At 70.2% G+C, this 897,941-nt stretch carries 871 protein-coding genes, 10 tRNA genes, 4 pseudogenes and 2 riboswitches (2 of these 887 running past the window's edge); of the genes and pseudogenes, 370 read left to right on the forward strand and 515 right to left on the reverse strand.

Going from position 1 to position 897,941, the window contains the following annotated elements; all coding sequences use genetic code 11:
* The 8 genes from AB0P25_RS00895 to AB0P25_RS00930 form a co-directional block, all read right to left on the reverse strand.
* On the reverse strand, positions 1-397 hold the 5' end (the start) of the coding sequence (locus AB0P25_RS00895) for an aldo/keto reductase (protein WP_363804854.1). The gene continues 656 nt to the left of window position 1, outside the view; 397 of the gene's 1,053 nt are visible here — the first part of the coding sequence; the start codon lies at positions 395-397; its stop codon lies beyond the left edge, outside the window.
* A gap of 157 nt (positions 398-554) precedes the next feature.
* On the reverse strand, positions 555-1,373 hold the full coding sequence (locus AB0P25_RS00900) for a CoA ester lyase (RefSeq protein WP_363804855.1): 819 nt from the start codon (positions 1,371-1,373) through the stop codon (positions 555-557).
* Positions 1,370-1,921, reverse strand: coding sequence for a MaoC family dehydratase (locus AB0P25_RS00905; protein ID WP_363804856.1), 552 nt, complete (start codon positions 1,919-1,921; stop codon positions 1,370-1,372). Before AB0P25_RS00905 ends, AB0P25_RS00900 begins: the two co-directional genes overlap by 4 nt.
* The gene (locus AB0P25_RS00910) at positions 1,921-2,571 is read right to left on the reverse strand and encodes a CoA transferase subunit B (protein WP_363804857.1); all 651 of its coding nucleotides are present in this window, start codon (positions 2,569-2,571) and stop codon (positions 1,921-1,923) included. Before AB0P25_RS00910 ends, AB0P25_RS00905 begins: the two co-directional genes overlap by 1 nt.
* Complete coding sequence (locus AB0P25_RS00915) at positions 2,568-3,329, reverse strand: CoA transferase subunit A (protein ID WP_363804858.1); 762 nt, start codon at positions 3,327-3,329, stop codon at positions 2,568-2,570. The genes AB0P25_RS00910 and AB0P25_RS00915 overlap by 4 nt, the downstream gene beginning before the upstream one ends.
* A 38-nt stretch (positions 3,330-3,367) precedes the next feature.
* Positions 3,368-4,573, reverse strand: coding sequence for an acyl-CoA dehydrogenase family protein (locus tag AB0P25_RS00920; RefSeq protein WP_363804859.1), 1,206 nt, complete (start codon positions 4,571-4,573; stop codon positions 3,368-3,370).
* A 36-nt stretch (positions 4,574-4,609) separates the two neighbouring features.
* Complete coding sequence (locus AB0P25_RS00925; RefSeq protein ID WP_363804860.1) at positions 4,610-6,733, reverse strand: biotin carboxylase N-terminal domain-containing protein; 2,124 nt, start codon at positions 6,731-6,733, stop codon at positions 4,610-4,612.
* Positions 6,734-6,738: 5 nt separating this feature from the next.
* Positions 6,739-8,346, reverse strand: coding sequence for a carboxyl transferase domain-containing protein (locus tag AB0P25_RS00930; RefSeq protein ID WP_363804861.1), 1,608 nt, complete (start codon positions 8,344-8,346; stop codon positions 6,739-6,741).
* A 97-nt stretch (positions 8,347-8,443) separates the two neighbouring features.
* Here AB0P25_RS00930 and AB0P25_RS00935 point away from each other — a divergent pair, with 97 nt between their 5' ends.
* The gene (locus AB0P25_RS00935) at positions 8,444-9,067 is read left to right on the forward strand and encodes a helix-turn-helix domain-containing protein (RefSeq protein WP_363804862.1); all 624 of its coding nucleotides are present in this window, start codon (positions 8,444-8,446) and stop codon (positions 9,065-9,067) included.
* A gap of 217 nt (positions 9,068-9,284) precedes the next feature.
* Positions 9,285-11,894, forward strand: coding sequence for a penicillin acylase family protein (locus AB0P25_RS00940; RefSeq protein ID WP_363804863.1), 2,610 nt, complete (start codon positions 9,285-9,287; stop codon positions 11,892-11,894).
* Positions 11,895-11,929: 35 nt separating this feature from the next.
* Here the strand turns inward: AB0P25_RS00940 and AB0P25_RS00945 are convergent, their stop codons facing one another.
* From AB0P25_RS00945 to AB0P25_RS00960, 4 genes are all read right to left on the reverse strand, one after another.
* Positions 11,930-13,186 (reverse strand): citrate synthase, encoded by a 1,257-nt coding sequence (locus AB0P25_RS00945; RefSeq protein ID WP_363806212.1) that lies wholly within the window; start codon positions 13,184-13,186, stop codon positions 11,930-11,932.
* Positions 13,187-13,388: 202 nt separating this feature from the next.
* On the reverse strand, positions 13,389-14,507 hold the full coding sequence (gene dapC, locus AB0P25_RS00950; protein WP_363804864.1) for a succinyldiaminopimelate transaminase: 1,119 nt from the start codon (positions 14,505-14,507) through the stop codon (positions 13,389-13,391).
* 18 nt (positions 14,508-14,525) lie between these two features.
* Entirely contained in the window at positions 14,526-14,846 is a 321-nt protein-coding gene (fdxA, locus tag AB0P25_RS00955; RefSeq protein ID WP_363804865.1) for a ferredoxin, read from the reverse strand.
* A gap of 38 nt (positions 14,847-14,884) precedes the next feature.
* Complete coding sequence (locus AB0P25_RS00960; RefSeq protein WP_363804866.1) at positions 14,885-15,262, reverse strand: DUF6113 family protein; 378 nt, start codon at positions 15,260-15,262, stop codon at positions 14,885-14,887.
* 98 nt (positions 15,263-15,360) lie between these two features.
* On the opposite strand from AB0P25_RS00960, the gene efeU reads away from it, so the two are divergent.
* The 3 genes from efeU to efeB are packed head-to-tail and all read left to right on the forward strand — an operon-like array spanning position 15,361 to position 18,786.
* Positions 15,361-16,227, forward strand: a complete 867-nt coding sequence (efeU, locus tag AB0P25_RS00965) for an iron uptake transporter permease EfeU (RefSeq protein ID WP_363804867.1) — start codon at positions 15,361-15,363, stop codon at positions 16,225-16,227.
* 36 nt (positions 16,228-16,263) lie between these two features.
* A complete protein-coding gene (gene efeO, locus AB0P25_RS00970) occupies positions 16,264-17,445 on the forward strand; it encodes an iron uptake system protein EfeO (protein WP_363804868.1) in 1,182 nt (393 codons plus the stop codon).
* A gap of 3 nt (positions 17,446-17,448) precedes the next feature.
* A complete protein-coding gene (efeB, locus tag AB0P25_RS00975) occupies positions 17,449-18,786 on the forward strand; it encodes an iron uptake transporter deferrochelatase/peroxidase subunit (protein ID WP_363804869.1) in 1,338 nt (445 codons plus the stop codon).
* Positions 18,787-18,793: 7 nt separating this feature from the next.
* Here efeB and AB0P25_RS00980 read toward each other — a convergent pair whose 3' ends face one another.
* Complete coding sequence (locus tag AB0P25_RS00980) at positions 18,794-19,264, reverse strand: hypothetical protein (protein WP_363804870.1); 471 nt, start codon at positions 19,262-19,264, stop codon at positions 18,794-18,796.
* Between the two features lie 134 nt (positions 19,265-19,398).
* Between AB0P25_RS00980 and AB0P25_RS00985 the strand changes: the two genes are divergently transcribed.
* Positions 19,399-20,115 carry an alpha/beta hydrolase gene (locus AB0P25_RS00985; RefSeq protein WP_363804871.1) on the forward strand — a complete coding sequence of 239 codons (717 nt, stop codon included), beginning with the start codon at positions 19,399-19,401 and terminating at the stop codon, positions 20,113-20,115.
* A 51-nt stretch (positions 20,116-20,166) separates the two neighbouring features.
* Here the strand turns inward: AB0P25_RS00985 and typA are convergent, their stop codons facing one another.
* On the reverse strand, positions 20,167-22,092 hold the full coding sequence (gene typA / locus AB0P25_RS00990; RefSeq protein WP_363804872.1) for a translational GTPase TypA: 1,926 nt from the start codon (positions 22,090-22,092) through the stop codon (positions 20,167-20,169).
* Positions 22,093-22,199: 107 nt separating this feature from the next.
* On the reverse strand, positions 22,200-24,065 hold the full coding sequence (locus tag AB0P25_RS00995; protein WP_363804873.1) for an ABC transporter ATP-binding protein: 1,866 nt from the start codon (positions 24,063-24,065) through the stop codon (positions 22,200-22,202).
* A 47-nt stretch (positions 24,066-24,112) separates the two neighbouring features.
* On the opposite strand from AB0P25_RS00995, the gene AB0P25_RS01000 reads away from it, so the two are divergent.
* Positions 24,113-24,739: a PH domain-containing protein gene (locus AB0P25_RS01000; RefSeq protein ID WP_363804874.1), complete on the forward strand. Its 627-nt coding sequence runs from the start codon at positions 24,113-24,115 to the stop codon at positions 24,737-24,739.
* A 29-nt stretch (positions 24,740-24,768) separates the two neighbouring features.
* Here AB0P25_RS01000 and AB0P25_RS01005 read toward each other — a convergent pair whose 3' ends face one another.
* The 3 genes from AB0P25_RS01005 to AB0P25_RS01015 all read right to left on the reverse strand — a co-directional run bounded on the left by AB0P25_RS01005 (position 24,769) and on the right by AB0P25_RS01015 (position 29,293).
* Positions 24,769-25,779: an ABC transporter permease gene (locus AB0P25_RS01005; protein WP_363804875.1), complete on the reverse strand. Its 1,011-nt coding sequence runs from the start codon at positions 25,777-25,779 to the stop codon at positions 24,769-24,771.
* A complete protein-coding gene (locus AB0P25_RS01010) occupies positions 25,779-27,311 on the reverse strand; it encodes an ABC transporter permease (RefSeq protein ID WP_363804876.1) in 1,533 nt (510 codons plus the stop codon). Before AB0P25_RS01010 ends, AB0P25_RS01005 begins: the two co-directional genes overlap by 1 nt.
* 188 nt (positions 27,312-27,499) lie before the next feature.
* Positions 27,500-29,293, reverse strand: a complete 1,794-nt coding sequence (locus tag AB0P25_RS01015) for an ABC transporter family substrate-binding protein (RefSeq protein WP_363804877.1) — start codon at positions 29,291-29,293, stop codon at positions 27,500-27,502.
* 211 nt (positions 29,294-29,504) lie between these two features.
* Between AB0P25_RS01015 and AB0P25_RS01020 the strand changes: the two genes are divergently transcribed.
* Positions 29,505-30,305 carry a type II CAAX endopeptidase family protein gene (locus AB0P25_RS01020; protein WP_363804878.1) on the forward strand — a complete coding sequence of 267 codons (801 nt, stop codon included), beginning with the start codon at positions 29,505-29,507 and terminating at the stop codon, positions 30,303-30,305.
* A 16-nt stretch (positions 30,306-30,321) separates the two neighbouring features.
* On the opposite strand, the gene gcvP is transcribed toward AB0P25_RS01020, so the two are convergent.
* The 5 genes from gcvP to AB0P25_RS01045 form a co-directional block, all read right to left on the reverse strand.
* The gene (gene gcvP, locus AB0P25_RS01025) at positions 30,322-33,237 is read right to left on the reverse strand and encodes an aminomethyl-transferring glycine dehydrogenase (protein ID WP_363804879.1); all 2,916 of its coding nucleotides are present in this window, start codon (positions 33,235-33,237) and stop codon (positions 30,322-30,324) included.
* Between the two features lie 15 nt (positions 33,238-33,252).
* Positions 33,253-33,627 (reverse strand): glycine cleavage system protein GcvH, encoded by a 375-nt coding sequence (gene gcvH, locus AB0P25_RS01030; RefSeq protein ID WP_064109423.1) that lies wholly within the window; start codon positions 33,625-33,627, stop codon positions 33,253-33,255.
* Positions 33,628-33,629: 2 nt separating this feature from the next.
* Entirely contained in the window at positions 33,630-34,814 is a 1,185-nt protein-coding gene (gene gcvT / locus AB0P25_RS01035) for a glycine cleavage system aminomethyltransferase GcvT (protein ID WP_363804880.1), read from the reverse strand.
* A gap of 163 nt (positions 34,815-34,977) precedes the next feature.
* A riboswitch (glycine riboswitch) is annotated at positions 34,978-35,070 on the reverse strand.
* A gap of 65 nt (positions 35,071-35,135) precedes the next feature.
* Entirely contained in the window at positions 35,136-35,486 is a 351-nt protein-coding gene (locus AB0P25_RS01040; RefSeq protein WP_363804881.1) for a hypothetical protein, read from the reverse strand.
* A complete protein-coding gene (locus tag AB0P25_RS01045) occupies positions 35,479-35,760 on the reverse strand; it encodes a hypothetical protein (RefSeq protein ID WP_363804882.1) in 282 nt (93 codons plus the stop codon). The genes AB0P25_RS01040 and AB0P25_RS01045 overlap by 8 nt, the downstream gene beginning before the upstream one ends.
* A gap of 154 nt (positions 35,761-35,914) precedes the next feature.
* On the opposite strand from AB0P25_RS01045, the gene AB0P25_RS01050 reads away from it, so the two are divergent.
* The 10 genes from AB0P25_RS01050 to AB0P25_RS01095 all read left to right on the forward strand — a co-directional run bounded on the left by AB0P25_RS01050 (position 35,915) and on the right by AB0P25_RS01095 (position 46,152).
* Positions 35,915-36,646: an NUDIX domain-containing protein gene (locus tag AB0P25_RS01050; protein WP_363804883.1), complete on the forward strand. Its 732-nt coding sequence runs from the start codon at positions 35,915-35,917 to the stop codon at positions 36,644-36,646.
* Positions 36,643-37,938 (forward strand): quinolinate synthase NadA, encoded by a 1,296-nt coding sequence (gene nadA / locus AB0P25_RS01055; protein WP_363804884.1) that lies wholly within the window; start codon positions 36,643-36,645, stop codon positions 37,936-37,938. Before AB0P25_RS01050 ends, nadA begins: the two co-directional genes overlap by 4 nt.
* Before the next feature lies 1 nt (position 37,939).
* Positions 37,940-39,493, forward strand: coding sequence for an L-aspartate oxidase (gene nadB, locus AB0P25_RS01060; RefSeq protein ID WP_363804885.1), 1,554 nt, complete (start codon positions 37,940-37,942; stop codon positions 39,491-39,493).
* A complete protein-coding gene (gene nadC / locus AB0P25_RS01065) occupies positions 39,487-40,341 on the forward strand; it encodes a carboxylating nicotinate-nucleotide diphosphorylase (RefSeq protein WP_363804886.1) in 855 nt (284 codons plus the stop codon). Before nadB ends, nadC begins: the two co-directional genes overlap by 7 nt.
* Positions 40,338-41,480: a cysteine desulfurase family protein gene (locus AB0P25_RS01070; RefSeq protein ID WP_363804887.1), complete on the forward strand. Its 1,143-nt coding sequence runs from the start codon at positions 40,338-40,340 to the stop codon at positions 41,478-41,480. Before nadC ends, AB0P25_RS01070 begins: the two co-directional genes overlap by 4 nt.
* A gap of 129 nt (positions 41,481-41,609) precedes the next feature.
* Positions 41,610-43,094, forward strand: a complete 1,485-nt coding sequence (locus AB0P25_RS01075) for an MDR family MFS transporter (protein ID WP_363806214.1) — start codon at positions 41,610-41,612, stop codon at positions 43,092-43,094.
* 87 nt (positions 43,095-43,181) lie between these two features.
* Positions 43,182-43,754, forward strand: coding sequence for a peroxidase-related enzyme (locus AB0P25_RS01080; protein WP_363804888.1), 573 nt, complete (start codon positions 43,182-43,184; stop codon positions 43,752-43,754).
* The gene (locus AB0P25_RS01085; RefSeq protein ID WP_363804889.1) at positions 43,751-44,848 is read left to right on the forward strand and encodes an ADP-ribosylglycohydrolase family protein; all 1,098 of its coding nucleotides are present in this window, start codon (positions 43,751-43,753) and stop codon (positions 44,846-44,848) included. Before AB0P25_RS01080 ends, AB0P25_RS01085 begins: the two co-directional genes overlap by 4 nt.
* Complete coding sequence (locus tag AB0P25_RS01090; RefSeq protein ID WP_363804890.1) at positions 44,841-45,785, forward strand: PfkB family carbohydrate kinase; 945 nt, start codon at positions 44,841-44,843, stop codon at positions 45,783-45,785. The genes AB0P25_RS01085 and AB0P25_RS01090 overlap by 8 nt, the downstream gene beginning before the upstream one ends.
* Positions 45,786-45,795: 10 nt before the next feature.
* Complete coding sequence (locus tag AB0P25_RS01095; RefSeq protein WP_363804891.1) at positions 45,796-46,152, forward strand: DUF488 family protein; 357 nt, start codon at positions 45,796-45,798, stop codon at positions 46,150-46,152.
* Between the two features lie 12 nt (positions 46,153-46,164).
* Here the strand turns inward: AB0P25_RS01095 and aceB are convergent, their stop codons facing one another.
* Positions 46,165-47,799, reverse strand: a complete 1,635-nt coding sequence (gene aceB, locus AB0P25_RS01100; protein WP_363804893.1) for a malate synthase A — start codon at positions 47,797-47,799, stop codon at positions 46,165-46,167.
* A gap of 22 nt (positions 47,800-47,821) precedes the next feature.
* Positions 47,822-49,141 (reverse strand): isocitrate lyase, encoded by a 1,320-nt coding sequence (gene aceA, locus AB0P25_RS01105; protein ID WP_363804894.1) that lies wholly within the window; start codon positions 49,139-49,141, stop codon positions 47,822-47,824.
* Positions 49,142-49,252: 111 nt separating this feature from the next.
* Here aceA and AB0P25_RS01110 point away from each other — a divergent pair, with 111 nt between their 5' ends.
* A complete protein-coding gene (locus AB0P25_RS01110; RefSeq protein WP_363804895.1) occupies positions 49,253-50,728 on the forward strand; it encodes a helix-turn-helix domain-containing protein in 1,476 nt (491 codons plus the stop codon).
* Positions 50,729-50,828: 100 nt separating this feature from the next.
* Here AB0P25_RS01110 and AB0P25_RS01115 read toward each other — a convergent pair whose 3' ends face one another.
* The 5 genes from AB0P25_RS01115 to AB0P25_RS01135 form a co-directional block, all read right to left on the reverse strand.
* Complete coding sequence (locus AB0P25_RS01115) at positions 50,829-52,769, reverse strand: cellulase family glycosylhydrolase (RefSeq protein ID WP_363804897.1); 1,941 nt, start codon at positions 52,767-52,769, stop codon at positions 50,829-50,831.
* Positions 52,766-53,605 (reverse strand): carbohydrate ABC transporter permease, encoded by an 840-nt coding sequence (locus AB0P25_RS01120; RefSeq protein WP_064109437.1) that lies wholly within the window; start codon positions 53,603-53,605, stop codon positions 52,766-52,768. The genes AB0P25_RS01115 and AB0P25_RS01120 overlap by 4 nt, the downstream gene beginning before the upstream one ends.
* The gene (locus tag AB0P25_RS01125) at positions 53,598-54,581 is read right to left on the reverse strand and encodes a sugar ABC transporter permease (protein ID WP_363804898.1); all 984 of its coding nucleotides are present in this window, start codon (positions 54,579-54,581) and stop codon (positions 53,598-53,600) included. Before AB0P25_RS01125 ends, AB0P25_RS01120 begins: the two co-directional genes overlap by 8 nt.
* A gap of 78 nt (positions 54,582-54,659) precedes the next feature.
* The gene (locus tag AB0P25_RS01130; protein ID WP_363804899.1) at positions 54,660-55,964 is read right to left on the reverse strand and encodes a sugar ABC transporter substrate-binding protein; all 1,305 of its coding nucleotides are present in this window, start codon (positions 55,962-55,964) and stop codon (positions 54,660-54,662) included.
* A gap of 189 nt (positions 55,965-56,153) precedes the next feature.
* Positions 56,154-57,185 (reverse strand): LacI family DNA-binding transcriptional regulator, encoded by a 1,032-nt coding sequence (locus AB0P25_RS01135; RefSeq protein ID WP_363804900.1) that lies wholly within the window; start codon positions 57,183-57,185, stop codon positions 56,154-56,156.
* 159 nt (positions 57,186-57,344) lie between these two features.
* Between AB0P25_RS01135 and AB0P25_RS01140 the strand changes: the two genes are divergently transcribed.
* Positions 57,345-58,760 carry an FAD-dependent oxidoreductase gene (locus AB0P25_RS01140; protein ID WP_363804901.1) on the forward strand — a complete coding sequence of 472 codons (1,416 nt, stop codon included), beginning with the start codon at positions 57,345-57,347 and terminating at the stop codon, positions 58,758-58,760.
* Positions 58,761-59,079: 319 nt separating this feature from the next.
* Here the strand turns inward: AB0P25_RS01140 and AB0P25_RS01145 are convergent, their stop codons facing one another.
* Positions 59,080-60,870, reverse strand: coding sequence for a PucR family transcriptional regulator (locus tag AB0P25_RS01145; RefSeq protein WP_363804903.1), 1,791 nt, complete (start codon positions 60,868-60,870; stop codon positions 59,080-59,082).
* Positions 60,871-60,963: 93 nt separating this feature from the next.
* On the opposite strand from AB0P25_RS01145, the gene AB0P25_RS01150 reads away from it, so the two are divergent.
* The 4 genes from AB0P25_RS01150 to AB0P25_RS01165 all read left to right on the forward strand — a co-directional run bounded on the left by AB0P25_RS01150 (position 60,964) and on the right by AB0P25_RS01165 (position 66,160).
* Positions 60,964-62,460 (forward strand): CoA-acylating methylmalonate-semialdehyde dehydrogenase, encoded by a 1,497-nt coding sequence (locus AB0P25_RS01150; RefSeq protein ID WP_363804904.1) that lies wholly within the window; start codon positions 60,964-60,966, stop codon positions 62,458-62,460.
* Between the two features lie 19 nt (positions 62,461-62,479).
* The gene (locus tag AB0P25_RS01155; RefSeq protein ID WP_363804905.1) at positions 62,480-63,898 is read left to right on the forward strand and encodes an aspartate aminotransferase family protein; all 1,419 of its coding nucleotides are present in this window, start codon (positions 62,480-62,482) and stop codon (positions 63,896-63,898) included.
* Between the two features lie 124 nt (positions 63,899-64,022).
* Positions 64,023-65,189: an NYN domain-containing protein gene (locus tag AB0P25_RS01160; RefSeq protein WP_363804906.1), complete on the forward strand. Its 1,167-nt coding sequence runs from the start codon at positions 64,023-64,025 to the stop codon at positions 65,187-65,189.
* Between the two features lie 35 nt (positions 65,190-65,224).
* Complete coding sequence (locus AB0P25_RS01165) at positions 65,225-66,160, forward strand: NADP-dependent oxidoreductase (RefSeq protein ID WP_363804908.1); 936 nt, start codon at positions 65,225-65,227, stop codon at positions 66,158-66,160.
* 3 nt (positions 66,161-66,163) lie between these two features.
* Here the strand turns inward: AB0P25_RS01165 and AB0P25_RS01170 are convergent, their stop codons facing one another.
* Both AB0P25_RS01170 and AB0P25_RS01175 read right to left on the reverse strand, forming a co-directional pair.
* The gene (locus AB0P25_RS01170; RefSeq protein ID WP_363804909.1) at positions 66,164-66,493 is read right to left on the reverse strand and encodes a hypothetical protein; all 330 of its coding nucleotides are present in this window, start codon (positions 66,491-66,493) and stop codon (positions 66,164-66,166) included.
* A 1-nt stretch (position 66,494) separates the two neighbouring features.
* Positions 66,495-66,872 carry a hypothetical protein gene (locus AB0P25_RS01175; RefSeq protein WP_363804910.1) on the reverse strand — a complete coding sequence of 126 codons (378 nt, stop codon included), beginning with the start codon at positions 66,870-66,872 and terminating at the stop codon, positions 66,495-66,497.
* A gap of 84 nt (positions 66,873-66,956) precedes the next feature.
* Here AB0P25_RS01175 and AB0P25_RS01180 point away from each other — a divergent pair, with 84 nt between their 5' ends.
* From AB0P25_RS01180 to AB0P25_RS01195, 4 genes are all read left to right on the forward strand, one after another.
* Entirely contained in the window at positions 66,957-67,202 is a 246-nt protein-coding gene (locus tag AB0P25_RS01180; RefSeq protein ID WP_064109446.1) for a hypothetical protein, read from the forward strand.
* 10 nt (positions 67,203-67,212) lie between these two features.
* Positions 67,213-68,613, forward strand: a complete 1,401-nt coding sequence (locus AB0P25_RS01185; protein WP_363804911.1) for an MFS transporter — start codon at positions 67,213-67,215, stop codon at positions 68,611-68,613.
* A 48-nt stretch (positions 68,614-68,661) separates the two neighbouring features.
* Positions 68,662-69,354, forward strand: coding sequence for an MgtC/SapB family protein (locus tag AB0P25_RS01190; RefSeq protein ID WP_363804913.1), 693 nt, complete (start codon positions 68,662-68,664; stop codon positions 69,352-69,354).
* Between the two features lie 322 nt (positions 69,355-69,676).
* A complete protein-coding gene (locus AB0P25_RS01195) occupies positions 69,677-70,333 on the forward strand; it encodes an alpha/beta family hydrolase (protein ID WP_363804914.1) in 657 nt (218 codons plus the stop codon).
* Here the strand turns inward: AB0P25_RS01195 and AB0P25_RS01200 are convergent.
* Positions 70,317-70,778: a phage tail protein gene (locus AB0P25_RS01200; protein ID WP_363804915.1), complete on the reverse strand. Its 462-nt coding sequence runs from the start codon at positions 70,776-70,778 to the stop codon at positions 70,317-70,319. The two genes, AB0P25_RS01195 and AB0P25_RS01200, sit on opposite strands and share 17 nt — an antisense overlap.
* A 44-nt stretch (positions 70,779-70,822) precedes the next feature.
* On the opposite strand from AB0P25_RS01200, the gene AB0P25_RS01205 reads away from it, so the two are divergent.
* Positions 70,823-71,362: a DapH/DapD/GlmU-related protein gene (locus AB0P25_RS01205; RefSeq protein WP_363804916.1), complete on the forward strand. Its 540-nt coding sequence runs from the start codon at positions 70,823-70,825 to the stop codon at positions 71,360-71,362.
* Between the two features lie 56 nt (positions 71,363-71,418).
* Here the strand turns inward: AB0P25_RS01205 and AB0P25_RS01210 are convergent, their stop codons facing one another.
* The 3 genes from AB0P25_RS01210 to AB0P25_RS01220 all read right to left on the reverse strand — a co-directional run bounded on the left by AB0P25_RS01210 (position 71,419) and on the right by AB0P25_RS01220 (position 74,519).
* Complete coding sequence (locus tag AB0P25_RS01210; RefSeq protein WP_363804917.1) at positions 71,419-72,189, reverse strand: hypothetical protein; 771 nt, start codon at positions 72,187-72,189, stop codon at positions 71,419-71,421.
* Positions 72,190-73,531: 1,342 nt separating this feature from the next.
* Entirely contained in the window at positions 73,532-74,374 is an 843-nt protein-coding gene (locus AB0P25_RS01215; protein WP_363804918.1) for a CHAP domain-containing protein, read from the reverse strand.
* Positions 74,367-74,519, reverse strand: a complete 153-nt coding sequence (locus AB0P25_RS01220; protein ID WP_363804919.1) for a hypothetical protein — start codon at positions 74,517-74,519, stop codon at positions 74,367-74,369. Before AB0P25_RS01220 ends, AB0P25_RS01215 begins: the two co-directional genes overlap by 8 nt.
* Positions 74,520-74,637: 118 nt before the next feature.
* Between AB0P25_RS01220 and AB0P25_RS01225 the strand changes: the two genes are divergently transcribed.
* The 4 genes from AB0P25_RS01225 (at position 74,638) to AB0P25_RS01240 (ending at position 77,084) form a co-directional block, all read left to right on the forward strand.
* Entirely contained in the window at positions 74,638-74,997 is a 360-nt protein-coding gene (locus AB0P25_RS01225) for a hypothetical protein (protein ID WP_363804920.1), read from the forward strand.
* A 59-nt stretch (positions 74,998-75,056) separates the two neighbouring features.
* Positions 75,057-75,899, forward strand: a complete 843-nt coding sequence (locus AB0P25_RS01230) for a hypothetical protein (protein WP_363804921.1) — start codon at positions 75,057-75,059, stop codon at positions 75,897-75,899.
* 129 nt (positions 75,900-76,028) lie between these two features.
* Positions 76,029-76,451 (forward strand): hypothetical protein, encoded by a 423-nt coding sequence (locus AB0P25_RS01235; protein WP_363804923.1) that lies wholly within the window; start codon positions 76,029-76,031, stop codon positions 76,449-76,451.
* 261 nt (positions 76,452-76,712) lie between these two features.
* A complete protein-coding gene (locus AB0P25_RS01240; protein WP_363804924.1) occupies positions 76,713-77,084 on the forward strand; it encodes a hypothetical protein in 372 nt (123 codons plus the stop codon).
* Positions 77,085-77,160: 76 nt separating this feature from the next.
* Here the strand turns inward: AB0P25_RS01240 and ychF are convergent, their stop codons facing one another.
* Complete coding sequence (gene ychF / locus AB0P25_RS01245; RefSeq protein WP_363804926.1) at positions 77,161-78,234, reverse strand: redox-regulated ATPase YchF; 1,074 nt, start codon at positions 78,232-78,234, stop codon at positions 77,161-77,163.
* Between the two features lie 43 nt (positions 78,235-78,277).
* Positions 78,278-79,024, reverse strand: coding sequence for a class I SAM-dependent methyltransferase (locus AB0P25_RS01250; RefSeq protein ID WP_363804927.1), 747 nt, complete (start codon positions 79,022-79,024; stop codon positions 78,278-78,280).
* A gap of 195 nt (positions 79,025-79,219) precedes the next feature.
* Here AB0P25_RS01250 and AB0P25_RS01255 point away from each other — a divergent pair, with 195 nt between their 5' ends.
* Together AB0P25_RS01255 and AB0P25_RS01260 are read left to right on the forward strand one after the other, a co-directional pair.
* Positions 79,220-79,801 carry an exonuclease domain-containing protein gene (locus AB0P25_RS01255; protein WP_363804929.1) on the forward strand — a complete coding sequence of 194 codons (582 nt, stop codon included), beginning with the start codon at positions 79,220-79,222 and terminating at the stop codon, positions 79,799-79,801.
* A gap of 123 nt (positions 79,802-79,924) precedes the next feature.
* A complete protein-coding gene (locus tag AB0P25_RS01260) occupies positions 79,925-81,358 on the forward strand; it encodes a DNA recombination protein RmuC (protein WP_363804931.1) in 1,434 nt (477 codons plus the stop codon).
* Between the two features lie 75 nt (positions 81,359-81,433).
* Here the strand turns inward: AB0P25_RS01260 and glpX are convergent, their stop codons facing one another.
* From glpX to AB0P25_RS01285, 5 genes are all read right to left on the reverse strand, one after another.
* Positions 81,434-82,435, reverse strand: a complete 1,002-nt coding sequence (glpX, locus tag AB0P25_RS01265) for a class II fructose-bisphosphatase (RefSeq protein ID WP_363804932.1) — start codon at positions 82,433-82,435, stop codon at positions 81,434-81,436.
* A 190-nt stretch (positions 82,436-82,625) separates the two neighbouring features.
* On the reverse strand, positions 82,626-83,897 hold the full coding sequence (locus AB0P25_RS01270; RefSeq protein ID WP_363804933.1) for a four-carbon acid sugar kinase family protein: 1,272 nt from the start codon (positions 83,895-83,897) through the stop codon (positions 82,626-82,628).
* Positions 83,894-85,219, reverse strand: a complete 1,326-nt coding sequence (locus AB0P25_RS01275; protein ID WP_363804934.1) for an MFS transporter — start codon at positions 85,217-85,219, stop codon at positions 83,894-83,896. The genes AB0P25_RS01270 and AB0P25_RS01275 overlap by 4 nt, the downstream gene beginning before the upstream one ends.
* Positions 85,220-85,272: 53 nt before the next feature.
* On the reverse strand, positions 85,273-86,013 hold the full coding sequence (locus AB0P25_RS01280) for a FadR/GntR family transcriptional regulator (protein ID WP_064109464.1): 741 nt from the start codon (positions 86,011-86,013) through the stop codon (positions 85,273-85,275).
* 116 nt (positions 86,014-86,129) lie between these two features.
* Positions 86,130-87,488, reverse strand: a complete 1,359-nt coding sequence (locus AB0P25_RS01285; protein WP_363804936.1) for a Gfo/Idh/MocA family oxidoreductase — start codon at positions 87,486-87,488, stop codon at positions 86,130-86,132.
* A gap of 138 nt (positions 87,489-87,626) precedes the next feature.
* Between AB0P25_RS01285 and fbaA the strand changes: the two genes are divergently transcribed.
* Positions 87,627-88,655 carry a class II fructose-bisphosphate aldolase gene (gene fbaA / locus AB0P25_RS01290; RefSeq protein ID WP_363804937.1) on the forward strand — a complete coding sequence of 343 codons (1,029 nt, stop codon included), beginning with the start codon at positions 87,627-87,629 and terminating at the stop codon, positions 88,653-88,655.
* A gap of 67 nt (positions 88,656-88,722) precedes the next feature.
* Complete coding sequence (locus tag AB0P25_RS01295) at positions 88,723-89,361, forward strand: DUF6264 family protein (protein ID WP_363804938.1); 639 nt, start codon at positions 88,723-88,725, stop codon at positions 89,359-89,361.
* A gap of 30 nt (positions 89,362-89,391) precedes the next feature.
* Here the strand turns inward: AB0P25_RS01295 and AB0P25_RS01300 are convergent, their stop codons facing one another.
* Positions 89,392-90,426, reverse strand: a complete 1,035-nt coding sequence (locus tag AB0P25_RS01300; RefSeq protein WP_363806215.1) for a 4-hydroxy-3-methylbut-2-enyl diphosphate reductase — start codon at positions 90,424-90,426, stop codon at positions 89,392-89,394.
* 73 nt (positions 90,427-90,499) lie between these two features.
* On the opposite strand from AB0P25_RS01300, the gene xseA reads away from it, so the two are divergent.
* From xseA to AB0P25_RS01325, 5 genes are read left to right on the forward strand one after another with little or no spacing between them, the layout of a single operon-like run.
* Positions 90,500-91,765: an exodeoxyribonuclease VII large subunit gene (gene xseA / locus AB0P25_RS01305; RefSeq protein WP_363804940.1), complete on the forward strand. Its 1,266-nt coding sequence runs from the start codon at positions 90,500-90,502 to the stop codon at positions 91,763-91,765.
* Between the two features lies 1 nt (position 91,766).
* On the forward strand, positions 91,767-92,033 hold the full coding sequence (locus AB0P25_RS01310) for an exodeoxyribonuclease VII small subunit (protein ID WP_082888915.1): 267 nt from the start codon (positions 91,767-91,769) through the stop codon (positions 92,031-92,033).
* Positions 92,030-92,692 (forward strand): DUF4245 domain-containing protein, encoded by a 663-nt coding sequence (locus AB0P25_RS01315; protein ID WP_363804942.1) that lies wholly within the window; start codon positions 92,030-92,032, stop codon positions 92,690-92,692. The genes AB0P25_RS01310 and AB0P25_RS01315 overlap by 4 nt, the downstream gene beginning before the upstream one ends.
* 35 nt (positions 92,693-92,727) lie before the next feature.
* Complete coding sequence (locus tag AB0P25_RS01320) at positions 92,728-93,324, forward strand: carbonic anhydrase (protein WP_363806217.1); 597 nt, start codon at positions 92,728-92,730, stop codon at positions 93,322-93,324.
* A gap of 34 nt (positions 93,325-93,358) precedes the next feature.
* Complete coding sequence (locus tag AB0P25_RS01325) at positions 93,359-94,765, forward strand: class II fumarate hydratase (protein ID WP_363804943.1); 1,407 nt, start codon at positions 93,359-93,361, stop codon at positions 94,763-94,765.
* Positions 94,766-94,826: 61 nt separating this feature from the next.
* Here AB0P25_RS01325 and AB0P25_RS01330 read toward each other — a convergent pair whose 3' ends face one another.
* From AB0P25_RS01330 to AB0P25_RS01345, 4 genes are all read right to left on the reverse strand, one after another.
* On the reverse strand, positions 94,827-95,099 hold the full coding sequence (locus tag AB0P25_RS01330; protein WP_363804944.1) for a hypothetical protein: 273 nt from the start codon (positions 95,097-95,099) through the stop codon (positions 94,827-94,829).
* Between the two features lie 346 nt (positions 95,100-95,445).
* Positions 95,446-96,795, reverse strand: coding sequence for a PhoH family protein (locus AB0P25_RS01335; RefSeq protein ID WP_363804946.1), 1,350 nt, complete (start codon positions 96,793-96,795; stop codon positions 95,446-95,448).
* 208 nt (positions 96,796-97,003) lie between these two features.
* The gene (locus AB0P25_RS01340; protein WP_363804948.1) at positions 97,004-98,122 is read right to left on the reverse strand and encodes an aminotransferase class V-fold PLP-dependent enzyme; all 1,119 of its coding nucleotides are present in this window, start codon (positions 98,120-98,122) and stop codon (positions 97,004-97,006) included.
* Positions 98,123-98,147: 25 nt separating this feature from the next.
* Positions 98,148-98,912 carry an isoprenyl transferase gene (locus tag AB0P25_RS01345; RefSeq protein ID WP_363806219.1) on the reverse strand — a complete coding sequence of 255 codons (765 nt, stop codon included), beginning with the start codon at positions 98,910-98,912 and terminating at the stop codon, positions 98,148-98,150.
* 90 nt (positions 98,913-99,002) lie between these two features.
* Between AB0P25_RS01345 and AB0P25_RS01350 the strand changes: the two genes are divergently transcribed.
* Complete coding sequence (locus AB0P25_RS01350) at positions 99,003-99,848, forward strand: hemolysin III family protein (protein WP_363804949.1); 846 nt, start codon at positions 99,003-99,005, stop codon at positions 99,846-99,848.
* A 3-nt stretch (positions 99,849-99,851) separates the two neighbouring features.
* Here the strand turns inward: AB0P25_RS01350 and AB0P25_RS01355 are convergent, their stop codons facing one another.
* On the reverse strand, positions 99,852-100,304 hold the full coding sequence (locus AB0P25_RS01355; RefSeq protein ID WP_363804951.1) for an Lrp/AsnC family transcriptional regulator: 453 nt from the start codon (positions 100,302-100,304) through the stop codon (positions 99,852-99,854).
* A gap of 101 nt (positions 100,305-100,405) precedes the next feature.
* On the opposite strand from AB0P25_RS01355, the gene AB0P25_RS01360 reads away from it, so the two are divergent.
* The 4 genes from AB0P25_RS01360 to AB0P25_RS01375 all read left to right on the forward strand — a co-directional run bounded on the left by AB0P25_RS01360 (position 100,406) and on the right by AB0P25_RS01375 (position 104,270).
* Positions 100,406-101,035, forward strand: coding sequence for a LysE family translocator (locus AB0P25_RS01360; RefSeq protein WP_363804952.1), 630 nt, complete (start codon positions 100,406-100,408; stop codon positions 101,033-101,035).
* Between the two features lie 97 nt (positions 101,036-101,132).
* Entirely contained in the window at positions 101,133-101,423 is a 291-nt protein-coding gene (locus tag AB0P25_RS01365) for a type VII secretion target (RefSeq protein WP_363804953.1), read from the forward strand.
* A 61-nt stretch (positions 101,424-101,484) separates the two neighbouring features.
* Entirely contained in the window at positions 101,485-103,416 is a 1,932-nt protein-coding gene (locus tag AB0P25_RS01370) for an alpha/beta hydrolase (RefSeq protein WP_363804955.1), read from the forward strand.
* An 89-nt stretch (positions 103,417-103,505) separates the two neighbouring features.
* A complete protein-coding gene (locus AB0P25_RS01375; protein WP_363804956.1) occupies positions 103,506-104,270 on the forward strand; it encodes a hypothetical protein in 765 nt (254 codons plus the stop codon).
* Between the two features lie 89 nt (positions 104,271-104,359).
* On the opposite strand, the gene greA is transcribed toward AB0P25_RS01375, so the two are convergent.
* Positions 104,360-104,851, reverse strand: a complete 492-nt coding sequence (gene greA / locus AB0P25_RS01380) for a transcription elongation factor GreA (protein WP_363804958.1) — start codon at positions 104,849-104,851, stop codon at positions 104,360-104,362.
* 112 nt (positions 104,852-104,963) lie between these two features.
* Positions 104,964-105,380 (reverse strand): DUF4307 domain-containing protein, encoded by a 417-nt coding sequence (locus AB0P25_RS01385; RefSeq protein WP_363804959.1) that lies wholly within the window; start codon positions 105,378-105,380, stop codon positions 104,964-104,966.
* Positions 105,381-105,530: 150 nt separating this feature from the next.
* Here AB0P25_RS01385 and AB0P25_RS01390 point away from each other — a divergent pair, with 150 nt between their 5' ends.
* Entirely contained in the window at positions 105,531-105,800 is a 270-nt protein-coding gene (locus AB0P25_RS01390) for a hypothetical protein (RefSeq protein WP_363804961.1), read from the forward strand.
* Between the two features lie 24 nt (positions 105,801-105,824).
* On the opposite strand, the gene ilvA is transcribed toward AB0P25_RS01390, so the two are convergent.
* The 7 genes from ilvA to AB0P25_RS01425 all read right to left on the reverse strand — a co-directional run bounded on the left by ilvA (position 105,825) and on the right by AB0P25_RS01425 (position 113,132).
* Entirely contained in the window at positions 105,825-107,084 is a 1,260-nt protein-coding gene (gene ilvA, locus AB0P25_RS01395) for a threonine ammonia-lyase (protein WP_363804963.1), read from the reverse strand.
* A 50-nt stretch (positions 107,085-107,134) separates the two neighbouring features.
* On the reverse strand, positions 107,135-108,400 hold the full coding sequence (locus tag AB0P25_RS01400; protein ID WP_363804965.1) for an AI-2E family transporter: 1,266 nt from the start codon (positions 108,398-108,400) through the stop codon (positions 107,135-107,137).
* Positions 108,401-108,463: 63 nt separating this feature from the next.
* Complete coding sequence (locus AB0P25_RS01405) at positions 108,464-109,063, reverse strand: hypothetical protein (RefSeq protein WP_363804966.1); 600 nt, start codon at positions 109,061-109,063, stop codon at positions 108,464-108,466.
* A 23-nt stretch (positions 109,064-109,086) separates the two neighbouring features.
* On the reverse strand, positions 109,087-110,175 hold the full coding sequence (locus tag AB0P25_RS01410) for an ABC transporter ATP-binding protein (protein WP_363804967.1): 1,089 nt from the start codon (positions 110,173-110,175) through the stop codon (positions 109,087-109,089).
* A gap of 1 nt (position 110,176) precedes the next feature.
* Positions 110,177-111,031: an ABC transporter permease subunit gene (locus AB0P25_RS01415; RefSeq protein WP_363804968.1), complete on the reverse strand. Its 855-nt coding sequence runs from the start codon at positions 111,029-111,031 to the stop codon at positions 110,177-110,179.
* On the reverse strand, positions 111,019-112,017 hold the full coding sequence (locus AB0P25_RS01420) for an ABC transporter permease (protein ID WP_363806220.1): 999 nt from the start codon (positions 112,015-112,017) through the stop codon (positions 111,019-111,021). Before AB0P25_RS01420 ends, AB0P25_RS01415 begins: the two co-directional genes overlap by 13 nt.
* The gene (locus tag AB0P25_RS01425) at positions 111,996-113,132 is read right to left on the reverse strand and encodes an ABC transporter substrate-binding protein (protein ID WP_363804969.1); all 1,137 of its coding nucleotides are present in this window, start codon (positions 113,130-113,132) and stop codon (positions 111,996-111,998) included. Before AB0P25_RS01425 ends, AB0P25_RS01420 begins: the two co-directional genes overlap by 22 nt.
* 139 nt (positions 113,133-113,271) lie before the next feature.
* Between AB0P25_RS01425 and AB0P25_RS01430 the strand changes: the two genes are divergently transcribed.
* Complete coding sequence (locus AB0P25_RS01430; protein ID WP_363804970.1) at positions 113,272-114,501, forward strand: crosslink repair DNA glycosylase YcaQ family protein; 1,230 nt, start codon at positions 113,272-113,274, stop codon at positions 114,499-114,501.
* Positions 114,498-114,962, forward strand: a complete 465-nt coding sequence (locus tag AB0P25_RS01435; protein WP_363804972.1) for a hypothetical protein — start codon at positions 114,498-114,500, stop codon at positions 114,960-114,962. The genes AB0P25_RS01430 and AB0P25_RS01435 overlap by 4 nt, the downstream gene beginning before the upstream one ends.
* Positions 114,963-114,968: 6 nt before the next feature.
* On the opposite strand, the gene AB0P25_RS01440 is transcribed toward AB0P25_RS01435, so the two are convergent.
* From AB0P25_RS01440 to AB0P25_RS01450, 3 genes are read right to left on the reverse strand one after another with little or no spacing between them, the layout of a single operon-like run.
* Positions 114,969-115,703, reverse strand: a complete 735-nt coding sequence (locus AB0P25_RS01440; RefSeq protein ID WP_363804973.1) for an ABC transporter permease — start codon at positions 115,701-115,703, stop codon at positions 114,969-114,971.
* Positions 115,700-116,488 (reverse strand): ABC transporter ATP-binding protein, encoded by a 789-nt coding sequence (locus AB0P25_RS01445; protein WP_363804975.1) that lies wholly within the window; start codon positions 116,486-116,488, stop codon positions 115,700-115,702. Before AB0P25_RS01445 ends, AB0P25_RS01440 begins: the two co-directional genes overlap by 4 nt.
* 32 nt (positions 116,489-116,520) lie before the next feature.
* On the reverse strand, positions 116,521-117,147 hold the full coding sequence (locus AB0P25_RS01450) for a TetR family transcriptional regulator (protein WP_363804976.1): 627 nt from the start codon (positions 117,145-117,147) through the stop codon (positions 116,521-116,523).
* A 153-nt stretch (positions 117,148-117,300) separates the two neighbouring features.
* On the opposite strand from AB0P25_RS01450, the gene AB0P25_RS01455 reads away from it, so the two are divergent.
* Together AB0P25_RS01455 and AB0P25_RS01460 are read left to right on the forward strand one after the other, a co-directional pair.
* Complete coding sequence (locus tag AB0P25_RS01455; protein WP_363804977.1) at positions 117,301-117,867, forward strand: LemA family protein; 567 nt, start codon at positions 117,301-117,303, stop codon at positions 117,865-117,867.
* 7 nt (positions 117,868-117,874) lie between these two features.
* Positions 117,875-118,759: a M48 family metalloprotease gene (locus AB0P25_RS01460; protein WP_363804979.1), complete on the forward strand. Its 885-nt coding sequence runs from the start codon at positions 117,875-117,877 to the stop codon at positions 118,757-118,759.
* A 7-nt stretch (positions 118,760-118,766) separates the two neighbouring features.
* Here AB0P25_RS01460 and AB0P25_RS01465 read toward each other — a convergent pair whose 3' ends face one another.
* From AB0P25_RS01465 to AB0P25_RS01480, 4 genes are read right to left on the reverse strand one after another with little or no spacing between them, the layout of a single operon-like run.
* Positions 118,767-120,080, reverse strand: a complete 1,314-nt coding sequence (locus AB0P25_RS01465) for a D-arabinono-1,4-lactone oxidase (RefSeq protein ID WP_363804980.1) — start codon at positions 120,078-120,080, stop codon at positions 118,767-118,769.
* Positions 120,077-121,372 (reverse strand): amino acid deaminase/aldolase, encoded by a 1,296-nt coding sequence (locus tag AB0P25_RS01470; RefSeq protein ID WP_363804981.1) that lies wholly within the window; start codon positions 121,370-121,372, stop codon positions 120,077-120,079. Before AB0P25_RS01470 ends, AB0P25_RS01465 begins: the two co-directional genes overlap by 4 nt.
* Positions 121,372-122,628 (reverse strand): MFS transporter, encoded by a 1,257-nt coding sequence (locus tag AB0P25_RS01475; RefSeq protein WP_363804982.1) that lies wholly within the window; start codon positions 122,626-122,628, stop codon positions 121,372-121,374. Before AB0P25_RS01475 ends, AB0P25_RS01470 begins: the two co-directional genes overlap by 1 nt.
* Entirely contained in the window at positions 122,625-123,287 is a 663-nt protein-coding gene (locus AB0P25_RS01480) for a TetR family transcriptional regulator C-terminal domain-containing protein (protein ID WP_363804984.1), read from the reverse strand. The genes AB0P25_RS01475 and AB0P25_RS01480 overlap by 4 nt, the downstream gene beginning before the upstream one ends.
* Before the next feature lie 195 nt (positions 123,288-123,482).
* Here AB0P25_RS01480 and AB0P25_RS01485 point away from each other — a divergent pair, with 195 nt between their 5' ends.
* Entirely contained in the window at positions 123,483-125,732 is a 2,250-nt protein-coding gene (locus AB0P25_RS01485) for a hypothetical protein (protein ID WP_363804986.1), read from the forward strand.
* Here the strand turns inward: AB0P25_RS01485 and AB0P25_RS01490 are convergent.
* Positions 125,729-126,106 (reverse strand): YchJ family metal-binding protein, encoded by a 378-nt coding sequence (locus tag AB0P25_RS01490; protein WP_363804987.1) that lies wholly within the window; start codon positions 126,104-126,106, stop codon positions 125,729-125,731. The two genes, AB0P25_RS01485 and AB0P25_RS01490, sit on opposite strands and share 4 nt — an antisense overlap.
* A gap of 173 nt (positions 126,107-126,279) precedes the next feature.
* Positions 126,280-126,660: a VOC family protein gene (locus AB0P25_RS01495; protein WP_363804989.1), complete on the reverse strand. Its 381-nt coding sequence runs from the start codon at positions 126,658-126,660 to the stop codon at positions 126,280-126,282.
* Between the two features lie 210 nt (positions 126,661-126,870).
* Here AB0P25_RS01495 and AB0P25_RS01500 point away from each other — a divergent pair.
* Positions 126,871-126,944: transfer RNA gene (locus AB0P25_RS01500), tRNA-Leu, on the forward strand.
* An 80-nt stretch (positions 126,945-127,024) separates the two neighbouring features.
* On the forward strand, positions 127,025-128,209 hold the full coding sequence (locus AB0P25_RS01505) for a Fic family protein (RefSeq protein WP_363804990.1): 1,185 nt from the start codon (positions 127,025-127,027) through the stop codon (positions 128,207-128,209).
* 56 nt (positions 128,210-128,265) lie between these two features.
* On the opposite strand, the gene AB0P25_RS01510 is transcribed toward AB0P25_RS01505, so the two are convergent.
* The 7 genes from AB0P25_RS01510 to hisS form a co-directional block, all read right to left on the reverse strand.
* Positions 128,266-129,678 (reverse strand): FAD-dependent oxidoreductase, encoded by a 1,413-nt coding sequence (locus tag AB0P25_RS01510; protein ID WP_363804991.1) that lies wholly within the window; start codon positions 129,676-129,678, stop codon positions 128,266-128,268.
* A 38-nt stretch (positions 129,679-129,716) separates the two neighbouring features.
* Positions 129,717-131,012, reverse strand: a complete 1,296-nt coding sequence (locus AB0P25_RS01515) for a S8 family serine peptidase (RefSeq protein WP_363804992.1) — start codon at positions 131,010-131,012, stop codon at positions 129,717-129,719.
* Positions 131,013-131,020: 8 nt separating this feature from the next.
* On the reverse strand, positions 131,021-131,536 hold the full coding sequence (locus tag AB0P25_RS01520) for a DUF501 domain-containing protein (protein WP_363804993.1): 516 nt from the start codon (positions 131,534-131,536) through the stop codon (positions 131,021-131,023).
* Positions 131,537-131,543: 7 nt separating this feature from the next.
* The gene (locus tag AB0P25_RS01525) at positions 131,544-132,083 is read right to left on the reverse strand and encodes a septum formation initiator family protein (protein ID WP_363804995.1); all 540 of its coding nucleotides are present in this window, start codon (positions 132,081-132,083) and stop codon (positions 131,544-131,546) included.
* 98 nt (positions 132,084-132,181) lie between these two features.
* A complete protein-coding gene (locus AB0P25_RS01530; protein WP_363804996.1) occupies positions 132,182-132,430 on the reverse strand; it encodes a hypothetical protein in 249 nt (82 codons plus the stop codon).
* A 161-nt stretch (positions 132,431-132,591) separates the two neighbouring features.
* Positions 132,592-133,872 (reverse strand): phosphopyruvate hydratase, encoded by a 1,281-nt coding sequence (gene eno / locus AB0P25_RS01535; RefSeq protein ID WP_064109495.1) that lies wholly within the window; start codon positions 133,870-133,872, stop codon positions 132,592-132,594.
* Positions 133,873-133,943: 71 nt separating this feature from the next.
* A complete protein-coding gene (gene hisS, locus AB0P25_RS01540) occupies positions 133,944-135,236 on the reverse strand; it encodes a histidine--tRNA ligase (RefSeq protein ID WP_363804997.1) in 1,293 nt (430 codons plus the stop codon).
* Between the two features lie 378 nt (positions 135,237-135,614).
* Between hisS and AB0P25_RS01545 the strand changes: the two genes are divergently transcribed.
* From AB0P25_RS01545 to AB0P25_RS01560, 4 genes are read left to right on the forward strand one after another with little or no spacing between them, the layout of a single operon-like run.
* Positions 135,615-136,667, forward strand: a complete 1,053-nt coding sequence (locus AB0P25_RS01545; RefSeq protein WP_363804998.1) for an iron-siderophore ABC transporter substrate-binding protein — start codon at positions 135,615-135,617, stop codon at positions 136,665-136,667.
* A gap of 4 nt (positions 136,668-136,671) precedes the next feature.
* Complete coding sequence (locus tag AB0P25_RS01550; protein ID WP_363804999.1) at positions 136,672-137,757, forward strand: iron chelate uptake ABC transporter family permease subunit; 1,086 nt, start codon at positions 136,672-136,674, stop codon at positions 137,755-137,757.
* Entirely contained in the window at positions 137,754-138,815 is a 1,062-nt protein-coding gene (locus tag AB0P25_RS01555) for an iron chelate uptake ABC transporter family permease subunit (protein ID WP_363805000.1), read from the forward strand. The genes AB0P25_RS01550 and AB0P25_RS01555 overlap by 4 nt, the downstream gene beginning before the upstream one ends.
* A gap of 1 nt (position 138,816) precedes the next feature.
* Entirely contained in the window at positions 138,817-139,626 is an 810-nt protein-coding gene (locus AB0P25_RS01560; RefSeq protein WP_363805001.1) for an ABC transporter ATP-binding protein, read from the forward strand.
* Here AB0P25_RS01560 and AB0P25_RS01565 read toward each other — a convergent pair.
* On the reverse strand, positions 139,623-140,330 hold the full coding sequence (locus AB0P25_RS01565; protein ID WP_363805002.1) for a MazG family protein: 708 nt from the start codon (positions 140,328-140,330) through the stop codon (positions 139,623-139,625). The genes AB0P25_RS01560 and AB0P25_RS01565 overlap by 4 nt on opposite strands.
* A 115-nt stretch (positions 140,331-140,445) precedes the next feature.
* Between AB0P25_RS01565 and AB0P25_RS01570 the strand changes: the two genes are divergently transcribed.
* Complete coding sequence (locus tag AB0P25_RS01570) at positions 140,446-141,591, forward strand: Na+/H+ antiporter NhaA (protein ID WP_363805003.1); 1,146 nt, start codon at positions 140,446-140,448, stop codon at positions 141,589-141,591.
* A gap of 162 nt (positions 141,592-141,753) precedes the next feature.
* Here the strand turns inward: AB0P25_RS01570 and mfd are convergent, their stop codons facing one another.
* The 4 genes from mfd to AB0P25_RS01590 all read right to left on the reverse strand — a co-directional run bounded on the left by mfd (position 141,754) and on the right by AB0P25_RS01590 (position 147,463).
* The gene (mfd, locus tag AB0P25_RS01575) at positions 141,754-145,374 is read right to left on the reverse strand and encodes a transcription-repair coupling factor (RefSeq protein ID WP_363805004.1); all 3,621 of its coding nucleotides are present in this window, start codon (positions 145,372-145,374) and stop codon (positions 141,754-141,756) included.
* 75 nt (positions 145,375-145,449) lie between these two features.
* Positions 145,450-146,154: an alpha/beta fold hydrolase gene (locus tag AB0P25_RS01580; RefSeq protein ID WP_363805005.1), complete on the reverse strand. Its 705-nt coding sequence runs from the start codon at positions 146,152-146,154 to the stop codon at positions 145,450-145,452.
* Positions 146,155-146,246: 92 nt separating this feature from the next.
* Positions 146,247-146,825: an aminoacyl-tRNA hydrolase gene (gene pth, locus AB0P25_RS01585; protein WP_363805006.1), complete on the reverse strand. Its 579-nt coding sequence runs from the start codon at positions 146,823-146,825 to the stop codon at positions 146,247-146,249.
* An 8-nt stretch (positions 146,826-146,833) separates the two neighbouring features.
* Entirely contained in the window at positions 146,834-147,463 is a 630-nt protein-coding gene (locus tag AB0P25_RS01590) for a 50S ribosomal protein L25/general stress protein Ctc (protein WP_363805007.1), read from the reverse strand.
* Positions 147,464-147,692: 229 nt separating this feature from the next.
* On the opposite strand from AB0P25_RS01590, the gene AB0P25_RS01595 reads away from it, so the two are divergent.
* The gene (locus AB0P25_RS01595) at positions 147,693-148,127 is read left to right on the forward strand and encodes an SRPBCC family protein (RefSeq protein WP_363805009.1); all 435 of its coding nucleotides are present in this window, start codon (positions 147,693-147,695) and stop codon (positions 148,125-148,127) included.
* Positions 148,120-148,572 (forward strand): MarR family transcriptional regulator, encoded by a 453-nt coding sequence (locus tag AB0P25_RS01600; protein WP_363805010.1) that lies wholly within the window; start codon positions 148,120-148,122, stop codon positions 148,570-148,572. The genes AB0P25_RS01595 and AB0P25_RS01600 overlap by 8 nt, the downstream gene beginning before the upstream one ends.
* Here AB0P25_RS01600 and AB0P25_RS01605 read toward each other — a convergent pair.
* From AB0P25_RS01605 to AB0P25_RS01645, 9 genes are read right to left on the reverse strand one after another with little or no spacing between them, the layout of a single operon-like run.
* Positions 148,569-149,075 (reverse strand): gluconokinase, encoded by a 507-nt coding sequence (locus tag AB0P25_RS01605; protein ID WP_363805011.1) that lies wholly within the window; start codon positions 149,073-149,075, stop codon positions 148,569-148,571. The two genes, AB0P25_RS01600 and AB0P25_RS01605, sit on opposite strands and share 4 nt — an antisense overlap.
* A 44-nt stretch (positions 149,076-149,119) precedes the next feature.
* Entirely contained in the window at positions 149,120-150,367 is a 1,248-nt protein-coding gene (manD, locus tag AB0P25_RS01610; protein ID WP_363805013.1) for a D-mannonate dehydratase ManD, read from the reverse strand.
* Positions 150,364-151,653: a mannitol dehydrogenase family protein gene (locus AB0P25_RS01615; protein WP_363805014.1), complete on the reverse strand. Its 1,290-nt coding sequence runs from the start codon at positions 151,651-151,653 to the stop codon at positions 150,364-150,366. Before AB0P25_RS01615 ends, manD begins: the two co-directional genes overlap by 4 nt.
* Positions 151,650-152,513 carry a sugar phosphate isomerase/epimerase family protein gene (locus AB0P25_RS01620; protein WP_363805016.1) on the reverse strand — a complete coding sequence of 288 codons (864 nt, stop codon included), beginning with the start codon at positions 152,511-152,513 and terminating at the stop codon, positions 151,650-151,652. Before AB0P25_RS01620 ends, AB0P25_RS01615 begins: the two co-directional genes overlap by 4 nt.
* A complete protein-coding gene (locus AB0P25_RS01625; RefSeq protein WP_363805017.1) occupies positions 152,510-153,688 on the reverse strand; it encodes a Gfo/Idh/MocA family oxidoreductase in 1,179 nt (392 codons plus the stop codon). Before AB0P25_RS01625 ends, AB0P25_RS01620 begins: the two co-directional genes overlap by 4 nt.
* A complete protein-coding gene (locus tag AB0P25_RS01630) occupies positions 153,685-154,527 on the reverse strand; it encodes a sugar phosphate isomerase/epimerase family protein (protein ID WP_363805018.1) in 843 nt (280 codons plus the stop codon). Before AB0P25_RS01630 ends, AB0P25_RS01625 begins: the two co-directional genes overlap by 4 nt.
* A complete protein-coding gene (locus AB0P25_RS01635) occupies positions 154,524-155,390 on the reverse strand; it encodes a carbohydrate ABC transporter permease (RefSeq protein ID WP_363805019.1) in 867 nt (288 codons plus the stop codon). Before AB0P25_RS01635 ends, AB0P25_RS01630 begins: the two co-directional genes overlap by 4 nt.
* Positions 155,387-156,367 (reverse strand): sugar ABC transporter permease, encoded by a 981-nt coding sequence (locus AB0P25_RS01640; RefSeq protein ID WP_363805021.1) that lies wholly within the window; start codon positions 156,365-156,367, stop codon positions 155,387-155,389. The genes AB0P25_RS01635 and AB0P25_RS01640 overlap by 4 nt, the downstream gene beginning before the upstream one ends.
* A 10-nt stretch (positions 156,368-156,377) precedes the next feature.
* Positions 156,378-157,742, reverse strand: a complete 1,365-nt coding sequence (locus tag AB0P25_RS01645) for an extracellular solute-binding protein (RefSeq protein ID WP_363805022.1) — start codon at positions 157,740-157,742, stop codon at positions 156,378-156,380.
* A 155-nt stretch (positions 157,743-157,897) separates the two neighbouring features.
* Between AB0P25_RS01645 and AB0P25_RS01650 the strand changes: the two genes are divergently transcribed.
* From AB0P25_RS01650 to AB0P25_RS01665, 4 genes are all read left to right on the forward strand, one after another.
* Entirely contained in the window at positions 157,898-158,950 is a 1,053-nt protein-coding gene (locus AB0P25_RS01650) for a LacI family DNA-binding transcriptional regulator (protein ID WP_363805024.1), read from the forward strand.
* On the forward strand, positions 158,947-160,377 hold the full coding sequence (uxaC, locus tag AB0P25_RS01655) for a glucuronate isomerase (RefSeq protein ID WP_363805025.1): 1,431 nt from the start codon (positions 158,947-158,949) through the stop codon (positions 160,375-160,377). The genes AB0P25_RS01650 and uxaC overlap by 4 nt, the downstream gene beginning before the upstream one ends.
* A gap of 124 nt (positions 160,378-160,501) precedes the next feature.
* Positions 160,502-161,959: an NADP-dependent phosphogluconate dehydrogenase gene (gene gndA, locus AB0P25_RS01660; RefSeq protein ID WP_363805026.1), complete on the forward strand. Its 1,458-nt coding sequence runs from the start codon at positions 160,502-160,504 to the stop codon at positions 161,957-161,959.
* A gap of 96 nt (positions 161,960-162,055) precedes the next feature.
* Entirely contained in the window at positions 162,056-162,406 is a 351-nt protein-coding gene (locus tag AB0P25_RS01665; RefSeq protein WP_363805028.1) for a hypothetical protein, read from the forward strand.
* Here the strand turns inward: AB0P25_RS01665 and AB0P25_RS01670 are convergent.
* Entirely contained in the window at positions 162,375-163,040 is a 666-nt protein-coding gene (locus AB0P25_RS01670; protein WP_363805030.1) for a TetR family transcriptional regulator, read from the reverse strand. The two genes, AB0P25_RS01665 and AB0P25_RS01670, sit on opposite strands and share 32 nt — an antisense overlap.
* Positions 163,041-163,106: 66 nt before the next feature.
* On the opposite strand from AB0P25_RS01670, the gene AB0P25_RS01675 reads away from it, so the two are divergent.
* On the forward strand, positions 163,107-164,429 hold the full coding sequence (locus tag AB0P25_RS01675; RefSeq protein ID WP_363805031.1) for a nucleotide disphospho-sugar-binding domain-containing protein: 1,323 nt from the start codon (positions 163,107-163,109) through the stop codon (positions 164,427-164,429).
* A gap of 360 nt (positions 164,430-164,789) precedes the next feature.
* Here the strand turns inward: AB0P25_RS01675 and AB0P25_RS01680 are convergent, their stop codons facing one another.
* From AB0P25_RS01680 to AB0P25_RS01690, 3 genes are all read right to left on the reverse strand, one after another.
* Positions 164,790-165,767, reverse strand: coding sequence for a ribose-phosphate diphosphokinase (locus tag AB0P25_RS01680; RefSeq protein ID WP_363805032.1), 978 nt, complete (start codon positions 165,765-165,767; stop codon positions 164,790-164,792).
* A complete protein-coding gene (gene glmU, locus AB0P25_RS01685) occupies positions 165,768-167,207 on the reverse strand; it encodes a bifunctional UDP-N-acetylglucosamine diphosphorylase/glucosamine-1-phosphate N-acetyltransferase GlmU (protein ID WP_363805033.1) in 1,440 nt (479 codons plus the stop codon). It lies immediately after the preceding gene.
* A 27-nt stretch (positions 167,208-167,234) separates the two neighbouring features.
* A tRNA-Gln gene (locus tag AB0P25_RS01690) sits at positions 167,235-167,306 on the reverse strand.
* A gap of 78 nt (positions 167,307-167,384) precedes the next feature.
* Between AB0P25_RS01690 and AB0P25_RS01695 the strand changes: the two genes are divergently transcribed.
* Positions 167,385-167,888, forward strand: coding sequence for a MarR family transcriptional regulator (locus AB0P25_RS01695; RefSeq protein WP_363805035.1), 504 nt, complete (start codon positions 167,385-167,387; stop codon positions 167,886-167,888).
* A 67-nt stretch (positions 167,889-167,955) separates the two neighbouring features.
* Positions 167,956-170,475 (forward strand): glycosyltransferase, encoded by a 2,520-nt coding sequence (locus tag AB0P25_RS01700; protein WP_363805036.1) that lies wholly within the window; start codon positions 167,956-167,958, stop codon positions 170,473-170,475.
* Between the two features lie 90 nt (positions 170,476-170,565).
* Here the strand turns inward: AB0P25_RS01700 and AB0P25_RS01705 are convergent, their stop codons facing one another.
* Positions 170,566-172,197 carry an acyl-CoA dehydrogenase family protein gene (locus AB0P25_RS01705; RefSeq protein ID WP_363805037.1) on the reverse strand — a complete coding sequence of 544 codons (1,632 nt, stop codon included), beginning with the start codon at positions 172,195-172,197 and terminating at the stop codon, positions 170,566-170,568.
* A 43-nt stretch (positions 172,198-172,240) separates the two neighbouring features.
* Here AB0P25_RS01705 and AB0P25_RS01710 point away from each other — a divergent pair, with 43 nt between their 5' ends.
* The 3 genes from AB0P25_RS01710 (at position 172,241) to AB0P25_RS01720 (ending at position 177,479) form a co-directional block, all read left to right on the forward strand.
* A complete protein-coding gene (locus tag AB0P25_RS01710; RefSeq protein ID WP_363805038.1) occupies positions 172,241-174,034 on the forward strand; it encodes an ABC-F family ATP-binding cassette domain-containing protein in 1,794 nt (597 codons plus the stop codon).
* 164 nt (positions 174,035-174,198) lie between these two features.
* A complete protein-coding gene (locus AB0P25_RS01715) occupies positions 174,199-177,015 on the forward strand; it encodes an AAA family ATPase (protein ID WP_363805039.1) in 2,817 nt (938 codons plus the stop codon).
* Between the two features lie 317 nt (positions 177,016-177,332).
* Positions 177,333-177,479 (forward strand): hypothetical protein, encoded by a 147-nt coding sequence (locus AB0P25_RS01720; RefSeq protein ID WP_363805040.1) that lies wholly within the window; start codon positions 177,333-177,335, stop codon positions 177,477-177,479.
* A 150-nt stretch (positions 177,480-177,629) separates the two neighbouring features.
* On the opposite strand, the gene AB0P25_RS01725 is transcribed toward AB0P25_RS01720, so the two are convergent.
* Complete coding sequence (locus AB0P25_RS01725; RefSeq protein ID WP_363805041.1) at positions 177,630-185,729, reverse strand: DUF5979 domain-containing protein; 8,100 nt, start codon at positions 185,727-185,729, stop codon at positions 177,630-177,632.
* A 315-nt stretch (positions 185,730-186,044) separates the two neighbouring features.
* On the opposite strand from AB0P25_RS01725, the gene AB0P25_RS01730 reads away from it, so the two are divergent.
* Positions 186,045-186,263: a hypothetical protein gene (locus tag AB0P25_RS01730; protein WP_363805042.1), complete on the forward strand. Its 219-nt coding sequence runs from the start codon at positions 186,045-186,047 to the stop codon at positions 186,261-186,263.
* A 3-nt stretch (positions 186,264-186,266) separates the two neighbouring features.
* On the opposite strand, the gene AB0P25_RS01735 is transcribed toward AB0P25_RS01730, so the two are convergent.
* The 5 genes from AB0P25_RS01735 to rsmI are packed head-to-tail and all read right to left on the reverse strand — an operon-like array spanning position 186,267 to position 191,490.
* The gene (locus AB0P25_RS01735) at positions 186,267-187,202 is read right to left on the reverse strand and encodes a 4-(cytidine 5'-diphospho)-2-C-methyl-D-erythritol kinase (RefSeq protein WP_363805043.1); all 936 of its coding nucleotides are present in this window, start codon (positions 187,200-187,202) and stop codon (positions 186,267-186,269) included.
* 52 nt (positions 187,203-187,254) lie between these two features.
* Complete coding sequence (rsmA, locus tag AB0P25_RS01740; protein ID WP_363805044.1) at positions 187,255-188,106, reverse strand: 16S rRNA (adenine(1518)-N(6)/adenine(1519)-N(6))-dimethyltransferase RsmA; 852 nt, start codon at positions 188,104-188,106, stop codon at positions 187,255-187,257.
* A complete protein-coding gene (locus tag AB0P25_RS01745) occupies positions 188,103-189,032 on the reverse strand; it encodes a TatD family hydrolase (protein ID WP_363805046.1) in 930 nt (309 codons plus the stop codon). Before AB0P25_RS01745 ends, rsmA begins: the two co-directional genes overlap by 4 nt.
* Entirely contained in the window at positions 189,029-190,618 is a 1,590-nt protein-coding gene (metG, locus tag AB0P25_RS01750; RefSeq protein WP_363805047.1) for a methionine--tRNA ligase, read from the reverse strand. Before metG ends, AB0P25_RS01745 begins: the two co-directional genes overlap by 4 nt.
* Positions 190,619-190,659: 41 nt before the next feature.
* Positions 190,660-191,490 (reverse strand): 16S rRNA (cytidine(1402)-2'-O)-methyltransferase, encoded by an 831-nt coding sequence (rsmI, locus tag AB0P25_RS01755; RefSeq protein WP_363805049.1) that lies wholly within the window; start codon positions 191,488-191,490, stop codon positions 190,660-190,662.
* Between the two features lie 71 nt (positions 191,491-191,561).
* On the opposite strand from rsmI, the gene AB0P25_RS01760 reads away from it, so the two are divergent.
* The 3 genes from AB0P25_RS01760 to AB0P25_RS01770 are packed head-to-tail and all read left to right on the forward strand — an operon-like array spanning position 191,562 to position 195,876.
* The gene (locus AB0P25_RS01760; protein ID WP_363805050.1) at positions 191,562-193,175 is read left to right on the forward strand and encodes a phospholipid carrier-dependent glycosyltransferase; all 1,614 of its coding nucleotides are present in this window, start codon (positions 191,562-191,564) and stop codon (positions 193,173-193,175) included.
* Positions 193,176-193,220: 45 nt separating this feature from the next.
* Positions 193,221-194,813, forward strand: coding sequence for a S53 family peptidase (locus AB0P25_RS01765; RefSeq protein ID WP_363805052.1), 1,593 nt, complete (start codon positions 193,221-193,223; stop codon positions 194,811-194,813).
* A gap of 40 nt (positions 194,814-194,853) precedes the next feature.
* Complete coding sequence (locus tag AB0P25_RS01770; protein ID WP_363805053.1) at positions 194,854-195,876, forward strand: putative sulfate exporter family transporter; 1,023 nt, start codon at positions 194,854-194,856, stop codon at positions 195,874-195,876.
* 7 nt (positions 195,877-195,883) lie between these two features.
* Here AB0P25_RS01770 and AB0P25_RS01775 read toward each other — a convergent pair whose 3' ends face one another.
* Positions 195,884-196,198 carry a multidrug efflux SMR transporter gene (locus AB0P25_RS01775; protein WP_363805054.1) on the reverse strand — a complete coding sequence of 105 codons (315 nt, stop codon included), beginning with the start codon at positions 196,196-196,198 and terminating at the stop codon, positions 195,884-195,886.
* A 10-nt stretch (positions 196,199-196,208) separates the two neighbouring features.
* Positions 196,209-196,272, reverse strand: a riboswitch (guanidine-III (ykkC-III) riboswitch).
* A 77-nt stretch (positions 196,273-196,349) separates the two neighbouring features.
* Between AB0P25_RS01775 and AB0P25_RS01780 the strand changes: the two genes are divergently transcribed.
* A complete protein-coding gene (locus AB0P25_RS01780) occupies positions 196,350-197,645 on the forward strand; it encodes an O-acetylhomoserine aminocarboxypropyltransferase/cysteine synthase family protein (protein ID WP_363805055.1) in 1,296 nt (431 codons plus the stop codon).
* Positions 197,642-198,214, forward strand: a complete 573-nt coding sequence (locus AB0P25_RS01785) for a CoA-binding protein (RefSeq protein WP_363805057.1) — start codon at positions 197,642-197,644, stop codon at positions 198,212-198,214. Before AB0P25_RS01780 ends, AB0P25_RS01785 begins: the two co-directional genes overlap by 4 nt.
* Positions 198,215-198,219: 5 nt before the next feature.
* On the opposite strand, the gene AB0P25_RS01790 is transcribed toward AB0P25_RS01785, so the two are convergent.
* Complete coding sequence (locus tag AB0P25_RS01790) at positions 198,220-198,801, reverse strand: class I SAM-dependent methyltransferase (RefSeq protein ID WP_363805058.1); 582 nt, start codon at positions 198,799-198,801, stop codon at positions 198,220-198,222.
* A 25-nt stretch (positions 198,802-198,826) separates the two neighbouring features.
* Here AB0P25_RS01790 and AB0P25_RS01795 point away from each other — a divergent pair, with 25 nt between their 5' ends.
* The 8 genes from AB0P25_RS01795 to AB0P25_RS01830 all read left to right on the forward strand — a co-directional run bounded on the left by AB0P25_RS01795 (position 198,827) and on the right by AB0P25_RS01830 (position 207,988).
* On the forward strand, positions 198,827-202,153 hold the full coding sequence (locus tag AB0P25_RS01795; RefSeq protein ID WP_363805059.1) for a BTAD domain-containing putative transcriptional regulator: 3,327 nt from the start codon (positions 198,827-198,829) through the stop codon (positions 202,151-202,153).
* A gap of 44 nt (positions 202,154-202,197) precedes the next feature.
* Positions 202,198-202,440 (forward strand): helix-turn-helix domain-containing protein, encoded by a 243-nt coding sequence (locus AB0P25_RS01800; RefSeq protein ID WP_064109530.1) that lies wholly within the window; start codon positions 202,198-202,200, stop codon positions 202,438-202,440.
* Entirely contained in the window at positions 202,433-202,942 is a 510-nt protein-coding gene (locus AB0P25_RS01805) for a Clp protease N-terminal domain-containing protein (RefSeq protein ID WP_363805060.1), read from the forward strand. Before AB0P25_RS01800 ends, AB0P25_RS01805 begins: the two co-directional genes overlap by 8 nt.
* Positions 202,943-203,060: 118 nt before the next feature.
* Complete coding sequence (locus AB0P25_RS01810; protein WP_363805061.1) at positions 203,061-204,059, forward strand: ATP-binding cassette domain-containing protein; 999 nt, start codon at positions 203,061-203,063, stop codon at positions 204,057-204,059.
* Positions 204,056-204,874, forward strand: coding sequence for an ABC transporter permease (locus AB0P25_RS01815; RefSeq protein WP_363805062.1), 819 nt, complete (start codon positions 204,056-204,058; stop codon positions 204,872-204,874). The genes AB0P25_RS01810 and AB0P25_RS01815 overlap by 4 nt, the downstream gene beginning before the upstream one ends.
* Positions 204,875-205,031: 157 nt before the next feature.
* Positions 205,032-206,417, forward strand: a complete 1,386-nt coding sequence (locus AB0P25_RS01820) for an L-serine ammonia-lyase (protein ID WP_363805063.1) — start codon at positions 205,032-205,034, stop codon at positions 206,415-206,417.
* 76 nt (positions 206,418-206,493) lie between these two features.
* Positions 206,494-207,447 carry a rhodanese-like domain-containing protein gene (locus tag AB0P25_RS01825; RefSeq protein WP_363805064.1) on the forward strand — a complete coding sequence of 318 codons (954 nt, stop codon included), beginning with the start codon at positions 206,494-206,496 and terminating at the stop codon, positions 207,445-207,447.
* A 52-nt stretch (positions 207,448-207,499) separates the two neighbouring features.
* The gene (locus tag AB0P25_RS01830) at positions 207,500-207,988 is read left to right on the forward strand and encodes a glutathione peroxidase (RefSeq protein WP_363805065.1); all 489 of its coding nucleotides are present in this window, start codon (positions 207,500-207,502) and stop codon (positions 207,986-207,988) included.
* Positions 207,989-208,001: 13 nt separating this feature from the next.
* Here AB0P25_RS01830 and AB0P25_RS01835 read toward each other — a convergent pair whose 3' ends face one another.
* Entirely contained in the window at positions 208,002-208,292 is a 291-nt protein-coding gene (locus tag AB0P25_RS01835; protein WP_363805066.1) for a hypothetical protein, read from the reverse strand.
* Between the two features lie 99 nt (positions 208,293-208,391).
* On the opposite strand from AB0P25_RS01835, the gene AB0P25_RS01840 reads away from it, so the two are divergent.
* On the forward strand, positions 208,392-208,805 hold the full coding sequence (locus AB0P25_RS01840; RefSeq protein WP_363805067.1) for a TraR/DksA C4-type zinc finger protein: 414 nt from the start codon (positions 208,392-208,394) through the stop codon (positions 208,803-208,805).
* Positions 208,806-208,823: 18 nt separating this feature from the next.
* Here the strand turns inward: AB0P25_RS01840 and AB0P25_RS01845 are convergent, their stop codons facing one another.
* On the reverse strand, positions 208,824-211,724 hold the full coding sequence (locus AB0P25_RS01845) for an AAA family ATPase (RefSeq protein WP_363805068.1): 2,901 nt from the start codon (positions 211,722-211,724) through the stop codon (positions 208,824-208,826).
* A 106-nt stretch (positions 211,725-211,830) separates the two neighbouring features.
* A complete protein-coding gene (locus AB0P25_RS01850; RefSeq protein WP_363805069.1) occupies positions 211,831-212,085 on the reverse strand; it encodes a hypothetical protein in 255 nt (84 codons plus the stop codon).
* A 172-nt stretch (positions 212,086-212,257) separates the two neighbouring features.
* Here AB0P25_RS01850 and AB0P25_RS01855 point away from each other — a divergent pair, with 172 nt between their 5' ends.
* Positions 212,258-212,851, forward strand: coding sequence for an NADPH-dependent FMN reductase (locus AB0P25_RS01855; RefSeq protein WP_363805070.1), 594 nt, complete (start codon positions 212,258-212,260; stop codon positions 212,849-212,851).
* Entirely contained in the window at positions 212,848-213,267 is a 420-nt protein-coding gene (locus tag AB0P25_RS01860; RefSeq protein ID WP_363805071.1) for a hypothetical protein, read from the forward strand. The genes AB0P25_RS01855 and AB0P25_RS01860 overlap by 4 nt, the downstream gene beginning before the upstream one ends.
* Before the next feature lie 105 nt (positions 213,268-213,372).
* Here the strand turns inward: AB0P25_RS01860 and AB0P25_RS01865 are convergent, their stop codons facing one another.
* Positions 213,373-214,404 (reverse strand): aldo/keto reductase, encoded by a 1,032-nt coding sequence (locus tag AB0P25_RS01865; protein ID WP_363805072.1) that lies wholly within the window; start codon positions 214,402-214,404, stop codon positions 213,373-213,375.
* A gap of 47 nt (positions 214,405-214,451) precedes the next feature.
* Between AB0P25_RS01865 and AB0P25_RS01870 the strand changes: the two genes are divergently transcribed.
* Positions 214,452-214,952 (forward strand): metallophosphoesterase, encoded by a 501-nt coding sequence (locus tag AB0P25_RS01870; RefSeq protein WP_363805073.1) that lies wholly within the window; start codon positions 214,452-214,454, stop codon positions 214,950-214,952.
* Positions 214,953-215,034: 82 nt separating this feature from the next.
* Here the strand turns inward: AB0P25_RS01870 and AB0P25_RS01875 are convergent, their stop codons facing one another.
* Positions 215,035-216,552 (reverse strand): methyltransferase, encoded by a 1,518-nt coding sequence (locus AB0P25_RS01875; RefSeq protein WP_363805074.1) that lies wholly within the window; start codon positions 216,550-216,552, stop codon positions 215,035-215,037.
* A gap of 31 nt (positions 216,553-216,583) precedes the next feature.
* Between AB0P25_RS01875 and AB0P25_RS01880 the strand changes: the two genes are divergently transcribed.
* From AB0P25_RS01880 to AB0P25_RS01895, 4 genes are all read left to right on the forward strand, one after another.
* A complete protein-coding gene (locus AB0P25_RS01880) occupies positions 216,584-216,859 on the forward strand; it encodes an acylphosphatase (protein ID WP_363805075.1) in 276 nt (91 codons plus the stop codon).
* Positions 216,860-216,974: 115 nt separating this feature from the next.
* Positions 216,975-217,868, forward strand: coding sequence for an aminodeoxychorismate lyase (locus AB0P25_RS01885; protein WP_363805076.1), 894 nt, complete (start codon positions 216,975-216,977; stop codon positions 217,866-217,868).
* A gap of 122 nt (positions 217,869-217,990) precedes the next feature.
* Positions 217,991-218,326 carry a hypothetical protein gene (locus AB0P25_RS01890; protein WP_363805077.1) on the forward strand — a complete coding sequence of 112 codons (336 nt, stop codon included), beginning with the start codon at positions 217,991-217,993 and terminating at the stop codon, positions 218,324-218,326.
* Between the two features lie 13 nt (positions 218,327-218,339).
* Positions 218,340-218,954 carry a dihydrofolate reductase family protein gene (locus AB0P25_RS01895; protein WP_363805078.1) on the forward strand — a complete coding sequence of 205 codons (615 nt, stop codon included), beginning with the start codon at positions 218,340-218,342 and terminating at the stop codon, positions 218,952-218,954.
* Here AB0P25_RS01895 and AB0P25_RS01900 read toward each other — a convergent pair.
* The 4 genes from AB0P25_RS01900 to AB0P25_RS01915 are packed head-to-tail and all read right to left on the reverse strand — an operon-like array spanning position 218,932 to position 223,764.
* Positions 218,932-220,794, reverse strand: coding sequence for a thioredoxin domain-containing protein (locus AB0P25_RS01900; RefSeq protein ID WP_363805079.1), 1,863 nt, complete (start codon positions 220,792-220,794; stop codon positions 218,932-218,934). The genes AB0P25_RS01895 and AB0P25_RS01900 overlap by 23 nt on opposite strands.
* 38 nt (positions 220,795-220,832) lie before the next feature.
* A complete protein-coding gene (locus AB0P25_RS01905) occupies positions 220,833-221,243 on the reverse strand; it encodes a hypothetical protein (protein ID WP_363805080.1) in 411 nt (136 codons plus the stop codon).
* Between the two features lie 57 nt (positions 221,244-221,300).
* Entirely contained in the window at positions 221,301-222,134 is an 834-nt protein-coding gene (locus tag AB0P25_RS01910) for an aldo/keto reductase (protein WP_363805081.1), read from the reverse strand.
* Between the two features lie 19 nt (positions 222,135-222,153).
* Positions 222,154-223,764 (reverse strand): long-chain fatty acid--CoA ligase, encoded by a 1,611-nt coding sequence (locus AB0P25_RS01915; protein WP_363805082.1) that lies wholly within the window; start codon positions 223,762-223,764, stop codon positions 222,154-222,156.
* A gap of 119 nt (positions 223,765-223,883) precedes the next feature.
* On the opposite strand from AB0P25_RS01915, the gene hrpA reads away from it, so the two are divergent.
* Entirely contained in the window at positions 223,884-227,762 is a 3,879-nt protein-coding gene (hrpA, locus tag AB0P25_RS01920) for an ATP-dependent RNA helicase HrpA (RefSeq protein WP_363805083.1), read from the forward strand.
* A gap of 12 nt (positions 227,763-227,774) precedes the next feature.
* On the opposite strand, the gene AB0P25_RS01925 is transcribed toward hrpA, so the two are convergent.
* The 7 genes from AB0P25_RS01925 to AB0P25_RS01955 all read right to left on the reverse strand — a co-directional run bounded on the left by AB0P25_RS01925 (position 227,775) and on the right by AB0P25_RS01955 (position 235,909).
* Positions 227,775-228,527 carry an SDR family oxidoreductase gene (locus tag AB0P25_RS01925; protein WP_363805084.1) on the reverse strand — a complete coding sequence of 251 codons (753 nt, stop codon included), beginning with the start codon at positions 228,525-228,527 and terminating at the stop codon, positions 227,775-227,777.
* Between the two features lie 16 nt (positions 228,528-228,543).
* The gene (locus AB0P25_RS01930) at positions 228,544-229,314 is read right to left on the reverse strand and encodes an amino acid ABC transporter ATP-binding protein (RefSeq protein ID WP_363805085.1); all 771 of its coding nucleotides are present in this window, start codon (positions 229,312-229,314) and stop codon (positions 228,544-228,546) included.
* A complete protein-coding gene (locus AB0P25_RS01935; protein ID WP_064109552.1) occupies positions 229,311-230,294 on the reverse strand; it encodes an amino acid ABC transporter permease in 984 nt (327 codons plus the stop codon). Before AB0P25_RS01935 ends, AB0P25_RS01930 begins: the two co-directional genes overlap by 4 nt.
* 6 nt (positions 230,295-230,300) lie before the next feature.
* On the reverse strand, positions 230,301-231,200 hold the full coding sequence (locus AB0P25_RS01940; RefSeq protein WP_363805086.1) for an ABC transporter substrate-binding protein: 900 nt from the start codon (positions 231,198-231,200) through the stop codon (positions 230,301-230,303).
* Between the two features lie 236 nt (positions 231,201-231,436).
* Positions 231,437-232,315, reverse strand: coding sequence for a sulfurtransferase (locus AB0P25_RS01945; protein ID WP_363805087.1), 879 nt, complete (start codon positions 232,313-232,315; stop codon positions 231,437-231,439).
* Positions 232,316-232,334: 19 nt separating this feature from the next.
* Entirely contained in the window at positions 232,335-233,324 is a 990-nt protein-coding gene (locus tag AB0P25_RS01950; RefSeq protein ID WP_064109554.1) for a ribonucleotide-diphosphate reductase subunit beta, read from the reverse strand.
* A gap of 101 nt (positions 233,325-233,425) precedes the next feature.
* Positions 233,426-235,909: a ribonucleoside-diphosphate reductase subunit alpha gene (locus tag AB0P25_RS01955; RefSeq protein ID WP_363805088.1), complete on the reverse strand. Its 2,484-nt coding sequence runs from the start codon at positions 235,907-235,909 to the stop codon at positions 233,426-233,428.
* Positions 235,910-236,116: 207 nt separating this feature from the next.
* Between AB0P25_RS01955 and AB0P25_RS01960 the strand changes: the two genes are divergently transcribed.
* Together AB0P25_RS01960 and AB0P25_RS01965 are read left to right on the forward strand one after the other, a co-directional pair.
* Positions 236,117-237,328: an MFS transporter gene (locus AB0P25_RS01960; protein WP_363805089.1), complete on the forward strand. Its 1,212-nt coding sequence runs from the start codon at positions 236,117-236,119 to the stop codon at positions 237,326-237,328.
* Positions 237,329-237,461: 133 nt separating this feature from the next.
* Positions 237,462-238,334, forward strand: a complete 873-nt coding sequence (locus AB0P25_RS01965; protein ID WP_363805090.1) for a hypothetical protein — start codon at positions 237,462-237,464, stop codon at positions 238,332-238,334.
* Positions 238,335-238,413: 79 nt separating this feature from the next.
* Here AB0P25_RS01965 and AB0P25_RS01970 read toward each other — a convergent pair whose 3' ends face one another.
* On the reverse strand, positions 238,414-239,394 hold the full coding sequence (locus AB0P25_RS01970) for an aldo/keto reductase (protein WP_363805091.1): 981 nt from the start codon (positions 239,392-239,394) through the stop codon (positions 238,414-238,416).
* 79 nt (positions 239,395-239,473) lie between these two features.
* Positions 239,474-240,568: an ABC transporter permease gene (locus AB0P25_RS01975; RefSeq protein ID WP_363805092.1), complete on the reverse strand. Its 1,095-nt coding sequence runs from the start codon at positions 240,566-240,568 to the stop codon at positions 239,474-239,476.
* A 94-nt stretch (positions 240,569-240,662) separates the two neighbouring features.
* On the opposite strand from AB0P25_RS01975, the gene AB0P25_RS01980 reads away from it, so the two are divergent.
* On the forward strand, positions 240,663-241,289 hold the full coding sequence (locus AB0P25_RS01980; RefSeq protein WP_363805093.1) for a TetR/AcrR family transcriptional regulator: 627 nt from the start codon (positions 240,663-240,665) through the stop codon (positions 241,287-241,289).
* A gap of 4 nt (positions 241,290-241,293) precedes the next feature.
* On the opposite strand, the gene AB0P25_RS01985 is transcribed toward AB0P25_RS01980, so the two are convergent.
* The gene (locus AB0P25_RS01985; protein WP_363805094.1) at positions 241,294-241,866 is read right to left on the reverse strand and encodes a TetR/AcrR family transcriptional regulator; all 573 of its coding nucleotides are present in this window, start codon (positions 241,864-241,866) and stop codon (positions 241,294-241,296) included.
* 58 nt (positions 241,867-241,924) lie between these two features.
* Here AB0P25_RS01985 and AB0P25_RS01990 point away from each other — a divergent pair, with 58 nt between their 5' ends.
* From AB0P25_RS01990 to AB0P25_RS02000, 3 genes are all read left to right on the forward strand, one after another.
* On the forward strand, positions 241,925-242,680 hold the full coding sequence (locus tag AB0P25_RS01990; RefSeq protein ID WP_363805095.1) for an SDR family NAD(P)-dependent oxidoreductase: 756 nt from the start codon (positions 241,925-241,927) through the stop codon (positions 242,678-242,680).
* Between the two features lie 84 nt (positions 242,681-242,764).
* On the forward strand, positions 242,765-243,931 hold the full coding sequence (locus AB0P25_RS01995; protein WP_363805096.1) for an acyl-CoA dehydrogenase family protein: 1,167 nt from the start codon (positions 242,765-242,767) through the stop codon (positions 243,929-243,931).
* Positions 243,932-243,944: 13 nt separating this feature from the next.
* The gene (locus tag AB0P25_RS02000) at positions 243,945-245,057 is read left to right on the forward strand and encodes an aminopeptidase P family protein (protein ID WP_363805097.1); all 1,113 of its coding nucleotides are present in this window, start codon (positions 243,945-243,947) and stop codon (positions 245,055-245,057) included.
* 18 nt (positions 245,058-245,075) lie between these two features.
* On the opposite strand, the gene AB0P25_RS02005 is transcribed toward AB0P25_RS02000, so the two are convergent.
* The gene (locus AB0P25_RS02005) at positions 245,076-245,492 is read right to left on the reverse strand and encodes a DUF3054 domain-containing protein (protein WP_363805098.1); all 417 of its coding nucleotides are present in this window, start codon (positions 245,490-245,492) and stop codon (positions 245,076-245,078) included.
* A gap of 199 nt (positions 245,493-245,691) precedes the next feature.
* Here AB0P25_RS02005 and AB0P25_RS02010 point away from each other — a divergent pair, with 199 nt between their 5' ends.
* Positions 245,692-248,562 carry an aminotransferase gene (locus tag AB0P25_RS02010; RefSeq protein WP_363805099.1) on the forward strand — a complete coding sequence of 957 codons (2,871 nt, stop codon included), beginning with the start codon at positions 245,692-245,694 and terminating at the stop codon, positions 248,560-248,562.
* On the opposite strand, the gene AB0P25_RS02015 is transcribed toward AB0P25_RS02010, so the two are convergent.
* A complete protein-coding gene (locus AB0P25_RS02015) occupies positions 248,501-249,430 on the reverse strand; it encodes a LysR family transcriptional regulator ArgP (RefSeq protein WP_363806222.1) in 930 nt (309 codons plus the stop codon). The two genes, AB0P25_RS02010 and AB0P25_RS02015, sit on opposite strands and share 62 nt — an antisense overlap.
* Positions 249,431-249,502: 72 nt before the next feature.
* Here AB0P25_RS02015 and AB0P25_RS02020 point away from each other — a divergent pair, with 72 nt between their 5' ends.
* Entirely contained in the window at positions 249,503-250,102 is a 600-nt protein-coding gene (locus tag AB0P25_RS02020) for a LysE/ArgO family amino acid transporter (RefSeq protein WP_363805100.1), read from the forward strand.
* Between the two features lie 67 nt (positions 250,103-250,169).
* Here the strand turns inward: AB0P25_RS02020 and AB0P25_RS02025 are convergent.
* The 4 genes from AB0P25_RS02025 to galU all read right to left on the reverse strand — a co-directional run bounded on the left by AB0P25_RS02025 (position 250,170) and on the right by galU (position 253,158).
* A tRNA-Ala gene (locus AB0P25_RS02025) sits at positions 250,170-250,245 on the reverse strand.
* A gap of 58 nt (positions 250,246-250,303) precedes the next feature.
* The gene (locus AB0P25_RS02030; RefSeq protein ID WP_363805101.1) at positions 250,304-251,389 is read right to left on the reverse strand and encodes a hypothetical protein; all 1,086 of its coding nucleotides are present in this window, start codon (positions 251,387-251,389) and stop codon (positions 250,304-250,306) included.
* A gap of 109 nt (positions 251,390-251,498) precedes the next feature.
* Entirely contained in the window at positions 251,499-252,161 is a 663-nt protein-coding gene (locus AB0P25_RS02035; RefSeq protein WP_363805102.1) for a GNAT family protein, read from the reverse strand.
* A 19-nt stretch (positions 252,162-252,180) separates the two neighbouring features.
* Entirely contained in the window at positions 252,181-253,158 is a 978-nt protein-coding gene (gene galU, locus AB0P25_RS02040; protein WP_363805103.1) for a UTP--glucose-1-phosphate uridylyltransferase GalU, read from the reverse strand.
* Between the two features lie 59 nt (positions 253,159-253,217).
* Between galU and AB0P25_RS02045 the strand changes: the two genes are divergently transcribed.
* From AB0P25_RS02045 to mscL, 3 genes are read left to right on the forward strand one after another with little or no spacing between them, the layout of a single operon-like run.
* Positions 253,218-253,802 carry a 5-formyltetrahydrofolate cyclo-ligase gene (locus tag AB0P25_RS02045; RefSeq protein WP_363805104.1) on the forward strand — a complete coding sequence of 195 codons (585 nt, stop codon included), beginning with the start codon at positions 253,218-253,220 and terminating at the stop codon, positions 253,800-253,802.
* Positions 253,803-253,822: 20 nt separating this feature from the next.
* Positions 253,823-254,098 (forward strand): FmdB family zinc ribbon protein, encoded by a 276-nt coding sequence (locus AB0P25_RS02050; RefSeq protein WP_363805106.1) that lies wholly within the window; start codon positions 253,823-253,825, stop codon positions 254,096-254,098.
* Between the two features lie 12 nt (positions 254,099-254,110).
* Positions 254,111-254,548, forward strand: coding sequence for a large-conductance mechanosensitive channel protein MscL (gene mscL / locus AB0P25_RS02055; RefSeq protein WP_363805107.1), 438 nt, complete (start codon positions 254,111-254,113; stop codon positions 254,546-254,548).
* Between the two features lie 79 nt (positions 254,549-254,627).
* Here the strand turns inward: mscL and AB0P25_RS02060 are convergent, their stop codons facing one another.
* From AB0P25_RS02060 to AB0P25_RS02085, 6 genes are all read right to left on the reverse strand, one after another.
* Positions 254,628-254,807, reverse strand: coding sequence for a hypothetical protein (locus tag AB0P25_RS02060; protein ID WP_363805109.1), 180 nt, complete (start codon positions 254,805-254,807; stop codon positions 254,628-254,630).
* A 41-nt stretch (positions 254,808-254,848) separates the two neighbouring features.
* Positions 254,849-255,019, reverse strand: a complete 171-nt coding sequence (locus AB0P25_RS02065) for a hypothetical protein (protein ID WP_363805110.1) — start codon at positions 255,017-255,019, stop codon at positions 254,849-254,851.
* A 32-nt stretch (positions 255,020-255,051) separates the two neighbouring features.
* Positions 255,052-258,807, reverse strand: coding sequence for an AAA family ATPase (locus AB0P25_RS02070; protein ID WP_363805111.1), 3,756 nt, complete (start codon positions 258,805-258,807; stop codon positions 255,052-255,054).
* A gap of 109 nt (positions 258,808-258,916) precedes the next feature.
* Positions 258,917-259,444: a hypothetical protein gene (locus AB0P25_RS02075; protein ID WP_363805112.1), complete on the reverse strand. Its 528-nt coding sequence runs from the start codon at positions 259,442-259,444 to the stop codon at positions 258,917-258,919.
* 50 nt (positions 259,445-259,494) lie between these two features.
* Complete coding sequence (locus AB0P25_RS02080) at positions 259,495-260,751, reverse strand: MFS transporter (RefSeq protein ID WP_363805113.1); 1,257 nt, start codon at positions 260,749-260,751, stop codon at positions 259,495-259,497.
* Positions 260,748-261,416 carry a helix-turn-helix domain-containing protein gene (locus AB0P25_RS02085; protein ID WP_363805114.1) on the reverse strand — a complete coding sequence of 223 codons (669 nt, stop codon included), beginning with the start codon at positions 261,414-261,416 and terminating at the stop codon, positions 260,748-260,750. The genes AB0P25_RS02080 and AB0P25_RS02085 overlap by 4 nt, the downstream gene beginning before the upstream one ends.
* Positions 261,417-261,488: 72 nt before the next feature.
* On the opposite strand from AB0P25_RS02085, the gene AB0P25_RS02090 reads away from it, so the two are divergent.
* Positions 261,489-262,934 carry an MDR family MFS transporter gene (locus AB0P25_RS02090; RefSeq protein ID WP_363805115.1) on the forward strand — a complete coding sequence of 482 codons (1,446 nt, stop codon included), beginning with the start codon at positions 261,489-261,491 and terminating at the stop codon, positions 262,932-262,934.
* Between the two features lie 133 nt (positions 262,935-263,067).
* Here the strand turns inward: AB0P25_RS02090 and AB0P25_RS02095 are convergent, their stop codons facing one another.
* Entirely contained in the window at positions 263,068-263,682 is a 615-nt protein-coding gene (locus AB0P25_RS02095) for a G5 domain-containing protein (RefSeq protein ID WP_363805116.1), read from the reverse strand.
* Between the two features lie 70 nt (positions 263,683-263,752).
* A complete protein-coding gene (locus tag AB0P25_RS02100; RefSeq protein ID WP_363805117.1) occupies positions 263,753-264,391 on the reverse strand; it encodes a methyltransferase domain-containing protein in 639 nt (212 codons plus the stop codon).
* Between the two features lie 120 nt (positions 264,392-264,511).
* Between AB0P25_RS02100 and AB0P25_RS02105 the strand changes: the two genes are divergently transcribed.
* Entirely contained in the window at positions 264,512-265,420 is a 909-nt protein-coding gene (locus AB0P25_RS02105) for a thioredoxin domain-containing protein (protein WP_363805118.1), read from the forward strand.
* A gap of 146 nt (positions 265,421-265,566) precedes the next feature.
* On the forward strand, positions 265,567-265,890 hold the full coding sequence (locus AB0P25_RS02110; RefSeq protein ID WP_363805119.1) for a hypothetical protein: 324 nt from the start codon (positions 265,567-265,569) through the stop codon (positions 265,888-265,890).
* Here the strand turns inward: AB0P25_RS02110 and AB0P25_RS02115 are convergent.
* Positions 265,887-266,474: a TetR/AcrR family transcriptional regulator gene (locus AB0P25_RS02115; protein WP_363805120.1), complete on the reverse strand. Its 588-nt coding sequence runs from the start codon at positions 266,472-266,474 to the stop codon at positions 265,887-265,889. The genes AB0P25_RS02110 and AB0P25_RS02115 overlap by 4 nt on opposite strands.
* Before the next feature lie 153 nt (positions 266,475-266,627).
* Here AB0P25_RS02115 and AB0P25_RS02120 point away from each other — a divergent pair, with 153 nt between their 5' ends.
* Genes AB0P25_RS02120 through AB0P25_RS02130 form a run of 3 tightly spaced genes read left to right on the forward strand, consistent with a single transcriptional unit; the run spans position 266,628 to position 268,479 of the window.
* The gene (locus AB0P25_RS02120; RefSeq protein ID WP_363805122.1) at positions 266,628-267,224 is read left to right on the forward strand and encodes a DUF6230 family protein; all 597 of its coding nucleotides are present in this window, start codon (positions 266,628-266,630) and stop codon (positions 267,222-267,224) included.
* Entirely contained in the window at positions 267,215-267,760 is a 546-nt protein-coding gene (locus tag AB0P25_RS02125; RefSeq protein WP_363805123.1) for a DUF6114 domain-containing protein, read from the forward strand. Before AB0P25_RS02120 ends, AB0P25_RS02125 begins: the two co-directional genes overlap by 10 nt.
* Positions 267,757-268,479 carry a hypothetical protein gene (locus AB0P25_RS02130; RefSeq protein WP_363805124.1) on the forward strand — a complete coding sequence of 241 codons (723 nt, stop codon included), beginning with the start codon at positions 267,757-267,759 and terminating at the stop codon, positions 268,477-268,479. The genes AB0P25_RS02125 and AB0P25_RS02130 overlap by 4 nt, the downstream gene beginning before the upstream one ends.
* Positions 268,480-268,621: 142 nt before the next feature.
* Here AB0P25_RS02130 and AB0P25_RS02135 read toward each other — a convergent pair whose 3' ends face one another.
* Complete coding sequence (locus AB0P25_RS02135) at positions 268,622-269,242, reverse strand: DUF1992 domain-containing protein (protein WP_363805125.1); 621 nt, start codon at positions 269,240-269,242, stop codon at positions 268,622-268,624.
* 88 nt (positions 269,243-269,330) lie between these two features.
* Between AB0P25_RS02135 and AB0P25_RS02140 the strand changes: the two genes are divergently transcribed.
* Positions 269,331-270,437 carry an epoxide hydrolase family protein gene (locus tag AB0P25_RS02140; protein ID WP_363805127.1) on the forward strand — a complete coding sequence of 369 codons (1,107 nt, stop codon included), beginning with the start codon at positions 269,331-269,333 and terminating at the stop codon, positions 270,435-270,437.
* Positions 270,438-270,568: 131 nt separating this feature from the next.
* Here AB0P25_RS02140 and AB0P25_RS02145 read toward each other — a convergent pair whose 3' ends face one another.
* On the reverse strand, positions 270,569-271,144 hold the full coding sequence (locus tag AB0P25_RS02145; protein WP_363805128.1) for a TetR/AcrR family transcriptional regulator: 576 nt from the start codon (positions 271,142-271,144) through the stop codon (positions 270,569-270,571).
* A 99-nt stretch (positions 271,145-271,243) separates the two neighbouring features.
* Between AB0P25_RS02145 and AB0P25_RS02150 the strand changes: the two genes are divergently transcribed.
* Together AB0P25_RS02150 and AB0P25_RS02155 are read left to right on the forward strand one after the other, a co-directional pair.
* Positions 271,244-271,681: a hypothetical protein gene (locus AB0P25_RS02150; RefSeq protein WP_363805130.1), complete on the forward strand. Its 438-nt coding sequence runs from the start codon at positions 271,244-271,246 to the stop codon at positions 271,679-271,681.
* A 152-nt stretch (positions 271,682-271,833) separates the two neighbouring features.
* Positions 271,834-272,481: a methyltransferase domain-containing protein gene (locus tag AB0P25_RS02155; RefSeq protein WP_363805131.1), complete on the forward strand. Its 648-nt coding sequence runs from the start codon at positions 271,834-271,836 to the stop codon at positions 272,479-272,481.
* On the opposite strand, the gene AB0P25_RS02160 is transcribed toward AB0P25_RS02155, so the two are convergent.
* Entirely contained in the window at positions 272,463-272,804 is a 342-nt protein-coding gene (locus AB0P25_RS02160) for a transcription initiation protein (RefSeq protein WP_363805133.1), read from the reverse strand. The genes AB0P25_RS02155 and AB0P25_RS02160 overlap by 19 nt on opposite strands.
* A gap of 215 nt (positions 272,805-273,019) precedes the next feature.
* Here AB0P25_RS02160 and AB0P25_RS02165 point away from each other — a divergent pair, with 215 nt between their 5' ends.
* On the forward strand, positions 273,020-273,667 hold the full coding sequence (locus tag AB0P25_RS02165) for a DUF2510 domain-containing protein (RefSeq protein ID WP_363805134.1): 648 nt from the start codon (positions 273,020-273,022) through the stop codon (positions 273,665-273,667).
* Positions 273,668-273,671: 4 nt separating this feature from the next.
* Here the strand turns inward: AB0P25_RS02165 and AB0P25_RS02170 are convergent, their stop codons facing one another.
* From AB0P25_RS02170 to AB0P25_RS02180, 3 genes are all read right to left on the reverse strand, one after another.
* The gene (locus AB0P25_RS02170; RefSeq protein WP_363805135.1) at positions 273,672-273,971 is read right to left on the reverse strand and encodes a hypothetical protein; all 300 of its coding nucleotides are present in this window, start codon (positions 273,969-273,971) and stop codon (positions 273,672-273,674) included.
* A gap of 95 nt (positions 273,972-274,066) precedes the next feature.
* A complete protein-coding gene (locus AB0P25_RS02175; protein ID WP_363805136.1) occupies positions 274,067-275,239 on the reverse strand; it encodes a ScyD/ScyE family protein in 1,173 nt (390 codons plus the stop codon).
* 158 nt (positions 275,240-275,397) lie between these two features.
* Positions 275,398-275,562, reverse strand: a complete 165-nt coding sequence (locus AB0P25_RS02180) for a hypothetical protein (RefSeq protein WP_363805137.1) — start codon at positions 275,560-275,562, stop codon at positions 275,398-275,400.
* 91 nt (positions 275,563-275,653) lie between these two features.
* On the opposite strand from AB0P25_RS02180, the gene AB0P25_RS02185 reads away from it, so the two are divergent.
* The 3 genes from AB0P25_RS02185 (at position 275,654) to AB0P25_RS02195 (ending at position 277,557) form a co-directional block, all read left to right on the forward strand.
* Positions 275,654-276,334, forward strand: a complete 681-nt coding sequence (locus tag AB0P25_RS02185; protein ID WP_363805138.1) for a response regulator transcription factor — start codon at positions 275,654-275,656, stop codon at positions 276,332-276,334.
* Between the two features lie 67 nt (positions 276,335-276,401).
* On the forward strand, positions 276,402-277,205 hold the full coding sequence (locus AB0P25_RS02190; protein ID WP_363805139.1) for a class I SAM-dependent methyltransferase: 804 nt from the start codon (positions 276,402-276,404) through the stop codon (positions 277,203-277,205).
* Between the two features lie 7 nt (positions 277,206-277,212).
* Positions 277,213-277,557: a hypothetical protein gene (locus AB0P25_RS02195; RefSeq protein ID WP_363805141.1), complete on the forward strand. Its 345-nt coding sequence runs from the start codon at positions 277,213-277,215 to the stop codon at positions 277,555-277,557.
* Between the two features lie 6 nt (positions 277,558-277,563).
* On the opposite strand, the gene AB0P25_RS02200 is transcribed toward AB0P25_RS02195, so the two are convergent.
* The gene (locus AB0P25_RS02200) at positions 277,564-278,238 is read right to left on the reverse strand and encodes a winged helix-turn-helix transcriptional regulator (RefSeq protein WP_363805142.1); all 675 of its coding nucleotides are present in this window, start codon (positions 278,236-278,238) and stop codon (positions 277,564-277,566) included.
* A gap of 128 nt (positions 278,239-278,366) precedes the next feature.
* On the opposite strand from AB0P25_RS02200, the pseudogene AB0P25_RS02205 reads away from it, so the two are divergent.
* From AB0P25_RS02205 to AB0P25_RS02255, 11 genes and pseudogenes are all read left to right on the forward strand, one after another.
* Positions 278,367-278,756: pseudogene (locus AB0P25_RS02205) on the forward strand (excinuclease ABC subunit A); the annotation flags it as partial.
* A gap of 11 nt (positions 278,757-278,767) precedes the next feature.
* Complete coding sequence (locus tag AB0P25_RS02210) at positions 278,768-279,151, forward strand: DUF4186 domain-containing protein (protein ID WP_363805144.1); 384 nt, start codon at positions 278,768-278,770, stop codon at positions 279,149-279,151.
* A 548-nt stretch (positions 279,152-279,699) separates the two neighbouring features.
* Positions 279,700-280,218, forward strand: a complete 519-nt coding sequence (locus tag AB0P25_RS02215) for a hypothetical protein (RefSeq protein ID WP_363805146.1) — start codon at positions 279,700-279,702, stop codon at positions 280,216-280,218.
* A gap of 536 nt (positions 280,219-280,754) precedes the next feature.
* Complete coding sequence (locus AB0P25_RS02220) at positions 280,755-281,522, forward strand: NgoMIV family type II restriction endonuclease (protein ID WP_363805147.1); 768 nt, start codon at positions 280,755-280,757, stop codon at positions 281,520-281,522.
* Positions 281,523-281,683: 161 nt separating this feature from the next.
* Positions 281,684-282,862, forward strand: a complete 1,179-nt coding sequence (locus AB0P25_RS02225; RefSeq protein WP_363805148.1) for a DNA cytosine methyltransferase — start codon at positions 281,684-281,686, stop codon at positions 282,860-282,862.
* Between the two features lie 214 nt (positions 282,863-283,076).
* Complete coding sequence (locus AB0P25_RS02230) at positions 283,077-283,547, forward strand: very short patch repair endonuclease (protein ID WP_363805150.1); 471 nt, start codon at positions 283,077-283,079, stop codon at positions 283,545-283,547.
* Positions 283,548-283,832: 285 nt separating this feature from the next.
* Positions 283,833-285,059: a DNA sulfur modification protein DndB gene (locus AB0P25_RS02235; RefSeq protein ID WP_363805152.1), complete on the forward strand. Its 1,227-nt coding sequence runs from the start codon at positions 283,833-283,835 to the stop codon at positions 285,057-285,059.
* Between the two features lie 410 nt (positions 285,060-285,469).
* The gene (locus tag AB0P25_RS02240) at positions 285,470-286,498 is read left to right on the forward strand and encodes a hypothetical protein (protein WP_363805154.1); all 1,029 of its coding nucleotides are present in this window, start codon (positions 285,470-285,472) and stop codon (positions 286,496-286,498) included.
* A gap of 721 nt (positions 286,499-287,219) precedes the next feature.
* A complete protein-coding gene (locus AB0P25_RS02245) occupies positions 287,220-287,492 on the forward strand; it encodes a hypothetical protein (RefSeq protein WP_363805155.1) in 273 nt (90 codons plus the stop codon).
* Between the two features lie 343 nt (positions 287,493-287,835).
* Positions 287,836-290,550, forward strand: a complete 2,715-nt coding sequence (locus tag AB0P25_RS02250; RefSeq protein WP_363805156.1) for an AAA family ATPase — start codon at positions 287,836-287,838, stop codon at positions 290,548-290,550.
* Between the two features lie 506 nt (positions 290,551-291,056).
* The gene (locus AB0P25_RS02255; protein WP_363805157.1) at positions 291,057-292,220 is read left to right on the forward strand and encodes a tyrosine-type recombinase/integrase; all 1,164 of its coding nucleotides are present in this window, start codon (positions 291,057-291,059) and stop codon (positions 292,218-292,220) included.
* A 214-nt stretch (positions 292,221-292,434) separates the two neighbouring features.
* On the opposite strand, the gene AB0P25_RS02260 is transcribed toward AB0P25_RS02255, so the two are convergent.
* The 5 genes from AB0P25_RS02260 to AB0P25_RS02280 form a co-directional block, all read right to left on the reverse strand.
* Entirely contained in the window at positions 292,435-293,040 is a 606-nt protein-coding gene (locus AB0P25_RS02260; protein WP_363805158.1) for a hypothetical protein, read from the reverse strand.
* Entirely contained in the window at positions 293,037-293,924 is an 888-nt protein-coding gene (locus AB0P25_RS02265) for a hypothetical protein (RefSeq protein WP_363805159.1), read from the reverse strand. Before AB0P25_RS02265 ends, AB0P25_RS02260 begins: the two co-directional genes overlap by 4 nt.
* 1 nt (position 293,925) lies before the next feature.
* Entirely contained in the window at positions 293,926-294,603 is a 678-nt protein-coding gene (locus tag AB0P25_RS02270) for a hypothetical protein (protein ID WP_363805160.1), read from the reverse strand.
* A 189-nt stretch (positions 294,604-294,792) separates the two neighbouring features.
* Positions 294,793-295,125, reverse strand: coding sequence for a hypothetical protein (locus tag AB0P25_RS02275; protein ID WP_363805161.1), 333 nt, complete (start codon positions 295,123-295,125; stop codon positions 294,793-294,795).
* Between the two features lie 332 nt (positions 295,126-295,457).
* The gene (locus AB0P25_RS02280) at positions 295,458-296,099 is read right to left on the reverse strand and encodes a uracil-DNA glycosylase (protein WP_363805163.1); all 642 of its coding nucleotides are present in this window, start codon (positions 296,097-296,099) and stop codon (positions 295,458-295,460) included.
* Between the two features lie 17 nt (positions 296,100-296,116).
* Here AB0P25_RS02280 and AB0P25_RS02285 point away from each other — a divergent pair, with 17 nt between their 5' ends.
* The 3 genes from AB0P25_RS02285 to AB0P25_RS02295 all read left to right on the forward strand — a co-directional run bounded on the left by AB0P25_RS02285 (position 296,117) and on the right by AB0P25_RS02295 (position 297,606).
* Positions 296,117-296,581, forward strand: a complete 465-nt coding sequence (locus tag AB0P25_RS02285) for a tyrosine-type recombinase/integrase (RefSeq protein WP_363805164.1) — start codon at positions 296,117-296,119, stop codon at positions 296,579-296,581.
* Positions 296,582-296,585: 4 nt separating this feature from the next.
* A complete protein-coding gene (locus AB0P25_RS02290; protein WP_363806224.1) occupies positions 296,586-297,068 on the forward strand; it encodes a mismatch-specific DNA-glycosylase in 483 nt (160 codons plus the stop codon).
* Positions 297,069-297,345: 277 nt separating this feature from the next.
* Positions 297,346-297,606, forward strand: a complete 261-nt coding sequence (locus AB0P25_RS02295; RefSeq protein ID WP_363805165.1) for a hypothetical protein — start codon at positions 297,346-297,348, stop codon at positions 297,604-297,606.
* A 227-nt stretch (positions 297,607-297,833) separates the two neighbouring features.
* Here the strand turns inward: AB0P25_RS02295 and AB0P25_RS02300 are convergent.
* The 4 genes from AB0P25_RS02300 to AB0P25_RS02315 all read right to left on the reverse strand — a co-directional run bounded on the left by AB0P25_RS02300 (position 297,834) and on the right by AB0P25_RS02315 (position 300,608).
* Positions 297,834-297,905 (reverse strand) — tRNA-Arg (locus AB0P25_RS02300).
* A 24-nt stretch (positions 297,906-297,929) separates the two neighbouring features.
* Positions 297,930-298,445 (reverse strand): HNH endonuclease, encoded by a 516-nt coding sequence (locus tag AB0P25_RS02305; RefSeq protein WP_363805167.1) that lies wholly within the window; start codon positions 298,443-298,445, stop codon positions 297,930-297,932.
* Between the two features lie 343 nt (positions 298,446-298,788).
* Positions 298,789-299,691, reverse strand: coding sequence for a C40 family peptidase (locus AB0P25_RS02310; RefSeq protein WP_363805168.1), 903 nt, complete (start codon positions 299,689-299,691; stop codon positions 298,789-298,791).
* Between the two features lie 224 nt (positions 299,692-299,915).
* On the reverse strand, positions 299,916-300,608 hold the full coding sequence (locus AB0P25_RS02315) for a metal-dependent transcriptional regulator (protein WP_363805169.1): 693 nt from the start codon (positions 300,606-300,608) through the stop codon (positions 299,916-299,918).
* 131 nt (positions 300,609-300,739) lie between these two features.
* Between AB0P25_RS02315 and serC the strand changes: the two genes are divergently transcribed.
* Positions 300,740-301,855, forward strand: a complete 1,116-nt coding sequence (serC, locus tag AB0P25_RS02320) for a phosphoserine transaminase (protein ID WP_363805170.1) — start codon at positions 300,740-300,742, stop codon at positions 301,853-301,855.
* Between the two features lie 8 nt (positions 301,856-301,863).
* Positions 301,864-302,019 (forward strand): annotated as a pseudogene (locus tag AB0P25_RS02325) (DUF2530 domain-containing protein); the annotation flags it as partial.
* Here the strand turns inward: AB0P25_RS02325 and AB0P25_RS02330 are convergent.
* Positions 301,948-302,904, reverse strand: coding sequence for a DUF3027 domain-containing protein (locus AB0P25_RS02330; protein WP_363805171.1), 957 nt, complete (start codon positions 302,902-302,904; stop codon positions 301,948-301,950). The pseudogene AB0P25_RS02325 and the gene AB0P25_RS02330 sit on opposite strands and share 72 nt — an antisense overlap.
* Positions 302,897-303,277, reverse strand: a complete 381-nt coding sequence (locus tag AB0P25_RS02335) for a cold shock domain-containing protein (protein WP_363805173.1) — start codon at positions 303,275-303,277, stop codon at positions 302,897-302,899. Before AB0P25_RS02335 ends, AB0P25_RS02330 begins: the two co-directional genes overlap by 8 nt.
* A 54-nt stretch (positions 303,278-303,331) precedes the next feature.
* On the opposite strand from AB0P25_RS02335, the gene AB0P25_RS02340 reads away from it, so the two are divergent.
* The 3 genes from AB0P25_RS02340 (at position 303,332) to AB0P25_RS02350 (ending at position 307,450) form a co-directional block, all read left to right on the forward strand.
* A complete protein-coding gene (locus tag AB0P25_RS02340) occupies positions 303,332-303,625 on the forward strand; it encodes a hypothetical protein (protein ID WP_363805175.1) in 294 nt (97 codons plus the stop codon).
* Between the two features lie 24 nt (positions 303,626-303,649).
* Positions 303,650-305,521, forward strand: a complete 1,872-nt coding sequence (locus AB0P25_RS02345; RefSeq protein ID WP_363805176.1) for a helicase-associated domain-containing protein — start codon at positions 303,650-303,652, stop codon at positions 305,519-305,521.
* A 285-nt stretch (positions 305,522-305,806) separates the two neighbouring features.
* Positions 305,807-307,450 carry a DNA repair helicase XPB gene (locus AB0P25_RS02350; protein WP_363805177.1) on the forward strand — a complete coding sequence of 548 codons (1,644 nt, stop codon included), beginning with the start codon at positions 305,807-305,809 and terminating at the stop codon, positions 307,448-307,450.
* 82 nt (positions 307,451-307,532) lie between these two features.
* Here AB0P25_RS02350 and AB0P25_RS02355 read toward each other — a convergent pair whose 3' ends face one another.
* The 4 genes from AB0P25_RS02355 to AB0P25_RS02370 all read right to left on the reverse strand — a co-directional run bounded on the left by AB0P25_RS02355 (position 307,533) and on the right by AB0P25_RS02370 (position 311,403).
* Positions 307,533-308,402, reverse strand: a complete 870-nt coding sequence (locus AB0P25_RS02355) for an aminoglycoside phosphotransferase family protein (protein WP_363805178.1) — start codon at positions 308,400-308,402, stop codon at positions 307,533-307,535.
* 119 nt (positions 308,403-308,521) lie between these two features.
* Entirely contained in the window at positions 308,522-309,292 is a 771-nt protein-coding gene (locus AB0P25_RS02360; RefSeq protein ID WP_363805180.1) for a pyrimidine reductase family protein, read from the reverse strand.
* Entirely contained in the window at positions 309,285-310,229 is a 945-nt protein-coding gene (gene folP / locus AB0P25_RS02365) for a dihydropteroate synthase (RefSeq protein WP_363805181.1), read from the reverse strand. The genes AB0P25_RS02360 and folP (AB0P25_RS02365) overlap by 8 nt, the downstream gene beginning before the upstream one ends.
* On the reverse strand, positions 310,183-311,403 hold the full coding sequence (locus AB0P25_RS02370) for an FAD-dependent oxidoreductase (RefSeq protein ID WP_363805182.1): 1,221 nt from the start codon (positions 311,401-311,403) through the stop codon (positions 310,183-310,185). The genes folP (AB0P25_RS02365) and AB0P25_RS02370 overlap by 47 nt, the downstream gene beginning before the upstream one ends.
* A gap of 104 nt (positions 311,404-311,507) precedes the next feature.
* Here AB0P25_RS02370 and AB0P25_RS02375 point away from each other — a divergent pair, with 104 nt between their 5' ends.
* From AB0P25_RS02375 to AB0P25_RS02400, 6 genes are all read left to right on the forward strand, one after another.
* Positions 311,508-312,200 carry a response regulator transcription factor gene (locus tag AB0P25_RS02375; protein ID WP_018191755.1) on the forward strand — a complete coding sequence of 231 codons (693 nt, stop codon included), beginning with the start codon at positions 311,508-311,510 and terminating at the stop codon, positions 312,198-312,200.
* A 78-nt stretch (positions 312,201-312,278) separates the two neighbouring features.
* Positions 312,279-313,976, forward strand: coding sequence for a HAMP domain-containing sensor histidine kinase (locus AB0P25_RS02380; protein ID WP_363805183.1), 1,698 nt, complete (start codon positions 312,279-312,281; stop codon positions 313,974-313,976).
* A 116-nt stretch (positions 313,977-314,092) separates the two neighbouring features.
* Positions 314,093-314,842 carry a polyprenol monophosphomannose synthase gene (locus tag AB0P25_RS02385; RefSeq protein ID WP_363805184.1) on the forward strand — a complete coding sequence of 250 codons (750 nt, stop codon included), beginning with the start codon at positions 314,093-314,095 and terminating at the stop codon, positions 314,840-314,842.
* Positions 314,839-316,323 (forward strand): glycosyltransferase family 39 protein, encoded by a 1,485-nt coding sequence (locus tag AB0P25_RS02390; protein WP_363805185.1) that lies wholly within the window; start codon positions 314,839-314,841, stop codon positions 316,321-316,323. Before AB0P25_RS02385 ends, AB0P25_RS02390 begins: the two co-directional genes overlap by 4 nt.
* A 41-nt stretch (positions 316,324-316,364) precedes the next feature.
* Positions 316,365-316,631 carry a type II toxin-antitoxin system prevent-host-death family antitoxin gene (locus AB0P25_RS02395; RefSeq protein ID WP_363805186.1) on the forward strand — a complete coding sequence of 89 codons (267 nt, stop codon included), beginning with the start codon at positions 316,365-316,367 and terminating at the stop codon, positions 316,629-316,631.
* The gene (locus AB0P25_RS02400) at positions 316,625-317,014 is read left to right on the forward strand and encodes a type II toxin-antitoxin system VapC family toxin (RefSeq protein ID WP_363805187.1); all 390 of its coding nucleotides are present in this window, start codon (positions 316,625-316,627) and stop codon (positions 317,012-317,014) included. Before AB0P25_RS02395 ends, AB0P25_RS02400 begins: the two co-directional genes overlap by 7 nt.
* Before the next feature lie 69 nt (positions 317,015-317,083).
* Here the strand turns inward: AB0P25_RS02400 and groL are convergent, their stop codons facing one another.
* The 4 genes from groL to msrB all read right to left on the reverse strand — a co-directional run bounded on the left by groL (position 317,084) and on the right by msrB (position 320,208).
* Positions 317,084-318,703 (reverse strand): chaperonin GroEL, encoded by a 1,620-nt coding sequence (gene groL / locus AB0P25_RS02405; protein ID WP_363805188.1) that lies wholly within the window; start codon positions 318,701-318,703, stop codon positions 317,084-317,086.
* 162 nt (positions 318,704-318,865) lie between these two features.
* Complete coding sequence (locus tag AB0P25_RS02410) at positions 318,866-319,069, reverse strand: cold-shock protein (RefSeq protein ID WP_064109624.1); 204 nt, start codon at positions 319,067-319,069, stop codon at positions 318,866-318,868.
* 158 nt (positions 319,070-319,227) lie between these two features.
* Positions 319,228-319,779 carry a nitroreductase family protein gene (locus AB0P25_RS02415; protein ID WP_363805189.1) on the reverse strand — a complete coding sequence of 184 codons (552 nt, stop codon included), beginning with the start codon at positions 319,777-319,779 and terminating at the stop codon, positions 319,228-319,230.
* Positions 319,780-320,208 (reverse strand): peptide-methionine (R)-S-oxide reductase MsrB, encoded by a 429-nt coding sequence (gene msrB / locus AB0P25_RS02420; protein ID WP_363805191.1) that lies wholly within the window; start codon positions 320,206-320,208, stop codon positions 319,780-319,782. It lies immediately after the preceding gene.
* A 188-nt stretch (positions 320,209-320,396) separates the two neighbouring features.
* On the opposite strand from msrB, the gene AB0P25_RS02425 reads away from it, so the two are divergent.
* A complete protein-coding gene (locus AB0P25_RS02425; RefSeq protein WP_363805192.1) occupies positions 320,397-320,702 on the forward strand; it encodes a DUF3263 domain-containing protein in 306 nt (101 codons plus the stop codon).
* A gap of 21 nt (positions 320,703-320,723) precedes the next feature.
* A complete protein-coding gene (locus AB0P25_RS02430; RefSeq protein WP_363805193.1) occupies positions 320,724-321,281 on the forward strand; it encodes a LytR C-terminal domain-containing protein in 558 nt (185 codons plus the stop codon).
* 16 nt (positions 321,282-321,297) lie between these two features.
* On the opposite strand, the gene AB0P25_RS02435 is transcribed toward AB0P25_RS02430, so the two are convergent.
* From AB0P25_RS02435 to pdhA, 5 genes are read right to left on the reverse strand one after another with little or no spacing between them, the layout of a single operon-like run.
* Positions 321,298-322,248, reverse strand: coding sequence for a DMT family transporter (locus tag AB0P25_RS02435; protein ID WP_363805194.1), 951 nt, complete (start codon positions 322,246-322,248; stop codon positions 321,298-321,300).
* Between the two features lie 42 nt (positions 322,249-322,290).
* Entirely contained in the window at positions 322,291-322,413 is a 123-nt protein-coding gene (locus AB0P25_RS02440; protein ID WP_283810106.1) for a hypothetical protein, read from the reverse strand.
* Between the two features lie 9 nt (positions 322,414-322,422).
* The gene (locus AB0P25_RS02445; RefSeq protein WP_363805195.1) at positions 322,423-323,766 is read right to left on the reverse strand and encodes a dihydrolipoamide acetyltransferase family protein; all 1,344 of its coding nucleotides are present in this window, start codon (positions 323,764-323,766) and stop codon (positions 322,423-322,425) included.
* Positions 323,763-324,791 carry an alpha-ketoacid dehydrogenase subunit beta gene (locus tag AB0P25_RS02450; RefSeq protein WP_363805196.1) on the reverse strand — a complete coding sequence of 343 codons (1,029 nt, stop codon included), beginning with the start codon at positions 324,789-324,791 and terminating at the stop codon, positions 323,763-323,765. Before AB0P25_RS02450 ends, AB0P25_RS02445 begins: the two co-directional genes overlap by 4 nt.
* Positions 324,788-325,906 carry a pyruvate dehydrogenase (acetyl-transferring) E1 component subunit alpha gene (gene pdhA / locus AB0P25_RS02455; protein WP_363805197.1) on the reverse strand — a complete coding sequence of 373 codons (1,119 nt, stop codon included), beginning with the start codon at positions 325,904-325,906 and terminating at the stop codon, positions 324,788-324,790. Before pdhA ends, AB0P25_RS02450 begins: the two co-directional genes overlap by 4 nt.
* Before the next feature lie 127 nt (positions 325,907-326,033).
* Here pdhA and AB0P25_RS02460 point away from each other — a divergent pair, with 127 nt between their 5' ends.
* The 5 genes from AB0P25_RS02460 to AB0P25_RS02480 all read left to right on the forward strand — a co-directional run bounded on the left by AB0P25_RS02460 (position 326,034) and on the right by AB0P25_RS02480 (position 330,859).
* Positions 326,034-326,462: an Lrp/AsnC family transcriptional regulator gene (locus AB0P25_RS02460; protein WP_363805198.1), complete on the forward strand. Its 429-nt coding sequence runs from the start codon at positions 326,034-326,036 to the stop codon at positions 326,460-326,462.
* Positions 326,459-327,625 carry a low temperature requirement protein A gene (locus AB0P25_RS02465; protein WP_363805199.1) on the forward strand — a complete coding sequence of 389 codons (1,167 nt, stop codon included), beginning with the start codon at positions 326,459-326,461 and terminating at the stop codon, positions 327,623-327,625. Before AB0P25_RS02460 ends, AB0P25_RS02465 begins: the two co-directional genes overlap by 4 nt.
* Before the next feature lie 446 nt (positions 327,626-328,071).
* Positions 328,072-329,256: an acetyl-CoA C-acyltransferase gene (locus AB0P25_RS02470; protein ID WP_363805200.1), complete on the forward strand. Its 1,185-nt coding sequence runs from the start codon at positions 328,072-328,074 to the stop codon at positions 329,254-329,256.
* Complete coding sequence (locus tag AB0P25_RS02475; RefSeq protein ID WP_363805201.1) at positions 329,253-329,993, forward strand: enoyl-CoA hydratase/isomerase family protein; 741 nt, start codon at positions 329,253-329,255, stop codon at positions 329,991-329,993. The genes AB0P25_RS02470 and AB0P25_RS02475 overlap by 4 nt, the downstream gene beginning before the upstream one ends.
* A complete protein-coding gene (locus AB0P25_RS02480; RefSeq protein WP_363805203.1) occupies positions 329,990-330,859 on the forward strand; it encodes a 3-hydroxyacyl-CoA dehydrogenase family protein in 870 nt (289 codons plus the stop codon). Before AB0P25_RS02475 ends, AB0P25_RS02480 begins: the two co-directional genes overlap by 4 nt.
* Here AB0P25_RS02480 and AB0P25_RS02485 read toward each other — a convergent pair.
* Entirely contained in the window at positions 330,837-331,238 is a 402-nt protein-coding gene (locus AB0P25_RS02485; RefSeq protein WP_363805204.1) for a hotdog fold thioesterase, read from the reverse strand. The genes AB0P25_RS02480 and AB0P25_RS02485 overlap by 23 nt on opposite strands.
* A 48-nt stretch (positions 331,239-331,286) precedes the next feature.
* Here AB0P25_RS02485 and paaZ point away from each other — a divergent pair, with 48 nt between their 5' ends.
* Entirely contained in the window at positions 331,287-333,350 is a 2,064-nt protein-coding gene (gene paaZ / locus AB0P25_RS02490) for a phenylacetic acid degradation bifunctional protein PaaZ (protein WP_363805205.1), read from the forward strand.
* Positions 333,351-333,373: 23 nt separating this feature from the next.
* Here the strand turns inward: paaZ and AB0P25_RS02495 are convergent, their stop codons facing one another.
* Positions 333,374-333,967: a TetR/AcrR family transcriptional regulator gene (locus AB0P25_RS02495; protein ID WP_363805206.1), complete on the reverse strand. Its 594-nt coding sequence runs from the start codon at positions 333,965-333,967 to the stop codon at positions 333,374-333,376.
* Between the two features lie 82 nt (positions 333,968-334,049).
* Here AB0P25_RS02495 and paaA point away from each other — a divergent pair, with 82 nt between their 5' ends.
* From paaA to AB0P25_RS02525, 6 genes are read left to right on the forward strand one after another with little or no spacing between them, the layout of a single operon-like run.
* Positions 334,050-335,018: a 1,2-phenylacetyl-CoA epoxidase subunit PaaA gene (gene paaA, locus AB0P25_RS02500; protein ID WP_363805207.1), complete on the forward strand. Its 969-nt coding sequence runs from the start codon at positions 334,050-334,052 to the stop codon at positions 335,016-335,018.
* A complete protein-coding gene (gene paaB, locus AB0P25_RS02505) occupies positions 335,015-335,302 on the forward strand; it encodes a 1,2-phenylacetyl-CoA epoxidase subunit PaaB (protein WP_064109639.1) in 288 nt (95 codons plus the stop codon). Before paaA ends, paaB begins: the two co-directional genes overlap by 4 nt.
* 26 nt (positions 335,303-335,328) lie before the next feature.
* Positions 335,329-336,117: a 1,2-phenylacetyl-CoA epoxidase subunit PaaC gene (gene paaC, locus AB0P25_RS02510; RefSeq protein WP_363806226.1), complete on the forward strand. Its 789-nt coding sequence runs from the start codon at positions 335,329-335,331 to the stop codon at positions 336,115-336,117.
* Entirely contained in the window at positions 336,114-336,602 is a 489-nt protein-coding gene (gene paaD / locus AB0P25_RS02515) for a 1,2-phenylacetyl-CoA epoxidase subunit PaaD (RefSeq protein ID WP_363805208.1), read from the forward strand. Before paaC ends, paaD begins: the two co-directional genes overlap by 4 nt.
* Before the next feature lie 2 nt (positions 336,603-336,604).
* Entirely contained in the window at positions 336,605-337,711 is a 1,107-nt protein-coding gene (gene paaE / locus AB0P25_RS02520) for a 1,2-phenylacetyl-CoA epoxidase subunit PaaE (RefSeq protein ID WP_363805210.1), read from the forward strand.
* 8 nt (positions 337,712-337,719) lie between these two features.
* Positions 337,720-338,490: an enoyl-CoA hydratase-related protein gene (locus AB0P25_RS02525; protein WP_363805211.1), complete on the forward strand. Its 771-nt coding sequence runs from the start codon at positions 337,720-337,722 to the stop codon at positions 338,488-338,490.
* A gap of 142 nt (positions 338,491-338,632) precedes the next feature.
* On the opposite strand, the gene AB0P25_RS02530 is transcribed toward AB0P25_RS02525, so the two are convergent.
* Positions 338,633-339,970: a hypothetical protein gene (locus AB0P25_RS02530; RefSeq protein ID WP_363805213.1), complete on the reverse strand. Its 1,338-nt coding sequence runs from the start codon at positions 339,968-339,970 to the stop codon at positions 338,633-338,635.
* A gap of 54 nt (positions 339,971-340,024) precedes the next feature.
* Positions 340,025-341,389: a M23 family metallopeptidase gene (locus tag AB0P25_RS02535; RefSeq protein WP_363805214.1), complete on the reverse strand. Its 1,365-nt coding sequence runs from the start codon at positions 341,387-341,389 to the stop codon at positions 340,025-340,027.
* 204 nt (positions 341,390-341,593) lie between these two features.
* Between AB0P25_RS02535 and lepB the strand changes: the two genes are divergently transcribed.
* On the forward strand, positions 341,594-342,328 hold the full coding sequence (gene lepB, locus AB0P25_RS02540; protein WP_363805215.1) for a signal peptidase I: 735 nt from the start codon (positions 341,594-341,596) through the stop codon (positions 342,326-342,328).
* Between the two features lie 3 nt (positions 342,329-342,331).
* Here the strand turns inward: lepB and AB0P25_RS02545 are convergent, their stop codons facing one another.
* Entirely contained in the window at positions 342,332-343,282 is a 951-nt protein-coding gene (locus AB0P25_RS02545) for a siderophore-interacting protein (protein ID WP_363805216.1), read from the reverse strand.
* 145 nt (positions 343,283-343,427) lie between these two features.
* Between AB0P25_RS02545 and AB0P25_RS02550 the strand changes: the two genes are divergently transcribed.
* The 4 genes from AB0P25_RS02550 to AB0P25_RS02565 are packed head-to-tail and all read left to right on the forward strand — an operon-like array spanning position 343,428 to position 346,543.
* The gene (locus tag AB0P25_RS02550; protein ID WP_363805218.1) at positions 343,428-343,772 is read left to right on the forward strand and encodes a YciI family protein; all 345 of its coding nucleotides are present in this window, start codon (positions 343,428-343,430) and stop codon (positions 343,770-343,772) included.
* Positions 343,769-345,319: a carboxylesterase/lipase family protein gene (locus AB0P25_RS02555; RefSeq protein ID WP_363805219.1), complete on the forward strand. Its 1,551-nt coding sequence runs from the start codon at positions 343,769-343,771 to the stop codon at positions 345,317-345,319. The genes AB0P25_RS02550 and AB0P25_RS02555 overlap by 4 nt, the downstream gene beginning before the upstream one ends.
* Positions 345,320-345,340: 21 nt before the next feature.
* Positions 345,341-345,736 (forward strand): PLDc N-terminal domain-containing protein, encoded by a 396-nt coding sequence (locus tag AB0P25_RS02560; protein ID WP_363805220.1) that lies wholly within the window; start codon positions 345,341-345,343, stop codon positions 345,734-345,736.
* An 18-nt stretch (positions 345,737-345,754) separates the two neighbouring features.
* Positions 345,755-346,543: a DUF4239 domain-containing protein gene (locus tag AB0P25_RS02565; protein ID WP_363805221.1), complete on the forward strand. Its 789-nt coding sequence runs from the start codon at positions 345,755-345,757 to the stop codon at positions 346,541-346,543.
* Between the two features lie 516 nt (positions 346,544-347,059).
* On the opposite strand, the gene AB0P25_RS02570 is transcribed toward AB0P25_RS02565, so the two are convergent.
* Together AB0P25_RS02570 and AB0P25_RS02575 are read right to left on the reverse strand one after the other, a co-directional pair.
* Positions 347,060-347,132: transfer RNA gene (locus AB0P25_RS02570), tRNA-Thr, on the reverse strand.
* A 46-nt stretch (positions 347,133-347,178) separates the two neighbouring features.
* Positions 347,179-348,096, reverse strand: coding sequence for a thioredoxin domain-containing protein (locus tag AB0P25_RS02575; protein ID WP_363805222.1), 918 nt, complete (start codon positions 348,094-348,096; stop codon positions 347,179-347,181).
* Positions 348,097-348,363: 267 nt separating this feature from the next.
* Between AB0P25_RS02575 and ugpC the strand changes: the two genes are divergently transcribed.
* From ugpC to AB0P25_RS02590, 3 genes are all read left to right on the forward strand, one after another.
* Positions 348,364-349,458, forward strand: coding sequence for a sn-glycerol-3-phosphate ABC transporter ATP-binding protein UgpC (gene ugpC / locus AB0P25_RS02580; protein WP_363805223.1), 1,095 nt, complete (start codon positions 348,364-348,366; stop codon positions 349,456-349,458).
* Between the two features lie 80 nt (positions 349,459-349,538).
* Entirely contained in the window at positions 349,539-350,834 is a 1,296-nt protein-coding gene (locus tag AB0P25_RS02585; RefSeq protein WP_363805224.1) for a DUF4032 domain-containing protein, read from the forward strand.
* A 73-nt stretch (positions 350,835-350,907) separates the two neighbouring features.
* Positions 350,908-351,270, forward strand: a complete 363-nt coding sequence (locus AB0P25_RS02590) for a DUF4190 domain-containing protein (RefSeq protein WP_363805225.1) — start codon at positions 350,908-350,910, stop codon at positions 351,268-351,270.
* Between the two features lie 4 nt (positions 351,271-351,274).
* On the opposite strand, the gene rlmB is transcribed toward AB0P25_RS02590, so the two are convergent.
* The 5 genes from rlmB to AB0P25_RS02615 form a co-directional block, all read right to left on the reverse strand.
* On the reverse strand, positions 351,275-352,297 hold the full coding sequence (rlmB, locus tag AB0P25_RS02595) for a 23S rRNA (guanosine(2251)-2'-O)-methyltransferase RlmB (RefSeq protein ID WP_363805226.1): 1,023 nt from the start codon (positions 352,295-352,297) through the stop codon (positions 351,275-351,277).
* A complete protein-coding gene (gene cysS, locus AB0P25_RS02600; RefSeq protein ID WP_363805227.1) occupies positions 352,294-353,727 on the reverse strand; it encodes a cysteine--tRNA ligase in 1,434 nt (477 codons plus the stop codon). The genes rlmB and cysS overlap by 4 nt, the downstream gene beginning before the upstream one ends.
* Positions 353,728-353,752: 25 nt before the next feature.
* Positions 353,753-354,133 (reverse strand): nuclear transport factor 2 family protein, encoded by a 381-nt coding sequence (locus AB0P25_RS02605; RefSeq protein ID WP_363805229.1) that lies wholly within the window; start codon positions 354,131-354,133, stop codon positions 353,753-353,755.
* Between the two features lie 65 nt (positions 354,134-354,198).
* Entirely contained in the window at positions 354,199-355,356 is a 1,158-nt protein-coding gene (gene ispD, locus AB0P25_RS02610; RefSeq protein ID WP_363805230.1) for a 2-C-methyl-D-erythritol 4-phosphate cytidylyltransferase, read from the reverse strand.
* Positions 355,357-355,525: 169 nt separating this feature from the next.
* Complete coding sequence (locus tag AB0P25_RS02615) at positions 355,526-356,008, reverse strand: CarD family transcriptional regulator (protein ID WP_021763858.1); 483 nt, start codon at positions 356,006-356,008, stop codon at positions 355,526-355,528.
* Between the two features lie 140 nt (positions 356,009-356,148).
* Between AB0P25_RS02615 and AB0P25_RS02620 the strand changes: the two genes are divergently transcribed.
* Positions 356,149-356,652: a hypothetical protein gene (locus AB0P25_RS02620; RefSeq protein WP_363805232.1), complete on the forward strand. Its 504-nt coding sequence runs from the start codon at positions 356,149-356,151 to the stop codon at positions 356,650-356,652.
* A gap of 70 nt (positions 356,653-356,722) precedes the next feature.
* Here the strand turns inward: AB0P25_RS02620 and AB0P25_RS02625 are convergent, their stop codons facing one another.
* Together AB0P25_RS02625 and AB0P25_RS02630 are read right to left on the reverse strand one after the other, a co-directional pair.
* Positions 356,723-357,406 (reverse strand): response regulator transcription factor, encoded by a 684-nt coding sequence (locus AB0P25_RS02625; RefSeq protein ID WP_363805233.1) that lies wholly within the window; start codon positions 357,404-357,406, stop codon positions 356,723-356,725.
* The gene (locus AB0P25_RS02630; RefSeq protein WP_363805234.1) at positions 357,403-358,554 is read right to left on the reverse strand and encodes an ATP-binding protein; all 1,152 of its coding nucleotides are present in this window, start codon (positions 358,552-358,554) and stop codon (positions 357,403-357,405) included. The genes AB0P25_RS02625 and AB0P25_RS02630 overlap by 4 nt, the downstream gene beginning before the upstream one ends.
* 192 nt (positions 358,555-358,746) lie before the next feature.
* Here AB0P25_RS02630 and phoU point away from each other — a divergent pair, with 192 nt between their 5' ends.
* Positions 358,747-359,403 (forward strand): phosphate signaling complex protein PhoU, encoded by a 657-nt coding sequence (gene phoU / locus AB0P25_RS02635; RefSeq protein WP_363805235.1) that lies wholly within the window; start codon positions 358,747-358,749, stop codon positions 359,401-359,403.
* Positions 359,404-359,481: 78 nt separating this feature from the next.
* On the opposite strand, the gene AB0P25_RS02640 is transcribed toward phoU, so the two are convergent.
* Both AB0P25_RS02640 and AB0P25_RS02645 read right to left on the reverse strand, forming a co-directional pair.
* A complete protein-coding gene (locus tag AB0P25_RS02640; RefSeq protein WP_363805236.1) occupies positions 359,482-359,910 on the reverse strand; it encodes a 2'-5' RNA ligase family protein in 429 nt (142 codons plus the stop codon).
* Between the two features lie 59 nt (positions 359,911-359,969).
* A complete protein-coding gene (locus AB0P25_RS02645) occupies positions 359,970-360,719 on the reverse strand; it encodes a phosphoglyceromutase (RefSeq protein WP_363805237.1) in 750 nt (249 codons plus the stop codon).
* Between the two features lie 54 nt (positions 360,720-360,773).
* Between AB0P25_RS02645 and AB0P25_RS02650 the strand changes: the two genes are divergently transcribed.
* Positions 360,774-361,592, forward strand: coding sequence for a class I SAM-dependent methyltransferase (locus AB0P25_RS02650; RefSeq protein WP_363805238.1), 819 nt, complete (start codon positions 360,774-360,776; stop codon positions 361,590-361,592).
* Between the two features lie 10 nt (positions 361,593-361,602).
* Here AB0P25_RS02650 and AB0P25_RS02655 read toward each other — a convergent pair whose 3' ends face one another.
* The 3 genes from AB0P25_RS02655 to AB0P25_RS02665 form a co-directional block, all read right to left on the reverse strand.
* Positions 361,603-362,718, reverse strand: a complete 1,116-nt coding sequence (locus AB0P25_RS02655; protein ID WP_363805239.1) for a glycine cleavage T C-terminal barrel domain-containing protein — start codon at positions 362,716-362,718, stop codon at positions 361,603-361,605.
* Positions 362,719-362,727: 9 nt separating this feature from the next.
* A complete protein-coding gene (locus AB0P25_RS02660; RefSeq protein ID WP_363805240.1) occupies positions 362,728-363,324 on the reverse strand; it encodes an FABP family protein in 597 nt (198 codons plus the stop codon).
* A 137-nt stretch (positions 363,325-363,461) separates the two neighbouring features.
* A complete protein-coding gene (locus tag AB0P25_RS02665) occupies positions 363,462-363,803 on the reverse strand; it encodes a hypothetical protein (protein WP_363805241.1) in 342 nt (113 codons plus the stop codon).
* 148 nt (positions 363,804-363,951) lie between these two features.
* Here AB0P25_RS02665 and AB0P25_RS02670 point away from each other — a divergent pair, with 148 nt between their 5' ends.
* The 7 genes from AB0P25_RS02670 (at position 363,952) to pstB (ending at position 372,095) form a co-directional block, all read left to right on the forward strand.
* A complete protein-coding gene (locus AB0P25_RS02670; protein WP_363806227.1) occupies positions 363,952-364,644 on the forward strand; it encodes a response regulator transcription factor in 693 nt (230 codons plus the stop codon).
* An 88-nt stretch (positions 364,645-364,732) separates the two neighbouring features.
* Positions 364,733-366,943, forward strand: a complete 2,211-nt coding sequence (locus tag AB0P25_RS02675) for an RNA degradosome polyphosphate kinase (RefSeq protein ID WP_363805242.1) — start codon at positions 364,733-364,735, stop codon at positions 366,941-366,943.
* Positions 366,940-367,884: an NUDIX domain-containing protein gene (locus AB0P25_RS02680; protein ID WP_363805243.1), complete on the forward strand. Its 945-nt coding sequence runs from the start codon at positions 366,940-366,942 to the stop codon at positions 367,882-367,884. Before AB0P25_RS02675 ends, AB0P25_RS02680 begins: the two co-directional genes overlap by 4 nt.
* 166 nt (positions 367,885-368,050) lie before the next feature.
* Positions 368,051-369,145 (forward strand): phosphate ABC transporter substrate-binding protein PstS, encoded by a 1,095-nt coding sequence (gene pstS, locus AB0P25_RS02685; protein ID WP_363805244.1) that lies wholly within the window; start codon positions 368,051-368,053, stop codon positions 369,143-369,145.
* Between the two features lie 102 nt (positions 369,146-369,247).
* Positions 369,248-370,195: a phosphate ABC transporter permease subunit PstC gene (gene pstC / locus AB0P25_RS02690; RefSeq protein WP_363805245.1), complete on the forward strand. Its 948-nt coding sequence runs from the start codon at positions 369,248-369,250 to the stop codon at positions 370,193-370,195.
* Positions 370,195-371,286, forward strand: a complete 1,092-nt coding sequence (gene pstA / locus AB0P25_RS02695; protein ID WP_363805246.1) for a phosphate ABC transporter permease PstA — start codon at positions 370,195-370,197, stop codon at positions 371,284-371,286. Before pstC ends, pstA begins: the two co-directional genes overlap by 1 nt.
* A 29-nt stretch (positions 371,287-371,315) precedes the next feature.
* The gene (gene pstB, locus AB0P25_RS02700; protein WP_363805247.1) at positions 371,316-372,095 is read left to right on the forward strand and encodes a phosphate ABC transporter ATP-binding protein PstB; all 780 of its coding nucleotides are present in this window, start codon (positions 371,316-371,318) and stop codon (positions 372,093-372,095) included.
* A gap of 78 nt (positions 372,096-372,173) precedes the next feature.
* On the opposite strand, the gene AB0P25_RS02705 is transcribed toward pstB, so the two are convergent.
* From AB0P25_RS02705 to AB0P25_RS02715, 3 genes are all read right to left on the reverse strand, one after another.
* Positions 372,174-372,950, reverse strand: a complete 777-nt coding sequence (locus AB0P25_RS02705; RefSeq protein ID WP_363805248.1) for an anti-sigma factor — start codon at positions 372,948-372,950, stop codon at positions 372,174-372,176.
* Complete coding sequence (gene sigK / locus AB0P25_RS02710; protein ID WP_363805249.1) at positions 372,947-373,507, reverse strand: ECF RNA polymerase sigma factor SigK; 561 nt, start codon at positions 373,505-373,507, stop codon at positions 372,947-372,949. Before sigK ends, AB0P25_RS02705 begins: the two co-directional genes overlap by 4 nt.
* A gap of 205 nt (positions 373,508-373,712) precedes the next feature.
* Positions 373,713-374,342, reverse strand: a complete 630-nt coding sequence (locus AB0P25_RS02715) for a DNA-directed RNA polymerase subunit beta (protein ID WP_363805250.1) — start codon at positions 374,340-374,342, stop codon at positions 373,713-373,715.
* Positions 374,343-374,397: 55 nt separating this feature from the next.
* Here AB0P25_RS02715 and AB0P25_RS02720 point away from each other — a divergent pair.
* The 3 genes from AB0P25_RS02720 to AB0P25_RS02730 all read left to right on the forward strand — a co-directional run bounded on the left by AB0P25_RS02720 (position 374,398) and on the right by AB0P25_RS02730 (position 375,037).
* Positions 374,398-374,470: transfer RNA gene (locus AB0P25_RS02720), tRNA-Lys, on the forward strand.
* A gap of 59 nt (positions 374,471-374,529) precedes the next feature.
* A complete protein-coding gene (locus tag AB0P25_RS02725; RefSeq protein ID WP_363805251.1) occupies positions 374,530-374,778 on the forward strand; it encodes a type II toxin-antitoxin system prevent-host-death family antitoxin in 249 nt (82 codons plus the stop codon).
* On the forward strand, positions 374,771-375,037 hold the full coding sequence (locus AB0P25_RS02730; protein ID WP_363805252.1) for a Txe/YoeB family addiction module toxin: 267 nt from the start codon (positions 374,771-374,773) through the stop codon (positions 375,035-375,037). Before AB0P25_RS02725 ends, AB0P25_RS02730 begins: the two co-directional genes overlap by 8 nt.
* A gap of 13 nt (positions 375,038-375,050) precedes the next feature.
* Here AB0P25_RS02730 and AB0P25_RS02735 read toward each other — a convergent pair whose 3' ends face one another.
* Complete coding sequence (locus tag AB0P25_RS02735; protein WP_363805253.1) at positions 375,051-376,328, reverse strand: chloride channel protein; 1,278 nt, start codon at positions 376,326-376,328, stop codon at positions 375,051-375,053.
* An 86-nt stretch (positions 376,329-376,414) separates the two neighbouring features.
* Between AB0P25_RS02735 and AB0P25_RS02740 the strand changes: the two genes are divergently transcribed.
* On the forward strand, positions 376,415-377,002 hold the full coding sequence (locus AB0P25_RS02740) for a transporter (protein ID WP_363805254.1): 588 nt from the start codon (positions 376,415-376,417) through the stop codon (positions 377,000-377,002).
* Between the two features lie 9 nt (positions 377,003-377,011).
* On the opposite strand, the gene AB0P25_RS02745 is transcribed toward AB0P25_RS02740, so the two are convergent.
* On the reverse strand, positions 377,012-377,623 hold the full coding sequence (locus AB0P25_RS02745; RefSeq protein ID WP_363805255.1) for a DUF4232 domain-containing protein: 612 nt from the start codon (positions 377,621-377,623) through the stop codon (positions 377,012-377,014).
* Positions 377,624-377,732: 109 nt separating this feature from the next.
* Here AB0P25_RS02745 and AB0P25_RS02750 point away from each other — a divergent pair, with 109 nt between their 5' ends.
* Positions 377,733-378,827: an ionic transporter y4hA gene (locus AB0P25_RS02750; RefSeq protein ID WP_363805256.1), complete on the forward strand. Its 1,095-nt coding sequence runs from the start codon at positions 377,733-377,735 to the stop codon at positions 378,825-378,827.
* Positions 378,828-378,839: 12 nt separating this feature from the next.
* On the opposite strand, the gene AB0P25_RS02755 is transcribed toward AB0P25_RS02750, so the two are convergent.
* A complete protein-coding gene (locus AB0P25_RS02755) occupies positions 378,840-379,409 on the reverse strand; it encodes a TetR/AcrR family transcriptional regulator (RefSeq protein WP_363805257.1) in 570 nt (189 codons plus the stop codon).
* 102 nt (positions 379,410-379,511) lie between these two features.
* On the opposite strand from AB0P25_RS02755, the gene AB0P25_RS02760 reads away from it, so the two are divergent.
* Entirely contained in the window at positions 379,512-380,216 is a 705-nt protein-coding gene (locus AB0P25_RS02760) for an SDR family oxidoreductase (RefSeq protein ID WP_363805258.1), read from the forward strand.
* On the opposite strand, the gene AB0P25_RS02765 is transcribed toward AB0P25_RS02760, so the two are convergent.
* Positions 380,195-381,130, reverse strand: a complete 936-nt coding sequence (locus AB0P25_RS02765) for an aldose 1-epimerase family protein (RefSeq protein ID WP_363805259.1) — start codon at positions 381,128-381,130, stop codon at positions 380,195-380,197. The genes AB0P25_RS02760 and AB0P25_RS02765 overlap by 22 nt on opposite strands.
* A gap of 16 nt (positions 381,131-381,146) precedes the next feature.
* A complete protein-coding gene (locus tag AB0P25_RS02770; protein WP_363805260.1) occupies positions 381,147-381,932 on the reverse strand; it encodes a DeoR/GlpR family DNA-binding transcription regulator in 786 nt (261 codons plus the stop codon).
* A gap of 81 nt (positions 381,933-382,013) precedes the next feature.
* On the opposite strand from AB0P25_RS02770, the gene galT reads away from it, so the two are divergent.
* Genes galT through AB0P25_RS02785 form a run of 3 tightly spaced genes read left to right on the forward strand, consistent with a single transcriptional unit; the run spans position 382,014 to position 385,234 of the window.
* On the forward strand, positions 382,014-383,213 hold the full coding sequence (galT, locus tag AB0P25_RS02775; RefSeq protein WP_363805261.1) for a galactose-1-phosphate uridylyltransferase: 1,200 nt from the start codon (positions 382,014-382,016) through the stop codon (positions 383,211-383,213).
* On the forward strand, positions 383,210-384,370 hold the full coding sequence (gene galK / locus AB0P25_RS02780; RefSeq protein ID WP_363805262.1) for a galactokinase: 1,161 nt from the start codon (positions 383,210-383,212) through the stop codon (positions 384,368-384,370). Before galT ends, galK begins: the two co-directional genes overlap by 4 nt.
* 57 nt (positions 384,371-384,427) lie before the next feature.
* Positions 384,428-385,234, forward strand: coding sequence for an MBL fold metallo-hydrolase (locus AB0P25_RS02785; protein WP_363805263.1), 807 nt, complete (start codon positions 384,428-384,430; stop codon positions 385,232-385,234).
* Positions 385,235-385,339: 105 nt separating this feature from the next.
* Here the strand turns inward: AB0P25_RS02785 and AB0P25_RS02790 are convergent, their stop codons facing one another.
* From AB0P25_RS02790 to glyA, 3 genes are all read right to left on the reverse strand, one after another.
* Positions 385,340-385,828, reverse strand: a complete 489-nt coding sequence (locus AB0P25_RS02790; RefSeq protein WP_363805264.1) for a YbaK/EbsC family protein — start codon at positions 385,826-385,828, stop codon at positions 385,340-385,342.
* Positions 385,825-386,706, reverse strand: a complete 882-nt coding sequence (locus AB0P25_RS02795) for a bifunctional methylenetetrahydrofolate dehydrogenase/methenyltetrahydrofolate cyclohydrolase (RefSeq protein ID WP_363805265.1) — start codon at positions 386,704-386,706, stop codon at positions 385,825-385,827. Before AB0P25_RS02795 ends, AB0P25_RS02790 begins: the two co-directional genes overlap by 4 nt.
* A 97-nt stretch (positions 386,707-386,803) precedes the next feature.
* Positions 386,804-388,129 carry a serine hydroxymethyltransferase gene (glyA, locus tag AB0P25_RS02800; RefSeq protein WP_363805266.1) on the reverse strand — a complete coding sequence of 442 codons (1,326 nt, stop codon included), beginning with the start codon at positions 388,127-388,129 and terminating at the stop codon, positions 386,804-386,806.
* A gap of 264 nt (positions 388,130-388,393) precedes the next feature.
* Between glyA and AB0P25_RS02805 the strand changes: the two genes are divergently transcribed.
* Positions 388,394-389,911, forward strand: a complete 1,518-nt coding sequence (locus AB0P25_RS02805; protein ID WP_363805267.1) for a family 20 glycosylhydrolase — start codon at positions 388,394-388,396, stop codon at positions 389,909-389,911.
* A 15-nt stretch (positions 389,912-389,926) separates the two neighbouring features.
* On the opposite strand, the gene AB0P25_RS02810 is transcribed toward AB0P25_RS02805, so the two are convergent.
* From AB0P25_RS02810 to AB0P25_RS02825, 4 genes are all read right to left on the reverse strand, one after another.
* The gene (locus AB0P25_RS02810; RefSeq protein WP_363805268.1) at positions 389,927-391,171 is read right to left on the reverse strand and encodes a hypothetical protein; all 1,245 of its coding nucleotides are present in this window, start codon (positions 391,169-391,171) and stop codon (positions 389,927-389,929) included.
* An 87-nt stretch (positions 391,172-391,258) separates the two neighbouring features.
* Positions 391,259-392,161, reverse strand: coding sequence for a carbohydrate ABC transporter permease (locus tag AB0P25_RS02815; protein ID WP_363805269.1), 903 nt, complete (start codon positions 392,159-392,161; stop codon positions 391,259-391,261).
* Positions 392,158-393,114 carry a sugar ABC transporter permease gene (locus AB0P25_RS02820; RefSeq protein ID WP_064109697.1) on the reverse strand — a complete coding sequence of 319 codons (957 nt, stop codon included), beginning with the start codon at positions 393,112-393,114 and terminating at the stop codon, positions 392,158-392,160. The genes AB0P25_RS02815 and AB0P25_RS02820 overlap by 4 nt, the downstream gene beginning before the upstream one ends.
* A 21-nt stretch (positions 393,115-393,135) precedes the next feature.
* Positions 393,136-394,377: an extracellular solute-binding protein gene (locus AB0P25_RS02825; RefSeq protein ID WP_064109698.1), complete on the reverse strand. Its 1,242-nt coding sequence runs from the start codon at positions 394,375-394,377 to the stop codon at positions 393,136-393,138.
* Positions 394,378-394,684: 307 nt separating this feature from the next.
* Here AB0P25_RS02825 and AB0P25_RS02830 point away from each other — a divergent pair, with 307 nt between their 5' ends.
* The 6 genes from AB0P25_RS02830 to nagA (AB0P25_RS02855) are packed head-to-tail and all read left to right on the forward strand — an operon-like array spanning position 394,685 to position 400,328.
* On the forward strand, positions 394,685-395,596 hold the full coding sequence (locus AB0P25_RS02830) for an SIS domain-containing protein (RefSeq protein WP_363805270.1): 912 nt from the start codon (positions 394,685-394,687) through the stop codon (positions 395,594-395,596).
* Positions 395,593-396,582, forward strand: coding sequence for an ROK family protein (locus tag AB0P25_RS02835; RefSeq protein WP_363805271.1), 990 nt, complete (start codon positions 395,593-395,595; stop codon positions 396,580-396,582). Before AB0P25_RS02830 ends, AB0P25_RS02835 begins: the two co-directional genes overlap by 4 nt.
* Positions 396,579-397,490 carry a 1-phosphofructokinase family hexose kinase gene (locus AB0P25_RS02840; RefSeq protein ID WP_363805272.1) on the forward strand — a complete coding sequence of 304 codons (912 nt, stop codon included), beginning with the start codon at positions 396,579-396,581 and terminating at the stop codon, positions 397,488-397,490. The genes AB0P25_RS02835 and AB0P25_RS02840 overlap by 4 nt, the downstream gene beginning before the upstream one ends.
* Positions 397,491-397,525: 35 nt before the next feature.
* Positions 397,526-398,401, forward strand: a complete 876-nt coding sequence (locus tag AB0P25_RS02845; protein ID WP_363805273.1) for a class II fructose-bisphosphate aldolase — start codon at positions 397,526-397,528, stop codon at positions 398,399-398,401.
* A complete protein-coding gene (locus AB0P25_RS02850; RefSeq protein WP_363805274.1) occupies positions 398,398-399,183 on the forward strand; it encodes a DeoR/GlpR family DNA-binding transcription regulator in 786 nt (261 codons plus the stop codon). Before AB0P25_RS02845 ends, AB0P25_RS02850 begins: the two co-directional genes overlap by 4 nt.
* Positions 399,180-400,328 carry an N-acetylglucosamine-6-phosphate deacetylase gene (gene nagA, locus AB0P25_RS02855; protein WP_363805275.1) on the forward strand — a complete coding sequence of 383 codons (1,149 nt, stop codon included), beginning with the start codon at positions 399,180-399,182 and terminating at the stop codon, positions 400,326-400,328. The genes AB0P25_RS02850 and nagA (AB0P25_RS02855) overlap by 4 nt, the downstream gene beginning before the upstream one ends.
* A 90-nt stretch (positions 400,329-400,418) precedes the next feature.
* Here the strand turns inward: nagA (AB0P25_RS02855) and AB0P25_RS02860 are convergent, their stop codons facing one another.
* From AB0P25_RS02860 to AB0P25_RS02880, 5 genes are all read right to left on the reverse strand, one after another.
* Positions 400,419-401,645, reverse strand: coding sequence for an MFS transporter (locus tag AB0P25_RS02860; RefSeq protein WP_363805276.1), 1,227 nt, complete (start codon positions 401,643-401,645; stop codon positions 400,419-400,421).
* Between the two features lie 123 nt (positions 401,646-401,768).
* Complete coding sequence (locus AB0P25_RS02865; protein WP_363805277.1) at positions 401,769-402,317, reverse strand: isochorismatase family cysteine hydrolase; 549 nt, start codon at positions 402,315-402,317, stop codon at positions 401,769-401,771.
* Positions 402,314-403,780 carry a cytosine permease gene (locus tag AB0P25_RS02870; protein ID WP_363805279.1) on the reverse strand — a complete coding sequence of 489 codons (1,467 nt, stop codon included), beginning with the start codon at positions 403,778-403,780 and terminating at the stop codon, positions 402,314-402,316. Before AB0P25_RS02870 ends, AB0P25_RS02865 begins: the two co-directional genes overlap by 4 nt.
* 48 nt (positions 403,781-403,828) lie before the next feature.
* Positions 403,829-404,245 (reverse strand): PIN domain-containing protein, encoded by a 417-nt coding sequence (locus tag AB0P25_RS02875; protein WP_363805281.1) that lies wholly within the window; start codon positions 404,243-404,245, stop codon positions 403,829-403,831.
* Positions 404,242-404,457, reverse strand: coding sequence for a hypothetical protein (locus AB0P25_RS02880; protein WP_363805282.1), 216 nt, complete (start codon positions 404,455-404,457; stop codon positions 404,242-404,244). Before AB0P25_RS02880 ends, AB0P25_RS02875 begins: the two co-directional genes overlap by 4 nt.
* A gap of 71 nt (positions 404,458-404,528) precedes the next feature.
* Here AB0P25_RS02880 and purU point away from each other — a divergent pair, with 71 nt between their 5' ends.
* The 3 genes from purU to nagA (AB0P25_RS02895) are packed head-to-tail and all read left to right on the forward strand — an operon-like array spanning position 404,529 to position 406,923.
* Entirely contained in the window at positions 404,529-405,392 is an 864-nt protein-coding gene (purU, locus tag AB0P25_RS02885) for a formyltetrahydrofolate deformylase (RefSeq protein WP_363805283.1), read from the forward strand.
* Positions 405,393-405,415: 23 nt separating this feature from the next.
* Entirely contained in the window at positions 405,416-405,778 is a 363-nt protein-coding gene (locus tag AB0P25_RS02890; RefSeq protein ID WP_363805285.1) for a YrdB family protein, read from the forward strand.
* Positions 405,775-406,923, forward strand: a complete 1,149-nt coding sequence (nagA, locus tag AB0P25_RS02895; protein ID WP_363805287.1) for an N-acetylglucosamine-6-phosphate deacetylase — start codon at positions 405,775-405,777, stop codon at positions 406,921-406,923. The genes AB0P25_RS02890 and nagA (AB0P25_RS02895) overlap by 4 nt, the downstream gene beginning before the upstream one ends.
* A 6-nt stretch (positions 406,924-406,929) precedes the next feature.
* On the opposite strand, the gene nagB is transcribed toward nagA (AB0P25_RS02895), so the two are convergent.
* The 8 genes from nagB to AB0P25_RS02935 form a co-directional block, all read right to left on the reverse strand.
* The gene (gene nagB, locus AB0P25_RS02900) at positions 406,930-407,715 is read right to left on the reverse strand and encodes a glucosamine-6-phosphate deaminase (RefSeq protein ID WP_363805288.1); all 786 of its coding nucleotides are present in this window, start codon (positions 407,713-407,715) and stop codon (positions 406,930-406,932) included.
* Positions 407,715-408,611 (reverse strand): ROK family protein, encoded by an 897-nt coding sequence (locus AB0P25_RS02905; RefSeq protein ID WP_363805290.1) that lies wholly within the window; start codon positions 408,609-408,611, stop codon positions 407,715-407,717. Before AB0P25_RS02905 ends, nagB begins: the two co-directional genes overlap by 1 nt.
* Positions 408,608-410,173, reverse strand: a complete 1,566-nt coding sequence (gene nagZ, locus AB0P25_RS02910) for a beta-N-acetylhexosaminidase (RefSeq protein WP_363805291.1) — start codon at positions 410,171-410,173, stop codon at positions 408,608-408,610. The genes AB0P25_RS02905 and nagZ overlap by 4 nt, the downstream gene beginning before the upstream one ends.
* Complete coding sequence (locus tag AB0P25_RS02915) at positions 410,170-411,012, reverse strand: carbohydrate ABC transporter permease (RefSeq protein WP_363805293.1); 843 nt, start codon at positions 411,010-411,012, stop codon at positions 410,170-410,172. The genes nagZ and AB0P25_RS02915 overlap by 4 nt, the downstream gene beginning before the upstream one ends.
* Positions 411,009-411,965, reverse strand: a complete 957-nt coding sequence (locus AB0P25_RS02920; RefSeq protein WP_363805294.1) for a sugar ABC transporter permease — start codon at positions 411,963-411,965, stop codon at positions 411,009-411,011. Before AB0P25_RS02920 ends, AB0P25_RS02915 begins: the two co-directional genes overlap by 4 nt.
* A gap of 87 nt (positions 411,966-412,052) precedes the next feature.
* Positions 412,053-413,402: an extracellular solute-binding protein gene (locus tag AB0P25_RS02925; RefSeq protein ID WP_363805296.1), complete on the reverse strand. Its 1,350-nt coding sequence runs from the start codon at positions 413,400-413,402 to the stop codon at positions 412,053-412,055.
* A gap of 83 nt (positions 413,403-413,485) precedes the next feature.
* Entirely contained in the window at positions 413,486-414,652 is a 1,167-nt protein-coding gene (locus tag AB0P25_RS02930; RefSeq protein WP_363805298.1) for an ROK family transcriptional regulator, read from the reverse strand.
* A gap of 67 nt (positions 414,653-414,719) precedes the next feature.
* Positions 414,720-415,595, reverse strand: a complete 876-nt coding sequence (locus AB0P25_RS02935) for a serine hydrolase domain-containing protein (protein WP_363805300.1) — start codon at positions 415,593-415,595, stop codon at positions 414,720-414,722.
* Between the two features lie 60 nt (positions 415,596-415,655).
* On the opposite strand from AB0P25_RS02935, the gene AB0P25_RS02940 reads away from it, so the two are divergent.
* Positions 415,656-416,444 carry an SDR family NAD(P)-dependent oxidoreductase gene (locus AB0P25_RS02940; RefSeq protein ID WP_363805301.1) on the forward strand — a complete coding sequence of 263 codons (789 nt, stop codon included), beginning with the start codon at positions 415,656-415,658 and terminating at the stop codon, positions 416,442-416,444.
* 74 nt (positions 416,445-416,518) lie between these two features.
* Here the strand turns inward: AB0P25_RS02940 and AB0P25_RS02945 are convergent, their stop codons facing one another.
* Entirely contained in the window at positions 416,519-417,733 is a 1,215-nt protein-coding gene (locus AB0P25_RS02945; RefSeq protein ID WP_363805303.1) for an NADP-dependent isocitrate dehydrogenase, read from the reverse strand.
* A 144-nt stretch (positions 417,734-417,877) separates the two neighbouring features.
* Here AB0P25_RS02945 and AB0P25_RS02950 point away from each other — a divergent pair, with 144 nt between their 5' ends.
* The 3 genes from AB0P25_RS02950 (at position 417,878) to AB0P25_RS02960 (ending at position 419,165) form a co-directional block, all read left to right on the forward strand.
* Positions 417,878-418,330, forward strand: coding sequence for a GNAT family N-acetyltransferase (locus AB0P25_RS02950; protein ID WP_363805304.1), 453 nt, complete (start codon positions 417,878-417,880; stop codon positions 418,328-418,330).
* Complete coding sequence (locus tag AB0P25_RS02955) at positions 418,314-418,679, forward strand: MGMT family protein (RefSeq protein ID WP_363805305.1); 366 nt, start codon at positions 418,314-418,316, stop codon at positions 418,677-418,679. Before AB0P25_RS02950 ends, AB0P25_RS02955 begins: the two co-directional genes overlap by 17 nt.
* A 69-nt stretch (positions 418,680-418,748) precedes the next feature.
* Positions 418,749-419,165: a hypothetical protein gene (locus AB0P25_RS02960; RefSeq protein ID WP_363805306.1), complete on the forward strand. Its 417-nt coding sequence runs from the start codon at positions 418,749-418,751 to the stop codon at positions 419,163-419,165.
* A gap of 16 nt (positions 419,166-419,181) precedes the next feature.
* Here AB0P25_RS02960 and AB0P25_RS02965 read toward each other — a convergent pair whose 3' ends face one another.
* From AB0P25_RS02965 to AB0P25_RS02975, 3 genes are read right to left on the reverse strand one after another with little or no spacing between them, the layout of a single operon-like run.
* Positions 419,182-421,002 (reverse strand): histidine kinase, encoded by a 1,821-nt coding sequence (locus tag AB0P25_RS02965; RefSeq protein ID WP_363805308.1) that lies wholly within the window; start codon positions 421,000-421,002, stop codon positions 419,182-419,184.
* 4 nt (positions 421,003-421,006) lie between these two features.
* Positions 421,007-421,687 carry a response regulator transcription factor gene (locus AB0P25_RS02970; RefSeq protein WP_363805309.1) on the reverse strand — a complete coding sequence of 227 codons (681 nt, stop codon included), beginning with the start codon at positions 421,685-421,687 and terminating at the stop codon, positions 421,007-421,009.
* A 5-nt stretch (positions 421,688-421,692) separates the two neighbouring features.
* Positions 421,693-422,040: a response regulator gene (locus AB0P25_RS02975; RefSeq protein WP_363805311.1), complete on the reverse strand. Its 348-nt coding sequence runs from the start codon at positions 422,038-422,040 to the stop codon at positions 421,693-421,695.
* Positions 422,041-422,384: 344 nt separating this feature from the next.
* Here AB0P25_RS02975 and AB0P25_RS02980 point away from each other — a divergent pair.
* Positions 422,385-422,639: pseudogene (locus AB0P25_RS02980) on the forward strand (hypothetical protein); the annotation flags it as partial.
* Positions 422,581-423,075 carry a hypothetical protein gene (locus tag AB0P25_RS02985; protein ID WP_363806249.1) on the forward strand — a complete coding sequence of 165 codons (495 nt, stop codon included), beginning with the start codon at positions 422,581-422,583 and terminating at the stop codon, positions 423,073-423,075. The pseudogene AB0P25_RS02980 and the gene AB0P25_RS02985, both read left to right, overlap by 59 nt.
* A gap of 94 nt (positions 423,076-423,169) precedes the next feature.
* On the opposite strand, the gene AB0P25_RS02990 is transcribed toward AB0P25_RS02985, so the two are convergent.
* The 10 genes from AB0P25_RS02990 to sucC all read right to left on the reverse strand — a co-directional run bounded on the left by AB0P25_RS02990 (position 423,170) and on the right by sucC (position 436,745).
* A complete protein-coding gene (locus tag AB0P25_RS02990; RefSeq protein ID WP_363805313.1) occupies positions 423,170-424,984 on the reverse strand; it encodes an ABC transporter ATP-binding protein in 1,815 nt (604 codons plus the stop codon).
* A complete protein-coding gene (locus AB0P25_RS02995) occupies positions 424,981-426,813 on the reverse strand; it encodes an ABC transporter ATP-binding protein (protein WP_363805314.1) in 1,833 nt (610 codons plus the stop codon). The genes AB0P25_RS02990 and AB0P25_RS02995 overlap by 4 nt, the downstream gene beginning before the upstream one ends.
* A gap of 384 nt (positions 426,814-427,197) precedes the next feature.
* Positions 427,198-428,397: a dimethylargininase gene (ddaH, locus tag AB0P25_RS03000; RefSeq protein ID WP_363805315.1), complete on the reverse strand. Its 1,200-nt coding sequence runs from the start codon at positions 428,395-428,397 to the stop codon at positions 427,198-427,200.
* Positions 428,398-428,421: 24 nt separating this feature from the next.
* Positions 428,422-429,477, reverse strand: a complete 1,056-nt coding sequence (locus tag AB0P25_RS03005) for a Glu/Leu/Phe/Val dehydrogenase dimerization domain-containing protein (RefSeq protein WP_363805317.1) — start codon at positions 429,475-429,477, stop codon at positions 428,422-428,424.
* Positions 429,478-429,579: 102 nt separating this feature from the next.
* Positions 429,580-431,160, reverse strand: a complete 1,581-nt coding sequence (gene purH / locus AB0P25_RS03010) for a bifunctional phosphoribosylaminoimidazolecarboxamide formyltransferase/IMP cyclohydrolase (protein WP_363805318.1) — start codon at positions 431,158-431,160, stop codon at positions 429,580-429,582.
* Positions 431,157-431,750: a phosphoribosylglycinamide formyltransferase gene (gene purN / locus AB0P25_RS03015; RefSeq protein WP_363805319.1), complete on the reverse strand. Its 594-nt coding sequence runs from the start codon at positions 431,748-431,750 to the stop codon at positions 431,157-431,159. The genes purH and purN overlap by 4 nt, the downstream gene beginning before the upstream one ends.
* A gap of 65 nt (positions 431,751-431,815) precedes the next feature.
* Positions 431,816-433,096: a DUF6350 family protein gene (locus AB0P25_RS03020; RefSeq protein WP_363805320.1), complete on the reverse strand. Its 1,281-nt coding sequence runs from the start codon at positions 433,094-433,096 to the stop codon at positions 431,816-431,818.
* Between the two features lie 72 nt (positions 433,097-433,168).
* The gene (locus tag AB0P25_RS03025) at positions 433,169-434,548 is read right to left on the reverse strand and encodes a hypothetical protein (protein ID WP_363805321.1); all 1,380 of its coding nucleotides are present in this window, start codon (positions 434,546-434,548) and stop codon (positions 433,169-433,171) included.
* Positions 434,549-434,676: 128 nt separating this feature from the next.
* A complete protein-coding gene (sucD, locus tag AB0P25_RS03030) occupies positions 434,677-435,564 on the reverse strand; it encodes a succinate--CoA ligase subunit alpha (RefSeq protein ID WP_064109731.1) in 888 nt (295 codons plus the stop codon).
* Positions 435,565-435,581: 17 nt separating this feature from the next.
* Entirely contained in the window at positions 435,582-436,745 is a 1,164-nt protein-coding gene (gene sucC / locus AB0P25_RS03035; protein WP_363805322.1) for an ADP-forming succinate--CoA ligase subunit beta, read from the reverse strand.
* Between the two features lie 233 nt (positions 436,746-436,978).
* Between sucC and AB0P25_RS03040 the strand changes: the two genes are divergently transcribed.
* Positions 436,979-438,466, forward strand: coding sequence for a hypothetical protein (locus AB0P25_RS03040; RefSeq protein WP_363805324.1), 1,488 nt, complete (start codon positions 436,979-436,981; stop codon positions 438,464-438,466).
* Positions 438,467-438,523: 57 nt separating this feature from the next.
* A complete protein-coding gene (locus AB0P25_RS03045) occupies positions 438,524-439,363 on the forward strand; it encodes an oxygenase MpaB family protein (RefSeq protein WP_363805325.1) in 840 nt (279 codons plus the stop codon).
* Here the strand turns inward: AB0P25_RS03045 and AB0P25_RS03050 are convergent.
* The 3 genes from AB0P25_RS03050 to AB0P25_RS03060 all read right to left on the reverse strand — a co-directional run bounded on the left by AB0P25_RS03050 (position 439,360) and on the right by AB0P25_RS03060 (position 444,068).
* Positions 439,360-440,406 carry an FUSC family protein gene (locus tag AB0P25_RS03050; RefSeq protein ID WP_363805327.1) on the reverse strand — a complete coding sequence of 349 codons (1,047 nt, stop codon included), beginning with the start codon at positions 440,404-440,406 and terminating at the stop codon, positions 439,360-439,362. The genes AB0P25_RS03045 and AB0P25_RS03050 overlap by 4 nt on opposite strands.
* A complete protein-coding gene (locus AB0P25_RS03055; protein ID WP_363805329.1) occupies positions 440,403-442,943 on the reverse strand; it encodes a UvrD-helicase domain-containing protein in 2,541 nt (846 codons plus the stop codon). The genes AB0P25_RS03050 and AB0P25_RS03055 overlap by 4 nt, the downstream gene beginning before the upstream one ends.
* A gap of 63 nt (positions 442,944-443,006) precedes the next feature.
* Entirely contained in the window at positions 443,007-444,068 is a 1,062-nt protein-coding gene (locus AB0P25_RS03060) for a glycerophosphodiester phosphodiesterase family protein (protein WP_363805330.1), read from the reverse strand.
* Between the two features lie 77 nt (positions 444,069-444,145).
* Here AB0P25_RS03060 and AB0P25_RS03065 point away from each other — a divergent pair, with 77 nt between their 5' ends.
* Both AB0P25_RS03065 and AB0P25_RS03070 read left to right on the forward strand, forming a co-directional pair.
* Positions 444,146-444,688, forward strand: coding sequence for a hypothetical protein (locus AB0P25_RS03065; RefSeq protein ID WP_363805331.1), 543 nt, complete (start codon positions 444,146-444,148; stop codon positions 444,686-444,688).
* Between the two features lie 38 nt (positions 444,689-444,726).
* The gene (locus AB0P25_RS03070; protein WP_363805332.1) at positions 444,727-445,518 is read left to right on the forward strand and encodes a Bax inhibitor-1/YccA family protein; all 792 of its coding nucleotides are present in this window, start codon (positions 444,727-444,729) and stop codon (positions 445,516-445,518) included.
* A gap of 66 nt (positions 445,519-445,584) precedes the next feature.
* Here the strand turns inward: AB0P25_RS03070 and AB0P25_RS03075 are convergent, their stop codons facing one another.
* The gene (locus AB0P25_RS03075; protein WP_363805334.1) at positions 445,585-447,642 is read right to left on the reverse strand and encodes a glycosyl hydrolase; all 2,058 of its coding nucleotides are present in this window, start codon (positions 447,640-447,642) and stop codon (positions 445,585-445,587) included.
* A gap of 206 nt (positions 447,643-447,848) precedes the next feature.
* Positions 447,849-448,304, reverse strand: a complete 456-nt coding sequence (locus tag AB0P25_RS03080; protein ID WP_363805335.1) for a VanZ family protein — start codon at positions 448,302-448,304, stop codon at positions 447,849-447,851.
* Positions 448,305-448,489: 185 nt separating this feature from the next.
* Between AB0P25_RS03080 and AB0P25_RS03085 the strand changes: the two genes are divergently transcribed.
* The 4 genes from AB0P25_RS03085 to AB0P25_RS03100 are packed head-to-tail and all read left to right on the forward strand — an operon-like array spanning position 448,490 to position 453,107.
* A complete protein-coding gene (locus AB0P25_RS03085; RefSeq protein WP_363805337.1) occupies positions 448,490-449,941 on the forward strand; it encodes a sugar transferase in 1,452 nt (483 codons plus the stop codon).
* 28 nt (positions 449,942-449,969) lie between these two features.
* Complete coding sequence (locus AB0P25_RS03090; protein ID WP_363805339.1) at positions 449,970-451,124, forward strand: glycosyltransferase; 1,155 nt, start codon at positions 449,970-449,972, stop codon at positions 451,122-451,124.
* 35 nt (positions 451,125-451,159) lie between these two features.
* Positions 451,160-452,143, forward strand: a complete 984-nt coding sequence (locus tag AB0P25_RS03095; RefSeq protein ID WP_363805340.1) for a GDP-mannose 4,6-dehydratase — start codon at positions 451,160-451,162, stop codon at positions 452,141-452,143.
* 7 nt (positions 452,144-452,150) lie between these two features.
* Complete coding sequence (locus AB0P25_RS03100) at positions 452,151-453,107, forward strand: GDP-mannose 4,6-dehydratase (RefSeq protein WP_363805341.1); 957 nt, start codon at positions 452,151-452,153, stop codon at positions 453,105-453,107.
* Positions 453,108-453,111: 4 nt separating this feature from the next.
* On the opposite strand, the gene AB0P25_RS03105 is transcribed toward AB0P25_RS03100, so the two are convergent.
* The 15 genes from AB0P25_RS03105 to AB0P25_RS03175 form a co-directional block, all read right to left on the reverse strand.
* Positions 453,112-454,224: an acyltransferase gene (locus AB0P25_RS03105; protein ID WP_363805342.1), complete on the reverse strand. Its 1,113-nt coding sequence runs from the start codon at positions 454,222-454,224 to the stop codon at positions 453,112-453,114.
* A 49-nt stretch (positions 454,225-454,273) separates the two neighbouring features.
* Positions 454,274-455,230, reverse strand: coding sequence for an NAD-dependent epimerase/dehydratase family protein (locus tag AB0P25_RS03110; RefSeq protein WP_363805343.1), 957 nt, complete (start codon positions 455,228-455,230; stop codon positions 454,274-454,276).
* A 9-nt stretch (positions 455,231-455,239) separates the two neighbouring features.
* A complete protein-coding gene (locus AB0P25_RS03115; protein WP_363805344.1) occupies positions 455,240-456,370 on the reverse strand; it encodes a glycosyltransferase in 1,131 nt (376 codons plus the stop codon).
* A 28-nt stretch (positions 456,371-456,398) separates the two neighbouring features.
* Positions 456,399-457,706 (reverse strand): oligosaccharide flippase family protein, encoded by a 1,308-nt coding sequence (locus AB0P25_RS03120; protein WP_363805345.1) that lies wholly within the window; start codon positions 457,704-457,706, stop codon positions 456,399-456,401.
* A complete protein-coding gene (locus AB0P25_RS03125) occupies positions 457,703-459,007 on the reverse strand; it encodes a hypothetical protein (RefSeq protein WP_363805346.1) in 1,305 nt (434 codons plus the stop codon). The genes AB0P25_RS03120 and AB0P25_RS03125 overlap by 4 nt, the downstream gene beginning before the upstream one ends.
* A complete protein-coding gene (locus AB0P25_RS03130; protein WP_363805347.1) occupies positions 459,004-460,242 on the reverse strand; it encodes a glycosyltransferase in 1,239 nt (412 codons plus the stop codon). Before AB0P25_RS03130 ends, AB0P25_RS03125 begins: the two co-directional genes overlap by 4 nt.
* Positions 460,239-461,324, reverse strand: a complete 1,086-nt coding sequence (locus AB0P25_RS03135; RefSeq protein WP_363805349.1) for a glycosyltransferase family 1 protein — start codon at positions 461,322-461,324, stop codon at positions 460,239-460,241. The genes AB0P25_RS03130 and AB0P25_RS03135 overlap by 4 nt, the downstream gene beginning before the upstream one ends.
* 175 nt (positions 461,325-461,499) lie before the next feature.
* Positions 461,500-463,341, reverse strand: a complete 1,842-nt coding sequence (locus AB0P25_RS03140; RefSeq protein WP_363805350.1) for a DUF4012 domain-containing protein — start codon at positions 463,339-463,341, stop codon at positions 461,500-461,502.
* A gap of 48 nt (positions 463,342-463,389) precedes the next feature.
* Positions 463,390-464,985 carry a glutamine-hydrolyzing GMP synthase gene (gene guaA, locus AB0P25_RS03145; RefSeq protein WP_363806229.1) on the reverse strand — a complete coding sequence of 532 codons (1,596 nt, stop codon included), beginning with the start codon at positions 464,983-464,985 and terminating at the stop codon, positions 463,390-463,392.
* Positions 464,981-465,430 carry a DUF3817 domain-containing protein gene (locus AB0P25_RS03150; protein ID WP_363805351.1) on the reverse strand — a complete coding sequence of 150 codons (450 nt, stop codon included), beginning with the start codon at positions 465,428-465,430 and terminating at the stop codon, positions 464,981-464,983. Before AB0P25_RS03150 ends, guaA begins: the two co-directional genes overlap by 5 nt.
* A gap of 4 nt (positions 465,431-465,434) precedes the next feature.
* A complete protein-coding gene (locus tag AB0P25_RS03155; protein ID WP_363805352.1) occupies positions 465,435-466,238 on the reverse strand; it encodes an SURF1 family cytochrome oxidase biogenesis protein in 804 nt (267 codons plus the stop codon).
* A gap of 53 nt (positions 466,239-466,291) precedes the next feature.
* Positions 466,292-467,683, reverse strand: coding sequence for a cation:proton antiporter (locus tag AB0P25_RS03160; RefSeq protein WP_363805353.1), 1,392 nt, complete (start codon positions 467,681-467,683; stop codon positions 466,292-466,294).
* A gap of 3 nt (positions 467,684-467,686) precedes the next feature.
* Positions 467,687-468,217 carry a TrkA C-terminal domain-containing protein gene (locus tag AB0P25_RS03165; protein WP_064109743.1) on the reverse strand — a complete coding sequence of 177 codons (531 nt, stop codon included), beginning with the start codon at positions 468,215-468,217 and terminating at the stop codon, positions 467,687-467,689.
* Positions 468,218-468,334: 117 nt separating this feature from the next.
* Positions 468,335-470,176, reverse strand: coding sequence for a glycerol-3-phosphate dehydrogenase/oxidase (locus tag AB0P25_RS03170; protein WP_363806230.1), 1,842 nt, complete (start codon positions 470,174-470,176; stop codon positions 468,335-468,337).
* A gap of 104 nt (positions 470,177-470,280) precedes the next feature.
* Positions 470,281-471,399 carry a GuaB3 family IMP dehydrogenase-related protein gene (locus AB0P25_RS03175; RefSeq protein WP_363806231.1) on the reverse strand — a complete coding sequence of 373 codons (1,119 nt, stop codon included), beginning with the start codon at positions 471,397-471,399 and terminating at the stop codon, positions 470,281-470,283.
* A 69-nt stretch (positions 471,400-471,468) separates the two neighbouring features.
* On the opposite strand from AB0P25_RS03175, the gene AB0P25_RS03180 reads away from it, so the two are divergent.
* Both AB0P25_RS03180 and AB0P25_RS03185 read left to right on the forward strand, forming a co-directional pair.
* Entirely contained in the window at positions 471,469-472,626 is a 1,158-nt protein-coding gene (locus AB0P25_RS03180; RefSeq protein WP_363805354.1) for an aminotransferase class I/II-fold pyridoxal phosphate-dependent enzyme, read from the forward strand.
* Between the two features lie 47 nt (positions 472,627-472,673).
* Complete coding sequence (locus AB0P25_RS03185; protein ID WP_363805355.1) at positions 472,674-473,789, forward strand: epoxide hydrolase family protein; 1,116 nt, start codon at positions 472,674-472,676, stop codon at positions 473,787-473,789.
* A gap of 27 nt (positions 473,790-473,816) precedes the next feature.
* On the opposite strand, the gene AB0P25_RS03190 is transcribed toward AB0P25_RS03185, so the two are convergent.
* The 4 genes from AB0P25_RS03190 to groES form a co-directional block, all read right to left on the reverse strand.
* Entirely contained in the window at positions 473,817-475,115 is a 1,299-nt protein-coding gene (locus tag AB0P25_RS03190; protein ID WP_363805356.1) for an Ig-like domain-containing protein, read from the reverse strand.
* Positions 475,116-475,151: 36 nt separating this feature from the next.
* Positions 475,152-476,654, reverse strand: coding sequence for an IMP dehydrogenase (gene guaB / locus AB0P25_RS03195; protein WP_064109747.1), 1,503 nt, complete (start codon positions 476,652-476,654; stop codon positions 475,152-475,154).
* 83 nt (positions 476,655-476,737) lie between these two features.
* On the reverse strand, positions 476,738-477,682 hold the full coding sequence (rarD, locus tag AB0P25_RS03200; protein WP_363805357.1) for an EamA family transporter RarD: 945 nt from the start codon (positions 477,680-477,682) through the stop codon (positions 476,738-476,740).
* A gap of 152 nt (positions 477,683-477,834) precedes the next feature.
* A complete protein-coding gene (gene groES, locus AB0P25_RS03205; RefSeq protein ID WP_055894868.1) occupies positions 477,835-478,131 on the reverse strand; it encodes a co-chaperone GroES in 297 nt (98 codons plus the stop codon).
* A 143-nt stretch (positions 478,132-478,274) separates the two neighbouring features.
* On the opposite strand from groES, the gene AB0P25_RS03210 reads away from it, so the two are divergent.
* The gene (locus AB0P25_RS03210; protein WP_363805358.1) at positions 478,275-479,462 is read left to right on the forward strand and encodes an SAM-dependent methyltransferase; all 1,188 of its coding nucleotides are present in this window, start codon (positions 478,275-478,277) and stop codon (positions 479,460-479,462) included.
* A 19-nt stretch (positions 479,463-479,481) separates the two neighbouring features.
* Here AB0P25_RS03210 and AB0P25_RS03215 read toward each other — a convergent pair whose 3' ends face one another.
* The 8 genes from AB0P25_RS03215 to glmS all read right to left on the reverse strand — a co-directional run bounded on the left by AB0P25_RS03215 (position 479,482) and on the right by glmS (position 486,195).
* Positions 479,482-480,048: a DUF4190 domain-containing protein gene (locus AB0P25_RS03215; RefSeq protein ID WP_064109750.1), complete on the reverse strand. Its 567-nt coding sequence runs from the start codon at positions 480,046-480,048 to the stop codon at positions 479,482-479,484.
* Between the two features lie 123 nt (positions 480,049-480,171).
* A complete protein-coding gene (tsaD, locus tag AB0P25_RS03220; protein ID WP_363805359.1) occupies positions 480,172-481,254 on the reverse strand; it encodes a tRNA (adenosine(37)-N6)-threonylcarbamoyltransferase complex transferase subunit TsaD in 1,083 nt (360 codons plus the stop codon).
* Positions 481,251-481,736: a ribosomal protein S18-alanine N-acetyltransferase gene (gene rimI, locus AB0P25_RS03225; protein ID WP_363805360.1), complete on the reverse strand. Its 486-nt coding sequence runs from the start codon at positions 481,734-481,736 to the stop codon at positions 481,251-481,253. Before rimI ends, tsaD begins: the two co-directional genes overlap by 4 nt.
* On the reverse strand, positions 481,733-482,353 hold the full coding sequence (gene tsaB, locus AB0P25_RS03230; RefSeq protein ID WP_363805362.1) for a tRNA (adenosine(37)-N6)-threonylcarbamoyltransferase complex dimerization subunit type 1 TsaB: 621 nt from the start codon (positions 482,351-482,353) through the stop codon (positions 481,733-481,735). The genes rimI and tsaB overlap by 4 nt, the downstream gene beginning before the upstream one ends.
* Positions 482,354-482,362: 9 nt before the next feature.
* On the reverse strand, positions 482,363-482,818 hold the full coding sequence (tsaE, locus tag AB0P25_RS03235) for a tRNA (adenosine(37)-N6)-threonylcarbamoyltransferase complex ATPase subunit type 1 TsaE (protein ID WP_363806233.1): 456 nt from the start codon (positions 482,816-482,818) through the stop codon (positions 482,363-482,365).
* Between the two features lie 47 nt (positions 482,819-482,865).
* On the reverse strand, positions 482,866-483,996 hold the full coding sequence (alr, locus tag AB0P25_RS03240) for an alanine racemase (protein WP_363805363.1): 1,131 nt from the start codon (positions 483,994-483,996) through the stop codon (positions 482,866-482,868).
* Complete coding sequence (locus AB0P25_RS03245; RefSeq protein ID WP_363805364.1) at positions 483,984-484,340, reverse strand: holo-ACP synthase; 357 nt, start codon at positions 484,338-484,340, stop codon at positions 483,984-483,986. Before AB0P25_RS03245 ends, alr begins: the two co-directional genes overlap by 13 nt.
* Before the next feature lie 4 nt (positions 484,341-484,344).
* Positions 484,345-486,195, reverse strand: a complete 1,851-nt coding sequence (gene glmS / locus AB0P25_RS03250) for a glutamine--fructose-6-phosphate transaminase (isomerizing) (protein WP_363805366.1) — start codon at positions 486,193-486,195, stop codon at positions 484,345-484,347.
* 66 nt (positions 486,196-486,261) lie between these two features.
* On the opposite strand from glmS, the gene coaA reads away from it, so the two are divergent.
* Positions 486,262-487,200 (forward strand): type I pantothenate kinase, encoded by a 939-nt coding sequence (coaA, locus tag AB0P25_RS03255; protein WP_363805367.1) that lies wholly within the window; start codon positions 486,262-486,264, stop codon positions 487,198-487,200.
* 78 nt (positions 487,201-487,278) lie between these two features.
* The gene (locus tag AB0P25_RS03260; RefSeq protein ID WP_363805368.1) at positions 487,279-487,587 is read left to right on the forward strand and encodes a helix-turn-helix transcriptional regulator; all 309 of its coding nucleotides are present in this window, start codon (positions 487,279-487,281) and stop codon (positions 487,585-487,587) included.
* A gap of 4 nt (positions 487,588-487,591) precedes the next feature.
* Here AB0P25_RS03260 and glmM read toward each other — a convergent pair whose 3' ends face one another.
* The 5 genes from glmM to AB0P25_RS03285 all read right to left on the reverse strand — a co-directional run bounded on the left by glmM (position 487,592) and on the right by AB0P25_RS03285 (position 492,049).
* On the reverse strand, positions 487,592-488,953 hold the full coding sequence (glmM, locus tag AB0P25_RS03265) for a phosphoglucosamine mutase (protein WP_363805370.1): 1,362 nt from the start codon (positions 488,951-488,953) through the stop codon (positions 487,592-487,594).
* Between the two features lie 27 nt (positions 488,954-488,980).
* Positions 488,981-489,478, reverse strand: coding sequence for a 30S ribosomal protein S9 (gene rpsI, locus AB0P25_RS03270; RefSeq protein ID WP_175337730.1), 498 nt, complete (start codon positions 489,476-489,478; stop codon positions 488,981-488,983).
* A gap of 47 nt (positions 489,479-489,525) precedes the next feature.
* Complete coding sequence (gene rplM, locus AB0P25_RS03275; protein WP_363805371.1) at positions 489,526-489,972, reverse strand: 50S ribosomal protein L13; 447 nt, start codon at positions 489,970-489,972, stop codon at positions 489,526-489,528.
* A gap of 215 nt (positions 489,973-490,187) precedes the next feature.
* Positions 490,188-490,991, reverse strand: a complete 804-nt coding sequence (locus AB0P25_RS03280; RefSeq protein WP_363805372.1) for a hypothetical protein — start codon at positions 490,989-490,991, stop codon at positions 490,188-490,190.
* A gap of 110 nt (positions 490,992-491,101) precedes the next feature.
* Positions 491,102-492,049 carry an SDR family oxidoreductase gene (locus AB0P25_RS03285; RefSeq protein ID WP_363805373.1) on the reverse strand — a complete coding sequence of 316 codons (948 nt, stop codon included), beginning with the start codon at positions 492,047-492,049 and terminating at the stop codon, positions 491,102-491,104.
* Positions 492,050-492,152: 103 nt separating this feature from the next.
* On the opposite strand from AB0P25_RS03285, the gene AB0P25_RS03290 reads away from it, so the two are divergent.
* Positions 492,153-492,992, forward strand: a complete 840-nt coding sequence (locus AB0P25_RS03290; RefSeq protein WP_363805374.1) for a helix-turn-helix transcriptional regulator — start codon at positions 492,153-492,155, stop codon at positions 492,990-492,992.
* 5 nt (positions 492,993-492,997) lie between these two features.
* On the opposite strand, the gene truA is transcribed toward AB0P25_RS03290, so the two are convergent.
* The 31 genes from truA to rpsJ all read right to left on the reverse strand — a co-directional run bounded on the left by truA (position 492,998) and on the right by rpsJ (position 510,731).
* Positions 492,998-493,873 carry a tRNA pseudouridine(38-40) synthase TruA gene (gene truA / locus AB0P25_RS03295; RefSeq protein ID WP_363805375.1) on the reverse strand — a complete coding sequence of 292 codons (876 nt, stop codon included), beginning with the start codon at positions 493,871-493,873 and terminating at the stop codon, positions 492,998-493,000.
* On the reverse strand, positions 493,863-494,888 hold the full coding sequence (locus AB0P25_RS03300; RefSeq protein ID WP_363805376.1) for a GNAT family N-acetyltransferase: 1,026 nt from the start codon (positions 494,886-494,888) through the stop codon (positions 493,863-493,865). The genes truA and AB0P25_RS03300 overlap by 11 nt, the downstream gene beginning before the upstream one ends.
* A gap of 80 nt (positions 494,889-494,968) precedes the next feature.
* Positions 494,969-495,547 (reverse strand): 50S ribosomal protein L17, encoded by a 579-nt coding sequence (gene rplQ / locus AB0P25_RS03305; protein ID WP_363805378.1) that lies wholly within the window; start codon positions 495,545-495,547, stop codon positions 494,969-494,971.
* A gap of 55 nt (positions 495,548-495,602) precedes the next feature.
* Complete coding sequence (locus tag AB0P25_RS03310; RefSeq protein WP_041767718.1) at positions 495,603-496,601, reverse strand: DNA-directed RNA polymerase subunit alpha; 999 nt, start codon at positions 496,599-496,601, stop codon at positions 495,603-495,605.
* A 121-nt stretch (positions 496,602-496,722) separates the two neighbouring features.
* The gene (rpsK, locus tag AB0P25_RS03315) at positions 496,723-497,121 is read right to left on the reverse strand and encodes a 30S ribosomal protein S11 (RefSeq protein ID WP_018191944.1); all 399 of its coding nucleotides are present in this window, start codon (positions 497,119-497,121) and stop codon (positions 496,723-496,725) included.
* Between the two features lie 30 nt (positions 497,122-497,151).
* Complete coding sequence (gene rpsM, locus AB0P25_RS03320) at positions 497,152-497,526, reverse strand: 30S ribosomal protein S13 (protein ID WP_018191945.1); 375 nt, start codon at positions 497,524-497,526, stop codon at positions 497,152-497,154.
* A 139-nt stretch (positions 497,527-497,665) separates the two neighbouring features.
* A complete protein-coding gene (rpmJ, locus tag AB0P25_RS03325) occupies positions 497,666-497,779 on the reverse strand; it encodes a 50S ribosomal protein L36 (RefSeq protein WP_018191946.1) in 114 nt (37 codons plus the stop codon).
* Between the two features lie 78 nt (positions 497,780-497,857).
* Positions 497,858-498,079 (reverse strand): translation initiation factor IF-1, encoded by a 222-nt coding sequence (gene infA, locus AB0P25_RS03330; RefSeq protein ID WP_011186713.1) that lies wholly within the window; start codon positions 498,077-498,079, stop codon positions 497,858-497,860.
* Positions 498,080-498,222: 143 nt separating this feature from the next.
* A complete protein-coding gene (map, locus tag AB0P25_RS03335) occupies positions 498,223-499,053 on the reverse strand; it encodes a type I methionyl aminopeptidase (protein WP_363805380.1) in 831 nt (276 codons plus the stop codon).
* A 14-nt stretch (positions 499,054-499,067) separates the two neighbouring features.
* The gene (locus AB0P25_RS03340) at positions 499,068-499,682 is read right to left on the reverse strand and encodes an adenylate kinase (RefSeq protein ID WP_363805381.1); all 615 of its coding nucleotides are present in this window, start codon (positions 499,680-499,682) and stop codon (positions 499,068-499,070) included.
* Positions 499,679-501,001 carry a preprotein translocase subunit SecY gene (gene secY, locus AB0P25_RS03345; protein WP_064109768.1) on the reverse strand — a complete coding sequence of 441 codons (1,323 nt, stop codon included), beginning with the start codon at positions 500,999-501,001 and terminating at the stop codon, positions 499,679-499,681. Before secY ends, AB0P25_RS03340 begins: the two co-directional genes overlap by 4 nt.
* 76 nt (positions 501,002-501,077) lie before the next feature.
* A complete protein-coding gene (rplO, locus tag AB0P25_RS03350; RefSeq protein WP_064109769.1) occupies positions 501,078-501,755 on the reverse strand; it encodes a 50S ribosomal protein L15 in 678 nt (225 codons plus the stop codon).
* Positions 501,755-501,940: a 50S ribosomal protein L30 gene (rpmD, locus tag AB0P25_RS03355; protein ID WP_064109770.1), complete on the reverse strand. Its 186-nt coding sequence runs from the start codon at positions 501,938-501,940 to the stop codon at positions 501,755-501,757. The genes rplO and rpmD overlap by 1 nt, the downstream gene beginning before the upstream one ends.
* A complete protein-coding gene (gene rpsE / locus AB0P25_RS03360) occupies positions 501,940-502,632 on the reverse strand; it encodes a 30S ribosomal protein S5 (protein WP_363805382.1) in 693 nt (230 codons plus the stop codon). Before rpsE ends, rpmD begins: the two co-directional genes overlap by 1 nt.
* A 26-nt stretch (positions 502,633-502,658) precedes the next feature.
* Complete coding sequence (gene rplR, locus AB0P25_RS03365; protein WP_121262451.1) at positions 502,659-503,030, reverse strand: 50S ribosomal protein L18; 372 nt, start codon at positions 503,028-503,030, stop codon at positions 502,659-502,661.
* 2 nt (positions 503,031-503,032) lie between these two features.
* Positions 503,033-503,569 (reverse strand): 50S ribosomal protein L6, encoded by a 537-nt coding sequence (gene rplF, locus AB0P25_RS03370; RefSeq protein WP_064109773.1) that lies wholly within the window; start codon positions 503,567-503,569, stop codon positions 503,033-503,035.
* Between the two features lie 6 nt (positions 503,570-503,575).
* Entirely contained in the window at positions 503,576-503,974 is a 399-nt protein-coding gene (gene rpsH / locus AB0P25_RS03375; protein ID WP_064109774.1) for a 30S ribosomal protein S8, read from the reverse strand.
* A 103-nt stretch (positions 503,975-504,077) separates the two neighbouring features.
* Positions 504,078-504,665 (reverse strand): 50S ribosomal protein L5, encoded by a 588-nt coding sequence (gene rplE, locus AB0P25_RS03380; protein ID WP_363805383.1) that lies wholly within the window; start codon positions 504,663-504,665, stop codon positions 504,078-504,080.
* Positions 504,665-505,024, reverse strand: coding sequence for a 50S ribosomal protein L24 (rplX, locus tag AB0P25_RS03385; RefSeq protein WP_064109776.1), 360 nt, complete (start codon positions 505,022-505,024; stop codon positions 504,665-504,667). Before rplX ends, rplE begins: the two co-directional genes overlap by 1 nt.
* 3 nt (positions 505,025-505,027) lie before the next feature.
* Complete coding sequence (rplN, locus tag AB0P25_RS03390; RefSeq protein WP_018191958.1) at positions 505,028-505,396, reverse strand: 50S ribosomal protein L14; 369 nt, start codon at positions 505,394-505,396, stop codon at positions 505,028-505,030.
* On the reverse strand, positions 505,393-505,698 hold the full coding sequence (gene rpsQ, locus AB0P25_RS03395) for a 30S ribosomal protein S17 (RefSeq protein WP_064109777.1): 306 nt from the start codon (positions 505,696-505,698) through the stop codon (positions 505,393-505,395). The genes rplN and rpsQ overlap by 4 nt, the downstream gene beginning before the upstream one ends.
* Positions 505,698-506,024, reverse strand: a complete 327-nt coding sequence (gene rpmC, locus AB0P25_RS03400) for a 50S ribosomal protein L29 (protein WP_064109778.1) — start codon at positions 506,022-506,024, stop codon at positions 505,698-505,700. Before rpmC ends, rpsQ begins: the two co-directional genes overlap by 1 nt.
* Positions 506,024-506,443, reverse strand: coding sequence for a 50S ribosomal protein L16 (gene rplP / locus AB0P25_RS03405; RefSeq protein WP_018191961.1), 420 nt, complete (start codon positions 506,441-506,443; stop codon positions 506,024-506,026). The genes rpmC and rplP overlap by 1 nt, the downstream gene beginning before the upstream one ends.
* 2 nt (positions 506,444-506,445) lie before the next feature.
* On the reverse strand, positions 506,446-507,219 hold the full coding sequence (gene rpsC, locus AB0P25_RS03410; RefSeq protein WP_363805385.1) for a 30S ribosomal protein S3: 774 nt from the start codon (positions 507,217-507,219) through the stop codon (positions 506,446-506,448).
* Complete coding sequence (gene rplV, locus AB0P25_RS03415; protein WP_064109780.1) at positions 507,219-507,611, reverse strand: 50S ribosomal protein L22; 393 nt, start codon at positions 507,609-507,611, stop codon at positions 507,219-507,221. Before rplV ends, rpsC begins: the two co-directional genes overlap by 1 nt.
* 24 nt (positions 507,612-507,635) lie before the next feature.
* Positions 507,636-507,917 (reverse strand): 30S ribosomal protein S19, encoded by a 282-nt coding sequence (gene rpsS, locus AB0P25_RS03420; protein WP_018191964.1) that lies wholly within the window; start codon positions 507,915-507,917, stop codon positions 507,636-507,638.
* Positions 507,918-507,929: 12 nt separating this feature from the next.
* Positions 507,930-508,769, reverse strand: a complete 840-nt coding sequence (rplB, locus tag AB0P25_RS03425; protein WP_363805387.1) for a 50S ribosomal protein L2 — start codon at positions 508,767-508,769, stop codon at positions 507,930-507,932.
* Between the two features lie 24 nt (positions 508,770-508,793).
* Complete coding sequence (gene rplW / locus AB0P25_RS03430; protein ID WP_064109782.1) at positions 508,794-509,093, reverse strand: 50S ribosomal protein L23; 300 nt, start codon at positions 509,091-509,093, stop codon at positions 508,794-508,796.
* Complete coding sequence (gene rplD, locus AB0P25_RS03435; RefSeq protein WP_064109783.1) at positions 509,093-509,743, reverse strand: 50S ribosomal protein L4; 651 nt, start codon at positions 509,741-509,743, stop codon at positions 509,093-509,095. Before rplD ends, rplW begins: the two co-directional genes overlap by 1 nt.
* Positions 509,744-509,748: 5 nt before the next feature.
* Entirely contained in the window at positions 509,749-510,408 is a 660-nt protein-coding gene (gene rplC / locus AB0P25_RS03440) for a 50S ribosomal protein L3 (RefSeq protein ID WP_363805389.1), read from the reverse strand.
* A gap of 14 nt (positions 510,409-510,422) precedes the next feature.
* Complete coding sequence (rpsJ, locus tag AB0P25_RS03445; protein ID WP_018191969.1) at positions 510,423-510,731, reverse strand: 30S ribosomal protein S10; 309 nt, start codon at positions 510,729-510,731, stop codon at positions 510,423-510,425.
* A 441-nt stretch (positions 510,732-511,172) separates the two neighbouring features.
* Here rpsJ and AB0P25_RS03450 point away from each other — a divergent pair, with 441 nt between their 5' ends.
* Positions 511,173-512,075, forward strand: coding sequence for a hypothetical protein (locus tag AB0P25_RS03450; protein WP_363805391.1), 903 nt, complete (start codon positions 511,173-511,175; stop codon positions 512,073-512,075).
* 246 nt (positions 512,076-512,321) lie between these two features.
* On the opposite strand, the gene tuf is transcribed toward AB0P25_RS03450, so the two are convergent.
* The 5 genes from tuf to AB0P25_RS03475 form a co-directional block, all read right to left on the reverse strand.
* The gene (gene tuf / locus AB0P25_RS03455) at positions 512,322-513,515 is read right to left on the reverse strand and encodes an elongation factor Tu (protein WP_064109785.1); all 1,194 of its coding nucleotides are present in this window, start codon (positions 513,513-513,515) and stop codon (positions 512,322-512,324) included.
* Between the two features lie 114 nt (positions 513,516-513,629).
* The gene (gene fusA / locus AB0P25_RS03460; protein WP_064109786.1) at positions 513,630-515,744 is read right to left on the reverse strand and encodes an elongation factor G; all 2,115 of its coding nucleotides are present in this window, start codon (positions 515,742-515,744) and stop codon (positions 513,630-513,632) included.
* Positions 515,745-515,828: 84 nt separating this feature from the next.
* Positions 515,829-516,299 carry a 30S ribosomal protein S7 gene (rpsG, locus tag AB0P25_RS03465; protein WP_363805392.1) on the reverse strand — a complete coding sequence of 157 codons (471 nt, stop codon included), beginning with the start codon at positions 516,297-516,299 and terminating at the stop codon, positions 515,829-515,831.
* A complete protein-coding gene (gene rpsL, locus AB0P25_RS03470; RefSeq protein ID WP_011186743.1) occupies positions 516,299-516,673 on the reverse strand; it encodes a 30S ribosomal protein S12 in 375 nt (124 codons plus the stop codon). The genes rpsG and rpsL overlap by 1 nt, the downstream gene beginning before the upstream one ends.
* A 354-nt stretch (positions 516,674-517,027) precedes the next feature.
* The gene (locus AB0P25_RS03475) at positions 517,028-517,324 is read right to left on the reverse strand and encodes a WXG100 family type VII secretion target (protein ID WP_018191976.1); all 297 of its coding nucleotides are present in this window, start codon (positions 517,322-517,324) and stop codon (positions 517,028-517,030) included.
* Between the two features lie 155 nt (positions 517,325-517,479).
* Here AB0P25_RS03475 and AB0P25_RS03480 point away from each other — a divergent pair, with 155 nt between their 5' ends.
* Entirely contained in the window at positions 517,480-518,250 is a 771-nt protein-coding gene (locus AB0P25_RS03480) for a hypothetical protein (protein ID WP_363805393.1), read from the forward strand.
* Here AB0P25_RS03480 and AB0P25_RS03485 read toward each other — a convergent pair.
* The 4 genes from AB0P25_RS03485 to AB0P25_RS03500 are packed head-to-tail and all read right to left on the reverse strand — an operon-like array spanning position 518,207 to position 521,101.
* Positions 518,207-518,818 (reverse strand): hypothetical protein, encoded by a 612-nt coding sequence (locus tag AB0P25_RS03485; protein WP_363805394.1) that lies wholly within the window; start codon positions 518,816-518,818, stop codon positions 518,207-518,209. The two genes, AB0P25_RS03480 and AB0P25_RS03485, sit on opposite strands and share 44 nt — an antisense overlap.
* A complete protein-coding gene (locus AB0P25_RS03490) occupies positions 518,815-519,435 on the reverse strand; it encodes a hypothetical protein (protein WP_363805395.1) in 621 nt (206 codons plus the stop codon). The genes AB0P25_RS03485 and AB0P25_RS03490 overlap by 4 nt, the downstream gene beginning before the upstream one ends.
* Before the next feature lie 14 nt (positions 519,436-519,449).
* Positions 519,450-520,802: a putative T7SS-secreted protein gene (locus AB0P25_RS03495; protein WP_363805397.1), complete on the reverse strand. Its 1,353-nt coding sequence runs from the start codon at positions 520,800-520,802 to the stop codon at positions 519,450-519,452.
* Complete coding sequence (locus AB0P25_RS03500; RefSeq protein ID WP_064109792.1) at positions 520,799-521,101, reverse strand: hypothetical protein; 303 nt, start codon at positions 521,099-521,101, stop codon at positions 520,799-520,801. Before AB0P25_RS03500 ends, AB0P25_RS03495 begins: the two co-directional genes overlap by 4 nt.
* A 116-nt stretch (positions 521,102-521,217) precedes the next feature.
* Between AB0P25_RS03500 and AB0P25_RS03505 the strand changes: the two genes are divergently transcribed.
* A complete protein-coding gene (locus tag AB0P25_RS03505; protein ID WP_363805399.1) occupies positions 521,218-525,732 on the forward strand; it encodes an FtsK/SpoIIIE domain-containing protein in 4,515 nt (1,504 codons plus the stop codon).
* Positions 525,733-525,738: 6 nt separating this feature from the next.
* Here the strand turns inward: AB0P25_RS03505 and AB0P25_RS03510 are convergent, their stop codons facing one another.
* The 22 genes from AB0P25_RS03510 to AB0P25_RS03615 form a co-directional block, all read right to left on the reverse strand.
* Complete coding sequence (locus tag AB0P25_RS03510) at positions 525,739-526,233, reverse strand: DUF6121 family protein (RefSeq protein ID WP_363805401.1); 495 nt, start codon at positions 526,231-526,233, stop codon at positions 525,739-525,741.
* A 14-nt stretch (positions 526,234-526,247) separates the two neighbouring features.
* Positions 526,248-527,396 carry a hypothetical protein gene (locus AB0P25_RS03515; protein ID WP_363805402.1) on the reverse strand — a complete coding sequence of 383 codons (1,149 nt, stop codon included), beginning with the start codon at positions 527,394-527,396 and terminating at the stop codon, positions 526,248-526,250.
* A gap of 88 nt (positions 527,397-527,484) precedes the next feature.
* The gene (locus AB0P25_RS03520) at positions 527,485-528,240 is read right to left on the reverse strand and encodes a hypothetical protein (protein WP_363805403.1); all 756 of its coding nucleotides are present in this window, start codon (positions 528,238-528,240) and stop codon (positions 527,485-527,487) included.
* On the reverse strand, positions 528,240-529,004 hold the full coding sequence (locus tag AB0P25_RS03525; protein WP_363805404.1) for a hypothetical protein: 765 nt from the start codon (positions 529,002-529,004) through the stop codon (positions 528,240-528,242). Before AB0P25_RS03525 ends, AB0P25_RS03520 begins: the two co-directional genes overlap by 1 nt.
* The gene (gene pilM, locus AB0P25_RS03530) at positions 529,001-530,050 is read right to left on the reverse strand and encodes a type IV pilus assembly protein PilM (RefSeq protein WP_363805405.1); all 1,050 of its coding nucleotides are present in this window, start codon (positions 530,048-530,050) and stop codon (positions 529,001-529,003) included. The genes AB0P25_RS03525 and pilM overlap by 4 nt, the downstream gene beginning before the upstream one ends.
* A 24-nt stretch (positions 530,051-530,074) precedes the next feature.
* The gene (locus AB0P25_RS03535; RefSeq protein ID WP_363805406.1) at positions 530,075-530,902 is read right to left on the reverse strand and encodes a prepilin peptidase; all 828 of its coding nucleotides are present in this window, start codon (positions 530,900-530,902) and stop codon (positions 530,075-530,077) included.
* Positions 530,903-530,906: 4 nt separating this feature from the next.
* Positions 530,907-532,574 (reverse strand): hypothetical protein, encoded by a 1,668-nt coding sequence (locus AB0P25_RS03540; protein ID WP_363805407.1) that lies wholly within the window; start codon positions 532,572-532,574, stop codon positions 530,907-530,909.
* Positions 532,565-533,140, reverse strand: coding sequence for a hypothetical protein (locus tag AB0P25_RS03545; RefSeq protein ID WP_363805408.1), 576 nt, complete (start codon positions 533,138-533,140; stop codon positions 532,565-532,567). Before AB0P25_RS03545 ends, AB0P25_RS03540 begins: the two co-directional genes overlap by 10 nt.
* Positions 533,137-533,550, reverse strand: a complete 414-nt coding sequence (locus AB0P25_RS03550; protein ID WP_363805409.1) for a prepilin-type N-terminal cleavage/methylation domain-containing protein — start codon at positions 533,548-533,550, stop codon at positions 533,137-533,139. Before AB0P25_RS03550 ends, AB0P25_RS03545 begins: the two co-directional genes overlap by 4 nt.
* 126 nt (positions 533,551-533,676) lie before the next feature.
* The gene (locus tag AB0P25_RS03555; protein WP_363805410.1) at positions 533,677-534,138 is read right to left on the reverse strand and encodes a prepilin-type N-terminal cleavage/methylation domain-containing protein; all 462 of its coding nucleotides are present in this window, start codon (positions 534,136-534,138) and stop codon (positions 533,677-533,679) included.
* Positions 534,139-534,295: 157 nt separating this feature from the next.
* Entirely contained in the window at positions 534,296-535,525 is a 1,230-nt protein-coding gene (locus tag AB0P25_RS03560; protein WP_363805411.1) for a type II secretion system F family protein, read from the reverse strand.
* A complete protein-coding gene (locus AB0P25_RS03565; RefSeq protein ID WP_363805412.1) occupies positions 535,525-537,102 on the reverse strand; it encodes a PilT/PilU family type 4a pilus ATPase in 1,578 nt (525 codons plus the stop codon). Before AB0P25_RS03565 ends, AB0P25_RS03560 begins: the two co-directional genes overlap by 1 nt.
* Before the next feature lie 46 nt (positions 537,103-537,148).
* The gene (locus tag AB0P25_RS03570; RefSeq protein ID WP_363805413.1) at positions 537,149-538,819 is read right to left on the reverse strand and encodes an ATPase, T2SS/T4P/T4SS family; all 1,671 of its coding nucleotides are present in this window, start codon (positions 538,817-538,819) and stop codon (positions 537,149-537,151) included.
* A 161-nt stretch (positions 538,820-538,980) separates the two neighbouring features.
* Entirely contained in the window at positions 538,981-539,205 is a 225-nt protein-coding gene (locus AB0P25_RS03575; RefSeq protein WP_363805414.1) for a hypothetical protein, read from the reverse strand.
* 87 nt (positions 539,206-539,292) lie between these two features.
* Complete coding sequence (gene rpoC / locus AB0P25_RS03580; RefSeq protein ID WP_363806235.1) at positions 539,293-543,168, reverse strand: DNA-directed RNA polymerase subunit beta'; 3,876 nt, start codon at positions 543,166-543,168, stop codon at positions 539,293-539,295.
* 49 nt (positions 543,169-543,217) lie between these two features.
* Entirely contained in the window at positions 543,218-546,715 is a 3,498-nt protein-coding gene (gene rpoB, locus AB0P25_RS03585) for a DNA-directed RNA polymerase subunit beta (protein WP_363805415.1), read from the reverse strand.
* A gap of 276 nt (positions 546,716-546,991) precedes the next feature.
* Positions 546,992-548,047, reverse strand: a complete 1,056-nt coding sequence (locus tag AB0P25_RS03590; protein WP_363805416.1) for an aldehyde reductase — start codon at positions 548,045-548,047, stop codon at positions 546,992-546,994.
* A 55-nt stretch (positions 548,048-548,102) separates the two neighbouring features.
* A complete protein-coding gene (locus AB0P25_RS03595) occupies positions 548,103-548,426 on the reverse strand; it encodes a type II toxin-antitoxin system PemK/MazF family toxin (RefSeq protein ID WP_363805417.1) in 324 nt (107 codons plus the stop codon).
* A complete protein-coding gene (locus AB0P25_RS03600; RefSeq protein WP_363805418.1) occupies positions 548,423-548,737 on the reverse strand; it encodes a hypothetical protein in 315 nt (104 codons plus the stop codon). The genes AB0P25_RS03595 and AB0P25_RS03600 overlap by 4 nt, the downstream gene beginning before the upstream one ends.
* A gap of 63 nt (positions 548,738-548,800) precedes the next feature.
* The gene (locus AB0P25_RS03605) at positions 548,801-549,460 is read right to left on the reverse strand and encodes a response regulator transcription factor (protein ID WP_363805419.1); all 660 of its coding nucleotides are present in this window, start codon (positions 549,458-549,460) and stop codon (positions 548,801-548,803) included.
* Complete coding sequence (locus tag AB0P25_RS03610) at positions 549,457-550,599, reverse strand: histidine kinase (RefSeq protein WP_363805420.1); 1,143 nt, start codon at positions 550,597-550,599, stop codon at positions 549,457-549,459. The genes AB0P25_RS03605 and AB0P25_RS03610 overlap by 4 nt, the downstream gene beginning before the upstream one ends.
* Positions 550,596-551,126, reverse strand: a complete 531-nt coding sequence (locus AB0P25_RS03615; protein ID WP_363805421.1) for a hypothetical protein — start codon at positions 551,124-551,126, stop codon at positions 550,596-550,598. Before AB0P25_RS03615 ends, AB0P25_RS03610 begins: the two co-directional genes overlap by 4 nt.
* A 102-nt stretch (positions 551,127-551,228) precedes the next feature.
* Here AB0P25_RS03615 and AB0P25_RS03620 point away from each other — a divergent pair, with 102 nt between their 5' ends.
* A complete protein-coding gene (locus AB0P25_RS03620) occupies positions 551,229-552,101 on the forward strand; it encodes a fused MFS/spermidine synthase (protein ID WP_363805422.1) in 873 nt (290 codons plus the stop codon).
* 5 nt (positions 552,102-552,106) lie between these two features.
* On the opposite strand, the gene AB0P25_RS03625 is transcribed toward AB0P25_RS03620, so the two are convergent.
* From AB0P25_RS03625 to AB0P25_RS03640, 4 genes are read right to left on the reverse strand one after another with little or no spacing between them, the layout of a single operon-like run.
* Complete coding sequence (locus tag AB0P25_RS03625; RefSeq protein WP_363805423.1) at positions 552,107-553,006, reverse strand: biotin-dependent carboxyltransferase family protein; 900 nt, start codon at positions 553,004-553,006, stop codon at positions 552,107-552,109.
* The gene (locus tag AB0P25_RS03630) at positions 553,003-553,620 is read right to left on the reverse strand and encodes an allophanate hydrolase subunit 1 (protein ID WP_363805424.1); all 618 of its coding nucleotides are present in this window, start codon (positions 553,618-553,620) and stop codon (positions 553,003-553,005) included. Before AB0P25_RS03630 ends, AB0P25_RS03625 begins: the two co-directional genes overlap by 4 nt.
* Complete coding sequence (locus AB0P25_RS03635) at positions 553,617-554,378, reverse strand: 5-oxoprolinase subunit PxpA (RefSeq protein ID WP_363805425.1); 762 nt, start codon at positions 554,376-554,378, stop codon at positions 553,617-553,619. The genes AB0P25_RS03630 and AB0P25_RS03635 overlap by 4 nt, the downstream gene beginning before the upstream one ends.
* 4 nt (positions 554,379-554,382) lie before the next feature.
* Positions 554,383-554,982 carry a CGNR zinc finger domain-containing protein gene (locus tag AB0P25_RS03640; protein WP_363805426.1) on the reverse strand — a complete coding sequence of 200 codons (600 nt, stop codon included), beginning with the start codon at positions 554,980-554,982 and terminating at the stop codon, positions 554,383-554,385.
* Positions 554,983-555,039: 57 nt separating this feature from the next.
* On the opposite strand from AB0P25_RS03640, the gene AB0P25_RS03645 reads away from it, so the two are divergent.
* Positions 555,040-555,648: a GNAT family protein gene (locus AB0P25_RS03645; RefSeq protein WP_363805427.1), complete on the forward strand. Its 609-nt coding sequence runs from the start codon at positions 555,040-555,042 to the stop codon at positions 555,646-555,648.
* 6 nt (positions 555,649-555,654) lie between these two features.
* Here the strand turns inward: AB0P25_RS03645 and AB0P25_RS03650 are convergent, their stop codons facing one another.
* The 6 genes from AB0P25_RS03650 to AB0P25_RS03675 form a co-directional block, all read right to left on the reverse strand.
* Entirely contained in the window at positions 555,655-556,152 is a 498-nt protein-coding gene (locus AB0P25_RS03650) for a SprT-like domain-containing protein (protein WP_363805428.1), read from the reverse strand.
* Between the two features lie 48 nt (positions 556,153-556,200).
* The gene (locus AB0P25_RS03655; RefSeq protein WP_363805429.1) at positions 556,201-556,614 is read right to left on the reverse strand and encodes a hypothetical protein; all 414 of its coding nucleotides are present in this window, start codon (positions 556,612-556,614) and stop codon (positions 556,201-556,203) included.
* A gap of 215 nt (positions 556,615-556,829) precedes the next feature.
* Positions 556,830-558,002: a PQQ-dependent sugar dehydrogenase gene (locus tag AB0P25_RS03660; RefSeq protein WP_363805430.1), complete on the reverse strand. Its 1,173-nt coding sequence runs from the start codon at positions 558,000-558,002 to the stop codon at positions 556,830-556,832.
* Between the two features lie 15 nt (positions 558,003-558,017).
* Positions 558,018-558,320: a DUF427 domain-containing protein gene (locus AB0P25_RS03665; protein WP_363805431.1), complete on the reverse strand. Its 303-nt coding sequence runs from the start codon at positions 558,318-558,320 to the stop codon at positions 558,018-558,020.
* A gap of 40 nt (positions 558,321-558,360) precedes the next feature.
* Entirely contained in the window at positions 558,361-558,948 is a 588-nt protein-coding gene (locus tag AB0P25_RS03670; RefSeq protein WP_363805432.1) for a 2-phosphosulfolactate phosphatase, read from the reverse strand.
* Positions 558,945-559,439, reverse strand: a complete 495-nt coding sequence (locus tag AB0P25_RS03675; protein WP_363805434.1) for an EVE domain-containing protein — start codon at positions 559,437-559,439, stop codon at positions 558,945-558,947. The genes AB0P25_RS03670 and AB0P25_RS03675 overlap by 4 nt, the downstream gene beginning before the upstream one ends.
* Positions 559,440-559,540: 101 nt before the next feature.
* On the opposite strand from AB0P25_RS03675, the gene AB0P25_RS03680 reads away from it, so the two are divergent.
* The 4 genes from AB0P25_RS03680 to AB0P25_RS03695 are packed head-to-tail and all read left to right on the forward strand — an operon-like array spanning position 559,541 to position 562,438.
* Positions 559,541-559,858 (forward strand): YciI family protein, encoded by a 318-nt coding sequence (locus AB0P25_RS03680; RefSeq protein ID WP_363805435.1) that lies wholly within the window; start codon positions 559,541-559,543, stop codon positions 559,856-559,858.
* Positions 559,855-561,159, forward strand: a complete 1,305-nt coding sequence (locus AB0P25_RS03685; protein ID WP_363805437.1) for an RNA polymerase sigma factor — start codon at positions 559,855-559,857, stop codon at positions 561,157-561,159. Before AB0P25_RS03680 ends, AB0P25_RS03685 begins: the two co-directional genes overlap by 4 nt.
* 50 nt (positions 561,160-561,209) lie before the next feature.
* On the forward strand, positions 561,210-561,764 hold the full coding sequence (locus AB0P25_RS03690; protein WP_363805438.1) for a hypothetical protein: 555 nt from the start codon (positions 561,210-561,212) through the stop codon (positions 561,762-561,764).
* On the forward strand, positions 561,761-562,438 hold the full coding sequence (locus AB0P25_RS03695; protein WP_363805439.1) for a DUF1684 domain-containing protein: 678 nt from the start codon (positions 561,761-561,763) through the stop codon (positions 562,436-562,438). Before AB0P25_RS03690 ends, AB0P25_RS03695 begins: the two co-directional genes overlap by 4 nt.
* A 98-nt stretch (positions 562,439-562,536) precedes the next feature.
* Here AB0P25_RS03695 and AB0P25_RS03700 read toward each other — a convergent pair whose 3' ends face one another.
* Positions 562,537-564,762 (reverse strand): UvrD-helicase domain-containing protein, encoded by a 2,226-nt coding sequence (locus AB0P25_RS03700; RefSeq protein WP_363805441.1) that lies wholly within the window; start codon positions 564,760-564,762, stop codon positions 562,537-562,539.
* A 262-nt stretch (positions 564,763-565,024) separates the two neighbouring features.
* Here AB0P25_RS03700 and AB0P25_RS03705 point away from each other — a divergent pair, with 262 nt between their 5' ends.
* Positions 565,025-566,626, forward strand: a complete 1,602-nt coding sequence (locus tag AB0P25_RS03705) for a DEAD/DEAH box helicase (protein WP_363805442.1) — start codon at positions 565,025-565,027, stop codon at positions 566,624-566,626.
* 171 nt (positions 566,627-566,797) lie between these two features.
* Here the strand turns inward: AB0P25_RS03705 and AB0P25_RS03710 are convergent, their stop codons facing one another.
* From AB0P25_RS03710 to AB0P25_RS03720, 3 genes are all read right to left on the reverse strand, one after another.
* Positions 566,798-567,397, reverse strand: coding sequence for a TetR-like C-terminal domain-containing protein (locus AB0P25_RS03710; RefSeq protein WP_363805443.1), 600 nt, complete (start codon positions 567,395-567,397; stop codon positions 566,798-566,800).
* Complete coding sequence (locus AB0P25_RS03715; protein WP_363805445.1) at positions 567,390-568,256, reverse strand: alpha/beta hydrolase; 867 nt, start codon at positions 568,254-568,256, stop codon at positions 567,390-567,392. The genes AB0P25_RS03710 and AB0P25_RS03715 overlap by 8 nt, the downstream gene beginning before the upstream one ends.
* Positions 568,257-568,320: 64 nt before the next feature.
* Positions 568,321-568,902 (reverse strand): NUDIX hydrolase family protein, encoded by a 582-nt coding sequence (locus AB0P25_RS03720; protein WP_363805446.1) that lies wholly within the window; start codon positions 568,900-568,902, stop codon positions 568,321-568,323.
* Positions 568,903-569,016: 114 nt separating this feature from the next.
* On the opposite strand from AB0P25_RS03720, the gene AB0P25_RS03725 reads away from it, so the two are divergent.
* From AB0P25_RS03725 to AB0P25_RS03735, 3 genes are all read left to right on the forward strand, one after another.
* The gene (locus AB0P25_RS03725) at positions 569,017-569,667 is read left to right on the forward strand and encodes a dienelactone hydrolase family protein (RefSeq protein WP_363805448.1); all 651 of its coding nucleotides are present in this window, start codon (positions 569,017-569,019) and stop codon (positions 569,665-569,667) included.
* Between the two features lie 63 nt (positions 569,668-569,730).
* Positions 569,731-574,425, forward strand: a complete 4,695-nt coding sequence (locus AB0P25_RS03730; protein WP_363805449.1) for a DEAD/DEAH box helicase — start codon at positions 569,731-569,733, stop codon at positions 574,423-574,425.
* Between the two features lie 42 nt (positions 574,426-574,467).
* Positions 574,468-575,244, forward strand: coding sequence for a DNA-formamidopyrimidine glycosylase family protein (locus AB0P25_RS03735; protein ID WP_363805451.1), 777 nt, complete (start codon positions 574,468-574,470; stop codon positions 575,242-575,244).
* Positions 575,245-575,280: 36 nt separating this feature from the next.
* Here AB0P25_RS03735 and AB0P25_RS03740 read toward each other — a convergent pair whose 3' ends face one another.
* Positions 575,281-575,868 (reverse strand): NAD(P)H-dependent oxidoreductase, encoded by a 588-nt coding sequence (locus AB0P25_RS03740; RefSeq protein WP_363805452.1) that lies wholly within the window; start codon positions 575,866-575,868, stop codon positions 575,281-575,283.
* A 77-nt stretch (positions 575,869-575,945) separates the two neighbouring features.
* Here AB0P25_RS03740 and AB0P25_RS03745 point away from each other — a divergent pair, with 77 nt between their 5' ends.
* The 3 genes from AB0P25_RS03745 (at position 575,946) to AB0P25_RS03755 (ending at position 578,837) form a co-directional block, all read left to right on the forward strand.
* Entirely contained in the window at positions 575,946-576,488 is a 543-nt protein-coding gene (locus AB0P25_RS03745; protein ID WP_363805454.1) for a hypothetical protein, read from the forward strand.
* 26 nt (positions 576,489-576,514) lie between these two features.
* Positions 576,515-577,021 carry a MarR family transcriptional regulator gene (locus AB0P25_RS03750; protein WP_363805455.1) on the forward strand — a complete coding sequence of 169 codons (507 nt, stop codon included), beginning with the start codon at positions 576,515-576,517 and terminating at the stop codon, positions 577,019-577,021.
* Positions 577,022-577,151: 130 nt separating this feature from the next.
* Positions 577,152-578,837 carry an LCP family protein gene (locus AB0P25_RS03755; RefSeq protein WP_363805457.1) on the forward strand — a complete coding sequence of 562 codons (1,686 nt, stop codon included), beginning with the start codon at positions 577,152-577,154 and terminating at the stop codon, positions 578,835-578,837.
* Here AB0P25_RS03755 and poxB read toward each other — a convergent pair.
* Positions 578,834-580,570: a ubiquinone-dependent pyruvate dehydrogenase gene (gene poxB / locus AB0P25_RS03760; protein ID WP_363805458.1), complete on the reverse strand. Its 1,737-nt coding sequence runs from the start codon at positions 580,568-580,570 to the stop codon at positions 578,834-578,836. The two genes, AB0P25_RS03755 and poxB, sit on opposite strands and share 4 nt — an antisense overlap.
* Positions 580,571-580,703: 133 nt before the next feature.
* Here poxB and AB0P25_RS03765 point away from each other — a divergent pair, with 133 nt between their 5' ends.
* The gene (locus tag AB0P25_RS03765) at positions 580,704-581,333 is read left to right on the forward strand and encodes a ScbR family autoregulator-binding transcription factor (RefSeq protein ID WP_363805460.1); all 630 of its coding nucleotides are present in this window, start codon (positions 580,704-580,706) and stop codon (positions 581,331-581,333) included.
* Between the two features lie 209 nt (positions 581,334-581,542).
* Positions 581,543-581,923 (forward strand): DUF3566 domain-containing protein, encoded by a 381-nt coding sequence (locus AB0P25_RS03770; RefSeq protein WP_363805461.1) that lies wholly within the window; start codon positions 581,543-581,545, stop codon positions 581,921-581,923.
* On the opposite strand, the gene AB0P25_RS03775 is transcribed toward AB0P25_RS03770, so the two are convergent.
* Positions 581,904-582,509 carry a TetR/AcrR family transcriptional regulator C-terminal domain-containing protein gene (locus AB0P25_RS03775; protein ID WP_363805462.1) on the reverse strand — a complete coding sequence of 202 codons (606 nt, stop codon included), beginning with the start codon at positions 582,507-582,509 and terminating at the stop codon, positions 581,904-581,906. The genes AB0P25_RS03770 and AB0P25_RS03775 overlap by 20 nt on opposite strands.
* A gap of 56 nt (positions 582,510-582,565) precedes the next feature.
* On the opposite strand from AB0P25_RS03775, the gene AB0P25_RS03780 reads away from it, so the two are divergent.
* From AB0P25_RS03780 to AB0P25_RS03795, 4 genes are read left to right on the forward strand one after another with little or no spacing between them, the layout of a single operon-like run.
* A complete protein-coding gene (locus tag AB0P25_RS03780; protein WP_363805464.1) occupies positions 582,566-583,219 on the forward strand; it encodes a biotin transporter BioY in 654 nt (217 codons plus the stop codon).
* Complete coding sequence (locus tag AB0P25_RS03785) at positions 583,216-583,908, forward strand: ABC transporter ATP-binding protein (RefSeq protein ID WP_363805465.1); 693 nt, start codon at positions 583,216-583,218, stop codon at positions 583,906-583,908. Before AB0P25_RS03780 ends, AB0P25_RS03785 begins: the two co-directional genes overlap by 4 nt.
* Positions 583,902-584,513 (forward strand): energy-coupling factor transporter transmembrane component T, encoded by a 612-nt coding sequence (locus AB0P25_RS03790; protein ID WP_363805466.1) that lies wholly within the window; start codon positions 583,902-583,904, stop codon positions 584,511-584,513. The genes AB0P25_RS03785 and AB0P25_RS03790 overlap by 7 nt, the downstream gene beginning before the upstream one ends.
* Positions 584,510-584,830, forward strand: coding sequence for a CHY zinc finger protein (locus AB0P25_RS03795; RefSeq protein WP_363805468.1), 321 nt, complete (start codon positions 584,510-584,512; stop codon positions 584,828-584,830). Before AB0P25_RS03790 ends, AB0P25_RS03795 begins: the two co-directional genes overlap by 4 nt.
* A 300-nt stretch (positions 584,831-585,130) precedes the next feature.
* Here AB0P25_RS03795 and AB0P25_RS03800 read toward each other — a convergent pair whose 3' ends face one another.
* Complete coding sequence (locus AB0P25_RS03800; RefSeq protein ID WP_363805469.1) at positions 585,131-589,897, reverse strand: ExeM/NucH family extracellular endonuclease; 4,767 nt, start codon at positions 589,895-589,897, stop codon at positions 585,131-585,133.
* A 166-nt stretch (positions 589,898-590,063) separates the two neighbouring features.
* On the opposite strand from AB0P25_RS03800, the gene AB0P25_RS03805 reads away from it, so the two are divergent.
* The gene (locus AB0P25_RS03805) at positions 590,064-590,939 is read left to right on the forward strand and encodes a LysR family transcriptional regulator (protein WP_363805470.1); all 876 of its coding nucleotides are present in this window, start codon (positions 590,064-590,066) and stop codon (positions 590,937-590,939) included.
* Between the two features lie 96 nt (positions 590,940-591,035).
* Positions 591,036-591,521: a DUF805 domain-containing protein gene (locus AB0P25_RS03810; protein WP_363805472.1), complete on the forward strand. Its 486-nt coding sequence runs from the start codon at positions 591,036-591,038 to the stop codon at positions 591,519-591,521.
* Positions 591,522-591,546: 25 nt separating this feature from the next.
* On the opposite strand, the gene AB0P25_RS03815 is transcribed toward AB0P25_RS03810, so the two are convergent.
* Positions 591,547-592,023: a hypothetical protein gene (locus tag AB0P25_RS03815; RefSeq protein WP_363805473.1), complete on the reverse strand. Its 477-nt coding sequence runs from the start codon at positions 592,021-592,023 to the stop codon at positions 591,547-591,549.
* Positions 592,024-592,164: 141 nt separating this feature from the next.
* Here AB0P25_RS03815 and AB0P25_RS03820 point away from each other — a divergent pair, with 141 nt between their 5' ends.
* The 3 genes from AB0P25_RS03820 to AB0P25_RS03830 all read left to right on the forward strand — a co-directional run bounded on the left by AB0P25_RS03820 (position 592,165) and on the right by AB0P25_RS03830 (position 594,226).
* Positions 592,165-593,352, forward strand: a complete 1,188-nt coding sequence (locus AB0P25_RS03820) for a toxic anion resistance protein (RefSeq protein WP_363805474.1) — start codon at positions 592,165-592,167, stop codon at positions 593,350-593,352.
* Between the two features lie 35 nt (positions 593,353-593,387).
* Positions 593,388-593,771, forward strand: a complete 384-nt coding sequence (locus AB0P25_RS03825) for a DUF2200 domain-containing protein (RefSeq protein ID WP_363805475.1) — start codon at positions 593,388-593,390, stop codon at positions 593,769-593,771.
* A gap of 281 nt (positions 593,772-594,052) precedes the next feature.
* Positions 594,053-594,226: a hypothetical protein gene (locus AB0P25_RS03830; protein ID WP_363805477.1), complete on the forward strand. Its 174-nt coding sequence runs from the start codon at positions 594,053-594,055 to the stop codon at positions 594,224-594,226.
* 3 nt (positions 594,227-594,229) lie between these two features.
* On the opposite strand, the gene AB0P25_RS03835 is transcribed toward AB0P25_RS03830, so the two are convergent.
* Genes AB0P25_RS03835 through AB0P25_RS03850 form a run of 4 tightly spaced genes read right to left on the reverse strand, consistent with a single transcriptional unit; the run spans position 594,230 to position 597,403 of the window.
* Positions 594,230-594,889 (reverse strand): methyltransferase domain-containing protein, encoded by a 660-nt coding sequence (locus AB0P25_RS03835; RefSeq protein ID WP_363805478.1) that lies wholly within the window; start codon positions 594,887-594,889, stop codon positions 594,230-594,232.
* A gap of 59 nt (positions 594,890-594,948) precedes the next feature.
* Positions 594,949-595,959 (reverse strand): alpha/beta fold hydrolase, encoded by a 1,011-nt coding sequence (locus AB0P25_RS03840; RefSeq protein ID WP_363805480.1) that lies wholly within the window; start codon positions 595,957-595,959, stop codon positions 594,949-594,951.
* 23 nt (positions 595,960-595,982) lie between these two features.
* On the reverse strand, positions 595,983-597,044 hold the full coding sequence (locus tag AB0P25_RS03845) for a nitronate monooxygenase (protein ID WP_363805482.1): 1,062 nt from the start codon (positions 597,042-597,044) through the stop codon (positions 595,983-595,985).
* An 8-nt stretch (positions 597,045-597,052) separates the two neighbouring features.
* On the reverse strand, positions 597,053-597,403 hold the full coding sequence (locus tag AB0P25_RS03850) for a metalloregulator ArsR/SmtB family transcription factor (RefSeq protein WP_363805484.1): 351 nt from the start codon (positions 597,401-597,403) through the stop codon (positions 597,053-597,055).
* A 212-nt stretch (positions 597,404-597,615) separates the two neighbouring features.
* On the opposite strand from AB0P25_RS03850, the gene AB0P25_RS03855 reads away from it, so the two are divergent.
* From AB0P25_RS03855 to AB0P25_RS03870, 4 genes are read left to right on the forward strand one after another with little or no spacing between them, the layout of a single operon-like run.
* Positions 597,616-598,029: an arsenate reductase ArsC gene (locus AB0P25_RS03855; RefSeq protein ID WP_363805486.1), complete on the forward strand. Its 414-nt coding sequence runs from the start codon at positions 597,616-597,618 to the stop codon at positions 598,027-598,029.
* Between the two features lie 35 nt (positions 598,030-598,064).
* Positions 598,065-598,274 carry a hypothetical protein gene (locus AB0P25_RS03860; RefSeq protein WP_363805487.1) on the forward strand — a complete coding sequence of 70 codons (210 nt, stop codon included), beginning with the start codon at positions 598,065-598,067 and terminating at the stop codon, positions 598,272-598,274.
* A complete protein-coding gene (locus AB0P25_RS03865) occupies positions 598,271-598,708 on the forward strand; it encodes a MarR family transcriptional regulator (RefSeq protein ID WP_363805488.1) in 438 nt (145 codons plus the stop codon). The genes AB0P25_RS03860 and AB0P25_RS03865 overlap by 4 nt, the downstream gene beginning before the upstream one ends.
* Positions 598,709-598,754: 46 nt before the next feature.
* On the forward strand, positions 598,755-599,399 hold the full coding sequence (locus tag AB0P25_RS03870) for a hypothetical protein (protein ID WP_363805489.1): 645 nt from the start codon (positions 598,755-598,757) through the stop codon (positions 599,397-599,399).
* Here the strand turns inward: AB0P25_RS03870 and AB0P25_RS03875 are convergent.
* The 6 genes from AB0P25_RS03875 to AB0P25_RS03900 all read right to left on the reverse strand — a co-directional run bounded on the left by AB0P25_RS03875 (position 599,380) and on the right by AB0P25_RS03900 (position 603,317).
* Positions 599,380-599,508, reverse strand: coding sequence for a hypothetical protein (locus AB0P25_RS03875; protein ID WP_363805490.1), 129 nt, complete (start codon positions 599,506-599,508; stop codon positions 599,380-599,382). The two genes, AB0P25_RS03870 and AB0P25_RS03875, sit on opposite strands and share 20 nt — an antisense overlap.
* Positions 599,509-599,595: 87 nt before the next feature.
* A complete protein-coding gene (locus tag AB0P25_RS03880) occupies positions 599,596-599,823 on the reverse strand; it encodes a hypothetical protein (protein ID WP_363805492.1) in 228 nt (75 codons plus the stop codon).
* 22 nt (positions 599,824-599,845) lie between these two features.
* The gene (locus AB0P25_RS03885; RefSeq protein WP_363805493.1) at positions 599,846-600,460 is read right to left on the reverse strand and encodes a response regulator transcription factor; all 615 of its coding nucleotides are present in this window, start codon (positions 600,458-600,460) and stop codon (positions 599,846-599,848) included.
* On the reverse strand, positions 600,457-601,626 hold the full coding sequence (locus AB0P25_RS03890) for a histidine kinase (RefSeq protein ID WP_363805494.1): 1,170 nt from the start codon (positions 601,624-601,626) through the stop codon (positions 600,457-600,459). The genes AB0P25_RS03885 and AB0P25_RS03890 overlap by 4 nt, the downstream gene beginning before the upstream one ends.
* 27 nt (positions 601,627-601,653) lie before the next feature.
* The gene (locus tag AB0P25_RS03895) at positions 601,654-602,397 is read right to left on the reverse strand and encodes an ABC transporter permease (RefSeq protein WP_363805495.1); all 744 of its coding nucleotides are present in this window, start codon (positions 602,395-602,397) and stop codon (positions 601,654-601,656) included.
* A complete protein-coding gene (locus AB0P25_RS03900) occupies positions 602,394-603,317 on the reverse strand; it encodes an ABC transporter ATP-binding protein (protein ID WP_363805497.1) in 924 nt (307 codons plus the stop codon). The genes AB0P25_RS03895 and AB0P25_RS03900 overlap by 4 nt, the downstream gene beginning before the upstream one ends.
* Before the next feature lie 188 nt (positions 603,318-603,505).
* On the opposite strand from AB0P25_RS03900, the gene AB0P25_RS03905 reads away from it, so the two are divergent.
* Together AB0P25_RS03905 and AB0P25_RS03910 are read left to right on the forward strand one after the other, a co-directional pair.
* A complete protein-coding gene (locus AB0P25_RS03905; protein WP_363805498.1) occupies positions 603,506-604,330 on the forward strand; it encodes an alpha/beta hydrolase in 825 nt (274 codons plus the stop codon).
* Between the two features lie 60 nt (positions 604,331-604,390).
* On the forward strand, positions 604,391-604,834 hold the full coding sequence (locus AB0P25_RS03910; protein ID WP_363805499.1) for a VOC family protein: 444 nt from the start codon (positions 604,391-604,393) through the stop codon (positions 604,832-604,834).
* On the opposite strand, the gene AB0P25_RS03915 is transcribed toward AB0P25_RS03910, so the two are convergent.
* Positions 604,791-605,390: a dihydrofolate reductase family protein gene (locus AB0P25_RS03915; protein WP_363805500.1), complete on the reverse strand. Its 600-nt coding sequence runs from the start codon at positions 605,388-605,390 to the stop codon at positions 604,791-604,793. The genes AB0P25_RS03910 and AB0P25_RS03915 overlap by 44 nt on opposite strands.
* A 113-nt stretch (positions 605,391-605,503) precedes the next feature.
* On the opposite strand from AB0P25_RS03915, the gene AB0P25_RS03920 reads away from it, so the two are divergent.
* The gene (locus tag AB0P25_RS03920; RefSeq protein ID WP_363805502.1) at positions 605,504-606,493 is read left to right on the forward strand and encodes an NADP-dependent oxidoreductase; all 990 of its coding nucleotides are present in this window, start codon (positions 605,504-605,506) and stop codon (positions 606,491-606,493) included.
* A gap of 7 nt (positions 606,494-606,500) precedes the next feature.
* On the opposite strand, the gene AB0P25_RS03925 is transcribed toward AB0P25_RS03920, so the two are convergent.
* The 3 genes from AB0P25_RS03925 to AB0P25_RS03935 form a co-directional block, all read right to left on the reverse strand.
* Positions 606,501-607,100, reverse strand: a complete 600-nt coding sequence (locus tag AB0P25_RS03925; protein ID WP_363805504.1) for a TMEM175 family protein — start codon at positions 607,098-607,100, stop codon at positions 606,501-606,503.
* Positions 607,101-607,110: 10 nt separating this feature from the next.
* Positions 607,111-607,536, reverse strand: a complete 426-nt coding sequence (locus AB0P25_RS03930; protein WP_363805505.1) for a VOC family protein — start codon at positions 607,534-607,536, stop codon at positions 607,111-607,113.
* 65 nt (positions 607,537-607,601) lie between these two features.
* Positions 607,602-608,489: a helix-turn-helix transcriptional regulator gene (locus AB0P25_RS03935; protein WP_363805507.1), complete on the reverse strand. Its 888-nt coding sequence runs from the start codon at positions 608,487-608,489 to the stop codon at positions 607,602-607,604.
* A 139-nt stretch (positions 608,490-608,628) separates the two neighbouring features.
* Here AB0P25_RS03935 and AB0P25_RS03940 point away from each other — a divergent pair, with 139 nt between their 5' ends.
* From AB0P25_RS03940 to AB0P25_RS03950, 3 genes are read left to right on the forward strand one after another with little or no spacing between them, the layout of a single operon-like run.
* Entirely contained in the window at positions 608,629-609,660 is a 1,032-nt protein-coding gene (locus AB0P25_RS03940) for a zinc-dependent alcohol dehydrogenase family protein (protein ID WP_363805508.1), read from the forward strand.
* On the forward strand, positions 609,657-610,118 hold the full coding sequence (locus tag AB0P25_RS03945) for a cupin domain-containing protein (protein WP_363805510.1): 462 nt from the start codon (positions 609,657-609,659) through the stop codon (positions 610,116-610,118). Before AB0P25_RS03940 ends, AB0P25_RS03945 begins: the two co-directional genes overlap by 4 nt.
* Positions 610,115-610,828: an SDR family NAD(P)-dependent oxidoreductase gene (locus AB0P25_RS03950; protein ID WP_363805511.1), complete on the forward strand. Its 714-nt coding sequence runs from the start codon at positions 610,115-610,117 to the stop codon at positions 610,826-610,828. Before AB0P25_RS03945 ends, AB0P25_RS03950 begins: the two co-directional genes overlap by 4 nt.
* Before the next feature lie 7 nt (positions 610,829-610,835).
* Here AB0P25_RS03950 and AB0P25_RS03955 read toward each other — a convergent pair whose 3' ends face one another.
* On the reverse strand, positions 610,836-611,348 hold the full coding sequence (locus AB0P25_RS03955) for a hypothetical protein (protein ID WP_363805513.1): 513 nt from the start codon (positions 611,346-611,348) through the stop codon (positions 610,836-610,838).
* Positions 611,349-611,461: 113 nt separating this feature from the next.
* Here AB0P25_RS03955 and AB0P25_RS03960 point away from each other — a divergent pair, with 113 nt between their 5' ends.
* Together AB0P25_RS03960 and AB0P25_RS03965 are read left to right on the forward strand one after the other, a co-directional pair.
* On the forward strand, positions 611,462-612,121 hold the full coding sequence (locus tag AB0P25_RS03960; protein ID WP_363805514.1) for a septum formation family protein: 660 nt from the start codon (positions 611,462-611,464) through the stop codon (positions 612,119-612,121).
* Positions 612,122-612,177: 56 nt separating this feature from the next.
* A complete protein-coding gene (locus tag AB0P25_RS03965) occupies positions 612,178-612,765 on the forward strand; it encodes a hypothetical protein (protein ID WP_363805515.1) in 588 nt (195 codons plus the stop codon).
* 201 nt (positions 612,766-612,966) lie between these two features.
* Here the strand turns inward: AB0P25_RS03965 and AB0P25_RS03970 are convergent, their stop codons facing one another.
* Both AB0P25_RS03970 and AB0P25_RS03975 read right to left on the reverse strand, forming a co-directional pair.
* Positions 612,967-614,010, reverse strand: coding sequence for an NAD-dependent epimerase/dehydratase family protein (locus AB0P25_RS03970; RefSeq protein ID WP_363805517.1), 1,044 nt, complete (start codon positions 614,008-614,010; stop codon positions 612,967-612,969).
* Positions 614,010-614,237, reverse strand: coding sequence for an RNA-binding S4 domain-containing protein (locus AB0P25_RS03975; protein ID WP_363805518.1), 228 nt, complete (start codon positions 614,235-614,237; stop codon positions 614,010-614,012). Before AB0P25_RS03975 ends, AB0P25_RS03970 begins: the two co-directional genes overlap by 1 nt.
* Positions 614,238-614,305: 68 nt before the next feature.
* Here AB0P25_RS03975 and AB0P25_RS03980 point away from each other — a divergent pair, with 68 nt between their 5' ends.
* Positions 614,306-616,090 carry a DEAD/DEAH box helicase gene (locus AB0P25_RS03980; protein ID WP_363806237.1) on the forward strand — a complete coding sequence of 595 codons (1,785 nt, stop codon included), beginning with the start codon at positions 614,306-614,308 and terminating at the stop codon, positions 616,088-616,090.
* A gap of 10 nt (positions 616,091-616,100) precedes the next feature.
* On the opposite strand, the gene AB0P25_RS03985 is transcribed toward AB0P25_RS03980, so the two are convergent.
* Together AB0P25_RS03985 and AB0P25_RS03990 are read right to left on the reverse strand one after the other, a co-directional pair.
* Positions 616,101-616,676: an alpha/beta hydrolase gene (locus AB0P25_RS03985; protein WP_363805519.1), complete on the reverse strand. Its 576-nt coding sequence runs from the start codon at positions 616,674-616,676 to the stop codon at positions 616,101-616,103.
* Between the two features lie 147 nt (positions 616,677-616,823).
* The gene (locus AB0P25_RS03990) at positions 616,824-618,605 is read right to left on the reverse strand and encodes a hypothetical protein (RefSeq protein WP_363805520.1); all 1,782 of its coding nucleotides are present in this window, start codon (positions 618,603-618,605) and stop codon (positions 616,824-616,826) included.
* A gap of 111 nt (positions 618,606-618,716) precedes the next feature.
* On the opposite strand from AB0P25_RS03990, the gene AB0P25_RS03995 reads away from it, so the two are divergent.
* Entirely contained in the window at positions 618,717-618,932 is a 216-nt protein-coding gene (locus tag AB0P25_RS03995; RefSeq protein ID WP_363805521.1) for a CsbD family protein, read from the forward strand.
* Here AB0P25_RS03995 and AB0P25_RS04000 read toward each other — a convergent pair.
* Both AB0P25_RS04000 and AB0P25_RS04005 read right to left on the reverse strand, forming a co-directional pair.
* Complete coding sequence (locus tag AB0P25_RS04000) at positions 618,929-619,249, reverse strand: antibiotic biosynthesis monooxygenase (protein ID WP_363805523.1); 321 nt, start codon at positions 619,247-619,249, stop codon at positions 618,929-618,931. The genes AB0P25_RS03995 and AB0P25_RS04000 overlap by 4 nt on opposite strands.
* Before the next feature lie 91 nt (positions 619,250-619,340).
* Positions 619,341-620,816, reverse strand: coding sequence for an MFS transporter (locus AB0P25_RS04005; RefSeq protein WP_363805524.1), 1,476 nt, complete (start codon positions 620,814-620,816; stop codon positions 619,341-619,343).
* 78 nt (positions 620,817-620,894) lie between these two features.
* Here AB0P25_RS04005 and AB0P25_RS04010 point away from each other — a divergent pair, with 78 nt between their 5' ends.
* Positions 620,895-621,584, forward strand: a complete 690-nt coding sequence (locus AB0P25_RS04010) for a TetR/AcrR family transcriptional regulator C-terminal domain-containing protein (protein WP_363805525.1) — start codon at positions 620,895-620,897, stop codon at positions 621,582-621,584.
* Between the two features lie 21 nt (positions 621,585-621,605).
* Here the strand turns inward: AB0P25_RS04010 and AB0P25_RS04015 are convergent, their stop codons facing one another.
* Complete coding sequence (locus AB0P25_RS04015; RefSeq protein ID WP_363805526.1) at positions 621,606-622,022, reverse strand: GNAT family N-acetyltransferase; 417 nt, start codon at positions 622,020-622,022, stop codon at positions 621,606-621,608.
* A 94-nt stretch (positions 622,023-622,116) separates the two neighbouring features.
* Between AB0P25_RS04015 and AB0P25_RS04020 the strand changes: the two genes are divergently transcribed.
* Positions 622,117-623,136: a glycoside hydrolase family 6 protein gene (locus AB0P25_RS04020; protein ID WP_363805528.1), complete on the forward strand. Its 1,020-nt coding sequence runs from the start codon at positions 622,117-622,119 to the stop codon at positions 623,134-623,136.
* Here AB0P25_RS04020 and AB0P25_RS04025 read toward each other — a convergent pair.
* Positions 623,111-624,052, reverse strand: coding sequence for a LysR family transcriptional regulator (locus AB0P25_RS04025; protein ID WP_363805529.1), 942 nt, complete (start codon positions 624,050-624,052; stop codon positions 623,111-623,113). The two genes, AB0P25_RS04020 and AB0P25_RS04025, sit on opposite strands and share 26 nt — an antisense overlap.
* 157 nt (positions 624,053-624,209) lie before the next feature.
* On the opposite strand from AB0P25_RS04025, the gene AB0P25_RS04030 reads away from it, so the two are divergent.
* From AB0P25_RS04030 to AB0P25_RS04045, 4 genes are read left to right on the forward strand one after another with little or no spacing between them, the layout of a single operon-like run.
* Positions 624,210-625,706, forward strand: coding sequence for an amino acid permease (locus AB0P25_RS04030; RefSeq protein WP_363805531.1), 1,497 nt, complete (start codon positions 624,210-624,212; stop codon positions 625,704-625,706).
* Positions 625,703-626,593, forward strand: a complete 891-nt coding sequence (locus AB0P25_RS04035) for a universal stress protein (RefSeq protein WP_363805532.1) — start codon at positions 625,703-625,705, stop codon at positions 626,591-626,593. The genes AB0P25_RS04030 and AB0P25_RS04035 overlap by 4 nt, the downstream gene beginning before the upstream one ends.
* Position 626,594: 1 nt before the next feature.
* Positions 626,595-627,854, forward strand: a complete 1,260-nt coding sequence (lysA, locus tag AB0P25_RS04040; protein WP_363805534.1) for a diaminopimelate decarboxylase — start codon at positions 626,595-626,597, stop codon at positions 627,852-627,854.
* A 42-nt stretch (positions 627,855-627,896) separates the two neighbouring features.
* Positions 627,897-629,168, forward strand: coding sequence for a glycosyltransferase (locus AB0P25_RS04045; RefSeq protein ID WP_363805535.1), 1,272 nt, complete (start codon positions 627,897-627,899; stop codon positions 629,166-629,168).
* Positions 629,169-629,254: 86 nt separating this feature from the next.
* Here AB0P25_RS04045 and AB0P25_RS04050 read toward each other — a convergent pair whose 3' ends face one another.
* Entirely contained in the window at positions 629,255-629,578 is a 324-nt protein-coding gene (locus AB0P25_RS04050; RefSeq protein ID WP_363805537.1) for a hypothetical protein, read from the reverse strand.
* A 701-nt stretch (positions 629,579-630,279) separates the two neighbouring features.
* Between AB0P25_RS04050 and AB0P25_RS04055 the strand changes: the two genes are divergently transcribed.
* Entirely contained in the window at positions 630,280-631,053 is a 774-nt protein-coding gene (locus tag AB0P25_RS04055) for an SGNH/GDSL hydrolase family protein (RefSeq protein ID WP_363805538.1), read from the forward strand.
* Here the strand turns inward: AB0P25_RS04055 and AB0P25_RS04060 are convergent.
* From AB0P25_RS04060 to AB0P25_RS04080, 5 genes are all read right to left on the reverse strand, one after another.
* Positions 631,050-632,240 (reverse strand): family 1 glycosylhydrolase, encoded by a 1,191-nt coding sequence (locus AB0P25_RS04060; RefSeq protein WP_363805539.1) that lies wholly within the window; start codon positions 632,238-632,240, stop codon positions 631,050-631,052. The two genes, AB0P25_RS04055 and AB0P25_RS04060, sit on opposite strands and share 4 nt — an antisense overlap.
* Entirely contained in the window at positions 632,237-633,412 is a 1,176-nt protein-coding gene (locus AB0P25_RS04065; RefSeq protein WP_363805540.1) for a HAMP domain-containing sensor histidine kinase, read from the reverse strand. Before AB0P25_RS04065 ends, AB0P25_RS04060 begins: the two co-directional genes overlap by 4 nt.
* A 29-nt stretch (positions 633,413-633,441) precedes the next feature.
* The gene (locus tag AB0P25_RS04070; RefSeq protein ID WP_363805542.1) at positions 633,442-634,116 is read right to left on the reverse strand and encodes a response regulator transcription factor; all 675 of its coding nucleotides are present in this window, start codon (positions 634,114-634,116) and stop codon (positions 633,442-633,444) included.
* A 65-nt stretch (positions 634,117-634,181) separates the two neighbouring features.
* Positions 634,182-634,436, reverse strand: coding sequence for a hypothetical protein (locus AB0P25_RS04075; protein WP_363805543.1), 255 nt, complete (start codon positions 634,434-634,436; stop codon positions 634,182-634,184).
* Positions 634,437-634,520: 84 nt separating this feature from the next.
* Entirely contained in the window at positions 634,521-634,961 is a 441-nt protein-coding gene (locus AB0P25_RS04080; protein ID WP_363805544.1) for a hypothetical protein, read from the reverse strand.
* Between the two features lie 101 nt (positions 634,962-635,062).
* Here AB0P25_RS04080 and AB0P25_RS04085 point away from each other — a divergent pair, with 101 nt between their 5' ends.
* Entirely contained in the window at positions 635,063-635,632 is a 570-nt protein-coding gene (locus AB0P25_RS04085; RefSeq protein ID WP_363805545.1) for a TetR/AcrR family transcriptional regulator, read from the forward strand.
* Here the strand turns inward: AB0P25_RS04085 and AB0P25_RS04090 are convergent.
* Positions 635,629-636,072: a helix-turn-helix domain-containing protein gene (locus AB0P25_RS04090; protein WP_363805546.1), complete on the reverse strand. Its 444-nt coding sequence runs from the start codon at positions 636,070-636,072 to the stop codon at positions 635,629-635,631. The genes AB0P25_RS04085 and AB0P25_RS04090 overlap by 4 nt on opposite strands.
* 53 nt (positions 636,073-636,125) lie before the next feature.
* Here AB0P25_RS04090 and AB0P25_RS04095 point away from each other — a divergent pair, with 53 nt between their 5' ends.
* Positions 636,126-637,358: an MFS transporter gene (locus AB0P25_RS04095; RefSeq protein WP_363805547.1), complete on the forward strand. Its 1,233-nt coding sequence runs from the start codon at positions 636,126-636,128 to the stop codon at positions 637,356-637,358.
* 85 nt (positions 637,359-637,443) lie between these two features.
* Here the strand turns inward: AB0P25_RS04095 and AB0P25_RS04100 are convergent, their stop codons facing one another.
* From AB0P25_RS04100 to AB0P25_RS04125, 6 genes are all read right to left on the reverse strand, one after another.
* On the reverse strand, positions 637,444-638,457 hold the full coding sequence (locus AB0P25_RS04100; RefSeq protein ID WP_363805548.1) for an alpha/beta hydrolase: 1,014 nt from the start codon (positions 638,455-638,457) through the stop codon (positions 637,444-637,446).
* An 81-nt stretch (positions 638,458-638,538) separates the two neighbouring features.
* Positions 638,539-639,360: an alpha/beta hydrolase gene (locus AB0P25_RS04105; protein ID WP_363805550.1), complete on the reverse strand. Its 822-nt coding sequence runs from the start codon at positions 639,358-639,360 to the stop codon at positions 638,539-638,541.
* Between the two features lie 58 nt (positions 639,361-639,418).
* Positions 639,419-639,931, reverse strand: a complete 513-nt coding sequence (locus AB0P25_RS04110; RefSeq protein WP_363805551.1) for a hypothetical protein — start codon at positions 639,929-639,931, stop codon at positions 639,419-639,421.
* Positions 639,932-639,943: 12 nt separating this feature from the next.
* Positions 639,944-640,792, reverse strand: coding sequence for an alpha/beta hydrolase (locus AB0P25_RS04115; protein WP_363805553.1), 849 nt, complete (start codon positions 640,790-640,792; stop codon positions 639,944-639,946).
* Between the two features lie 46 nt (positions 640,793-640,838).
* On the reverse strand, positions 640,839-641,480 hold the full coding sequence (locus AB0P25_RS04120; protein WP_363805554.1) for an HD domain-containing protein: 642 nt from the start codon (positions 641,478-641,480) through the stop codon (positions 640,839-640,841).
* A 79-nt stretch (positions 641,481-641,559) separates the two neighbouring features.
* Entirely contained in the window at positions 641,560-642,537 is a 978-nt protein-coding gene (locus tag AB0P25_RS04125; protein ID WP_363805555.1) for a DJ-1/PfpI family protein, read from the reverse strand.
* A gap of 67 nt (positions 642,538-642,604) precedes the next feature.
* Between AB0P25_RS04125 and AB0P25_RS04130 the strand changes: the two genes are divergently transcribed.
* Both AB0P25_RS04130 and AB0P25_RS04135 read left to right on the forward strand, forming a co-directional pair.
* A complete protein-coding gene (locus AB0P25_RS04130) occupies positions 642,605-643,366 on the forward strand; it encodes a GNAT family N-acetyltransferase (RefSeq protein ID WP_363805556.1) in 762 nt (253 codons plus the stop codon).
* A 15-nt stretch (positions 643,367-643,381) separates the two neighbouring features.
* Positions 643,382-644,080: an SDR family oxidoreductase gene (locus AB0P25_RS04135; RefSeq protein ID WP_363805557.1), complete on the forward strand. Its 699-nt coding sequence runs from the start codon at positions 643,382-643,384 to the stop codon at positions 644,078-644,080.
* Between the two features lie 10 nt (positions 644,081-644,090).
* Here the strand turns inward: AB0P25_RS04135 and AB0P25_RS04140 are convergent, their stop codons facing one another.
* The 4 genes from AB0P25_RS04140 to AB0P25_RS04155 are packed head-to-tail and all read right to left on the reverse strand — an operon-like array spanning position 644,091 to position 646,651.
* Positions 644,091-644,390 carry an antibiotic biosynthesis monooxygenase gene (locus AB0P25_RS04140; protein ID WP_363805558.1) on the reverse strand — a complete coding sequence of 100 codons (300 nt, stop codon included), beginning with the start codon at positions 644,388-644,390 and terminating at the stop codon, positions 644,091-644,093.
* Position 644,391: 1 nt separating this feature from the next.
* Positions 644,392-645,444, reverse strand: coding sequence for a hypothetical protein (locus AB0P25_RS04145; protein ID WP_363805559.1), 1,053 nt, complete (start codon positions 645,442-645,444; stop codon positions 644,392-644,394).
* Complete coding sequence (locus AB0P25_RS04150; protein ID WP_363805560.1) at positions 645,441-645,731, reverse strand: YciI family protein; 291 nt, start codon at positions 645,729-645,731, stop codon at positions 645,441-645,443. Before AB0P25_RS04150 ends, AB0P25_RS04145 begins: the two co-directional genes overlap by 4 nt.
* 11 nt (positions 645,732-645,742) lie before the next feature.
* Positions 645,743-646,651: an alpha/beta hydrolase gene (locus tag AB0P25_RS04155; protein WP_363805561.1), complete on the reverse strand. Its 909-nt coding sequence runs from the start codon at positions 646,649-646,651 to the stop codon at positions 645,743-645,745.
* Positions 646,652-646,860: 209 nt separating this feature from the next.
* On the opposite strand from AB0P25_RS04155, the gene AB0P25_RS04160 reads away from it, so the two are divergent.
* Positions 646,861-647,625, forward strand: coding sequence for an alpha/beta hydrolase (locus AB0P25_RS04160; protein ID WP_363805562.1), 765 nt, complete (start codon positions 646,861-646,863; stop codon positions 647,623-647,625).
* 164 nt (positions 647,626-647,789) lie between these two features.
* Here the strand turns inward: AB0P25_RS04160 and AB0P25_RS04165 are convergent, their stop codons facing one another.
* The 3 genes from AB0P25_RS04165 to AB0P25_RS04175 are packed head-to-tail and all read right to left on the reverse strand — an operon-like array spanning position 647,790 to position 651,144.
* Positions 647,790-648,692, reverse strand: a complete 903-nt coding sequence (locus AB0P25_RS04165; protein WP_363805563.1) for a mycofactocin-coupled SDR family oxidoreductase — start codon at positions 648,690-648,692, stop codon at positions 647,790-647,792.
* Positions 648,671-649,462, reverse strand: a complete 792-nt coding sequence (locus tag AB0P25_RS04170; RefSeq protein ID WP_363805564.1) for a glucose 1-dehydrogenase — start codon at positions 649,460-649,462, stop codon at positions 648,671-648,673. Before AB0P25_RS04170 ends, AB0P25_RS04165 begins: the two co-directional genes overlap by 22 nt.
* Positions 649,463-649,479: 17 nt before the next feature.
* Positions 649,480-651,144: an NAD(P)/FAD-dependent oxidoreductase gene (locus tag AB0P25_RS04175; RefSeq protein ID WP_363805565.1), complete on the reverse strand. Its 1,665-nt coding sequence runs from the start codon at positions 651,142-651,144 to the stop codon at positions 649,480-649,482.
* Positions 651,145-651,273: 129 nt separating this feature from the next.
* Between AB0P25_RS04175 and AB0P25_RS04180 the strand changes: the two genes are divergently transcribed.
* Both AB0P25_RS04180 and AB0P25_RS04185 read left to right on the forward strand, forming a co-directional pair.
* A complete protein-coding gene (locus AB0P25_RS04180; RefSeq protein WP_363805566.1) occupies positions 651,274-652,443 on the forward strand; it encodes a helix-turn-helix domain-containing protein in 1,170 nt (389 codons plus the stop codon).
* Positions 652,388-653,869, forward strand: coding sequence for an NADP-dependent succinic semialdehyde dehydrogenase (locus AB0P25_RS04185; protein ID WP_363805567.1), 1,482 nt, complete (start codon positions 652,388-652,390; stop codon positions 653,867-653,869). The genes AB0P25_RS04180 and AB0P25_RS04185 overlap by 56 nt, the downstream gene beginning before the upstream one ends.
* Positions 653,870-653,876: 7 nt before the next feature.
* Here AB0P25_RS04185 and AB0P25_RS04190 read toward each other — a convergent pair whose 3' ends face one another.
* Positions 653,877-654,290, reverse strand: coding sequence for a helix-turn-helix domain-containing protein (locus AB0P25_RS04190; RefSeq protein ID WP_363805568.1), 414 nt, complete (start codon positions 654,288-654,290; stop codon positions 653,877-653,879).
* Between the two features lie 1,107 nt (positions 654,291-655,397).
* Here AB0P25_RS04190 and AB0P25_RS04195 point away from each other — a divergent pair.
* Positions 655,398-655,562, forward strand: coding sequence for a hypothetical protein (locus tag AB0P25_RS04195; protein WP_363805569.1), 165 nt, complete (start codon positions 655,398-655,400; stop codon positions 655,560-655,562).
* A gap of 494 nt (positions 655,563-656,056) precedes the next feature.
* The gene (locus AB0P25_RS04200; RefSeq protein ID WP_363805570.1) at positions 656,057-658,630 is read left to right on the forward strand and encodes an AAA family ATPase; all 2,574 of its coding nucleotides are present in this window, start codon (positions 656,057-656,059) and stop codon (positions 658,628-658,630) included.
* 8 nt (positions 658,631-658,638) lie between these two features.
* On the opposite strand, the gene AB0P25_RS04205 is transcribed toward AB0P25_RS04200, so the two are convergent.
* Positions 658,639-659,043 carry a hypothetical protein gene (locus AB0P25_RS04205; protein WP_363805571.1) on the reverse strand — a complete coding sequence of 135 codons (405 nt, stop codon included), beginning with the start codon at positions 659,041-659,043 and terminating at the stop codon, positions 658,639-658,641.
* Between the two features lie 138 nt (positions 659,044-659,181).
* On the opposite strand from AB0P25_RS04205, the gene AB0P25_RS04210 reads away from it, so the two are divergent.
* Positions 659,182-660,315: a tyrosine-type recombinase/integrase gene (locus AB0P25_RS04210; RefSeq protein WP_363805572.1), complete on the forward strand. Its 1,134-nt coding sequence runs from the start codon at positions 659,182-659,184 to the stop codon at positions 660,313-660,315.
* Here AB0P25_RS04210 and AB0P25_RS04215 read toward each other — a convergent pair.
* The 3 genes from AB0P25_RS04215 to AB0P25_RS04225 all read right to left on the reverse strand — a co-directional run bounded on the left by AB0P25_RS04215 (position 660,309) and on the right by AB0P25_RS04225 (position 663,037).
* On the reverse strand, positions 660,309-661,088 hold the full coding sequence (locus AB0P25_RS04215) for a hypothetical protein (protein ID WP_363805573.1): 780 nt from the start codon (positions 661,086-661,088) through the stop codon (positions 660,309-660,311). The genes AB0P25_RS04210 and AB0P25_RS04215 overlap by 7 nt on opposite strands.
* 74 nt (positions 661,089-661,162) lie before the next feature.
* Entirely contained in the window at positions 661,163-662,791 is a 1,629-nt protein-coding gene (locus tag AB0P25_RS04220) for a DUF262 domain-containing protein (protein WP_363805574.1), read from the reverse strand.
* A gap of 156 nt (positions 662,792-662,947) precedes the next feature.
* Positions 662,948-663,037: transfer RNA gene (locus tag AB0P25_RS04225), tRNA-Ser, on the reverse strand.
* An 88-nt stretch (positions 663,038-663,125) separates the two neighbouring features.
* On the opposite strand from AB0P25_RS04225, the gene AB0P25_RS04230 reads away from it, so the two are divergent.
* Positions 663,126-663,920, forward strand: a complete 795-nt coding sequence (locus tag AB0P25_RS04230) for an SGNH/GDSL hydrolase family protein (protein ID WP_363805575.1) — start codon at positions 663,126-663,128, stop codon at positions 663,918-663,920.
* On the opposite strand, the gene AB0P25_RS04235 is transcribed toward AB0P25_RS04230, so the two are convergent.
* Positions 663,910-664,836, reverse strand: coding sequence for an alpha/beta fold hydrolase (locus tag AB0P25_RS04235; RefSeq protein ID WP_363805576.1), 927 nt, complete (start codon positions 664,834-664,836; stop codon positions 663,910-663,912). The two genes, AB0P25_RS04230 and AB0P25_RS04235, sit on opposite strands and share 11 nt — an antisense overlap.
* A gap of 139 nt (positions 664,837-664,975) precedes the next feature.
* Between AB0P25_RS04235 and radA the strand changes: the two genes are divergently transcribed.
* Together radA and AB0P25_RS04245 are read left to right on the forward strand one after the other, a co-directional pair.
* Positions 664,976-666,337, forward strand: a complete 1,362-nt coding sequence (gene radA / locus AB0P25_RS04240; RefSeq protein WP_363805577.1) for a DNA repair protein RadA — start codon at positions 664,976-664,978, stop codon at positions 666,335-666,337.
* Positions 666,338-666,407: 70 nt separating this feature from the next.
* Positions 666,408-666,785: a YciI family protein gene (locus tag AB0P25_RS04245; protein WP_363805578.1), complete on the forward strand. Its 378-nt coding sequence runs from the start codon at positions 666,408-666,410 to the stop codon at positions 666,783-666,785.
* Here the strand turns inward: AB0P25_RS04245 and AB0P25_RS04250 are convergent.
* From AB0P25_RS04250 to AB0P25_RS04270, 5 genes are all read right to left on the reverse strand, one after another.
* Positions 666,772-667,407 (reverse strand): hypothetical protein, encoded by a 636-nt coding sequence (locus AB0P25_RS04250; protein ID WP_363805579.1) that lies wholly within the window; start codon positions 667,405-667,407, stop codon positions 666,772-666,774. The two genes, AB0P25_RS04245 and AB0P25_RS04250, sit on opposite strands and share 14 nt — an antisense overlap.
* Positions 667,408-667,470: 63 nt before the next feature.
* Entirely contained in the window at positions 667,471-667,986 is a 516-nt protein-coding gene (locus AB0P25_RS04255; protein WP_363805581.1) for an amino-acid N-acetyltransferase, read from the reverse strand.
* Positions 667,987-668,040: 54 nt separating this feature from the next.
* On the reverse strand, positions 668,041-669,963 hold the full coding sequence (locus tag AB0P25_RS04260; protein ID WP_363805583.1) for an alkyl sulfatase dimerization domain-containing protein: 1,923 nt from the start codon (positions 669,961-669,963) through the stop codon (positions 668,041-668,043).
* 145 nt (positions 669,964-670,108) lie between these two features.
* Positions 670,109-672,631, reverse strand: a complete 2,523-nt coding sequence (locus tag AB0P25_RS04265) for an ATP-dependent Clp protease ATP-binding subunit (RefSeq protein WP_363805584.1) — start codon at positions 672,629-672,631, stop codon at positions 670,109-670,111.
* A 130-nt stretch (positions 672,632-672,761) separates the two neighbouring features.
* Entirely contained in the window at positions 672,762-673,184 is a 423-nt protein-coding gene (locus AB0P25_RS04270; protein ID WP_363805586.1) for a hypothetical protein, read from the reverse strand.
* A gap of 56 nt (positions 673,185-673,240) precedes the next feature.
* Between AB0P25_RS04270 and AB0P25_RS04275 the strand changes: the two genes are divergently transcribed.
* The 3 genes from AB0P25_RS04275 (at position 673,241) to AB0P25_RS04285 (ending at position 675,049) form a co-directional block, all read left to right on the forward strand.
* A complete protein-coding gene (locus AB0P25_RS04275; RefSeq protein WP_363805587.1) occupies positions 673,241-674,215 on the forward strand; it encodes a pirin family protein in 975 nt (324 codons plus the stop codon).
* Between the two features lie 142 nt (positions 674,216-674,357).
* Complete coding sequence (locus AB0P25_RS04280; protein ID WP_363805588.1) at positions 674,358-674,642, forward strand: hypothetical protein; 285 nt, start codon at positions 674,358-674,360, stop codon at positions 674,640-674,642.
* A complete protein-coding gene (locus tag AB0P25_RS04285; protein ID WP_363805589.1) occupies positions 674,639-675,049 on the forward strand; it encodes a type II toxin-antitoxin system VapC family toxin in 411 nt (136 codons plus the stop codon). The genes AB0P25_RS04280 and AB0P25_RS04285 overlap by 4 nt, the downstream gene beginning before the upstream one ends.
* 19 nt (positions 675,050-675,068) lie before the next feature.
* Here AB0P25_RS04285 and cls read toward each other — a convergent pair whose 3' ends face one another.
* The 14 genes from cls to AB0P25_RS04355 form a co-directional block, all read right to left on the reverse strand.
* Positions 675,069-676,532, reverse strand: coding sequence for a cardiolipin synthase (gene cls / locus AB0P25_RS04290; RefSeq protein ID WP_363805590.1), 1,464 nt, complete (start codon positions 676,530-676,532; stop codon positions 675,069-675,071).
* Positions 676,533-676,616: 84 nt separating this feature from the next.
* Positions 676,617-676,790, reverse strand: a complete 174-nt coding sequence (locus AB0P25_RS04295; RefSeq protein ID WP_167552369.1) for a hypothetical protein — start codon at positions 676,788-676,790, stop codon at positions 676,617-676,619.
* A 33-nt stretch (positions 676,791-676,823) separates the two neighbouring features.
* Positions 676,824-678,350 carry a lysine--tRNA ligase gene (gene lysS / locus AB0P25_RS04300; RefSeq protein WP_363805591.1) on the reverse strand — a complete coding sequence of 509 codons (1,527 nt, stop codon included), beginning with the start codon at positions 678,348-678,350 and terminating at the stop codon, positions 676,824-676,826.
* 42 nt (positions 678,351-678,392) lie between these two features.
* Positions 678,393-679,265: a pantoate--beta-alanine ligase gene (panC, locus tag AB0P25_RS04305; protein WP_363805592.1), complete on the reverse strand. Its 873-nt coding sequence runs from the start codon at positions 679,263-679,265 to the stop codon at positions 678,393-678,395.
* 39 nt (positions 679,266-679,304) lie between these two features.
* On the reverse strand, positions 679,305-680,222 hold the full coding sequence (locus AB0P25_RS04310) for a DUF2520 domain-containing protein (protein WP_363805593.1): 918 nt from the start codon (positions 680,220-680,222) through the stop codon (positions 679,305-679,307).
* A complete protein-coding gene (locus AB0P25_RS04315) occupies positions 680,222-681,979 on the reverse strand; it encodes a PH domain-containing protein (RefSeq protein WP_363805594.1) in 1,758 nt (585 codons plus the stop codon). Before AB0P25_RS04315 ends, AB0P25_RS04310 begins: the two co-directional genes overlap by 1 nt.
* A complete protein-coding gene (locus AB0P25_RS04320) occupies positions 681,976-682,461 on the reverse strand; it encodes a PH domain-containing protein (RefSeq protein WP_363805596.1) in 486 nt (161 codons plus the stop codon). Before AB0P25_RS04320 ends, AB0P25_RS04315 begins: the two co-directional genes overlap by 4 nt.
* Entirely contained in the window at positions 682,445-682,924 is a 480-nt protein-coding gene (locus tag AB0P25_RS04325) for a DUF3180 domain-containing protein (RefSeq protein ID WP_363805597.1), read from the reverse strand. Before AB0P25_RS04325 ends, AB0P25_RS04320 begins: the two co-directional genes overlap by 17 nt.
* Complete coding sequence (gene folK, locus AB0P25_RS04330) at positions 682,921-683,475, reverse strand: 2-amino-4-hydroxy-6-hydroxymethyldihydropteridine diphosphokinase (protein WP_363805598.1); 555 nt, start codon at positions 683,473-683,475, stop codon at positions 682,921-682,923. Before folK ends, AB0P25_RS04325 begins: the two co-directional genes overlap by 4 nt.
* Positions 683,472-683,855: a dihydroneopterin aldolase gene (gene folB / locus AB0P25_RS04335; RefSeq protein ID WP_363805599.1), complete on the reverse strand. Its 384-nt coding sequence runs from the start codon at positions 683,853-683,855 to the stop codon at positions 683,472-683,474. The genes folK and folB overlap by 4 nt, the downstream gene beginning before the upstream one ends.
* On the reverse strand, positions 683,848-684,651 hold the full coding sequence (folP, locus tag AB0P25_RS04340) for a dihydropteroate synthase (protein ID WP_363805600.1): 804 nt from the start codon (positions 684,649-684,651) through the stop codon (positions 683,848-683,850). The genes folB and folP (AB0P25_RS04340) overlap by 8 nt, the downstream gene beginning before the upstream one ends.
* Positions 684,648-685,226 carry a GTP cyclohydrolase I gene (folE, locus tag AB0P25_RS04345; RefSeq protein WP_363805601.1) on the reverse strand — a complete coding sequence of 193 codons (579 nt, stop codon included), beginning with the start codon at positions 685,224-685,226 and terminating at the stop codon, positions 684,648-684,650. Before folE ends, folP (AB0P25_RS04340) begins: the two co-directional genes overlap by 4 nt.
* 13 nt (positions 685,227-685,239) lie before the next feature.
* Positions 685,240-687,243 (reverse strand): ATP-dependent zinc metalloprotease FtsH, encoded by a 2,004-nt coding sequence (ftsH, locus tag AB0P25_RS04350; RefSeq protein ID WP_363805603.1) that lies wholly within the window; start codon positions 687,241-687,243, stop codon positions 685,240-685,242.
* A gap of 99 nt (positions 687,244-687,342) precedes the next feature.
* Complete coding sequence (locus AB0P25_RS04355; RefSeq protein ID WP_363805604.1) at positions 687,343-688,248, reverse strand: alpha/beta hydrolase; 906 nt, start codon at positions 688,246-688,248, stop codon at positions 687,343-687,345.
* Positions 688,249-688,323: 75 nt separating this feature from the next.
* Between AB0P25_RS04355 and AB0P25_RS04360 the strand changes: the two genes are divergently transcribed.
* A complete protein-coding gene (locus tag AB0P25_RS04360; protein WP_363805605.1) occupies positions 688,324-688,878 on the forward strand; it encodes a TetR family transcriptional regulator in 555 nt (184 codons plus the stop codon).
* Here the strand turns inward: AB0P25_RS04360 and hpt are convergent.
* Both hpt and tilS read right to left on the reverse strand, forming a co-directional pair.
* Positions 688,869-689,420, reverse strand: coding sequence for a hypoxanthine phosphoribosyltransferase (gene hpt / locus AB0P25_RS04365; RefSeq protein WP_363805606.1), 552 nt, complete (start codon positions 689,418-689,420; stop codon positions 688,869-688,871). The genes AB0P25_RS04360 and hpt overlap by 10 nt on opposite strands.
* Positions 689,421-689,437: 17 nt before the next feature.
* The gene (tilS, locus tag AB0P25_RS04370; protein ID WP_363805607.1) at positions 689,438-690,526 is read right to left on the reverse strand and encodes a tRNA lysidine(34) synthetase TilS; all 1,089 of its coding nucleotides are present in this window, start codon (positions 690,524-690,526) and stop codon (positions 689,438-689,440) included.
* A 43-nt stretch (positions 690,527-690,569) separates the two neighbouring features.
* Between tilS and AB0P25_RS04375 the strand changes: the two genes are divergently transcribed.
* Positions 690,570-691,061 (forward strand): inorganic diphosphatase, encoded by a 492-nt coding sequence (locus AB0P25_RS04375; protein ID WP_064109921.1) that lies wholly within the window; start codon positions 690,570-690,572, stop codon positions 691,059-691,061.
* A gap of 79 nt (positions 691,062-691,140) precedes the next feature.
* Here the strand turns inward: AB0P25_RS04375 and AB0P25_RS04380 are convergent, their stop codons facing one another.
* On the reverse strand, positions 691,141-692,448 hold the full coding sequence (locus AB0P25_RS04380) for an NlpC/P60 family protein (protein WP_363805609.1): 1,308 nt from the start codon (positions 692,446-692,448) through the stop codon (positions 691,141-691,143).
* Positions 692,441-693,703 (reverse strand): peptidoglycan DD-metalloendopeptidase family protein, encoded by a 1,263-nt coding sequence (locus AB0P25_RS04385; protein WP_363805610.1) that lies wholly within the window; start codon positions 693,701-693,703, stop codon positions 692,441-692,443. The genes AB0P25_RS04380 and AB0P25_RS04385 overlap by 8 nt, the downstream gene beginning before the upstream one ends.
* 371 nt (positions 693,704-694,074) lie before the next feature.
* Between AB0P25_RS04385 and AB0P25_RS04390 the strand changes: the two genes are divergently transcribed.
* From AB0P25_RS04390 to AB0P25_RS04400, 3 genes are all read left to right on the forward strand, one after another.
* Positions 694,075-694,147 (forward strand) — tRNA-Glu (locus tag AB0P25_RS04390).
* Between the two features lie 45 nt (positions 694,148-694,192).
* Positions 694,193-694,269: transfer RNA gene (locus AB0P25_RS04395), tRNA-Asp, on the forward strand.
* 60 nt (positions 694,270-694,329) lie between these two features.
* Positions 694,330-694,405 (forward strand) — tRNA-Phe (locus tag AB0P25_RS04400).
* 52 nt (positions 694,406-694,457) lie between these two features.
* On the opposite strand, the gene AB0P25_RS04405 is transcribed toward AB0P25_RS04400, so the two are convergent.
* The 10 genes from AB0P25_RS04405 to AB0P25_RS04450 all read right to left on the reverse strand — a co-directional run bounded on the left by AB0P25_RS04405 (position 694,458) and on the right by AB0P25_RS04450 (position 710,155).
* Positions 694,458-696,800, reverse strand: coding sequence for an arylsulfatase (locus tag AB0P25_RS04405; RefSeq protein WP_363805612.1), 2,343 nt, complete (start codon positions 696,798-696,800; stop codon positions 694,458-694,460).
* A 79-nt stretch (positions 696,801-696,879) separates the two neighbouring features.
* On the reverse strand, positions 696,880-697,824 hold the full coding sequence (locus AB0P25_RS04410; protein ID WP_363805613.1) for an HAD family hydrolase: 945 nt from the start codon (positions 697,822-697,824) through the stop codon (positions 696,880-696,882).
* Positions 697,825-697,839: 15 nt separating this feature from the next.
* Entirely contained in the window at positions 697,840-700,143 is a 2,304-nt protein-coding gene (locus AB0P25_RS04415) for an arylsulfatase (protein WP_363805614.1), read from the reverse strand.
* Positions 700,144-700,215: 72 nt separating this feature from the next.
* The gene (locus tag AB0P25_RS04420) at positions 700,216-702,480 is read right to left on the reverse strand and encodes a glycoside hydrolase family 3 N-terminal domain-containing protein (RefSeq protein WP_363805615.1); all 2,265 of its coding nucleotides are present in this window, start codon (positions 702,478-702,480) and stop codon (positions 700,216-700,218) included.
* A 113-nt stretch (positions 702,481-702,593) separates the two neighbouring features.
* Positions 702,594-703,367, reverse strand: coding sequence for an SDR family oxidoreductase (locus AB0P25_RS04425; protein ID WP_363805616.1), 774 nt, complete (start codon positions 703,365-703,367; stop codon positions 702,594-702,596).
* Between the two features lie 91 nt (positions 703,368-703,458).
* Positions 703,459-705,780: a hypothetical protein gene (locus AB0P25_RS04430; RefSeq protein ID WP_363805617.1), complete on the reverse strand. Its 2,322-nt coding sequence runs from the start codon at positions 705,778-705,780 to the stop codon at positions 703,459-703,461.
* A 6-nt stretch (positions 705,781-705,786) separates the two neighbouring features.
* Complete coding sequence (locus AB0P25_RS04435) at positions 705,787-706,446, reverse strand: peptidoglycan-binding protein (RefSeq protein ID WP_363805618.1); 660 nt, start codon at positions 706,444-706,446, stop codon at positions 705,787-705,789.
* Positions 706,447-706,652: 206 nt separating this feature from the next.
* Positions 706,653-707,462, reverse strand: coding sequence for a TRIC cation channel family protein (locus tag AB0P25_RS04440; RefSeq protein ID WP_363805620.1), 810 nt, complete (start codon positions 707,460-707,462; stop codon positions 706,653-706,655).
* A gap of 5 nt (positions 707,463-707,467) precedes the next feature.
* Complete coding sequence (locus AB0P25_RS04445; protein ID WP_363805621.1) at positions 707,468-709,036, reverse strand: sulfatase-like hydrolase/transferase; 1,569 nt, start codon at positions 709,034-709,036, stop codon at positions 707,468-707,470.
* A 45-nt stretch (positions 709,037-709,081) separates the two neighbouring features.
* Positions 709,082-710,155 (reverse strand): hypothetical protein, encoded by a 1,074-nt coding sequence (locus AB0P25_RS04450; protein ID WP_363805623.1) that lies wholly within the window; start codon positions 710,153-710,155, stop codon positions 709,082-709,084.
* 140 nt (positions 710,156-710,295) lie between these two features.
* Between AB0P25_RS04450 and AB0P25_RS04455 the strand changes: the two genes are divergently transcribed.
* The gene (locus AB0P25_RS04455) at positions 710,296-710,655 is read left to right on the forward strand and encodes a hypothetical protein (protein ID WP_363805624.1); all 360 of its coding nucleotides are present in this window, start codon (positions 710,296-710,298) and stop codon (positions 710,653-710,655) included.
* 1 nt (position 710,656) lies between these two features.
* On the opposite strand, the gene AB0P25_RS04460 is transcribed toward AB0P25_RS04455, so the two are convergent.
* The 3 genes from AB0P25_RS04460 to AB0P25_RS04470 all read right to left on the reverse strand — a co-directional run bounded on the left by AB0P25_RS04460 (position 710,657) and on the right by AB0P25_RS04470 (position 712,399).
* Positions 710,657-711,226 (reverse strand): mismatch-specific DNA-glycosylase, encoded by a 570-nt coding sequence (locus AB0P25_RS04460; RefSeq protein WP_363805625.1) that lies wholly within the window; start codon positions 711,224-711,226, stop codon positions 710,657-710,659.
* A gap of 18 nt (positions 711,227-711,244) precedes the next feature.
* The gene (locus tag AB0P25_RS04465) at positions 711,245-712,066 is read right to left on the reverse strand and encodes a PhzF family phenazine biosynthesis protein (protein WP_363805627.1); all 822 of its coding nucleotides are present in this window, start codon (positions 712,064-712,066) and stop codon (positions 711,245-711,247) included.
* An 84-nt stretch (positions 712,067-712,150) separates the two neighbouring features.
* A complete protein-coding gene (locus AB0P25_RS04470) occupies positions 712,151-712,399 on the reverse strand; it encodes an SCO4226 family nickel-binding protein (RefSeq protein ID WP_363805629.1) in 249 nt (82 codons plus the stop codon).
* Between the two features lie 111 nt (positions 712,400-712,510).
* Between AB0P25_RS04470 and AB0P25_RS04475 the strand changes: the two genes are divergently transcribed.
* Positions 712,511-715,342, forward strand: a complete 2,832-nt coding sequence (locus AB0P25_RS04475; protein WP_363805630.1) for a LuxR C-terminal-related transcriptional regulator — start codon at positions 712,511-712,513, stop codon at positions 715,340-715,342.
* Positions 715,335-716,945 (forward strand): MFS transporter, encoded by a 1,611-nt coding sequence (locus AB0P25_RS04480; RefSeq protein ID WP_363805632.1) that lies wholly within the window; start codon positions 715,335-715,337, stop codon positions 716,943-716,945. The genes AB0P25_RS04475 and AB0P25_RS04480 overlap by 8 nt, the downstream gene beginning before the upstream one ends.
* On the opposite strand, the gene AB0P25_RS04485 is transcribed toward AB0P25_RS04480, so the two are convergent.
* Positions 716,921-717,355 carry a MarR family winged helix-turn-helix transcriptional regulator gene (locus tag AB0P25_RS04485; RefSeq protein WP_363805633.1) on the reverse strand — a complete coding sequence of 145 codons (435 nt, stop codon included), beginning with the start codon at positions 717,353-717,355 and terminating at the stop codon, positions 716,921-716,923. The two genes, AB0P25_RS04480 and AB0P25_RS04485, sit on opposite strands and share 25 nt — an antisense overlap.
* Before the next feature lie 80 nt (positions 717,356-717,435).
* On the opposite strand from AB0P25_RS04485, the gene AB0P25_RS04490 reads away from it, so the two are divergent.
* Complete coding sequence (locus AB0P25_RS04490; protein ID WP_363805634.1) at positions 717,436-718,512, forward strand: hypothetical protein; 1,077 nt, start codon at positions 717,436-717,438, stop codon at positions 718,510-718,512.
* 33 nt (positions 718,513-718,545) lie between these two features.
* Here the strand turns inward: AB0P25_RS04490 and AB0P25_RS04495 are convergent, their stop codons facing one another.
* Both AB0P25_RS04495 and AB0P25_RS04500 read right to left on the reverse strand, forming a co-directional pair.
* The gene (locus tag AB0P25_RS04495) at positions 718,546-719,070 is read right to left on the reverse strand and encodes a DUF1269 domain-containing protein (protein WP_363805635.1); all 525 of its coding nucleotides are present in this window, start codon (positions 719,068-719,070) and stop codon (positions 718,546-718,548) included.
* Between the two features lie 88 nt (positions 719,071-719,158).
* Positions 719,159-721,195 carry a cell wall-binding repeat-containing protein gene (locus AB0P25_RS04500; protein WP_363805637.1) on the reverse strand — a complete coding sequence of 679 codons (2,037 nt, stop codon included), beginning with the start codon at positions 721,193-721,195 and terminating at the stop codon, positions 719,159-719,161.
* A gap of 196 nt (positions 721,196-721,391) precedes the next feature.
* Between AB0P25_RS04500 and AB0P25_RS04505 the strand changes: the two genes are divergently transcribed.
* Together AB0P25_RS04505 and AB0P25_RS04510 are read left to right on the forward strand one after the other, a co-directional pair.
* Positions 721,392-721,796, forward strand: a complete 405-nt coding sequence (locus AB0P25_RS04505) for an SRPBCC domain-containing protein (RefSeq protein ID WP_363805638.1) — start codon at positions 721,392-721,394, stop codon at positions 721,794-721,796.
* Positions 721,793-722,509: a DUF1345 domain-containing protein gene (locus AB0P25_RS04510; RefSeq protein ID WP_363805639.1), complete on the forward strand. Its 717-nt coding sequence runs from the start codon at positions 721,793-721,795 to the stop codon at positions 722,507-722,509. Before AB0P25_RS04505 ends, AB0P25_RS04510 begins: the two co-directional genes overlap by 4 nt.
* A 464-nt stretch (positions 722,510-722,973) precedes the next feature.
* Here the strand turns inward: AB0P25_RS04510 and AB0P25_RS04515 are convergent, their stop codons facing one another.
* From AB0P25_RS04515 to AB0P25_RS04550, 8 genes are all read right to left on the reverse strand, one after another.
* Positions 722,974-723,954, reverse strand: coding sequence for a hypothetical protein (locus AB0P25_RS04515; RefSeq protein WP_363805640.1), 981 nt, complete (start codon positions 723,952-723,954; stop codon positions 722,974-722,976).
* A gap of 335 nt (positions 723,955-724,289) precedes the next feature.
* Positions 724,290-725,651, reverse strand: coding sequence for an NtaA/DmoA family FMN-dependent monooxygenase (locus AB0P25_RS04520; RefSeq protein ID WP_363805641.1), 1,362 nt, complete (start codon positions 725,649-725,651; stop codon positions 724,290-724,292).
* Positions 725,648-726,718 (reverse strand): LLM class flavin-dependent oxidoreductase, encoded by a 1,071-nt coding sequence (locus tag AB0P25_RS04525; protein ID WP_363805642.1) that lies wholly within the window; start codon positions 726,716-726,718, stop codon positions 725,648-725,650. The genes AB0P25_RS04520 and AB0P25_RS04525 overlap by 4 nt, the downstream gene beginning before the upstream one ends.
* Positions 726,715-727,536: a DUF1684 domain-containing protein gene (locus AB0P25_RS04530; protein WP_363805644.1), complete on the reverse strand. Its 822-nt coding sequence runs from the start codon at positions 727,534-727,536 to the stop codon at positions 726,715-726,717. Before AB0P25_RS04530 ends, AB0P25_RS04525 begins: the two co-directional genes overlap by 4 nt.
* Positions 727,537-727,560: 24 nt before the next feature.
* On the reverse strand, positions 727,561-728,580 hold the full coding sequence (locus AB0P25_RS04535) for a transporter substrate-binding domain-containing protein (protein WP_363805646.1): 1,020 nt from the start codon (positions 728,578-728,580) through the stop codon (positions 727,561-727,563).
* 53 nt (positions 728,581-728,633) lie between these two features.
* A complete protein-coding gene (locus AB0P25_RS04540; protein ID WP_363805647.1) occupies positions 728,634-729,392 on the reverse strand; it encodes an amino acid ABC transporter ATP-binding protein in 759 nt (252 codons plus the stop codon).
* A complete protein-coding gene (locus AB0P25_RS04545) occupies positions 729,389-730,369 on the reverse strand; it encodes an amino acid ABC transporter permease (RefSeq protein ID WP_363805649.1) in 981 nt (326 codons plus the stop codon). The genes AB0P25_RS04540 and AB0P25_RS04545 overlap by 4 nt, the downstream gene beginning before the upstream one ends.
* Positions 730,366-730,875, reverse strand: a complete 510-nt coding sequence (locus tag AB0P25_RS04550) for a GNAT family N-acetyltransferase (protein ID WP_363805650.1) — start codon at positions 730,873-730,875, stop codon at positions 730,366-730,368. The genes AB0P25_RS04545 and AB0P25_RS04550 overlap by 4 nt, the downstream gene beginning before the upstream one ends.
* Before the next feature lie 156 nt (positions 730,876-731,031).
* Between AB0P25_RS04550 and AB0P25_RS04555 the strand changes: the two genes are divergently transcribed.
* Positions 731,032-732,954, forward strand: coding sequence for an FAD/NAD(P)-binding protein (locus AB0P25_RS04555; protein ID WP_363805652.1), 1,923 nt, complete (start codon positions 731,032-731,034; stop codon positions 732,952-732,954).
* Between the two features lie 4 nt (positions 732,955-732,958).
* Positions 732,959-734,260 carry an aminotransferase class I/II-fold pyridoxal phosphate-dependent enzyme gene (locus AB0P25_RS04560; RefSeq protein ID WP_363805654.1) on the forward strand — a complete coding sequence of 434 codons (1,302 nt, stop codon included), beginning with the start codon at positions 732,959-732,961 and terminating at the stop codon, positions 734,258-734,260.
* Positions 734,261-734,345: 85 nt separating this feature from the next.
* Here the strand turns inward: AB0P25_RS04560 and AB0P25_RS04565 are convergent, their stop codons facing one another.
* Both AB0P25_RS04565 and AB0P25_RS04570 read right to left on the reverse strand, forming a co-directional pair.
* Positions 734,346-735,527 (reverse strand): aminotransferase class I/II-fold pyridoxal phosphate-dependent enzyme, encoded by a 1,182-nt coding sequence (locus AB0P25_RS04565; protein WP_363805656.1) that lies wholly within the window; start codon positions 735,525-735,527, stop codon positions 734,346-734,348.
* 70 nt (positions 735,528-735,597) lie between these two features.
* Positions 735,598-736,014 carry a hypothetical protein gene (locus AB0P25_RS04570; protein WP_363805658.1) on the reverse strand — a complete coding sequence of 139 codons (417 nt, stop codon included), beginning with the start codon at positions 736,012-736,014 and terminating at the stop codon, positions 735,598-735,600.
* A 211-nt stretch (positions 736,015-736,225) separates the two neighbouring features.
* Here AB0P25_RS04570 and AB0P25_RS04575 point away from each other — a divergent pair, with 211 nt between their 5' ends.
* From AB0P25_RS04575 to AB0P25_RS04600, 6 genes are all read left to right on the forward strand, one after another.
* On the forward strand, positions 736,226-737,425 hold the full coding sequence (locus tag AB0P25_RS04575) for an ROK family transcriptional regulator (protein WP_363805659.1): 1,200 nt from the start codon (positions 736,226-736,228) through the stop codon (positions 737,423-737,425).
* 105 nt (positions 737,426-737,530) lie between these two features.
* Positions 737,531-738,466, forward strand: coding sequence for a BadF/BadG/BcrA/BcrD ATPase family protein (locus tag AB0P25_RS04580; RefSeq protein ID WP_363805660.1), 936 nt, complete (start codon positions 737,531-737,533; stop codon positions 738,464-738,466).
* Positions 738,463-739,764: an extracellular solute-binding protein gene (locus tag AB0P25_RS04585; protein WP_363805661.1), complete on the forward strand. Its 1,302-nt coding sequence runs from the start codon at positions 738,463-738,465 to the stop codon at positions 739,762-739,764. Before AB0P25_RS04580 ends, AB0P25_RS04585 begins: the two co-directional genes overlap by 4 nt.
* The gene (locus tag AB0P25_RS04590) at positions 739,761-740,732 is read left to right on the forward strand and encodes a sugar ABC transporter permease (RefSeq protein WP_363805662.1); all 972 of its coding nucleotides are present in this window, start codon (positions 739,761-739,763) and stop codon (positions 740,730-740,732) included. The genes AB0P25_RS04585 and AB0P25_RS04590 overlap by 4 nt, the downstream gene beginning before the upstream one ends.
* Positions 740,729-741,577: a carbohydrate ABC transporter permease gene (locus tag AB0P25_RS04595; RefSeq protein WP_064109951.1), complete on the forward strand. Its 849-nt coding sequence runs from the start codon at positions 740,729-740,731 to the stop codon at positions 741,575-741,577. The genes AB0P25_RS04590 and AB0P25_RS04595 overlap by 4 nt, the downstream gene beginning before the upstream one ends.
* A 40-nt stretch (positions 741,578-741,617) precedes the next feature.
* Entirely contained in the window at positions 741,618-742,649 is a 1,032-nt protein-coding gene (locus AB0P25_RS04600) for an SIS domain-containing protein (protein ID WP_363805664.1), read from the forward strand.
* Between the two features lie 73 nt (positions 742,650-742,722).
* Here AB0P25_RS04600 and AB0P25_RS04605 read toward each other — a convergent pair whose 3' ends face one another.
* Together AB0P25_RS04605 and AB0P25_RS04610 are read right to left on the reverse strand one after the other, a co-directional pair.
* Positions 742,723-743,553, reverse strand: a complete 831-nt coding sequence (locus tag AB0P25_RS04605; protein WP_363805665.1) for a hypothetical protein — start codon at positions 743,551-743,553, stop codon at positions 742,723-742,725.
* Positions 743,550-744,458 (reverse strand): ATP-binding cassette domain-containing protein, encoded by a 909-nt coding sequence (locus tag AB0P25_RS04610; protein WP_363805666.1) that lies wholly within the window; start codon positions 744,456-744,458, stop codon positions 743,550-743,552. The genes AB0P25_RS04605 and AB0P25_RS04610 overlap by 4 nt, the downstream gene beginning before the upstream one ends.
* A gap of 165 nt (positions 744,459-744,623) precedes the next feature.
* Between AB0P25_RS04610 and AB0P25_RS04615 the strand changes: the two genes are divergently transcribed.
* On the forward strand, positions 744,624-744,782 hold the full coding sequence (locus tag AB0P25_RS04615) for a hypothetical protein (protein ID WP_285115406.1): 159 nt from the start codon (positions 744,624-744,626) through the stop codon (positions 744,780-744,782).
* Positions 744,783-744,852: 70 nt separating this feature from the next.
* Here the strand turns inward: AB0P25_RS04615 and AB0P25_RS04620 are convergent, their stop codons facing one another.
* Positions 744,853-745,074, reverse strand: coding sequence for a hypothetical protein (locus AB0P25_RS04620; RefSeq protein WP_363805668.1), 222 nt, complete (start codon positions 745,072-745,074; stop codon positions 744,853-744,855).
* 82 nt (positions 745,075-745,156) lie between these two features.
* On the opposite strand from AB0P25_RS04620, the gene mgrA reads away from it, so the two are divergent.
* Together mgrA and AB0P25_RS04630 are read left to right on the forward strand one after the other, a co-directional pair.
* Positions 745,157-746,194 carry an L-glyceraldehyde 3-phosphate reductase gene (mgrA, locus tag AB0P25_RS04625; protein WP_363805670.1) on the forward strand — a complete coding sequence of 346 codons (1,038 nt, stop codon included), beginning with the start codon at positions 745,157-745,159 and terminating at the stop codon, positions 746,192-746,194.
* 309 nt (positions 746,195-746,503) lie between these two features.
* Positions 746,504-748,072, forward strand: a complete 1,569-nt coding sequence (locus AB0P25_RS04630) for a glycosyltransferase family 39 protein (RefSeq protein ID WP_363805671.1) — start codon at positions 746,504-746,506, stop codon at positions 748,070-748,072.
* Here AB0P25_RS04630 and AB0P25_RS04635 read toward each other — a convergent pair.
* Positions 748,069-748,788 (reverse strand): SOS response-associated peptidase, encoded by a 720-nt coding sequence (locus AB0P25_RS04635; protein ID WP_363805673.1) that lies wholly within the window; start codon positions 748,786-748,788, stop codon positions 748,069-748,071. The two genes, AB0P25_RS04630 and AB0P25_RS04635, sit on opposite strands and share 4 nt — an antisense overlap.
* Before the next feature lie 408 nt (positions 748,789-749,196).
* Between AB0P25_RS04635 and AB0P25_RS04640 the strand changes: the two genes are divergently transcribed.
* The 3 genes from AB0P25_RS04640 (at position 749,197) to AB0P25_RS04650 (ending at position 754,711) form a co-directional block, all read left to right on the forward strand.
* Positions 749,197-750,717, forward strand: a complete 1,521-nt coding sequence (locus tag AB0P25_RS04640) for a sugar transferase (protein WP_363805674.1) — start codon at positions 749,197-749,199, stop codon at positions 750,715-750,717.
* The gene (locus AB0P25_RS04645; RefSeq protein ID WP_363805676.1) at positions 750,717-751,922 is read left to right on the forward strand and encodes a DUF1972 domain-containing protein; all 1,206 of its coding nucleotides are present in this window, start codon (positions 750,717-750,719) and stop codon (positions 751,920-751,922) included. The genes AB0P25_RS04640 and AB0P25_RS04645 overlap by 1 nt, the downstream gene beginning before the upstream one ends.
* A 233-nt stretch (positions 751,923-752,155) precedes the next feature.
* Entirely contained in the window at positions 752,156-754,711 is a 2,556-nt protein-coding gene (locus tag AB0P25_RS04650; RefSeq protein WP_363805677.1) for a right-handed parallel beta-helix repeat-containing protein, read from the forward strand.
* A gap of 79 nt (positions 754,712-754,790) precedes the next feature.
* Here AB0P25_RS04650 and AB0P25_RS04655 read toward each other — a convergent pair whose 3' ends face one another.
* The gene (locus AB0P25_RS04655; RefSeq protein ID WP_363805678.1) at positions 754,791-755,396 is read right to left on the reverse strand and encodes a hypothetical protein; all 606 of its coding nucleotides are present in this window, start codon (positions 755,394-755,396) and stop codon (positions 754,791-754,793) included.
* Between the two features lie 84 nt (positions 755,397-755,480).
* On the opposite strand from AB0P25_RS04655, the gene AB0P25_RS04660 reads away from it, so the two are divergent.
* The 6 genes from AB0P25_RS04660 to AB0P25_RS04685 all read left to right on the forward strand — a co-directional run bounded on the left by AB0P25_RS04660 (position 755,481) and on the right by AB0P25_RS04685 (position 763,104).
* Complete coding sequence (locus tag AB0P25_RS04660; RefSeq protein WP_363805679.1) at positions 755,481-756,617, forward strand: glycosyltransferase; 1,137 nt, start codon at positions 755,481-755,483, stop codon at positions 756,615-756,617.
* Positions 756,618-756,714: 97 nt separating this feature from the next.
* A complete protein-coding gene (locus AB0P25_RS04665; protein ID WP_363805681.1) occupies positions 756,715-758,259 on the forward strand; it encodes a polysaccharide biosynthesis tyrosine autokinase in 1,545 nt (514 codons plus the stop codon).
* Positions 758,260-758,306: 47 nt separating this feature from the next.
* Positions 758,307-759,368: a glycosyltransferase family 4 protein gene (locus AB0P25_RS04670; RefSeq protein ID WP_363805682.1), complete on the forward strand. Its 1,062-nt coding sequence runs from the start codon at positions 758,307-758,309 to the stop codon at positions 759,366-759,368.
* Positions 759,365-760,726: an oligosaccharide flippase family protein gene (locus AB0P25_RS04675; RefSeq protein ID WP_363805683.1), complete on the forward strand. Its 1,362-nt coding sequence runs from the start codon at positions 759,365-759,367 to the stop codon at positions 760,724-760,726. The genes AB0P25_RS04670 and AB0P25_RS04675 overlap by 4 nt, the downstream gene beginning before the upstream one ends.
* Before the next feature lie 54 nt (positions 760,727-760,780).
* Positions 760,781-762,091, forward strand: a complete 1,311-nt coding sequence (locus AB0P25_RS04680) for a hypothetical protein (protein ID WP_363805684.1) — start codon at positions 760,781-760,783, stop codon at positions 762,089-762,091.
* Positions 762,088-763,104, forward strand: coding sequence for a glycosyl transferase (locus AB0P25_RS04685; RefSeq protein ID WP_363805686.1), 1,017 nt, complete (start codon positions 762,088-762,090; stop codon positions 763,102-763,104). The genes AB0P25_RS04680 and AB0P25_RS04685 overlap by 4 nt, the downstream gene beginning before the upstream one ends.
* Before the next feature lie 15 nt (positions 763,105-763,119).
* Here the strand turns inward: AB0P25_RS04685 and AB0P25_RS04690 are convergent, their stop codons facing one another.
* Positions 763,120-764,070 carry a glycosyltransferase gene (locus AB0P25_RS04690; protein WP_363805687.1) on the reverse strand — a complete coding sequence of 317 codons (951 nt, stop codon included), beginning with the start codon at positions 764,068-764,070 and terminating at the stop codon, positions 763,120-763,122.
* Position 764,071: 1 nt separating this feature from the next.
* On the opposite strand from AB0P25_RS04690, the gene AB0P25_RS04695 reads away from it, so the two are divergent.
* The gene (locus AB0P25_RS04695) at positions 764,072-765,022 is read left to right on the forward strand and encodes a glycosyltransferase family 2 protein (RefSeq protein WP_363805688.1); all 951 of its coding nucleotides are present in this window, start codon (positions 764,072-764,074) and stop codon (positions 765,020-765,022) included.
* Here the strand turns inward: AB0P25_RS04695 and AB0P25_RS04700 are convergent.
* From AB0P25_RS04700 to AB0P25_RS04710, 3 genes are all read right to left on the reverse strand, one after another.
* The gene (locus AB0P25_RS04700) at positions 765,016-769,770 is read right to left on the reverse strand and encodes a PKD domain-containing protein (RefSeq protein ID WP_363805689.1); all 4,755 of its coding nucleotides are present in this window, start codon (positions 769,768-769,770) and stop codon (positions 765,016-765,018) included. The two genes, AB0P25_RS04695 and AB0P25_RS04700, sit on opposite strands and share 7 nt — an antisense overlap.
* Before the next feature lie 147 nt (positions 769,771-769,917).
* Positions 769,918-770,607 (reverse strand): hypothetical protein, encoded by a 690-nt coding sequence (locus tag AB0P25_RS04705; RefSeq protein ID WP_363805690.1) that lies wholly within the window; start codon positions 770,605-770,607, stop codon positions 769,918-769,920.
* A complete protein-coding gene (locus tag AB0P25_RS04710) occupies positions 770,597-771,355 on the reverse strand; it encodes a CDP-alcohol phosphatidyltransferase family protein (protein WP_363805691.1) in 759 nt (252 codons plus the stop codon). The genes AB0P25_RS04705 and AB0P25_RS04710 overlap by 11 nt, the downstream gene beginning before the upstream one ends.
* A gap of 213 nt (positions 771,356-771,568) precedes the next feature.
* Here AB0P25_RS04710 and AB0P25_RS04715 point away from each other — a divergent pair, with 213 nt between their 5' ends.
* On the forward strand, positions 771,569-771,991 hold the full coding sequence (locus AB0P25_RS04715) for an adenylyltransferase/cytidyltransferase family protein (RefSeq protein WP_363805692.1): 423 nt from the start codon (positions 771,569-771,571) through the stop codon (positions 771,989-771,991).
* Here the strand turns inward: AB0P25_RS04715 and pip are convergent.
* Genes pip through AB0P25_RS04730 form a run of 3 tightly spaced genes read right to left on the reverse strand, consistent with a single transcriptional unit; the run spans position 771,980 to position 774,594 of the window.
* A complete protein-coding gene (gene pip, locus AB0P25_RS04720) occupies positions 771,980-772,960 on the reverse strand; it encodes a prolyl aminopeptidase (RefSeq protein ID WP_363805693.1) in 981 nt (326 codons plus the stop codon). The two genes, AB0P25_RS04715 and pip, sit on opposite strands and share 12 nt — an antisense overlap.
* Before the next feature lie 26 nt (positions 772,961-772,986).
* Complete coding sequence (locus AB0P25_RS04725) at positions 772,987-773,658, reverse strand: GPP34 family phosphoprotein (protein ID WP_363805694.1); 672 nt, start codon at positions 773,656-773,658, stop codon at positions 772,987-772,989.
* A gap of 48 nt (positions 773,659-773,706) precedes the next feature.
* Positions 773,707-774,594, reverse strand: coding sequence for a neutral zinc metallopeptidase (locus tag AB0P25_RS04730; protein WP_363805695.1), 888 nt, complete (start codon positions 774,592-774,594; stop codon positions 773,707-773,709).
* Positions 774,595-774,706: 112 nt separating this feature from the next.
* Here AB0P25_RS04730 and AB0P25_RS04735 point away from each other — a divergent pair.
* A pseudogene (locus AB0P25_RS04735) lies at positions 774,707-775,676 on the forward strand (malate dehydrogenase).
* An 81-nt stretch (positions 775,677-775,757) separates the two neighbouring features.
* Here the strand turns inward: AB0P25_RS04735 and AB0P25_RS04740 are convergent.
* The 3 genes from AB0P25_RS04740 to recQ all read right to left on the reverse strand — a co-directional run bounded on the left by AB0P25_RS04740 (position 775,758) and on the right by recQ (position 780,781).
* Positions 775,758-777,854, reverse strand: coding sequence for an acyl-CoA dehydrogenase (locus AB0P25_RS04740; protein ID WP_363805696.1), 2,097 nt, complete (start codon positions 777,852-777,854; stop codon positions 775,758-775,760).
* A 255-nt stretch (positions 777,855-778,109) separates the two neighbouring features.
* Positions 778,110-778,592, reverse strand: a complete 483-nt coding sequence (locus AB0P25_RS04745) for a DapH/DapD/GlmU-related protein (RefSeq protein WP_363805697.1) — start codon at positions 778,590-778,592, stop codon at positions 778,110-778,112.
* Positions 778,593-778,753: 161 nt separating this feature from the next.
* Positions 778,754-780,781 (reverse strand): DNA helicase RecQ, encoded by a 2,028-nt coding sequence (gene recQ, locus AB0P25_RS04750; RefSeq protein WP_363805698.1) that lies wholly within the window; start codon positions 780,779-780,781, stop codon positions 778,754-778,756.
* Between the two features lie 101 nt (positions 780,782-780,882).
* Here recQ and AB0P25_RS04755 point away from each other — a divergent pair, with 101 nt between their 5' ends.
* The 3 genes from AB0P25_RS04755 (at position 780,883) to AB0P25_RS04765 (ending at position 783,940) form a co-directional block, all read left to right on the forward strand.
* On the forward strand, positions 780,883-781,446 hold the full coding sequence (locus AB0P25_RS04755) for a dihydrofolate reductase family protein (RefSeq protein WP_363805699.1): 564 nt from the start codon (positions 780,883-780,885) through the stop codon (positions 781,444-781,446).
* On the forward strand, positions 781,446-782,315 hold the full coding sequence (locus AB0P25_RS04760; protein ID WP_363805700.1) for an EamA family transporter: 870 nt from the start codon (positions 781,446-781,448) through the stop codon (positions 782,313-782,315). Before AB0P25_RS04755 ends, AB0P25_RS04760 begins: the two co-directional genes overlap by 1 nt.
* A 68-nt stretch (positions 782,316-782,383) precedes the next feature.
* Entirely contained in the window at positions 782,384-783,940 is a 1,557-nt protein-coding gene (locus AB0P25_RS04765) for an amino acid permease (protein ID WP_363805701.1), read from the forward strand.
* A 7-nt stretch (positions 783,941-783,947) separates the two neighbouring features.
* Here AB0P25_RS04765 and AB0P25_RS04770 read toward each other — a convergent pair whose 3' ends face one another.
* On the reverse strand, positions 783,948-784,412 hold the full coding sequence (locus AB0P25_RS04770; RefSeq protein ID WP_363805702.1) for a MarR family transcriptional regulator: 465 nt from the start codon (positions 784,410-784,412) through the stop codon (positions 783,948-783,950).
* Entirely contained in the window at positions 784,396-786,138 is a 1,743-nt protein-coding gene (locus AB0P25_RS04775) for an MFS transporter (RefSeq protein WP_363805703.1), read from the reverse strand. The genes AB0P25_RS04770 and AB0P25_RS04775 overlap by 17 nt, the downstream gene beginning before the upstream one ends.
* A 102-nt stretch (positions 786,139-786,240) precedes the next feature.
* Between AB0P25_RS04775 and AB0P25_RS04780 the strand changes: the two genes are divergently transcribed.
* Complete coding sequence (locus tag AB0P25_RS04780) at positions 786,241-787,242, forward strand: alpha/beta hydrolase (RefSeq protein ID WP_363805704.1); 1,002 nt, start codon at positions 786,241-786,243, stop codon at positions 787,240-787,242.
* A gap of 9 nt (positions 787,243-787,251) precedes the next feature.
* Here the strand turns inward: AB0P25_RS04780 and AB0P25_RS04785 are convergent, their stop codons facing one another.
* The 3 genes from AB0P25_RS04785 to AB0P25_RS04795 are packed head-to-tail and all read right to left on the reverse strand — an operon-like array spanning position 787,252 to position 790,068.
* The gene (locus AB0P25_RS04785) at positions 787,252-788,160 is read right to left on the reverse strand and encodes a bifunctional methylenetetrahydrofolate dehydrogenase/methenyltetrahydrofolate cyclohydrolase (RefSeq protein ID WP_363805705.1); all 909 of its coding nucleotides are present in this window, start codon (positions 788,158-788,160) and stop codon (positions 787,252-787,254) included.
* 37 nt (positions 788,161-788,197) lie between these two features.
* Complete coding sequence (locus AB0P25_RS04790) at positions 788,198-789,631, reverse strand: MFS transporter (RefSeq protein WP_363805706.1); 1,434 nt, start codon at positions 789,629-789,631, stop codon at positions 788,198-788,200.
* Positions 789,631-790,068 carry a MarR family transcriptional regulator gene (locus tag AB0P25_RS04795; RefSeq protein WP_363805707.1) on the reverse strand — a complete coding sequence of 146 codons (438 nt, stop codon included), beginning with the start codon at positions 790,066-790,068 and terminating at the stop codon, positions 789,631-789,633. The genes AB0P25_RS04790 and AB0P25_RS04795 overlap by 1 nt, the downstream gene beginning before the upstream one ends.
* Before the next feature lie 54 nt (positions 790,069-790,122).
* Here AB0P25_RS04795 and AB0P25_RS04800 point away from each other — a divergent pair, with 54 nt between their 5' ends.
* The 5 genes from AB0P25_RS04800 (at position 790,123) to AB0P25_RS04820 (ending at position 793,744) form a co-directional block, all read left to right on the forward strand.
* Entirely contained in the window at positions 790,123-790,671 is a 549-nt protein-coding gene (locus AB0P25_RS04800; protein WP_363805708.1) for an isochorismatase family cysteine hydrolase, read from the forward strand.
* A 111-nt stretch (positions 790,672-790,782) separates the two neighbouring features.
* Complete coding sequence (locus AB0P25_RS04805; protein ID WP_363805709.1) at positions 790,783-791,904, forward strand: endo-1,4-beta-xylanase; 1,122 nt, start codon at positions 790,783-790,785, stop codon at positions 791,902-791,904.
* A 153-nt stretch (positions 791,905-792,057) separates the two neighbouring features.
* The gene (locus tag AB0P25_RS04810; RefSeq protein WP_363805710.1) at positions 792,058-792,588 is read left to right on the forward strand and encodes a hypothetical protein; all 531 of its coding nucleotides are present in this window, start codon (positions 792,058-792,060) and stop codon (positions 792,586-792,588) included.
* The gene (locus AB0P25_RS04815; RefSeq protein WP_363805711.1) at positions 792,585-792,980 is read left to right on the forward strand and encodes a VOC family protein; all 396 of its coding nucleotides are present in this window, start codon (positions 792,585-792,587) and stop codon (positions 792,978-792,980) included. The genes AB0P25_RS04810 and AB0P25_RS04815 overlap by 4 nt, the downstream gene beginning before the upstream one ends.
* Before the next feature lie 131 nt (positions 792,981-793,111).
* A complete protein-coding gene (locus AB0P25_RS04820) occupies positions 793,112-793,744 on the forward strand; it encodes an alpha/beta hydrolase (protein WP_363806238.1) in 633 nt (210 codons plus the stop codon).
* Positions 793,745-793,813: 69 nt separating this feature from the next.
* Here the strand turns inward: AB0P25_RS04820 and AB0P25_RS04825 are convergent, their stop codons facing one another.
* Positions 793,814-794,470: a fasciclin domain-containing protein gene (locus tag AB0P25_RS04825; RefSeq protein WP_363805712.1), complete on the reverse strand. Its 657-nt coding sequence runs from the start codon at positions 794,468-794,470 to the stop codon at positions 793,814-793,816.
* Between the two features lie 130 nt (positions 794,471-794,600).
* On the opposite strand from AB0P25_RS04825, the gene AB0P25_RS04830 reads away from it, so the two are divergent.
* Entirely contained in the window at positions 794,601-796,145 is a 1,545-nt protein-coding gene (locus tag AB0P25_RS04830) for a molybdopterin-dependent oxidoreductase (protein WP_363805713.1), read from the forward strand.
* A gap of 49 nt (positions 796,146-796,194) precedes the next feature.
* On the forward strand, positions 796,195-796,875 hold the full coding sequence (locus AB0P25_RS04835) for a DedA family protein (RefSeq protein ID WP_363805714.1): 681 nt from the start codon (positions 796,195-796,197) through the stop codon (positions 796,873-796,875).
* 13 nt (positions 796,876-796,888) lie between these two features.
* Here the strand turns inward: AB0P25_RS04835 and AB0P25_RS04840 are convergent, their stop codons facing one another.
* Positions 796,889-797,260 (reverse strand): cupin domain-containing protein, encoded by a 372-nt coding sequence (locus tag AB0P25_RS04840; protein WP_363805715.1) that lies wholly within the window; start codon positions 797,258-797,260, stop codon positions 796,889-796,891.
* Between the two features lie 46 nt (positions 797,261-797,306).
* On the opposite strand from AB0P25_RS04840, the gene AB0P25_RS04845 reads away from it, so the two are divergent.
* A complete protein-coding gene (locus AB0P25_RS04845) occupies positions 797,307-798,830 on the forward strand; it encodes an ATP-dependent DNA ligase (protein WP_363805716.1) in 1,524 nt (507 codons plus the stop codon).
* Between the two features lie 4 nt (positions 798,831-798,834).
* Here AB0P25_RS04845 and AB0P25_RS04850 read toward each other — a convergent pair whose 3' ends face one another.
* The 7 genes from AB0P25_RS04850 to AB0P25_RS04880 are packed head-to-tail and all read right to left on the reverse strand — an operon-like array spanning position 798,835 to position 806,700.
* Positions 798,835-799,875, reverse strand: coding sequence for an Lrp/AsnC family transcriptional regulator (locus AB0P25_RS04850; protein WP_363805717.1), 1,041 nt, complete (start codon positions 799,873-799,875; stop codon positions 798,835-798,837).
* Positions 799,872-800,780 carry an alpha/beta hydrolase gene (locus tag AB0P25_RS04855; protein WP_363805718.1) on the reverse strand — a complete coding sequence of 303 codons (909 nt, stop codon included), beginning with the start codon at positions 800,778-800,780 and terminating at the stop codon, positions 799,872-799,874. Before AB0P25_RS04855 ends, AB0P25_RS04850 begins: the two co-directional genes overlap by 4 nt.
* A 23-nt stretch (positions 800,781-800,803) precedes the next feature.
* Positions 800,804-801,985 carry a Xaa-Pro peptidase family protein gene (locus AB0P25_RS04860; protein ID WP_363805719.1) on the reverse strand — a complete coding sequence of 394 codons (1,182 nt, stop codon included), beginning with the start codon at positions 801,983-801,985 and terminating at the stop codon, positions 800,804-800,806.
* 14 nt (positions 801,986-801,999) lie between these two features.
* Positions 802,000-802,896, reverse strand: a complete 897-nt coding sequence (locus tag AB0P25_RS04865) for an ABC transporter permease (protein ID WP_363805720.1) — start codon at positions 802,894-802,896, stop codon at positions 802,000-802,002.
* On the reverse strand, positions 802,893-803,855 hold the full coding sequence (locus tag AB0P25_RS04870) for an ABC transporter permease (RefSeq protein WP_363805722.1): 963 nt from the start codon (positions 803,853-803,855) through the stop codon (positions 802,893-802,895). The genes AB0P25_RS04865 and AB0P25_RS04870 overlap by 4 nt, the downstream gene beginning before the upstream one ends.
* A 20-nt stretch (positions 803,856-803,875) precedes the next feature.
* The gene (locus tag AB0P25_RS04875; RefSeq protein WP_363805723.1) at positions 803,876-805,492 is read right to left on the reverse strand and encodes an ABC transporter substrate-binding protein; all 1,617 of its coding nucleotides are present in this window, start codon (positions 805,490-805,492) and stop codon (positions 803,876-803,878) included.
* On the reverse strand, positions 805,492-806,700 hold the full coding sequence (locus AB0P25_RS04880) for a membrane dipeptidase (protein ID WP_363805724.1): 1,209 nt from the start codon (positions 806,698-806,700) through the stop codon (positions 805,492-805,494). Before AB0P25_RS04880 ends, AB0P25_RS04875 begins: the two co-directional genes overlap by 1 nt.
* Positions 806,701-806,864: 164 nt before the next feature.
* Between AB0P25_RS04880 and AB0P25_RS04885 the strand changes: the two genes are divergently transcribed.
* The 6 genes from AB0P25_RS04885 to AB0P25_RS04910 all read left to right on the forward strand — a co-directional run bounded on the left by AB0P25_RS04885 (position 806,865) and on the right by AB0P25_RS04910 (position 812,835).
* The gene (locus AB0P25_RS04885; RefSeq protein WP_363805726.1) at positions 806,865-807,878 is read left to right on the forward strand and encodes an ABC transporter ATP-binding protein; all 1,014 of its coding nucleotides are present in this window, start codon (positions 806,865-806,867) and stop codon (positions 807,876-807,878) included.
* A complete protein-coding gene (locus AB0P25_RS04890; RefSeq protein WP_363805727.1) occupies positions 807,862-808,920 on the forward strand; it encodes an oligopeptide/dipeptide ABC transporter ATP-binding protein in 1,059 nt (352 codons plus the stop codon). Before AB0P25_RS04885 ends, AB0P25_RS04890 begins: the two co-directional genes overlap by 17 nt.
* Positions 808,921-809,077: 157 nt before the next feature.
* On the forward strand, positions 809,078-810,055 hold the full coding sequence (locus AB0P25_RS04895) for a Gfo/Idh/MocA family oxidoreductase (protein ID WP_363805728.1): 978 nt from the start codon (positions 809,078-809,080) through the stop codon (positions 810,053-810,055).
* Between the two features lie 79 nt (positions 810,056-810,134).
* On the forward strand, positions 810,135-810,881 hold the full coding sequence (locus tag AB0P25_RS04900; protein WP_363805729.1) for a 3-hydroxybutyrate dehydrogenase: 747 nt from the start codon (positions 810,135-810,137) through the stop codon (positions 810,879-810,881).
* Complete coding sequence (locus AB0P25_RS04905) at positions 810,878-811,786, forward strand: alpha/beta fold hydrolase (RefSeq protein ID WP_363805730.1); 909 nt, start codon at positions 810,878-810,880, stop codon at positions 811,784-811,786. Before AB0P25_RS04900 ends, AB0P25_RS04905 begins: the two co-directional genes overlap by 4 nt.
* Complete coding sequence (locus AB0P25_RS04910; RefSeq protein ID WP_363805732.1) at positions 811,783-812,835, forward strand: alpha/beta hydrolase; 1,053 nt, start codon at positions 811,783-811,785, stop codon at positions 812,833-812,835. The genes AB0P25_RS04905 and AB0P25_RS04910 overlap by 4 nt, the downstream gene beginning before the upstream one ends.
* On the opposite strand, the gene AB0P25_RS04915 is transcribed toward AB0P25_RS04910, so the two are convergent.
* From AB0P25_RS04915 to AB0P25_RS04925, 3 genes are read right to left on the reverse strand one after another with little or no spacing between them, the layout of a single operon-like run.
* Positions 812,828-813,340, reverse strand: a complete 513-nt coding sequence (locus AB0P25_RS04915) for a GNAT family N-acetyltransferase (RefSeq protein ID WP_363805733.1) — start codon at positions 813,338-813,340, stop codon at positions 812,828-812,830. The genes AB0P25_RS04910 and AB0P25_RS04915 overlap by 8 nt on opposite strands.
* On the reverse strand, positions 813,333-813,602 hold the full coding sequence (locus AB0P25_RS04920) for a DUF1778 domain-containing protein (RefSeq protein WP_363805734.1): 270 nt from the start codon (positions 813,600-813,602) through the stop codon (positions 813,333-813,335). Before AB0P25_RS04920 ends, AB0P25_RS04915 begins: the two co-directional genes overlap by 8 nt.
* 1 nt (position 813,603) lies before the next feature.
* A complete protein-coding gene (locus AB0P25_RS04925; RefSeq protein WP_363805735.1) occupies positions 813,604-814,236 on the reverse strand; it encodes a TetR family transcriptional regulator C-terminal domain-containing protein in 633 nt (210 codons plus the stop codon).
* A 78-nt stretch (positions 814,237-814,314) separates the two neighbouring features.
* Here AB0P25_RS04925 and AB0P25_RS04930 point away from each other — a divergent pair, with 78 nt between their 5' ends.
* The 3 genes from AB0P25_RS04930 (at position 814,315) to AB0P25_RS04940 (ending at position 817,801) form a co-directional block, all read left to right on the forward strand.
* Entirely contained in the window at positions 814,315-815,349 is a 1,035-nt protein-coding gene (locus AB0P25_RS04930) for an agmatine deiminase family protein (RefSeq protein ID WP_363805736.1), read from the forward strand.
* Positions 815,346-817,046: an amidase gene (locus AB0P25_RS04935; RefSeq protein ID WP_363805737.1), complete on the forward strand. Its 1,701-nt coding sequence runs from the start codon at positions 815,346-815,348 to the stop codon at positions 817,044-817,046. Before AB0P25_RS04930 ends, AB0P25_RS04935 begins: the two co-directional genes overlap by 4 nt.
* A gap of 167 nt (positions 817,047-817,213) precedes the next feature.
* A complete protein-coding gene (locus AB0P25_RS04940) occupies positions 817,214-817,801 on the forward strand; it encodes a M15 family metallopeptidase (RefSeq protein ID WP_363805738.1) in 588 nt (195 codons plus the stop codon).
* 18 nt (positions 817,802-817,819) lie between these two features.
* Here the strand turns inward: AB0P25_RS04940 and AB0P25_RS04945 are convergent, their stop codons facing one another.
* Entirely contained in the window at positions 817,820-818,449 is a 630-nt protein-coding gene (locus AB0P25_RS04945; protein WP_363805740.1) for an NAD(P)H-binding protein, read from the reverse strand.
* A gap of 59 nt (positions 818,450-818,508) precedes the next feature.
* Here AB0P25_RS04945 and AB0P25_RS04950 point away from each other — a divergent pair, with 59 nt between their 5' ends.
* The 5 genes from AB0P25_RS04950 (at position 818,509) to gap (ending at position 823,010) form a co-directional block, all read left to right on the forward strand.
* Positions 818,509-818,997 carry a MarR family transcriptional regulator gene (locus tag AB0P25_RS04950; RefSeq protein ID WP_363805741.1) on the forward strand — a complete coding sequence of 163 codons (489 nt, stop codon included), beginning with the start codon at positions 818,509-818,511 and terminating at the stop codon, positions 818,995-818,997.
* Positions 818,998-819,007: 10 nt separating this feature from the next.
* The gene (gene argG, locus AB0P25_RS04955; RefSeq protein ID WP_363805742.1) at positions 819,008-820,441 is read left to right on the forward strand and encodes an argininosuccinate synthase; all 1,434 of its coding nucleotides are present in this window, start codon (positions 819,008-819,010) and stop codon (positions 820,439-820,441) included.
* A gap of 52 nt (positions 820,442-820,493) precedes the next feature.
* Positions 820,494-820,925, forward strand: a complete 432-nt coding sequence (locus AB0P25_RS04960; protein ID WP_363805743.1) for a MarR family transcriptional regulator — start codon at positions 820,494-820,496, stop codon at positions 820,923-820,925.
* A complete protein-coding gene (locus AB0P25_RS04965) occupies positions 820,922-821,872 on the forward strand; it encodes a helix-turn-helix domain-containing protein (RefSeq protein ID WP_363805744.1) in 951 nt (316 codons plus the stop codon). The genes AB0P25_RS04960 and AB0P25_RS04965 overlap by 4 nt, the downstream gene beginning before the upstream one ends.
* Before the next feature lie 136 nt (positions 821,873-822,008).
* A complete protein-coding gene (gene gap / locus AB0P25_RS04970) occupies positions 822,009-823,010 on the forward strand; it encodes a type I glyceraldehyde-3-phosphate dehydrogenase (RefSeq protein WP_363805746.1) in 1,002 nt (333 codons plus the stop codon).
* Between the two features lie 4 nt (positions 823,011-823,014).
* Here gap and AB0P25_RS04975 read toward each other — a convergent pair whose 3' ends face one another.
* Positions 823,015-823,989 carry a diacylglycerol kinase family protein gene (locus AB0P25_RS04975; protein WP_363805747.1) on the reverse strand — a complete coding sequence of 325 codons (975 nt, stop codon included), beginning with the start codon at positions 823,987-823,989 and terminating at the stop codon, positions 823,015-823,017.
* 61 nt (positions 823,990-824,050) lie between these two features.
* Positions 824,051-825,376 (reverse strand): serine/threonine-protein kinase, encoded by a 1,326-nt coding sequence (locus AB0P25_RS04980; RefSeq protein WP_363805748.1) that lies wholly within the window; start codon positions 825,374-825,376, stop codon positions 824,051-824,053.
* Positions 825,377-825,473: 97 nt separating this feature from the next.
* Here AB0P25_RS04980 and AB0P25_RS04985 point away from each other — a divergent pair, with 97 nt between their 5' ends.
* From AB0P25_RS04985 to AB0P25_RS04995, 3 genes are all read left to right on the forward strand, one after another.
* Positions 825,474-825,965, forward strand: coding sequence for a MarR family transcriptional regulator (locus tag AB0P25_RS04985; protein ID WP_363805749.1), 492 nt, complete (start codon positions 825,474-825,476; stop codon positions 825,963-825,965).
* A gap of 69 nt (positions 825,966-826,034) precedes the next feature.
* The gene (locus AB0P25_RS04990) at positions 826,035-826,199 is read left to right on the forward strand and encodes a hypothetical protein (protein WP_167552371.1); all 165 of its coding nucleotides are present in this window, start codon (positions 826,035-826,037) and stop codon (positions 826,197-826,199) included.
* A gap of 13 nt (positions 826,200-826,212) precedes the next feature.
* Complete coding sequence (locus tag AB0P25_RS04995; protein WP_363805751.1) at positions 826,213-826,467, forward strand: DUF6458 family protein; 255 nt, start codon at positions 826,213-826,215, stop codon at positions 826,465-826,467.
* An 82-nt stretch (positions 826,468-826,549) separates the two neighbouring features.
* Here the strand turns inward: AB0P25_RS04995 and AB0P25_RS05000 are convergent, their stop codons facing one another.
* The gene (locus AB0P25_RS05000) at positions 826,550-827,938 is read right to left on the reverse strand and encodes an aminotransferase class V-fold PLP-dependent enzyme (RefSeq protein WP_363805752.1); all 1,389 of its coding nucleotides are present in this window, start codon (positions 827,936-827,938) and stop codon (positions 826,550-826,552) included.
* Positions 827,939-828,077: 139 nt separating this feature from the next.
* Here AB0P25_RS05000 and AB0P25_RS05005 point away from each other — a divergent pair, with 139 nt between their 5' ends.
* A complete protein-coding gene (locus AB0P25_RS05005; RefSeq protein WP_363805754.1) occupies positions 828,078-828,953 on the forward strand; it encodes an aminoglycoside phosphotransferase family protein in 876 nt (291 codons plus the stop codon).
* Between the two features lie 7 nt (positions 828,954-828,960).
* On the opposite strand, the gene AB0P25_RS05010 is transcribed toward AB0P25_RS05005, so the two are convergent.
* Both AB0P25_RS05010 and AB0P25_RS05015 read right to left on the reverse strand, forming a co-directional pair.
* Positions 828,961-829,293: an ATP-dependent DNA ligase gene (locus AB0P25_RS05010; protein ID WP_363805755.1), complete on the reverse strand. Its 333-nt coding sequence runs from the start codon at positions 829,291-829,293 to the stop codon at positions 828,961-828,963.
* A 133-nt stretch (positions 829,294-829,426) separates the two neighbouring features.
* Positions 829,427-830,800 carry an NAD-dependent succinate-semialdehyde dehydrogenase gene (locus AB0P25_RS05015; protein ID WP_363805756.1) on the reverse strand — a complete coding sequence of 458 codons (1,374 nt, stop codon included), beginning with the start codon at positions 830,798-830,800 and terminating at the stop codon, positions 829,427-829,429.
* A gap of 212 nt (positions 830,801-831,012) precedes the next feature.
* Between AB0P25_RS05015 and AB0P25_RS05020 the strand changes: the two genes are divergently transcribed.
* The 5 genes from AB0P25_RS05020 to AB0P25_RS05040 are packed head-to-tail and all read left to right on the forward strand — an operon-like array spanning position 831,013 to position 836,109.
* Complete coding sequence (locus AB0P25_RS05020; protein WP_363805757.1) at positions 831,013-831,468, forward strand: hypothetical protein; 456 nt, start codon at positions 831,013-831,015, stop codon at positions 831,466-831,468.
* Entirely contained in the window at positions 831,465-832,112 is a 648-nt protein-coding gene (locus AB0P25_RS05025; protein ID WP_363805758.1) for a gluconate 2-dehydrogenase subunit 3 family protein, read from the forward strand. Before AB0P25_RS05020 ends, AB0P25_RS05025 begins: the two co-directional genes overlap by 4 nt.
* On the forward strand, positions 832,109-833,743 hold the full coding sequence (locus AB0P25_RS05030; protein ID WP_363805759.1) for a GMC family oxidoreductase: 1,635 nt from the start codon (positions 832,109-832,111) through the stop codon (positions 833,741-833,743). The genes AB0P25_RS05025 and AB0P25_RS05030 overlap by 4 nt, the downstream gene beginning before the upstream one ends.
* Positions 833,744-833,747: 4 nt before the next feature.
* The gene (locus AB0P25_RS05035) at positions 833,748-835,568 is read left to right on the forward strand and encodes a thiamine pyrophosphate-requiring protein (RefSeq protein WP_363805761.1); all 1,821 of its coding nucleotides are present in this window, start codon (positions 833,748-833,750) and stop codon (positions 835,566-835,568) included.
* 58 nt (positions 835,569-835,626) lie between these two features.
* Positions 835,627-836,109, forward strand: coding sequence for a MarR family transcriptional regulator (locus AB0P25_RS05040; RefSeq protein ID WP_363805762.1), 483 nt, complete (start codon positions 835,627-835,629; stop codon positions 836,107-836,109).
* Positions 836,110-836,224: 115 nt separating this feature from the next.
* Here AB0P25_RS05040 and AB0P25_RS05045 read toward each other — a convergent pair whose 3' ends face one another.
* The 9 genes from AB0P25_RS05045 to AB0P25_RS05085 all read right to left on the reverse strand — a co-directional run bounded on the left by AB0P25_RS05045 (position 836,225) and on the right by AB0P25_RS05085 (position 845,863).
* Positions 836,225-836,767 carry a hypothetical protein gene (locus AB0P25_RS05045; RefSeq protein WP_363805764.1) on the reverse strand — a complete coding sequence of 181 codons (543 nt, stop codon included), beginning with the start codon at positions 836,765-836,767 and terminating at the stop codon, positions 836,225-836,227.
* Positions 836,764-838,581 carry an alpha/beta hydrolase gene (locus AB0P25_RS05050; protein ID WP_363805766.1) on the reverse strand — a complete coding sequence of 606 codons (1,818 nt, stop codon included), beginning with the start codon at positions 838,579-838,581 and terminating at the stop codon, positions 836,764-836,766. The genes AB0P25_RS05045 and AB0P25_RS05050 overlap by 4 nt, the downstream gene beginning before the upstream one ends.
* A 38-nt stretch (positions 838,582-838,619) precedes the next feature.
* Positions 838,620-838,898, reverse strand: coding sequence for a hypothetical protein (locus AB0P25_RS05055; RefSeq protein WP_363805767.1), 279 nt, complete (start codon positions 838,896-838,898; stop codon positions 838,620-838,622).
* A gap of 59 nt (positions 838,899-838,957) precedes the next feature.
* Positions 838,958-839,143, reverse strand: coding sequence for a hypothetical protein (locus AB0P25_RS05060; RefSeq protein WP_363805768.1), 186 nt, complete (start codon positions 839,141-839,143; stop codon positions 838,958-838,960).
* Between the two features lie 83 nt (positions 839,144-839,226).
* Entirely contained in the window at positions 839,227-839,688 is a 462-nt protein-coding gene (locus tag AB0P25_RS05065) for a DUF4176 domain-containing protein (protein ID WP_363805770.1), read from the reverse strand.
* Positions 839,685-844,139 (reverse strand): type VII secretion protein EssC, encoded by a 4,455-nt coding sequence (essC, locus tag AB0P25_RS05070; RefSeq protein ID WP_363805772.1) that lies wholly within the window; start codon positions 844,137-844,139, stop codon positions 839,685-839,687. Before essC ends, AB0P25_RS05065 begins: the two co-directional genes overlap by 4 nt.
* Positions 844,136-845,269 (reverse strand): type VII secretion protein EssB, encoded by a 1,134-nt coding sequence (essB, locus tag AB0P25_RS05075; protein ID WP_363805773.1) that lies wholly within the window; start codon positions 845,267-845,269, stop codon positions 844,136-844,138. The genes essC and essB overlap by 4 nt, the downstream gene beginning before the upstream one ends.
* Before the next feature lie 27 nt (positions 845,270-845,296).
* On the reverse strand, positions 845,297-845,536 hold the full coding sequence (locus AB0P25_RS05080) for an EsaB/YukD family protein (protein ID WP_363805775.1): 240 nt from the start codon (positions 845,534-845,536) through the stop codon (positions 845,297-845,299).
* A gap of 36 nt (positions 845,537-845,572) precedes the next feature.
* Entirely contained in the window at positions 845,573-845,863 is a 291-nt protein-coding gene (locus tag AB0P25_RS05085; RefSeq protein WP_363805777.1) for a WXG100 family type VII secretion target, read from the reverse strand.
* Between the two features lie 160 nt (positions 845,864-846,023).
* Between AB0P25_RS05085 and esaA the strand changes: the two genes are divergently transcribed.
* Positions 846,024-848,888, forward strand: a complete 2,865-nt coding sequence (gene esaA, locus AB0P25_RS05090) for a type VII secretion protein EsaA (RefSeq protein ID WP_363805778.1) — start codon at positions 846,024-846,026, stop codon at positions 848,886-848,888.
* On the opposite strand, the gene AB0P25_RS05095 is transcribed toward esaA, so the two are convergent.
* A complete protein-coding gene (locus AB0P25_RS05095; protein WP_363805779.1) occupies positions 848,824-849,360 on the reverse strand; it encodes a hypothetical protein in 537 nt (178 codons plus the stop codon). The two genes, esaA and AB0P25_RS05095, sit on opposite strands and share 65 nt — an antisense overlap.
* A gap of 218 nt (positions 849,361-849,578) precedes the next feature.
* Positions 849,579-851,639, reverse strand: coding sequence for a DEAD/DEAH box helicase (locus AB0P25_RS05100; RefSeq protein WP_363805780.1), 2,061 nt, complete (start codon positions 851,637-851,639; stop codon positions 849,579-849,581).
* Between the two features lie 266 nt (positions 851,640-851,905).
* Between AB0P25_RS05100 and AB0P25_RS05105 the strand changes: the two genes are divergently transcribed.
* Positions 851,906-853,450, forward strand: coding sequence for an NAD(P)/FAD-dependent oxidoreductase (locus tag AB0P25_RS05105; protein ID WP_363805782.1), 1,545 nt, complete (start codon positions 851,906-851,908; stop codon positions 853,448-853,450).
* A gap of 2 nt (positions 853,451-853,452) precedes the next feature.
* Entirely contained in the window at positions 853,453-853,893 is a 441-nt protein-coding gene (locus tag AB0P25_RS05110; RefSeq protein ID WP_363805783.1) for an SRPBCC family protein, read from the forward strand.
* 23 nt (positions 853,894-853,916) lie between these two features.
* Here the strand turns inward: AB0P25_RS05110 and AB0P25_RS05115 are convergent, their stop codons facing one another.
* Entirely contained in the window at positions 853,917-854,384 is a 468-nt protein-coding gene (locus tag AB0P25_RS05115) for an Hsp20/alpha crystallin family protein (protein ID WP_363805784.1), read from the reverse strand.
* Positions 854,385-854,563: 179 nt separating this feature from the next.
* On the opposite strand from AB0P25_RS05115, the gene AB0P25_RS05120 reads away from it, so the two are divergent.
* Positions 854,564-855,139 carry a DNA starvation/stationary phase protection protein gene (locus tag AB0P25_RS05120; RefSeq protein ID WP_363805786.1) on the forward strand — a complete coding sequence of 192 codons (576 nt, stop codon included), beginning with the start codon at positions 854,564-854,566 and terminating at the stop codon, positions 855,137-855,139.
* Positions 855,140-855,163: 24 nt separating this feature from the next.
* On the opposite strand, the gene AB0P25_RS05125 is transcribed toward AB0P25_RS05120, so the two are convergent.
* Entirely contained in the window at positions 855,164-855,922 is a 759-nt protein-coding gene (locus AB0P25_RS05125; RefSeq protein WP_363805787.1) for an IclR family transcriptional regulator, read from the reverse strand.
* A gap of 92 nt (positions 855,923-856,014) precedes the next feature.
* Between AB0P25_RS05125 and hutH the strand changes: the two genes are divergently transcribed.
* The 3 genes from hutH to hutI are packed head-to-tail and all read left to right on the forward strand — an operon-like array spanning position 856,015 to position 860,411.
* Entirely contained in the window at positions 856,015-857,559 is a 1,545-nt protein-coding gene (hutH, locus tag AB0P25_RS05130) for a histidine ammonia-lyase (protein WP_363805788.1), read from the forward strand.
* 27 nt (positions 857,560-857,586) lie between these two features.
* Entirely contained in the window at positions 857,587-859,257 is a 1,671-nt protein-coding gene (gene hutU / locus AB0P25_RS05135; protein ID WP_363805790.1) for a urocanate hydratase, read from the forward strand.
* A complete protein-coding gene (gene hutI / locus AB0P25_RS05140) occupies positions 859,254-860,411 on the forward strand; it encodes an imidazolonepropionase (RefSeq protein ID WP_363805792.1) in 1,158 nt (385 codons plus the stop codon). Before hutU ends, hutI begins: the two co-directional genes overlap by 4 nt.
* 96 nt (positions 860,412-860,507) lie before the next feature.
* On the opposite strand, the gene AB0P25_RS05145 is transcribed toward hutI, so the two are convergent.
* From AB0P25_RS05145 to AB0P25_RS05155, 3 genes are all read right to left on the reverse strand, one after another.
* The gene (locus AB0P25_RS05145) at positions 860,508-861,404 is read right to left on the reverse strand and encodes an arginase family protein (RefSeq protein WP_363805793.1); all 897 of its coding nucleotides are present in this window, start codon (positions 861,402-861,404) and stop codon (positions 860,508-860,510) included.
* A 143-nt stretch (positions 861,405-861,547) separates the two neighbouring features.
* Positions 861,548-864,922, reverse strand: coding sequence for an efflux RND transporter permease subunit (locus tag AB0P25_RS05150; protein ID WP_363805795.1), 3,375 nt, complete (start codon positions 864,920-864,922; stop codon positions 861,548-861,550).
* Between the two features lie 141 nt (positions 864,923-865,063).
* On the reverse strand, positions 865,064-866,542 hold the full coding sequence (locus AB0P25_RS05155) for a PLP-dependent aminotransferase family protein (RefSeq protein WP_363805797.1): 1,479 nt from the start codon (positions 866,540-866,542) through the stop codon (positions 865,064-865,066).
* 64 nt (positions 866,543-866,606) lie between these two features.
* Between AB0P25_RS05155 and AB0P25_RS05160 the strand changes: the two genes are divergently transcribed.
* On the forward strand, positions 866,607-867,497 hold the full coding sequence (locus AB0P25_RS05160; protein ID WP_363805799.1) for a membrane protein: 891 nt from the start codon (positions 866,607-866,609) through the stop codon (positions 867,495-867,497).
* Here AB0P25_RS05160 and AB0P25_RS05165 read toward each other — a convergent pair.
* Positions 867,494-868,255, reverse strand: coding sequence for a MerR family transcriptional regulator (locus AB0P25_RS05165; protein ID WP_363805800.1), 762 nt, complete (start codon positions 868,253-868,255; stop codon positions 867,494-867,496). The genes AB0P25_RS05160 and AB0P25_RS05165 overlap by 4 nt on opposite strands.
* A 93-nt stretch (positions 868,256-868,348) precedes the next feature.
* Here AB0P25_RS05165 and AB0P25_RS05170 point away from each other — a divergent pair, with 93 nt between their 5' ends.
* On the forward strand, positions 868,349-869,071 hold the full coding sequence (locus AB0P25_RS05170; protein ID WP_363805802.1) for an MBL fold metallo-hydrolase: 723 nt from the start codon (positions 868,349-868,351) through the stop codon (positions 869,069-869,071).
* On the opposite strand, the gene AB0P25_RS05175 is transcribed toward AB0P25_RS05170, so the two are convergent.
* The 5 genes from AB0P25_RS05175 to AB0P25_RS05195 all read right to left on the reverse strand — a co-directional run bounded on the left by AB0P25_RS05175 (position 869,068) and on the right by AB0P25_RS05195 (position 874,734).
* Positions 869,068-871,200: an APC family permease gene (locus AB0P25_RS05175; protein ID WP_363806240.1), complete on the reverse strand. Its 2,133-nt coding sequence runs from the start codon at positions 871,198-871,200 to the stop codon at positions 869,068-869,070. The genes AB0P25_RS05170 and AB0P25_RS05175 overlap by 4 nt on opposite strands.
* Positions 871,201-871,433: 233 nt before the next feature.
* Positions 871,434-872,063 carry a PadR family transcriptional regulator gene (locus tag AB0P25_RS05180; protein ID WP_363805804.1) on the reverse strand — a complete coding sequence of 210 codons (630 nt, stop codon included), beginning with the start codon at positions 872,061-872,063 and terminating at the stop codon, positions 871,434-871,436.
* Entirely contained in the window at positions 872,060-872,902 is an 843-nt protein-coding gene (locus AB0P25_RS05185) for a DUF4097 family beta strand repeat-containing protein (RefSeq protein ID WP_363805805.1), read from the reverse strand. Before AB0P25_RS05185 ends, AB0P25_RS05180 begins: the two co-directional genes overlap by 4 nt.
* Before the next feature lie 161 nt (positions 872,903-873,063).
* Positions 873,064-873,645 carry an antibiotic biosynthesis monooxygenase gene (locus AB0P25_RS05190; protein ID WP_363805806.1) on the reverse strand — a complete coding sequence of 194 codons (582 nt, stop codon included), beginning with the start codon at positions 873,643-873,645 and terminating at the stop codon, positions 873,064-873,066.
* A gap of 42 nt (positions 873,646-873,687) precedes the next feature.
* Positions 873,688-874,734 carry a LacI family DNA-binding transcriptional regulator gene (locus AB0P25_RS05195; protein ID WP_363805808.1) on the reverse strand — a complete coding sequence of 349 codons (1,047 nt, stop codon included), beginning with the start codon at positions 874,732-874,734 and terminating at the stop codon, positions 873,688-873,690.
* A gap of 224 nt (positions 874,735-874,958) precedes the next feature.
* On the opposite strand from AB0P25_RS05195, the gene AB0P25_RS05200 reads away from it, so the two are divergent.
* From AB0P25_RS05200 to AB0P25_RS05220, 5 genes are read left to right on the forward strand one after another with little or no spacing between them, the layout of a single operon-like run.
* On the forward strand, positions 874,959-876,212 hold the full coding sequence (locus tag AB0P25_RS05200; RefSeq protein ID WP_363805809.1) for an extracellular solute-binding protein: 1,254 nt from the start codon (positions 874,959-874,961) through the stop codon (positions 876,210-876,212).
* A gap of 28 nt (positions 876,213-876,240) precedes the next feature.
* Positions 876,241-877,398 carry a sugar ABC transporter permease gene (locus AB0P25_RS05205; protein WP_363805810.1) on the forward strand — a complete coding sequence of 386 codons (1,158 nt, stop codon included), beginning with the start codon at positions 876,241-876,243 and terminating at the stop codon, positions 877,396-877,398.
* A complete protein-coding gene (locus AB0P25_RS05210) occupies positions 877,395-878,306 on the forward strand; it encodes a carbohydrate ABC transporter permease (RefSeq protein WP_363805812.1) in 912 nt (303 codons plus the stop codon). Before AB0P25_RS05205 ends, AB0P25_RS05210 begins: the two co-directional genes overlap by 4 nt.
* Positions 878,303-879,046, forward strand: coding sequence for a peptidase E (locus tag AB0P25_RS05215; RefSeq protein WP_363805814.1), 744 nt, complete (start codon positions 878,303-878,305; stop codon positions 879,044-879,046). Before AB0P25_RS05210 ends, AB0P25_RS05215 begins: the two co-directional genes overlap by 4 nt.
* Positions 879,043-881,121 carry a glycogen debranching N-terminal domain-containing protein gene (locus AB0P25_RS05220; protein WP_363805815.1) on the forward strand — a complete coding sequence of 693 codons (2,079 nt, stop codon included), beginning with the start codon at positions 879,043-879,045 and terminating at the stop codon, positions 881,119-881,121. Before AB0P25_RS05215 ends, AB0P25_RS05220 begins: the two co-directional genes overlap by 4 nt.
* Before the next feature lie 116 nt (positions 881,122-881,237).
* Here the strand turns inward: AB0P25_RS05220 and AB0P25_RS05225 are convergent, their stop codons facing one another.
* Positions 881,238-882,311, reverse strand: a complete 1,074-nt coding sequence (locus AB0P25_RS05225) for an NAD(P)-binding domain-containing protein (RefSeq protein WP_363805816.1) — start codon at positions 882,309-882,311, stop codon at positions 881,238-881,240.
* Positions 882,312-882,453: 142 nt separating this feature from the next.
* Here AB0P25_RS05225 and AB0P25_RS05230 point away from each other — a divergent pair, with 142 nt between their 5' ends.
* Positions 882,454-882,669 (forward strand): DUF3073 domain-containing protein, encoded by a 216-nt coding sequence (locus tag AB0P25_RS05230; RefSeq protein ID WP_363805818.1) that lies wholly within the window; start codon positions 882,454-882,456, stop codon positions 882,667-882,669.
* Between the two features lie 59 nt (positions 882,670-882,728).
* On the opposite strand, the gene AB0P25_RS05235 is transcribed toward AB0P25_RS05230, so the two are convergent.
* The 5 genes from AB0P25_RS05235 to AB0P25_RS05255 form a co-directional block, all read right to left on the reverse strand.
* On the reverse strand, positions 882,729-884,030 hold the full coding sequence (locus tag AB0P25_RS05235) for a Calx-beta domain-containing protein (protein WP_363805819.1): 1,302 nt from the start codon (positions 884,028-884,030) through the stop codon (positions 882,729-882,731).
* A 72-nt stretch (positions 884,031-884,102) separates the two neighbouring features.
* The gene (gene purM / locus AB0P25_RS05240) at positions 884,103-885,224 is read right to left on the reverse strand and encodes a phosphoribosylformylglycinamidine cyclo-ligase (protein ID WP_363805821.1); all 1,122 of its coding nucleotides are present in this window, start codon (positions 885,222-885,224) and stop codon (positions 884,103-884,105) included.
* A gap of 84 nt (positions 885,225-885,308) precedes the next feature.
* On the reverse strand, positions 885,309-886,880 hold the full coding sequence (purF, locus tag AB0P25_RS05245) for an amidophosphoribosyltransferase (protein ID WP_363805823.1): 1,572 nt from the start codon (positions 886,878-886,880) through the stop codon (positions 885,309-885,311).
* A 29-nt stretch (positions 886,881-886,909) separates the two neighbouring features.
* Entirely contained in the window at positions 886,910-887,266 is a 357-nt protein-coding gene (locus tag AB0P25_RS05250; protein WP_363805824.1) for a hypothetical protein, read from the reverse strand.
* Positions 887,267-887,445: 179 nt separating this feature from the next.
* The gene (locus tag AB0P25_RS05255; RefSeq protein ID WP_363805826.1) at positions 887,446-887,802 is read right to left on the reverse strand and encodes a sterol carrier family protein; all 357 of its coding nucleotides are present in this window, start codon (positions 887,800-887,802) and stop codon (positions 887,446-887,448) included.
* A 56-nt stretch (positions 887,803-887,858) separates the two neighbouring features.
* On the opposite strand from AB0P25_RS05255, the gene purD reads away from it, so the two are divergent.
* The gene (purD, locus tag AB0P25_RS05260; protein ID WP_363805827.1) at positions 887,859-889,115 is read left to right on the forward strand and encodes a phosphoribosylamine--glycine ligase; all 1,257 of its coding nucleotides are present in this window, start codon (positions 887,859-887,861) and stop codon (positions 889,113-889,115) included.
* 90 nt (positions 889,116-889,205) lie between these two features.
* Here purD and AB0P25_RS05265 read toward each other — a convergent pair whose 3' ends face one another.
* A complete protein-coding gene (locus tag AB0P25_RS05265; protein ID WP_363805828.1) occupies positions 889,206-890,453 on the reverse strand; it encodes an FAD-binding protein in 1,248 nt (415 codons plus the stop codon).
* A gap of 159 nt (positions 890,454-890,612) precedes the next feature.
* On the opposite strand from AB0P25_RS05265, the gene AB0P25_RS05270 reads away from it, so the two are divergent.
* The 5 genes from AB0P25_RS05270 (at position 890,613) to AB0P25_RS05290 (ending at position 894,028) form a co-directional block, all read left to right on the forward strand.
* A complete protein-coding gene (locus AB0P25_RS05270; protein WP_363805829.1) occupies positions 890,613-891,059 on the forward strand; it encodes a DUF6325 family protein in 447 nt (148 codons plus the stop codon).
* Between the two features lie 10 nt (positions 891,060-891,069).
* On the forward strand, positions 891,070-891,429 hold the full coding sequence (locus tag AB0P25_RS05275) for an SHOCT domain-containing protein (RefSeq protein ID WP_363805830.1): 360 nt from the start codon (positions 891,070-891,072) through the stop codon (positions 891,427-891,429).
* A gap of 30 nt (positions 891,430-891,459) precedes the next feature.
* Entirely contained in the window at positions 891,460-892,362 is a 903-nt protein-coding gene (locus tag AB0P25_RS05280; RefSeq protein WP_363805831.1) for a phosphoribosylaminoimidazolesuccinocarboxamide synthase, read from the forward strand.
* Positions 892,363-892,420: 58 nt separating this feature from the next.
* Entirely contained in the window at positions 892,421-893,101 is a 681-nt protein-coding gene (locus tag AB0P25_RS05285; RefSeq protein WP_363805832.1) for an RraA family protein, read from the forward strand.
* 63 nt (positions 893,102-893,164) lie between these two features.
* Complete coding sequence (locus tag AB0P25_RS05290; RefSeq protein ID WP_363805833.1) at positions 893,165-894,028, forward strand: VOC family protein; 864 nt, start codon at positions 893,165-893,167, stop codon at positions 894,026-894,028.
* Between the two features lie 77 nt (positions 894,029-894,105).
* Here the strand turns inward: AB0P25_RS05290 and AB0P25_RS05295 are convergent, their stop codons facing one another.
* Both AB0P25_RS05295 and AB0P25_RS05300 read right to left on the reverse strand, forming a co-directional pair.
* The gene (locus AB0P25_RS05295; RefSeq protein ID WP_363805834.1) at positions 894,106-895,806 is read right to left on the reverse strand and encodes a DHA2 family efflux MFS transporter permease subunit; all 1,701 of its coding nucleotides are present in this window, start codon (positions 895,804-895,806) and stop codon (positions 894,106-894,108) included.
* A 31-nt stretch (positions 895,807-895,837) separates the two neighbouring features.
* The gene (locus AB0P25_RS05300) at positions 895,838-896,419 is read right to left on the reverse strand and encodes a PadR family transcriptional regulator (RefSeq protein ID WP_363805835.1); all 582 of its coding nucleotides are present in this window, start codon (positions 896,417-896,419) and stop codon (positions 895,838-895,840) included.
* Between the two features lie 88 nt (positions 896,420-896,507).
* Between AB0P25_RS05300 and AB0P25_RS05305 the strand changes: the two genes are divergently transcribed.
* A complete protein-coding gene (locus tag AB0P25_RS05305) occupies positions 896,508-897,029 on the forward strand; it encodes a gamma carbonic anhydrase family protein (RefSeq protein WP_363805836.1) in 522 nt (173 codons plus the stop codon).
* 4 nt (positions 897,030-897,033) lie between these two features.
* Here the strand turns inward: AB0P25_RS05305 and AB0P25_RS05310 are convergent, their stop codons facing one another.
* Both AB0P25_RS05310 and AB0P25_RS05315 read right to left on the reverse strand, forming a co-directional pair.
* On the reverse strand, positions 897,034-897,699 hold the full coding sequence (locus AB0P25_RS05310) for a TIGR00645 family protein (protein WP_363805837.1): 666 nt from the start codon (positions 897,697-897,699) through the stop codon (positions 897,034-897,036).
* Positions 897,700-897,759: 60 nt separating this feature from the next.
* On the reverse strand, positions 897,760-897,941 hold the 3' portion of the coding sequence (locus AB0P25_RS05315) for a uracil-DNA glycosylase (RefSeq protein WP_363805838.1). It continues 421 nt past the right edge of the window; the window shows 182 of its 603 coding nt (coding positions 422-603); its start codon lies beyond the right edge, outside the window; it ends in the stop codon at positions 897,760-897,762.

The raw sequence follows: 897,941 nt of genomic DNA on the forward strand, positions 1-897,941 counted from the left end.
GGTTCTCGTGGTGGCGGCCGACCTTGGTCGCGATGACCATGCGGTCGCGGTTGCCGCGCTCGCGCATCCAGTTGCCGATGAGCACTTCGCTGCGGCCGCCGACGTAGCTGTCGGCGGTGTCGATGAAGTCGCCGCCCAGCTCCGCGAAGCGGTCCAGGATGGCGAGGGATGTGTCGCCGTCGGCCGTCCAGCCGAAGACGCTCGCGCCGAGCGACAGCGGGTACACCGCGAGGTCGCTCTCGCCGATGCGGCGAGGCGCGATGACGGCGAGCGGACCGGTGCTCTCGATGGCCGGGTCGATATCGACCACGCCGGTGGGCGGTTCGGCGGTGCCCGCACGCGCTTGTTCGCGGGCGGAGGCGGGCTGCCGGAGGCGCAGGGGAAGCAGCTGTGGCATCTCTCCCCCTCCCCTCGGCATGGCCGATAACGCTTGAGTCACTCGAATCGATTCGAGATCGTTCGATTCCCTAGTGAACACTTGCAGGTTACGGCATGCCTCGGACAGTCAGATGCCGAAACGGTGAACCACCCGGGAATGCTTGGTCACATTTTCATCACGAACGGCGCAGCACGGCTCGGGCGTGCGCGAGGACCGGTCCGTCGACCATCCTCCCGTCATGCCGGAACACCCCTCCGCCCGCCGCGGCGGCTGCTTCGAGGAGCTCACGTGCGGCCTCCACCTCCTCCTCGGAAGGCCGGTACGCGTCTCGGATCGTGGACACCTGCCCGGGGTGGATGCACGCCGTCGCCGCGAACCCGACGGCCACCGCGTCCTCGGCCTCCGCCGCCAGCCCGTCGAGGTCGGCGATGTCGAGATGGACCGTGTCGATCGCGTACGCACCCCCCGCTCCCGCGGCGAGCAGGACCGCCGAGCGGGCCGCCCGGGCGACGTCGCGGTAGCGGCCGTCGGCGTGCCGGCTGGAGGTCCCTCCGAGCGATGCCACCAGGTCCTCGGCGCCCCACATGAGCGCGAGCACGCCGGGCGCCTGCGCCAGTGCGGGCGCTGTGAGGACGCCGGCGGCCGTCTCGCACAGCGCGATCACGTCGTACCCGCCGAGCCGCGCGAGGTCGCCGGCGCTCTCGGCCTTGGGCAGCATCACCGCCCGGTACGGCGTCGCGGCGAGCGCCGACACGTCGGCGTCGTGGTCGTCCGTCCCGGCCTGGTTCACCCGCACGATCACGCGCGCCGGGTCGAGGTCGGAGGCGACCAGCGCCTCCCGCGCCTCGACGCGCCGGGCCGGATCGACGGCGTCCTCCAGGTCGAGGATGACCGCGTCCGCCCGCTCCAGCGCCTTCGCGTACCGCTCGGGCCGGTCGGCCGGGCAGAACAGCAGCGCCGGACCCCACGGGAACGGCCGCCCGGCTGCCGTCACAGGATGCCGTCCGGCGAGGTCGCGCCCGGGTCGAGGGCATCGGCGTCGGCCACTCCCCCGGCGTCGACGGCGCCGACCGGCGAGGCATCCCGGCACCACACCATCACCTGGCGCGTCGCCGTCGCGACGATCACGCCGTCCTGATTGCGGCCGGTGTGCTCCAGCGTGACGATGCCCTGTCCGGGGCGCGAGGCCGACAGCCGTTTGCCGACCACGACCGTCTCCGAGTAGAGCGTGTCGCCGTGGTGCAGCGGATGCGGGAACGACACCTCGCTGAATCCGAGGTTCGCGACGATGGTGCCCTGCGTCAGCTGGGTCACCGACGCGCCCACGATCGTGGCGAGCGTGAACATGGAGTTGACCAGCCGCTCCCCGAACGGCTGCCGCGCCGACCACGCCGCATCGAGATGCAGCGCCTGCGTGTTCATCGTCAGCGTGGTGAAGAGGACGTTGTCGGCCTCCGTCACCGTGCGTCCCGGCCGGTGCAGGTAGCGCGTGTCCGGCTCGAACTCCTCGTAGTACAGCCCGCGCTGCTCGATCTCGCGCATCAGGCCGCCTCCTCCGTCAACTCGACCGCGAGCGGTGCGCCCGTCGCGGCGACGACCTCGTCCACGGTGACGCCCGGCGCGGTCTCGCGCAGCACCAGTCCGTCGGGCGTGACGTCGATCACGGCGAGGTCGGTGATGATGCGGTCGACGCATCCGGTGCCGGTGAGCGGCAGGGTGCACTCCTGGAGGATCTTCGGGCGCCCCTCCTTGTCCACGTGCTCCATCATGACGATGAGCCGTTTCGCGCCGAAGACCAGGTCCATCGCGCCGCCCATCCCCTTCACCATCTTGCCGGGGATCATCCAGTTGGCGAGGTCGCCGGCGGCGCTGACCTCCATCGCGCCGAGGACGGCGAGGTCGACGTGTCCGCCGCGCACCATCCCGAACGACAGCGACGAGTCGAAGAAGGCGGCGCCGCGGTTCACGGTCACCGTCTCCTTCCCGGCGTTGATGAGGTCGGGGTCGACGGCGTCGTCGGTGGGATACGGCCCCACCCCGAGTACGCCGTTCTCCGAGTGCAGGATCACCTCGACGCCCTCCGGGATGTAGTTCGGGATGAGCGTGGGCATCCCGATCCCGAGGTTGACGTATTGGCCGTTCTCGAGTTCGCGCGCCACGCGGGCGGCGAGCTCGGTGCGGGTGAGGCTCATCGTGCGCTCCCTTCGGCGACCGTGCGCCGCTCGATCCGCTTCTCGACACCCGGCGCGTAGACGACGCGCTGGACGAAGATGCCCGGGCAGTGCACCTGGCCCGGATCGAGCTCGCCCGGCTCGACCAGCTCCTCGACCTCCGCGATGGTGACCCGGCCCGCCATCGCGGCGAGCGGGTTGAAGTTCATCGCTGCGGCATGGAAGACGAGGTTGCCGTGCCGGTCGCCCTTCGCCGCGTGGACGAGGGCGAAGTCGGGACGGAGGGACCGCTCCAGCACGTACTCGGCGTCGTCGAAGGTCCGCACCTCCTTCGGCTCGCTGGCGACGGCGACCGAGCCGTCCGGGGCGTAGCGGCGGGGCAGGCCGCCGGTGGCGATCTGCGTGCCGACGCCCGCGGGTGTGAAGAAGGCGGGGATGCCGGCGCCGCCCGCGCGCAGCTTCTCGGCCAGCGTCCCCTGCGGGGTGAGCTCGACCTCCAGCTCGCCGGAGAGGAACTGGCGGGCGAACTCCTTGTTCTCGCCGACATACGAGCTGATCATCTTGGCGATGCGGTGCTCGGCGAGCAGCAGGCCGAGGCCCCAGTCGTCGACGCCGCAGTTGTTGCTCACCACCTCCAGGTCGGTCGTCCCGTCGTCGAGCAGCGCCTGGATGAGCGCGCTCGGGATGCCGCAGAGCCCGAACCCGCCGACGGCGAGCGTGGCGCCGTCGGGGATGTCGGCGACCGCCTCCGCGGCCGTCGCCACCGTCTTGTCGATCATCCGTCCTCCTCCTCGTCGAGTGTCTGGCCGGCTCCAGGCTAGGCGTCGAAGCCCAGCGCGCGGGAGATGATCATGAGCTGCACCTCGCTGGTGCCCTCGCCGATCTCCAGGATCTTCGAGTCGCGGTAGTGGCGGGCGACCGGGTTCTCGTTGAGGAAGCCGTAGCCGCCGAAGATCTGGGTCGCGTCGCGCGCGTTGTCCATCGCGGCCTCGCTGCCGACGAGCTTGGCGATGGAGGCCTCGAGCTTGAACGGCTTGCCCGCCATCAACTTGAAGCAGGCGTCGTAGTACGCGAGCCGCGCCGCGTGCACCCGGGCCTGCATCCGCGCGATCTTGAAGGCGATGTACTGGTTGGAGCCGATCGGCCGTCCGAAGACGTTGCGGGACTTCGCATACCGCAGCGCCTCCTCCAGGCAGCCCTGCGCGGCCCCGGTGCACAGCGCGGCGAACGCGACGCGGCCCTCGTCCAGTGTCAGCAGGAAGTCCGCGTACCCGCGACCACGCTCGCCCAGGAGGTTCGCCTCGGGCACGTGGACGTCGGTGAGCGTCAGCGGGTGGGTGTCGGAGGTGTGCCATCCCACCTTGTCGTAGACCGGCTCCGCCACGAAGCCGGGGGTGCCGGTCGGGACGATGATCGCCGACAGCTCCTTCTTGACCGACCCGTCGGCGCGACGCTCCTCGCCGGTCACGGCGGTGATCGTGACGAGCTTGGTGATGTCGGAGCCGGAATTGGTGATGAACTGCTTGGTGCCGTTGATCACCCACTCGCCGTCGCGGAGCACCGCGGTGGTCTTGGTGCCGCCCGCGTCGGATCCCGCGTCCGCCTCGGTCAGGCCGAAACCGGCGAGCGCCTCGCCGCGCGCGAGCATCGGCAGCCACTCCTGCTTCTGCTCCTCGGTGCCGTTGCGGTAGATGGGCATGGCGCCGAGGCCGATGCCCGCCTCCAGGGTGACGCCGATGGACTGGTCCACGCGTCCCAGCTGCTCGACGGCGAGGCAGAGCGACAGGTAGTCCTTGCCCTGGCCGCCGTACTCGACCGGGAAGGGGAGGCCGAACAGTCCCATCCGGCCCATCTCGGCGATGATGCCGTACGGGAGGCTGCGCTTGGTGTCGTACTCGTAGGCGGCCGGGGCGACGACGTTGTCGGCGAAGTCGCGCACCTCGTCGCGGAGGCGGCGCTGCTCGTCGGTGAGCTCGAAGCCGGCGACCTCGGTGTCGGCGGGCCGGTCCATCTGCATGGTCATGGGGTTCCTGTCTGTCTCGGAAGGCTCTCGTGGGGCCTATCGCTGGGCGGCGGCCGGGGGTGCCGGCGCCGCGTCCACCTCGAGGGGCGGCACATCGGTGGGGAGGTCGGGCTCGTCGGCGTCGGGCTCGCCGGCGTCGGGCTCGTCGGCGTCGACGCGGGCGACGAGCTGGTCCAGCCGGACGAGATCGCCCGGCTGCACGTGCACGGTGACGGCGCCCGCGACCGGGGCGAGGAGGCGGTGCTCCATCTTCATCGCCTCGACCACGACGACCGTGTCGCCGGCGTCGACCCGGGCGCCGGACTCGACCGGGACCGCGACCACGGTGCCCGGCATCGGCGAACGGAGCTCGGGATGCGCGGCCGCGTCGCCGCGGTCGAGCGCGGCGAGCCGGTCGGCGAGCCGCGCGGCGCGATCGCGCAGGCGCAGCGGGCGGGCCCGCCCCTCGCGGGCGATCCAGACGGTGTCGCCGTCGCGGGCGACGTCGAAGCGCAGCGTGCAGCCGTCGAGGTCGACCAGGGCGACGGCGGGCTCGCCGGGGCGCTCGGGGTCGCGCAGACGCAGGGACGCCGCGCGGGCGTCCCCTTCTGCGACGGCCACCTGGGCCACCGACGGCTCGCCGGTCACGGTCACCGTCACGCCGTCCACGTCGTACCGCGCGGGCCGTGCGCGCCCCAGCCGCCATCCGGTCGGGGCCGCCCACAGCATCCCGACCGCCGTCGGGGGCTCCTGCCAGCGGTCGAGGTGGGCGACCAGCGCCGCCGCGACGAGCTCGTCCTCCCCGGCCGGGGTCGGCGTCAGCTCCGAGTAGCGCCGGTCGATCAGCGTGGTGTCCATCCACCCGGCGACGACATCCTCGTCGGCGGCCAGCTCGGCGAGCCACGCGACGTTCGACACCGCCCCGAGGATGCTCGTGCGGCCGAGCGCCCCGCGCAGCCGCGCAAGCGCCTCCGACCGGTCCGACCCCCAGGCGATCACCTTCGACAGCATCGGGTCGTAGTCGGTCACGATCGGGATGCCCGCCGCGAGACCGCTGTCGACCCGGACGCCCTCCCCCGTCGGCTCGCGCAGCGCCAGCACGCGGCCGGCGGCGGGCAGGAAACCGCGCTCGGGGTCTTCGGCGTACACGCGGGCCTCCACGGCGTGCCCGGTCAGTGTCACGTCGTCCTGCACGAAGCCCAGCGGCTCGCCCGCCGCGATCCGCAGCTGCTGCTCCACCAGGTCCAGCCCGGTCACGAGCTCGGTCACGGGATGCTCGACCTGCAGCCGCGTGTTCATCTCCATGAAGAAGAACTCGTCCGGCGCCTCCGCCGACACCAGGAACTCGACCGTCCCCGCCCCCACATAGCCGACCGACGCGGCGACCCGGCAGGCGGCCTCCCCGATCCGGGCGCGGGTGGACGCGTCCAGCAGCGGCGACGGAGCCTCCTCGATCACCTTCTGGTGGCGGCGCTGGAGCGAGCACTCGCGCTCGCCGAGGTGCACGATCCCGCCGTGGCGGTCGGCGAGCACCTGCACCTCGATGTGGCGCGGGGACGACACCAGCCGCTCCAGGAACAGCGTGTCGTCGCCGAACGCGGCCGCGGCCACGCGGCGGGCGGCGCGCAGCGCCTCCGGGAGCTCGGCGGCCGACCGCACGGCCTGCATCCCCTTGCCGCCGCCGCCCGCCGACGGCTTCACCAGCACCGGGAAGCCGATGCGCTCGGCGGCGGCGATCAGGTCGTCGTCGGAGAGCCCGGGCTCGGCGATGCCGGGGATGGTCGGCACGTCGTGCTCGGCGACGGCCTGCTTGGCGGTGATCTTGTCGCCCATCACCTCGAGCGCGTGCACGCCCGGGCCGACGAAGACGATGCCGGCGCTCTCGCACGCCTCGGCGAGTGCCGGGTTCTCGGACAGGAAGCCGTACCCGGGATGGACGGCCTCGGCGCCCGTGCGGCGCGCAGCCTCGACGATCGCGTCGACGTTCAGGTAGCTGTCGCGCGCGGGCGCCGGTCCGAGCCGGACGGCGACGTCGGCGAGCGCGACGTGCGGAGCGTCGCGGTCGGCGTCGCTGTACACCGCGACCGAGCGGATGCCGAGCTTCTGCAGTGTCCGGATGACGCGGCAGGCGATCTCGCCGCGGTTGGCGACGAGCACCGTGCCGAAGGGGGTGGAGGTCATCGTCATCACATCCGGAAGAGGCCGAAGGCCGTGTCGGGAAGCGGGGTTCGCGCGATCACGTCGAGCGCGAGGCCCAGCACGGTGCGGGTCTCGGCGGGGTCGATCACGCCGTCGTCCCACAGCCGGGCGGTCGAGTAGTACGGGTTGCCCTGCTCCTCGTACTGCGCGGCGATCGGCGCGCGGAAGGCGGCCTCGTCGTCGGCCGACCACTCCTCGCCGCGCGCCTCCAGCTGGTCGCGCTTCACGGTCGCCAGCACGCTCGACGCCTGCTGACCGCCCATCACCGAGATGCGTGCCGCGGGCCACATCCACAGGAAGCGCGGCGAGTACGCCCGGCCGCACATGGAGTAGTTGCCCGCGCCGAACGATCCACCGATGACGACGGTCAGCTTCGGCACGCGGGTCGTGGCGACCGCGGTGACCATCTTGGCGCCGTTCTTCGCGATGCCGCCGGCCTCGTAGTCCCGGCCGACCATGAAGCCGGAGATGTTCTGCAGGAACAGCAGCGGGATCCCGCGCTGATCGCACAGCTCGATGAAGTGGGCGCCCTTGAGCGCGGACTCGCTGAACAGCACGCCGTTGTTCGCCACGATGCCGACGGGGTGGCCGTGGATGCGGGCGAAGCCGGTGACGAGCGTGGTGCCGTACTCGGGCTTGAACTCCTCGAAACCGCTGCCGTCGACGATCCGCGCGATGACCTCGTGCACGTCGTAGGGCGCCTGCACGTCGACCGGGACGACGCCGTACAACTCGGCGGGATCGGCGGCCGGATCGACGGCGTCGAGGACCGGCCAGGCCGGGTCGAGCGGCGGCGGGAGGGTCGCGACGATGTCGCGCACGATCGCCAGCGCGTGCTCGTCGTCCTCGGCCAGGTGGTCGACGACGCCCGAGGTGCGCGCGTGCAGGTCGCCGCCGCCCAGCTCCTCCGCGGTGACGACCTCGCCGATCGCCGCCTTCACCAGTGGCGGCCCGCCGAGGAAGATCGTGCCCTGGTTGCGGACGATGACCGTCTCGTCGCTCATCGCCGGCACGTAGGCGCCGCCCGCGGTGCACGAGCCGAGCACGGCCGCGATCTGCGGAATCTTCGCCGCGGACAGCCGGGCCTGGTTGTAGAAGATCCGGCCGAAGTGGTCGCGGTCGGGGAAGACCTCGTCCTGCATCGGCAGGAACGCGCCACCCGAGTCCACCAGGTAGATGCAGGGCAGGCGGTTCTCGAGCGCGACCTCCTGGGCCCGGAGGTGCTTCTTGACCGTCATCGGGTAGTACGTGCCGCCCTTCACGGTGGCGTCGTTGCACACGATCATCACGTGGCGGCCGGCGACCAGGCCGATCCCGGCGATGACGCCGGCCGCGGGGCTCTCGTCGTCGTACATCCCGGTCGCCGCGAGGGGTGCCAGCTCGAGGAAGGGGCTGCCCTCGTCGAGCAGCGCGTCGATGCGGTCGCGCGGGAGCAGCTTGCCGCGGGCCACGTGGCGCTCGCGGGCGCGCTCCGGTCCCCCGGCCGCGGCTGTGGCCAGCCGCCGTCGCAGGTCGGCCACCAGCTCGCGCTGGGCGGCGTCGTTCTGCTCGAACCGCGCATCCGTGGCGGACGCCTCGCTGATCAGGGTCGGCATGCTGCTCCGTTGTCGTCGTCGACAGTCGGTTAGTGGTCACTAACTCGGTTTTAGGTTAGTGTTCACTAACCGAAATGTCCAGCACCGGCGGAGAACGATGACCCAGCTCGATCCCACCACTCCCGTGGAGCGCCCCACGCAGCGCAGCCAGGCCAAGGCCGACCGCCGCGCCGCACTGCTCGACGCCGCCGCCGGCCTGTTCGCCGAGCGGGGGTTCAACGGCGTCTCGATCGAAGACCTCGGGGCGGCCGCCGGCGTGAGCGGCCCCGCGGTCTACCGGCACTTCGCGTCGAAGCAGGCCGTGCTCGAGGCGCTGCTGGTCGGCGTCAGCGAGCGCCTGCTCGCCGGCGGCCAGGAGGTGTCGGAGAATGCGCCGGGCGCGGAGTCCGCCCTCCTCGCCCTGATCGGCTTCCACATCGACTTCGCGCTCGGCGAGCCCGACACCATCCGCGTGCAGGACCGCGACCTCGACGCCCTCCCCGACGCCCCGCGCCGCCAGGTCCGCCGGCTGCAGCGCCGCTACGTGGAGGTGTGGATGCGCGTGCTCGGCGCGCTGCACCCCGGCCTCGCCGACGACGAGCTGCGTGTCCGGGTGCAGGGCACGTTCGGCCTGCTCAACTCGACCCCGCACACCGCACGCATCGGCGGCGCCCCCGTGGCCGCGGCGCAGGTGCGGCCGGTCCTCGAGCGGATGGCCTGGGCCGCGCTCACCTCCGACTGAGCGGGGCCTGCCGCGCGAAACGGAGGAGATCCCGCCGTCTCCGGCCTGCGCCTCCTCCCTTCCGCGTCCGCCATCGGCGTGTCGGGACGGATGTCCTCCGTTCTCGACGACGGGTGGCTGGAGTGAGGACTCGGGGAGCGCATCTCTCTGGAGGTGCCGTCACCCGGATGAGCTACAGTCCGAAGGGAGGGCGGCACCGGCCGGACGAAGGAGCGACGTGGGCGACGACACCCCGCGGCTGAGGCTGCACCACCGCGTGCTGCGGGTCGTCGGCGCTGTGCTCGCGGTGCTCCTCGTGCTCGTCGTGATCGCCGGCGGCGTCGCCGTGTGGACGGTCACGCGGTCCTTCCCTCAGACGGCCGGGACCGTGGATGTGCCCGGGCTGTCGAAGCCGGTCACGGTGTACCGCGACGACGCCGGCGTCCCGCAGCTGTACGCCTCCACCCCCGACGACCTCTTCCGGGCGCAGGGCTACGTGCACGCGCAGGACCGGTTCTGGGAGATGGACTTCCGCCGGCACGTGACCGCCGGTCGCCTGTCCGAGCTGTTCGGCGCGAGCCAGGTGCCGACCGACACCTTCATCCGCACCCTCGGATGGCGCCAGGTCGCCGAGCAGGAGGTGAAGCTCCTCGATCCCACCTCGCTGAAGTACTACCAGGACTACGCCGACGGGGTGAACGCGTACCTGAAGCGGCACTCGGGCGCCGAGCTGTCGCTGGAGTACGCGGTGCTCGGCCTCCAGAACCCGTCGTACAAGCCCGAACCGTGGACCCCGGCGGACTCGGTGGCGTGGCTGAAGGCGATGGCGTGGGACCTCCGCTCCAACCTCGAGGACGAGATCGACCGGGCCCTGCTCGCCACCAAGCTGAAGCCGGAGCAGGTGGCGGAGCTGCATCCCGGCTACCCGTACACCGCGCATCCCACGATCACCGACCAGGGCGGCGGTGACCCGCGCACCGTCACGCCGGATGTGGACCCGCGGGCCGTCGCCTCCTCCGCGTCCGCCGAGGCGTCCGCCGACGGGGCTTCCGTCGATCCTGCCGCGTACGCCGCGCAGCTGAAGCAGGTCGCGGCAAGCGTGGAGGCGCTGCCGCAGCTGATGGGACCGGCGGGGGACGACATCGGGTCGAACTCGTGGGTCGTCGCCGGCTCGCACACCGCCAGCGGCAAGCCGCTCCTCGCCAACGACCCGCATCTCGGGGCGGCCCTGCCGTCGGTCTGGTACCAGATGGGGCTGCACTGCCGGACGGTGGACCAGGCGTGCCCGTTCGACGTGGCCGGCTTCAGCTTCTCCGGTTTCCCGGGCGTCATCATCGGGCACAACAACAAGATCTCGTGGGGGTTCACCAACCTCGGCCCGGATGTCGCGGACCTGTTCGTCGAGAAGGTCACGGGCGACACGTACGAGTACGACGGGCGGCAGGTGCCCCTCGTGAAGCGCACCGAGCGGATCAAGGTCGCGGGCGGAAAGGACGTCGTCATCACGGTCCGCTCGACCGGGCACGGGCCGATCGTCACGGACATCGGCGACGCGTACGCGGTGATCGCCAAGGACCAGGCGGGCAAGCTCGGGGTGCCGGCGCAGAAGTTCCAGCTGTCGCTCGGCTGGACCGCGCTCACGCCGGGCACGACCGCCAACGCCATCTTCGCCTTCGACACCGCGTGGGACTGGACGAGCTTCCGCGCCGCCGCTCGGCAGTTCCAGGTGCCGTCGCAGAACCTCGTCTACGCCGACACCGACGGGAACATCGGCTATCAGGCCCCCGGCCTCATCCCGGTTCGCGGGACGGGCGACGGGACGCTGCCGGTTCCCGGATGGGACAGCCGGTACAGCTGGACGGGCACCCTTCCGTTCGACCAGCTGCCCTCGGTGCTCAATCCGCCGTCCGGCTACATCGTGACCGCGAACAATGCCGCGGTCGGCCCCGGCTACCCCGTGCTCATCACGGCCGACTGGGATCAGGGCTACCGGGCGAACCAGATCGAGCTGCGGCTCGCGAAGCTCTTCGCGGACGGGAAGAAGGTGACCGCGGAGGACATGTCGGCCATCCAGTCCGACACCTACGACGCCAACGCGGCGAACCTCGTCCCGGTGCTGCGCACAGTCGCGGCGAAGCCCGGCGCGTCGACCGAGGTACAGCAGGCCGCGCGCCTGCTCGACGGCTGGGACTACCGCGACGACGCCGGCAGCGCGGAGGCCGCGTACTTCGCGGTGTTCTGGAAGGAGCTGCTGCACGACACGTTCGCTCGCAAGCTGCCGTCAGGCACCGCTCCGACCGGCGGCGACCGCTGGTTCTCGGTCGTGAAGTCGCTCCTCGACCAGCCCGACTCCTCGTGGTGGGCGGACTCGGATCTCGGAACCTCCGATCGCGATTCGATGATCGACTACGCCGCAGGCCAGGCCTGGGCGGAAGCGCGGCGCCTGCTGGGCGGCGACCCGTCGTCGTGGCGCTGGGACCGCCTCCACACCCTCACACTGAAGAACGCGAGCTTCGGCGTTTCCGGTGTCGCGCCGATCGAGTGGCTGTTCAACCGCGGCCCCTGGCACGTCGGCGGCGGCGGCGGCATCGTCGACGCGACGGGATGGGACACCACCGTCGGCTATCAGGTCGACCGCGTGCCGTCGATGCGGATGGTCGTCGACCTGTCCGACTTCGACAAGAGCAGGTGGATCAACCTGACCGGCGCCTCCGGGCACGCCTTCGACGCGCACTACACCGACCAGACGGACCTCTGGGCGGCGGGCAGGACGAGGCCGTGGCCGTTCTCTGCGGCCGCGGTGAAGAAAGCGGCGGACCAGACTCTGACCCTGCGTCCCGCCGGCTGAGTCAGCGGCACACTCCCCGTTGACGGAGGACCGGGTCAGCGACCGAGGTCGCGCTCCGGCGAGCCGACGTACAGCTGCTGCGGGCGGCCGATCTTCGTCTGCGGGTCGAGGTTCATCTCACGCCAGTGGGCGATCCAGCCCGGCAGCCGGCCGATCGCGAAGAGCACGGTGAACATCCGCGTCGGGAAGCCCATGGCCTTGTAGATGACGCCCGTGTAGAAGTCGACGTTCGGGTACAGCTTGCGGTCGATGAAGTACTGGTCGGCGAGCGCGACTTCCTCCAGCTCCTTCGCGATATCGAGCAGCGGGTCGTGCACGCCGAGGGCTTCCAGCACCTCGTCGGCGGACTGCTTGACGAGCTTCGCGCGGGGGTCGAAGTTCTTGTAGACGCGGTGCCCGAAGCCCATGAGCTTGACGCCGGACTCCTTGTTCTTGACCCGCTCCACGAACTTCTGGACGCTCTCCCCCGAGTCGCGGATGCCCGCGAGCATCTGCAGCACCGCCTCGTTCGCCCCGCCGTGGAGCGGACCGTAGAGGGCGTTGATGCCGGCGGAGACCGACGCGAACAGGTTCGCCTGCGTCGAGCCGACCAGGCGGACGGTCGAGGTGGACGCGTTCTGCTCGTGGTCCTCGTGCAGGATCAGCAGCCGCTCCAGCGCGCGTGAGAGCACCGGGTTGACCTCGTACGGCTCGGCGAGCGTGCCGAAGTTGAGGCGCAGGAAGTTGTCGACGAAGCTCAGCGAGTTGTCCGGGTACAGGAACGCCTGGCCCAGGCTCTTCTTGTGCGCGTACGCCGCGATCACGGGCAGCTTCGCCAGCAGGCGGATGGTGGACAGCTCGACCTGCTCCGGGTCGCTGACGCTCAGCGAGTCCTGGTAGAAGGTCGACAGCGCGGAGACGGCGCTGGAGAGCACCGACATCGGGTGCGCGTCGTGCGGCAGCGCGTCGAAGAAGCGGCGCAGGTCCTCGTGCAGGAGGGTGTGGCGGCGGATGCGGTCGTCGAACTCCGCCAGCTCGCTCTCGCTCGGCAGCTCGCCGTGGATGAGGAGCCAGGCGACCTCGAGGAACGTCGAGTGCTCGGCCAGCTGCTCGATCGGGTACCCGCGGTAGCGCAGGATGCCCTGCTCGCCGTCGATGTAGGTGATCGACGACCGCGTGGCGGCCGTGTTCACGAAGCCGTAGTCGAGGCTGGTGAGCCCGGTCTGCTTGGTGAGGGACGAGAAGTCGATGCTCGAGGCGCCGTCGACGCTCGGGCGGATCGGGAACTCGGCCACACCGCCGGGATAGCTCAGCGACGCCGTCGCCAGTTCGGCGTCGGCCGCGCCCTTCTCGGTGCCCGTGCTCTCGGTGCCGAGTCCGCTCACAACGCCTCCTGGTGGGATAGTCGGGGTTTCGTACGCCGATCGTGGCGGCGCTGCAGAATGAATCCGTGCCGATACAGCCTAGCGAACGTGGGCGACAACTGCCGCATCGGGCAAAGGACGGCTCGACTCGTTAGAGGGAGTCTCCAAAGGCCCGCAGTCGCCCGGCCGCCGCCGCCACCCGCTCGTCCGTCGCCGTCAGGGACAGCCGCACGTGCTGCGGGTAGTGGATGCCGTAGAAGTGCCCGGGCCCGGCCAGGATGCCGAGGTCGGCCAGCCGGCCGATGCTGTCCCAGGCGTCGCGGCCCTCGGTCGCCCAGAGGTACAGGCCGCCCTCGCTCCGATCGATGCGGAAGCCGGCCGCCTCGAGCGCCGGCCGCAGCAGGTCGCGCCGCGCGCGATACCGCTGCTTCTGCGCCTCCACGTGCTCCTCGTCGCCGAGCGCGGTCACCATCGCGGCCTGCAGCGGCGCCGGCAGCATGAGCCCGGCGTGCTTGCGCACGTTGACCAGCCGCGCGATCACCGTGCGGCACCCGGCGACGAACGCCGCGCGGTAGCCGGCGAGGTTCGACTGCTTGCTCAGCGAGTAGACCGCGAGGATGTTGCGGCGGTCGTCGCCGATCACCCGCGGGTCGAGCACGCTCGGCACGCGCTCCGCATCCCACGGCGCGTCCCAGCCGAGTTCGGCGTAGCACTCGTCGCTCGCCAGGTAGGCGCCGAGCTCGCGGGCGCGGGCGACCGCGGCGCGCAGGTCCTCGACCGAGAGGATGCGGCCGTCCGGGTTGCCGGGCGAGTTCAGCCAGATCAGGCGCGTGTTCTCGGGCCACTCGGCCGGGTCGTCGCTCGCCATGGCGGTGGCGCCGGCGATCGCGGCGCCGATGGCATAGGTCGGGTAGGCGGCGCGCGGGTGCACCACCACATCCCCCTCCCCCAGGCCGAGCATGAAGGGCAGCAGCGCCACGAGCTCTTTGGAGCCGATGGTCGGCAGGACGTTGTCGACCGTCAGGCCGGTGACGCCGCGGCGGCGGGCGAACCAGTCGGCGATGGCCTCACGCAGGGCGGGCGTGCCGACCGTCTGCGGGTACGCGTGCGCATCCGTCGCCTCGGCCAGCGCGCGCCGGATGAGGTCCGGCGTCGGGTCCACCGGCGACCCGATCGACAGGTCGACGATGCCGCCCTCGTGCGCGCGGGCGCGCTCGGCGTACGGGGCCATGAGGTCCCACGGGTAGTCCGGGAGCTCCTGCAGCGCCATGTCAGCGCCCCCCCCGGCTCAGTGGCCCTGCGGAGGCAGCGCTGCGATGACCGGGTGGTCCTTCTGGATCACGCCGACCTTCGAGGCGCCCCCGGGCGAGCCGATGTCGTCGAAGAACTCCACGTTCGCGCGGTAGTAGTCCTTCCACTCGTCGGGCAGGTCGTCCTCGTAGTAGATCGCCTCGACCGGGCACACCGGCTCGCAGGCACCGCAGTCGACGCACTCGTCCGGGTGGATGTACAGCGACCGTTCGCCCTCGTAGATGCAGTCGACCGGGCATTCGTCGATGCAGGCCCGGTCTTTGACGTCGACGCAGGGGAGGGCGATGACATAGGTCACAGTGTTTCGGATCCCTTCACGAGAGCTACCCTGCTAGCTTATGCCGTCGAGCGGGCCGGGCGACGCCCTCGCACGTCGGGCCAGGCGAGCACGATCGCGGCGATGACGATCGGCCCCACCAGCCACACCTGCCCGGCGAGGTTGTTCGGGATGAGGACCGACCCTCCCGCGCTCTGCTGCGTGAAGAGCAGGATGACCGCGATGGCGCCGAGCGCGGCGAGCAGCGCCGGGAGGCGGCTGTGGCCGAGCAGGCGCAGGCCGATGAGCAGCGCGGCGAACGCGGCGAGCGCCCCGATCAGCCCGAGCGGGATCGGCACGCCCCACGTCACCGAGCTCTGATGCGCGATCGTGCCGATGACTCCGAAAAGAGCTCCGGTCAGCACGAGCAGGACGGCGCTGATAATCCGGCTGAGCATTCTCGAATCCTAGCTGGACACTTCCGCAGGCTTGTCTTACGGTGGATGGGTAAGGTTAGCCTTACCAACCTCATCCCCCACCCTCGACAAGGTCCCCTGTGCTCGCGAACTACCTGATCGGCCTCCGCGAAGGCCTCGAGATGGCGCTCATCGTCACCATCCTGATCGCCTACGTCGTCAAGGTCGGCCGGACCGACGTCCTCTCCAAGCTCTGGATCGGCGTCGGCATCGCCCTCGTCGTCCCGCTCGCCATCGGCGCCGCGCTCACCTGGGGGCCCTACGGCATGAGCTTCGAGGCGCAGGAGATCCTGGGCGGCTCGCTCTCGCTGGTCGCGGTCGGGTTCGTCACCTGGATGGTGTTCTGGATGGGCCGGACCGCCCGCACCATGAAGTCCACCCTCCACAACCGTCTCGACTCCGCGCTGGTCGGCGCCGGCTGGGGCGTCATCCTGCTCGCCATGCTGAGCGTGGGGCGCGAGGGCATCGAGACGTCGCTGTTCGTCTGGGCCACGGTGGCCTCGACCGGGGGCACCTGGGAGCCTGCGGTCGGCGCGCTGCTCGGCCTGCTCACCGCGGCCGTCCTTGGCTTCCTGCTGTATCGCGGCATGGTCAAGATCAACCTCGGCGCGTTCTTCACCTGGACGGGCGCCTTCCTCATCCTCGTCGCCGCCGGAGTCTTCGCGTACGGCCTGGGCGACCTGCAGGAGTCGGGGCTCATCCCCGGATCCGGTGTGCACGCGTACGACATCAGCGGCGCCATCCCGGCCTCGAGCTGGTACGGCACGCTCGCCGCGGGCATCCTCAACTTCAACCCGTCGCCGACCTGGCTGCAGGTCGTCGGCTGGGTCGCCTACCTCGGCGTCGTCGGCTTCTTCTACGTGCGCCAGCACCGCTCCTCCGGTCGCCCCGCGACGACGAAGCCGGCCGCGCGCGCCACCGCGCCGCACGCGCCCATCGCCTCCTGACCTTCCCCGTTCCGCCAGAGAAAGCACAGCACACCCATGCCACGACTCCGTCCGCTCGCTGCCGTCACCGGGTCCCTCGCCGGCGCAGCCGCCCTCGCCGTCGCACTCACCGGCTGCGTCCCGAACAAGGCCGACGCCACCGCCGAGGCCATCGCGGTCTCGCTCTCCGACACGAAATGCACCGTCTCGACGGACACCGCGAAGGCCGGCCCGATCACGTTCCAGGTGACGAACACCGGCAGCGACGTCAACGAGTTCGAGCTGCTGGCCTCGGACAAGCTGCGCATCGTCGGCGAGAAGGAGAACATCGGGCCGGGCACGACCGTCAACTACGTCGTCCAGCTGGCCGAGGGCTCCTACTTCTCGGCGTGCCGCAAGGGCATGGTCGGGCAGCCGACCAATGTGGCGAAGTTCACGGTCACCCCGGGCACCGGCAAGACGGTCTCGCAGAGTGAGAGCAAGCAGGTGGCGCAGGCCGTGGCCAACTACACCGGCTACGTGAAGGACCAGGCGGGCGCGCTCCTCACCGCCACGAAGTCCTTCGCCGCGGCCTACGCGGGCGGCGACGACGCGGCCGCCCGCGCGCAGTACGCCTCCACGCGCTCCTACTACGAGCGGATCGAGCCGACCGCCGAGCAGTTCGGCGACCTCGACCCCGCGCTCGACCTGCGCGAGGCCGACCTCGCCGAGGGCCAGGAGTGGACCGGCTGGCACCGCATCGAGAAGGACCTGTGGGCGCCCGCCGGGTACACGCCCGTCGACGCCACGACCCGCACACAGCTCGCCGACACGCTCGTCGCCGACACCCAGAAGCTGTACGACCTGGTGCACGCGAAGGATTTCCGCCTCACCATCGACCAGATCTCCAACGGCGCCATCGGCCTGATGGAGGAGGTCTCCCGCTCCAAGATCACCGGCGAGGAGGAGGCCTTCTCGCACACCGACCTGGCCGACTTCCAGGCCAACCTCGAGGGCGCCCAGGTCGCCTACGGCGTCGTCCGCGACATCGCCACGGCCAAGGGCAGCAGCGGCAAGGACGTCGTGTCGAAGCTCGACGCGGAGTTCGCCACCGTTGAGAAGACGCTCGCCCAGTACAAGAGCGGCGACGGCTTCGTCAGCTACACCGAGCTCAGCACCGCTCAGGTGAAGGAGCTGTCCGACCAGGTCAACGCGCTCAGCGAGCCGCTGAGCCGGCTCACCTCGATCATCGTCAAGTAAGCCGTGACGCAGAGCCACCCCGACGCCGAGCGCCCGGAGACCGACGAGGTCGCCGGGCGCTCCGGCGACCCCGAACCGCGACGGGGCCTCTCGCGGCGCGGGATGCTCGGGATCGCAGGCGCGACCGTGGGCGCGGGGCTGGTCGGCATCGGTGCGGGCGTCGCCGCCGACCGCGCCGTGCTCGGCGCCTCCGCCGGCGACTCCGCGACCTACCCCTTCTACGGCGCCCACCAGGCCGGAATCACCACGCCCGCGCAGGACCGGCTCCACTTCGCCGCCTTCGACGCGGCGCCCGGCCTCGACCGCGCCGGCCTGATGGAGCTGCTGCAGGACTGGACGGTCGCGGCCGCGCGCATGACCCAGGGCCGCCCGGCCGGCAAGTACGGTCCCGCCTCCGGCCCCCTGGACGCTCCCCCGGACGACACCGGCGAGGCCCTAGACCTGCCGCCCGGCGGTCTCACGCTGACCTTCGGCTTCGGCCCGAGCCTGTTCCGCACGGCGAGCGGCGAGGACCGGTTCGGCATCGCATCCCGCCGACCGGACGCGCTGGTCGACCTCCCCCGCTTCCCCGGCGACGCGCTCGTGGACGCGATCAGCGGCGGCGACCTCTGCGTGCAGGCCTGCAGCGACGATCCGCAGGTCGCGGTGCACGCCATCCGCAACCTCTCCCGCATCGCGTTCGGGCGCGCGTCCATCCGCTGGTCCCAGCTCGGCTTCGGGCGCACGTCCTCCACCTCGAAGGCGCAGGCGACTCCGCGCAACCTGTTCGGGTTCAAGGACGGCACGGCCAACATCAAGTCGGAGGACCAGTCGGTCGTCGACGACCAGGTGTGGGCCGCGCACGGCGACGGCGCGGCGTGGATGGCCGGCGGCTCCTACCTCGTCGCCCGTAAGATCCGCATGGTCATCGAGACCTGGGACCGCCAGCAGCTCGGCGAGCAGGAGCGCATCGTCGGACGCGACAAGGGCGAAGGCGCGCCGCTCTCCGGCGGCACCGAGTTCAGCGAGCCCAACTTCCTCGCACTGGCGAAGGACGGCGGCACCAAGATCGACCCGGACTCGCACGTGCGCCTGGCGCATCCGTCGATGAACCACGGCGCGCAGCTGCTCCGCCGCGGCTACAACTTCGTCGACGGCAACGACGAGCTCGGGCGTCTCAACGCGGGGCTGTTCTTCATCGCGTTCCAGCGGGACCCGCGGAAGCAGTTCATCCCGATCCAGAAGCGGCTCGCGGCGAACGACCTGATGAACGAGTACCTGCGCCACGTCGGGTCGGGCGTGTTCGCCGTGCCGCCCGGGGCGACCGAAGGGTCGTTTGTGGGCGCCGGACTGTTCTCCTGAGCGCCGGTCAGCTGCCGGCGGTGGGCGTCGGGCTCGGCGCCTTGCCCTTCGAGACGGAGTAGTTCGCGACCCAGCCCTTGTCGCCCGCGTCGGTCACCACGACCAGGACGCCGTAGGTGCCGTTGCTGAACGTCCCGGTGCCGCCTCCGTTCGGGCCGCGCGCGCCGAATTCGCCCGAGAACCCGGCGTCGGTGAGCTGCTTCTCGATGGAGGTGTACGCCTCGCCGTCCGGGACCTTCACCGTGATGTTCCACACCTTGTCGCCGCCGGAGCCGAGTCCGGCCGCGAACACGACGTCGCCGCTCGCGAGCGGGACCTCCTTCGGGAAGTCCGAGGGGACGGCCGTGCCGCCGACGTCGATGTTGCCGCCGGAGACGTCCTTCACGACGCTCTGGAAGCTGCAGCCCGCCAGGGCGGGTGCTGCGCCGAGCAGCAGCGCGGCGGCCAGCGGGAGGGCGACGAGGCGACGGCGGTTCATGCGTCCATTCTCCTGGACGGTCTCCCGGCGGTGGATGCGCGGATGCGGGAGATGTTCATCTGAGGGGGTCTTGTCGCACGCCTCCGACGGTTCGTAGTCTTCGCGCAACGCACCCGATTTCGAGAGGAACTCTTATGCCGTCTCCCACCATCGTGCTCATCCACGGCGCCTTCGCCGACGCGGGCAGCTTCACCCCCGTCACCCGCCGACTGCTCGACGCGGGCCACACCGTGCGCGTGCCCGGTCTCCCCAACCGCAGCCTGCTCGGCGACGCCGCCTACATCCGCTCGGTCGTCGAGAACATCGACGGGCCCGTCCTGCTCGTGGGGCACTCCTACGGCGGCGCGGTCACTACGATCGCCGGTGCCGCCGACAACGTCGTGGGCCTGGTCTACCTCGCCGGCTACGCGCTCGACGAGGGCGAGAACCTCAACCAGCTGCAGGGGCGGTTCCCCGACTCCCCGCTCGCGAAGGCGCTCGTCTTCACGCCCTTCCCCATCGACGGCGCGGAGCCGGGCACGGACGTCTCGGTGAACGTCGACGAGTTCCCGGACATCTTCGCCAGAGGTCTGGACCCGGCCGTCACCCAGGTGTTCGCCGTCTCCCAGCGCCCGCTCGCGGCGATCGCCTTCGAGCAGCCCGCGCCGGTCGCGGCCTGGAAGACGAAGCCGGCGTGGGGCATCGTCCCGGCGGCCGACCGCACGATCAACCCGGACGTGGAGCGCTTCGGCTACGAGCGGGCGAAGTTCCGCGGCGTCACCGAGATCGACGGGGCCCCGCACCTCGTCATGTACTCGAACCCGGATGACGTCGTGAAGGTGATCACCACGGCTCTCGAGGAGGTCGGATAGCGAAAACGCCGCCTCGCATGAGCGAGGCGGCGTTTCAGCGGAGGTCGCGCGTCAGACGGCGGCGGCGTCCTGACGCTTGAGGCGAGCGGCGGCGCGACCGCGGGCGGTCGCGTCCAGCTCGACCTTGCGGATGCGGACGGCCTCCGGGGTCACCTCGACGCATTCGTCGTCGCGGGCGAACTCCAGCGACTCCTCGAGCGTCAGCTGGCGGCTCGGCGTCATCGACTCGAACGTGTCGGCCGTGGAGGAGCGCATGTTGGTGAGCTTCTTCTCCTTGGTGATGTTCACGTCCATGTCGTCGGCGCGCGAGTTCTCGCCGATGACCATGCCCTCGTAAACCTCCTCTGTGGGGTTCACGAAGAAGGTCATGCGCTCCTGCAGAGCGATGATGGCGAACGGCGTGACGACACCGGCGCGGTCGGCGACGATGGAGCCGTTGCTGCGGGTCACGATCTGACCGGCCCACTCGTCGTAGCCGTGGAAGATCGCGTTCGCGATGCCCGTGCCGCGCGTGGTGGTCAGGAACTCGGTGCGGAAGCCGATGAGGCCGCGCGACGGCACGATGAACTCCATGCGGACCCAGCCGGTGCCGTGGTTCGACATGTTCTCCATGCGGCCCTTGCGGGCGGCCAGCAGCTGCGTGATCGCGCCCAGGTACTCCTCCGGGGCGTCGATGGTCAGGTGCTCGTACGGCTCGTGCGTCTTGCCGTCGACCTTCTTGGTGACCACCTGCGGCTTGCCGACGGTCAGCTCGTAGCCCTCGCGGCGCATCTGCTCGACCAGGATGGCCAGAGCCAGCTCGCCGCGGCCCTGCACCTCCCAGGCGTCCGGACGTCCGATGTCGAGCACGCGGAGCGACACGTTTCCGATCAGCTCGCGGTCGAGGCGGTCCTTGACCATGCGCGCGGTGAGCTTGTGGCCCTTCACCTTGCCGACGAGCGGCGAGGTGTTGGTGCCGATGGTCATCGAGATGGCGGGCTCGTCGACGTGGATGGCCGGGAGCGGACGCACGTCGTCCGGGTCGGCGAGCGTGTCGCCGATCATGATGTCGGCGAAGCCGGCGACGGCGACGATGTCGCCAGGGCCCGCGGACTCGGCCGGGTAGCGGTCGAGCGCCTTCGTCATCAGCAGCTCGGTGACGCGGACGTTGTGCACGTCGCCGTCGTGACGCACCCAGGCGACCGTCTGGCCCTTCTTGAGCGTGCCGTTGAAGATGCGGAGCAGCGCGAGGCGGCCGAGGAACGGCGACGCGTCGAGGTTGGTGACGTGCGCCTGCAGCGGAGCCTCGGGGTCGTAGGTCGGAGCCGGGATGTGCTCGAGGATCGCCTCGAACAGCGGCTCGAGGTCGTCGTTGTCGGGCAGCTCGCCGTTGGCGGGCTGGTTGCGGCTCGCGGCCCCGGCGCGGCCGGAGGCGTAGACGACCGGCACGTCGAGGACGGCGTCGAGGTCGAGGTCCGGCACGTCGTCGGAGAGGTCGCTCGCGAGGCCGAGCAGGAGGTCCTGGCTCTCGCTGACGACCTCCTCGATGCGGGCGTCGCCGCGGTCGGTCTTGTTGACCGCGAGGATGACCGGCAGCTTGGCCTGCAGCGCCTTGCGGAGCACGAAGCGGGTCTGCGGCAGCGGGCCCTCGGACGCGTCCACCAGCAGCACGACGCCGTCGACCATGGAGAGGCCTCGCTCGACCTCGCCGCCGAAGTCGGCGTGGCCCGGGGTGTCGATCACGTTGATGGTGATCGGGCCGTTCGGGGCGTGGATGCCGTTGTACGAGATCGCCGTGTTCTTGGCGAGGATCGTGATGCCCTTCTCGCGCTCCAGCTCGTTGGAGTCCATGGCGCGCTCCTCGACATGGGCGTGCGCGTCGAAGGAGTTCGTCTGCTTGAGCATGGCGTCGACCAGCGTGGTCTTGCCGTGGTCGACGTGGGCAACGATCGCGACGTTGCGCAGATCATCGCGGCGGGCGACGGCGTTCTCGGACATGCGTGCAGACTCGACTCTCGTCAGAAGGAAGAAGGGGAACGGTCCATCCTACCGTGGATCCGCTCCCCTTCTCCTGTGTCCGCTGTCAGCGAGACGCAGCCAGTCTGTTAAAGCCCCTGGGCGACCGGGGGCTCCGGCGTCTGCGGCTCCTGCGGCGCGACGGGAGCAGGGGCGGCCTCGTCGGAGCCGGCCGCCAGCAGCTCGAGGCGCAGGGCGCGGCGGGCGCGCTGCTGCTCCGGGTCCGGGAGCGGCACGGCCGCGAGGAGGCGCTGGGTGTAGGCCTCCTTCGGGTAGCGCAGGATCTCGTCGCGGGTGCCCACCTCGACCAGGTGGCCGTGGTGCATCACCGCAATACGGTCGGCGAGCACGTCGATGACCGCGAGGTCGTGGGTGATGAAGAGGCAGGCGAAGTTCATCTCGCGCTGCAGCTGCTGCATCAGCTCGAGCACGCGAGCCTGCACCGAGACGTCGAGCGCGCTGGTCGGCTCGTCCGCGATGAGCACCTTCGGCTGCAGCGAGAGCGCGCGGGCGATGCCGACGCGCTGCTTCTGGCCGCCGGAGAGCTCGTGCGGGAACCGGCTGCGGTACGCGCGCGGCAGCTCGACGCTGTCGAGCAGGCGGTCGACCTCCTTCGAGAGGTCGGCCCCCTTCAATCCCTTGGCCAGGCGCAGCGGCTCGCCGATCGAGTCGGCGATCTGGAGGCGCGGGTTCAGCGAGGACGACGGGTCCTGGAACACGATGCCGACGTTGCGGTGCAGCTTTCGGATCTCGTCCCGGCCGGCGTTGCTGATGTCCTGACCGGCGACGACCAGCTTGCCCGAGTGGATCGGCAGCAGGCCGATCGCGGCACGGCCGAGCGTGGTCTTGCCCGAACCGGACTCGCCCACCAGGCCGACGACCTCGCCCTGCCGGATCTGCAGGTCGATGTCGCTCGCGGCGCGGAACGCGGGAACGCGGCCGTGCTTCGGGTACTCGATCGCGACGTTCTGGAAGTCGACGACGACCTCGCGCTTGTCGAGCTCCGCCTTCTCGTGCTCCGCCTGGGCGGCGCGCTCGTTGGCGCGGATGCGCTCGGCGAACTCGGCGTCGGGGTTCTCGGTGCCGGCGGCGAGGGCCGCGGTGGTGTCGATCTCCTCGTCCTCGCGCTGGCCGAGGTGCGGCACCGCGTCGAGGAGGGCGATCGTGTAGGGGTGCTGCGGGGCGGCGAAGACGTCCTTCACCGTTCCCGCCTCGACGATGTCGCCCTTGCGCATCACGACGATGTTGTCGGCCAGGTCGGCGACGACGCCCATGTCGTGGGTGATGAGCAGGATGGCGCTGTCCAGGCGGTCGCGGAGGCTGCGCAGCAGCTCCAGGATCTCGGCCTGCACCGTGACGTCGAGCGCCGTTGTCGGCTCGTCGGCGATGAGGAGCTTCGGGTCGCACGAGATCGACTGGGCGATCATGGCGCGCTGACGCTGGCCGCCCGAGAGCTGGTGCGGGTACGAATTGAACGCCTTCTTCGGGTCGGGAAGCTCGACCATGGCGAGCAGTTCGAGCGCGCGCTCCTTGGCCTCGTGCGGCGACATCCCGAAGTGGATGCGCAGCGTCTCGACGATCTGGAAGCCGACGGTGTAGACGGGGTTGAGCGCCGTCATCGGCTCCTGGAAGATCACCGCGACCTGCCGTCCGCGCACGCGCCGCATCTGCGGCTGGCTGAGGCCCGTCAGCTCGCGACCGTCGAGCTTGATCGAGCCCTGGACGCGGGAGTTCTTCGGCAGGAGGTCGAGGATCGCCATCGAGCTCGCACTCTTGCCCGAGCCGGACTCGCCCACGATGGCGAGCACCTCGCCGGGGCGGATCTGGTAGTTCAGGTTCTTGGCGGCGGGCACCCACACGCCGTCCACGCCGAAGTCGACGGAGAGTCCGTTCACCTCGAGCACGGGGCCGCCGGTCACGGTGGACGTGCCGACCGTGTTGGTCTCAGCAGTCATCAGTGGTTCCTTTCGGGGGCGTTCGACGGGGATGAGAGCATGGAGCCATGCCCTACGTCTCCCCCGCCGGACGCGAGGTTTTCGTGTCCCGGTTCAACCGGGTCCTTGCCGTGCTGGTCTGGGCGGCCGCTGCCGCGCTGACCGTCGGCCTGCTGGTGAGCGTCCACGACGCCCGTCTGCTCTACATCGTGCCGCTGGCCCTGTTCGCCTTCATCGCCTGGGCGATGCTGTGGCGTCCGAACCTCGTCGTCGACGACGACGGGCTTCACCTGGTCAACGTGACGCAGTCCGTCCGCATCCCGTGGGAGGCGCTCATCGCGGTCGACACCAAGTACGCGCTGACGCTGTACACGCCCGGCCGCAAGTTCCCGGTCTGGGCCGCTCCCGCTCCGGGCACGACCCGCACGCTCCGGGCGACCCGCAATGAGACGCGCGGACGCGTCGGACGGCCGAACGTCGAGGACAGCCTGCGCCGCCCCGGCGACCTGCTGGCGACCGAGTCGGGCGCCGCCGCCGAGGTGGTGCGCCGCCGCTGGGCGGCTCTGCAGGAGACCGGCGCGATCGAGGCCGGCCGTGCCGACGAGACGCCGGTCGACGTGCGCTGGCACATCGCGTCGCTCGCCGTGCTGGTACTGCTCGCGGCGGGCACCGTCGCCGCGCTGCTCCTGGCCTGAGGCCGGGAGCAGCGCAGCGGGGCGGGTCGTCACAGCACGTCCTCCGCGAGGGCCGCTCCGGTCTTCGGCGTGCGGTCGTCGCCCTCGCCCTCCTCCGGCTCCTGCTCGCGCATCTTGCGGAGGTTGAACCGGCGGTGGCGCGGGTCGAACGCGTCGCGCAGACCGTCGCCGACGAAGTTGACCAGCAGCGCGAGCGTCACGATGAACACACCGGGCCACCAAAACAGCCACGGTCGGGTCTGGAACGCCGACTGGTTCGAGCTGATCAGGAGGCCGAGCGAGACGTCCGGCGGACGGATGCCGTAGCCGAGGTAGGACAACGCGGTCTCGAGCAGGATGGCCGAGGCCATGATCAGCGTCGAGGCGACGATGACGACGCCGATCGCGTTCGGCAGGATGTGCTTGAAGATGATGCGGGTGTCGGAGGCGCCGGCGACGCGTGCCGCCTCCACGAACTCCCGCTCGCGCAGCGACAGGAACTCGCCGCGCACCAGACGGGCGATGCCCATCCACGAGAAGAACCCGAGCATCAGGGCCAGGAAGAACGCGCCGAGACCGCCGAACGCGTGTCCGACGACCGAGCCGATGACCAGCGCCGGGATGACGATGAACACGTCGGTGATGCGCATCAGGATCGCGTCGGTCACGCCGCGGAAGTAGCCCGCGACGGCGCCGACCACGACGCCCACCACGCTCGCGATGAGGCCGAGGACCACCATCACGAGGATGGAGTTCTGGATGCCGCGCATCGTCAGTGCGAAGTAGTCCTTGCCGATGCGGTCCTGACCGAACGGGTGCTCCCAGGTCGGGGCGCCCTGCTGCACCTGGTCGTTCAGCTCGGTGTAGTTGTACTTCCACCAGCCGGGGATCGGCCCGAGGCCGATCGCGGAGATCGAGAAGATCAGGATCAGGATGAACAGGATCGCGCTGGCGACGGCGACCTTGTTGGAGAGGAACCGCTTCCAGACGAGCTTCCCCTGGCTGACGGGCGGGGCGCTCGGCGCCTCGAGCTCGTCGGCGATACGGGTGGTTTCGGCCATTATCGGACCCTCACTCTCGGGTCGAGTGCGGCGTACGCGAGGTCTGCCAGGAAGTTGAACAGGATCGCCATCGCCGCGATCACCAGGAAGTACGCCATGACGGGGTTGAGGTCACCGCGGCTGAGGCCGAGGTTGAACAGCGAGCCCATGCCGGGGATGGCGAACACGCGCTCGGTGATGACCGCACCACCGAGCAGCGCGCCCACGTCGAACGCGACGAGGGTGGTGATCGGGATGAGCATGTTACGGAACGCGTGGCGCACCACGACGGTCCGCTCGGGCAGGCCCTTCGCCCGCGCGGTGCGGATGAAGTCCTGGTTGAGCACCTCGAGCATCCCGGCCCGCGAGTAGCGGGTGTAGGAGGCGAACGAGATGAGGAGCAGCGCGATGGTCGGCAGCACCAGGTGGGTGAACGTGTCGAGTCCGGTGACCCACATGTCGCCCTCGAGGCCCGGCGTCGACGAGCCGACGGTCGCGATCGGGCGGCCGTTCGTGTCCTGGAAGTACTGCGGCCAGGCCTGCATGAAGCGGTCGACGATGATTAGGAAGCCCGACACGATCGTCACGATGACCGCGATGCGCATGTTCTGGCCGCGGTCGTAGCCGCCGACGAAGTACCCGATGGCGAGGCTGACGACGATGGCGATGACCGCGAGGATCACGATGGTGGCGACCGTCGAGACGTTGAACAGCGGCTGCAGCACGAAGTAGCAGACCAGGCTGATCGCGCCGGCGATGGCCGCCGAGATCAGGGCCCGCCGGTTCTGCAGCCCGGAGATCAGCGCCGTTGTGCCGATCACCGTCGCCGCGATGAGGATGATCATCACCACCGGGCCGAGGCCCGGCATGAGGAACCAGTTCATCGCCGACATCAGCAGCAGAACGCCCGCGGTGGCGACACCGGAGATCAGGAAGGTGAGGAGCCTGCGGCGCCGGTCACCGCCGATCAGCGATTGCCAGATCAGACCGGCGACGACGCCGATGATCACCGCCACCCACCACGGTATGACCGGGTGCGCGAGGAAGTTGTTGAAGCCGATCGCGACGAACTCCTTGAGGAGCACCGCGACGAGGAAGGCCGGCAGGGAGTACAGGAAGAAGCTGAGGAACGTGACGACGTTGTCGAGTCCGCTGTACTGCCGGAGGGCCGTGACGATGCCGATCGTGACACCCAGCAGGATGGCCAGGATCAGAGCGGCGGTGACCAGCTGCACCGTGGACCCGAGGGCCTGGGGCAGGATGTCGACCACCTTCGCGTTCGAGACGGTGGACCCCAGGTCGCAGGCGTTGGCGAACGGGATGAGGCACTTGGCCGCACCGCCCAGCCAGAGCAGCCAGCGCAGCGGCGGCACGACGTCCAGCTGCAGGAGCTGGATGCGCGCGTTGATCAGCTGCGTCTTGTTGGGGGAATTGCTGCTTCGCAGATCCTGGAGCGGGTCGGCACTGTAGGCCACCAGCATGTACATCAGGAACGAAGCGGCGATGATGATGAGCACTGAGACCAGAAGGCGTCTCAGGATGAAACTCGCCATAGGTTCAAAACCTTCACTGACAGGACGCGCCGATCGGGGGGTGCGGCGGGGGTGCCGCCAGGCGCGTATCTCAAGGGTGGACGGATCGCGTCCACCGACTACATGATACGGGGCGCCGGCTGAGAACCGACGCCCCGCCGCAGGGAGAGTGCCCGGGGTTCGCCCGGGCACTCTCTCTTACGGAGCTGTTACTTCGAGGAGGTCGACGACTTGACCGACCACTCCCAGAAGTTCCAGAACGGGCCGGACTGCCCGCCGTTGTACTTGACGCCATCCACTCGGTTGGTGGCCGCGAAGACACCGGGGAGCTGGAAGAGCGGCAGACCGTAGCCGTCGCTGAAGGCCTGCTTGTCGATCTGGTACTCGATCTTCGTCAGCTCATCCTTGTCCAGGGTGGTCTGCGACTTGAGGGCCAGGTCGTTGGTGCCGGTGTAGCCGTTGTAGTTACCGCCACCCTGCGAGGAGAACACCTGCGGCAGCTGCGAGGTGCCTGCACCCGGGCTGATCCAGCCGAAGAGCGAGGCGTCGTAGTCGCCACCCGGGAGCAGCTTGCTCCAGTCGGGCGAGCCGGCGTCCACGACCTTGATGCCGGCCTTGGCGGCCGAGGCCTGGATCGACTGGAACTCGTCGACACGGTTCGGGTTGTTGGTGTTGTAGAGGATCCGGATCGACGGGGTCGCGCCGGCGAGGAGCGCCTTGGCGCCGTCGATGTCGACCTTGTCGTACTTGTCGGAGCCGTTCTGCTTGACGCTGCCCGCGTACTCCTCCTGGTTCGGCAGGAAGATCTGCGAGTTCAGGACCTTCGCCTTCGAGTCGACCGGGGTGACGATCGAGTCGAGGATCTGCTGACGCGGGATGGTCTTGAGGAACGCCTCACGGACCTTGGCGTCGGCGAACACCGGCGACTTGAAGTTCAGGTCGAGGTGGTCGTACGAGGCCTGCGCACCGGTGAGGATCTTCGCGCTGGTCTGCTTGAGCGCGGTGATCGTGTCGGCGGACGCCTGCGGGTTGATGATGTCGACCTCACCGTTCTGGAGAGCGGTGACCTGGGCGTTCGCGTCCGGGATGATGCGGAACACGATCTTGTCGACGTTCGGCTTGAGGCCGCCCGCGTAGTACTTGTTCGGCGTCATGGTCAGCGACTGACCCGGGGTCCACGACGAGACGACGAACGGGCCGGAGGAGACCAGCAGGTCCTTGTCGGTCGGGAACGCGGTGACGTCGTAGCCGGTGTTGACGAAGTCGGCGGCCTTCTTCAGCGTCGGGTCGGCCGGCGCCGGGTTGGCCGGGTCGCCCTTCGGCAGGCCCTTCAGCAGCTTCGTCAGGTCGGCGGCCGAGGAGAGGCCGGCCTTCTTGGCGACGATGTGCGCGGGCTGCGCGATCGGGTTGACGAGCTCCCAGTCCACGTACGGCGTGGCGTACTTGAGGGTGATCGTGCGGTTGTCGTTGCTGACCTCGGGGAAGTCCGTCGAGTCGATACCGGCGGTCGAGCCCGCGATCTGGAAGTACTGCGTGCCGCTGGTGACGTTGCCGCTGTCGTCGAACTTCGCCGAGTCGTAGTGACCGGAGGCGATCGCCCAGGCGAGGACCATGTCGTCAGCGGTGACGGGCTCGCCGTCGGACCACTTGTCGTCCTTGTTCAGGGTGTACTTGACCGTCAGCGGGTCGTCCGAGGTCTTCTCGAACGTGCCGAACTTGTCGTCGTGGACGATCTTGTAGTTGTTGTCGATGTACTGGAACCCGGTTCCGTACGACCCGTTCAGGTAGCCGACCTGGCCGTTGGTGTCCAGGTTGCCCTGCGGGGTCTGCGAGTTGAACGAGGTGAAGTCGTTGACGACCGCAACCGTCACGGTGCCGCCCTTGGCAGCGGACGAGGTGCTGGTGCTGCCGGACGTGGTGCAGGCCGACAGAGCCAGTGCTGCGACGCCTGCGACGGCGACCGCGCTGACCGCGTACCTCACCCTTCTTCCGTTGATGTGCAATGTTCCTCCTGTGCGAAGTGTGCGACGGTGCAGGCGTGCGAGAGTGCCTGTCCCGCGCGGGATAAGAATGACCCTAGGTATCGCCGCGAGCGATTGCAAAACAGGCGGGGAAAACGTTACATAGTGGTAACTCAGTCGACGGAATCCTGCACGAAGCGCACAAAAACGGTGGATTAGTTCGCTCCATGCAACGATCTGGCAGGATGCCCCTATGAGTCAGACGCCGACCTTCGCGGCAGAGGTGCCCGTGGCGAAGCCGGGACGAAGCCGTTTGTGGTGGGAGATCGCCATCGTCCTCGGGCTCTCGCTCGGGCAGTCGGCGATCTACTCGATCGTGACGATCATCGACCGGTCGACGCAGAGCACGCCGCTCTCGCAGCAGACCGCTCAGGTCAACCCGAGCCAGTCGAACCGCGAGGTCTTCGACTTCCTCTACCAGGTGCTGGGCAACCTGTTCCCGCTGTTCGCGGTCGCCCTGGTGATCTACCTGCTCTGGCAGCCGCAGCGCAGCGGCTTCCGGCGGATCGGATTCGACCTCACCCGGCCGGGCCGGGACCTCGGCGGCGGGGTGCTGCTGTTCCTGGTGATCGGCATCCCGGGCATCCTGTTCTACGCGCTGACCCGCCTGCTCGGCATCACGGTCGCCGTGCAGGCGTCGACGCTGGACGCGCACTGGTGGACCGTGCCCGTCCTCATCCTGGCCGCGTTGCGCGCCGCGCTGCAGGAGGAGGTGATCGTCGTCGGCTACCTCTTCACGCGGCTGCGGCAGCTGGGCTGGGGCACGTGGACGATCATCGTCGTGTCGGCGCTGCTCCGCGGCAGCTACCACCTGTACCAGGGCTTCGGCCCGTTCGTCGGCAACGCCGTGATGGGCGTCGTCTTCGGCTGGGCCTACACGCGCTGGGGCCGCGTGATGCCGCTGGTGGTCGCGCACACGATCATCGACATCGTGTCGTTCGTCGGCTACCCCCTCGCCGTCGCCTGGTGGCCGTCGGTCTTCGCCGCGCACTAGCCACCAGGCGAACGGGTCAGGCGAAGGCCTCCGGGGGCGGGCAGGCGCAGAAGAGATTGCGGTCGCCGTACGCCTGGTCGATGCGGCGCACGGGGGGCCAGTACTTGTTCCGGACGAGCGCGGGGACCGGGTACACGGCCTGCTCGCGGGAGTACGGGTGGCCCCAGTCGGACGAGACCGCCGACTCCGCGGTGTGCGGGGCGTTGCGCAGCGGGTTGTCGTCGGAGGGCCAGTCCCCCGCCGCCACGGCGTCGGCCTCCTCGCGGATGGCGATCATCGCTGCCACGAAGCGGTCGAGCTCCGCCAGGTCCTCGCTCTCGGTCGGCTCCACCATGAGGGTGCCGGCCACCGGGAACGACATGGTCGGCGCGTGGAAGCCGTAGTCGATGAGGCGCTTGGCCACGTCGTCGACGGTCACGCCGGTGCGCTCCGTGAGCGGACGCAGGTCGAGGATGCATTCGTGCGCCACCAGGCCGTCCTCCCCCGCGTAGAGCACCGGGAAGTGCTCGCGCAGGCGCGCGGCGACGTAGTTGGCCGCGAGCACCGCCGCGCCGGTCGCGTCCTTCAGCCCTTCGGCGCCCATCATCCGGACGTACGCCCAGCTGATCGGCAGGATGCTCGGGCTGCCGTACGGCGCGGCCGAGACCGGTCCGCCGCCGTGCTCGACGCGTCCGCCGCCCGCGACCGGGTGCGTCGCATCCTGGGCCAGCGGGTGGCCCGGCAGGAACGGCGCGAGGTGGGCCTTCGCCGCGACCGGTCCCACGCCAGGGCCGCCACCGCCGTGCGGGATGCAGAACGTCTTGTGCAGGTTGAGGTGGCTGACGTCGCCGCCGAAGTCGCCGAACCGCGCGTAGCCCAGCAGGGCGTTGAGGTTGGCGCCGTCGACGTACACCTGGCCGCCGGCGTCGTGCACGGCCTGCGTGATCGCGACCACCTCGTGCTCGTAGACGCCGTGCGTCGACGGGTACGTGATCATCAGGGCGGCGAGCGTGTCGGCGTGCTCCGCGATCTTGGCGCGCAGGTCGTCGAGGTCGACGTTGCCGAGCTCGTCGGTCGCGACGACCACGACGCTCATGCCGGCGAGCACCGCCGAGGCCGCGTTGGTGCCGTGCGCCGACTGCGGGATGAGGCACACCGTCCGCTGGTCGTCGCCGCGCGAGCGGTGGTAGCCGCGGATCGCGAGGAGGCCGGCGAGCTCGCCCTGGCTGCCCGCGTTCGGCTGCAGCGACACGGTGTCGTAGCCGGTGACGTCGGCGAGCCACTGCTCCAGCTGATCGATCAGCTCGAGCGAGCCGGCGACGTCGGAGGCCGGCGCGAAGGGGTGCAGGGCCGCGAACTCCGGCCAGGTCACCGCCTCCATCTCGGTCGCGGCGTTGAGCTTCATCGTGCACGAACCGAGCGGGATCATGCCGCGGTCGAGCGCGTAGTCGCGGTCCTGCAGCTGACGCAGGTAGCGCATCATCGCCGTCTCGGAGTGGTGCGTGTTGAACACCGGATGCGTGAGGTACGCCGACTCGCGGGTCAGTGCCGGGTCGAAGGACGCGTCGGCCGGCAGCGAGAAGGCGAGGCCGCCGTCCACGGTGCCGCCCAGCACCTCGACGAGGTCGCCGAGCGGGAAAGCGCCGTCGCGCAGGTCGGCCGCCGACTCCTCGTCCACGCTCAGCGACACCAGACCGGCGTCCGTGGCGTGCAGCAGGAGGCCGCGGTCGTGGGCGCGGGCGACGACGGTGGCCGCGTCGTCCACCTCGACCTGGAGCGTGTCGAAGTACGAACGGGAGACGACCTCGACGCCGGACGCGCGCAGCGCCTCCGCGAGGGCCGCGGTCGACAGGTGCACCTGGCTCCCGATCGCGCGCAGGCCCGCGGGGCCGTGGTAGACCGCGTACATCGCGGCCATGACGGCGAGGAGCACCTGCGCGGTGCAGATGTTCGACGTCGCCTTCTCACGGCGGATGTGCTGCTCGCGGGTCTGCAGCGTGAGCCGGTAGGCGGGCTTGCCCACCGCGTCCTGCGAGACGCCGACCAGGCGCCCCGGGAGCTGGCGCTCGAGTCCCTTGCGGACGGCCATGTACCCGGCGTGCGGTCCGCCGAAGCCCATCGGCACGCCGAAGCGCTGGCTGGTGCCGACGGCGACGTCCGCGCCGAGCTCGCCCGGCCCCTTCAGCTGCGTTAGCGCGAGCAGGTCGGCCGCGGCGACGACGACCGCACCCGCGGCCTTCGCCGTCGCGATGGCGGCGGAGGGGTCCCACACCCGGCCCGAGGCGCCGGGGTACTGGATGAACAGCCCGAACGCGTCCGACAGCTCGGGAGCGTCGGCGGGGAGGGAGGCGAGGTCGGTCACGACGAGCTCGATGCCGACCGCCTCCGCCCGGTTGCGCAGCAGCGCCAGCGTCTGCGGGAAGGTGTCCGCATCCACGACGAACTTCGTGGACTTCGCCTTGGATGCGCGGCGCGCCAGGAGCATTCCCTCGACCACCGCGGTGCCCTCGTCGAGCATCGACGCGTTCGCCGTGTCCAGGCCGGTCAGGTCGGAGACCATGGTCTGGAAGTTGATCAGCGCCTCCAGCCGGCCCTGCGAGATCTCCGGCTGGTACGGCGTGTAGGCGGTGTACCAGCCCGGGTTCTCGAGCACGTTCCGCTTGATCACCGCGGGCGTGATGGTGCCGTAGTAGCCGAGGCCGATCAGGCTGCGGTTCACGGTGTTGCGCGCGGCCAGTGCGCGCAGCTCGCGGAGGGCGGCCCGCTCGCCGAGGGGTTCGGGCAGCGCGGAGGTGCGGTCGTCGTCGACTCGGATCGAGTCCGGGACGGCCGAATGGACGAGGTCTTCGACGGAGGCCCAGTCGCGGGAGGCCGCCGCCGAGATCGCGGACAGCATGGTGCTCTGCGCATCCCCATCGGTGCCGATGTGACGCGTTGGGAAGAGGTCGGTCATGAAGGAGCGGGAACCTTACTCGCCGGTGAGGGCGGCGTACTCGTCGTAGCTGAGGAGGTTGTCGGGCAGCTCGGTGAAGCGGACCTTCACCAGCCAGCCCTCGCCGAACGGGTCGGAGTTGACGAGCTCGGGGGCGTCGACGACGGCCGAGTTCGCCTCGGCGACGATGCCGTCGACGGGGGCGAACAGCTCGCCCACCGACTTGGTCGACTCGATCTCGCCCACGACACGGCCGGCGGTGACGTCGCTGCCCTCGTCGGGCAGCTCGACGAAGACCACGTCGCCCAGCTTCTCGGCGGCGTAGGAGGTGATGCCGACGGTCGCGACGTCACCCTCGACCAGGAGCCATTCGTGCTCGGGCGTGTACTTCAGGTCTCGTTCTGCGGCCATGGCTAGCGCTTCTTTCTGCTGTAGAAGGGGAGGGCGGTGACGGTGAACGGGAGGCGCGTGCCGCGCACATCCACGTGGAGCACGGTGTTCTCGCGTGCGAGCTCGGGGGCGACGTACGCCATCGCGATCGGCACGCCCAGCGTCGGCGACAGCGCGCCCGACGTGACCACGCCGACCTCCGCGTCCTCGCCGTTCGCGGTGTCCTTCGCGAAGACCGGGTAGCCGGCGCGCGCGGCGCGCTTGCCCTCGCCGACGAGGCCGACGAGCACGCGGGCCTCGGGATGCGGCCCCTCCTCGCTGGCGGCGCGGCCGATGAAGTCGGTGTCCTTCGCGAGGTTGACGACCCGGCCGAGACCCGCCTGCGCGGGCTTCGTGTCGAGGCCGAGCTCGTGACCGTACAGCGGCATCCCGGCCTCCAGGCGCAGGGTGTCGCGCGACGCGAGGCCGGCGGGGACGAGGCCGAGGCCCTGCTCGGTGCCGGCCTCGGTCAGGGCGTCCCACAGCGCGCGGGCGTTGTCCGGAGCGACGTACAGCTCGAAGCCGTCCTCACCGGTGTAGCCGGTGCGGGCGATGAGGACGGGGTGCGTCTGGAACAGCGCGGGAAGCGACCAGTAGTACTTGAGAGAGGACAGGCGCTCGCCGAAGTCCTCGCCGTCGAGTGCTCCGTCGTCGGCGGCCAGGCCGTCGGTGGCGAGCAGGACGGACAGCGCGGCCGGCCCCTGGACCGCGATCAGCGCGATGTCGTCGGACTCGTCGAAGACCTCGACGTCGAACGGGGAGGTGCGGTCGCGCAGCTCCTGCGCCACAGCATCCCGGTTCGAGGCGTTGGCGACGACCATGTAGCGGTCGTCGCCGGTGCGGTAGACGACGAGGTCGTCGACGATGCCGCCGGCGCGCGACAGCAGGAGGCTGTACTTCGCCTGGTCGATGGCGAGGGCGGACAGCTTGCCGGCGAGCGCGTAGTCGAGCGCTTCGCCGGCCTCCGGGCCGATCAGCACGATCTCGCCCATGTGCGAGAGATCGAAGAGGCCGGCGGCGGTGCGGACGGCGTGATGCTCGGCCAGGTCGGACGAGTAGCGCACGGGCATCTGCCAGCCGGCGAAGTCGGTGAACGAGGCTCCGGCCGCCGCGTGGGCGTCATGGAGCGGGGAGGTTCGGCCGCCGTCGGCGTCCTGGTGCGAGGTCATGAGTTCTCCGATTCGCCGGCCGTCGGCCGGGGGCTGCGGGGGCGTCGCCGCTCCCGGGAAGAACTCCCCCTCTGTCATCCGGCCTGAGAGTTTCACCGCGACCGTGGGCGCGGCTTTCACCGTGGGCGAGGGCGGCGGATGCCGTCCTGCTTTTCAGAGTGGCCAGTCCGATGCGGTACGCGTACCTGAGAGATTGTCGGGGAGGATTGCTCCTTCGGTGCCGCGCGCACGCGCGCGACTCTCCCGCATCGACCTCGTGGCCCGTGTTCAGTTGTGTGCGGCCAGCATATCCGCTCGCGCGGTGCGGCGCTCACCCACGTCTCAGCTCGCGGTCTTGTATCGCTCCAGGAGAAGGTGGACGCCCTCGCGGACGAGGTCGGCCTCGGTGCGGCCGGTGCGTTCGCGCAGCTTCGCGAGCTCGGCGAAATCATGCCGCGAGACGCGGGCCCGCACTGTCGGCGACGGTCCTTCGCCCGGCTCCCCGAGCGATGGGCGGCCTGACTTCAGCGCCTCCTGCAACGCCTCCTCGCTGCCGTACTGCTCGAGGAGGAACTCTCTGCCGGCTCGGGCGGCGTCCTCACCGAAGAGGGCCTTGCCGGTCGGCACGAGCGGGATGTTCGGATCAGTCAACCGCGCGATAAGCGCCTCGTAGTCGGTCTTGTCGTCAGTCACTTTGAGAATCCTCCCGGTATCGGCGGTACTTCGGCCCCAATGGCATCGCATGGAACACGGAGGCCTCTGCTCCCGTTCGCGCAGGGCGACGGACAAGGATTTCGAGCTCCCGATCCGTCTGCGGATGCTCAGGTCCGATGTAGAGCATGATCACGTCACCGTTGTCCTCGGTCTCGATCGGATCGACGAAGGTCGCGTTGAGCATCGCGTAGACCTGATCCTCTCGTGGCACTCGGTGCTTGTAGCTCGATGTTTCCCAGTGTGGCGGCGGCATCCCTTCACGCTATGCGACTTCTGCTTATTTTGTAGCACAAAAATACTTTCATAGCATCCGATGATCGACACCGTTTGTGCTTTTGGTCACCCCGACACTAAGATGGGTCACACGTTAGAGTCATCCTGACTCTTACCCGATCCCGGGAGCAGCCATGACGGCACGGCACGAACGCGCGAGCGCGATCCTCGCCGTGTCCACCGTGATCTTCGCGCTGCGCAGCGACGACGAGACCGGCGGCGTCCCGCAGGTGTGGCTGCCGCTGGTGCGGCGCATCCGGGAGCCGTTCGAAGGCCGGTGGGCGCTTCCCGGCGGTCCGCTGCGGGTCGGCGAAGACCTCGCGTACGCCGCCGCCCGCACCCTCAGCGACACCACGGGCCTCACGCCGCGCTACCTCGAGCAGCTGTACGCGTTCGGCGACGCCGACCGCTCCCCCGGCGCCGAGCGCGTCGTCTCGGTCGTGTACTGGGCGCTCGTGCGCAGCGAGGAGGCCGAGCGGGCGAGCGTAGGCGAGAACGTCCGCTGGTTCCCCGCCGACGACCTGCCCGAGCTGGCCTTCGACCACAACGTCATCGTCGAGTACGCGCTCTGGCGGCTCCGCACGAAGATGGAGTACTCGCGCATCGCCCACGCGTTCCTCGGCGAGCGCTTCACGCTGGCCCAGCTGCGCGGCGTCCACGAGGCCGTGCTCGGCAAGGCGCTCGACCCGGCGAACTTCCGCCGCACCATCGAGGCCTCGGGCGCCGTCGTCGCGACCGACGAGTACCTGACCGGCACGCCGCACCGCCCACCGCGGCTGTACCGCTACAACGACCGGATCGACCTCGCCGACGCGGGGCCGCTCCCCCGGCAGCAGCATCCGTTCGAAGGAAGAAGCGCACAATGACCATCGCATCGGTCGACACCACCATCCGGCTCATCGCGTCGGGCCAGCTCGACGGCGAGACCTGCACGCCCGATCTCGTCGAGGCGCCGTGGGAGTTCGACGCCCTCGCGCCGAGCTACGGTCCGGGCGCCTCGCTGGGCGACCCCATCCCGGCGAACGCACCGCGCCAGGGCGAGCTGCCCGAGGAGTACCGCACCGCGTCCGCGCAGGAGCTGGGCGACCGCATCCGCGCGGCGAAGCAGACCCTGGGCGACCGGGTCGCGGTGATGGGCCACTTCTACCAGCGCGACGAGGTCGTGCAGTACGCGGACTTCGTCGGCGACTCGTTCCAGCTCGCCAACGCCGCCAAGGCGCGTCCGGAGGCCGAGGCGATCGTGTTCTGCGGCGTCCACTTCATGGCGGAGACCGCGGACATCGTGTCGCGGCCGGAGCAGCGCGTCATCCTCCCGAACCTCGCCGCCGGCTGCTCGATGGCCGACATGGCCGATCTCGACTCGGTCGAGGAGTGCTGGGAGCAGCTCGAGGAGCTGTACGGCACCGAGCCGGACGCCGACGGCCGCGTGCCGGTCATCCCGGTCACCTACATGAACTCATCGGCGGCGCTGAAGGCGTTCTGCGGCGAGCACGGCGGGATCGTGTGCACCTCCTCCAACGCCGCCACGGTGCTGGAGTGGGCGTTCGAGCGGGGCCAGCGCGTCCTCTTCTTCCCCGACCAGCACCTGGGCCGCAACACCGCGAAGGCGATGGGCATCCCGGTCGAGCGGATGCCCCTGTGGAACCCGCGCAAGCCCTGGGGCGGCACCGACGCGTCCACCCTGCAGGAGGCCCAGGTCATCCTGTGGCACGGCTTCTGCTCGGTCCACAAGCGGTTCACCGTCGGCCAGATCGAGCACGCGCGCGCCGAGTTCCCGGGCGTCCGCGTGATCGTGCACCCCGAGTGCCCGATGGATGTGGTGGACGCGGCCGACGAGTACGGCTCGACCGACTACATCGTGAAGGCGATCCAGGCGGCCCCGGCCGGTTCGACGTTCGCGATCGGGACCGAGATCAACCTGGTCCAGCGGCTCGCGGCGCAGTTCCCGCAGCACACGATCTTCTGCCTCGATTCGGTCGTCTGCCCGTGCTCGACGATGTACCGCATCCACCCCGGCTACCTCGCCTGGGTGCTGGAGGGCCTGGTCCGCGGCGAGGTGCTGAACCAGGTGACCGTGCCCGACGCGGTCGCCGCGCCGGCCCGGGTCGCGCTCGAGCGGATGCTCGCCGCGCGTCCCGACACGACGATGGCGGCCTGACATGAGCCGCGTGGTCGTCGTCGGGAGCGGGATCGCCGGGCTGACCGCGGCCCTGCGGGCGCAGGCGCTCGGCCACGACGTCACGGTGGCGACCAAGGCGGCGCTGTCGGACGGCAGCACCCGGTACGCGCAGGGCGGCATCGCGGCGGCGCTGTTCCCGGACGACTCCGTGGCGGCCCACGTAGCCGACACGCTGCGGGCGGGAGCCGGGCTCAATGTCCGGAACGCCGTCGAAGCGCTGTGCACGGACGGGCCTGTGCGCGTGCGCGAGCTGATCGCGCTCGGGGCGGCCTTCGACCGCGACGGGGACGCGCTGGCGCGCGGACTCGAGGCGGCGCACTCCTCCGCCCGCGTGCTGCATGCCGGCGGAGACGCCACGGGGGCCGAGCTCTCGCGCGCGCTGATCGCGGCGTTGCGCGCGGCGCGCATCCCGGTCGTCGAGGGCGCGTTCCTGCAGGAGGTGCTGGTGCGCGATGGCGTGGCGGCGGGCGTGTCGCTGCTCGTCGCCGGGACGCCCGTCGTGCTCGACGCCGACGCGGTGATCCTGGCAACCGGCGGCTGGGGCCGGCTCTACGCGCACACGACGAATCCGGCGGTCGCGACGGGCGACGGCGTGGCCGCGGCCTGGCGCGCGGGCGCGGTGCTGGCGGACCTGGAGTTCACGCAGTTCCATCCCACCGCCCTGCACGCCCCGGGGGCGTCGGGCGCCGGCGCGTTCCTCGTGTCCGAGGCCGTGCGCGGCGAGGGCGCGGTCCTGCGGAACGCGGCCGGCGAGCGCTTCATGACCGACGTGCACCCGGATGCGGAGCTCGCCCCGCGCGACGTGGTCGCCCGGGGGATCGCGGTCGAGATGGCGGCGCAGGGCGGCCGACCGGTGCTGCTGGACGCGACCGCGCTCGGCGGCGAGTTCCTGGCGCGGCGCTTCCCGACGATCGACGCGGCGACCCGCGCGGCGGGATACGACTGGGCGCGGAGCCCCATCCCGGTGACGCCCGCGGCGCACTACGCGATGGGCGGCGTCGCCACCGATACGGAGGGCCGCACGAGCGTCCCCGGGCTCTTCGCCGTCGGCGAGGTCGCCTGCACCGGTGCGCACGGCGGCAACCGGCTGGCGTCGAACTCGCTGCTCGAAGGGCTGGTGTTCGCGCACCGGGCCGCTGGGGCGATCGACGGGATGTGGACCGACGGCCCGGAGTGGGTGCGGGAGGGCGCGGTCGCGGCCGTGCCCGCTGACGCGCCCCACCGTCCCTCGCGTCCCTTCTCCCGGGATCGCCTGGGGACACTGCTCTGGGACGCGGCCGGGGTCCACCGCGACGGCGCGCGGCTGACGGCCGCTGCGGCCGAGCTGGCGGCGACCGCCGACCCCACGGATGGTCCGTCGGAGGACGGCAACCTCCTCACCCTCGCCCGCCTCGTCGTCGCCGCGGCCCTCGCCCGCGAGGAGTCGCGCGGCGCGCATTTCCGCTCGGACTTCCCGCTGACCGGCGAGACCGAGCCGGCCCACACCGTCCTCCTTCCCCAGCTCTCCCGTCTCGAGGTGCCCACCGCATGCTGACCCGCCAGATCATCCAGACCGCCGTCCAGGGCGCCCTCGTGGAGGACGCGCCGTGGGGCGACCTGACGAGCCAGCTGCTCATCCCCGAGGCGGCGGTCGCGACGGCGCGGCTCGTGGCGCGGGAGCCCGGCACCTTCGCCGGCGGCGAGGTGTTCGCCGCCGCGTTCACGCTGACCGACCCGTCCGTCGAGGTCGCCCTGCACGTCGCGGACGGCGCGACGTTCGCCGCCGGGGACGCGCTGGCGACCGTGACCGGCCCGGCCCGCTCGGTGCTCCAGGGCGAGCGCGTCGCCCTCAACTTCGTCCAGCGGATGAGCGGCATCGCCACGCTGACGGCTGCGTTCGTCGCCGAGGTCGCCGGCACCTCGGCCCGGATCGTCGACACGCGCAAGACGACGCCCGGGCTCCGCGCCTTCGAGCGGCACGCCGTGCGCGCCGGCCGCGGCCATAACCACCGCTATTCGCTGTCGGATGCGGTCATGGCCAAGGACAATCACCTCGCCGTGCTCACCGCGCAGTCCGGACTCTCGGTCACGGACGCTCTGCTCCGGGTGCGCGAGCAGCTGTCGCACACGACCCACCTGGAGGTCGAGGTGGACAGGATGGACCAGATCGAGCCGGTGCTCGCCGCCGGAGTCGACACGATCATGCTCGACAACTTCACGGTGGACGAGCTGCGCGAGGGCGTCGCCCTGGTCGCCGGCCGCGCCATCGTCGAGGCGAGCGGCAACGTCAGCCTCGCGACCGTCCGGAGCATCGCCGAGACCGGCGTCGACGTGATCTCGTCGGGCGCGCTCACCCACAGCGTCCGCTCGCTCGACCTGGGACTGGACGTGGTGGTCGAGTGATCTACCTCGACGCCGCCGCCACCTCTCCGGTCCGCCGGGAGGTGCTGGAGGCGATGTGGCCGCACCTCACCGGGGAGTTCGGCAACCCGTCGAGCCACCACGCGGTCGGCGAGTCCGCCGCGCGGGCGCTGGCCGAGGCGCGGGCGTCGGTCGCCGCGTGGCTGGGCTGCCGGGCGTCGGAGGTGACGTTCACCTCGGGAGGGACGGAGGCCGACAACCTCGCCATCAAGGGCATCGCGCTCGGCGATCCGCGCGGGCGGCACATCGTCACGACGCCGATCGAGCATGAGGCCGTGCTGGAGTCGGTGGACTACCTGGTGCGGCTGCACGGCTTCACGGTGACCTTCGTGCCGGTCGGGCGCGACGGGCTCGTGGCGCCGGCGGACTTCGGGGCCGCGCTGCGACCGGACACGACCCTCGCGTCGGTGATGCTGGCGAACAACGAGGTGGGGACGGTGCAGCCCATCGCAGAGCTGGCGGCGTTGGCGCATGCGGTCGGCGTCCCCTTCCATACGGACGCCGTGCAGGCCGCCGGGTGGCTGCCGCTCGACGTCGGCGCGCTCGGGGTGGATGCGCTCACCGTCTCTGGGCACAAGATCGGCGCGCCGAAGGGCGTGGGGGCGTTGTACGTGCGCGGGCGGATCCCGGTCGAGCCGCTGGTCCACGGCGGTGGGCAGGAGCGCGGGCGGCGGTCGGGGACGGAGAACGTCGCCGGGGCGGTGGCGCTCGGTGTCGCGGCGCGGTTGGCGCTGGCCGACCGGGCGGCGCGGGCATCTGCGGCCGCGGCGGCGCGGGACGCGTTCATCGCGGGGGTGCTCGCCGAGGTCCCGGATGCGGAGCTCACCGGGCACCCGAGCTCGCGGCTGCCGGGGACGGCGTCGTTCGTGTTCCCCGCGACGAACGGCGAGGCGGTGCTGCTGGAGCTGGAACGGCGCGGCATCGTGTCGTCGAGCGGGTCGGCCTGCGCGGCCGGGAGCGAGGACGCGTCGCACGTGCTGCTGGCACTCGGCTACCCGGAGGATGTGGCGCGCACCGCGGTGCGGTTCTCGTGGGGCCCGGAGGTGGTGGCAGCAGACCTTGCCGCTGTCGCGCCGGCGGTCGGAGAGGCCGTGCGCGCGGTGCGCGGGCTCGCCGACTGAGGGCACGAATCGACCCGCCTTTATTCCCCTGTTCTGCGGACAGCGAACTTCTCCACAGTTCACATGATCGACACCCACGGTGTCGGTGGCTCTCGCTAGGTTGGACCAGTGACTGAGAAGACCTCACCCCTGACATCCGTCGACGCAGGCGACCTCGCCGCGCCCTCGGAAGCGGCCGCGCCCGTCCGCATCGCACCGCGCGACCAGCGGGTGATCTGGCTGCTGCTCGCGGCCACGTTCGTCGTGATCCTCAACGAGACGATCATGACGGTCGCCATCCCGAAGCTGATGGACGACCTGCACGTCGACGCGCTCGCGGCGCAGTGGCTGTCGACGGCGTTCATGCTGACGATGGCGGTGGTCATCCCGATCACGGGCATCCTGCTGCAGCGGTTCTCGACGCGGCAGATGTTCATCGCCGCGATGTCCCTGTTCTCGCTCGGCACGCTCTCCGCAGCGCTCGCGCCGGGCTTCATCGTGCTCGTCGCCGCCCGCGTGATCCAGGCGTCCGGTACGGCGATCATGATCCCGCTGCTGATGACCACGCTCATGACGCTGGTGCCGCCGGCGCTGCGCGGGCGCACCATGGGCAACGTCTCGATCGTGATCTCCGTCGCGCCGGCCATCGGCCCGACGATCTCGGGCCTGATCCTCAACTTCCTTCCCTGGCGCTGGATCTTCCTCATCGTGCTGCCGATCGCGCTCGTCATGCTGCTCGTCGGCATGCGCTTCGTCGAGAACGTGAGCGAGCCGAAGAAGGTCCGCATCGACGTCCTGTCGGTGATCCTGTCGGCGTTCGGGTTCGGTGGCCTGGTATACGGCCTCACGCTGTCCGGGGAGTCGGGCAGTTCGGCGTCCAACCCGCTGATGCTCTGGGGCTCGCTGATCGTGGGCGTCGTCGGCCTGGCGGCCTTCATCACGCGCCAGCTGCTGCTGCAGCGCAAGGACCGCGCGCTGCTCGACCTGCGCACCTTCCGCTACCCGATCTTCACGGTGTCGATCGTGCTGATGGCGATCACGACCGCGTCCATGTTCGGCGTGATCATCGTGCTGCCGCTGTACCTCCAGCACGTGCTGCACCTGGACACCCTGGCGACCGGGCTCATCCTGCTGCCGGGCGGTCTCATCATGGGCCTCGCGGCGCCGTTCGTCGGCCGGCTCTACGACCGGTTCGACCCGCGCGTGCTGGTGGTGCCGGGGTCGATCCTGGTCAGCCTGGTGCTGTGGGGGCTGACGATGGTCACCGAGACCACGCCGGTCGGGCTCGTGATCGCCGCGCACGTCACCATGAGCCTCGGGCTCGCGATGATGTTCACGCCGCTGTTCACCGCAGGCCTGGGCGCAGTGCCGCCGCACCTGTACTCGCACGGCAGCGCCATCCTGGGCACCATCCAGCAGGTGGGCGGCGCGGCGGGCACGGCGCTGCTGATCGCGGTGCTGACGCTGCAGTCGACGGTGCTGGCGACCGGCGGGGCGTCCGTGGATGCCGCGCAGGCCGGTGGCATCCGGGCGGCGTTCGTCGCGGGCGCGATCATCTCGCTGTTCGCGGTGGCGGGGTCGTTCTTCATCCGGAAGCCGGCCGACGTGCCGTCAGAGGTGGCGTTCGCGCACTGAGGCGACCGCGGCCCATTGCGGTCAGCGCCTCTGGCAGGCGCAGCGCGGCGGCGGCAGAATGGGGCAACCGCACCTCGAGGAGGCACCGTGTCCGTGATCCGCACACCCGAACCGTCGGAGGCGACCGGCGAGGTCGCCGCGCTCTACGCCGAGGACATCGAAGACCTCGGCTACGTCCCCGACTACACGCGGGTGATGGCCGTCAACCCCGAGGCCGTCCGGGCGTTCGAGAATCTGGTGCGGGCGATCGTCTCCCAGCTCGGCAAGCGACGGTACGAGCTCGTCACCCTGGCCGCCGCGCAGGCCCTGCACTCCCAGCACTGCCGCCTCGCCCACGGCCGCAAGTCGCTGACGATCATGGACGAGGACGAACTCGTGCGGATCGCGCGCGACTACCACGACGCCGACCTCAGCGAGGCCGAGGTCGCCATGATGCACTACGCCGCCCGCGTCGCCACCGACTCCGTCTCCCTGACCGACGCGGACACCCTGCGGCTTCGCGAGCTCGGGTACACCGACCGCGAGATCGTCGACATCACCCTCGCCGCCGCAGCGCGCAGCTACTACAGCCGGTCCATCCAGGCGCTCGGGGCCGGGGTCGAGGTGCCGCCGGGACTGAGCGAACGGCTGCGCGACGCCCTGCTGGTGGCGCCGCTGTGAGAGACAGCACCCGATCCCGGGCCCTGGCGGCGCTGCAGGGCCTGGCACTCGGCGACGCGCTCGGGATGCCCACCCAGTCCCTCGCCCGCGAGCGGATCGCCGCCGATCATGGCCGCATCCGGGGGCTCGTCGCGGCCGGGCCCCACCAGCAGATCGCAGCAGGGATGCCCGCCGGCTCGATCACCGACGACACCGAGCAGGCCGTCCTGCTGGCGCGGCTGCTCATCGACGGCGACGGCACGGTGCCGCCGGGCGTCTTCGCCGCCGAGCTCCTGGCCTGGGAGCGGGCGATGGAGGCGCGGGGGTCGCTCGACCTGCTCGGGCCGAGCACCCGGGCCGCGCTGCAGCGGCTGCAGGACGGCATGCCGCCCGAGGAGGCCGGCCGCTTCGGCGCGACCAACGGGGCAGCCATGCGCATCACCCCGGTCGGGATCGCCGTGCCGGTCGAACCGCTCGGCGGATTCGTCGACGCCGTCGTCCGGGTCAGCTCGCTCACCCACAACACGGGGCTCGGGATCGCCAGCGCGGCCGCGGTCGGCGCGGCGGTGAGCGCGGGTCTCGACGGGGCGGACGCACCGGAAGCGCTGGATGTGGCGGTCGCCGCCGCGCGGGAGGGCGCCGGTCGCGGGCACTGGGTCGCCGGCGGCGACATCGCCGCGCGGCTGGAGTGGGCCATCCCGTACCTGCTCGACCTCGCCCCGCGGGAGCAGGACGACGCCCTCGTCCGGGTCGTGGGAACGTCGGTTGCCGCACAGGAGTCGGTGGTCGCGGCGCTCTCCCTGGTCGCCCTCGCGGTGGCCGGGACGGGGTCGTCGCACCGCGACCGCCCGGGCGAGGACGAACTCGGCGCACGCCGGAACGGGATCGGCGCGACGACGTCGCCCGACGGCGACGCCGCCTGGGACGCGCTGTGCCGGGCCGCGTCCCTCGGCGGGGACACGGATACGATCGCCGCGATGGCCGGCGCCGTCCTCGGCGCGACCTGGGCCACGGACTGGCCGCGCACCGCGGTGGAGACGGTCCGCCGTGTCAACGCGCTGGAACTGGAGCCGCTGGTGGACGGCCTGCTGCGGGTGAGGAGACGACATGGCTGACGGACGCGTCATCTTCACCGGGACGGTCGTGGTCGACCTCCTCCTCCGGGTCGGCGCACTCCCCGAACGCGGTGGCGACGTGCTGGCGGAGTCATCGGGCATGTCCGCCGGCGGAGGCTTCAACGTGATGTCCGCCGCCGCGCGGGACGGCGCCGAGGTCCTGTTCGCCGGGCGCTCGGGGACGGGCCCGCTCGGCGAGGTGGTCGGCGAGGCCCTGTGGGCCGAGGGCATCGCGGTCGCCACCCCGCCCATCGAGACGGTCGACAACGGGTACTGCGTCGTCCTCGTCGACGACGACGCCGAGCGGACCTTCGTCACCGTCCCCGGCGCCGAAGGGATGCTGACGCGCGCCGACCTGGACCGCATCCGTCCCCGGGCCGGCGACGTCGTCTACGTCTCGGGCTACAGCCTGGCGCATCCCACGTCGGGTCCCGCCGTCGCCGGCTGGCTGACCGAGCTAGCGCCCGCGGCCGCGATCGTCGTGTTCGACCCGTCCCCGCTGGTCGGGTCGCTCGACCGCGAACTCCTCGAGGCTGTCCTCCGCCGCACCGACGTGCTGAGCGCGAACGCCCGCGAGGCCCGCATCTTGCGCGCGCACGCGCATCCCGCACCCGCCGCGGGAGCCCTGCGTGGGATGCTGCGCGAGGGCGGCGTCGCGGTGGTGCGCGACGGCGCGTCCGGCTGCTGGGTCGCCACCGGCGACCCGGCGCCCGCGCACCTCCCGGCGTTCCCGGTGGCGGCGGTCGACACGACCGGCGCGGGCGACGCGTTCGGCGGTGTGCTCGCCGCGGCACTCGCCCGAGGGCTGAGCCCGATGGATGCGGCCCTCCGCGCCGACGCGGCCGCCGCGCTGGCCGTCACCCGGCGCGGCCCCGCCACCGCGCCGACGGCGGCCGAGACCGACGCGCTGCTAGCCTCCCACCGCCCCGGCGCGTGACACTGGAGCCGTGTTCACCGTCAAGCGCATCTACGAGCCGGCCGCGGCCGACGACGGCTACCGCGTCCTCGTCGACCGGTTGTGGCCGCGCGGCGTCAGCAAGGACCGCGCCGGGATCGACCTCTGGCTGAAAGAGGTCGCGCCGTCCACCGAGCTGCGCCGCTGGTTCCACCAGGCCTCGACCGAAGGCGAGGTCTTCGACGAGTTCCGCGCCCGCTACGAGCACGAGCTGGACGGCAACCCGGCGGTCGCCGAGCTGCGGGACCTGGGCGGGACCCATCCACGCGTCACGCTGCTCGTCGGCGCGCGCGACCCGGAGCTGAACCACGGAAAGGTGCTCGAGGAATACCTCGAGCACCATCCGTGATCCGGTCCGCGACTACCCGGCGAGGGCCAGGCGCTCCTCCTCGGCATCGCCCGCATCCACCAGGTACCGCGCGTAGGCCGGAATCGTGAGGAAGGTCGGGAAGTCCTCGGCCAGCACCACCTCGCGCAGCACGTCCGCGGCGTCCGCGAAGCGCGAGCCGTCGGTGTCCCGTTCGCTCAGCTCCTCGTCGATCAACCGCGCGACCGCGTCCGCGTCCACGGTCGTCCCCTCGACGGTCACGACCCGGTTCTCGATCCACTGCCGCAGCAGCGACCGCGAGATCTCCGCCGTCGCGGCGTCCTCCATGAGCCCGTCGATGGCGACGGCGCCCGTGCCGCGCAGCCACGCCTCGATGTAGCGCAGCGCCACGGAGACGTTCGACCGCACCCCCGCGTCCGTCACGGTCGCGTCCGCGGAGCCGACATCGAGCAGGTCGGCGGCCGTGACCGTGACGTCGTCCCGCTGCCGCGACAGCTGGTTCGGCCGGTCCCCCAGCACCGCGTCGAACTCGGCGAGCGCCGTCGGGATGAGGTCGGGGTGGGCGACCCAGGTCCCGTCGAAGCCGTCGCCGGCCTCACGGCGCTTGTCGTCCGCGACCTTCGCGAGAGCCCGCGCGGTCGCCTCCGGGTCGCGCCGGTTCGGGATGAATGCGCTCATCCCTCCGATCGCGTGCGCTCCGCGCCGGTGGCAGGTCGCGACCAGCAGTTCCGTGTAGGCGCGCATGAACGGGACCGTCATCGTGATGCGGTCGCGGTCGCCGAAGGCGAACCGCCGGCCGCGCCCCTGGAAGGTCTTGATCATCGAGAAGATGTAGTCCCAGCGGCCCGCGTTGAGCCCGGCGCAGTGATCGCGCAGCTCGAACAGGATCTCCTCCATCTCGAACGCGGCCGGGATGGTCTCGATGAGCACGGTGGCGCGCACCGTCCCGACCGGCATCCCGATCCGCTGCTGCGCGAAGACGAAGATGTCGTTCCACAGCCGCGCCTCGAGGTGGGACTCCAGCTTCGGCAGGTAGAAGTACGGACCGCGTCCCGCATCGACCAGCGCCTGCGCGTTGTGCCAGAAGTAGAGGCCGAAGTCGGTGAGGGACGCGCTGGCGGGCGCGGTGCGTCCGCCCCGGTCGGTGAAGGAGAGGTGCTTCTCGACCAGGTGCCAGCCGCGCGGCCGCATGACGATCGTCGGCGTGTGCTCGAACGGCGTCGTGACCCGGTAGTCCTTGCCCTCGGGGCTGGTGAAAGCGAGGTCGCCGCGGGCGGCGTCGAACAGGGTCGCCTGGCCGCCGACGATGTTGGCCCAGGTCGGGCTGGTCGCGTCCTCGAGGTCGGCGAGCCAGACGCGGGCACCCGAGTTGAGTGCGTTGATCGCCATCTTGGGATCGGTCGGGCCGGTGATCTCGACGCGGCGGTCCTCGAGCCCGGGGCCCGCGCCGGCGACGCGCCAGTCGGCGTCCTCGCGGACGGCGGCCGTGGTGCTCAGGAAGCGCGGGTCGCGTCCGTTGCCGGCCTCCGCGCGGCGCCGCTGCCGTTCGGCCAGCAGTTCCTGCCGGCGTCCGGCGAAGGTCTGGTGGAGGTGGTCGATGAAGGCGATGGCCTCCGGGGTGAGGATGCGGTCGGCGCCGTCGGTGCGGGGGCCGGTGATCTCGATCATGATGATGTCTCCTTCGGTCGGTTCAGAACTGGTGCTCTTCGGTGGAGCCGACCAGGGCGAGCGTCGCGCTGTCGGGGTTGAGCGCGGTCGCGATCCGGTCGAAGTAGCCGGTGCCGACCTCCCGCTGGTGACGGGTGGCGGTGTAGCCGTCGGCCTCGGAGGCGAATTCCGCCTCCTGCAGGTCGACGTAGGCGCTCATGTGCCGGGTGGAGTAGTCCCGGGCGAGCGTGAACATGGAGTGGTTGAGGGCGTGGAAGCCGGCCAGGGTGATGAACTGGAAGGCGTATCCCATCGCCGCGAGCTCGCGCTGGAACCGGGCGATGGTGTCGTCGTCGAGGTGGGATCGCCAGTTGAACGACGGCGAGCAGTTGTAGGCGAGCTTCTTGCCGGGGAACTCGGCGTGCACCGCTTCGGCGAACCGGCGAGCGAGCTCCAGGTCGGGCTCGGCGGACTCCACCCACAGCAGGTCGGCGTACGGCGCGTAGGCGAGGCCGCGGGCGATGACCGGCTCGATGCCGTTCTGCACCTCGTAGAAGCCTTCTGCGGTGCGCGTCCCCGTGACGAACGGGCGGTCGCGTTCGTCGTGATCGCTGGTCAGCAGGGTGGCGGCGAGCGCGTCCGTGCGGGCGATGACGATGGTCGGCACGCCCGCGACGTCCGCGGCGAGGCGAGCCGCGTTGAGGGTGCGGATGTGCTGGCCGGTCGGGATGAGGACCTTTCCGCCCATGTGCCCGCACTTCTTCTCGCTGGCGAGCTGGTCCTCCCAGTGGACGCCCGCGGCGCCGGCCTGGATCATCGAGTGCATCAGCTCGTAGGCGTTGAGAGGGCCGCCGAAGCCGGCCTCGGCGTCGGCGACGATGGGTGCCATCCAGTCTCCGACCGGGCCGTCAGCGCCCTCCACCTGACCGGCGCGCAGCAGCGCGTTGTTGACGCGGCGGACCACGGCGGGGACGGAGTTCGCCGGGTACAGGCTCTGGTCGGGATAGGTCTGGCCGGCCAGGTTGGCGTCGGCGGCGACCTGCCAGCCGGACAGGTAGATCGCCTCCAGCCCGGCGCGGACCTGCTGGACGGCCTGGTTGCCGGTCAGCGCGCCGAGGGCGGCGACCCAGCGCGGGTCGTCCGGGGTGCTGTCGCGCTGAATCAGCTCCCACAGCCGCTCCGCGCCGCGGCGGGCGAGCGTCTGCTCCTCGCGGACCGGGCCGCGCAGGGCGACGACGTCGGCGGCGGTATAGTCGCGGCGGATGCCGGACCAGCGCGGGTCCGCATCCCACTCGAGCTGGAGCTCGGCGGCCGTCTGGATCGTGTCGCCGGGGCGGGGTTCGGTGCTCATCGTGACCTCCATCGGTCGTGTCTGTTGAGTCGATCCTTCGCCCGGTCGGACCGGCGCCGAGCGGAGCCGCCCACAGAAATCCGGCCGTTCTTCTGTTTGCCAGAACTTCGCCCGGGTGTCAGCATGGCCAGCATGACCGTCATCGACGACGTGCAGGACGACCGCCCCGAAGCCGACGCACTCACCCTCGGGCGGCGCGTCCGTGCGTTCCGGCAGCGGCGCGGGATGACCCTGGAGGCGCTTGCGGCCGCCGTGGACCGGGCGCCGTCGCAGGTGTCCACGATCGAGAACGGCAACCGCGAGCCGCGGCTCGCCCTGTTGCGCGCGATCGCCTCCGCGCTGGACGTGAGCGTCGACGACCTGCTCGCGCCCGAGGCACCGGATGAGCGCGCGGCTCTCGAGATCGCCGTCGAGAGGGCGCAGCGCGGGCCCGTGTTCGCCGCGCTCGGGATCGAGCCGACCCGGGTCGGCCGGACGGTCCCGGACGCGACCTTGCGCGCCATCCTGGGCCTGCACCAGGAGGTGGAGCGGCTGCACCGCGAGCGCGCGGCGACGCCCGAGGAGGCGCGCCGTGCGAACGCCGAGCTGCGTGCCACGATGCGCGCACGCGACAACCACTTCCCCGAGCTCGAGGCGATCGCCGGCGAGCTGCTGGCGGCCGTCGGGCACACGGGCGGCCCGGTGTCGCACCAGACGGTGACCGACATGGCCGACCATCTCGGCTACTCGCTGCACTACGTCGGCGACCTGCCGCACTCCACCCGGTCGGTGACCGACCGGCGCAACGGCCGTATCTACCTGCCGACCGAGCAGTCGGCGTCGCGGGACTCGCGCTCCCCCATCCTGCAGGCGTTCGCCTCGCACCTGCTCGGGCACGATGAGCCGCGAAACTACGCCGATTTTCTGCGGCAGCGGGTCGAGACCAACTACCTCACCGCGGCGCTGCTGCTGCCCGAGAAGGATGCGGTCGCGTTCCTCAGCGAGGCGAAGAACTTCCGCCGCATCTCGATGGAGGACCTGCGCGACGCGTTCGCGGTCTCGTACGAGACGGCGGCCCACCGGTTCACCAACCTCGCGACCGCGCGCCTCGGCATCCCGGTGCACTTCATGAAGGTGCACGAGTCGGGCACGATCATCAAGGCGTACGAGAACGACGCGGTGGTGTTCCCGTCGGATGCGCTCGGCGCGGTCGAGGGGACGCCGGTCTGCCGCAGCTGGACGGCGCGCACGGTGTTCGACGTCGCCGACCGGTTCAGCCCGTACTACCAGTACACGGACACGCCGAGCGGGACGTTCTGGTGCACGTCCCGGGTCGAGAAGGCGAAGGAGGGCGACTACTCGGTCAGCGTCGGCGTGCCCTTCGCGCACGTGAAGTGGTTCCGCGGGCGCGAGACGGCCAACCGGGCGGTCTCACGCTGCCCCGACGAGGCGTGCTGCCGCCGCCCGCCGGGCACCCTCGCCGAGCGCTGGGAGGGCCAGGCGTGGCCCGCCGCGCGGACACCCACGTCCCTGCTCGCCGCGCTGCCCACCGGCACCTTCCCCGGCGTCGACTCCACCGAGGTCTACGCCTTCCTCGACCGCCACGCCCCCCTCGCCTAGCCCGGAGCTCCCCTCCATCGAGTCCGCACAGAGTGCACGCTCCATCGGCGTGTCGCGTGCACTCTGTGCGGACTCGATGGGGGGCGGATGCGCGCGAGAGTCAGTCGAGGGTGAGGAGGCGGAGGGCGACGCCGTAGGGGGCGAGCGGGACGGTCGGGGACGGCTCGCCATCGAGGGTGCGGAGCTCGGCGTCGGCGGGGAGGGAGGGCGCGACGGCGACCTCGGTCTCGTGCTGGGAGACGAAGACCACGAAGCGGCGGCCGTCGTCGTGTACGAGGGTGTCCGTGAACACGCGCGGGTCGTCCATGCGCACGTCGCGCTCCACATCCGCGACCGCGGCGAGCGCGTCGTACAGCCGCCAGGTCTGCTCGGGATTCACCCGGCCCTGCTCCGCGGCGAAGTATTCGAGCGGATACGCGCACAGCACCGCGCGTCCCGCGCCGTGGTCCTGCACCACGATCACCGGGCGCCCGTGCGCATCCACCGCGATCACCTGCCCCGAGGTCGCGCGGATGGGCAGGTAGGTGCGACCGTTCCGGTTGCCCGCCGCCGCGAACGACAGCGTCTCCCCCGCCTCGATCGACCCGAACGGCTCCGTGAACCGCAGCACCACCGTGTCGTCGGTGACCGGCTCCGCGAGCCCGTACGCCGAGTCCATGCGCACCCCGAACAGCTCCTCGGTGTGCGCCCACCACGGCCCGCGCTGGACGCCGCTCGACCCGTGCGAATACGACGCGTAGACCGTCGCGCCCTCGCGGGCGAGCCCGATCAGCTGCTCCCACGAGGTCGCGCACAGCTGCTTGACCGACGGCAGGAGGTACAGCCCGTACCCCGCGGGGAGCCCGCCGTCCGCCTTCTCGCGGACCACCGCGACCGGGATGTGCGCCTCATGCGCCGCGACGTACGCCTGCTCCCCGGTCGCCACGATGTGCGCCCGCTCGTCCTCGTTGGTGAACGGGTAGTCCTCCGCGAGGTGCGATGGCACGACGAGCGCCGCGTCCACCGCCGCCCGTCGTACCTGCGGCAGGTCGATCGCCGCCAGATCGGCCGCGAAGGCCGCCAGCTCGCGCAGCGGCGGCTTGGGGTCGCCGTGCCGGTCGGTGATGCCGAAGTGCATCTCGAACGGATGGTGCGAGTACGGACGCTGGTCGGCCAGATCGTCGTAGTCCGTGTTGTTCCACGCGATCCATCCGGTCGCCCCGGCGAGCAGCGTCGAGTACAGCAGCTGCCGATAGTAGGAGGCGGCGCCCGCCTCCGACACGAAGTCGCTGGTGAGCCCGAACTCCTCCATGATCACCGGCAGCCCGTGGGTCGCCGCCAGCTCGGCGATGAACGCGGCCTTCAGGTGCTGCCGGATCTGGTCGGTCTCCATCCGGTAGACGTGCGGTCCGATGAAGTCGGTGAACTCCGCCAGGTCGCGAACCGAGAATCCGTTGTCGTGCCCGGTCGTCTCGATGCCCCACGCGCCGTCGCCGACCGCGACCGGCTGCGTTCCGCCGCCCGCGCGCACCGCATCCACCAGCAGCGACGCCCACGCGTCAACGATGGGACGCGGCGCCTCGCCGCCGTAGATCGGCACCTCGTTGGTCAGCAGCCAGCCGGCGACGGCGGGATGCGACGCGAACCGCGCCGTCAGCTCCCGCACGTACCAGGCCTGGCGGCCGACGAACCAGATGTCGCGGTACAGGTCGCGGCCCTCCCGCCACACCGGATCCCAGTTCTCGCCCGACATGTGACCGACGAGGAACGTCGGCACCGTCGTCATCCCGACCTCGCTGTGGGCATCGAGGAAGTCGGCGAAGTTGGCCACGCACTGCTCGTCGAGCGAGTCCGGGGTCGGGTGGAAGTCGGGCCAATAGAAGAACGAGCGCGTCATGTTCAGGCCGTGCTCGGCGAGTACGCGCAGCTCCTGGCGGACCACCTCCGGGTCGTACCGCGTCCACATCAGCGGACCGCCGGTGCGCGACCAGAAGTTCGCCCCCAGCCACACCGCGGGCGCGTCGCCGACCCGGAGGACCGGCGACGGACGATCCGAGCTCACTTGACCGCGCCGGCCGTCAGCCCTGCCACGAAGTTGCGCTGCAGCAGCAGGAACGCGACCACGATCGGGATGGACACCACCAGCGACGCCGCCATGATCTGGTTCCAGTACACGTTCGTCTGCGTCGAGTAGAGCTGCAGGCCGACCGCGAGCGTCCTGTTCTCGTCCGTCGTCATCACGGAGGCGAACAGGACCTCGCCCCAACTGGTCATGAACGAGTAGATCGCGACGGCGATGAGACCGGGACGCGCGGCCGGGATGACCACGTGCCAGAGCGCGCCCATCGGGCCCGACCCGTCCACCTTCGCCGCCTCGTCGAGCTCGTGCGGGATGTTGTCGAAGTAGCCGGCGAGCATCCAGATGGAGAACGGCAGCACGAACGTGAAGTACGTGATGATGAGGCCCCAGCGGGTGCCGACCAGCTGGATGCCGGTGGCCTGGTTGATGTTCACGAAGATGAGGAACAGCGGGAGCAGGAACAGCACGCCCGGGAACATCTGGGTCGAGAGCACGGTCGTCGTGAAGACGTTGCGGCCCTTGAACCGGTAGCGCGACACCGCGTAGGCGGCGAATACGGCGATCACCAGCGAGATGAGGGTCGCGGCGCTCGAGACGATGAGGCTGTTGACGAAGTACGATGCCAGCGGCACCGTCGACCACATGTCGATGAACGGCTGGAACGTGATCGTCTGCGGCCACCACGTGAAGGCGGCCTGGACCTCCGACAGCGGCTTCACCGACGACGTGATCATCACGTACAGCGGCACCACTGTGAACACCGTCAGGACGGCGATGGTCACCCAGCGGAAGACGTGGGAAGAGCGGGTCTCACGCATTGCGGTTCCTCCGGTTGACGACGAGCAGGTAGGCGCCGGTCACGATCAGCAGGAACAGCAGCAGGAGGACGCTCATCGCCGCTCCCGAGCCGAAGTTCCAGGTCAGGAACGACGCGTTGTAGATGTGGAAGGAGATCAGATCGCCCGCCGCGGGTTGGGCTGTGCTCCCGAACAGGACGTACGGCGTGTTGAAGTCGTTGAACGTCCACAGGAACATGACCAACAGCAGCACCGCGTTCACGGGCCGGAGCATCGGCAGCGTGATCGAACGCCACTGGCGGAACGGCTTGGCGCCGTCCACCGCGGAGGCCTCGTAGACCTCCGAGGGCACCGACTGCAGCCCCGCCATCAGCATCAGGAACGCGAACGGCCAGAGCCGCCAGATCGCGACGATGACGATCGACCAGAAGGCGTTGCCGCCGATCAGCCAGAACGGCTTGTCGCCGGGGAGTCCGAGGTTGTCGAACAGGAAGTGGTTGATCGCGCCGGTGTCCTTCTGGAACATGAACTTCCAGGTGATGATGCCGGCGTAGAGCGGCAGGGCGTAGGGCACGAGGAACAGGGTGCGGAAGAACGCCCGCCCCCGGAACCGCTCCTGCAGGGCGACGGCCGCGGCCATCCCGAGCACCCAGGAGAGGCCGACGACGAGGATGGTGAAGCCCACGGTCACGAAGAACGACTTGAGCAGGCCCTGGCCGACCGACCCGGAGAAGTCGAGCGCGACCGCGTAGTTCTTGAGGCCGACGAAGGGCGCCTCGCCCCAGTTGGCGATGTAGAACTTGGTGAGCTGGAGGAAGCTGATCCAGATGCCGGTGAGCATCGGGACCACGTGGATCAGCAGTTCGAAGATGATCGCCGGGGCGAGCAGGATGAACGGCAGCCACCATCCCTTGGGGCGGCGGCGCTTCGGCTTGGGCGGTGCGGCCGCAGCGGGAACCGTGACGGCGGGGCCGCGGACGTCTGTCGTCGTCGACATGGGTCTCCTTACAGGTGTGGCTGACCGCCGGGCGGGAACGCGGGGAGCGCCCCGCCCGGCGAGCGATGTATCGGCGGATCAGCCGCCCAGGGACTGCTTGACCTGGTCCTGCGCGTTCTGCATGGCCGACTTGATGTCGGACTCGGAGACCGTGCTGCCGGTTGCGATCTTGGCGAACATGTCGTTCATCGCCTTGCCGACGGTGTTCTCGAACTGGTCCTCGGCCGGCACCAGCGGCAGCGGCTTGGACATGTCGTTGTAGATCTTCTGGAAGGTCGCGGCCTCATCGGCGTTGTCCGTGAAGGTCGGCTTGACGCCGTCGAGCACCGGGAGGGTCGCGTACGGCTTCGCGAGCTTGCTCTGGGTGTCCTCGCTCGTCATGTACTTGACGAACTTGAGCGCCGCATCCTTGTTCTTCGTGTTCTTGAAGATCGACAGGTTGATGCCGGCCGGGAAGGTCGCGATCTGCTTGGCGCCCTCAGGAGCCGGGAACGGCACGACGCCGTACTGGTCGCTCTTCATCCCGTTGGACACGATGGAGGCGTCGGCGTTGTTTTGGCTGAGGATCATCCCGACCTTGCCGGTGGCGAAGTCGTTGACCGCCTGCACACCGTTGTCGTACTGGGCGTTCGAGGTGTTGACGACCTTGTCGGTCTGCATCAGGTCGAGGTAGCGCTTGATGCCCTGGACGTTCGCCGTGCTGGTGAACGTCGGGTTGCCCTTGCTGTCGAACCACTCGCCGCCGTTCTGCGACGCGTTGATGAAGGCGAAGTGGACGTTCTCGGTGTAGCTGCCGGCGGCGAGCGAGAAGCCGTAGGTGGTGCCGTTCGTCAGCTTCTTGGCGTCGCTGACCAGCTCCTCCCAATTGGTCGGCGGCTGGATGCCGGCGTCGCTGAACATCTTCTTGTTGTAGTAGAGGCCATAGGCGAGGCCGTACAGCGGGACGCTGGTGACGGGCTTGCCCTCGGCGCCACCGGTCTTGAGGGCGGTCGGGACGAACTTGTCACTGCCGCCGATCGCCTTCATGTTGGCGTCGTCGTACGGGAGGAAGGCACCGGTCGCCTGCAGCGAGGCGGCCCACGTGTTGCCGATGTTGAGCACGTCCGGGCCCTGACCCGAGGTGACGGCGGTCTGGATGCGCGTCTGCAGGTCGTTCCAGCCGATGACCTCGAGCTTCACCTTGACGCCGGTCTGCTTGGTGAACTCGTCGAGCACAGGCGTCAGCACCTGCTTGTCGTTGTCGAGGCTGGTCCCCTGGTTGCTGGCCCAGTAGGTGATGGTCGACCCGCTGGCCGAACCGCCGGATCCCGAGCTGCTGCAGCCCGCGACCACGAGCGAGACCGCAGCGGCGACGGCGGCCGCGACGATGGCGCGTTTCCTCATTGTGACTCCTTCGTCTCTTGATGGGGGCGCTGCGGCCGATGCGAGAAGCGTGCCGCAGGGCGCCAGGGGAAGCCTAACTTAACCGGTTCATCTGTCAAGCAGGACTTCACCTCGTCCGAGGGTATACCGATCCGTCCGCCGTTCCACCGCGTGTCGGTAACGCTTCGGACTCGGTCGTGATCGGCGGGGTCAGCGCGTGGCGGGCTCGGCGGCGCGGAGGCTGGTGGCGCGCGGGACCAGCCTGCTGGGATGCGCGCGGCGGTCGAACGTCGGCGTGCCGCTGAGCTGGTCGAGCAGGAGGCGCGTGGAGCGGCGTCCCTGCTCCTCCGGGTACCGGTTGAGCGCGGTGATGGGCCGCGTCCCGAGCCGGCAGAGCAGGGAGTCGTCCCAGCTGACGATCGCGACGTCGTCGCGCCCGGCGCGGAGGAGCGCAGCCTGGGCCCCGAGGGCGAGCAGGTCGTTCGAGGTCAGCACCGCCGTGATCGACGGGTCGTCGCTCAGCGCCTCGGCGGCGAGCCGGTCCCCCGCCTCCATCGTGTAGTCCGACGCGGCGAACGAGAACGCCACCCCGCGCTCCCCGCCACGTCGTCCGACCGCGTCGCGGCGATCCGACTCGTGCTCGAACTCGGCGGGACCGGCGATGTGCAGCGCCCGCCGGTGGCCGAGCGACGCCAGGTGGTCGACCAGGAGGGTCGCATCCGACCGCGCGTCGTACAGCAGCACCTTTCCCGGCGCGATCGCCTCGCGGTTGCCGTGCAGCACGAACGCCAGCCCGAGGTCGTCGAGCAGCGCCGGGCGCGGGTCGTCGAAGGTCAGGTCGAAGAGCATGACCCCGTCCACCCGCGCCTCGGCGCTCCAGCGGCGGTAGGCGGCGACCTCCTGCCCGGCGTCGGCGCCGACCATGCGCAGCAGCAGCGACTGCCCGGTCTCCGCCAGCTCCGACTCCACACCGGCGAGCAGGCTCATGTAGTACGGCTCGGCGCCGAGCAGGGCCGGGTCGCGGCGCAGCACGATCCCGATCGTGTCCGACCGGGCCCGGGACAGGGCGCGCGCGGACGACGACGGATGCCATCCCAGCTGCTCGGCCAGGGCCAGCACCCGTTCGCGTGTCTCGTCGCTGACACCGGGGAGGCCGTTGAGGGCGTACGACACGGAGGCCTTCGACAGGCCCAGCCGCTCGGCCAGTCCCGCGATGGTCACGCGTCCCGCTCCGTTGCTCACGCGCGCCTCCCTTCATCGTGCGCGGCCAAGACTACTTCCTCGTCCGCCCTCCGCATCGCGCGGATTCGCTGCGAGGCCGCTCCTCCGTCCGGACGGTTTGGCCGGGAGGGCGGCGATCTTGCGACGAACGGCGCCGCGCAGTTCCGGCAGAATGACGGCGTGAGCCCCTCCCGGACCAGCACCGTGTTCGAGCGCCACCCAGCCGGGGAGGCGGTGGTGCGGCACGCGCTCGCGCCGAGCCGCCAGGCGGTGTTCTGGACCGAGGAAGCCCCCGGCGACCACTACCCGCGCCTCCGCGGCGACCTGGGCTGCGACCTCGCGGTCGTCGGCGGCGGCTACACCGGGCTGTGGACGGCGCTGCTCGCGAAGCGCGAGGACCCGGACGCCCGCGTCGTCGTGCTCGAGGGGCGGCGCATCGGCTGGGCCGCGTCCGGCCGCAACGGCGGCTTCTGCGAGGCGAGCCTGACGCACGGCGACGAGAACGGCCGCACCCGCTGGCCCGGCGAGTTCGACGAGCTGCAGCGGCTCGGGATGAGGAACCTCGACGAGATCGAGGCCACGGTGGCCGAGCTCGGGCTGGACGCCGAGTTCGAGCGCAACGGCGCCCTCGATGTGGCGACCGAGGAGTACCAGGTCGAAGATCTGGGCTCGGCGGCGGGGCCGGAGGCGGACTTCCTCGATCGGGACGCCGTGCAGGCCCTCGTGCACTCGCCGACGTACGAGGCGGGGCTGCTGCGCCATCGCGACTCGGCGCTGGTCCACCCCGCCAAGCTCGCCCGGGCGCTGGCGCGCGCCTGTGTGGACGCGGGCGTCGAGATCTTCGAGCACAGCCCCGTCGCGAGCATCGGCGACGGCACTGTGCTCGAGACGCCCGCCGGCACCCTGCGGTCGAAGCGCACGGCGCTCGCGACCAATGTCTTCCCCAGCCTGCTGCGGCGGAACCGGCTCGCGACCGTCCCCGTGTACGACTACGTGCTGATGACCGAGCCGCTGAGCGCGTCCCAGCTGGCGTCGATCGGCTGGGAGGGACGCTACGGGATCGGCGACTCGGCCAACCAGTTCCACTACTACCGGCTGACCGCCGACAACCGCATCCTGTTCGGCGGCTACGACGCGGTGTACCACTACGGCGGACGGGTGCGGTCGGAGTACGAGGACCGCCCGGCGACGTTCCAGCGGCTGGCGAGCCACTTCTTCACGACGTTCCCGCAACTCGAGGGGCTGACCTTCACCCACCGCTGGGCCGGCGCGATCGACACGTGCAGCCGCTTCTGCGCGTTCTTCGGCTCGGCCCGACAGGGCACGGTCGCGTACGCGGCCGGGTACACCGGCCTCGGTGTCGCGGCCACGCACTTCGGCGCGCAGGTGATGCTGGACCTGCTGGCCGGGCGAACGACCGAGCGCACCGCGCTCGAGATGGTGCGGACGCGTCCCCTCCCCTTCCCGCCGGAGCCCGCCGCCTCCCTCGGCATCAACCTGACCCGCTGGTCCCTCGAGGCGGCCGACCACCGCGCCGGCCACCGCAACGCCTTCCTCCGCACCCTCGACGCCGTCGGACTCGGCTTCGACTCCTGACCCGCCCGCCGCCGCCGCCGCACCTACTGGTCCCAACACGCCGTTATGGGACCGGCCGTAACGGCGTGTTGGGCCCACCGGGCGCATCCAGGGGACGCAACACGCCGTCACGCGGGCGCGATAGCGGCGTGTTGCGACCCACGGATGCGACGGCCGCCCATCCACTTACTGGTCCCAACACGCCGTTATGGGACCCGCCATAACGGCGTGTTGGGACCAGTAGGCGCGGCGGGGGTGTCGCAGCGCCTGGGTGGCTGGTTGACGCGATACGCCGCGATGCGTGCCTGCGGCACGGCGTGTCGCGTCGACCAGAGCGCGGCTAGGCGGGTGGGGTGGGGCGGCGGGCGAGGACGGCGGCGTGGAGGGCCGCGACGGTCTCGCCGTCGTCGAGGTCCATACCGAGCAGTTCCTCGATGAGGGCGATGCGCTGGTAGAACACCGACCGGGACAGGTGGCTCGCCGCCGCGGCGCGCGTCCGGTTGCCGGGGTGGCTGAGGTAGGCCCGCAGCACCTCCACGAGGTCGCCGCCGGTCGCGAGGTCGTACTCGATGAGCGGGCGCAGCAGGTGCTCGGTGTGCTCCAGCATCCGCGGGTCGTTGCCGAGCGCGTTGACCAGCCGGAGCAGCGGCCGGTGCTGGACGCGCTGGATGACGACGCCGCGCCCCAGCCGCGCGTCCGGCCTCGCGGCGGCGCCGGCGGCCAGCTCGACCGCCTCCTCCAGCGACGACAGCAGCCCGGTGATCCCGCGCGCCTCCGACCCGACCGCGACGACGGCCGCCGGGTCGTCGAGCCGCGCCGACCCCGCGGCATCCGCCAGCGAGGCGAACAGGGCGTCCGTCAGCGCGCGCCCGGGTCGTGCCGACACCGCGACCACCAGCACGCCCGCCTGCTCCGGATGCCGTCCCGCGACCGCATCCGCGCCCGCCGCACGCGCCGCCTCCACGACCCGCGGCGCCGCCGACACCGGCAGCGTCCCCGACCGAAGCCGCAGCGCGACACCGGCGACGGTCCGCCCGGACAACGGGAAACCCGCCGCCTCGAACCGCGCCGTCACGCCGCCCTCGCCCGCGAACCGCCGCCCGAGGAGGGCCGTGAGGAGCGCGTCGTGGCCCCGCCGCGTCCACTCGTCGTCGTCGCGGTCGGACAGCCGGCTCAGCGCGAGCGCGACCGCCGCCTGCTCCAGCACGTTCGACCGCCCGGCGGGATGCGGCTCGCCCGGCAGCGCGACCAGGTGTCCCCACCGCATGCCGCGCGCCTCGACCGGCACGATCGTCCATCCGCCCCCGGCGCCACCGCCGGCGAGGGGACGGGCAGCCTCCGACGGCGATGTCCGGCTGCCGCCCGCCGGCGCGTCCCGGTTCACGCCCCGCGACCGCTGCTCCCCGCCCGCGACCGCGTCCCGGTGCGCGGCGCGCGACCGCTGCTCCCAGTCGGCGAGCTCCGCCTCCTCCCCCGCCCGGTCGCCCGCGTCGAGCCCGGCGGCCGCGACCACGCGGTGGCCGGTGTCCTCCAGCACGACCGGCGACCCGAGCACTCGGGCCGCCTGCTCCACGATGAAGTCGGCGGGACTGCCGCGCAGGCTGAGGTCGGTGAACAGCGCATGGATGTCGTCCCGCGCCCGCAACGCACCCATCTGCTCGGCGATGATCCGCGAGTGCACGGCCTCCGTGATGGCGACGAACCGCGCCTCCCGGTGCAGCACGGCGAACGGCAGCCCGGCGGTTCGGAACTCGTCCACCAGTGCCGCGGGCGCGACCGGCATCGGCGGTCCGAGCTCCAGCACGACTCCCGCCACATCCGCCTCGATCAGCACGCGGCCGAGCCGCCGCAGCGCCGCTTCGTCCGACGGCCAGCCGACTCCCGTCGCGAGCAGCAGCTCGCCGCCCGACCCCAGCCGCGCGGCCTCGGCCGTCTCGGCGACGTGCACCCAGCGGACCGGCGCGTCCAGCCGCTCGCGCCCGGTCAGCACCTCCGGCAGCGCGCGTGCCACCGGCTCCATCCGCAGCACCTCGCGCACCGTCGGCAGCACGGCCGAGTGCGCAGGCGTCACCGCCACGGCCGCTTCCGGACGAACTGTGCGGCCCGCCTGCGGGTCCCGACGATCTGGCATCGCTGTCCACGCCTCCGCTCTGTGATCATTGGGATGAAAGCCTACTGTCATCCCCGGGCAGAACGTCCGGGACGATCCACCTGGAGGACCCCCGTGGCCCTGATCCGACACTTCATCGCAGGCGCCGACGCCCCCGCCGACGGCAGCCGCCCCGACCGCACCGGTCCCGTGTACAACCCGGCCACCGGCGAGCGCCAGCACGACGTCGCGCTGGCCGACACCGCCCAGACCGAGGCCGCGATCGCCGCGGCGAAGGCCGCGTTCCCGGCCTGGCGCGCCACCAGCCTGACCAAGCGCGCGGACGTGATGTTCCGTCTCCGCCACCTCCTCACCGAGCGCCGCGACGAGCTCGCCGCGATCGTGACCAGCGAGCACGGAAAGGTGCTCTCCGACGCCGCCGGCGAGATCGGCCGCGGGCTGGAGAACGTGGAGTTCGCCTCCGGCCTCATCGACAAGCTCAAGGGCGAGTACAGCGAGCAGGTCTCGACCGGCATCGACGTGCACAGCGTCAAGCAGCCCGTCGGTGTCGTCGGCTGCATCACGCCGTTCAACTTCCCGGTCATGGTGCCGCTGTGGATGGTCGCGAGCGCGATCGCGTGCGGCAACACCGTGGTCCTCAAGCCCAGCGAGAAGGACCCCAGCGCCTCGGTCTACCTGGCCAAGCTGTTCCGCGAGGCGGGGCTCCCCGACGGAGTGCTCAACGTCGTGCACGGCGACAAGGAGGCGGTGGATGCGATCCTCGACTCCCCCGACGTCGCCGCGGTGAGCTTCGTCGGCTCCACACCGATCGCCCGCTCGATCTACCAGCGCGCAAGCGCCAACGGCAAGCGCGTGCAGGCCCTCGGCGGTGCCAAGAACCACATGGTCGTGCTGGAGGACGCGGACATCGACGCCGCGGCCGACGCCGCGGTCTCGGCCGCGTACGGCTCCGCGGGCGAGCGCTGCATGGCGGTCAGCGTGGTCGTCGCGGTCGGCGAGGTGGGCGACCGGCTGGTGCCGGCCATCCACTCCCGTCTGGACGCGCTGAAGATCGGCGCTGGGACCGACGCCGCCAGCGAGATGGGGCCGCTGATCACGGGCGAGCACCGCGACAAGGTCGCCTCCTACGTCACCGGCGCCGCGGCCGAGGGCGCGACGGTCGTCGCCGACGGCACGCAGCGCGACTTCGACGGCGACGGCTTCTTCGTCGGCGTCAGCCTGCTCGACCACGTGAAGCCCGGGATGAAGGCGTACGACGACGAGATCTTCGGCCCGGTGCTGAGCGTGGTCCGCGTCGACACCTACGAGGAGGCTGTGGAGCTGATCAACGCCAACCCGTACGGCAACGGCGTCGCCCTGTTCACCCGCGACGGCGGCGCGGCGCGCCGCTTCGAGTTCGAGGTGGAGGTGGGCATGGTCGGCATCAACGTGCCCATCCCCGTCCCGGTCGGCGCATACTCGTTCGGAGGCTGGAAGAACTCGCTGTTCGGCGACTCGCACATCTACGGGCCGGAGTCGTTCCACTTCTACACGCGCAGCAAGGTCGTCACCACGCGCTGGCCCGACCCGGTGCACTCGCGCATCGAGCTCGCGTTCCCCGGCAACTCCTGATCGAAGGCGACGAAGGCACATGACCGACACCATCTCCACCACCGCCGCCACCCGCACCGGCTACACCGACCGGCACGGGATCGAGCATCCCTTCGGCGACGCCGCGGCCGAGCAGCAGGTGCGCAAAGACGACCGCGGGCACGTGTTCCACTCGTGGAGCGCGCAGGCGAAGATCGACCCGCTGCCGATCGCCGCGGGTGAGGGATCGACCTTCTGGGACTACGAGGGCAACGCGTACCTCGACTTCAGCTCCCAGCTGGTCAACCTGAACCTCGGGCACCAGCATCCGGACCTCGTCGCGGCCATCCAGCAGCAGGCGGGTCGCCTCGCGACCGTGCAGCCGTCGATGGCGAACGACGTGCGCGGCGAGCTCGCCCGCCGGATCGCCGAGGTCGCGCCCGGAACGCTGAACAAGGTGTTCTTCACCAACGGCGGCGCCGACGCCAACGAGTACGCGGTCCGTCTCGCCCGCCGGACGACGGGTCGCCGCAAGGTGCTCTCGATGTACCGCTCCTATCACGGCGGCACCGCGACCGCGATCTCGCTCACGGGCGACCCGCGCCGCTGGGCGAACGAGCCGAGCGACGGATCCGTCGCCCACTTCTTCGGCCCGTATCCCTACCGGTCGGCGTTCCACTCGACGACGCCGGAGGAGGAGACGCAGCGCGCGCTGGAGCACCTGGAGAACGTCATCGTGCTGGAGGGCGCGACGACCGTCGCGGCGATCATCATCGAGACGATCGTCGGCACGAACGGCGTGCTGGTCCCGCCGCCCGGCTACCTCGCCGGTGTGCGCGAGCTGTGCGACAAGTACGGGATCGTCTACATCGCCGACGAGGTCATGGTCGGCTTCGGCCGGGTCGGCGAGTGGTTCGCGGTGGACGCGTTCGACGTCGTTCCTGACCTCATCACCTTCGCGAAGGGCGTCAACTCGGGGTACGTGCCGCTCGGCGGCGTCGTCATCTCGGACGCGATCGCGTCGTTCTTCGACGACGTGGCGTTCCAGGGCGGCCTGACCTACTCCGGTCACCCGCTCGCGTGCGCCGCCGGGGTCGCGACCTTCGAGGTGTTCGAGCGCGACGGCATCCTGGAGCGCGTGCGCGACCTCGGCTCGCGGGTCGTGGAGCCGGAGATCACCTCCTGGCTGGAGAAGCACCCGTCGCTCGGCGAGGTGCGCGGCCGCGGCCTGTTCTGGGCCCTGGAGCTGGTGCGCGACCGCGAGACGCACGAGCCGCTGGTGCCGTTCAACGCGGCCGGTGCGGACGCTGCGCCGATGGCCGAGGTCGCCGCCGCGTGCAAGGCGGCCGGGGTGTGGCCGTTCACGCACTTCAACCGCGTGCACATCGCCCCGCCGCTGGTGATCTCCGAGGACGACCTGCGTCGTGGCCTCGCCGCCATCGACCAGGCGCTCACCGTCGCCGACGGCTACGCGCGCTGACCCGCCTCGCCCCGCACCGCCCGTCGTCGAGTCCGCAAAGAGTGCACGCGACACGCCGTACAAGCATGCACTCTTTGCGTACTCGACGGTGGGGCGGAGATGTCGAGGCGGCTAAGTTGGAGGGGTGACTGAACCTGGGGATGGCCGCGTCGCGGTCTACATCGACTTCGACAACATCATCATCTCGCGGTACGACCAGGTGCACGGCCGGGGCAGCTACATGCGCGACCGGCCCAAGTCGAGCACGACCCAGCCGAAGGCGTCGTTCGCGGAGAAGCTGGCGGAGGCGCGCGTCGACCTCGGCGCCGTCATCGACTTCGCATCGTCCTTCGGGACGCTCGTGCTCACCCGTGCGTACGCCGACTGGTCGTCGGCGGTCAACGCCGAGTACCGGGGCCAGCTGGTCGGCCGGGCGGTCGACCTCGTGCAGCTCTTCCCCGCCGCCGCCTACGCGAAGAACGGCGCCGACATCCGGCTCGCGGTCGACGCGGTCGAGGATCTGTTCCGACTTCCCGAACTGACCCACGTCGTCATCGTGGCGGGCGACTCGGACTACGTCCCTCTCGCGCAGCGGGTGAAGCGCCTGAACCGCTACGTGATCGGGATCGGCGTCGCCGGCTCCACCGCGAAGTCGCTCGCCGCCGCCTGCGACGAGTTCGTGAGCTACGACGATCTGCCGGGCATCGCGCGCGACGAGGCCGCGGATGCGACCGCGACCGACGAGCCGGAGGCGGACGAGCCAGAGGCGGAGCAGGCGGCCGCACCCGCGCCCGCCGCATCCTCGCGCCGCAAGGGATCCCGAAGCGCGGCCTCCGATCCCGCGGCGGACGCTGTCCCTGCGGAGACCGCAACAGGCGACGGCGGCGGTGAGTCGGCCGAGCCCGCCGAGACCGTCGCCGAGCCCGAGGCCGAGCCCGACCGCGGCCGCAAGCGCGGCGGCCGCCGTCGCGCCGCTGCCACCGAGGAGGAGGACGCCGCCGCCGACGAGCCGCAGGAGGACCCGCAGGTCGTCGCCACGCGCCTCCTCGCCCGCGCCCTCCAGCTCGGCCACGAGAAGGACGACTCCCCGTGGCTGCACAGCTCGGCGGTGAAGGGCCAGATGAAGCGGATGGACCCGTCTTTCAGCGAGAAGGCGCTCGGCTTTCGCTCCTTCAGCGACTTCATCAAGTCGCGCAGCGACCTCGTCGAGCTCGACGACAGCTCGACCGCCCAGATGCTCCGGCTCGCACCCTCGCGCCCCCGCCGCGCCCGACACAGCGGCCGGGCGACGGACGCGGTCTCGGCGTCGTAAGCCCGCACTCAGCCAACAGGACTTGACTGCCGACCATGGCGAAGCAATGGAGAGCGACACAGTTCGGCGCACCGGAGACGTGGGAGTTCGCGGAGGTCGATACCCCCGCACCGAAGCAGGGCGAGGTCACCATCCGGGTGACCGCTGCCGGCGTCAACCCGGCCGACTACAAGCACGTGTCGGCGCCGCGTCCGGGCCTCACGCTGCCCGTACCGATTGGCTATGAGGCCGCCGGCACGATCGCGGCGATCGGACCGGACACCGAGATCGCGTCCGGAGGCGGCACGGTCGGGGACGCTGTGGTCGCCTTCCGCATCCAGGGCGGGTACGCCACCGAGGTCACAGTGCCGGCGAAGGACGTCTTCGCCAAGCCGCCGCGCCTCGCGGACGAGGAGGCCGCCAACCTGCTGCTGGTCGGCACGACTGCGGCCCAGATGCTCCACGTCACCGACGTCCGGGCGAGCGAGACCATCCTCGTGCACGGCGCCTCCGGGGCGGTCGGGGTGAGCATCCTGCAGCAGGCCGCCGAGCTCGGCGCGCGGGTCATCGGCACGGCGAGCGAGTCGAGCTTCGCCCGCGTCCGGCGCTTCGGCGGGCTGCCGGTCGCCTACGGCCCCGGCCTGGCCGAGCGCGTCACCGAGGCGGCGCAAGGTCCGGTCGCTGCGGCGCTCGACACCGTCGGGACCTCCGAGGCGATCGACGTCTCGCTCCAGCTGGTCCCCGACCGCACCCGCATCGTCACCATCGTGGATGCGCAGCGCGCCGAACGGGAGGGCATCCACGCAGTCTTCGGCGCTCAGCCGGAGAGCCAGGCGTTCCGTGACGCCGCACGTCCGCGGCTGCTGGAGCTGGCCGGCAGCGGACGCCTGCAGGTCCCGGTCGCGCGCACCTACCCGCTGGCGGAGGCGCCGGAGGCCCTGGCGTTCCTGAAGGAGGGCCACCCGGGCGGCAAGCTCGCGCTGATCCCCTAGGCCCTAGGTCGTCGGCCGCGCCTGCCGCGCCTCGGCTTCGGCCTCCGACACGATCACCATGCCGCCGGTGCGCTGACTCGACTGCATCAGCGCCTCCATCCACCGCTCGTTGAGCTTGGGGGGCACGGTTTCCGAGAACACGAACGCGAGCGGGATCTCGTGGCTGATCCAGATGCTGATCCGGCCTCCGCCGAGGTCGTGCGGGATCTGCCAGTTCAGCAGGAAGCTCTCGTGTCGTCTCAGCTTGGTGACCAGCGCGATCTTGACGTGGGACAGCGTGCGGTCGTCGAATTCGTACTCCTGAGCGGCGTAGCCATAGATCAGGCGGCCCATCTCATGCCCCCTCGTGCGGCTTCCCCGACTTCGACTTGCTGGCGCGGTAAGTGCCCTCGGGCACCTCCTCGCGGATCTCCGCCCGCAGCTCGTCCTCGAGCCACAGGCCGGAGTTGGAGTTGGCGCGTTCGCTGAGGAGGGAGATCCATTCGCGGTTCAGCTCCGGCAGATCGGGCCGGATGAAGACGAACTGGATCGAGATGGACGGGTCGATCCAGATGGAGCGCAGCACACCGACGGGGTCCGCCGTCCGGTCGGTCCAGATCAGCAGGAAGCCTTCGCGGCGGCGCAGCTTCGCCTGCACGACCGCCTGCAGGTGGGCGAGCACGCGATCGTCGAACGTGAACCCGTCCGCACCGTCGTAGATCAGGGTTCCCACTGCTCTCCTTCCGCTGACAACACTTTCCCGAAACAGCCGCGCGCCGTCAATAGACGTACGCCCGAGCAGCCGTAAAGTCCGGTCATGGACGCTCTCACGCGAACCATCAAAGCGGCCCTCCTCTACGAGGACGGCCGGACCCTCGACAGCGTCGTGGTCGTGCCCCTCATCGGCGGTTGCCCGCCCGGGGAGATCCGCGTCGCGACCACGTTCGCCGGCGCCCTCGTCTACGACGTCTACGAACTGGCGGACGAGGAGGAGTACTCCTCCATGCCGGCCTACCCCTACCGCTCCACCATCCCGGTCACCACAGAAGATCTCGACGAGTAGCGTGGAGGGGGTGACCCCCTCCACCGATCCCGCGCGCCCACGGACCGGTGCGGCGGTCACAGCACTGAGCCTCGGGACGCTGCTCAACCCGCTCAACTCGTCGATGATCGCGGTCGCCCTGGTGTCGCTTCAGCGCGACTTCCATGTGGATGTGACCACCGTCACGTGGGTCATCACGTCCTTCTACCTGGCCTCGGCGGCCGGACAGCCGCTGATGGGCCGGCTCGCCGACCGGTTCGGACCGCGTCGGCTGTTCCTGTTCGGGATGGTCGTGGTCGCGCTCGCCTGCGCCCTCACCCCGTTCTCGGGGTCGTTCCTCGCGGTCTGTCTCGGCCGGGTCGCGCTGGCGATCGGCACCGCGACAGCGTTCCCGTCGGCGATCGCCATGCTGCGGCCGCTGTCCGCGAGCTCCGGAGTGGCGACCCCCCGCCTGCTGGGCCGCATCCAGATCGCCAACACCTCGGGGGCTGCGATCGGGCCGGTGCTCGGCGGCGCGCTGGTGACCTTCCTCGGCTGGCAGGCGATCTTCTGGATCAACGTCCCGCTCGCCGTGCTCACCTTCGTCGGCGTGTGGCTCTTCGCACCGAGGGATGCGGAGCGCGAGCGCGTGCCGCTCAGCCGCACCCTCGCCGAGTCGGACATCCCGGGGATCCTGCTGTTCATCGCGACGCTGACGTCGCTGCTCGTCTTCCTGCTCGACCTCCACCCGGTGCCGTTGTGGTGGCTGCTGCCCGTGACCGTGATCGCGGGCGGCCTGTTCGCGTGGCGGGAGCTGCGCACAGCGCACCCCTTCCTCGATCTGCGCCTGCTCGCCGCGAATCGGCGGCTGCTGATGATCTACCTGTCGTTCGCCATCTTCAACGTCGTCTACTACTCGGCGTTCTTCGGGCTGCCGCAGTACCTGCAGACCCACGGCGGCTACACCGCGGGCGTCGCCGGCCTGCTGATGTTCCCGCTGGCGGCCGTCACCATCGTCGTCACCCCGCTGGCCGCCCGGTCGATCGGCTCTGTGGGGCTGCGCCCGACCCTGTTGGCCGGCGCGTGTGCACTGGTCGTCGGCGCCGCGCTGCTCGCCGTCGCCGCCGCCACCACCGCGCCGTGGGTGGTGCTGCTGCTGACCGCCGCCCTCGGCATCCCCTACTGCGTGGTCAGCCTGTCGATGAACCAGGCGCTGTATTCGGCGGCGCGGCCCGAGGACAGCGGCGTCGCGGCGGGTATCTTCCAGACCTCCCGCTACGTGGGAGCGATCGTGGCGACGACCGTGCTCGGCCTGCTGTTCAGCGGAGGGACGACCGGGTCCAGCTGGCTGACGGCGGTGGCGGTCGCGACTGGGCTGGCGATCGTGCACCTCGCACTGTTGGCGTTCGTGCGGCCGCGGCGCGGTCCGGCGGCGGCGGAGGCCACGGCCTGACCGAACCCCGCATTCCCACGCCCCAGCGCACCCTCCTAGACTCCGGCCATGACGCTCGGGCTGGGCGGGGCCGAACTGCTGACGCAGCTGCTGCTGCTGGTGCTCGCCTTCGTGCTCAGCGCCGTCATCGGCGTCGAGCGGGAGATCCGGCTGAAGAGCGCGGGACTGCGCACGCACATCCTGGTGGGGGTGGGATCGGCGCTGTTCACCCTCGTGTCGGCGTACGGCTTCACCGCGCTCGGGCTGCCGCCGACGGACCCGTCGCGGATCGCGGCGCAGGTGGTGACCGGCATCGGCTTCGTCGGCGCGGGCGTCATCTTCGTCAACCGCGGCAATGTGGTCGGGCTGACGACCGCCGCGTCCATCTGGGTCACCGCGGCGGTCGGGATGGCGTGCGCCGCCGGGTTGCCGGTGCTCGCGATCGCCGGGACGCTGCTCCTCCTCGTCGCGGTCAGCACGCTTCCGGCGGCGGAACGTCTCCTGCGCCGGGCCGCGGGCAGCGTCCTCACGGTGCAGGCGGCGGATGCCGGCGACGTCCTCACCCGCGTGCTCGATGCGTGCGCAGCGTCGAAGGCGCATACCGTCGTCGACGACGTGCAGCGGACGCCGGGACCGGAGACGGGCGTGCTCGAAGTGCACGTGCGCGTGCGCGCCGGCGCCGCGGAGACGCAGCGGCTCGTGGCCCGGCTCGCCGGACTGGACGGCATCACGACCGTCCGCGTCGACCGCATCGGCGAGTGAGCCCGGGCGGGCTCAGGCGACCAGCGTCGCGCTGCCCGGCGGAACGGGACGCCGTGCCGACGCGTTCCGGCACAGCGGGTTCGTGCACCCGACCGGCACCGTCACCGTCACCCATGACCCCCGCGACGTCGGCACCAGCCGACGCTCTGCGGAGATCGGAGCCCCGCACTCCTTGCACACGCGTACGTCCGCGACCATACGATCAACCCCATCCAACCCCGTGGCGCCCGCTTCGCCACCTCCATGGTCCGCCCGCGGAGCCCCCGAAGCAAGAGCGGCCGGACGGGTCGCTGCATGATGCACGACCCGCTAGCGTCGGAGCATGCAGCTGGACGTCCCCACCGCCCTCGGACCCGGCAGGCTGACCGTGGCCGCCGCGACGGATCCGGCCGCAGTGCTGTGGCTCGGCCACGGAGCCGGCGGCGGTATCGACGCGGTCGACCTGGCGGTGCTGGCCGCGCGCCTGCCCGACCGCGGGATCACCGTGGTGAGGTACGAGCAGCCGTGGCGTGTGGCGGGCAAACGCGTGGCCGCCCGGCCCGCGGCGCTGGACGCGGCGTGGCTGGAGACCGCTCCGCGGGTCCGCGAGATCGCGGGCGACCTGCCGCTCGTCGTCGGCGGCCGCAGCGCCGGGGCTCGCGTCGCCTGCCGCACCGCCGCGGCCGTGGACGCGGCCGCCGTCGTGTGCCTCGCGTTCCCCCTGCATCCACCGGGGAGCCCCGAGAAGTCGCGGCTCACGGAACTGCTGGAGCCGACCGTCCCGGTTCTCGTCCTGCAGGGCGGCCGCGACACGTTCGGGACGGCGGCGGACGTGGTCGCCGCGATCGGCCCGCGCGACGGCATCCGGGTGGTCGAGGTGCCCGGAGCCGATCACGGCATGAAGGTGCTCGCGGCCTCCGAGCTTGGCGCGGCCGGTGTCCGCGACCTCATCGCGGACACGGTGACCGGGTTCGTCCTCGGACTCAGTACTCGCCCTTGACGACGAAGTAGGAGCCGCGGATGGTCCCCGCGAGCTTCGACCGCTGCCGCGCGAACTTGAACGCGGCCAGCTCCTCGGGGACTTCCATCCCGTCGGACAGCTTGAACCCGACCGCGCGCTTGCCGCCGTCCTCGATGGTCCAGAGCAGGTTGACGGACAGCCCGGACTCGTAGAACACGTACGTCCAGTCCACGCCGTCGACCTCGAACCGCGTCGCCTCCAGCGCCGGGGACGCGATGACGATGTCCCGCTCGTCCTTCAGCACACGCGCGACCCGGGCGACGGCGTCGGCCTCCTCCTCAGCGGTGCCGACCGTGAACTCGTGGTCGTACTTGTTGCGGAAGTACCGCGCCTCGTTCGCCCGCAGTCCCGCGAGCGCTTCGGCCACCGGAGAGCTCTCCAGGCCGGTGGTGGACACGGTCACGAAGTCGACGACGTACGGCATGGCACTCAACCTAGCGTGACGGGGGCCCGTGCGAGGATCGTGGGATGTCGGACCTGCTCATGCGCATCCACTCCCCCGAGTTCCAGGCCATGTCGGAGCGCGTGCTGGAGGTGACGGCCCTGACCTCTCGCCTGAACGTGCTGCCGTTCGACGATGAGGCCGGCAAGGCGGACCTGTTCGCGCGGATCCTCGGGCGCCCCCTGCCTCCGCGCGTGACGATCTACCCGCCGTTCTTCACCGACCACGGGCTGCGGCTGGAGCTCGCCGAGCGGGTCTTCATCAACCAGAACTGCACGTTCCTCGACTACGCGGGCATCACCCTGGCCGAGCGGGTCATGGTGGCGCCGCGGGTCACGTTCATCACCGTCGGCCACCCGGTCGACACGGACGATCGCCGGGTGTGGCTCACCGGCGGTCCGATCACGGTCGAGGAGAACGTGTGGATCGGCGCAGGCGCGACCATCCTGCCCGGCGTCACGATCGGGCGGGATGCGGTCGTCGCGGCGGGAGCGGTCGTGGCGGACGACGTGCCGCCGCGCACGCTGGTGGCGGGGCCGAAGGCGGACGTGCTGCGGTCCTGGTGACCTCCGCGCACCAGCGTGGGGCGCGATCTCGCCGAGCACCGCTTCTGCGGCGTGTTCTAGGTTTCCGTTTGAGAGTTTGTCATATGTGGACCGATGTAGCCCACGTAGACCTTCCCGGAGCGCGATGTGTCGTCGAAGTAGTACAGACGGGGATCTTGGCGGCTGATACGAGCCAACTTGAAGTGCTCAAGCATACTTACGGCACCGCGCGGATCCACGGCCTCGGGGGCCGGAAGAATCCGCTCATCGCCGTAGCGTTCCTTGGTGAATTTTGTCTCCGTCGCGGCGTGCCTGTTTACAGGAAAGCTTCGATAGCCGACCGGCTGATCTTCCAAGAACTTGTGGACATTCCCGTCCGCGTCGCCGTTGCGCTTGGCTTTGACATAGTCGCACAGCGTCGTCAACGCTTCCCACGCGCGTTGTAGCGCCTTGCCCTCGGTGTCGATGGATTGCAGACCTGCAGTTATTCCTGGTTCGCCCGTGAAAACAACTCCGTGGATCTCCAGCTCCGGCATCCTTTCCAACAACTCGGCAAAGTCAATCGGCTCGGGTCCAAACGTTGGCGTCTCCTCGGCTTCCGCGACGGTGCCACCGAAGGCGATGTCCGGACGTCCAAGTTCGACTAACGATTTGGTGAGATAACTGATTCGCCTGGTTTGATCGTCGATGGTTTTCTCCGCGGCCTCGAGATCTTCGATCGCATCGAGGCGATCCAGCTTGGCAAGTTCGGCCTCATCGATGAGCGCATCGTTGCGTTGTTGCAATCGGCTCAACTGCTCAGAGACTTCACGGAAGGCAACAGGGTCGATTCTTTCGGCGGTAGCCATGTCCACAAGCTCTGTGAGGCTTGACTCCGTCAGGTCTGGGAGACCCAACGTCTCCTGAATCCGTATCAGATCCGCCAGGAGGCGTCTCGTCTCCAGGCGCGCAGTCTGCAGGTCCGACGGTTCCGGCTTTTGTGACGTCCGGACGCTTACCTGAGGCCTTTCGGGCCTTACCGGGACCGCCGACGACGTAACGGCGGCGGTACCGATCCGCTCGAATCGGCGCGACCAATTCACGAGCTCCGGAGGCGTGGGACGCGCCGAGACTACCTCGCGTGCGACGAGCCCCAGCAAGTGTGTGATCTGCCTGTCAGTATTACGTCCGAGCCTTTCAGTGCCCAAAATCCGATTGGCACGGGCACCGGCCGAGGTAGCAAAATTCAGGCCGGGCAAGTAAGTCCGGAGTGTCCAGGGCGGCGTGGACCACCGACTGCCCACAAGATCGCTGAGCAAATCGGTCGCTCCCGGATCGAGAACAACTACCTGCCCTAGCCCAACCGTTTCCCGAGCCCAGCCCGCAAGTCGGCGGACGAAGGCGTCGAATGGCAATCGATCATCTGTGCCTGCGACAAAGACCGGTCCCCGCCGTTCCGGCGACTCGAGTAATTCCAATAGTTCCGGAACACCCAGAACGCCCACGTGCTTGGGCGATGGACTCAGAAGGTCACCGTCCGCCAATGGCAACGCCTCAAGCAAATAGCCAGCCAACTTTGGGCGATTAACCCACCCGCCGCCGCTCCTGAATATATCTAGGGACAGCCAGCTGCGACCTCGTTCGTCCTCCACTGCGGTGAGTGTGGTTGAGAACTGGCCGCCCGAGTTCTCCTCGTCCATCACGAATCGCATCGCGGTCTGGTGATTAGCCTGATGATGCCTAATCTCCAGGCGGTTACCCTTCGGGCCTCGCACAACCCCGTCGGAAGCGAGATCAACACTCAGGTCGAACTTGGGTTGCAACCATCGAGCAGCTTCTTCGACGACGATGGCCTGCCACCCGCTGCCGGCGTCAACGGTCCAAAACGCGCGATATCCTTGCGCACGAATCGAATCGTTCGCCGCGCGGTGTTCTTGCCCAGTGTCCAAAATGCCCCCTCGCACTCGAAGCAACAATACCCATCACGTGCGACATCCTCGCCAGTCGCACGCTCACGGCCGACGACGTGCTAATGCGCTGGGCAGCTTGCGACTCCCGCCATCCCTTGCGACCACGAATACCTCGGACTTGGTCATCGACGCGAAGAATTTCGATAAAGACGGGAGCTACGCAGATGCTCTGAGGACCTTGAGCATGGGGAATCGTTCATTCGACGGAGGCTGCCATCATGGTGACCGCCGCCGCCCGCGGTCACGACGGGGTCGCCAGCTGGTTCGTGAACGACGAGTCCCGCCCCAGGGCGAAGTCGATCAGCTTCGCGAACCGCTCCGGGTCGATCGCATTGGCCTTCGCCTGCTCCACGGTGTCCGCCGTCTGGAAGTACAGCTCGTTCCAGTGCCGGGCCTGCGTCTCGCCGCCGTCCGCATCCACGTTGGCGTAGAGGACGTTGTTGGCGGTGCGATCCCAGAAGATGCAGATGAAGTGGGGCAGTCCTGCCGGCGGGTCGGGGCAGTAGTAGAGCCGGCCGCGTCCCTCCCGCCGGATCGCGCTGGTGCGCGCGGAGGTCGCGCTCGCCGTCGCGGCGATCGCCCGCGAGACGGCGTCGTTGACGATGCGGTTGAGGTCGTCGAGTGAGGCCATGTCGAACTCATCTCCTTGCAGGTAGGGCGGCCGGATGTAGCTGAGGATGTACCCGGCCGAGCGGGTGCGGTCGCGCAGGTCGTCGCCGGGGTTGGAGTTGGTGCCGCGGGAGGTCACGACGGACCCGCCCGGCGAGACGGCCACGACGATCTCGGTGTGGTCGGGGTCGCCGTCGCCGTCCCAGTCGAAGGCCAGCACGTCCCCGGGTCGCACGCCCGCCGAGCCGTCGTGCCAGACCCCGCGGTCGCGTCCCCAGTTCTGGATCTGCGACACGTACGTGTAGAAGGGGTTGCCGAACGAGTTCAGCCCGAACAGGTAGTAGCTGACGCAGGCGGCGCAGTCGTCGTAGGCGCTGTTGCCGCTCGGCCACCACGGGTTGGGCCAGGTGACCCCGAACGAGGCGCCCATCGCATTCAGGACCTCGTCCGGCGACCGGTTCAGGAGCTCAGGCATCGCGGGGCACCTCCTCGCCGTAGCTGGAGCTGATCGCCGGTGGCGCGGCCGGCTTGTCCGCGTTCAGCGGCGGCGGCAGGCCGAGGTCGTCGGGTGGGAGGCCGTCGCCGGTCTCGCCGCTGTCGTCCCGATCCTCGTCCGTCATGCCGTCCCCCGTCCCCCGTCCCCGGTCCCCGGTCCCCGGTGCATCGTGGGCGCACGCGAATGGTACGACTGCGGACACCGTGCGCACGAGAGACCATCGGGTCGCTAGGCTGCCGCCTATGAGCACCACCGTCTACACATCCGCCTTCATCTTCGACGCGAAGGACCGCGACGACGAGTTCCACCGCCTCAACGATGAGATCGCGGTTCGAGCCCGCGCCATCCCCGGTTTCCTCGGGGAGGAGGCCTGGGAGAACCCGGAGACGGGCCTCCATTCGGAGGTCTACTACTGGAGCAGCCTCGACGCGCTGCACCAGTTGATCGGCATGGACACGCACCGCGAGGCGAAGCGCCTCTACGAGCGGTGGATCGGGCCGTATCGGGTCGTGATCGGGCAGGTCCTCAGCGAATACGGGCAGGCGGGGCTGGGGCTCGAACACGTTCCGGCCGGCGACCTCGCTTCCCCCAGCACCCCCTGAGGATCGGTCATCCGCCCCGTGTGCCGCGGGGTGAGGCGTGCTTGGATGAGCGGGTGAGCATGCCGTTCGACAGGCTGAGCGGGGCGTGGCCGGACTCCGACCCCGAGTCGTTGCTGCGCGAGCTCATCGACAGCGTCGCGCGTGCGCTCCCGGCCGATGTCGCATCCACGGCGCTCACGGTCGAGTTCACACGGTCGCTCGCCGACCGGCTGGCGCAGCGGCCCGGCACGATCACCCGGATACGGCTCGCGGGTCCCACCGAAGCGCTGGCGCTCAGCTGGAAGGCGGGTCCCCGGTGGACGCCGACCGTCGAGCAGCTGTACGGGTCGGTCGTGCTGTCCGACCTCACCATCACCCTCAGCCGGTGGCTGACCGCTTTCGCCCGGCTGGTGGCCGCGCTGGCGGTGCAGGCCGCCGAGGACTCCGCGGATTCGGAGCGCGCCCTCCAGACGCTGGGGATCCTGCCGCCGGGTTCGGAGATCCACGTCGACGACGCCACCCTCGCGCAGGACCTGCGCACCCTCGCCGCGCGCATCCGCCGCCGGGTGCCGGACGAAGCCGTGGCGTCCGTCGAGCGGATCGGCGAACTGCTCGCCGACACCCTGCCGCGCGTGGCCGGGTCGGGTGAGCCGGAGGTGATGCTGCGCGTGGCGGCGACGCTGTACCTCCCCGACACCCTCCGGGCGTACCTCGCGCTGCCGCCCGAATGGGCGACCGAGCACGTGCTGGCCAGCGGTCTCACCCCGGCCCAGACGCTGACCATGCAGCTGGACGCGCTCGAGTCGGCGGCACGGACCATGCGGGATGCGGCGATCGAGCGGGATGCCGCGGCGCTGCTGGTCAGCGGGCGCTTCCTCGCGGACCGGTTCGCGGGGCCGCGGCGGGAGCTGGATCTGGGGTGATGTCGGCCGTGGCGTCGCACCCTCGCTACCCTCGCGTTGGGGGAATCGCCGGACCGCGCCTCCGGCTAGCGTGATCTCATGCCGGGGGGATCAGCACGCGCGCGGAATGCGGCCGCGGTGGGAGCCGCCATGGCCCTTCTGGCCGCTTCGCTCACGGGATGCACCGGGATACCCAGCCCCTATGAATACGACCTGGTCGATGCTGCGGCCGAACAACTCGGCGTGACCCATGCCGGCGTGACGCTCATCGAGCAGCATCGCGGACAGATGAAACGGTTGAGCGGCGAAGGCCCCACGGTCGAGTTCAGGATCGCGACCGAGGACTCGACGGCGGCAGCTCGCACCATCGTGGATCGAGCGAAACGAATCGGGTGGGACGGTCAGCTGGATCAGAATCAGTTCCTCAGAGGTTTCGCCACCATCTCGACGGACGGATACTTCTTGCAGCTGTACGTCACTTCGTGGACGGCGAATGGGCCGGTCCCGGGTGCGGAGGACAAGACCCGGACGTCGAACCGGTCCGGGATCGACGTCCTGATCACCCAGTCCTGACCGCCGCCGTTCACCGCCGGATCGGCCTCCGTAGCGCCGTGCCGCGGGAGTGGGCCTCGGAGCTATGCTTCCCGCGTCCATCAAGATGACCTCCGCCTTGACGAAGCCCTTCTCGAAGTCGGTGATGCGGCGATCGAGCGGGATGCCGCGGCGCTGCCGGTCAGCGGGCGGTTCCTGGCGGACCGGCTCGCGGGGCCGCGGCGGGAGCTGGATCTGGGGTGGGCGGGCGTGCGGGCCCGCCGAGCCGATACGCTCACAGGCGTGATCATCGCAGCTGTCATCGTCATCATCCTCGGACTGCTCGCCGCCTTCCAGATCGCCCTCGCGCTCGGCGCCCCCTGGGGCCGTCTGGCGTGGGGCGGCGCCGACCGCGTGCTCCCCGCGGGCCGACGGGTCGCGAGCCTGGTGGCTGTCCTGCTCTACGCCGCCTTCGCCGTGATCGTCCTCGCCGCAGCGGGGCTGATCGACCTTCCTCCGCTGCTCGTCGAGATCGGCATCTGGGTGGTGTTCGCGGTCTTCGTCCTCGGCATCCTCGCCAACGCCGCATCGAAGAGCCGACGCGAACGCGCGCTGATGACGCCGCTGAACGCGGTGCTCGCCGCGCTGACGCTTCTGGTCGCGCTGGGGGCGTGACGCAGAGGCCCGAACAGACGCAGGTCAAAGACCACGGCGCGTCAGCGACCAGAACTCCTCAGCGCTGAACGCCCACCTACACGTTGAACCGGAACTCGACCACGTCCCCGTCCTGCATGACGTAGTCCTTGCCCTCCATGCGCGCCTTGCCGCGGGAGCGGGCCTCGGCGATGCTTCCCGCGTCCATCAGGTCCTCGAAGGAGATGACCTCCGCCTTGATGAACCCCTTCTCGAAGTCGGTGTGGATGACGCCCGCCGCCTGGGGGGCCTTCGCGCCCTTGGGGATGGTCCAGGCGCGCGACTCCTTCGGGCCGGCGGTGAGGTAGGTCTGCAGCCCGAGGGTGTCGAACCCGATGCGGGCGAGCTGGTCGAGTCCGGACTCGTCCTGGCCCGTGGAGGCGAGGAGTTCGGCGGCGTCGGCGGCATCCAGGTCGATGAGCTCGGACTCCAGCTTGGCGTCGAGGAAGACCGCCTGCGCGGGGGCGACCAGCGCGGCCAGCTCGGCGCGGCGGGACTCGTCCGTCAGGACGTCCTCGTCCACATTGAACACGTAGATGAAGGGCTTCGCGGTGAGCAGACCCAGCTCGCGCACCGGCTCGAGGTCGATCGAGGAGGTCGAGAGCGGCTTGCCGGAGTTCAGGTACTCGCTCGCTGCGCGGGCGGTCTCGAGGACGATCGGCTCGAGCTTGCGGCCCTTGACCTCCTTCTCGTACCGCTGCTCCGCCTTCTCGAGGGTCTGCAGGTCGGCGAGGATGAGCTCGGTGTTGATGGTCTCCATGTCGCCGGCGGGGTCGGTCTTACCCGCCACGTGCACGACATCCGCGTCGCTGAAACCCCGCACGACCTGGGCGATCGCGTCGGCCTCGCGGATGTTCGCGAGGAACTTGTTGCCCAGACCCTCGCCCTCGCTCGCGCCCTTCACGATCCCGGCGATGTCGACGAACGACACCGGCGCGGGGACGGTGCGCTCGCTGTGGAACAGCTCCGCCAGGCGGTCGAGCCGCGGGTCGGGCAGGTTCACCACGCCGACGTTCGGCTCGATGGTCGCGAACGGGTAGTTCGCCGCCAGAGCGTCGTTCTTGGTCAGCGCGTTGAACAGGGTGGACTTGCCCACATTGGGCAGCCCGACGATTCCGATAGTGAGAGCCACGGTCGTCCATTCTACGGGGCCGGTCCGACCCGGCCGCCCGCGGTCAGCCGAGCCGGGTGGCGCGGTACGAGCGGGTCACGTACGGCAGCTCGAACGTGTCGCGCCCGGCGAGGTCGGGATGCTCGCGCATGAGCCGCCGCAGCGACTCGATGACGGCGGCCTGGGCGTCCGGGTCCTTGGTGATGAAGTAGCTGCGGGAGCGGGCGAGGTCGAGCAGGCCCTCGCGGTCGAGCGCCTGCACCCAGCGGGTCTCGTGCTTCTCCAGCGGGCCGAACGGTGGGGCGAGGACCGGGTCGGCCTCGTCGTCGAAGGCGGCGGAGCCCGCATCCATCAGCTCCCCCAGCTCGCGCACCCAGCCGATGCTCTCGTCGCGCTCGTTCCAGACGAGGCCGAGGCGTCCGCCGGGACGGAGCACGCGGGCGACCTCCGGGATGGCGCGCTCCGCATCCACCCAGTGCCAGGCCTGCGCAACGAGTACGACCCCGGCGGAGGCAGCGGGGAGCGGGAGGCGTTCGCCGGTGCCCTCGTGCGCCGGGACGTCGGGGAGGCGTTCGCGCAGGACGCGCAGCATCTCCGGCGACGGACCGACGGCGACGACGTCGCGGCCGCGTTCGACGAGTGCTGCCGTGAGCTTGCCGGTGCCCGCGCCGAGGTCGACGACGGGATCGTCCGTACCGTCCAGCAACCAGCTCACCGCGTCCGCCGGGTAGGACGGGCGTGCCGCGTCGTACACGTCGGCCGCCCGGTCGAAGGAGGCCGCGTGGAGGTCGCGCTGCTGACGGGATCGCATGCCTCCACGCTACGCGGGCCCGTCTCTCCGCGCCCGACTTATCTCGTGAGGTGCACGTAGCTGCGGCTCGGCACGGCGTGTCGAACGCAACGAGCTGCACTTCGACGGACGCGGCGCCCGGGGAGGGCGAGTGGATGCGCGCGGCGCGCGGGGCGCCTGACGGGCGGCGTCGGTGGGGCATGTCAGCATTCGAGCGTGACCCTGAACTTCACCGCCATCGACTTCGAGACCGCCAACTCCTCCCCCGCGTCGGCCTGCTCGGTCGGCCTGGTGAAGGTGCGGGACGGCAAGGTGGTCGACCGGGCGGGATGGTTCATCCGGCCGCCGCTGGGCCACGACCACTTCCAGGAGTGGAACATCCGCATCCATGGCATCCACCCCGAGCAGGTGGCCGACGCGGCGGGCTGGGTCGACCAGCTGGCAGACCTCGTGGAGTTCGCGGAGGACGACCACCTGGTCGCCCACAACGCCGGCTTCGACATGGGCGTGATCCGCGCGGCCTGCGCCGCGACCTTCGTCGCGTGCCCCGAGTACGCGTACCTCTGCAGCCTCCAGGTGGCCCGTCGGACGTACTCGCTGGAGTCCTACCGCCTGCCGGTCGCGGCCATGGCGGCCGGGTTCGAGGGCTTCAACCACCACGACGCGCTCGCGGACGCGGAGGCGTGCGCCGCCATCGTCATCCATGCGGCGAAGCGGCACGAGGCCGCGACGATCGCCGACCTCTCCGAGCTCACCGGCGCGCGCCTCGGCCGCATCGGCGTCCCCGTCGCCGCCTGACCGATCCGCCCCGCGCGATCGAGTGGTGACATGATGTCGCGACGCGCCTCGAATTCGCGCATCTGCTCACGACTCGCGGCCCCCGCGCGACCGAGTGTCGGAGGCCGCTGACAGACTGCAGGCATGGACATCCTCGCCCTGCTCCTCGGCCTCCTGGTCGGCCTCGTCGTCGGCGCTGTCGGCGCGGGCTTCGCCGTCGTGAAGCTCATGCGCGATCGTGCTGCCGCCGGTCAGCCCGGGGCCGCCGTCGACCCGGCCGTGGTCGCCGCCCAGCATCAGGCCGAGATCGCCGAGATCCGGGCGGCGGAGGCTGCGGTGCAGTCGGAGATCCGTGCCGCCGAAGCCGCGGTGCAGGCGGAGATCCGCGCGGACCTCGCCGCCGCTCACAGCCGGGTGGATGCGATGCAGGAGCAGTTGCGGGTCGCGCAGGAGCAGTACCGCGAGACCATCGAGCGGCACCGCGCCGAGGCCGAGGCGCGGGCCGAGCGCGAGCGCGCCGAGAGCAAGGTGCTGCAGGCGCTCGCGCCCGTGAAGGAGAGCCTGAGCGACATGCAGCGGAAGGTCATGGAGCTGGAGGCGCAGCGCAGCCAGCAGCACGGCCAGCTCACCCAGCAGCTGCGGTCGGCGGCCGAGTCCGAGGAGCGGTTGCGGAGCACCGCCGAGGCGCTGGCGTCCGCGCTGCGGTCCAACAGCACCCGCGGCGTGTGGGGCGAGACGCAGCTGCGGAGCGTGGTCGAGGCCGCGGGCCTGCTGGAGCGGGTCGACTTCGACGTGCAGTCCAGCATCCACTCGGAGTCGGGCGCGGGCCGGCCGGACATGATCGTGCGGCTGCCCGGAGGCAAGAGCATCGCACTCGACGCCAAAGTGCCGTTCAACGCGTACCTCGAGGCGAGCCAGATCCCGGCAACGGCGACCGGCACAGAGGCGGCTCAGCGCGAGGCGCTGCTCAAGCAGCACGTGAAGGCGGTCCGCGACCACATCACGGCGCTCGGCAGCAAGGCGTACTGGACCGGCCTGGAGTCGTCGCCCGAGCTCGTGATCGCGTTCATCCCGAGCGAGTCGCTGGTGTCGTCGGCGCTCGAGGCCGACCCGTCGATCATGGAGTTCGCGTTCGGCAAGCGGGTCGCGCTCGCGTCGCCCGTGACACTGTGGTCGGTGCTGAAGACCGTCGCGTTCAGCTGGCAGCAGGATGTGCTGACCCAGGAGGCGAAGCAGCTGTTCGACCTGAGCCGCACCCTCTACAGCCGTCTCGCGACGACGGCCGGCCACATCGAGAAGCTGGGCCGGTCTCTGGAGCGGACCGTCAAGGACTACAACGGCTTCGTCGGCTCGTTCGAGCGCCAGGTGTTCCCCGCCGCACGCAAGCTCAACGCGCTCGACGAGACGAAGGTCATCGGCGCCCTCGAAGGCATCGAGGAGGCGCCCCGCGAGCTCACCGCCTTCGAGCTGGTCAGCGAACTCGAGCCGCGCGACATGCACGGAATCGACAAGCTCGCCATCGAGGAGAAGGAGCGGGCGCGCGCCGACGACGACGCGCGCGAACCCGGGGTCGCCTAGCCGTCGCGCCGATTCGTGCCGAACGTGCGGAATGGCGCCGCCATAACGAACATTCGGCACGAATCTCGGCCGCTACTAGAGCTGGTCTGGCTCCAGCCACTTCTCGGCGAGGTGGTCCGCGATCACGCGGCGGACGGTGCCCGACTTCGAGCGGAGCACGATCGACTCGGTCCGGATGATCGGGCCCTTCCGCCGGACGCCCTCGACCAGGCCGCCGTCGGTCACGCCGGTCGCGACGAAGAACGTGTTGTCGCCCTGGACCAGGTCGTCGACGCTGAGGATGGTGTCCATCTTCAGCCCCGCGGCGATCCCCCGGGCCCGCTCCTCGTCGTCGCCGGGCGCGAGCATCCCCTGCATGAAGCCGCCGAGCGCCTTGACCGCCGCCGCCGTGATGACGCCCTCCGGGCTGCCGCCGACACCGACGCACATGTCGATGCGCGACTCGTAGCGGGCCGCGTTGATGCCGCCTGCGACGTCCCCGTCGAGCAGCAGCCGCGTCCCCGCGCCCGCCGCGCGGATCTCCTCGATCAGCCCCTCGTGCCGCGGCCGGTCGAGCACCGCCACCCGGATCTCGTTCACCGGCTTGCCCAGCGCCTTCGCCAGCGCGCGGATGTTGTCCCCGATCGACTGCGACAGGTCCACGACGCCGTGACCGGCCGGACCGGTCACGATCTTGTTCATCCGGAACACGCTCGACGCGTCCAGCATCGACCCGCGGTCCGAGACCGCGATCACCGACAGCGCGTTCTGGCGCCCGGCGGCCGTCAGCGAGGTGCCGTCGATCGGGTCCACGGCGATGTCCACCGCCGGTCCGCGGCCGTTCCCGACGTGCTCGCCGTTGAAGAGCATGGGGGCGTTGTCCTTCTCGCCCTCGCCGATCACGATGACGCCGTCGAAATTGACGGTCCCCAGGAACTTGCGCATCGCATCCACAGCCGCACCGTCCGCCGCGTTCTTGTCACCGCGCCCGATCCACGGCGTCGCCCGGATCGCCGCCGCCTCGGTCGCCCGCACCAACTCCATGGCCAGGTTCCGGTCGGGGTGCGTGAAGTGCGGGGCGCTGTCGGTGCTGGTCATGATGGGTCCTCCCGGACGGATTCGTAGAAGAGACGACGCCGGTACAGGAACGCCGTCGTCGTCGTCCGGCGCCCGCGGGGCGGTCCGGACGGTGCCAGTGTATCCGCCGCTCCGCGCCTCGTCAGGGGCCGGAGCGCGGTCTGCACGGACGTTCACGGAACGTTCGCGCAGACCGCGCGCGGGGCGCGGCTCAGACCGCGCCGACGGTCTCCGGCACGAGCCCCACGGCGGACAGCACCTCGGTGAGGGTGTCCGGTCCGCCGACGTTGCCCGGCACGACCACGTAGGTGATCTCGCGCCCGTCGTGGGCGAGCATCCGCCACACCGACACGCCCGGCAGCACCTGTCCGGCGACGTACGCCCAGGTGGCGCCGACCCCGGTCCGCGCCACCTCGGCGGAGGTGATACCGCCCTTGGCGACCACGACCTCCACCCGCGGCAGCAGGTCCCGGACGGCCGTCGTCAGCGCGGTCATCACCTTCTCGCCGTGCGCGAGCGTGTTGTCGGACGCGGCGCGGACCCGTTCGCTGGTGACCACGGCGAGCATCCCGTCGTCCAGCCGCGCGCGGGCGGCAGCAGCGGCCGCATGCCCGGCGGAGGCGGGGTCGGCGAAGGCGGCGACCGTGTCGATGACGGACGGTTCGCCCCATCCCTCGCGGACGCCCTCGAGCTGCGCGGTCGCGCCGCCGGTGTGCGATCCGACGGCGAGCAGCGTCGGACACGCCGACGCCACGAGCGGACGCGGAAGCAGCCCGGTGCTCTGCACCCCGGCGAGCGCCGCCGCGAGCGGGGCGGCCGAACGCACGACGAGCTGCGTGCCCGACTCCCGCGTGATCCCGACGGCCTCCGCGACGCGCCGGATGTCGTCATCCGTCAGTGCGTCGGGCAGCAGCACGCTTCCCACGGGAGCAGCGCCGAAGGCCGCCGCCAGCTCCTCCACCGGGCCGCGCACCACGGACAGCGGCACCGGCACCGGCTCGCGCGACGACTTCTCGCGCACGTACTCGGCGAGCACCCCGCTCGAGAACGGGAACACCGGGTCCGCCGCGTACTCCGTGTCGTGCGCCGCGACGACGGAGTCGCCGATCCGCACCAGGTGCACGCCGTCGACCGTGGTCCGGCCGCCGTCCGGGAACGCGGGCACGAACAGCATGACCGCCTCCGAGGAGAGGAACACCTCGGTCTCGGCGAACACGTGTCCCCGCAGCGTCGAGTCGCCGCGCAGCACGAACTGCACCTCCTCGCCCAGCCTGCGCGCCGCCTCCTCGGCGTCGCGCTTGACCCGCGACACGAGCCGCACGGCCGCGTCCTCGTCGATCGCGCGGCTGTTCGTCTGCACGTAGACGCTGTCATCCTGCCGCAGCGCCTCGGTGAGGAGGTCCGCGTCGCTCACGAGGAGGACGCGGACCCCGGTCGCCGACTGCGTGCCGGTGGGGTCGTCGTCGAGAACGACCGTCTTCATGCGCGGTCCTCGGCGATGACGCGCTCCACCTCGGCGCGCTCCTTCGGTCCCCAGGTCTCGCGGGTGACGAGGACGCCGATCAGGCCGATCACGCCGACGGCGACGTAGATCCAGGCGACACCGCCCCAGCCCATCCCGATGGCCGCGGCCGTCGCGATGAAGGGGATGAAGCCCGACAACGCGGCCGAGAACTGGTAGCCGAGCGAGGCGCCCGAGGTGCGGGTGTTCGTGCTGAACAGCTCGCTGAAGTAGGCGCCCTGCGTGCCCGCGAGCATGTCGTGGATGATCGCGAGGCCGATCACGTAGACGAGCACGATGAAGGCGGGGATGCCTGTGTTGACGAGCAGGAACATCGGGAAGCCGAACGCGATGGTCGCGAGCGAGCCGATCAGGTACACGGTCTTCCGGCCGAACCGATCGCTCAGCGCGCCGAAAATCACCGTGGTGAAGCATCCCAGCGCCGTCGCGATGATGAGGCCGGTCAGCGCGGTCTCGCGCGTCGCGATCTCGTTCGACGTGATGTAGGAGATGAGGTAGGTGACGATGACGTAGAAGCCGCCGGTCTCGGCGAGGCGCAGCGCGATGACGCGGAGGACGGTCCGCCAGTCGTTGCGGAGGACGGTCAGGATCGGGTTCTTCACCAGCGTGCCGGCGGTCTTGGCCTCCTCGAACTCGGGGCTCTCCGACACCTTGAGGCGGATGATGAGGCCGGCGACGATCAGCACGGCGCTGAGCATGAACGGCAGACGCCAGGCCAGCTCGTTGCCGAGGCCCGCCGAGAGCAGGAACGCCACGTTGGCGAGGAAGACTCCGAGCGGCACGCCGACCTGCGGGATGGCGGCGAATTTGCCGCGCTTTCGCCACGGCGCGTGCTCGAAGGTCATCAGGATCGCGCCGCCCCATTCGGCGCCGAACGCGAGGCCCTGCACGATACGGATCGCGGTGAGCAGGAGCGGGGCGAGCAGCCCGACCTGCGCGTAGGTCGGCAGCAGGCCGATGAGGACGGTCGAGATGCCCATCACGAACAGCGCACCGACGAGCACCGGCTTGCGGCCGTACTTGTCGCCGAGGAAGCCGCCGATGATGCCGCCGAGCGGACGCATCGCGAAGCCGATGCCGAACGTGAGGAAGCCGAGCAGGACACCGACGACCGGGTCCTCGCTCGGGAAGAAGTCCGTCCCGAAGTAGAGGGCGGCGGCGGTGCCGTAGGCGAGGAAGTCGTAGTTCTCGACGGTGGTGCCGACGGCGGAGCCGATGGCGACCTTCAGCTTGTCGGGCGAACCGTTGGCCGCCTGCTGTGAACGGGATGCTGTCATGGTCATTGCGGAGTGTCTCCCTTGATACTCGTTTCGAGCCGGGAGACCGTCTCCCGGCTCTAGCCGGTCGGGGCGGTGACCCCGCCGACGTTGCCGATGGCGTAGAAGCTTTCGATGTGTTCGCGAACCAGGCGGACGGCCTGATCCGGGTCGTGCTGTTCGATCGCGGCGAGGATGCCGCGGTGCTCCGCCCGGACGGTCTTGGCCGTCTCCCGCCAGTCGTCGAGGCGTTCGTAGGCCTCGATCATCTGGCGGTTGATGGCGATCCGGAGGGACTGCATCAGGTGGGCGGTGAGGGCGTTCCCGGTGGACTCCGCGATCGTCACGTGGAAGGCGGTGTCCAGCCGGTTGAACTCGCGTGCGTCGATGGAGGGGTCCTCCATGGCGTCGAGGATGCCGGCGAGCGCGGCGTGGTCGTCATCCGTCGCTCGATGGGCCGCCTCCGAACACGACCACGACTCGAGCGCGATGCGCGTGTCGAGCACGTCGGTCTGGCTGAAGTGCCCGAGCGCCAGCTGGAGCTTGAGCAGGTTCACGAACCCGGGTCCAGGCGTCCCGACGAGGACCGCTCCCCCCTCGCCGCCGCGGCGGATGTCCACCACCCCGAGCGCCTCCAGCACCCGCAGGCTCTCCCGCAGCGACGGACGGCTGACGCCGAGCGAGATCGCGAGATCCCGTTCGCTCGGCAGGTGGTCTCCCGCCTTCAACCGGCCGTCGAGGATGCGCTCCTCGATCTGCGCCATGACCTGCTCGTACGTGCGGACCCGCTGAACGGGCTCCCACGCCGTGCCCTCCGACATCGCTTCTCCCCTCGTTCGGGTTCCGGACCCCCATGGGGGCCCGGATCGCCCCGGCGCTCGAAGCGCCGCTCCCGGTGAGAAGCAGTCTAGTTTTCATGAGCGCCGAGGTCAGACCATCAGGCCGCGGCGAGGGATTCGCGACGGAACTCGTCCTCCAGTTCGCGGCGCACCTGGACGGCGAGCAGCGACTCGTCCGCATCCACGTCGTCCCACGAGACCATGCGGTCCTTGGGGACGTCGCGGATGAGCTTGGCGCCGTGCGCCAGGCCCAGCGGGAGGGCGTTGTGGTCGAGCGACACCGCGGCCGGAGCCAGCTTGCCGAAGACCGTGTAGCCGCCTTCGCCGTCGAGCGTGTCGCCCGCGCGGAGGTCCTTCTTCGCCGTTGTGACGACGTCGCCCCGGAAGCCGGTCGGCGAGCCGGTGGCCTCGTTGCGGAGGACCGCCGCCGCGATGGACACCCCGAGCTCGAGCCCGATCATGTGGTACGGACGGTACAGCTCGCCGAAGCGGCCCGACGGGTCGGTCTGCACGCCGTACTCGGCGAAGCACTGGACCGCGTAGTCGGTGCGCGCCTCGAAGGTGACGTAGACGCCCCAGCGCAGGTCGCGGTACACGTCGCTGCCGTCGCGGTTGAGGCTGGAGACGATCTCGACGGTCCCCGAGCGGCTGAGCGTGCCGCCGTTGGCCTTCGGGATGATGAGCGTCGACAGCTCGTCGACGCCCGCCGGCGTGAAGTTGAGACCCTCGTCCTGCGGGATGAGGCCCGTGCCGTTGGCGACGGCCGCCATCTCGATGGCCGACTTGGTGCCGTCCAGGAACGAGTTGAACATCTTCGGGTTGTAGTCGCCCGAGGCCAGCTGCTCCTCGGTGAAGCCGTAGTAGTTCCAGACCGTGTCCGGCGTGGAGTAGTTGTACTCCGGAAGGTACTTGGTGCCCTTGCCCGCGGCGACGACGTCGAAGCCGACGGTGCGCGCCCAGTCGACCATCTCGCAGATCAGCGCCGGCTGGTCGCCGTAGGCCATCGAGTAGACGACGCCGGCGGCCTGCGCGCGGCGCTGGAGGATCGGGCCGACCATGCAGTCCGCCTCGACGTTGACCATGATGACGTGCTTGCCGTTGTCGATGGCGGTGAGCGCGTGATAGGTGCCGATGATCGGGTTGCCGGTGATCTCCAGGACGACCTCGATCTCCGGGCGGCGCAGCAGGTCGTCCGCGCTCTCGGTGACGAAGGTCTTGCCCGTGCGCAGGGCGTCGTCGAAGCCGGTGGCCGCGTAACGCTCGGCCGGCCATCCGGTGCGGTCCAGGGCCGCCTTCGCCTTGGGGACGTTGATGTCGGCGACGGCGACCACGTGGAAGCCGGGGCTGTTCACGGCCTGCGTGAGGAACATCGACGAGAACTTGCCCGCACCGATGACGCCGACGCGGATCGGTCCCGCCTCCTCGGTGCGCTTCTGCAGCAGCGAGTGCAGATTCATGTGCCTACTCCTTTGTGGGTGGTTCTGGGATGATGGTCTGACCATCAATCCTTTGACCATAATGAGGGGGCTCGGTCCGGATGTCAAGCGCCTCGGTATGATGAGGGCGTTCGACACCCCGATCCTCAAGGAGCTGCAATGCCCATCGCCACGCCGGACCAGTACGCAGAGATGCTCGACAAAGCGAAGGCCGGCGGCTTCGCCTACCCCGCGTTCAACGTGTCGTCGTCGCAGACGATCAACGCCGTGCTGCAGGGTCTGACCGAGGCGGGCAGCGACGGGATCATCCAGGTCACCACCGGCGGCGCGGACTACTTCGCCGGGCAGACCGTCAAGGCCCGCGCGACCGGGGCGCTCGCGTTCGCGAAGTTCGCCACCGAGGTCGCCAAGAACTACCCCATCACGGTCGCGCTCCACACCGACCACTGCCCGAAGAACGCGCTCGACGACTTCGTCCTGCCGCTCATCGCCGCCTCCGAGGAGGAGGTCCGGGCCGGCCGCAACCCGATCTTCCAGTCGCACATGTGGGACGGCTCGGCCATCCCGCTGGACGAGAACCTCCAGATCGCGCAGGACATGCTCAAGCGCACCAAGGCGATCAACGCGATCCTCGAGGTCGAGATCGGCGTCGTCGGCGGCGAGGAGGACGGCGTCCGCCACGAGGGATCGAACGAAGCGCTGTACACCACGCTGGCCGACGCCGAGAAGGCGGTCGACGCGCTCGGCCTCGGCGAGAACGGCCGCTACATGGCCGCACTCACCTTCGGCAACGTGCACGGGGTGTACAAGCCGGGCAACGTCAAGCTCCGCCCCGAGCTCCTGAAGGAGATCCAGGACGGCCTCGCCGCGAAGTACGGCCACGGCCCGAAGCCGCTCGACCTCGTCTTCCACGGCGGCTCCGGCTCCACCGACGAGGAGATCGCGGAGGCGGTTCGCAACGGCGTCGTGAAGATGAACATCGACACCGACACCCAGTACGCCTTCACCCGCTCGATCGCGGACTACATGTTCAAGAACTACGACGGCGTGCTCAAGGTCGACGGCGAAGTGGGCAACAAGAAGCTGTACGACCCGCGCGCCTGGGGCAAGGTCGCCGAGTCGGCGATGGCGCAGCGCGTCATCGAGGCGACGCAGCAGCTCGGCTCGGCCGGACACTCCGGCAAGTAGTCGCGCCGGGCGGCGGGACGCGGAAGCGCCCGCCGCCCGCACCAGCAGGATCGAGGAGGCAGCGGGCATGACCGACCAGGAGCCGCGGCCGGACGACCGGCCACGTCCGCAGTTCGGGGAGCTGGCGCCCCCCGGCTGGGTGTGGCATCCCCCGGCCGATGCCGACCGCCTCGACACCTCCCGGCCGCTCGAGCGCGAGGACGACGCCGTCACTCCGCCGGCCCCGGCGGGCGCGCCGTATCCGGGCGCGCGGCCTCCGTATCCCGGGGCGCCCTACCCGTCGGCGGGCGAGCGGGCCCGCGCGGGGCAGCCGGCCCCGACCTGGAACCTGACGCTCACCATCCTGCTCGCCGTCTTCGGCTTCTTCGGGATGCTGTACTCGATCGCGACACTCCAGGCCATCCCGGCCTCGATGCAGCTGCTGCACAGCACGAACGGCCTCGGCGACTACACGCCCGCACCGGTCGTGGGCACGCTGGTGCTGATCGGGTCCATCCTGATGGGCGTGATCTGGGCGGCGTCCGCGGGTCTCGCGGCGCTGCTGCTGGTCCGGCGGCGGCTGGCGTTCTGGGTCCCCCTCGTCGCGGGGATCGTCGCCATGGTCGTGCTGCTGATCTTCGCCGGTGCGGTGCTCGCGACCGACCCGGTGCTGCTCGGGTTCTACTCGGGGACCTCCGGCGGCACGACGCCGACCCAGACGCCCTAGCGCCGCGCCGGGACGGAGCGGAGGAGCGGCCTAGCGGGTGCCGCGGCCGCCGAGCGCCCGCGCGTCCTGCTTGCCCGAGATGTCCTTGCGGAGCTCCTTCGGCAGCGAGAACATGAGGTCCTCCTCGGCCGTCTTGACCTCCTCGACATCGGCGTAACCGGCGCCCGCGAGGTCGTCCAGCACCTCCTGCACCAGCACCTCGGGCACGGATGCGCCGCTCGTCACGCCGATCGAGGAGACGCCGTCGAGCCATTCCTGCTTGATCTCGCTCGCATAGTCGACGCGGTAGGCGGCCTTCGCGCCGTACTCCAGCGCGACCTCGACCAGGCGGACCGAGTTGGAGGAGTTGGCCGAGCCGACCACGATCACGAGCTCCGCCTGCTCGGCGACCTTCTTGATGGCGACCTGGCGGTTCTGGGTGGCGTAGCAGATGTCGTCGCTGGGCGGGTCCTGCAGGTTCGGGAAGCGCTCGCGCAGGCGGCGCACGGTCTCCATCGTCTCGTCGACCGACAGCGTGGTCTGCGAGAGCCAGACGACGCGATCCGGGTCCTTCACGACGATGGAGTCGACGTCGTCCGGCCCGTTGACCAGGGTCACGTGGTCGGGCGCCTCGCCCGCCGTTCCCTCGACCTCCTCGTGGCCCGCGTGGCCGATGAGCAGGATCTCGCGGTCGTCGCGCGCGAAGCGCACGGCCTCGCGGTGCACCTTGGTGACCAGCGGGCAGGTGGCGTCGATCGCGCGCAGGCCGCGGGCGGCGGCGGCGTTGACGACGGCCGGCGAGACGCCGTGCGCCGAGAAGACGACGTGCGCGCCCTCCGGAACCTCGTCGACCTCGTCCACGAAGATCGCACCCTGCTGCTCCAGCTCGGACACGACGTGCACGTTGTGGACGATCTGCTTGCGCACGTAGACGGGCGAACCGTAGAGGTCCAGCGCCTTCTCGACGGCGACCACGGCGCGGTCGACACCGGCGCAGTAGCCGCGGGGTGCGGCCAGCAGGACCTTCTTGTGTCCGACGACCGGGTTATCCTGAAGCCGTCGCCTCGCGCCGGGAATCCGCGGCATCGGGAGGCTGATGGTTGCGTCGCTCACCCTTCGATCCTACGTGAGCACGCTGGACACGGAATGGGAGGGGTCGGTGAGCCAGTCAGCGCCCGTCGCGATGCAGCCCGCTCCCCCGACCGTGGACTCCCCGTGGCCGGTCGCGCTGCTCAACTCCAAGATCAAGGGATGGATCGACCGGCTCGGCACCGCATGGGTCGAGGGCGAGATCACGCAGTGGGGCATCTCCGGCGGGAACGTCTACGGCAAGCTGAAAGACCTGAACGAGGACGCCACGATCAGCTTCACGATCTGGTCCTCGGTGAAGGCGCGCATCCCGGCCGATCTCAAACAGGGCGACCGCGTCGTCGCCGCGATCAAGCCGAACTTCTGGGTCAAGGGCGGCACCCTGACCATGCAGGTCTACGACATGAAGCACGTGGGCCTGGGCGACCTTCTGGAGCGGCTGGAGCGGCTGCGGCAGCAGCTCGCCGCCGAGGGCCTGTTCGCCGTGGAGCGCAAGAAGCGCCTGCCGTTCCTCCCGCACACGATCGGTCTGGTGACGGGCAAGGACAGCGACGCCGAGAAGGATGTGCTCCGCAACGCGCAGCTGCGCTGGCCGCAGGTGCGGTTCCGCGTCGTGCACGCGGCCGTCCAGGGCGAGCGCACGGTGACCGAGGTGGTCTCCGCTATCCGGACGCTGGACGCCGATCCCGAGGTCGAGGTCATCATCGTGGCGCGCGGCGGCGGCGACTTCCAGAATCTGCTCGGCTTCAGCGACGAGCGCCTGGTGCGCGCGGCGGCTGCCGCGCTGACGCCGATCGTCAGCGCGATCGGGCACGAGGCCGACCGTCCGCTGCTCGACGAGGTGGCCGACCTCCGCGCGTCCACCCCGACGGATGCGGCGAAGCGCGTGGTCCCGGATGTCGCAGAAGAGCTGGCCCGGGTGCAGCAGGCGCGCGCCCGCATCGGCACGCGCGTCACGCACCTGATCGCGCACGAGATCGACCGGATCGGGCACCTGCGCACCCGCCCGGTGCTCGCCTCCCCGTCGTGGATCGTGGACGCCCGCGCCGAAGAGCTCACCCGCTACGTGGCCCGCGGCACGGAGCTCGTCGGCCGCTGCGTCGAGCGCGAGACCACCCGGGTGGCCGAGCTGCGCGGGCAGCTGCGGGCGCTGTCCCCCCAGGGCACGCTCGACCGGGGCTACGCCATCGTCCAGACCGCCGCCGGGCACGTCGTGACCGATCCCGAGGAGGCGCCGTCCGGCTCCGAGCTGCGGCTGACGGTCTCGGGCGGGTCGCTCGTCGCGACGGCCGGCGACCCGCTGCCGTCCCCCGCGAGCCACGGCGACCGCGAATAGAATGGATGCCATGCCCACCACAGAGACCTCCCCGGCCGGGGATCCGCTCAGCACGCTCAGCTACGAAGAGGCGCGCGACGAGCTGATCCGCGTCGTGACGGAGCTCGAGCAGGGCACGACCACGCTCGAGGAGTCCATCGCGCTGTGGGAGCGCGGCGAGGCCCTGGCGCGCCACTGCGAGGAGTGGCTGATCGGCGCGAAGGCGCGGCTCGACGCGGCCCGCGCCGGCGCGGGCGCAGCGACCTCGGGAGCGTTCGACGGCGAATGAGCCCCCGCAACAACAAGCCTCCGGCGGTCGTCGCGGAGCTCGGGCGCCCCGAGACTCCGGAGGAGACCGCGGCCCGCAAGGCCGAGAACTCGGCGAACCACCGCAACCGGCAGACGATCAACAACCTCGTCTACTCGCTGCTCGCCACCCTCGCGCTCGTCGCCGTGATCGTGCTCATCGTGCCGCGCGGCAACCCGTCCGCGACCAAGCCGGCGGTCGACTACCCCTCCATCGCGCAGCAGGCGCAGGGCAGTGAGCCGGACGCACTGCTGGTGCCGAAGCTCCCGGCGGACTGGAAGTCCAACAATGCCGAACTGCGCACGAAGACGTCCGACGGCGTCGACTCCTGGTACATCGGGTTCGTGACGCCGAAGCAGCAGTTCATCGGCGTCACGCAGGGTTTCAAGGCCAATGACAGCTGGGTGTCCGACCAGGTGAACAAGTCCCGCATCAAAGACACCCGCGACATCGACGGCGTGACCTGGGACGTCTACGACAACCGCACCTCCAGCTCGGACGACGGCAACGTCGAGTACGCGCTGACGACCACCTCTGGCGACAGCACGATCATCGTGTTCGGCACGGCGGACGACGCCGAGTTCCGCACGATGGCGTCGTCGCTCGCCGACCAGATCCACTCACTCGGAGGAGACAAGTAGTGCCCACCACACGCCCCGGTAAGGTCTGGAACTCGATGCTCGACGGCAACGCCCGCTTCGTCGCGGGCGAGCCGCAGCATCCCCACCAGGATGTGGAGCGACGCGAGTCCGTCGCCGATGGCCAGGAGCCGGTCGCCGCCATCTTCGGCTGCGCCGACTCCCGCCTCGCGGCCGAGATCATCTTCGACATGGGCCTCGGCGACGCCTTCGTGGTGCGCAACGCCGGCCAGGTCGTCTCCGACTCCGTCATCGGGTCGCTGGAGTACGCGGTCGCGGTGCTGCATGTGCCGCTCATCCTCGTGCTCGGCCACGACAGCTGCGGCGCGGTCGCGGCCGCCATCGGCTCACAGGCCGAGGACGCCGACCCGCTGCCGCCGCACATCGCCCAGCTGATCGCGCCGATCGTCCCCGCGGTCCACCGCGTCGGCGGCGACGGCGCGGTCGACCCCGCCGCCATCGACGCCGGAGAGGTCGGGCGCGAGCACCTGCGCGACACCGTCTCCGAGCTGCTGGCGCAGTCCGAGATCATCGCCTCCGCGGTCGCCGAGAACACCCTTGCGATCGTCGGCGCCAACTACCGGCTCGCGGAGGGCCGGGTCGTCCCCGACGTCGTCGTCGGCATGCGCGACTGACATCGACCTCCGTATACAGAAAGGAAGACACACCGTGGTGGACACCCAGGCGGACGCCGAGTACCGCATCGAGCACGACACGATGGGAGAGGTGCGCGTCCCCAAGAACGCGCTCTACAGCGCGCAGACGCAGCGCGCCGTCGAGAACTTCCCTATCTCCGGGTCGGTGCTGGAGCCGGCGCAGATCGCCGCGCTCGCCCGCATCAAGAAGTCGGCCGCGCTCGCCAACGCGCGCCTCGGCGTGCTCGACCAGGACGTCGCGGACGCCATCGCCTCCGCCGCCGACGAGGTCGCCGCGGGCGCCCACGACGCCGAGTTCCCGATCGACGTGTACCAGACCGGTTCCGGCACGTCGTCCAACATGAACATGAACGAGGTGCTGGCGACCCTCGCGTCGGAACGCCTCGGCCGTCCGGTGCACCCGAACGACCACGTCAACGCGTCGCAGTCGTCGAACGACGTCTTCCCGACCTCGGTGCACATCGCCGTCACCGGCGCGCTCACCGACGACCTCATCCCGGCGCTCGACCACCTCGCGGTCGCCCTCGAGGGGAAGGCGGAGCAGTGGGCGGACGCGGTCAAGAGCGGCCGCACGCACCTGATGGACGCCACCCCGGTCACCCTCGGTCAGGAGTTCGGCGGCTACGCAGCGCAGATCCGCTACGGCATCGAGCGCATCCGCGCCGCCCTCCCCCGCGTCGCCGAGGTCCCGCTCGGCGGCACGGCGGTCGGCACCGGCATCAACACCCCGCTCGGCTTCCCGCAGCTCGTCATCGAGCTGCTGACGCAGGAGACCGAGCTGCCGATCACCGAGGCGCGCAACCACTTCGAGGCCCAGGCGAACCGCGACGCGCTCGTCGAGGCGTCCGGCGCCCTCCGCACGATCGCCGTCTCGCTGACGAAGATCTCGAACGACCTGCGCTGGATGGGCTCCGGCCCGAACACCGGCCTCGGCGAGCTCCACATCCCGGACCTGCAGCCCGGTTCGTCGATCATGCCCGGCAAGGTCAACCCGGTCATCCCGGAGGCGGTCCTCATGGTCGCCTCGCGGGTGATCGGCAACGACGCGACGATCGCCTGGAGCGGCGCCTCCGGCCTGTTCGAGCTGAACGTCGCCATCCCGGTCATGGGCACCGCGCTGCTGGAGTCGATCCGCCTGCTCACGCAAGCCAGCCGCGTGCTCGCCGACAAGACCATCCGGGGCCTCGAGGCCAACCTGGACCGCGCCCGCGCCTTCGCCGAGTCGAGCCCGTCGATCGTGACGCCGCTCAACCGCGTGATCGGCTACGAGGCCGCCGCCAAGGTCGCCAAGCACGCCGTCGCCAAGGGCATCACGGTGCGCGAGGCCGTCATCGACCTCGGCTTCGTCGACCGCGGCGAGGTCACCCTCGAGCAGCTGGACAAGGCCCTCGACGTCCTCTCCATGACCCACCCCGGCTGAGCCGCCGCCGCATGTGAACTATGTGGCGCCCCGTTGGCAACGAACGGGGCGCCACACATTCTCAGACGTGCTGGCTGATCCACTCCCAGATCCGGCGCGGAAGCCAGCCAGTGTTCGAGCGCCCACTTACATCGAACACCAGGACCCTGTCGGTCTCATCAAGGGCGGGGCGGATGTGGTTATACACTGACTCGGCGGTCTGTCCCCACGCCGACACTAGCCATGTGGAATCCGTCGGCTTCGCCCATGCTCCGAGCGACTTGATGCGCTCGTGCAGGCTGGCGTAGGACTGACCGGGCCTGTTCAGGTCATAGGTAATAAGAATCGTCGACATAATGCCGACCTTTCCAGGAACGTCCTCGCCTCGGCGTTGCACTGGCTGCGCTCTACCGATCGGGCTATCCTCAGATCGAATCCCTACCAAGGTTCACCGAGGAAGCTCGAGAGCGGCGAAACCCGTATCTCGGGCTTTCTTGTTCCTACGGAGATCATCCACCCCTCCACGGACACGTTTGTCACGACACGCCGAATGCAATACCAAGCTCTTCACTCGCGAGTGCTATCGGTAGACCGGGTCTGGTCAACCGATAGCAATGCGCGGTGCTGCGGACGAGTACACGAAGAGTGCACGCCGAGACGGGTCCCAGCGTGCACTCTTCGTGTACTCGACGGGGGGGCGGCTAGGCCAGCTCGTTGGCCTCCAGCATCTCGGTCACGAGGGCCGCGATGGCGGAGCGCTCGGAGCGGGTGAGGGTGACGTGCGCGAACAGCGGGTGGCCCTTCAGCGTCTCGATCACGCTCGCGACGCCGTCGTGGCGGCCGACACGGAGGTTGTCGCGCTGGGCGACGTCGTGGGTGAGCACCACGCGCGAGTTCTGGCCGATGCGGCTGAGGACCGTCAGCAGCACGTTCCGCTCCAGCGACTGGGCCTCGTCCACGATCACGAACGCGTCGTGCAACGATCGGCCGCGGATGTGCGTGAGCGGCAGCACCTCGAGGATGCCGCGGTCCTGCACCTCATCCAGCACGTTCTGCGAGACCAGCGCGCCGAGCGTGTCGAACACCGCCTGTCCCCAGGGGTTCATCTTCTCGCCCTGGTCGCCGGGAAGATAGCCGAGCTCCTGGCCGCCGACCGCGTACAGCGGGCGGAACACCATGATCTTCTTGTGCTGACGCCGCTCCAGCACCGCCTCGAGTCCGGCGCAGAGTGCGAGGGCCGACTTGCCGGTGCCGGCGCGACCGCCGAGCGACAGGATGCCGATCTCCGGGTCGAGGAGCAGGTCGATCGCGAGGCGCTGCTCCGCCGAGCGGCCGTGCAGGCCGAACACGTCGCGGTCGCCGCGCACCAGCTTCACCTCGGCGTCGGCGACCACCCGGCCGAGGGCCGAGCCGCGGTCCGAGTGGATGACGAGGCCCGTGTTGACCGGGAGACCGGCGGCGAGCTCGGTCCGCATCCACTCCTCCTCGTAGAGGGACGCCATCTCATCGCTGCCGAGGTCGATCGAGGCCATACCGGTCCAGCCGGAGTCGACCGCCTGCTCGTGGCGGTACTCCTCGGCGGCCAGGCCGATCGAGGCGGCCTTCACGCGCAGCGGGAGGTCCTTGGAGACGACCGTCACATCCAGGCCGTCGTTCGACAGGTTGAGGGCGACCGCGAGGATGCGCGAGTCGTTGTCGCCGAGCTGCATGCCGCTCGGCAGGACGCTCATGTTCGAGTGATTGAGCTCCACGCGCAGCGAGCCGCCGTCGCCGACGGGGATCGGGAAGTCGAGCCGTTCGTGCTGCACCCGCAGATCGTCCAGGTTGCGCAGCGCCTGTCGCGCGAAGTACCCGATCTCGGGGTCATTGCGCTTGCCCTCGAGCTCGCTCACGACGACGACGGGGATGACGACAGCGTGCTCCGCGAAGTTGAAGATCGCCTTCGGATCGGAGAGCAGCACCGACGTGTCGAGCACATACGTGCGCTCGTCCGTCTTCGCCGCCCCGCCGGTCTGCCGAGTTGCTGCCTGTCGGGTTGCTGATTCCGCCACGACCACTCCCACCCCGCCGGTCCCTCGGGAGCCGGCGGATCTCACTGGCGAGACGGCCGCTGGTTTCGAGACGAACTTTTGTGGCCGTCTCGATCGGGCGCGGTGCCCGATGGCTTGAAACTACGCCCGGGCACCGACATCGGTCGCCGGCGGGGCCGCGTGTCGTGTTTCGTTCAGGTGAACATTCGCCCCCAGTTGTGGGAGCTTGTCAGGCGACCGAGGCGTAGGAGGTGAACGCCGCGCGCAGCATGTCCAGCGTCTCCTCGGTCGTGCCGGCGTGGACGCTGACGCGCACGCTGGTCGAGCGCACCGTCGCCGTCACGCCGTGGTTGAACAGCGAGGCGCCGAGCGCCGTCAACTGCTCGGGCAGCGGCTCGAGCACGACCATTCCCGCCCGCTCGTTGGGGCTACGCGAGGAGGAGACCGGGACGGCGAACTCGTCGGCGAGTTCGAGGACGCGCTCGACGTTGTCGGAGACGGCGGCGGCCACCGCGTCCACCCCGACCTGCGCGACCTCCTCGAGAGCGGCGGCGAAGCGCGCCTCGGCGACGAGGTCGGGGTTGGAGACGGAGAAGGCCCCGGCGCCGCGCACCGGCTCGCGCACCTCGTCCCAGGGCTGCTCCGGCCCGGAGCCGGTCCACCCGCTGAACACCGGCGTGAGGTGGTCGACGGCCCGCTCGCTGAGCGCCAGGAAACCGGTGCCCCAGCCGGCGCGCATCCACTTCTGGCCGCCCGAGACGACGACGTCGGCGACCTCCCATGGAGCGTCCACCACGCCGAAACCCTGGATGGCGTCCACGACGAGGAGGCGGTCGCCGATGACCTGCCGGATGCCGTCGATGTCGGCCAGGTAGCCGGTCCGCGAGTCGACGAGGCTGACCATGACGGCCGCCGTCGAGTCGGTCAGCTGCTCGCGGATGCGGGCCGGCGTCACGCGGTCGTGGTCGGTCTCGAGCCAGACCGGCGTGATGACGCGGAGGGCCTGCGCCGCCCGTTCGGCGGCATACGTCAGGGAGGGGAACTCGCCGAGCGAGAGGAGCACGTCCCCACCGGTGAGCCCGAAGGCGGCGTGCAGGAGGCCGCTGGAGGCGTTCGGCTGGAACACGATCTGCTCGGCGGGGAACCGGGTCAGTGCGCTCACCGCGTCCCGCACGCGCTCGTCCTCCGCGCGCATCCGCTCGATCGTGCCGAAGCGGGCGCGCGACAGGATCTCGTACTGCCCGAGGGCTTCGGCACGGGCGGTGGCGGACAGCGGGCCGACCCGTCCGTAGTCCAGGTAGCCGGGCTCCTCGCCGAATCCGCGGGCGAACTCCTCGATCGTCGTCACGTGACGATTCTGCCGGAAAGGGGACTCAGCCGCCGAAGCGGCGCTGGCGTCGGGAGTAGTCGCGCACGGCGCGCAGAAAGTCGACCTCGCGCAGGTCCGGTCCCAGCGCCTCGACGAAGTAGAACTCGCTGTGCGCGCTCTGCCACAGCATGAAGTCGCTGAGGCGCTGCTCCCCCGACGTGCGGATGACGAGGTCGGGATCGGGCTGGCCGCCGGTGTACAGATGCTCGCCGATGAGGTCCGGCGTGAGCAGGTCGGCGAGCGTTTCGAGGCTGCCGCCCTCGGCGTGGTGCGCGGCGACGATGCTGCGCATGGCGTCGGTGATCTCCTTGCGGCCGCCGTAGCCGACCGCGAGGTTGATGTGCATGCCCGTGTTCTCGGCCGTGCGGCGCTCCGCGTCGGCGAGCGCTTCGACGAGCCGGGCGGGGAGGCCGGCGGTCGAGCCGACGTGCTTGACCCGCCAGTCCCGGTACTGCGAGACGTCCTCGGCAAGCTGCGCGATGATCTCGATCAGGTCGCCGAGCTCCGAGCTCTCGCGGTTGGTGAGGTTGTCCGACGACAGGAGGTACAGCGTCACGACCTCGATCCCGAGCTCGTCGCACCACTCCAGGAACTCGCGCATCTTCGCCGCGCCCGCCCGGTGGCCGTGCGCGACCGTGTCGAGCCCCGCCTGGCGGGCCCACCGCCGGTTGCCGTCGATGATCATCGCCACGTGCTGCGGCAGGGCGTCGCGGTTGATGTCGCGGCGGAGCCGCTTCTGGTAGAGCCGGTAGAGCAGCCCGCTGGCCATCAGCCGATCACCCGGCGTCGCGCTTCTGCTCACCCTGCTACGTTACTGCGCTCACAGCATCCCGCCACCCGCCTCCCCTACGCTGGGTGCATGTCGCCCCGCAGAAGCCCGAACCCCGACCGCACCGCCGGTGCGCGCCCCGGGGAGGATGTCGCCGAGCTGCTCTCCGAGCCGACTCCCCTGCTCGACCCGTCCGATGCCGCCGTGCAGGCGGACGAGCGCGAAACGCGCGACGCCGGCCCGGACCTGCCGAACATCCCGCTGCTCGACGCCTCCCTCGCCAACCCGGCGGACGTCAAGCCGACCTGGCGCGGATGGATCCATGCGGGCACGTTCCCGGTCACCATCGCGGCCGGCATCGTCCTGATCTGCCTGGCGCACGGAGCCCCGGCGAAGTGGGCGTCGGCGGTGTTCATGCTGACCTCGATGCTGCTGTTCGGCAACTCGGCGCTGTACCACCGCTTCAACTGGCGACCGCGCACCAAGGTCATCCTGAAGCGCATCGACCACGCGAACATCTTCCTGCTCATCGCCGGCACGTACACCCCGCTGGCGGTCCTCGCTCTGCCGCCGGACAAGGGCATCCTGCTGCTCTCGCTCGTCTGGGCCGGGGCGCTGCTCGGGATCGGGTTCCGGGTGTTCTGGATCACGGCGCCGCGCTGGCTGTACGTCCCGATCTACGTGGCGCTCGGCTGGGCGGCCCTCATGTACATCGTCGACCTGGTGAACGCGAACGTCGCGATGATGGTCCTCGTGCTCGTGGGCGGCATCCTGTACACGATCGGCGCTGTCATCTACGGGATGAAGCGGCCGAACCCGTTCCCCGGGAAGTTCGGGTTCCACGAGATCTTCCACACGCTCACGGTGCTCGCGTTCCTCTGCCACTGGACGGCGACGCTGCTGATCGCGATGCATCCCGCCTACAACGCGGGCTGACGCTCAGGTCGGCAGCGCGCGGCGTCCCGTCACCTGCTTCATCACCAGCGTGGAGCTGAGCTTGCGTACGCCCGGCAGGGCGCCGAGCGGGCCGTCGAAGAGCTCCTGATAGGCCGTCAGGTCGGCGGTGAGCACGCGGAGCATGTAGTCCGGGTCGCCGAACAGCCGCTCGGCCTGCACGATGTTCCGGATGGCGAGCACGCCCTCCTCGAACGCGCCGACGGTCTCCGGGTCGGTGCGGTCGATGGTCACGAATACGATCGCCTCGAAGTTGAGCCCGACCGCCGCGGGCGACACGACCGCGCGGTACTGCTCGATGACGCCGTCGCGCTCGAGTTCGCGCACCCGCCGGTGGCACGGGGACAGCGTCAGTCCGACGCGCGCGGCGAGGTCGGTGAGGCTGAGCCGGCCGTCTTCCTGCAATGCCGCAAGGATCTCCCTGTCGATGGCGTCCATGGGGTGAATTCTTCCACATCCAGCGCGTCTGCGCCCGAAAGTAGCAAGCACCTGTCGCCTCTCCTGGCATAGCTTTCCCCTGACATCGAAAGGGGATGCTGATGGATCCGGCACTGGCACTGGGGTTCTGGGGCGTGACCGTGCTGCTCGTCTGCACGCCGGGCGCCGACTGGGCGTACGCGGTCTCGGTCGGGGTCGGCGGCCGGAGCCTCGCGCCGTCGATCGGCGGCATCCTGTTCGGCTACCTGGTGGTCGTGTGCGCCGTCGCTGTCGGTTTGGGCGCACTGGTGGCGGCGAATCCGGTGCTGATGGACGTGCTCACCATCGGCGGCGCGCTGTACCTGCTCTGGCTCGGGATCGGCGGCCTCGTCCGGTCGGCGGGCCCACTCACCGCGCACGCGGACACCGGCGCGGCCGGCTCGCCCCTGGCGTCCTTCTTGCGGGGTGCGGGCGTGAGCGGCTTCAACCCGAAGGGCCTGCTGGTGCTCGTCGCCCTGGTGCCGCAGTTCACCTCGACGCACACCGACTGGGCGCCGGCCGCGCAGATGCTGCTGCTCGGCGGGATGTTCGTCGCGACCTGCGCGGTCGTCTACCCGGCTGTCGCGATGCTGGCCCGGCGACTGCTCGCGGCGCGGCCGCGCGGGACGGTCATCATGTCGCGCGTGTCGGCCATCGCCATGACGCTGATCGGGGTGTCGCTGCTGGCGGAGCGGGTGGCGCAGTTCTGGTGAGGGCCCGTCCTACGCGCAATTGAGGCCACCGTCCCTTTTAAGTCGCCCGATATTGATACCTTAACGCTTCATTCATGATGAGCTGTAAGGAGCAGATATGGCGAGAGCGGTCGGTGTCGATGTCGGGAGGTTGCGAGCGGGCGCGCACTCGCTGAAAGGCGCGGTGTGCGGGAAGCGTCCATCGGCGGACGAGTCGCACGGTTTCGGTTCGTGGACGGCGCGGGACGCGGTAGAGCGCTTCGAGGCGTACTGGGTGTCCGGGCAGTCGTCAGTCGATGACTCGATGGCGGGACTCGCGGGGGCGCTGTCCAAGGCCGCCGACGCCTACGAGCAGCGGGACGCGAAGGATGCGGTCGCTCTGCGCCAGGGGGTATTCGTTGGCTTCTAGGGCGCACGACTGGTCGCCGCTCGGTCTGGACTCGGATCCGACGCCGGGTGATCACGCGATCGTGGACGCCTTCGCGACCCACCTGCGGCGCTGGTCCGATCGACTGCAGCACCAGTCCAGGACAGCGAAGGACGTGCTGGATTCACAGCTGGACGCGTCGGCATGGTCGGGCCTCGCCGCGGATATCTTCCGGCAGCGGCTGCGGTCGGCGGCCTCGGCCGCGTCGGAGGCGGCCGGCCGGCACGCCCAGGGCGCTGAGGCGGCGTCGCGGTGGTCGGCCTCGCTTCACCTGGCACAGGATGATGCGGATCGGGCGCTGCGGGAAGCAGAGGACGCGCTAGCAGAATTGCACGCGCAGGAGGCCGCCATGGCAGCGCTCGGCCCGGAGTATGCCGCCTTGGTCATGGCGCTGAAAGTCGTGGAGAAGGCCTACGCCTCCACCGAGAAGCCGCCGCCGGGAAAGACCGCACCGTCCCATTCGGAGGTCACGGCCGCGCGGAAGAAGGAGCAGGCGGCGGCCGACGGGCTGGCGCAGGCGCGGCTTCGTGCCCAGGATGCGCAGGAACGCCTCGACGCCGCCAGACGGCGCGCCCGGGAGGCGGAAGAACAGTACGACGCCGATGAACGGGCCTTCGCCCGCGCCCTCGACGACGCTCTGCACGGCGCTGCGACCCGAGCGCCGAAGCGGGAGATGGCGACCTTCGGCTCCACGGTCGGCAAGCTCTCCCGCATCCCTGTTTCGGCGAGCGTCAACGCGTCGCTGATGGACACGTTGAAGACGCTGACGCCGGACGAGCTGAAGGCGCTGATGGCCCAGAGGCCCGAGCTCGCGCAACAGTTCTGGGAACACCCGCCGTCGGCGGACAAGGTTGCGGGATGGTGGGCGGGGTTGGCCGAGGACGTCCGGGCTTCGTGGCAGAAGGCTGCGCCCGGCATCCTGGGCAACCTCGCCGGCCTGCCGTACTCCGTCCGCAAGACGTGCAACCTGGCGGTCTACAAGGAGGCGCAGAAGCACCTCTCCGCTCTCAGTCCCGAGCAGCGCAAGGTACTTGCGGCTCTGAAGAATGTTCTCGCGGACCCCTCAGCCTCGTTGGTGTGCTTCAACCTCAATGCCAAGGTTCCGATGGTCGCCGTCGGCTACGGCGACCTCGACACTGCCGACACTGTTACGTGGGCCGCACCCGGGATGTTCTCCGACGCCGCCGACGGCACCGCGAGCTGGTCCCTGGCGGCGAGGAACCTCTTCGACGAGCAGAACGATCGTGACGGGAGCAGGACGCATGCGACGGTCGCTTGGTTGGGCTATGACACGCCGGATCTGGGCAGCGTGAACACCCCGGCGTTGGCGCAGGACGGAGCCTGGCGATTCGCAAACGAGCTGGACGGTACCCACGCCACCCGAGCCGCGCAGTCGCGGGCGCCGCTCCCGTACGTGTCCGTGATCGCACACTCCTACGGCACCACGATGGCCGCCGACGCGTTGGTCCATACGAAGTACCCGATCGATTCCTTCACCATGCTGGGTTCCGCCGGCATCGACACCACGGTCGTGAGATCCCTATCCGACCTGCACGTTAAGACAGACGGCGGTATACCGGCGATCTACACCACCATAGCCAGGCAGGATTTCACCGCCCCCTTCGGATCCGTCCTCGGCGGACGCGCGCAACCGAACCCCGAGGCCGTCTGGTCGCCCGGGGCGAGCATAGCCGGCGCGGTCTTACCCGCAGCCGGACTCTCGCACACCCTCCGCGGCATGGGCGGCGCGCAATCGTTCTCTGCCGAAGGAGCTACGCTCCTCGGGGAAGTACTCAAGCCCACCCAGGGACACAGCGCCATTGGCGCCAACATCGACGGACGGAATCCCCTCAACGGAACCGCCCCCGCGGGCTACGGATACCTCGACCCGTACACAGAGTCGTTGCGCAACACGGCCTACACCACGACCGGTCTGCCCGGAAAAGTCGTCGGCGGATTGAAGACGAACCGATGACTTCTTACTCACGGGCCAGCGGCCCGATCATCAACACCGGCAGGCTGACCCTCGTCGCAGCGCTGACTGCCACCCTGCTAGGAGGATGTATGTCCGTTCCCCCGCTCAGCGGCCCCGCCGCCCCCCAAAGCCCCGGAACACGGCAAAAAACGATCGCCGAACTGCTCACTCAGTGGGAAGAACTCACCAGGGACGCCATGGCCGCCACCGGCGACACCGAAAACTGGTACCGAAGTCCGATCATCGAAAAGATCCTCTGGGACCCCAAAGACGAATGGGTCAGCCTCGCGCCCTGTTCCACCAGGGGTTCGAAAGACTCCCATCACATAAACGCAAGCGTCCAGCACGAGCCCTTCGGACTCGATCCACACCTGATCATGGACAAACTCATCGCCCACCTGAAGGAGAAGGGCTTCACACTCACCAGGGGTATGGACTGGACCCCTCCCGACGGGGAAACCACCGTCGATGCCCTGCTTGATCGGGCCGACGGCGTCCGATACGGACTCTTCGCCTCCACCGACCTCGTTTCCATCCACGTCTACACCGAATGTTCCACCCACCCCTCCATCGACGACTGGGCGGAGGCGCGTCTTCAGAAGCGGTTCGAGTCCCTGTTCCCGACGCCTCGTGCTACACCTTCCGCCTCTCCGGGTGAGGGCAAGGCCGGCACCGGACACAACACAATGGCTGCCGCCATCGACCCTGCGAACCCGTTCCGTCAGTTCCTGAGGGAGGAATCCGCACCCGCGCCTGAGGATGCCCTCGACCACTCGGATCTGTTCAGTCAATTCCGCGAGGACATGTCCCCGTCTGCGGAAACCAGAGCGGAAGACGACGGGTGGGTGTGGTGACCGTCGGCCGTGACCAGCGCCTGCACGCTTGAACGACGAACGCCCCGGGTCGCAAGACCCGGGGCGTCGCACGTCAAGCGATCAACACCTCACTGCCCGGTGTACGTCTCCACCTTGGTGACCTCGACCGCGATCTGCCGCCCGTTGGGCGCGGTGTACTCCGTCTTGTCGCCGACCTTGAGGCCGAGGATGGCCGAGCCGAGCGGGCTCTGCTCGCTGTAGACCGGGAGGTCGGTGCCGGCCGCGATCTCGCGGTTGCCGATGAGGAAGACGCTCTCGTCGCCCGCGATGGTCGCGGTGATGACGGTGCCGGGCTCGACAACGCCGTGGCTCTCCGGGGCGGCGCCGACGGTGGCGTTGCGGAGCAGGTTGGTGAGCTGGACGATGCGGGCCTCGATCTTGCCCTGCTCCTCCTTCGCGGCGTGGTAGCCGCCGTTCTCCTTGAGGTCGCCCTCCTCGCGGGCCGCCTCGATGCGCTTCGCGATCTCATTGCGGCCGTTGACGCTGAGCTCCTCGAGTTCGGCCGAGAGACGGTCGTACGCGTCCTGGGTCAGAAAGGTGACCTGAGAATCCTGGGACATGATGAACTCCTTCGCGCCTCGCGCGGCGATCGCCGCCGGAAGCAGATGGGCCGGTCCTCCGACCGGTGCTAAAGTCGACGCCCCGGCGATGCCGGGGCGTATCCGCACAATACTAGGTCAGCCAGCAGCTGTCGATCAAACCCGTGTTGGGTGTCATGATCGTCCGGATCGACTCCTTGTACGCGGTGAGGCGGGTGTCCGATCCGGGGTACTGAACGATGCGCCATCCGACGACCGCGAAGTCCTCGTTGAGGGCCTGGATGGCGCAGGTCACCGGCGTCCCGGGAGGGGCGTTGATGGTGAACGAGATGTCCACGTGGTGGTCGTCGGGGATCGTGTAGGCGGTGTCCGTCGCCTCGAGGTCGGCCTGGTCGTTGTCCCACCCGGCCCAGAACACCCACGCCGTCACGACGGCGACGAGGCCGATCAGGCCGCCGATGAGCAGCCAGCGCTCGCGGCGCTTGCGCTGGGGCGTGCGGCCGTAACGGCTGTCGAGCCGTGCGCTGGGGGTCGGAGTCGTCGCCGTCATGCGTGCCGTCCTGTCCGACCTTCCCGCTCGGTGGCCTGCCGCCGGGCGACGGTAGGCTGGAACAAGACTAGGAGACGAAGCTGTGAACACTGCCCCCCGCGTGGCGACCGCGATCCCCCAGACCGACCTCTTCTCCGGGGCGGTCGCCGAGTGATCGCCGACGCCCTGCTGCGCGCCTCCGCGCTCCTCGCCGCGACGCCCACGCCGACCCCGTCCGGCGCCCCGGCCGACGACTCCGTCACGCCGGGCGTGCTCGGGTTCGTGGTCACGTTCCTGATCGCGGTGGTCGTCGTGCTGCTGGTGATCGACATGGTGCGACGCATCCGCCGGGTGCGCTACCGCGCCGAGATCGGCGAGAAGCTGGACGCGGAGCAGGCGGGCGAGGACGGCGCCGGGCGCCCGGAGGACCGCGAGAGCTGACCGCTCGTCACGCCGGGACGGCGGCTACTCGTCGTCCACGACGGGGTCGTACCCAGCGGCGCGGAGCGCGTCGATGACGTGCCGCCGGTGCTCCGTGCCGCGCGTCTCGACGCTCACGTCGAGCTCCACCTGGCTGAGCTGCATCCCGCGGCCGTGCCGGGTGTGCAGCACCTCGACCACATTGGCGTTCACACCCGCCAGGATCTCGGCGATGCGCGCCAGCTGTCCCGGGCGGTCCGGCAGCATGATGGTCAGCTTGAGGTAGCGGTCGGACGCGGCGAGGCCCTGGCTGATCACGCGCTGCATGAGCAGCGGGTCGATGTTGCCTCCGGAGAGGATGGCGACCGTGGTGCCGTCGGATGGGACCGCCCCGGCGAGGATGGCCGCGACGCCCGCGGCGCCCGCCGGCTCCACGACGAGCTTCGCCCGCTCCAGCAGCACGACCATGGCACGGGCGATGTCGTCCTCGGACACGGTGACGACCTGGTCGACCGCCTCGCGGATGATCTCGAAGTTGAGCGCGCCCGGCCGGCTGACCGCGATGCCGTCGGCGATCGTCGCGACCAGCGCGATGTCGGTCGGCTCCCCCGCCGCCAGCGAGGGCGGGTAGGCCGCGGCGTTGGCCGCCTGCACGCCGATGACGCGGACCTCGCGCCCGTCGCGGGCGGCGCGCTGCTTGACCGCGCTGGCGACGCCCGAGATGAGGCCGCCGCCGCCGATCGGAACGACGATCGTGCGCACGTCCGGGACATCGTCCAGGATCTCGAGCCCGAGCGTGCCCTGACCGGCCACGACATCCGGGTGGTCGAACGGCGGGATGAGGACCGCGCCGGTCTCCGCCGCGAAGTCGGCGGCCGCGCGCAGCGTCTCGTCGACGATGCTGCCGCTCAGCACGACGTCCGCGCCGTATGCGCGCGTCGCCTGGAACTTGGGGATGGCCACGCCGACCGGCATGAAGATCGTCGCGTGGATGCCGAGCTCTCGTGCCGCGAACGCGACGCCCTGCGCGTGGTTGCCGGCGGAGGCCGCCACGACTCCACGGGCGCGCTCCTCGGCGCTCAGCTTCGACATCCGGTTGTAGGCGCCGCGGATCTTGTAGGAGCCGGTGCGCTGAAGGTTCTCGCACTTCAGCAGGACCGGCACGCCGAGCAGGTCGGCCAGGTACCGCGAGCTCTCGATCGGAGTGGGCTGGGCCACGCGGGCGACGATGCCGCGCGCGGACTCGAACTCGTCCAGGCTGGGGCCTGCGAACGGGGTGCGCGTGTGATCGGTCGCGGTTGCCACGGGGTCAGCCTAGCCGCGGTCGTATTCCGATGGATGTATGCGGTCGACGCTCACTGCACCGGCGGACGCCGCACGGCCCTCGGCACGGTCTGCCAGATCGGCCGTTCGGGTCCCGTCCACTCCGGATCCGGAGGCGTGCTGCGCCACGCTCCGCTGGAGATGTAGTGCACCATCACGTTGAGCACCGCCACGAACGGCACCGCGAACAGCGCGCCCGGGATGCCCGCGAGCAAGGATCCGGCCGCGACCGCCAGCACCACGGCGAGCGGGTGGACCTTGACGGCGCTGCCCATGATCAGCGGCTGCAGGATGTGCCCCTCGATCTGCTGCACGAGCAGCACGATCCCGAGCATGATCAGCGCGAACACCCAGCCCTTGAAGACGAGCGCGATGAAGACGGCGAGAGCACCGGTGACGACCGCGCCGACGACCGGGATGAACGAACCGAGGAACACGAGCACGGCGATCGGCAGCACCAGCGGAAGGCCGAGGAAGAAGGCGCCGAGGCCGATGCCGAGCGCGTCGATCGAGGCGACGAGCACCTGCACCTTGGCGAAGTTCCGCAGGGTCTGCCAGCCGGCCTTGCCCGCACCGTCGACCGCGGCCCGCGCGCGCTTCGGGAAGACGCGCACGATCCACGACCAGATGCCGGCGCCGTCGATGAGGATGAAGATCGTGCTGAACAGCACGAGCAGCGCTCCCGCGAACACGTGCCCGAGCGTCGAGCCGACGGACAGGGCGCCGGAGAGGAACACCTGGCTGTCCTGCTGGATCGACTTCCCGATCGAGGCCAGGGCACTGCTGATCTGGTCCTCACTCAGTCCGAGCGGCCCGCTGGTGAGCCAGGAGCGCAACCCGTTGTACGCGTCCACCGACTGCTTCTGCAGCTCCCCGCTCTGGCGGGTGATCTGCCAGACGGCGACGTAGAGGAGACCGGCGACGACGACCAGCGTGATGAGGAGCACGACGAGGATGGCGAGCCATTTCGGCCATCCGTGCCGCACCAGCAGGTCTTTGAACGGCACCAGCAGTGCGGACAGCAGCACGGCGATGAGCACCGGGATGACGATGAGCTTCAGCTGGATGATCAGGAAGATGACGACCGCGATGACCGCGCCGACCACCAGCAGCCGCCACGACCACGCGCCGGCGATGCGCATCCCGCGCGGCACGGCCTCGTCGATGGAGGTGGCCGGGTCCACGACCTCGCGTGCGCGACGCGGGAACCAGGACCGGGCGGGCGCGCGATTGCCGGCGGCGGCCTCCTCGCCGGGCGTTGCGACGGGCGGCGGGACGGGGCGGTCGGTGTCGGACATGCCCGCAAGTGTAGGCCGCGGCCACCCGGGATCAATGGAGCCCGGGCGCCGCGGTCACCCCCTTCACAGCTGGATGATCAGGGGTGGATACTCAATGGCCGTGCGGTACCACTGCCACGTGGATCCGCCGCTCTGCTGGATGGAGGCGTAGGTCACCTGGGTCGGCGGCACGTTCTTCAGCCCGACGACGACCGCGACGTTGCCGTTGACGGTGCGCGCGCCGGTCCCGGTCGTGCTGCCCGCGCCGGCGTAGGCGCCGACGTTCAGGTTGACGGCGCCGTTGGCCGTGATCACGAAGGTCACCACGTAGTCGCCGACGGCCGTCGCCCCGTAGTCGCCGGGGGTGAAGTGCACCGACACCCCGGGGCCGCCCGATAGCGTGGGCCGGTAGGTGAACGACGCGTAGGGAGTGCCCGTCGTGTCCGTCTGCATGATGTCGGACGCGATGAGCGTGAGGTTGGTCCGTCCCTTCCCCACGGTGTGGGTGGGGCTGATGGTGTCGATGGGACGGAACCACGGGAAGGTGATGATCTCGTGCACCGAGACACGGTGCGCGAGGTCCGTGAGGGACAGGGTTCTCTCGAACGTTGCGGGATCGATGAGCTCAGCGACTTCTGCGTCCTCCCCCGCACGCTCTCCCAGGTCAGGAGTCTCGCTGGACATGCGCGGACTCTACTCCGCGGTCTCTACCCGGCAACAGACCGTTCTGCGGCGGTCACCGGCGACCCGCTGAGGGCCAGCGCCACCCGCTCCCCCGGCTCCGGCCGCTCGCGCGCGCCGTGCTGCACGGAGAGCTCGCCGCCGTCCTCCAGCCGCACCCGGGTGCGCCGCAGCGCGCCGAGGAAGCTCGTGGTGAGCACGACGCCGGGGATGCCGTCCGGGGCCAGCAGCAGGTCCTCCGGGCGGAGGTAGGCGGTGACCGGGCCGTCGGCGACCGGGGACGCCAGCGGCACCTCCTGGCCGAGCACCTGGAGGCGGCCGCCGGTGACCGTGCCGTCCACGCGGTTCGTCAGCCCGACGAACTCGGCGACGAACGCGGTCGCGGGGCGGTGGTAGAGCTCTTCCGGGGTGCCGATCTGCTCGATCCGGCCGGCCCGCATGACGGCGACCCGGTCGGCGACGGCGAGCGCTTCCTCCTGGTCGTGCGTGACGAAGAACGTGGTGATGCCGAGCTCGGTCTGGATGCGGCGGATCTCGTCCCGCAGCTGGACGCGCACCTTCGCGTCCAGCGCCGACAGCGGCTCGTCGAGCAGCAGGACGCGCGGCTCGGTGACCAGCGCGCGGGCGAGCGCGACGCGCTGCTGCTGGCCGCCGGAGAGCTGGTGCGCGTACCGGCCGGCGTGGTGGTCGAGGCCGACCAGTTCGAGGGCGGCGGCCGCGCGGCGGCGGCGCTCGGCCGGGGCGACCTTGCGCATCCGCAGGCCGAACTCGACATTCTGGCCCGACGTCAGGTGCGGGAACAGCGAGTACGACTGGAACACCATCCCGAGGTCGCGCCGGTTGGTCGGTTCGTCGGTGACGTCGCGACCGTCGATGAGGATGCTGCCGCTGTCGACGCGCTCCAGCCCCGCGAGGGAGCGGAGGGCGGTGGTCTTGCCGCAGCCGCTCGGGCCGAGCAGCGCGATGAGCTCGCCGGGGGCGGCCGCGAGGTCGAAACCGGCCAGGCCGGCGCCGCCGCCGAAGTCGCGGACGAGGTCGCGCAGCTCGACGGTGGAGCCGGTACGGGAAGGGAGCAGAGGGGTGCCCGAGAATTCGGGGGCGTCTGTGGCGGTCATGTCAGCCTTTCGCGGGACGCCGGCGCCGCACGCTCACGAGGCGGTCGACGACGACGAGGAGGAGGAACGCGAACACCAGCGCGAGGAGCGCGAAGATGACCGCGACGAACGGGTCGGACTGCGACACCAGCAGGAGGGAGGTCTGCAGGTTGACGCGGGAGAGCAGCGAGGCGATGGTGAACTCGCCCAGCACGACGGCGACGGACAGCGCGGAGGCGGCGAGGATGCCGCGGCGCAGGTTCGGGACGAGGACGCGCCAGAACACCGTCCACGAGCCGGCGCCGAGGGAGCGGGCGGCCTCGCTGAGGGTGATCATGTCGACCGCTGCGACGTTGCTCTGGATGGCGCGGTACGCGTACGGCAGCACGGTGATGCCGTACGCGAACGCGAGCGTCCAGGCTCCGGAGCCGAAGATCCCGGTGACGACCGCGTACGTCGGCGCGAGACCGACGACCATGACGATGGCCGGGATCATGATCGGGAGCAGGCAGACGGCCTCCAGCAGGCGGCGCAGCTTCGGGAAGCGCAGCTCGACGAGCACGATCGTCGGAAGCAGCACCAGCAGCACGATCGCGACGGTGACGACGGCGAGCACGAGCGAGTTGCCGAGTCCCTGGTAGACGCGGTCGTAGCGGGTGGTCTCGCCGCTGAACACGGCGATCCACCGATCGACGTTGTAGACGCCGGGCTTCGCGGTCCGGAGGGTGAACTCCACCATCGAGAACAGCGGGATGAGGAAGAACAGCCCGAGGACCGTCCAGATGACGGCGCGGACCACGGGACCCGGCCCGAGGCGGAGCTGCGGTGCACGACGGCGGCGCGGGCGCGCGTCCACGGCCCGGCTCATCGCTGCCACCTCGCGGTGCGGCGGACGAGTGCGGAGTACGCGAGCATCACGACGACCATCACCACGAGCATCCCGAGCGCCATCGCGCCGGCGAGGTTCGCGCGGCCGAGCACGGTCTCGCTGATGAGCGCCTGGCGGATCTGCAGGGACACGATGTTGTTCGCCTGGCCGACGAGGGCCGCGGCGGTCGCGTACGACGAGAACGCGTTGGCGAAGAGCAGCAGCAGGCTGCCGAGGAACGACGGCAGCAGGATGGGCCCGCCCACGCGCGTCCAGTACGTCCAGCGGCTGCCGCCGAGGGTCGCGGTCGCCTCCAGCCACTGCAGGCGGAGGCCTTCCAGTGCCGGCATGAAGGTGATGACCATGAGCGGGATCTGGAAGTAGAGGTACGGCAGGATGAGGCCCGGCACCGTGTAGAGCCAGACGCCATTCTCGTAGATGTTGATGTGGGCGACGTTCCGCAGCAGCACGGTGACGAGGCCCTGCGCGCCGATCGTCGCGATGAACGCGAAGGCGAGCATGACGCCGCCGAACTGCGCGAGGACGCTGCTGGCCGAATCCACCAGCGAGCGTGCGGTGCCGCCGGGGCGCGAACGGAGCAGGGCGAAGCAGAGGGCGGCGCCGGCGATCGCGCCGACGATCGCGGTCACGGCCGAGAGCCAGAACGCGCCGAAGAAGGAGCCGGCGATCGCGGGCTCTGCCAGGCCGGTGAGGTTCGCCCAGGTGAACCGCCCCTCCCCGTCGAGGAACCCGCTGCCCACCGCGACGAGCGTGGGGATGGCGAGGAAGATCACGACGTAGAAGGCGAAGGGTGTGAGCCCCAGCACCGCGGCGGCCCCCGACCGGCGCCGCCGCCCGGCCCTCGCGGTGGCGGGCCGGGCCGACGACCGCTGCCGCCGGGTCCCCGTGGCGGGGACTCCGGCGGCAGCGGGGTCGACCGCAGGCGCCGCGGCGCCTGTGACGGTCTCGGTCATCAGCCGACCGCGTTCGCCCAGGTGGAGTTGAGCAACGTGCCCGCGTCGGTCGCCTGCTTGTCCGTCATCACGGCGACCTTGTCGAGCTTGCCCGGGAACTCGGCCGTGTCGAGCGTCCCCGCCTTCTCCATGGCGTCGACGCGCGCCGGGTAGGCGCCGCCCTTCAGCCATGCGTTCTGGGCGGCGTCGCTGTACAGGTACTCCTCCCAGAGGCGCGCGGCCGCGGGGTGCGGAGCGTCCTTGTTGATGGCCTGGTTGTAGTAGCCGACGTACGCGGTGCCCGGGAGGACGACGTACTTCCAGTTCACGCCGCCGCCCTTGATGGTGTCGGAGGTGGCGTAGCCCTTCTGGTTGAACGACCAGTCGAGCAGCACCGGGGTCTCACCGGAGGCGATGGTGTTCGGCTTGCCGTCGGCGGCGTTCCAGTTGCCCGCCTTCTTCAGCTTGGAGAACCACTCGACGCCCTTGCTCAGGTCATCCAGCGTGCCACCGTTCTGCAGGGTGGCGTACGCGACGGCGCCCGCGGCGGCGGCCGCCTGCGTCGGGTTGCCGTTGAGTGCGACGGCGCCCTTGAACTCCGGCTTCAGGAGGTCGTCGAACGACTTCGGCGCGGACTTGATCTTGTTGGCGTCGTAGCCGACCGCCATGACGCCGTAGTACCCGACCTTCCAGAGGCCGTCCTTCTCCTTCTGGCCTTCGGGGATGTCGTCCCAGCCGGTCGGCTTGTACGCGGCGAAGTACTGGGTGTTGGCCAGCGCGACCGACGAGCCGATGTCGAAGGTGTCCGGAGCGGTGTCCTGGCCCTTGAGCTTCTTGGCCGCGTCGATCTCCTCCTGGCTGGAGGCGCTGTCCTGGCTCGGGTTGATGGTGATGCCGTACTTCTTAGTGAAGCCGTCGAAGATCTCCTGGTAGTTCGCCCAGTCGCCCGGTGTCGCGATGATGTTGAGGCTGCCCTCCTTCTTCGCGGCGGCGACCAGCGCGTCCATTCCGCCGGCCGACGCGGCGTCGGTGGCGGTGCTGATCTTCGCGGTGTCGGCGGTGCTGGCGTTCGCTCCGCCCGAGCAGGCGGCGAGCGAGAGTGCGACGACGGTCGCCGCGGCGGCGAGGCCGGCGGCGCGTGCGCGCTTGTTGATCACGGGTTCCTCCAGTGCAGGGTGTCGACCGGGCGGTGCGCCCGGACGTCGTCACGCTAGGGAGGGCAGGAGACCGGCCGGGTGCGCGGCGGTGACGGGTCGGTGAACGTCGGGTGTCCGGGGTTGTCGGTAGGGTCGAGCCGTGGTCGAACAGGTCTCCCCCGCGCTGGCCCGGCGCATCGCGCTCGCCGCTCAGGGCTTCGGGCGGCCGCGCTCGGGCTCCGTCGGGACGCGCCAGCTGAACGGCGTCATCGACCGGCTCGGGCTGCTGCAGATCGACTCGGTCAACGTCTTCGAGCGCAGCCACTACCTCCCCGCCTTCGCGCGGCTCGGGCCCTATGACCGCACGCTGCTCGACCGGCTGACCTTCGACGCACGCGGCCCGCACACCGAGTACTGGCCGCACGAGGCCGCCTTCCTGCGCAAGGAGGACTGGCCGCTATTCCGCTGGCGGATGCGGGAGTACCGCGAGCGCTACGGAGGCCCGGGCAGCTGGTTCGAGGTCAACGACAGCACCGTGGAGTGGCTGCGCGGCGAGCTCGCCGAGCGCGGGCCGCTCGTCGCGGGCGAGATCGAGCACGACGCGAACCACCGCACCGGCCCCTGGTGGGGCTGGTCGGAGGTGAAGCGGGCGCTGGAGCGGATGTTCCTGTTCGGCGAGGTCGCCGTGGCCGGGCGCACCCGGTTCCAGCGACGCTACGCGCTCGCGGAGGACGTGCTCCCCGAGTCGGTGCTGTCGCGCACGATCGACGACGCTGACGCGATCCGTGAACTGCTTCGGCGCGCGGCGGTCGCGTACGGCATCGGCACCGCCCGCGACTTCGCCGACTACTACCGCATCAAGGGTCCGCGGGTCGGTCTCGCGCTGCAGGAGCTCGAGGACTCCGGCGAGCTCATCCCAGTGCGGGTGCCCGGGTGGGAGAGCGCCGGCCGTCCCCTCAAGGCGTGGCTGCACCGGGACGCCCGCAGGCCGCGGTCGATGGAGGCGATGGCTCTGCTGTCGCCCTTCGACCCGGTGGTGTGGTTCCGCGACCGCGCTCTCCGGATGTTCGGCTTCCACTACCGGATCGAGATCTACACGCCGGCCCCGCAGCGGGTCTACGGCTACTACTCGCTGCCGATCCTCGTCGACGACGCGCTCGTCGGACGCATCGACCTCAAGAGCGACCGGCAGGCGCGCGTGCTGCGCATCCAGTCGGCCTGGACCGAGCCCGACGAGCCGCCGGTGCCGCTCGAACGCCTGCTCCCGCTGCTCGCCGAGACCGCCGCCTGGCAGGGTCTCGAGCGGGTGGAGGTCGCGGACGGCGCCCGCGGCGACCTCGCGCCCCTCCTCGCGGACGCGCTGCGCCCGGGGGTAGGGTTCGGGGCATGACGTCACCGCTGGACTATCTGGATCAGGACGGGGCCGACGAGGCCGACTACGAGCAGCCGATGCGCGAGCTGTACGCCTACCACGACGGCGACACCTGGCTCGACGGCATCGTGACCGGCGTCCGGCCGCACGGCGCGACGGACGGCGGCACGCTCGTGCAGTTCGACGAACGCCTCTGGGTGCCCGCCCGCGAGGTGCGTCAGTCGGACCACTACGTCGCGGTGCTGCTGAACCCCGACTCCGAGGTCTACGCCGAGGTCATCCAGTCGCTGGTCGACGGGCAGCCCAAGGAGATCATCCGCGACGTCTCCGTGGTCGGCGACGGCGACAACGTGGGCACCGAGTGGCGGGTCCTCGACGAGCCGCCCACCGGCACGCGGGTGCGCTACCGGTACACGGGAACGGCCGAGCTCCCCGAGCCGGACGACGCCGAGGGCGACGAGGACGAGGCGACGGCGTAGGCCCCGCTACGCCGTCCGCCGCTGCAGCGTCAGCGCGCCGAGGATCACGGCGGCGAGCGCGAACGCGCCGATGATGAGCAGCTGGCCGCCGACGTAGGCGGCGTCGTGGGAGTCCGTCGCGACCGCGTTGAGCGCGTCCACGGCGTGGGACAGCGGCAGCCAGTCGCTGATCTCCTTGAGGCCCGCGGGGAGCTGGTCGCGCGGGAGGAAGATCCCGCCGAGGAGGATCTGCGGGAAGACCAGCAGCGGCATGAACTGCACCACCTGGAACTCGGTGCGGGCGAACGCGCTCGCGAAGAGGCCCAGCGTGCTGCCGAGCACCGCATCCACCACCGCGACCGCGACGAGCAGCCACGGGTCGCCCTTCACGTCCAGCCCGCACACCCACAGCGCGTACGCGGAAGCCAGCAGCGCCTGCACGATCGCCAGCAAGCCGAACGCGAGGGTGTAGCCGAGGATGAAGTCGCCGCGTCCGAGCGGCATCGACAGCAGGCGCTCCAGCGTGCCGGTGCGCCGCTCCCGCAGCGTCGTGATCGACGTGACAAGGAACATCACGATGAACGGGAACAGCGCGAGGATGGCCGGCCCGATCGTCTGGAAGACCGGGGTGTCGGTGAAGATCCACGCGACCAGTCCGATGAGCAGGCTCGGCACGACGAGGAGCAGCACGACCGTCCGCGGGTCGTGGCGGATCTGGGTGAGGACGCGGCCGGTGGTGGCGAGCGTGCGGGTCGGGTTCATCGCGCCTCCTCGACGTCCGCCTCGGCGCCACCCTCTCCCGGGAGCGCGTGGCGGGCATGCCGGCGGCGCAGCAGCGCGAGGAACGCGCCCTCCGCGTCGGCTGCCCCGGTCTCGGCGAGCAGTTCGTCCGGTGTCGCGTCGGCGAGCACGGCCCCCTCACGCATCAGGATGAGGCGGTCGCAGCGGCTGGCCTCATCCATGACGTGGCTGGAGATGAGGAGGCTGGTGCCGGAGTCGGCGAGCCGGTGGAAGAGGTCCCAGAGTTCGACGCGCAGCAGCGGGTCGAGGCCGACGGTCGGCTCGTCGAGCACCAGGAGGTCGGGCGATCCGAGCAGGGCGGCGGCGAGGGAGACCCGGCTGCGCTGGCCGCCGGAGAGGGACGAGACGAGACGTCCCGAGTGGTCGGAGAGGTCGGTCGCCTCGATCGCGCGCTCGACGTCGGCGCGGCCCGCGCCGAGGACGCGGCGGAAGTAGTCCAGGTTCTGCCGGATGGTGAGGTCGTCGTACACGCTCGCCGCCTGCGTGACGTACCCGACGCGGTGCCGCAGCGTCGCGGACCCGGACGGCTGGCCGAGCACGGAGACCGTGCCCGATTTCACCTTCTGCACGCCGACGATGGCGCGCATCAGCGTCGTCTTGCCGCATCCGCTCGGGCCGAGCAGGCCGACCACCTGGCCGCGCGGGATGTGGAGGTCGATGCCGTGCAGCACGTCCGTCCGGCCGCGGCGCACCCGCAGGGACTCGATCGCGACGGCGGGCTCCGCCGCATCCGGCGAATTCATCATGTGCTGAATTATTCGCCTGCGCGGAGGCCGCGTCAAGAGCCGGAGGCCGCCGTCTCTCCGAGCAGATGCGACTGCACGACAGGTCCCACCCGGCGCACCAGCTCCTCCGCCGGAGTGCTCGCGATCGGCTCGATCCGCAGTCCGTAGCGGACCATCATCAGCCCCACCAGCTGGGAGGCGGCGAGCTCGGCGCGCAGCTCCGCGTCGGGCGCGTCGTTCAGCGCGGCGAGCTTGGACAGCACCTCGCGGGTCAGGAACTCGCGCACCATCCGGGTGCCCGGTCCGCCGCCGAGAACCGTTCGCAGGATGACGACCATACGGCGCGCGGCCTTCTCGTCGTCCAGCCGCTCCAGCAGGTAGCGCACCAGCGCCTCCCCCACCCGGTCGCGCGGGCCGGACAGCACGACCTCCAGCACCCGGTCCGGCCGCAACGGCGCCTCGAGGGTCGCGGCGAACAGGTCGGGCTTGCCGTCGAAGTAGTGGTGAACGAGGGCGGAGTCCACGCCCGCGCGCCGGGCGACCGCGCGCAGCGACGCCGCCTCGTACCCCCGCTCGGCGAACTCGTCGCCCGCCGCCTTGAGGATCGCCGACCGCGTCGACGCCTCTCCGCGCTCCTTGCGCGGGCGGCCGGGACGGCGTCGTTCGGCGAGTTCGCTCACCCCGCCATTGTGCACCCGTGCGCCCGCTGTCCGTCTCTGAGGCGGATGCTTCGAGTGTGATGGGAACGCGGTGGGCGCGGGCTCCCCCGAAGCTAGGATGTGAACCGCGCATCCACTCGACCCGGCGCCTGGCACACAAGGAGTTGTACGCACATGGAATGGCTCATTCCGGTCATCATCGTCGTCGTGATCGTGGCGATCATCGGGATCTACCTGTGGGCCACCTACAACTCGCTGGTGACGCTGAAGGTGCGCGTCGACGAGGCGTGGAGCGACATCACCGTGCAGCTGAAGCGGCGCGCCGACCTCATCCCGAACCTCATCGAGACGGTGAAGGGCTACGCCGCGCACGAACGCGGGGTGTTCGAGTCCGTCACCAAGGCGCGCGCCGAGACGCTGTCAGCGCAGACGCCGGGTGAGGCGTCCGTGGCCGAGAACCACATGCAGACCGCGCTGAAGAGCATCTTCGCGGTTGCTGAGGCCTACCCGCAGCTGCAGGCGAGCCAGAACTTCCTGCGCCTGCAGGCCGACCTGGTCGACACCGAGGACAAGATCCAGGCGTCGCGCCGGTTCTACAACGGCGGCGTCCGCGAGTTCAACACGAAGATCAAGGTGTTCCCGAACAATCTCTTCGCCCGCCGGCTGGGCTTCACCGAGCGCGAGTTCTTCGAGGTCGACAACCTCGCCGCGATCGCCGAGCCCCCGCGCGTCCAGTTCTAGGGCCTAGATGTATCGGGCTATCGCCAGGAACAAGCGCAACACCGTCTTCATCATCCTGCTGTTCCTGATCCTCATCGGCGCGCTCGGATGGCTGGCGGCGTACATCTACCAGAGCTACACGATCCTCGTCGTCGTGCTCGTCGGCGCGATCCTCTACGCGCTGTTCCAGTACTTCCTAGCGAGCAGCCAGGCGCTGAGCATGTCGGGGGCCATCCCCATCCAGAAGGCCGACAACCCGCGGCTGTGGAACATCGTCGAGAACCTGTCGATCACCACGGGCACGCCGATGCCGGCGGTCTACATCGTCAACGACCCGGCGCCGAACGCGTTCGCGACCGGCCGTGACCCGCAGCACGCGTCCGTCGCAGCGACCACCGGACTGCTCGACATCATGACGGATGCGGAGCTCGAGGGCGTGATGGCGCACGAGCTCGGGCACGTGCGCAACTACGACATCCGGCTCGGGATGATCGTCTTCGGCCTGACCGTCGCGATCGGCTTCATCGCCGACATCTTCCTGCGGATGGCGTTCTTCGGCGGCAACCGGAACAACAACAACGGCGGCGGCAACCCGGTCGTCCTGGTGTTCGGTCTGGTCGCCGCGATCGTCGCGCCCCTGGTGGCGACTCTCGTCCAGCTCGCCGTCTCGCGGCAGCGCGAGTACCTGGCGGACGCGACGGGCGCCATGACGACGCGGCACCCGGACGCTCTGGCCAGCGCCCTGCTGAAGCTGGAGGCCTACGGGCGGCCGATGCGGAAGCAGAACACGTCGATGGCGCACCTGTGGATCAACGACCCGCTCAAGCCGGGCCTCATGGCGCGGCTGTTCTCCACGCACCCCCCGATCCCCCAGCGCGTCGAGCGCCTGGAGGAGATGGGCGGCAGCTTCTAGCCGACGGCTAGGCGCCGAGGACGCGGCGGAGGTACGCGTTCTCGAAGCGGCGCTCCGGGTCGAGGCGGTCGCGCACGGCGACGAAGTCGTCGAAGCGCGGATACAGCGACCGGAAGTCGTCCGCATCCCGGGTATGGAGCTTGCCCCAGTGCGGGCGACCCTCATGCGCGACCAGGATCTCCTCGACGGCGTGGAAGTACTCCCGGTGGTTCTCGCGGAAGTACCGGTGCACGGCGATGTAACCGCTCTCGCGGCGGTACGCCGTCGACAGCCAGTTGTCGTCGGCGGCCGCGCTGCGCACCTCGATGGGGAAGGAGATGCGCCAGCCGCGCCGCTCGATGAGCGCCTTGACCTCGGCGAGCGCTCCCGGCACCGCTTCTCGCGGCAGCGCGTACTCCATCTCGCGGAACCGCACGCCGCGGTTGGTGACGTACACGCTCGGCGCGTGGTCGGTGAAGTCGCGGTTGCCGGTCATCCGCTGGGCGAGGCGGCTGAACGGCGGGATGATCGCGGGCGCCACCGTCCCCACTGCGCAGACACCGCGGTAGACGCCGTTGGCCAGCAGCTCGTCGTCCACCCAGCGCCCCATCCGGGACAGGGGCGCGCGCTCGGCGGTCAGCGGCAGCCGGGTGTTGGTCTTGGTGAGCGCCGTCTCGGTGTGCGGGAACCAGTAGAACTCGAAGTGGTCCTCCTCCGCCGACCGTGACAGGTACGAGTCCAGGGTCTCCTGCAGCGGCTCCGGGCGCTCGACCGCCTGCAGCAGGTAGGCGGGCACGCACTGGAGCGTCACGTCGACGATCACGCCGAGCGCGCCGAGGCCGAGCCGGGCGGCGGGGAGCAGGTCGGCGTTCTGCGTCTCGTCGATGCGCAGCAGCTCGCCCTCGCCGGTCACGAGGGTCACGCCGACGACCTGCGTGGCGAGGCCGCCGAAGGAGCCGCCGGTGCCGTGCGTGCCGGTGGACGTGGCGCCGGCGATGGTCTGCCGGTCGATGTCGCCCATGTTCTCGAGCGCCAGGCCGTGCGGGCCGAGCAGCCGCGGCAGCTGGTGGAGGTGCGTGCCGGCCGCGAGGGTGACGCGCCCGCGTTCGAGGTCCACATCCACGATGCCGGTGAGGTCTTCGAGGTCGAGCTGCACACCGGGCGCGACGGCGATGCCGGTGAAGCTGTGCCCGGCGCCGACCGGCTTGATGCGCATCCCCTTACGGGCGGCGGCCTGCACCGCGCGCTGCACGGCCTCGGGTGTCGCCGGGCGCTCGACGCGCTGCGGCCGCACCGCCTCGGTCCGCGCCCAGTTGCGCCACAGCCCGCCCGCCGCGGTCACAGGAACACCTGCCCGTCACCACGGTAGGTCGGCGCCTCGCCGACGACCCGGGCGCGTCCGTCCACGACGTCCACCAGGTGGAAGCCGTCGACGTGCTCGCTGAGCTCACCGGACTTGGTATGCCGCAGCCAGACCCGGTCGCCGATCCGCAGCACGCCGGCGGCGGCCCCGGTGAGCGGGCTCTGCACCTCCCCCGCCATCTCGCGGGCGACCATGGAGAGACCGGTCGGCCACTCCACCTTCGGGAGGCGGTCGGGGCCGGGCGGCCCCGACGCGATCCACCCGCCGCCGAGCAGCACGGCCGTCTCAGCGTTGGGGCGGCGCACCACGGAGAGCGCGAAGGAGGCGGCCGGTGCGGGCCGGAACGACCGGTACGTGTCGAACAGGTGGCCGCCGAACAGGCCGCTGCCGGCCGCGACCTCGGTGACCGACGGGTCGGAGGCCGTGAACTCCAGCGAGCCCGTCCCGCCGCCGTTGACGAACTCCAGGTCGGCGACGCCCCGGACGGCCGCGACGGCCTCTCCGCGCCGGGACAGCAGCTCCTCGCGGGAGTTCTTCTGCATCCAGCGCAGCGTGGCGCCCCAGGCGGGCTTGCCGGGCGGGTTGTCGCCCTGGCCGGCGATCTGCGCCTCGTATCCCATCATGCCGACCAGGGCGAAGCCCGGCCGCCGGGCGATCGTCTCGGCGAGCTCCCGCGCCGCGGACACGGAGTGCACGGGCGACCGGAACACGCCGACGTGGCCGAGAACCGGGGCGAGCCACGAGGAGTCGAGCTCCAGGCAGAGCCGCAGCGTCTCGCGCTCGGCGGGCGGGACCACCGCGTCGATGAAGTCCAGGTGTGCGACGGAGTCGACCATCAGCGTCACCCGCGCAGCGAGCTCCGGCGAGGCGGCGAGGCGGCGGATCGCCGCGCGGTCCGCCGTCGGATACCCGACCACGACGTCCTCGATCGGCGGATGCTCCGCGTCGCCCTCGGCCAGCCACAGCGCCTCGGGCAGCGTGTAGGCGAGCACGCCCGCGTACCCGGGCAGTGCGAGCACCGCATCCAGCACCGACCGCACCCGCACCGACTTCGACGCGACCCGGATCGGCTTGGCCGGCTGACCGGTGGCTCCCCGCGCCGCCCGCCGCAGCATGTCATGCGCGTTGTGCCGCAGCGCCGGCAGGTGCAGCACGCCGAGCGGCGGGTCGAGCCGGGCCGTCGCCGCCGAGAGCGACGGCCAGAACGCCTCCGGGGTGGTCCATGTCCGCTCCGCGGCGACGGGAGGCGTGGAGAGATCGAGGTCGGGCACTAGCGCACCGCTTTCACTCGGGCGACCGCGAGCGCACCCGCGAACGCGAACAGGGCGGAGAGGACGAACAGCCCGGCGAAGCCGCCGAGCGCCGCGACGATCATGGCGCCGAACAGCGGGGCGACCGCCTGCGGCACGGCGAGGGCGATGTTCATGATCCCCAGGTCCTTCCCTCGGGTCTCCGGGTCGGGAAGGACTTGCGTGGCCAGGGCCTGGTCCACGCTGAGGAAGCAGCCGTAGCCGAGTCCGAGCAGCGCCGCCGCGACGAAGGCGACCGAGAGGTCCGGCACGAAGGCGAGCAGCAGCGCGGCGACGCCCTGCACCGCCGACGACGCCCAGACGAACGCCTTGCGGCGACCGAGGCGGTCGGACAGCCGGCCGAGCACGAGCGACGCGACGATCACGAAGACCATGTAGATGAGGATGAGGACGAGCAGGTCGTCGTCCGCGTGCGGATCGCGCAGGCCGAACTCGAGGAAGTACAGCAGCAGCGACGTCCCGAACGCGTTGCCGAAGTTGACCAGCACGCGGCTGAGCAGCGTCCAGCCGAAGTCGGGATGCGCGCGCGGGCTGATCCACAGACCCTCGATCACCCCGCGCACGGTCATCGGCTCGCGAAGCTCGCGCGGAAGCACCGCGTCCGGCAGGAAGAGGAACGGAAGCACGAGCAGCATCAGGAGCACGGCCATCGCCGCGTACCCGACGACCGCGCCGACGAACACGTACGTGACGAGCGCGACGCCGAGGATGATGCCGATCGCCTGCGGAGCGCTGATCCAGCCGCTGACGTAGCCGCGCTGGTCGACCGGCACCTGGTCGCTGATCGTCGCTGTGAGCGCGGCGGTCAGGATGCAGAAGCCGGTGAGCGCGAGCGACCAGAACACGCCCATCCCGACGATCGAGGTCTGCAGGCCCAGGAGCACGAGGGACGCCGCGAAGACCAGCGCACCCGCCGCGATCCACGGGCGGCGGCGGCCGAAGCGGCTCGTGGTGCGGTCGGACAGCGCGCCTGTCAGCGGGTAGGCGATGATCGCACAGACCCCCGAGATGCCCGAGATCACGCCGAAGGCGAGGACGTTCTCCACCCAGTCGGTCGTGTGCAGTTGCGCCTGGACCTGATCGGGCAGCAGCTTCTGAATGGGCGCGAGCTGGGCCATCCAGACCCCGAGCCAGGCGACGGCGAAGGCGGCGATCCAGCGGCCGGGGACCTTGCGGACCGGTTCGGCGAAGACGGCCGGGGTCGTGGTGTGCGTCATCGGGATCCTGCCTTCCGGGCGAGGGCGGTGGCGGTGGCGGTGGTTGTGGATGCGGGTACGGCGAGGGCGGCGAGCGCGTCGGCGGAGACGTCCATGGTCGCGGCCGCTGCCGAGTCGTCGCGGGTGACCAGCCAGCCGACGGTGAGGCCGTCGGTGAACGCGATCAGGATGCGGGCGACCTCGTCGAGCGGCCGTGTCCACGTGCTGCCGGTCAGGCGAGCGGCCTCGGCGACGGCGTGCGCGGCGAGCTCGTGGTAGCGGGCGTACTGGCGGCGGGCGAGCGGTTCGAAGCCGGGCTCGCGGAGCGCCCACTGCGTCAGCTCGAGCATGGCCTTCTCGCGGTCGGGGTCGGCGCGGACGCCGTCGAAGTAGTGCTGCAGGCCGGAGCGGAGCACGTCGCGCATGGCCGCGCCCTCCGCATCCGCAACCGCCGCGAGCACCGGGTCGAGGTCGCGCTGCTCGCCGGCGACCGCGGTCTCGATGAGCTCGGCCATCAGCTCGTCGCGCGAGGCGAAGACGTAGTGGAAGCTGGCCAGCGGCATCCCGGCCTCCGCCACGATCCGCCGGGTCGTCGCCGCCGCGACCCCGTCACGCGCGACCACACGGAGCGCGGCCTGCACCAGCGCCGTGCGCCGGTCTGCCACCGGGATGCGCGTCATCCGGTCTCCTCGGGGGTCCGCCGCGCTCCGTCGCGCGGGGAGGAAAAGTGGGACAGTTGACCCAGATCACAGTATGCCGTAAATGGCGGCGATTCGTTTGACAGCGACGGCCGCTACCCCCTGGAATGGGGTGGAATGCGGGGATTTCTGAGCGACGTGTCACCACCAGTCCGGCCACGGGGGTCGATCGGACTGGTGTCCATCGCGTGCGTCGCCGCCCTCGTCGCCCTGCTGTTCAGCGCCATCGGCCTGATCGGCGACGCCCCGCCCGCGTCCGCCGCGACCGCCTCAGCCGCAGCATCCCGCACCGCAGCACCGAGCACCGCACCATCCAGCACCGCAGCATCCCGCAGCGCCACCACAGCCTCCAGCTCACCGCAGCCGTCGTTCGCACCGTCGCCGTCCGCCCCGGCCGACACACCACCGCCGTCGAGCACCCCGTCTCCTCCGCCGACTCCCGAGCCGGTCACCCTCGACCCGCTGCCGAGCGGCGTTGTCACCGTCTTCCCGCTCACCGTCTCGGGCACCGCCACGCCCGGTGACGCCGTCGCGGTCTCTGCCGGGTCGACGCCCGGCAGCGCCGAGAGCTGCCGGGCGAGCGTCCGCGACGACGGGCGCTGGTCGTGCGGTCTCGCCTCGCTTCCGGACGGCCCGAGCGTGGCCGTCCGTGCCGAAGCCCAGACCGGGAGCGCCGCGAGCGACCGAGTCATGGTGCTGCATCCCCCGGTCATCGCCGGCGGCGGTACGGTGCCCACCACGGGCGCGGTCCGCGGCACGGCCTACCCGGGCGCGCAAGTGACCGTCCGCGCCGACACCGGCGCGACCTGCTCCTTTCCGGCCGACTCCAGCGGAGCCTGGGGATGCGTCCTCGGCGGCGACCTCGGCGACGGTCACCACACGGTGACGGCCACGCAGGTCGCCGACTTCTCTTCGCAGCGCTCGGCGTCCAGCCCGCGCGTGGTGCTGAACGTCGACCGGACGGCGCCGCCCCCGCCTGCCATCACCGCCCCGGCGGGTCCCATCGCTCCGGGCGCCCCGATCGCGTTCACCGGCAGCGGCGAGTCCGGCGCGCACGTCACCCTGTACGCCTCCACCGGCCAGGGCACCGTCGTGCTCTGCACCGCGGATGTCACCGCAAGCACCTGGGCCTGCCAGGGCGCACTGCCCGCCGGCTCCTTCGCGGTCTCGGCCCTGCAGCGGGACGCGGCCGGCAACGTCAGCGGGGGCAGCAACACGGTCGAGCTGACCGTCGCGGGACCCGCCCCGGCCCCGTCGCCGTCGCGCACCCCGTCCCCGACGCCCACGCCGACTCCGGCGGCGCCCGCTCCGGTGGCCCCGGGCGCGGCACCCCCGACCTCGTCGGGACCCTCCGACCTGGGGCAGTACGACGCGCCGTTCACGACAGCGTCGGCGCCGGTCGTCTCGGCCGCCGCATTGCCGGGATGGATGCGTTCCGCCGGCCTCGCCATCGCGGCACTGCTCCTCCTGGTGCTCCCGGCCCGGCTGCTCGCGGCCGCGCTGGCACGGGGCCGTCGCGATCGCGGCCGGCGCGGGACGCGGGGCTCGGTCTTCGGCCGCAACCGTCCGCGCGCGGACGTGTCGGATGCGTCGGCCCTGTTCGGCGGCGGAAGCGCCCGGAGGGCCGGGCGCGACGCATCCGCCGCCGTGGCGACCGGCGCCGCCGCTTCCGCCACGACCTCCCCCGGCATCTCGGGATGGGCGACCGCGGCGGTCGGCGCGGCCACCGTGCTGCTGATGTCGCTGTCGGCGCCGGTGTCGGCGGCGGGCGCCTACCCCGGCGTGCTGCTGGCCATCGTGCTCGCGGTCGCGGCCATCAATGCCGTGTGGGTGCTCGCCGGGCGCGGTCTGGCGACGCACCTGAACCTCCCGGCACCGCGCCTGGTCCTGCGGCCCGGCATGGTCGTCGTCGTGGCGGTCGCCGCGCTCGGCTCGCGCCTGCTCGGCCTCTCCCCCGCGCTGCTGTTCGCGCTCGTCCTCGGCCTCGCGTTCGGACCGCACGCGGGACGGGTGCGTCGCGGCCGGGTCTCCGCCGTGCAGGTGTCGGCGGTCGCCGCTTTGGGCGTCCTTGCCTGGCTCGCGGTCGGCATCCTGCCTCCGGCGGACACCCCCTTCACCGCGTTCCTCGCCGAATTCGTCAACGTGCTGGCTCTCGCCGCGATCGGCTCCGCAGCCGTGGCGCTGCTGCCGGTCGGTGGTCTCGCCGGTCGGGCGATCGCGCAGTGGTCGCGCTGGCTGTGGGGCGGCCTGAGCCTGGTGGTCTACACGGTGCTGTTCGCGCTGCTGCTGCCGGTCGCGTCCCTCGTCGAGCACGGCGTCGGCGTCATCGTGATCGTCGGCGTGGCGGTGGGTTTCGCCGCGGCGAGCGTCGCGTTCTGGCTGTGGGAGCGGTACGTCGTGCCCGCGCTGGACCGCACCACGCCCTAACCCCCGGTAACGCCGTCCACGTAGAACCAGTCGCCGCCGTCGCGCACGAAGCGGGACACCTCGTGCAGGCTGCCGCGCTCGGAGCCCTTGTAGTAGGCGGTGAACGCGACCACGCCATCCATGTCGAAGGGTCCGCCGCGCTCGGTGCCCTCGATGTCCAGCCGGTACCAGCGGAGGCCCGGGTCGAGTTCGAGGGTCGCCGGGCGCGTGGAGGGATGCCAGCTGCGCAGCAAATAGTCGGCGTCCCCCAGCGCGAAGGCGCTGAAACGCGACCGCATCAGCCGTTCGGCGGTCGGCGCCGACGCGCCGGCGTGGATCGGGCCGCAGCAGACGTCGTAGGTCTCGCCGCTGAGGCAGGGGCACCGGGTGGTCACCCTCTGAGCCTAACCGCCGGCACGAAGAGGCCCGGCCGGCGGCCGCGTCGGGGGGATCTCGGTCGCCGGCCGGGCCGGGGACACCTCACCAGAAAGGGTGTCGCGACCAGTGTGCGGCACCAGTTCGGGAAACATCTCGGGATGGGCTGAGGGCTTTCGCAGAACCCGCTTGTCTACTGTTGCGCGGCTTGCTCCCCGGCCTTCTCGCCGGCCTCGACGACGCAGAACCGGTTGCCGTCGGGGTCGGCGAGCACGACATAGTCGGCGCCCTCCTCGTACTCCCACTCGACCTCGGACGCGCCGAGCCCCCGCAACCGCTCGACCTCCGCGGCCTGGTCGGAGGCGTACAGGTCGAGGTGGTGCCGCGGGCTCGGGTTCGCCTCGCTCCCCACCAGTTTCAGCGCCAGCTGCACGCCCCTCCCCTCAGCGGGTTCGAGCAGCGCCCAGTCCACGTCCGGCTCGTACCGCGGCCGGTAGCCGAGGGCCGCGGTCCAGAAGGCGACGGCGCGGGGAAGGTCGCGGACACCCCACACGATGGATCCGATCCTGATCATGCCCCCACCCTCGGCCTGTCCGCTCTCCGTGGCAACCGTCGCGACGGTGTAGCGTTGAGCCCATGGAAGGTCTGCTCATCGGATTCATCTGGCTCGTCGTCATCGTCGGCGGCGGCATCGCCCTCGCGGCCGTCATCCAGATGATCAAGGCGCCCTACCGCAACCGCTAGACGCCCGTCCCCCGCCGCCTGCCGGCGCGCCGCGGGCCCGGCCCCCATAGCCCAATCGGTAGAGGCAGGCGACTTAAACTCGCCCGAGTGTGGGTTCGAGTCCCACTGGGGGTACTGCGGTTCCGCCACGTCATAAGCCCTGCGACGAGAATTATGAGCTAACCTTTTATCTCATAAGACTGAAGGGGCGCCTTATGACGTCGTCGTGGCCCGCTCTGCAATGGGAGCGACGCCGCTGGGTTCCCAGCGCCGGGTGGGGCACCCGCGCGGACCGCCGGCTGGCCGATGAATGGTACGAGTCGGCACTGCCTCCGTTCATCGCCTCCCTCACTCCTGACGTCGGCGCGCTGTCGACCGCTGCAGAGCTGGCGACTCTCGAACTGAGTCGCTTCGATTCCGAGCTTGGCGCACGTGTTCTCTCTTTCGCGCCCGTCCTTCTGCGCTCAGAAGCAACGTCCTCATCACAGATTGAAAACCTCACTGCGTCCGCGCGTGCCATCTTCTCGGCCGAACTGGGAGCTCGGACAGGGCGAAACGCCGAGCAGATCGCCGCAAACACCCGTGCACTGCAAGCGGCCATCGGTCTATCGGAGAGGCTGACAGCGGATGCCATCACCGAGATGCACGCAGTCCTGATGGCCGAGCAGCCACGTCATACGCCGGGTAAATGGAGGGAGGAGGCGGTCTGGATCGGCACGCGGTCGGACTCGCCCGTAGGGGCAGAGTTCGTCGCGCCCGGCTACGAGCGCGTTCCTGAGCTGATCGAGGATCTTGTGGCCTTCGCCGACCGCCCTGATCTGCCGCCGCTCATCGCTACTGCAATCGCCCATGCGCAGTTCGAAACGATCCACCCCTTTACCGACGGCAACGGCCGCACCGGACGGGCTCTCGCTCAGGCCATGCTGCGCAATCGCGGCGTGACCCGAAGCATTGCGGTCCCCGTTTCCGCCGGGCTCCTGGCGGATGTCGAGGGATATCACGCCGCTCTTACGGCCTACCGAGCCGGAGACATCGCGCCGATCATCCGTGCCTTCGCGGACGCATCGTTCCGCGCAGTGGACAACGCGCGGCGGCTGGTAGACGAGATCGATGTCATCCGCACGGAATGGAATGAACGCCTCACCGCACGACGAGACAGCAACGCTTGGAAGCTGCTGGACATCCTGATCCGCCGACCGGTACTGGACTCCGCGACCGCCGCAGCAGAGCTGGGTGTCAAACAGCCGAACATCTATCCACCGCTACGTGCACTGGTGGACGCAGGCATCCTCAAGTCGAAGGCGGAGCACCAGCTCGGGCCCTTCTGGCGCACTGATGAAGTGCTTTCAGCCGTGGACCGTTTCGCCAAGCGCGCGGGGCGACGCGAGGCCGCCTCCTGATAGCGCACGAAGGCCCGGCCCCTCACGGGACCGGGCCCTCACGTGTCAGCGGTCGGCTACTTGGCCGAGACCTCTGCGGGCTGCTTCTCGGCGGCCTTCTTGCGGGCCGGGGCCTTCTTCGCGGGCTCCTCCGGGGCGGCCTCGACGGCCGGCTTCGGGCGGGCGGCGAACTCCTCGAACCCGGCGCGCGGGTTCTGGACGGCCTGCAGCGACACGATGTCGCGGCCGAGCCACAGGTTGTTCCACCAGCCCCACAGCACGCGCCACTTGCGCTCCCACGTCGGCATGGCCAGACCGTGGTAGCCGCGGTGGGCGGCCCAGCCGAAGAAGCCCTTGACGGCGATCTTGCCGGACTGCAGCACGCCGATGCCGACGCCGAGGCCGGCGACCGCGCCGAGGCTCTTGTGGTAGTACTGGCGCGGCAGCTCGCCGCGGAGCGTCGCGATGATGTTCTTCGCCATCAGCTTGCCCTGGCGCACCGCGTGCTGAGCGTTCGGCACGCAGTAGCCGCCGACGCCCGCACCGGTGAGGTCCGGGACGGCGGACACGTCGCCGGCGCCCCACGCGTCCTGGATGATCTCGTCCTCGGTGCCCACGCGGAGGTCGGCGCGGACGCGCAGGCGGCCGCGCTCCTCAATCGGGAGGTCCGTGTGGCGCACGACGGTCGGGTTCGCCATGACGCCGGCGGTCCAGACGATCAGGTCGGACTCGAAGGTCTCGCCGGTCGACAGCTGGATGACGCCGTCCACCGCGCTCTGCAGCTGGGTCTCGAGGTGGATCTCCGCGCCGCGCTCGGCGAGGTTCTTGATGACCCAGTGACTGGTCGGCAGCGAGACCTCGGGCATGATCCGGCCCATGGCCTCGATCAGGTGGAAGTGCGTGTCCTCGAAGGCGATCTCCGGGTAGCGCTTCAGCAGCGCGCTGGCGAAGGAGCGCAGCTCGGCGAAGATCTCGATGCCGGCGAAGCCGCCGCCGACGACCACGACGGTGAGGAGGCGGTCGCGCTCGGGCCCCGGCGGGAGACCGGCGGCCTTGTCGAAGTTCGTGAGGAGCGTGTCGCGGATGTACACGGCCTCCTCGATGTTCTTCAGGCCGACGGCCTGGTCGGCGACGCCCGGGATCGGGAACGTGCGCGACACGGCGCCCGCGGTGACCACGACGATGTCGTACTCGAACTCGTACGCCTCGCCCACGGGCGGCTGGATGGTCGCGACCTTGCGCGCGTGGTCGACGTAGGTGACCTTCGCGGTGATGATGTTGGTCGTCTTGAGGTGACGACGGTGCGCGACCACCGCGTGACGCGGCTCGATGGAGCCCGCCGCGACCTCGGGGAGGAACGGCTGGTACGTCATGTAGGGCAGCGGGTCGACCATGGTGACCTCGGCCTCGCCCGGGCGGAGCTGCTTCTCGAGCTTCCACGCGGTGTAGAAGCCGGCGTATCCGCCGCCGACGATCAGGATTTTGGGCACAGTGATGCGTCTCCTCAACACGAAAGTTTGGGCCTACATTACTCCTTGCTGCGCATCCGCCTGAAATGCGACGACACACCCACGCCGCCGAGGGCGACGAGGACGAGGAAGCCGGCGATCAGAGCGAATGGGAGCCAGAAAGCGGTGAGGACGCTCCATTGCGGCCAGAACATCTGCGTCCATGGTAGCGCGGGTTCGGGGGTCAGCTTCGCCGGGGCCGGGGCGGCCTGTGCGTTTCCGTCCGCCGCGGGGGGCGCGGTGGCGCTGGGCGACTGTGCGCGGCGGTGGACGCGGACCCAGTCGGCTAGGTCGCCCATCGGGTTGGCGGTCACGTGCGGGACGTTCGCACTCACCGCGGCCGCGGCGTCCAGCAGCCCGAATCCGTAGATCGGGCTCGGGACAGCGCCGCCCGCGGGCTTGGCGGTGCGGATGACCCGCTCGATCACATCCGGCGCCTTCAGTTCCGGGTGCGCGGCGCGGACCAGCGCGACCGCGCCCGACACCAGCGGTGCGGCGCCGCTCGTGCCCGCCCACTGCACGTACCCACCGCCCGGGTTCGCGCCCACCAGCTGCTCGCTCGGGGCGGAGACGCCGATCGTGATGCCCTGCGCAGACGCGTCGAAGCTGGCCTTCCCGGCCCGGTCCACACCGGCGACGGTGAGCACGCCGGGGACGGTCGCCGGCGCCCCGACCTCGGTGGTGCCGCTCCCCCGGTTGCCCGCGGCCGCCACGATGACGACGTCGTGGTCGAAGGCGTACTGGAAGGCGTCGTCCCAGCTGGTCGGCCAATCGAGGGTGTTGCGGGTGAGGGACATGTTGATGACCGAGGCGCCGTTGTCGACCGCCCAGCGCACCGCGTCGGCGATCTGCGTGTCGCTGCCCACCGGTCCCATCGCCTTGCCGAGGGCGACAGAGACCGGGAGGATGCTCGCCTCCGGGGCTGCGCCGAGCACGCCGTCGCCCGGTCCGGTCCCCCGCCCCGCCAGCAGCGAGGCGACCCAGGTGCCGTGGTTGGCGCTCTCGGCTTCGCCGAGCGGCTTCTGGCCGTTCGCGGCGCCGACGCCCGAGACGTCCGTGCCGCCGGCGATCGCCCCCGCGAGGTCCGGGACCGAGCCGTCGACCCCCGTGTCGATGACGGCGACCTTCACCCCGGCGCCGCGGGTGGTGTTCCAGGCCTGCTCGAAACCGTAGTCCTTCAGCCAGTACTCCAGGTCGCGCACCTGGTCGGCGCGCGCGGCGGTCGCCGGGACGATCGCCGCCGCGAGAGCGAGCGCGGCGACGGCCGCGGTCGCGACGAGGCGCCGCGCCCTGCCGGAAACCGATCCCCCCGTCACCGCTCCCCCTAGCCGGCGACGTCGATGCGGCACTCGCACACCGCGGGCGACCAGTCGCCGCGGGCCAGCGCCAGATCGCCGATCGGGTTGACGCCCGGGCCGGCTGCCAGCGCATGCGCGGCGAGCGCGTGCAGGCACTTCACGCGGGACGGCATCCCGCCCGCCGAGATGCCCGCGATCTCCTCGACGACGGCGATGGACTCGCGGTCGGCGAGGTACTGCTCGTGCGCGGCGGCGTACTGCGCGCGCACCTCCTCATCGTCGGCGAGGAGGTCGTTGTACTCGGTCATCACCTGGGTCGCTTCGAGGGCGGACATCGCCGCCGTGGCCGCGGGATGCGTCAGGTAGTAGAAGGTCGGGAACGGCGTCCCGTCGTCGAGGCGCGGCGCGGTGGAGACGACGGTCGGGCGGCCGCACACGCAGCGCGCGGCGATGCCGACGACGTTGCGTGCCGGGCGGCCGAGCTGCTGGGAGACGACGGCGATGTCCTCGTCGGTGACGGGATCGAAGGGGGGTCTGGTCATGCGGGTTCTACTTCTTCGGTGCGGGATTCGGGGTCGGCGTGGGCGCGGGCGTGGAGCCGGCACCTCCGTCGCCGCTGAGCTGCTGCGGGGTGGCGTCGGTGAGGCCGGCGCCCATGAACGAGCCGAACAGCGAGCCGACCCAGTCGGTCTGCGTCTTCTGGAGCTTGGAGCTGACCGGCGTGGTGTCCTGTTTCGCGGCAGGCGGGCGATCGTCGATCACCAGGTAGCTCGTCTCGCCCGGCATCACGTAGTACAGGCGGTCGCGGGCCTGGGCGCGGAGGTAGCTGGGGTCGTTCCAGCGGGCGCGCTGGTCCTTGAGCGTGTCGACCTGGGCGGCGAGCTGGTCGACGGCGCGCTGCTGGTCGGCGATCTGCTGCCGCTGGGAGAGGAACGCCTGCACCGTCGGTGCGAGGACGATGACGGCCAGCACGAGCACGCCCATCATCACGAGCGAGAACGCCGAGAAGTGGAGCTGGCGGAGCCAGCTGCCGGTGCCGCTCGGGCGCGACATGCGCACCGGGACGCGGCGCGTGCGCGGCTTCGGCATGTGCCCTCCCGGTTCGGCTCGCGGAGCCGGTCGGCCCCTTCTCATCGTAGGCGATGCGGGTGGGGCGGCCGGTGGCGCGCCGGGGTGTCGGGATGCGCTCAGCCGCCGCCCAGGACGGCGACCAGCCGCACGATGCCGACCACCGCGAGGATGCCGCCGCCGAGCGCGAACACGGCGCCGAGCGCCCGCGCATCGCCCGGACGGAACGGCCGGCGCGCATCCTCGTCGGCGAAGAACGCGGCCGCGCGCCCAGGCCGGACCAGAAGGACGACCCCGAGCACCGTGAACAGCACGGCCAGCGCGAGGAACAGCGCCAACGGCGCCGCCTCGGTCTCCACCCGCACCATCCCTCCATTCTGCCGCGCGTCCATCGCCCGCCGAAGTGCAGCTAACTGCGGGCGACACGCCGTGTGCGTGCGCAGGTAGCTGCACTTCGGGGATGGATGAGGGCTCCGAGACGGCGAACGGCCCCGGAGCGGAGCTCCGGGGCCGTGGCGCGCAGGGCGGGTTACGCGGTGAAGCGCGGGAAGGCGCTGCGGCCGGCGTAGACGGCGGCATCGCCCAGCTCCTCCTCGATGCGGAGCAGCTGGTTGTACTTGGCGACGCGCTCGGAGCGGGCCGGGGCGCCGGTCTTGATCTGGCCGGCGTTGGTGGCGACGGCGAGGTCGGCGATCGTCGTGTCCTCGGTCTCACCCGAGCGGTGCGAGAGCACGGCGGTCATGCCGCTGCGCTGCGCGAGCGACACGGCGTCGAGCGTCTCGGTCAGGGTGCCGATCTGGTTGACCTTGACCAGGATGCTGTTGCCGGCGTGCTTGGCGATGCCCTCGGCGAGGCGCTTCGGGTTGGTGACGAACAGGTCGTCGCCGACGAGCTGCAGCTTCGTGCCCAGCTCGGCGGTGAGGTGCGCCCACCCGTCCCAGTCGTCCTCGGCCAGCGGGTCCTCGATGGAGACCAGCGGGTAGTTGGCGGCGAGCTCCAGGTAGTAGGCGCTCATCTGCTCGGACGTGCGGTCCTGGCCCTCGAAGCGGTAGACGCCGTTCTCGAAGAACTCGGTGGAGGCGACGTCGAGGCCGAGCGCGATGTCACGGCCGACGGTGAAGCCGGCCTTCTCGATCGCCTCGGAGATCAGGTCGAGCGCGGCCCGGTTGTGCTCGAGCTCCGGCGCGAAGCCGCCCTCGTCGCCGAGGCCGGTGTTGAGGCCCTTCGACTTCAGCAGCGACTTGAGCGAGTGGTAGGTCTCGACGCCCCAGCGGAGGCCTTCGGAGTAGGTCTCGGCGCCAAGCGGCAGGACCATGAACTCCTGGATGTCGACGCCGGTGTCGGCGTGCGCGCCGCCGTTGATGATGTTCATCATCGGCACGGGGAGGATGTGGGCGTTCGGTCCGCCGATGTAGCGGAACAGCGGCAGGTCTGCCGAGTCGGCCGCGGCCTTGGCGACGGCGAGGCTGACGCCGAGGATGGCGTTGGCGCCGACGCGCTTCTTGTTGTCGGTGCCGTCGAGGTCGATGAGGGCCTCGTCGACGAGACGCTGGTCGGAGGCCTCGAAGCCCTCGATCGCAGGGCCGAGCTCGTCGAGCACCGCGTCGACCGCCTTGAGCACGCCCTTGCCGAGGTAGCGCTCCTTGTCGCCGTCGCGAAGCTCGTAGGCCTCGAACGCGCCGGTGGACGCACCGGACGGGACCGCGGCGCGGCTGACCGTGCCGTCCTCGAGGAGCACCTCGACCTCGACGGTCGGGTTACCGCGCGAGTCCAAGATCTCGCGAGCGCCTACAGCTTCGATTGCAGCCACAACTGTCTCCTTGCGTGGTTTTCGTGGGATTCCGAAGACAGTCTAGTGAGCGGGCGGGCCCGCCGACGCCCCTAGCTCAGCGGCTTGAGCTCGAGCGCCGACGCGTCGGCCGTGTCGGCGTTCACGAAGGCGAACGAGCGGAACCCGGATGCGGCGGCCCGGTCGAGCACGCCCTTGAGGTTCTTGGCGCGCCGGTCGAGGCGTACCCGCGACCCGCGGGCGATGAGCTCGGACTTGATCGCGACCAGTCGGTCGAGTGGCACGGCGGGGTCGTAGACGAGCACCACCGACTCCTGCCCGGCGTCCTCCGGCAGTTCGATGAGGTCGACGACGCGCTCGAAGCCGATCGAGAACCCCGCCGCCGGGACGTCGGTGCCGAGGAAGCGTCCGATCATCCCGTCGTACCGGCCGCCGCCGCCGACCGAGCTGCCGGATCCCGGGTGCGAGATCTCGAAGATCGTGCCCGTGTAGTAGCCCATGCCGCGAACGAGCGTCGGGTCGAAGCGCAGGGAGACGCCCGGCGGCAGCGTGTCGAGCGCGTGGGCCAGCGCTTCCAGGTCGGCAACCGCGTCGGTGTCCATGCCCGACGGCAGGATGCTCGTGATCGCCTGCACGGTCAGCTCGACCCCGCCCTCGGCGAGGTGCGGCTCCAGGTCGGCCAGGATGCCGCCGAGGACCGCCGCCGCGTCGGCCCCGCCCTCGGCGAGCTCCGCCACGACCCCGTCCGCGCCGATCTTGTCGAGCTTGTCGATGGAGATGAGCACCTGCGGCCAGCGCGTCTCGTCGAACCCGCAGTACTCCAGCAGGCCGTTCAGGATGCGGCGGTCGTTGATCCGGATGGTGCAGTCCTGCAGCCCCAGCGCCTCCAGCGCCGCGGCCGTCGCCGTGATCAGCTCGACCTCGGCGAGCCGGGTGCCCTCGCCGATGATGTCGATGTCGCACTGCACGAACTGGCGGTAGCGGCCCTTCTGCGGCCGCTCCGCGCGCCACACCGGCGCGATCTGGATGCTCCGGAACACGGGCGGCAGCTCGGCCCGGTGCGACGCGTAGAACCGCGCGAGCGGCACGGTGAGGTCGAAGCGGAGCCCGAGGTCGGACAGGCTCAGCACGTCGCCGGTCTCGATCGCCGCTGTGAGGTCGTCGCCGTCGAGCCCGCGCTTGAGGATGCTGAACGACAGCTTCTCGTTGTCGCCGCCCAGCCCCGAGTGCAGCCGCTCGACGTCTTCGACGACCGGGGTCTCGATCTCGTCGAAGCCGTGCGCGGCGAAGCTGCGCCGGATCACGCCGAGCGCATGCTCGCGGCGGGCTTTCTCGGCGGGGAGGAAGTCGCGCATGCCGCGGGGCGGAGTGATCGGTGAGGCCATGCGTCGATTCTTCCACGAAGCCCGGGGACACCTCCCGGGGGGATCGCGACCGAGGGCTCCTGAGGACTAACCTGGCCGCGTTGCCACCCTGAGGTCGCGGCCGGATCGCGGCTCGGTGGTGTCCTCGCACAGAGGACCTGGCATGAGTCGCATCCGTCCGACCACGGCGCTTGCTCGCTGCCAGACAAGAGGCCGACAACGCGTCCGCCGGAGACCAGGAGAGCGCCTGACCAGGACGCCTCACCCGAATGGCGAACGGACGCCGGGCGGACGCGCTGCCGGCCATCCACCCGCTTCGCCGTCGGGCACGGGCGCGTTGACGCCCACAAAGATTAGGTTAGGCTTGCCTAAACAAGCCCGCCTTCCCCGAGGAGAACCATGCTCCCTGTGCCCCGCGCCGCCCGCCGGTCGCGCCTCGCCCTGATCGCTTCCGCGGTCGTCGCCTCCGCCGCCCTCGTGCTCACCGGCTGCAGCGCCGGCGGCGCGGGATCCGAGACCACGGCCGGCGGCGACTCCGGCGCCTTCCCGGTCACGGTGAAGAGCGCCCTCGGCGACACGACGATCGACGAGAAGCCCACGCGGATCGCCACCTGGGGCTGGGGAGCGCAGGACATCGTCCTGGCGCTCGGGATCGTGCCGGTCGCGATGCCGAGCTTCAGCTACGGCGGGAACAAGGACGGCGTTCTCCCCTGGGACGCCGACCGCATCGCCGAGCTGAAGGGCAAGACCCCGCAGCTGCTGAACGCCGACACCGGTGAGGTCCCGTTCGAGGAGTTCGTGCAGGCGAAGCCGGACGTCATCCTCGCCCCCTACTCCGGCCTGACGCAGACCGAGTACGACACCCTCAGCAAGATCGCGCCGGTCGTCGCCTACCCGGAGAAGCCGTGGGCGACCAGCTGGCGCGACCAGACCGCGATCGTCGGCAAGGCCCTCGGCCTCACGAAAGAGGCCGACGCCCTGGTGACGAGCACGGAGAAGAAGGTCGACGACCTCGCCACGAAGTACCCGGTGATCAAGGACAAGACCTTCTTCTACGCGGCGGCCAACGAGCCCGGCAAGCTGAACGTCTACCGCGCCGAGGACCCGCGCGTCCAGCTGCTCAACGACCTGGGCCTCAAGAACTCCCCCAGCATCGACGCGCTCGACACCGCGAAGGGCGACGGCAGCTTCTTCTACCAGCTCAGCAACGAGAACCTGTCCAAGATCGACACCGACCTGCTGGTCATGTACTTCGACAAGCAGTCGTCCGTCGACGCGTTCACCTCCGACCCGCTGGTCGCCGCCATGCCGACGATCAAGGAGGGACGCTTCGCCCCGATCGTCGGCGAGTCGTTCGTCGCCGCCACGAGCGCGCCGAGCGTGCTCAGCATCCCGTGGATGCTCGACCGCTACGTCCCGGAGCTGGCCAAGGCCGCCGACAAGGTGAAGTAGGCGGATGCCCGCGAGCGTCGTCTCCGCCGGTGCGGAGCGTGAGGGCGCCGGGCGCGCCGGGGGCGGCAGCACGCCGTCCGCGGTCGCCCGGCGCCGTCGGCGTCTGCTCGTGGGGTTCGTGCTCGCCGCCGTCGTGCTGCTGGGGCTCTGCGTCCTCAGCCTGATGGTCGGCGCGCGGACCATCGCGCCCGCTGACGTCGTTCACGCGATCCTGCACTATTCCCGCACGGATCCCGACTCCCTGGTCGTCGTCGACAGCCGCCTCCCCCGCACCCTGCTCGGGATCGCCGCCGGGCTCGGTCTCGGCCTGGCGGGGACCGTGATGCAGGGACTGTCGCGCAATCCGCTGGCCGACCCGGGCATCCTCGGCGTCAACTTCGGCGCCTCGCTCGCGGTCGTCGTCGCGATCGCGTTCGTCGGCGTGACCTCGCCCTCCGGCTACCTCTGGTTCGCCTTCGCGGGCGCGGCCCTCGCCTCCGCCCTCGTCTACGCGGTCTCGTCACTGGGACGCGAGGGCGCGACCCCGATCAAGCTCGCGCTGGCGGGCGCCGCGGTCTCGGCCGCGCTCGGCTCGCTGATCACCGCCGTCGAGCTGACCAGCCGCGTCTCGCTGGACCAGCTGCGGTTCTGGCAGGTCGGCTCCCTCGCCGGGCGGGGCTTCGGCGTGCTCTGGCAGGTGCTGCCCACGCTGGCCGTGGGCGCGGTCCTCGCGCTGGCGCTCGGGAGGCTGCTCAACGGCCTGGCGCTCGGCGACGACGTGGCACGCGGGCTCGGCCAGCGGGTCGGTGCGACCCGCGCGCTGTGCGGGGTCGCGATCGTGCTGCTCTGCGGCTCCGCGACCGCCGCCGTCGGGCCCATCGCGTTCGCGGGGCTCATCGTGCCGCACATCGCCCGGCGGGTCGTCGGGGCCGACTACCGCTGGATCCTCGCGTACTCCGCGCTGCTCGCGCCCTCCCTGCTGCTCGCGTGCGACATCATCGGGCGCGTGGTCGCTCCCCCCGGCGAGCTGCAGGTGGGCGTGGTGCTCGCGTTCGTCGGCGCGCCCGTCTTCATCGCGCTGGTGCGCCGTCGCCGGCTGGTGAGCCTGTGACCGCGCAGGAGGCGTCGACGCGCGCGTCCGCCACGATCGGGGCCATCCGCTCCGACCGCCGCCGCGGCCGCTCGCGGGCTCTCCGCGTCTCCGTGGTCGCGGCCGTCCTCCTCCTCGTCGTCGGGGCCGTCTCGCTGACGCTCGGGGCCGCCTCCGTCGCCCCCGCCGACGTGCTCGCCGCCCTGATCGGGCGGGCGGACCGCCTCACCTCGTTCGTCATCGTCGAGCTGCGCCTTCCCCGGCTCGTCGCGGGCGCGCTCGTCGGCGCCTGCCTCGGCCTCTCCGGTGCGCTCATCCAGTCGGTGGCCCGCAACCCGCTCGCCAGCCCCGACATCATCGGCATCACGGCCGCGGCGAGCGCCACCGGCTCGATCGCGCTCGTCTGGTTCGGGTTGACCGGCCTCGCCCTGTCCGGGATCGTGCTGGCCGGCACGCTCGTCGCCGCCGCGCTGATCTACGTGCTGGCGTGGCGCAACGGCGTCAGCGGCTACCGCTTCGTGCTGGTCGGGATCGGCATCGCGGCGTTCTGCGGCGGCATCGTCTCGTACGTGCTCACCCGGGCCGACGTGTCGAACGTGCAGCAGGCGCTGGTGTGGATCACCGGCAGCCTGAACTCCATCGACCCGTCCGCCCTCACCGTGCTGGCGGTCGGGACGGTGATCCTCGTCCCCTGCGCGCTGGTCGCGGGCCGCCCGCTCGGCGCGCTGTCGCTGGGCGACGACCTCGCCTCCGGGCTGGGGGTCCGGCCGGAGCGGACGCGGCTCACCGTGGTCGCGGTCGCCGTCGCGCTGGCCGCCATCGCGGTCGCGGTCGCGGGCCCGGTGTCGTTCGTCGCGTTCCTGGCAGCGCCGATCGCCCGGCGGCTGGTCGGCCGGGGCTCGCTCGCGCTGGTGCCGTCGGCGCTACTCGGCGCGCTCATCCTCGTCGTCTCGGACATCGTCGCGCAGTTCGCGATCCCGGGCGTCGTGCTGCCCGTCGGCGTCGTCACCGGCATCGTGGGCGCGCCCTATCTTCTCTGGCTGCTGGCCAGGACCAACCGAGTGGGCCGTGGAGGCTGACATGACATCCGAGACCATCACGCCCGAGCTGTCGGCCCGCGGCCTGTCGCTCGCGTACGAGGGGCGGACCGTCGTCGACGGGCTCGACATCGACATCCCCTCCGGGCGCGTCACGGCGATCGTGGGGCCCAACGCCTGCGGCAAGTCCACGCTGCTGCGCGGCCTCTCGCGACTGCTGCCGCCGGCCTCCGGCACGGTGCTGCTCGACGGGGCCGACATCCACGGCCTGCCGACCAAGCAGGTCGCGCAGCGCCTCGGCCTGCTGCCGCAGACACCGACGGCGCCGGACGGCATCACGGTCGCCGACCTGGTCTCGCGCGGGCGGTACCCGCACCAGGGCTGGTTCCGCCGCTGGACGGCCGAGGACGACGAGGCCGTCGCCGAGGCGATGACCGCGACCGGCATCGACGACCTCGCCGAGCGCGCGGTGGACGAACTGTCCGGCGGTCAACGGCAGCGCGTGTGGATCGCGATGGCGCTGGCCCAGCGCACCGACATCCTCCTGCTCGACGAGCCGACGACGTTCCTCGACATCAGCCACCAGCTGGACGTGCTCGACCTGCTCCTCGACCTGAACGCCGCGCGCGGGACGACCGTCGTCATGGTGCTGCACGACCTCAACCTGGCCGCCCGGTACGCCGGGCACCTCATCGCGATGCGCGCGGGAACGGTCGTCGCGGCGGGCGACCCGGCGGCTGTGGTCACCGCCGACCTCGTGCGCGACGTGTTCGGCGTGGAGTCGGTCGTCGTGGACGACCCGGTGAGCGGCACCCCGCTGGTGGTGCCGCTCGGTCGGCACCACACGGCCTAGGCGCCTGCGCCGGACTCCTGCTCGCGGATCTCGTCCTGCAGGTCGCGCAGCGTGGAGCGGAGCGCGCGCTCCGCATCCAGCCCCTGCGCCTTCGCCGACGCCACGATGGCGAGCAGGAGCGGGCCCAGCTCGTCCTCGCTGCCCACCTGCACCCCGCCCTGCTGCTGCAGGTCGATCAGGCCGACCTTCTCGGCGCGGCCGAGCAGCTTGTCGGCCAGGGCGAGCGAGGGCATGCCCTGCGGGATGCCGTCGAGCACGCTGGTGCGGCCCGGCTTCTCCTGCTTCTTGAGCTCGTCCCAGAAACCGACCACGTCGTCCGCGGTCTCGGCGTGGCGCGCGTCGGCGGCCGCCTGGTCGCCGAAGACGTGGGGATGCCGGCCGACCATCTTCGCGGTCATGTGCGCGGCCACATCCTGGATGTCGAAGTCCTCGCCCGGCGTGTGCGCGGCGATGTCGGCGTGGAACAGCACCTGGTAGAGCACGTCGCCGAGCTCCTCGAGCAGTTCATCCCGGTCGCCGGTCTCGATGGCGTCGATCAGCTCGTACGTCTCCTCGACGAGGTACTGCACCAGCGACTCGTGGGTCTGGTCCGCATCCCAGGGGCAGCCGCCGGGCGCCCGGAGCCGCGCCATCACGGCGACCAGCTCGTCGAGCTTCGTGGCGGCCTCCGGCACCACCACCGGCGCGTCCACTGTCTCGCCCATCCCGTCCTCCTCGCTCTACGATGCATCCATCCTGCCACCGGGTAGAGTCGTGAGCGGTGTGCCGGGAAGTCTGGTCGGCGTCGTTGTCCGTGACCCCGCGAGAGTGGTACCCCGCATGAGCATCATCCGTTCCGAGCGCACCGCCGCCGGCCTCCTCCTGGGAGCCGCCGCTCTCGGCCTGCTGCTGGCCAACACGCCGATCGGCTCGACGCTGCTCGACGTGCAGCACACGTATCTGGGCGGCGGGTTCCTGAAGATCAGCGTCGGCCACGGGATCAGCGACGGCCTGCTGGCCGTCTTCTTCTTCATCGTCGCGATCGAGCTCAAGCACGAGCTGGTGGCGGGCGAGCTGAACTCGTTCCAGAAGGCCATCCACCCCGCTATCGCAGCGATCGGCGGCGTGATCGTGCCGGCCGGCCTGTATCTGCTGTTCACCGCGGGCACGAACGTGCAGCAGGGCTGGCCGATCCCCACCGCGACCGACATCGCCTTCGCGCTGGGCGTGCTCGCGGTGTTCGGCCGCGGGCTGCCCAACCGCCTCCGGGTCTTCCTGCTCGCCCTCGCCGTGCTCGACGACCTCATCGCCATCCTCATCATCGCCGTGTTCTTCACCACCGACCCCAACCTGTGGGAGCTGGCGCTGGCGGCCGTCACCGTCGCGCTGTTCGGGCTGCTCAGCCGGATGCTGCGCGGCCGGATGCGCTGGCCGCTCGGCGTCCTCATGGTGCTGCTCGCGCTGCTGACCTGGTGGCTGGTCTACGACTCGGGCGTGCACGCCACCATCGCCGGCGTCGCGCTCGGCCTCGTGATGTCCCGCGCACCGGCCGGCCGGGTGGCGCACGCGCTCGAGCCGTGGAACAACGGGCTGATCCTGCCGCTGTTCGCGTTCTCGGCGGCGCTGGTCGTCATCCCGAACGTGCCCCCGTCGGAGCTCTCCCCCGCCTTCTGGGCCATCCTGATCGCCCTGCCGGTCGGCAAGCTCATCGGCATCACCCTCGGCGGGTGGCTCGGCTCCTTCACGCGAAAAGGGCCGGATCGTGGCCGCATCCCGCTGTTCGGGATGGTCACGGTCGCCGCCCTCGGCGGCATCGGGTTCACCGTCTCGCTGCTCATGAACGAACTCGCGTTCGCGCGCTCGGAGGACGTCCGGGCGGAGGGAACTCTCGCCGTCTTGCTGGGATCGGGGATCGCGATCGTGGTCTCCGGCATCCTGGTCAGCGCCCTCGCGCGGCGCAACCGGCGCCTGCATCCCCACCCGTAGCGACCAGGTCGCACTGCCGACCGGCGCGAAACGGAGGAGTTCCGGGCCGCCGCGCCGTCGGACGGGCCGGACGGAGGAGTTCCGGGCAGGGTGGGGCCGGGAAGTCCTCCGTTTTCGCCGCACGAGGAGTGCCGCGGGAGGAGTGCCGAGGGAGGCGGACGCTCAGCCGGCGCGCTCGGCGGCCGCCGGCTCCTTCTCGGGGAAGAGCGCGCCGAGCAGGTCGCCGACCCAGCCGATCAGCGCCGCGTCGTCCAGCGGCTCGCCGTTCACCCGCGGCATCGGCACGGTCGCGACCTTCGGCGCCGCGTGGTACTTCGACCCCGGGTACATCCGCTGCAGGCGGACCTGCAGCGAATCCGGCAGTATCGCCGGCGCCAGCCGCAGGTTGGAGCCCATGGCCACGACCTCGCCCAGCCCCGCCTTCTGCGCCGCACGGCGCAGGCGCGAGACCGCGATGAGGTTCGTCACGGGCTCCGGCGGAGCGCCGTAGCGGTCCGTCAGCTCCTCCAGCACCGCATCGATCTGGCCGTCCTTCGCGTTCGGCGAGCTGGCCGTCGACAGCTTCTGGTAGGCCTCCAGCCGCAGGCGCTCGCTGTCGACGTACTCCTCGGGGATGTGCGCATCCACCGGCAGCTCGAGCCGCAGCTCGGTCTGGCCCTCGGCGACCTCAGCACGGAACGTGGAGACGGCCTCGCCGATCATCCGCAGGTAGAGGTCGAAGCCGACGCCGGCGATGTGACCGGACTGCTCGCCGCCGAGCAGGTTGCCCGCGCCGCGGATCTCGAGGTCTTTCAGCGCGACCTGCATGCCGCTTCCGAGGTCGTTGTTCGCGGCGATCGTGGACAGCCGGTCGTGCGCCGTCTCGCTCAGCGGCTTGTTCTCGTCCCAGAGGAAGTACGCGTACGCGCGCTCGCGGCCACGGCCGACGCGGCCGCGCAGCTGGTGCAGCTGGCTCAGGCCGTACTTGTCGGCCCGGTCGATGATGATCGTGTTGGCGTTCGAGATGTCGAGTCCGGTCTCGATGATGGTGGTGGACACCAGCACGTCGAATCGGCGCTCCCAGAAGTCGACGACGACCTGCTCCAGCGCGTGCTCGTTCATCTTGCCGTGCGCGACGCCGATGCGCGCCTCGGGCACCAGCTCGGCCAGCTTCGCCGCCATGCTCGTGATCGAGCCGACGCGATTGTGCACGAAGAACACCTGACCCTCGCGCAGCAGTTCGCGCCGGATGGCCGCCGCGACCTGCTTGTCGGAGTACGGCCCGACGAAGGTGAGGATCGGGTGCCGGTCCTCCGGCGGGGTCGCCAGCGTCGACATCTCGCGGATGCCGGTCACCGCCATCTCGAGCGTGCGCGGGATGGGCGTCGCGCTCATGGCGAGGATGTCGACGTTCGTCTTGAGCTTCTTCAGCGCGTCCTTGTGCTCGACGCCGAAGCGCTGCTCCTCGTCGATGATGACGAGACCGAGGTCTTTGAAGGTCACGCCGTCGGCGAGGATGCGGTGCGTGCCGATGACCACATCCACCGTGCCGTCCGCCATGCCGCGCAGCGTCTCGCGCGCCTCCTTGTCGGTCTGGAACCGGCTCAGCTGCCGCAGGTGGATGGGGAACCCGGCGAACCGCTCCTGGAACGTCTCCGCGTGCTGCTTCACGAGCAGCGTCGTCGGGACGAGCATCGCGACCTGCTTGCCGTCCTGCACCGCCTTGAACGCGGCCCGCACGGCGATCTCGGTCTTGCCGAAGCCGACGTCGCCCGAGATCAGACGGTCCATCGGGATCGGCCGCTCCATGTCGGCCTTGACCTCGTCGATGGTCTGCAACTGGTCGTGCGTCTCCGCGAAGGGGAACGCCTCCTCCAGTTCGCGCTGCCACGGGGTGTCCGGCGCGAAGGCGTGGCCCTTGCTGGCCATGCGGGCGGAGTAGAGCTTGACCAGCTCCACGGCGATGTCGCGGACGGCGCGGCGCGCGCGTCCCTTCGCCGCCGCCCAGTCGCTGCCGCCCATCTTGGACAGCTGCGGCGCCTCGCCGCCGACGTAGCGGGTGAGCAGGTCGAGCTGGTCGGTCGGCACGTACAGCTTGTCGCCCGGGTAGCCGCGCTTCGACGGCGCGTACTCGAGCACGAGGTATTCGCGCTTCGACTTGACCGCGTTCCGGCCGCCGCTCGACACCATGCGCTGCGTGAGCTCGACGAACTTGCCGATGCCGTGCGTCTCGTGCACGACGTAGTCGCCGGGCTTGAGCTGCAGCGGGTCGACCACGTTCTTGCGTCGGGTCGCGAGCTTCTTCACCTGGCGCGAGTCGTAGCCGATGGTGCGGCCGTAGAACTCGGCCTCGCTGATCAGGGCGAGCTTGATGTCGGGCAGCTCGAAGCCGTGCTCGGCGGTCGCCTTGAGGAGGTACGCGATGCCGGGCTCCGGATCGGCCGGGAACTCGTCCACCGGCCTCGCCGGGAGCTCGGCCTCGGAGAGCACGTCGGCCGCGCGCTCCACCAGGCCGGTGCCGGCGGCGACGATCGCGACCTGCCAGCCGTCGCGCAGGCGGCCGCGGACGTGCTCGACGGCGCCGGACACGTTGCCCTGGAAGCTCGGCACGGCCTCGGCCCGGATGCGGACCTGCAGGTGCTCCTCGAGCTCGCGTTCCTCCGGCAGCACCTCGTCGGCCTGGAAGCCGGACATCGTCCACCACGGGTGGTCGGGATTCGCGGCGCCCGGGCGGCTGTACTTGACCGAGTCCTTCAGCTGCTGCAGCGTCATGAAGTCGCCGGCGGCCAGGTCGATGGGCGCGGCCGCGCCGACGGTCGCAGCGCTCCACGCGGCGGAGAGGAATTCGCGGTTCGTCTCCGCCAGGCTGACGGCCCGGGAGGCGACGCGCTCGGGCGAGAGGACGGCGACGGCCGCGCCGTCGGGCAGGTAGTGGGTGAGCGGCACGAGCCGGTCGACGAGTGCGGGCGCCAGCGACTCCATCCCCTCGACGGGGATGCCCTCGCCGATCTTGGCCAGCATCGAGGACAGGCTAGGGAATTCGTGCTCCATCTCACGCGCCCGCTGCCGCACCGACTCGCTGAGCAGCAGCTCGCGGCTCGGCGGCAGGGCGACGGCAGGGATGGGCTCGGGCAGCGACCGCTGATCGGCGACCGAGAAGGCGCGGATCTGATCCACCTCGTCGCCGAAGAAGTCGACCCGGTACGGGTGGTCGGCCGTGGGCGGGAAGACGTCGAGGATGCCGCCGCGCACCGCGAACTCGCCACGACGGGTGACGATGTCGACGCGCTCGTAGGCGAGGTCGACCAGCTGGGAGGCGAGGCCGCCGAGGTCGAAGCCGCGGCCGCCGATCCGGAGGTCGATGGTCGCGTAGTCGGTGAGGTTGTCGGCGAGAGGCTGCAGCGCAGCGCGGACGGAGGCGACCAGGATGAACGGTGCACTTCGGTCGCCCTCCGCCCAGTCGGAGAGGCGGCGCAGCGCGGTGAGGCGCTTGCCGACGATCTCGGCGCTCGGGCTCAGTCGCTCGTGCGGCAGGGTCTCCCACGCCGGGAACTCGACGATCTCCGCGTCGGGCAGCAGGCACGGCAGGGCGCCGCGGACCGATTCTGACTCGCGTCCCGTCGCCGTGATCAGCAGCACCGCCTGCGATGCGCCCTGCTCGGCGCGACGGCGCAGCAGGCCCGCGAGCAGCGGAGCGCGGAGGCCGTCGGTGAGCGAGAAATCGGCGTCGCGCGCCGCATGCGAGAGCGCGTCGGCGAACGAGGACTCGCGTGCGAGCGCGGCGACCAGACCCTGGAGTATCACTCGGTCGATTCTACGTGGGACCGCCGACAGGTGAAGGGGTGGTGGCCGCTCTGCGCGACGGCTGGATCCAGCCGGCTAGATCCACCCATCGAGCGCGCGCATGAACCCGTCGTGGTCGTCGCGGTTGATGACGTGGCCCGACCCGGGCACGATGCGCACCTCGTAGCCGTCCGCGCGCAGGCGCTCCGCGAGCTCGGGCTTCACCAGCTGCGAGTTGTCGGCGAGCATGACGAGCGATGGCGCCATCATGACGGCCGGCGCGCGCATCGAGGAGGGCGTGAGCACGACCGGGATCACCGCGCGGTCGAAGGACTTGAAGGTCTCCACCTCGATCGCCACGTCGGCCGGGTCCCAGCGCGGGTTGCGCTTGGCGATGCGTGCGGCCGACTGCCGGGCGAGAGTGCGGAGGAACGTGGGGGCGAGCCACCGGACGAAGCCGTTGGTCGCCGGGCACGAGAAGGCCGGGTCGACGTAGATGACGCGCTGCGGCTCGAGCCGGTCGACCGCCAGGCTGACGGTGAGGCCGCCCAGCGAATGGCCCATCACGAGCTCCGGCCGCCCGGGCACGGTGTCGACGATGTCCTGCGCCATGAGTTCGGCGGAGTACTCGTCGGCGTGGGGGCTGTGGCCGTGACCGCGCAGATCGACGGCGATCACGTGGTAGCCGTGAGCGGCGAGCACAGGGCCGACCCGTCGCCAGTTGCGCGAGTCCGACATGACGCCGTGGACGAGGACCGCGTAGCGGTCGCCGGTGCCCCACTCGCGGGTGAACAACTTCATGGCATCGACGGTACGCAGCGCTCCTGGCGCGGGCCAGGGCATTGACCGGGCTGCCGCTGGGGGTTAGCCGTGATCTTGCCGGGCGCGGCGGGTCAGCGGGCGTGGAAGCGGTTCTGCGCGGGGGTCAGACCCTCGGCGGCGATCTGCTCGACCGCGTCGGCGGCGTCCGCCACCAGGATCGGGAGATTGGTGCGCTCGGTGGACGAGAACGCCTTGAGCACGTGGTCCGCGGCTCCCGACGAGCCGGGCGGGCGGCCGACGCCGACCCGCACGCGGGTGAAGTCTCCGGTGCCGATCGCGGAGATCACATCCCGGACGCCGTTGTGGCCGCCGTGGCCGCCGCCGCTCTTGAGGCGGATGGTGTCGAACGGGATGTCGAGCTCGTCGTGCACCACGATCAGGTGCGACGGGTCGAGCGAGTAGAAGCGCAGCAGCTGAGCGACCGGGCCGCCGGAGACGTTCATGTACGTGTTCGGCTTGGCCAGGATGAAGCGAGGGCCGCCGGGGGCGAGTCTGCCCTCGGCGACCGTCGCGTTCGTCTTGTGGGTCTTGAAGGTGAGTCCCCCGCGCGAGGCGAGTTCGTCGAGCACCATCTGACCCACGTTGTGACGCGTGGCGGCGTAGCCGGGCCCGGGGTTGCCGAGCCCGACCACGAGCCAGGGTGCGTCCATGGAGGGGATTACTCCGCGTCGCCCTCGGCGGCCTCGGCCTCGGCCTCGGCGGCCTCCTCGGCGGCCTCGGTCTCCTCGTCCTCGGCGCGCGCGGCGGCCGGGACGACGACGTTGAGGATGAGCAGGTCCTCGTCCTCGGCGAGCGTGGCGCCGGCCGGGAGGTCGAAGTCCTTGGCGTGGTACTGGGTGCCCTCCTCGGCGTCCGTCACGTCGATGACGATGCGCTCCGGGATGTGGGTGGCCTCGACCTCGAGCTTGATGGTCGGGATGTCGAGCACGGCGATGGTGCCGGAGAACGGCTCGCCCTCGACGTGCACCGGGACCTCGACAGTGACCTTCTCGCCGCGGCGGATGACCACGAGGTCGAGGTGCTCGATGATCTGCGACACCGGGTCCTTCTGGACGTCCTTCACCAGGGCGAGCTGGCCCTTGCCCTCGATGTCGAGGTCGAGCACCGCGTTCGCCTTGCGGAGCAGGAGCGAGACCTGGTGGCCCGGGAGGGTGACGTGGACGGGGTCGGTGCCGTGACCGTAGATGACCGCGGGGATCTTGCCGACGGCGCGGATCTTGCGGGCCGCGCCCTTGCCGAAGCTGTCGCGCAGCTCGGCGCTGACCTTGTTGGACTCTTCAGTCGCCATGATTTCTCCTCGCCGGCACGAGGACCGGCTGTCGGGCGAGCCGCGAGGCCCGCAGTGTTGGTGTTGTTCGACTCGAACGCATCGAAGTGCGCGAGGAAAGACTGCGTAGCCTGCTCCACCGCGTCGATCACGGATGCTGTGGGAGCATCCCTCGCCGAAGTTCAGTTGTGGAGTCTACCCGATCGAGATAAACTAAGCGCGCTTAGTAATGCGACGAACGGAGAGCATCATGTGGACGACCCGCCACACCGGCACCACCACCGCGCCCGCCTCGGCCGTGTGGTCCGCCCTGCGCGACCTGCACAGCGGCATCCCGCTCGGCCCGGCCAGCGACTCCTTCGAGCTCCACGGCCCGTTCGCCGTCGGCACGGAGGTCACCGTCACACCGCAGGGCCAGGAGGCGATGACCTCGACGATCGTCGAGCTGGACCCCGAGCAGGTCTACGCCGACCGCACGGTGTTCGGCGGGCTGGCCCTGACTTTCCGGCACACCCTGAAGGCGCAGGCGGGAGGCGGCACCGAGGTCACGCACACGCTGGAGATCGACGGTCCGGGCGCTGACGCGGTCGGCCCGGAGCTCGGCCCGCAGATCGCCGGCGACTTCCCGGTCGCGATGGCGGAGCTGCTGCATTCCGCTGAGCAGCGGGTCGCCGCCGGTGCCTGAGGCCGGACTCGGGAGCCGATTCCCGGCCGCATCGCAGAGCCCCGGCCTGCTGCTCTGGCGGGTGACAAACCACTGGCAGGCCGCCATGCGCGCCGCGCTCGCCCCGCATGAGCTGACCCACGTGCAGTACGTACTGCTCGCATCCCTCACCTGGCTCGCCGACCGCGAGCCGGATCGCCTGGTCACCCAGGTCGAGCTCGCGGGCTTCGCGGCGACCGACCCGATGATGACCTCGCAGGTGGTGCGTGCGCTGGAGCGGGCGGGGCTCGTGGAGCGCCTCCCCCATCCCACCGACGGCCGGGCGCGCGTGCTGCGCGCGACACCCGAGGGCGCCGGGGCTGCGCGGCGGGCGACGGCCGACGTGGAGGCGGCGGACGCGGCCTTCTTCGCCGCCGTGGACGCGGCGGCCTTCACGCGGCAGCTGGCCGCGCTCTCGAGCAGCTAGACGCGATCGCCCGCCACCGCGTCCGCGATGGTCGCGGCCAGTTCGTCCGGCGCGAGGGAGACGTCGAGGCGCATCCCCGCCTCGTCCGCCTGCAGCGGCTCCAGCGTGGCGAGCTGCGAGTCGAGCAGGGCGACCGGCATGAAGTGACCGGGACGCGCGGCCATGCGGGCCGCGAGCACTTCCCGCGTCCCGTCGAGCTCTGCGAACACCGCGCCGGGAGCCTCGGCGCGGATCAGATCGCGGTAGCTGCGCTTGAGCGCCGAGCAGGCGACGACCACGCCCTCGGGTGCGGTTCCGGCCAGCGTCTCGCCGATCGCGCGCAGCCACGGCGCCCTGTCGTCGTCGTCCAACGGGGTGCCCGACGCCATCTTGGCGACGTTCGCCGGCGGGTGCAGCGCATCGCCGTCGACGAACGGCACGCCGAGCCGCGCGGCGACCCGCTCGCCCACCGTCGTCTTGCCCGATCCGGACACGCCCATCACGACCACTTCGAGCCGCCGCACTCGCCCTCCTCCATCGTCGTTCCGGTGCGGCGTCAGCACCGCCGTCACCAGTCGTGCATCGAACCGTCGAGCAGACGGTTCACCGGCAGGTACGCCGACTGGTACGGGAAGGACTCCGCCACGACCTCGTCGTACGATACGCCGAGCCCGGGCTCCTCGCTCGGCGCGAGCATCCCGTCGGCGAACGTGTAGGTCGGCCTGAAGACCTCGTCGGTGGTGGCGCTGTGCCGCATGTACTCCTGGATGCCGAAGTTCGGGATGGCCACGCCGAGATGCACCGCTGCCGCCAGCCCGACGGGCGACACGTCGGTCGGACCGTGGACGCCGGACTTGATCTGGTAGACCGCCGCGTAGTCGAAGATGCGTCGCAGCCCCGTGATCCCGCCCGCGTGGGTGACGGGTGAGCGGACGTAGTCGATCAGCTGCTCCTCGAACAGCTCGCGGTAGTCCCAGATGGTGTTGAACACCTCCCCGATCGCGAGCGGCGTGGTGGTGTGCTCGCGCACGCGGCGCAGCACCGCCTGGTTCTCGGCGGGGGTCACATCCTCCAGCCAGAACAGGTCGTACGGCTCCAGCGACTTCCCGAGCTTCGCCGCCTGGATGGGCGTGAGCCGGTGGTGGGCGTCGTGCAGCAGCGGCAGCTCCGGCCCGAACTCGTTCCGTACGGCCTCGAAGACGCCGGGGATGTGGCGCAGGTAGGCGCGCGTGTCCCACTGCTCCTCGACCGGCACCGCGCTGCGGCGGGCGGGCTCGTGGTCGTAGCGGGTCGTCATCCCGTCGGCCCCGGCCGCCGCGTTCGCAGACGATGCGACGCCGTACACGGAGCCGAGGCCGGGGACGCCGGTCTGGATGCGGATGGCGCGGAAGCCCTGCTCGAGGTGCGACCGGATGGAGTCGAAGAGCTCGGGCAGCTCCGCCCCCGAGGCGTGGCCGTAGGTGAGGCAGCCGACCCGGCTGCGGCCGCCGAGCAGCTGGTACAGAGGAAGCCCCGCCACCTTCGCCTTGATATCCCACAGCGCCGTGTCGACGGCGGCGATGGAGGCCATGGTCACCGGGCCGCGCCGCCAGTACGCGCCGCGGTAGAGGTACTGCCAGGTGTCCTCGATCCGGTGGGCGTCACTGCCGATCAGCAACGGGACCACGTGCTCGCTCAAGTAGGCGGCGACGGCGAGCTCGCGTCCGTTGAGCGTCGCGTCGCCGAGACCGGTGACACCGTCCTCGGTCGTGATGCGGAGGGTGACGAAGTTGCGGCCGGGGCTGGTGACCAGGACGTCGGCGGCGATGATTCTCATGCGGTGGCTCCTTGGAGGGATGCGGTGCGCCCGGCAAGCGGCCGGGCGAGGTCGGTGAGGTCGGGGGCGAGGGCGTCGAGCACGAGGGAGGCGCGACTGAGGGGGTCGTGCGCGTCCCGCAGGCGCGCGGTGAGCGAATCGGCCTGCGGGTCGCGTGCTCCGCCGGCAAGCAGGTGGAGGGTCCACGCGGCGAGGACGCCGAGCTGCGCCTCCCCCGGTCCGAGGCCGGCGGCGAGGCGTTCGCGCAGCGGCTCGACGATGCGCGGCCCGAGTTTCTGCGACCCGTCGGCGGCGATCTGGACGAGCCGGTGCTCGATGCGCGCGTTCGTGAAGCGGTCCCGCAGCGCCTGCTGTGCGGCCGCGACCGCGGCGTCGTCGAACGGCAGGCCCGGACGCTGCTCGGCCCAGAGCAGCTCCAGCTCGGCGGCGAGAGCCGGGTCGGCGACCGCCTCGGCGATCGTCCGGTGTCCGCGCAGCAGCCCCCGGTAGGCGAGGAGGGAGTGGCCGGCGTTCAGGAGTCGCAGCTTGCGGCGCTCGAACGGCTCCACGTCGTCGACGAAGCGCGCGCCGCCGGCCTCCCACGCGGGGCGTCCGGCGGGGAAGGCTCCGGCGAGCACCCACTCGCTGAACGGCTCGGTGATCACCGGGGCGGCGTCGTCCCAGCCGGCGAGCGCCCGGACCGCGGACAGGTCCTGCTCGGTCGTCGCGGGGGTGATGCGGTCGACCATGGTGGAGACGAAGGACACCTCCGACCGCACCCAGGCGTCGAGGTCGGGCTCGTCGGCGGTGAGGGCGAGCACCGCCTCCCGGAGGACGCGGCCGTTGCCGGAGAGGTTGTCGCAGCTGACGACCGCGAGGCCGCCCGCGTCGGCGCGGAACCGCGCGGCGAGTCCGTCGCGGATGCGGCCGGGCGCCGATGCGCCGGGGAGGTATCCGGCCTCGGTGACCGTCAGCGTGAGCACGCCGACCTGCGGGTCTGCCAGGGTCGCGAGCCACGCAGCGGTGTCTGCGCCGTCGTGCACACGGCTCAGCGCCTCCACGGTGGACACGGAGTCGTCCGCGGGGCCGCGGGTGACCACCGAGTAGAGGGAGTCCTGCGCGGCGAGGACGCGTGCCGCGTCCGCCCGGCGCCCGGTGAACGCCGCGATCCCCCACCCGCCCGCAGCGTCGGGCGCCGCGTCGTTGGCGGCCTGCGTGTACCAGGCCTGATGCGCGCGATGGAACGCGCCCAGCCCGAGGTGCGCGACACGCACGGGGTGCCGGGCGGACCGCGGCGGCGGGGTCATGCGGCCGCCGCGGTGCGCGTGCGGGCCGCCACGGCGCGCAGGTAGTCCAGGTTGCCCCGCGTCCGCTCCTCTACGGGCACGTCAGTGGAGAAGTCCTCGCACGTCACCCACCCGTCATAGCCGAACGCGTGCAGTGCCCGGAAGTAGTCGTCCACGTCCCCGGTGCCGGTCGTCAGCGGCGCCCAGGCGTGATGCCAGCGGACCGTGCCGTCCTGCTCGGGCTCGCCGGGCACCCAGGCGACGTTCTTCACATGGACGTGCGCGAGGTAGGGACCGAGCAGCTGGAGGGACGCGAGCGTCTCCTCCCGGCCCTCGATGACGAGGTTGCCGAGGTCGTGGATGACGCCGACGTGCTCCGGGTCGAGCCCGTCGAGCAGGCGGAAGGCGGCGGACGCCGAGGGCGTGATCGTCTCGTGGTGCAGCTCGACCAGGGCCTTGACCCCGTGCTCGGCGGCGCGGGAGGCCGCCCAGGACAGGTCGCGCCGGGCGGCGGCGAAGAGCGCGCGGTACTCCCCGGAATCCGTGCGCGGCATGGTGACCCGCACCTGTCGGGCGCCGAGGCGCGCGGTCGCGGCGAGCATCCGCTCGACGCCGTCGTGGTCGTCGCAGCGGGCGTAGCCGCCGATCCCGGAGTACTCCAGGCCGCTCTCCCGGGTAAGGCGGTCCAGCTCGTCCAGCCGGTCCTCGAGGCCGGTGAGCGGCCAGGTCGCGCGGTTGCCCGCCCAGAAGCCCGGGACGTCGGTCTCCTCCTGGTCGGTGATGCGCCACTCGACGCCGTCCCAGCCCTGGCCGGCGAGGATGCGGACGGCCTCGGCGGGCGTCCATTCCGGGGTGGAGGCGGTGAAGACGGAGAACTTCATGCGCGGGCCTCCGTGGTCACCGGGCCGGTCGAGACGACGACGTCGTCCAGCTCGCCGCTCAGCACCTCGTCGAAGGCGATCGGGCGACCCAGCGTCGCCGAGAGGTACACCGCGCGCACGACGCAGAGCGACTGGAAGGCGTCCTCGACGCGCACACCGGGAGCCCGCCCGCCGTCGATCGCCGCCACGACATCCTCGTACTGGCGGAGATGCCCGATCACGAAGGCGTCGGAACCGCGATCGCCGCCGCGGACCTCGCCCGCCGGAACCAGCTCGGCTGCACGGTCGGTCGCGTCGCCGTCTGCGGCGAACGATTCGAGCTGGTCGTCGTGGATCACCGCGGAGCCCGCGTCGCCGTGCACCTGCAACCGGACCGCGAGGCCCGGGAAGGCCGCGGTCGTCGCGTGCAGCACGGCGAGCGCGCCGGACTCGAACCGGACGGTCGCGACCGCGATGTCCTCGACCTCGACGCGGTCATGGGCCAGGAGGGCGGTCTGCGCGAAGATCTCGACCGGGCGGCCGAGCATCCACACCAGCAGGTCGACGGTGTGGACACCCTGGTTCATCACCGCGCCGCCGCCGTCGAGCTCCCAGGTGCCGCGCCACTGACCGGAGTCGTAGTAGTCCTGACTGCGCCACCAGGCGACCGAGGCGACGCCGCTGGTGAGCCTGCCGAATCGGCCGGTGTGCGCCGCCTCGGCGACGAGGACCGAGGACGGGTCGAACCGGTGCTGGCTGATGACCGAGACGACGAGACCGTCGCTCTCCGCCCGCTCGGCGAGCGCGCGGAGCTGGCGCGCCCGGCCCATGTCGGTGTCGAGCGGCTTCTCGATGACCACGTGCCTGCCGGCGGCGATCGCCTCCTCGGCGACGCTCACGTGCAGGCCGCTGGGGGTGCAGATGACCACGAGGTCGGGACGGTGGGCGGGTCCCGTCTCGGCGAGGGCCTCGGCCAGGGAGGTGAACACCGCGGGGCGTTCGCCGGACGCCGCGGCGACCTGGTCGGCGAGCGCCTCCGCGGCCTCCGGGACGGCGTCGATCAGCGCGGTGATCGCGAGGCGCGGGTGCCGGTCGATGGCCCGGGCGTGGTTGACGCCGATGATGCCGCAGCCGACGATCGCGACACGCAACGGCACGGTCGCCTCGGCGGCGGAGGTGGTGTTCTGGTCTGTCATGCGAGGGTGACTCCGATCCGGTCGGTCAGGGTGCGGAAGGCGCGGGCGGCACGGCCGAAGGCCGCAGGGCCGGAGAAGCCGCCGAGCGCGTTCACATCGGTGAGGTGGGGTTCGAGGGAGGCGAAGCCGGTGTAGCCGTCGTCGCGCAGCGCGGTGAGGGTCTGCAGGACCTGGCCGTCGCCCTCCCCCGCGGGGACGACCTCGCCCGTGGCGGTCAGCGCATCCTTGACCTGCAGGTACTCCAGGTGCGGACGCAGCGCAGCGTACCCGTCGTCGAAGGGGTGCGCGACGCCGACCTGGACGAAGTTCGCGCTGTCCCAGGCGAGGCGCAGCGCGGGCGAGCCGACCGACTCCACGATGTCCAGGCAGCGTTCGGGGGTGTCGCCGTAGATGTCCTTCTCGTTCTCGTGCAGGAGCACCAGCCCCTCCGCCTCGGCGACGTCCGCGAGGGCGCGCATCCGTACCAGGACGTCGTCGCGGATGCTCTCCACCGCAACCCCCTCGTCGCGGAAGAACGAGAACAGCCGGATGTACCGCGTGCCGAGCCGGTGCGCCGCGGAGGCGGCGCGGCGCAGGCGCTCCACTTCGTGCTCGACGGGCAGCGAGACGTCGACCTTGCCGACGGGCGACGCGATGGCGGAGACGCTCATCCCGCGCTCGCTCAGGACGGTGGCCAGGCGGTCGAGCTCCCCCGCATCCAGGTCCACGATGTTGACGCCCCAGGCGCTGCGGACCTCGATGGCGCTCGCGCCGAGAGCCTGCAGCACGGCGACCTGGATGGCCGGGTCGGCGTCGATCTCGTCGCCGAAGCCGGACAGGGTCCACGTGACGGTGGTCATTTCACTCCTCCAGAGGTCAGCCCGCCGACGAGGTACCGCTGGAACACCAGGTACAGCACCACGACCGGGAGGGCGCAGATCAGCGACGCGGCCATCATCTGGCCGTAGAGCGGCACGGCGCCGCCCTCCTGCGTCGCTCCGAACACCTGCAGGGCGACGGCGGCCGTCCGGCTCTCGGGGTTCGTGAGCACCGAGGCGAACAGCACGTCGTTCCAGCCGAGCAGGAACGCGAAGATGCCCGAGACGACGATGCCCGGCCAGCTGAGCGGCATGACGATCCGGGTGAGGATGCGCCACGACGATGCGCCGTCGATCCGGGCCGCCTCCTCCAGCGCCTTGGGCAGCCCACGGAGGTAGGTGACCATGACCCAGGTGGAGAACGGCAGGGCGAACGTCAGGTAGGTGATGAAGACGGCCCACCGCGTGCCGATGATCTGCACGCCCAGCAGGGAGGCGGTGGACGAGAAGAGGACGAACACCGGCAGCAGCATCAGCGTGCCCGGGATCGATTGGAGGCCGAGCAGGCCGCGCAGGAACGACAGCCGCCCCCGGAACTCGAACCGGACCAGGACGTAGGCGGTGGCGACGGCGAGGAACGCGCACACGATCGCGACGGCGCCGCAGATGATCACGCTGTTCGCGAGTCCCGTGCCGAGGTCGACCGTCGTCCACACCTTGAGGTAGTTGTCGAGGTGCAGCTCGGTCGGGAGGAACGCCCCGGCGGCGACCGAGACGTCGGAGTTGACCGACGCGAACAGCATGTAGAGGACCGGCCCCAGCACGATGATCAGCAGCACCGTGATGATCGCGACCAGCAGCGGACGCGGCAGGAGCCGCGTGATGTCCGTGGTGGCGGAGGTCATCGCTGCTCCTCCTCTCCGGAGTCGAGCTTCACGGCTCGGAGGTACACGAACAGCGGGATCGCGATCAGCACGAGCGAGCAGATCGCCATCGCGGCGCTCAGGCCGAACCGGAAGCTCTGGAAGCTGGTGACGTACGTCAGCACCGGCAGCACGTCGACGTCCTGCGGGGCGGGCACGCCGAACAGCACGAACGGCAGCGTGAACGCGTTGATGTTGTGCAGGAACGCGATGATGAGGGCGAGGAAGATCGGCCCGCGCAGGTACGGCAGCACGATGTAGCGGAGCTTGATCCACCAGGTGGCCCCGTCGATGGCCGCCGCTTCGTGCACTTCGTGGTCGACCGCCTGGAGGCCGGCGAGCACGAGCAGGTAGAAGAACGGCCAGGAGGTCCAGATCTGCACGATGATGAGGGACCAGTAGCTGAGCGGCCCGTTGAGCCAGAGCCCGCTGTGGATGCCCACGGCGCCGAGCATCGAGTCCACGACGCCTCCCGGCTGCAGCATGGTGCGCCACAGCGTGCCGACCACGAACGCGGGGAGCACGTACGGGATGAGGAACAGCGAGCGGACCAGCGCCCGTCCGCGGAACCGGTTCTGCGTGGCCAGCGCCGCCGCGAGGCCGATCGGCATCGTGACCACGGCCGCGATCAGCGCGAACGAGACGCTGATCCCGATCGAGCGCAGCAGCGGCGAGGCCGTCACGGCCTCGATGTAGTTGCCGAGCCCGATGAAGGGCGCCTGCAGCCAGCTCTGGAGGGTGTACTGGTCGAGGTCGAGCGTGGACATCACCACGGCCACGATCAGCGGCACGACGATGATGACCAGCATGAGGATGCCACCGGGCAGCAGCATCCACAGCGGCCGGCTGCGCCGTTCGAGCGTCCGGCGCCGGCGGCCGCCCGCGGGAGCGGGTCCCGCGGGCGCGCCGGTGGGCGCCACGACCGTGCTCTTCGGCGCGGTCAGCGTCTGATTCGACATGGTGCGCCCGCTACTTGGCCTTGCTCAGCGAGGCCTGGGCGGAGGCTTGCGCCGCCTTCAGCTTCGACTCGAGATCGGAGGAGGAGACTCCGCCCGAGGAGAGCCCCGGGATGGACTGGACCACCACGTTCACCAGCGCGAGCTGCGTGTCGCCCCAGGCGCCCGAGAACGGAGTGCCGTAGGCCTTCGTGCCGGCCTCGAGGATGGACGCGATCAGGTCGTCGCCCTGCTCGATCTTCTTCGCCGCCTCCGCGTTGGTCGGGAGGTCGCCGAAGGTCTTGGTGTACTTCACCTGGTTGTCGGCGCTCGTGAGCATCTTGACCAGGGCGAACGCGAGGTCCCGGTTCTTGGAGTACTTGGCGACCACCATGTTGTCGCCCGAGATGATGGTGGCGGCGGCCTTGCCTCCGCTCGGCAGCGACGTCTTGCCCGGCGGGATGGTCGGCATCACCGCGTAGCCGTACCTGCCGGCGACGCCCGACTTGTCGAGGGTCACCCGCGAGGACGACGAGACCATGGGAAGGAACGCGGCCTTGCCGCCGGCGAACGCCGCGACGGCCTGCGCGTTCTTCCAGCCGATCGCGGCCGGGTCGACGACCTTGTCCTCGGTCAGCCAGCCGAAGTACGTCTGGTACGCCTTCTTCACGGCCGGGCTGTCGATCGTCGCCTTCTTGTTCTTCAGGTCGAGGATGGTGTTGCCCTGCTGCATCGACATCGCCCAGACGAACTTCCACGGGTCGAAGCTGTCCGCGTACGCGATCGCCATTCCGTGCACGTCGCCGCTGGTGAGTTTCTTCGCCTGCTCGGCGAGGCCGTCCCAGGTATCGGCGGGCTTGTCGATGCCGGCCGCCTTGAGGAGGTCCTTGTTGTAGGCCATGACGAACGGGCGGCTGAGGAAGGGGATGCCGACCTCGTCCTTCTCGGTCGGCCCGGAGATGCCGAGCGTCGCCGGGGTGAAGCGGTCGCGGCCTCCCACCTTCGCCCAGTCGGCGTCGGTGAGCTTCACGAACGCGCCGGTGGAGTAGGCCGTGGGCGTGAAGGTCGTGCCGAGGTCGTAGATGTCCGGGCCCTGTCCGCTGAGCACCGAGGTCTGGATCTTGGTGAGCTCGTCGTTCGCCGAGGCGAACGTCTCGAACTTCACGGTGGCGCCCGTCTCCTTCTGGAACTGGGCCGACACGTCCTGGAACCACTTCTGCTGTTCCGTCGGGTAGAGCGTATTGGCGGCGATCATGACGTCGAGGGTCTTACCGGTGCCGTCGACCTTCCCGGCCGCGGCGGTGCCGGAGCCGCCCGGGGCGCTGCCCGAGCATCCGGTGAGGGCGAGGCCGGCGGCGGCGAGGGCCGCGACAGCGCCGAGCGCGAAACGTGATCTCATCGTGTCTCTCCTTCGAGGCAGGGATGTGAAGCTGCGATCCGCCCGGCCGATCGGGCCGGGGTTGCGGACGACTCTAAAGCGATGGAATTTTTTGCCGCAACCGTTTGCCAAAATTTGCCATCGTGTGGTCGGATATGCGTGTGGACTCCTCATCGATGAGCGGAATCGACCGCCCGGCGACCCTCGCCGACGTCGCCGCGCTGAGCGGCGTGGCGACCTCCACGGCCTCGCGCGCCCTGTCGAACCCCGACCGGGTGAACGCGGTCACCCGGGAGCGCATCGAACGCGCGGCTCGCGAGCTCAACTACGTGCCGAACGCACAGGCCCGCGCCCTCACGAGCGGCCGCACACGCGCCATCGCCGTTCTCGTCTCCGACGTCACGAACCCGTTCTACTTCGGCATCATCCGCGGCACCCAGCACCAGCTGAAAGCGGCCGGATACACGCAGCTCCTGGTCGACACCGAGGAGTCCGACGAGCTGGAGGACGGGATGCTGCACAAGCTCCGGCGCTCTTTCGACGGGGCGATCCTGGCCGCCTCCCGCCTCACCGACCGGCGGCTGACCGCCCTTGCCGCCGAGGTCCCGCTCGTCGCGATCAACCGCCAGACGCGCGGCGTGGCCAGCGTGTTCATCGACACCCCCTCCGGTATCGAGCAGGCGGTCGGCCACCTCGTCTCGCTCGGGCACACCCGCATCGCCTACGCCGCCGGCCCCGACACGTCCTGGCCGAACGCCGGCCGCTGGCGCGCCATGCTGCGCGCCGGCGAGCGTTACGGGATCGAGGTCCAGCGGGTCGGACCGTTCGCCCCGCGCAAATACGCGGGCGCAGCCGCCGCCGATGCGGTCCTCCACGCCGGGGTGACGGCCTGCGTCGCCTTCAACGATCTGCTGGCGATCGGGATGCTGGCCCGCCTCCGCGAACGCGGCGTCTCCATCCCCGGCGACCTCAGCATCGTGGGCTGCGACGACATCTTCGGCGCGGACTTCTGCAACCCTCCGCTGACCACCCTCACCGCGCCGATCGAGCAGGCCGGACGGACGGCGGTCTCGATGCTGCTCTCCCGGCTGGACGACGGGCTCGCCCCGGTCACCCGGCATGCCACCACGCTGCCCACCCACCTCACCGTCCGCGACTCCACCGGTCCGGTGCCCGGCGACGCCGCCGTCCACCGCACCGCCCCGACGAAGGGAATCACGACCCTATGACCGCACCAGCACCCCTCGCTCCGCACCCGGACCGGCTCTTCCCGGCCGACCCCGGCGTGCGAGAGCTGGCCCGCCGACTGCACGCCGAGGTCGCCCGCTCCCCGATCCTCTCGCCGCACGGCCACGTCGATGCGGCGATGCTGGCCGACGACCGGCCGTTCCCGGACCCGGCTGCGCTCCTCATCACGCCGGACCACTACGTGACCCGCATGCTGCACGCCCTCGGCGTCCCCCTCGACGAGCTGGGGCTCACGCGAGACGGTCGCCCTTCCTCCTCCTCCGGCCGCTCGATCTGGCGGCGGCTCTGCGAGCACTGGGATGCGTTCCTGGGGACCCCGGTCCGTTTCTGGTTCGAGTCGGAGTTCAGCGAGGTCTTCGGTCTCACCGCACAGCCGTCCGCGGCAAACGCCGACGCCCTCTACGACCAGCTCGCCGAGACGCTGGGCCGTCCGGACTTCCGCCCGCGCGCGCTGTTCGACCGCTTCGGCATCGAAGTGCTCGCGACGACCGACGACCCGGCGGACGACCTGGAGGCGCATGCCCGGCTCGCCGCCGACCCCTCCTTCACCGGCCGTGTCCTGCCGACCTTCCGCGCCGACCGCTACATGCACCCGGACGAGGCGGGCTGGGCCGCGCGCCTGTCCCGGCTCGGAGCGGTCGCCGACGTCGACACGGCGACCTATCCCGGGCTGCTGGAGGCCCTGCGCCGCCGGCGCGCCGTGTTCGCCGCCGCGGGCGGGACGGCGACCGACACCGGCGTCCTCGACGCGGGCAGCGAGCCGCTGGACGAGGCCGAGGCGTCCCGCATCCACCGCGCCGCCCTCGACGGCTCGCTGACGGCCGGCGAGGCCGTCGCCTACCGGCGCAACATGCTGTATCGCCTCGCCGAGCTCTCCGCAGAGGACGGTCTGGTGATGCAACTGCACCCGGGTGTGCTCCGCAACCACCACCGGCCCACCCTCGACGCCTTCGGCCCGGACACCGGGCACGACCTGCCCGCGGTCGGGGCCTTCACCGTCCCGCTGACGCCCATCCTGCGCGACTTCGGCACGAACCCCACGTTCCGCATCGTGCTGTTCACCGTCGACGAGACCACGTTCTCGCGTGAGATCGCGCCGCTCGCGAGCTTCTACCCTTCGGTCTACGCGGGAGCTCCGTGGTGGTTCCTGGACACCCCCGACGCGATCCTGCGCTACCGCCGGTCGATCACCGACAGCGCCGGCTTCACGAAGACCAGCGGATTCATCGACGACACGCGCGCCTACTGCTCGATTCCCGCGAGGCACGACATGTCGCGCCGGGTCGACGCGTCGTTCCTGGCCGGGCTGGTCGCCACCCACCAGCTGACCGAGGAGGACGCGTCCGCCATTGCGCGCCGCCTGGTGGACGACATCCCCCGGTCGACCTTCCGCCTCGGCCGATCCTGACCTCCGCCCCGCGCTACGCTGGGAGGACTGCTCGATTCTTGCCACCAGCGGGAGAGCTGACCCCGGACCAAACCCGTCGCGGTGGACGGCCTCCGTCTGCCGCGGCACCACGAAGGAGCATGACGTGCCACAGGAAGCAACCGCCAACATCGGAGTCGTCGGTCTGGCGGTGATGGGGTCGAACCTGGCCCGCAACCTCGCCTCCCGCGAGGGCAACACGGTCGCGGTGTTCAATCGCACCTACGCCCGCACGGAGGAGCTGGTGAAGGCGCACCCGGAGGCGGGCTTCGTCTCGGCCGAGCAGATGGACGACTTCGTCGCCTCGCTGTCGAAGCCGCGCACCGCGATCATCATGGTCCAGGCCGGCAAGGGCACGGATGCGGTCATCGACCAGCTCGTCGAGCGGTTCGAGCCGGGCGACATCATCGTCGACGGCGGCAACGCGAACTTCCACGACACCATCGAGCGCGAGAAGCGGATCGCGCCGACGGGCATCCACTTCGTCGGCGCGGGCATCTCCGGCGGCGAGGAGGGTGCGCTGAACGGCCCGTCGATCATGCCGGGCGGATCGGCGGAGTCCTACGAGACGCTGGGCCCGATCCTGGAGTCGATCGCCGCGGTCGCCGAGGGCGAGCCGTGCGTGACCCACGTCGGCACCGACGGCGCCGGCCACTTCGTGAAGATGATCCACAACGGCATCGAGTACGCCGACATGCAGCTCATCGCCGAGGCGTACGACCTGCTCCGCACCGTCGGCGGCCTTTCGCCTGCGGAGATCGCGGACGTCTTCGCCGAGTGGAACAACGGCTACCTGGAGTCGTACCTGATCGAGATCACCGCGGAGGTGCTGCGCCAGGTGGATGCGGAGACCGGCAAGCCGTTCATCGACATCGTGCTCGACCAGGCCGGGTCGAAGGGCACCGGCGTCTGGACCGTGCAGAACGCGCTCGACCTGGGCGTCCCGGTCGGCGGCATCGCGGAGGCCGTGTTCGCGCGTGCCGTCTCGTCGAAGCCGGACCAGCGCGCCGCAGTGCAGGCGACCGTGCAGTCGCGTCCGGAGGTGCAGAAGGCGACCGACGTCGCCGCGTTCGCGGACGACGTGTCCAAGGCGCTGTACGCCTCCAAGGTCGTCGCCTACGCGCAGGGCTTCGACGCGATCATCGCCGGCGCCGAGAAGTACGGGTGGGACATCCACAAGGACCGCATCGCCAAGATCTGGCGCGGCGGCTGCATCATCCGCGCCCAGTTCCTGAACCGCATCGCGGACGCGTACGACGAGAACCCGAACATCGCGACCCTGCTCGAGGCACCGTACTTCGCCGACGCCGTCCGCGAGGGCGAGGCCGCCTGGCGCCGCATCGTCGCCACGGCGGCGATGTCCGGAGTGCCGGTCCCGGGCTTCGGCTCGGCCCTGTCGTACTACGACTCGCTCGCCTCCAAGCGCCTCCCCGCCGCGCTCGTGCAGGGCCAGCGCGACTTCTTCGGCGCCCACACCTACAAGCGCGTCGACAAGGACGGCGTCTTCCACACCCTCTGGTCGGGCGACCGCAGCGAGATCGAGACCGAGGGCTCCTCGCACTAGCCCTCCCCCGTCGAGTACGCGAAGAGTGCACGCCGATTCCCGGATCGGCGTGCACTTTTTGTGTACTCGGGGGCGGGTGCGAGAGAGGATGGGGTGGTGACGTACGACGACCACCCCGAGCTCGCGGAGTACGAGCCGCTCGGCGAGCGGCCCCTGCGCGGGCGCGGGATGACCGTGGCCAGCCGGGTCTTCGTCGTCGTCGCGCTCGGGGCGCTGCTGCTCCCCGGCATTCTGCTGACCATCAGCATTCAGACCCAGACCGCCGACTACACCTGCGCGGTCTACGCGCGGCAGTACCAGCCGGAGTCGGTGGGGTCGTCGGCGCGCTTCGAGCTGATGGGGCCGCTCGGCCCGGGCTGGCAGTGCTACGCGCTCAACACCGAGGGCGACGGGACGTGGGTGGCGCCGCTCGGCCTCATCCCGTCCGCTCCGCACCGGCTGCCGTGATGAGCGTGCGTACGGTCGTCAGCAGCCACGCGGCATAGCGGTCGTCGTTCCAGCCGCTCTCCCGCACCAACTGCTGATGACCCTCCGGCGACATCACGAACGAGAGCGCCGCGGCGAGCTCAGCGCGGCCCTGGTCGTCGAGCCGGGCGATGGAGGCGATGCCGCGCTCGCCGAGCAGGCCGACCATCGCGGCGTAGTCGGCGTGACGACGGGCGAGCAGTTCGGCGAGGACCGCGCCCACGGTCTCGTCGTCGCGGGCGGCGGCGGTGAAGGTGGCCCAGAGCCCGGACGTGCGGGCGTTGGCCGCGGCGATGAACGGCACGAGCTCGGCGAGCATCCGCTCGGGGTCGTCGAGGGCAGCGATGGCCGCGACCTCGGGACGCTCGGTGAGCGACGCCTCCCCCGCCTCGCCTCCGAAGGTCAGCTCGAACGCGGCGAGCAGCAGCGCTCGCTTGGGGCCGTGGACCTTGACGCTCTCGACCGAGACGCCGGCCGCAGCAGCGATCTCGGACAGGGACGCGCTGGCGTAGCCGCGCGCCGAGAAGACCGCGGCGGCGGCCTCCAGGATGCGGCGGCGCGTCTGCCGCGCGTTCTCCTCGCGGAGGGTGGACCGGTACGGACGGGTGGCTGCCACTATTGACTACCTCTCGGGTGTAGTGAATACTGTTGACGTTTATTCGACTCTACCCGAAAGGCTCCCATGAACGCCCGCCCACTCGACATCCTCCTGTGCAGCACTCCGGTGCACGGCCACGTCACCCCGCTTCTCGCGGTCAGCCGCGCCCTCGTGGAGCGCGGCCACCGCGTCCAGTTCCTCACCGGCGAGCGGTATCAGCAGGCGGCCGCGGCGACCGGCGCCACCGCGCTGCGGCTTCCGGCCGACGCCGACTACGACGACACCGACATGGATGCGGCGTTCCCCGGACGCGTCGGGCTGACCGGCCCCGCGGGCATCCGCTACGACATGACCGAGATCTTCCTGCGCCCGGCGCGCAGCCAGCTCGAGGCGGTGGATGCGGTCCTGCGCGACCTGCGCATCGACGTCGTGCTGGCCGAGAGCCTGTTCCTGGGGGCGGCGCTCTTCATCGCGCGTCCCCGCTCCTCCCGGCCACCGCTCCTCAACCTCGGCATCGTGCCGCTAGGGCTGAAGAGCCGGGACACGGCTCCGTTCGGGCTCGGCGTCCCGCCTCGGCCGGGAGGGATCGGACGGCTGCGCAACGCGTTTCTCACCGTCGCCGCCGAGAAGGGCGTGTTCGCGCCGGTGCAGCGGGAGGCCGTCCGCGCGGGCGCCGCGGCCGGCACGGGGGTGAACGGCTTCGTGCTCGACTGGCCGTCTCACGCGGACGGCGTCGTGCAGTTCACGGTCCCCGAGTTCGAGTATCCGCGCGGCGACGTGAGGGTACCCGTGAGCTTCGTCGGCCCGATCTCCCGGACGCGCGCCTCCGACACGCCCCTCCCGGCGTGGTGGAGCGACCTCGACGACGGGCGCCCGGTCGTCCACGTCACACAGGGCACCGTCGCCAACCGCCGCTTCGACGACCTCGTGCTGCCGACCATCCGGGCGCTCGCCGACGACGACGTGTGGGTGGTCGCGAGCACCGGCGGACGCCCGGTCGCGGAGCTCGGCGTGGACCTCCCGGCGAACGCGCGGGTCGCTCCCTACCTGCCCTACGACCGGCTCCTGCCGCGCACCGCGGTGTACGTCACGAACGGCGGCTACGGCGGCATCCACTACGCCATGGAGCACAGCGTCCCGATTGTCGTCGCCGGCACCACGGAGGACAAGACGGAGGTGTCCGCCCGGGTCGCCTGGTCGGGCGTCGGCGTCAGCCTGCGGACCAACCGGCCCTCGGAGGCAGCGGTGCGGGATGCGGTGCGCGCGGTGCTGCGCGACCCCGGCTACGCCGAGCGGAGCGGGCGCATCGGCGAGGCGATCCGCCGCTCGCCCGGCGCCGACGGACTGGAGGCGGCGGTCGCAGCGGCGGTGGGGCAGGCCGGGCCGCATCCCCGCGTCCCGAGGTGACCGCCGCGCCGTCCCGCCGCACCCCTCCGCGCGGCGCCCCCGCGCCGCCAGCAGCCTCCGCACCCGCCACGGCCCGCCACGGCCCGCCACCGCCGCGCAAAACGGAGGAGATCCGCGACGTACGCGCTCCCGCTTCCTCCATTCCGTGTCACACCCCGGCGTGTCCGCCCAGAATTCCTCCCTCCTGAACGGCCCCGAGAGGCCCAGGGCCTAGCCCCTACCGGGGACTCACGTACCGCAGCCCCCGAAACGGCCGTCCGAAACGGAGGAGTTGGGAGGCGACACGCCGGGTGGATACGCGCATGGGAGGACATCCGGCCGAAGGCTGCCGGGATGTCCTCCCTTTCGAACGCGAGGAGGCTACGCCGCCCCGTCGAACATCGAGGTGACCGACCCGTCCGTGAAGACCTCGCGGATCGCGTTCGCGAGCAGCGGCGCGATCGGCAGCACGGTGAGGTTGTCCCAGCGCTTGTGCTCGGGCAGCGGGAGGGTGTCGGTGACCACGACCGAGTCGATCGCGTCGCTCTGCAGCAGCTCGACGGCGGGGTCGCTGAACACCGCGTGCGTGGCCGCGACGACGACGCCGGTCGCACCGGCGGCCTTGAGCGCTTCCGCCGCCTTGACGATCGTGCGGCCGGTGTCGATGAGGTCGTCGACCAGCAGGCAGACACGGCCGTTGACGTCGCCGACGATCTCGTGCACCGAGACCTGGTTCGGCACCAGCGGGTCGCGGCGCTTGTGGATGATCGCGAGGGGCGCGCCGAGCTTGTCGCTCCAGATGTCGGCGACGCGGACGCGGCCCATGTCGGGCGAGACGACGGTCAGGGTCGACGGGTCGAGCTCGCGCTTCATGTGGTCGAGGAGCACCGGCATGGCGAAAAGGTGGTCGACGGGGCCGTCGAAGAAGCCCTGGATCTGCGCGGCGTGCAGGTCGACCGACATGATGCGGTCGGCGCCGGCCGCCTTGAACAGGTCGGCGACGAGGCGGGCGGAGATAGGCTCGCGGCCGCGGCCCTTCTTGTCCTGACGGGCGTACGGGTAGAAGGGGGCCACCACGGTGATGCGCTTCGCGGACGCGCGCTTGAGCGCATCCACCATGATCAGCTGCTCCATGAGCCATTCGTTGATCGGCGAGGTGTGCGACTGGATGACGAACGCATCCGAGCCGCGGACGCTCTCATCGAAGCGCGCGTAGATCTCGCCATTTGCGAAGGTGCGGGCGTCGGTGGGGATCAGCTCGCTCCCGAGGCATTCCGCGATCTCCTGCGCGAGCTGGGGATGCGCGCGACCGGAGATCAGGACGAGTCGTTTCTGGCCGGTCGCGGTGATCCCTGACACTTATTCTCCGCTCTCTGCCGCGCCGCTCTCTCGCGCGGCCTTGTCGGCGTCCGTGCCCGGCCGCTTCTCCGCGACCCAGCCTTCGATATTGCGTTGCGGGGCGACGGTGATGGCGAGGGCTCCCGCCGGGACGTCCTTGCGGACGACCGTTCCTGCTCCCGTGTACGCTCCGTCACCTATCCTAACCGGCGCGACGAGCGCGGTGTTCGTGGCCAGACGGACGTGCGAGCCGATGACGGTGCGGTGCTTGTTCACCCCGTCGTAGTTGGCGGTGATGACGCCGGCGCCGAGGTTGCCGCCTTCGCCCACCTCGGCGTCGCCGACGTAGTTGAAGTGCGCGAGCTTGGTCCCCTCGCCGATGGTCGCGTTCTTCGTCTCGACGAACGTGCCGATCTTGCCGTGAGCGCCGAGGACGGTGCCCGGACGGAGGTAGGCGAACGGACCGACGGTCGCGCCCGCGCCGATCACGGCGAGCGTCGCGTCCGTGCGCTTCACGGTCGCGCCCGCGCCGACCTCGGTGTCGAGGAGGGTGGTGTCCGGCCCGATCGTCGCGCCGGTCTCGACGAGGGTCGCCCCGCGCAGCTGCGTGCCCGGGAGGAGCGTGACGTCCGGCTCCAGCCTCGCCTTGACGTCGATCCACGTCGTCGCCGGGTCCTGGACGGTGACCCCGGCGAGCTGCCAGGTGCGCACGATGAGCGCGTTGAGCTTCGCGGCCGCGTCGCTCAGCTGCGCGCGGTCGTTGATGCCCTCGACCAGCCACGACTCGGACACGGGGAGCGCATCCACGTCGAAGCCGGCCTCGCGGAGCAGGCCGATCACGTCGGTCAGGTACTTCTCGCCCTGCGCGTTGTCGGTGGAGACGAGCGCCAGCTTGTCGCGCAGCGCCGCCAGCCCGAACAGGTAGATGCCTGCATTGATCTCGCCGATGCCGCGCTCGTCCTCCGTGGCGTCCTTGTGCTCCACGATGCGGTCGAGGTGCCCCTCCGGCGTGCGGACGATGCGTCCGTACCCGGTGGCGTCGGCCGGGAAGGAGGACAGGATGGTCGCCGCGGCCTCGCCGGAGCGGTGCTTCGCGATCAGCTCGCGCAGGGTGGCCGCGTCGAGCAGCGGCACGTCGCCGTTGACGACGAGGACGTCGCCGGAGAAGTCCCCCGGGAGGGCGGCGATGGCCTGCTCGACCGCGCGTCCGGTGCCCGGGACCTCGTCCTGATCGACGATGACCGCCTCCGGCATGTCGGCCTGGATGACCTCGGCGAGCCGGTCGCGCTCGTGCCGGACGACCGCGACGACGTGGGCCGCGTCCAGCTCGTGCGCCGTCGCGAGCACGTGCGACACGATCGGGATGCCGCCGAGCGGGTGCAGGAGCTTGGGGGTCGCGGACTTCATCCGCGTTCCCTGCCCCGCCGCGAGGACGACGATGGCGAGATTCTGGTCGGTCATGTCTCTCCAGGGGTTCGCATGGTTGCGCTCCGCCTCCAGGACTCGAACCTGGACCTCACAGCTCCAAAGGCTGTCGTGCTGCCATTACACCAAGGCGGAACACGCGTTTCGCGCAGGTGACAGTCTGCCAGACGCGTCCCGCCCGCGAGCCGCGCGCGACCCCAATAGCATGGGGGGATGGCCGACGCACGAGACGAGGTGGACCGCATCGTCGACGCCTGGCTGCGCGAGCGCCCGGACCTCGACTTCGCCCCGCTGCAGGTGCTCTCGCGCGTCGATCGCCTCTCCCGCCACCTCGACCGTGCCCGCCGCGCCGCCTTCGAACGCTCCGACCTCGACTCGTGGGAGTTCGACGTGCTGGCCGCGCTGCGCCGGGCAGGGGCGCCGTACCAGCTGAGCCCGAAGTCCCTGCTGCAGCAGACCCTGGTCTCGTCCGGCACGATGACGAACCGCATCGATCGCCTCGTCGCGCGGGGCCTGGTCGAACGCCGCACGGACCCGAACGACGGCCGCGGCATCCTGGTCCAGATGACGGCGGCGGGGCTGACGCGGGTGGATGCGGCGATCACGCGGCTGGTGGATGCGGAAGCGGAACTGCTCGACGGGCTGTCGGCAGCGGATGCGGAGCGGCTGGCGGCGCTGCTCCGGAAACTGAGCCTGGGGTTCGACGCGGAGGGTTGACGACCTTCGCCCACCGCATACCCCGCTCCCAGGTGGCTGTTATGCCGCTCTCATAAACTCGACCGCGATGAGACTCTCCCGACTGAAGCGACTGCCCTCCCGGGTCAAGCGCGCCGCGCGCTACGAGATCCACGCGCACTGGCGCCGCCAGCCCATCGTGCAGGGGTCGGTGTTCTACGAGTCGTTCTCGGGCAACGGGATGCTCGATAACCCGGAGGCGGTGTTCCGGGAGCTGCTGGCTTCGCCCGACCTGCAGCATCTGACGCACATCTGGGCGCTGTCCGACCTGTCGCTCTACCGGTCCGCCGTGCAGGAGTTCGCCGGGAACGACCGGGTCAGCTTCGTCCGCTACGGGTCCGCCGCCTACTACCGGGCGCTCGCGACCAGTCAGTACCTCGTCAACAACGCCACCTTCCCACCCGATTTCTCGAAGCGTCCCGGACAGGTGTACCTCAACACGTGGCACGGCACCCCGCTGAAGCGGATGGGCTACGACATCGAGGGCGGCGCGCTGGCGACGGCGAACATCATCCGCAACTTCGTCCAGGCCGACTACCTGCTCTCCGCGAACCCGTTCATGTCGGAGCAGATGTACCAGACCGGCTACAAGCTCACCGGCGTCTACCGCGGCACCCTCGTCGAGGAGGGCTACCCGCGCATCGACCGGCAGTTCCTCGACGATCGCGAGCGCGAACTGGTGCGGCAGCGGCTCGTCGGCGCCGGCATCCCGCTCGGCGACCGCAAGGTCATCCTGTACGCGCCGACGTGGAAGGGCGAGACCTTCGGGCGGCCCGAGGACGACCTGGACGCCCTGCTGGCGCACATCGCCCAGATCGAGGAGCGCATCGACACCAGCCGGTACGCGGTGCTGCTGAAGACGCACCAGACCGTGCACGCGATGGCCGCCGACCGGCCGGAGCTGAAGCGGATGCTCGTGCCGAACGAGATCCCCACCAACCTCGTGCTCGGCGCGACGGACATGCTCATCTCCGACTACTCGAGCATCTTCTTCGACTTCCTGCAGACCGGCCGGCCGATCGTGTTCTTCACGCCCGACCTCGCCGACTACGCGGGCACCCGCGGGCTGTACTTCGAGCCGGAGGACTGGCCCGGCCCGGTGCTGATGTCGGCGCGCGAGGTCGGCGACGAGCTCCACGCGATCGCCGAGAACGGGGACGCGGTTCCGGAGGCGTCGCGCGAGAAGTACCTCGACATGCAGCGTCGCTTCACACCGTACGAAGACGGGAGCGCGTCCAAGCGGATCGTCGACACCGTCTTCCGCGGGGTGCGCGACGGCTACCGCCTGCGCACCGACCTCGCCGACGACGGCCGGCAGAAGATCCTGCTGTACCTGGGCGGGATGCGGCCCAACGGCATCACGACGTCTGCCCTCAACCTGCTCAACAACATCGACCACGAGCGCTACGACGTGTCGGCGTTCTTCGCGCAGTCCCGGTCGCGGGTGATCCAGGGCAAGCAGATGCAGATCCATCCCGACGTGCGGCAGTTCCCGCGGGTCGGCGGGATGAACGGCGCCAAGCTGCTGCACCTCGCCCGCCACCTCGACTTCCGGCGCGGGCGCATCGCGCAGCATGCCGACGTCCCGGCGCAGAACGCGCTGTGGGACGACGAGTGGTACCGCTGCTTCGGCGAGAGCCGGTTCGACTACGTGGTCGACTTCTCGGGCTACGGGCCGTTCTGGGCGACGCTGCTGCTGCACTCCCCCGACGCGCAGCGCGCGATCTGGCTGCACAACGACCTGGCCTCCGACGCGCATCGCGAGGTCAACGGCGAGAAGCGGATGCTGCACAGTCTCACGCAGATCTTCACCCTCTACGGGCAGTACGACCACCTCGTGTCCGTGTCGCCGACGCTGTCGCAGATCAACCGCGACGCGCTGAACGAGTACGCGGCGCCGGAGAAGTTCGTGTCGGCGCTGAACACCGTGGACGCGGAGCACATCCTCGAGAACGCCGCCGGCGACCTGCGCGAGCTGACGTTCGACGAGGAGACGGGCAGCATCCCGGACTGGGCGGAGCTGCTGCTCGCCGACGACGAGGACGTGACGACGTTCGTCAACGTGGGTCGCCTGTCGCCCGAGAAGAACCAGACGCGGCTCATCCGCGCGTTCGCCGCGGTGCACGCCGAGAACCCGCGCACCCGGCTCGTCGTGGTGGGCTCCGGCCCTCTCGCGGGCGACCTGGAGGCGCTGGTCGCGGAGCTCGGGCTGCAGGGCTCGGTCTTCCTCACCGGCATGCAGCGGAACCCGCACGCGATCATGGCCAAGGCCGACTGCTTCGTGCTGTCCAGCGACTACGAGGGTCAGCCGATGGTGCTGCTGGAGGCGCTGGTGCTGCAGCTGCCGATCGTCACGGTGGAGTTCGCCTCGGCGAAGAACGCCTTGCCCGCCGGCAGCGGCATGGTCGTGCCCCAGACGGTCGAGGGCGTGGCCGACGGGATGCGCGCGTTCCTCCACGGCGACGTCCCCGACAGCCACTTCGACTACGTCGCCTACAACAGCAAGGCCGTCGGCGAGTTCTACGCCGCCATCGGCGCCGTCCCCGCAGCGGTCCCCGCCGCCGACTGACCCCGCCGACCGACCCACCGTCGAGTCCGCAAAGACTGCACGCGACACGCCGTGCAGGCGTGCACTCTGTGCGGACTCGATGGAGGCTGGTCAGGCGCGGGCGAGGAGGGCGGCGAGGTCGAGGCCGGTCGGGAGTTCGCCGTAGAGCGAGCCGCGCTCGGGGCCCAGCCGGGCTGCGACGAAGGCGTCGGCGACCGGAGCGGGCGCGTCGCGGATCAGGAGCGACGCCTGCAGCGCGACCGCGAGCACGGACACCAGCGAGCGCACCGACGCCTCCGCGGCCACCGGATCGGCGTCCGCAGACGCGACGCATGACGCGACGCGCGCCCGCAGCCGGTCGTGATGCGCGTCGAAGGTCCGGTAGACGCCACGGGCGGCCGCCAGCTCCGCGTCGAACGCCCCCCACGCCGCCGGCTCCCTCCGCAGCGCGCGCAGCACATCCAGCGCGATGACGTTGCCCGATCCCTCCCAGATCGCCATGACCGGCTGCTCCCGGTAGCGCCGGGCCAGCGGGAACGCCTCGGTGTACCCGTTGCCGCCCAGGCATTCCAGCGCCTCGTACGCGTGCCCGGGTCCCCGCTTGCACACCCAGTACTTCGTCACGGCGGTCGCCAGCCGGCGGAAAGCCGCATCCGTCTCCGGCGCGTCCGCGTCGTGCGCGCGCGCCAGCCGTAGCGCGACCGTGGTGGCCGCCTCCGACTCCAGCGCCAGGTCGGCGAGCACGGCGGCCATCGCGGGCTGGTCGACCAGCCGCGCGCCGAACGCCGAACGGTGCCGCACGTGCCACGCCGCCTCCGCGACCGCCTGGCGCATCCCGGCCGCGCTGCCGTAGACGCAGTCGAGCCGGGTGCGGTTCACCATCTCGAGGATGGTGCGCACGCCACGCCCCTCCTCCCCCAGCAGGTAGCCGACGGTCCCGTCGAACTCCACCTCACTGGATGCGTTGGAGCGGTTGCCGAGCTTGTCCTTCAACCGCTGGAGGAGGAACACGTTGCGGTCGCCGTCGTCCAGGACCCGCGGCACGAGGAAGCAGGAGAGCCCGGCCGCCGTCTGCGCCAGCATGAGGAACGCGTCCGACATCGGTGCGGAGCAGAACCACTTGTGCCCGGTGAGCAGCCAGCGCCCGTCGCCGTCGGCGAGCGCGCGTGTGGTGTTGGCGCGGACGTCGGAGCCGCCCTGCTTCTCGGTCATCGCCATCCCGAACAGCGCCGACGCCTTGCCCGCGCGCAGCCGGCCGTCGTACTCGCGGCTGAGCAGCCGTGGCATCCACTCGGCGGCGAGGGAGTCGGAGGCGGCCAGCGCGGGGACGGCTGCGTGCGTCATGGAGACGGGACACGCGTGCCCGGGCTCGATCTGCGCGAACAGCATGAAGGCGGCGGCGCGGGCGACGTTCGCGCCCGGGCGCGGCTCGGCCCACGCCGAGGTGTGCGCTCCGGCGGCCACCGCCTGGGCGATCACGCGGTGGTACCCGTCGTCGTACTCGACCTCGTCGATCCGGTTCCCCCAGCGATCGAATGCACGGAGCTGCGGTTCGTGGACGTTCGCGAGCTCCGCATCCCGCTGGAAGGACGCCGACCCGACCAGCCGCCCGGTCTCGCCGAGGGAGGCGGTCGCCCAGCCGGCGTCGTACCGCTCCACCCCCTCGCGCAACGGCGCGTTCGCGGCGAACTCGTCGACGTCGACGCGCGGCGGAGGCTGGTTCACGACGGTGTGGGTGACCATGGCGGGAGTCTAGTGCGGCATCCCCGGTAGGCTGGATGGCCTCATGGCTCACCTTCTCGGCGCGGAATCGCTGCATCTGGAGTACCCGACGCGCACCGTCTTCGACTCCGTCACCCTCGGACTCGCGGAGGGCGACCGCATCGGCGTCGTCGGCCGCAACGGCGACGGCAAGTCCACGCTCCTTCAGCTGCTGGCCGGCCGCCTCGAACCGGACTCCGGGCGGGTCACGCGGCGACGCGATGTGACGGTCGGGATGCTCGACCAGCGCGACGAGCTCCCGGCGCAGCTGACCGTCGGGCACGCCATCGTCGGCGACCGCGAGGAGCACCTGTGGGCGGGCGATCCACGCGTCCGGGACGTGCTGGCCGGTCTGGTGTCGGACATCCGGTGGGATGCGACCATCGGCGAGCTCTCCGGCGGCCAGCGGCGCCGCGTCGCGCTCGCCGCGCTGCTGGTGCACGACCACGACATCCTGTTCCTCGACGAGCCGACGAACCACCTCGACCTGGAGGGCGTCGCCTGGCTGGCGCAGCACCTGAAGGGTCGCTGGTCGTCCGGCTCCGGCGCGCTGGTGGTCGTGACGCACGACCGGTGGTTCCTGGATGAGGTGTCCACGGCGACCTGGGAGGTGCACGACGGCATCGTCGAGCCGTTCGAGGGCGGCTACGCGGCCTACGTGCTGCAGCGGGTGGAGCGGGACCGGATGGCCGCCGTCGCCGAGACCAAGCGCCAGAACCTCATGCGCAAGGAGCTCGCCTGGCTGCGCCGCGGAGCGCCCGCGCGCACCTCCAAGCCGAAGTTCCGGATGGACGCGGCGGCCGAGCTGATCGCGGACGAGCCGCCGCTGCGCGACACCGTGGCGCTGACCACGCTGGCGACAGCGCGCCTCGGCAAGGACGTCGTCGACCTGCTCGACGTGTCCGTGTCGTATCCGCCCAAGACCGTGCTGCGAGACGTGGAGTGGCGCATCGCCCCGGGCGAGCGCACCGGCATCCTGGGCGTCAACGGCGCGGGCAAGTCGACCCTGCTCGGCCTCGTCGCCGGCACCGTGCAGCCGGATTCCGGACGCGTGAAGCGCGGCAAGACCGTCAAGATCGCCACCCTGACCCAGCAGCTCGCCGAGCTGGACGAGGTGCGGGACGAGCGGGTCAGCGCGGTGGTCGCGGGCAAGAAGACGACGTACCTCGCGGGCGGCAAGGAGGTGAGCCCCGGCCAGATGCTGGAACGGCTCGGCTTCACGAACGCGCAGCTCGCCACGCCGGTCAAGGATCTGTCGGGCGGTCAGAAGCGCCGCCTTCAGCTGCTGCTCATCCTGCTCGACGAGCCGAACGTCCTCATCCTGGACGAGCCGACCAACGACCTCGACACCGACATGCTGGCGGCGATGGAGGACCTGCTCGACTCCTGGCCCGGGACCCTACTGGTCGTCTCGCACGACCGGTACCTGCTGGAGCGCGTGACCGACCAACAGTACGCGGTGCTGGACGGGCGCCTCCGCCACCTGCCCGGCGGGGTCGACGAGTACCTGCAGCTGCGCCGCGCGCAGAGCGCGAGCGACGGGACGACGACGGCACCATCGGCGCCGGTGGCGACCGCCTCCGCTCCGGCCCTCTCGGGCGCCGCGCTGCGCGCCGCCGAGAAGGAGCTCACCGCGCTCGACCGGCGCCTCGCCCGGGTCACCGACCAGGTCGCGGCGAAGCACGAGGAGCTGGCCCGACACGATCAGAGCGACTACGTCGGCCTCGGCCGCCTCACCGACGAGCTGCGGGCGCTGGAGGGTGAGATCGCCGACCTCGAGACGCGTTGGCTGGAGCTGTCGGAGCAGCTGGAGGGCTGACCACCGCCAGCGGCCCAGCGGCATCGCCCCGGGACGCGGTCGGAATGCTTGCGCTGGCGCACACCCCCGGACTGGGGAACGAAACGCCGTCCGCGCTGTGGGATGATCCTGGGAATCGGTCGCGTACCCGACCCGACGCGGCCGAGGGGGAACGGGAGCGGCACGTGAGCAAGGAGAATCGGGCCGCGGACACGCGGCCCCTGTTCGGACGGGACCACGCCCGGGAGACCCTGCTCCTGGTGGCCCACCGGGCGCGCGAGCACGGCGGCGCCGTGCTGGTGACCGGCGAGGCGGGCCTCGGCAAGACCGCCCTGCTGGCCGACGTCGCCGAACGGCTCGAAGGGTGGACGGTGCTGCGCGTCCACGCCGACTCGTTCGAGTCCGACCTGGCCTACGCCACCGTCGAGACGCTGATCCGCGGCCTGAACGGACTGCGCGGACGCGGCCGCAGTGCGACCACGCGGATCTCTTCTCCCGCACCCGGTGACGACCCGCTGACCGTCGGCCGCCTCCTGCTCGACGCCGTCGACGCGATCGACGGCCCGGTGTGCCTCATCGTCGACGACGCGCAGTGGGTCGACGAGCCCTCGGCGCGGGCGCTCCGTTTCGTGGTCCGCCGCCTCTCTGACCGGGGATTCCTCTTCACCGCGGCCACGCGGCCGCAGCAGAACAACGTCGTGGCGCTGTTCGACGACATCGCCTCGACCACGGCGAATCACGCCCGCGTCGATCTCACGCCGCTGACGGTCGGTGACACCCAGGAGCTGGCCCGCCACATCTTGGGCCACCCCATCTCGCGCCGCACCGCCACGCGCCTGACCGAGGCGACGCAGGGCTCGCCTCTGCTGTTGAGCGTCCTGCTCGGGCAGCTGCGGGAGACGTTCGCGCGGGCCGCGCATCCCGCGGGGTGGGACCTCCCGAGCACGGCGATCACACCGCTCGCGACCGCCATCTCCGCCTCGCTCGAAGGCGCGGACCCGTCGGTGCGCGCCGCCGCCGAGCTCGTCGCCGTGCTGCGCGACCCGCTGCCGTTGCCGGTCGTCGGCACCATCGCGACCCGGCTGGGAGCCGACGTGGACATCCATACCGCCGTCGCACGCGGGCTGGTGCTCGCCGAGACGCGGGACGGCGTGGTGCGGGTCGAGCCGGCTCATGCGCTGCTCGCCGACGCGCTCGCCTCGGGCGTGCCGCTCGATCGCCGGATCGCCATCCACCGCGTCGCCGCCGATGTGCTCTCCGGTCACCGCGCGCTGCGACACCGGGTGGAGGCGGCCGACCAGGCCGATCCGGGTCTGGTCCGGGAGCTGCTGGGTGCGGCGCTGGCGGTGTCCGAGCTCGGCCAGGCGGAGCAGGCGCTCAGCTATGCGCGCTCGGCCGTCGACCTGGCCGCGGGCGTCGAGGCCGAGCGGGCACTGCTCGAGCTGGGACTCATCGCGATGCGGTTCCGCATGCACGAGCGCATCCTGGAGCTGCGTCCCGCGTACGAGGCGCTGCCGTCGTCGCCCACCCGCGATGCGGTGCTGCTGGAGGTGCGCACGCTCTCCCGCGATCTGCCCGGCGCCCTGGCGCTCGCGCTGGAGCTCGAGCAGCGTCCCGCGACGACGGCCGACGAGCGGGCGATCCGCTCGCACGCTGCGGAGGCGCTGCCGAAGGTGCTCATGGCGATGGGCGACTTCCCCGGCGTTCTCGACCACCTCGAGACGTCCCGGCAGCACATCGCCGAGAGTCCCGCTCCCGAGGAGGTCATCGACCCGGCCCTGCGCTGGCTGGCGGCGCCGCAGGACGACCTGACGCGCCTCCTCGGCTGGGCGATCATCTCGGCCGCGCATGCGCGCAGACCGGAGTTGTTCGGGCCGCTGGTCGGCGAACTCGACGGGCTGACCGCGGAGCACGAGTCTCCGGCGACGGTGGATGCCCTGGTGGCGCGCGCGCGGGTGTTCATCTTGAGCGGCGACGTCGAGCGCTGGCGGGCCGACCTCGCGCGGGCCGCGGACCTGGTGCGCCGCTTCCCGACCAGCTGGACCGCCGGGTTCGCGCGGACGATGTATGCGCACATCCTGTTCCTGACGGGCGAGTGGGAGGAGTCGGTCACCCTCGCCGACACGGCGGTCGCGCTGGCGCTCGACGAGACGGACCTCTCCTGCTGGCCGATCGCCCTCTGGACCTCGGCGCTCGTGCGCGCCGGCCGCGGCGAGGCCGAGGCGGTCGACGAGCGGCTGCGAGCGGCCGCCCAGGCGGACCCGCGGATCACCGGCTCGTACGACGGCGACCTGCCGTTCCTGGCGCGGGCGGAACTTGCCCGGGCGCTCGGGCGGCCCGAGGAGCAGCTGGCCGCGGCCGACGAGGCCGAGGCGGCGGCGTCGCGCGGGTCCACGCTCGGCTGGCTGACGTACCGGGTGGACGCGCTCGCCGCCCTCGGGCGGTCGGCGGAAGCCCGTGAGGCGTACGAGCGGTGCGCGGCGCCGGGGATGTGGCGTCCGTACTACGGCTCGCTGCGCTGGCTGGAGGGGCGCGTCCTGGAGGCCGAAGGACGGGACGCGGACGCCCTCGCGGCCTACCGGGACGCGGCGACCGATCCTGCCGGGACGCTGTTCCCGTTCCCGCAGGCGGTGGCGGCGGCGGACGCGGGACGGCTCGGGCTAGCCGCGGGGGCCTCGGACTCAAGGACGCAGCTCGATGCGGCCGCGACGACCTTCCGCCGGCTCGGCGCGTCCGGGTACCTGGCCCGCGCGGTGCGCATCCTGGACCAGGCCGCCGCGGCGCCCGCCGCCCCGGTGGACCCGCTCGCGACGCTGACCACGCGGGAGCGGCAGGTGGCGCACGCGCTCGCGGCCGGGATGACGAACAAGGAGATCGCGGAGCGGTTGTACGTGTCGGTGACGACGGTGAACTTCCACGTTCGGAACATCCTGTCGAAGCTCGGGCTGCGCTCGCGCCGCGACCTGCGCACGCTGTCCCGCCGAAGGCCCGTCAAGTCTTGACGGTTTCGCCCCCCGAGCAGGGCGCGTGGCAGGCTCGTCGCCTACGCTGAAAAGCGACCCGGGATGCCCGGCCCGGTTCGCGGAAACGCATCTCGCACCGACGAATCGTCTCAACCCGACGCGCGCCGTCGGCCGGGCATCCGCAGGGTGCGGCATGTGCCTGCAGCCCCGAACTGGGGATGGCCACCTCCGCTCAGCCGGACCCACGATATGGGGGCAGCGAGGAGGATGCGAATGATGGCATGTCCGACAGCGAACTCATCCACCCGCCTCACGCGCCGCGTCGGCGCGAACATGTCGGGATGATCCGATGGCAGATGACCAGGGACGGTGACTGGGCCGCCGAGACCGCGCGCGGCCAGTTCCTCCAGGGCGACAGCACGAAATGGCTGGTCCGGCTCTACTCCGGCATCGAGGTCGAGTACGACCTGACCGAGTGGGCCCCCTACGACCCGAAGTGCTGAGACGGCTCCACGCAACGACCGACGGTCGGCGCACAATGGAGCGCCCCCGTGCCCGACGCGGATGCGACGGACACGGGGGCCGGATGCCGGCGCCTGGTGCAGCGAGGTCACGGTGCCGGTATCCGCCTTAAGGGACGCGGCAGTGACGCATCAGCCGACTCGTCTTCGGCGAATTCCCAGGACCACGGTCCCCAACCCGGCCAGCAGGATCGCGGTGGCCGCTCCGCTCACCCACCAGAGGGTGGATCCGGTGGCCGCCAGCAGCGCGACCCGGCTGGTGTAGATGGTCGCCGTCGACGATTCGCAGCCGGTCTGTCGCGGGTCGTCCATGTCGGCGAAGCACAGCGTCGCCGTGTTGACGATCGACGCCGCGGCCGTGCTCGGCCGGAGCGTCACACCGAGCGTGATGGCGGGGGTGTTCGGCGCGGCTTGCGAGATCGGTCCGAACAGGCTGCAGTTCAGCGTTCCACCGAAGCCATCCCGTTCCCCGCTCACCGCACAGTCCTGCCAGCGCGGGAACGCGGTCTGATCGGTGGTGATGGTGTCCACCCGGATATCGGCCGGGATCGGGTCGCTGATCGTCACCGGGTTCGCGGCACCGAGACCCAGGTCGTGCGCCTGCAGGGTGTACGTGAACGTCCCTCCCGGCGGCACGACCTGCGCGCTGGCGGTCTTGGTGAACCCGACCGCCGTGGTGCGTGCGACGGCACAGGCAGTCGTCGCCGGCGGATAGGTGACCGTGTAGACGGCGGTCGGATTGACGCTGATCGTCACCGTGGACGGGTACCGCCAGGCGTCGGAGGCGACCGTCGCGGGGTCGTAGACGAGCCCGGCGAACACGCTCGACGCCGGGAACCTCAGCGTGCCATCGGAGTCGTAGTCCCCCGCCTCGATCGGGCGCCAACCGGGGAACCCGATGCCCACCCCCTCGCCGTCCACGGCGCCGCCCGGCCAGAGGATCGAGCCCGTGTCGCCGTCGTGCAGTGTCCGGGTCAGGCCGGCCGGGTCCGGCGGAAGGTCCGTCGACGGGACGCCGTTGTCGCCCGGGTGGCTCGGTATCCACTTCACGGTGACGGGTTCGTCGCTGATGCCGGACGTGGTCCGGATGGCGTAGTGCAGGGAGGGGATGTCCGCCTGGCATTGGACGTAGATGTTCGCTTCCACAGCGTTCTGCTGGACGGAGGACGTCGAGCAGTCGTTGTCGGGGACCGTGTCACCGGCCAGCGCGACACACGCGGTGTTGTCGATCGTGTCCGGCGGGGTGATCGGCGCGGGGCCGGGCTGTCCGGGATCGACCGGGTTCACCGGGACGCCCACGCTGCCATCCACGACGGGCTTCACCAGCACGTGCACCCGGATCGCGGCCGACTCGGCGAACGCCATGGACGGGATGCCGATCGTCACCGTGTTCGTCACCGGGTCGTAGGTCGGCGTCCAGCCCGCCGGGATCTGGTCGAACCCGTTCGTGCCCTGCGCGCTGTCCACCGTGATCTGTGGCGGCAGCGGATCGGTCACCGTGGCGGCGGCGACGGCCTCATCGCTGTTGTTGGTGACGGTCAGCGTGTAGGCGTAGGTGCTGGAGCTTCCCGGGTCGTCGTCCACCGGCCCCTGCGTCGACGAGGTCTTCACGAGGCCGAGGTCGATGAACGGCACCCGGTTGGTGGTCGTGCAGTCCGCCGGGTTCTCCTCGGACGGTGCGAGGCAGTGTCCGGTGTCCGGCACCAGAACGTTCGTCAGGGCATAGCCACCCCGATCCTTCGTGACCGTCGCGACGAACGAGACGTCGGCGGACCCTCCCGCCGGAACAGCCGGCAGGGTCCACGTGAGGGTGTGCTCCCCGTCGAACGTCAGGCCGGCCCCGAGCGAGCCGACGACGGCATGTCCGATCACGCCGGTGAGATCATCCGTCTCGGTCTGACCTGCGGGGAGGTCGATCGCGGTCGGGTTGTGGGCGTGCAGCGTGTAGGTCACCTGGCCGCCCGGCAGGACCTCGGTGGCGTCGTCCGGGTCGGGCTGTGCCGTCACCTCGGAGGTCTTCCAGAGCTCTAGGTCCGGGGTGTCGGACTCGGTGACACAGTCGTTGTCGCCGACGCAGCTCACGTTCTGCGGAGGTGTCAGCGCATTGCGGATGCTCACCCCCCACGCGTTCGGGTCGACCCGGAACTGGTAGGTCAGGGCGAACGACGCGAGCGTCGGGTTCACGAGGGTCCAGTTCAGCCGACCGCCGGTCACTGCTGCGGTGCCATCGGAGGCGAACAGGCTGCCCGGCACGAACGTCGCATGGTCTATGACTCCGGACAGGTCGTCCACGTTCAGCAGGCTGAGCAGCTTCGGGTAGACGCCGCCGGTGTGCGCGAGAGTGAGCGTGTAGGTGATCACGTCGCCCGGCATCACGGACAGGCCGCGGTCACTCGTCTTGCTCAGCGTCCAGGACGCCGGGATGGCACTGTTGGTGAACGTGCACGTCACGTCGTCGCCCTCGGAGAGGTGGAGCGTCGGGTCATCGACGGACGTGGTGAGCGCGGTCACGGTGTCGCCGTTCCGCGCGACGCACGCCAGCGCGCTCCATACGTATCCTGCCGGGGCGCCGGAGCCGTCCTCGCTGAGCGTGTAGTCCCCGACCGCCACGCCGATATCCGTGATCGCGGGGTTCGGATCGCCCGGATCGTCCGAGCCGGCGCCGCTCACGTGCGTGGGTCCGGCCGCCGAGACGATCCAGTCACTCGGGACGCCGGAACCGTTCGTCGCGCCGTTGTCGACCGTCTTGACCAGGGTCAGGTGGGGCAGCTCGGCGGTGTTCGAGATGGTGCAGGTCACGTCGGCGCCCAGCGGGATCGTGACGACTCCGCCCACGACGTTCGCGCCCTCGCAGGACCAGTCCCCCGGCTCGAATCCGCTCGGCCCGGACTCGGTCAGGTCGTAGCTCCCGGCCCACACCGGCACCGCGTCGACGCCGTCCGCGAGATTCGGGTCACCGCGGCCGCTCACCGCCTGGAGGCCGGCGAATTCGGGAGTCGCCGTCAGTGTCCAGTCGTGCGGTGTCTTCGCGGTGCCGGAGTGGTCGGGGTCCTCGACGTCCTTGACGAGGGTGAGGTGCGCCGGCTGGGGGGTGTTCGTGAACGTGCAGGTCACATCCTGACCGGGTCGCAGGTCGAAGACACCGTCGATGATTCCGACCGGCGCTCCCGCCGCGTCGGCACAGGTCAGCTGCGTCAACGCGTAGCCAGGAATGGCCGGACCCTCGGAGAGCGCATACGCCCCGGTCGGGACGGTCACCTCCGTGATCGCGCTGTTCGGGCGCCCCGCCGTGTAGCTGCCGGTGACGGTGTGCCCGGAGACGCCGGTCGCCGTCAGGGCCCAGGAACCGCTGGGCTCTGTGCCGCCGAAGCCGGCGGCGACGGCCTTGGCCAGGGTGATCGTCCCAGTCGGGACGTCGGCGCAGCCGGACGATTCGGCGGGCACTGTGCCGGTGCTCAGGGTCGCGGTGTTGAAGAGGCCCGTGCCGCGGCCGTCGCAGTGCGCCTGGCCGACATCGAGGCCGTTCACGCGGACCGTGTACCTCACCGAGTAGGTGTCGACGGTCCCGGCGGCCAGCTGCGACGCCGTCGCCAGGTGTGTGCCGTCGAACGGGATCGGGTCGCCGTTCTTCGTCGCGGAGCTGTCGACGATCTCGACCCCGGCCGCGAAGGCCGGAGCATCGGTCAGGTCGTAGAACTGCGGCTTCGAGGAGGCGTTGCCGACGGTGATCGTGTAGGAGACCGCATAGTGACCGGATGCCGCATCCAGGACCGGCACACCGTCTGGGACCTTGGTCATCGTCAGCGATCCGGGAGCATCGCAGGCGGAGCTGGTGCCCGTGCGATCGGCGGAGAGCACGGTCGCCGTATTGAGGAAGCCTCCGGCGCCCTGACGGTCGGGGCATGCGGTGGTGCGGTCGTCCCAGGCCGCGGCTGTCACGGTGGCGTTCACGGTCACCGTGTAGCGGTCGGTCTCACCGGCGGAGAGGGGATGCCCGGTGGCGAGGACGGCACTGGCACCGGCGAAGTCGCCGGCGGTGGGTCCCGTCCACCGTGCGCTGTTCACCGTGATCCCGCCGCCGTAGTGCAGCGTGTCGGACAGCGTGTAGGTGGTCGCTGCCACGGCGCTCCGGTTGGCCACGTCGACGGTGTAGATGATCGTCCAGGTGCCGTCCGCGTTCTGGGTCGCGGGATCGGCGAGGGCCTTGCCGATGGTCACGCCCTGGTCGCGGTGGGTGTTCGTGATGGTGCAGACGACCGCCTGCCCCGCCGCCAGTCCGCGCAGGGTCGCGTCGCCGGGATCGCCCTGCGTCACGGAGACGGTGCCCCCGTGACTGTCGACACAGCTCCAGTCGCCGGGCGAGAACTCCGCCGCAGCGTCGAAATCGGGCGAAGGCGCTTCCGACAGCGCGTAGGCGGCGCCGGTCGTCACAGCGACGGGCTCCGTTCCACCGCCTGCAGAGTTGGTGACGGTCGGCGAGCCGTCGTCGCCGGTGCCGGTGAGGATCCACTCGCTCGCAGGGACGATCCCGCCGGTGACGACCTTCTCGAGCTGCAGCGTCGGCGCGATCTCGGTGACCGGGTTGGTCACCGTCACCGCGACGGTCCCGTCCGCAGCGATGATCGGCGGGTGGGGCTGGATGGTCGCCGCACCCCAGGTGGCGCCCGTCACCGGCGCCGGTGCGTCTTCGGCGAACGTCACGACCGCGCCTTCCGGCAGGCCCGAGACGACCTGGGGGATGCCGTTCAGCAGGCCGAGCGTGCCCGAACCCGGCTGCCCGGCGATGCCGCCGGTGTACTGGTAGTGGACGGTGTACACGGTCGCGGGCGGGATCAGGTACGCGCCCGATCCGGTGACGTGCTTGACGATCGAGAACGCGCCGGTGTTCAGCGTGTACGTATTCGTCACCAGTATGTGAATCGTGGCGTCCTTCCCCGTGATCGTCACGGGGCTGTCGGGGCTGAACGACACGTCGCTCAGCGTCGCGCCCGGCACCGGTGCCGACGGCTGCTCCCCGAGGACCACGGAGGCACCCACCGGCACCGCCGGCCCGTCGACGACCACGCCGTCGTTCTTCACGACGAGGAAGCCGCTGCCGGCCGGGAAGCTCCCGTCGGCCGCCGCATCCCACTGATAGTGGACGGTGAACTGTGCATCGGCTGCCACCAGCGATGCGGCCGAGCCGATGACGACCTTCCGGAGGTCGAAGCTGCCCGTGTCGTGCGTGATCGGGTTGGTCAGCGTCACCGCGACAGTCGTCCCATTGCCGATCATGACGTCATTCACCGAGAAGGACGGCGTGCCCCAGGTGCCGTTCGGGATGCTCGGGAGGTCGGTCTCGGTCAGATGGACCACCGCGCCCTCCGGGATGGGAGACGATGTCACCGCGGCGCTGCCCGATGCCGCGGTGACATCTCCCTGCCCGGCGGCATATCCCGAGCCGGCCGGGTAGGTGTAGTGGACGGTGAACGGCGTGCCCACCGGCACGAGCGCGGTGTCGCCCGTGATCGCCTTGGTCACCGAGAACCGCCCGGTGTTCAGGGTGGCCGTGTTGGTCACCGTCACGGTGACGGTGCTGCCCTTCGCTCCCGCGGTGATCGGGCTGCTCGGGGAGAAGACCCCGACCGGCCCCCAGGTCACCCCGGGGACCGCGCCGGGAGCCGCCTCCCCGAGCGTGACCACTGCTCCGACGGGGACGGCGACAGGGGCGCTCGCCCCGCCTCCCGTGGTCACGGTCACGCTGCCGTTCGCGGCCGGATACACGCCGGGCTTGGCCGGGTACGACCAGGTGACCGTGAAGGGCGCCGAGTTCGGGATGGCGCCCGCGCCGGTGCCGATCACCGACTTCTGCACGGTGAAGGACGCCATGTCCAGCGTGATCGGATTCTCCAGGCTCACCGCGACGTTCGTGCCGTTGCCGATCGTCACCGACGAGGAGGGGGTGAACGCCGGGCTCCCCCAGGTCGCTCCGGTCACCACCGGTCGCGTCGGCTCGGTGAGCGTGACGACGGCGCCCGTCGGGATGCTCGGGCTCATCGCGGTGCTGCCGTCCGTGACGGTCAGGTCGCCGCTTCCGGCCGCATAACCGGATCCCGCCGGGTACGCGTAGTGGACCGTGAAGCTCGCGCCGGCCGCTGCCTGCGCCCCGTCCCCGGTGACGTACTTGGTCACGCTGACGGTGCCATAGGTCTGCACGATCCGGTTGACGAAGGTGCAGGAGATCGGCACGTTGGCAGACCCCGTGAACGACAGCGTCGTCCCCGAACCGCCGACGGTGACGGTCTGCCCGTTCACCAGGCAGGTCGATTTCGCGCGGTCGAGCGTGTAGCCGGGTTTCGGCGCCTCGGTGAGCGCGACGGTCGGGCTCGTTCCGGGCGCGACGCTGATGCTCGCGCTGGTGAACCCGGTGTTGCCGTTCTGCGTCGTGGTGTCGGAGAAGGAGCCGAGCGTCCCCGACGAGGTCGTCCCGGTGTAGGACCATCCGTTGGCGGCCGGCGAGTTGTCGAGGACGTTGCCCGCCGTGTCCTCGATGCGCTTCTGGATCGTCACGACGTTGCTGCACGCTCCCGTGGCGAGACTCGTCAGCGTCGCACCGAAGCCGGTCTCCGATTCGGGGAAGTAGTCGCTCCCGGCGGTCGGCCCGGAGACCGCGCGCAGGTTCTCGGTACCGCCGTCGACGCCCACGCCGATCGCGACCAGCCGCTCGCCCAGCGCCCCCTTGATCCGGTTGGCCGAGAAGATGCCCTGCTCGACGTAGGCGAGACGCGCGTTGCTGCCGTCCGCGCTGCCGTCGCCGTAGGTCGTCGGGTTGCCGTCCGTCAGCAGGATGACCAGGTCGAAGCCGCTTCCCACCTGCCCGAGCCCGCGATCCCAGTTGGTGTAGCTGGCAGGAGCCGGGAGATTCCCGATGAAGTCGTGCAGCGGCTGAGCGCTGGCGGCGGTCGCGGTCGATGTCACGCCGAGGCTCGTTCCGGCCGTCGCGGCGAACGTGTAGATCGCGAGCGACGACGGTGTCCCGGTGAGCGCGGTGACGACGTCGTTCGCCGCGGACTTCAAGGTCGTCTGCTTCGCGCCGCCCATCGACCCGGACTGGTCGAGCACGAGGGCGATCCTCAGGCCGCACATCTGCTGGACGCCCGGGTTCAGCAGGGACTGCGCGAACAGCCCGCTGAACCGGTTGCCGTTCGCGTCGGTGTACACGCTGTTCGCGTCCGTTCCCGGGACCGTCGTGGTCGAGTTGGCGGCCAGAGTGCCCGTCCGGAAGTCGTAGGACGTCGGTGCGCCGGCACTCGAGCTGCCGACGTCCAGCGTCGGGTTCAGGAAGTACCCGGGCGCCGCGCCCTGCGCCGAGATGTCGTAAGCCGATCCCGCCGGGACGGTCAGGGAGCACTGGCCCGCCGCGATGGTGCAGGAGACGGCGGCGCCGCCCGCGGTCGGCACGGCCTGGTACACGGCGCCGTTCGGGAGGGAGCCGACCGTGGTGGCGCCGGTGCGCTGACCGCCGGCGCGGACGACGATCGTCGCCATCGGCGGGGGTGTGTAGGTGTTCGTGATGGTGCACGCCGCGGTGTCACCGCTGTGCAGCTGCAGACCGCTGAGGGCGCCCGAGGCGAACGTCCCGTTCGCCGTGGCGCCTGTGCAGACGATGCCGGTCAGGGTGTAGTTCGCCGGTCCCCCGCTCTCGGTGATCGCGTAGCTGCGGAGGGCGGACGCGCCGTTTCCGGTGGTGGCCGTGGCCGTGACCGTCTGCGGCACGCCGCTCTGGAACGTGGAGGAGCTGGCCGGGCTCGTGTCGTTGCCGTTGCTGCGCTTACCGGTCAGGAGGTAGGTCCATGAACTCGGAGTGGCGGTTCCGCCCCCGGTGTTCACGACCGTCTTCGTGATCGTGAGCACCGGATCTCCGGCCGCGAGTGTCTGAACCGCATCGGTCTGCGGGGAGAAGGGCTCCGCTGCGGGCTGGTGTGCAGGGGGCGCCGCGGGAGCGGAGACGGTCGGAGCGGAGGGGGTCGGAGCGGTGGGGGTCGGAGCGGAGACGGTCGGAGCGGCTGAGTCCGGAACGTTCGGGACCGGGTCCGGCGCCGCTGCCGTCGGCGCCGGACCCGGCGTGACGCCGGCACTACCCGATGTGGCCGGCGCACCCCCCGCAGCTGCGGTGGTCGTCGCGGTGTCGTCCGCGGAGGCAGGAAGGGCGGCGCCGCCGAACACGACGCCGACCGCCAGGATCGGGGCCATGACTCCGGCCAGCAGACCCTGCCGCGATGGCCACCGGCCGTGCTCCCGCGCGTCGCGTCGAGCCGCTCTCCGGGCGTTCCGGGCTGTTTTCGAGCGCGCTGAAGCGCCCTGATGGGTAAGCATCACTGCACCGCCGATTCGGGTCGGACGTCCCCGGTCGGGTCGGGTGACCGGGGTGCATCTCTCGTGTTCAGGTCACGATTGGCCCAAACGATAGAAGCGGTGCAGAGGGCCTGACAGACAACCAAACGTTATTGCAAAAGAATCCGCCGGATGACTTTCGGATGGGTCCGTGACCGTTTACGTTCGCAGACCATGAACGACAGCGACACCTTCCACGCGATCCTCAGACACGATGGGGTGGAGAAATCCGCGGACCTGCCCCTCCCGGCCGACAGAGCCGCACCGCCCCGGATCCGCGTCCACGCGGTGGACAGCTCCGGCGCCCGCGTCATCGACGTGTTCATCCTCAAGGACGCGGAGAAGTGGCCGACGACGGCCTCGTACACCTACCTGGCCAGCATCCCCGACTGACCCTCAGTCCCCGACGATGCGCGCGCCGTGCACCGGTCCGGTGGCCCGCACGGCCTTGACCCGGGACGCGCTCAGCGCGATCTGCAGATCGAGCGCCGAATCGAGGTCCGCGGCCAGGAACGCCACCGTCGGCCCGGAGCCCGACACGATCCCGGCGAGCGCGCCGTTCATCTCCCCCAGCTCGATGACGTCGGCGATCTCCGGGGCGAGATGGATGGCGGGCGCCTGCAGGTCGTTCGTCAGCGCCTCCGCGAGCATGGCCGGGTCGCCGGCGCGCAGGGCGTGCAGCACGGCCGAGTCGACGCTCGGCGTCAGCTGTGCCGGCGCGATGTCGCGGGCGTGACGCTCGCGGTGCCGGTCGAGCTCGCTGTACACCCGCGGGGTGCTGAGCTCGCCGTCCGGGAGCGCGAGCACCCAGTGGAACTGGCCGGTCGCGAGGGCCGGGCTGAGCTGGTCGCCGCGGCCAGTGCCGATCGCCGTGCCGCCCACGAGGGCGAACGGCACGTCCGCGCCCAGGCGCGCGGCCAGCGCGTGCAACTCGTCGCGGCCGACGTCGGTGCCCCAGAGGGCGTCGCACGCGACGAGGGTCGCCGCGGCGTCGGCCGAGCCGCCGCCCATGCCGCCCGCGATCGGCACGTGCTTGTCGATCTCGAGGCGCACGCCGCCGGTGTACCCGGTGCGCCGGGCCAGCAGGCGCGCGGCCTTCAGCGCGAGGTTGGAGTCGTCGAGCGGCAGGCTGCTGGTGTCGATGGATCCGCCGAAGCTGAGGGAGAACTCGTCGTCCGGGTAGGCGCGGACATCCTCATAGAGCGAGACGGCCTGGTAGGCGGTCGCGACGTCGTGGTAGCCGTCCTCCATGACGGCGCCGACGCGCATGAAGACGTTGATCTTGCCGGGAGCGCGAACGTGCACGCTGTCAACGTCCCACCCGTCCACCATGCATCCAACCTACACACCCGGCGGACTCGTCGCTGTGCAGCTGCTGAGAGCTTTACGCGACCGAAACGGATGCGAGCCGGGCGAAGTCCGCGAGCGCCAGCTGCTCGCCGCGCAGGCTCGGTTCGAGGCCCGCCGCTTCGAGCGCGGTCGCCGCGGACGTCGGGTCGCCGAACACCGGGGCGAGTGCCTGCCGCAGCGTCTTGCGGCGCTGCTGGAAGGCGGCATCGACCAGCGCGAACGTTCGCAGGCGCAGGGCCTCGTCGCCGGGCTGCTGGTCGTGCCGCTCGAAGCCGACGAGCACCGAGTCGACGTTCGGGACCGGCCAGAAGATCTGACGGCTGACCGAACCCGCTGTGCGCCAGCTGCCGTACCACGCGGCCTTCACGCTGGGCGCGCCGTAGACCTTCGAGCCGGGCTGTGCCGCGATGCGGTGGCCGACCTCGGCCTGCACCATGACGACGCCCGAGCGGAGGCTGGGGAAGCGCTCCAGGAAGTGCAGCAGCACCGGGACGGAGACGTTGTACGGGAGGTTGGCGACCAGGCGCACCGGGTCTGCGGGGAGCTCGGTGATGGCGAGCGCGTCCTTGTGGACGACGGTCAGGCGCTCGGCGGCGTCCGGGGCGAGCTGGGCGACGGTGACCGGGAGCTGCGCAGCCAGGCGTCCGTCGATCTCGACGGCGATCACGTCGGCGCCGGCCTCGAGCAGGCCGAGCGTCAGCGAGCCGAGGCCCGGGCCGATCTCGACCACGCGATCGCCGGGTCGCACCTCGGCGACGCGGACGATGCGGCGGACCGTGTTCGCGTCGATCACGAAGTTCTGGCCGAGCTTCTTGGTCGGGGTGACGTCGAGCAGTTCGGCGAGGTCGCGGATCTCGGCGGGGCCCAGCAGGCGCAGCTCGCTCACGCGATGATCCCGATCGGCGTGGTGGGCGGCGGTCCCACCGGCTCGCTGTCCCAGCGGCGGTAGACGAGCTCCGTGTTGGAGGTGATCTGCGCCGCGAGAGTGGAGGCGTCCGTGCCGATCACCTCGGCCATCGCGCGGAGGGTGTGCGGGATGAGGTACGGCGCGTTCGGGCGACCGCGGTAGGGCGTCGGGGTCAGGAAGGGGGCGTCGGTCTCGACCATGATCAGGTGGCGCGGAGCGGAGGCCAGCGCCTCGCGCAGGTTCGGCGCGTTCTTGAACGTCACATTGCCGGCAAAGGACATGTACCAGCCGTTGTCGGCGCAGATGCGGGCGAGCTCCACATCGCCGGAGAAGCAGTGGAACACGGTCCGCTCGGGCGCCCCGACGCGCTTGAGGGTGGCGACGACGTCGGCGTGCGCATCGCGGTCGTGGATCTGGAGGGCGATGTCGTTCTGCTTCGCGATCTCGATGTGCGCCTCGAACGAGCGGAACTGCGCCTCACGGCGCGAGCCCTCCTCCGTGCGGAAGAAGTCGAGGCCCGTCTCGCCGACGGCGCGCACGCGCGGACGGCCGGCGAGCTCGGCGATCACCGCGAGGGCGTCATCCAGCTCGCCGCGCTCGGCGTAGTCGGGGGCATCGTTGGGGTGCAGGGCGACGGCCGCGAGCATCCGCGGCTCGATCGCGGCGGTCTCGGCCGACCAGCGCGAGGTCTCCACGTCGTTGCCGACCTGGACGACCCCGCGCACGCCGACGCTGGAGGCGCGGTCGAGGTGTTCGCGGTAGTCGAGCGGTTCGTCGCCGTCGCTCATCTCGAGATGCGTGTGGTTGTCGTACACCGGGACGGTGAGCGCTTCGGGCAGCGGCGGGTACGCCAGGTCCCGACCGTCGGTGACGTGCCGCTGGCGGACGAACGAGGGGTCCGTCATACCGTGGCGACCGCCTCCGCGTCGATCCGCGGGAACAGCGCCGCGAGCCCATTGACCTCCGTGCCGGCGGGCAGCTGACCCCAGTCGCCGGAGGTGCGCAGCGGCTGGGCGGTGAGCGCACCCAGCTCGCCCTCGACGCCCAGCGCCTCCCACAGCTTGGCGGTGGCGCCCGGGATGACCGGCGACAGCAGCACGGCGAGCGCACGCAGCCCCTCGGCGGCGGTGTACAGCACCGTGCCCAGACGCTCGCGCTGCGCGTCGTCCTTCGCCAGCGTCCACGGCTCCTGCTCGGTGATGTAGCCGTTGAGCTCGTCGACGATGCGCCAGATGGCGGTCAGCGCGTCGTGGATCGCCAGCCGTGAGATCGCCGCGTCTGCGTCGGCCGCCGCGGTGCGCACGACCTCCTGTACGTGCAGGTCGACCTCCTGATACTGACCCGCCGGCGGCACGATGCCCTCGAAGTACCGCGTGACCATGGCGACGACCCGCGAGGCGAGGTTTCCGAAGCCGTTCGCGAGCTCGGCCTGGTAGCGCGCGGCGAGGTCTTCCCAGCTGAACGAGCCGTCCTGCCCGAAGTTGATGGCGCGCATGAAGTAGTACCGGAAGGCGTCCGACCCGAAGGTGTCGGTGATCTGCGTCGGCGCGATGCCGGTCAGCTTGGACTTGGACATCTTCTCGCCGCCGACGAGCAGCCAGCCGTGACCGAAGACCCGCTTCGGCACCTCGAGGCCCGCGGCCATCAGCATGGCCGGCCAGATGACGGCGTGGAAGCGCAGGATGTCTTTGCCGACCAGGTGGTTCGCCGGCCAGCGGCGCGCGAACTCCTCGTCGTCCTGCCCGTAGCCGACGGCGGTGATGTAGTTGAGCAGCGCGTCGAACCACACGTAGACGACGTGCGACTCATCCCACGGCACCTTGATGCCCCAGTCGAAGCTCGAGCGCGAGATCGACAGGTCGGACAGCCCCTGGCGCACGAAGCTGACGACCTCGTTGCGCGCCGACTCCGGCTGCACGAAGTCGGGCCGCTCCTCGTAGAGCGACAGCAGGCGGTCGGCGAACTGGCTCATGCGGAAGAAGTAGTTCTTCTCCTGCAGCAGCTCCAGCGGCTTGGAGTGGATCGCGCAGACCTTCTGGCCCTCGTACTCCCCCGTGCCGTCGACGATCTCGCTCTGCGGCTTGAACTCCTCGCAGCCCACGCAGTACAGCGCCTCGTACTCTCCGGCGTAGATGTAGCCGTCGTCGTAGAGCTTCTGCAGGAACTTCTGGACGTTGACCTCGTGACGCTCGTCGGTGGTGCGGATGAAGTCGTCGTTCGAGATGTCGACGGTGTCCAGCAGCGGAAGCCACTCCTCGCCCACCAGCTTGTCGGCCCATTCCTTGGGAGTGGTGCCGTTGGCGGTGGCGGTGCGCAGGATCTTCTGGCCGTGCTCGTCCGTGCCGGTCAGCAGCCAGGTGTCGTCGCCGGCCTGGCGGTGCCAGCGGGCCAGGACGTCGGCCGCGACCTCTGTGTAGGCATGCCCGATGTGCGGGACATCATTCACGTAGAAGATCGGCGTGGTGATGTAGAAGGAAGAGCCATCGGACATGGTGACTATCCTACGGGCGCGGGCGCGCGGGAATTCGTGTGTTACTCCGCCTGTGGAGAACGCTTCGCCAGCGCCGCCTGATAGAGGTCGCGCTTGCCGAGCCCGGTCGCCTCCGCGACCTCGGCCGCCGCGTCCTTGAGCCGTGTCCCGGCCGCCACCAGCGCCAGCACCTGCTCCACCGCCGCGCCCGGATCGACCGCCCGCGCGGGCGCGCCGGCCACGACGATCACGATCTCGCCGCGGACGCCGTCCGCCGCCCATTCCGCGAGCTCGGCAGCCGTTCCGCGGCGGACCTCCTCGTACAGTTTCGTCAGCTCCCGGCAGACCACCGCCCGCCTGTCGTCGCCGAAAACCGCGGCGATGTCGGCGAGGGATGCCGCGAGCCGGTTGGGCGACTCGAAGAACACCATCGTGCGCGGCTCGGCGGCGAGCGCGCGCAGCGCCGAGGTCCGCTCCCCCTGCTTGCGCGGGAGGAAGCCCTCGAAGGTGAACCGGTCGGTCGGCAGCCCCGACACGGCGAGCGCCGTGAGCACGGCAGACGGTCCGGGCAGCGCCGTGACGCCGACGCCAGCCGCGGCCGCCGCCTCGACCAGGTGGAAGCCGGGGTCGCTCACCGTCGGCGTCCCGGCGTCGGACAGCAGCACCACATCCTGATCGCGCGCCAGCTCGACCAGCTCGCCGGCGCGGTCGCGCTCGTTGTGGTCGTGCAGCGCGATCAGGCGCGGCCGGTTCTCGATGCCGAGCCCGGCCAGCAGCCGCTGGGCGACGCGGGTGTCCTCCGCCGCGACGACCGTCGCGCCGTCGAGCACTTCCACCAAGCGGCGGGAGGCGTCGCCCAGGTTGCCGATGGGCGTGGCGGCGAGGATGATCATCCCCCCAGTCTGACAGCCGGAGGAGCGCCGACCGAAAGGCGACTCCGAGCCGTCGCCTCTAGCATGGCGTGGTGACCTCCGCACCCCCGACCGACGCCGTCGCCGCGCACCGCGCCGCCGAACCCGTCGGCAGCCGCCTCGACGACTGGTGGGCACGGGTCCTCCGCACCCCGGCCCGGATGCGGCTCTGGTACTGGGGCGCGCCCATCGGTGTGACCCTGCTCGCCGCGATCCTGCGGATGTGGAACCTCGGCCAACCGCATGCGCTGGTGTTCGACGAGACCTTCTATGTGAAGGACTCGTGGTCGCTCTGGAACCTCGGCTACGAGGGCAGCTGGCCCGACAAGGCCGACGCGCGATTCGCCGCGGGCGAGACGCAGATCTTCTCGTCCGACCCGTCGTTCGTCGCGCATCCCCCGCTCGGCAAGTGGCTGATCGGGCTCGGGATGGCCGCCACGGGCGCAGGCAACTCGTTCGGCTGGCGGATCTCGACGGCGGTGGTCGGCACCATCGCGGTGCTTCTCGTCTTCCTCATCGCCCGGGCACTGTTCCGCTCGACGATGATCGCGACCATCGCGGGATTCCTGTTCGCGATCGACGGCCACGCCATCGTGATGAGCCGGGTCGCGCTCCTCGACGGCTTCGTGATGTTCTTCGCACTGCTGGCGTTCGGCTGCATCCTGCTCGATCGACGGTGGGCCGCGGACCGGCTCGCCGCACGGGTGGCGGCCGAGCGCTCCGTGGGCCGTGACCCGGCCTGGGGTCCGGTGCTGTGGTGGCGGCCGTGGCTGATCGCCGCGGGCATCCTGTGCGGACTGTGCGCGGGGGTCAAGTGGACCGGCTTCTACTTCCTCGCGTTCTTCGCGGTCTACACGGTGGTGGTGGATGCGGTGGCCCGCCGCCGCGAGAGGCTGCCGTTCTACATCAGCGGCTCCCTGCTCAAGCAGGCGCCGGCGACCTTCGTGCTGATGGTCCCGATCGCCTTCGTCACGTATGTCGCGTGCTGGGCCGGCTGGATCCTCACCAGCGACGGCTACTACCGGAACTGGGCGGAATCCGTCCACATGCAGTGGACGGGCGGCCTCTCCTGGGTGCCGCTGTGGGTCCAGAACCTCTGGCATTACCAGACGGAGATGTACAACTACAGCATCAACCTGCACACGCCGCACCCGTACCAGTCCAACCCGCTGACGTGGACGCTGATGCTGCGGCCGACGAGCATGTACTACGTCGGCTCGACGCAGGGGCAGAACGGCTGCGCATCGACCTCGTGCTCGGCGGCGATCACCTCGCTCGGCAATCCGCTGATCTGGTGGGCGGCGACGGCGGCCATCCTCTTCCTGGTGTACTGGCTGATCCGGACGCGCGACTGGCGCATCGGCCTCATCCTGACCGGTCTCGCGGCCGGGTACCTGCCGTGGTGGCTGTACATGGGCCGCACGATCTTCACCTTCTACTCGATCGCCTTCGAGCCCTACCTGATCCTCGCGCTGACGGCGGTGATCGCGCTGGTGCTCGGGTCGCGCACGGACCCGGAGCGGCGGCGCACGCGCGGCATCCTCTGGACCGGGGTGTTCCTCGCCGCCTGCACCGTGGTGACCGCGTTCTTCTACCCGATCTGGACCGGGCAGCAGGTGCCGTTCTGGTTCTGGCAGATCCACATGTGGCTGCCCAGCTGGGTCTGAGCTGACCTCTGGGCTGTGTCGGGGGCGGGTGGTAGACCGAGTGGTATGACGGATGCCGAACAGCCCCTCGACCTGGTCCCCCTCCCCGGGAGCGAGCGCCCCGAGCGCTCGGGCTTCCGCGCCCACGGCGGGCTCGCGCCGGGCTCCCGGATCGAGGCGACGCTCGTGCTGCGCCGCCGCGCCGAGCTGCCCGCGACGGCCTTCGCGCAGCCCATCGGCCGCGAGGAGTTCGCCGAGCGCTACGGCGCCTCGCCCGACGACGTGGAGCTGGTCCGCGGCACGCTCGAAGGCCTCGGCCTCACCGTGGAGGACGTGGATGCCGCAGCCCGTCGCGTCCGCGTGTCCGGCCCGGTGGAGACGGTCGCCCGCGTCTTCGGGACCGACCTCGCCGAGTCGACACCGGAGGACGCCGGCGACGATGCTCCCACCTACCGGCAGCGGTCCGGCGGCCTGAGCATCCCGGCTGCGCTCTCGGGCGTCGTCACCGCCGTTCTGGGGCTGGACGACCGGCCGCAGGCGCGAGCCCAGTTCCGGTACGTCCCGGCGGCGGCCGTGAACATCAGCTATACGCCGCCGCAGCTGGGCACCGTGTACGCGTTCCCGGAGGACACCGACGGCTCCGGGCAGACCATCGCCATCATCGAGCTCGGAGGCGGGTACGTGCAGTCCGACCTCGACACCTACTTCGCCGGGCTCGGCATTCCGACCCCCTCGGTCACGGCGGTCGGGGTGGACGGCGGCACGAACGCCCCGGACGGCAACCCCAACGGCGCCGACGGCGAGGTCATGCTCGACATCGAGGTGGCGGGCGCGCTGGCGCCGGGCGCCTCGATCGTCGTCTACTTCGCGCCGAACACCGACGCCGGGTTCCTGGATGCGGTGACCACCGCCGCGCACGCCGACCCGACCCCTGCCGCGATCAGCATCAGCTGGGGCCAGTCCGAGGATCAGTGGACCGCCCAGGCGCGCACGGCCTTCGACGAGGCGCTGCAGGACGCGGCGGCGCTCGGTGTGACGACCACCGCGGCTGCCGGCGACGACGGCAGCAGCGACCGGGTCGGCGACGGTCGGCCGCACGTCGACTTCCCCGCGTCCTCGCCGCACGCGCTCGCCTGCGGCGGCACGCGGCTCGAGGCCGACACCTCGACGGGTGCCGTCCGCTCCGAGACGGTGTGGAACAACGGCACCGGAGGCGGCGCGACCGGAGGCGGCGTCAGCGCCGTCTTCCCGCTCCCGTCCTGGCAGAAGGGCGTCGGCGTGCCGTCCGGCGCGGACGGCACGGACGCGGGCGGCGCGGCGAACGGCCCCGGCGGGCGCGGCGTGCCCGACGTCTCCGCAGTGGCCGACCCGCAGACGGGCTACCGCATCCGGGTCGACGGCCAGGACACCGTGATCGGCGGCACGAGCGCCGTGGCCCCGCTGTGGGCTGCGCTCGTCGCACGTCTGGCGCAGTCGACGGGCAAGCCGCTCGGACTCGCGCAGCCGGCGCTGTACGACTCGGTCGCCGCCGGCCAGGTGGCGGACGGCTTCCGCGACATCACGCACGGTGACAACGGCTCCTACGCGGCCACCACCGGCTGGGACGCGTGCACAGGCCTCGGCGTTCCGGACGGCACCAAGCTGCTGTCGTCCCTCTAAGGAGCGCTGCTCGCCTCCGAGCGACGACAGAATGGGACGAGTGAGCGCCTTCTCCCCGTCCGTCCGCCGCCCGGTCCCCTGGCTTCCCGGGGTGCTGGTGTGCGCGCTCGCGGCCGCCGCGGCGTGGGCCGTTCACTGGCTGGCGCCGGCCGTCCCGCTGCTGACGGCCGCGGTCGTGCTCGGGATCGTCGTCGGGCAGCTCCCCGGTGCGCGCCCGGCGCTGACCGGCACGCTGGCGCCCGGGCTGTCGCTCAGTGCGAAGCGCCTGATGCGGATCGGCGTGGTGCTGCTCGGTCTCAAGCTGAGTCTCGGTGACATCGCCGGCCTCGGGTGGGCGGCCATCCTGTCCACCGTCGCCGTCGTCGTGCTCAGCTTCGTGGGGACGTTCGGCATCGGGAGGCTGCTGCGGCTCCCCGGCCATCAGCCGCTCCTGATCGCCACCGGCTTCTCGATCTGCGGCGCGTCCGCCATCGGCGCGATGAGCGGCGTCGTCAAGCCGAAGGACGAGGAGGCGGCAACCCCCGTCGCCCTCGTGACGCTGTGCGGAACGCTCGCGATCTTCGTGCTGCCCCTGCTGTGGCATCCGCTCGGTCTCGACGCCGTGCAGTTCGGCCACTGGGTGGGGGCCGGCGTGCACGACGTCGGCCAGGTGGTCGCGACGGCGCAGCTCGCGGGCGCGGCGGCCTTGTCGGTCGCCGTCGTCGTCAAGCTCACCCGCGTGCTCATGCTCGCGCCGATGGTCGCGATCGCCTCGGTGGTGGAGCGCCGGCGCCACGTGGAGGGCGATGCGGCCGTGAAGCGTCCCCCGATCGTGCCCCTGTTCGTGGCCGGGTTCCTGCTGGCGGTGCTGCTGCGCACGTTCGTGCCGCTCCCCGCGGCGGTGACCGACGGCGCGGACACCCTCCAGACCGTGCTGCTCGCGATGGCGCTGTTCGGACTCGGCACCGCGGTGCGCCTCCGGTCGCTGGTCGGCACCGGCTGGCGCGCGCTGGTGGCGGGCCTCGCCTCCTGGGCGCTCATCGCCGCCCTGGCGCTCGGCGCCGTCTGGCTGACCGCGCGCTGAGGCGGACTCACTCCACCAGCTTGAGCCCGATCACGCACCCCACCAGGCCGACGATCAGGAGCGCCTTCACCAGTGAGAACCCGTCGCCGCCGAACAGCATCGCGTAGAGCACGGTGAGCGCGGCGCCGATTCCCACCCAGACGGCGTACGCGGTGCCCGTCGAGATCTCGCGCATGGCGAAGGCAAGGCCGCCCATGGACGCGACGAGCGCGCCGGCGAAGAGGACGGTCGGCCAGAGCCGGGTGAACCCCTCCGACTTTCCGAGGGCGGTGGCCCACACGGCTTCGAGGACACCCGAGAGGACGAGGACGATCCAGGACATGATCCGGCTCCCTGGCCAGTCTTGTCGCTCACCGGGTACTGATCCGTCGTCCGGGGCCCGACACCGGGCCTGACCAGCAGGATACCCGAGTCCGTGGCGCCGTGTGACGCGACCCGGGCCCCACGTCGGCAGCCTCGGGTAGCGTTGCCGCATGGCTGATCGCGAATACGGCTTCCGCACGCGGGCGATCCACGCGGGCAACATCCCCGACCCGGTGACGGGCGCCCGCGCGCTCCCGATCTACCAGACCAGCGCGTTCGTCTTCGACGACACCGCGGACGCGGCCGCGCGGTTCGCCCTGCAGAAGTACGGCAACATCTACTCGCGGCTGGCGAACCCGACCGTCGCCTCGTTCGAGGAGCGCATCGCCAGCCTCGAGGGCGGACTCGGCGCGGTGGCGACCGCCTCCGGGCTCTCGGCGCAGTACATCACTTTCGCGTCGCTCGTGGGGGCCGGCGACCACATCGTCGCGTCGGCCAACCTCTACGGCGGGTCGATCACCCAGCTGGATGTGACGCTGCGGCGCTTCGGCGTCGACACGACGTTCGTGCAGAGCTCCGACCCGGCCGACTACGCCGCGGCGATCACGGACCGCACCAAGATCCTGTTCGCCGAGACCATCGCGAACCCGTCGGGAGAGATCGCCGACATCGCGGGGCTGGCGGAGGTCGCGCACGCGGCGGGCATCCCGCTCGCGATCGACTCCACCATCGCGACCCCATACCTCAACCGGCCCATCGAGTGGGGCGCCGACATCGTCATCCACTCGGCCACGAAGTTCCTCGGCGGTCATGGCACGACCCTCGGCGGTGTGGTGGTCGAGAGCGGCCGGTTCGACTGGCACTCCGAGAAGTTCCCGCTGTTCGGGCAGCCGGTGCCGTCGTACGGCGGGCTGCAGTGGTCGGGCAACTTCGGCGAGTACGCCTTCCTCACCCGGCTGCGGGCCGAGCAGCTGCGCGACATCGGGCCGGTGCTCGCGCCCCATTCCGCGTTCCTGCTGGCGCAGGGCGTCGAGACCCTGCCGTACCGCATCCAGGCGCACGTCGACAACGCCCGCAGGGTCGCCGAATGGCTGGACGCCGACCCGCGCATCGAGAAGGTCTACTGGGCCGGGCTGCCGGAGCATCCGCACCACGAGCGCGCGCAGAAGTACCTGCCCCTCGGGCCGGGCAGCGTGTTCAGCTTCGAAGTGAAGGGCGGCCGCGCCGTCGGGCAGAAGCTGATCGAGTCGGTGAACCTCGCCAGCCACCTGGCGAACATCGGCGACGCGAAGACGCTGGTGATCCATCCCGCGTCCACCACGCATGCGCAGCTCACCGAGCAGCAGCTGCTCGACGCGGGCGTCCTGCCGGGCGTGGTGCGGATCAGCGTCGGCATCGAGGATGTGGATGACATCATCTACGATCTCGACCAGGCGCTCAGCTTCGCCGTCGAGGAGGCAGCATGACCGACACCGCGACCACCGAGGTCCAGCTCGCGAACGGCCTGAGCTGCGCCCTTCCGGCGGATTCCCCCCTCGCCAAGCTGCTGAAGTCGCAGCGCACGTGGGTCGGCCCCGACGCGAAGGAGCGGCTGCGCCTCCTGCGCGGGGCGAAGTCGGTCGCGATCGTCGGCGCCTCGCCGAACCCGGCGCGCTCGTCCTACTTCGTCGGCACCTACCTGCAGCAGTCGAGCGACTATCGCGTGTACTTCGTGAACCCGAATGCCGACACGATCCTCGGGCAGCCCGCCTACCCCGACCTCGCGTCCCTGCCCGAGGTGCCGGACATCGTGGATGTGTTCCGCAAGGCGAGCGACATCCCCGCGGTGATCGACGAGGTCGTCGCGGTCGGCGCTCCCACCGTGTGGGTGCAGCTCGGGATCTGGAACCAGGACGCCGCCGAGTACGGCGAGTCGAAGGGCCTGAACGTCGTCATGGACCGCTGCATCAAGATCGAGCACGCGCGGTTCCACGGCGGCCTGCACCTGCTCGGCTTCGACACCGGGCAGATCACGGCGCGCAAGACCATCCGGTAGCGGGGTCAGGCACGCGCCACGATGTGGAAGACGTGCCAGTGCTTCGGGCCCTCGAACGACATCCCGCGGCGGTCGTCCTCGACCAGCTGCAGGACGTCCATCCCGGCGAGCATTCCTTCGACCTGCGCGCGGTCGTGGAAGCTCATGTGCGCCCGCCCCGCCCATTCGTCGTGCGGCCCGAACAGCTCGCCGGCGAACAGACCGCCCGGACGCAGCGCCTCCCGCACATCCGCCCACAGGTACGGGAAGTGGCTCTCGTCGCAGAACGGCAGCGCGAACCCCGCGTAGACGAGGTCGGCCGCCGGCAGCTCGCCCAGCTGCTCGAACGGCGCCCTGCGCACCGTGACGCGCGCGGACGCCTCCGGCGACATCCCGGCCCGCACCCGCTCCTCCACCCCCGGGTCGGAGTCGACGGCCAGCACCCGCCAGCCATGCTCCGCGAGGTGCCGGGTCTCGACCCCGTCGCCGCAGCCGAGGTCGATGGCCTCGCCCGGCTCGCCGTCCCACGCGGCGAGCGCGCTCTGGAACGTAGGGCGCACGCCGCGTCCGCCCTGCTCCTCGTAGAACTGCGACCAGTCGAACGCCATGGGGCCGAGCCTACACACGCTCCGGATGCCCGCACTGGCTAAGATCGGGCGGGTGCAGACCGCGCCTCCGCCTCCCCGTGTCGCCGTGCTCGGCCCGGTGCTCGTGGAGGACCGGACCGGTGCCCTGACCGAGCCTGCCGGCGCGCTGGGCAAGAGCCTGATCGTCGCGCTGGTGCTGGCGCGCGGTGCCGCGAGCGTCCCCTCGCTGATCGAGGATCTGTGGGACGACGCGCCGCCCCGGCAGGAGCGCGCGGCGCTGCAGACGCTCGTGTCGCGGGTGCGGACGACGAGTGCCGACGGCCTCCTGGAGTCGACGCCGAGCGGGTACGCGCTCGCCGTCCCGCCGGAGCAGACCGACCTCGGCCGGGCACGCCAGGCGCTCGCCCGGGCGACGGCCGCGCTGGAGGCGGGCGACGCCGCATCCGCCGAGGGTCAGGCGACCGCCGCGCTGGCGCTCTGGCGCGGTGAGCCCGGCGCCGAGCTCGGCGGCTCGCCCCTCGGCGACGAGCTGTGCCGCACGGCGGCGTCGCTGCGGGACGACCTGCTCCTCATCCGGGCCCGCGCGCGGCGCGCGACCGGGGATCACGCCGGCGCGCTCGCCGACCTGCTGCCGCTGATCGAGCAGCGCCCGCTCGACGAGGCCCTGCGGCTGGAACAGCTGCGCACCCTCGCCGCCGCGGGCCGCCGCAGCGAGGCCCTGCTCGGCTTCGCCGACCTGAAGGAGGCGCTGCTCGACCGCCTGGGGACGCGTCCCGGCCCCGAGCTGGTCGCCCTCAACGCCGACCTCCTCGCCGCCGATGAGGAGGAGCGACCCGTCGCGCCCCGCCGCATCCGCATCGGCCTCCGCACGGCGCCCAACGCCCTGGTCGGCCGCGAGTACGACCTGGAGGCCGTCGAGGATCTGGTGGCGACCTCCCGGCTCACGACCATTCTCGGCGCCGGGGGGCTGGGCAAGACCCGGCTGGCGCAGGAGGTCGGCAACCGCGCGGTGCACACTCCGGCGGTGATCGTGGTGGAGCTGGCGAGTGTCCGGTCGGGCGAGGATGTCGAGCTCGCGTTCGCGTCGACCCTCGGAATCCGGGAGGCCCGCGCGACCCGGCCGGCCGATCCCGGCGCCGCGCTCGACCTGCGCTCGCGCATCCTGGGCCTGCTCAGCGAGCGCGAGACCCTGCTGATCGTCGACAACTGCGAGCACATCGTGGATGCAGCGGCCGCGTACGTGCAGGACATCCTCGACTCCACGACCACCGTCCGGGTGCTGGCGACGAGCCGCGCGCCGCTCGCGATCGGGGCCGAGCGGGTCTATCCGCTCGACTCGCTGAAGAGCACCGACGGACACGGCGACGGCGACGCCGACTACGGTCCGGCCGTCGCGCTGTTCGTGGAGCGCGCCCATGCCGCGCGCCCCGGCGCGGTCCTGCCCCTTGATGTCGTCGCCCGGCTCTGCGACCGCTTGGACGGCCTCCCCCTCGCCATCGAGCTGGCCGCGGCCCGCACCCGCTCGCTGTCCGTGGACGAGATCGAGCGCCGCCTCGGCAACCGCTTCGCGCTGCTGACCGGCGGCGAACGCACCGCGCCCGAGCGCCACCGCACGCTGCTCGCCGTGATCGAGTGGAGCTGGAACCTCCTCACAAGCTCGGAGCAGGCGCTGCTGCGGCGGCTGTCGCGGTTCCCGGACGGCTTCAGCACGCAGGCGGCCGAGGCGGTTGCGGGCCCGGGTGCGCCGACCGTGCTCGACGATCTCGACGCCCTGGTCGCGCAGTCGCTGGTGACCGTGACCGAGGACCGCGCCACGGGCATCCTGCGCTACCGGATGCTGGAGACGGTGCGGGAGTTCGGCGACCGGGAGCTGGAGGCGGCCGGCGAGGAAGAGGCGGTCGTCGCCGGGATGGACGCGTGGGCGATCGCCTTCTGCGCCGACGCGATGAGCACGATGGCCGGCCGGGAGCAGGTGCGCACGTTCCAGCGCGTCACCGCCGAGCAGGACAACCTCGTCGCCGTGCTGCGGTCCGCCCTCGACGGCGAGCGTCGCGAGACCGTGGCCTTCGTCTTCGCCACGCTGGCGTACTACTGGTCGCTGCGGAGCGCGCACTCGGAAGTGCTCGGGTTCGGCACGGCCGCGCTGGCGGTGCTGAGCGACGGGGACGCACCGGACGAGATCCGCGACGCGCTGGCGGCATGCTTCACCCTGATCGGCGGCACGTTCCTGTTCGTCGACCTGCGTACCTCCGCGCGCGCCATCTCGCGGCTGCGCCGGCTGCGGCGCGAGCGCCCGTTCGGCGACGGACGGCTGGACGCGATGGCCGCGCTGCTCCTCGCCGCGGGCAAGGTGGAGGCCGGCATGGCGCTGTTGACCGAGTACGCGGAGTCCGATGACCCGGCGAGCGCGGCGATGGGCAACCTCCTGCTTGCGCAGTTGCGCGAGAACGCGGGCGAGCTGGACGCCGCGCTCGCAGCGGCCCAGCGGGCGTGGGATGCGGCGCAGCTCGTCGGCGACGCCTGGTCTCTCGCCTCGGCGGCGCAGTCGATCGCCCAGTCGCACAGCGAGCTCGCGCATCCCGCGGAGGCGCTGGAGTGGGGCCAGCGCGCGTACGACCAGATGGAGCTGCTGCGCGCCGACGGCGACCTGCGGCAGCTGGACTGGCTGATCGCCATCAACGCCATCGCCATCGGCGACACCGAGCGCGGGCGCAGGCTGCTGGAGCGGTACCTGGCCGCGGAGGTGGACCGGACCGGCTTCGACTACTCCGACTACTACGCGATCGGCTTCGCCGGGATGGCCGAGATCGCGCGCGCCGAGGGCGACTCCGCCGAGGCGGTCCGGCTGTACGGAGAAGCGCTGAGCGCAGCCTCGGACACGCCGGACACCCGGGCCAGCGCGCTCAGCCCCTGGCTGATCATGCTCGGAGCGGCGGGGCTCATCACCCGGCTGCGCGTGCAGACGGAGGAGCCCGGCGTGACCGACCCGGCGGAGACGGATGCGGCGGCGGCCGCACTGCGCACGCGCATCCTGGTCACGGCGCGACTCAACCCGCCGTCGCTCGACCAGCCGGTGATGGGCTCCGGCTTCGTCGGCCTTTCGGCGTGGATGCTCGACCCGGCCATCGCGGACCGGCGCACCGGCGCGGACCGCGAGCGCTGGCTCGAGACCGGCTTCGCGCTCTTCGCCCTGGGCGAGCGGGCCAACTCGCGACAGGATGTGGCCAGCCTTCACCGCGACGAACTGGAGTCGCGCTTCGTGGTCAACCACGGCGAGGCGCACCTCGCCGCGGCACGCGCCGGAGTCGGTGACGCCTCCCCCGCCGAAGCCGTTCGTCGTGGACTGGAGCTGCTGTCCGCGCTGCGTCTTTAGCAACTTCTGTTGACAAACGCGATTAAGCAACTATTGTTGCTTACATGAACCCCACCACGCCGTTCCCCGACCCCGTCGGCGGCGTCGCCGACGGCCTCGCCGCCGTCGTCGCCCTCCGCGAACTCGCCGACCGCCTCGAGGACGCCGAGGTCGAACGCGCCCTGCGCGAGGGCTGGACCTGGACGCAGATCGCCGACGCGCTCGGCGTGACCCGGCAGGCCGTCCACAAGAAGCACCTCCGCCGTGTGGCCGCCGCCGGCGTCGAACTGAGGAGACGCAATGTCTGACATCCCCGCTGGCAGCAGCCAGAACCTCCCGGGCCAGCCGCTGTCGCGCGCGCTGCGACCCGTCATCATCCGGTCGGTCGTCGAGGCGCAGCAGCGCAATGCGTCGGCCGTCGAGGCCGAGCACCTGCTGCTCGCCCTGTCCCGCGACGGCAGCCCCGCCGTCCGCACCGCCCTCGCCGACGCCGGGCTGAGCCCCGACGGCGTCGAGGCGGCCCTCACCGCCGAGCGCACCGCGAGCCTCGCGGTCGCCGGAGTCACCGCGCCGGCGCCGGACCGCCTCGCCGCCGCTCCGCGGGTCTCCCGCCCGCGCTGGGGGGCCTCCGCCCGGGAGGCGCTGGTCCGCGCCCACCGCGTCTCCTCCGCCCACCACCGCCAGAGGATGGCGGAGCTCGACCTGCTCGCCGCCCTCCTCGGACTCGAGCTCGGCACCGTTCCGCGCGCGCTCACGCTCGCCGGCATCGACCGCCAGGGCCTCCTCGACTCCGCCCGCCGCGCCGCCTGAGTCCTCCCCTCACACGCCCTTACAGCCACCCCTTTGCCGTGTAAGCGGCACGTAAGGGCGATGTAAGCGCGCCCGCACATCATCGGAGCATCACCATTCCCACCAGGAAAGGAACACCATGACTCGAAGCTCGGAGTGGGCCGTCGAAGCCCACGGGCTCGTCAAGACCTTCGGCGACAACCGCGCGGTCGACGGCGTCGACCTCACCGTGCGCGCCGGCGCCGTCTACGGCGTCCTCGGCCCGAACGGGGCCGGCAAGACCACCACGATCTCCATGCTCGCCACCCTGCTGAAGCCCGACGCGGGCGAGGCCTTCATCTTCGGCCACGACATCCGCCGCGAGCAGCAGGTCGTCCGTCAGCTCATCGGCGTGACCGCCCAGTTCGCCTCCGTCGACGAGACCCTGTCGGCGAACGAGAACCTGATGATCTTCTCCCGTCTGCTCGGCCTGTCCGGCCGCGAGGCCCGGGCCAAGACCGCCGAACTGCTCGAGGAGTTCGGGCTCACGGACGCGGCCAAGCGCCCGCTGAAGAAGTTCTCCGGCGGCATGCGCCGCCGCCTCGACCTCGCCGCCAGCCTCATCGCCCAGCCGCCGCTGATCTTCCTCGACGAGCCGACCACCGGCCTCGACCCGCGGACCCGCGCGCAGATGTGGGACACCATCCGCCGTCTGGTGTCCACCGGCTCCACGGTGCTGCTCACCACGCAGTACCTGGACGAGGCGGACCAGCTGGCCGACCGGATCGCGGTCATCGACCGCGGCCGCGTCGTCGCCGAGGGGACCGCCGACGAGCTCAAGGCGTCGGTCGGCGAGTCCTCGCTGCAGCTGCGCCTCGCCGACCCGGCCGACATCGAGGACGCGCGCCGCGCCATCCAGACCGTGCTCGGTGTGGATGCGGTCGTGTCGCCGGAAGGCTCCCGCATCACCGCGCCCATGCGGGATGCGGACGCCGTCACCGACCTCTTCGTGACCTTCCGTGAGGCCGGAATCCACCTGCAGGAGATGTCCGTGCAGAAGCCCACGCTCGACGAGGTGTTCCTCACCCTCACCGGGCACGGCGTCGACGACGAGAAGGCGGGCGAGGAGTCCGTCGAAGAAGAAGAGGTGCACGCATGACCGCCATCACCACCATCACCCCGCCCTCCGAGCGGAATCTCAAGAACCACGTCAGCGTCCGCCAGACCCTCGCGAACACCCTGACCATGGCCCGTCGCGGCCTGCTCAAGGTGCGGCGCACGCCCGAGCAACTGTTCGACGTGACCTTGCAGCCCGTGATCTTCACCGTCATGTTCGCGTGGCTGTTCGGCGGCGCGATCGCAGGGAGCGTGGATGCGTACCTCCCGCAGCTGATCCCCGGCATCCTCGTGCAGACCGTCATCACGGCATCCGTCGTGACCGGCGTCCAGCTCCGCGAGGACATGGACAAGGGCGTGTTCGACCGCTTCAAGTCGCTGCCGATCGCCCGGATCGCCCCGCTCTCGGGCGCGCTCCTGGCCGACACCCTCCGCTACGCCATCGCGACGACGATCACCTTCCTCGTCGGCTTCGCCATGGGCTACCGGCCCGGCGCGGGCTACGGCTTCGCTGCGCTCGGCGGACTGCTCGTGGTGGTCTGCGCGTGGGCGATCAGCTGGATCTTCGCCTTCTTCGGCGTGATCGCGCGGACGGCCGGATCGGTGCAGGGCATCTCGTTCCTCATCCTGTTCCCGCTGACGTTCTTCTCGAACGCCTTCGTCTCGCCGAGCACCCTCCCGGCGTGGCTGGAGTGGTTCGTGAACATCAACCCGGTGTCGCACCTCGTGACCGCGGTGCGCGACCTGGCCAACAACGGCACCTTCGGCGCCGACGGCTGGATCGCCCTCCTCGGGGCGGCCGTGATCGTGGCCGTCTTCGCCCCTCTCACGGTCCGCGCCTACATGCGGAAGGCCTGACCGGGTCCGGTCACCAGACGGCGGCCGTCGCGTCCTGCGGAGGGATGCGGCGGCCGCTTCCGCGTGTGCTCGGCGTGCCGAACCCACGCACGATCGGTGCGCGAATGCGCGCGCTGACGCCCGAAAGCCGCGCGCAGAGCGACATACACTGGAGGATGTGACAGCGTACGTCTCGGCCTTCGACTTGTTCTCGATCGGCATCGGCCCCTCGAGCTCTCACACCGTCGGACCGCTCCGAGCCGCCGCCGCCTTCGCCGCCCGCCTCGACGACGAGGGCATGCTCGACCGCGTCGACCAGGTCACCTGCACCCTCTACGGTTCGCTCGGCTCCACGGGCATCGGGCACGGAACACCGGACGCCGTGATCGCCGGCTTGCGCGGCCTGCAGCCCGAGTCGTGCCGTCCGGAGGACGTCCGGGGCGCGTGGTCCGACCTGCAGCCGGGCGCGACGCTCCTCCTCGCGGGAAGCCGTTCCATCCCCCTATCCAAGGACGACATCGACTTCGAGCCGCGCACCCGCCTCCCCGGCCACCCCAACGCGCTCACCCTGCGCGCCTGGGGCCGCGACGAGTCCGGCGAGCGGTCGCCGCTGCCCTTGCTGGAGGAGACGTACTACTCGATCGGCGGCGGCTTCATCCGCCGCGACGGCGAGGAGGCGCAGCTCGCCGCGCGGCAGCGGCATCCCCTCCCCTTCGCGAGCGCGGAAGAACTGCTCGCGATCTGCGAGCGCGACGGCATCCCGATCTGCGAGGTCGCCCGCCGCAACGAGGTCGCACTGCACGGCGAGGATGCCGTGCGCGATCGTCTCGACCTGATCTGGGAGGCCATGGCCGAGTGCGTCGCCCGCGGGCTCTCCGGCGACGGCACCCTGCCCGGCGGCCTCGGCGTGCGGCGCCGCGCAGCCGCGATGCGCGAGCACCTGGAGTCGGTGCAGGACGACCCGGGACGCGCGACGGCACTCGAGTGGCTGCACGCCTTCGCGCTCGCGGTCAACGAGGAGAACGCGTCCGGCGGGCGCGTGGTGACCGCGCCGACGAACGGCGCGGCCGGGATCGTGCCCGCCGTCGCCCACTACTACCTGCGGTTCGTACCGGGCGCGTCCGCCGAGGGCATCCGACAGTACCTGCTGACCGCCACGGCGATCGGGTCGCTGTTCAAAGCCAACGCCTCGATCTCCGGCGCGGAGGGCGGCTGCCAGGCGGAGGTCGGCTCGGCGTGCGCCATGGCCGCCGGCGCCCTGTGCGCCGTGCTCGGCGGGACGCCGCGTCAGGTCGAGAACGCGGCGGAGATCGCGATGGAGCACCACCTCGGCCTCACCTGCGACCCGGTGGGCGGCCTCGTCCAGATCCCGTGCATCGAGCGGAACGCGATCGCCTCCTCCACCGCCGTCTCGGCCGCGCGGCTGGCGCTGCACGGCGACGGACGCCACCTCGTCTCGCTCGACACCGTCATCGAGACCATGCGGCAGACCGGGCTCGACATGTCCACGAAGTACAAGGAGACGAGCGAGGGCGGCCTCGCGGTCAACGTCATCGAGTGCTGACGGCCTTCAGCGTCGTCGGTTACGACGCGTTGCGGGCGCCGTTCACAGCGTCGGAGGTCGTCGCTAGCGTGAGCGGGTGACCATCACCGAACGCACTGGAACCACCACCTCCACGGCGACCACCGCACCCGCTGGGGCGACCGCCGCGAGCGCCGGGCCGGCCGCCGCGCTCGCCGCGGCCCTCGATGGACCGCTCGTCTCGACGCAGTGGCTCGCCGACCACCTGGGCGCCGACGGGCTCGTCGTCCTCGACGCCACGGTCGTGCCGTCGCAGGGTCCCGACGGGCGGCCGGTGTACCTGAGCGGGCGCGACCGCTTCCTCGGTGAGGGGCACATCCCCGGATCCGTCTTCGCCGACCTGCTCGAGACGTTCAGCGACCCGACCGGCCGCTTCCCGTTCACGCGGCCCGAGGCGGCGGCGTTCGAGGCCGCGGCTGCCGAGCTCGGCATCGGCGCGGACACCACCGTCGTGGTCGCGGACGCCGCCGTCGGGCAGTGGGCCGCGCGGCTGTGGTACCTCTTCCGCTCGCTCGGGCACGACCGGGTCGCCGTGCTCGACGGAGGGGTGAAAGCCTGGCGCGCCGAGGGGCGCCCGCTGGAGCAGAGCCCCGAGCGTCCCGCGGCACCCGGCGACGTCGCACCGCTCCTCGCCGATCCCCGCCCGGGCTTCTGGATCTCGACCGAGGAGGTCGCCGAGATCGTCGCGGGCACACGACCCGGCGCGCTGGTCTGCGGAACGCCGCCGCGCGACTTCGCCGCTCGTCACATCCCGGGCAGCCTGAGCGCGCCCGCCGTGCGCCTGGTCGACCGGGACACGAACACCCTGCTGCCGGAGCGTGAGCTGCGAGAGCTGTTCGCCGACGTGCTCGATGCTCCCGGCCCGATCGTCGTCTACTGCGGTGCCGGCATCGCGGCGGCGTCGGATGCTCTGGCGCTCGGGCTCCTCGGACGGGACGACGTGCTGCTGTACGACGGCTCCCTCTCCGAGTGGGCCGCCGACCCGGCCGCGCCCCTGGCGTCCGCCGCCTGAGCGGTCCGGCGACTCCTAGCTCGCTCCAAGCGTCGCGCCCTAGCCTGCGATCATGACCGTGATGGACATCCCCTTCGAGACAATCGACGGCGAGCAGACGGCCCTCTCCGCGTACGCGGGCAAGGTCATCCTCGTCGTCAACGTCGCCTCCCGCTGCGGGCTCGCGCCGCAGTACGAGAAGCTCGAGAAACTGCAGGAGACCTACGGTGACCGCGGGTTCACCGTGATCGGCTTCCCGAGCAACCAGTTCCTGCAGGAGCTCAGCTCGACGGACGCCATCAAGGAGTACTGCTCCACGACCTGGGGCGTGACGTTCCCGATGGCCGAGAAGGTGAAGCTGAACGGCCGCAACGCCCACCCGCTCTACCAGGAGCTGACAAAGCACCCGGACGCGGAGGGCAAGGCCGGCCGCGTCAAGTGGAACTTCGAGAAGTTCGTCATCACGCCCGACGGCTCGGTGTACCGCTTCCGCCCGCAGACGGAGCCGGACGACCCGGCCATCGTCGGGCTGATCGAGGAGTCGCTGGCCGCGGCTGCGTGACCGATCGGGCGGATCAGGCGCGCCGGAACCAGCGGCCGCCGACGCGTTCGGTGAGCCGCCACGCGCCGGTGTCGGCGAGGGCCTGCACCTGCGCCACCGTGTGCTCCGCGACGCGAAGGGCCAGACGCACGTTGTCCTCTGTGAACCGCACTGTGATGCGGGCCTCACCGGATACGACGACCACGCTGCTCGCCTCCACGACCGCGAGTTCGCGGGCGGCGTCGGCAGCGGCGGGTTCGACCGAGCGCGGGTCGACACCGGGATGCAGCCGACCGACGGCCAGGATGACGCGGAAGGAGGGCACCCGCTGAGCCTACGCGCGTCGATGACGCGGAACGGACCGGTCGGGCGTACGCTGACCCGACCAGACAAGCACGATCGGGGGATCGGAAGGAGTGCGCTGGTGCACGACACGAACACGGACGAGGTGGAACTGACGCGGCCGGACGAGGTCCTGGATGCCGCAGAGCTCGCCGAACTGGAGAACCTGCTGCTCGAACGGCGCCAGGGGGACGTCGCCGAATCGCAGCGGATGGCCGAATCGCTGGGGGTGCTGCTGTCATCGCGGTCGGAGTCGACGGCGGACGACGAGCACGACCCGGAGGGTCCGACGCTGTCGTCCGAGTGGAGTCGCCTGCAAGCGCTGCGCTCGGACGCCGCCCACGACATCGTGGCCGTGGACGCCGCGCTCGAACGGATCCAGCGCGGGACGTACGGCGTCTGCGCGCGCTGCGGGCGGTCCATCGGGGTGGACCGGCTGCGCGCCCGACCGACCGCCGAACTCTGCATCCGCTGCGCGATCGCGGTGGAGTCGTAGCGACCCCCGCGCCACGCGTCAGGAGGGCGTGCGGGCGAGGTACACGGCCTCGGTGCGAGTGGATGCTCCGACCTTGCGCAGGATGCTCGACACGTGCACGCTCGCGGTCTTGGCGCTGATGTAGAGCCGTTCGCCGATCTGCTTGTTGCTGAGGCCCTGCTCGATGAGGGCGAGGACCTGCTCCTCGCGCTCCGTCAGCGGCGCGCCATGGGCCGTCGCGACGGGCGCGGCCCGGCCGGGCTGCCCGGCGAGCGCGTCGGCGGCCTCGACGAGCAGGCGGATGCCGTGCTCGACGGCGAGCGCGCGGCCCTCCGCCACGAGGGCGTCGGCGCGTGAGCGCTCCCCCGCCGCGAGCGCGACGCGCGCGCCACGCAGGAGGGCATACGGACGCAGGTGGACGGGCGCGACGGGCAACTCCCCGGCCGACGCGGCGGCCTCCCACGCCTGCAGAGCGGATGCGACCCGGTCGGCGCGATCGGGCGCCACCGCTACGGCGGCCCGAGCGGTCGCGAGCTCGGCGGCGATCACTGGACTCCACGCCGCCGCCGTCGGCCACTCGCGCAGGGTGCCGAGCACGGCCTCCAGCCGTGCCGCCTCTCCCATCACGTCGAGAGGCGCGCCCCGCACCGCCAGCTCCGCCAGCGCACGCGACGCAGCAGCCATCACCGGGAGGTCGTAGCCGGGCATCGGACGGAACGGGAGCGCGCCGATGCCCCGCGTCTCCGCCCACGCCCGCTCGTAGTCGCCGAGGGCGATAGCGGTCTCGCCGACGACCCGGGCGACCATGAGCCGGGTCTGCTGCTCCAGCTCGGAGAGGGTCCGCAGCGGTGTGCGCAGGCGGCGCAGGAGGGCATCCGCGCGCTCCGGTTCGCCGTGCCACACCCACAGGCGGGCTCGCTGGAGGGCAGCGCACAGGCCCGTGCGGTCGTCGAGGCCGAGGGCGATGCGCAAGAGGTCTTCTGCGCGGTCGTACTCGCCCAGAGCGATGAGCGGTTCGGCCGTGTTGGCCGCGAGCCAGATGCCGGAGGTGCGTTCCACGCCGCGTTCCCGGGCGCGGGCGACGCCGGACTCCGCCAGCAGCACGGCCTCGGCGTAGCGGCCGACGGAATTGAGCGCATCGGACGCGTTCACCGCGTACCGCAGGGTCGCTGATGCGTCGCCCTGGGAGAGGGCGTCGGCGGTCTCGAACTCGTCGAAGCCTTCGCGGATGCGACCCGAGGCGACGAGGGACGAGGCGAGGATGTTGTGTGCGACCGAGCGCAGCGGCGGCGCGGCAGCCGCGGCCTCGTCGATCGCCTCGCGCGCGGTCGGGATGGCGGTGTCGAACGTGCCGGCGAGCATGCGCTGGGCGGCGAGCTCGGTCAGCAGATGCGGCCGCAACGGATCACCGACGGGCGCAGTCCCGGGCGGCACGAGCGCCAGCGCCTCCTCGAGCAGGTCGGCGAACCCCGGCCGGTTCAGATTGGCGAGGTACTGGCCCTTGTCGCGGAGCAGCCGCGCGCGGCGCGAGGGCGGCAGATCGCCGGCGTCGGCGAGCGCGACGTCGACCAGCGCCAGCGCCCGCTCGTTGTTGCCCGCGTTCCGGAGCGCCGACGCCGTGATGGCGATGACGGCGACGCGGTCGCGGCCGGCCAGCTCCTCGGCGTCCGGGACGCGGTCCCACAGCTCGAGCATCCGGTCGCCCATCGCCGCCGCAGTGGAATAGGCGTACGAGCGCTTGGCCTCGTCCATCGCCTCGACCGACGCCACGAACGCGCGTCGGACGTCGTGCGCGGCCAGCCAGTGCGCCGAGAGCTGCACCGCCGAGCGCTGCGGGTCGGCCTCCAGCGCCTCGGCGTAACGGGCGTGGAACCGGGAGCGCTCCCCCGGGAGCAGATCGGCGTGGACGGCCTCACGCACGAGCGTGTGCCGGAACGCGTACTCGGTGGAGTCGGCTCGCAGCAGGTTCGCCGCCAGCGCCTCTCGTGCCGCCGCGTCGAGCTCGTCGGGCGTTCCCTCGTACACCGCGGCCAGCAGCTCGTGCGGCACGCAGACGCCACCCGCGGCGAGCACCCGCAGGAGCCGCTGGGCCGGGTCGCTCAGGCGCTCGAAGCGGGTGAGCACCAGCTCCCGCAGCGTCTCGGGCAGGTCGTCGCCCGAGCGCAGGCCGTCGATGCCGACCAGCTCTTCGACGAAGAACGGCACGCCCTCGCTCAACTCGGTCACGCGCTCCAGCGAGCCCTCGTCGGGCATGCGCCCGAGCAGCTGCTCGACCAGCTCGGCCACCTGCTCGCGCCCGAGACGGGCGAGCTCCCACCGGGTGACCCGGCGGGTGCGCTCGAGCTCGGGCAGCCAGGAGCGCAGGATATGACCCCGCGGCACCTCGTCGCTGCGGTACGTGAGCACGATGAGCAGCCGGCCGCGCTCGGACATCCGCACCAGGAACCGCAGCAACTCGAGCGTCGAGCGGTCGGCCCACTGGAGGTCTTCGATCGCGAGGATGACCGGGCGCTCGGCCGACACGGTCTCGAGCAGGTCGGTGACCAGCTCGTACAGCCGCTCCGCGCCCGTCCGCGGCGGCACGGCCGACTCGTCCGCCAGTTCGGGCAGCAGCGCCGGGAGCACCCCCGCCCCGGAGCCGGCCGCCTGCAGGATGCGCTCCAGCCCGACGACCTGGATGAGTCTCCGCAGCACCGCCGCGAACGGCGCGTACGGCGCGCCGTCGTCTCCCAGGTCGACGCAGCGGCCGAGCAGCACGGTGGCCTCTGCGTCGCGCTGGGCCAGGAACTCCTCCAGCAGCCTCGTCTTGCCGATGCCCGCCTCGCCGCCGATGACGACCGCGCGGGGCTCGCCCTCGGAGGCCGCCCGGAACTCATCGCGCAGCGCCGCCAGGTCGGGCTCCCGCCCGACCACCGTGAGGCTCGACGCCGGTGCTCGCATGGCCTCATCGTGCCATGGACCACCGACATCCGGACCCCCGACCGTGGCGGCTTCGCGCAGGGCGGACGGGTCGGCGCCGAGCGCCCCCGTCGCGGCCTGCGCGATGTCAACGGCCGGCGTGAGCCAGCTCCCGCTCGGGCGCCTCCGCGACCGCCGCAGGCAGGGGCGCCTCGGCCGGCGCGGCCGGCTGCGCGACCCGCGCACCACCCACGACCCGGGCCTCCGCCCGCTGCAGCGCCTCGCGCATCCCGCGCAGCCACCGCCCGTGCTCGTCGGCGCGCCGCACCCGCTCGCGCTCCACCTCCTGACGTCCGCTCTCGCCGGCCCGTACCCGGAAGTCCACGAACTCGTCCAGCAGCATGATCCGCTCCCCTCGTGCTCTCGCCGGGCACCTCGCTCCGGCGATGACACCAGACTTCTCGCTAAGGCACCCCCGGGACATCGGGAGGATGCCCTATTCCGGTCGGGCGAGTACGGATAAGACATCCCGACAAGGGCTTCACGCGTCCCCACGCCGGGGGCAGCATGGCGTCATGGCCACGATCAACGAACTCGATCCCCCGTACAACGTCGGCTATTTCGTGGGCAGTCTGTCCACGCAGTCGGTCAACAGGACCCTCTCCAAAGCGCTGCTGCGGCTCGCGCCCTCGGAACTGGTCTTCACCGAGATCCCGATCGGCGGTCTCCCCCTCTACAACCGCGACCTCGACGGGCACTTCCCGCCCGAGGCCGTCGACTACAAGCGGCTGATCGCCGAGCAGGATGCGCTGCTGTTCATCACGCCGGAGTACAACCGCTCCATTCCGGGCGCGCTGAAGAATGCGATCGACTGGGCGAGCCGGCCGTACGGCGAGAACGTCATCGCGCGCAAGGCCACCGCCGTGATCGGCGCCTCGCCCGGGCAGATCGGCACGGCGGTCGGGCAGCAGCACCTGCGCAGCATCCTGAGCTTCCTGCAGGCGCCGCAGATGAACGCGCCCGAGGCGTACATCTGGATGCGGCCCGGGCTGATCGAGGAGGACGGCACGGTGACCGATCCGGGCACCGAGGAGTTCCTGCGCGGCTACATGACCGCGTTCTTCGAGTACATCGAGCGCGTGCTCACGGTGGTGCCGAGCCCAGCGTGAGGATCGTGGATCAGGACGGCGACCGCAGCGTCGAGCTGCGGCCGGCCGCGCGCGAGGAGGGCGACCGGGTCGTCGTCGACGCGATCGTCGACGACGGCGGCCGGCGCTGGGAGCTGTCCGAGGCCTGCCTGACCACGACCGAGGCGCGCGGCCTGGCCGCGTGGCTGGCCGGGCTCGCCGAGGACACGACCGCGGCCGCTGACGAGTGGACCTCGCTCACCTTCGACTCGAACGCGCTCTCCCTCAGCGGGCACCGCATCCCCGGCGGCACCGTCGAGTTGCGCCTCGCGCTCCTCCGGATGCACACGGCAGGCGCCGGAACCACGGACGTCGTGGTCGGCCTCCGCGCCCCGCAGCCCGCCGTCACCACTGCCGCGCGCACCCTCCTCGCCGAGCTCGAGGCCCTGCCCGCCTAGCCGCCCTTCGTCGTGCGGGCCCGCGATTCGTGCCGAACGGTCGCGATTCGTGGCATACAGCGACCATTCGGCACGAATCGCCGAGGAAGGTCCGGCGAAGAGTTCTTAGCGGCCGCCCTCGCGCTTGCGGTGGCGCTGCTGGACGGCCTGCTCGCCGTAGGGGTAGATGTCCGTGCGCGGGGTGCTCGCCTCGTCCAGGCGGCGACGCTGGTCGTCGGTCAGGACGAGGTCGGCCGCCCCGAGGTTGTCCTCCAGCTGCTCGGTCGTGCGCGCGCCGAGGATGACCGAGGTCACCGCCGGCCGGTCGCTCAGCCAGCGCAGGGACACCTGCGACGCGGAGGCGCCGGTCTCCTTCGCGACTGCGTCCACCGCGTCGATGATCTCCCACGTGCGCGGGTCGGCGTTGCGCGCCTCCCACGCCTCCATCCCGCGCGTCGGGTTCTCGCCGAGGCGGGTGGCTCCGGTCGGCGCCTGGTCGCGGTGGTACTTGCCGCTCAGCCAGCCGCCCGCGAGCGGCGACCACGGGAGCAGGCCGATACCCGCATCCAGGGCCGCCGGGACCACCTCGTGCTCGATCCCGCGCACGATCAGGCTGTACTGCGGTTGCAGCGTCACCGGCGGCGCGAACTCGTGCGCCCGGGCCACGTGCACGGCCTTGGTGAGCTGCCAGCCGAGGTAGTTCGAGAAGCCGTAGTACGAGATCTTGCCCGCGCTGATGGCGTCGTCGAGAAAGCGCAGGGTCTCCTCGATCGGCGTCAGCGCATCCCACGCGTGCATCTGGTAGAGGTCGATGTGCTCGACGCCGAGGCGGCGCAGGGACGCGTCCAGCGCGGTCCGGAGGTGGGCGCGCGACAGGCCGAGGTCGTTCGGTCCGCCGCCCATCGGGAAGCGTCCCTTGGTCGCGATGACCACGCTGTCACGGCTGCCCGGGTTGCGGGCCAGCCAGCGCCCGATGATGGACTCCGACGCGCCCGCCGTGTAGACGTCAGCCGTGTCGAGGAAGTTGCCCCCCGCGTCCAGGTACCGCTCCAGGATGGCGTGCGAGGCCTGCTCGTCGGCCTCGGCGCCGAAGGTCATGGTGCCGAGGGCGAACTCCGACACGATCGTTCCGCTGTTTCCGAGATTGCGTAGCTGCATAGCGCGAACGTAGACCCGCCGCCCGCGTTCGCCTACTGTGTGCGTTCGTGAGGCTGCTCCTGATCTCCGACACGCACGTCCCGAAACGCGCCCGAGTGCTGCCGCCCGCGGTGCTGGAGGCGGTCGACGTGGCCGATGTCGTCATCCACGCCGGGGACTGGGTGGATGCGGCGACGCTCGACGTGCTGGAGGAGCGGTCGCGACGGCTCATCGGCGTGTACGGCAACAACGACGGACCGGAGTTGCGGGCACGGCTGCCCGAGGTGGCGCGGGCGGAGCTGGGCGGCGTCCGGTTCGCGGTCGTGCACGAGACGGGCCCGGCGACCGGCCGGGAGGCGCGGGCTGACGCGGCTTACCCGGACGCGGACGTCCTCGTGTTCGGGCACTCGCACATCCCGTGGGACACGGTCTCGCCGGGCGGCCTGCGCCTCCTGAACCCCGGCTCGCCCACAGACCGCCGCCGCCAGCCCGTCTGCACCTTCATGACCGCCGAGGTCGCCGACGGCCGCCTCACCGACGTGACCCTGGTCCCCATCCCCCGCGCCTGACCTCACCTACTGGTCCCGACACGTCGTTATGACCGGTGCGATAACAGCGTGTCAGGACCAGTGGATGGAGGGTGCAGCCGCGTCAGGCGCGCAGGAAGCCGTCGACGAGGAGGCCGCGGACGGCGGGGAGCAGGTCGGCGCGCAGGGCGTCCTCATCCACCTCGAGCAGGTGCGCCAGCGCCGCGACGATCGCGGCGACGCTCAGCTCGCCGTCGCACGCGCCGACCAGCGCGGCGAGCCCGGTGTCGGCCGACACCGCCCGTCCGAACCCGCCGCCCTGCCGCAGCAGGATCGCCGTCGGCGCGTCCGCCCCCGGCCACAGGTGGCGCTCCTCGGTGACGTCGCCCGAGGTGACCGGATGCAGCCGCCCGAGCTCGTCGTCCATGAGCGCCGCCTGCAGGTCGTGGGCGGCCAGCGCCTCCCCGAGGTGGACGCCGAGGCCGGCCTCGTTCGCACCGAGCGACCCGTGGAGCCGTTCGAACCGGCGTAGCGTCGGCACGCCCTCTGCTCGGCGCAGCAGCAGGTAGCCGAACCCGACGGAGCGCACGTCGCGCGTCTCGAAGTCCGCCAGCCACGCATCGAGCAGCCGCTCGAACTCCGGCGTGCCCGGCCGCGTGCCGCCGTCGCGGATCCACGTCTCGGCGTAGCGCACCGCGTCCTCGACGTCGCGCTCGATCACCCAGGCGTCGAGCGGAGCCGGGGATGCGTCCACCCAGTCCCGCACGCGCTCGAGCCCGTCGCCGGTGCCGCGGTACTCCCAGTTGCCGAGCAGCTGGGCCACGCCGCCGGGCGTCAAGTGCTCGCCGCAGCCGCTCACGAAGGATGCCACCAGCCCGTCGCCGATCATCCCGCCGTCCCGATACTCGTAGGCCGGGACGCCCTCGGTGCGCGGGGTGATGACGAACGGCGGGTTGGAGACGATGTGGTCGAACCGCTCCCCCGCGACCGGTTCGAACATGCTCCCCAGCCGCAGCTCGACGCCGTCGATCTCGTTGAGCGCGAGGTTCAGCGCGGCCAGCCGCAGCGCGCGCTCGGAGATGTCCGTCGCGACGACGCGCCGCGCGTGGCGGGCGGCGTGCATGGCCTGGATGCCGCATCCCGTGCCGAGGTCGAGCGCGCTCTCGACCGGCTTCTGCAGCATCAGCCCACTGAGGGTGAGGGAGGCGCCGCCGACGCCCAGGACGTGGTCCTCGGGGAGCGGGTGGCCCAGCGCCAGCTCGCCGAGGTCGGACGCGATCCACCACTCGGCGGGGCCGGCGGCGTCCACGAAACCGTAGGGGCGCAGGTCGACGGCGGCGCGGACGGTGTCGGCGTCGACCGCGACCAGACCGAGGGATGCTGCGCCCGCGACCCCGAGGGACGGCAGAGCCGCGTCGGCGTCGGCGCGCGCGACCGGACGACCGAGCACGAAGAGCCGCGCGAGCGTTGCGAGCGCCGACGGCTCCCGCCGGGCCAGCGCCCTCTCGGCCGGGACGCGCTGTCCGCGGTGCAGGGCGTCCGCCGCCTCCGGTCCCCAGAGCTCGGTGAGCGCGTCGACGGTCAGCCCCGCGGCGATCAGGTCGGCGCGGAGATCGGGGATGCGGTCGGCGGGTTCGCTCATCCCTCCATTGAAGCAGGGGCACAATGGGGCTGTGATCCGCAGACGAGCGATCGTGACCGGGGGCGTCCAGGGCGTCGGCTTCCGCTGGAGTGCGCGCGAGGCCGCGCAGCGCCTCGGCGTGACCGGCTGGGCCCGCAACCGCCTGGACGGCAGCGTGGAGGCCGAGATCCAGGGCGAGCCGGAGCAGGTGGAGCGGATGCTCGCCTGGCTGCGCACCGGCCCGCCCGGCGCCTCCGTCGAGTCCGTCGACGTGACCGACGCCGACCCGCGCGACGACGACGCCTTCCGCATCCGCGAGACCGCCTGACCCCCCTCCATCGAGTCCGCAAAGAATGCACGCTCGTGCAGCGTGTCGCGTGCACTTTGTGCGTACTCGATGGGGGGGCGGCGGCGAACGCGAGGGCGGGGGCACAATGGGACGCATGACGCGCGCGACCCTGCTGACCATCACCACGCCCACCGGAGAGCCGCTGGAGGGCGACCCCGGCTACGTGGTGGCCGACTTCGACGCCCCGCAGGTGCGGATCACCGACCTCTCGGTGACCCGCGGAGACGGCGTGTTCGAGACCATTGCGGTCATCAACGGGCACCCGCAGGCGCTGGAGCCGCACCTCGCCCGCCTGGCGCATTCCGCCGAACTGCTCGACCTCCCGGTCCCGGCGGTCGACGTGTGGCGGGAGGCGGTGCGCGCGGGCGTGGCCGACTTCCTGACCCGCAACGGCGACGCGGGCGCCGAGCTGTACGCCAAGCTCGTCTACACCCGCGGCGTCGAGGGCTCGGGCGTCCCCAGCGGCTGGCTGTTCGTCGACCTCGGCGAGGACTTCACTCAGGCGCGCCTCGGCATCCGCGTCGTCTCCCTCGACCGCGGCGTGCGGCACGACGTCGCGGAGACCTCGCCGTGGCTGCTCGCGGGAGCCAAGACCCTCTCGTACGCCGTGAACCGGGCGGCCCAGCGGGAGGCGGTGCGCCGCGGGTTCGACGACGTGCTGTTCGTCAGCAGCGACGGGTACGCGCTGGAGGGCCCCACCTCGAACGTGGTGACGCTCAGCGACAGCGTGGTCCGCACGCCGAACACCGACCAGGGCATCCTCGCCGGGACGACCCAGGCGGCCGTCTTCGACTTCTTCACCGCGCGCGGCCTGCGCACCGAGTTCGCCCCGCTCACGATCGACGAGGTGCGTGACGCCGACGCCCTCTGGCTGGTCTCGAGCGTCCGCCAGGCCGCCCCCGTCACGCACCTCGACGACCGCGCCTACCCCGTGGACGCCGCCCTCACCGCCGACCTCAACGCCTACCTCCTCGCCCGCACGCACTAGCTGCATGACGGCGCGATTCGCGAGGCCCGGCGCGAGCGCTTAGGCTGAACCCACTGCGCGGGCGACGGGGCCCGCGGCGGCGCGAACGACGTCCACGACCCCAGGGGAAGGGAGGGTGCGAGATGAGCGAACAGGTGCCCCGAAGCATCGAGCTGCTGCGCCAGCAGGCGCGTGACGAGCTGTCCGCGATCATCGAGCACCGCTGCCGCGCCGGGGAGGACCCGTGGCAGTTCATCCCCGAGCTCCCGAGCGTCGACGAGCAGGTCGTGATCTCGCTCCGCGCGACCGCAATCGAGGCGTTCGACCTCGCCGAGGAGCAGTCCCGGGCGCACCACCCCGCCGCCGGCCGCGACGTCTTCACCCGCTTCGAGTACGGCGTGCTGCGCCGCATCGCACTGGAGCATCCCGAGCTCAGCGAGGCCGTCTGGGGGATGCTCGACAAGGTCGAACGCGCCTGACTACGCTTCCCGCATGGGAATCGTCACCGCTGACATCGCCATCTCCCTCGACGGGTTCGCAGCCGGTCCGAACCAGTCGCTCGAGCATCCGCTGGGCGAGGGCGCCGAGGAACGCCTCCACGCCTGGATGTTCGACGAGCGCTCCGCGAACCACCGCGAGGAGATCGAGGCGATCGTGCGCGCGGGCGCCTACGTGATGGGCCGCAAGATGTTCGGCCCGGTGCGCAACGAGTGGCCCGCGGAGGGCGAGCCGTTCGGCGACTGGCGCGGCTGGTGGGGCGAGGAGCCGCCGTACCACGCGCCCGTCTTCGTGCTGACGCACTACGCGCGGGAGCCCCTGGAGATGACCGGGACGACGTTCTACTTCGTGACGGACGGCATCCACTCGGCCATGGAGCAGGCGCGCGAGGTCGCGGGCGACGCCGACGTGTCGGTCGCAGGCGGCGCCGAGACGCTGAACCAGGCGCTGTGGGCGGGCGTGGTCGACGAGCTGCGGCTCCACGTCGTCCCGCTGACGCTCGGCGCGGGAGAGCGCGTGTTCGACCGCGTGCCCCCGCTCGACCTGGAGCTGGTGCGGGAGCGGGTGACGCCCGAGGTGGCGCACCTCACCTACCGCGTGCGGCGCTGAGCTCGTCGGCGCTCGTCGCGGGCAGCCGGCAGACGAAATCCCGGCACAGGTACGCGGTCGGGAGGCCGTCGCGCGTGGTGCGCGCCTCGAACAGCTCGAACCCGGCGGCCGTCAGCTCCTCGGCCTGCGGCTCGGTCGCGAACGCGACCAGCGGCGCGGCATGCCGGCGGGCGGCGCGGACGACGTCGGACGTCTCCCCTTCCGTCGGCAGCACGACCACCAGCTGCTCGGCCTCGCCCGCGAGCCGCGACATCAGCGCAAGGGACGTCCCGAACGCGCTCGGGACGCGCACCGCCTGTGCGGCGACCATCCGCATCCCTTCGCGCGCGGCCCGCTCGTAGCGCCGCTGGCCGGTCAGCAGGTACAGCGTGTGCGCGGCCTGCGCCAGCGACGACAGACCGGACGGGTAGGCGCCCTCGGACGGATCGACCTGCACCGCGAGCCCGGTGGCCGCCAGCATGGGATCGACCCCGCCCGGCGTCTCGAACGGGCACGTCCCCTCCCCTGCCGCATCCAGGCAGAGGTCGACCAGGTCGCGCGCCGCGACCGCCGGGCCGGCCTCGCCGGACGCGAGCGCCAGCTCCAGCAGCCCGGATGCGAGCCCGCCGTAGTCCTCGAGCGTCGCACCCGCCTCCGAGCGGCGGTCGCCGAGCGACGCGCGCAGCAGCGTCCCGTCGTCGCGCCGATGGCGGCTCAGCACCGTGTCGGCGGCCTTCCCCGCGGCCGCGATCCACGCCGGACGGTCCAGGATGCGCCCCGCCCGGGCCAGCGCGCCGATCGCGAATCCGTTCCATCCGGTGAGCACCTTCGCGTCGATCGGCGGCGGGTCCAGCTGGGCCCGCTCCGCGGGCGGCACCGTGTAGTACGTGCCCTCGACCCGGGTGCCGTCGATCGTGCTCTCCGAATCCTGCGCCGAGGCGAAGCCGCCCGACGGCTGCCGCAGCACCCCGAGCAGGAACGCGGCGACGCCGTCCGCGGTCCGTTCGGCCCACTCCTCACCGGTCTGCTGCCACGCCCGTGCGTACGCGTCGAGCAGGAGCGCGTTGTCGTAGAGCATCCGCTCGTAGTGCGGCTCGCTCCAGTCGCGCCGGGTGGCGTAGCGGAAGAAGCCGCCGTCGACCGGGTCGCGCAGCGGCGACTCCGCCATCGCCCGGAGGGTGCGCGCCGCGAGCGCGTGCCCGGCGGGACGCGACAGCAGGAAGTCGAGGATGGGCGCCACCGGGAACTTCGGCGCGGTGCCGAAGCCGCCGAACTCCGGATCCTCCGCCTCCGCGAGCTGCGCCACCGCCGCGTCCAGGGCCCGGTCGCCGGGCAGGTCGGAGACGGAGGTGGCCGCGTCCGCCGCCGCGGCGAGCGCTTCGCGCACCCGGCCCGCGTCGGACTCGACCTCGCTGCGCCGCGCCGTCCAGGCGTCCCACACGGCGTCGAGCACCTGACGGAACGACGCCCGCCCGGCGACCGGCTGCGGCGGGAAGTAGGTGCCCGCGAAGAACGCCGTGCCGTCGGGCGTCGCGAACACCGTCAGCGGCCACCCCAGGTTGCCGGTGAAGGCGCTGGCGGCCGAGAGGTAGGCGGCGTCGACGTCGGGATGCTCCTCCCGGTCGACCTTGATCGCCACGAACCGCGCGTTCAGCTCCTCGGCCGTGACCGGGTCGCTGAAGCTCTCCCGCGCCATGACATGGCACCAGTGGCAGGTCGCGTACCCGATGGAGACCATGACGGGGACATCCCGGCGTCTGGCTTCGGCGAACGCGTCGGCGCCCCACGGGAACCAGTCGACCGGGTTGTCCGCGTGCGCGCGCAGATAGGGACTGATCGCGTCCGCGAGCCGATTCGCCATGGGCACACCCTACGACGGGGCCGCCGGAAGGGAAGCCGTCAGCCGGCGGTGTCCATTCCCTGCAGCCGCACCGACGAGTGCACGTAGAAGATGGCCAGCGCCGCGTAGACGAGGCACGCGACCGCGGGGATGAACGCGTCCTCCGGCTTGCTGGCGAACGCACCCACCCCGGAGATGAAGGCGAGCACGCCGAGGAGGCCGCCGATCCAGAACCCCGCCGCCGGCCGCGCGGTCGCCCGCCACCACGGTCGCGGGTCGGTGCGGTTCTCGCCCTGGCCGCGGAAGATGCGCACGCCGACGATGACGTACGCGAGGTTCAGCACCGCGATGATCAGCACGTCGAACGTGGGATTCAACAGGCGCGCGAACACGAAGATGTTGAGGATGAAGATGAGCGCGAAGACGCCGACGATGTAGATGATCTTCCCGGTGACCGACGTGATCCTCACCCCACCGAGCCTAGCCCGGGGATGCGACACCGCATCCCCGGGCCGGCCAGGGTGTCGTCAGTTGACCTCGTCCGGGTGGGCGCTGACGCGGCCCTCGCGCTCCAGCGAGCTGATCGCCTGGACCTCGTCGGCCGTGAGCTCGAAGTCGAACACGTCGAAGTTCTCGGCCATGCGCTCGCGGCGGTTCGACTTCGGGAAGACGATGTTGCCGGTCTGCAGGTGCCAGCGGATGACGACCTGCGCGGGCGTCTTCCCGTGCGCGGCGGCGGCGTCGGCCACCTCGGGGAGCTCGAACAGCGGGTACTTGCCCTGGCCGAGCGGCCCCCACGCCTCGATCTCGATGCCGTGCTCGCGCGAGAACGCGGTCACCTCCGGCTGCTGGTGGGCCGGGTGCAGCTCGATCTGGTTCACCGCCGGGACGATGTCGGTCTCGGCGAGGAGCTTGGTCAGGTGCGGCACCAGGAAGTTGGAGACGCCGATCGCCTTCGCTCGGCCGGACGCGTAGATCTTCTCGAGCGACTTCCACGCCTGCACGAAGGTGTCCTTCTGCGGGGTCGGCCAGTGGATGAGGTACAGGTCGACATAGTCGAGACCGAGCTTCGCCAGCGACTCGTCGAACGCGTTCTCGGCGTCGGTCTGGCGGTCGTTCCACAGCTTGGTGGTGACGAACAGCTCGTCGCGCGGGATGCCGGAGTCGGCGATCGCGCGGCCCACGCCCTCCTCGTTGCCGTAGATGGCGGCGGTGTCGATGTGGCGGTAGCCCACCTCGAGCGCGTCGGCGACGATGCGGGTCGTCTCGGCCGGGTCGACCTTGAAGACGCCGAAACCGAGCTGCGGGATGGTGGTCCCGTTGTTCAGGGTCAGGAGCGGAGTATTTGCGTTTGCAACCATATCCGCCACGGTACCAGCGTCAGGAGGTCGTCGCCGCCTCCGTGTCCGCTGCGGTGTTCGCCACGCCGTCCGCCGCCTCCGCCTCGAACCGGGCCACCAGCTCGCGCTTCAGCACCTTGCCGCTGGGCCCCAGCGGAAGGGCCTCCAGGATCTCCACGCGCCGCGGGTACTTGTACGCCGCGACCTTCTCCTGCGCGAACGCGACCAGCTCGTCCCCCTCGGCCGCGCTCCCGGGCATCAGCGTGACAACCGCCATGATCTCCTGGCCGTGCGTGTCGTGCGTGACGCCGAACACGGCGACCATCGCGACCGCGGGATGCGTGGACAGCACCTCCTCGACCTCGCGCGGGTACACGTTGTAGCCGTTGCGGACGATCATGTCCTTCTTGCGGTCCACGATCGTGATGTAGTCGTCGTCGCTCTTCGTCCCGAGGTCGCCGGTCCGGAACCAGCCGTCGACGACCGCCTCCGCGTTCGCCTCCGGGAGGTTCAGGTAGCCCTTCATCAGGTTGTGGCCGCGCACCACGATCTCGCCCAGCTCGCCGCGGGGCAGCAGCTCGATGCGGTCGTCGAGTTCGGGGTCGGCGATCTCCACATCCACGCCCCAGATCGGCGTACCGACGGTGCCGACGCGCGTCGGCCGGCCGCGGTGGTTGAAGGACGCGACGGGCGAGGTCTCGGTGAGGCCGTAGCCCTCGTGGACGTCGATGCCGTACACCTCCTTCATCCGCTCGATGACGGCGACCGGGATGGCCGCGCCGCCGCTCATGCCGTAGCGCAGCGGCGGGCGGTCCGGGTTGGTCTTGGCCGCCTCCAGCAGTGCGATGTACATGGTGGGGACGCCGGTCATGATCGTGCAGCTGTGCGCGTTGAGCAGCTGCAGCGCGGTCGCGCCGTCGAACTTCGGAACCAGCACCACGGCGGCGCCGGCGCGGAAGCCCATGTTCATCACGCAGGTCTGCCCGAAGGTGTGGAACAGCGGGAGGCAGCCCAGGATGCGGTCCTCGGGCGTCAGGTCGAGGGTCCCGGAGAGCAGCACGTTCACCTGCTCGATGAGCGAGAAGTGGCATCCCTCCGCGCCCTTCGGCTTGCCGGTGGTGCCGCTCGTGTACAGGATGGTCGCGGTGTCCAGCGGGTCGCGCGGCACATAGGTGTCGATGGGCTCGGCCGCGACCGCCAGCTCCTCCAGCCGCGGGAACGGCGCCTGCTCCCACATCTCGTCGGGCACCAGCACCGACAGCGTCGGGATGCCGGCGAGCCCGGCCCCCCGCGCGCCCTCGCCCAGGAGCGGTGCGGCGCAGATCAGCAGTGCCGCGCCGGAATCCCGCAGCACGTACGCGATCTCCTCCGCCTTCAGCAGCGCATGGATGGGCACCACCACGGCGCCGAGCGCGAGCACCGCGTAGTAGGCGCGCGGGAAGTCCGGCACGTTCGGCAGCATCAGCGCCACCCGGTCGCCCGGCCCGACGCCGAGATCGCGTAACGCTCCCGCGTACGCGCGGGTCTCGTCCCACAGCTGGCGGTAGCGGATCTCGTGGCCGGCGAAGATCAGCGCGACGTTGTCGGGCATCCGATGCGCCGTCTCCGCCAGGATGCTGGCGACCGACATGGTGGCATAGCCGTGACTCATGGGTTCTCCTCGTCTTCGTCGACGCCGGAACCGATCCGGGTTGAAGCGAACCTACGTCACGCGGAGGCGCGGGGCAACGCCCCCGGGCGGGGACTATGCGCGGCTAGAATGGAAGGCTCATGTCTTCCACCGAGACCCTTCCCCGCATCGTCTTCCCGCCCGAGCTGCCCGTCAGCCGGAAGCGGGACGAGATCGCGCGCGCCATCCGCGACAACCAGGTCGTGATCGTGGCCGGTGCCACCGGTTCGGGGAAGACCACGCAGCTGCCGAAGATCGCGCTGGAGCTCGGCCGCACCTCCATCGGCCACACCCAGCCGCGACGCATCGCGGCCCGCACGATCGCCGAGCGCATCGCCGAGGAGCTGGGACAGCAGGTCGGCGAGCTGGTGGGATACCAGGTGCGGTTCACCGACCGGGTCTCGAAGCAGACGCGCATCAAGCTGATGACCGACGGCATCCTGCTCAACGAGCTTCGCCGCGACAGGATGCTGCGCGCCTACGACACGATCATCATCGACGAGGCGCACGAGCGCAGTCTCAACATCGACTTCCTGCTCGGGTACCTCAAGCAGCTGCTGCCGCAGCGACCCGACCTCAAGCTCATCATCACGTCGGCGACCATCGACCCGGAGAGCTTCGCGGCGCACTTCGCCTCGGCGGACGGCACACCGGCGCCGATCGTCGAGGTGTCCGGGCGCACCTACCCCGTGGAGATCCGCTACCGGCCGCTCGTCGCCGAGGCGATGGAGGAGGACGACGAGGACCCGGATCCCGTGCCCTCCGCCGACCGCGACTACCTGCAGGGCATCAACGACGCGCTGGACGAGCTCGCCCGCGAGGACCGCGGCGATGTCCTGGTGTTCCTCTCCGGTGAGAACGAGATCCGGGACGCGGCCGACGCCATTCGTGGCCGCAATCTGCCCGGAACCGAGGTGCTTCCCCTCTACGGCCGGCTCTCCGCCGCTGAGCAGCACAAGGTGTTCCAGCCGTCGACGGTCGCCGGCGTCCGCCGCCGCGTCGTGCTCGCGACCAACGTCGCCGAGACCAGCCTCACCGTCCCGGGCATCAAGTACGTGGTGGACGCGGGAACCGCCCGCATCAGCCGCTACAGCGTCCGCGCCAAGGTGCAGCGCCTGCCGATCGAGGCGATCTCGCAGGCGAGCGCGAACCAGCGCTCCGGGCGGTCCGGCCGCACCAGCGACGGCATCGCCATCCGCCTGTACTCGGAGGAGGACTTCGAGAAGCGGCCGGAGTTCACCGAGCCGGAGATCCTGCGCACCAACCTCGCGGCGGTCATCCTGCAGATGATCTCGCTCGGACTCGGCGACATCGCGGCGTTCCCGTTCCTCACCCCGCCCGACTCGCGCGGCATCAAGGACGGCCTCGACCTGCTCGTCGAGCTCGGCGCGATCACCGTCCGAGGCGGGGACACGAAGCTCACCGGCGTGGGCCGCCAGCTCGCCCAGCTGCCGATCGACCCGCGCTTCGCCCGGATGGTCGTCGAGTCCAAGCGGCACAACACCTCGCGCGAGGTCATGGCGATCGTCGCCGGGCTGACCATCCAGGACCCGCGCGAGCGTCCCGTCGAGAAGCGCGGCAGCGCGGACGAGAAGCACGCCCGCTTCGCCGACCCGACCAGCGACTTCCTCACCCTCCTCAACCTCTGGAATTACCTGGAGGAGCAGCAGAAGGAACTGTCGTCCAGCGCCTTCCGCCGACTGTGCAAGGCCGAATACCTCAACTTCCTGCGCGTACGCGAGTGGCAGGACGTCTACCGCCAGCTCCGGCAGCTCGCCAAACCGCTCGGGCTGACCATCGGCGAGCCGTCGGTGAATCCGGACGGCATCCACAAGTCGCTCCTTGCGGGGCTGCTGTCGCACATCGGGCTGAAGGATGCGCGCGACGCCGGGACGAACACGCGCGGTGGCGGCAACGCGAAGGGCGGCCCGCGCTCGCGCCAGTCGGAATACCTCGGCGCGCGGCAGACCCGTTTCGTGATCTTCCCCGGGTCGACCCTCGCGAAGAAACAGCCCAACGCGGTCATGAGCGCCGAGCTCGTGGAGACCTCGCGCCTGTTCGCCCGGATGAACGCCTCGATCGATCCCGCCTGGGCCGAGCCGATCGCGGGCGATCTGTGCAAGCGGCAGTACAGCGAGCCGCACTGGGAGAAGAACCAGGGCGCGGTCGTCGCGTATGAGCGGGTGACCCTGTTCGGTGTCCCGATCATCCCGCGCCGCCGCGTCCAGTACGCCCGCATCGACGCGGAGCTGTCGCGCGAGCTGTTCATCCGTCACGCGCTGGTCGACGGCGAGTGGGATTCGCACCAGGCGTTCGACCGCGCCAACCGGAAGCTGCGCGCCGACCTGCGCGAGCTGGAGGAGCGGACGCGGCGCCGCGACATCCTCAACGACGACGAGGCCGTCTTCGAGTTCTACGACAAGCGCATCCCGGCGGATGTCGTGTCCACCCGGTCGTTCGAGGGCTGGTGGAAGAAGGCGCGGCAGGAGACGCCGGACCTTCTGACGATGACGCCCGAGGCGCTGCTCGACGAGGACGCGGCCGAGGTCGACGAGGAGGCGTTCCCTCCCGTGTGGCGGCAGGGCGACCAGCGGCTCACCCTGCGCTACCGGTTCGAGCCGGGAGCCGAGGACGACGGCGTGACCGTGCAGGTGCCGCTGCCGCTGCTCGCCGGGCTGCTGCCCGACGGCTTCGACTGGCAGGTGCCCGGCCTCCGCCACGAGCTGGTGACGGCGATGATCAAGTCGCTGCCGAAGGCGATCCGCCGACAGGTCGTGCCTGCCGCCGACTGGGCGCAGCGCTTGCTGGGCGAGCTGTCCGGGACGGCCGGGATGCGCGCCCACGAGGGCGAGCGGCCGGCGGGCACGCTGGCGGACACCCTGGCGGCGACCATCTCGCGGCTCACGGGCTCGCGGGTGAGCGGGAGCGACTTCGACCTCGACCGGCTGCCCCCGCACCTGCGGCCGACGTTCCAGGTGATCGGCGAGCGCGGCCGGCCGATGGCGAGCGGGAAGGACCTCGGCGCGCTGCAGGACCGCCTGCGGTCGCGCGCTCGCGACTCGGTGGCGAAGGTCGCCGAAGCACGCACGCCGAACGCGCTCGAACGGTCGGGCATCACCACGTGGGATCTCGACGAGCTGCCGCGGTTCGTGGACTCGGAGCACACGGGTCCCGGCGGGACGAAGAACATCATCCGCGCGTACCCGGCTCTCGTCGACGACGGCGCGTCCGTCAGCATCCGGCTGATGGGCACCCCGGCCGAGCAGGCTCGCGCCACGCCCGGGGGCGTGCGCCGCCTGCTGCTCGCGAGCGTCCCGTCCCCCGTCGCCTATGTGCAGCAGCACCTGACGTCGAACGAGAAGCTGACCCTCGCCGCCAGCCCGTACCCGAACACCAAGGCGCTGTTCGACGACTGCCTGCTCGCCGTCGTCGACTCGGTGCTGTACCGGATGAAGCCCGACGGTCAGATCTTCATGCGCGCCGAGTTCGAGGCGGTCCGCGACCGCGTCTCCGGGATCGTGATGGACTCGATGTTCGAGACCGTCGCTCTGGTCACGCGCATCCTCACCGCCGCGCGGACCGCCGAGAAGGCGATCTCGAGCGTGACCGCGCTCACGTACCTGGCGGCGTTGAACGACGCCAAGGGGCAGCTGGCGGGTCTGGTCTACCCCGGTTTCGTGTCGGCCACCGGGCTCGAGCAGCTGCGGCACCTCCCCCGCTATCTCGCCGGGATCACGCAGCGGATGCAGGCGCTGCCGACGAACCCGGGCCGCGACCGCGCGTGGCAGACCCAGGTCGAGACGGCCGTGGCGCTTTACACGGACGCCGGCGGCCGCATCCCGCTCGCGCCCGCCTCGCCGCCCGCGATCGTGCACGCGCGCTGGATGCTCGAGGAGTTCCGCGTCTCGCTGTTCGCACAGTCGCTCGGCACCGCCGAGACCGTCTCCCTCCCCCGCATCCGCAAGGTCCTCGGCTCCTGACCCGCGCCTCGGTCAGACGCCGAGGTGGAAGCCGCCGTTGGAGTGGAGGAGCTGGCCGTTGATCCAGCCGCCGGACGGCGACAGGAGGAACGAGACCAGATCGGCGGTGTCGCGCGGGGTGCCGAGACGGCCGAGGGCGGTCTCGGCCACCAGGCCCTCGGCGAGCTCGGGCGTCATCCAGCCGGTATCGATGGGACCGGGATTGATGAGGTTCGCCGTGATGCCGAGGTGGGCGAGCTCCACAGCCGCCGCCGTGACGATGCGGTCGAGCGCGCCCTTGCTCGCGCCGTACGGGAGGTTGTAGGCGGTGTGGTCGCTCGTGAGCGCGATGATCCGGCCGGATCCCGCCGGTATGCCGTTCGCGGCATACTGCTCGGCGAACGCTGTGATGAGCAGCCAGGAGCCGCGTGTGTTGACCGCGAAGTGGCGGTCGAACGCCTCGATGCTCGTGTCGAGCAGGCCGCTGTCGACCGAGTACGCGTGACTGCCGACGAGCGCGTGGATGGGGCCGAGCGCGTCGTTCACGCGGGCCACGAGCTCCGCCGGCCCGTCGGCCGTGGACAGGTCGACGGTCAGGGCGAGAGCGCGACCCCCGGCAGCCTCCACCTCGGCGGCCAGCGCCTCAGGGAAGCCGGCGTCGGGAGCCAGATCGGCGAACGCCACATCCCAGCCGTCGGTCGCCAGCCGTCGCACGATCCCGGTGCCGATCGCGTTCGGCCGGCCGACGCCAGTGACCAGGACGAGGGGACGACGCTGTTCGGTCATCCCCCCATCCTGTCAGCTAGAGCACCTTCGACAGGAACGCCTGCGTCCGCTGGTGCTGCGGATTGCCGAGCACTTCGCGCGGATCGCCGGACTCGACGACCACGCCGTCGTCCATGAAGACCAGCTCGTCCGCGACCTCGCGGGCGAAGCCCATCTCGTGCGTCACGACGACCATCGTCATGCCGCTCGCGGCCAGGCCCTTCATGACATCCAGCACCTCGCCCACGAGCTCGGGGTCGAGGGCCGACGTCGGCTCGTCGAACAGCATGAGCTTCGGGTCCATCGCCAGTGCCCGCGCGATGGCGACGCGCTGCTGTTGGCCGCCCGACAGCTGCGAGGGGTAGTGGTCGCCCTTGTCGGCGAGGCCGACGCGCGTGAGCAGTTCGTTCGCGCGCTCGACCGCCTTGGCCTTCGAGATGCCCTTCACGCGGATGGGCGCCTCGATGACGTTCTCGAGGGCGGTCATGTGCGGGAACAGGTTGAACCGCTGGAACACCATGCCGATCTCGCGGCGCTGGCGGGCGGCCTCCTTCGGCTTCAGCTCGTACAGCTTGTCGCCGTGCTGGCGGTAGCCGACGACCTCGCCGTCGACCGAGAGCCGGCCGGCGTCGACGCGCTCCAGGTGGTTGATGCAGCGCAGGAAGGTGGACTTGCCCGAGCCCGACGGGCCGATGATGCACAGCACCTCGCCCGGGTTCACCTTCAGGTCGATGCTCTTGAGCACCTCGTTCGAGCCGAAGCTCTTCGAGACGCCCTCCGCGAGCACCATGGGGGTCGTGTCGGTCATCCCTTGCCTCCGAGGTCGTTTCCGTCGGGTGCGCCCGCAGCCGGAAGCGCGCCGGTCGCGAGGGCGGGTTCGTTCCGGTCGGGGCGCCGTGCGTTGACGCCGCGCGAGAACCGCTTCTCGAGGAAGTACTGCCCGATCATCAGCAGCGAGGTGAACAGCAGGTACCACAGCGACGCGACGATGAGTAGCGGGATGGGCGTGTACGTCACCGCCGAGATGTCGCGCGCGACGCCGTACAGGTCGGTGGTCAGCGGGATGGCCGCGACCAGCGAGGTCGTCTTCAGCATCGAGATGACCTCGTTGCCCGTCGGCGGGATGATGACGCGCATCGCCTGCGGGATGACGATGCGTCCCATCGTCTGGCCCCACGACATGCCGAGTGCGGTCGCCGCCTCCTCCTGGCCCTTGTCGACCGAGAGCAGGCCCGCGCGCACGATCTCCGCCATGTACGCCGCCTCGTTGAGGGCGAGGCCGATGATCGCGATGATGAACGCGTTCTGCATGAAGCCGAGGTTGATGTCGAACCCGATGTTCGTCCACGGCACGCCGAGGAAGATCTGCGGGTAGATCAGCGAGAACAGCCCCCAGAAGACGAGCTGCACGTAGACCGGGGTCCCGCGGAAGATCCACAGGTACACCCACGCGACCGACTTCACGACCGGGTTCGGCGACTGGCGCATCACCGCGAGGATGAGGCCGAGGATGACGCCGATGATCATCGAGAAGACGGTGAGTTCGAGGGTCACGAGCGCAGCAGCACTGATGCGCTTGTCGAAGACGTACTTGCCGACGTACTGCCAGCCGTACGCGGAGCGCTGGGATGCGTCGACGATGAACCAGACGACCAGCAGGATCAGGATGGCGGCGAAGACGATCCGCCACGGGTGCTTGAGCTTGATCGCCTTGATCGGCTCGGAGCGGGAGCCCGCCGGCGACGGGACGGATCCCGTCGCCGGCCGAGCGGTGTTGCTCTGGGACATGAAAGGTCAGCCCTTCGAGGCCGCGTTGAAGTCGGCCTTCTCGACGGCGCCGTCGGCGACGCCCCACTTGTCCAGGATCTTCTTGTAGGTGCCGTCGTCGATCAGGGCCTGGACCGCCTTCTGCAGCACGGGGCCGAGCTTCGAGTCCTTCTGGACCGGGAGGCCGTACGGCGCCTCGTCGAAGGTCTTGCCGGCCTCCTGGAGCTTGCCGTCCGACTTCGAGATCGCGTACAGGGTGACGGGCGAGTCGGCGCTGAGGGCGTCGGCCTTGCCGAGGATGACCGCGTTCGTCGCGTCGTCCTGGGTGTCGTAGCGGAGGGCCTGGATGGCGGGCTTGCCCTCATCCGTGCACTTCTTCGACTTGGCGGGCACCTCGTCGGTGTCCTCGTAGGTGGTCGACTGGACGGCGACTTTCAGGCCGCAGGCGTTGTCCGGGTCGACGGTCTTGCCCTTGGCCGAAGCCCAGAGGATGCCGGCCGAGTAGTAGTTGACGAAGTCGACCTGCTGCTCGCGCTCGGTGGTGTCGGTGAACGACGACATGCCGTAGTCGTCCTTGCCACCCGCGATGCTCGGGATGATGTTGTCGAACTTCGCGATGGCGAAGTCCGTCTTGACGCCCAGCTTGGCGCCGATCGCGTTGGCGAGGTCGACCTCCCAGCCGACGGGCTGGCCGTTGTCGTCCTTGAACTCGTTCGGCGGGTACGTGTTGTCCATGCCGACGACGAGCTTGCCCGCGTCCTTGATCTTCTGGGGCAGCTGAGCGGCGAGGGTGTCGTCCTTCTTCACGTCCGCCGCAGCGCTCGACGTTGAGCTGGAGGACGGGGTGGAGTTGTCGACGCAACCGGTGAGCGCGAGGGCTGCAACGGCGGCGACGGCGGCGATGGGGGCCGCGGATCGGATGCGCATGTTGTCGTTGTCCTTCTTCCTGGTGCAGGAATGTGTCGATGCGTATTGCACGGGTAAGGGGAGGATACCCCAGCGGCAAGGCCGCCCCTCAACACTAATTCGCGCAGGGAACAGCGTTTTTCACGGACGTTTCCATCAGGTTTCGGGCTCATCGAGCGCGAAATCCGCGTTTCAGCGGCGGTTGTGCGATAGATCGCCGTTGTCGCGCCGGGATTCCGGCGCCGGGTCTCGATCGGCTATCGGTTCTCGAGCGCGACGGGTCGGGCCGGGTCGTTCGACCAGGCCGAGTACGAGCCGGCGTAGAGCGACGGCATCGGGAAGCCCGCGACCACGAGCGCCAGAGCTTCGTGGGCGGCGGTGACGCCGGAACCGCAGTAGACGCCGACCGGTGCGTCAGCGGTGACGCCGAGCGCGGCGAACCGGGTGGCCAGCTCGTCGGGCGGCAGCATCCGGCCGTCGGCGCCGAGGTTGTCGGTGGTCGGCGCGCTCGCCGCGCCGGGGATGTGGCCGGGGCGCGGGTCGACGGGCTCGACCTCGCCGCGGTACCGCTCGGCGGCGCGGGCGTCGAGGAGGATTCCGTCGGCCGCGAGCGCCGCGGCGCCGTCGGCGTCGACGGTCGGAAGCTCGCCGAATCGCACGGTGATGTGGCCGGGGGCGGTCAGCACCGGGCCGGTCTCCACGGCGAAACCAGCGGCGCGCCACGCGGCGAGGCCACCGTCGAGGAGGCGGACGTCGCGGACGCCCGCGTGCCGCAGCAACCACCACGCGCGGGCCGCGGAGGTGCCGGAGACGTCGTCGTAGACCACGACGGAGTCGCCGTCGTTGAGGCCCCACCGGCGGGCCGCCTCCTGGAACGCGGACTCCTCCGGCAGCGGATGCCGCCCGTCCGTCGGCGCGCCGTGTCCAGCGAGCTCGGTGTCGAGGTCGACGTACACGGCGCCCGGGATGTGCCCGGCGGCGTACTCCTCGTCGCCGGGCGGGCCGCCGAGCTTCCAGCGCACGTCGAGGACGCGCCACGTCGAGCGCCGCCGGCCGGCGCCGCTCCACAGGGACTCGGCCCCGAGAGCGACATCCAGCGCGGCGGCGCTGATCAGTGGAGAGGACTCCGTGGTCATGTCGTCGACAGCGTCCGCGTCAGCGTCCGCTGGACGCCTTCGCGTTCGACTCGTAGGAGGTGTTCGTGGACTCGAAGAAGTTGACGAGCTCCAGCGTGTCGTTGGCGGTCGCCATCCACTTGGCCGGGTTGGAGACCTTGTACTCGGCCTCGAAGCCCAGCTCCTCCAGGCGACGGTCGGCCAGGTAGCGGACGTACTGGTTGATGTAGTTGGCGTTGAGGCCCAGGATGCCGCCCGGCAGGAGGTCGCGGTTGTACTGCTCCTCCATCTCGACGGCGTCGAGGATCATCTGGCGGATCTCGGCGGCGAACTCCGGCGTCTGCAGGTCGGGGTTCTCCTCCAGGACCGTGAGGATGAGGTTGATGCCGAACTTGAGGTGCAGCGACTCGTCGCGCACCACCCAGTCGATCAGCGAGCCGAAGTTGCGCAGCAGGTTCCGCTGGCGGAAGGACAGCGCCACCATGAAGCCCGAGTAGAACCAGATCCCCTCGAGGATGACGTTGTACGCCACCAGGTTGCGGATGAAGTCCTGCTTGCCCTCGGTCGTCGAGATGTCGAGCGTCTGCTCGGTCATCCGCTTGATGAAGCTGACCTCGAACTCCTCCTTCTTCGCCATCGACGGCACGTCGACGTGGGAGTTGTACGCCTGCTCGCGGTCGATCGGGAACGTCTCGAGGACGTACTCGAACGACATGCAGTGGTTGGCCTCCTCCCACATCTGCTTGGCGAGGTAGAGGTGCGCCTCGGCCGCATTGATGTAGGGATAGACGCCGAACGCCAGCGCCTTGTTGACCAGCAGCTCGTTCGGGTTGAAGTAGCTCATCAGGAAGGTGACCGCGTGGCGCTCCTCGTCGGTCATCCGCTTGAAGTCGGCGATGTCCTCACCGAGCTGGATCTCGTTCGGGAACCAGGTGTTCGCCACGGCCTGGTCGTACAGGTCCATCGCCCACTGGTACTTGACCGGCTTCAGCAGCAGGCCTTCTTCGATTCCGGTGCCCAGAATCCCCATGGTCTCGTTCTCCTCTTTACTTCTGGGTTACTGGCAGGACTCGCACTGCAGGTCGTCCATCGGGTCGACCGGCACGTAGTACTCCTCGATCTTGGTGCTGTTCACTTGTTGTCACCCCCGGTCAGACCTCCGAAGCCGAAGCCACGACGAGCGGGAGCGGCGGCCGGAGCCGTCTCGGTGACGGCGGGAGCCGCGGCCGGGGCCGGCGCACCGGCGCCGACGGACGCGAAGCCCTTGCGGCCGCCCGAGATCTCCTCGGCCTTGTTGACCTTGACCGTCGACTGCTCGGCCTGGTGACGCGGCTTCATGTGGAGGTAGTACGTCGTCTTGACGCCCTTCTCCCAGGCCGCGTAGTAGATGTCCATCATGTCGCCGAGGTCGCGGGTCTCGAGGTACATGTTGCGGCTGATCGCCTGGTCGATCCACTTCTGCGCACGGGCCGCGACCTCGATGAAGGCGTACGGCGAGAGCTGGAAGCTCGTCTTGAAGGTCGCCTTGATGTCGTCCGGGATCTCGGCGATGTTCTGGATGTCGCCCTGCGACCGCAGGATCGCCTCGCGGACGTCCTGCCAGATGCCGCGCTCCTGCAGCGTCTCGACCAGGTTGCGGTTGACCTCGAGGAACTTGCCCGACGAGGTCGACCGGCTGAAGATCTGCGAGAACTGCGGGTCGAAGCCCGGCGTGGTGCCGGCGACGAGGCCGATGGACGCGGTCGGCGCGATGGCCATGAGCGTCGCGTTGCGCATACCGCCCTTGACCTTCTCGCGCAGGCGGTCCCAGTCGAGGCGGATGGTGCGGTCGACCGTGATCGGCACGCCGCGGTCGGCCTCGGTGAGCGCGATCGAGTCGTAGGGCACGAGGCCCTTCGACCAGCGCGAGCCCTCGAAGTTCGGGTACGCGCCGCGCTCCTGCGCCAGGTCGGCGCTCTCGTCGATGGCCGCGTACGAGACGTGCTCCATGATCTCGTCGATCAGGGCGTACGCCTCCTCGCTCTCGTAGCTGAGGCCGAGCTTCTCGACGACGTCGGTGAAGCCCATGACGCCCAGGCCGATGGCGCGGTTCTGCTGGTTGGAGTAGTCGGCCTCCGGCACACTCGACACCGTGATGTCGATGAGGTTGTCGAGCTGGCGGACCGCCTGGCGGGCGCTCGCCTCGATGCGCTCCCAGTCCATCTTGCCGTCGATCAGGTGGCGGGTCAGGTTGATGGAGGCCAGGTTGCAGACGGAGACGTTGTCGCGGTCCTGCGGCAGCGTGATCTCGGTGCAGAGGTTGGAGAGGTGGATCGTGCCCGTGTTGTTGTTGAGCGCACGGTTGTTGATCGTGTCCTTCCAGGTCAGCCACGGGTGGCTGGTGGTCTGGAGGCTCATCAGGATGTCCTTGAACTGCGCGCGGGCGCTGATCTTCTTGAACATCTTGAGGTTGCCGGCCTCGGCCTCGGCGACGTAGTGGGCGTAGCGCTCCGAGAACGCCTTGCCGTACAGCTCGTTGAGGTCGGCGACCTCCAGCGGGTCGAAGAGGTACCAGTCCTCGTCGTTCTGGACGCGCTTCATGAACTCGTCGCTGATCCACACCGCGGTGTTCGCCGTACGGGTGCGGCGGTACGGGTCGCCCGAGTTCTGGCGCAGGTCCAGGAACTCCGGGAAGTCCATGTGCCAGTTCTCCATGTAGAAGCAGAGGGCGCCGAACTTCTTGCCGCCGCGGCTGACCGCGCGCAGCACCGAGTCGATCGTGTGCATGAACGGGATCGGGCCGGTCGACGTGGTGTTGTTCGAGCGGATGGGCGAGCCCTGGGCGCGCAGCTTGGTGACCGAGAGGCCGATGCCGCCGGTGCCCTTGGTGAGCCACATGACGTCGCGCACGCTCTTCGCGATGTGCTCGATGTCGTCCTGCATCTCCATGACGAAGCAGTTGGAGAGCTGCGGGTACGCGGTGCCCGCGTTGACCAGGGTGGAGCCGGCGGCCAGGTACTCGAGCTTCGACATCTTCTCGTAGAAGGCGATGGCGTGGCTGGTCGGGTCGGCCTCGTTGAGCGAGAGCCCCATCGCGATGCGCATCCAGAAGAACTGCGGCACCTCGAGGGAGTCGCCGTTGCGCGCCTTGATGCCGTAGCGGTTGTTCAGGGTGACGACGCCGATGTACTTCAGCAGCTCGTCGCGCGACGGGTCGAGGTAGCCGGCGAGGCGGTCGAGGTCGAACGCGGTGGTGAAGCGGCCGTCGAGCAGCGTCTCGGCGACGCCGCGCTCGATGTACCCGCGGAAGCGCTCGGCGTGGAGCTGAACGAGCTCGTCGTTGCCCTCGTAGTCGCCGAGGACGCGCTTGTAGATCGTCTTGAGGAGGAGGCGCGCGGCGACGGTGTCGAACGCCGGGTCGTCCTTGACGTTCTGGAGGGCGACCTGGATGACCGCCTCGTCGAGCTGCTGCGTCGTGATGCCATCGAACAGCGTGAGCTCGAGCTCGCTCGCGATCTGCGTCACCCACGTGATGTTCTCGTCCAGACCCTGGGCCGCGTTCTCGATGGCCAGGTTGATCTTGTTGGCGTCGTACGGCTCGCGCTCGCCGTTGCGCTTCACGACTGTGATAGCCACTGCATCTCCCTCTTCGCTCTGCCGCATCACCCAGCGGCTCGACCACTATATAGCGGGGGTCCGACATTTCCATCCCCCCACATCTAGTGGGCGTGTCGTCCACAGGTGGGGACAACTTATGCACAGTTTCCACACCCCGCGAAGGGGGCACGCCGCCGCTGTGGGAACCCCTGGACGCGCCTTTCCGGACCGATAGTGTTGACCGTTGTGAGCAGCTATTCCAGCCTTCTGAAGACGCCGGGCGTCGCCCGCATCATCGCGGCTCAGCTCACCGCGCGCTTCCCGTTCGGCATGCTGTCGCTGGCATTCCTGCTCCACATCGAGCACGTCCACGACTCCTACGGCGCGGCGGGTCTCGTCCTCGGCGCGATGAGCATCGGGCAGGCGATCGCCGGCCCGATGACGAGCCGGCTGATGGGCGTCCTCGGGATGCGCGTCGTGCTCTGGACGACCCTCCTCCTCTGTTCCGCGGCCGTCGCCGCGATCGGCCTGTTCGTCATGCCGATCCCGCTGACCATGGCGGTCGCGTTCTTCGCCGGTCTCTGCATGCCGCCCATCCAGCCCGCGGTCCGCACGATCTACCCGAAGATGGTCAACTCGCGGCAGCTCACCCCGCTGTTCTCGCTCGACGCGTCCGCGCAGGAGATCATCTGGATCGCCGGCCCCGTCGCGATCACCTTCGTCTCGACCCAGATCGGCACGGTCGAGGGCATCCTGATGTCGGTCGCCATCATGCTCGCGGGCGGGTTCTGGTTCATCGCCTCGCCCGAGGTGGGGCGGGTGCGCATCCCGCGCAGCAAGCGGCGGTTCGGGACGGTGCTGGCGCGTCCTCCCGTGCTGCTCGCGACGGTCGTCGGCTTCCTGCTCATCGGCTCGTGCTCGGCCGTCGAGGCGGGCGTCGTCGCCACCTTCGGCGAGGGGTCGCCGCTCGCCGGCATCGTGCTCGCGATCTGGTCGCTCGGCTCGCTGGTCGGCGGCCTCGCCTTCGGGCACGTGCCGATCGGTCCGTGGGCGACTGCGCGCCGCATGCTGATCGTCTTCGTCGGCATCGTCCTCTCGACCTTCATGCTCTGGTCGTGGTGGGGCCTCTCGATCACGCTGCTCATCGCCGGACTCGGCATCGCCCCCGCCCTCGCGGTGCTGTTCGCGATCGTGTCCGCGAGCGTCAAGTTCTCCGACACCGCCGAGGCCTACGGCTGGGTCGGCACCGGCCAGCTCATCGGCGCCGCCCTCGGCTCCGCCCTCGCCGGCTTCCTCATCGACGGCACCGGCCCCGTCGGCGCGTTCTGGGTCGCCGGCGCGTTCGCGCTGGTCGGCTTCGTCGTCCCGGCGCTCGCCCACCGCATCCACCCCGACCTGCGCGGCCGCGACGCCTCCCCCATCCCCGACACCGAGCCCGTCCCCGTCCAGCCCTCCTAACCCCCTCCCCTCCCGCGCCGAAGTGCAGCTAGTTGTGCACTTCAGCGGCGTGTCGACCGCAACTAGCTGCCCTTCGCGGGGGCGCCTGTGGATAAGTCGGGGCGCGTCAGCGCGGGAGTGGCAGGGTGCGTGGATGGAATCCTCCCACCTCGACCGACGACCGTTCCGCGTGGAGTCGGCCCTCGCCGCCGGAGTGAGCGCACACCGGCTGCGATCAGGCGACCTCACCCGCCCCATCCGCGGGATCCGGCTGGTCGGGTCCCACGTCGGGCTGGCCGACCGCCTGCGCGCGTACGCCCTTCACCGACGCGTCGACTTCGCGTTCAGCCACACCACCGCTGCGATCCTCTACGGCGCGCCCCTGCCGCAGGAGCTTCCAGCCGACATCCACGTCAGCGTTCCCGATCCATGCAGGGCACCTCAGATCGAGGGCTTCGTCGGCCACAAGCTATCGCGGTGGGAGGTGCGAACCGTCGACGGCTTCCCGGTCACGACCCCCGAGCAGACGTGGTTGGACCTCGCCGGGATACTCGGCACCTCGGCGCTCGTCATCGCAGGCGACTTCCTGGTGGGCGGCGCCCATCCGCTCTCCGATCGGGCGAGGCTCGCCGCGGCCATCTCCAGGTCTGCGGGACGGCGTGGAGTCGGTCGCGCGCGTGTGGCGCTCGAGCACGTGCGGAGGGGTTCGGAGTCGCCGGGCGAGACACGCCTGCGCATGCTGCTCGCTGCTTACGAATTCCCCGAGCCGCGGCTGAACCACACCATCCTCGACACCCACGGCGGCTTCGTCGCGCGCGTCGACTTCGCTTACGTCGAGGCTCGCGTCGCCCTCGAATACGAGGGCGACGTACACCGCGTCGATCGAGAGGTGTGGCAGCGGGACATCCGGCGCCGTGAACGGGTCGAGGACCTGGGCTGGCGGATGGTCCGCGTCACTGCATCGGGCATCCGGGCGCCCGACGAGCTCGTCGCCCGCCTCCGCCACCTGCTCCGCATCCGCCGATGACTGCCGAGGGGGAGGTAGTTGCGGTCGCCACGCCGCGAAAGTGCGCAAGGAGCTGCACTTCGGCGATTGTGGCCGGGGGCTACCAGCGGGGGTGGATGGCGGCGCGGAAGTGGGTGTCGTAGATGCGGTGGACGGCGGGGTCGAAGTCGGCGGGGAGGGATACCGACCCCGCGGCCGCGTTCGCGCGCGCCTGCTCCGGCGAGCGCGCGCCGGGGATGACGGTGGTGACGCCGTCCTGCGCGACGATCCACGCGATCGCCGCCTGCGCCGGCGTGACGCCCTCCGGGGCGAGGGCCGCGAACTCGCGCGCCGCCTGCACGCCCTCCTCGTAGTCCACGCCCGAGAAGGTCTCCCCCACGTCGAACGCCGAGCCGTCCCGGTTGTAGTTCCGGTGGTCGTCCGCCGAGAACGTCGTCTGCTCGGTGTACCGGCCGCTCAGCAGCCCCGAGGCGAGCGGCACGCGGGCGATGATCCCGACCCCGGCCTCGCGGGCGGCGGGCAGCACGCGGTCGAGCGGCTTGAGGCGGAACGCGTTCAGGATGATCTGCACCGTCGCCGTGCCGGGGTGCGCGATGGCGGCGAGCGCCTCGTCCACGGTCTCGACACTGACGCCGTAGTTCTCGATCGCGCCGTCCTCGACCAGCCTGTCGAGCGCATCGTAGACGGCCTCCGTCGAGAACACGGGAGTCGGCGGGCAGTGCAGCTGCACGATGTCGAGCCGGTCGACGCCGAGGTTGCGGCGGGAGCGGTCCGTCCATTCGCGGAACTTCGCGAGCGTGAAGTTGGCCGGGTCCTGCGCCTCCCGGCGTCCCATCTTGGTCGCGACCGTCAGCGGCAGCTCGGGATGCTCGGTGACGAACCGCCCGATGATCTGCTCGCTGCGCCCATCCCCGTAGACGTCCGCCGTGTCGAAGAAGGTGACCCCCGACTCCGCGGCCGCCTCGAGCACGGCGAGGGCGTCGTCTTCGGAGACGTCGCCCCAGTCCGCTCCGAGCTGCCAGGTGCCGAGTCCGACGACCGACACCTCCCGTCCGGTCCCACCGAGGATGCGCTGTTCCATACCGCCAGCGTAGGCGCTGCGCGGAGACCGCAGTACCGGCGGGCCCGCGGCCCGCCGGTCCGTCGTCGGCCGGCGCACATCAGGCGGCGGCCTCGGTCACCTCCTGGTTGCGGAAGTGGCCGGCGAGCATCGCCGCGACGCCCGCGGCGGCCCAGCCCGAGAGCACCAGCCAGGGGAAGGTCGCGTCCGCGTCCGGGAAGTAGGAGAGATCCCGCAGCAGGGTGACCGACGCGCCCGGCACGAACCACTGCCCGATCTCGCCCCACGGACCCACGAGGAACTGCAGCGGCTGGGCCGCGGACGACAGCGGGTTGCCGACGAGCACGGTCAGCACCGCGCCGACGGCGATGCCGACGCGGCCGAGCAGCGCATTCATCCCGACGATGAAGGATGCCGTCGCGAACATCGACAGGGAGACCGCGAGCGCGTTCACCCAGAAGCCGCCCTGGAGGATGCCGAACCAGCCCTGCAGGATCCCGGTCACGGCGAGCCCGACGGTGACGGCGTACACCGCGACGGCGGTCAGCCGCCGCCAGCTCCCGGCGACGAGCAGGGAGATGAGCACGCCGCCGAGCATCCCGCCGAGGACCAGCGGGAACGCGGACGCGGTCAGTCCGAGACCGCGCGAATCGGTGGACGCGAGCGGGACGACGTCCGTCACCTTCACGGTGATGGTGGACGCCTGTGTGCCGGCGGGCGCTCGTCCCGCAGCGATGGCCTGCTGTACGGCCGCGTCCGCCTGCTGCTGCGCCGACGCCTGGATGCGCGTCGCCACCTGGCCGAGGATCTGGCTGACGGCGGCGCCGTTCGCCGAGGCGGTCAGCACCTCCGGCTGGTCGCCGAGCACGATGGCCCCGTAGACGTCGCGGGCGCGGATGAGGTCGACCGCCTCCTGCCGGGTCGCGACCGTCGTCGGGTCGAAGGCGCCGTCCGCAGCGGTGTCGAGCTGCTTCTCGACCGCGGAGACGGCGGTGCTGTCCCCGGCGATGGCGATCGGCAGGTCCTTCACCGAGGAGGTGATCGTCGGCCAGAGGAACGCGAGCAGAACGACGACCACCACGGCGGCCGCGCCGATCGCGAGGAGCACCGAGCGCAGCCACGGCGTGTGCGGCGGCTGTGTCGGGGTGGCCGCGGACAGGGCGTCCTGCGGCGGGCGGGTCAGTGTTGCGCTCATGATGTCCTCCGAAAACGAATGCTCGTTCTTTATAGTGAGGCGCCCATCCGGTATTGTCAAGAACGTTCATTCTTTTTGAACGCGAGGAGGCCGCATGCCCAAGGTCACGGAGGAGCACCGCGCGGCCCGTCGTCGGCAGATCGCCGAGGCGGCGCTGCGCTGCTTCGCGCGCTCCGGCTTCCAGCAGACGTCGATGGCGGACATCATCGCCGAGTCCGGACTGTCCGCCGGCGCGATCTACGGGCACTACAAGAGCAAGGAGGAGCTGGTCGAGCTCGCGGTCACCGAAGTGCTCGACGCCCGCTTCCTCGACCTCGCCCAGGCGCGCACCCGCGACCCCCAGCCCTCCCCCGCCGAACTCGTGGCCCTCCTGGTGCACGGCCTCCGCGACCAGATCGGCGACCTCCAGCTCCTCCTCCAGGTGTGGGGCCAGGTGCCCATCAATCCCGCCCTCTCCCGCCTCACCACGAGCATCGGCGGGCGCATCCGGACGATGTTCGCCGACTACCTCACCGAGTGGTACCACCGGCATCGCGGGATGGACGAGGCGGCCGCCCGGGCCGCGGGCGACGCCGACGCATCCCTCTACGTCGGGCTCGTGCAGGGCTACGTCGTGCAGACCGTGTTGTTCGCCGACTTCGACGGCGACGCGTACCTCGCGGCCGTGGCGCGGATGGAGCCCCGCGCCGGCGAGGCGCGGGCCGCGGCGCGGCCGGCCTGAGGACTCAGGCGCCCGGCCACCACGCCGGGGTGAGCCGGCCGACCAGCGCGAGGAACGCGTCCACATCCCGCGGCCGCGGTCGCGTCAGCCAGACGTCGATGGCGCCGATGGTCCCGTCCGCGAGCCAGCGGGCGATGGCGCGCCGGTCCGTGTCGTCCTCGGCGGGCACGACGAGGGAGTGCTGCTCCAGGAGCAGATCGACCGACCCCTGGAAGTGCTCGCTGAGCATCGCGTGGAGGCTGGCCGAACCGCTCTCCGCACCGAGCCCGCGCCGGTAGATCGCGTCGTGGCGGTCGACGTGACTCAGCACCGCGCGCGTCACCCCGATGACCGCGCCCGCCGCGTCCGACGGCTCGACGTCGACGAGGTACTGGGCGCGCAGCTCATCCAGCTCGGACCGGAGGACGCGTTGCAGCAGATCGGCCGGCGATGTCGCGTACTCGTACACGGTCGACCGGTGCACGTCGGCGGCAGCGGCGAGCGCCGAGACCGTGACGTCGCCCACCGGTCCTCGGGTGGCCAGGTCGAGCACCGCCTCGCGGAGGCGGGCGTAGGTCTTCTGCTGGCGGGCGTCCACCGGACGATCGTACAATGGAGTTATCCGACATGTGTCGGATAACGAAAGGAGATTTCCCATGGCTCAGTACGACGTCGCCGGACGGTCCGCGATCGTGACCGGAGGCGGCTCGGGCATCGGGCGCGCCATCGCCCTGACCCTCGCGGCGAGCGGGGCGGCCGTTCTCGTCACCGACCTGAACGAGGAGCACGCCACAGCTGTCGTGGCCGAGATCCAGGCCGCCGGCGGCACCGCGCGGGCGCTCGCCGGTGATGTGACCGACCCGGCCTTCGCCGACGCCAGCGTCGCGGCCGCCAATGAGCTGGCCCCACTGCGCATCGCCGTCAACAACGCCGGCATCGGCGGAGCGGCGGCTCCCGTCGGCGACTACCCGCTCGACTCGTGGCGCAAGGTCATCGAGGTCAACCTCAATGCCGTCTTCTACGGGATGCAGGCCCAGCTCGACGCGATCGGCGCGAACGGCGGCGGCGCGATCGTCAACATGGCGTCCATCCTCGGCAGCGTCGGCTTCGCCAACTCGTCCGCATACGTCACCGCCAAGCACGCCCTGCTCGGCCTGACGCAGAATGCGGCGCTGGAGTACGCGGGCAAGAACGTCCGTGTTGTCGCCGTGGGGCCGGGCTTCATCCGCACCCCGCTCGTGGCGTCGAACCTGGATGCGGACGCGCTCGCGTTCCTCGAGGGCAAGCACGCCCTCGGCCGCCTGGGCGAGCCGGAGGAGGTCGCCTCTCTTGTCGCCTTCCTCGCCTCCGATGCCGCCAGCTTCATCACCGGCAGCTACCACCTGGTCGACGGCGGCTACACCGCCCAGTGATCCACAGGGTCCCGTTCTGTGCCGTTCTCCACAGATTCCGGGACCTCTGCCGCGCCCGGTCACGCTCGCTCTAGTGTGAGGAGCGTGACCGAGCACGACACCACCGACCCCCTGTCCGACGAGCTGCTGGAGCGCATCCGCGGCCGCGCCGACGCCTACGACCGAGAGAACCGCTTCTTCACCGAAGACTTCGCCGAGCTCTCCGATGCGGGATACCTGCGCGCGCTCGTACCGACGGAGTTCGGCGGGCTCGGGATGAGCCTGGAGCAGACGGCGCGCCTGCAGGTGCGGCTCGCCGGCGCAGCCCCGGCCACCGCATTGGCCGTCAACATGCACCTGGTGTGGACGGGCATCGCCAAGACACTCCGCGACCGCGGAGACGACTCGCTGGAGTTCGTGCTGCGCGAGGCGGGCGCCGGAGAGGTTTTCGCGTTCGGGCTGAGCGAGGCAGGCAACGACCTCGTGCTGTTCGGATCCACGACGGAGGCACGGCCCCGGCCCGACGGCTCGTACACGTTCCACGGGCGCAAGATCTTCACCTCCCTGTCCCCGGCCTGGACGCGACTCGGCACGATGGGTCTCGATACGACGAGCGCCGACGCACCGAAGGTCGTCTACGGGTTCGTGGACCGCACCGGCGGCGGGTTCGAGATCCGCGAGGACTGGGACACCCTCGGGATGCGGGCCACGCAAAGCAATACGACCGTGCTCGACGGCGCCCGGTCCCCCGCCGACAGGATCGTCCGGAGGCTGGACCCGGGCCCCAACCCCGATCCGCTGGTATTCGCGATCTTCGCGAACTTCGAGATCCTGCTGGCCTCGGTCTACACGGGCATCGGCGCGCGGGCGCTCGACCTGGCGGTCGCGGCGGCCCACCGGCGGACGAGTCTCAAGAACGACGGGCGCAGCTACGCGAACGATCCCGACATCCGCTGGCGCGTGGCCGAGGCCGCGATCGAGCAGGATGCGCTCCTCCCCCAGCTGGATGCGCTCGCCCGCGACGTCGACACGCTCGCGGATCACGGCCGGCTGTGGTTCCCGAAGCTCGTCGGGCTGAAGATCCGCGCGACCGAGACCGCGCGGCACGTGGTCGACCAGGCGATCCGGGTGTCGGGCGGCTCCACGTTCTTCTCCGGGAACGAGCTCGGCCGGCTGTACCGCGACGTGCTGGCCGGGATCTTCCATCCGTCTGACGCGGAGTCGGCGCACAACACCGTCGCGACGGCCTGGCTCGGGCCGGTCGACGAGTAGAGCGGGAGAAGACATGCAGCAGATCACGGCGAAGCACTTCGCGGAGCGACTGGAGCGGGGCGCGCGGCAGGCGGCCCGCGCCGGTTTCGACGGGCTGATCGTGGCCCCCGGGCCCGACCTTGCGTACTTCGCCGACTACCTTCCGGTCGCGACGACCGAGCGCATCACGCTGCTGGTGATCCCCGCCGAGGGCGAGCCGTCGATGCTGGTCCCCGCGCTCGAGCACGGCGGTGCCGCACAGACCCGGGCCGCGGGGGCGTTGCGGCTGATCGACTGGGCGGACGGCGAGGACGAGTACGTCCCCGCCGCCGGGCTGCTGCGATCGGACGGCCGCTACGCCATCTCCGACGCCACCTGGGCGATGCACCTGCTCGGCCTGCAGCAGAAGCTGCCCGGAGCCCGCTTCGAGGCGATCTCGCACGCGCTGCCGCTGCTCCGAGCCGTCAAGACGGCCGACGAGGTCGATCGGCTCGCAGCAGCGGGCGCCGCCGCCGACGCGACGTTCGAGGACATCCTGCAGGTGCCGTTCGCGGGTCGCACCGAGGTTCAGGTCGCCGCCGACCTCGACCGGCTGCTCCGCGAGCACGGGCACTCGCAGGTCGACTTCACGATCGTGGCCTCTGGCCCCAACGGCGCCGACCCGCATCACGAGCCGGGCGAACGGCTGATCGCCGAGGGCGACATGGTGGTGCTCGACTTCGGCGGCCTGCAAGACGGTTACGGCTCCGACACGACGCGCTCGGTGCACGTCGGCGAACCCACCGACGAGGAGCACGAGGTCTTCGAGGTCGTCCGCCACGCGCAGCAGGCCGCCTTCGAGGCGGTCGCCGTCGGCGTCCCGTGCCAGGAGGTCGACCGGGCCGCGCGAGCCGTCATCCGGGACGCCGGGTACGGCGAGTTCTTCATCCACCGGGTCGGGCATGGCATCGGCGTCACCACGCACGAGCCGCCCTACATGGTGGAGGGAGAGGAGCAGCCGATCGAGGCCGGGATGTGCTTCTCGATCGAGCCCGGCATCTATCTGCCCGGGCGATTCGGGGTGCGGATCGAGGACATCGTGGTCGCGGCGGAGGACGGCGCGCACCGGCTGAACAACTCCAGCCGCGAACTGCACATCGTGGGGTGAGGTCGGTCCGGGCTTGCGCTACGCGCGCAGCTGGGCCTGCTGCGCCCGGCGGTCCTCGCGGGCCAGCCGGGAGCGGCGGCGCGCGAAGGGCAGGGCCACGAGACGCCAGCCGACGAGGAACACCCCGAGCACGACGGCGGCCACCGCGATGAACGACGGCTGCACGCCCTGGCCCGCCGAGGTGCGGATCAGCATCCCCACCGCGACCGTCATCAGCCAGATCGGGACGCCCGGCCAGACGATCGCCAGCGGTCGGCGCCACGCCCAGGTGACCAGCCAACCGGCGAGCAGACCGACCAGGAACGGCCAGAGCGTGTCGAGGATGCCGGCTGCAGAGTTCGCCTCGCCGTGGCTGCGACGTCCGATCAGGACGAAGAGGGTCACGAGGGCCGCGTCGATGACGAATGCGACGAGCGCGGTCCTCCAGGGCTTCACCCCCTCAGAGTACGCAGGGCCGCCCGAGCGTTGGCTGGGCGGAACCCGTGTCGATACTGACCGTTATCGAGAACGTGCGCGATTCAGAGCGTAGTCCACAAGCGGCAGTTCGTCCACAGATTCCGTATCGGGTCGACACCGTGTCCATGGCTCCTCAATAGACTGACGATCAGCAGCCACCCGAGCCCTGGAGCCCCCGTTGCCGAACTTCGACTTCCTCACCCAGCCCGCCCTCCCGCGCCCGGACGCGACCCTGGACGACGCCGCGCGGATCGCCGCAGAGCACTTCCGGCTGGAGGGCCGCATCGCCGAGCTGGGCAGCAACCAGGACCGCAACTTCCGCATCGACACCGGCTCCGAGCGCTTCGTGCTGAAGCTGGCCAATCCGGTGTTCTCGGCGGACGAGCTGCGGGCCCAGAACGCCGCGCTGGCCGTGCTCGACGGCTCAGGGGTCCGCATCCCATCCGTCGTCGAATCCGTCGACGGCGACGAGCTGGTCGAGGTCGATGTGCAGGGCGTGACGCTGCTCGCCCGGGTCCTCCGCTACCTCGACGGCGAGCCGCTCACCGACGTGGGGCGTCCGACCCCCGACCAGCTCCGCACGCTGGGCACGCTCGCCGGCCGCGTCGCCGGAGGCCTTGCCGAGCTGCGGCATCCCGGACTCGATCGCACCACGCAGTGGGACGCGCGCATCGGCGGCGAGGTCGTCGACCTCCTGCTGGAGCACGTCGAGCAGCCCGCGAAGCGCGCGGTCGTCCGCGACGCGACGGATGCGGCGCTCGCCCGTCTCGAACCGCTGCGCTCGCGCCTCCGTGTGCAGGCCGTGCACGGCGACGTGACGGACGACAACATCGTCCTCGGCGAGGGCGGCCCGGGCGTCATCGACTTCGGCGACGTGTCCGACGGCTGGCTCGTAGCCGAGCTGGCGGCGACGGTGACGAGCGCCCTCCACCACGTTCCGGACGAGCCGCTGGCGGTGCTGGACGTTGTGGAGGCTTTCCACGCCGAGGCGCCGCTCGACGACGCCGATCTCGCCGCCCTGTGGCCGCTGGTCGTGCTCCGCGGGGCCGTGCTCGTCGTCAGCGGCGAACAGCAGGTCGCGCTGGAGGCCGACAACGTCTATGCCGCTGAGAACCGCGCGCACGAGTGGGTGGCGTTCGACGTCGCGCGACGCCTGGAGGCGGACGAGGTCGAGACGCTGATCCGCGCCCGACTGCTCGGCGCCACCCAGGAAGAGACCGCGATCGGTCGCCTGCTCGCGGTGGACTCGACGCCCGAGCAACTGGTCGACCTCTCCGTGACCGCCCGCGACCTCGATGCGGGCGCCTGGCTTCGGGCCGATGCGGAGGAGGCGGTGCTCGACCGCGTCCAGCGTGAGCACGGCCACGCGGTCACCCGCTACGGCGAGGCGCGGCTCACGCGGGCGCAGCCCGACCGCTCCACCCCGTCCGCGACGATCGCACTCGGGGTGACCGTCGCCGCCCCCGAAGGGCTCGGCGTCGTCGCCCCCTTCGCCGGAGAGCTGCTGCTCGCGGAGGGCTCGTGGCTGCTCCGCGCCGACGGCCTGGAGCTCTGGCTCGACGGCCTGACCCGGCCGCTCACCACGGCGACTGTCCAGGCCGGGGATCACCTGGGCACCGCGATCCGCCTGACGGCGCAGTTGAGCACGGTCACCGGTCACCGGCCTCCAGCCTTCGTGACGCCCTCGCTGCCGTTCGCCGCATGGTCGGCGGTATCGCCCGATCCGTCGGCGCTGTTCGGTCTCGACGTCTCGGCGCAGGCGCCCGACGCCGAGGCGTCCCTGGCGCGGCGTGACGCCACCTTCGCCGAGGTGCAGGAGCACTACTTCGCGCATCCGCCGCTGATCGAGCGGGGCTGGCGCCACCACCTCGTCGACACCCGCGGTCAGAGCTACCTCGACATGGTCAACAACGTCACCCAGATCGGCCACGGGCACCCGCGACTGGTCGAAGCGGTGCGCGACCAGTGGGCGCGGCTCAACACGAATTCGCGGTTCCACTACGACGAGCTGTCCCGGTTCACCGAGCGTCTGGCCGAGATCGCCCCGGACGGACTCGACACGGTGTTCCTCGTCAACAGCGGCAGCGAGGCGGTCGACCTCGCGCTGCGGCTCGCGCAGATCCACACGAACCGGAAGACCATCCTCGCGGTCACCGAGGCCTACCACGGCTGGACGATGGCGTCGGACGCCGTGTCCTCCTCGCTCGGCGACAACCCGCGAGCGCTCGAGACGCGGCCCGACTGGGTGAAGCTCGTGGCCGCACCCAATTCGCTGCGCGGGAAGCACCTCGGCCCCGATTCCGGCCCGGCGTACCTCGCCGATCTGGACGCCGACCTCGCCGCCCTGGACGCCGCCGGCGTCGAGGTGGCGGGGTACATCGCGGAGCCGGTGTTCGGCAACGCGGGCGGCCTCATGCTCCCCGACGGCTACCTGGCCGGCGTCTACGAGCGCATCCGCGCCCGCGGCGGCGTCTGCATCGCCGACGAGGTGCAGGTCGGGTACGGGCGGCTCGGGCACTACTTCTGGGGCTTCGAGCAGCAGGGCGTGGTGCCCGACGTCATCACCGTCGCCAAGGCCATGGGGAACGGCCAGCCGCTCGGCGCGGTCATCACGCGCCGGGAGATCGCGGAGTCGTTCGCCGCGGAGGGCAGCTTCTTCTCCTCGGCGGGCGGCAGCCCGGTGTCGGCCGTCGTGGGCCTGACCGTGCTCGACGTCATGCGCGACGAGCGGCTGCAGCAGAACGCCGCAGAGGTGGGCGACCACCTCGCCGCCCGGCTGCGGGCGCTCGGCGACCGGCATCCGCTGGTCGGTGCCGTCCACGGCATGGGCCTCTACCTCGGGATGGAGCTGGTGCTCGACCGGGAGACGCTGGCTCCGGCGACCGCCGAGGCGAAGCTGGTGTGCGAACGGATGCTCGCCGAGGGTTGCATCGTGCAGCCGACCGGCGATTACAAGAACGTACTCAAGATCAAGCCGCCGCTCTGCATCACGCGGGAGAGCGCGGACCGGTTCGTCGACGCTCTCGACCTGGTGCTGGCGACGCTGTAGCGCCGCCGAGCACCCGGCTCGCCTCCTCCTCGATCGCAGCCGCGACCGCGTCCAGCGCCGCCGACCGCAGCGACCACTGGTGCCAGTACAGGGGCACCTGCGCGACGCGTTCGTCATCCAACACCACCAGCGAGCCGCCGGCGACGAGATCGGCGGCCTGCAGATCCGGAAGCATGCCCCAGCCCAGGCCGAGCACCGCAGCGTCCACGAACTGGGTGGAGGCGGGGACGAAGTGCCGCGGCGGCCGAGCCCCCGGCGCAAAGGCGGCGAGATAGCGGTCCTGGAGGGCGTCCTTGCGGTCGAACACCAGCATGGGCGCGTCGGCCGCAGCCTCGGGCGTCCAGCCGCCGGAACACCAGCGCGCGACGAATGCCGGGTTCGCGACCGCGCGGTAGGTCATCGACCCGAGCGGGCGGGCTATGCATCCCTGCACCGGCTCGGGGTCGGAGCCGATCGCGGCCATGGCCGTGCCGTCGCGCAGACGGTCGAGCGTGTGCTCCTGGTCGTCGAGCACGACCTCGAAGGCGACCCCGTCCACGCCGGCCAGAGCGGGCAGCACCCACGTCGCGAGCGAGTCGGCGTTCACCACCAGCGGGATGGCCGTCCGGCCCGGGCCGCCGGCGAGGGCGGCGTCCGCCTCGGCCTCCAGCAACGCCAGCTGACGCGCGAGCCGCAGGAGGACGCTGCCCGCCTCGGTCACGGTCGCAGGCTTGCTGCGCCGGACCAGCACGCGCCCGCTCTGCTCCTCCAGCGCCTTGATGCGCTGGCTGACGGCCGACGGAGTCACGTGCAGCGCGTTGGCCGCGCTCTCGAACGAGCCCGCGTCGACCACCGCGGCGAGGGTCCGCAGATGCTCGCGATTGGTCACCATGAAGCAATGCTAATGTGCCTTCAGAATCCTGAGCTGTACTTATCCCAAGCCGGACCGTAGCGTCGAGGAGTGCTTGCGACCTTCTTCACCGGCCTGGGGTCGGCCGCCTCCCTCATCATCGCCATCGGCGCGCAGAACGCGTTCGTCCTCCGGCAGGGTCTGCGTCGGCAGCATGTGCTGCCGATCGTGATCATCTGCGTCCTCAGCGACGCCCTCCTGATCGCGGCGGGCGTCGCCGGGATCGGCGTGATCGTGAAGCACGCTCCTCTCGCCCTCGAGATCGTCCGGTGGGCGGGTTTCGCCTTCCTCATCGGTTACGCGGTCTTCGCCGCCCGTCGCGCGCTCAAGCCGGAATCGCTCAGCACGTCCGGCGCGGTCGCCGGATCGCTCGCGGCCGCGATCGGGACCTGCCTGGCCATCACCTGGCTGAACCCGCATGTGTACCTCGACACGGTCCTCCTGCTCGGCTCGCTCTCGGCGTCGCACGGCGACCCCGGGCGCTGGGTGTTCGGCGCGGGTGCGGCGACGGCCAGCCTGCTCTGGTTCGGGATGCTCGGCTTCGGCGCCCGCTTCGCCGCGCCCGTGTTCGCGAAGCCGGTCGCGTGGCGGATCCTGGACGGGGCGATCGCGGTGCTGATGGTGGTCCTCGCGGTGCTGCTCGTCGTCTGAGCGGGCCCCGGAGAAGCCGCGCCGGATAAGCGAAAAGGCCGCCCGATGCGGGCGGCCTTTCCAGTCCTGGTGGAGCTAAGGAGATTCGAACTCCTGACCTCTTCGATGCGAACGAAGCGCGCTACCAACTGCGCCATAGCCCCGGGGAACTGCTTAGAAACAATAGCACTCCCGACCGGCCGAGTCGAAATCGAGCCGGTCTCAGCTGGCGGCCCGGCGGCGTCGCAGGACGGCGTCCAGATCCATGCTGCCGCTGTCCACCTCGTCGAGCACACCCATGCTGGCGTAGAGGCTGGGAGCGGCGGGAGCGGCGGGACCGGGAGCAGTCGCGACAGCGGCGGTCGGCGCCGCAACGACCGCAGGGGCCACGGCAACCGGCCGGAGCGGCACCGGCGAGGCGACGGGCGCGGTCACCTCCGCCGCCTTCCGCTCGAACTCCGCGCGCGCGGCCGCCCGGCGCAGCTCGGCGGCCGCGTCCACGGACGCCATCGCCGCGGCCGCGACGGTCCCGGGCGACAGGTGAAGCGGCTTCGGCAGCGGGCGCGGGGTCCAGCTCTGCTTGAGGCGTTCCTGCACCGGCACGTCGTGCTGGGCGTCGTCGTAGAGCTCCGGCGACACCTGCGAGGTGCGCACCATCGGCTGCGCGGCGACGGCGGAACGCTGCGGGCGCGCCAGGCGGGCCAGCATCCAGCCGGAGAGCGCGACGACACCCGCGGAGAGAGCGGCGGTCAGCCAGACGCCGGTGGCGACGAGCTCAACCGCCCCGGCGACGAATCCGGCGAGGCCTGCGACGAGCACGAGGGTCGAGAGGGCGCGGGTCCGGCGCAGACGCCGGCGCCGCTGGGGCGAGAGGGGCGCGGCCGCCGCGGCCGTCGCCAGCGCGCGAGCCCGCTGGGCCGCCGCCGCGCGAGCGGCGCGCTCGACGGCGATGGCCTCCGCGGCGGCGCGTTCGGCCTCCTCGGCCGCGCGACGCCGCTCCTCCGCCAGGGCCTGCTCGCGACGCGCGTGGGCCGCGGCCTCGGCGCGCGCGGCGGCGAGCGTCTTCTGCTCGGCCTTGCGCAGGATCCGCTGCTGCTCCGCGACCGTGCGCGCGGTCGCCTCCATGCGCACCTCGTCCGGCAGCTCGCTGGTCTCGGCGAGGATGCGGAGGGTCTGCTGCAGTCGCACGGCGTTGCGCTCCGTCGCCAGGTACTCGCGGCGGCGCAGCCACACCGGGACGAGATAGGCCAGCCACAGGGCGGCCGCGATCGCGACGATCACCCCGCCGCCCATCACATCCCCGTTCATGACCTCTACGGTAGGGGCGCGAGTCCCCGCCCCCACGTCAGGTGCGGGGGTGTGTCATGTGATCCAGAGTTCTTTCAGCGAACGTGGCGGCCCGGCTCAGCGGCCCGGCTCACCGGTGACGCGAGACCGGCAGCGGCACGGCGGCGGCCGCGCGGTCCTCTGCCGGGATGAGCGCGGCGTCGGCCGGTACGTTGTGATCGAGCCACCGGCGCAGCACGCCCTGGCTCAGCTCCTCGGACACCAGTCCGAAGCAGAAGTGGTCGCGCCAGTCCCCGTTGATGTGGATGTAGCGGCGCCGCAGGCCCTCGTAGCGGAACCCGAGCTTCTCGACCACGCGCAGGCTCGGACCGTTCTCGGGGCGGATGCAGATCTCCATCCGGTGCAGGCCCAACTGGTAGAAGCAGTAGTCCGTGGCGAGTGCCACCGCCGTCGGCGTGATGTTGCGGCCTGCGAACTCCTCGGCGATCCAGTACCCGATGGTCGCACTCGACAACGACCCGTAGGTGATCGACGACACGTTGAGCTGCCCGGCGAGCTGCCCGTCCCACTCCACGATGAACGGCAGCCCGTGGCCGGCGCGCGCGTTCGCGAGCAGCGACCGGATGCTCGCGCGGGTGTCGAACGACCCCGGCGAGTACGGGCTGGTCGCCTCCCACTGCCGCAGCCAGCCGCGGTTGTCGAGCAGCGAGCGCTCGAGTGCGCGCGCATCCCGCAGCCGGATGGGGCGCAACGTCACGCGGCCCTCGGTGAGGGTGGGGACCACGATCGCCACGGACTCCTCCTTCAGCCGATCAGTGGTCGCGGGCGGAGAGCGTCTGGATGGGGCCGGTGGGGTCGGCCGGCATCTCCGCCACGAACTCCGTGGGCTCGTCGTCCAGCTCGCTGGCGAACTCGCGCAGCCACGGGCGGAGCTCCGGCCCGAGGTCTTCCCGGTCGCTCGCCAAGCGCACGATGGCCTTGATGTAGTCGAGCCGGTCGCCGGTGTCGTAGCGACGGCCGCGGAAGACGACGCCGTAGACGCCGCCGGTCCAGTCGGGCGCCTCGGCCATCGACTGCAGCGCGTCCGTCAGCTGGATCTCTCCGCCGCGGCCGGGATCCGTGCGCTCCAGGACGTCGAAGACCTCCGGGCGCAGCACGTAGCGGCCGATGATGGCGTAGTTGGAGGGGGCGTCCTCCTTGTTCGGCTTCTCGACCAGGCCGGTGATGCGGACGACGTCGTCCTCGTCGGTCTCCTCGACGGCTGCGGCTCCGTACAGGTGGATGGAGTCGGGGTCGACCTCGAGCAGGGCGACGACGGTCGCGTGTCGCTCGGCCTGCACCTTCAGCATCCGCTTGAGCAGGTCGTCGCGGGCGTCGATGATGTCGTCGCCGAGCAGCACGGCGAACGGCTCGCGGCCGACGTGCATCTTGGCGCGGAGCACCGCGTGGCCGAGCCCCTTCGGGTCCCCCTGGCGGACGTAGTGCATGTCGGCGAGCGCGGTGGAGTAGTTGACCTTCTCGAGCCGGTCGGTGTCCCCCTTCTTGATGAGGGTCTCCTCCAGCTCGGAGTTGCGGTCGAAGTGGTTCTCGAGGGCGTTCTTGTTGCGGCCCGTGATCATCAGGACGTCGTGCAGGCCCGCATCCACGGCCTCCTCGACCACGTACTGGATGGCGGGCTTGTCCACGACCGGCAGCATCTCCTTGGGCATCGCCTTCGTAGCCGGGAGGAAGCGGGTTCCGAGTCCGGCGGCGGGGATCACTGCTTTCGTAACGCGGTCGTGGTTAGCCATGCCGCCTACAGTATCCGCATTTTCAGGGTGCACAGGATGGCATCTCCTAGGATTGCCTCATGGATCCGGACACTGCCGCTCATCGCAAGCGCGCCCTGCGGGCGGAGCTGCGCGAGCGCCGGCAGAACCTCACCACGACCGAGCGCCAGGGCGCGACGGCGGGCATCACCCGCAACCTCGTCGACCTGGCGACCGACCTCTCGGCCCGGTCCGTCGCCGCCTACCTCTCCACCACGATCGAGCCGGACACGCGCCCGTTCCTCAACTGGGCGCACGCTCAGGGCCTGCGGGTGCTGCTCCCGATCTCCCGGGAGGACGGCCTGCTCGACTGGACCACGGGTGACGGCGAGTCCGAGACGGAGGGCCTGTTCGGACTGCCGGAAGCGGTCGGCGAACTGCTCGGCCCGATCGCCATCAACGACGTCGACCTCATCCTGGTCCCGGCCGCCGCCGTCGATGCGACGGGTATGCGCATGGGCTGGGGACGCGGGTACTTCGACAAGACGCTCGGCAGCATGGAAAAATGTCCCCCGGTGTACGCCGTCCTGTTCGACGGCGAACTCGTGGACGAGGTGCCGCGCGAGCGCCACGACCAGCCGGTGGACGGCGCGGTCACCCCGACCCGCATCGTCCAGTTCACCTGACCTCGCGCAGCGGAAGAAGAATGCCCACCTACTCCTACTCGTGCCGCGACTGCGGCCACGCCTTCGACATCCAGCAGGCCTTCACCGACGACGCCCTCACGGTGTGCCCGAACTGCGGCGGCTCGCTCCGCAAGGTGTTCGGCACCGTCGGCGTGACATTCAACGGCTCCGGCTTCTACCGCACGGACTCGCGCGGCGGGACGAAGTCGTCGGATGCGTCGTCGTCCACCTCGACGTCGTCGACCTCTTCCACCTCCACGACCCCGTCGGCCCCGTCGTCGGGTTCCGCCGCGTAGAAAGGCTCGTTCGTGCTCAAAGGCTTCAAGGAGTTCATCCTCCGCGGGAACGTCATCGACCTTGCCGTCGCCGTCGTCATCGGTGCGGCGTTCACGGCGGTCGTCACGTCGATCGTGACGAACCTGTTCAACCCGCTCATCGGGGCCATCGCCATGAGCGACAGCCTCAACAATGCGCTGACCCTGACGATTGGTGAGGCCCATCTGAAGTTCGGTGCGGTCCTCGTCTCCGTGATCAACTTCTTGATCGTCGCGGTCGTCGTCTACTTTGCCTTCGTCCTTCCGATGAACCTCGTGAAGCAGCGCGCCGAGCGCCTGCGCAAGAAGGGCGTCGTCGAGCCGGACAAGCCGGTCACCGACCTCGACCTCCTCACCGAGATCCGCGACCTCCTGGCCGCGCAGCAGTCCCCGCCGCAGTCCGCCGGCAAGCACGCCGACCCGCTGCCCTAGAGCGCCCGCGCGCTTCTCTCCCGCTGAAGTGCAGGTCGTTGCGCGGGTCAGCGGCGTGTCGACCGCACGTACCTGCACCTCACCAGTGGGGCGGGACGTCGCGGCGCAGCTGCTCGTCGTTGGAGGACCACGACGGGGCGTTGTCGGAGTCCGGACGCGGCTCGTCGTCCCGCGGCTCTACGCGCGGTTCGGGATCGGTGCCGGGCGCGCCGGGACGCTGCACGCGCCGGTGCCGCCGTCTGCCGGGTGACTCGCTCACTCCTCCAGCCTAGAGCGATCGACCGTTAGGGATCGGGACACTCACTCACCCAGCCCGTCGCCGGCGGTCTGGTCCCAAAGCGCATGCTCCCCTGATGCGTCCCACTCGGCGAAGGCGTCCACATACGCTTCCTCCGCATCCAGTTCGCGCTTCAATCGGACCATACGGTGGACGGCGACGGACCCGTCGAGGCTGCCCTCAAACGACGTCATGCGGAGTTTGGGGGTGCAACAGACCCTCCAGCCTAGAGCTGCGGCAGATCGATCGGCGCCGTCACCGCGTCGGGCTCGCCCTTGCCGATCAGCTTCGCGACCCGCGCCGCGACCGCGTCCGGGTCGGCGAACAGCTCGAAGCTGTGCACCCGGAGGTAGTGCCAGCCGAGGCGGCGCAGCACGTCCGGACGCAGGCGCAGCGACTCGCGGAGGCTGCCCTTCGACACGTCGTCGTCCGTCTCCACGACCACCGCGCGGCCCTCGTGCGAGGCCACCAGCGTCAGCTTGCCGCGGTAGCCGAGGTGGACATCCAGACCCCGACGCGCCAGGCGCTTGGCCAGGTCGACGACCATCGGGTCGGCGTCCTGGCTGAGGTATTCGGGAGCGGCCGTCTGGAGCTGGTCGGCCTCCCCCAGCACCTGCGCCAGCGCGGCGATGCCGTGCCGCATGCGCGACTCGTCGATGTCGTCCGGCTTGAAGCAGGAGACGATGTCCATGCCGCGGCGTCCGCGGGTCATGCCGACCGCGAGCAGGCGGTCGCCGCCCGGCTCGGCCAGCGCGCCGAAGTTCGACAGCAGGCGGCCGTGCGGAGTGCGGCCGTAGCCGATGGAGAAGATGACGCGGTCGCGGCTCTGGCCTACCGACTGGTCGAGGGTCACCACGGTGAACGGCTCGGCGCGGTCGCCCAGGATGAAGTCCGCCAGCTCGGAGCGCTTGGCGAACGCCGCCAGCACCGCCTGGTTGACCCGCACCGCGTGGCGCTCGCTCGCGGTGATGACCATGAGGGATTCGCGTGGGCGCTCGGTCGCGTGCGCGAGCACGAGCTCCACGACCTTCGCGACCTCGGCGTCCGTCGACTCGACGGCCCCGGTGTCGCTGTCCGGCATCCCCTGACCGCCTGTCACGTAGTGCAGCGCGAGGCTGCCGTGGCCGAGGTAGGTGCCGGCCCACGGGAGGGAGTCGATCATCCCGCCGTAGAAGCGGCGGTTGACGAGCTCGGCCAGGTCTTCGCCGCCGGCGCGGTAGCTGCGGCTGAGCGTGTACACCGGCAGCAGCTCGGAGAGCCGGGCGAGCGCGGACTCGGCGTGCAGCGCGTCCACGTCGAGCTCCTCGACGGTCGTGCCGTACTCGTGTACGCCCATGTCGAAACGCGACGGCGTCTGCGTGACCGGGTCGCCGAACGCGACCACCTGGCGGGCGCGGCGGATGACGGGGACGTTCTCGGCGAGGCTGGAGGCGCCCGCATCTACGAGCAGCACCGCGTCGAACCCGACCTCGCGGCCGATCGACGGGATCTCGTACGGCGACACCAGCCATACGGGCGCGAGCGGACGGGCGAGGTGCGGAGCGGCCTCGTTGAGCGTGGTCGCCGTGGGCACGCTGCTCTTCAGCAGGCGCTTCAGCGCCGCGGCCTCGTCCGGCCAGTCGACGATCCCGATCTTCCAGGTCTCCGAAAGCATCCATGCCAGCTGCTTGCCGGTCGCGGAGGCGTGCGCCTCGTCCACCAGCCGGAAGTCGGCCTCCAGGCGGTCGAGCACGCCGGTGTTGGCGTTGAGCAGGGCGCGGTCGTTCGCGAGCAGCGACTCCAGCACCGACTGCCACCAGGCCAGCTCCAGCTCGGCGCTCACCTGGGTCTCGGGCACGTGTCGGATGGAGAGGTCGGAGATCAGCGGGTCCAGCTCGAGGTCGCGCAGCTGGGTGAGCAGAGCGGTGCGCTCCTGCAGGTTCGCCAGCACCTCGGACTCGGCCGCGAGGCCGGCGATCTGGCGGGTCAGCTCCTCGACGGGGAGTGCGGCGAGCGACTGCGGCGTTCCGGTGCGGCGCAGCGGGATGTCGAGTCGGGCGAGGTCTTCGGCCACGCGCTGGTAGGCGACCTGCACGTCCGCGATGCCGACCGGCACCTCGGGCACGACGCCGGCGACGGCGAAGCGGTTCCACAGGATGCGCTGCTGCTGGATGCGCCGCAGGCTCTCGTTGAGGTCGGTGACGTGCACACCCGGGCGCACGTACTCCAGTGCATGCTTGCGCAGGCGGCGACGGTTCGCGCCCGACATGGACGGCGACTCGCGACGGGACGCAGTGGCCGCGATCAGCTCGGTGAGCGACCGGTCGAACACCGACGGCGTGAACTTGTCCAGCGTCTCGCGGATGTCGAGGAGCAGGCGCAGGTAGACGCCGAGCTCGGCGATGGATGCGAAGGGCCGCATCCGGGTCTGGCCGATCAGCGCGTTGGCGCGGTCGAGCAGGCGCGGCAGCTCGGCGCGGTTGAGCTTCTTGGCGAGCTCGTGGGCGCTCTTGCCCTCCTCCGTCGTGGTGAAGGAGGCGCCGTACCAGGGCGAGTCGTTGGGGCCGTAGCGGAACTCCCCCAGCCGGGCGGCGCGGATCAGCGCGTCGGCCGACGCGTCGCGGTCGCGCGCCAGCGCCTCGATGGCGCGGCGGCCGAGGCGGGCGGTGGTGGACGGCGGCGAGGGCAGCAGCGACAGGCGGGAGAGCTCGCGCAGCGCATCCAGCACCGACACCCGGAGCACGGGGTCGCGCCGGGTCAGCGCCGCACGGTAGTCGACGAGCACCTTGCGGAGGCGCACCAGCGCCTCGTCGACGTCGGTGACCTTCGGCTGCGTGGCCTTCTCGTTGCGGGCGATCGACTGCACGAGGTCGCGGCGCAGCGTCCGCGGCGTCACGGCGAGCCCGGGGAGCCCGGCCTGCGTGAGGCGCTGGGCGATGTCGTCGAGGCTGGACCGGCGCGGGCTCACGACCAGCACGCGCTTGTGCTGTGCGACGAGGGCGCCGATCGCGTTGACGATGGTCTGCGTGCCGCCGGTTCCCGGCAGCGTCTTCACGACGATCGAGTTGCCTGCCGCGATCTGCGCGACCACGTTCTCCTGCTCCTCATCGGCGTCGAGCAGGAGGGTGTCGGTGGCGGGCGGGCGCTCGTCCTGACGGATCGGGTCCACCGGGTTGAAGGCGCTCTCGACCGTCGAACGGGCGGTCGGGTTGCCGGCCAGCGCGTCCAGCAGCACGGTGTCGAGGTCGCGGGCCTCTTCGCTGAGGGCCGGCGCGACGTCGGCGAACGAGGAGGCGACCAGACGCGGCTGCACGTTGAACCACGGCAGGTGCGAGGTCAGTCCGCGCAGGCGGTCGATCACCGGCTGCGGCTTGAACACGCCGTTCGAGACGGCGAGCGCGACGAAGGCGTCCGCGTCCAGCGTGATCTGGAACTGCTCCGAGAGGGCGCGGGCCAGCTCGGGGTTGAGGTAGGTCTGGCCCTTGAGCTTCAGCTCGAAGTCGCGGCCGTAGCGGCGGATGGCGAGCGGACGCAGCAGGATGGGCGCGAAGTACTCCTCCGACCCGTGGCGCCACTGCGCCAGGCCGATCGCGAGGTGGACGGACTCGATGCCGCGGACCGAGCGCAGCTCGATGCCCTTCTGGGTGATCGCGTTCGCCGCGGCGCGTGCCGTGCGGAGCGCCAGCTCGTCGCGGATCAGGCTCGACAGCAGCGTGCTCTGTCCGGTGATGAACTGCGGCAGGCCGCCGGGATGCGTGGTGCTCAGCTCGATGCGCGTCCGCGGGCTGTCCTCGAAGTGGAGCAGCGGGGACGCGCCGCCGATGGACGCGATCTCGTCGCGCCACCGCGTCCAGACCGGCTCGGCGATGTTGCCGGCGACCAGTCCAGGGTCGCCCAGGCTGAGGGTGTGCGGAGCGGTCGTGGTGCGCGGGTTCAGGGCGTCGTCGTCTCCGATGACCGACCTCGCGTCGTCATCCTCGGTCTTCCTGTCCAGTCGCCACACACGGACACCCTACGTTCACATCCAAGGAATCAGCGGGAACCCGGGCGGGTTTCGCGCCAATATCATGCGCTGAGCGTCGAGGGCCAGCCTCGATCGGACGCCGGGGGTGTCAGGGCGTGGACGTCGGCGTGGGCGTCGGCGACCCGGTGGAGGTCGGCTGCGGCACCGGGGTCAGCGTGCCGTAGGGCTGCAGCGCTCCGGTGACGATCGGGACCTCGAGCCCGACCGAGTTGCCGCCGCTCGTGACGGACACCGTGGTGAGGCCGCCGGGCTTGCCCTCGACACCGGCCACCAGCGACTCCTCGCTGGGCGGATTGCCGATGCGCTTGGTCTCGCGGGCCTTGAGGGTGACGTCGATGGACTGGCCGCCGGACGGGTTGATCGTCACCTTCTCGGTCTTCCCACCGGTGTTGACGAGGGTGGTGACCAGATTGGCCGTGTCCCCCTCTCCCTGCACGAGCACGGCGTTGCCGACGAAGACGTTCCCGACGGTCGCGCTCACCCCCACGCTGGCCTCCTCGATGTAGAGGGTGTCCTGGGGTGCGAACAGATCGCACGCGGTGAGGCCTCCGAGAGTGGCGGCAGCGATGGCTGCGGCGGCTGCTGTGCGACGGACGAGCGAGCGGCGGAACGGCATCAGACACCTCCGAGGGACACGGTGGCGCCAGGCTATTCCCCGCGCCGCCGTTACGGAAGACGTCGCGTGCCCCGCAGGGCGATGATCGCGATCACCCCGCAGAGCAGGTAAAGCGACGCCTGCACGTCCAGGATCGGCACGATGTCGTGCGAGTCGGCCAGCAGCCCGCCGAGCAGCAGGCCCACCGCCTGCGCCGCGCCGTCGACGGTGGTCATCGCGGCGATCACGCGGCCGAGCGCGCGCGGCGGCACGGCGGTCTGCACGAGCGTGATCTCGCCGGTGGCCGTGGTGACCGCGGGCAGGCCCATCGCGATGAAGAGGCCGCAGTAGACCCAGATCGCGGTGGTGAAGGGCGCGAGGTTCCAGGTCAGGAGGGACAGCATCCCGAACACCAGGTAGCCGCCGCCGATCATCGAGCGCGGGCCGAGCCGCCGTGCGATGAGCCCGGTGACGAGGCCGCCCAGGACGCCGCCGATCGCCTGCACACCGCGGATGATGCCCGCGCCCGTGTCGCCCGCGCCGAGGTTCTGGGTGACGTAGACGAGGAACAGGACGAGGAAGAGCCCCTGCGCGACGCCGCCCAGCGCGGCGATCAGCGCCAGCGTGCGCAGCGTGGCCGACCGGGCGATCAGTGCGAGCCCGTCGATCCATTCGCGCACGATGCGCTTCTCGGCGACGGCCGTCGCCTCGCCGTCTTCGGACGGGGCGACGGGATGCGGACGGCTGAGGGCGACGAGCGCCGCGGTCACGAGGTAGGACGCGGCGTCGGCGATCACCACGCCGGGCAGCCCCCACAGTGCGAACGCCAGACCGCCGAGCGGGGAGCCGACCAGCCGCGCGAGGTTGTCGCTCACGGCGATCAGGGCGTTGCCGCGGGCCAGCTGATCGGCGCCCACCAGCTGCGGGATCATCGCCTGCCGGGCCGGGTTGATGATCGCGCCGAGCACGGCCTCCACAGCGGCGACCGCGTAGACGATGCCCATGCGGTCGGCGCTCGCGAACAGCAGGGGAAGGAGCAGTGCCCCCTGCAGCAGCGCCACGACGATGATCGTGCGGCGGTGGTCCCAGCGGTCGACGAGCACCCCGAGGAAGCTGCCGACGAGCAGCATCGGCACGAGCTCCACGAGGAAGACGGTGGATGCGCCGAGCGCCGACCCGGTCGCCGACAGGGCGAACAGCGGCAGGGCGATCATCAGCAGCCAGTCGCCCGTGTCGGAGACGAGCCCGGCGGTCCAGATCAGCGCGAAGTCGCGGCGGAGCAGCGGCGAGCGCGTGCGCTGCGGCGACTCGGTTCCCGTCTCGGTCATTCGGCGGCCTCCCGCTCCTGCTCGAGAGCCCGGGCGGCGGCGATGGCGTCCGGATGGCGGAAGGCGTTGAGGTGAAGCGCCACGACGTCGCTGCCCTCGGGCGCGTCGCCGCGGGTGAGGCCGATGTACGGGCGGATGAGGGCATCCAGTCGCTCCCCCAGCTCGCGCAGCTCGGCGGGCGTCAGCTTCAGGGCGTAGCTGGTCAACATGCTCGCCTCGCGCCATTCGACCGGCTGCTCGTTCCGCTGGGCGATCGCGCGGTGGACCAGCGCCGCCTCGTCATCGACCTGCCGGTCGGCGAGCGCGCGCTCGACCGTGTCGGAGCCCATCGCGAACTCCGGGTCCTCGGACCGGCCGAACGTCAGTCCGGTCGCCGCCGAGCGCCAGGGACGCTCGCGGCCGTCCTCCGCCTCCACCGCCTCCACCAGGCCAACCTTGGCGAGGGAACGCAGGTGGTAGCTGCAGTTGGAGGGCGTGGAGCCGACCACGGCGGCGCACTCGCTGGCGGTGCGGGGGCCGAAGGACATCAGGTGGTCGAGCAGGGCGAGGCGGAGTGGATGCGCGAGCGCCCGCAGCGCGCGCGGGTCGGTGACCGTCGCGCGGTGCTCGGCGCGTCGCTCGGCGCGCTGCTCCGCGGCCCGCTCCCCACCAGATGTGAAAGACATGTTTCAGAGTTTGCCGCACGATTTCTTTCACGTCAAGGAATGCTCGATCCGGTGCGAGACTTGTTCACAGATATGAACGAACCCACCCGAGCGAGCGTCGGCTTCCGATCCGAGCGCGGCCCCATCCTCATCGCCCTCATGCTGACGACGGGACTGGTCGCGATCGACTCGACGATCCTCGCGACGGCGGTCCCCTCGATCGTGCAGGACCTCGGCGGCTTCGCCCAGTTCCCGTGGCTGTTCTCCGTCTACCTGCTCGCGCAGGCCGTGTCCGTGCCGGTGTACGCGAAGCTGTCGGACACCGTCGGACGCAAGCCGATCGTCCTCATCGGGATCGCGCTGTTCCTCGTCGGGTCGGTGCTCTGCGGCTTCGCCTGGAGCATGCCCGCGCTGATCGCGTTCCGCGCTCTGCAGGGCCTCGGTGCCGGCGCCATCCAGCCGATGGCGATCACCATCGCGGGCGACATCTACACCGTGGCCGAGCGTGCGAAGGCCCAGGGGTACCTGGCCAGCGTCTGGGCGATCTCGTCCGTCGTCGGCCCGACCCTTGGCGGCGTGTTCTCCCAGTTCCTGTCGTGGCGGTGGATCTTCTTCGTCAACGTCCCACTGTCGGTGCTGGCGGCGTGGATGCTCATCCGCACCTTCCACGAGAGCATCGAGCGCCGAAAGCACCGCATCGACTACGCCGGAGCCGCGCTTCTGACCGGCGGCATGACGCTGCTCATCCTGGCGGTGCTGGAGGGCGGCCAGGCCTGGGCGTGGAACTCCGTCTGGAGCATCGGCGCCTTCGTCATCGCGGCCGTGCTGCTGGCGGTCTTCGTGCTCGTGGAGCGGCGCGCGGCCGAGCCCGTGCTGCCGCTGTGGGTGTTCTCCCGCCGGCTGCTCGTGACGACGACCCTGATCTCCCTCGGAGTCGGCGCCATCCTGATCGGACTGACGTCGTACGTTCCGACCTATCTGGAGGGGACCATCGGCGTCGCGCCGATCGTCTCCGGCCTGGCGGTCGCCGCCCTGACCCTCGGCTGGCCCATCGCGGCCAGCCTGTCGGGCCGGTTCTACCTGAGGATCGGCTTCCGGAACACCGCGCTGCTCGGCACGGGGATCGCCATCGTCGGTGCGATAGCGCTGGCCGCGACCTCCGTCGCCCCGTCCGTGCTGTTCGTGGCGCTGAGCTGCTTCGTCGTCGGCCTCGGGATGGGCCTGATCGCCACGCCGACGCTGATCGCCGCGCAGTCCAGCGTCCCGTGGAACGAGCGCGGCGTGGTCACCGGCAGCAACCTGTTCGCCCGCTCGATCGGCAGCGCGGTCGGCGTCGCCGTCTTCGGCGCGATCGCCAACGCGATCATCGCAGCCTCCGCCGGTGGGACGAAGGCCCCCGCCACCATCCAGGCCGCCTCCACCGCGGTGTTCGTCGCGGTCGCGGTCGCGGCGGTCCTCACGATCGTGGCCGCTCTCGCCATGCCGCGCTCCCGCGTGGAGGACGTCGAGTTCAGCCGCACCCCGGCCGCCGCCGACTAGCGCGCCGCTCCCCCCTCTCTCCCCCTCTCGTGAAGTGCAGGTAGTTGCGGCCCGCTACGGCGTGTCGACCGCAACTAGCTGCACTTCACCGCAGTGGTCAGGCCGGGATGCGGGTGAGGACCAGTGGATGCTGTCACTCGCAGGCGACGCCGTCGCCGTCGCGGTCGAGGTCGTAGATGTCGGTGCCGATGACGGTCACGGGGCCTTGCACGTAGGCGGGGCCGTTGCCGCTGCCGCCGGCGCAGTCGACGTCGCTCGCGATCGGCACGCAGGCACCGCTGTAGTTGGGGTCGCATCCACCGCCCGCAGGCGCCTGCGGAGCCGCAGCCGGCGGTGGAGGCGGCGGCTGCCGCGTCCCGATGCTCGTCACCTGGTCGACCGGCGCGGTGGTGACTGCCTCCGACACGAATTCGCGGGAGGTCTCGACGCCGTCCGTGTAGGTGACGTGGAACGTCTTCGTCTTCACGCCGTTCTGGCCGACCGTGGTCACTCCGGACCATCCCACGTCGTGGTTCGCGTCGTTCGCGGACTGCGCGGCGAACGGAATCGGCTCGTCCTGCGTCTCGGTGCGCACCTCGACGACGGGAGTAGGCGTCGGAGTCGGGGAAGCGACGACGGTCTCAGAGGTCTCACGTGCGGAGATCTGCCGGCTCCCGTGGTTGGAGGCGTTCGCCGCGATCCCCATACCGAGGACCAGCGCCGCGCCGAGGCCGATCGCGGCCCATCCCTTCACCCCTACCCGTGCCACAACTCCACCCTTCTCGCCTCATCAGGACGCTAGGGAATGTGGAGCAGGCGGCCAATCCCGCGAACAGGGGTCAGCCCGGGATGCGGGTCAGGACCACGAACTCGTTGTACGTGAACGCCTTCCCCGCCGCGCGCGGCAGCGGGAACGAGTACTCGCGCTCGACGGTCAGTCCGACGCGCTCCGACAGGCGGTGCAGACCCTCGAAGTCGGTGAACGTCACGTGCGTGGAGTCGCTGGCGTAGCCGCGCTCCTGCGGCGTGATGAAGACCACCCGGCCGCCCGGCTTGATGTACGGCAGGTACATCCGCACCAGCTCGACCGCGAAGTCCGGGTCGACGTGCTCCACGACGTGCGCCATCAGCATGGAGTCGAACGCCCCCGGCTTCGCGAACTCCGTCGACGGGAACTCGTCGCTCGTGAACGACGTCAGGCCGCGCGCCCGGGCGATCGCCACCGACTCCGGGTTGTGGTCGACCCCCACCCCGTTGTTGCCCAAGTGGGCCAGATTGCGGCCAAGTCCGCTCCCCACATCCAGGACGCGGCCCAGGTGCAGCCGCCGGATGTTCCAGCGGTACGGCGCCTGGACGTTCAGCGTCCGGCGCCACCACGAGCCGTCGAGGCGACGCAGGCGCTCGGCGTACTCCGCGCCCGCGGTGTCGCGTCCCTCGTTCGGACCGTCGCCCGCGCGTCCGGCGGAGTCGTCGGACATCAGCTGGCTCGTTCCATCGGATCCATCCCTCCACGGTAGGGCACCCGGTACAGCCGCTTCAAAGCAAAATCCCAATACCATTCAGAAGGAAACCGACCACCGTTCGATGGGATGAGCTGAATGGCAACTGGCAGGGGGACCTCGGGTCCGACGAAACGCGACCGCCGCGAGGAGGCGCGCGAGACCGCCAGGAAGATGCGCGAGGAGGCCGCCAAGAAGGCCAAGCGCCGCAAGGTGATCGTGCAGAGCTCGGTCATCGTGGGCATCGTCGCCGTGCTCGCCATCATCGGCGTGGTCATCTTCACGAGCGTCGGCGGTGCCGGCTCCAGCGCCGCGAATCCGAAGAACATGGCCAGCGGCGGACTCCTCCTCACGTCGTCGACGACGGCGACCGAGACGCCGGCGATCAAGAGCGGCGCGCAGCCGACGCCGACGAAGATGCAGCTCGACGGCAAGACCGCGCACATCCAGATCTGGCTCGACTACCAGTGCCCCTACTGCGACCAGTTCGAGACGACCAACAACACCCAGATCAAGCAGTGGCTGGACGAGGGATCGGCGACGCTCGAGATCCACCCGGTCGCGATCCTCGACAGCTCGCAGAACAAGCAGTACTCGACGCGGGCCGCAGCCGCCATGTCGTGCGTCGCGAACTCGCAGCCGTCGAAGTTCTTCGACCTCAACGCCGCGCTGTTCGCGAACCAGCCCGACGAGCAGACCGGCACGGGACTCACGAACGCCGAGCTCCTCAAGATCTTCAAGGACAATGGGGTCGACTCGAAGTCGATCACCGACTGCGTGAACAACCAGACCTACGCCGACTTCATCACCAACATGACGCAGGATGCGACCACGAACTCGCAGCTCAAGAACCCGACCTCGGGCGGCTTCGGCACCCCGACCGTGTTCGTGAACGGCGAGCGCTACCAGGGCGGCTTCACCAACGCGCAGCAGTTCGCCGCGTTCAAGGACGCGGCCGTGAAGGACGCCGGCTCGGGCAAGACCATCACCTTCCCGACCGCGAGCTGACCCTCGCGGCTCGACGGCCCCCACCGTCGAGTCCGCACAGAATGCACACCGCTCCGGCGTGTCCCGTGCACTCTCTGCGGACTCGATGGTGGGGGCCTTTCGCGTGGGTGTACGGTCCCAGCAGGAACGAGCGAGAGGGGACGAGGATGGAGCGCATCCCGGAGGATGGCGTCGACGACGTCGAGATCGGCGAGACCGACGCGGGCGAGACGCCCGGCTGGGCAGACCCGGCCGACGGCGACGTGGACTACGCCCTGAACGACCCGGAGGCGGAGGCCGACTTCGCCGACGAGCTCGTGACCAATGACGCGGTGGCCGGCGAGACGATCTGGCCCGGTCCGGGCGACGGCAACGACGGCCCGACCGGCGGCCAGGCCCGCGAGGCCGAGCCGGTCCTCGACGAGCACGACGGCGAGGACGTCGACGACGGCGTCCTGACCGAGGAGGACGTGGAGGAGGAGGGCATCTAGCCCAGCGCTTCCACCACCCCGCGCGCGCTGCGCTCGAGGAACCCGACGATCTCCTCCGACGGGAGGTCGGTGCCGATCGCGCTCTCGACGAGCGCTTCTTCGGCGAACGCGATCCACGAGCGCAGCGCGATGCGCAGCATCGGCGTGTCCGGCACGCCCAGCTCGAGGAACACGGCGATCACCCGCTCCGCCTGCTCGCCCCGCGCCTCCTCGACGACGGCGCGCACCTCCGTGTCCCCGGAGGCGACACCGCGCACCAGCGAATAGAACGTCCCGCTGTGCTCGCGCACGAAGGCGACGATCCGCGCCAGGGTGTCATGGAGGCGTTCCAGCGGGGGCAGCCCGGCGATCGGCTCGGTGGCGTGCAGCATGCTGTCGCGCGCGGTCCGCACGACATCCCGGTGCAGCCCCTGCTTCGACCCGAAGTAGTGGAACAGCAGCCCGCGCGACACGCCCGCCCGCGCCGACAGTTCCTCGATGGACAGCTGGTCCAGCGGGTTGTCGGCGAGGAACGCGACCCCCAGCGCGACGAGCTGTGTCCGGCGCTCGTCCGGCGTCAGCCTGGTGCGCCGGTCGGATTCCATGCGTCGAGCCTAACCGTCGCCCCCGGCGGCGGGGACTGTTCGGATACACGAATGGATGCATCCCCCAACTATTGACACACGGTCAATAACGTTTAGGCTCGCTCCTGGACCTGACTGCGCCGACGCTGTCAAGTCCCCCGAACAGGAGGATCGATGAAGTTCCGAAAGCTCGCCGGGTCTCACGCCGGACGGATCGTTCTCGCAGCCGTCCCCGTGGCCGTCGTGTCCACCGTGCTGATGGCCGGTGTCGCGCAGGGCGCCGTGCCCGTCTCGTTCGCCGTCTCCGGCAGCCAGTTCCAGATCAGCGCGTCGAAGCTCGACGGCAGCGGCTTCTCGCAGTACGCCGGCGTCGCACCCGACACCGCGGGCAAGGAGCACCAGGTCGCGATCGCCAACATCAAGTCGGCAACGCTCGCCGACCTGTGCCAGTCGGTCGTCACGGACACACCGCTCGGCAAGGCGGGCATCCTGATCACCGCGGGCGGCGACGGCAAGCCGGCCAGCGCATCCGACCTGCAGATCGGGATGACGGACCTCAAGGGCGACTCGGAGTTCCACAACATCCGCATCGGCGTCGACGCCTCGACCGTGAACACGGCTGCCAAGGGCACCGCCGGCGACTTCGCGCAGGACTCGGACACCGTCACGATCACGAACCTCCAGCAGACCGCGTGGAGCACGCAGGCGTCCGTCTTCACGCTCACCGGGATGCACGTGCAGCTGACCGACGGTTCGAAGGGGTGCTTCTGATCGTGGCCGCGCACCACGCGGGCGCGCCGGCCTCGGCGGGCGCCTGGACCCGCTTCCGCGCCTGGCGACGCCGTCGCCCGTTCGTCGGCGGCGTGCTGACCGCTCTGGGCGGCATCGAGATGTTCTTCTCGGGCCAGCTCGACATCGGCAAGATCCACGTGCAGCTCGGGATCGAGGGGCTGCAGGCGACGATCATCCCGATCCTCCTCGTGGTGCTCGGCGTGCTCGCGATCGCGATGCCCGCACATCGCATCTTCTACGGCGTGATCGCCCTCGCCGTCGCGGTGTACTCGCTGGTGGGAGTGAACCTCGGCGGGTTCTTCATCGGAATGCTGCTGGCGACCGTGGGTGGGATCCTGACGGTGGCGTGGATGCCGAAGAAGGATGCGGTCGCCGTGGACGACGCGGATGCGGAGGCTGACGCCGCTGACGGGAGCGACCCCGCAGGTCCGGCCGCCATGGGCGGCGACACCGCTACGATCCCCGCGGACCTCGCGGAGCCGACTGCCGCCCCGCGCGAAGGCTCGACCGCATGAGGCGCGCACGCTCCGGGGTCGTCGCCGGTGCGCTGATCGCGTGCGTCGCGGCTGCGGTCGCCGGGATCGGCGCGGCCCGCGTGCCGACGGCGGCTCCGGCGGAGCTGTGCATCCCGCTGTTCATGTCGTGCAGCTCTCCGAGCCCCGCGCCGACACCGACGGCGTCGCCGTCGTCCGGCTCCGGCCTTCCCGGCGTCCCGTCGCTGCCGGTCCCCGGCTCCACCGACGCCCCCGTCGTCCCGGGTACGCCGGGCGCGACGCCGGCCCCGACCGCTCCCCCGGTGCCTGCGGGTCCGGACGGCGGAGCGCCGGTCTTCACGCAGCCGCCCGCGCAGCTCGGCAGCCGCTCCCTCTCCTTCTCCGGGCTCAAAGGCATCAGCGTGGTGACCGTCCCGCTCGCCGACGGCCGCCGCATCCCGGTGCTGAAGATCTCGGCCGACGGCATCACGATCGACGGCTTCAGCCTGACCGTCCGGAAGGACACCGGCCCGAAGCTCGCCACCACCGCCGACCAGATGGCGCTGCGCGGCAACGTTCAGGTCTACCTGGATTCCGTGACGGCGACCGGCGCGGACGGCAAGAGCATCACTCTCGGCGCCGCGACTCCGCCGCCCGCCGACGGCCTCCCGCCGCAGCTGTTGCGCGTGACGCTCGGACTCGTCGGGGTGACCGCGGACAGCATCCACTTCACCGCGCCGCACCAGCACCTGTCCGAGTAGCCGCATCCACGGGTCGCAACACGCCGTTATGCGGCGGCGATGACGGGGTGTTGCGTCTCCTCGCCGATCTAGTGGTCCCAACACGCCGTTTTAGCGGCGGCCGTAACGGCGTGTTGGGACCAGTAGCGCGGGATGAGGTTGCTCAGCGGCCGTTCTCGCGGCGGAGGCGGCGGCGCTCGCGGCGGGACAGCGCGGACCAGGCCTCCTGCTGCGCCCGGCGGTTCTCCTCCGCCTGCCGGATGCGCTCCTCGCGCCGCTGCCGCCAGCGGGCGACCTCCTCGTCCACATCGCGCGTCGGCGTGACGACGGGCGGGCCGCCCTGCAGCTGCCGACGCGCCTCGACGATCCGGCGGTTGAACCCGTCGAGGTGTTCGCGCACAGCGGTCTCGGACGCCAGTCGGTCGAGCCGCGCGTCCAGCTCCTTGTCCTCCGTGCGCAGCATCAGCGCGGGCGGCCCCAGACCGGTCAGCTGCTCGCGCTCGATCTTGCGGCGGATCCACCAGTCGGGGTCGTGCGTCCCCGTCAGCCCGGGCAGGGGCTTGCCCGCGCCCGGCAGGTTGTCGAAATCGCCGCGCCGGATCGCCTGCTGGATGGCCGTCTCGACGATCTGCGCCCGCTGGTCCATCGACGGCTGGCCCGCGTTGGCCTCCTCGACCGGTTCGCCGCGCGCCTCGGCGTCGCGTCGCAGCCGGTAGCGCGCGGCCTCGACGAGCGGGTCGGACTCGCGAGCCGCGCGACGGTTCTCGTCACGGTTGCGGGCCATGTTCTCCACAGTACGCCGCGCCGACGAGCTCTCCCCAGATCCCGGAACGCCCTGCCCGCCCGTCGGAGGTGCCTCCTAGATTCGACCCATGAGCTACAGCATCCACGTCTCCGACGCCGACCTCGCCGACCTGTACCGCCGCCTCGAGGCCGCCATCCTGCCCGAGCCGACTCCCGGCCCGGAGTGGTCCAACGGCATCCCGCCGCGGGTGCTGCGCGGACTCGTCGACCGATGGTGCGACGGTTACGACTGGCGCGCGGTGGAACGCCGGCTCGACCGCTACGAACAGCGGATGATCGACCTCGACGGCTGCGCGATCCACGTCATCGTCGCGCCCGCCCGACAGCCCGGCGACGCCCTGCCGATCGTCCTCAGCCACGGCTGGCCGTACTCGTTCGCGTCGATGCTCGACCTCGCCGACCGGCTGAGCGAGGAGCGGGACGTCGTCATCCCCTCGCTGCCCGGCTACGGATGGTCGGCGCCGCTGCCCGAGCCGTACTCCTCCGCCGGTGTCGCGGCCCGCTGGAACGCTCTGATGACGAGCACGCTCGAATATGACCGCTACCTCACCTACGGCGAAGATGTCGGCGCGGGCGTCAGCGACTGGCTCGCCGCCGCCTACCCGCAGAGGGTCGCCGGGATCGTCGCCTCGCACGCCTCCTTCTCCGGTCGGTCGCGCCCGGGCGTCGAGCTGACGGACGAGGAGCGCGCTTTCCTGGCCTCGGTCGCCGTCCCCGCCGAGTCCGGCTACGCGCACGAGCAGGGCACGCGTCCCGACACCCTCGCCGCGGCCCTCATCGACTCCCCCAGCGGCCTCCTCGCCTGGATCGCGGAGAAGGTCGCCGCGTGGAGCGACGGCGACGGTCTCGAACGCTTCGAGGTCGACGACATCCTCACCAACGTCTCGGTGTACTGGTTCAGCCGTTCCATCGGCACGAGCTTCCGGCCATACCGCGAGTCGACGGACGACGACGAGCTGCACCCGCTCATCACGGTGCCCGCGTCGATCCTTATCCAACGGCACGAGGCGGCCTACCCGCGGTCGCTGGCGGAGAAGAGCTACACCGACATCCGCGCGTTCGCCCGGTTGCTGCGCGGGGGTCACTTCACCGCCTGGGAGGCTCCGGACGGCGTCGCGACCGCCGTGCGTGAACTCGAGGTGAACATCCGAACATCCGCTGGCCCACGGGGTTGACTTCCGCGACCGGTCGTTTACTGTGTGCACTAAGCAACCGGATGGCAGGCTGAACCGCAGGGGGCGGGCAGCTGTACTGCATTCCCGGTGCGCGGCGGTCGACGTTCGGGTGAGTCGGCCGCCGCAAACTTTTAAGCGGTGGTCGCCGCGGCCGCGTCGAGGTGGCGGGCACGACCCAGCAGCAGCTCGCCGACCGCGTCCAGCGGGCGGACGCTGTGCTGCACGCGGGCGATCACCACCGCTCCTTCGGCCGACGCCACGAGCACCGTCGCGAACTCGGCCGCGTCGCTGCGCGGGACGCCTGCACGTACGAGCAGGCCGGTCAGGTGCTCCATCGAGGACGCGAACACCGAGGCCGCCTTGTCGAAAAGCTCGCCATCCGGCGCGGAGACCGTGACCGCCAGCACCGGGCATCCGGACTCGAACTCCGACCCTTCGAGCACCGCACGCCAGAAAGCGAGGAACGCCTCCGTCACGCTCACCGCCGTCGAGCCCGCGTGCGCGGCGACCCAGCGGTCGTGGGAGGTCGTCGTGCGGTCGAGCGCTTCGCTGAACAGCTGATTCCGGCCGCCCGGGAAGTGGTGGTAGATCGACCCCCGCGGCGCGCCTGTCTCGCTGAGCATCTTGCCGAGCGACGCGCCGTGCACGCCCTTCGAGGCCAGGAGCCGGATCGCCCCGTCGAGCATCCGGTCGCGGGTGTCATCCATCGGCAGCCTCCTCGATCAGGATTATGACGTTGATCATAATGCCGCCCCTTGCCAGGCTCGAACCATCCACTTCTTCCCGTCGAGCCCCAGGAGGCCCCCATGCCCATGATCGACATTTACGCTCCCGCCGGCACCTTCGCCGACCCGCACGCGCTGGCCACCGCGGCCGCGGCCACCGTTAAGGAGGTGGAGGCCGTTCCCGACATCCCGATGTTCCGGTCGAACACCGCCGCCTTCGTCCACGAGCTGCCCGCGGGCCATCTCGCCGATGTGGACGGCGAGGGCGACCACGTTCGCGTCCAGGTCCTGACGAACGCCGGCGCCCTCGACCGCGCCAAGCAGCTCGCGGTCGTCGAGCGCCTGACGGCCTTGGTCGCCGACGCCTCCGGCGACGCCCACCTCGCCGACCGCACCTGGGTGCTGCTCACCGAGGCGGCGCCCGGCGGCTGGGGACTGTGGGGCCACGCCCACACCAACGAGGAGCTGGTCCAGGCCGCCCGCGCCGAGATCGCGAAGCTGCAGGAGGCCGCGGGCTGAGGACCGCGCGTCCGCGGCGCCTCACCGCTCCGCCGAGTGGTGACCGGATGTCACCACTCGGCGCGGATGAGCGCACCGACTCACCATTAGATCACCGGCCGCCTCCAGCGACGACGGGGCCGTCGGTCACCGCCTCCCATTAGGCTGCCGACGTGACCGAGCCGCACGACTCCCCCGCACGCGCAACCGTCGAGGACCACCTCCTGATGGTCCGCGAGCGCTTCGACGGCCGTGCCCCCACCTACGACGACTCCGCCATGCACCGCGCCCTGGCCTCCGCCGTCGCCACCTTCGTCGACCTCGAGGGCGTGGAGGCGGTGCTCGACATCGCGACCGGCACCGGTCTCGTGCTCCGCGCCCTCCACGACCGCGGCTTCACAGGCCCCATCACCGGAGTGGACCTCTCCCCCGGCATGCTCGACGAGGCGCGGCGCCACCTTCCCGACGCCGACCTCCTGGCCGCGGACGCGACCAGCCTGCCGCTCCCCGACACGTCGTTCGACCTGGTCACGTGCGTCACCGGGCTGCAGCTCTTCCCGCATCCCGACGCCGCCATCTCCGAATGGGCGCGCGTCCTCCGCACCGGCGGCCGGGCCGTCACCGCGACCTTCCTCGGCGTCGACCCCACCCGCCACCGCGCGGCACCGCCGCCCGGCACGGATCACTCCGCGTTCGATTCCGTCGAGCACCTGGCGGAGACCGTCGCCAGGGCCGGATTCCGCGTGGCCCGCACGCAGACGTGGACAGACGGTGCTGACGAGCTCCTGATCGCCGAGCTGTCCTACGACGCCGGGTCGTAACCGAACGCCCGCAGCTCCTGGTCGCACCGGCACGCCTTCGCGATCTTCGACGCCCAGAGCAGCGCGTCATCCCGCGTCGGGACCTCGATGATCGTGTAGCCGCCCTCGAGGTGTGCGGTCTGCGGATACGTCCCCTCGCGCACCCCGCCCTCGGCCGACACCAGCACCGGCGGGACCGTCTCATCGATCCCGCCGCCGAACACGTACGCGCCGGCCTGCTTGATCTCCTCGATCACCGCGTGCGACTCCGCCACGACGGTGTCGAACTCATCCGGCCGGAAATGCATCTCCCCACTCGGGAATGAGATCATGAACTTCGACATCGGTGCCCCCTCCTTCGGCCGGCCCCTCCGGCCTCCGCGCACGGTCACCCGCGACGATAGCCGGAGGCCGGCGCGATGTCGATGTGCGAAGCGAGTGTCGCCAAGAGGGGTGCCCGCGGGCGCTGTCCGCGCAGTAGCATCCCCGAGAATTCCTCACCAGATTCCCTGGGCGCGGCGGTATCCCGTTCGCGCAGGGCCGACGCAAGGGGGCCGTCATGAGCTTCGCGCCCGGTTGGTACACGCGTCCCGACGGTCAGCAACGCTATTGGGATGGGGCGCAGTGGACGAACCACGTCGCACCGGCAGCACCGATAGCACCGGCACCGCAGAGTGCGCCCACGGTGAAACATCGGCGCAATCACGCCGTGGCCGCGATCGGCTTCATCATCGCCGCCCTGCTGATCGGCTTCGGACTCCTGTTCCCCTACGGCGTCTTCACCCTGTTGAAAGGTGCCGACCTGCTCGTGACTCCGACACACGACTTCGCACTCGACGAGACGTCGGCGGCACTCTTGCTGGCGATAGCGATATTCCTCGCCATACTCGGGCTGTTGTTGCTCATCACACGCGTCCGGTACCTGGGAGTGCTCTGGCGCATCCTGGGACTGGCGGCCATCGTGGTGCCCGCGATCTACGCCTTCACCCTCTGGAGCTTCATCAACGACCCGACCGTCACCATGAAGGAGCAGTCCAACGGCAACGTGTTCTCCGAAGCGTTCGCGCTGGTATCCGACGCCAGCCGCGGCTCCGGATGGGACCTGACCGCCGGCCTCGGGCTGTGGCTGCTCAGCGCCGGTGTCGTCTGTGGCATCCTGGCGGCTCTGATCCCCGCGATCAGGCGGCAGGAAGTGTCCTACACGTGAGCCCTCATGACCTGGCGGGTCGGCGGCGCCGGGCGCGCTTGTTGCGACGGATGAGCCTGATGAGCGTTCCGATCGCCGCCCGGACGAGGAAGACGAGACACGCCACCACCAGCAGGGGCTTCACCGCCAGATAAATCGGAGGGAGCAGGCACGCCGCCGCAGCGGTGCACGGTTGATCGGCGAGCGCACGAAAGATGAGCACCGCCGCGAGCACGGTGAGCGCGCTCGCCCACAGTCCCACGATCCCGGCAACGTCGACCGGTCTGCGTTCGGGCTCGGCTTGTACGGGCCGGAACAAGTTCACGCCACAGCAAGCGGAATTCGCCGTGGAGCAGGTCGGACTGTGAGCGACCGTCTGGTGATGCTGCGACCCAGCATCACCAGACGATCCTCGCTCACTCACCCCCCGACGTTGATGCGCACCACCTGCCCGCTCACCCCGTTCGGTCCGCCTGTGGCAGGCATGATCGACCAGTTGGACACGTACGCGCTGCCGCCGCGGAAGGCGAAGCCGGATGGGAAGAACAGCTGCCCGGTGCCGTACGTGGTCCGCTGCCCGGTCGGGCTGATCTTGACCAGGTCTCCGGCGGGGTTGCCCCCGGGTCCCGGGTTGAGGCCGTTGACCTGGAACTCCGTCACGTAGAAGTTGCCGGATCCGTCGAAGCCGCAGCCCTGGATGGTGCTGAAGCCCGTCCACTTGACCCGCGCCGTCCCGTTCGGCCAGACCTGCCAGACCCGGGCGCCGCCCGGTGCGTAGGTGCCGCCCAGCAGCTCCGTCACGTAGAAGGATCCGTCCGGCGCCTTGGCGACGCACGTGCTCACGCTGTCCGTCACCGACCCGGCCGGGACGCCCATGAACGCCACGGTCGACACGGAGCCGTTCTTGTCCACCTTCGCGAGGATGTTCGCACCGGCGTCCGCGACGTAGCGCGTGTTGCCGAGGACGATCACGCTATTCGGGTTCGCGTCCGGGAACTGGTCCGGGACCAGATCCTTGTGCGCCGCCGTCCACGCGTAGTCCGCGTCACCGGTCGCCGCGATCGGCGCCCACCTGCCCGAGCGCGGGTCGATCGCGATCGTGCGCCCGAGCTGGGCCCGCGCCGCATCGATGATCGGGTTCCCCGGCGGAACCGGCGGGATCGGCGACGTGTTCAGGGCGATCTGCCCGGTGACCCAGCGCCCCTGAGCGTCCACCGACACCAACCCCTCGGCGGCGAGGCCGGACTGGTCGGCCGCGGAGAACAACCCGGTGACGGGATGCGTCAGCACGCCGTTCGCCCACACCCCGAGCTTGCCGGTGAGGCCTCCGTACTGGTCGCCCTCGGGTCCGCCCCCGAGCGGCAGCGTCCCGCCGTGCCCGGCTTCGGCGATCAGGAGCTGCCCGCCGGTCCCGAAGGTCAGCCCGCGCGGGTTGTCCAGCCCGGAGACGACCACCTGCACCGTGCCGCCCGGCGGTTTCGGGTGCGCCTGCGTGGTCGCCTGGGCGGAGGTGGCGCCGGCGGCGATCAGGGCCGCGACGAGCAGTGCGGGCGCGCCCACACGAATGGCGATGTTCGATGTCCTCATCGACATGACTCCCTATCCTCATCGATAGGCCACGTCTCCCCCCACAACACGCGCGAACCTAGCACTGCGGGCGGGGGTGAGGCTAGAGCGACGGCGGCGGGTGGACGCACATCCACCCGCCGCCGTCGGCCGACGGTCCCCGAGGGCTTTCCCCCAGCCCTTCCTCACACGCGCCGGCTCCCTGTGAGCATCCGCACCAGCCAGACGATGGCGGCGATGACGAGCAAGACGATCCCCACCCAGAGCAGGAAGTTCAGCGACGAGACGAAACCTCCGGTCAGCAGCAGGATGATGGCGATCACGGCGATGACGATCAGCAGGATGTTCATGACACGACCCTTTCCGGTGGAGATGTTGACGCCTCCACGCAACCACCGGATAGGCCGCCCGACCTCACCCCTAGGGGTGTAATGTGCCGCCATGCCCGAGGCTTCTGCCGCACCCGGCACGCCCGTCACGATCGCGCTCGTGGACGACTACGACGTCGTGCTGCTCGGGCTGGCCCGCATGTTCGACGACTTCCGCGACCGGCTGAAGGTGGTCGAGATCGACACCAACGAGCCGCTGGCCGAATCCATCGACGTGGTGCTGTACGACGCGTTCGCCCAACCGGAGTCCGGTCACGCGCAGATCGGCGAACTCGTGAAGAACCCGCGGGCGCGGCATGTCGTCGTCTACACGTGGAACTTCCACCCCGAGCTGATCGACAGCGCCCGTGAGCAGGGCGTCCACGGCTACCTGTCGAAGACGCTGTCCGCCCAGGAGCTGGTGGAGGCGATCGAAGCCGTCAACGCAGGCGAGATCGTGGTGAGCGACTCTTCCGAACGCGCGCGCAGCGCCGACGAGCTCGACTGGCCGGGGCGGAAAGAGGGGATCACCGACCGCGAGTCCGAGATCCTCGCGCTGATCACACAGGGCAAGAGCAATGCGGCGGTCGCCGAGCTCACCTATCTGAGTCCCAATACGGTCAAGTCGCACATCCGGAGCGTGTACCGGAAGATCGGGGCCGAGAGCCGCACCCAGGCGGTGCTCTGGGGTGTGGAGCACGGGTTCACGCCCGACCATCGGCGGATCGAGCGCTGGGTGGGCGCGGGCGACTGACGCGCCACCTCTACCCCCGCAGCCCGACGCCCGGCAGAATGTGCGCAGCCGAGCAGGAGGTCAGCGCGTGACGGAGTCGATCGAGATCCCGGGGGCTGTCGTGCCTCCGCGCCCGGGAGTCACCGCCGAGGAGTTCGACGCCGCCCATGGCGACGCGGCGGCGGACACCATCATGGCGCGCCTCGCCCGGGAGGCCTACGGCGACGACTATCCCGACGGCGTGGACCCGTACGGGATGTCGACCCGGTGGACGCTGCAGACGTTCGTTTCCCAGTTAGACGTTCCGGAGGGCGGCACCCTCGTCGACATCGCATGCGGCCGGGCCGGGGTGAGCCTGTGGGTGGCCCGCGAGACCGGCGCCGACCTCATCGGCGTCGACTGGTCCCCCGTCGCCGTCGCGGAGGCCGCGAAGCGGGCGAGCCAGTGGGTGGATGAGGGACGCGCGCGGTTCCAGATCGGCGACCTCGTAGCGACCGGCCTGCCCGACGAGTGCGCGGACGCCGTCCTGTGCGCGGACGCGATCTTCTTCGCCACGGATCGGATCGCCGCCGTGCGCGAGGCGGCGCGCATCCTGCGCCCGGGCGGTCGGTACGCGTTCACGGCGCACGAGTCCGACGATGGGCGCCCGCACGCGGTGCCGGACTGGCGACCCATCATCGAGGCCGGCGGGCTGGAGGTCGTGGCGCGGATCGAGATCCCCCGCTGGGCCGAACAGCTCGGGCGGATGTACGACGTATGGATGGCGAACCTGGACGAGGTGCGGCAGACGCTCGGAGAGGAGGCCGCGAACGCGATGAGGGAGGAAGCGGAGACGGTCGGCCCGACGCTCCCGAATCGCACGGGGGTCCTCTATGTCGCGCAACGCGCCTAGGCCCGCCATGACCATTCGCGACAGGTTCGACGACATCGTGACCGCGTTCGTCGGCCGCCCCGGCGTGACTCCCCCGGCCGGAGGCCCACGGCGGTTCGGCTCCGACGCCCTGCGCGTCGACGGCTCCGTGTTCTGCATGGTCTCCAGCGGCGAGCGCTTCGTGGTCAAGCTGCCGGCCGCGCGGGTGCAGGAGCTCATCGACGCATCCGTCGGCGAGCCGTTCCAGGCGGGCAAGAAGACGCCGATGCGGCAGTGGCTGGTGGTGACGGATGCGGCGCCCGGGCTCTGGGAGTCGCTGGCGGAGGAGGCCTACGCGTTCACCCGCGCCGGAGGTGCGGCCCCCCGCAGGTGACGCCGATCAGCCGAGGGCTGGCACGTTGACACTGAACGGCACCCGCAACGTCTCGGCGAACCGCTCGAACAGGGCCGGGTCGCCCTCCAACTGCACCGCTCCCGTCGCCACCGCGGTGGTCGCATCCAGCTCGCCCGCCATCACATCCCGGATCTGAGGGCCCGCCGTGATGACCAGGTCGGGGTTCTCGATCGGACCCGGTCCGGCGAGGATGACCCCGTCGCGCATGATCACGTGGGCGATCACATCAGCCACGTGCACCTCGTACGCCGTGTCCCAGTCCGCCTGCACCACCCCGTCCCCCGCGGCGACCTTGAGCGCGGCGGTGATGGATGCGGTGGTCACGATCTCGCCCTCGCGCGGCGCGCGCATCCCACCGGCTCCCCAGCGGGAGAGCGCGTCGAGCGCCGGGCCCAGTTCCTCGCCCCGCGGCGTCAGCGCGTAGACGACCGAGCGCTCGGCACCGGAGGGAGCCATCCGCTCCACGATCCCCTCGTCCTCGAGCTCTTTGAGTCGCGACGCCAGGGTGTTCGTCGGGATGCCGGGAAGTCCGGACACCAGCTCCGAGTAGCGCCGGGGTCCGACGCTCAGATCGCGGAGGATCAGCAGCGTCCATCGCTGGCCGACGATCTCGGCCGCGCGCGCCAGGCCGCAGAACTGGCCGTAGTGCTGGTTCGTCATGTCCGCCAGATTAGCACTTGACTTCATTAATTGCAGTGTGCTTTATTTTGTGAAGTAGGCCCACTTCATTTTTTGCAGCGACTCCGATGAAGGAGAAGGACATGACCGACACCATCGCAGCTCCCGCCGTGGGCCAGCCCGCGACCGAGCTGTCCGGCGGCGAGGCCCAGCGGGTGAAGCTGGCCTCCGAACTGCAACGCGCCCAACGCGCCGACACCCTGTACGTGCTCGACGAGCCGACCTCCGGCCTCCATTGCGCCGACGCCGACCGCCTCGTCGAGCATCTGCAGAGCCTGGTGGACGCGGGGAACACGGTGGTCATGGTGGAGCTCGACATGCGCGTGGTCGCCACCGCTGATTACGTCGTCGACCTCGGCCCGGGCGCGGGTGAGGAAGGTGGGACGGTCGTCGCCGCGGGGACCCCCTCGGAGGTCGCCGGCGTCTCGGCCAGCGCCTCGGCCCCGTACCTCTTGTCGGCTCTGCGGGAGGAGCCGGTCGCTGTCGGTGGCGGTCGGTAGGGTCGACGATCGTGGATCAGGACCAGTTGGACGCCAGGATCGCGCGGATCGGCCGCATCCCGTTCCGCGCGAAGTTCCACCTGCGCCCTGTCGAGCGCGAGTACCTGGCGTCGCGCGGGCTGCCGGTGATCCGGCAGCATGCACGCGATTTCGTGGATGCTCGGCTCGCACCGGCGTTGCCCGAGAAGGACGGCAAGCAGACGCCGTGGGGCGGGCATCCGGTGTTCCGGGCGCAGCACGCCACCGCGACCTGCTGCCGTCGCACCTGTCTGCAGATCAACCACGGCATCCCGAAGGGGCACGAGCTCACGCCGCGCGAAAGAGAGTACGTGGTGGACGTGATCACCCGGTGGATCGAGCTGGAATCCGGGAGCGGGTCGTCGCCCGGCCGCTGACGACCCGGCTCAGAAGATCGAGGTGCGGCGAGTTTTTCTTCGTCGACTTCAGAGTCGACGAGAACCTCAACCCGTTTGAGTACAGGACGAGCTCAAGTGGTGGTGCGGCGGACGCAAATGACTCGCAGTCCCGTATGGCCTATCTGGTGGAGCTCGCGCCGCAAATACGCACACTGCTCGCGGGTAGGTTCCCTAAGGGGCAGTATCCGTCGGGAATCGAGGGGCAATATTCGGCTGTCATTGGCGAGCGGCCGCACCGGGATGGACGTGCCACCCGCTCGTCTGGTGACAGTGAAGGATTTACTCAAGCTGCCCGCGCCCTCGGCGATCTCCTCACGTCCCGCGGACCACAAACAAGCGGCTCATCCCCCGAGGAACTTCCTCCCCCGATAGCCGACACTTTTATTCGAGTTGTTGGTCTCCGAAGACTCCGGAAGTCGGGAAAGACGGCGAGATTCGGGCCGCGAACCGCGGATCGCCAGGCGAAGCTCCGAGGCGGATCTCGGTATGCATTGGATGTTTTTCAATTCAATGCACGGCCGGGGTTCGTGACGGTCGAACTTGGCCTTCCAGCGACGATTGTTCCAATAACGGGGAAGCAAACGACTTTCTCTACACCGTACGATGTCGCCACGTTCGAATTCTTCGCGGAGGCGCGAGACAACCCCACGGTGGGAGAGGTCCGATTGCGCGCAAATAGAGCAGCAGCCGCCGCAGATGGCGTCGCCGTCAGCGCCACAGGCAACTACGTCCTACCAAACACGCGGTTCGCCGTGCGGGTGGTGCCTCGTCGCTCGCTGTCTGGGCTCAGTTGGCTTGTGGCGCTGGGGACCACGCTGGCCGCATTCGTTGTAACGCTAGCCACGCTGGATGGTATTTTCCTTACGCCTCCCAAGGCGCCGGCCAACGCAATCGACTTGACCGCACTGGTGCAGTGGACGGGCATAAAGGTCACGTATTTGGGTGTTGATGGCTCCGCTCTAGTCGTCGCTGCGATCGCTGGAATAGGCACAGGCATGGCGGCGTTGGGCGCGCTCTTGAGGCGGCGCTTCGGTCTATCCACCTGACGCAATAGGTGGAACTCGTAGGCGACGGTAGCCCGAGTCAGCGGGTCAGACTGGCCCACGGGGCGCAGGCAGCTCACGAATGCGTACGCCATCAAGGCCGGTGGCTGCTGCGAGGCGGGGGTGCTGCCGGGGGCGATCGCGATTGTTGCGCTCGAGTTGGGAGCCCGGCGGCGCGTTGTTATCGAAACCCACTGCAACAGTTGAACTCGCACTTCGGACCAAAAGTCCGACTCTGACGCACCGAGCCCGCTTCCCCCGATCGAGCGGCCGTATAAGACCAGGCGCGGGCTCCAATGCGCATATCGTCCTCGCCGCCGGGCAGGTTGCTACATGACGAGGTGCAGCCATCGACGGCCGATAATCTTGGTTGCGCGAGCCGTTCGGTCATGAATTTAACGCTGCCGACGAGAATGTCTCGCCAGCAACCTCTGCTAGAAAGCGCTCTTGCGCGATGGGCCCGGAAACAGTTGTTCGGTTCTAGGGTTCCACTAGGTTTGGTTCGGCGCGCTCGAAGGCTCGCGCCGGACAGGACGGTTATGAGCGACGCACCCTTTGCCGGATTGCTACTCGGGTGGAAGGCGACTAAATCTGGGCTTCGCCCGAACGCGGCGGACTCGAGCAGCAAGATGTCCAAGGCGATCGCGGCTGCGACTCTTGATGAGCTCGGCGTGCCTAGCGACCGGGAATCAGGGGTTGCGGATCCGGCCACGGGACGGCCGCTCGAGCTTGCTGTTGCTGGTGCACTCAAGTCCGAGCTAGCGCAAGCGGCGCCTGATCGTCCATTTGTCGTCTTGGAAAAGCCGGGTCTCGTCACAGATTTTGAGCAGTACAGCCATTTGAAGCGGGTAAACAACGCAGCCAAGAAGAGCGCGGAGCTGCGGGTGACGCTGGGGACGGATTACCTGATCAAGCCCGACGTGGTCGTCGCTCTACCGGGGGTAGGAGCGGGGGCGCTTCCGTTTCTCCACGCGGTCGTCTCGTGTAAATGGACTATCCGCAGCGATCGAGTTCAGAACATCAGACACGAGTACAACCAATTGATCCGCCATCGGCGTGAGCGGCTGCCGCACTTGATGACTGTGACTGCCGAACCGCTGCCAACTCGATTGGTTTCGATTGCGCGGGGGACGGGTGAGGTCGACGCGACGTATCACATCGCCTTCGATGCTATGCGGGCAGCAATCAGTCGACTCAAGAAGCTCGGGACCCTCACGAAGGAGCAAGAGATCGCCTGGGACGAGGTGGTCGATTTGGGCCGGGTACGACCCTATTCGGATCTAGCCAAAACAATCGCTCGTTGGTGACCGATCGCGTCGCCCCGACGTACGAACCTCCTGGTGGAGGAACACTCGAATGACAGCAACTCGCCGTCGCCTGACCCGTCGAGCCTGAAGTATGGCGCGCAGGAAGCTGACGCACTTGCGCGCCTACCCTTGCTGTCGGTGGTCTTACGTACGATGAACACATGACCACTCCCTCCATGATCGATCTCTTCGCCGGCTGCGGTGGCATGACCATCGGATTTGCGGCGGAAGGGTTCAAGCCGATTCTGGCCGTCGAATGGGACAAGGCCGCCGCAGCAACCTACGCGGCCAACTTCGGCGAAGGTCACGTGATCCCGGGAGACATTGCGCAGGTCTCCGACGAGGAGATACCTGAGGCGGATATCATCATCGGCGGCCCGCCGTGCCAAGGGTTTTCGAACCTGGGCCTCAAGAATTTGGATGACCCGCGGAATCAGCTATGGCGCGAGTACATGCGGTTTGTCGCAAAGGCGCATCCGAAGGTTTTCGTCATCGAGAACGTTGATCGTTTCTCCAAGTCCCCCGAGTTCCAAATGCTTTTGGCCGAGGCCGATCATGGCGCGCTTCGAGAATATGAGCTGCGATTCGGGGTGCTTAACGCCGCAGACTATGGAGTGGCTCAGCGACGGAAGCGAACGATCATTATCGGGTCAAGGATTGGCGCGATAGAGCTGCCCGCTGCGACTCATGACCGGCAGCAGGAGGGCAATCGCCAGCCCTGGAAGACACTCCGCGACGTGATCGGCGGCTTGCCCGCGCACCCCGCGTCAACCGAACTGCCGGACAGTCGTGGCGAGTTCTTTGGCGAACTCATGCCTGGCGTGTTCACCGGACTCGATCTTCATATCCGGAGAACGCCCACACTCAAGAGCTTGGACCGGTACAGCTTCGTTCCGCCCGGCGGCGGTCGTTTCGATCTGCCCGCGCAGCTCCTGCCTAACTGCTGGGCGAACAAGCCCACGGGCACCACGGACGTGATGGGGCGACTCCGCTGGGACTCGCCTTCAGTCACGATTCGAACCGAGTTCTTCAAGCCGGAAAAGGGGCAGTACCTTCACCCACAGTGGGAGCGCGGCGAATGGGTGGACGAGTTTGGAAAGCACCGAGGAAATCCGGCCAAGTCCGTAGACCGGGTGATTACACACTACGAAGCGTCGCTGATCCAAGACTTCCCGCACGACTACCGCTGGGTTGGGACCAAAATCCAAATCGCGCGGCAGATCGGGAATGCGGTGCCGTCGGGCTTAGCTCGCGCAATCGCTAGACAGATTCGACCGTACTTCGATGAGGCCTCGCTCATCAGTGAACCGCTCGAGCGACAGCTCGCGCTCATTGGTTGATTTCCCCATACGTCGGAGCGTCAGACCGAGCGTTTGGAGCGCCGGCAGCAGCCATTGGCTCGTCGTCACCAACTAACCTGGGCTTCTGCGGCGCGCACCGCCTTGCGGCCACGGTATCGCGGCGATGGCGCTGCGAAGTTGGGACGGGATAATTGGATCATGGTGCAACGCACCCGCTGTCGCCGCGCGCCGCACCTCGGACCCGGGAAGCTACATGCCTGAGGACAACGCGACTGGCTCATGGGCCTCGTCTCCCGCAATTCGAAGTTCGATGCGTTCGAATCGCGGACGCGACACGGCACCCGAGCTCGCCATTCGTCGTGCCTTGCACAAGTCCGGACTCCGCTATCGCGTCGACTACTCCCCGTTGGGGAACCGACGCCGCGCAGACATTGTGTTCACCCGAAGACGAGTGGCGATATTCGTAGACGGATGCTTCTGGCACGGGTGCCCGCAACACGCAACTCTGCCCGCCACAAATGCCAGTTACTGGGTACCGAAGCTGCAGCGGAACAAAGACCGCGACCGGGAGACAGATCTCGAGCTCAGGGCTAACGGGTGGACTGTAGTGAGAATTTGGGAACACGAGGATCCCGATGTAGCAGCTCTGTTCATACTGGACTTCCTGGATCGAAGAGAGACCTCGGAGGCGGCCCCGCTCTCGTTCCTCGGTCCAGCGCAATAGAACGACCCAGCCGATCCGGTCGCTGACGTCGCCTCAAAGGGTTCCGACTAATCCTTGAGCGGTCCCGTGATTAGTCCGCGCGCACTGGCGCATCGCGCCCGATCTCGAAGACGACGACGATGGGCGCGTACTGGCGTACCTACGTTGAATCCGGAGTCGAGTACGAGTTGATTTTCACGTAGTTGCGGTTACTACGTGAAAAAATCTGTTGACAGAGCCCCTTGTCTCACGTAGATTGATCCCCGTCGAGCGCAACGGGTGCTCGCGAACAAGGGAGAACCTGACATGGACGATTCGATCGAAACGAATGACGCCGCCACGGCGAAGCCGCGGCCGCGCATCCCCTACGGCCGGGTTGCATACCCTGCCATCGGCTACTGGATGGGTAGCCGGCGCATGGTGACGACGGTGATGAGCCCTGTCACCTACGTCGGGACAGTGGGACAGCGCGAAGAGTGGGATCCGCTTGAGGGGACGGGGACGAACCGCAAAGAAGACAAGGCACACCGTGACGGCATCGCTAAATACATCGAGGAGACAGAGGACTACGTGCTCAACTCGATCCTGGTGTACTACGGCGCCGACGACGCCGAGTTCGTGTCCGACGACCCGGACGCCCCGATCACGATGGGGACGCTGTACGTCCGTCCGGGCGCCAAGGCCAAGGTAGGCGACGGCGGGCATCGGACTTCCGCGTACGGGGACGTTATCGAGGCGCACCGGCACGGCGATGATGTGCTTGAGCGACTGATGAAGGCTGGCCAGCCCATCATCGTGGTGCTGGACGACGATCAGACTCGGCGCGCTCAGGACTTCACCGACCTGCAGAACAACGCGAAGACACTCAACGCGTCGATCGCGCAGTCGATGGATCGCCGGCAGGAGATCAACAGGATCCTGCTCGAGGACGTCCTCAAGGGCGCTAAGGTTCCTGTTTTCGAGGGCGGCAAGCGAGTCGAGTTCCTCAGCGACACTCCCGGCAAGCTCTCGCAGAAGATGATGGGCTACAAGACACTGCGGTACGCCACCGGGACGCTGCTCATCGGCACCGGCGTCCGCTCCACTCGCGGATGGGACGAGAGCGTCGGCGCCGAGATCGCGACCGCCGGGCACGCACAGACCCTTCAGCGAGTACTGGACTTCTGGAACGGGTTCAGCGCGCTCCCGGACGTGGCCGCCGCGCTGTCGGCCACGGGCGGGATGGTCAAGCTGCGCGAGACGACGTGGCTTGCCAGCGCCAATGTCATCTACGCACTGGCTGCGGCGGTGCACGAGGTCACCTCGGACGCGGGAGTGTCCATCACTCAGGCGATGGATGCCGCAGCGAGCGTCGACTTCGCGCGCACGGGCAGCACCTTCCACACCACCCTGGTGGAGCCGGCTCACCAGGATGAAGACGGCAACTGGATCAAGGAGAAGGCCCTGACCGGCCGTGCCGCTTGGGAGGGGGCTGGCGCAGTACTGGCCCGCCTGATCCGCCGGAACCTCACGGAGACCGCGTCTGCTGCCTGAATAAGCCCCTCACGCTAGGGGACCCCCGGAGTGGAAGTCCGGGGGTCCCCTTCCAGTGTGCAACACGGAGAACGCACGAGGCGCCCCGAGAGTGCATGAACTCCATCTATCGATCTGACTCGCTTGGTCTCGCCTCCTACGTGACACTCCACGCGCGTCGACGGCGGGTCAGCTGGCCACTCATAGTGCTTGGGGTCCGCACCGACCACATCCAAGCTCGGCATAGTGGAAGCGTCTTCAGCAAAGCCTCAGTGTGGAACGACGGATCTACCCGCGGCGGCCGCACCCTGCCGAGAGCCCTGGATGCTGGGGGCGGACGACGCACGGGGAGATGCCCGACGTAGGCTCGCGGGCTCAATATGCTCAGAAATGCTTTTTTTCGATCACTCACGATCTGATGGAGACCTATAGTGACCTCGTACTGGTGGGTTGTCCAGGGCGCCAACTACCGAGACGAGCGGGACAGGGGCATCCTCTGGGCGCCCTACTTAAACAAAAACGGTCATCGCAAGTCGCACTGGTCCTCCATGGGCCGGGTCTCGGTCGGCGACATCGTTGTCCACTACGCCGATCTACACGTGCGAGCGGTGAGCCGCGTAACCCAAGCCGCAGAGCCCTCTCCTCGGCCGTTCGCATCGGACGATTGGGATGACGAGGGCCAACTGATTCTCACGTCTTACGAGGAGTTGCCAGCCCCGCTCCACCGAGATGAGATACCGCTGGAGATTCGTACCTCACAGACTCAGGCGAACGGCCCATTCTTCCTGAAGGGCGGGCGCGTCGGTCACGTCAATCTGGGCTATCTGTTCGATCTGACGGAGCGAGCGGGAGGAGCGATTCTTGACTTAATCGAGGGCGTCGTGCCTGTTGCTGAAGTTTCACCTGGGGCTGCTGAGGAATCGACGCCTTCGGAGGCAACGGGAAGTCACCGACTAGTTGTCAACACTGCGCCGGTCAGGCGCGCGTGGATCGCGCCGAGACACGATAGTCGTGTCTTCCACCCGCGGCCAACCGCCGATGACCTCACCGCGGATACCGGTCGGATCGTGACGTACGAAGAATTCGAGCTCCAGTCGAGGTTCGGCCGATGGCTTGAATCACAGAACACCCCAGCCGAGGTGTTGCTACTGACGGTAGGCAGCTCGGTCATCCAACCAGATTTCCACGTACCAGCGCGGTCTTGGATAGTTGAAGCGAAGAAATCAGAGGCGCGACCATATGTCCGGCTCGCCATCGGACAGGTACTCGACTACGTTGCGGCCGCGGAGCGGCACAACATCGTTGCGCGCCCTGTAATACTTCTTCCTCGTGTACCTGCGGACGACCTGGTCGATCTGGTCGGCCGACACGGGATCTGGCTCGCGGTGCCCGCAGCCAACGCTGATGACTTCACCCTCATCGCCCCATGGATTCGCGCAACCCACCAGTCCCCATCTTGAATCACGGACGGGACCATGCTGGCCCGGCCCGCCGGGAACCCCCTCCGGTCCCTTCAGGGCGGCAGTTCCCTCGCGACGCAGACGTGCGACGTCGCTGCCACGTCCGCAGACCCGCAGCCAGATGTGAGCCGGCACGGATCGGAAGAGACGACGGAGGAGAGAGGTCACGGAGAGAAACCGATGACACGGGGCAACGAGGACAGAGGAAGAGAAGACCAAGAACGGCCAGGGAGAAGGGCCGATAGATAGATGCAAACTAGGCGAATGCACGTAGGCACTTAAGTGGAACGGCCGACGCCGGCCCGGTTGCGAAAGGATCGCGTGTCAACCTGGTTTCAGCGATCTGCGCGATGCACGGCGTTCAATCTTGCGCCTCGCGGGACCACCTGCGCGCGGACGAAGACGTCTGCCTGCGGCCGGGGAGGTCACACCTGACGGCCGCCACCAGCTCTCCGTGCACAACCCCGGCGCCACATCCGTATCGGCCGCAATCTCTGGTCGAGGACGCCGCCCGTGACGCTGCCTTGCTGAGGTTTGAGGGCCTTTCCGTCGCCCCATCGTAGCTCCCTCCCGGTGCTCCGTGCCGGGCTTTCGCGGCGTATCCTCCCTCCGCTTCGCTCCAGTCCGGTACTCCACGGTCCCGGCACTGCGCACCTCCCATTCGCTCTCGATCACCCGCCGGAAAGGCACTCAGAAACGATCGACCTTGGGAGTGAATGGGATGCGGGTATTCATCATCGACACAGGAGACATGGGCTCCGAACTGCAAGGCGGACTCCTTGGGGTGGAAGGGTCCTCGAACCCGACTGCAGCAGAGAAGAAGGAATGCGTGGAGACCGTCAGCAAGTACGTGACGGATGGGTGGGCGATCGCTGCCGATCCGCACACCCCGATCGGTTGGCTCGCCGCGCTCACCGCGGAGACAGCGTGCATACCATTCGTCAATCTGACCCGGCTCGCCCAGCACCCACAGTCCCAAAGACAACCGGCTTGACCCTTTGACGTCATCCGGCAGGGGTCTTTCACTGGGGACTGGATCGAACGAATTTCGGTTTTGCGCGCCAAAACGGCCTTGGAAACACAACGTGTAGGTATGAGGGCATTCGTTTCGGAAGCCGCGCGGCAACGCGCTCGTCGGCAGCATCGCGGAGTGCCGGATGCGGCCGGTCGCCGTCGTTCCCGGAGGGAACTGCTTGCCGGAAAATTCCCGGTGCGCGCCAAATGCGCGCAAAAACGCCCTCCGAACCGGAACTTGTAAGTAGAGGGACATTTTCGAACAAAGGGTAAGACTGCCCAATTTCGAAAGACGAGGGAGGTGTGTGCAGGTGCGAGGCGGAGTGGCCAGGTGGAAGCGGGGACAGCAGTCCCACGGGGTCAAGCAAGCGGTTAACTACGCCTTCAGCGGCGTCTGTGACGCAACCCTCACCGCCAAAACCGCCGACGGAGTGATCGCCGCCGCCAGCTACGCCGACGCGGTGATGACCCGGTACATCGTCGAGAACGGTGCCATCCGCGACGACCTCCTCACCCGCGACCAACTGAAGGACTGGGTGGACGGACTCGACCCGCTTACCGGAAAGCGCCGAGGGCGGGTCCTCGAGTCTCCGGTGGCGGACCTGATTCTGGATGCGACGATCAACGCACCGAAGTCGTTCTCGATCGCCGCCATGCTCGACCCCGACCTTGCCACCGCCTATGAGGACCTCCAAGACCGACTCCGCGACCGGATCATCAAACTGTGGCAGTCCGAGCTCAACGCGCGCCGCGGCAAAGGCGGCGCCATCCGCGAGAACCTCGCCCGCATCGAGGTCGTCGAACTCCGGCATCAACGTTCCCGGTCTCTGGATCCTCACAAGCACCGCCACCTCTGGCTCAACGTCAAAGTCCAAGGCGAAGACGGCAAATGGTCCAACATCGACACGAGGGTCGCGTTGCGGTTCCAGAACGTGATCAACGCTGAAGGCGACCTCGCCTCCCGCACCGACCCCTCTTGGATCCACGCCCTCGCCGCAAAAGGCTTCACCCTCAACGAGGACGGGGAGATCACCCAACTGCAGCATCTGGTGCGGCCGTTGTCGAAGCGGTCGGCGCAGATCGAAGCCAACAAGATCGCGCGCATCGCCTGGTGGAAGCAACTGCACCCGGGGCAGGAGCCTTCACACGATGTGCTCAGTCAGATCGATCACGGGGCGTGGGCTGTCGGTCGACCGAACAAGCCCGGCGGACTGAACGAGGACGACTGGGCTGCGCTCGTCCGTGACGAACTGCATACCGCCGACCCTGCGCTTGGCATGCAGCGTTCTCCTGTGCCGATGCCCTCTGTGGCCGTCGAGGATCTCGACGTCGAGTTCCTGGCGTCCAAGGCCGTTGCCGACGCGGATGCCCGCTCGACCGGCAGCGGTGGCCGCTTCAGCGTGATGGATGTGCGGGCCGGTGCGCTCCGCGCGATCGCAGTTACCGGAGTTGTCGCCGACCGGGACGTCCTGACGAAGCTCGCCGAGGAAGTCGTGGCTCACTCGCAGACCGTGACACTGATCTCCGAACCGGACGCCCCGAAGCACGTCAAACACCTCATGGCGGTCTCCACCGCCACACTGAAGGCCACCCTCGCGCAAAAGGTCGACGCATTTTCTGCGCCCGGACAGATCCTCGACACAGACGAGGTCGCCGCGATCGGTCACGCACTCGAGCCCGGTCGGACACTCGATGACGGCCAGCTCGCCGGCGCGGCCGCAATAGGTGGCACCTCCCGCAACGTCGTCATCTCCGGCCCTGCCGGCACCGGCAAGACCACGATGCTAAAGATCGCCGGGGCAGCTCTGCAGCGACGCGGCCACAAAATGATCATTGTCGCGCCAACCAAGAAAGCCTCTGGTGTCGCCGGACGCGAGACGATGAGCGCGTCGTCGTCCCTCCACCAGCTTCTGCACGATTACGGATGGCGCTGGGCTACTACCGCATCTGGCGCTACTGACTGGCGGCAGCTCTCCACCGGCGAGATCGACCCGGGTTCGGGCTGCATCTACCGCGGCCCCCGCATCAGCATCAACCCTGGGGATCGCATCGTCGTTGACGAGGCCGGCATGCTCGATCTCGAGGCCGCGACAGCGCTTCTTGACGTCGTGCACGCCACGGGTGCGGGAGTCGCTCTGGTCGGAGACCAGAGACAAGCCCTGCCGGTAGGCCACTCGGGCGCCATGGCCCTCTTCTGGCACCGCTCCTCGGATCGCCTCGAGCTCACGACAACCCACCGCTTCACGGATTCGGCCTGGGCGGACCTCACGCTTCGGCTGCGCGACCCTCAAGGCAAGGATGAGATGCACGAGATCGCGAAGGATCTCATTCGAACTGATCATGTCGTGTTTACCGATAGCGATCACGCTGCGCGCGAGGCGATGGTCGAAGGATGGTTCGACGCCACCAGCCATCACGAGACGATCGCGCTAGTCACGGCAACGCACGCCGAAGCACAGGAGATCAGCGAAGCCATCCAACGCCGCCGAATCGAAGACGGATCCGTCCGCACTGGCCAAGCCCTTTGCGGCCAATCGGGGCAACCGATCTTCGTCGGTGACGTGGTCCAGACCCGACGTAACGATCGCGTTGCCGACGTCCAGAACCGCCAGAACTGGATCGTACGAACGATTGGCAAAGACCATGCGATCCTCGCCGCGAGTACCAACACCACTGATCTGAGAAAAGTCAGCCTCGCCTACGCAGAATCGCACCTTCACCTCGCCTATGCCACAACGGTCTACGGAGTCCAGGGAGAGACGACGGACCGCGCCCTTGTCGGACCCGGCGTCGATGCCGCCGGCCTCTACGTTGGCCTCACACGCGGAAGGCAGCACAACGCGGCGGTACTGGTCGCACCGACGGCTGATTCCGCGAAGTCGCAGCTGGTCGAGATGATGCAACGCCAGCCGATGGAAGAGACGATGGAGAAGTCGCGAGCGGCAGCGCAGACTGAAGTCAGACGGGCCGCTCAATCGTCCACCGGACCCATCATCGCTGCCCCTGATCGGCAACTAACACCGCTTGGTCTCCAATGACCAGGCCGCTACTCCAGCCGCGCCTGAGCGCTTGCGAACAACTCGCGGCCAAGCAGATTGACGCCATCGAGAGTTCCGCCCTGAGGATCGAACCCGAAAACGGCGATCCCGAGTTCGTCGGCCCTCACCCGCGCCGCTGGCATCACACCACGACGAGCGAAGACCCACCCCCGACGACCGTCACTAGCGACGACCGCCGCCGCTCGCTCAACGAGCTCGACTTCCAGATTCCCTCGCTTGTTCTCGACCCACCCGAGATAACGAGACCCGTACAGATCGCAGACCCGGCGCGACTCACCAGCCGCCACGACTGCGTCCGAGGCTCCGAGATATCGCATCCACTCCTTGCAGAGCTCGACTGCTTCATCGTCAGAGGCTCCCCAAGGTCTTGGTTCAGGCGTCTCTCTCACAGTTCCAGAGTGCACCCAACCTCCGATCCCTGGTCAACTCTGTCGTGCTGGCCAACGCGACCCGACCTCGTCGGTGGCGAGAGTTAGGTTCTGCGAGTGGGAAGCATCGACGCTTACGAGTCGGCGAATGGCCGGCGCTATCGCGTGCGCTGGCGCGACCCCGAGCATCAGCAGCGTGAGAAGCGCGGGTTCCGCACTAAGCGCGAAGCGGAGCTCTACAACGCAACCGTCGAAGTGGCGATGATGAGAGGGACCTACTTCGAGGCGTCTCAATCCAAGATCACTGTCGGCGAGCTCGCTGAGGAATGGCTCGCCAACAAGGAGCAAGCGCTCAAACCCTCCAGCTTCTCCCCTATCCGCATCGCCTGGCGCGTCTACGTCGAGCCGCGCTGGGCGGCGACACCGATCGGCGCGATCCGTCCCTCCGCAGTCGAGAAGTGGATCCGAGAGCTGAGCCAGGGCAAAGCTGTCACGGTGCGAGTGCGTCAGGGCAACGCCGGTAAGCCGCGATCGGCAGGCGTCGTTCTTCGCGCGGTCGGGATCCTCGCGGGGATCCTCGATGTTTCGGTACGTGATGGCAGGATTCCGGCGAACCCGGCACGGGGCTCGAGTAACCTCCCGCGTAAGGGGACAAAGAAGCGTCGCCGGTATCTGACCAACGAGGAGGTCTTCCGGTTCGCGAGAGCCGTACCCGATGACAAGCGGAGCGTCCTCGTGCTGACTTTGGCCTACACCGGCATTCGGTGGGGCGAAGCTGTCGCGCTAACCGTGAACGACATCGACCTCGACCGTTGCCGCCTGGCGATTCACCAGACCGCCACAGAAGTGGACGGGCTGATCCATGTCGGACCGCCGAAGAGTTGGGAAGCTCGTTCGGTACCTTTCCCCGCATTTCTGGCCCCTCGGCTCGAGGCGCTCATCGCCGGGAAGAAGGGGACCGAGCTCGTGTTCCCCGCCCGCGCTGGCGGCTACCTTGCTCGCCCAGACACCGCCTGGAACCGGCAATCCTGGTGGCTGACCGCTTTGCGCGATGCCGGGCTCGAGCACATGACCCCGCACGACTTGAAACACACAGCTGCAAGCCTGGCTGTGAGTGCTGGCGCGAATGTCAAAGCGCTCCAACGCATGCTCGGGCACAAGTCGGCAGCCATGACGTTGGACACATATGCGGATCTGTTCGAAGACGATCTGGGGTCGGTGGCAGAGCGACTCAACGAGCGAGTCCTATCAGAGAGCGAAGGAAGTCTGTGGAGTAATTGACGCGACTTTGAGCCGTCTCGACTTTGAGCCGTCTAAGCGCATGCGGCTTACTCCGTATGTCAGAATCGAAGCCCGATCTACGCTGCTCTGACACCTGTTCCAGGTTTGCCAGCCTCAGAGGTTTGCCGGGTGCGCGTATGATGCCAGGTGGTGCGGGGCCGACTGTCGTCGAAGCGGACGCTCTGTCATCTCTGCTTCGCGCAGACGTCCGGCCTCAGGACGCGGACGAGAGCCTGAGGAAGACGGAGCCCAGCAGCTCTTGTGGGTCCGCCGTGACCACGTCGGCGCCGCTACGGCTGGCGTCCCCTGCCGCAACCTGGGCCGGCGAGGTGTACACGATCACTGTCGCATCGGGATATGACGACGCGACCTGGCGGACGAAATCGGCCACCTGGGTGCCATCCTGACGGCCCCAGTTCGTGATCACGACGCTGTACCGCAAGCTTCTGAGGTACTCCATTGCGCCGTCCGCATGAGTCGTCTTCGTGACGGCCAGTCCTAGACGTTCGAAGGCGATGCTCTCGTGGAGGTTGTTGTCCGGGTGGTCGTCCACCCACAGGATGCGTCCGAGGTGGACGGAGGCGGGCACATTCACGGCGGCGGTGTCTAGGGTCTGCCCGCGCCCGGCCGCGGCAGCGCGAACATCGTCGCCGACCGCCTCGCGCGTCTCCGCCCCGACGGTCACCTGGACGTCGAGGAGCTTCGCGACCGAGATCTTGAGGCCGCTCGCACGTCCGCGCGCGACCGCTCCCCACGCGATCGCCCCGACGACGACAATGACCAGCACGCCGAGGATCAGCGTGCCCAATTCGGTGCTCATGCCTGCCGTCCTTCCTGTCTCGGCTCGATCGTTTCGAGCGCCGTGTCGATCGGAAAGCGGGCCCATCCGTAGAGTTCGGCAGCCTCCTCGCGGAGCCTGCCCGCGAACCCCTCGACCCGGCCGACTCCCAGGGCGACCAGCGCGACGATATCGAGATCGGGGATATCGATGGGCGCGCTCGCATTCCGCCACAGATAGCGGTTGGAGGCCGCCAGGCTCGCGGCGTCGTCGAATCGACGGGACATCGCGACGAGCGCACGCAGCAAGACGGACTCGCGATCGTGATCCATGAGGGCGAGGCCGGTCCGGACGTACGTCCGCACCGGAAGGCCGAGCGCCCCGACCGGGGCGGTCCCCGACCTCATGGCCGGGAGGTCCGCGATCGCCGCGAGCTCCTCGCGGAATTCTTCTACGAGCTCGGGTGTCGCCGCCGCGGCGACGAAGAGGTAGGCCTGCTGCTGCGGAGAGGCTAGGTCGCGCAGCTCGAACCGGTCGGCTTCGACGGGCGTACCCGCCACGGCGGCGCGGAGCTGGCGGATCACGTCCCCGTCAGGTCGTAGCGGACCGTCGGCATTGACCGTCCGGCACGCCGCTCCGAGAAAGTCACCGTAGGCAAGGCCGAGCCGGGAGAACCAGCGGGCGGCCGTCGCCAGACGGTCGAACGCGTCGTCGGTGCCCAGAGCCAACGACCACTGAGCGGCCTCCCGATAGGCCGTCGCCGCATCCATGCCGTTCGCTCTGCTGATGTCCGTCTCCGGCTCGCTGGTCGTCGCCTCGCGGAGGTAGTCCTCTTCGGCCAGCCGCGCGTAAGCAGTCGAGAATGCCGCCCGAGCGGAGGCGCGCTCCGGGTCGACGCCGAGATCTGCGAGTTCGGCCGCGGCCATGTCAGATCATCTCCCGCAGGTTCGACAGGCTCTCGGGCGCGATGAACGCCCCGTTCGGATGGACCCAGTCGCGCCGGAGGACATTGTTCGACTGGTCCCAGCTCCACTTCTCGCATGAGTGGATCTGGGTCGCGGGGACGTTGATCTTGGCCACTATCTCACCTTCGGTCTGGAAGGCGGAGTACCGACGATAGGAGTTGAGGTCGCGCACCTCCTCGGCCACACCCTCAATCTCGACGGCTGGTCGCGGCGCCAGCACGAGCCAGCACACGAACAGGTACGCGGATGGTTTGGTGCCGAACTCGGTTCCGAACCAGAGGGCCGTCTTGCGGGCGCGATGCGCGAAGTTGGTGGCCGTTGCCGATTGCCGCTCCACAGTGCCGGCGGAGAGCGAGATGAACGGCGTGATCTCGCGGAACGGCCGGCCCGTCGCGGGATCCGTGTCGTCGAAGTGGTTGATGTGCCGGTCGAGCGCGCTGAGGGTCAGCTGGCTGGAGACCTCGGAGCGGTGGATCACGCCGCTGTCCCGCCACCAATTGGAGACGAGGCCGTCACCGCTGTCGATGAGCCCCCGTGCAGCGACATCGTCGGGAAGGCTGAGGCCCTTCACGCACCACTGAACAATCAATCCCGCCACCCCTCTGACCGACGTGGGACATGGATGCGCTTCCCCGCTCACGCGCCAGGCTAGCGCTTGAGGCGGAGGAACGGGAATCGGCGCTCCCGTGAATCAAAAGTCGAGCACCATGCGAGGAAGGCCGTCGCCGCCATGCTTGACCCCGACTTAGCGGATGTTTACGAACCTCCATGCCCCCTTGAGGGATAGTGAAGTGACCGGCAGCGAGCTGCGCGCCTGCCCGTTGCTCCCCTAGACGCCGTGAGCCTCGCCGCCGACTGCGCCTGCGATCTTGGGCGCGACGGTGGCAGAGTCGGAGATCCCCTCGCTGGAGTTCAGCGTCAGAACCGCTGTGCCTTTCGCGACATAGATGCCGCCGAACGAGTCACTCAGTTTGCCCCAGGTCGTCAGCGCAGCAGCGTCCGGGAAGATGTTGATTCCGGCGTCGTACCCATCGACGGTGATATCGAATCGCGCCTTCGCGCCTGAGGCGCCGACATCGCTTCGGACCGGGTCCGTGTGCGTGATCCCCAGGTCGTCGAGCGCCTTGACGTACAACTCCACACCTGCGTCGATGTCCGACACGGTCGCAGTAGGTGTCGGTGTCGCTGGCGGGGTAGGGGCAGCGTTCGAGCGGTTCGCACTCGAAGCTGCAGTCGCGGTGGTAGTGGTTGGGCTGGCGGTACAACCGGTGAGAGTGAGCACCGCGATCAGCGACGCGGACCCGGCGGTCGCGATGATTCTCTTTTTGATTGTTTCCCCAAACGTGCGATATCGAGCAGGTGGAGGCTACCGGTTTCGCCGACGGTGAAGCGAAGCCCCAGTAGTGGGGATAACGTTGTCATCGGCCCTTGCCCGCTCATCGGTGGAGGAACGGCAGCCTCGACCGAGCCGCTCGTAAGCGCAGTGGGCGAACGCTACCCTCGCGGCTGACGGACCAGCTCGCCGACCTCAGCAAATGCTGCCTCCTGGCGGGCGACGCGCCGGGCGCGCTCGTCCTTGTCTGGGGTAAATAGCGCCTGACGACCCGGGTGGATGGTCGCAACTACGCGCACGCCCCGCTCCTCAATCGGGGCGGGCAGTCGTCGGGAGACCCGCCTCCATCCTGCCTCTGCATCGCGGCCCTGGAGGAGGATGATACGCAGCTCCGGCAGTAGCTCGAGCAGCTCGACGATGACCTGCGCGCCAGCTTCGAGTTCCGCCGCCGACGGCGCCCGGTTCACGTACCAGGGGTACGCGTTCCACGGGAGCACCTGCCAGGGCCTGATCCCGGCGGACTCGAACAGGATCATTTGCCGTTCCGCGGTCGGGTCGTTGTTTTCCACTGCGAGGAACCCGGACCCGACACCGGCCTGGGTCGCCGGGCCTGGATCGCGGAGGATAGAGAGCACCTGAGCGTGGATCCCGCCATGCAGCGGGGCGACATACGGCGCCCACCCTCGGCCGTCCCGGTCGCGGATCGAGTCGACGAACAGGTTGATCGGGACGATGTGGTCGGCGGTGAAGGCGGCCGCTTCCTGGTCGGCGCGGAAGTTCGGGTCGGCCATTCGTCGAGACATGTTTCTGACGGTAGCGGATGCCGGCGACGTCAGCTCAGGATGAATGTGCCGACGAGGATCAGGATGAATATGTCCGCGACGACGAACACGATCGTGAGTACCCCGGCGCAAACGCCGACACCGCTCAGAGGCGGGCTGGGTCAGAGCTGCGCGACGCCGGAGTCGAGCGCATGACCCCACACAATCTCAAACACACTGCCGCAAGCCTGGCCGTGAGCACCGTCGTCAATGGTAAAGCGCTCCAGCGCATACTTGGGCACAAGTCGGCGGCGATGACGCTGGATACGTACGCCGATCTCTTCGAGGACGACCTCCGCTCTGTCGCAGACAAGCTGAACGAGCGAGTGCTGGCCGAGAGTAGAGGAGACCTCTGGGGTACTCGTCCGCTGGTGACACCCGTTATGAGTGCAGCCGGGATAGCGCGGGACCGTGGAGAATCTACGCGTGCCAATACTTCCGGACATACTCGCGCCTGCTCTTGATGTCGTGTTCTGTGGAACCGCTGTCGGTACGACGTCGGCCACCCGTGGGCACTACTTCGCTGGTCGAGGCAACAAGTTCTGGGACTACCTACACCAGAGTGGATTAACACCGCTGCGACTCTCCCCGGATCAAGACTTAAAGCTGCCCGAATACGGCATCGGTCTGACAGACCTCGTGAAGGACACTGCTCAGAGCCACGATCGCGGCTTGGACTTTTCGCGCGTACCGGACCTACAGCAGCGACTTGAACCTTATGCGCCCAGGTGGGTCGCTTTCGCGGGACTCACCGCGGGGTCGAAGGCCGCGAAAGTGTTTGGCCACAGTAAACCTCGACACGGTGCTCAGGATTGGACAATTGGCGCTTCTCGGGTCTTCGTCGTAACCAACCCGAGCGGTGCCGCCGCCGACCCGAGGACATGGGACGGTAGGGGAGACAAGGTCGACTGGTGGAAGGAACTTGCTGCCGAGATCGCGACAGGGCACTAGATCCGACAATCGGAAATGGCAGCTGGCCTCAGCAGGACACCAGTGGTGTCATGACGCGGGGATTTGCGAATCCCGGTCGGTGCGGAAACAACCAGCGCCGCCAGTTCGGTAGCGCAGATCTTCAAGCGTGATGGCGTAGACGGTGATCGAGACACCACAACCTGACCGATGGCGCGCAAGAAATGGGCCTCGGCTCGGCCTTGTAGAGGACTGGGCTTCGTAGTGCGTCCCGAACGGGGGATTCTTCCGCGCACGCGCGCACACATACGCTGACCGAATGGCGAAGCGCAGGGGAACAAGCGGCGATCTCGTAAAGATGTGGATCGCGACGATCGTCGTCCTCGGAGCATCCGCGTGGCTTCTGGCGCAGTCGACGGTGGTGTGTGAAATCTCCGGACCTGCATTCGGTGCCGGCGCAGGTAGGTGCATCACGACGTCGATCGCGCACGGGCTCGCCCCCTACTTACCCTGGGTGATGGTCGTCGCGGCCTTATTCGCGATCGTCGCGACGCTGGCGTTCGCGCTGCGCAGACGGTAGCGCCCAAGGGTCCTGTTAAGACAATTCGGGGGAAGCGGGAGACTGGCGCGTCAGTGAGGGTACGACGTTGACGTCCAGGTGAACCCGCTGCAGGTGAGATGACGCGCTTAGAGTTTCTTGGAGTTTTTCGGCGTCCATGTGGGCAAATTGTGGGCAAAAACGAAAATCGGCGATTTTCATGCCACTGAAAACCGCCTCTGACCAGCATATTCGCTATACTCCGAAAGTGCCCCTGGAGGGACTCGAACCCCCAACCGTTTCCTTAGGACGGAACTGCTCTTCCATTGAGCTACAGAGGCTGGCCCGGCAAGTCTACCGGCCCGTCACCCCGCCATCTGCAGCTCGTGCCGCCTCCACGGCTCCGTGTACTCGTCCCAGTTGGGGTCGCTCCAGCGCATCGAGATCAGCGACGCCATGTTGAGGTGCGGCTCCTTCAGCTCGAAGGGCAGCTTCCAGCCGAGGTCAGACAGCAGCCGGTCCGACTTGATGTTGTTGCAGCGGAAGCACGCGATCACCACGTTGTCCCACGTGTGCGTCCCTCCGCGCGCCCGCGGGATGACGTGGTCGAGGGTGTCGCCGAACTTGCCGCAGTAGGCGCACACGTGGCCGTAGCGCTCCAGGGCGCTCTTCCGGGTGAGCGGGATGCGGCGGTGCGGGACGCGGATGTACTGGTTCAGGAGGACGACGCTCGGGGCATCCAGGACCAGGGATCGGCTGTGCAGTTGCGCGCCCGTCCCCGCGACGGTCGAGGCTTTGCCGGCGAGGACGAGCATGACCGCCCGCCGCGTCGAGATCACGCCGAGCGGTTCGTAGCTGGCGTTCAGAACCAGAGTCTTCATCTGCGACCTTCCGGGAAAAGGTGAGAGCTGGAAAAACGGCAAACAAAAAGGGCACTGTCCGTGCGGACAGCGCCCAAGGTGGCGGTGGCATGGTGGTGGCAGGCCACATGGTGGCGGTGGCAGGCCTCGACATGGTGGCGACAGGCGAGGAAATCTTGGCCGCGCTCGTCCCATCCGGTCGCCCTCAGCGACCCGGCGGAACGACTTCCGGCCATCGGATCCTCCGAATCCCGGCTGCGGCGAGGCAGCTCAGAACGCAAGGATAACCCAGAAACGGCGCGCCTCTTAATCGAGGCGCGCCGTTCCTGGCTGTGGTGCGAAGTGTTTACCGAATGGATGCCACTCAGATACCGAGACGGACGATGTAGTAGTTGCTCGTCCAGATCGGGCGGATGGAGATCGAACGGCCCGTGTCGGGCGCGTCCATGATGTTGCCGTTGCCGGCGTAGAAGCCGTCGTGGCCGGGCATGATCACCAGGTCGCCGGGCTGGGCGTCCGCGATCGAGATGCGCTTGCCCATGGCGGCCTGACCCGACACCGAATGCGGCAGGTTGATGCCGAACTGGGCGTACACGTACATGACGTAGCCGGAGCAGTCGAAGCCCGCGGGGCTCGCGCCGCCGTAGACGTACGGGGTGCCGATGTACTGCTGTGCGACCGAGAACACCTGCGAGAGGCTGAAGTTCGGGTACGGCGGGTTGGCCAGGAAGTCGGAGACCGAGGGGCCGGTGGCCGAGCTGCTGGCGTAGGTCGCGAGCTGGACGGCGGCCTGGCGACGAGCGGCCTCGGCGGCTGCGGCGGCGGCCTGGGCGGCCTTCTGCGCGTCCAGCTGCTCCTGCGTGGTGGCGGAGGCGGCGTCGCGGTTGACGGCGGCCGAGGCGACCCCGCCGACCTCGACGGTCTGCGACTGCGCCTTCTTCATGGAGTCGGCGGCGCTGGGGCCGAAGCCCGCACTGTCGGCGCCGTTCGGGTTGAACGCGAAGGCGGGGAGCGCCATCGTGCCGACCAGACCGGCGGCGACGGTGATGACCGCCGCGTTCAGGATCCAGCCGCCCTTTCGCTTCTTCTTCGGCTGCTGCGCGGGCGTCGATCCGGTGCGCGTCGCGACCGCACCGCGGGCCGGCGACGTCGCCGGGGTGGATGCGGACGCGCTCGTGCGCAGGGCGCGACGGCTGGCGGGGGAAGTGGGGCTCTGGTCCGGGTTCGTGCGGTCCTGGTCGGGACCGGGCGTGCTCGAAACTGCCAAGGTGTGACCTCCAGCGCTCCGGCAGCACTAGGGTTGCTGCCCCCGTCCCAAGCTGGGTGGCTTCGGCTTCACGGATCGTGAGACGGGTTCAAAGGGGGGTGGAGCGTCACGACCCGGGGTCCTGATGGGCCGGCTTCTGGCCCGTTCGGACTCGTAAGAGACTACGGGACCGCCTCGCGTTTGTCACACTTTTGGCGGACTTTTTTAACGAATCGGTAACGGAGTCAGGCGTCGACGAAGATGTGCGCCGCGAGCTCGTTCGGCAGCTCCAGGCCGGGCTCGAAGCCGTCGATCTGGACCGCGACGTACGATCCGGCCGGAGAGAAAGTGCCGGTCGAACCGGGAAAAACGCCGGCCTGCTTGAGCTGGAGCAGCAGCTCGGGGTCGACCTGGGCCGGCTCGCCGAGGCGGCGGATCTTCGCCGTGACGGCCGCATCGTTGCCGCGGACGACGTCCACGAGGTTGATCAGACTCTCAGTGGATGCGGAGGTGTCGGGCGCTCCGAGCTCCCCAAGACCCGGGATGGGGTTGCCGTACGGCGACTCCGTCGGGTGGCCCAGCATGGTCAGCAGCTTGCGCTCGACCTGCTCGCTCATCACGTGCTCCCACCGGCAGGCCTCTTCGTGGACGTACTCCCACTCCAGCTCGATGACGTCGCTGAGCAGGCGCTCGGCCAGGCGGTGCTTGCGCATGACGTGCACGGCCTTGCGGCGGCCCTCGTCGGTGAGCTCGAGGTGGCGGTCGCCGGAGACGACGACGAGTCCGTCGCGCTCCATCCGGCCGACGGTCTGGGAGACGGTGGGACCGGAGTGGCCGAGACGCTCGGAGATGCGCGCACGCAGGGGGACGATGTTGTCCTCCTCCAGCTCCAGGATCGTGCGGAGGTACATCTCGGTCGTATCGATCAGATCGGTCATGAGCCCCTCCACGTGACGGCGTGCGAACACCGGATATCAGCCTACTTGCTACGGATGACAGGCACGCACAGGCGGCCGCAGGGCCACCCCGCGCGCCGTCCTGGGTGTTCAACAGCCAATACACTTCCTTTATGCCGGACGTCACGATCCCCTCTGAGCTGCTGCCCGCCGACGGTCGATTCGGATGCGGACCCTCCAAGGTCCGCCCGGAGCAGGTCGCGTACCTCGCCGGTCCCGGCGCTGCGCTGCTCGGCACGTCCCACCGCCAGGCGCCGGTGAAGAACCTGGTCGGCCGCGTGCGCGAAGGCCTCGGCGAGCTGTTCCGCCTGCCGGAGGGCTACGAGGTCGTGATCGGCAACGGCGGCTCGACGGCGTTCTGGGATGCGGCCGCCTTCGGCCTGATCGAGAAGCGCAGCGAGAACCTGGTGTTCGGCGAGTTCGGCGGCAAGTTCGCCAAGGCGGCGAAGACGCCGTGGCTGGAAGCCCCGCACGTGCTCGAGGCGCCGGGCGGCTCGCGAAGCGAGGTCGAGGCCGTAGAGGGCGTGGATGTGTACGCCTGGCCGCACAACGAGACGTCGACCGGTGTGATGGCGCCGGTGCGACGCGTGCACGGCGACGCGGGCGCGCTGACGGTGATCGACGCGACGAGCGCGGCCGGTGGGGTGGATGTGGATGCGAGCGAGGCGGACGTCTACTACTTCGCCCCGCAGAAGAACTTCGCCTCCGACGGCGGACTGTGGCTGGCCCTCTTCTCCCCCGCCGCGCTGGAGCGCGTCGAGCGGATCGCGGCGAGCGACCGCTACATCCCGGAGTTCCTGAGCCTGAAGAACGCCGTCGACAACTCGCGCCTCAACCAGACGCTTAACACGCCGGCGATCGCGACGCTCGTGCTGCTCGAGAACCAGGTCGAGTGGATGAACGGCAACGGCGGTCTCGCCTGGGCCGACGCGCGGACCCGCGAGTCGTCGGGCGCGCTGTACGAGTGGGCCGAGTCCGTGGACTACGCGACGCCGTTCGTGGCGAACCCGGACCACCGCTCCCAGGTCGTCGTCACGATCGACTTCGACGACGCCATCGACGCGGCGGCGGTCGCCAAGACGCTGCGCGCAAACGGCGTGGTCGACACCGAGCCGTACCGCAAGCTCGGACGCAACCAGCTGCGGGTCGCGACGTTCACGGCCATCGAGCCGTCGGACGTCCGCGCGCTGATCGGCTGCATCGAGTACGTGGTCGAGCGGCTGGGCTGAGCCGAGCCATGCGCCTCTGGCTGCGCGACGACGAGCGTCGGCCCGACCCGGTCCCCGCGAAGACGGACGACCGGCGGGCCGTGCTGGTCGGGCTAGGCCTGTGGGTGGTCGCCCTCGTCGTCCTGCTCATCGTCGGCGTCCCCGGCGGCACCTGGCTCTGGACCGTCGTCGTCGGACTCGTCCTCGGCCTGCTCGGGATGGGCTACCTCACCCTCGCGCGTCGACGCTGAGTCGGCGTCCTCTTCTTCGTCGGCGTCCTCGTCCTCGTCGGACTCGTCGTCCGGATCGGCGAGGGCGGCGGCCTCCTCGGCCTCCAGGTCGAGGTCGGGGTCGACGTCGGTCACCTCGTCGAAGTCGACGTCGACGCTGTCGATGTCCACGCCGTCGAGGTCGTCGTCGGCGTGGAGGTCGTGCACGTCGGTGTCGTCCTCCGACTCGTCGAAGGCGTCGTCGTCCTCATCCTCGTCGTCGTCATCCTCGTCGGACTCGTCGACGTCGGACTCGTCGTCCTCCTCGTCGTCGCCCGGCTCGCCCTCCTGCGCCGCAAGCGCCTCCTGGGCAGCCTGGTACTCGGCAAGACGCTCGGACCACGGCACCCAGTCGGGCGCGAGCAGCGCGCCGTCGCCGGGCATGAGCTCGGCCTCGAGCACGGTCGGCTCGTCGGAGTCGTCGGCGCGGCCGACGGTGACGGTCCAGTGCCAGCCGGGGTAGCCGGCGAGACGCGTCTGGAAGAGCAGCGACAGGACGCCGGGGCCCTCGACGACGTGACCGAGCGGCGCGCCGATGGTCGCCTCGGGGGTGATCTCCTTCAGCGCGCTGAGCGCGAGCGGGACGGCGGCGAGCAGGTCCTCATCCGCGACGAGCTCGGGCTCGGGCTGGGACTCGGCCTCAGGCTCGGGAACGACCTCGATGGCGGCAGCTACCGCCTCCGACTCGACGGAGGCGTCGGAAGCATCGGCCTCGGCCGCCTCCGACTCGACGGCGACGTCGGCAGCGTCCGGCTCGACCGCCTGGTCGACGCTCTCCGGCTGGTCGCCCTGCTCAGGCATCCAGATCGTCCGCGACCTTGCGCAGCACGGCCGCGATCTTCGCGCCGTGCGCCTTGTCCGGGTACTTGCCGCGGCGCAGGTTGGCGCCGATGCCGTCGAGCAGCTTCACCAGGTCTTCGACGATGATCGCCATGTCGTCGGCCGACTTGCGCTTCATCTTCGCGAGGCTCACCGGAGCCTCCAGAACGCGCACGGACAGCGCCTGCGCACCCCGCTTGCCGTCGGCGATGCCGAACTCGAGGCGGGTTCCGGCCTTGACGACGGCGCCGGCGGGCAGCGCCGAGGCGTGAAGGAAGACCTCCTGGCCGTCATCGGAGCTGATGAAGCCGAAGCCCTTCTCCTCGTCGTAGAACTTGACCTTGCCGGTTGGCATGGGAACCTCACTCCTTGGGGGATCGAATGACCAGCCTCAATTATCCTTGATTTCGTGACCCAGCAGACCCCGCCGCCGGCATCGCGGCTCCAGCGCATCCTCGCGTACATCATCGCCGCGTTTGTCATCGTCTCCCTGGTCTGCATCGCGGCCATCCTGATCGGGACCGCGTCAGGCCAATTCGCGCAGCAGGGATCGGGTCAGGGCCTGTGGCCGACGGTCTTCTTCTTCCCGCTCGTGGCCCTGCCGATCGCGTTCGTGCTCATCATCGTCCTGCTCATCGTGAGCGCCCGCCGCAACCGCGCTCTGAACCGGGCGAACGCCGTCGATCCGAAGGGCCGGCGCTAGGCGGAACGCCCGGCGGTTCGGCGGATGACCACCACGCTCGCTCTCGCAGCCCGGCTGCGAGGGATGGACGACGCCGTCCTCACGGAGACGCTGCGCCGCCGCTCGTACCGCCGCACGGGGATCGCCGACTTCTTCGACCTCGCCGACGCGCTCCTCGACGCCGACTCGCTGCAGCGCGCCCTCGCGCCGCTGGACCGCATCCACCTCGGGGCGCTGCTCGTGCTGGGCCGCGCCGCCACACCGCTGACCGCTGCCGAGACCGCCGCACTGCTCGCCGCCGAGCCCGCGACCGCTCAGACGGACCCCGAGGACGTGCACGCCGCTCTTCGGGACCTGGCCGACGCGCTCCTGGTGCAGCCGGCGGAGGATTCGGCGTACGGCGTCTACGATGCGGTGACCGCGCAGCTCGACGCGTGGCCATCGCAGGGGCTGCCGTCGCCGGGCGACCTGCTCGGCACTCCCCCGCCGCCCGCGCTCGCGCCGGTGCCGGACACCGAGCGCCCCTTCACCGACCGGCTCGCCGCCGAGCGCGCGTTCGAGTCCGTCACCGCCGTCTCCGAGCTGCTGGCGGAGCTGGGACGCGAAGGTGCGCGCCGCCTGCAGAAGGGCGGCCTGGCGCTCCCCGCCGTGAAGCGCCTGGCCGAGGCCCTGTCGGTGGAGGCCGACGTCGTCCCCGTCGCCGTGTCCGCCGCCGAGCGCGCCGGGCTCGTCGCCGTGGACGACGGGATGTGGCTGCCGACCGAGACCGCGTCCGCGTGGAGTCATTCCCCGACTCCCGCACGCTGGCGCGCGCTCGCGGCGGCCTGGCTCGACGCTCTGCCCGCCGATCTGCGTGCGCTGCTCACTCTGCGCAGCCGTGCTGCCTGGGGCGACAGCCTGCGCGAGCACGTCGCGTGGCTGTATCCCGCCGCGGTCGAGGAGGCGCAGGAGCGTGTGGACGCGCATACCCGGCTCGCCGAATGGCTGGGCGTCACCGCCCACCAGGCGCCGAGCTCGGCGGGGACCGCCCTCGTCGAGGAGGGCACGGACGCGGCGACCACGGCGATGGCGGCGCAGTACCCGGCCGAGGTCGACCGCGTCTACCTGCAGCACGACCTCACCATCGTGTCGCCCGGGCCGCTCGCACCCGAGATCGAGTCCCGGCTGCGCGGGATGGCCGAGGTGGAGTCGCGCGCGCTGGCGTCCACGTTCCGCATCTCGGCGGCGTCGGTCGACCGCGCGCTCACGGCGGGCGAGACGGCCGACGGCATCCGCGAATTCCTGGCCGCCATCTCGCTGACGGGGCTGCCGCAGCCGGTCGACTATCTCATCCAGGATGCGGCGGAACGGCACGGCCGCGTGCGCGTCCACGAGGTGGCGGGCGCGGAGGGCGTGCGCTCTGCGGTGCGGTCGGAGGACCGGACGCTGCTGCGGACCATCCAGGTGGATCAGGCGCTCGGCTCGCTGCGGCTGGCACCGGGCGCGGACGGGGAGCTGGTCAGCCGGTTCCCGCGCGACGTGGTGTTCTGGGCGCTCAGCGACGCGCGGTATCCGGTGGTGGCGGAGGACGCGGAGGGCAATGAGGTGACCCTCCGGCGCCAGCGCATCGCGCATCCCTCCGCGGCGTCGGAGCACGATCGCGACGCCGAGCTGGTCGCGCGGCTGCGGCAGGCCGAGGCGGATGCGGGTGACGACACGGGCGAGCGCTGGCTGGCCCGGCAGCTCGACCTCGCCGTGCGGGCGCGGCAGCCGATCGTGATCGAGGTGGCGATGCCCGACGGCCGGGTTGTGGACTACCTGCTCGAGCCGACGGGCGTCGGCGGCGGCCGCCTGCGTGGGCGCGACCGGGCGGCGGACATCGAGCGCACCCTTCCGCTGTCGAGCGTGCGCGGCGTGCGGCCCGCGCCCGAGTCCTGAGGCGCGCTCGCGCCGCCCGCCCGGACCTCCCCATCCCGCCGAAGTGCAGGTAGTTGCGCAGTCAGGTGGCGTGTCGACCGCAACTAGCTGCACTTCACGCTCCTTCGCCCTGCTGAAGTGCTTCCTGCCGCGGTCCGGGGCGCCGCCGAGAGCATCCACGGCACTTCACGCTCCGCGGCACCGGGGAGGTGAGGTGCAGGTGGTTGCGCGGTGCAGCGGCGTGTCGAGCGCATCTACCTGCACTTCGAGGAGGATGCACACCCGCAGGGCGTAGGGTTGGCAGTTATGTCGGATGGGCCCCTGATCGTTCAGAGCGACCGCACCGTGCTGCTCGAAGTGGCGCACGCAGAGGCGGAGGACGCGCGGCACGACCTCGCGGTCTTCGCCGAGCTGGAGCGAGCGCCGGAGCACATCCACACGTACCGCATCACGCGGCTCGGCCTGTGGAACGCCCGCGCCGCCGGGCACACCGCCGAGGACATGCTCGGGACGCTGGAGCGCTACTCGAAGTTCCCCATCCCGCAGACGGTGTCGGTGGATGTGTCTGAGACCGTCGCGCGCTACGGCCGCCTGGTCATCGAGCGCGACGACGAGGGGACGCTGCTGCTGCGCTCGGCCGACCTTGCGGTGCTGACCGAGGTCGCGAGCGCGAAGCGCATCTCGCCCCTTCTGCTGGAGCGCCGCGACGACGAGACGTTCGTCGTCGAGGCGTGGGCGCGCGGGCAGCTCAAGCAGGAGCTGGTCAAGCTCGGCTGGCCGGCCGAAGACCTCGCTGGCTACACGCCCGGAACCCCGCACGAGATCGGGCTGAAGGAGGACGGCTGGGCGCTGCGCGACTACCAGCGCAAGGCGGTCGGCAACTTCTTCGACGGCGGCTCCGGCGTCGTCGTGCTTCCGTGTGGCGCGGGAAAGACGCTCGTCGGTGCGGGTGCGATGGCGACGGCGAAGACGACCACGCTCATCCTGGTCACCAACACGGTGTCGGCGCGGCAGTGGCGGGACGAACTGCTCAAGCGGACGACGCTGACGGCGGAGGAGATCGGCGAGTACTCCGGCCAGGTCAAGGAGGTCAAGCCGGTCACGATCGCGACCTACCAGATCCTCACGGCGAAGCGGAAGGGCGAGTACGCGCACCTGGCGCTGCTCGACGCGCTCGACTGGGGGCTCGTGGTCTACGACGAGGTCCACCTGCTGCCCGCGCCCGTCTTCAAGCTGACCGCCGAGCTGCAGGCACGCCGACGGCTCGGGCTGACGGCGACCCTGGTGCGCGAGGACGGCCGCGAGGGCGACGTGTTCAGCCTGATCGGACCGAAGCGTTTCGACGCGCCGTGGAAGGAGATCGAGGCCCAGGGCTTCATCTCCCCCGCCGCCTGCTACGAGGTCCGCGTCGACCTGCCCGCCTCCGACCGGCTCAGCTACGCCGCGGCTCCCGACGACGAGCGCTACCGCCTCGCGGCCACGGCGCCGGCGAAGCTGGACATCGTGCGCCAGCTGGTCGCGCGGCACGAGGGCGAGCGCATCCTGATCATCGGCCAGTACCTCGACCAGATCGACGAGCTCGCCCAGGCCCTGGACGCCCCGCAGCTGACCGGCGCGACCCCGGTGGACGAGCGCGAGCGGCTGTTCCAGGAGTTCCGCGACGGCCGCACGAAGGTGCTCGTGGTGAGCAAGGTCGCGAACTTCTCGGTCGACCTGCCCGAGGCGACGGTCGCCATCCAGGTGTCCGGGTCGTACGGCAGCCGACAGGAGGAGGCACAGCGCCTCGGACGCCTGCTCCGGCCGAAGGAGTCGGGACTGTCGGCGAACTTCTACACGCTGGTCGCGCGCGACACGGTCGACCAGGACTTCGCGCAGAACCGGCAACGCTTCCTCGCCGAGCAGGGCTACTCGTACACGATCCTGGACGCGCACGCGCTGCAGGCGGCGTAGGGCTCAGCGGGCGCGTTGATTCGGCACGAATGGTCGCTATTCGTGACGAATGACGACGATTCGGCGCGAATCGGCGGCGGTGTCAGCGCAGGATGCGCGCGAGCGTCGCGCGCGACTCCGCGTCGTCAGGGCGGTCGCGGACCGTGATCGCGGCCTTCCACAGCGCCCAGCCGCGCGCCCGCGCCCATGTCGGCTCGTCGAGGTCGACGGTCGCGACGAAGGCGTCGCGGGCCGCGCCGTCGAACATGGTCCACGCGGGGACGAGGTCGCAGGCGGGATCGCCGACCCCGGACGTCCCGAAGTCGATCACCGCCGACAGCGCGCCCGACCCGTCGACGAGCAGGTTGCCGGGCGCGACGTCGCCGTGGAACCACACCGGCGCCCTCTCCCACCGCGACGAGGTCGCCTCGGCCCACAGCGACCGCGCCCGCGACGCCTCCGGCCCCAACAGAGCGAAGGCCGCCAGCGCCTCCTCCTCGTACACCTCCGGCGGCGCGCCGCGGAAGAAGTTGTGCGGCCCTGGCCCCGGCGCCCCGTCGGTCGGCGCCGCCCGCAGCGCGACCAGGAACCGCCCGATCGCCGTCGCCAGCTCCGCATCCCGCGAGACGTCCCCGCGCAGCACGACCGGCGTCCCGGGCAGCCAGCGGTAGACCGACCACGGGAACGGGAACGTCTCCCCCGGCGCGCCGACCGCTACCGGCGATGGGATCGGCACCGGCACCACGTCCCGCAGCATCGGCAACCAGCTCTGCTCCTTCGCCACCTGCTCCACGTATCCCTCGGCGCTGGGCAGCCGGACGCTCAGCTCCTCCCCCAGCCGGAACGTCCGGTTGTCCCACCCGTCGTGCTCAACGGGCCGGATGGGCAGCCCGCGCCACTCGGGGAACTGCGCGTCGACCAGCCGCCGCACGAGCGCGGCGTCGATGTGCGGCCGCACCTCACGCGCCGACATACCGCCCCGCCCTCGTCCCGATTCGCGCAGACATTCGTGCCGAAAGTGCGCAATGGCGGCGACATAACGCACATTCGGCACGAATCGCCAGTCTCACCTCGCGACGATGCGCGTCGGCGTCAGGCGCGGACATACCGCAGCAGCAGCGTGTCGTCTCCCTGGAGGGTGTGCGCGAGCCTCAGCCCGAGCGGCACGATGGGCGCGGCTCCGGTCGCGATGCGGGACGAGGTGCCGGCCTCCAGCAGCGGGCTCATCGTCAGGCACAGCTCATCCACCGCGCGCGCGGCGATCAGGTCGGCGAACAGGCGCGGGCCGCCCTCGCAGTGGATGCGCGTCAGGCCGCGCTCGTGCAGCACGGCGAGTCCGCGCTCGGCCTGCACCCGCTCCCGCCCGCACACGACGACATCGGCGACCTCGGACAGCGCGTCGCGCGCCTCCGGCCGGGACAGCTCCGTCGTGAGCACGATCGGCCGCTCGGGCGCTTCTCGGAAGATCGGGCTGCGCGGGTCGAGGTCCAGACCGGCGGACACGATGGCGAAGACCGGATGCGGGGTCATCCCGGCGCCGCTGCGCGCACCCTGCGACGCCACATCCACCCGCATCGCGCCGTAGCCCTCGGCGCGCACGGTGCCCGCGCCCACGAGCACGACGTCGCAGAGGCGGCGCAGGATGTCGAACACGCGTCCGTCCACGTCGTTCGACAGCGCGCCCGACAGACCCTGGTGCGTCGCCGCGCCGTCCACGCTCGACACGAAGTTGACCCGTAGCCACGGGTCGCCGGCGCCCTCCAGGTACAGCGCCGTGATCTCGTCGTCGGTCAGGCCGGTCTGCGAGGGCAGCGGCGACAGTCGGTGGATGGCCGGGACGTCGCTCGGGGCGGGGTCACTCATTCACATCTCCCATGTTGTGCTTGAGGTAGGCGGGCTCGCGCAGTCCGAGCACCGCCTCCGTCATGCGCACGGCGGCGACGGAGGCGCGCACGTCGTGCATCCGCACGATACGCGCCCCGTTCATGACGCTGATCACGGCGGCCGCGAGCGACCCCTCCAAGCGCTCGCTGCGCGGCGCGTCCAGCGTCTCGCCGATGAAGTCCTTGTTCGACACGGCCGCGAGCGTCGGGAAGCCCAGGTCGGCGATCTCGCTGAGCCGCCGGGTCAGCTCCAGCGAGTGGAGGGTGTTCTTGTTGAGGTCGTGGCCGGGGTCGAGGATGATGCGCTCCTCGGGAACGCCGACATCCGTCGCGCGCTCCACCCGGTCGAGCAGGAACTCCCGCACGTCGGCGACCACGTCGCCGTACTGCGGACGCGGGAACGGCCGCCGCGGCCGCGCGAGGCTGTGGGTGATGACGAGCGTGACGTCGCTGTCGGCGACCACGCGCGGGAGCTCGGGGTCGCTGAGCCCGGTCGTGTCGTTGATGACCGTCGCGCCCGCCTCGATCGCATGCCGGGCGACGGTGGAGTGGAACGTGTCCACCGAGATGACCACGTCGGAGCCGGCCCGCAGCGCGGCCACCACCGGCACGACCCGCTCCACCTCCTCCTCGACCGGGATGGGCTCCCCCGGCGCGAAGGGCGCCCCGCCGATGTCGACCCAGTCGGCGCCGAGCGCGACCGCCTCGAAGCAGGCGTCGACGGCGCGATCGAATGCGTACGTGCGGCCCTGATCGAAGAAGGAGTCCGGGGTGCGGTTGACCACCGCCATGACGGCGACCTGGCGCGAGAAGTCGAAGGTGCGGGCGCCGATCGTGCGCACCGGGATGCGCAGCGGCGGCAGGTACGGCTCAGACCGCGGCAAGGTCGACATCCCGGTCGGCGAGCCGGTCCGCATCCACGCGCTCGCCGGAGCGGATGAGGCGCTGGATGTCGTCCTGCACGTCCCAGACGTTGACGTTCATGCCCGCGACGACCCGGTCCCCGCGGAGCCAGAAGGCGATGAACTCGCGCGCCTCGACATCGCCGCGGTAGACGACGCGCGCGTCCTTCGCGAGGGGCACGTAGCCGGAGTACTCCATGCCCAGATCGTATTGGTCGGAGTAGAAGTACGGGATGTCGTCGTACGACGCCCGCTCGCCGAGGATGGCGTTCGCGGCGACCTTCCCGGTCGTGATCGCGTTCGCCCAGTGCTCGCTGCGATAGTGGCGGCCGAGCGCCGGGAGGAACGGGTCGGCGACGTCGCCGACGGCGTAGACGTCCTCGATGCTCGTGCGCATCCCCTTGTCGGTGAGCACACCGTCCGCGATCCGCAGGCCGGAGCGCTCGGCGACCTGGATGTTGGGCGCGGCGCCGACGCCCGCGACGACGACGTCCGCCGGGATGCGCTCGCCGCTCGCGAGCACCACCACCTGCTCCTCGCCGCCGTCGACGCCGACCACTTTGGCATCGTTGCGGAAGGCGACGCCGTTGTCCCGGTGCAGCCGCTCGAAGACGCCGCCGAGCTCCCGCCCGACGGCGCCGCTCAGCGGCACCGCGGACCGGCCGATCACCGTAACGTCGTTGCCGTACCCGCGCGCGGCGGCGGCCACCTCCATCCCGATCCAGCCCGAACCGACGACGACCACACGCCGGCCGCCGACCTCCAGCGCCGACCGCAGCCAGGCCGAGTCCTCGCGCGTCCGCAGCGGGAACACCGCTCCGTGACCGCTCCCGGGGACGCCGAGGGGACGCGCGCTGGCGCCCGTCGCGATCACCAGGCTGTCGTAGGTGATGCGCGCGCCGTCGGAGACGAACAACTCGTGGGCACCCGGCTCGAACGACCCGGCCTCGACGTTCGGCACGAACTCGACCCTGTTGTCGGCGTACCAGGCGGCGGGATGCACGTCCGACTCCTCGATTCCTGCGTCGCCCTTCAGGAACTCCTTGGACAGGGGCGGCCGGATGTAGGGATGGTGCTCCTCGAGCCCGAGGAGGAGGATGCGGCCGCCGAAGCCGCGCTCCCGCAGCTCCTCGGCGACGGTGGCCCCGGCGAGGCCGGCGCCCGCGATGACGACGGTGGGGTTCGACATGCTCTCAGCATCCACTGTTCGCACGGCGAAAACCAGAGCGGAGCACCGACCGCGCACCGATGGCTCACAGGTAAGAATCAGCTGACGCGCAGATACTGTTTGCCATGAACGCAGGACCCCGCATTCTCATCGTCGACGACGAGCCGAACATCCGCGATCTCCTCACCACCAGCCTCCGATTCGCCGGGTTCGCCGTGCGGGCGGTCGGCAACGGGGCCCAGGCGATCTCCGCGGTCCTCGAAGAGGAGCCCGACCTCATCATCCTCGACGTCATGCTGCCGGACATGAACGGCTTCGGCGTCACCAAGCGGCTGCGCGGGGCCGGCTACACCGCGCCGATCCTGTTCCTCACCGCCAAGGACGACACCGAGGACAAGATCACCGGACTCACGGTCGGCGGCGACGACTACGTCACCAAGCCGTTCAGCCTCGACGAGATCGTCGCCCGCATCAAGGCCATCCTGCGTCGCACGATGCAGGCGGACGAGGACGCGGTCATCCGCGCCGGCGAGCTGACCATGGACCAGGACACGCACGAGGTCTTCGTCGGCGACACCCCGATCGAGCTGAGCCCGACCGAGTTCAAGCTGCTGCGCTACCTCATGCTCAACCCGAACCGCGTGCTGTCGAAGGCGCAGATCCTCGACCACGTCTGGGAGTACGACTTCAACGGCGACGCCGGCATCGTCGAGTCGTACATCTCGTACCTGCGCCGCAAGGTGGATGCGCACTCCAGCGAGCCGCTGATCCAGACCAAGCGCGGATTCGGCTACATGCTCAAGGCCGCCAAGGCCTGAGATGCTCTGCCGGGCTGGGCGGGCGTACAGATCGCGCACATGCCCGGTACAGCATCCCCTGCATAGACTGACGGCCTGATGCACTCACGCCTGCTCGACCGCTGGAACGCGATCTCCCTGCGCACGAAGATCACGGGCGTGACCGTGCTCATGCTGACGCTCGGGCTGCTCGTGACCGGCATCGGCACGATGTCGATGCTCAAGCCGGTCCTGCTCGACCAGCTGGACGCGCAGCTGTCCGCAGCCTCGGGCGCCACGTACATCAACACGTACCTCTACTCCCAGTCGGCCGACTCCGACCAGATCGCCACCGACGCCAGTCCGTCGGACTACTTCGCCGCGCTGTACAACTCCGACGGCGATCTGCTGAAGACCAACTGGAAGAACATCCCGTACGCGCACCGGCCGGACATCCCGAACAGCCTCACGCTGTCCGAGGCCAAGGCGATGCCCGGCGGCTTCTTCCTGCACAGCCACGACGGGCGCACGACCTACCGGGCGATGGCGACGACCCAGACGTTCGCCGGGTCGGGCGAGCTCGCGACGGCGATCGTCGCGACGACGACCTCCCAGATCGACACGGTCATGGCGAGCTTCCTCGCGATCTTCCTCGGGTTCGGCGTGATCGTGATCGTCGTCGGCGCCGGGCTCACGCGCATGCTCGTGACCACGACGTTCGCTCCCCTGCGCGAGGTGGAGCAGACAGCGGCGGCCATCGCGGACGGCGACTTCAGCCAGCGCCTCGGCGGCGCGACGCCCAACACCGAGGTCGGGCGCCTCAACCGCTCCCTCAACACCATGCTGAACCGCATCGACCGCGCCTTCAGCGACCGCGCGCGCACCATCGACCAGATGCGCCGGTTCGTCGGCGACGCCTCCCATGAGCTTCGGACCCCGCTGGTGTCGGTTCGCGGGTACGCCGAGCTGTACCGGATGGGCGCGCTGCAGACTCCGGAAGACGTCGCCCAGGCGATGGACCGCATCGAGAAGGAGGCGATCCGGATGGGCGCGCTGGTCGAGGACCTGCTCGAGCTGGCCCGCCTCGACGAGACGAAGCCGCTCGACCTGCACCGCGTCGACCTGGTCAAGATCGCGCAGGACGCGGCGATGGACGCGATGGCCGGCTCCCCCGGTCGCACCGTCACCGTGCTCACGCCCGAGCCGGTCGCGCCCGAGGAGGACGAGGAGCTGGAGCCCGGCGTGGACACGGTGCCCATGTCCCTCGCCGACGCCGGCGCCCGCGCGTCGAACACGACCGGGCCGATCGCCTTCGCCGGTTCCGCGCTCGCGCGGCTGCGCCGCGGCCGGACCCGGCGCGGCACGACCGAGACGCTGCCGATCACCACGGCCGAGAAGGTCGTGCTGACGCGGCCCGCCTCCGAGCCTGCGATCGTCATGGCGGAGGAGAACAAGCTCCGTCAGGTCGTCACCAACCTCATGGGGAACGCCCTGCGGTACACCCCGGACGGCAGCCCGATCGAGATCGCCGTGCGCATCGACCACCGCGCCGACCGTGCGACGCTCGAGGTGCGCGACCACGGCGAGGGCATCCCGCCGCAGATCCGGGACAAGATCTTCCAGCGCTTCTGGCGCGCAGACACCTCCCGCGCCCGCGAGACCGGCGGCAGCGGCCTGGGCCTGGCGATCGTGTCGTCGATCGTCGCCGCGCACAACGGCACGGTCGACGTCGTCGACACCGAGGGCGGCGGCGCGACCTTCCGTGTCTCCCTGCCCCTGGCCGGATCCCCCGCCGCGCCGAAGTCGGTCACCCCGTAAGAGCCAGCCTTCCAAGGTCGCGACTGGCGAGCGGCATGACAGAATACTGCGGGCGCCGGATTCGTCGGCCGCTGTGACCGACGGACGCGGGGAGGACAATGCGCACGCTCGTCGTGATGCCGACATTCAATGAGCGGCAGAACCTCGAACCCCTGGCGCAGCGCCTCCGCACCGCCGCCCCCGAGGCGGACCTGCTCGTGGTCGACGACTCGTCGCCCGACGGCACCGGCGAGCTGGCGGATGCCCTCGCGGCCGCCGACCCGGCCATCCACGTGCTGCATCGCGCGACCAAGGACGGGCTCGGCGCCGCCTACCGCGCCGGGATGAGCTGGGGCCTCGACCGGGGCTACGACGTCATCGTCGAGATGGACGCTGACGGCTCGCACCGCCCGGAAGAGCTCCACCGGCTCCTCGCCGCGGTCGACGACGCCGATGTCGTGCTCGGCTCGCGCTGGGTGCCCGGCGGCGGCACCATCGACTGGCCCCTCCGGCGCCGCATCCTCTCGCAGGGCGGCAGCCTGTACGCCCGGGTCGCGCTCGGGGTGCCGGCGCGCGATGTTACGGGCGGCTACCGCGCCTTCCGGGCCGACGCGCTCCGCCGCATCCACTACGAGGATGTCGTCAGCCGCGGCTACTGCTTCCAGATCGACATGCTGCGACGGTCCTACATCGCGGGTTTGCACGTGGCGGAGGTTCCCATCACGTTCCGGGAGCGGACCTACGGCACGTCGAAGATGAGCGGCGCGATCGTCGCGGAGGCGATCGCGCGGGTGACCCTGTGGGGCATCACCGGACTGCCTCGCCGGATCCTGCGCCCGCGCACGCGGTCGGTGACGCGGGCGACGACGCGAGGAGGGTCGCGGTGAGCGCGGCCGGTACCACCGCGCCGACGGCCCTCGCGCCGGAGGCCTCGCAGGGCGGCTTCTGGCAGCGCCGAACCGTCCGCTGGACCGCGCTCGTCGTGGTATTCGTCTGGGGCGCGTACCAGTGCCTCTGGAACATTCTGGCGGCGAATCCCAACGCCGACGAGCCCGAGTACATCATCGTCGGGCGCTGGTACCTCCAGGGCGACCTCCGGGCCAACCACGAGCAGCCGCCGACGGCGAAGTACCTGTTCGGCGCGGTCCAGTTCCTCTTCGGCGAGGGGCCGCTCGCCCCGCGCCTGCTCGTCGGGACGCTGACGCTGCTGGGCGGCGTCATCATCTTCCTCTGGCTGAAGCCCGAGCTGGGCTGGATGCCGGCGCTGATCCCCACCGCGTTCTGGCTGCTGCTGCCGCGGGGCGTCGACACCACGTTCGAGTTCCGGCTGGACCGCTTCGCCGTCCTCGACCCGGTCATGGTGTTCTTCGCCATCGCTGCGATGGCGGCGGCCTGGCAGTGGCATCGCGGCCGATCCGTCATCTGGATCGGGATCGCCGCGTTCAGCCTCGGGCTGTCGGCCACGAGCAAGCCGACGACCGCGGTGATGATCCCCGCGTTCCTGGTCCTCATCCTGATGCGCCGGCGACTGAAGGATGTTCTGATCGCGCTGGCCGTGGCGGCCGTCGTCCTGCTCGCGACGGTGCTGCTGGTCTACTGGCCGATCGGTTTCGTCACCGGGATGCGCGACCTGATCGACTTCCAGGTGGTCCACAACCAGAACGGGCACCTGATCGACCTCGGGTCGATGGCCACGGGTCATCCGCCCTGGTGGGCGAACCTGTACTTCGCGTGGAAGGGCTTCGGGGTCGTCACGGTCGTCGTGCTCGCGGTCGGCTCCGTCGCGGCGCTGTTCGACCGGGCGAACCGCTTCCTGGTCGTCTACCTCCTCTGCGCGCTGGCCCCGCTCGTCGTGTTCTACCTGTTCATCGCCCAGAACGCTCTGGCGTCCTACTACTACGCCTGGTCCTGGGCGCTGTGCATCCTGGCCGGGATCGGCTGCGCCTGGCTGCTGAAGGCGCACGGCTCCCGCATCCTCACCGTGTCGCTGCGCGCGGTCAGCGGCGTGGTGCTCGCGCTCGCCCTGATCGCCGCGGTCGGCACGTCGGCGCTGGTGTGGAACGACGGGCCGACCGGGTTCGGCCGCGCCGACAAGACGCTCCGGGCCGCAGGGATCGACGACGGCGACGTGCTCGTCAGCGGCGTCGCGCCCTGGGAGCCGGAGCAGTTCCTCCACGACCGGTGGACGGTCGACCCGAAGGCGTCGTGCATCGTCGCGGTCGCCACGAAGGTCTCGCCTCGCTCCCCCATCGCGCCCGAGGTGACGGCGTACCTTCAGGAGCACGCCGCGCACCTGCACCGGATGATGCTGAACGACGTGACGTTCTACGTCTTCGACCGCGAGACGGCCGCCGCCAACTGCCGCTGAGGTCGGCTTGTGGCGTGCTACGTCGTGCTACACTCTGCCGCATGAGCTCCATCACCCATCGCGAAATGCGCAACAACAGCGCGGAGATCCTTCGCCGCGTGGCCGCCGGGGAATCGATTCAGATCACCAACAATGGTCAGATCGCCGCTGTCATCTCCCCTCCCACCGGGACGATCCTCGACGAACTGATCGCGCAAGGTCACGCCCGCCAAGGCGTCTCCGACCTGTCGGCCCTTCTCACGGTCGATCGACACCGCGTGGATGTCACTTCGGCCGAGATCATCGAGGATGCTCGAGGACGATGGTGACGGTCGCATACCTCGACACCTCCGCCGCGATGAAGCTGGTCCTGCAAGAAGCAGAGTCGGATGCTCTGGCGTACGAGCTGGTGAACGGCGAACGTCGGCTCGCGTCGTCGTGGTTGCTTCACACAGAAATGCATTGCGCGGCCGGGCGGCGCCCCGACGTCGTGGACCTCGAGACGATCTCCACGGTCCTCCGACGGATCACGCTCGTCGACCTGACCCGCGGCGATCTCCTCGCCGCCGGAGGGCATCCACCACTGCGTTCCAACGATGCCGTGCACCTGGCGACGGCTTTGCGAATCGGAGCCGATGAAATGGTCACGTACGACGACGAGCTCGCACGCGCCGCCGAAAGGTTCGGCTTGGTCGTTGTCGCACCTGCCTGACGAGGCTCGTTAGACGCGAAGAGGGCGCCTCCCCGATGGGGAGACGCCCTCTTTGCGTAGTGCGGGGACTTAGAAGTCCATGCCCGCGCCCGGGTCGCCGACCGGAGCCGGGTTCTTCTCGGGCTTGTCGGCGACGACGGCCTCGGTGGTGAGGAACAGGCCCGCGATCGACGCGGCGTTCTGCAGCGCCGAGCGGGTGACCTTCACCGGGTCGTTGATGCCGGAGGCGAGCATGTCGACGTACTCGCCGGTCGCGGCGTTGAGGCCGGAGCCGACCGGGAGGTTGCGGACCTTCTCGACCACGACGCCGGCCTCGAGGCCCGCGTTGATGGCGATCTGCTTCAGCGGAGCCTCGATCGCGACCTTGACGATGTTCGCGCCGGTCGCCTCATCGCCCTCGAGCGACAGCTTCTCGAACGCGGTCTTGCCGGCCTGGATGAGGGCCACGCCACCACCGGCGACGATGCCCTCCTCGACGGCGGCCTTCGCGTTGCGGACGGCGTCCTCGATGCGGTGCTTGCGCTCCTTGAGCTCGACCTCGGTGGCCGCGCCCGCCTTGATGACGGCGACGCCGCCCGCGAGCTTGGCCAGGCGCTCCTGCAGCTTCTCGCGGTCGTAGTCCGAGTCGGTCGACTCGATCTCGTTGCGGATCTGCTGCACGCGGCCGGCGATGGCCTCGGGGTCGCCCGCGCCCTCGACGATCGTGGTCTCGTCCTTGGTGATGACGACCTTGCGGGCCTGGCCGAGCAGGTCGAGGGTGACGTTCTCGAGCTTGAGGCCGACCTCCTCGGAGATGACCTGGCCGCCGGTCAGGATCGCGATGTCCTGCAGCATGGCCTTGCGGCGGTCGCCGAAGCCCGGAGCCTTGACGGCGACGGACTTGAAGATGCCGCGGATCTTGTTGACGATCAGGGTCGCCAGCGCCTCGCCGTCGACGTCCTCAGCGATGATGAGGAGCGGCTTGTTGGCCTGGATCACCTTGTCGACGATCGGCAGAAGGTCCTTGATGTTGCTGATCTTCTGGTTGGCGATGAGGATGTACGGGTCCTCGAACACCGCCTCCTGGCGGTCCTGGTCGGTGACGAAGTACTGCGACAGGAAGCCCTTGTCGAAGCGCATGCCCTCGGTCAGCTCGAGCTCGGTGCCGAAGGTGTTCGACTCCTCGACGGTGACGACGCCCTCCTTGCCGACCTTGTCGATCGCCTCGGCGATGATCTCGCCGATGGTGGTGTCGCCGGCGGAGATGGACGCGGTGGCCGCGATCTCCTCCTTGGTCTCGACCTCCTTGGCGGAGGCGATGAGCTCGTCGGTGACCGCCGCGACGGCCTTCTCGATGCCGCGCTTCAGCGTGATGGGGTCGGCGCCGGCCGCGACGTTGCGCAGGCCCTCCTTGACCAGGGCCTGGGCGAGCACGGTAGCGGTGGTGGTGCCGTCACCGGCGACGTCGTCGGTCTTCTTCGCGACCTCCTTGACGAGCTCCGCGCCGATCTTCTCGTACGGGTCGTCGAGCTCGATCTCCTTCGCGATGGAGACGCCGTCGTTCGTGATCGTCGGGGCGCCCCACTTCTTCTCGAGGACGACGTTGCGACCACGCGGGCCCAGCGTCACCTTGACCGTGTCGGCCAGGGTGTTCAGGCCGCGCTCGAGGCCGCGGCGGGCGTCCTCGTCGAAAGCAATGATCTTTGCCATGTGTTTCTCGTCCCTCCCGGACGTCTGCGAAAGATTCCGTGTGATTAGCACTCAGACAGATGGAGTGCTAAACCGATTCTGGCACTCGGGACGGTGGAGTGCAAGACGACGAAACGCCGCCCCCGTCGGGGGCGGCGTTCGTACTTTCCTAGCTGAAGAGGCTCAGGCCAGGCGCACCGACTCGGCCTGCGGGCCCTTTTGCCCGGAGCCGACCTCGAACACGACCTGCTGGCCCTCTTCGAGAACCTTGTACCCGTTCATGTCGATCGCGGAGTAATGGACGAAAACGTCCTGTCCCCCACCGTCCACGGTGATGAAGCCGTAGCCCTTCTCAGCGTTGAACCACTTCACGGTCCCGTTCGCCATTCATTACTCCCATTGCTGTGTCGCTCGCGCGATCCGACGCCGCACGTTGAATCCCGATCCTAATGCGTGCAATACCGGGCAGCGCCAGTGTTTTAACGAATCCGTACAGAAATGATTCGAAACGGAAACACCCGCGTAACAGAAGGGAAGGAGCGGCCTCAGTCGAGGGTCGAGAGGAACCGTTCGGGGTCGAGGGAGGTGCGGTGCCCCTCCTTGCTGTCGGCGGGGATGCCGCCCACGTACAGCCACCCGAGCAGCCGCTCGTTCTTGGCGAGTCCGTGCATCCGGTGCACCGCCTTCGAACGGGTGTGGTGCCCGGTGCGCCACATGACGCCCCAGCCCGCGTCGTGCAGCAGCAGGCTCAGGATGTGTGCGACGCCCGAGGCGACCGCGTCCTGCTCCCAGCCGGGCACCTTCTCGCTCTTCGTGCGCACCGACACGATGGCGAGGAGGAGAGAGGAGCGGAGCGGCTTGGCCGCCAGCTTCTCGGCCTCCGGGCCCGAGGCGCGCGCGTCCTTCACGAACGCCTCACCCAGCCGCTTCCGCGCCTCGCCGCGCAGCTCGATGATCCGCCAGGGATGCAGGGCGCTGTGATCGGCGACGCGGCCCGCTGCGGCCACGAGCGGCAGCAGCTCATCGTGCGTCGGGGCGTCCGGGGTGACGCGCGAGTAGGACCGGCGCGCGGCCACGCGCCCGGCGAGGTCGCCCACTCAGGCCTCCGGCGTGAAGTTCAGCGAGATCGAGTTCATGCAGTAGCGGTCGCCGGTCGGGGTGCCGAAGCCGTCGGGGAAGACATGCCCCAGGTGCGAGCCGCAGCCGGCGCAGCGCACCTCGGTGCGGACCATGCCGAGGCTGTCGTCCTCGAGCAGCTGCACCGCTTCGGGACGAACGGACTCGTAGAAGCTCGGCCAGCCGCATCCGGAGTCGAACTTGGTGCCCGACTGGAACAGCTCCGCCCCGCAGGCGGCGCAGGTGTAGAGGCCGGCGCGGCTCTCGTCGAGCAGTTCGCCGGTCCACGGACGCTCGGTGCCGGCCTGGCGGAGCACCGCGTACTGCTCGGGGCTCAGCTCCTCACGCCACTGCTCGTCGGTCTTCTCGACCACGTAGTCCTCCTGTGCCGTGCCGTCGTTCTGGACCATGCCGTTCCTTTCGTCGTTCACAAGGGTAAACGGCCTGCCTGGACGTCTGTTCCCGAGCCGTGAAGAGAACCGCGACGTGCCGCGACATGACGGGAACACACAGGACGGGCACCCTAGGATGACGACGAACGCGGGGCGTCCGGGATGCCGGTCCCACCCGGCGTCCGTGACGAGGGAAGGCGGTGCGCGTGACCCGGTCTGCCGACGGACGGCCTGCGGCCGAACGCGAGCCCTCGGATGCGGAGCAGCTGAGCGATCGGGATGCCGCGATCCTCGCGTTCGAACGCCAGTGGTGGCGGCACGCCGGAGCCAAGGAGCAGGCCATACGCGAAGAGTTCGGTCTCTCGGCGGCTCGGTATTATCAGTTGCTCGGTGCGCTGATCGACCGTCCGGCGGCTCTGCGCCACGACCCCATGCTCGTCAAGAGGCTGCTGCGGCTCCGCGAGGCGAGGCTGGCCGCTCGACACGCGCGGACACTCCCGTCCGCCGACTGACCTCAAGGACCGCATCACCCGATGGCAGAGAAGTTCCCCCGCGACCGCTTCGACGAGATCCCGGAAGACCTGACCCGTGTCGGCGCCCACCGTGCACCGCGTCCGAAGGGCCGCGGCTGGATCGCGGTCGGCTGGGCCGTGCTGGCCACCCTCGTGCTCGTCGGCGCCGGGATCTTCGGACTGTCGCTGGTGAACGGGAGCATCACTTTCCACGGCGCGACCTCGTCGCCGTCCAGGACGTCGGCGTCCGCGACCCCGACGCCCACTCCGACGCCGACCATCGTGCCGACGGTGGATCCGTCGCTCAGCGTGAACGTCCTCAACGGCACCACCCGAGAGGGTCTGGCGGGCCAGGTGGGCGACAAGCTCACGGCCGCGGGATGGAAGGTCGGCGCGACGGCGAACGCCGACAAGTCCGACCTCGCGAGCACCATCGTCTACTACGGCGATCCGAAGAACCAGGCGGCGGCGCTCGGCGTCGCCCAGTCGCTGCCGGGGGCGACCATCCAGCAGAGCACGGCGTTCTCGGACACCGGGGCCGACATCACTGTCGTCATCGGCGCCAACTACCAGGGCTGATCCCGGCGCGTCGCCGTCAGGCGGTCCGGCTGCGCCAGCCCCAGCGCATACTGGCGATCGCCACGGCGACGATCGCGAGCAGGGTTCCGCCGATCGTCGAGAACGCCAGCGCGTGTCCCGAGGTCGGCAGCAGCATGTCGAGGAGCAGCGCGGACGTGAGCTGGCCGGCGACCGTCGCAAGACCCAGCAGCAGGACGCCCGTGATGCGGACCAGCAGCGAGGTCACGCCGATGAAGACGCAGCCGAGCGCGCCGCCGATGTAGAGCCACGGCTCGGCCGGGAGCGACGTCGGCAGGCCCACCATCGCCCAGCGGACGAGCATCAGGACGACGAGGACGGTCGTGCCGGTCGCGAAGTTGATGAAGGTCGCGCTGAGCGCGCTCTCGGAGATCGCCCGGACCTGGCCGTTGACCGCCTGCTGCCAGCCGGTGCCGAGACCCGCGATGAACGGCAGGATCATCAGCCACACCGGGGCGCTCCCGCCGAACTGCGCCGAGACGGCCCAGGTGACCGCGCCGAGGGCGAGCACGGCGCCGAGGAGGCGCGCGGCGGTGAGCGGACGGCGTCCGCCCGGGCCGATGCCGACCCGGTCGAGCACCAGGCCGCTGATCGTCTGGCCCGCGACGACGGCGACGGTGAACAGCGCGACGCCGAGCGCGGCGGCCGCGATGCCCTGGGAGAGCACCAGGAACGACCCCGCGACGCCGCCGCAGACGTACCACCAGCGGATGCGCCGTGTCGCGAGCGCGTCCCGCACCTTCGCCAGCCCTCGACGACCGGCGGGGGCGATGGCCAGCCCGACGGTGAGGATGATGAGGCCCGACCCGAACGAGATCGCGGCCGCGGTGAACCCGTCGCCCAGCCGGCTGCCGAGCTCGCCGTTGATCCGCGACTGGATGGCGACGAGCGCACCGCAGAGCAGGGCGAAGACGAGGGCGAGCCAGAGCGGGAGGGAGCGAGAGGTCACTCCCCTCACCCTATGCCCGCGACTGACCGCTTCCTGGCCGGTTCAGGGGGCGGGCGCCTCGCCGTCGGTGGGCTCCGGCTGGGGCAGCCAGTCGATGTTCTCCTCGGGCGCGACCTCCTTCTCCTCGCTGAGGTCGTAGTCGTCGTCGTTCTTCTTGTCGCTCATGCCGTCACCCTACGCCCGCGCACCCAGCGGTCCGGGCGTGTCGGCGAGGAGGCCGAGCGGCGACTCGATCGCGTCCGCGATCTCGCGCAGGAAGCCCGCCGCGACCCCGCCGTCCGTGACCCGGTGGTCGAACACGAGCGAGAGCTGGAGGATGCGCCGTGGCACGATCGCGCCGTCGACGACCCAGGGGCGCTCGATCGCCCGGCCGAGGCCGAGGATGGCGACCTCGGGGTGATTGATGATCGCCGCGCTGCCGTCCACGCCGAGGCTGCCGTAGTTGTTGATCGTGAAGGTGGAACCGGTGAGGTCGGCCGGAGGAAGCGTCCCCTCGCGCGCGGCGCGGGCGAGCCGGTCGAGCTCCGCGTCGAGTTCCCGGACCGACAGGCGGTCGGCGCGGCGGACGACGGGGACGAGGAGGCCGCGGTCGGTGTCGGCGGCGAAGCCGAGGTTCACGCCGTCGAAGGTGGTGATGCCCTGCCCGTCCGGGGTCACCCGGCCGGCGAGTTCCGGATGCCGAGCGAGCGCCGCGAGGGCGAACCGCGAAACGAACGCGAGGAAGGACGGCGCACGGCCGTCGCGCGCGAGGCGTCGGCGTCCCTCCCAGAGGTCGGTCGCGTCCACGTCGACCCAGACGGTCGCCTCGGGGATCTCCGAGCGGCTGCGGGTCATCGTCTCGGCGACGGTGCGGCGGAGGCGGGAGAACGGGGTGGTCGCCGCGATGGCGAGACCGATGCGGGAGTCCTCGGTGACCGCGGGCGAGGCGGCGGGCGCGGGGGCCGTCGTGGCCGGCGCGGTCGGGGCCGTCGGCGCGGTGGCGAACGCCGCTTCCACGTCGCGGCGCGTGATCACCCCGTCCGGTCGGCTCGGACGCAGCGTAGCCAGGTCGATGCCGTGGCTGCGCGCCAGCGAACGGATGACCGGCGAGATCACCGGCACCACGCTCCGCGACGGCGGTGCGGAGGGCGAGGCGACGGCCGAGCGGGAGGCGGTGAGCGTCGACCCGCGGGCGGCGCGGCGGCGGCGAGCGCCGTGCTCCACGGTCCCGTAGCCGACCAGCACCTGGCCCGAGCCGGACGCGGCAGGCGCGACGACGTGCTCGGCCGTCGCGGCCGACTCCTCCTCCACCTCGATCAACGGCGCCCCGACGAGGATGGTCTCCCCTTCGCCCCCGTGCAGCGCGGCAACCGTGCCGGCGTACGGCGACGGCACCTCCACAACGGACTTCGCCGTCTCGACCTCCGCGATCGGCTGGTCGGTAGCTACGGTGTCGCCGACCGCGACCAGCCAGCGCACCAGCTCGGCATCGGTCAGACCCTCCCCGAGGTCCGGGAGGGTGAACACGCGGGGGCTCATGCGTCCTCCCACTGCAGCGCATCCACCGCGTCCAGCACCCGGTCGACATCGGGCAGGTAGAACTTCTCGAGCTTCGGCGGCGCGAACGGGGTGTCGAAGCCGGTGACCCGGCGGACCGGCGCGAGGAGGTGGTGGAAGCAGCGCTCGGAGACGCGCGCGGCGATCTCGGCGGCCATGCTCGCGAATCCCGGCGCCTCCGCGATGACGACCGCGCGTCCGGTGGCGCGGACCGCGGCGCAGACCGTCTCGTCGTCGAACGGCACCAGCGAGCGGAGGTCGATCACACCGAGGCTGCGGCCGTCCTCGGCGGCCGCCTCCGCCGCGGCGAGCGCGACCGGCACCGACGGACCGTAGGCGATCAGCGTCGCGTCGGTCCCCTCCCTGGCGACGCGTGCGCGGCCGAGCTCGGGAAGCGGCGCCTGCGTGTCCACCTCGCCCGTCGACCAGTACAGCTTCTTCGGCTCGAGGAACACGACCGGGTCGGAATAGGCGATCGCCGCGCGCAGCAGGCCGTACGCGTCCTGCGGGGTCGCGGGCGACACCACGGTGAGCCCAGGCGTGTGCACGTAGTACGCCTCGGAGGAGTCGGAGTGGTGCTCCACGCCCCCGATCCCGCCCGCGTAGGGGATGCGGATGACCATCGGCAGGCGGATGGCGCCGCGGGTGCGGTTGCCCATCTTGGCGACATGGTCGACCACCTGCTCGAACGCCGGATACGCGAAGGCGTCGAACTGCATCTCGACGACCGGGCGCATCCCGTTCATGGCCATGCCGACGGCCGTGCCGACGATCCCGGACTCGGCGAGCGGGGTGTCGAAGCAGCGGTCCTCGCCGAAGCGGGCGGTGAGGCCGTCGGTGATACGGAAGACCCCGCCGAGGGTGCCGACGTCCTCCCCGAAGACGAGGACGGACGGGTCGGCGGCGAGGGCGTCCGCGAGCGCGCGGTTGAGCGCCTGCGCCATGGTCATGGTGACCGGTGCGTCGGCGGCGCCGGGCGCGGCGGGGGCGTCGTGCATGAGCGTCATCGGGCGGCCTCCTCGGTGGCGGATGCGGTGGATCCGGTGGACGCGGCGGCCAGCTCGTCCGCGAGCTGCGCCGCCTGCTCCCGCAGCTGCGGGGTGGGCGTCGCGTAGACGTGCGCGAACAGCTCCTCGGGGTGCGGCTCGGCGTCGGCCATGACGGCGGTCCGAAGCTCGGCGGCGATGCGCTCGGCGTGAGCGTGCGCCTCGGCGTCGTCGCCGTCGTCCAGCGCGCCCTCGGCGGTCAGCCAGGTGCGCAACCGGAGCAGCGGGTCGCGGGCGACCCACGGCTCCACCTCGTCGGCGGTGCGGTAGCGGGTCGCGTCATCCGCGTTGGTGTGGGACTTCATCCGGTAGGTCAGCGCCTCCACGAGGGTGGGTCCGCCGCCTTCGCGCGCCTCGGTCACGGCCTCGCCGAGCACCGCGAGCAGCGCGGCGAGGTCGTTGCCGTCGACCAGCCGGCCGCGCATCCCGTAGCCGATGCCCTTGTGGGCGATGCTCGGCGCGGCGGTCTGGCGGCTCAGCGGCACCGAGATGGCGTAGCCGTTGTTCTGCACGAGGAACACCACCGGCAGGTGGAACACCGCGGCGAAGTTCAGCGCTTCGTGGAAGTCGCCCTCGCTCGTCGCGCCGTCGCCGCAGAGGGCGAGGACGACGGTGTCGTCGCCGCGCAGCCGGGCGGCGTGCGCGAAGCCGACCGCGTGCAGCAGCTGTGTCGCGAGCGGCGTCGACTGCGGGGCGACGTGGTGGACGCGCGGGTCGTATCCCGAGTGCCAGTCGCCGCGGAGCAGGACGAACGCCTCGAACGGGTCGACGCCGCGTTCGATGACGGCGACGGTGTCGCGGTAGGTCGGGAACAGCCAGTCCTGCTCGTCCAGCACCATGGCGGCGGCGACCTCGCAGGCCTCCTGGCCGTGCGACGACGGGTAGACCGCGAGCTTGCCCTGACGGACCAGCGCGTCCGCCTGGTCGTTGATCCGGCGCGCGAGCACCAGCCGCCGGTAGCCGTCGAGCAGGGCGGCGGTGGACGGGATCGGGTGCCGGTCGTCGGGGTGGTGACGGCCGTCCTGGTCGATGAGCCGCAGCGGGGTGTCGCCGGGCAGCAGATCGTCCGCGTGCATCTGTTCTCCTTCGAAAGACGTCGCTCCTCCCCAGGATGACTTCGCCGGACGCTCCGCGCTACGGATGGAGAAGGATCGAGACGAATGGATGCGCTCGCTCGCGTTCGGTGCCAGACTGTCCACCACCATGGACGACATCGACGTACGCATCCTGGACGCTCTGCGCGCCGACGGCCGCGCCTCCATCACGGCGGTCGCGGAGTCTGCGCACGTCTCACGCGCCAACGCCTACGCGCGGTTGTCGCGCCTGGTCTCGGACGGGGTGATCACCGGCTTCACGGCGAAGGTGGATCCGCGCCTCTCCGGCCGCGCCTCGTCGGCGTACGTGACGCTGCGGGTGGAGCAGGCGGACTGGCACGACCTGCGCGATCGGCTGCAGGGCATCCCCGAGGTGGAGCACTTCGCGCTGGTCGGCGGCGACTTCGATGTCATCCTTCTCGTACGCGCCCGCGACAACGAGGACCTGCGGCGCGTGGTACTCGAGGAGCTGACCAGCATCCCGTCGGTGCGCGACACGAAGACGTCGCTCGTGTTCGAGGATCACGATCTGCGATGACGCCGCGGCTCCCCCTCCGGCGCGGTGACCGCGACCCCTCGCGGGCCGACTGGATGGAGCTGTTCTTCGACCTGATCTTCGTCGCCCTCGTCGGACAGCTGGCGCACGGGCTGCACGTGCATCCCGGTTTCGCGTCGATCGGGGTGTTCCTCGTGCTGTTCGCGGCGGTGTGGTGGTCGTGGGGCAACCTGACGTTCGTCGTGAACGTCTCGACGCAGCTCACCCGGCGCGGACTCTCGGTCGTGATGCTTGCCGCGATGTTCGCGGTCGGGGCGATGGCGGTCGCGGCGCCGGAGGCGATCGGCGAGCGGGCGTGGCTGTTCGCGGCGGGCAACGCGGCCATCCGGATCGTGCTGCTCGTCGTGTGGGTGCGGCTGTCGTGGCGCGACGGGGCGTCGGCGCGCATCCGGATCGCCGCGTACAACGGGGTCACCGCGGTGGTGTGGATGGTGTCCATCTGGATGCCGGAGCCCGCCTGCTACGTGCTGTGGGCGATCGCGATCGCGATCGAGGTGACCCTGCTGGTGACGACCGCGTCGCACTGGGCGTCGGGCCGGTTCGAATCGCTCAACGTCGAGCACCTGGCGGAGCGGTTCGGGCTGCTGGTCATCATCGTGCTCGGCGAGACCGTGCTCAGCCTGGTCGCCGCCGTATCCGACGCGTGGACGGTGGCCGCGGGCGTGGTCGGCTTCCTCGCTCTGCTGGTCGCAAGCGGCCTGGCGTGGTCGTTCTTCCTGTTCGGGGTGGATGCGATGCGCGCCGGCCTCGAACGGCTGCGCGAGCGGAGGGACGTGCGCGGCATCCGGGACACGGTCGCGTTCCTGCCCTACCTGCTGCTCGCCGGGGTGACCGCGGTGTCCGCCGCTCTCGCGGAGGCGATCGCGCACCCGTTCGAGCCGCTGCCGCTCGCGCTCGCGGTCTGCCTGGGCGGAGGGATCGCGCTGTTCTACCTGACGAACGCGATCATCTCCCGGCGCTACGGCGACCCGCTGCCGGCGGTGCTGCGCTGGGCGGTGCCGAACGTCGCGCTGCCGCTTCTGCTCATCCCGGTCGGCGCGCTGCTGCCGGCCCTGGCGACGGTGGTGTGCACGGTGGTGGTGCTCGCGTACATCGTCGCCCACGCCGAGCTGTCGGCGCGCCGCCGCCTCCCCGCCCCGTCCTGACCGCCGCCGCCCCGCCCCGTCCTGACCGCCACCACCCCCTCCGCCCAAAACGGAGGACATCACCACGCGCCGGGCCCGAATCTCCTCCGCTCCGCCACATCCCACGGCGCGTCGGCTGCGACCTCCTCCCTTTTGCGCGGGCTCGCCGAGTGGTGGGGAACGGAGGACATCGCCCCCGACACGTCGGACCCCGCGGCACGAAGAGGCCGATCACCGCCCCCGGCCAGAGAAATCCTCCCTTTCGACCTCGCGGTTCGCCCACCCTGCCTCCCCGCCCACCATCGAGTCCGCGAAGAGTGCACGGCTGGGCGGCGTGTCGCGTGCACTCTTCGCGGACTCGATGGCGGGGGGCCGTGGGCGCGGCGTGGTTGCCCGCGAGGGCGGGGTCTGCAACGATGGGAGCAACTGAACGATCGTTCGGTAATTCGGGTTCGAGGGAGAGCGCGATGGCGGAGGCCTACCTCGTCGGCGGCGTGCGCACGCCGGTCGGCCGCTATGGCGGCGCACTGGCGGCGGTCCGTCCCGACGACCTGGCGGCGCTCGTCGTCGCCGAGGCCGTTCGGCGCGGCGGTGCGCCGGCAGACGCGCTCGACGAGGTCGTCCTCGGGGCGGCGAACCAGGCGGGCGAGGACAACCGCAACGTCGCGCGGATGGCCGTCCTCCTCGCCGGGCTGCCCGACGAGGTGCCCGCGATGACCGTCAACCGGCTGTGCGCATCGGGCCTGACCGCGGTGATCCAGGCGGCGCAGGCCATCCGGGCCGGGGACGCCGACCTCGTCGTCGCGGGCGGCGTCGAGTCGATGACGCGGGCGCCGTGGGTCCAGGCCAAGCCCGAGCGCGCCTTCGCGAAGCCCGGTCCCCAGTACGACACATCGATCGGCTGGCGCTTCACCAACCCCCGGCTGCTCGCCCGCGACAAAGCGACCTACACGATGCCCGAGACGGCCGAGGAGGTCGCGCGGATCGACGGCATCCGGCGCGAGGAGGCGGACGCGTTCGCGCTCGAGAGCCACCGGCGCGCGGCGGCGGCCGCGGACGCCGGCCGATTCGACGACGAGCTGCTGGCGGTGGAGACGCCGGCCGGACCCGTGTCCGCCGACGAGGGCATCCGGCGCGACAGCAGCATGGAGGCGCTGGCACGGCTGAAGCCCGTCGTCGCCGGCGGCAGCGTGGTCACCGCCGGCAACGCCTCCCCGCTCAACGACGGCGCCTCGGCGATCCTGGTCGCGAGCGGCGAGGCGATCGAGCGGTACGGGCTGACCCCGCGGGCGCGGATCGTCGCGGCGGCGAGCGCAGGCGTCGCGCCGGAGGTCATGGGGCTGGGACCCGTCCCCGCCACGCGCAAGGCTCTCGCCCGCGCCGGACTCGATGTGGCCGACCTGGACGCGGTCGAGCTCAACGAGGCCTTCGCCAGCCAGGCGCTCGCGTGCATCCGGCGCCTGGGCCTCGACCCCGCCACCGTCAACGCCGACGGCGGCGCGATCGCGCTGGGCCACGCGCTCGGATCGAGCGGGACACGCATCCTCGTCACGCTGCTCGGCCGGATGGAGCGGGAGGGCGCCCGCCGCGGCCTGGCCACCATGTGCGTCGGCGTCGGCCAGGGCACCTCGCTGATCGTGGAGGCGGTATGACCGAGACGCTGCGCGTCGAGGAGGCGCCCGACCGGGTGGTCGTCACGCTCGACCGGCCGGACCGCCGGAACGCGATCGACCAGCGGATGGTGGACGAGCTGCACGAGGTGTGCGCGGCGCTCGAGCGCGAGCCGCGCATCCTCATCCTGACCGGGGCGGACGGCGTGTTCGCGTCCGGCGCCGACATCGCCCAGCTGCGCGAGCGGACCGCGGAGGACGCCGAGAGCGGCATCAACGACACGGTCTTCTCCCGGGTCGCCGCACTGCCGATGCCGGTCATCGCCGCGCTCGACGGCTACGCGCTCGGCGGCGGTGCTGAGCTGGCGTACGCGGCCGACCTGCGGATCGGCACCCCGCGCCTGCGCATCGGCAACCCCGAGACCGGCCTGGGCATCATCGCCGCCGCGGGCGCGCTCTGGCGGCTCCCCCAGCTGGTCGGCCTGCCGCTCGCGACCGAGCTGGTGCTCACCGGCCGCATCCTGACCGGGGAGGAGGCGCTGGCCGCCGGCCTCGTCGGCAGCCTCCACGAGCCCGGCGACCTGCTTCGCGCCGCGCACGCGCTCGCCGACCGGATCGCCGCCAACGACCCGCTGGCCACCCGCCTCACCAAGCGGGTGCTGCGGGCGCCGCTCGCCGACCATCCCACCGCCGAGCGGGAGGCGCAGGCGCAGGCGTTCGAGTCGCCGGAGAAGCGGCGGCGGATGACGGAGTTCCTGGAGCGGAGGAGGACGCGATGAGCGCGTTGCCGGACAGGGTCGCGGTGATCGGCGGCGGCCGGATGGGCTCGGGGATCGCGCATGCGTTCCTCATGGCGGGCGCCGAGGTCGTCGTGGTGGAGCGGGACGCATCCGCAGCGGCGGAGGCGCGCGACCGCATCCTCGCGAACGTGGAGGGCAGCGTCCGCCGTGGGGCGGCCGCGCCCGACCCCGAGCGGCTGCTGGTCACGGTCACGTGGGAGGCGTTGAACGGCGCCGGGTTCGCGATCGAGGCGGTGCCCGAGCTCGTCGGGCTCAAGCGCGAGGCGCTGCGCCGCGCCGAGGACCTGCTGCCGGTGGACGCGGTGCTCGCCACCAACACGTCGTCGCTGTCGATCGACGTGCTGGCGGAGGGGCTGGAGCGGCCGGGAGCGTTCCTCGGGATGCACTTCTTCAACCCGGTCCCCGCCTCCACTCTGGTCGAGCTGGTGACCGGATCCGCGACCGCGCCGTCGGCGGCCGAGGACGCCGCCCGCTGGGTCGGGGCGCTCGGCAAGACGGCGATCACGGTCCGCGACTCCCCCGGCTTCGCATCCTCGCGCCTCGGCGTGCTGCTCGGGCTGGAGGCGATCCGGATGGTCGAGGAGGGCGTCGCGACACCGGAGGCCATCGACACGGCGATGACCCTCGGCTACAAGCATCCGGTCGGGCCGTTGCGGCTGACCGACATGGTCGGGCTGGATGTGCGGCTCGACATCGCCGAGTACCTGGCGCGCGAGCTCGGTCCGCGGTTCGAGCCGCCGGAGCTGCTGCGGCGGATGGTCGCGGAGGGGATGCTCGGGCAGAAGTCCGGGAACGGCTTCTACGACTGGACCCGCGACTCCCCTACCGCTCCGGAGCGTCGATGATCAGGTTCGTGATGCGCGCCGTGCAGAGCCGGTTGCCGTCCTCGTCGCTGACGACGATCTCGTGCGACGCGATCGTGCGCCCCAGCCGGATGGCCGTCGCAACACCGGTCACCAGACCCGACCGGACCGACCGGTGGTGCGTCGCGTTGATGTCCACCCCGACCGCGCTGCGTCCGGGCCCCGCGTGGATGACCGCCGCCCACGACCCCAGCGCCTCGGCGAACGCGACGGACGCTCCGCCGTGCAGCAGCCCGAACGACTGGCGGTTGCCCTCCACCGGCATGGTCGCCACGACGCGCTCCGCGGACTGCTCCAGGATGCGCACCCCCATCTTCACGTCGAGCTCGCCCAGTTCGATCGTCCAGTCGCCGTCGGCCATGCGGCCAGCTTACGCATCCACTCGTCCCTCGATCTCCGGAGGCCTCTCATGATCCTGCCCAGCACGGTGCTGCCCAGCTACATCCGCGACGGATGGTGGGCGCCCGACGACGCAAGCGGTGCGGCCGAGGTGCTGGACGCGTCCACCGGCGCGCCCGTCGCTCAGGTGAGCGCGGCGGGGCTCGACCTCGCGGGTGCGCTCGAGCACGCGCGCACGGTCGGCCAGGCCTCGCTCGGTGAGCTGACCTTCCACCAGCGCGCCCTGCTGCTGAAGCAGCTCGCACAGGCGCTCACCGAGCGGAAGGACGAGCTGTACGAGCTGTCGCTGCAGTCCGGCGCGACCCGCTCCGACGCGTGGATCGACGTGGATGGCGGCATCGGCGCCCTGTTCACCTACGGGTCCAAGGGCCGCCGGGAGCTGCCCAATGCGCAGGTCGTGCTCGACGGGCCGGCGGAGCAGCTGTCGAAGGACGGAAGCTTCCTCGGTCGCCACGTCTTCACGCGCCTCCCCGGCGTCGCTGTGCAGATCAACGCCTTCAACTTCCCGGTCTGGGGGATGCTCGAGAAGCTGGGGCCGTCGTTCCTGGCCGGGATGCCGACGCTCGTCAAGCCGGCGACGCCGACCGCGTTCATCGCCGAGGCGGCGGTGCGCATCATGGTGGAGTCCGGGCTGCTTCCGGCGGGGTCCCTGCAGCTGGTCAGCGGCGGCGTCCCGGACCTGTTTCAGCACCTGCGGCTCGGCGATCTGGTGGCGTTCACCGGGTCCGCCTCGACGGCCGAGAAGCTGCGTGCCCACGACTCGGTGCAGACCGGCGGGGTCCGGTTCACGAGCGAGACCGACTCCATCAACGCATCGGTGCTCGGGACGGATGCGGTGACCGGCACGCCGGAGTTCGACGCGTACGTGAAGGGGCTGGTGGTCGAGCTGACCGCCAAGTCGGGGCAGAAGTGCACGGCGATCCGGCGCGCGATCGTGCCGGCGCCGCTCGTGGACGACGTGATCGGCGCCATGCGCGAGCGGGTCGCGTCGCGCGTGGTCGTCGGCGACCCGCGGGCGGAGGGTGTGACCATGGGGCCACTCGCATCGCGCGGGCAGCGCGAGGAGGTGCTGCGGCAGGTCTCCCGGCTCGTGGCGGCCGGCGGTGAGCTCGTGCTCGGCGGGCTCGACCAGCCGACGGTGACGCGCGGCGACGGGACGGTCGGGACCGCACCCGAGGGCGCGTTCGTCGCGCCCGTGCTGCTGCGTTTCACGGACGCGTGGACGCCCGAGGCGCACACCGTCGAGGCGTTCGGGCCGGTCGCGAGCATCCTGCCGTACCAGACCGCGGAGGAGGCGGTCGCGCTCGTGGCGCGCGGCGGCGGGTCGCTGGTGACCAGCGTCGCCACGCACGACCCGGAGTTCGCGCGCGCCTTCGTGCTCGGCTCCGGCGCGTACAACGGACGCATCCTGGTGCTCGACCGGGACGACGCGCGCACCTCCACCGGGCACGGGTCGCCGATGCCGCACCTCGTGCACGGCGGACCGGGACGCGCTGGCGGTGGCGAGGAGCTGGGCGGGATCCGCGCGGTGCTCCACCACATGCAGCGGACCGCCCTGCAGGGATCTCCCGACCTGCTGACCGCGATCACCGGGGTGTGGCATCCCGGGGCCGCGGCGAGCGCGGACGGACCGCATCCATTCCGCAAGTCGCTCGCGACGCTGCGGATCGGCGACCAGGTGCAGGCCGGCCCGCGGCGGGTCACGCTCGACGACATCGAGGAGTTCGCGACCTCCACCGGCGACACCTTCTACGCGCACATGGACGAGGACGCGGCGGCCGCGAACCCGTTCTTCCCCGGTCGGGTGGCGCACGGCTACCTGCTGGTGTCGTGGGCGGCGGGGCTGTTCGTGGATCCCGAGCCCGGTCCCGTCCTGGCGAACTACGGGCTCGAGGATCTGCGGTTCCTGACGCCGGTCGTCCCCGGCGACAGCATCCGCGTCGCCCTGACCGCTAAGCAGATCACGCCGCGGGAGACCGACGACTACGGCGAGGTGCGCTGGGACGCCCGCATCCTGAACCAGCGCGACGAGCTCGTCGCCACCTACGACGTCCTCACCCTCGTCGCCAAGTAGCAGCCCGTTCGGCGCCGAGCGGGTCAGCGGAGGGCGAGCGCGAGGATGGTGTCGGCGAGGTCGTCGGGGCTGAGCGGGCCCTCGGGGGTGTACCACTCGGTGAGCGAGTTGATCATGCCGAAGAGGAGGCGTGCCACGACGGCGGGGTCGGCGTCGGTGCGCAGGCTCCCCTCATCACGGGCCTCGGCGACGAGGTCGGCGACGGCGTGGTCGAAGGCGCGGCGACGCTCCAGCGCGGCGCGCTCGACCTCGGTGTTGCCGCGGACCCGCAGCAGCAGTGTCACGTACGGCAGCCGCTCCGCAAGCACGCGCACGGCGCCGCGCAGCACGTACGCCAGACGGTCGGCGGCACGACCCTCGGTCGCTTCGGGCGCCCGCAGCACGCCCTCCAGGCCGTCGAGTGCTTCGTCCAGCGCGAGCCGCAGCAGCTCCTCCTTGGACGCGACGTGGTGATAGATCGCCGACTTCGAGAGCCCCAGGCGCTCGGCGAGCATCCCGATGGAGGTCGCGTCGTAGCCGTGCTCGTTGAACGCGGCCACGGCGACCTCGAGGATGCCGCGCTGGTCGTAGCCGGGGCGTCCCCGGCGCAGCGTGTCCGAATCCACCGTGTCCGTCACCCGTTCAGTCTGGCACGCGGCACCCGTCGAGGGATATACTGACCGAACGATCAGTAAGTAAAGATCAGCAAAGGGGAGGTCGATGGAGACCACCACCGCGGAGCCGACCGCCGAGCAGGCACGTTTCGACGAGCTCATCGCAAGCGACTCGCGCATCGAGCCGCGCGATTGGATGCCCGACGACTACCGCCGCAGCCTCATCCGGCAGATGTCGCAGCACGCGCACTCCGAGATCATCGGCATGCAGCCGGAGGCCAACTGGATCACGCGTGCGCCGAGCCTGAAGCGCAAGTCCATCCTCATGGCCAAGGTGCAGGACGAGGCCGGCCACGGACTGTACCTCTACTCCGCCACCGAGACGCTGGGCGTCACCCGCGACGAGCTCATGGACCAGCTCATCTCCGGGCAGGCGAAGTACTCGTCGATCTTCAACTACCCGACTCTCAGCTGGGCCGACATCGGCGCGATCGGCTGGCTGGTCGACGGCGCCGCGATCTGCAACCAGGTGCCGCTGTGCCGCTGCTCGTACGCGCCGTACGGCCGCGCGATGGTCCGCATCTGCAAGGAGGAGTCCTTCCACCAGCGGCAGGGCTTCGAGATCCTGCTCGAGCTGATGCGAGGCACCCCCGAGCAGCAGCGGATGGCGCAGGATGCGGTGGACCGCTGGTACTGGCCGTCGCTGATGATGTTCGGGCCGCCGGACGGCGACTCCCCCAACTCCGCCCGTTCGATGGCGTGGAACATCAAGCGCTTCTCGAACGACGAGCTGCGGCAGCGCTTCGTCGCGATGCTGGTGCCGCAGGCGGAAGCGCTGGGCGTCACCCTGCCCGATCCCGACCTCCGCTGGAACGAGGAGCGCCAGGCCTACGACCTGGGCCCGATCGACTGGAGCGAGCTCAAGGAGGTCATCGCCGGCCGCGGCCCGTGCAACGCGCAGCGCCTGCAGCGCCGACGCGAGGCGCACGAGGAGGGACGCTGGGTGCGGGAGGCCGCCGCCGCGTATGCCGCGAAGCAGGCGGCCCGCCGCGAGACCGCCGGAGCCGTCGCATGACCGCCGAGCAGTGGCCGCTCTGGGAGGTCTTCGTCCGCGCCTCCCGCGGCCTGTCCCACGTGCACGTCGGCTCGCTCCACGCGCCCGACGAGGAGCTGGCCGTCCGCAACGCCCGCGACCTCTACACGCGCCGCGGCGAGGGCGTGTCGATCTGGGTCGTCCCCTCCGACGCCATCACCGCCAGCGACCCGGATGCGAAGGGCGCCTTCTTCACGTCGCCCGCCGGCAAGAACTACCGGCACGCCACCTATTACACCGCCGCCGAGGGGGTGAAGCACCTGTGACCGATCTCGATCACGGCCACGTCGAGCTGTCCGCGGTGACGCTCTCGGACGAGTTCGTCGCCTCCGACACCCCGCCCTCCCCCGAGGTCGCCGAGTACGCCCTGTGGCTCGGTGACGACTCCCTGGTGCTGGCCCAGCGGCTCGGGATGTGGATCACCCGCGCCCCGGAGCTGGAGGAGGACGTCGCGCTCGCGAACATCGCCCTCGACCTGCTCGGTCACGCCCGCTCGCTGCTTCGCTACGCGGGCTCCGCGACCGGGCGCACCGAGGACGACCTCGCCTACTGGCGCGACGAGGGCGACTTCCGCTCGGCGCACCTGTTCGAGCAGCCGAACGGCGACTTCGCGCACACGATCGTCCGCCAGTTCGCCGCCGCGCACTACCTCTACGCGCTCTACGACCGGCTGCGCGCCTCCGCCGATCCGGTGCTCGCCGGGGTGGCCGCCAAGGCGGTCAAGGAGGTCGACTACCACCGCGACCACGCCGACCAGTGGATGCTGCGCCTCGCGCTCGGAACCGACGAGTCCCGCCGCCGCACCCTGCGCGCGCTCGAGGACGTCTGGCCGTACGTCGACGAACTGTTCGCCGACGAGCCGGTGCTCGATGCGCTGGACGGCATCGCCGTGCGGCCGTCGTCGCTGCGCGTGAGGTTCGACGCCGACATCGCGCCCGTGCTCGCCGAGGCCGAGCTCGACCTCGCGCAGGCGTTCCATGCAGCGGGCGGTGGCCGGCACGGACGCCACTCGGAGCACCTAGCCCCGCTGCTCGCGGAGATGCAGGTGCTCGCCCGACAGCATCCGGGGGCGTCGTGGTGACGCGCACGCATCATGCCGACGCGGCGCGCGCCTGGTCGGCCGCAGCCTCCGTCGTCGACCCGGAGGTGCCCGTCCTCAGCATCGACGACCTCGGCGTGCTGCGCGAGGTGACCGTGACCGACGAGGGCGTCGACGTCGTCATCACGCCCACCTACTCCGGCTGCCCGGCGATGGATGCGATCCGCGAGGACGTCGTCCGCGCCCTGTCCGCCGCCGGCTTCGGCGAGGTGCGCGTCCACCTCGTGCTGTCGCCGGCGTGGACCACCGACTGGATCAGCGGCGCCGGCCGCTCCAAGCTGAAGGAGTACGGCATCGCGCCGCCCGCGCCCACGACGGGCCCGGTCAGCCTGCGCCTGTCGGTCAAGTGCCCGCACTGCGGCTCGCTCGACACCCGCGAGATCGCGCACTTCGGCTCCACCTCCTGCAAGGCGCTGTTCGTCTGCCGCGGCTGCGGGGAGCCGTTCGACCACTTCAAGGCGCTCTGAGGATGGCGCGCGCCCGGTTCCACGAGCTCGCCGTCGCCGAGGTGCGACCGCTCACCGCCGCCAGCGTCGAGGTCACCTTCGCCGTGCCCGACGAGCTGCGCGGCGAGTACGACTACCTGCCCGGCCAGCACGTCGCGCTGCGCGCGCACGTCGGCGGCCGGGAGCTGCGGCGCAGCTACTCGATCTGCCGTCCGCCGCTGCCGCCGGTGGATGGGCGTCCCGGCCGGATCAGCGTCGCGATCAAGCGCGACCTCGGCGGCGCGTTCTCCACCTGGGCGACCAGCGAGCTGCGCCCGGGCGACCGGATCGACGTGATGAGCCCGCAGGGCACGTTCACCGTCGACACAGCGCGCCTCGACGGAAGGCACATCGTCGGCGTCGCCGCCGGCTCCGGGATCACGCCGCTCATGGCGCTGGCCGGCAGTATCCTCACCGGTTCGCCGACCGCCCGGTTCACGCTGGTCTACACCAACCGGACGGCGATCGACGTCATGTTCCTGGAGGAGCTGGCCGACCTGAAGGACCGCTTCCCCGCCCGCCTCGCGCTGCACCACGTCCTTTCGCGCGAGCAGCGCTCCGCACCGCTGCTCTCGGGCCGGATCGACGAGGAGCGGTTCCGGCGGATGCTGGACACGCTCATCCCGCCGGACTCCGTGGACGAGTGGTTCCTGTGCGGACCGTTCGAGCTCGTGCAGCTGTGCCGCGACGTGCTGGAGACCTCCGGTGTGGAGCGGGACCGCATCCACTTCGAGCTGTTCACCACGGGAGAGCCCGGCGAGCCGCGCGGTGACTCCGGCCGCCCGGTCGTGGTCCACGACGGCGAGAAGACGGCCGAGATCGAGTTCACCCTCGACGGCCTCACCTCGACGGTGACCACTCCGATGGACGCGAACGAGTCCGTGCTCAACGCCGCGCTGCGCGTGCGGCCGGACGTTCCGTTCGCCTGCACGGGCGGCGTCTGCGGCACCTGCCGCGCGCGGCTCGTCACGGGCGACGTGCGGATGACCGAGAACTACGCCCTCGAACCGGAGGAGCTGGAGCGCGGCTACGTGCTCACCTGCCAGTCGCATCCGCTCACCGACCGCGTCGTGGTCGACTACGACGTCTGAGGAGCCCCATGATCGAGCTCGACATCGCCGACGGGATCGCACGGATCACCCTGAACGCGCCGCAGCGCCTCAACGCGCTCGGCCCGGACGACCTGCGCTCGCTGACCGCGGCGTATTCCGATGCGGAGGCCGCGGGAGTGCGCGCGCTGGTGCTGCGCGGCGAGGGCCGCGCGTTCTGCGCCGGCCGCGACATCGCGGGTGTCGACCCCGCGACGGACGACGTGAGCGGCTACCTCGACGGACTGGTCACGCCCCTGCTGCAGCGCATCGCCGCGTTCCCCGCCCCGACCTTCGCCGCCGCCCAGGGAGCGGCCCTCGGCGTCGGTCTGGGCCTGCTCGTCGCGACCGACGTGGTCTACGTCGCCGAGGACGCGAAGATCGGCTCGCCGTTCGCCGCGCTGGGCGCCTCCCTCGACTCCGGCGGGCACTGGCTGCTGGTCTCGCGCCTGGGCCCGCACCGCGCGCTCGACCTCATCTACTCCGGCCGACTGCTCTCGGGGAGTGAGGCCGTGGCGGGCGGTCTGTTCTCGCGCGCCGTGCCGGCGGCGTCACTCCAGGACGAGGTGGATGCGGCCGCCGCCTCCGCCGCGACCGGCGCCACCCAGGCCTTCCTCGCGAGCAAGCGCATCGTCGCCGGCCTGCGCGACGGCACCCTCGACCTCTGGTCGTCGGTCGCCGCCGAGAACGCCGCCCAGGCGGCCCTCCGCGACACCGCCGACTACCGCGAGGGCTTCCGCGCCTTCCAGGAGAAGCGCCCCCCGCGGTTCACCGGCGTCTGACGCGATTCGTGCCGAATGTGCGCTATCGCGCCGCCATACCGCGCATTCGTGCCGAATCTCCACCCCCCACCCCAGCCGCGATTCGTGCCGAATGTGCGCTACGAGGCGGCCAGAGCGCACATTCGGCACGAATGCCGTCGCATTAGCCGACGCGCGTCGCGAGGAGACGCTGCACGGCGGCGAGCGGGATCGGGATCCACGAGGGGCGGTGCCGCGCCTCGTACGCGATCTCGTACACGGCCTTGTCGAGCTCGAAGGCGTCGAGGAGCTGACGGAAGTGGTCCATCTCGCCGGGCGCGACCGACGCATAGCCGTCGAGGTACGCCTGGCGGGCGTCGGCGGCCCAGCCGCTCGCGTCCACCGGCGACTCGCGGCGCGCGAGGGAGCCCGCAACGTAGTCGAACGAGCGCAGCATCCCGGCCACGTCCCGCATCGTGGCGTCGGGCAGCGCGCGCTCGGCGAGGGGACGCAGCGGCTCGCCCTCGAAGTCGATGAACTGCCAGCCGCGCTCCGGCGCGTAGAGCACCTGGCCGAGGTGCAGGTCGCCGTGGATGCGCTGCAGGAGCGGGAGCGGTGCGGCCGCGGCCTCCTCGTAGACGGCCGCGATCCCGGCGCGAAGGTCCTCCACCTCCGGCACCTCGGTCGTCGTGACCGTCAGCCGGCGGAACATGCCGTCGAGCGCCTGGGCGACGTCGTCCGACGATGCAGGCTTGGTCGGCAGCTCCCGCGCCATCAGCCGGTGCAGCTCGGCCGTCCCCGCGCCGAGCGCGTGGGCCCGGTCGGCGAAGTCCTCCCCGCGCTCCGCCGCGCTGACCGCGAGCTCCCAGCCGTCCTCCGCACCGGGGACGAAGTCCTGCATGAGCGCGAGCTCGCCGGAGGCGGTGCCGCCGTCGGCGGTCGGCCACGAGCCGGTCAGCCAGCCCAGCAGCGCGGGCGTACGGCGCGAGCCGCCGGCGGTGAGCGCGGCGAGCGTGGAGACGTCGGGGTTCTCGCCGTCCTGCACCACGCGGAACACCTTGATCAGCGCCGGGCGGCCGTCCTCCAGCTCGCCGACGATGGAGGTGTTGGACTGCTCCGCCGTCAGCCGGCGGGACGAGCGCACCGTCAGCCGCCCGCCGAGCGTGTGGCCCTGCGCGTGCGCATCCCGGCCCTCCGAGCGCTCGGCGCCGGTCATCAGGTCCACGAGGGAGGCGACGTACGCCTCCTCGGTCGACCCGTCGTAGAGGTAGCGGCCGCCGGCCTCGCCGATGAATGCGGCCTCGTCGCCGTCGCGGCTCACCCGCGCGACCACCGGCACCTGGTAGACGCGCGGCGTGCGCGGGGCGTCGTCGGCGAAGAAGTGGGTGACGATGCGGGCGTCGTCGCCCGCGGGTTCGGCGTCGAACGAGGCGAGGAGGCGCAGGCGCGGCTGGACGTTCTTGGTCGAGTACCAGCGCTGGCGCTGCATCCACGTTCCGACCAGCTCGGTGAGTTCGGTCATGCCTGAACCGTACGCCCGCCGGGGCGGTTGGGAGCAGTGGTTGCCACCGAATGCTCAGCGGGTGCCGAGCACGATCCCACGCGCGGCCATGAACGGCTGCGGGTCGATCTGCAGGCCGCCGACGTGCACCTCGAAGTGCAGGTGGCAGCCGGTCGACAGCCCGGTCGAGCCGACCTGCGCGATCGGCTGGCCGGCGGCGACCTGCTGACCGACGGTCACGCCGATCCCGCCGTCGCGGATGTGCCCGTAGGCGGTCTCGACGCCGCCGCCGTGGTCGATGAGGATGTAGTTCCCGTACCCGCTGTACGGACCCGCCTTCTCGACGGTTCCGGCGGCCGCGGCGTAGATCGTCGTGCCGCACGGGGCTCCGAGGTCGTCGCCCGGGTGGAAGAGCGCGGTGCCGAGCGGACGCGACGGTCGCGGACCGAAGACGTCCGTGATGGACCCGTGCACCGGCAGCGCCCAGCCGGCGGCGACGAGCGTCGGGTCGGACGTCAGCACCTGGAAGCTCGAGCCGGCCTCGATCACGGTCGGCGCGGCGGCGAGGGCGGCGGAGGCGGCATCCACCCGTGCCTGCGCGTCGGCCACGGCCTGCTGGCTGCCCTCGAGGTCGACGGCGGTCACGGCGTCGGCGGCGCCCTGCGCCTGGCGGGCCAGCGCGTCGGCGGTCTTCTTCTCCTTGGTGGCCGCTGCGATGGCCTCATCACGGTTCGCGCTGAGCGCCTTCAGCCGGTCGGCCGCGCCCAGCTTCGTGAGGAGGTCGCCCGGCCCCTCCAGCGCCGCGCTGACCGGGTCCTGGGTCAGCAGGTGCGTCCCGGACGCCCGGATCAGCGCCGTCGCGTACGCGGCAGCCTCGGTGGCCCGCTTCTTCGCCGCGTCGGCGCGCTGCTGGACGGCGTCGGCGACCGCCTGCGCCTGGTCGCGTTCGCGCTGGGCGCTGTCCGACTCCTGCGTCGCGTCGGCCAGCTGCTGCTGCGCCGCGGCCAGGTCGCTGGCCAGCTCGACGGCCTGCTGGAGGGCGGCGGGATCGGGCTGCTGGAACTCGGGGAGGTCCGGCGCGCTGAGGGTGATGTCGTCGGTCGGCGGCGGCGTGGTGTCGGCGGGCGGAGCGGGCGGCGGAGCCGGCGCGGGCGTGGTCGGCGAGGGCGTCGGGGTCGGAGTCGGAATCGGCGTGGGAGTCGGAGTCGGCGTGGGCGTTGGCGTCGGAGTCGGCGTCGGATCCGGAGTCGGCGCCGGATCCGGAGTCGGCGTCGGATCCGGAGTCGGAGTCGGATCCGGAGTCGGCGTCCCATCCGGAGTCGGCGTCGGGTCCGGCGTCGGCGTGACCGTGCTCGTCGCCCCCGGCGCGCAATCCGTCGCGCACTCCTCCGCCGACGCCCCGGTCGGCACCGCCAGCAGACCCCCGGCCACCAGCGCCACGACGGCGCATGCGTGAAGGAGGCGCGGCCTCCCCGACCGCGTCGTCCCCCTGGGCACCTCGAACGGACTCCGCATGATGGAAGCGGGCCGGCGGCGCGGCGCCGCGGCCCGTAGTGAGATGTTCTCACCTCCCCCTAGCGGGAGCAAGCCACCCGAACGAGGTGTGATGCGGCTCACAGCCTCGGCACGTTACGGTGAGAGATTGTGACCGACAGTACCGCCACCACGCGCCCGCGCCGCACCGCCAGGCGCGCGTCCAGCTGGAAGACCCTCCTGCGGGATGTGGTGGTCATCTTCGTCGTCGCCGTCCTGGTCTCGTTCCTGATCAAGACGTTCGTCGCGCGCTCCTTCTACATCCCCTCCGGGTCGATGGAGAACACGCTGCAGATCAACGACCGGATCATCGTCAACGAGCTGCAGCCGAAGGTGTTCCCGCTGCAGCACGGCGATGTGATCGTGTTCAAGGACCCGGGCGGCTGGCTGCCCCCGGCCCCGCCGCCCACCGGCAACGCCTTCCAGCAGGGCGTCGGCGCCGTGCTCGACTTCGTCGGCCTGGGCGCCTCCGACTCCGACCAGCACCTGGTGAAGCGGCTGATCGGCCTGCCGGGCGACCACGTCACCTGCTGCAACGCGCTCGGTCAGATGAGCGTCAACGGCGTGCCGCTGAAGGAGCCCTACGTGCTGCTCCCGGCCGGCGTCCAGGCCGTCTCCGAGAAGTCGTTCGACGTCACCGTGCCGAAGGACATGGTCTGGGTGATGGGCGACAACCGCTACAACTCGGCCGACTCCCGCTACCACATGGACGACCCGGGCAAGGGCTTCGTGCCGCTGTCGGATGTGGTCGGCAAGGCGTTCGTGATCAGCTGGCCGGTCAGCCACTGGTCGTGGCTCGACGACTACCCGGACACGTTCCGCGGAGTCGAGCGCGAGGACCAGTAGTCCTCAGTTCTCCGAGCGCCCCAGCCGCCAGTAGCCCATGAAGGCGACGCGCGAGCGGTCGATGCCGTGCTCGCGCACGAGCAGCCGCCGCAGCGTCTTCACGGCCGCGGACTCCCCCGCGATCCAGGCGTAGAAGCCGGGGTGCGCGTCCTCGGGGCTCTCCCACAGGATGTCGAGGTCCACATCCACCTCATCGAGCGTCTGCGCGCTGCGGGCGGCGGCGCGGGAGACGATCCCGGGGTTCGCGGTGAGCCAGCCCTGCACGGCCGGGATCAGTGCGGTCCCCGTGACGGCGTGGCCACCGCGGGCGAGCCAGGTCACCTCGACGTGGGCGGGCACGTCGAGCGCGAGCGCATCCTCAGCCGACGGCACCTCGATGAACGCACGGGCACGACATCCCTCGGGCAGCGCCTCGAGGATGGACGCGATGGCGGGCGCCGCGGTCTCGTCGCCGACGAGCAGCAGCTCGCGCGCATCCCCCGGGCGCCAGTCGATGCCGACGCCGCGGTGCGGGCTGCGCGCATCCGGCCCGATGACGACGAGCTCCGAGCCGGGACGCGCGCCGAGCAGCCAGCGCGCGGCCGGACCGCCGTCGCCGTGGGTGACGAAGTCGATGTCCAGACGGCAGGCGTCGGTGCCGATAGCGCGCACCGTGTAGGTGCGGAACGGGCTGCGCCGGTGCTCCGGCAGCCGGCGCCACCGCTCGTACCAATCGCCCGCCAGGTGGGATTCCTCGTCGTCGATCCCGAGGTCCGGGAAGCTGCCGTCGGCGAGCGGGAAGAGCAGTTTGATGCGCTGGTCCAGGCACTCGGTGCCGAAGTGCTCGAAGTCGCCGCAGTGGAAGCTCACCCGCGTGAAGTGCGGGCTCAGGCGGCGCACCTCGGCGACCACCGCGCGGTACGGCCGGTACGCGGGCCGCGGACGCTCGGTACGGGTCGGGGCGAGGATCGTCACGTAGGTAAGGCTACCCTAAGCCCCTCCGTGCTCTCCTGACGATCCGCTGAGTCTCGCGACGGACGGCTTCGCGGGCCAGAATGTCGAGATGCGGACCTCCTGTTCGACGTCCCGGTGAATCGCTCACGATCGAGAGGAAGAGACGATGAAGTACATGATGTTCGTGATCACCGACAGCGACCGGGACACGGAGTCGGACGAGTCCGATGTGAACGTGTGGGTGGACGAGCTCGACAGCGCAGGCAAGCGCATCATCGGCGAGGTGCTGCAGGCACCCACCGAGTCGCGCGTCGTGCGCGTCCGCGGGGGCAAGCGGTACGTCACCGACGGGCCTTTCGCCGAGACCAAAGAGTGGATCTGCGGGTTCGACATCCTGGAAGTCGAGAACCTGGAGGAGGCGGTGGAGATCGCGTCCCGCCACCCGATGGCCCGCAACGGGCAGCTCGAACTGCGTCCGTTCATGGAGTGGGATGAGGCAGCTCCGGCGTGAACGATCGACCGGTCGTCGTCACGGCCGCGGGCGCTGTCCGCGGCCGTGACGACGGACGCGTCGCGACCTGGCGCGGCATCCGGTACGCCGAACCGCCGACCGGCCCGCGACGCTGGCGGGCGCCCGTGCCGGCTCGGCCGTGGACGGGCGTCGCCGACGCCGATCGGTTCGGGCCGGCCGCGCCGCAGCGACCCAACCCGTCCGTCCCGCTCGCGCCGGGCGAGCCCGGTGGGGCGCGGATGGACGAGGACTGCCTGTTCCTCAACGTCGTCCGACCGTCAGCGGAGCGGGCCGACGGGCGCCTGCGCCCGGTGATGGTCTGGCTGCATGGCGGCGCCTACGCGATGGGCTCCTCCAGCCAGCTGGTCTACCACGGCGACACCCTCGCTGCGGACGGCGACGTGGTGATCGTGACCCTCAACTACCGCCTCGGCGCCCTCGGCTTCCTGGATCTCACGGCCGCCGGGGTCTCCGACGCCGAGAGCAATCCCGCGCTGCGGGACGTGCTGCTCGCCCTGCGCTGGGTGCGGGAGAACATCGCCGCGTTCGGCGGCGACCCCGGCGCTGTGACCGTCTTCGGCCAGAGCGCGGGCGCCGGTCTCGTGATCGCGCTGCTCGCCTCTCCCGCAGCCACCGGGCTGTTCCACCGCGCGATCGCGCAGAGCCCGCCCGCGGGATCGATGTACGGTCCGGAGCGGTCGGCGGTCGTCACCCGCCGGTTCGTCGAACGCCTCGGCATCGACGTCGCCGACGGGGCGGCGCTGCGCGAGGCTCCCGTCGAGGCGATCGTGGACGCGGCAGACGCGGTGTACACGGAGATCCCGCGGGAGCACCCCGGCACTCTGGCCTTCGCCCCCGGGGTCGGCGACGACCTGCTCCCGGAGTCGCCGCTGCGGGTCCTCAGCGAGGGCCGCGGCCTTGCGGTACCGCTCATCGTCGGCACGAACCGCGACGAGGCGACGCTGTTCCGGCTCATGCGGTCGCCGCTCTTGCCGATCCGCCGGCCGGCGCTCGAGCGGATGTTCGCCGCCATGCAGGAGGAGCAGGCGCGCGGCGGCCCGGACGGCGTGCGCCTCCCTCCACCCGGCCGCGTGCGGGCCGCCTACCCGGGCAGCTCGCTGTCGCGCGGCGTGCGGGTGGCGACCGACATCGCCTTCCGGATGCCCGCCCTCTGGCTCGCCGCCGGTCACAGCACGGTCGCGCCCACCTACCTGTACCGCTTCGACTTCGCGCCGCGGCTGCTCCGGCTGTCCGGGATCGGCGCCGCGCACGCCACCGACCTGCCGTACGTCTGGGGCGAGTTCGGCGGTCTGCCGCACGACCCGTCGTTCCTGCTGGGCGGACGGCGAGCGGCGGACGACCTCTCGGCGCGGCTCCGCACGCGCTGGGCCGCCTTCGCCCACGGCGCCGACCCCGGGCCCGACTGGCGCCCGTACGACGCCTCGGCCCGCGCCACCCTCCTGATCGACCGGGAGGACCGGCTCGTCCCCGACCTCGACGCCGCACTCCGCGCCGGCTGGGGAGAACAGATCCTGTCCTTCAGCTGAGCGCCCCCTAGACTCACCGGTATGGTGCTGCTGCCGCTGATCGTGTTCGCGCTGTTCGTGTTCGCGCTCGTCGACATCATCCTGCGCCGCCAGGACCAGGTGAAGCATCTGCCCAAGGTCGCCTGGGTGTTCATCGTGATCCTTCTGCCGCTCGTCGGCAGCATCCTGTGGTTCGCCGTCGGGCGCGAGTATGAGCCGTCGACGCAGCGGCGCACGCTCCGGATGCCGACCGTCGGCCGGCCGGCCACCGCCCCGTCTCCCGTCGAGTACAGCGCGCGCCGGGAGACGGACCCGCTCAGCACGGAGGCGCAGCTGGCCGCGTTGGAACGCGAGATCGAACAGGCCGAGCGCGACCAGCGCATCCGCCAGCTGGAGCAGGAGCTGCGCCGCCGGAACGACGCGGACGAGCCGGCCTAGCCCGGGGAGGAGCGAGGCGTGAACTGGTTCTACGAGACGCCCGACGTCATCGCGCTGCCCGTCTTCGTGGTGCTGTTCGTCGCCGGTTCGTGCGGGATCGTCCTGCTGCTGCGTCCCTTCGTCCGGCGGCAGGCGAGGAAGGCCGCGGAATGGGACCGCGTGCTCGGCTACGTCGTCGGCACCTTCGGCGTCTTCTTCGGCATCCTGCTCGGGCTGGTCGCGGTGTCCGTGTACACCGACTACTCGGACACGCACGCGGCCGCTCTCGAGGAGTCGTCGCAGCTGAGCGCGCTCTACCGGAACGTGGCCTCCCTCCCCGAGCCGTTGAGCACCGAGCTGCAGCACGACCTCCAGGGGTACGCGCGCACCGTCATCGACGGCGACTGGCCGCAACAGCGACGCGGCGAACTCCCGACCGCGAGCACCCCCGACGTCGACCAGCTGGAGAAGCGCATCTCGTCCTTCTCCCCCACCGACGGTCGCGAGCAGGCCCAGCTGACGCAGCTCCTCGCGACGTTCGACAGCTTCGTGGAGGCGCGGCGAGCCCGGATCGACGCCACCACCTTGCAGCTGCCCCCGCTCTTCTGGGCGGTCATCTGGGTGGGTGCGATCATCAACGCCGTCTTCATCGCCTGCATCGACGTCGCGAACGTGCGGCTCCACCTGGTGATGGCCGCTCTCCTCGCCGTCTTCATCGGCCTCGTGATGTTCGTGACCGCCGACATGGACCATCCGTACGCCGGCAGCATCTCCGTCGACCCCGGCGATTTCGTCCGCCTGCTGCAGCAGTGGGAGTCCCGCGCCTGACAGTGCGCTCCACGTCGCGTCACGGCGGACGGCATCCCTCGTCTCCACAACTGAGACCGTCGAATCCGGGGAATGAGATGCCACACCGCAAGACACCGCAGACCGCCACCGCGCACGCGCGCGTACACGATCGCCATGATGCCGCCTGGATCCGGCTCCGGCACGCCGTCGCCGCCGAGTACATCGCCAAGCTGCCGGACCTGCTGTCCCTCGACGATTTCGCCCGGCTGACCGGCATGCCGACCTCGGAGGTCCGGCGCGCCACGATGACCGGCGAGCTCATCGTCTCGCTCTGCGACGGCGGCTACGGGATCGCACCGGCCGACAATCTCGCCTACCTGCTCGGCGAGCGCCTGCTGCGACTCGCCACCGATGCCGAATCGCCGCGGCGCGATCGTCCTCGGCCCGACCGGACGCTCGAGGTGAGCACCGCCGCCTACGAGCGGGTCTGGGAGGAGGCGGTCCGCGCCGGCATCTCCCCGCGCGAGGCGCTGGACCGCCTGCTGCTCCCGACGGAGCCGGCTGCGGGACTCGAACCCGCGACCGCTCGCTTACAAGGCGAGTGCTCTACCAACTGAGCTAAGCCGGCACGGCGGTCGCCCGCCGACCCCAATCCTACGGGGTCCCAGGTCGCCCTACTTGGTGGGCGTTGTGGTCGGCGTCGGCGTGGGCGTCGCGGTCGACGTGTACTGGTCGCCCTGGGCCTGCAGCACGAACGCCTTGAAGTCGTCCGCGTTCGTCAGCGAGCCGGTGTACGGCTTGCCGTTGACGAGCACGAGCAGCGCGTTCGTCATCTTGGAGACGTCCGAGTTCGGGATGGGGCCGCTGAGCGCGCGATCGCTCGCCGTGGTCACCCAGCTCTTGAACCGGCCGTCGTCGATGCACGAGTCGATCTCGCTCGTCTTGCCCGCGCCGGACGCGGCGGCACGCTGCTTCAGCGTCTCGTCGGTGAGGCCGGGGCCGCCCTCCGCGGGCTGCTTCTCGAACAGGGAGGCGTTGAACTTCCAGAACGCGTTCGGGGAGTAGTTGGCCACGCACGCCGCGGCGTTGGCGGCGCGCAGCGAGTACTTCGTGCCCGCCGAGTGGCTGGTGTAGATCGCGACCGGGTGCATCTCGACCGTGACCGCGCCGTCCTTCACCAGCGGCTCGAGCTGGTCGAGGTTGGTGCGCTGGAAGTCACCGCACAGCTTGCACAGGTAGTCGGCGTAGATGCGGATGTCGACCGTGCTCGCCTTCGGGTCCGGCGTGTTCGCGACGGGCTGCGCGTCGGGGGCGAGGGCGGTCGTGGTCTTGACCTTGAGGCCCGAGCCCACGACGACGCCGTCGCTGGCCATGTTCTTCGGACCCGGCACGGCCGGCCGGATGGCCGACACGAGCACGACGGCGACGATGGCGAGCACCGCGATGACGCCCACGGTGATGCCTCCGCCGATCAGAAGGCGCCGGCGGCGCTCCTTGCGCTGGTGGGAGGTGCGGAGCTGCCGCGCCTTCTCGCGCGCCGCGGCGCGGACGTCGCCGGAACGGCTGTCGTCGGGGTTCGTCTCAGGACTCATATCTTCCGGATGCTGCTCTCGGGGGTCGGACGGCCGCGCGGGGGGACGCGGCGGGTGGCGCACTCCGGCGCACACAACCGGGACAGCGTATTCCGGCTGTCTGGGAATCGACCAGACGGTCCCTGGACGCCCGCGGTCCGGAGCACCCCCTCCGATGTCATATTATGGCCACGTGGCACCGACGCCATCGGACGTCGACGCCACGCGTTCATCCATTCACAACGGATCGTCCGGCACGTACCTGCCGGTGAAGGAGACAGAAAGAAAATGGCGACAGTCACCTATGACAAGGCGACCCGGCTCTACCCGGGTTCCAACCGCCCTGCTGTGGACGCCCTCGACCTCGAGATCGCAGACGGCGAGTTCCTCGTCCTCGTCGGCCCCTCGGGTTGTGGAAAGTCCACCTCGCTCCGCATGCTCGCGGGCCTCGAAGAGGTCAACGACGGCAACATCTTCATCGGTGAGCGCAACGTCACCGACGTGCCGCCGAAGGACCGCGACATCGCGATGGTGTTCCAGAACTACGCGCTCTACCCGCACATGACCGTCGCCGAGAACATGGGCTTCGCCCTGAAGATCGCGGGCGTCGGCAAGGAGGAGCGCGCACAGCGCGTCCTCGAGGCCGCCAAGCTGCTCGACCTCGAGCCGTACCTCGGCCGCAAGCCGAAGGCGCTCTCCGGTGGCCAGCGTCAGCGCGTCGCCATGGGCCGCGCGATCGTCCGCTCCCCCCAGGTGTTCCTCATGGACGAGCCGCTGTCGAACCTCGACGCCAAGCTCCGCGTCCAGACCCGTACCCAGATCGCCTCGCTGACCCGCCGCCTCGGCGTCACCACCGTCTACGTCACGCACGACCAGACGGAGGCGCTGACCATGGGCGACCGCATCGCGGTCCTCAAGGACGGCGTGCTGCAGCAGGTCGGCACCCCGCGCGACCTGTACGCGCAGCCGAACAACGTGTTCGTCGCCGGCTTCATCGGCAGCCCGGCCATGAACCTGTTCACGGCCGACGTCACCGACGGCGGCATCAAGTTCGGCTCGGCCGTCGTGCCGGTCGAGCGCGACACCCTCGCCGGTGCCGGCCAGACGGTCACCATCGGTGTCCGCCCGGAGGACGTTGTCGTCTCCAGCACCGAGGGCAGCGGCCTGAAGGTGACCGTCGACCTCGTCGAGGAGCTCGGCGCGGACGGCTACCTGTACGGCCACTCCGAGGTCGAGGGCAAGCGCACCGACATCGTCGGCCGCGTGGACGGCCGCGTTCACCCGAACGCGGGCGACACCGTCTACATCACGCCGAAGCCGGGCCACGTCCACGTCTTCAACTCGGAGACGGGCGAGCGCCTGGGCGGCGCGGTCGTCGACTAAAGTTCCAGGAGCGAATCCTCACTCTGCCGCAGTCCGGTTCGGGCTGCGGCAGAGTGCTTGAACCGACCGGAGGAACCACCGTGGCCGGATCCGTCAACATCACCGCAGCGACCGTCGACCCGGCGCTGCTCGACCTGCCGTGGAGCGTCCCGCTCGAGGACTGGTCGAACCAGCACATCGCGCTGCTCCCCAAGGGCATCAGCCGCCACCTCGTGCGCTTCGCGAACATGTCCGGCTATGTCATCGCCATCAAGGAGACGACGGCCGAGATGGCGCAGCGCGAGTACGACATGCTGCGCACGCTGCAGCGGCTCGACGTGCCCTGCGTCGACCCGGTGGCGGTGATCAAGAACCGCACCGACGACGACGGCACCCCGCTCAACGCGGCGCTGGTCACCCGGCATCTGAAGTTCTCGCTCCCCTACCGCGCACTGTTCTCCCAGACCCTCCGACCGGACACGGCCACCCGCCTGGTGGACGCGCTCGCGGTGCTGCTGGTGCGCCTCCACATCGTCGGCTTCTTCTGGGGCGACGTGTCGCTGTCCAACACGCTCTTCCGCCGCGACGCCGGAGCGTTCGCCGCCTACCTGGTCGACGCCGAGACCGGCCAGCTCTACGAGGGCGGCCTCTCGAACGGCCAGCGCGAGAACGACCTCGAGATCGCCCGCGTCAACATCGCCGGCGAGCTGATGGACCTGGAGGCCGGCGGCCGCGCCGACGAGGAGCTGGACCCCATCCGCGTCTCCGACGGCATCGTCGCCGCCTACCGTTCGCTCTGGAAGGAGCTCACCGGCAGCGAGTCGTTCTCGTCGTCCGAGCGCTGGCGCATCAGCGAGCGCGTCGAACGCCTCAACGAGCTCGGCTTCGACATCGAGGAGCTGGCGATCAAGACCTCGGAGGAGGGCACGAAGGTGCGCATCCAGCCGAAAGTCGTGGACGCCGGACACCACCAGCGCCGTCTGCTGCGCCTCACCGGCCTCGACACGGGCGAGAACCAGGCGCGCCGCCTGCTCAACGACCTCGACTCCTACGCCGCGACTCTCGGCAAGGAGGGGCTGGACGAGGAGGCGATGGCGCACGAATGGCTGATGCGCGTGTTCGAGCCGGTCATCCGCTCGATCCCGGCCGACCTCAAGGGCAAGCTCGAGCCGGCGGAGGTGTTCCACCAGCTGCTGGAGCACCGCTGGTTCATGTCGCAGGAGGAGGGGCGCGATGTGCCCCTCGCCGAAGCGCTGACCTCGTACATCAACGACATCCTGCGCCACCGCCGCGACGAGGCGACGGTGATCGCACCGCCGACCGAGACGATCAGCATCCCCGTGCTGAGCGGAGCGGACGATGACGAGGACGAGGACGACTGGCGGTCGAAGGTCTGAGCCCCCAGCTCGGGTGGCGGCGGCGCGACGGGCAGCCCGCTACGCTCTGACTGTCACCCGATCCAGGAGCGAGATGTCGAACAGCGATCCGTCCGCGACCCAGCCCTACGGCCAGGCCGCACCTCAGCCGTACGGACAGCCCGCCGGCCAGCCGTACCCGTACGCCTATCCGTACCCGCCGGCGCCGCGGACCAACACTCTCGCCATCGTCTCGTTCGTGGCGGCGTTCGTGATGAGTCTCGCGGCGGTCATCTGCGGTCATATCGCCCTCGCGCAGATCAAGCGCACCGGCGAGGGCGGCCGCGGTTTCGCGATCGCCGGACTGGTCATCGGCTACATCGGAGTGGGCTTCGCCGCGATCTTCTTCGTGATCTGGCTGGTGCTGTTCCTCAGCATCATGGGCCACGCCTACTCGACGGGCGAGCTCTCGAGCTGACGGGTCAGGCGCGCTTCGCGGCCTTCGCCTCCGCGCGCAGCTTCGCGATCTCGTAGAGCGTCACGCTCGCCGCGATGCCCGCGTTCAGCGACTCGGTGGAGGCGCTGATCGGGATGGACACGATTGCGTCGCAGGTCTCGGTCACCAGGCGCGACAGGCCCTTGCCCTCGCTGCCGACGACGATGACGACCGGGCGGTCTGCGAACGACAGCCCCGGGAGGGACGTGTCGCCGCCGCCGTCGAGGCCGAGCACGAACACGCCGGCCTTCTTGAAGTCCTTGAGCGTCTGGGTGAGATTCGCCGCCATCGCGACGGGCGTGCGGGCAGCGGCGCCGGCCGACGTCTTCCAGGCGGCGGCGGTCATCCCGACCGAGCGGCGCTGCGGCACGATGACGCCCTGGCCGCCGAACGCGGCGGTCGAGCGGATGATGGCGCCGAGGTTGCGCGGGTCGGTGATGCCGTCGAGCGCGACGAACAGCGGGGTCTCACCCTTGCGGATGGTGTAATCCAGCAGCTCCCCCGGGTGCCGGTACTCGTACGGCGGAACCTTGAGCGCTACGCCCTGGTGCACGGCGTCGCGACCGGCGAGCCGGTCGAGCTCCGGCCGCATGACCTCGAGGATCGGGATGGCGCGGCCGGTCGCGATCGACAGGATCTCCTTCATCCGGTCGTCGAACTCCACGCGTGCGGCGACGTAGAGGGTCGACGCGGGGATGTCGGCCCGCAGCGCCTCCAGCACCGAGTTGCGGCCGGTCACGATCTCCGACTCGTCGCCGGTCTTCGCGCGGCGCGAGGCGCCGGACGCTCCGCGGGGCGCCGCATCCCGTCCCCCGCGTGCGGCCTTCTCGGCCGCGCGCTCGCGCAGCACCTTGGCCTTGTGGGCGGCGTGGTACTCACGGTCCTCCGCCTTCGGGGTCGGACCGCGACCCTCGAGCGCCTTGCGGCCGTGGCCTCCGGTGCCGACCTGGGCGCCCTTCTTGCTCTTGCGAACGGCCCCGGCGCGGGGCTTGCCACCCGAGTTCTTCATGATCCGATGCTCCAATGCGACCCCGTCGGGGTGTCTTCGATGGTGATTCCTGCCGCGCTCAGCTCGTCGCGGATACGGTCTGCCGCCGCGAAGTCGCGTGCAGCGCGCGCGTCCTGCCGTTCGGCCAGCAGGCGGCCGATCAGCTCGCCGAGCGCCGACTCGGCCGCCGACGACCCGCACGTGCGCCACTGCGGCGACAACGGGTTGATGCCGAGCACTTCCGTCATGGCGAGCACGTGCCCGCGGGCGGCGGCGGCCGCCTCCAAGTCTTCCGCATCCAGCGCCGCGTTTCCTGAACGCACCGTGTCGTGCAGCACGGCGAGGGCCTGCGGCACGGCGAGGTCGTCGTCCATGGCCTCCGCGAACGCGTCGGGGACGATCTCCACGCCGTGGCCGGCGAAGCGGGTTCCGGCGAGCCGCCGCTCCACGCGCTCGAAGAACCCGGCGATCCGGTCGAGCGCCGCCTCCGCCTCGCTCAGCGAGCCGTCGTGGTAGTCGATCGTGGACCGGTAATGCGCGGAGCCGAGGTAGTAGCGGACGACCAGCGGCCGTGCGGCGCCGAGCAGGTCGGCGGCGTAGATCGAGTTGCCGAGCGACTTGCTCATCTTCTGGCCGTTGACGTGCACGAGCCCGTTGTGCACCCAGTAGTTGGCGAACGCATCCCCGGCGGCGGTCGACTGCGCGATCTCATTCTCGTGATGGGGGAAGCGCAGGTCGAGCCCGCCGCCGTGGATGTCGAACTGCGGACCGAGGTAGCGCCGCGACATCGCGGAGCACTCGATGTGCCAGCCCGGCCGTCCGTCGCCCCACGGCGACGGGAACGCGGCGGACGCCGGCTCGTCGTCCTTGCGCCCCTTCCACAGGGCGAAGTCCCGCGGGTCGCGCTTGGCGCGCGGGTCGGCGTCGGCGGCCGCCTCCATGTTGTCGATGCTCTGCCGGGTGAGCTCGCCGTACGACGGCCAGCTCGTGACGTCGAAGTACACGTCGCCGGAGCCGTCGGTCGCCGCGTAGGCGTGCCCCGTGTCGATCAGGCGCTGGATGATCTCCTGCATCTGCGGGATGCTCGCGGTCGCGCGCGGCTCGTAGGTCGGCGGAAGCACGCCGAGGGCGCGGTAGGCGTCGGTGAACTCGAGCTCGAAGCGGTATGCGAGCGCCCACCACTCCTCGCTGCCGCCCTCGGCCTGTCCGGCGGCGGCGTTGACGAGGATCTTGTCGTCGATGTCGGTGACGTTGCGGACCAGGGTGACGTCGAGGCCGCGGTACGTCATCCAGCGGCGCAGCTGGTCGTACACCAGCGCGGAGCGGAGGTGGCCGATGTGCGGCGACGACTGGACGGTCGGGCCGCACACGTACATGCCGACCTCGCCGTCGCGCAGCGGGACGAAGTCGCGGAGAGCGCCCGCCTTCGTGTCGAAGAGTCGCAGAGTCACGCACCAAGCCTAGAGGGAGCGGGCCTCAGGAGGCGGCGCGTTGCGCCAGCTCCTCGTTGACGGGCGCGAAGGCGAGGCGGTCGAGCAGGAGCTCGATGTGCGCGATGCGCCCGTCGCGGACCGTCAGCAGCTCGACGCAGCGCACGGCTCCCGCCGACGTGTCGGTGACGAAGTCGTAGACCACGCAGGCGCGGTCGCCGTCGGTGAACACCTCGCGGATCTCGTTGCGCACGAGAGCCGGCAGCAGCCGGTGGAGGGCCTTGAGCCAGCCGTCCTTGTCGCTCGTCGTCCCCGCGAATTCAGCCACGAGGGCGACATCGAGCAGGTCGGCCAGCGGCTCCTCGTCATGCGCCCCGACCGCCTGGATGTAGCGCCGCGCGATCGTCTCCGTGTCGGTGGATGCCATCTCCGGTCCTTCCCGCGCCGCGACCGGCGGCGCCCCACCGGACACCGTAGTCCCGCCGGAGCGGTTCAGGACAGGAGCAGCGCCGTCGCCTGGGCGGTCACGCCCTCGCCGCGGCCGGTGAAGCCGAGGCCGTCGGTGGTCGTCGCGCCGAGCGACACCGGGGCGCCGAGGATGGTCGACAGGCGCTCCTGCGCCTCCTCGCGTCGGGGGGCCAGCTTGGGCCGGTTGCCGATGACCTGCACCGCGACGTTCCCGATGCGGAACCCGGCCTCCTCGACGCGGCGCCGCGCCTCCTGGAGGAAGACGTCGCCGTGGGCGCCCTCGAGACGGGGGTCACCGGTGCCGAACACGCCGCCGATGTCGCCGAGGCCGGCGGCGGACAGCAGCGCGTCGACGATCGCGTGCGCGACCGCGTCCCCGTCGCTGTGACCGGCGAGACCCGGCTCCCCGGGCCAGTGGAGCCCAGCGAGCCAGAGCTCGGCGTCCGGATCGAACGCGTGGGTATCGCTCCCCGTCCCGATGCGCGGGACAGCGACGCCCGACAGCAGCTCCTCGGCCCTGCGCAGGTCCCAGGGCGTCGTCACCTTGAAGGCGTGCGCGTCGCCGGGCACCACGTCCACCCGGAAGCCGGCCGCGGCGACCAGCCCGGCGTCGTCGGTCTCATCGGACTCGGCGAGGGCGTACGCGGTGAGCAGCTGCTCGCGGGGGAAGCCCTGCGGCGTCTGCACGGCGGACAGCGCGGAGCGGTCGACGGTCTCGTGCACCTCGCCGTCGTCGCCGACGCGCTTGACGGTGTCGCTCACCGGCAGACCCGGGATGACGCCGTAGCCGCGTTCGAGCACCGCCTCCACGACCGCGTCGAAGAGGGTCGCCGGCGCGAGCGCCCGCGCGGCGTCGTGCACCAGGACGACGTCGACGGACGGGTCGACGACCGCGAGCCCTTCGGCGACCGACCGCTGCCGGGTGTCGCCGCCGGCGACCACCGTCGCGGGGGTCCCGAGCGCCTGCTCGGCGAGCCAGGCGGCGTCCTCCGCGAGGTCGGCCGGCGCGACGACGATCGCGTCGGCGGCGTAGCGCATGCCGCGCACGGCATGGAGGGAGTGCTCCAGCAGCGTGCGGCCCTGCAGCGTCACGAACGCCTTCGGGCGTCCCGCGCCGAGGCGCGTCCCGGACCCCGCGGCGACGACGACCACCGCGACCCGCGGCTCCCTGATGCTCTCCACCCGACCACCGTACCGGGACCGTGCCGTCCCCTGGCGAGTGGTGACCAGATGTCGCCAGTCGCCGGGGATGGCAGCATCGACTCACCACTCGATCGGACGCGGCGCCCCGGGAACGACGAAGCCCCGCTGCGTCGGGCAGCGGGGCTTCGTGAAAGCGGGGAGAGGATCCCTAGGAGGCTAGCACCTCGTCGAGCAGGCTGGAGGCCTTCTCGTCGTCGGTCTTCTCGGCCAGCGCCAGCTCGGAGATCAGGATCTGCCGGGCCTTGGCGAGCATGCGCTTCTCACCGGCGGAGAGGCCGCGGTCCTGATCGCGGCGCCAGAGGTCGCGGACGACCTCGGAGACCTTGATGACGTCGCCGGAGGCGAGCTTCTCAAGGTTGGCCTTGTAGCGACGGGACCAGTTGGTGGGCTCCTCGGTGAAGGGGGCTCGCAGCACCTCGAACACGCGGTCGAGGCCTTCCTTGCCGATGACGTCGCGCACACCGACCAGGTCGACGTTCTCGGCGGGGACCTCGATGGTGAGGTCGCCCTGAGTCACGTTGAGCTTGAGGTACAGCTTCTCTTCACCCTTGATGATTCTCTTCTTGACTTCGGTGATCGTTGCGGCACCGTGGTGCGGATAGACGACGGTCTCGCCAACCTCGAAAAGCATAGATTTGTTGTCCCTTCAGCAATGAATAGGATACCACATGAGGCACATGCTAAGGTTCGCCCTCACGCCTTCCACAGCCTCCGGAGCGCTCTTCTACATGGGATAGAGTTGCATCGGAAAACGCACCTGGAGGGTCATCTGTGAAAGCTCGAGTCGCGACGTCGGTCGCCCTCGCCCTGGCCGTCGCGTTCGGGACCGCAGGCTGCGGTCTGGTCGCTCCGCAGGCCACCACGAAGCACTACGACGCGAGCGACGGCGTCAGCGGTTCCGTCGGCACGGTCGACGTCCGTAACGCGATCATCATCGCCGACGCGAAGGACGGCACGGTCGGCAACCTCGTCGTGACCCTGGTCAACACGGGCGACAAGAGCCACCGCGTCGCGATCACCGCCGGCGGCCGCGGCTCGGCCGCTCACGTGACCGTGCAGCCCGGCCAGGTGAAGCAGCTCGGCCAGAGCCCCGACACGGCGAGCTCCAGCAACGTCCTCATCCCCGAGTTCACGGCCAAGCCGGGCCAGCTCTACTCCGTCTACTTCCAGTACGGCGACGAGACCGGCGTCAACCTCAAGGTGCCGGTGCTCGACGGCCAGCTGCCCGAGTACTCCAGCCTGGTGCCGCCGACGATCCTTCCGGCCGCGCAGTAAGGCGCCCCACGAACACAGAAGCCGCCCGGCGCATCGCACCGGGCGGCTTCGTCGTCTCCGCGTCAGCGGGTCAGGCGTTGAAGCGGTACCCGAGCCCGCGCACCGTCACGAGCATTTGAGGCTCGGACGGGCTCTCCTCGATGCGCGACCGGATGCGCTTGATGTGCACGTCGAGCGTCTTCGTGTCGCCGAAGTAGTCGCTGCCCCACACCCGGTCGATCAGCTGACCGCGGGTCAGCACGCGTCCGGCGTTGCGCAGCAGCAGCTCCAGCAGCTCGAATTCCTTCAGCGGCATGGGGATCTCCGTGCCGTTGACCGCGACCGTATGACGGTCCACATCCATGCGCACGGTCCCGGCCTCGAGCACGCTGTCGTCCTGCTGCTCCTCCTCCTCGACCCGGCGCCGCAGCACGGCGCGGATGCGGGCGAGCAGTTCGCGGGACGAGTACGGCTTGGTCACGTAGTCGTCGGCACCGAGCTCGAGCCCGACCACGATGTCCACCTCGGAGTCCTTCGCGGTGAGCATGATGATCGGGACGCTCGACCGGTTCCGGATCTCGCGGCACACCTCGGTGCCCGGGATGCCCGGCAGCATCAGGTCGAGCAGGATGAGGTCGGCGCCGCTGCGATCGAAGGCGGCCAGTGCGGCCGGACCGTCCTCGGCGACCTCCACCTCGTAGCCCTCGCGCTTGAGCAGGTACGCGAGCGGTTCGCTGAGCGCCGCTTCATCCTCGACGAGCAGGATGGATGTCACTGGGTGTCTCCTATCGGGGGTCGGATCGTGGAGGCTTCCGGAAGCCGGATCGTGAACGTGGAGCCGCGTCCCGGCTGCGACCAGACGCGGACCTCGCCGCCGTGGTTCTGCACGGCGTGCTTGACGATTGAGAGGCCGAGGCCCGTGCCGCCGGTGTTGCGGGAACGGGCCTGGTCGACCCGGAAGAAGCGCTCGAAGACGCGGTCGAGGTCTTCCTCGGGGATGCCCTCGCCCTGGTCGGTCACCGCGATCTCGACCACGCCGCCGGCATTGCGGACGCCGATGCCGATGCGGGAGTCATCGGGCGAGTACTGGATCGCGTTCGAGATGAGGTTGTCGACGGCGGTGACCAGCAGCTTCTCGTTGCCGATCACGAACGCCTGCTTGTCGCCGCGCATCGCCAGCTCGATGTTGCGCGTCTCGGCGGCCACCCGGTTCTGGTCGATGGCGGCCTTCACCACCTTGTGTGCCGACAGCTCCGCGGCGTCGCCGAGCGCATCCGTCGCCTGGAGCCGGCTCAGCTCGATGATGTCCTGGGTGATGCGGGCGAGGCGCTGGGCCTCCTCCGACAGCCGCAGGGCGAAGCGCCGCACCTGATCCGGGTCGTCGGACGCATCGTCCAGCGCCTCGGCGAGCAGCCCGACCGCGCCGATCGGGGTCTTGAGCTCGTGGCTGATGTTGGCGACGAAGTCCCGCCGGACGGCCTCCAGCCGGAACGACTCGGTGCGGTCCTCCGCGAGCAGCAGGATGTAACGCGAGCCGAGGCGCGCGACGCGGACGCTGAGATGGATGTTCGCGTCGCCGAACGGCCCGCGCGACAACTCGCACTCCTCGGTGACCGACTCGCCCGTCCGGCGGACCCGGTCGACCAGATCGATCAGGTGCTGGTGGACGAGCGCGCCGTTCCAGACCAGGCCGATGGCGTGCGCGCCGGGCGAGGCCTTGATCACGTTGTTGGAGGGGTCGAGCACGACACCGGCCGACTCCATCGCGTCGAGCACCTGATCCACGCCGTCCGGGACGGTAGGGCTGGCCACCTGCGCTGCATGGCTCCCCCGCCGCTCGGCGATGTGCAGGATCCACACGAAACCGGCGCCGACGGCGAGCCCCAGGCCCAGCGACAGCAGCACCAACCAGGTGGAGTCCATGCTGCCAAGCGTAGTGATCCCTATACGCCCGCATGGACGCATCCATCATCCCTGCCGCGTGTTTTCGCGGGTACGTTAGACAGTGTTCAGCCGGACGGCACCGTTTGTTAACCTGCCGTCGCGAACATCGACACGGAGCCAGACGGCCCCGACATCCCGCGTGCCCGCGCACGCCAGGAAGGACCACATCCCATGCGCGAAGTCTTCCAGCAGGAGCTGGCAGAGGTTCAGGACCGCCTCGTCGAGATCGCCGAGCTGGTCGTCCGCTCGATCAAGAACGCGACGCAGGCGTTCAACGAGTCCGACGTGAGCCTCGCCGAGGACGTGATCGCGAACGACCACCGCATCGACGAGCTCACCGTGCTGCTCGACGAGCTGTCCATCCAGATCCTCGCCCGGCAGCAGCCGGTCGCGCGCGACCTCCGCATCGTCGTGAGCGCGCTGCGGATCAGCGCGTCGCTGGAGCGGATGGGCGACATGGCCGAGCACATCGCGCAGCTCGCGCGCTACCGCTTCCCGGACAAGGTCGTGCCGAAGAGCCTGCGCTCGACGTTCGCCGAGATGGGCCGCCTCGACGTGCAGATCGCCGAGAAGCTGGCCGAGCTGCTGCGCACGCAGGACATCCGCCTCGCCGACGAGATCCGCAACGACGACGACGACATCGACGAGCTGCACATCAGCGTGTTCGACAAGGTGCTCGGCGAGACCTGGAAGGGCCAGGCCGTGGACACGGTGGATGCGACCCTCGCGTCCCGCTACCACGAGCGCTTCGCCGACCACGCGGTCTCGATCGCCAAGAAGGTCCAGTACCTCGCGACCGGCGACTGGGCTCCCGAGCTCGCGGGCTGATCCCCCTCCATCGAGTACGCAAAGAGTGCACGCTTCCCCGGCGGGTCGCGTGCATTCTTTGCGTACTCGACGGTGGGGCTAGGGGCGGAGGGGGATGCGGGCTGCGACGCGGCGGAGGCCGTGGGGGGCTCGGGCGACGACGGAGAGCTCTGTCAGGAGGGCGTGCTCACCGGGGTGGAGGCGGCCGGTGCGCTGGTCGGTGGCGTGCGGGCGGTAGCCGTCGCGCAGGTGATGCTGGTCGCGCAGGGTGATGCCGGCGGCCTCCAGCGCGTCCACCAGGCCGAGGTGCAACGCCGTCAGCGGGGCCGAGTCGTGGAGCACGGTGACCGGGACGGTGCGGCGTGCGCCGAAGCGCTCGTGGGCGCCGCCGGTCACGGGGATGGGCGGGACGCGCGGGATGAGCGCGGCCACCTGCTCGGCCGACAGCTCCGTCTCGAACGGCGGCACGATGGTGACGTGAAGCGGCCAGTCCGCCGCCAGGAACTCGCTCCCGCTGCTCGATGGCACAGGCGCGTCGTCGCCGCGTCCCCGGAGGAACGCGACGACGACGAACGTGCTGGTCGTGGCTACTTCTTGCCCTGCGCGGCGACCGCGGCGGCACCGGCGGCCGCGGCCTCCGGGTCGAGGTAGTACGACGGCTCTACGGGCGCGAAGTCCTCGTCGAGCTTGTAGACGAGCGGGATGCCGGTCGGGATGTTGAGCCCGGCGATGTCCTCGTCCGAGATGCCGTCGAGGTGCTTCACGAGAGCGCGCAGCGAATTGCCGTGCGCGGTCACGAGCACCGTCTTGCCCTCGCCGAGGTCGCGCGTGAGGTCGGACTCCCAGTAGGGCAGCATCCGGGCGATGACGTCCTTCAGGCACTCGGTGCGCGGCAGCTCGTCGCCGAGGCCGGCGTAGCGCGGGTCGCCCACCTGCGAGAACGCGCTGTCGTCGGCGAGCGGCGGCGGGGGCACGTCGAACGAGCGGCGCCAGAGCTGGAACTGCTCCGGGCCGTACTTCTCCAGCGTCTCGGCCTTGTCGAGGCCCTGCAGGGCGCCGTAGTGGCGCTCGTTGAGCCGCCAGGAGCGCTGCACCGGGATCCACAGGCGGTCGGCGACGTCGAGCGCGTAGTTCGCGGTCTGGATGGCGCGGGTCAGCACCGAGGTGTGCAGCACGTCCGGCTCGAGGCCGGAGTCGCGGAGCAGTTCGCCCGCCCGCTTGGCCTCGGCGACGCCGGTCTCGCTGAGACGAACATCGACCCAGCCGGTGAACAGGTTCTTCTCGTTCCATTCGCTGCTGCCGTGGCGCAGGAGGATCAAAGTGTAGGGAGCGGCCATGCCCCCAATCTATCGCGCGCACGGGAGCGTCGCCGCCGCTGGCAGACTGGAGGCATGGCTTCCGGCGCGGTCGGCACGGTGACGCGTGGCACGACGAACACCAATCGGCTGCGCCGCGTCGACCGGTGGATCGCCGCGCAGCCGGAGCTGCGCCGCACCGCCGACCCGCTGGTGGTCGACCTCGGCTACGGCGCGAGCGGCGTCACCGCGCTGGAGCTCCACCAGCGCCTCGCCCGCGTCCGCCCGGACGTGGAGGTGATCGGGCTGGAGATCGAGCCGGGCCGCGTGCGGACGGCGGACGAGCAGCTGGAGGCGGTCCGCGGCGGACGGACCGGGTTCGACCCGGACGCGCGCATCCGGTTCGCCCTCGGTGGCTTCGAGGTCCCGCTGCCGGACGGGCGGCGCGCGACGGTCATCCGGGCGTTCAACGTGCTGCGGCAGTACCGCGAGGTGGAGGTCGCGGCGGCGTGGGAGCGGATGCGCGCCAGGCTGCAGCCCGGCGGCATCCTCGTCGAGGGCACGTGCGACGAGATCGGCCGCATCTCGAGCTGGGTGGCGCTCGATCCGGACGGTCCGCGGTCGCTCTCGATCTCGCTCCGGCTGCGCGACCTGGAGGCGCCGTCGATCGTCGCCGAGCGGCTGCCGAAGGCGCTGATCCACCGCAACGTCCCTGGCGAGCGGGTCCACCGGTTCCTGGCCGACCTCGACCGCGAGTGGCGCATCCACTCGCCCCTCGCCGCCTACGGACCGAGCCAGCGGTGGATCGCGGCAGCGCAGGGGATGCGCGATGCCGGCTGGCCGGTCATCGGCGGCCGGTCCCGCTGGCGGCTGGGCGAGCTGACGGTCGCGTGGGAGGCAGTCGCGCCCGCCTGACGGCCGCGGGCTAGGCGCGCGGGGTGCGGGTGACCGCGCCGAGGCGCGGCAGGCGCGGGACGTGGGCCTCCGCGCCGGCCTCGGGCGGGACCACGACCTCCTGCGACGCGGCCACCGCGGTGCCGTCGGCGTCCACCGTCAGCGTCGCCGTGGCGTCGGTCGAGCGCTTGACCACCGCGAGCGCGATCGGCCCGAGCTCATAGTGCAGCGCGACCGACGTGACCGCGCCGACCTCGTGGCCGTCGAGCGATACGGCGGCGCCGCGCTCAGGATGCACGCCCTCCGAGCCGTCGAGGTGCAGCATGACGAGCCGGCGCGGCGGGTGGCCGAGGTTGTGTACCTTCGCCACCGTCTCCTGACCGCGGTAGCAGCCCTTGCTCAGGTGCACGGCGGTGCGCAGCCAGTCGAGCTCGTGCGGGATGGTGCGCTCGTCGACCTCGGTGGAGAACCGCGGCCGCCAGGCGGCGATGCGCAGCGCATCCGCCGCCAGCGTGCCGGCGACCGCCAGCTCGCCGCTGCGGACGCGCGCGACCAGCGACGGCAGCGCGTCGCGCGGGACGAGGCGCTCGCTCCACGACCAGTCGGCGCCGGGATGCTCTCCACGGGCGTACTGGTGACCGCCCGGCGTCACCGCGTGCCACGGGTCGTGCCAGATCAGCGGGACGCCGTTCGGCGCCGCGATCGGCAGCGGCGGGTCGCCCAGCGTGCCGATGGTCGCGAGGTCGGCCGAACGGTCGGACAGCTCCACGCGCAGCATGAACCGCATCGAGTCCAGCCACGCGAGCAGGCCGTCGGCCTCGGGCCGGTCGACGAGCATCCACAGCGTCTCGCCGTCGTCGACCAGACGGACGGCGTGCTCGACGCGACCGGTCACATCCAGCAGCAGGGTCTCGGACGACTCCCCCGGCTTCAGTGCCGACACGGCCTGGCTGGTCAGCGAGTTGAGCCAGCTGAGCCGGTCCGGACCCTGGATGGTGAGCACGGCGCGGTCGGACAGGTCGACGATCGCGTCGCCCTCGGCCAGCGCGCGCTGCTCGGGGAGCGGGGTTCCGTAGTGCGAGGGCACGCCGCTCTCGGAGAGGTCGACGGCGCCGGGCAGGTCGAGGAAGGGCGAACGCGCAGCCATGGCGGAGCCTCAGTCGACCTTGGCGAGCCGGGCGCTGGCGTGCGTGCGCAGCTCCTGGCCGAGGGCGGCGATGTCCCACGCCCAGAGCAGGTGGTTCTCCACCAGCCCGTAGAGGCGCGTCGCTGCGGTGTACTCCTTGGCGCCGGCCGTGCGCAGGACCGCGTCGGTCGCCAGGTCGATGCGCGGACCGGCGACCTGGCCGAGGTAGAGCTCGCTCACGCCGTCCGGGTGGATGATCGACACGTCGATCTCGAAGGCGCCGTTGGACGTTCGCAGCGCCTCGACCGACTGCGCCGTGTTGAACGGGCGCGAACCCGTGCCGGGGAGCATCGCCGGGCCGGCGTCGCCCTCGACGAGCTTGCGGTGCAGCCGCCAGTAGCCGGTCTCGGCCGCGAGCGGGGTGTGCTCCTCGTCGAGCACCCACGACGTGGACGAGTAGTTGAGGTAGCCCAGGCCGTCGTGGCTGAAGCTGATGCGCTGGCCGAACTCCAGCTGCGTGTGGTCATCCTCGACGGCGTAGTCGAGAACGCCGGTGCCCTCCCACACCCCGATCAGCCAGGAGAGCGGGACCAGCTCGGCCGGGAGGTCGGTGGGGATCTCGATCATGAGACGCGCCTACGCGTTCAGCGCTGACCGCGGAAGAGGTTGTAGACCACCAGCCCCGAGACACCGAGGATCGCGAGCGTTGCCAGGCCGAGAAGGCCGACGAAGAAGAGTTCGAGAGCGACCAGCATGCGACCAGTCTATGCGAGGATCGCGAGGATTCCGCCGACCAGCCCCAACACCACGAAGCTGCCGGCGAGCGTGGCCGCGAGCCGGGTGATGAAGCCGTCCTTCTGCTGCGTCGCCAGCTGCGCGACGAACGACAGCAGGGCGCACACGGCGAGCGCCAGCGACAGCCACGACGCGTACGCGGCGGGCCGCGCCAGCACTCCGATCAGGATGCCGAGGACGAGCGCGACGACCCACACCGAGCCGATGCTCAGCACCGACGCCCAGCGCGGAAGCGGCGGCTGCACCGGGCCGGCGGCCGCGGCGGGGCCGAGCACGTGCGGCGCGGAGGCGTCGGGGATCTCGTCGGTCACCCTCCCATTGTGCCCCGCGGCGGCCGCCGAAAGCGCCTCCGGCATTTCCGGTAGCATTGCTGCTCAGACGGATGAGGAGGTATGGGTGGCGCAACTTCTGATCCTCACGTCTGCGCCCAATCCGTCGGTGCCCGGCTCCGCCGGTGCGATCAGCTCCTCCACCGCAGACTCCGCGGGTCCGGGGTCCGACGTCCTTCCGGCCCTGGCACTGCTCAGCCACCGCGTGCGTCAGATCCCGGCGGAACCCGCCTCCCTCGTCAACGCGCCGAGCTGCGATCTCATCTTCGTGGATGCGCGACGCGACCTGGCAAGCGCCAAGTCCCTGTGCAAGATCCTCACCACCACGGGCGTGACCGTACCGCTCGTGCTCGTCCTGACCGAGGGCGGGCTCACCGCGGTGAGCGCCGACTGGGGCGTCAGCGACGTCGTGCTCGACACGGCGGGGCCGGCCGAGGTGGACGCGCGCATCCGGCTGGCGATCGGGCGCCAGACGCAGGAGCACTCGCAGACCAAGATCCAGGCCTCCGGGGTCACGATCGACGAGGCCAGCTACTCGGCCAAGGCCCACGGCCGCCAGCTCGACCTCACCTTCAAGGAGTTCGAGCTGCTGCGCTTCTTCGCGACGCACCCGTCCCGGGTGTTCACCCGCGAGCAGCTTCTCAGCGAGGTGTGGGGCTACGACTACTTCGGCGGCACCCGCACGGTCGACGTGCACGTGCGGCGCCTGCGGGCGAAGCTCGGCGACCTGGAGTCGCTGATCGGCACCGTACGCAACGTCGGGTACCGCTTCAACGTGTACGAGGAGGACAACGACCGCCTCCCGACATCCGTCCGCCCCTAGAGCCGTCCACAGGCCCGGCTCTCCGCCGTTTATCCACCGTTTACGCCAGGCCGCCCCTGGTGTCCGTCCGCGGTGACATGATGGGGGCATGGACGAGCGGACCACTCTGGAGAACGGCCTTTTCGACACGGGGCTGGGCGGGAGCCTGGGCAGCGACTTCGACGACGACTTCGCACCTTTCATCTACGAGCCCGACCCGAACCTGCCGGAGGACCGCTACCTCGACCGCGAGCTGAGCTGGCTCGCGTTCAACCAGCGCGTGCTGGAGCTGGCGGAGGACCCGCTGCTCCCGGTGCTCGAGCGGGCCAACTTCCTGGCCATCTTCGCGAGCAACCTCGACGAGTTCTTCATGGTCCGCGTCGCCGGGCTCAAGCGGCGCATCGCCACCGGGCTGGCCGTGCCGACCAACGTCGGGCGCGCGCCGCAGGACGTCCTGGCCGACATCTCCGACAAGGCGCACGAGCTTCAGCTGCGGCACGCCCACGCCTACCACGACCTCGTGCGGCCGGCTCTGGCGGAGGCCGGGATCACCGTCGCCACATGGGACGACCTCGACGAGGCCGACAAGGCGCAGATGCGCGAGGTGTTCTCGCAGCAGATCTTCCCCGTCCTCATGCCGCTGGCCGTCGATCCGGCGCACCCGTTCCCCTACATCTCCGGGTTGTCGCTCAACCTCTCCGTCCGCGTGCGCAACTCGCGCACCGGCAAGGAGCAGTTCGCCCGTCTCAAGGTGCCGCAGATGCTGCCGCGGTTCGTCCGCATCGACCAGCGCGAGGGGCTGGGGCAGGTGCGGTTCATCATGCTGGAAGACCTCATCGCCAACCACCTGGGCGATCTCTTCCCCGGCATGGAGATCCTGGACCACCACGTCTTCCGCGTCACCCGCAACGAGGACGTCGAGATCGACGAGGACGAGACCGAGAACCTCATCCAGGCGCTCGAGCGCGAGCTGCTGCGCCGCCGCTTCGGGCCGCCCATCCGCCTCGAGGTCACGGACGACATGGACCCGGTGACGCTCGGACTGCTCGTCCGCGAGCTCGACGTGACCGAGCAGGAGGTCTACCGCCTCCCCGCGCCGCTCGACCTGGGCGGCCTGTTCGACCTCGCCAAGATCGACCGCCCCGACCTGCACTACCCCAACCACGTGCCGGTGACGCCGGCGCAGCTCATGCCGAGCGAGCCGAACGCGAAGCCCGACATCTTCGCGGCCATCGCGCGACAGGACGTGCTCGTCCACCACCCCTACGAGTCGTTCGCGACGAGTGTTCAGGCCTTCCTGGAGCAGGCGGCGGCCGACCCGCACGTCCTCGCCATCAAGCAGACGCTCTACCGCACCTCGGGCGACAGCCCGATCGTCGAGGCGCTGATCGACGCCGCCGAGGCGGGCAAGCAGGTTCTCGCGCTGGTCGAGATCAAGGCGCGGTTCGACGAGCAGAACAACATCTCCTGGGCGCGCAAGCTCGAGAAGGCCGGCGTGCACGTCGTGTACGGCCTGGTCGGGCTCAAGACGCACTGCAAGCTCGCCCTGGTCATCCGCGAAGAGAAGGGCGTGCTCAAGAGCTACAGCCACATCGGAACGGGCAACTACAACCCGAAGACCTCGCGCATCTACGAAGACCTCGGGCTGTTCACCGACGACGACCAGGTCGGCAAGGACCTCACGCGCCTGTTCAACGAGCTCTCCGGCTACGCGATCGAGAAGAAGTTCAAGCGGCTGCTCGTCGCCCCACTCCATCTCCGCAAGGGGCTGCTCAAGCGGATCGACACCGAGCGCGCCAACGCCGAGGCCGGCCGCCCGTCGGGCATCCGGATCAAGCTCAACTCCATCGTCGACGAGGCGATCATCGACGCGCTCTACCGGGCCAGCCAGGCCGGTGTGCCGATCGAGCTCTGGGTCCGCGGCATCTGCGGCGTCGTGCCGGGGCGTGAGGGCCTGTCCGAGAACATCCGCGTGCGCTCGGTGCTCGGCCGGTACCTGGAGCACTCCCGCGTGTTCTCGTTCGTGAACGGCGGCGACCCGCAGGTCTACATCGGCAGCGCCGACATGATGCACCGCAACCTCGACCGCCGGGTCGAGGCACTGGTCCGCCTGTCCGACCCGGAGCACGTCCGCGAGCTCGAGGCCCTGTTCGATCTCGCGTTCGACGACCGCACGGCGACCTGGCGGCTCGATCAGGACGGCGTGTGGACGCGCCACCACCTCGACGAGAAGGGCAAGCCGCTGGTCGACCTGCAGAACAAGCTGATCCAGCAGTACAGCCACCGTCCCCGCAGCACCCGTACGGGAACCAGGCGGTGAGCCCGGCCATCTACGCCGCGGGCGCCCTCTGCTGGCGGGTCGTGGACGACCGCATCGTGGTGCTCGTCGTGCACCGCACGAAGTACGGCGACGTCACCATCCCCAAGGGCAAGGTCGACCCCGGCGAGACGCTGCCGCAGACCGCCGTGCGCGAGATCCACGAAGAGACCGGCCTGCGGATCGGGCTCGGCGTGCCGCTGGGAGTCTCCACCTACCCGCTCAGCAGCGGGCGCGAGAAGATCGTGCACTACTGGGCGGCCGAGGTGAGCGAGAAGGCGATCGCCCGCTCGAGCTTCGTGCCGAACGGTGAGATCGCCGCCATCGAGTGGGTGACGATCAAGAAGGCCCGCGGGTACCTCACGTACGAGCGCGACGTCGAAATCCTCGACGCGTTCGACGCGCTGGTCCACCAGGGCATCACCTCGACGTTCGCCCTCATCGCCCTGCGTCACGGCAAGGCGGCGCCTCGCGAGCACTGGGACGGCTCCGACGCCGCGCGCCCGCTCACGGAGCGCGGCGTGAAGCAGGCCGCCGGCGATGTCGCGACCTTGCAGGCGTGGAAGCCGAAGCGCATCGTCACCTCCGACGCCGTCCGCTGCGTGACCACTGTCGCACCGCTCGCCGCGGCCACCGGGATCAAGCCGGTCCGCGATCACGGCATCAGCCAGGACGCGTACGAGGAGGGGCAGCCGGAGGTGCGCCGCGTCATCGGCAAGCGCATCCGGTCGCGCAAGACCGCCGTCCTCTGCAGCCACGGCCCCGTGCTCCCCGAGATCATGCGCGAGATCGCGCTCGCGACCGGCACGATGCCGGGCGGCTACCTCAACGACGCGGCGGACCTCGACACGGGCGGCTTCTCGGTTGTGCACCTCTCGGCGACGAACCCGGCCTCCGGCATCGTCTCGATCGAGACGTACGCTCCGGTCGAGGTGCGCAGCTGACATCACCGACTGACCGCGGATTCACAGGGCCGCGAGCACAAGACAACACCCCGCGTTAACCTTCCGTTAACCGCTGCGGGGGACTCTGGACAGACACCACCAATAGCTTGTCCAGCGGGTCGCACCGGCCCCAGTCCTGTTGTTACTGACCCCGAAAGGGACAACTGTGAATCTCAAGCGCATCGGCGCTCCCGTGGCACTGCTCGCCGCCGCCGCCATCTCCCTCACCGCGTGTGCGTCGAACGAGGGCAGCACCCCGTCGACCACGACGGCCAAGGCCACCAACTACTCCGGCACGCTGAACGGCATCGGTTCGTCCGCTCAGGGCGCCGCGCAGACCGTCTGGGCCGCAGGCTTCCAGCAGGCCAACCCCAAGGCCACCATCAACTACGACCCGCAGGGTTCGGGCGCCGGCCGCAAGAGCTTCATCTCGGGTGCCGCCGACTTCGCCGGCTCGGACGCCGCGCTCAAGACCGAGGAGCTCGCCTCCACGTTCGCCGGCTGCGCCCCGGGCAGCAAGGGCATCGACCTCCCCGTCTACATCTCCCCGATCGCGATCGCGTACAACGTCGACGGCGTGAAGGACCTCAAGCTCGACGCCGCGACCATCGCCGGCATCTTCTCGGGCAAGATCACCACCTGGGACGACGCGAAGATCAAGGACCAGAACAAGGACGCCTCGCTCCCGTCGGCCCCGATCACGGTCGTGCACCGCTCCGACGACTCGGGCACCACCCAGAACTTCACCGAGTACCTGGCCGCGAACGCCGCCGACGTCTGGACCGCTCCGGCCTCCCAGACCTTCCCGTTCCAGGTGGGCGACGCCGCGAAGGGCACCTCGGGTGTCGCGGACGCCACCAAGAACGCGAAGAACTCGATCACCTACATCGACGAGTCGGGCTCGGCGGGCCTCAGCATCGCCCAGCTGAAGGTCGGCGACAACTACGAGAAGATCAGCGCCGACGGTGCTGCCGCCGTGGTCGCCGCCTCCCCGATCGCGTCGGGTCGCGAGACCAACGACCTGGCCATCCAGATCGACCGAAAGGACACCAGCAAGGGCGCGTGGCCGCTGGTCCTCGTCTCCTACATCATCGCCTGCCAGGAGTACAAGGACTCCACCAAGGCCGACCTGGTGAAGGGCTACGTCGACTACGTCATCTCGAGCGACGCGCAGAAGGCCGCCGCCGAGCAGGCCGGCTCCGCCCCGCTCGCGAGCGACCTGGCCGACAAGGTCTCGAAGGCCGCCGCCAGCATCAAGTAAGGCACCACCCGCTCGGCCTGGGCTGCTCGTCAGCCCGGGCCGAGCGGCGCTCCCACCCTCAGCCGCCGGACAGGCGGCGCACCCGATGAGAGAAAGCAAGGAATGACCGCCGGAACCGTAGGAGCGATCAGACCCAAGGCGAAGATCCGCCTCGGGGATCGCGTCTTCTCGACCAGCACCATCGTCGCGGGATCCCTGATCCTCGCCACGCTCGCCGCGGTCGCCATCTTCCTCGTCGTGCAGAGCATCCCGGCCCTCTTCGCCGGTGCCGGTGAGCTGCCCAACAACGCCACCAACTTCTGGTCATGGGTCTGGCCGCTCGTCTTCGGCACCATCTGGGCGGCCGTCATCGCCCTGCTGATCGCGACGCCGCTCTCCCTCGGCATCGCCCTCTTCATCTCGCACTACGCGCCGCGCCGGGTCGCGTCGGTGCTCGGCTACATCATCGACCTGCTCGCCGCGGTCCCGTCGGTCGTCTTCGGCCTCTGGGGCATCGCGACGCTGTCGTCGTTCGTCCAGCCGTTCTACGTCTGGCTCGGGGACAACCTCGGCTGGATCCCGTTCTTCGCGCCGCCGGTCTCCGGAACGGGGCGCACCATCCTCACCGCCGCGCTCGTGCTCGCCGTCATGGTCATCCCGATCATGACCGCGATCTGCCGCGAGATCTTCCTGCAGACCCCGCGCCTCCACGAGGAGGCGGCGCTCGCGCTCGGCGCGACCCGCTGGGAGATGGTGAAGATGGCCGTGCTGCCCTTCGCCCGCAGCGGCATCGTGTCCGCCATGATGCTCGGCCTCGGCCGTGCCCTCGGCGAGACGCTGGCGATCGCGATGGTCCTCTCCCCCGCCCTGATCGTGAAGTTCGCGGTGCTGCAGGCGCAGAGCCCGAACACGATCGCGGCGAACATCGCCCTGCAGTTCCCCGAGGCGACCGGCATCGGCGTGAACGCCCTCATCGCGTCCGGTCTGGTGCTGTTCGTGGTGACCCTGCTCATCAACATGCTCGCCCGCTACATCGTCAGCCGCCGCAAGGCCTTCTCTGGAGCGAACTGATGGCCACCACCACCGCCACCGCCCCGCGCCCCCTCACCAACTCGTACACCGCGGGCAAGCTGCCCCGCTGGACCCCGTGGACGATGCTCGTCGTCTCCTGGCTGGTCTTCGGCGCGATCTTCGCGATCCTGGCGGCGAGCGGCACGACGAAGGACTTCAACATCGTCGGCGCCGTGTTCTTCGGCACCGTGCTCTTCGACGTCGCGATCTACACCACGTCGCTGCTGGTCGAGGGTCGGCGCAAGGCGGTGGACCGGCTGGTCACCTCGCTGGTCGCGACCGCCTTCATCATCGCGCTGCTCCCCCTGATCTCCCTGGCCTGGACCGTCGTCGCCCAGGGCCTCGCCCGCTTCGACGTCGCCTTCTTCACGCAGTCGATGCGCAACGTCATCGGCGAGGGCGGCGGCGCGCTGCACGCGATCGTCGGAACGCTCGAGATCACCCTCATGGCCGCGCTCATCTCGGTGCCGATCGGCCTGCTCACCTCGATCTACCTGGTCGAGTACGGCCGCGGGATGCTCGCCCGCGGGATCACCTTCTTCGTCGACGTCATGACGGGCATCCCGTCCATCGTCGCCGGTCTGTTCGCATACGCGCTCTTCGCGCTGTTCTTTGGCCCCGGCATCCGCAACGGCTTCATGGGCTCCGTCGCCCTGTCGGTGCTGATGATCCCGGTGGTCGTCCGGTCGAGCGAGGAGATCCTGCGGATCGTCCCGAACGAGCTGCGCGAGGCGTCCCTCGCCCTCGGCGTGCCGAAGTGGCTGACGGTCCTGAAGGTCGTGCTGCCGACGTCCGTCGCCGGTCTCGTCACCGGTGTCATGCTCGCGATCGCCCGCGTCATCGGCGAGACGGCTCCGCTGCTCATCGTCGCCGGCTTCACCACGAGCATGAACTACGACCTGTTCAACGACCGGATGATGAGCCTCCCGGTGTTCGTGTACACGCAGTACACGCAGGCAGCCGGCCTGCACGCGCAGGCCTCCATCGACCGCGCCTGGACCGGCGCGCTCGCCCTCATCATCATCGTGATGCTGCTCAACCTCATCGGCCGCATCATCGCCAAGGCCTTCGCCCCCAAGTACGGCCGCTGAGCCGGCAACCACCCGAAGCTAAGGAAGAAATGTCCAAGCGCATCGAAGTCAACGACCTCAACGTCTACTACGGCAACTTCCGTGCCGTCGAAGGCGTGTCGCTCACCATCGAGCCCCGCACCGTCACTGCGTTCATCGGCCCGTCCGGCTGCGGCAAGTCGACCTTCCTCCGCACGCTGAACCGCATGCACGAGGTCATCCCCGGCGCGTACGTCGAGGGCGAGGTGCTGATCGACGGCAACAACCTGTACGGCGCCGGCGTCGACCCGGTTCTCGTCCGCCGCCAGGTCGGGATGGTGTTCCAGCGTCCCAACCCGTTCCCCACCATGAGCATCCGCGACAACGTCCTCGCCGGTGTGAAGCTCAACAACCGACGGATGTCGAAGAGCGAGGCCGACGACCTGGTCGAGAAGTCGCTCCAGGGCGCCAACCTGTGGAACGAGGTCAAGGACCGCCTGAACCTCCCGGGCTCCGGGCTGTCGGGCGGCCAGCAGCAGCGTCTGTGCATCGCGCGAGCGATCGCGGTCTCCCCCGACGTGCTGCTGATGGACGAGCCGTGCTCGGCTCTCGACCCGATCTCCACCCTCGCGATCGAGGACCTGATCGAGGAGCTGAAGAACGACTACACGATCGTGATCGTGACCCACAACATGCAGCAGGCGAGCCGTGTCTCCGACCGCACCGCCTTCTTCAACATCGCGGGCACCGGCAAGCCGGGCAAGCTCATCGAGTACAACGACACGAACCAGATCTTCTCGAACCCGTCCGTGCAGGCCACCGAGGACTACGTCTCCGGCCGCTTCGGATGATCCGCTAGCCCTCGAGCACAGGAAAAACGTCGCCTCCGCATCCGCGGGGCGACGTTTTTGCTGTGCTCAGGGGCCGGGTCAGGAGGAGATGGCGACGATGGGGGCGGTGGTCGGTTTCGTGGAGCCGCCTCGCGGCTCGACGGTGACGCCGACCGTGTCGCCGGCGGACATCTCGCCGCTCAAGACGCGCCAGGTAGAGCCGGTGCCCTCGGACTCCATGGTGCCCGCCGGGGTGGCCTGGCCGTCGCGGATGTACCAGAGCTCGTAGGTCTTGTCGCCGGGGAGGGCGGGGAGGTCGTTGGCGACCAGCGCCGACTTGCCGAGCTCGCCGGACCAGACGAGGGTGGCGGTGCCGCCGCCGGTCACCTCGGCGGTGGCGCGCTGCACATCGGAGGCGGCGTTGATCTGGGCGAGGGCGGAGGCCTGCTGGGAGGTGTAGGAGTTCGTCCCCGACAGGCTCGAGCCGACGAAGGCGCCCCCGATGAAGAGGAGGACGGCCGCGGCGGCGGCGCCGAGGATGAGTCCAGGACGCTGGAACCAGCGGCGCTGCGCGGCGCGCTCGGCGGGGCCGGGAGCGGTCGCAGCGGGAACGGACAGGGCATCCTGAACCGGCGCTTCCTGCTCCGGCGCCTCCTGGGCGGGCGCATCCTGAGCCGACGCGTCCTGGGCAGGCAGCTGCGGGGTCTCGGCGAGCTTCGCGAACAGCGCGGCCTTCAGCTCTGGACGCGGTTGCACCGGCTCCACCGTGAGGGCGAGCTGCGCGGCGACGTCTTCGAACACGGCGGCCTCCTGTTCGTCCGCGGCCCCGAGGCGATAACCCAGGCGCGCGTCCTCGCGGTCGTGCTCGTCGTTCATGTCGTCACCCCCAGTTCTTGTCGCAGCCGTATCATCGCATCGCGCAGCCGAGTCTTGGCTGTGCCCAGTGGGATGCCGAGCTCGGCGGCCACCTCCGACTGGCTGAGTCCCCCGTAGTAGGCGAGGGTGACGGCCCGGCGTTGCGGTTCGCTCAGCGTGCGCATGGCCTCCTCCACCCTCTCGTGCTCGACGCGCACCTCGACCGTCTCCGCCACCTGGTCGTACGCGGTGGGGAGATCGCGGATGCCGACGGCCGTGTCGCGGTCCCGGGACGCCTGGGACGCCCGGATCCGGTCGACGGCGCGCCGGTGGGCCATGGTCATGATCCACGTCTGCGCTCGACCCTTATTCGGATCGAACCGCGGAGCGGATTGCCACGCCTCGAGGAAGACCTCCTGGGCGACCTCCTCGGACTGCGCCGCGTCGATCAGCAGGCGGCGGATGAGGCCGAGCACCCGCGGGGCGGTCGCGTCGTAGAAACGCGAGAACGCCTCCTGGTCGCCGGTGGCCGTACGCAGCAGGAGGTCGTCGAGATCGCCGGCAGGGGCGTCGTCCACGTCGTCTCCGCTCTCATGAGAAGTGCCGGGCCGCAGAACGCCTCTCGGCGCGAGGCCGCTCGAAGCGGCTAGTTTTGGAGCCCGGGGTTACTGCGGCCCGGCGACATCCATAGTACAGGAGGGTCGGCGGCCACCGCCGGGCGTGGCGTTCGCAGCGGGAGAACGCCGATCCGGGATCGGGGGTTGACCTCCCGGCGGCCCGTGCTCAGTCGAGCGAGTCGGACCGCCACAGCCGCGCGCAGGCGCCCAGCTCATCGGCGGTGCGGGTGAACCGGAGCGCCCGGGTGGTGAGCTCGCTCGCCCGCTCCGGGTCGAGGACGTCGCGATCGTCGGCGACGGACGCGGCACCCGCGGCGGCGACCCGGCAGAAGGCGGCGGCGCGATCGAGGGCGACGGCGAAATCCCCCTCGAACAGCCCCCGCAGGATGCGATCGGCCAGCTCGGTGATCTCGGCGGGCCCCGCGGGCGTCGGGGCGCCGGCGACGACCGGGTCGATGGAGGTGATCACCTCGGTGCCGCGCTGATACAGGTACGCGGTGCCCTCCGCATCCTGCCGGATCAGCAGCCGCAGCAGGTAGATCCGCCACAGCGCCCCGGGGAGGCTCTTGGGGTTGGAGCGCGACCACAGCTCGGCGAGGGCGTCGATGCCGTGCTCGTCCGTGAAGGCGACGAGCCGAGCGACGACCTCCGGGTCGGGATTGTCGCGCACACGCGCGAGCAGCGCCCGAGCGGTCTCGTGGGCGACGCGGCTGATCTGGGCGGGGTCCTCCCCGCCCATGAAAGCCTCGAACATGCCACTGGTGAACAGCGCCGGCTTGTGGAAGCGATCGGACATCCACCCATTCTCCCCCGTCGGACGCCCGGGCGAATCCACGCTAGATTGGAGCTGAGGGCCTGTAGCTCAGTTGGCAGAGCATCGGACTTTTAATCCGCGGGTCGTGGGTTCGAGCCCCACCGGGCCCACCCTCCCCTTCGCGTCGCGTCCAAAGTGGTACGATATCTTGTACCACTTGGAGGACCACATGGCCATCACCGCCAGCGAGGCGCGCAGCGATCTGTTCGGACTGATCGAGCAGGTCAACCTCGACCAGACCGAGATCGAGATCACCTCGAAGCGAGGGTCGGCGGTTCTCATGTCGAAGGACGAGTACGACTCGCTGGTCGAGACCACGTACCTTCTGCGCTCCCCCAAGAATGCACGCCGCCTGGTCGATGCCATCGAAAGCGCCCGCGCCGGTGATGTGACCGAGCACGGCCTCACCGGTGAGTGACCGGAAGCTGGCTTGGACTGCCGGCGCCTGGGAGGATTACGTCTACTGGCAGGGCCAGGACCGGCGGACGCTCAAGCGGATCAACCTGCTGATCGAAGACATCCTCCGGGACGACCCGTTCGAGGGTGTCGGCAAGCCCGAGCCACTGAAGCACGCGCTTGCCGGAGCGTGGTCGCGTCGGATCGATGAGGCGAACCGGCTCGTGTACCTCGTCGACGACGCCTACGTGATCGTCCTGCAGGCGCGCTACCACTACTGAGAAGTCAAGAGGATCACGCCACCCCGGTGACCCGCGACCGCTCCAGGACGTAGCCGACGGCGACCGCGCCCGCGATGCACAGCATCACGGGTGCCAGGAGATCCGGCCCCTGGTTGGTGAACTCCAGCGTCAGCAGCAGCGCCGTGATCGGCGCACGCATCGTCACCGCGAGGAACGCGGCCGCACCGATCACCGCGAAGGCAGGCAGCTCGGCGCCCGGCCACAGCAGGTTCCACGCCGCCCCTCCCGCGAGCCCGAGGCCCGCGCCGATCGCGAGCGAGGGCGTCAGGGTGCCGCCGGCCGCGCCCGCGCCGATCGTGCCGACCGTGGCCGCCGCCTTGACCACGCTCATGAGCAGGATGAGCAACACCGGGAGGGATGCGGCGAATGCGAGCTGCCCCAGCGCCCGGCCGTTGCCGAGGATTGCGGGCAGCCACAGCGCGACGACGCCGACCACGACGAACGTCAGCGGCATGACGACGAGGATGCCCCAGGATCGCGGGCGGTGGTCCTGCGCGAAGCGGGCGGACCGGACGAAGCCGACCGCGGCGAGGCCGATCAGCGGTCCGGCGAGCACCGACCAGACGACGACCGACGGGGTGACGTGGAGGTGCGGCACCGCGTACAGCGGGTTGGCCGGGACGACGATCCGGGCCACAAGCGCGGCGACCGCCGCGGTAGCGAACGCGGGCAGCACGGTCGCGAAGCTGACCTCGGCCAGCAGGATCTCGACGGCGAACACCGCGCCGCCGAGCGGGACGTTGTAGACCGCGGCCAGCCCGGCTCCCGCACCGCAGGCGACGAGGATGCGCCGCTCCCGCGCGGAGACGCCGGCGCGCTCCGCCAGCCAGCCGGCCCAGAGCGCTCCGAGCTCCCGCGGCGCGACCTCGCGGCCGATCGAGGCGCCGAGGCCCACGATGATCACCTGGAGGGCGGCGTTCGCGATCGTGACGAAGGGCGGCATCCTGCGCCCGTTCACCGACTGCTCGACGGAGACGACCGCGTGCTGGGGCGCGCGCCGGCCCCAGCGGCGCAGCAGGAACCAGCCGACGGCGCCGACGACGCCCGCGACGGCGAGCGCGACGACGCGGTTGACGGGCGGGGCGTCCAGCAGACCCTCGTAGAAGTCGCCCTCGGAGTAGCCGAAGGCCAGGTGCTGCAGGGCGTGCAGGCCGAGGTAGACGAGACCTCCGCCGATCCCCGCACCGACGCCGACCAGCGCTGTCACCACCACCAGGCGGACGAGCCAGCGGGGCGTGGCCGGGCCGGCGGGTCGAGGGGCGGTGCGCACGTGCTCAGGCTAGCGCCAGGCGGCCGGAGGCGAAGGACCCGTAATCGTGCAACGAACTGTTCACCCTCCACCACTACCGTGAAGGCGTGGCCGCCACTTCCCCCGAGCCGCTGGAGCTCGAGCAGGACGCGACGTCGACGACGACGTCGCGCGCGGACGCGTCACGAACCGGGACCATCCGCGTCCGTACGGGTGGGATGTCCGCTCGTCGATCACTGCTCGCCGGCCTGTGGCCGGCTGCCGCAGCGGTCGTCGCCGGCTGCGTCGTCGCCGGCCTGCTGCTGTCCGCGTCGCTGCGCACCGAGTTCCCGCTGTTCTCGGAGGCGTCGGCCGAGCGCGGGCGGGACTGCACCGCGATCCGGAGCGCACGGCACGCCCTGGACGAGACCCTGCAGGCGCGTCTGCCGATGGCCGCTCCCGATGTGGAGTCGGCCCGCGCCATCCGCTCGGCGGTCACCGCGTTCGACGCACGCACGCAGGACATCGCGACGCCCGCGGTCGAGTCGGCTCTGAGTCCGGTTCGGGGAGCGCTGGACAGGCTCTCGGACAGCATCCAGGTGTACGCCGCGGCACCCGCTCAGGCGTCCACCGACTCGGCTCGGGCGGCGGTCGAGGATGCCCTCACCGGGGTCGCGGAGTCGTGGCAGGGTGCGATCGCGCGCGTCTGCTCCTGACGCCGGGCGTCAGCTCCCGACGAGTGCGCCGACCTGCAGCAGCCCGATGGTGTCGGAGGTGCAGGCGGTGAAGTCGGCGTCCTTGACGAACAGCGACGCGGTCGACCCGGGCGGGTAGACGCGGAAGCCGTCGGCCGGCTTGGGCCCGCAGTCGGCCTCCGGGTAGTTGAGCGCCTGGGTGATGCGGAGCGGCGCCTGCGCGGACCCGCCCGGCTGCAGGACGACGGTCGGATGCGGCGTGCTGCGGTCGAAGTCCGCGGGCTTGCCGAGCTGGGTGCCGTTGCCGTCGCCGACGAACGACACGCCCGGCCAGCCCTGCAGCGAGCACTGGGTGGACCCGTTGTTGGTCAGGACGAGGGTGACCTCGACGCTGCCCGCCGCCCCTCCGCCTCCCTTGCCGATGGTGCCCGTGAGGTTCGCGGTGTCGCACTGGCCGTCGATCGGCGTGGCGGTCGCGGTGCCCGTCCCTGTCGGCCGCGGCGAGGACGACGGCGTGGTGGAGGCGGACGCCGAGCCCGTGGTCGGCGCGGAGCTCGGGGTCGCGCATCCCGTGACGGCGAGGGCGACGGCGAGGGCGACACCGGCGGTGCCGGCGATACGGAGGGTCCAGTTCCCTGTCATGGCTTCATCCCACCACGAGAAGGGCGGCGAGCGCCCGGGACCCGCCGCAGCGGGCCCGCAACCGCTCCCGCCCTCGCCGCGTCCAGGGGCACCTGGCAGGATGGAACGCATGACGGCGCTCGGCTCCTGGCTCGCACGATGGTGGACGATCGGGGTGCCCGTCATCGGCGTCGTGGTCCTGGTGGCGTTCTGGACGGTGGAGCTGAACACGGTCGCCGTCGCCGTCATCGCGGTCGTTCTGGCGGGCACGGTGCTCGCCGCGGTGCAGCACGCGGAGGTCGTGGCGCATCGTGTCGGGGAGCCGTTCGGGTCGCTCGTGCTGGCGGTCGCGGTGACGATCATCGAAGTGGCGCTCATCGTCACGCTGATGACCACGGGCAAGGATTCGCCGGAACTCGCCCGAGACACCGTCTTCTCCGCCGTGATGATCACGATGAACGGGATCGTCGGCCTCTCGCTGCTGCTCGCCGCCTCGCGCCGCCAGTCGACCGCGTTCAACGCGCAGGGCAGCGGTGCCGCGCTCGCCACGGTGACCGCGCTCGCGACGCTCACGATGGTGCTGCCCAGCTTCACATCGGCACCCGGCCCGGTGTTCTCGACGCCGCAACTGGTCTTCGCCGCGATCGCGTCGCTGGCGCTGTACGGGATGTTCGTCTTCACCCAGACCGTCGCGCATCGGGACTTCTTCCTCCCGGTCGGGCGCAAGGGCCAGCCGCTCACGGAGGACGAGCACGCCGCGGCGCCGTCCAATCGGACGGCCTGGATCAGCCTCGGCCTCCTCCTCGTCTCGCTCGTGGCCGTGGTCGGACTGGCCAAGCTGGAGTCGACGCCGATCGAGCGGGCGGTGACCGGGATCGGGCTGCCGCAGTCGTTCGTCGGCGTCGTCATCGCGCTGCTCGTGCTGCTGCCGGAGGGCATCGCGGCCGCGAAGGCCGCGAATCGCAACCGGACGCAGACCAGCCTCAACCTGGCCCTCGGCTCGGCGATGGCCAGCATCGGCCTCACCATCCCGGCGATCGCGGTGGCCTCGATCTGGCTGCCCGGCGCGCTGCACCTCGGGTTGGGCTCGAGTCAGATCGTGCTGCTGGTCCTGACGGTGCTGGTCAGCATCCTCACCATCGTGCAGGGACGCGCGGTGCGACTGCAGGGCGGCATCCACCTGGTGCTGTTCGCGGCCTTCATCTTCCTGTCGATCGCGCCGTAGCAGGGAGACCGCTCAGGCGACGGCGGCGTCGAAGAGCTGCGCTGCGGCCTGGAGCGCGGCGTCGGGAGTGCCGCCGCGCATGGCCGCGCTGGCGGACGCGCCGTCGAACAGCAGGGTCAGCTGCACGGCGAGCAGGCGCGGGTCGCGCGCGCCCGCGGCGGCGGCCTGCCGCTCGAAGTACGCGGTCAGCTCCCCCTTGAAGTGCCGGGCGACCACGGCTGCGGGATGCTCGCGGTCGCGCAACTCGGTGGCCACGTTGACGAACGGACAGCCGTAGAAGTCGCTCACCTGCGCCGCCTCGTGCAGGGCCTCGAAGACGTGGAGTGTCCGCTCGCGGGGGGTTCCCTCGCTGTCGGGCGCGAAGTAGCCGGCGACGACCTGCGGCCCGTACTCCTGGAGCATCGTGGCGACGACCGCGTCCTTGCCGTCGAAGTGCTGGTAGATCGACCGCTTCGAGACCTCGGCCTCCTGCGCGATCCGGTCGATGCCGACCGCGTTGACGCCCTCGCGCACGAACAGCCGGGCTGCGGCGGCGAGGACGCGGTCGCGCGGCTTGGGCTTGGCGGGGGTCGTCGTGGTCACAGAGGGATTCTACGGGTCCGGTTGCAGAAAGTAAACCGATCTGTGTACATTGTTCCTCACACCGATACACAGATCGGTTTACTTTTCCCGGAAGGACTTCCCATGACCGACATCACCGGACGCGTCGCCCTCGTCACCGGCGCCAACCGCGGCCTCGGCGCCGCGTTCGTCGCCGCGCTCCTCGAGCGGGGCGCCACCAAGGTCTATGCCGCCGCACGGCGCCCGGAGACCGTCGGCATCGACGACCCCCGCGTCGTCCCGCTGCCCCTCGACGTCACCGACCCGGAGAGCATCCGCCGCGCAGCCGAAGTCGCGGGCGACGTGACCGTGCTCGTGAACAACGCGGGCATCGCCTCCAACCAGTCGCTCGTGACCGGCGATCTCGACGAGATCCGCCGCGAGTTGGACACCAACTACTGGGGTCCGGTGCTCGTCACCCGGGCCTTCGCTCCGGTTATCGAGGCCAACGGCGGAGGCGCCATCGTGAACATGCACTCCGCGCTCAGCTGGTACGCGACCGGGTCGTACAGCGCGACCAAGGCGGCGCTGTGGTCCGCCAGCAACTCGGCCCGCGTCGAGCTCGCGCCGGCGGGCATCCAGGTCGTCGGCGTCCACGTCGGCTACGTCGACACCGAGATGGCCGCGGGCGCCGAGGGCGTCAAGGTGCCGCCGCGCCAGGTCGTGGACGAGGCGCTGGACGCCGTCGCCGCGGACGAGGCGGAGGCCATCGTCGGCGACGTCGCTCGCGGCGTGAAGTCGCGCCTGCACGAGGACGTCCGCGTGCTCTACCCCCAGCTGGCCAGGTAGGCCTCGCCGCCGAAGCCCTCCGGACGGATGCCCCAGCTCACGGTCCAGGTCTCCCCCGGCTCCAGCCAGCGGAGACCGCGACCGGAGTTGAGGGCGTTCGCGGGGGCGGTCATCGGCTCGATCGCGAGCGCGACGCCGCCGGGCTTCGTGGCGAACGAGCGGTGCGTGAACACCTGCACATACCGGAACGCGTCGTCACCCCAGAGCACGACGCGGCGGCCGTCGTCGGCCGCCAGCGAGTGCTCCACCGGGCCGTCGGGCAGGTCGGCGTACCCGGTGTCGAGGTCGAGGTCGCTCACGCGGCGTCCCGCCGACAGGTCGTACGGCGTCCCCTCGACCGGCGCCTCCCCGATGACGTTGCTCCGGTCGTCCGTCTCGAAACGGGTGCGGGCGGCGACGCGCACGGTCAGCTCCTCAGGCCGGACGTCGGCGATGCGGAGGTAGGGATGCGCGCCCACCGCGACCGGCGCGGCAGTTTCCCCGACATTGGCGATGGTGTGCGTCACCGACATCCCCTCGGTGTGCAGCTCGTGCGTGACGGCCGTCTCCAGTGCGAACGGGTAGCCCGGCTCTGGATAGATCGCGGCGGCCTGCGTGACCGTCGAGTCGGTGCGATCGACCAGCTCGTAGGGGCGACGACGCAGCAGGCCGTGGCTGGCGTTGCCCTTGGCCGGTTCGGTGAGGTCGAGCTGCAGCGTCCGGCCCTCGTAGTCCCAGCGCCCGTCCTTCACACGATTCGGCCAGGGTACGAGGACGATGCCGCACGCGGACGGGGTCTGGTCCGCGGCGGGATACGGCTCCGTCAGGTCGGACTCCGCGAAGCGGAGCGACCGGATGCCCGCGCCCACCTGGACGATCGTGGCGCTCAGGTCGCCGAAGTCGAGCTCGTACTGTTCACCGGTCGCGGGTCGCATGGCACCAGGGTAGGCCTCAGGCCACGACCACAGGCAGCCCCGCTTCTCGCAGCGCCGTCACCTCGTCGTCCTCCGCCGACGGACCGGTGATCAGCTCGGAGACGTCGGCGAGCCCCGCGATGCGGCCCAGATGGGTGCGTCCGAGCTTGCTGCCGTCGGCGACCACGACAGCCTGCTCGGCGGAGCCGACCATCACCCGCTTGAGGTCGGCCTCGGGCAGGTTCACGTTGGTGATGCCGCCGGTGGGATGCACCCCCGTGCAGCCGATGAACGCGACGTCGGCGTGGACCCGCTCCAGCAGGACGGCTGCGAGCGGTTCGACCAGCGAGTGCTGCAGCGGCCGCAGCGTCCCGCCGGTGACGACAACCTCGAAGCGCGGGATGGCGCGCTCCAGTTCGAGCGCGATGGTGAGGCCGTTCGTGATCACCGTCACGTCGTCGAGGTCGTCGCGCTCGACCAGCGCGCGTGCGATCGCGGCGGTCGTCGTGCCGACGTCGAGCAGCACGCTGCTGCCGGGGACGACCATCGCCGCGGCCGCCTGGCCGATGCGCCGCTTCTCGTCGGCGGACGACTCCAGCGCCTCCTCGAAGCTCGGCTCCCTGGCGCCTGCGGCGCGGAGGACGGCACCGCCGTGGACGCGGCGGATGATCTGCTCGCGATCGAGCGCATCCAGGTCGCTGCGCACCGTGACGTCGGAGACCTGGAACGCCTCACTGAGGTCGGAGACGCGGGCGAAGCCGGCGCGCCCGATCAGCTCGAGCATCCGTTCGCGGCGGAGCGCGGCGGGCAGCGGTTCGCTCATGCGTCCATGCTGGAGCGCTTGCGATATCTTGTCAATACGAAAGCTCCCACGTATCCTTGCTTTCGGATTCGAAAGGATGGCATGGCCGCGATCACGAAGCGCCCCACCCGTCTCTCCGACGGCCGGGAGCTCATCTACTACGACGACGCCGACACGACGCTCCGTCCTGAGCGCAAGCCCGACCTGCGGGAGCCGGCGCCGCGTCCCGCGACGGCGACCATGCGGCAGGATCCCCTCACCGGTGAGTGGGTGTCCATCGCCGCCGCCCGCCAGAACCGGGTGATGCTCCCGCCCGCGGAGCTTGATCCGCTGGCCCCCGCGAGCCCGACGAACCCCTCCGAGATCCCCGACCTCTACGACGTCGCGGTGTTCGAGAACAAGTCCCCCTCCTTCGGCCCGTTGCTCGAGGACGACAATGCGCCGGAAGGCCCGGACGACCTGGCCGAGATCGGCCTCGGGCGCACCCGCACCTCCGTCGGCCGCTGCGAGGTCGTCTGCTTCAGCCCGGCCACGACCGGCGCCTTCGGCAGCCTGACGCCGTCGCGTGCGCGCACGGTCATCGAGGCCTGGGCGGACCGCACGGCGGCGCTGTCGGCGCTGCCCGGCGTGCAGCAGGTCTTCCCGTTCGAGAACCGCGGCGAGGCGATCGGCGTCACGCTGCACCACCCGCATGGCCAGATCTACTCCTACCCCTACATCACCCCGCGGACGGCGGCGCTGATCCGGTCGCTCGATGCGTACGGGCCGACGCTGTTCGCCGACATCCTGGAGCGCGAACGGAACTCGGAGCGCGTGGTGCTCGCGGGCGAGCACTGGACGGCGTTCGTGCCGTTCGCGGCGCGCTGGCCGATCGAGATCCACGTGCTGCCGCACCGCCACGTGGCCGACCTCTCCGAGACGAACGCCGCCGAGCGCGACGAACTCGCCACCCTGTACCTGCGGGTGCTGCGCGGCGTCGACGCCCTCTACGACTCCCCCACCCCGTACATCGCCGCCTGGCATCAGGCGCCGGTGGACGTCCGGCGCGACGAGATCCGGCTCATGCTGCAGCTGACGTCGCCTCGTCGCGGGGCGGATAAGCTGAAGTTCCTGGCCGGCTCCGAGGCGGCGATGGGCGCCTGGATCGGCGACGTCCCGCCGGAGCAGGCCGCCGCCGCGGTGCGCGAGGCCATCGCGCGAGCGGACGCGGCGAATCCGGTCGGCCCGCTGCCGGTCGAGGTCACCGAGCTCGTGACCGTCGCACCCACCACCCCCGACTCCGACCGAGAGGCTGACCGATGACCGACCTGCGCACCGGCGTCCGCGACGACTTCGCCCAGGTGTTCGGCCGCGAACCCGACGGCGTCTGGTCGGCGCCCGGCCGCGTCAACCTGATCGGCGAGCACACCGACTACAACCTCGGCTTCGTGCTCCCGTTCGCGATCAACCGCCGCACGGTCGCCGCGGTCGGCGTGCGCGACGACCGCGTCCTGCGCGTCGGCAGCACGTTCGCGGACGAGCTGGTGGAGGTATCCCTCGATGAACTGACACCGGAGGCGCTGAGCGGTTGGGCCGCATACCCGCTGGGCGTCGCCTGGTCGCTCGGGGAGTTCGGCGCCGACCTGGCCGCGGTGCCGGGCGTCGACATCCTGATCGACTCGAACGTGCCGGTCGGCGCGGGGCTGTCGTCCTCCGCCGCGATCGAGAGCGCCGTCTCCATCGCCCTGAACGAGATCTGGCGGCTCGGGCTCGACCGCCGCACCCTCGCGCGCGTCGGGCAGCGGGCGGAGAACGTCGCCGTCGGCGCCCCGACCGGCATCATGGACCAGTCGGCCTCCCTGCTCGGTGAGCGCGACGCCGCCGTGTTCCTCGACTGCCGCTCGCTGGAGTCGCAGATCGTGCCGCTCGGCCTCGAGGACGCCGGGCTCGAAATCCTCATCATCGACACGGGCGTGACCCACGCCCACGCGACCGGCGGGTACGCCGACCGCCGCCGCTCCTGCGAGGAGGGCGCCCGCATCCTGGGCGTCGAGGCGCTGCGGGATGTCTCGGTCGCCGATCTCGACCGCGCGCGCGAACTGCTCGACGATGTGACGTTCCGCCGCGTCCGCCACATCGTGACCGAGGACCAGCGCGTGCTGGACACGGTGCGGACCCTGCGCGAGGAGGGACCGGCCGCGATCGGCCCGCTGCTCGACGCCTCCCACGTGTCCATGCGCGACGACTTCGAGATCTCGGTGCCGGAGCTCGACCTCGCCGTCGAGACCGCGCAGGCGAACGGCGCCATCGGCGCGCGCATGACCGGCGGCGGCTTCGGCGGCTCGGCGATCGCGCTCGTGCCCTCGGACGCGGTGAGCCGGGTGCTGGTCGCGCTCGACGGCGCGTTCGCCGAGCACGGGTTCGGCCAGCCGGACCTCTTCACCGTGCGCGCATCGGAGGGCGCCCGCCGCGAGGACTGACCTCGCGGCGCGCGGCTGTTCACCTGCGCTTTACCCGGCGGGGGTTGGATGGAGCGGATGACGGAACAGCGTTCGACGGAGCCGGAGGTGACCTGGCTCGACCCGGATACGGTGCAGGTGCGACAGCCGAAGGCGTCGCACTGGGAGGCGCCGTTCCTCTACCTGCTGTTCGGGCGGGAGCGTTCGCTGCTCATCGACACGGGCGCCACCTCCGACGAGCGCGTGTTCCCGCTGCGGTCCACCGTGGAACGGCTGACGGCCGACTGGCTGCGTCGCAACCCCGCGGTCTTCACCCGTCCGTACCCGCTGGTCGTGGCGCACTCGCACGCCCACGGCGATCACATCGCCGGAGACGCGCTGCTGCGCGACCGTCCGGGCACGACCCTCGTCGGCACCAGCCCGGCCGAGGTGATCGGCTTCTTCGGCTTCCGCTCCTGGCCGGACGAGACGGTTCCGTTCGACCTGGGCAGGCGCGTGGTGGACGTCATCGGCGGCCCGGGCCACGAACCGTCGGCGGTGGTGTTCTTCGACCGTCGGACGGGCATCCTGTTCACCGGGGACACTGTGCTCCCCGCGCACCTGTACGTGCGCGACCTGGCGCAGTACCGGGCGACGATCGAGCGGCTGATCCGGTTCCGCGACGACCCCACCGCGCCGGTGCGGGAGCTGCGGGGCGCGCACATCGAGATGTCCGCCTCCCCCGGCGTCGCCTACCCTCCCGGAACGGTCGAGCAGCCCGACGAGGCCGAGCTGCCGCTGCGCCCGCGCATCCTGGACCGCGTGCTCGCCGCCCTCGACGAGCTGACCGGTGCGGTCGGCGAGCGCGTGGTGCGCCGCCGCTTCATCGTCGTCATCGACCGCTGAGCGCGCGGCCCGGAAGGGCCGCCGAAGTGCAGGTAGTTGCGCGGAAGAGCGGCGTGTCGGCCGCAATTAGCTGCCCTTCGGCGGCCCTTCTCCTCGAGGGAGGGGCTAGGGAGTGACGGGCGAGGGGGTGCCGTGGGTGAGGCGGACCAACTCGTCGAAGGTGGTCGGGAAGACGGTGTGGGCGTGGCCCGCGGCGGCCCAGACCTCCGGGTAGCCGGCGAGCGCTTCGTCGACGACGGTGCGGAGCGGCGCGGGATGGCCGACGGGAGCGACGCCGCCGATGGTCTGGCCGGTCGCCGCCTTGACGGTGTCGGGGTCGGCCCGGCGGATGCGTCCGCCCAGCCGCTCGCCGAGGAAGGCGGTGTCGACGCGGTGCGCGCCCGACGTCATGACGAGCAGCGGCTCGCCGTCGAGCGTGAAGACGAGGGAGTTCGCGATGGCGCCCACCTCGACGCCGAGCTCCGCGGCGGCGGCGACGGCCGTCGGCGTCGCCGTGTGGAACCAGCGCACGCGCGGCTCCACCCCTGCCGCGAGGAGTGCCGCCTCGACCCGCTCGACGGCGGGATGCGTCCGCTCGGCGGATTCGTCGGTCATGCCAGCTCCCTCTCGGCCGCCTCGACGATGTTCTGAAGCAGCAGCGCGCGCGTCATGGGGCCGACACCGCCCGGGTTGGGCGAGATCCAGGAGGCGACCTCGGCCACCTCGGGCGCGACGTCTCCGGCGACCACGCTCTTGCCGGTCACCGGGTCCTCGATGCGGCTCACGCCCACGTCGAGCACGACCGCGCCCGGCTTCACGTCGTCGGCGGTGATCAGCCCGGCGACGCCCGCCGCGGAGATGATCACGTCGGCCCTCCGCAGGTGCTCGCCGAGCGACCGGGTGCCGGTGTGCGTGAGGGTGACGGTCGCGTTGAACTCGCGCCGGGTGAGCAGCGCGCCGATCGAGCGGCCGACGGTGACGCCGCGGCCGACCACAACGACGTCCGCGCCGCGCAGGTCGACGCCGTGGCGTGTCATCAGCTCGATGACGCCGCGCGGCGTGCACGGCAGCGGCGACGTGATCGGGTCGTTGGCGTTCAGCACGAGACGGCCGAGGTTCGTCGGGTGCAGCCCGTCCGCATCCTTCGCCGGTTCGACCAGCTCGAGGATGGCGTGGGTGTCGAGGTGCGCGGGCAGCGGCAGCTGGACGATGAACCCCGTGCAGTCGGGGTCGGCGTTGAGGTCTTCGACCACGGCCTCCAGCTCCGCCTGCGAGATGTCGGCGGGAAGGTCGCGGCGGAGGGATGCGATGCCGACCTCCGCGCAGTCGCGGTGCTTGCCCGCGACGTACCACTGCGAGCCGGGGTCGTCGCCGACGAGGATGGTGCCGAGCCCCGGCACGACACCCTTCTCACGCAGCGCCGCCACCCGCTCCCGCAGCTCCGCCTTGATCTCGGCCGCGGTCGCCTTGCCGTCGAGTATCTGCGCAGTCACACGCTCTCCTTGTGTCTCCCCCATCGAGTACACGAAGAATGCACGGGACGCGCCGTGGCGGCGTGCACTCTTCGTGTACTCGACGGAGGGTTGCGGGTCAGATGGAGGACGGGAGCTCGACGGGGAAGCCCTCCTGGCCGGACGCGGTCAGGCCCGGGTAGAGCGGGAAGGCGGCGGTGAGGGCGTCCACGCGGGCGCGCAGCGCCTTCGTGTCGGCACCCGGACGCAGCGCGAGCGCGATGATGTCGGCCACCTCGGTGAACTCGGTGTCACCGAAGCCGCGGGTCGCGAGCGCGGGCGTGCCGATGCGGAGACCGGAGGTCACCATCGGCGGCCGCGGGTCGAACGGCACCGCGTTGCGGTTGACCGTGATGCCGACCTCGTGCAGCACGTCCTCGGCCTGCTGGCCGTCGAGCTCCGACGTGCGGAGGTCGGCGAGCACCAGGTGCACGTCGGTGCCGCCGGTGAGCACGTCCACGCCTGCCGCGCGGGAGTCGTCGGCGGTCAGACGCTCGGCGAGGATCTGCGCGCCGCGGATGGTGCGCTCCTGGCGGTCCTTGAACTCCTCGGTCGCGGCGAGCTTGAACGCGGTCGCCTTCGCGGCGATCACGTGCATCAGCGGGCCGCCCTGCTGACCCGGGAAGACGTTGGAGTTGAGCTTCTTCGCCAGCTCGGTGTCGCGGCTGACGATGAAACCGGAGCGCGGGCCGCCGATGGTCTTGTGCACGGTCGACGAGACGACGTCGGCGTGCGGGACGGGCGACGGGTGGAGCCCCGCGGCGACGAGGCCGGCGAAGTGCGCCATGTCGACCCACAGCTTGGCGCCCACCTCGTCCGCGATCTCGCGGAACGCGGCGAAATCGAGCTGGCGCGGGTACGCCGACCAGCCGGCGATGATGACCTGCGGCTTGTGCTCGAGGGCCTTGTCGCGCACGACGTTCATGTCGACGAGGAACGACTCGGGGTCGACGCCGTAGGACACGGCGTTGTAGAGCTTGCCGGAGAAGTTGAGCTTCATTCCATGGGTCAGGTGGCCGCCGTGCGACAGCTCCAGGCCCAGGATGGTGTCGCCGGGCGTCGCGATGGCGGACAGCACGGCGGCGTTGGCCGACGCGCCGGAGTGCGGCTGGACGTTGGCGTACTCGGCGCCGAAGAGGGCCTTCGCCCGGTCGATCGCCAGCTGCTCGGCGATGTCGACGTACTCGCAGCCGCCGTAGTAGCGGCGGCCCGGGTAGCCCTCGGCGTACTTGTTGGTGAGCACCGACCCGACCGCTTCGAGCACGGCGCGGGGCACGAAGTTCTCGGACGCGATCATCTCGAGGTAGTCGCGCTGACGGCCGAGCTCCAGCTGGAGGACCTCGGCGATCTCGGGGTCGACCTCGGAGAGAGGCGCTGTGAACGTGGAGGGCAACGTGTCGGTCAAAACCGGCTCCTTCGTACAGGGATGGACCATCTGCGTATCGACCCAGGCGCGCGGCCGAATCCACCCGTGTTCAAGGAGGTTGCGTGTCGCTCCCCGATGGTGACCATCTGAGCGCCAGTTGCGACGTGGGACAGCATAGCAAAGCGGCCACCCGCCGGAACCCTTGCCCATTAGTTAGGAGCCCTGCAATACTCGCTTCTGGTCGACCAGCGGGGGTGGCGGTGCCGGCCGGTCCGCACTCCCCCGAGCCTCCAGGAGCCCACCGTGGTCGTGCCCCGCCCCGTCCGCACCGAGAATTCCGCGGCGTCCCCGTTCGTGCTGACCGACTCCGCGCGCATCAGCGTCGCGGGTGCGGGTGCCGACGGAGTGGCCCGTCTGCTGTCCGCAGAACTCGCGTCGGACTGCGGCCGCGAGCCCGCGATCGTGGCCGAACCGCCCGCCTACGGCGACATCGCGATCGTCATCGCGCCGGGTGAGGGACCGCACGAGGACGGCTCGGACAGCGCGGAGGGCTACACCGTCGAGGTCTCGGCCGAGGGCGTCCGGATCGGCGCAGCGACCACCGCAGGCGCGTTCTGGGGTGTGCAGACCCTGCGCCAGCTGCTGCCCGCCGTCTGCGAGGGCGACCCGCTCACGATCGACGCCGTCCGCGTCCACGACCACCCCCGGTACGCGTATCGCGGCGCGATGCTGGATGTGGCGCGCCACTTCTTCACACCGGCCGAGGTGAAGCGGTTCATCGACGCGATCGTCCTGCTCAAGCTGAACCACCTGCACCTGCACCTGACCGACGACCAGGGCTGGCGCCTCCAGATCGAGTCGTGGCCGGAGCTGACCCGGGTCGGCGGGTCGACCGGCAGCGATGGCAGCCGCGGCGGCTTCTACACGCAGGCCGAGTTCCGCGAGCTCGTCGCCTACGCCGCCGAGCGGCACATCACCGTCGTCCCAGAGATCGACATGCCGGGCCACACCAACGCGGCGCTCGCGTCGTATCCCGAGCTCAACCCGAGCGGCGTCGCGCCGGCGCTGTACACCGGATCGGAGGTCGGCTTCAGCACCCTGCGCACCGGCGACCCGGTCACGCAGCGCTTCGTCCGGGATGTGATCCGGGAGGTCGCGGCCCTCACGCCGGGTCGGTACCTCCACCTCGGCGGCGACGAGTGCCTGAGCACGAGCGACGCCGACTTCGCCGCGTTCGTGCAGGATGCGTTCCGCGTCGTCGCCGAGAACGGCAAGACGCCCGTGGGCTGGCACGAGGTGGGCAAGGCCGGCGGTCTCCCCCCGGGCACCATCGGCCAGTACTGGGACTTCACCGCCCCGCGCGGCCGCGCCGCCGAGCTGGCGCTCGCGTTCGTCCGCGAGGGCGGGTCCGTGATCATGTCGCCGTCCGACGTCGCCTACCTCGACATCGTGTACGCCGACGGCGACGCGATCGGGCAGGACTGGACGGGCGGCCCGACCACGCTCCGCGACTCTTTCGTCTGGGACCCGGCGCGCATCGTCCCCGGCCTCGGCGATGCGCACATCCTCGGTGTGGAGGCGCCGCTCTGGACCGAGACGGTCGCGACGATCGAAGAGGTGGAGCAGATGGTCTTCCCGCGGCTTGCGGCCGTCGCCGAGGTCGGCTGGTCGACAGCCCCGGCTGACACCGAGCCCGTAGTCGCGGCGCGCGACCTGGCGGACTTCTCCGACCGGCTGGCGTCGCTCGCCGAGCACTGGGACGCTGCGGGGACGAAGTACCGCCGCGTCCCGGAGGTCAGGTGGCCGGAACGCGTGGGCTGAGGCCTGTCGCCCGGCTCACGGGTACCCGATGAACCACAGCAGCGCCAGCGCCACCGGCTGGAGCGCGATGCACGCGATCAGCGTCGCCTTCCGCGCGCGGCGGTTGCGCGTCAGCCCGCGCGCCCCCGCGAGGGGCGACAGCGGCAGCAGCAGCCGGAACGTGCTCTGCTGCGGCAGGAACACCGCGAACAGGTAGAGCCCGTAGCTGGCTGCGTACGCGACCACGTCCGTCCCGAGCGCGCGCACCGACGGCCGGGTCACGATCCAGACGAAGCCCGCGACGATCCCGATGACGATCAGGGCGCCCAGGATGCTGAGGTACCGCCAGCTGAGCAGGAACCACGGCGTCAGCGGGATGAACGCGACCTTGCCGATGAAGCCCGTCCACCACGACAGCTCGGTGGCGACGTAGGCGTCGCCCGTCCCGGTCACCGCCGCGGCGATGATCGGCCACGACATCCCCGCGACCGCCATGACGGCTCCCGTCACGATCATGCTCAGCCGTTCGCGCGGACGGAACGGCTCGCCCCCGCGCCGCACCTGCAGCATCCGGATCAGCAGCACGATCGCGAGCGCCAGGGGAAGCGCCAGCGCGCCGGGGCGCGTGAAGGCCGCCGCCACACCGAACGGCAGCATCAGCCAGTACCGCCGCTGGATCATCGTCAGCAGCGCCCCGAACATCAGGAAGAAGAACAGGCTCTCGGCGTACGCGATCTGCAGCACGAACGAGAGCGGTCCGAAGCAGAAGAACGCGGTCGCCCAGAACGCGCTCGACACGCCCGCGCGCGCCGCCACCAGGCGGAACAGGACGACGCTCGCCGCAGCACCGAACACCATGGCGACCGCGACCCCGGCCGGGTAGAAGTCCATCCCGGTCACGAAGGTCAGCGCCCGGACGATGATCGGGTACAGCGGCAGGAACGCCCACGGGTTCTGCTGCACCGAGCCGTCGGCGTCGAGCGGCAGCGAGGTCGGATAGCCCTGCTCGACGATCTGGCTGTAGTACGCGCCGTCCCAGGAGCCGGAGAACGTGAAGAACGTCGGATCCATCCGCGGGCTGGCGTACTCCCAGTGCCCGATGTTGGCCGCGATGAACAGCGCGAGCATGAGCGCCGTCGTCAGCAGCCGTGACACGGCGTACATCACGAGCACCGCCGCCCACCAGGGCACCTCGCGGCCGGCGAAACGCAGCCGCCTGGGTACGGCGAGCGGTGCGGCCGTGAGAACCGGTCGCCGGGTGCTCGTGGTTTCCGCTGTCATCGTTCCATCCGTGAGGCCGCCCCGCTGATTTCGCCTCTTGGATGGTACCCGCGCGGGATGTGCGCGGGGACCGGTTGACTTGGGGTCCTACTTCACGCTGCCCGCCGTCAGCCCGCCCACGAGCCGCTTCTCGATCAGCATGAACAGGATCACCACGGGGATCACCGCCACCACGGACACCGCGAAGACGTACTGCCATGCCGCGTCGTACTGGCCGACGAACTTGGTGAGCGCCACGGAGAGCGGCTGGTTCGCATCCGTCGACAGGATCACCAGGCTCGCCGCGAACTCGTTCCAGGAGGCGACGAAGGTGTAGATGATCGCCGTCACGATCCCCGGCCAGACCAGCGGCAGTTGGACACGGAAGAGCACGGTCCACTTGCCCGCGCCGTCGAGCTGGGCGGCCTCGTCGACCTCCTTCGGCACCCCGGAGAAGAAGCTGTGCATGATCCAGATCGCGAACGCCAGGTTGAACGCGGCGTTCACCAGGATCATCGCGAGCCAGGTGTCGTTGATGCCGAGCGCCACCATCTCCTTGAAGAGGCCCGTGGCGAGCACGGTCGGCTGGAGCATCTGCGTGACGATCACGAGGAACAAGAAGATCCCCCGCCCCGGGAACCGGAACCGTGCCGTGTAGTACGCCGCCGGCACACACACGATGAGCACGAGCGCCGTGGCGAACACCGCGATCACGATGGTCGAGATCAGGTTGTACGGCAGCGGAGTCTCGGGCGTCGACCACATCGTGAGGTAGTTCTCGGGATGCCACTGCTCGGGCAGATAGGTCGGCGGCACGGCGAGGATGTTGTTCCTGCTCTTGAACGAGCCGACCAGCATGATCAGGTACGGCGCGATGAAGACCAGGGCGATGACGATGCCGGCGATCACCTTGACGACGGTGCGCCACGGCGAGCCCGCTCCGCGTGGACGACGCCGACGGGCGGCCGGGGCTCCGGCTCCGGCGAGCGCGACGGGTGCGGGGGCGGTCATGAGACCTCCTTCATCGGCTTCACGATCCACAGGTACAGGCCGACGACGACGAGCACTATCAGGAAGTTGATCACGCTGAGGGCGCTCGACAGATCGATCCGCTGCTCGTTCTGCAGCAGCTTGAACACGTAGGTGGTGGTCGTGTCCGCCTTGTAGCCGGGGATGGACCCGGTCATCAGCTTCAGGATGGGCAGCGAGTTGAACACGTTGATGATGTTGATCAGCGTGGCCAGGGCGATCGCGTTGCGGAGGTTCGGCAGGGTGACGCTGAAGTAGGAGCGGAACGCGCTGGCGCCGTCCACCTTCGCCGCCTCGAGCATGTCGCCCGGGATGCCGGCCAGCCCGGCGAGGATCGTGTACGTCGTGAAGGGCAGCGAGACGAACACCGCGATGCCGATCGAGGAGATGAACGCGGGCACCGGCTCCTTGGTGAAGCCGAACGGCTCGGCGAGCAGGTGGATGTCCACCAGGAACTTGTTGATGATCCCGTAGAAGGGGTCGAGGCCGTAGACGAACACGGTCGTGGTCATCACGACGCTCGCCGCCCACGGCACGATGATCGCCATCCGCACCCAGCGCCGGCCGGGGAAGTTCTTGTCGAGGAACTGGGCGAGGGCGAGCGAGATCACCACGGTGATCACGACGACCGAGACGACCCAGACCAGGGTGTTGAGCAGGATGCCCGGGAGCTCCGGGCGGGAGAGCACGGTCGCGTAGTTCTGGAATCCGACCGAGCCGTGGTCCACACCGGCGAGCGAGATCTTCCGGGTGGAGTTGTAGATCATGTAACCGGCGGGGAACAGGACCACGCCGAAGATCAGGATGAGGGCGGGCAGCGTCCACGGCACGGCGTGCCACAGGTCGGACGCGCCGGTCCGGGGCTTGGGGGACGCCCCGCGGCGGGGACGGCCGGTGGCCGCCCCCGCGCGGGTCGCTTCAGCAGTGCTGGTCATACCTGGATGCCGGTCTCCGGCTTACTGGCCGTCGGCCTTCGCCTGGATCGACTTCAGCAGGTCTTCGGGCTTCGCGCCCTGACCGAGCTGACCGATCTGGGCCTGGATCGCGCCCTGCGCGGCCGACCAGTTCGGGTTGGTGGACGGGTAGAACTTCGCGTTGGGCAGCAGGTCGAGGAACGGCTTGATGGTCTCGTCAGAGCCCATCACGTCCGCGCCGGATTTGGTGGTGGGCAGGAAGCCCTCCGCCTTGACCCAGGTCGAGTAGACGTCCTTCGAGTAGAAGTAGTCGAGGAACTTCTTGATCGACGCGGTCTTGTCGGTCTTGTTCTTGAACGCCATCAGGTGGTCCGCGACGCCCAGCGTGAACGGCGAGCCGTCCTTGGTCGGGATCGGCGCGATGCCGTACTGCAGCGACGGGTTCTTGTCCTTGATCTGGCCGACTGTCGGCGGCAGGCCGACCTGCATGCCGAGCTGGCCCTGGATGAAGACGTTCAGCAGCGGCGTGCGGTTCGTCGAACCGGCGTTCGGCTGCGTGTAGCCCTGGTTGATGATCTTCTGCATCTCGGTGGCGCCTTCGACGTTCTCCGAGCTGTCGATCGTCAGCTTCTTGGCGTCGCCGTAGCCGCCGCCCGCTCCGTAGAACCAGAGCGCGGTCTCGGCCTGCGCCTCCTCGCTGCCGAGCGGCATGCCGTAGGGGGTGACGCCGGCGGCCTTGAGCTTGCCCGCGTCCTCCTCGAACTCGGCCCATGTCTTCGGCGGGGCAGAGATGCCGGCCTTCGAGAAGTCGTCCTTGTTGTAGAACAGGGCGCGGGCGGAGGCGATGAACGGCAGGCCGTACTGGGTGCCGTCGATGCTCGCGTTCTTCTTGAAGGCGTCCTGGAAGTCGTTCAGCGTGGACGACGAGACGATGTCCTTGGCCGGGTACAGCAGGTCGTCGGCCGCGAAGCCGGCGAACGCGTCGATGTTCAGGATGTCCGGCTGCTTCTGGGCCTGGATGCGCGTCTTGATGACGTTGTTGATGTCCGTCCAGGACTCGACGTCGAGGTTCACCTTGATGTCGGAGTTCTTGGCCTCGAAGTCCTTGATGATCTGCTGCCACTCGGCCTTGGTGTTGTCCGAGTAGCTCGCCACCATCAGGTCGAGCGTCTGCGCGCCGCCGGACGAGCCTCCGGACCCGCCGCTGAAGCCGCAGGAGGCGAGCGTCATGGTGGCGACCGCCGCTGTCGCGACCGCCGCTCCCCACCGCAGTGACTTCTTCATTGCTTCCTCACTTCTCGAAGGGAATTACACGAACCGTCACTGCGATGGTGCCTGCGCGACGATGCGTAGCTGGTGATGCATAGTGATTTGTTTTTGCTTGAAACAAGCACTTGCACTCAATGGATGCTCGAAAGCATGGCGCGTGCGGGCGCTCCCGTCAAGAACCAAGCGGGAGATCGTTACATGGCGTTTACACCGACCCGCGGATTCCCGGCATTCGCTCCGAGAAACGATTGAACATGATTACTAGACAGAGTGATCGATCATCAGCGATCATTGGTCCCAATCGACAGAACAGGAGCGATCAGTGACGCACGCATCCCCCGGAGGGGCCCACATAGAGACCGAGCTGCGCTCGCAGCCCGAGACCTGGGCGACCGCCGCCGGGCTCCGCGAGGAGCAGGCGCTGCTGCCGTCAGCCGGCGAGCGCATCGCCGTGGTCGGCTGCGGGACGTCGTGGTTCATGGCGCAGGCCTACGCCTCCCTCCGCGAGGCCGCGGGCCATGGGGTGACCGACGCGTTCGCCGCGTCCGAGGCGCACGTGCTGACCCGCGACTATGACGCCATCGTCGCGATCACCCGCTCCGGGACCACGACCGAGGTACTGGAGCTGCTGGACGCGGCGCGCGTCGCCGGCATCCGCGGCCGCACGATCGGCATCGTCGGCGACCCCGAGACGCCCCTGGTGGACCTGGTCGACACGGCGATACGCCTCCCCTTCGCCGACGAGCAGTCGGTCGTGCAGACCCGCTTCGCGACGACCGCGCTCGCGCTGGTGCGCGCCTCCCTCGGCCACGACCTCGCGCCCGCGATCGACCAGGCCGCGGCCGCGATCGACGAGGAGCTGGACGACGAACTGGTCGACGCCGAGCAGTACGCGTTCCTCGGCGCCGGATGGACGGTCGGGCTCGCGCACGAAGCGGCGCTCAAGATGCGCGAGGCCTCCCAGTCCTGGACCGAGTCGTATCCGGCCAAGGAGTACCGTCACGGCCCGATCTCGATCGCGGCTCCCGGCCGTGTGACCTGGATGCTGGGCGAGGCCCCCGTCGGGCTGTCGGGCGACCTCGCGGTCACCGGCGCCCGCTTCGAGGACCGCCCGATCGACGGCATGGCCGACCTCGTCCGCGCGCAGCGCGTCGCCCTGGCCCGTGCGCGCCGGTTCGGCCTCGATCCCGACAGCCCGCGCAACCTCACCCGATCGGTCATCCTCCCCTCGTGACGACAGCTCTCGACCCGCAGGCACCGGCCGCCGCCCCGCTCGGGAGCGGCGCGCCGGTGCTGGCGTTCGACGTCGGCGGGACGGACATGAAGGCCGCGCTCGTCGACGGCGACGGGCGACTCGTGTCGGTCGTCCGCGTCCCGACCCCGCACGCCGGAGCCGCGACCGGCGAGGCCGTCGTCGCGGCGGTCGCGGACCTCGCCGCGCGGTTCGGCGCCGAGCATCCGACGGTCGTCCCGCAGGCCGCCGGGCTGCTCGTGCCCGGGCACGTGGACGACGACGCCGGGGTGGGCGTGTTCGCCGAGAACCTGGGCTGGCACGACTTCCCGTTCCGCTCGCGGGCCGGGGAGGCGCTGGGCCTGCCGGTGTCGTTCAGTCACGACGTGCGCGGCGCGGGCGAGGCGGAGCACCGGCTCGGAGCGGCGGCCCCCTACCGCGATGTCGTCGTGATGGCGATCGGGACCGGCATCGCCGGCGCGATCTTCCTCGATGGGCGCCTCCACACTGGCGGCGGAATGGCGGGCGAGATGGGGCACTCTCGGGTCGCCGACGGACCGCTGTGCGCCTGCGGCGGGACCGGCTGCCTGGAGGCCGTTGCCTCGGCGGCCGCCATCGCACGGCGGTACAACGCCCTCACCGGCGCGGCGGTGCCGGGCGCGCGCGCGGTGCTGGAGCGCGCCGAGGCCGGCGATCCCGCAGCGCGCCAGGTGTGGGATTCGGCGTTGGATGCACTCGCACTCGACCTGTCGCATACGGTCGCACTGCTCGCGCCGGAGGCGATCGTCATCGGCGGCGGCCTGGCCCAGGCGGGTCCGGCCCTGTTCGTGCCGCTGGCCGAGAAGCTGGACGCCATCCTGACCTTCCACCGCCGCCCGGTGCTGCTGCCGGCGAGCATCGGCGAGAACGCCGGACTCATCGGCGCGGCCCTGCGGGCGCGTGACCTTCTCGCAGTCGACGCCCGACCCGTCACGGAGCCCGCGCCGTGATCCTCGCCGTCACGCCGAATCCGGCCCTCGACCTCACGTACCGCGTGCCCGCGCTGCAGCCCGGCGAGACGCACCGCGCCGCTCCCCCGGCCGTCCGTGCAGGAGGCAAGGGGCTCAACGTCGCCCGGGTCGTCGCGCAGACCGGCGGCGCCGCTTTCGCGCTGACCACCGCAGGCGGTCCATCCGGGCTGCGGCTGGCGGACGACCTGGAGGCGTCGCGGCTTCCGAACGAACTGGTACCCGTGGCGTCCCCGACGCGCAGCAGCATCGCCGTCGTCGACGAGTCGGCGGGCGAGACCACCGTGATCAACGAGACGGGCGGCCCCCTGACGGAGGCCGAGTGGACGGCGCTACGGGATGCGGCCTCGCGGCTCGCGATCCCGGCGACCTGCGTGGTCGGCTCGGGCAGCCTGCCGCCGGACGCGCCCGACGACTTCTACGCCGGGCTGGTCGCGATCGCGGCCGGGCGCGGCATCCCGAGCGTGATCGACGCCGTCGGGCCCGCGCTCGTGCTGGCGGCCGAAGCCGGTGCCAGCGTCGTGAAGCCCAATCGGCTCGAGCTCGCCGAGACGACCGGGAACGACGACCCGGTGGAGGGCGCCCGCGCCCTGCTCGACGCGGGCGCCGGGCTCGTGCTCGTGTCGCTGGGGGCCGAGGGGATGCTCGCGGTGACCGGCTCGGGCGCACCGCTGCACCTGCGGACGACGCATCCGCTCGCGGGCAACCCGACCGGAGCCGGGGACGCCGCCGTCGCTGCGGTCGCGACCCTGCTCGCCTCGGGCACCTCCGACCCGGCTCTGCTGCTTCGCCGCGCCGTCGCGTGGTCCGCCGCCGCCGTCCTCGCCCCGCTCGCCGGCGAGCTCCACCCGTCCTACCCGGAGCTCGAGGCGCGCCTCGTGACCGGCTGACCCCGTCCACCGACCGCCCCAACGCCGGAGCCGCCATGCCCCTCGTCCCCACCGCCGACCTGCTGCACGCCGCCGTCGGCCGCCGCACCGGCCTCGCCGCCTTCAACGTCATCCAGCTGGAGACGGCCGAGGCGCTGGTGGACGCGGCCGAGCAGACCGGCCTGCCCGTCATCCTGCAGCTGTCGCAGAACGCCGTGGCATACCACGGAGCGCTCGAGCCGATCGCGGCGGCCACCCTCGCGCTGGCCGCCGAGTCGACCGCGCACGTCGCCGTCCACCTCGACCACGCGGAGGACGAGGAGCTGGCCCGGCGCGCGGTGGAGGCAGGGTTCGGCTCGGTCATGTTCGACGGATCCACACTCGACTACGACCGGAATGTGGCCGCGACCATCCGGGTGGTCGAGCACGCCCACGCCAACGACGTGCTCGTGGAGGCGGAGCTCGGCGAGATCGGCGGGAAGGACGGCGCGCACGCCCCCGGAGTCCGCACCGACCCGGACGAGGCCCGTCGCTTCGTCGCGGAGACGGGCGTCGACGCCCTCGCGGTGGCTGTCGGCAGCTCGCACGCCATGACCGAGCGGACCGCCGCGCTCGATCTCGAGCTGATCGCTCGGCTGCGACACGCCGTGCCCGTTCCGCTGGTGCTGCACGGGTCGAGCGGGGTCGCGGATGAGACCATCGAGCAGGCGATCCGCGCCGGGATCACCAAGGTCAACGTCTCCACCCACCTCAACCGGTTCTACACGGACGCCATCCGCGGCTACCTGGATGCGCATCCGGAGGCCGTGGACCCGCGGAAGTACATCGGGGAGGGACGCACCGCGGTGACGGCGGAGGCGGCGCGCCTGATGACCCTGTTCGACGTCGCGAGCCGCGACGCCGCGGGCCGAGTGGAGGCGGGACACCGATGAACAGAGCGGAACGGTTGAACGCCGTGCTCGACCTGCTGGCCGAGGCCGGCCAGGTCGAGGTCGACGACATCGTCGAGAAGCTGGACGTCTCGGCGGCCACCGCGCGCCGCGACTTGGACGCGCTGGCCTCCCAGCAGCTGCTGACCCGCACCCGCGGCGGCGCGATCGGGCAGTCCGTCGCGTACGACCTGCCGATCCGCTACAAGCGCGAGCAGCACGCGCCCGAGAAGCTGCGGATCGCGCAGGCGGCGAGCGCGCTCGTGCCGCGCGGGGCCGTCGTGGGCCTGTGCGGCGGGACGACGAGCACCGCGGTCGCGACCGTGCTCGGTTCGCGGCCGGACCTGATGGAGCCGTCGCCGCACCCCAGCCTCACCGTGGTGACGAACGCCATCAACATCGCCGCGCAGCTCGTGATGCGCCCGCAGATCAAGACCGTGGTGACCGGCGGCGTCGTCCACGCGCGCTCCTACGAACTGGTCGGCCCGTACAGCGACGTGGTGCTCGAGAAGATCACGATGGACATCGCGTTCATCGGCGTGAACGGCATCGACCCCGTGGTCGGCGCGACCGTGCACGACGAGGGCGAGGCGAGCGTCAACTCCCTGATGGCGCGTCGGGCCACGCGCGCGGTCGTTGTTGCGGACTCGTCCAAGATCGGACGGAAGGCGTTCGCCACGCTCGGAGGCCCGAAGGTGCTGACGACGCTCATCACCGACGAGGGCATCACCGCCGAACAGCGTTCCGCGTTCGTGGAGGCGGGCTTCGAGGTGATCGTCGCGTGAGCGGCGACCACCTCATCCACTCGGCGCGGCTGGTCGACGGCGGGACGGTCGTCGAGGATGCGTGGGTGCGCTTCGCGGGCGGCGTCGTCGCGGAAGTCGGGAGCGGGTCGTCGTGGCGGTCGTCGCCGGAGGTCGAGTCGACAGATGCGCGGGGCGGGTGGCTGACGCCCGGGTTCGTCGACATCCACGTGCATGGCGGCGGGGGCGGGAGCTTCGACGACGGCGCCGAGGGCATCGCGCGCGGACTCGACCTGCACCAGCGGCACGGGACGACGCGAGCGGTGATCTCGCTGGTCACGGCGCCGGTCGACGCGCTGGCGTCGCGCGTGCGGACGGTGGCGTCGCTGATGGCGTCGGATTCGCGCATTCTGGGTTCGCACCTCGAGGGGCCGTTCCTCGACGTCGGGCACAAGGGCGCGCACGAGCCGTCGCTACTGCGGCCCTCCACGCCGGCCGACGTCGACGCGCTGCTCAGCGCGGCCGACGGCACCCTCCGCCAGATCACGATCGCACCGGAGCTGCCGGGCGGTATGGACGCGGTGCGCGCCTTCTCCGCCGCCGGCGTCGCGGTCGCGGTCGGGCACACCGGCGCCACGTACGAGCAGGCGCTGGCGGCCTTCGACGCCGGGGCGAGCATCCTCACGCACGCCTTCAACGCGATGCCCGGCGTGCACCACCGCGCGCCGGGGCCGGTCGCGGCGGCCGCTCGCACGCCGGGCGTCACGCTCGAGATCGTCAACGACGGCGTCCACGTGCACCCGGAGGTGGTGCGGATGGCGTTCGCCTCCGCACCGGGACGGCTGGCGCTGGTGACCGACGCCATGGCCGCCGCCGGGTCGGCCGACGGCGACTACCTGCTCGGCTCGCTCGAGGTGGAGGTGCGGGACGGCGTCGCGCGGCTCGCCGGCGGCGGGTCGATCGCGGGATCGACGCTGACGCTGGACGACGCGCTCCGCCGCGCGGTGAAGGAGGTCGGGCTGCCGGTGACGGACGCGGTGCGCGCGGTCACCGAGACGCCGGCGGCCGCCATCGGCCGCGGAGGCGACCTCGGGCGACTGCAGCCCGGCTATCGCGCCGACGCCGTCCTGCTCGACGACCGCTTCGCGGTCCAGCGCGTCTTCCGCGACGGCGTCCCCGTCGCCTGACCGTCGACGCCCACATCTACTCGTCCCAACACGCCGGTAAGTCCCGCGCGATAACGGCGTGTTGGGACCAGTAGATCGCGGGAAGTGGTGTCAGACGGCGACGACGTCGTGGCGGCGCGTCATGCGGCCGACGATGGCGACCAAGACCACCGACACGACGAGCAGCCCGACGTAGCACCACGGCAGCAGCATGAGGCCGCCCGCGTCGAAGATCAGCGAGCCGAGCAGGGCTCCCCCGCCGATACCGACGTTGAACGACGTCGTGTAGAGCGCGCTGGCCGTGTCGCGGAACGCCGCGGACGACGTGTGCAGCAGCCGCGTCTGCAGCAGCGGCGGCAGCGCGCCGAAGGCGAGGCCCCACAGCAGGAATGCGATCAGCGCGGCGACCGGCTGTGCGTACACGAGCGCCAAAGCGGCGACCGAGACACCCGTCACCCCGAGCGCGAGAAGCAGACCGAGCTGCGGGCGGGGGCCCAGCACCGACCCGGCGAGCAGCAGACCGCCGGCCCCCGCGATCCCGTACACGAACAGCAGCGCCCCGACATTCCCGGCCGGGACGCCCATCGGCCCGGTCAGGAACGGAACGACGAACGTGTAGAAGGCGTAGTGGCCGACCATCGTCACGGCGGCGATGAGGCAGACCATGATCACAGCGGGGACGGTGCGGTCCCGCCGCTTCGGGGCGGTGCGGTCCCGGCGGCGGACCCCCACCGCGTCCTCGTCCCGCTCCACCGCGGGCAGGAACCTCCACACGACCAGCGCGCCGACGAACATCAGCGCCGCGATGATCCCGAACGACAGCCGCCAGCCGAACACGTGCCCGGCGAAGGTGCCCAGAGGCACCCCGAGGACGAAGGCGAGCGTCCCGCCGGCCAGGGTGATCGAGACGGCACGGCCGATCTGCTCCTTCGGGACGAGATGCCCGGCGTAGGCGCCGACGATCGACCAGAACATGCCATGCGCGATTCCGCCCAGGATGCGCGAGCCGACGACGAACTCATAGCTCGGCGCGATCGCGGTGAGCGCGTTCGAGAGGCCGAGCACGACCAGGATGCCGATCAGCAGTCCGTGCCGCGACCAGCGCTTGGTCAGCGCGGTCAGTGGCGCGCTCGTCAGAACCACCGTGAACGCGAAGACGGTCACGAGGAGGCCGATCTGCGCCTCGCTCACACCGAGAGAAGCGCTCATGTCCGGCAGCAGGCCGGTGGGGATCATCTCGCTGGTGACCGAGAGGAAGGTGGCCGTGGCGAGGGCGATCAGCCCGGTCCACGGGAACTTGGGTGCGACAGGCACCGGAGTCGTCGAGGTGGCAGTCATGAAGAGTCTGTCCAACGGACGGCGTTCCCCGGCCACTCCGCAACGGGAGGAAACAGAGCCGGGTCGACTACGCGCCCATGTGCGCGCCCAGGGCCGTGCGGGAACCGCCGACCACCGACGATTCTACCGGAGACCGTCCAGCACGCCAGCGCTGTCCGTGATCTCGATCAGCGGGGCGTAGAGCGCCATCGCGTCGAGCGCGCGCTGGTGGTCCGCGTCCGTCAAGCCGGCGCAGGCGTCTGCGGCGACGCGGATGCGCACCCCGGCGTCCGCGGCGCCGAGCGCCGTGGAGAGCACGCAGCAGTCGGTCGAGACGCCGGCGAGCACCACGTCCTGGGACCCGGCGAGCGCGTCGCGGAGGTCGGCGCCCCACTTGCCGAACGTCGGCTCGGTGACCACGGGATGCCCGGTGTCGCGGAAAGCCAGGACGAGGTCGTAGATCGGATCGTCGGCGGGGACCAGTGCGAACGGCCACTGGTCGTAGTACGGCACCCACGCGCCCTCGGGTCTCTGGGGCGCGATGAAGCGCGTGAAGATCACGTCGTCGCCGAACGCGGGCACCATCCCCGCGATCACCGCCTCCGCCTCGGCGAACCTCGGCGTGAACCAGGGGCTGGCCGGGTCGCCGAACACCTGCTGCATGTCGATGACGACGAGCGTCGGGCCGGTCACCGCTCCTCCTGGCGGCGCACCGCGTTCCGCGAGAGCAGGATGGTGCCCAGGTAGCCGATCAGCAGCGCGACCAGCACGCCCAGGTTGGCGAACGCCCAGTCGCCCTCCTTGCCGCCGATCGGGCCCAGGAGGTAGCCCTGCCAGCTCAGCCAGTCGGCGTACGTGTTGGTGACGAGTCCCCAGCCGATGACCGTGCCGATCACGATGAGTGCGATGGGCAGCCAGTTGACGGCGCCGTAGCGTCCGCGCCGGTCGTACAGCTCGGCCTCCGCGTAGTCGCGCCGGCGGAGCTGGATGTCGCCGATGAAGATGCCGCACCACGCGGCGATCGGGACGCCGAGGGTGATGAGGAAACCCTGGAACGGCCCGATGAAGTCGGTCGCGACGAACACGACGTAGACGGCGCCCGCGGTCATGATCACGCCGTCGATCCCGGCCGCCACGTAGCGCGGGACGCGGACCCCGACGCTGAGCAGCGCGAGGCCGGACGAGTAGATGTCGAGCACCGCGCCGCCGACGAGGCCCAGCACGGCGACGATGACGAACGGCACGAGGAACCAGGTCGGCAGGATGGACGCGAGCGCCCCGATCGGGTCGGCGCCGATCGCCTGGCTCAGCTTCGGCGACGAGCCGGCGAGCAGGATGCCGAAGATCAGCAGGATGACCGGCGCGAGCGACGAGCCGAAGGTCGTCCATCCCACCACCGACCCGCTCCGCGCGGACCGCGGCAGGTACCGCGAGTAGTCGGCGGCCGCGTTAACCCAGCCCAGGCCGAACCCGGTGAGCATGAACACGAACCCGCCGATCACGTGCGGCGCGTCTCCCGCGGGCAGCGCAGCCACCGCGCCGAGGTCGATGTGGTTCAGCACCAGCAGGATGTAGACGAGGGTGAGCACGCCGGTGACGATCGTGATCACCATCTGCATGCGCATGATCAGGTGGAAGCCGATCACGCCGCCGATGATGACCAGGGCCACCACGACGATCAGGGCTACCAGCTTGGTGACCCAGCCGCCCTCCCAGCCGAGCTGTTCGAAGACGGTGGCGGTCGCCAGGGCGGCGAGCGAGACGAGCACGGTCTCCCACCCGACCGTGAGCAGCCAGGACAGGAACGAGGGGACCCGGTTGCCCTCGACCCCGAACACGGCGCGGCTGAGCACCATGGTCGGCGCGGAACCGCGCTTGCCGGCGAGCGAGATGATCCCGCACAGCAGGAACGACGCCACGATGCCGATGATGCCGACGATGGTCGCCTGCCAGAACGAGATGCCGAACCCGAGCAGGAACGAGCCGTAGCTCAGCCCGAACACGGACACGTTGGCGCCGAACCACGGCCAGAACAGGTCGCGCGGGCGACCCTTCCGCTCGTGCTCCTGGATGGTGTTGAGCCCGTTCAGCTCGACGTTGAAGGCGGATGCCGCGCCTGTACGGGTGTCGGGCGCATCCTCACCGGTGCTGGTCATGCACCGATCGTGGTGCACCGGCGGTCGCGCGTCAACACGCCGCGCGCGTCACCCGGCCCAGGGATTCAGCACCGGTAGGCCGACACCGACGAAGCCGCGATCGCGCGTGGCGATCGCGTCCGCTTCGGCGGCGATCGCCGTCGCCGCGATCATCGCGTCGGCGAGTGCGATCGGACGGCCGACCGCTTGCCTCAGCGAGCGCACGTTCGCGCACTCGGCCGCTGCGAGCATCCCGAAGGACAGCGTGTGCTGGCGGAACCGCGCCAGCACACGCAGGATCAGCTCCGCCTTGTTGTCCGACCGCCGGCCGTCGTCCATCTGGTTGGCGCCGGTCAGCATCTCGGCGACCGTGATAGTCGTGATGTACAAGGTGTCTGGCGCCTGCGCGCGCATCCAGTCCACCACCCGGTGATCAGGGCGAGATCGAACGAGTTCGGAGACGACGTTCGTGTCGAGGATGATCACTGATCGAGCGCTTCCACACGGTTGCGGATGAAGTCCACCAAGTGCAGCTTTTCGATTCCGGGTCGCGGATCGACGGGTTCGCCCACGGCGGCTTGGCCGATGATGTAGTGAAGCTCTTCATCCACCGTCCTCAGCGAACCCTTCGCCAGCCGCTCGATCGCTTCGTAGATATCCCAATCCACATCGAATGTAACGGTCACCTGCTGCATCATGACGCCTCCAATATGAATATAAATCTCACATACGATCCAGCATAACATCCACCGCCCGCTACCCTGTTCTGGTGACCGACTCCTCCGCCTCCAACCACTGGGTGCTCACGTTCAGCTGCGCCGACCGCCCCGGGATCGTGCACGCGGTCAGCGGCGCGATCGTCGCCGCGCGCGGGAACATCACCGAGAGCCAGCAGTTCGCCAGCACCGACACCGGCCGCTTCTTCATGCGGCTGCAGGTGGAGTCGGAGGCCGGGCGGGAGGAGTTCGAGCAGGCGCTCGCGCCGGTGGTCGAGCGGTTCGGGATGACGCAACGCGTCGACAACGTCGGCCGTCCGCTGCGGACCCTCGTGCTCGTGTCGAAGGCCGCGCACTGCCTCAACGACCTCCTCTTCCGGCAGCGCGCCGGGCAGCTGCCGGTCGAGATCCCGCTGGTGCTGTCGAACCACGAGACGCTCAGCGACCTCGCCGGCTTCTACGGTGTCCCGTTCGAGGCGCGGCCGGTCGTCGGGGCGGACGACAAGGCGGCCTTCGAGGCGCGCATCCTGGAGGCGGTGGAGGAACACGACATCGAGCTGGTCGTCCTCGCCCGGTACATGCAGATCCTCTCGCCCGAGCTGTGCGAGCGGCTGGCCGGGCGGGCGATCAACATCCACCACTCCTTCCTCCCCGGGTTCAAGGGCGCCAACCCCTACCGGCAGGCGCACGCGCGCGGCGTGAAGCTCATCGGTGCAACCGCCCACTTCGTCACCAGCGACCTCGACGAGGGCCCGATCATCGAGCAGAACGTGGTGCGCGTCGACCACACGCAGACCGTCCAGGAGCTCGTGGCGATCGGTCAGGACGAGGAGAGCCGCACGCTCACCCAGGCGGTGAAGTGGTTCGCCGAGGACCGAGTCCTGCTCGACGGCGCACGGACGATCATTTTCCGCTGACCGTCCACGGATAAACTGACCTGGTGACTTCCGCGCCCGACCAGCACGCCCCCGTCAAGGTGGGCGTCAACGACGTGCTCCGGTTCGTCCTCGAACTGTTCGCCATCGTCTCGCTCGGCATCTGGGGCTTCCTCGCGTGGCCGCTGCCGTGGAACATCGTGGTCGGGATCGGCGCGCCGGTCATCGCGATCCTGCTGTGGGCGCTGTTCCGCTCGCCGCGCGCCGTGCTCCGCACCGACCCGTTCGTGAAGGCGATCGTCGAGGTCGTCGTCATGGGCTCCGCCGCCTTCGCCTGGTGGGATCTGGGCCAGCCGATCGTCGCCGTGGTGTTCGCGGTGATCGCCACGGTCAGCGGGGTCATCAACGGCCGACGCGAGTTCGCATGAGCCGCCTCGTCGTCCACAGCGCCCGCAAGGTCGATGCCGACGGGCAGGTGGACGACTTCTGGGTCGTCGCCGACGGCGCGCACATCACCGCGACCGGCACGGGGACGGGATGGCGTCCGAGCGCGGCCGAGGCCGACACCGTCATCGACGCACAGGGCCACTGGCTCACCCCCGGCTTCATCGACCTGCACTGCCACGGCGGCGGCGGCCACCCGTACGACGACGGCGTCGAGGAGATGCGCGCGGCCCTCGTCACCCACCGCGCGCACGGGACGACCCGGGCCCTGATCTCGCACGTCGCCAATCCCCTCGCTTCGCTGCGCGAGAGCCTGGCGATCGTCGCCGAGCTGACCGCCACCGACCCGCTCGTGCTCGGCTCGCACCTCGAGGGCCCGTTCCTCGCACCGGAGCGGCGCGGGGCGCACGACGCGCGCTTCCTCCGCGACCCGGAGCCGGAGGCGGTCGAGCAGCTGATCGCCGCCGCGCGCGGCACCCTCCGCACGGCGACCATCGCCCCCGAGCTGCCGAACGCGCTCGAGGCGATCGGCGTGCTCACGGAGGCCGGCGTGGTCGTCGGCGTCGGTCACACGGCCGCCGACTACGCGCAGGCAGCCCGGGCATTCGAGGTGGGCGCACGGCTGCTGACCCACGCCTTCAACGCCATGCCGGGCATCCATCACCGCGCGCCGGGTCCCATCATGGCCGCGATCGACAATCCCGAGGTGACGCTGGAGCTCATCCTCGACGGGCTCCATGTGCATCCCTCGGTCGCCGCCCTGCTGTTCCGCGAGGCGCCGGGACGCGTGGCGCTGGTGACCGACGCGATGGCCGCCGCGGGCGCCTCCGACGGGAACTACCGCCTCGGCGAGCTCAACGTGACGGTCCACGACGGGCTCGCGGTGCTGTCCGGCACCGAGACGATCGCCGGCTCCACGCTGACCCAGGATGCGGCCCTCCGCAACGCGGTCACCCGCGCCGGCATCGACCCGGTGGACGCGGTGACGGCCCTCACCCGCACCCCCGCGCACGTGCTCGGCGAGGACCACCGGCTGGGCCGCCTGCACACCGGCTACGTGGCCGACGCGGTCCTGCTCGACCACGACTGGCGCGTCCAGACCGTGGTCGCCGACGGGTCCGTCCTGTAACGACGTCTAGAGCGTCTGCCAGGACGGCTTGTTCGCGTACGCGTACCGGTAGTAGTCGATGTTCTTCAGCCGCGACGCCGCCGCCTCGTCCACGAGCACGGTGACGTGCGGGTGCAACTGGACGGCCGATCCGGGGTTCGAGGCTGACACCGGCCCCTCGACCGCCCCGGCCAGCGCCTCCGCCTTGCCCTCGCCGAACGCGAGCAGCATCAGGTGGCGGGCCTTCAGGATGGTCGACAGCCCCTGGGTGATGCAGTGCATCGGGACGTCGTCCTCCGAGTCGAAGAAGCGCGCGTTGTCGCGGCGGGTCTGCTCGGTGAGCGTCTTGACGCGGGTGATCGACGCGAACGAAGAACCCGGCTCGTTGAAGCCGATGTGCCCGTCGGTCCCGATGCCGAGGATCTGCACATCCACCCCGCCCGACTCGGCGATCGCCTTCTCGTACGCGAGCCCGGCGCGCTCGATGCCGCCGAGGGACCCGTTGGGCACGTGGATGAGCGACGGCGTCAGGCCCAGCGGCTCCACGACCTCGCGCGTGATGACCGCGCGATACGACTCGGGGTGTCCTTCCGGCAGCCCGACGTACTCGTCGAGGGCGTAACCGCGGACGTGCGACACGTCGACGCCGCGCGCGCGGATCCCGCGCTCGAGGGCCCGGTACACCGCGAGCGGGGTGGAGCCGGTCGCCAGCCCGAGCACCGTGTCCGGCTTGGCCGCGATGAGGTCGAGGATGCTGCGCGCCGCGAGCTCGCCCGCGGCCTCCTGGTCGCGGACGACGACGATCTCTGCCATCAGTTCTCTCCTACGAGGGCCGCTCCGAGCGCGGCGACGGGGGTTCCTTCGGGGACGAGGCGCACCCTCCCGGGCAGGTCGAGCGACGCCAGGAAGGGCGACGTGCGCTCCCAGTCGTGCAGCACCTCGTGGACGTCGCCGAGCAGGCGCTCCCCCAGGTGGCTCAGGCCTCCGCCGACCACCACGGTGGCGGGGTCGACGGTGAGCACGAGGGCGCGCACCGCGGAGGCGATGCCCGCTGCCAGCCTAGCCGTGATGGCGCGGGCCGCGGGGTCGCCGTCGGCCGCCGCGGCGAAGACGGCGCGGACGGGGAGCGGGTCGTCCGTCGGCCACTGCCGGGCGACCCCCGAGCCGCTGGCGACGGTCTCCAGGCAGCCGCGCTGGCCGCACGCGCACAGCGCACCCTGCGGGTCCACGGGCAGGTGCCCGATCTCGCCGGCGATGCCGGTGCTCCCGCGCCAGAGCCGGCCGTCGACGACGATGCCGGCGGCCATCCCGGTGCCGAGGTTGAGGAACGCCATCGTGCCGGACAGGCCGAGCAGGTGGTAGGCGCCGAGGGCGGCCGCCTTGACGTCGTTCTCGACCCGGACGCCGACGCCCAGCCGCCCGGCGAGCATCCCGCCGAGCTCCAGCCGGTCGAGCCCGAGGTTGACGGCGTGTGCGACGTCTCCGGAGGCCGTGTCGACCATCCCGGGCACGCCGATCCCGATGGACTGGAAGCCTGCGGGCGCGAGACCGGTCAGCTCGCCGAGGCGCGAGACGGCGGTGACGGCCGTCTCCACGACGGCCGCGTGTCCGAAGCCGGTCGCGAGGCGGATGCGCTGCGTCAACGCGCCGCGCTCGTCGACCGCGACGGCGTCGGTCTTGGTGCCGCCGATGTCGATGCCGAGTCTCACGAGTCGTGTCCGAGCAGGCGGAGCAGCGCGCGGCCAACCAGCCGGGAGGCCCCGAAGGTGGCGATGTCGGCGTAGGACCGATCGTCGCTCGGCCAGCCCATGTCGACCACGAGCACGCGCTCGCGCTCGGCGCGCAGCCGGTCGATCGCGGCGCGCGCGAAGGCATGCCGGTGGTTGTCCTTACCGACGACGAGCACCGGCGACTGCGCGGCGAGCACGAGGTCGGGATGGTCGCCCTCCGTGAACAGCACCTCCGGGTTCGCGGCGAACTCCCGCGCCCACGGCGTCCCCGGATCGGCCTCCACCTCGGCGAACGGCCCCCACGGCGCGGTCCCGACCGCGATGTTCGCGACCGTGTCGATCCGCACCACGGAGTACCGTCCGTCGTTCGCGGCCAGCCACTCCCGCGCCTCCGCGCTCACATCGAACGCGCGCTCCGCCGCCGCGACATCCTCGCCCCGCAGTCCGCCCTCCATCGAGTCCGCGAAGAGTGAACGCTTCACCGGCGTGTCGTGTGCATTCTTCGCGGACTCGGCGGTGGGGGCCACCGACTCGGCGAGGGAGCGGACGCGGGCTGCGGCGGCGGCGAGGCGCGCGGGGGTGATGCGGCCGGCGGCGACGGCTGCCGCGATGGCGTCCTCGATCGCGGCGAGCTGCGCGTCCGTGTTCTCGGTGCCGATGCAGAGCAGGTCGCAGCCGGCGGCGAGCGCCAGCACCGCCGCCTCCGGGATGCCGCGGGTGCCAGACGCGCCGTGCATGTCGAGGGCGTCGCTGACGACGACGCCGTCGAAGCCGAGCTCGCCGCGCAGCATCCCCTCGATGATCGCCGGGCTGAGCGTCGCGGGGAGAGTCGCGTCCAGCTGCGGGAGCAGGATGTGCGAGGTCATGACCGCACGCGCCCCGGCCGCGACGACCGCCCGGAACGGCAGGAGCTCACGTGAGCGCAGCTGCTCCGCCGACACGTCGACGACCGGGAGCTCCAGGTGCGAGTCGGCGGCCGTGTCGCCGTGTCCCGGGAAGTGCTTGGCCGCGACCGCGACGCCCGCCGCCTGCAGCCCGCGCGTCCAGGCCGCGCCGTGCTCGGCGACGACCTCGGGCGACGAGCCGAAGCTGCGCACCCCGATCACCGGGTTGTCCGGGTTGGAGTTGATGTCGATGTCGGGCGCGAAGTCGAGGTTCACGCCGGCCCGGCGCAACTCCTCCCCCACGCGCCGTGCGACGTCCTCGGTGTAGGCCGCGTCGCCCAGGCGGCCGAGGATGGCGTTGCCGGGATACGGCGACCCGCTCTCGTAGTAGAGCCGGGTGACGTCCCCGCCCTCCTCGTCGATCGCGACGATCGCCTCCGGGTTGGCGGCGTAGATCGCGTCGGTGAGCTCCCGCAGCTGGGCCGCCGAGGAGATGTTCTGGCCGAACAGGCACACCCCGCCGAGTCCCGCTCGCAACCGCGTAGCGAGCCAGCCGGGCAGCGTCGTCCCGACGAACCCGGGCAGCAGCGTCGCGGCGATGCTGCGGCGGAGGTCCGGGTCGGTCAGTGCGGTGTCGGCGACGGACGCGCCGCTCACCCCTTGACCGCCCCGCTGACGAGCCCGCTCGTCATCCGCCCCTGCACGATGAGGAAGAAGATGATGACCGGCACCGCGACGAGGGTCGACGCGGCCATGACCTGCCCCCAGTCGGTGGCGCGGGAGGCGGACTGCTGCACGAACCCGCGCAGCCACAGCGGCAGGGTCGCACTGCTCGACTGCGGCAGGATGACCAGCGCCACGGTGAACTCGTTCCACGCCTGCAGGAAGGCGTAGACGCCCGAGGCGACCAGGCCCGGCGCGAGCAGCGGGAACGTGATCCGCAGGAACGCCTGCGTGCGGCTGAGTCCGTCCACCATCGCGGCCTCCTCGAGGTCGGCGGGGATGCCGGCGACGAAGCCGCGCAGCATCCAGATGGTGAACGGCACGACGGCGGCGATGTACAGGATGCTGACGCCGATGACCGAGTTGAGCAGGCCGAGCGTCCCCATCAGCTTGTACTGCGCGATGAACAGCCCTTCGGCCGGAAGCATCTGGATGAGCAGCACCGCGAGCACGAACGACCGGCGGCCGCGGAAGCGGAACCGGCTGATCGCCAGCGCCGCCAGGAACGCGAACGCCAGGCAGCACACGACCGTGATCAGCGCGACGGCCACGCTCATCCCGAGCGCAGGGAAGAACGTCCCGCCCTGCACGACGGCGGTGAAGTTGTCGAACGAGCCGCCGAAGGGCAGCCACGTCGGCGTGGTGTTCTGCAGGATGACGTTCGGCAGCAGCGACGAGTTCACCATCCAGTAGACCGGGAACACCCAGACCAGGGCGAGCACGACGCCGAGCGCGCCGAGAAGGATGCGGGAGGGGCGGATGCGGCGAGTCACGATTCGTCCTCCTTGAGAAGGTGTCGCACGTAGAACCAGCTGAGGGCGATGGTGAGCACGAGCACGAAGACGCTGACGGCGCTGGCCATCGCGAAGTCGCTCGAGCCGACGCCGAGCTGGTAGATGTAGGTGCCGAGCAGATTGGTCTCGCTGGCGATCGAGCCCTTGTCCTGCAGCAGCTTGATCTGCGCGAAGACGCGCAGGTCCCAGATGATCTGCAGCAGCAGCACGATCCCGAGCACCGGGCGGATGATCGGCAGGATGATGTAGCGCAGCCGCTGCCAGCCGCGCGCGCCGTCCATCTGCGCGGCCTCGACGACCTCCGTCGAGACCTGCGTCAGCCCGGCGTAGACCGAGAACGCGACGAACGGGACGCTCATCCACGTCACGATCACCATCGCGACGAAGAAGAAGGACAGCGGGTTCTGCAGCCAGTTGTGGTCCTGGAAGTCGAGGCCCCACGAGGTGAGCGTGTAGTTCACGACGCCGCGACGCCAGTCGAACAGCCAGTTCCAGACGGTCATCGCGGCGACGACGGGCATGGCCCAGGCGAGCAGGAGCGAGATCTGCAGGATGATCCGCACGACCCGGTTCACCGCGTTCATGAGCAGCGCCATCCCGACGCCGATGATCACGGTGACGAACGCCGTCACGAGGCAGAAGACGATGGACCGGGCCACGACGACCCAGGTGTACGGGTCGGAGAACAGGGTGATGTAGTTCTCGAACCAGACGAAGTCGGCGGGCTTGCCGAACTGCTGGGCCAGCCCGAAGTGCTGCATCGAGGTGATCAGCTGCCACACGATCGGGTAGCCGAGCGCGACGAGCAGGATGATGACGGCCGGCAGCAGAAGGCCGTACGGGGTGATGCGACCGCGGCGACGCCGGGGCTGATCGGCCGCAGGCGGTGGCGCTGCGGGAAGGATGAGGCGGGTGTCCTCGGTGGCGGTCACGGACGTCTCCTTGCGGGGGATGGTTCAGGGATGCGGTGCGCCGGTCGCGCCAGGTCGCGGCGCACCGCATCCACTGTTCGGTCGGCTCTAGCTCTTGACGTTGAGCAGCGAGTCGAGCTTCTTGTCGTACTCCTGAGCGAGCGCCTTGAGGTCGGACGCGTCACGGATCTTGGAGAAGAACTCCTCCATCACGTTGCCCGCCTCGACCGCGGCCCAGCCGGGGGCGGCCGGTGTCAGCTTGGAGTTCGACGCCGACTCGATGAGCGCCTTCGCGAACTGGTCGTCGCCCAGCGAGGAGGTGTACTTCGAGTTGGCCGGGCCGAGGCCGTTCTGGCCGAGCATCTCCTGGTACTCCTTCGAGAAGATGATCTTCAGGAGGGTCTTCGACAGGCCCGGCTCCTTGGTCTTCGCCGAGATGCCGATGTTGGAGCCACCGGCGAACACCGGGGCCGGCTTGCCGTCGTTGCCCGGGAGCACGTAGGTGCCGAAGGTGGCGTCGTTCCAGGTACGGACCGGCTTGCCGTCCTTCTGGGACAGGTCGCCGATCGACCAGTGCGCCCAGCCCGGAGCCATGATCGTCGCGGCGGCGAGCGAGGTGTCACCCGTCTTGTTGCCGTCGGCGTCCAGCGTCTGGTCGGTGTCGTTCAGGTAGATGTACTGGTTCGAGTCCTTGGCGTCGTTGGGCGCCTTGGATGCGTTCTTGTACAGGTCCTGGAGCTGCTGGAGGCCCTTCAGCGAGTTCTCCGACTCCAGGGTGCCCTTCCACTTGCCGTCCTTCTGCTGGGCGATGTCCCCGCCGTTGGCGAAGATCCAGGAGATGCCGTCGCGCCAGTCCTGACCGCCGAGGAAGAAGCCGGAGAAGTTGGAGATGTTCTTCGGGTTCTTCGCCGTGATGTCCGCCACCGTGGTGTTGAACTGGTCGAGCGTGGTCGGGACGGTCACGCCGGCCGCCTGGTAGACGTCCTTGCGGTAGAACATGTAACGCGAGCCGAAGTAGTACGGCAGCGTGTAGTTCTTGCCGTCGACCTTGCCCGCGTCGACGAACGACTGCAGCAGGTCGCTGCCGCCGAGCTCCTTGTACATGTCGGACACGTCGAGGAACGCGCCCACGTTGGTGAACGTCGGCGACTGGGTGTTGCCCATCTCCGTCACGTCCGGCGTGTTGTTCGCGTCGGGCAGCGCGGTAGTGAGCTTGGTGACGATGTCGCCCCAGTCCTGCTGCTCGATCTTGAGGGTGGCCCCGGTCTCCTTGTTGAACTCCGTCGTGAGGTAGTTCCGCAGCTTGTCCGGGGTGTCCGAGCCGACGAGCCACAGCGTGACCGTCTTGCCCTTGCCGTCGGTGCTGGCTCCGGTGGAGGAGCCTCCCGAGGCGCATCCGGCGAGCACGAGAGCGGAAGCCGTAGCCACAGCGGCGAGGCCGACGAGCTTTCTCTTCATTGCTGGTTCCTTTCGTGATGGTCAGTGTGTGCGGCTGCAGCACACCGGCGGTGCAGGGGTCAGGTTTCGGGCGGTGCTGTGTGTCATGAGACCCCGAGTCGTCCGGAGAGGACGAGAACGGCCGCGCCGCGCAGGACGATGTCCTGCCCTTGCGTGGTCATCCGGACGGACAGGTCGGCGTGGTTCTCCGCCATGGTCCGGTTCCGGAGCGTGTGGACGGTCGCTTCGGCGAGCGGTCCGTCGAGCAGTTCGGTCGGACCCGCGAGCACGATCTCCGACAGGTTGAGGGCGCCCACGACGGGCGCGAGGGCGATGCCGAGGCGCTGGCCGGCCTCGCGGAGCACGGGAGTCGCATCCTGCCCGGCCGAATGCGCCTCATGGATGCCGCGCTGCAGCTGCGGGACGCTGAGCCAGTGCTCGAGCACCTGGTCCCGGTTGTACGTCGTGTCGAGCCCGAGGTCGGTGCCGACCATGACCTGGCCGATCTCGCCCGCCGCGAAGTGGCTGCCGTAGACGAGGGCCCCGGCGACCAGGAGCCCGGCGCCGATGCCGTGTCCGACGCGGATGAGCATCATGTCGCCGGCCGCTCCCCCGTAGGTGTGCTCGGCGAGCGCCGCCGCGTTCGCGTCGTTGGCGACGACGACCGGGTGGCCGGTGCGGTCGGCGAGGTGCTGCTGCAGCGCCAGGTCGGTCCAGCCGAGGTTCGGGGCCGTGAGGATGGTGCCGCTCAGGTCGACGACACCGGGCGAGCCGACCCCGATGCCGAGGATGGGCGCGGTGGCGTCCGCGACGAGGGTGTCGACGAGCGCGTCCACCTTGGCGAGGGCCGCGTCGCCGGTCGCGTCGTCGAGCATGACCTCTCCGGACGCGATGATCGCTCCATCGAGGTCCATCACCGCCCCGCGGAAGCGGTCGTGGTCGCTGAGGTCGACGCCGACGATCTGGTGGGCGCTGCGGTTGATGTCGAGCAGGACCGCGGGCTTTCCGGGGCGGGCCGATTCGCGCTGGCCCAGCTCGATCACCAGGCCCTCGGCGAGCAGTTCGGCGACGAGGTCAGAGACCGTGACGCGGGTGAGCCCCGTCTCGCGGGCGAGGTCCGCGCGGCTGCGCTCCCCCGAGCGGTAGAGCGTCTGCAGGACGAGCGAGCGGTTGTGGCTGCGAGCGTGCTCCGGCAGAACCTTGGCACGCGGGCGGAGAACCCGTCCCGGGCCCAGCCCACCGGTGCTTCCCTGCACCTCGGTCGTCGTCATGTTTGTTAGTAAAGCTTACGAACAAATGAAATGCAAGCGACGAAACGAACTCGTTACATGCGGCTCCTCACCCCAGCAGGGCTTCGTGCGCGAGGTCCAGGAGCCTGCGGGCGCGGAACTCCTCGTGGGCGGTGATCGTGAGAACGGCCCCGCGGGCGTCGTTCACGACCACGTACTGCCCGTACCGCCCGTCGAAGCGCCACAGCCCGGACGGCCCCTCCCAGACGGCGATGCCGTAGCGGTCGGTGGCCGGGTCCTCCCCCGTGTCGACCCAGTCCGCGTGCATCGCGTCGATCCACTCCGCGCTGACGATGCGTCGCCGCCACCATTCGCCCCGGTCGCGCAGCACGCGGCCGATGCGCGCGAGCTCGCTGGTCCGCAGCTGCAGTCCCGTGCCGCCGACGATGTAGCCGAGCGGGCACCGCATCCACTGCGGGTTGTCGATCTCGAGCGGACCGAACAGGCGCGGCAGCAGCCAATCGCGCACGTCGCCGACCCGCGCGGCCAGCATCCGCATGGCGACGTACGTGCTGGCGTCGGAGTACTGGAAGTGCGTTCCCGGCCCGCGGCTCGGACGCCGCAGCATCTCCTGTGCGAGGTCGGGCCCGGGCACGGGCTGGTCGCCGAACCAGACGAAGTCGATGCCGCTGGTCATGGTCAGCAGGTCGCGCAGGGTCACCCGGTCGACGCCGTCGCCGAGTTCGAGCTCCGGCAGCGCCTCGGCGACCGTCGTGTCGAGCGACAGGATGCCCTCGTCGACCGCGATCCCGGCGGCGAGCGCGCTGACGCCCTTCGACACGGAGTACAGGTTCTCGCGGTCGTCGCTGCGCCAGCGATGCTCCGCCTCGTCGTCGCCGACGAGCGCGTGAGCTCCGTACGCGCCCTGACCCTCCTGATCCACCGAGCGGACGAAGCGGGCCAGGAGCAGATCGGCGTCGGTCATGCCTCCATTCTGACCCGGGCCGGTGACAGTCGGCGCGGGGCGCGGGACTACGCTCCTGGCATGACCGACGCCTCCCGCACCTCCACCCGCACCCCCTTCTCGCTCGCCGGATCGCGCGCGCTCGTGACCGCCGCCAGCCGTGGCCTCGGACGCGAGATCGCGCTCGAACTCGCCGGGCAGGGGGCCGACGTGATTCTCGGTGTGCGGGATCCGGACGGCGTCGCGGAACTCGTCGACGAACTGAGCGCCTTCGGCGTGAAGGCGACGGCGATCCGGATGGACGTGCTCGACCTGCCCGCGTGCCGCACCGCGATCGATGCCGCCATCGCCGAGCTGGGGCCGATCGACATCCTCGTCAACAACGCCGGCGGCGGGATCGACGCGCCGGCCCTCGAGGTGACCGAGGAGGACTTCGAGCACGTCTGGGCGCTCAACACCCGGTCGACGTTCTTCCTGTCACAGCACCTCGCGAAGAGCATGCGCGAGAACGGCGGCGGCTCGATCGTCAACGTCGCTTCCCAGGCCGGCCTCATCGCGCTGCCCGGCGAGGCGTCCTATTGCTCGGCGAAGGTCGCTGTCGTGCACCTCACCCGCTGCCTCGCGGTCGAGTGGGGCGAGTACGACATCCGGGTCAACGCCGTCGCGCCCACGTTCATCGAGACCGACGGGACGGCCGCCGCACTGTCCGACGACGCGTTCCGCGCCGACACCGTCGAGCGCATCGCCGCCCTCCACCGCATCGGCGAACCGCGGGAGGTGTCAGGCGCCGTCGCGTTCCTCGCGTCGCCGTCGGCCTCCCTCATCACCGGCCAGACCCTCGCGATCGACGGCGGCTGGACCGCCCGCTGACCCGTTAAACGATTCGTGCCGAATGTGCGCTATTCGTCACGAATAGCGCACATCCGGCACGAATGCGGCGGGGGTCAGCCCAGGCGCGCCTTCAGGTTCTCGGCGATCGCGTCCAGGAACTCCTCGGTGGTGAGGAACGTCTGGTCCGGGCCGACGAGGAGCGCGAGGTCCTTCGTCATCTTGCCCTCCTCGACCGTCTTCACCACGACGTCCTCGAGGGTGTGGGTGAAGTCGATGAGCTCCTGGTTGCCGTCGAGCTTGCCGCGGTGCGCGAGGCCGCGCGTCCAGGCGAAGATCGAGGCGATCGGGTTCGTCGAGGTCGGCTTGCCCTGCTGGTACTGGCGGTAGTGACGGGTGACCGTGCCGTGCGCGGCCTCCGCCTCGACGACCGAGCCGTCCGGCGTGGTCAGCACGGAGGTCATCAGGCCGAGCGAGCCGAAGCCCTGCGCGACAGTGTCGGACTGGACGTCGCCGTCGTAGTTCTTGCAGGCCCAGACGTAGCCGCCCTCCCACTTGAGGCTGGAGGCGACCATGTCGTCGATGAGGCGGTGCTCGTAGGTGAGGCCGGCCGCGTCGAACTTCTCCTTGTACTCGGCGTCGAAGACCTCCTGGAAGAGGTCCTTGAAGCGGCCGTCGTACGCCTTCAGGATGGTGTTCTTGGTCGACAGGTAGACCGGGTACTGACGGTCGAGACCGTAGTTGAACGAGGCGCGCGCGAAGTCGCGGATGGACTCGTCCTGGTTGTACATGCCCATCGCGACACCGGCGCCCGGCGCCTGGTAGATCTCGAAGGACTGCGCCTCGCCGCCGTCGGCGGGCTGGAAGCTCATGGTGAGGGTGCCCGGGCCGTCGAAGACGAAGTCGGTGGCGCGGTACTGGTCGCCGAAGGCGTGACGGCCGATGACGATCGGCTTGTTCCAGCCGGGGACGAGCCGCGGGATGTTGGAGATGATGATCGGCTCGCGGAACACGACGCCGCCGAGGATGTTGCGGATCGTGCCGTTCGGGCTGCGCCACATCTTCTTGAGGCCGAACTCCTCCACACGCGCCTCGTCCGGCGTGATGGTGGCGCACTTGACGCCGACGCCGTGCTTCTGGATGGCGTGGGCCGCGTCGATCGTGATCTGGTCGTCGGTCTCGTCGCGCTTCTGGATGCCCAGGTCGTAGTACTCGAGGTTCACGTCGAGATACGGGTGGATGAGGGATTCCTTGATCGCCTTCCAGATGATGCGCGTCATCTCGTCGCCGTCGAGTTCGACGACCGTTCCTTCGACCTTGATCTTGTCCATGGTTCTCCTGAGTCTGTGCCGTTTGAGCCGACGACAGCTTACCCGAGCCGGAGAACTATCTTGACATCGAGACACTTTCTCCCGGCGAATCGTCGGCTGGGAGGGAGCTATGCCGCGGTCGTACGCGCACGTTACGCTTTCGTCATGGCTGAGTTGAGACTGGAAGAGTTGAGCGCGCGGACCGTCGTGGCGGCCAACGCGCTGACGCTGAAGCCGGGCCAGGAGCAGTTCGTCGCTCCGGTCTCCTACTCGGCGGCGGCCGCCATCCCGGACCCGAACACCTCCTGGCAGCGCGTGGTCCTCGACGGCGACGACGTGGTCGCGTTCATCATGGGCAGCTTCGACCCGAACGCCGAGCACGAGGAGTTCAAAGCCATCCTGTGGCGCATCAACGTGGATGCGGACGACCAGGGCCGCGGCATCGGGACGTTCGCCGTCCGGGCCCTCGCCGAGGAGGCCCGCCAGCGCGGTCTGCAGCGCCTCTACGTCATCTGGGAGTCGGGCGAGCTCGGCCCCGAGCAGTTCTTCCTGCGCAGCGGGTTCCAGCCGGTCGGCGAGACGCAGTACGGCGAGACGGTCGGTGCCCTCGAGCTCTGACGACGCCTCCAGCGAGGCGTCCGACGACGTCCCGTTCGTCGAGCGCGTCCTCGAGGTCGTCGACGCCATTCCGCCCGGGCATGTCATGACCTACGGCGACGTGGCCGCGACTCTCGGCTCCCGCGCGGCGCGGATGGTCGGCCAGATCATGGCGTACTACGGCGGCTCCGTGCCGTGGTGGCGCGTCGTGCGAGCGAGCGGACACCCGCCCGCGAACCACGAGCACATCGCTCTCCAGCACTACCGCGCGGAGGGCACCCCGCTTCTGGGGGTGGGCACCGCGGCGTACCGGGTCGACCTGCGGGCCGCCCGCTACGATGGCGCGGGGAGTCATCCCTCCGACCGATGATCCCCTCAGTTTCGTCGTGTTGACTTGCATCACATTCATTCACCGTTCCCTGGAGCTGCCGTGCCCCGCATGCGTACCGCTGGAGTCATCGCGACGACGATCACGCTCGCCCTGGCCCTGTCCGGATGCTCGGTGATCACCGCGTTCGAGCCCCACGTCTCGGCCGAGATCTACGACACGGCGAAGGACATGAAGGCCGCCGACACCGCCGTCTTCGGCTCGCCGACGTTCGTTCCGGACGACGCCACCATCATCCGCGTCGACTACGACACGCAGGACGGCTCCGCGATCATGACCTACGCGTCGAAGACGCATGTGGCCCCCGGGACGTGCGCGAAGGAAGTGCCGGTGCCCAAGCCGACCATCCAGGACAGCTGGTGGCCCGTGGACGGCCTCCCGGCCAAGGCCGGCGACTGCGGCGGCGGCTGGTCGGCCTTCGCCATCGGCGACCAGGTCTACGCCGCGAAGGCGTCCCACTCGTCGTAGGCCCCGGGAGCCGGGTTCAGCCGACCGGGATGGTCAGCTCGATGATCGTGCCGAGGCCCGCGACCGACCGCACGTCCGCCCGTCCGGAGACCGTCTCGACCCGGTCGCGGATGCCCTCGAGGCCGCCGCCCGGCTCGATGCGGGCGCCGCCCTGGCCGTCGTCCTTGACCACGACCGTGACCGTCGTGTCCGTGCGCGTCACCGAGACCGAGCAGTTGCGGGCGCGGGAGTGCTTCGCCGCGTTCGCCAGCGCCTCGGAGACGCAGTAGTAGATCGTCTCCTCGACGACCTCCGGCAGCCGATCCCCCACGTCGACCTGCACCTCGACGGGCAGGTGGCTGCGCATCCCGAGTTCGTCGATCGCCGAGCGCAGGTCGCCGTCGGTGAGGACGGTCGGGTGGATGCCTCGGGCGAGCTCCCGGAGTTCGCGCAGCGCGTCGGCCAGCTGATCGGAGGCGCGCTGCAGGTCGCCGGCGAGCTCTTCGTCGCCGTGGGCCTCCGCCTTGGCGGTCGCGATCCGCAGGCTGATCGCCAGCGAGACGAGCTGCTGCTGGCTGCCGTCGTGCAGGTCGCGCTCCAGGCGTCTGCGGGCGAGGTAGCCCTCCTCGACGAGGCGGAGGCGCGATTGCCGCAGCTCCTGGATGGTGCGCTCCAGTCGTGCCCGCAGGCGATCGTTGTCGACCGAGAGCAGCAGGGCGGAGGACACGGCGTCGAGCAGGCGGTCGTCCTGGCTGAGCGCGACATCGTGCTCGATCAGCGCGATCGGGCCCTGGTCGGAGTCGATCGCGAGTGTGGACCGGCCCGGCCGTGTCGCCGTGACCGCGTCCTCGGCCGGGATGCCGTCGCTGGTCTGGTACGCCTGCAGCGGCTCGTCCCACCAGAACACGCGCAGGGACGAGTCGTGCAGCGTCCGCGCGAGGCTCGACTCCCACAGCCCGCGGTCCACCTTGTCGCGCGCGACGATCACCAGGTCGGCGACGCGCGACCGCAGGCCGCGCGCGTACAGCACGCCCCCGACGAAAGCCGGCGGGATGAGCGCGATCGCGACCGGCGGCACGAACTGCAGCCAGCCGCCGTCCCATCCGAGCGCGAAGCTCAGCGAGTCCTGAATGGTGCCGAGGCACCAGAGCAGGATGGCCAGCGGCATGACGAACGCCACCCGGCGCGCGGGCAGCGAGCTCGTGAACCAGCGCGCGATCAGCCGGGCTGCGACGGTGAGCATCAGCGCCAGCCCGACGATGCGCCAGCCGATCCCGAGCCAGTAGTCCGCCGTGTCGCTCGGCAGCACCGCGTACGGGTTGGTGGCGCACCCGCATTCGGCGGCCTCGGGCGACGAGAACAGCAGGATGCCGCCCAGCCGGATCGCGAACGCGACCGTCACGGCGAGCACGAGCGCACGGTCGAAGCGCGCCGTCAGCCGTCCGGTCGGATAGCAGAGCACCAGGATGCCGACCAGCACCGCCCACAGGTCGGTGACGCCCTCGACCCACGGCCAGACCCATCCCCATTGCCGGACGAGCGGGTACCAGGCGCCCGCGGACCAGAACAGCGCGGCGCCGACCATCAGCCATCCCGCGATCGGGCTGCGGACGAGCCGCCACGCCACGACGCCGCAGACGATGTAGTCGAGCGCGACGGCGATGAAGACGATCGCCCACCCGGCCCCGGACGGGCGCGGGCCGTAGTCGTTCAGCATCGCGCTCATCACCTGAGCCAGCACGTTGGACGCGATCGCGATCGTCACCGCGAGGGCACGGAGGGTCAGCCGGGCCCAGTGCGGACGCGCGGCGGGAGCGGCGATCTCCGTCCGCGAGGGTGCCGGCCGCGTGGCGACCATGGGGTCAGACGTCCCGGCCCAGGAAGCGCAGCACGGCGAGCACGCGGCGGTGCCCCTCGGCCGAGTCCTCGACGTCGAGCTTCGCCATGATGTGGCCGATGTGGGACTCGACCGTGCGGAGGCTGAGGTGCAGCTCGCTCGCGATGCCGACGTTCGACTTGCCCTCCGCCATGAGCCGGAGCACGTCCCGCTCGCGCGACGACAGCGACTCGACGGCGGCCTCCGACGACCGGGCGTTGACCAGCAGCTGCACGACCTCCGGGTCGACGACGGAGCCCCCGCGGGCGACCGTGCGGACAGCGGTGACGAGCGTGTCCGCGTCGGCCACGCGATCCTTGAGCAGGTAGCCGGTGCCGCTGCCCGCGCTCATCGCACGGATGGCATAGGCGGCCGTCGTGTACATCGACAGCAGGAGGATGCCCGCGCGCGAGCCGTCGGCGCGCAGCCGCTCCAGCGCCCGCAGACCCTCGTCGGTGTGCGTCGGCGGCATCTTGATGTCGAGCACGATGGCGTCGACGTCCTCGCCCGCGACGGCGTCGAGGAGCTCTTCGGCCGTGTCGACGGACGCCACCACGTCCATCCCACCCGCGCGCAGGATCTGACCGATCCCCTCGCGCAGCAGCACTGCGTCGTCGGCGACGGCCACCCTGAGCGCGCGAGAACTGTCTGTCTGTCCCCCGCTCACGCCGCTTACACTAGCAGGCTGCGGATCGCCTCACCGCTCAGCTCCTCCTTGGTGATGAAACCCTTCGCGCCGCTGTCCGCGACCCGCCTGCCGTAGTCCGTCGCGGACCGGCTGGAGGTGAGCACCACGGCCACTCCGAAGGCCCGCATGACGGGCACGATGTCGAAGCCGCTGGCGTCCGGGAGGCCGATGTCGAGGAGTACGACATCGGGCGTGAGGCGCCTACTCAACTCGACGCCTCCGGCGGCGGTGTCGCTGTCGCCGACCACGGTGAACCGTTCCAGGCGGAGCAGTTCCGCAGCCTGGGCTCGGAACCGCTCGTGGTCGTCGACGATCACCACACGGAGGGACATAGGGACATCTTCACCGCACCAGCCCGGTTGTTCATCCGTGCCTCCACGCAATCGGATTGTCGTGACCCCCCGGATGCGGGCCACCACGGCCACGACGAGTATGTGAGACAACCTCACCGACCCGAACGGCGAGGTTCCCCGGCCCGGGATGCGGGCCGAGACCACCCGAGGAGAGCGGGATGTCCATCGCGACCCGAACCGCCGGCCCGACCGGCCCCGGCGCACTGCGTGCGGCGGCCGAGGCGGTCACGATGGACCATCCCGCTCCTCCCTCGCCGGTGGTCGTGATCGACCTCCCGCGCGTCGCCGACCGCTTCCGCGAGCTGCGCGGGTTGCTGCCGTGGATGGACGTGCGCTTCGACGTCTCCTCCCTCGCCCATCCCGCCCTGCTGACCGCCCTGGCGGCGGACGGCGCCGGGTTCGTGGTGTCGCACGACTCCGGCCTTCCGGTGCTGCAGCGCAGCGTCCCCGAGGCGCGGCGCGTGCTGTACGCGACGCCCGGAGCGCGGTGGCCGCGACGACGTTCCGCATGGGAGGCGGGTGTGCGCCGGTTCGTCGTGGACGACGCCCGCGACCTGGACGAGTTCGCAACCGCCCCGGCGGGCACCGCGGTCCTCCTCCGCCTGCACCCGGACGACGCCGTCGAGGCGGTCCGCTACGCGCAGGCGCTCGGCGTCCGCGGTCGTCGCGAGCGGCCGCATCGCCGGCATCCTCGGCGAGCGCGTCGAACTGCTCGACCTCGGGGAAGCGCTGTCCGGCCCGATGGCCGGCCCGTCCGCGCACGTCGCCGCGCTCGGCCGGAGCATCCGGGGGCTGGTCGCCCCGGCGACCTCGCGCATGACCGTCATCGCGTCCGCGGGCCGCTCGGTCACCACGGACGCCATCACCATCGTCTCGGGAACCGCGGAGCGCTATGCCGACGCGGCGACCGCGAGCGAGTACATCGACGCCGGCGCGGAGGTGCTGATGCTGCGCCGCCGTCGCCGCATCCTGCGCCCCGCGCGCGCACGATCCACCTGGTCCCCGGCGGGCTGACTCGACCCCTCCCCCGCCGGCTCCTGGCCGGAGACGGCCGCGGGGACCACGAGAAGGCTTCCCGTGGTCCCCGCGAGACCGTCGCCGCCGCCCGCTACACGAGCGAGTCGCGCCAGGCCGCGTGCAGCTGGGCGAAGCGCCCGGTGCCCGCGATCAGGTCGTCGGGCGTGCCGTCCTCGACGACGCGTCCGTGCTCCATCACCAGCACCCGGTCGGCGATCGCGACCGTGGACAGGCGGTGCGCGATGATCACGGCCGTGCGGTCGGCGAGCAGCGTCTGCAGCGCCTCCTGCACCAGGCGCTCGCTCGGGATGTCGAGCGAGCTGGTGGCCTCGTCCAGGATGAGCACCGCCGGGTCGGCGAGGAACGCGCGGGCGAACGAGATCAGCTGCCGCTGACCCGCGGACACCCGGCCGCCGCGCTTGTTCACGTCGGTGTCGTAGCCGTTCGGCAGGCCCTCGATGAACTCGTGGGCGCCGACCGCCCGGGCCGCGTGCACGATCTCGTCCCGCGTCGCGTCCGGCCTGCCGAGCGCGATGTTGTCGGCGACCGAGCCGCTGAACAGGTACGCCTCCTGCGTGACCATGACGATCGCCCGGCGGAGGTCCTTCGGGTGCAGGTCGCGCAGGTCCACGCCGTCGAGCGTCACGGAGCCCTCGCTCGGGTCGTAGAACCGCGAGATCAGCTTCGCCAGCGTCGACTTGCCCGCACCCGTCGAGCCCACCAGCGCGACGGTCTGCCCGGCCGGGATGTCGAGCGTGAACTCCGGCAGGATGACGCGGTCCTTCTTGTAGGCGAAGGTGACGTCGTCGAACCGGACGTGGCCCTGCGACGACCACAGGTCGACCGGCTTCACGGGATCCGGGACGCTCGGCTCCTCCTCCAGGACGCCCGAGATCTTCTCGAGCGCGGCCGCGGCCGACTGGTAGGAGTTGTAGAACATCGCCATCTCCTCGATCGGGTCGAAGAACCGGCGCGTGTACAGCAGCACCGCCAGCAGCACGCCGATGGCGAGCTGGCCGTCGGCGACCCGGAAGCCGCCGACGAGCAGCACGACGCCGACCGCCACGTTGCCGATCATCACGAGGCCGGGGTCGAAGATCCCGAACAACTGGATGACGCGCGCGTTGACGTCCCGGTAGTCCTCGACCAGGCCGCCGAACTCCTTCTCGTTGCGCTTCTCCTTGCGGAACGCCTTGACCGCGCGGATGCCGGTCATGGTCTCCACGAAGTGCACGATGAGCTTCGCCGACGCCACCCGCGAGATGCGGAACAGCACCTGCGAGCGCTTCTGGAACCAGCGCGTGAGCAGGTACAGCGGCACGAGGGAGCCCACCAGCACGACGCCGCTCTGCCAGTCGAGCGCGAACAGTGCGATCGCGATGAACAGCATGTACAGCACACCCTGCACGAGCTGGTTGATGCCCGAGTCCAGCAGCTCGCGGATGGAGTCGAGGTCGCTCGTCTGGCGCGAGATGATCCGGCCGGACGTGTAGGACTCGTGGAACTCCAGCGAGAGCTTCTGGGTGTGCAGGAACACCCGCTTGCGCAGGTCGATCAGGATGGCCTGGCTGATCCGCGCGCTGAGCACCGTGTACCAGGCGATCAGCACGGCGCCGATGACGCCGGTGATCAGGTACGCGATGCCGGCGGCGGCCAGCGGGAACCAGTCCTGCTTGAGCAGCGCGGGCAGGCCGTTGTCGATGCCGTACGCGATGATCGCGGGGCCCGCGACCTGGGCCGCGGTGCTCACCACGACCACGACCGCGGTCAGGACCAGCCGCATCCGCAGTGGGTGCAGCAGCGAGCCCAGCAGGCGCAGCGAACGGCGCCGCACCTGGCGGCTCTCCTCCTTGTTGAGGTCGTTGCGCTCTTCGCCCTCGACGCCCAGCACAGTCGTCGTGCTCACAGGTTCACCTCCTCGAGGATCTCTTCGTTCTCGTCGTCCTCCAGGCTGGAGATGACGAACCGGTAGTGCTCGCTGCTGGCGAGCAGGTCGTGATGGGTACCCACCGCGGTGACCTTGCCGTCCTCCAGCAGGGCCACCCGGTCGGCGAGCATCACCGTGGACGGGCGGTGCGCGACGATCAGGGCGGTGGTGGAGGCGAGCACCCGGCGGAGGGCGGCCTCCACCAGTGCCTCGGTGTCGACGTCCAGCGCGGAGAGCGGGTCGTCGAGCACCAGGATGCTCGGGTTGGCCGCGACCGCACGCGCGAGCGCCAGGCGCTGGCGCTGACCGCCGGACAGGCTCAGGCCCTCCTCGCCGACCTTCGTCTCGACGCCCTCGGGCAGGTCGTAGACGAAGCCCGCCTGCGCCACCTCGAGCGCTTCGGTCAGCACCCGCTCCGCCTCGGCCGAGGCGGGGTCCAGGTCGTCGCGGCCGAGCAGGACGTTATCGCGCACGGATGCCGAGAACAGCGTCGCGTCCTCGAACGCCATGGCGATCGCCTTGCGCAGGTCGTAGCGGGTCAGGTCGCGCACATCCACACCGTCGACCTTCACCGCACCGCCGGTCACGTCGTACAGGCGCGTGGTGAGGGCGGTCAGCGTCGACTTGCCGGAGCCGGTCAGACCGACCAGCGCCATGGTCTCGCCGGGGCGCACGGTCAGCCGGATGCCGTCCAGCAGGTCCGGGAAGCGCTCGGGCGAGTCCTGGTACCGGAAGTGCACGTCGTCGAAGACGAGCTCGCCGCGCGGATCGGTGATCTTCTTGGGGTCGGCGGGGTCGGTGATCGTGTTGACCTCGTCCATCACCTCGAAGAAGCGGTCGGCCGCGGTGCGCGTGTCGAACGTCATCGAGAGCAGGAAGCCGATCGACTCGATCGGGAACCGCAGCACGGTCGCCGTCGCGAAGAACGCGACCAGCTCGCCGACCGACAGCTGCCCCTGAGAGGACAGCCAGACGCCGACGACCAGGCAGATGGCGAACGCGACGTCCGGCACGAGCAGCAGCCAGAGCCAGATGCCGGCGATCGCCTTGGCCTTCTCGATCTCGGTGCCGCGCAGCTGCTCGGCCTGGGACTCGAAGCTCTTCAGGGCGTGCTTGCCGCGACCGAACGCCTTGAGGACGCGGATGCCGTGCACCGACTCCTCCACCGCCGTCGCGAGGTCGCCCGCCTGGTCCTGGCTGCGGCGCGCCACGATTGAGTACTTCTTCTCGAAGACGAAGCCGTAGATCCACAGCGGCACCGAGAGCACCAGGAAGATGGTGCCCAGCACCCAGTTCCAGCCGATCAGGATGGCGAAGCCGACGATGATCGTGACCACGTTGACGACGAGCAGCACGATACCGAACGACAGCCAGCGCCGGATCATGCTCAGGTCGCTGACGGCGCGCGACAGCAGCTGACCGCTCGGCCAGCGGTCGTGGAAGGCGACCGGCAGGTCCTGCAGCTGCTCGTACAGCGCGTTGCGCATCCGCGCCTCGACGTGGGTGCCCGGGGTGAGCACGAACCAGCGGCGGAGCGAGATGAACACGGCCTCGGCGGCGCCCAGGCCGACGACCAGCAGGGCGGCCGGCCACACGGCGGCCGGATCGCCGGTCGACAGCGGGCCGTCGACCAGCCACCGCAGCACCTGCGGGATGCTCAGCGCGACCAGGCTGGCGAGCAGCGCGGCCACCATGCCGAGCAGGATGCGGGGTGCGGCGGACTTGGCGAACGGCAGGATGCGCAGCAGTGTGCGCAGGGTGCTCTTCCGCTGGGTGTCGGTGTTCTTCTGTGCCGGGGCGACAGACATGGGTATTCCGTTTTCTGTGAGTGGTCCGACGTGGAGTCGGCGGCGACGCGCGTCGAGGAGTCGCCGAAGGCCTGCCGACGGTGGCAGACCTCGTGTGAGATGCGGCAGCGCGCGAAGAGCGCGCGGGTGGTGGGCGGGACCTACCGCCCGGACGGTCGGGCTGTGACCGCGAGCGCGGCGACGGACCCGGGCACGGTGTTCTTTCGTGCGGTCTCGATCGTCGTCATGGCGTCCTCCCAGCCTCGATGTATGCGTCCTGTGTGCCGCGACAAGGCAGCCCTACAGGATATTGCCAGGTTGCAGGATTCCGCAACACTTTTCTTCCCGGACACGCAAAGCGCCGCCTCGGCGGAAGCCGGGCGGCGCCTCACGGAGTGACCGCGGTCAGCGGATCCGGATCGACAGGCAGGTGACGCAGCCCTCGAGCTTCTCGAACTCCGAGATGTCCACCTGGACGACCGTGTAGCCCAGGCTCTCGACCAGCGCCACCGACTGCGGAGCCGACGACGACATGAGCACGGTGTCCTCCGAGAGGACGACGACGGCGGTGCCGTGCGCCTCGGGGACCGGCAGGAAGCGCTCGAAGAGGCGCGGCTCGTCCACGATCGGCTCGTAGCCGATGACCGTGCCGTCGGGCAGCGCCGTGACCGCGGTCTTGAGGTGGAGCGCCTTGGTGACCGGCACCGCCACGACGGTGTAGCCGAGGGGCGTCACGATGGCGCGCAGCTGGCGGATGCCCTCGGGGTTGGTGCGGCCGCCCTGGCCGACGTACACGGTCGAGCCGATCTTGAGCACATCGCCGCCTTCGAGCGTGCCCGGCGCCTCGATGCGCTCGAGTCGCAGGCCCTGCGCGCGCAGCGCGGCCTCGGTCCCGGCCGGCTCCGCCTGGCGCGACTCGGCGCCCGGCAGGGTGATGACCGCGGTGTCGCCGAAGACGACGGCGGTGTCCTCGACGAAGACGGAATCCGCGAGGCGGTCGGCGCTGGCGACCTCGACGGTCTGCCAGCCGGCCTCGGACAGCGCGGCGACGTAGGCGTCCCACTGCTTGTCGGCGAGGTCGGTGTCGACCGGCTCGCGGTCGATGTGGGTGGTCAGGCCGTCGGCCAGGTTGGAGGCCGGGATGCGGACCAGCGCGATGCGGCGCTCGGTCCGCTCCCCGCCCTCGATCGTGCGGAAGACCGCGTAGCCCGCGGTCGGGAAGGCGATGGCGACGGACAGCCAGAACGGCAGGTTGATTCCGATGAACGAGCCGAACAGCTGGCCCCACGCATCGCCCGAGAGGGTGACCTTCAGGACTGTGAACAGGATCAGGGTGCCGAGCACCGTGCTCACCAGGGCGACCACGATGCCCGACACCACCGCGATCCACCGCCGGTCGAACGCCCCGAGGAGCCCGGCCGCGAAGCCGAGCACCAGGGCGACCAGCGCGTTCCATCCCACGTACGGCGTCGTGTTCGCGAGCGCCGACGAGTTGAGCTGGCTGGCCACCAGGATCACGAACGTCGAGGCGACGAACGCGATCGCGGCGACGGCGACAGCGGCGGAGATGGATGCGGCGAGCCTGCGGCCCCAGGAAGACGTCATGGGATCCAGGCTAGCGGAGCGCTGCTATGCGTTCGCTGGCTCCAGAAGCCGGCCGAGGGCCAGCTCCTCCGCGGCCTGCAGCGTCGTGACGCCGTGCTCTTCGGCGGCGCGGAAGATCTCGGCGACGGTGTCGCCGATCCGCTCCACGCGCTCCTGCGTCGCCTCGGCGGTGACGCCCGGCTCGGACATCATGTCGAGGAAGATCACGCCGCCCGCGTTCACGACGAAGTCGGGCGCCCAGAGGATGCCCCGCGCCGCCAGCCGCTCGGCCCCGGAGCGCTCGGCCAGCTGGTTGTTGGCGGGCCCGACGACCGCGGCGACCCGCAGCTCGTCGATGACGCGGTCGGTCAGCACGCCGCCGACGCCGGCCGGGACGAACAGGTCGCCCTCGACGCGGTGCGCCTCCTCCGGCTCCACCCAGGTGGCGTCGAGCGCGTCGGCCAGGGCGCGCTTGGCCGGGTTGACGTCCGTGACGGTTAGCACGGCGCCCTCGCCCGCCAGTCGCATGGCGATGATCGAGCCGACGTGACCGAGGCCGAGCACGGTGACGCGGCGGCCGGCGACGGAGCGGGTGCCGAACGCGCGCTCCAGCGTGGCGAGCAGCCCGGCGTAGACGCCTGCCGCGGTCGCGTCGCTCGGCTCTCCCACGCCGCCCTCCGACGGCGGAAGGCCGCAGACGTGCGCCGTGCGGGAGGCGACGACGGACATGTCCTCGGCGCTCGTGCCCACATCCTCGGCGGTCATGTACATGCCGCCCAGCGTCTCGACGGCGTCGCCGAGGTCGAGCATCGCCTCGTAGCGCTCGGTCGGGGTGAGGACGGTCCCGCGCGGGACGTAGACGACCGCCTTGCCGCCGCCGCGGTTGAGACCGGCCGCGGAGTTCTTCATCGTCATGCCCTCGGCGAGGCGCAGCGAGTCGGCCACCGCCTCCTGCCAGGAGTCGTACGTCCAGACGCGGCAGCCGCCGAGGGCGGGGCCGAGCACGGTGGAGTGGACCGCGATGCTGATCGTGAGACCGCTCCGCCTCCCCTTCACGACGTGCAGTGTTTCGTGCGGCAGGTCTGCGGGCAGGACGGACATCGGTGTCTCCTCGTGGGATCGCGGTGAAAAAGGTTCAGCGGTCTTGTGGACCGCCGTCCATTCTCCCCTGCCTGCGAGGGCGCCGCAATCGGCGCGCGGGCGTCAGTGGAAGAAGTGCCGCTCGCCGGTGAAGTACATCGTCACGCCGGCCGCCTTCGCCGCCTCGACGACCTCCTCGTCGCGGATGCTGCCGCCCGGCTGCACGATGGCGCGCACCCCCGCGTCGATCAGGATCTGCGCACCGTCGGCGAACGGGAAGAACGCATCCGATGCCGCGACCGAGCCGCGCGCGCGGTCGCCCGCACGCGTCACCGCGAGATGGCAGGAGTCGACGCGGTTGACCTGTCCCATCCCGACGCCGACCGAAGCACCGTCGTGGGCGAGCAGGATGGCGTTCGACTTGACCGCGCGGCACGCCTTCCACGCGAACTCGAGGTCGGCGCGCGTTGCGGCGTCCGCCTCCTCCCCCGCGACCAAGGCCCATCTCTCGCTCGTGAACTCAGTGAACCGGTCGGTGTCCTGCACGAGGACCCCGCCGGAGATCTGCCGGAACTCGGTCAGCGCCCGCGCGTAGTCCTCGGGCAGCTGCAGGATGCGCAGGTTCTTCTTGGTCTGCAGCAGCTCCAGGGCCTCGGGCTCGTAGCCGGGCGCGATCAGCACCTCGGTGAAGATGCCCTTGACCGTCTCCGCCATGGCCAGCGTGACCGTCCGGTTCGCGGCGATCACGCCGCCGTACGCCGACACCGGGTCGCATTCGTGCGCCTTGCGGTGCGCCTCGGCGATGTCGTCGGCGATCGCGATGCCGCACGGGTTGGCGTGCTTGATGATCGCCACCGCGGGGTGGTTGAAGTCGTACGCGCTGCGCAGGGCGGCGTCCGCATCCACGTAGTTGTTGTACGACATCTCCTTGCCGCCGAGCTGCGTCGCCTGCGCGATGCCGTGTCCGGCCGGGTCGGCGTAAAGCGCGGCCGCCTGGTGCGAGTTCTCGCCGTAGCGGAGCGTCTGCTTCAGCTCGGCGCGGGCCTCCCAGCGCTCGGGGAAGTCGTCCGTGGACGGCGCCTCACCCGCGAACCAGGCCGCGACGGCGCCGTCGTACGCCGCGGTGTGCGCGAACGCCTTCGCGGCGAGCGCCTGACGCTGCTCGAAGGTGGTGCCTCCGGCGCCCACGGCCTCGATCACCGTTCCGTAATCCGACGGCGAAACCACGATGGCCACGTTCGCGTGGTTCTTCGCCGACGCGCGCACCATCGCGGGGCCGCCGATGTCGATCTGCTCGACCACGTCGTTACCGACCGCGCCCGAGGCCACGGTCTCGACGAACGGGTACAGATTGACGACGACGAGCTCGAACGGCTCGATGCCCAGGTCCTTCAGCTGCTCCTCGTGCGAGGCGAGTCGCAGGTCGGCGAGAAGGCCCGAGTGGATGGCCGGGTGCAGCGTCTTGACTCGGCCGTCGAGGGATTCGGGGAACCCGGTGACGTTCGCCACATCGGTCACCGCGAAACCGGCGTCGCGGATGGTCTGCGCGGTCGAGCCGGTCGAGACGAGCTCCACCCCGGCCCCGGCGAGCGCGGCGGCCAGGTCGAGCAGCCCCGACTTGTCGCTCACCGAGATCAGCGCCCGGCGAATCGGGACGAGATCCCGCTCGCGGTACAGGCTGGCGTCGTGACGGGGTCCGCTCATGCTCGGGCAAGCTCCTCGAGGTCGATGTGTCCGTTGGCGATGTCGAGGACGGCGTCGATGAGCAGCCGTCGCTCCACGGGTTTGATGCGCTCGTGCAGCGCCGCCTCGGTGTCCCCGGGCAGCACCTCCACGCGCTCCTGGCTGATGATGGGGCCAGCGTCCACTCCGTTGTCGACGACGATGAGGCTGGCGCCGGTCTGCGTCACGCCCGCGGCGAGCGCATCCCTCACCGCGTGCGCGCCGGGGAACTCGGGCAGGTACGCGGGGTGCGTATTGATGAGGTCGGGCGACAGCGCGTCGACGACGCGCGGCGGCACGAGGCGCATGAAACCGGACAAGATGGTGAGGTCGGGCTCCCACAGCCGGATCTGCTCCAGCAGGGCGTCGCCCCACTCCTCCCGGCTCGGATACGAGGTGTACGGCACCGTGAACGTCGGGATGCCGAAGCGCTCGGCGTGCTCGAAGCCGTCGGCCTCGCGGTCGGCCCCGACGGCGACGACCCGCGCGGGGAACTCGGCGTCCTGCGCCGCCTCGAGCAGCGCGCGCAGATTCGAGCCACCGCCGGAGATCAGGACGACAATCGAGAGCACCCGTCAAGCCTAGCGGCGGACAGCGGGGCCGGGATGCGCGTCCCTCCAGCTGTGGAGAACCGGGCTCAGCGCCGTACGCGCGCGCCGGCGACGAGCCCGATCACCGCGCCGACCGCCACTTCTGCGGCCGCCAGCCCGGCCACCAGCCAGGGATTCGGGCCGACATCGTGCAGGCGGCCCGGTCCGATCGCGCCCGACGACCACCACGCGAGCAGCCCGAGCTGGATGCCCGCGACCACGCCGATCCCGAGCGCGACGAGAACACGATCCTGGATGCCGTCGAAGCGACCGGCCACCGCGTCCACGCGGGATCGCAGCAGCGCCCCGGCGAGGAACCCGGCGAGCAGCGGCACGACGACGCCGACAAGCCCGAAGGCGAAGCCGCCCGGAGGGATGACGCCGAACAGCGGCAGCCCCGGCAGCGGGCCGAGATCGGTGCCCAGCGGGCTGACCGACGACCCCGTGCCGATGGCGAACCCCGGCCCCACGAGCCACGACGCCATCCACACGACGACGTTCGGCAGCAGCGCGAGCTGTCCGATGGTGAGCGCCACACCGCCCACGACCCCGGACTGCACCTGCTCGTACAGGCTGATGATCGTGCCGTAGTGCCCGAAGATGAGCAACGCCAGGATGAACGCGGCGACGCCGATCACGATCGCGGTCGCCGCCGTGCCGGCCCGGAGCGCGGCCAGCGCTCCGATGCGCAGCCGCTCGGGGACCACGTCCGTGCGCGTCCGCAGAACGGACAGGACCGCCGTGCCGCCACCGCCGGAGCCCGGCGCGGGCGCCTCGACGCCGTCCGTCGATACCGGACGGGCGTCCTCCTCCGGCGCACCGCGCAGTGCGGCGAACCCGAATCCGGCGGCGATGCCGACCGCGTACACGAACGGCGGAAGCACGATCCCCTGCCACACCGACGGCTGCACCACCGCGGACCCGGAGGACAGCGTGACCACGGTCGAGATGACGGCGAAAGTCGCCAGCGCACTCAGCGCGCCCACCAGCCGCTGCGCGGTCTCCGCCGCCCGCATCCCCGTCCGGACGCCGAGCCCGGCCGTCAGCGCGGCGAAGCCGAGCAGCGCGATCGTCACCTGGAACGGCGCGCCTGCGGCGGGCAGCCCCAGCTGCGCCACGGTCTGCGGGTCGAGCGCCACGGTCAGGTTGACGCCGTGGCCGACCAGCCAGATGTCGGCCGCGGACCGCCACACCACGGCGAAATCGGCGCCCAGGTGGTACTGCGCCGCCCACAGGATCGTGATCGGCACCAGGCAGATCCCGAGGCCGATGGCGGCCACGATCAGCGCCTCCAGCGCGGCGAGCAGGGCGACGGATGTGCGACTCATGACCGAACGGAGCCTACCGGCGCGCGCCCGCGCGGCACCGGCGACACTTCGGCGCTCAGGAGACCGCCGGGCTCAGGGCACCGTCACGACCGGCGTGTCGTCGTCCGCCACCTCCGGGACCGTGATCACCGGACGCTGCAGCAGCTCCAGAATGGCGACGACGAGCGCCGCGAGCACCAGCGTCCAAATGATCAGCGACGGCGTCAGCGGTCGGACGAACAGCACGATGGCGGCCGCGATCACCGCGACGGCTGTGCGCAGCAACGTCCGCTGCGCGTAGAGCCACTCCCCCACGCGACCCGTCGTGATGCCGTGGGACTCGGCCGAGGTGCGCACCCAGGCCACTCCCGAGCCGAAGAACCCGCGCAGCCGGCGCGGCGCCGCGAACGGACCGGAGTACCAGCCGACCAGGGCCACGGCGATGGCGAGCACCAGCACCGCGACGGCCGAGGCGATCATCGCGTCCGTCACCGTCGAGTACAGCTTCTGCGCCAGAGCGGAGGGAACCAGCGACGGGGACACCGAGGCCTGGAAAAGGATCCGCCCGACGGAGATCGCGCCGAGCGTCAGCGCCATCGCCAGAGCCAGCCCGACGGCCGCCCACACCAGCGCGAGCGCACGCCGGCGCGCGACGATGACACCGAGCGCCAGCAGCCCGATCGCCACCCAGGGCAACCAGGCGCCCGCGGCGACGGCCAGTCCGTAGAACAGCTGCAGCGTCGGGATGGACGAGCTCTGCGCGACCGTGATCGTCTTGTCGATGGTCGGGATGCGTGAGGCGAACGTGATCCCCTGTGCGACGAGCTGCTGTTTCACGCGGTCCATGATCGGAGCGAGCTGGATGCCGATCGAGCCGTTCGCGCCGATGGTCACCGCCGAGTTCCCGCTGTTCGTCATCGTGGCTTCGAGCTGGTTGTGGCTCGCGCGCAACGCCTCCTGCCAGACCTGGGCGAAGGCGTCCGAGGCGACGAACCGCTGCACAGTCGACTGCAGCAGCGACACGATGCCTTGCGCGAGAGGTGCCTTCAGCGCATCCAGGGCCTTGGTCGCGACGGGCCCGGTGCCGAGGCCGGTGATGCCGTCGATCACCTGGTCGGTGAGCTGCGGTATGTCGACGTTGTCCTCGACCGCCTTGACGGCCTGATCGGTGACGAACGCCTGGACGGCGGGATCGTGCGCGAGCGGCGCGTACGTGGCGACGAACGTGTCCGTGTCGGTCAGCTGCACCTTCGCCCACGACGCCACGACGGCCAGCGGCGCCAGGATGGCCCCCAGGACGATGAGGACGGTCGCCAGCAGAGTCCAGCCCCATCCGCGCCGATGCTTCACGGCCGGCGGCGCGGGGATCGGAGTCGTGTCGGCATCCGCCCCCGCCTGCAGCCGCAGCGACGCGTTCTCCTCTTCCAGAGCCGCGATGCGCTGCAGCAGTTCGGCGTTCGTCACACGAGCCATGGCGTCCCCTCCCGGTGCGCGAACTGTACCTCCGGACGGTCGCGCCTGGGCAGACGGCATCTCGCCGACGACGACGAAGGCCGGGACCCTCGCGGGATCCCGGCCTCGTGCGTCGCAGCGCGTCCGCGTCAGAGCGCGGCGTACACCTCGCGGAGCAGCTGCGCGGTCTCGGACGGCGTCTTGCCGACCTTGACGCCCGCGGCCTCCAGGGCCTCCTTCTTGGCCTGCGCGGTGCCCGCGGAGCCGGACACGATGGCGCCGGCGTGGCCCATGGTCTTGCCCTCGGGCGCCGTGAAACCGGCGACGTAGCCTACGACCGGCTTGGTGACGTTGGCCTTGATGAAGTCGGCCGCGCGCTCCTCGGCGTCGCCGCCGATCTCGCCGATCATGACGATCGCCTTGGTCTCCGGGTCGGCCTCGAACGCGGCGAGCGCGTCGATGTGCGTGGTGCCGATGATCGGGTCGCCGCCGATGCCGATGGCGGTCGAGAAGCCGAGGTCGCGGAGCTCGTACATCATCTGGTACGTCAGCGTGCCGGACTTCGAGACCAGGCCGATCGGGCCCTTGCCGGTGATCGTCGCCGGGGTGATGCCGACGAGCGATTCTCCCGGGGTGATGATGCCGGGGCAGTTCGGGCCGATGATCCGGGTCTTGTTGCCCTTCTCCTTGGCATAGGCCCAGGCCTCGGCCGAATCCTGCACCGGGATGCCCTCGGTGATGACCACGAGAAGCGGGATCTCGGCGTCGATGGCCTCGACCATCGCGTCCTTCGCGAACGCCGGCGGCACGAAGATGATCGACACATCGGCGCCGGTCTTCTCGATGGCCTCCACGACGGTGCCGAACACGGGCAGCTCGACGTCGCCGTGGGTGACGGTCGTGCCGGCCTTGCGGGCGTTGACGCCGCCGACGACCTGGGTGCCGGCCTTGAGCATCAGCGCGGTGTGCTTGGTGCCCTCGCCGCCGGTGATGCCCTGGACGATGACCTTGGAGTCCTTGTTGAGGAAGATAGACATGGTTGTTCGTCCTTCGCTTACTTCGCGGCCAGCTCGGCGGCCTTGTCGGCGCCCTCGTCCATGGTGAGCGCGAGGGTCACCAGCGGGTGGTTCGCCTCGGTGAGGATGCGGCGGCCCTCGTCGACCTTGTTGCCGTCCAGTCGCACGACGAGCGGCTTGTTCGCCTCGTCGCCCAGGATCTGCAGGGCGTTCACGATGCCGTTCGCGACCGCGTCGCACGCGGTGATGCCGCCGAAGACGTTCACGAAGACGCTCTTCACCTGCGGGTCGTTGAGGATCACGTCGAGGCCCGCCGCCATGACCTCGGCGGACGCGCCGCCGCCGATGTCGAGGAAGTTCGCGGGCTTGACGCCGCTGTGCTTCTCGCCCGCGTAGGAGACGACGTCGAGCGTCGACATGACGAGTCCCGCGCCGTTGCCGATGATGCCCACCTGGCCGTCGAGCTTGACGTAGTTGAGGTTCGCGGCCTTGGCCTTCGCCTCCAGCGGGTCGGCCGCGGCCTTGTCCTCCAGCGCCTCGTGGTCGGGGTGGCGGAAGTCGGCGTTCTCATCGAGGGTGACCTTGCCGTCCAGGGCGATGATGTCGCCCTCCTCGGTGAGGACCAGCGGGTTCACCTCGACGAGGGTCGCGTCCTCGCCGGTGTAAACCTCGTAGAGCTTCACGAAGACGTCGGCGACCTTCTCGACCAGGTCGTCGGGGAAGCCGGCGGCCTTCGCGATCTCGACGGCCTTGGCGTGGTCGACGCCGCCCCGCGGGTCGACCTCGATGCGGGCCAGCGCCTCGGGCTTCTCGACGGCGAGCTGCTCGATCTCCATGCCGCCCTCGACGCTGGTCAGCGACAGGTACGAGCGGTTGGCGCGGTCGAGGAGCACCGAGAAGTAGAACTCGCGGGCGATGCGGGCGCCGCCGGCGACCATGACGCGGCGGACCACGTGACCCTTGATGTCCAGGCCCAGGATGGCCTTCGCGGCCTCCTCCGCCTCATCCGGGTTCTTCGCGACCTTGACGCCGCCGGCCTTGCCGCGGCCGCCGACCTTCACCTGCGCCTTGACGACGGTCACGCCGCCCAGCTTCTCGGCCGCTGCGCGCACCTCCTCCGGGGTGTCCGCGACGATGCCCGGAAGGACCGGGACCCCGTACTTCTCGAACAGGTCTCTGGCCTGGTACTCGTATAGATCCACGGTTATCCAATCCGCTGATTGTCCGGTGCGCTCGTGGCTGCCGGCTGGTTGCTCCTGGCGGTCCGACGCGAGAATAGCTCGACGCCGAGATAAATTCGCCAGGAAGAACTTTAGCGCGTCCGCCTGGGCGCCCCGTAACCCGCGAGCTGTGCACAGGAGGGCTCGGAGGGACGTTCTCCACGGATTCGCGGATCCGCGGTTCATGCCGTCGTCGCCGCCGCGACGGTGGATGCATGACCCAACGACCTCTCTCCCTGATCACCGCGGTGAGCCTTGTCGGCCTCGCCGTCTTCCTCGGCGTCCTGCAGAGCCTGTTCGGGACGGCGCCGCCCGCGCGGGCCCTCGCGGGCACCGGGCACGGGCCCGGTTATCTATCCGCGGACGGCTGGTGGCTCGGCGCCTACCGGTTCGACGACGGCGCGCAGGGCTTCTGCCTCAACCCGGGCAAGGTCGCGCCCGTCGGGCTGCAGTACAGCTACGCCGACCCCGAGGGGATGGGATGGTGGACGCCGGAGCAATCCGCGGTCTTCGCGTACATCGCACGCACCTGGGCCGGCAGCGGCGACCGGCTGACCGCGGCCGCCGGACAGCTCGCGACCTGGATCGCCGCGGGCATGTCCGAGCCGGAGGCGCAGAAGCACGCTGCACGTGCGGGGGCCGACACCGACGCCGTCTACGCCCGCGCCCACCAGATGCTGGCCGAGGCGCAGAGCCGCGGGTCCACCGGGGTGCGCGCCGCCGCCGTGGTCGAGCTGGCGGCGTCCGGCCCGGGCCGGGTCCGGGTCGAGCTCACCGTCGACCGCCTCTCGGGCGCCGAATCCCTCGCCCCCGGCGCATCTCCGGTGTCGGTGACGCTCGACGGGGCGGCCTTCGACGACGGCGGGACGACCGCGACCATCCCATCGGGCACCGATGTCCCCATCGTGCCGAGCGGGACGGCGGCCAGCGTGTCCGTCACCGCCACCGCGACGACGCCCGAGCTCCCGTACGGGCACGGCGTCACCGTCGCCCTTCCGGCCGTCGATGCGCAGGCGGTGCTGATCGCCCGGTCGTCGACCGCGTCCGCCGTCGCCCGCGCCGACGCCGCCGGGCCGTCCCCGCTCCCGTTCCAGCCGCGCGTCGAGACGCGCACGACCGCGCCCGAGGCGCATCCCGGAGCCGAGGTCGCCGACCGCCTCATCGTGAGCGTCGACGAGGGCGACGGGCTTCTGCCGACGTGGGGTGTGCGTGCGACCGCCGACGGATTCGAGCCGGTGACCGCCGTGGTCGAGAGCACGCTCCACGGTCCGTTCCCGGAGCCGATCGCGGAGTCCGAGTCGGCTCCGGCCGACGGTCCGACGGTCTGCACCGTCGAGACCGTGGTCGATGGCGCCGGCGAGTACACGACTCCGCCGTGCGCGGTCCCCTCCGAGGGCTACTACGTCTGGACGGAACGTATCGACCCCTCGCGGACACCCGAGTCGGAGGGCGGCGCACGGGTGAAGCCGTGGACCTCGCGTTTCGGGGTCGCCGAGGAGATCAGCCGGGTGGCCGCCGTCCCCGTGACGCCATCCGTGGCTGAGCCGACCACGAAGGTGCTGGCGGCGACCGGATCGGACGTCTCGGTCCCGGTGCTCTGGAGTGCCGGCAGCGCGCTGGCGGGGGTCGGGCTGGTCACGAGGGCGCGGCTGCGAGACCGCCGCCACCCGCGTCGTGCCCGCTCGACCTGGATGCGGCGGTGAGCGACACCATGCCGACCCTTTCCGGAGCTTCGCAGGCGTCCGCGGCAGGATGTGCACGTGCGGAGGAACCCCAGGAACAGGCCCGTCACGGCGCGGGACATCGCGTCGGAGGCGCTGACGCTCGCCGGCGGCGGCCGGGCGCTGCTGCTGCAGATCGCGCACCCGGCGGTGGGACGCGGAGTCGTGGAGCACAGCGACTTCGCGACGCGGCTGATGGACCGGTTCGACGGGACCATGCTCTACCTGACAGCCTCGATGTTCGGTACGGCCGACGAGCTGCGGGCGATACGCCGCATCGTGAACCGCGCGCACGCTCCGGTGCGCGGAGGCGGCTCGCCGGGGGCGGCCTACAACGCATACGACCCCGACCTGCAGCTGTGGGTCGCGGCCACGCTCTACCAGACCATGATGGAGCTGCATCGGCGGGTCTTCGGCTCGCTCAGCGACGCGCAGGCGGACGCGGTCTACCAGGACATGACCAGTGCGCTGTCCAATCTGCAGCTCTCGCCGGACCGATGGCCGGCCACTCGCGACGCGTTCGACGCCTACTGGAGCGAGCTGGTCGGGACCCTGTCCGTGGACGCGGACGTGCTGGCGGTCTCTCAACAGATCCTCTATCCCGCCGCGATGCCCTGGTGGTTCCGGCCGAGCGCGCCGCTGCTGCGTCTCGTGACGGCCGGCCTGCTCCCGGGGAACGTTCGTGCTCAGTTCCGTCTGACGTGGAACGAGCGTCGGCAGCGTCGTTTCGACCGACTGCTCCGGTGGACTCGCATCATCTATCCGCGGCTGCCGCTCCGGCTCCGCCACCTTCCGCGGGATCGCTACCTGGCGAAGCTGCGCCGGACCGTCGGGGGCACGGGTTCCACGGCGCCGTCCGGCGCGCGGACGGCCGACTAGGCGGAGATTCCCCGGGCGCGTTCGATCCCTCGCGCCAGCAGCACCAGGACGATGCCGATCGCCGAACCGAGGACGGTCTCCAGCACCCGATCGACGACGAGCGCGCCGAGCGGGGTGGGGCTCGCCAGGTGCGAGACCGACAGCGCCAGCGGCGTGATGAAGACGAGCGCCGCTCCGTAGTGCCGGGCGACCAGGATCTCTGTGAAGAACTGGCAGACCACGATCACCCCGATCACCACCGCGGCGGGAGGCGACCACACCAGGATCAGCGCTGTCACGCCCACGCCCACCACGGTGCCGATGATCCGGTGCAGAGACCGGGAGATCGAGTGCGCGGCTCGCGCCGGAGGGATGACGGCGACCACGCTGACGATCGCCCAGTACGCATGCCCGAATCCGAAGGCCAGGGCGATGCCCCCGGCGAGAAGCACTCCGACGACGTTCTGGGCGACGGTCAGCCACACACGCGGGTCACGCAGCGCGGCCAGATCGAGTCCGGGTCGACGGCGGAGCTCGTTCACCAAGCCTGCCCGCACCAGGACGCGCTGCGGGAGGCCGGGGAGACGGCGGATCGCCCAGCCCGACATGGTCAGGAGCCACGCGAACACCGCGGTTGCCGCTGCCAGGCCGATGCGCGGCAACGCGTCGGCCGCCGGGGTCGGCACGGCCGCGCAGACGAGGAGCGCGAAGACGAAGAACAGCGCCTGCGGCGGCACGATCTGGAACACCGTGACGAACAGCGTCCCTCCCCCGACGACCACGACGAGCGCGAAGGCGGTGAGCAGGAGCGGTTCACCCGCCACCGCGAGGCCGACGCCGGCCGCGATGCTGGCCAGCAGCGCGACGGCGGCGACCGTCAGCGTCCTGGCCCGGACCCGATAGGGCTCGTTGCGGCCGTACAGCGCAGTGAAAGCGCCGAACGTCGCGTAGGCGGTGAGATCGAGACGACCCACGGCGTACAGCACCACCAACGGGACGGCGACGGCGAACGCCGCCCGCAGACCTACCTCAAGGTTCTGCGGGGGCGCGGCGAACGCCCTCACAGCTTGTCGATCGGAGCGATCTTGATGAGGAGCTTCTTCGCGCCCACCTTCTCGAACTGCACGTGTGCGACGCGCTTGGCGCCCTGGCCCGTCACGGCCGTCACCCGGCCGTCGCCGAAGTCGGCGTGCCGGATGCGGTCGCCGGGCTCCAGCTCCAGCTCGCCGTTGTCGCGGACCTTGCCCGTCACGCGGTTCGGCCACTCGGCCTTCGGGCGCTCCTGGCGGAACGCCGGAGCAGCGAGGGAGTCGTTCCAGCCTCCCGAGCCGCTGCCGGAGCCGGACCCGGCGCCGAGTCCGGGGCGTCGCGCGTTCAGCGCGCGCGACTGCGTGCCTCCGCGGCCGTTCGCCGAGCCGGGCGACTGGCGCCAGTCGATCAGATCGGCGGGGATCTCTTGCAGGTAACGACTCGGCATCGCCACGGCGGTCTCGCCGAACTGCGCTCGCGTCATGGCGAGCGACAGGAAGAGCCGCTTCTTGGCACGCGTGATGCCCACGTAGAACAGCCGTCGTTCCTCCGCCGGGCCGCCGGGCTCGTTGGCCGACATGCGGTGCGGAAGAAGGTCCTCCTCGATGCCTGTGAGGAAGACGGCGTCGTACTCCAGGCCCTTCGCGGTGTGGAGCGTCATCAGCGAGACAGCGCCGCTGGAGTCGTCGATCTCGTCGGCCGCCGCGACCAGCGACACCTCGGTGAGGAAGTCGACCAGGGTGCCATCCGGGTTGTTCCGGGCGAACTCGCGGGTGACCGCGACGAGCTCGTCGACGTTCTCGGCGCGCGCCTCGTCCTGCGGGTCGCGGCTGTTGCGCAGCACCTCGAGGTAGCCGCTGCCGTCGAGAAGGAAGGTCAGCACGTCGGCCACCGGCGAGACGCCCGCGGGATTCGACGGGTCGATCTTGCTCGCCGCTTCGTCGAGCAGATTCGACAGCTGCAGGATCGCGTTCGTCACCTTCGGGCCCAGGCCGAGCGAGGCCGCGTCCCGCATGGCGGCGCGGAACGTGAGCCCGTTGTCCTCCGCGTAGCTCGCCAGCTGCGTCTCGGTCGCCGGACCGATCCCGCGCTTCGGAGTGTTCAGGATGCGCCGGAGCGCGAGCATGTCGCTCGGGTTCGCGACGGTGATCAGGTACGCCATCGCGTCCTTGATCTCGGCGCGCTCGTAGAACTTCGTGCCGCCCATCACCTTGTAAGGCAAGGCGGAGCGGATGAAGATCTCCTCCAGCGCTCGGGTCTGGGCGTTGGTGCGGTAGAACACCGCGATGTCCTTGTACGCCATGCCGGCACTGTGCAGCTTCTCGATCTCGTCGGCGACGAACTGCGCCTCGTCGTGGCCCGAGTAGCCGGTGTAACCGACGATCTTCTCGCCATCGCCCACCGCGGTCCACAGCTTCTTGTCCTTGCGGTCGAAGTTGTTGGAGATCACGGCGTTGGCGGCGCTCAGGATGTTCTGCGTCGAGCGGTAGTTCTGCTCGAGCAGCACCACCTTCGCCCCGGGGAAGTCGCGCTCGAACTCGACGATGTTGCGGATGTCGGCGCCGCGGAACGCGTAGATCGACTGGTCCGAGTCGCCGACCACGGTCAGCGACGCGGACGGGATGACGCCGGCGGCGTCGCGCAGTGGGCGGACGTTGCGGCCGTGCGCCTCCAGATCGTCGACGATGTCGGGAGCGACCGGCATCGTGAGTTCGCGGATGAGCGAGTACTGGGCGTGGTTGGTGTCCTGGTACTCGTCGACCAGGATGTGGCGGAAGCGGCTCTGATAGAGCGCCGCAACGCGCGGGAAGGCGCGGAACAGGAACACGGTCTCGGCGATGAGGTCGTCGAAGTCGAACGCGTTGGCGCGGCGGAGCTCCCGCGTGTACTGGCGGAAGATCTCGAGGAACATGACCTCTTGCGGGTCGCTGAGGTTCGCGGTGCGTGCGTGCGTCTCGAGATCGGTCAGCTCGTTCTTCAGCTTGGAGATGCGGTTCGCCGCAGCACCGACGGTGAAGCCGAGGGTGTCGGCGTCGAGCTCCTTGATGATGCGCTTCAGGAGTGCGCGGCTGTCGCCCGAGTCGTAGATGGTGAAGCTCGGGGTCTTTCCGATCGTCTCGGCCTCGCGGCGGAGGATGCGGACGCAGGCCGAGTGGAACGTCGAGATCCACATGCCCTGCGCCTTGCCGCCGAGCAACTGCTCGACGCGCTCGCGCATCTCGTTCGCCGCCTTGTTGGTGAACGTGATCGCCAGGATCTCGCTCGGCCATGCCTCGCGGCTCTCGATCAGGCCGGCGATGCGGCGGGTGAGCACGCTCGTCTTGCCGGAGCCCGCACCCGCGACGATGAGCAGCGCCTGCCCGCGGTACTCGGCCGCCTCCCGCTGCTGCGGGTTCAGGCCGGCGAACAGCCGCTCGCTCGGTCCCCAGTGGCCCGACCCGGATCGGCCCGAACCGGACCCCCCGGAACGCGCCCCGTCGCCGACGGGGGCTGCGCCGTCGCCCTGCCACCCGTCCAGGATGATCGGGACGGAGGAGGGGGTGGTCTGCGGGGCGTCGGGGAGGCTCGTCATGTCTCAGACGATTTTAGTCGCTGCCACCGTCATTCGTCCGGGAGCGCAGCGTGGACCGTGAGCTCAGTGGCCGTCGCGCACGGCGACAGCCAGATCCGGATGGTCGGCGAAGACCCCGTCCACTCCGGAGTGCAGCAGGATCGAGTAGTACCGCCGCCAGTCACCCCAGTCGGACGCGGCGCCGCCCGAGCGGAACTTCTCCGGCAGCATGCCGTTCTCGGGCCGCAGCGTCCAGCAGAACACGGCGAGATCGGCCGAGTGCGCGAGGTCGACCAGGTCCGAGGTGACGGCTCCCACCTCCGCCGCGTCCTCCTCGCCGAACAGGGCGACCGAGACGGACCCGGACGAGAGCACCTGCGTGGTCTCCACGCTGATGCCGTCGACGCGGTCCGCCGGAGAGGGGGCCGAGCCGAGCGCGTACAACCCGCGCAGGGTGAGATCGGTGTCGTACCCGGGCGCGGACGACCCGAGAGCCGCGACGCGATCGGCGGGCGCGCCGGTGTCCTCGAGCAGGTACACCCGCCTCCCCCGGAATCCGCGCTCGTACACCTGGGTGAGGACCGTCCGCTCGAAGCTCTCGACGACGACCCCCGCGCGATCGGTCCAGCCGGCGTCCGCCAGCTCGGCCGTGAACAGCTCGTCCAGCGGCAGCCCGGCCGCTTCGAAGTACGTCGCGTGCTTGAGCTCGGCGACCAGCCCGGGGGCCCGGCTGCCGTCGGTGACGCCGTCGATGAGCTCGAGCAGATCGCGCAGGCGGAGCAGCGGGTAGTGGCCGTCGAAGGTCGAGCTCGCCTGCCGCAGCGCGGGGATGCGCTCCCGCGCGCGGAGGGTGGCGAGCTCGTCCCAGGTGAAGTCCTCGGTGAACCAGCCGGTCAGCGCGGCGCCGTCCACCTCCTTCGTGGTGCGCCGGTCCGCGAACTCGGACCGGTCCGCGACGTCCGTGGTCCCCGAGATCTCGTTCTCGTGGCGGATGACGAGCACGCCGTCCTTCGTCGCCACCAGATCCGGCTCGACCGCGTCGGCGCCGAGCCGGAAGGCCAGCTCATACGAGCCGCGAGTGTGCTCCGGCCGGTAGCCCGGCGCGCCGCGGTGCCCGATGATGACGGGGGCGTTCCGCGGGCGCATGGCCCGATCCTAGCTGCGACGCGCGAAGCGCCGGGGAAGCCGCGGCGTCACCCGCCCTCCGGTGCCAGAATCGAGCCGTGCCCGCCGAACCCGACGCCCGCTGGACGGAGCCCGCCTCGCGCCTGCCGCTCCGCTGGGGCTCGTACCGGGTCCGGCTGGCGACGGGACTCGCGATGCTCGTCGTCGGGACGGCGTGCGTCCTCGGCACGACGACGTACAGCCTGACCCTGCTCCTGATCGGCTCGCTGATGCAGCCGTCCGCGTGGGCGGTGATGCCCTCGACGATCGGCCGACGCGTCGCCGTGGCGCTCCCCGTGCTCGGCTTCACGTGGCTGATGCTCGGCGGCCCCGGGTTCGCCTGGTGCTACGCCGTGACCCTCGCCGCCTGGCTGCTGGTGCGTCTGCGCCCGCTGCCCGCGTTCGCGGTCCTGGTGCTCCCGATCGGCTGGAGTCTGGTGATCCCGCTCCTGGTGAAGGACTATCAGGAGGGGTGGATCACCATCCTGACCAGCACCGTGGTCGTCGTGGTCGCCGCCTGGGCGGCCCGATGGATCGCCATCCGATTCGATTCATGGCAATCTGTCAGAACTCTCAGAAAAGAACCCCGTAGATTTAGCTGAAGACGACCCGAACGGGTCCCCATACGAACGAGGAGCTCATGGCACTCAGCAACCCGGCGTTCTCCACGAACCCGGCTTTCTCCAGCAACGGCCAGGCCGCGACCGTGTCGGCGGAGAACCTGGAGCAGATGTACCAGGCGCCGTCGGCGACCGCAGCGGACACCGACCGCATGACGGTCGAGGACTCGATCGTCAAGACGGCGATCTGCTTCGTCCTGCTGCTCGCCGGAGCCGGCGTGGGCTGGTTCGTCCCGGCCCTCGCCATCCCGGCCGCGATCGTCGGCTTCGTGCTCGCACTGGTGAACATCTTCAAGCGCAAGCCGGTCCCGGCCCTCATCCTCGGCTACTCGGCCGCGCAGGGCATCTTCCTCGGCGCGATCTCGATGTTCTTCGAGTCGCAGTGGTCGGGCATCGTCGTGCAGGCGGTCATCGCGACCTTCGCCGTCGTCGGCGTGACCCTCGCCCTGTTCGCATCCGGCAAGGTCCGCGCATCGGCGAAGGCCACCAAGGTCTTCCTCGTCGCGATCTTCGGCTACCTGCTCTACTCGCTCGTCAACCTCGTCCTGATGTGGACCGGCGTCACCCAGGGCACCTTCGGCCTCGACAGCGTCGAGCTGGGCAACACCGGCATCAAGCTCGGTCTGATCATCGGCATCCTCGTGGTCCTGCTCGGCGCCTACTCCCTGGTGCTCGACTTCGACTTCATCAAGCAGGGCGTCGCCAACCGCGCCCCCCGCATCTACGGCTGGACCGGCGCCTTCGGCATCATGGTCACCGTCATCTGGCTCTACCTCGAGATCCTGCGGATGCTCGCCATCTCGCGCGACTGAACCGCTGACGCGAACGAAGAGGGCCGGGAGCGGAAGCTCCCGGCCCTCTTCGTGTCGGCACCCGGCTCAGCCCTTGGCTGCAGGCTTCGGGGCGGGCAGATCACCGCTCAGGTAGACCGGCAGACCGGTGAGCGGGATGCTCACCACTCCCTTGCTCGGCTTCAGCACCGTCCGCACCCCGTAGGAGTTCGTGACGGTCACCGGGGACTTCGCGCTCACCTGCACCGTCGCGGGCTTCGTGGCCCACAGGACCCGCGTCGTGCCATCCCCCCGACCGAACCGGTACGAGTACGTCGTGTCGCCGAGCTCGTCCCGCCCGATGTACCGCTTCGCCGCGAGTTCACGCGCCAGCACCGCCTGAGCCATCGCCGCCTGCTTCGGCGCGAACGCCGGGATCTGCGCCGTCGGAGCACTGAACAGGCCGAAGTTCCCCTGGATGTCGTTCGCCGTCGTGTGGTCCACGAGGTCGTACCAGAAGAACTTCGACACGCCGTGGGCCATGCCCAGGACCTCCGCGCGCACCAGGAAGTCCGCCTGGTCCGGACGCGGGGTGACGAAGTTCGTCCACCCCAGCTCGGTCAGCCAGATCGGACGGGGTGAGGCGCCGGCACTGTATTCCGCGATCCGGGACTGCGCCTGCTTCAAGGAGCCGTCGAGGTACTCCGGGGCGCCCAGCGAGTCATAGGGGTGGAAGCTCACTGCGTCCACCGTCTTCAGACCACCGAGGCGGTAAAACTCCGTCAGCCATGCGTCGTCCTTGTGGGCGATGGCCGGTCCGACGATCGTGGTGGATGGATCCACCGACCGCACCGCCGCGGCCGCCTTCTCGAGGAGCGGCATGTAGCAGGCCGCGGTCAGCCCGCAACGGCTGTTGTTCATCGGCGGATTGTTGAACTCGTTGTAGATCTCGATCGCCGGCTGGTGGTAATGCGCCTGGACGGCTGCGGCGAAGGCGGCGAAAGCCGCGATCCCTGCGTCGGTCGACGGCGTCCTGCCGCCCTCGTAGAGCTTGTTCCGGTAGTCGATGATGGGCAGGACGGAGACGCCGTCTGCGGCCAGGCGCGCGTACGTGGCGTCGGATTCGGGAGAGAACGTGTAGACGCCCTTCGTCTTCTCGATGGCCGACCACGTGGCGTCCATGCGGACCTCGCCGTACCCGAGCGCGGCCACCAGCGGCTCGTACCCCTGATACGGCTCGATCGTGGGATGGACGGTGACGCCGAGCCGCTGATCGAGCACGGGCTTTCCGTCCGGTGTCGGGTCCAGGACCATGAACGTCGTCGAGAGAGTCGGCGTCGCCGCTCCCTTCTGCCGGATCGCCACGGAGTAGAAGCCTTGCTTCAGCGACGTCAGCGGAATGATCCCGAGGTGGGACGCGAGCGACGCTGAGCCCGACGCGACGGGCTTCGCGCCGGTGTCGGCGATCGACCATTCGACGCTCTCCGTCGGAAGGGACACCCCCAGTGCGGCCTGGCCGGTCGTGAAGATCAGCGACCGGTTCGTCAGACCGGAGTGGCCGGCGTCGAACTGCTCGAAGCCCCCGTTCGCGACGGGCGCGGGCGATCCTTTCGCGGCGAGGGTCACCTCGTCGATCCCCACGGACTCGATCGGCCGGTCCGGGACGACGGCCAGGTTCAGCGCGGTCTGCGCGGCCCCCGTGCGAACGCTCCACGTCCGCTGAACCCAGCGTCCGTTCGAGCCCGCAAGCGCATGCTCGGTCGTTCGGGTGTCGTCGGTCTGCACGGTGAGGCCGCTCGCGCCCTCTCCTGCCGCGCGCACCCAGATCCCCAGCTCGTAGCTGGTGGACGGCGCCACCGCGATGGTCTGCCGGAGCGCAGCGTGCGGCGACGATGACGCCGTGGTGCTCGACACGACGAGGGCCATCTTGCCCTTCTCGGCATCGCCCGTCTCCGCGGCGAATCTCGTGCCCGTATCGCCGCGGGCATCGACACCCCAGCCGGTGAAGGAGGATGCCACGCTCGCGGTGGGGACGAAGGGACGTGGTGCCGGCTTGGCCGTCCGGCCGGCGGTGGTCGCCGCTGATGTCGGCGACCCGGCGGCTCCCGATGTCGACAGGTTCACGAACGTCACGGTGCCGACGACGGCCAGAACCAGCACCAGCACGACCGAACCGACGACGATGATGCGGGCTCGGGGGCGCCTGCGTGGAACTCCTGGCCGTGTCGGGCGGGCGGAATCGGCGGGCGGTAGGTCCGTCATCGGTCTCCAGAGTCGGCGCAGAAGGTGGCTGGTGACGAGCACCCCGGCTGTCGGGTGTCGTCCTGTCGGTGCTCCGAGTCTGCCAGGCTCGGAGAGTACGTGCTCGGCGCTTACCTCACCGCCGCGGCGGCCGCGGCGGGGATGACGCGCCGGTCCCGGGCTTCGACGACGCTCCGGAGGGCGAAGGCGGCGATGCTTCCCACGAGGGATCCGATCGAGTTCGCGATGACGTCTCCAACGGACGAGAAGCGGTCAGGAAGGAACGCCCCCTGCGCGAATTCGAGGGCGCCGGAGAAGACAGGACCGATCAGGATGCAGAGCCACCAGGCTCGCCAGGGCAGGAGCAGCGCGAGGAAGAAGCCGATCGGGACGAAAAACGCGATGTTCGAGGTGAACTCGAGCTGCGGGTATTGGAACCACGCGGGAAGGCCGTGCGCGTGCAGCTTGTCGAGCACCTTGTCGATGCTCCCCCGCAGCCCGGAATCCACGGGAGTCGGAGTCAGGGTGACCAGCAGGACGAAGGCCGCGTAGATCGCGAGTCCGACGGTGCCGATCGCCGCGCGCATGCGTCTCCCTGCGGTTTCTGTTAGCGTGGCCCCCGTTTTGGAGTAAACCGGAGAGCCGGTTTGGTTCGGACCCGTGCAACCGGATGCGAGAATTCTAAGGTTCACAGTCCGAGCTGTGATTTTACAGAGCTGCACCGAGAAGGGGGGTGCTGGCGCACCTGACCCGAAGGTCGCGCCGGACACACGTGAGAGCACGCCCGCAACCAGCATCCTGGCAGAAGTCGTATGCCGCCCGGCTGTTCGTAACCGACGCGCTCATCACACTCCTCGCCGTGACCGTCGCGGCCATCATCTGGTCGCAGCCGGGCGTCGAACCCGACGACCTGCTCCCCGCCGAGTGGTTCACGAGGGACGGTCTCTTCCTTCTCCTGTCTCTAGCCATCTGGGTCGGCTGGATGATCGTCCTGGACGTCTTCGCCACGCGGGACCATCGGAACCTCGGCAGTGGCACTCTTGAGTACAAGCGACTCGCCGACGCGACCCTGCTGTATTTCGGCGCACTCGCGATCATCGCGTTCCTGTTCCGGCTGGATCTCGGCCGCGGCTACTTCCTCACCGCACTCCCGCTCGGGCTGCTGCTGCTCCTCGCCGGGCGCTGGGCGTGGCGCCAATGGCTGCGCCGGAAGCAGAAGCAGGGCCGCTATGTCTCGCGGACTCTCCTGCTGGGTGAGCGGCGGCGCGCGGCGATGATCGCCGCGGCGATCCAGCGCGACAGCGCGAGCGGGATGTACGTCGTCGGCGCTGTCACCCGCGGCGGCGACCCCGACCGTCCCCTCATCGACGGCGTCCCCGTGCTCGGCACCTTCGGCGAGGTGAAGCGGGTCCTGACCGCGGTGGGCGGCGAGATCCTGGTGGTCACCGGAGCAGACGACATCGACCCGCGCGACATGCAGCGCCTGGGCTGGGAGCTGGAAGGCATGGGCGTCGAACTGGTCGTCGCCCCCGCCCTCACCGACATCGCCGGCCCGCGCATCCACTCCCGGCCAGTGGCCGGTCTCCCCCTCGTCCACATCGACTTCCCCGTCTTCGAGGGCAGCAGGCAGGTGGCGAAGCGCGCCTTCGACATCATCGGCTCCGCACTGCTCATCCTGCTCTTCTCGCCCGTGATGATCGGCGTGGCGATCGCCGTGAAAGCGACGAGCCCCGGCCCCGTCTTCTACACCCAGGAGCGGGTCGGCCTGCGCGGCAAGACGTTCCGGATGATCAAGTTCCGCTCGATGACCCAAGGAGCGGACGACCAGCTGGCGAGCCTGCTGGACGCGCAGGGAACGTCGGACAGGCCGCTCTTCAAGGTCCTCAACGACCCGCGGATCACCCCGGTGGGCCGTTTCATCCGAAAGTACTCGCTGGACGAGTTCCCCCAGCTCTTCAACGTGCTCTTCGGCAGCATGAGCCTGGTCGGTCCGCGACCGCAGCGCGCCGCCGAGGTCGCCCTCTACGACGACGCCGCTCACCGGCGCCTCTTCATGAAGCCGGGTATGAGCGGCCTGTGGCAGGTCAGCGGTCGCTCCCGCCTCTCCTGGGAGGACGCCATCCGGCTCGACCTCTACTATGTGGAGAACTGGTCGATAACGGGGGACTTCATCATTCTCTGGCGGACCGTCCGGGCTGTGACGCAAGCCGACGGCGCCCACTGAGGTAGTTTCGCACCATGGAAAGGCACGCATGGCTGGGTTGATCGCGCACGAGTGGATCGAACGTCGCGGGGGTTCGGAGAACGTCCTCGAAGCGATAGCCGAGCTGTATCCGGACGCCGAACTGGTGACACCCTGGAACAACGCCCCACACCGCTTCGCCGAGCGACACGTTCGAGAGCTGTGGCTCGCGAACAGTCCGCTGCGTGGCCGCAAAGCGGCCTCCGTCCCGGCGCTCGCGGCGGCATGGCGGTCAGCCGTTCCGCGTGAGCGGCCACTCGACTGGGTGCTGGCGAGTTCGCACCTCTTCGCACACCACATCAAGCCGCACGGGGTGAACAAGCACGTCCCCAAACTCGTCTATGTCTATACGCCCGCTCGCTACATCTGGACCCCTGACATGGACCAGCGCGGTTCACACATCGCCGCCCGCATCGCCTCCGCCGTGCTGCGTCCGATCGACCGCCATCGGGCGAAAGAAGCCCATGCCGTCGCCAGCATCAGCGAGTTCGTCCGCCAGCGTGTCCGTCGCGCATGGCAGGTCGACTCGACCGTGATCTACCCGCCGGTGGAGGTCACCCGGCTCAGAGAGGTCGCTGACTGGAGCACCACCCTCGATCCCCGTGAGCGCGAGCTGCTGGACTCCCTCCCGGAGGAATTCGTCCTCGGCGCATCGCGGTTCATTCCGTACAAGAGACTGGATCTGGTCATCGCGGCCGCCGAGGAGGCCGGAATCCCCGCTGTGATCGCCGGAGGCGGTCCGGAGCGGACTCGGCTTTCGTCTTTGGCAGCCGACGCGCGCGTCCCCGTCCGCATGGTCGACGAGCCCTCGAGCGCACTCCTCCACGCCCTGTACCAGCGCGCAACCGTCTTCGTCTTCCCTCCCGTGGAGGACTTCGGGATCATGCCCATCGAAGCGATGGCGCTCGGCACGCCCGCAGTGGGGGCAGCGATCGGGGGGTCTGCGGAGACGATCACCGACGGAATCTCGGGCGCGCACTTCACGGAGCCCACGGCCCGGAATGTCGCCCAGGCCATCGCGCGGGCCCGTGAGGTCGGCAGCGCCTCGACCATCGCGGCCAGCATGAAGTTCTCACGCGAGCGATTCGACACGGAGTTCCGGGACTGGCTGAACCGTTCGGTCTCCGGCACGAAGAGCTCCATGGCAGGATCCTCCGCTTCCTGAAGCGAAAATCACCACGACACCACCGTTAGGTACACATGACACGCGCACTCATCACCGGCATCACGGGTCAGGACGGCCTCTATCTCGCCGAGCTCCTCGTCAGCAAGGGCTACGAGGTCTTCGGCCTGATCCGGGGTCAGAACAACCCGAAGTACGATCTGGTCCGACAGACCGTCCCCGGGGTGACGCTGCTGACCGGCGATCTGACCGATGTCTCGAGCTTGGTGCGCGTTCTGGCCGCCGCCCAGCCGTCCGAGGTCTACAACCTCGGGGCGATCTCCTTCGTCGCGTACTCGTGGGAGAACGCGTCCCTCACTTCGGATGTCACGGGCAAGGGCGTCCTCAACGTGCTGGAGGCGACGCGGCTCTATGCGGCCACGACCTCGTCAGAGGTCCGGTTCTATCAGGCCTCGTCCTCAGAGATGTTCGGCAAGGTGCAGCAGGTGCCGCAGACCGAAGCGACCCTGCTCTGGCCCCGCTCGCCTTACGGGGTGGCCAAGGTCTTCGGCCACTACATGACCATCAACTACCGCGAGTCGTACGGAATGCACGCCTCCAGCGGGATCCTCTTCAACCACGAATCGCCTCGGCGAGGGCCGGAGTTCGTGACACGCAAGGTCTCGCAGGCGGTCGCCCGGATCAAGCTGGGGCTGAAGGATGAGATCGTCCTCGGCAACCTCGATGCCAAGCGCGACTGGGGCTTCGCCGGCGACTACGTCGAGGCCATGTGGCTCATGCTTCAGCAGCCGGAAGCCGACGATTACGTGATCGCAACCGGCAAGACCCATTCCATCCGAGACCTGCTCGCCGCCGCGTTCGCCGCTGCGGAGATCGACGACTGGGAGCGCTACGTGCGCCAGGACGAGCGTTTCATGCGGCCGGCCGAAGTCGACCTGCTGGTCGGAGACGCCTCCAAGGCACGGGAGCGCCTTGGATGGAAGCCGCGGGTCGACTTCGAGAGTCTTGTCGGCATGATGGTGGAGAACGATCTGGCCGAGCAGTCGGCTCTCGTTCGCTGATTCGGCCATGCGCGCCCTGATCACCGGGTCGAAGGGACAGGACGGGTCCTACCTGGCCGAACTGCTGCACTCCCGCGGGTGGGAGGTGCACACTCTGGACCGGGCCCCCGGCCCGGACGTCGAGATCATCTCGCGCCGTCATGCGGGGTCTGTCGACGACGTCGAGACCGTCGACCGAGTCGTGGCCATGGCGGATCCCGATTGCATCTTCAACCTGGCCGGGATGAGCTCGGTAGCGGACTCGTGGGCGGACCCCGTCGCGACGGCGCGGACCAACGGCGTCGCCGTTGTGGCGCTCCTGCAAGCGGCCCTGCGCCAGCAGGAGAGCACGGGACGGCCTGTCCGTTTCGTGCAGGCGTCGAGTGCCGAGATCTTCGGCGCCGCCGAACGTGTCCCGCAGGACGAGACGACCGCCATCCGCCCCACATCGCCCTACGGGGCATCGAAGGCGTTCGCGCACTCGTCCGTCGGCGTGTCCCGCTCACGCGGGGTCCACGCGAGCTCGGCCATCCTCTTCAACCACGAGTCGCCGCGCCGCCCGCTGAAGTTCGTCACCCGAAAGATCACGAACGGTGTCGCTCGCATCGCATCGGGAGAAGCCTTCACGCTGTCCCTCGGCAACCTCGACGCCGAGCGAGACTGGGGATGGGCTCCGGACTACGTCGACGCTCTCCTCCGGATGGCGGAAGCGGACCGCCCCGACGATTACGTCATCGCCACCGGGGTGTCGAGGAGCGTCCGCGACTTCGTACGCACCGCGTTCGCGGCCGTCGGGATCGCCGAATGGGAACGCCATGTCACGACGGACCCCAGCCACCTGAGGCCGGTCGACGCTCCTGTACTGCGCGGCGATGCCGGCCGCGCTCGACGCGTCCTCGGATGGTCGCCGACGGTCACGTTCGAGCAGATGGTCGAACGCATGGTGCACCACGACCTCGAGCTGATCGCACGCGGCGATGCCTGACAGGCTAGGGGCTCGGTTCCCGAGCAACCTCGGCTGACGGCGACAGCAGCAGTCGAGCGCGCTTGCCGACCCAGCGGGAGAACCGGTGGCTGGGACGCTCGACGACGAGGAAGAAGAGCCATCCCACGAGGATGCTGACGACGATCGCGATCAGGCTGCCGAGCACCTCGCGGCCGGGGAACAGATACGCGAACGCGATCACGATCGGCTCGTGCGTCAGGTAGAGACTGAACGATATGCTGCCGAGCCACCGGAAGGGCTTCGAGGACAGGACCGTGCCTGCCCACGGAGAGAGCAGGGACAGAACCAGAAGGCCGGCCGCACCGAGCACGATCGGGCCACGCAGCCAGGTGTAGTACGCGGTCGAGAACGGAGCCGTCCACCAATACGAGAGGGCCAGCCCCGCACTCACCAGGAATGTGATCAGCCACACGAGCCACGACCATCGAAGACGTCCGATGGACTCGCCGACTGCGCGCACGGTGTCCCACCTCGAAGCCAGGAGAACCCCGACCGCGAAGATCGGAAGGAAGGTCAGCGGTCCGATGGCGTATACGGCGCCGATCTCGATGCAGGCGAAGGCGACGACCAGCTGCACCCATGCAGGCACCGCCCGAGCGACGAAGATGTACACAGGCAGGAGGAGACTGAAGATCACCTCCCACGTCAAGGACCACAGCGGAGTGATCGCCCCGGATGTCCCGCCGACCAGCGCCATGTCGGTGAGAGCCCTTCCCACCGAGTAGTCGACGGCCCTCGCCGCCACCCACGGACTGCCTGCGTCGCCGGTCCTGTGCACTAGCACGAACGTCACCGCCGCGAAGACCACCGCCCCGATCACCGGCAGGTACAACCTCACCATTCGACTCGGATAATAGGCCTCCCAGGAGAAGCCGCGAGACAAGACCAACCGGGTGAGTACGAAGCCGGACAGCACGAAGAACAGGTAGACCGCCTCGGTTCCCGCCCACGCCAGGTGCAGAGGAGAGTACGCAAGCCAGGACGCCGCGATGCTCGGCGGCCTGCCGGGATAGTACGTCGCGGCCAAGCCGGGGACGGCCAGGGCGGCATGGTGCAGGAGGACGACGACGGCGGCCGTCCCGCGGAGCCCGTCCAACGAAGGGATCCGGCCGATGGCGGATGCCGGGCTCAATGGGGCGGGCTGGTCAGAGCGCACGAGCAGTCGGGTCCAGTACGGTCCGGGAGGCGGCGAACGCCTCGTCGAGGACAGCCTGCACTCCCATCTCCAGCGGGGTCATGGGGACCTGGCCGAACTCCGAGGTGAAGCGCCCTGTATCGAGCACCACATGATCCACGAAGGTCGCCGGAACAGGCCGCTCTTCGATCTCGAACCGAGCGCCCGCGACGGTGGACAGGCAGTCGAGCACCTCGTTCACGGTCAGGCCTGTGCCGCTTCCCAAGTGGTACAGGCCCCACTTCGGCGACCCGTTGAGAACCTTGAGCATCATGGCGACGAGGTCGTCGACATAGATGTAGTCGCGCACCATCCGGCCGTCGCCGTAGCGGACGACAGGTTCGGAACCGGCGATCTGCCGGGCCGCGATGGGGATCAGCCCCTGCCTTCTCAGCGGGTGCTGGCGCGTACCGTACGGGTTGGAGATCCGGAAGGCCACCGACTGGAGTCCATGCGTCACGTGGAAGTAGCGCAGGTAGTTCTCGATAGCCAGCTTGCCGATCGCGTAAGGGGAAACGGGGGTGGGCAGGTCGGTCTCGAGGATCGGCCGATCCGAGGGGGCGCTGTACATGGCTCCTCCCGTCGACGCGAAGAAGAATCGAGACACCCCCGCCTCGACGCAGAGCTCCAGAAGATCGACGGTCTGCCCGACATTGGATCGGAGATCCAGGGATGGATCGCCCTCCGAGGTGATCGGCGTCGTCGCGGACAGCAGATGGAAGACCACCTCCTGGCCCCGTACCGCGCTCGCCAGGTCCGCGCGGTTCGCGAAGTCTCCGACGACCACCCGGACATCGTCCGACCGGAAGGTCGCGGCACCGGCGCTGAAACGGTCGAACGCCGTGACCTCATGACCCGATTCCACGAGCGCGTCGACGAGATGCGACCCGATGAAGCCGTTAGCCCCGATGATGACACAACGCGCCACGTCGCCTCGCTATCTCCCCTGCACGAACCGGACCAGAGCCATATCGTATAGGTCTTCGAGCTTCAACCCCTGGCTCATCACGCTGTACTCTCGCTCGACCAACTGGCGCGCGCCCTCCGCCAGGTCGGACGCCAGTACCGGATTGTCGAGCAATCGCGCGATCCCCGCCGTGAGTCCGGGACGATCGCCCTCGGGGACCAGCACGCCCGTGACCCCGTCGACGACGATCTCGGGAATGCCCCCATGCGCGTAGGCGACCACGGGGAGCAGTGACGCACCCGCCTGCACGATGACGGTCGGAAGGCCCTCGGTGTCGCCATCAGCGGGCGTCTTGGAGGGCACACAGAGGACGCGGTGCGACGCCATGGCGGTCAGCACGTCGCTCTGCGTCACAGCGCCGCGGAAAGTCATGTCGATGCCGGCCGCGGCGGCCGCTGCCTCCAGCTGCGGTCGTAGCGGTCCGTCGCCGATCACCGTGACCGGCACGCTGCGGAGAGCGTCCGGCAGAGCAGCGACGGCGTCGATCAGATCCTCGAGCCCCTTCTTGGGCACCAAACGCCCGACGAAGAGGATGCCGGAGCGCTCCGCATCCAGGTCCTGACGATCCGGGATCGGAATACCCGTGCGGTGGACGACAACCGCGCCGGGGTCGGCACCGTACTCGATGGCCTTCGCTGCGATGGACTCGGAGACCGCGAGCACGAGGGAGGCCGTCGAGAACGTGCGACGGAGTTTACGGCGGAAGCGCGCGCCCCGAAGCCCGCCTCTCGCCGGCAGGGATGTCACGTCGCTGCCGTAGGTCGACACGACCAGCGGCAGCCGGAGCCGGCGGGCAGCACGGGCGACGAAGAAGCCCTCGTGGGCGAAATGGGCGTGGATGAGGGACGCTCCGGACTCACGGATCACCCGCTCCAGGCGACGGCTGCGACCGGTGAGGACGAACAAGCGCCGCCGCAAAACCTCCAAGGCTCCAGTGCTGTAGAGCATCACCTCTTCGCCGGTGAGAAGAGAGGACTCTCTCCGCTCGATGCCGATCGCGGTGGCATCCCAGCGCCTCAACGATGCGAGCTGCCCGGCGACGAAAGTCTCGGTCGACGGCAGCCAGACACTCTTCCACATGACGACGCGCGCCTGGCTCACCTCGAGCTCCTCACAATCGTTGGTCCTCTCATCGTGCCCGCCGTCGGATGAGCCGCCGCGCCAGCGCGAACAGTGCTCTGATGTCGTCGAGACCGATGAGGTAGAAACGCCCCACCCGTATGCCGTACAGCCTGCGGCACGCGATGATGTTGATATTCGCCGCAAGCACGTTGCCGACCAACGTCGCCCACGCAGCGCCCATCGCTCCCGTCGCAGGCACGAGGAGCAGAAGCAAGATCACGTTGGCCACCGCGGCGACGATGAGAGCGGCGCTGCGAATCCCCGGCCTGCCGCGCGCGCTGAGACCGGCGCCGGCGATCGAGCCGGGAACACCGAGGGCCGACGCCAAGGTGAGGACGACGACCACGGGCACGCCCGGGGCGAAGTCCTGTCCGAACAGGAAGGGGAACCAGAGCCACGCCGTCGAGCAGATGATCACGGCGACGGCGAGGGATACCGCGAAGGACCGACGGGCCGCTGCCGTCAGCCGCTCGACGGCCGCCTCCTTGGCCTCGGTGGAGAAGGCGACATCACGCACGGCGTTGTTGGCCAGCAGCGCGGCGTCCGCGACCGCGGACGCCGCGGCATAGATACCCAGCTGCACCGGACCCGCGAGCGGAACCATGATCGCTTGATCGAGCTTGTTGAGCAGGATTCCCGAGACGGACCCGAGCCACACGCGACCACCGAAGCCGAGGAGGCTGCCGAACCGCGCCCGCTTCTCCGCTGTTCGTTCCTTCGCACGAAGGCCGAAATAGGCGACCACTCCGAGAATCGGCGCCACGATCGTGGCGAGAGTGGCGGACTCCACCGACAGCACGCCGAAGATCGCGAAGCCGAAGATGGCGCACGCACGTGACAGCGCTGTCGCATACTTCTCGAAATTGACCCTGTTCCACTCCTGCAGCCCGCTCGCACCCCCGCGAAGCGCGCCGACGAGCAGAGTAGGAATGACGGCGAGGGCCGCCAGCACCATGAGTTGCTGGATGTGCGGGTCGCCGCCCGAGAGCCACGGCGCGAGCAGGATCAGTACTCCCGTCGAGACGACACCGGATGCGAGCAGCAGCAGCGATGCCCTCGCCACGCCGGACCCGTGGGAGGCGTCCCCCCGCGAGACCACGTAGGTGACCGCCTCGGGAAGCCCCAGCATCGCGATGGTGGTCACCAGCAGGAACGGCGCCGTGATCGCTGCAAGCTCTCCCCGGCCCTCGGTGCCCAGCACCCGCGCGAGGATCGGCGCGGTGGCGAAGGACGCCAACGGAATCGCGATGTTCGCGATAGCCGACATCGCCATGTGGCGCCCGACGTCATCGGGTGTGTGCGTCGTGCGCGTCATCTCCCGGCCTCCGCCACGGGTCGGCCGAGTGGACGGGAGACGTAGTCGGGCACCACCCATGCGCCTGGGCCGGGCTTGCCATACCCGTAAGCGATCGCGAGGACGAAGAGCATGGCGATCAGACGCCAGCTGAACCCGTCGAAGAACAGGAAGGTGCCTGCCACGAAGATGATCAGCAGTCGAGTGAGCTCCGTCCCCTTCACGATCCCCCGCACGATGACGGCCACCAAGAGGCCCAATCCGACAAGCCCCATCGCAGCCGCCGTACGCACGAACTCCTGATCGAACACGGTGATGCCCTTGACCCCGCTCACGATCCCGTGGGCGAGCAGATCGGGGATGGACGCGTACCCGGTCCCGAAGACCACCTGAAGAGGATCGCGTCCCAAGAGGTTCCCAGCTGTCGACAGGATGCCCGCCCTGTGCTGGAACGACGCTGTGGCCAGGACTGCGGAATTCATGAAGACGAAGAGGATCGCCATCACCACGCCGACACCGACGACGGCGGCCACAAGCCAGATGATCGCCGACTTCCGCCATCGGATCCGCATCAGCGCCCAGAGAACGAGCACGCCGGCCAGCGTCACAAATGCGCTCCGGGTGCCTGCGAACACCATGGTGACGAGACCCAGCCCGGCGGCCGCGTAGAGTGCGGCCGACTTGGTCCGCACGGCGAACCAGAGACACACGACGACAGCGAAGCCCACGAGGACTCCATACGGGATCGGCTGAGCCGTCGTTCCCATCGCCCGGCCGGCCAGGATGGGAAGCACCTCGTTGACCCGATGGCTGATGACGTCCGTGCCGTTGGCACGCGGCCAGGGTGCGGGAGCGCGGAGGACCTCCTCGGAGAAGCCGATGGCGAACTCGACCACGATCACGATCGGGAACAGCGGAAGGAAGACGTTACGACTCCGACTCGCAGCCCCCACCACTGCCACCGCGAACAGCATGAGCAGCGCGACAGTGGCCACGTTCAGCAGCACGAGTTTGACCGGCGAGCCGAACGAGCCGGCGATAGCGGACCACGCGAGGAACGCGGCAAGAACCCATGGATAGTGAAGGGTCCGCAGGTGAGCGCGATCGCGGATGATGGCGATCGCCAGGAGGACGGCCGGGCCGAGCACCGCGACGACAGCGACCACAGCCGACGTCGCGAAAGAAGGGATGAGCACACCGCAAGCCAGGCTTGCCGCGACGGCGAGCTCAAGCGACCGGCTCACGTCGCGCCGCACGATCAGCACCAGGCCCGGTATGAGGATCACGGCCGCGAGGACGATGCCGACCACATCGTGTATCACGAGCGCCGCCCCGACCGTTGGCGTCCTGCCAGATGGATCGCACTGCGGTAGCTTTCGAGGTAGCGGCGGTGGATCGGCTCGTCGGGAGCGGGATGCGCGGGAGGGACATCGACGAACCGCGCCGCTTCCCGGTCGGGGGGGGAGGAGATCGCGGAAGTCATCGCGTCCGCCCATGCCTCGGCGCTATGGAACTCCCCCACCAGATGGAAAGAACCGCCATAGCGCTCCGTCACCTCGGGCAGCCCACCCGTCCTGGAGGCGATGAGCGGCGTTCCGACCGCCAGCGCTTCTGCGGCGGTACGGCCGAACGGCTCAGGCCATTGGGTGGGGACGAGAGCACAGTCGACCGACGCGTAGAACTCCGACGGATCCGCTGAACCGACGTAGACGATGTCATCACGCCGGCTGGCGAGATCGACGATCCAGCGCACGTCGGACGGGGTCCCTGAACCGGCGAGCCGAAGCTCCACAGGGCGCTTAGAACGCTGAGCCAGGAGAAGGAAGGCCTCGATGGCGAGCCACGTTCCCTTGTCCGACCCGATCCGACCCAGGACTCCGAAGACGAACTTCTCCCCTGACGGACCACGTGCGACGTTCCGCTCGGAGATGACAGGCTGGTTGTGGATGGTCTCCGCTCGTTCGGCCGGCCTGATGGTGCCGAATTCGCGATGACGCTCGACGATGTCGTCGCTCACGCCGACGAACAGGTCCGGCCGGACGGGCGCGTGACGCAGCGGCGCCTTGCTGACGCGGCAGGCGAGCGCGGTCGGCGGGCAGGGACGACCATTCCTCCAGTGGTTACTGGCCATGCATGACAGGTAGTAGTCACGCATCGTGTGAACGATGGGCCAGCCGCGGGCTGCCCGCCATCCGAGCCAGCCGAAACCCGCGAGGTTGTTGGTATGGACCACATCCGGAGCGAAGTCCCCGAGCACTCGCCGCAGCGAGCGGTATTCGGCGACGCGGGCCAGCTCCCCGGCGTGCCAGAAGAGCTTGCCGACCCGCGACTCGTTCTTACCGCCGGAAGCAAACGGCCGGAACGCTCGCGAGGCGATGCGGACCACCGTCACGTCGTCGTCCAGCTCCCTCGAGGCGGTGCCGCCCTCCGGCCCGAGCGCTGCGACCATCACCGCGTGGCCCTCCCGGGCGAGGGCGTGCGCGAGCTCGGAGACCGAGCGCTCGGCTCCCCCGACGGTGTACGGCGGATAGGACGTGTTGACGAGCGCGATCCTCACGGCCGCCGTGCTTTCACTCTGATCGCATCCACCATCGTCGCGGCCGCCGCCGCCCAGGTGAACCGCTCCACGTTTCGCCGGCCGAGGTCGACGAGCCGGGAACGCAACCCGTCCTCGGTCTCCAGGCGCTCGAAGAGCGTGACCGCTTCCTCGGGCCGCGCCGGGTCGAATCGCAGAGCCGATTCTCCGGTCACCTCGGGGAGGGACGAGCTGTCGGCACAGATCACCGGGCATCCTCGCGTCTGCGCTTCGACGACCGGCAGTCCGAACCCCTCATACAGCGAAGGAAAGACGAGAGCCGTGGCGTTCTCCATCAGCCAGTAGACCTCTTCGTCATCGAGGCGACGGGCGAAGGTGACCATGGCGTTGCTCTCACCCAGGCCGCTGGTCCGGGAGAAGACGCGGGAACTTCCTGCGGCGCCGACCACGACCGCCGGGATGCCGCTGCGGGCGAAGGCGCGGAGCACCGGTGCCAGATTCTTACGCTCGGCGAGCGTGCCGACGAAGAGGGCGAAGCGCTCCGGAACCTCCAGATCCGGCTTCCTGGACGGAGATGCGGAGGCGTGGTCCGCGCCGCACAGCGCGACGGTCAGGCGCGACTCCGGAACGTGAACCACCTCGGCGATCTCCTGAGCGCTGAACTGCGAGATGGTGAACACCCGTTTCGCCGTGCGCGTCAGCGTCCAATAGAGGATGGTGTACCAGAGTGCGAACGCTCGGCTGAAGGTGTCGCGATACCGGAAGGTGCTCGCGTCGAACAGCACGACGGACTGGTTGAGCTTCAGCAACGGCGCCGGCCCACTCAGGTTGACGAGGTGCTTTCCGAAGGAGAGCACCGGCAGCGCGAGCTGTTCGAACAGCACCCCCGACAGGCGCGATCGGATCAGCGGGGTGCCCGCGGCCCACGGCGGAATCGTCGCATCCTTCGGCACCAGCAGTGTCGCCCGGACATCGTCGCGCTTCAGTAGCTCCCGAGTGACTTCGGCGGCATATCGTTCCGTGCCGGTGATGGGTTTGGACATCCAACGGCCGTTGATCATCAACTCCGCCGCGCCACCGCTGCGCTCCTGGCGGGCGTCCACGGCCGGGGCATCAACGCGTCGCGCTCCCGTTTCGGGTTTTGCTCGCATTCACACTCCGCATTCGTGGCTGGGGTCGGTGCCGATCATCCGAGCTGGCTCACCGACGGCAGGTTCCCCTCTGAACGCCCTGAGGGCGCGAGCGAAACATCTGTCATAGTATCAACCGCCCGGATCCCTACCGGCTCGTGCAACGCGGAGCGTCCACCGTGACCTCTGTCGGGTGGAGCATGGGAGTCGTGCGAAGCGCGGGTGCCGCGTAATCGCCCTCCGCACCCTGGAACGAGACCGAGAGTTCGGTCTGCTGGCCGGGCGCCATGATGGTCGAGAACGCGACGACCGGCCGGCCCAAGTCGTCTGTGGTGATCCCCTGGACGGTGTAGGCCGCCGGCTTCACGATGGATGAAGCGATCGCCTTGGTCCCGGGCGGCCCGTAGACGAACACCTCGGTCTGGAAGTCCCCCTTGTTCAGACGCGCGCTGGCCACGTATTTGGGAAGTCGAGCGGCCGCTTCGGCCGAGATCAACGAGGTGAGCGAGACGCCGACCGTGTATTTCGGCGCTCGGGCCTGGCAGGTGTCGGTGGTGAGGTGCGCCGCCGTCTGGAGGTAGTAGTCCATCTTCGATGCGGAGATGTCACGGAAGAACACGCCCGTGGTCGTCGCCGTCTTGTTGTCCGTGGGGAGCACGCCCGAAAGCGGAGTCGTGGACAGGAACTTCTGCTCGTCCGGATGGCTGCTCCAGAACATGATGCGGTGTTCGTCGACGCCCTGGGACACCGCGCGCAGGAGGCTCGTCGGCTGGGCCTTGGTCGCGGTGAGGGCGTTGAAGATCTTGAGGGCGGCCTCGGCGAAGAAGGGATCCGTCATCGCGTTGGTCTGGGCATCGTCCTTCCCCTGATAGCGGAAGTAGACCTGATTCAGGAGGAGCTGGACGACGTTCTTGTTCGTGAGCTGATCGCCGGTGGCGAGGTCGACCGGACCGGTGGCACCGAGAATGTGAGCGAGAGCGACCGGGTCGATGGAGATCACGCCGTCGACAGGACCGCCGACGTCCTTGCTCCACCACCCCTGGATGATCTCCGCCGCCGTCGGGAAGTCGGGACGGCTCGTGGCCAGGTTGAGCCTCGTGTACATCAGAGGGTTGTAGAGCGCCTCCGCACTGGCGACCGGCGTGATGATCGGGTTCCCGTCCTGCCAGGGGATGGTGGAGCTCGATGCCTGCCGGCCGACTCCGATGGAGCCGTTATCGATGACCACCTCGGTGAGCGAGGCCGAGGAGCCGCCGAGCGCCGTGCTCTCAGCGAGGTTCTGGAAGACGAGGACGTAGTGGCGCGGACCGTCGGCGCCGAGCATCCCGGGCAGCACGTCGAGTGTCGAGCTCGCTGTCGCCAACGCGCCATCCGCCGAGGTGAGCATCGACGTCAACTTGGTGCCGGCCGCGTTGACCGCGCCGATCGTACCGCCGAGTTCGATCTCGCGAGCCGAGACGGTGGTGCGATGCAGTTCCTCCGACGCCGGCTTCAGAGCGGTCGCGAGCTTTCGGATCGGGGTCGGGTCGATGCGGCCGCCCGCAGGCTTCAGCGACGCGATGCTGATGCCGTCCGCCGCTCGCGCCACGGGGGTGATCGTCTTCGTCGCCACACGGTCCACGGCGTCGGCCATCTCCCGGACCGCCGTGAGGTTCTTGCCCAGGACGGGGACGAACTCGGCTGCGCGCCACAGCGGGTCGTTGGTGTCGGCGGCCGCGTCCGCGGTGGCCTTCGACAGCTTCTTGGCGGAGTCCTGGATGCCCTCCAGGTTCATCGCGGTGGCTTGCGTCTTGATCTGGCCGACGAGTGCCTGAGCCTGTTCGAGGGAGCTCTTCGCACTGAGAGCGCGGAAGCCGATCCAGCCGCCGACGACCACCAACACGAGAACGACGCCGCCGATGATCGACAGCGTCGTGATCAACCGGACCGGTCGTTTCTTCTTCCGGGCATGCCGGACGGCATGCGCGCGCTCCCCCTTGCCAACAGTCACGACTGGCACTCTAGCGCAGCCGTTCCGGCCGAACCTGAGCGCCGCACGTCACTCCCACTCGATGGTCCCCGGCGGCTTCGACGTGACGTCGAGCACGACGCGGTTGACGCCGTCCACCTCGTTGGTGATGCGGTTCGAGATCTTCGCGAGCAGGTCGTAGGGCAGGCGCGTCCAGTCGGCGGTCATCGCGTCCTCGCTCGACACCGGGCGCAGCACGATCGGGTGGCCGTAGGTGCGGCCGTCGCCCTGCACGCCCACCGAGCGGACGTCCGCGAGCAGCACGACCGGGCACTGCCAGATCTCCTGGTCGAGGCCGGCCGCGGTCAGCTCGGCGCGGACGATGGCGTCAGCGTCGCGCAGCAGGTCCAGACGCTCCTGCGTCACCTCGCCGACGATGCGGATGCCGAGGCCCGGGCCGGGGAACGGCTGGCGGCCGACGATCTCCTCCGGGAGACCCAGCTCGCGGCCGATTGCGCGCACCTCGTCCTTGAACAGGGTCCGCAGCGGCTCGACGAGCTCGAACTGCAGGTCCTCCGGCAGGCCGCCCACGTTGTGGTGGCTCTTGATGTTGGCCGTGCCGGCGCCGCCGCCCGACTCCACGACGTCCGGGTACAGCGTGCCCTGGACGAGGAAGCGGATGGGGTCGCCCTCGCTCGCCGCCTCGGCGATGAGGTCGGCCTGGGCCTGCTCGAAGACGCGGATGAACTCGCGGCCGATGATCTTGCGCTTGGTCTCCGGGTCGCTGACGCCGGCGAGCGCGGTGAGGAACTGCTCCTGAGCGTTCACGGTGACCAGTCGGATGCCGGTCGCCTTGACGTAGTCCTCCTCGACCTGGCGCGCCTCGTCCTTGCGGAGCAGGCCGTGGTCGACGAAGACGCAGACCAGCTGGTCGCCGACGGCCTTGTGCACGAGGGCCGCGGCCACCGCGGAGTCGACGCCGCCGGACAGGCCGCAGATGACGCGGCCGGAGCCGACCTGCGCCTTGATCGCGGCGACCTGGTCGGCGATGACGTTGCCGCTGTTCCAGTCGGCCGGGATGCCCGCGGCACGGTGCAGGAAGTTCTCGAGCACGGCCTGGCCGTAAGTCGAGTGCTTCACCTCGGGGTGCCACTGCACGCCGTAGAGCCGGCGCTCGTCGTTCGCGAACGCGGCGACCGGGGTGCCCTCCGTGGAGGCCAGCACCTCGAAGCCCTCAGGGGCGCGGGAGACGGAGTCGCCGTGGCTCATCCACGCCGTCTGCTCGTCCGGCTGTCCGTCGAGCAGGACGCCCGAGTCGGAGATGCGGACCGCGGTCGAGCCGTACTCGCGCTGACCGGTCTTCGCGACCTCGCCGCCGAGTGCGGTGGCCATCACCTGGAAGCCGTAGCAGATGCCCAGGACGGGGACGCCGAGATCGAGGATCGCCTCGTCCAGTCGGGGGGCGCCCTCCTCGTACACCGACGACGGACCGCCGGAGAGGACGATGCCTGCGGGCCGCTTCTCGGCGATCTCGGCGGCCGTGACGGTGTGCGGCACGATCTCGGAGTACACGTTGGCCTCGCGCACGCGGCGCGCGATCAGCTGCGCGTACTGCGCGCCGAAGTCGACGACGAGGACGGGACCGGTCGGGTTCGCCGATTCGGCCGGGTTCGTTGAATCGCTAATTGGTCGCCTCCGCGAGGGTCGTGGCCTCGGCCTCGCGGCCGGCCAGGTAGGACTTCACCTGCTTGGTGATGCGCGCCTCCACGAAGAAGGAGAGGAACGGCACGACGCCGCCGAGGGCGATCGTGACGAACTTCGTGAAGGGCCAGCGCATCAGACTCCACAGGCGGAAGTCCGAGATCAGGTACACGACGTAGAGCCAGCCGTGCGCGATGAGGATGCCCGTGCTCAGGTCCACGCCCGTCGGCGCGACCGCGGTCTGCACGGGGACGAAGGTGAGTGCGCCGTAGTTGCTGAACGCGAAGAGCTGGTAGCCCATCCCGTACTTGACGATCATCTCGGCGCACAGCAGGAGCAGCATGATGCCCGTGATGTACGCGAACACCTGGTAGAACCGGAGCGCCCCGCGGATCTTCGGGAAGTCTTCGAGCTTGGGAGCGAGGGGCATGGGTCTATTCTACGGTGCCCGCGGTGGCCGATTCCTGCGCTTCGGCCGAGGCCTCGGCCTGCTCGCGCTCCTCGTCCTCGCGCGCCTTCGCATCCTTGACCAGGCGGTACCAGAGGAACACCGCGAAGCCCGCGAAGATGATCCACTCGGCGGCGTAGAACACGTTCAGCCAGTTGAGCTCGGTCTGCGCGATCGGCGGCGGGGAGTCGATCTGCACCAGGCCCTCGGGGGCGCCACGCTGGACGACGTACGCCGCGTAGACGTCCATCCCGTCGACGCCGTGCCAGAGGTTGTAGAGCTGCCCGACGCCGAGGCTCCGCATCGCGGTCGGATCGTTCTTCTTGTCGCTCGGCAGCTGCGGCTGCTCGTCGGGCAGGATGCGGCCGACGATGCGCTGCTCGGACGCCGGCTCCTCCGCGAGCCGGGCCATGGCGGCCCTCGCCGTCGTCTCGTCGGCGGCCCAGCCGCGGGCCACGGCGAGCGCCACGGGCTTGCCGTCGCGCTCCAGGTTCACGTGGCCGACGACCCACCAGCCGGTCTTCCCGTCGTTGAGGCGCCCCTCGAGGAGCTGATCGTCGCCGGGGACGAACGTGCCGGTGAACTCCACGAGCTGCCCGACGGCGACATCCTTGAGCGGCGCACCCGGTCCCGCCACCTGGGCAAGGGGCAGGACGGTCTCGGTCGGCGCCTCGACGGCCTTGCCGGACTCGACGGCGCGCTCCAGCTGCCACTGCCCGAGCCAGGCGAACCCCGCGGCGAGCAGCAGCGCGAAGATCAGCGCGCCGATCCACCGCGGGCGCAGCATCATCTGGAAGAGGGTCGTCTCGCTCTGCGGCGGCCGTCCCGTCGTGGTGTCGATCGTCAGTCCCGTTCCCGCTCGCCGGCCGGCTCCCCGGCCCGCTCCGTGTTGTTGTCGTGCTCCTGCATGGCGGCCTCGACCATCCGGTCGACCGCGCGCTGCGTCTCGTCCGCACTCCGTGTGTCCCGCTGCGCGTCGGGGTCGAGGTCGGCCGTCGCCGCCTCCACGAGCGCGATCTCCTCGTCGAGCATGGGATCGCGCTTCTTCTTCCGTTCGCGCCGGCGCTTGGGGCCGGACCTGAGGATCATCGCACCGATCTTCTCGGAGTTCGCTGCGAGGATCGGTCCGAGCACGGCCATGATCAGCACGTAGAGGCCCGCGAACGGCTGGATGCGCTCGTCCAGTCCCGCGGCGAGCGACAGCGTCGCCAGGATCAGCGCGAACTCGCCTCGGTTCTGCAGGATGACCGTCGTGTTGATGCCGGCCTGGACGCCGAACCCGTTGATCCACGCGACGAACTGACCTGCCGCGATGTTGAGCACGATGGTCAGCAGCACCGCGACGAGCACGGGGACGATGACCGACGGGAACTGCGCGGGGTTCAGCGCGAGGCCGAAGTTGAGGAAGAAGAACGCGGCGAACACATCCCGCAGCGGGATGGCGATGTGCTCGATCTTGTTGCGGTACTTCGTCGCCCCCAGGACCAGGCCGATCAGGAACGCGCCGATCGCGTCGGTGACGCCCAGGATCTCGCCGATGCCGGCGAACAGCACCGCGAACCCGAAGAACAGGATCGTGAACAGCTCGTCGTCCTTGGTGCGGAACAGCCGCGAGACGAACCGGCCGCCCCACCGCGCGATCGTGAACATCACCACGAGGAAGGCGAACGCGATCGCCAGCTTGCCGACGACGGGCCAGAAGTCGGTCTCGCCGCTCAGCACGACCGAGACGATCGCCAGGTAGATGGCGATGAAGATGTCCTCGACCACGGTGACGCCGAGGATCATCGGCGTCTCGGTGTTCGCCAGCCTGCGCAGCTCGATGAGGAGTTTGGTGACAATGGCCGACGACGAGGTCGCCGTCATCCCGGCGATGATCAGCGCCTCCCGCGTGCCCCACCCGACCATGAAGCCGAAGATCAGCCCCGCACCCATGTTGATGAGGATGTAGGAGCCGCCGGAGACGATCAGCTTGCCGAAGTTGCCGAAGAACTCGTCCTGGTCGAACTCCAGGCCGAGGTTGAACAGCAGCAGGATGAGCCCGAAGACGGCGATGAGCTCGATGTAGTGGCTCTCGAAGTTGAGCGGGAACCAGCCGGTGTGCGGGCTCGCCAGCAGGCCGACGAGCATGTAGATCGGAATCGCGGGAAGGCCCACCAGCTTGCCGAGCCGCCCCAGCACGTACGCGACGAGCAGGAGGAGTCCGAGGACGATGAGGTCTTCGCCGAGGTGCATCGATCAGCCTCCGGGCGGAGCGTCGGCGGTGGCACGCGCGGCGATCTCGCCCGTGCGGAAGAACGCGAAGGCCTTGGCGACCTTCTCCGGCGTCCCGGCGACGACGAGCGTGTCGCCCGGGAAGACCTTGAAGTCCGGAGCGGGGGCCGGGTTGGCGGAGTCGCCGCGCACGACCGCCACCACGGTGAGCCCGACGAAGCCGCGGTCGCCGGGGGCACCCAGCTGCTGACCGGCGATGTGGTCGTCGTAGTCGACGGTGAACCAGTCGATACTGAGGCCCGGGATCTGGTCGAGCGCCGTCAGCGTCTCGGTGATCTGCGTGCCGCCCAGCAGCTCGGCGAGCGTGTGCGCCTCGTCCTCGCTGAGTCGGAGCGAGACCTTGGTGACGTCGCTGCCGTCCTCGTGGTCGGAGAACGTGATCAGGTCGCTGTGCCCGGAGCGGTGCGCGATGACGCCGACCTTTCCTCCGTCGTCGGTGACGAAGGTGTGCAGCACCCCGACCCCGGGGAGCTTGACCCGTCGAACGTCAACCATCATCCGTCTCCATCCGCCGGGTTCGCCGGCATAAGGGGGGTGAGGTACCAGTCTATCGGAGGCGCGAAGGGGCCCTCCCGGGATCGGCGTCCCGGGAGGGCCCCTCTGCGGCGGTTCTCAGCCTTCCGTCGCCGGAGCGTCCTCCCCGCCCGCGCCTTCGACGTCCTTCGGCGCCTCGTCGGCCTTCGTCGGGGTGCCGGCTTTCGCACCGCGGGACTTCGGCGGGGCGACGTGCTTCGCCGCTGCGGCGTCCACGTCCACGATGTCGGGGGCTTCCAGCCGGATGCGGTCGGCCGACTCGTCGTCGGGCTGCAGCTGGCTGGCCCGCTCGGCCTCGACCCGCTGGAGGTAGGTCTTCACCTCGCGCTCCTCACGCGCCTTGTCCCAGCCGAGCACGCGTGCGAGCAGGGATGCCGCGACCGGCGCGGCCGAGACGCCGCGGTCCCAGGCCTCGATCGAGATGCGCGTTCGGCGGGCGAGCACGTCCTCCAGGTGCAGCGCACCCTCATGGCTCGCCGCGTAGACGACCTCCGCGCCGACGTAGTCGTCGGCTCCGGGCAGCGGATCCGCGAGAGACGGGTCCTCGCGGATGAGCGCCAGGATGTCCTCGGCGAAGGTGCCGTAGCGGTTGAGCAGGTGCTCGATCCGCGCGACGTGCAGGCCGGACTCCTTCGCGATGCGGTGGCGGCGGTTCCAGGCGGCCTGGTAGCCCTCCGCGCCGACGAGCGCGATCTCCATCGTGGTGGAGGCGGGGATCTTGCCGTCGAGCGCGCTGACCGCGGAGTCGACCGCGTCCTTCGCCATCACGCGGTACGTGGTCCACTTGCCGCCGGCGATCACGACGAGTCCCGGCACCGAGTGGGCGACCAGGTGCTCGCGCGACAGCTTCGACGTCTGCTCCGACTCGCCCGCGAGCAGCGGCCGGAGGCCGGCGTAGACGCCCTCGACGTCCTCGCGGGTCAGCGGCACGTTCAGCACCTCGTTGACGTGCGCGAGCAGGTAGTCGATGTCCGCAGCCGTCGCAGCCGGGTGCGCCTTGTCGAGGTGCCAGTCGGTGTCCGTCGTGCCGATGAGCCAGTGGCGGCCCCACGGGATGACGAACAGCACGCTCTTCTCGGTGCGGAGGAGCAGGCCCATCTTCGACTGGAAGCGGTCCCGCGGCACGACGAGGTGGATGCCCTTGGACGCGCGCACCTTGAACTGGCCGCGCTCTCCGACCATCGACTGGGTGTCGTCCGTCCACACGCCGGTCGCGTTGACGACCTGCTTCGCCCGGATGTCGAACCGCTCGTCGGTCTCGAGGTCGTGCGCCCGCACGCCGACGACCCGTTCGCCGACCTTGATGAAGCCCTCGACGCGGACGCGGGAGGCGACGTGCGCGCCGTAGTGCGCGGCTGTGCGGACCAGGTTGGCGACGTACCGGGCGTCGTCCACCTGCGCGTCGTAGTACGTGATGCCGCCGACCAGCGCGTCCTTGTTCATCGACGGGATGGCGTTGAGCACCTGGCGCTTGCTCAGGTGCCGGTGGTGCGGCACGCCCGGGGGACGGCCTCCCGTGTACGAGAAGATGTCGTAGAGCATCATCCCGGCGCCGATGTAGAAGCGCTCCCAGACCCGCTTGTGCAGCGGGTAGAGAAACCGGACCGGCTTCACGAGGTGCGGAGCGATGCGCTGCAGCAGCAGACCGCGCTCGATCAGCGCCTCCCGCACCAGGCGGAAGTCGAGCTGTTCGAGGTAGCGGATGCCGCCGTGGACGAGCTTCGACGACCGGCTGGAGGTTCCGGACGCGAAGTCGCGCGCCTCCAGCAGCCCGACGCTCAGTCCGCGGGTCGCCGCGTCGACCGCGGACCCTGCGCCGACGATGCCGCCGCCCACGACCAGGATGTCGAGCTCGGTGTCCTTCAGCGCCGCGATCGCCGCCGCCCGCTCCGCCGGCCCGAGGCGCGACGGATAGGTCACAGCCGGGTTGGAGGCGGGGGTGGCGTGCCTGTCGCCGCCCGGAGCCGATTGCGTATCCGTCATCGTTCTCTCCTCCCCCGGCCGCCATCGGCCGGCGTGTTGTCCTACTGCGTTCGGTAGGGCGCGACGACCACCTCGACGCGCTGGAACTCCTTCAAGTCCGAGTATCCCGTCGTGGCCATGCTTCTCCGCAAGGCTCCCACGAGATTCGCAGAGCCCTCCGCGACCGGAGCCGGACCGTACAGGATCTCCTCGAGCGGGGCGATCTGGCCGACCGCGACGCGGTTTCCGCGCGGCAACTGCGAGTGGTGCGCCTCGGCGCCCCAGTGCCAGCCGCCGCCGGGAGCGTCCGTCGCGCGGGCCAGCGTGGTGCCGAGCATGACCGCGTCGGCGCCGCAGGCGATCGCCTTGACGATGTCGCCGGAGCTGCCCAGGCCGCCGTCGGCGATGACGTGCACGTAACGGCCGCCGGACTCGTCCATGTAGTCGCGGCGCGCGCCGGCGACGTCGGCCACGGCGGTGGCCATGGGCGCGTGGATGCCGAGGGTCGAGCGGGTGGTGGAGGCGGCTCCCCCGCCGAAGCCGACGAGCACGCCCGCGGCGCCGGTGCGCATCAGGTGCAGTGCCGCGGTGTAAGTGGCGGCGCCGCCGACGATGACCGGCACATCCAGCTCGTAGATGAACTTCTTGAGGTTGAGGGGTTCGACGTTCTTCGAGACGTGCTCGGCGGACACGGTGGTGCCGCGGATGACGAACAGGTCGACGCCGGCCTCGACCACGGTCTGGTACAGCTCCTGCGTGCGCTGCGGCGAGAGCGCGCCGGCGACGGTGACGCCGCCCTCGCGGATCTCGGCGAGACGGCGGGTGACCAGCTCAGGCTTGATCGGCTCGGCGTAGATCTCCTGCATGCGGGCGGTCGCGCGCTCGGCGGGCAGCTCGCGGATCTCGGCGAGCAGCGGCTCCGGATCCTCGTAGCGGGTCCACACGCCCTCGAGGTCGAGGACACCGACGCCTCCCAGCTGGCCCATCATGATGGCCGTCGTCGGCGACACGACGGAGTCCATGGGCGCGGCGAGGAACGGGATGTCGAACTGGTACGCGTCGATGGTCCAGGAGACCGAGACGTCCTCGGGGTCGCGGGTGCGACGGCTCGGAACCACCGCGACGTCGTCGAAGGCGTACACACGGCGGGCGCGCTTGGCGCGCCCGATCTCGATCTCCATACTCACGCGCTTCAGTCTAGGCCGCGCAGCCGGGTGGGCCAGTGCCGGGTGGAGTGGGACAGTGGTCGGGTGAAGGTCGAAGCCGAACCACTCAGCCGACTCCGCCAGCGCACGAGCGAGAAGTGGCGGGCGTATCCCGACGACGTGCTGCCGCTCTTCGTTGCGGAGATGGACTACCCCCTGGCCCCGCCGATCGCCGAGGCGCTGCACGCCGCGGTCGACCGCAGCGACACCGGGTACATCGGCCCGGACGACCGGACGCAGCGCGCGTTCGCCGGGTTCGCGCAGCGGCACTGGGGCTGGGAGGTCGACCCGGCGCGGACGCGGACCACCACCGACGTCGGCGTCGTGATCGTGGAGTCGCTGCGCGCGCTCATCCGGCCGGGCGACCGCGTGGTCATCACGCCGCCGGTGTATCCGCCGTTCTACGACTTCATCCCCGAGGCGGGCGGGGTCGTGGAGGAGGTGCCGCTGCTCTCGGGAGGGACGGACGGCGCCGGCTGGGCGCTCGACCTCGACGGCCTGGAGCGGGCGTTCGCCGGCGGCGCGACGGCGTTCCTGCTCTGCAACCCGCACAACCCGCTCGGGCTGGTGCATCCGCGCGCGGAGCTCGAAGCCGTGGCGGCGCTCGCGGCTCACCACGGCGTCCACGTCGTGAGCGACGAGGTGCACGCGCCGCTGACCCACCGGGAGGCGACGTTCACCCCGTTCCTGTCCGTGTCGGATGAGGCCCGGCAGGTCGGCATCGCCGCCCATGCCGCGACGAAGGCGTGGAACCTCGCGGGCCTCAAGTGCGCCCTCTTCGTGACCGCTTCTCCCGAGCAGGCGGAGCGCATCCACGCGCTGCCGATCGAGGTGGAGGTGCGCACCAGCCTGTTCGGACGCATCGCCACCGAGGCCGCATACGCCTCCGGCGAGGAGTGGCTGGAGGGGGCGCTCACCGCGATCGAGACGAACCGGGCGCTCCTGTCGGTGTTGCTGACCGACCGACTTCCGCGAGTCGGCTACCGCGAGCCGCACGCGAGCTACCTGGCGTGGCTGGACTTCCGGCAGCTCGGCTGGGGCGACGACCCCGCTGCACGCATCCTCGAGGAGGCGCGCGTCGCGGTGAACCCCGGCACGGACTTCGGCGCGAACGGCGCCGGCTTCGTCCGGCTCAACCTCGCGTGCTCGCCCGACGTGCTGACGGATGCGATCGACCGGATCGCCGAGCTGACTCGCCGCTGAGGCGTTGGGCCGGCTGCACGGTCGGTGGCCGTCGCTATCGTGGCGGGATGACCATCGACGAGTTCCGCATCCACGTGCCCGACGAGACGTTGAACGACCTGCGCGAACGGCTCGCCCGCACCCGCTACCTGTCCGCGCCCGGTCGTCGGGGATGGGAGGGCGGCCTCGGCGGCGAACGCCTGCGGGAGCTCGTGGAGGGCTGGCTGGCGTTCGATTGGCGCGCGGAGGAGGCTCGGCTCGACGCGGTCGAGCAGGGGGTGGTGAAGGTCGACGGCAGCCGCATGCACTTCGCCCGTGTGCGCGGCACCGGACCCGGACCGCACACGCCGCTGCTGCTGCTCCATGGATGGCCGAGCGCGTTCGTGGAGTACCTCCCGCTGGCCGAGCGCCTGACGGACGCGTTCGACGTCGTCATCCCGTCGCTTCCCGGCTTCGTCTTCTCCGAGCTGCCCGAGCCCCCGCTGACCCGGCGTGCCATCGCCGAGAAGCTGCACGCCCTCATGGCGGCTCTCGGGTTCGACCGCTACGCCACTTTCGGCGGCGATATCGGGGGCGGCGCCTCGACCTGGCTCGGCGCCGATCATCCGGAGGCCCTGATCGGCGTCCAACTGCTCAACGCGCCGTTCCCCGCAGACGACACGCCCCGCGATGAGGCGGAGCGCACGTACCTGGACGCCCTTGCGGCGTATGACGAGAGCGACGGCGGCTACAGCGAGATCATGCTCACCCGACCCGACACGATCGCCGCGGCACTCGCCGACTCCCCCGCCGGACTCCTCGCCTGGATCGCCGACAAGTGGCACGACTGGGTGGACGGCGACTTCGACCGCATCGTCGACTCCGGCATCCTCTACTCGATCGCGACGCTCTACTGGGTGACGGACAGCATCGGCACCTCGTTCCAGCAGTACTACGACTACGAGCAGAACCCGCCGCGACCGCCGATCAGCGCGCCGACGGGCGTCTATCTCGCCCGCGAGCCCGGGATGTCCGGCTTCCCGCGTTCGCTCGCCGAGCGCGCCGCGATCGACCTGCGCACGTTCGTGGTGGCTCCTGCCGGTGGCCACTTCGCCGGCTTCGAGCGTCCGGATGAGACCGCGGCGGCCATCCGTGCGTTCCACGCCCTTCTCGCCCAACAGACCGGCAGCCCGTCAGCGCGATGAGGACTCGGACCGCCCGCTTCGTCCGCCTTAACCTCGCGTGCTCGCCCGAGGTGCTGACGGATGCGATCGACCGGATCGCCGACGTCGCGCGGCGGGGCTGAACAGCCTCCACAGCACCACCGCGACCAGGGCCACCGCGATTGCGACCGCGAGGGACGACCAGACCCAGGAGTTCGCGACCGGGATCGGCCGGGGCAGCACCACCTCGAACGCGACGGCCGCGGTGGTCGGACCTCCGCCGCCTGCGGCCTGCGCAACGGTCAGGCCCGCGCGGCCGGCGGGCAGCGTCGCGGTGGTGAGCGACCAGGCGCCCGCCGCATCCACGGTCGTCGTCCCGACCACACGGCCCCCCGAGCCGGTCACCGTCACCGTCGCACCCGGCTCGCCGGTGCCCGCCACTGTGGGGGTGGAGGTGCCCACGGTCGACGAGGCGGCGGGCGACGTCACCGCCACCGGGATGACGTGCGACACCTGGGCGAGGTAGCCGGCGAAGACACCGATGGCCGCGTCGCGCTGAGCCGTCAGGTCGGAGAGACCGCGGTCGTACTCCAGGAAGGAGATGTACGTGTTGGAGGTGTAGGCCGACGTCACCGCGGCACGCAGGTCGGTCTGCGTGCGGGGCGTCGACGGGAAGCGGTTGGTGAGGAAGCCGTCGACGCGCTTCCGCTCCGTGAGCCCCGAGAAGTACGCGGTCAGCAGGTCCGCGTACGGCGTCTGCGGGTCAGCCGCGCGGAGAGCGGTGAGGTTGACGGCGTCGAGGTCGGCCCAGAGGTCTTCTGTGGAGAAGCCTCCGTTCGGGTTGCCGAAGTCGGCGGCGGCAGCAGCCTGCACAGCCGCCGGTCCACCCGCGACGGACCGGATGTCGGTCATCAGGTCGGTGATGTCGCCGGCGAACCCGCCGAGGTCGGCCGCGGGGGACTTCGGCGGCGTACCGAGGCTCATCGTGGCGAACATGTGCACCGCGTCCGTGACCTCGCCGTTCGGCAAGGTCACCTGACGCAGCTGCTTCAGGTCGGACGCCGACGTCCCGTTGCGGTCGTCCTGCTCCGCGACGTACGACTCGAAGGACAGATCCCGCCGGCCGCCCAGAGTCTCCCAGCGGAAGTCGTCGTAGGCGGGATTCGCGGTCCTGATGTAGACCAGGACCAGTTCGTCCACGGCGTCGCCCGGGTTCGCGGACGCGTACTGCCGGGCGTAGGTCTCCAGCGGTCCGATGTCGTCGATCAGCTCACGGAACGACACGGAGGGTGCGGCCGCCGCCGGACCCGCGACAGTACCGGCCAGGACGAGCCCGGCCAGTACTGCGGCGAGGTGTTTGACGGTCAATCGGGTCGCTTTCGGGTAGGCGGCCGCTGGGCCGGCTCAGCGACGGTAGTTGGGCGCCTCCACGACCATCTGGATGTCGTGCGGGTGGGACTCCTTGAGCCCGGCCGCCGTGATGCGGACGAACTTGCCGTTCGACTTGAGCTCCGGGATGGTGCGCGCACCGACGTAGAACATCGACTGGCGGAGGCCGCCGACCAGCTGGTACGCGACGGCGGAGAGCGGTCCGCGGAACGGCACCTGCCCTTCGATGCCCTCGGCGATCAGCTGCTCGTCGCTGGGCACATCCGCCTGGAAGTAGCGGTCGCGCGAGTACGAGGTCTTCTTGCCGCGGGTCTGGAGGGCGCCGAGCGACCCCATGCCGCGGTAGTTCTTGAACTGCTTGCCGTTGACGAAGACGAGCTCGCCTGGCGACTCGGAGGTTCCGGCCAGCAGCGAGCCCAGCATGACGCTGTCCGCGCCGGCGACGAGCGCCTTGGCGATGTCGCCCGAGTACTGGAGGCCGCCGTCCGCGATGAGCGGGACGTTCGCCTCGCGCGCCGCGAGGGACGCCTCGTACACGGCGGTCACCTGCGGCACGCCGACACCGGCGACGACGCGGGTGGTGCAGATGGAGCCGGGGCCCACGCCGACCTTGATGGCGTCGGCTCCTGCGTCGATGAGCGCCTGCGCGCCGGAGCGGGTCGCCACGTTGCCGCCGATCACGTCGACGTGCGACGCGCGCGGCTCGGCCTTGAGGCGGCGGATGATGTCGAGCACGCCGGCGCTGTCGCCGTTGGCCGTGTCGACCACGATGACGTCCACGCCCGCGTCGACCAGGGTCATCGCGCGGTCCCAGGCGTCGCCGAAGAAGCCGATCGCGGCGCCGACGCGCAGACGGCCTTCGTCGTCCTTCGTGGCGTCCGGGTACTTCTCGCTCTTGTCGAAGTCCTTGACGGTGATGAGGCCGCGGAGCTTGCCGTCGGCGTCCACCAGCGGCAGCTTCTCGATCTTGTGCTCGGCGAAGATGGCGACCGCGGAGTCCGGGTCGATGCCCACCGGCGCGGTGATCAGCGGCTGGCGGGTCATCACGTCGCGGACCTTGGTCGTCGACCGCTCGAACGGCGAGACGAAGCGCATGTCGCGGTTGGTGATGATGCCGACGAGGGTGCCGTCCGGCTCGACTACCGGGAGGCCGCTCACGCGGAACTGGCCGCACAGCGCATCCACCTCTTCGACGGTCGCGTCGGGGGTCGTGGTGACCGGGTTGGTGATCATGCCCGACTCTGAGCGCTTCACCTTGTCGACGTGCGACGCCTGATCCTCGATCGAGAGGTTGCGGTGGATGATGCCGATGCCGCCCTGGCGCGCCATGGCGACCGCCATGCGCGACTCGGTGACGGTGTCCATCGCACTCGACAGCAGCGGAGTGGCCATCGAGATGCGCTTGGTCAGGCGAGTCGAGGTGTCCGCCTCGCTCGGGATGACGTCCGTGTGCCCGGGGAGCAGCATGACGTCGTCGTAGGTCAAACCGATGAAACCGAACGGATCGGGCTGATCCATTTCACCCCTATCAAGAAGATGCGCGACTGTGGATGCTCAATGGTAACGGCAGAACCTGAGCGGGTATTCCGTGATTCGGGGACTCAGTCGACGGTCGCGAGATCGAGCTCCGCGGCCCGCTTCCCCTGGCGCGCGGCGACGATCATGTCGACGCTGAGGATGACCAGCGCGAGCCAGACGATCGCGAAGCCCAGCCACCGCTCCGGCGGCATCGCCTCGTGCAGCACCGCGACGCCGACGACGAACTGGATGATCGGCGCGAAGTACTGGATGAAGCCCATGAACACGAGCGGGAGCCGGCGCGACGCGGCGGCGAAGAACAGCAGCGGGACGGCGGTGATGACGCCCGCGCCGACCAGCAGCACGGTGTGCCAGGGCCCGGCGGTCCCGAGCGTGAGACCGGCCGTCACGCCGACCACGATGAGCTGGATGACGGCGACGGGCGTCAGCCACATCGTCTCCAGGGTGAGGCCGGACAGCGCGTCCACGCGGCCGCCGACCCGCTTCTTGATGAGGCCGTAGAGCCCGAAGGAGAAGGCGAGGATGAGCGCGATCCACGGCACGGACCCGTAGCCCACCGCGAGCACGATGACCGCCACCACGCTCACGCCGACGGCGACCCACTGCGCGATCCGCAACCGCTCGCGCTGCACGAGGACGCCGAGGAACACCGTGACGATCGGGTTGATGAAGTAGCCGAGCGCCGCTTCGACGACGTGGCCGCTCACCGTCGCGAGGACGTAGGTCTGCCAGTTGACGTAGATCAGGACGCCGGCGAGCCCCATCGTGAGCAGGACCCGGGTGTCCCGCATCAGGGCGCCGAACTGCCGCCAGGTGCGCGTGACGGTCAGCGCGATGGCGCAGAACCCGAGCGAGAAGATGATCCGCCAGGCGACGATCTCCCACGCGCCGGCCGGGGCGAGCGCCAGGAAGTAGATCGGGAGGATGCCCCAGAGCACGTACGCCGATACCGCGTAGATCAGCCCGGAGGTGCGATGCGAGGAGAGGTCGTCTGAGGAGGATGCCACTCGTCCGACTCTACCTCCGGTCACCGCCGCGAGATTCGTGCCGAATGTGCGTTATGCGGCCCCGAAAGCGCACATTCGGCACGAATCTCGCCGGAGTTAACGACGACGGCCCGGCTGCTCAGAGCAGCCGGGCCGTTGCGAAGAGGGGTGCGTCAGCGGACGACGACCGCGAGGACGTCGCGAGCGGACAGGACCAGGTAGTCCTCGCCGCCGAACTTGACCTCGGTGCCACCGTACTTGGAGTAGATGACCTTGTCGCCGACGGCGACGTCGAGCGGGACGCGGTTGCCGTTGTCGTCGATGCGGCCCGGGCCCACGGCGACGACCTCGCCCTCCTGCGGCTTCTCCTTGGCGGTGTCGGGGATGACCAGACCGGACGCAGTGGTCTGCTCAGCCTCGACCTGCTTGATGACGATGCGATCCTCGAGCGGCTTGATGGAGACCGACACGTTGACCCCTTTCCTGTGAAGAACAGTGTCTTGACGAAGACTGATTAGCAAACTCGCACTGAGAGTGCTAACACGAGTCTAGGGGGTGCGTTAGCAGTCACGCAACGTGAGTGCCAAGCTCCGTGGAAAGGTAGCGTTGAGGCATGGAACGGTCCGAGCTGGTCGCGCTGCTGAGCCCGGAAGGGCTCCGTCTCCTCGACTCGCTGCCACCGTACCGCAGCGAGAAGGATGTGCTCCGGATCGTCAGCGACTTGCGCAAGCAGGGCCACTCGCCCGCCCTCGTCGCGGCGGTGCTCACGCAGTCCAAACTCCGCCGCAAGGCGCAGGCGAAGTTCGGCGACTTCGCGTCCAGCATGCTGTTCACCGAGGCCGGACTGGAGCAGGCGACGCGCCTCCCGGTGGCCGCCCGCCACGCCGGCCGTTTCCGCGCAGCGGGCCTGGGCCGCGTCGCCGACCTCGGATGCGGCATCGGCGGCGACGCCCTCGCGCTCGCCGCCCTCGAGCTCGAGGTGACCGCGGTGGATGCGGACGAGGTGACCGCGGCCATCGCCTCCTTCAACCTGGCCCCCTTCCCGACCGCGACGGTCGAGCAGAGGCGCGCCGAGGACGTCGACCTCCGCGCGATCGACGGCGTCTTCCTGGACCCCGCCCGACGCACGGCCGGCCACACGCAGACCGAGCGGCTGGTCGACCCCGATGACTACACGCCGTCGCTCGGCTTCGCCTACGAGCTCGCGACCGGCCGGTCGGTCGGGCTCAAGCTCGGCCCCGGGTTCGACCGCGACCTCATCCCCTCCACCGCCGAAGCGCAGTGGGTCTCGGCCGACGGCCAGGTGGTCGAGCTCGGCCTGTGGTTCGGCGCGTTGGCCCGCCCGGGGATCCGCCGGGCGGCGCTGGTGCTGCGCGGCGACCAGGCCGACGAGCTCGTGGCCGACGCGGACAGCGTGGATGAGGAGACCGGCCCGCTCGGCGAGTACCTGTACGAGCCCGACGGCGCGGTCATCCGCGCGCGCCTGATCGGCGACTTGGCCCGGCGCCTCGGCGGGCGGATGCTCTCCGAGCAGATCGCCTACGTCACCGCCGATGCGCCCGTCGAGACGCCGTTCGCCTCCGGCTTCCGCATCCTGGAGACGCTTCCGGCGGGCGAGAAGGACCTGAGACGTGCGTTGCGACAGCGCGGCATCGGCACGCTGGAGATCAAGAAGCGGGGCGTGGACGTCGATCCGGCGGCCCTGCGGAAGCGTCTGGCGCTGAACGGCGACCGCCCGGCGACCCTGATCCTCACCAGGGTGGCCGGGCGGCACACGGCGCTCCTCGCCGAGCGGATCTAGGCCGCCCGGCGCTGCGCGTTCAGTAGGTGTTGTAGTTCGCGAGGCTCGCGAAGACGATCGCCAGGATGATCCAGTAGATGATCGCGATGGCGATGCTCACGAAGCCCAGGATGATGCCGGTCAGCCAGAAGCCGCGGGCCTGCGGCTCCTTGTTCCTGCCGATGAAGCCGAGCACCACCGCGGCGACGCCGAACAGGAAGCCGATGCCCCAGACCAGGTTGATCAGGAGGCCGACGATGCCGCCGATGAGCGACAGGATGCTGAGGATGGGCGACTTCGCGGCCGGCTGCCCGTACGGCTGCGTGTAGCCCGGAGCGGGCTGGCCGTAGGCGGGCTGGGCGCCGTAGGGCTGCCCCGGCTGCTGGCCGTAGGGCTGCTGGCCATACGGCTGCTGGCCGTATCCCGGCGCGGGCGGCTGCTGGCCGTATCCCGGGGCCGGCGGCTGCTGGCCGTATCCCGGAGCGGGCGGCGGCACAGCACCGGTGTCACCCGCGGGTGCCGCGGGCGGAGTCGGAGGCGGCGGAGGGACCGAGCCATTCTGCGTGTTCGGGTCCACCGGGTCGGTGGGGGCGTTCGGATCGGTCATGAGACCCATCTCCTTCATCGTGGAGGCTCTGGTGATCCAGCGACTCCGCGGAAGTCGCCTTCCTGAGAGAACGCTGTATCCCTCCATCGTGGCAGGGCCCGCGCAGGGGTGTCAACGCACGTCTCAGCGCGTGACCTGGATCTCCGTGACCGGCAGCGTGGAGTCGGCCGAGAAGGTCAGCTCGCTCGGCGCGTGCCCCGCCTGGATCAGCTGGGCCCCGAGTGCGGCGATCATCGCGCCGTTGTCCGTGCACAGCGAGAGCGCCGGGATGCGGAGTGCGACGCCGGCCTCCGCCGCGCGCTGGACCGCGAGCTGCCGCACGCGCGCGTTGGCGACGACACCGCCGCCCAGCAGCAACCGGGGGACGTCGTGGTCGCGGCAGGCATTGAGCGCCTTCGTGATGAGCACGTCCACGACGGCCTCGCGGAAGGACGCGGCCACGTCGGCGACCGGCACGCCCTCGCCCGCGTCCTGGCGCTGCTCCACCCAGCGCGCCACGGCCGTCTTGAGACCGGAGAACGAGAAATCGTAGCGGTGCTTCTCAAGGTCCTTCGGGCGGGTCAGCCCGCGCGGGAAGCGGATGGCGGTCGGGTCGCCGTCCGCCGCGACCCGGTCGATCTGCGGGCCGCCGGGATACGGCAGGCCGAGCACGCGCGCGACCTTGTCGAACGCCTCCCCGGCCGCGTCGTCGATGGTCTCGCCCAGGAGCTCCACATCCGACACCAGGTCGCGCACCAGCAGCAGGGAGGTGTGACCGCCCGAGACGAGCAGGGCGATGGTCGGCAGCTCGACGGGGTGCCCGGGGCCGCCGGACGCGTCGAGCAGGTCGGCGCCGACGTGGCCGACCAGGTGGTTGACCGCGTAGAGCGGCTTGCCCAACGACACGGCGAGGGCCTTCGCCGCGCCGACGCCGACCATCAGTGCGCCGGAGAGCCCCGGCCCGCTGGTGACGGCGATCGCGTCCACGTCGGCCAGCTCGATGCCCGCGTCCGCGACCGCGGTGCGCAGGGTCGGCTCCAGCGCCTCCAGGTGGGCCCGCGCCGCGACCTCGGGCACGACGCCGCCGTACCGCGCGTGCTCCTCCATCGACGACGCGATCGTGTTGGAGAGCAGCGTGGTGCCGCGGACGATGCCGACGCCGGTCTCGTCGCAGGAGGTCTCGATGCCGAGGACGAGCGGCCCGTCGGCGGGTGTGACGGAGGTCATGCGATGGTCGTCTCCGGGGTCGGGACGGTGAGGCGCATCACGAGGGCGTCCACTCCGTCCGGCTGGTAGTACTTCGGGCGCACGCCGATCTCCTCGAATCCGAGGGCACGGTACAGCGTCTGGGCTCCCGGGTTGTCGGCGCGCACCTCCAGGAACACCTCGCGCGCGCCGCGGTTGCGCGCCTCGCCGATGAGGGCGAGCATCAGCGCGCGTCCGAGTCCTCGGCGACGGGCGTGCGGCGCCACCGCGATGGTCTGGATGTCGCCCTCGCCTCCCCCGCGCGGCGCCAGCAGCCCGGCGTACGCGTCGATCCGCTCCGGCGTCTCCGGCTCGAAGGCGACCAGGTAGTACCCGTGCTCGCCGGTCACCTCCGAGAGCATGGAGCGCTCCGACCAGGCGTCGGTGACGAAGACCGAGCGCTCCAGCTCCATGATCGCCGGAACATCGGCGGCCTGTGCGCGCCGCAGCTGGTACGCGGTCATGCGGTCACCCGCTTCGGTCCGGCCGAGAGGGTGACATCGGGCGAGCGCAGGTAGAGGGCGTCGTCGGCATCCATCGGGAGCCTGTTCGCGTAGCGGAGTTCGGCGAGCATCCCGAGCCGGCCGGCGGGTACCACGTCGGTCTCGATGCGCGGGACCTCGGGATGCGGCAGGTCGTCGGGCTTGGCGAGGCCGGGGCCGTCGAGGCGGATCGGGAGCCCGAGGTCGTCGGCTCCGGAGTACGCGGTCCAGTAGCGTTCGCGCCGGCGGGCGTCCGTCACCACCAGCAGCGGACCGTTCGCCCCGACGGCGTACTGCTCGTAGGCGATCGCGTCGTGGCTCACCACCGGGACCAGCGGCTTGCCCGCGCCGATCGCGAACGCCTTCGCGGCGGCGATCCCGACGCGCAGACCCGTGAAGGGGCCGGGACCCATCCCGGCGACGACGCCGGACAGTGCACGCACCTCGACACCCGCGACCCGCAGCGCCTCGTCGATGAGCGTGCCGATCACCTCGGCGTGGCGCATGGTGTCGGTCTCGATCACCTCGGAGATGACGCCGGCGTCCAGGTCGACCACCGCGACGCTCGTTCCGGCGGAGGTGTCGATGGCGAGGAGCATGCGTCCAGCCTAAGCGGGATCGACGGCCCAGCGCGGGCCGAAGCCGGTGATCGTGACCGTGCGGGGCTCGTCCACCTCGTCGTCGTCGCCCGCCACTTCGGACCCTTCGTCGGCGCCGGTCGGCCGCTCGATCGCGACCTCCAGCCACGACTCGGCGACGCCGTCGAGCATCCCGCTCCCCCACTCCACGACGACCACCGAGCCGGCGAAGTCGATATCGAGGTCGTCGAGTTCCAGCGCGCTCGAGAGGCGGTACGCATCCACGTGCACGAGGGGCGCGCCGCCGGAGAGGGCGGGATGCGTCCGTGCGAGCACGAAGGTGGGGCTGGTCACCGGGCCACGCACGTCCAGTCCCTCGCCGATGCCGCGCGTCAGCGTGGTCTTCCCCGCGCCGAGCGGGCCGGAGAGCACGACCAGGTCGCCCGCCCGGAGCACGCCCGCGAGCTCCAGACCGAGCGCGTGCATGTCGTCCGCCGTGGCGATCCGACGGGTGGCGGGCAGGGCGAGTGCGCTCACCGCGGCCCTCCCACGAACGTCCGCTTCAGGCGGCCTCCCAGCCGCGTGACGATCTCGTAGTTGATCGTCCCGGCCGCGTCCGCCCAGTCGTCGGCTCCGGGGACGCCGGTCGCCGGGTCGCCGAACAGCACGACCTCGTCGCCGACCTGCACGTCGAGGTCGCCGACATCGACCACGAACTGGTCCATGGCGACGCGTCCGCTGATGCGGAAGGTCCGGCCGCCGATCGACACCGGGCCGGCGTTGGACGCGTGGCGCGGGATCCCCTCGGCGTACCCGAGCGGAACGAGCGCAAGGGTCGTCTCGCCGGTCGTGCGGTAGGTGTAGTCGTACGAGACGCCCTTTCCGGCGGGCACCCGGCGCACCGCCGCGACCCGGCCGCGCAGCGTCATCGCGGGACGCAGCCCCAGCTCCGCGCCCGCCCCGCCGCCGAACGGCGACAGCCCGTAGATCGCGATGCCGAGCCGCACCAGGTCGTACCGTGCATCCGGCAGAGTGAGCGCGGCGGCGCTGGCCGCGATGTGACGCAGCTCGGGCTCGAGGCCGGCCGCGGCCGCCCGGGCGAGCGCCCGCTCGAACACGGCGACGGCCGCGCGGTCGTCCTCGGGCGACGCGTTGGACAGGTGCGAGAAGATCCCGCGCACGACGACCGTGCCGTCCGTCTCCAGCTCGCGCGCCCGCACGAACACCGCGTCCCAGTCGTCCTCGGCGATGCCGTTCCGGCTGAGGCCGGTCTCGACCTTCAGCTGCACGTGCACCGGAACGTCGGTCGCCACGGCCGCTCGGGCCGCGGATTCCAACTGCCGCAACGACGACAAGCCCAGGTCGATCCCGGCCTGCGCGGCAGCGGCGAAGTCCTCATCCGGGTCGTGCAGCCACGCCAGCACCGGGGCGTCGATCCCTGCGTCGCGCAGCGCCAGCCCCTCGGCGATCTCGGCCACACCGAGCCAGTCGGCGCCACCGGCGAGCGCCGCGCGGGCACTCTCCACCGCGCCGTGCCCGTACGCGTCCGCCTTGACGACCGCCATCACGTGCGGCGTGCCCACGACCTCGCGGAGGCGCACGACGTTCGCGGTCACCGCGTCCAGATCGACGACCCGCTCGCGGAGCTCGGTCACGGCGCGCACTCCGTCACGACGAACGCCGTCGCGACCCCCGCGTCGTGCGTCATGGACACGTGGATGCGGACGATGCCGCGTTCGCGTACCTGCGCCTCGACCACGTTGTGCAGCACGAAACCGGGGTTCCTCTCCTCGTCGGGGACGATCTCCATGTCGTGCCAGCGCACGCCTTCGGAGCCCCCCAGCGCCTTGATCAGCGCCTCCTTCGCCGCGAACCGCGCGGCGAGGGAGTGCACCGGAAGCGGCCGCTCCGCCTCGGTGAACAGCCGCTCGCGCAGCTTCGGGGTGCGCGCGATCGACCGCTCGAAGCGGGCCAGATCGACGACGTCGACCCCGATGCCGGCGATCACGGCGTCACTCCACGGTGACGGACTTGGCCAGGTTGCGCGGCTGGTCGACGTCGAGTCCCTTCGCGGCGGACAGTTCCATCGCGAAGATCTGCAGCGGGATGACGGCCAGCAGCGGCTCGAACAGCGGAGCGGCCAGCGGGATGCGGATGACCTCGTCGGCGAACGGCAGCACCGCGGCGTCGCCGGCCTCGGCGATTGCGATGACGCGGGCACCGCGGGCGCGGATCTCCTGGATGTTCGACACGACCTTCTTGTGCAGCTCGTCCGACCAGCGCGGGCTCGGCACCACCACGAAGACCGGCTGACCCGGCTCGATCAGTGCGATCGGGCCGTGCTTGAGCTCGCCGGCGGCGAAGCCCTCGGCGTGGATGTACGCGAGCTCCTTGAGCTTCAGCGCACCCTCCAGCGCGATCGGGTAGCCGACGTGACGGCCGAGGAACAGCACCGAGCGGGTGTCCGACATCCACTTGGCCAGCTGGGCGATGTCGGCGTGCGACTCGAGCACGGCCGCGATCTTCTCGGGCACGGCCTGGAGCTCCGCGATCGCGTCGCGCTGCTGCGCGGCGGACAGCGTGCCGCGGATGCGGGCGAGGTGCAGGCCGAAGAGGTAGAGCGCGGTGATCTGCGCGACGAACGCCTTGGTCGAGGCGACCGCGACCTCCGGGCCGGCGTGCGTGTACAGCGCCGCGTCCGATTCGCGCGGGATGGTCGCGCCCTGGGTGTTGCAGACCGAGATGGCCTTGGCGCCGCCGTCGCGGGCGTACTTGACCGCCATCAGCGTGTCCATGGTCTCGCCCGACTGGCTGATCGAGATGACCAGGGTGCCGTCGGTGAGCACCGGCTCGCGGTAGCGGAACTCGTGGCTGAGCTCGACCGTGACGGGGACGCGCGCCCACTTCTCGATCGCGTAGCTGCCGACCAGGCCGGCATAGGCAGCGGTGCCGCACGCGATGATCGTGATGCGGTCGATGCCGGCGAAGTAGTCGTCGCCCAGCGCGTCCAACTCGGGGATGTGGACCGTCTCGTGGACCAGGCGGCCGCGCAGCGTGTTGGCCACGGCATCCGGCTCCTCGGCGATCTCCTTCGCCATGAACGACGACCAGCCGCCCTTCTCGGCGGCGGACGCGTCCCAGGCGACCTCGAAGGGCTCGACCTCGACCGGCGCGCCCTCGAAGTCGGTGACCGTGACGCTGTCCGGCGTGATCGTGACGATCTGGTCCTGTCCGATCGCCATCGCGCGGCGGGTGTGCTCGACGAACGCGGCGACGTCGGAGCCGAGGAAGTTCTCGCCCTCGCCCAGGCCGATCACCAGCGGGGAGTTGCGGCGTGCGCCGACGACGACGTGCGGCTGGTCCTGGTGCATCGCGAGCAGGGTGAACGCGCCCTCGAGGCGCGAGACGACGGACTGGAACGCCTGCGGCAGGTCGCCCGTGCGGCGGTACTCGCGGCCGAGCAGAACGGCGGCGACCTCGGTGTCCGTCTCGGATTCGAACGCGAAGCCGTCGGCCAGCAGCTCGTCCTTCAGCGTCGCGAAGTTCTCGATGATGCCGTTGTGGATGACGGCGAGGCGGCCCTCGTCGCCCAGGTGCGGGTGCGCGTTCACGTCGGTCGGACCGCCGTGCGTCGCCCACCGGGTGTGACCGATGCCGGTCTGGCCGTTCGGGATGGGGTGCTCCTGCAGGTCCTCGGTCAGCACCGAGAGCTTGCCCGCCTTCTTCGCGGTGCCCAGTTCACCGTCCGGGCCGATCACCGCGATGCCCGCCGAGTCGTAACCGCGGTACTCCAGGCGCTTCAGACCGCCGAGGAGCACCTCGAGACTCTTGTCGGTACCGACGTACCCCACGATTCCACACATGGGGTCGAGTCTATCGTGGGCGCAGTGAGGGCCCGCTGAGAGCGGCACCCCTAGACTTGGGGACCTATGCTTCCCCACGGAGACTCCTCCACCCCGTTCGTCGAGCTGAGCCGCTCCGACTGGGCGGAGCTGGCGGAGAACACGCGCCTGCCGCTGCAGGAGACGGAGATCGTCCAGCTGCGCGGCCTGGGCGACCCGCTGGACATGCGCGAGGTCGAAGAGGTCTACCTCCCGCTGAGCCGCCTGCTCAACCTCTACGTCGGCGGCACCAAGCAGCTGCACCGGGTGACCAGCGACTTCCTCGGCGAGCGTGCCGCGAGCACCCCGTTCGTGATCGGCGTCGCCGGCTCGGTCGCCGTCGGCAAGTCGACCATCGCTCGCCTGCTGCGCGAGCTGCTGTCGCGGTGGGACGACACCCCGCGCGTCGAGCTGGTCACGACCGACGGCTTTCTGCACCCCAACGCCGAGCTGGAACGGCTGGGCCTGATGGACCGCAAGGGCTTCCCCGAGTCGTACGACCGCAAGGCGCTGCTCCGGTTCGTCACCGCGGTGAAGAGCGGCGCTCCGGAGGTGCGCGCCCCGTTCTACTCGCACCTCAGCTACGACATCGTGCCCGACGCCGAGATCGTGGTCCGGCGTCCCGATGTCCTGATTGTCGAAGGCCTCAACGTGCTGCAGCCGGCCGGCGGCGGCAACCGGCTCGCGGTGAGCGACCTGTTCGACTTCAGCGTCTACGTGGATGCACGCACCCGCGACATCGCGCGCTGGTACGAGGAGCGCTTCCTCAAGCTGCAGCGCGGCGCGTTCACCAACCCCAAGTCCTACTTCCACCGGTACGCACAGCTGACGGAGGAGGAGGCTCGCGCACGGGCCGCGTCGATCTGGTCCGCCATCAACGAGCCGAACCTCGTGCAGAACATCCGGCCCACCCGCTCCCGAGCGAAGCTCGTGCTGCGGAAGGACGACAACCACGCCGTCAGTTCGGTTCTCCTGCGGAAACTCTGAGGTTCTTAAGCCCGACGCTCAGATGCGTGTGGCAGTCAAGCTCTGGCCATGCATGCAACCGCACCGTAAGCATGAGGCATGTCTGCTCCCCGCTCCCGTGCTGCCGAGGTCTTCGGCCGCCGCGTCCGCGAAGCGCGCATCGCCCTCGGCATGAGCCAGGAGGACATCGCCGGGCTCGCCGACATGCACGTCACCAACTACGGGCGGGTGGAGCGCGGCGAGGCGAACTCGGAGCTGCACACGATCGTCCGGTTGGCGACCGCGCTGAACGTCGACCCGGGCGAGCTGATGAAGGGCCTTTACGGCGCCGACATGCTGCCCGACCGCTCGCGCGCGTACTCGGTCGCCGACTTCCTGGCCGCGCAGCGCGAACACGAGAAGCGCTGACGCGCTAGAGCGCCAGGCGCTCCCGCACCACGTCGGCGAGCTCGTTCGCCAGGCGCTCGGCCGTGTCCTGGTCGGCGGCCTCCACCATGACGCGCACCAGCGGCTCGGTGCCCGACGGGCGCAGCAGCACGCGGCCGCTGTCGCCCAGCGCGCTTTCCGCCGTCTGCACCGCGGTCTGGAGGCCCTGGTCGGTGTGCACCGCGTGGTGGTCGACGTTCTTCACGTTGACCATCACCTGCGGGTAGACGGTCATCACCTTCGCGAGCTCGGCCAGCGACTTGCCCTGTCGCGCCATCTCGCTGAGGAGGTGCAGGCCGGTCAGGATGCCGTCGCCGGTCGTCGCGTACTCGCGCATGATGACGTGGCCCGACTGCTCGCCGCCGAGAGAGAAGTCGTGCTCGTTCATCTCCTCGAGGACGTAGCGGTCGCCCACTGCGGTCTCGACGACGCGGATGCCGTTCTCGCGCATGGCGAGCTTGAGGCCGAGGTTGCTCATGACCGTGGCCACGAGGGTGTCGTCGCGCAGCTTGCCGCGCTCCTTCATGCCGACCGCGAGGATCGCCATGATCTGGTCGCCGTCGACGACGTTGCCGTCGGCGTCGATCGCGAGGCAGCGGTCGGCGTCGCCGTCGTGCGCGATGCCGACATCGGCACCGGCGGCGAGGACGGCCTTCGCCAGATTGTCGAGGTGCGTGGAGCCGACCCCGTCGTTGATGTTCATGCCGTCCGGGGCATCGCCGATGACGGTGACACGGGCGCCGGCGTCGGTGAAGACCTCCGGCGAGATGCCCGCGGCGGCGCCGTGCGCGCAGTCGAGGACGACGTGGATGCCGTCGAGCCGGTGCGGCAGGCTGGCCAGCAGGTGGAGGACGTAGCGGTCCTCGGCGTCCGCGAAGCGGCGGATGCGCCCGACGTCGGCGCCGGTGGGGGTGAGCTTGTCGAGGTCGAGGTGCTGCTCGATGCGGTCCTCGACGATGTCCGGGAGCTTGGTGCCTCCGCGGGCGAAGATCTTGATCCCGTTGTCGGGCGCCGGGTTGTGCGACGCCGACACCATCACGCCGAAGTCGGCGTCGTAGTCGGCGATCAGGAACGCGGCGGCCGGCGTGGGGATGACTCCCGCGTCGTAGACGTCGATGCCGGAGCTCGCGAGCCCGGCCGCGACGGCGGCGGAGAGGAATTCGCCCGAGACGCGGGGGTCGCGGGCGACGATGGCCGTCGGGCGCTTGCCGGCGGCTCGCCGCGCCTCGGCGCTGCGGCCTTGCGTCAGCACAGCAGCAGCTGACTGAGCAAGGCCGAGCGCGAGGTCGGCGGTGAGACTGCCGTTCGCGAGACCGCGAACGCCGTCGGTTCCGAAAAGGCGGGGCATGGACCGAAGCCTAAACGCTCGGAAGCGTCAACGCTTGGAGAACTGCGACGCCTTGCGGGCCTTCTTGAGACCGGCCTTCTTGCGCTCGGTGACGCGGGCGTCACGGGTGAGGAAGCCGGCCTTCTTCAGGGTCGGACGGTTGTTCTCGCGGTCGATCTCGTTGAGAGCGCGCGCGATGGCGAGACGCAGCGCGCCCGCCTGGCCCGAGGGGCCGCCGCCGGTGATCCGGGCGACCACGTCGTAGGAGCCGAGGAGGTCGAGCACCTTGAACGGGTCGTTGATGAGCTGCTGGTGCAGCTTGTTCGGGAAGTAGTCCGCGAACTCACGGCCGTTGACCGTGATGGTTCCGGCGCCCGGGACCAGGCGCACGCGCGCGATGGCCTCCTTGCGGCGGCCGACGGCCGCACCCGGAACGGAGAGGACGGGACGGGGCGCGGCCGGGGCCGCGCTCTCCGGGGTCTCGGTCGAGTAGGACTCGACGTTCTCGACCTGGGCCGAGTCGATGCTGTCTGCGATCTTCGCCACGGTGGTGATAATCCTTTGTCTCTAAGTCTGAAAGTCGTCTAGCGCGCTTACTGCGCGACCTGGCCGAGCGTGTACGGCTTCGGCTGCTGGGCGGCGTGCGGGTGCTCGCTTCCGGTGTAGACCTTCAGCTTGCGGAGCTGGGCGCGACCGATGGAGTTCTTCGGGAGCATGCCGCGGACGGCCTTCTCGACGGCGCGGATCGGGTTCTTCTCCAGGAGCTCGGAGTAGGTGGTCGCCTTGAGGCCGCCCGGGTAGCCCGAGTGGCGGTACGCCTTCTTCTGAGCGGCCTTCTGGCCGGTCAGGGCGACCTTGTCGGCGTTCACGATGATGACGAAGTCGCCGGAGTCCATGTGCGGGGCGAAGGTCGGCTTGTGCTTGCCGCGCAGGAGGGCGGCGGTGTGGCTGGCGAGACGGCCGAGCACGACATCGGTCGCGTCGATGATGACCCAGTCGCGCTGGATCTCGTCTGCCTTCGGGGAATACGTGCGCGTCACAGTAGTGGCTGCTTTCTGTCTCGAACGGAGGTGTTCGTGAATCCCGCTCCGATGGGGGTTCGTCTCTCGAGAAGAGGGAACCGATGCCGGTGGAGGGCTCACGTTCGCGTGCCGCACCGCAGGAGGCGCGGACACCAAAGATCAATAGTACGGGACGGCGTCATACCCGGTCAAACCGGGCGGCGAGACGCTGAGCGCCTCGCCGCCGGGTCGACTCACGAACGAATGCAGCCCTTCACCGTCACGAAACAGCCGGTGCCGTCGTTACCGGGCGGGTAACCCCACGATGACCAGGACTGACCTTCGGTCCACACATGGTTCTGTAGCGTCCAAACGGGGACGAACACCGCCTGGTCATCGCCCACGTGTCCTACGACCCAGCCGTACAGTTTGATGCCGCCCGGGGAATACCACCACACCGGACCTCCGGAATCACCGCCACTGACCGGAATCGTGGTGTAGCAGTAGGTCGACGTCGCCGCGCAGGTGAACCTGACCTCGCCGCAGCGATATCCTCCTTCAGCCATGGTCTGCGCGGACGTACCGGAGTGACACAGCGCACCACCCGGGAGCACATCCCCTGGGTGCGCCACATCCATCACCATCGCATCCTGCCAGCCATCCGACACGCGCAGCTTCGGCTCGATTGGCTTCGTCCCGGTCGAGGTGAGACCGATGTCGGGAACCTGGCTCCTGCCATCGGCATAGGTCGTGTATGCAATGCGTCCTAGCGTTCCGGAGCCGGTCACTCCCTCGTTCATCCAGCTCCCAAGAGGCTGCGCGACGTGGCCTGCGGTCGGCACGAAGGTCACGCCGTGGTAGCGATAGATTCCCCCGCCTGTCGTCCCCCACCCGATGTGTTCTTTTGCGCCGGCGCCGGCGGGATGTGTCGCCGTGTTCCAAGTCCAGGTGTCGTCCGCCTGGGCGGGTGTGGCCGCTCCGACGCCCGCAACGACCGCCAGTGCCGCGATCGCCAGGGCACCGACGGCCCGCCGGAGCCAGCGTGGTCTGTGGTTCATCTGTCCTCCTTTGTTCTTAAGACGAGATGCGCCTTTACCACTCTTGACGACGATGCGGGCTCCTGATGACGCGAGGATCGCAGAGAATTACAGCTCGCGCCGGCTCATCGTCAGCGCCGCACCGAGGGCAGCGCGACCCCTGACTGCCGCTCCGACACCTCCCACACGCGCGCAGCCTCGGCGGCATCGCGCAGGGGACGGTAGAGCGGCTGCTCGGCCGGAGCGCCACTCAGGTGGCCGGGTCCGCTCGGGCCGTACATCGTCCCGCCCACCGCATCCGGACTCGTCGCCGCCAGCAGAGCCGGAAGGGCCGCCGTCTCCGGGGTTCCGACGAGGATGCCCCAGGCCGACAACCGGCGGATCAGGCGGACGGCACCCGTGTCCGCCGCGCGTCCGTACCCGGGCTGCGCGGCGAGCAGGTTGGTCGGGGCGACGCCGGGGTGCGCGAGGTTGCTCGTGATGCCCCAGTCACCGGCCGCGCTCCGCCGGTCCAGCTCCAGCCCGAACAGGCCGAGCGCGATCTTCGAGGCGCTGTACGCGCGCTGCGCGTCGTAGCGCCGCTCGCTCCCGAGGTCGTCCCAGTCGATCGCGCCGCTCCGCGCGGCCACGCTCACCTGCGACGTGACGCGCCCCCGTCCCTCCCGGAGGAGCGGGAAGAGGGCACCGACGAGGGCGACATGCCCGAGGTGGTTCGTGCCCCACTGCAGCTCGAACCCGTCCGCCGTGGTGCGGCGTTCCGGGGGTGTCATCAGCCCGGCGTTGTTGATCAGGATGTGGACGGGTTCCCCGTCGGCGCGCATCCCCTCTCCGAAGGCGGCTACCGAGTCGAGCGACGCCAGGTCGAGCTCCCGCAGCACGAGCCCGGCCTCCGGCACGGTGGTGCGGATGCGCGCGGCGGCCCGTTCGCCCTTCGCCCGATCGCGGACGGGCATGACGACCTCCGCGCCCGCACGCGCCAGCCGCTCCGCGATGACGAGGCCCATGCCGTCGCTCGCTCCGGTGACGACCGTCCGTCGGCCACTCAGGTCGGGAATGTCGATGTCGATGGTCCGTGCCATGGCGTTCTCCTTCTCTCGGAGACAACCCTGGATCGGCCGCAGAGACATAGCCACGGCCTGACGATCCGTGGCTGCGGAAGGCGCGGAACGGTAGACATGAAGGGTGATCGACCGCACGGGACTCGCCGACTTCCTCCGCACGCGGCGCGAGCTGCTGCAACCGGAGGACGTGGGGCTGCCGCGCGGCGCCCGACGCCGCACCTCCGGGCTGCGGCGCGAGGAGGTGGCGGCGCTCGCGCACATGTCCGTCGACTACTACTCCCGGCTGGAACGGGAGCGCGGCCCGCAGCCCTCCGAGCAGATGCTCGCCTCGATCGCCCAGGGCCTGCATCTCTCGCACGCCGAGCGCGATCACCTGTTCCGGCTCGCAGGGCACACGCCGCCCGCGCAGGGGGTGGAGAGCGAGCACGTCAGCCCGGGTCTGCTGCGCGTGCTCGACCGCCTCGACGACACCCCGGCCGAGATCGTGACCGAGCTGGGCGAGACGCTGCGCCAGAGCAGGATGGGCGTGGCGCTGACGGGCGACACCGCGTCCCTGCGCGGGCCGGAACGCAGCCTCGGAGTGCGATGGTTCACCGACCCGGCATCGCGTCGGCTCTATGCACCCCGCGAGCACGACTTCCTCAGCCGGATGTTCGCCTCCGGCCTGCGCGAGATCGCGACCGCCCGGGGACCCGGGTCTCGAGCCGCCGCGCTGAGCGAGTACCTGCGCGAGCGCAGCGAGGAGTTCCGGACGCTCTGGGCCGTGCACGAGGTCGGACTCCGACCCAAGGAGGTCAAGCACTTCATGCATCCGGAGGTGGGCGAATTGGAGTTGCACTGCCAGCAGCTCGTGGACCCCGGCCACGCGCACTCGCTGCTCGTCTACACGGCGATCCCGGGGAGCGAATCCGCCGAGAAGCTGCGGCTGCTGTCCGTGATCGGTGCGCAGTCGCTGACCTGAGGCGCCTACAGCTCCCGAAGCGCCCGCGTGCGCTCGGCTCGCAGCGCGAGCTCCGCTCCCTCGGGGTAGCCGACCTCGAGCAGGGTCAGCCCGCGCGCCGGCATCACCTTGAAGGCGCTGGTCCGCTGCCGCTCGTCGCGCAGCGCCACGAGGTCCTGCGGCGCGAGCTTGCCCTCCCCCACTTCGACACAGGCGCCCACCAGCGCGCGCACCATGCTGTGGCAGAAGGCGTCCGCCGTGAGATCGGCGACCAGCACGCCGTCGGGGTCGCGGCGCCAGGCGAACGCCTGGAGCGTGCGGATCGTCGTCGCGCCCTCGCGCGCCTTGCAGTAGCTGGCGAAGTCGTGCAGCCCGAGCAGCCCGTGCGACGCCATGTCCATCGCCGTGGCATCCAGGTCGGACGAGACCCAGGCCGTGCGATGCCGCTGCAGCGGGTCACGGAGTGAGGCGCGGTCGGCCACCCGGTACTGGTACCGCCGCCACAGCGCCGAGAAGCGCGCGTCGAAGCCGTCCGGGGCAACCGACGCCGCCAGCACGACAACGTCCGACACCGGCCCGAGGATGCCGTTGAGACGACGGCCCAGCGCCTCCTCCGCCGAGAGCGGCGGACGCTTGCCGTGCGGCTTCCGCAGCACAGCCTCCTGCTCCGGCGTCAGATCGACGTGCGCGACCTGACCCGTCGCGTGGACGCCGGCGTCGGTGCGGCCGGCGACCGTGAGCAGCGGTGGATCGCCGGCGCGACGGAAGATCGTAGCGAGCGCGTCCTCGAGGGTGCCCTGCACCGTCCGCAGCCCGGGCTGGCGGCCCCAGCCGTTGAAGTCGGTGCCCTGGTAGGCGATATCGAGCCGGTATCGCGTGGCCGACAGCGGATCAGTAGGCACGGACCAGCCCCAGCTCCTGATGCGAGGTGACGAATCCCATCCCGGTGTAGAGGCCAAGGGCGCCCGTCGGATTCTCGGCGTCGACGTCGAGGACCACCTTCTCGAGGCCGCGCACCTTCGACGCCTCGAGCACGGCCCGCAGCAGGGCGGGCGCGATCCGTCGGCCACGGTACGGACGCGTGACGGCCACTGTCGAGACGTACGAGCCGGTGAAGCCTTGGCCGGGCCAGTCCTCCTCGGCGACGTCTGTCAGCAGGACTCCGGCGACGACGTCGTCGACCATCGCGACGAATGAGAGCGACGCGTCGAAGGTGCCAGAGGTGAGCCCCGCGAACTGCTCGTCCGACAACGGCTGGCTGCCCCAGTGATCGCGGAACGCGTCGTCCCGTGCCGTGTGCACAGCAGCCGACAGCTCAGCCCGGTACGGCTCGATCCGTACCTCGCCGATCGGCGACACCTCGGGGATGGGATCGCCCAGATCGCGCTCCATCGTCTGGAAGTACCGCACGACCGCGAAGCCGCCCGCCTCGAGCAACCGCTGCCGGCCCGGCGCGCGGACGTCGGCGTAGCCGACCAGCCAGCCCGGGAGGCGCTTCTCCGACGCCGCGAGCTTCTGCTCGCCGCGGGCCCGCTGCCAGGCGAGCAGTTCGCGACCGATCCCGCGACCGCGGAACTCCGGATGGACGCCTCCGTTCATGAACTCGCGCACCAGCGTCTCCTGGCGCGGCGGCTCCATCACGATCCCGACCGCGGCTACGCGACCGTCGGCGGTGACGGCCAGCAGCGTGTCCTGCTCCAGATCGATGAAGGTGTACCCCAGCTCCTCCTCGACCTGCTCCCGGTTCGTCAGGTAGTTGGGGTGATCCTCGGTGTCGATGGCGTGGAAGACCGCGTGCACCTCATCCACATCGTCCATCGTCGCCGGGCGCCACTCGGCGATCTCCGGATGCTGCGGGCGGTGCGACGGAGGGGCGCTGACCCGCTCCCGGAGCGGCGGCAGGGTGTCGTCGGTCATGCCTCTCACCTTACGGGCCGCATACGACGAAGGCCCCGCATCCGTGGATGCGGGGCCTTCTGACGTGCAGCGGAAGGGTGTTACGCCTTCTCGGCCTCGGTCTCGGCGTCGGTCTCACCGGCGGCGTCGGCGTCGGCGGTCGCGTCCTCCGCGACCTCGGCCTCGGCAGCGGCGGTCTCGGTCGAGGTCTCCTCGGCCGGGGTCTCCTCGGCAGCGGTCTCCTCGGCGGCCGGCTCCTCGACCGGCGCGGCCTTGGGCTCGGCGGCCTTGGTCGACTTCGACGACTTCACCTTCGGGCTGACCGGCTCGAGGACGAGCTCGATCTGGGCCATCGGGGCGTTGTCGCCCTTGCGGAAGCCGAGCTTGGTGATGCGGGTGTAGCCGCCCTCGCGCTCGGCGACCAGCGGCGCGATCTCGGTGAAGAGCTCGTGCACGACGGTCTTGTCCTGGATCACGGACAGCACGCGACGGCGCGCGTGCAGGTCGCCGCGCTTCGCGAACGTGATCAGGCGCTCGGCCACGGGACGGAGGCGCTTGGCCTTGGTCTCGGTGGTCTTGATGCTCTTGTGCGTGAAGAGCGCAGCGGCCAGGTTGGCGAGCAGCAGGCGCTCGTGCGCCGGGCCGCCCCCGAGGCGGGGGCCCTTGGTGGGCTTAGGCATGATCGGTTATCTCCAGTGTTGAAAAGGTCTGAGGGTTGCAGTCGGACGACGGGCCTCAGATGGTGGTGGACTCGTCCTCGTCGTAGCCGCTGTAGAAGTGGGCGCCGTCGAACCCGGGGACCGAGTCCTTCAGCGACAGGCCCATCTCCGTCAGCTTGTCCTTGACCTCATCCACCGACTTCTGACCGAAGTTGCGGATGTTCATGAGCTGCGTCTCCGACAGCGAGACGAGCTCGCTGACGGTGTTGATGCCCTCGCGCTTGAGGCAGTTGTACGAGCGGACCGACAGATCCAGGTCTTCGATCGGCATCGACAGCTCGGAGCTGAGGACCTGGTCCACCGGCGCCGGGCCGATCTCGATGCCCTCGGCCGCGCTGTTGAGCTCGCGGGCCAGACCGAACAGCTCGACCAGCGTGCGGCCGGCCGACGCGATCGCGTCGCGCGGGCTGATGGCCGGCTTGGTCTCGACGTCGACCACGAGGCGGTCGAAGTCGGTGCGCTCGCCGGCACGGGTGGCCTCGACGCGGTAGGTGACCTTGAGGACCGGCGAGTAGATCGAGTCGATCGGGATCTGGCCCGCCTCGCTGTACTCGTTGCGGTTCTGCTGGGCCGACACGTAGCCGCGGCCGCGCTCGATGGTCAGCTCGACCTCGAACTTCGCCTTGTCGTTGAGGGTCGCGATGACCAGCTCGGGGTTGTGGATCTCCACACCGGCCGGAGCCGAGATGTCGGCGGCGGTGACCTGACCGGCGCCGGTCTTGCGGAGGTACGCGGTGATCGGCTCGTCGTGCTCGCTCGAGACCACCAGACCCTTGATGTTCAGGATGATCTCGGTCACGTCCTCCTTCACGCCCGGAACCGTGCTGAACTCGTGCAGCACGCCGTCGATGCGGATGCTGGTGACAGCCGCGCCGGGGATGGAGGAGAGGAGGGTGCGACGGAGCGAGTTGCCCAGGGTGTAACCGAAGCCCGGCTCCAGCGGCTCGATGACGAACCGCGAGCGGAACTCGGAGATGTTCTCTTCGGTGAGCGTAGGACGCTGTGCAATGAGCACTATTGATTCCTTCCGGCTAAGTGTCCGCTATATGACACTTGCTTCTACTGAGGTGGGGGTGTCACGCCGTCAGGCGGCGACCCGGTCGAGTCGCCGCCTGCGGCGGACTGAAGAGAACTGCTTAGACGCGGCGACGCTTCGGCGGGCGGCAGCCGTTGTGCGCCTGCGGGGTGACGTCGTTGATCGAGCCCACCTCGAGGCCGGCGGCCTGGAGCGAGCGGATCGCGGTCTCGCGACCCGAACCCGGGCCCTTGACGAAGACGTCGACCTTCTTCATGCCGTGCTCCTGCGCCTGACGCGCAGCCGACTCGGCCGCGAGCTGCGCCGCGAACGGGGTCGACTTGCGGGAGCCCTTGAACCCGACGCCGCCGGACGAGGCCCAGCTGATCACGGCACCGGTGGTGTCGGTGATCGAGACGATCGTGTTGTTGAACGTGCTCTTGATGTGGGCCTGGCCCACAGCGATGTTCTTCTTTTCCTTCTTGCGCGGCTTACGAGCGGCCGACTTGGGTGCTGCCATTTATCTACTCCTGCAATCCTGGTTGTCGGCCTAGCGAGCCTTCTTCTTACCGGCGACCGTGCGCTTCGGTCCCTTACGGGTGCGCGCGTTCGTCTTGGTGCGCTGGCCGCGGACCGGGAGGCCCTTGCGGTGGCGGATACCCTCGTAGCTGCCGATCTCGACCTTGCGGCGGATGTCGGCGGCGACCTCACGGCGGAGGTCACCTTCGACCTTGAAGTTGCCCTCGATGTAGTCGCGGAGAGCGACGAGCTGCTCGTCGGTCAGGTCCTTGACGCGGATGTCGCCCGAGATCTCGGTCTCGCGCAGAGTCTGGAGGGCGCGGGTGCGGCCGACTCCGTAGATGTAGGTGAGTGCGACCTCCACGCGCTTCTCGCGCGGGATGTCGACGCCTGCTAGACGTGCCATGTTGTTGGCTTCTCCTGTGATGAGTGGAGGTCTGCAGCGGTCCCGGTGCCCCGGCCTCCTCCGAGGGTGTCCCCCGCACCGCTTTCACGGCTGCGGGATCTGGGATCGCCTGTTCTCTATTCGGTTATGAGCGCTGCGATCAGCCCTGGCGCTGCTTGTGGCGCGGGTTCTCGCAGATGACCATGACCCGGCCGTTACGACGGATGACCTTGCACTTGTCGCAGATCCGCTTGACGGAGGGATTGACCTTCATTGTGTTTTACCTTTGTTCGCTGTCCTCGTACCTCGCCCGGGGCAACCCGTGGGCGTGGCCGTTACTTACAGCAGACCTTTACTTGTAGCGGTAGACGATCCGGCCGCGGGTCAGATCGTAGGGGCTCAGCTCCACGATCACGCGGTCCTCGGGGAGGATGCGGATGTAGTGCTGACGCATCTTGCCGGAGATGTGGGCAAGAACCTTGTGACCGTTCGTCAGCTCGACGCGGAACATCGCGTTGGGCAGAGCTTCGATCACGGATCCTTCGATCTCGATGACACCGTCTTTTTTGGCCATAGCCTCACTGTCGCTAAAAGTAGTGGTTTGCTGGTCGTGCGTTGACTGGCGGAAGGCACGTCGGAACGCGCCTAAGACACCAAGGATCTATCTTATGGGAAAGGGCGCGATTTCGCCAATCCGAGTGTATTATCTGCGCCCGGTCACGGAATGGGCGTCGGCGTGACGCCGAACGGCGCAAGACCGGCCGCGCCGCCGTCCGCCGCGGTGAGAACCCAGATGCCGTTCTCGTGCACGGCGACGCTGTGCTCCCAGTGCGCTGCAGCCGAGCCGTCCTCGGTGGCGACGGTCCAGCCGTCGTCCTTCACGTAGGTCTCCTGGTCACCCAGGACCACCATCGGCTCGATCGCCACGACCAGCCCGGGACGCACCTCCGGGCCCTTCGCTCGTACCCGGTAGTTGAACACCGGCGGCTCCTCGTGCATCCGCCGGCCGATGCCGTGACCGATGTAGTCGGTCAGGATGCCGTACTCGCCCTCCGCGAGGATGAAGTCCTCGATGGCCTCCCCCACCTCGTTGAGGTAGCGGGCCTGGGCCAGCGTCGCGATGCCGCGCCAGAGCGACCGCTCCGTGACGTCGGCGAGGCGCTGCCGCTCCTCCACTCGCTCCGGATGCGCCGGGTCGGGTAGAACGAACGTGCGCGCCGCGTCCCCGTTCCAGCCGCCGAGGATGGCGCCGCTGTCGACCGAGAGGATGTCGCCCGGCTCCAGCACTCGGCCGCCTGGGATGCCGTGCACGACCTCGTCGTTCACTGACGCGCAGATCGTGTGGTGGTAACCCGGCTCGAGCTTGAAGTTGGACGAGCCGCCCGCCTCCACGATCGCCCGCTCGGCGAGGGTGTCGAGTTCGAGCGTCGTGATCCCCGGCGCGACCGCCGCCGCCACGGCGTCGAGCGATGCAGCCGTCGCCCGTCCCGGAGCGACCATGTCGCGGAGCTGGGCGGGCGTCTTGTAGATCGACCTCTTGAACTTCATCGGGAGGACGGCCGTCAGGCCACGGACTCGCCGGTGGCGGCACCCGCGACCGGGTTGATGCCGCGCTCGGCGAGGGCCGCGGTGATGCGCTCGGCGACCTCGTCCATCCCGCCCAGACCGTCGACCGGCACCAGCAGACCGCGCTCGCGGTACACGTCGATCAGCGGGGACGTCTCGCGCACGTAGACCTCCTGGCGGTGGCGGATCGCCTCCTCCGAGTCGTCCGCACGGCCCTGCTCCTGTGCGCGCTTCGTCAGCCGCTGGACGATCTCGTCCTGGTCGGCCGTCAGCTGGATGACCGCGTCGAGCTTCTGTCCGTCGCCGGCCAGGAGCTGGTCGAGGTATTCGACCTGCGCCAGTGTGCGCGGGTAGCCGTCGAGCAGGAAGCCGTTCGCGGCGTCCTCCTCGCGCAGCCGGTCGGCGACCAGCTGGTTCGTGAGGCTGTCGGGAACGTAGTCGCCCGCATCCACGATGGCCTTGACCTGCTTGCCGAGCTCGGTCTCGTTCTTGATGTTGGCCCGGAAGATGTCGCCCGTGGAGATGTCGGGGATCCCGTAGGTGGTGGTGATGCGGGAGGCCTGAGTGCCCTTGCCCGCTCCGGGGGGACCGACGATCAGCATTCGGGTCAACGCAGAAGCCCTTCGTAATGCCGCTGCTGGAGCTGGGAGTCGATCTGCTTGACCGTCTCCAGCCCGACACCGACGATGATCAGGATGGACGTGCCGCCGAACATGAAGTTCTGGCTCGCGCCGATCAGCGCGAAGGCGACCAGCGGTATCAGCGCGATGATGCCGAGGTAGAACGAGCCGGGCAGCGTGACACGGGTGAGCACGTAGTCCAGGTACTCCGCCGTCGGACGGCCCGCGCGGATGCCGGGGATGAAGCCGCCGTACTTCTTCATGTTGTCCGCGACCTCCTCCGGGTTGAAGGTGATGGCGACGTAGAAGTACGTGAAGCCCACGATCAGGAGGAAGTACAGGAGCATGTAGAGCGGGTGGTCGCCCTTGGTCAGGTAGTTCGTGATCCAGGTGACCCACGGCGCCGGGGCCTTGCCCGCGGCCGGCTGGTTGAACTGGGCGATCAGGGCCGGCAGGTACAGCAGCGACGAGGCGAAGATGACGGGCACGACGCCGGCCATGTTGACCTTGATCGGGATGTACGTGTTGTTGCCGCCGTACGTGCGCCGTCCGACCATCCGCTTCGCGTACTGCACGGGGATGCGCCGCTGCGACTGCTCGACGAAGACGACGCCCATGACGATGAGCAGTCCGATCGCGATCACGACCAGAAGGATCTCGATGCCCTGCGACTGACCGACCGCCCAGAGGGAGGACGGGAACTGCGCGGCGATCGAGGTGAAGATGAGGAGCGACATGCCGTTGCCGATGCCGCGCTCGGTGACGAGCTCGCCCATCCACATGATGAGGCCCGTACCGGCGGTCATGGTGATGACCATGAGCATGATCGCGTACCAGGAGTCGTCCGTGATGAGCTGCGTGCACTGCGAGACGGCGGTGGTGCCGAACAGCGCGCCGCTGCGGGCGACGGTGATGAGGGTCGTCGACTGGAGGACGCCCAGCGCGATGGTGAGGTAACGCGTGTACTGCGTGAGCTTGGCCTGACCGGCCTGGCCCTCCTTGTAGAGGGTCTCGAAGCGCGGGATGACCACGCGCAGCAGCTGCACGATGATCGACGCGGTGATGTACGGCATGATGCCGAGCGCGAAGATCGAGAGTTTGAGCAGGGCGCCGCCGGAGAACAGGTTGACCAGCGAGTAGAGACCCGAGGTGTCCTGGTTGGCGTTCAGACAGGTCTGGACGTTGCCGAAGTCGACGAACGGCGCGGGGATGAACGACCCCAGCCGGAACAGGGCGATGATCGCCAGGGTGAAGAGGATCTTCTTGCGAAGGTCCGGGGTGCGGAAGATCCGCGCAACGGCGCTAAACAAACCTGCGTCCTGCTTTCCTAAGAGTCAGTCGGGTGGCCGGTTTCCCGGCCACCCGACTCGACTGCTGTACGGATGGCTACTTGACGGAACCACCAGCGGCGACGATCTTCTGCTCAGCAGAGCCGGAGACCTTGTCGACCGCAACGTTCAGCTTAACCGCAATGTCCCCGTTGCCGAGAACCTTGACCTTTTCGTTCTTGCGAACGGCGCCCTTGAGGACGAGGTCGGCGACGGTGACGTCACCGCCGGACGGGTACAGCTCGGCGAGCTTCTCCAGGTTCACGACCTGGTACTCGACGCGGAACGGGTTCTTGAACCCGCGCAGCTTCGGCGCACGCATGTGCAGCGGAAGCTGACCGCCCTGGAATCCCGGACGCACCTGGTAGCGCGCCTTGGTTCCCTTGGTACCGCGGCCGGCCGTCTTGCCCTTCGAGCCCTCACCGCGTCCGACGCGGGTCCGGTCCTTCTTGGCACCGGCGGCGGGACGCAGGTGGTGCACCTTCAGGACCTGCTCGCGGGGCTCCGCGACGTCCTTCTTGGCAGCAGCCTTCTTCGCCGGCTTGGCCGCGACGGTGTCGTCGGCCTTGTCGGCGGCGGCGGCCTTGTCGGCAGCCTTGGCCGGAGCCTTCTTGGCGGGCGCCTTCTTCTCGGCTGCCGGCTTGTCGGCGGCGGCCTTGGCCGGAGCCTTCTTGGCGGGCGCCTTCTTCGGGGTCGCCGTCTCGGCGGCCTCGGTGGTGGCCTTCTCGTCAGCCATTAGTCGATCTCCTCAACCTTCACCAGGTGAGCGACGGTGTTGACGTACCCGCGGTTCTGCGGGTTGTCCTCGCGGACGACGACGTCACCGATGCGCTTCAGACCCAGGCTGCGCAGGGTGTCGCGCTGGTTCTGCTTCTCGCTCACTTTGGACTTGATCTGCGTGATTTTCAGACGCGCAGCCATCAGGCACCTGCCTTCGCGGTCGCGGCGGCCTCGGCCGCCTCAGCCTCGGCACGCAGCAGGCGAGCCGGGGCCACCTGGTCGTAGTCGAGACCACGGCGGGCAGCGACGGCACGAGGCTCCTCGAGCTGCTGCAGCGCCTCGACGGTCGCGTGCACGATGTTGATCGTGTTCGACGAACCGAGCGACTTGCTCAGGACGTCGTGGATGCCGGCGCACTCGAGCACGGCGCGGACCGGACCACCGGCGATAACACCGGTACCGGCAGCGGCCGGACGCAGGAGGACCACACCGGCGGCGGCCTCACCCTGCACCGGGTGCGGGATGGTGTTGCCGACGCGCGGGACGCGGAAGAAGTTCTTCTTCGCCTCCTCGACGCCCTTCGAGATCGCCAGCGGCACCTCGCGGGCCTTGCCGTAGCCGACGCCCACCAGACCGTTGCCGTCGCCGACGACCACGAGAGCGGTGAAGCTGAAGCGACGACCGCCCTTCACGACCTTCGAGACGCGGTTGATGGTGACGACGCGCTCCAGGAACTGGCTCTTGTCGGCGTCACGGCTGCCGCGGTCACCACGGCCCTGGTTGCGGTCGCGACCGCCACGGCGGGGCTCGCGCTCACCGCGACCGGTGGTGTTGTTGTCGGTGGACGCAGCGGTCTCGACCGGCTGCGCGCTGTCCGTTACCTGATCGGCCACGGTCTGCTCCTTGTTGTTCTCGTCGCTCACAGGTTCAGTCCGCCCTCTCGAGCGCCCTCGGCGACAGCGGCGACGCGGCCGGCGTACTTGCTGCCTCCGCGGTCGAACACGACGGCCTCGACACCGGCGCTCTTCGCGCGCTCGGCCACGAGCTCGCCGACCTTGCGGGCCTTGGCGGTCTTGTCACCGTCGAAGGTGCGGAGGTCCGCCTCCATGGTCGACGCGGAGGCCAGCGTGTGACCCTGCGCGTCGTCGACGACCTGCACGAAGACGTGGCGGGCCGAACGGGTGACGACCAGGCGCGGACGGACCGCGGTGCCCTCGATCTTCTTGCGAAGGCGGGTGTGACGGCGGTCGCGAGCGGCCGCCTTGCTCTTTCCTCTGGTACCCAGAGCCATGATTACTTACCAGCCTTTCCGGCCTTGCGACGAACGACCTCGCCGGCGTAACGCACACCCTTGCCCTTGTACGGCTCGGGCTTGCGGATCTTGCGGATGTTCGCGGCGACCTCGCCGACGGCCTGCTTGTCGATCCCGGCCACGGTGAGGCGGTTGTTGCCCTCGACCGTGAACGTGATCCCGGCCGGCGGCTCGACGGTCACCGGGTGCGAGAAGCCGAGCGCGAACTCGACGGCCGCACCCTTCTGCACGACGCGGTAACCGGTGCCGACGATCTCCAGGCCCTTGGAGTAGCCCTGGGTGACGCCGATGATCTGGTTGTTGATGAGCGTGCGGGTCAGGCCGTGGAGCGAACGCGACTCGCGCTCGTCGTCCGGACGGGTGACGAGGACCTGGTTCTCCTCGAGCTTGACCTCGATCGGGTTCGCGACGGTGAGGCTCAGCTCACCCTTCGGACCCTTGACGGTGACGGCCTGGCCGTCGATCTTCACATCGACCCCGGTCGGGATGTCGATGGGCAGTCTTCCAATACGCGACATGGCGGATTACCACACGTAGGCGAGGACTTCCCCACCCACGCCCTTCTTCTCAGCCTGACGGTCCGTGAGCAGACCGGAGGAGGTGGACAGGATGGCGACACCGAGCCCGCCGAGCACCTTGGGGAGCTCCGTGGACTTCGCGTAGACGCGAAGGCCGGGCTTGGACACGCGCTTGATACCGGCGATGGAACGCTCGCGGTTCGGACCGAACTTGAGGTTCAGGGTCAGCGTCTTGCCGACGCGCGCGTCGGTGACGTCCCAGCCGGCGATGTAGCCCTCGTTGGTGAGGATCTCGGCGATGTGGGCCTTGAGCTTCGAGTGCGGCATCGACACGGTGTCGTGGTGAGCCGAGTTCGCGTTGCGCAGTCTGGTCAGCATGTCTGCGACCGGATCTGTCATGGTCATTTCGGTTTTTCCTTACGGATCACCAGGTTTCGTTCAGCCGTTACACGACTGACGACCTGTGGTGGAAGCGGGCCGGCCAAGGCGGCCGGCCCGCGGGTGGGCCTTAGTTGGCCGCGTCGTTCGAACGGAACGGGAAGCCGAGCTGCTTGAGCAGCGCGCGGCCCTCGTCGTCGTTCTTGGCGGTGGTCACCACGGTGATGTCCATGCCGCGGACGCGGTCGATGCGGTCCTGGTTGATCTCGTGGAACATCGACTGCTCCGTGAGACCGAACGTGTAGTTGCCGTTCCCGTCGAACTGCTTGTCCGAGAGACCGCGGAAGTCGCGGATTCGGGGCAGGGCGAGCGAGAGCAGGCGGTCGAGGAACTCCCACATGCGGTCGCCGCGCAGCGTGACGTGCGCACCGATCGGCTGGCCCTCGCGCAGCTTGAACTGCGCGATGGACTTGCGGGCCTTCGTGACCTGCGGCTTCTGGCCGGTGATGAGGGTGAGGTCGTTGACCGCGCCGTCGATCACCTTGCCGTCACGAGCCGCCTCGCCGACACCCATGTTGACGACGATCTTCACCAGACCGGGCACCTGGTGCACGTTGGTGAAGCCGAAGTCGCCCTGGAGCTGCTTGGCGATCTCGTTCTTGTACTTCTGCTTGAGGCGGGGCTGGATTTTGCCAGTCTCCACTGCAGTGTCGGTCATTACAGGTCCTTACCAGACTTCTTGGCGTAGCGAACGCGGACCGTCTTGGTGACGCCGTCCTTCGTGACGCTCTCTTCGCGGAAGCCGACGCGGGTCGGCTTCTTGGTCTCGGGGTCGACCAGGGCCACGTTCGAGACGTGGATCGGGGCCTCGTGGGTCTCGATGCCGCCGGTCTTCGTGCCACGCTGCGTCTGGCCGACGCGCACGTGCTTGGTGACGAAGTTGACGCCCTCGACGATCACGCGGTTCTGCTCGACGAGAACCTCGATGACCTTGCCCTGCTTGCCACGGTCACCACCGCGGGCCTGCGTGCGGCCCGAGATGACCTGGACCAGGTCGCCCTTCTTGATGTTCGCCATGGGTTACAGCACCTCCGGTGCGAGCGAGATGATCTTCATGAACTTCTTGTCGCGGAGCTCGCGGCCGACCGGTCCGAAGATGCGGGTGCCGCGGGGGTCACCGTCGTTCTTCAGGATGACCGCGGCGTTCTCGTCGAACTTGATGTAGGAGCCGTCCGGGCGGCGGGTGTTCTTGCGAACACGCACGACGACCGCCTTGACGACGTCGCCCTTCTTGACGTTCCCACCCGGGATCGCGTCCTTGACCGTGGCGACGATGACGTCGCCGAGGCCGGCGTAGCGACGGCTGGAGCCGCCGAGCACGCGGATCGCGAGGAGCTCCTTGGCGCCGGTGTTGTCGGCGACCTTGAGTCGGGATTCCTGCTGGATCACTTGGCCTTCTCCAGAATCTCCACCAGACGCCACCGCTTGCTGGCGCTGAGGGGTCGGGTCTCGTTGATGAGAACGAGGTCGCCGATACCGGCGGTGTTGTTCTCATCGTGCGCCTTCACCTTGGAGGTGCGGCGGATGACCTTGCCGTACAGGGGGTGCTTCACGCGGTCCTCGACCTCGACGACGATGGTCTTGTCCATCTTGTCGCTGACGACGTAGCCGCGGCGGGCCTTGCGGTATCCGCGGACGATGGCCTCGTCGGCCGTCGACTCCGCGGCCGCGGCCTTGGTGGTCTCAGCCATTACTTGGCCTCCTCATTCGTGGTGTCCTCGGCCTCGGCGGCCGGGGCCGCCTTCTTGGCACGGGACTTCTTCTCAGCCTTGGGCGCGGCCTCGGCCGGAGCCGGGGTCGCCCGGATCCCGAGCTCGCGCTCACGGATCACGGTGTAGATGCGAGCGATGTCGCGCTTCACGGCGCGCAGGCGGCCGTGGCTCTCGAGCTGGCCGGTCGCCGACTGGAAGCGCAGGTTGAACAGCTCTTCCTTGGCCTTCTTCAGCTCGTCGACGAGACGCTCGTCTTCGAAGGTGTCGAGCTCGCTCGAGGCAAGCTCCTTGGATCCGATCGCCATTACGCGTCGCCCTCCTCGCGCTTGATGATGCGTGCCTTGAGGGGCAGCTTGTGGATTGCACGGGTCATGGCCTCGCGAGCAAGCTGCTCGGAGACGCCGGAGACCTCGAAGAGGACTCGACCCGGCTTGACGTTCGCGACCCACCACTCCGGCGAACCCTTACCGGAACCCATTCGGGTCTCGGCCGGCTTCTTCGTGAGCGGACGGTCGGGGTAGATGTTGATCCACACCTTGCCGCCACGCTTGATGTGACGCGTCATGGCGATACGAGCGGACTCGATCTGACGGTTGGTCACGTAAGCGGGGGTCAGGGCCTGGATGCCGAACTCGCCGAAGGAGACCTTCGTGCCACCGGTCGCCTGGCCGCTACGGCCGGGGTGGTGCTGCTTGCGGTGCTTGACTCTGCGTGGGATCAACATGGTTATGCCTCAACTCCTGCCGTGGCCGGCGCCGACTCGGTGGCGGGGGCGTTGCCCCGGCCGCCGCGACGCGGGCGGTCACGGTCGTTGCGCTCGCGCGACGGCTTCTGGTTGGCCTGCTCGCGAGCGAGTTCCTTGTTCGTGATGTCGCCCTTGTAGATCCACACCTTCACACCGATGCGACCGAAGGTCGTCTTGGCCTCGTAGAAGCCGTAGTCGATGTTGGCGCGGAGCGTGTGCAGCGGCACACGACCCTCGCGGTAGAACTCCGAGCGGGACATCTCGGCGCCGCCGAGACGGCCGGACACCTGGATGCGGACACCCTTGGCGCCGGCGCGCTGCGCGCCCTGCAGACCCTTGCGCATCGCGCGGCGGAAGGCCACGCGGGCGGAGAGCTGCTCGGCGATGCCCTGCGCGACGAGCTGGGCGTCGGCCTCGGGGTTCTTCACCTCGAGGATGTTCAGCTGGATCTGCTTGCCGGTGAGCTTCTCGAGGTCGGCGCGGATGCGCTCGGCCTCGGCGCCACGACGACCGATCACGATGCCCGGGCGGGCGGTGTGGATGTCGACGCGGACGCGGTCACGGGTGCGCTCGATCTCGATGCGCGAGACGCCCGCGCGGTCGAGCGACGTCTGCAGCAGACGGCGGATCTTGACGTCCTCGGCGAGGTAGTCGCTGTAACGCTGACCCGGCTTGGTGCTGTCCGAGAACCAACGCGACACGTGGTCGGTGGTGATGCCCAGACGGAAGCCGTACGGGTTGACTTTCTGGCCCATTACTTGCTCGCCTTCTTCGTAGCCTTGGCGTCCTCGACCTCATCCGGCGTCGCGAGGACGATCGTGATGTGGCTGGTGCGCTTGTTGATGCGGAAGGCCCGACCCTGTGCTCGCGGCTGGAACCGCTTGAGGGTGGTGCCCTCGTCCACGAAGGCGCGGCTCACGTAGAGGTCCTGCTCGTCCAGGTAGGTGTTGCTCTGGTCGGCCTTGACTCGCGCGTTGGCGATGGCCGAGGCGACGAGCTTGTACACCGGCTCGCTCGCGCTCTGCGGCGCGAACTTCAGGATGGCCAGGGCCTCCTGGGCCTGCTTGCCGCGGATCAGGTTGACGACGCGGCGGGCCTTCATGGGGGTGACGCGGATGTGTCGCACGCGTGCGATCGACTCCACCATTTCTCTCCTCCTTACGTCGCCGCGTTAGCGGCGACGACCCTTCTTGTCGTCCTTCACGTGTCCACGGAAGGTGCGCGTCGGCGCGAACTCGCCGAGCTTGTGACCGACCATGGTCTCGGTGACGAACACCGGGATGTGCTTGCGACCGTCGTGCACCGCGATGGTGTGACCCAGCATGGCCGGGACGATCATCGAGCGGCGCGACCAGGTCTTGATCACGTTCTTGCTGTTGGCCTCGTTCGCGGCGACCACCTTGCGAAACAGGTGCTCGTCGACGAAGGGGCCCTTCTTGAGACTGCGTGGCATCTTCTCGAACTCCTACTTGCGCTTCTTGCCGGCGTTACGGCGGCGGACGATGAGCTTGTCGCTTTCCTTGTTGGGGTGGCGTGTACGGCCTTCCTTCTGACCCCACGGGCTGACCGGGTGGCGACCACCGGAGGTCTTGCCCTCACCACCACCGTGCGGGTGGTCGATCGGGTTCATCGCGACACCGCGGACGGTCGGGCGGACGCCCTTCCAGCGCATACGGCCGGCCTTGCCCCAGTTGATGTTCGACTGCTCGGCGTTGCCGACCTCGCCGATCGTGGCGCGGCAGCGCGCGTCCACGTTGCGGACCTCGCCCGAGGGGAGGCGCAGCTGGGCGTAGGGGCCGTCCTTCGCGACGAGACGGACCGAGGCTCCGGCGGAGCGGGCCATCTTGGCGCCGCCGCCCGGCTTCAGCTCGATCGCGTGCACGACGGTACCGGTCGGGATGTTGCGCAGCGGCAGGTTGTTGCCCGGCTTGATGTCCGAACCCGGGCCCGACTCGACGACATCGCCCTGCTTGAGGCCGGCGGGCGCCAGGATGTAGCGCTTGGTGCCGTCCACGAAGTGCAGGAGCGCGATGCGCGCGGTGCGGTTCGGGTCGTACTCGATGTGGGCGACCTTGGCGTCGACGCCGTCCTTGTCGTTGCGACGGAAGTCGATCACGCGGTACTGGCGCTTGTGGCCACCACCGATGTGACGGGTCGTGATGCGGCCCTGGTTGTTGCGGCCACCGGTCTTCGACAGCGGACGGAGAAGGGACTTCTCCGGCGTCGAGCGGGTGATCTCGGCGAAGTCGGCGACCGAGGAGCCGCGACGACCGGGGGTCGTGGGCTTGTAGTTATGAATAGCCATGTCTGTTTTCCTCTAGTCCTTCGCTCAGCCGACGGCCGTGAAGATGTCGATGGAACCGGACTTCAGCGTGACGATGGCGCGCTTGGTGTCCTTGCGCTTGCCGATGCCGAAGCGGGTGCGACGGGTCTTGCCCTGACGGTTCAGGGTGTTGATCGACGCGACCTCGACCTTGAAGATCGACTCGATGGCGAGCTTGATCTCGGTCTTGTTCGAACGCGGGTCGACGATGAACGTGTACTTGCCCTCGTCGATCAGGCCGTAGCTCTTCTCGGAGACGACCGGGGCGATGATGATGTCGCGCGGGTCCTTGTTGACGGCGGCCATTACGCGTTCACCTCTTCCTTGTTGGACTTGGCGGCGATGAAGCCCTCGAGCGCGGCCTGCGAGAAGACGATGTCGTCGCTCACCAGGACGTCGTAGGCGTTCAGCTGGTCGAAGGTCAGGACGTGCACCGACGGGATGTTGCGCACGCTCTTGAAGGCCAGCTCGTCGTCGCGCTCGAGCACGATCAGGACGTGCTTCGAGGTCGCGATCCCGCTGAGCAGGTCGACGACGGCCTTGGTCGAGGGCGCGTCACCGGCGGTGAAGGCCTGGACGGCGTGGAGACGGGCGCCACGAGCGCGGTCCGAGAGAGCGCCGAGCAGAGCAGCGGCGATCATCTTCTTCGGGGTGCGCTGCGCGTAGCTGCGCGGCGTCGGGCCGTGGACGATGCCACCACCGGTCATCTGAGGAGCGCGGATCGAGCCCTGACGAGCGCGACCGGTGCCCTTCTGCTTGAACGGCTTGCGGCCGGCGCCGGAGACCTCGCCACGACCCTTGGTCTTGTGCGTGCCCTGACGCGCCGCGGCGAGCTGCGCGGTGACGACCTGGTGGATCAGCGGGATGTTGGTCTGAACGTCGAACAGGGCCTCGGGAAGCTCGATGGAGCCGGCCTTCTTGCCCTTGAGGTCGACGACGTCAATCGAGGTAGCCATTTACCTTAGGCCCCCTTCACTGCGTTGCGGACGAAAACGATGCGGCCACGAGCGCCGGGAACGGCGCCCTTGACCAGCAGCAGGCCCTTCTCGGCGTCGATGCCCTGCACCTTGAGGTTCAGGACGGTGACGCGCTCGCCACCCATGCGACCGGCCATGCGCATGCCCTTGAAGACACGGCTCGGGGTCGAGGAGGCGCCGATGGAACCCGGCTTGCGGTGGTTGCGGTGCGCACCGTGCGAAGCGGAGACGCCCTGGAAGTTGTGGCGCTTCATCACACCGGCGAAACCCTTGCCCTTCGAGGTGCCGACGACGTCGACCAGCTGGCCGACCTCGAAGGTCCCGTCGACGGTGAGCTCCTGGCCGGCCGCGTACTCGGCGGCGTCCGCGGTGCGGACCTCGGTCAGGTGACGGCGCGGCGTGACGCCCGCCTTGTCGAAGTGACCGGCGGCCGGCTTGTTGACCTTGCGCGGGTCGATCTGGCCGTAGGCGATCTGGACGGCGTTGTAGCCGTCGGCCTCGGGGGTGCGGACCTGGGTCACGACGTTCGGCGTGATCTCGATGACGGTCACGGGGATGAGCTTGTTGTTCTCGTCCCAGACCTGGGTCATGCCGAGCTTCTTGCCGAGGAGGCCCTTGGAGGTCTTGGTCTCGATGTTGGACATGGTGGCACTCCCCCTTAGAGCTTGATCTCGATGTTGACGTCCGCCGGCAGGTCGAGACGCATGAGCGAGTCGACGGCCTTCGGGGTCGGGTCGATGATGTCGATCAGCCGCTTGTGCGTGCGCATCTCGAAGTGCTCGCGGCTGTCCTTGTACTTGTGGGGCGAACGGATCACGACGACCACGTTCTTCTCGGTGGGAAGCGGCACCGGGCCGACGACGGTCGCGCCGGCACGGGTCACCGTGTCGACGATCTTGCGCGCCGAGGTGTCGATGACCTCGTGGTCATACGACTTAAGCCGGATGCGGATCTTCTGTCCCGCCATGTCTGACTCTCTCTCTTGTTATGGCGTCGTACGAGACGGCTCTCTCGAGTCGTTCTTCGCATTGGACGCGGTGCGACGTACGCGTGGGGAACGCCACTATTCTTCTGTCAACTCTTTTCGCCACCCGTTTTTGGCACAGACTTAGCCCCTGGCCTCTTTGGGTGTTCGAATTGAGCGTGTCCTGCTGCCTGCGGCCTAACCTCATGATGCCAAAACCGCGGAAAACACGGTGCAACGGGCTATGCACTGCCTGGCAGTGATCCGGTCCGAGCGCGCACCTGCGCACACGTTCCGAAATGTTGAACTAGACAAGTTTGCCAGATCGCGGCCGATGCTGCAACCCGGGCGTGTCGCGCACCCCCACCGCTGTGGAGGGGCCGGTTCTCCACAGTTTCACACTCGACGCTGTGCGGCGCGTGTGCGGCGCCGAGGCTGGGATGCATGACAGCCAATGCAGCACTCAGCCACCTCCACCTCCGCGCCGTCGAACCGGGCCGCCTGGCCAACATCCGCCAGATCGAACGGCGGCGATCCCGCGACGACGAGCTGGCGCGGCTACGCACCTTCGCGGCGGTCAGGCCGGTGCGACCGGTGTTCAGCCGTCGGTCCGCGGCGCTGATCCACGGGCTGCCGCTGCTGGGGCGGATGCCGACGGCGATCGACCATCTCGCTCGGGGCGACACCGAGCACGAGGTCGTGGAGAACCGGGGATTGCTCGTCACGTCTGTGGCGCGGACAGTGGCCGAGCTCGCCGGACGAGCGTCCTTGATGGACGGCGTGGTCGCCGCGGACGCCGCGCTGACCCGCGGTGCGTTCGGTGAACGAGAACCGTTGGCTCAGAGGCCGGACCTGCTCTCCGCGGCGGAGCGTATCCGAGATCCCGAGCAGCGGCGGCGTGCCCGCGATGCGCTCGCATTCGCGGACGGCCGGGCGGAGTCGCCCCTCGAATCGGTCAGCCGGGTCTCGCTCGCGCTGGTGGGCGCTCCGCGTCCGCTACTGCAGCAGGAGGTGCGCGATCTCCTCGGGTTCCGCGCGCGGCTCGACTTCGTCTGGCCCGAGCTCGGCGTGGTCGGCGAGGCGGATGGGACGGTGAAGTACCTGCACCCGGCGACCGCGGGCGGCCGCACCGCCGGCGACGTTCTGGCCGCACAACGGGAGCGACAGCGACTGATCGAGGCGATGGGCTGGCGCGTCATCCGCTGGGGGTGGGCCACGGCCACGCGGCCCGACCGGATGCGCGCCCTCGTGCTGGGTGCGGGCATGCCTCTCGCCCCGGAGAAAGAAGGAGCGGGGCCGGCTCTGCCGACCCCGCTCGAGTGGCGCCTCGCGCCGCCACTCAGCTGATGTTCACGACCGCTAGGCGGTTCCCGAACTATCCGTACGAGATCCTGTCAGCGGTGTGGGCTGGTTTGCGAGGCCTTCGGTATCCATAGGCGCTCCTCTCGTCGACGGGAACCGTCCGGTTGAAACGGTGCGTCAATTCTGCGACTTGGATGCCGAGAGGTAAACCCCTGCGGCGAGACTGCCAGGAAAAGAAGAAGAGGGCCGGGCCCGAAGGCCCGACCCTCTCACAAGGAGGTCGCGAACGACTTACTTGTTGATCTTCGTGACGGTACCGGCGCCCACGGTGCGGCCACCCTCACGGATGGCGAAGCCGAGGCCCTCCTCCATGGCGATCGGCTGGATGAGCTCGACCGACATGTCGGTGGTGTCACCCGGCATGACCATCTCGGTGCCCTCGGGCAGCGAGATGACGCCGGTGACGTCGGTGGTACGGAAGTAGAACTGCGGACGGTAGTTCGTGTAGAAGGGGTTGTGACGGCCACCCTCGTCCTTGGACAGGATGTAGGCGGTGCCCTCGAAGTTGGTGTGAGGGGTCACAGAACCCGGCTTCGCGACGACCTGGCCGCGCTCCACGTCCTCGCGCTTGGTGCCGCGGAGGAGCAGACCACAGTTCTCGCCGGCCCACGCCTCGTCGAGCTGCTTGTGGAACATCTCGATACCGGTGACCGTGGTCTTCTGCGTCGGGCGGATGCCGACGATCTCGACCTCAGAGTTGATGGCGAGGGTGCCGCGCTCGGCGCGACCGGTGACGACGGTGCCACGACCGGTGATCGTGAAGACGTCCTCGATCGGCATCAGGAACGGCTTGTCCTTGTCGCGCACCGGGTCCGGGATGGAGTCGTCCACGGCCTCCATGAGGTCGAGGATGCTCTGGGTCCACTTCTCGTCGCCCTCGAGAGCCTTCAGGCCCGAGACGCGGACGACCGGCGCGTTGTCGCCGTCGAAGTCCTGGCTGGAGAGCAGCTCGCGGACCTCGAGCTCGACGAGCTCCAGGATCTCCTCGTCGTCGACCATGTCGGACTTGTTCAGCGCGACGAGCAGGTACGGAACGCCGACCTGCTTGGCGAGCAGAACGTGCTCACGGGTCTGAGCCATCGGGCCGTCGGTGGCGGCGACCACGAGGATCGCGCCGTCCATCTGAGCCGCACCGGTGATCATGTTCTTGATGTAGTCGGCGTGACCCGGGGCGTCGACGTGCGCGTAGTGGCGCTTCGGGGTCTCGTACTCGACGTGCGAGATGTTGATCGTGATACCACGCTGACGCTCTTCCGGAGCCGAGTCGATCGACGCGAAGTCGCGCTGCACGTTGGTCGCCGACGGGTACTTGTCAGCAAGCACCTTGGAGATCGCCGCGGTGAGCGTCGTCTTGCCGTGGTCGACGTGACCGATGGTTCCGATGTTCACGTGCGGCTTAGTCCGCTCGAACTTGGCCTTAGCCACTGTGGTCCTCCTCAGGACTCTCGTGCAGATCCTCCGGTCGACGGATTTCGACCGGTGGATCTGCGGGATTGGTTTCTTATGTTACGGGATGTTGCCTGGAAGCAGCGACCGAGGTCACTCGCCCTTGCTCTTCTGGACGATCTCGTCGGCAACCGCCTTCGGGACCTCCGCGTAGCTGTCGAACTGCATCGAGTACACCGCGCGGCCCGAGGTCTTCGACCGCAGGTCGCCGATGTAGCCGAACATCTCGGACAGCGGGACGTTCGCGCGAACGACCTTGACGCCGCTCGCGTCCTCCATGGACTGGATCTGCCCACGACGCGAGTTCAGGTCGCCGATGACGTCGCCCATGTACTCCTCCGGCGTGCGCACCTCGACCGCCATCAGCGGCTCGAGGAGCACCGGGTTCGCCTTCCGAGCGGCCTCCTTGTAGGCCATCGAGCCGGCGATCTTGAACGCCATCTCCGAGGAGTCGACGTCGTGCGACGCACCGTCGACGAGCGTCGCCTTGACGCCCACCGTCGGGAAGCCGGCGAGCACGCCGACCTGCATCGCGTCCTGGATACCGGCGTCCACCGAGGGGATGTACTCGCGCGGCACGCGACCACCGGTGACGGCGTTCACGAACTCGTACGAGGTCTCCGGGGTGACCTCCATGGGCTCCAGGCTGATCTGCACCTTCGCGAACTGACCGGAACCACCGGTCTGCTTCTTGTGGGTGTAGTCGTACTTCTCCACCGTGCGGCGGATGGTCTCGCGGTAGGCCACCTGGGGCTTGCCGACGTTCGCCTCGACGTTGAACTCGCGCTTCATGCGGTCCACGAGGATGTCGAGGTGGAGCTCGCCCATGCCCTTGATGACGGTCTGGCCGGTCTCCTGGTTCTGCTCGGTGCGGAACGTCGGGTCCTCTTCGGCCAGCTTCTGGATCGCGGTGCCCAGCTTCTCCTGGTCGGCCTTGGTCTTCGGCTCGATGGCCACCTCGATCACGGGCTCCGGGAAGGTCATCGACTCGAGCACGACCTGGTTGTCCGGGTCGCTCAGGGTGTCACCGGTGGTGGTGTCCTTGAGGCCGATCACCGCGTAGATGTTGCCGGCGGTGACGAAGTCGACCGGGTTCTCCTTGTTGGCGTGCATCTGGAAGATCTTGCCGATGCGCTCCTTCTTGCCCTTGGTCGAGTTGACCACCTGGGCGCCGGAGTCGATGCGACCCGAGTAGACGCGCACGTAGGTGAGGCGACCGAAGAACGGGTGCACGGCGACCTTGAAGGCCAGCGCCGAGAACGGCTCGGTGGCGTCGGCGTGACGCATGATGACCTGCTCCTCGTCACGCGGGTTGTGCGCCTCGATGGCGGGCACGTCCAGCGGGGACGGGAGGTAGTCGATCACGGCGTCGAGCATCGGCTGCACACCGCGGTTCTTGAAGGCGGAACCACAGAGGACCGGGTAGATCTCGTTGTTCACGGTGAGCTTGCGGATGGCCGCCTTGATCTCCGGAACGGTGATCTCCTCGCCGCCGAAGAACTTCTCGAGCAGCACGTCGTCGGTCTCGGCGACGGTCTCGATCAGCTTCGCGCGGTACTCCTCGGCCTTGGCCTGCAGGTCGGCGGGGATCTCCTGGACCTCGTACTTGGCGCCCATGGTGACATCACCCTTGGCGTCGCCCGGCCAGACCAGCGCGCGCATCTCGATCAGGTCCACGACGCCGATGAAGTCGGACTCGGAGCCGATCGGGAGCTGCATCACCAGCGGCTTGGCGCCGAGGCGGGAGACGATGGTGTCGACCGTGAAGTAGAAGTCGGCGCCCAGCTTGTCCATCTTGTTGACGAAGCAGATGCGCGGGACGTTGTACTTGTCGGCCTGGCGCCACACGGTCTCCGACTGGGGCTCCACGCCCTCCTTCGCGTCGAAGACGGCGACCGCGCCGTCGAGCACGCGGAGCGAGCGCTCCACCTCGACGGTGAAGTCGACGTGACCCGGCGTGTCGATGATGTTGATCTGGTTCTTGTTCCAGAAGCAGGTCACGGCCGCGGACGTGATGGTGATGCCGCGCTCCTTCTCCTGCTCCATCCAGTCGGTGGTCGAGGCGCCGTCGTGGGTCTCGCCGATCTTGTGGTTGACGCCCGTGTAGAACAGGATGCGCTCGGTCGTGGTGGTCTTGCCGGCATCGATGTGCGCCATGATGCCGATGTTGCGGACCTTCTTCAGGTCGGTGAGCACGTCCTGTGCCACAGGGTTCCTCCGAAAAGTAGAGAGTGGAAGGTGTGCCGTCCGGGCGCGGCACTGATGGTTACAACGCCCGGACGGCCAGATTTATTACCAGCGGTAGTGCGCGAAGGCCTTGTTCGACTCGGCCATCTTGTGCGTGTCCTCGCGGCGCTTCACCGCGGCGCCGAGGCCGTTCGAAGCGTCGAGGATCTCGTTGGTGAGACGCTCGGTCATCGTCTTCTCACGACGACCCTTGGCGTAGCTGGTGAGCCAGCGGAGCGCCAGCGTGTTGGCGCGGTGCGGCTTGACCTCGACCGGGACCTGGTAGGTCGAGCCGCCGACGCGGCGGCTGCGGACCTCGAGGGTCGGACGGATGTTGTCGAGAGCCTTCTTCAGCGTGGTGACCGCGTCCTGGCCGGACTTGGAGGAGACACCCTCGAGCGCGTCGTAGACGATGCGCTCGGCGAGGCCCTTCTTGCCGTCGAGGAGGATCTTGTTGACGAGCTGGCTGACGACCGGCGAGCCGTACACCGGGTCGGCGACGACGGGACGCTTAGGAGCGGGACCCTTGCGAGGCATTACTTCTTCTCCATCTTCGCGCCGTAACGGCTGCGAGCCTGCTTGCGGTTCTTGACGGCCTGGGTGTCGAGCGCGCCACGGACGATCTTGTAGCGGACGCCGGGCAGGTCCTTCACACGACCGCCGCGGACGAGCACCATCGAGTGCTCCTGCAGGTTGTGGCCCTCACCGGGGATGTAAGCGGTGACCTCGGTCCCGTTCGAGAGCTTCACACGGGCGACCTTGCGGAGCGCGGAGTTCGGCTTCTTGGGGGTGGTGGTGTAGACACGGGTGCACACGCCGCGCTGCTGGGGGTTGGCCTTCAGGGCGGGAGCCTTGGTCTTGGTGACCTTCGGCGTCCGTCCCTTGCGGACCAACTGCTGAATGGTTGGCACTGAACTTCTCCTTATTTGGACTGCACGGTGACAGTTGTTGCTTTTCCCGCACCCCGAACCGCCCGCATCGCGGGTCGTTTCAGACGGTGGGAGTATCGGCCCCGACCAATGGGTTGTGACCAATCGGCCCCGGGTCGATATGCCGTGGGGATGAGTACGTGCCGGCCCGCTCGTCCCGCACCCGAAAGTGGGCATGGAGCAAGCGCGCAGCAGAGCGCACACCCGATAAATACTATCCGGCGGGTCTCTCCCGGTCAAATGAGCGCGGGGTGCTAGAGGCCCTGTCCGCGGACGGCGAAAAGGGGCGGCCGTCCACCAGGACGGCCGCCCCTTCCCAGGCGGTGCCGGATCGGCTCAGCCGCCGATGCCCTTGGCCAGCTCGCTGTCGACGTTCTGCAGCGCGTCAGCGGCCTTGGTGAGGAACTGCGACATCCCGTCGAGGCCGTTGACCGCCTCGGTGGTGCCCTTGGTGAACTGCTCGTACGAGGTGTGGAAGGCGCCCGACGCCTGGTCGGTGACGAAGCCGCCGTTCACGAGGCCGTTCACGAGGTTCTGGAGTTCGTGGAGCTTCGCGGTGATGTCGTCCTTGCCCGCGATGAGGCGGTTGGCGGCATCGGTCATCTCGCCGTACGTGACGTTCATGTTGGCCATGACGGTCCTTATCCCTTCGTTGTTCGAAAAGAGGCCGTACCCCCGGGGCCGACCAGCTACGTCCACCTAACCAGGCGGCCGGTCGCGATGGAATGGGGAGCACTCCCCATGGTCGCGGCTCGTGGCCGCAGGCCCAGCGGGATAGCCTGGCAGCCATGCCGTCCTACAGCACGATGAGGCCGAACCCGAACTCCGCCGCGGCGAAGTCGGCGCGGCGGTCGAAGCGCTCGGGCGCCGATCGCGCGGCGACCCCGCCGTCACCGGTCTCCCGGGCGCTGCGGCCGATCGGATACCTGATCGTCGCGCTGGTCTGGACGGCGCTCGGGATCGTCACCCTGCTCCTCCCCGCGGCGCTCCCGTTCGGGCTCTGGAGCACCAACCCGGACTTCAGCTCGCGGGAGTTCGTGACGGGCGGGGACGCCGTGGTCACGGCGCTCTTCCTGGTGTTCGCGGTCGTGGTGCTCGTGCCGCTGCTCGGCTACGCCTTCGTGGCCCTCCCGCTCGCGTCCGTCCCGCTCGCGGTGCTCGCGTGGACGTACGTCGTGCGCAGCCTGCGGCCGGCGTACGCGGGCGAACGGCTGTCCAGCACCGGATGGTCGCGCGAGGTGATCGGGCCGCCGACCCTCGGGCCGACCGCCCTCTCCCTGCTGCCGGTGCGGCTGACGCCGTGTACGCGGTTCTGGGCCGAGCTGATGATGCTCGGCTGGCGGCCCGGCCGCGGCGTGCTGTGGGCGGGCATCCCCTACGGCCTGGCGTCCTTCGTCGTCGCGGGCTGGCTGTTCTGGCCGGTCGGGACGGTGGGCGCGGTGGTGTGGATCGCCGTGACGGCCGCTCTCGTGGTCGCGACGGTCGTGCTCGTGGTGCGGGCGTACCGCGGTCGGGTCAGCGGCCGTCGGCCGTCGCCGCGACCGGCGACCGGAAGCTGATCGAGTCGATCATCGCGTCGAACAGCTCCAGGTAGAGGTCGGGCGCTGTCGCCATCGGGGCGTTGATGCGGGCGTGGATGAGGCGGTCGCCGCCCGGGGCCGCGAAGCGGTAGTCGGCCACGAGCTCCGGGGCGGACTCCTCCTCGTACGTGGTCTGCCTGACCGCCGAGCGCCGGCGCACCGGGCCGATCGAGAGCTCCAGCGCCTGGTCGCCGGGGAAGCATCGGCCGAGGCGGACACCCGGCTCGTCGAGCGCGTCCGGACGCGTCGGCCACTCCTCGCGCGACAGTACGAGCGATGCGGGGAACGGAACCCCCGGCAGGATCTCGAGCGAGAGGGCCAGCGCGAACGCACTGCTGTCGTTCGCCAGGGCGACCAGCCGCTCCAGCTCGGTCTTGGCGGTGCGGCGCACGCGCGCGAGCCGGTCGGCGCGGCCGACGCGCTGGGCGACCAGGCGCTGGATGCGACGCGCAGCGGCCTCCTCGTCGTGCAGCGGGATCATCACCCAGGTTCCGGGGAAGACGATGGTCAGCTCGTCGCCGAGGTCCGTCAGGCGCGCGTCGCTCACGCGAACTCCCCGAGGGTGATGCGCAGCGAGTCGGCGATCTCCTGCGTCTCCTCCACCATGTCGGAGAACCCGCCGACGAAGGCCGAGCGGAACACCATCTGGAACGCCTGCGCCGAACCGACCGGGAAGATCGCGAACACCACGCGCTGCTCGAGGAGCGCATCCCCCGCATCCTCGTCGGCGAGCGCCGTCAGATGCGTGAAGCCGACCAGCTCGCCGGTCGCGTGCGCCGTGCGCCACGACCGGAAACCGAGGATGCGGTATCCCGGCTCGGTCTGCTCGCTCTCGGCCTCGACCGCGGCCAGGTAGCTCTCGGGCGAGTCGTCCGTCTCGAGCTGCAGCAGCTCGAAGGTCTGGAAGGCGTTCAGGACGCCGGCCTCCGGCACCGGGATGTACACCCGGGCGCGCGTGGCGCCGGTCGGGTCCTCCTCGTGCAGCACCCGCTGCAGCGCCTGAAGCCGCTCGATCAGCTCACCCGCCGCGTCCCCCGCGGGGATCGAGCCGACCAGGCGCTCCGCCCAGTCGTCGCTTCCCGGGTCGCTCAGCAGCTCGACGTCGTGCCAGTCGTCGGGGGCTTCGAACGAGAAGTCGACGATGTCCTTCGAGCGCAGCGTCATCCGCGGTCCACCCCTCAGCCGTTGTGGCTCTTGTACGTCGGAAGATACGTGTCGGCCTGCTTGAGCGCGAACTTCTGCAGGTCGACGCTCGGCAGCTGCGGCAAGTCGGTGTGATTGCGTCCGCCGTCGAGCTTGTTGACGATGGTGTCGACCTTACCCGGCACGTTGATCAGCTCTGCCCCCTTGTTGTAGAGCGCGCTGCCCTGGCGGTACGCCGCCGTGGCGGTGAGGATGCTGAACTCGCCCGCCTTCACGTCGTGCGTCACGGCGCGCACCACGTTCTGGTCGAGGCCGGTGAGGGTCCGCAGCGCCTTGGCCTTGTCCGCTCCGTTGGTCACGAGCGCCTTGTAGGCCTCCCGCTGCGCCGCCGCAGACTCCCCTGCGGCCTTCCAGACGTTCAGGTCCTTGCCCGGGTTCTGGAACAGCTTCTTGGTGGCCGACTTCATCAACCGCTTGCCCATCTGCGCCTTCAGCATCGCGTTGGGGCTGGTGTGCACGCCGGCGACGGTCTTCGGGATGCGGGCGAGACCCTTGATGCGGGCGGCCTTGCCGAGGAAGGAGAAGATGCGGCCGCCGAAGATGCTGAGCACGACGGTGACGGCGGCGCCGAGGATGTCGAGGAAGGTCCCCTCGCCGTTCGCGAACTTGACCACCGCGTCCACCAGCTTGATGATCGCCGCGGCGAGCGCGATGACCGCGAGCACCTGACCGAGGATGGGCACCCAGGACAGGAAGATGGCGAGAACGCCGGCGATGTCGCCGATCGTCTCGATCACATCCATCACCTTGTCCCAGAAGCCCGGGTTCTTGAGGCCGTTGTTGTGGTGGTCGACCACGTCGACGATCGCGCTGACGGCCTTCTCGGCGGCGCGGTTCTTGCGGTCGCGGGCGTCGTACCAGGCCTGATGCGCCGCCTGGAGGGCCGCGTTGGCGGCACGCGCGGCGTCGTCGGCCTTGTCGGCGGCCTTGCCCGCGTCGGCCGCGTCCTCCGGCTTCGCGCTCTGCTGCGTGGTGTGCGCGGTCGTGGCGGCCTTGTGCGCGGCGTCGGCATCCCCCTGCTTCTCGTTGATGAGCGTGATCGCCTTCTCGGCGTCATCCTGCGCGCCGCGCAGCTCGCCCGCGTAGGTGAGGAGGGCGGCGGCGGTCTTCGCGTAGCGGTCCTTGGCCTTGTCGATGTCGTCGGCGGTGTCGCGCGACATCTCCTGCAGTTTGGAGACGGCCTGCGAGGTGTAGCCGTCCAGGTCGTGGATCTTCTTCAGCTCCTTGACGGAGCGCTGGATGGCCTCGCCGATGGACTGGTAGTGCCGGGCTTTGGCCTCGAGCACACCGGGGTCGCCGGTGAGGGGCTGGAACTCCGTGTCGCTCACTTGTGCGCTCCGCTCTTGTCGGCTTCGACGGCCTTGGCGAGATCGCCGTCCACCTTCACGAAGTTGTCGGCGACCGCGGCGATGACCTGCTGCACGTTCTTCACGTTCTCGGTCATCTCCTTGCGCTTCTCGTTCCACTTGTGCGCGAAGTCGCGGACGTGGTCGTGGAGGTCGTCGTGCCCGGTCGCGTCGGCGACCCCGTCGCTGAAGTCGTCGGCGTTCTGGAACTCGCGCACGACGGCGTCGAGGTCGTCGCGCAGCTGCACCAGTTCGTCGAGCTTGAGTACGAGATCGGCCACGGTTCCTCCCCTGTCGTTCGATCCTGCCGCAAGCCAACGTACCGGTGGCCCAGTGGAAAGCCTATGGGGAGCGGTCCCCATCCCTCTGCATCGGAGGTACTGGGTATGGTGCAGAAGTGCGACTGAAACTGACTCTCGCCCGCCCGACCGGCAGCAGCGATGACATCGTCGTCACCGCGGACGCCGCGGCCAGCATCTCCGAGGTGGCGGCCACGATCGCGCGCATCGACCCGCGCCGCACCGGCCCGGTCGCCGCGCCCGGCGCGTTGACCCTCCGCGCGCAGCTGCCGGGACAGGCCGACCCGCTGATCCTGCCGCCCGACGCGCCGGTCGGGGAGGCGTGGATCGGGAGCGGCGCGACGGTCGCGCTGGCGGACGCCGGGCTGCACTACACGGCGCCGGAGCTCGGCGACGTGCCGGTGGTCGCGACGCTGCGCATCCTGAACGGGCCGCAGGAGGGCGCGACCTTTCCGCTGCGGGCGGGGACCACGGTCCTCGGCCGCGACGAGTCGTGCGACATCGTGCTGGAGGACCCGCTCGTCTCGAAGCGCCACGTCCGGTTCGAGGCGGGCGACGGCGTCGAGGTCGTGGACCTGGGCTCGGCGAACGGCGTCGTCGTCGATGGCGGGCTCGTGACGCGGTTCACGGTGCGTCGCACCGAGACGCTGCTGCTGGGCGACACCGAGGTCGAGCTGGAGGTTCGCGCGGCATCCGAGCTCCCCGCCGCGACACCGACCGCCGGCCCGATCTTCTTCAACCGCTCACCGCGCGTCGAGCGGCGCTATGCAGGCCAGGTCTTCCAGGCGCCGGAGGTGCCCGGCGAGAAGGACGACCCGCCCTTCCCCCTGCTCGCGATGATCACGCCGCTGCTGCTCGGCGGCGCGATGTTCCTCCTGACGAAGAATCCGACGTCGCTGCTGTTCGTGCTGCTGTCGCCGGTCATGCTGGTCGGCAACTACATCAGCAATCGCACACGCGGCAAACGCAAGCTGAAGAAGCAGATCGCCGTGTTCGAGCAGCGGCTGGAGGCGCTGTCCAGCAAGCTGGAGCAGGAGCGCGTCACCGAGGTGCGGGTCCGGCAGGCCGAGACGCCGACGACCGCCGACGCGCTGTCGGAGGCGGTCCAGCGCGGCCCGATGCTGTGGACGCGGCGGCCCGAGCACTGGTCGTTCCTCAACCTGCAGCTGGGCCGCGGCTCCATGCGCTCCCGCAACACCGTGCAGGCGGTCGACCGCGCGGAGCTGATCGTGGAGTTCCAGGAGCGTTTGGACGCGGTGGTCTCCGCCCACGAGCGCGTGGACGACGTCCCCGTGCTCGACAACCTCTACGAGTCCGGCGCGCTCGGCATCGCCGGCCCCGCCGAACTCACCGCCGGCTCGGTCAACTCCGTGCTGGTGCAGCTCACCGCGCTGCACTCCCCCGCCGAGCTGGCCGTCGCCGCCCTGGTGTCGCCGCGCTGGTCGCGCGAGCTCTCGTGGCTCAAATGGATGCCGCACACGTCCTCCCCGCACAGCCCGCTGCCCGGTGGCCACCTCGCGGACAGCGCATCCAGCGCCGCGGGTGTGCTCAGCGCGCTCGAAGGCCTGATCGAGGAGCGGCTGGCGGCCGCGCGCAACGGCGTGCAGCGCCGCGGTGCGATGGAGCAGGAGCGTGCCGCCCTGGAGCGCGGTGCGGAGGTCGGCCGGTCGCAGACCACCGACGGCACACCGTCGCCGGTCCCCGCCGTGGTGGTCGTCATCTCCGACGACGTAGCGGTCGACCGCGCCCGGCTGGTGCAGCTGGCCGAGGCGGCCGCCGACGCCGGCGTCTTCCCGATCTGGGTGTCGGAGGACGTGGCCGCTCTGCCCGCCGTCTGCCGCACCTTCCTGCAGCACACGGACCAGCCGCACCGTGCCCGCGCCGGCTTCGTCCGCCTCGGCGAGACGGTCGAGGACGTCGTGACCGAGCCGGTCAGTGCTGCGACCGCGCTCGACTACGCCAAGCGGATGGCGCCGGTCATCGACGCCGGCGCGCTCGTCGCTGACGCGAGCGATCTTCCGCGGTCCATCTCGCTCGTCACACTGCTGGGGCACGAGCTGGCCGAGTCGTCGAGCGCGGTGGTCGACCGCTGGCGGCAGAACGCGTCCATCCACGACCGGTCGTCGGCCGCCCGTCCGGCCCGCCGGCGTCCCGGCACCCTGCGCGCGACGATCGGCTCCGCCGGCGTGGACGCCATGCACCTCGACCTGCGCACGCAGGGTCCGCACGCGCTCGTCGGCGGAACCACCGGCGCTGGCAAGAGCGAATTCCTGCAGGCGTGGGTGCTCGGGATGGCCGCCGAGTACAGCCCGGACCGGGTCACCTTCCTCTTCGTCGACTACAAGGGCGGGTCGGCGTTCGCGGACTGCGTCAGCCTCCCGCACTGCGTCGGCCTGGTCACCGACCTCAGCCCGCACCTCGTCCGCCGGGCGCTCACCAGCCTGCGCGCCGAGCTGCACCACCGCGAGCACCTGCTCAACCGCAAGAAGGCCAAGGACCTGCTCGAGCTCGAGAAGCGCGGCGACCCCGACAGCCCGCCCGCGCTGGTGCTGGTCATCGACGAGTTCGCCGCCCTGGTCGGCGAGGTGCCGGAATTCGTGGACGGCGTCGTCGACATCGCCCAGCGCGGACGCTCGCTCGGCATCCACCTGATCATGGCGACGCAGCGCCCGGCGGGCGTCATCAAGGACAACTTGCGCGCCAACACCAACCTCCGCATCGCCCTGCGCATGGCGGACGAGTCGGACAGCCAGGACGTCGTCGGCGTGGCGGATGCCGCGCACTTCGACCCCGGCATCCCGGGCCGCGGGATGGCGAAGACCGGGCCGGGGCGACTGGTGCGGTTCCAGTCCGCGTATGCGGGGGGCTGGACCACACGCGAGCCGGAGCGCGCCGGCGTGGAGGTCGCCGAGCTGCGTTTCGGCGGCGAGGTGCGCTGGGAGGAGGAGCGGGCCGTCGAGGAGCCGGAGCGCGATCTCGGGCCGACCGACCAGCAGCGCCTGGTCGCCTCGATCGTGCGCGCGCAGGCCGCCGCGCACATCCCCGCTCCCCGCCGGCCCTGGCTGGACGAGCTCGCTGCCGCCTACGACCTGGGGCTGCTGCGGCAGCGCACCGACGCGGAACTGCTGCTCGGCGTCGCCGACATCCCTGACCGGCAGGAGCAGCGCCCCGTCTACTTCCAGCCGGACATCGACGGCAACATCGCGATCTACGGAACGGGCGGCGCGGGCAAGTCGACCGTGCTCCGCACCCTCGCCTCCGCCGCCGCGATCACCCCGCGCGGCGGGCCCGTGCACGTGTACGGCCTCGACTTCGGCGCCGGCAGCCTGCGGATGCTCGAGAAGCTGCCGCATGTCGGATCGGTGATCGCGGGCGACGACCCCGAGCGGATCATCCGCCTGTTCCGGATGCTGAAGGAGACTCTGGAGGACCGCGGCCCGCGCTTCGCCGAGGCGAACGCGTCGAACATCACCGAGTACCGGTCGCTGACCGGGCGCCACGACGAGCCGCGCATCCTGCTGCTGGTGGACGGTTTCCCCGCCTTCCGCGAGGACTTCGAGATCCCGGCCGGGCGGTCGCAGTGGTACGACGTGTTCCGCGACCTTCTCGCCGACGGGCGGAGGCTCGGGATGCACGTCGCGCTGACGGGCGACCGCGCGGGCGCCGTCCCGACCGCGATCGGGTCGCTGGTGCAGCGCCGCGTCGTGCTGCGGCTCGCGGACGACGGCTACGGGATGCTCGACGTGCCCTCCGACATCCTGTCGCCCGCCTCGCCTCCCGGCCGCGCCATCGTCGACGGCTACGAGACGCAGGTCGCCGTCCTCGGCGGCTCGCGCGCCGTGGCGGACCAGTCGGAGGCGATCCGCCGGCTGGCCGAGGCGATGGAGCGCGCGGGCATCGTGCCGGCGCCGGTCGTCGGTTCGATGCCGAAGGAGCTCGCACCCGCGTCGCTGCCCGACAGCGTCGGCGGGCAGCCCGTGCTCGGCGTCGGCGACGTCGATCTGGGACCCCTCGGGTTCGAGCCGTCGGGGACGCTGCTCATCGCGGGTCCTCCGGCGAGCGGCCGGACCACCGCGCTCGCGGCCATCGCGAACGCCGTGGGCCGGTTCGACGCGGAGACGCGCCTCTACTACGTGGGCAGCGCGCGGTCGCCGCTGGCTGGCTCCGGTGTATGGACCGACCGGGCGCTCACCCCCGCGGACGCCGCCGAGCTGGCCAAGGACCTCAGCGCCGCGATCGCCGACCCGGACACCGAGGGCCGGATCGCGGTGTTCGTCGAGGCGATCGGGGACTTCCTGCAGACGCCCGCGGACTCCGCGCTGGTCGAGCTGATCCGCGCCGTCCGCCGCAGCGACCACCTGCTGGTCGCCGAGGCGGAGACCAGCGCCTGGGGTTCGTCGTGGCCGCTGCTCGGCGAGGTCAAGAACGGCCGTCGCGGTCTGCTGCTGCAGCCCGACTCGATCGAGGGCGACCTGCTGCTGAAGACGCCGCTCCCCCGCCTGAACCGCTCGGAGTTCCCTCCGGGGCGCGGTGTGTTCATCCAGAAGGGCGGCTTCACCCGGGTGCAGGTGCCACTGGTGGACGCGTCCCTTCCAGCGCGTGTGCGGGTCTGAGCCCCGTCACTCCTCCTCGTCGCGCTCCCACGGCCAGCGCGGACGCCCACGCTGCCGGAAGCGGCCGACGAGCACCAGCTGGTACAGCAGGGTGACGAGGAACGCGGCCAGGCCGACCGTGATCGCGGGCCAGCGCAGCAGCTGTGCAAATGCGAACAGGATGTAGTGGAACGGGTCGCCGGGATGCGCGAACGCGCCCGCGATACCGCCCGCTGCGATGAAGACGGCGTAGCAGGCGACGCCCACCCCGAGCGCGACGCCCGGCGACACGCGCTGGCGGTCGGCGGGCACGCGGACGCCGAGGACGATGAGGAAGACCAGCAGCATCAGCGACGCCGCGATCACCATGATCGGCCCGAGCAGCGGACCCGCCGCCGGGTCGTCGATCGGGTCGCTGTCGGTCGCGAGGGCGATCAGTCCGAACGCGGCGACGAGCAGCGCGAGGTAGAGCCCGGTCGCGAAGAACGCGACCACGACGGCGTACGCACGCTCGTCACGCATGGATCACCCGCCGGTCAGTACCCCTGCTGCGCGTACGCGGCGGCGGCCTGGTTCTGCGCGTCGGCGACCTGCTGCTCGTAGTCGGCCTGCGCTTCGGCGTTGCGCGCCTTCAGCTTGCGGCCACGGGCGGCGAGCCACGCACCGGTCCAGATGGAGATCTCGCGGGCGATGACGCCGGCGAGCACCGCGAACGGGTTCACCCAGGCGCTGCGGAGGAGGACGTTGAACTCGCTCGGAGTGCGGAGCCAGTACTGCGCATCCACCAGGTTGGCGCCGATGTAGACCAGGTAGACGAACACGGCGACGAACAGGCCGCCGAGGATGTAGGCCCACCACCGAACGCGGTTCAGGATCTGGATGAGGACGACCATCCCGATGAAGAACGCGAGCACGGGAGCCCAGCCGCGGAGGCCGAACGCCGGACCGCCGGTGAAGAACTGGAGCAGCGCGGGCCCGAACTCGTCGCTCGGCGTGAGCAGCGAGCCGACGATGAGCACGGCGGCGGCCCAGAGCACAGCGAAGGCGACGGTGCCGACGAGGGCGATGAGGATGCCGACGCCACGGTTGCTCTTTTTCTTCGGCGCCTCGGGGCGCGCGAGGTAGATTGGGGCGACCGGCTGCGGGGCGGCGGCCGTCGTGGCGGCAGCCGCGCCTGCTGCGGCTCCGGCGGCGGGGGCGACGGCGGTGGTCGCCTCACCTGCCGGAGCGGTCGGGTAGGCGGTGGTCGGCGCGTCGGTGTTCTCGCGGAGGTTGGCGGCCTCGGCGGCGGCGATGACCGGGGTGGCGGACTCGGCCGGGGATGCGGTGTCGACCGTGGCGTCGCCTGCGGCGGTGGCGCCGGCGGCTCCGGGCTGTGCGCTGTTGCGCGCGACGGCGGCGGCGACGTCGTCATCGGACGCGACGACGGGCTCGGGCTCGGCGATGGCGGCGCGCTGCTGCGGCTCCGGCGTGGCCGGAACGGCGGCCGCGTCCTCCTCAGCGGGACGGTTGAGGTGTCCGCGAGCGGAGACCGGGTTCGACGGCGGCTCGACCACCTGGGCGCCGGTGTCGGTGCTCGGCTCCGCGGCGGCCGACTCGGCCGGGGCGGTCGCGGGCGCGACCTGGTCGGCGTCCGGCGCAGGCTCGTAGGTCGCGCGCTTGGGCGCGTCCGGCGTGTCGCTCATCCTGGCTCCTCCATCGGCCCGGCGGGCCCGTTGCGCCCCACTGTAGCAACGGGGCCCGCCGTGTCCAGGGAGGCGGGGCGGGGCGGGGTTACTTGGACGCCGGTGCAGCCGCCTTCGCCAGCACGTACACGTAGCCGCTGATCGAGTACGTCTCGGTGGGCGCTGCCGGAGCGGCGGTGGCGGAAGCTCCGGCGGCCGGCTTGGCGCCGCCGTCGACGCCGCCGTCGAGCCCGCTGACCAGGAACAGCCTCGACCCGGTCTGCAGACGGTGAACGAAGGCGATCGTGTGGGCCAGCGGGCCGCCGACCCCGATCTTCACCGGGATCGCGAGGAAGTTCGCTGCCGAGATGGACGGATCGGTGTGGACCGCCGGCGCCTGGGCCCCGGCCGGCGACGCGGCAGCTCCCGGGGCCGGCGTCGGCGTCGGGGTCGGAGTGGCCGAGGGAGACGGTGTCGCCGTGGCGGAGGGCTGTGGCGCGGGGGCGGACGCTCCCTGCGGGGCGTAGGCGGTGGCATCGGCCGGCGTCACATCCTGGACGACCAGGCCTTCCGCTGCCGCCGCGGCGTCGACGGCGTCGATGAACGACGCCATGTTCTGCTCGGAGGGCACGGACAGGCGCAACGTCTCGAGCTCACCCGTCAGCTCGCCGATCTTCTTGTTCTGCGACTCCAGCGCATCCAGGGCGGCCTGGTTCACCTGGTTGGTCGCGAAGGCCGCCTGGCGTGCCGCGTCGGCGGCGGCGGCCGCCTGCAGCGACGGCTGGACGCCGAGGAAGAACCCCCCGACGAGGATGGCGACGGTGCCCGCCCCGATCAGGATCATGAGCAGCTTGTTCTTGTCCATCACTTGCTCCCCGACTTCGGCAGGTACTTGCCGTCCCACGCGCTGACTCCGTAGCGGATCGTGGCGATGGCTTTATAGGAACCTTCGGACTGGAGCGTCACAGCACCGGCGTCCGTCTCGACGACATCCGGCAGCGAGCCGATCGTGTCGAGCCATTGGCTGACCACGGGCAGGCTCGGCGCGGTGATCGTCACCGTCGCGGAGGCGACGCGCGGGGTGGCCCCTGGCACGGTCGACTGCTGGTACAGGGTGACCGGGGTGGCGGAGTCGATCGTCACGTTCGTGATCGCCGCCCCGGGCGGAAGGGCGCCGATGAGGTCGGTGCCACGCGTGTTCCAATCGATCTCGGTCGCCCCGCCGACCGCCTGGGCGGCCTTCACCAGCGCGAGCTCGGACTGTGTGGCCCGCAGGGAGTTGTACTTCCCCTGCGCCTGCAGGATCTGCGTGCCGCGTGCTTGCTCAAGCCCGAGCGAGAATCCCGCGGAGAAAGCCAGCGCATTCGCGCCGATCACGGCGACGGCGACGACCGCGACCGCGCCGATCAGCCCGACGATCATCCGGCGGACGATCTGCTCGTGCTTGCGCGCCGTGCGTATCTCGGCGGGGAGGAGGTCGACGCGGGGTTCCGCTCCGATCCGGATGTCGACGGCGGTCGGCTTCGGGGTCGGCTGCGCCTTCGCCTTCTTGGTTCGTGCAGCCGCCGATCCGCGCGAGGCGCGCGCCCCGGTTGTCGCCGCCGCCGCTGCCTCGGTCGCCGCGCTCATGCTGCACTTCCCATCGCCAGGCCCAGGGCCACCGTGATCTCACGCTCGTGCAGTCGCAGCTGCTCGGCGGTCAGGTTGCGGGAGACACCGATCGTCGAGAACGGTTCGCCCTCGCTGACCGGAAGGCGCGTGTACTCGGCCAATGCCGCTCCGAAGCCCGGCAGCTGCGCCGCGCCGCCCGCCAGGACGATCCGCTCCACCGGCGAGTCCGCGCGCGTGTTCGAGAAGTACGCGATCGTGTTCCGCAGGCTGCCGAGCAGTTCGTTGACGACCTCGTGGATCACCGTCAGCTGCGCATGGTGCTCGGCGTCGTTCGCGGTCGTTCCCAGACCCACTGTCCGCTTCACGTTCTCGGCCTGATGAGCGGTGATCTCGAGCCGGGTGCTGAGCGCGGCCGTCAGGTCGTCCCCACCGGTCGGGATGAGGCGGACGAACTCCGGCACTCCGTTCTTGGCCACGACGACGGTGGTCGTGCTCGCGCCGACGTCGATGAGTGCCACCGTCCCGGCCACCCGCGGGCGCGTGACGAGGGCGCGCTGCAGGGCGAAGGGGATCAGGTCGACTTCGACCGGCGTGAGACCGGCCAGTTGGACGGCCTTCACATTGGCGAGGATCGCATCCTTCACGGCTGCGATCAGAAGCCCGTTGACGGTCGGCCCGTGCTCACCCATCCCCTCCCCGGTGGGGTAGAAGTCGAGGATCGTCTCGGAGACCGGCAACGGCAGCATCTCCTGCACGAGGAACGGCAGCGACTCGCGGATGCGCGGGAGCGGGGCGCGCGGGACGGTGAGGTCACGTGCGAACACGCGTTGGTTTCCCATCCCGAGGACGACGCGCTTGCTCTTGAAGCCGGACTCGGCCCACAGCTTCTTGAGGAGCCCGGCGACCGTGGCGGCCTCGATGACCTCGCCGCGGCGGACGGCGCCGAGGGGCACGTCCACACGTCCGAAGCGGACGAGGGTGGGCTTCGGCTTCTCGGCGTCGATGAGCTCGACCGCGCGGATGCTCGCGCTGCCGATGTCTATCCCGACCACAGTGTTCGCCATGTCAGTCCTTCTTTCCGGGCGCGGTCATGCGAGCCCCACCAGCGCGAGATAGCCGTTCCAGATCGCAGGGCCTGCGACCAATCCGATCCACGCGCCCGCGAGCATCGACGGGCCGAACGGGATGCCCCCGCCGAAGCGCGCGCGACGAGCAGCGAGCAGCGCCACAGCGACGAGGCCGCCGATCACGAAGCCGCCGAAGATGCCCACGATGACGGCGCTCCAGCCCACCCAGCCGAGGTACAGGCCGAGGAGCCCGGCGAGCTTGACGTCGCCCAGCCCCATGGCCCCGGGCTTCACCAGCGCGAGGACGAGGTAGAAGAGGGATGCGCCCGCTCCGGCCGCGAAGGCGCGGAGCAGGGTCCACCCGTCGCCCGTGAGCACCGCCGCGACGATCAGGAGCCCGCCGCCCACGACGTATGCCGGAAGCACGATCCGGTCGGGCAGGCGGTGGGTATCGAGGTCGATCAGCGCGAGAGCCACGGAGATCGCCGCGAGGAAGAGGTAGGCGGCGGTCTGGAGCACCGACGCGGCGATGTGCGGCGCGGAGCCGACGGCCGCAGCGCTGACGAGAGCGGGAAGGCGCCAGACCGCGACGGCGGCGAAGGCGAGAGCGGTGAACAGCTCGACGGCCGGATACCGGACCGAGATCGGGGCCGCACAGTCTCGGCAGCGCCCGCGCAGCACCAGCCAGGAGACGACGGGGATGTTGTCGAAACCGCGGATGCGTGAGCCGCAGGACGGGCACGAGCTGGGCGGCGCGACGATCGAGCGGCCGGCGGGCACGCGGTAGACGACGACGTTGAGGAACGACCCGATGAGGGATCCGAACACTCCGGCGAGGACGGCGATCATGGCCTCACCCCTGGTAGTTCCGGTTCGAGACCACGCTGCGCGTCGTCGTGGTGGTCGTGCTGCCGGAGCTCGATCCGGTGGAGAGGTCCACTCCGGGGAGCCCGACGGCGACGAAACCGATCTGCGCACCACCGGAGATATCCGCGGTGCCGGCGAACACCTGGCCGTTGAACTTCACGCCCGTGCTGACGGTCACGTTGCACGGCGAGTACATCATGACGGAGGCCTTGATAGTCCCCGCCGCGTTCTGGAATACGGGTGCTCCGGAGACGGAGAAGCTGTTGCCGGAACCGCACGTCGGCGTCCCGTTCGCGACCGTGTCCGGGTTGATGAACCAGACGCGTGCCGGCGCGCTCGGGACGATGCCGCCGCTGTTGCCGATGGTGATCGTCTTCGCGAAAAAGGCGACATCGTTCGAGATGGCGAGCTGGTCGCTACCCGTCAGGGTGACCCCGTTGCTGCAGTTGCGTGCATCGATCAGCCCCTTGGCTCCGGCCAGCGTGGTGATGGCACTGCGGAGCGTCGCGATGGTGCAGTTTCCGGATGGCAGCACCACCTGCGTGAAGCCGGTCCACGCGCTGGGGACGTAACTGTAGTCCACCCAGTTCGGCACCGTCGGCGCCGCCGGCTGCGCATAGGGAGAGGCACCCGGTGCGCTCGGGGCAGTGGGAGTGTACGACCCGAGGGTGGTCGGCCGATTGGTGTACTGGACGACCTTTCCGGTGGCATTTCCGATCACCTTGACGCCCCAGTCGAGCGTGATGGTGCCGTAGTTCCAGATATTGCCGCCGATGTACCCGCCCGAGTTGAAGGTGGTGGTCGTCGACGTCAGGTTGCCGTAGATGTAGCTCGAGCCGCCGGAGAGGGAGGTCGTGGAGGCGGACCATGCACTCCCGCGGATCGCGCCGCTCGGGATGGAGATGGAGTTGGCGACCGCATTGCCGCCGACCTGGACACCACCGTTGACCGACAGCGCCCCACTGGCCCACACGTTGCCGGTGACGCTGCAGGAGCCGGACATCGTCAGATTGCCGTTCTGGACGACGAGGTCGGAGGCGCCGCTCGATGCTCCGTCGCAGTTCACGTTGCCGGTGTCGATCATCACCTTGGGGCTGGAGCCATCGACCGAGAGCAAGGTCCCCGAGCCGCCGAAGTTGCTGGACGAATAGGCGTACACGGCCGGACCGGTCGCCGCGATCTGCGTGGGCTGCGTCGACGGCCCCAGGACCGTCTCCAGCGTCTTCTGGTCGTTGCCCTTCTGCCCGGCAGTGCCGCCGTTCGCGGCCGTACCGTTGGACAGGATGCGCACGTTCGTGTTTCCGGCCGCGGGGCAGCCCTGCACCCAGCCCGATCCGCCGGGCACGTAGACCACGGCGCGATAGACCGGCGTCTGCCCGGCCGCGCTCTGGTACACCGCTCCGACAGCGGAGCAGGTGCCCGTTTCGAGGCCCACGGTCGCTGCCGCGATCCCGGCCTCCGCCGCGCCCTGAGCCTGCACGCCGGCACGAGTCGCTGTGCTGAACCCGATGGCGTACACCACCGAACTGCTCATGAGGGCGATGAGGAGGAGGGAGACCGCCATCAGCGCGACGACTCCACCGAGCGCGAAGCCCTTCTCGGCGTCGCCCGCGATCACGGCACGCAGGCGTGCCCTCAGCCGAATCAGTAGCATGTGCCGCTCGCTCCTACTCCGGTCTGCTGGAGGATGGTCGTCTGCATCGTCACGGATTGGCCGGAGGACACGGTCGCGATGAAACCGACCTGCAGGTTCTGGCCGACGGCCTGGAAGATCGGGGTCGTGCCCACGGGGGTGATTCCGCCGGCGAGCCGCGTCCACGACGCGAGCTGCGTCGTCGTCGGAAGGAGGATCTTCGTCCCGTCCGGCGTCGAGCTCATGCGGATCGTCTTCGTCGACGCCTGGTAGTACCAGGCACGGCATCCCCAGGTGAGGGTCGCAGCGGTCCCGGCGGTCCGGGCGACGAGCATGATGTCGGATCCGCTCGTCTGGACGGTGAACTCGGAGGCGTTCTCGATCCCCTGGGTCAGGCTTCGCATCGCCTGTTGCGCCCCGGTGGAGGCGGAGGAACGACTGGAGATGGTGTTCTGCGACTTCGCCGCGGAAGCGAAGAGGCCGACCGCGACCCCGATGAGGAGCACCGAGAGCGCCATGGCGACGGTGAGCTCGACGAGCGTCAGGCCGGCATCCTGCGACGGACGTCGCGTCGGGATGGCGTTCATGATGCACTCCGTACGATCACCAAAGTCGAACCGGTGGCGACGGCCTGCAGGCTGTTGCTGCTCATGACCGTCACGCTGACCTTGACGGTACCGGGGTAGGTCGCCGGGCAGGGGCCGACCGTGCGTGTTGTGGAGAACGTGACTCCGCGGTCGTCTGTGAGCGTTCCGACGACGGCCGCGCCGTACGACTGGAGTGCCGCGCAGGTGGTGCCGATCGTCCGCGCGTCGACGAGGTTCCGGTTCACGAACTGGGTGGCCGTCGCGACGCTCACGTTGCGGACGGAAGCTTTGAGGATGCCGATCAGGGACGGCAGAAGGGCGAGCGACAGGATCGCGAGAAGCAGCATGGCGATGAGGATCTCGATGAGGGTGAAGCCCTCGTCCTCGGATCGCTCCAGTCTGCGGATCATCGGTCGCTCCCAGGTGTTCATTCGGGTGGGGGGAGGCAAATTCGGCGTTCGGGGCGCCGGGGTGGTGCTGCGAAACGCAGCTGAGGGCGGGAGGACCGGGCGAGTCCGGTCCTCCCGCCGACGGGATCAGCAGGCGTTGTCCTTGACCCCACCCGACTGGTCGATGTGGAAGGTCTTCTGGGTGTCGGGGCTGGTCGCTGCGATGCAGAACGTGGTCCAGTTGCCGGTCACGGACGGGGCCTGGCCCGCGCCGTAGGTGACGCTGTTGGTGACACCGAGGTCAGACCACTTGGTGGTTCCACTGACGACGGCCGTCGGGTCCAGCACGCCGGTCGGCGCGGTGGTGACGGTGGTGCCGAACTGGGTGTAGGCGGCGACGTACGCGGTCTTGGCGTTGGTGAGGTCGGACTTGACCGAGCTCTCCTTCGCGCCGTTCTGGACGCCGATGTAGATCGGGATCGCGATCGCGGCGAGGATGCCGATGATGATCACGACGACGAGGAGCTCGATGAGGGTGAAGCCCTTCTCGGACTGCTCGGTGAGGTTGTTGCGGCGAGCGTTCAGCTTGCCCATGAGGCGGAAGTACATTGCTTGTCCATTCGGTCGGGCGGTCGGTGCGGGTGTGAGGGAGGATCGGTTTCGGTCCATCCGATGGCCGATGCTATGGGGCTGCGAAATTGGAGCAGAATCCCGCGATTGGGGGGTTTTCCAGGGGTTTTCCGCCCCAATGCGGGGGCCGTGGCCCTTAGTGGATGAGGGATGTGATCTGAAAAATGGGCAGGTAGAGGCACACGATCATGCCGCCCACCACCACGCCGAGGAAGGCGATCAGCAGCGGCTCGATCAGTGACGTCAGGGCCTCGGTGGTGGCCTCCACGTCGTCGTCGTAGAAGGTCGCCACCTTCTCGAGCATGATCTCCATCGAGCCGGCGTCCTCCCCGACCGCGATCATCTGGGAGACCATCTGCGGGAAGAACGGTTCGGCGATGAGAGGCTTGGCGATCGACTCGCCGCGACGGACGGACTCCGCCACCCGTGTCAGCGCGTCCTCGAGCACCCAGTTGCCGGAGGTCTCGCCCACGATCCTGAGGGCCTGCAGGATCGGCACGCCGGCGCCGATCATGCTCGAGAAGTTCCGGGCGAACCGCGCGATGGCGATCTTCTTGAACAGCGGGCCGAAGACCGGCAGCCGCAGCTTGAGCCGGTCGACCTGTTTTCGGACCTCGCTCTTGTTCTTGTTGTTTCGCCACCACAGCCAGAAGGCGATGATGGCGACCAGGAGGATGGGGCCTACCCAGACCATCGACTCCGAGACGGTGACGAGGATCTGCGTAGGCAGCGGCAGCTGGCCGCCGAGGCCTTCGAACATCTTCTTGAAGATCGGCACGATGAAGACCAGCATCACGATGACGGCGACGAGCGACATCACCAGCACGACGACCGGGTAGGTCATCGCGGACTTGATCGTGGAGCGGAGCTTGACCTCCTTCTCGAAGTTGGTCGCGACCGAGTCGAGCGCGTGATCGAGGAAGCCGCCGGCCTCACCCGCCCGGATCATGTTGATCATCAGGGGCGGGAAGTCCTCGGCATGCGCCGCCATCGCGGTGGACAGCGCGGTGCCCTCCTCGACGTCCTCGCGCACCTTCGCCATGATCTCCGGGAGCCGCTTGCCCTCGGCCTGGTCGGCGAGGATCGTCAGCGTCCGCAGGATCGAGATGCCCGAGCCGATCATGGTCGCCATCTGCCGGCTCAGGATGGCGAGCTCCTTGAGCTTCACACGGTGCTGGAAGCCGGGGATGGTGATCTCGCGCTGCAGGCCTGTCCCCGCGGACGCCTCGTTGATGGCGACTGGGGAGAGGCCCATGGCCTGCATCCGGGACACCACCGCGCCTTCGCTGGCCGCGTCCAGCTTGCCGCGGACGAGCTTCCCCGCGGCGTTCCGCCCGGTGTACGCGTAGGCCGCTGAGCCGGCCATCAGCGCACCGTCCCGGAGTAGGAGTCGCCGAAGTCGACCTCCGACGCCGCGAGAGCCCGGGCGGAGGCCTCACCGGGTGACTCGACCCGCTGCACGAGCCGGCTGAAACCGGACGGGTCGTGCGCCTTCTCGAGTCCGACGCGGTGCGTGATGACGCCGCGGTTCACAAGGTCGGCCAGCTGCTGGTCCATCGTGTGCATACCCAGGTCGCGGCCGGCCTGCATCATGGAGGCGACCTGGTACGTCTTCCCCTCGCGTATGAGGTTGGCGATGGCGGGCGTCATCTTGAGGACTTCGGTCGCCACGGCGCGGCCCTTCCCGTTCGCACGCTTCACCAGGGTCTGACAGACCACGCCCTGGAGCGTCGCGGCGAGCTGGGCTCGCACCTGGTCCTGCTGGTGGGGCGGGAAGACGTCGATGACACGGTCGATGGTCTGGGGCGCATCCTGCGTGTGCAGGGTGGCGAAGACGAGGTGGCCGGTCTCGGCCGCGGTCAGCGCGACGGAGATCGTCTCCAGGTCGCGGAGCTCGCCGATGAGGATGACGTCGGGGTCCTGACGCAGGACATGCTTGAGGGCGTTCGCGAAACTGTGCGTGTCGTGGCCGACCTCGCGCTGGTTGACGATCGAGCGCTTGTGCGTGTGCATGAACTCGATCGGGTCCTCGACCGTGACGATGTGGTCGCTCCGGTTCGCGTTCACGAGGTCGATGAGCGCGGCGAGGGTCGTCGACTTGCCCGAGCCCGTCGGACCGGTGACGAGGACCAGACCGCGCGGCAGGCCGGCGAACTCGCCGACGGCCGCGGGGATGCCGAGATCGGCGAGCTGCTTGATCTCGGTCGGGATGAGACGGAACGCCGCACCATAGGCGCCGCGCTGCTGGTACAGGTTGACGCGGAAGCGCGCGTTGGCCGAGATCGTGAAGGCGAAGTCGAGTTCGAGCTCCCGGCGGAACACGTCCGCCTGCCGGTCCGTGAGGAGGCTGAACAGAGCCTTCTCGACGCGCGGGCGATCCCACGGCGCTCCAGTTCCGACCGGACGCAGGCCGCCGTCCACGCGGATCATCGGTGGAGCGCCGACCGTGACGTGGAGGTCTGAGCCGCGCTGCTCGACGATCTGACGAAGAGCCTCGACGAGCTCCGGGTCGGCCTTGGCGAGCGCTTCGCGTTCCGCGTCGGTCAGCGTGGCGACCGGAGCGACGTCCGGCTCCCGCGCGGGCTCGGGTTCGGGCTGCGCGACCGGCTGAGCGACGGATTGCTGGATGGGCTGCGGAACCGGCTGAGCGACAGGCTGCGGAACCGGCTGAGCGACAGGCTGCGGGAATGGCTGAGCGAACGGCTGACCGGCAGGCGGCAGGTCCTCCACCGCGCGAAGGCGGGCAGCGGCGCGCGTCAGAGGCTGCGGCACCTCCTGGGGCGCCTCGTGCGCAGCCGGTGCCGCCGGCGGAGCCGGGAATGCGACCGGCGGTGTCGTGGGCGCCGCGACCGGAGCCGGGAACCACTCGTCCGGCCGCATCCGTTCGGGGGTGACGGGGATCTCGTAGATCGGCTTGCCCTCGGGCGGTTCCCACGTGCTCATCGGTCGACTCCATTCGTCTGTCGGCTCAGTGCTGCGTCGTTCATGCTCATGCGACCACCCGGAGGATCTCCTCGATCGAGGTCAGTCCGAGCTTGACCTTCTCCCAGCCGTCCTCGCGGAGGGTCAGCATGCCCTGCGCCCGCGCCGTCCGCTCGATCTCGGCACTCGAGGCACGGCTGACCGCCAGCCGCTCGATCTCCTCGGTCACCGTCATGACCTCGTGGAGGGCGAGACGCCCCCGGAAGCCGGTGTTCGAGCAGAAGGTGCAGCCGATCGGCTGGAAGACGGTCGGGAGGGCGCTCTCCCCGTCCCCGGTGACCCGCAGGCGACGCACGTCCTCGTCGCTCAGCTCCTTCGGCGCCTTGCAGCGCTCGCAGAGGCGGCGCGCGAGCCGCTGAGCGACCACGCAGTCCAGGGCGGAGCCGACGAGGAACGGCTCGATGTCCATCTCCACCAGGCGCGTGACGGCGCTCGGGGCGTCGTTGGTGTGCAGCGTCGAGAGGACGAGGTGTCCGGTGAGGGCCGCCTCGATGGCGATCTGCGCCGTCTCGTGGTCGCGGATCTCACCGAGCAGGACCACGTCCGGGTCGCTCCGCAGGATGCTGCGCAGCGCGCTCGCGAAGGTCAGCCCGGCCTTGGGGTTCACCTGGACCTGATTGATCCCCGCCATGCGGTACTCCACCGGGTCCTCGACCGTGATCACGTTGATCTCGGGGCGCGACACGGCGTTCAGCGTCGTGTACAGCGTCGTCGACTTGCCGGACCCCGTCGGACCGGTGACGAGAATCATCCCGTAGGGCTTCGTGTAGGCGGCCTCGAAGGCGCGGGCATTGCGATCGAGCAGGTTGAGATCGCGCAAGGACATGCTCGTGTTCGAGTTGTCCAGGATTCGCATGACGACCTTCTCGCCCCACACCGTCGGCAGGGTGGCGACGCGGAGGTCGATCTGCCGACCGCCGTGCGCGACGGACATGCGGCCGTCCTGCGGCTTGCGTCGTTCGGCGATGTCGATGTCGCTCATGATCTTCAGGCGGCTGGTCACGCCGTTCTGGATGCTCTTCGGCGCGCTCTGCATCTCGTGGAGGACGCCGTCGATGCGGTACCGCACCCGGAGCTCGTTCTCCCCCGGCTCGATGTGGATGTCGGAAGCGTGGTCCTGGATGGCCTGGCTCACCAGCAGGTTGACGAAGCGCACGATGGGCGCGTCGTCCTCGCTCGCCTCGGCGATGGCGATGGTCGCCTGCTGTTCGGCGTTGCTCTCCTCCTCCAGCGTGTTGGAGAGGTCGCTGAGCTCGTCGTCCGCTCGCAGGTAGCGGTCGATCGCGCCGAGCAGGTCGCCGGCCTCGGCGACCACGCTCTGGACGGCGAGGCGAGCGGAAGCCCGGACGTCGTCGATGGCGAAGACGTCGCCCGGATTCTGCATGGCCAGGACGAGGACGTCCCCCTCGAAGCCGATGGGGAGGACGCTGTGTCGCCGGCAGATCGCGGCGGGGACGGCGGCGACCGCCGTGCGGTCGACGGGGTAGTCGGCCAGCTCGACGAACGGGAGGCCCGCCTGCGCCGCGCGGGCGCGCGCGAGTTGCGCGGACGAGATGGCGCCACGGTCGATGAGTTCGCGCACGACGGCCTCGTCCGCCGTGGGCTCGGTCGCCACGCGGTCGAGGTATTCGATCGGCAGGTGGCCGTGGAGGATGAGGATTTCGGTCATGGACGCCACGGGGACCTCCTACGGAAGAGCGGCTGCCGACGGAGTCGGGTGAACGGCAGACCCTGCGGCAGGGGCGAGATCCCTTGCCGGTCGGGCGTAGTCACACTAATCAGCGTGCTGATCAGGACAACAGTCCCGCGACCGGGTGCCCCGCGACCGGGGGGCGCGCCTCAGCGCAGCTTGCCGCGGCGGCTCGCGAGGTACACGAGCACGCCGGCGAGCACCGCGCATCCCATGGTCGTCAGCCAGTACGGGAGGGTCGCGGCGGCGTGGCCGGAGACGGCCTGCGCGACGCCGACGACGAAGCTGACCACGGCGACGACCAGCAGCACCGCCCCGAAGCCGAGCATGGCCCGGCCGGCGGTGTCGGTGTACTGGAGGAGCTGGCGCCACATGGCGTCCATTCTTCCAGACCGGATGAGCCCGGAAACGACGAAGGGCCCCCGGCGGAAGCCGGGGGCCCAGGTCGTACGGGTACCTGCTTAGTTGTAGGTGCCCGGGGTGTAGTCGTCCGAGCTGAAGCTGTCGAAGTCGACGAAGCTCAGGTCGCTCTCGTTGAACGCGGAGTCGTCGGCGAAGATGCGGTTGGGGTACCGCTCCGCCTTGGCCTCCTCCGTCGCCTCGACCGACACGTTGCGGTAGCGGGACAGGCCCGTACCGGCCGGGATGAGCTTACCGATGATGACGTTCTCCTTGAGACCGATCAGCGGGTCGGACTTGCCCTCCATGGCCGCCTGCGTCAGGACGCGGGTGGTCTCCTGGAAGGACGCGGCCGACAGCCACGACTCGGTCGCCAGCGAGGCCTTGGTGATACCCATGACCTCCTGACGGGCGGACGCCGTCTTCTTGCCCTCCTGCAGCGCAGCGCGGTTGATCTCGTTGTACCGCGAACGGTCGACGAGCTCACCCGGCAGCAAGTCGGTGTCGCCATGGTCGACGACGGTGACCTTGCGGAGCATCTGGCGGACGATGACCTCGATGTGCTTGTCGTGGATCGGCACACCCTGCGAGCGGTAGACGCCCTGCACGCCGCCCACCAGGTGCTTCTGCACCTCGCGGACACCCTTGACGCGCAGAACCTCCTTCGGGTCGACCGTGCCGACGATCAGCTGCTGGCCGAGGTCGACGTGCTGGCCGTCCTCCACCAGGAGGGTGGAGCGCTTCAGCACCGGGTAGACGTGCGGCTCGTCGCCGTTGTCCGGGGTCAGGATGACCTTGCGGGACTTGTCCGTCTCCTCGATGACGATGCGGCCGGCGGCCTCGGCGATCGGGGACGCACCCTTCGGGGTACGCGCCTCGAACAGCTCCTGGACGCGCGGCAGACCCTGGGTGATGTCGTCCGCGGAGGCCGAACCACCCGTGTGGAAGGTACGCATCGTCAGCTGGGTTCCGGGCTCACCGATCGACTGGGCGGCGATGATGCCGACCGCCTCGCCGATGTCCACCAGCTTGCCGGTCGCGAGCGAACGGCCGTAGCAGGCGGCGCAGACGCCGACCGCCGACTCACAGGTCAGCACGGAGCGGACCTTGATGTCGGTGACGCCGGCGGCGACCAGCTTGTCGATGAGCACGTCGCCCACGTCCTCGCCCGCCTTCGCGACCACGGAGCCGTCCGTGCCGACCGCGTCAGCGGCCAGCGTCCGGGCGAACACCGAGTTCTCGACGTTCGGGTCGCGGGTCAGGGTGCCGTCCGCACCGACCGTGGCGATCGGCAGGTCGAGACCCTTGGTCGTGCCGCAGTCGTCCTCGCGGATGATGACATCCTGCGAGACGTCCACCAGACGACGGGTCAGGTAGCCCGAGTCCGCCGTACGGAGAGCCGTGTCGGCCAGACCCTTACGGGCACCGTGCGTCGCGATGAAGTACTCCGCCACCGACAGACCCTCGCGGTACGAGGAGATGATCGGACGGGGGATGATCTCACCCTTCGGGTTGTTCACCAGACCGCGCATACCGGCGATGTTGCGGACCTGCAGCCAGTTACCACGGGCACCGGACGTCACCATGCGGTTGATGGTGTTGTCCGCCGGGAAGTTGGCGCGCATGGCCTCGGCGACCTCGTTGGTGGCCTCGGTCCAGATCTTGACGAGCTCCTGACGACGCTCGAGGTCGGTCGTGAGACCCTTCTCGAACTCGGAGGTGATCTTCGCCGCCTTCTTCTCGTAGCCGGCCACGATCTGCGCCTTGTTCGGCGGGGTCAGGATGTCGCTCAGCGACACCGTGACGCCCGAGCGGGTGCCCCAGTAGAAGCCGGCGTCCTTGATCAGGTCGAGCGCCGCGGCGACCTCCACCTTCGGGTACCGCTCGGCGAGGGCATTGACGATCGACGAGATCGTGCCCTTGTCGGCGACATCCTCCACGTAGGGGTAGTCGGCCGGGAGCGCCTCGTTGAAGAGGGCGCGGCCCAGCGTGGTCTCGACGATCGCGGTGATCGGCTCGGCACCCGTGTCGGCCGCGTCGGACGGCACGTAGTTGTCGAGGCGGATCTTCACCTTGGCGTTCAGGTGCAGCGTGCCCTGGTCCTTCGCGAGGATCGCCTCGGAGACCGAGGAGAACGCGCGACCCTCACCCTCAGCGCCCTCGCGGACGGTGGTGAGGTGGTGCAGACCGATGATCATGTCCTGCGAGGGCAGGGTGACCGGGCGGCCGTCGGACGGCTTCAGGATGTTGTTCGAGGCGAGCATCAGGATGCGGGCCTCGGCCTGGGCCTCCACCGACAGCGGCAGGTGCACCGCCATCTGGTCGCCGTCGAAGTCCGCGTTGAACGCGGCGCAGACGAGCGGGTGGAGCTGGATGGCCTTGCCCTCGACCAGCTGCGGCTCGAACGCCTGGATGCCCAGACGGTGCAGCGTAGGCGCACGGTTCAGCAGCACGGGGCGCTCGCGGATGATCTCCTCGAGCACGTCCCACACCTGCGGGCGCGAACGCTCCACCATCCGCTTCGCGGCCTTGATGTTCTGAGCGTGGCTCAGGTCGATCAGGCGCTTGATGACGAACGGCTTGAACAGCTCCAGCGCCATCTGCTTGGGCAGACCGCACTGGTGCAGCTTCAGCTGCGGACCCACGATGATGACCGAACGGCCCGAGTAGTCCACGCGCTTTCCGAGCAGGTTCTGGCGGAAACGACCCTGCTTTCCCTTCAGCATGTCGCTGAGGGACTTGAGGGCGCGGTTGCCGGTACCCGTCACGGGGCGGCCGCGGCGGCCGTTGTCGAACAGCGCGTCGACGGCCTCCTGCAGCATGCGCTTCTCGTTGTTCACGATGATCTCGGGAGCACCGAGGTCGAGCAGACGACGGAGACGGTTGTTGCGGTTGATCACGCGGCGGTACAGGTCGTTCAGGTCGGAGGTGGCGAAGCGGCCACCGTCGAGCTGGACCATCGGGCGCAGCTCCGGCGGGATCACCGGGACCACGTCGAGCACCATCGCGGCCGGCGAGTTGCCGGTCGCCAGGAACGACGACACCACGCGCAGGCGCTTGATCGCGCGGATCTTCTTCTGGCCCTTGCCGGTGGCGATCTGCTCGCGGAGCAGCTCGGCCTCCTGGTTCAGGTCGAAGGCCTGCAGGCGGCGCTTGATCGCCTCGGCGCCCATGTAGGCCTCGAAGTAGAGGCCGTAGCGGTCGAGGAGCTCGTTGAAGTCCGCGTCCTCCGGCTTGAGGTCGCCGACCTTGAGGGTGCGGAACGACTCCCACACGCGCTCCAGGCGGGCGATGTCCTCGTCGAAGGACTTGCGCAGCTGGCCCATCTCCTTCTCGGCGGTGTCCTTGACGCGACGCTTCTGGTCGGCCTTGGCACCCTCCTCCTCCAGAGCGGCGAGGTCGGTCTCGAGGCGCTGCAGACGCTCGGCGACGCGGGCGTCGCGCTGGTCGGACAGCGTCTTGATCTCGAGGCGCAGCTCGTTCTCGAGGCCGGGGAGGTCGGCGTGGCGACCCTCCTCGTCCACCTCGATCACCATGTAGGCGGCGAAGTAGATGACCTTCTCGAGGTCCTTCGGCGCCATGTCGAGCAGGTAGCCGAGACGGCTGGGCACACCCTTGAAGTACCAGATGTGCGTCACCGGGGCGGCGAGCTCGATGTGGCCCATGCGCTCACGACGGACGGAGGACTTGGTGACCTCCACGCCGCAGCGCTCGCAGACGATGCCCTTGAAGCGGACGCGCTTGTACTTGCCGCACGAGCACTCCCAGTCGCGGGACGGTCCGAAGATCTGCTCTCCGAACAGGCCGTCCTTCTCGGGCTTGAGCGTGCGGTAGTTGATGGTCTCGGGCTTCTTGACCTCGCCGTAGCTCCAGCGACGGATGTCGTCAGCAGTGGCCAGGCCGATACGCAGCTCGTCAAAAGTTGTTGCGTCGAGCAATGTGTTCACTCTCTCCTATTGAAGATTCGTCAGTTGGTCTGGCTGCCGCTTAGATCTCGTCGATCGACGAGGACTCGAAGCGGGAGGAGATGTTGATGCCCAGCTCCTCCGCGGCGCGGAAGGCCTCGTCGTCCGAGTCGCGCAGGCTGACCGCCTGGCCGTCGGCCGAAAGGACCTCCACGTTCAGGCAGAGGGACTGCATCTCCTTGATGAGGACCTTGAAGGACTCGGGGATGCCCGGCTCCTGGATGTTCTCACCCTTGACGATGGCCTCGTAGACCTTGACGCGGCCGAGGATGTCATCCGACTTGATAGTCAGGAGCTCCTGCAGCGCGTACGCGGCACCGTAGGCCTCGAGGGCCCACACCTCCATCTCACCGAAGCGCTGACCGCCGAACTGCGCCTTACCACCGAGCGGCTGCTGGGTGATCATCGAGTACGGGCCGGTCGAACGGGCGTGGATCTTGTCGTCGACCAGGTGGTGCAGCTTCAGGATGTACATGTAGCCGACCGAAACGGGGTCCGGGTACGGCTCGCCGGAGCGGCCGTCGAACAGCTGCGTCTTACCGGAGGAACCGATCAGGCGGTCGCCGTCGCGCGTCGGGAGGGTCGAGTCCAGCAGACCCGCGATCTCCTCCTCCTTCGCACCGTCGAACACCGGGGTCGCGACCTTCGTGTTCGGCGCGGCCGAGAAGGCGGCCTCGGGGAGCTCAGCGGCCCACTTCGGCTTGCCCTTGATCTCCCAACCGTTCTTGGCGATCCACCCGAGGTGGATCTCCAGGACCTGACCGAAGTTCATGCGGCCCGGAACACCCAGCGGGTTCAGGATCACGTCGACCGGAGTTCCGTCGGCGAGGAACGGCATGTCCTCGACCGGCAGGATCTTCGAGATGACGCCCTTGTTGCCGTGACGGCCGGCGAGCTTGTCACCCGCGGTGATCTTGCGCTTCTGAGCGATGTAGACCACCACGCGCTGGTTCACGCCGGAGCCCAGCTCGTCGTCGCCGTCCTGCGCGTCGAAGACCTTGACACCGATGATGGTGCCCTCCTCGCCGTGCGGGACCTTGAGGGAGGTGTCGCGCACCTCGCGGCTCTTCTCGTTGAAGATCGCGCGGAGCAGGCGCTCCTCGGCCGACAGCTCGGTCTCGCCCTTCGGCGTGACCTTGCCGACGAGGATGTCGCCGGGGCGCACCTCGGCGCCGATGCGGATGATGCCGCGCTCGTCGAGGTCGGCCAGGAGGTCCGGGCTGACGTTCGGGAGGTCGCGGGTGATCTCCTCCTTGCCGAGCTTGGTGTCGCGGGCGTCGACCTCGTACTCCTCGATGTGGATCGAGGAGAGGGTGTCGTCCTTCACCAGGTTCTGGCTGAGGATGATCGCATCCTCGAAGTTGTGACCCTCCCACGGCATGAACGCGACGAGCAGGTTCTTGCCGAGCGCGAGCTCGCCGTTCTCGGTCGCGGGACCGTCGGCGACGACCTCGCCCTGCTCGATGCGGTCACCCTCGTCGACGACCACGCGGTGGTTGTACGAGGTGCCCTGGTTCGAGCGGTCGAACTTGCGCAGGTAGTAGGTCTGGTACGTGCCGTCGTCCGCCATCACGGTGACCGCGTCGGCCGAGACCTCGGTGACCACACCGGACTTGTCGGCGGTGACCACGTCACCGGCGTCGATGGCCGCGTAGCCCTCCATACCGGTACCGACGACCGGGCTCTCCGAGCGGAGCAGCGGCACCGCCTGGCGCTGCATGTTCGCACCCATGAGGGCTCGGTTGGCGTCGTCGTGCTCGAGGAACGGGATCAGGGAGGTACCCACCGACACCATCTGGCGCGGGGAGACGTCCATGTAGCCGATCTCATCGGCGGGGATCAGGTCGACCTCGCCGCCCTTCTGACGGGCGAGCACGCGCTCCTCGACGAAGTGGCCGTTCGCGTCGAGCGGGGCGTTGGCCTGCGCGACGACGAAGTCGTCCTCCTCGGAAGCGGTCAGGTAGTCGATCTGGTCGGTGACCCGGCCCTCGACGACCTTGCGGTACGGCGTCTCGATGAAGCCGAAGGAGTTGATGCGCGCGAAGGACGCGAGCGAGCCGATCAGACCGATGTTCGGGCCTTCCGGCGTCTCGATCGGGCACATGCGGCCGTAGTGCGACGGGTGGACGTCACGGACCTCGACGCCGGCGCGCTCACGGCTCAGACCACCGGGGCCGAGCGCGGAGAGGCGGCGCTTGTGGGTCAGACCCGCGAGCGGGTTGTTCTGGTCCATGAACTGCGACAGCTGCGACGTTCCGAAGAACTCCTTGATCGCGGCGACGACGGGGCGCACGTTGATCAGGGTCTGCGGCGTGATCGCCTCGATGTCCTGCGTGGTCATGCGCTCGCGGACGACGCGCTCCATGCGGGAGAGACCGGTGCGGACCTGGTTCTGGATGAGCTCGCCGACGGCGCGGATACGACGGTTGCCGAAGTGGTCGATGTCGTCGATGTCGAGACGGATGTCGGTCTCGACGCCGTTGCGCAGGCCGCGGAACGTGGTGCGGCCGTCGTGCAGGGCGACCAGGTACTTGATCGTGGCGATGATGTCCTGGACGGTCAGCACCGAGTCCGTGAGCGGGGCCTCGAGGCCGAGCTTGCGGTTGATCTTGTAGCGGCCGACCTTGGCGAGGTCGTAGCGCTTCGGGTTGAAGTAGAAGTTGTCGAGGAGCGCACGCGCGGCCTCGGCGGCGACCTGCTCACCCGGACGCAGCTTGCGGTAGATGTCCTTGAGCGCCTCCTCCTTGGTGAGGATGGCGTCCTTCTCGAGGGTCAGCTCGATCGACTGGTAGCCGGCGAACTCGGAGAGGATCTCCTCGCTCGTGAGGCCCAGCGCCTTCAGGAACACGGTGACCGACTGCTTGCGCTTGCGGTCGATGCGGACACCGACCTGGTCGCGCTTGTCGATCTCGAACTCGAGCCACGCGCCGCGGCTCGGGATCACGCGCGCCGAGTAGATGTCCTTGTCGGACGTCTTGTCGGCGGTGGCCTCGAAGTACACGCCCGGCGAGCGGACGAGCTGCGACACGACGACACGCTCGGTGCCGTTGATGATGAACGTTCCGCGCTCGGTCATGAGCGGGAAGTCGCCCATGAAGACCGTCTGCGTCTTGATCTCACCGGTGAGGTGGTTCATGAACTCGGCCTCGACGTAGAGCGGGGCCGCGTAGGTCTTGCCCTTCTCCTTGCACTCGTCGATCGAGTACTTCTTCTCTTCGAGGAAGGGGTTCGTGAACGAGAGCTGCATGGTCTCGCCGAGGTCCTCGATGGGAGAGATCTCCTCGAAGATCTCCTCGAGGCCCGTGTTGGCGGGCAGATCCTGACGACCCTGTGCCTCGGCCTCGGCGACGCGAGCCTTCCACGCGTCGTTTCCGACCAGCCAGTCGAAGCTCTCCGTCTGCAGTGCGAGCAGATCGGGAACCGTGAGGGTGTCCGTGATCTTTGCGAACGAGAGACGGGATGCGGCCCGTCCGTTCTTGGGTGTCTTGTCGTTGTTGGTTGCGTTGCGCGCAGCAGCCAAGGAAATAACCTCCGTGGGCCCCGTCGGGCCAGTTACTGTCGGTGGTGGAGTTGTCTGGACGAGAACCCCCAGTCGCATCGCGTCGCCGTATCTGACCCGAAAGGACGGGACCAGGCGCGCGGGTAGGAGTCAGAGCCGACCGCAATATGAAGGCAGAATTTTGACTGGGAGCGCAAAGAACAACTATATGTCAAATAGACGCGCCGTGTCCAGTCTTTTCTTGACCGAAGACACGTCCTGATGTATAACGCGAGTCCCGTGCATGTATTCCCGGGCTCAGGACCGGTGCGAACGGTAGGTCGGGAGGGTGTCGACGGTCGCCAAGACGGCCTCCTCTCGCGTCCGCGGAGACCAGCCGAGTACGCGCCGAGCCTTCTCGCTCGACGCCCGCCGCGCCTTCCCGAGGTCGGGCAGGAACTCGCGGACCCGCCGGCTGAACGGCGCGGCGGCCTTCAGCATCCACGGCGCCATGAGCTTCGTGCTGACCCGTCGCCCGGCGGCCTCGCCGAGATGGCCGCGGATGAGGAGGGCGACCTCCTGCACACCCATCACGTCGCCCGCGATCGCGAGGAAGCGCTCGCCCGCCGCCTCTGGTCGCGTCATCGCCAGCAGGTGCAGCGCGGCGACATCGCGCACGTCCACCACGCCGAAGTACGCGTCGGGCAGGCGCGGGAGGCGTCCCTCCTTCACCAGCCGGACCAGCTCGACCGAGCTGGACACGTCCGGCCCGAGCACCGGGCCCAGGATGCCGACCGGGTTCACGGTGGACAGCTGAAGCGCGCCGCTCTCCCGCGCGATGAAGTCCCACGCCGCGCGCTCCGCCAGCGTCTTGGAGCGCACGTACGCGCTGATCGGCCGGCCGCTGTCGAGCTCGGTCCAGTCCTCCTCGGTGAAGGCGCGGTCGGTCGGCTCGTGGCCGTAGCCGATCGCCGCGAACGAGGAGGTGAGGACGACCCGCTCGACCCCGGCGTCGCGGGCGGCGCGCAGCACGCGCAGTGCGCCGTCGCGCGCCGGGCGGATGAGCTCGTCCGGGTCCTTCGGCTGCACCGAGGGGAACGGGGACGCGACGTGCAGCACGAAGCGGCACCCGGCGACCGCGTCCGCCCACCCGTCGTCGGAGGTCAGGTCGGCGATGGCGAACTCGAGCCGGTCACCGGGATCGTCGATGCCGCCGGCGGCCACCTGCGAGCGCACGTCGGCGGCGCGGGCAGGCGTTCGGATCGTGGTGCGCACGCGGTATCCGGCCTCGAGCAGGGCGAGGACGCAGTGCGCGCCGACGAAGCCGGAGCCGCCGGTCACCAGGACGAGGTCGGGGGTGGTCGGGTCGGTCACGCTGCCATCCTTCCCCGGCGGGGGCGGTTGCGCTACCGGTGGGTCAGGAGCGGGCTCAGCGGCGAATGTCGAAGGCGGCGAGCAGCCCGTCCTCGACGGAGCGCATGGTCCGCGGGCTCAGGCCGCCCAGCCGGCGCTGCACGTCCTCCGGGTACATCGGCTGCACGTCGTCGCAGAGGACGCGGCCGACGACGCATTCCCCGTCCGGCACCGCGACGATGCTGGGCAGGTTGCGCTTCAACGTCGTGGTGATCCGGACCACCAGCACGCTCTCCAGACCCGCGTTGCGCCGATTGTTGCTGACGACGAGGTACGGCTTCGCCTCGTCGAAGCCGGGCATCCTGGCGAGGTACACCTCGCCCCGCCGGTACTCACTCACCGGCTCTGGGACCCGCCCCGTCGGCCCGCACGCGCACGCCCTTCGCGACGGCGGCGTTCTGCGTCCGCCCACTCGTCGTCTGCGGCCAGTGCCTCGTACTCGGCGGCCTCCTCGGCTTCGCGCAGATGCTCCAGCCCGGCCTCGAAGACGGCGTGGACGAGTTGGGCGTCGCTCGCGCGCGCATCCACGTCGATCAGCGCGGACAGGCGGGCCGGCGAACGACGGACGACCTTCAGCTCCTCCTCGTCCCGATCGGTCAGGGGCACCGACAGTCGTCGCCGGGGCGTCGAGGGAGTAGCGAGCGCGCTCATATCCCCAGTCTCGCCGAAGCCGTGATGCACATCAACCCGAAAAGTGATGCATGCATTCTTTCTTCAGGAGCGGACGAGCGCGATCGCCTGGGCGCGGTCGCGGACCGCCAGCTTGGCGAAGAGGGCGTTGATGTGCGTCTTGACGGTGGAGACGCCGACGTAGAGGGTGCCGGCGATCTCGGCGTTGCTGAGGCCGTCGGCGACCAGCGCCAGCACTTCGGCCTCGCGGCGGGTGAGGGTCGGGAAGCGGGCGAGGAGCGCGTCGACCGGCTCCGGCTCGGCGGGTGTCGACGCGGTGAGCGAGTGGATGAGGCGTGCGCCGATCTCCGGCGCGAAGGTCGCCTGCCCGCTCGCGACGGCGCGGACCGCCGCCGCGAGCTCGGCGCGGCCGGCGTCCTTCGTCAGGTACCCCCGGGCGCCCGCCCGGAGCGCCGCGACGATCGAGGCGTCGTCGGCGTAGGTGGTGAGGACCAGGACGGCGGTGCCGGGCGCCTCGGCCGTCACCCGCGCCGTCGCGGCGGCGCCGTCGAGGCCGGGCATGCGCAGGTCCATCAGGAGCACGTCCGGATGCTCGGCCACGGCGAGCGCGACCGCCTCTGCGCCGTCGGACGCCTCGCCCACGATCTCGACATCCGGCAGGAGCCCGAGCACTGTGACGAGGCCGTCCCGGACGATCGCCTGGTCGTCCGCCACCGCCACCCGGATGCGCGCGGCGTCGTTCACAGCAGCGCCTCCGCCGTCACGGTGAACCGTCCGGCCTCGGCGGACGCGGTCACCGTAGCGCCGTGCGGAAGGGCGCCGAAGCGCTCGCGCATCCCGTCGAGGCCGTGGCCGCCTCCGGAGGCCGCGAGCTCGGGATGCGGCGCAGTCAGCGGATTGGAGACGACGAGGCGCACGCGGTCAGTCTGCCAGGACAGGCGTGCGTCCACCGGCGCGCCGGGCGCGTGCTTGCGGGCGTTGCTCAGCGCCTCCTGAAGAGCGCGCTGCAGTGCCGCGGCCACATCGGCGGTGAGAACCCGGCCCTGGCCCTCGACCGTGAACTCGATGGCCCCGCCGAGCGAGCGGTGCGCCGACACCAGGTCGCGGAGGGTCCGCTCGATGTCGTCCGCTGCCACCGTCTCTGCAGGACCCGGCGAGGCGGGTGCCCGCAGCGCCGCGACGGCGCGGCGGGCGTCGGCGAGGCCGTCGGCCGCGAGACCCCGCGCGTCGATGACACGGGAACGCGCGGCGGCGGTATCGCCCGCCTCGAGCAGCGCGTCCACCGCGTCCAGCTGCATCACCAGCCCGCCCAGGCTGTGCGCGAGTACGTCGTGCAGGTCACGGGCGAGCGCGACCCGGGAGGCCTCCTCGCGCATCGCCGCCTCCTGCTCCCGCAGCAGCGCCTCCCGCTCCTCTGCCCGCCGGAACTGGCGACGGCTGAGGCCGCCGAACGCGCCGAGCAGGATGCCGCCCAGCATCGAGAGCAGCGCGGGCACCGGCGTCCCGACGGGCACCGCGCTTACGGCCGTCAGGAGCAGCGCGAGGGCGCCGAGGGCGAACCCGCCCCACAGGGGCACGGCGATGTCCCCCAGGACGGCAAGCACACCGACCGCCGCCGGCACGACCGTCAGTCCGTCCGTAGGCGCCGCCGTGATCGCCCCCAGAACCGTCGACAGAAGGATGCAGACGAGAGCCGAGCGAGCGAGCCCGTAGTGTGCCAGCACGCTGCGCGCGACCCACAGCGCGAGGGAACCGAACGCGACGACGACCACCCACAGCGGACGCGAGCCGCTGTGGGTGGTGACGAGGCCGTAGCCGACGGCCGCCGCGCCGAAGACGGTCAGCGCGAGGGCGAGGCCGCCGGGTCGCGAGGAGACGATCACTCGACCATCATGCGGCCGACGGCGGCGTGACGCTCGAGCCGCGCGGCGAACACCGCGGTGCGGGCCACCCGGTTGGCCGCGAAGACGAGCAGGATGACGCCGGTCGCGGAGGCCAGATGCGCCCCGGCCTGGGAAGCCAGCACGTCCACGACGATGCGCACCGCGACGACCACCAGCCAGAGCGCCATGCCCCAGCCTCCCGTGCGGGATTCGTAGACCGCGAGGTCGCGTCCGTCCTTACCGGCGGGAACCGGCTGCGGCAGCCGGCGGAAGTGGGCGATCCCACCCATCCACGCGCCGACGGCCAGCGAGAAGAGGAGTTCGCCGACGAGCACCGCGATGTCGAGCGGAGTGATCGATGCCGGCTTCACCTGCTGCGCGATCAGTGCCAGGCCGACGATGCCGAGGATCAGCGGCGAGCGCCACATCCGGCTCAGCACGACCGGGCGCCAGGTCATCTGGCGCACGCCGATCCATACGATCAGCAGGAGGATCAGGAGGCCGTTGGCGATCATCTGGAGTGTCATGTCCTCAGCCTCCCGTTCGGCCGCGAGCGCCGGGACCACCCCCGGGTGGAGGCCGGGTGGAGATCCGGCGGGCTCCGGGAGGAGCGCGACTAGGCTGGCCGCGTGCCCGCCTCGCAGAACCCGTCCGTCACCCTCTCCGAGAGCGGCTACCTCGCCACCGTGGAGCCGGACCGGTTCGTGCCCGGCGCGTACCAGCTGGTCGTGGACGGGACGCCGCAGTCGCACGTGAACCTCGACGACCCCTCGCAGCTGTTCTTCGAGTACGTCCAGCGGATGGGCAATGTCATCGACCTGATCGGCGAGCCCGGGGAGCCGATCACGGCGGTGCACCTCGGCGCCGGCGCCCTCACGCTCCCCCGCTACATCGCCTACACGCGGCCGGGATCACGGCAGCAGGTCGTCGAGCTGGAGAGCAAACTGGTGGAGCTGGTGCGCGAGCAGCTGCCGCTCCCCCGCTACGCGCAGATCCGCATCCGGCACGGGGACGCTCGCGAGGTGGTCGGCAAGCTGCCCGCCGGCCTGCGCGGGTCGGTCGATCTGCTGGTCGTCGACATCTTCAGCGGGTCGCGGACGCCCGCCCACGTCACCAGCGTCGAGTTCTACCGGTCGGCCGTGTCGCTGTTGAAGCCGGACGGGATCGTGCTCGTCAATGTGGCGGACGGGCCGCCGCTGACCTTCGCCCGCAGCCAGGTGTCGACCCTCGGGGCCGTCGTGGAGAACGTGGCGGCGCTGGCGGAGACGCAGGTGCTCAAGGGTCGCAGGTTCGGGAACGTGGTGCTGGTCGGATCCAACTCGCCGCTGCCACTGGAGTGGCTGCCGCGGCTGCTCGCCAGCGGACCGCACCCGGCCAAGGCGGTGGCCGGGGAGGAGCTGCGGACGTTCGCGGCCGGGGCGCCGATCGTGACGGACGCGACCAGCGTGCCGTCGCCGACGCCCGCGCGCAGCATCTTCCAGAGCGGGACGCGGCGGGACTGAGTCTGTCAGGCGTGCCGGAAGAGCACGCCCTGCCCGGGTCGTAGCTGCGCGAACGCGTCGAGGGAGGCGTCCGCGATCACGGCGATCACCGGGTAGCCGCCGGTGACCGGGTGGTCGGCGAGCAGGACGGTCGGGCGTCCGTCCGGCGAGACCTGCACGGCTCCGGCGACCATCGGCTCGCTCGGAAGCTCGCGGTCGATGGCACGCTCGAGGAGCAGGGGCGGTGTCTCCGTGGCGTGCCGGCGAGCCGTGGGCGGGTCGAGGCGCATCCCGATGCGGTCGCTCTCCTGGCCCGCGCGCCACTCCACGGTGAAGAACGCCTCCAGGGCCGCGTCGGTGAACCAGTCGGCGCGCGGCCCGCGGTGCGCGCGGACCTCGACGGGCCCGGGCGCGGGCTCGGCCACGGGCACGAAATCGAGGAGCGGCACATCGGTTCCGGACGCGGCGCCCACCGGCAGCAGGTCGCCCGCGGCGAGCGGGGCGGGGCCCAGACCGGCAAGGGTGTCGCGCGAGCGGGAGCCGAGGACCGGCGGCGCCGCGATGCCGCCGCGGACGGTGAGGTACCAGCGCATCCCGGTCTCGGCGGCGCGGATGCGGAGCACCTGCCCGGCGGCCGCGCGGACGGCCCGGTGCGCATCCACGGAGCGGTCGTCGAGCAGAAGGGAGCCGGTGGCTCCGGTGACCGCGAACCACGTGTCCCGCTCGAAGCGGGCTTCGAAGCCGCCCAGCAGGACCTCGACGCCGGCGGCGCCCTCGGCGTTGCCGAGCAGACGGTTGCCCAGACGGAGCGCGCCGCGGTCGAGCGCGCCGGAGGCGCCGACGCCGAGCGCGGCGAGGCCGGGGCGCCCGAGGTCCTGCAGCAGGGCGAGCGGGCCGGGGCTCAGGATGCGGACGCCGGCGCTCATGTGGCCTCCCGGAACCGCACCACGGCTCCCGGGCGCAGCAGCGCGGGCGGGTCGGCGGTCTCGTCCCACAGCACGGCGTCCGTGGTCCCGATCAGTTGCCAGCCGCCGGGGCTGGAGCGCGGGTAGACGCCGCTGAACGCGCCCGCGAGGCCGACGGCCCCGGGCGGCACGGCCGTGCGCGGGGTGGACCGGCGCGGCACGTCGAGCGGGTCGCCGTCGGGGACGAGGTAGGCGAACCCCGGCGCGAACCCGCCGAAGGCGACGCGCCACGGGCGGCCGGTGTGGAAGGCGATCACGTCGGCCTCGGAGAGCCCCGTCAGACGTGCGACCTCGGCGAGGTCCGCGCCGTCGTACCGGACGGCGAGCTCCACGGCTCCGATATCCGCGGGAGGAGCCGGCAGCGGCTCGGCGCCGTCGATCCAGGCGGTGGCGACGCTGAGCGGCAGGATGCGCGGCTGCACGACGACGGCGATGGTCCGGGCCGCAGGCACCACGTCCACCACACCGGCCGGACGGCTCGCCTCCAGGCCGCGGAACAGGGCGAGCACGGCATCCAGGTCATCCAGCTCGACGAGCAGGGCGTGGTCGCCGTACGGCAGGATGCGGCGGTTCACGCGAACGGCTCCACGGAGACACCGGATGCGGCGAGCGCGTCGCGCACGGCCTGCGCCATCGCGACCGCGCCGGGGGTGTCGCCGTGAACGCAGAGCGAGTCGACCTGCACGGCGATCTCCGTCCCGTCGACCGCGGTCACGCGGCCGTGGGTCGCCATGCGGACGGCGCGGGCCGCGATCGCATCGGCATCGGACAGGAGCGCGCCCGGTTCGGTGCGCGGCACCAGTGTGCCGTCAGCCCGGTAGCCGCGGTCGACGAAGGCCTCGCGCACGAACCGCAGTCCCGCCTCCTCCGCCGACCGCTCGACGGCCGAGCCGGCCAGGCCGAGCAGCGCGAGCGACGGGTCGAAGGCGATGACGGCGTCCACCACGGCGTTCGCCTGCGGCTCGTCGTGGACGATGCGGTTGTACAGGGCGCCGTGCGGCTTGACGTAGCGCACGGCGGTGCCGGCGACCCGGGCGAGGCCGGTGAGCGCGGCCAGCTGGTAAAGGACCTCGTCGCGCAGCTCTCCGGGCGGCACATCCATCGAGCGGCGGCCGAACCCGGCCAGGTCGCGATACGAGACGTGCGCGCCGACCGTCACGCCGTTCGCCGCGGCCTCGCGGCAGGTGGCGAGCATCGTGGACGCGTCGCCGGCGTGGAAGCCGCAGGCCACGTTCGCGCTGGACACGACCCGCAGCAGCGCGGCGTCGTCGCCCATCGACCAGGCGCCGAAGGACTCCCCGAGGTCGCTGTTGAGGTCGATGGAGTGCGGCATGTGCCTATTGTCGCGCGCGCGCCCGATGCGCCCGCACCTTGGCGCGGTTGCCGCAACGCTGCATGGAGCACCAGCGGCGGGTGCCGCTGCGCGAGGTGTCGAGGTAGACGAGGTCGCAGTCATCGGCCGAGCACTCGCGGATGCGGCCGTCGACGTCCGGACCGAAGAGGCGCACCGCGTCCCGGGCTATCGAGCCGAGGGCCTGGTGCGGGCGCGCCTTCGTGCGGCCCGCCTGACGCGCTCCACCGGCGAGCACCGGCGGGATGTCGGGCGTGGCGGCGAAGAGGTTCACCACATCCACGTCGTCGGGCGACAGCGCCTCGGCGAGGCTGGCCTGTCGTGCGAGGCGGCCGATCGCCGCGCGCAGCGTGCCCGCGTCGCGGAACTCGCGGTCGCCCGCCGTGGGCGCGACCTCGGGGAAGCGCTCGATCAGCCAGTCGTTCAGAACGGCGGCATCCGGCACGAGTTCGCGGTGGCCGCCCGCGTCGTCGCCGCCGGCGGTGTGCGCGAAGTCGAGGGCCAGAGAGCCCGAATCGAACCACCAGCGCTGGCCGTCCACGGGCTCCATCCACTGTCCGGTCTGCCTGGTGATCAACGCTTCCATCGCCCGTACACCCTACCCGGCCGCGGCCGTGCGGACGCCCTGCGGCATACTGGGCGGATGACCGCGACGAGGCCCGATCCGCTGGCGACGCTCGAAGGACCCACGGTGCTGCTGCGGGCGCTGACCCACGACGACCTGCCGGACCTCTTCGACGCGATCGGGCATCCCGAGGTCTTCGCGGGCGGCTGGGGCGGAGGGCCCGCGGCCTACCGCGACACGTACGAGGAGTGGCGCGACTTCATCCTCGGCTACCTCGACTGGGAGCGCAGCAACGTCACGGCCGTCGTCCTGCGCGACGGGGACCGGCTGGTCGGGACGACGACGCTCGGCGACTTCGACCTGGTCAACGACTCCGCCCACATCGGCTGGACGGCGTACGCGCCAGAGGCCTGGGGCGGCCGCGTCAACGCGGAGACCAAGCGGCTGCTGCTCGGCACCGCCTTCGACCACGGGTTCGAGCGGGTGAAGCTGCAGGCGGATGTCCTCAACGAGCGGTCGCGCTCCGCGATCGTCCGGCTCGGGGCTCACTACGAGGGCGTCCTGCGGCACACCCAGCGCCGCGCGGACGGGAGCTGGCGCGACACGGCGGTGTACTCCATCCTGAGCGAGGAGTGGCCGGCCGTGCGGGATGCGCTCGACGAGCGGATCGGGGCGACGCGCGCCTGAGCGGCCCTACTCGGCGGCGGCCGCGGCGGCGACGCGCCGCTGAGCGGGCGACACCTCGCGGTGCTGCCACGAGATGAGGTTGGCGGCGTCGAACCGGCGCGAGCAGGCGCCGCACGCGAGAGCCCGCGCGGGCTTGCGGTAGCGGTAGTGCGTGTGCCCGTTCGGGCAGGTGCCGACCCACGGCGCGAGGTCGTCGGCGATGGCCCCGCCGTGGAGGCGCTTTCCCTCGTAGCCGAGGTCGATCGCGATGGCACGCCACCGCGGACCGTGGCCGGCCCGGGGACCGGCGAGCGCGTGCGCGACCTCGTGCAGGAGGATCTGGTGGATCTCGTCGTCCTCGTACCGCGCGGCCAGGTAGCGGGAGACGGTGATCCGCTTCGACGTGTAGTTGCAGAGTCCGGCGCGGGTCTTGGCGTTGTCGAAGCCGAAGGTCCAGACGGCGGGGTCGAGGTGCAGCGCGATGAGGGCGTCGGCCCAGCGCCGGACGCGCTCGAGGTCGGCCATCAGGCACGGCTCCTCTCCGAAGCGCTCCACTGCTCCATGCCGTGCATCCTACGCGCGATCGGAGTCCGTCTCGGCGCCCGGAGCGGCAGCCGCGGGGGCTCCCAGGGAACCGCGCTGGGCGTCCAGAGCCGACTGGACGACCGCGACGGCGGTCAGCGCGGCCTGGATCTCGGCCGGGGAGGCTCCCAGCTTCTCGCGCAGGAACACGGCGGCCGTCATGTCGGCGAGTGCGTTCTCGTAGTCGCCCGTGTCGAAGTACACCTTGCCGCGATTCTGGATGGCGAACGCCTCCAGCGCCGTCCACTCGCGACCGCGGGCCTCGTCCACACAGCCGGTCAGCTCCACGACGGCCTCGTCGGCCTTGCCCTCGTACTGCAGCACCTGCGCTCTGCGAACACGCGCGCCCAGCAGCTGCTCGCGGTCGCCCGTGAAGCGCGCCTGGCGCACGGCCTCGTTGGCCACTTCGTAGGCCTCGTCGAGCCGGCCCAGAAGGCGCAGCAGGACCGCCTTCTCATTGAGCGCGCTGAGGCTGCGCAGGCTGCCGAGCTCCTCAAGACGCTCGCCGGCAGCGCGCAGATCGACGCGTTCGCGCAGGGTGGTCGGATCGTATCCGAGGATGATGCTCAGGGTTCTGCTCCCGATCGGTGTGACCCCCCAAGACTACCCGCAGACGCGGTTCACCCCGGGCGCTTGACACCAGGGGCCGGAGTGAGTCGCACCTCGATGAGCCGGTCGTCGCCTGAGCGCGGCGATCCGCGTCCGTCCGTGTTGTTCGTCAGGACCCACAAGCGGTCACCGACGGCCACAACGTCGCGGAGCCGGCCGAGCGCGCCCTCGAAGAACGGCGCCGCGGTCACGGGCGCCGCGCCGTCGGTCGGCCACGCCGTCCACAGCCGCTGCCCACGGAGGGCCGCGAGGAACACGGTGTCACCCACGACGGCGAGCCCGCTCGGGCTCGCGGCCGAAGTCGGCCACTGGTAGACCGGATCGGTGTACGCGGGGTCTCCGCCGACGCCCTCGACGACCGGCCACCCGTAGTTCGACCCCGGCCGGATGATGTTGAGCTCGTCCCAGGTGTTCTGGCCGAATTCGGACGCCCACATGGTGCCGCGCGAGTCCCAGCCGATGCCCTGCGGGTTGCGGTGGCCGTACGTCCACACCGAGGAGCCCGCGAACGGATTGTCGGCGGGCACCTGGCCGTCCGGGGTGACGCGGAGGATCTTGCCGCCCAGCGAGCCGACGTTCTGCGCGTTCGCCGGGTTCGACGCGTCCCCGGCCGTGATGTAGAGCATGCCGTCCGGGCCGAAGGCGATGCGGCCGCCGTCGTGGTTGCCCGCTTTCGGGATGCCCGTGAGGACGGGTGAGGGAGCGCCGACCGCGTACGAGCCGGGCGCACCGCTGAGAGGCATCCGCACCACGCGGTTGTCGTCGGCCGTCGTGAGGTAGGCGTAGAGCTCGTCGGGCGCATCCGTCGACCGCACCGCGAGGCCGAGCAGACCGCTCTCACCTTGGTGCACGACGCCGGGCACGGTCCCGACGTCGCGCAGGCCGCCGTGCGGCAGCCGCTCCCGGATCCTGCCGGAGTCGCGCTCGCTGATCAGCGCCGACCCGCTCGCCAGCGGCACCACCGACCACGGCGCGTCCAGGCCGGACGCGAGCTCGGTCGTCTGCCCGCTCGGCTGCCACGGGATGGCCGCGACGGCCGCCGAGGTGCCGGTCGGCCGCGGTGTCGCGGTCGGAGTGCGCGTGACCGTCGGGTCCGGCTCCGGGGCCGGCGCCGAGCATCCCGCCAGAACGAGCGCGGCCGCCGCCAGGGCGAGGAGCCCTGAGCGGCGGCCGGGATGGATCATCGCTGCCCGCTGCCGTCAGTCGACGACGCGGACATCCTTCCAGAACGCGACGTAGTTGCTGTAGTCCTTGCCGACCCGGTCGAACGAGCTGGGGTACGGGGTGGGGTAGCTCCAGGCGCGGTCCTGCAGCAGACCGTCGTCCGACTTCACGGAGAAGTACTGGCACTCGCCCTTCCACGGACACGTGTACGGGGTGGCGCTCTCGACGAGGTATTCGGCGTTCACGCTCGCGGGCGGGAAGTACCAGTTGCCCTCGATGCGGATGAGGTCCTCCTGCGGGGCCTCGGCGATGACGGTGTCGTTCAGCACGGCTTTCATGTAAAACCTCCTGTCCGAGCGAACGTACCCCGGGCCGAGATCATTCCGCGGGCCGCGCACCGCTCTGCCGGGAGGCTCGCAGCACGGTCACAGTGTCGGAGGTGCCGAGGCGGCCGGACGCGGCGACGTCGGCGAGCGGGACGCCCGCGGCGATCCGCTCGCGACCGGAGACGGACGCCGTGAGGAGGTGCGCGACGGCACCCCGGAGACCCGTGAACGCGGCGCACGCGGCGGCGGCCTCGGGCGACGCGTAGTCGATACCGAGTGCGGCCAGGGCGTCCACGACCGCGCCCGCCGCGAGCAGGTCCTCCACGGCGAAGCGCGGTGCGTCCGTGGCGGTCGTGCCGCCCGCCGCGACGAGTGCGACCATGGTGCGGCGGCCCAGGCGGACCTGCTCGTCGAGGATCCACCGGGCGACGGCCTCCGCGTCCGTGAGGCTCGCGGCGAGCGCCGCGCCGTCGCCGGGGAACGCGGGCGGTTCGGCGTCGACGGCGAGCGCGTCGATCCAGACGATGACGTCGGCGTCCTGCGCCACCGCGTCCAGGCCGTCCACACCCCAGTCGAACCGTACCTGGTACTTGGCCTGGCGGTGGGCGTCGGGGATGGCGGCGGTGCGGGAGTCGGTCACCGGGCCATCGTAGTTCGACCGGCCGGACGCGGCCGGGCCTCCCCCGGTGACGGACGCATCTGGCGGCGGATCAGGTCGAAGTCGTGCCGCGTCAGCTCGATGACGCCTCGCCGCAGCTGGTAGCCCCAGTCGGGTCGGTCGCGGGTGAAGTCGAGCATCCCGAGCATCGGGCGGATGGGCGTCGGCACCGCGTCGTGGTCCCAGTCGATGCGGCGGCGCCACGGCTTGAAGTCGCCCGCCGGTCCGGTCATCGAGGGCCCTTGAGTCACCTGGAAGACGTCGTCGTCGGCCACGCGGCCCACCGCGGTGAACTGCTTGAGCGGTTCGCCGTCCGGATAGGAGGCACGCGGCGAGTAGTAGACGAAACCGTCGGAGGGGCCCATCCACTCCAGCGGACCGCGCGCACCGTGATTGACCTGGGCGAAGCCGCCCGCGACGCCGCGCAGGACGTGGTCGTGCTGCACCACGCCCAGCCAGTAACGGATCGCCATGCTCCCGTTGTAGCGCACACCACCGTCACCGGTGTCGAAACGGGCGGACGCGGTTCGACGTTTTGGTAGGCGCTCGCGCGCCGCGAGGAGAGGATGGGACCATGCGATTCGTGCTGATGGCACTCGGCGAGGAGGCCGAGACGGCCGCCGCCCGGCCGGAGCTCGACCGGTACCGCGCCGAGCTGATCCGCGCGGGAGTGCTGCTCGCGGCGGACGCGTTGGAGCCGCCGAGCGCGGGCGCGAGCGTCCGCTGCGCGGGCCAGGACCGCATCCTGAGCCGCCCGGCCACGAGCGCGGTGAGCGCGCTCTGGATGGTGGAGACGGCCGGCGAGGACGAGGCGCTGGAGTGGGCGCGCCGGCTGCCGCTGACGTCCGGGACGGTGGAGGTGCGCCGCGTGGCGGGCGACGAGGGCCGATGAGCGGCGAGGGGACGGCGGACGATGCGCCCGATCGCGCGGTCGCGGCCCGGCGGGCGGTCGAGTCGGTGTGGCGGATCGAGTCGGCCCGGCTCATCGCGGGGCTCGCACGCTCGACCGGCGACGTCGGACTCGCCGAAGAGCTGGCCCAGGACGCGCTGGTCGCGGCGCTGGAGCAGTGGCCGGAGTCCGGCATCCCGCGCAATCCCGGCGCCTGGCTGACGACGGTGGCGAAGCGCCGCGCGGTCGACGGGTGGCGGCGGCGGGAGCGCCTGGACGACCGCTACGCCGCCATCGCGCACGACCTGGAGCAGGAGCTCGGCCGCGACGACCCCGCGCGCGCCGCACAGGAGCCGATCGGGGACGACCTGCTGCGGCTCGTCTTCGTCGCGTGCCACCCGGTCCTCCCGCAGGCGTCGCGCGTGGCACTGACGCTGCGGATGCTGGGCGGCCTCTCGACGGAGGAGATCGCGCGCGCGTTCCTCGTCCCACCCTCGACCATGGCGCAGCGGATCGTGCGCGCCAAGAAGACGCTCAGCGCGGCGGGGGTGCCGTTCGAGGTGCCCGAGCGGGCCGAGTTCGCCGACCGGCTGGCGTCGGTGCTGGAGGTCGTCTACCTCATCTTCAACGAGGGCTACTCGGCCACCGCGGGCGACGACTGGATGCGTCCCGACCTGTGCCGCGAGGCGCTGCGGCTCGGCCGCGTGCTCGCCGAGCTGACCCCGCGCGAGCCGGAGGTGCACGGGCTGGTGGCGCTGATGGAGCTGCAGGCGTCCCGGCTCGGCGCGCGGACGACGGAGGACGGGTCGCCCATCCTGCTGCAGGACCAGGACCGCACCCGCTGGGACCGCGTCCTCATCGGGCGCGGGCTTGCGGCGTTGCAGCGGTCGGACATGCTCCGCGTGACCCGTCGACCGCCGGTGAGCCGCGGGCCGTACGCGCTGCAGGCTGCCATCGCGGCCTGCCACGCGACGGCCGCGACGCCCGACGCGACCGACTGGGAGGAGATCGTCGCGCTCTACGGTGCCCTCGCGTCGCTGCGGCCCTCGGCGGTGGTCGAGCTCAACCGTGCCGTCGCGCTGTCGATGGCGTACGGGCCGGAGGCGGGGCTGGAGGTCGTCGACCGGTTGGCGGTCGAGGGCGCCCTGTCGTCGTACCACCTGCTCCCGTCGGTCCGCGCCGATCTGCTCCTTCGCCTGGGTCGCCGCGAGGACGCGCGGCAGGAGTTCGAGCGCGCGGCCGCCATGACCGACAACGCGCGGGAACGGGACCTGCTGCTCGCGCGAGCCGCGGAATGCCTCTGAGTCGCGCATCCACCGATCCCATCCGCGCCTGAGGGAGCGACACTGGGAGCATGCGCGTGCTGCTGAAGCTCCTGCTCGACTGCGACCCCGACGCCGCCTGGCGTGCCCTGCAGAGCCCGACCGCGTTCCGCGAGGTGGCGATGCCGTGGCTCGACTTCCGGTCGGAGGAGCCCGCCGGGTTCCCGACGCGGTGGGGCGCCGAGCACCGGGTGAAGGTGAAGGCGCTGGGGGCGTTCACCGTCGGGACGCAGGCGATCCGGCTGGACACGCTGCGGTCGACCGATCCGCGCGAGAGCGGGACGCGCATCCTGCGCGACAGCGGCGGCGGGACGGGCGGCGCGCTGGCGGCGATCCCGCACCTCGACCACCGGATGGCGATCGCACCCGACCCCGCCGGCCCCGATGAGGAGGGACGGCTGCGGACGCTGTACCGCGACCAGCTCATCGTGAAGGCGGGCGCGCTGACGCCGATCGCCTGGTACGCGATGTGGGCGTTCTGGCAGTGGCGCGGCGTGCGCCTCAAGCGATTGGCCCCGACCTGGGCCTACGATCCGGAGGTACGCCCGGCGGACGAGCAGCCGGAGACGGGAGCGGTGGAGAGATGACCAGCGTGGAGCAGCCCGCGAGGGACGCGGCGAGCGACGCCCGTGCGGTGACGGCGGTCCAGACGGCCGACTGGCGGCGGCGCGTGTTCGCCCTGTACGCGTCCGTGCGCCGCCTCGCCGCCCACGACCCGGCGGAGGCGCACGCACATTGGATCTCGTGCCGCAACGACCTCTTCGCTTCGCATCCGGCGTCGCCGTTGCTGCCCGAGGACCGCGACCGGTTCACGGGACTGCCCGTCGTACCCTACGACCCGGAATGGCGGTTCGAGCTGCCGATCCAGCCGGCGGCGTCGCCGAAGCGGATGGACGTGGAGACCGGCACCGACGGCGTCGTGCCGTTCGACCTGCTCGGCACCGTGCGCGTCCCGTTCGCCGGGACGCTCGACGTGTGGCGGCTGGCGTCCTACGGCGGCGGGCTGTTCGTGCCGGTCAAGGATGCGCTGGCGGGGCGGCCGGGCGGCACCTACGGCGGTGGACGCTACCTGATCGACACGATCAAGGGCGCCGACCTCGGGCTCGACGCGGGAGACGGCGAGGCGTCGCTCGTGCTCGACTTCAACTTCGCCTACAACCCGTCATGCGCCTACGACCCGGCGTGGGCGTGCCCGCTGGCGCAGGCGGGCAATACGCTCGCGGTCGAGGTCCCGGTCGGCGAACGGTACGCCGGCGCGTGACCTTGTCCCACGTTTCCCTCGCCGATTCGTGACGAATCGCGCCCGTTCGTGACGAATCGCGCCCGTTCGTGACGAATCGTCGCGCGGGGGCGCGTGAGTCAGCGGGCGACGAGCGTGAGGCGCTGCGTCGGACGGGTCATCGCGACGTAGAGGGATGCGGCGCCGCGCGGCGACTCGGCGGCGAGCGCGTCGGGGTCGGCGAGCACGACGGCGTCGAACTCCAGTCCCTTCGCCTCGTAGCCGGTCAGCACGGCGATCGGGCGGGTGAGGCCCGCGGCGCCGCGGCCGGCGGCATCCCCGAAGCGCTCCGCGACCGCGGACGAGACCGCCGGCAGGTCGGCCGCGGTCGTGATAACCGCGAGCGTCCCCTGGTCGTCGATGCCGCGGTCGTGGGCGACCGCGTCCGCCACGGCGACGCCGAGCGCGTCCGGAGCTTCCGCATCCACGCGACGGATCGGCCACTCGCCCTCGCGCACGGCGCGCGTCGGCGTGATCGGCAGCCCCGCGTCCGCGGCGATCCGCTCGGCCTCGCGCGTGATCTGCGCGGGCGTACGGTAGTTGACGGTCAGCTCCTCGAGGCGCCAGGCGTCCTTGAACACCGGGTCCAGCGCCTCCTGCCAGCTCGACGCCCCGGCCGCCGACGCCACCTGCGCGATGTCGCCGACGATCGTGAACGACTTCATCGGGCAGCGGCGCACCAGCAGCCGCCACTGCATCGGCGACAGCTCCTGCGCCTCGTCGACGACGACGTGGCCGTACGTCCAGCTGCGGTCCGACGCGGCGCGCTCCGCGGTCGTGCCGCGGTCGACCTGCTCGGCGAATCCGTCGGCCAGCTGCTCCGCGCTGACGAGCCCCTGCACGCCCATGTTCCGGATGGCCGCACGCGCGTTCTCGAGGTCCCGCTTGCGCTGGCGCTCCCGCTCGCGGTCAGCCGGGTCAGCGCGACCGGGGAAATCGCCCAGCAGCTCGGCCGCCTCATCCAGGAGCGGCACATCCGACACGGTGAAGGGCGCGCTGCGCTCGCGCTGCAGCGCCTGGCGCTGCTGCACCGACCACCGCGGCGTCAGCTCGGCGAGCCACGCGGGACGCGCGAAGAGGTCCTGCAACAGCTTCTGCGGGGTCAGCGGCAGCCAGGCCGTGTTGAGCAGGACGCGGACGTCGTACGAGGTGCGCAGGTCCTCGCGCAGCACCTTCAGGTCGGCGTCGTCGATCGTCGAGCCGGCGGCGCGCAGCTGGGCGGCCAGCTGGTCGGTCAGCTCCGACAGCGCGGCCTTCACGAACGTGACGCGCGCCACGTTGTGCGGCTTCCCGGTGCGCTGCGCCTTGGCGATGGCACGGTGGATGAGAGCCGGATCGACCGCCAGCCGCTCGTTGTCGACCACGATCGTCTGCGCCTCGTCGGGCGCCTTCTGCCGCGACTTCACGGCGCGCTGCAGCAGCCGCGCCATCTGCGCCGACCCCTTCAGCACCGCTGCCTCCGGCGCATCCTGGGCCGTGGCCTCCACCCCCGGGAACAGCTCGCCGAGGCTCGACATGACCACGCCCGTCTCACCGAGCGACGGCAGCACCGCCTCGATGTAGCGGAGGAACGCGGTCGACGGACCGACGACGAGAACACCGGACGCGCTCAGACGCTGACGGTTCGCATAGAGCAGGTAGGCGGCGCGGTGCAGCGCGACGGCGGTCTTGCCCGTGCCGGGGCCTCCCTGCACGACCAGCGCGCCGCGGAGGTCGGAGCGGATGATGCGGTCCTGCTCGGCCTGGATCGTCGCCACGATGTCGTGCATCCGGCCGGTGCGCTGCGCCGTCAGGGCGGCGAGCAGCGCTCCCTCGCCCTGCACGTGCTCGCCTGCGCGGTCGCCGTCGAGCAGCGCCTCGTCGAAGACCTCGTCGTCGATGCGGGTCACCTGGCGGCCCGACATCGTGAGGTGACGGCGGGCGCGCACGCCCATCCGCTCGTTCGCGGTCGCCTGGTAGAAGGCGCCGGCCTGCTGCGCACGCCAGTCGACCAGCAGCGAGCGCTGGTCATCGTCGCGCAGGCCGATGCGGCCGATGTAGCGGTGGTCGGAGCCGTCGACGGGCTCCTCCAGCAGCAGGCGGCCGAACACGAGCCGCGCATCCACGTCGCGGAGCTGGGTCAGCTGGTCCTCGTACAGGCGCGCGAACGCGTCACGCTCGCTGCGGGCCTGGTGGTTGCTGCCGACGCTGTCGCGGCGCACGCGGGACAGCCGCTCCTCGGTCTCGGCGCGCAGCTGATCCAGCCGCTCATACAGCCCCGAGACCACGGCGCGTTCGCGATCGAGCTCAGACTCCTGCACGCCCATGGCCGCCCTTCGTTTCCGGGCCGACAGTCTACGACCTCCGGATGGGTGGACGCTCCCAGCAGTCGTACGGCCGCATGCCCTAGACTGATTGCTTGCGGGCCGATCGTCGCCCGCTGCGTCGTAGAACGCTTCGCGTTGCGCCGGGCCACTTGCTCCGCACGCTTCTCTTCATACGGCGAACGATCGCGCTGTTCGGCGTGCTCGCCACCCCGACCCGCCGCGGCACGACGCCGCGCGGGTCCCCTGCCGGAAAGGCACCCCCATGACTTCACCGACTTTCGCCGAGCTGGGCGTCCCCGCCCCGCTCGTCGCCGCCCTCGCGGCCGATGGCAAGACCACGGCGTTCCCCATCCAGAAGGACACGCTCCCCGACGCCCTCGCGGGCAAGGACGTTCTCGGCCGCGGCAAGACCGGCTCGGGCAAGACCATCGCGTTCGCCCTGCCGCTCGTCTCCCGCCTCGGCACCGTGCTCGCCGGCGGTCGCCGCCGCGCCGGGCGTCCGCTCGCGCTCGTGCTCGCCCCGACCCGCGAGTTGGCCACGCAGATCGCCGCGACCTTCCGTCCGCTGGCCGACGCCTACTCGCTGCGCGTCTCGACCGTCTTCGGCGGCGTCTCCCAGAACAAGCAGGTCGCCGAGCTGAAGGCGGGCGTCGACATCCTCGTCGCGTGCCCCGGCCGCCTCGAAGACCTCATGAAGCAGGGCTTCGTGTCCCTGGACGCCGTCGAGATCACCGTGCTCGACGAGGCCGACCACATGGCCGACCTCGGCTTCCTGCCCGTGGTCACCCGCATCCTCTCCGCCACCCCGACCGACGGACAGCGCCTGCTGTTCTCGGCGACCCTCGACAACGGCGTGGACAAGATCGTCAACCGGTTCCTGCACTCCCCCGTGCTGCACTCGGTCGACGACGAGACCAGCCCGGTCGAGGCGATGACCCACCACGTGCTGCAGGTGGACACCCCGGACGAGAAGAAGGCGCTGGTCGAGGCGCTGGCGTCGGGCACCAGCCGCCGCATCCTGTTCACCCGCACCAAGCACCAGGCCAAGAAGCTCGCCAAGCAGCTCACCGCGTCCGGCATCCCGGCCGTGGACCTGCACGGCAACCTCGCCCAGAACGCCCGCGACCGCAACCTGGCGGCGTTCGGCGACGGCAGCGTCAAGGTGCTGGTGGCGACGGATGTGGCCGCGCGCGGCGTGCACGTCGACAACGTGGAGCTCGTGGTCCACGTCGACCCGCCGGCGGAGCACAAGGCGTACCTCCACCGCTCCGGCCGCACGGCTCGCGCGGGCAGCGCGGGCGACGTGGTGACCGTGATGCTCACGGCGCAGGCGGACGACGTGCGCACGCTGCTGCGCAAGGCCGCGATCAGCGCGGCCCCGCAGCGGGTGACGGCGACGTCGGCCGTGGTGACGGAGCTCGTGGGCGACGTCGCCGCGAAGGTGGCGCCGGCGCCGGTCCAGCGGCCCGCGACCGGCGGCGGAACGTCGCAGGGCGCGAACGCACAGCGGAAGCGGGCGCGTCGCGCCGGCGGCGGCGCGGGCGGCACGGGTGCGGGCAACGGCTCCGGCCGTTCTGCCGGCGGCTCGGGCAACGGCTCCGGTCGTGGCGCGGGAGCGGCCGGCTCCAACCGCACGTCCGGCGCGAACGCCGGCTCCGGGACGGGCAACGGCGGCTCGCGTCGCCGCGGCCAGCGTCCGGCGCAGCAGTCCTCCGCCGCGCACGGCGGCGGCCAGCACCGCGGCGCCCAGGCCGGTTCCGGCTCGCGCGACGGCGGCCGCGCCGGCGGCGCCGGGCGCTCGACCGCCGCGCGCGCCGACGCCTCGACGAGCCGCGGCCGCGGCTCGCGTCGCGCGCAGGGCTGATCCCCCCATCGAGTACGCAAAGAGTGCACGCCCGGACCCGGTCCGGCGTGCACTCTTCGCGTACTCGGGGGTGGGGTGCCCTCGCCGACCGGACCGACCCACCGTCGAGTACGCAAAGAGTGCACGCCCAGAGCGCATCAGGCGTGCACTCTTTGCGTACTCGATGGGGGGTCAGGGCGCCGGGGAGGTCGCGGCCAGGCGCTCGACGCCGGCGATGACGCCGTCGACGAGAACGGCGTAGCTGCGGTCGAGATCGTCCGGGAGCCCGAATCCGCCGCCCAGCTCCAGCGTGACGAAGCCGTGGATGGCGCTGCGCAGCATCCGGACCGCGTCCACCAACTCGTCGTCGGGCAGGCCGAAGCCGCGCAGCACGCCCGCGAGCACCGCCAGCGTCTCGGCCGAGCGGGCGCTGAGCTCGTCGTCGGCCGGGTCGGATCGGTCCGCCGCCACCTGGGTCGCGGCGTAGCGGCCGGGTTGCCTGCGGGCGAAGTCGCGCATCGCGTCCGCCGCCGCCCGGATGGCATCCGGTCCGGCGCGTCCGATGGTCGCGGCCGCGAGCGTCCGGGTCAGTTCGGCGACGGACTCCGTCGCCACCAGCCGGCGCAGGTCGCCGAGCGAGGCGACGTGCTTGTAGAGGCTCGGCACGGCGACGCCGGCGCGGCCGGCCACCGCGGCCAGGGTCAGCGTGTCGAAGCCGGCGGTCCCGCCCTCGTCCACCACGTCCACCGCGACGGCCGTGACGGCGGCACGGGTGAGCCCAACCCTAGGCATTCGGCTCCGCCCAGGCCGCGCCGTCGGCCGAACGGCGCGACTCCACGAAGGCCAGCGTCGGCGCGACCGTGAAATCGGGCCGCTGCGCGTGCGGATAGTGGGCCGCCTCGGGGACGCGCACGACCTCGACGCCCTGCTCCTGCATCCACGTGCGCTCGGCTTCGATGTCGCGGTAGTCGGGGTCCAGGTCGCCGACGAAGGCGAGCATCGGCACGCGCACCTCGCGCACGCGCGGTGCGACGGGCGCGTGGGTCAGCTGCAGCGTCAGGTGGCGGAAGGCGGCGAGCCTGCCCGGCTCGGACAGGGACGCGCGGATGGCGGCGACGTGCTCGTCGAGCCAGGGGGCCGTGCGCCCGCGGTTGAGCGTGCGTCGGTAGTAGCCCGCCCAGGCGGAGACGCCCCACGGCCGCACGAACATCGCGCGGTACATCGTGTGCACAAGCCCGGTCGCGGCGCGTCCCATGGCGGGGTCGCGCAGGAGCGGTCCGTAGAAGGCGAGGCCTGCGAACAGGTCGGGACGCTCGGCGGCGGCCCACGCTGCGGCGGCGGAGCCCATGGAGTTGCCCAGCACGACCGCCGGGCCTCCCAGTTCTTCGATGAGGGCGATGAGGTCGGCCGCCGTCGCCAGGTCGCCGAACTCGCGGAAGGTGGTGTCCGAGTCGCCGTGGGCACGCAGGTCGGTGACCGCGACGCGGAAGCCCGCCGCGACGAGCGGACCGACGAGTTCGCGGAAGCTGGAGCGGAGGTCGCCCATGCCGGGGACCGCCACGACGAGAGGCCCATGCCCCTCGACGGTGTAACTCACGCGTCCCTCGGGACGCTGCAGGAAGTGGACCTGCGAATCGACGGAAGTGTTCATAGCCATAAAGCTAACACTATTAGCTTTATGGCACAAGCACATTCCGAAATCGGTCCGTGAGCCGTCAGCCGATACGTCCCAGTGACGCCATCGCGGCCTTGACCAGCGCCCCGCGCCCGCCTTCAAGCTCCTCGGTGACCGTGAGGGACGTGGCCTCCTCCGGCGTCATCCAGGTCAGCTCCAGGGCGTCCTGCCGCGGCTCGCACGTGCCGGTCACAGGGACCACGTAGGCCAGCGAGACCGCGTGCTGACGCTCATCCACATACGGCGAGACGCCCGGCAGCGGGAAGTACTCCGCCACCTGGAACGGCACCGGGCTCGCCGGCAGCTGCGGGAACGCCATGGGGCCGAGGTCTTTCTCGAGGTGCCGGAACAGCGCCTCCCGCAGCGTCTCGCCGTACATCACGCGGCCGGAGACCAGCGTGCGCGTGATCTCGCCGACCGCGTTGGCGCGCAACAGGATGCCGACCTCGGTCACCTGTCCGAGGCCATCGACCCGGACGGGGACCGCCTCGACGTACAGCAGGGGCAGCCGCCCCCGGATCTGCGCCAGCTCGAGGTCGGAGAGCCAGGCCGGGCCGGGCTGCGGGCCGTTGCCGGGGAGCGGGTCGGGAGTGGGATCCGGATCCGGGGTGCGAACGCTCATGCATGAATCCTACGGAAGGCGACCATCTCGTCTACGGGGCACAGCGGGATCTGTGGATGGGCGGCACTCCGACGGGGGCTGTGAACGATTCCAGGTTCCGGCGCAGAATGGAGGGTGCCGTTTCCCGCCCCCGACCTCCGCATCGACCGCGATGCCGTGCTGTGGTCCGCGTCCGAACGCGATCGCGCCGGCCGTCCGCTGCTCGTTCTCATGCACGGTTACGCGTCGGATGAGGCCGATCTCTTCGGCATCGCGGCCTACCTGCCGCTGGAGCCGGTGATCGCGTCCCTGCGGGCGCCCATCCCCGAGGGCCCCGGTTTCGCGTGGTTCTCCCGCTTCACCAACGTCCCCGGCGATCCGCTCGCCGGCAACGCGGACGCTGCAGCGCGCGCCGTCCTCGATTGGCTCGACGAGCAGCCGGCCACGCCGACCGGGCTGCTCGGCTTCTCGCAGGGCGGCGCGATGGCCCTCCAGCTGCTTCGCTTGGCGCCCGAGCGCTTCGACTACGCCGTCCAGCTGTCGGGGTTCGTCGTGAAGGGGGACCAGCCGGGGGACGCCGAGCTCGCCGAGACGCCCGTGCCGGTCTTCTGGGGGCGCGGCACGCTCGACGACACCATCCCCTCCGCGTCGCTCGACCGCACGACCGAGTGGCTTCCGGAGCACACGAGCCTCGACGCCCGCATCTACGAGGGGATGGGGCACGCGATCTCGCCGACGGAGCTGGGCGACATCTCCTCCTTCATCCGCACGCATCTGCCTCGCTGAGCGTTCTCCACAGGTCCGGGCGACAGCCCTGACAGTGTCGGTGGTCGGGTGGAGGATGGAGGGATGAGCGACGTGCTCGACCGATTCTCCCCCGCGACCCGCGAATGGTTCCGCGGGGCCTTCGCCGCGCCCACCGCGGCGCAGCAGGGCGCGTGGGAGGCGATCTCGCACGGCAAGCACGCGCTGGTGATCGCGCCGACCGGTTCGGGCAAGACGCTGGCGTCGTTCCTGTGGGCGATCGACCGGCTGGCGAGCGAGCCGCGGGCCGCCGACGCGAAGCCGGTCACGCGCGTCCTCTACATCTCGCCGCTCAAGGCGCTGGGCGTCGACGTCGAGCGCAACCTGCGCGCGCCGCTGGTGGGCGTGACGCAGACGGCGAAGCGGCTCGGGGCCGAGCCTCCGCACGTCAGCGTCGGCGTGCGCTCGGGCGACACCCCGGCCTCCGATCGCCGGGCGCTGCTGAGCAGCCCGCCGGACATCCTGATCACGACGCCCGAGTCGCTGTTCCTCATGCTGACGTCGCAGGCGCGCGAGACCCTGACCTCGGTCGAGACGGTCATCGTCGACGAGGTGCACGCGGTCGCCTCGACCAAGCGCGGCGCGCACCTGGCCCTGTCGCTCGAGCGGCTGGACCAACTGCTCGAGAAGCCTGCGCAGCGCATCGGCCTCTCGGCGACGGTGCGTCCGCCGGAGGAGGTGGCGCGGTTCCTGGGCGGCCAGGCACCCGTCGAAGTGGTCGCGCCGCCCGCCGGCAAGCGCTTCGATCTGCGCGTGGTCGTCCCGGTCGAGGACATGAGCGAGCTCGGCACCTCCACCTACGCGAGCGAGAACCCCGGAGACGGCTCACCGCCCCAGGCTGGCTCGATCTGGCCGCACGTCGAGGAGGCGATCGTCGACCGCGTGCTCGAGAACCGGTCCACGATCGTGTTCGCGAACTCGCGGCGCCTGGCCGAGCGGCTGACCGCGCGCCTCAACGAGATCTACGAGGAGCGGCTGCTCGGCGGCGAGGTCGACGACGCGGGCGCACGCCGGGCGCCGGCCGAGCTGATGGGAGGCTCCGGCCAGACCCGGGGCTCGCAGGCCGTCGCCGACGAGGACACGCTGGTGCTCGCCCGAGCTCACCACGGCTCGGTCAGCAAGGAGCAGCGTGCGCTGATCGAGGACGACCTGAAGACGGGCCGCCTGCGCTGCGTCGTCGCCACCTCCAGCCTCGAGCTCGGCATCGACATGGGCGCGGTCGACCTGGTTATCCAGGTCGAGGCGCCCCCGTCGGTCGCGAGCGGACTGCAGCGCGTCGGGCGCGCGGGTCACCAGGTCGGGGAGATCTCCCGCGGCGTCGTGTTCCCCAAGCATCGGGCCGACCTCATCCACTCGACGGTGGCCACCGAGCGGATGACCGCCGGGCTCATCGAGTCGCTGAAGGTGCCCGCGAACCCGCTCGACATCCTCGCGCAGCAGACGGTGGCGGCCGTCGCGCTCGAGCCGGTCGACGCGGACGACTGGTTCGACGCCGTGCGCCGCAGTGCCCCGTTCTCGACCCTGCCGCGGAGCGCCTACGACGCGACGCTCGACCTACTGGCCGGGCGGTACCCGTCCGACGAATTCGCCGAGCTGCGGCCCCGCATCGTGTGGGACCGCGACACCGGCACCCTGACCGGCCGGCCGGGCGCGCAGCGGCTCGCAGTGACGAGCGGCGGCACCATCCCCGACCGCGGGCTCTTCGGCGTCTACATGGTCGGCGAGAAGGCCAGCCGCGTCGGCGAGCTCGACGAGGAGATGGTCTACGAGTCGCGCGTCGGCGACGTGTTCGCGCTCGGCTCGACGAGCTGGCGCATCCAGGAGATCACCCACGACCGCGTGCTGGTGACGCCCGCGTTCGGCGAGCCCGGACGCCTGCCGTTCTGGAAGGGCGATGGGATCGGCCGGCCCGCAGAGCTCGGACGCGCGGTCGGCGCGTTCACCCGCGAGCTGAGCACCGCCTCCCCCGCCGACGCCGAGCTTCGCTGTGTCGAGGCAGGGCTCGACGCCTGGGCGACGAACAACCTGCTGGCCTTCCTGCGCGAGCAGAAGGAGGCGACGGGTCACGTGCCGACCGACCGCACCCTGGTGGTCGAGCGGTTCCGCGACGAGCTCGGCGACTGGCGCGTGGTGCTGCATTCCCCGTTCGGCATGCAGGTGCACTCGCCGTGGGCGCTCGCGGTGCAGGCGCGTGTGCGCGAGCGATACGGGATCGACGCGGGCGCCATGGCGGCCGACGACGGCATCGTGGTGCGCATCCCCGACACCGAGGCGCAGCCGCCCGGGGGTGAGCTGTTCGTCTTCGAGCCGCAGGAGCTCGACGAGCTGGTGACGTCGGAGGTCGGCGGGTCGGCGCTGTTCGCCTCGCGCTTCCGCGAGTCGGCGGCGCGGGCGCTGCTGCTGCCCAAGTACAACCCGGGCAAGCGCTCGCCCCTGTGGCAGCAGCGGCAGAAGGCGGCGCAGCTGCTCGACGTCGCGCGCAAGTATCCGACGTTCCCGATCATCCTCGAGACCATCCGCGAGGTGCTGCAGGACGTCTACGACCTCGGCGCGCTGACCGACATCGCGAAGCAGATCGAGCAGCGCAGCATCCGCCTGGTCGAGGCCGCGACCGAGACGGCGTCGCCGTTCGCCCGGTCGCTGCTGTTCGGATATGTCGCCGCGTTCATGTACGAGGGCGACAGCCCGCTCGCCGAGCGCAGGGCGGCCGCGCTGTCGCTCGACGCGGGCCTGCTGGCGGAACTGCTCGGCCGCGCCGAGCTGCGCGAACTGCTCGACCCGCAGGTGATCGAGCGGGTGGAGCTGCAGCTGCAGCGCCTCGCGCCCGAGCGCCGCGTGCGCGGTGTGGAGGGCGTGGCCGACCTGCTTCGGCTGCTGGGTCCGCTGTCGGTGGACGAGGTCGCGGAGCGGCTGGAGGCCGAGGGCGGCGCAGCGGGGGTGGCCGGCGCCGAGGTGGATGGGGACGCCGACGACGCCGACGCCGCGGTTGCCGCACCGCACGCCGATCGCGCGACCGCCGCCGCCCATCTCGCCGCTCTGGTCGACACGCACCGCGCCCTCGCGGTCTCGATCGCGGGCACCGAGCGCTTCGCCGCCATCGAGGACGCGTCCCGCCTGCGCGACGCGCTCGGCGTCCCGCTTCCCATCGGCGTGCCGCTGGCGTTCATCGAGCCGGTCGACGACCCGCTCGGCGACCTGGTCAGCCGGTTCGCGCGCACGCACGGTCCGTTCGAGACCGCCGACGTCGCGTCCCGGCTCGGGCTCGGGCCGGCAATCGCCCACGACGCGCTGCGCCGCCTCGCCCGCGACGGGCGTGTAGTCGAGGGCGAGTTCTGCCCCCATGCGCAGGGCAGCGAGTGGAGCGACGCCGAAGTGCTGCGGCGGCTGCGGCGCATGTCGCTCGCGGCCCTACGCCACGAGGTCGAGCCGGTCGACACCCCCACCTTCGGGCGCTTCCTGCCCGAGTGGCAGCACGTCGGCTCGACGCTGCGGGGGGTGGATGCGGTCGCCTCCGTGATCGAGCAGCTGGCGGGTGCGCGCATCCCCGCGTCCGCATGGGAATCGCTGATCCTCCCCAGCCGCGTCTCCGATTACAGCCCAGCGATGCTCGACGAGCTCACCGCCACGGGCGAGGTGATCTGGGCGGGTGACGGCAGCCTCCCCGGCGACGACGGCTGGATCAGCCTGCACCTCGCCGACTCCGCCCCGCTGACCCTCGCGCCGCCGTCCGACCACGAGCCGGATGAGCTGCAGCGCGGAATCCTCGACGCCCTCGGCCGCGGCGGCGGGTACTTCTTCCGGCAGCTGTCCGACGCCCTCGGCACCGAGCGGGGGTCGGCGATCGACGACTCCGAACTGGTGACGGCGCTGTGGGACCTCGTCTGGGCGGGCCAGGTCACCAATGACACGCTCGCCCCGCTCCGCACGCTGACCGCGGGCGGCTCCGGCGCGCACAAGCGCCCGCGCCAGCCGACCCGCGCGCGGATGTACCGGGGACGCGTCCCCACCCGTTCCGCGATGGTCACCCGGATGGGACCGCCGACGGTCGCCGGCCGGTGGTCGCTGCTTCCCGAGCGGGACCTCGACTCGACCGTCCGCGCGCACGGTCAGGCGGAGACGCTGCTCGATCGCTACGGCGTCGTGACGCGCGGCTCGGTGATGAACGAAGGGACTCCCGGCGGCTTCGCCCTCGCGTACAAGGTGCTCAGCGGCTTCGAGGAGACCGGGCGCGCGCGCCGCGGCTACTTCATCGAAACCCTCGGCGCCGCGCAGTTCGCCAGCGGTGCAACCGTGGACCGGCTGCGGTCGTACGCGCGCGACCACACTCAGGAACGGCCGAACCAGGCGATCGCCCTCGCCGCGACCGACCCCGCCAACGCGTACGGCGCCGCCCTGCCGTGGCCCGCCGTGCCGGGCGAGATCGGGACCGGCCACCGGCCCGGGCGGAAAGCGGGCGCCCTCGTGGTGCTGGTCGACGGCGAGCTGACACTCTACGTCGAGCGCGGAGGCAAGAGCCTGCTCTGCTTCGTCGATCCCGGCGCCGACGGCGCGGATGAGACGGCAGGCCCCATCCTGCGCGCCGCCGCACGCGCTCTGGCCGCGCTGGTGACATCGCGCCGGGTCGACAAGCTGGCCATCGAGACGGTCAACGGCGAGTTCGTGCTCGGCTCACCGTTGGGCGACGCGCTCTCGGAGGCCGGCTTCCTCGCGACACCGCGCGGATTGCGGCTGCGCGGATGAGACCGTGCGTGGAGGCGGCCCGGCGCGTGACGGGGACGCACCGTGCCTGAAGGGGACACCGTCTACCAGGCGGCACGGCGACTCGACCGCGCCCTTGCGGGCAAGGTTCTGACTGAGACGGACTTCCGCGTTCCCGCCTACGCGACCGTCGATCTGTCCGGTCAGCGGATGGACGAGGTGGTTCCGCGCGGCAAGCACCTCCTGATGCACGTCGGCGAGCACACCATCCACAGCCACCTCAAGATGGAGGGCTCGTGGGAGGTGTACCCGCCGGGCGGCCGCTGGCGGCATCCCGGCTACCAGGCGCGCGCCGTCCTCCGCACCGAGGACGCGCAGGCCGTCGGCTTCCTGCTCGGCGTCCTCGAAGTGCTCCCCCGCGAGCGGGAGGACGAAGCGGTCGGCTACCTGGGCCCCGACCTGCTCGGCCCCGACTGGGACGCCGACGAGGCGTTGCGGCGCCTGCAGGAGCATCCGGAGGTCCCCGTCGCAGTCGCACTGCTCGACCAGCGCAATCTGGCGGGCCTCGGCAACGTCTATGCGAACGAGCTGTGCTTCCTGCGCGGGATGCTGCCCACGCGCCCGGCCGGCGAGACCGACCTCGCCGCCGCCGTCGACCTGGGCCACCGGCTGATCGTGGCCAACCGGGACCGCCCGCTGCGCGTCACCACCGGCGACACGCGCCGCGGCCGCAACACGTGGGTCTACGGACGGAAGGGGCAGCCGTGCCGGCGGTGCGGGACGCCTATCCGCTCGGACTCGCTCGGCCGCACCGAGCTGGAAGAACGGGTGACGTACTTCTGCCCGGTGTGCCAGACGTAGGCAGCACCGGGCAGAAGCGGGTCGTGCGAGGGAGGGTCAGGCCGCCGCCTCGTCCTCGTCCACCTCGGCCGCCGCGCGGACGGTCTCGAGCGCAGCGGACCACGACTCGAGCTGGTCGAACAGCGGCGTGAGCGCCGCGGTCTGCTGCTCGGTCGGCTTGAGCTGCCAGTTCTCGAAGTCGTGCGCCAGGCTCAGGCCCACATGGGCGCTGACGGTGGCCACCTGGAGCTGCGACAGCACCAGGCGCAGGTGCTCGACCGCGCGGGCGCCGCCGAAGACGCCGTAGCTGACGAAGCCGGCCGCCTTGTTGAACCACTCCGCGCCGACGTAGTCGATCGCGTTCTTGAGGGCACCGGAGGTGCTGTGGTTGTACTCGGGGGTGACGAACAGGTAGCCGTCGAACTCGGCGATCTTCGCCGCCCAGGCCTTGGTGTGCTCGCCGGCGTACTGCCCCATGACGGCGGGCATCGCCTCGTCGAGGTGCGGCAGGTTCCACTCCGCCAGGTCCACGAGCTCGTACTCGACGCCCGTGCGCTTAGCGGCGTTCTCGTACACCCAGCGGGCGACGGCCTCGCCGTTGCGTCCGGGGCGCGTGCTTCCGATGATGATCGCGATCTTCGTCATGTCAGCCTTCCTTTTGATGACGTGTCACCCATTCTGAACGATCCCGCCGCGAGATGCATTCCCGGTAGGCTCGCGGCATGTCCGACGACCGCGCCGACCGCAGGGACGACGTCCACCTCCCTGCCGATGCGACCGAGGAGGAGCGGCGCGAGGCCGGCGACCGGCTCCGGGAGCGCATCTACGTGACGTTCACGGCGTTGGCGATCCTCATGGCACTGAACGCACATGGCGAGCTCGACTCGCCCACCGTGCTGTGGACGCTCGTCGTCTCGGTCGTCGGCGTGCTGCTGGCCGGGCTGGCCTCCGACATCGTCTCCCACATGATCGTGCACAGCGGACTCCCGTCGGCGAAGGAGTTCCGCCACATGGTCGCGGTCTCCTCCCGCGCACTCGGTGTGCTGGTGGTGCCGGTGATCGCCGTCGCCCTCGCCGTCTTCGACGTCATCGAGGACCGCACCGGCATCACGATCGCGATCGTCGCCCTCATCGTGGCGCTGCTCGTCATCGCCCGTATCGCCGTCTCGCGCACCGGCCTCTCCGGCTGGCGGCAGCTCGCCGCGATGACGGTCCTGGCCGCGCTGGGAGTCCTCGTCGTGTTCCTCGAGGCGCTCGTCCACTAGCCGACCCGGGCGTGTCAGGATGGGCTATGGCCACCGCGCAGACCCGTCCGGACCCGAGGAAGCTGTCGGACGACGAGCTGGAGCTGTTCCGCACCTTCCACCTGATGCGCCGCGGCTTCGACCGCACCCTGGATGCGCAGCTCCAGCACGACGACGGCATCTCGATCTCCGAACTGGAGGTGCTGATGGCCCTCACCCGCGCGCCCGGTCGGCGGCTGCGGGTGCGGGACCTGGTGGATGCGACCGGCTGGGAGAAGAGCCGCGTCTCGCACCAGGTCAGCCGGATGACGGCCCGCGGGTTCGTCGAACGGCAGGAGTGCGCGGAGGACCGCAGGGCCACCTGGATCCACCTCACCGGCGACGGGCGTCGGGTGGTCGTGCGGGCGCTGCCGAAGCACTCGGCGACGATCCGCCGCATCCTGTTCGACGCCCTGTCGCCCGAGCAGCAGGACGAGCTGCTGGGCATCGCGCGGACCATGAACGCGGCCATCACGGCCGAGGACTGCGCGCCCTCCGATGACTTCGACGACTGAGGGTTCTCGCAGGTCGCGTACATCGCAGGTCGTAATTCTGCTGGGAAGCGCTCGCGGATTCGCTGGTCATTCGTCGGGAACACCGGCGGAAACCAGCCGGTTCCAAGGCGCCTCCCCCTAGCGTTTCCGTGTGCGACGCCCCAACTATCCCGCCCCCGGATCCGGTGCCGACGGCCGAGACGAGCAGCTGCCGGCGACCGAGGTCTTCGGACGCGTGCCTCCCGCGGACCCGCGACGCCCGGTCCGGGCCACCCGGCCGGCGTCCGGCGTGCCCACCGGAGGGTCGCCCGCGCCGTTCGATCCGTTCGGGATGGGCGGAGACGCGCCCGGTCTGGGCGGCGGGGGCGCAGGACGCGACGGCAGCAACGGTCGCGGCGGCACCGGCGGCGGCGGAGACGGCGGCGACGGCACCGGCCCCACGCCCGGCAAGCCCCCGCGCAAGCGCCGCCGCGCCAAGCGCATCGTCGCCTGGACCGCGGCCGCCCTCGCGGTCATCCTCGTGGTCGTCGGCGGCTACGCCGCGTACAGCTACTTCCGCTTCGTCGGAGGCGTGAAGCACGTCGACGTGATCTCGAAGCCGGCCAACGACGTGGACGGCCAGGACCAGAACATCCTCCTCGTCGGCGACGACCACCGTCCGGACGGCGCGAGTCAGGCCGAGCTCGACCAGTTGAGCACGACGGACGACGGCGGCGGCACGAACACCGACACGATGATGGTGCTGCACATCCCGGCGAACGGGAAGTCGGCCACCCTCATCTCGCTCCCCCGCGACTCCTGGGTGGATGTGCCGGGCCACGGCATGAACAAGCTCAACTCCGCCTTCTCGCTGGGCGGCGGCGGCAGCGACCCGACCGCGGGCGCCAAGCTGCTCATCCAGACGGTCCAGAACCTGACCGGCCTCAGCATCGACCACTACGTCCGCGTCTCGCTGCTCGGCTTCTACACGATCGCGCAGGCGCTCGGCCCGGTGCAGGTGTGCCTCAACAACGCGGTCGACGACCCGTACTCCGGCGCGAACTTCCCGGCCGGCGTCTCCGAACTCGACGCGAAGCAGGCGCTCTCGTTCGTGCGTCAGCGACACGGATTGCCGCGGGGCGACCTGGATCGGGTGGTGCGGCAGCAGTACTTCCTGTCGGTGGAGGCGCACAAGTTCCTCTCGGCCGGCACGCTGCTCAACCCGGCCAAGCTGACCAAGACGCTGGATGCGGTGAGCGGTTCGCTCGAGACCGATCCCGGCCTCAACTTCCTCCAGCTCGCCGCGCAGCTGCAGGGCCTGACCGGCGGCAAGATCCAGTCGGCGACCATCCCGATCTCCGGCACTCCGACGATCACCGTCGACGGGAACGACGTGTCGATCGTCGAGGTGGACACGGCCGCGATGCCGGCGTTCATCCAGGGCCTGATGGGAACACCGACCGCCTACGACAACGCGACCGCGGCCAAGCCGGCCGACACAACGGTCACCGTTCTCAACGGCGGCAGTGCGAACGGCGCGGCGACCACGGCGACGCAGACGCTCGCGGCCGCGGGCTTCAAGACCGGCACCCCCGGCGACGCCGACACCCGCACGACCACGGTCATCCAGTACAAGTCGGGCCAGGAGGCGCAGGCCAAGGCCGTCGCCGCCTACCTGCCGGGCGCGTCCGTGCAGCAGACCGACACCGTCAGCACCGTCACCGTCGTCCTCGGCGACGACGGCATCATGCCGGCCGCCCCCGCTGCGCCGGGCTCCGCACCCGCAGCCCCTGCGGCCCCTGCGCCGACCCCGTCCGGTCCCGCGACGAACTACAGCTCCACCGTCTGCATCAACTAGTCGAAGAGGCGGCGGAACACGTTCGTGTCGGCGAGGTCGATGAGCTCGTCGCCGCGGCCGTTCATGATCGTGCGCAGCGCGTAGAGCGTGAAGCCGCTGACCTGCTTCGCGGTGATCGCCGGCGGGATGCTGAGCTCCTGGCGGGCCGTCACCACATCCACCAGCGCCGGGCCGTCGTGCGCGAAAGCCGCCCGCAGCGCGCCCTCGAGGTCGTCCGGCTTCTCGACGCGCTGGCCGTGCAGCCCGATCGCCCGCGCGACCTCGGCGAAGTCGGGGTTCTCGAGCCCGGTGCCGAAGTTGACGAACCCGGCCGCTTTCATCTCCACCTCGACGAAGTTCAGCGAGGAGTTGTTGAAGACGACGATCTTCACCGGCAGCGTGTTCTGCCGCAGCGTCAGCAGCTCGCCGAGCAGCATCGCGAGGCCGCCGTCCCCGGCGAGCGCGACCACCTGTCGGTCCCGGAACGCCGTCTGCGCGCCGATCGCCTGCGGCAGCGCGTTCGCCATGCTGCCGTGCGTGAACGATCCGATCAGTCGTCGGCGTCCGTTCATCCGCAGGTAGCGCGCAGCCCACACCACGGGCGAGCCGACGTCCGGGATGAACACCGCGTCGTCCGTCGCCAGCTCGCTGATCAGCCTGGCGACGTACTGCGGGTGGATGGGCGTGCGGTTGCGGTCGTTGACGGCCAGGTCGTCGAGGCTCTTGCGCGTCTTCTCGTAGTGCGCGAGCGACGCGTCGAGATGCTTGCGGTCCTTCCGGTCGGCGAGCAGCGGGAGCAGCGCCTCCACCGTGTCCTTCACGCTGCCGACCAGGCCGAGGTCGAGCGGGACGCGGCGGCCCAGGTTCTCCCCGCGGAGGTCGACCTGGATGATCTTCGCCTTCGACGGGTAGAACTGCTGGTACGGGAAGTCGGTGCCGAGCATGAGCAGGGCGTCGCACGACTCCATGGCCCGGTAGCCGGAGGAGAAGCCGAGCAGTCCCGTCATGCCCACGTCGTAGGGATTGTCGTACTCGATGAACTCCTTGCCGCGCATGGCGTGCACGATCGGGGCCTTGAGCGCGTCGGCGATGGCGACGAGATGGGGATGCGCTCCCTCCGATCCCGCGCCCGAGAGGATGGTGACCTTCTTGGCGGAGTTCAGGATGTCGGCCGCGGCCTGCAGCTCCGGATCGGTCGGCCGGGTGACCCGCGGCGAGAACGTGATCGGCGCGGACTTGCGGCGCCCGGCGCTGTCGGCGAGGAAGATCTCACCCGGGACGACGACGACTGCGACGCCTCGGCGCTCCACCGCGGTGCGCATGGCGATCTCCAGGATGCGCGGCATCTGATCGGCCTGGCTCACCAGCTCGGTGTAGACGGCCGCCTCGCGGAAGAGCTCCTGCGGGTGCGTCTCCTGGAAGTATCCGCTGCCGATCTCGGCGCCGGGGATCTGCGCGGCGATGGCCAGCACGGGGACACGGCTGCGGTTGGCGTCGTACAGGCCGTTGATGAGGTGCGTGTTGCCCGGGCCGCAGCTCCCCGCGCACACCGCCAGCTCCCCGGTCAGTGCCGCATCCGCCGACGCGGCGAACGCGGCCGCCTCCTCGTGCCGGACGTGCTCCCAGTGCAGGCCCCCGCGGCTGCGGCGGATCGCGTCGGTGAACCCGTTGAGCGAGTCGCCGGGGATGCCGTAGACGCGGCTCACCCCCGCGTCCTCGAGGATCTCGACGATGGTGTCGGCGACGGTGGGCATGGCGGACTCCCCTCGGTGGGCGATGGTTGCGACGCCGGTCGGCCCCTGTGCACGTCCGACAGGCCAACGCTACGCCTCACAGCGAACATCGTTCATCCCGCACAAAGGAACTGTGCGTTAACGTGAGCGCATCATGGTCAAGCAGGTGAGGGCGCAGGTCACGCGCGACACCATCGTCGACGGCGCGGCGCAGGTCTTCGGGCGGCGCGGGTACGGTCTCGCCTCGATCGCCGACATCGCCCAGGCCGCGGGCGTGACCAAGGGCGCGCTGTACTTCCACTTCCCGTCGAAGGACGAGCTCGCGCGAGCCGTCATCGACGAGCAGCACCGGAGGACGATGGAGGCCGCGGGCGCTGTCATCGCCGAGGGGCGTCCCGGCTTGGAGACGATGGTGCTGCTGAGTGCCGTGCTCGCCCGTCAGCTCCTCACCGACCCCGTCGTGCAGGCGGGCATCCGGCTGACGACGGATGTGGCGTCCCTCGACGACCCGGTGACGGGGCCGTACCGCGACTGGCTGCGCACGGCCGAGCAGTTGTTCCGGCAAGGCGTCGACGAGGGCGACCTGCGGGCGGATCTGGATGCTGCGATGCTGTCCCGTGTCGTGGTCGCGTCGTACACCGGCGTCCAACTGGTGTCGGAGACGTTCTCGCATCGCGCCGATCTGCTTCAGCGGGTGCGGGAGCTGTGGATCGTGCTGCTGCCGGGCATCCTGGCATCCGACCGGAGCGAGACGCTGGGACACCTCCTCGAGCTCGTCCGCTGAGCCCGGGGACTGCGGCCGACCCGGCCGCAGCGCCCCCAATCCGCTACGGCCGCGCCGGGCATGCATGCATTCTACGGGAGAACCGGACGATCGGTATGAACTCGCTGCTCGCTCACAGCACGGCCCTGCCGGGATGCACCGAGGCCGTCCCGTAGACTTGCCCGACGGGGAGCGCCGGTGACGGCGGAAGCGGTTGGGGAGGATGCAGTATGCCGCCGAAGGGCAAGCCGAAGAACCGTCGCGCGACGATGCGACTGGTCTACATCGACTTCTGGTCGGCGCTGAAGATGTCGTTCCTCGTGAGCATCATCGTCGCCGCGATCACCGTGGTCCTGAGCCTGATCGTGTGGTCGCTCATGGAGCGGTTCGGCGTCGTCTCCGCCGCGAGCGGCTTCCTCGAGGACATCGCGGGAGCGCAGGGCGCCAACCTCGTCGCGGGCCTCACCTTCCCGAACGTGATGACGTTCACGCTGGTGGTCGCGCTGCTCGAGGTGATCGTGGTGTCGGCTCTCGGCGCGATCTTCGCCGCGCTCTTCAATCTCGCCGTCCACGTGGTCGGCGGGTGGAAGGTCACCTTCGGGAGCGACTGAGCTCCAGGCCGCCGACGAGCAGGCCGACGCCGAAGGCGAAGGCCGCCGCCGGATCGTCCTCGTCGAGCGGTGATGCCGGCTGGTCCGCGAGCACGCCGAGCGAGTCGTACTGGATGCGCTGCTGCTCGTGCGAGACGTGGCCGAGCACGAAGTGGAGCAGCGCCGTGGCGGCACGGCGCGAGGTCTCGGCGTCGAAACCGCCGCGGGCGACGGCGCGTGCCAGGCGGTCGAGCGTCTCGGGTGAGCCGAGACCGAGGGCGAGGGTGCTGGACACGACCTCCGCCCCGTCGCGGTACGCGAGCAGCGCGTCGCGCAGAGCGTCCGCCTCCGCGCGCACGGCGTCCTGCCACGGCGCGTCGTCGGGCTGGGATGCCGGTCGGCGGGCGGCGACGATGCGGTCGGCGACCTCGGCGAGCATCGACTGCTTGTTCGGGAAGTGCCAGTACAGCGCGCTCGGCTGCACGTCGAGCGCCGACGCCAGCCGCCGCATCGTCAAGTCGGGCAGGCCCAGATCATCGAGGATGCGCAGCGCGGCCTCGGCCACATCGTCGCGTGAGTGCCGCCGTCCGGTTTCGTTCCCTGCCACCTCGTCAGTATAGTGAACGCTGTTCAGGTGAACACCGTTCAGGTAAGGATGCTCCCGTGACCCTCTCCACCCCCACCCGTCGCCGGCTCGACGCCACCGACCTCGCCCGCGTCGCCGTCTTCGCCGCGATCGTCGCCGTCCTCGGCCTGCCCGGCGGCATCAGCGTCTTCGGCTCGGTGCCCATCACGGCGCAGACCCTCGGCGTCATGCTGGCGGGCGCCATCCTGGGCCCCTGGCTCGGAGCCCTGTCGATGGCGGTGCTGCTGGCGCTCGTCGCCCTCGGCCTTCCGCTGCTCTCGGGCGGCACCGGCGGGCTCGGGGTCTTCGTCGGCCCGACCGCCGGCTACCTGTTCGGCTGGATCGTCGGCGCGTTCGTGATCGGGCTCATCGTCCACGCGGGCAACCGCAAGCCGGTGTGGTGGCGCACGTTCCTCGGGATGGTCGTCGGCGGCATCCTCGTCGTCTACGCGTTCGGGATCCCAGTGACCAGCCTGGTGCTGCGGCTGCCGCTCGACGTGATCGCGAAATCCGCCCTCGTGTTCGTGCCGGGCGATCTCGCCAAGGCGGTGATAGCGACCGTGATCGTGATGACCCTGGTTCGGGCCTACCCGCGGGCGTTCCGGCGGAACTGGGTGGCGCCGCGCGGGAAGACGGTGACCGCCGCCGAGGCCTCCACCCCGTCGGAGCCGGCCGAGCCCCGGGTGCCGTGACGTCGCACGCCCTCCTGCTCGACGGGGTCGGCGTACGCCTCGGCGACGTCGACGCGCTCCGCGGCGTCGACCTCGACCTCGACGCGCGGACCATCGCGATCGTCGGCGAGAACGGCTCCGGCAAGTCGACGTTCGCGCGCCTGGCCGCCGGCCTGGTGACCCCGACCGCGGGCACCGCGCGCATCCTGAGCCTCGACCCGGCGCGACAGGCGGCCGAGCTGCGCCGCCGGGTGGCCGTGGTGTTCAGCAACCCCGACGCGCAGATCGTCATGCCGACCGTCGCCGAGGACGTCGCGTTCTCGTTGCGCCCCGACCGGCTGGGCCGGGAGGAGACGCAGCGGCGGGTGGAGGACGCGCTCGCCCGTTTCGGTCTCTCCGAGCTGCGCGAGCGGTCGTCGCACGAACTCTCCGGCGGGCAGAAGCAGCTGCTGGCGCTGGCCGGCGCGTTCGTGCGTCGCCCGGAGCTCGTCATCGCCGACGAGCCGACCACCTATCTCGACGCCCGCAATGCGCGGCGCGTGGCCGACCACCTGCTGGCGGACACCGGCCACCGGCTCGTGCTGGTCACGCACGACCTCGCCCTGGCGGCGCGCTGCGACGCCGCCGTGCTGTTCGCCGGCGGACGGGTGGAGGCGGTCGGGCGTCCGACGGACGTCATCGCCGAGTACGAGGCGGCGCTCGCGTGCTGAGCCTGTACCGGCCGGGGGACGGCGTCCTGCACCGGATGCCGGCAGGTCCCAAACTGCTGCTCCTGCTGATGCTGGTGCTCGCCGTGTCGCTGCTCCCCTCGCACTGGTGGGCGGCGGCGGTCGCAGCCGGTGTCGTGGTGGTCGTCTACGCCTGCGCCGGGCTGCGCGACGGGATGCTCGGGATGCGGGAGCTGGCCCGGCAGACGGTGGCCCTCCGCTGGCTGATCGTGATCACCCTGGCGCTGCAGCTGATCTTCTTGGGGCCGGAGGCCGCGGTCGCCAACACCAGCCGCGTCACCGCCGCGGTGCTGCTCGCGGGCCTGCTGTCGCTGACCACCCGCGTCACCGACCTGCTGGATGCAGTGGAGCGCGGCCTGCGCCCGCTCGACCGCCTGGGATTCGACTCCGAGCGCGCGGCCGTGCTGTTGACCGTGACGATCACGACCGTGCCGGTGCTCGCGCGTCTCGCCGGCGAGGTGCGGGAGGCGCAGCGGGCGCGCGGTGTCCGGCCGGGCGTACGCTTCTTCGCGGTGCCTTTCCTCATCCTGTCGCTCAAGCACGCCGACCAGCTCGGCGAGGCGCTGTCCGCGCGAGGAGTGCGATGACCCGCCCGCGTGTGCTCGGGCCCGTCGTCGACGACGAGACCCGCTGCATCCACTACCGGTCGCCGCTCGACGTGATCGCGATCCGCTTCGCCCGCTGCGGCGAGTACTACCCGTGCCACCTCTGCCACGCGGAGGCGGCCGGCCATCCCGCGCGGCAGTGGCCCGTCGCAGAGCGCGACCGCGAGGCGGTGCTCTGCGGCGTCTGCGGCAGCGAGCTGACCATCGCCGAATACCTGGCCGCCGACGCCTGCCCCCGCTGCGCCGCCCCCTTCAACCCCGGCTGCCACCTCCACACCCACCTCTACTTCGAGGTCTGACCCAGCCCGCACCCCCGAATGCCGCACGCTGTGCGGAAGGGAGGAGTCGCTGCGCGATCGGCCCGCGAACTCCTCCGTCTCGCGCGTTTCGCGGCGTGTCGGCCTCCGATGTCCTCCCTCCCGCACCGCGTACTAAAGGGAGGAGGCGGCGCGAATCTCCGCGGCGTGTCGCGCGAATCGGAGGACAGGGGCGGCCCCGCCAGCGAGTCGTCCTCCGTTTCCGCCGGGCGGCGCGGGCGCGGGGCCAGACGCACGGATGCCGGGCACGCTCCCGCGCGCCCGGCATCCGTGGTCAGGTGACTAGAACCAGCTGAAGATGCGGTCGAGGAGGTCGATCAGCCAGTCGAGGGCCGGGATGCCCGTCGACGGCTTGTCCGCCTTGACCTTGAGGGTGGTCCAGCCGACGACACCGTTGGACGCGTTCTGCACCGACAGCTTGTGCTGACCGTTGCCGGTGTCCTTCGGCAGGGTGACCTTCACCACGCCGCTCGCGGGCACCTGCACCCAGCCGCCGCTGATGTTCTGCGGCTTCGAGTACAGCCAGACCGAGACCCATTCACCGGCGTGCTTCGCGCCGACGGTGACCAGGACGGTGTCGCCCGGACGGTAGGTGTCCTTGTCGACGGTGACCTTGTCCTCGAGCGCCTTGGTGAGCGCCGACTCCTTGGCCGCCTTCGGGTCGGTGCCCGGCTTCGGGTTCGTCGGAGCGTCCGCCACGGTGAGCGGCACGCGCACGGTCGTCCCCGAGTCCGGAGCGGTCAGCACGAGGGTGCTGGCGCCGGCGGCGTCGGCCGGGACGGTGAACGTCACAGTCGCGTTGCCGGCCGCGTCCACCGGCACGCTGCCGAGGGCCGCCGTGCCGTTCCAGGACAGGTCGAGCTTCGTGTTCGCCGGGCTGCCGAGCGAGGTGAGGTTCAGCTTGGACACCTGGAGGGTGACCTGCTGACCGCGCTGCAGGGTGCCGGCCGGCACGCCGCTCACGCCGACGCCGAGCTTTTCGAAGCTGGGCGAGAGCGGGCTGTTCTTCTGGATGTAGCTGATCCAGGCGTCCCGGTCGATGAGGCCGGAGTCCTTGGTGTTGGTCCCGGCCGCGAAGGCGCGGAAGTTGTCACCGCCCTGGAGGAGGAACGAGAACGACCCGATCCGGTACGACTTCGCCGGGTCGATCGGCGCACCGTTCACCAGGATGCTGGTGATGCGGTCGCCCTCGGGCCGGCTGGCGTCGTAGGTGTAGTGGACGTTCTTCGACAGGCCCAGGTTGAGGAACGGACGGCTCGGAACGTTGCCCTGCGCGTCGCGCTGCCACTGCTGCTCGAGCGCCTGCTTGAACTGCGCCCCGGTGAGGGTCGTGGTCCACAGGTTGTTCACGAACGGCAGCACCGCGTTGGCCTGGGCGTAGGTGACGGTGCCGTCGGTCCCGTACAGCAGCTCGGCGCGCAGTCCGCCCGGGTTCACGACGCCGATCTCGGCGCCGCCCTGGTCGGCCGGCGACAGGGTCGCGAGCAGCGAGTCGGCCACGAGGTTGCCCAGGGTGGACTCGCTCGACCGGTCGTCACGGGCGCCGTTCAGGTAGGCGGTGGTGATGTCCTTCGTCACCGAGCCGACCTTCTGGTTGCCGATCACGGCCGCGTCGGCGAGCGCCTTGTCCACGATCGTCTTGACGGTCGCGACCCGCGGGAACGCGGCGACCAGGGCGCTGTCGGCGTCGGTCGTGCGGGCGACGTTGCGGGCGGTGTACGCGGTGACCCCGTCGGTCTCCGGGTCCACCGTCAGCGTGATCTGACCGATGTTCTCGCCGTAGCTCCCGGTCTGGAGGATCGGGCGGGTCTTGCCGGTCACGCCCGGGATGGGCGCATCCCACGCGTACTGCTTGTGCGTGTGACCGGTGAAGATCGCCGCCACCTTGCTGCTGGTCTTGGTGACGATGTCGGCGAAGGCGCCGCCGGCCGCGACCTCCTGGTCGAGCGTCGCGCCCTCGGGAGTGCCGAAGCCGGCGCCCTCGTGGTACTCCGCGACCAGCACGTCGGCCTCGCCGTTGGCCGGGTCGCCGTCGGTGAGCTCACCCGCGACGCGGTTGACCGCCTCCACCGGGTCGCCGAAGTCGAGCGTCGAGACGCCGCCGGGCGAGACTAGGGTCGGAGTCTCCTGCGTGACGGCGCCGATGACGCCGACCTTCAGGCCGTCCACCTCGAACACCGCGTACTCCGGCAGCGCCGGGGTCTTGGTGCCCTTCTCGTAGACGTTCGCGCCGAGGTAGGAGAAGTCCGCCGCATCCTTCACCCGGCCGGTGAGGTCCGCGTAGCCCTTGTCGAACTCGTGGTTGCCCACCGCGCTCGTCTTGAGCTCGAGGGCGTTCAGCACGTCGAGGGTCGGGATGTCGCCAGCCGAGGCCGAGGCGAACAGGGAGGCGCCGATGTTGTCGCCCGCCGAGAGGAACAGCGAGTTGGACTCCCCCGCCTCCGCGCGCAGCTTCTCGATCGTGCCCGCGAACTTCACGGTGTTGGCGTCGATCCGGCCGTGGAAGTCGTTGATGTTCATCAGGTTCAGCGTCACGGGCTTGGCCGCGAGACCCAGGCCGACCACGATCGGGTCGTGGTCGGAGGACCGGTACGGGTCGGCCGCGTAGAAGTTCGTGACGTTGTAGTTGTAGCGGCTGTACTCCAGCGCCACCGACTCACCCGAGTTGATGTTCCAGACGTCCGCGCCGGTGATGGCCGCGTTCGCAGCCGGGGACGCGAGCACGTGGTCCAGCGAACCGGTCGTGCCGCCGAAGGAGTAGGTCGCCTTCGAGGTGCGGGTGCTGACCTGGTCGACGTAGCCGGCGTCGGTCAGGACCTTGATCGGGTCCTCCTTGAGGTACGCGTTGAAGTCGCCGATGAGGAGCACCTTGTCGGTCTTCAGCGCCGCCTTCCGCTCGTCCGCGAAAGCGACGAGCGCAGTGGCCTGCTTGACGCGGGAGGCGTTGGACGCGCCCTGGCCGTCGCCCTGGTCGGCGTCGGCGCCCGAGCCGGAGCCCTTCGACTTGAAGTGGTTCACGATCGCCAGGAACGCCTGCGAATCCTTCTCGCCGACCTTCTTGAAGGCCTGCGCGAGCGGCTGACGCGCGTTCGAGAACGCCGGGTCGTCGAGGATCTTGGAGTCGCCCACCGGGACCGCGTTCGCCTTCTTGTAGATGAACGCGGTGCGGATGACGTCCTCCGTCGCGGGGAGCTGCGACGGCGACTTCACGAACGCCCACACCTCGGAACCGGCGGCCGCGTTGAGCGCGCCGACGAGGGTGGAGAGGGCCGAGTCGCGGTCCTCGCCGAAGCGGGCCGAGTTCTCGATCTCCTCGAGCGAGACGACATCGGCGCCGAGGCCGTTGATGGCCGCGACGATCTTGTCCTGCTGGCGCTTCAGGTTCTCCGCGTTCGCGGCGCCGCGGGCGTCGCATCCGCTGTTCACAGTGATGGGGTTGCCGTCGCGGTCGGTGTAGAACGTGCAGCCGGTGAGCTGGTCGCCCGTGGTGGTGAAGTAGTTCAGCACGTTGAACGTCGCCAGGCGAAGGTCGCCTCCGACGTTCTCCGGAGCGGCGGTGCGCGTGTTCGCGAACGTCACCGGCTGCACCGTCGCGGCGTTCGCCGGGGTCAGCTCGGAGGTCGGCTGGAACTTCCACGCGTTGTTGCGGTAGTCGAGGATGACCGGCTTCGTGAAGGTCACCGGCTCGCCGACGCGCACGGGATTGTCGAGCGACAGGTACGGCAGCGGCTTCGACTTGTTCGCGTTGCTCAGGAAGTTGGTCGAGGCGCCGTCGTCGAGCGTGACCGCGCGGGCCGCGTTGTCGGCGACGACGGCCGCGTACTCCGCGGTTCCGGGACGAGCGGCCTCGGTCGGCTGCACGAGCGTCTTGTCGCCCGCCGCCAGGCCGATCTCGCCGTACTGGTTGGCGGAGTAGACGTCGGTGACGGTGAACGCGCCCTGCGGCGCGACCAGCATCCCCTCGAGGCTTTCGCGCTGCGCCGCGGTGGCGGGCAGGCCGACCGTGGCGGGCGCCGGTGCGACGATGCCGGTCGCGTCCTGCTTGGCGACGGCGGTCGCGGTGATCTCGGTCAGGCCGTTGAACTCGCTGACCGCACCGGTGACCTTCACGTAGTCGCCCACGGCGACCGTCCCGGCGAAAGACGAGCCGAACACGAAGACCGCGTCGGACGCCGTGTGGGTCGCGAAGTCGACTGCGCCGCCGGTGCCCGGGGTCTGGAGGTAGAAGCCGTTGAAGCCGCCGGTCGCGTACTGCGCGGTGACGACGCCGACGGTGGTGACCGTCTGGCCGGCCTTCGGGCTGGCGTCGCCCGTGCCCTGGATCTCGGCGATCGGGGTCGTGTCGGCCGGCGTGCCCGGGTCTCCCGTGCCGGGGTCGCCGGTGCCCGGGTCGCCCGGGGCGGAGGCCGCGTTCTGCGGCGTGATCGTGGCGCTGAGGGTGAAGTCGGCGCTGTTGGCGTCGGTGTCCTTCGCGGCGGTGCGCACCAGCGACTTCACGTCGGTGTTGCCCGACGGTGCGGTGGCCTTCGCGGTCTCGAAGGTGTTCGAGGTGCCATAGCCGAGGAGGTCGGCGACGCTCGCGTTACCCGTGACCGATCCGGTCGGCAGCGTGAGGGCCGAGGCGGACTTCGCGAGGATGAGGGTGCCCGTGGTGCCGCTCGGGTTGAGGCTGCTCGCCACATCCGGCGTCGGAAGGGCCTGGCCGTTCGTGCCGTTCGAGCCGCCGCCGACCAGGTAGTAGCCCTTCGCCGCGATGGATCCGGTCAGCGGGACCACTCCGGTGGACGCGGCCGTGCCGGTCGCCGGGCGGTACTGGAGGCTCCAGCCGCTCAGGCTGACGGCGCTGTCGCCCGGGTTGTAGAGCTCCACGAACTTGTTGGTGTAGGCCGCGCCGGCGCTCCCGCCGGAGAGGTAGGCCTCGTTGATGACGACACCGGTGCCGTCGGTGGTCGCGAAGGCGGGAGTGGCGACGAGCGCCCCGGCAGTGAGTCCGGCTCCGGCGATCGCGGCGGCGGCGGCGCGCGCCAGCCTGCCGAATCTGGTTGACATTGTTCTCCTCGGTCGGTGAGGTGCGGGATGAGTCCGCGGGCCACGCTAGGGAAGCTGTGAAACGGGACTGTTTCTCGTGTGTGAACGTACAGAGAACTCGTACGGGGGTAGGACGCTCATTTGAGCACCGATCGGGTCACGTTCGGTTTGCGCCATGATGAGAGGCATGCGCATCGACGAGCTCGCCCACTTCCGGGCCCTGGTCGCCGAGGGGTACCCGGCCCTCGCGGCGGAGACCCTGGGCGTCTCCCAGTCGACGCTCACCCGATCCCTCGCCCGGCTGGAGCAGGAGATGGGCGCCGAGCTGTTCGACCGCCGTCGTGGGCACCTCGAACTGAACCAGTACGGCGAGATCCTGCTGGCGCATGCCGTGCGCGCCGAGTCGGAGTTGGACAACGCCCGGGCCCGCATCGAGGCCTTGCGCGACCCCTCCGGCGGCACGGTCTCGCTGGCGTACGTGTCGTCGTTCGGAGGGTGGCTCATCCCGCGCGTGATCAGCGAGTACCGCGCGCTGTTCCCCGACATCCGCTTCGTGCTGCGCGGAGGCACGGCCGACACGGTCCTGGACGCTCTCCGCGACGGCGCCGCCGACCTCGCGTTCCTGAGCCCCGACCCGAGGGACGCCGACATCGAGTGGAAGCCGCTCACCGCCGAACGGCTCGTCCTCGGTGTGCCCGAGGCGCATCCGCTCGCCGGACGGGACGCGGTCAGCGTGCCCGACCTCGACGCCTACGACCTCGTGGCGCTCCGCACCGGATCCGGCCTCCGGCACATCGCCGACGCGTACTTCGCGGCACACGGCGTGGTGATGAACCCGGTCATCGAGGTGACGGAGCTCTCGACGCTGCGCGGGCTGGTCCGCGACGGGGTCGGCGTCGCGCTCATCCCCGACACCCCCGCCGAGCCGGGGATCGTCGCCGTCCCGCTGCGCGACGAGGCGACCCGCATCATCGGCCTCGCCCGCAACCGCACGCGGTCGCAGTCGGCGGCGGCGGAGCAGTTCGCGCGCTTCGTGCACGAGGAGCTCGACTCGCTCGGGTGAGGACACGCCGCGTCACGAAAGGCGCGCCGCATTCACGCATGCGCTTGACTGTGCCCGCTTCACCTCACCGGAACACGTGTTTGGAAAGGACTCCTCGTGACGTCTCCGCAGTATCCGACCGCTCCCGCCGCCCCGCCCGCGGGCGAGGCTCCGCTCTGGGCGCCGCTCTACGGTGCGACCCTGCCCCAAGCCGTCCAGCGCTTCTTCAAGAAGTACGCGGACTTCACCGGCCGCGCCAGCCGCAGCGAGTACTGGTGGTGGTACCTCGTCACCATCATCGTCGCGGTCGCGCTCGAGGTCCTGGCCCTCACGCTCGGCAGCGTCGGCGCCACGCCGAACGGAAACGGCGGCACGAACCCGGGTCCGCTGTTCTGGCTGCCCGCCCTGCTGATCTTCGCCTGGATCGTCGGCACGATCGTCCCGCATCTCGCGCTCACCTGGCGTCGGCTGCACGACGCGAATCTCGCCGGCCCGTTCTTCTTCCTCGGACTGATCCCGCTCGTCGGCGGGATCATCCTGCTCGTGCTCCTGCTGCTGCCCCCCAAGCCGGAGGGCGCGCGCTTCGACCGCCCCCGCCCCTAGCGGAGGCCCTGGGCCGGCTCCCGCGTCAGCAGGAGTCGGCCCACAGCCGGCGCGGCCGCTCGGGGTCGGTGTCGTCCAGCAGGACGGACGCGACCTCGCGCGGCGCGCCGAGCGGATCCTTCTGGCCGGTCGTCACGAACGACCAGTCGGGGCTCCGCTCCGGGTCGTGCTCGACCCACAGGGAGAAGTTCCAGAAGCCGCGGAACTCCGGGGACAGCAGCCCCGCGCCGTCGACGACCAGCACGCCGTCGCGCGAGCGGAAGGGCGCGACGACGTCCTCTCTGAACGCGTCGGCCGTCGTCCCCTCGTTCACCGTCACGCGCTCGGTCTCCTGCCCCGCGTCGCGCAGCGCCGCCGCGAACGCGTCCGCCACCCGCGCCGCGTCGGCGTTTGGCACGCCGGTCACCGCGACGAACCGCGGTCCCCGGCCGTAGTGCTGCAGGAATTCCGCCGCCACTCCCGCGTAGAACTCGGTCTCCTGACCCTGCTGCGTGTCGGTCATGCGCTCCTCCTCGGCGTCCGTCATCGGGAACGCTACGCGCGCCGCGGCCATTCCGGCTGAGCGTTCTCTGCGACCTCTCGCCAAGACGGCAATCGCGATATATCGTGTCCTCAGATCGTCGTCCGATGGGGAGGATCAGTCATGAACGACACCCGCGAAGACAACCTGCGGCCGCCGGAGGCCGTGCCCGAGCTGCCGGAGGAGCAGGCGGTGGGGATGGTCGCCGTCTCCGCCGAGCGCGAGGCCGAGCTGGAGACGCGCGCCCGCGAGTTCATCCGGGAGCTGGCCGCCGCCGAGCCCGGCTCGGACGCGTTCACCCGCAAGATCACCGGCTTCTCGCACCTGGGCGATGCCGAGATGCGGGCATCCAGCGACTCGTCCCGGCAGCTGCTGAACCGCCCTGCGACGTCCCTGGCCGCCGCGAAGGGGAAGGCGATCCGCACCGACCCGCAGTACGGCGTCATCCGCACCCTGCAGGACCTCCGCGCCACGGTCAGCGACTTCGACCCGACGCACCTCACGGGGCGCAACCGGATGCTCGCCCGCATGCCCGGAGGCCGCCGCCTCCGGCAGTACGTGCAGCGGTTCGAGTCGGCGCAGAAGCAGCTCGACGGCATCGTCACCGCCCTCGACCACGGCCAGCAGTGGCTGGCCCAGGACAACGTCGAGATCGAGAAGGAGCGCGCCTCCCTCTGGAAGACGACCGAACGGCTGAACGAGTACGTGGTGCTGACGGCCGCGCTCGACCGGGCGACGGTGGATGCCGCGGCCGAGCTGCGCATGACCGACCCCGACCGCGCGACACTGCTCGAGAAGGAGGCGCTGTTCCCCATCCGCCAGCGGCGCCAGGACCTCACGGCGCAGATCGCCGTCTCGGTGCAGGCGTACCTCGCGCTCGACGTGATCAAGAAGAACAACGTCGAGCTCATCAAGGGCGTCGAGCGGGCGAAGACCACCACGGTGTCCGCTCTCCGGACCGCTGTCGTGGTCGCGCAGGCGCTCGAGAACCAGCGTCTCGTCATCGACCAGCTCGGCGCGCTGCACGACAGCACGAACGCGCTGATCGGCCGAACCGGGGAGGTGCTGCGCACGCAGACCGAGCAGGTGCAGAAGGAGCAGACGTCGACCGCGGTGGATGTCGAGGTGCTGCAGCGCGCGTTCGACAACGTCTTCGCGACCATGGACAGCATCGACACCTACCGCACCGGCGCGATCGCGAGCATGGCGAAGACGGTGGACGCGCTCGACCAGCAGGTCGCGCGCTCCCGCGACTACCTCCGCCGCTCCCGCCCGAGCCCGCAGCCGGGCGAGACGTACCAGGTGCGGTAGCCCGCGGTCCGCGCTCGACGGCTACGGTGGACGGCATGGCAGCACAACGCATCTTCGCCATGCCGTTCGCCGACGTGTACCCGCTGTACGTCGCCAAAGTCGAGCGCAAGGGACGCAGCAAGGAGGACGTCGACACCGTCACCCGCTGGCTGACCGGCTACGACCAGGACGAGCTGGAGCGGGCGGTCGACGCGCGGGTCGACGTCGAGACCTTCTTCGCCGAGGCGCCGCAGCTCAATCCGAACGCCTCCCTCATCACCGGCGTCATCTGCGGGGTCCGGGTCGAGGAGATCGACGACCCGCTGATGCAGAAGATCCGGTACCTCGACAAGCTCGTGGACGAGGTGGCCCGCGGCAAGAAGATGTCCTCCATCCTGCGCGGCGACGACGTCGCGGTCCCGGACGGCGGCCGCTCCTAGGAGGAGGCCTGCTCGGCAGGGAGGAGAGGCCACGACTCCGGCCGCCGCTTGCCTCCCATTCGCGCCTCCGACCGGCGTGTCGGGTGAGGTCTCCTCCCTTTCTTCCTGCCGGCAGAAACGGAGGAGACACCGGGCGACACGCCGGGCGGGCGCCGGGAACGGAGGAGCCGCGACGTGGGCTCGGCGCAGTATTCCTCCGTTCCCGCCCACGGCGTCGCGGTTCCGGGCAGCGGCCGCTAGCCTCGGGAGCAGGGGCCACCGGGCCCGCAAGCCGGGAGGACATGATGGACGATCTGCACGGATCCGCACAGGAGCGCCTGACCCAGCTCGACGCGGCCATCGCGCGAGGCGCCTCGGCGGAGTGGCTGGAGAAGCAGCTGCGCGCGGCACTGGAAGAGCTCGCCGACGTCGAGCCGGTGGCGGACGCGGAGCGCGACCGCCGCGAGGACTACTGATTACTAGGCCCGGGCGATGCCCGCGATCTGCGGGTTGAACGGCACGAACGGCGTGTGCAGGCGGTAGCGCTTGACCACCACCTCGGCGAAGCCCGCGCTGCGCACGGCGCCCTCGAGGTCGCGCTCGCACGAGCATCCCTCGAACGTCCACGCCCACGGTCGGCGCAGGACCCGCTGCGCGGCTCGGGTCGGCGTGCCGTCGGCCGCGACGACGTGCTCCACGAAGCGGAACGTCCCGCCCGGTCGCAGGATGCGCCTCACCTCGGCGAGCACCGCTTCCGGGTGAGTCACCGTGCACAGCACCAACGACGAGATCACCGTGTCGACGCTGCCGTCGGGGAGTCCGGTGTCCTCGGCCGTGCGCTCGCGCAGGTCGAGGCGGATGCCCCGGCGCGCGGCGGCCGACCGGAGCCGGGCGTGCATGGAGCGGTTGGGCTCGATCGCGATGAGGGTGCCACCTGTCGGCAGGTACGGCAGGTTGGCGCCGACGCCGGAGCCGAGTTCGACGACGACCCGGGGCAGCTCGGCGAAGACGGTTCGCTTGTAGGGGCGCTGCGCGCCGTCGAGATACGGGCCGGCCGCGGCGAAGAACGCGGCGTTGAAGGCCCCGCGGCCCCGATGCTGGTGGAAGGCCGGCGCGGAGCGCTGGGTGGTGTCTGTCATGCCTCCAGCGTCGCGGGTCGAAGCGCCTCGCGCAGGCGTAGGACTACCCCACTCGGCGCTCAGCGCTGTGCCGCGTCCCATGCGGCGATCTGGGCGCGCGACCGCACCCCGAGCCGCAGGCGGATGCGCTCCACATGCCCTTCCGCCGAGCGCTCCTCGATCCCCAGCCGGGCCGCGATCTCGCGGTTGGTGAGCCCGGCGCCGACCAGGGCCGCGACCTCGCGCTGGCGCGGGGTCAGCATCCCGGACTCGGTGCGCGCCACCCGGAGTCCGAGGAAGCGGCGGATGACGGCGACCAGTTCGGCGGAGTCCCCCGCCCATGGCAGGTGCGAGCGGCCCGGCAGCACGGTCAGGCGCGCGTCCGGGATGCCGGCCGCCAGGGCCTCCGCCTCGGCGACGGGTGCGGCACGGTCGTCCGCGCGGTGCACGACGAGCGTCGGGGCGGCGACCTGCGGCAGAAGCGCGCGCACGTCCATCCGGTAGCTCAGCTCGAGCAGCGCCCGGGCGGTCCCGGCGTCGGAGGACGCGCGCTGGTAGCTCGCGAGCTGGGCGCGCGCCACCGCCGACGCGTCCGGCGCGAACAGGTCGGTGAGCACGTCGGAGCCGAGGCCCCAGTGCGACGCGACCAGGGCCAGGATGTGCTCGCGGGCGCTGGGCGGCGAGATCGCCTCGCCGTGCGCCCAGCCGCCGTAGAGCACGAGACGCCGGACGGTGTCGGGATGCGCCGCCGCCCACGCCACGGCGACCGGCGCCCCGAGGGACGCGCCGACGAGGTCGAACCGGTCGAGGCCGAGACCGCGGGCGACCGCGTCCACCTGCTCGAGCTCGAACTCCAGCGACGGCGGACGGTCGGTGCGATCGGACAGACCGCATCCCGCCCGGTCGTAGCGGACGAGCCGGGCGCCGCGGGCGAGCGCTTCGTCGAAGGCTCGCTCCTCCGGCAGCTGCCAGCCGAGCTCGAGGTGGCTCAGCCATCCGGAGACGAACAGGATCCGACGGCCGTCACCGACGGTCGCGACGGCGATCCCGGTGCCGTCCTCCGTGGCGACGCGCGTCAGGTGCTGCTGCACGGTCCCATTGTGACGGCGTCGGGTCAGCTGCGCGCGTCCGGGATGCCCGCGGCGAGCTCGGCGAAGACCTCGGCGGCGTCGTCGAAGCGTGCGAGGCCGGCGGCCTGACCCATCCAGAGCGACAGCAGCTCGGGGTCGGCGAGCTCGGCGGCGCGGCGGCGGAAGACGCCGGTGAGGATGTTCTGCAGCGGGAACGATGCGCGCGCGCCGCCCTGCTCGATCGTGCGCACCGCCCGATTGGGCAGCCCCCGCGAGGCGCGGCCGCTCATGGCGCGCGTAAGCACCGTCTCGTGGGCGTCTGCGGTGCGGATGCGCTCCCGCTGCAGGGCGGGCGCCGCCGACTGCCGGGTGGCCAAGAAGGCCGATCCGACCTGGACGCCGGCCGCCCCGAGGGCGAACGCGGCCGTCACGCCACGACGATCGGCGACGCCTCCGGCCGCGATCACCGGCAGGGCGACGGCGTCGACCACCTGCGGGATGAGGGCGAGGCCGCCGACGAGACCGCGCTCCGGCTCGTCGAGGAACGACGGGCGATGGCCCGCGGCCTCCAGGCCCGACGCGACGATCGCATCCACGCCGCCCTCGGCGAGGGCGCGGGCTTCCGGGACGGTCGTCGCGGCGCCGACCACGCGGATGCCGCGCCGGTGGGCCGCCTCGACGACCTCCGCGGACGGCACGCCGAAGACGAAGCTCAGCACCGCCGGCTCCGCGGCGAGCGCCGCCTCCAGCTGCTCCCCGAACGACGGCAGCGGCTGGACGGGCCACGACGGCGGCTCGACGCCCGCGGCCTCGAAAAGGGGGCGCAGCGCCGGGACGGCGCGGTCGAACTCGTCGCGATCGAAGTCCGCCCCGACGGGCCGCTCCCCCGGCGCTTGGAAGGGCAGCCACAGGTTCAGCGCGAATGGCCTCGCGGTGCGCTCGCGCACCTCGCGCGCGACCTCGGCGATCCGGTCGGGGCCGAGCCCGTAGAGGCCGAACGACCCGAGACCGCCCGCCTCGCTGACCGCCGCAGTCAGTTCGACCGACGACATGCCGCCGAACGGCCCCAGGACGATCGGCGTCTCGACGCCCAGCAGTCGCATCATCCGGCGCCTCACACCGAGGTCAGGAAGGACGACGCCGCGTCGAGCGAACCGGGGATGATCCGGTAGTACGCCCAGGTGCCGCGCTTGCTGCGGCTCAGGAATCCGGCCTCCACCAGGATCTTGAGGTGATGGGACACGGTCGGCTGCGACAGCCCGAGCGGTTCGGTCAGGTCGCACACGCACGCCTCACCGTCGGCGTGCGCGGCCACCATCGACAGGAGTCGCAGTCGAGCGGGATCGGCCAGCGCCTTCATCGTGCGCGCGACCGAGGCCGCGTTCTCCTCGCTGATCACCTCTCGGGTGATGGGAGCGCAGCACGCCTGGAGATCGCGCAGCGGCAGGAGCTCGGTGATCGCCATGTCCCGATTGTCACGCATACATTGACAAACGTCAATGTATGCGTTCACCCTGGGTTCATCGACAGCCGTCGATGAAGAAGGGAGAATGATCATGGGATGCTGCGACGACGACTGCCAGGTGCTGCCGGACGGCTCCTGCTCGCCCGACTGCTGCTGACAGCCCGGGGCCGTCGCCCGATCAGCGGCGGCCCCGACCGATCACCGGAGGAACGATGACCACCACCACCCCCACCGTCCTGTTCGTCTGCGTCCACAACGCGGGCCGCTCGCAGATGGCCGCCGGCTACCTGCGCGCGCTGGCGGGCGACCGCGTGGACGTCCTCTCCGCCGGCTCGGAGCCGGGCGACAGGATCAATCCCGTCGCCGTCGCCGCGATGTCCGAGGAGGGCATCGACATCGCCGGCAGCACGCCGAAGATCCTCACGACCGAGGCCGTGCAGGAGTCGGATGTCGTGATCACCATGGGCTGCGGCGACACCTGCCCCGTCTTCCCCGGCAAGCGCTACGAGGACTGGGAGCTCGACGACCCGGCCGGTCGCCCGATCGAGGAGGTCCGCTCCATCCGGGATGAGATCAAGAACCGCGTGCAGACGCTTCTGGCGGAGCTCGTACCGTTCGTGCAATAATGGTTCGTGTCCTAACCATTAGCACAGGAGGAACAATGGCCGGCCGTTTCTGGCGGTTCTACGAGCGCGCCAACGACGTCGTCCGCACCTTCACCGGCCCGGCGCAGCTCGGAGCCGGCCACCCGGAGGGGCCCGACGTGCGACGCGCTGACGCCGCCTGCCCGCTCTGCGGCAAGCCGCTGGACCAGCACCGCATCGAGCGTTTCGCGGACTCGCGCACGTCCACGCGCATCCACTGCCCGTGACTGGGGATGCGAACCCGCTGGCCCTGGAGAGCCAGGTCTGCTTCGCGCTCTCGGTCGCGGCCCGGTCCGTCATCGCGGCCTACCGGCCCGTGCTCGAGCCAGTCGGCCTGACTCACCCGCAGTACCTGGTGATGCTCGCCCTCTGGGAGAACGAGCCGCTGTCGGTCCGCCGGCTCGCCGAGCTGCTGGCGCTGGAGCCCGCCACCATCTCGCCGCTGGTGAAGCGGCTGGAGGCGCTGGACTACGTCGTCCGTCGGCGCTCCGCGACGGACGAGCGGGTGATGGAGATCCGGCTCACCGACCGGGGGCGCGAGCTGCGCGACTACGCGGAGACCATCCCGGCGGCCATGATGCAGCGGCTCGGGATGGGCGCGGACGAACTGCGGGCGCTGCACCGGACGATGACCTCGGTGATCGCGGCCACCCGGATCTAGGAACCGGTTCTTCCCATCCGGCCGCAGGGCCGGGCATCCTGGGCGCATGAGCGAAGCGGATGCCGCCGAGCGCGGCGCACGGAGGACCCGACGCCTGCTGGCCGGGGCGGCGGCTGTCGCCGGGTCGGCGGTCGCCCTCGCGGCGGCGATCGGCGGCCGGCGAGGCAGGCCCTCCGGTCCGCAGACACCCGTCGGCGGCATCGCCCGGGGCGTCGCCGCCGGCATCGTCGGCACGCTCGCCTTCGACCTCTGGCTGTACCTCCAGTACCGGCGCGGCCACGGCCGGGAGGAGTTCGCGGACTGGGAGTTCTCCGCCGACGTCACCGGATGGGACGGCGCTCCCGCCCCCGCGCAGGTCGGCCGGCGGATCGTGAGCGGCCTGTTCGAGACCGACCTCCCCGACAGCCGGGCGGCTCTGTTCAACAACATCGCGCACTGGGCGTACGCGCTCGGCGGCGCGACGGCGTACGGCGTGCTGGCCGGGTCGCTTCGACGACCGCACACCGGTTACGGCCTCCTGCTGGGCGTGGGGATGTGGCTGTCCGGCTACGCGATCCTTCCGCCGATGCACCTGTACAAGCCGATCACGGAGTACGACGCGAAGACGCTGGGCAAGGATCTCGCCGCGCACCTCGTCTACGGCGCCGCGACGGGCGCGACGTTCTCGGGGCTCAGTCGTAGCCGAGGATGACCGGGTCGAGTCCTTCGAAGCCGCGGATGGGGCCGGCCCAGAGCACGGCCGTCACGGCCTCCCGGACGGTACTGGACCGCTCGGCCTCGACGTCGGCGTTCGTGCTCATGTCCGGAAGGCTAATGCGGACGCACCGAGCCGGTCGTTCGACGTCGTGTACATCGGGCGGCCGGATGCCGCCGTCGTGTACAGCCCGTCAGACGATGCCGCCGATCATCGCATCGCGGCGGAGCTGGTCGTGCGTCGCGTGGAACTTGCCGTCTGCCGTCCACCACGCCTCGTGCCCTGCCGCATCGGGATGCTGCTCGACGACGGCCGGCCAGTGCTCGCGGATGTTCTTCACGTAGTACCGCAGCTCGTCGCCCACGGTGCGCTTCTCGAGCTTGTCGGAGGCTTCGAGCTGGTCCTGCGTCGGGTCGGTCATGCGGCCATCATAGGGGCGGAGCTCACAGCCACCCCTGCCGCGTCGCGATCGCCACGGCGTCGGAGCGGTTGCGGGCGGCTGTCTTGCCGATCGCGCTCGACAGGTGGTTGCGGACGGTCCCTTCGCTCAGGTGGAGCGTGTGGGCGATGTCCGCGATGGTTCCGCCTCCGGCCGCGACCGCCAGCACCTCGGCCTCCCGTGCCGTGAGGGGCGACGCGCCCGACGCGAGGGATTCGGCCGCCAGTGCGGGGTCGACCACGCGCAGACCGGCCGCGACGCGTCGGACCGCGTCCGCCAGCTGACCTGAGGGGGTGTCCTTCACGACGAAGCCCGAGGCGCCCGCCTCCATGGCGCGGCGCAGGTACCCCGGACGCCCGAACGTCGTCACGATGAGTGATCGACAGGTCGGAACCGCCGTGCGCAACGCCGAAGCCGCCTGGATGCCGTCCTGGCCCGGCATTTCGACGTCCAGGAGCGCGACGTCGGCGCCCGATGCGCGAGCGGCGTCCACCACCTCATCGCCGCGACCGACCTGGGCGACGACCTCGAGGTCGGGCTCGAGGTCGAGCAGTGCGGCGAGTGCGCCGCGGACGAGCGCCTGGTCGTCAGCGAGCAGCAGACGGATGGGCGCGCTCATGCCGCACGCCGAACAGACAGGAGCGTGCCGCCACGCGGCCCGGGTCCGAGCTGCACCCGCGCGCCGACCTGTGCAGCGCGAGCGCTGAGTCCGGCGAGCCCCGACCCGTCGCCGCGCGCGATCGACGTCCCCGCGGCGCCCACCGGCGCCGGGACGACCGCCGTGGACGTGGCGCCCCGACCGTCGTCCTCGATGTCCAGGCTGTCGGGACCGACCGTGACCCAGCAGTTCCGGGAGCCGGAGTGGCGGATGACATTGGTCACGCCCTCTCTCAGCACCCAGCCGAACAGCTCGCGCAGCTCGGGCGCAGCATCCTCCCCGTTCCGGGGAAGGTGCGCACGGATGTCGGCGGCCGCCAGGCTGGCCTGCGCGGCGGCGAGCTCGGTGGACAGGCTCATCTCGCGGTAGCCCGCGACCGCCGCGCGCAGGTCGGCGAGCGCGGAGCGCGTCAGGCGCTCGATGTCAGCGAGCTCCTCCGTCGCACGCTCCCGGTCGACCGGGATCAGCCGTTGCGCCAGCTCCGACTTCACCGTGACGACGGTGAGGGTGTGGCCGAGCACGTCGTGCATGTCCCGTGAGAAGCGGGCCCGCTCCTCGATCACGGCGAGCCGCGCGATCTCGCTCTGCGCATTCCGCAACCGGCGGAGTGCGTCGATCTGGCGGGCGAAGGCACTCATCATGACGCCGATCGAGACGGTGACGAGCGCGATGAACCAGTAGTCCTCGACGGTCCCCGCCACCGCGAACACCAGCAGCTGCAGCCCGCCCAGGACGCCGATGATGGTCAGGGCGAGCGGGGTCCGCGCGAGGACCATCCCGGCGACGCAGGCGACGTAGACCCAGGTCCAGCAGGCGACTGGGCCGAGCAGCGGGAACAGGGCGAGGGTGAGCGCGAAGTAGGCGGCCACGCCGATGATGCGGGCACGGTCGCCCTCCCACCAGAGCAGCGGCGGGAGCACGAGGAAGGCGGCGTACACCACGGCGAGGAGCGCGGTCGCGACGGCCTTCTCGCCCAGGGAGCCGGCCGACGTCCACAGCCCGACCAGCACGGACACCTGGTAGAGCAGGCCGATGGCCGCCCCCGGGTACCAGCGGAAGGCAGCGGGATGGACGAGCCGTGCCCGCCACCCGTTCGGGCGGGCGTCCGGGACCTCGGTCGAGAACACGGTGCTACCTTAGCCAGCGCTGCCGGCTCAGCCGCGCGCCGCGTCGCGCCGGTACCGCCACACGATGAGCCCGCCGAGGGCCAGCGTCCACGCCGCCAGCACGATCGCGGGAGTCAGCGCGTCGCCGCTCTGCAGCGCCCCCAGCTGCCCGACCCGGTTGAGCCAGTAGGACGGCACCGCCTTCGCCACATCGGCCACCCAGGCGGGGAACACCTGAAGCGGGATCCACAGGCCTCCGAGCACGGCCATCCCCATGAACACCGCCATGAACAGCGGCTGCGCGAACTCGGGCTTGGCGAACTGCCCGATCAGGATGCCGAGCAGGGCGAACGGGATGACGCCGCACCAGATGCCGATTCCCGCCAGCACCCAGCTGCCCGCCGCCAGGTCCGGGCGGTAGAGGGCGATGGAGACACCGGCGATGACCAGGATGCTGAACAGCGCCAGCGCAAGCGACGCGACGAGCTTCGAGACGAGGTAGCCCGTCCCGCTCAGAGGTGTGATCCGCAGCTGGCGGTTCCAACCGATCGAGCGCTCGGTGACGATCTGGAACGCCTGGGAGAGCGCCGCCATCATCCCGCCGTAGGCCGCGACCTGGATGGTCGTGACGACGATCCAGGGCAAGTGCGTGACAGGGTCCACCTGTCCTCTCCCGCCGAAGGTCCCTCCGAAGGCGAACAGCATGACGAGCGGCACTGCGAGGGTGAACACCATCGCCCGCATGTTCTTCAGCTGGCGCAGGGACTCGCGCCCCAGGTAGGCGATGCTCATGAGAGGGCTCCTTCTGCGTCGCGCGCTTCGGTGAGGGCGAGGAAGGCCTCGTCCATCGTGTGCGCGGTCACTTCGATGTCGTGGATGTCGTGATGGGTCGAGAGCAGCGCCCGTAGAGTGGCGTCCGAGTCGTCGCTGACGAGCGTCAGCACGTCGCCGCGCCGGTCGGCCGACCGGACCCCGGGGAGCGCGGCCAGCGCCGCCTGGCTCTCGGCGGTCGCGGCGAAAGCAGCCGTCGCACGGATGCGGCGACCGGACACGACCGCCTTCACCTCGGCCGGGGTGCCGTCGGCGACGACGCGGCCGCGGGCCATCATGACGATGCGGTCCGCGTACTCGTCGGCCTCGTCCAGGTAGTGCGTGGCGAAGACAACCGTGCGCCCCGCTGCCGTGAACTCGCGCATCGACTGCCAGAACGTGCGCCGTGCCTCCACGTCCATCGCGGCCGTCGGCTCGTCGAGGAACAGCAGGTCGGGGTCGGACACGACGGCGACGGCGAAGCGCGCACGCTGCAGCTGGCCGCCGGACAGCTTCGAGACGCGTTGCTTCGCGATCTCGGTGCAACGGGCCCGGCGCAGCGCCTCGTCGACCCTCAGCGGGTGCGCGTGGGCTGCGGCCACCAGGGCCACGGACTCGGCGACGGTGAGCGTCGGCAGAAGGGCGCCGCCCTGGAGCATGGCGCCGACCCGGCCGGCCCGGATCGCGTCGTGCGGTGGAGCGCCGAACAGTTCGACGCGGCCCGTGGACGGCCGGGCGAGCCCGAGCGCGAGGTCGATGGTCGTGGACTTGCCCGCCCCGTTCGGGCCGAGCAGCGCGACGACCTCGCCCGCGCGGATGGTCAGGTCGACGCCGTCGACGGCGGCGATCGACCCGAAGGTCTTGCGCAGGCCGGAGAGGCGGATGGCGGATGTCTCGTTCACATCCCCCACTGTGCCGAGCATCGCGGCCCGTCGCGCAGGGCGCCCGTCAGCATCCTGCCGTGACGTTTGTCATGCGTTGTTCACACGGGACCCTGGCATCCCATAACGCCCGGAAGTTACGGTGGGAACGCATCCACACTCCTGCAGCACCGACCCACAGCACCGCGAAGCTCATCCGGGAGGAAACCATGGGCACAGTCACCACGTCAGACGGCGTCGAGATCTTCTACAAGGATTGGGGAACCGGTCAGCCGATCGTCTTCAGCCACGGCTGGCCGCTGTCGGCCGACGACTGGGACACGCAGCTGCTGTTCTTCCTGCAGCACGGCTACCGTGTCGTCGCCGCCGACCGCCGCGGCCACGGCCGCTCCACGCAGACGAGCGACGGCCACGACATGGACCACTACGCCGCCGACCTGCGCGCCGTCGTCGAAGAGCTCGACCTGCATGACGCCATCCACGTCGGCCACTCCACCGGAGGCGGCGAGGTCGCGCACTACATCGCCACCTACGGCGAGGACCGCGTCGCCCGCGCCGTGCTGATCAGCGCGGTGCCGCCGATCATGGTGCAGACCGAGAACAACCCCGGCGGCCTGCCGAAGAGCGTCTTCGACGACCTCCAGGCGCAGCTCGCCAAGAACCGGTCGGAGTTCTACCGGGCGCTGCCGTCCGGTCCGTTCTACGGGTTCAACCGGCCCGGCGTGGAGTCGTCGGAGGCGATCATCGAGAACTGGTGGCGCCAGGGCATGATGGGCGGCGCCAAGGCGCACTACGACGGCATCGTCGCCTTCTCGCAGACCGACTTCACCGAGGACCTGAAGAAGATCAGTGTGCCGGTGCTGGTCATGCACGGCGAGGACGACCAGATCGTCCCCTACGCCGACGCCGGCCCCCTCTCGGCGAAGCTCGTGCAGAACGGCACGCTGAAGTCGTACCCCGGCTTCCCGCACGGCATGCCGACCACGCAGGCGGACACGATCAACGCCGACCTGCTGGAGTGGCTGCAGTCCTAGCCGTCCTCAGTGAAGGGCCGTCGTCCGTTCGGGCGGCGGCCCTTCGCCGTACCATGCAGCATGGACATCAGGCTGGAGAACGTGGGCATAGCGGTGCGCGACATCGAGGAGGCCGTCTCGTTCTTCACCGACCTCGGCCTGACCGTGCTCGGCCGGGACACGGTGAGCGGCGCCTGGGCGGACACCGCGGTCGGCCTCGACGGGAACAACGCGAAGATCGCGATGCTGCAGACGCCGGACGGCGCCGGCCGGCTCGAGCTGTTCGAGTACCTGCACCCGGACGCGATCGAGACCGAGCCGACGCTGCCGAACGAGATCGGGATGCACCGCGTGGCCTTCCAGGTGGACGACCTGGACGCGGCACTCGCGATCGCGGCGCGCCACGGCTGCGAGCCGCTGCGTGGCGTCGCGCAGTACGAGGACGTCTACCGGCTCACCTACCTGCGCGGGCCGAGCGGCATCATCGTGATGCTTGCGCAGGACCTGCGGCGGAATCCGGCGTGACGCCGTACCGCAGCCGGCGGTACTCCTCGTAGACGACCCGGCCGCCGAACGTTCGGGTGCCGACCAGCGTGAGCGGCATCCGGTGTTCCAACGGCGGCCAGTAGCGCGTCCCGTTGCCGATCACGACCGGGTAGCGGAAGAGGCGGTACTCGTCGATGAGGTCCAGGTGGATCGCTTCGGCGGCGAGGTCGGCGCCGCCGATCGAGACGTCGCCGCGCGTCGACGCGAGCGCCGCGGCGATCTCGTCCTGGACCGGACCGGTCGCCAGGCGGGCGTTGCCGTCGACGGAGGCCAGGGTGCGGCTGAACACGACCTTGGGAAGGGCGGCCCAGGTGTCCGCGAAGACGGTGGCCACGCCCGGGGTCCGGAGCGACCCGTCCGTCTCCCACACCCGCATGGTCTGGTAGAGCTTCCGGCCCATCAGATACCCGCCGAGCCGGCCGATCTGCGCCACCTGGAAACGGAACTGCTCGTCACCGGGCGCCGTGAAGTCGAAGCCGCCCTGTTCGTCGGCGATGAAGCCGTCGGCCGAGACGCCCATCGAGTAGACCAGCACGTCTTCACGCTAGCCCGGATGCGGCCCAGCCTGAACGGTAGCCTATAGAGTTTCTAGCCCGGCTAGGGATATTCTGGCGTCGGGCGGAGCGGCCCGGGCGGAAGGAGCATCCGATGGCGAGGAAGTCCGGCGAGGCGATGTACGTCGAGTACGACGGCAATGGGGATGTGGATGTACTCGAGAAGCGCACCCGGCCGCTCCCCGTGCCCGGGCCCGACGAGGTGCTCGTCGAGGTCGTCGCGACGGGGATCAACCACATCGACGGGTTCATCCGCAGCGGCCGCGAGGAGGCCTGGGCGGACGAGCCCTTCCCGCGCGGCTCGGGCAGCGACTTCGCCGGCATCGTGGTCACGGGAGACGCGGCTGGCCGGTTCCGGAAAGGCACCGACGTGATCGGGCACGTCCGCAGCGGCGCCCACACCACGCACCTCGTGGTCCCGGTCGCGGCACTCGTGCCGAAACCGCCCCACGTCGCGTGGGAGGTCGCGGGCGGCCTGTACCTGGCGGGGGTGACCGCCCTCGACACCCTCGACGACCTGCGGATCGGACCGGACGACACCGTCGTGATCTCCGCGGCCGCCGGCGGGGTCGGCAGCATCGAGGCGCAGCTCGCGAAGCACCGCGGGGCGCGTGTCATCGGCACCTGCGGCGACCGCAACTTCGACTACCTCCGCCAGCTGGGCATCACGCCGGTGCGCTACGGCGAGGCGATCGAGGAGCGCATCCGCGAGAAGGCGCCCGGCGGCGTCACCGCCCTCATCGACAACTTCGGCCAGGACGGACGCGCCCTGGCGGAGTCACTGGGGGTCCCCGCCTCGCGCTATCGGTCGAGCGCGGACCGCCGCGAAACTGAGCTGCGGCTGCTGCAGGACGACCCCGAGTCGGTCGCCCACGGCACGGCCCAGCTGGCCCGGCTGGCGCAGCTGGCGGACGAGCGGGCGTTCACCCTGCTCATCTCCGGCTTCTACCCGCTCGACGAGATCCGGTACGCCTACGACGACCTCCAGAACCTGCACTCGCGCGGCAAGATCGTGCTGGGGACGCATCCCGTCACGACCTACAGAACGCTCAAGGCGCGGGACGTGCAGGAGGCGCGGGGCTGAACCACGGTCACTCCTCGGTGAGACCGGTCTGGTTGAAGAGGTAGTAGAAGCTGAGCACCGCGAAACCGACGAGCATGGCCGGCGCGTACAACACCCCGACGAGGGTGAGGGCCGGGTAGAACAGCGTGCCGACGCCGAACCGGCGCAGCGCCGCCCCGCGCTGGGACGCATCCATCGTCCCGGCCCTCACCTGGGTGAGCAGGATGCGCGCGTAGAGGAACGTGAACGCGACCGCGAAGCCCGTCGACGCTCCGCCGTAGAGCACCGCGGCGACGCGGACGTCCTCTGCGCTGCCGTCGGCGAGCGCGCCCGCCAGCGTGGAGGTGGTGAACGGGATGGTGGTCACGAACATCAGCAGGACCAGGTTCCAGAACAGCAGCACCCGGTCCACGGACAGGGCCAGCCGCAGGATCGAGTGGTGGTTCACCCAGATGACGCCGATCACCAGGAAGCTCACCAGGTAGGCCGCGAACGACGGCCACGCCGCGGCGAGCTGGTCGAGAAGGCTCCCGCCCTTCCCCGGCTCGAGATGCAGGTCGAGGACGAGCAGCGTGATCGCGACGGCCAGCACGCCGTCGCTGAACGCCTCGAGCCTCGTCTTCGACATCGCGCGGCCGTCACTGCAGGTCGAACTCGTTGCCCTCGGGATCGAGCATCTGGTAGTACCGCTCGTGGAACGGGCCCCAGTCCTGATCGACCAGCCGGAAGACGGAGGCGCCCAGCGCGACGAGCCGGTCCTTCTCAGCGTCGAGCTCTTCGTCCGTCGGGGCCCGGCCCTCCACGGCACGCACGTCGATGTGAAGCCGGTTGCGTCCGGTCTTCGGCCCGCTCGCGTGATGGAAGTAGAACCGCGGACCGGTGCCGTCGGCGCTCTCGGCCATCGCGCGTTTCGCGAGGTCGGCATCGGTCAGACCGCCCGCGAGCAGCTGCTCGCGGAACTCCCCCTCGATGCGCTGCGGCGGGTAGTGGAACACGCCGGCCCAGAAGTCGGCCAGCCGCTGCGGATCGTCCGCGTAGAACACGATGTTGCTCAGGGTCGCCATGCGCACATCCTGCCGGAGCGCGGGTGCGGGCGTCGAGGGGGTTGAGCCTGGTCCGCCTCAGGCGGTCATGCTTCCTCCGTGACCGATCGGTCGTGGGCCGGCTGCCCGGCAGCCCAGGATGCCAGGAGACGCAGCCGCTCGGCCGACGGCGAACCGGGCTCGGCGGTGTAGACGAGCATCACGTGGCCCGGCTCGGCCGTGATCGCCAGCTCCTCGTACGCGAGGGTGAGATCGCCGACGACGGGATGGTGGAAGCGCTTGGTCCCCGCCCCGTGCGTCCGTACGTCGTGCGCGCCCCACAACCGCCGGAACGTGTCGCTGCGCGTGGACAGCTCCCCGACGAGGTCCTGGAGGGCGGGGTTGTGCGGGTCACGGCCCGCCTCAGCGCGCATCATGGCGACGCACATATCAGCGAAGAGGTCCCAGTCCGGGTAGAAGTCGCGGGAGGCCGGGTCGAGGAACTGGAACCGCGCGAAATTCGGCGTCCGTCCGCCGTCGCCGATCATCGGCGAGTAGAAGGCGCGGGCGAGCGCATTGAAGGCGATCACGTCCGATTGCGCGTTGCGCACGACGGCGACACCCTCGGTGAACGCCTCCAGCGCCCAGTGCAGACTCGGGCGGGCGGCCGGACTCGTGACACTCCGCCGCCGGGGACGCCCGGAGAGAGGGATGCCGTCGGCCGCTCGCGCGAGATCGAACAGGTGGGCGCGCTCGGTATCGTCGAGCTGCAGCGCCCGGGCCACCGCATCCAGCACTCCGGCCGAGACGCCCGCGATCGCACCGCGCTCGAGCTTCGAGTAGTACTCGACGCTGACGTCGGCGAGCATCGCGACCTCGGAGCGGCGGAGCCCGGCGACGCGCCGGCCGGCGCCGGCCGGCAGCCCCGCCTGCTGCGGGGTGAGCTTGGCGCGGCGCGACATGAGGAATTCACGGACGTCGGCTCGATTGTCCATGCCACCCAGGCTAGGCCGGGTTCCGCCCTGGAGGGATGCCCTGCCAGTACACCTCTCATCAGGGACTCCCTGCGACGCGCAGGGTGCGGTGCAGTGGATGACGTGGACACCATCCACCCCTCAACGGAAGGAACACCACATGCGTGGAGTAGTCATGTACGCACCCCGGGACGTCCGCGTCGAAGAGCGCCCCGACCCCGTGATCGAGGAGCCGACGGACGCGATCATCCGCGTCGCCGCCGCCTGCATCTGCGGCTCCGACCTGTGGCCGTACCGCGGCACCGACGCGGTCACCCAGCCGATGCCGATGGGTCACGAGTACGTCGGCGTCGTCGAGCGGGTCGGCGACGCCGTCACGAGCCTGAAGGTCGGCGACCTCGTCGTCGGGTCGTTCTTCGCCTCCGACAACACCTGTGAGATCTGCCGGGCGGGCTACCAGTCGCGCTGCGTGCACGCCTTCCCGATGGGCGCTCTCGGCACACAAGCCGAGAAGCTGCGCGTTCCGCTGGCCGACGGCACGCTGGTGGTCGTTCACGGAACACCGACTCCCGCCCAGGTGCGCAGCCTCCTCGCCGCCTCCGACGTGCTCGGCACCGGATGGTTCGCCGCCGTCGCGGCCGAGGCCGGACCGGGGAAGACGGTGGCGGTCGTCGGCGACGGCGCGGTCGGGCTGCTCGGCGTGCTCGCCGCGAAGCAGCTCGGCGCCGACCGGATCATCGCGATGAGCCGCCATTCGGACCGCCAGGCACTGGCCCGCCGCTTCGGCGCGACCGACATCGTCGAGGAGCGCGGGGAGGCCGGCGTCGCCGCGATCAAGCGGCTCACGGACGGCCTCGGCGCACACTCCGTCATCGAGGCCGTCGGAACGCAGGAGTCGATGATGCAGGCCATCCGCGCCACGCGCCCCGGCGGGCATGTCGGCTACGTCGGCGTCTCGCACGACGTCGAGCTGCCCGGCGAGGAGCTGTTCTTCTCCGGCGTGCACCTGCACGGAGGACCCGCGCCCGTGCGCCGCTTCCTTCCCGAGCTGATCGAGTCGATCATGAATGACGAGTTGGACGCCGGAGCCGTGTTCGACCTCACCCTGCCGCTCGCCGATGCCGCAGAGGGATACCGGGCCATGGACGAGCGCCGCGCCGTCAAGGTCCTGCTGGAGACGGAGAACGCATGAACATCGAACCCACCGCTCCCACGGTGAAGAACCCACCGGAGCAGTTCGCCGGCGACGTCTGGGTCGACACGATCGTCGCGCCGCGCGACGGCGACCAGAGGATGACCGCCGCGCTCGTCCGGTTCGCCCCTGGCGCGCGCACCGCATGGCACAGCCACGCCCGCGGCCAGTACCTGCGGGTCACCGCCGGCGTCGCACGGTTCGGGGACCGCGACGGGAACATCATCGAGGTGCATCCCGGTCAGACCCTGTACACCCCGCCGGGCCAGGACCATTGGCATGCCGCCGCGCACGGCTGTTTCATGGAGCACATCGCCATGCTCGAGTCCGCCGACGACCCCGCGGACACCACCACCTGGAAAGAGCACGTCAGCGACGCCGAGTACGAAGGGAAGGCGATGTCGGCCATGATGATCGCCACGGAGCTGTTCGACAGCGAGGGCGGCGCCCGAGCATGATGATCCTCGTGACCGGCGCGTCCGCCGGCCTCGGCCTGGCCACCGCCGACGCGCTCGCCCGCGACGGCCAGCAGGTCGTCCTCCACGCCCGACGCCCCGACCGCCTGACGGACCGGGCGGTCGCCGAGCGGATGCACGCGCTGCTGTTCGGCGACCTCGCCGCGCCCTCCGCCGTGCTCGACGTGGCGCGCCAGGCGAACGACCTCGGGCGCTTCGACGCCGTCATCCACAACGCCGGCGTCATCGACGGTCCGGTGACGGCCGTCAACGTGATCGCGCCGTACCTCCTGATGGCGTCGCTCGCTCCCCCGGCCCGGTCGATCGTGCTGAGCAGCGGGATGCACCGCTCCGGCTCATCGGACCTGGACCGCGCCTTCGCCGGGCGCGGCGATTACTCGACCAGCAAGCTCCTCGTCACAACTCTTGCGATGTGGCTCGCAGACAACACCGACACGCTGTCGCACGCGGTCGACCCCGGATGGGTGCCGACGCGGATGGGCGGCCGGGGCGCTCCCGACAGCCTCGAGGACGGGCACCGGACCCAGGAGTGGCTGGCCACGGCGGATGCGGGGTCGATCGACCCCGTCACCGGCGGGTACTGGTACCACCGGCAGGCGCGGGCGCCGCATCCGGCGGCGACTGATCCGGCGTTCCAGGTGCGGCTCGTGGAGCGGCTGGCCGAGGTGACCGGGGTCGAGCTGCGGCGGTGATCCTGGCTCAGCCGACGGGCCCGGGATCCTGCGGCGTGGTGGTCATCGTCCCTCCGCCGAACGGGAAGGGGAACAGGATGGTCCCGCGTTCCGCGGGCGACGGGATCGCCTGGAACCACAGGATCGCGACGACCATCGAGACGACCGCTATCGCCACGACGATGATCACAGCACGGTTCAGAGTGCGCAGGGCCGCATCCACGTCGACCGCTCGCGCTGCCCGGCCGAGTGCGATAACCACGGTCAGCGCGATCGCCAAGTAGACGACCGGACTCGGCTGCAGCATGAGCTGGATGCACTGCGGCTGGACGTCCGTCGGATCGCCGTTCGCGTCCAGGAACCCGCCGTCCATGGCGAAGCCGCCCGGACAGCTGCCCTTCGAGGCGACCAGCGCCGAGTACACGATGGCGGCTCCGAGCGCCCACAGCACCAGAGCGCGTGCGCGCCGGAGGATCGGCCGGTCCACGAGTGCCGGACGCGCGGCCTCCCCTGCCGGCGCCGTCTGCGATTCCGCTTCCATCGACTCCCCCTCGGTTCGATGTCGCCATCCTGACACGGATGCGGCTTGCCCGTCATCCGGCGGCCCAGCGGGTTCGCGGGCCAGGGCGGCGACGCGAGCCGTAGGATGACCGCGTGAACGACGACCGCGGGGGTGCGAGCGCCGACGTCTCACCGGACGCCGAGCCGAGCGGTCTGTCGCGGCGCGGTTGGGGCGTCCTCGCGGCGATCACGGTCGCCGCGATGGTCGGTCTGGGCGTGGTCGGCGCGGTCGCGGTGGGCACGGCGTTCGGCGGTTCGGTGCCCGACGCGTCGCCCGCCCATGCGCCCGCCATCCCGCGCGCCTCTGCCAGGCCCGCACCGCTCGGCCTGCCGCCCCGGCCCACTCCGACGCAGGTCGCGACCGTGCCGTCGCAGCCGGTCGACACGCTCCAGCCCGGCGACTGCCTGCAGGTGTACCCGTCGAAGTGGGCCGACGCCTACCCCGTGGTGGACTGCTCCGCCAAGCACATCGCGCAGCTGACGTCGAAGGGCGTGCTGCCCGAATCGCCGGACGCGCCCTTTCCGGGAACGAAGGCGCTCGACGCGCAGGTCGGCGACCTATGCGCCGCGCCGGGCCTGAACTGGCACTGGGTCGCGATCTGGGGCGAGGACGTCATGACCGACCTCCGCTATCCGGCCACCGCCGCCGCGTGGGACAGCGGCGACCGGCGCTACGACTGCTTCGTCTACACGTACTCGCGGCATGAGCTGACGGGCAGCGCCATGCCCGGTTCTGCGGCGTCGGACGGCTGACCACGTATCCGGGCCCGACAGCATCCAGCCCGCATCCACCCGACAGAGAGGACGACATGGACTTCTTCCCACCCGATCCACCCGAGGACGACATCGAACCGCCGGAGATGGAGCAGGACCCGCGCTGGAACCCGCCCGTCGACGAGGTGCCCGTGATCGTCCCGATCGGCGAGGCGCTGGCGGTGACCGACACCGTCGCCATCGTCGTGTCGCACGCACGCGTCTTCCGGAACGGCGTCGACATCGTGATCGACCGTCGCACCCGGCGCGGCGGCCGCACCCGACGGGAGTGGGAGACGATGCAGTGGTCCGCCCACGCGTCCTTCCCCGGCTCCGGCGCCGATCGCCTGCGCTACGGCATGGCTCTCGGAGACGGCCAGCACCTCCTCCTCGACCGGCCAGGATGGACGCCGGACGAGGACCGCGGGGACGCGCACTCGCTGTTCGCGACGGGCGGCGGCGGCTCGGGCGGCCCCGACTACACGGTGTACCTCGACGGGATGTGGCTCTGGCCGCTCCCGCCCGAGGGTCCGCTCGAGATCGTGACGCAGTGGCCGGCCGAGGGCATCCCGGAGTCGCGGGTCGTCATCGACGGCGGGGCGCTGCGGGCGCGTGCCGTGGACAGCCGGAAGGTGTGGGAGTGACCGGCACGGCGGGGGTGCTGGTGACCGGCGTCCTCGCCGCACGGGAGGAGCGTCGCTACCTCCGCGCGCTGCGCGGGCGGTGACAGGGCGGCGCCTTTCACCGGCGCCGCGTGATTTCCCCCGCGTTCACCGTCGACTGCCATACTCCGTGGACCGGCAGGAGCCGCTTCACGGGGGTGGGGCGTCTGCTGATGGCCGACCTCATGATGCAGGCGGCACAGGTCGTGACCGCCGGTCCGCGCCACGGGGGTGTGCCGCGGCGGTCACGCCTGGCGGTCGGTGCGCGCTCGCGGCCTCGATCACGGCGCGCTCCTCCGCGGCCGTCAGCCCCGAGCGCCGCTCACGGTCGATGCCGCGCGCGAGCTCGTCGGCGAGGACGCTCCGGACGGTCCGCTCGATCGGGGTGAGCCGACCGCCCGACTCGTGGAACGCGGCCGCCGAACGCTGCGCGAATCCGGTGTCCGTGAGCGGGAGCCAGAGCGGGAGTGATCGCGGCCCGGCCCAGTAGTTCACGCCGCGAGCCAGCAGGTCCGCATCGTCGAGCTCGACCAGGTCACCCTCGTAGCCGGCGATCGCGGCGGTCATCCGGAAGAAGTCGGCCATCGGCACCGGCTCCCCGACCGCGTTAGCGGTGCCGATCGTTCCTCGAATGCTCGACTGCGCGATCCAGGTCGCCAGGTCCGCGACGTCGATCACCTGGACGAACCGGCCGGCAGGAGCAGGGACCAGCGCCGGACCGCTCCGACTGAAGCGTGCGGGCCAGTATCCGAACCTGTCGGTCGGGTCGCCGGGACCGACGATGAGTCCGGGCCGTGCGATGAGGAGACGGTCGCCGAGCCGCGCGGCGCTCGCGCGCTCGGCCGCGACCTTCGCATCCGGGTACTGGTCGAGGTCGGCTGGATCGACGACTGCCGCGGACTCGTCGGCCCCCGGCTCGTCGTTCCGGGCGTAGACGGAGACGGTCGACACGAGCGTCCAGTGGCCGGAACGCTCGGCAAGGGCGTCGAGTGCCGGCTCGACGAGCTCGGGAGCGTAAGCGATCTCGATCACCTCATCCCAGTCGCCGCGGACCGCGCCATACGCGGCCGGGTCCCTGCGGTCCGCACGGACGAGACGCGCCCCCTCCGGGATAGCGCCTGACTCGCCGCGCGCCAGGCAGGTGACCTCGGCGCCGGTCGACAGCAGAGCGCGGACGATCGCTTGCCCCGCCCAACCGGTCCCGCCCAGGACAAGGGCGCGTCGCATCAGGGGCTGACCCGCACGCGGTGTCCCTGGAAGGCGACGACGTCGCCGAGCTGGAGCTGTCGCCCGCGCCGCAGGTCGACCTCGCCGTTGACCGTGACGAGGCCGTCCGCGACGGCTTCCTTCACGTCTCCCCCGGAGTCGAACAGCCCGGCGAACTTCAGGAACTGACCCAGGCGGATCGACGTGCCGCCGATCGAGACGTCGGCGATCGGAGCAGGCGTGGTCATCCCCGAATGCTAGTCGAGTCGCGCCGCGTGCGGAGGGCCCGCGACCGGGCTACCGTTGGACGATGACCATGCACGGAGACTCGCCCAGCGATGACGACACCGCCGACGAAGCCCTGACCTTCTCCGACCTCGGGCTCGACGGCGCCGTGCTGAAGGCTCTGAAGGACGTGGGCTACGAAACCCCGTCGGCCATCCAGGCGGCCACCATCCCGCTCCTCATGGAGGGCCGGGACGTCGTCGGGCTCGCCCAGACCGGCACGGGCAAGACGGCCGCGTTCGCGCTGCCCATCCTGTCCCGGCTCGATCTGTCGCAGAAGTCCCCGCAGGCGCTCGTGCTCGCGCCCACCCGCGAGCTGGCCCTGCAGGTGGCGGAGGCGTTCGAGAGTTACGCGACCCACATGAAGGGCGTGCACCTGCTGCCGGTCTACGGGGGCCAGGGCTACGGCGTCCAGCTGTCCGCGCTGCGACGCGGCGTGCACATCGTCGTCGGCACGCCGGGCCGCATCATGGACCACCTCGACAAGGGGACGCTCGACCTCTCCGAGCTCAAGTACCTCGTGCTCGACGAGGCCGACGAGATGCTGAAGATGGGGTTCGCGGAGGATGTGGAGACCATCCTCGCCGACACCCCGGACGACAAGCAGGTCGCCCTGTTCTCGGCGACGATGCCCGCGCAGATCCGCCGCATCTCCAAGAACTATCTGCACGATCCCGAAGAGATCACGGTCAAGACCAAGACCACCACCTCGGCCAACACGACGCAGCGCTACCTCGTCGTGTCGTACGCGCAGAAGGTCGACGCGCTCACCCGCATCCTCGAGGTGGAGAACTTCGAGGGCATGATTGTCTTCGTCCGCACCAAGAACGAGACCGAGACGCTCGCCGAGCGGCTGCGGGCCCGCGGCTACTCGGCCGCCGCGATCAACGGGGACGTCGCGCAGGCCCAGCGCGAGCGCACGGTCGACCAGCTGAAGTCCGGCAAGCTCGACATCCTGGTGGCCACGGATGTGGCGGCGCGCGGACTCGACGTCGAGCGCATCACGCACGTGGTGAACTTCGACATCCCGATCGACACCGAATCGTACGTGCACCGCATCGGCCGCACCGGCCGCGCGGGGCGCAGCGGTGCAGCGATCAGTTTCGTCACCCCCCGCGAGCGCCGCCTGCTCACCGCCATCGAGAAGGCCACGCGGCAGCCGCTCACCCAGATGCAGCTCCCGAGCGTCGAGGACGTCAACGTCACGCGTCTCGCCCGTTTCGACGACGCGATCACGGAGGCGCTGGCCCAGGAGGATCGGATCGCGCGCTTCCGCGACATCATCGGCCACTACGTGGAGCACCACGACGTGCCGGAGGCGGATGTGGCGGCGGCGCTGGCGGTCGTGGCACAGGGCGACGAACCGCTGCTGCTCTCGGACGACGACGCCCTCTCCCGGAGCGTCGAGCGTGACTCTCGAGACTCCCGCCCCGACCGCTCAGAGCGGGCGGGCGGGCGCAACGACCGGTCCGCGCGTCGCGAGCGGAACAGCACACCGATGGCGCCGTACCGGATCGAGGTCGGCAGACGGCAGCACGTGGAACCGCGGCAGATCGTCGGCGCGCTGGCCAACGAAGGCGGGCTCAGCAGGGACGACTTCGGGCACATCCGCATCATGCCGGACTTCTCCATCGTCGAGCTGCCGGCCGACCTTCCGGCGGACACGCTGTCCCGGCTCTCGGGCACGCGGATCAGCGGCAAGCTGATCGAACTGCGACCCGACCGCGGGGCACGGGCCCGGCGGGATGACCGCCCACGCCGCGACGACCGGCCGCCGCGCGACGATCGGCCGCCGCGCAAGCCGCGACACCGCTGACCTCCGGCCCTCAGCGGGGCCGGATGACCGCCCGCGGATCGAGGCACCACTCCAGCATCGAGGGCCATTCGCCGTAGCCGGAGGCCGGGGTGAGATGCCCACCGCCGGAGACAGTGACGACCGGGATACCGAGGGGCCGGCCGTGGACGACCTCTGCGCCTTCCGGGTTGCACGGGTCCGCATCCGAGGCGACGATCAGGGTGTCGGCCGCCGGGCTGCTGAGGGTCAGGTCGGCGAACTCCGCCACCTCCGGGTTCTGGCCCAGGAAGCTCGGGGACGGCGGCGCGGCCAGCAGCACGCGGTCCACGGACGACTCCACGGCGGGGTCCGCCGGCCGCGCTCCCAACCACAGCGCTGCTCCCAGGCTGTGCGCGATCACGGTCACGCGCGCGCCGCCCTCGGCCGCTTCACGCAGGGCTGCGCCGGCCGCCTCCCGCCACGCGTCGAGCCGCGGCTGTGCCGCATCCGGCAGCTGCGGGTAGACGACCCGCTCGCCCCGCTGCTCCAGAGCGGTGGCGAGCTCACGCTGCCAGTGGCCGGGCGGCCGGAAGTTGTCCCAGCCGTGGAGGATCAGGAAGGCGCGCATGCGCACGAGCGTAGCGGGACCGGCGTGCGTCCTCCGAGGTGCGACGCATGCGGTGAGGAGAGGGCCACCGCAGGTAGTCGACCCTTAGTACGGTGACAACGCCCCCACGTTAGAAGGCACGCGCGCGCCGCGTGACGCCCTCACGGATTACTTCGGCTGAACCTCCCCGCCGAGCTCCGCCTGTGCGCGATCGATGAAGTCGGGAAGCTGCGAGGACCGGACGCTGCCCGACGCCGTGCTCTTCGTCTCCCACCGGTCCCATCGGCTGAACGGCGTTCCCCCCTCGACGATCTCCCGTGCCGCGAGGATGTCGTCCCGGGATCCGTCCGCGGCCAGGGCGGCCGCGAGGTCGGGGTCGGACGTGTAGCGCCGGTCGCCCGTGTCGCCGAGGTAGCGGAGCCACCCAGCGAGCACCAGGAGGCCCGCGCGGACCTCGGAGCGAGCACGTCCATCCGGATCCAGTTCGAAGAGCCGGCGCAGCTCGTCCGCGGCGAGCGTCGCCGCGTCCGGCCGGTCGGCGTCCAGGGCGAGCTTGACCAGCTCGACCATCGCCCAGGTGCCGCGCGACCGCAGTGGGTGGGGCTCGTTCGCGGCGGTGTCCGCGTACAGGGTGAGGTTGCGGACGCTCGCGACGATGCGCCCGGGCAGCGGGTCGAACTCCGGCCCGCCGTGGTTCAGGATCTCGGACCACTGGCGCATGAAGCTCCGCAGGCACTCGTCGATGTAGTCAGCCGACCCCGACCTCGCGGCTTCGAGGGTGCGCGTCGTCGTCGCGGTGACGAAGACCTGGGCGACCTGCGGCGAGAGCAGCACGTCCTGCTCCACGTCGTCGATGCTCTCGAGGAGCCCGCTCCCGCGGCTGAGCGACGCTCCCTCCGAGGCGTCCGCCCGCTCGAGCCCGGCCATCCACACACCCTGCACGATCTCCCCGAGGAGCTCCAGCGCCCGCTCGGCGGTGGCCAGCGCACCGGACCGCAGATTCGTGCCGATCGCATCCACGAGCGTTGCGATCTCGTGCTCGGTCTCCTCATAGGCGGTGACCGCTTCCGGCGACTCCAGCTCGATGCTCGATTGCAGGAGTTCCATCAGGCGGCGGGCCGCGTCCGCGTCGAGCCGGGTCGACGTCTCGATCCGAAAGGCCGTCGCGCCGAGGCGGGTCCGGTCGCCCGGGCGGACGTCGAGCAGGATCCGGGGCGGGTCGTCGTCCGGAGCGCCGGCCGACGGACTGAGCGACGCGATCGCCTGCCGGACGCTGTCGGGGTCGATGGCCCGGATGACGCGCCCGGCCTGCGGGGCCGGGACATGAAGAGTCGAGACGGCGCGCGTCGAGGTGCGCGTCGAATCCGCCGTCAGAAGATCACCCAGACCTCTCCGCGCGTCGGAGTACCGGCGTGCCATCCGGTCGAACCGGTCGGACAGCGTCTCGATCAGCGATGTCCGCACGACGTCGTCGAGGCGCGAGGGGTGACCGAAGAGCTGGGTGAGACGGGAGGTCGAGACCATCAGCAGCACGGCGGTCGCGGTGAGCCACGCGAACGCGATGACGACGCCCGTCGCGCTCGGCAGCCAGATGGACGCGATGCCCATGACCGCGTTCCCGGCGAGCCCCACGGTCACGAACCAGCTCGCGCCGATGTACGACAGGACCCGCTTTCGGGACGTGCCGATCGCGAGCGGCGCCTCCGCGAACAGCTGGGCCGCGATCGTCAGCCCCGCGAACCCCACGGACAGGAAGGTGGTCTGCACCTGCCAGATGGTGCTGCCGGAGCCCGGGACGGGCGGCAGCCCCCGCCGCACCCATGCGGGATCGCCGGCAGCATGGAAGATGACGAGCAGCACGAGGCTGGCGACCAGTGCGCACGCCACGATCGTGAGTTCCCGCCACCACGCTTTCGCGGGTGTGTCCGCCCTGCCAGACTTCTCGCGCATGCCGCGACAGTACCCACGGGGCGGTATTCGGACGCCCCCTTCTCGCGCCTTCAGATCCGCGTACCGTGTCCGGCAATCGCGGAAGAATCCGTACGAATCGAGGAGGACATCATGGGTCTCGACGACAAGGCCGAAGCAAAGGGCGACAAGCTGAAGGGCAAGGTCGACGAGCTCATCGGCAAGGCCACCGATGACGAGTCACGCGTCGTGAAAGGCAAGGCGGAGCAGGTCGAAGGGAGCATCAAGGACACCGTCGCCGACGCCAAGGCGCACCTGAAGGACACCGCCGACACGTCGCACGACGACCGCCGCGACGACGCGCTCTAGGACTGCGCGTCGACCTCCTCGTGCTTGACCGCGAGGAGGTCGACCGTCCGCAGGTCGGGGTCCTTCGCCAGCAGGTCCGGGCCGACCTGGCCGAGGGCCTTCGGGATCTCGCCGCCGAGATGGGCGTTGCGCGCGTCCTCGTCGGCGAAGGAGTCGAAGATGCCGAAGTGGGTGTCGTCGATCTGGAATGCGTACCAGGTGCGCGTCCCGGGCTCGCGGTCGACGATGTCCTTGCCGCCGATCAGGAATTCTTTCACCTCCGCAGCCTTCTCGGGCTTCGCTTCGAGCAGTGCCAATACGCCGAGCTTCAGTTCCATGTCCGTCTCCTTCGAGGTCGTGACGCCCCATCGTCCGCCCCGGAGGTGTCAGGCCGGACGGTACGCCTCGTCAACCTCCGAGAGAAGCAGGTCAAGCGACCGTCTCCACATCCGCCGGCGCGTGCTCGTCGACGGTGCGCGCGTTCGTCAGCGTGAGGGCTCCGAAGCCCGCGATCACTCCGACCGCCACGGCGAGGATGCCGAAGATCACCTGCTCGCCGTGGAAGAACGATGCGCTGAGATCGTGGCTCCACGTGCCGTTCGGCAGAACGGTGGTGACGAGCACGGCGATGAGCGTTCCGACCACCGCCGTGCCGATGCTGGTGCCGACCTCCTGCGCCGCGTCGTTCATCGCGGCGCCCATCGATGTCCGGTTCTCGGGCATCGCCCCGACGAGCGCGACCGCGCAGATCGTCATGACGGTGCGCAGGCCGATCGTCATCACGATCATGGAGAGCGCGATCGCCACGTAGTTCTGCTGCACGCTCCACGCCATCATGCCGAGTCCGGCCGCGAGAACCAGGGCGCCCACGAAACACGCGATCCGGTGCCCGAAGCGGCGCACCATCCACTCGGTCAGCGGCGTCGCGCAGATCATCGTCAGGATGATCGGGAGGTTCGCGAGCCCCGCCATCAGCGGCGTCCACCCCCAGGCGTACTGGAAGTGGAGCACGAGCGCGAACATCACACCGGCCATCGCGATCGAGGTACCGATCTGAGCGATGGCGGCTCCCCGGACCGTGCCGCGGCGGAACAACCGCAGGTCGAGCATGGGTGACACCGCCCGGCGCTCCCGCACGATGAACAGCACCAGCGACACCGCGGCGCCGAGCGCGACCGCGATCGTCAGCGGCGAGGTCCAGCCGTTCTGCACCCCGCTGGTGAGGGTGTAGCAGGCGAGGCCGATGGTCAGGATGCTGAGCACGGCGCCGGGCAGGTCGAGCCGGTCCTTCGTCAGGCCGTCGGCGGTGTCGGGCGCGACACCGAAGTGCACGCCGAGGCACGCGATGAGAGCGATCGGCGCGTTGACGAGCAGCAGCCACTGCCAGGAGAGGTGGGCGAGCACAGTGCCGGCGAGCAGTGGGCCGAGGACGAAGCCCGACATGCCGACGACCATCATCAGGGTGATCGCGCGCATCCGGAGCTTGTCGTCGTCGAACAGCCGGAAGACGAGGGAGTTGGTGATGGGCGCCATCGCGGCAGCGGCGACACCCAGCAGCGCACGCAGCGCGATCAGCTCGCCCGTGGTGGTGACGAGCAGTACGCCGAAGCTCAGCAGGCCGAACAGGCCCAAGCCGACCTGGAGCACCCGACGGCGGCCGAACCGGTCCGCGATGGATCCCGCGGTCAGGAGCAGGCCGCCGAAGGTGAGCGAGTACGCCCCCGTGATCCATTGCAGGGATGTCGTATCCCCGCCGAGGCTGCGCCCGATGGTCGGGAGCGCGACGGACAGCAGGGTGTTGTCGACCATCTCGACGAAGAACGCGAGGCAGAGTGCGGCGAGGGGCATCCACGCCGCCTTCATGGAGAGGTAGGTGCGGGGCCGGGTGACGGTTTCGGCGATCATGACGCCTCCTGAATCGAACAGTGTTCGAGTCTCGAACAACGTTCGATAGAATAGAACAGTGTTCGATAAACTGCAAGCATGAGCAGTCCACAGCGTGCGCGCGCTTCGCTCTCCCTCGATTCGGTCCTCACCGAGGCGGTGGCGATCCTCGATGAATCGGGCGCACAGGGACTCACCATCCGCGCCCTGGCCACGCGGCTCGGCGGCGGGCCCGCCAGCGTGTACTGGTACGTGTCGGGACGCGATGAACTCCTCGACCTCGCAGCGGACTCGGTGCTCGCCGGCGTGCTGGAGGACGTGCAGAATGTGGCGTCCGACGACCCGATCGACGAACTGCGCACCATCGCGCGCACCCTCTTCGACGCCATCGTGGACCGCCCGTGGCTCGGCGCGTACGCGATGCGCGACACCGGCCGCCAGGTCCACTCGCTGATGCTCTACGAGCGGATCGGCGAACAGGTGATGCGTCTGGGACTCAGCCCGCGCCAGAGCTTCTACGCCGCCTCGGCCGTCGTCGGCTTCGTGATCGGAACCGCCGCCGACATGGGCCAGGAGCTGCCGGATGCCGTCATCTCGGGCGAGCTCGACCAGAAGCAGTACCTGGCGGAGGCGACCAGGCAATGGCGCGCGCTCGACCCGGCGCAGTACCCGTTCATCCACCACATCGTCGACGAGTTCGCCGTGCACGACGACCGGGACCAGTTCCGTGCCGGGCTGGACCTGCTGCTGGCCGGCCTCGAGCTGCAAGCGGGGCGCGCGGCGACCTGAGGCCCGAAGGGCGCGTCGACCTCAGCCGGTCACGACGAGCGACCGGTACTGGTCGTGCTGCTCGACGAACGTCCTCACGATCGGGCAGTGGATCCGGATGCGCTGATTGCTCGCCCGGATGATCTCCAGCACGCGCTCGATCAGGGCCGTCGCCACCCCCTGACCGCGGAACTCGGGATACACCGACGTCGCGATCAGGGTGACCACGTCGTCGTGCCGCGCGTACGTGATCCCGCCGATCAGGGTGTCACCGCTGACCGCTTCGTAGGTCCGCGTCTCGGCGTCGTCCACCACGTAGAAGTCGATGCCTGGGCTGAGCGGAGTCGCTGCGTCCACCTCGGCGATCAGAGTCCGTTGCGTCTCCGACAGGGTGCCGGTCCCATCCGGGTAACCAGCCTCGTCGGGATACTCGAACCCGCCCTGAGCTCCGTCGACCATGATGCCCCCTTTTCCCGCCTCGCGTGACGTTGACTGAACGCTATCTCTCCGGCGGCTCGCTGACCACCTGCGCGTTCCGGCCGATAGTCCGGGTATGCGCAGAGTCATCGCCTCCCTGATCGGCGCAGCCCTGGTGTCGGCTGCGCTCGCGTGGACCCCGACGGCACCGGGCGCCCGCGCCGACGATCTTCCCGCCTTCGGCAGCCGCCTGTACGTCGACCCCACCAGCGACGCCCAGCGGATGTACGACTCCCTGACCGCCCGGGGCGACGCGACGAAGGCGGCGCTCATCGGCCGGATCGCGAGCCGTCCGACGGCGGTCTGGCTGGGCGACTGGTACACGCCGACGCTGCTGGTCAGCGTGATCCAGCGTCACCTCCGTGCGGCGGCGGCCCAAGGAGCGACGCCGGTGTTCGTCACGTACGCGATCCCCGACCGGGACTGCGGCGGCTTCTCGGCGGGCGGCTACACGGCCGACCAGTACCTCGACTGGACCCGGCAGGTGGCGGGCGCGCTGGCGGGGAGCCGCGCCGTCGTCCTGATCGAACCGGACTCGCTCGCCATGCTCTCCAGCGCCAAGTGCGCGGGTGTTGCCGCGACACGGCTCCCGCTGCTGCAGTCCGCGGTCGGGATCCTGGCGGCCGCCGGGGTCTCCACCTACCTCGACGGCGGCAACGCCCGCTGGCTGACCCCGGACGCACAGGCGGCGTATCTGAGGGCTGCCGGGATCGCCGGTGCGCGCGGATTCTTCACCAACGTCTCCAACTTCGACACCACGCAGAGCGAGCGGGACTACGCCGGGAAGATCTCCTCCCGCGTCGGCTGGAAGCATTTCGTGATCGACGTGTCCCGCAACGGCAACGGCTGGACCGGCGCCTGGTGCAACCCGCCCGGGGCGGCGCTCGGCCAGGACCCCCAGATCACCGAGTCGCCCTCGACCAAGCTGGACGCCCTGCTCTGGGTGAAGCACCCTGGCGCGAGCGACGGACCCTGCAACGGCGGGCCGCCGGCCGGCGCCTGGTACGAGAGCGCGGCCGAGGCGCTGGTGCTGAACAGCCCGAGTCTCCGGGTGATCTCGCCGGCGATCCTCAGAGCGAGGCCGCCGCGCCGCTGACCGCGGCGAATCCGTCCCGGACCGCGGCGACGAGATGGCGGACGGCCGGCGAGGACCGCCGGTCGGCGTCCTCGGGCGGCGCCGTCGCCACGAGGATCGTGCGCACGAACGACGGGTCGTCGATCGGCCGCAGGACGATGCCCGGGTGCTCGGCCGTCGTCGCCAATCGGGGGATGATACCGACCACCATCCGCGCGGCGGTCATACCCAGGAGGACCTGGAAGTCGTCGGTCCGGATCGCGACGTCGAGGACCTGCCCGTCCGCGGCGAAGGCGTCGGCGAGGACGCGGTCGATCGCGTCCTCCGTCGACGTGGCGCAGACCCAGCGCTCGTCCCGGAGCGAGAGGAGCGCGGCGCGGTCGACCGCCGGTCGGGACGCGAGCGGGTGGCCGGTCGGCAGCGCGAGCATCAGGGGATCCCGATACACCTCCATGGCGTGCACGGCCGGACGGAACGGCAGTTCGTAACCGGGCACGGTGTAGACCAGGGCGACATCGAGCGCGCCGCGGTTGATCCTGTCGACGAGCGCCGGAACCTCCTCGACCGTCGCATCGATCCCGATCCCGAGGTCGCCGACAGCGTCGGCGACGAACGGCAGGATGCTGGCCGCCGCGGTCGCGAAGGTCCCCAGCCGCAGTCGCACCCGCCCGAGCTCGCTGAACTCGCGCGCATCCGCGATCGCCCGCTCGCTGAGGGTCAGGATCTGCTGCGCACGCTCGAGGAGCAGCATCCCGACCGGGGTCAGCCGGCTGCCGCGGGGCGAACGTACCAGTACGGGCGAACCGACCAGCCGCTCGAGGTTCTTCAGGTGGTAGTCGACCGTCGGCTGACCCCACCCGAGACGGCGGGCGGCCGCCGTCACCGAGCCCTCGGCATGCACGGCTTTGAGCGCTTCGAACTGTCGCAGATCTGCCATGCGCGTGCTCCGTCTGGATGGATGCGGTCGCTTCAGCGGAGAAGCGAGCCACATACACTCTATGTGGGTCGGGCGGACTTTAGGGGTTCTGATCGACCGCGCCCACCGCAACGATGGATGGCGGATCCGATTGCCCCGCCATTCGAAGGAGACTGGTATGCCCACCATCGCCCAGCAGCTGCTGCGCAGAAAACCCACGACGCCTCCCGGCACCGGCGAGGTCCAGCTCAAACGGAGCATCGGCCTCTTCTCGCTGACCATGATCGGAGTCGGCGGCACGCTCGGCACCGGCATCTTCTTCATCCTGTCCCAGGCGGTCCCCGTCGCCGGTCCCGCCGTGATCTGGTCGTTCGTCATCGGCGGCGTCGTGGCCGGGCTCACCGCGCTCTGCTACGCCGAGATGGCGGGCGCCGTCCCCGTCTCGGGCTCGACCTACTCCTACGCGTACGCCACACTCGGCGAGGGCACCGCGATGGCGGTCGGAGCCTGTCTCCTGCTGGAGTACGGCGTGTCAACGGCCGCGGTCGCGGTCGGATGGTCGCAGTACGTCAACCAGCTGCTCCAGAACCTCGTCGGCTGGCAGCTTCCCGTCCAGCTCTCCCAGGCGCCGGAGCAGGGCGGCATCATCAACGTCCCCGCGATCATCGTCATCGTGCTCTGCTCGCTGCTGCTCCTGCGCGGCGCGCGCGAGTCCACGACGGTGAACAGCATCATGGTCGTCATCAAGATCGCCGTCGTCGTGTTCTTCTGCGCCGTGGCCTTCACGGGGTGGAACGCCGACCACTTCCACGACTTCGCTCCCGCCGGCTTCGCCGGAATCGTCGGCGGAGCCGGGATCATCTTCTTCTCGTTCGTCGGCCTCGACGCGGTGTCGACGGCGGGCGAGGAGGCGAAGAACCCGAAGCGGAACCTGCCGCTCGCCATCATCTTCGCGCTGCTGATCATCATCGTGCTCTACGTCGGAACGAGCCTGGCGGCCCTCGGCGCCCAGGCGCCGTCGAAGTTCGAGAACCAGGATGCGGGACTCGCCGCGATCCTTCAGAACATCGTCGGCGCCAGCTGGCCCGGCACCGTCGTCGCGATCGGCGCGATCATCTCCATCTTCTCCGTGACGCTCGTCGTGCTGTACGGGCAGACGCGCATCCTGTTCGCCATGTCCCGGGACGGGATGATCCCGCCGGTCTTCGCGAAGGTGAACCCGCGGTCGATGACGCCGGTCCAGAACACGGTCATCGTGATGATCGCCACGGCCATCCTGGCGGCCGTCATCCCCATCGACTTCCTCGCCGAGATGACGAGCATCGGAACGCTCGTGGCCTTCCTCGTCGTGTCGCTCGGCGTGATCATCCTGCGCGTGCGCGAGCCGGAGCTGGAGCGCGGCTTCCGCCTCCCGCTCGGCTGGACGATCCCCATCCTCTCGATCGCGGGCTGCATCGCGATCATCACGCAGCTGCGGCTCATCACGATCGTCGTGTTCCTCATCTGGACCGCCGCCTTCCTCGTCTTCTACTGGTTCTACGGCCGCAAGCACTCCGCCCTGCAGACGGGGCAGCCGGTCGCCGGCAGTGAGGCGCCGTACACGAGCAACTTCGCGCAGCCCAGCAGGAACGAGATCCGCGAGGCGGCCGCGCGCAGGAAGGCCGGCCGGAAATGAGGATCGTCGTCGGAGTCGACCCCGCCCACCGCTCCGCATCCGCGCTGCACCTCGCCGCGATGCTCGCCCGATCCTCCGGCGCCGACCTCATCGTCGCCGCCGTCGTCCCGCCTGCCTGGCCCTCGACGGCCGGAGGGGCGGACGCGGAGTGGCGGGGCTACACGAAGGAGAACGCCGACGGCGCCCTCGACCACGCCGCCGCCGTGCTCGGCGGCTCCACCGCCGCCGAGTATCTGCTGCACGAAGCCCCGTCGGCCAGGCGCGGCCTCGTGGAGCTCGCCGAGCAGCGTGAAGCGTCCCTGATCGTCGTCGGCTCGGGAGGCGGCGCAGAGCCCGGCCGGATCGCGCTCGGCGCCGAGAGCGACACCCTCCTGCACGCATCGCCCCTGCCCGTCGCGATCGCCCCGCGCAGCTACCGCACCGGCGAGGGTGCCCGCGTGAGCCGGGTGACCGCCGCGTACCGCGGCACCGGCGCCTCCAACGCCCTCGTGTTCGGCGCCGCGGGCGTCGCGGCGACCGTCGGCGCCGAGCTGCGCGTCGCCTCCTTCGCCGTCGTGCCCCGCGATTCCGGGACGTCGGGCGCCGGGCTCGACGCCGAGCAGCCGATCGCCGACACCTGGGCGGCCGACATCGAACGGCACGCCGCCGCGGTGGTGCGCCAGGTCACCGAGCTGCCGGACGCGCCGACCGTCGCCGGCGTCGCCATCGGCCTGGGCGAGACGTGGGACGCGGCAATCGCGGACATCGGCTGGGAGGAGGACGAGGTCCTGGTGGTCGGCTCGAGCACGCTCGGCCCGATCGCCCGGGTATTCCTCGGCTCCCACGCCGCCAAGATCGTCCGCCACTCCCCCGTGCCGGTCGTCGTCGTCCCGCACGGAAGAGACTGACATGCCGCATCCCCTCTTCGACCTCTTCCCCGACGGCACGACCGTGGACCCCGACGGCACCCTCGTGGTCGCCGGGTGCCGGGTGGACGACCTCGGACGCGAATTCGGCACGCCCGCGATCGTCGTCGACGAGGGCGCGCTGCGAGCGCGGGCACGCGAGTACCACACGGCCCTCGGGTCGCGGCGGCCGAACGCGCGCGTCGTCTTCGCGTCCAAGGCGTTCCCGGCGACCGCCGTTCAGCGGGTCATGGTGGAGGAAGGGCTCGGCCTGGATGTGGCGGGCGGCGGCGAGATCCTGAGCGCCCTCCGCGCGGGAGTGGACCCGGCGCTCGCGGTCATGCACGGCAACGCCAAGACCACCGAGGAGCTGCGGATCGCGGTGGAGGCCGGGGTCGGGCTGGTCGTGGTGGACAACGAGGACGACGTCGACCGGCTCGAGCAGCTGGTCGCGCCGGGAAGCACCCAGGCCGTGCTCGTCCGCGTCATCCCCGGAGTGGTCTCCTCGACGCATCCGCACGTCCAGACCGGCCAGGTCGGCTCCAAATTCGGGCTGACCCCCGACGCCGCGCGCCGCCTCATCGCCCGGATCGAAGCCAGCCCGCGTCTCGACCTCCGCGGCCTGCACGCCCACGTCGGTTCGCAGATCATGGACCCGGCGGAGCTCGCCGCCGCGGTCGCACCCCTGGCGGCGCTGGGCACCTTCCCGGTCTACGACCTGGGCGGCGGCCTCGGCGCCCGCTACACACTCACGGATCACCCCGCCTCCGTGGACGACTACGTCGAAGCGCTGCTGGCGGCGGCGGACGAACACCTGCCCGCCGAGGCGGAGATCATCATCGAGCCCGGCCGCAGCATGGTGAACGGGTCGGCGTTCACCCTGTACACCGTCACCACGGTGAAGCGAGACGCCCGGAACTTCGTCGCCGTCGACGGCGGCATGGGCGACAACCTCGAGGCCGCGCTCTTCCAGCAGCGCTACGAGGCCGTCCTCGCCGGCCGCATGCACGACGAGGACGCGGAGGACGTCGTGGTGGTCGGCCGCCACTGCGAATCCGGAGACGTCCTCATCGACCCGCTCCGGCTGCCAGCGGCACGGGTCGGCGACCTCCTCGCGGTTCCGGCCACGGGTGCGTACACCCACACGATGGCGAACAACTACAACGGGTACCGCCGGCCGCCCGTCGTCTTCGCGCGCGACGGCGAGGCGAGGGCCGTGATCCGGCGGGAGACGTGGGCGGACCTGTTCGCGCGGGACGCGTGAGGCTCTAGCGCCGCCCGGCCGCCATGCCTCACCATGTCTGGCATGGCAGAGGTCATGCTCGCGGTCATGCCGTTCTCCGGCCACGTCGCGCCCATGCGGGCGGTCGCGCGCGCCTTCATCGCGGCCGGGCACCGGGTGCGCGTGTACACGGGTTCAGCCCATGCCGACGCCTTCCGCGGCGACGGAGCCGAACCGGTGCTGTGGACGAGCGCGCCCGACTTCGATGAGAACGATCTGACTCCGACCTTCCCGCGGTTGCGCGGCCGGAAGGGTCCCCGCCAGCTGATCGTGAACGTCGAGGACCTGTTCGTCCGAACGGGCGCCGCGCAGTGCGCCGACCTGACCGCGTCCTTCGACGCGCGTCCCTGGGATGTCATCGTCGCCGACAGCCTCTCGCTCGGCTCGCACCTGGCCGCCGAACGCACCGGCACTCCGCGGGTCACGGTCTCACTCGTCCCCCTCGCGACGCCGTCCCCGGGCGCACCGCCGCCCGGCCTGGGGCTGCAACCAGCGACGTCCGCGCTCGGCCGACTGCGGGACCGCGCACTCTGGACGGCGCTCTCGGCCGCATCCCGTCCGATCCAGCGCGCGTTCCACGAGCAACGCGCCCTCGCCGGCCTCCCGCCGACCCCGCTCACCTTCCAGGAGGCGCTGTACTCACGCGACCTCGTGTGCGCCAGCGGCGTCGAGCAACTGGAATACCCTCGCCCCCAATGGCCGGGGCGCATCGTCTGGGTCGGCGAGCTCACGGACCACACCGGCAGCGGCATCCCGGAGCCCGCGTGGTGGCCGGAATCGCTTGCTGACCCGCGTCCGGTGGTGCACGTGACCCAGGGGACGCAGAACGTCGACCCCGCCGACCTCATCCGGCCGACGTTCGCGGCTCTCGGACGTCAGCGGGTGCAGCTCGCGGTCGCGACCGGGGTCCGCGGGAAGAGCGAGCTGCCGTTCCCCGCGCCGCCGAACGCCCGCGTCGCCGACCTGCTCCCGTACGATCGGCTGCTGCCGCGGACGGACGTGATGGTGACCAACGGCGGGTGGGGCGGCGTGCTGGGGGCGCTGCACCACGGCGTGCCCCTGGTGGTCGCGGGCGGAGACCTGGACAAGCCGGAGGTCGCGGCCCGCGTCGCGTGGGCCGGCGCGGGGGTGAACCTGGGGACGGGGAGGCCGTCCCCCCGCGCGATCCTGCGCGCATGGCGGCGGGTCTCCGGCGGTGCCGCCTACCGCACGGCCGCCGAACGGATCGGCGAGGCCCTACGCCGTCACGACGGACCCCGTGAGGTGGTCGAGCACACGGAGGCACTGCTCGGGTGATCAAGCATGCTCGTACCCTTGGCCATTCGGCATCGTGACGAGGACGCCGTTGAAGCTCGCGGGCCCGTCACGGTCTCAGTCCCTGCTCAGTCGATCTTCTCGATGACGACATCGACACTCACACTGTCGTTGGGGTCGGTCCCCGCCAAGCGGATCAGGTCCGCGCGGCGCGGAGTATGGAAGTCGTGGACTGCCTCGTCCTCGATCTCCACGAACAGCTCGAAGCGGCGCCCACGCGAGTGCGCGTCTGCCCAGGCCATCGCTTCGGCGACGCCGTTCACTTCGGTCAATGCGAACGCGTCCAGCTGCCAACCGGTGTTCGGGCCCGGGCGCTCCCAGAAGTTCACGCGGTAGGTCGGGTGTCCGAGGATGCGTCGTGGCTCGGCGTGGACTGTCTCGTGTGCCTGCACGGCGCGAGCCTATTAGAGGTGCACCGCCGCGGTTCGAGAAATGACGAAAACCCCTGGCTCAGCCAGGGGTTTTCATGGCGGTACCGGTGGGATTTGAACCCACGTTCGTTCCCGCCCCACCCTGGCGACCCGGGCCAACTCCCGCGGAAAGTCAAGGAAATCCGACTCTTGTCATCACATTGAATTTCGCGGGATCTCGCACAGTTGTAGTCAAAATGTAGTCAAGCGCGTAGGCCAGCACGTCCGCCGCGGCACTCGACCGGGGCTTGACCCGCCTGCGAGCGATGATGGTCCCACGACGGGGCCACCGGGCTGCGCAAGAACCCGAAGAACGCCAGAAGCGGCACACACCCCATTTCAGCCGTCAAGGCGGGCAGCCGACCGATCAGCGCGCGCGGGTCCGCCGCGCAGTTCCGGACCCATGTTGCTCGTATCGATGACGAATACCCGCATCCCACTCATCGCTGTAATGCTTTTTTGTTTGCTGCCGGCGGACGGAGCGCAGCGATTGAGGATATGCGGCGAAAGCCCGGCTCGGACGCACCAGGGACGGGCGACTACCGCTCGACCGACGTCCGGCCGTATGAAGGGTCGCACACGGCCTCGCTTCGGAGGGAACAGCGAAAACGCACCTCCGTTCTTTTTACAGCCAGGGGTGTGAGCTGTTGCACGCCGTCCCGCTCATAGTGTCGGATGGCAAAATGACCGATTCACTCGCGGAGTATGTGGCCCTCGGCAGCTCGTTCGGCGCGGGCCCGGGGCTTAAACCGAGGGCCGCGAACAGCCCGCGACGCTCCGGTCGCTCCGTGATCAACTACGCCCACCTCTTCGCGCAGGCGGCCCAGCTTCGGCTGCGCGACGTCACCTTCTCCGGCGCGACGACGGCCGACCTGCTCCGGCCGAACGCCCGCGGTGAGGCGGCCCAGCTCAACGCAGTGACGCCGGCGACGCGGGTTGTCACCATGAGCGTCGGGGGAAACGATGTTGGATACCTGCCCACCCTGACCCTAAGCAGCCTGCCCGGTCCGCTGCTCGCGCTCCCGCGTGTGCGCCGCCAGCTCGAGGAAGCGCGTGACCCCCACCGCCTCGACCGGGCCTTCGATGACCTGGCCGCGCGACTGGCTGAGATCGTGACGCGGGTGCGCGCGGTGGCGCCGGAAGCGCGGGTCGTCTTCGTGGACTACTTGACGATCCTCCCGCCGCAGGGTGCGGCGGTCGATCTGGGGCGGCTGCCGGCCCCGGTGGCCGACTGGGGCCGCGGGGTCGCGAGCCGCCTCACTCAGACGTTCCGTTCGGCCGCTGCCGAGGTGTCGTCGGACGTGCTGCCGGCGGCGGAGGCCTCCGCGAACCACCACGCCTGGTCCACCGAACCGTGGACCAGGCGATTCCACTACGGCCTCTCGGGCGGCGCGCCGTACCACCCGAACGCCGCGGGGATGCGCGCGGTCGCGCGGATGCTCGGCGAACTGCTCTAGGAATCGATAGGGACGGCAGGAGGGGCCAGCGACCCCAGCCAGGCGAGCGAGGGCTTGGGCGTGCGCTCGAAGGTAGCGCGGTCCACGGAAACGAGTCCGAAGGTCGGCTCCCAGTGCCCCCACTCCCAGTTGTCCAGCAGACTCCAGTGGAAGTAGCCGCGAACATCCGCACCGTCGTCCATCGCTCGACGCAGCGAGGCGAGCGCCCCGGTCGTGTACTGGATGCGGCGTCGGTCTTCGCTTACGGCGACACCATTCTCTGTCACGACGATCGGCACGCCGGGCAGGAGACGGGAGACCCGACGAACGGCGCCGCCGAGCGCGTCCGGCAGGAACTCCCAGCCGGTGAGGGTGCGCGGAACGTCGCCGACCAGGACCGGTTCGCCGTCGACGCCGACGACGCCGCCGGTGTACGCCTGCACGCCGACGAAGTCGTCTCCGGCCGAAGCGCGGAGGAAGACGGCGTCGCGGCTCTCCGCGTAGGCGTCACGGGCCGTCTCGGCGCCGGGTGCCGCCCGGTAGTCCTGCACCGAAACTCCCCACCCGACCGGAATTCGCGGGTGGCGTTCGCGGATTCGTGCGACGGCCGCCCGATGGACGTCGATGAGGATACCGGTGAGGCCCGCATCCGGCTCGGGGAGCCCCGAAGCCAGCTGACCGGATGCGGTCAGTTTCGGGAAGACGGCGAGGATGTTGGGCTCGTTGATGGTCATAATCCGCTCCACGCCCGCGTCGAGCACGGGCTGGAGCGCGTCGATGTATCGAAGGAAGCGCTCGGTCGCATTCCGCCCTGTCCAGCCGCCGCCTGCCGCGAACCACAGCGGGACGGTGAAGTGGTGGAGCGTGACGGTGGGCCGGAGGCCGCGTTCGACGGCCCCTTCGACCATCCGCCGGTAGTGGTCGAGGGCTGCCAGCGAGACGAACCCGTCGGCGGGCTCGATACGGGACCGTTCGATGCCGAAGCGGTAGTCGGTGAAGCCGGCGCCAGCCGCCAGATCGAAGTCCTCCCTCCACCGGTGATAGCTGTCGACAGCGTCGCCGCAGCGCTCGGCGACGCTCGTGCCCGGCTCGTTCTCGCGGTGCCACCAGTCGGAGGCGACGTTCCCGCCTTCGGTCTGGTGGGCGCCGACGGACACGCCCCAGGCAAAGCCGGGCGGGAAGGTGCGGGCGGACAGGACTGTGGTCATCTCATACTCCGTCTGATCGGGGAAAGGGCGACGGCGGCCGGTTCGACGCCGGAGGACAGGGGCAGGAGCACGGAGACGTCGAGCCCTCCGCCGTCGCGGGGCTGCACGGACAGCGACCCGCCGTGGGCGCGGACGATGGACGCCACCACGGCGAGCCCCAGCCCATGGCCGGACGGTCCGGTGCGTCCGACGCCCCGCACGAACGGATCGGCGAGCCGTGCGGCCGCGGAGACCTCCGGGCCGGTGTTCTCGACGGCCAGCCGCGCGTGGTCACCGGCCCGCCCGGTGGTGACCCGTACCCACCCGTCCGACGTGTTGTACCGCGCCGCGTTGTCGACGAGGTTCAGGACCACCCGGCGCAGCAGCTCGGGATCGCCGGTCGTCCACGCCTCCTCCAGTTCGGGGCGCCACCTCGTCGTCGCGAGGATCGGCTCGCTCGCGGGGTCTTCAAGCACGGCGCCGGCGAGGTCGGCGAGGTTCACCCGTTCGCGCCCACGGGGGTGGGCCGCGGTTGCGAGGTCGAGCAGGGCGGACACGGTCCGGATGTTCCGCTCGTTGGTCAGCCGGACCGAGCGGAGCGCCTCGACGGACTGATCGACGGTGAGGCCCGGGCGGGCGAGCGTCACGTCGATCAGGGTCTTCACCGTGGCGAGCGGCGTCTTCAGCTCGTGGGCGGCGTTCGCGACGAAACGCTCCCGCGCCTCGAACTCGCTCTGCAGGGAGGCCAGCATGTCGTCGACGTTGCGGGAGAGCTCGCCGAACTCGTCCCTGGGCCCGGTCGCGCCGATGCGATGATTCAGGGAGCCAGCCCCGGCGGCGCTGACGGCCCGGTTGATCGCGGCGATCGGGCGGAGGGCACGACCGGCGATGACCCAGCCGAGGAGCGTGCCGCAGACAACGAGCACACCCAGGGCGACCGCGCACACCGCGAGCAGCGTATGCACCACCTGGTCGCTCGAGGTGATCGTCAGGGCGGGCGTTGCCGTGATGACCGCGGGCCCGGCAGCCGTGGGACCCGCCTTGCCAATGGCTCGCGGGGACGCGGCAGGAGCCGCATTTAGTGCGTAGGTCGGCACGTACCGCATAAACCCGTACACGGTGACCAGCACGACCGTCATTGCGGCAGTAAGGGTCGAGCTGAAGAGGATGGTCAGCCGTGCGCGGGCGCTCACCGGATGCCTACGCGCAGACAGCGGCTCCTTCATCGGTTCGCCGTCGCATCCGCAAGGCGGTATCCCACACCCGGGATCGTCTCAATGGCGTCCGGCGCACCGAGCTTCTTCCGGAGGTTCGAGAGGGTGACCCGGATGGTGCTGGTGAACGGGTCGGTGTTGATGTCCCAGGCCTTCTCGAGCATCGTCTCGGCAGTGACGATCCCGCCGTCGGCCTCCAACAGGAGCTCCAGCACGGCGAATTCCTTGCGGCCGAGCCGGACGGGCCGTCCCCAGCGCGACGCCTGACGACGGAAGGTGTCGAGGGACAGGTCGGCGTGCGTCAGCACGACGGGCCGGGCGACCGTCCGACGGCGCGCCAGCGCGCGCACCCGCGCGACCAGCTCGGGGAACTCGAAGGGCTTCACGAGGTAGTCGTCGGCTCCTGCGGCGAAACCGGAGACCTTGTGCGCGGTCGTGTCGGCCGCGGTGAGCATCAGGATGCGCCTGTCCGGATAGAGCAGCGACGCCTCGGCGCAGACCTCGTCACCGTGGATCCCGGGGAGGTCGCGATCGAGGATCACGAGATCGTACTCGGTGACCGACAGGTATTCCAGAGCCGTCGTGCCGTCGAATACGCAGTCGGCGGCCACACCTTCCGAGGCGAGCCCCTGACGTACGGCCTCGGCGAAGATCTCCTCGTCGTCTACGATGAGCACCCTCACGGCTTCCTCCTTCGACAGCCGGGCGGGGAGCGGTCGCGCCCCGCCCGGCAGACCGGCGCCGCCGATCACCGCCCGGTGGTGGTGGCCCCCACGGATCCGTCAGCGGGGACCGTCACGGGCCCCACCTCGTCCGGCACGGCCGGAGCGACGTCCCGGGGAGCGGGCGCCTGCGGCACGGGGACGATCGCGGCGTGCTCTGGCGCGCTATCCTGCGGGCCTGAGCCGGTCGCGGACGCCGACGAGGCGACCCCGAGCGATCCGGCGACGAGCGCCGCCCCGATGGCGGTCGCATACAGCCCGGTCGTGATTCGCTTGTTCACGGTGTTCTCCTTCACACGGGCTCGGCGAGCCCTCGGCTGCCAGTCAACCGAGCCGGGTGTTCACCGGGCGTAAAGGATCGAAGGTCACGCGCCAGCGCCTGACTGCAGCGACGCGATTTGCGCGCGCGCCGCGTCGACAAGCTCTGCATTTGTGTTGGCGTGTCCGCCTAGGCCCCACCCACCCTCGATCGCCTCGGTGAGCAGAACCCACGTACGGTGCGCAAGCGTTTCGTCGGCCGCGGCGTCGGCCACGAGCGCGGTGAACTGGGCGACGACCGCCACCTGCTTGTCCCGATCCAGGGCACCTGCGTTGGTGAGCACTTGCACGCGAACGTATGACGACTCGCCATCCACGTTCGAGATGTCGCCAGCTGGCAGCTCATGGACGAACGCGGCCGTGTTCTGGCGGAACAGCGGGATGTTGGGCACCTGCTCGATCCGCATGAGCGTTTCTGCCAGGCGCTGTGCAAGGGCATGCTTGTCCGAGAACGTCCCCGTCGTCGCGTAAACATCGATCATCGGCATAATTCGTCTCCTCGTCGCTGGATGGGCCAGGCTTCAGTGTTCTGTATGCCATCCGTCATAGTCAAGTCTCGGCCTATAATCTCAGCGAACAAGGAGATGCGATGGACCAGGGCCCGAAGCACCGCATGGTCGAGGGGGCGGCACGGCTGCTGGCCGAGCGCGGACTCCAAGAGACGACCTTCTCAGAGGTTCTGGCACTGACAGGAGCCCCCCGCGGCTCGATCTACTACCACTTCCCCGAGGGCAAGGGGCAGTTGGTCACCGAGGCTCTCGCGTTCTCCGGCCAGGGGGTGCTGGATCGACTGGAGGGTCTGCGTGGACTGCCCGCCGATCAGGTCGCAGCAGCGTTTTTCGGAATGTGGAGGCAGCTCCTGGTCTATGGTGACTACCGGATCGGGTGCTCCGCGGCCGCCGTCACGGTGGCGACGGAGTCATCTGAGCTACTGAGGGCCGCTGCGGACGTCTTCCGTGCATGGGCGGCCAAGCTCGGAGAATTACTCGTAACCGGAGGCCTGCCGGCGGAGTCCGGTGCGGCCACTGCGAATCTGCTGCTTTCGGCGACAGAAGGTGCAGTACTGCTTAGCCGCGCCCGGGCTGAGATCGAGCCGTTCGACCAGACCGCCGAGGCGCTCGAGTCTTACATCCGCGCCCTTCAGGTCCTCGCGGCTTAGACCGGGCTCAGTTCCACGTCGTCCGGACCGAGGATGCGCCCGTCCTCCGTCACGAAGGCGACATGCACCGGACCGCCGGTCGACGCCTCCCTGTAAACGGCGCTCGCCTTGGTCGGCGGAGGGTTATGACGTGTGCTCCATTCGGACATCGCGCCGAGGATCACGAGCATCTCCCGACCGGCTTCGGTGAGGACGTACTCCTCACGAGCCCGGGTGCCCTCTTCGCGGTAGAGCTCTTTGACGAGGAGCCCTCGTTCGACCAGCGCCGCTAGCCGCGCGCTGAGGATGTCCGGAGCGATTCCGAGTCGCGAGCGAAGCGTGCCGAATCGCCGGTTGCCGAAGAACGCCTCGCGGAGGATCAAGGTGGTCCAACGGTCGCCGATGACGTCGTTGGTGCGCTGGATCGTGCAGGTGGATTCCGCAGCGGCTGGCCGTGTCATACGCCCATCCTAGCTATGTAGGAAAAACATATCCAGGTGTAGAGTGGTTGCCCATGACCGACACCGACCCCACGGCTCGCCGAAACCGCGCCGCCTTCTGGACCGCGGCAGCGGTCCCCGCCCTCGCGCTGTGGGCGAGCGGTGCGCCGACTCCCGTCTATCCGCTGTACGGCACCCAGTGGCACCTCACCACCGAGGCGACCACCACGATCTTCGCGGTGTACCCGCTGGCCCTCATCGTGGTGCTCGCGGTCTTCGGCGACCTGTCGGACACGATCGGCCGCAAACGAAGCATGATCGCCGGAATCGGCGCCATCGCCCTCGGATCCCTCCTCTTCGCCGTCGCTCCGGATCTCACGGTCGTGCTCATCGGCCGCGTCCTCATGGGAATCGGCGTCGGCCTGTCGCTCAGCCCCGCCACGGCAGCGATGGTGGATCATGCCGGGCCAGGCGCGTCGTCCAGGGCGAGCTCTATCGCCACCGCGGCGACAGCGCTGGGGCTCACTCTTGCAACGTTGGTCGGTGGCGCCTTGGTGGAGTACGCCCCCGAGCCGTTGCATCTGTCGTACGCCGTGCTGCTGGTGGTCGCGCTCGTCGTCGGGGCGGCGGTGCTGCGACTGCCCGGCGACCGGCCAGCCGGGGCCTCGCGATGGAGGCCCCGCGGCCTCCGCGTGCCCCGTTCGCTGCTGGGTGTCGTGCTGGCCGCAGCCGCGTGCGTCGCCGCCGCCTACTCCCTGGGAGCGCTGGAGCTGTCTCTCGGTGCGGACATCGGCGAGAACCTGATCGGGACGTCCAACGCCTTCGTCGTCGGAGCGATCGTGTCGGTGACGAGCATCATCATCGGTGTCGTCGCACTCGCCGCCCGCCGCGTCCCCGCCTCGATCGCCGGCTCCGTCGGCGGACTCGTCTCTCTTCTCTCGACGGGCGTCCTGGTGGCGGCCGGCGCTGTGCACTCGCTGCCCCTGTTCCTGCTATTCGCGGTGCTTAGCGGGATCGGATACAGCCTCCTCTTCAGTGCCGGACTTGCCATCGTCGGGCGCTATGCGCCGCAGCATCACCGGGCATCAACCCTCTCGGCGGTCTACCTGGCCGGCTATCTGGTGCAGGGGGTAATGGCGCTGTGGCTGGGGGCGCAGGCCACGAGCGGCGGGCTGCAGGAGGCGGTCGACCTGGCGCTTCCCGCGGTGGGAGGATTCGGGCTGCTGGCGATGGTGCTCGTGCTGGTCCTCGCCACGCCCCGCCGGTCAAGGGGCGCTCAGCCGCCGCTGAACACGAGCAGTCCGTAGACCACGAAGGCGGAGACAGCGCCGAGCAGCACCCATCCGGTCACCCCGGCGACCCGACGCAGTGCGCGGGCCGCGTCGCCCCGTCTCATCCGTTGCTCCCTCGGCCGAGAAACGCGAGTGTGGCGTCGAAGGCCGTCCGCGCCTGCTCGGTCGAGAAGTCGAACTGATACTCGTGGCCGAGCTTCGCCTCCGACCCCGTCCAGAACACCGTGTCGACAGACACGCCGAGCCGCCGCAGGCGTTCTGTGAGCTCCTCGGCCTGTGTCCGGAACGGATCCGCGTTCCCCACGGTGATGAACGTGGGCGGGTACGCGGACGTGGCCGTCTTGGTCGTCGAGAGCTCGTCGATCCGGCCGAACCGCAGCCAGTCGCGCGTGCCGGTGTACGCCCAGAGGTAGGTGCGGAGGGCGGGAAATCCGGTCGATGCGACTGTGGACATATCGTACAAGCCGCAGAACAGCACGACGCCGGCGACGTGCAAGGCTGGGACGGCCGGGTGGATGCCGACGGCGCGCGCGAGCGCGGGCCCGGTCAGGACAGCGCCCAGCTGGCTGGCGATCTGCGCGCCTGCGGAATCGCCGCCCACGAAGATCCGAGTGGCGTCTGCATCCCACTCGGCGGCCCGATCGGCGAGAAGCCCGAGGGCCGCGTTCGCCTGAACGATGGGGACCGGGTACCGCGCACCGGGGGCGATGCTGTAGTCCAGGTTGCCCACGACGTACCCCTGCGCCGCGAGCATCACGGCGTAGTCCTTGACCGTATCCGCAGAGCTGGAGATGAAACCGCCGCCGTGAATCCATAGGACGATCGGCCGTGGCGCGCCGCTCGTACGCGGCGCGAAGACTTGGAGGTGTGCCTCCGGGACGCCGTCCGCATGAACAGGGACGGTGCCGACGTTTGTCACGGTCGCTGCGACGGCGGCGAAGTCGGCGGGCGGCGTCACCTCGGCGCGCGCCTCGAAGACGGCTTTCACGATTGCGGCGCCGGGCTCCACACTCGTGTGATAGCCAGCGACTCCCACAAGCGAGCCGACCGCGATGGCAGTCGCCGCGAGAGCAAGGCCGCGGATGATCGGATGCCGTCGCGCGGGAACGGGCATGATGGCCTCCTCTGCCGGACTAGGGGCGGAGACCGGTCCCGCAGGCTGGGGATGGCATGCGGGACCGGTCAGCGCGGGAAGTCAGTCGGCGATGAAGTCCAGGATGTCCTGGTCTATCTGCTTCTGGTTCTCACCGAAGATGCCGTGCGGCGCACCCGGGTAGACCTTCAACGTGCCGTTCTTGAGAAGAGTGACGGCTGTCCGCGATGCGGCGTCGATCGGGACGATCTGGTCGTCATCCCCGTGCAGGAGGAGAACCGGCACCTCGATCGCTTTGAGATCGGCGGTCTGGTCGGTGTTCGAGAACGCCTCGATGCAGTCATAGGCCGCCGCGACATTCATCTCCATGCCTTCGCGCCAGAACTCGTCGTAGAGACCCTGAGAGGCTTTCGAACCCTCGCGGTTCCCGCCGAAGAAGGGCACGGCGAGGTCCTTGAAGAACTGCGAGCGGTCGCCGAGCACCCCGGCACGCAACGCGTCGAACACCTCGATGGGGGCACCTCCGGGGTTGGCCTCGGTCTTGAGCATCAGCGGCGGGATGGCGCCGACGGTGACAGCCTTCGCGACGCGGCCCGCGCCGTGCTGGGCGACGTATCGGATCACCTCGCCGCCACCAGTGGAGTGACCGACGACGATGACGTCGTGAAGATCGAGCGCTTCGATGAGATCACTGAGGTCCTTCGCGTAGTGATCGAGGTCGTTGCCCTGGTAGGTCTTGCTTGACCGGCCGTGTCCGCGGCGGTCATGAGCAATCGCGCGGTAGCCGGCATCGGCGAACAGTTTGAGCTCGAGGGCCCAGGCGTCCGAATTGAGTGGCCAACCGTGACTGAAGATGATCGGCTGCCCCGAGCCCTGCTCGGTGTAGTAGATCTCGGTCCCGTCGCTGGTGGTGATGTACGGCATGTGCTTTCTCCTTCTCTGATAGCTGCGGACCGACGTCCGCTCTGTGGCCCGGGCGGGTTCAGGGTGTCGAGTGGCCGTTGTGCGGCGATGCGCGGAGGAGTTCCGCGGCTGCGGGGACGCCCAAGGCGTCCAGGAGGTCGGCGAGTTTGGCGTCCAACTGTCGGCCGATCGCGATGGTTTCGGGCCGCTCGAGGGAGTTGAACCCGTCGGACGGCCGTTCGACGGCGATCGTGGCCTCCCTGTCGCCGTGGTCGTACGCCGCCAACCGCATCGGCGCGTACAGCAGCGCGCGGGCGTCAGCGGCGACGACGAGTCCGGCGATCCCCGCATTGCCGAACAGCCAGGACACGGCCCGCGGCGTGGAGAAGACGCGGAACGAGCTCGGGGTGGCGGCGTCGATGTACTCGGCGGCGCGATCACCCTCTTCCGCTGCGGTGTCCAGGTTGCCGATCCGACGCGGTGGCACCGCGATCTCGAATCGCTCCACGAACCGGTCGAACGACGTCCCCGTCCGCGCCGTAATGCGCTCCACGGTGTGCAGGACCGATTCCACGATCGCTGGCGAATCCATGAGGGCGTCCCCTTAGTCGCCGAGGAAGGCGAGCGTCTCAGCGGCGGCTTCGTCGGCGTACTGGAAGATCGAGCCGTGGGAGGCGTCGGGGAAGATCCGGATCCTGGCGTCCGGGATCAGGCCCGCAAGGGTGTGGCTGGCTTTGGTCGGGATCATGATGTCGTTGTCTCCCTGCAGCACCAGCGTCGGCTGGTGGATGTCCGCGAGCCGTGCGACGGCGTTCCAGTCCCGCACTCCCCAGTTGAGGACGGCCTGGTACTGCGCATCCTTCGCGGCCAGACTCACGTCCGCGTCGCGGCCGTCCTGCCATCCGTAGATCCGGCCGAGCGCTGCGCCGCCAATGGTCTGACTTGACTCCGTCGGGGCGTAGAAGACGTACATGATGCCTTCCGGACCGGTCTGGTCCTGCACGACCGCTTGGACGACGTCGTCGCTCCACCGCTCCATCGCGGGAGCGCCCTTGGGTCCGGTGCCGGCCAGGATGAGCTTCCGGACCAGTTCGGGCTGCGTGATCGCGATGTCCTGCGCGACGAAGCCTCCGAGCGAGAACCCGAAGAGATCCACCTGCTCCAGTCCCAGGGCGAGGATGAACGCGATGGCGTCGTCGCCCATCTCCTCGACCGTGGTCGGCGTGGTGCCGCTGCTGCCGCCGACACCGGCGTTGTCGAAGAGGATGACGTCCTTCCGCCCCGCGATCGCGTCGACCAGGCGGGGGTCCCAGTTGTCTATGTTGCCGCGGAAGTGCTGGAGGAACACGACCGGTACGCCGGCGCCCGTGCCGAAGCGCTTGTAGGCGTAGGTGACGCCGTTGGCAGCGTCGACGTGCTCCACGGGGGTCGCGATGGAGGAGGGGGTGCTCATGGTGATCGTCCGTTCTTTCTTGGGGGTCGTGGGTGGGCGGTCGGCGCTATTCGGGCCAGTCGGAGTCGAGGATGACCTGTACGAAGTCGGTCCGCGTGAACTCGGGGTCGAAGTGGACGAGGACGTCCGCGTTGACGGTGCCGAAGGTGGTCTCCGGCCGGTTTTTGAAGCCCTCGTTGAAGGCGGAGAGGATGCGCTGCTTGAAGCGGGGGCGTGGATGCGCGGCGACCACCTCCTCGCGAAGGCGGCGCGGGATGTTGTCGAGGTTCAGCCCGAGGACGTCCGACTCCACGCCGGCCGTGGTCGCAGCAACGACCGGGTGCATTCGATACGCGACCTCCGGGGTGGTGTGGAGGGCAATCGCTGTCCACACGATGTCCGCGTCGGCGGGGGCGACGTCGTGCGTGGCCAGGAAGTCGCGCGCTTCGTCTGCTCCGTCGATTTCGAAGCGCTGGCTGTCGGTGCGGTACGGCTGGACTAGGCCGGTGTCGTGAAACATGGCCGCGGCATAGAGCAGTTCGGGGTCCGGCTCGATATCGAGCGCGAGCGCCTGGAGGCTCCCGAACAGGAACACGCGACGCGAGTGGTGGTAGATCAGGTCATCGGTGGTGTCCCGTACGAGCGCCGTGGCGCTGCGGACGATCTCGGTGTCTGGGATCGCTATCCCCGCGATCTTCTCTGTCGGCATGTTCTGAAGCATCCCGCTCGCGAGGGGGGTCGCACACCGCAGGTCCGGACCTCTTTCCCACTGATCGGGACATACCGGATCACGCGAGCGGGTCGCGTCGTTGCTGGGCGGAGCGGAATCGTCGCTGGTAGTGGAGCGGTGAGATCTTCAGGTGGTGGGCGAAAGCCCGACGGAGGGATTCGGACGACCCGAATCCGGAGAGCTCCGCCGCGAGGGTGACGGACAGCCCGGCGTCGAGGTGTGACTTCGCCAACTCGAGCCTGATCTTCTCCACATACCGCGAAGGGGAGATCCCCAGTTCGTCGCGGAAGAGCCTCGTCAGGTGTCGGGGACTGACGCGGGCGATGGAGGCGAGCACGTCGAGCGAGTACGTCGCCGTGGGATCCGCTCCGATCCGCTCGACGACCGCGCGAAGGGCGGACGTCGTTGGCGCGGGACCGTCGAGTGTTGCTGAGAACTGGGACTGACCGCCGGGGCGCTGCATGTGGACGACGAGTGAACGGGCGACGCTGCGGGTGAGGTTGCTTCCGTGGTCCTCCTCGAGCAGCGCTAGAGCGAGGTCTATTCCCGCCGTCACCCCGGCCGAGGTGTAGGTGGTGCCGTCTTTCACGAAGATCCGGTCCGGCTCCACTGTCGTCTTCGGGTAGCGTCGCGCCAGCTCTGCGGCGTGTCTCCAATGCGTCGTGGAGCGCCTGCCGTCCAGGATACCGGCGGCCCCGAGGATGAAGGCGCCGGAGCAGACCGATCCGATGCGTGCGGACCTGTCCCGCAGGTGTCGGGTCGCAGTCGCGAGTTCCTGCGGCACCGGGCGCCCAGGGTACGGTTCGCCGCCGGCGACGAGGACGGTGTCCCATCTTCGGTCTTCGAAAGCTGAACCGTCGGCCGGGATGCGGACCCCGATCGAGGTCCGGACATCCTCGCCGTCGGTGGTGAGCATCGAGATCTCGTACTTCCCACCGGACAGGTTCGATTCTGCGAAGACCTCCGAAGGTCCTGCGATGTCGAGCATCTTCGCACCCTCGAAGACGAGAAACCCGACACGATGTGCGCCTCCCATCGGGAACTCCTCTCCGCGGCGGCGATGATTCCTTCATGTATGACGACAGACATAATAGAGTGAAGTGGTGGCCAAAGAACAGTCGAACGCGACGAGAGCGGATGAGGCTTCGTATCCCGACGATGACGAGCTCGAGAATCCCGTGTGGGCATCGCTGAATGGGCCGCACAGCCGCTTCGCCGCCGTGCTGGGCGCGGCAGCCGCATACGACGCTGAGGTAGCGCCGTTCGCAGCTCTCGCCCATCCTGGGGACCCCTCCGCATGGGACGACCTCGAAGCACTCAGCGCCGGACGACCGGTCGCGCTGGTGGGAGTGTCGACTTCGGCTGTACCGGAAGGCTGGAGGATCGAGACCGATTTCGATGTGTTGCAGATGACCCACGATGGCGTCACGTGGGGCGAGTTGCATGACGACGGCGTTCGAGCGCTCGGCGCGGACGATGTCCGGGACATGCTCCGCCTCGTGGAGCGAGCCCGCCCCGGGCCCTTCCTACCGCGCACCATCGAGCTCGGCCGATACGTCGGGGTCCGCCTGCCCGCGGACGAAGGCGGTCTGGTAGCCATGGCGGGCGAGCGCTTCGACACCGGCCACTGGAGAGAGGTCAGCGCGGTGAGCGTTGATCCGCTCCACCGCGGAGACGGACTCGGCACGAGGGTGACTCGTGCCGTGCTCGATGGCATGCGATCGAGCGGACACCGCCCATTCCTCCACGTGACGGTGGCCAACCCGGCCGTAACGCTGTACCGGCGCCTGGGTTTCCGGGTGCGACGACGCATGAGCATCGTCGTCGTGCATGCGGGCGATCCCCATGCATCGATCGAGCAATAGAAAAGGAGAAATGCGATGACAAACATCCAGGGCTCAGTCATTCTCGTCACGGGCGCGAATGGAGGACTCGGTGCCGAATTCGTCCGCCAGGGGATCGCGCTCGGTGCGACCAAGATCTATGCGACCGCGCGGACTCCGCGGGACTGGGACGACCCGAGAATCGTCCCGCTGCCCCTCGACGTCACCTCCCAGGACAGCGTCGAAGCGGCCGCCCAGTCGGCGGCGGACACGTCGATCGTCATCAACAACGCGGGGGTCAGCGGAACCAACCGGCTCCTCGACGCATCCGTCGAGGAGGTCGAGCGTCTGTTCCGCACCAACGTCTTCGGAGCTCTCCGGGTCGCCAAGGCCTTCGCTCCGACGCTGGCTTCACAGGGCGGCGGCGCACTCGTGGATGTGCACTCGGTGCTGAGCTGGTTCGCCATCGCCGGCGGCTACTCCGCGTCGAAGGCGGCACTGTGGTCGATCACGAACTCGCTCCGCCTCGAGCTCGCCCCTCAGGGCACTCTCGTCGTCGGCGCCCATCTCGGATACACCGACACTCCCATGACCGCCCGGCTCAGTGTCGACAAGTCGGACCCCGCCGACATCGTCGCCCGAATCTATGAAGCGGTTGCAGCCGATGAGTATGAGGCCCTCACGGACCAGGTGAGCAGGGACGTCCGTTCCGCACTGAGCGGGCCGCTGTCTGCCCTCTATCCGTCCTTGCGCTGAACCGGAGTCGTCAGGGGAGCTTCGACGCCAAGATGTCGACCGGAGTGATCGTCGGGAACGCGGTGAAGAGCTGTTCCGCTTGTCGCTCGATCGCTTGGCGTACCTTGCCCTGAAGGTGTGCCGCTCGATCGTTTTCGGTCTCGAACGCATCGAAGATCCGAAAGGCCGCTGGCCCGGTCTGGAACGAGAACCAGGCAAGCGTGCCGGGCTCGTCGTCTACCAGCTTCTTGGCCGCGACGAGAAACTCGGCGACGGACTCCTCCTGCCCTGGCAGAGCCTCGAACTCAACGAGAAAACCAAACTTGGGCATGTCATGACTCCTTTGCTGTGGGCCGCTGGGCCGCTCTCTTGAGTCGGTTCTTTCGCCGACTGACTTTGGTAGGTGGTCTCGACTTCGCGCTCAACACTCCGAACGATCGGACACCTATCGCTGTGATCACGGCCGACGCCAGGAGGACGAGCCCCACGGATGTTGCGCCCCAGGCCGCCGGCTGCGCGACCGCGAGGATCCGGACGGCGACGGTCACGGTGGCGCAGAGCGGGAAGGTGAAAGCCCAGAATGCGAGAGAGAACGGCGATCGGAGGTATACCGGGAGCAGCATCAGCTGACTGACGAGCACGATCGCCAGAACTCCGAGGATCATGTACAGAACGGGTCCCGGCTCGCCTCCAGCGAGTGCGAACCACGCGGATGCGGCGGTCGCGGGCGGGCTCAACAGGATGGCGATCGTCGGGCGCCCCGCATCGGGTAGCCGCGGGCCGAACACCAAACGGCCGATGACGCCCGTTCCGACTACCACCCAGAAGAAGAATCCCACCCCCATCGCAGCCCACGCCACCGTGTCGAAGCCGGCCACGGCCAGACCGAGGCTCGCCACGAAGGCTCCCGCGACCAGCGGCAGCAAATAGCCGGGATGGAAACTATTGAACGCGAACCGGCCGACGACCCATGTGCGGAGCAGCCAGCCTTCGACGAGGAGGAGAAGCGCGGACAAGGCCACGATCACATACCCAAGTTCCGCCAGGCCGGTCCGGACCACGAAGTGGGTGGCAACGATCATCCCAATGACAGGGATGTACGCAGTCAGTGGTCCCCAGGTCGGGTGCCGGAAGTCGGCGAGCCCGGTTCGATCTCTAATCACGTGGGCGACGTAGACAGACGTCATTCCGACCCATCCGATGGCGGCGAGGACTTCGATGACATCGCCCACTAAGGCAGCGCCGGGAAGCGCCGGTGCCAGCACCGTCCACGAGGTTCCCAGGGCCGCCACCCCCAGCGGCACCGAGAACAGATCGATAGTCAGACGCGATCGGACGAGGTCCACCTCGGCAGCGCCCGGCTCGTCTGTCTGCGGGCCAGTCACGGCGTGGGCTGCTCGAGGGCCCCGATGATGGGCACCCACTCGTGGAGGTCCGAACCGATCACCACGCCTTCCACGACATACGGGTCGGTAGCCAGCAGGTCGTCCACCTGTTCCGGGGAGTCGGCCCGGACGATGAGCAGCGCGCCCGACCGGTCGGCCCAAGCGCCGGCCTCGACGAGAGCGCCGCTCGCGGCGAGCTCCTTCAAGAAGGCGCCGTGCGCCGGCTTGTGGGCGGCGAGGTGAGCCGCGTCGTCTGTGTACGTCCAGATAACAGCGAACAGAGCCACGGTTCCTCCTCCTAGCGCCCGGCCACAGCGGGCTCGAGCACGGCCTGGATGAAACGGCTCGCCGCGTCCAGGATCTCGGCACTCCGGGGGATCGCTCCCGACATCCAGCCTGATGCATGGATGAGCCCATCGATCCGCACGTGGGTCGTCGGAACACCGGATTCTTTGAGCTGGACGGCGAAGAGCTCGGCTGCATCCCGGGTCGGGTCGTATTCGAGTGTGATGACGAGCGTGGGCGGGAGGCCGGTCAGATCGGCGTGCGAGGGCGAAGCGTAGGGGTGCTTGATGTCCTCCGGGCTGTTGAGGTAGTGCCCCCACAGGTACGGCCCCGCCGCGGAATGAAGGAGGTACCCCTCGGACATTTCCACGAAGCTCTCTGTGTTCTCGGCACCGTCGATGACGGGGTACTCGAGCACCTGAAAGGCGAGATCGATCCCCTCATCGCGCGCCCTCACCGCAGTCGCGGCGGCGAGCGTCGCGCCGGCGCTGTCCCCCATCACCCCGACGCGTGCCACATCTCCACCGATCTCCTCGGCGTGGGCGATTGCCCACTTCAGTGCCGAGAAGGCGTCGTCTGGCCCGGCCGGGAACTTGTGTTCGGGAGCGAGCCGGTACTCCGGCAGGACGACGATGGCGCCCGTCGCATTCGCGAGCGCGCGCCCGGGCTCCTCGACGACGTCCAGGGAACCGCCCACCCATCCACCGCCGTGGTAGTTGACGATAATGGGCAGCGGCTCGTCACCCGCTCCCGCGGGCACCACGACGCGGACGGCGAGTCCGTTGTTGTCGTAGTCGATGACGGAAGTGACATCCTGCTTCGGAGCCTGGAGGCCCGCAAAGGCCTCGACGAGGCCCCGGAACCCTTCCACGTCGTACGTCTCGAACGAACGCACTCCCTGCTCAGCCAGGATGTCGAGCACTGCGCGTGCTGTGGGGTCGAGTGGCATCTTTACCTCCATCGAACGGGTCCGCACGAACGACTCGGCGGTACATCGAGTACCAGTAAAGGCGGGATTCCGCGCCGTGCATTGTCCGGATTATGGACAGCGTGGCGGTGCTCGGGTCACCGTAGGGTCGCCTCACGCGCCCACAGAGTTGAGGGCGGATCTCGAAAACGGAGGAACCAACGATGGCTTCTACCATCACGAAGACGACGCCGAGCGTCGCAGCGGTCGAGGGCACCGGTCCGAGCCGTGTCCTCGTCCTTCCCGGCTGGGCGCTCGACGCGAACGTCTGGCTGGCCACCCGCGCCAAACTGAACGTCGAGCAGTTCACCTTCGCCTATGTCGACTTCCCGGGCTACGGCGTCGCTCGCGAGGAGCCGTTGGCCGAGGGGATCGACGGAATGGCAGCCGTCGCCATCGCGGCGGCGGACTCCCTCGGCTGGGACACGTTCGGCATCCTGGGCCACTCGATGGGCGGCGAGACGGCCCTGCGGGTCGCCACCCTCGTCCCCGACCGCGTGACGAACATCGTCGCAGTGACGCCCGTCTCTCCCGCAGGCACTCCCCTGGACTCTGACACCTACGCGAGCTTCAATGCGGCGTGGGCGGACCCGGGCGCGGCGATCAAGGGCGCGCTCTCCCCGCAGATGTCAGACAGCGACCTCACCAACCTCGTCGCCCGCAACCGAGCGTCGATGAGCCAGGCGACCTGGGAGAAGTACCTTCACAACTGGACGTCCAGTCCTTCCTTCATCGACGAGGTCGGCAACTACAGCGGACGCGTGACAGTGCTATGGGGCGAGACGGACCCGTTCGTCACCCCCGCCTATCTCGATGAAACCCTTTCGGCCTTGCGGAATGCGACTCTGATCGAGATCCCTTCGGCCGGTCACTACCCGATGATCGAGAACCCCGCCGCCCTGGCAGAGATCATCGAGAACGAGTTCTAGGCCACGTCCTGAACTCGCGGACCGCGCCCGGACCGCTCCTGTTCCCCCAGCTGGAGCCGTCCGGGCGTTGGTCTGTGCGGCAAACGATTCGTCGGGCGGTGTTGCGCGGCAAACGACTTCGGCCCGGACCTTACAGGTCCGGGCCGAAGTGCTTTTTGCATCGCTTAGGCGCTGAATGCGTTATCGATCTTCAGCTGCAGACCGGAAACGAATCGCGACTCCTCGGAGGCGAGGAACAGCACCGCGTTGGCCACGTCCGCGGGCTCCACCCAGGGCGTATTCGGTCTCACGTTCAAGGCGCTGAAGCCCTCGCGCAGCTGCTCCTCCGTCGGGTTGTCGAGATGCGGAAGGAACGTGCCGACGGACGCCTCGCTCAGCGCCATCTTCGTGTTGGCGATTGCCGGGGCCACCGCGTTCACCCGGATGCTGTCGGGGGCGAGTTCGACCGCCAGATTGTGCATCAGTCCCGTGACGGCGGCCTTAGTGGTCGCGTATGCCGACACGTTCGGCAGCGCACGGTCGGCGGCCGCGGAACTGGTGATGACAATCGAACCGCCGGCGCCGCCCGCCCGGATGTGGGGCACAGCGGCCTGGATGGTGTTGAAGACGCCCGAGATGTTGATGGACAGGGTCGTGTCCCAATCCTGCTCGCTGACATCCTCGAGGGCGCCGCCCGTGAACACGCCCGCGTTGGCGCAGACGATGTCGAGGCGCCCGAGCTTTTTGACAGCGCCGGCGAGGATCTCCTTCAGCGCAAGCCTGTCGCGGACGTCCGCCCGGCCCGCGACCGCACTCCGGCCGAGCTTCTCGACCTGTTCGACGGTTTCGTCCAGATCGTCCGTCGACCCGAGGTCGTAGCTAACCGCCGAGACTGACCGTCCGATGTCCAGGGCGATGATGTCCGCGCCCTCCTCCGCCAGACGCAGCGCGAACGCCCGCCCGAGTCCTCGTGCAGCGCCGGTAATGACGGCGACTTTGCCATCGACTCTTCCCATGGTCCTTCTCCTCAATTTCGTTGTTGGTCTGGTTTGGATGGAACCCAGTTTCAGGCCGCCGAAGGGCTCCATGTCGGGTCGTAGGACTGGGCGTTCGCGAGAGCGCCGCCGTCGATCGAAAGGGTGATCCCGGTCACGTACGACGAGAGGTCGGAGCACAGCCAGATGACGGAGTTCGCGATCTCCTCGGGGGTTCCCATGCGATGGATGGGCTGCGGTGCGAGAAGGAGCTCCTGCACCTCGGACGGCGCCGAGGCCATCATGGGCGTCCAGACGGACCCGGGCGCGATCGCGTTAATCCTGATGCCCTGGTTCGCCACCTCACCTGCCGCGGTCTTCGTCAACCCGACAACGGCATGCTTTGCCGCAACGTACGGACTGGCCAGAGGGGTGCCCGTCAGCCCGGACTCGGAGGCGGTATTCACGATCGTTCCGCCGCCATGCTCGCGCATGTAGAGGATCTCGTGCTTGAGCGACAGCCAGACGCCCTTGACGTCCACTTCGAACACCCGATCCCAGGCCGCCTCTTCGATGTCGGTAACGCCGCCGATTGCGACGATGCCCGCGTTGTTGTGCGCAAAGTCCAGCCGGCCGAACGTCGCAACCGTCTGGTCGACGACGTTCTTGATGCTCTCGTTGTGGCTGACATCAGCCGGCACGAAGATCGCCCGACCGCCAGCGCTCTCAATGATCGCGACGGTTTCCTCCGCCTGCTCCCTGCTCGACTCCAGGTCGGAGACCACGACGCTTCCGCCTTCGGCCGCGAACGCGATCGCCGACGCTCGACCGATCCCGCCAGCGGCTCCCGTGACAAGACCTGCCTTGCCCTCGAACAAACCCATGACTCTTCCTTTCTCGTTCAGAGGGCGCCGGCGAGCAGGCGCTCGTTCGGGTGCTCGGCTCCGCCCTCCAGCGTGCCGAGTTCGAAGCCTCGGTAGCCGGCGGCGGCGATGGTCTCTTCGCTGAACGCGCGGTAGGTGATGCCGCCGCCTGCGTAGATGAGGAACTGATTCGGCTTGCCCTCGATGTTCTGGCCGTTGTACCAGGACTTCACCTGCGTGAAGATCGTCTGGTTGGCGAGCCAGGTGACGTGGTCGGTCCACGCGCGCTCGAAGCTCGGGGTCGCGTTGATGTAGTCGTAGCCGTTCGCCTCGAGGAAGTCGATGCAGGCGCCGATCCAGTCCACGTGCTGCTCGATCCCCGGAGGAAGGTTGTAGAACGCCGAGGGGCTTCCGGGTCCGGTGATCATGAAGAGGTTGGGGAACCCGGAGATCGTGAGCCCCAGGAAGTTCTTCGGTCCGTTCGCCCAGTGCTCCCGGAGCGGCAGGCCGCCGACGCCGGTGATGTTCATCCCCAGGAGGGCCCCGGTCATGGCGTCGAAGCCGGTCGCGAAGACCAGGATGTCGAGTTCCACGACCGTCCCGTCGGCGAGCTTCACGCCCTTCTCGACCAGGCGATCGATGGCATTCTCCTGCAGATCGACGAGGTCGACGTTGTCCCGGTTGAACGCCTCGAAGTAGTTGGTGTCCACGCACAGACGCTTGGCGCCGAAAGGGTACTTCGGGCGAAGCTTCTCGGCCGTCTCCGGGTCCTTGATCCGCTCGCGGATCTTCTTCCAGACCCACTCGCTGACGATCTTGTTCGAGTCGTTGTTCAGGACGATGTCGGGGTAGGCGGCGAGCATCATGTAGCCGCCGCGCTTCCACGCGAAGTCGAGCTGCGCCTCGACCTCCTCGGGGGTTGCCTGGACCGCACCGTGGTCGGGAACCTCGAAGTCGATCCCGAAGAAGGACTCCCGGACCCGCTGGCGGATCTCGGGGTAGTTCTTCTTGATCTCGGTAACCTCGTCGTCGTCGATCGGACGGTTCCACGCCGGAACGGCGTACTGGGCGGTGCGCTGGAAGACGGTCAGTTGCTGGGACTGCTCCGCGAGGATGGGGATCATCTGGATCCCGCTCGAACCCGTACCGATGATCCCAACCCGCTTCCCGGAGAAGTCGACGCCGTCCGACGGCCACTCACCCGAGTGGTAGATCTGCCCTTGGAAGACGTCGGTGCCGGGGAAGGGCGGCCGGTTCGTGTTTGAGAGGCCACCGCCGCCGTTGACGAAGTACTTGGCGGTGATGACCTCGCCGGCGCTGGTCGTGACGTTCCAGCGTGCGTGGGCATCGTCCCAGGCTGCTCGCACGACGGCAGTGTCGAAGGTGAAGGCTTCGCGGAGGGAGAATCTGTCGGCGACGTGATTCAGGTAGGCGAGGATCTCCGGCTGGTACGCATACCGGTGACTCCACGTCCAATCCTGCTGAAGCTCGTCATCGAAGGAGTACGAGTAGAACTTGCTCTCGATGTCGACTCGGGCGCCGGGGTAGGAGTTCCAGAACCAGGTTCCGCCCACGCCACTGCCCCGCTCGAAGCCGCGGACTGTCAGCCCCGACTTGCGCAGGCGGTAGACGGAGTAGAGCCCGGAGATTCCTGCTCCCACGACGACCGCATCAACAACGCTGTTGGCTTGTGTATCTGTCATGGGATGCACGCTAGGTCTGCCGGCCGGGCGGCCCGCTGTCCGAGATTCGGACAGGAGACGCATTCCACCGAGAGGCCCAAGTAGGTAGCATTATAAGACCAACTCCCGAACAATGAAGTGAGGAACGAGATGGTCACCCTTCCGCCCGTCGCTATCTCCACCGAGGCGCAGCTCGCCGATTCCCTGCTCGCAGCCGCCTTCTTCGCCTCGTCCGGCCCCCACACCGCTGCCCTCTGCGCCCTCAACGACCACGTCTTGATGGCGAACCCTCGAGCGGCGAAGTGCCTGCTCGCCGCAGACCACGCCGCGCTCTGGCAGAAGATCAGTCACGAGGTCGCGAGCGAGACGCCGTTCGTTACGCAGCTCGATGTCCGAGGCAAGAACGTCGTGCTGCTGTGCACACCCGTGTTTCGCGAGTCCGGCCTGGCCGGAGTCCTGCTCGACTTCAATCCGGCCGTAGAGGACACCGCATCGCCGAGCAGCGACCTGCGCGCGGTCATTCCCGGCGAAAGCGTCCCGGCGACGCTCGCCCAGCATCAGCTGGCACGAGAACTGGGCTCCACGGCCGGGACCCTGATCTCCGGCGCACCGGGGACTGGCAAGAGCCACGTCGCCAAGCACCTTCTCGCGGCCGGCTTCCCCGGCGTGGAGTTCGCGATCTTCGACGCGGCCCGACACTCGATCGCGGCCCTCGAAGACACCCTGCAGGTCGGAAGTGCCGTGATCCTGCTGCACGCGGACGCGCTGTCCGACGACGAGGCAGACCGCGTTGCGCACCTGCTCGAGGGACTGCTGTTCGACGCGCCGATCGTGGTCACGTGCTCGGACCGCGGCTACGACAGCGCCATCGCGCGGATGGTGCTCGGCCGCATCCATCTGCCCTCCCTCGAAGAGCGGATTGAGGACCTCCCCACCGTGGCAGACCGGCTGCTCCAGTCCATTCCGGGCCGGGAGTATCGGCTCGCCCCCTCGACCCGGAAGCTGCTGTTGTCCTACTCCTGGCCTGGCAACCTCCGCGAGCTCGCCACCACGCTCCGCGCCGCGGCTGTCGCATCGCCGTCAAGGATCATCGCCGCGCAATCTGTCCAGCTTCCGCGCCGCGCTGCATCGGCCGGGTCGATCGGGTCTCTCCGGCACGACGAACGGCAGACGATTCTGCTTGCGCTGCAGCGGGCAAAGGGCAACAAGCTGGTCGCAGCCGATCTCCTGGGAATCGCTCGATCGACCCTCTACAAAAAGCTCGATGCCCTCGGAGAAGACCTACCAGCGGAGTACCGCGGAAGCAGCCGCGCTGCCTGATCCGACGCCCTCGTTCCGATCCCCGAGCACGTATAAGAAAGGCACCCCCTTGGCAATCGCCACCGTCAACCCTGCCACCGGCGCGACCGAACGGACGTTCCAGCCGCACGACCCGGACGAGATCGAGCGACGCATCGCCCGTGCCAACGAAGCGGTGCGGCTCCTTGCATCAACGACCTTCGCCCAACGCGGCGAGTGGATGCGCGCGGCCGCTGACATTCTGGAGTCCGAAGTTGAGTCGTTGGCGGTGCTGATGACCACTGAGATGGGCAAGCCGATCGCTCAGGCTCGCGCCGAGGCCATGAAGTGCGCGAAGGGCATGCGCTTTTATGCGGAGAACGCGGAGGACTTCCTCGCGACCGAACACCTGGCGGATCCGGCCGTCGTCGGAGCGTCCTCCGCGGCCGCGCGCTACGAGCCGTTGGGGGTCATCCTCGCCGTCATGCCGTGGAACTACCCGCTCTGGCAGGTCATCCGATTTGCGGCTCCCGCGCTGATGGCAGGGAATGTAGGGCTCCTCAAGCACGCGTCGAATGTCCCGCAGTGCGCGCTCTACCTCGACAACATCTTCGAGCGCGGCGGTTTCCCCGCCGGCTCGTTCTCCGTCCTGCTCGTCGGCGCTGCCGCTGTCGAGCCGGTGATTGTCGACCGGAGGATTAAGGCGGTCACTCTCACCGGCTCCGAGCCGGCTGGCCGGCAAGTCGCGGCGGTCGCGGGAGCGCACATCAAGAAGGCCGTGCTCGAACTCGGTGGGTCCGATCCGTTCATCGTGATGCCGAGCGCGGACATCCAGAGAGCGGCCGAGGTGGCCGTCAACGCCCGGGTCCAGAACAACGGCCAGTCGTGCATCGCCGCGAAGCGCTTCATCGTCCACGACGCTGTCTACGACGAGTTCGCGAGCCTGTTGCGCGAGCGGTTCGCCGCGCTCCGCGTGGGCGACCCGCTCGACCCTGGCGTCGACGTCGGACCGATCGCAACGGAGGGCGGCCGCCAGGACCTGGTGGACCTCGTCGAGGACGCTCGAGAACGCGGGGCGACGATCCTGACAGGAGGGTACGCACCCGAGGACCCGGGATGGTTCTACGCGCCGACCTTGGTGGCGGATCTTCCGGACGATGCACGACTTGTCATGGAGGAGGCGTTCGGTCCGGTAGCTTCCCTGTACCGTGTAGACAGCCCGGCTGAAGCACTCAGAATCGCGAATCAGACAACGTTCGGTCTCAGCTCGTCCCTCTGGTCTGCCGATGAGGAGGAAATCGACGCCTTTCTGGCGTCCCTGGATGCAGGCGCCGTCTTCGTCAACGGGATGACCGTGTCCTATGCCCAGCTACCCTTCGGCGGGATCAAGGACTCCGGATACGGGCGCGAGCTCGCCGCGGCCGGCATTCGTGAATTCTGCAATCTGAAGACGATCTGGCGGGCGTGAGATGCGGTCACGCCGCGTCCGATGCGCGATAGTCGCGTATCAGGGAGACGGACTCCGCAGTGACCTCTCCATCACAAGCGCGGCACACCACCTTCGGGTAGAGCCGCTGACCGCACGAATGCTGATACCGCGCGACGCGAGTGTCGCCCGGCTCGCGGGCGAATTCATCGCCCCAAGCCCTAAGAAGCTGAAGCATTGCGAACAAGGCGTCACCGGACTCAGTCGGGACGTACTCGAAGCGCTTGACGTGGTCCGAGTAACGAACCCTCTGAACGAGCCCCGCCTCCTCAAGTTCGCGCAGACGGCGCGAGACGACGTCGCGCGCGGCCCCCGTATTCGCGACGATGTCGTCGAACTTGGTCACGCCCAGCAAAATCTCGCGCAGAACCACCAACATCGATCGCCCGCCCAAGATGTCCATTGCGGACTGGATGGAGCAGACCCTGGGGTCCGGAGTACGTGTCTCACGCATTCTGTTAAGAGTACAGACGCAGTGAGCTGACCAGTATGCCTGCCTTCAGACTGCGCGACCGCAATCCGGGGGATCTCGGTGTCGTCTTCCGCCTCTGGAAAAGCGTCGTTCTGACCGCATTCGACACCAGCGCGTACAGCGGCGGCTAAATCACGGCACGGGCAGACGAACAGGTCGAGGCCATTAGAGACGCCGCGGCGCTCGTGCTGAAAACGGCTCATCCCAGCGCGGAGTTCATCGAACATCACCATTAGAAGCTCCGCGAGAGAGGAGCCCCGCTCATCGGGCCGGGCCTTTCTCACGTCGGGCAAGCGGCTGCCGCGGAGGGATCGCGTCGAAGCGAACGAACGAACGAACGATGAGACCCGAATGGGAGAGACGAAACGAAAGAAGCGGAGGAACAAACAACGACGAATGGAGAGGGAAACCAGACAGGTAACGAAGAGAGAAGGGAAGGAGGGAGCCAAGAGAAAGAAAGAGAACGGGAAAGAGCGAATGCACGTAGGCACTTAAGTGGAACGGCCCGCGCCGGCCTGGTTCACAAAGGGTCCAGTGTCAACCTGGTTGCAGCGAATTGCCCGATGCTTGGAGTTCAATCTTGCGACTCCAGGAACACACCTACGCGTGGGCGAAAGCGTCTGCTTGCGGGCTGCAGTTTGACGCCCAACGGCCGTAACCGACTCTCGGTGCGCGACCCCTGCGCCAGATCCTTTGCGGCCGATGTCTCTGTTCGAGGACGCCGCTCGCGGCCCGGCCCTGTTGGGTTTGAGGGCCTTTCCGTCGCCCGATCGTAGCTCGCTCCCGGTGCTCCATGCCGGGCTTTCGCGGCGTATCCTCCTCCGCTCCGCTCCCCCGGTACTCCACGGTCCCGGCACTCCACACCGTCCACTCGCTCTCGATCATCCGCCGGAAAGGCACTCAAAACGATCGACCTTGGGAGTGAGTGAGATGCGGGTATTCATCATCGACACCAGAGACATGGCCTCAGAACTGCACTGCGGACTCATAGGGGTTGAAGGGCCCTCGAACCCGACTGCCGCTGAGAAGCAGGAATGCGTGGAGACCGTCAGCCACTACGTGGCGGATGGGTGGGCGATCGCCGCCGACCCGCACACCTCCATCGGACGGCTGGCCGCACTCACCGCCGAAACAGCGTGCGTGCCCTTCGTGAATCTGGCCCGGGTCGCCGCACATCGGCGGTCCCAAAGGGAATCGGGTTAGCCCTCGGTATCACCCGGCTGGGGCCTCAGCTTGGGCCGGAGCGACTGATTTCGGTTTTGCGCGTCAAAACCGGCTTGGAAACACAACGTGTAGGTATGAGGGCATTCGACTCGGACGCAGCCCCGCAGGGAAACTCGCCTGCCAGGTCGCTGGCGTGCCGGATGCGGCCGGTCGTCGCCGTTCGGGGAGGGAGCGGTTTCGGTGAAAAGCAGCAGCGCGCGCCAAATGCGCGCGAAACCCATCGCCGAACCGGAAGTTATAAGTAGAGGGCAATTTCCGACACGACGAGACTGCCTGGCTTCGGAAGTCCAGAAACAACGCGTGAGGGAGGTAAGTGCATTTTGCGAGGTGGAGTCGCCAGATGGAAGCGAGGACAGCGGTCCAACGGAGTCAAGCAAGCGGTCAACTACGCCTTCAGCGGGGTCTGTGACGCCACCCTCACCGCCAAAACCGCCGACGGGGTCATCGCGGCCGCCGGCTACGCCGACGCGGTGATGACCCGGTACATCGTCGAAAACGGGAGCATCCGCGACGACCTCCTCACCCGAGAGCAGCTCAGAGAATGGGTAGACGCGATCGACCCGCTCACCGGTGGGCGCCGGGGCCGCGACCTCGAGTCCCCGGTCGCGGATTTGATTCTGGATGCGACGATCAACGCACCGAAGTCGTTCTCCATCGCCGCCATGCTCGACCCCGAGTTGGCCGCCGCCTACGAGGACCTCCAAGACCGGCTCCGCGATCGGATTGTGAAGCTGTGGCAGTCGGAGCTCAACGCTCGCCGCGGCAGAGGCGGCGCCATCCGCGAGAACCTGGCCCGGATTGAAGTCGTCGAGCTCCGGCACGAGCGCTCCCGGTCTCTGGACCCGCACAAGCATCGCCACCTGTGGCTCAACGTCAAAGTCCAAGGCGTCGACGGCAAGTGGTCCAACATCGACACTCGTGTCGCATTGCGGTTCCAGAACATGATCAACGCCGAAGGCGACCTCGCCTCCCGCACCGACCCCGCATGGATCGGCGCCCTCGCCGCGAAAGGGTTCACCCTCAACGAGGACGGAGAGATCGCCCAGCTGCAGCACCTGGTGCGACCGTTGTCGAAGCGGTCCGCACAGATCGAGGCCAACAAGATTGCCCGCACCGCTTGGTGGAGGCGGCAGCACCCCGGGCAGGAACCGTCCCACGATGTGCTCAGCCAGATCGACCAATGGGCGTGGGCCGTCGGCCGGCCCAACAAGCCAGGCGAGCTGGACGAAGACGACTGGGCCGCATTCGTCCGTGAAGAACTACATTCCGCCGACCCGACCATTGGAATGCAGCATTCTCCTGCGACACTGCATCCTCTTGCCGTCGAGGAACTCGACATCGAAATGCTGGCAGCCAAGGCCGTTGTCGACGCGGACGCCCGCTCAACCGGCAGCGGTGGTCGCTTCAGCGCGATGGACGTGCGAGCCGGCGCGCTCCGGGCCATCGCCGCCACCGGCGTTGTCGCCGAGCGGAACGTCCTCGCGAATCTCGCTGAGGAAGTCGTGGAGCGCTCGCACACGGTGACACTGATCTCCGAGCCGGACGTCCCGAAGCACGTCAAGCACCTGATGGCAGTCTCCACCGCCACATTGAAAGCCACCCTCGCTCAGAAGGTCGACGCGTTCTCCGAGCCGGGGCAGACCCTGGACACGGATGAGGTCGCCGCGATCGGACGGGCGATTGAGCCCGATCGGACGCTCGATGAAGCCCAGCTGGCTGGCGCGGCCGCGATCGGCGGCACATCCCGCAACGTCGTTATCTCCGGCCCCGCCGGCACCGGAAAGACCACGATGCTCAAAGTGGCCGGCGCAGCGCTTCGGCGGCGCGGCCACAAGATGATCATCGTCGCGCCAACCAAGAAGGCTTCCGCTGTCGCCGGACGCGAAACACTGAGCGCATCATCGTCCCTCCACCAGCTTCTCCACGAGTTCGGATGGCGTTGGGCGACTACCGCATCCGGCGCAACCGAGTGGCGGCGACTCTCGATTGGCGAGGTTGACCCGACCACGGGCGGCAGCTATCGCGGCCCCCGCACCCGCATCGACCCTGGCGATCGCATTGTCGTGGACGAGGCCGGCATGCTGGACCTCGAGGCCGCCTTCGCGCTGCTCGATGTCATACGTGACACTTGCGCGGGCGTCGCGCTCGTCGGAGACCAGCAACAAGCCCTGCCAGTCGGGCACTCGGGCGCCATGGCTTTATTTTGGCGCCGCTCGCCAGACCGGGTGGAGCTCGCGACCACCCATCGCTTTAGCGACCCGGCCTGGGCGGACATCGCGCTTCGGCTCCGCGACCCTCGTGGCAAGGATGCGATGCACGGGGTCGCCGAAGACCTCGTTCGAACCGATAGTGTCGTGCTGACCAATAGCGATCTCGCTGCTCGCGAGGCGATGGTCGAAGGGTGGTTCGACGCCACACGCGATCGCGAGACGATAGCGCTAGTCGCGGCAACGCATGCCGAAGCCCAGGAGATCAGCGAAGCGATCCAACGCCGACGGATCGAGTCCGGGGACGTGTGCCCCGGACGTGCGCTTTCCGGACAATCGGGTAAGGCAATTTTCGTCGGTGACTTTGTCCAGACCCGCCGCAACGACACCTCTGCCGACGTGCAGAACCGCCAGAACTGGATCGTCAAGACCATCGGCGACGACCACGCGATCTTGGCAGCGAGCACCGACACGACCGATCTACGGAAGGTCAGCCTCGACTACGCTGCATCGCATATCCATCTCGCCTACGCCACGACGGTCTACGGCGTCCAAGGCGAGACGACCGATCGTGCTCTCGTTGGTCCAGGCGTCGACGCTGCCGGCCTCTACGTCGGCCTCACTCGCGGGAAGAAGCACAACGCCGCCGTACTAATCGCTCCTACTGAGGACTCCGCGAGCTCGCAGCTGGTCGAGATGATGCAACGCCGGCCGCTGGAAGAGACGATAGAGAAGTCGAGAGCGGCAGCGCAGACCGAACTCATACGGGCGGCCCAATCGTCCGCCGCCCCGATCATAGCAGCGCGCGATCGTGAACTCGCGTCGGTCGGCCTCAAATGATCGAGCCGCTAATCCTGCCGGGCGTGAGCCATTGCGAACAGCTCGCGGCCAAGCAAGTTGACGCCATCCAGCGTCCCACCTTGAGGGTCGAACCCGAATATGGCAATTCCGAACTCGTCGGCCCTCACCCGCGCGGCGGGGATCACGCCACGACGAGCGAAGATCAGCGCTCTACGACCGTCAACGGCGGCGACGGCCGCCGCATGCTCAACCAGGCCGATCTCGACGTTCCCCGTCTTGTTTTCGACCCACGCCAGGTAGCCGGCACTGTAGAGGTCACAAGCCTGAACCGAAGATCCACCGGCCACGACTGTGTCCGCTGCGCCGAGGTAGATCATCCAGTCGCGGCACAGTTCGATTGCTTCATCGTCCGAAACTCCCCAGGGTTTCGGCTTCGGAGCCCGTCCTTCCACAAGACCAGTCTGCCCGAGACTGCTGTCCTCGCTAGGTGGGAGCTGCGTCCGGACGACGGGATGTCAGCGCTCGCGCGTAGCCTGACACCACCGACGTCATCGAGGCGCAGGGCCCCGATCGGCGATTGGAGCTGAGGCATGGGGAGCATTCACGCGTATGAGGCGGGAGGCGGCAAGCGCTATCGCGTCCAGTACAGAACGCCTGAGCACGCACTAACTGGCAAGCGCGGATTTCGAACGAAGCGAGATGCCGAACTCTTTCTAGCATCCATTGAGGTCGCCAAGGCTCGAGGCGAGTTCATGGACGCTCGAGCGTCGCGGTCTACGATCAGCGCCCTGGGTGCTGAGTGGCTGGCCAATCAACACCATCTGAAGCCCTCGTCACTCCGTCCCGTCGAGATCGCCTGGCGACTTCACGTCGAACCAAAATGGGGAAGCCGACGGGTAGGGGAAATCCGCCATTCGGAGGTCCAAAACTGGGTCACCGCCTTCACCAAGGGCGATGGCAAACCGCGCTCGGCGACAACTGTCCTACGCGCCTATGGTGTTCTCGCTGGCATTCTCGACACCGCAGTGATGGATCGCCGAATCCCGTTGAACCCGGCGCGAGGCGTCAACCTTCCTCGAAAGCTGAAGGGAAAGCATAGGTACCTTAGTCACGCGCAAGTCGAGCTCCTCGCTGACAGCGCTAAGAAGCACCGGACCATGGTCCTTTTCCTCGCCTACACCGGCCTGCGGTGGGGCGAAGCAATTGCGCTGCATGTTGGCGATGTTGATTTGAATCGTCGACGTGTCGATGTGCACGAAAACGCAGTTGAGGTCTCGGGCACGATCCATGTCGGTACGCCTAAAACGGGCGAAGCTCGCAGCGTCCCGTTTCCGCCGTTCCTCGCTCCGCTCCTTAGGGCGATCACAGAGCACAAGACCTCATCCCAATTGGTCTTCGGCGACGGGGATAACTACCTGCGCCAACCAGATCGTCGCCGCGGTTGGTACGTTTACGCGATCGCGCGGACGCAGGCCGTCGACAAGAATTTCCCACGTGTCACGATCCATGACCTACGGCACACTGCCGCGAGCCTGGCGATCAGCGCGGGAGCCAACGTCAAGGCTGTGCAGCGAATGCTGGGCCATTCGTCGGCCGCCATGACATTGGACACTTATGCCGATCTCTTCGACGATGACCTGGACGTCGTTGCTACCACCCTCGACCGAGCACGCTCAATAGCAATCGGATTGAATTCAACCGACCAAACTAGCGAACTCTATTGATTTCGCGCAGCTCGATCCTCAGCCACTCGAACAAACTTGCAGTTGTCCCGCGATAGATCATCTCTCAGCCCTTCGCCGATCGCGTTCGCTGCGGCAACGAAATGTCCACGAATTGTCTCAATACACCGGTACGTTGCCAGCGGACTCATGTCTGCTCGCATCGACAAGAAGAGTTCATTGTCTAGCGACCCCGTTGCCGGATCGTAAGTCGCGTGCTCGCCAAAGAAGTAGACGCCTCCGGAATAGCCGAGCCGTTCCTCGCCGGGAGTGATCGGCCCAGTAGGAATGGCGGAATAGAGCTGGCGAGCAAGGGTCCGCCGCCGATCCTCCGTGATCGGCGATCCGTACCCGTGCACGTAGAGATCCCTGAGGCTTCGGATTGCTCGGAACCCACCGCCGTTCACATTAAAGGGCCTCTTGAGCGTTGTCTTGAAAAAGAGGGACTCGAGCTCGCGTGTCCATGTCGCCCCGTTCGGAAAGATCCAAGGTCCAGGGTCAACCAGTTGTTCTTTGGCGAGGAGAGCAAGCCCTACCTCGCACAGCGAAACGGCGCGCACAATCGCCATCAGGCCGGCGTGGGCCTCAATGTCCCATGGGTTGAATCCGAGCTGTTGCTCCGCGTCCCAGATCGCGTCTCCGCCGTCATAATCTTCCTGGTCGTTTGCTTCCAAGAAGCGATCGTATGCAGCGTCGAATACGGCATGAGTGCTGGAAACGAGGTATCGGTGCATCGCGAGAATTCCGTCAAGCTCCTGGTCGACCTCGTCCAGCATTAGGTCCGAACGATATGGGTCCGTTAGCAGGTCCAGAAATCGCATCGTCCAAGCACTCTCCACATGTCCGCGAGTTACTCCGGAAGACCTGTATTCATTAGGTCCTCAGCGTCAATAAGCAAGTCAGAAGCCCGTTCCAAGATGAATTCACCCCAGTCGTCCGAGAAGAGTTCCACCGGGACGATTTGCGAGGTCAGGATGTCATCTATCGGGCTGCCCATCAGGGAGCGGTACTGTGAGGGCGCCTTGTCCGAGATCTCCCGGTTCTCGGCGCGGCTTAGGAATGCGAAGTTCGCTAAACAGTCGAGTCTGATGCCCTTCAGATCCACGCTGTTGTTCACCAGATAGGCCTTCGGGAAGCAGTGGTGATACTCCCGTCGATTCGGTTCAGCCAAGACTGTCTCGAGCGGTATGAGCGAGCCGCTCATAAACGAGCGCGGATGGTGTCCGGCAAGTTGCAGTATGAACGCCTTCGTGGCGACCGTCCCGGTGTTGAAGCCGCGAGCTGTATAGAACCCGAGGTCGATGGCGACCCCGACGTCATCCAGCGTGTTTGGCTCGCCGTTCCGCAGTTTCAGTGCCTGTTGAACGTCCGCCTTGACGTTGCGCGAAGGGTTTCCGCTGTACCGATGTGTGAAGGACGTTCGCCAGAACCATCGAAGCAACGTGTCACGATCCGAAGAGGAGACCGACTGCCCCTGCCGTTTGGAAAAGTATGCACATAGCGGGACTAGGAGCGCTGAATACGGAAGGAACCTTAGATGCCTTGCGTGAATGTTGTGCCGAAGAAAATCGATCGCGCCCTCAAGCGATCTGATGACCGTCTCGAACTGCTCCCGAACCTCAGCCCCATTAACGTCGATGAGTGCCGTTGGTGAGGGATCACCCCTCAGTACGGCCGCAGTGCAGCGCAACATGAGGTCGTTGTCCGTCCCGACATCGTGAAACCCAAACTCGTCAAATCGCTCGGCGAGGTCTTCGAAGCGCGACTGTAAGTCGAAGTCCTCGCTCCAGGTCCACGCCGTCAACAACTGGAACGTGTCAAGCTTGATCCCCAGTCGATTAACCCGCTCAAACACGATCGCAACGCTTGCCCGGTCCTCTTCAGCGAAGGTCTCGACGGGGATGAGGGTTCCCGTGAAGCGGGACTGGACTTGAACGATCTCGGTAAGTCGTTCGTCGTCCAATTGCCGCTGCTCTTGAGCAAACGTCACAGGGTCGAAGAAGGAGCGAAGAGCAAAGTGACGATCGATATTGACATCTTCTGCGGCCAAAGCGACGAACTTCGAGTCCTGGGCGTCGGACTGAGCTTCAAAGTCGTAGTAGATCGGCAGCCAGACTGCGGGATCTTCGGCTTGCTCTGGCAGGACCGTTTGGAAGGCGGCGAATATCGACGTGATGCGTTGTTGGCCGTCGAGAACGTAGTCGATTGGGTAATCGGCCTCAGGATCGGGAAGTTCAAATCCGCCCAGCCGCTTTTCCGTGCGGAGCACGGTCCTTGTTCGCCAAAGCAGCACAGATCCAAACGGATAGCCCTTGAATATCGAGTCCATGAGGAGCGCCGCCCGATCGGGGTCCCAAACAAAATTGCGCTGGAATCCCGGCACACGAATTTCACCATGAATGACGCGCTCAATGAGTCTTTGGATCTGTATGGGCTCGCTCACAGTGCTCCCTCGCTCTAGGGCGAGGCTAGCAGCCATGCTCACGAACGCTAGGAGGGCACAGCCGGCCTTTACCCTTCCCTCGGACGGAGGGCGTGCCAGCATGTGTAGTCAAAATGTAGTCAAACAGCGCGAGCCCAGGCAGAAGAAACCCCCGCATCCCTTGTGAAAGCTGGGATCGCGGGGGCTTCATATTGGCGGTACCGGTGGGATTTGAACCCACGGTGGGCTTTCACCCACACAACTTTTCGAGAGTTGCACCTTCGGCCGCTCGGACACGGTACCGCGGACTATCGTACGCGATTCCGACGGACGACTCCAATCGGGCGGCCCCCGCTTTCCGCGTCGGTGGTCGGGGGTTACTGTTCCGTCCATGAGAGCTCTCCGCCGTCTCCTTGTCGCCATCGTGAGCCTGGGCGTGACCGCCGTCCTGGCCGGCGTCGGATGGCAGCGCATCCAGGCGAAGCGCGTCGCTGTCGCCGAGGGGCGCGTACGGCTCAACGAGCTGCTTCCCGTGCACTCGAAGTGGTGGCGGGATGCGGCGAAGGACCCCGGTGAACTGCTCTACGTCGCCATCGGGGACAGTGCCGCGCAGGGCATCGGGGCCTCCGCGCCCAAGAACAGCTACGTCGGCGTCATCGCAGACCACCTTCGGGCGGTGACCGGGCGCACCGTACGCGTCGTCAACCTCTCCGTCTCGGGTGCGACGGTCGCGCTGGCGGTCGCGGACCAGCTTCCGCGGTTCGCGAGCCTGCGGCCCGACATCGTGACCGTTTCCATCGGCGCCAACGACATCGCCGCGTTCGACGCCGCGCGGTTCCGGGAGGGGATGCGCAAGGTCTTCGCCGCCGTGCCCGACCACACCATCGTGGCCGATCTCCCCTACTTCTACCTGCCCTGGAACGAGAGGAAGGTCGCCGAGGGCAACCGCATCCTCGAGGAGGAGGCGGCCTCGCGGGGGCTGACCGTCGTCCCGCTGCACGAGACGATGCGGCGCGAGGGACTGCGCGGCGCGTTCACGCAGTTCGCCGAAGACCTCTTCCACCCCAACGACCGCGGCTACCGCGTGTGGGCGTCCGCCTTCCTGCCGGCGGTCACGGCGCGCGCACGCGCCCTGTTCCCGCGGACCGGCGAGCCGGTGGAGCAGGAGGAAGCGCTCAGCGCCTGACGGTCGCCGGTGCCAGGTGCGAGAGGATGCGTCCCCACATCGGCACGACGGCCAGGTGGCCCGCGCCCGGGACCATCTCCACCCGCGCGTCCGGCAGCGCGTTCTTGTACCAGGCGGCGTGCGCGTGCCCGGCCAGCGGGTCGGCCTGGCCGGCCAGGATGAGCGTCTTGGCCGCGACGTCGCCGAGATCGAAACCCCACGGCCGGGCGGTGTAGCTGAGGATGTCGCCGGCGACTCCCCCGGTGCCCTGACGGAACGCGTCCTTCAGCATCATCCCGAGCCGGTCGTGCACGCCCGGGCCACCCAGCGCCTGTGCGTCGGCCGCGCCGATGCCGAGCATATCGAGCGGCACGTCCCCCGGCTCGTCGGCGGCGGCGACGGCGTCCGCCTGCGGCTGCAGCATGCCGCTCAGCTTCGCCATCGCATCCGCCGGGGACATCGCGGCGAGCTGATCGGAGAGCTCCTGCTGCGCCGGTGCGATCCACGGCACCGCCTCGTTCGGCGCGGGCGTGCCGACGATGGCGACGCGGTCCACGAGCTGTGGATGGCGTGCGGCGACGGCGAGCGCGACCCGTCCGCCCGCCGACCAGCCGGCGATGCCGACCGTGCGGGGACGGCTCACCCCGATGACCGACTCGGCGACGACGACCGACCGGAGGTATTCGGCGATGTCGTCCGCGGCCTGCACGATGCTCGGCCAGCTCCCGACGGGCCAGGGGTCGCTCGAGCCGTAGCCGGGGCGGTCGAGGGCGACGATGTGGGCGTTGCGCTCGCTGGAGGCGTCCGGGTCCGGATCGAAGATCGAGGACCCGGGGGCGGCGTGGCAGAAGATCACGATGCGTTCGGCATCCGGGTCGCCAAGAGCGGTGACGCCGACCTTCCGGCCGGTGCGGAGAGTGAACATGCGATCAGCCATGCGGCCCATTGTGCTCTCGGGAGGGGCCGGGCAGAAGTGGTCACAGGGCCGGCCGCAGCGTCGATGTCCACAGGTCGCCGCGATCCTTCCTGGGATGACGGTGGCTCGCCGTAGGGTGGAGCACGATCCAGGAGGTTCCGTGCCCAAAGCGTCTGTCACCTACCGCTGCTCCGAGTGCGGCTGGAGCACGGCCAAGTGGGTCGGCCGCTGTTCCAACTGCGAGGCGTGGGGCACGGTCGAAGAAGCGGCTCAGCCGACCGGCGTGCTCCGGGCGCTCAAGCCGGTGACGATCGCGGCCGGGCGCGAGGCGCGCGCGATCACCGACATAGAGGCCGATCGGGTGCCGCGGCGGCCGAGCGGCATCGGCGAGTTCGACCGTGTTCTCGGCGGCGGGATCGTGCCGGGCGCGGCCATCCTGCTGAGCGGCGAGCCCGGGGTCGGCAAGTCCACGCTGCTCCTCGAGGTGGCCTCGCGGGCGGCACGGGCCCGCAACCGGGTGCTCTACGTCAGCGCCGAGGAGTCGGTGAGCCAGGTCAGGATGCGCGCCGAGCGCACGGGGGCGGTCCACGACGAGCTGTATCTCGCATCCGAGACCGACCTCGCCACCATCGTCGCGCAGATCGACGCCGTGCAGCCCTCGCTCGTGATCGTGGACTCGGTGCAGACGGTGTCCAGCAGCTCGGCCGAAGGCATCGCGGGCGGTCCGAGCCAGGTGCGCGAGGTCGCCAGCACGCTCATCCGGGTGGCCAAGGAACGCGACCTCCCGGTGCTGATCGTCGGCCACGTGACCAAGGACGGCTCGATCGCCGGCCCCCGGCTGCTGGAGCACCTGGTCGACGTGGTGTGCCAGTTCGAGGGCGACCGGCAGACCGCGCTGCGGTTCGTCCGGGCCCTCAAGAACCGGTTCGGGCCGACGGACGAGGTCGGCTGCTTCGAGATGGCCGGCGACGGCATCGCCGAGGTGCCCGACCCGAGCGGGCTGTTCCTCAGCCGCACGACGACGCCGGTGTCCGGCACGTGCGTGACGGTCGCCATGGAGGGACGCCGACCGCTGCCGGTCGAGGTGCAGGCGCTCGTCGTCGGCACCACGGCACCCAATCCGCGCCGCGTCACCAACGGGGTGGATGCGTCCCGCGTCGCGATGCTGCTGGCGGTGCTCGAGCGCCGGGCGGGCATCAAGCTCGGCGACAAGGACGTCTACGTCTCGACCGTCGGCGGGGTGCGGCTCACAGAGCCCGGAGCCGATCTGGCGATCGCGCTGGCCATCGCCTCCGCCGCGACCGACCGGGCCATCCCGCACAACCTGGCCGCGTTCGGCGAGATCAGTCTGGCCGGAGAGATCCGACCGGTCGTGAGCGGCAAGCAGCGCACGTCCGAGGCGGCTCGGCTGGGGTTCGCCACCCGGGTCGACGACCGCAGCGCGTCCATCCGCGAGGCCCTGCGCCTGGCATTCAGCGCCGCGTCCACCGAGCGGGAGCGGGAGCTCGACGCGGCGTTCTGACGATGTCGATCGCGGGCATCGCCGTTCGACGCACCGGTGGGAGCATTCCGACAGAGACGGGAGAACCGACATGCCTCAGTACGCGATCTTCATCTACTCCGACCCGACGGCGGAGCACGACGACGCCGAACTCGCCGAGCACGAGAAGCACTCCGACGACCTCATCGCGGCGGGGGCCCTCACGGCCGCCTACGCCCTGAGCGAGCCGGCCGCGGCCACCTCGATCCGCGGCAGCGGCGAGACGGACGGGCCGTACACCGAGACCAAGGAGTTCATCGCCGGCGTCGGCATCGTCGAGGCCGACGACCGGGAGGCGGCACTCGTGCTCGCCCGGCAGAACCCGGCCATCCGTCACAGCGCCGGCGTCGAGGTTCGCGAGATCGTGGGAGCCTACACGCGCGCCGACGGAGGCAGCGGCGAGGGCGTCACCGCCGTCACTGCAGGATGAACTGCTTCGTCTCGGAGCTCTTCACACCGGAGACACTGGTCTCCAGGTGGTACGACGCGCCCGCCGCGGGCACCTGCTCACGGGTCGCCTGACAGGTCGACGGGTCGGATCGGGTCCGGTCCCAGGTGATCGGAGCCTGCGACGAGATGGTCTTGCCGGGCTGCAGCAGCACCTCCGCATCCACCTTGTCGCTCTGGCAGTCCGTCGACTTCCAGTAGACCTCGGAGCCGCTGGTGATCGTGAACACCTGCTGAGCCGTCCCGGCGTCGATGGTGCACGCCGCGGAACCGGTGTTGGTCAGGGCCACGGATAGCTGCGGCAGCTCGCCCGCGGCGTACTGGTCCCTGTCGGTGACGGCCTCGACCCGCACGTCCGCGGGCTTGCACGGTTGTCCCTCCGCCGACGCGCTGCTGGTCGGGATGCTCGTGGACCCGGCCGCGGGGGTGTTCGTCGCGGCAGGCGCAGGCTGCTTCTTGGCGGGCTCGCCGCCCGCGGAGCCCGGACGAACCACGATCAGGATGATGACGACCACGACGGCGACCACGCCGAGGAGGACGATGAGCCGGCGACGCCAGTAGACGCTGCTCGGCTGGGGGCCGACCGGGTTCTTGAACGTCGACATGCCCGCATGATAGCCAGCAGGCGGGAGGCCGCCGGACAGGCGCGCCCGGTGGTCAGGCGGCGCTCAGAGACGCTTGAGCATCCGGGTGTTGCCGAGGGTGTTCGGCTTCACTCGCGCGAGGTCCAGGAACTCGGCGACGCCCTCGTCGTGCGAGCGCACGAGCTCGGCGTACAGCTGCGGGTCGACGGTCTCGGCGCCCATGTCCACGAAGCCGTTGCGGCCGAAGAAGCCCACCTCGAAGGTGAGGCAGAACAGGCGGTTCAGCCCCAGCTCGCGCGCATCCGTCTCCAATCGGGCGAGCAGCGCGTGGCCGACCCCCTTGCCGAGCCAGGCGTCAGAGACGGCGAGCGTGCGGACCTCGCCCAGGTCGCTCCACATCACGTGCAGCGCACCGCAGCCGATGAGCTCGCCGTCGGCGTCCTCCGCGACCCGGAACTCCTGCACGGCCTCGTAGAACGTGACCGTCTCCTTGCCGAGCAGGATGCGTCGCTGGACCAGAGGCTCCACCAGTTGCTGGATGCGCGGGACGTCACCCGTCCGCGCGCGCCGGATGCTGAATCCTGGACCGCTGTCGCTCACCCATCAACCCTACCGAGTGCGCGGACGCCGATTCGTCCGCGCACCCGGCTCCGCTCAGGGCTGGACGATGGGGAACCAGAGCGGGAAGTCGTCGAGCAGTCCGAAGAGCTTCCTCACCACGGAGTCGTCGCCGGTGACCGCGATGTCCCCCGAGGCGATCGCGTCGTCGATCGACGTGCCGCCGAACAGTGCCGCGGCGAGCGCGGCCTTCGACGAAGCGACCGTCGTCGCCACGCCGTCGAACGACGCCCCGCGCGTGTACACGAGCACACCGTTCCTCAGCTCGAGGAGCAGGTCGACCGGGTCCTCGCCCTCCGCCGTGACCGTCCAGCCGATCTCGCCCCGGAGGTCACCCGCCTCCGTGCCGTTCAGTTTGATCCCCGCGAAGTCGAGGATCATATCCGGCGTCATCGCTGCGAAGACGTCCGCGGTGGCCAGCTGGATGGTGCCCAGATCGCGGACCCCGTTGCGCAGCTCGAGCGCGCCCATCAGGTACTCGTTGCGCCAGGTCGGATTCTCCGACTGGTAGCCGAGTTGTTCGAGGGTGTCCGCCTGCAGCAGCGCGGCCTCCCGGTTCGCGGGATCCGCGAACACGACGTGCGTCAGCACCTCCGCGACCCAGCGGTAGTCGCCCTCCTCGAACGCTCGTCGCGCCTTCTCGATCACCGCGTCCGCTCCGCCCATGTACTCGACGTAACGCGGACCGGCCTCAGACGGCGGGAGCTGATTCAGGTGCGCCGGATGCGAGTCGTACCAGCCGAGGTACCGCTGGTAGACCGCCTTGGCGTTATGGCTGAGCGAACCGTAGTAGCCGTGGCTGTACCACTCCTTCTCCAGCCCGGCGGGCAGCCGCAGCTCCTCCGCGATCTCCGTCATGGTCTGCCCGCGGTTCGCGAGGCGCAGCGTCTCGTCGTGGATGAACTTGTACAGGTCGCGCTGGTTCGCCAGGTATTCGCGGATGTCGGCGGTGCCCCAGCGCGGCCACCCGTGCTGGCCCACCACGACATCCGTGTCGTCGCCGAACAGCTGGATGGTGTCGTTCAGCGTCTTCCACCAGGTCGCGGCGTCGCGGACCTGCGCACCCCGCAGCGTGTAGAGGTTGTGCATGAGGTGGTTGAGGTCTTCCGCGGCGCACAGCAGGCGCAGCTTCGGGAAGTGGATCAGCATCTCCGCCGGCGCCTCGGTGCCCGGCGCCATCTGGAACACCATCTCGACACCGTCGACGGTCCGGGTCTCACCGGTCTCGCGGATGAGGTCTGTGGGCGCGACCAGAGTGGCGCTGCCGCCGTTGCTGAGCGTGTTCGCGAGCCCGGCATCCACCTGCCCGCGCGGGCCGGGGGCGAGCAGCGGCCCGTACATGTACAACGCCCTGCGGGTCATCGCCGTGCCGGCATACACGTTCTCCGCTGCGGCCTCGTACAGGAACCCGTCGGGTGCCATCACGGGGAACGCACCGCCGTGAGCGTCCTCGAGGATGGCGCGGGAGCCGCCGAAGTGGTCGGCGTGGCTGTGGGTGTACACCAGCCCGGTCACCGGACGGTCTCCGCGATGTTCGCGGTAGAGCGCCAGCCCCGCGCGCGCTGTCTCGGCGAAGGTAAGAGGGTCGATCACGATGATGCCGGCGTCGCCCTCGATGATGGTGATGTTCGCAAGGTCGACTCCGCGCACCTGATAGACGCCCTCGGCGACCTCGAAGAGCCCGTAATGGTGATTCACCTGCGCATGACGCCACAAGCTCGGATGGACCGTGTCGGGCGCATCGTCCGATGCGGTGAGGAAGTCGTGGGAACGGAGATCCGCGATAGGAAGCCCACCGGGCCCGGCGACGAGCGCATCCTCCAGCGTCGCTACGAAGCCGCGGGCGGCATCCTCGTAATCCCGTCTGTCGTGCAGGGGCAGCGTGTCCCGGGCCGCGCGGTTCGCCGCGCGGGTGTGCTCCGTGGCGTCCTTCGGAGCCGTCTCGTCCGCATCCGTCATCGTTCGTCCCCTCCGGCCTCGTCCCTGCGACGTGCGCTCGGCCGCAGGCTAACCGCTGGGCCACCAGGTGGGGAGACCCGATCGCTGCTGAGAACGCGGAACGGCCGGCACCCGTGGTGGGCGCCGGCCGTTCCGGTGACGAGACTCAGTCGTTCGCGGCGAGGTCCGGGGTCGCAGGCCCGGTGCCGATCGCGGCGGCGGAGTTGATGCCCGCGCCGATCGGCTCCTTGCGGGCCGTCGTCGTGAAGACGAAGTCGCCGTCGGCGAAGTCGACGTGGACGTGGTCGCCCGCGTTCAGCTCGCCGTGCAGGATCTTCTCGCTCAGCCGGTCCTCGATCTCGTGCTGGACCGCGCGGCGCAGCGGGCGGGCGCCGAGCGTCGGGTCGAACCCGACCTCGATCAGCCGCTCCTTCGCCGGGACGGTCAGCTCGATGGTCATGTCGCGGTCGAGCAGTCGGGTCGACAGGCGCTTGATGAACAGGTCGACGATCTGCAGGAGCTCGCTCTTGTCCAGCTGCGGGAAGACGATGATCTCGTCGACACGGTTCAGGAACTCGGGCTTGAAGTTCTTCTTCAGCTCCTCGTAGACCTTGCCGCGCATCCGGTCGTAGCCGGTCTGCGGGTCGCCCTCGATCTGGAACCCGACGGGGCCGCCGGAGATGTCCTTCGTACCGAGGTTCGTGGTCATGATGATCACGGTGTTCTTGAAGTCGACCACGCGTCCCTGGCCATCCGTCAGACGTCCCTCCTCCAGGATCTGGAGCAGCGAGTTGAAGATGTCCGGGTGCGCCTTCTCGATCTCGTCGAACAGCACCACGCTGAACGGCTTGCGGCGGACCTTCTCGGTCAGCTGGCCGCCCTCCTCGAAGCCGACGAACCCGGGAGGGGCGCCGAACAGTCGGGAGACCGTGTGCTTCTCGCCGTACTCCGACATGTCGAGCGAGATCATCGCCGACTCGTCGTCGAACAGGAACTCGGCGAGCGCCTTGGCCAGCTCGGTCTTACCGACACCGGTGGGGCCGGCGAAGATGAACGAACCGGAGGGACGCTTCGGGTCCTTCAGGCCGGCACGGGTGCGGCGGATCGTCCGCGAGAGGGCCGCGATGGCCTCCTCCTGGCCGATGACGCGCTCGTGCAGCGCCTTCTCCATGTAGACGAGTCGAGCCGACTCCTCCTCGGTGAGCTTGAACACCGGGATGCCGGTCGCCTGGGCCAGCACCTCGGCGATGAGGCCTTCGTCGACCTCCGCCGTGGTCTTGACCTCGCCCGAGCGCCACTGCTTCTCGAGGCGCAGACGCTCGCCGAGGAGGTTCTTCTCCTCGTCGCGCAGGCTGGCGGCCTTCTCGAAGTCCTGGTCCTCGATCGCGCCCTCCTTCTGGGAGCGCACGGCGGCGATCTTGTCGTCGAACTCGCGCAGCTCCGGCGGCGCCGACAGGATCGAGAGGCGCAGGCGGGCGCCGGCCTCGTCGATCAGGTCGATGGCCTTGTCCGGGAGGAAGCGGTCCTGGATGTAGCGGTCGGCCAGGTTGGCCGCGGCCACGATCGCGCCGTCGGTGATGGACACCTTGTGGTGCGCCTCGTAGCGGTCGCGCAGTCCCTTGAGGATGTTGATCGCGTGGGGCAGCGAGGGCTCGGCCACCTGGATGGGCTGGAAGCGGCGCTCGAGGGCCGCATCCTTCTCGAAGTGCTTGCGGTACTCGTCGAGCGTGGTGGCGCCGATGGTCTGCAGCTCGCCGCGGGCGAGCAGCGGCTTGAGGATGCTGGCCGCGTCGATCGCGCCCTCGGCGGCACCCGCGCCGACGAGCGTGTGGATCTCGTCGATGAAGGTGATGATGTCGCCACGGGTGCGGATCTCCTTGGTGACCTTCTTCAGGCGCTCCTCGAAGTCACCGCGGTAGCGGGAGCCGGCGATGAGCGAGCCGAGGTCGAGCGTGTAGAGCTGCTTGTCCTTCAGCGTCTCCGGCACGTCGCCGCGGACGATCGCCTGCGCCAGGCCCTCGACGACGGCGGTCTTGCCGACGCCCGGCTCGCCGATCAGCACGGGGTTGTTCTTGGAGCGGCGCGACAGGATCTGCATGACGCGCTCGATCTCCTTCTCGCGCCCGATCACCGGGTCGAGCTTGTTGTCGCGCGCGGCCTGCGTGAGGTTGCGGCCGAACTGGTCGAGGATCTGGCTACCGGCCTGCGCGGTGGTCTGATCGTTGCCGCCGACCTGGACCTGCTCCTTGCCCTGGTATCCCGAGAGGAGCTGGATGACCTGCTGGCGGACGCGGTTGAGGTCGGCGCCCAGCTTCACGAGGACCTGGGCGGCGACGCCCTCGCCCTCGCGGATGAGGCCGAGCAGGATGTGCTCGGTGCCGATGTAGTTGTGGCCGAGCTGCAGCGCCTCGCGGAGGCTCAGCTCGAGCACCTTCTTGGCGCGCGGCGTGAAGGGGATGTGGCCGGTCGGCTGCTGCTGACCCTGGCCGATGATGTCCTGCACCTGCTCGCGCACGGCGTCGAGCGAGATGCCGAGCGACTCGAGCGCCTTGGCGGCGACGCCCTCACCCTCGTGGATCAGGCCGAGCAGGATGTGCTCGGTGCCGATGTAGTTGTGGTTGAGCATCTTGGCCTCTTCCTGGGCCAGGACGACAACGCGACGGGCGCGGTCGGTGAATCTCTCGAACATGTCTACTCCTCGTACGACACCGGGCAGGTTCGGCGTCGATACAAAGAGAGTAACCACCGCTCCCCCGCCTTCGTGGCCCTGTTCGCCGTGGGCGTGACGCGGTTGCGCGGGGTGGGCGGATCGCCCGGGATCAGCCTTGGCGGGCGGGCAGTTTGAGCGTCGTGTCGGGGAGGAGGACCGTGACCTCCCCGGTCTTCGTGACCCGGTCCGGGGTGCTGAAGACGGTGGTGTGCGGCACGAAGTCGCGGGTGCAGATCCCGCCGGGAGCCGGTGCCAGCGTCGCCGTGATCTCGGTGGCGCTGGAGGCGGTCACGTTCTGCACCTTGGGCGGGCAGGTCGAGCTGCCGTAGAGCACGATGGCGAGCTGGTCGCCGTCCTCCAGCCAGACCGCCCAGGAGGCGCCGCCTGCGCTGCTCGCGGGTGGCTGCACACCCTTCGGCTCGCCCGCGTAGTCCTCCAGCGGGCGGCTCGGGGAGCCGGTGCATCCCGCGAGCGCTGCGACGGCCGCGACCGCTGCGATGGCGGGGAGGAGACGGGCGGCGGTCCGGGGCACGGGACCATTCTAGGAAGGCCCGCTGTGGATCCGCGCAGGACGCTTAGGATGCCGCTATGAGCAACCTGGAGCGCGACCCGGCGGAAGTCGTGGCGGACACCGCCGTGCTCGAGGATGCGCGGGTCGAGATCCTGGAACCGCGCGATGTGCCGCTCGGCGGTCCACGCGCGATGACGGTCCGCCGGACGCTCCCGCAGCGCCGCCGCTCGCTGATCGGCGGCTGGTGCTTCGTGGACCACTACGGCCCGGACGACGTGTCGTCGTCGGGCGGGATGCGCGTCCCTCCGCACCCGCACACCGGCCTGCAGACGGTCAGCTGGCTCTTCGAGGGGGAGATCGACCACCGCGACAGCGTCGGCAGCCACGCGCTCGTGCGCCCGGGCGAGCTCAACCTGATGACCGCTGGGCACGGCATCAGCCATTCGGAGGTCTCGACGCCGGGCACGGAGCGTTTGCACGGCGTGCAGCTGTGGGTCGCACTGCCCTCGGCGTCGCGGGATGTCGCGCCGTTCTTCGAGCACCATGCGCCGGTCGCGGCGCCCCTCGGTGCGGGGACGGTGCGGACGTTCGTCGGCTCGCTGGGCGGGAGCGGCACGCCGGCCACGGTGTTCTCGCCGCTGGTCGGAGCGGAGATCGTCGCGCCCGCCGGGGCGACGATCGAGGTGCCGGTGACGGAGTCGTTCGAGCACGGCGTCCTGGTCGACACCGGTGACGTGGCCGTGGAGGACGTCGAGGTGCCGCTGTCGCACCTGGCGTACCTCGCCCCCGGCCGCAGCGTTCTGACGCTGCATGCGTCGTCGGACGCCCGGGTCGTGCTGCTCGGCGGCGAACCGCTCGGCGAGGAGATCGTCATGTGGTGGAACTTCATCGGACGCAGTCACGAGGAGATCGTCGCGTTCCGGGCGGACTGGCAGGGCGACGTCATCGCCGGTGACGACACGGACGGCCGGTTCGGCACGGTGGTGGGATACGACGGCTCGCCGCTGCCCGCGCCGGAGCTGCCGACCGTGCGGCTGCGGCCGCGGGGCTGAACTCGTCCGTCCACAGGCCTGCCGTCCCGCCACTTCTCCACAGATTTCTGCTTCATCGCGCACTGCGAGCCTCGACACGAGACGATATCGCCATGCATGCAGATGTCTTGTTTCTGCATGCACACCCATCTACCCTCGAACCATGGGAGTCACCGTGCAAGTAAGAGACCTGGATCCCGCGGTCAATGACCGCCTGAAGAACGCCGCGGCGGCGAAGGGGATCTCGTACTCCGAGTACCTTCGTCGCGAGCTCACTCGCATAGCCGAACGGCTGCGGATCGACGAGCGCTGGACCGAGGTCAAAGCGTCCCACCGCCTGCGGAGAGAGGCCGCTGCGACGCCCGGAGACGCCCTGCTGGGGCCGCTGCTCGACATCACGACGGAGGAGATCGTCGAGCTGATCCGTGCCGACCGGGACGACCGATGAAGTCCGCCGTCCTCGATTGCAGCGCCGCCGTCGAACTGCTCGCGGCAGACGGCCTGAGGGCTTTCCAGGAGCCAGAACTCGCTGATTGCATTTTCGTTGCCCCTCATCTCATCGATCCGGAGTTCGTGAGCGCGATGCGACGACACGCACGCCGTCAACCCGAGAAGGCCCGACAAAGTGAGCTGGCCATCCAGGCCTTCTATCGACTGGACATCGTGCGCATGGAGCATGAGCCGCTGTGGCAAGAGGCTTGGAGGTGGCGCGAGAACCTCACCGCCTACGACGGCATGTATGTCGCCCTCGCGCGCCTGCTCGACGTCCCCCTGCTCACCGCCGACGGCCGGCTTGCCAGCGCCGCTCGACCATGGTGCGACGTGCTCCGCGTGGCCGACCTGCTCGCGGCATGAGCGCGCCTCCGCTCCGCCCCTACTGCAGGGCGGACGTCAGCCGCGCGAGATTGTCGAGCACGGTGGAGCGCAAGGGCTGCTTCATCCACTCCTCGAGCGTGAGCTCCCGGCTGTCCTCGCGATAGCCGTCCTCGACCCTGCGCATCTCTTCGACGAAGGAGCGTCCGCGCACCATCAACGAGACCTCCATGTTGAGCTGAAAGGAGCGCATGTCCATGTTGCTCGAACCGATGACCGCCACATCGTCGTCGATCGTGAAGTGCTTCGCATGAAGGATGTACGGGGCCTTGTACATCCAGATGCGCACGCCCGCCCGCAGCAGCGCCTCGTAGTACGACCGCTGCGCGTGGTACACAAGCGCCTGGTCGCCGATCTCCGAAACGAAAAGGTCGACCTTGATCCCCCGCTGCACGGCGGAGGTGATAGCCATGAGCATCGACTCGTCCGGCACGAAGTACGGAGACGTGATGACGATGCGTTCCTGGGCGTAGTACAGCAGCGCCAGGAAGAGCCGCAGGTTGTTCTCGCCGGCGAACCCCGGCCCGGACGGCACGACCTGGGCGTCGAGCTCGTTGTCGTCGATCTCGTCCGTGATCGGCTCGGTCTCGCGGCGGAGCAGTTCGTCGGTCTCGCTGTACCAGTCGGTGATGAAGATGGCATTCAGACCGGCGACGATGGGGCCCTCCAGCCGGACGATCAGTTCCTTCCACTTGAGCCCGCGCCGGATGTTCGACTTCTTGTTGTAGCTGCGGTCGATGATGTTCTGCGAGCCCATGAAGGCCACACGGCCGTCGACGATGAGCAGCTTCCGGTGGTTCCGCAGGTCGGGCCGCTGGTACTTGCCCTTGAGAGGCTGCACCGGGAGCATCAGCTGCCACTTGGCGCCCATCGCCGTGAGCCGCTTGAGGGTCTTCTTGTAGTCGGGTGTCCGCAGCGACGCGATGTGGTCGAGCAGCACGCGAACGATCACCCCGCGCTTCACTGCGGCCTCCAGCTCGTCGAACAGCGGCGCCGTCGTCTTGTCGAGCGTGAGGATGTAGAACTCGACGTGCACGTAACGGCGGGCCTTGGCGACCTCCGCGGCCATCGCGTCGAGCGAGCCCTGGTAGTCGCCGTTCAGCGAGGCGCGGTTACCGCCCACCAGGGGCATCGCGCCCAGCTTCCGGTTGAGCTCGACGACGCCCTCCAGCCACGGGGGCCACGGGTGGTCACGGCGTACGCGCTCGATGCCCTCGGTGCTGTCGATGATGAACCGGTTGATCTCGTCCTGCTTCTGGCGGCGGCGCTTCGGGAGCTTGTAGCTGCCGATGAGCAGGAAGAACAGGATGCCGATGTACGGGATGAGGAAGATCGCGAGCAGCCACGCGGTGGCAGAGGTGGGCTTGCGGTTGCGCGGGACGATGATGATCGCCAGCACACGGATGATGAAGTCGACGAGCAGGGCCAGCCAGAAGCCGACCGTGAGCCAGAAGCCCGTCTCCATCCGCGCGCAGATCCCTCCGAAACCGCAAGGGTCGCGTGCGCGCCCTCCGGAGTTACCGTAGCGGAATGTGAAGCCCGAGGCCGGTTAGGGCTTCGGAGCGAGACCGCGTCGGGCCCGCTCCTCCGCCTCCAGGCGCGAGTACGCCTTGCGCTCATTACGGTCAGCCCGCACGATCGCGCGCATGATCGCCCAGAACAGCAGCCCGACCAGAACGGTGGGTGCGAGTGCCCAGACGATACCGCCGATGACGTCGTTCATAACGCTTCCATGCTAACCCGCGCCCGCTGGGAGCTACTTGACCAGCGGGAAGAGGATGGTCTCGCGGATGCCGAGGCCGGTGAGAGCCATCAGCAGGCGGTCGATGCCCATGCCCATGCCGCCGGTCGGGGGCATCCCGAACTCCAGCGCACGCAGGAACTCCTCGTCGAGGCGCATGGCCTCGTTGTCGCCGGCCGCGGCGAGCTTCGCCTGCTCGACGAATCGCTCGCGCTGGACGACGGGGTCGACCAGCTCGGAGTAGCCGGTCGCGAGCTCGAAGCCGCGCGTGTAGAGATCCCACTTCTCCACGACGCCGTCGCGGGAACGATGGGCACGGACGAGCGGGCTCGTGTCGACGGGGAAGTCCATCACGAAGGTGGGGCGCACCAGGTCCGTCTTGACGTAGTGCTCCCACAGCTCCTCGACGTACTTGCCGGCGAGCGGGTGCTCGATCTCGATGCCGGCCTCGGCCGCCAGTTCGCGCAGGCGCTCGATCGGGGTCTCGGGAGTGATCTCCTCGTCGATCGCCGCGGAGAGGCTGTCGTACATCCGGATCCGGTCCCACTCGCCGCCGAGGTCGTACTCGGTGCCGTCCGCCCACGTGACGACGTGCGAGCCCGAGATGGCGAGCGCCGCGTCCTGGATGAGCGTCTGCGTCAGGTCGGCGATCGAGTTGTAGTCGCCGTACGCCTGGTAGGCCTCGAGCATCGCGAACTCCGGCGAGTGCGTCGAGTCGGCCCCCTCGTTGCGGAAGTTCCGGTTGATCTCGAACACCCGGTCGATGCCGCCGACCACAGCGCGCTTCAGATAGAGCTCCGGGGCGATCCGCAGGTAGAGCTCGGTGTCGAAGGCGTTCGAGTGCGTGACGAACGGCCGGGCCGAGGCGCCGCCGTGCATCACCTGCAGCATCGGGGTCTCCACCTCGACGAACTCGCGCTCGGCGAAGGTGCGACGCAGGCTCGCGACCGCCGCCGCGCGGTCGAGGACCGTCTTGCGGGCCTGCTCGCGAGCGATGAGGTCGAGGTAGCGCGCACGCACGCGCGTCTCCTCGCTGAGCTCGTTGTGCAGGTTCGGGAGCGGCAGCAGGGCCTTGGCGGCGATGCGCCACTCCTGCGCCATCACCGACAGCTCGCCCCGGCGGCTCGACACGACCTCGCCGGAGACGAAGACGTGGTCACCCAGGTCGACGAGCTCCTTCCACGCGACCAGCGACTCCTCGCCCACGGCGGCCAGCGAGACCATCACCTGGATGCGGGAGCCGTCTCCGGCCTGCAGCACGGCGAAGCAGAGCTTCCCTGTGTTGCGCAGGTGCACGACGCGACCCGCGATGCCGACGATCTCGCCGGACCCCTCATCGGGCTGGAGGTGGTCCCACTTGGCGCGCACCGCCGGGATGGTCGTGGTGACGGGGACCTGCACCGGATACGCGCCGCCGCCCGCGTTCTCCGCCTCGGTAAGCAGGCGGTCGCGCTTGCTCAGCCGGACCGCCTTCTGCTCGCTGACATCCTCGTCCGTCGGGTCGAGGGCCAGGTCGTCGGCGGTGGTCTGCGCGTCGGTCATCGCTGTCTTTCCGTTCCGGGTGGCGGGGTCGTGCATCTCAGGTCACGTCGTGATGCGCTTGTTGTCGATCAGCCGGGTCGTTCCGACCCGCGCGGCGATCAGCATCAGTGCGGGGCCGTGGTGGTCCGGCGACGCCTCCCGGAAGGAATCCGGCTCGACGATCGCGAGATAATCCAGCTTAACGGCAGGCTCGGCCTCGATGCGCGCGTGGGCCGCCTCGAGCGCGGCCGGGACGCCGCCTGTGGCGGCCTCGGAGGCCGCGGCGAGCGCCTGCGACAGGGTGACCGCGGCGACCCGGTCATCCTCGCCGAGGTAGCGGTTACGGCTCGAGAGCGCCAGGCCGTCCTCCTCGCGGACCGTGTCGACGACGGCGATCCTCACCGGCAAGTCGAGGTCGTCCACCATGCGCCCGATCACGTGCACCTGCTGGGCATCCTTCTGGCCGAAGACAGCGACATCCGGCTGGACGATGTGGAAGAGCTTGCTGACCACCGTCAGCACGCCGTCGAAGTGCCCGGGGCGGGACGCGCCCTCGAAGAGCGTGCCCGACTCCCCCGGCGTCACCCGGGTCTCGCTCGGGCCGTCGGGGTACATCTCCGAAGCGGTCGGGGCGAAGACGACGTCGGCGAGGCCGTCGAGGGCCGCCACGTCGGCGTCGAGCGTGCGCGGGTAGCGGTCCAGGTCTTCGCCCGGCCCGAACTGCAACGGGTTCACGAAGATGGAGACGACCACGAAGCCGCCGAGGTCACGGGCGTTCGACACCAGCCGGAGGTGGCCCTCGTGAAGAGCCCCCATCGTCGGGACGAGCACGACCCGGCCGGTGGGCGCATCGGCCGGCCCCTCCTGCCGGGCGATGCGCCGGACGTCGGCGACCCGCTCCCGCAGCGCGGCGATGGTGGTGATGATCTCAGGCATTCGCGTCCCTCCGGCCGATCCTCGCCGGCCTCGACCAGGCTACTCGCCGCGAAGGTACCAGCCGCGCCCGTCGTCGCCGGGGTCGCCGGTGCCAGGACCGCGGCTGCCGGGACCAGCGCCGGGACCACCCGCGCCGGGACCACCCGCGCCAGGACCGGCGGCGCCAGGACCGCCACGGCCCGGACCGCCGTCGCCGGAACGGTCGTCGTCCGCGAGGGCGTCCAGCATCTCGTCGAGGTCCAGACGTGTCGGTGCTCCCGCGCGGGTGAGCGCGTTGTCCACCGAGGAGCGGATGAGAGAACTCAGGAACGACCCGGGGTTCTCGACGCCGATCCCCTGCAGCAGGCCGGTCGATTGCTCGACGATCGAGCGCGAGAAGGAGGTGGCGGTGGCGATCGCCTCCGCGTACGCCGGCCGATCGGCCTCGGCGACCACGACCGGTTCGCCGCCCATCTCGACCACCAGCGCCTGCGCGATCGGAAGGACGGGCGCGGGCGCGGTCACGGCGAAGTAGCTCTCACCGAGTCGGGTGAGGTCGAGGCTGGTCCCGGTGAACTCGAGCGCGGGGTGCACAGCGAGCGGGATGGCGCCCGCGGCGGCGGCGGGCTGCAGCACGCCGATTCCGAAGGCGGGAGCCGTGTGGAGCACGATCTGACCGGGCTGCCAGGTCCCCGTCGCGGCCAGACCGGCGACGAGCTGAGGCAGCTCGGTGTCGGGGACGGCGAGGATGACGAGCTCACTCCGCTCGACGATGGTCGGGATGTCGAGGATGGGAACCCGCGGCAGCATGGCCTGCGCGCGCTCCCGGCTGGCCTCGGACACAGCCGAGATGCCGACGATCGCATGGCCCGCGCCGGCGAGCGCGGAGCCCAGCACAGGGCCGACGCGGCCCGCTCCGACGATGCCGAGTCCGAGACGGCCGGAACGCTGCGACGGCGGACGGGCGGACGGCAGCATCAGCGCTCCTCCTCGTGGTGGGTGGGGATCGTGGACGAAGTGGGGAGGTCGGAGCGCGCGTCCCCAACGGACGGGACGTCGCGCGGGCCGCCGTCGCCCCAGCGGTGTGTGCGGTCGGCCGCGGCGGCCTCGACCGCGCCGGCTGAGACGTCCTCGAACAGACGGGCGCCGGTTGCGGCGTCGATGGCGCCCAGGCGCGGGCGCACAGGGCCCGAGACGGTGTGGAACCGGGCCTTCGCGAGGCGGAGGGCGGCGTCCAGGGGTCCCTGCTGCAGTTCGAGGCTCTGCAGGCGCGCGAGAGGAACGATCGCGAGACTGCGCCAGACGAAGCCGCGGCGGAGGACGATCGCGTCGTCCACCACCCGGAAGCCGGTGCGCCTCCACGAGAGCGGACGGATCCACACGGCACGGTGGGGGCTGCCGGTGTAATCGTCGTCGCCGCGCGATGTCATGCCCGCCTCGATGAGAGCGCGGTGCTGCTCGGTCGCGAAGCCGGGGAGCACCAGCGAGAGGACGCGCGCGACGTCGGTCGCGTCGCCGACCGGGAGCATGGTCGTGTTCGGCTGACCTGCTGCACCCTTCTCGCGCGAGTGCCCCGCGGTGTCGATCCGGATCTGCCACCAGCCGAACGGCCGCCACAGCAGGGGCTGCAGCACCTCGACCGCGTGGATGCGCCCGGGCGGCAGGGTCTCGTTGCTGGTGGTCAGCAGGCCGAAACCGACACGGACGCCGTCCGGCGTTCCGGCGATCGAATAGCGGAGGGACTTGGTGAAACGGCGGATGTAGAAGCTCGCGGACCCGATCAGGCCCGGGAGGACGACGATCAGCAGCCATGCGGAGCCGGTGGAGGCTCCCCAGACGAGGAAGGCGACGACGACCAGTACGAAGACGGTGAAGCCGCTCAGCAGCAGCGATCCGAACAGCCGCAGGGGCGGGATCTTGACGACCGACTCCGGCGGGGCGGCGTTCGGGTCGAGCTCGGGCGCGAGGAATTCGTTGACGCGACGACCCACGAAGTCCCCGACGGCCGCGGTGCGCGACCCGGGAGCGACCGCGGCGGCCGGATCGCCAGACGAGCCGGGCGCACCGACGCCCGCGACCGTGGCGGGGGCAGCCGTGGACGTCGATGCGACCGCCGCCGCCTCCGCGGCGCGCACCCCCGAGGCGAGCCGTAGGACGTCGCCGCGCAGGCCGTCCGCAAGGGCCGACCCGAGGTACGCCAGTTGCACGTTCGCGTCGTGGCCGGCCACCGAGATGTCCAGCTTCGCCGCGCCGAACAGCCGAGCGAACAGGGGCCGGACGATGTTGATGCCCTGGATGCGATCCAGCCGCGCCTTGCGCTGCGTCCGGAACAGCAAGCCGCTGCGCACCTCGACGGCGTCGCCCGTGATGCGGAAGCTGTGCATGCGCCACGACAGGTAGAAGGCACCCAGGCAGAGCAGGAGCACGACAGCGACGCCGAGCAGAGCCCAGCCCTCCCAGCCATGGTTGTAGATCGCATCCAGCGGGTCGCCGCCGTACTCCGGCGTCCCGACGAAGAAGCCGATCAGACGCTCGCGCAGGTTCGACAGCACGAAACCGAAGATGGCGATGAACACGATGCCGCCGCGCAGCAGCGGTGTCGCGGGATGCAGCCGGTGCCATTCGCCGTCCGTGTACCGCTCGGCGGCGCGCTCCGCCGATGACAGCGCCGGGCCCGGCAGCGGCGTCGGCGGGGTCGAGGCCGGGTCCGGTCCGGGCGGGTGCGGGGCGCTCACAATCCCGCCCGCCTGCTCTCCGCCAGCTCCACCAGCCGGTCGCGCAACTCGGCCGCCTCGGGCTCCGGCAGCCCGGGCACCATGACCCCGGTCGATGCGGCGGCCGTCACGAACTTGAGGTCCGCCAGGCCGAGCGCGCGACTGACCGGGCCGCGGTTGATGTCGATCAGCTGCATCCGGCCGTACGGCACCGAGACGAATCGCTGGAACATGATGCCGCGACGGAACAGCAGGTCGTCCTCGCGCAGCCGGTAGCCGATCGAGCGAGCGCGGCGCGGCGCGATGATCAGCGCGATGACGGTGATGACGACCACGACGGACAGCGCCACCCAGCCGAAGGGCCACCCCCCGACCAGCCACAGGAACAGGCTCGCGGCGGACAGCACCAGCCCGGTGATCACCGTGCTCGCGATCACGACCAGCACGTACTTCGGCGAGACTCGGCGCCACTCGCCGACGCTGAGGTCAATCCGTTCGGGCATGGACGCTCTCCGTACGCTCGTCGTCGTCGCCGGGCGGGAGGGTGCAGAACAGTTCGGCGATCAGCCCGGCCACCAGCAGCACCACGGCGCCGACGGTCGCCAGCGCCGTCAGGAGGATGCTGTTGTTCCCGGGGAGCACATCCCTTGTCAGCAGGTAGGCGCCGATCCCGACGCCGGCACCGACGAGCAGCGCGCCGCTCAGCGCGCACGCCTTGGCCAGCACCACGATCCGCGTCGCCTGGAACGGGTCGATCCGGCGGACGTTGCGCCCGCGAACGGCCCGACGGATCGGCACCGCGAACGCGACGACGATGATCGCCACCGCGAGCAGGGTGATCGGCAGCGTCAGCGGCGGGATGAAGACGGGGGCTCCCATGCTGGCGGCCGCCAGCTCCGCGAGGAAGCCGACGACGAGGCCGGCGACGCCGAGCCCGATCAGCGTGGTGGGACGGGTGCGCTTCACGAGGCGTCCGTTCCGGGCCCGGTCCACAGGGTCACGGGATCGTCGACGGTCTTCACGAGGTCCGCCACCGGTCCGTAGCCGACCAGGTACGCCTGCGGGTCGGCGTCCAGCCACGGGACGAGCACGAACGCCCGCTCGTGCGCGCGGGGATGCGGGAGGACGATCCGCGGGTCGTCGTCCGACACGATGCGGTCGTAATCGACGACGTCGATGTCGATGGTACGGTCGCCCCAGCGCTCCTCGCGGACACGCCCGAGCCCGTCCTCGATTGCGTTGACCACGCCGAGGAGGTCCAGCGGCTCCAGGAGCGTCCGGACCACGGCGACCGCGTTGAGATAGGCGGGCGCGTCGTCGTCGATGCCGTCGAGCTTCAGCGCCGGCGTCTCGTACAGGCGCGACACGGACTGCACGTCGATGCCCGGCTCGCCGCGCACCGCGTCCAGTGCCTGCTGGATGGTCACGGCGCGATCGCCGAGGTTGCTGCCGAACGCGAGCACCGCGGGTACGCCGACGCGCATCCGGACCGGCTTGCCGATCGGCGCGGCGTTCACGGTCGGCTCCGCAGGATGCGGACGGCGACGTCGCCGAAAGGCACGGCGATGGGGGCCTGCGGCTTGTGGACGGTGACCTCGACCGCGTCCACCGGCTCATGGGCCAGCACGGTCGCGGCGACGCGCTCGGCGACAGTCTCGATGAGGTCGACCGGGTCGCGCTCGACCGCGCCCACGACCTCCTCGGCCAGCTCGCCGTAGTGGACGGTCGCGCCGAGATCGTCGCCCGATGCCGCCGGGCCCAGGTCGAGCCACGCCGTCACGTCGACGACGAATTCCTGGCCCTGCTCCCGTTCGAAGTCGAAAACGCCGTGATGGGCGCGCACGCGCAACCCGGTCAGGATGATCGAGTCCGTCGGCCGCGACTGGATGCTATTCATCGCGTCCAGCTTGCCACGAGCGAACGACGTCGAGAGCGATCCGGGTCGACGGCACGTCGTGCACGCGCACCGCCCACGCGCCCGCCTGCGCGGCCAGCGCCGAGATGACGGCGGTCGGTGCGTCGCGGTCCTCGGCCGGGGCGCCCTCCGGAAGCAGCGCGCCGAGGAACCGCTTGCGGGAGGCCCCGATGAGCACCGGATAGCCGAGGGTCTCGATCTCGTGCAGCCCGGCGAGCACCTGCCAGTTGTGGCGGGCGTTCTTCGAGAAGCCGAGACCGGGGTCCAGGATGAGCTTCGCCGGATCGATGCCGCGACGCACGAGGTCGGTCACGCGCGCCGACAGCTCCGACCGCACCTCGGCGACCGTGTGCTGGTACACCGCGCGGGAGTCGGCGGCGTCGAGCCGGCCGCGCCAGTGCATGACGACGTACTGCGCATCCGTTTCGAGCACCGCGTCCGGCATCCCCGGGTCGGCGAGGCCGCCCGAGACGTCGTTGATGATCGCCGCTCCGGCCTCGACGGCGGCGCGCGCGGTGGAGGCGTTGAGCGTGTCGACACTCACCGTCACCCCGCGCCCCGCGAGCTCGCGGATGACCGGCACGACGCGCGCCTGCTCCTCCTCCGGTTCGACGCGGACGGCGCCCGGGCGGGTGGACTCGCCGCCCACGTCGATCATGTCGGCCCCCTGGGCGACGAGCTCCAGGCCGTGCGCGATCGCCGCCTCGAGCTCCAGCCAGAGCCCGCCGTCGCTGAACGAGTCCGGCGTCACGTTGAGGACGCCCATGATGAGGGTCACGCGACGCCACGCCCGATCAGCGCCATGAGCTCGGCGCGCGCCGTGGGGTCGGCATACGCGCCCCGTGCGGCGACCGTGACCGTCGTGCTGCCGGTCTGCCGCGGGCCGCGGGTGGTCACGCAGCTCTGCGACGCATCCAGCACCACCAGCACGCCGCGGGCGCCGGTGCCCTGCTCGATCGTGTCGGCGATCTGCTCGGTCAGTCGCTCCTGCAGCTGCGGGCGGGCGGCGAGGGTTTCGATGACGCGGGGAATGCGGCCGAGGCCGACCACCGTCTCGCCGGGAAGGTAGGCGACGTGCGCGACGCCGGTGAACGGCAGCAAGTGGTGCTCGCAGACCGACCGGAAGGCGATGTCCCGCATCAGGACCGTCTCGGCGGTGTGGCCGTCCTCGAGCGGAACCGCGTCGCCCAGCTCGCCGGCCGCGTCACGGCCGACGCCGGCGAAGAACTCCGCGTACGCGTCGGCCACGCGCGACGGCGTGCTCTGCAACCCCGGACGCGCCGGATCCTCGCCGATGGCGGCGAGGATCTCGGCGACGGCCGCTTCGATGCGCGGACGATCGATTCCGGCCATGCGCGCGGCGGCCCTAGGCGGTGGCCGGCCGCGGCTTGATGGCGGGCGAGCGCTTCGGCTTGGCCGCCGGCGGCTCGGAGTCGACCCCGCCGTCCACCGCGCCCGCGTCGATCGGGGCCTTCGGGAACGGGATGGGCGGAACGTCCGAGATCGGACGCTTGTCGCTGGAGAGCCACTGCGGGCGCTCGGGCAGCTTCTTCACGTCGGCGAAGATCTCGGCGATCTGGTTGTGGTCGAGGGTTTCGTGCTCGAGCAGCGCTGCCGCGAGGCGGTCGAGGACCGCGCGGTTGTCGTTCAGCACCTCCCACGCCTCGTCGTGCGCCTTCTCGATGAGCTCGCGCACTTCGGCGTCGACGCGCTCGGCGATCCGCTCGGAGTAGTCGCGCTGGTGGCCCATGTCGCGGCCGAGGAACATCTCGCCGTTCGCCTGGCCCAGCTTGACCGATCCGATGTCGGAGCTCATGCCGTACTCGGTGACCATCTTGCGGGCGATGGAGGTCGCCTTCTCGATGTCGTTCGAGGCGCCGGTGGTCGGGTCGTGGAACACGATCTCCTCGGCGACACGGCCGCCCATCGCGTAGGTCAGCTGGTCGAGCAGTTCGTTGCGGGTGACCGAGTACTTGTCCTCCAGCGGCATCACCATCGTGTAGCCGAGGGCGCGACCGCGCGGGAGGATGGTGATCTTGGTCACCGGGTCGGTGTGGCGCATGGCTGCAGCAGCGAGCGCGTGACCGCCCTCGTGGTACGCCGTGATCAGCTTCTCTTGGTCCTTCATGACCCGGGTGCGCTTCTGGGGACCCGCGATCACGCGGTCCACGGCCTCGTCGAGCGCACGGTTGTCGATCAGCTGCGCGTTGGAACGCGCGGTGAGCAGTGCGGCCTCATTGAGGACGTTGGCCAGGTCGGCGCCGGTGAAGCCCGGCGTCTTGCGGGCCAGCACCTCGAGGTCGACGGACGCCGCCAGGGGCTTGCCGCGGCCGTGCACCTCGAGGATCTTCTTGCGGCCGAGCAGGTCGGGCGCGTCCACGCCGATCTGGCGGTCGAAGCGGCCCGGGCGCAGCAGCGCGGGGTCGAGGATGTCGGGGCGGTTGGTCGCCGCGATCAGGATGACGTTGGTCTTCGGGTCGAAGCCGTCCATCTCCACCAGGAGCTGGTTCAGCGTCTGCTCGCGCTCGTCGTGACCGCCGCCCAGGCCGGCGCCGCGGTGGCGGCCGACGGCGTCGATCTCGTCGATGAAGATGATGGCCGGCGAGTTCTCCTTGGCCTGCTGGAACAGGTCGCGGACGCGGCTCGCGCCGACGCCGACGAACATCTCGACGAAGTCCGAACCCGAGATCGAGTAGAAGGGGACGCCGGCCTCACCCGCGACGGCGCGGGCCAGCAGCGTCTTGCCGGTGCCGGGAGGGCCGTACAGCAGCACGCCCTTCGGGATGCGGGCGCCGACCGCCTGGAACTTGGCCGGCTCCTTCAGGAAGTCCTTGATCTCCTGCAGCTCCTCGATGGCCTCGTCCGAGCCGGCGACGTCGTCGAAGGTGACCTTCGGGGTCTCCTTCGTGACGAGCTTCGCCCGCGACTTGCCGAACTGCATGACCTTGTTGCCGCCGCCCTGCATGCCCGAGATCATGATCCAGAAGAAGACGCCGATCAGCAGCGCCGGTATCAGGAAGCCGAGGATGTTGACGAACCAGTTCGGCTGGGGAACCTCGTCGTCGTAGCCCTTGGGGAGGTTGGCGTCGTCGACCGCCTTCACGACGTCCTGGCCGCGCGGCGTGACGTAGTAGAACTGCACCTGGTCGCCGAGGTTGCCGTCCGGCTCCTTCAGCGTCAGGTCGACGCGGTTCTCACCGTCGACGATCTTCGCGCTGGCCACCTTGTCCTGGGAGAGGTATTCCAGGCCCTTCTGGGTGGACACGCTCTTGAACCCCGACATCGTGATCAGGCTCGAGCCGATCCACACCGCGACGATCGCGAGCACGACGTACAGGATCGGGCCGCGGAAGATCTTCTTGACGTTCATGGTGCGACCACAGTACCGCCTGGCCGCTGTGGGCCGCCTGCGTGTTCGCTCTGGGCGGTCTGCGTGCTGTGGCGTGGGATTCCGGCGGCTCTGCGCGGCCTAGCGGTTCGCGCCGAACCAGTCCAGCGCGAGGGCGGCGACCTCGTCGGGAGCGTCGTCCGTGATGAAGTGGGCGGCGTCGTCGACGAAGGCGAACTCGTAGCGGTCCGCGTAGGGCGTCACGTCGCCGCTCAGCCGACGGATCCGCTCCTCGTCCCAGGGATGGTCGAGCCGGCCGAAGACGGTGAGGTCCGGTGGGTGCAGCCGCTGCCGCGCGTAGTAGCCGCGGGCGAGCCGGCCGGACAGCGGGACGGCGATGCCGCGGAAGATCCGGCGCACCGCCTCGTCGACCTCGGGTCGGCTCAGCGGCGCGAGGTACGCCTCCATCGTCTCGGCGGACAGCGGGTGCGCGATGTGGCCGGGGTCGAACAGACCGGCCAGCGACCGGCCGCGGCGATGCCAGATCAGCCGCGGCATGTGCCGGAACCCCGAGGCGACCTTCGGGCTCATGCGCATGAAGAAGGGAGGGACGGAGAGCTGCACCAGCGACCGCACCCGCTTAGGATGCGCGTAGGCGAGCTGGTTCGCCCCGATCGCGCCCAGGTCGTGCGCGAGGATGTCCGCCCGCCGGATGCCGAGGGCGTCGAGGAGGGCGACCAGGTCGCGGAGGTGGGATTCCGGGTCGATGCGTGGGTCGTCGGCCGTGGTCCACCCGGTGCCGCGGAGGTCCGGACAGTACACGCGGTACCCGGCGTTCGCGATGACCGGCGCGATCTCGCGCCACTGCCACCAGTGGGCCGGGAATCCGTGGAGCAGGACGACCGGCTCCCCCTCGCCCAGGACGGCCACGTGCATCCGCAGACCGGGGGTCTCCACGACGATGTGCTCGAACCCGGACGCCGGGGGCAGTGGCGGGGACCAGGTGGATGATTCCGCGGCCACCTCGCGGATGGTGGGCGTGTCCATGGCGACTCCCCTCGCGGGAGCACTACGTTCGTAGTGCTACAAGGTTCATAGTAGATCGCGAGGAGAGGAAAGGGAATGGCCGGGACCAGGGAGCGCGCGCTCGACGCTGCGGTCGACGTGCTGGGCACCGACGGCGTTCGGGCGCTGAGTCACGCGCGCGTCGACACCGCCGCAGGCCTGCCCGCGGGCTCGACGTCGAACTGGTTCCGCACACGGCGGGCGCTGCTCGCCGGGGTCGTCGACTGGATCGCCGAGGGCGAGCGGGCCGACTTCGGCGCCTCCGACTTTCCCGTCGCTCCCGGCGACACCGGTCTGGTCGACGGGCTCTGCACGCTCATCGAACTGCTGACCGGCCGGTACGCCGTGCGCACCCGCGCGCGCTACGCCCTCTTCTTGGAGTTGTCGTCGGATGCCGAACTCGGTCCGGTGCTGCGCGGTCAACGTCGGGAGTTCGAACGCTGGACGGAGCAGTTGGTGTCGGCCGCCGGCATCCCCGATGCGCCGTCAGCCACGCGGGCGCTCATGGCGCTCTGCGACGGTCTGATCCTGCACCGGATCACGGTCGACCCTGAACTCGCCGTGCGGCCTCTGATCGAGCGGACGGTGCGCGCCCTGAAGCCTCAGCTGTAGACAGCAGGCGCCAGGATGCCCACGCCGCGCAGCGTGCGGTACCGCTCGTCGTAGTCGAGCCCGTAGCCGACGACGAACTGGTTCGGGATGTCGAAGCCGACGTACTTCACGTCGATCTCGACGCGCGCCGCGTCCGGCTTGCGCAGGAGGGTGAAGATCTCGATCGACTCGGGGCCGCGGCTGCGGAGGTTCGACAGCAGCCAGGACAGCGTCAGGCCCGAGTCGATGATGTCCTCGACGATCAGCACGGTCTTGCCGCCGAGGTCGGTGTCCAGGTCTTTGAGGATGCGCACCACGCCGCTCGACTGGGTGCCGCTGCCGTAGGAGCTGACGGCCATCCAGTCCATGGTGACCGGGATGCGGAGCTCGCGGGACAGGTCGGCCATGATCATGACCGCGCCCTTGAGCACGCCGATCAGCAGGACATCCTTTCCTGCGTAATCGCGCTCCACGTCGCGAGCCAGCTCGGAGATGCGGGAGCGGATCTGCTCCTCGGTGATCAGAATCTCGGTCAGGTCGGTCTCGACGTCCGTGAGTTCCATGGGGGAGGCGCTGTCCTTCAGGTGGTGGGGTGGAAACTGAGCAGCCCGTTCTGCCTGACCACTCTAACGCCTGGCAGATCGAGCGGACCCTGCCCGTGCCAGTCCGTGATCAGTGCGGCGACGGCGAGGGTATGGGCGCGGGTGAGCGAGACGCCGAACTCGGCCGAGACGACGAGGCGGATGATGCGCTGGCGCAGGGCGGCCGGGTCGGCGGCGAGACCCCGGACGTCGAGCGTGACGGCGCCGTCGTCGGCCTGGCCGACCAGCTCCTGCGCCCACTCCAGGGCGAGGCCGTCGAGGGCGTCGTCGTCCTCGCGCAGCTGCTCGGCGGTGCGGGCCAGTGCTTCGGCGACCCCGGGCCCGAGCTCGCGCTCCAGGACGGGGAGCACGGTGTTCCGCACGCGCACGCGCGTGTAGGAGGGGTCGTCATTGTGCGGGTCGGCCCACGGCTCCAGGCGGCTGTCGGCGCAGAAGGCGCGCGTCGCGGAGCGACGCAGGCCGAGGAAGGGCCGCAGCAGGCGGCCGGTGTCCGGGCGCATCCCCTGCAGGCTCGACGGGCCGGAGCCGCGGGCGAGGCCGAGCAGGACGGTCTCGGCCTGGTCGTCGAGGGTGTGGGCGAGCAGGATGCGCTCGGCGCCGGTCTCGGTGAGCGCGCGATCGAAGGCGGCGTGGCGGGCGGCGCGGGCGGCGCCCTCCGGGCCACCCTCGGCCGGGACCTCGACGCGGCGAACCAGCACGGGATCCAGCCGGAGCGCGGTCGCTTGCTCGGCGGCGCGCGCGGCGACCGCGTCGGAGCCCTGCTGCAGGCCGTGGTCGACGATGACCGCCCCGGCGCGGACGCCGTTGCGCGGAGCCTCGAACGCGGTCGCGGCGGCGAGCGCCAGCGAGTCGGCTCCCCCGCTCAGGCCCACCAGCACAAGGGCATCCGGGCTGAGCGGCGCGGGACGCGCGGGGCCGTGGTCGTCGTGCGGGTCGGGAGGGAGGGATGCTGCGGCCGCGAGCGCCGAGCGGACCGCGCGGCGCGCATCGGCGATCGCCGGGGTCAGGCGGGGGCGGCGCTGATCGGCCGAGGAGCCCGGAGAACCGGGCGAACCGTTGAGGGGCACCTAGTAACGTTAGTGCGGAATCACGACCACAAAGGAGCACGGCATGGCCGAATACGACGTCGTCATCGAGATCCCCAAGGGGAGCCGCAACAAGTACGAGGTGGACCACGAGACGGGTCGCGTGTACCTCGACCGCGTGCTGTTCACCAGCTTCGTCTACCCGACCGACTACGGCTTCTTCGAGAACACCCTGGGCGACGACGGCGATCCGCTGGACGCCCTGGTGCTGCTCGAGTACCCGGTGTTCCCGGGTGTCGGTGTGAAGGTCCGCCCGGTCGCCGTCTTGAACATGAGCGACGAGGCCGGCGGCGACGCGAAGATCATCGCCGTCCCCTACAAGGACCCGCGCTGGCAGCACATCCAGGATGTGAACGACATCCCGGAGCAGACCCGCAAGGAGATCGAGCACTTCTTCGCCCGCTACAAGGACCTCGAGCCGGGCAAGTTCGTCAACATCGAGGGCTGGGGCGACGCCGCGGAGGCGGACTCCCTCGTCCAGAAGGCCATCGCAAAGCTGGCCGCCGAGGGCCACTGAGCCACAGCCCCGAGCACAGGAAAAACGCTCCCGATCATCTCGATCGGGAGCGTTTTTGCTGTGCTCGCGGGCTCGGGGGTCAGGCGCTGGGACGCGCGACGAGGCCCCACGGGGAGCCCCAGACGTACTGGATCTTGACCACGTCGCCCTCGGTGGGGGCGGCGATCATCTTGCCGCCGCCGATGTAGATGCCGACGTGGTAGAAGTCGCCGGGACCGTCGCCCCAGAAGATGAGGTCGCCCGGTTGCTTCGCCCCGTACGAGACCAGCTGGCCGCGGTTCGCGGCCGTGTAGTACTGGTTGTTGACCGAGTGGGAGCCGATGTAGAGGCCCGCATACGCGTAGGCCTTCATCGTGAGGCCCGAGCAGTCGTAGCCGACGGGGCCCTCTCCGCCGAAGATGTACGGCTTGCCCAGCTGGGCGCGGGCATAGGAGATCGCCGTGTCGACCACGTTGCCGTTCGGGGCTGCGGGGGCTGCGGGAGCCGAGCCGCCGCCGGACGCGGGCGCCGAGCCTCCGCCGCCGGAGGACGCGGGGGGCTGGTTGGCGGCGGCCGCCGCAGCAGCAGCGGCCGCGGCCGCCTCGGCGGCCTTGCGCGCCGCCTCCTGCTGCGCCTTCACCTGCTCGCCCTGGAGGTAAGCCGCTTCGGTCTGCGCCGAGGTGTTCTTCAGCGTCGCCAGCTGAGCGACCAGCTCGGTGGACTTCTGCTGCTGGGTCGCGAGGGCCGCCTGCGCCTTGGCCTGCGCATCCTGAGCGGCTGCGAGCGCCTTGTCGGCTTCGTCGGCGAGCTTCGACCGCTCCGTCTTGGCCGCCTTGGCCTGGGCGGTCAGCGCGTCGGCGGTGTTCTTGTCCTTCGTGGCCTGTTCGTAGACGGCCTTCGACTGCTCCGTGAGCTTGCTCATCGTGCCGAGCTGGAACAGCAGCTTGTCGGCAGCCGATCCCGAGCCGCCGCCCTTGAGCATGAGGTCCGTGGTGACGTCTCCGCCGCCGGACTTGGCCAGGTGCGACGCGAGAAGGCCCGCCCGCATCTTCGAGGTCTTCGCCTTGGAGGCCGCCTCTGTGGCCTGCTTCTGCAGGTCGTCGGCCTTCGCGGTCGCCTCGGTCAGCGCGTCCTTGGCCTGGAAGTAAGCCTCCGCCGCCTTCTCGGATGCCACGCGCGCCGCATCCACGCTCGACTGCAGACCGCTGATCAGCTGGGTGATGTTGTCGATCATCGCCTGCTGGTTCGCGACGTTGTTCTTCGCCTGCTGCACATCGTTCCACGACGGGTAGTCGACCGCCTGCGCGGGCGCGACGATGCCGATGGATGCGGTGACCGCGCCCATCACGCCCGCGCCGATGGCGAGGCCCGGGCGCACCCGGCTGATCTTCTCGTTGTCGCTAGCCAAGGGGTGCCTGCCGATCTCTCATGAACGGGATGCCGTCGATCTTTACGTCGTTGATGCGGACCTCGTAGTGCAGGTGGCAGCCGGTCGAGGCGCCGGTCGTTCCGACCCGGGCGATCGGCTGGCCCGCACCGACATGCTGGCCGATGCCGACGAGGATGCCGCCGTTGCGGATGTGGGCGTAGCCGGTCTTCACGGCGCTGCCGTTGTCGAGCAGCACGAAGTTGCCGTAGCTGCCGTTGGGGCCCGCGTAGATGACGGTGCCCTCGTGGGCCGCGTAGATGGGCGCGTTGCAGGAGGCGCCGATGTCGATGCCGAGGTGGTAGGTGCTGCCGACGCCGCCCGGCGACGGACGCGCGCCGAAGCCGTCCGTGATGGGGCCGGCGGCGGGGACGGCCCACCCCTGCGGTCCGACGTAGCCGCCCGGCAGTCCACCCGAACCGCGCGCCGCGGCTGCGGCAGCGGCGGCGGCGACGCCGGCCTCGTAGCCGGCCACCGTCTTGGCGGTGGCGTCCTTGAGCGCGGCGAGCTGCGCCTGCATGATCACGATCTGCTTCTGCTGCTCGGCGAGCTTGTCCTGCGCCGCCTTCGCCGCCGCGATCGCGGCCTGCATGGCGGCCTCGGCGGCGACGCGCAGCTTCTCGCGCTCCGCCTTCTTCTCGTCGGCCTGCTGGGCGAGCGCCTTGGCGGTGTTCTGAGCGGACTTCGCGTCCGTGTAGACCTTGTTGGACTGCTCCACGAGCTTGGACATGCTGCCCAGGTCGTTGAGCAGCTTCTCCGGACTCGTCGAGGTCGCGTTGTTGCCGCTGATGAAGAGGTTGGCGGTCAGATTACGGCCACCGGTGCGGTAGAGCTGAGCGGCGAGCTTGCCCGCCTGCGTGCTCGCGTCGTCGGCCTTCTTCTTGCTCGCGGCGGCCTGCGTCTCCAGGTTGAGGAGTTCGATCGTCGCCTTGTCGAGCGCCGCCTGCGCCGCCTCGAGCTCTTGGCCACGCTTGATCGCGGCGGCCTGCGTGTCGGCGACCTCCTGCTTGAGCTGGGCGATGAGGCCGTTGATGCGGTTCACCTGCGCGGACGCGGCTCCCTCGTTCGCCTTGGCGTTCTGCACGTCCTGCCAGGACGGATAGTTGTCGGCGTAGGCCGGAGCGGCGACGGCGCCGACGGTGGTGACCACTGCGACGACCAGGCCGGCGAGGGCAGCGCGCACCGCCCGGCGGCGGTTGCCGCTCGGGGAGGTCGGGGGGCTCGTTTCGCGTCTCATAGGGTTACCGACCCGCTCGCTTCCGCATCCACTCTGGTCGCACAAGTCACACAGGTCCCGCTGTCAACATGCGCCACTCTAGCAACATGGGGTTCGAACGCCCCGAGAAAAGGCGCTCGGACAGTGGTCGGGGCGTGCTCTCACGCGGGCAGCCGGGGGACCGCCTGGGCCGCAGACTACGTGGCCGACGGAGGCGTCCGCGGGATTTCCCGGTGGCGTTGCGCGAACCTGCGAGCGGCCCGAAAACGGCCCGGAAGCGGTCAACCGCCGCCGACCCGCCCGGGATCCGACCCCGATTCGCATTAACGCGGAACCTTCCGTATGCTTGTGCGTCGGTGGTCAACGGGAGCGAAAGCCCCCGGAGACGATCCGGCCCCATCGTTTAGCGGCCTAGGACGCCGCCCTTTCACGGCGGTAGCACGGGTTCGAATCCCGTTGGGGTCACGGTCCAACGGGTCGTCCACTACAATTCAAAAAGCAACACATCGAGGCCCTGTAGCGCAGTTGGTTAGCGTGCCGCCCTGTCACGGCGGAGGTCGCGGGTTCAAGTCCCGTCAGGGTCGCCACGGCGACAAGCCCTTCCACTCGGAAGGGCTTCCGTCTAGGTGGATGCGAGAGCATCCCCTGGCTCTGTAGCTCAGTTGGTAGAGCGTTCGACTGAAAATCGAAAGGTCACCGGATCGATGCCGGTCGGAGCCACCAAGAGAACCCCCGGATTCCAGCGGAATCCGGGGGTTCTTTGTCGGCGTCTCAGTCAGTCGCGGGCGAACGCCATCGCCGCCTCCTGTGCGAGGTCGACGAACGGCTCACCGCTGACGTCGATCGCGACACGGTGGATGACGCCCCCGGTGAACGGCCACGGCGACTCTCCCGCGTAGTCGGCGGTGACCGGTTCGGCGGTGTCCTTGCCCACGTTGAGTCCCTCCCCGGCGATGGAGAACTTGCCTGGCTGCGTCTTGATCGTCGCCGAGCCGACCGCATCCTCGCCGATGTGAAGGGTGAGCGTTCCCTCCGCGGGCATGGTGCCGGGAGTCATGTCGAAGCTGGCCGACAGGACGATGCTCCCCTGCGGGACGACGCGGTCGGATTCGACGATCTGCTCGTCCATCCCCACGAAGTTGTAGACGTACTTCAACCGGCCGCCCTTGATGTAGAGGGCGTGGCCGCCGAAGCGGGCGCCGTGCGAGAACAGCACGCCGCTCGCATCCGGGCTCTGGATGTCCACCTGAGCGGCGATCGTGTACGACCGGCTGCGGAGGTTCGGCGCAACGGCTTCGGGCACCTCCGAGCTGCCGGGATAGAACACATAACGGCTCCTCGGCTTGGCGATCTGGGGACGCTGGGTGCCGAGGATCTCGACCGCGTTGCGGTTCTCCAACGGCAGGGCTTTGTACATCCCGGCCTGCACCCACCACAGCGAGATGAGCTCCTGCAGGAGCTCGGGATGCTCGGCCGAGACGTCGTGCACCTCGCTCGGGTCGGCCGTCGTGTCGTAGAGCTCCCAGTCCTGCGCCTCGTAATCCGCCCAGGCATCCGGGGCGGAGGGCGAGACCGCTACGGCCTTCCAGCCGTCGCGCCAGAGGGCTCGCGTCCCACCCATCGAGTAGAACTGCGAGTGCTTCCCCGTCTCGGCGGTCGCGTCTGCGAACGTCTCGTCGAAGGGGACCCCCTCGATCGGGAACTGCGTGTACCCCTTCAGCGTCTCCGGCGGTTCGATCCCGAGGCAGTTGTAGATCGTCGGCACGATGTCGATGGCGTGCGTGTACTGGCGACGGCTCCCGCGTTCGGCGATCTTGGCGGGCCAGGACACGATCATCGGATCGGCCGTCCCTCCTTCGAAGTTCGAGTACCGCTTCCACAGCTTGAACGGGGTGTTGAAAGCCCACGCCCAGCCTGTGGGGTAGTGGTTGTAGGTCAGCGGGCTGCCGAGCACGTCGAGGTACTTCAGGTTGTCCTCGATGCTGTCCGGGATGCCGTTGAAGAACTTCGATTCGTTGACGGAGCCGTTGGGGCCGCCTTCACCGGACGCGCCATTATCGGAGACCAGGACGATCAGCGTGTTGTCGAGCTGACCGCTCTCTTCCAGGTAGTCGAGGAGACGTCCGATCTGGTCGTCGATGTGGCTGAGGAAACCCGCATAGACCTCGGCCATGCGCGCGAAGAGCCGCTTCTCGTCGTCGTTCAAGGAATCCCACGGACGCACGGTGTCGAGCTCGGGCCACGGCTTTCCGGTCGAGCTGGTGCGGTCGGCGTATGGATTGATCGGGGACAGTTCCGCGTTCTCCGGGAGGACGCCGAGCGCCTGCTGGCGCTGGAAGACCTCCTCGCGATACGCCTCATAGCCCATGTCGAACTTCCCCGCGTAACGGTCGGCCCACTCCTTCGGCGCGTGATGCGGGGCGTGCGTCGCACCCGGGCAGAAGTAAAGCAGGAACGGCTTCTCGGGGGCGACCGCCTTGGCGTCGCGGACGAACGCGAGCGCCTTGTCCGTGATGTCGACACTGAAGTGGTAGCCCTCCTCCGGTGTGGCCGGCTGCTCGACCGGGTGGTTGTCATGGACGAGATCGGGGTACCACTGGTTGGTCTCTGCCCCGAGGAAGCCGTAGAACCTCTCGAACCCGCGGCCCAGCGGCCACTGGCGACGCACGGACGCAAGATTCATCTCGTCCTCGGGCGTGAGGTGCCACTTGCCGACGGCATAGGTGTTCCATCCGCGCTCCCCCAGCACCTCGGCCACGTTCCCGCACTCGAACGGGATGTGACCGCTCGAGTTCGGGAATCCTGCCGCCGCCTCCGTGATACTGCCCATGCTGTTCGTGGTGTGGTTGCGGCCCGTGAGCAGGCAGGAGCGGGTCGGCGAGCAGAGCGCCGTAGTGTGGAAGTTGGTGTACGTGAGTCCGGCCTCGGCGATGCGGTTGATGTTCGGTGTCGCGATGAGACCGCCGAACGGCTCCATCGCCGAGAATCCGACATCGTCGAGCACGATGTAGAGCACATTGGGCGCGCCTTCCGGCGCCGACGGCTGCGCGTACGGACCCCAGTCCGGAGTCGATTTCGTGATGTCGAGATTGACGACGCCTTTGAACGGAACAGTCATTGTTATAACCCCCAGTCGGTTGACGCGCTCATTCTCATCCGACGCGTCCCGCCCGCACCAGGCCCGATCGCGGTGACATTCACGCGGGGAACACGCTGGCCCAGTCGTCTCTCACGCTCACGACCGTGAGGCCGTCGGCGTCGGCGGACGCGAGCGCCTCCTCGGCACCCTTGTCGTACGGCAGATCACCGCGGCCGGTGTCGTCGTCGTGATGGATCAGGAGGCTGAGGCTGCGAGGGTGCTTCTGCACGTAGCGCAGCATCGGCACGTCGCCGTTCGAGTTACCGACCGCCACGAGCGGACGCCGGCCGATCCTGCTCCAGATGCGCACGGGCTTCTCGGGCCCGTCGTCGAGGAAGCCGAAGGTGGTGCCGTAGCGCACCTCGCCGTCCGCATACTCGAGACCGACGGCAGAGCCGATGACACGCTCCGGCGGGATGCCATAGTTCGCGACCGTCATCGGCCGCATGAAGTCCCGGTCGCCACCCGACACGATGTAGCAGGTGAAGCCGTTGGCCTCCAGGTATCGCAGCAGCTCCACCATCGGCTGGTAGACCACGCTGCTGTAGGGGCGGCCCAAGGTCAGATGCTGAGCGGTCCGGTAGAACTCGTCTACGTCGCTCTCGTATTCCACGACGCTCATCCCCGCGGTCAGTTTCAACAGCGCGGCGATGATCAGGTGAAGGTCGGCGTCGTCGCCGGCGTAGTGCTTGTCGATTGCGGCGCCCAGCCACGAGAAGTCTTGGGCGGCGACCGATCGGTAGGGCTCGTTCTCCGCAAGCGACGGGTCGGCGCGCGCCGCGGCCACCCATTGCTGCACGATGAAATGCAGTTGCGTCGGCATCGGCTTCTCGGTCCACAGCGTCCCATCGTTGTCGAACACGGCGACGCGCTCCTCGACGGGAACGGCGCCGTCGCCGTCCCCAGCGACTGACTCGACGAAGTCCACGATCGCTCGTCGAGTGGAGCCGTCCCTCCACGAGGGAAGGATTCTCGATCCGAGTTCGCTGCTGTTGTCTGTCATGGACTGGCACCTTTGCTAGGACGTGTACCGGATCCTCACCCGGTCGATCGCGCCGGTGAAGGCGAAGGGGATGCGGTCGGCGAAGGCCGGGGACACCGGTCCGCCGAGCGAGCGTCCGATGTCGAGGCAGTCGTTGGCGGTGAAGATGAGCGGGGCGCTGACCGGAACGACGCCGCTGACCAACTCGTCGTCGCCCTCCCTGACCGTGATCGCCAGCGGCGACGCGGGTCGTGGCTCCAGGACCGATGTCTCGACCGTGAGCTTCACGGGGCCGGGCGCGACCGGGCGCTCGGAGCGGAGGACCGTGCGCTGGATGAGGAACAGGTTGTACTCGTAGACGAGGTGGCCGCCGTCGAGGTAGCAGACCAGCCCGCCGCCGGTGCCGCCGAGGGAGTAGAGGACGCCGTCGGCATCCTCGGGCACGGTCGCGTCGATCTCGACCACGTTGGCGCGGTTGCCGAGTGCGGGTGCGCCGAACTCCGGGATCCGGACGATGTCGCCCGTGAACGTCCACTCCCGGTACGGGCTCGAGATGCGCAGCTCCGGGTGGAACACCGGGACCCAGAGGCCTCCGCCGACCGGGAAGACGCTGTTCTTCGCCGCCTCGATCGCGAACAGCTCGCGGAGCTGCGCGAGCTTCTCCGGCTCGGCGTCGGCGAGGTCGTGGGCCTGGCTCCAGTCCTCGTCGAGGTTGTAGAGCTCCCACACGTCGTGGTCCGGCGTCCATTCCGCGATGCCGGGCGGGAGGCCGGGGAGCCAGGGGATGCGCGGCCCGAACGCGGAGGCCATCCACCCGTCGTGGTAGATGGCCCGGCTGCCCATGATCTCGAAGTACTGGGTGCGGTGGTGGGCGGGCGCGTCGGCGTCGAGCAGGGCGTCCGCGAAGCTGACGCCGTCCATCGGCTCCTGCACGACGCCGTCCACGGTGCGCGGCGGCGCGATGCCGGCGAGCTCGTAGATCGTCGGCACGACGTCGACGACGTGCGTGAACTGCGCCCGCGGACGCTGGTCGGGTGCGACGCGTGCCGGCCAGGAGATGACCAGCGGGTTCCGCGTTCCACCCAGATGAGATGCCAGCAGCTTGGTGCCCTTGTACGGGGTGCTGCCCGCCCAGCCCCAGGCCGAGTGGTACTGGTTCTCGACCTTCGGTGTCCCCAGCGCGTCGAGCCCGCCGAGCTCGTCGAGGGCCGCGATGTGCATGGGCACCGTGGACGGGATGCCGTTCTGCGCCAGCAGCTCGCTGATCGTGCCGTTCTGCCCTTCGGCGGACGAGCCGTTGTCGCCCCAGACGTACATGACGATCGTGTTCTCGCCGTAGCCGAGCTCGTCGAGCTCGTCGAGGAGACGTCCGACCTGCACGTCGGTGTACTCGGCGAAGCCGGCGGCGACCTCCATCAGCCGCGTCTGGAACGCGCGCTCCTCGGTCGGCACGTCCTCCCAGGCCTGCATGGTCTCGTCGCGCGGCGTCAGCTCCGTCTCCGGCGGGATCCAGCCCAGCTCCTTGGCCCGTGTGAAGACCCGCTCCCGGTAGGCGTCCCAGCCGTCGTCGAACCGTCCGGCGTACTTGTCCGCCCACTCCCGCATCACCTGGTGCGGGCCGTGCAGGCAGCCCGACGCCCAGTACAGGAAGAAGGGCTTGTCGGGCTGCAGCGCGCGCTGGTTGCGCAGCCAGTGGATGGCGTCGTCCGCGAGGTCCGCGCTGAGGTGGTACCCCTCCTCGGCCGTCTTCGGCGGGGGGACGAGCGTCGTGTTGCGCACCAGATTGGGCTCATACTGCGACGCCTCGCCCGCCAGGAAGCCGTAGAAGTACTCGAACCCCTGCTCGGACGGCCAGTTGTGGAACGGGCCGGCGGCGCTGGTCTCCAGGGCGGGCGTGTTGTGCCACTTGCCGAAGGCGGCGGTCGCGTACCCGTACTCGGCGAGCACCCGCGCGCACAACGCACTGCTCGCCGGGATCTCCCCCGCGTAGCCGTCCCAGTCGTTGGCGAGCTCCGCGATCTGACCGTTCCCGATGCGGTGGTGGTTCCGCCCGGTCAGCAGAGAGGCCCGGGTGGGCGAGCACATGGCGGTCGTGTGGAAGCGGTTGAAGCCGATCCCGTTCTCCAGCACGCGTGTGAGAGCCGGGGTGTGCACCTCGCCGCCGAACGTGTCCGGTAGGCCCGGCCCTGCGTCGTCGATCAGCACCACCAGGATGTTCGGCGCATCGTCCGAGAGCCGGCGCGGCACGATCCGGGGCGAGTAGGTCGAGTCGGCCAAGGTGCGCCCTGCGACGCTGGCGGACGGCGTCGGGGGGAACGGGAGAGAATCACCAGCGCTCATCGGGGGCCTCCTCGGCTCAGCTGCTCGGGCGCGCACATGCTAAAGCGGCCTCCCCGACGCTGGCTAGAGACCTCAGCGGGAGAACACCAGCCAGTTCACGTTGACGAATTCGTTCGCCGTCCCCGTCCCTGCGCCGACGAAGCGGAGGTAGACGCGGTCCGTGCCGGTCGGTGCGAGAGCGAGGCGGGCGGTCCTCGTCACCCAGTTCTGCCATCCACCCGTCGACGAGACCGGGATGCGGGCGAGTACCGGGCCCGCCGGGGATCCCGTGCGCACCTCGATCGTCCCCGTGGCGGTCGCGCCGGACGCCAGGCGCACGGACACCGATGCCGGGGCCGTGCTCCCGAACTCGACGTCGAACCAGCCGGCGAAGTCGCCGTCTGCGAGGTGGGCGAGGGCCCGGCCGCACGCCGAGTCGGCGCAGTTCTCGGTCGCGGTCCCCCGCTGGTCGTCGTAGTTAACCGCGCCGATCGTGTCGTACGCCGACTGCCCGGTCGTCGGGTGGAGTCCGTAGCCCGCGGAGAAGAGGGCGTTCTGTCCGTCACCCGCGTTGATCGGCTGCTGGCCGGCGTCGTGCATCCAGGTGACGGGCAGCGTTCCCGTTGCCGGCACCGCACCGTAGAGCACGTCCGCGATCCCCGCGCCCTCGGTGCCCGGCAGCCAGGCCTCGACGGCGGCGCGGACGGACCCGATCTGCTCGTCGATGTCGAGCGGACGGCCGCTCAGCATCACGAGCGTCACGGGGACACCGGAGGCGGTGACGCGGTCGATCAGTGCACGGTCCGACGCGCTCAGCCGCATGTCGCCGGTGTCGTCCCCTTCGAACTCCGCGTACGGTTTCTCGCCGACCACGACCACGGCGTCGTGGTAGCTCTGGTCGATGCCGGACCCGTCGCGCGAGTAGGTGACGGTGGTCCCCGGAGACACGGCGGCGCGGATGCCGCCGAGGATCGTCGTGCCCGGTTCGATGGGGCCGAGGGACCCCTGCCAGCCCATGGTCCAGCCGCCTGACTGCTGACCGATGTCGTTCGCGCCGGTTCCGGCGACGAACACCTTGCTCGCGCTCCTCGGCAACGGCAGGAGGCCTCGGTCGTTCTTGAGCACAACGGTCGATTCGGCGACGGCCTGGCGTGCGAGCGCGCGGTGCGCGGCCGAGCCGACCTGGCCGGCCAGGGACCGGTCGGCGAAGGGGTGCTCGAACAGCCCCTTCTGGAACTTCTTGGTCAAGATGCGCGAGACGGCGTCGTCGATGCGAGCCCGCGAGACGCGGCCGGCGTGGACCTCGGCGACGAGCTCGGCGTGGAAGTGCGAGTACTCGTCCGGCACCATGACGAGGTCGATCCCCGCGTTGACCGCCGTGCGCACGTCGTAGGCGGAGAGGGTGGTCTTGTCGCCGTCCAGGTAGTCGACCCCGCCGTAGTCGGAGACGAGGATGCCCGAGAAGCCGAGCTCCTTCTTCAGCACGTCGGTGAGCAGGTACGTGTCGCCATGGAGACGAGCGCCGTTCCAGCTCGAATAGCTCACCATCACCGCCGAGACGCCGCGTCGCACGGCCTCCTGGAAGGGCGGCAGGTGGATGGCGCGCAGCTGGGCCTCGCTCAGCTGCGTGTTCCCGCGGTCGACGCCCCCGGTCGTCCCGCCGTCGCCGACGAAGTGCTTGGTCAGCGCCAGCACGGAGTCCGGGGCCGACAGCGACGAGCCCTGCTCGCCGGTCACCATGGTCGTCATCGACGAGACCAGGGCGGGATCCTCGCCGAACGACTCGTAGGTGCGACCCCAGCGGTCGTTCCGGACCACGGCCACCGTCGGCGCGAAGTTCATGTCGATGCCGAGCGCGCTGACCTCCTGGGCGACGGCGTGGCCGATCCGCTGGACGAGCGCCGGGTCGTGCGTCGCGCCGAGACCGATGTTGTGCGGGAAGATCGTCGCGCCGTGCACGTTGCCCGCGCCGTGCACGGCATCCATCGCGTAGAGCATCGGGATGCCGAGGCGGTTGCGCAGGGCGGCCCGCTGGAAGCCGTCGTACATGTCCTCCCAGCCGGCGACCCTGTTGCTCGCCGGCGCCGAGGTGCCCGCCGAGAAGCCGGCGCCGATCATGCCGCTCGCGAGTCCGTCGTCGGACAGCCAGCGCCGTTCGATGAGGGTCATCTGGCCGATCTTCTCGTCGAGCGTCATCCGGCCCAGGAGGTCGGCGACCCGCGTCGGAACGCTCTTGCTGGGATCCTGGTACGGGAGGGGCGCCGCGTGCGCCGACATGGGGACTCCCACGATGAGGGCGGCGCCGACGAGTGCGGCGGCCGTGGCCGCGATCGTGCGGGGATGCATCCGGATGTTCACGTTCGGCTCCTTGCGAGGATCGGAACTCGTGCACTCAGCGCCGTTGCCGGATTGCGGGCGAGATTAGCAGTCGCGGCGGTCGCGCGATAGGTGCGGCATCCGCCGCGCACGCCTCACGGCACGATGGTCGGCACCAGCCCGCCATCGACGCCGAGCGACCGGCCGGTCGTGGCCGAGGCCTGGTCGGATGCCAGGTAGGTGACCATGTTGGCCACTTCGACCGGGCGGATGACGCGGCCGAGCAGGGATCCCGCCGCGCGCCCCTCCTCGACGAAGCGCGCTTCCTGCTCCTCGCGGCTGAGTCCGGGATAGATGTCGTCCCACATCGCGAGAACGCCCTCGCTCATCGTCGGGCCCGCCAGGACGCTGTTCACCGTGACCCCGCTGCCGGCGAGCTCCTGCGCGAAGCCGCGGGAGATGGCGAGCTGCGCGGTCTTGCTCATGCCGTAATGGACCATGTTGGTCGGAGGCTGCACCCCGGCCTCGCTGCTGATGAAGATGACCCGGCCGCGCCCCCGCTCGGCCATCCGGGGTGCGTAGTGGCGCGTGAGTCGGACACCGGAGAGGACGTTCAGCTCGAAGATCCGACGCCAGCCGTCGTCGTCGATCTCGAACACGGGCTCCGCGACGAAGACCCCGGCGTTGTTGACGAGGATGTCCACATCCGGGACCTGTTCGATGAGCTGCTGCGCACCGTCAGCGGTACCGACATCGGCGGCGACACCGGTGACACCGAGCCGGTCGGCCACCTCGGCCACCCGGCCGGGATTGCGTCCGTTCACGATCACGTCCGCGCCGGCCTGCTGCAGCACCTCTGCGATGGCCAGGCCGATTCCTGCGGTGGACCCGGTGATCAGAGCGCGCTTGCGGGTGAGATCTATGAACATGACGCCTCCTTGGCGGGATCACGTTCGAATGATGGCCCCCAGCGCCCCCGGCTGCCTAGGCCCGATCACGCGAACGGCAGGGCGGCCAGACCTAGGGAGTCGGGAGCGGCGTCGGGGTCTCGGTCGGCTGGGTCGAAGGCTCGGGAGTCGGTGCGTCCGAGGGCGCCGTCGTCTGCACAGGTGCGGGCAAGGGCGTGGCCGTCGGACCCGGTGTCGGACCATCCTCGGGCCGGGGCTGCCCCGACGACGTCGGCTGCGGAGCCTGCGTGGCACCCGGACCGGGCGATGCGGGCGCGCCGCCGGCCGGCGTGGCGGACGGGTCCTGACCGACGATCGCTTTGAGCTGCTGCTCGTACGCCAGGAGCTGCGCCTGCACATCGGTCAGCGACTGGCCTTCGATCGTCTTCGAGTAGGCCATGATCTCGGCCCAGAGCGCGTTCAGCTTCGCGAGGGTCTGCGCATCGGGCATGGCGTCGACCGTCAGGACGAGCTGGTGGGCGACCGCCGCCGTCACGCAGTCCACGCAGCCGTAGTTGGCCGCGACGGCGAGGTTCTGCGGGATGACCACGTCGGATTGACCCACGACGAGCACGACCTGGAACCCCACGGCGACCGTGGTGCAGCCCGAGCAATCGGCGAAGGCGTAGGCGGAGTTCGTGTTCAGGGCCGATTGGCCTCCGGTCACCCACACGAGCGCGAAGGCGACGTCGTAGAGCACCGAACCGTCCGTGGTGTTGACCGCGAGCGCCTGGTTGTCGCCGGGCTTCGGTGGAGCCGGCTTGCTGAAGGGGAACACCCACGACGGGGAGGTGCCGTCCCGGGGGATGAGCACCGTCGCGAGCTGCGGATGGTCCGCGGTCGGCCGGGCCGCGCCCGCGGGCCAGATGGTCTGCAGTTCGCCCGCGGAGCCGGCGGCGATGCGCTCCGAGCGGGAGGCGGGGCTCAGGATGTCGGAGATCGTCCCGCGCTCGTACGACTGGATCGGGCGGTACGCGTGCGGGGACGGCCACCACGCGAACGCGAGGCCGCCGACCATGGCGAGCACGAGCGCCCCGGCGGCAGCGCGACGGCCCGGCCGCCCGCGCGTCCCGGTCCAGAGCCGAGTCAGGCCCGAACGCGAGAGGCGGGAGAGGATGTACAGGGTGCCGAGGATGGGAAGTGCGACGGCCGCGATCAGCACGCACTGCGCCATCCCGGCGCCGATGTCGCCCCGACCGAACGCGGCGCCCAGCAGCTGGACGCGCTCGGCGATCGCCACGGCCGCGGTGGCGACGACGCGCGGAAGGGTGAGCACCATCATCACGAGCGAGAACAGGAGCAGCGGGACCACCACGAGCACCCAGACGCAGACCACCGCGCGCGCCCACGGCCGGAGCGTCCGCGACTCGGGCCGCCCCCACCGCCAGGGCAGCAGCCCGAGGAGCGTCGGCTTGATGCGCTGGAACAGGTCGGGGACCCCGGTCAGGTCCGCGAGCACGTGGTACCCGTCGAAACGCATCGTCGGCAGCAGTTGGTGGACCATCTGCAGCAGTTGCGTGAGGACGACCAGCAGGAGCGCATCCCACCGGGTCGCCCACCAGATGCCGACGATGATGACGGCGACGATGGCGTTGAAGTACAGGCCGCCCAGGTCGGTCCGCACCCGCCCGGCGCGACCCAGCCGGTAGGAGTCGGTCACATCGGTGAAGAACGCCGGCCAGAACAGGTAGAGGCCCGCGCCCATCCGGCCCGGCGTGGCGCCGCCGTACCGTGCGGCGGCCGCGTGGCCGAACTCGTGGAACGCGGCCGAGAGCACGGTCACCGCGACCACCAGGAGGAGCACACCGGGGTCCTGGAACGCGTGATACGTGGCCGCAGCCAGGCCCTCGACCATCAGCAGCCACCAGCAGGCGGCCACGAACAGGGCGACCACCGGGATGACGACGAGCGGATGGAACAGCCGCGAGAACGGCGTGGTCACGCGCCGGGTGATGGCCGGGTCGGCGATCTGCGTGCGGAAACGCAGCCCGAGAAGCGGGTCCGACCGTTTCACCTCCGGTTCGGTTCCGTCGGCGCGGGTCAGCAGTCCGAGCGGGCGCAGGGAGGCGTCGATCAACTGGGCGACGTCCTCTGGACGCACCAGTCGGCCCGTGCGCGCGGTCACGCGGTCCGCGATTTCGCGGAGATCGCTCCGCCCGTCCACCTCATCCAGGACGGCGAACAGCAGTGGCGTGAGCTGGAGCGTCTGGCCGTCGCCGCGACGCGCAAGCGACGGCGGCTCCCGGTACCCGGAGCCGCGCATCGCGCCGATGAGCTCGACGCCCGACGCGCGGACCGGGACCTCGGAGAGCCGCGCAGGCCCGGCGGAATCGGCGGTGTCGGCGGGCTGGTGCGCCTCCCCCGCTGCGACCGGGGAATCCGGTGTGACGGTCACGCTCGGTTACGGCTGCGTCGGCGCCTGCGCCGGCGTCTCGCCGATGGACGACTCCTGGCCCGCCGTCGCATCGGCCGAGCCGGTGATGTTCTGGTTGATGACCGCGTCCTGGTGCGAGACGGCTGCGGCCTGGCTGTCGATGGAGCCGATGTTCGCCGCGACGCTCGCGTCGATCGGCGCCGCCACGTTCGCGTTCGCCGCGACCGCACCGTTGATCGGCGCCGCGATGTGGGCGTCGGCGGCGGCGTTGATGTCAACGTTGAGGAGGCTGCCGTCGGTGATCGAGCCTGGGACAGCCGTCCCAGCGCTCGGCGCCGGCGCCGTGGTCGTGTCGGCGGCGGGCGCCATGTCGCTGACCTGGTGCGAGTTGGCGACCGCATCGGCGTCGATGCCCTGCTGGATGGCCGCGGACTGATCGGCGCCCGCGACGGCGGTCGATCCGGCCGAGAGGACGTTCGCACCCGCGGACGCCTCGATCGGAGCGGCGACGTTCGCGTTCGCTGCGACGCCCAGGTCGACCGGCGCGACGAGGCCGAGCCCGAGGTTGAGGTCAGCGTTCAGATCGAGGATGGAGGCCACCTCCTTGTCCGGCAGAGGCGTGACGCCCTCGGCCGCGAGCTCGTCCGCGGAGAGAGGCTGGAGGTCGTTGGCGGTCTCGTCGTTCATCTACGGCTCCGTTTCCGGCGCGCGGCGCGCGCCCTCCGAGCGCAGCGGCGCGCTGCGCGTTGACGACGGGAAACGTACCCGCGGTATGCGGCGGGGAAAGACCGTTCACCAGCGCGCGATTCCGTGATATTGCCGCTGGCCCAGCGGTATGCCCGCAGCATGGGCGACCGGCGAGGCCGTCCCGGTCCGATGACGCGGAATCGCCGCTACGCCCCCCGTCCCGCCGCGGGGCCGTCCGCCTCCACCACCAGCCCGAGGTCGCGGAGCTCGCGCTCCGACTTGCCCGCGATCTTCCGCCCGAGCAGGGGTCTGCCGTCGTTGTGCTTGTAGACGCCGGCGGGCTCTTTGGCGAGCGGCTCCTCCCAGCCGAAGTAGAGCGCCATCATGCGCAGCACGTACCCGATCACGAAGGAGATCCCCGCAGCCCACCAGGTGTTCAGCCCGAGCGCGGTGCAGATGATCCAGATGATGCCGGTGAGGGCTGCGATGCTGACGAACCACTCCCCCTGGATGAAGTGCTTCGGCGTCACCCCGCTCGACACATCCACGTACCACCGTCCGGCCGTCGGGCCGATCACCGCGAGCGCGAGGACGCCGAGGATCGGCAATCCGACCGACTCGCCCTTCTGCGCGCCGACGATCGCATAGAGCGGTAGCGAGAACGAGGTGAAGAACTGGAACACACCCTCGCGGAACAGCTGCCCCTGACCGTAGGCGATCAGGTACCCGATGATGCCGAAGATCAGCGCGAGCGTGATGTACGCGGGGTTGCTGAGCGCACCGGGCACCTGGTTGACGATGATGTCCCGCGTGATGCCGCCGCCGAGGCCCATCAGCAGCGCCATTCCCAGCACCCCGACCACCGTGAAGTTCTTGTAGTGATCGGGGCGCCGGGCGAGCAGGGCGCCGTTGAGGGCGTTGGTCGACGCGGCGATCAGGTCGAGGGTGGTGAAGTCGCCGAAGAACTTCCACCCGCCGACATCGATCGTGGATGCCGTGACCACCTGCTCGAGCATGACCCTCACGCCCCCGCGTGATGGGAGATGCCGTGATCGGGCTGGTGGTCCTTCACGTCGACGGTCGCCGGGTTCGCCGGATGCAGGGTGGTGACGTACTGCACGATCGGCCCGATCTGCAGGTGCTCCTGAGGCACGAGCTCCCCCGGCTTCGGCGGCGTGTACGGGTCGGGCGTGCCCGGCTTGATGGGCGGTTCCATCGCCAGCGACTTGAGGAAGGCCGCCGCGGCCGCAGCCATGGGGTGCACGACCCAGGCGTGCGGGAAGTCGACCTGGTGCTCCTCCCGCGGGTCCCACTCCAGGTTGAACAGGTTCGGCGTGGCCAGCGCCGACCACGTGGAGTAGAAGTCGTCCTGCTGGAAGAGGTGGATCTTCCACTGGTGCCACTTGATGGCCTGCAGCCGGTTGCCGTTCATGTGCAGGACGACGTCGCGTCCCGACTCCCCGGCGTCGCCGAGCAGGAAGTCGCGCATGTCCATCCCGTCGATCTTCCGGTCGGCGGGCAGGGTGCCGCCGCCCGCGAGCACCAGTGTCGAGAACAGGTCCACCTCGTGCACGAGCTCGTTGCTGACCCGCCCCGCAGGCACCTTTCCCGGCCAGCGGATGATGCACGGCGTCCGGTTGGAGCCCTCGAGCGTGGTGAACAGCGAGCCGCGCCAGATGCCGGAGAACCCGTCCCACTGACCGCCCAGCGGATCGGGGTCGCTCGCCGGCAGCTTGTAGGTGGAGTCGCCGCCGTTGTCGGACGCCCACACCACGATGGTGTCGTCGGCGATGCCGAGCGCATCCAGCTCGTCGAGGATCCTCCCGGTGAAGTCGTCCATCTGGGTGAGGATGTCGGCCCAATTGCCGTGCTTCGTCGTGCCTGCATACTCCGGGTCCGGGATGGGCGGGATGTGGACCTGCGTGTAGGGCAGGTAGGTGTAGAACGGCTTCCCCTCGTCGTGCGACCGGCGCATGAAGTCGATCGCCCACTCGGTGATCTTGCGGTCGAAGCCGGCGCGGAAGTCGGCGTCGTACGTGCCGACGACCTCGTGCTGCTCGCCCTTCCTGCGCGAGTAGATCGGCTCGTACTCCAGCGGGATCTCGAGCGGACCCGTGTACGGCGCCGCCGTCACCGTGCCGTTCGGGAAGTAGGACTGCGTCGTCCACAGCACCTCGTCCGCCGTGCGCGGCGACCACACCGCCTCGTCGAAACCGAAGTCGATGGGGCTGCGCGCCTCCGGGTCGCTGCCGAGGTGCCACTTGCCCCACATCCCGGTCGCATAGCCGGCGTCGGAGAGCGCCCTCGCGCTGGTCACCTCCCACTGGGTCATGCCGTCCGCTCCGCCGGTGACGTCGACGGTCTGCGTGCCCGATCGGATGGGGTGACGGCCGGTGAGAAGGGCCGACCGGCTGGGCGTGCACTGCGACTCCACGTTGAAGTTGAGGAGCTTCAGCCCTTCTCCGGCGAGCGCGTCGATGCGCGGCGTCGGGGCACCGCGCAGCACACCGCCCCCGTAGCATCCGAGCTCGCCCCAGCCGAAGTTGTCCCAGAAGAAGACCACGATGTTGGGCTGCTTGTCATCGGCCATGTCCCTGCCTCGCTTTTCCGTTGCGTCGTTGTGGGTATTCGGTTGTCAGAGGCCGCCGCTGCGGACCACGGCGCCCGACCCTGACGGGACGAACGCGACGATGGCGTGCTCGGAGGCGATGTCGGAGAGGGCGTCGAGCACAGGCCCCGGAGGGGGCCCGGACGTCCAGGCGAGGATCGCGGATGTCCCGTCGGGGAGCAGCGAGGAGACGCTGCGCAACCGACGCGCAGAGATGCTGCGGCCGGCCCAGAGGCCGTACAGGGCGCCGGCGAAGACGCCGAATATCGCCCAGCCGATCCCCGTGAGGAGACCGACGCGAAGCAGGCCGCCCCCGAACGCTCCGGAGACCGCTCCGAAGACGAGCCCGAACAGGCCCCAGCTGACGATGTTGCTGCGGACCATGGCCGCGCTGCCGAACGTCGGGTCGGCGACGTGCCGCCGACCGCGCGGGTCCGTCCGGACGACGAGCTCGATCTGCGCGGAGGTCGCGATCGCGTGGTCGGACTTCACCTTCCCTGCGACCACGTGGGCGGTGCCGGGGTGCCGGTAACGGACGACGATCATGCTCGCGAGCGCGGCCGCGTCCGGCGGGAGGGAGGTCGCCTCGGGGACGACTCCGCCGGAGGACCACGTCGATCCGGAGACGCTGAGGTCGTCGGCGACACCGACGATGCTCGCTGTGGTCGGCGACAGTTTCGCGGCACTAGAGAGGAGAGCGTCCTGATCGGTCGTCTCGACGAAGAGGAGGAGGGCCGACGACTTGGGCGGCAGGTCCTTGCCGATGGTGGCGAGTTCGGCCTTCGAGGCGTGGTGGACGCTGTAGTAGGTGTTGAGGTACCCGCACAGGGCCCCGAGCGGAGCCCAGATCAGCACCCCGACCCAGCCGTTGGCGACCAGCCCGAACAGCCCCCAGGTGACCAAGGGGACCAGTGTGCCTGCGACGACGCGGCGGGGATCATGAACGTTGACACGGTGCCGCGAGTCCACGGAAAGGACCACGGCGTCGAGCACGGGAGCACCGGCCGCGCGCAGTTCCGAGTCGAGCCGGCCGCGGGCCTTCCCCGCCTCGTCCGCCGCCGAGAAGCAGGCGAGAAGCACGGCGAGCCTGTCACCGGTCATGTCAGCACCCCCTTCGAGTCGTGCGATTCGGCCACAGGGTAGGACGCGGCCGAACGCCCGCGAAATGCAGTTATCCGGCGGGGTTCTGGTCATCCGTTGGACGGACGCGCGGGGCGCCGTTACCTCGTTAGCGTCGGAGCATGGGGATGGATGGCGACGACGCGCGGCTATCGGGCTGCCGCTCGGTGCCGGCGGCCGTCTGGCTGCTCCTGGCGCACGCCGTCGTCACGGTCGTACTGATAGCGACCACGTTCGCCTACGGGCTGAGCCTCGACGCGACCATCGGTCGCGATGAGCTGTACCGGCTCGAGCCGGCGTTCGGCTGGGCGATCGCCGGCGCCTTCCTCCCGCTCCCCGTCGCGACGGTGGCAACGTGGCTTCTCGAACCTGTCCGGTCGGACCGCGCGTGGGTCGCCCCGGCGGTCGGGATGTGCGCCAGTGTCGCGTTGTGCGTCGCGATGCTGCCGCTCATCCATCCCGCGCCGGTCACCGGCGGCTGAGCTACGGGCGCACCGGGATTCCGGCGGCCACAGCGACCTCGCGGTAGGCCGACGCGAGGTCGTCGAGCGTCGAGTGGGCGTTGAGGCCGCTGGGGTTCGGCACCACCCAGACCTGCGAGTCGCCCCAGTCGCCCTGCCGGCCGACGGCGGCGGTGCGGGCGTCGAAGGCGACGCGGTAGGCGCTGATCCCGAGGATCGCGACCACGGTCGGGCGCAACGCGGCGACCCGTTCCCGCAGCGCGAGCCCGCCCTCCGTCAGCCGCGCCGGTGCGAGCTCGGCCGCGCGTGCCGTCGCCTCCGGCACGATGCAGGTGATCCCGATCCCCAGCTCCTCAAGCTGGCGCACGTCGGCCGGGTCGAAGCCGTTCGACGCGTCGATCACGTGGTCGGTGATCCCGGCCAGGTGGAGCGCCTTGTAGAAGCGGTTGCCCCGGCGGGCGAAGTGCGCCTGGACCGCCACGGTGAGGAGTCCCGGGTTGATGCCCACGATCAGCAGCCGGGTCGGGTGCGGGATCAGGTCGGGGAGCGTCCGGCCGGTGAAGGCGGCGAGCTGATCGCGGGTGAACGTCATCCCCTCACTCTGGCATCGTCACAGCGTCTCGGCGCTGCCGGTGACCCGGATGCGGCCCTCCGGCGGGATGCTCACCAGGATGGAGGACGGCCGTCCGGTCTCCGCGCCCTGCTCGACGGTGACCTCCGCGGGCATCGTGACGAGGCCGTGCTGCCGGAGGTACGCGCCGAGCCCGGCGGCCGCCGATCCGGTGGCCGGGTCCTCGCGGATGCCTCCGCGCGGGAACGGGTTGCGGCTCGCGAAGCGGTCCGCCGAGATGCGGTGGACGACGGGGATCGTGCCGTCCCATCCCTTGCGGTCCTGCAGGCGCAGGACCGCGTCGGCGTCGTGGTCGAGCCGCCCCAGCACGCCTGCGGCGACCGGGACGAGCGGGTGGGGGTTGCCGCCGCGGATGAACGCGGGAGGCAGCATCGGGTCGAGGTCCGTCGTCTCCAGCCGGAGGGCGTCCAGGAGTTCGGCGAGCAGGACGCCACCTAGCGGCTCGACCGACGTCTCCACCGCCGTCAGCGTCGCCCGCTCGGGCGAGACGGCCACCGGGACCACGCCCGCGTTCGTGGTGAACGCGACCGTGCTGCCCGCGCCTTCACGGGCCAGCGCCACTCCGGACGCGATGGTCGCGTGGCCGCAGAAGGCGATCTCGGCCCGCGGGGTGAAGTAGCGCACCCGCGCGGCATCCGGCTCGATCGCGGACAGGAACGCCGTCTCGCTGAAACCGAGGTCGGCGGCGATGCCGAGCATATCGGCGTCCGAAAGCGACTCCGCGTCGAGCACCACACCGGCGGGATTGCCGGACGTCGGGTCGCCGGGGCGGGTGAACGCGCGGAAGCGCAGGATCCTCATCGTCCCGTTGTAGCGGCGGCGGTGCGGGCGCGTCGCGGGCCAATCCGCATCCCGTGGACCGGTCCGCGAGGCGCCCCCGGCGGGTCACACCTCGATGCTGACCTCATAGACCTGGTCGGTCGGGTGACCGGCGCGCTCGTGGATGCGCATGAGCGCTTCCTTCGACGGGCCGGTGGACAGGCAGAAGACCTTGCCGCTGACCGGGTCGAGCCAGGCCCGCTCGATGTGCACCCCCTCCTCCCCCTCGATGGCGGCGTCGGCGTCGTGCGCCTCCTGCAGTTGATCCCGGGTGACACCCACGAATCCGTCGTGGACGTCGATGAACTGTGCCATGATCGGCTCCTTTCCTCGTATCCACTGTGCTCGTGGCGACGGCGCACGGCATCCGTCATCCTGCCGATCCCGGGAGGCCCGCAGGCGCCGGCGCGCGGCTAGGCTGCGGCCATGCGCGCGGCGTCGCCGCCGGGTGGGACCGCCCGGGTATGCCCACTGCTCGTCGGCCGCGACGACGAGCTGGACTTCGCCGTGCGGCGGCGGGATGAGGCTGCGGCCGGGCACGGCGGCCTCCTGCTGCTCGGCGGGGAGGCGGGGATCGGCAAGTCCCGGCTGCTCGACGAGCTGACGACCCGTGCCGGTGGCCGGGTCGTGCGCGCGGAGGCGTTCGCGGGCGACCGGGACACGCCTGGCCTCCTCCTGGGCGGGCTGGCCTCCGGGTTCCGCGCGGCGGGCGACGAGGAGACGGCCGAGCGGGTGCAGTCGCTGGTCGCAGAGGCGGTGTCGGCGACGACCTCCGATTCCGCCCGGCGCCGGCTCCTGGTGGCGGAACTCGCCGACGCGCTGACCCGGGCGCTCGCGACGCCCTTCCTCGTGCGCCTGGAAGACCTCCACTGGGCGGACCAGCTGAGCCTCGACGCCCTCCGCCGGGCCGCCGCGACGCTCGACCGGCTGCCGTCCCTCCTCGTCGCGACCCACCGGACCGACGACCCGGCGGCGGATGCGGCCTTCACGTCGTGGCGGCTGGACCTTCTCGCCCACCGGCAGGCCGAGGAGCTGCTGCTGACCCGGCTCGGCCGGGAGGGCACCCGCTCCATGCTCGCCTCGATCACCGGGGAGCAGCCGTCGGAGGAGGACGTGGACCGGCTCTACGCGGCCGCCGACGGCATCCCTCTGCACGTCGAGGAGCTGGTGGCCGTCGGGGTGGACACGGTGCCCGACACGGTCGGCGACGCCGTCGTCGCGCGGACCGCGGCCCTCGATCCGCACGCGCGCGCGGCCATCGCGGCGGCAGCCGTCATCGGACGCGAGTTCGACGAGCGGACGCTGTCGGCGGTCGTCGCCGGTGGGGACGGGTCACCGGACGAGGTGGCCGCGGGCCTCGACGAGCTCGTCCGCGTCCACTTCATCGTCCCGGCGGCTGGGGGCTACGACTTCCGGCACGCCCTGATCCGCGACGCGGTGTACGCGGCGCTGCCCGCACCGCAGCGGCGCGTGCTCCACGCACGGGTGGTCGACGCCGTGCCCGGGCTGTCCGACGCGGTCCGGTCGGCCCATCTGGAGCGGGCGGGCCGGGCCGACCAGGCGTACCGCGCCTCCCGGACCGCCGCCCAGCGCGCCTCCGCCTTGTCGGCGCACCGCGAGGCGGTAGGCCTGTACCGCCGCGCCGAGAGGACCGTGCCGTCCGGCACCGCCGTGGCCGAACGCGCCGAGCTGCACCGGCTCCTCGGGTCGGAGCTGGCCGCCTCCGACGCCAACGAGGACGCGGAGCGCGAGTTCGCGCGGGCGATCGAGCTGTACCGGGAGGCCGGGGACGAGGTCGAGGCGGCCGCAATCGTGCCGGCGCTCGTTGCCGCGCGTCATCTGCTCGGCGCGGACTACGCCTCCCGGGCGGCGACGCTGGAGGACGCGCTCGCCCGTCTGGGCCCCGATGCGGGTGGCCGTACCGCGCTCGCCCGCGGGAGTCTGCTGGCCGCGCTGGCGGCCGCAGCGATGCTCGACCGTCGCCTCGACGAATCGCTCGCCTTCGCCACGCAGGCGCGACCCCTGCTCGAGGGCGACGTGGCGGAGCGACTGGCCGTCGACGTCACACGCGGCGCCGTCCTCGTCTTCGCCGGTCGCGGTGACGAGGGCTGGGGCCTTCTCGACTCCTCCGCCCGCGAGGCTGCGTCGCTCGGGCTGGAAGCGACCGCCGCCCGTGCGTACCGGATGGCGGGATCGAGCGCGTCCGTCCTCCTGGTGTACGACCGCGGGCTGGAATGGCTGCAGGAGGGCATCGCCTACGCCTCTCGGATCGAGCGCTGGAACGACGCCCACTACCTCCAGGCGCACCTCGCCCATGTGGAGTGGGCGACCGGGCACCTCGGCACCGCGGGGACGCGCGCGGAGCGGGCCCGCGCCGACGGCCGCGGCGGCATCACGACCGAGGTGACCGTGCTGCACGTCCTCGGCTACGTCGCCCTGGCACGCGGCGACCTCACGACGGCGCAGGATCTGCTGGGCGAGGCGGCGGCGATCGGGGAGCGGATGCGGGAGCTGCAGCGGCTCTCGCCCGCCCTGTGGGGGCTGGCGGAGGTCGCCGTGGCCCGGGGCGACGACGCGACCGCGATCGAGCTGTCGGAGCGGGGGTACCGGGAGTCCGCACGCATCGCCGACGCCGCGTACCTGTTCCCCTTCCTCGTCACGGCGTCGCGCGCGCGGCTCGCCGCCGGGGACGTCACGGGAGCGCGGGTGTGGGTGGATCGGACGGGGGCGCTGGTCGGCGAGCGCGGTATCCCGGGCACCGAGTACGCGGTCGCGCACGCGCAGGGCCTGGTCGCCCTGTCCGAACGCGGGATCAGCCGGGCGAAGGACCTGCTGGGGTCCGCCTCCGCCGGCTGGGACGCGCTCGGCCGCTGGTGGGAGGGGACGCAGGCGCTCCTCGACCTCGCCGAGTGCGCCCGCCGCAGCCGGGGTCCGGCGGAGGCCGCGGCGCTCGTCGCCGAGGCGCGGCGGCGCGCCGAGGCGTCGGGCGCGGGCGCCGTGCTCTCCCGGGTGGCGGCGCTGGAGGAGCGGCTGGCGGACGGCGCGGAGACCAGCGTCCTCAGCGCACGCGAGCGCGAGGTGGCGACGCTGGTCGCGACAGGGGCCACCAACCGCGAGATCGGGGACGTGCTCCACATCTCGTCCCGGACGGTCGCCACCCACGTCGAGCACATCCTCGCGAAGCTCGGGGCGACACGGAGGTCGGAGATCGCCGCCTGGTCGGCGGGAGAACGAGTCGGAGGGAGACAGGATGGCTGAACGGTGGGGCGCGGTGACGGTGCTCGGCGCCGCCCAATTCGTGATGGTCCTCGACAGCACGGTGATGAACGTGTCCATCTCGACGGTGGTGAAGGACCTGGGCACCACGATCGCCGCCATGCAGACGACCATCACCTTCTACACGCTCACCATGGCGGCGTTCATGCTGCTCGGAGCCAAGCTCGGCGACATCTGGGGCAGGCGGCGCGCACTGGTGATCGGATCCATCGTCTACGCGGTCGGTTCGGGGACCACGGCGATCAGCCCGAACATCGTGGTGCTCTTCGTCGGCTGGTCGGTGGTGGAAGGTCTCGGCGCCGTGCTGGTGATCCCGGCCATCGCCGCGCTGATCGCCGACAACTACACCGGCCACGCCCGGGTGACGGCGTTCGCCGTGATCGGCGCCTCTTCCGGGGTCGCCGTCGCGGTCGGTCCGCTGATCGGCGGTTTTCTCACCACCTACGCGAGCTGGCGGTACGTCTTCGCCGGCGAGGTCGTCGTCATGGCCGTGGTGCTCCTGTTCAGCCGGGTGGTGCGCGACAGCGGCGAGCGCGAGAGGGTCGCCGTCGACGCGTTCTCCGTGCTGCTCTCGGCCGTCGGCCTCGTGCTGGTCGTGTTGGGCTTGCTGCAGACGAAGACGTGGGGCTGGGTCCTCCCGTCGACCGACGTGTCCGTGCTGGGTCTCTCACCCGTCCCCTATCTCGTGGCGGGAGGGGCGGTCGTGCTGTGGCTGTTCTTCGTCCGCCAGCGCTCCCTGATCGCGCGCGGGCGCGCTCCCCTGCTCGATCCGGCGCTCCTGCGAATCCGCCAGCTGCGCGCCGGGGTGGGCAGCCTCGGCCTGCAGTACACCGTGACCGCCGGGCTGTTCTTCGTCGTGCCGATCTATCTCCAGCTCACCCTCGGCCTGGATGCGCTCACGACCGGGCTGCGGATCTTCCCCCTCTCGGTCGCTCTCGTCCTGTTCTCGATCGTGGGGACGGCGCTCGCCCGGCGGATGCCGCCGCGACGGATCGCCCGCATCGGCCAGCTCGCGCTCGTCGGAGCCGGCCTCGTCCTTCTCGCAGCGGTCACGCCCGACCTGAACACCTGGCAGTTCGGGGCCGGCATGTTCATCGCCGGCGCCGCGCTCGGCCTGCTGGCGTCACAGCTGGGGAATGTGACCATGTCCTCGGTGGGGGCGGACCAGCTGAGCGAGGCGGGCGGCATCCAGGGCGTGTTCCAGAACCTCGGCTCGTCTCTCGGAACGGCGCTCGTCGGGTCGGTCATGATCGCGGCGCTGGCCACCTCGTTCGCCGCGAATGTCGCCGCGAGCGAGCTGCCCCAGGATGTTCAGACGCAGGTGCAGCAGGAGAGCAGCAACGGAGTGGGGGTGGTCGCCGTCGCGGACGTCCCGCGCATCGCCTCCGAGCACGGGTTGTCCGAACAGGACAGCGCGACCTTGCAGCACCTCTACTCGGATTCGCAGCTTTCCGCGCTTCGGCTCTCCTTCGTCACCATCGCGCTGATCTCCTGCGCCGCGCTGTTCTTCTCCCGCAACCTGCCGAAGACCGTTCCGGAAGCGGAGCCCACCGAGAAGCGTCAGTCCCCGTCGGCGTCGTTGTAGCGCTCGAGCATCGCGGCGAAGGCGGCGATCTCGGCCTCGCTCCAGCCGCGCAGGCGGCCCGTCATCGTGACGCGCAGGGCCTCGTCCGCCGCGTCGAGCACGTCGACGCCGCGGGCGGTGATGCTCAGCGCCTGCCCGCGTCCGGTGTGCTCGTCCGGCGCGTTGACGACACAGCCGCTCTCCGTGAGCGCCGACAGCTGGCGGGACACGGTGGAGCGGTTCAGCTCGTAGTGGGCGGCGATCTCGATCGCGCGGCATCCGGGGTGCTCGCGGATGTACGCGAGCAGGGAGCGATCGACGATCGACAGCGCCTCGTTCTCGCGCCGCACGCGGGCGGTGCCGCGGCGGCCGATGGTGGTCAGCTCGCGCTGCACCCTCGCGATCGAGGCGGTGCGCGCATCCTGGGTCATGGCTCCAGTCTACCGTGGAGTTGCATTCTGCAACAGATAGCCGTAGGTTGCATAACGCAACTTGAGAGGATCCCTCCCGCATGTCGACGCACCGCATCACTCCCCTGCCCGCCGCTCCGGCCCGGCCCCGCTTCTGGCCGCCGGCCGCCTTCTGGAAGGCGCTCGGCTCGCACATCGTGATCCCGTTGTTCCTCGCGGTCGGGATGGCGCTCGCCTACCTGGGCGCCTTCCACGCGCCGCAGCCGCACGATCTCCCGGTCGCGATCGTGGGCCAGGGTCCCGCGGCGCAGGTGTTCGCTCAGACCATGAACGACAGGGCGCCGCGCGAGCTCGACGTGACCACCGTCCCGACCGTCGCCGCTGCGCGGAAGGAGCTGCTGAACGGGACCATCGCCGCCGCGTACGAACCGGGGACGGCGCAGGCCGTCATCCACATCTCCACCGCGTCGTCGGAGACGGAGGCGTCGGCGGCCGAGAAGCTGTTCCTCCCCATCGCTTACCAGCAGCACCTGCCGGTCACGATCGACGACGTGCGGCCGGTGCCGACCGATGACGGGACCGGACAGGGAATGTTCTTTCTCATGGTGGCGCTGAGCGTCGGCGGCTATTCGAGTGCGATCGCCATCGCGGCCGTCACCGCCAAGCTCGCGATCGGGTGGCGCATCGCGGTCTCGGCCGCCGCGTCCCTGCTGGTCGCCGGGCTCTGCGCGGTGGTCGCCGGTCCTGTCTTCCACGTGCTGAACGGGAACGAGTGGAGCATCTGGCTGCTCGCCTCGCTCTACGTGTTCGGCATCGTCACGATCGGCGTCGGGCTGCATCCCCTCATCGGGCGGTGGACAACGCCCGCGCTGACGCTCCTGTTCGTGATGCTGAACGTGACCAGCAGCGGCGGCATCTTCCCGCAGAACCTCATGCCGTGGTTCTTCGCGGGACTCAACACATTCTGGAACGGTGCGGCCTGGCTGGACGCGGTCCGGGCTCTGACCTACTTCCCCGGACAGGCCTTCGGCTTCGACGGGCTGCGGCTCGCCCTCTGGGCGACCGTCGGGCTCGGGCTGATCGGCGTGAGCCACCTCCTGACCGTGCGGCGACGCCGTGCGGCCGACGACACGGTCGCGGCGACGCCCGCGGAGGAGGAGGCGGTCGTCGCCGCCTGACGACCGCCTGCCGCGCTCAGCCGACGAACCGGATCAGGAGGACGCCTTGTCCAGATCCTCCTCGGACTTCTGGATCGCCTTCTGCAGCTCGTCGTAGTCGCCCGAGTCGATCGCCTTCGAGATGCGCTTCTGGGCCTTGACCAGCGCGTTCTCGACCCGGTCCGCCCACTGGTCGTCGACGACCGCGATGACGGCGGACGAGCCCTTCGGGAGGTATTCGTCGACGTCGACACCGATCTGCTTCTCATCGTGCCGCTTGCGGAAGGCGCCGATCACCGCGCCGATCCCGGCCCCGACCGCGGTGGCCGCCAGCAGCGGCGGCGCGAACAGCCCGACCACGACACCGGCCCCGGCGCCCCAGGCCGCACCCTTCCCGACGGTGCCGGATTCGTGCTCCTTGACCTCCACCTTGCCGTCGTCGTCGCGGCTCATCACGACCGCCCCGACGATGTCGAACTGGCCCGCGGCCTGATCGTCCTTCAGGGACTGGTAGTCGGCCTCGGCCGCGCTCTCGTCGTCGTAGGCGCCGACCACGAGCACCAGGTTTTTGTCAGCCATCTCCCTCTCCTCTCGCTCGACCGCATCCGCGATCGGTCGGACTATCGCACTCGAGGGGAGGGGTCGGGAAGACAGTGATCGGCGTCGCCTACCAGGCGCAGGCCGTGAGAGATGCGACCCCGGCCGTGAGGACGTTCGGGCCGCCGATCAGGGTGACCGTCCCGACGCCGAGCCGGCCGAGGTCGGCGAGCACCCCGCGCGGCACGCAGGTGCCCGGGGCCAGGTAGAGCGGGGCGGACGCGGTGGCGGCGAGGGTGGTCGCCGAGAGGGCGTCCGGGAAGCCGAATCCCGTGGCCAGGATCGCCGTCGTGGCGTGCGAGTAGGCGTGCTGGTTGACGGCTTCGGCTGTGGCGTACCGGTCGGATCCGGCGAGCCGGCCGACGGTGTAACCCTTCTGCGTCAGGGAGGTCGCGATACCGGCGGAGAGCACGGTCGGGCCTCCGACGAGCTCGACGTTCTTCGCCTTCAGCGAGGACAGGAGCGCGGCGGTCGGCGCGTCGACGGCGCTCGCGTAGCCGTCCACGAGCAGCAGCGGCGAGGCCTGCGCTCCGGCGGCGCCGCCGGCCGCCAGGGCGTCCGGGAAGTTCGCGCCCGCGGCGAGGTAGACCGTGTCGGCCGTCGCGAACGCTCCGGAGACGACCGTGCGCGAGGTCAGGAAGCGGTCGCTGCCGGCGGCGCGGGAGACAGTCGCGCCGGGCACGGCCGCGTGGAGCTGGCCGAGGACGGCGTCGGAGATGGAGTTCGGTCCGCCGACGATCACGATGGTCGCCGGCTTCAGGCGCTTCACCTCCGCGGCGACGACCGGGGTCAGTCCGCTCGGGGTGGAGAGGAGCAGCGCTCCACCGCGCTTCGCAGCTGCCGGACCTGCCGACAGGGCGTCGGGGTAGTTCGCGCCGGAGGCGATGTAGACGACGGGTGCCGTGCCCGGGAACTCGCGCTGCGAGACGGCGACGGAGGTGGCGTAGCGGTCGTCGCCGTACGTCCGGCCGGACTGCAGCAGACGGAGCACCTGGATGGTGGTGTTGCCGGACATCGAACCCGAGACGTAGGCGGTGTGGGTGGTGGTGTCCACGGCGACGTCGGCGGGAGTAGGCAGCGCCGTGCTCGCGAGCACCGCGTTCGTGCCGGTGGCGATGGCGACCAGCTCGTTGATCGTGCCGCCTTCGAAGGGCTGGGCGACGGCGGCGTACAGGACGGAGGCGCTGTCGTCGACCGTGAGCGATTCGGCGCCAGCCGGAAGGGGGATGGTCGCGCTCGGAGCGGAGGCACCCTTCGGCACGACGGCGAGGGACGAACCACCGCCACCGAGCGAGCGCTGCGAGACGTAGACCGTGCCGTTCGAGGGATCCACCGTGAGGACGTCGGGCAGACCGGCCAGCGGGATGGTCGAGGCGAGCGTGTTCGATGCGACGTCGTACGCGTAGAGCGAGCTGCCGGACAGCCCCTGGGCCGCGGCGTACACGATGCCCGCGCCGGCATCGACGTCGATGTAACTGAGGCCCTGGTACTGATTCGGCAGCGAGATGACGGTCGGCGTGACCGGAGTGCCGCCCACGGCATCCGCGATCTGCGCCGCCGTCACGACCTGAATGGAGGGGGTCGAGGCCCCCGCCTGCGACACCGACCCTCCGATGTAGAGAGAGCCGGTCGCCGTGTCGACGGCCATACCGCTGTTGCCGCTGGACCCGATCGTCCTGAACGAGCCGAGGTTGATGGTGCCGACGTGGCTCTTGGAGGCGATGTCGATCACCCACAGGGCGGACGTACCGGCGTTGATGTCGCTCACGGTGACGTAGAGGAACCCTCGCGCCGGGTCGGCCGCGACGCCTTCCGGAAGCTTCGGCAGATCGATCGTTCCCGCCACGGCGTTCGTCGCGGTGTCGACGACGGCGAGGCTGCTGTGCTCGCTGCCTTCCGCGAGCGCGTAGAGCGTGTGGTGCGACGCATCCACCGCCAGCGATGGCACGGTCGCGGCGTCATCGCCACCATTCGGCGCGGTGATCGAGCCTGTGATCGCCAGCACAGGTGTCGTTGCCGGCGCGGCGACCGCCGGAGCCGACCCGATCATGGCAGCGGCGACCACGGCCGCGGTCGCGAGCACGGCACCGAGCCGCACGGATGTCACACTGTTCTTCGACAGCACAGTCCCCCCAAGGATTCTCCGAGCTCATCAGCGAGCCGAGTGTGATTCTGGCACGCGGGAACCCGCTGGGCCACGCGCTGGCGCACTCGACGCGCGCACGTGAGAGCACTCTCAGGAGCGACGGCGGCCTTCCGACCAACGGTGGTGCACCCTCCACGAGCCGGTGCAGGATGTGCGCATGGTCTCCCTCACCGTCGAGCGCACCTTCCCCGTCCCGCCGGAGCGCGTCTGGCGCGGGTTCACCGATCCGCAGGAGCTGAGCGCCTGGTTCTGGCCGCCACGGATGGAGCCGACGGCGCGGATCGACCCCGTGCGGGACGGCGCGGTTCGCATCCGTTCCGCCATCGCCGATCTCGGCGTGGCCGGCCGGGTCACCGAGGTGGACGCGCCCCGGCTGCTCGCCTTCACGTGGCGCTGGGACGGCGAGGACGGCGAGACGCGCGCGACGCTCCGGTTCGACGCCGACGGGGACGGCACCCTCCTGACGGTGCAGCACGACGGCTTCGCCGACGACGAGGCCGCGGCGAATCACGTGGACGGCTGGAACGACTGCCTCGATCGCCTCTCGGCGACGATGACGTGACCGCCGACCCGGCCGCCACCACCGCGTCCCCCACGCCTCCGCTGGCGTGGGACGCACGCCGCAACCTGGCCGCGCTCGGGATCGCGGTCGTGCCGACGGCCGTCGCGTTCGGCGTCTACCACGCGGTGCGACCCTTCGGCTTCACCTGGGGATCGGTCGTGGTCACCTCGTTCGCGTTCTGGATCTTCTACTCGCTCGCGTACCTCGTGCTGACCCACGTCACGTTCCGGCACGCGACGGCCGGGGAGCTCCGGGACTGGCTCCGGGCGACGACGCCGACACGGCGGGCGCAGCGGATCGAGGCGTCGCTCGGCGGCGGCGGGCCGACCGCCAACGCGCACTGGTCGGTGCTGGCGATGATCGCCGTCGCCGCCGTCTGGCTGACGCCGGGCCTACTCGACAGCGTCGTGGCGAACGTGCTCGCCTTCCTCGTCGTCGGCTGCTCGTGGATCGTGACCGTCTACTCCTACGCCGTGCACTACGCACGGCTGAACGCGACCGCGGAGAGCCTGGGCTTCCCGGGGACCGCGCCCCCGGTCTTCCTGGACTACTTCTACCTGTCCGCCCAGGTCGCCACGACGTTCTCGTCGTCGGATGTGACCATCCTCACGACGGTCGGGCGGAGCGTGGTCACCGGGCAGACGATCATCGCGTTCGTGTTCAGCACGTTCGTGATCGCGATGCTGCTGTCGGTGATCTTCCTCAGCAGCTGACCGACCTCATGGCGTGCGGCGGGCTCCTGCGTCTGCCAGGGGGCTGTGGTGCGCCAGCAAATCGCGGCAGACGACTGTCTAGTCCTGGCTTCTTGGGGATGGCCTTCCGGACCGGGGCCCCCTGTCTGGAACCCAGGTCCCGGCCAAGAGAACCAGCATTGTGACTACGGACATCGCCCAGGTCAGCACACCGTTGCCGGGGGCGAACACGACCATAATTAGCGTGGGGAGCAAGACGACCGCCACGGTGGCAAGATATACGCAGCCGGCGGCGGTCAGCGGTGGCGGGAAGACGGGGCCCCTGACGCGACTCCACACTCGATCAAAGGTCGCGCACAGAAGCGCTCCCACCGTCAGCGCCACCCCTCGCCACAGGGACGGGAAGAGCAAGGCACCGAGCATTGTGGCTCCCACGATGAGAGCCATGGTGGCGAAGTACGCCAGGCGTCGGGGCCGCGCTGCCATCAGAACCCTTTGCAACTTTGCGAGATACCCGCCGCAGCGATCGCACCAGTCACGAACCAGGCGAGACCGCCAGTGGGTGGGCTGAACACCAGGCCGGCGCCGACCGAGCCCAGGGTGAGGATACATCCGCTCTTCCAGGTGACCTTGACGTTGGCACCACCGCGGTAGACGAGGCTGAGCGACTGAACCATGCGGCCATTGATGTACTTCTGAAGGTAGCTCCCCTTGCAGTTCGTCATGTTCTCGTTCGGCTTCATGAAATAGCTGCTGCCGTTCGGGTTCACGCAGTTGTACGAGTACACCCCAGTCGTCGTCGGATCGGCCACCACGGGGAACGCGTTGTGCTCCGTGAAGTCGACAACCTGCGTGAGCGTGTTGCCACGCACCTCGTAGTGTGTCGGCAGGGCGTCGCCGTTGGCATCCTTCGCCCACGCTTCCCCGAACACCCGAAGCGGCGACCCGTCTGCTTCAACAATCGCAACCGTGCCGTTCGCGTCCTGGGTGAGTGATGCCCCATCGGGCACGTCAATCGGGTAGTCGTAGCGCTTTGGAGCGCTCGCGTTGTCGATCACCGTGTTGATCTGCACGGCACCATCCGCCTTGATGAGCGGGACGGTGGTCGAACCGTTCTTGTTGTCGAATGCCACCACGCCAGGCAGCTGCGAATCCGTCGCGTCGGACGCCTGCTGAGCAAACGGCAACCCGATCTGAACCGAGTCACCGAGCGAGAGGCCGTCGGCAGGGTCAACAGGCACTTCCACCCTGCCGCCCTCGACGGTGGCCGCGGCGGCGGTGTCGCTATCGCGACTCACCGCCGCAAGACCGGAAAGCGACTCCGGCACTACGCCTTGGATCGCGGCCACCGCGTCCGCTGCGTTGACTTCCTCCGCGTCCAGCGCGGCGAAACCGGTCAGGCTTGTGCCGATGACGCAGATACCTGCGAGCGTTGCGGCTGGCACCACGATGCGAGACTTCTTCACTGAGGTCTCCCTTTCGTTCCCCAAGAGAAACGAAGTGGACACTGCCCGTCACCCGGCGATGCCGGAACGGTCGTCAGTCCACTACCGGGCGAGCAGAATTACCCTCCACTGATGAGGACGAAGGAGCCATGCGGCCATGACGTCGCGCTGAACCCTATGCATGCAAATGCGCGCGGCCCGGCTGGGGCCAGGGAGTCCGGATCGCGGCGTTCGCCGCTGGGGCTTCATCCACCCGGCAGTGGCCCTGGGCATTGCGCTCTCCGCGCTTCACAACTGCGTGTCTCACGGCTCACGCGAAGAACTGAACCGTCCCCGAAGCGGCCGACTGAGGCCCGTCACGCCGTCCGGCGGGCCTCCTGCGTCCGCCCGACCGATGCGAGTCCCAGGTTCTCGCGCAGGGTGTCCCTCGCGTACTCGGTCGGGTAGATGCCCCGCTCCTGGAGCAGCGGCACCAGCGTGTCCACGATGTCGTCGAGGCCCGAGGGGATCAGCCACGGCGTGATGTTGAAGCCGTCCACCACGTGCGCGTCGGCGTACCGCTGGAGGGTGGCGGCGACGCTCGACGGGCTGCCGACGAAGCCGCAGCCCGAGTTCAGGCGGATGACCAGCTCCCGGATGCTCAGGCTCTCCGCCGCCGCGCGCTCGCGCCAGGCGTCGGCGGTGGCCTTCGCCTGGGCCGCGCGGAAGCCGGCGCCGCGGGTCTCGCCGGAGACCTCCTGCACCGGGTCGATCTCCGGCAGCGGGCCGTCGGGATCGTAGGCGGAGAGGTCGGTGCCCCAGATGTTCTCCAGGAACGCGATCGCGGTCTGCGGGGTGACCTGCTTGCGGCGCACCCAGCGCGCCTTCTCCTCGGCCTCGGCGTCGGTGTCGGCGAGGATGAACTCCTGGCCGGGGAAGATCTTCACGTCCCCTGCCGGGCGTCCCGCCTTGAGCGTGCGCTGACGGATGTCGTCGGCAAAGGCCTTCGCGTCGTCGAAGGCGCTGTGCGCGGAGAAGATCACGTCGGCCTGGCGCGCGGCGAAGTCGCGGCCCTCGGCCGAGTCGCCGGCCTGGAAGATGACGGGGCGGCCCTGCGGGCTCTGCGGGAGGCGGCTGCGGCCGGTCGCGCGGTAGTGGCCGGTGTCGACCTCGACGAGCTCCGACGGGGTGTCGGCGGTCCAGGCGTCGGCGGCGGCGGACGCCGCGATCTCCGCGTCCCATGTGTCCCAGAGCTTTTTCGTGGCCACCACGACGGCCTCGGCGTGCCGGTAGCGGTCGGCGTGGTCGAGGTAGCCGCCGCGGCGGAAGTTCTCGCCGGTCCACGCGTTGTCGGTCGTCACCACGTTCCACGCCGCACGGCCGCCGGAGAGCAGGTCCAGGCTCGCGAGGCGGTGCGCGAGGTCGAGCGGGTCGTTGTACGTGGTGTTCTGCGTCGCGACGAGGCCGATGCGCTCGGTCACGGCGGCGAGCGCGGCGAGCTGCGTCTGCGCGTCGGGGCGGCCCGCCACATCCAGCTGGTGCAGCGCGCCGAGGTGTTCGCGCAGGCGCAGGCCCTCGCCGAGGAAGAACGCCGAGAACAGGCCGCGCTCGGCGGTCTGCGCGACGCGGCGGAACGACTCGAAGTCGGTCTGCGAACCGCTCTCGGGCTCGGTCCAGACGGTCGAGAAGTTGACGCCCTGGAAGAAGACGCCGAAGCGGAGGACGGTCGGGCCGGTCATGCGGACTCCTGGTAGCGGTTGACGGCGGCGGGGAGGCCGAGCGCGTCGCGCAGCGTCCCTCCGGGGCGGGATGCGGCGAGCGCGGTCGTCTCGCGCAGCAGGGGAAGGACGGCGAAGGCCAGCTCGGGCAGGTCGACGTCGAGCACGGCCGGGTGGAGACGGACGCCGTCGGTCACGGCGGCGAGCTCGGCGAGGAGTGCGGCGAACGGCTCGCCCGCACCGGCGTAGCGGGCGTGGGACCCGGCCCACGGGGTGTGCGCGTCGAGGGCGGCCACGCGGTCGGCGGCGGGGACGCCCGCGGCGTCGAGCGCCACTTCGAGGTCGACCACTGCGAGCAGCCCCAGCCCGCGCAGGCGGGAGGCCTCGTCCGCGGCACGCGCCACGAGGTCGTCGCCGGCGACGTCGAAGAACGCCACGTCGAGCTCGGCGTCGCCGGCGAGCGCCGCCGGCCCGAACACCGGCAGCGCGCCCTGCGGCGGCCGCGGCACGATCGAGGGGCCGACCACGGAGTAGTCGTCGCCCTCGAAGCGGATGTGGTGCACCCGGTCGCGATCGAGGTAGCGACCCGTCGGCACGTCGCGGATGACCGCGTCGGTCTCCCACGAATCCCAGAGGCGGCGTGCCACCTCGACGGCGTCGGCCGGGCGGGCCGGCTGACCGACGCGTCCGTAGAGGGACGCGGTGCCCGCGTCGTCGTCCGCGCCCACGACCCAGCCGGCTCGGCCGCGCGCGGCGTAGTCGAGCGAGGCGAGCTGGGTCGCGACGTGGAACGGCTCGGTGTAGACGGTCCCGGCCTCGGCCACCAGGCCGATGCTGCCGGTGAGCGGCGCGGCGAAGGCGGCGCGCTGGATGGCGTCGAGCCGCGCGCGGATCCCGCCCGGCTCGGCCGGCGGCACGGCGGCGTCGGCGAAGGTGGCGAAGACGAACCCGGCGCGCTCGGCGGCCTGTGCACGCTCGGCGTGGAGGCGGCCGGTGAGCAGGGCGGACGGCGCGTGCGTCGCGGCACGCCACGCGGCGGGATGCGCGCCGTCGCCGTCGAGCTCGATTCCGAGGATGAAGCCGGTCATCGTGCGGTCCTCTCGTGCGGCAGGCGCTCCCCGGCCTCCACCGGAAAGGGCAGCCGGTTGCCGGCGGGCGGCAGCGGGCAGGTGGCGAACTCGGTGTAGGCGCACGGCAGGTTGACCGCGCGGGTGAAGTCCAGGATGACCCGACCCTCGGCATCGGGCGCTCCGACCGACAGCGACCGATTCGCGGGGTAGGTGGTCACGCCGCTCGTCGCATCCGTGAAGAGCACGAGCAGCGATCCCGGCGCGTAGCCGTTGAAGGCGATCAGCCGGTGCACGTCGCCCTCGTGACGGAACTCGACCTCGCCGGGAGCGGCGTAGACGTGCTGCAGACCCTCCGCGACCGAGCCGACGGTCACCTCGACGGGAGCGTCGTAGGGGACGAAGCGTCCCTCGATCACCCAGCTCTCGGCGGGCGCGTAGGCCGGGGTGCCGCGGTAACCGGCACGGGTGGGATGCCCGGGGTGCCGTGGCCGCAGCAGATCGTGCCCGCCGCGCTTGGCGATCTCGATGACGGTGTCCCCGAACGCGGCGGTGCGGCCGCCGCGTTCGGGGATCGGGCCGAAGACGATACGGCCGGTGACCTCCGCGCCGTCCACCAGCAGCGTCTCGCCCTCGTCGAGCAGGACGACGACGCCCTCCTCGCCGGTGGACCAGCGGCCGGGCAGCCCGCCGAAGCGCGTGGGCTCGGCGGTCAGCCAGTGCTGGGCCGTGATGGCGAGGAAGCCGTGCGCGGAGGCGCGGTCGGCCTCGTGCGCGTCGTGCCAGGTCTGCCACTCGGCCGCGAAGGCGGGCGCTGTCGTGTCGGATGCGATGGTCATGGTCTCAGCCGTTCGTCTCGTCGGTCACTGGTTGTCGAGCGGGAGCCCGGGCGGGTTGATCTCCGACTTCGGCAGACCCTCGTTGGTGAGGTTGTAGGCCTTCAGCCACTTGGCGTACTGGCCGCCTTCGATGAGGTGGTTGATGGCGTCGGCGATCGGCTTGTCGAGGCCGCTGTCCTTCTTGACGGTGGCGGCGATGAGGCCCTGCAGGGTCTCACCGGCTCCCGAGAAGGTTCCGGCGGTGCGGGTCGGGTTGGCCGACGACGCGCTCTGCGTGTTCTGGTACGCGGCGGTCGGGTTCGGGCCGAAGTAGGCCTCGATCTTGCCCGAGTTGAGGGCGAGCCAGACGGAGTTGGCGTCCGGGTAGTACTTGAGGTCGAGCGTCTTGCCGGCGGCCTCGAGCTTCGACTTCCACTCGAGCAGGATCTTCTCCTGGTTGGTTCCGGCGCTCACGGCGACGGTCTTGCCCGCGAGGTTCTTGTAGTCGCCGTCGAACTCCCACGTGTCCTTCTTGAGGACGGTGAAGGCCAGCTCGTCCTTGCGGTACGAGGCGAAGTCGTACTTCTCCTTGCGCTGCTCGGTGTCGGTGATGTTCGAGAAGCCGACGTCGGTCGCGCCGGTGTCGATCCCGACGAACAGGTTGTCCCAGGTCGCGTTCTTGACCTCGGGCTTGAGGCCCAGCACGGCGGCGACGAGGCGGCCGAGGTCGGGCTCGGACCCGGTCAGCGTCTTCTGGTCGTCGCCGGTGAACGCGAGGGGCGGGAAGCCGGCGGGCAGGGCGCCCACGCCGATGACGAGCTTGCCGCTCTTCTTCACGGCGTCCGGAACCTCGGCGGCGATGGAGTCGACCTTGTCGACGGTGATGGCGGTCTCTGTGCCGGCGCCGTTGGTGTGCGCGGCGATGGTGACGCTTCCGGCCTTGGCTGCGCCGTCTTCGGCTGACGCCTGCCCCGAGCAGGCCGCGAGAGAGACGACGAGGGCGGCCGACGCGAGGACCGCGCCCGGGACGCCGAGACGGCGTCGGAGCGAACGAGGGGATGACATGCGGGTTCTCCTTGGTGGGTGGGATGGTGCGATTGCGTTCAGAGACCGTGCCCTCAGAGGACGCGGCTCAGGAACTCTCGGGTGCGCTCCTCGCGCGGGTTGTCGAGCACGTCGGCGGGGGTGCCCTGCTCGACGATCCGGCCGTCGTCGAGGAACACGACGCGGTCGGCGACCTCGCGGGCGAAGCCGATCTCGTGGGTGACGACGACGAGGGTCGCGCCGGAGCCCGCGAGCGAGCGGATGACGGCCAGCACCTCGCCGACCAGCTCCGGGTCGAGAGCCGAGGTCGGCTCGTCGAACAACAGCACGTCCGGCCGGAGGGCGAGCGCGCGGGCGATGGCGACGCGCTGCTGCTGTCCGCCGGAGAGCTGCCGAGGGTAGGCGGCCGCCTTGTCCGAGAGGCCGACCCGGGCGAGCAGCGCCGCGGCCTCCTCCCGAGCGACTGCGGCGGGCGTGCCCTGCGCGATCGGGGCCTCCGACACGTTGTCGAGGATGGTGAGGTGCGGGAACAGGTTGAAGTTCTGGAACACGAACCCGATCCGGGCGCGCTGCCGCAGGATCTCCTTCTCGCTCCGCTCCTTCAGCCGACCGCGCTGCACGCGGACGCCGATCAGCTCGCCGCCGACGACGACATAGCCCTCGTCCAGCGGCTCCAGGTGGTTGATCGCCCGCAGCAACGTCGACTTGCCGGAGCCGGAGGGGCCCAGGACGACGGTGACCGTCCCCGCCTCGATGGTCAGGTCCACCCCGCGCAGCACGGGCTTGTCGCCGAACGACTTCGTCGCGTTCGCGATCTCGATCCCGGCGCTCATGCGGCACCGTCCAGGCGGTTGTTCGACCAGCCGGCGAGGCGGCGGCGGATGCGCTGGAGCGGCGTCGGGGGCAGCGACCGGACGGCGCCGCGGGCGTAGAACCGCTCGACGTAGTACTGGATGACCGACACGACGCTGGTCAGCACGAGGTACCAGATGGTCGCGACGACGAGCAGCGGGATGATGTCCGTCGGGTACGTGCTTCCCAGATTCTGGACGACGCCGAACAGGTCGAGCAGCGACACGTAGAAGAGGAGCGAGCTGGCCTTCAGCAGCCCGATGATCTGGTTCACGTAGGCGGGGACGATCGAGCGGAGCGCCTGCGGCAGCACGACGCGGCGGAACTGCCGCCCCCGCGGGATGCCCAGCGCCTTCGCCGCCTCGTGCTGTCCCTGGTCGACCGAGAGGACGCCCGCGCGCACGATCTCGGAGCTGTACGCGATCTCGCTCAGGCTCAGGCCGATCACGCCGAGCGTGAGCTCGGACAGTACCGACACGGTCTTGACCTCGAACTGAGGACCGAACGGGATGCCGATCCCGATGGTGGGATACAGGTTGCCGAGGTTGTAGAGGAAGATCAGCACGAGGATCAGCGGCACCGACCGGAACAGCCAGACGTAGAGCCAGCTGACCGAGCTCAGGACCGGATTGGCCGAGAGCCGGCCGAGGGCGACGACGATCCCGCCGACGAAGCTGACGACCGCCGAGATCGCGGTCGCGACCAGCGTCAGCTGCAGACCGGTGAGGATGGCCGGGCTGAACAGCCACTTGCCGACCTTCGCCCACTCCCACGACGGGTTCGTGAACAGCGTCTGCCCGAAGTTGAGCAGCAGGACGAGCACGAGGGCGGCGGCGATCCACCGGCCGGGGTGGCGGAGCGGGAGGATGGGGCGCTCGGCCAGGCGGCGCAGGTCGAGCCCGTCCGGACCGGCGGGGGCGGTGACCGCGCTCGCGTCCACGGTCGTCGCGGCGCTCATCGCTCGACCCCCAGCGTCTTCTCGAACGGGTGGATGCCCACCTGCTCGGGCTCGAGCGCGGTGTCGTACAGCGGCCGGTATCCCGCGGCCAGGTACAGCGCCTTCGCCTCGGGCTGGCGCGGACCGGTCGTGAGGTACACCTTCGTGTACCCCTGGCGCACGGCCTCGGACTCCAGCTCGTTCACGATCCGGCGGGCGAGGCCCTGGCGGCGGTGCCGCGAGCTGGTCCAGATGCGCTTCAGCTCGGCGGTGTGCTCGTCGAGCCGCTTGAACGCGCCTCCCGCGATGGGCTGCCCCGCGCGCAGCAGGAGCACGAACGCGCCGCCCTGGGCCGGTGCGAACAGCTCGGCCGGGTACCGGCTCAGCTCGGTCGAGGCGCGCTCGCCGAAGAAGTCGCCATAGCGGGTGTCGTACTCATACTCGAGCTCGACCAGCAGCGGCCGGGCCAGTGGATCGGTCGCTTCGACATAACGGAACTCGTCGGCGTCGACGTTCGTGACGGTCACCGGATGCCTCCTTCTCGCGGGGTGGGAGCGGATGTTTCGGATGACCGTAGAGGGCCGGGCGCGCGTCGGGGAAACGATGATTACGGTTTGCGACGGCGGCGAAACACGGCGTCACGGACGCTTGCCCGAGCCGGGCTCGCCATGCAGGGTGACCCGATGCCCATCACGTCCCCGACCCCGTCCATCGCCGTCGTCGGCGCCGGTCCGCGCGCCGTGGGCTGGCTGGAGCGGTTCGCAGCGGCACGGTCGGCCGCGGCGGAGAGGCCGCCGGTCATCATCCACCTGATCGACCCGTTCCCCGCCGGGCCCGGACGCATCTGGCGCCACGACCAGTCGCCGCTGCTCAAGCTGAATTCGATGGCCGAGGACGTCACGATGTTCACCGACGACTCGTGCACGGTCGACGGCCCGGTCGCGCCCGGTCCGTCGCTGCTGGAGTGGGTGGAGGGCGTGCGGGAGGGCAGCATCCGCGACGCGTCGATCGACGATGACGCCGTCGGAGCCGAGCTCGCGCGTCTGCGCCGGGGCCACTTCCCGACCCGGAGGCTGCAGAGTCGCTACCTGGACTGGTTCCTGCGCCGGGCGATCGCGGCGCTGGACGCCGACGCAACCGTCGTGCGGCGGACCGGCGAGGTCGTCGCCGTGTCGACCGCGGACGACGGCGAGGCGGTCCGGCTCGCCGACGGCACGGTGATCCGCGCCGACGCGGTCGTGTACGCACTCGGACACACGGGCAGCGAGCCCTCGGGCGAGGCCGCCGCCTTCGCCGTGTTCGCCGACCGGCACAGCCTGCACTACCAACCGCCGGCGTTCACCGCCGACGCCGACCTCTCGGGTATCCCGGCAGGCGAGACCGTCGCTGTCCGCGGGATGGGGCTGGCCGCGGTCGACCTGATCGTGCTGCTGACCGAGGGACGCGGCGGCCGCTTCGAGCGCCACGGCGACGGGATGCGATACCGGCCGAGTGGACGCGAGCCGCGCATCCTGATCGGGTCGCGGCGCGGCGTGCCGTACCGCTCGAAGATCTCGTCGGCGCTGGTGGGCGAGGCGCCCTCGCTGCGCCACCTCGCACCCGAGGTGGTCGCCCGGCTCACCCGCGACCCCGGCACGCTCGACTTCCGGCGCGACGTCTGGCCCCTGGTGGAGCGCGAACTGCTGCACGGCTACTACCGCGAGCTGTTCACCGGGCATCCGGAGCGGGTCGCGGTGGCCTGGGAGCGCTTCCGGGCGGAGCTGGACACGGTGGACCTTCGGTCGGCGGCGTACCGCGACCTGCTCGCCGCATCCCTCCCGGACCGATCCGACCACCTCCACCTCGACGCGTTCGACCGGCCGCTCGCCGGGGAGCGCTTCGCGTCGCGCGACGCGCTGCAGCGCCGTCTCCGGGAGCACCTGCGCGACGACCTGCACCGGCGCACCGCGCCCGAGCACAGCGAAACCCTCGGGCTCTTCCTCGCGCTGCTGCAGACGATGTTCGCGCTCGCCCCGGTCGGCGCCTCCCCCGCCTGGACGGACGAGTCGCGCACCCGCGACCTCCACGGCTGGTGGCCGGCGTACTTCAGCTATGTCGCGTCGGGTCCGCCCGGGCACCGTCTGGAGGAACTGCTCGCGCTCTCGGACGCCGGGATCGTCGAGTTCGCCGGGGCCGACCTGATCGTGACCGCTGACGAGAGGGCCCGGGCGTTCCGGGTGTCCAGCCCGTCCGTCGAGGGGTCTGTGCTGACGCGGACCCTCGTCGACGCCTGGCTGCCCGCCGCGCACGCCGACCGCACGGACAACCGAGCGCTCCGCGACCTCGCGGTCAGCGGTGCGGGATCGTTCCGGCACGGGATGCTGCGCGTGCATCCCGATGACGCGCGCGTGCTCGACGCGGCCGGCGCACCGCATCCCCGCCGCTGGGCGATCGGTCCGTTCACCGACGCGCCCTTCGCCGGCGCCTTCGCCCGGCCGGGCACGAACGCCCTGTCGTTCCGCGAGAACGACCGGGTCGCGCAGGCGGTGCACCGGCTGATCGCGGACCGCGCGGCGACGCACAGCGCAACATCGCCTGGCACGTCGGCGGTGCTGTCACTACAGTGACCCCATGCCGGACGAACCCCGCCGCCCGCTCGACTTCGAGACCCGCCAGATCCACGCAGGAGCCGTCGTCGACTCCGAGACCCGGTCCCGGGTGACGCCGATCTACCAGACCGCGGCATACGTCTTCGACAGCTTCGACGACGGCGAGGAGCGGTTCGCGGGACGCAGCGCCTACCGCGCGTACTCGCGCAACGAGAACCCCACCAACGCGGTCGCCGGGCGCCGCATCGCGGACCTCGAGGGCGGGGTCGACGGGATCGTCGTGGCCAGCGGGCAGGCGGCGATCGCGTCCGCGCTGAGCGCCCTCGCTGCAGCCGGCGACCACATCCTGGCCACGCGGTCGCTGTACGAGGGGACGCGGGAGATGTTCCGCGGCGTCCTCGCCCGGCAGGGCATCGAGTTCGAGTACGTGCCCGACGACGCGGACGACGCCGAGTGGACGTCGCGCATCCGGCCGAACACCAAAGCGGTGTACACCGAGACGCTGCCCAACCCGCTCGGGCAGGTGGTCGACATCGCGCGGATCGCGGGCCTGGCCCACGCGGCCGGGGTGCCGCTGGTCGTCGACAACACGGTGCCGACCCCGTACCTCTGGCGGCCGATCGAGGACGGCGCGGACATCGTCATCCACTCGACCTCGAAGTGGCTGTCGGGCCACGCGTCGGTGATCGGCGGCGCGATCGTGGACGCCGGGACCTTCGACTGGGCGGCAGCCGCAGCGCGCTTCCCGCAGTTGACGGAGGCGCCGCGGCCGGGGGTCCCATCGTTCGTCGAGCGGTTCGGCGAGGGCGCGTACCTGGCGTACGTGCGAAGCGTCATCGTGCTGGAGTACGGGCCGACCGTGCCGCCGACCAGCACCTTCCTCCTGCTGCATGGCATCGAGACGCTGTCGGTGCGGATGGACCGGCACGTCGCCACGGCGCAGACCGTCGCGCAGTGGCTGGAGCGGCGGCCGGAGGTCGCGACGGTCCACTACCCCGGGTTGCCGTCGAACCCCTACTACGAGCGAGCGCAGCGGTACCTGCCGCGCGGGGCCGCATCCATCGTCTCGATCGACCTGGCCGGCGGGCGGGATGCGGCGCGCCGCTTCATCGACGCGCTGGAGCTGATCTCGCCGATGACGCACATCGGAGACGTCCGCACACTCGCCATCCACCTGGGCAGCACCATCCACGCCAAGCTGACCCCCGAGGAGCAGGCCGACGCCGGCATCACCCCCGGCCTGATCCGCCTCTCCGTCGGCCTCGAAAGCCCACGCGACATCCTCGACGACCTCGCCCGCGCCCTGGACGCCGCCGGCGCCTGACGCGACGTCGGAGATCCACGCGGAACTCCCACGGAACTCCATTCCGGCCGCAGCCAGCCGGAGATCTCGCGCGCTTTCTCCGACGTCAGCCTGCGAGGGCGGCCGGGCGGGCGGAGGCGGCCGCGACCGTCGCGGCGATGCGGCGCACGGCCTCGACGACGGTCGACGGGTTGCAGGCGAGGTTGATGCGGGCGAAGCCGCGGCCGGGCTCGCCGAACGCCAGGCCGGAGTTGAGGGCGACCCGACCCTGGTCGATGAGCACGCGGGCGGGGTCGTCGCCGAGGCCGGTGTCGCGGAAGTCCAGCCACGCGAGGTACCCCGCATCCGGCCGGATCACGCGCACGGACGGCGCGTGCCGGGCGAGCTCCGCCTCCAGCAGGGCGACGTTGGTCACCAGCAGACCGACGAGGTCGTCACGCCACGAGAGGCACGACAGCGCCGCGATATTCGCGTGCAGGCCCAGGATGCTGGTGCGCGCGGCGAGCTCTTCCGGCAGGGCGGTCAGCAGCTCGGCGGAGCGGTCGTCCGCGGCGACGATGACCGCGCACTTGAGACCGGCGAGGTTCCAGGCCTTGCTGGCCGAGGTGACCGTGACCGCGCGGGCTCCGGCGGCGCGGGCGACGGGGGCGAACGGCGTGAACACCGTTCCGGGATGGGCGAGCGGCGCGTGCACCTCGTCGCTGACGACGAACACGTCGTACCGGGCGGCGAGGGCGGCGAGCGCCTGAAGCGTAGCGCGGCTGTGACATCGGCCGGTCGGGTTCTGCGGGTTGCACAGCAGCAGGGCGTCGGCGCCGTCGGCGAACCCGCGCTCGATCCCGGCCAGGTCGAGCGACCAGTCCTCGTCCTCGAGCAGCGGCACCGTCACGGCCACCGCGTCCGCTTCGTCGACCATCTCGAAGAACGGCGGGTACACCGGAGGCGTCAGCACAACGCGTCCGCCGACCTCCGGCAGGTCCAGCCGCAGCGCCTCGACCACGCCGACCGTCACATCCGTCGCCAGGTGCACCGTCGCCGGGTCGACGTGCCAGCCCCACTGCTCGTCGGCGAAGCGCGCGAAGGCGGAGGCGAGCGGACCGGCCGAGTCGAGGTAGCCGGTGTCGGAGTGCCGAAGGATCTCGGCGACGCGATCCAGGATGGCCGGCTCGACATCGAAGTCCATCTCGGCCACGAACACAGGCAGGACGTCCGCGGGGTAGCGGCGCCACTTGATGCTCGACCTGGTCGCGAACAGCTGCTCCAGGGAACGTGCCGGTCCGAAGCTCATCCCGTCACTGTGCCGCAGGCCGGGGACGGACGCGAGCCGGGGCGTCAAAAAGCGTAGTGAAGGGTCGGCGTCAGGACGCGAGCGCCAGCTGACGGAAGCGGATGAACGACACGTCCTCCCCGCCGCCGGCGCAGTCGTACGCCGCGCGTATCGGGTCCACCGCCCGCCCGTTCGGCAGCACCACCTCGAGCATGGTGTCCTCGCGCGCCCCGCGGCGACGCGTGTTGCTCCAGTGGCCGCCGTCCGTGCGCACCAGGATCTCGCCGATCAGGCAGCCCAAGCTCTGCACCGTGAACTCGTCGCCGACGAAGCCGTCCTCGGTCCGCAGGTCCACGAACAGGCGGTCGACGAAGACGAGGTCTTCCGGGACGTACGTGACCGTGTGGCCGTAGATGTCGTGGATGCCGCCGGCCATCGCTCCGGCCAGCAGCGAGCCGACGGCGGGGTCGGGCCGCCGCCGGCTCGCTGCGCGGGGGAACCGGAACATGGCTCACACGGTAGGCCTCCCCCGCTGAGGGATGCTCGCCCCATTTCGAGTGCCCCCGCTGCGGGTCACGCCCGCCGCTATGCTGAGCGCGACGACAGGGGGGATCGTGAATCTCGCTGCTGGGCACGGTCGGATGCTGATGCCGCACATCCGTCCACTCCGATAGTAAAGTTCACGCGAGGCCCACGGCGGCCGGGATGAGGAGGCTCCGGTGGCGAAGCGGACGCGCGCGACGGCGACCACGAGCACGCTCGCGCGCGTCAACCAGACCGCCATCATCGAAGCGCTGCGCGAGTCCGGCGCGCTGTCGCGGCAGCAGCTCGGCGCGAAGACCGGGCTCAGCCCGGCCACGATCAACCGGCTCACCGCGTCCCTCATCGACGACGGTCTGGTGGTCGCCGCCGGGCAGGAACCGTCGACCGGCGGCCGGCCCTCGGTGCTGCTCCGGTACGCCGGCAGCTCCCGCCTGGTCGCGGCGATCCAGCTGCGCGCCGAGACGGTCACGGGCATCCTGGTCGACTTCGACGGCAAGGTGGTGTTCCGCCGCTCGGTCGCGCTCGGCACCGGCGAGGAGCGGGCGCCGGACCAGGAACGCGGCCTTCGGAAGGTGTTCCGGCTGTTCGACGACCTCATCGCGACGGCCGACTCGATGGGCACGCCGTGCCTCGCCGTCGGCGTCGCCGTGCCCGGCGTGGTGCAGCAGCCCGACGGCGTGGTCGGCACGATGCCCGAGTTCGGCTGGACCGGGGTGCCGTTCGGCGAGCTGCTGCGTGAGCGCACGTCCCTGCCGGTGGTGGTCGAGAACGACGCGAACGCATTGGCCTACGGCGAACTCCACGCAGGGGCCGGGCGCGGGCTGTCGAGCCTGGTGGCACTGTTCCTGGAGAACGGCCTCGGCGCCGGGATCGTCGCCAACGGCGAGCTGCATCGCGGCGCGCGGGCGGAGGCCGGCGAGATCGGCTACCTGCTCATGGAGCGGTCGTCGCTGGAGCGCTCGTACGACGCGCGCGGCGACCTGGAGGACCGCATCGGCTCCCTCGCGCTGACCGAGCGCGCCCGCGAGCGCGGGATGCCCATCCCCGCGTCGGGGTCGCTCACCGCGGAGGGGGTGTTCGAGCTGGCCCGCGACGGGAACGCCGACGCGCAGGAGCTGGCCGACGAGATCCTGGACATGGTCGCGATCGCGGTCGCGGCGCTCGTGATCGTGCTCGATCCGGAGCTCGTGGTGGTCGGCAGCAGCTTCGTCGGCAGCGCGGACACCGTCATCCCCGGCATCCAGGAGCGGCTGCGCGGCCGCATCATCCGCGTCCCCCGGATCGAGCCGGCGACGCACCGCGAGGATGCGGTGCTGCTGGGCGCCGCGGAGCTGGCGGCCGCCGAGGTCAACGGCTTCGCCTACCTCGCCTTCTGACTTCCTCTTGACAGCCTCGGGAACCGCGCTCTAGGTTTGCTCTCAACTTCTTCTCACTCCGATAGGAAAGAAGAAGATCCCCTACAGCGAGGCAGAGGAGCAGACGTGATCGTCGGAATCGACATCGGCGGCACCAAGACGCACGTGTGCGTCGAGGACGACGCCGGCGCCGCGCTCCTCGACCGGTCGGTGAAGACCGCCGACTGGCAGCACGGGAGCGACCTCCACTCCGAGGACAACGTCCGCGCGCTCCTCGCCCTCTTCGAGCAGGTGCCCGGCGCACCGGCAGCCCCCCTGGTCGTGGGAGCCCACGGCCTCGACAGCGAGGCGCAGACCCTCGCGTTCTCCGAGACGCTGTCCGCGCTGCACGACGGCCCGGCCCTCGCGGTCAACGATGTCGAGCTGGTCGGCCCCGCCGCCGGCTTCGACGAGGCGATCGCCGTCATCGCCGGCACCGGCAGCAAGGTCGTCGGCCGGCGCGCCGACGGGACGCTGGTCAACGCGGGAGGCTACGGCTACATCCTCAACGACCCGGGCAGCGCGCCCGCACTCGTCCGCGACGCCGTGCGCTCGCTCTTCGACGCGGTCGACGAGGAGGAGCCCCGGGATGCCCTGGCCGACGCGCTCTACGCCCACTTCGGCGTCGACGAGATCGTCGGCCTGTCGATGGCGCTGAGCATCCGCCCCCGCGTCACCGTCTGGGGCGCTGCCGCTCCCCTGGTCTTCGCCGCAGCCGATGCCGGCAGCGTGCGCGCCGCCCGCGTCATCGACCAGGCGGCCGACGAGCTGGCCCGCAGCGTCGAGCTCGTCCACCGCCGCGGCGCGGCCGGAGACGACGTGGTCTGCGCGGGCGGGGTGGTCAGCCACCAGCCGCGCCTCTTCGACGCCCTCGGCGAGCGCCTGCGCGCCCGCGGTCTCACCCACTCCATCCACCTGCTGGATGTCGCCCCGGTGCGCGGCGCCCTCGCGCTCGCCCGGCGGCTCACGGAGGCGGCCACTGTCGTCCCCTTCGCACCATCGAACACACGGAGGAAGTCATGAGAATCACATCCACCAGGCGCCGCCGCGCCCTCGCGACCCTCGGGATCGCGGCGACCGCGGCGCTCGCCCTCAGCGCCTGCAGCGTCACCGGCGCGAGCACGTCGTCCGGCGGCCAGGGCAGCGGCAGCGGCACCATCAACGCCCTGTTCATGAAGCAGGCGGGCTACTCGGAGTCGGACATCAACACGATGATCACGGACTTCGAGAAGAAGAACCCGAAGATCACCGTCAAGCCGACCTTCGTCGCGTACGAGGCTCTGCACGACAAGATCGTCACCTCGGCTCCGGCCGGCACGTACGACGTCGTGCTGTCGGACGTCATCTGGCCGGCCGAGTTCGCGTCCAAGGGCATCATCACGGATGTCACGGACAAGTTCCCGGCCAGCTGGAAGCAGGACATGCTCGGCGGCGCGCTCTCCAGCGCCGAGTACAAGGGCAAGTACTACGGCGTCCCGTGGGGACCGTCCACCAAGCTGTTCTTCTACAACAAGGACATGCTGGCCAAGGTGGGCGCGGGCCCTGACGACGTGAAGACCTGGGACGGCGTGCTCGCGACCGCGAAGAAGCTGAAGGACGCGGGCGTCGTGCAGTACCCGCTCGCGTGGAGCTGGGCGCAGGCCGAGGCGCTGATCTGCGATTACGCGGTGATGCTCGGCGCCTACGGCGGACAGTTCACCGACTCCAGCGGCAAGCTCGACATCAACAAGGGCGCGGGCGTCCAGGCGCTCGAGTTCATGAAGAAGTCGATCGACGAAGGCCTCACGGACCCGGCGTCGACCACCTTCCTCGAGGACGACACCGACAAGTCCATGGCGGCCGGCAAGACCGCGATGGAGCTGAACTGGGAGTCCACGTTCCGCGACCAGAACGACCCGTCGATCTCGAAGGTCGTCGGCCAGATCGCCGTCACCGCCCCGCCCGCGGGCCCGAGCGGCGACAACCCCGGCGTGAACGGCTCGATGGCGCTGTCCATCGGCTCGAAGTCGAAGAACCAGGCCGCGGCGTGGAAGCTGATCGAGTACCTGACCAGCGAGTCCAACCAGGACAAGTACACCAAGTCGTCCATGACGAACTGGAAGGCGAGCTACACCAAGCCCGAGATCACCAAGTCGAACCCGGAGGTCTTCGCGGCGGCCGGCAAGGCGTACGACTCGATGATCCTGCGCCCGCCGGTGCCCAACTACAACACGGTGTCGCAGGCGCTGCAGGTCGAGCTCCAGAACGCGCTGCTCGGAAAGAAGACCCCGCAGCAGGCCCTCGACGACGCGGTGACCGCCGCGAACGCGAGCCAGGGATGAGCACGGTGTCGGTCGCCGGAGTCGAGACGGAGCAGCGGAGCCCGGCGCCCGCGCCCACCCCGCGTGGGCGCCGCACCCGCCGCAAGCGCGACAACCAGGGGCGCCTCGCCTTCTGGCTGCTGCTGCCCGCCGCGGTCGCGGTGTTCGGTGTGATCGTCTACCCGATCCTCCGCACCCTCCTCATCTCGTTCTTCGAGGTGAACTCGGCGCTGGCGACCGACACCCCGTTCGTCGGGCTGCAGAACTACGTCCACATCCTCACCGCGCCGGGCTTCTGGGCGGCGATGGGACGGACGCTGTACTTCACGCTCGTCTCCACCTCCCTGGAGCTCGTCTTCGGCCTGATCGTCGCCGGGCTCCTCAACGCGAAGCTGCGGGCGCGCTGGCTGTTCCGCGCGATCGTGATCATCCCGTGGGCGATCCCGACGATCGTCAACGCGGCGATGTGGAAGGGCATCTTCAACGCGCAGTACGGGTCGCTGAACGCGCTCCTCACGCAGCTCGGCATCATCCACGAATACCAGGCGTGGCTCGGCGACCCGACGCTCGCGCTCAACATGGTCATCATCGCCGACGTCTGGAAGACGACCCCGCTCGTGGCGTTCTTCCTACTCGCCGGGCTGACGTCCATCCCGGACGAGCTGTACGAGGCGGCGAAGGTCGACCGCGCGAGCTGGCCTCGGATCTTCCGCTCCATCGTGCTGCCGATGCTCGTGCCGTCGATCTCCATCGTTCTGGTGCTGCGCACCGTCGAGGCGTTCAAGGTGTTCGACATCATCTACGCGATGACCCGCGGCGGCCCCGTCAACGGCACCCAGACGATCGCCTACTACGCCTACACCACCGCGTTCTCGGACCAGAACTTCGGGATGGGCGCCGCCCTCTCGTACATCATCGTGCTGGTCATCCTGGTGCTGACCTTCGTCTACCTGCGCATGCTGCGCCGATCCGAGATGAGCCTGCTGTGAAGCGCACGACCCGCAACTCGATCCTCATCCACCTCGCGGCGTTCGTCGTCGCGATCGTCATCCTGCTGCCCTTCGGGTGGATGGTCGTCGCCAGCGTGACGCCGCAGCGCATCCTGATCTCGACGCCGCTGCAGTGGATCCCGGACACGCTCGACTGGAGCCGGTACGAGCTGATCTTCCGCGGCGGAGCGGAGAGCGTCGGCGCGACGTTCCGCGCGGCGCTCGCGAACACGACCATCGTCGCGGTCGGGACGGTCGCGGTGTCGATGATCGTCGGCATCCTCGGCGCGTACGCGTTCGCGCGGCTGCGGTTCCGGTTCCGTCAGGCGGTGCTCATCCTGTTCCTGGCGACGTACATGCTGCCGCAGATCGCGCTCCTCATTCCGCTCTACCTCATCCTCAACTCGCTGGGACTGCTGGACACGGTGGTCGGCCTGATCATCGTCGACTGCTCGCTCGTGGTGCCTTTCGTGCTGTGGATCCTCAGCAACTACTTCCTGACGATCCCGGAGGAGTTGGAGGAGGCGGCGCGCATCGACGGCGCCTCGCGGCTCGGCGCGCTGTTCCGGGTCGTGCTGCCCGCCGCACGGCCGGGCATCTTCGCGGCGATCATGTTCGCGTTCCTCCTGGCGTGGGACGAGTTCATGTACGCGCTCATCTTCACCTCGTCGAACGCGGCGAAGACGCTGCCGGTCGCGATCAGCGAGTTCGCCGGCCGCTACACGACCGACTTCGGTCTCGTGGCCGCGGGCGGCATCATCGCAGCGCTCCCGCCGATCATCGTCGCCATGATCTTCCAGCGCTACGTCGTCAGCGGCATGGCCGCCGGCGCTGTCAAGGGCTGACCTCCTCCTCCCCTGCCACCGACCCTGTAAAGGACACTCCATGGAACCCAAAGCCTCCTTCGTCGACGCCATGCGCGCCCAGCCCGAGAACCTGGCCACCGCCCGGGAGACGGTGCTGCGCGACCTCGCCGCCGCGGGCCTCTCCCGGTGGGGCGCGGATGACTCCGTCGCCGTGCTCGCGATGGGTGCGTCGCTGAACTCGGCGCACACCCTGGTCGCCGCCCTCGCCGCGGCCGGTCGCCCGGCGACGGCGTTCGTGGCGTCGGATGTCGCGGACGGTCTCGCCGTGGTGCGCGCCGACCGGTCGATCGTCGTGTCGGAGTCGGGCCGCAGTCCCGAGCCGCTGGCGGCCGCGCGCACGCTCGCCTCGGGGACGAGCGTCGGCATCAGCAACTTCCCCGAGCAGCCGATCAAGGACACGGTGGATGCGGTGCTCGGCCTGGGCGGCTTCCCCGACTCACCCGTCTACACGAGCGGATTCACCGCGACGATCCTGGCCTATGCGCTGCTGCTCGACTCGGTCGGCGCGCTGGATGCGGCGGACGAGGCGGCGCGCATCCCGTCGCGGGCGGAGGAGGCGCTGCGCGACTACGCGTCTGTCGCCGAGACGGTCGGTCGTGTCCTCGCCGACGCGACGACGATCGACGTTGTCGGTCGCGGAGGCTCGCTCACCGCCGCGTCCGAGCTGTCGCTCATGGTGCGCGAGGGACTGCGGACGCCGAGCACGGCCTTCGAGACCTTCCAGTACCTGCACGGGCCGATGGAGGTGCTGTCGTCCGACGACGCGCTCGTCGTGTTCGGGGACGGACGCGAGCTGAGCATCCCGTCGTCGGTGCTGGACGCGGGCGTGCGGGTCGTCCTGGTCACGTCGGCTTCTCCCGACTCCGTTCCGGGCGCGGGACACGACAACCTCACGATCGTCCCGCTCCCGGCCGGTCTCGGGATCTTCGAGCGCGCGGTGGTCGAGACGGTCATCGGCCAGCTGGCGATCGCCGCGGCGATCCAGCACAAGCCGTACCCGCTGGAGGACTTCCTCTACCACCAGGACGACACCAAGCTGCCGGTGCGCTGAGGCCCGGGACGCAACCAGCGACGGCCGTATCCCCGGTGGGGTGCGGCCGTCGCCGGCTTCGGGGCTCTGCGTCTCAGGCGTCGCGGCGACGAGCGACCTGGAGACCGCCGAAGAACGACAGGGATACCCAGCCGAGGACGACCAGCAGGCTCTGCCACTCGACGAGCTGACCGTTGCCCGTCCCGATCACGCCGCCGGACGCCGGGCTGAGCAGATAGGACACAACGGCCGTGACGGTCTCGGACCGGGTCACCGCGGCGATGATCTGCATGGTGACGGTCAGGACGAACAGCACTCCGACGGAGATCGACAGTGCACCCGCAGACGCCCGCACCATCGTGCCGACACCAAGAGCGAACACGGCGGTCAGGCCGAGGACGGCTCCGGTCCCGAGGACCGACCAGAGCAGGATCGCGGGCTCGCCGAATGTGATCGACGCACCGCTTCCCATCAGGATCGGCAGGCATGCGAACCACGACACTCCGGCGCTCACCACGCCGATGCCGAAGCCCCAGAGTCCGACGACGACCGCCTTGCCCGCGAGGAGCAGGGCCCGTGTGGGAACGGCCGCGAACGAGGACCTGATCAGTCCCGTCGCGTATTCGGAGGTGATCGCGAGGGTTCCCAGGACGACGATGATGAGCTGGGAGAACAGGACCCCGCCGCCCGCGGCATGCGCGACCAGCAGGGCGCCCTTGTCGCCCCGGCTCTGTGCGATGTCCTCGGCGCCGAAGCTGCCCGCGAGCAGCACGGAGAGGAGCAGCGTCACCGGGAGGATCGATACGGTCACCCACCACGTCGACCGCAGCGAGAGCAGCTTGACCCACTCGCCGATGAGGATGCCCGCGAAGCTGACCCTGCTGCGCTCGAGCTCGCCGGACATCCTGGTGGTCGTCACGCTCATCGGGCACCCCCAGTGCGGTACTCCAGGGCGTCCTGCGTCAGGTCGAGGTAGGCCTGCTCGAGCGACGCGGTGACCGTCGCCAGCTCGTAGAGCGGGATGCCGGCGGCGGCCGCCGCCTCGCCGATCACCTCCGCCCGCAGGCCCCGGATCTCGACGGTGTCGTTGCCGAGGTTGGCGATGGACACATCCGGCCCGGTCACCGCCGTGGCCAGCACCCCCACGCGCGGGCTGCGCACGCGGACGGCGTCGCCCGACGCGCCGAGGAGCTGGTCGATGGGGGCGTCGGCCAGCACCCGGCCCTTCCCGAGGACGATGAGGTGATCCGCCGTCTGCGACATCTCGCTCATCAGATGCGACGAGAGGAAGATGGTGCGGCCCTCGGCGGCCAGCGCTCGCGTGAACTCCCGCACCCAGCGCACCCCCTCGGGGTCGAGCCCGTTCACCGGCTCGTCGAGGATGAGGACCCCCGGGTCTCCGAGCATCGCGGCGGCGATGCCGAGTCGCTGGCCCATCCCGAGGGAGAACCCGCCGACGCGCTTGTCGGCCACCGACTCGAGCCCCGCCATGCCGATGACCTCGTCGACCCGACTGCGAGGGATACGGTTCGTCGCCGCCAGCGCGCGCAGGTGGTTCCTGGCGCTGCGCCCCGGGTGCGCGGCCTTCGCGTCGAGCAGGGCGCCGACGGTGCGCAGCGGAGCGCGGAGGTCTGCGTACGCGGTGCCGCCGATGAGCGCCGAACCGGAGCTCGGCCGGTCGAAGCCCATGATCATGCGCATCGTGGTGGACTTGCCCGCGCCGTTCGGCCCGAGGAAGCCGGTGACGCGGCCGGGCTCGATGACGGCGGAGACGTCGTCCACCGCCCGCCGCTCCCCGAAGCGTTTCGACAGTCGTTCCAGAGTGATCACGGTGCCCTTCCCTCATGCGTCGACCGGAGGGCGGCTGGATGGAACCTCCCTGCCTATGAAGACGAGGGAGAGGGCGGATGATGACGCGGTACAGCAGAGCGGGGCGGCGCGCAAGGGTCATGCCCCTTCGTTGACGAGCCGACCGAAGCGGAGTCCTATGGGAACATGATTGCTCTCATCGTGATTCTGCTCGTGATCTGGGCGGTGCTCGCCATCCTGGGCTTCGCCATCAAGGGGCTCCTCTGGCTGGCCATCCTCGGATTGGTGTTCTTCGTGATTACCGCCATCGTCGGCTGGATGCGACGGGGCGCGAACCGCACCTGACCGACACGCACGCAGACAGACCAGCGGCGGTCGCGCGAACGCGCGGCCGCCGCTTCGTCGCGTCAGCGGGTCACGGCTGCTCTTCGTCGGCGAGAGCGTCGTTCTGCAATGTGTCGGCCGTCTCGTCGTCGGCGAGCAGGTCGTCGTCGGCGTCGTCGAGCACGCCGCCCTCCGGGGCCTGACCGGCCGCGGTCGGCTGGTCGTGGGTCGGGGTGTCGGTCGGTGCGGGCGCGCCCTGGGGGGCTTCGGGCCGGGTGGCATCGCTGGACGGGGTCAGTTGATCGTCGGTCATGACACCACCCAGCGCCTCGCGCGCCGCCGCGTCAAGGGGATGACGGTTGGACATCGCCGCCGACCAGGACGAATGTTGGACCATGACCTACGTTGCGAACCCGTCCCGCTATGACGACATGATCTACCGCCGCACCGGCCGGAGCGGTCTCGACCTGCCCGCGCTCTCGCTTGGCCTCTGGCACAACTTCGGCGACGACCGCCCGTTCGAGACGCAGCGCGCGATCGTGCGCCGGGCGTTCGACCTCGGCATCACCCACTTCGACCTGGCCAACAACTACGGTCCGCCCTACGGCTCGGCCGAGATCAACTTCGGCCGCATCCTGAACGAGGACCTGCGGCCGTACCGCGACGAGCTCATCGTGTCGAGCAAGGCCGGCTGGGACATGTGGCCCGGCCCGTACGGCCAGGGCGGCGGCAGTCGCAAGTACATGCTCGCCAGCCTGGACCAGTCGCTGCAGCGGCTCGGGCTCGACTACGTCGACATCTTCTACTCGCACCGCCCCGACCCGTCGACGCCGCTCGAGGAGACCATGCAGGCGCTCGACACCGCCGTGCGATCCGGCAAGGCGCTCTACGTCGGCATCTCGTCCTACGGCGCCGAGGAGACCCGTCGCGCCGCGGCGATCCTGCGCGACCTGGGTACCCCCCTGCTCATCCACCAGCCGTCCTATTCGATGCTCAACCGGTGGATCGAGAACGAAGGGCTGCTCGACGCGGCCGATGAGCTCGGGATCGGCGTGATCGGGTTCACCGCTCTCGCCCAGGGCATGCTCACGAACAAGTACCTGAACGGCATCCCGGAGGGGTCGCGGGCGAGCGCCGGGGACTCGTTCGACGCCGACTGGCTCACCGACGAGGCCGTCGACCGCCTGCGCGCCCTCGACGAGCTCGCGCAGGGCCGTGGACAGTCGCTCGCGCAGATGGCGCTCGCCTGGGCTCTGCGCGACGACCGCGTCACCTCGCTCGTCATCGGCGCCAGCCGGGTCGAGCAGCTGGAGCAGAACGTCGCAGCCCTCGGCAACCTGGACTTCACCCCCGACGAGCTCGCCGCCATCGACGAGTACGCCGTGGAGGCGGGCGTCGACCTGTGGGCCGGAGCGCGCCGGGGCGAGGTCTAGGCGCCTGGCCTAGCACGCAGACGCAGGATCGTCATCCCCTGCTGGGTCCGCGGAGCGTCGCCTACCGTCCGCGAAGCGCTGGATGCGTCGAGGTGGAATTCGAGCGCCCGGCTTGCCGGCGTGTGTGAGGGAGGATCCCGGGCCGCCGCCCGAGCAGCGCGGCCCGGGATCCAGCCCGGCACGCGCCGTGCGACGACGACGGGAAGCCGGAGGGGCGGATGTGAGTTTCCGTAGTGCTCGCCCACGCGTCGCCCAGGGTTGTCTGGTTGTCTCTATGGTGTTCCCGTCCGACGCCTAGAAGCTGTTGATATGACCGTCCTCGTCGAACCGGACATCCGGGCAGGCCAGGCGCTGCGCGCCGTACGGCCGTGGACGATCGCGGTCTCGTTCGGCCTGGTCGCGACCGCCCTCTGCGCGGCCTTCAGCTGGGTGCCGTCGCTCTGGGGCGACGAGGCGGCGACCCTGCTGTCCGCGAAACGGCCGGTCGGCAGCCTGTTCGGGATGCTGTCGCACGTCGACGCGGTGCACGGGCTCTACTACCTCCTCATGCACGGGTGGATCCGGCTGGCGGGCGAGAGCCCGTTCGCTCTACGCCTCCCGAGCGCCGTCGCGGTCGGCGCCGCCGTGGCCGCCGTCACGCTGCTCGCCGGGCGACGGGGCGGCGCGCGGGCGGCCGTCGTCGCCGGGATCGTTGCCTGCGTCCTCCCCCGGCTCACGTACGCGGGCGAGGAGGCCCGCTCCTACGCCTTCACGGCGGCGGCGGCCGCCTGGCTCACGCTGCTGCTGCTCTGGCTCATCGACGGCGGCGGCCGTCGCGTCCCCCCGGCGACCCGGCGCGCGGCGTGGACGCTATACGCGTTCGGCATGGCCGTCTCGTCGTACCTCTTCCTCTATGTCATCACGCTGCTGGTCGCGCACGCGGTCATCCTGCTGGCGACCCGTGCGTCCCGCTCGACCCTGCGGACGTGGGCGATCTGCGCCGCCGCCTGCGTCGTCGCCCTGATCCCGGTCGCCACCGTCGCCTACCTCGAGCGGAATCAGATCGCGTACCTGAACTCGTCGCCGGACGACCCGGCCATCTGGTACTACTTCCTCTGGTTCGGGATGCCCTGGGTCGCCATCGCGGCGTGGGCCCTGATCGCGATCGGCCTCTGGCCGGCGTGGCGGTCGTGGCGACTGCGCCGCGCCCGGATGGTGCCCGCCGGACCGCGTGCCGCGTCCACCCGCCTCGTCGCCGCGTCCTGGCTGTTCCTGCCGACCGGCCTCATGCTGCTCGTGAACCTCGCGTACCCGATGTACACCGGCCGCTACTCCACGTTCGCCGCTCCCGCCGCGGCTCTGCTCGTGACCGAGGGCATCCTCGTGCTGGGCCGGATGCTCGGAGGCGACACGCGCAGGACCGTGTCGGCCACCGCAGGCGCGACCCTCGTCTTCGTGGCACTGTGCGCCCCGGTCTACGTGCTGCAGCGGGGGCCGTACGCCAAGAACGACAGCGACTGGGCCGAGGTCAGCGCGGTGATGGCCGCCAACGCCGGACCGGGGGACGCGGTCGTCTACGACCAGTCCGCCAAGCCCTCGCAGCGTCCCCGCCTCGCGATGCGCACGTATCCAGCGGGATTCGCGGGCCTCAAGGACCCGACCCTCCGCACTCCCTATTACCGCAACGACTGGTGGGGCGACACCGCGTACTCGGTGCGGCAGGCCGCCGAACGCGGGCGATTCGACGGGGTCGAGCGTGTCTGGGTGATCGAGAATATCGACCTCGAGACCGGACAGCAGGACACGTGGGGGATCGACCAGCTCCGCGCCATCGGCTTCGGCGAGACCGGCCGCGTGATCGACACGCACCGGAGCGTCATCATCGAGCTGACCCGCTAGGTCAGCGCGACCGGCTCGATCAGCTGCGGCCCGTCATCGCTGGTCTTGAACGGTCTCACCTGGTCGAACCGCAGCGCCGACGCCTCCGCGACGCCCGCTCGCACCGCCTCGTCGACGAGCGCCTGGTCGCCGACGATCGAGGGGTCGATCCAGTGCTGCCACATCTCCTCGGGCAGGATGACCGGGTTGCGGTCGTGGATGTCCGCCAGCGTCTGCACCGCATCCGACGTGAGGATGGTGGCCGTCAGCACCCAGCGATCCGGGTCGTCCTCTGCCTTGCTCTTGTCGCGCCACCACGAGTAGAGACCGGCGAAGCCCATCAGGCGGTCCTCCGGGTAGCGGATGAAGAACGGCGTCTTGCTTCCCTTCGGTCCCTGCCACTCGTAGTACCCGCGGGCGAGGACGATCGCGCGGTGCGACTGGACGGGCTTGCGCCAGGTGGACTTGTCGGCGATCTCCTCCGCCCGGGCGTTGAACGTCGGGAACTTGAGCTTCAGGGTGTCCGACCACGAGGGCACGAGCGACCAATGCGCCCGTTCGAAGCGCAGCTCGCGGGTCTTCGCCGAGTCGATGAGGACGGGGATGTCGTCCGTGGGCGCGATGTTGTAGTCGGCCTCCCAATCAGCCGTCCACTCGTCGGGACGGCGCCCCGTCGCCTCAACGAACTCGGTGATCTCGGCGTTGACCTTGTCGTCCATCGCGAACCTGCCGCACATATCGCCAGCATAGGCCCGGCCTTCGGCAGCGGGTCGGGTGGCCGTGATGCGAAAATGAGCATCACTCACCCCCCAAAAACGGGTGTCGTGAGACTGAGAAAACGATGTATTCTCACTTTTGTGAATCAGTGAGGAACAGTCACTTTACGGTACTTGAACTCGACAGATCCACGCCACCCGAAAAAAGCGCACCAACCCGACCCGTAGGTGACCAAACGTGTACCCGATTCCGCCGCGCCGAGTGCTTCCCGCACTCAACCCCATCCGACCGGGGGGCACTCGGCGCGCGCGGATCCACGACGGGCGCCCCACGAACGAAGCCGGCGGCGGTGAAGCCGTTCGAGACCACGGTTTCCCCCCAGCCGTCGCCGGCTTCCTGGTCGACTCCGTCGGGACGGGGGCAGCGGCATGACCGTCGTCCGCCCCCGCCTCGCGGCTCCGGTCGCCCCCACCGCGCTCCCCGGCATCAGCTCCGAGCGCACCTGGGCGAAGCTCTACCGGTACCGACTCCTCGCGACGGACACCGCGATCATCCTGGCCACGACCATCGGCGCGATCTTCATCCGCTTCGGATTCGACGAGGCGTCCGCGTCCGCGACCTCCGGCTTCCACCTGGACTACCTCTACCTGTCGCTGATCATCGCCGCGACCTGGCTCTTCACGCTGTCGGTCTACCACACGCGTGACGCGCGGGTCGTGGGCGTCGGCGTCTCCGAGTACCGCCGCGTCGTCTCGGCCACCGCCATCACGTTCGGGCTGCTCGCCATCCTCTTCCTCGTCGCGAAGGTGGACATCGCCCGCGGCTACTTCATCGTCGCCCTCCCCGCCGGGATGGCCGGCGTGCTGTTCTCGCGCTGGCTGTGGCGGCACTGGCTGATCCGGCAGCGCACCTTCGACCACTACCTGTCGCGAGCACTCGTCGTGGGGCGCTTCGCGGACGTCGACTACGTGGTCCGTCAGATCCACCAGAAGTCGGGAGCGGCCTACAACGTCGTGGGTGCCGCTCTCGACACAGGAAAGCGCAAGGGCGCGAAGAAGGATGCGGAACTCAAGCGCCGCATCGCCAGCCCCGAGCGCGAGGTCCCGATCGTCTCCGACCTGTCGGGGGTCGCTGACGCTGCGGCGCGGCTGGGCGCGGACACGGTGATCGTGGCCGGCCGCGCCCTCAGCTCGGGCGACTTCGTCCGCCGGCTGGCCTGGCAGCTCGAGGGGACCGCGACCGAACTCGTGCTCGCCTCGCCACTGACCGACGTGGCCGGGCCGCGCATCCACTTCCGCCCGGTGGAAGGGCTGCCGCTCATCCACGTGGAGATCCCGCAGTTCGAGGGCGGCAAGCACGTGCTCAAGCGGGCGTTCGACTTCTTCGCCTCCGGCCTCGCCCTGCTGCTGCTCTCGCCTCTTTTCCTCGCAGTGGCGATCGCCGTGAAGCTCGACGACGGCGGCCCGGTGATCTTCGCCCAGGAGCGGGTGGGCCGCAACGGCGAGCGCTTCAAGATGTACAAGTTCCGCTCGATGGTGGTAGATGCGGAGGCCAAGCTCGCCGCGCTCCAGGCCACCAACGAGGGCCAGGGTCTGCTCTTCAAGATGAAGAACGACCCCCGCGTGACGCACGTGGGCCGTGTGCTCCGGAAGTTCTCGCTCGATGAGCTCCCTCAGCTGGTGAACGTCTTCCTCGGCGACATGAGCCTGGTGGGCCCGCGTCCGCCGCTGCCGTCCGAGGTGGAGGGCTACGAAAACCACGTGCACCGCCGTCTGTACATCAAGCCGGGCCTCACGGGCATGTGGCAGGTGAACGGCCGCTCCGACCTCTCGTGGGAGGAGAGCGTCCGCCTCGACCTCTACTACGTGGAGAACTGGTCGCTGACCGGCGACCTCGTGATCATGTGGCGCACCGTCAAGGTCCTGACGCATCCCGTGGGGGCGTACTGATGCGCGGTGGGCAGGACCGGCCGCTGCGGATCGCGATGATCGGCACGCGCGGCGTCCCGGCCGCATACGGCGGCTTCGAGACCGCGGTCGACGAGATCGGCCGGCGGATGGCCGCCGACGGCGCCGAGGTGACGGTGTATTGCCGGACCAAGAAGGGCTCGCCGCGGCCGGCCGAGTACGCCGGCATGAAGCTCGTCCACCTGCCCGCGCTGCGCTCGAAGACCCTCGAGACGCTGAGCCACACCGGGCTGTCCGTCCTGCACGCGGTGCTCCGGCGCCGGTACGACGCCGCCTTCGTCTTCAACGCGGCCAACTCGCCCTTCCTCCCCGCGCTGCGCATCGCACGGGTCCCTGTCGCGGTCCACGTGGACGGGCTGGAGTGGAAGCGCGGCAAGTGGGGCCGCGTCGGCCGCAAGTACTACCGTGTCGCCGAGTCGCTGTCCGTGCGCTGGGCGGACGCGCTGATCGCGGACGCCCAGGGGATCGCGGACTACTACACCGAGGAGTTCGGCGTGGACACGCGGCTGCTGACGTACGGGTCGAAGGCGATCGAGGCGCGCCCGTCCTCCGGGCTCGCGGAGCTCGGCCTCGAGCCGGGCGGCTACCACCTGGTGGTCGCGCGCTTCGAGCCGGAGAACCACGTCGACGTCATCGTGGAGGGCTACCGTCGCAGTGGGGCGAAGCTCCCGCTGGTCGTGGTCGGATCGGCGCCGTACGCGGCGGAGTACTCGCAGCGGATCACGGACGCGGCAGCCGGCGACGCGCGCATCCGGTTGCTCGGCGGGGTGTGGGACCAGGAGCTGCTCGACCAGCTCTACGCGAACGCCCTCACGTACGTGCACGGGCACTCGGTCGGCGGCACCAACCCGTCGCTGCTGCGCGCGATGGGCGCCGCCACGGCGGTGATCGCGTACGACGTGGGGTTCAATCGGGAGGTCGCGGGACCGGATGCGCGCTACTTCGGGGACCCCGAAGAGGCCAGGATGCACGTGGAAGCGGCCGAGACAATGCCCGAAAGCACAAAGTCTTCTGGGAGCGCGCTGCAGAAAAGGGCGCTCGAACGATACGATTGGGACGGAGTCGCGCAGGGGTATACAGAACTGGCGGTTCACCTCATTTCGGGGCACAGTACCGCGGGTGTTCGGGGTAGACGGAGCAGTCAGAACGCGATCGCGGAGGGTACAGCGGGCGTCGTCCAGGCCTGAGAGACACGCTGTATAACAATTCGACAACGGCGATGCTGTGGTGAATACTTCCTACAGCGCCGCCCTCGGACCCCCCCTCTCCGCCAGATCCGGCTGCCACCCCTACCCGAGGCGGCGGGAAATACAACCCGCTTATGACGAGCAAAAACCCCCGCGATTTCAATTCAAACCACGGTCGGCACGCCGCCACCAGCACATCCAAGACCAAGACCAGAAGGCCCCGCGCCCGTACGGTGGCTCTCGCCACCGCGCTGACCGCTGCGCTCGCCGTCCCCGTGGGCGTCGGCGTGGCAGGCGCTGTCGCCGCACCGGCTCCGCTGGTCTCCGACTCGTTCACCCGAACGGTCGGCTCCGGTTTCGGGACCGCCACCACCGGCGGCGCCTACACGAACACGAACACCGCCGCGACCTCCGTCGCGTCCGGAACCGGCGTCTTCACCCTGCGGAAGCCGGGGACCAGCGCGAGCTCGGTCCTCCGGTCCGTCTCGGCGTCCGACGTCACCGCGTCGGCGAAGTTCGCCGCTCCCGTGCTCCCCACCAAGGGCTCCGGCATCTCGGCGGCCGTTCAGGCGCGCATCTCCGGGACCAGCCGGTACGAGGCCGTGATCCGCTTCACCTCCTCGAAGACCTTGACCCTCCAGGTGCGCCGTATCGACGGCTCGACCTCGACGCCGATCGTGGCCGAGAAGACCGTCGCCACCGGCGTCACAGCCGGCACCGCGTACACCCTCGAGCTCAGCGCCACCGGCTCCTCGCCGGTCGCCCTGAAGGCACGCGTCACCCCCGCGGGCAAGACCGCCGGCGCCTGGCAGGCGTCCGGCACGGACTCCAGCTCCAAGCGTCTGGGTTCCGGCTCGCTGGCCGTGTGGAGCTATCTGTCGCAGTCGTCCACCGCGGCGACCGTGAAGGTCGATGACTTCACCGCGACCGGCGCAGGGGCCGCAACGACCCCGACCACCCCGGTTCCCACGAAGACGCCGACCGCGACGCCGACGACCACGCCGAGCGCTCCGGCGACGGCTCCCGCGACGCCCCCCACGGCGCCGACCGCGCCGACCGCCCCCACCGCGCCGTCGAACCCGTCGACTCCGGACACCACGCAGTCGGCGTCCAACGGCGTCTCGACCTCCGGTGCCCGCCACAACGTCGGCTCCGCGGCCGTCGGCTCGACCACCTACGCGGTCCCGTCCGGCGCCGTCTTCGCGGCGGCCGGTGCGGCCGCGGGCGGTAACGGAACCCAGGCGAAGCCGTACTCCTCCGCTCAGGCGGCGGTGAGCGCGGCCCCGAGCGGCGCCACCGTGGTGCTGCGCGGCGGCACCTACCACGAGACGGTCGCCGTGCCCTCGGGCAAGAAGCTGACCATCCAGTCCTACCCCGGTGAGGCCGTCTGGTTCGACGGCAGCCAGGCGTGGGGCAACTGGAGCGCTTCCGGCTCGACCTGGGTCTCCGGCGGCTACTCGTACGCCTTCGACGTCAGCCCGTCGTTCTCCGGCGGCATGAGCGACGCCTCGCGCTACTACACCTCGGACTACCCGATGGCGGCGACGCCGGACCAGGTCTTCATCGACGGCGTCTCGCAGCGTCAGGTCAGCTCGCGCAGCGCGGTCACCGCGGGCACGTTCTACGCCGACAAGGGCGCGAAGCAGCTCGTGCTCGGCTCGAACCCCAGCGGTCACTCCGTCCGTGTCAGCACGCTGCAGCAGGCGATGACGATCCAGGGCGCGGGCACCACCGTGCGCGGCATCGGCTTCGAGCGCTACGCCACCTCGGCGAAGCAGATGGGTGCGGTCACGGCTCAGGTCGACGGCATCACCCTGGAGAACCTGACGATCGTGGACAACGCGACCGTCGGTCTCTACTCCTGGGGCACGAACAACACGCTGCGCAACCTCACGATCGCCCGCAACGGGATGCTCGGAGCCGGCGCCAACGGCGCCTACGGCCTGAAGGCCTCCGGCCTGCTGGTCGCGGACAACAACAGCGAGCACTTCAAGCAGGAGCCGGTCTCCGGCGGCCTCAAGATCACCCGTAGCCGGGGGATCTCGGTCACCGACAGCGCGTTCCTCCGGAACACGACCACCGGTTTCTGGCTCGACGAGGCGGTCTACGACGCAGCTGTGACGGGCAACGACTTCGTGTCGAACGGGGGCGACGGCTTCGAGGCCGAGCTCTCCGGGCATGTGACCGTCGCCAACAACGTCGCCCGCGACAACGCCGGCAACGGCATCCGCCTGTTCGACACCTCGGACAGCGCGATCTGGAACAACACGTCCGTCCGCAACAGCCGCAACATCGCCCTCATGCAGGACGCGCGGCGCCAGACCGACCTGTCCGTTCCCGGTCATGACCCGAAGCGTCCGAAGCCGGACCCCACGCTCTCGTGGATCATCCAGAACGTGTCGGTGTCGAACAACGTCCTCGCCGACGCGAAGGGCATCGCCCAGCTGACGGTCGAGGACCAGGCGCACAAGCTGTCGGGTGCCGACATGCGTCTGACGATCAACGGCAACCTGTACCAGCGCACGACCGCCGGCAAGCCGTCGGTGGACATCGTCTGGATGCAGACCGCCACGGCGACGAAGGGCTACGCGACCGCCGAAGCGTTCGCCGCAGCCACGGGTCAGGACAGCGCTTCCAAGTCGATCACTGGCAGCGGAACGCTCTCATCCACCCTCGCGCTGACGTCGTCGGCTCTGTCGCAGGTCACCTCGACTGCCCGGGCACTGCCCGCGTCGGTGGCGAACCTGATCGGCCAGCCGGCCGGCACGGTGCACCTCGGCTCCTGGTGACACCCTCGAGCTGAACACCAGAAGGCCCCTCTCCGCATCCGCGGGGAGGGGCCTTCTCGTTCTCGAAGCCCGGGTCGGCTCAGGCGACCGCCGCGGCCTGGCGCAGGAAGGCGGCGAGCGCTTCGGCGGCTGCGCTGACCTCCTGCAGCGTCTCGGCGTGGTGCCGGGGCGACGCCGCGTGGCCGTCATGGATGTCTATCCCGCTGCGCCGCGACGCGAAGAGCCCGCTCCGTCCGCTCCCCGGCAGCGGCACGCGGCCCCGAAGCCCGTTGAGTCCCTGCACCAGGTCGGTGAGCTCGGTCGTCTCGGCCGCGGGCGCCGCCCAGGCGGACGCCAAGTAGCCCGCTTCCCGCAGCGTGAACGTGCGGGGGCGCGCCGATGGCGACAGCTGCGCGACGAACGAGCGCTGGTGGCGGTCGGCGGTCAGGACGAGGTCGGCCTCGTCGAGCAGGTCGGCCGTGAGCCGCCCCCGCCGGGACGCCTCCGCGACGATCGGGTCGCCGTGGCGCGCCCGCAGCTGATGCATCGACGTCGGGCAGATGGGCGCGCCCTCGACGGCGTTAGTCCCGGCGCTCACCACCTCGAGCGCGGAGCCGAGCTGCGGGCGCAGGGCCGCGTCCAGGAGTCCGGCGGCCAGAGGCGACCGGCAGATGTTGGCCGTGCACACCAGGAGGATGTCGGGCATGGGTCTCCGATCCGATCGCGTCGACGAATTCTCATTATGCTAACGGTACGAGCCGCCCCGACACCGGCTCGGTGAGGAGTCCGGATGAGCCCGAGGCGCGGATCCGTCCTGATCGCCCATCCGAGCGCCGAGCTGTACGGCTCCGACCGCGTCATGCTCGAGACCGTGTCGGCGCTGACCGCGGAGCACCGCGTCCTCGTGGTGCTGCCGCAGGACGGGCCGCTGCTGGCCGAGTGCCGCGCGCGGGGGGCGCGGGCCGAGATCGTGCCCGTCCCCGTCCTGCGCAAGAGCCTGCTGTCGCCGCGGGGCCTGGTTCGTCTGGCCGTCGAGGCGCCGGTCGCCCTCGTCCGCGCGATGCGGACCATCCTCCGCAACGGGATCGGGACCGTCTACGTCAGCACGGTGACCGTTCCTGTGTGGCTGCTCGCCGCCCGGCTCACCGGCCGCAGGACGGTGACCCATGTGCACGAGGCGGAGGGGTCGGCCGGCGCGCTGACGAAGCGCGCGCTGTCGACGCCGCTCCTTCTCGCCCATTCGATCGCGGCGAACAGCCGGTTCAGCGCCGAGGTGCTGGCGGAGCCCTATCCGGGCCTCCGCGACCGCACGCGGGTGATCCTCAACGCCGTCGATGCCCCGCCCGCGCCGACCGACCCGCGCGCGGAGCTGGAGGGGCCGGTCCGGCTGATCTACGTGGGGCGGCTCTCCGAGCGCAAGGGCGTGGATGTCGCCGTCGCCGCGGTCGCGCTGCTCACCCGGCGCGGGGTTCCCGCGACGCTGGAGATCGTCGGCGACGTCTTCCCGGGCTACGAGTGGTTCCGCGAGCAGCTGCTGAACCAGGTGGAGCAGGACGGGATCGCCGACCGCGTCCATTTCGCCGGCTTCCGTCCCTCGGTCTGGGACGAGTTGGCGGCCTCCGACATCGCGATCGTGCCGTCGCGAGCGGACGAGCCGTTCGGGAACGCGGCGGTCGAGGCCGTGCTGAGCCGTCGTCCGCTGATCGTGTCGGACACCTCCGGCCTGCGGGAAGCGGCGGCCGGGTATGCGTCAGCGCGGTTCGTGCAGCCCGGGGACGCGGGGGCCATCGCGGACGCCGTGGAACGGATGACCGCCGAGTGGCCGACCCTGCGTCAGGCGGCGATCGACGCGAGCCAGGAGGCCGCCGAGCGTCACTCGCGCGGTGCCTACGACGCCGCCGTGACCGCCCTGATCGACGTGATCTGACGCTCGCTGCCCCCCGGTCGGGGGTGTAACCTGAGCTTTACTCACTGATGGTAGGTGGCCTAGCTTTTAACGTACCCGACCGAGAGGACCACCGACCGTGGACCTACACCAATACCTCAGCGCTATTCGCAAGCGCTGGATTACCATCGTCGCCCTCATTCTCGTCGGGGGCGCGCTGGGATTCGTGGTCGCGTCCCAGACGACGCCGATCTACCGCTCGACCTCGAGCGTCTTCATCTCCACCAATCAAGGTGACAGCACGACCGAGCTGCTGCAGGGCGGCACCTTCGCGCAGAACGTCGTGCAGTCGTACACCGCTCTCGTCCCCACGGCGAGCGTGCTGCAGCCGGCCATGGAGGACCTCGACTACTCGGGGACGCTGCCGAGCTTCGCCGCGAAGATCACGGCCGAATCCCCGGTGAACACCGTCATCATCGACATCTCGGCTCAGGACCCGGACCCGCAGCAGGCGCAGCGGATCGCCTCGGCGGTCACCGGCTCCCTCGGGAAGGCCATCGTCGGGATCGCGCCGAAGGACAAGGACGGCAAGGCGACCGTCACCTCGTCCGTCATCGCGGCCGCCACCCTGCCGACCACTCCCGTCTCACCGAACCGCACCCTGGACATCCTCATCGGGATCGGTATCGGCCTGGTCGCCGGACTCACCTACGCGATTCTGCGCGAACTGCTGGACACCCGCATTCGCACGGGAGAAGACGTGCAGCGCATCGCCGAGATCCCCATCCTGGGCCGCATCCCGCGCGGCCGGCGCCGCGCCGACCCGCTCGCGGTGCTCGCCGCACCCGGCTCCGCGGAGGCGGAGGCCTACCGTGGGCTGGTCTCGAATCTCGAGTTCGCCGACCTCGACAAGCCCATGCACGTGGTCGTGGTCACCTCGCCGTCCGTCGACGACGGGAAGAGCACCGTCGCGATCAACCTGGCGCTCGCCATGGCGGAGCGCGAGCAGCGGGTGCTGCTCGTCGACGCCGACCTGCGCCGTCCCTCCATCGCCGCCTACTGCCAGATCGAGGGCTCGGTCGGGCTCACGACGGTGCTGGTCGGCCGGTCCACCCTGGAGGACGCCGTCCAGGAGTGGGGCGTTCCGAACCTCGACGTGCTCGCCGCAGGCGCCATGCCGCCGAACCCGAACCAGCTGCTCAGCTCGGCCGCCTTCGCCGACCTCGTCGCCACCATGCGCGAGCAGTACGACTTCGTCGTGTTCGACTCCGTGCCGCTGCTGGCCGTCACCGACACCCTCCCGCTCGCACGACTCACCGACGGCACCCTGGTGACCGTCCGCCATAACGGCACGACCCGCCACGACCTGCGGCTCGCCGTGGAGTCGCTGCAGGGCGTCAACGCTCCCATCCAGGGCGCGGTGCTGAACTTCATGCCGCCGGCGCCGCGGAACCCCTACCACGGCTACGTCGCCTCGGCGGCGCCCACCCGTCGTACGTCGTCGCCCTCCCGTCGCGTGGCGACGCCTCTCGTCCCGGATGCGCCCGAGCCGCTTTCCGAGGAGGCGCCGGTCGGCGAGTCCAACAGCCCCCGTGACCGTGCCTCATCGGGCGCCATCACCTCGCTGTTCGACCGGAAGCGCAACGAGGTCCCACAGGACGCGGTCGGCTCCGGACGCGAGTGACGATGGCCGCGCGGCGACTGAGGCACCGATCGGTACGTCTGTACGACGTGGTGCGCACGGCGCACCTGGAGCGTGCCCACGAGTTCTCCCCGGCGAGCATCGTGTACCGCGAGAAGCGCTACGACTACGACCCCGCGCTCGAGGCGGGGCTCGACATCGTCCGGGCGGGCGATGTGCGTGCGGCGCTGCTCCTGGCGCGCTCCGGCGTCGAGACGCTGGAGGTCAACGAGCCGCTGATGATCTCCGCGGCCGCGCGCTCCGCCCTGGCCATCGCCGCCGTGCGAGTCGCCGGGACCCTGCGCCGCCGCCGCACGAGCGTCGTCTCCTACGCGATCGAGAACCTGTACCCACCCGTCCCCGCATCCCTCAAGGGGAGGATCGGCCGCCGGGCGCGGCTCGTGCTCGCCCGTTTCGTGCACGCCAACCTGGACCGGCTCGCCTTCGGCACCGACGCCTCCCGGGAGCTGTACCGCCGGGCGTTCGGATCGGGCGGCGCGACCACGACCACGATCCCGGCACTGCCCTCGGCCGTGCACCAGGACACGACCCGCGGCCGACCGTCGCTCGCCGTCTTCCTGGGCGCCTTCGACGAGCGCAAGGGGCTCCCCCTGCTCCTCGACGCCTGGCCCCTGGTGCGTGAGCGCCGCGCGGACGCACGCCTGCTGCTCATGGGCAAGGGCCCCCTGGAATCGCTCGCCCGCGAGGCGGCGGCGACCGACACCTCGATCGAACTGCTGGTGGATCCGCCGCGCGATACCATCTCGGACGCCCTGGCGGGCGCCAAGGTCCTCGTGCTGCCGTCGCAGCGGCGGCCGCGGTGGCGCGAACAGGTCGGGCTGCCCATCGTGGAGGGCCTGGCCGCGGGATGCGTCGTCGTCACGACCTCGGAGACGGGGCTCGCCGACTGGCTCACCGACGAGGGGCACTTCGTCATCCCGGCCGACGCGGACGCCGCGACCCTCGCCGCCGCCGTCTCGGGGGCGCTCGGCGACGGGCGCGCGCCCGCCGATCTGCTCGCGGCGCTGCCGTCCACCGACGGCCGCCGCGCCGCCGACGACTGGCTGTTCGGTCGCCGCATCGCCCCGCACGAGAGCATGGCAACGGCATGAGCGCCAAGCGCGGCGCCCTCCGCAACGTCTCGTCGACCGCCCTCATCAAGGTGCTGGTCATGGGGGCGTCCGGCATCCTCGGCATCTTCACGAGCCGGCTCATCATCAGCCACTTCGGCACGGACGCCTACGCCCAGTACGGACTCCTGTCGACACTGTCGACGCTGCTCCCGTTCGCCGACCTCGGGATGGCCGCGGTCGTCATCAACGCGATCGCCGGCTCCGGCGATCCGAAGCACGACCCGTACGTGCGGCGCGCGGTGACGACGGCGTTCCGCATCCTGATCGCGGCCGGCACGGTGATCCTCCTCATCGCGCTGGGGATCACCCTGCTCGGCTGGTGGCCCACGCTGCTCGGCGCGGGCCTGGCGCCCGGCTCCGGCGACCTGGCCGCGTTCCTCTGCCTCGGCATCTTCGGTCTCGCGCTGCCGCTGACGGTCGGGCAGCGCATCCTGGTCGGCCTCGAGAGGACCACGCTGCAGGTCGCGACCCAGTTCGTGGTCGCGCCGTTCATGTTCCTCGCGGTGGGCGCCGTCGCGCTGTTCGCGCTCCCGTCCGGCGACTACCTCGCCGTGTTCTCCTACATCGCCGCGGCGCTGGTCTCGGTGCTGTGCCTGTCCTTCGCGAGCCGGCTGCTCAAGCCGCAGGTGGGCCACGCGATCCGCGACATCCCGCGCGTGCGGAGCGTTCGCAACGTCGCGGCCTTCGGACTCGCCTGGCCGATGCTCGCGCAGATGCTCGCTCTCCCGATCGCGATGCAGACCGACCGCCTCCTGCTCAGCCACCTCACCACCGGCACGGAGCTCGCCCAGTACAACCTGGCGACGCAGCTCTTCGGGCTCATCCTCCAGACGATCGCCGCGGCGGGCGTCGCGCTGTGGCCGGTTTTCGCGCGGGCCCGGTCGGCGGACCGTGTCGAGACGCCGTGGCGCGCGACGCTCGCCTTCGCCGGCGGCGGTCTGGCGACAGCGCTGGCGCTGGCGGCGCTGCTGCCCTGGGTCGCGGGATTCGTCTCCGACGGCAAGCTGCAGCTCGACGGCTGGCTGGTCGGCGGCTACATCGCCTTCGTCGCGGTACAGGCGGCGAAGTACCCGATCGGGATGTACATGACCGACCAGCGCGGCCTGACGTTCCAGGTGCTCCCGATCGTCATCATGGTGCCGATCAACCTGGGCATCTCGTGGTGGCTCACGCTGCTGCTAGGCGCGGGAGGCCCGATCATCGGCTCGGCCATCGCCGTGCTGCTCTGCCAGGTCATCCCGAACCTCTGGTACGTCCGCCGCGACCTCGCCCGCCGCCGGGCTCTCGCGCAGGAAGCGGAGGCCCAGGAGCCCAGCCTGACCCCTATGGGGGACTAGGGTCGCGTTCCCGGGTCATGAGATAATCTCATAATCAGCCGAAAGGATGCGCAGATGGCCGTGGCCGACCCCTCGCCGCTCCGCTTCACAGCAGGGTCTGCGATCGGCCGCGCCGTCACGCCCGGCGCCGCGCCCGACGCGCATCCCGGCGCCTGGCAGGCGATCACGCGCGTCGTGGCCGCCCTCGCCCTGGTCATCATCGGCGCGCGCATCCAGCTCCCGCAGGGGCTGACGGCCGGATACCTGGTGGCTGTCCTTCTTCTCCCGGTCTGGGTCTCCGTCCTCCCCCGGTACCGGGGCGGCATCCTGCTCATGGTGCTCGGCGGCGCAGCGGCGCTGAACGGCTACCTGCTCACCGGGCTCGCCCGCGGCACCGAGCACACCGGCAACGGCCTCGCCCTCCAGAACACGTTCGTCCTCGTCGGTACCATGCTCGCGATCGGCGTCGTGCTCTGGGCGCGCACGCTGATGCCCCTGTGGAGCATCGGGCTGCTGTTCGGGATCGGGCTGCTGGTCGGCATCGACCCGCACGGCCTCCTCGCCGGGGGCAATCCGTGGAAGTTCGTGTTCGCGGTTCCGGTGACCGTGATCGCCCTGAGCATCGCCATGGTCCGCAAGAGCCGGGGCCTGGAACTCGTCATCGTGGTCGCGCTCGCGGCGGTCTCCATGGCGAGCGACGCCCGGAGCGGCTTCGCCATCCTCATGCTGACCGGTGTGCTGGTCGTCTGGCAGCTGCGGCCCACATCGAACACGAAACGCGCATCCACCGCGCGGGTACTGCTCGGCCTCCTGCTCCTCGCCGGGATCGCCTACAACGTGGGCCAGTCGCTCATCGTCGACGGGGCACTCGGAGAGGCGACGCAGCAGCGGACGATCGCTCAGATCAACACCTCGGGTTCGCTCATCCTCGGCGGCCGGCCGGAACTCGCCGCCACCGCGGCGCTGGCGCAGCACTACCCCTTCGGGTTCGGCTCCGGTACGTACGCCAGCTCGTCCCAGATCCTCGTCGCCAAGCAGGGGATGCTCGCGATCAACTACGACCCGAACAACGGCTACGTCGAGAACTTCATGTTCGGGACCGGTTTCGAACTGCACTCCATGATCGGCGACCTCTGGGCGAACTACGGCGTCGCCGGCGTCGCGCTCGCTGCGGCCCTGCTCTGGTACATCCTGCGCGGGCTGGGTCACAGCGTCGCACGGAGAACGGCGAGCGCCCTCGTGATCTACCTGGCGGTCCGGACGCTGTGGTCGATGTTCTTCGGCCCCTGGTATTCGTCGGTGACGCTGTTGACGCTCCTCATCGGAATGACTCTGCTGGAGCGCGGCCGCGATGACCTGAGCCTGAAGAGAGGAGCCCTCCGGTGAGACGTCGACCGTTCGTCATCCAGCAGTCGTTCCCGCAGCCCCGCCCGACCACCAACCCGTACGTCATCATGCTCGCCGAGGCCATCCGCGCCCAGCCGGGGGTGGAGCTGCGCTACTTCAGCTGGCGCAACGCGCTGCTGCGACGGTACGACGTGTTCCACGTGCACTGGCCGGAGATCCTGGTCACCGGACGGACGCCGCTGCGGGCGCTGGTGCGGCAGGGACTGTCCTGGCTGCTGCTGGTGAAGCTGTACCTGTTCCGCATCCCTCTGGTGCGGACCATGCACAACCTGGAGCTGCCCGACGGCATCACCCGCCGGGAGCGGTCGCTTCTGCACTGCTTCGACCGCCTGACGACCTTGCGCATCACCCTCAACCCGCAGACCTCGCTCCCCGACGACGCGAACGCGATCACGATCGTCCATGGCCACTACCGGGACTGGTTCCGGGAACAGCCGCGGCAGGAGCGAGTGGATGGACGCGTCGCCTACTTCGGGCTCATCCGGCGGTACAAGAACGTGCAGGCGCTGATCCGCGCGTTCCGGGGCCTCCCCGGCGATCTGTCCCTGCAGGTCGGCGGACGCCCGTCGACCCCCGAGCTCGCCGCGGAGGTGCAGGAGCTGTCGCACGACGACGATCGCATCGACCTGAAGCTCGAGTTCCTCACGGACGAGCAGCTGGTCGGCATCGCCACCGCCGCCGAGCTGGTGGTGCTGCCCTACCGCGAGATGCACAACTCGGGCGGGACGCTGGCAGCGCTCTCGCTGGACCGTCCGGTCCTCATCCCCGACAACGAGGTGAACCGTGCCCTGAGCGAGGAGGTGGGCGAGAAGTGGGTGCACCGCTACAGCGGCGCGCTCACCACCGAGACGCTGGAGCGGACGCTGCAGGAGCTGCGCACCGATCCACCGTGCGGTCGCCCGGATCTCTCCGCGCGCGAGTGGACCACGGTCGGCGAGGAGCACCTGGAGGCGTACCGGCACGCCCGTCGGCTCCGCGGGCTGCCCGCGTAGCTTCGCACACCGGCATCAGCCGCGCCGGTACTCCTGGTACCGGTACCCGAAGGCGCCGCTGACCATCCCGAGGCCCCTGGCCAACGTGCGGGCGCCGCGAGCGCGCCGGTCCAGCGACCGCCGCAGGATGCCCTCGACGATCCGCAGGCACCCTCCCGCCGCGCGGACGGCACCGCGGACCACCAGGTCGGCGACCGTCCGGACGCGCTCGGCCGGCGTCCGGGCGAGCTTGAGCGAGGTGAGCGCCCAGCTGTTGCCGCTCGAGAACGCCCGCAGCATCACCCAGCGGCGGCTGACGCGCTTCGCCGGCACGACGTCCACCACCATGGCCTCCGCGCACCACACGATGCGGCCCCCGGCGCGGATGAGTTCGCGTGTGAACATGGTGTCCTCGCCGCCGGTGATGCCGACGCCGAGATCGAAGCGGATGCCGTGGCGCCGCACGAACGCGAGGTCGAGGAGCAGGTTGTTGGTGGCGGCGACCTCGACCCGCTCGCCGGTCGCGAGGCGGCGTCGCTGGAAGAAGCCGCCCGCCTCGATCCACGCGTCCGGCTGCCGCTCGAACGTCGACCGGACGGGACCGACCACCGCCTCCGCTCCCCCGGCGCTCCAGACGCCGAGCAGGGCCGCCAGCCAGCCCGGCTCCGGACGTTCGTCGTCGTCGATGAAGATCAGGAGGTCGTCTTCGGCGGCGTCCGCCTCGGCGAGCGCGCGGTTGCGCGCGGCGGAGATGCCCGGCGTGGGCTCGACCGCATAATCGATGGTGACGGAGAGGCTGCCCGCCAGCGCGGCGACCGCATCCCGCGCGCTCGCCTCCCTGTCGTTGTCGACCACCTGGATGCGCACCTCGAACGGGAGGCCGCCGGCGGTCTCGACCTCGCGTGCGAGCGCGGGGAGAATCGCCCGGATGTCCGTGGGCCTGCGGAAAGTGAGCACAGCGATCGCGACGTGGTGCACGATTGTCATCATGACAGCATCAGGGCTCCCGGGCGAGTCGGACGACTTGGCGGTCGTCGTGGTGAACTACGGGTCGTCCGCGCTGTTGTCGGAGACCCTTGCAGCCGTGGCGGCGGACGTTCCCGAAGCGACCATCGTGGTGGTCGACAACTACTCCACGGATGACGAGCGGACGGCGCTGCGGGCGCTCGCCGGGCCGTTGGGCTGGAACGTGGTGGAGCCGCGGGAGAACCTGGGCTTCGGGGGCGGGATGAATCTCGGCGTCGCACGCGCCCGCGAGCTCGGCGCCCGGCGGTTCCTGCTGCTCAACCCGGACGCGACCATCCGCCGCGCCGACATCGAGGTGCTGGTCGCGCGGTCGATCGCCGAGCCGATGACGTTGCTCTCTCCCGTGGTGCGCCGGTCCGACGGATCGCCGTGGTCGCTGGGCGCCGACGTGTATCTGCGCGACGGGCGCATCCGCTCGGCCGCCCGACGCGGCACCGTTCCCGGCGAGCGACTTCCGTGGCTGAGCGGCGCGTGCCTGCTCGTCACCGACCGGCTGTGGGACGCGGTCGGCGGGTTCGCCGACGAGTACTTCCTCTACTGGGAGGACGTCGACCTCTCCGTGCGCGTCAGCCGCGCCGGCGGGTCGCTCGCCCTGGTCGAGGATGCGACCGCCGTGCACGACGAGGGCGGGACGCAGGGGACGGACGGCTCGCGCTCCGGCACGGCCAAATCCGGCACCTACTACTACTACAACATCCGGAACCGGCTGCTGTTCGCCGCCAGGAACCTGCCGCCCGAGACGGTACGGGCCTGGCGCCGAGCGACGCTCCCCGTCGCGTGGGAGGTCCTGCTGCAGGGCGGCCGGAGGCAGTTCCTCACCTCGACGGCGGCCCTGCGCGCAGGATGGCGGGGAGTCCGGGACGGCCTTCGCCTGTCCCGTACTCCCCGCCATCCCGATGTGCCCGACTACTGAGCGGTCTTCGCGCTGAAGTTGTCGACAGCCACCATGGTCGTCGGGTCCGTCGCCGAACCGGAGACGTAGGCGACCACTCCGACGCTGCCCGCGGGCTGCATGGCGGCCGTGGTGCTGGTCGCCGTCGCCTGCCACGCCGTCGGCTCGGCCTGCGACGCGTCCCACACCTTGGCGTTCAGCGTCGTGCTCGTGCCGTTGCCCACCGTCGTCATCCGGACGTTGAGCACCATGCCCGGCGTCCAGGTGAGTCCGGCGATGTTCAGCGCCCTGAGCGTGGTGCCGCCCTCCAGGATCTGGATCTGCACGGCGCCACCGGCCTTGATCCAGGCCCGGCCGTAGAACGCCGTGCTTCCGACCTGCCGGCCGATCAGCCCGACGTACTGGCCGCCGCCGGTCGCCGCCTTGTCGACGGTGAACGACGCCTGCACGTCGGTCGCCGCGGAGGAGACCGAGCCCAGCCGGGCGGTGCGCGTCATGCCGACCGGGACCGCGATGGAGCCGACCCCGTTGCCGACGGAGAAGTTCGCCGCCGTTCCGGTGAGGGTCCAGGCGCCGCCGCTGTCAGCGGTGCCCCAGCCGTTCGCCACGGTCCGCCCGAAGGCGTCGGTGGCGAGCGCCGGGCCGGCGCCGGCGGTGACGATGACCTGCTTGGACGTCGTGCCCGTCGCCGACTGGTTGTCGGTGACGGTCAGCGTGACCGTGTAGGTGCCCGCACTCGCGTAGGTGTGCGACGCCGTCGCTCCCGTGCCCGTGGCTCCGTCTCCGAAGTTCCAGGCGTACGAGGCGATCGTGCCGTCGGGGTCGGAGGAACCCGATCCGTCGACGCTCACGGCCAGTGCGTTCGCCGTGGCGGTGAACGACGCCGTCGGGGCCACGTTCGCCTTGACGACCGTCACCTGGTTGGTCGTGCTGTTCGTCGCGCCCTGGTTGTCGGTGACGGTCAGCGTGATCGTGTACGTCCCGGCCGCCGCGTAGGTGTGCGACGCGGTGGCGCCGGTGCCCGTTGCTCCGTCTCCGAAGTTCCAGGCGAACGAGGCGATCGTGCCGTCGGGGTCGGAGGAGCCCGATCCGTCGACGCTCACGGCCAGCGAGTTGGCGGAGGACGTGAACGCCGCCGTCGGGGGCTGGTTCGGCGGGGTCACCGTGACCTGCTTGGTGGAGCTGGTGGTCGCGTTGCTGTTGTCCGTCGTCGTCAGCGTGATCGTGTACGTGCCGCCGGCTGCGTAGTCATGGGACGCGGTGACACCGGTTCCGGTGGCGCCGTCACCCCAGTTCCACGCGTAGCCCACGATCGTGCCGTCCGGGTCCGAGGATCCGGAGCCGTCCGCGTTCACCGTCAGGTTGTTCTGGGTGGTGGTGAACGACGACGTCGGGGGCTGGTTCGGCACCGGAGCGACCGAGACCTGCTTCGACGTGCTGCCGGTCGCACCGGCGTTGTCGGTGACCGTCAGCGTGACCGCGTAGGTACCGGCGGAGCCGTAGGTGTGCGACGCGGTGACGCCGGTCGAGGTCGAGCCGTCTCCCCAGTTCCACGAGTAGCCGGTGATCGAACCGTCCGGGTCGGAGGACGCCGTGGCGTCGACCGAGGCGATCAGTCCGGCCGACGACGACGTGAACGAGGCCGTCGGAGGCTGGTTCGCCGGGGTTCCGGTGGTGCCGAGCGAGTAGTGGTTCGCGACCGCCTGCGCCGAGAGCTCGGTCGAGTAGACCGCGACCTCGTCGAGCGTGCCCTTGAAGTAGGGGCTGGTCGATCCCCACGTGTTGTCGCCGCCGATCCGCCAGTACCCGTTGTACGCCTGGGCCGACGTCTGCGGGTTGGTCCCCACGGCGACGCCGTCGACGTAGAGCACCATCCCGTCGGAGGCCTGCGTCGCGACGACGTAGTGCCACTTGTTGTCGTTCAGCGGGTTCGGCGAGGTGATGGTGTTCGCCTGCCCGGTCCAGGTGCCGAACACGAGCCGGCCATCGTCCTGCATGTAGACGTGGCGGTCATAGTTGCTCGACAGTCCGGTCTGGGCGTCGCCGAACCCGATCAGCTTGCCGCCGGTCGTGGTGTTCGTCTTGAACCAGCCCTCCAGGGAGTAGGTCGTCGGGTTCGACGTCTGCTGGTTGCTGACGGCGATGCCGTTGACCCCGCTGAAGGAGGTCGCCGTGTTGCTCACGCCGCCCAGCGCACCCGCCTGGTTGTGGGTGTAGTTGCCGCGGTAGGTGCCGGTCTGACCGTACACACCGGAGTCCGCAGCGGTCGTGCCCGTGTCGGCGAGACGCCAGTACAGGTCGGGGTCACCCTGGTAGACGGCGGCGCCGTACGCGTCGGCCGGAGCCGGCGGGACGTTGAGCGTGTAGCCGGCCGCCTGGTACATCGACGAGACCTGCTGCTTGCTCAGCACCGATGGGTAGATGGCCACCTGGGAGATGGTGCCGGCGAAGTAGTTGCTGGACGGCTGGCTGGTCCACCCGTTCAGGTTGTCACCGCCGACCCTCCAGTAGCCGTTGTACGCCTGACCCGTTGTCACGTCCGTCCTGCTCGCGACCCGCAGGCCGTCCACGTAGAGGGCCATGCCACCGCTTCCCAGCGTCGCCGTGATCTGGTGCCACTTGCCGTCGTTCAGCGCGGTCGGGGTGTTCAGAGTCTGAACGCCTCCCGGGTACACGCCGAAGTACACGCGGCCGTTGTTGGCCATGTACACGTGCCGGTCGTAGCTGCTCGAGTTCCCGGTGCTCTGGTTGCCGAAGCCGAGGATCTTGCCGCCACTGGTGGTGGTCGTCTTGATCCAGGCCTGCGCGGTGAACGTGTTCGGCCCGTCCTCGTTGGAGGGCGCCGGGAAGAACCCGTCGGTCCCGCCGTTGAACGAGGCAGCGGTCGTGCTGTCCGGGTTGAGCGGTCCGGTGCCCGAGCGGGTGACGCCGGTGTTCAGCGTCGCGTCGTTCCCGTTCGCCCAGTCGTAGGCGTTGCTGCCGGAGCTCTCGTTCAGCGGCCAGTAGTACTCGGGGCTGGCGTTCAGCACGCTGGATGCGTAGGGCGTCAGGGAGCCCGAAGCGGCGATGGTCACGGAGACCGGCGAGCTGTACAACACGTTGCCGTTCGGATCCGTAACCCTGACCCGATAGCTCTGCGTCGAGCCCGGTGTCTGTCCGGTATCGGTGAAGGTCAGCGATTTCGGTTGCCAGAACGGGGTCGTCACCTGCGTCGTGTAGATCGGATGGCCGGTTGCACTGCCGCGGATCACGTCGTAGGTCAGCGTCTCGTTGTCCGGATCCCAGTTGGTCTTCCAGCTGATCCGCGCCGTCCCTTCGGTGAGGGAGATGACGTTCGGGCTGTACGACGCCGTGGGGATCTGCGCGCCGATCTTCAGCGGAGCGATAGACGGCATGGCGAACCGCACCAGGCCCTGTTGCGCCTTGCCCTGCACCCGGGTGAACTCGCCGCCCAGGATGAGGTAGTTGCCGGCGGACTCGTTGCTCCACGGCCCCTGGCTCTGACCGGTGAAGGTGCCCGTGTTGACGTCGGGGTACCAGTTCAGCAGGTCGGGGCGGGGGTTGCCCGCGAAGTTGTAGTAGCCGTACGGGTCGTTCGTGATCGTGCCGCGCACGTCCGTGGTGAACGCCAGCGCCCGGTGGAAGGTCCAGTCGGGACTGGTCTGCGGGAAGCCGCCGATGTTGCCGCAGTAGTGCGGGTGACCGACGGCGTACTCGACGCCCTGCAGCACGGTGATGTCGTACGTGTCACCGTGGCAGTCCTCGACCCAGACCAGGTCGCCGTTCGTCCAATCGGCGCGGAACGATCCCTCGAGGTTGCCGCCCTGGCCGAACACGTAGCCGGAGCCGTAGAGGCCGGATGCGTCGGCGTGCAGCGCCTCGATGGCCGCCTGGGTTCCACCGTTGCGAATGAGGTTGTTCACGTTCCAGGGCAGCAGCGTCGCAGTGTCCGGCGTGACGGCGGCGAGGCCGTAGCCGGGGTTGGACGACCCGTTGACCGAGGTGAAGTTGCCGCCGAGGACCACCTTGGAGCCGTCCGGCGAGATGGCGAGGTGCTGTGCCGTGCCTCCCGCGATGTTCGGGGCCCAGGGCAGGAGCGCGCCGTTGCTCGCCGAGAAGGCGGCGGCGTAAGTGCGTGCCTGGTTGCCGGCGGAGCTGAACGCGCCGACGGCGTACACGGTCGAGTTGGTGGCGACGATGCCCTGAACGCTCGCGTTGAGGACCGGCACGAAGCTCGTGATGAGCGCGCCGGTCGCGGTGTTGAAGGCCGCGAGACGGTAGCGGGTCGCGCCCGCGATCGTGGTGAAGCTGCCTCCGACGTAGAGCCGTGTTCCGTCCGGTGAGACCGCGAGCGCCTTGACCTGCGAGTTCGGGCCGGGGTTGAACGAGGTGTTCAGCGCGCCGGTGGTGAGGTCGAAGGCGAGCATGTTCGAGCGCGGCGTGAGGTTGGTGCCGGCAGCGGATCCGGCCGGCCGCGCGTTCGAGAACTGGCCGCCGACGTAGACGGTGTTCCCCACGATCTGCTCCGCCCAGGCGACACCGTCCATCTGGACGGTGGGCAGCGGGTCTGCGCTGACGGTCGTCGGATCACCGGGAGGAGGGGCTGTGTCGGCCACCGCGGGCTGGACGGCGACGAGGGATGCGAGGATCGCTGCGGTCGCAGCGACGATGCCGATGGCGGCGCGTCGAAGCCCGCGGCTCCGACGTTCTGGAGCCGCCATCTCCGGGGGTGTCCCGCCACCGGCGGGAGGTTCGTGCGATGCAGTCACGGTTTCATCCTGTGTTCGGGTTGAGGAGAATCGTCGTTCGGGTACTGCGGGGGCTTTGTCGACAAATTCTCAGTTTATTGGCGCTGAGCCTAGCTCAGTTATCGGGTTGAGTGAGTGGGGAGGCCCCCGTATTGGGGGCCTCGGCGCTCACTTCGGGGCGGCGCCTTGGAAGGCGATGGCGGGCGCGCCCGCCTGATAGTCCACCGTGATGATGACGGACCCACGCTGGTCCTCGGGCACGGTGAAGACATAGGTGCCCGACGCGCTCGAGTGCGCCGGGATGCTGGCGGCCAGCGGCTTGGCATCCGGCCCGCTCAGGGGGGACGCGGGGACGTTCGCGGTGCCGTAGTAGGCGTTCACGACGATCGGCTGAGTGGCGTAGGCGGCGTCGCCGCCATTGGCGAAGTCGAGCGTGAAGCGGATCGCGGGACCGGCGACCTCGCCGACACCCTTGGCCTCGCCCTTGACGGACTCGAGCTTCGACATCGTCACCGTGACCCCCTTGTCGACGGTCGTCTTGGAGCTCAGGGCGACCGGCTCCCGCTGCGGGAGCGCCGCGCCGGCAGCGCCGGGCTCGGACGTCGGCGCGGGCTTGTCGGACGGAGCCGCCGTGGGCGGCACCGACGCCTCCGGGGTCGCCGTCTTCGGTGCAGCCGTCGCCGGGGCGGACGGCTGGGCCGAGTGCGTGCTGTCGGCGGAGGTCTGCGACGCGGAGCCGGCCGCGACCCCCCACCAGACGCCGCCGACGAGGAGGACGAGCGCCGCGGCGCCGGCGAGCCAGAGCCACAGCGGACGGCGACGCGTGCCATCCGGCTCGGGGGTGTTCTCAGCGGACATCTGACTTCCTTCCGAGTTCGCGCATCTGGCGGAACCATCGCGGCAGTGCGATGCCCAGTGCGCCGAGGTTGGCTACGAAGAAGAGGCCGTAGACGATGGTGAAGAGCGCCGGCCAGCCCAGCAGCAGGAAGACCAGGCACAGCACCCCGTAGTCGGTGGGCACGAGCAGCAGGGTCTTCAGCGCCGAGCGGGAGCCGGGGGTCCGGTCGGACGAGCCTCCGCGGGCCGCGCGCAGCAGGTCGTTGAGGATCATCCCGAAAAAGGTGACGTTCGCGACGACGACGTAGAGCACCGGGATGAGCAGCCAGGCGGCCGAGGAGAAGCCGAAGAATCGGAACATCGCGACGGCGACGGCGAGGTGCAGCGCGGAGATCTTGGCGCTGTCCACCACGTGGTCGAGCCATTCGCCGGCCGGCGACCCCCCGCCGGCGAGGCGGGCGACCTGCCCGTCGGCCGAGTCGAACGCGTAGCCGAGAGCGAGCAGCAGCCACACGACCAGGCCGACCCAGGGCGCCGTCGGCACGAGCGCGATGACGAGGATGCCCGAGAATGTCAGAACGGCGGAGATCCCGGTCACCGCGTTAGGCGAGAGCCCTGCGCGGTACGCCCACGCGGCGATGAGGCGTCCGGCGCGGCGGTTCACGTAGACGGAGTAGGGAGGAGAGCCGGGGAGCGCCGGCTTCTGGGCTCCGGCGAGGGTGCGCACCACCGCGCGATACGACTGCGCTGCGCCATCCTGCGTCGTCATCGGTTCACCCCTCCACGGGCCGACGCAGAAGCGACTCCGACCCTGGTCAGTCGGATGTGGTCACGGCGGTCGGGCCGTGCTGGCAGTCTAATTGAGAATGTCTCACAATCACCCATCCCCATTTGGGTGACAAGTGAGGGTGGGTTGAAGATGCTGACAAATCTTCACTATTCTGCCAACATAGGTGAGGAAATCTCAAAGAGGGGGAAGCCCGTGACCCGACGCGTCGGCTACGCCGCAGGGGCGTTCGATCTGTTCCACATCGGACACCTGAACATCCTCAAGCACGCTAAGAGCCAGTGCGACTATCTGATCGCGGGCGTGGTGTCCGACGAGATGCTCCAGTTGACCAAGGGGATCACCCCGGTCATCCCTCTGGCGGAACGGCTCGAGATCGTGCGTCACATCGCGTACGTCGACGAGGCGGTGCCCGAGACGGTCCCCGACAAGCTCGACATGTGGCGTGAGCTCAAGTTCGACGTCTTCTTCAAGGGCGACGACTGGCGCGGCACCGAGAAGGGGATGCGGCTGGAGCGGGAGTTCGCCGAGGTCGGGGTCGAGGTCGTCTACTTCCCGTACACGATGACGACGTCCTCGACGCAGCTGCGGAAGGCGCTCGCGGCGCTAGCCGGCTGAGGCCTCGTCCGACGCGCCGGCGAACCGGTCCGTCGCCTCGATCAGGGCGTCCAGGATGCCCGGCTCATCGAAGGCGTGCCCGGCGTCCGGGATGATCCGCAGCTCCGCTTCCGGCAGCGATCGGTGCAGATCCCAGGCGGTCATCGGCGGCGTGCAGACGTCGTAACGGCCCTGCACGATGACGGTCGGGATGTCCGCGAGCTTCGGCGCATCCCGGATCAGCTGGCCCTCCTCGAACCAGCCGCCGTGCACGAAGAAGTGGTTCTCGATGCGAGCGAACGCGACCGCGTACGCGTCCTGCGTGAACGAAGCGACCAGCTCGGGACGCGGCAGCAACGTGATCGTGGACGACTCCCAGCGCGACCAGGCGATCGCCGCCGGCTGGTGCACAGCCGGGTCGGGGTCGGCGAGCAGCCGCTGATACGCCCGGATGAGGTGGCCGCGCTCCGCGGGCGGCACGGGTTCGAGGAAGCCCTCCCACAGGTCGGGGAACAGCGCCGCCGCGCCGCCTTCGTAGAACCAGTCGAGCTCCTGCGCCCGCAGGGTGAAGATGCCCCGCAGGACGAGCTCGGTCACGCGCTCGGGATGCGTCTCCGCATACGCGAGGGCGAGCGTGCTCCCCCAGGACCCGCCGAACACCTGCCAGCGCTCCACGCCCAGATGCTCGCGCAGGCGCTCGATGTCGTCGACGAGGTGCCACGTCGTGTTCACCGCGAGGTCGGCCTCCGGCTCGCTGGCGTGCGGGAGGCTGCGGCCGCACATTCGCTGGTCGAACAGCACGATGCGGTAGCGCTCCGGGTCGAACAGACGGCGGTGCGCCGGGGTGGTCGCGCCGCCCGGGCCGCCGTGCAGGAAGACGACGGGCTTGCCCTCCGGGTTGCCGCTCACCTCCCAGTACAGCTGCTGGCCGTCGCCGACGTCCAGCATCCCGCTGTCGTAGGGCTCGATCTCCGGGTACAGGGTCCGCATGGGATGAGGCTAGCGGCAGACGGAGGTCACACCCCGGCGCCGCGCTCGATCGACGACCGCAGCGCCCGCCCGGTGGCCGGGTCGAGGGACAGCAGCCACGCCTGCAGCGCGGCGGCTGGCCAGTGACCGGTGCGCAGATCGAGGCCCGGGTCCGGCACGAACCCCGCAGCCTCCCGGACGCAGCCGACGACGTCCAGAAGCGCGATCGTCGCGGCGACGCGCGGGGTGGGCTCGTGGTCGATGGCGAGCGACCATCGCACCGCCTCGCGCAGCGCCTGCTCCTCGGTCGTGCTCGACGCGGGATGGACGGGCGCGCCGGGGAGGCCGAGGAATGCCCACGGCCTCCGCTCGTGCAGCACCCCGCGCTCCACCAAACCCGAGAGCACGGCGTCGGCGAGCGGGCCGCGGCCGAGCCGGTCGACCCACCATTCGTCCGTCTGCGGAGCGGCGGTCGCCGCGATGCGCTCGCGCACGGCCGCGACCGGGTCCTTGTCTGCATTGCCGAGGGAGGTCGCGCACACGCGACCTTCGTCGTCGAGATGCGCCTCGCCGCGGACCGCCAGCTCTGCCAGCGCCCCCGCGCCCAGCACGGCGCTGAAGGTCCGCAGCTCGACCGCTCGGCGGCCGCTGGAATCACGGAGCAGGAGGAGGGCCAGGCCCTCGGGGACGCTGAGCGTTTCGAGTGCGGGAAGGGTCACGTCCTTAAGGACGCTTGCGCAGCCCGTTCGTGACGCGTTCCGACTGGATCAGAGCCGGGCCGCCGGCACCGAGAAGGTGTCGCAGGCCGCCGCACCCTGGCGGAAGCCGGTCGTGAACCAGCGCTGCCGCTGCTCGGCCGAGCCGTGCGTCCATCCCTCCGGGTCGACGCGACCGGTCGCCGCCTGCTGGATGCGGTCGTCGCCGACCGCCGCCGCCGCGCTCAGGGCGTCCGTGATCTGGGCGTCGGTGATCGGCTCGAGGAACGTGCGGCCGTTCTCGTCCTTCGTCGTCGACGCGGCGCCCGCCCAGCTGCCGGCGAAGCAGTCCGCCTGCAACTCGGTGCGGACGCTGTCGGAGGCGGGGCCCGTCTCGCGGCTGGTGTGCTTGTCCATGATCCCGGCGATGTTCTGGATGTGGTGCCCCCACTCGTGGGCGACGACGTACATCTCGGCGAGCGGTCCGCCGCTCGATCCGAACTTGGAGCGCAGCTCGTCGTAGAAGCCGGTGTCGACGTAGAGGGTCTGGTCGGGCGGGCAGTAGAACGGGCCGACGGCACTCGTCGCTCCGCCGCATCCCGTGTTCGTCTGGTCGGTGAAGAGGACGAACTGCGGGCTCGAGTACGTGCCGCCGAGCTGGGGGAGCTCGTCGGCCCAGTAGGTGTCGAGGGACGCGGCCGCGCCCTGCATCCGGCAGTCGATGCTCGCGTTCGCCTCGGCGCCGGTCGAGCAGCTGACGGCCTGGTCGCCGGTGCCGATCTGCTCGGTCCCGCCACCGGATCCGCCGCCCACGAGCCCCGAGACGTCGACGCCGAAGAGCTGGGCGATGAGGAACACGGCGATGGCGCCGAGGCCGACGCCTCCGGCGGCGATCCCGGTCGTACGGCCGCGGCGGCGCACCTTGCCGCCGCTGATGTCGGCATTCGGATCGAACGTCATGACGCGCAGGATACGCCCGGCCGGACGGCTGGACATGGGGGTTGCGCCGGGGCTTGCGCATAGGGCAGAGGGCCGGTCTAGGCTCGGCGGCGTGAGCGCATCCACCACGCCGGTGACCGTCACCGTGACCGGGGCGGGGGGTCAGATCGGGTACGCGCTGCTGTTCCGCATCGCCTCCGGGCAGCTGCTCGGCCGGGAGACGCCGGTGCGGCTGAGGCTGCTCGAGATCCCGGCGGGCCTGCGGTCGGCGGAGGGCACGGCGCTGGAGCTGGAGGACGGCGCGTTCCCGCTGCTCCACTCGGTCGACGTCACCGACGACGCGCGCGCCGCGTTCGACGGCGTGAACATCGCCCTGCTCGTCGGGGCGCGCCCGCGCGGACCCGGGATGGAGCGCAGCGACCTCCTCGCGGCCAACGGCGCGATCTTCGGACCGCAGGGCGAGGCGATCAACGCGGGGGCGGCGCCCGACGTGCGGGTGCTCGTGGTGGGGAACCCCGCCAATAACGAACGCGCTCATCGCGAGCGCGCACGCCCCCGACGTGCCGGCCGAGCGCTTCACGGCGATGACCCGGCTCGACCACAACCGCGCGGTCGCGCAGCTCGCGCGGCACCTCCGCGTGCCCGTGCGCTCGGTCGACGGCGTGATCGTGTGGGGCAATCACTCGGCGAGCCAGTACCCGGATCTGACGCACGCCACGGTGGACGGACGCCCGGCTACCGAGCTGGTGGACGAGGGCTGGCTGGTCGACGAGTACATCCCGCGTGTTGCGAAGCGCGGCGCCGAGATCATCGAGGTGCGCGGGTCGTCGTCGGTCGCGTCCGCGGCGAGCGCCGCGATCGACCACGTCCACGACTGGGTGAACGGCACCGGCGACCGGTGGACCAGTGCGGGCGTCGTGTCCGACGGGTCCTACGGCGTGCCGGGGGGTCTGGTGTCGTCGTTCCCGGTCCGGTCGGAGGCCGGCGCATGGCGGATCGTCGAAGGCCTCGACATCGACGCCTTCTCGCGCGAGCGCATCGACGCATCCGTCGCCGAACTCGTCGCCGAGCGCGACGCCGTCCGCGCCCTCGGTCTCCTCTAGCCCTCTTCCTCCGCAGATTCGTGCCGAATGTGCGTTATGGCGTAGCCATTCCGCACATTCGGCACGAATTTTCCCCGCGGGTCAGCGCTTTTTCTGGGACTTCTCGGGGGTGGGGAGCGTGCCGGCGGCGCGGCGCTCGGCGTAGTAGGCGCGGGCCTCGGCCTGGCGCTCCGCCTCCGCACCGGACGCGATCTTCGCGCGGATGAGCTCGGGGCCGTAGCCGAACGCGTCCACGAGGTCGACGGCGTGCGGGCGGATGCGCGTGATCAGGCGGTCGATGTAGGCACTGACGGCCTGCGCGCGCTGCGGCGACAGGCGGCCGTTCATCAGGTACCAGGCGAGGTGCTTCTCGATCAGCCCGAAGCCGAACAGGTCGCGCAGCCAGGTCAGCACCTGCTTGGTCCCGGCGTCGGGAGCCTGCTCCAACGCGTCCGTGAACGCCTCCCACTGCAGCAGCTCGCCGTGAGCGCGGGCGGCCTCGATGAGCTCGTTCTGCTGCGAGTTGAACAGGTCGGCCGCGGCCTTCTTGCCCAGCTTGGACGCGGGACGGAGCTTGCCGGCGATCTGCGCGATCATGGTCTCGACGCGGGCCGTCAGCAGCTCGCGCTGCGTCGTCGGCTCCTGCAGCCAGTTGACGGAGCGGGCGGTCGAGCCGAAGTCGCGGACCGTCTGCGCGACGCTCCGCAGCCCCGACCCGTGGTACGCCTTGCCCGCCGCCTGCGTGACGACGTAGCGGGCGAGCGCGCCGGCGTCCGCCTTCGCGAACTTGCGGCTGTAGTCCGTGAGCAGGCGCTTCGCGACCAGCTGCAGCAGGACGTTGTTGTCGCCCTCGAAGGTGACCCAGATGTCCAGGTCCTGGCGAAGCGAGGTGATCCGGTTCTCGGTGAGGAAGCCGGCTCCTCCGCAGGCCTCCCGGGCCTCCTGCAGCGTGTCGAGCGCGTGCCAGGTGCTCAGCGGCTTCAGCGCCGCCGCGATGGTCTCGAGGTCCTGCCGGTCGGTGTCGGAGTCGGCTTTGCCGCTGAACACGTCGTCGAACTTGTGCAGGAACACCTCGTGCGCGAAGCCGGCGGCGTAGGTGGTCGCCAGGCGCGGCAGCAGGCGGCGCTGGTGGCGCTGGTAGTCGAGGATGACCTCCTCGTCGCTGTCGCTGCCGGCCGTGAACTGGCGGCGCTGGTCGGCGTAGGTGATCGCGATCTTCAGCCCGATCTTGGAGGCGATGACCGCCGAACCGTCGAGCGAGACGCGGCCCTGGACGAGCGTGCCGAGCATCGTGAAGAAGCGGCGGCCGGGGCTCGCGATCGGCGACGTGTAGGTGCCGTCCTCGGCGACGTCCCCGTAGCGGTTCAGCAGGTCGGTGCGCGGGATGCGCACGCCGGTGAAGTGCAGCCGGCCGTTGTCGACGCCGTTCAGGCCACCCTTCTGGCCGTCGTCCTCGCCGCCGATGCCGGGCAGGAAGTCGCCGTTCGCATCCCGGATCGGGACGTAGAACGCGTGCACGCCGTGGTTGACGTTCTTCGTGATGAGCTGGGCGAAGACGACCGCGGCCGTGGCGTCGACCGCCGCGTTGCCGAGGTAGTCCTTCCACGCGCCCCGGAACGGGGTGTCGAGGACGAACTCCTGCGTCTCCGGGTCGTAGGTGGCGGTGGTGCCGACGCTGGCGACGTCCGAGCCGTGGCCGGTCTCGGTCATCGCGAAGGCGCCGGGCACGTCGAGCGACATGATCGCGGGCAGGTACTTCTGGTGGTGATGCTCGGTGCCCAGGTGCATGACGGCTGAGCCGAACAGGCCCCACTGGACGCCGGACTTGATCTGCACCGAGGGGTCGGCCGCCACGAGCTCTTCGAAGGCGGCGATGTTGCCGCCGTTGTCCTCCTGGCCGCCCACCGACTTCGGGAAGGCGCGGTGCACCTGCCCGTTCTCGACGAGGAGCTTCAGCTGCTCGAACACGCGCGTGCGGTGGTCGGCGACCGACAGCCCCTCCTGCTTCTGCATCTCCGGGCGCGATGAGAGCGCTCGGGAGGCGAGGCGGGCCTCCGCCCAGTCGCCCAGCAGCTGGCGGCCCAGCGCTTCGACGTCGACGCGCGGTGCGGCGCCGGTCGTGCGCGGGGGCTCGGGGACGGCGGGCGTCGTGGATGCAGCGGGGGTCGCGCTCGGGACGCGTTCGGCAGTGTCGACCATGACCTCTCCTAACGGAAATCGCGGGATATCGTCACGCTACGACGCCCGTCGCGCGAGCGGAAACCGTCGGTGCCCCGCCTACAAAAGCGGGTCGGGACGTCCACCCCGCCCTTTGTGGGAACCGTCCAAAGGCGCGCCTCCGCGCCGTGACACCACGCACAACGCGCGCAGCCCCCGGAGCGCAGCAAAAACGTCGCCCCAGACGGCCTGGGACGACGTTTTCGTGTGCTCGGGGGCTGCGGGCCGCGGAGCGGGTCAGGCGGCGCGGCGCGGGGCGCGCGGGGTGCGCAGGTCGCGCTGCTGCGGGCGGGGGGCTCGGAGCGGCGTGGCGAGCGCAGCGCGTGCGGCCGCGGCTCCCTTGAGCTCGATGACGGTCCCGGACGCGATCTGGGCGTCGCGCTCGACGCGCGCGCCGTTGCCGATCATCGCGTTCTCGCCGAGCTTCGCGCCGCTGCCGATCTTGACGCCGGAGCCGACGATGCAGCCCGCGCCGATGTGGACGTTCGCGCCCACGAAGGTGCGGTCGCCGACCGTGGCGCCCTTGTCGATCCAGCTGCCGGCGCCGACATAGGCGTCCATCCCGACACGGGCATCGGCCTCGACGTAGGCGGTGGGCTCGATGTACGCAGACTCGGCCACCCGCGCCGTCGGGGCGACGAGACCCCGGCCGTTCGCGTGACGCTTGTACTTGATGACGGCCCCGGTCTCGTCCTCGAGCTCTTCGATCATTCGTGCCATGTAGCTTGAGTCCTCCATTCGAGCTCGTTAAGTAATCGCTCAATGACATAACACCGCCCCACGGGAAGTAATTCCCTGGTCGTACGGTGGAACGACGGACGATACGCCCTCACGGAGACGCCGCAAGGGGTTACCCCCGGGGAGGATGCTGTGGCCGGAGCTCAGGCGGAGGCGGACGCCACGACGGAGAGCAGCGCCTCGCCGTAGGCCTCACGCTTCTTGACGCCGATGCCGGAGATGCCGTCAAGATCGGCCAGCGACCCCGGCCGTGCGGCCGCGACGGCCCGCAGTGTGGCGTCGCCGAACACGATGTACGCCGGGACGCCCTGCTCGCGCGCCTGCCCCGCGCGCCAACTCCGAAGAGCCTCGAACAGCGGTTCGTCGTGCGGGGCGAGCTCGGCGGACGCCGAGCCTGCGCTGCGGGACGAGCGGGAGGCCCGCTCCGGGCGGTCCGGCTCGGTGCGGAGGACGACCTGTCGGGCGCCGGACAGGACGTCGGCGCTCGCGGGCGTGATGGTCAGCACGCCGTATTCGCCCTCGGGCTTCAGCAGTTCCTGCGCGATGAGCTGACGGGCGACGCCGCGCCACTGGCTCTCGCTGAGGTCGTCGCCGATGCCCCAGGTCGCCAGGCGGTCGTGCCCGTACTGCTCGACACGCGAGGTGCGCTTGCCGCGCAGGATGTCGATCAGGTGGCTCGCGCCGAACCGCTGGTTGCGCTCGCGCTTCAGGCGGACGACGGTCGAGAGCAGTTTCTGGGCGGGCACGGTGCCGTCCCAGCTCTCCGGAGGCGTGAGGCAGGTGTCGCAGTTGCCGCACGGGCCGGACTCCTGGCCGAAGTACGCGAGCAGGTTGACCCGGCGGCACTGCACCGTCTCGCACAGCGCGAGCATCGCGTCCAGGTGTTGCGTCATGCGGCGGCGGTGCGCGAGATCACCCGGGGAGTCGTCGATCATGCGCCGCTGCTGCACGACGTCTTGCAGTCCATAGGCCAGCCAGGCGGTGGACGGGAGGCCGTCACGGCCCGCGCGGCCTGTCTCCTGGTAGTAGCCCTCCACGGATTTCGGGAGGTCGATGTGCGCGACGAAGCGCACGTCGGGCTTGTCGATGCCCATGCCGAAGGCGATGGTCGCGACGACGATGATGCCTTCCTCGCGCAGGAACCGTGCCTGCGTCCGAGCGCGCTGAGACGCCTCGAGGCCCGCATGGTACGGGAGCGCGGTGAGGCCGCGGGAGGACAGGAACTCGGCCGTTCTTTCGACCGACGCCCGCGACAAGGCGTAGACGATGCCGGCGTCGCCGGGGTGCTCGCGCGTGATGAAGTCGAGCAGCTGCTTGCGCGGCTCGACCTTGGGGACGATCCGGTACTGGATGTTCGGCCGGTCGAAGTCGGAGACGTAGTGCTCCGCGCCCTCCAGCCGCAGCCGCGAGGTCAACTCGCGGTGGGTCGCCTCGGTCGCCGTCGCCGTGAGGGCGATCCGGGGCACGTCGGGCCACCGGTCGGCCAGCTCGGACAGGGCCAGGTAGTCGGGCCGGAAGTCGTGCCCCCACTGCGACACGCAATGCGCTTCGTCGATGGCGAAGAGGGCGATGCGACCGCGCTCGAGGAAGCGCTTCGTCGCCTCGGAGGACAGCCGCTCCGGGGCCACATACAGGATGTCGAGCTCGCCGCCGAGATACGCGCGCTCGACCGCGGATCGCGCGGCCGCATCCTGCGTCGAGTTGAGGAACGCCGCGCGCACGCCGACCGCCGTGAGCGCATCGACCTGATCTTGCATGAGCGCGATGAGCGGCGAGACGACGACCCCCGTGCCCTCGCGCAGGAGCGACGGGATCTGATAGCAGAGGCTCTTGCCGCCGCCGGTGGGCATGAGGACGACGGCGTCGCCGCCCCCGGCCACGCGCTCGATGATCGACTGTTGCTGCCCGCGGAACCCGTCGTACCCGAACACCGTGCGCAGTGCATCCTGAGCGGTCTCGAACCGGGCGGGCGTGGGTCGCACCGCCGCCTGCCGAACCGCGACCGGCCCGGCGCCTATGGGCCCCGCGGCGGCCCCGCGTCCGGCCGGCGCACCCGGCTCGACCGCATCCCAGACCGCCCCGGCGTACGGGTCGTCGAACTCGGGCGGCGCCTCTTCGTCGAGAGGAGGCGCATCCCTGTCGTCGGGGACCCAGCCGGAGGTGAAGCTCATGCCTTCGATCGTAACGGCGGCCGCCGACGCGTTCCCGGGGAGCGGCCGCATCTGTGGATAACCCGCGCATGCGCGGCCCCGCCTCCGGTACCATCGCCCACATGCGCCGGCTCATCGTGACGGAGTTCATGACCCTCGACGGCGTCGTCGAGGCACCCGGCGGCGAGCCCACGCATCCGCACTCCGGCTGGACCATCCCCTTCGGCACCGACGCCCTGTACGCCTTCAAGCTGCGCGAGGTGCTGGAGGCGGAATCCCTCCTGCTCGGGCGGCGCACCTACCAGCAGTTCGCCGACGCCTGGCCGCCGCGCGAGGGCGAGTTCGCCGACAAGATGAACGCCATGCCGAAGGCCGTGGCGACCTCGCGTCCCGCTGAGCTGACCTGGAACGCGACCGCGCTCGAGGCGCCGATCCGGTCGTCCGTCCAGACGCTGAAGGACGGCGACGGCGGCCCGATCCTCGTCGCGGGCAGCGCCTCCCTCGTCCGCTCCCTGCTGGTGTGGGGACTGGTCGACGAGCTGCGGTTGCTCACCTACCCCGTGATGGTGGGCGGCGGCATCCGGCTCTTCCCGGACGATCACGAGAAGTGGACGTTCGAGCTCGCTGAACTCACCCGATTCGACTCCGGCGCGGTGCTGCACACCTACCGTCTGGCCGGGAGCTGATGCCGGCCGCAGTCCTCGGGCTTCTGAGCGCACTGGTCTACGGGTCCGCCGACTTCCTCGGCGGGGTGGCCGCGCGGCGCATCGGCCCGGTGAGGACCACCGCCGTCGGCGCCGTCAGCGGTCTGGCGCTGCTCCTGCTCTCACTGCCCGTCGCGGGAGGGGTGTGGTCGCCCGCCGCGCTCGGCTGGGGCGCGCTCTCGGGCCTCGTCGGGTCGGCGGCGGTCGGGCTGCTCTACGCGTGTCTCGCGATCGGGCCGATGAGCATCCTCTCGCCGCTGACCGCGCTCGTGTCGGCGCTCGTCCCGATGGCCTGGGGACTGGTCGGCGGCGACCGGTTCGGCCTGGTCGGCTCGCTGGCCCTCGGGCTCGCTCTCGTCGCGGTGGTGCTGGTCGGGTTCGTGCCCGAGAAGGGCGCGGTGCGGCCGAGCGCGCGTGCCCTCGGGATGGCCGTGGCAGCGGGCGCGCTGATCGGCGTGTTCCTCATCCTGCTGAATCAGACACCGGACGACTCCGGGGTCGTGCCGCTGATCGCCAACCGCGCGGTCAACGGCGCGGTCATGTGGGCGGTCGTCGCGCTGCTCCTGCTCCGGCGGCGCCGGGCGCTCGGGGACGCGGATGCGCTCCCCCGCCTGCAGCCGCACGGCGTCGGAATCGCGGCAGGCGCCGGCGCGCTGGACGCATCCGCCAACCTGCTCATCCTGATCGGCCTCCGCCTCGGCGACCTGACCACCATGTCGGTGCTGGTCGCGCTCTACCCGGCGGGCACGATCCTGCTCGCCGCCATCGTCCTGCGGGAGCGGGTGGCGCCGGTGCAGTGGGTCGGCCTGGTGCTGGCCGTCACCGCCGCCGCCCTTCTGGCCCTGGACTGACATGCAGCATTCTTGAACTGGACCTGATTCCCGCTAACCTGGGTCGCTGGACCACACGAGGGAGCAGCATGAGCACACCGCACGAATCGGCCGAGGGACTCGCGAGCCGGCGCGACCACGTCGCAGACCTCGGCACCTCCGTGCAGGACTTCTCGAGCGAGCAGGAGGGTTACCGCAAGACCCTCTCCTCCAGGCAACTGCAGATGATCGCCATCGGCGGCGCCATCGGCACCGGTCTCTTCCTCGGCGCAGGCGGCCGCCTTCACCAAGGCGGCCCGCTGCTCGTCGTGGTGTACGCGGTCTGCGGATTCTTCGCCTTCCTGGTGCTGCGCGCCCTGGGTGAGCTCGTGCTGCACCGTCCGTCGTCCGGCTCGTTCGTGTCGTACGCCCGCGAGTTCTACGGCGAGAAGATGGCCTACGTCGCCGGATGGATGTACTTCCTCAACTGGGCGATGACCGCAATCGTCGATTCCACCGCAGTGGCGCTCTATGTGAAGTACTGGAGCCTGTTCTCGACCGTGCCGCAGTGGCTGCTGGCCCTCATCGCGCTGGTCGTCGTCGTCAGCCTGAACCTGATCTCGGTGAGGGTGTTCGGCGAGCTCGAGTTCTGGTTCGCGCTGATCAAGGTCGGAGCGCTGGTCGCGTTCCTGGTCGTCGGCATCGTCGTTCTGGCGGCCGGCTGGCCGACCGATCTCGGCCCGACGGGCATCGCCATGCTGTCCGAGAACGGCTGGCTGCTCCCTCACGGCGTCGCGACCATCGGCATGGCGATCGTGCTGGTGCAGGGCGTCGTGTTCGCCTACGCCGGAATCGAACTGGTCGGTATCGCGGCCGGTGAGACGGCGAACCCCGAGCAGATCATGCCGCGGGCGATCAACAGCGTCGTCTTCCGCATCGCCGTGTTCTACTGCGGCTCGGTCCTGCTGCTCGCGTTGCTCCTCCCAGCCGGCGCTTACAGCGGCTCGGAGAGCCCTTTCGTGACGTTCTTCAGCCATCTCGGCGGCCCTCAGCTGAGTGCCGTCATCGGCTCGATCATGAACTTCGTCGTGCTCACCGCCGCCCTCTCCAGTCTCAACGCCGGCATGTACTCGACGGGCCGCATCCTGCATTCGATGGCGCAGACAGGGGCCGCGCCCCGATTCACCGGCCGCATGAACCCCCGTGGTGTGCCGTACGGCGGCATCCTCCTCACCGCGGCGGTCGGCGTCCTGGGCGTCTTTCTCAACCTGATCGTCCCGGAGGAGGCGTTCAACATCGTGCTGAACGTCGCCGCCCTCGGCATCATCACGAGCTGGGGGATGATCGTGCTCTGCCAGATGCAGTTGCGTCGCTGGTCGGTCCAGGGCAAAGTCAGCCGTCCGGCGTTCCAGCTGTTCGGGGCGCCCTTCACGGCCTGGCTGACCCTCGCCTTCCTGGCGGCCGTGCTGGTGCTGATGGCGTTCGACTACCCCACCGGGACGTGGACAGTGGCCTCGCTGGTTGTCATCATCCCGCTCCTCGTGCTCGGCTGGTATACGCAACGGTCGCGCATCCTGGCGATCGCGGCGAACCGGCAGGGTTTCACCGGCGCGCACCCCGTGGTCGCAGCGCGCCCGAAGCGTCAGGAGCGGCGCACCCGGGAGTGAGCCTCGGCTAGGCGGGCGGGGCGACCTGGGCGGCCTGCTCCAGGGCGGGGAGGGCGGCGGCGATGGCGGTCCGCTGCTCGGGGGTCAGCTCGGCGAGGATCGCCGCGACGGCTCGCGCGCGGTCGGAGCGGGCCTCCAGGAGAAGCGCGGTGCCCGCCTCCGTCCCGGAGACGAACAGCGAACGGCGATCCTGCGGGTCCGGCGTGCGCTCGACGAGACCCCGCGCCTCCAGCTCCGCGACGATCCGCGTGATGGTGGGAGCGGCCGCCACCTCGATGGACGCGAGCTCGCTCGGGCGCAACGGGCCGCTCCGGACGATGGTCGACAGGGCGGAGAGCTGGCCGTGGCTCAGCCCTCCGGTGGAGGAGCGGATGCGCCGGTTCAGACGCCCGACGGCCAGGGCCAGGCGGCCGGGGACATCGTCGTCGCGTCCGGCCGCCGGCCGCTCGTCAGCTTCATGCGCGGTGGGCACCGACTTCCTCGCCTTCCTCGGTGGCCGACCGCTCGGGTGCGACGGCCTCCTCATGAACATACTTGCCTCCGCCGAGGAACGACGCGACGGCTCCGATGATGCTCATGACGGCTGCGGCGAGGAAGACGACCACCAGCCCGTCGTGGAAGGGCCCGGAGATGAGCTGCGGGAAGAACTCCTTGCCGGTCAGCGTGGCCCCGTCGACGTGCGGCGCCGTGAGGATCCCCGTCGGCCCGAGCAGGCTCTGGATCGGGTTGTAGCCCAGGAACGCGGCGAACAGTGATCCGACCGGCGGGGTGTTCCCGACCTGCGCGGCGATGTTCGCGGGCACGCCGTGCGACGTGAGCCCGTTGGTCAGCGCCGACGGGAGCGCCACCGAGAGGCCCGCGATCATCAGCGAGAAGAAGATGCCGATCGAGAGCGAGCTCCCGGCATTCAGCGCGACTCCGGCCATCCCGGATGCGGCGCCGCGCTCGTTCGCCGGCACGCTGTTCATGATCGCGGTGCGGTTCGGCGACGAGAACAGGCCGGAGCCGATGCCGTTGAGTCCGGTGAGGACGGCGAACTGCCAGTACTCGAAGTTCACGGGGATGAGCAGCAGCCCGATGAACGTCGCCGCGACGATCAGCAGGCCGACGGTCGCGAAGGCGCGCGAGCCGAACCGGTCGGACAGCGCCCCCGAGATCGGTCCGGCGATCAGGAAGCCGATCGTGATCGGCAGCATGTAGATGCCCGCCCAGAGCGGCGTGGACTCGTAGCTGTAGCCGTGAAGCGGCAGCCAGATCCCCTGCAGCCAGATGATCAGCATGAACTGCAGCCCGCCGCGTCCGATGGCGGCGAGGAACCCGGCGAAGATGCCGGACGAGAACGCGCGGATGCGGAACAGCCGCATGTCGAACATCGGCGCGGGCACCTTCAGTTCGACGAAGACGAAGAGGCCGAGCAGCACGATCCCGCCGATGATCGCCCCGAGCACCCACGGGTTGCCCCAGCCCTGGCTGGAGCCGCCGTAGGGCTGGATGCCGTACGTGATGCCAGTGAGCAGCGCGATCAGGCCGATGCCGAACGTGGCGTTGCCGAGCCAGTCGATGCGTCCGGGGTTCTTCTGGCCGACCTCGTGCAGCGACTTGATGGACCAGATGGTGCCGACCACGCCGAACGGCACCGACACGAAGAACACCGCACGCCAGTCGATCTCGGCCAGGACGCCGCCGAGGATGAGGCCGATGAAGCTTCCGGCGATCGCTGCGACCTGGTTGAGGCCGAGCGCGAAGCCGCGCTTGTTGGCCGGGAACGCGTCGGTGAGGATGGCGGTCGAGTTAGCGAAGAGCATGGCGCCGCCGATGCCCTGCACGAACCGCCAGACGATCAGCCACAGCGCGCCGGGCCCGGCGGTGAACGGGTCGAGGCAGAGGGCGATGGCGGCCAGGGTGAAGATCACGAAGCCGAGGTTGTAGATGCGGACGCGGCCGAACTGGTCCCCCATCCGGCCGAACATGACGACGAGCACGGCGGTGACGAGCATGTAGCCCATCAGCATCCAGAGCAGGTAGGACACGTTGCCCGGCTCGAGCGGGTTCAGCTTGACGCCGGTGAAGATGGCGGGCAGCGAGATGATGACGATCGACGAGTTGATCGTCGCCATGAGCATGCCGAGGGTGGTGTTCGAGAGCGCCACCCAGCGGTAGTGCGGGTGGTCTTTGGTGAAGATGCCGGAGCGGGCCACAGAATTCCTTGCAGACGCGGTTGTTTATATGCGTCAACTATATAACTCTGCAGCCAGAGGCGAACCCGGCCGGAGGAGAATCGAGGCCGGAAGGATCCAGCAATGGTGCTCCGAGGCCTCGCCGCGGCGGTCGCGGCGGTTCTGCTGCTGGCGGGATGCGTCCCGACCAGCCAGGAGGAGGCCTCTGCGCCGCCGAGCGCGGAGACGCGGTTCGCGATCCCGTACACGGACGATCCGGCGGAGGTGACCGCGCACACGCTGGACTTCTACCCGCCGACACCCGCCACCCCGGAGCCGGCGCCGCTCATCGTCTGGACGGGAGGGAACGGCTGGCTGGAGGACACGGGAGGCGGCACGGGATCGAGCGTCGCGGCCCTCTTCGGACCGCACGGGTACGCGGTCGCCGGCGTGAACATCCGCAGCAGCGCGGAGGCCACGTTCCCCGGCCAGGTCGAGGACCTGCGCGCGGCCATCCACTTCCTCCGCGCGAACGCCGACCGCTACCGCATCGACCCCGAACGCATCGGCGTCGCGGGCGACTCCTCCGGCGGGTGGACGGCGCTCATGGTCGCGCTGACGACACCGCAGGGCGGCAGCCCGTCACAGCAGGTGAGCGCCGCGCTGGCGCTGTACGCGCCCATCGACTTCCCCGCCATGGACCGCGACCTCCCCGCGAACTGCCGACCCGATCGACCCCGGGATCGCGTCAGCTGGTGCCAGCAGGACGCGTCCTCGTCGACGTCGCGGATGCTGGGATGCGCCCTGCCGGTCTGCCCGCCCGCACTACTGGAGTCGGCAACGCCGAGCCTCTTCGTCGATGAGGACGACCCTCCCGTGATGCTCGTGCACGGCGCCCTCGACGAGCTGGTCCCCTGGCAGCAGAGCACCGCGCTGTTCGACGCGATCACGGCCGCGAAGGGACGAGCGGAGCTGATCCTGGTGCCGCGCGGGAGTCACGGTCAGGCGGCGCAATGGGTGGCCGGCGGCCCGCTCGTCGCCGGGGCGACGCTCACGCGCTCCCGTGGCGGCACCGTGACCGGCCCGGCGCCCGTGACGTTCGACGGGGACGTTCTGGTCGATTTCTTCGACCGGACGCTCCGTTGAGGTCGCGCGCTACTGCACCGACGTCAACCGCACCAGGTTCCGCGCGGCCATCGCGATGGTGAGCGGGCCGACGCGCGGAACGAAGACGCTCGCGCGCTCGCGGACGGACGGGTCGAAGTTGGTGAACTCGGCCACATCCACGCAGATCGCGCCCTCGCGGATCTCGTCGCCGCGGATGAGCTCGAACGAGCGCGACGGCACCGCCGAGATGACCACGTCGGCGGTCGCCAGTGCCTCCGCCCGGGTCACGCCGGAGTCGCGCACGTCGTGCGTATGGCGGCCGATCGCCGGCTCGAACGTGACCGAGCCGGTGAGGTCGAGGGAGTGCACGAGAGCGCCGTCGTTGGCCAGCATCGCGGCAAGCGGGCGCCCGACGAGCTCGCTGCGGTTGATGACGCAGGCGGTGACCCCGGCGAGGGGCGCGCTGGGATCGGTGCCGCGCATCCCGGCCTTCTGCAGGAGCTTCAGGATGGCGAGCGGCGTGCACGGGAGGATCGCGCGGACCGACCGGTCCGGATCGACGAACCGCTGGTTCTCGTAGAGGAGGCGGCTCCAGAAGGAGTGCATCCCCTCGACGTCCTTGCGCGGATCGACGAGCTCGCGCAGCCAGCGGTCGCCGCGCGGGTCGGTGAGCGGGTAGTAGAGGAAGACGCCGTCGACGTCCGGGTCGAGGTTCGCGTCGGCGACGGCCGCCTCCACGTCCTCCGGGGCGACGCGGCGCAGGTCGAACTCGATGCCGACATCCTGGAAGCCGCGGCCCGCGAAGCGCGCATAGGTCGCCGCGGGCCCGGTCTCCTGGCCGAGCAGGCCGACGACGCGGAGCGAGCGGCCGTCGGCGGCCAGGCGGGTGACGTCCTCGCGCACCTGCGCGCGGAACTCCGCGGCCACCCCGGACGGATCGAGTTCGGTCGCGGTCATGCCGCCTCCACCACACGTGCGCTCATAGGCAACGAGCCTAATCGGCCTTCGCGGCGCCCTGCTCCGCGGGTTCAGGAGTCCGCGGCTCGTCCCGCCCGATCGAGCGCAGGCTGCGGTCGAGCACCGTGATGAGGAGGAACACGATCGAGATGCCGATGACCACCCAGCCGAGCACGTGCAGTCCCCCGGTGGTCGCCCGCTCTCCGTAGACGTTGCCGTACACGACGGAGGCGACGATCGCGCCCAGGTAGAAGAAGGTCCGCAGCAGACCGGCGGAGGACGCGATCCGTTCGGGCTCCGCCTGGTGGTAGAGCGTGTTCTGGATGGCCAGGTTGTTCAGCCCCTGCGGAATGCCGAGCACCAGCATGGTGACGACGAGGTACCAGATCGGCGTCGCCCCGGTCATGAACAACACGAGGATGCCCGCGGCGAGCTGAGCAACGGAGCCGATGAGCAGCTTCCCCAGCACCTCCGGACGGCGCCCGAACGCCAGGGCGACGGCGATCCCGGCGGCGAAAACCGGCAGCAGCACGAGCCCTGCGGCGGTGGGGTCGAGCGCGCGCCCGTTCTCGAGCCACTGCGTGAAGCCGTAGACGAACGTGTAGGAGATGGTCGCCGTCAGCAGCGAGCGCGTGTAGGTGAGCAGCAGCGGCCCGTTGCCGCCGAGCACGCGGAGGTCGATGAAGGGCGAGTCGACGCGCAGCTCCCGCCACACCAGCGCGGCGCCGGCGACCAGCGCGATGGGAAGCAGCCACAGCGTCCCGACGGAGATGTTCTGCAGGAAGATCAGCAGCGCCAGCATGGCCACCGCGAAGAAGAGGATGCCGAGGCCGTCGATGCGCGGACGCTGGTCCCGCGGCGGTTCCAGCCCGGTGCGCCGCGGAAGCAGGATCGCGCCGAGCACCACGCTCGCGAGGCCGAGCGGGAGGTTCACCGCGAAGGTGGCACGCCATCCCCACGCCCCGATGAGAAGGCCGCCGAGGGTCGGCCCGACGACCGCGACGGTCTGGGTGGTCACCGACAGGATGGTGAGGATGACCGCGGGGGACGCCACGCCCGTCCGCTGACCCTCCGCCCGGATCAGGTGCATGGCCGCGGGATAGCCGGCGCACGTCCCGAGGCCGAGCACGACGCGGGCGGCGACCAGCCACCACACGCTCTCGGGCGACTCGGGGATGAGCAGGCCGATCGCGCCGGCGACCGCGACCAGTGCGCCACCGGCGAGGTAGAGGCGCTTCACGCCGAAGATGTCGACGAGCCGCCCGACGAGCGGCTGCCCGATCGCCGTGGCGAGGTAGAGCGCGGAGACGAGCCACACGGTCTCGGACGCCGGCGCTCCGAGCGCGATGCCGATCGGTGCGAGCGCGACGGCGATGATCGCGGTGTTGATCGGGTTCAGGATGGCGCCCACCATCATGGGCGCGAGCAGCCGGCGGTCGAAGCGGCCGGCCGGCGCGGGTTTCAGGGCCATCAGTCGAGGATCCGTTCCAGGACAGAGGTGGCGGCGGCGAGAGTCATGAGCTCGGCCTGGGAGACCTGCTCGGCGAGCGCCTGCTCCAGCCACGCGACGCCGGCCTCCCGCTGACCCGCGATCTGCGCCCATCCCGCCTCGGTCAGGTCGACGATCTGGCGGCGGCCGTCGTTCGGGTCCTGGCTGCGGGTCACGAAGCCGAGGCCTTCGAGCGCTTCGACGATCGCCGCCATCGATTGCGGACGGACCCGTTCGGCGAGCGCGAGGGCGCTGACCGTCGAGACGCCGCCCTTGCCGAGCCGCGAGAGCGCCGACGCCTGCGACGGCGTGATGTCGTCGTTCGTGGTCTCGCGCAGCTTGCGGAGCAGCCGGGCGAGCATGGCGCGCAGGTCGACGGCGGTCTGGCGCGGGGTGACGTCGGGGTGCTCGCTGGTCATATAGACAGTCTAGACTGCACAGTTGTAACTGTCGAGATTCCGAAAGGATCCCCCATGACCTCCGTCCTTCTTCTCTGCGACTTCCAGAACGGCATCGCCGGCCGCCCCGGGATGGAGGGAGCGGTCGAGGCCGCCGCCCGCGCCCTCGACGCGGCCCGCACCCGCGGCATCCCAGTGGTGTTCGTCCGCGTCGCGTTCCGCCCCGGCTACCCCGAGGTGGCCGCCTCCAACCTGGCGTTCGGCGGGCGCGTCGCGTCGGCCGGGGACCAGATGCACGTGGACAGCCCGTACACGCAGATCATCGACGCGCTCTCCCCTCGGGACGACGAGCCGGTCGTGGTGAAGAAGCGCATCTCGGCCTTCGCCGGCAGCGACCTCGACGTGCTGCTCCGCGGCCTCGGCGCCGACGAGCTGGTGATCGGTGGCATCGCGACGGGCGGCGTCGTGCTGTCGACCGTGCGCCAGGCGGCCGACCTCGATTACCGACTCACGGTGCTGGCGGACGCGTGCGCCGACGCCGACCCGGAGGTGCACCGGGTGCTGACGGAGAAGCTGTTCCCGCGGCAGGCGGCGGTGGTGACGGTGGAGGAGTGGGTCGGGTGACTCCCACATTCCGCTGGCGAATCCCGGTTTTCCAAAACCTTTGACACCCGTTCGAGGGTGGAATTGGGTGGGTCGCGCAACAAATTCCGACCGATACGAAGGAGTATCCGCGTGACCTCTCGCCTCAGAACAGGCCTCATCGCCGCCGCCGTCCTCGGCGCCGGCGCCGTCATCCTCGCTCAGGGAGCCGCATTCGCCGCCCCGCCTGCCACTCCGCCCGGACACCAGCCGCACGTGCCCGCCGACTCGCTGCGCGCACTCGGCGACGCCGTGGGCTTGCGGATCGGGACCGCGGTGGACATGGACGCCCTCGCGTCCAACCCCGCCTACCGCGACATCACCGCGAACCAGTTCTCGACCGTCACGGCCGAGAACGCGATGAAGTGGGAGAGCGTGGAACCCTCCCCCGGCGTCTACGACTGGGGGCCGGCCGACCAGCTCGTCGCCTTCGCCCAGCAGAACGGGCAGCTCGTCCGCGGGCACACGCTCGTCTGGCACAACCAGCTCCCGGCCTGGCTGAACGCCGCCCTGCCCTCCATGAGCACGGAGCAGGTGCGCGCCCTGCTGAAGAAGCACATCCAGGATGAGGTGGGCCACTTCAGGGGGAAGATCTGGCAGTGGGACGTCGTCAACGAGGCGTTCAACGACGACGGAACCTGGCGCGACACCATCTGGCTGCAGAAGCTCGGGCCGGGATACATCGCCGACGCCTTCCGGTGGGCGCACGAGGCCGATCCGAAGGCGCTTCTCTTCTACAACGACTACAACATCGAGTTCACCGGGCCGAAGAGCAACGCGACCTACAGCCTGGTGCAGCAGCTGCAGAAGGAGGGCGTGCCGATCGACGGCGTCGGCTTCCAGACGCACCTCGACACGCAGTACGGCCTCCCCGACCTGAAGGCCAACCTCGAGCGCTTCGCCGCGCTCGGCCTCAAGGTCGCTGAGACCGAGGTGGATGTGCGAACGACGCTGCCGGTGACCCCCGTCGAGCAGACGGCGCAGGTCGGCGCCTACGTCTCCACGCTGCAGGCCTGCCTCGCGGTGCGCGCCTGCATCTCGTACACGATCTGGGGCTTCGGCGACGCGTACTCGTGGGTGCCGGCGGTCTTCCCCGGCGAGGGCGCGGCACTGATCTACGACGAGAACCTGCAGCCCAAGCCGCAGTACACCGCGCTGCAGGACACGCTCGCCCTGGCATCCGGAGCCCCCGGCCGCACCGGCCCGCACCGCTGACCCTCCCGATTCGCGCCGAATGCGCGCTGTTCCTCACGAATGGCGCGCATTCGGCGCGAGTCACGTGCCGCCGCAGCCTCCCGAGAACGCATCCATTACTAGCCTGGCTAGCGATAGGCTGTGGCGCAGGCGAGAAGAGGGAGAACCGGCACGATGGCGCAGCTGTCAGCGATCCAGGACCGACTGCGGGCGCTGCTCGCCGACGAGCGCGGCCTCGAGCAGCTGCTGGAGCCGCAGCCCTCGTGGTACCCCGTCCTGCTCCGTCAGCTCGAGCTCGCCGTCGGCGACCAGAAGGTCATCTACCTCGGAGCAGCCGCGGCCTCCGGGCTGTCGACGGTGACGCTCCGCGTCGGCGTCTTCACCGACCGCATCGTGGTGGCGGCGGAGGTCATCGACGACGGCACCCCCGGCGCCCAGGTCGTCACGCGGGTCGAGAGCCGTTCCGGCCTGCTCCGCTTCGAGCTCTCCGGCGGGTCGGAGGCGGACAACGCCGAGGAGTCGTCGTGGTCCGGCGGCTTCCGCATCCGCGCCTTCTACCAGTCGGGTCTCACCGTGACGGTGCCGGCCAACATCGTGGACACGGAGGCCAAGCGGGTCTCGGTCCGTGCCGTCCTCGACGGCATCCGCGAGGACCTGCAGGCCCGCCCCGGCGATCCGCCGCTCGGCCGCGAAAACCCGTCATGATCTCCTCGGCCGTCTACCTGAGCTACCGCGACGCCCCCGCTGCGATCGCGTGGCTGGAGGCGATCGGCTTCGACGTCATCCAGCGGCAGGACGCCCCCGACGGCTCGGTCGGGCACAGCGAGCTGCGGCTCGCGGACACCGTCGTGATGCTGGCGACGGACCAGGTCGCGGTCGAGCCTCCCCTCGCCGGCGCCTCGACGGGCGTCGGCACGTACCTCGTCGCCCCGGACGTCGACGGGATGTTCGCTCGCGCCATCGAGGCCGGTGCCACCGTCGTGTTCCCGCCCGAGGACACGGAGTGGGGCACCCGGCGAGCGCGGGTGCTCGATCCTGGCGGCCGCGAGTGGAGCTTCGGGTCGTACCGCCCGGGCGAGCAGTGGTCGCCGAGTTAGTCAGCCAGCTTACTTTCTCGTAGGATGGGCCCGTGAGCCGTCCTCGTCACCGCATCCGCACCACCGTCATCGCCGTGCTCGGCGTCCTCGCCCTGGTCGTGGTCGGCTTCCTCGCGTGGGCATCCACCCCGATGATGGGCGACCGGAGCGCCGCCCTCGAAGCGTGGCGCGATCCGGCGGTGAGCATCCACGACGCCGGCGACGCCGTCGTGATGCAGCCGACCGGCAACGCCTCCGGGACCGGACTCGTCTTCGTGCCGGGCGCCCTCGTCGACCCGTACGCGTACCTCTACAAGCTCTCCGGGGCAGTGGCGGAGACCGGGCTGACGGTCGTCATCACCAAGCCGACGCTCAACCTGGCGTTCTTCGACCAGCGGCCGCTGAGCACCTTCACCGCGCACGCTCCCGACGTGGACGAGTGGTACGTCGGCGGACACTCGCTCGGCGGGGTGCGCGCCTGCCAGGTGGCGGACGACCCGGCGGTGAAGGGGCTCATCCTGTTCGGCTCCTACTGCGCGAACGACCTGTCCGGCACCGACCTGCGCGTGCTGTCGATCGGCGGCAGCCGCGACGGGCTCAGCACCCCGGCGAAGATCGCCGCCGCGCGGCACCTGCTGCCGGCGGACGCCGAGCTGGTCGAGATCGATGGGATGAACCACGGCCAGTTCGGGGACTACGGGCCGCAGTCCGGCGACGGGGTCGCGACCATCGACGACCACGCCGCGCAGGAGAGGCTGACGGAGGCACTGGCGGCATTCCTGTAGGCGGGACGCGCGCAACGACGAACCGGCCGTGCAGCGATCGCCGCACGGCCGGTTCGGTGATGGAGCCGGTTACTTCGCCGGGGGCATCAGCACCGAGTCGATGAGGTACACGGTCGCGTTGGCGGTGTGCACGCCACCGCAGATCACGTTCGCGTCGTTCACCTTGAGGCTGTCGCCGGAGCCGGTGACGGTCACGTCGGAGCCCTCCACCGTCTTGTGGGTGCCCACGATGTCCTTCGGCGAGAGCTGGCCGGGGACCACGTGATAGGTGAGGACCGAGGTCAGCGTCGCCGCGCCGGCATCCGTCTTCAGGGTGTCGATGGTGGCCGGGTCGATCTTCTTGAAGGCGTCGTCGACCGGGGCGAACACGGTGAACTGGCCGCCGTTGAGGGTGTCGACCAGGTTCACCTTGGGGTTCAGCTTGCCGGAGACGGCGGCGACGAGGGTGGTCAGCAGCGGGTTGTTGCTCGCCGCGGTGGCCACCGGGTCCTCGGCCATGCCGGCGACCGAGCCGGCGCCCGAGGGGACCGCCTTGGCGTAGTCGGCGCAGCCGGGGCCGACGAGGTCGGCGGCCGGGTCCATCGACGACGAGGCGGACGGAGTCGACGACTGCATCGGCGCGCTGGTGTCGCTGGACGAGGTGCCGGCTCCCGAGGAGCAGGCGGTGAGGGCGAGGGCCGCGGCGGCCAGGATGCCGGCTGCGGCGAGACGAGCGGTGGATCGCATGTTCTCTTCTCCTTCGAGAGGTGGTGCCGTTTGTGAGACCCCCTCAGCGGGGCGGTCATCTGGGGTTCGGGGCCCCGCCGGAATCGGATTGGATGCAATCCGCGACCGGTCACCGTGACGAACACCCTGCATGACGAGAACGAGGATCGGCACGGTCGCCCTGGCGGCGCTGGCGGGGGTCGTGAGCGGGGGCGTGTTCCTGGCAGCGGCCGAACTCGTCGCGCTGATCGCGGCACGGGAGGCGGGGCCCATCCTCGCGGTCGGCTCCTTCGTGATCGACATCGTGCCGCGCTGGGCGAAGGAGCTCGCGATCCAGCTATTCGGGTCCAACGACAAGCTGTTCCTGCTCGCCTCGCTCGGCGTCGCGGTGCTCGTCGCCTCTGCGGTGGCCGGGGTGCTCGAACTGTGGCGGCGGTGGGTCGGCGTCGCGCTGTTCGCGGTCGCGGGGATCGCTGCCGTGGTCGCCACCATGACCCGCGCGGGAGCGAGCCCGCTCGCGTTCCTGCCGTCGGCGGTCGGCGCGGCGGCGGGCGCGGTCGTGCTGCGCCTGCTCGTCGGCCGGCTGCACCGCTGGCGCGACCGGCCGGCGGGCGATGCGGAGGCGGGCGTCGACCGCCGCCGCTTCCTCCTCTTCACCGGCGTCGCGGCTGTCGGAGCCGTCGTCGCCGGGGTCGGCTCGCGTCTCGGATCGGCGGCCACCTCATCCATCGCCGCGATCCGCGCAGCGGTGAAGCTCCCCGCACCTGCTTCGCGGGTGCGCATCCCCGACGGCGCCGACCTGAAGGTTCCGGGGCTCTCGCCGCTGTTCACCCCGAACCGCGACTTCTACCGGGTGGACACGGCCCTCACCGTCCCCTCGGTCGACCCGGCCGCCTGGCGGCTGACGATCGACGGGATGGTCGAGAAGCGCATCCAGCTGAGCTTCCAGGACCTGCTGGACATGGGCCTCGACGAGTACGCGGTGACCCTGACCTGCGTCTCCAACGAGGTCGGCGGCAACCTCATCGGCAACGCCCGTTGGCTCGGCGTGCCCGTGCGGGACGTGCTCGCCCTGGCGCGGCCGCGTTCCGGCGCCGACATGGTGCTGTCCCGCAGCGTCGACGGCTTCACCGCGAGCACCCCGCTGGACGCGCTGACCGACGCTCACCGGGACGCCATCCTCGCCGTCGGCATGAACGGCGAGCCGCTGCCGCTCGAGCACGGCTTCCCGGTGCGGATGGTCGTCCCCGGCCTGTACGGGTACGTCTCGGCGACCAAGTGGCTGACCGAGTTGAAGGTCACCACCTTCGCCGCGGACCAGGCCTACTGGACGCCCCGCGGCTACAGCGCGAAGGCGCCGATCAAGCTGTCGAGCCGCATCGACACCCCGCGGGTCGACAAGACCGTGACCGCCGGGGCCACCAAGATCGCCGGAGTGGCCTGGGCCCAGACCGTGGGCATCCGTAAGGTCGAGGTGCGGATCGACGGCGGACCGTGGCAGGAGGCGCAGCTCTCGAACCCGATCAACGCCGACACCTGGGTGCAGTGGTCCCTCGATTGGGACGCCACCGCCGGCGGGCACACCCTCGCCGTGCGCGCGACGGACAGCGCCGGACGGCTGCAGGAGGAGAAGCGGGCGCCGATCGCGCCAAACGGGTCGACCGGCTGGCAGCAGACGTTCGTGCGCGTCGTCTGACCCCGGCGCACCCACGACCCTCCCATCCCGGCCGGGTACCGTCGTCGGCATGACGGGAACGACCATCGCCGCAACCGCCGCACCGGAAGACCTCGGGGGGATCGCCGGCCTGGCCGCGCGCGTGATGACCGCCCTCGGCGAGTTCGGGGTAGGAGTGTGCGCGCTGGCCGAGGTGGTGTTCCCGCCCATCCCGAGCGAGGTCATCCTGCCGTTCGCCGGGTTCCTGGCGTACCAGGGATCGATGAACGTCGCCCTCGTGCTGCTCGCGGCGACGCTCGGCAGCTTCGCCGGGGCCGTCATCCTGTACCTGCTCGGGCGTCGCCTCGGGGAAGAGCGCGCGGTGCGGCTGCTCGCGCGCCTGCCGCTGGTGGACGAATCCGACTTCCGCTCGTCGGCGGAGTGGCTGCGCCGCCACGGCCGGGGCGCGGTGTTCTTCGGCCGGCTGGTGCCCCTGGTCCGCAGCCTCATCTCCCTCCCGGCCGGAGCGACCCGGATGCCGTTCGGCCGGTTCGCGCTGTTCACCCTCGCCGGAACGCTCCTGTGGAACGCGCTGCTGGTCGGCGCGGGCTACGCGCTCGGGACGCAGTACCACCTGGTCGAGCAGTACACGGAGTACCTCGACATCGTCATCTACGCCGCCGTCGGGCTGACGTTGGGCTGGTTGGTGCTGCGCCGCGTCCTTCGGGTCCGTGCGTCCCGCCGCGCTCAGCAGAGCGGCGAGACCGACTGAGGCGCCGCCGGGGTCAGTCCTCCCGGAGCTCCCGCACCTCGGTCGTCCGCTCCCCCGGGTTGTCGCCGGTGTTGACCGTGCCCTGGCGCTCGACCATGACCACCAGGGCCTCCTCGTCGGCGCGCGGGCAATGCTCGACGCCCGCAGGCACGACGTAGACGTCGTTCGGGCCGAGCTCGACGTCCCCGTCCCGCAGCTGCAGCGTCAGGCGGCCGTCGACCACCAGGAAGAGCTCGTCGCTGTCGGGGTGCGAGTGCCAGACGAACTCGCCGCGCAGACGGGCGACCTTCACATCCTGATCGTTGACGCTGACGAGGCGGTGTGGCTGCCAGGGCTCGGGGATGCGGTCGAAGGCGGCGAGGACGTTCCGGACGGGTGCGCTCATGTCGCCAGCCTAGGGCGCTGTCGGACGCCGGTGGTTGTATGGAGGCGTGCTCCTCGACGCGCTCGTGACGACGGCCGAGACCGTCGCGTCCACCCGCTCCCGGCTGGCGAAGGTGGATGCGCTCGCCGCGCTGCTCGCGCAACTGCAGCCCGACGAGATCGCGCCCGCGGTCGGCTTCCTCGTCGGCAAGGCCCGGCAGGGTCGCGTCGGCGTCGGCTGGCGTGGGCTCAACGGCGCGATGGGAAGGCCGGCCGACGAGCCGACGCTCACGGTGGACGACCTGGATGCGCTGCTCGACCGGCTCGCCGCGCTCTCCGGCGCCGGGTCGGCGACCGAGCGGAACCGGGTCCTGCGCGAGTTCACGGCGCGCGCGACGGACCGCGAGCAGGACTTCATCGCCCGCGTGCTGCTCGGCGAGATGCGCACCGGAGCGCTCGAGGGCGTCCTCATGGATGCGATCGCCCGTGCGTCCGACCGCGGCGGCGAATCCGTGCGCCGGGCGGCGATGCTGTCCGGCGACCTCGGCGAGACCGCGCGGCTCGCCCTCACGGGCACGGCGGAAGAGCTGGATGCGGTCGGCCTGCAGGTCGGTCGGCCGGTGCTGCCGATGCTCGCCGCCTCCGCGCCGACCCCGACGGAGGCCCTGACGACGACCGGCGAGGCGTCGGTCGAGTACAAGCTCGACGGCGCCCGCATCCAGGTGCACCGGCACGGCGACGACGTGCGGGTCTTCACCCGCAACCTGGCCGACATCACGCACCGCCTGCCCGAAGTCGTCGAGGTGGTCCGGCGGCTGCCTGTGCAGGATGTGATCCTCGACGGCGAGACGCTGTCGCTGGACGAGGAGGGCGCGCCGCGGCCGTTCCAGGAGACGATGTCCCGCTTCGGCGCCGAAGCGGCACGCGAGACGATGTTGCATCCCTGGTTCTTCGACGTGTTGCACGTCGACGGCCGCGACCTGCTGGACGAGCCGCTGTCCGTCCGGCTCGCGGAGCTGGAGCGAGTGGCGGGCGAGCACCGCATCCCGGGCGAGGTCACGGCCGATCCCGAGGTCGCCGAGCGGGTCTCGCGCGAGGCGCTGGCGGCCGGGCAGGAGGGCGTCGTCGTGAAGGCGATCGACTCCCCCTACGCCGCGGGGCGGCGCGGGTCGAGCTGGGTGAAGGTGAAGCCCGTGCACACCTACGACCTCGTCGTGCTGGCCGTGGAGTGGGGATCGGGTCGCCGGCACGGCCTGCTGTCGAACATCCACCTCGGCGCCCGCGACCCCGAGGGTGCGTTCGGCGAGCCGGGCGGTTTCGTCATGGTCGGCAAGACGTTCAAGGGCCTCACCGACAAGCTGCTCGCCTGGCAGACCGAGCACTTCCAGGAGATCGAGGTGCGGCGCACGGCCGGGACGGTCTGGGTCGCGCCGACGACCGTGGTCGAGATCGCGATCGACGGCGTGCAGCGCTCCAGCCGCTACCCCGGCGGCATCGCTCTGCGCTTCGCGCGCGTCAAGCGCTACCGCGACGACAAGGACCCCGGCGAGGCCGACACGATCGAAACCCTGCGCGGGCTGTTGCGGGAGTAGCGCGTCACGCCTCGAGCAGCACCGCGTCCCGCGCCGCGGCCGGGTAGCCGACCTGGGCGCGCCACCACGGCGTCTCGATGAACCCGCGCTTCAGGTACAGCAACTCCATCGCGCCCGTCCAGCCCTCCACGCCGTCCAGCACCGAGAGCGTGTGCGAGATGAACTCGTTGAGCTCGCCGACCGAGGGCGTGATCAGCTCGCAGAACAGGGAGTTGTCGTCGAGCAGCGAGGCCAGGTAGCGCACGGCCGGGTATACGGACAGGGCGGCCGCGACCGCCTCGAGCCGCGCCGGGGCCACCTTCACCAGCAGCAGGGTCTCCGCGCCCATCCCGAGCGCGGCAGCCGGGACCAGGGTGAGGATGTCCAGGCAGCGGTTCGCGCGCATCCGGTCGAAGCGGCGGCGCACGCTCGACTCGTTCATGCCGGTGCGGTCGCCGATCGCCTGGAACGTCACCCGTCCGTCGTCGCGGAGGGCGGCCAGGATGCGCCGGTCGGCCTCGTCCAGGTGGTCCGGCTCGCACACCTCGGCGTCGACGAGCGAGGTCTTCTCGTCCTCCTGGGGGAGGTTCATCGTCTCGGCGAACAGCTGACGGCTCCAGTCATGACGCACCTTGTGCACGTGCATGATGAGGTCGCTGCGCCACCGCTTGATGCCGGCGATCGACTGCAGCTGCTGGATGAGCTGCGGGTAGTGCGCGGCGCCGCCGGTGACGACGACCTCTGCCATGATGTCGTACTGACCGGTCACCAGGGTCAGGAAGCGGACGTCCGCGTGCTCGACGAGCGCGGCCGCGACCTCCAGCTGGGTGCCCGGGCGGCAGTTGAGCCGGACCAGGAACGTGTCCACCTGCCCGGTGCTGCCCAGCGCGGGAACCACCGCGATCCGCACCACGCCGTCCTGCAGCAGCTGCTGCCCGCGCCGCGCCACGGTGGCGGACGAGCTGCCCACCATGTCGGCGATCGCCGTCCAGCTCGCCCGGCCGTCGTGCTGCAGCGCGACGATGATCCGGCGGTCGAGTTCGTCGAGGGTGTCGAGGGCCTTCACGCGGTCGCCGCGCTCCGCACCGGAGGGACCACCTCGTGCAGGAAGGTCCGTACCGTTTCGGTCCATGCCTCCGCCTCCTCGATCTGGGGGGAGTGACCCGACTTCTCGAAGATCGCGAGCCGCGCATCCGGGATGAGCGATGCGATCGTCTCCGAGCAGGACACCGGGGTGATCCAGTCGGTCCGCCCGACGGTCACCAGCGTGGGTGCGGTGACCCCCGGGAGCGCCCCCTTGAGATCATAGGTCGGAAGGTTCTTGGAGAACGCGTAATTGTGCGCTTCGTACCGGTACGGGGTGGCTTCGACCTTCCGCTCGACCGCCTCCGGGTCGTACACGTAGTCGTACAGCGGCAGGATCTCGCGCCAACAGTCGCGCAGGTCGTCGTTGTCGCGGACCCGCCCCTCGTCGATGCGGTCGAACTTGTCCATGTCCACGGTGACGCGGTCGGAGGCGAGCGCGTTGGCGCGGGACAGCTCCGAGTGGGAGTTGTCGGCGGCGGTGTCGCGCAGCACCAGCGCGAGGACCCGGTCCGGGTAACGCGTCGCGTACTCCAGCGACATGAAGCCGCCGTAGGAGCCGCCGGCCATGATGATGCGCTCTGCGCCGATCCACTCGCGGAGCGCGTCGATGTCGGCCGCCCACTGCTCGTGGCTGAACTCGCCGGCGCCCTCGCTCTCGCCGGAGCCGCGGGCGTCGAAGACCACGACACGGTACTCGTCCGCGAGGCGGCCGAAGCTGGCGCGCGGCTCGGCCCGCGACCCGAGCCCTGGAGCGCCGTGGTGGGTGATGATCACGGGAGCTCCCTCCGGGCCCAGCACTTCGACGGCGAGGCGGTTGCCGTTGATCTCGACGAACTGCGCTGTGGTCGTCGCGGCGGCGAATTCTGGGGAGACGTCGGTGCTCACGGTGGTTCCTTCCGGTTCTTGTTTCAGAGGTCGATGGTGCAGTGGTCGAGGTCGCGCGGGAACGACGTCAGCGGACGCGCCCCTTCCTCGGTCACCAGCATGGAGTCGGAGATGCGGTAGCCGGCGTGACCCGGGATGTAGATGCCCGGCTCGTTCGAGACGATCATCCCGGCCGCGAGGACCGTCGGGTCGCCGTCCTCCAGCCACGGCGGCTCGTGCATCCCGAGCCCGATGCCGTGGCCCTGCCGGTGGCGGAGGTAGTCGCCGAGGCCGGCGTCGCGGATGACGTCGAGGCAGTTCGCGTTGACCGCGCGGCATTCGCGGCCCGGACGGATCGCCGCACTCCCGGTCGCCTGGGCGACGCGGACGACGTCGTGATACCGGCGCTGCTCCGCGGTCGGCGTGCCCAGCACGAAGGTGCGCTCGCCCTCCACGAACCGCCCGCCCACGGCGCAGCCCAGCGAGAGCATGAAGGTGTCGCCCGGCCGCAGGCGGTACCCCGAGGGCAGACCGTGCGGGTAGGCGGAGTTGGCACCGGCGTAGACGAGGCCTCCGGCGAGCGGGGAGACGACGATCACGTCGTCGTGCTCGTCGTACATCGTCGAGACGCCGACGCCGCCGACGTGCGACGCCAGCTCCGCTTCGCTCGGGAGGGCGCCTCCCGCGGCGACGGCCTCGCGGATGAGCGCGACCCCCGCCTCGAGCATGAGGTCTGTGATGCGCGCCGCCTCGGCGTGCAGCGCGATCTCCTCGGGCAGCTTCTCGTAACGAGCGATCGTGACCAGCGGCGTCGGCACCGCCTCCGCCGCGTCGAGTTCGGCGAAGGCGGCGCTCTGCCGCTCCCACGTCATGCCGGTCGAGAAGCCGACGCGGCCGGCGCGGCCGGCGTGCCCGACGCGCTGCGCGAGGAAGCGGAACGGAGGGAGCACCCCGGGATACTCCGGGAACGACACGATGTCCGCCCGGGCGGACTGGCGCTCGGCGTTCTCGCGCTCCAGCTCGGGTACGAGGAGCACCGTCCCGCCGTCGGCGTCCAGCCAGACCGCGACCGGGCGCTCGCTGGGGTGGTGGAAGAAGCCGGTGAGGTAGGCGACGTCCTCGGGTGAGTCGGTGAGCAGCGCATCCAGCCCCTGCTCGAGCAGGCGGCGACGGACGCGGTCCTGAATGCGATCGAGCGCGTCGACGGTCAGCCGGGTCGGGAACATGGTGGCCCTTTCTGTCAGCGCCGGCGCGACTTGGGGTTGCGGGCGTCGTTGTAGGCGATGGACAGCAGCGTCGCCGAGAGCACCAGCAGGAGGATGGCGATCGACGGGAACAGGGTCAGCCACCAGGCGCTCGACATCGCGCCGGACTGCTGCGCCTCGTACAGGATGCGGCCCCACGACCACACGTTCGGGTCGCCGAGGCCGAGGAAGGCGAGGCCGGCGGCCGACAGGACGGCACGGGATGCCGTGACCACGACGGACACCACGATGACGGGCGTGACCGCCGGGACGACGTGCCGCACGATGATCCACAGCGGCGACGAGGTCATCAGACGAGCGGCATCCACATAGGGCAGGCGGACCACGGTGAGGGCCTGCGAGCGCACCAGGCGCGTAACCTCCGGCCAGGAGAAGGCGGCGACCACGAGGATGATCGTCGTCGTGCTCGGGCCGACGAGCGCCGCGATGAGGATCATCAGCGGCAGCACCGGCAGCGACAGCGTCAGGTCGACGACGACGCTGATGAACCCGTCCAGTCGGCGGAAGTAGGCGCCCACGACGGCGACGACGGTCCCGACGACGATCGCGATGGCGGACGCCGCGACGGCGACCAGGATGCTCTGCTGCGAGCCCCAGACGACCTCGCCGAACACATCCCGGCCGAGGCTGTCGGTCCCGAACCAGTGGGCCGCGGTCGGCGGGCTGAGAACCGGGTCTCCGTAGCTCGGCGGGTACGGGGCGATGAGCGGCGCGGCGCACGCCACGATCGTGAGCAGGATGAGCACACCGAGCGCGAGCATCCCGAGCGGTTCGCGGCGGAACGCCTTCCAGGTCTGCGCGGCGGCGCGACCGTTCTCCAGCGCGATCGGCTCGACGCCGACCGCGGCCTCGGTGACTGCTGCCTGGCTCATGCCTTCTTTACTCTCGGGTCGAGGAATCCGTAGACGGTGTCCGTGATCATGTTGGCGACGACGACGGTGATGGCGAGCATGAGGAACGCGCCCTGCAGCACCGGGAAGTCGAGCTGCGTCACCGCTTCGTAGATGCCGCGGCCGATGCCCGGGTAGGCGAACACGGTCTCGGTCAGCACTGCGCCGCCAACGAGGAAGCCGAGCTGGAGGCCGATCAGCGTCGTGGTCGGCAGCAGCGCGTTGCGGAGGGCGTGCTTCCACAGCACCCGGCGGTACGGCAGGCCGTTCGCGCGGGCCAGGGTCGTGTAGTCCTCCCCCAGCGCGTCGATGAGCGTGGAGCGCATCGTGAGCACGTACGACCCGAGCTGCACGAGCATCAGCGAGATCGCCGGGAGGATGAGGTGGGCGGCGACGGACCCGTACCAGGCGGCGCCGTACGCGTCCTGGTCGTACGCGCCGCCGATCGGCAGCCAGTGCAGCATCAGCCCGAAGACGAAGAGCAGCAGCACGCCGATGCTCGGCACGAAGATCGACTGCCCGGTGACGCCGACGATCTGCACCACCTTGTCGAGGAACCGTCCCCGGTGGGAGGCCGCCAGCACCCCGAGCGGGATGCCGACGGCCACGGTGAGCACCAGAGCGGTGCCCGTGAGCAGCAGCGTCCACGGGAGTCGCTGCATCAGCACGTCGAGCACAGGAATCGACTGCGTGAACGAGACCCCCAGGTTGCCCTGGACGAGCTGCCACAGATAGATGCCGTACTGCACGATCAGCGGCTGATCGAGCCCGTACTGCTGGAGCAGGGCCGCCCGCGTGTCCTCCGTCATGTTCGGGCTGGCGACCGCCAGCGCCGGGTCTCCGGGAAGGAGGCGCAGTAGGAGGAACGTCACGGTCACGGCGAACCAGATCGTGAGCACACCCCTCCCGAGCCTCGGGAGCAGGAACGTGAACCGGGACACGCGGGTCGGCCTCGCTTTCGTTACTTGCCGGTCGGGTGCGCCGAGGCGACCGAGACGGGGTTGACGATGGACAGGAGCTCACTCGGCTTGGCGATGAACCCGGTCCACTTGGAGCTGGACGCGAAGTAGAGGTTCTGCGTGTACATGATGTTGTCGTACACGTTGTCCCGCACGATCTTCGCGGCCTCCCGCATGAGCTTCACCTTCTCGTCCTTGTCGGTCGTCGCGGAGCCCTGGGCGATCAGATCGTTGAGCTTCGGGTCGTCGACGTACGAGTAGTTGATGGCGCCCTTGGGGAGGTAGGCGAGCGTCATGTTCGTCACCGGGTCGTCCATGATGGCGAAGTTGCCGGCGTAGATGTCGAAGTCGCCCTTGTTGGTCATCGCCAGGTACGTGTTCCGCTCGGTGCCCTGCAGCTCGATCGGGATGCCCGCCTTCGCCGCACTGTCCTTGACGAGGGTCGCCCACTGGGAGGTGACGCTGTCCTGGAGCGAGTAGATGAGGCGGAACTTCACCGGGAACATGCCGTCGGCGCCGGCCGTGTACCCGGCCTTCTCCATCAGCGAGCGCGCCTTCTCGGTGTCGAAGGCGTACTCCTTGATCGACTTGTCGTAATAGTCCTTCAGCACCGGCATCAGCGGACTGGACCGGGTGGACACCGCCTGCCCCTGCAGCACGACCTTCCGGATCGCGTCGTAGTCGACCGCCTGCGAGAGCGCCTGTCGCACCTCGAGCTTCGCCAGCACGGGGTTGTTCATGTTGTAGGTCATGTGGGCGTAGCCCAGGCCGACCGCCTCGGTGACCGTGATGCCGCTCGTGCTCTTGAGCTTGGCGACCTGCGCCGGCGGGAGCGCATTGGCGATCGCATCCACCTCACCGCTCTGCAGCGCCAGGATCTCCGTGTTGATGTCCGGGAACACGCGGTAGACCACCTTGGCGGAGAGCGGCGTGCCGCCCTTCACCAGCGGGTAGTCGTCCACCCGGTCCATCGTGTAGCTCTGTCCGACCTGCACCGACGTCAGCTTGTACGGACCGGCGCTGACCCAGCCGCCGTCCTTGCCGTCGTTCGGGAACGTCGCGACCGAGTCGGCCTTCTCGAAGACGTGCTTCGGGACGATGTTGCCCCAGAAGCCGATCTCGTCGACGATCGACGAGTCCGGCTTGGTGAGGGTGAACTCGACGCGGGTCTTCGAGACCGCCTTGGCCGTGTCCAGGTTGGCGAGCTGGCCGTAGAAGGTCCCGGAGGGCTTGTCCTTCTTCACGGCGTTCATCGTCCAGGCGACGTCCTCGGCAGTGAGCGGCTGTCCGTCGCTCCACTTCATGTCGTCGCGGATCTCGTAGTACCCGGTGGTGTCGTTGACGTACCCCCACTTGGTCGCGAGCTGCGGCTCCTTCGAGCCGTCGTTCGCGATCTCCAGCAGGTGCGGGTACATCAGGTTGGTGATCCAGTAGTCGCTGCGGCTGTTGCCGATCAGCGGGTTGTAGTTGACGACGTCGGTCGTCGTGGCGATCGTGAGCGTCGCCGAGCCGGCCGTGGCGGTGCTCGCCGCGGGCGGGGCGCTCGGAGCGCACGCGCTCAGGGCCAGGGCCGCGACGGCGAGTGTGGCCGCCGCGACCGCGATCTTCCGTGGGCGCATCAGACCCACACCTCCTTCAGGACCCGAAGAGTGTTGCCACCCACGACGGCGCGGATCTCGTCGTCGGAGTAGTCGTGCTTGACCAGCCAGCCGATGATGTTCGTGAACTCCTCGGCCGGGTTCTCGAGGCCGTCGACGTACGCGACCTTCTCGTAATCGACCTTTCCGTGGGCCTGTCCGAGCGACAGGTTCGACGAGAAGGCGTCGTGCAGTCCGACGTGGTCGCCGAACAGCGTGTCCGGACCGAAGCTGACGTGCTCCAGGCCCACCAGGTCGACGCAGTACTGGAAGTGGTCCATGACCGACTCCAGCGAGTGCCGCGGGTGCTGCGGAGACAGCGTCGTGTGCGGGGCGGCCTCGATCCCGATGACACCGCCGCGCTTCGCGCACTCGATGATCGTCTCGTCCGTCTTCATGCGGTTGGTCGGCCACAGGCCGCGGGCGCCGGCGTGCGTGATGAACACCGGCTTGGTGGAGGCCTTGATCGCCTCCACCGCGGTGCGGTCCCCCGAGTGCGAGACGTCGATCGCGATGCCGAGCTTGTTCATCCGCTCGACCGCGCGCTCGCCGAAGTAGGTGAGGCCGCCGTCGCCGCGCTCCTTGAGCCCCGATCCGAGGTAGTTCGCCTCGGAGTAGGCGATGCCCATCTGACGCACCCCGAAGCCGTAGAGGACGTCGAGCCGGTCCACCTCGTTCTCGATGGGCGTCGCCGCCTCGAGCGCGAAGATGTGGGCGATGCGGCCGGTCTCGGCGGCGTACTCGATGTCCTTGATCGTCTCGCCCTTGATGACGAAATCCTGGTGCGCGATGTCGGCCATGCGAACGCCCAGGTCGAAGAGGACGTCCTGGTACTTCCAGCCGGCGTCGCTCGAGATGCAGCAGGTGCCGTCCATGCCGTTGTCGAAGACGGCCGTGATGCCGGAGCGCGACAGGCCCTCGTAGCCGGTTGGTTCGCGGCCCTGGCGGATGTGGTCGCGGAGCTGGGTCATGTCCTCCGGGAAGACCTGCACGTGGTCGTGCAGCGAGATGACGGTCGACTCGGTGAGGAGGCGGGTGGTGCGCTCCTTCTGCTCGTCGCTGAGGTCGAGGCCGGTGTACTCGGGCACGCGGCCGATCTGCTTGGCGTAGCGGAACTCGCGGTAGTCCTTGCCTGCCTCCAGGTAGTCGTAGGCCGTGTAGCCGGTGTAGCGCGGTGCGGGGTCGAGCACGCTGTCTCCTGTCCTGGTGGGGTGTTAAGCGAATGCGCAATCAGGCGCAACAGGAGCCAAGTTCGCAGATATCCGGCATCTGTGTCAACATTGGTCATGAAATTCGGCAAAGTCGTTTCATGTTTGAAACATTCCGGAAACGACCCGCATGCGAGGATGTCGACGTGGACTCAAGCAATGTGAACGCCCCGGGCACCGACGTGCTGCGGGTGCGCAACCTCTCCGTGGCCTTCACGGGCTCGGGGCCGGACATCCCCGCGGTGCGCGAGGTCGACCTCCATGTCGGCCGCGGCGAATTCGTCGCGCTCCTCGGCGAGTCGGGCTCCGGCAAGTCCGTCACCGCCCGCGCGATCATGGGCCTCGGCGACGAGGGGACGCGCATCACCGCGGACGAGTTGAGGCTGGGTGATGTCGACCTCCTCGCGGTGAGCGAGGAGCAGCGGCGCCGGCTCCGCGGACAGCGCATCGCGCTCGTCCTGCAGGACGCGCTGTCCGCCCTCAACCCCGTGATGACCATCGGCGACCAGATCGGCGAGCTGTTCCGTGTGCACCGCGGCGCCTCCCGCAAGGAGGCGCGGGCTCGGGCGTCCGAACTGCTCGCGCTGGTCGGCATCCCTGCCCCCGAGCGCCGCGTGGACGACTATCCGCACCAGTTCTCGGGGGGTATGCGCCAGCGCATCCTCATCGCCATGGCCATCGCTCTGGAGCCGGACCTCCTCATCGCCGACGAGCCGACCACCGCGCTCGACGTCACGGTGCAGGCCCAGATCCTCGACCTGCTCGACTCGCTGCGGCGCAGGCTCGGGATGGGCGTGCTCCTGATCACGCACGACCTCGGCGTCGTGATGGAGGTCGCCGACCGCGTGGCGGTGATGTACGCCGGGCGGATCGTCGAGTCCGGCGACGCCGACACCGTGTTCGCGCGGCCCGCGCATCCCTACACCGAGGCCCTGCTCAGGTCGGTGCCGCAGGCCGCCCAGCGCGGGTCGGACCTGCTGACCATCCCGGGCTCTCCGCCCAGCCCGGCCCGGGTTCCGGCGGGCTGCTCCTTCCATCCCCGCTGCCATCTGGCCGTCGAGGCGTGCCGCACCATCCGGCCGCCGCTCGACGAGGTCGCCCCCGGCAGGCGGGCCGCCTGCATCCGATCCGAGGAGCTCATCCGTGAACTCGTCCCCTGATCTCAATGCCACGCTGACGTCGCCCGCGCCGGCGGACGCCGTCGGCCGGGAGGTCGTGCTCAGCGCCTCCGGCCTCGTACGGCAGTTCGCGACGGGCTCCCGATTGCGCCCGGCGACCGTCTCCGCCGTCGACGGCATCTCCCTCGACCTGCACGCCGGCGAGATCCTGGGCATCGTCGGCGAGTCCGGGTGCGGCAAGTCGACGCTCGCCCGCATGCTGGTCGGTCTCGAGCGCCCCGACGGCGGCACGCTCACGTACCGCGGGACGGACGTGTCGCGCGGTCGCGCTCGCGACCGCAAGCGGCTGCGTGAAGGCGTGCAGATGATCTTCCAGGACCCGTACGCGTCCCTGGACCCGCGCATGACGGTGCTCGACATCGTCACCGAGCCGATCGCCGCCGCGCACGCCATGGGCCGGGCGGCGCGACGCGCCCGCGCGATCGAGCTGCTGGAGCTGGTCGGGCTCGGCGAGGACATGCTCACGCGGTTCCCGCACCAGTTCTCGGGCGGCCAGCGTCAGCGCATCGGCATCGCCCGCGCACTCGCGCTCGACCCGGACGTCCTGGTCTGCGACGAGCCGGTCTCGGCGCTCGACGTCTCGGTGCAGGCGCAGGTGATCAACCTCCTGGGCGATATCCGGCGCCGCCTGGGCGTCTCGATCGTCTTCATCGCGCACGACCTGTCCGTGGTGCGGCACATCGCCGACCGCGTCGCGGTCATGTACCTCGGGCGGATCGCCGAGCTCGGCGACACCGACGTCCTCTACGAGCAGCCGTCCCACCCCTACACGCAGGCGCTGCTCTCGGCGACACCGACCGCGACGCGCGAGGGACGCGGCCGGCTGGCGCAGCGGCGCATCCTCGCCGGCGAGCCGCCGTCGCCGGTCGACCCTCCGGCCGGCTGCCGCTTCAACCCGCGGTGCTGGATGGCGACGGACGAGTGCCGCTCGGTCGTGCCGCCGCTGCGGCCGCTCGAGCGGCCGGGGATCGCACTGCGCGAGGTGTCGTGCCACCACGCCGAGGAGGCGGTCGCGGTCGGCTGACCGCGCCGCAGAACGGAGGAAGGCGGCCCGGCAAAGCGGCCGCACCTCCTCCCTTCCGCTCGCTCCCGCGGCGTGTCGCCCCCGTGCTCCTCCGTTTCGGACAGCTCTTTCGCACCGGGCGCCTACCACGCGTGAGACCCGTCGGTACGATGACCGCATGACGACCTCCTCCCCCGCGTGGGGCATCCTGGGCACGGGCGGCATCGCCGGCGCCATGACGCGCGACCTGCAGCTCGACGGGCACACCGTGACCGCGGTCGGATCGCGCAGCCCCGAGTCCGCCGCCCGCTTCGCCGCCGCGCACGGCATCCCGCGCTCGCACGGCAGCTACGAGGAGCTGGTGGCCGATCCGGACGTCGACGTCATCTACATCGCGACCCCGCATCCGCAGCACGCGCCGAACGCCCTGCTGGCGTTGGCGGCCGGCAAGCACGTGCTCGTCGAGAAGCCGTTCACCATGAACCGGGCCGAGGCGCAGGCCATCGCCGACGCGGCCGCCGCGAACGGGCTCGTCGCCCTCGAGGCGATGTGGACGCGGTGGCTGCCGCACATGGAGCGGCTGCAGGAGATCGTCAGCGACGGCACGCTCGGCGAGCTGCGCACCGTCGTCGCCCACCACGACCAGCGCACGAACCCCGACCCCGAGGGGCGGATGCTGAACAAGGCCCTCGGCGGCGGCGCGCTCCTCGACCTCGGCATCTACCCGGTGTCGTTCGCCTGGGACGTCCTCGGCGCTCCCGACCAGGTGCTCGCCCTCTCGACGCCGACAGCGACCGGAGTCGACCGCCAGACGTCCATCCTGCTCGGCTACGACAGCGGCGCCCAGGCGGCGCTTACCACGACCCTCGACGCGGCCGGCGACAACAGCGCGACCGTGGTCGGCACCGACGCCCGCGCGGAACTCGACGCCACCTTCTACGCACCGACGAGCTTCCGCGTCGTCGACCCCGCCGGGCGCGTGCTCGAGACCTACGAGTCCCGCATCGACGGGCGCGGGATGCAGTACCAGGCGCGCGCGATCGAGCGGCTGATCGCGGCGGGCGGCGGAGAGGATGCGCGGCTGCCGCTGTCGCAGTCGGTAGCGATCATGGGCACGCTCGACACCATCCGGGAGCGCATCGGCCTCACCTACTGATCCGCCGCCCTTCCGCGCGCCCGACGCCCGGCGTTAGAGTGCGGCTAGGGCCGTGGCCCAGCGGGAAGGAGCGTCAAGGATGACCGATCTGACCGGGCGGAGAGCCCTCGTCACCGGCGGCGCGAGCGGTATCGGGCTGGCGTGCGCCGAGGCGTTCGCAGCGGCCGGCGCGCACGTCACGATCGCCGACCTGAACGGCGACGCCGCCCGCGAGGTCGCCGGGCGGCTCGGCGGGGACGCGTGGGAGGTCGACCTGTCGAAGACCGTCGAGCTCGCCCAGGCGCCGGTCGACACCGACATCCTCGTCAACAACGCCGGCATCCAGACGGTCCGGCCGATCCAGGAGTTCGAGCCGGAGACGTTCGCGCTGATGCTGCGGATCATGGTGGAGGCGCCGTTCCTCCTCATCCGCGCGGCGCTGCCCGGGATGTACGAGCGTGGCTTCGGCCGCATCATCAACATCTCCAGCGTCCACGGGCTGCGGGCGAGCGAGTACAAGTCGGCCTACGTCACGGCCAAGCACGCGCTGGAGGGGCTGTCGAAGACCACCGCCCTGGAGGGCGGCCCGCACGGCGTCACGTCCAACTGCATCAACCCCGGCTATGTGCGCACGCCGCTGGTCGAGAAGCAGATCGCGGACCAGGCGCGGCTGCACGGCATCCCGGAGGAGGACGTCGTCGAGAAGGTCATGCTGACCGAAGCCGCGATCAAGCGGCTGGTCGAGCCCGCCGAAGTCGGCAGCCTCGCGCTGTGGCTGGCCGGCGACGACGCGGGAATGGTCACCGGAGCGAGCTACACCATGGACGGCGGCTGGAGCGCCCGGTGACGGCGCCCGTCCCGTTCACCGCACCGGTCGACGGCGGGGAGCTGGCCGGCGGCGTCTGGCATCCGGATGCCCCGGGCCTACCGCTGCTCGCCATCCACGGCATCACGGCGAACCACCTCGCCTGGGCGCGGGTCGCCTCCGCCCTGCCCGGCACGCGCATCCTCGCGCCGGACCTCCGCGGCCGCGGCCGCAGCGGCGACCTCCCGGGCCCGTTCACGCTGAACCACCTCGCAGACGACGTTGCCCGGGCGCTGGACGCTCTCGACGTCCCGCGAGTCATGGTGTCGGGACACTCCATGGGCGGCTTCGTCGCGGTGCGCTTCGCCCAGCGCCACCCGGACCGCGCCGAGAGCCTTGCGCTCATCGACGGCGGCCTGCCGCTCCCATGGCCGGCCGACATCCCGGCCGACGAAGTGCCCGCCGTCGTTCTGGGCCCCGCGCTCGAACGCCTGCGACGCACGTTCGCGTCACCGGCCGGCTACGAGGAGTTCTGGCGGCAGCATCCCGCGATCGGCCCCTGGTGGAACGAAACCTTCGCGGACTACGTCGCCTACGACCTCGTCGGCGAGGCGCCTGCCCTGCGGTCGAGCGTCAGCGAGGCGGCCGTCTCGGTGAACGCGCTGGAGCTGTACGGCGAGGACGGCTACGCGGACGCGCTGGCCGGATTGCGGCTCCCGATCTCGTTCGTCCGGGCGCCGCGCGGCCTGCTCGACGGCCCTCCCCTCTATCCGCCGGAGGTCGTGGCGGAGTGGCGCGAGCGGCTGCCGGGGATGCGCGTGAGCGAAGCCGACGACGTGAACCACTACACGATCCTGATGACCGACGACGGGCTCCGGCAGATCCTGTCGGCGCTCGACCCCTCCATCCACCACCCGAACCCTTACCCGAAGGAGACCCCCGCATGACCGGAACGCTGCTGCCGGGCATCGACGCCCGCACCGTCCGCACCGACCGCTACACCGCCAACGTCCTGGAGCGCCCCGCCGACGGCGACGCGCTGCAGACCGTGCTGTTCGTACACGGCAACGTCTCGTCGTCGCTGTTCTGGCAGCCGCTGATGCTGTCGCTGCCCGCCGGCATCCGCGCGCTCGCGGTCGACCTCCGCGGCTTCGGCGACAGCGAGGTCCTGCCGGTGGATGCGACCCGCGGCGTCCGCGACTTCTCCGACGACGTCGCCGCGGTCGCCGACGAGCTCGGCCTCGGCGCCGCGCACATCGTCGGCTGGAGTCTCGGCGGCGGAGTGGTGATGCAGCTGCTGCTCGACCGGCCGGACCTGGTGGCGAGCCTCACCCTCGTCTCACCCGTCTCGCCGTACGGCTTCGGCGGCACGGCGCTCGATGGCTCCCTTCTGAACGCGGACGCCTCCGGCACCGGAGGCGGCGGCGCGAACCCCGACTTCGTCGCCCGGCTCGCCGCCGGCGACACCGGCGAGGAGTCGCCGACCTCCCCTCGCGCGGTCTACCGCTCGTCGTACGTCGCGCCCGGCTTCGAGTCGGAGTACGAGGACCTGTGGGTCGAGTCGATGCTGTCCACGGCCACCGGCCCCGACAACTACCCCGGCGACGCCGGCGCCTCCGAGCACTGGCCCGGCTTCGCGCCCGGCACGCGCGGCATCCTGAACACGCTCGCGCCGACCCACTTCGACACCTCCGGCATCGCGGACGCTCCGGCCAAGCCGCCCATCCTGTGGTTGCACGGCGACGTGGATGCGATCGTCGGCGACGCGTCCTTCTTCGACCTGAACCAGCTCGGCGCGGCGGGCGTCATCCCGGGCTGGCCGGGCGAGGACGTGGCGCCCCCGCAGCCCATGCTGGCGCAGACCCGCGCCGTGCTCGACCGCTACGCCGAGAACGGCGGCCGGACGCGCGAGGTCGTCTTCGAGAACTGCGGCCACTCCGCCCACGTCGAGAAGCCGGAGGAGTTCCGGGCGGAACTGCTGGCGTGGATCAGCTGAGGGATGCGGCGCTCGCCAGGGCATCGGCGACCCGGAGGTAGAGCGTCCTCTCGCCGGAGGGGAGTCGCGTGAAGCCGAACCGTTCGTAGAACGCGACGGCTCTGTCGTCTTTGGCGTGGACGACGATCGCCCGCATGCCGATGGTCTGGGCGACGCGGACGGATTGCGCGACCGCGTGCTGGAGGAGGGATGCGCCGAGTCCCCTTCCAGCGTCCCGCGTGTCGACGGCGAGGCGCCCCATGAGCACGACCGGGATGGGATCGGGCATGTTCCTGGCGAGCCGTCCGGGCGCCTCTGCGCGGATCAGGGACCCGGCCGCCAGGCAGTAGAAGCCGCACACGCGTTCCGTCCCGGAGGCGACCGAGATGAAGGTGCGGGAGGCGCCGTTGGTGTCATTGTGACGTGCCCACCCGCGGAGCCACCGGTCGAGCTCAGGGCTACCGCAGAAGAACTCGGAGACGACGTCGCCCGCCCGCAGGGCGCGCGGTGCCTCGTACTCAGTCACGGAAGACGGAGGGGCGGTGGAGCAGGTCGACGAGGCCGGGGATCGGGCGCCCGGGTTCGTCGAGGACGGCCAGGAAGGCATCGAATGCCTCGGCGTCCATGGTCAGCTGATGGTTGCGACGGATGACCTCGTGAGCGTGCTCGGTCAGCGCCTGCGTCGAGAAGTCCGTCACGGACCGGCCCTCGAGCGCAGCGGCCTGCTCGATGAGCTCCTTCTGCTCCCCGCTCACGCGCAGCTCGAGCCGCTTGTCCTTCACACTCATGTCACTCAATGTACGGCAATGCGCCGTACGTTCCGTCCAGCGCTCCCCGCCGCAACCCCAGCATCCCCTCGACCGCCCGCGCCAGCACCGGGCCGCGGTCCCCGCCGCCCCACCGGACGAGCGCCTGCGCGTTGAGGCCGTCGATCATCCCCAGCAGCTGCCACGCGGCCTGCGCCGGGTCGTCGGCATGGAACTCCCCGGCCGCGACGCCCTCCTGCACGATGCCGAGGATGAGCTCCTGCCAGGCATCCATCTGCTCGCGCACCGCCTCGGCGAGCACGTCGTTCCTCCGTCCGAGCGCCCACGCCTCCACCCAGACCAGGGTGACGTCGTCGCGCGTGCCGTCGAGCAGGGTGCGGAGGAGGACCGCCAGCCGCTGCGTGGGCCCGCCCGCCCCGGCGAGCAGCGTGCGCACCTCGCCCAGCTCGGCGCCGACGACCGCGGCGAAGGCGGACGCGACCAGCGCGTCCATCGCCGGGTGGTAGTGCGCGACGAGAGCGGGGGTCACGCCCGCGCGCCCGGCCACGCCGCGGAGCGTGACCGCGGCGAGGCCGTCGGACAGCGCGAGGTCGCGTGCGGCGGTCGCCAGTTCGATGCGGCGCTCGGCCGGCGGGCGGCGGGGGGCTCTTGACATGATCCGCCCAGTATAGGTACTTTCGTCACACATATTGATCGCACGATCAATAAAAGTCGCCGACCGATGGAGGACTCGATGACCTGGCGCATGCCCGCCGAGACGGCACCCCACGAGCGCACCTGGATGGCATTCCCGCGCGCCGGCCTCACCCTCGGTGACGACGCCGCCTCCGCCGAGGAGGCCTACGCATCCTGGACCGCCGTCGCCCACGCCGTGGCCGAGTACGAGCCGCTGACGATGGTCGTCGACCCGACCGAGCGCGACCGCGCCCGCCGCATGCTCGGCAGCCACATCGAGCAGGTGGAGGCACCGCTCGACGAGTTCTGGATGCGCGACTTCGGCCCCACCTTCGTCGTCGACGACGAGCGCCCGGGTGTGCTCGGCGCGGTCGACTGGACGTTCAACGGCTGGGGCGACCCGGAGTGGGCGGAGTGGCGCAAGTCGGCCGAGATCGCCCGCTTCGTCGCCGAGCGCACCGGCGCCGAGCTGATCAGCTCGCTCCTCGTCAACGAGGGCGGCGGCATCCACGTCGACGGCGAGGGGACGGTGCTGCTCACCGAGACCGTGCAGCTCGACCCGCGGCGCAACAAGTACGCCGACAAGGCGCGCGTCGAGGCGGAGATGGCCCGCACGATCGGCGCGACCCACGCGATCTGGCTCCCGCGCGGCCTCACCCGCGACTACGACGACTTCGGCACCAACGGACACGTCGACATCGTGGCCACCATCCCCTACCCCGGCACGCTGCTGCTCCACGCCCAGCGCAACCCGGAGCACCCCGACTTCGAGGTGTCGCGCGAGCTGCGCGCCCTGCTGGCGGAGACGACGGATGCGGCCGGCCGCAGCTGGGACATCGTGGATCTGCCCGCTCCGGCGACCCTGCGCGACGAAGAGGGCTTCGTCGACTGGAGCTACGTCAATCACCTGGTCGTCAATGACGGCATCGTGGCGTGCGGGTTCGGCGAGGAGAAGGCCGACGCCGAGGCGACCGAGATCCTGGAAGCCGTCTACCCGGGACGCCGCGTGACCATGGTGGACTCGCGCCCGATCTTCGCGCGCGGCGGCGGCATCCACTGCATCACCCAGCAGCAGCCGGCGGTGAACGCATGACGTTCGACGTGGTCGAGGCCTCCATCGCCGACCTGCGGCGAGCGCTCGAGGCCGGCGAGACGACCAGCGAGGAGCTGGTGACGGCGTACCTGGCACGCATCGACGCGTACGACGCGGCCGGCCCGCGGCTCAACGCCGTGGTGGTCCGCAACCCGGATGCCCTGGCCGAGGCGCGGGCGGCGGACGAACGCCGGGCGCGCGGCGCGACCCTCGGGCCGCTCGACGGCATCCCCTACACGGCGAAGGACAGCTACCTGGCGCGCGGCCTGACCGCCGCGGCCGGCTCGCCCGCGTTCGAGCACCTGGTCGCGCAGCGCGACGCCTTCACGATCGAGCGGCTGCGGGCGGGCGGGGCGATCCTGCTCGGCCTGACGAACATGCCGCCGATGGCCAACGGCGGCATGCAGCGCGGCGTCTACGGGCGGGCCGAGTCGCCGTACAACGGCGACTACCTGACGGCCGCCTTCGGCTCCGGGTCGTCGAACGGCTCGGGCACGGCGACCGCGGCGAGCTTCGCGGCGTTCGGGCTCGGTGAGGAGACGTGGTCGTCCGGGCGCGCTCCCGCGTCCAACAACGCCCTCTGCGCCTACACGCCGTCGCGCGGTGTCATCTCGGTGCGCGGCAACTGGCCGCTGGTGCCGACGATGGATGTGGTGGTGCCGCACACGCGCACCATGGCCGACCTCCTCGAAGTGCTCGACGTCATCGTCGCCGACGACGCCGAGACCCGCGGCGACTTCTGGAGGGCGCAGCCGTGGGTCCCGCTGCCCGCGGCGTCGGAGCTGCGGCCCGCGTCGTACCCGGCGCTCGCGGAGGGCGCGTCGCTGGCGGGCCGCAGCGTGGGCATTCCTCGCATGTACATCAACGCCGACCCCGAAGCCGGGACCGCCGAACGCCCGGGCATCGGAGGCCCGACCGGGCAGCGGATCGAGACCCGCGACTCGGTCATCGCCCTCTGGGAGGCGGCGCGGCGCGACCTCGAGGCGGCCGGCGCGACCGTGGTCGAGGTCGACTTCCCCGTCGTCTCCAACTACGAGGGCGACCGACCGGGCGCGCCGACGATCGCGACGCGCGGGCTCGTCACCCCGGCGTTCCTCCGCCGCGAGATCGTCGACTTGTCGGCGTGGGCGTGGGACGACTTCCTCGACGCCAACGGCGACCCCGCACTGCGGACGCTGGCCGACGTCGACGGCGCGCGTATCTTCCCGCAGCCCGAGGGCGCCCTGCCCGACCGGTACACCGGGTTCGAGGACGACATCGCCGACTACCCCGCCTGGGTGCGGGCGCATCCGGGGACGACGCTGGACAGCATCCCGGAGCTGGCCGACGGACTCCTCGGACTCGAGGAGACCCGCCGCGTCGACCTGGAGGAGTGGATGGACGGCCTCGGCCTCGACGCCGTCATCTTCCCGGCTGTGGCCGACGTGGCGCCGGCGGACATGGACGTCAACCCGGCGTCCGCGGACCTCGGCTGGCGCAACGGCGTCTGGGTCGCGAACGGCAACCTCGTGCCGCGGCACCTCGGCATCCCGACCGTCACGGTCCCCATGGGCACGATGGCCGACATCGGGATGCCCGTCGGGCTGACGTTCGCCGGCCGCGCCTACGACGACACGCGCCTGCTCGCGCTGGCCGCGGCCTTCGAGGCGCTCGGGCCGCGCCGTACCGTCCCGCCCCGCACCCCGCCCCTCCCGTAGCCGCCGAGCGGTGTGCCCGCCGTCGAGTACACGAAGAGTGCACGCGATACCGCGTCGGACCGTGCACTCTTCGTGTACTCGATGGAGGGCCGGGTCGGTCTCGGGAGGGATGCGGATCAGGCGCGGGAGGGACGCGCGGGCGCGGCCGTGCTGCGAGCGTGGAAGGCATGCACTCCACGTACCGCGTCATCGGCGCCGCCTCCGCCCTCCTGCTCGCCGTCGCCCTCGCGGGATGCGCGGCGGGCGGCAGCGCTGCGATGGCGCGGCCCGCAAGCCTCCCCGCAGCCGGCGAGGTCGCGGCCACGGACGGCCTCACCGGCGATGACGGGTACATCCCGGACGGGAGCTCGCTGAGCCTCGACAGCGAGCTGCCCGCCGTCACCCGCCTGGACCCCGCACTGCTGGCCGCGCTCCGCGATGCGCAGGCCGCGATGCGGCGCGAGGGCGCGGGCCACGACATCACCATCGCCGACGGCTGGCGATCCGAGCGCTACCAGGAGCACCTGTTCGCGCAGGCGGTCGAGCAGTACGGCAGCGAGGAGGAGGCCGAGAAGTGGGTGAAGCGCGGCAGCGACTCGGCCCACGTCCGCGGAGACGCCGTCGACATCTCCGATGCCGGCGCGATGGACTACCTCAACCGCTTTGGGAACGCCTGGGGCCTCTGCCAGACGTACGCGAACGAGGCCTGGCACTTCGAACTGCGCACCGAGCCCGGCGGCGAGTGCCCGGCGCAGTCCGCCGACGGCCGCGGCTGACGACTCGCGAAAGCGACGTCAGTCCGCGATCCCGACCGCAGCGCGCTCGGTCTCGGGCCGCCCCACGCTCGCGAGCATGGCATCCGCCAGGTCCGCCCGCGACACTGTGAAGCCGCGCGGGACGCTGCCTCCGACGCGGGTGCGGTAGTTTCCGGTCGCCCGCCCGGAGGTGAGCATCGGCGGGCGGAACGCGGTCCACACGGCGTCCGACCCCCGAAGCGAACGCTCCATCTCGCGGAGATCGTCGTACACCGGACGCAGCAGCACGCCGATCAGCGGGAGCGCGATCCGCCGACTGACGAAGCTGTCGTCGGCCGGCGGCGGCTCGACGGGTGCCGCGCTGATGACGACGAGCCGCAGCCCCATCCCATCCGCAGCCCGGAGGATCGCACGGGTCGCGGGCGCCGCTACCGGCGCGTCCGCCCGCTTGCGCGGCCCGATGCCCGACAGAGCGGCATCGGCTCCGGCGAGCGCCGCCCGCACCGCCGCCGTGTCATCGAGAGAGGGGATGACGCGGACACTGGCACGCGCATCCACGTCGTCGGGCGGCCGGCGCAGAACGACCGTCACATCGTGCCCCTGCTCCAGCGCCTGCTGGGTGATCAGCCGGCCGGTCTGGCCGCTGGCTCCGAAGATCGTCAGTCTCATGTCGTCATGGTAAGTGATAGTCACAGTACCGTGCAATCACCGATCGGTATCATGTCAGCATGAGCTCCGAGCCCCCCGCCCTGGAGTCCCGGGCCAGCTTCCTGGTCTCCCAGCTAGGACTGCAGAGCGCCCAAGCGTTCACCGCCGCCCTCGCCCCGCTCGGACTCACCCCCAACCGCTACGGCATCCTCGTGCACGTCGCGCGACAGGAGGGACGCACCCAGCAGGAGCTGGCGACGGCGCTCGGCCTGCACCGCAACTCGATGGTCACCCTGATCGACGACCTCGAGCAGCGCGGCCTGGTGGAGCGGCGGCGGCACCCGGACGACCGACGCGCCTACGCCATCCACCTCACCCCGGCCGCACGGGATGTCGTCAGCGCCGCCACGCGCCTGGCCGACGACCAGGAGGAGGCCATGCTCGGCCGCCTGAGCCCGGACGACCGCGCGACCCTCCTCGCCATCCTCACCCGGATGGTCGCGGGCGGCGGCTACCAGCCGGGCGTGCACCCGGGCCTCGGGCAGCACGGCCAGGAGAGCCCCCAGTAAGCTGGATGCCGTGTCCAAGGTTCTGAGCAGTCTGCCCGTCGGTGAACGAGTCGGCATCGCGTTCTCGGGAGGGCTCGACACCTCCTGCGCGGTCGCCTGGATGCGCGAGAAGGGCGCGATCCCCTGCACGTACACCGCCGACATCGGCCAGTACGACGAGCCCGACATCGAGGCCGTCCCCGGCCGCGCCGGCGAGTACGGCGCCGAGATCTCGCGACTCGTGGATGCGAAGCGCGCGCTCGTCGAGGAGGGCCTGATCGCCCTGCAGTGCGGCGCCTTCCACATCCGCTCGGGCGGCAAGACCTACTTCAACACCACCCCGCTCGGCCGCGCGGTCACCGGCGTCATGCTGGTGCGCGCGATGATGGAGGACGGTGTCGAGATCTGGGGCGACGGCTCCACCTACAAGGGCAACGACATCGAGCGATTCTACCGCTACGGCCTCATCGCCAACCCGCGCCTGCGGATCTACAAGCCGTGGCTCGACGCCGCGTTCGTGGAGGAGCTCGGCGGCCGCAAGGAGATGAGCGAATGGCTCGTCGCCCGCGGCTTCCCGTACCGCGACGCGACCGAGAAGGCGTACTCGACCGACGCCAACATCTGGGGCGCCACCCACGAGGCGAAGCGCCTGGAGGAGCTGGACGCGGGCCTCGACATCGTCGAGCCGATCATGGGCGTCGCCGCCTGGCGCGACGACGTCCCCGTCGAGACCGAGACGGTGTCCGTCCGCTTCGAGTCGGGCCGCCCGGTCGCCATCAACGGCGTCGAGTTCGACGACCCGGTGGCACTGGTGCTCGAGGCCAACGCGATCGGCGGCCGCCACGGCCTCGGCGCGTCCGACCAGATCGAGAACCGCATCATCGAGGCCAAGAGCCGCGGCATCTACGAGGCGCCGGGCATGGCCCTGCTGCACATCGTCTACGAGCGACTGCTCAACGCCATCCACAACGAGGACACGGTCGCCAACTACCACAACGAGGGCCGCCGCCTCGGCCGCCTGATGTATGAGGGCCGCTGGCTCGACCCGCAGTCGCTGATGCTGCGCGAGTCGCTGCAGCGCTGGGTCGGCTCCGCCATCACCGGCGAGGTCACGCTGCGCCTCCGCCGCGGCGACGACTACACGATCCTCGACACCACCGGCCCGGCGCTCAGCTACCACCCCGAGAAGCTGTCGATGGAGCGCGTGGGCAACTCCGCGTTCGGCCCCGGCGACCGCATCGGCCAGCTGACCATGCGCAACCTCGACATCGCCGACTCCCGTTCGCGCCTCGAGCAGTACGCGGCGTCCGGCCTCATCGGCGGTCCGACCGGCGCGCTGGTCGGCGAGCTCGAGGAAGGCAGCGCCCGCTCCATCCTCGAAGGCGTCGAGCCGGTCGACGAGGAGCTGTCGCGCGAGATCGACCTGAGCTCGGAGGGAGCCGCGTTCGACTCCGGCACCGACTGAGCCCGTCGCGGCGCGCGAGCGTCGCGGCACCCGCCGAACGTACGATGGGCGTATGGACAAGCACGAGGTGGAGGCGGAGGAGCACCGCCCCGAGAACTGGCCGCTGGGCCGGCTGCTCGGCGCCGCCTCCCGCACCGTCGAGCGTGCCTGGGCGGAGGCGCTGGAGGAGCGCGGCCTGACCCACGCCGGCCTGGTCGTGCTACACCTGCTGGAGCTGGGCTTCGACTCGCAATCCGATCTCGCCCGGCTGGCGCGCGTCGAGCCGCAGACGATGTCCCGCACGGTGGACCGCCTGGAGCGCGAGGGCCTGCTGGTGCGCCGACCCGACCCGGTCGACCGGCGCCGTCACGTCCTCGCCGTCACCGACGCCGGGCGCGCCGCCTTCGCCGGAGTGCGCGGACTGGAGGACGAGGTGTTCCCCGAGGTCGACGACCCGTCGGCGTTGCGCGCCGCCCTGCTGCAGATCGTCTCCGCCCGCCCATGAGCGACAGCGGCGTGCACCGCGTCGCCGTGCTGGTGCTGGAGGGCGCGAAGCCGCTCGATGTCGGCATCCCCGCCCAGGTGTTCTCCCACCGGCCGAGCATGCCGTACGAGGTGCGCGTCTGCGGTGCGGCGCCCGGCCTGGTGACAGGAGGCGACGGGCTCTCGTATCACGTGGCCGACGGGCTGGAGGCGCTGGAGCAGGCCGACTCGGTGTTCGTGCCCGGCTACCGCAACCCTGCCACCACCGACCCGCCCGCCGCGGTCGTCGGAGCGCTCCTCGCCGCCCACGAGCGCGGCGCAAGACTCGCCGCGATCTCGACAGGGGCGTTCGCGCTCGCGGCGACCGGACTCCTCGACGGCAAGCGCGCGACCACCCACTGGCACTACACGCGCGCCCTCGCGGAGCGGCATCCCCTGATCCGGGTCGACGAGAACGTGCTGTTCGTCGACGAGGGCGACATCCTCACCTCTGCCGGCGCCGCCTCCGGCATCGACCTCTGCCTGCACCTGGTGCGCCGCGACCACGGGGTCGGGCTGTCGAACCGCGTGGCCCGGCGGCTCGTCGCCGCGCCGTACCGCAGCGGCGGGCAGGCGCAGTACGTGCCCCGCAGCGTCCCCGAACCGCTCGGCGACCTCTTCGCCGGGACGCGGGAGTGGGCGCTCGCGCACCTCGCCGAGCCGCTGACCCTCGACGCGCTCGCCCGCAACGCGAAGGTGTCGGCCCGCACCTTCTCCCGCCGCTTCGTCGAGGACACCGGCTACACCCCGATGCAGTGGGTGCTGCGCGCCCGCGTCGACCTGGCCCGCGAGCTGCTGGAGCGCACCGACCTGGGCGTCGAGCAGATCGCGGCGCGCGTGGGCCTCGGGACGGGGGCGAACCTGCGGCTGCACTTCCAGCGCATCCTGGGCACCTCGCCGACGGAGTACCGGCACACGTTCTCCGCCTGACGGGCCTGGCACGATCCTTTCGCTGCATGGCAGAAAGCCTGGCGGGATGCTTGCGCAGCGTGTCGTCCACGCCACTGTCGTCCCCTCGACGCCGCGCGCAGCATGGATGAGGTCACACGAAAGGACATCACACGCCATGACCCGCATCGCCATCAACGGATTCGGCCGCATCGGCCGCAACACGCTCCGCGCACTGCTGGAGCGCGACTCCGACCTCGAGGTCGTCGCCGTCAACGACCTGACGGCACCCGCCACCCTCGCCCACCTGCTCGCGTACGACAGCTCGCTCGGCCGCCTCGGCCGCACCGTCGAGGTCGACGGCGACACGCTGGTCGTGGACGGCCGACGCATCCGCGTCCTCGCCGAGCGCGAGCCTGCCGACCTGCCCTGGGCCGAGCTGGGAGTGGAGGTGGTGCTCGAGTCCACCGGACGCTTCACCTCCGCCGACGCCGCCCGCGGGCACCTGACCGCCGGCGCCAAGCGCGTCCTCGTCAGCGCCCCCGCCGATGGTGCGGACGTCACGCTCGCCTACGGCGTCAACACGGACGCCTTCGACGCGGAGAACCACCTCATCGTCTCCAACGCCTCCTGCACCACGAACGCGCTGGCTCCGCTGGCGAAGGTGCTGGACGACCTCGCGGGCATCGAGCACGGCTTCATGACGACCGTGCACGCCTACACGCAGGAGCAGAACCTCCAGGACGGCCCCCACCGCGACCTCCGCCGCGCCCGCGCCGCCGCCGTCAACATCGTGCCGACGACGACCGGCGCCGCGAAGGCGATCGGGCTGGTCCTGCCCCAGTTGGACGGCAAGCTGTCGGGCGACTCCATCCGCGTTCCGGTGCCGGTCGGCTCCATCGTGGAGCTCAACACGACGGTGTCGCGCGACGTCACCCGCGACGAGGTGCTGGCCGCCTACCGCGAGGCCGCCGATGGCGCGCTCCGCGGCATCCTGGAGTACGCCGACGCCCCGCTCGTCTCGAGCGACATCACCGGACAGCCTGCGTCGTCCATCTTCGACGCCGCGCTCACCCGTGTGGACGGCCGCCACATCAAGGTCGTCGCCTGGTACGACAACGAGTGGGGCTTCTCCAACCGCGTCGTCGACACGCTGGAGCTGCTGGCGGAGGCCGTCTGAGGCCTCAGGCCTCTTTCGGGACTTTGACGATGAGGCTGGACGGGTCGACCCAGGTGCGCAGCGCGGACGCGCGGCCGAACAGGTCGCCGTCCAGCTCCACCTCCTCGGCCCGGCTCAGCCGCATCACGAACTCCTTGCCCTTCAGGTAGTTCATCGCCCGCACCTCCCGGTCGGCGCCCATCAGGCGTCGGCCGACGGAGGTGCGGCGCAGCACGCCGTTCTCCCAGAAGATCTTGACCACGATCTGCACCCAGCCGATGAACCCCTCGGGCCGGAGCACGACGATGTCGAACTGCCCGTCGTCGACAGCGGCCTCGGGCAGCAGGAGGATGTTGGCGGGCAGCGACCCGCAGTTTCCGATCAGGACGGTGTGGGCGCGCATCGAGTGCTGGCCGTGGTCGTCCAGCCGGTAGCGGACGCGGAGCTGGTTCTTGTCCCGCAGCACCGTGCCGATCGCCTTCACGTAGGCGAGCCAGCCGTGCTTGGCCTTCAGGTCCTCGTCGGTCGCGGCGATCATCTGGGCGTCGATCCCGACACCGGCCATCACCAGGTAGGCGTGCCGCCGGGTGCTCCCGGTGCCGTCGCGCAGCTCGATCACGCCCATGTCGATCGACCGGTCGCCGCCGGCGAAAGCGGAGTCGAGCGCGTTCTCGATGTCGTCCAGCGTGAGATTCAGGTTGCGGGCCAGCAGGTTGCCGGTGCCGGAGGGCAGCAGTGCGAGCGGCGTGCCGGTGCCGCGCAGCTCCTCGGCCACCGTGCGGACCGTGCCGTCGCCGCCCGCGGCGATGACGACGTCGACGCCCTTCTCGAGCGCTTCCTTCGTCTGCCCGCTGCCGGGGTCGTCCTCGGTGGTCTCGAGCCATATCGTCTCGTTCCACCCCCAGCGCTTCTCGGCGGCGGACAGCGCCTCGCGCAACGCGGGCTCATCCACCTTCACCGGGTTCACGACGATCGCTGCGGTCCTCGGTTGCTCGGGCATACCGGGGACAGTACCGGGGAAGCGGCGGGTGCGGAAGCGGGAGGGGTGCGGGCGCCCCGCGTCACTTGCCTTTGCCCGGCCCGCCGTTGTTCTTCCCCGGGCCCTTGTTGGGGTTGTCGGCGCCGGGTCCGGGCTTGGCAGGGGCGGGCGCGGGGGCCGGGTTGGACTGTGCGGGCTGCTGCTGCGCGGGCTGCTGTGCGGGCTGCTGCGCGGGCTGCTGCGGCTCCGGCGTCGTGGTGGTGACGGCGGGCGCGACGGTCGTCGGCGGCGCCTCCATGCTCGGGGTCGGCCGCGGCGTCGTCGGGACCGACTGGGGCTCCTCCGACGCCGGCGCGACCATGCTTCCGAGGGTGAGTGTCGCGGCGACCACCAGGATGGAGCCGGCGACCGCGCCGGTCGCGACGATCCCGCGACGGCGTCGCGTCGTCTTCGTGTCGCGCGCCGCGCGGCGGGTGGGGAGGATGCGCGTGGGATCCGTCGCCTCCGCCGCAACGGGCCCGGCCGCCACCGCAGGACCGGTCATCGCCTGCGTCGCGACGTCCTCCGGGGCCTCGGGCACCCATCCCGCCAGCTGCGGCGCGAGCTCCCGCGCCATCACGGCGACCTCCAGCGCGGTCGGCCGCAGCGCGGGGTCGCGCGCGGTCATCGCGGCGAGAAGACCCCGCCAGTCCTCGGGCAGCGACGCCGGGATGCGCGGGTCGCGCGCCGCCCGCGCGGCTACCGCCTCCACCGGGGTCCCGGGATACTCGCGCACGCCGGTCAGCGTCTCCAGCGTCAAGAGCCCCAGGGAGTAGATGTCGGCCGAAGGCCCCGGCTCGCCGCCGAAGACCTGCTCCGGGCTGAGGTAGCCGGCGGTGCCGATGACGGTGCCGATCGTGGTGATCCGCTCCGAGCCGATGAGGTGCGCGATGCCGAAGTCGGCGAGCTTCACGACCGGGCGGCCGCCCGGAACGCTCGAGTCGGCGAGCAGGATGTTCCCCGGCTTGAGGTCGCGATGCACCATCCCCGCTTCGTGCACGACGACGAGAGCTTCCGCGATGCCGGCCGTCACCTCCACCGCTTCGTCGGGCGGCAGCGGCCCGCGCTCCAGGCGGCTGCGCAGGTCCTCGCCGTCGACCAGCTCCATGACGAGGAAGCTCGGGGTCGCATCCCCGTCGGCGGCGAGGTGCGCGTCGTGCAGGGCGACCAGGTGCGGGTGGCTCAGCCGGGCGAGCATCGTGGCCTCGGTGTGCCGCCGCGCGTCCTCGACCGCCGTCCCGGGGGCGAACAGCTTGACCGCGACCTCGCGGTCGAGCCGCAGGTCGGTCGCCCGGTACACGGTCGCCATCCCGCCACGACCCAGTCGGTCGTGCAGTTCGTACCGCTCCAGGAGCACTCTGTCGTCCACCGCGCGAGCATACGCGCGGATGGGCAGTCCGTGAATCCGCCGACAGTCGGGTCCACCCAGGTTGCATCCCGGACGGGATCGGGCATGACTGGGAGAGGTGAAGCACGAACCGGAAGCGACTCCGCCCGACACGGGTGTTCTGGAGGCGCTGCAGGTCTACCGTGCAGCCGAGGCCGCGATGCGCCGTCGCACCGGCGCGGCCATGGGCATCGGCGAGAACGACCTGCTGGCGCTCCGTCTCATCCTGGACAACACCGCCCTCGGGAGACCGACCTTCGCGAAGGACATCAGCGCGTACCTCGGCGTCTCCAGCGCCTCGACCACGCTGCTCATCGACCGGCTGGCGAAGAGCGGCTTCGTCGAACGGCGCCCCAGCCGCATCGACAAACGCTCGGTGGAGCTGGTGCCCACGCGAGCGGCGCTCGGCGAGACGGGCCCGCTGCTGGCCGCGGCGCAGGAGCAGATCGCCGCCGCCACCGCCGAACTCAGCCCCGACGAGGCCGAAACCGTGACCCGCTTCCTGACGAAGATGCGCGAAACCGTCGATCGCATCGCCTCGGAACGGTCGGCTAGGCCGAAACGCACCTGAAGTCAAGGGGATTGCTAGGCAATTGAAGCAGTTGTTGGCTGGAGTGCGTCAAGGAAAGGACACTTCTCCATGAACATCCTGCTCATCATCATCGCGATCATCGCGATCATCCTGCTGCTCACCGGTGGCTTCGTTCAGTCCCTGAACTTCCTCCTGTGGGTGGGAATCATCCTGCTCGTGCTCGCCGTGATCGTCTGGCTGGTGCGACTGCTCACCGGAAGCCGACGGGTCTAGGCAGGAGGCAGCCATGAGCCTCGGCGCAGGAATCTTCCTCGTCGTGGTGGGCGCGATCCTCGCGTTCGCCCTGAACCTCCAGGTCGGCTGGATCGACCTGCACCTGGTGGGCTACATCCTGATGGTGGCCGGCGTCATCGGCATCATCATCGGGATCGTGCTGCTCACCCGGCGTCGCACCTCCGTCGCCACCACCCGCACGGCCGTCGATCCTGCGACGGGCGAGCGCGTGACGCGCCGGACGGGCGAGTCGGACGACATCGTCTGACGCCTCTTCCCTCTCGGATACGACGAAGCCCCCGTGCTATGCGGCACGGGGGCTTCGTCGTCTCGCGGTCGAGGGCGCTGCGTCACTCCATGGTGTCGAGGATGCCGACCAGGTCGTCGAAGGTCGTCAGCGGGTTGAGCACCGCGAAGCGCGTGTTCGGACGGCCGGCGTGCGAGCTCGGGGTCACGAACGCGCGCTGGTCCTCCAGGAGCCGCGCGGACCAGACCGCGTAGTCCTCCTTGGTCCAGCCCTCGCGCTCGAAGACCACGACCGACAGCTGCGGGTGGCGCACGAGCCGGAAGCCGTCGCGCCGCTCGATCTCCTCGGCGATCTGCCCGGCCAGGCGGATGGAGGCGGTCACCGCATCGCGGTACGCCGCGGCGCCGTGCGAGGCGAGCGAGAACCAGAACGGAAGGCCGCGCGCGCGCCGGGTGAGGTGCGCCGCGTAGTCCGACGGGCTCCACTCGGTGTTCTCGGTCAGCGTGTCCAGGTACTCGGCGTGCTGTGTGTGCGCGCGGCGGCCCGCCTCGGGGTCGCGGTAGATCAGAGCGCAGGCGTCGAACGGCGCGAACAGCCACTTGTGCGGGTCCACGATGACCGAGTCGGCGTGCTCGACGCCGGCGAAGCGGTGCCGGGCGAGCGGGGACAGCATCCCCGCTAGGCCGTAGGCGCCGTCGACGTGCAGCCAGAACGAGAACTCCGACTTCAGGGCCGCGACCGACGCGATGTCGTCGACGATGCCGAAGTTGGTGGACCCGCCGGTCGCGACGACCGCGAACACCGCGTCTCCGTACTCCTCGAGCGCCGGCCGGACGGCGTCGCCGGTGAGGACGCCCGACTCGCCGGGCGAGACCGCCACGACGTCCACATCCATCACCCGGGCGGCCGAGGACACCGAGGAGTGGGCCTCCGAGCTGCAGACGATCACCCAGCGGCCGGCCGGGTTGCCGCGCTCGGTGCGGGCTGCGTCGCGGGCGGCGACCAGCGCGGACAGGTTGCCCAGCGTCCCACCCTGCACGAACACGCCGCCGGCGGTCGACGGGAGCCCGAACTCGGCGGCCAGCCAGGACAGCACCTGGTTCTCGGCGTACACGGCACCGGATCCCTCCAGCCACGACCCGCCGTACACGGCGCTGGCCGAGACGACGAGGTCGAAGGCGGTGGCGGCCTTGGTCGGCGCGGTGGGGATGAAGGAGAGGTATCGGGGGTGGTCGGTCGTGATGCAGGCCGGCGCGAGGACGTGCTCGAAGAGGGCGAGGGCGCGTTCGGCGCCGATGCCGGTCTCCGACACGGTCTGGCCGGCCAGTCGGCGCAGCTCGAACTCGGGCAGCGGCTTGTCGAGCGGGGTGACCTCGCTCAGGATGCGGCGGCGCGAGTAATCGAGCACGAGGTCGACGAGCTCCCGGGTCTCCGGGGTGACGGCGTGCATCCGCTCATGGAGCTGGGCGGCGGGCTTCTGGGTCTGGGTCATGCTTCCTCCGACCGCAATGCTTTCACACGGATCGAGCATGCGTTTGGCGCTGCACGCACGAATCTTGCGTCGTATGCCCACCCGCGCCGATAATGCGCGCGAAGTCCTGTCGGGACGCGCGTTCTGCTACGTTCGAGCGGTGAGCGACACACCCGCCGCGGACATCCGCACCGACGCCGCCCTGGTCGAGAGGCTGGTCGCCGAGCAGCATCCGGATCTCATCGCGCCGCTGCGGCTCGTCTCCGACGGGTGGGACAACCAGCTCTACCGCCTCGGCGACCGGCTCGCGGTCCGCGTGCCGCGCCGGGAGGTCGCGGCGCACCTGATCGAGCACGAGCAGGAGCAGCTTCCGGGCATCGCGGCGCGCGTGTCGGTGCCGGTCCCCGTCCCGGTGCGGGTGGGCGTCCCGTCGGAGACCTTCCCGTGGCCGTGGAGCGTCGTCGAATGGTTCGACGGGACCGACGGCGCGTCGGTGGACGCGGAGGCGCGCGCCGGGTTGGCTGCGCCGCTCGCGCGCTTCGTCGGCGAGCTCGCGGTGCCCGCACCGGACGCTCCGCGCAATCCGGTGCGCGGCGTCCCGCTCGCATCCCGGCACGACGCGGTCCGGCTGCGCCTGCGGTCCCTCGCCGGCCGGATGGAGGTGGCCCACCTGGAGCAGGCCTGGCGCGAGGCGCTGGACGCGCCCGCCTGGGACGGTCCGCCCATCCTGCTGCACGGGGACCTCCATCCCGGCAACCTGCTGCTCGCCGACGACGGGGGACTCGAAGCCGTGGTCGACTTCGGGGACGTCACCTCCGGCGATCCCGCGACCGACCTGGCGACCGCGTGGCTCACCTTCGACGCCGAGGCGCGAGAGGCCTTCCGGCAGGCACTGCCGGTGGCGCCGGATGCCGCCACCTGGCTGCGCGCCCGCGGCTGGGCGGTGGCGATGTCGTCCGCCCTGGCCACCGCGTCCGACGACAACCCGCGGATGGCGGCGCTTGCCCGGCACGCCCTCCAGCAGTTCGCGGAGTGAGCCCCGGCTACAGCCCGTGCTCGCGCGTGCTGCCGACGACCTGCTGACCGTCCTCGTCGACGGCGATCAGGCCGCTCGAGCTGGCGGCGGCCGCCGCAAGGCGCTCCATCCAGTCGCGGTCGAGCGCCGGCGGCCGGGACCCGCTGTACCGGAAGCGGAGCGGGATGGACGGGTCGATCCAGATCGTGGTGCGCCCGTCTCCGTTGTCGGGCGACTCGCGCCAGCTCAGCGCGAAGGACTCCTTGCGTCTCAGCTTTGACACGATAACGACCTCGAGGTGGGCCAGCACCCGATCGTCGAACGAGATCTGCGTGCTGCTGTCGTAGACCATGAAACCCATCGGGACCTCCACGCACACCGTACCGCGGCGGGTTCGAAACGGAGGAGTCCGGAACCGACACACCGCCGAACGTGCGAAAACGGAGGAGTCCGCGCCCCAGTCGGGCCGCGGACTCCTCCGTTTCAGAGCGTGGTTACCAGTCGTTCCCCACGCGGATCAGCTTCTTGTTGACGAACTCGTCGGCGCCGAAGCGGCCGAGCTCACGGCCGGAGCCGGAGCGCTTCACGCCGCCGAACGGCAGCTCCGCGCCGTCGGCCAGCACGACGTTCACGAAGACCATGCCGGCCTCGATGCGGTCGGCAACGCGGGACGCCTGGTCCTTGTCGGTCGTGTAGAGGTACGAGCCGAGGCCGAACGGGGTGTCGTTCGCGATGCGGACCGCGTCATCCTCGTCCTTCGCGCGGAACACCTGGGCGACCGGGCCGAAGAACTCCTCCTTCGACGCCGGGTTCTCCGGGGTCACGTCCGTCAGAACGGTGGTCTCGAAGAACGCGCCGTTGCGGCCGCCGCCGCGCACCAGCGTGGCGCCGTTCTCGACCGCGCGCTTGACCTGCTCGTCCAGGTTCTTCGCCGCCTTCAGAGACGAGAGCGGGCCGAGCGCGGAGTCCTCGCTCGTCGGGTCGGACGCCTCCACCTCCGCCAGCTTCTCGGTGAATTTCGACAGGAACGAGTCGTACAGGCCGTCGATCACGACGAACCGCTTGGCGGCGTTGCAGGACTGGCCCGAGTTGTCGAGGCGCGCGTCCACGGCGTTCTGCACGGCCGCGTCCAGGTCGTCCGTGGAGAGCAGGATGAACGGGTCAGAGCCGCCGAGTTCGAGCACGACCTTCTTCAGGTTGCGGCCCGCGATCTCGGCGACCTTCGCACCGGCGCGCTCGGAGCCCGTCAGCGAGACGCCCTGGACCCGCGGGTCGGCGATCACGGTCTCGATCTGCGGGTGGCTCGCGTAGATGTTGACGTAGGCGCCCTCGGGGAAGCCCGCGTCGAGGAAGATCTGCTGGATGGCCGCGGCCGACTCCGGGCACTGCTCCGCGTGCTTCAGCAGGATGGTGTTGCCGATCACCAGGTTCGGTCCGGCGAAGCGGGCCACCTGGTAGTAGGGGAAGTTCCAGGGCATGATGCCCAGCAGCACGCCGAGCGCCGAGCGGCGGACGACCGCGGAGCCGTCGCCGTCGAGCAACTGGATCGGCTCGTCCTTCAGGAACTCGTCCGCGTGGTCCGCGTAGTACTCGTAGATCGCACCGGCGAAGTCGACCTCGGCGAGCGCCTGCTCGACCGGCTTGCCCATCTCGAGGACGATGATGTCCGCCAGCTGCTGCCGGCGCTCCACGTGCAGCTCGCCGACGCGGCGGATGAGCGCGGCGCGCTCCTGCCCAGTGGTTGAGCGCGACCAGGTGCGGAAGACGCTGTCGGCGGCGGCGATCGCGGCCTGCAGGTCCTCGTCGCTGATGGTGTCGAAGGTCTTGACCGTCTCGCCGGTGGCGGGGTTGGTCACGGCGTAGCTCATGTCGCTCCTCTTCTTCGCTGAACGGGTCTGGCCCAGTGTCGAGAATACGGGGTCCACAGGGGTTGCGGATCGCCACCTCGTCCACGAGCAGCGCAGAGCGCCGACACGGCGTACACCCACCTTCACGGGTGTCGGCCTACGAGCCCGCTCAGAAACGATTGCCTTCCCGCAAGCGGCGCGTTCAATGGGCGGCACATGAAGGAGGCGAAGCAATGACGCGCACCCGAGCGCGCACCGCGGTCCACGGGATCGACCGGATGGTGCGCAACGTCGAGACCGGCCGCTTCGAACGGTCGCTCTCGGCGCTGACCGCGGCGGGGTCGCTGGTCACCGCCGCCGAGATCTACTTCGAGCACGACAAGGCGAGCTTCGGCAACCCGTGGATGTGGGCGCCGGTCGTCCTCGGCCCGGTCGGAGCCATCGCCGGAGTCGCGGGGGTGTTCAGCACGCGCGCCGCCAAGACCCTCCTGCCCGTCGCCGCCGCCACGATCGTCGCGAACGGCCTGCAGGGGACCTACCTGCACGCTCGCGGCATCGGCCAGAAACCGGGAGGCTGGCGCAACCTCCGCTACAACATCGAGATGGGACCGCCCCTGCTGGCGCCGCTCCTGGTGACGATGGTCGGCGGGATGGGACTGCTCGCCGCGATCCTGAGGCGGGAGAGGTGAGCACGCCTCCCGTCCAGCGCGGGACGTCCGCGCCCGTCCGCTTCCCCGGGTTCCGGGTGCTCGACCAGGCGGACCGCTGGGACGACGCCACCCGCTCGGTCGTCCTCGCCCGGGTCGGCCGCCCGGCTGACATCCGCTTCTTCGACCTGGCCGAGCAGGCGGCGGCCACCGCGCTGTTCGACGAGCTGCTCGACCAGGAGGGTGACGGCCGTGTCCCGATCACCGCACTGGTGGACGCACGGCTGGCCGAGAGCCAGACCGACGGCTGGCACTACGACAGCATGCCGACGGACGCCGATGCGTGGCGTCTCACCCTCGCCGCGCTGGATGACGATGCCCGGGAGGCCAACGGCTGCACCTTCGCCGAATGCGACCGTGGCGCGCGCCGCGCCCTGCTGGAGACGATCCGCACCGGCGACGGCGACTGGCGCGGCTTCCACCGCGGTCAGGTCTGGAGTCTGTGGACGCGCTACGCGTGCACCGCCTTCTACAGCCACCCGGACGCCTGGGACGAGATCGGCTTCGACGGTCCGGCGTATCCGCGCGGCTACAAGAACCTCGGTGTCGACAAGCGCGAGCCCTTCGAGGTCGCCGACGCGCATCCCGCCGAGCTGCCCGCGACCCGAGTCGGGGGAGGATCGTGAGCGCCCGGGCGGTGCGGGACCGCAACGCCTCGGCCTGGCTGCTGACCACCGACGGGTCCCGAACGCGCCCCGACCTCCTCGGCGGCATGCGGCGCTTCGCCGACACGGACGAGGTGGACATCGCCATCGTCGGCTGCGGGGCGGGCGGCTCCGTGCTGCTGCAGCGCCTCGCCCGCGCGGGCTGGAGCGCGGTCGCCTTCGACGCCGGCCCGTTCTGGGACCCGGAGCGCGACTGGGTCAGCGACGAGGCCGGCTCCCACCACCTGTACTGGACGGAGCCGCGGCAGATCGGCGGCGGCGACCCGGTGCCGCTCGGGTCGAACAACTCCGGACGCGGCGTGGGCGGCTCGATGGTCCACTACGCCGGGTACACGCCGCGGTTCCACCCGAGCGACTTCCGCACGCTGTCCGTGGACGGTGTGGGAGCGGACTGGCCGATCACCTACGACGACCTCGCGGACTACTACTCCGACATCGAGAACGAGCTGCCGGTCGCCGGCGAGGACTGGCCCTGGGGCGACCCGCACTCCTACCCGCATCACGCCCATCCCGTCTCCGGCAACGGCGAGACGTTCCTCCGCGGCGCGGAGGCCGCCGGGGTCACCGCGAAGGTCGGCCCGGTCGCCATCACGAACGGACGCTTCGGCCACCGCCCGCACTGCATCTACCGCGGCTTCTGCCTGCAGGGCTGCAAGGTGAACGCGAAGGCGTCCCCGCTCATCACGCACCTTCCGGATGCGCTGCAGAACGGCGCCGAGATCCGCGCCGACAGCATGGTCGCCTCCATCGGGTTCGACGAGCGCACCGGGCGCGCGACGGGCGTGCACTACGTCCGGGACGGGGTGCAGCGCTTCCAGCGAGCCCGGATGGTCGCCATCGCCGGGTACTCGATCGAGACCCCGCGCCTGCTGCTCAACTCGCGGTCCGCGCGCTTCCCCGACGGGATGTGCAACGACTTCGACCAGGTCGGTCGCTACCTGATGGTGCAGGGAGCGCCGCAGACCGCCGGACGGTTCCCCGATGAGATCCGGATGTGGAAGGCGCCACCGCCGGAGGTCAGCACGGAGCAGTTCTACGAGACCGACCCGACGAAGCCGTACAAGCGCGGCTACTCCATCCAGACGGTGTCGCCGCTGCCGATCACCTGGGCCGAGCACGTGATGGCGCAGGGTCATTGGGGCGCCGACCTGCGCCGCTACATGTCGGACTACGTGCACTGGGCGTGCCTCGGCGCGCTGTGCGAGTTCCTGCCGCAGCCGGACAACCGCGTCACTCTCGCCGACGAGACCGACCGCTACGGTCTCCCCGTCGCGCACTTCTCGTACACCCAGTGCGACAACGACCGCGCGCTCGCGAAGGCAGCTCAGGCGACCATGGAGCGCATCCTGGAGGCCGCCGGGGCGCAGGAGACCATGACGGTCCAGCGCTACGCGCACCTCGTCGGCGGCGCACGCATGGCCGGCAACGAGAGGGAAGGGGTTGTGGATGCGGATTGCCGGACGTTCGCTGTCCCCAACCTGCTCATCACCGACGGGAGCGTGCTGCCGACCCAGGGCAGCGCCAACCCCGCCCTCACCATCATGACCGTCGCGGCACGCGCGGCGGACCGGCTGCTGGACGCAAGGAGATAACGACATGGCGACAACGGTCAGCGAGTTCGTGATCGGACGGCTCCGGGAGTGGGGCGTGCGACGCGTCTTCGGCTACCCCGGTGACGGGATCGGCGAGTTCGACGGGATGCTCGGCAAAGCGGAGCGCGCGGGCGAGGGCCTGGAGTACATCCGCCCCACCCACGAGGAGATCTGTGCCTTCATGGCGACGGCCCACGCGAAATTCACCGGCGAGGTCGGCGTGTGCATCGCCACCTCCTCCCCCGGCGGCTTCCACCTGATGAACGGCCTCTATGACGCCAAGATGGACAACCAGCCGGTCGTCGCGATCGTCGGCCAGCAGGGACTGAACTCGTTCGGGACCTTCAACCAGCAGGAGAGCAACCTCGAGCAGGCCTTCTCCGACGTCGCAGCGTACGTGCAGACCATCGTGTCGCCCGAGCAGGCGCAGGCGGTGGTCGACACCGCTTTCCGCACCGCGATCACCCGGAAGCAGCCGTGCGTCATCATCCTGCCGCACGACGTGCAGGGGCTGAAGATGGCCGAGCCCGGGGCGGAGATGTGGGTCTCCCGCTCGAGCGCCGTGGCGCCGTCGACCGCGATCGCGCCTCCGCTCGAGCAGCTGCAGGCCGCCGCCGACATCATCAACGCGGGCGAGCGGGTCACCTTCCTGGTCGGCGCGGGCGCTGTGGGCGCGACGGACGAGGTGCTGCAGGCGGCGCGGCTGTCCGGCGCCGGCGTCATCACCTCGCTACGCGGCAAGCAGGTGGTGCCCGGGGACATCCCGTTCCACACCCAGCAGGTCGGTCTGCTCGGTTCGCGGCCCAGCTACGACCAGATGCGGGAGTGCGACACCCTGGTGCTGCTCGGCACGAACTACCCGTACGGCCAGTTCCTGCCGGAGACGGGACAAGCGCGGGGCGTCCAGATCGACGTCCGACCGGAGCAGCTGGGCCTGCGCTATCCCACCGAGGTCAGCATCTGGGCGGACGTGAAGACGGCCCTCGCGGGCCTCCTCCCGCTGCTGCGCCAGAAGCAGGATCTGTCCTGGCAGGAGAAGGTCGCCGGGAAGATGCGCGACTGGGACGACGAGCTCGCCGCACAGGCGGACAAGCACTACGACGACGGCGTCAACCCGCGGAAGGTCTACGCCGAGCTGAACAAGCGCCTCCCCGCCGGCGCGATCGTCACCTGCGACGCCGGAACCACCGCCGACTGGTACGGCCACTACATCCGACTGCGCGAGGGCATGCGCGGCGACCTCTCCGGCCGGCTCGCCTCAATGCTCGCGTCCATGCCGTACGCCGAGGCGGCCAAGTTCGCCTTCCCCGACCGGACCGTGGTCTGCACCATCGGCGACGGCGCGTTCCAGATGCTCGGGATGAACGAGCTCATCACCCTCAAGAAGTACCTGTCGAGGTGGGACGACCCGACGTTCGTCGTGCTGGTCCTGCACAACGACGACCTCACCCAGGTCTCGTGGGAGATGCGGACCGAGGACGGCAACCCCGTCTGGCCGACCTCGCAGGACGTCGAGTCGGTCGACTACGCGGGCTGGGCGCGCTTGCTGGGCTTCCAAGGCATCGCGGTCCATTCGGACGACGAGATCGAGGCCGCCTGGGACACCGCCCTGGCGCACCGCGGCGTGACCGTGATCGACGCGTACACGGGCAAGAATATCCCGCCGCTGCCACCGCACATCACGTACGAGTTCGCGAAGAACACCGGTCTCGCCCTGCTGAAGGGCGACCCGAACGGCGTCGGCGCGATCAAGGATTCGGCGACGGCGCTGATCACCGAGGGCGTGGAGCGGGTGAAGGACGCGCTTCACCGTGATCGCGACTGAGGACGATAATTCGCGCAAGCGTTGCACGTTCGCAACGCATCCACGGTAGAAAGGACGGGTGACCGACGAGGACCCGCTCGAGGCCGCCCTCCGCGCGGCGGACTTCCTGATGCACGTCGCCGCGCGCTCGGTGATGGAGGTCGACCACATCGTCACCTCGCCGCAGCTGCGCGTGCTCGTCTTCATCGCGACGCGCGGCCCGCAGAACCCGGGCGACGTGGCGACCGAGCTGGGCGTCCATCCCTCCAACGCCACCCGCACGAGCGAGAAGCTGGTCCGCGCCGGCCTCATCGAACGCCAGGAGGACCCGACCGACCGCCGCTACGTGAAACTCACCCTGACGAAGGAGGGCGAGCGCCTGGTTGAACGGGTCATCGCCCACCGCCGCAACGCAGTCGCCGAGGTGCTGGCCGCGATGCCGGCGGACGAGCGGGAGGCGGCGGCGCGCGGCTTCGCCGCGTTCGCGACGGCGGCGGGGGTGCAGCCGTTCGAGGACGGGCGGTTCACGTTGGTGCTGCCAGCGGGGCGCGCGCACGCGTAGATGTGTGCGCAGGTATCAGCGGCCGAGCGATATTCGTCGTGCGGCGCCTAGCGCTGGAGGCTGCCGATAACGGAGCGGATTGCCGTCTCGCTCGACGCGCCGCCCAAGTCTCGCGTCATTCCTCTTTGATGCATTCGCTCTGAGTTGAGATCGTCATCGCAGTAGTACTGGCGTGGAAACCGAGACCGGCACCGTACGGTAGGTCGACGTAAATATGGGTCAACCTCTCCTCGTCGGTTTCGGCTGGTCCGATCTGACGGACCTTGTACCCGAGGCTCTTCCAGTGCTCCCGCACCAACTCGATCTTCGCAAGCGGGTCCTCCACCAGGACGATCTGCTGAAGGTCAATCGAGTACTGGTAGGAGCCAGCAGTACCGCACGGGCCGCCCGCCCACCGTGAGAGTTCGGCGGGGTCGTAAAGGCGCCGCGGGCTCCCATGGTCGTACCAGTCTCCCCCTATGAACTGAACCAAATGGCTGGACTGGGCGAGCGCCTCCTTCAACGTCTGCTCTCGCGTCTTGGACGAGAACTCTGAGGGCGGGACGATTGCTTGACCATCCGAACTAGTCATGATTCCTCCCAGGAGCGCGCATCCGCTCATGATGAACGCCAACATGGTGATGGTGACAGTGGTGATGAGACGGCGGGTTGAGATCATCGATCCCGCCCAGTATGGGTGCCGCCGTTGATTTTTCCGTCCAACCCCAGGCTGGCGGCAGCAGTGTTGTTGATTGCTTCGGTCCCGGGATCGAGGTAGCCGTGTCCCGCGGTGGCATGCGCAAGAGCCCCGAGTCCCCCGCGGTCGGAACCATGACCGCGCGTGTCGTGCCCATCCGTCGGTTCCAAGTTCTGGCCGAGATCCCCTTCTGATGAGAACACCTTCGCATTGAACAACTCGTCGCGAGGATCACCCCGACCCGAGTAGTAACGCCCCACGTCCGCGACTTGATCCTGGGAGGACTGCGACGCATAGACGCGCCCCGCGCCCCCGTCGACACTTAGGGAAGCCGCACTCAGTATGCCGTTGTCCACTCCTGCTGATGCCAAGAGCACCACGGATTGCACATTGTGGGCCAGCGCACCCCTGGCGCCGAGCGCGTTGGCGACCACCGTGGTCCCGTAGGAGTGCCCGACCACTGCTGTGAACGGCTTGGGGTTTCCGCCCAGGATCGCACCTGCCGCCCACTGGCCGTCCAGTTCCTTGGCCAGTCGGGCGGCTCCCGCCCGGGCGCGGTCCCCCCACAACACGGACACATCCCCAGGCGACGCGTACCCAATCCACGCCACCACCATGTGCGCCACTCCGGGCTCGGCGATCTCTTGCGCTTGATACAGGTTGGCGGCCGCGTTGGTCCATCCAAACAGGCGGTCGGGCTGGCCGAGACCGTTGCCCATCCCGGGGACCGCCCAGGTCACCTTCCCCAACTTCTCCGCACGCGTTTCGCCGACCGCGATTGCCGCCAGCGGTGGTTGAGCGGTGGAGTTGTACGCCAGCAACCCGCGGGCCGGGCTCAGCTCGCGTGCAAGTTTCTCGTAGTCCAGCAACGGACCGGAAAACGCGTCAACACCGAGCGCCTTCATGATGTCACCGAGAACGATCCCGCGCGGCGATTTCGGGTCGATGCCGCGGTCGTAGAAGTCTCGTTGGAACTGGATCATGTTGGCGTGGATCCGCGTATCCGCATCCAAACCGGGAAGGTTCCCGACGACCGCAGGGGCAGCCTGGCACCACTTCTCCCGCTGCTCCGGACTGAGCGTCGCCCACCACGACGCCACCTCATCCGCCGGCGGCGGGGAATCCCAGAATTCTTGCACCAGCCCCGGATTGCGCGCCAGCATCCGTTCCACCTCCGCCGGACTCCGCAGAGACAGCAGATTCATCAACTCCGACCCGGTCCACACCTTGTGCGGATCGGCCCGCGACGCATTCTCCTTGAACGTTGCCGTGACCGTCCGTGGGAGCGACTTCTGGAAAAGTCCCCTCGTCGCCGTGTCGAACTGCTGGAGCGCCTGGATTCTGCCTTCCAGATCGCGGACATCGTTGTCGAGCTGGGCGACGACCATCTCCAGCCGGGAATTCGCCCACTGCAGCACCTCGCTCAGCCCGGGCACGATCGTTACCGCGTTCATCACGGCGTTGTTGGCTTCGATGAGGCGCGTGGTGGCGTCGCGCTGCCTCTTCGTCGCCGCTACCTGCATGTTCAGCTCGTCTTCTTTGAGCACCCCGAAGTGGCTGATCTTGGAGTCCTCGTACGAGAAGCGTTCGTAATCTGCTCGCAGTCCGTCCAGTCCGGTCTTGACCTGCATCAGCGACGGCCGGATGACCTCCCCGAACAAGGATCCGATGGCCGCATAGCCCTTGCCGGACAGCGCTCCACCATTCACGGCGCCGACGAGGTGATCGGACGCCCCCCGCGTGGCGTTCAGAACAGACGTGGCAGTTGCGAGGTTCTTCCTCAGGGCATCCTTCACCCTGCTCGAGTCAGCCGAAACATAGACCAAACCCACGATCAACGATTCCCTTCCTGGTGCAGCCGCTCCACCTCGGCCTCAGACACCCGGCGGATCTCCCTCGCCGCGTCTTCGAGGGCTTCCGACTGCTCCTGGACGACTCGGCGCACCGAGGATTCGACTTCGCGACGCGCCGCCAACCCCTTCTGCACGAAGTCGTTCCTCTCCCCCATGCCGATACCCGCTTCCTCGAAGCGGGCACTGTCCTCGCGCATGACCTGCAGATACTCGTCCAACAGCAGCTCGTGCCTGCCCAGCACGGCGAGCTGGTCTGCCACGTGGTCCTCATGCGCGCTGATGGACAGTTCAGGCCGCGAGTCGCGGAAGCCAGAACTGCTCACGATGTTCTTCCCAGACTTCCCGCCGCCCGGCGGTCGCGATCCTCGATCTGGACTGCCAGGGTCGTCACCTTGCCTGCATGCTCCTTGACCCCGGACACCAGCTCCGAGACGTGTCCGAGCAGTTCGTTGGCTGCTCTGGCCCCCTCCCGGATGCTCGCGACCGTGCTCGAACCGGCCGTCATCTGTTCGCCGTGACCCTCCAGTCGAACCCGGGTGAAACCAGCAACGGCGTCTCGCGCCGCAGCGCTACTCGAAGAAATCTTCACTACTCGCCCTTCCCATATTCCTGTTCGACCAATCTGCGAAGCTCGAAGAAGGGGTCGCCGACCGTGTCCGCGATCTCGCCGGGCTCGGCTTTCTCGGGCCGCGCCGCCGGGATCGCGGTGAGCTCTTCGGTGAACTGTGTCGCACGAACGACCGGACGTGCTCCGTTCTCCATCTGGTCCAGAAGGTCCGCGAGAAACGCCGCGTCGGCATCGTCCGTGTACCCCTCGAACACGACCTCGACGATCTCGCTGGCGAGCAGCGGGAACGTCTCCTGGTCCGGCGCCTCCCCGTAGGGGTGCGGGGCGAGCAGGTATCGGGGCACCACCTCGTTGTGTTCCTGGTGCGGCCGGTATGCCCCGCGCGCAAGAACGACGAACAACCCCGTCCAGTTCTCGCTCTCCAGCCGAACGATCGAACCCAATCCGAGCAGCGCGCCCTGCAGTTCCAATGCCATCGTCATGCCTCGCTTCCACTCGCCGTTGGAACGACGATCTGGAAGAGCTCTTCGTCCTTGAGCGAGTGCAGGACGTTCTTGGCGAACGTCTCCTTACTGGTGAGGAACGCACGGTTTTCGACGAAGCGTTGCGCATTGAGGTCGCCGCCGAAGAGGATCTGGTCCAGGCTCTCCTTGAAAGCGCCGACCAGGCTGTATGCGTTGTTCAGCCTCGACATCAGGTCCAGCACGATCACCTGCACGTCGGAACCGCTGGCCGCCAACAGCTCCCCCACTTGGTGCGCGGGAAGCATCACCTTGTCGGACACCTCCGCGACACCGTTGATCACGAGGCAAACACGCGCTTCGGTTCCGCCTTCGGAAAGGTTCGTCAGCGCCGCCTTGACCTCGGCGGCGTTGTTTTTCAGCAGCGCTTTGCCGACGTACAGCGTTGCACCGGACTCGAGCGTCGATTCCAACGCGTTAGTCGCGTCGATGACGACAAGGTCCTCGCCGGCAGTCACCTCCGCGATCTGGCCGGCCAAGAACGGATACAACAGGGCGGCCTGCTTCGGCGATTCGGGGAAGATCCCCAACGCGTCGCCGCGGAACATCTCGAAGCCCTCCGGAGCCGCGGTGGACTTGTTCAATCCGAAGGACAGCACATGAGGCGACCGCTCCGCCTTCGTGTCGATCGCATCCACCGTCAGCTCCTGCGGCACCATCGGGATCCGCTTCGGCCGCGCACCCGTCCACGCCGCGTCGAGGGCGGCGACCTGCTCCTCCAACGCGGCAAGCGTCTCGGCGCTGTCGTCGCCCGGCGCGGGTAGGTAGAACTGGATCGCGGTTGCGCCCTCGGTGAAGAGCTGGCCGCGGCCCGGGAGGTCGGCTTGTTGGAGGCGATCGCGGCCCATCAGTTGGGAGAGCTCGCTGTCCTCGTTCACGAAGAGGCAGAGCTTCGTCGAGATGTTGCTCAGCATGTTCATGCGGACGCCGCCGACACGGCCGGCGCTCAGCACGAGGAACACGCCCAGCGCCGATCCTTCGCGCAGCACCTGCAGCAGGAGGTTGTCGATCGTGTCCTTGCGCCGGTCGCTGCCCGTCAGGTTGTCGTAGCCGTCGAGCACGTTCAGCACGACCGGGATGTCGGATCCGGTCTTCGCGCGGTACTGGTCGAGGTTCGCGACACCGGCCTCCTTGAAGAGCTGCTTCCGCTCGCCCAGAAGGACCGCGACGGCGTCGAGCATCTTGGCCAGCTTCTCGGTCTCTTCGAGGGTGACGATGTCGGCGACGTGCGGCAGGTCCTTCAGCGGCAGGAGGCCGTTGTTGCCGAAATCGATCAGGTTCACGTGGACCTGCTCGGGGGTTCGGGCCTTTGCGAGATTCAGGACGAGCGTCTGCAGCACCGTCGACTTGCCGTAGCCGGGGCTGCCGAACACCGCGGTATGGCCGTCGCGTGCGAGATCGAACGCGTAGCTCTTCTGGGCCTGCCTGGACGGGATGTCCAGCAGACCCAGCGGCACGCTCAGTCCATCGCCCCGGTCCGGTTCAGGCGAGGGGATGCGAGCGGGCAGGTTCGGGAGCCACGGCTTGTCGGGCGTCGTCAGCGTGACGTCGCTGGTGAAGATGCCCACGATGGTGTCGATGACGGCGTCCAGCTGCGAGGGCAGGTCGCTGGTGTCCTTACCCTGCTCGACCTCTTCATCCGGGTCGTAGAACAGTTCGTACTGACCGACCTCGTTGATCGTGAAGATGCGCTCGTCGATGTGCTCGGTGACCTCCGCGTCGGGGTCGTACGGCACGCCGGCATACCCGCTCTGGAAGAGCTCGTAGACCACGTTCTGCCCGACCTTGAGGTAGCCACGACCGGGGTTCGTGATGTGCGCGGCGTCCGTGGTCTTGACGAGCTCGTTCGAGTCCTGCTCGCTCGCCATCTTCAGCGCGATCTTCGACGTGGAGTTCGCCTCGATCTGGTCGTTCACCACACCGCTCGGCTTCTGGGTGGCGAGGATCAGGTGCACGCCGAGGCTTCGTCCGATCCGTGCCACCGACGTGAGCTCGTCGAGGAATTCGGGCACATTCGCCTTGAGCTCCGCGAACTCGTCGGAGACGAGCACCAGGTGCGGGAGGGGCTTGCGGGGATAGGTGATGCCCGGCTTCGGGTCGTGGCGCTGTTTGTACAGCGTCATGTACGCGTTGATGCTGTTCACGCCGTAGATCGCGAACTCGCGCTGCCGCTTGTTCAGCTCCGCCTTGATGCTCGCGAGCGCGCGTGCCGTGCCTGCGCCGTCGAGGTTCGTGATGGCGCCCATGAAATGAGGGAGGCGGTCGAGCGTATTCGCGATGCCGCCGCCCTTCCAGTCGATGATCAGCATGCCGACGTCTTCGGGCGAGAAGTTGATGGCGAGCCCGATCAGATACGTCGTCAAGAACTCCGACTTGCCCGAACCCGTCGTTCCGCCGACGAGCGCGTGCGGTCCGTGCGCTCGCTCGTGGAGGTCCCAGGACACGAAGTCGGCCTTACCGCGCCACCCGATCAGCGAGGCGATGGACTTGTTCGGTTCCGCCCGCGCCCACCGATCGGCGATCTGCAGGTCTTCGACCGTCGACACCTCGTACTGCTCCAGGAGGCTGAGCGATTCCGGCACCGCGTTCTTCTCGACCTCGAGATGGTTCAGATTGCCGAGCCTGCGGAGAGAGTGCTCGAGATCGTCGGGCAGCGGGTACGGCGTGAAGGGCGTCGCCACGTAGACGCTGTTGTCGGTGACCAGCTCTCCTCGCACGCGATGCGGCGCCTGGATGAGAGCGGTCACGGTCTCGGGCAGCAGCTTGGCGTCCTCGCTGCACCAGATGACCGTCACCCCGAGCTCGCTCATGTCCTCGGCCAGGAGTTCGTTGATCCCGTGGCCGGCCAGCAGGTGATCGTCCGCAATGGTGAACACCACATGAGGGGCGAACTGCGGCTTCTGCGTGCCCGCGTCCTTGAGCGCCTGTTTACGCTTCTGGAGGAGCTGATAGAAGCTGTTCAGCACCACGTCGCGCAGTCTCTCCGCGTAGATCAACCCGCGCATGTTGAGTTCGAGGAGCCGGAAGTGCGGCAGCAGCCTCCACGTCCTCCACGTCGTCGCGTAGGCCTCGCGGGAGAGGACGCTGACGAAGTTCACGTCCCGATAGGAGTGGAAGAAGGCGAGCTGGAAGAGGAGCGACTGGAGGTAGTCGGTGACGACATCGGGCGGCCCGACCAGGCCGATCGTCTGACCCGCGACGCCGATCGGCGTCGGAACGTCGCGTCGGGTCTGGAAGGCCGTGGCCAGGTCCCTCACCTGTTGTGCGCGCGCGCCGGAATCCTTGTCGCTGACGTCCGACGACACCTTCACCGCCGACGGCCGATCGGACAGCCCCAGCGACACCGTCAAGAAGTCCTTGTTGAAACGCTGCCGCTCGTAGATCCGCGGTTCGTACCGCTCGACCATCGCGGCGAGCTCGTGCGGGCTGGGTTGCTGATACGAGAGGACGCGCCGCTCGGAGTCCACTGCACGCGAGACCTCCGCGACGGTCCTGACCAGATAGTGGGTGTACTCCTCGTCGACCCGCGCCGAGGCGGCCTTCTCGTCCTTCTTCTGTCTGACGTACTGCGACACCGTGAAGGAGGCCGTCAGCAGACTCGCGAGCCCCATCCCGATGAGCATCACCGGGTTGTTGCCGGAGATCACGGTGGTCGTGCCCGTCACCGCGATCATCGCGAACGGCGGTACCAGCATCTTCAGGATGCCGCCGCTCTTGGATGCCGCGGCCGGCTTGTCCGGACCCTGGAGGCGGAACTCCGCCTCCTCGACCTCGAGGTTCAGCTTCGGCGAGCGCCGATAGTCCGGGAAATCGGGCGGGAATTCGCTCACCGGCTGCTGGACGAGCACACTGGTGTCGTCGATGACGACGTCAGCGCCGAACACCGTGATCTTGAACTGGGTGGGGCGCTTCTCGAGGAGGAAGGACTCGGTCAGGATCACCGTCCCGGCCACGAAGTCGAAGAGCTGTCGACCTCGGACCACGGTGCCGTCGACATACACCAGCCGGTCGTTCGCATCCACGATCAGGAAGTCCTCGCGCAGTATCAGGAGCGGCGACCCTTCCGCCGTGATGGCGGCGACCGGCCCGTCACCGACGACCACCTCAGCGCCGCGGTCGACGGTGAAGAACCGCGTGCGGGCGCGGGAAGCGGACACGACGAGACAGGTGAGGTCGCCCACCGTGTGGAGTCCGTCGCCGATCCGGTCGCCGTCCACGTAGAGCGCGTCATTGATGACGCTGAGCTTGTGGCCCTGGTGATCGACGAGGGGACGCTCCTCCGTGAGGGAGAGGGTGGTCGCGCGATCACCGTCGAGCACATAGACGAGGTAGAGCAGTTCATTCGGGTCGAGACGGGAGTCGAGGACGGCCATCCGGGTCTCTTCGACCGGTTCCGAGTCGAAGACGTTCATCCTTGTGCCGCCTCGCCGACCGGTGCCGCCTCGCCGCTCGGGGCGCCGAGCTTCGTCGCCAGCTCGTCGATCGCCTTCGCATACTCGTCGAGCAGCTTCTGCTTCTCCGCTCCGGCCATCCGGGTATTGAGCTTGGTCGCCTGGTAGAGGTCGGTGTACGCCAGCAGCGTGAGCTGGGCGTCACCGAGGTTCTTCGCGAGATCGAGCGCGTGGTCCAGTTCGCCACGCCCCAGAGCGATCCAGTAGTTCAGCGTGACGTCGTCGGATTTCTCCGAGATGTTGTTGAGGATCGCCTCCTTCTGGGTCGCCGTGAGGTCGTTGAGGTTGATGCTCGACACCGCCAGGACGTACTTCGCGGACACCGGCAGCGACGGAGCGGCATAGCCGTCGAGCGCATCGAGGGTGCCTGCGTAGTCGCTCGCGAGGAACCGGGCCTGCGATGCCACCACGGCTGTCTGCAGACGGTTGCGATCCTCCGCCTGCCAGGCGAAGACGCCGGCGACCAGGCCCGCGATGACACCGAGAGCCCCGAGGATGCGGTACAGCGCGTAGCGACGCTTCGACACGCTCGCCCGGGTGGCGACGGTCTGCGCCCGCTCGGCCCGCAGCTGAGCACCGATGACGGCGAAGAGCTCGTCGGTCGTGGTGGTCTGCCACACGGAGGTCGAGAACTCGTCTCTGAGCCCTTTCGCCCCGTCGAGCAACTGCTCGAAGGCCATCTTCGGCCGGAAGACCTGGAGCACCATCGCCTGCAACGTCCGCAGGAACAGCGCTTCGTCGAAGGCGGACGGCTCGAGCATGCCGTGGAGACCGCAGTGCACGACGCGCACGAGGTCGCCGTCGAGGTAGACGTTGTCCGGATGGATCACGGGCACGCGGAATCTCCCGCGGTATCCCACGCACGCGGCCAGCTTCTGCGCCAGGGCCAGACGGTCGAGTCGCGTCAGCGCCCGGCTGGCCGCCTCCCGGAAGCTGATCTCGCCTTCGCCGAGCGAGTAGTCGATGATCAGACCGTCGTCTGTCTCGTGCGCGTCGACGTAGCGACGGATCACGTCGAGGGACGCGCCGTCGTACCCGTTCTTCGACACGCTGACGTGGACGACTGAGGCACTGGCCTCGAGCTCGAGCACATGGCCTTCTCGTTCAATTCGCATTGCTCAACCCGTTGCTGTGATCCGAAGGCGATCGCCGTTGGCGATGCCGAATGCTGCGATGACGTCGTGCCCGCTGACGGCGAGATACTTGTCGTCGAGGACGAGGGAGAACCCGCCGGGCAGTACCGTGCCCTTCTCAGCGAAGGCGTCGTGGATGAGCTGTCGCAGGCGGTCGAACGTGACGCCGCCCGGCACCAGCAGATCGATCTGCCTGCCGTGGAACACGAGGGTGATCTCGATCACGACGGTGTTCCCGCTGAGAAGGACACGGCGAGCGGATCAGAAGCCGAAACTCTGCGCATCCTGCGCGTCGCGCTCGGCGATGGTGTCGGCGTACTTGTTCAGCTGCTGGTTGATGCTCACCAGCAGGTCCTCGAACTTGCGCACGTTGTCGTACAGCTGGTTGTACTGCTCGAGGTACGCCTGGAACGCCTGACCCTTCCACTCCTCGGCGATGGTCGAGTTCATCTGGTTCACCTTCTGGATCGCCTGCTCGATCTCGTCCCTCGAGCGCGTGTAGACCTGCGCCTGCTGCTTCAGTTCTTCCGGGGTAACGCTGATCTGACCCATGTCGGGCGCCTCTCTGTGCTGTGTCTGGTAATCTGCAACGAGAAATACTGCACCTGATGCGTAAACTGTTGCATGTGCTTACAACGTATGGGTGTGGCTTCTGAGGGGTCAAATCGCACGGGGAGCGCGGTGGCCGCAATTACAGGGATCAGGAGGCGGAATGCTCAAGAAAATCCTCATCGGCGCGTCGGTGCTCGGCCTGTCCGCATTGCTCGTGAGCTCGGCGGCGACCTTCGGCGAGCCGTCCACAGGGCCATCCGTCAACTCCGCCACGATCGCGCTGGTCAACGAGGATCACTCGGCACCGTTCAACGGCTCGGAGTACCTGTTCGGCAAGAAGTTCGTGGATCTGGTGGCGCGGGACAATCGCTACAACTGGCAGGTCGTCTCCCGAAGCGTCGCGGAGAAGGCCTACGCCGACGAGGCCGTCCAAGCGGTGATCGTGCTGCCACGATCGTTCTCGCACGACATCCTCAGCCTGCAGGACCTCGATCCGGTCCAGGCGCGGATCGACTACAAAGTCGCTCCCGGCGACGCGCTGTCCCAGCAACGGCTGCAGAACGAGGTGTCGTCGATCCTGCGCGACTTCAACGCCCGCGTCGTCCAGCTGTACTTCGCCAGCGTCGCCGGGAACATCTCGGAGGCGCAGTCGAGGATGTCGACCGTGGTGGACAGCCATGCTCGACTGGTGGGGACGCTGTCGGACAGCCTCCATCCCGATGCCGAGAAGATCGCGACGAAGAACGACGGCGACATCAGCCTGACCGAGATCCTGCGCTCCATGAACGCCGCGTGGATCCAGAGCCAGAACGGCTTCACCCAGAGCACCACCAGCACGCTGACGTCGACGAGCGCGTCGCTCGCCCGCCAGCAGCCCTCTCTCGACGACTACTTCGTCCTCCAAAGGCAGATCGCCGAGCGCAATGCGGCCAACGGGAACATCGCGCTCAGCGATCAGGCCGCTGCGGACCAGCAGCAGTACGACGCGGCGTTCTCCGCCCACATCGACGGGCTCCTCTCGGGCGACGGCACGTGGTCGGGGCTTCGCGGCATGGACTCCGTCGACGCGGACGGCACGCACACGGGAGTCCGCCCGACGCTGCAGCGGGCGGTGTCCGGGTACGACGCGCTCGCTCGGGAGTACAACGGACGCGTCGAGGAGGTGGTCGCCTCTTTGAACGGCCGGCGGGCGGAGCTCGTCGGCTCGATCACCGCATTGGAGGAGCTCGAGACGACGCTCCTCGAGGAGTACTTCACCATCGCGATGCCGGCCGACAACTCCACGATCGGAGCACCCGCCGGAGCATCCGGACTCGCCGACGAGTCGTACGACATCGACCTCGCGACGCTGACGGCCGCTCACGCCACGAAGGCTCTCGCTCAGAAGCTCGCCAAGACGCTCAGCGGAGGCAACCGGCCGATGGAGATCGATCGGTACGTCGACCGCATCAGCGCCCTCGTCGCGTCCATCTCGACGGATCCCGTCGCATTCGACGAGTTGTCCGGCGCGCTTCACGCATCGTCGGGCTTCGATTCAGCGCCCTACGCCGCGGATCTGCAGCTGATCAAGCGCTACGCCGACGCGAACACCATCGCGTCACCGCCGTTGGACGTTCTCCGCCCGATGCCGGGCGGGGATCAGAGCGTCACGACCGGGGTCTCGGTCACGGTGGAGGCTGGAGACCGCCAGACGCTGGACGTCTCCGTTCCCGCGCCGCTCACCGCCGCTGACGTGACCGTCACGACGGCGACGTCGCCGGAGTGCCCCGGGTGCGTGCAGGTGGACGCGGCGACCCAGACGGTCACGGTCGACAACAGCTCGGGCGAGAGTCCGGTCGGCGTCACCGTGACCTACACCATCCGACTGCGGGATGCCGCGGGCACCGTCAAGATCGACTTCACCGCCCAGGGAGACGTCGGCGCGCCCGCCGCGCAGATCATCCGCAGCGACGTCTACGTGCTGGATCCCGCGAACGCCGGTGCGAACACGGTGTCCTCTTCGGTGGCCGGAATCGCCGGCTACCTCGGAGACATCCGGACGGCCGCTCAGCTCCTCCACGCCCTCTATGGCGGACCGGACGAAGACCTCGGCGCCTTCGTGTCGGCGGTGACGCAGAGCGGAGATTTCCCCGGGCACAGGGCCGACTCCGTCGTCAACCGGTACGGAGTCATCGACGCCGCCACGATCGAGAAACGCCTGCACCCCGACGACGTCGACGCCTATCTGGCGCTCGGCCGGCATGTCGTCTCCGCGATCATCGAGCAGATCCGGCTCGGTCTCGAACACCGCGCGCAGATCGACGCCGATCTCCGCACGCTGGCGAGCCTCCATCTCTCGCCGTCGTTCTTCTCGAGCGCATTGTCCGGACTGGAGGAGTGGTACGCGGCGGCCACGACCGCGGTGCACGCCGCCCCAGAGCGTTGGCAGGAGCAGTCCCCCACCGTGATCCAATTGACGACCGTCCCGTGGGACGGGCAGCAGGAGGGCAGAGCCGAGCTGTACCTCGATGAGCGGACCGGGCCGATGCTCTACGAATCGCTCACAGAACTCGTGAAGGCGACGTCGGCTGCCGCCGACGGTGTCGCCGCGAGCGCGAACGCGATCTCCGACAACTCCGCCCAGTTCGACGACCTGCTGGTCAACATCCAGAGGACACAAGCGGACACGCGCGCACTCCTCGACGCCATGAACGGAAGCATCGCCACGGGAAGCGCGGACCGCACAACGGCCGGCGACTACAGCGCGCGCTTCTCGACAGTGCTCTCGAACACGCGTGCCAACGGCGCCGACCCGGCGAAAATCTACGAGTCCTTCGCGACGCCCGTCACGACACGGGACACCACATCCTCCTCGTCGAACCTCGGCGACTCGAGCTTCGATTACCGTTGGCCGGCGATCTTCCTCGCGGGTACGCTCATCGGGATCCTCGGCGCGTGGCTGACGATGCGTCGCCGACCGGTCAGGCGCGAGCCCTCCGGCGCCTCGCCCCGGTCTTCGCGCCGAGGAATGCGGCCAGGCCGGTGAGTGGAAGGGCCGCGACCGCCATGAGGAGGATCCAGGGGTCATCGTCCGAGGGCGCGGCGATCGAGCCGGCGCCCCGGACCGCCGCCGGAGAGTAGCCGTCGAAGAGGGTGTCCCGGAGCTGCGTGTACCGGCCATCGGCGGCCGTACCCCTGCTGCCGTCGAAGGTGAGCCGGGTGGCCGCCGCACGGACCGCCTCCTGCGCGTGTGCGAGCTCGTCGGCCCGCTGCGCGACCTGGGGAAGGAAGAGCTGTCCCATGAACGGGAAGTCGGAGGAGTTCCCCGCCTCGATCCCGGAGTTCACGATGACGTCGGGGAGAAGGTGGAGGCTCCCGTCGCCGCCGCGCGGGACGCCGTGGTCCTCATCCGCGATCGCCGGCGACCCGACGAGAACGACGAGTCCTGCCGATCCGAGGAGCGCCATCCCCCCGATGAACGACAGGGTGCGACGGCGCTTCGAGCTGTGGACGGTCATCCGATCTCCCTCCGAGGACATGAGCGTTTCCACGACGGTATCGAGTCGTCAACCCGAGGCCCTGATTGCGGCCACCCTGGTGCTCTGCGCGTTGCTCGGCGGTCGCGGCGGTCGCGGTGCTCGTCGGCCCGGTCGGGCTCGGGGCGGCGGAAACGCAGGAGAGCCGTCGCCCGACACAGCGTGTCGAGGACGGCTCTCCGGTGGCGGGCTGACGCCGGTTACTGCGCGAGCGTCAGGAGGACGTCGTCGCCGGGGGCGGCCGGGACGAAGTCGGCCTCGATCTCGGCGCGGCCCAGCAGCTCGTTCATCCGGCGCTGGCGGTGCTTCGGGATCAGCGTGACGACGGTGCCCTGCTTGCCGGCGCGACCGGTGCGGCCGGAGCGGTGCAGGTACGTCTTGTACTCGTCCGGGGCGTCCGCCTGGATCACCAGGTCGATGTCGTCGACGTGGATGCCGCGTGCGGCGACGTCCGTCGCGACCAGCACGTTGACGCGTCCGCTCGTCAGCTGGGCCAGGTTCCGCGTGCGGCGCGACTGGTTGAGGTCGCCGTGGAGGCTGACGGCGGGGATGCCGGCGTCCTCCAGCTGGTCGGCGAGCATTTCGGCGAAGGCGCGGGTTCGGGCGAAGACCAGGGTCTTGCCGTCGCGGTCGGCGAGCTGCTCGATGATGGCGCCCTTGTCGCGGTGCTCGATGACGAGCACGCGGTGGTCGATGGTCGAGGACGCCTGGTCCTCGCCCGCCACCTCGTGCACGGCCGGCTCGACCAGGAACTCGTCGACCAGCTGTGCGACACCGGAGTCCAGGGTCGCCGAGAAGAGCAGCTTCTGGCCGCCGTCCGAGGTGTGGCGCAGGATGCGCTGCACAGGCTCGAGGAAGCCGAGGTCGCACATGTGGTCGGCCTCGTCCAGGACGGTGATGGCGACCTCGCTGAGGTCGAGGCGGCCCTGCTCCACGAGGTCTTCGATGCGGCCGGGGGTGCCGATCACGATGTCGACGCCGCGCTGCAGCGCACCCACCTGGCGGCCCTGCGGCACGCCGCCGTAGATCTGGGTGGTGAAGAGGCCGACGCTGCGGGCGATGGGCTGCACGGTGCGGTCGATCTGCAGCGCGAGCTCGCGGGTCGGGGCCAGGATGAGCGCGCGCGGCGCACGGCCGAGCTGACGCTTGCCGCCGGACTTGCCGGACTCGGCCCACAGCTGCATCAGGCGTTCGACCATGGGGGCGCCGAAGGCGATGGTCTTGCCGGAGCCGGTGCGGCCGCGGCCGAGCACGTCCTTGCCGGCCAGCACATCCGGGGTGGTGGCGGCCTGGATCGGGAACGGGGTCTCGGCGCCGAGCTCGGCGAGCGCGCGGACGATGTTGCCGCCGAGGCCGAGATCGGCGAAGGTCACGCCCTCGACGTCCTGCGCCTGGATGGCCTCCGCCTCCAGGCGCTCGAGGACGACATCGTCGGTGGGGTCGAACGCGGGCTTCTCGTCGCGCGACGGGTAGAAGGAGGAGTCGCGGCGCGGGCGGTCGTCGAAGTCGCGGCGGGGACGCTCGGCGCGGTCGCCGAAGTCGCGGCGGGGACGGTCACCGAACTCGCGGCGGGGGCGCTCGGCACGGTCACCGAAGTCGCGACGCGGACGGTCGTCGTACTCACGGCGGGGACGCTCGGCACGGTCGCCGAAGTCGCGGCGGGGACGCTCCGCACGGTCCTCGTACTGACGACGCGGGCGGTCGTCGTACTCACGACGCGGGCGCTCGGCACGGTCACCGAAGTCGCGACGCGGGCGGTCGTCGTACTCCCGACGCGGACGATCGGCACGGTCACCGAAGTCGCGACGCGAACGCTCCGTACGGTCGTCGTACTGACGCCGCGGGCGGTCGTCGTACTCGCGCCGCGGGCGCTCGGCACGGTCACCGAAGTCGCGACGCGGACGGTCGTCCTGGTCGCGGCGCGGACGCTCGGCGCGGTCGTCGTACGACCGGCGCGGACGCTCCTGGCGCTGCGAGCGGTCCTCCCACTCGCGCTCGGTGCGGCGCGCGTCCTTGCCGCGGGGCTCCCAGTTGGGGCGCTCTCCGCGCGAGGCACCGCGGCCGGAGCCGGCGCTGTCGTCGCGGCTGCCGTAGACGGAGCGGCCGCGCGCGGCGCGGTCCTCCGTGCTCCAGCGGGCCTTCTTCGGGGCCGCGCCCTGCTCCTCGGCGCGGTAGCCGCGGTGCTTGGGGCTGCGGCTGCCGCTCTTGGGGGCGCCGCCGCGGGACGGCTGCGATCGTCGGTCTTTGTTGTATCCGGGCATGGATGTGCTTCCTGGGTTGGTCTCGAGTGCGCGGCGGCACGCCGAAGCGCACCGGATGTATCCCGGGCGAAACTCTGCTCGGGCCGTTCACGATCATGTGATCCGCACCGCTGATCGGGTGCAGAACCGGCCCGCTTGACTGACAAACCCATCCGCGCGACGAGCGCGGTGTCAAGAGCCGACCTGCCAACGATACAGGACGCAGGCTGGGAACGGGCTGCCCATCACCCTCGGCCGCTGTGCGGGCGCGGGGTATACAGGGAGGTATGAGCGCATCCACCTCGTCGGACGGCCTCGATGCGATCGTCATCGGGTCGGGCCCGAACGGTCTCGCGGCCGCGCTGACGCTCGCGCGGGCCGGCCTCCGGGTGCGGGTGTACGAGCGCAACGCGACCATCGGCGGCGGCCTCCGCACCGAGGAGTTGACGCTGCCGGGCTTCCTGCACGACATCTGCTCGGCCGTGCATCCGCTCGCCTTCGCCTCCGGGTTCTTCCGCAGGTTCCAGCTGGAGCGCCGGGTGCCGTTCGTGGTGCCGACGGCGTCGTACGGCAACCCTCTGGACGGCGGCCGGGTCGCCATGGCGTACCTCGACCTGGAGCGCACGGTGGACGGCCTCGGCGTCGACGGGCCGGCCTGGCGGGCGCTCCTCGGTCCGCTGGTGCGCGACGCGGACGCGGTGGCGCAGTTCACCCTCTCGGAGCTGCTGCAGGTGCCCCGGCATCCACTCGTCGCCGCACGGTTCGGGCTCACCGCACTCGCGCAGGGCGGCCCGTGGTGGGACCTTCCGTTCCGCACCGAAGCGCCGGGCGCGCTGCTCTCCGGCGTCTTCGCGCACACGACGCTGTCGCTGCCCAGCCTGGCCGGCGCGGCCGCCGGGCTCGCGCTCGCAGTCCAGGCCCACGCCCGCGGCTGGCCGATCCCCGTCGGAGGCAGCCGGGCGATCGCGGACGCGATGGCCGCCGACCTGCAAGCGCACGGCGGCGAGATCGTCACGAGCACGCCGGTCACGTCACTGGCCGACCTGCCGGACGCACGGGTGATCGTCTTCGACACGCACGTGGCGGACGCGGTCCGGCTCGGCGAGGACCGGCTCCCCGCGTCCTACCTCCGCCGCGTCTCCCGCTTCCGTGACGGCAACGGCGTCTTCAAAGCTGACTTCGCCCTGTCCGGCCCGGTCCCGTGGACCAACCCCGAGCTGTTCGAGACGGGCACCGTCCACCTGGGCGGCACCCGTCCAGAGACCGCGCGCTCGGAGAATGCGGTGGCGCACGGCCGGCAGAGCGACCCGCCGTACGTGCTGGTCGCGCAGCCGTCGCTGTTCGACGCCACCCGCGCGCCCGCGGGGAAGCACGTGCTCTGGGCCTACACGCATGTGCCGCGCGGTTCGACGGAGGACCGCACGGAGGCGATCATCCGCCGCATCGAGCAGTTCGCACCCGGCTTCCGCGACCTCATCATCGGCACGAACACGATGAACGCGGTGCAGATGGAGCAGCACAACCCCAACTACATCGGCGGCGACATCTCCGCCGGCGCCCCCGACTTGGGTCAGCTCGTCGCGCGTCCCGTGCTCTCGACGGAGCCGTGGCGGATGCCCGGGCGCGGCCTCTATCTGGCCTCTGCGTCCGTGACGCCCGGCCCGGGCGTCCACGGCCTGGGCGGTTACTACGCGGCCCGCAGCGCCCTCCGCCACGAGTTCGGGATGACCCGGATGCCCGACCTCGCGCCCGCGCCCGACCAGGTAGCCGCTCCGCCGTCCGCCCCGCTCATCCCGGACGCGCTGCGTCCACCGACCCCATCGGAGCCGTGATCATGTCCGTCAACGTCCGCCGTATGGCCTGCACACCCGAGCAGGTCTTCGCCGTCCTCGCCGACCCGTGGGTCTACCCGACCTGGGTCGTCGGCGCGTCCCGTCTGCGCGCAGCGGACGACCGCTACCCCGCGCAGGGCTCGCGCCTGCACCACTCCGTGGGCGTGTGGCCGCTGGTCCTCAACGACGAGACGCGCATCGACGAGTGGGACCCGCCGCGGCGGATGGTGCTGGAGGCGAAGACGCGGCCCTTCGGCACCGAGCGCGTGATCATCGACGTGAAGCCGCGCGGCGGAGGCTGCCTGGTGCGCATCGAGGAGTACCCCCACACCGGGATCGTGACGAAGCTCCCCGGGGTCATCGCCGACGCGCTGCTGCATGTGCGGAACGCGGAGACGCTGCGGCGGCTGGAGTGGGTGGCGCGGGGGCGCGCCGAACACTGACGGCGGCCCCCGCGGTCACCCGGTTACGACGAGACCGCCCGGGCGTCGCTGCGCGCCTCATCGACGCGCATCGTGCCGCCGCCGCCCTCCGATCGCCTCGACTCCACCGCGATCTTGCGCGGCTTCGCCCGCTCGGCGACCGGGATCATGACGCTCAGCACCCCGTTGTCGTACGACGCGGTGATGCCGTCCGGATCGACGTCGTCGCCGATCGTGAACTGGCGCATGTAGGCACCGTAGGGCCGCTCCTGCGCGAGCCAGCGGGCACCGTCGCGATCGGCGGCCGTGCGCACCGCGCGGATCGTGAGGAGGTGGCCGTCGACGTCCACATCCACCGACGACGGGTCGGCGCCGGGAAGGTCGGCGTTCAGGATGTAGCGGTCGCCCTCCCGGAAGAGGTCGACCGGCATCAGGCGCGGCTGGCGACTGGTGTCGAACACGCTCTGGGCGATCCGGTCCAACTGGGAGAAAGGATCGAACGACATGGCCATCAGATGTACCCCTTTCTTCAATTGAGCTGATGAGAGGCGGTTATCGCCGCCTTTCGGCCACAGATATTAGCACTCTCACTACGAGAGTGCCAAGTGGTTTTCGGGCTTGTCAAGGCGGTTCCGGGCCGCGTTCCCGCGGCATACCGTGCGTGTCGTCCATCGAACAGAAGGGACCCATCGTGGCCGCAACCGACACCAAGACGAAGAGCAGCGCGAAGAAGCCGAAGACCCCCGCGGTCCGCCGCACGAGCGCGGTCGGCGTCGCCCCGACGCGCCGCGAGCACGCCGAGCACGGCTTCGTCGCCTCGACCGAGCTGGCGCAGAACCTCCAGCGCGTGCACGTCGACCTGATCGAGCTGCACCTCCAGGGCAAGCAGGCGCACTGGAACGTCGTCGGCCGCAACTTCCGCGACCTCCACCTGCAGCTCGACGAGATCGTCGAGGCCGCGCGCGAGTTCAGCGACGACGTCGCCGAGCGACTGCGCGCTCTGCATGCGACGCCCGACGGACGCAGCGCGACCGTCGCCGAGCAGACCAGCCTCCCGGAGTTCCCGAACGGCGAGGTCGACACCGAGGAGACGGTGGACCTCATCACCGAGCGGCTGGAGGCGGTCGTCCGCACCATGCGCGACGTGCACGACGACGTCGACGAGGAGGACCCGACCTCGGCCGACCTGCTCCACGCGATCATCGAGAAGCTGGAGCAGTTCGCCTGGATGGTCAGCGCAGAGAACCGCACGCCCAGCCGGGCCTGAGCGTCCACGCGAGGCGGTGGCCGGTCAGCTCCCCCGGATCCGGCGGGACAGCTCGGCCGCCGTCTCGCGCACCCGCGCGGCGAGCCCATCCCATCGCTCCGGCGGGACGTTCTCGCGCGGGAACGTGACGGCGATCCCGGCCGCCGGCCAGCCCGCGTGATCGCGCACGGAGACGGCGACGGACGCGAAGCCCGGCGTCACGTCGCCGTCCTCCGTCGCGTAGCCGCGCTCGCGCGCCTCGGTCACCAGGCGGCGCAACTCGGCGTACGAGTGCGGGCCGGAGCCGGTGCGGTCCTCGAACGCGCCGGAATCCGGGTACAGCGCGCGCAGCTGCTCCCGGGGGAGCGTGGCCAGCAGGGCGCGTCCGCTCGCCGTCAGGTGCGCGGGGAGACGGACGCCCACATCCGTGACGAGGCGCGGCCGGCGCGGGGCGCGCTCCTCGACGATGTAGACCACGTCGCGCCCGTGCAGCACGGCGACGTGCCCGGACTCCCCGATCGCATCCACGAGAGCCGCGACGATGGGACGCCCGAGGCGGCTGAGCGGCTGCTGCCGCGAGAACCCGCTCGACAGCTCGTACGCCGCGACGCCCAGGCCGTAGCGTTTCGCCTCGGGGAAGTGCAGCACGAAGCCGTGCTCCGCCAGCACCGTGAGCAGGTGGTAGACGGTCGAGCGCGGCAGCCCGAGGTGTCCGGCGATCGCGGCGGCGGGCACCGGACCGCGCTGCGTCCCCAGGTAGCCCAGGATGCGGAGCGTGTTCTCGGCGGCGGGCACCTTGCTCACGTCATCCTCCTCGCCGGCCGAGTCTGGGATCCCGGACACCGAGCAGCCTACCGCTGACCCGCCGCCACCGCCCTCGGCGCGAGGATCGGAGCATGCTCCAGACCCAGACCTCCGTCACCGTCGGCACCGGCGCGCTGACCATCGCCGACGTCGTCGCCGTCGCCCGGCACGACGCCCGCATCGAACTCGACCCCGAGGCGCTGGAGGGCGTCGCCGCCTCCCGCGCGATCATCGAAGCGCTCGCCGACGACACCGAGCCGCACTACGGCATCTCCACCGGGTTCGGCGCCCTCGCCACCACGTTCATCCCCGGCGACCGGCGCGCGCAGCTGCAGGCCAGCCTGGTGCGATCGCACGCGGCGGGCTCCGGCCCGGAGGTCGAGCAGGAGGTGGTGCGCGCACTCGTGCTGCTGCGCCTGTCCACCCTGATGACCGGACGCACCGGCGCCCGGCCCGAGACCGTCGAGACGTACGCGGCCCTCCTGAACGCCGGGATCACGCCGGTCGTCCACGAGTACGGGTCGCTCGGCTGCTCCGGGGACCTGGCGCCGCTTGCGCAGTGCGCCCTCGCGGCGATGGGCGAGGGCCGCGTCCGCGTCGACGGTGAGCTCGTGGACGCCTCCGCGGCCCTGGCGGCGGCGGGCATCCGGCCGGTCGTCCTCGCCGAAAAGGAAGGGCTCGCGCTCATCAACGGCACCGACGGGATGCTCGGGATGCTCGCGCTGGCCATCCACGACCTGCACGGCCTCCTCGCCGACGCCGACATCGCCGCTGCGATGAGCGTCGAGGCGCTGCTCGGCACCGACGCCGTCTTCGCCGACGACCTGCAGCGGCTGCGCCCACAGGCGGGCCAGGCCATCTCGGCCGCGAATCTGCGCGCGATGCTCGCCGGCTCCCCGATCGTCGCCAGCCACAAGGGCCCGGAGTGCACGCGCGTCCAGGACGCGTACTCGCTGCGCTGCTCCCCGCAGGTGCACGGCGCCGCGCGCGACACCGTGGACCACGCCGAGCTCGTCGCCTCCCGCGAGCTGGCATCGGCGGTCGACAACCCGGTCCTGACGCTTGACGGCAGGGTCGAGTCGAACGGCAACTTCCACGGCGCGCCCGTGGCGTACGTCCTGGACTTCCTGGCGATCGCGGTGGCGGATGTGGCGAGCATGTCCGAGCGGCGCACCGACCGCTTCCTCGATCCCGCACGCAACCAGGGGCTGCCGCCGTTCCTCGCGCACGAGGTCGGCGTCGACTCGGGGCTGATGATCGCGCAGTACACGGCCGCCGGCATCGTCTCCGAGCTGAAGCGGCTCGCCGCGCCCGCGTCGGTGGACAGCATCCCGTCGTCCGCGATGCAGGAGGACCACGTGTCGATGGGATGGGGGGCCGCCCGCAAGCTGCGCCGCGCCCTCGACGGGCTCGCCCGCGTGCTCGCGATCGAGGTGATGACCGCCGCCCGCGGCGCCGACCTCCGCGCTCCGCTGCAGCCCGGCCCGCGCACGGGCGCCGTCATCGCTGCCCTCCGCAGCGCCGTCCCCGGCCCTGGCCCCGACCGCCACCTGTCCCCCGAGATCGAGGCCGCCCACGCCCTCCTCTCCTCCGGCGCCCTGCGGCGCGCCGCCGATCTCCCCGACCCGACCCACTAGCCGCCGAGCAGAAGAAAGGACCACACGATGGATGGAGCACGACCGGTCCGCGCCGCGCGCGGCACCGAGCTCACCGCGAAGAGCTGGCAGACCGAGGCGCCGCTGCGGATGCTGATGAACAACCTCGACCCCGACGTGGCCGAGCGGCCGGACGACCTGGTCGTCTACGGCGGCACCGGCCGCGCGGCCCGCAGCTGGGAGGCGTTCGACGCGATCGTCGCCACCCTCCGCGACCTGGAGGCGGACGAGACGCTGCTCGTGCAGTCCGGCAAGCCGGTCGGCGTGTTCCGCACGCACGAGTGGGCGCCGCGTGTGCTGATCGCCAACTCGAACCTGGTCGGCGACTGGGCGACGTGGCCCGAGTTCCGCCGGCTGGAGGCGCTGGGGCTGACGATGTACGGCCAGATGACCGCCGGATCCTGGATCTACATCGGCTCCCAGGGCATCCTGCAGGGCACCTACGAGGCCTTCGGCGCGGTCGCGCGGAAGAGGTTCGAGGGGTCGCTCGCCGGCACCCTCACCCTCACCGGCGGCTGCGGCGGCATGGGCGGGGCGCAGCCGCTCGCCGTCACCATGAACGGCGGCTCCGTGCTGATCGTGGATGTGGACCGCACCCGCCTGCAGCGTCGCGTCGACCACGGCTACCTGGATGTGCTCGCCGACGACCTCGACGACGCCGTGTACCAGGCCGTGACCGCCAAGGACGAGGGACGCGCGCTCTCGGTCGGCGTGGTCGGCAACGCCGCCGAGGTGTTCCCCGAACTGCTGCGCCGCGGCGTCCCGATCGACATCGTGACCGACCAGACCAGTGCCCACGACCCGCTCTCGTACCTGCCGATCGGGTACGACGTCGAGTCGTGGCGCGAGCGCGCCGCGGCGGATCCCGAGCGCTTCACCGACGACGCCCGCCGCTCGATGGCCGCCCAGGTGGAGGCGATGGTCGGGTTCCAGGACGCCGGCGCCGAGGTCTTCGACTACGGCAACTCCATCCGCACCGAGGCACAGCTCGGGGGATACGACCGCGCGTTCGACTTCCCCGGCTTCGTGCCCGCGTACATCCGCCCCCTCTTCGCCGAGGGCAAGGGGCCGTTCCGCTGGGCGGCACTGAGCGGCGACCCCGCCGACATCGCGGCGACCGACCGCGCCGTGCTCGAGCTGTTCCCCGAGGACGAGCACCTGCGCCGCTGGATCACCCAGGCGGGCGAGAAGGTGCACTTCGAGGGCCTTCCGGCGCGGATCTGCTGGCTGGGATACAAGGAGCGCCACCTCGCCGGGCTGCGCTTCAACGAGATGGTCGCCTCGGGCGAGCTCTCGGCGCCGGTCGTCATCGGCCGCGACCACCTCGACTCGGGCTCGGTCGCATCCCCGTACCGCGAGACCGAGTCGATGGCCGACGGCTCCGACGCGATCGCCGACTGGCCACTGCTGAACGCGCTGCTCAACACGGCCTCCGGCGCCACCTGGGTGTCGTTCCACCACGGCGGCGGGGTCGGGATCGGGCGCAGCATTCACGCGGGCCAGGTCGTCGTCGCGGACGGCACGCCGCTCGCCGCCGAGAAGATCGAGCGGGTCCTCATCAACGACCCGGGCACCGGTGTGATGCGGCACGTGGATGCGGGCTACGAGCGTGCGGTGGAGGTCGCCGACGAGCGCGGCCTGCGCATCCCGATGCGCGAGCAGAGCGCCGCCCGCCGATGACCGCGACCCTCGTCACGGGGATCGGCGAGCTGGTCACGTTCGATCCCGCGCATCCCGGTTCGCTGGGGTCGCTGGCGGATGCCGCCGTGCTCGCAGTCGACGGCCGCATCGCATGGACCGGGCCCGCCGCGTCCGCACCCGTGGCGGATGCCGACGAGATCGTAGACGTCGACGGCGCGGCGGTCATCCCGGGGTTCGTCGACTCGCACACGCACCTGGTGTTTGGCGGCGACCGGGCCGCGGAGTTCGAGGCGCGGATGGCCGGGCGACCGTATACCGCGGGCGGCATACGGTCCACGGTCGCGGCGACCCGGGAAGCGTCGGATGACGCGCTGCGCACGCGGCTGGCCGGTTTCGTGGGCGAGCTGCGCGCCCAGGGGACCACGACCTTCGAAATCAAGAGCGGCTACGGGCTGACCGTCGCCGACGAGGACCGCCTGCTGCGGATCGCGCGCGAGGTGACGGACGAGACGACCTTCCTCGGGGCGCATGTCGTTCCTCCCGAGTACGCGTCGGATCCCGACGCCTACGTCGACCTCGTCACCGGCCCGATGCTCGACGCCTGCGCGCCGTCTGCGCGATGGATCGACGTGTTCTGCGAGACCGGCGCCTTCACCGTCGAGCAATCGCGGCGCATCCTCGAAGCGGGTGCGGCCCGCGGGCTCGGCCTCCGGCTCCATGCCGCCCAGCTCGGACCGGGCGACGGGGTCGAGCTGGCCGTCGAGCTGGATGCGGCCAGCGTCGACCACTGCACGTACCTCCGCGATGAGGACGTGGAGCGGCTGGCCGCCTCCCAAACCGTCGCGACCCTGCTCCCGGGCGTCGAGTTCTCGACTAGGCACCCCTACCCGTCCGGGCGGTGGCTGCTGGATGCGGGCGCGACCGTCGCGCTCGCGAGCGACTGCAACCCGGGCTCGTCGTTCACCTCGTCGATGCCGTTCTGCATCGCGCTCGCCGTGCGCGAGATGGGACTGACGCCGGCGGAGGCTCTGCGCGCCGCCACGCTCGGCGGCGCGGCCGCCCTGCGGCGAGACGACGTCGGACACCTCCGCGTCGGTGCGCGCGCCGACCTGGTGGTGCTGCGCGCCCCCACCTCCGTGCACCTCGCCTACCGCCCCGGCGTCCCCCTCGTCGCCCGCACCCTCACCCTCTAGCCACCCGGCCCGCCGCCATCGAGTCCGCGAAGAGTGCACGGCTGCGCGGCGTGTCGCGTGCACTCATTGCGGACTCGATGGGAGGAGGGGCGCCGGTCAGCGGGTGGCGAGGCCGGCGGCGGACTCGAGGACGAGGAGAGCGGCGAGGCGGACGGTGCGCTGATCGGGGGTGTCGGCGGTCGCGTCGACCTCGGCGATGTCGATCGAGCGCACCTGAGGGGACGCGGCCGCGCGGCGCGCGAAGCGGCGCAGCTCCCACGCGGCCAGGCCGCCGGGGACGGACGCCGGGCATCCGGGGGCGACGGATCGGTCGCAGACGTCGACGTCGAGGTCCAGGTGGATGGGGCCGCCGGCAGCACCCGCGATGTCCAGCGCCTCGGCCATCACGTCGTCGATGGGCCGGGCGCGGAGCGCGTCCAGGGTGATGACGGTGATGCCGTACTCCTCCGCCCGCCGCGCGTACGCGGCCGAGTTGGCGAAGTCGGCGATGCCGAGCTGCACGACGCGGCGCCCGTCCAGCCCGGCCTCCAGCAGCTCGCGCACCGGCGAGCCGTTGGAGCGCCCGTCCCGGAGGTCGTGGTGGGCGTCGAGGGTGATCAGGCCCGCGCTTCCCAACGCATCGCCCGCCGCGCCGAGCATCGCCGGAACCGTGAGCGAGTTGTCGCCGCCGACAGCGACGGTCAGCCGGGAACGGCTCACCGCCTCCGCAACGGCGCCGATGGCGCGTTCGCGCCCATCCGGACCGTCGGGGTCGGCCACGTCGCCGGCGTCTGCGAACCGCAGCGCCTCCACATCCAGGCCCGGGGCGAACGCCGAGTAGCGCCGCAGCGCGTCCCGCACCGCGGCGGGGGTGCGGTGGGCGCCGGTCGGCGACAGCGACGTCTCGTGCGTCGGGATGCCGACGAGCGCGAGGTCGACATCGTCAGCGCCAAGCGCGTCCCAGCCGCCCGCGCGCGGCCACAGCGGATCGACGGACAGCCACTGCTCGCTCATACCGCGACCCTAGCCAGGGCCCGGGGCCGCCGCGACGCTCTGGCGCGGCCGCATGTCTGGCATCCCGGACGAGGCTGCCGGAGGATCACGCCTGGCAGGCCGCAACCGGACGTCCGACTTCCGGACGTCCGACCGCTGCGCCGTCAGATCTGCGACCCGCCCGCGGGGCTCGTGAACACCGGCGGCTGCGGAGCGTCGGGCGAGCGGTCATCCGGCGAGCCGCCGTCGCGCGGTCCACCGTCCGGCCCGCGCGGCGCGTCGCCGCCCGGGCCATCCGTCGGACCGCCCGCCGCCGCATCCCGTGCCGCCTTGCGCGCCGCCTTCCGCTCGCGCCGGCCGATCACCAGGTTGTACAGCGTCGGCAGCACGACCAGCGTCAGCACGGTGGACGAGATGAGGCCGCCGATCACCACGATCGCGAGCGGCTGCGAGATGAAACCGCCATGGCCGGTGACGCCGAGCGCCATCGGGGTCAGAGCGGCGATCGTCGCGATCGCCGTCATCAGGATCGGGCGGAGTCGGCGCGACGAACCGTGCGCGACCGCGTCTGCGACGGACATGCCGCGTCTGCGGTACTGGTTGACCAGGTCGATGAGGACGATCGCATTCGTCACCACGATTCCGATCAGCATCAGCAGACCGATCATGGACGCGACACCGAGCGGGATGCCCGACGCGATCTGCAGCAGGATGGCGCCCGTCGCCGCGAACGGCACCGACACGAGCAGAAGGATCGGCTGCAGCAGCGAGCGGAACGTCGCGACCATCACGATGTACACGATGAGGATGGCGGCGAGCAGCGCCAGGCCGAGCTGCCCGAACGCGTCGGACTGGCTCGCCGAGACGCCGCCGATCTTCGCGGTGGCGCCCTCCGGGAGGTCCGCCGCTTTGAGTGCCGCCGAGACGTCCGCGTTCGCCGTGGTCAGGTTGTCCGTCGCCGGGGTCGCCGTCACGCTCGCGGTCCGGAGCCCGCGCTCGGTGGTGACCGTGGACGGCCCCTTGACCTCCGCGACCGAGGCCAGCGTGTCCAGCGGGACGACGCCGGTGGCGGTCGGGATCGGCAGCTGCGCGAGGCCCGCGACGGTGGTCGGCGGGTTCTCGGACTGCAGGTAGATCTTGAGCGTCGTGTTGTCGATCGCGACGGATCCGGCCTGCGTCGGCTGCATCGCCTGCGAGACGATCGTGCCGACGGCGACCTCGCTCAGGCCCGCGGCGGCCGCCTTCGAGCGGTCGACCTCCACCGCGACGTAGGGCAGCGAGGCGGACAGGTTGTCGGTCACCTGCTTGAGCGACTTCTTCTTCTGCAGCTCGGTCAGCACGGCGTCGGTCGCCTTCTGCAGGTCGCCGTCGTTGCTGGCCGTGATGTCCACCTGGATGTCGGTCGACCCACCGAAGCCGCTCGACGCGGACAGCGTGATCTCACCCTGGTCCTTGATCGCCGCGAGCTCGTCCTGGATGGTGTTCTGCAGCTTCTCCTGGTCGGCGTCCGGGTCGGTCGTCACGGAGAACGTGGTGCCGCCCCCGCCGCCGGTGAAGGCGTCGCGAAGCGACGAGCCGGACGACCCGATCGACACCTGGACCGTCTTCACGCCCTTCGTGTCGATCAGCTTCTGCTCGACCACCTTCGCCGCGTCGTCCTTCGCCTGCAGGCTCGCGCCCGGGTCCAGGGTCTGCGTGACGGTCATCGAGTTCTGCCCGCTCGAACCGAGGAAGTTCGTCTTCACGAACGGGAACGCGAAGAACGTGAGCACGAGCACCAGCGCGGCCGCCACCACGGTCACCCACGAGTGCTTGAGGGTCCAGCGGATGATCGGCAGATAACCGGCCTGGAGACGCGACGGATGCTCGAGCTCGTCGACACCGGCGGCCGCCGCCTCCTCCACGGACAGGTGCGAGGCGTCGGTCGTCGCCGCGGTCTCGCCGTCGTGCTTGTGCACCTTGGGCGCGCGCAGGAACCAGTACGCGAGCACCGGCACGATCGTCAGCGCGACGAGCAGCGACGACAGCAGGGCGATCGTGACGGTCAGCGCGAACGGACGGAACAGCTCGCCGGTCACGTCTCCGACGAACGCCAGCGGCAGGAACACAGCGACCGTCGTGATGGTCGACGCCGTGATCGCTCCGGCCACCTCGCGCACGGCCTTGACGATCGTGACGGCGCGATCGACGCCGGGGACGAGCTGTCTCTTGATGTTCTCGATGACGACGATGGAGTCGTCCACGACGCGTCCGATCGCGATGGTGAGCGCGCCGAGGGTGATGATGTTGAGCGTGTAGCCGGTCGCCCACATGACGACGAAGGTGATCAGCACGCTGGTCGGGATGGACACGATCGTGACCAGGGTCGCCCGCACGGACAGCAGGAACACCAGGATGACGATGACGGCCATCGCGAGCCCGAGCAGGCCCTCCTCGGCGAGCGAGTTGATCGACTGGGTGATGAACGGCGCCTGGTCGAAGACGACAGTGATCTTCGCGTCCGATCCGAGCTTCTTCTCGAGGTCCGGGATGAGGTCGGTGACTTCGTGCGAGACCTCGACGGTGTTCGCCGACGGCAGCTTCGTCACGGCGATGGTGAGCGCCGGCTCGCCGTTGACGCGAGAGAGGGAGGTGATCGGGTCGTCCGTCTCGGCGACCGTCGCGACGGATCCGATCGTCGGGGGCGCGCCCACGACCTGAGCGGGCTCGTTGGTACCGATCGCACCGGCCGCAGCGCCAGCACCGGCCGCACCACCCGCACCGGCAGCCCCTGAAGCAGCCGACGACCCCGCGGATGCCGACTTCACCAGCGGCAGCCCCGCGATGTCGTCCACCGACTTCAGCTGCTGCCCGGACTGGATCGACAGCGTCTTGTCGTCCTCGGTGATCGACCCGCCCGGGATGAGCACGCCGCTCTGCTGGAGCGCGTCCTTGATCGCAGACGAGCTGACCCCCGCCACCGCGAGCTTGGCCGGGTCCGGCGTGATCGTGATCCGTCGCCCGACCTCGCCGACGAGCTGAGCGTCGTTGACGCCCTTCAGGTCTTTGATGTCGGGGAGGGCGAGCTTGGTGATGTCGTTCGCGAGCGTCCGCTGGTCGCCCGAGGACGAGACGGCGAGTTGCACCACCGGCAGGTCGTCGATGCTGCCGGACAGCACCTGCGGCTCGACGCCGGACGGCAGCCCCGACTTGATGCGGTTGATCGCCTGGTCGATCTTCTGTTCCGCCGTGGCCAGGTCGGTGCCGTAGGTGAACTTCGCGGTGATGATCGACTGGTTCGTGCTGCTGACCGCCGACGTGCTGTCGAGGTTCGGGACGCCCTGGATCGCCGCTTCCACCGGCGTGCTCACGTCGTTGTTCACGACCTCCGGCGAGGCGCCCGGGTAACTGGAGAGCACGACGAGCTGGGGGAAGGAGATCGAGGGCACGAGCTCCTGCTTGAGGTTGTTCAGCGCGAGGCCGCCGAAGACCGCGGCGACGATCGTCACGAGCGCGATCAGGGCGCGGTTCTTCATGCTGAGAACGGCGAGGAAATGCACGGAGCTCCCCTAGGAATGGAACTGACAGGATGCGCGGCAGCGGTGGCGCACGATGAAGTATGTCAGCACCTCATGGGCGGTATCTTCATGCCCTGGTACGACTTGTGGATACTCCCCCGGGAGTCCGAACTGTGGGCGGTTTCAGACCACGCTGGGCAGCGCGCCGCTGTCGAAGTACGGCACGGGCTCGTTCGCGGCGACCGCCCACGCCCGCGACAGGGCGGCGAACGCGCGGTCGTACTCCTCCTCCGAGTAGGTGATCGGGATGCGCAGGAAGCGCTCGAACGCGCCGTCGATCCCGAATCGCGGTCCGGCGGCGATGAGCAGACCGTGGCTGCGCGCCGCGAGCGCGAGGGCCGAGCTGACCGGCGCACCGATCCCCACCCAGGCCGTCAAGCCGCCGTGCTGGATGGGCATCGTCCACTCCGGGAACGTGTCGGCGACGAGTCGGCGTACGATGGCGCGTCCCCGCTGCAGCTGCCCGCGCCGCTCCTCCGCGATCTGCTCGAGCTGCGGGATCATGCGCGCGACGACCAGCTGCTCGATGATCGGCGTTCCCAGGTCGCTCGCGGGCTTCGCTCCGATCAACCGCTGGATGTGACCGCGATCGGCGCGGATCCACCCGATCCGCAGACCGCCCCACAGCGTCTTGCTGGCGGACCCGATCATGATGATGGGCGCCGGCGGCGAGGCGGGGTCGGCGTAGCGGGGCATCGGGAGGTAGTCGCCGACCCGGTCGATGTCGAGCTCTGCGGTGGTCTCGTCGGCGACGACGATCGCGCCGTGACCGGCGGCGGCCGCGAGCACGTGCTGCCGCGTCTCCGGGGACATCGTCGCCCCGGTCGGGTTGTGGAAGTCCGGGATGAGGTAGGCGAGCGCCGGGTTGGCGCGGCGGAACGTCTGCTCGATCGCGTCCGCATCCCATCCGTCGGGCTCGTCGCCGAGGCGGTGCGGTCCCTCCTCGGGAGCGGTGACCGTGATGGGTACGAGCCGGGCGCCCGCCAGCCGCATCGCCTCGATCGCGTGCGGGTACGTCGGCACCTCGATGACGACGCGGTCGCCGCGCTGCAGGAACGTGCGCGCGATCAGCGCGATGGCCTGCTGCGCGCCGACGGTCACCAGGATCTGCTCCGGGTCGGTCGGGAGGCCGCGTCGGGTGTACCGGTCGGCGATCTCCTCCCGCAGATGCGGGAGCCCGACCGGGTCGTAGCCCGGGTCGGGCAGGAACCGGGGCAGGTCGTCGGCAGCGGCGCGCGCCGCGGCCGCGAGCGTGGAGGCGGCGGGCAGCGACGCCTTGGTGAAGTCGAGCATCCCCTCGCCGCCCACCGCGGGCAGCGGCAGGGTGCGGCCGGGCAGCCGGGTCACGCTGCCGGAGCCGCGCACGCTGTCGACGAAGCCGCCTTCGCGCAGCTGGCGGTAGGCCGCCGCCACGGTCGTGCGGCTCAACTCGAGGCGGGCGGCGAGGTCACGCTCGGCGGGCAGCCGGGTGCCGATCGGGACGCGGCCGTCGAGCACGAGGAGCCGGATGCGGTCGGCCAGCGCCTGGTATCCCGCGGCGGACGTACGCCACGATCCGAGCAGCTGTTCGAGGGACCGCGCGCTGAGCTGGACGTCCGACATGCAGGCCACTTTAGGGGAATTGGCATCTTGCCGCCAGTCCAATTGCTGCGATTGGATTGCAGCCGTGACCACCCGACTCCTTCTCACTCGCCGCCTCGTGCAGCTGCTGATCGGCCTGTTCCTGTACGGGATCGCGATCGCGCTGATGGTCCGCGGCGGGATCGGGCTGTCGCCGTGGGATGTGCTGGCGCAGGGCGTCTCGCTCAAGACCGGCATCCCGTTCGGGTTCGTCACCAACTTGATCGGGCTGGTCGTGCTGGCGTTCTGGATCCCGCTGCGCCAGCGTCCGGGTCTCGGAACCGTGCTCAACGTGCTGCTCGTCGGCCCGAGCGCCCAGCTGGGCCTCGACCTCCTTCCGCAGCAGACGGAGCTGTGGGCTCAGGTCCTGTTCTTCGTCGCGGGCCTCGCGCTGCTGGCGGTGGCCACCGGCCTCTACATCGGCCCGCGACTCGGCCCCGGCCCTCGCGACGGGCTGATGACCGGCCTGCACGCGCGCACCGGCCGCCCGATCTGGATGGTGCGCACCGCTATCGAGGTGACCGTGCTGATCATCGGGTGGGTGCTCGGCGGCAACGTGGGCATCGGAACGCTCGCGTTCGCGCTGCTGGTCGGCCCGCTGTGCAGCCTCACCCTCCCCTTCTTCGCGATCCGGCTCCCGCAGGACGCTGCAACGGCTGCGCCGCTGGAGAGCGAGCTCGAGGGAACGGCCGAGCAGTCGGCCGGCCTCGAGGAGGAGCAGGATGCCGTCCGTTTCGACGTGCGCGACGGCATCCTGCTCGAATCCGACCGTGCCGCGCACCAGCGCACCTGGCGCTCCGACGACCCGCTCGTGCGGGCCCCGCAGCCGGACCGCGCCGCCCCGGCCCCGCGCGAAGCGACCTCGTCCCGTCCGTCTCGCGCCGTGGCCGCCCACTGGCTCGACGACCGCATCACCCGCCGCCCGCGCCACCCCTAGGCGAGGTGGACGGCGGCGTAGGCGCGCAGCGCGTCGCGGACGAAGGCGGCGCCCTCGCGGCCGCCGTAGTTGGCGGCGAAGCGGTCGTCGGCGACGTACATCTCACCGAGGCCGGTCAGGTACGCGGCGGCGGGAGCACCCGTGCCGTAGCCCGGCGTGCCGGGGATGCCGGCCAGCCACTCCGCGTGACGGCGTGCCAGGGCCTGCGCCTCCTCCGAGTCGGGCGCGATGCCCGACGCGGCGGCGGCCTGCCAGTCGCGCGCCAGCTGCTCCTGCCGCTGCTGCCACTCGCGCCGTTCCTCGGGCGTCTTGCTGCGCCACCAGCGGTCGGACGCCGCGTACGCGTCCTTCCCCCAGCGCTGCTCGACCTCCTCCTTGTACTGCGTGTGATCGAACCCGTCGAACATCCGCTCGGCCACGATCTCCTCTCCTTCCTCCACTGCGTGGATCGTCGACTCGACCGACGCGATCTGCCGCGCCAGCCGTTCCCGCTCCGCCTGCAACCACGCGAGGTGGTCGCGCAGCGCGGGCGCCGCATCCGTCCGGTCGTCGAGCACGCGGCCGATGGCGTCGAGGCCGAGGCCGAGCTCGCGGAGCAGCAGGATGCGCTGCAGCCGCACGAGGGAGTCGCGGTCGTAGTACCGGTAGCCGTTGCCGCCGACGCGGCTCGGCGCGAGCAGGCCGATGGCGTCGTAGTGGCGCAGCGTGCGGCTGGTGGTGCCGGCGATCCGCGCGATGTCCTGGATGGACCAGTCCATGTTCTCCTCCTCTCGTGCGGTGCGGAATCCACGTTAGGAGTTGACGTTACGTCAAGGTCAAGCGCCAGGGGCAGTCCCGGATAGAGTGGCCCGGTGACAGGCATCCGCTCGACCGTCCGCGTGGCTCCCGGCATCCTGTTCGTCGAGGGCCCGCTCTCGAACTGGACTGTCTTCACCGGAAACGGCGCCGTCGAACTCGTCGACTGCGGCTACCCTTCCGACCTGCCGCTGGTGGAGGAGTCCATCCGCCGCGCAGGCGCTGACCCTGCCGATCTGAGCCGCATCCTGATCACCCACGGGCACTCCGACCACCTGGGTGCGAGCGCCCGCTTCGCCGAGCGCGGTGTCGTGGTCGCGACGACAGCCGACGAGCTGCCGAACGTGCGGCGCGAGGTCACCGAGCAGGTGACGATCCGCGACCTGCTGCCCTCCGTCCTCAAGCGCGGCACGGTGCGGTGGGCATTGGCCGCGGTGCGCGCGGGCGGTCTCGGCGACGTGGGCGTCCCCGGCGCGGTCGCGCTCGAGGGCGACGAGGTGCGCCTCAGCACCGGGCACACCCTCCAGCTGGTCGCAGCACCGGGCCACACCAGCGGCAGCGTGTGCTTCATCGAGCCGGAGTCGCGCTCGCTGATCTCGGGCGACGCGATCGTCGGCGGCCATCCCCTGCTCCGCGAGAGCGGCGAACTGCAGCAGCTGCCCGCCTTCTTCCAGCACGATCCCGACGAGGCGGCACGCAACGCCCAGCGGCTCGTGCTGTGCGACGTCGACCGGGTGCTGCCCGGCCACGGTCCGATCGTGGAGCTGGCCCGAGCCTAGCGCTTCGCGCGCGCCGGCACCTTGTGCTGCGGGACCGGAGCTTGCGCCTCCGGCTCGGGGATCGTCGCCGCGACCTGCTCCGCCGTCTGCTTCGGCGCGTCCATCGTGATGAGCACCTCGTGGATGTGGATGCGCGTGTGCGCCTTCGACGCAGGCACCAGTGGGCGCCGCGCCACAGGACGCACGGGCTCGCCGCGGCGGTCCTGGCCGGGCAGCGGACGGGACCGGCGGCCGTAGATCAACGACGACGAGTCGAGCAGCCACGGCACCAGCGCGACCGTGACGCCGTGGCACAGCATGAGCTGCTTGCTGATGCGGCGGGCGCGGTGGTTGTGCAGGATGGTCTCCCACCAGTGCCCCACGATGTACTGCGGCAGGTAGACGGTGACGACCTCGGAGCCGTGCTCCTCGCGCCGGTGCTTGAGGTACTTCACGAGCGGAACGCCGAAGTCACGGTACGGCGACTCGATGATCGTGAGCGGCACGTGGATGTTCTGCTCGATCCACTGGCGCTGCAGCTTCTGGGTCGCTTCCTCCTCGATCGAGACGTGGACCGCCTCGATGGAGTCGTGCCGCGCCGCGATCGCGTAGTCGAGCGCCTTGAGTGCGGGCTTCTGCATCTTGCCGATGAGCACGATCGCGTGGTCGCCGACGCTGCCGAAGGTGGTGACCGGGTCGACCTCGATCTCCTTCTCGACATCGCGGTAGTACCGGTTCACGCCGAGCATGAGGAACCAGAGGATCGGCATGAAGATGAAGACGAGGTACGCCCCGTGCGTGAACTTCGTGATCGTGACGACGATGAGCACGATCGCGGTGAGGCACGCGCCGAAGGCGTTGATGCAGAGCGAGCGGATGATGCCGGTCCGCTCCCGGCCGGTCTGGCCTCCGGACCGCAGCAGGGTGATCCAGTGCTTCACCATCCCCGACTGGCCGAGCGTGAACGAGACGAAGACGCCGATGATGTAGAGCTGGATGAGCTGGGTCAGGTTGGCCTGGTAGACGACCAGCAGCACCGTGGCAGCCAGCGCCAAGATGATCATGCCGTTCGAGTAGACCAGGCGGTCGCCGCGGGTGTTGAGCGCCTTCGGGGCGTAGGAGTCGCGGGCGAGCACCGAGCCGAGCAGCGGGAAGCCGTTGAAGGCGGTGTTCGCGGCGAGCAGCAGGACGACGGCGGTCGCGGCCTGCACGAGGAAGAAGAAGAACGTGTTGTTGCCGAACGTGGCGGCGGCGATCTGCGCGATCAGGCTGCGCTGCGGCTGGGTGGCGCACTGCGCCCAGCCCTGCAGGTCGCAGGGGTTCTCGGCATAGTGGACGCCGCTGATCAGCGCGGTCGCGGTCAGGCCGGCGAACAGCGTGATCGCGATGCCGCCCATGAGACCCAGGGTGACGCGGGCGTTGCGGATCTTCGGGGTGCGGAAAGCGGGGACGCCGTTGGCGACGGCCTCCACACCGGTCAGCGCGGAACATCCACTGGAGAACGCGCGGAGGAGCAGCAGCACGACTGCGGCCTGCGTCAGCGAGTCGGCGTGGACCTGGTAGCCGGCGGACTCGGCCACCGGCGCGTCCCCGAACACCGTGCGGACGAGCGCGGTGACGATCATCAGCGCGATGCTGCCGATGAAGATGTACGTCGGAAGCGCGAACGCCTTGGACGATTCACGCACCCCGCGGAGGTTGACCGCGGCGATGATGATGACGCAGAGGATGGCCAGCTCGACGCGCCACGGTGCGAGGAAGGGCAGTGCCGAGATCACGTTGTCGACGCCCGACGCGACGGACACCGCGACGGTGAGCACGTAGTCCACGAGGAGCGCGGAGGCGACGACAAGTCCGGCCTTCTCGCCGAGGTTCTTGTGCGCCACCTCGTAGTCGCCGCCGCCGGACGGGTAGGCCTTCACGAGCTGGCGGTAGCTCAGGACGACGGTGATGAGCAGCACGACGACGGCCGCGGCGACCCACGGAGCGAAGGTGAGGAACGCCAGCCCGCCCAGGAGCAGGATCATCAGCAGCTCTTGCGGGGCGTAGGCCACGCTGGAGAGGGCGTCGGAGGCGAAGATGGGTAGGGCGAGGTGCTTCGGGAGCAGCTGTCCTTCGAGTTTTTCACTCGGAAGCGGGTCGCCGATCAACCAGCGCTTCGGGGATCTCCCCTCATTTGTCACGAGTGGCGAGCATACTCGCTGGCAATGCACTGTCAAGTCGGCGCGTCGCGCGCCGGGGAGCCTTCCGATCTGCAAACACTGGGTGCTGCACCGCGGACGAGGCGCCGACCGCGGTTTCCCGCGGCACGGCGACCCGGACGGTTCTCACTGGGAGCCGGATGAGCATTCGCTGATTCTTCTCCGATAGCCGCCTGTCCCGATCAGGGGCGGGCCAGCACTTCGGCTACCGCGCGCCGCACGCGATCCAGCTCGCCCTTGAGGAGCGGCACGGCGTCAGGCGGAAGCGCGCCTCGAGCGGCATAGGACCGCAGGTCAGTGCGCAATTCCTGACGGAACTCGTTGAGCGCGGCCTCGGCGTCGCGGACGGCCGCATTGCCGGCCATCCGCGCATCCCGATCGGCGTCGCGGGCATCCTGCCGCGGGTCGACGCGGGTGGCGTTCCGCTTCGCCTCGCGGGCCGCCGAGGCGAGCTCGGCGCGCAGGGTGCGCATGGCGTCGTTCACGCCCGCACGCACCTCGTCGGCGAGACGGCGCACCGAATCGGTGACCTCGTCCTCGATCGCGTCGAGCTCCGGACGACGCGCGGCCAGCTCGGCGCGACCGGCGTCCGTGATCGCGTAGACGGTCTTGCGACCCTCGGTGGTCTTGGTGACCAGGCCCTCCTCCTCCAGCTTCGCCAGCCGGGGGTAGATGGTGCCCGCGCTCGGGCTGTAGGTGCCGCCGAACCGGTCGGTGAGCGCCTGGATCAGCTCGTAGCCGTGTCGCGGAGACTCGTCGAGCAGGCTGAGCAGGTACAGCCGGAGGCTGCCGTGCGAGAAGACGGGACTCACGCCGTCGCCTCCTGGGCTCCCGCGTCCTGCGTGGTGGACGCGCTGCGCAGCACGGCGGCGTCGCCCGAGACGGAGTTGACGCTGATCTCGACCCAGGTGCCATTGAGCGACCCTGCCGTGCCCGTGTACCCCCGGCCCATGCCGCCGACGACGGTCATGTTGTCGAGCTGCACCTTGCCGGACACCGTGTCGACACGGTAACGCGCGCCGACGGCCTCCGGGATGCGGATCGTCGTGTCCCCCGAGACGGTGTTGACACTGATCTCGTCGGGGGTGCCGGTGACGTCGATCATGACGTCGGCGGAGACGCCGGCCGCGGAGAACCGGTGGATGGCGCCAGTCGCCGTCACATCGCCCGAGACGGTGTGCGCGACGATGCGCCCGGTGTGGTCGCGGACGGACAGCTCGCCGCTGACCGAGTTGAGCTCGATGTCGCCGGTGAGCCCGTCGGCGACCACGTCGCCGTTCACCGTGCTGAGGCGGGCGTCGGTGGTGAGGCCCGAGACGAGGGCGGTCGCTGAGACCACGCCGAACTTGAGCTCCACGTCGCGCGGGACGAGCACGCTGATGTCTGCCTTGGCGCTCGAGCGCATCGACTTGAACACCTCGATGAAGTTGTCCCAGCGCAGCTGCGGGTGGTCGATCTCCAAGCGGTCGCCGTCGATGACGATCTTGAGGTCGCGCCCGGCGACCGAGTGGACCTCGATGCGCGCGCCCGGCTCGTCGTGGCCGACGATGTCGACCTGGCCGCCGAGGAGTCCGACCTTGAGCGTGCGGACGATCTCCACGTCGATGGTGCGGCTCTCGCCCGGCTGGATCAGCCACTTCTCCTGTGCCATGTTCTCGTGCTCCTTGTTCTCCGGTCCGTGCCGGGACCGTCGGTGACTCGCGTTATATCGCGACTGTTGACGTGAATCACGATATATCGCGAATCGGCGTCGCACAAGGAGCGCGGAGAGGAATCAGGGTCTGCTCAGGGAGGACCCCGAGTGAATGCGCGTCAGCGCTTGAGCCAGGGCTGCAGCATCCGGGTCACAAAGGGCAGCAGCAGGTACGTCATGGTCGGCGTCAGGCACAGCGTGCTGATCAGGACTGTGGCGAGCGGCCACAGCGTGTGCCAACCCGGGATGAACGTCACCGTCAGGTAGGTGAAGAGGAGCGACAGCGGGAAGAACCCGAGCCAGATCGTGACCGCCTGCTTCCACCGCGGCGGTGCGGCCGGAACGCCGGGTTGCGGCTCGTCGAACCAGCCCTCGATGCCCGTCCGCCGCTCGACGCGGGACACCTCCACGAGCTCGCGGCCCTCGTACAGCCAGTCGGCGCGGTCGTCCGACGCCTCCCAGGCCTCCAGTGTGTCCGCGTCCGCGAAACGGTACAGCATGTGCCACTCGTCGGAGTCGGCGTGGGCGCGCACCCATCCCGAGCCGAGGAAGCCGTCGTAGGTGTTGGCGAGGTTCACGCCCGACTGAACCCATCGGGTGACGTCGGCCAGGCGGCTGCCGTCGACACGACGGGTGATGGACACGGTGATCGGGAGGCGACGCGCTCGTGGCGCATCCAGCAGAGGCTCTTGTGGAGACATGCCTCCATTGTCTCCGGTCGGCGTTACAGGCGGATTTCGCGGTCAGCGGGCGCCGATGAGCGGCGGCCCCTCGCGGACCACCAGCCGCGGCGCGACCAGGCGGTGCCGTGGATCGGCGACCTCCTCGCCCGCGCGCACCTGGCCGCCGTGGGCTCCGGTCAGCAGCTCGAGCACACCCGCGGCGACCTCGTCGAGCTGCTGCCCGACGCTCGAGAAGCCGAGCGACGCAGCGACCGGGGTGTCGTCGTAGCCGACGACCGGGATGCGGCCCCCGGTCGCCGTGAGCACGCCGAGCGCGAGCGAGTCGGACGCGCACACGACGCCGTCGATCGGGCCGGCTTCCGCTTCCAGGCGGCGGATCGCATCCGCGCCGAACGGCACGACGTCCTCGACCGCGGCGTCGAGGCGACGCAGCTCGTCCTCGGCGAGACCGCTGCGCTCCCGCATGGCGTCGAGCCAGCCCTCCCGGCGGTCGTCACCCGTGCCGGACCCGCTGGGCCAGCCGACGAACGCGATGCGGCGCAGCCGACGGGAGAGGAGGTACGAGGTCGCTTCGCGCACGCCGGCGCGGCCGTCCACATCCACCCAGAGGTGCTGCGGGTCCGTCATGTCGTCGATGCCCCAGGGGCGCCCGAAGGTGACGAACGACTGGCCGTGCTCGATCAGCCATTCGGTGCGGGGATCCCCGTGGAACGTGGAGGTGAGCACGAAGGCGTCCACGTCGGCGGCGTCGGAGAGCCGGCGGAACTGCTCGATCTCGTCGTCGGGCCCGGAGGCGGTGAACAGCAGCATCCGCAGGCCCTGCCGGTCGGCCTGCTCGGTGAGCGCGTGCAGGAAGCGGTCGAGGATGCTGCCCGAGATGCCGTCCTGCGTGATCGGGTCGAGGCGGATGCCGATCGTCGAGCTCTTCTGCGTGCGCAACCGGCGCGCGGAGGCGTGCGGCCGGTAGCCGAGGGTGTGGATGGCCGCCTGGACGCGCTCCCGCGTCTCCGGGCGCACGAGCTCGGGCGCGTTCAGCACGTTGGAGACCGTCTGTCGGGAGACGCCGGCGACGTCGGCGACGTCGCTCACCGTGGGCTGCAGTCCCATCGCGCGCCTCCCTCCTCGGCTGGATATGACCCTAGTGGTCCGCTTGACACCTTCGGAACAGCGCGGTTACTGTGGCACACATCCCGGTTTGATCGTTCAAAGTCAGCGTAGCAGGTGCGGATTTGATCGTTCAAACATCGGGCGGAGACACACGACGGACCAAAGGAGGTCGGATGCGGGCATCGCTGCAGCGCATCGTGATCTCCCCCACCAAGGAGAATCGAATGCGCAAGATCACACACCGCCGGCTCGCGGCCGGCGCCGTCGCAGCGGCGACGGCGCTCGCCCTGACCGCCTGCGGCTCCGGCTTCGGCGGCAGCAGCAGCAGCGGCGACTCCGGCAAGCTCACCTCGTCCGACAAAGCCCTCACCGTCATGATCGGCTCGTCCGGCGACGCCGAGACGAACGCGGTCAAGTCAGCGGTCAGCGACTGGTCGAAGAGCTCGGGCACCAAGGCGAGCGTCGTCACGGCGAGCGACCTGAACCAGCAGCTCTCGCAGGGCTTCGCGGCGAAGAAGCCGGCGGACGTGTTCTACCTCTCGACGGACGCGCTCGCCGGGTACGCCTCCAACGGCTCCCTGCTCGCGTACGGCGACCAGCTCAGCAACAAGAGCGACTTCTACCCGAGCCTGGTGAAGTCCTTCACCTACGACGGCAAGTTCTACTGCGCGCCGAAGGACTTCTCGACCCTCCAGCTCGTCATCAACACCGACGCGTGGAAGGCCGCCGGCCTGACGGACGCCGACATCCCGAAGACCTGGGACCAGCTCGAGTCCGTCGCCAAGAAGCTCACCACCGGCAGCCAGGTCGGCCTCGGCATCTCCGGCGAGTACGCCCGCATCGGATCCTTCATGGTCCAGGCCGGCGGCAACCTCATGAACGACGACAGCACCAAGGCGACCGCGAACAGCGACGCCAACGTGCAGGCGCTCGACGAGGTCAAGAAGATGCTCAACGGCGGCGAGCTCAAGTACGCCAAGGACCTCGGCGCGGGCTGGGGCGGCGAGGCGTTCGGCAAGGGCCTCGCGGCGATGACGATCGAGGGCAACTGGATCACCGGAGCCCTGAAGTCCGACTTCCCGAACATCAAGTACACGATCGCCGAGCTGCCGAAGGGCCCGGCCGGCGCGGGCACGCTGCAGTTCACGAACTGCTGGGGCATCGCCGCCGACAGCCCCAACCAGGCCGCCGCGCTCAAGCTCGTCGAGAAGCTGACCAGCAAGGACGACCAGCTCGCCTTCTCGAAGGCCTTCGGCCCGATGCCGTCGATCAAGTCGGCCGCCGACGAGTGGAAGTCGGACAACCCCGACCTCGTCCCGTTCCTCAACGCCGCGGACTACGCCAAGGGCGTGCCGACTGCGAAGGGCTCGGCCGACGTCGTGACCGACCTCAACAGCAAGCTGGAGTCGCTGGCCACCGGCGACCCGAAGTCGATCCTCGACGCCACGCAGAAGAACCTCGAAGCGCTGCTGAAGTAACCCCCTTCGACGGAGAAGAAGAAGAGTCATGTCTGCAACCACGAGTCGGCCTCGTCGCACCGGGATCCGGCGCGGCGAGGCCGCCTCGGGGTGGTTGTTCACCGCCCCGGTCATCCTGCTTCTCGGCGTTTTCCTCGTCATCCCGGTGCTCATGGCGCTGTGGGTGAGCTTCTCCGACTGGGGCGGCCGCGGCAGCCCCTTCTCCTCCGACGTGAAGTTCGTCGGGCTCCAGAACTACGCCACGCTGCTGGGCGGCGGCGGGCTCGCCGAGCAGGACTTCGGGATGTCACTCAAGAACAACGCCTGGTACGTGGTGCTCGTCGTGCCCATCCAGACCGCGGTGTCGCTCGGCCTCGCCGTGCTCGTCAACCGTGCGATCCTCCGCGGGCGCGGCTTCTTCCGCACCGCCTTCTACTTCCCGTCGGTCACCAGCTCGGTGGCGATCACGGTGCTGTGGCTGTTCCTGTTCAGCACCAGCGGAGCCGTCAACAAGGTGCTGTCGTGGTTCGGCATCCACGGACCGAACTGGTTCAACGACCCGAGCGGCATCATCCACAACCTCCTGGCGGCTGTCGGCGTCACCCAGGGTCCGGCGGCGCTGACGCAGAACACGGCCCTCGGCGTCTCGTGGTGGGACTGGCTGGGCGGCCCGTCGGTCGCCATGTCGGCGTACATCATCATGGCGGTCTTCACGACGAGCGGCACGTTCATGCTGCTGTTCCTCGCGGCGCTGCAGAACCTCGGCGGCGACATCACCGAGGCCGCGGAGATGGACGGCGCCAACGCCTGGCAGCGCTTCTGGCGGATCACGCTCCCCCAGCTCCGCCCCACGCTGTTCACCGTGCTGACCCTCGGTCTCATCGGCTGCTGGCAGGTGTTCGACCAGATCTACACCGGGACTCGTGGTGCGCCGGGCAAGACGACGCTGACGCCCGCGTACCTCTCTTATCAGACCTCGTTCGTGAACCAGTCGTGGGGCCAGGGTGCGGCGATCGCATTCATCCTGTTCGTCATCATCGTGGTGTTCACGCTGTTCCAGCGCTGGGTGCTGCGCGAACGGAAGGTGTCCAGGCGGCGGATGCGGCTGTACCAGCCGGCACTGGCCGCCGGCACGGCCGCGGGCGGTGCGCCGAGCAGCGTGCCGTCGACCAGCGACGAGAACGAACGGAAGCGAGCACTCCGATGAGCACGACCACTGTGCAGGACGCCGTCTCGGTCTCCCCACCGCCCTCGGCGCCGCGGCCCACGGCACGCCGGCGGAAGTCGACCGCGACCATCGTCGCGACCTCGATCGCCTACGCGATCCTCGTGGTGCTGGCGGTGATCTACATCATGCCGTTCCTGATCCAGGTCGCCACCTCGTTCAAGACGGACGCCGAGGCCTCGGCCAACCCGGTCTCGCTCATCCCGCAGACCTTCACCACCGCGGCGTACACGAAGTTGTTCCTCAACTCCGACTTCCCGGTCTGGTTCGGCAATACCGCTCTCGTGACCGTCTTCGTCACCGCGGGTCGCGTGTTCTTCGACTCGCTGGCGGGCTACGCGCTGGCGCGGCTGCACTTCCGCGGGCGGACCGTCGTGTTCGCCGCGCTCGTCGCCGTCATGTCGGTGCCGATGGTGGTGCTGCTGATCCCGAAGTTCCTGGTCATCAACCAGCTCGGCATGTACGACTCCTACACGGGCATGATCCTGCCGCTGCTCACGGATGCTGCAGGCGTGTTCATCATGAAGAACTTCTTCGAGTCGATCCCGGCGAGCGTAGAGGAGCAGGCCCGGATCGACGGAGCGGGCACGTTCCGGGTGTTCTGGTCGATCGTGCTGCCGATGGCGCGGCCGGCGCTCATCACGATCATCATCCTGTCGTTCCAGGGATCGTGGAACGAGCTGGCGCATTTCATCGTCTCGACGCAGAGCCCGGCGCTCACCACCCTGACCAAGGGTGTGGCGGGGCTCGCCAGCGGCCAGCTCAGCCAGGGGAGCCAGTACCCGCTGAAGCTCGCCGCGGCGGCGATCATGACCATCCCGGTCGCGGTGCTGTTCTTCGTCTTCCAGCGGCGCATCATGAACTCGAGCGAAGGGGCGGTGAAGGAGTGACAGCAAGCGAGCCCACCATCCTCGCCACCTGCGGCGGACTGAACGCGGGAGGCTGGACGGATTCGGTCTACGGACCGCTGCTCCACCACGCGATCGCTCTGTCGGAGGTGCGCGGACGGGCACCCCGGGTCACGCACGTCAACACCGCGGGCGGCGACCAGCGGCACGTCGAGGGCGGCGAGCTGGAGGCGGCGCGCGCGGCGGGGGTGGACGCGACGCATCTGCGGCTGTTCCCGCATCCCAACGTGCCGGACCTCCGCGAGCATCTGCTCCGCCAGGACGTCATCTGGGTCAGCGGCGGAAGTCTCGTGAACCTGCTCGCCGTGTGGCGGGCGCACGGAGTGGACCGGCTGCTCGCCGAGGCGTGGCGGAACGGCGTCGTGCTCGCCGGCGGCTCGGCCGGTGCGCTGTGCTGGCATGAGGGTGGCACGACGTCGTCCCACGGCCCCGACATCTCCGCCGTCGTGGACGGGCTGGGGCTCGTGCCCGGCTCGCTCGCCGTGCACTACGACTCCGACCCGAACCGGCGGCCGGCGCATCACCGCGCGATCGCCGGAGGCATCCTGTCCGACGGCTATGCGCTCGACGAGGGGACCGGTCTGGTCTACCGCGGGCGCGCGGTCGTCGATGTGGTGGCCGAGCGGCCCGGCGTGTCCGTCTGGCGCGTCGAGCGCGACGGGGACGGCGTGCGCGAGACCCGCATCCCGCCCCGGACCCTCGGCGAGGAGGCCGCCGCATGACCGCACCCCACCCCACGACCGACGCCCCTGCGGCGTCCCGATCCACCGTCACCGAACACGAAGGCACGACCCCCACGATGACCCAGCCCCTGCAGCCGCTCCTCCACGACAGCGTCGTGGTGCTCACCGCCCCGTCCCAGGCGTGGTCGGCGCCCGACGGGCGGATCGACGGCCACGGCATCCACGGGTTCTACCACTCCGACCTCCGGGTGCTCGACCGCATCGTGCTGACGGTCGGCGGCGCCGAGCCGGAGCACATCGCGACCGCGGGGGCGTCCGCAGCGGAGGCCGTCTTCACCGGCCTCGCCCGCGGGATCGACGACGCGACCGCCGACCCGCGCGTCCGGATCGACCGCACGCGGACGGTCCGCGCGGGCGTGCTGGAGGAGCGGATCGCCGTGCGCAACGCGCTCGGCTCGTCCGTCCGCACGGTCGTGGAGGTCGAACTCCGGGCGGACTTCTCCCCGATGCAGCAGATCAAGGCCGGCCTGACCGGCAGCGAGCATCCGGTGTCGGTGTCGCCGGACGGCGACGCGGGCGCGGTGCTGCGCAGCGGGCCGGTGTCCGCGCGACTGTCCGCCCCGGACGCCCACGCGACGGTCGACGGCGCCGCGATCGCGCTCCGGTGGGAGGTCGAGGTGGCGGCCCATGGCTCGGTCGAGGTCGGCTGGAGCGCTCTGGTGGATGACCCGACCGCGGTCGTCGGCGGCGCTGCGCCCTCGGCGGAATGGGAGGCGTTCGCTGCGGAGACCGGCGACTCGCGTCTGGCGTCGTGGCTGCACCGCGCGCTGGCCGACCTGCAGGCTCTGCGCATGTCGACCGTCGAGCGGCCGGAGGACGTCTTCCTCGCAGCCGGGGCGCCGTGGTTCTTCACGCTGTTCGGGCGTGACTCGCTTTGGGCGGCGCGGATGCTGCTGCCCCTCGGACACGAGACGGCCGCCTCCACGCTTCGCGTTCTCGCGCACTACCAGGGCACCGAGAGCGTCGATGCGACCGCCGAGCAGCCCGGCAAGATCATGCACGAGCTGCGGCCTGCCGCGCTCACGATCCCGGGTGAGGGCGTCGTGCTCCCTCCTCTCTATTACGGGACGGTGGACGCGACGGCTCTCTGGGTCTGCCTGCTGCACGATGCCTGGCGGTGGGGCATGCCGCGCGACGAGGTGGAGGCCCTGCTCCCCCACCTGGAGGCGGCGCTGGCGTGGATGCGCGACTACGGCGACAGCGACGGCGACGGCTTCCTCGAGTACGTCGACACGACCGGCCACGGACTCGCCAATCAGGGCTGGAAGGACTCGGGCGACTCCATCCAATGGCGCGACGGCACCCTCGCCGAGGGACCGATCGCCCTGTGCGAGGTGCAGGGGTACGCCTACGAGGCGGCCATCGGCGGTGCGGAACTGCTCGACGCGTTCGGGCGCGACGGCGGCGCGGCCTGGCGGGAGTGGGCGGCCGAGCTGAAGGAGCGGTTCGCTTCCGCATTCTGGATCGACGACCCGGCAGGGGCGTACCCCGCGGTGGCGTTGGATGCGTCCAAGCGGCGCGTGGACACGGTCACCAGCAACATCGGGCACCTGCTCGGGACGGGCATCCTCGACGATGCGCAGGCCGAGCTCGTCGCCCGACGGCTGGTCTCGCCCGAGCTGTGCTCCGGCTACGGTCTCCGGACGATGTCGACTGACTCCGCCGGATACTGGCCGCTCAGCTACCACGGCGGCAGCGTGTGGGCGCACGACACCGCGATCGCGGTGACCGGGCTGGCGCGCGACGGTTTCCGCGCGGAGGCGGGGCTGCTGGCCGACGGCCTGCTGGCGGCGGCGGACGGATTCCGCTACCGGATGCCGGAGCTGCACTCCGGCGACCCGGCGAGCAAGACCTCGGCACCCATCCCGTACCCGGCGGCCTGCCGACCGCAGGCCTGGTCGGCGGCGGCCGCGGTCGCCGTGCTGAGCGCGCGGCTCGGCCTGCGGGCGGATGCGCCGGCGGGCACGTTCACCGTGGATCCCGACCCGGCCGCCGGCTCCATCCACGTCCGCGGTCTCCGCTTCGCCGGCCAGCCCCGCGACGTCACCGCCTGACCGGCGCCCTCCGCCGCATCGCCGGGTCGACAGCGAGTGGTGAGTGCATGTCGCTACCGGATTCGGGTGGCGACATCTGCTCACCACTCGCGGGTGGGGCGGGGCGGACAGGCGGGCTAGAGCTGGGCCATGATCTGGCGGGCGATGATCCGGCCCGCGCGGTTGGCGCCGATGGTGGAGGCCTGCGGTCCATACCCGGCGAGGAATATACGCGAGTCCTGCCAGGATGCGCCCGACGCGACCGTGAGGCCGCCCGCCTTCTCCCGCAGCCGCAGCGGCGCGAGGTGGCGCAGCTCGGGGCGGAAGCCCGTCGCCCAGATGATGGCGTCCGCCTGGATGAAGGAGCCGTCGGGCCAGCGCACGCCGTCCGCCTCGATGCGGGAGAACATCCCGCGCTCCACGAGGACGCCGCGCTCGATGCCCGCCGCGATCCGGCGGGTGCGCGGCACCCCCGTGCCGCTGACGATGGACGGGAGCGCCTGGCCGTTCCGCGCTGCGGCGTCCTGCATCGCGACGGCCGCGACACCGCCCTCGATGGTGAGCTCGGACTCGTCGCGGAAGTCGACCGGCCGGCGTGTCGCCCAGGTCAGGGAGGCCGCGACCTCCTCCAACTCGAGCAGGAAGCCGATGGCGCTCGTCCCGCCGCCCACGACGACGACCGACTGCCCGGCGAACTCGTTGGCGGAGAGATACGTCGAGGTGTGCACCTGCCGTCCTCGGAAGTCGTTCACCCCCGGGTAGTACGGGACGAACGGCGCACCCCACGTGCCGGTCGCGTTGACGACGATGCGCGTCGCGGTCTCGCCGGCGGTGTGCTGCACGATCAGGTCCGCACCGCGGTCGAACACGCTCGTCACGGTGACGGGACGCTGCACGTCGAGGCCGAAGTACTCCTCGTAGCGCCGGTAGTACCCGGCGACGATGTCGCGCGCCGGAAGCGTGCGATCCGCCGTCTCGAAGCTGAGCCCGAGCTCGTTCATCCCCGGCAGATCGTGGACGTGGTGTGCGCTGCCGAGCTTGAGCGCGTCCCAGCGGTGCTGCCAGGCGCCGCCGGTGATCGGACCGCGGTCGTAGATGATGAAATCGACCCCGGGAGTCAGTTCAAAACGCCGCAGGTAGTACGCGACCGCGAGCCCGGCCTGGCCTGCGCCGATCACCACCACCTGGGTGTCGGTCCTGGTCGTGCTCACGCGCTCATCCCATCACTTCTCGCTGTGCGCGAACTCGGGGTCCCGTGGGGGCCGCATGCTAAACTGCATCTTAGTTTTCATTGTTTCTATCGGATCCCCGCGCGAGTCTCTCGCACGGGCTGGGACCAAAAGGGGGTCACGCATGGGGCGCGGCCGTCAAAAAGCGAAGCACACCAAGATCGCTCGCGAGTTGAAGTCGTTCAGTCCGAACGTGAACTACGACGCGCTGGAGCGCGAGCTGACCGGTCACTCCCACGGCGAAAGCGACCCGTACGACAAGTGGGCCGAGTACGCGACCGACGACGAGGTCGAGTACGAGGACGAAGACGAAGAGACGGGCACCCCGAAGCGCGCCTAGCGCTTCCCGTTTCGGCGCGCGCGATGCGCTCGCATCCTGACTGCGCATGAAGCGCGGGCTCATCCCACGCGAGGGGTGCGGATCGCGGCCGCCCGGACGAGTCCGAGGACGCCGCCGATCCCTCCCGCGGTGATCAGGATTCCGCCGACCAGCATCGCCAGGTCCTGAGCCCCGTTCGCCGTCGCCGTGGCGGTGGGCGCCGTGGGGTCGTCCGGCGGCAGCGCCGACGAGAGCGCAGCGGCGCCGGTCGAGCCCCCGCTCGCGTTCGCGGACGCGGGGGTCATCGTGGCCGCGGGGACGTCGGGGAGCCGGATGATCGCGGACGCCGTCGTGACGGCGGTGGAGGCGCGCTGCAGCAGCACGAAGAAGCTCGCGGCGGGTGATCCCGGCGCGCGGGCCGGAAGCGCGATACGGACAGTGGCGCTGAGCTGACCGTCTGCGAGGGACACGGTGGTGGCGACGGGCGCGTAGTCGACGCCCGACTGCGCGGTGCCGTCGGCGGTCATCACGTCGACAGTCGCGCCGCCCTGCGCGGCCGGGCGGGAGATGGTGACGAGCACGCTGGTGCTGCCGGCGACGACGGAGTCGGCCGCGACGGCGAGCGGGGCGCCGGCGGCGGTCGCGGTGAACGCGGCACTGCCGGTGGAGGCGAGGAGACCGGTGGCGGTGTCGGGCGTGAAGGTCGCGGTGACCGTGTGCGCACCGGCCGAAGGCACGGTGATCCCGGTGCGCGCCACGCCGGCCGGGGAGACCGGCGCGGTGACCGAGGGGCCCCCGTCGAGGGCGAACGACACGGTGCCGGAGGATGGGGCGCCGAGCAGCGGGCGGGTGACCGCCGCCGTCACGTCGGCCGTTCCGCCCGCGTCGACCTGCGTCGGCGCGCTCACGGTGACGGCGGTCGCGGCGGTGCAGGCGGGCGCGGTGTCGAAGCGAGCCTCGGCGGTGCCGAGCCGCCAGGCGAGGTCCGGCTCGGCGACCGCATCCACCGTGAGCAGCCAGACGCCGTGATGCTCGCCTGGATCGAAGCTCGCGGGCTGGCCGCGGACGGCGGCCCCGCTGGTGACGGCGTTCGCGGCGGATCCCGGGGCGATGGTCAGGGCGGCGGGGGCCGACGAACGGTACCCGAGGACGACGGTGCGGGATGTGACGGAGCCGAGGGGCGCATCCTGCACGCAGTCGACGAGGGGGCTGAGCGCGTCGGGAGCCGCGGGAGCGGCAGGAGCCGCGGGAGCCGGTGGTGGTGGCGTTGGCGTCGGCCCCGGCGTCGGCGTCGCCAGCGCGGGTGCCGCGCCGAGGAGCGCTCCGAACGCCGCCAGAGTCACCGCGCACGCCAGGCGAAGTCGGGCGTGCGGTCGGCTCACACGCGCCACTCTAGCGGGGTCCGGGGCCGATCCGCTCCGACCAAAAAGGGTGACGCGGCGGTGTGTCGCGGGTCAGTCCGCGTACGTGCCGACGAGCCGCACCGCGCCGCCGTCGACACCCTTGGCACCCTGCTCGAAGCCGGTCAGGTCGCGCGCAGAGGTGGAGACCGTCCCGGCCCGCCAGGTCGGGATGCCGTCGGCCGTGATCGCCGCGGCGACCGCGTCCGCCGCCTCCGGGGCGACGACGGCGAACATCCCGATTCCGAGATTCCAGGTGCCCTCGCTCGACTCCAGCGTGCTGCCGGCCAGATCGCTCAGGATGCGGAACACCGGGGTCGGGGACCACGTCGAGCGGTCGACCTCGACCCACGATCCGACGGGGAGGACGCGCGCGAGGTTGGCCGCGATGCCGCCGCCGGTCACGTGGCTGAGCGAGTGGATCGCGCCGCCGAGGGACGCATCCTGCAGCACGCGCAGCAGCGGCGACGTGTAGAGGCGCGTCGGCTCGAGCAGCGCCTCGCCGACGACGCCGCCGAAGTCCGCCGACTGGTCGGTGAAGCCGATGCCGCGTGCGGCGAGGATATGGCGGACCAGCGAGTAGCCGTTGGAGTGCAGACCGGACGACGCCATCGCGAGCACCACGTCGCCGTCGCGCACGCGGTCCGCGCCGAGCACGGCATCCGCCTCGACCGCGCCCACCGCGGCACCCGCGACGTCGTAGTCGTCGGGGCCGAGAAGACCCGGGTGCTCCGCCGTCTCGCCGCCGACGAGGGCGGTGCCCGTCGCCTCGCACGCTCGGGCGATACCCGCGACGATCGCGGCGATCCGCTCGGGGACGACCTTGCCGCACGCGATGTAGTCGGTCATGAAGAGGGGACGCGCACCCACCACGACGATGTCGTCGACGACCATGCCCACGAGGTCCTGGCCGATGGTGTCGTGCTTGTCGAGCGCCTGCGCGATCGCGACCTTGGTGCCGACGCCGTCCGTGCTCGTCGCGAGCAGCGGGCGACGGAAGTCGCGCAGGAACGACGCGTCGAACAGGCCCGCGAAGCCGCCGACTCCGCCCAGCACCTCGGGACCGTGCGTGCGGCCGACGGCGGCCTTCATCAGCTCGACGGCCCGGTCGCCCGCTGCGGTGTCGACGCCGGCGGCGGCGTAGGAGGCGGACGAGGAGGCGGTGGAGTCGGTCACCCGTACATCGTATCCGCGGCCCGCGAGCACGGGGAAAACGTCGCGGATCGGGGCAGCGGGCGACGTTCTTCCCGTGCCCGGCGGCTACTCCTGGCGGCCGGGGTCGCCGAAGGAGAGCAGGGGCTCGAGCTCGGAGTCGGGGCCGGGCTCGCAGCCGTCGGAGGTGGCGTCCGAGCCGTCGTCGGTCGGGGAGACGGCCGGGCGCTCCAGGAGATTCTTGCCCAGGTGGTGCGCGTCCGGGAGCTCGATCGGGTACTTGCCGGTGAAGCACGCCGTGCACAGGCGCTCGCGCGGCTGCTCCGTGGCGTCGATCATGCCGTCTTCGGAGAGGTAGCCGAGGCTGTCGGCGCCGATGGACTGGCGCACCTCTTCGACGCCCAGCCCGGTCGCGATCAGCTCGGCGCGGGAGGCGAAGTCGATGCCGTAGAAGCACGGCCAGGTGATGGGCGGGCTGGAGATGCGGACGTGCACCTCGGCCGCACCGGCCTCCCGCAGCATCGAGACCAGGGCGCGCTGCGTGTTGCCGCGGACGATCGAGTCGTCGACGACCACCAGGCGCTTGCCCTTGATGACCTCCTTGAGCGGGTTCAGCTTGAGCTTGATACCGCGCTGGCGGATGGTCTGCGACGGCTGGATGAAGGTGCGGCCGACGTAAGAGTTCTTCACCAGGCCCTGCCCGAACGGGATGCCGGAGGCCTGCGCGTAGCCGATCGCCGCCGGCGTGCCGGACTCGGGCGTCGGGATGACGAGGTCGGCCTCGACCGCGTGCTCGCGCGCCAGCTGGCGGCCCATCTCGACGCGGGCCTCGTAGACGCCGCGACCGGCGATGGTGGTGTCGGGACGCGCGAGGTAGACGTACTCGAAGACGCATCCCGCGCGCTTCTCGGTCGCGAAGCGCTGGCTGCGCAGGCCGTTCTCATCGATCGCCAGCAGCTCGCCCGGCTCGACCTCGCGCACGAAGCTCGCGCCGACGATGTCGAGGGCGGCGGTCTCGGAGGCGACGACCCAGCCGCGCTCCAGGCGGCCGAGCACCAGCGGGCGCACGCCCTGCGGGTCGCGGGCCGCGTACAGGGTGTGCTCGTCCATGAACACCAGGCAGAAGGCTCCGCGGAGGCGCGGCAGCACCTCCAGCGCGGTCGACTCGAGGGTGTGGTCGAGGTCACCGGTGAGCAGCGCCGTCACCACGGCGGTGTCGGTCGTGTTGCCCCGGGACAGCTCGCCGTCGTGCTGGGGGTAGCGCTCGTGCACGAGCTGCATCAGCTCGGCGGTGTTGGTCAGGTTGCCGTTGTGACCCAGCGCGACCGTGCCGCTGGCGGTGGAGCCCAGCGTCGGCTGCGCGTTCTGCCAGCTGGAGGCTCCGGTCGTCGAGTAGCGCGTGTGCCCGACGGCGATGTGGCCGGGGAGCGAGTTGAGCGCGTTCTCGTTGAAGACCTGGGAGACGAGTCCCATGTCCTTGTAGATGAGGATCTTGTCCCCGTCGCTCGTCGCGATGCCTGCCGACTCCTGGCCGCGGTGCTGGAGCGCGTACAGCCCGAAGTAGCTGAGCTTTGCGACCTCCTCACCGGGGGCCCAGACGCCGAAGACGCCGCAGGCGTCCTGCGGCCCCTTCTCGCCGGGCAGCAGATCGTGACTGAGAAGACCGTCGCCTCCGGCCACAGCGGACCCCTTTCAGGAAGTCGGGATGTTCAGCTCTGGGTGTCGCTCGTATCGTCCGGCGTCTCGGTGACGCGCACGTCGATTCTATCCGCCTGGACGCTGCGGGCTCGACGGGCGGTCGTCCGGTCGAGGACGAGCGCGACGACGGCCCCGAGGGCGACGCCGATGGTCACGCAGATCGCGAGCAGGAAGCCGAAGACGCTGCCGCGGTCGTACGTCGGGTTCTCGGGGAACGAGAACGTCAGGATGAGCGCGACGATCGCGAAGAGCACCGCGCCGGTGATCATGAAGCGGAAGTACCGCGGCGAGCGCCGCACGCGCACCTCGGCCGGGGTGACGGTCTCTGTCTCCTCCGGCTGCTCGGGGACGGCGGGGCTGTCGCTCATGGTTCGATTCTCCCAGATCGAAACTGGGCGCTCGTCGTGCGTCATGCCCGGCCGGAGCGCACGTCTTAAGAGGTGTGAGCGCAACTGTTCTTCGCGTCGTGGTCGGTGCCGTGTTCGCCCTCGTGATGGCGGGCGCCGCGGTGGTGGCGGTCGTGCTCGGGGTGCAGCCGTGAGGTCGGTCAGTAGCGCAGCGGCAGCAGGCCCTCCAGGGTCGCCCGCTGACCCGAGGCGTGCACCGCCCCGGATGCCACGCCCTCGTCCCACGTCGTGGCACCGGAGGCGAGGGCGAGCCAGGTCGCCGCGTCGGTCTCGATGACGTTGGGCGGGGTGCCCCGTGTGTGACGCGGGCCGGGGATGCACTGGACGGCGCCGAACGGCGGCACCCGCACCTCCACCGTGTTGCCCGGAGCGCGCTCCGCGAGCAGCTGGAGCAGGTAGCGCACCGCGGTCGCTGTCGTCTCGCGGTCGGCTCCGCCTGCGACCGCGCCGCGCACGGCCGGGCCGCCGACCGCGTCGGGGATCTTCGCTCTCGCCATGTCGTCCATCCTCCCCCAGTCGGTACGGCGTGTGTCCCTCCCTCTAGCATGGTGGCGTGAAGATCCTCATCCTCGGTTCCGGTGCCCGTGAGCACGCCATCATCACCGCGCTGCTCGCCGAGGAGGCCGGCCACGACATCGTCGCGGCGCCCGGGAACGCCGGCATCGCGCAGGATGTGCGGGTCGAGCCGGGTCTGGACCCGCTCGACGGCCAGGCCGTCACCGAGTACGTGATCGAGAACGGCGTCGAGCTGGTCGTGATCGGCCCGGAGGCGCCGCTGGTCGCGGGCGTCGCCGATCCGCTGCGCACGCGCGGCATCCCCGTCTTCGGCCCGGGCAAGGCGGCGGCACAGCTCGAGGGCTCCAAGGCGTTCGCGAAGCGGATCATGGACGCGGCTGGCGTGCCGACCGGTCGCGCCGTTCGCGCCGAGACCCTGGACGAGGCGGAGCGCGCGCTCGACGGCCTGGGCGCGCCGTACGTCGTGAAGGCCGACGGGCTCGCCGCCGGCAAAGGCGTGCTGGTGACGCCGGACCGCGCGGCGGCCGTCGAGCACGCGACGCACTGGCTCCAGCACGGCGGAGTGCTGGTCGAGGAGTTCCTGGACGGCCAGGAGGTGTCGCTCTTCCTCGTCAGCGACGGGCACGACGTGCTGCCGCTGTCTCCCGCGCAGGACTACAAGCGGCTGCTCGACGGAGACGCGGGTCCCAACACCGGCGGCATGGGCGCCTACTCCCCGCTGCCGTGGCTGCCGGACGGCTTCGTCGACGAGGTCATCGACACCATCGCCCTGCCGACCGTGCGGACGCTCGCCGCCGAGCAGACGCCCTTCATCGGCCTCCTCTACTGCGGCCTGATCGTGACCGACCGCGGCATCCGCGTCATCGAGTTCAACGCCCGGTTCGGCGACCCGGAGACCCAGGTCGTCCTGCCGCTGCTCGTCACCCCGCTGTCGTCGCTGCTCTACGCGGCCGCGACCGGCGGACTCGGCGGGATGCCGCGCCCGGAGTTCGCGCTCGACACCGCCGTCACGGTCGTGCTGGCGAGCGAGGGCTACCCCGAGGCGCCGCAGACCGGACGTCCGATCTCCGGGCTGGAGGCGGCAGCGGTGGTCCCCGAGGTGACCATCGCGCACGCCGCCACCGCGGTCGACGAGGCGACCGGCGCCCTGGTCGCGACCGGTGGACGCGTGCTCTCGGTCGTCGCCCGCGGCACGGGCTTCGCCGAGGCGCGCGAGCGTGCCTACGCGGCGCTCGACCTCATCCACCTCGACGGCGCCCAGTACCGCACCGACATCGCCGCCCGCGTCTCCTGACGCCCACCATCGAGTCCGCACAGAGTGCACGCCCGTGCGGCGTGTCGCGTGCAGTCTTCGCGTACTCGATGGGGGGCGCGAGGGGGCCCGTCAGGCGAGGAGGCGGGTGAGGAACGGGTTGCGGAAGCGGGACTCGGGGTCGAAGCGGGTTGCGAGGGCCGCGAAGTCGGCCAGGTGGGGGTACAGGGACGGCACGAGGCCGTCGCGGTCGACGTAGAGCTTGCCCCAGTGCGGGCGCGCGCCGAGCGGCAGCAGCGCCGCCTCGAGCTGCGGGAGCACCGCCTCCACGCCGGCCTGGTCGCGGAACCAGGTGAAGTGCAGGCCGACCGCGTCCGTGCCGTAGGCGGTCGACAGCCACAGGTCGTCCGCGGCGATGGTGCGGATCTCGCTGATCTGCAGCAGCGGCGCGATGACCGGCGCGAGTGCGCGGACCGCCTCGATCGCCTCGACGGCGCGCGCCCGGGGCACCAGGTACTCGGACTGGATCTCCTCGCCGTTGGACGGGGTGAACGCGAACCGGAAGTGCGCCAGCCGCTCGCTCCACGGCCCGACGACACCGAGCTGTTCGGTGGTGTTGCGCACATCCATCGTCGGGATCATGTGACGCGGCTCCGTCAGGGCCGGCGCGCCGAAGAAGTCGTCCTCGATGAGCGAGTGGACCCCGTCCAGCTCCTTCAGCCAGGCGAGCGACACGGCCTCCTCGTCCCAGGTCGTGAAGAGGCTGACGCTGTACGCGGCGGACGTGACCTCGTCGAAGCGGCCGAGCACCGCCTCCCACGGCACGCCGCCGAACAGCCGCTGACGCGCATCGTAGGTGGGCTGGATGTCGAGGGTCACCTCGGTCACGACGCCGAGCGCGCCGAGTGAGACCACCGCGCCCTCGAAGCCCTCGTCGCCGCGGCGGAGGTCGACGAGCTCGCCGGAGCCGTTCAGGATGCGCAGCCCCGCGACCGCGGTCGCCAGGTTACCGTTCCCGTCGCCCGATCCGTGCGTGGCCGTCGCGATCGCGCCGGCGACCGAGATGTGCGGGAGCGAGGCGAGGTTGTGCAGCGCCCAGCCGGCCTCCTGCAACTCCTGGGCGAGGTCGCCGTAACGGACGCCGCCGCCGACGGTGACCGTGCGCGACGCCTCGTCGATCCGCGCAGCACCCGGGAGGTCGGCGGTGCTCACGAGGAGGCCGTCCGGCGCGTCCGCCAGGTCGTTGAAGGAGTGCCGGCTGCCCAGCGCCCGGACCGCCGGCGCCCCGACGACCAGCTCCCGCAGCTCGTCGACCGACCGCGGCCGGGCGATCCGGTCTGCGCGGTACTCGTAGTTGCCAGCCCAGTTCTTCTCGGCCACGTGAGCCTCCCTCGGTCGCGTCGTGTCCACACAGTCTAGGGATGTGAACGTGCGCATGCGCCGCGCTCCGAATCCCGCAAATCGTGTGTAGCCGCCGGTCGTCGCGCCGCAGTATCGTCTGCCGTGTCGGAGGCCTCACCCGACAGAGAGGGGGCCGTCATGGCCGAATTCGAATACGGTCCCGCGGAGTTCATGATCGCGCAGTTCGACACGGACCGCCCATCGGACGGCGTCTTCCAGGCGATCGGGGACCTCGTCGCGACCGGCACGATCCGGGTGCTCGACCTGCTCCTGGTGGAGCGTCACCCGGACGGCAGCGTCGACGTCATCGAGATGGCGGAGAACGACGACGAGATCGACATCGGGGATCTGCACCTCGAAGCGCCGGGCATCGCCGGCGATGAGGACGTGGAACAGGCCGCCGAGCTGATCGAGGCCGGGTCCACAGGTGCGATCTTCGTCTTCGAGCACGTCTGGGCGAAGGACCTCGCCAGCCGCTTCTTCGAGTCGGGCGGCACCGTGCTCTACAGCGAGCGCATCCCCGCGCCCGTGGTGAACGCGGTGGCGTCGGAGGCGTACGAGGAACTCGAGACGACGGAGAGCTGAGGAGAGCATCATGCCACTGAGGAGAATGGGACGTCCGGGCCTGATCGGGATGGCAGCGCGCACGGCCGTCGTCGCGGGGACCGCCACGGCGGTGTCGGGAAGCGTCCAGCGGCACCAGCAGGAGAAGGCGCAGGACCAGTACGAGCAGCAGCAGTACGAGGCGCAGCAGCAGCAGGCGCAGATGCAGCAGATGGCGCAGCAGGCCGCAGCTCAGCAGGCCGCGTATCAGCAGCAGGCCGCTCCGGCAGCGCCGGCCGCGGCCGGTGGCGACGACATGATGGCGCAGCTGCAGCAGCTGGCCACCCTGCACTCGCAGGGCGTCCTCAGCGATGAGGAGTTCACGGCCGCGAAGGCCAAGCTGCTCGGGTAGGGGGTCCGCCCGCTCCCCTACGATGGAGGAGTGATCGAACTTCCGGGATGGGTCCACGTCTACTCGGGCAAGGTGCGCGACCTGTACGTGCCCGAGGGCGCCTCGGGTCTCGCCGACACGGACAGCGTGCTGGTCGTCGCCAGCGACCGGGTCAGCGCGTTCGACCACGTCCTCGAACCGGGCATCCCGGGCAAGGGCGAGCTGCTGACGACGCTGAGCCTGTGGTGGTTCGACCAGCTCGACGACGTGCCGAACCACCTCGTGCCCGACCACGTGCTGGTCGGCGAGCGAGTCGAGGAGCGCATCCCCGCGGCCGTCTCCGGGCGTTCGATGCTGGTGAAGCCGCTCGACATGTTCCCCATCGAGTGCGTCGTGCGCGGCTACCTCACCGGGAGCGGCTGGGCCGAGTACCAGGCGTCGCAGAGCGTGTGCGGCATCCCGCTGCCCGGCGGCCTGCGGAACGGCGACCGGCTGCCCGAGCCGATCTACACCCCCGCGTGGAAGGCGCCGCAGGGGGAGCACGACGAGAACATCAGCTTCGAGCGGACGGTCGAGCTCGTCGGACCGGACATCGCGGAAGAGTTGCGGCGGTTGTCCCTGCACGTCTACGCGCGCGGGGCCGAGATCGCCGAGGCGCACGGCGTCATCATCGCCGACACCAAGTTCGAGTTCGGCGCCGACCGCGCGACCGGTGAGATCACCCTCGCCGACGAGGTGCTGACCAGCGACTCCAGCCGGTACTGGGACGCCGCGGCGTACGCTGCGGGCACCACCCCGGAGGAGCGGATGGCGAGCTTCGACAAGCAGATCGTCCGCGACTGGCTGGCCGCCCACTGGGACAAGACCGGCACCCCGCCGGAGCTCCCGGCCGACGTGGTCGAGCGGACCGCGGCGAAGTATCGCGAGCTGCTGGAGCGGCTGACCGGCGCCTGACGCCATCCCGGCGGGGCGCATGTCGCCGCGCGCATGGGCTGAGGACTAGCGTCCCCTCATGGACACCCCTCCCGCCACCGCGGCCATCGCCGACGCCGCCGTCCGGTTCGGCATCCCGGTCTGCACCGCGCCCGTGAGCCTGCTCCCGCTGCTGCCCGGTCGTCCCTTCGCCGGACCGGCCGCGCCGGTCACGCATCTCGGCAGCGTGGATGTGCTGCTCGAGACGATCGACGACGCGCCGCCCGGCGCCGTCCTCGTCGTCGACAACGGCGGCCGGGACGACGAGGCGTGCGTCGGCGACCTGATGCTGCTGGAGGCGGCGACCGCCGGGATGGCGGGTGCGGTCATCTGGGGCCGGCATCGCGACACCGCGCAACTGCGCGAGATCGGGCTGCCGGTGTTCAGCCGGGGCGCCCATCCTTTCGGTCCGCGACGGGTCCCGCCGCCCGGGTCGGCGATGCGCACGGCGTTCCTCGACGGCGTCACGGTCACGCCGGACCACTGGGTCGTCGCCGATGACGACGGTGTGCTCGTGCTCGCCGCCGACGACCGCGAGCGGCTGTTCGCGGAGGCGGAGCGCATCCAGACGGTCGAAGGCGCACAGGCCGATCGGATGCGCGCTGGCGCCTCGCTGCGCGACCAGCTCGACTTCGCCCGCTACCGCCGCGAGCAGGCGGCCGACCCGTCGCTGACCCTCCGCCGCTACCTCGCCGCGAACGGCGGAGCGATCGAGACGTGAAATAGTCCCGGTCCGATGGGTGTTCTGACTGGTATGCCCGAACTCCTGCCCGCCGATTCCGCTATGGGGGCCGTCACCCTGCGCGTCGCCGACCTCGACCTGATGACGCGCTACTACCGCGACGCCGTGACCCTGAGCGTGCTCGCCGCAGAGGGCGACCGCGTCATCCTGGGTCGCGGATCGACGCCCGCGGTGATCCTGCAGCACGCACCCGAGCTCCGCCACGCCTCCCCCGGCGAGGCAGGACTGTTCCACACGGCGATCCTGTTCGACACGCAGGAGGCACTGGCCGCCGCGGTGTACTCGGTCGCGACGCGCGCGCCCGGCACCTTCACCGGCAGCGCGGACCACCTGGTCAGCACGGCGTTCTACTTCACCGACCCGGAGGGCAACGGCGTCGAGCTGTACTGGGACCGCGACCGGAGCCAGTGGAGCTGGAAGCACGGCCAGGTCGAGATGGCGACGCTGTACCTCGACCCGAACCGCTTCCTCACCGAGCACCTGACCGACCGCGGCGCGGCGCTCGCGCAGGCCGATGACGTCATCCCGTTCGGCGACGCGACCGTCGGCCACGTCCACCTGTCGGTGGGCGATGTGGAGTCGGCGCGCGCGTTCTACGTCGACCGGCTCGGCTTCGAGACCACGGCGGCGCTCGGCGGCAGCGCGCTGTTCGTCAGCGCCGGCGGGTACCACCACCACATGGCGATGAACACGTGGAACAGCCGCGGCGCCGGGCGGCGACAGCTCGCGCTGGGGCTCGGCCAGGTCGAAATCCGCGTGCCGTCGGCGGATGACCTCGGCGAGCTGAGCGAGCGGATGCGGCACTACGGCGTCGAGGCCCGCGATGACGGGCGGTCGGTCGCCTTCGACGACCCGTGGGCGAACGCGGTCCGCGTGGTGGCCGAAAGGGAGGAACTTCCGGCCTGACACGCCTCGAACGTAGCGAAAAGGAGGAGGTCGCAGCCGAGATGGCTGCGACCTCCTCCTTTTTCAGCGCGGAGCGCTCAGTCGATCGCCGGGGCGGCGTGGACGCCGTGCGGCGGCTCCTCGCCGGGGCGGGCGTCCGTCGCAGGCGGCACGTCCGCCGCGTGCGAGCCGTGCGGGGTCGCATCCACCGGGACCGGCGCGGCGTGGGCGCCGCGGGTCGGGGCGGCAGCCGACTCGGCGGCGCCGACCGGCGCGGCCTGCGGGGCGGCCGCACCCTCGGCTCCGGGCGCAGCGGCAGCACCGGCGGGCTTCGCCCACGCCGGTGGCTTCGGTCGCTCCCACCAGACCACGATCAGCGCGCCGAGGAAGGCGATGGCGGCGGGCAGCAGCAGCGCCTCGGACATCGCCTGGGTGAACCCGGCGTGCAGGAACTGCGGCAGCTCCGTCCCTGCGGCGGCCTCGTTGGCGTTCGCCGCGCCTCCTGCGACCTTCGGCAGGTCGGCGGCCAGGCGGCTCTCGATGAGGGCCGCGATGGACGCGCTTCCCAGCACCGCGCCGATCTGGCGCGTCGTGTTGAAGACGCCCGAGCCTGCGCCCGCCTGGTTCATCGGCAGGTTGCGGGTCGCAGTGGTCGAGATCGGACCCCAGACGCCCGCCATCGCGATGCCCATGAGCGCACTCGGGATGAGCAGCAGGAAGATGTTGACGTCGGGCGACAGCATCCGCGAGTAGAGGAACAGCGCGAAGGCGAACAGCACGAGCGCCGGGGTGGCGATGTTGCGCGGGTTGACCCGGTCGATCAGCTTCCCCACGAACGGCGCGAGCACGCCCGAGAACACGGCGGTCGGCGCGAGCATCAGCGCGGACTCGGTCGGCGTCAGCCCCCGGACCGTCTGGAAGTAGAACACCAGCGGCAGCGCCATGCAGGTCACCGCGAAGCCGACCGTGGTGATGGCCGCGTTCGACAGCGAGAAGTTGCGGTCGCGGAACAGCGGGAGCGGCAGCAGCGGCTCCTTCTTGTTGACCGCCTGCCAGACCACGAAGGCGGCGAGCACGACGATGCCGGCGATGATCAGACCCCACACCGAGATCGGGCCCCAGATGACGCCCCAGTCGTAGGTGCCGCCCTCCTGGAGGCCGAACACCAGCAGGAACATGCCGACGGCGGACAGGATCACGCCGAGGATGTCGAAGCTGTGCGTGTGCGTCGGCAGCTTCGGGACCAGTCGCATCGCGAGGATGAACGCCACGATGCCGACGGGCACGTTGATGAAGAAGATCCACTCCCAGCCGAGGGTGTCGACGAGGATGCCGCCGAGCAGCGGGCCGACCAGCGTCGCCACGCCGGCGACGGCGCCCCACAGGCCCATGGCAGCACCACGGCGCTCCGGCGGGAAGATGCGGGTGATGACCGCCATGGTCTGCGGCGTCATCAGGGCGGCGCCGAGACCCTGCACGACGCGGGCCGCGATCAGGATGCCGATGTGGCCGGCGAACCCGCACCAGGCCGAGGCCCCGGTGAAGATCACGAGTCCGATGAGGTAGATGTTCTTCGGGCCGAACCGGTCGCCGAGGCGGCCGGTGATCAGCAGCGGCACGGCGTAGGCCAGAAGGTAGGCGCTGGTGACCCAGATGACGGCGTTGTAGTCCGTCCCGAGGTCGAGGCCCTTCATGATCGAGGGGTTGGCGACCGACACGATGGTGGTGTCGATGAGGATCATGAAGAACCCGATGACCAGGGCCCACAGCGCGGGCCACGGCTTGAGTTCGCGTTCCATTGTCACGTTCTTCCTGTTGAGAGCGGGATGCTCAGTGCTTCTTCTCCTCGTCCCAGGAGAGCGCTCCCGAGTCGAGGTCGTGGATGAGGGCTTCGAGCGTGGCCGCGTCGGCCTCCGCCATCGCGCGCTGGTAGCGCACATCCACCCAGTACTTGGCGGGCAGCTCCTTCGCCCGCAAGGTCCGGATCGCCTCGTCGTACACGGCGATGTCGGCCCGGATGAGACCGACGCGCTTGCGCAGAAGCGCGAGGACGGTCTCGGCCGGGAGGTTGTGCGACTCCCCGAGGCCGAGCGGGAACTCGGGGTACTCGTTGACGGGCGTCGCGATGATCTCGGCGATCCGCTCGCCGAGGGCGAGCGTGCCCTCGTCGGTGATCGCGTACGTGGTGCGCTCGGGCCGGTTGCCCTCGCGCTCGGTGCCGGTCGCGCGCACCAGGCCGTGCCGCGCGAGGCGGTCGACCGTGTGGTACAGCGAGCCGGGGCGCACCTTCACCAGCCGGTCCTCCGAGCGCAGCACCAGGGTCTGGTACATCTCGTACGGATGCGACGGCCCCTCGGCGAGCAGCGCGAGCGCGGCGACCGCGAGGGGGGTGAGAGTGCGTGATTCGGCCATGGTTCTTCCGGTTTGATTATTCCACGAGGAATATACGGCATGGGCTAACGCCGGTCAAGTACCGTGGAGAGGACGGAAAGGGGCGCGGATGCTCTACTCACTGCCCGGCGACCGGGTGCCGCACATCGACGCCGAGGCGTGGGTCGCCCCCGGCGCGACGGTGGTCGGCGACGTCACCCTCGGTCCGGGCGCCAGCGTCTGGTACGGCGCTGTGGTGCGCGCCGACAATGCGCCGATCGTCATCGGCGCGGAGACCAACCTCCAGGACAACGTCTCGGCGCACGTCGACGCCGAGTACCCGCTGACCGTCGGCGCGCGGGTCTCCGTCGGGCACAACGCGGTGCTGCATGGCTGCACGATCGAGGACGACGTCCTCGTCGGGATGAGCGCGACAATCCTGAACGGCGCCCGGGTCGGCGCGGAGTCGCTGGTGGCCGCCGGCGCGCTCATCACGCAAGGCGCCGTCATCCCACCGCGCTCGCTGGTCGCCGGCGTCCCCGCGAAGGTGCGACGCGAGCTCACCGACGACGAGGTGGAGGCGATCCGACGGAACGCGTCCGGTTACGTCGAGAAGACGGTCGAGCACCGCCAGGCGGTCGCGCTCGACTGACGGGTCAGGCGGGCTTGTGGCGCGACATCCGGTCGATGAGGGCCAGCGCCACCGCCGACAGGATGAAGATGCAGTGGATCACGACCTGCCAGAACACACCCTGCGGCGTGTAGCGCTCGGAGCCGAGGGCACCGCCGCCGGCCATCCCCAGATCGCCCACGGCGATGAACGTCTTCAGCAGGTGGATGGACGAGATGCCGATGATCGCCATCGCCAGCTTCACCTTCAGCACGTTGGCGTTGACGTGCGACAGCCACTCCGGCTGGTCCGGGTGCCCGTCGACGTTGACCCGTGAGACGAACGTCTCGTAGCCGCCGATGATGACCATGATCAGGAGGTTGGCGATCATCACGACGTCGATGAGGCCGAGGACGGCGAGCATGACGTCCGCCTCCTTGATCGAGCCGGGATGCGCGATGACGTCCTCGCCCAGGTGCCACAGCTCGGTCATGAAGACCCAGACGTAGATGAGCTGGGCCACGATCAGGCCGAGATAGAGCGGAGCCTGCAGCCAGCGGCTGAAGAAGATCAGCGAGCCGATGCCGCTCGCGAGGAGGCGACGGCGCGCGGGCGGCTGCGGCTGCGGCTGCGTTCGGCTCCGGATGTCGGGGTCGGTGGTCGGGGTCGGGGTCGGGGCGGTCGGGGCGGTGGCCTCGGCGGTCTCGGTCACGGATGTCCTCGTCGTTCGGGGGTGTCAGGACATCATAAATACAGATTCATGAGAGGACGGTCAGGCTTCGAGCATGGCGCGATTCAGCGCGAGGAGCTGATCGGTGAACATCCGCGCGCCGCCCTGCGCCGGGTGGCGGATCGCGGGAGCCTCGATGCCCGCCTCGGCGAGCGCCCCCTGCGCCTTGCGCCCGACGGCGACGATCGTCTCGATGCCGAGCGCGCGGATGAGCTCGTCCGCGA

The sequence above is a fragment of the Leifsonia sp. NPDC077715 genome (assembly GCF_040686855.1).
Classification (GTDB): Bacteria; Actinomycetota; Actinomycetes; order Actinomycetales; family Microbacteriaceae; genus Leifsonia.

What these genes read in the sequence shown, in the direction of transcription:
- AB0P25_RS03510 (WP_363805401.1), bottom strand. Translation starts at nt 526,233, where the DNA reads ATGCGTGACGAGCGTGCGTACGCCGTCGTGGTCGCGTTCTTCGCGACC.
- AB0P25_RS02400 (WP_363805187.1), top strand. Translation starts at nt 316,625, where the DNA reads ATGGTGACGGTCGCATACCTCGACACCTCCGCCGCGATGAAGCTGGTC.
- AB0P25_RS02045 (WP_363805104.1), top strand. Translation starts at nt 253,218, where the DNA reads ATGGATCCGGACACTGCCGCTCATCGCAAGCGCGCCCTGCGGGCGGAG.
- AB0P25_RS04585 (WP_363805661.1), top strand. Translation starts at nt 738,463, where the DNA reads ATGAGAATCACATCCACCAGGCGCCGCCGCGCCCTCGCGACCCTCGGG.
- AB0P25_RS04605 (WP_363805665.1), bottom strand. Translation starts at nt 743,553, where the DNA reads ATGAGCGTGACGACCACCAGGATGTCCGGCGAGCTCGAGCGCAGCAGG.
- paaE (WP_363805210.1), top strand. Translation starts at nt 336,605, where the DNA reads ATGGCGCGCGCCCGGTTCCACGAGCTCGCCGTCGCCGAGGTGCGACCG.
- AB0P25_RS03520 (WP_363805403.1), bottom strand. Translation starts at nt 528,240, where the DNA reads ATGGACAAGAACAAGCTGCTCATGATCCTGATCGGGGCGGGCACCGTC.
- AB0P25_RS03875 (WP_363805490.1), bottom strand. Translation starts at nt 599,508, where the DNA reads ATGAGCACGAACGCCGACGTCGAGGCCGAGCGGTCCAGTACCGTCCGG.
- AB0P25_RS04115 (WP_363805553.1), bottom strand. Translation starts at nt 640,792, where the DNA reads ATGAGCACCCCCTCCTCCATCGCGACCCCCGTGGAGCACGTCGACGCT.
- AB0P25_RS02350 (WP_363805177.1), top strand. Translation starts at nt 305,807, where the DNA reads ATGTCGGATGGGCCCCTGATCGTTCAGAGCGACCGCACCGTGCTGCTC.
- pilM (WP_363805405.1), bottom strand. Translation starts at nt 530,050, where the DNA reads ATGGCGAACACTGTGGTCGGGATAGACATCGGCAGCGCGAGCATCCGC.
- AB0P25_RS02975 (WP_363805311.1), bottom strand. Translation starts at nt 422,040, where the DNA reads ATGTCCCTCCGTGTGGTGATCGTCGACGACCACGAGCGGTTCCGAGCC.
- AB0P25_RS04940 (WP_363805738.1), top strand. Translation starts at nt 817,214, where the DNA reads ATGCACTCCACGTACCGCGTCATCGGCGCCGCCTCCGCCCTCCTGCTC.
- AB0P25_RS05065 (WP_363805770.1), bottom strand. Translation starts at nt 839,688, where the DNA reads ATGACGATGGCATTGGAACTGCAGGGCGCGCTGCTCGGATTGGGTTCG.
- AB0P25_RS03690 (WP_363805438.1), top strand. Translation starts at nt 561,210, where the DNA reads ATGCGCGTGCTGCTGAAGCTCCTGCTCGACTGCGACCCCGACGCCGCC.
- manD (WP_363805013.1), bottom strand. Translation starts at nt 150,367, where the DNA reads ATGAGAATCATCGCCGCCGACGTCCTGGTCACCAGCCCCGGCCGCAAC.
- AB0P25_RS04810 (WP_363805710.1), top strand. Translation starts at nt 792,058, where the DNA reads ATGGCGCAGCTGTCAGCGATCCAGGACCGACTGCGGGCGCTGCTCGCC.
- AB0P25_RS01785 (WP_363805057.1), top strand. Translation starts at nt 197,642, where the DNA reads ATGACCGACACCGCGACCACCGAGGTCCAGCTCGCGAACGGCCTGAGC.
- AB0P25_RS04570 (WP_363805658.1), bottom strand. Translation starts at nt 736,014, where the DNA reads ATGTTCCGGTTCCCCCGCGCAGCGAGCCGGCGGCGGCCCGACCCCGCC.
- rpsS (WP_018191964.1), bottom strand. Translation starts at nt 507,917, where the DNA reads ATGCCACGCAGTCTCAAGAAGGGCCCCTTCGTCGACGAGCACCTGTTT.
- AB0P25_RS04320 (WP_363805596.1), bottom strand. Translation starts at nt 682,461, where the DNA reads ATGCCCGAACGGATTGACCTCAGCGTCGGCGAGTGGCGCCGAGTCTCG.
- AB0P25_RS03175 (WP_363806231.1), bottom strand. Translation starts at nt 471,399, where the DNA reads ATGGAGATCGAGATCGGGCGCGCCAAGCGCGCCCGCCGTGTGTACGCC.
- infA (WP_011186713.1), bottom strand. Translation starts at nt 498,079, where the DNA reads ATGGCCAAAAAAGACGGTGTCATCGAGATCGAAGGATCCGTGATCGAA.
- AB0P25_RS03660 (WP_363805430.1), bottom strand. Translation starts at nt 558,002, where the DNA reads ATGATCCATCCCGGCCGCCGCTCAGGGCTCCTCGCCCTGGCGGCGGCC.
- AB0P25_RS01940 (WP_363805086.1), bottom strand. Translation starts at nt 231,200, where the DNA reads ATGCGCATCCGATCCGCGGCCCCCATCGCCGCCGTCGCCGCCGTTGCA.
- AB0P25_RS00995 (WP_363804873.1), bottom strand. Translation starts at nt 24,065, where the DNA reads ATGACTGCTGAGACCAACACGGTCGGCACGTCCACCGTGACCGGCGGC.
- AB0P25_RS01875 (WP_363805074.1), bottom strand. Translation starts at nt 216,552, where the DNA reads ATGAGCGAACCCGCCGACCGCATCCCCGATCTCCGCGCCGACCTGATC.
- AB0P25_RS04100 (WP_363805548.1), bottom strand. Translation starts at nt 638,457, where the DNA reads ATGCCCGTTCCCGCGCGACGGCATCCGATCATCCGCGGCCTTGCTCTC.
- AB0P25_RS01180 (WP_064109446.1), top strand. Translation starts at nt 66,957, where the DNA reads ATGGACGCTCTCACGCGAACCATCAAAGCGGCCCTCCTCTACGAGGAC.
- AB0P25_RS01625 (WP_363805017.1), bottom strand. Translation starts at nt 153,688, where the DNA reads ATGACAGACCAGAACACCACCTCCGCCGCCGAGGCGACCGTGCCGTTG.
- AB0P25_RS02760 (WP_363805258.1), top strand. Translation starts at nt 379,512, where the DNA reads ATGACCGACATCACCGGACGCGTCGCCCTCGTCACCGGCGCCAACCGC.
- AB0P25_RS01795 (WP_363805059.1), top strand. Translation starts at nt 198,827, where the DNA reads ATGCCCGCACTGGCTAAGATCGGGCGGGTGCAGACCGCGCCTCCGCCT.
- AB0P25_RS03740 (WP_363805452.1), bottom strand. Translation starts at nt 575,868, where the DNA reads ATGACGAAGATCGCGATCATCATCGGAAGCACGCGCCCCGGACGCAAC.
- AB0P25_RS04280 (WP_363805588.1), top strand. Translation starts at nt 674,358, where the DNA reads ATGGGAGTCACCGTGCAAGTAAGAGACCTGGATCCCGCGGTCAATGAC.
- AB0P25_RS01745 (WP_363805046.1), bottom strand. Translation starts at nt 189,032, where the DNA reads ATGACGGACCCCTCGTTCGTCCGCCAGCGGCACGTCACCGACGGTCGG.
- AB0P25_RS04875 (WP_363805723.1), bottom strand. Translation starts at nt 805,492, where the DNA reads ATGCGCCCACGGAAGATCGCGGTCGCGGCGGCCACACTCGCCGTCGCG.
- AB0P25_RS04790 (WP_363805706.1), bottom strand. Translation starts at nt 789,631, where the DNA reads ATGGCCCTGAAACCCGCGCCGGCCGGCCGCTTCGACCGCCGGCTGCTC.
- AB0P25_RS03955 (WP_363805513.1), bottom strand. Translation starts at nt 611,348, where the DNA reads ATGGAAGCGGAATCGCAGACGGCGCCGGCAGGGGAGGCCGCGCGTCCG.
- AB0P25_RS03070 (WP_363805332.1), top strand. Translation starts at nt 444,727, where the DNA reads ATGGCACTCAGCAACCCGGCGTTCTCCACGAACCCGGCTTTCTCCAGC.
- AB0P25_RS05095 (WP_363805779.1), bottom strand. Translation starts at nt 849,360, where the DNA reads ATGACCGTCCACAGCTCGAAGCGCCGTCGCACCCTGTCGTTCATCGGG.
- AB0P25_RS01525 (WP_363804995.1), bottom strand. Translation starts at nt 132,083, where the DNA reads ATGCCGAAGCCGCGCACGCGCCGCGTCCCGGTGCGCATGTCGCGCCCG.
- AB0P25_RS02465 (WP_363805199.1), top strand. Translation starts at nt 326,459, where the DNA reads ATGACGCCGCGGCTCCCCCTCCGGCGCGGTGACCGCGACCCCTCGCGG.
- AB0P25_RS01990 (WP_363805095.1), top strand. Translation starts at nt 241,925, where the DNA reads ATGGCTCAGTACGACGTCGCCGGACGGTCCGCGATCGTGACCGGAGGC.
- AB0P25_RS05155 (WP_363805797.1), bottom strand. Translation starts at nt 866,542, where the DNA reads ATGTCGGACGTCCAGCTCAGCGCGCGGTCCCTCGAACAGCTGCTCGGA.
- AB0P25_RS02225 (WP_363805148.1), top strand. Translation starts at nt 281,684, where the DNA reads ATGACCACTCCCTCCATGATCGATCTCTTCGCCGGCTGCGGTGGCATG.
- AB0P25_RS02850 (WP_363805274.1), top strand. Translation starts at nt 398,398, where the DNA reads ATGAACAGAGCGGAACGGTTGAACGCCGTGCTCGACCTGCTGGCCGAG.
- AB0P25_RS05165 (WP_363805800.1), bottom strand. Translation starts at nt 868,255, where the DNA reads ATGGACTGGTCCATCCAGGACATCGCGCGGATCGCCGGCACCACCAGC.
- AB0P25_RS04930 (WP_363805736.1), top strand. Translation starts at nt 814,315, where the DNA reads ATGACCTGGCGCATGCCCGCCGAGACGGCACCCCACGAGCGCACCTGG.
- AB0P25_RS02575 (WP_363805222.1), bottom strand. Translation starts at nt 348,096, where the DNA reads ATGAGTCCTGAGACGAACCCCGACGACAGCCGTTCCGGCGACGTCCGC.
- AB0P25_RS04220 (WP_363805574.1), bottom strand. Translation starts at nt 662,791, where the DNA reads ATGGCTGCTAGCCTCGCCCTAGAGCGAGGGAGCACTGTGAGCGAGCCC.
- AB0P25_RS02135 (WP_363805125.1), bottom strand. Translation starts at nt 269,242, where the DNA reads ATGGCCCGCAACCGTGACGAGAACCGTCGCGCGGCTCGCGAGTCCGAC.
- AB0P25_RS01590 (WP_363805007.1), bottom strand. Translation starts at nt 147,463, where the DNA reads ATGGCGACTGAAGAGTCCAACAAGGTCAGCGCCGAGCTGCGCGACAGC.
- AB0P25_RS01930 (WP_363805085.1), bottom strand. Translation starts at nt 229,314, where the DNA reads ATGACCGACACGACCCCCATGGTGCTCGCGGAGGGCGTCTCGAAGAGC.
- AB0P25_RS02085 (WP_363805114.1), bottom strand. Translation starts at nt 261,416, where the DNA reads ATGTCTTTCACATCTGGTGGGGAGCGGGCCGCGGAGCAGCGCGCCGAG.
- AB0P25_RS03600 (WP_363805418.1), bottom strand. Translation starts at nt 548,737, where the DNA reads ATGAGCGCGCTCGCTACTCCCTCGACGCCCCGGCGACGACTGTCGGTG.
- AB0P25_RS01200 (WP_363804915.1), bottom strand. Translation starts at nt 70,778, where the DNA reads ATGCCGTACGTCGTCGACTTCGTGACCGTGTCCACCACCGGCCTGGAG.
- fbaA (WP_363804937.1), top strand. Translation starts at nt 87,627, where the DNA reads ATGCCCATCGCCACGCCGGACCAGTACGCAGAGATGCTCGACAAAGCG.
- AB0P25_RS01630 (WP_363805018.1), bottom strand. Translation starts at nt 154,527, where the DNA reads ATGACCACCGTCACGTGGACCCTGTCCGGCTTCGGCGACGAGATCGAC.
- AB0P25_RS02360 (WP_363805180.1), bottom strand. Translation starts at nt 309,292, where the DNA reads ATGAGTGACCCCGCCCCGAGCGACGTCCCGGCCATCCACCGACTGTCG.
- AB0P25_RS04055 (WP_363805538.1), top strand. Translation starts at nt 630,280, where the DNA reads ATGACCGATTCACTCGCGGAGTATGTGGCCCTCGGCAGCTCGTTCGGC.
- AB0P25_RS03490 (WP_363805395.1), bottom strand. Translation starts at nt 519,435, where the DNA reads ATGACGCTGCGCTCGAAGGACATCGTCGACTTCTCGTTCGAAGCCCCC.
- rplO (WP_064109769.1), bottom strand. Translation starts at nt 501,755, where the DNA reads ATGGCTGACGAGAAGGCCACCACCGAGGCCGCCGAGACGGCGACCCCG.
- AB0P25_RS04835 (WP_363805714.1), top strand. Translation starts at nt 796,195, where the DNA reads ATGACGGGAACGACCATCGCCGCAACCGCCGCACCGGAAGACCTCGGG.
- AB0P25_RS03750 (WP_363805455.1), top strand. Translation starts at nt 576,515, where the DNA reads ATGGCCACCGCGCAGACCCGTCCGGACCCGAGGAAGCTGTCGGACGAC.
- AB0P25_RS04090 (WP_363805546.1), bottom strand. Translation starts at nt 636,072, where the DNA reads ATGACACGGCCAGCCGCTGCGGAATCCACCTGCACGATCCAGCGCACC.
- AB0P25_RS04760 (WP_363805700.1), top strand. Translation starts at nt 781,446, where the DNA reads ATGCCGGCCGCAGTCCTCGGGCTTCTGAGCGCACTGGTCTACGGGTCC.
- AB0P25_RS01270 (WP_363804933.1), bottom strand. Translation starts at nt 83,897, where the DNA reads ATGAAGACGGTCGTTCTCGACGACGACCCCACCGGCACGCAGTCGGCG.
- AB0P25_RS01480 (WP_363804984.1), bottom strand. Translation starts at nt 123,287, where the DNA reads ATGACGCGCATCCCGGTGGCAGACCGGCGCACGGCGCTGGTGCAGGCC.
- glpX (WP_363804932.1), bottom strand. Translation starts at nt 82,435, where the DNA reads ATGACCAGCACCGACAGCGCCCCGCACTTCACGCACCCCGACCGGAAC.
- AB0P25_RS02965 (WP_363805308.1), bottom strand. Translation starts at nt 421,002, where the DNA reads ATGGTCGCCACGCGGCCGGCACCCTCGCGGACGGAGATCGCCGCTCCC.
- AB0P25_RS04410 (WP_363805613.1), bottom strand. Translation starts at nt 697,824, where the DNA reads ATGACAGACAACAGCAGCGAACTCGGATCGAGAATCCTTCCCTCGTGG.
- aceA (WP_363804894.1), bottom strand. Translation starts at nt 49,141, where the DNA reads ATGGAGGTCACGATGAGCACCGAACCCCGCCCCGGCGACACGATCCAG.
- AB0P25_RS04465 (WP_363805627.1), bottom strand. Translation starts at nt 712,066, where the DNA reads ATGAGGATCCTGCGCTTCCGCGCGTTCACCCGCCCCGGCGACCCGACG.
- AB0P25_RS04710 (WP_363805691.1), bottom strand. Translation starts at nt 771,355, where the DNA reads ATGACGACGCAGGATGGCGCAGCGCAGTCGTATCGCGCGGTGGTGCGC.
- AB0P25_RS04590 (WP_363805662.1), top strand. Translation starts at nt 739,761, where the DNA reads ATGAGCACGGTGTCGGTCGCCGGAGTCGAGACGGAGCAGCGGAGCCCG.
- AB0P25_RS04950 (WP_363805741.1), top strand. Translation starts at nt 818,509, where the DNA reads ATGAGCTCCGAGCCCCCCGCCCTGGAGTCCCGGGCCAGCTTCCTGGTC.
- AB0P25_RS03635 (WP_363805425.1), bottom strand. Translation starts at nt 554,378, where the DNA reads ATGCCGCACTCCATCGACCTCAACAGCGACCTCGGGGAGTCCTTCGGC.
- AB0P25_RS02480 (WP_363805203.1), top strand. Translation starts at nt 329,990, where the DNA reads ATGAGCGCGTTGCCGGACAGGGTCGCGGTGATCGGCGGCGGCCGGATG.
- AB0P25_RS04900 (WP_363805729.1), top strand. Translation starts at nt 810,135, where the DNA reads ATGACCGATCTGACCGGGCGGAGAGCCCTCGTCACCGGCGGCGCGAGC.
- AB0P25_RS05110 (WP_363805783.1), top strand. Translation starts at nt 853,453, where the DNA reads ATGTCCGTCAACGTCCGCCGTATGGCCTGCACACCCGAGCAGGTCTTC.
- AB0P25_RS00960 (WP_363804866.1), bottom strand. Translation starts at nt 15,262, where the DNA reads ATGCTCAGCCGGATTATCAGCGCCGTCCTGCTCGTGCTGACCGGAGCT.
- AB0P25_RS03905 (WP_363805498.1), top strand. Translation starts at nt 603,506, where the DNA reads ATGGGCACAGTCACCACGTCAGACGGCGTCGAGATCTTCTACAAGGAT.
- AB0P25_RS04275 (WP_363805587.1), top strand. Translation starts at nt 673,241, where the DNA reads ATGAGCAACCTGGAGCGCGACCCGGCGGAAGTCGTGGCGGACACCGCC.
- AB0P25_RS02675 (WP_363805242.1), top strand. Translation starts at nt 364,733, where the DNA reads ATGGACGAGCGGACCACTCTGGAGAACGGCCTTTTCGACACGGGGCTG.
- AB0P25_RS01890 (WP_363805077.1), top strand. Translation starts at nt 217,991, where the DNA reads ATGAGCGAACAGGTGCCCCGAAGCATCGAGCTGCTGCGCCAGCAGGCG.
- AB0P25_RS03555 (WP_363805410.1), bottom strand. Translation starts at nt 534,138, where the DNA reads ATGTACTTCCGCCTCATGGGCAAGCTGAACGCTCGCCGCAACAACCTC.
- AB0P25_RS02945 (WP_363805303.1), bottom strand. Translation starts at nt 417,733, where the DNA reads ATGGACAAGATCAAGGTCGAAGGAACGGTCGTCGAACTCGACGGCGAC.
- AB0P25_RS04355 (WP_363805604.1), bottom strand. Translation starts at nt 688,248, where the DNA reads ATGGACACGCCCACCATCCGCGAGGTGGCCGCGGAATCATCCACCTGG.
- AB0P25_RS04445 (WP_363805621.1), bottom strand. Translation starts at nt 709,036, where the DNA reads ATGGCCGATGACAAGCAGCCCAACATCGTGGTCTTCTTCTGGGACAAC.
- AB0P25_RS04265 (WP_363805584.1), bottom strand. Translation starts at nt 672,631, where the DNA reads ATGTTCGAGAGATTCACCGACCGCGCCCGTCGCGTTGTCGTCCTGGCC.
- AB0P25_RS03695 (WP_363805439.1), top strand. Translation starts at nt 561,761, where the DNA reads ATGACCAGCGTGGAGCAGCCCGCGAGGGACGCGGCGAGCGACGCCCGT.
- glmU (WP_363805033.1), bottom strand. Translation starts at nt 167,207, where the DNA reads ATGACCGACCAGAATCTCGCCATCGTCGTCCTCGCGGCGGGGCAGGGA.
- AB0P25_RS04680 (WP_363805684.1), top strand. Translation starts at nt 760,781, where the DNA reads ATGGCCGTGGCCGACCCCTCGCCGCTCCGCTTCACAGCAGGGTCTGCG.
- AB0P25_RS05305 (WP_363805836.1), top strand. Translation starts at nt 896,508, where the DNA reads ATGCTCTACTCACTGCCCGGCGACCGGGTGCCGCACATCGACGCCGAG.
- AB0P25_RS05295 (WP_363805834.1), bottom strand. Translation starts at nt 895,806, where the DNA reads ATGGAACGCGAACTCAAGCCGTGGCCCGCGCTGTGGGCCCTGGTCATC.
- AB0P25_RS02860 (WP_363805276.1), bottom strand. Translation starts at nt 401,645, where the DNA reads ATGACTGCCACCTCGACGACTCCGGTGCCTGTCGCACCCAAGTTCCCG.
- AB0P25_RS04975 (WP_363805747.1), bottom strand. Translation starts at nt 823,989, where the DNA reads ATGCCCGAGCAACCGAGGACCGCAGCGATCGTCGTGAACCCGGTGAAG.
- AB0P25_RS05290 (WP_363805833.1), top strand. Translation starts at nt 893,165, where the DNA reads ATGGGGGCCGTCACCCTGCGCGTCGCCGACCTCGACCTGATGACGCGC.
- AB0P25_RS03025 (WP_363805321.1), bottom strand. Translation starts at nt 434,548, where the DNA reads ATGGCTCGTGTGACGAACGCCGAACTGCTGCAGCGCATCGCGGCTCTG.
- AB0P25_RS03845 (WP_363805482.1), bottom strand. Translation starts at nt 597,044, where the DNA reads ATGATGCGACTGCTGGGCGTCGAGACGCCGATCGTCCTGGGGCCGTTC.
- AB0P25_RS00935 (WP_363804862.1), top strand. Translation starts at nt 8,444, where the DNA reads ATGACCCAGCTCGATCCCACCACTCCCGTGGAGCGCCCCACGCAGCGC.
- paaZ (WP_363805205.1), top strand. Translation starts at nt 331,287, where the DNA reads ATGATCCTGCCCAGCACGGTGCTGCCCAGCTACATCCGCGACGGATGG.
- AB0P25_RS01260 (WP_363804931.1), top strand. Translation starts at nt 79,925, where the DNA reads ATGGACATCCTCGCCCTGCTCCTCGGCCTCCTGGTCGGCCTCGTCGTC.
- AB0P25_RS01320 (WP_363806217.1), top strand. Translation starts at nt 92,728, where the DNA reads ATGCTCGACGGCAACGCCCGCTTCGTCGCGGGCGAGCCGCAGCATCCC.
- AB0P25_RS03975 (WP_363805518.1), bottom strand. Translation starts at nt 614,237, where the DNA reads ATGACCACGCCTGCTCCGATCGCCGACGTCTCGATCGGCGGCACGTCG.
- AB0P25_RS04460 (WP_363805625.1), bottom strand. Translation starts at nt 711,226, where the DNA reads ATGACGTTCACCCGCGATCAGCTCGCCGCCTTCACCGGCCGGACGCTC.
- AB0P25_RS04990 (WP_167552371.1), top strand. Translation starts at nt 826,035, where the DNA reads ATGAACATCCTGCTCATCATCATCGCGATCATCGCGATCATCCTGCTG.
- AB0P25_RS04620 (WP_363805668.1), bottom strand. Translation starts at nt 745,074, where the DNA reads ATGACCGACGATCAACTGACCCCGTCCAGCGATGCCACCCGGCCCGAA.
- AB0P25_RS03895 (WP_363805495.1), bottom strand. Translation starts at nt 602,397, where the DNA reads ATGAGCATCGCCTACCTGGGGCGCGAGTCCCTGCGCCAGCTGAAGAAC.
- AB0P25_RS02200 (WP_363805142.1), bottom strand. Translation starts at nt 278,238, where the DNA reads ATGACGAACCAGCACTACGGCCAGTTCTGCGGCCTGGCGCGCGCGGCC.
- rpmD (WP_064109770.1), bottom strand. Translation starts at nt 501,940, where the DNA reads ATGGCTGCGCGTCTGAAAATCACGCAGATCAAGTCCAAAGTGAGCGAG.
- AB0P25_RS01170 (WP_363804909.1), bottom strand. Translation starts at nt 66,493, where the DNA reads ATGGGCCGCCTGATCTATGGCTACGCCGCTCAGGAGTACGAATTCGAC.
- AB0P25_RS04640 (WP_363805674.1), top strand. Translation starts at nt 749,197, where the DNA reads ATGACCGTCGTCCGCCCCCGCCTCGCGGCTCCGGTCGCCCCCACCGCG.
- AB0P25_RS05010 (WP_363805755.1), bottom strand. Translation starts at nt 829,293, where the DNA reads ATGGGTTTCATGGTCTACGACAGCAGCACGCAGATCTCGTTCGACGAT.
- AB0P25_RS03925 (WP_363805504.1), bottom strand. Translation starts at nt 607,100, where the DNA reads ATGTCGAAGACGAGGCTCGAGGCGTTCAGCGACGGCGTGCTGGCCGTC.
- galT (WP_363805261.1), top strand. Translation starts at nt 382,014, where the DNA reads ATGGCCGCGATCACGAAGCGCCCCACCCGTCTCTCCGACGGCCGGGAG.
- AB0P25_RS02750 (WP_363805256.1), top strand. Translation starts at nt 377,733, where the DNA reads ATGACGGCGCTCGGCTCCTGGCTCGCACGATGGTGGACGATCGGGGTG.
- AB0P25_RS03185 (WP_363805355.1), top strand. Translation starts at nt 472,674, where the DNA reads ATGACCATCGACGAGTTCCGCATCCACGTGCCCGACGAGACGTTGAAC.
- AB0P25_RS04010 (WP_363805525.1), top strand. Translation starts at nt 620,895, where the DNA reads ATGAGCAGTCCACAGCGTGCGCGCGCTTCGCTCTCCCTCGATTCGGTC.
- tsaE (WP_363806233.1), bottom strand. Translation starts at nt 482,818, where the DNA reads ATGCACGCGCTCGGTCTGGAGCTCGCGGGCGTGCTCCGGGCGGGCGAC.
- AB0P25_RS02785 (WP_363805263.1), top strand. Translation starts at nt 384,428, where the DNA reads ATGACGGAACAGCGTTCGACGGAGCCGGAGGTGACCTGGCTCGACCCG.
- AB0P25_RS01565 (WP_363805002.1), bottom strand. Translation starts at nt 140,330, where the DNA reads ATGGGCGAGACAGTGGACGCGCCGGTGGTGGTGCCGGAGGCCGCCACG.
- AB0P25_RS01300 (WP_363806215.1), bottom strand. Translation starts at nt 90,426, where the DNA reads ATGCCGCGGATTCCCGGCGCGAGGCGACGGCTTCAGGATAACCCGGTC.
- AB0P25_RS04495 (WP_363805635.1), bottom strand. Translation starts at nt 719,070, where the DNA reads ATGGCTGACAAAAACCTGGTGCTCGTGGTCGGCGCCTACGACGACGAG.
- AB0P25_RS04830 (WP_363805713.1), top strand. Translation starts at nt 794,601, where the DNA reads ATGACGAGAACGAGGATCGGCACGGTCGCCCTGGCGGCGCTGGCGGGG.
- AB0P25_RS03475 (WP_018191976.1), bottom strand. Translation starts at nt 517,324, where the DNA reads ATGGCCAACATGAACGTCACGTACGGCGAGATGACCGATGCCGCCAAC.
- purH (WP_363805318.1), bottom strand. Translation starts at nt 431,160, where the DNA reads ATGAGCGGACCCCGTCACGACGCCAGCCTGTACCGCGAGCGGGATCTC.
- groL (WP_363805188.1), bottom strand. Translation starts at nt 318,703, where the DNA reads ATGGCAAAGATCATTGCTTTCGACGAGGACGCCCGCCGCGGCCTCGAG.
- AB0P25_RS01845 (WP_363805068.1), bottom strand. Translation starts at nt 211,724, where the DNA reads ATGCGAGCACCGGCGTCGAGCCTCACGGTGGTCGGGCGGGAGCCCGAC.
- AB0P25_RS02550 (WP_363805218.1), top strand. Translation starts at nt 343,428, where the DNA reads ATGAAGTACATGATGTTCGTGATCACCGACAGCGACCGGGACACGGAG.
- rpsQ (WP_064109777.1), bottom strand. Translation starts at nt 505,698, where the DNA reads ATGGCTGAGACCACCAAGGCCGCGGCCGCGGAGTCGACGGCCGACGAG.
- AB0P25_RS03800 (WP_363805469.1), bottom strand. Translation starts at nt 589,897, where the DNA reads ATGTCAACCAGATTCGGCAGGCTGGCGCGCGCCGCCGCCGCCGCGATC.
- AB0P25_RS04310 (WP_363805593.1), bottom strand. Translation starts at nt 680,222, where the DNA reads ATGCTGCCGTCCGCCCGTCCGCCGTCGCAGCGTTCCGGCCGTCTCGGA.
- AB0P25_RS02165 (WP_363805134.1), top strand. Translation starts at nt 273,020, where the DNA reads ATGAGCTTCGCGCCCGGTTGGTACACGCGTCCCGACGGTCAGCAACGC.
- AB0P25_RS02140 (WP_363805127.1), top strand. Translation starts at nt 269,331, where the DNA reads ATGAGCTACAGCATCCACGTCTCCGACGCCGACCTCGCCGACCTGTAC.
- AB0P25_RS05020 (WP_363805757.1), top strand. Translation starts at nt 831,013, where the DNA reads ATGACGCGCACCCGAGCGCGCACCGCGGTCCACGGGATCGACCGGATG.
- AB0P25_RS03685 (WP_363805437.1), top strand. Translation starts at nt 559,855, where the DNA reads ATGAGCGGCGAGGGGACGGCGGACGATGCGCCCGATCGCGCGGTCGCG.
- AB0P25_RS04030 (WP_363805531.1), top strand. Translation starts at nt 624,210, where the DNA reads ATGCCCACCATCGCCCAGCAGCTGCTGCGCAGAAAACCCACGACGCCT.
- AB0P25_RS02705 (WP_363805248.1), bottom strand. Translation starts at nt 372,950, where the DNA reads ATGAACGACGAGCACGACCGCGAGGACGCGCGCCTGGGTTATCGCCTC.
- AB0P25_RS01315 (WP_363804942.1), top strand. Translation starts at nt 92,030, where the DNA reads ATGAGCCCCCGCAACAACAAGCCTCCGGCGGTCGTCGCGGAGCTCGGG.
- AB0P25_RS02220 (WP_363805147.1), top strand. Translation starts at nt 280,755, where the DNA reads ATGAGCGACGCACCCTTTGCCGGATTGCTACTCGGGTGGAAGGCGACT.
- AB0P25_RS04170 (WP_363805564.1), bottom strand. Translation starts at nt 649,462, where the DNA reads ATGGGTTTGTTCGAGGGCAAGGCAGGTCTTGTCACGGGAGCCGCTGGC.
- AB0P25_RS03720 (WP_363805446.1), bottom strand. Translation starts at nt 568,902, where the DNA reads ATGAGCGTTCGCACCCCGGATCCGGATCCCACTCCCGACCCGCTCCCC.
- AB0P25_RS00915 (WP_363804858.1), bottom strand. Translation starts at nt 3,329, where the DNA reads ATGATCGACAAGACGGTGGCGACGGCCGCGGAGGCGGTCGCCGACATC.
- cls (WP_363805590.1), bottom strand. Translation starts at nt 676,532, where the DNA reads ATGGAGACGGGCTTCTGGCTCACGGTCGGCTTCTGGCTGGCCCTGCTC.
- AB0P25_RS02230 (WP_363805150.1), top strand. Translation starts at nt 283,077, where the DNA reads ATGCCTGAGGACAACGCGACTGGCTCATGGGCCTCGTCTCCCGCAATT.
- AB0P25_RS02105 (WP_363805118.1), top strand. Translation starts at nt 264,512, where the DNA reads ATGGCAACTGGCAGGGGGACCTCGGGTCCGACGAAACGCGACCGCCGC.
- AB0P25_RS04015 (WP_363805526.1), bottom strand. Translation starts at nt 622,022, where the DNA reads ATGGTCGACGGAGCTCAGGGCGGGTTCGAGTATCCCGACGAGGCTGGT.
- hisS (WP_363804997.1), bottom strand. Translation starts at nt 135,236, where the DNA reads ATGGCCTCACCGATCACTCCGCCCCGCGGCATGCGCGACTTCCTCCCC.
- AB0P25_RS03165 (WP_064109743.1), bottom strand. Translation starts at nt 468,217, where the DNA reads ATGGTTGACGTTCGACGGGTCAAGCTCCCCGGGGTCGGGGTGCTGCAC.
- AB0P25_RS04505 (WP_363805638.1), top strand. Translation starts at nt 721,392, where the DNA reads ATGGTCTCCCTCACCGTCGAGCGCACCTTCCCCGTCCCGCCGGAGCGC.
- AB0P25_RS02075 (WP_363805112.1), bottom strand. Translation starts at nt 259,444, where the DNA reads ATGCCGTTCCGCCGCTCGCTCGTCCGTCGCACAGCAGCCGCCGCAGCC.
- AB0P25_RS01915 (WP_363805082.1), bottom strand. Translation starts at nt 223,764, where the DNA reads ATGAGTCACGGCTATGCCACCATGTCGGTCGCCAGCATCCTGGCGGAG.
- AB0P25_RS05185 (WP_363805805.1), bottom strand. Translation starts at nt 872,902, where the DNA reads ATGGCACAGGAGAAGTGGCTGATCCAGCCGGGCGAGAGCCGCACCATC.
- rpmC (WP_064109778.1), bottom strand. Translation starts at nt 506,024, where the DNA reads ATGGCGATCGGATCCAAGGAGCTTGCCTCGAGCGAGCTCGACACCTTC.
- AB0P25_RS01705 (WP_363805037.1), bottom strand. Translation starts at nt 172,197, where the DNA reads ATGGTCACCCACACCGTCGTGAACCAGCCTCCGCCGCGCGTCGACGTC.
- AB0P25_RS01885 (WP_363805076.1), top strand. Translation starts at nt 216,975, where the DNA reads ATGACGCGCGCGACCCTGCTGACCATCACCACGCCCACCGGAGAGCCG.
- AB0P25_RS04540 (WP_363805647.1), bottom strand. Translation starts at nt 729,392, where the DNA reads ATGAGCGCCGGGATCGAGATCGCGAACGCGACGAAGTCGTTCGGCGAC.
- AB0P25_RS02330 (WP_363805171.1), bottom strand. Translation starts at nt 302,904, where the DNA reads ATGCCTGAGCAGGGCGACCAGCCGGAGAGCGTCGACCAGGCGGTCGAG.
- nagA (WP_363805287.1), top strand. Translation starts at nt 405,775, where the DNA reads ATGAGCCGCCTCGTCGTCCACAGCGCCCGCAAGGTCGATGCCGACGGG.
- AB0P25_RS02175 (WP_363805136.1), bottom strand. Translation starts at nt 275,239, where the DNA reads ATGTCGATGAGGACATCGAACATCGCCATTCGTGTGGGCGCGCCCGCA.
- AB0P25_RS04530 (WP_363805644.1), bottom strand. Translation starts at nt 727,536, where the DNA reads ATGACCATCGCATCCGACACGACAGCGCCCGCCTTCGCGGCCGAGTGG.
- AB0P25_RS01595 (WP_363805009.1), top strand. Translation starts at nt 147,693, where the DNA reads ATGTGGACGACCCGCCACACCGGCACCACCACCGCGCCCGCCTCGGCC.
- AB0P25_RS01815 (WP_363805062.1), top strand. Translation starts at nt 204,056, where the DNA reads ATGACCGCCATCACCACCATCACCCCGCCCTCCGAGCGGAATCTCAAG.
- AB0P25_RS02100 (WP_363805117.1), bottom strand. Translation starts at nt 264,391, where the DNA reads ATGTCCGACGACTCCGCCGGACGCGCGGGCGACGGTCCGAACGAGGGA.
- AB0P25_RS04925 (WP_363805735.1), bottom strand. Translation starts at nt 814,236, where the DNA reads ATGTCAAGAGCCCCCCGCCGCCCGCCGGCCGAGCGCCGCATCGAACTG.
- AB0P25_RS04840 (WP_363805715.1), bottom strand. Translation starts at nt 797,260, where the DNA reads ATGAGCGCACCCGTCCGGAACGTCCTCGCCGCCTTCGACCGCATCCCC.
- AB0P25_RS01645 (WP_363805022.1), bottom strand. Translation starts at nt 157,742, where the DNA reads ATGAGATCACGTTTCGCGCTCGGCGCTGTCGCGGCCCTCGCCGCCGCC.
- nadA (WP_363804884.1), top strand. Translation starts at nt 36,643, where the DNA reads ATGACCATCGCATCGGTCGACACCACCATCCGGCTCATCGCGTCGGGC.
- AB0P25_RS01310 (WP_082888915.1), top strand. Translation starts at nt 91,767, where the DNA reads ATGGATGCCATGCCCACCACAGAGACCTCCCCGGCCGGGGATCCGCTC.
- AB0P25_RS01350 (WP_363804949.1), top strand. Translation starts at nt 99,003, where the DNA reads ATGTCGCCCCGCAGAAGCCCGAACCCCGACCGCACCGCCGGTGCGCGC.
- AB0P25_RS03565 (WP_363805412.1), bottom strand. Translation starts at nt 537,102, where the DNA reads ATGAGCACGTGGGAACCGCCCGAGGGCAAGCCGATCTACGAGATCCCC.
- AB0P25_RS03870 (WP_363805489.1), top strand. Translation starts at nt 598,755, where the DNA reads ATGAGCGAAGCGGATGCCGCCGAGCGCGGCGCACGGAGGACCCGACGC.
- AB0P25_RS05250 (WP_363805824.1), bottom strand. Translation starts at nt 887,266, where the DNA reads ATGAGCGACAGCCCCGCCGTCCCCGAGCAGCCGGAGGAGACAGAGACC.
- AB0P25_RS03805 (WP_363805470.1), top strand. Translation starts at nt 590,064, where the DNA reads ATGCGCATCGACGAGCTCGCCCACTTCCGGGCCCTGGTCGCCGAGGGG.
- AB0P25_RS02280 (WP_363805163.1), bottom strand. Translation starts at nt 296,099, where the DNA reads ATGTCTCGACGAATGGCCGACCCGAACTTCCGCGCCGACCAGGAAGCG.
- AB0P25_RS01445 (WP_363804975.1), bottom strand. Translation starts at nt 116,488, where the DNA reads ATGATGAATTCGCCGGATGCGGCGGAGCCCGCCGTCGCGATCGAGTCC.
- rplW (WP_064109782.1), bottom strand. Translation starts at nt 509,093, where the DNA reads ATGGCCGCCGTCAACAAGGACCCGCGCGACATCATCATCGCCCCGGTC.
- AB0P25_RS02265 (WP_363805159.1), bottom strand. Translation starts at nt 293,924, where the DNA reads ATGGCCGCGGCCGAACTCGCAGATCTCGGCGTCGACCCGGAGCGCGCC.
- AB0P25_RS04020 (WP_363805528.1), top strand. Translation starts at nt 622,117, where the DNA reads ATGCGCAGAGTCATCGCCTCCCTGATCGGCGCAGCCCTGGTGTCGGCT.
- AB0P25_RS02485 (WP_363805204.1), bottom strand. Translation starts at nt 331,238, where the DNA reads ATGGCCGACGGCGACTGGACGATCGAACTGGGCGAGCTCGACGTGAAG.
- AB0P25_RS04995 (WP_363805751.1), top strand. Translation starts at nt 826,213, where the DNA reads ATGAGCCTCGGCGCAGGAATCTTCCTCGTCGTGGTGGGCGCGATCCTC.
- AB0P25_RS04675 (WP_363805683.1), top strand. Translation starts at nt 759,365, where the DNA reads ATGAGCGCCAAGCGCGGCGCCCTCCGCAACGTCTCGTCGACCGCCCTC.
- essC (WP_363805772.1), bottom strand. Translation starts at nt 844,139, where the DNA reads ATGAACGTCTTCGACTCGGAACCGGTCGAAGAGACCCGGATGGCCGTC.
- ftsH (WP_363805603.1), bottom strand. Translation starts at nt 687,243, where the DNA reads ATGAACGTCAAGAAGATCTTCCGCGGCCCGATCCTGTACGTCGTGCTC.
- AB0P25_RS04025 (WP_363805529.1), bottom strand. Translation starts at nt 624,052, where the DNA reads ATGGCAGATCTGCGACAGTTCGAAGCGCTCAAAGCCGTGCATGCCGAG.
- AB0P25_RS03020 (WP_363805320.1), bottom strand. Translation starts at nt 433,096, where the DNA reads ATGAGTCGCACATCCGTCGCCCTGCTCGCCGCGCTGGAGGCGCTGATC.
- AB0P25_RS01700 (WP_363805036.1), top strand. Translation starts at nt 167,956, where the DNA reads ATGAGACTCTCCCGACTGAAGCGACTGCCCTCCCGGGTCAAGCGCGCC.
- AB0P25_RS01410 (WP_363804967.1), bottom strand. Translation starts at nt 110,175, where the DNA reads ATGACCGCCACAGACGCCCCCGAATTCTCGGGCACCCCTCTGCTCCCT.
- AB0P25_RS05190 (WP_363805806.1), bottom strand. Translation starts at nt 873,645, where the DNA reads ATGTCTCCACAAGAGCCTCTGCTGGATGCGCCACGAGCGCGTCGCCTC.
- AB0P25_RS02065 (WP_363805110.1), bottom strand. Translation starts at nt 255,019, where the DNA reads ATGACGTCGTTTGAGGGCAGCCTCGACGGGTCCGTCGCCGTCCACCGT.
- AB0P25_RS01980 (WP_363805093.1), top strand. Translation starts at nt 240,663, where the DNA reads ATGCCCAAGGTCACGGAGGAGCACCGCGCGGCCCGTCGTCGGCAGATC.
- AB0P25_RS04865 (WP_363805720.1), bottom strand. Translation starts at nt 802,896, where the DNA reads ATGAGCCAGGCAGCAGTCACCGAGGCCGCGGTCGGCGTCGAGCCGATC.
- AB0P25_RS01855 (WP_363805070.1), top strand. Translation starts at nt 212,258, where the DNA reads ATGGCCACGATCAACGAACTCGATCCCCCGTACAACGTCGGCTATTTC.
- rlmB (WP_363805226.1), bottom strand. Translation starts at nt 352,297, where the DNA reads ATGAAGAACTCGGGTGGCAAGCCCCGCGCCGGGGCCGTTCGCAAGAGC.
- AB0P25_RS02870 (WP_363805279.1), bottom strand. Translation starts at nt 403,780, where the DNA reads ATGACCAGCACCGGTGAGGATGCGCCCGACACCCGTACAGGCGCGGCA.
- AB0P25_RS03550 (WP_363805409.1), bottom strand. Translation starts at nt 533,550, where the DNA reads ATGATCCGCAGACTGGAGCGATCCGAGGACGAGGGCTTCACCCTCATC.
- tsaD (WP_363805359.1), bottom strand. Translation starts at nt 481,254, where the DNA reads ATGACCTCCGTCACACCCGCCGACGGGCCGCTCGTCCTCGGCATCGAG.
- recQ (WP_363805698.1), bottom strand. Translation starts at nt 780,781, where the DNA reads ATGAGCTTCACCTCCGGCTGGGTCCCCGACGACAGGGATGCGCCTCCT.
- AB0P25_RS02460 (WP_363805198.1), top strand. Translation starts at nt 326,034, where the DNA reads ATGGACGACATCGACGTACGCATCCTGGACGCTCTGCGCGCCGACGGC.
- AB0P25_RS01020 (WP_363804878.1), top strand. Translation starts at nt 29,505, where the DNA reads ATGAGTCAGACGCCGACCTTCGCGGCAGAGGTGCCCGTGGCGAAGCCG.
- greA (WP_363804958.1), bottom strand. Translation starts at nt 104,851, where the DNA reads ATGTCCCAGGATTCTCAGGTCACCTTTCTGACCCAGGACGCGTACGAC.
- galU (WP_363805103.1), bottom strand. Translation starts at nt 253,158, where the DNA reads ATGGCTAACCACGACCGCGTTACGAAAGCAGTGATCCCCGCCGCCGGA.
- nadC (WP_363804886.1), top strand. Translation starts at nt 39,487, where the DNA reads ATGCTGACCCGCCAGATCATCCAGACCGCCGTCCAGGGCGCCCTCGTG.
- AB0P25_RS05200 (WP_363805809.1), top strand. Translation starts at nt 874,959, where the DNA reads ATGCGCAAGATCACACACCGCCGGCTCGCGGCCGGCGCCGTCGCAGCG.
- pip (WP_363805693.1), bottom strand. Translation starts at nt 772,960, where the DNA reads ATGCGGACCCTGTACCCGGAGATCGAGCCCTACGACAGCGGGATGCTG.
- AB0P25_RS04525 (WP_363805642.1), bottom strand. Translation starts at nt 726,718, where the DNA reads ATGACCGGCTTCATCCTCGGAATCGAGCTCGACGGCGACGGCGCGCAT.
- AB0P25_RS03090 (WP_363805339.1), top strand. Translation starts at nt 449,970, where the DNA reads ATGGCTGGGTTGATCGCGCACGAGTGGATCGAACGTCGCGGGGGTTCG.
- AB0P25_RS03055 (WP_363805329.1), bottom strand. Translation starts at nt 442,943, where the DNA reads ATGACGAGCCTCCCCGACGCCCCGCAGACCACCCCCTCCTCCGTCCCG.
- AB0P25_RS01385 (WP_363804959.1), bottom strand. Translation starts at nt 105,380, where the DNA reads ATGACGGCGACGACTCCGACCCCCAGCGCACGGCTCGACAGCCGTTAC.
- pstA (WP_363805246.1), top strand. Translation starts at nt 370,195, where the DNA reads ATGGCCACCACCACCGCCACCGCCCCGCGCCCCCTCACCAACTCGTAC.
- AB0P25_RS04785 (WP_363805705.1), bottom strand. Translation starts at nt 788,160, where the DNA reads ATGACCGCGACCGAACTCGATCCGTCCGGGGTGGCCGCGGAGTTCCGC.
- AB0P25_RS03040 (WP_363805324.1), top strand. Translation starts at nt 436,979, where the DNA reads ATGACCCAACGACCTCTCTCCCTGATCACCGCGGTGAGCCTTGTCGGC.
- AB0P25_RS02145 (WP_363805128.1), bottom strand. Translation starts at nt 271,144, where the DNA reads ATGGATGACACCCGCGACCGGATGCTCGACGGGGCGATCCGGCTCCTG.
- AB0P25_RS02820 (WP_064109697.1), bottom strand. Translation starts at nt 393,114, where the DNA reads ATGACCAGCACTGCTGAAGCGACCCGCGCGGGGGCGGCCACCGGCCGT.
- AB0P25_RS04140 (WP_363805558.1), bottom strand. Translation starts at nt 644,390, where the DNA reads ATGCCCAAGTTTGGTTTTCTCGTTGAGTTCGAGGCTCTGCCAGGGCAG.
- rpmJ (WP_018191946.1), bottom strand. Translation starts at nt 497,779, where the DNA reads ATGAAGGTCAATCCCTCCGTCAAGCGGATCTGCGACAAGTGCAAGGTC.
- AB0P25_RS03535 (WP_363805406.1), bottom strand. Translation starts at nt 530,902, where the DNA reads ATGATCGCCGTCCTCGCCGGAGTGTTCGGATCCCTCATCGGGTCGTTC.
- AB0P25_RS03480 (WP_363805393.1), top strand. Translation starts at nt 517,480, where the DNA reads ATGCCGTCCTACAGCACGATGAGGCCGAACCCGAACTCCGCCGCGGCG.
- rpsH (WP_064109774.1), bottom strand. Translation starts at nt 503,974, where the DNA reads ATGACCATGACAGATCCGGTCGCAGACATGCTGACCAGACTGCGCAAC.
- AB0P25_RS04690 (WP_363805687.1), bottom strand. Translation starts at nt 764,070, where the DNA reads ATGACAATCGTGCACCACGTCGCGATCGCTGTGCTCACTTTCCGCAGG.
- AB0P25_RS04405 (WP_363805612.1), bottom strand. Translation starts at nt 696,800, where the DNA reads ATGACTGTTCCGTTCAAAGGCGTCGTCAATCTCGACATCACGAAATCG.
- AB0P25_RS03700 (WP_363805441.1), bottom strand. Translation starts at nt 564,762, where the DNA reads ATGGGCGTGCAGGAGTCTGAGCTCGATCGCGAACGCGCCGTGGTCTCG.
- AB0P25_RS04660 (WP_363805679.1), top strand. Translation starts at nt 755,481, where the DNA reads ATGAGCCCGAGGCGCGGATCCGTCCTGATCGCCCATCCGAGCGCCGAG.
- AB0P25_RS03820 (WP_363805474.1), top strand. Translation starts at nt 592,165, where the DNA reads ATGAACGACACCCGCGAAGACAACCTGCGGCCGCCGGAGGCCGTGCCC.
- AB0P25_RS05220 (WP_363805815.1), top strand. Translation starts at nt 879,043, where the DNA reads ATGACCGCACCCCACCCCACGACCGACGCCCCTGCGGCGTCCCGATCC.
- AB0P25_RS00910 (WP_363804857.1), bottom strand. Translation starts at nt 2,571, where the DNA reads ATGAGCCTCACCCGCACCGAGCTCGCCGCCCGCGTGGCGCGCGAACTC.
- AB0P25_RS04245 (WP_363805578.1), top strand. Translation starts at nt 666,408, where the DNA reads ATGCCTCAGTACGCGATCTTCATCTACTCCGACCCGACGGCGGAGCAC.
- AB0P25_RS01675 (WP_363805031.1), top strand. Translation starts at nt 163,107, where the DNA reads ATGAACGCCCGCCCACTCGACATCCTCCTGTGCAGCACTCCGGTGCAC.
- AB0P25_RS03560 (WP_363805411.1), bottom strand. Translation starts at nt 535,525, where the DNA reads ATGGCCGGCTCAGCGGCCTACGCGTACACCGGGCGGAACGCCGCGGGG.
- AB0P25_RS03060 (WP_363805330.1), bottom strand. Translation starts at nt 444,068, where the DNA reads ATGCGCCCGCGGAACGCCCCCGTCATCATCGGGCACCGCGGCGCGCCG.
- AB0P25_RS04085 (WP_363805545.1), top strand. Translation starts at nt 635,063, where the DNA reads ATGGACCAGGGCCCGAAGCACCGCATGGTCGAGGGGGCGGCACGGCTG.
- AB0P25_RS02960 (WP_363805306.1), top strand. Translation starts at nt 418,749, where the DNA reads ATGCGTACCGCTGGAGTCATCGCGACGACGATCACGCTCGCCCTGGCC.
- AB0P25_RS01635 (WP_363805019.1), bottom strand. Translation starts at nt 155,390, where the DNA reads ATGACCTCCGCCACCACGGACATCACGCGGCTCCTGCCGCGTCCGCTG.
- AB0P25_RS02130 (WP_363805124.1), top strand. Translation starts at nt 267,757, where the DNA reads ATGAGGCGCGCACGCTCCGGGGTCGTCGCCGGTGCGCTGATCGCGTGC.
- AB0P25_RS01155 (WP_363804905.1), top strand. Translation starts at nt 62,480, where the DNA reads ATGACCGACACCATCTCCACCACCGCCGCCACCCGCACCGGCTACACC.
- gcvP (WP_363804879.1), bottom strand. Translation starts at nt 33,237, where the DNA reads ATGACCGACCTCTTCCCAACGCGTCACATCGGCACCGATGGGGATGCG.
- AB0P25_RS03675 (WP_363805434.1), bottom strand. Translation starts at nt 559,439, where the DNA reads ATGGCGATCCGTTACTGGCTGGGCGTGGTGCAGCACGACCACGTCCTG.
- AB0P25_RS02650 (WP_363805238.1), top strand. Translation starts at nt 360,774, where the DNA reads ATGGCTTCCGGCGCGGTCGGCACGGTGACGCGTGGCACGACGAACACC.
- AB0P25_RS01900 (WP_363805079.1), bottom strand. Translation starts at nt 220,794, where the DNA reads ATGGCGAATCGGCTCGCGGACGCGATCAGTCCCTATCTGCGCGCGCAC.
- AB0P25_RS04135 (WP_363805557.1), top strand. Translation starts at nt 643,382, where the DNA reads ATGACAAACATCCAGGGCTCAGTCATTCTCGTCACGGGCGCGAATGGA.
- gcvT (WP_363804880.1), bottom strand. Translation starts at nt 34,814, where the DNA reads ATGACCTCGCACCAGGACGCCGACGGCGGCCGAACCTCCCCGCTCCAT.
- AB0P25_RS01830 (WP_363805065.1), top strand. Translation starts at nt 207,500, where the DNA reads ATGACCGTGATGGACATCCCCTTCGAGACAATCGACGGCGAGCAGACG.
- serC (WP_363805170.1), top strand. Translation starts at nt 300,740, where the DNA reads ATGCCGGACGTCACGATCCCCTCTGAGCTGCTGCCCGCCGACGGTCGA.
- AB0P25_RS04000 (WP_363805523.1), bottom strand. Translation starts at nt 619,249, where the DNA reads ATGGAACTGAAGCTCGGCGTATTGGCACTGCTCGAAGCGAAGCCCGAG.
- AB0P25_RS02745 (WP_363805255.1), bottom strand. Translation starts at nt 377,623, where the DNA reads ATGACAGGGAACTGGACCCTCCGTATCGCCGGCACCGCCGGTGTCGCC.
- pstC (WP_363805245.1), top strand. Translation starts at nt 369,248, where the DNA reads ATGACCGCCGGAACCGTAGGAGCGATCAGACCCAAGGCGAAGATCCGC.
- AB0P25_RS04295 (WP_167552369.1), bottom strand. Translation starts at nt 676,790, where the DNA reads ATGAACGACGTCATCGGCGGTATCGTCTGGGCACTCGCACCCACCGTT.
- AB0P25_RS03920 (WP_363805502.1), top strand. Translation starts at nt 605,504, where the DNA reads ATGGCGAGGAAGTCCGGCGAGGCGATGTACGTCGAGTACGACGGCAAT.
- hrpA (WP_363805083.1), top strand. Translation starts at nt 223,884, where the DNA reads ATGTCTTCCACCGAGACCCTTCCCCGCATCGTCTTCCCGCCCGAGCTG.
- AB0P25_RS03935 (WP_363805507.1), bottom strand. Translation starts at nt 608,489, where the DNA reads ATGGACAATCGAGCCGACGTCCGTGAATTCCTCATGTCGCGCCGCGCC.
- AB0P25_RS03215 (WP_064109750.1), bottom strand. Translation starts at nt 480,048, where the DNA reads ATGACCGATCCGAACGCCCCCACCGACCCGGTGGACCCGAACACGCAG.
- AB0P25_RS02880 (WP_363805282.1), bottom strand. Translation starts at nt 404,457, where the DNA reads ATGATGCAGCAGGTGACCGTTACATTCGATGTGGATTGGGATATCTAC.
- AB0P25_RS01975 (WP_363805092.1), bottom strand. Translation starts at nt 240,568, where the DNA reads ATGAGCGCAACACTGACCCGCCCGCCGCAGGACGCCCTGTCCGCGGCC.
- AB0P25_RS01330 (WP_363804944.1), bottom strand. Translation starts at nt 95,099, where the DNA reads ATGTCGACGATTCTTATTACCTATGACCTGAACAGGCCCGGTCAGTCC.
- AB0P25_RS05060 (WP_363805768.1), bottom strand. Translation starts at nt 839,143, where the DNA reads ATGACGGCCGGTTCGAGCACGGTCGCGAGCATCCGGGAGGGGGCCAGA.
- AB0P25_RS01005 (WP_363804875.1), bottom strand. Translation starts at nt 25,779, where the DNA reads ATGGCCGAAACCACCCGTATCGCCGACGAGCTCGAGGCGCCGAGCGCC.
- AB0P25_RS02810 (WP_363805268.1), bottom strand. Translation starts at nt 391,171, where the DNA reads ATGACAGCGGAAACCACGAGCACCCGGCGACCGGTTCTCACGGCCGCA.
- AB0P25_RS04385 (WP_363805610.1), bottom strand. Translation starts at nt 693,703, where the DNA reads ATGAGACGCGAAACGAGCCCCCCGACCTCCCCGAGCGGCAACCGCCGC.
- AB0P25_RS01205 (WP_363804916.1), top strand. Translation starts at nt 70,823, where the DNA reads ATGTCGGACCTGCTCATGCGCATCCACTCCCCCGAGTTCCAGGCCATG.
- AB0P25_RS04375 (WP_064109921.1), top strand. Translation starts at nt 690,570, where the DNA reads ATGGCCGAATACGACGTCGTCATCGAGATCCCCAAGGGGAGCCGCAAC.
- paaA (WP_363805207.1), top strand. Translation starts at nt 334,050, where the DNA reads ATGGAGACCACCACCGCGGAGCCGACCGCCGAGCAGGCACGTTTCGAC.
- AB0P25_RS02380 (WP_363805183.1), top strand. Translation starts at nt 312,279, where the DNA reads ATGCACTCACGCCTGCTCGACCGCTGGAACGCGATCTCCCTGCGCACG.
- glmS (WP_363805366.1), bottom strand. Translation starts at nt 486,195, where the DNA reads ATGTGTGGAATCGTGGGGTACGTCGGTACCGACAAGAGTCTCGAGGTG.
- AB0P25_RS04745 (WP_363805697.1), bottom strand. Translation starts at nt 778,592, where the DNA reads ATGGCACGAATGATCGAAGAGCTCGAGGACGAGACCGGGGCCGTCATC.
- AB0P25_RS00925 (WP_363804860.1), bottom strand. Translation starts at nt 6,733, where the DNA reads ATGACCTCCACCCCCTTCGGCACGGTGCTCGTCGCCAACCGCGGCGAG.
- AB0P25_RS04415 (WP_363805614.1), bottom strand. Translation starts at nt 700,143, where the DNA reads ATGAGCGCTGGTGATTCTCTCCCGTTCCCCCCGACGCCGTCCGCCAGC.
- AB0P25_RS03450 (WP_363805391.1), top strand. Translation starts at nt 511,173, where the DNA reads ATGACAGCCAATGCAGCACTCAGCCACCTCCACCTCCGCGCCGTCGAA.
- AB0P25_RS03825 (WP_363805475.1), top strand. Translation starts at nt 593,388, where the DNA reads ATGGCAGCACAACGCATCTTCGCCATGCCGTTCGCCGACGTGTACCCG.
- typA (WP_363804872.1), bottom strand. Translation starts at nt 22,092, where the DNA reads ATGTCCGAGAACGCCGTCGCCCGCCGCGATGATCTGCGCAACGTCGCG.
- AB0P25_RS05275 (WP_363805830.1), top strand. Translation starts at nt 891,070, where the DNA reads ATGCCACTGAGGAGAATGGGACGTCCGGGCCTGATCGGGATGGCAGCG.
- AB0P25_RS02725 (WP_363805251.1), top strand. Translation starts at nt 374,530, where the DNA reads ATGGCCATCACCGCCAGCGAGGCGCGCAGCGATCTGTTCGGACTGATC.
- AB0P25_RS04695 (WP_363805688.1), top strand. Translation starts at nt 764,072, where the DNA reads ATGACAGCATCAGGGCTCCCGGGCGAGTCGGACGACTTGGCGGTCGTC.
- AB0P25_RS04190 (WP_363805568.1), bottom strand. Translation starts at nt 654,290, where the DNA reads ATGGACATCTTGGGCGGGCGATCGATGTTGGTGGTTCTGCGCGAGATT.
- AB0P25_RS02715 (WP_363805250.1), bottom strand. Translation starts at nt 374,342, where the DNA reads ATGTCCGATCGCTTCCACAAGCCGGCGCTGTTCACCAGTGGCATGTTC.
- AB0P25_RS04455 (WP_363805624.1), top strand. Translation starts at nt 710,296, where the DNA reads ATGGGGATGGATGGCGACGACGCGCGGCTATCGGGCTGCCGCTCGGTG.
- AB0P25_RS01580 (WP_363805005.1), bottom strand. Translation starts at nt 146,154, where the DNA reads ATGAAGTTGTTCACCCGCGAGTGGGGCACCGGCGACCGCTACGCGGTC.
- AB0P25_RS02560 (WP_363805220.1), top strand. Translation starts at nt 345,341, where the DNA reads ATGGTGCTGCTGCCGCTGATCGTGTTCGCGCTGTTCGTGTTCGCGCTC.
- AB0P25_RS01230 (WP_363804921.1), top strand. Translation starts at nt 75,057, where the DNA reads ATGCCGTTCGACAGGCTGAGCGGGGCGTGGCCGGACTCCGACCCCGAG.
- AB0P25_RS04730 (WP_363805695.1), bottom strand. Translation starts at nt 774,594, where the DNA reads ATGACGTTCGATCCGAATGCCGACATCAGCGGCGGCAAGGTGCGCCGC.
- AB0P25_RS01495 (WP_363804989.1), bottom strand. Translation starts at nt 126,660, where the DNA reads ATGATCAGGATCGGATCCATCGTGTGGGGTGTCCGCGACCTTCCCCGC.
- AB0P25_RS02235 (WP_363805152.1), top strand. Translation starts at nt 283,833, where the DNA reads ATGGACGATTCGATCGAAACGAATGACGCCGCCACGGCGAAGCCGCGG.
- AB0P25_RS00930 (WP_363804861.1), bottom strand. Translation starts at nt 8,346, where the DNA reads ATGCCGACCCTGATCAGCGAGGCGTCCGCCACGGATGCGCGGTTCGAG.
- AB0P25_RS04125 (WP_363805555.1), bottom strand. Translation starts at nt 642,537, where the DNA reads ATGGGAGGCGCACATCGTGTCGGGTTTCTCGTCTTCGAGGGTGCGAAG.
- AB0P25_RS04110 (WP_363805551.1), bottom strand. Translation starts at nt 639,931, where the DNA reads ATGGATTCGCCAGCGATCGTGGAATCGGTCCTGCACACCGTGGAGCGC.
- coaA (WP_363805367.1), top strand. Translation starts at nt 486,262, where the DNA reads ATGCTTCCCCACGGAGACTCCTCCACCCCGTTCGTCGAGCTGAGCCGC.
- AB0P25_RS04035 (WP_363805532.1), top strand. Translation starts at nt 625,703, where the DNA reads ATGAGGATCGTCGTCGGAGTCGACCCCGCCCACCGCTCCGCATCCGCG.
- AB0P25_RS02655 (WP_363805239.1), bottom strand. Translation starts at nt 362,718, where the DNA reads ATGGCTGCGCGTTCGCCCTTCCTCGACCTGCCCGGCGCCGTCGACCTC.
- AB0P25_RS02305 (WP_363805167.1), bottom strand. Translation starts at nt 298,445, where the DNA reads ATGAAGACTCTGGTTCTGAACGCCAGCTACGAACCGCTCGGCGTGATC.
- nadB (WP_363804885.1), top strand. Translation starts at nt 37,940, where the DNA reads ATGAGCCGCGTGGTCGTCGTCGGGAGCGGGATCGCCGGGCTGACCGCG.
- metG (WP_363805047.1), bottom strand. Translation starts at nt 190,618, where the DNA reads ATGTCCGATGGCTCTTCCTTCTACATCACCACGCCGATCTTCTACGTG.
- AB0P25_RS01250 (WP_363804927.1), bottom strand. Translation starts at nt 79,024, where the DNA reads ATGCGATCCCGTCAGCAGCGCGACCTCCACGCGGCCTCCTTCGACCGG.
- AB0P25_RS04360 (WP_363805605.1), top strand. Translation starts at nt 688,324, where the DNA reads ATGGCCGGGACCAGGGAGCGCGCGCTCGACGCTGCGGTCGACGTGCTG.
- AB0P25_RS02930 (WP_363805298.1), bottom strand. Translation starts at nt 414,652, where the DNA reads ATGACGACGACCGAGGTGCAGGGAAGCACCGGTGGGCTGGGCCCGGGA.
- AB0P25_RS04895 (WP_363805728.1), top strand. Translation starts at nt 809,078, where the DNA reads ATGACGACCTCCTCCCCCGCGTGGGGCATCCTGGGCACGGGCGGCATC.
- AB0P25_RS01775 (WP_363805054.1), bottom strand. Translation starts at nt 196,198, where the DNA reads ATGTCCTGGATCGTCCTCGTCCTCTCGGGTGTCCTCGAAGCCGTGTGG.
- AB0P25_RS04860 (WP_363805719.1), bottom strand. Translation starts at nt 801,985, where the DNA reads ATGTTCCCGACCCGGCTGACCGTCGACGCGCTCGATCGCATTCAGGAC.
- AB0P25_RS01950 (WP_064109554.1), bottom strand. Translation starts at nt 233,324, where the DNA reads ATGGGGATTCTGGGCACCGGAATCGAAGAAGGCCTGCTGCTGAAGCCG.
- AB0P25_RS04045 (WP_363805535.1), top strand. Translation starts at nt 627,897, where the DNA reads ATGGCAGAGGTCATGCTCGCGGTCATGCCGTTCTCCGGCCACGTCGCG.
- AB0P25_RS03815 (WP_363805473.1), bottom strand. Translation starts at nt 592,023, where the DNA reads ATGACCGACACGCAGCAGGGTCAGGAGACCGAGTTCTACGCGGGAGTG.
- glmM (WP_363805370.1), bottom strand. Translation starts at nt 488,953, where the DNA reads ATGCCCCGCCTTTTCGGAACCGACGGCGTTCGCGGTCTCGCGAACGGC.
- AB0P25_RS04175 (WP_363805565.1), bottom strand. Translation starts at nt 651,144, where the DNA reads ATGACAGATACACAAGCCAACAGCGTTGTTGATGCGGTCGTCGTGGGA.
- AB0P25_RS03155 (WP_363805352.1), bottom strand. Translation starts at nt 466,238, where the DNA reads ATGATGCTGCGCCCGCGGTGGATCGGCGCGCTGATCTTCGCGCTGCTG.
- lysS (WP_363805591.1), bottom strand. Translation starts at nt 678,350, where the DNA reads ATGACCGACGCGCAGACCACCGCCGACGACCTGGCCCTCGACCCGACG.
- AB0P25_RS04920 (WP_363805734.1), bottom strand. Translation starts at nt 813,602, where the DNA reads ATGAGTGTGAAGGACAAGCGGCTCGAGCTGCGCGTGAGCGGGGAGCAG.
- AB0P25_RS03710 (WP_363805443.1), bottom strand. Translation starts at nt 567,397, where the DNA reads ATGCCTAGGGTTGGGCTCACCCGTGCCGCCGTCACGGCCGTCGCGGTG.
- rplX (WP_064109776.1), bottom strand. Translation starts at nt 505,024, where the DNA reads ATGGCGAACATCAAGAAGGGCGACCTGGTCCAGGTCATCTCGGGCCGC.
- AB0P25_RS03835 (WP_363805478.1), bottom strand. Translation starts at nt 594,889, where the DNA reads ATGACAGACACCACCCAGCGCTCCGCGCCGGCCTTCCACCAGCATCGG.
- AB0P25_RS01435 (WP_363804972.1), top strand. Translation starts at nt 114,498, where the DNA reads ATGACGTCACCGCTGGACTATCTGGATCAGGACGGGGCCGACGAGGCC.
- AB0P25_RS01710 (WP_363805038.1), top strand. Translation starts at nt 172,241, where the DNA reads ATGGCTCACCTTCTCGGCGCGGAATCGCTGCATCTGGAGTACCCGACG.
- AB0P25_RS01165 (WP_363804908.1), top strand. Translation starts at nt 65,225, where the DNA reads ATGGCGAAGCAATGGAGAGCGACACAGTTCGGCGCACCGGAGACGTGG.
- map (WP_363805380.1), bottom strand. Translation starts at nt 499,053, where the DNA reads ATGAAGTTCAAGAGGTCGATCTACAAGACGCCCGCCCAGCTCCGCGAC.
- AB0P25_RS03095 (WP_363805340.1), top strand. Translation starts at nt 451,160, where the DNA reads ATGACACGCGCACTCATCACCGGCATCACGGGTCAGGACGGCCTCTAT.
- AB0P25_RS03995 (WP_363805521.1), top strand. Translation starts at nt 618,717, where the DNA reads ATGGGTCTCGACGACAAGGCCGAAGCAAAGGGCGACAAGCTGAAGGGC.
- AB0P25_RS02815 (WP_363805269.1), bottom strand. Translation starts at nt 392,161, where the DNA reads ATGACCGCCCCCGCACCCGTCGCGCTCGCCGGAGCCGGAGCCCCGGCC.
- AB0P25_RS01570 (WP_363805003.1), top strand. Translation starts at nt 140,446, where the DNA reads ATGAGCATCATCCGTTCCGAGCGCACCGCCGCCGGCCTCCTCCTGGGA.
- AB0P25_RS05115 (WP_363805784.1), bottom strand. Translation starts at nt 854,384, where the DNA reads ATGGCCATGTCGTTCGATCCTTTCTCCCAGTTGGACCGGATCGCCCAG.
- AB0P25_RS04960 (WP_363805743.1), top strand. Translation starts at nt 820,494, where the DNA reads ATGGACAAGCACGAGGTGGAGGCGGAGGAGCACCGCCCCGAGAACTGG.
- AB0P25_RS01550 (WP_363804999.1), top strand. Translation starts at nt 136,672, where the DNA reads ATGCCCGCGAGCGTCGTCTCCGCCGGTGCGGAGCGTGAGGGCGCCGGG.
- AB0P25_RS03645 (WP_363805427.1), top strand. Translation starts at nt 555,040, where the DNA reads ATGACCGCGACGAGGCCCGATCCGCTGGCGACGCTCGAAGGACCCACG.
- AB0P25_RS03880 (WP_363805492.1), bottom strand. Translation starts at nt 599,823, where the DNA reads ATGACCGACCCGACGCAGGACCAGCTCGAAGCCTCCGACAAGCTCGAG.
- gap (WP_363805746.1), top strand. Translation starts at nt 822,009, where the DNA reads ATGACCCGCATCGCCATCAACGGATTCGGCCGCATCGGCCGCAACACG.
- AB0P25_RS01090 (WP_363804890.1), top strand. Translation starts at nt 44,841, where the DNA reads ATGGCTGACGGACGCGTCATCTTCACCGGGACGGTCGTGGTCGACCTC.
- AB0P25_RS03080 (WP_363805335.1), bottom strand. Translation starts at nt 448,304, where the DNA reads ATGCGCGCGGCGATCGGCACCGTCGGACTCGCGATCTACGCGGCCTTC.
- AB0P25_RS03830 (WP_363805477.1), top strand. Translation starts at nt 594,053, where the DNA reads ATGATGGACGATCTGCACGGATCCGCACAGGAGCGCCTGACCCAGCTC.
- AB0P25_RS02995 (WP_363805314.1), bottom strand. Translation starts at nt 426,813, where the DNA reads ATGTCTGTCGCCCCGGCACAGAAGAACACCGACACCCAGCGGAAGAGC.
- AB0P25_RS02285 (WP_363805164.1), top strand. Translation starts at nt 296,117, where the DNA reads ATGCCGGCGACGTCAGCTCAGGATGAATGTGCCGACGAGGATCAGGAT.
- hutI (WP_363805792.1), top strand. Translation starts at nt 859,254, where the DNA reads ATGACCGCGACCCTCGTCACGGGGATCGGCGAGCTGGTCACGTTCGAT.
- tsaB (WP_363805362.1), bottom strand. Translation starts at nt 482,353, where the DNA reads ATGCTCCTCGCCATCGACACCTCCGCCGGAACGAGCGTCGCGGTGGTC.
- AB0P25_RS04180 (WP_363805566.1), top strand. Translation starts at nt 651,274, where the DNA reads ATGGTCACCCTTCCGCCCGTCGCTATCTCCACCGAGGCGCAGCTCGCC.
- AB0P25_RS03540 (WP_363805407.1), bottom strand. Translation starts at nt 532,574, where the DNA reads ATGCTACTGATTCGGCTGAGGGCACGCCTGCGTGCCGTGATCGCGGGC.
- AB0P25_RS01120 (WP_064109437.1), bottom strand. Translation starts at nt 53,605, where the DNA reads ATGCGTGAGACCCGCTCTTCCCACGTCTTCCGCTGGGTGACCATCGCC.
- AB0P25_RS04080 (WP_363805544.1), bottom strand. Translation starts at nt 634,961, where the DNA reads ATGCCGATGATCGATGTTTACGCGACGACGGGGACGTTCTCGGACAAG.
- AB0P25_RS04635 (WP_363805673.1), bottom strand. Translation starts at nt 748,788, where the DNA reads ATGTGCGGCAGGTTCGCGATGGACGACAAGGTCAACGCCGAGATCACC.
- AB0P25_RS01695 (WP_363805035.1), top strand. Translation starts at nt 167,385, where the DNA reads ATGGCCGACGCACGAGACGAGGTGGACCGCATCGTCGACGCCTGGCTG.
- AB0P25_RS03575 (WP_363805414.1), bottom strand. Translation starts at nt 539,205, where the DNA reads ATGTGGCGCCAGCTCCTCCAGTACACCGACACCGCCGGCCGGGCCATG.
- AB0P25_RS01530 (WP_363804996.1), bottom strand. Translation starts at nt 132,430, where the DNA reads ATGGTGCGGGTGGAGACCGAGGCGGCGCCGTTGGCGCTGTTCCTCGCG.
- AB0P25_RS01460 (WP_363804979.1), top strand. Translation starts at nt 117,875, where the DNA reads ATGTATCGGGCTATCGCCAGGAACAAGCGCAACACCGTCTTCATCATC.
- AB0P25_RS01925 (WP_363805084.1), bottom strand. Translation starts at nt 228,527, where the DNA reads ATGACCGAACAGCGTCGTCCCCTCGTCCTGGTCACTGGCGTCGGCCGG.
- rplD (WP_064109783.1), bottom strand. Translation starts at nt 509,743, where the DNA reads ATGGCTACCTCGATTGACGTCGTCGACCTCAAGGGCAAGAAGGCCGGC.
- AB0P25_RS01440 (WP_363804973.1), bottom strand. Translation starts at nt 115,703, where the DNA reads ATGAACCCGACCCGCACGCTCGCCACCACCGGCCGCGTCCTCACCCAG.
- AB0P25_RS02770 (WP_363805260.1), bottom strand. Translation starts at nt 381,932, where the DNA reads ATGAGCGAACCGCTGCCCGCCGCGCTCCGCCGCGAACGGATGCTCGAG.
- AB0P25_RS00920 (WP_363804859.1), bottom strand. Translation starts at nt 4,573, where the DNA reads ATGACCATGCAGATGGACCGGCCCGCCGACACCGAGGTCGCCGGCTTC.
- AB0P25_RS03985 (WP_363805519.1), bottom strand. Translation starts at nt 616,676, where the DNA reads ATGCGCGCCTTCCTGATCCTCCACGGCTGGGACAACTTCCGGCCGCCC.
- AB0P25_RS03545 (WP_363805408.1), bottom strand. Translation starts at nt 533,140, where the DNA reads ATGAACGCCATCCCGACGCGACGTCCGTCGCAGGATGCCGGCCTGACG.
- AB0P25_RS04425 (WP_363805616.1), bottom strand. Translation starts at nt 703,367, where the DNA reads ATGTTCATAGATCTCACCCGCAAGCGCGCTCTGATCACCGGGTCCACC.
- AB0P25_RS03300 (WP_363805376.1), bottom strand. Translation starts at nt 494,888, where the DNA reads ATGACCGACGACACCCTGCCGCCGCTCCGGGAGCGGGTCAGCGCCCCT.
- AB0P25_RS01640 (WP_363805021.1), bottom strand. Translation starts at nt 156,367, where the DNA reads ATGTCGAATCAGACGCTGACCGCGCCGAAGAGCACGGTCGTGGCGCCC.
- AB0P25_RS04105 (WP_363805550.1), bottom strand. Translation starts at nt 639,360, where the DNA reads ATGCCGTACATCACCACCAGCGACGGGACCGAGATCTACTACACCGAG.
- AB0P25_RS02335 (WP_363805173.1), bottom strand. Translation starts at nt 303,277, where the DNA reads ATGCCAACCGGCAAGGTCAAGTTCTACGACGAGGAGAAGGGCTTCGGC.
- AB0P25_RS02160 (WP_363805133.1), bottom strand. Translation starts at nt 272,804, where the DNA reads ATGTCGAAGTTCATGATCTCATTCCCGAGTGGGGAGATGCATTTCCGG.
- pth (WP_363805006.1), bottom strand. Translation starts at nt 146,825, where the DNA reads ATGGACGCACCCTGGCTCGTGGTCGGGCTCGGCAACCCCGGGCCCGGC.
- AB0P25_RS03950 (WP_363805511.1), top strand. Translation starts at nt 610,115, where the DNA reads ATGATGATCCTCGTGACCGGCGCGTCCGCCGGCCTCGGCCTGGCCACC.
- AB0P25_RS02195 (WP_363805141.1), top strand. Translation starts at nt 277,213, where the DNA reads ATGACCATTCGCGACAGGTTCGACGACATCGTGACCGCGTTCGTCGGC.
- AB0P25_RS02605 (WP_363805229.1), bottom strand. Translation starts at nt 354,133, where the DNA reads ATGGCATCCACCGACACGGAGACGATCGCGCGGCGCTACATCCAGGCG.
- AB0P25_RS01220 (WP_363804919.1), bottom strand. Translation starts at nt 74,519, where the DNA reads ATGACGGACGAGGATCGGGACGACAGCGGCGAGACCGGCGACGGCCTC.
- ddaH (WP_363805315.1), bottom strand. Translation starts at nt 428,397, where the DNA reads ATGACGTCTTCCTGGGGCCGCAGGCTCGCCGCATCCATCTCCGCCGCT.
- AB0P25_RS01355 (WP_363804951.1), bottom strand. Translation starts at nt 100,304, where the DNA reads ATGGACGCCATCGACAGGGAGATCCTTGCGGCATTGCAGGAAGACGGC.
- AB0P25_RS05230 (WP_363805818.1), top strand. Translation starts at nt 882,454, where the DNA reads ATGGGGCGCGGCCGTCAAAAAGCGAAGCACACCAAGATCGCTCGCGAG.
- AB0P25_RS02110 (WP_363805119.1), top strand. Translation starts at nt 265,567, where the DNA reads ATGGAGCGCATCCCGGAGGATGGCGTCGACGACGTCGAGATCGGCGAG.
- AB0P25_RS02950 (WP_363805304.1), top strand. Translation starts at nt 417,878, where the DNA reads ATGGCTGAGTTGAGACTGGAAGAGTTGAGCGCGCGGACCGTCGTGGCG.
- AB0P25_RS04645 (WP_363805676.1), top strand. Translation starts at nt 750,717, where the DNA reads ATGCGCGGTGGGCAGGACCGGCCGCTGCGGATCGCGATGATCGGCACG.
- AB0P25_RS01850 (WP_363805069.1), bottom strand. Translation starts at nt 212,085, where the DNA reads ATGCTGCTGGACGAGTTCGTGGACTTCCGGGTACGGGCCGGCGAGAGC.
- AB0P25_RS01810 (WP_363805061.1), top strand. Translation starts at nt 203,061, where the DNA reads ATGACTCGAAGCTCGGAGTGGGCCGTCGAAGCCCACGGGCTCGTCAAG.
- uxaC (WP_363805025.1), top strand. Translation starts at nt 158,947, where the DNA reads ATGACCGCACCAGCACCCCTCGCTCCGCACCCGGACCGGCTCTTCCCG.
- AB0P25_RS02385 (WP_363805184.1), top strand. Translation starts at nt 314,093, where the DNA reads ATGCCGACATTCAATGAGCGGCAGAACCTCGAACCCCTGGCGCAGCGC.
- AB0P25_RS04095 (WP_363805547.1), top strand. Translation starts at nt 636,126, where the DNA reads ATGACCGACACCGACCCCACGGCTCGCCGAAACCGCGCCGCCTTCTGG.
- AB0P25_RS02115 (WP_363805120.1), bottom strand. Translation starts at nt 266,474, where the DNA reads ATGGAATCCGACCGGCGCACCAGGCTGACGCCGGACGAGCGCCGGACA.
- AB0P25_RS01620 (WP_363805016.1), bottom strand. Translation starts at nt 152,513, where the DNA reads ATGAAGTTCTCCGTCTTCACCGCCTCCACCCCGGAATGGACGCCCGCC.
- AB0P25_RS01365 (WP_363804953.1), top strand. Translation starts at nt 101,133, where the DNA reads ATGGCGAGAGCGGTCGGTGTCGATGTCGGGAGGTTGCGAGCGGGCGCG.
- AB0P25_RS02395 (WP_363805186.1), top strand. Translation starts at nt 316,365, where the DNA reads ATGAGCTCCATCACCCATCGCGAAATGCGCAACAACAGCGCGGAGATC.
- folB (WP_363805599.1), bottom strand. Translation starts at nt 683,855, where the DNA reads ATGAATAGCATCCAGTCGCGGCCGACGGACTCGATCATCCTGACCGGG.
- AB0P25_RS03850 (WP_363805484.1), bottom strand. Translation starts at nt 597,403, where the DNA reads ATGGCGATCACCGAGCTCCTGCCGCTGCGCGATCTCCAGGCGTGCTGC.
- AB0P25_RS02370 (WP_363805182.1), bottom strand. Translation starts at nt 311,403, where the DNA reads ATGTCGAACCCCACCGTCGTCATCGCGGGCGCCGGCCTCGCCGGGGCC.
- lysA (WP_363805534.1), top strand. Translation starts at nt 626,595, where the DNA reads ATGCCGCATCCCCTCTTCGACCTCTTCCCCGACGGCACGACCGTGGAC.
- AB0P25_RS02590 (WP_363805225.1), top strand. Translation starts at nt 350,908, where the DNA reads ATGTCGAACAGCGATCCGTCCGCGACCCAGCCCTACGGCCAGGCCGCA.
- AB0P25_RS04005 (WP_363805524.1), bottom strand. Translation starts at nt 620,816, where the DNA reads ATGATCGCCGAAACCGTCACCCGGCCCCGCACCTACCTCTCCATGAAG.
- AB0P25_RS02345 (WP_363805176.1), top strand. Translation starts at nt 303,650, where the DNA reads ATGACCACCACGCTCGCTCTCGCAGCCCGGCTGCGAGGGATGGACGAC.
- AB0P25_RS02845 (WP_363805273.1), top strand. Translation starts at nt 397,526, where the DNA reads ATGCCCCTCGTCCCCACCGCCGACCTGCTGCACGCCGCCGTCGGCCGC.
- AB0P25_RS04450 (WP_363805623.1), bottom strand. Translation starts at nt 710,155, where the DNA reads ATGACCGGTGACAGGCTCGCCGTGCTTCTCGCCTGCTTCTCGGCGGCG.
- AB0P25_RS04965 (WP_363805744.1), top strand. Translation starts at nt 820,922, where the DNA reads ATGAGCGACAGCGGCGTGCACCGCGTCGCCGTGCTGGTGCTGGAGGGC.
- AB0P25_RS05035 (WP_363805761.1), top strand. Translation starts at nt 833,748, where the DNA reads ATGGCGACAACGGTCAGCGAGTTCGTGATCGGACGGCTCCGGGAGTGG.
- AB0P25_RS03525 (WP_363805404.1), bottom strand. Translation starts at nt 529,004, where the DNA reads ATGAGCGCGGCGACCGAGGCAGCGGCGGCGGCGACAACCGGGGCGCGC.
- AB0P25_RS01375 (WP_363804956.1), top strand. Translation starts at nt 103,506, where the DNA reads ATGTCCGTTCCCCCGCTCAGCGGCCCCGCCGCCCCCCAAAGCCCCGGA.
- AB0P25_RS04210 (WP_363805572.1), top strand. Translation starts at nt 659,182, where the DNA reads ATGGGGAGCATTCACGCGTATGAGGCGGGAGGCGGCAAGCGCTATCGC.
- AB0P25_RS01225 (WP_363804920.1), top strand. Translation starts at nt 74,638, where the DNA reads ATGAGCACCACCGTCTACACATCCGCCTTCATCTTCGACGCGAAGGAC.
- AB0P25_RS01505 (WP_363804990.1), top strand. Translation starts at nt 127,025, where the DNA reads ATGACGTCGTCGTGGCCCGCTCTGCAATGGGAGCGACGCCGCTGGGTT.
- AB0P25_RS02000 (WP_363805097.1), top strand. Translation starts at nt 243,945, where the DNA reads ATGCAGCAGATCACGGCGAAGCACTTCGCGGAGCGACTGGAGCGGGGC.
- rplB (WP_363805387.1), bottom strand. Translation starts at nt 508,769, where the DNA reads ATGGCTATTCATAACTACAAGCCCACGACCCCCGGTCGTCGCGGCTCC.
- AB0P25_RS04440 (WP_363805620.1), bottom strand. Translation starts at nt 707,462, where the DNA reads ATGCTCGAGCAGGTGGTCACGGCATCCACGATCGATGTCGGCGGGTGG.
- AB0P25_RS04470 (WP_363805629.1), bottom strand. Translation starts at nt 712,399, where the DNA reads ATGGCACAGTTCATCGACGTCCACGACGGATTCGTGGGTGTCACCCGG.
- AB0P25_RS04795 (WP_363805707.1), bottom strand. Translation starts at nt 790,068, where the DNA reads ATGACCAGCGAGCACCCCGACGTCACCCCGCGCCAGACCGCCGTCGAC.
- guaB (WP_064109747.1), bottom strand. Translation starts at nt 476,654, where the DNA reads ATGGATCAGCCCGATCCGTTCGGTTTCATCGGTTTGACCTACGACGAC.
- AB0P25_RS01650 (WP_363805024.1), top strand. Translation starts at nt 157,898, where the DNA reads ATGAGCGGAATCGACCGCCCGGCGACCCTCGCCGACGTCGCCGCGCTG.
- AB0P25_RS04285 (WP_363805589.1), top strand. Translation starts at nt 674,639, where the DNA reads ATGAAGTCCGCCGTCCTCGATTGCAGCGCCGCCGTCGAACTGCTCGCG.
- AB0P25_RS00905 (WP_363804856.1), bottom strand. Translation starts at nt 1,921, where the DNA reads ATGCGCGAGATCGAGCAGCGCGGGCTGTACTACGAGGAGTTCGAGCCG.
- folE (WP_363805601.1), bottom strand. Translation starts at nt 685,226, where the DNA reads ATGGCCGGAATCGATCGTCCGCGCATCGAAGCGGCCGTCGCCGAGATC.
- AB0P25_RS00985 (WP_363804871.1), top strand. Translation starts at nt 19,399, where the DNA reads ATGCCGTCTCCCACCATCGTGCTCATCCACGGCGCCTTCGCCGACGCG.
- AB0P25_RS01045 (WP_363804882.1), bottom strand. Translation starts at nt 35,760, where the DNA reads ATGCCGCCGCCACACTGGGAAACATCGAGCTACAAGCACCGAGTGCCA.
- AB0P25_RS03945 (WP_363805510.1), top strand. Translation starts at nt 609,657, where the DNA reads ATGAACATCGAACCCACCGCTCCCACGGTGAAGAACCCACCGGAGCAG.
- AB0P25_RS03860 (WP_363805487.1), top strand. Translation starts at nt 598,065, where the DNA reads ATGGCCGGCCGTTTCTGGCGGTTCTACGAGCGCGCCAACGACGTCGTC.
- rsmI (WP_363805049.1), bottom strand. Translation starts at nt 191,490, where the DNA reads ATGATCATCCTCGCCGCCACGCCCATCGGCAACCTGGGCGACGCCTCC.
- AB0P25_RS03150 (WP_363805351.1), bottom strand. Translation starts at nt 465,430, where the DNA reads ATGCCCCTCGCTCCCAAGCTCGAAGACTTCCCGAAGATCCGCGGGGCG.
- AB0P25_RS05000 (WP_363805752.1), bottom strand. Translation starts at nt 827,938, where the DNA reads ATGACCCAGACCCAGAAGCCCGCCGCCCAGCTCCATGAGCGGATGCAC.
- galK (WP_363805262.1), top strand. Translation starts at nt 383,210, where the DNA reads ATGACCGACCTGCGCACCGGCGTCCGCGACGACTTCGCCCAGGTGTTC.
- rplV (WP_064109780.1), bottom strand. Translation starts at nt 507,611, where the DNA reads ATGGTGGAGTCGATCGCACGCGTGCGACACATCCGCGTCACCCCCATG.
- AB0P25_RS03260 (WP_363805368.1), top strand. Translation starts at nt 487,279, where the DNA reads ATGTCTGCTCCCCGCTCCCGTGCTGCCGAGGTCTTCGGCCGCCGCGTC.
- AB0P25_RS03005 (WP_363805317.1), bottom strand. Translation starts at nt 429,477, where the DNA reads ATGTCCGTCCTGCCCGCAGACCTGCCGCACGAAACACTGCACGTCGTG.
- AB0P25_RS02825 (WP_064109698.1), bottom strand. Translation starts at nt 394,377, where the DNA reads ATGAAGAAGTCACTGCGGTGGGGAGCGGCGGTCGCGACAGCGGCGGTC.
- AB0P25_RS02630 (WP_363805234.1), bottom strand. Translation starts at nt 358,554, where the DNA reads ATGGACTCCACCTGGTTGGTGCTGCTGTCGCTGGGCCTGGGGCTCGCC.
- AB0P25_RS04560 (WP_363805654.1), top strand. Translation starts at nt 732,959, where the DNA reads ATGCCGGACGAACCCCGCCGCCCGCTCGACTTCGAGACCCGCCAGATC.
- AB0P25_RS02150 (WP_363805130.1), top strand. Translation starts at nt 271,244, where the DNA reads ATGCCCATGATCGACATTTACGCTCCCGCCGGCACCTTCGCCGACCCG.
- AB0P25_RS03625 (WP_363805423.1), bottom strand. Translation starts at nt 553,006, where the DNA reads ATGAGCGCCGGCGTCCGCATCCTGAGCCCCGGCCCGCTCGCCCTGCTG.
- AB0P25_RS04600 (WP_363805664.1), top strand. Translation starts at nt 741,618, where the DNA reads ATGGAACCCAAAGCCTCCTTCGTCGACGCCATGCGCGCCCAGCCCGAG.
- AB0P25_RS04705 (WP_363805690.1), bottom strand. Translation starts at nt 770,607, where the DNA reads ATGTCCGCTGAGAACACCCCCGAGCCGGATGGCACGCGTCGCCGTCCG.
- AB0P25_RS03665 (WP_363805431.1), bottom strand. Translation starts at nt 558,320, where the DNA reads ATGAAAGCCGTGCTGAACGACACCGTCATCGCCGAGGCCCCGCAGGAG.
- AB0P25_RS02090 (WP_363805115.1), top strand. Translation starts at nt 261,489, where the DNA reads ATGAACGAACCCACCCGAGCGAGCGTCGGCTTCCGATCCGAGCGCGGC.
- AB0P25_RS04250 (WP_363805579.1), bottom strand. Translation starts at nt 667,407, where the DNA reads ATGTCGACGTTCAAGAACCCGGTCGGCCCCCAGCCGAGCAGCGTCTAC.
- AB0P25_RS05270 (WP_363805829.1), top strand. Translation starts at nt 890,613, where the DNA reads ATGGCCGAATTCGAATACGGTCCCGCGGAGTTCATGATCGCGCAGTTC.
- AB0P25_RS03715 (WP_363805445.1), bottom strand. Translation starts at nt 568,256, where the DNA reads ATGAACACTTCCGTCGATTCGCAGGTCCACTTCCTGCAGCGTCCCGAG.
- msrB (WP_363805191.1), bottom strand. Translation starts at nt 320,208, where the DNA reads ATGGTCCAGAACGACGGCACGGCACAGGAGGACTACGTGGTCGAGAAG.
- AB0P25_RS04910 (WP_363805732.1), top strand. Translation starts at nt 811,783, where the DNA reads ATGACCGGAACGCTGCTGCCGGGCATCGACGCCCGCACCGTCCGCACC.
- esaA (WP_363805778.1), top strand. Translation starts at nt 846,024, where the DNA reads ATGCTCAAGAAAATCCTCATCGGCGCGTCGGTGCTCGGCCTGTCCGCA.
- AB0P25_RS05195 (WP_363805808.1), bottom strand. Translation starts at nt 874,734, where the DNA reads ATGGGACTGCAGCCCACGGTGAGCGACGTCGCCGACGTCGCCGGCGTC.
- AB0P25_RS01790 (WP_363805058.1), bottom strand. Translation starts at nt 198,801, where the DNA reads ATGGCGTTCGACTGGTCGCAGTTCTACGAGGAGCAGGGCGGACGCGGC.
- AB0P25_RS04235 (WP_363805576.1), bottom strand. Translation starts at nt 664,836, where the DNA reads ATGGCTGATCGCATGTTCACTCTCCGCACCGGCCGGAAGGTCGGCGTC.
- AB0P25_RS04545 (WP_363805649.1), bottom strand. Translation starts at nt 730,369, where the DNA reads ATGAGCGCCGCGACGACCGTGGACGCGAGCGCGGTCACCGCCCCCGCC.
- AB0P25_RS04655 (WP_363805678.1), bottom strand. Translation starts at nt 755,396, where the DNA reads ATGCCCGACATCCTCCTGGTGTGCACGGCCAACATCTGCCGGTCGCCT.
- AB0P25_RS01195 (WP_363804914.1), top strand. Translation starts at nt 69,677, where the DNA reads ATGCAGCTGGACGTCCCCACCGCCCTCGGACCCGGCAGGCTGACCGTG.
- rpsC (WP_363805385.1), bottom strand. Translation starts at nt 507,219, where the DNA reads ATGGGCCAGAAAGTCAACCCGTACGGCTTCCGTCTGGGCATCACCACC.
- AB0P25_RS01295 (WP_363804938.1), top strand. Translation starts at nt 88,723, where the DNA reads ATGACCGACCAGGAGCCGCGGCCGGACGACCGGCCACGTCCGCAGTTC.
- mgrA (WP_363805670.1), top strand. Translation starts at nt 745,157, where the DNA reads ATGACCTACGTTGCGAACCCGTCCCGCTATGACGACATGATCTACCGC.
- AB0P25_RS00980 (WP_363804870.1), bottom strand. Translation starts at nt 19,264, where the DNA reads ATGAACCGCCGTCGCCTCGTCGCCCTCCCGCTGGCCGCCGCGCTGCTG.
- AB0P25_RS01050 (WP_363804883.1), top strand. Translation starts at nt 35,915, where the DNA reads ATGACGGCACGGCACGAACGCGCGAGCGCGATCCTCGCCGTGTCCACC.
- AB0P25_RS04555 (WP_363805652.1), top strand. Translation starts at nt 731,032, where the DNA reads ATGCCCATCACGTCCCCGACCCCGTCCATCGCCGTCGTCGGCGCCGGT.
- rplR (WP_121262451.1), bottom strand. Translation starts at nt 503,030, where the DNA reads ATGGCTCTGGGTACCAGAGGAAAGAGCAAGGCGGCCGCTCGCGACCGC.
- AB0P25_RS02295 (WP_363805165.1), top strand. Translation starts at nt 297,346, where the DNA reads ATGGCGAAGCGCAGGGGAACAAGCGGCGATCTCGTAAAGATGTGGATC.
- AB0P25_RS02530 (WP_363805213.1), bottom strand. Translation starts at nt 339,970, where the DNA reads ATGACCGAACTCACCGAGCTGGTCGGAACGTGGATGCAGCGCCAGCGC.
- rplP (WP_018191961.1), bottom strand. Translation starts at nt 506,443, where the DNA reads ATGTTGATCCCACGCAGAGTCAAGCACCGCAAGCAGCACCACCCCGGC.
- AB0P25_RS01280 (WP_064109464.1), bottom strand. Translation starts at nt 86,013, where the DNA reads ATGTCGGAGGGCACGGCGTGGGAGCCCGTTCAGCGGGTCCGCACGTAC.
- AB0P25_RS01780 (WP_363805055.1), top strand. Translation starts at nt 196,350, where the DNA reads ATGGCTGATCGCGAATACGGCTTCCGCACGCGGGCGATCCACGCGGGC.
- AB0P25_RS05255 (WP_363805826.1), bottom strand. Translation starts at nt 887,802, where the DNA reads ATGGCGAGAGCGAAGATCCCCGACGCGGTCGGCGGCCCGGCCGTGCGC.
- AB0P25_RS03120 (WP_363805345.1), bottom strand. Translation starts at nt 457,706, where the DNA reads ATGACGCGCACGACGCACACACCCGATGACGTCGGGCGCCACATGGCG.
- AB0P25_RS05015 (WP_363805756.1), bottom strand. Translation starts at nt 830,800, where the DNA reads ATGAGCTACGCCGTGACCAACCCCGCCACCGGCGAGACGGTCAAGACC.
- AB0P25_RS02355 (WP_363805178.1), bottom strand. Translation starts at nt 308,402, where the DNA reads ATGTCGGCGCGTGAGGTGCGGCCGCACATCGACGCCGCGCTCGTGCGG.
- AB0P25_RS02615 (WP_021763858.1), bottom strand. Translation starts at nt 356,008, where the DNA reads ATGCTTTTCGAGGTTGGCGAGACCGTCGTCTATCCGCACCACGGTGCC.
- AB0P25_RS01345 (WP_363806219.1), bottom strand. Translation starts at nt 98,912, where the DNA reads ATGGCCAGCGGGCTGCTCTACCGGCTCTACCAGAAGCGGCTCCGCCGC.
- efeO (WP_363804868.1), top strand. Translation starts at nt 16,264, where the DNA reads ATGCCACGACTCCGTCCGCTCGCTGCCGTCACCGGGTCCCTCGCCGGC.
- AB0P25_RS05205 (WP_363805810.1), top strand. Translation starts at nt 876,241, where the DNA reads ATGTCTGCAACCACGAGTCGGCCTCGTCGCACCGGGATCCGGCGCGGC.
- AB0P25_RS05100 (WP_363805780.1), bottom strand. Translation starts at nt 851,639, where the DNA reads ATGCCCGGATACAACAAAGACCGACGATCGCAGCCGTCCCGCGGCGGC.
- AB0P25_RS02315 (WP_363805169.1), bottom strand. Translation starts at nt 300,608, where the DNA reads ATGACCGATCTGATCGATACGACCGAGATGTACCTCCGCACGATCCTG.
- AB0P25_RS03980 (WP_363806237.1), top strand. Translation starts at nt 614,306, where the DNA reads ATGCACGGAGACTCGCCCAGCGATGACGACACCGCCGACGAAGCCCTG.
- AB0P25_RS04260 (WP_363805583.1), bottom strand. Translation starts at nt 669,963, where the DNA reads ATGACGGATGCGGACGAGACGGCTCCGAAGGACGCCACGGAGCACACC.
- AB0P25_RS03765 (WP_363805460.1), top strand. Translation starts at nt 580,704, where the DNA reads ATGGTCAAGCAGGTGAGGGCGCAGGTCACGCGCGACACCATCGTCGAC.
- AB0P25_RS01945 (WP_363805087.1), bottom strand. Translation starts at nt 232,315, where the DNA reads ATGACCACGGAGTCCTCTCCACTGATCAGCGCCGCCGCGCTGGATGTC.
- AB0P25_RS01215 (WP_363804918.1), bottom strand. Translation starts at nt 74,374, where the DNA reads ATGCCTGAGCTCCTGAACCGGTCGCCGGACGAGGTCCTGAATGCGATG.
- AB0P25_RS01560 (WP_363805001.1), top strand. Translation starts at nt 138,817, where the DNA reads ATGACATCCGAGACCATCACGCCCGAGCTGTCGGCCCGCGGCCTGTCG.
- hutH (WP_363805788.1), top strand. Translation starts at nt 856,015, where the DNA reads ATGCTCCAGACCCAGACCTCCGTCACCGTCGGCACCGGCGCGCTGACC.
- AB0P25_RS05285 (WP_363805832.1), top strand. Translation starts at nt 892,421, where the DNA reads ATGGACACCCCTCCCGCCACCGCGGCCATCGCCGACGCCGCCGTCCGG.
- AB0P25_RS04935 (WP_363805737.1), top strand. Translation starts at nt 815,346, where the DNA reads ATGACGTTCGACGTGGTCGAGGCCTCCATCGCCGACCTGCGGCGAGCG.
- AB0P25_RS01910 (WP_363805081.1), bottom strand. Translation starts at nt 222,134, where the DNA reads ATGGTTGCAAACGCAAATACTCCGCTCCTGACCCTGAACAACGGGACC.
- AB0P25_RS01800 (WP_064109530.1), top strand. Translation starts at nt 202,198, where the DNA reads ATGAACCCCACCACGCCGTTCCCCGACCCCGTCGGCGGCGTCGCCGAC.
- AB0P25_RS01405 (WP_363804966.1), bottom strand. Translation starts at nt 109,063, where the DNA reads ATGTCCAGCGAGACTCCTGACCTGGGAGAGCGTGCGGGGGAGGACGCA.
- AB0P25_RS05300 (WP_363805835.1), bottom strand. Translation starts at nt 896,419, where the DNA reads ATGGCCGAATCACGCACTCTCACCCCCCTCGCGGTCGCCGCGCTCGCG.
- AB0P25_RS01000 (WP_363804874.1), top strand. Translation starts at nt 24,113, where the DNA reads ATGCCCTACGTCTCCCCCGCCGGACGCGAGGTTTTCGTGTCCCGGTTC.
- hpt (WP_363805606.1), bottom strand. Translation starts at nt 689,420, where the DNA reads ATGGAACTCACGGACGTCGAGACCGACCTGACCGAGATTCTGATCACC.
- AB0P25_RS04120 (WP_363805554.1), bottom strand. Translation starts at nt 641,480, where the DNA reads ATGCCGACAGAGAAGATCGCGGGGATAGCGATCCCAGACACCGAGATC.
- dapC (WP_363804864.1), bottom strand. Translation starts at nt 14,507, where the DNA reads ATGGCGCTGCAGGAGCTCCCGGACTACCCGTGGGACCTCATGGCCCCG.
- ugpC (WP_363805223.1), top strand. Translation starts at nt 348,364, where the DNA reads ATGGCGACAGTCACCTATGACAAGGCGACCCGGCTCTACCCGGGTTCC.
- AB0P25_RS04200 (WP_363805570.1), top strand. Translation starts at nt 656,057, where the DNA reads ATGACCCGGTACATCGTCGAAAACGGGAGCATCCGCGACGACCTCCTC.
- AB0P25_RS03210 (WP_363805358.1), top strand. Translation starts at nt 478,275, where the DNA reads ATGGAACGGTCCGAGCTGGTCGCGCTGCTGAGCCCGGAAGGGCTCCGT.
- AB0P25_RS03100 (WP_363805341.1), top strand. Translation starts at nt 452,151, where the DNA reads ATGCGCGCCCTGATCACCGGGTCGAAGGGACAGGACGGGTCCTACCTG.
- AB0P25_RS02185 (WP_363805138.1), top strand. Translation starts at nt 275,654, where the DNA reads ATGCCCGAGGCTTCTGCCGCACCCGGCACGCCCGTCACGATCGCGCTC.
- AB0P25_RS05085 (WP_363805777.1), bottom strand. Translation starts at nt 845,863, where the DNA reads ATGGGTCAGATCAGCGTTACCCCGGAAGAACTGAAGCAGCAGGCGCAG.
- rpsM (WP_018191945.1), bottom strand. Translation starts at nt 497,526, where the DNA reads ATGGCACGTCTAGCAGGCGTCGACATCCCGCGCGAGAAGCGCGTGGAG.
- rplE (WP_363805383.1), bottom strand. Translation starts at nt 504,665, where the DNA reads ATGACCGACACTGCAGTGGAGACTGGCAAAATCCAGCCCCGCCTCAAG.
- AB0P25_RS01275 (WP_363804934.1), bottom strand. Translation starts at nt 85,219, where the DNA reads ATGACCATGACAGCATCCCGTTCACAGCAGGCGGCCAACGGTTCGCCC.
- AB0P25_RS02430 (WP_363805193.1), top strand. Translation starts at nt 320,724, where the DNA reads ATGGCAGAGAAGTTCCCCCGCGACCGCTTCGACGAGATCCCGGAAGAC.
- rplQ (WP_363805378.1), bottom strand. Translation starts at nt 495,547, where the DNA reads ATGCCTAAGCCCACCAAGGGCCCCCGCCTCGGGGGCGGCCCGGCGCAC.
- AB0P25_RS04060 (WP_363805539.1), bottom strand. Translation starts at nt 632,240, where the DNA reads ATGACCACAGTCCTGTCCGCCCGCACCTTCCCGCCCGGCTTTGCCTGG.
- AB0P25_RS04630 (WP_363805671.1), top strand. Translation starts at nt 746,504, where the DNA reads ATGACCGTCCTCGTCGAACCGGACATCCGGGCAGGCCAGGCGCTGCGC.
- AB0P25_RS03770 (WP_363805461.1), top strand. Translation starts at nt 581,543, where the DNA reads ATGCCGCCGAAGGGCAAGCCGAAGAACCGTCGCGCGACGATGCGACTG.
- AB0P25_RS03285 (WP_363805373.1), bottom strand. Translation starts at nt 492,049, where the DNA reads ATGGCACGGACCATCGACATCGACATTCCCGACCTGAGTGGCCGACGG.
- AB0P25_RS01720 (WP_363805040.1), top strand. Translation starts at nt 177,333, where the DNA reads ATGACCAGGGACGGTGACTGGGCCGCCGAGACCGCGCGCGGCCAGTTC.
- AB0P25_RS02525 (WP_363805211.1), top strand. Translation starts at nt 337,720, where the DNA reads ATGATCGAGCTCGACATCGCCGACGGGATCGCACGGATCACCCTGAAC.
- AB0P25_RS01765 (WP_363805052.1), top strand. Translation starts at nt 193,221, where the DNA reads ATGACGGATGCCGAACAGCCCCTCGACCTGGTCCCCCTCCCCGGGAGC.
- AB0P25_RS01455 (WP_363804977.1), top strand. Translation starts at nt 117,301, where the DNA reads ATGGAATGGCTCATTCCGGTCATCATCGTCGTCGTGATCGTGGCGATC.
- AB0P25_RS04490 (WP_363805634.1), top strand. Translation starts at nt 717,436, where the DNA reads ATGTCGACGCACCGCATCACTCCCCTGCCCGCCGCTCCGGCCCGGCCC.
- aceB (WP_363804893.1), bottom strand. Translation starts at nt 47,799, where the DNA reads ATGATCGAGATCACCGGCCCCCGCACCGACGGCGCCGACCGCATCCTC.
- AB0P25_RS03745 (WP_363805454.1), top strand. Translation starts at nt 575,946, where the DNA reads ATGTCCGACGACCGCGCCGACCGCAGGGACGACGTCCACCTCCCTGCC.
- AB0P25_RS04800 (WP_363805708.1), top strand. Translation starts at nt 790,123, where the DNA reads ATGACCTCCGTCCTTCTTCTCTGCGACTTCCAGAACGGCATCGCCGGC.
- pdhA (WP_363805197.1), bottom strand. Translation starts at nt 325,906, where the DNA reads ATGCACGCGGACGATCTGCTGCCCGGCGACACCCCGCTGCGGCTCATC.
- AB0P25_RS02475 (WP_363805201.1), top strand. Translation starts at nt 329,253, where the DNA reads ATGACCGAGACGCTGCGCGTCGAGGAGGCGCCCGACCGGGTGGTCGTC.
- AB0P25_RS04780 (WP_363805704.1), top strand. Translation starts at nt 786,241, where the DNA reads ATGGTGCTCCGAGGCCTCGCCGCGGCGGTCGCGGCGGTTCTGCTGCTG.
- AB0P25_RS04815 (WP_363805711.1), top strand. Translation starts at nt 792,585, where the DNA reads ATGATCTCCTCGGCCGTCTACCTGAGCTACCGCGACGCCCCCGCTGCG.
- paaB (WP_064109639.1), top strand. Translation starts at nt 335,015, where the DNA reads ATGACCGCCGAGCAGTGGCCGCTCTGGGAGGTCTTCGTCCGCGCCTCC.
- AB0P25_RS01935 (WP_064109552.1), bottom strand. Translation starts at nt 230,294, where the DNA reads ATGTCCCAGAGCAACACCGCTCGGCCGGCGACGGGATCCGTCCCGTCG.
- AB0P25_RS02470 (WP_363805200.1), top strand. Translation starts at nt 328,072, where the DNA reads ATGGCGGAGGCCTACCTCGTCGGCGGCGTGCGCACGCCGGTCGGCCGC.
- AB0P25_RS03885 (WP_363805493.1), bottom strand. Translation starts at nt 600,460, where the DNA reads ATGAGCGCGCCCATCCGTCTGCTGCTCGCTGACGACCAGGCGCTCGTC.
- AB0P25_RS03705 (WP_363805442.1), top strand. Translation starts at nt 565,025, where the DNA reads ATGACTTCACCGACTTTCGCCGAGCTGGGCGTCCCCGCCCCGCTCGTC.
- AB0P25_RS04945 (WP_363805740.1), bottom strand. Translation starts at nt 818,449, where the DNA reads ATGAGACTGACGATCTTCGGAGCCAGCGGCCAGACCGGCCGGCTGATC.
- AB0P25_RS03965 (WP_363805515.1), top strand. Translation starts at nt 612,178, where the DNA reads ATGGACTTCTTCCCACCCGATCCACCCGAGGACGACATCGAACCGCCG.
- AB0P25_RS03515 (WP_363805402.1), bottom strand. Translation starts at nt 527,396, where the DNA reads ATGAGCGACACGCCGGACGCGCCCAAGCGCGCGACCTACGAGCCTGCG.
- AB0P25_RS04485 (WP_363805633.1), bottom strand. Translation starts at nt 717,355, where the DNA reads ATGACCCAGGATGCGCGCACCGCCTCGATCGCGAGGGTGCAGCGCGAG.
- AB0P25_RS02660 (WP_363805240.1), bottom strand. Translation starts at nt 363,324, where the DNA reads ATGATCGAGATCCCCACCGACCTCCCGGCCGAGCTGGTCCCGCTCTCC.
- AB0P25_RS03680 (WP_363805435.1), top strand. Translation starts at nt 559,541, where the DNA reads ATGCGATTCGTGCTGATGGCACTCGGCGAGGAGGCCGAGACGGCCGCC.
- AB0P25_RS04825 (WP_363805712.1), bottom strand. Translation starts at nt 794,470, where the DNA reads ATGCGATCCACCGCTCGTCTCGCCGCAGCCGGCATCCTGGCCGCCGCG.
- AB0P25_RS01145 (WP_363804903.1), bottom strand. Translation starts at nt 60,870, where the DNA reads ATGCCAGATCGTCGGGACCCGCAGGCGGGCCGCACAGTTCGTCCGGAA.
- AB0P25_RS01865 (WP_363805072.1), bottom strand. Translation starts at nt 214,404, where the DNA reads ATGCAGCTACGCAATCTCGGAAACAGCGGAACGATCGTGTCGGAGTTC.
- AB0P25_RS03970 (WP_363805517.1), bottom strand. Translation starts at nt 614,010, where the DNA reads ATGCGACGCGCCCTTGTCCTGGGCGGGACCGGTTGGGCGGGGCAAGCG.
- AB0P25_RS01125 (WP_363804898.1), bottom strand. Translation starts at nt 54,581, where the DNA reads ATGTCGACGACGACAGACGTCCGCGGCCCCGCCGTCACGGTTCCCGCT.
- AB0P25_RS02080 (WP_363805113.1), bottom strand. Translation starts at nt 260,751, where the DNA reads ATGACCGAGACGGGAACCGAGTCGCCGCAGCGCACGCGCTCGCCGCTG.
- AB0P25_RS04755 (WP_363805699.1), top strand. Translation starts at nt 780,883, where the DNA reads ATGCGCCGGCTCATCGTGACGGAGTTCATGACCCTCGACGGCGTCGTC.
- AB0P25_RS04215 (WP_363805573.1), bottom strand. Translation starts at nt 661,088, where the DNA reads ATGCTGGACGAGGTCGACCAGGAGCTTGACGGAATTCTCGCGATGCAC.
- AB0P25_RS01725 (WP_363805041.1), bottom strand. Translation starts at nt 185,729, where the DNA reads ATGGCCCCGATCCTGGCGGTCGGCGTCGTGTTCGGCGGCGCCGCCCTT.
- AB0P25_RS03855 (WP_363805486.1), top strand. Translation starts at nt 597,616, where the DNA reads ATGACCACCACCACCCCCACCGTCCTGTTCGTCTGCGTCCACAACGCG.
- AB0P25_RS03280 (WP_363805372.1), bottom strand. Translation starts at nt 490,991, where the DNA reads ATGAACCACAGACCACGCTGGCTCCGGCGGGCCGTCGGTGCCCTGGCG.
- AB0P25_RS01210 (WP_363804917.1), bottom strand. Translation starts at nt 72,189, where the DNA reads ATGGCTACCGCCGAAAGAATCGACCCTGTTGCCTTCCGTGAAGTCTCT.
- AB0P25_RS02940 (WP_363805301.1), top strand. Translation starts at nt 415,656, where the DNA reads ATGACCGACGCCTCCCGCACCTCCACCCGCACCCCCTTCTCGCTCGCC.
- AB0P25_RS02180 (WP_363805137.1), bottom strand. Translation starts at nt 275,562, where the DNA reads ATGAACATCCTGCTGATCGTCATCGCCGTGATCGCCATCATCCTGCTG.
- AB0P25_RS03910 (WP_363805499.1), top strand. Translation starts at nt 604,391, where the DNA reads ATGGACATCAGGCTGGAGAACGTGGGCATAGCGGTGCGCGACATCGAG.
- AB0P25_RS04535 (WP_363805646.1), bottom strand. Translation starts at nt 728,580, where the DNA reads ATGTCATCCCCTCGTTCGCTCCGACGCCGTCTCGGCGTCCCGGGCGCG.
- AB0P25_RS01970 (WP_363805091.1), bottom strand. Translation starts at nt 239,394, where the DNA reads ATGGAACAGCGCATCCTCGGTGGGACCGGACGGGAGGTGTCGGTCGTC.
- rimI (WP_363805360.1), bottom strand. Translation starts at nt 481,736, where the DNA reads ATGACCGCGTACCAGCTGCGGCGCGCACAGGCCGCCGATGTTCCGGCG.
- AB0P25_RS03990 (WP_363805520.1), bottom strand. Translation starts at nt 618,605, where the DNA reads ATGCGCGAGAAGTCTGGCAGGGCGGACACACCCGCGAAAGCGTGGTGG.
- AB0P25_RS04160 (WP_363805562.1), top strand. Translation starts at nt 646,861, where the DNA reads ATGGCTTCTACCATCACGAAGACGACGCCGAGCGTCGCAGCGGTCGAG.
- AB0P25_RS04165 (WP_363805563.1), bottom strand. Translation starts at nt 648,692, where the DNA reads ATGGAGCCCTTCGGCGGCCTGAAACTGGGTTCCATCCAAACCAGACCA.
- rplF (WP_064109773.1), bottom strand. Translation starts at nt 503,569, where the DNA reads ATGTCGCGTATTGGAAGACTGCCCATCGACATCCCGACCGGGGTCGAT.
- AB0P25_RS05210 (WP_363805812.1), top strand. Translation starts at nt 877,395, where the DNA reads ATGAGCACGACCACTGTGCAGGACGCCGTCTCGGTCTCCCCACCGCCC.
- AB0P25_RS02440 (WP_283810106.1), bottom strand. Translation starts at nt 322,413, where the DNA reads ATGAGCGACAAGAAGAACGACGACGACTACGACCTCAGCGAGGAGAAG.
- AB0P25_RS01360 (WP_363804952.1), top strand. Translation starts at nt 100,406, where the DNA reads ATGGATCCGGCACTGGCACTGGGGTTCTGGGGCGTGACCGTGCTGCTC.
- AB0P25_RS01730 (WP_363805042.1), top strand. Translation starts at nt 186,045, where the DNA reads ATGAACGACAGCGACACCTTCCACGCGATCCTCAGACACGATGGGGTG.
- rplC (WP_363805389.1), bottom strand. Translation starts at nt 510,408, where the DNA reads ATGTCCAACATCGAGACCAAGACCTCCAAGGGCCTCCTCGGCAAGAAG.
- AB0P25_RS02245 (WP_363805155.1), top strand. Translation starts at nt 287,220, where the DNA reads ATGCGGGTATTCATCATCGACACAGGAGACATGGGCTCCGAACTGCAA.
- AB0P25_RS04520 (WP_363805641.1), bottom strand. Translation starts at nt 725,651, where the DNA reads ATGACCGGCCCGACCGTCCTCCGCTTCGGCGTCTTCTTCCAGGGCGTC.
- AB0P25_RS02030 (WP_363805101.1), bottom strand. Translation starts at nt 251,389, where the DNA reads ATGAACGGGGATGTGATGGGCGGCGGGGTGATCGTCGCGATCGCGGCC.
- AB0P25_RS03795 (WP_363805468.1), top strand. Translation starts at nt 584,510, where the DNA reads ATGACCCGCCCGCGTGTGCTCGGGCCCGTCGTCGACGACGAGACCCGC.
- gcvH (WP_064109423.1), bottom strand. Translation starts at nt 33,627, where the DNA reads ATGGCCGCAGAACGAGACCTGAAGTACACGCCCGAGCACGAATGGCTC.
- AB0P25_RS01110 (WP_363804895.1), top strand. Translation starts at nt 49,253, where the DNA reads ATGGCCAGCATGACCGTCATCGACGACGTGCAGGACGACCGCCCCGAA.
- AB0P25_RS04740 (WP_363805696.1), bottom strand. Translation starts at nt 777,854, where the DNA reads ATGGTCGACACTGCCGAACGCGTCCCGAGCGCGACCCCCGCTGCATCC.
- AB0P25_RS02935 (WP_363805300.1), bottom strand. Translation starts at nt 415,595, where the DNA reads ATGACCGACGCCGATCTGCTCCTGGCCCGCTTCGTCCGCTCGGTGGAT.
- folP (WP_363805181.1), bottom strand. Translation starts at nt 310,229, where the DNA reads ATGCGGACCGGCTCGCCGACCGGGATGTCGACCTTGCCGCGGTCTGAG.
- AB0P25_RS01895 (WP_363805078.1), top strand. Translation starts at nt 218,340, where the DNA reads ATGGGAATCGTCACCGCTGACATCGCCATCTCCCTCGACGGGTTCGCA.
- AB0P25_RS04480 (WP_363805632.1), top strand. Translation starts at nt 715,335, where the DNA reads ATGGCTGAACGGTGGGGCGCGGTGACGGTGCTCGGCGCCGCCCAATTC.
- poxB (WP_363805458.1), bottom strand. Translation starts at nt 580,570, where the DNA reads ATGCCCACCGTCGCCGACACCATCGTCGAGATCCTCGAGGACGCGGGG.
- AB0P25_RS01235 (WP_363804923.1), top strand. Translation starts at nt 76,029, where the DNA reads ATGGCCCTTCTGGCCGCTTCGCTCACGGGATGCACCGGGATACCCAGC.
- AB0P25_RS02050 (WP_363805106.1), top strand. Translation starts at nt 253,823, where the DNA reads ATGCCCACCTACTCCTACTCGTGCCGCGACTGCGGCCACGCCTTCGAC.
- AB0P25_RS01805 (WP_363805060.1), top strand. Translation starts at nt 202,433, where the DNA reads ATGTCTGACATCCCCGCTGGCAGCAGCCAGAACCTCCCGGGCCAGCCG.
- AB0P25_RS01965 (WP_363805090.1), top strand. Translation starts at nt 237,462, where the DNA reads ATGGAATCCTCCCACCTCGACCGACGACCGTTCCGCGTGGAGTCGGCC.
- AB0P25_RS03940 (WP_363805508.1), top strand. Translation starts at nt 608,629, where the DNA reads ATGCGTGGAGTAGTCATGTACGCACCCCGGGACGTCCGCGTCGAAGAG.
- AB0P25_RS04765 (WP_363805701.1), top strand. Translation starts at nt 782,384, where the DNA reads ATGAGCACACCGCACGAATCGGCCGAGGGACTCGCGAGCCGGCGCGAC.
- AB0P25_RS02445 (WP_363805195.1), bottom strand. Translation starts at nt 323,766, where the DNA reads ATGAGCCCCCGCGTGTTCACCCTCCCGGACCTCGGGGAGGGTCTGACC.
- AB0P25_RS04230 (WP_363805575.1), top strand. Translation starts at nt 663,126, where the DNA reads ATGAGAGCTCTCCGCCGTCTCCTTGTCGCCATCGTGAGCCTGGGCGTG.
- AB0P25_RS03615 (WP_363805421.1), bottom strand. Translation starts at nt 551,126, where the DNA reads ATGACACTCCAGATGATCGCCAACGGCCTCCTGATCCTCCTGCTGATC.
- AB0P25_RS04475 (WP_363805630.1), top strand. Translation starts at nt 712,511, where the DNA reads ATGCGCGCGGCGTCGCCGCCGGGTGGGACCGCCCGGGTATGCCCACTG.
- AB0P25_RS05105 (WP_363805782.1), top strand. Translation starts at nt 851,906, where the DNA reads ATGAGCGCATCCACCTCGTCGGACGGCCTCGATGCGATCGTCATCGGG.
- AB0P25_RS03650 (WP_363805428.1), bottom strand. Translation starts at nt 556,152, where the DNA reads ATGGCCGACCTCGAGCGCGTCCGGCGCTGGGCCGACGCCCTCATCGCG.
- AB0P25_RS04615 (WP_285115406.1), top strand. Translation starts at nt 744,624, where the DNA reads ATGATTGCTCTCATCGTGATTCTGCTCGTGATCTGGGCGGTGCTCGCC.
- AB0P25_RS05045 (WP_363805764.1), bottom strand. Translation starts at nt 836,767, where the DNA reads ATGATCTCAACCCGCCGTCTCATCACCACTGTCACCATCACCATGTTG.
- AB0P25_RS04185 (WP_363805567.1), top strand. Translation starts at nt 652,388, where the DNA reads ATGCCCTCGGAGAAGACCTACCAGCGGAGTACCGCGGAAGCAGCCGCG.
- AB0P25_RS01400 (WP_363804965.1), bottom strand. Translation starts at nt 108,400, where the DNA reads ATGTCCGACACCGACCGCCCCGTCCCGCCGCCCGTCGCAACGCCCGGC.
- AB0P25_RS02765 (WP_363805259.1), bottom strand. Translation starts at nt 381,130, where the DNA reads ATGCGACCCGCGACCGGTGAACAGTACGAGCTCGACTTCGGCGACCTG.
- AB0P25_RS04565 (WP_363805656.1), bottom strand. Translation starts at nt 735,527, where the DNA reads ATGAGCTTCGGACCGGCACGTTCCCTGGAGCAGCTGTTCGCGACCAGG.
- AB0P25_RS01010 (WP_363804876.1), bottom strand. Translation starts at nt 27,311, where the DNA reads ATGGCGAGTTTCATCCTGAGACGCCTTCTGGTCTCAGTGCTCATCATC.
- AB0P25_RS03930 (WP_363805505.1), bottom strand. Translation starts at nt 607,536, where the DNA reads ATGGCGACCCTGAGCAACATCGTGTTCTACGCGGACGATCCGCAGCGG.
- rpsG (WP_363805392.1), bottom strand. Translation starts at nt 516,299, where the DNA reads ATGCCTCGCAAGGGTCCCGCTCCTAAGCGTCCCGTCGTCGCCGACCCG.
- AB0P25_RS02375 (WP_018191755.1), top strand. Translation starts at nt 311,508, where the DNA reads ATGAACGCAGGACCCCGCATTCTCATCGTCGACGACGAGCCGAACATC.
- AB0P25_RS02790 (WP_363805264.1), bottom strand. Translation starts at nt 385,828, where the DNA reads ATGACCGACGAATCCGCCGAGCGGACGCATCCCGCCGTCGAGCGGGTC.
- AB0P25_RS01130 (WP_363804899.1), bottom strand. Translation starts at nt 55,964, where the DNA reads ATGAGGAAACGCGCCATCGTCGCGGCCGCCGTCGCCGCTGCGGTCTCG.
- AB0P25_RS01520 (WP_363804993.1), bottom strand. Translation starts at nt 131,536, where the DNA reads ATGACCAGACCCCCCTTCGATCCCGTCACCGACGAGGACATCGCCGTC.
- pstB (WP_363805247.1), top strand. Translation starts at nt 371,316, where the DNA reads ATGTCCAAGCGCATCGAAGTCAACGACCTCAACGTCTACTACGGCAAC.
- AB0P25_RS03160 (WP_363805353.1), bottom strand. Translation starts at nt 467,683, where the DNA reads ATGCACCTCGGCGAAGACCTCATCGTCCTCGGACTCCTCCTGCTCGTC.
- AB0P25_RS05145 (WP_363805793.1), bottom strand. Translation starts at nt 861,404, where the DNA reads ATGAGCGAGCAGTGGCTGTCCGTCGATCCGCTGTGGCCGCGCGCGGGC.
- AB0P25_RS03640 (WP_363805426.1), bottom strand. Translation starts at nt 554,982, where the DNA reads ATGGAAGCGTTGATCACCAGGCAGACCGGACAGTGGATGGAGCCCGTG.
- AB0P25_RS02410 (WP_064109624.1), bottom strand. Translation starts at nt 319,069, where the DNA reads ATGGCGAACGGGACCGTGAAGTGGTTCAACGCTGAGAAGGGCTACGGC.
- AB0P25_RS02645 (WP_363805237.1), bottom strand. Translation starts at nt 360,719, where the DNA reads ATGGCCGCTCCCTACACTTTGATCCTCCTGCGCCACGGCAGCAGCGAA.
- AB0P25_RS01615 (WP_363805014.1), bottom strand. Translation starts at nt 151,653, where the DNA reads ATGACCCCGCCGCCGCGGTCCGCCCGGCACCCCGTGCGTGTCGCGCAC.
- rpsK (WP_018191944.1), bottom strand. Translation starts at nt 497,121, where the DNA reads ATGGCAGCACCCAAGTCGGCCGCTCGTAAGCCGCGCAAGAAGGAAAAG.
- AB0P25_RS04435 (WP_363805618.1), bottom strand. Translation starts at nt 706,446, where the DNA reads ATGAACGACGAGACCGCCAACGACCTCCAGCCTCTCTCCGCGGACGAG.
- AB0P25_RS01285 (WP_363804936.1), bottom strand. Translation starts at nt 87,488, where the DNA reads ATGAATCTGCACTCGCTGCTGCAGAAGCGCACCGAGGAGGCGGGACCG.
- nagB (WP_363805288.1), bottom strand. Translation starts at nt 407,715, where the DNA reads ATGGCAGAGATCGTCGTCGTCCGCGACCAGGAGGCCGCGGGCGAGCTC.
- AB0P25_RS01545 (WP_363804998.1), top strand. Translation starts at nt 135,615, where the DNA reads ATGCTCCCTGTGCCCCGCGCCGCCCGCCGGTCGCGCCTCGCCCTGATC.
- AB0P25_RS02450 (WP_363805196.1), bottom strand. Translation starts at nt 324,791, where the DNA reads ATGACGCTCATGCACGACGCCCCCGCCGCGCCCGGCGCCGCCGACGCA.
- AB0P25_RS02925 (WP_363805296.1), bottom strand. Translation starts at nt 413,402, where the DNA reads ATGAAGAGAAAGCTCGTCGGCCTCGCCGCTGTGGCTACGGCTTCCGCT.
- AB0P25_RS04820 (WP_363806238.1), top strand. Translation starts at nt 793,112, where the DNA reads ATGATGGGCGACCGGAGCGCCGCCCTCGAAGCGTGGCGCGATCCGGCG.
- AB0P25_RS02120 (WP_363805122.1), top strand. Translation starts at nt 266,628, where the DNA reads ATGAAGTTCCGAAAGCTCGCCGGGTCTCACGCCGGACGGATCGTTCTC.
- phoU (WP_363805235.1), top strand. Translation starts at nt 358,747, where the DNA reads ATGCGCGAAGTCTTCCAGCAGGAGCTGGCAGAGGTTCAGGACCGCCTC.
- AB0P25_RS03730 (WP_363805449.1), top strand. Translation starts at nt 569,731, where the DNA reads ATGAGCGACGTGCTCGACCGATTCTCCCCCGCGACCCGCGAATGGTTC.
- AB0P25_RS02260 (WP_363805158.1), bottom strand. Translation starts at nt 293,040, where the DNA reads ATGAGCACCGAATTGGGCACGCTGATCCTCGGCGTGCTGGTCATTGTC.
- AB0P25_RS01190 (WP_363804913.1), top strand. Translation starts at nt 68,662, where the DNA reads ATGACGCTCGGGCTGGGCGGGGCCGAACTGCTGACGCAGCTGCTGCTG.
- rpsJ (WP_018191969.1), bottom strand. Translation starts at nt 510,731, where the DNA reads ATGGCGGGACAGAAGATCCGCATCCGGCTTAAGTCGTATGACCACGAG.
- AB0P25_RS01475 (WP_363804982.1), bottom strand. Translation starts at nt 122,628, where the DNA reads ATGACGCACACCACGACCCCGGCCGTCTTCGCCGAACCGGTCCGCAAG.
- hutU (WP_363805790.1), top strand. Translation starts at nt 857,587, where the DNA reads ATGGATGGAGCACGACCGGTCCGCGCCGCGCGCGGCACCGAGCTCACC.
- AB0P25_RS01735 (WP_363805043.1), bottom strand. Translation starts at nt 187,202, where the DNA reads ATGGTGGACGGGTGGGACGTTGACAGCGTGCACGTTCGCGCTCCCGGC.
- sucD (WP_064109731.1), bottom strand. Translation starts at nt 435,564, where the DNA reads ATGTCTATCTTCCTCAACAAGGACTCCAAGGTCATCGTCCAGGGCATC.
- panC (WP_363805592.1), bottom strand. Translation starts at nt 679,265, where the DNA reads ATGCCTGAGATCATCACCACCATCGCCGCGCTGCGGGAGCGGGTCGCC.